General features: G+C 68.4%; 779 protein-coding genes, 10 tRNA genes, 1 other RNA gene and 40 pseudogenes (1 of these 830 only partly in view). 451 read left to right on the forward strand and 379 right to left on the reverse strand.

All coding sequences use genetic code 11. The features are described 5' to 3' along the window. From J7656_RS10790 to trpG, 6 genes and pseudogenes are all read left to right on the forward strand, one after another. A pseudogene (locus J7656_RS10790) lies at window positions 1-816 on the forward strand (tRNA pseudouridine(54/55) synthase Pus10); it begins 467 nt to the left of the window's first position. 113 nt (window positions 817-929) lie between these two features. Then, window positions 930-1,631 (forward strand): universal stress protein, encoded by a 702-nt coding sequence (locus J7656_RS10795; protein ID WP_017342869.1) that lies wholly within the window; start codon window positions 930-932, stop codon window positions 1,629-1,631. Window positions 1,632-1,771: 140 nt separating this feature from the next. After that, window positions 1,772-2,824 (forward strand): anthranilate phosphoribosyltransferase, encoded by a 1,053-nt coding sequence (gene trpD, locus J7656_RS10800; RefSeq protein ID WP_017342868.1) that lies wholly within the window; start codon window positions 1,772-1,774, stop codon window positions 2,822-2,824. Next, the gene (locus tag J7656_RS10805; RefSeq protein ID WP_211553273.1) at window positions 2,824-3,468 is read left to right on the forward strand and encodes a phosphoribosylanthranilate isomerase; all 645 of its coding nucleotides are present in this window, start codon (window positions 2,824-2,826) and stop codon (window positions 3,466-3,468) included. Before trpD ends, J7656_RS10805 begins: the two co-directional genes overlap by 1 nt. Beyond that, a complete protein-coding gene (gene trpE / locus J7656_RS10810; RefSeq protein WP_211553275.1) occupies window positions 3,465-5,168 on the forward strand; it encodes an anthranilate synthase component I in 1,704 nt (567 codons plus the stop codon). Before J7656_RS10805 ends, trpE begins: the two co-directional genes overlap by 4 nt. After that, window positions 5,165-5,758: an anthranilate synthase component II gene (trpG, locus tag J7656_RS10815; RefSeq protein ID WP_017342865.1), complete on the forward strand. Its 594-nt coding sequence runs from the start codon at window positions 5,165-5,167 to the stop codon at window positions 5,756-5,758. The genes trpE and trpG overlap by 4 nt, the downstream gene beginning before the upstream one ends. 12 nt (window positions 5,759-5,770) lie before the next feature. On the opposite strand, the gene J7656_RS10820 is transcribed toward trpG, so the two are convergent. The 6 genes from J7656_RS10820 to J7656_RS10845 form a co-directional block, all read right to left on the reverse strand. Further along, window positions 5,771-6,445 (reverse strand): MogA/MoaB family molybdenum cofactor biosynthesis protein, encoded by a 675-nt coding sequence (locus J7656_RS10820; protein ID WP_017342864.1) that lies wholly within the window; start codon window positions 6,443-6,445, stop codon window positions 5,771-5,773. Window positions 6,446-6,488: 43 nt separating this feature from the next. Continuing rightward, window positions 6,489-6,905 (reverse strand): DUF7124 domain-containing protein, encoded by a 417-nt coding sequence (locus J7656_RS10825; RefSeq protein ID WP_017342863.1) that lies wholly within the window; start codon window positions 6,903-6,905, stop codon window positions 6,489-6,491. Window positions 6,906-7,025: 120 nt separating this feature from the next. Beyond that, window positions 7,026-7,241 carry a DUF7979 domain-containing protein gene (locus tag J7656_RS10830; protein ID WP_017342862.1) on the reverse strand — a complete coding sequence of 72 codons (216 nt, stop codon included), beginning with the start codon at window positions 7,239-7,241 and terminating at the stop codon, window positions 7,026-7,028. 92 nt (window positions 7,242-7,333) lie between these two features. After that, a complete protein-coding gene (locus J7656_RS10835; RefSeq protein ID WP_211553277.1) occupies window positions 7,334-9,529 on the reverse strand; it encodes a PAS domain S-box protein in 2,196 nt (731 codons plus the stop codon). Window positions 9,530-9,637: 108 nt separating this feature from the next. Then, window positions 9,638-10,876, reverse strand: a complete 1,239-nt coding sequence (locus tag J7656_RS10840) for an NAD(P)/FAD-dependent oxidoreductase (RefSeq protein ID WP_211553278.1) — start codon at window positions 10,874-10,876, stop codon at window positions 9,638-9,640. 142 nt (window positions 10,877-11,018) lie between these two features. Continuing rightward, the gene (locus J7656_RS10845; RefSeq protein WP_017342859.1) at window positions 11,019-11,597 is read right to left on the reverse strand and encodes a DUF1684 domain-containing protein; all 579 of its coding nucleotides are present in this window, start codon (window positions 11,595-11,597) and stop codon (window positions 11,019-11,021) included. Between the two features lie 156 nt (window positions 11,598-11,753). Between J7656_RS10845 and J7656_RS10850 the strand changes: the two genes are divergently transcribed. The 3 genes and pseudogenes from J7656_RS10850 (at window position 11,754) to J7656_RS15185 (ending at window position 14,020) form a co-directional block, all read left to right on the forward strand. Beyond that, on the forward strand, window positions 11,754-12,350 hold the full coding sequence (locus J7656_RS10850) for a DUF6149 family protein (protein ID WP_017342858.1): 597 nt from the start codon (window positions 11,754-11,756) through the stop codon (window positions 12,348-12,350). 105 nt (window positions 12,351-12,455) lie between these two features. After that, window positions 12,456-13,472 (forward strand): AI-2E family transporter, encoded by a 1,017-nt coding sequence (locus tag J7656_RS10855; RefSeq protein ID WP_017342857.1) that lies wholly within the window; start codon window positions 12,456-12,458, stop codon window positions 13,470-13,472. A 36-nt stretch (window positions 13,473-13,508) separates the two neighbouring features. After that, window positions 13,509-14,020 (forward strand): annotated as a pseudogene (locus J7656_RS15185) (TspO/MBR family protein). On the opposite strand, the gene J7656_RS10865 reads toward J7656_RS15185, so the two are convergent. Next, the gene (locus J7656_RS10865) at window positions 14,017-14,646 is read right to left on the reverse strand and encodes a GNAT family N-acetyltransferase (RefSeq protein ID WP_017342855.1); all 630 of its coding nucleotides are present in this window, start codon (window positions 14,644-14,646) and stop codon (window positions 14,017-14,019) included. The pseudogene J7656_RS15185 and the gene J7656_RS10865 sit on opposite strands and share 4 nt — an antisense overlap. Window positions 14,647-14,716: 70 nt before the next feature. Here J7656_RS10865 and J7656_RS10870 point away from each other — a divergent pair. Then, window positions 14,717-15,291, forward strand: a pseudogene (locus J7656_RS10870) (class I SAM-dependent methyltransferase). Between the two features lie 522 nt (window positions 15,292-15,813). Here J7656_RS10870 and J7656_RS10875 read toward each other — a convergent pair. After that, window positions 15,814-17,265 (reverse strand): ATP-binding protein, encoded by a 1,452-nt coding sequence (locus tag J7656_RS10875; protein ID WP_017342853.1) that lies wholly within the window; start codon window positions 17,263-17,265, stop codon window positions 15,814-15,816. A gap of 106 nt (window positions 17,266-17,371) precedes the next feature. Here J7656_RS10875 and idi point away from each other — a divergent pair, with 106 nt between their 5' ends. Then, the gene (gene idi, locus J7656_RS10880; RefSeq protein ID WP_017342852.1) at window positions 17,372-17,986 is read left to right on the forward strand and encodes an isopentenyl-diphosphate Delta-isomerase; all 615 of its coding nucleotides are present in this window, start codon (window positions 17,372-17,374) and stop codon (window positions 17,984-17,986) included. Window positions 17,987-18,085: 99 nt separating this feature from the next. Further along, the gene (locus tag J7656_RS10885; RefSeq protein WP_017342851.1) at window positions 18,086-18,841 is read left to right on the forward strand and encodes a DUF2064 domain-containing protein; all 756 of its coding nucleotides are present in this window, start codon (window positions 18,086-18,088) and stop codon (window positions 18,839-18,841) included. Window positions 18,842-18,885: 44 nt separating this feature from the next. Here the strand turns inward: J7656_RS10885 and J7656_RS10890 are convergent, their stop codons facing one another. Continuing rightward, window positions 18,886-20,112, reverse strand: coding sequence for a type I restriction enzyme HsdR N-terminal domain-containing protein (locus J7656_RS10890; protein WP_017342850.1), 1,227 nt, complete (start codon window positions 20,110-20,112; stop codon window positions 18,886-18,888). A gap of 97 nt (window positions 20,113-20,209) precedes the next feature. On the opposite strand from J7656_RS10890, the gene J7656_RS10895 reads away from it, so the two are divergent. The 4 genes from J7656_RS10895 to J7656_RS10910 all read left to right on the forward strand — a co-directional run bounded on the left by J7656_RS10895 (window position 20,210) and on the right by J7656_RS10910 (window position 23,236). Further along, a tRNA-Ser gene (locus tag J7656_RS10895) sits at window positions 20,210-20,293 on the forward strand. Between the two features lie 521 nt (window positions 20,294-20,814). Beyond that, window positions 20,815-21,414 carry a superoxide dismutase gene (gene sod / locus J7656_RS10900; protein ID WP_017342849.1) on the forward strand — a complete coding sequence of 200 codons (600 nt, stop codon included), beginning with the start codon at window positions 20,815-20,817 and terminating at the stop codon, window positions 21,412-21,414. 602 nt (window positions 21,415-22,016) lie between these two features. Further along, complete coding sequence (locus tag J7656_RS10905) at window positions 22,017-22,325, forward strand: DUF5827 family protein (RefSeq protein WP_017342848.1); 309 nt, start codon at window positions 22,017-22,019, stop codon at window positions 22,323-22,325. After that, window positions 22,322-23,236: a hypothetical protein gene (locus J7656_RS10910; protein ID WP_017342847.1), complete on the forward strand. Its 915-nt coding sequence runs from the start codon at window positions 22,322-22,324 to the stop codon at window positions 23,234-23,236. Before J7656_RS10905 ends, J7656_RS10910 begins: the two co-directional genes overlap by 4 nt. 22 nt (window positions 23,237-23,258) lie before the next feature. On the opposite strand, the gene J7656_RS10915 is transcribed toward J7656_RS10910, so the two are convergent. The 3 genes from J7656_RS10915 to J7656_RS10925 form a co-directional block, all read right to left on the reverse strand. Continuing rightward, the gene (locus J7656_RS10915; protein ID WP_211553279.1) at window positions 23,259-23,741 is read right to left on the reverse strand and encodes a hypothetical protein; all 483 of its coding nucleotides are present in this window, start codon (window positions 23,739-23,741) and stop codon (window positions 23,259-23,261) included. A gap of 66 nt (window positions 23,742-23,807) precedes the next feature. Beyond that, entirely contained in the window at window positions 23,808-24,155 is a 348-nt protein-coding gene (locus J7656_RS10920) for a 4a-hydroxytetrahydrobiopterin dehydratase (protein ID WP_017342845.1), read from the reverse strand. A gap of 77 nt (window positions 24,156-24,232) precedes the next feature. Continuing rightward, entirely contained in the window at window positions 24,233-24,697 is a 465-nt protein-coding gene (locus tag J7656_RS10925; RefSeq protein ID WP_017342844.1) for a DUF7124 domain-containing protein, read from the reverse strand. A 76-nt stretch (window positions 24,698-24,773) separates the two neighbouring features. Here J7656_RS10925 and J7656_RS10930 point away from each other — a divergent pair. Beyond that, a pseudogene (locus J7656_RS10930) lies at window positions 24,774-25,600 on the forward strand (BtpA/SgcQ family protein). A 21-nt stretch (window positions 25,601-25,621) separates the two neighbouring features. Here J7656_RS10930 and J7656_RS10935 read toward each other — a convergent pair. From J7656_RS10935 to J7656_RS10955, 5 genes are read right to left on the reverse strand one after another with little or no spacing between them, the layout of a single operon-like run. Then, window positions 25,622-26,737, reverse strand: coding sequence for a carbohydrate kinase family protein (locus J7656_RS10935; RefSeq protein ID WP_211553280.1), 1,116 nt, complete (start codon window positions 26,735-26,737; stop codon window positions 25,622-25,624). Next, window positions 26,734-27,255, reverse strand: coding sequence for a nucleoside deaminase (locus J7656_RS10940; protein WP_017342841.1), 522 nt, complete (start codon window positions 27,253-27,255; stop codon window positions 26,734-26,736). Before J7656_RS10940 ends, J7656_RS10935 begins: the two co-directional genes overlap by 4 nt. Window positions 27,256-27,279: 24 nt before the next feature. Further along, window positions 27,280-27,603, reverse strand: a complete 324-nt coding sequence (locus J7656_RS10945) for a hypothetical protein (protein ID WP_017342840.1) — start codon at window positions 27,601-27,603, stop codon at window positions 27,280-27,282. Between the two features lie 18 nt (window positions 27,604-27,621). Next, a complete protein-coding gene (locus tag J7656_RS10950; RefSeq protein WP_211553281.1) occupies window positions 27,622-28,419 on the reverse strand; it encodes a hypothetical protein in 798 nt (265 codons plus the stop codon). Between the two features lie 39 nt (window positions 28,420-28,458). Next, a complete protein-coding gene (locus J7656_RS10955) occupies window positions 28,459-28,635 on the reverse strand; it encodes a hypothetical protein (RefSeq protein ID WP_004596155.1) in 177 nt (58 codons plus the stop codon). A gap of 146 nt (window positions 28,636-28,781) precedes the next feature. Here J7656_RS10955 and J7656_RS10960 point away from each other — a divergent pair, with 146 nt between their 5' ends. The 3 genes from J7656_RS10960 to J7656_RS10970 all read left to right on the forward strand — a co-directional run bounded on the left by J7656_RS10960 (window position 28,782) and on the right by J7656_RS10970 (window position 32,640). Next, window positions 28,782-29,738: a cell division protein CdpA domain-containing protein gene (locus tag J7656_RS10960; protein WP_017342838.1), complete on the forward strand. Its 957-nt coding sequence runs from the start codon at window positions 28,782-28,784 to the stop codon at window positions 29,736-29,738. A 605-nt stretch (window positions 29,739-30,343) separates the two neighbouring features. Continuing rightward, on the forward strand, window positions 30,344-31,231 hold the full coding sequence (locus tag J7656_RS10965; protein WP_017342837.1) for an HpcH/HpaI aldolase/citrate lyase family protein: 888 nt from the start codon (window positions 30,344-30,346) through the stop codon (window positions 31,229-31,231). A 155-nt stretch (window positions 31,232-31,386) separates the two neighbouring features. Continuing rightward, a complete protein-coding gene (locus J7656_RS10970; RefSeq protein WP_017342836.1) occupies window positions 31,387-32,640 on the forward strand; it encodes a Glu/Leu/Phe/Val family dehydrogenase in 1,254 nt (417 codons plus the stop codon). A gap of 35 nt (window positions 32,641-32,675) precedes the next feature. Here J7656_RS10970 and J7656_RS10975 read toward each other — a convergent pair. After that, window positions 32,676-33,325 (reverse strand): annotated as a pseudogene (locus J7656_RS10975) (diphthine--ammonia ligase). 247 nt (window positions 33,326-33,572) lie between these two features. On the opposite strand from J7656_RS10975, the gene J7656_RS10980 reads away from it, so the two are divergent. Then, on the forward strand, window positions 33,573-34,814 hold the full coding sequence (locus J7656_RS10980; RefSeq protein ID WP_017342834.1) for a trans-sulfuration enzyme family protein: 1,242 nt from the start codon (window positions 33,573-33,575) through the stop codon (window positions 34,812-34,814). Window positions 34,815-35,002: 188 nt separating this feature from the next. Then, window positions 35,003-36,277, forward strand: coding sequence for an RNA-guided endonuclease InsQ/TnpB family protein (locus J7656_RS10985; protein ID WP_211553282.1), 1,275 nt, complete (start codon window positions 35,003-35,005; stop codon window positions 36,275-36,277). Window positions 36,278-36,288: 11 nt separating this feature from the next. Here the strand turns inward: J7656_RS10985 and J7656_RS10990 are convergent, their stop codons facing one another. From J7656_RS10990 to J7656_RS11005, 4 genes are all read right to left on the reverse strand, one after another. Beyond that, window positions 36,289-36,858: a DUF7110 family protein gene (locus J7656_RS10990; protein ID WP_017342832.1), complete on the reverse strand. Its 570-nt coding sequence runs from the start codon at window positions 36,856-36,858 to the stop codon at window positions 36,289-36,291. Between the two features lie 180 nt (window positions 36,859-37,038). After that, window positions 37,039-37,383, reverse strand: coding sequence for a glutaredoxin family protein (locus J7656_RS10995; protein ID WP_121597253.1), 345 nt, complete (start codon window positions 37,381-37,383; stop codon window positions 37,039-37,041). Between the two features lie 499 nt (window positions 37,384-37,882). Then, entirely contained in the window at window positions 37,883-38,515 is a 633-nt protein-coding gene (gene gfcR / locus J7656_RS11000; protein ID WP_211553283.1) for a transcriptional regulator GfcR, read from the reverse strand. Beyond that, window positions 38,502-39,572, reverse strand: coding sequence for a glucose 1-dehydrogenase (locus J7656_RS11005; protein ID WP_211553285.1), 1,071 nt, complete (start codon window positions 39,570-39,572; stop codon window positions 38,502-38,504). Before J7656_RS11005 ends, gfcR begins: the two co-directional genes overlap by 14 nt. A 105-nt stretch (window positions 39,573-39,677) precedes the next feature. On the opposite strand from J7656_RS11005, the gene J7656_RS11010 reads away from it, so the two are divergent. The 3 genes from J7656_RS11010 to J7656_RS11020 all read left to right on the forward strand — a co-directional run bounded on the left by J7656_RS11010 (window position 39,678) and on the right by J7656_RS11020 (window position 41,290). Next, window positions 39,678-40,457 carry an NRDE family protein gene (locus J7656_RS11010; protein ID WP_211553287.1) on the forward strand — a complete coding sequence of 260 codons (780 nt, stop codon included), beginning with the start codon at window positions 39,678-39,680 and terminating at the stop codon, window positions 40,455-40,457. Window positions 40,458-40,530: 73 nt separating this feature from the next. Next, window positions 40,531-40,884, forward strand: coding sequence for a helix-turn-helix transcriptional regulator (locus tag J7656_RS11015; protein ID WP_004598213.1), 354 nt, complete (start codon window positions 40,531-40,533; stop codon window positions 40,882-40,884). Between the two features lie 49 nt (window positions 40,885-40,933). After that, complete coding sequence (locus J7656_RS11020) at window positions 40,934-41,290, forward strand: hypothetical protein (RefSeq protein ID WP_017342827.1); 357 nt, start codon at window positions 40,934-40,936, stop codon at window positions 41,288-41,290. 56 nt (window positions 41,291-41,346) lie between these two features. Here the strand turns inward: J7656_RS11020 and J7656_RS11025 are convergent. From J7656_RS11025 to J7656_RS11085, 13 genes and pseudogenes are all read right to left on the reverse strand, one after another. Beyond that, window positions 41,347-43,121, reverse strand: a pseudogene (locus tag J7656_RS11025) (Na(+)/H(+) antiporter subunit D). A gap of 10 nt (window positions 43,122-43,131) precedes the next feature. Then, window positions 43,132-45,288 (reverse strand): annotated as a pseudogene (locus J7656_RS11030) (cation:proton antiporter); the annotation flags it as partial. Continuing rightward, on the reverse strand, window positions 45,285-46,988 hold the full coding sequence (locus J7656_RS11035; protein WP_017342824.1) for a proton-conducting transporter transmembrane domain-containing protein: 1,704 nt from the start codon (window positions 46,986-46,988) through the stop codon (window positions 45,285-45,287). The gene J7656_RS11035 and the pseudogene J7656_RS11030, both read right to left, overlap by 4 nt. Continuing rightward, window positions 46,981-47,531, reverse strand: a pseudogene (locus tag J7656_RS11040) (cation:proton antiporter subunit C). Before J7656_RS11040 ends, J7656_RS11035 begins: the two are co-directional and overlap by 8 nt. Beyond that, window positions 47,531-48,280 carry an MnhB domain-containing protein gene (locus J7656_RS11045; protein WP_017342822.1) on the reverse strand — a complete coding sequence of 250 codons (750 nt, stop codon included), beginning with the start codon at window positions 48,278-48,280 and terminating at the stop codon, window positions 47,531-47,533. Before J7656_RS11045 ends, J7656_RS11040 begins: the two are co-directional and overlap by 1 nt. Beyond that, window positions 48,277-48,867 carry a DUF4040 domain-containing protein gene (locus tag J7656_RS11050; protein ID WP_017342821.1) on the reverse strand — a complete coding sequence of 197 codons (591 nt, stop codon included), beginning with the start codon at window positions 48,865-48,867 and terminating at the stop codon, window positions 48,277-48,279. Before J7656_RS11050 ends, J7656_RS11045 begins: the two co-directional genes overlap by 4 nt. Next, a complete protein-coding gene (gene mnhG, locus J7656_RS11055) occupies window positions 48,864-49,196 on the reverse strand; it encodes a monovalent cation/H(+) antiporter subunit G (protein WP_017342820.1) in 333 nt (110 codons plus the stop codon). The genes J7656_RS11050 and mnhG overlap by 4 nt, the downstream gene beginning before the upstream one ends. Beyond that, the gene (locus tag J7656_RS11060) at window positions 49,193-49,498 is read right to left on the reverse strand and encodes a cation:proton antiporter (protein WP_017342819.1); all 306 of its coding nucleotides are present in this window, start codon (window positions 49,496-49,498) and stop codon (window positions 49,193-49,195) included. The genes mnhG and J7656_RS11060 overlap by 4 nt, the downstream gene beginning before the upstream one ends. Continuing rightward, a pseudogene (locus J7656_RS11065) lies at window positions 49,495-50,756 on the reverse strand (monovalent cation/H+ antiporter subunit E). Before J7656_RS11065 ends, J7656_RS11060 begins: the two are co-directional and overlap by 4 nt. Window positions 50,757-50,948: 192 nt before the next feature. Beyond that, a pseudogene (gene coaBC, locus J7656_RS11070) lies at window positions 50,949-52,117 on the reverse strand (bifunctional phosphopantothenoylcysteine decarboxylase/phosphopantothenate--cysteine ligase CoaBC). 525 nt (window positions 52,118-52,642) lie between these two features. Further along, window positions 52,643-53,800 carry a DUF63 family protein gene (locus J7656_RS11075; RefSeq protein ID WP_044965494.1) on the reverse strand — a complete coding sequence of 386 codons (1,158 nt, stop codon included), beginning with the start codon at window positions 53,798-53,800 and terminating at the stop codon, window positions 52,643-52,645. A gap of 101 nt (window positions 53,801-53,901) precedes the next feature. After that, window positions 53,902-54,351, reverse strand: coding sequence for an Lrp/AsnC family transcriptional regulator (locus tag J7656_RS11080; protein ID WP_004598227.1), 450 nt, complete (start codon window positions 54,349-54,351; stop codon window positions 53,902-53,904). Window positions 54,352-54,405: 54 nt separating this feature from the next. Further along, window positions 54,406-55,170, reverse strand: a complete 765-nt coding sequence (locus J7656_RS11085; RefSeq protein ID WP_017342815.1) for a 4-phosphopantoate--beta-alanine ligase — start codon at window positions 55,168-55,170, stop codon at window positions 54,406-54,408. Window positions 55,171-55,290: 120 nt separating this feature from the next. Between J7656_RS11085 and J7656_RS11090 the strand changes: the two genes are divergently transcribed. Next, window positions 55,291-55,527, forward strand: coding sequence for a DUF7999 family protein (locus J7656_RS11090; protein WP_017342814.1), 237 nt, complete (start codon window positions 55,291-55,293; stop codon window positions 55,525-55,527). A gap of 106 nt (window positions 55,528-55,633) precedes the next feature. Here the strand turns inward: J7656_RS11090 and J7656_RS11095 are convergent, their stop codons facing one another. From J7656_RS11095 to ribH, 16 genes are all read right to left on the reverse strand, one after another. Beyond that, complete coding sequence (locus J7656_RS11095; protein WP_211553289.1) at window positions 55,634-57,334, reverse strand: acyl-CoA mutase large subunit family protein; 1,701 nt, start codon at window positions 57,332-57,334, stop codon at window positions 55,634-55,636. Window positions 57,335-57,415: 81 nt separating this feature from the next. Beyond that, window positions 57,416-58,234 (reverse strand): universal stress protein, encoded by an 819-nt coding sequence (locus J7656_RS11100; protein ID WP_211553291.1) that lies wholly within the window; start codon window positions 58,232-58,234, stop codon window positions 57,416-57,418. A 110-nt stretch (window positions 58,235-58,344) separates the two neighbouring features. Continuing rightward, window positions 58,345-58,794 carry a universal stress protein gene (locus tag J7656_RS11105; protein WP_121596203.1) on the reverse strand — a complete coding sequence of 150 codons (450 nt, stop codon included), beginning with the start codon at window positions 58,792-58,794 and terminating at the stop codon, window positions 58,345-58,347. 70 nt (window positions 58,795-58,864) lie between these two features. Then, the gene (locus J7656_RS11110; RefSeq protein WP_004598233.1) at window positions 58,865-60,403 is read right to left on the reverse strand and encodes a TrkH family potassium uptake protein; all 1,539 of its coding nucleotides are present in this window, start codon (window positions 60,401-60,403) and stop codon (window positions 58,865-58,867) included. A gap of 610 nt (window positions 60,404-61,013) precedes the next feature. Further along, on the reverse strand, window positions 61,014-62,516 hold the full coding sequence (locus tag J7656_RS11115) for a TrkH family potassium uptake protein (RefSeq protein ID WP_211553293.1): 1,503 nt from the start codon (window positions 62,514-62,516) through the stop codon (window positions 61,014-61,016). A gap of 7 nt (window positions 62,517-62,523) precedes the next feature. Beyond that, window positions 62,524-63,861: a Trk system potassium transporter TrkA gene (trkA, locus tag J7656_RS11120; RefSeq protein WP_211553295.1), complete on the reverse strand. Its 1,338-nt coding sequence runs from the start codon at window positions 63,859-63,861 to the stop codon at window positions 62,524-62,526. Between the two features lie 106 nt (window positions 63,862-63,967). Next, a complete protein-coding gene (locus J7656_RS11125; protein WP_017342809.1) occupies window positions 63,968-64,861 on the reverse strand; it encodes a mechanosensitive ion channel family protein in 894 nt (297 codons plus the stop codon). Further along, window positions 64,861-65,106, reverse strand: a complete 246-nt coding sequence (locus J7656_RS11130; protein ID WP_017342808.1) for a YhbY family RNA-binding protein — start codon at window positions 65,104-65,106, stop codon at window positions 64,861-64,863. Before J7656_RS11130 ends, J7656_RS11125 begins: the two co-directional genes overlap by 1 nt. Window positions 65,107-65,176: 70 nt before the next feature. Further along, window positions 65,177-65,641: an SHOCT domain-containing protein gene (locus tag J7656_RS11135; protein WP_017342807.1), complete on the reverse strand. Its 465-nt coding sequence runs from the start codon at window positions 65,639-65,641 to the stop codon at window positions 65,177-65,179. A 78-nt stretch (window positions 65,642-65,719) separates the two neighbouring features. Next, entirely contained in the window at window positions 65,720-66,226 is a 507-nt protein-coding gene (locus tag J7656_RS11140) for a DUF5797 family protein (protein ID WP_211553297.1), read from the reverse strand. Beyond that, a complete protein-coding gene (gene gatA / locus J7656_RS11145; protein ID WP_211553299.1) occupies window positions 66,223-67,527 on the reverse strand; it encodes an Asp-tRNA(Asn)/Glu-tRNA(Gln) amidotransferase subunit GatA in 1,305 nt (434 codons plus the stop codon). Before gatA ends, J7656_RS11140 begins: the two co-directional genes overlap by 4 nt. Then, on the reverse strand, window positions 67,528-67,830 hold the full coding sequence (gene gatC / locus J7656_RS11150; RefSeq protein ID WP_017342804.1) for an Asp-tRNA(Asn)/Glu-tRNA(Gln) amidotransferase subunit GatC: 303 nt from the start codon (window positions 67,828-67,830) through the stop codon (window positions 67,528-67,530). A gap of 121 nt (window positions 67,831-67,951) precedes the next feature. Next, window positions 67,952-68,380, reverse strand: a complete 429-nt coding sequence (locus tag J7656_RS11155) for a DUF5788 family protein (protein WP_017342803.1) — start codon at window positions 68,378-68,380, stop codon at window positions 67,952-67,954. A 132-nt stretch (window positions 68,381-68,512) separates the two neighbouring features. After that, window positions 68,513-69,037, reverse strand: a complete 525-nt coding sequence (locus J7656_RS11160; RefSeq protein ID WP_211553301.1) for a universal stress protein — start codon at window positions 69,035-69,037, stop codon at window positions 68,513-68,515. A 126-nt stretch (window positions 69,038-69,163) separates the two neighbouring features. After that, window positions 69,164-70,318 carry a pyridoxal phosphate-dependent aminotransferase gene (locus J7656_RS11165; protein ID WP_017342801.1) on the reverse strand — a complete coding sequence of 385 codons (1,155 nt, stop codon included), beginning with the start codon at window positions 70,316-70,318 and terminating at the stop codon, window positions 69,164-69,166. Window positions 70,319-70,347: 29 nt separating this feature from the next. Beyond that, window positions 70,348-70,752: a 6,7-dimethyl-8-ribityllumazine synthase gene (gene ribH, locus J7656_RS11170; protein ID WP_017342800.1), complete on the reverse strand. Its 405-nt coding sequence runs from the start codon at window positions 70,750-70,752 to the stop codon at window positions 70,348-70,350. Window positions 70,753-71,237: 485 nt separating this feature from the next. On the opposite strand from ribH, the gene msrA reads away from it, so the two are divergent. Next, window positions 71,238-71,777: a peptide-methionine (S)-S-oxide reductase MsrA gene (msrA, locus tag J7656_RS11175; protein ID WP_017342799.1), complete on the forward strand. Its 540-nt coding sequence runs from the start codon at window positions 71,238-71,240 to the stop codon at window positions 71,775-71,777. A 489-nt stretch (window positions 71,778-72,266) separates the two neighbouring features. Then, window positions 72,267-72,947, forward strand: a complete 681-nt coding sequence (locus J7656_RS11180; RefSeq protein WP_017342798.1) for a metallophosphoesterase family protein — start codon at window positions 72,267-72,269, stop codon at window positions 72,945-72,947. Between the two features lies 1 nt (window position 72,948). On the opposite strand, the pseudogene J7656_RS11185 reads toward J7656_RS11180, so the two are convergent. Together J7656_RS11185 and J7656_RS11190 are read right to left on the reverse strand one after the other, a co-directional pair. Then, a pseudogene (locus J7656_RS11185) lies at window positions 72,949-75,170 on the reverse strand (prolyl oligopeptidase family serine peptidase). Window positions 75,171-75,272: 102 nt separating this feature from the next. Continuing rightward, window positions 75,273-75,590 (reverse strand): hypothetical protein, encoded by a 318-nt coding sequence (locus J7656_RS11190; protein ID WP_017342796.1) that lies wholly within the window; start codon window positions 75,588-75,590, stop codon window positions 75,273-75,275. Between the two features lie 156 nt (window positions 75,591-75,746). Between J7656_RS11190 and J7656_RS11195 the strand changes: the two genes are divergently transcribed. The 3 genes from J7656_RS11195 to J7656_RS11205 all read left to right on the forward strand — a co-directional run bounded on the left by J7656_RS11195 (window position 75,747) and on the right by J7656_RS11205 (window position 79,209). After that, a complete protein-coding gene (locus J7656_RS11195; RefSeq protein WP_017342795.1) occupies window positions 75,747-76,952 on the forward strand; it encodes an NAD(P)/FAD-dependent oxidoreductase in 1,206 nt (401 codons plus the stop codon). Further along, window positions 76,949-78,022, forward strand: coding sequence for a hypothetical protein (locus tag J7656_RS11200; RefSeq protein ID WP_017342794.1), 1,074 nt, complete (start codon window positions 76,949-76,951; stop codon window positions 78,020-78,022). The genes J7656_RS11195 and J7656_RS11200 overlap by 4 nt, the downstream gene beginning before the upstream one ends. Before the next feature lie 110 nt (window positions 78,023-78,132). Beyond that, window positions 78,133-79,209, forward strand: a complete 1,077-nt coding sequence (locus J7656_RS11205) for an NAD(P)/FAD-dependent oxidoreductase (protein ID WP_211553303.1) — start codon at window positions 78,133-78,135, stop codon at window positions 79,207-79,209. Window positions 79,210-79,622: 413 nt separating this feature from the next. On the opposite strand, the gene J7656_RS11210 is transcribed toward J7656_RS11205, so the two are convergent. Both J7656_RS11210 and J7656_RS11215 read right to left on the reverse strand, forming a co-directional pair. After that, window positions 79,623-79,693, reverse strand: a tRNA-Gly gene (locus J7656_RS11210). 196 nt (window positions 79,694-79,889) lie between these two features. Next, window positions 79,890-80,486, reverse strand: a complete 597-nt coding sequence (locus tag J7656_RS11215) for a hypothetical protein (protein WP_017342792.1) — start codon at window positions 80,484-80,486, stop codon at window positions 79,890-79,892. A 102-nt stretch (window positions 80,487-80,588) separates the two neighbouring features. Between J7656_RS11215 and J7656_RS11220 the strand changes: the two genes are divergently transcribed. From J7656_RS11220 to J7656_RS11230, 3 genes are all read left to right on the forward strand, one after another. After that, entirely contained in the window at window positions 80,589-81,575 is a 987-nt protein-coding gene (locus tag J7656_RS11220) for a hypothetical protein (RefSeq protein WP_017342791.1), read from the forward strand. Window positions 81,576-81,623: 48 nt separating this feature from the next. Then, the gene (locus J7656_RS11225) at window positions 81,624-82,226 is read left to right on the forward strand and encodes an SRPBCC family protein (protein ID WP_211553304.1); all 603 of its coding nucleotides are present in this window, start codon (window positions 81,624-81,626) and stop codon (window positions 82,224-82,226) included. Window positions 82,227-82,371: 145 nt separating this feature from the next. Then, window positions 82,372-83,031 carry a flavin reductase family protein gene (locus J7656_RS11230; protein ID WP_211553305.1) on the forward strand — a complete coding sequence of 220 codons (660 nt, stop codon included), beginning with the start codon at window positions 82,372-82,374 and terminating at the stop codon, window positions 83,029-83,031. 6 nt (window positions 83,032-83,037) lie between these two features. Here the strand turns inward: J7656_RS11230 and J7656_RS11235 are convergent, their stop codons facing one another. Then, a complete protein-coding gene (locus J7656_RS11235) occupies window positions 83,038-83,604 on the reverse strand; it encodes a hypothetical protein (protein ID WP_017342788.1) in 567 nt (188 codons plus the stop codon). Between the two features lie 170 nt (window positions 83,605-83,774). Between J7656_RS11235 and J7656_RS11240 the strand changes: the two genes are divergently transcribed. The 3 genes from J7656_RS11240 (at window position 83,775) to J7656_RS11250 (ending at window position 88,030) form a co-directional block, all read left to right on the forward strand. Then, window positions 83,775-85,019 carry a type 2 periplasmic-binding domain-containing protein gene (locus J7656_RS11240; protein WP_017342787.1) on the forward strand — a complete coding sequence of 415 codons (1,245 nt, stop codon included), beginning with the start codon at window positions 83,775-83,777 and terminating at the stop codon, window positions 85,017-85,019. Between the two features lie 108 nt (window positions 85,020-85,127). Then, window positions 85,128-86,237, forward strand: a complete 1,110-nt coding sequence (locus J7656_RS11245; protein ID WP_017342786.1) for an ABC transporter ATP-binding protein — start codon at window positions 85,128-85,130, stop codon at window positions 86,235-86,237. Beyond that, window positions 86,234-88,030, forward strand: coding sequence for an ABC transporter permease (locus J7656_RS11250; RefSeq protein WP_017342785.1), 1,797 nt, complete (start codon window positions 86,234-86,236; stop codon window positions 88,028-88,030). The genes J7656_RS11245 and J7656_RS11250 overlap by 4 nt, the downstream gene beginning before the upstream one ends. Window positions 88,031-88,045: 15 nt before the next feature. Here J7656_RS11250 and J7656_RS11255 read toward each other — a convergent pair whose 3' ends face one another. After that, entirely contained in the window at window positions 88,046-89,059 is a 1,014-nt protein-coding gene (locus J7656_RS11255; RefSeq protein ID WP_211553306.1) for a substrate-binding domain-containing protein, read from the reverse strand. Window positions 89,060-89,159: 100 nt separating this feature from the next. On the opposite strand from J7656_RS11255, the gene J7656_RS15115 reads away from it, so the two are divergent. The 3 genes and pseudogenes from J7656_RS15115 (at window position 89,160) to J7656_RS15205 (ending at window position 90,586) form a co-directional block, all read left to right on the forward strand. Next, window positions 89,160-89,591, forward strand: a complete 432-nt coding sequence (locus J7656_RS15115; RefSeq protein ID WP_211553307.1) for a UbiD family decarboxylase domain-containing protein — start codon at window positions 89,160-89,162, stop codon at window positions 89,589-89,591. Beyond that, window positions 89,561-89,995, forward strand: a pseudogene (locus J7656_RS15200) (UbiD family decarboxylase domain-containing protein); the annotation flags it as partial. The gene J7656_RS15115 and the pseudogene J7656_RS15200, both read left to right, overlap by 31 nt. A 90-nt stretch (window positions 89,996-90,085) precedes the next feature. Then, a complete protein-coding gene (locus J7656_RS15205; protein ID WP_343217909.1) occupies window positions 90,086-90,586 on the forward strand; it encodes a hypothetical protein in 501 nt (166 codons plus the stop codon). Window positions 90,587-90,602: 16 nt separating this feature from the next. Here the strand turns inward: J7656_RS15205 and J7656_RS11270 are convergent, their stop codons facing one another. After that, a complete protein-coding gene (locus tag J7656_RS11270; RefSeq protein WP_211553308.1) occupies window positions 90,603-91,298 on the reverse strand; it encodes an isochorismatase family protein in 696 nt (231 codons plus the stop codon). 48 nt (window positions 91,299-91,346) lie between these two features. After that, window positions 91,347-91,745: a VOC family protein gene (locus tag J7656_RS11275; RefSeq protein ID WP_211553310.1), complete on the reverse strand. Its 399-nt coding sequence runs from the start codon at window positions 91,743-91,745 to the stop codon at window positions 91,347-91,349. Window positions 91,746-91,862: 117 nt separating this feature from the next. Here J7656_RS11275 and J7656_RS11280 point away from each other — a divergent pair, with 117 nt between their 5' ends. Beyond that, window positions 91,863-92,429 carry a UbiX family flavin prenyltransferase gene (locus J7656_RS11280; RefSeq protein WP_017342780.1) on the forward strand — a complete coding sequence of 189 codons (567 nt, stop codon included), beginning with the start codon at window positions 91,863-91,865 and terminating at the stop codon, window positions 92,427-92,429. 30 nt (window positions 92,430-92,459) lie between these two features. On the opposite strand, the gene J7656_RS11285 is transcribed toward J7656_RS11280, so the two are convergent. Further along, window positions 92,460-93,431, reverse strand: a complete 972-nt coding sequence (locus J7656_RS11285; protein ID WP_017342779.1) for a substrate-binding domain-containing protein — start codon at window positions 93,429-93,431, stop codon at window positions 92,460-92,462. 79 nt (window positions 93,432-93,510) lie between these two features. Beyond that, complete coding sequence (locus tag J7656_RS11290; protein ID WP_017342778.1) at window positions 93,511-94,953, reverse strand: pseudouridine synthase domain-containing protein; 1,443 nt, start codon at window positions 94,951-94,953, stop codon at window positions 93,511-93,513. Window positions 94,954-95,119: 166 nt separating this feature from the next. On the opposite strand from J7656_RS11290, the gene J7656_RS11295 reads away from it, so the two are divergent. Next, window positions 95,120-95,644, forward strand: coding sequence for a DoxX family protein (locus J7656_RS11295; RefSeq protein WP_211553312.1), 525 nt, complete (start codon window positions 95,120-95,122; stop codon window positions 95,642-95,644). Window positions 95,645-95,670: 26 nt separating this feature from the next. Here the strand turns inward: J7656_RS11295 and J7656_RS11300 are convergent, their stop codons facing one another. The 3 genes from J7656_RS11300 to J7656_RS11310 are packed head-to-tail and all read right to left on the reverse strand — an operon-like array spanning window position 95,671 to window position 100,276. Then, window positions 95,671-96,312, reverse strand: coding sequence for a class I SAM-dependent methyltransferase (locus tag J7656_RS11300; RefSeq protein WP_211553314.1), 642 nt, complete (start codon window positions 96,310-96,312; stop codon window positions 95,671-95,673). 41 nt (window positions 96,313-96,353) lie between these two features. Continuing rightward, the gene (locus J7656_RS11305) at window positions 96,354-98,546 is read right to left on the reverse strand and encodes a type II secretion system F family protein (protein ID WP_211553316.1); all 2,193 of its coding nucleotides are present in this window, start codon (window positions 98,544-98,546) and stop codon (window positions 96,354-96,356) included. After that, on the reverse strand, window positions 98,543-100,276 hold the full coding sequence (locus J7656_RS11310; RefSeq protein WP_211553318.1) for a type II/IV secretion system ATPase subunit: 1,734 nt from the start codon (window positions 100,274-100,276) through the stop codon (window positions 98,543-98,545). The genes J7656_RS11305 and J7656_RS11310 overlap by 4 nt, the downstream gene beginning before the upstream one ends. Before the next feature lie 212 nt (window positions 100,277-100,488). Between J7656_RS11310 and J7656_RS11315 the strand changes: the two genes are divergently transcribed. Beyond that, on the forward strand, window positions 100,489-100,980 hold the full coding sequence (locus J7656_RS11315; RefSeq protein WP_017342773.1) for a DUF5793 family protein: 492 nt from the start codon (window positions 100,489-100,491) through the stop codon (window positions 100,978-100,980). A 21-nt stretch (window positions 100,981-101,001) separates the two neighbouring features. Here the strand turns inward: J7656_RS11315 and J7656_RS11320 are convergent, their stop codons facing one another. Continuing rightward, entirely contained in the window at window positions 101,002-101,874 is an 873-nt protein-coding gene (locus J7656_RS11320; protein ID WP_017342772.1) for an SAM hydrolase/SAM-dependent halogenase family protein, read from the reverse strand. 502 nt (window positions 101,875-102,376) lie between these two features. After that, window positions 102,377-102,907, reverse strand: a complete 531-nt coding sequence (locus J7656_RS11325) for a nicotinamide-nucleotide adenylyltransferase (protein ID WP_017342771.1) — start codon at window positions 102,905-102,907, stop codon at window positions 102,377-102,379. A 170-nt stretch (window positions 102,908-103,077) separates the two neighbouring features. Between J7656_RS11325 and lonB the strand changes: the two genes are divergently transcribed. The 5 genes from lonB to J7656_RS11345 all read left to right on the forward strand — a co-directional run bounded on the left by lonB (window position 103,078) and on the right by J7656_RS11345 (window position 108,217). Beyond that, window positions 103,078-105,486 (forward strand): ATP-dependent protease LonB, encoded by a 2,409-nt coding sequence (gene lonB / locus J7656_RS11330; RefSeq protein WP_211553321.1) that lies wholly within the window; start codon window positions 103,078-103,080, stop codon window positions 105,484-105,486. A gap of 277 nt (window positions 105,487-105,763) precedes the next feature. After that, complete coding sequence (locus tag J7656_RS11335; RefSeq protein WP_017342769.1) at window positions 105,764-106,006, forward strand: FeoA domain-containing protein; 243 nt, start codon at window positions 105,764-105,766, stop codon at window positions 106,004-106,006. Further along, entirely contained in the window at window positions 106,003-106,899 is an 897-nt protein-coding gene (locus J7656_RS15015; protein ID WP_249191456.1) for a FeoB small GTPase domain-containing protein, read from the forward strand. Before J7656_RS11335 ends, J7656_RS15015 begins: the two co-directional genes overlap by 4 nt. Next, entirely contained in the window at window positions 106,797-108,002 is a 1,206-nt protein-coding gene (locus tag J7656_RS11340) for a nucleoside recognition domain-containing protein (RefSeq protein WP_249191457.1), read from the forward strand. The genes J7656_RS15015 and J7656_RS11340 overlap by 103 nt, the downstream gene beginning before the upstream one ends. Beyond that, window positions 107,999-108,217 (forward strand): hypothetical protein, encoded by a 219-nt coding sequence (locus tag J7656_RS11345; protein WP_017342767.1) that lies wholly within the window; start codon window positions 107,999-108,001, stop codon window positions 108,215-108,217. Before J7656_RS11340 ends, J7656_RS11345 begins: the two co-directional genes overlap by 4 nt. Before the next feature lie 117 nt (window positions 108,218-108,334). On the opposite strand, the gene J7656_RS11350 is transcribed toward J7656_RS11345, so the two are convergent. Beyond that, window positions 108,335-108,529 carry a hypothetical protein gene (locus J7656_RS11350; RefSeq protein ID WP_017342766.1) on the reverse strand — a complete coding sequence of 65 codons (195 nt, stop codon included), beginning with the start codon at window positions 108,527-108,529 and terminating at the stop codon, window positions 108,335-108,337. Window positions 108,530-108,624: 95 nt separating this feature from the next. On the opposite strand from J7656_RS11350, the gene J7656_RS11355 reads away from it, so the two are divergent. The 7 genes from J7656_RS11355 (at window position 108,625) to J7656_RS11385 (ending at window position 113,920) form a co-directional block, all read left to right on the forward strand. Continuing rightward, a complete protein-coding gene (locus J7656_RS11355; RefSeq protein WP_017342765.1) occupies window positions 108,625-109,344 on the forward strand; it encodes a helix-turn-helix domain-containing protein in 720 nt (239 codons plus the stop codon). Then, window positions 109,341-110,393, forward strand: coding sequence for a sulfurtransferase (locus tag J7656_RS11360; RefSeq protein ID WP_249191458.1), 1,053 nt, complete (start codon window positions 109,341-109,343; stop codon window positions 110,391-110,393). The genes J7656_RS11355 and J7656_RS11360 overlap by 4 nt, the downstream gene beginning before the upstream one ends. Window positions 110,394-110,572: 179 nt before the next feature. Further along, window positions 110,573-110,938, forward strand: a complete 366-nt coding sequence (locus J7656_RS11365; protein ID WP_017342763.1) for a helix-turn-helix domain-containing protein — start codon at window positions 110,573-110,575, stop codon at window positions 110,936-110,938. Between the two features lie 122 nt (window positions 110,939-111,060). Further along, window positions 111,061-111,843 (forward strand): CBS domain-containing protein, encoded by a 783-nt coding sequence (locus J7656_RS11370; protein ID WP_017342762.1) that lies wholly within the window; start codon window positions 111,061-111,063, stop codon window positions 111,841-111,843. A 120-nt stretch (window positions 111,844-111,963) separates the two neighbouring features. After that, complete coding sequence (locus J7656_RS11375; protein ID WP_017342761.1) at window positions 111,964-112,200, forward strand: glycine zipper domain-containing protein; 237 nt, start codon at window positions 111,964-111,966, stop codon at window positions 112,198-112,200. 84 nt (window positions 112,201-112,284) lie between these two features. Then, the gene (locus tag J7656_RS11380; RefSeq protein ID WP_017342760.1) at window positions 112,285-113,289 is read left to right on the forward strand and encodes an NOP5/NOP56 family protein; all 1,005 of its coding nucleotides are present in this window, start codon (window positions 112,285-112,287) and stop codon (window positions 113,287-113,289) included. After that, the gene (locus J7656_RS11385; protein WP_026046185.1) at window positions 113,282-113,920 is read left to right on the forward strand and encodes a fibrillarin-like rRNA/tRNA 2'-O-methyltransferase; all 639 of its coding nucleotides are present in this window, start codon (window positions 113,282-113,284) and stop codon (window positions 113,918-113,920) included. The genes J7656_RS11380 and J7656_RS11385 overlap by 8 nt, the downstream gene beginning before the upstream one ends. A gap of 18 nt (window positions 113,921-113,938) precedes the next feature. Here the strand turns inward: J7656_RS11385 and J7656_RS11390 are convergent, their stop codons facing one another. The 3 genes from J7656_RS11390 to J7656_RS11400 all read right to left on the reverse strand — a co-directional run bounded on the left by J7656_RS11390 (window position 113,939) and on the right by J7656_RS11400 (window position 114,999). Continuing rightward, entirely contained in the window at window positions 113,939-114,133 is a 195-nt protein-coding gene (locus J7656_RS11390) for a helix-turn-helix transcriptional regulator (protein ID WP_017342758.1), read from the reverse strand. Beyond that, window positions 114,130-114,546 (reverse strand): DUF2178 domain-containing protein, encoded by a 417-nt coding sequence (locus J7656_RS11395; protein WP_017342757.1) that lies wholly within the window; start codon window positions 114,544-114,546, stop codon window positions 114,130-114,132. The genes J7656_RS11390 and J7656_RS11395 overlap by 4 nt, the downstream gene beginning before the upstream one ends. A gap of 144 nt (window positions 114,547-114,690) precedes the next feature. Further along, window positions 114,691-114,999 carry a hypothetical protein gene (locus J7656_RS11400; RefSeq protein ID WP_017342756.1) on the reverse strand — a complete coding sequence of 103 codons (309 nt, stop codon included), beginning with the start codon at window positions 114,997-114,999 and terminating at the stop codon, window positions 114,691-114,693. A gap of 126 nt (window positions 115,000-115,125) precedes the next feature. Between J7656_RS11400 and J7656_RS11405 the strand changes: the two genes are divergently transcribed. Together J7656_RS11405 and J7656_RS11410 are read left to right on the forward strand one after the other, a co-directional pair. After that, window positions 115,126-115,824 (forward strand): endonuclease III domain-containing protein, encoded by a 699-nt coding sequence (locus tag J7656_RS11405; RefSeq protein WP_017342755.1) that lies wholly within the window; start codon window positions 115,126-115,128, stop codon window positions 115,822-115,824. Between the two features lie 593 nt (window positions 115,825-116,417). Next, entirely contained in the window at window positions 116,418-117,437 is a 1,020-nt protein-coding gene (locus J7656_RS11410) for a tyrosine-type recombinase/integrase (protein ID WP_211553323.1), read from the forward strand. 129 nt (window positions 117,438-117,566) lie between these two features. On the opposite strand, the gene J7656_RS11415 is transcribed toward J7656_RS11410, so the two are convergent. Further along, window positions 117,567-117,911: a hypothetical protein gene (locus tag J7656_RS11415; protein ID WP_211553325.1), complete on the reverse strand. Its 345-nt coding sequence runs from the start codon at window positions 117,909-117,911 to the stop codon at window positions 117,567-117,569. Between the two features lie 373 nt (window positions 117,912-118,284). Here J7656_RS11415 and J7656_RS11420 point away from each other — a divergent pair, with 373 nt between their 5' ends. The 10 genes from J7656_RS11420 (at window position 118,285) to J7656_RS11460 (ending at window position 134,766) form a co-directional block, all read left to right on the forward strand. Further along, entirely contained in the window at window positions 118,285-119,895 is a 1,611-nt protein-coding gene (locus tag J7656_RS11420) for a hypothetical protein (protein WP_211553327.1), read from the forward strand. Between the two features lie 116 nt (window positions 119,896-120,011). Further along, window positions 120,012-120,218 carry a DUF6199 family natural product biosynthesis protein gene (locus J7656_RS15325; protein ID WP_249191459.1) on the forward strand — a complete coding sequence of 69 codons (207 nt, stop codon included), beginning with the start codon at window positions 120,012-120,014 and terminating at the stop codon, window positions 120,216-120,218. 180 nt (window positions 120,219-120,398) lie between these two features. Next, window positions 120,399-122,048, forward strand: coding sequence for a sensor histidine kinase (locus J7656_RS11425; protein WP_211553329.1), 1,650 nt, complete (start codon window positions 120,399-120,401; stop codon window positions 122,046-122,048). Between the two features lie 422 nt (window positions 122,049-122,470). Then, window positions 122,471-123,160 (forward strand): hypothetical protein, encoded by a 690-nt coding sequence (locus J7656_RS11430; protein ID WP_211553331.1) that lies wholly within the window; start codon window positions 122,471-122,473, stop codon window positions 123,158-123,160. 888 nt (window positions 123,161-124,048) lie between these two features. After that, window positions 124,049-125,344: a hypothetical protein gene (locus J7656_RS11435; protein ID WP_211553333.1), complete on the forward strand. Its 1,296-nt coding sequence runs from the start codon at window positions 124,049-124,051 to the stop codon at window positions 125,342-125,344. After that, window positions 125,344-127,353, forward strand: a complete 2,010-nt coding sequence (locus tag J7656_RS11440; RefSeq protein ID WP_211553335.1) for a UvrD-helicase domain-containing protein — start codon at window positions 125,344-125,346, stop codon at window positions 127,351-127,353. The genes J7656_RS11435 and J7656_RS11440 overlap by 1 nt, the downstream gene beginning before the upstream one ends. Then, entirely contained in the window at window positions 127,353-128,675 is a 1,323-nt protein-coding gene (locus J7656_RS11445; RefSeq protein WP_211553337.1) for a hypothetical protein, read from the forward strand. The genes J7656_RS11440 and J7656_RS11445 overlap by 1 nt, the downstream gene beginning before the upstream one ends. 1,015 nt (window positions 128,676-129,690) lie before the next feature. Next, window positions 129,691-131,721: an AAA family ATPase gene (locus J7656_RS11450; protein WP_211553339.1), complete on the forward strand. Its 2,031-nt coding sequence runs from the start codon at window positions 129,691-129,693 to the stop codon at window positions 131,719-131,721. Between the two features lies 1 nt (window position 131,722). Next, a complete protein-coding gene (locus J7656_RS11455) occupies window positions 131,723-132,205 on the forward strand; it encodes a hypothetical protein (RefSeq protein WP_211553341.1) in 483 nt (160 codons plus the stop codon). Between the two features lie 74 nt (window positions 132,206-132,279). Continuing rightward, window positions 132,280-134,766 carry a DUF262 domain-containing protein gene (locus J7656_RS11460; protein ID WP_211553342.1) on the forward strand — a complete coding sequence of 829 codons (2,487 nt, stop codon included), beginning with the start codon at window positions 132,280-132,282 and terminating at the stop codon, window positions 134,764-134,766. Window positions 134,767-134,960: 194 nt separating this feature from the next. On the opposite strand, the gene J7656_RS11465 is transcribed toward J7656_RS11460, so the two are convergent. Further along, window positions 134,961-135,620: a queuosine precursor transporter gene (locus J7656_RS11465; RefSeq protein WP_211553343.1), complete on the reverse strand. Its 660-nt coding sequence runs from the start codon at window positions 135,618-135,620 to the stop codon at window positions 134,961-134,963. Window positions 135,621-135,803: 183 nt separating this feature from the next. Between J7656_RS11465 and J7656_RS11470 the strand changes: the two genes are divergently transcribed. The 3 genes from J7656_RS11470 (at window position 135,804) to queC (ending at window position 137,816) form a co-directional block, all read left to right on the forward strand. Next, window positions 135,804-136,265: a 6-pyruvoyl trahydropterin synthase family protein gene (locus J7656_RS11470; protein ID WP_211553344.1), complete on the forward strand. Its 462-nt coding sequence runs from the start codon at window positions 135,804-135,806 to the stop codon at window positions 136,263-136,265. After that, window positions 136,265-137,041, forward strand: a complete 777-nt coding sequence (locus tag J7656_RS11475; protein ID WP_211553345.1) for a 7-carboxy-7-deazaguanine synthase QueE — start codon at window positions 136,265-136,267, stop codon at window positions 137,039-137,041. The genes J7656_RS11470 and J7656_RS11475 overlap by 1 nt, the downstream gene beginning before the upstream one ends. 85 nt (window positions 137,042-137,126) lie before the next feature. Further along, window positions 137,127-137,816, forward strand: a complete 690-nt coding sequence (gene queC / locus J7656_RS11480) for a 7-cyano-7-deazaguanine synthase QueC (protein WP_211553346.1) — start codon at window positions 137,127-137,129, stop codon at window positions 137,814-137,816. A 44-nt stretch (window positions 137,817-137,860) separates the two neighbouring features. Here the strand turns inward: queC and J7656_RS11485 are convergent, their stop codons facing one another. Further along, the gene (locus tag J7656_RS11485; protein WP_211553348.1) at window positions 137,861-138,190 is read right to left on the reverse strand and encodes a hypothetical protein; all 330 of its coding nucleotides are present in this window, start codon (window positions 138,188-138,190) and stop codon (window positions 137,861-137,863) included. Between the two features lie 276 nt (window positions 138,191-138,466). On the opposite strand from J7656_RS11485, the gene J7656_RS11490 reads away from it, so the two are divergent. Further along, window positions 138,467-138,652 (forward strand): ribbon-helix-helix domain-containing protein, encoded by a 186-nt coding sequence (locus tag J7656_RS11490; RefSeq protein ID WP_137688722.1) that lies wholly within the window; start codon window positions 138,467-138,469, stop codon window positions 138,650-138,652. 217 nt (window positions 138,653-138,869) lie between these two features. Then, window positions 138,870-139,595 (forward strand): hypothetical protein, encoded by a 726-nt coding sequence (locus tag J7656_RS11495; RefSeq protein WP_211553350.1) that lies wholly within the window; start codon window positions 138,870-138,872, stop codon window positions 139,593-139,595. A gap of 123 nt (window positions 139,596-139,718) precedes the next feature. On the opposite strand, the gene J7656_RS11500 is transcribed toward J7656_RS11495, so the two are convergent. After that, window positions 139,719-141,140 (reverse strand): DEAD/DEAH box helicase family protein, encoded by a 1,422-nt coding sequence (locus tag J7656_RS11500; protein ID WP_211553352.1) that lies wholly within the window; start codon window positions 141,138-141,140, stop codon window positions 139,719-139,721. A gap of 165 nt (window positions 141,141-141,305) precedes the next feature. Here J7656_RS11500 and yaaA point away from each other — a divergent pair, with 165 nt between their 5' ends. The 7 genes from yaaA (at window position 141,306) to J7656_RS15280 (ending at window position 149,640) form a co-directional block, all read left to right on the forward strand. Then, the gene (gene yaaA / locus J7656_RS11505) at window positions 141,306-141,740 is read left to right on the forward strand and encodes a peroxide stress protein YaaA (RefSeq protein ID WP_211553354.1); all 435 of its coding nucleotides are present in this window, start codon (window positions 141,306-141,308) and stop codon (window positions 141,738-141,740) included. Between the two features lie 4 nt (window positions 141,741-141,744). After that, complete coding sequence (locus J7656_RS11510; RefSeq protein ID WP_211553356.1) at window positions 141,745-142,986, forward strand: tRNA-guanine transglycosylase; 1,242 nt, start codon at window positions 141,745-141,747, stop codon at window positions 142,984-142,986. Window positions 142,987-142,988: 2 nt separating this feature from the next. Next, window positions 142,989-144,542 (forward strand): ATP-binding protein, encoded by a 1,554-nt coding sequence (locus J7656_RS11515; RefSeq protein ID WP_211553358.1) that lies wholly within the window; start codon window positions 142,989-142,991, stop codon window positions 144,540-144,542. A 54-nt stretch (window positions 144,543-144,596) separates the two neighbouring features. Continuing rightward, entirely contained in the window at window positions 144,597-146,618 is a 2,022-nt protein-coding gene (locus J7656_RS11520; protein ID WP_249191460.1) for a tRNA-guanine transglycosylase, read from the forward strand. A 366-nt stretch (window positions 146,619-146,984) separates the two neighbouring features. Further along, on the forward strand, window positions 146,985-147,431 hold the full coding sequence (locus J7656_RS11525) for a hypothetical protein (protein ID WP_211553360.1): 447 nt from the start codon (window positions 146,985-146,987) through the stop codon (window positions 147,429-147,431). Between the two features lie 525 nt (window positions 147,432-147,956). Continuing rightward, window positions 147,957-148,724, forward strand: coding sequence for a recombinase family protein (locus tag J7656_RS11530; RefSeq protein WP_211553362.1), 768 nt, complete (start codon window positions 147,957-147,959; stop codon window positions 148,722-148,724). A 499-nt stretch (window positions 148,725-149,223) separates the two neighbouring features. Continuing rightward, window positions 149,224-149,640, forward strand: a complete 417-nt coding sequence (locus tag J7656_RS15280) for an HNH endonuclease (RefSeq protein WP_425490626.1) — start codon at window positions 149,224-149,226, stop codon at window positions 149,638-149,640. Window positions 149,641-149,996: 356 nt separating this feature from the next. Here the strand turns inward: J7656_RS15280 and J7656_RS11540 are convergent, their stop codons facing one another. Then, complete coding sequence (locus J7656_RS11540; RefSeq protein WP_211553365.1) at window positions 149,997-150,482, reverse strand: hypothetical protein; 486 nt, start codon at window positions 150,480-150,482, stop codon at window positions 149,997-149,999. A 251-nt stretch (window positions 150,483-150,733) separates the two neighbouring features. Between J7656_RS11540 and J7656_RS11545 the strand changes: the two genes are divergently transcribed. The 3 genes from J7656_RS11545 (at window position 150,734) to J7656_RS11550 (ending at window position 152,232) form a co-directional block, all read left to right on the forward strand. Beyond that, a complete protein-coding gene (locus J7656_RS11545; RefSeq protein ID WP_211553367.1) occupies window positions 150,734-151,300 on the forward strand; it encodes a hypothetical protein in 567 nt (188 codons plus the stop codon). A 311-nt stretch (window positions 151,301-151,611) separates the two neighbouring features. Beyond that, window positions 151,612-151,764 carry a DUF7837 family putative zinc-binding protein gene (locus J7656_RS15330; RefSeq protein ID WP_484494411.1) on the forward strand — a complete coding sequence of 51 codons (153 nt, stop codon included), beginning with the start codon at window positions 151,612-151,614 and terminating at the stop codon, window positions 151,762-151,764. A gap of 54 nt (window positions 151,765-151,818) precedes the next feature. Beyond that, entirely contained in the window at window positions 151,819-152,232 is a 414-nt protein-coding gene (locus J7656_RS11550) for a TRAM domain-containing protein (RefSeq protein ID WP_211553369.1), read from the forward strand. A 31-nt stretch (window positions 152,233-152,263) separates the two neighbouring features. On the opposite strand, the gene J7656_RS11555 is transcribed toward J7656_RS11550, so the two are convergent. Continuing rightward, window positions 152,264-152,545, reverse strand: a complete 282-nt coding sequence (locus tag J7656_RS11555; RefSeq protein ID WP_211554575.1) for a helix-turn-helix transcriptional regulator — start codon at window positions 152,543-152,545, stop codon at window positions 152,264-152,266. A gap of 775 nt (window positions 152,546-153,320) precedes the next feature. On the opposite strand from J7656_RS11555, the gene J7656_RS11560 reads away from it, so the two are divergent. The 3 genes from J7656_RS11560 (at window position 153,321) to J7656_RS11570 (ending at window position 154,849) form a co-directional block, all read left to right on the forward strand. After that, window positions 153,321-153,764: a hypothetical protein gene (locus J7656_RS11560; protein ID WP_211553370.1), complete on the forward strand. Its 444-nt coding sequence runs from the start codon at window positions 153,321-153,323 to the stop codon at window positions 153,762-153,764. Window positions 153,765-154,130: 366 nt separating this feature from the next. Further along, a complete protein-coding gene (locus tag J7656_RS11565) occupies window positions 154,131-154,511 on the forward strand; it encodes a hypothetical protein (protein ID WP_211553371.1) in 381 nt (126 codons plus the stop codon). 253 nt (window positions 154,512-154,764) lie between these two features. Continuing rightward, window positions 154,765-154,849, forward strand: a tRNA-Leu gene (locus J7656_RS11570). Between the two features lie 65 nt (window positions 154,850-154,914). On the opposite strand, the gene J7656_RS11575 is transcribed toward J7656_RS11570, so the two are convergent. From J7656_RS11575 to J7656_RS11585, 3 genes are all read right to left on the reverse strand, one after another. Further along, window positions 154,915-155,817 carry a hypothetical protein gene (locus J7656_RS11575; RefSeq protein WP_017342754.1) on the reverse strand — a complete coding sequence of 301 codons (903 nt, stop codon included), beginning with the start codon at window positions 155,815-155,817 and terminating at the stop codon, window positions 154,915-154,917. A gap of 115 nt (window positions 155,818-155,932) precedes the next feature. After that, window positions 155,933-156,952 (reverse strand): NADP-dependent oxidoreductase, encoded by a 1,020-nt coding sequence (locus tag J7656_RS11580; protein ID WP_211553372.1) that lies wholly within the window; start codon window positions 156,950-156,952, stop codon window positions 155,933-155,935. A 160-nt stretch (window positions 156,953-157,112) separates the two neighbouring features. Continuing rightward, the gene (locus J7656_RS11585; protein WP_017342749.1) at window positions 157,113-157,313 is read right to left on the reverse strand and encodes a VNG_1110C family protein; all 201 of its coding nucleotides are present in this window, start codon (window positions 157,311-157,313) and stop codon (window positions 157,113-157,115) included. A 201-nt stretch (window positions 157,314-157,514) separates the two neighbouring features. On the opposite strand from J7656_RS11585, the gene J7656_RS11590 reads away from it, so the two are divergent. Both J7656_RS11590 and J7656_RS11595 read left to right on the forward strand, forming a co-directional pair. Continuing rightward, window positions 157,515-158,624 carry an OBG GTPase family GTP-binding protein gene (locus J7656_RS11590; RefSeq protein WP_017342748.1) on the forward strand — a complete coding sequence of 370 codons (1,110 nt, stop codon included), beginning with the start codon at window positions 157,515-157,517 and terminating at the stop codon, window positions 158,622-158,624. Window positions 158,625-159,331: 707 nt separating this feature from the next. Next, window positions 159,332-160,519 (forward strand): redox-regulated ATPase YchF, encoded by a 1,188-nt coding sequence (locus J7656_RS11595; protein WP_211553373.1) that lies wholly within the window; start codon window positions 159,332-159,334, stop codon window positions 160,517-160,519. A gap of 80 nt (window positions 160,520-160,599) precedes the next feature. Here J7656_RS11595 and J7656_RS11600 read toward each other — a convergent pair whose 3' ends face one another. After that, window positions 160,600-161,067, reverse strand: a complete 468-nt coding sequence (locus J7656_RS11600) for a GNAT family N-acetyltransferase (protein ID WP_211553374.1) — start codon at window positions 161,065-161,067, stop codon at window positions 160,600-160,602. Between the two features lie 145 nt (window positions 161,068-161,212). On the opposite strand from J7656_RS11600, the gene J7656_RS11605 reads away from it, so the two are divergent. The 6 genes from J7656_RS11605 (at window position 161,213) to J7656_RS11630 (ending at window position 164,849) form a co-directional block, all read left to right on the forward strand. Further along, window positions 161,213-162,043, forward strand: a complete 831-nt coding sequence (locus tag J7656_RS11605) for an amidohydrolase family protein (RefSeq protein WP_211553375.1) — start codon at window positions 161,213-161,215, stop codon at window positions 162,041-162,043. Window positions 162,044-162,122: 79 nt separating this feature from the next. Then, on the forward strand, window positions 162,123-162,608 hold the full coding sequence (locus J7656_RS11610; protein WP_211553377.1) for a DUF371 domain-containing protein: 486 nt from the start codon (window positions 162,123-162,125) through the stop codon (window positions 162,606-162,608). Window positions 162,609-162,721: 113 nt separating this feature from the next. Beyond that, window positions 162,722-162,979, forward strand: a complete 258-nt coding sequence (locus J7656_RS11615) for an MTH865 family protein (protein WP_017342743.1) — start codon at window positions 162,722-162,724, stop codon at window positions 162,977-162,979. 105 nt (window positions 162,980-163,084) lie between these two features. Then, window positions 163,085-163,858, forward strand: coding sequence for a J domain-containing protein (locus J7656_RS11620; RefSeq protein WP_211553378.1), 774 nt, complete (start codon window positions 163,085-163,087; stop codon window positions 163,856-163,858). Further along, window positions 163,855-164,622 (forward strand): metallophosphoesterase, encoded by a 768-nt coding sequence (locus J7656_RS11625; RefSeq protein WP_211553379.1) that lies wholly within the window; start codon window positions 163,855-163,857, stop codon window positions 164,620-164,622. Before J7656_RS11620 ends, J7656_RS11625 begins: the two co-directional genes overlap by 4 nt. Before the next feature lie 32 nt (window positions 164,623-164,654). Continuing rightward, window positions 164,655-164,849, forward strand: a complete 195-nt coding sequence (locus J7656_RS11630) for a hypothetical protein (protein WP_017342740.1) — start codon at window positions 164,655-164,657, stop codon at window positions 164,847-164,849. A 43-nt stretch (window positions 164,850-164,892) separates the two neighbouring features. On the opposite strand, the gene J7656_RS11635 is transcribed toward J7656_RS11630, so the two are convergent. After that, on the reverse strand, window positions 164,893-165,768 hold the full coding sequence (locus J7656_RS11635) for a metal-sulfur cluster assembly factor (RefSeq protein ID WP_017342739.1): 876 nt from the start codon (window positions 165,766-165,768) through the stop codon (window positions 164,893-164,895). Next, window positions 165,768-166,829, reverse strand: a complete 1,062-nt coding sequence (locus tag J7656_RS11640) for an amidohydrolase family protein (protein WP_017342738.1) — start codon at window positions 166,827-166,829, stop codon at window positions 165,768-165,770. Before J7656_RS11640 ends, J7656_RS11635 begins: the two co-directional genes overlap by 1 nt. Window positions 166,830-166,985: 156 nt before the next feature. On the opposite strand from J7656_RS11640, the gene J7656_RS11645 reads away from it, so the two are divergent. The 4 genes from J7656_RS11645 to J7656_RS11660 all read left to right on the forward strand — a co-directional run bounded on the left by J7656_RS11645 (window position 166,986) and on the right by J7656_RS11660 (window position 171,289). Then, on the forward strand, window positions 166,986-168,026 hold the full coding sequence (locus J7656_RS11645) for an NAD(P)-dependent alcohol dehydrogenase (protein ID WP_211553380.1): 1,041 nt from the start codon (window positions 166,986-166,988) through the stop codon (window positions 168,024-168,026). Between the two features lie 72 nt (window positions 168,027-168,098). Next, window positions 168,099-169,493, forward strand: a complete 1,395-nt coding sequence (locus J7656_RS11650) for a hypothetical protein (protein ID WP_211553381.1) — start codon at window positions 168,099-168,101, stop codon at window positions 169,491-169,493. 115 nt (window positions 169,494-169,608) lie between these two features. Next, window positions 169,609-170,091 carry a hypothetical protein gene (locus tag J7656_RS11655; RefSeq protein WP_211553382.1) on the forward strand — a complete coding sequence of 161 codons (483 nt, stop codon included), beginning with the start codon at window positions 169,609-169,611 and terminating at the stop codon, window positions 170,089-170,091. 22 nt (window positions 170,092-170,113) lie between these two features. Next, on the forward strand, window positions 170,114-171,289 hold the full coding sequence (locus tag J7656_RS11660) for a thiamine pyrophosphate-dependent dehydrogenase E1 component subunit alpha (RefSeq protein WP_211553384.1): 1,176 nt from the start codon (window positions 170,114-170,116) through the stop codon (window positions 171,287-171,289). Between the two features lie 151 nt (window positions 171,290-171,440). Here the strand turns inward: J7656_RS11660 and J7656_RS11665 are convergent, their stop codons facing one another. Beyond that, the gene (locus J7656_RS11665; protein ID WP_211553385.1) at window positions 171,441-172,763 is read right to left on the reverse strand and encodes an NAD(P)/FAD-dependent oxidoreductase; all 1,323 of its coding nucleotides are present in this window, start codon (window positions 172,761-172,763) and stop codon (window positions 171,441-171,443) included. Window positions 172,764-172,861: 98 nt separating this feature from the next. Between J7656_RS11665 and J7656_RS11670 the strand changes: the two genes are divergently transcribed. Continuing rightward, complete coding sequence (locus tag J7656_RS11670; protein ID WP_017342731.1) at window positions 172,862-173,422, forward strand: DUF8100 family protein; 561 nt, start codon at window positions 172,862-172,864, stop codon at window positions 173,420-173,422. Window positions 173,423-173,897: 475 nt separating this feature from the next. Next, window positions 173,898-175,145, forward strand: coding sequence for a threonine synthase (locus tag J7656_RS11675; RefSeq protein WP_017342730.1), 1,248 nt, complete (start codon window positions 173,898-173,900; stop codon window positions 175,143-175,145). 47 nt (window positions 175,146-175,192) lie between these two features. On the opposite strand, the gene J7656_RS11680 is transcribed toward J7656_RS11675, so the two are convergent. Beyond that, entirely contained in the window at window positions 175,193-176,461 is a 1,269-nt protein-coding gene (locus J7656_RS11680) for a PGF-CTERM-anchored ABC transporter substrate-binding protein (RefSeq protein WP_017342729.1), read from the reverse strand. A 62-nt stretch (window positions 176,462-176,523) separates the two neighbouring features. Here J7656_RS11680 and btuC point away from each other — a divergent pair, with 62 nt between their 5' ends. From btuC to J7656_RS11720, 8 genes are all read left to right on the forward strand, one after another. After that, window positions 176,524-177,690, forward strand: coding sequence for a vitamin B12 ABC transporter permease BtuC (gene btuC, locus J7656_RS11685; protein ID WP_211553386.1), 1,167 nt, complete (start codon window positions 176,524-176,526; stop codon window positions 177,688-177,690). Beyond that, the gene (locus J7656_RS11690; protein WP_211553387.1) at window positions 177,687-178,946 is read left to right on the forward strand and encodes an ATP-binding cassette domain-containing protein; all 1,260 of its coding nucleotides are present in this window, start codon (window positions 177,687-177,689) and stop codon (window positions 178,944-178,946) included. Before btuC ends, J7656_RS11690 begins: the two co-directional genes overlap by 4 nt. A 64-nt stretch (window positions 178,947-179,010) precedes the next feature. Further along, complete coding sequence (locus J7656_RS11695) at window positions 179,011-180,006, forward strand: class I SAM-dependent methyltransferase (protein WP_017342726.1); 996 nt, start codon at window positions 179,011-179,013, stop codon at window positions 180,004-180,006. Between the two features lie 86 nt (window positions 180,007-180,092). Next, window positions 180,093-180,314: a hypothetical protein gene (locus tag J7656_RS11700; RefSeq protein WP_007994137.1), complete on the forward strand. Its 222-nt coding sequence runs from the start codon at window positions 180,093-180,095 to the stop codon at window positions 180,312-180,314. After that, a complete protein-coding gene (locus J7656_RS11705) occupies window positions 180,301-180,690 on the forward strand; it encodes a hypothetical protein (RefSeq protein ID WP_017342725.1) in 390 nt (129 codons plus the stop codon). Before J7656_RS11700 ends, J7656_RS11705 begins: the two co-directional genes overlap by 14 nt. Before the next feature lie 584 nt (window positions 180,691-181,274). Then, a tRNA-Thr gene (locus J7656_RS11710) sits at window positions 181,275-181,347 on the forward strand. A gap of 267 nt (window positions 181,348-181,614) precedes the next feature. Then, window positions 181,615-182,022: a DUF4112 domain-containing protein gene (locus J7656_RS11715; protein ID WP_017342724.1), complete on the forward strand. Its 408-nt coding sequence runs from the start codon at window positions 181,615-181,617 to the stop codon at window positions 182,020-182,022. A gap of 141 nt (window positions 182,023-182,163) precedes the next feature. Continuing rightward, entirely contained in the window at window positions 182,164-182,295 is a 132-nt protein-coding gene (locus J7656_RS11720) for a rubrerythrin-like domain-containing protein (protein ID WP_155118187.1), read from the forward strand. 42 nt (window positions 182,296-182,337) lie between these two features. Here J7656_RS11720 and J7656_RS11725 read toward each other — a convergent pair whose 3' ends face one another. The 3 genes from J7656_RS11725 to proS form a co-directional block, all read right to left on the reverse strand. Then, window positions 182,338-183,615, reverse strand: a complete 1,278-nt coding sequence (locus J7656_RS11725) for a helix-turn-helix transcriptional regulator (RefSeq protein WP_017342723.1) — start codon at window positions 183,613-183,615, stop codon at window positions 182,338-182,340. 108 nt (window positions 183,616-183,723) lie between these two features. Further along, window positions 183,724-184,893: a hypothetical protein gene (locus J7656_RS11730; protein WP_211553388.1), complete on the reverse strand. Its 1,170-nt coding sequence runs from the start codon at window positions 184,891-184,893 to the stop codon at window positions 183,724-183,726. A 150-nt stretch (window positions 184,894-185,043) separates the two neighbouring features. Further along, the gene (proS, locus tag J7656_RS11735) at window positions 185,044-186,519 is read right to left on the reverse strand and encodes a proline--tRNA ligase (protein ID WP_017342721.1); all 1,476 of its coding nucleotides are present in this window, start codon (window positions 186,517-186,519) and stop codon (window positions 185,044-185,046) included. Window positions 186,520-186,663: 144 nt separating this feature from the next. Between proS and J7656_RS11740 the strand changes: the two genes are divergently transcribed. Next, window positions 186,664-187,263 carry an NUDIX hydrolase gene (locus tag J7656_RS11740; protein WP_017342720.1) on the forward strand — a complete coding sequence of 200 codons (600 nt, stop codon included), beginning with the start codon at window positions 186,664-186,666 and terminating at the stop codon, window positions 187,261-187,263. Window positions 187,264-187,299: 36 nt separating this feature from the next. Here J7656_RS11740 and J7656_RS11745 read toward each other — a convergent pair whose 3' ends face one another. After that, window positions 187,300-187,566, reverse strand: coding sequence for a hypothetical protein (locus J7656_RS11745; RefSeq protein WP_249191461.1), 267 nt, complete (start codon window positions 187,564-187,566; stop codon window positions 187,300-187,302). Window positions 187,567-188,009: 443 nt separating this feature from the next. Here J7656_RS11745 and J7656_RS11750 point away from each other — a divergent pair, with 443 nt between their 5' ends. After that, on the forward strand, window positions 188,010-189,068 hold the full coding sequence (locus J7656_RS11750; protein WP_017342719.1) for a M42 family metallopeptidase: 1,059 nt from the start codon (window positions 188,010-188,012) through the stop codon (window positions 189,066-189,068). 33 nt (window positions 189,069-189,101) lie between these two features. Here the strand turns inward: J7656_RS11750 and J7656_RS11755 are convergent, their stop codons facing one another. Continuing rightward, a complete protein-coding gene (locus J7656_RS11755) occupies window positions 189,102-190,403 on the reverse strand; it encodes an MFS transporter (protein ID WP_211553389.1) in 1,302 nt (433 codons plus the stop codon). Window positions 190,404-190,596: 193 nt separating this feature from the next. Between J7656_RS11755 and J7656_RS11760 the strand changes: the two genes are divergently transcribed. Beyond that, window positions 190,597-191,481 (forward strand): ABC transporter substrate-binding protein, encoded by an 885-nt coding sequence (locus tag J7656_RS11760; RefSeq protein ID WP_211553391.1) that lies wholly within the window; start codon window positions 190,597-190,599, stop codon window positions 191,479-191,481. Between the two features lie 47 nt (window positions 191,482-191,528). Here J7656_RS11760 and purH read toward each other — a convergent pair whose 3' ends face one another. Next, window positions 191,529-193,133: a bifunctional phosphoribosylaminoimidazolecarboxamide formyltransferase/IMP cyclohydrolase gene (gene purH / locus J7656_RS11765; RefSeq protein WP_211553393.1), complete on the reverse strand. Its 1,605-nt coding sequence runs from the start codon at window positions 193,131-193,133 to the stop codon at window positions 191,529-191,531. 167 nt (window positions 193,134-193,300) lie between these two features. Between purH and purB the strand changes: the two genes are divergently transcribed. After that, entirely contained in the window at window positions 193,301-194,767 is a 1,467-nt protein-coding gene (gene purB / locus J7656_RS11770; RefSeq protein ID WP_211553395.1) for an adenylosuccinate lyase, read from the forward strand. 264 nt (window positions 194,768-195,031) lie between these two features. On the opposite strand, the gene J7656_RS11775 is transcribed toward purB, so the two are convergent. Then, window positions 195,032-196,081, reverse strand: a complete 1,050-nt coding sequence (locus J7656_RS11775; protein ID WP_017342714.1) for an RNA-guided endonuclease TnpB family protein — start codon at window positions 196,079-196,081, stop codon at window positions 195,032-195,034. A gap of 176 nt (window positions 196,082-196,257) precedes the next feature. On the opposite strand from J7656_RS11775, the gene J7656_RS11780 reads away from it, so the two are divergent. The 6 genes from J7656_RS11780 to J7656_RS11805 all read left to right on the forward strand — a co-directional run bounded on the left by J7656_RS11780 (window position 196,258) and on the right by J7656_RS11805 (window position 202,277). After that, window positions 196,258-196,593: a zinc ribbon domain-containing protein gene (locus J7656_RS11780; protein WP_017342713.1), complete on the forward strand. Its 336-nt coding sequence runs from the start codon at window positions 196,258-196,260 to the stop codon at window positions 196,591-196,593. A gap of 102 nt (window positions 196,594-196,695) precedes the next feature. Continuing rightward, a complete protein-coding gene (locus J7656_RS11785) occupies window positions 196,696-197,556 on the forward strand; it encodes a sensor domain-containing protein (protein ID WP_017342712.1) in 861 nt (286 codons plus the stop codon). 42 nt (window positions 197,557-197,598) lie between these two features. Further along, on the forward strand, window positions 197,599-198,285 hold the full coding sequence (locus J7656_RS11790) for a hypothetical protein (protein ID WP_017342711.1): 687 nt from the start codon (window positions 197,599-197,601) through the stop codon (window positions 198,283-198,285). Further along, entirely contained in the window at window positions 198,286-198,963 is a 678-nt protein-coding gene (locus tag J7656_RS11795; RefSeq protein ID WP_017342710.1) for a metal-dependent hydrolase, read from the forward strand. It begins immediately after the preceding gene. 94 nt (window positions 198,964-199,057) lie between these two features. Beyond that, window positions 199,058-200,659 carry a phytoene desaturase family protein gene (locus J7656_RS11800; RefSeq protein WP_017342709.1) on the forward strand — a complete coding sequence of 534 codons (1,602 nt, stop codon included), beginning with the start codon at window positions 199,058-199,060 and terminating at the stop codon, window positions 200,657-200,659. Window positions 200,660-200,729: 70 nt separating this feature from the next. Beyond that, a complete protein-coding gene (locus J7656_RS11805; RefSeq protein ID WP_211553397.1) occupies window positions 200,730-202,277 on the forward strand; it encodes a matrixin family metalloprotease in 1,548 nt (515 codons plus the stop codon). A 15-nt stretch (window positions 202,278-202,292) separates the two neighbouring features. Here J7656_RS11805 and J7656_RS11810 read toward each other — a convergent pair whose 3' ends face one another. After that, window positions 202,293-202,613, reverse strand: a complete 321-nt coding sequence (locus tag J7656_RS11810) for a hypothetical protein (RefSeq protein WP_211553399.1) — start codon at window positions 202,611-202,613, stop codon at window positions 202,293-202,295. Window positions 202,614-202,813: 200 nt separating this feature from the next. On the opposite strand from J7656_RS11810, the gene J7656_RS11815 reads away from it, so the two are divergent. Continuing rightward, complete coding sequence (locus J7656_RS11815) at window positions 202,814-203,017, forward strand: type II toxin-antitoxin system HicB family antitoxin (RefSeq protein ID WP_017342706.1); 204 nt, start codon at window positions 202,814-202,816, stop codon at window positions 203,015-203,017. Next, window positions 203,014-203,264 (forward strand): annotated as a pseudogene (locus J7656_RS11820) (type II toxin-antitoxin system HicA family toxin). The gene J7656_RS11815 and the pseudogene J7656_RS11820 overlap by 4 nt, the downstream one beginning before the upstream one ends. 328 nt (window positions 203,265-203,592) lie before the next feature. On the opposite strand, the gene J7656_RS11825 reads toward J7656_RS11820, so the two are convergent. From J7656_RS11825 to J7656_RS11835, 3 genes are all read right to left on the reverse strand, one after another. Continuing rightward, window positions 203,593-203,664, reverse strand: a tRNA-Ala gene (locus tag J7656_RS11825). 80 nt (window positions 203,665-203,744) lie between these two features. Further along, window positions 203,745-204,293, reverse strand: coding sequence for an SRPBCC family protein (locus J7656_RS11830; protein ID WP_211553400.1), 549 nt, complete (start codon window positions 204,291-204,293; stop codon window positions 203,745-203,747). 45 nt (window positions 204,294-204,338) lie between these two features. Beyond that, window positions 204,339-204,539 carry a hypothetical protein gene (locus tag J7656_RS11835; RefSeq protein WP_249191462.1) on the reverse strand — a complete coding sequence of 67 codons (201 nt, stop codon included), beginning with the start codon at window positions 204,537-204,539 and terminating at the stop codon, window positions 204,339-204,341. Window positions 204,540-204,977: 438 nt separating this feature from the next. Here J7656_RS11835 and J7656_RS11840 point away from each other — a divergent pair, with 438 nt between their 5' ends. Further along, window positions 204,978-207,083 (forward strand): ABC transporter ATP-binding protein, encoded by a 2,106-nt coding sequence (locus tag J7656_RS11840; RefSeq protein WP_211553401.1) that lies wholly within the window; start codon window positions 204,978-204,980, stop codon window positions 207,081-207,083. 21 nt (window positions 207,084-207,104) lie between these two features. On the opposite strand, the gene gltB is transcribed toward J7656_RS11840, so the two are convergent. The 4 genes from gltB to J7656_RS11860 all read right to left on the reverse strand — a co-directional run bounded on the left by gltB (window position 207,105) and on the right by J7656_RS11860 (window position 216,622). Next, window positions 207,105-211,817, reverse strand: a complete 4,713-nt coding sequence (gltB, locus tag J7656_RS11845; RefSeq protein WP_211553402.1) for a glutamate synthase large subunit — start codon at window positions 211,815-211,817, stop codon at window positions 207,105-207,107. A gap of 231 nt (window positions 211,818-212,048) precedes the next feature. Continuing rightward, window positions 212,049-212,216 (reverse strand): HEWD family protein, encoded by a 168-nt coding sequence (locus J7656_RS11850; RefSeq protein WP_004598333.1) that lies wholly within the window; start codon window positions 212,214-212,216, stop codon window positions 212,049-212,051. A 133-nt stretch (window positions 212,217-212,349) separates the two neighbouring features. After that, window positions 212,350-213,939 carry a hypothetical protein gene (locus tag J7656_RS11855; protein WP_211554578.1) on the reverse strand — a complete coding sequence of 530 codons (1,590 nt, stop codon included), beginning with the start codon at window positions 213,937-213,939 and terminating at the stop codon, window positions 212,350-212,352. 2,002 nt (window positions 213,940-215,941) lie between these two features. Then, on the reverse strand, window positions 215,942-216,622 hold the full coding sequence (locus tag J7656_RS11860) for a DUF6517 family protein (RefSeq protein ID WP_211553403.1): 681 nt from the start codon (window positions 216,620-216,622) through the stop codon (window positions 215,942-215,944). Window positions 216,623-216,762: 140 nt separating this feature from the next. On the opposite strand from J7656_RS11860, the gene J7656_RS11865 reads away from it, so the two are divergent. Then, complete coding sequence (locus J7656_RS11865; protein WP_017342697.1) at window positions 216,763-217,503, forward strand: hypothetical protein; 741 nt, start codon at window positions 216,763-216,765, stop codon at window positions 217,501-217,503. Between the two features lie 10 nt (window positions 217,504-217,513). Here the strand turns inward: J7656_RS11865 and J7656_RS11870 are convergent, their stop codons facing one another. Both J7656_RS11870 and J7656_RS11875 read right to left on the reverse strand, forming a co-directional pair. Further along, complete coding sequence (locus J7656_RS11870; RefSeq protein ID WP_017342696.1) at window positions 217,514-218,029, reverse strand: DUF7097 family protein; 516 nt, start codon at window positions 218,027-218,029, stop codon at window positions 217,514-217,516. A 61-nt stretch (window positions 218,030-218,090) separates the two neighbouring features. Beyond that, the gene (locus tag J7656_RS11875) at window positions 218,091-219,437 is read right to left on the reverse strand and encodes an alkaline phosphatase family protein (RefSeq protein ID WP_017342695.1); all 1,347 of its coding nucleotides are present in this window, start codon (window positions 219,435-219,437) and stop codon (window positions 218,091-218,093) included. Between the two features lie 180 nt (window positions 219,438-219,617). On the opposite strand from J7656_RS11875, the gene J7656_RS11880 reads away from it, so the two are divergent. The 9 genes from J7656_RS11880 to J7656_RS11920 all read left to right on the forward strand — a co-directional run bounded on the left by J7656_RS11880 (window position 219,618) and on the right by J7656_RS11920 (window position 228,032). Then, the gene (locus tag J7656_RS11880) at window positions 219,618-220,565 is read left to right on the forward strand and encodes a PhzF family phenazine biosynthesis protein (RefSeq protein ID WP_017342694.1); all 948 of its coding nucleotides are present in this window, start codon (window positions 219,618-219,620) and stop codon (window positions 220,563-220,565) included. A 107-nt stretch (window positions 220,566-220,672) separates the two neighbouring features. Next, window positions 220,673-220,867 (forward strand): DUF7333 family protein, encoded by a 195-nt coding sequence (locus tag J7656_RS11885; RefSeq protein WP_017342693.1) that lies wholly within the window; start codon window positions 220,673-220,675, stop codon window positions 220,865-220,867. 108 nt (window positions 220,868-220,975) lie between these two features. Further along, window positions 220,976-221,926 carry a calcium/sodium antiporter gene (locus tag J7656_RS11890; RefSeq protein WP_017342692.1) on the forward strand — a complete coding sequence of 317 codons (951 nt, stop codon included), beginning with the start codon at window positions 220,976-220,978 and terminating at the stop codon, window positions 221,924-221,926. A 95-nt stretch (window positions 221,927-222,021) separates the two neighbouring features. Further along, window positions 222,022-223,470, forward strand: coding sequence for a D-aminoacyl-tRNA deacylase (locus tag J7656_RS11895; RefSeq protein WP_211553405.1), 1,449 nt, complete (start codon window positions 222,022-222,024; stop codon window positions 223,468-223,470). A gap of 145 nt (window positions 223,471-223,615) precedes the next feature. Continuing rightward, the gene (gene ftsZ, locus J7656_RS11900) at window positions 223,616-224,773 is read left to right on the forward strand and encodes a cell division protein FtsZ (protein ID WP_017342690.1); all 1,158 of its coding nucleotides are present in this window, start codon (window positions 223,616-223,618) and stop codon (window positions 224,771-224,773) included. Between the two features lie 107 nt (window positions 224,774-224,880). Beyond that, entirely contained in the window at window positions 224,881-225,057 is a 177-nt protein-coding gene (locus J7656_RS11905; RefSeq protein WP_017342689.1) for a protein translocase SEC61 complex subunit gamma, read from the forward strand. Then, complete coding sequence (locus J7656_RS11910; protein ID WP_017342688.1) at window positions 225,057-225,509, forward strand: transcription elongation factor Spt5; 453 nt, start codon at window positions 225,057-225,059, stop codon at window positions 225,507-225,509. Before J7656_RS11905 ends, J7656_RS11910 begins: the two co-directional genes overlap by 1 nt. Before the next feature lie 122 nt (window positions 225,510-225,631). Further along, window positions 225,632-226,594, forward strand: a complete 963-nt coding sequence (gene artA, locus J7656_RS11915) for an archaeosortase A (protein WP_017342687.1) — start codon at window positions 225,632-225,634, stop codon at window positions 226,592-226,594. Between the two features lie 190 nt (window positions 226,595-226,784). Then, a complete protein-coding gene (locus tag J7656_RS11920) occupies window positions 226,785-228,032 on the forward strand; it encodes an MgtC/SapB family protein (protein ID WP_017342686.1) in 1,248 nt (415 codons plus the stop codon). A 46-nt stretch (window positions 228,033-228,078) separates the two neighbouring features. Here J7656_RS11920 and J7656_RS11925 read toward each other — a convergent pair whose 3' ends face one another. The 3 genes from J7656_RS11925 to dph5 form a co-directional block, all read right to left on the reverse strand. After that, on the reverse strand, window positions 228,079-228,453 hold the full coding sequence (locus J7656_RS11925) for a CBS domain-containing protein (protein ID WP_017342685.1): 375 nt from the start codon (window positions 228,451-228,453) through the stop codon (window positions 228,079-228,081). A 76-nt stretch (window positions 228,454-228,529) separates the two neighbouring features. Beyond that, entirely contained in the window at window positions 228,530-228,916 is a 387-nt protein-coding gene (locus J7656_RS11930) for a CBS domain-containing protein (RefSeq protein WP_211553407.1), read from the reverse strand. Between the two features lie 109 nt (window positions 228,917-229,025). Next, window positions 229,026-229,823 carry a diphthine synthase gene (dph5, locus tag J7656_RS11935; protein WP_211553408.1) on the reverse strand — a complete coding sequence of 266 codons (798 nt, stop codon included), beginning with the start codon at window positions 229,821-229,823 and terminating at the stop codon, window positions 229,026-229,028. A 173-nt stretch (window positions 229,824-229,996) separates the two neighbouring features. Here dph5 and J7656_RS11940 point away from each other — a divergent pair, with 173 nt between their 5' ends. The 3 genes from J7656_RS11940 to lrpA1 all read left to right on the forward strand — a co-directional run bounded on the left by J7656_RS11940 (window position 229,997) and on the right by lrpA1 (window position 233,346). Then, window positions 229,997-231,892: a 2-oxoacid:acceptor oxidoreductase subunit alpha gene (locus J7656_RS11940; RefSeq protein WP_211553409.1), complete on the forward strand. Its 1,896-nt coding sequence runs from the start codon at window positions 229,997-229,999 to the stop codon at window positions 231,890-231,892. A gap of 3 nt (window positions 231,893-231,895) precedes the next feature. Beyond that, complete coding sequence (locus J7656_RS11945; RefSeq protein WP_017342681.1) at window positions 231,896-232,834, forward strand: thiamine pyrophosphate-dependent enzyme; 939 nt, start codon at window positions 231,896-231,898, stop codon at window positions 232,832-232,834. A gap of 83 nt (window positions 232,835-232,917) precedes the next feature. Next, window positions 232,918-233,346: an HTH-type transcriptional regulator LrpA1 gene (gene lrpA1, locus J7656_RS11950; protein WP_017342680.1), complete on the forward strand. Its 429-nt coding sequence runs from the start codon at window positions 232,918-232,920 to the stop codon at window positions 233,344-233,346. A 41-nt stretch (window positions 233,347-233,387) separates the two neighbouring features. On the opposite strand, the gene J7656_RS11955 is transcribed toward lrpA1, so the two are convergent. Both J7656_RS11955 and ileS read right to left on the reverse strand, forming a co-directional pair. Next, window positions 233,388-233,861 (reverse strand): GNAT family N-acetyltransferase, encoded by a 474-nt coding sequence (locus J7656_RS11955; protein ID WP_017342679.1) that lies wholly within the window; start codon window positions 233,859-233,861, stop codon window positions 233,388-233,390. Between the two features lie 103 nt (window positions 233,862-233,964). Next, complete coding sequence (gene ileS, locus J7656_RS11960; protein ID WP_211553410.1) at window positions 233,965-237,117, reverse strand: isoleucine--tRNA ligase; 3,153 nt, start codon at window positions 237,115-237,117, stop codon at window positions 233,965-233,967. 163 nt (window positions 237,118-237,280) lie between these two features. On the opposite strand from ileS, the gene J7656_RS11965 reads away from it, so the two are divergent. Together J7656_RS11965 and J7656_RS11970 are read left to right on the forward strand one after the other, a co-directional pair. Next, on the forward strand, window positions 237,281-237,565 hold the full coding sequence (locus tag J7656_RS11965) for a hypothetical protein (protein ID WP_017342677.1): 285 nt from the start codon (window positions 237,281-237,283) through the stop codon (window positions 237,563-237,565). Between the two features lie 117 nt (window positions 237,566-237,682). Then, window positions 237,683-238,948, forward strand: coding sequence for a carboxypeptidase regulatory-like domain-containing protein (locus tag J7656_RS11970; protein WP_017342676.1), 1,266 nt, complete (start codon window positions 237,683-237,685; stop codon window positions 238,946-238,948). Between the two features lie 47 nt (window positions 238,949-238,995). On the opposite strand, the gene J7656_RS11975 is transcribed toward J7656_RS11970, so the two are convergent. Then, complete coding sequence (locus J7656_RS11975; protein WP_211553411.1) at window positions 238,996-240,129, reverse strand: pyridoxal phosphate-dependent aminotransferase; 1,134 nt, start codon at window positions 240,127-240,129, stop codon at window positions 238,996-238,998. Between the two features lie 129 nt (window positions 240,130-240,258). Between J7656_RS11975 and J7656_RS11980 the strand changes: the two genes are divergently transcribed. Further along, window positions 240,259-240,759: a metal-dependent hydrolase gene (locus tag J7656_RS11980; RefSeq protein ID WP_017342674.1), complete on the forward strand. Its 501-nt coding sequence runs from the start codon at window positions 240,259-240,261 to the stop codon at window positions 240,757-240,759. A 650-nt stretch (window positions 240,760-241,409) separates the two neighbouring features. Then, window positions 241,410-242,666, forward strand: a complete 1,257-nt coding sequence (locus J7656_RS11985; protein WP_211553412.1) for an NAD(P)/FAD-dependent oxidoreductase — start codon at window positions 241,410-241,412, stop codon at window positions 242,664-242,666. Window positions 242,667-242,681: 15 nt separating this feature from the next. Here J7656_RS11985 and J7656_RS11990 read toward each other — a convergent pair whose 3' ends face one another. The 4 genes from J7656_RS11990 to J7656_RS12005 all read right to left on the reverse strand — a co-directional run bounded on the left by J7656_RS11990 (window position 242,682) and on the right by J7656_RS12005 (window position 245,192). Continuing rightward, window positions 242,682-243,098, reverse strand: a complete 417-nt coding sequence (locus tag J7656_RS11990) for an Hsp20/alpha crystallin family protein (protein WP_017342672.1) — start codon at window positions 243,096-243,098, stop codon at window positions 242,682-242,684. A 4-nt stretch (window positions 243,099-243,102) separates the two neighbouring features. After that, window positions 243,103-243,258: a DUF7559 family protein gene (locus tag J7656_RS11995; protein ID WP_017342671.1), complete on the reverse strand. Its 156-nt coding sequence runs from the start codon at window positions 243,256-243,258 to the stop codon at window positions 243,103-243,105. Window positions 243,259-243,320: 62 nt separating this feature from the next. Further along, window positions 243,321-244,748 carry an ATP-binding response regulator gene (locus J7656_RS12000; RefSeq protein WP_211553413.1) on the reverse strand — a complete coding sequence of 476 codons (1,428 nt, stop codon included), beginning with the start codon at window positions 244,746-244,748 and terminating at the stop codon, window positions 243,321-243,323. Between the two features lie 48 nt (window positions 244,749-244,796). Then, window positions 244,797-245,192 carry a hypothetical protein gene (locus tag J7656_RS12005; protein WP_017342669.1) on the reverse strand — a complete coding sequence of 132 codons (396 nt, stop codon included), beginning with the start codon at window positions 245,190-245,192 and terminating at the stop codon, window positions 244,797-244,799. A gap of 101 nt (window positions 245,193-245,293) precedes the next feature. Here J7656_RS12005 and J7656_RS12010 point away from each other — a divergent pair, with 101 nt between their 5' ends. Together J7656_RS12010 and J7656_RS12015 are read left to right on the forward strand one after the other, a co-directional pair. Beyond that, window positions 245,294-247,156: a radical SAM protein gene (locus J7656_RS12010; protein ID WP_017342668.1), complete on the forward strand. Its 1,863-nt coding sequence runs from the start codon at window positions 245,294-245,296 to the stop codon at window positions 247,154-247,156. Window positions 247,157-247,159: 3 nt separating this feature from the next. Next, the gene (locus J7656_RS12015; RefSeq protein WP_211553415.1) at window positions 247,160-248,014 is read left to right on the forward strand and encodes an MBL fold metallo-hydrolase; all 855 of its coding nucleotides are present in this window, start codon (window positions 247,160-247,162) and stop codon (window positions 248,012-248,014) included. Between the two features lie 29 nt (window positions 248,015-248,043). Here the strand turns inward: J7656_RS12015 and J7656_RS12020 are convergent, their stop codons facing one another. Beyond that, the gene (locus J7656_RS12020; protein ID WP_017342666.1) at window positions 248,044-248,664 is read right to left on the reverse strand and encodes an HAD family hydrolase; all 621 of its coding nucleotides are present in this window, start codon (window positions 248,662-248,664) and stop codon (window positions 248,044-248,046) included. 95 nt (window positions 248,665-248,759) lie between these two features. Next, window positions 248,760-249,242, reverse strand: a complete 483-nt coding sequence (locus J7656_RS12025) for a DUF7321 family protein (protein ID WP_017342665.1) — start codon at window positions 249,240-249,242, stop codon at window positions 248,760-248,762. A 139-nt stretch (window positions 249,243-249,381) separates the two neighbouring features. On the opposite strand from J7656_RS12025, the gene J7656_RS12030 reads away from it, so the two are divergent. The 10 genes from J7656_RS12030 (at window position 249,382) to J7656_RS12075 (ending at window position 255,854) form a co-directional block, all read left to right on the forward strand. Further along, window positions 249,382-250,335, forward strand: a complete 954-nt coding sequence (locus tag J7656_RS12030) for a DUF7319 domain-containing protein (RefSeq protein WP_017342664.1) — start codon at window positions 249,382-249,384, stop codon at window positions 250,333-250,335. Between the two features lie 95 nt (window positions 250,336-250,430). After that, the gene (locus J7656_RS12035) at window positions 250,431-251,078 is read left to right on the forward strand and encodes a halocyanin domain-containing protein (protein WP_017342663.1); all 648 of its coding nucleotides are present in this window, start codon (window positions 250,431-250,433) and stop codon (window positions 251,076-251,078) included. Then, window positions 251,075-251,464, forward strand: coding sequence for a DUF7318 family protein (locus J7656_RS12040; protein ID WP_017342662.1), 390 nt, complete (start codon window positions 251,075-251,077; stop codon window positions 251,462-251,464). The genes J7656_RS12035 and J7656_RS12040 overlap by 4 nt, the downstream gene beginning before the upstream one ends. Window positions 251,465-251,471: 7 nt before the next feature. Further along, window positions 251,472-252,281: a cytochrome b gene (locus J7656_RS12045; protein ID WP_007346158.1), complete on the forward strand. Its 810-nt coding sequence runs from the start codon at window positions 251,472-251,474 to the stop codon at window positions 252,279-252,281. 4 nt (window positions 252,282-252,285) lie between these two features. After that, on the forward strand, window positions 252,286-253,074 hold the full coding sequence (locus J7656_RS12050; RefSeq protein ID WP_026046181.1) for a cytochrome b family protein: 789 nt from the start codon (window positions 252,286-252,288) through the stop codon (window positions 253,072-253,074). 82 nt (window positions 253,075-253,156) lie between these two features. Then, entirely contained in the window at window positions 253,157-253,588 is a 432-nt protein-coding gene (locus J7656_RS12055; RefSeq protein WP_017342660.1) for a DUF7315 family membrane protein, read from the forward strand. 4 nt (window positions 253,589-253,592) lie between these two features. Then, window positions 253,593-253,877: a DUF7314 family protein gene (locus J7656_RS12060; RefSeq protein ID WP_017342659.1), complete on the forward strand. Its 285-nt coding sequence runs from the start codon at window positions 253,593-253,595 to the stop codon at window positions 253,875-253,877. A 111-nt stretch (window positions 253,878-253,988) separates the two neighbouring features. Next, entirely contained in the window at window positions 253,989-254,735 is a 747-nt protein-coding gene (locus tag J7656_RS12065) for an NAD(+)/NADH kinase (protein ID WP_211553417.1), read from the forward strand. A gap of 95 nt (window positions 254,736-254,830) precedes the next feature. Further along, complete coding sequence (locus J7656_RS12070; protein ID WP_096393565.1) at window positions 254,831-255,274, forward strand: DUF7313 family protein; 444 nt, start codon at window positions 254,831-254,833, stop codon at window positions 255,272-255,274. A gap of 169 nt (window positions 255,275-255,443) precedes the next feature. Then, window positions 255,444-255,854: a hypothetical protein gene (locus J7656_RS12075; protein WP_157745925.1), complete on the forward strand. Its 411-nt coding sequence runs from the start codon at window positions 255,444-255,446 to the stop codon at window positions 255,852-255,854. Between the two features lie 171 nt (window positions 255,855-256,025). On the opposite strand, the gene J7656_RS12080 is transcribed toward J7656_RS12075, so the two are convergent. From J7656_RS12080 to J7656_RS12100, 5 genes are all read right to left on the reverse strand, one after another. Then, window positions 256,026-257,348, reverse strand: a complete 1,323-nt coding sequence (locus J7656_RS12080) for a M28 family peptidase (protein ID WP_211553419.1) — start codon at window positions 257,346-257,348, stop codon at window positions 256,026-256,028. Window positions 257,349-257,445: 97 nt separating this feature from the next. Beyond that, complete coding sequence (locus J7656_RS12085; RefSeq protein ID WP_017342655.1) at window positions 257,446-258,105, reverse strand: DUF420 domain-containing protein; 660 nt, start codon at window positions 258,103-258,105, stop codon at window positions 257,446-257,448. An 84-nt stretch (window positions 258,106-258,189) separates the two neighbouring features. Continuing rightward, window positions 258,190-259,242, reverse strand: a complete 1,053-nt coding sequence (locus J7656_RS12090; RefSeq protein ID WP_017342654.1) for an NAD(P)-dependent glycerol-1-phosphate dehydrogenase — start codon at window positions 259,240-259,242, stop codon at window positions 258,190-258,192. 144 nt (window positions 259,243-259,386) lie between these two features. Next, window positions 259,387-260,085 (reverse strand): LysE family translocator, encoded by a 699-nt coding sequence (locus J7656_RS12095; RefSeq protein WP_017342653.1) that lies wholly within the window; start codon window positions 260,083-260,085, stop codon window positions 259,387-259,389. A gap of 148 nt (window positions 260,086-260,233) precedes the next feature. Then, entirely contained in the window at window positions 260,234-261,028 is a 795-nt protein-coding gene (locus J7656_RS12100) for a DUF2103 domain-containing protein (protein WP_017342652.1), read from the reverse strand. 112 nt (window positions 261,029-261,140) lie between these two features. On the opposite strand from J7656_RS12100, the gene J7656_RS12105 reads away from it, so the two are divergent. Both J7656_RS12105 and J7656_RS12110 read left to right on the forward strand, forming a co-directional pair. Further along, entirely contained in the window at window positions 261,141-261,830 is a 690-nt protein-coding gene (locus J7656_RS12105; RefSeq protein ID WP_017342651.1) for a hypothetical protein, read from the forward strand. Continuing rightward, window positions 261,827-262,462, forward strand: a complete 636-nt coding sequence (locus tag J7656_RS12110) for a DUF2238 domain-containing protein (protein ID WP_211553421.1) — start codon at window positions 261,827-261,829, stop codon at window positions 262,460-262,462. Before J7656_RS12105 ends, J7656_RS12110 begins: the two co-directional genes overlap by 4 nt. A gap of 46 nt (window positions 262,463-262,508) precedes the next feature. On the opposite strand, the gene J7656_RS12115 is transcribed toward J7656_RS12110, so the two are convergent. From J7656_RS12115 to aroA, 3 genes are all read right to left on the reverse strand, one after another. Next, window positions 262,509-263,690 (reverse strand): ArsA family ATPase, encoded by a 1,182-nt coding sequence (locus tag J7656_RS12115; RefSeq protein WP_211553422.1) that lies wholly within the window; start codon window positions 263,688-263,690, stop codon window positions 262,509-262,511. Between the two features lie 627 nt (window positions 263,691-264,317). Beyond that, window positions 264,318-264,575 (reverse strand): hypothetical protein, encoded by a 258-nt coding sequence (locus tag J7656_RS12120; RefSeq protein ID WP_211553423.1) that lies wholly within the window; start codon window positions 264,573-264,575, stop codon window positions 264,318-264,320. A gap of 67 nt (window positions 264,576-264,642) precedes the next feature. After that, a complete protein-coding gene (gene aroA / locus J7656_RS12125) occupies window positions 264,643-266,016 on the reverse strand; it encodes a 3-phosphoshikimate 1-carboxyvinyltransferase (RefSeq protein ID WP_211553424.1) in 1,374 nt (457 codons plus the stop codon). Window positions 266,017-266,153: 137 nt separating this feature from the next. On the opposite strand from aroA, the gene J7656_RS12130 reads away from it, so the two are divergent. Then, window positions 266,154-266,690, forward strand: coding sequence for a multiprotein bridging factor aMBF1 (locus J7656_RS12130; RefSeq protein ID WP_017342646.1), 537 nt, complete (start codon window positions 266,154-266,156; stop codon window positions 266,688-266,690). Between the two features lie 78 nt (window positions 266,691-266,768). Here the strand turns inward: J7656_RS12130 and J7656_RS12135 are convergent, their stop codons facing one another. Beyond that, on the reverse strand, window positions 266,769-267,548 hold the full coding sequence (locus J7656_RS12135; RefSeq protein WP_017342645.1) for a DICT sensory domain-containing protein: 780 nt from the start codon (window positions 267,546-267,548) through the stop codon (window positions 266,769-266,771). 144 nt (window positions 267,549-267,692) lie between these two features. Between J7656_RS12135 and tpiA the strand changes: the two genes are divergently transcribed. The 5 genes and pseudogenes from tpiA to J7656_RS12160 all read left to right on the forward strand — a co-directional run bounded on the left by tpiA (window position 267,693) and on the right by J7656_RS12160 (window position 273,378). Then, window positions 267,693-268,337, forward strand: a complete 645-nt coding sequence (gene tpiA, locus J7656_RS12140) for a triose-phosphate isomerase (RefSeq protein ID WP_017342644.1) — start codon at window positions 267,693-267,695, stop codon at window positions 268,335-268,337. A gap of 225 nt (window positions 268,338-268,562) precedes the next feature. Further along, window positions 268,563-270,500 carry a molecular chaperone DnaK gene (dnaK, locus tag J7656_RS12145; RefSeq protein ID WP_026046180.1) on the forward strand — a complete coding sequence of 646 codons (1,938 nt, stop codon included), beginning with the start codon at window positions 268,563-268,565 and terminating at the stop codon, window positions 270,498-270,500. 147 nt (window positions 270,501-270,647) lie between these two features. Next, window positions 270,648-271,816, forward strand: a pseudogene (gene dnaJ / locus J7656_RS12150) (molecular chaperone DnaJ). Window positions 271,817-271,864: 48 nt separating this feature from the next. After that, window positions 271,865-272,185 carry a cupin domain-containing protein gene (locus J7656_RS12155; RefSeq protein ID WP_017342641.1) on the forward strand — a complete coding sequence of 107 codons (321 nt, stop codon included), beginning with the start codon at window positions 271,865-271,867 and terminating at the stop codon, window positions 272,183-272,185. A gap of 440 nt (window positions 272,186-272,625) precedes the next feature. After that, complete coding sequence (locus tag J7656_RS12160; RefSeq protein ID WP_211553425.1) at window positions 272,626-273,378, forward strand: acyl-CoA synthetase family protein; 753 nt, start codon at window positions 272,626-272,628, stop codon at window positions 273,376-273,378. An 11-nt stretch (window positions 273,379-273,389) separates the two neighbouring features. Here J7656_RS12160 and J7656_RS12165 read toward each other — a convergent pair whose 3' ends face one another. The 6 genes and pseudogenes from J7656_RS12165 to aglJ all read right to left on the reverse strand — a co-directional run bounded on the left by J7656_RS12165 (window position 273,390) and on the right by aglJ (window position 281,274). Continuing rightward, a complete protein-coding gene (locus J7656_RS12165) occupies window positions 273,390-274,724 on the reverse strand; it encodes an ABC transporter ATP-binding protein (RefSeq protein ID WP_211553426.1) in 1,335 nt (444 codons plus the stop codon). After that, entirely contained in the window at window positions 274,717-275,781 is a 1,065-nt protein-coding gene (locus J7656_RS12170) for an ABC transporter ATP-binding protein (RefSeq protein ID WP_017342638.1), read from the reverse strand. The genes J7656_RS12165 and J7656_RS12170 overlap by 8 nt, the downstream gene beginning before the upstream one ends. After that, a pseudogene (locus J7656_RS12175) lies at window positions 275,781-276,964 on the reverse strand (ABC transporter permease). The gene J7656_RS12170 and the pseudogene J7656_RS12175 overlap by 1 nt, the downstream one beginning before the upstream one ends. A 14-nt stretch (window positions 276,965-276,978) precedes the next feature. Then, window positions 276,979-277,953, reverse strand: coding sequence for an ABC transporter permease (locus J7656_RS12180; protein WP_026046179.1), 975 nt, complete (start codon window positions 277,951-277,953; stop codon window positions 276,979-276,981). A gap of 39 nt (window positions 277,954-277,992) precedes the next feature. Further along, window positions 277,993-279,933 carry an ABC transporter substrate-binding protein gene (locus J7656_RS12185; RefSeq protein WP_017342635.1) on the reverse strand — a complete coding sequence of 647 codons (1,941 nt, stop codon included), beginning with the start codon at window positions 279,931-279,933 and terminating at the stop codon, window positions 277,993-277,995. Window positions 279,934-280,215: 282 nt separating this feature from the next. Then, window positions 280,216-281,274: an S-layer glycoprotein N-glycosyltransferase AglJ gene (gene aglJ / locus J7656_RS12190; protein ID WP_017342634.1), complete on the reverse strand. Its 1,059-nt coding sequence runs from the start codon at window positions 281,272-281,274 to the stop codon at window positions 280,216-280,218. A 105-nt stretch (window positions 281,275-281,379) separates the two neighbouring features. Between aglJ and J7656_RS12195 the strand changes: the two genes are divergently transcribed. Next, window positions 281,380-281,760: a DUF7522 family protein gene (locus J7656_RS12195; protein ID WP_017342633.1), complete on the forward strand. Its 381-nt coding sequence runs from the start codon at window positions 281,380-281,382 to the stop codon at window positions 281,758-281,760. Window positions 281,761-281,787: 27 nt separating this feature from the next. Here J7656_RS12195 and J7656_RS12200 read toward each other — a convergent pair whose 3' ends face one another. Further along, window positions 281,788-282,147 carry a response regulator gene (locus J7656_RS12200; protein ID WP_017342632.1) on the reverse strand — a complete coding sequence of 120 codons (360 nt, stop codon included), beginning with the start codon at window positions 282,145-282,147 and terminating at the stop codon, window positions 281,788-281,790. A gap of 194 nt (window positions 282,148-282,341) precedes the next feature. Between J7656_RS12200 and J7656_RS12205 the strand changes: the two genes are divergently transcribed. From J7656_RS12205 to J7656_RS12230, 6 genes are all read left to right on the forward strand, one after another. After that, window positions 282,342-283,373 (forward strand): phosphate signaling complex PhoU family protein, encoded by a 1,032-nt coding sequence (locus J7656_RS12205; RefSeq protein ID WP_004598400.1) that lies wholly within the window; start codon window positions 282,342-282,344, stop codon window positions 283,371-283,373. A 122-nt stretch (window positions 283,374-283,495) separates the two neighbouring features. Further along, window positions 283,496-283,678: a DUF7525 family protein gene (locus J7656_RS12210; RefSeq protein ID WP_004598401.1), complete on the forward strand. Its 183-nt coding sequence runs from the start codon at window positions 283,496-283,498 to the stop codon at window positions 283,676-283,678. A gap of 81 nt (window positions 283,679-283,759) precedes the next feature. Next, complete coding sequence (locus J7656_RS12215) at window positions 283,760-283,987, forward strand: DUF7123 family protein (protein ID WP_004598402.1); 228 nt, start codon at window positions 283,760-283,762, stop codon at window positions 283,985-283,987. A 122-nt stretch (window positions 283,988-284,109) separates the two neighbouring features. Further along, window positions 284,110-284,541, forward strand: coding sequence for an SRPBCC family protein (locus J7656_RS12220; RefSeq protein ID WP_017342630.1), 432 nt, complete (start codon window positions 284,110-284,112; stop codon window positions 284,539-284,541). After that, on the forward strand, window positions 284,538-285,344 hold the full coding sequence (locus J7656_RS12225; RefSeq protein ID WP_017342629.1) for a carbon-nitrogen family hydrolase: 807 nt from the start codon (window positions 284,538-284,540) through the stop codon (window positions 285,342-285,344). The genes J7656_RS12220 and J7656_RS12225 overlap by 4 nt, the downstream gene beginning before the upstream one ends. Window positions 285,345-286,007: 663 nt before the next feature. Further along, window positions 286,008-287,009 (forward strand): presenilin family intramembrane aspartyl protease PSH, encoded by a 1,002-nt coding sequence (locus J7656_RS12230; RefSeq protein WP_017342628.1) that lies wholly within the window; start codon window positions 286,008-286,010, stop codon window positions 287,007-287,009. Between the two features lie 995 nt (window positions 287,010-288,004). Here J7656_RS12230 and J7656_RS12235 read toward each other — a convergent pair. After that, a pseudogene (locus tag J7656_RS12235) lies at window positions 288,005-288,513 on the reverse strand (PUA domain-containing protein). A gap of 92 nt (window positions 288,514-288,605) precedes the next feature. Beyond that, window positions 288,606-292,475, reverse strand: coding sequence for a tetratricopeptide repeat protein (locus J7656_RS12240; protein ID WP_211553427.1), 3,870 nt, complete (start codon window positions 292,473-292,475; stop codon window positions 288,606-288,608). A 116-nt stretch (window positions 292,476-292,591) separates the two neighbouring features. Between J7656_RS12240 and J7656_RS12245 the strand changes: the two genes are divergently transcribed. After that, the gene (locus tag J7656_RS12245) at window positions 292,592-294,172 is read left to right on the forward strand and encodes an aldehyde dehydrogenase family protein (RefSeq protein ID WP_211553429.1); all 1,581 of its coding nucleotides are present in this window, start codon (window positions 292,592-292,594) and stop codon (window positions 294,170-294,172) included. A 30-nt stretch (window positions 294,173-294,202) separates the two neighbouring features. Here the strand turns inward: J7656_RS12245 and J7656_RS12250 are convergent, their stop codons facing one another. Next, the gene (locus J7656_RS12250) at window positions 294,203-295,117 is read right to left on the reverse strand and encodes an HD domain-containing protein (protein ID WP_017342625.1); all 915 of its coding nucleotides are present in this window, start codon (window positions 295,115-295,117) and stop codon (window positions 294,203-294,205) included. A 143-nt stretch (window positions 295,118-295,260) separates the two neighbouring features. Between J7656_RS12250 and J7656_RS12255 the strand changes: the two genes are divergently transcribed. The 7 genes and pseudogenes from J7656_RS12255 (at window position 295,261) to J7656_RS12285 (ending at window position 302,501) form a co-directional block, all read left to right on the forward strand. Further along, window positions 295,261-295,944 carry a haloacid dehalogenase type II gene (locus J7656_RS12255; protein ID WP_211553431.1) on the forward strand — a complete coding sequence of 228 codons (684 nt, stop codon included), beginning with the start codon at window positions 295,261-295,263 and terminating at the stop codon, window positions 295,942-295,944. A gap of 284 nt (window positions 295,945-296,228) precedes the next feature. After that, window positions 296,229-297,227 (forward strand): 4-hydroxy-tetrahydrodipicolinate synthase, encoded by a 999-nt coding sequence (gene dapA / locus J7656_RS12260; RefSeq protein ID WP_211553434.1) that lies wholly within the window; start codon window positions 296,229-296,231, stop codon window positions 297,225-297,227. Further along, window positions 297,224-298,012 (forward strand): 4-hydroxy-tetrahydrodipicolinate reductase, encoded by a 789-nt coding sequence (gene dapB / locus J7656_RS12265; protein ID WP_211553436.1) that lies wholly within the window; start codon window positions 297,224-297,226, stop codon window positions 298,010-298,012. Before dapA ends, dapB begins: the two co-directional genes overlap by 4 nt. Window positions 298,013-298,069: 57 nt before the next feature. Next, on the forward strand, window positions 298,070-298,909 hold the full coding sequence (locus J7656_RS12270) for a 2,3,4,5-tetrahydropyridine-2,6-dicarboxylate N-succinyltransferase (RefSeq protein WP_017342621.1): 840 nt from the start codon (window positions 298,070-298,072) through the stop codon (window positions 298,907-298,909). Beyond that, window positions 298,906-300,273 carry a diaminopimelate decarboxylase gene (lysA, locus tag J7656_RS12275; RefSeq protein ID WP_211553438.1) on the forward strand — a complete coding sequence of 456 codons (1,368 nt, stop codon included), beginning with the start codon at window positions 298,906-298,908 and terminating at the stop codon, window positions 300,271-300,273. Before J7656_RS12270 ends, lysA begins: the two co-directional genes overlap by 4 nt. Then, window positions 300,270-301,231, forward strand: a pseudogene (gene dapF / locus J7656_RS12280) (diaminopimelate epimerase). Before lysA ends, dapF begins: the two are co-directional and overlap by 4 nt. After that, window positions 301,228-302,501, forward strand: a pseudogene (locus J7656_RS12285) (M20/M25/M40 family metallo-hydrolase). The pseudogenes dapF and J7656_RS12285 overlap by 4 nt, the downstream one beginning before the upstream one ends. A gap of 25 nt (window positions 302,502-302,526) precedes the next feature. Here the strand turns inward: J7656_RS12285 and J7656_RS12290 are convergent. Further along, window positions 302,527-303,024, reverse strand: coding sequence for a LabA-like NYN domain-containing protein (locus J7656_RS12290; protein ID WP_096393605.1), 498 nt, complete (start codon window positions 303,022-303,024; stop codon window positions 302,527-302,529). A 127-nt stretch (window positions 303,025-303,151) separates the two neighbouring features. On the opposite strand from J7656_RS12290, the gene J7656_RS12295 reads away from it, so the two are divergent. From J7656_RS12295 to J7656_RS12310, 4 genes are all read left to right on the forward strand, one after another. After that, window positions 303,152-304,255, forward strand: coding sequence for an AI-2E family transporter (locus tag J7656_RS12295; RefSeq protein WP_211553440.1), 1,104 nt, complete (start codon window positions 303,152-303,154; stop codon window positions 304,253-304,255). A gap of 81 nt (window positions 304,256-304,336) precedes the next feature. Beyond that, window positions 304,337-305,542: an FtsZ/tubulin family protein gene (locus J7656_RS12300; protein WP_211553442.1), complete on the forward strand. Its 1,206-nt coding sequence runs from the start codon at window positions 304,337-304,339 to the stop codon at window positions 305,540-305,542. An 82-nt stretch (window positions 305,543-305,624) separates the two neighbouring features. Next, window positions 305,625-306,359, forward strand: coding sequence for a profilin-fold protein (locus tag J7656_RS12305; RefSeq protein ID WP_211553443.1), 735 nt, complete (start codon window positions 305,625-305,627; stop codon window positions 306,357-306,359). Window positions 306,360-306,456: 97 nt separating this feature from the next. After that, window positions 306,457-307,638: a 5-(carboxyamino)imidazole ribonucleotide synthase gene (locus J7656_RS12310; RefSeq protein ID WP_017342613.1), complete on the forward strand. Its 1,182-nt coding sequence runs from the start codon at window positions 306,457-306,459 to the stop codon at window positions 307,636-307,638. An 18-nt stretch (window positions 307,639-307,656) separates the two neighbouring features. Here J7656_RS12310 and J7656_RS12315 read toward each other — a convergent pair whose 3' ends face one another. Both J7656_RS12315 and J7656_RS12320 read right to left on the reverse strand, forming a co-directional pair. After that, window positions 307,657-307,908 (reverse strand): type II toxin-antitoxin system HicA family toxin, encoded by a 252-nt coding sequence (locus J7656_RS12315; RefSeq protein WP_017342612.1) that lies wholly within the window; start codon window positions 307,906-307,908, stop codon window positions 307,657-307,659. Between the two features lies 1 nt (window position 307,909). Beyond that, complete coding sequence (locus J7656_RS12320; protein ID WP_017342611.1) at window positions 307,910-308,179, reverse strand: type II toxin-antitoxin system HicB family antitoxin; 270 nt, start codon at window positions 308,177-308,179, stop codon at window positions 307,910-307,912. A 118-nt stretch (window positions 308,180-308,297) separates the two neighbouring features. Here J7656_RS12320 and purE point away from each other — a divergent pair, with 118 nt between their 5' ends. The 13 genes and pseudogenes from purE (at window position 308,298) to J7656_RS12385 (ending at window position 320,505) form a co-directional block, all read left to right on the forward strand. After that, window positions 308,298-308,906: a 5-(carboxyamino)imidazole ribonucleotide mutase gene (purE, locus tag J7656_RS12325; protein WP_017342610.1), complete on the forward strand. Its 609-nt coding sequence runs from the start codon at window positions 308,298-308,300 to the stop codon at window positions 308,904-308,906. A gap of 790 nt (window positions 308,907-309,696) precedes the next feature. Next, the gene (locus J7656_RS12330) at window positions 309,697-310,113 is read left to right on the forward strand and encodes an NADH-quinone oxidoreductase subunit A (protein WP_004596397.1); all 417 of its coding nucleotides are present in this window, start codon (window positions 309,697-309,699) and stop codon (window positions 310,111-310,113) included. After that, window positions 310,113-310,811, forward strand: a complete 699-nt coding sequence (locus J7656_RS12335) for an NADH-quinone oxidoreductase subunit B (RefSeq protein WP_026046177.1) — start codon at window positions 310,113-310,115, stop codon at window positions 310,809-310,811. Before J7656_RS12330 ends, J7656_RS12335 begins: the two co-directional genes overlap by 1 nt. After that, a complete protein-coding gene (locus J7656_RS12340; protein WP_017342606.1) occupies window positions 310,808-312,472 on the forward strand; it encodes an NADH-quinone oxidoreductase subunit D in 1,665 nt (554 codons plus the stop codon). Before J7656_RS12335 ends, J7656_RS12340 begins: the two co-directional genes overlap by 4 nt. Further along, window positions 312,472-313,545 carry a complex I subunit 1/NuoH family protein gene (locus J7656_RS12345; protein WP_017342605.1) on the forward strand — a complete coding sequence of 358 codons (1,074 nt, stop codon included), beginning with the start codon at window positions 312,472-312,474 and terminating at the stop codon, window positions 313,543-313,545. The genes J7656_RS12340 and J7656_RS12345 overlap by 1 nt, the downstream gene beginning before the upstream one ends. Before the next feature lies 1 nt (window position 313,546). Further along, complete coding sequence (locus J7656_RS12350) at window positions 313,547-314,008, forward strand: NuoI/complex I 23 kDa subunit family protein (protein ID WP_004596401.1); 462 nt, start codon at window positions 313,547-313,549, stop codon at window positions 314,006-314,008. 49 nt (window positions 314,009-314,057) lie between these two features. After that, window positions 314,058-314,324: an NADH-quinone oxidoreductase subunit J gene (locus tag J7656_RS12355; protein ID WP_017342604.1), complete on the forward strand. Its 267-nt coding sequence runs from the start codon at window positions 314,058-314,060 to the stop codon at window positions 314,322-314,324. Continuing rightward, window positions 314,321-314,680: a hypothetical protein gene (locus J7656_RS12360; protein WP_017342603.1), complete on the forward strand. Its 360-nt coding sequence runs from the start codon at window positions 314,321-314,323 to the stop codon at window positions 314,678-314,680. The genes J7656_RS12355 and J7656_RS12360 overlap by 4 nt, the downstream gene beginning before the upstream one ends. Further along, window positions 314,677-314,997 carry an NADH-quinone oxidoreductase subunit NuoK gene (nuoK, locus tag J7656_RS12365; protein WP_004596404.1) on the forward strand — a complete coding sequence of 107 codons (321 nt, stop codon included), beginning with the start codon at window positions 314,677-314,679 and terminating at the stop codon, window positions 314,995-314,997. The genes J7656_RS12360 and nuoK overlap by 4 nt, the downstream gene beginning before the upstream one ends. 1 nt (window position 314,998) lies before the next feature. Then, complete coding sequence (gene nuoL, locus J7656_RS12370) at window positions 314,999-317,047, forward strand: NADH-quinone oxidoreductase subunit L (RefSeq protein ID WP_017342602.1); 2,049 nt, start codon at window positions 314,999-315,001, stop codon at window positions 317,045-317,047. Window positions 317,048-317,061: 14 nt separating this feature from the next. Continuing rightward, complete coding sequence (locus J7656_RS12375) at window positions 317,062-318,576, forward strand: complex I subunit 4 family protein (RefSeq protein WP_026046176.1); 1,515 nt, start codon at window positions 317,062-317,064, stop codon at window positions 318,574-318,576. Then, on the forward strand, window positions 318,569-320,071 hold the full coding sequence (locus J7656_RS12380) for an NADH-quinone oxidoreductase subunit N (protein WP_044965474.1): 1,503 nt from the start codon (window positions 318,569-318,571) through the stop codon (window positions 320,069-320,071). Before J7656_RS12375 ends, J7656_RS12380 begins: the two co-directional genes overlap by 8 nt. Window positions 320,072-320,209: 138 nt before the next feature. After that, a pseudogene (locus J7656_RS12385) lies at window positions 320,210-320,505 on the forward strand (hypothetical protein). Between the two features lie 12 nt (window positions 320,506-320,517). On the opposite strand, the gene J7656_RS12390 reads toward J7656_RS12385, so the two are convergent. Genes J7656_RS12390 through J7656_RS12400 form a run of 3 tightly spaced genes read right to left on the reverse strand, consistent with a single transcriptional unit; the run spans window position 320,518 to window position 322,973 of the window. Beyond that, window positions 320,518-320,748 carry an H/ACA ribonucleoprotein complex subunit GAR1 gene (locus J7656_RS12390; protein WP_017342598.1) on the reverse strand — a complete coding sequence of 77 codons (231 nt, stop codon included), beginning with the start codon at window positions 320,746-320,748 and terminating at the stop codon, window positions 320,518-320,520. Window positions 320,749-320,750: 2 nt separating this feature from the next. After that, window positions 320,751-321,029: a signal recognition particle subunit SRP19 gene (gene srp19 / locus J7656_RS12395; RefSeq protein ID WP_017342597.1), complete on the reverse strand. Its 279-nt coding sequence runs from the start codon at window positions 321,027-321,029 to the stop codon at window positions 320,751-320,753. 60 nt (window positions 321,030-321,089) lie between these two features. Next, window positions 321,090-322,973, reverse strand: coding sequence for an ATP-binding protein (locus J7656_RS12400; RefSeq protein WP_211553444.1), 1,884 nt, complete (start codon window positions 322,971-322,973; stop codon window positions 321,090-321,092). A gap of 233 nt (window positions 322,974-323,206) precedes the next feature. Here J7656_RS12400 and alaS point away from each other — a divergent pair, with 233 nt between their 5' ends. The 5 genes and pseudogenes from alaS to citZ all read left to right on the forward strand — a co-directional run bounded on the left by alaS (window position 323,207) and on the right by citZ (window position 330,917). Then, window positions 323,207-325,987: an alanine--tRNA ligase gene (alaS, locus tag J7656_RS12405; RefSeq protein WP_211553445.1), complete on the forward strand. Its 2,781-nt coding sequence runs from the start codon at window positions 323,207-323,209 to the stop codon at window positions 325,985-325,987. A gap of 20 nt (window positions 325,988-326,007) precedes the next feature. Further along, window positions 326,008-326,811, forward strand: coding sequence for an alpha/beta fold hydrolase (locus tag J7656_RS12410; RefSeq protein WP_211553446.1), 804 nt, complete (start codon window positions 326,008-326,010; stop codon window positions 326,809-326,811). Between the two features lie 131 nt (window positions 326,812-326,942). Continuing rightward, window positions 326,943-327,659, forward strand: coding sequence for a type 1 glutamine amidotransferase (locus J7656_RS12415; protein ID WP_211553447.1), 717 nt, complete (start codon window positions 326,943-326,945; stop codon window positions 327,657-327,659). Window positions 327,660-327,745: 86 nt separating this feature from the next. After that, on the forward strand, window positions 327,746-329,635 hold the full coding sequence (locus J7656_RS12420; RefSeq protein ID WP_211553449.1) for a PINc/VapC family ATPase: 1,890 nt from the start codon (window positions 327,746-327,748) through the stop codon (window positions 329,633-329,635). A gap of 144 nt (window positions 329,636-329,779) precedes the next feature. After that, window positions 329,780-330,917 (forward strand): annotated as a pseudogene (citZ, locus tag J7656_RS12425) (citrate synthase). A 54-nt stretch (window positions 330,918-330,971) separates the two neighbouring features. Here the strand turns inward: citZ and J7656_RS12430 are convergent. The 3 genes from J7656_RS12430 to J7656_RS12440 form a co-directional block, all read right to left on the reverse strand. Further along, window positions 330,972-332,207, reverse strand: coding sequence for a digeranylgeranylglycerophospholipid reductase (locus J7656_RS12430; protein WP_017342590.1), 1,236 nt, complete (start codon window positions 332,205-332,207; stop codon window positions 330,972-330,974). Between the two features lie 128 nt (window positions 332,208-332,335). Beyond that, window positions 332,336-333,199, reverse strand: a complete 864-nt coding sequence (locus J7656_RS12435; protein ID WP_017342589.1) for a 2-oxoacid:ferredoxin oxidoreductase subunit beta — start codon at window positions 333,197-333,199, stop codon at window positions 332,336-332,338. 3 nt (window positions 333,200-333,202) lie between these two features. Beyond that, window positions 333,203-334,960 carry a 2-oxoacid:acceptor oxidoreductase subunit alpha gene (locus J7656_RS12440; protein WP_017342588.1) on the reverse strand — a complete coding sequence of 586 codons (1,758 nt, stop codon included), beginning with the start codon at window positions 334,958-334,960 and terminating at the stop codon, window positions 333,203-333,205. 383 nt (window positions 334,961-335,343) lie between these two features. Between J7656_RS12440 and J7656_RS12445 the strand changes: the two genes are divergently transcribed. Further along, window positions 335,344-335,988 (forward strand): FAD-dependent oxidoreductase, encoded by a 645-nt coding sequence (locus tag J7656_RS12445; protein WP_017342587.1) that lies wholly within the window; start codon window positions 335,344-335,346, stop codon window positions 335,986-335,988. 95 nt (window positions 335,989-336,083) lie between these two features. Further along, window positions 336,084-337,109, forward strand: a complete 1,026-nt coding sequence (locus J7656_RS12450) for an aldo/keto reductase (RefSeq protein WP_211553451.1) — start codon at window positions 336,084-336,086, stop codon at window positions 337,107-337,109. 48 nt (window positions 337,110-337,157) lie between these two features. On the opposite strand, the gene J7656_RS12455 is transcribed toward J7656_RS12450, so the two are convergent. Next, window positions 337,158-337,616 carry a DUF7992 family protein gene (locus tag J7656_RS12455; protein WP_017342585.1) on the reverse strand — a complete coding sequence of 153 codons (459 nt, stop codon included), beginning with the start codon at window positions 337,614-337,616 and terminating at the stop codon, window positions 337,158-337,160. A 138-nt stretch (window positions 337,617-337,754) separates the two neighbouring features. On the opposite strand from J7656_RS12455, the gene J7656_RS12460 reads away from it, so the two are divergent. Both J7656_RS12460 and ffs read left to right on the forward strand, forming a co-directional pair. Then, window positions 337,755-338,168 carry a DUF7548 family protein gene (locus J7656_RS12460; protein WP_211553453.1) on the forward strand — a complete coding sequence of 138 codons (414 nt, stop codon included), beginning with the start codon at window positions 337,755-337,757 and terminating at the stop codon, window positions 338,166-338,168. A gap of 71 nt (window positions 338,169-338,239) precedes the next feature. Continuing rightward, window positions 338,240-338,551: signal recognition particle sRNA (gene ffs, locus J7656_RS12465), an RNA gene on the forward strand. Window positions 338,552-339,708: 1,157 nt separating this feature from the next. On the opposite strand, the gene J7656_RS12470 is transcribed toward ffs, so the two are convergent. Further along, complete coding sequence (locus J7656_RS12470; RefSeq protein WP_017342583.1) at window positions 339,709-340,293, reverse strand: GNAT family N-acetyltransferase; 585 nt, start codon at window positions 340,291-340,293, stop codon at window positions 339,709-339,711. 113 nt (window positions 340,294-340,406) lie between these two features. Between J7656_RS12470 and ligA the strand changes: the two genes are divergently transcribed. The 7 genes from ligA to J7656_RS12505 all read left to right on the forward strand — a co-directional run bounded on the left by ligA (window position 340,407) and on the right by J7656_RS12505 (window position 348,382). Continuing rightward, entirely contained in the window at window positions 340,407-342,254 is a 1,848-nt protein-coding gene (gene ligA / locus J7656_RS12475; protein WP_211553454.1) for an ATP-dependent DNA ligase LigA, read from the forward strand. Between the two features lie 144 nt (window positions 342,255-342,398). Continuing rightward, window positions 342,399-343,214: a hypothetical protein gene (locus tag J7656_RS12480; protein WP_211553455.1), complete on the forward strand. Its 816-nt coding sequence runs from the start codon at window positions 342,399-342,401 to the stop codon at window positions 343,212-343,214. A gap of 35 nt (window positions 343,215-343,249) precedes the next feature. Next, window positions 343,250-343,984, forward strand: coding sequence for an MBL fold metallo-hydrolase (locus J7656_RS12485; RefSeq protein WP_017342580.1), 735 nt, complete (start codon window positions 343,250-343,252; stop codon window positions 343,982-343,984). Window positions 343,985-344,100: 116 nt separating this feature from the next. Beyond that, the gene (locus J7656_RS12490; protein ID WP_211553456.1) at window positions 344,101-345,717 is read left to right on the forward strand and encodes a glutamate-cysteine ligase family protein; all 1,617 of its coding nucleotides are present in this window, start codon (window positions 344,101-344,103) and stop codon (window positions 345,715-345,717) included. A 66-nt stretch (window positions 345,718-345,783) separates the two neighbouring features. Then, entirely contained in the window at window positions 345,784-346,194 is a 411-nt protein-coding gene (gene cdd, locus J7656_RS12495; RefSeq protein ID WP_017342578.1) for a cytidine deaminase, read from the forward strand. A gap of 84 nt (window positions 346,195-346,278) precedes the next feature. Next, window positions 346,279-347,097 carry a nucleoside phosphorylase gene (locus J7656_RS12500; protein WP_017342577.1) on the forward strand — a complete coding sequence of 273 codons (819 nt, stop codon included), beginning with the start codon at window positions 346,279-346,281 and terminating at the stop codon, window positions 347,095-347,097. Between the two features lie 103 nt (window positions 347,098-347,200). Continuing rightward, window positions 347,201-348,382, forward strand: a complete 1,182-nt coding sequence (locus J7656_RS12505) for an NAD(P)/FAD-dependent oxidoreductase (protein ID WP_017342576.1) — start codon at window positions 347,201-347,203, stop codon at window positions 348,380-348,382. A 125-nt stretch (window positions 348,383-348,507) separates the two neighbouring features. On the opposite strand, the gene J7656_RS12510 is transcribed toward J7656_RS12505, so the two are convergent. Further along, window positions 348,508-349,041 (reverse strand): Rrf2 family transcriptional regulator, encoded by a 534-nt coding sequence (locus tag J7656_RS12510; RefSeq protein WP_017342575.1) that lies wholly within the window; start codon window positions 349,039-349,041, stop codon window positions 348,508-348,510. Between the two features lie 106 nt (window positions 349,042-349,147). Then, window positions 349,148-349,366 carry a hypothetical protein gene (locus J7656_RS12515; RefSeq protein WP_017342574.1) on the reverse strand — a complete coding sequence of 73 codons (219 nt, stop codon included), beginning with the start codon at window positions 349,364-349,366 and terminating at the stop codon, window positions 349,148-349,150. A 711-nt stretch (window positions 349,367-350,077) separates the two neighbouring features. On the opposite strand from J7656_RS12515, the gene rocF reads away from it, so the two are divergent. Continuing rightward, entirely contained in the window at window positions 350,078-350,983 is a 906-nt protein-coding gene (gene rocF, locus J7656_RS12520; RefSeq protein WP_017342573.1) for an arginase, read from the forward strand. Window positions 350,984-350,995: 12 nt separating this feature from the next. Here rocF and J7656_RS12525 read toward each other — a convergent pair whose 3' ends face one another. Then, window positions 350,996-352,237, reverse strand: coding sequence for an RNA-guided endonuclease InsQ/TnpB family protein (locus J7656_RS12525; protein ID WP_017342572.1), 1,242 nt, complete (start codon window positions 352,235-352,237; stop codon window positions 350,996-350,998). A 169-nt stretch (window positions 352,238-352,406) separates the two neighbouring features. Then, window positions 352,407-352,706 (reverse strand): DUF7565 family protein, encoded by a 300-nt coding sequence (locus tag J7656_RS12530; RefSeq protein WP_004596437.1) that lies wholly within the window; start codon window positions 352,704-352,706, stop codon window positions 352,407-352,409. 140 nt (window positions 352,707-352,846) lie between these two features. On the opposite strand from J7656_RS12530, the gene J7656_RS12535 reads away from it, so the two are divergent. Then, window positions 352,847-353,638, forward strand: a complete 792-nt coding sequence (locus tag J7656_RS12535) for a PHP-associated domain-containing protein (RefSeq protein WP_026046175.1) — start codon at window positions 352,847-352,849, stop codon at window positions 353,636-353,638. 92 nt (window positions 353,639-353,730) lie between these two features. Next, on the forward strand, window positions 353,731-354,762 hold the full coding sequence (locus tag J7656_RS12540; RefSeq protein WP_211553457.1) for a glutathione S-transferase family protein: 1,032 nt from the start codon (window positions 353,731-353,733) through the stop codon (window positions 354,760-354,762). Window positions 354,763-355,050: 288 nt separating this feature from the next. Here J7656_RS12540 and J7656_RS12545 read toward each other — a convergent pair whose 3' ends face one another. The 3 genes from J7656_RS12545 to J7656_RS12555 are packed head-to-tail and all read right to left on the reverse strand — an operon-like array spanning window position 355,051 to window position 358,400. Further along, window positions 355,051-356,112, reverse strand: a complete 1,062-nt coding sequence (locus J7656_RS12545) for a sugar ABC transporter permease (protein ID WP_017342569.1) — start codon at window positions 356,110-356,112, stop codon at window positions 355,051-355,053. Further along, on the reverse strand, window positions 356,109-357,101 hold the full coding sequence (locus J7656_RS12550) for a carbohydrate ABC transporter permease (protein WP_211553458.1): 993 nt from the start codon (window positions 357,099-357,101) through the stop codon (window positions 356,109-356,111). Before J7656_RS12550 ends, J7656_RS12545 begins: the two co-directional genes overlap by 4 nt. Window positions 357,102-357,122: 21 nt before the next feature. Further along, on the reverse strand, window positions 357,123-358,400 hold the full coding sequence (locus tag J7656_RS12555) for an extracellular solute-binding protein (protein ID WP_211553460.1): 1,278 nt from the start codon (window positions 358,398-358,400) through the stop codon (window positions 357,123-357,125). A gap of 215 nt (window positions 358,401-358,615) precedes the next feature. Here J7656_RS12555 and J7656_RS12560 point away from each other — a divergent pair, with 215 nt between their 5' ends. The 4 genes from J7656_RS12560 to J7656_RS12575 all read left to right on the forward strand — a co-directional run bounded on the left by J7656_RS12560 (window position 358,616) and on the right by J7656_RS12575 (window position 364,373). Next, window positions 358,616-359,749: an ABC transporter ATP-binding protein gene (locus J7656_RS12560; protein ID WP_017342566.1), complete on the forward strand. Its 1,134-nt coding sequence runs from the start codon at window positions 358,616-358,618 to the stop codon at window positions 359,747-359,749. A gap of 603 nt (window positions 359,750-360,352) precedes the next feature. Further along, the gene (gene mutL, locus J7656_RS12565; protein ID WP_026046174.1) at window positions 360,353-362,680 is read left to right on the forward strand and encodes a DNA mismatch repair endonuclease MutL; all 2,328 of its coding nucleotides are present in this window, start codon (window positions 360,353-360,355) and stop codon (window positions 362,678-362,680) included. Window positions 362,681-362,766: 86 nt separating this feature from the next. Further along, the gene (locus tag J7656_RS12570; protein WP_017342564.1) at window positions 362,767-363,927 is read left to right on the forward strand and encodes a thiolase family protein; all 1,161 of its coding nucleotides are present in this window, start codon (window positions 362,767-362,769) and stop codon (window positions 363,925-363,927) included. Next, window positions 363,924-364,373, forward strand: a complete 450-nt coding sequence (locus J7656_RS12575) for a Zn-ribbon domain-containing OB-fold protein (protein WP_017342563.1) — start codon at window positions 363,924-363,926, stop codon at window positions 364,371-364,373. Before J7656_RS12570 ends, J7656_RS12575 begins: the two co-directional genes overlap by 4 nt. A 24-nt stretch (window positions 364,374-364,397) precedes the next feature. Here J7656_RS12575 and J7656_RS12580 read toward each other — a convergent pair whose 3' ends face one another. From J7656_RS12580 to J7656_RS12595, 4 genes and pseudogenes are all read right to left on the reverse strand, one after another. After that, complete coding sequence (locus J7656_RS12580; protein ID WP_211553462.1) at window positions 364,398-364,976, reverse strand: putative phosphothreonine lyase domain-containing protein; 579 nt, start codon at window positions 364,974-364,976, stop codon at window positions 364,398-364,400. A gap of 95 nt (window positions 364,977-365,071) precedes the next feature. Beyond that, window positions 365,072-365,851, reverse strand: coding sequence for a metallophosphoesterase (locus J7656_RS12585; protein WP_017342561.1), 780 nt, complete (start codon window positions 365,849-365,851; stop codon window positions 365,072-365,074). Continuing rightward, window positions 365,851-367,559, reverse strand: a pseudogene (locus tag J7656_RS12590) (hypothetical protein). The gene J7656_RS12585 and the pseudogene J7656_RS12590 overlap by 1 nt, the downstream one beginning before the upstream one ends. Next, complete coding sequence (locus tag J7656_RS12595; protein ID WP_017342559.1) at window positions 367,556-368,830, reverse strand: Single-stranded DNA binding protein; 1,275 nt, start codon at window positions 368,828-368,830, stop codon at window positions 367,556-367,558. The pseudogene J7656_RS12590 and the gene J7656_RS12595 overlap by 4 nt, the downstream one beginning before the upstream one ends. Before the next feature lie 137 nt (window positions 368,831-368,967). Between J7656_RS12595 and J7656_RS12600 the strand changes: the two genes are divergently transcribed. After that, on the forward strand, window positions 368,968-369,291 hold the full coding sequence (locus J7656_RS12600; RefSeq protein ID WP_017342558.1) for a DUF7510 family protein: 324 nt from the start codon (window positions 368,968-368,970) through the stop codon (window positions 369,289-369,291). A gap of 33 nt (window positions 369,292-369,324) precedes the next feature. Here J7656_RS12600 and J7656_RS12605 read toward each other — a convergent pair whose 3' ends face one another. After that, window positions 369,325-370,353, reverse strand: coding sequence for a glycosyltransferase family 4 protein (locus J7656_RS12605; RefSeq protein ID WP_017342557.1), 1,029 nt, complete (start codon window positions 370,351-370,353; stop codon window positions 369,325-369,327). A gap of 112 nt (window positions 370,354-370,465) precedes the next feature. Next, window positions 370,466-370,744, reverse strand: a complete 279-nt coding sequence (locus J7656_RS12610) for a DNA-directed RNA polymerase subunit L (RefSeq protein ID WP_004596453.1) — start codon at window positions 370,742-370,744, stop codon at window positions 370,466-370,468. A 113-nt stretch (window positions 370,745-370,857) separates the two neighbouring features. Between J7656_RS12610 and J7656_RS12615 the strand changes: the two genes are divergently transcribed. Beyond that, the gene (locus J7656_RS12615; protein WP_017342556.1) at window positions 370,858-371,430 is read left to right on the forward strand and encodes a GNAT family N-acetyltransferase; all 573 of its coding nucleotides are present in this window, start codon (window positions 370,858-370,860) and stop codon (window positions 371,428-371,430) included. 462 nt (window positions 371,431-371,892) lie between these two features. On the opposite strand, the gene J7656_RS12620 is transcribed toward J7656_RS12615, so the two are convergent. The 4 genes from J7656_RS12620 to J7656_RS12635 are packed head-to-tail and all read right to left on the reverse strand — an operon-like array spanning window position 371,893 to window position 374,578. Beyond that, entirely contained in the window at window positions 371,893-372,540 is a 648-nt protein-coding gene (locus tag J7656_RS12620; protein ID WP_017342555.1) for a 30S ribosomal protein S3ae, read from the reverse strand. Beyond that, window positions 372,537-372,857 carry a KEOPS complex subunit Pcc1 gene (locus tag J7656_RS12625; RefSeq protein WP_211553464.1) on the reverse strand — a complete coding sequence of 107 codons (321 nt, stop codon included), beginning with the start codon at window positions 372,855-372,857 and terminating at the stop codon, window positions 372,537-372,539. The genes J7656_RS12620 and J7656_RS12625 overlap by 4 nt, the downstream gene beginning before the upstream one ends. A gap of 1 nt (window position 372,858) precedes the next feature. Beyond that, window positions 372,859-374,067, reverse strand: a complete 1,209-nt coding sequence (locus J7656_RS12630; protein ID WP_211553466.1) for an exonuclease RecJ — start codon at window positions 374,065-374,067, stop codon at window positions 372,859-372,861. Between the two features lie 43 nt (window positions 374,068-374,110). Next, the gene (locus J7656_RS12635) at window positions 374,111-374,578 is read right to left on the reverse strand and encodes a 30S ribosomal protein S15 (protein ID WP_026046173.1); all 468 of its coding nucleotides are present in this window, start codon (window positions 374,576-374,578) and stop codon (window positions 374,111-374,113) included. A gap of 392 nt (window positions 374,579-374,970) precedes the next feature. Between J7656_RS12635 and J7656_RS12640 the strand changes: the two genes are divergently transcribed. The 4 genes from J7656_RS12640 (at window position 374,971) to J7656_RS12655 (ending at window position 379,908) form a co-directional block, all read left to right on the forward strand. Next, on the forward strand, window positions 374,971-376,536 hold the full coding sequence (locus J7656_RS12640; protein ID WP_211553468.1) for a Na+/H+ antiporter NhaC family protein: 1,566 nt from the start codon (window positions 374,971-374,973) through the stop codon (window positions 376,534-376,536). Further along, a complete protein-coding gene (locus tag J7656_RS12645) occupies window positions 376,533-376,799 on the forward strand; it encodes a DUF7513 family protein (protein ID WP_017342550.1) in 267 nt (88 codons plus the stop codon). Before J7656_RS12640 ends, J7656_RS12645 begins: the two co-directional genes overlap by 4 nt. A 1,163-nt stretch (window positions 376,800-377,962) precedes the next feature. Further along, window positions 377,963-378,646: a PHP domain-containing protein gene (locus J7656_RS12650; protein WP_017342549.1), complete on the forward strand. Its 684-nt coding sequence runs from the start codon at window positions 377,963-377,965 to the stop codon at window positions 378,644-378,646. Window positions 378,647-378,654: 8 nt separating this feature from the next. Next, window positions 378,655-379,908: an asparagine synthase C-terminal domain-containing protein gene (locus J7656_RS12655; RefSeq protein WP_211553469.1), complete on the forward strand. Its 1,254-nt coding sequence runs from the start codon at window positions 378,655-378,657 to the stop codon at window positions 379,906-379,908. A 258-nt stretch (window positions 379,909-380,166) separates the two neighbouring features. On the opposite strand, the gene J7656_RS12660 is transcribed toward J7656_RS12655, so the two are convergent. Next, window positions 380,167-380,847, reverse strand: a complete 681-nt coding sequence (locus J7656_RS12660; RefSeq protein WP_211553471.1) for a uracil-DNA glycosylase family protein — start codon at window positions 380,845-380,847, stop codon at window positions 380,167-380,169. Between the two features lie 334 nt (window positions 380,848-381,181). On the opposite strand from J7656_RS12660, the gene J7656_RS12665 reads away from it, so the two are divergent. Continuing rightward, window positions 381,182-381,358, forward strand: a complete 177-nt coding sequence (locus J7656_RS12665) for a hypothetical protein (RefSeq protein WP_017342546.1) — start codon at window positions 381,182-381,184, stop codon at window positions 381,356-381,358. A 221-nt stretch (window positions 381,359-381,579) separates the two neighbouring features. Further along, window positions 381,580-382,311 (forward strand): archaeal proteasome endopeptidase complex subunit beta, encoded by a 732-nt coding sequence (gene psmB / locus J7656_RS12670; protein WP_211553473.1) that lies wholly within the window; start codon window positions 381,580-381,582, stop codon window positions 382,309-382,311. Window positions 382,312-382,411: 100 nt separating this feature from the next. Here the strand turns inward: psmB and J7656_RS12675 are convergent, their stop codons facing one another. The 3 genes from J7656_RS12675 to J7656_RS12685 form a co-directional block, all read right to left on the reverse strand. Continuing rightward, window positions 382,412-383,152: a protein sorting system archaetidylserine synthase gene (locus J7656_RS12675; protein ID WP_211553474.1), complete on the reverse strand. Its 741-nt coding sequence runs from the start codon at window positions 383,150-383,152 to the stop codon at window positions 382,412-382,414. A 102-nt stretch (window positions 383,153-383,254) separates the two neighbouring features. Further along, window positions 383,255-384,307 carry a Brp/Blh family beta-carotene 15,15'-dioxygenase gene (locus tag J7656_RS12680; RefSeq protein WP_211553475.1) on the reverse strand — a complete coding sequence of 351 codons (1,053 nt, stop codon included), beginning with the start codon at window positions 384,305-384,307 and terminating at the stop codon, window positions 383,255-383,257. Between the two features lie 719 nt (window positions 384,308-385,026). Then, window positions 385,027-385,407 (reverse strand): SlyX family protein, encoded by a 381-nt coding sequence (locus J7656_RS12685; RefSeq protein ID WP_017342543.1) that lies wholly within the window; start codon window positions 385,405-385,407, stop codon window positions 385,027-385,029. 178 nt (window positions 385,408-385,585) lie between these two features. On the opposite strand from J7656_RS12685, the gene J7656_RS12690 reads away from it, so the two are divergent. After that, window positions 385,586-386,365: a bacteriorhodopsin gene (locus tag J7656_RS12690; RefSeq protein WP_211553476.1), complete on the forward strand. Its 780-nt coding sequence runs from the start codon at window positions 385,586-385,588 to the stop codon at window positions 386,363-386,365. A 63-nt stretch (window positions 386,366-386,428) separates the two neighbouring features. Beyond that, window positions 386,429-386,647, forward strand: a complete 219-nt coding sequence (locus J7656_RS12695) for a hypothetical protein (RefSeq protein ID WP_017342541.1) — start codon at window positions 386,429-386,431, stop codon at window positions 386,645-386,647. 19 nt (window positions 386,648-386,666) lie between these two features. Here J7656_RS12695 and J7656_RS12700 read toward each other — a convergent pair whose 3' ends face one another. Continuing rightward, window positions 386,667-388,733: an AAA family ATPase gene (locus tag J7656_RS12700; protein ID WP_017342540.1), complete on the reverse strand. Its 2,067-nt coding sequence runs from the start codon at window positions 388,731-388,733 to the stop codon at window positions 386,667-386,669. 205 nt (window positions 388,734-388,938) lie between these two features. Between J7656_RS12700 and J7656_RS12705 the strand changes: the two genes are divergently transcribed. From J7656_RS12705 to J7656_RS12720, 4 genes and pseudogenes are all read left to right on the forward strand, one after another. Further along, window positions 388,939-390,942, forward strand: a complete 2,004-nt coding sequence (locus tag J7656_RS12705) for a bacterio-opsin activator domain-containing protein (RefSeq protein ID WP_017342539.1) — start codon at window positions 388,939-388,941, stop codon at window positions 390,940-390,942. A 31-nt stretch (window positions 390,943-390,973) separates the two neighbouring features. Continuing rightward, complete coding sequence (locus J7656_RS12710; protein WP_017342538.1) at window positions 390,974-391,432, forward strand: SRPBCC family protein; 459 nt, start codon at window positions 390,974-390,976, stop codon at window positions 391,430-391,432. Between the two features lie 118 nt (window positions 391,433-391,550). After that, window positions 391,551-392,685: pseudogene (locus J7656_RS12715) on the forward strand (SPFH domain-containing protein). Between the two features lie 89 nt (window positions 392,686-392,774). Then, window positions 392,775-393,383: a winged helix-turn-helix transcriptional regulator gene (locus tag J7656_RS12720; RefSeq protein ID WP_017342537.1), complete on the forward strand. Its 609-nt coding sequence runs from the start codon at window positions 392,775-392,777 to the stop codon at window positions 393,381-393,383. 26 nt (window positions 393,384-393,409) lie between these two features. On the opposite strand, the gene J7656_RS12725 is transcribed toward J7656_RS12720, so the two are convergent. The 3 genes from J7656_RS12725 to J7656_RS12735 form a co-directional block, all read right to left on the reverse strand. Then, entirely contained in the window at window positions 393,410-393,682 is a 273-nt protein-coding gene (locus tag J7656_RS12725; protein ID WP_017342536.1) for a DUF7123 family protein, read from the reverse strand. Window positions 393,683-393,848: 166 nt separating this feature from the next. Beyond that, window positions 393,849-394,436 carry a DUF84 family protein gene (locus tag J7656_RS12730; RefSeq protein WP_017342535.1) on the reverse strand — a complete coding sequence of 196 codons (588 nt, stop codon included), beginning with the start codon at window positions 394,434-394,436 and terminating at the stop codon, window positions 393,849-393,851. Continuing rightward, window positions 394,433-395,233, reverse strand: a complete 801-nt coding sequence (locus tag J7656_RS12735) for a cobalamin-binding protein (RefSeq protein ID WP_017342534.1) — start codon at window positions 395,231-395,233, stop codon at window positions 394,433-394,435. Before J7656_RS12735 ends, J7656_RS12730 begins: the two co-directional genes overlap by 4 nt. 197 nt (window positions 395,234-395,430) lie before the next feature. Here J7656_RS12735 and J7656_RS12740 point away from each other — a divergent pair, with 197 nt between their 5' ends. From J7656_RS12740 to J7656_RS12760, 5 genes are all read left to right on the forward strand, one after another. Then, entirely contained in the window at window positions 395,431-396,405 is a 975-nt protein-coding gene (locus tag J7656_RS12740) for a transcription initiation factor IIB (protein WP_004596489.1), read from the forward strand. Window positions 396,406-396,491: 86 nt separating this feature from the next. Then, entirely contained in the window at window positions 396,492-397,199 is a 708-nt protein-coding gene (locus J7656_RS12745; RefSeq protein WP_017342533.1) for a type I 3-dehydroquinate dehydratase, read from the forward strand. Window positions 397,200-397,700: 501 nt separating this feature from the next. Then, the gene (locus tag J7656_RS12750) at window positions 397,701-398,690 is read left to right on the forward strand and encodes a rhomboid family intramembrane serine protease (protein WP_211553477.1); all 990 of its coding nucleotides are present in this window, start codon (window positions 397,701-397,703) and stop codon (window positions 398,688-398,690) included. Further along, complete coding sequence (locus J7656_RS12755; RefSeq protein ID WP_017342531.1) at window positions 398,690-399,553, forward strand: endonuclease V; 864 nt, start codon at window positions 398,690-398,692, stop codon at window positions 399,551-399,553. Before J7656_RS12750 ends, J7656_RS12755 begins: the two co-directional genes overlap by 1 nt. Before the next feature lie 172 nt (window positions 399,554-399,725). After that, window positions 399,726-399,998, forward strand: a complete 273-nt coding sequence (locus J7656_RS12760) for a DUF7385 family protein (protein ID WP_017342530.1) — start codon at window positions 399,726-399,728, stop codon at window positions 399,996-399,998. Between the two features lie 20 nt (window positions 399,999-400,018). On the opposite strand, the gene J7656_RS12765 is transcribed toward J7656_RS12760, so the two are convergent. Beyond that, a complete protein-coding gene (locus tag J7656_RS12765; protein WP_211553478.1) occupies window positions 400,019-401,332 on the reverse strand; it encodes an MBL fold metallo-hydrolase in 1,314 nt (437 codons plus the stop codon). Window positions 401,333-401,922: 590 nt separating this feature from the next. Between J7656_RS12765 and J7656_RS12770 the strand changes: the two genes are divergently transcribed. From J7656_RS12770 to J7656_RS12795, 6 genes are all read left to right on the forward strand, one after another. Further along, window positions 401,923-402,690 (forward strand): nucleotide-binding protein, encoded by a 768-nt coding sequence (locus J7656_RS12770; protein ID WP_211553480.1) that lies wholly within the window; start codon window positions 401,923-401,925, stop codon window positions 402,688-402,690. Continuing rightward, window positions 402,687-403,421: a DUF8054 family protein gene (locus J7656_RS12775; RefSeq protein ID WP_211553482.1), complete on the forward strand. Its 735-nt coding sequence runs from the start codon at window positions 402,687-402,689 to the stop codon at window positions 403,419-403,421. Before J7656_RS12770 ends, J7656_RS12775 begins: the two co-directional genes overlap by 4 nt. Window positions 403,422-403,461: 40 nt before the next feature. Continuing rightward, entirely contained in the window at window positions 403,462-404,187 is a 726-nt protein-coding gene (locus tag J7656_RS12780; protein WP_484494415.1) for a DUF8116 family protein, read from the forward strand. A gap of 335 nt (window positions 404,188-404,522) precedes the next feature. Next, a complete protein-coding gene (gene ppsA / locus J7656_RS12785; RefSeq protein WP_017342525.1) occupies window positions 404,523-406,880 on the forward strand; it encodes a phosphoenolpyruvate synthase in 2,358 nt (785 codons plus the stop codon). Between the two features lie 77 nt (window positions 406,881-406,957). Further along, window positions 406,958-408,052 carry a tyrosine decarboxylase MfnA gene (gene mfnA, locus J7656_RS12790; protein ID WP_211553483.1) on the forward strand — a complete coding sequence of 365 codons (1,095 nt, stop codon included), beginning with the start codon at window positions 406,958-406,960 and terminating at the stop codon, window positions 408,050-408,052. 576 nt (window positions 408,053-408,628) lie between these two features. Further along, a complete protein-coding gene (locus J7656_RS12795) occupies window positions 408,629-409,267 on the forward strand; it encodes a halocyanin domain-containing protein (RefSeq protein WP_017342523.1) in 639 nt (212 codons plus the stop codon). A gap of 51 nt (window positions 409,268-409,318) precedes the next feature. Here the strand turns inward: J7656_RS12795 and J7656_RS12800 are convergent, their stop codons facing one another. Then, entirely contained in the window at window positions 409,319-410,368 is a 1,050-nt protein-coding gene (locus J7656_RS12800; protein WP_211553484.1) for a glycosyltransferase, read from the reverse strand. A gap of 112 nt (window positions 410,369-410,480) precedes the next feature. On the opposite strand from J7656_RS12800, the gene J7656_RS12805 reads away from it, so the two are divergent. Both J7656_RS12805 and J7656_RS12810 read left to right on the forward strand, forming a co-directional pair. After that, window positions 410,481-412,286: a S9 family peptidase gene (locus J7656_RS12805; RefSeq protein WP_017342521.1), complete on the forward strand. Its 1,806-nt coding sequence runs from the start codon at window positions 410,481-410,483 to the stop codon at window positions 412,284-412,286. Between the two features lie 205 nt (window positions 412,287-412,491). Beyond that, a complete protein-coding gene (locus tag J7656_RS12810; protein ID WP_211553485.1) occupies window positions 412,492-413,916 on the forward strand; it encodes a PAS domain-containing sensor histidine kinase in 1,425 nt (474 codons plus the stop codon). A gap of 16 nt (window positions 413,917-413,932) precedes the next feature. On the opposite strand, the gene J7656_RS12815 is transcribed toward J7656_RS12810, so the two are convergent. From J7656_RS12815 to J7656_RS12840, 6 genes are all read right to left on the reverse strand, one after another. After that, window positions 413,933-414,718 carry an aldo/keto reductase gene (locus J7656_RS12815; protein ID WP_211554579.1) on the reverse strand — a complete coding sequence of 262 codons (786 nt, stop codon included), beginning with the start codon at window positions 414,716-414,718 and terminating at the stop codon, window positions 413,933-413,935. A gap of 98 nt (window positions 414,719-414,816) precedes the next feature. Continuing rightward, complete coding sequence (locus J7656_RS12820) at window positions 414,817-415,239, reverse strand: hypothetical protein (protein ID WP_211553486.1); 423 nt, start codon at window positions 415,237-415,239, stop codon at window positions 414,817-414,819. 54 nt (window positions 415,240-415,293) lie between these two features. Beyond that, window positions 415,294-417,852, reverse strand: coding sequence for a heavy metal translocating P-type ATPase (locus J7656_RS12825; RefSeq protein WP_211553487.1), 2,559 nt, complete (start codon window positions 417,850-417,852; stop codon window positions 415,294-415,296). 1 nt (window position 417,853) lies between these two features. Beyond that, entirely contained in the window at window positions 417,854-418,690 is an 837-nt protein-coding gene (locus tag J7656_RS12830; RefSeq protein WP_211553488.1) for a sulfite exporter TauE/SafE family protein, read from the reverse strand. 60 nt (window positions 418,691-418,750) lie between these two features. Next, complete coding sequence (locus J7656_RS12835) at window positions 418,751-419,176, reverse strand: plastocyanin/azurin family copper-binding protein (RefSeq protein WP_017342515.1); 426 nt, start codon at window positions 419,174-419,176, stop codon at window positions 418,751-418,753. Between the two features lie 62 nt (window positions 419,177-419,238). Continuing rightward, complete coding sequence (locus J7656_RS12840; RefSeq protein ID WP_017342514.1) at window positions 419,239-420,018, reverse strand: helix-turn-helix domain-containing protein; 780 nt, start codon at window positions 420,016-420,018, stop codon at window positions 419,239-419,241. Window positions 420,019-420,152: 134 nt separating this feature from the next. Here J7656_RS12840 and J7656_RS12845 point away from each other — a divergent pair, with 134 nt between their 5' ends. From J7656_RS12845 to J7656_RS12865, 5 genes are all read left to right on the forward strand, one after another. Next, the gene (locus J7656_RS12845; RefSeq protein WP_211553489.1) at window positions 420,153-421,688 is read left to right on the forward strand and encodes a phytoene desaturase family protein; all 1,536 of its coding nucleotides are present in this window, start codon (window positions 420,153-420,155) and stop codon (window positions 421,686-421,688) included. 252 nt (window positions 421,689-421,940) lie between these two features. After that, the gene (locus J7656_RS12850; RefSeq protein ID WP_017342512.1) at window positions 421,941-422,759 is read left to right on the forward strand and encodes a bacteriorhodopsin; all 819 of its coding nucleotides are present in this window, start codon (window positions 421,941-421,943) and stop codon (window positions 422,757-422,759) included. Window positions 422,760-422,865: 106 nt separating this feature from the next. After that, complete coding sequence (pth2, locus tag J7656_RS12855; protein ID WP_017342511.1) at window positions 422,866-423,204, forward strand: peptidyl-tRNA hydrolase Pth2; 339 nt, start codon at window positions 422,866-422,868, stop codon at window positions 423,202-423,204. Beyond that, window positions 423,204-424,661: a tRNA pseudouridine(13) synthase TruD gene (gene truD / locus J7656_RS12860; RefSeq protein ID WP_017342510.1), complete on the forward strand. Its 1,458-nt coding sequence runs from the start codon at window positions 423,204-423,206 to the stop codon at window positions 424,659-424,661. The genes pth2 and truD overlap by 1 nt, the downstream gene beginning before the upstream one ends. 121 nt (window positions 424,662-424,782) lie before the next feature. Beyond that, entirely contained in the window at window positions 424,783-425,337 is a 555-nt protein-coding gene (locus J7656_RS12865; RefSeq protein WP_017342509.1) for a GMP synthase subunit A, read from the forward strand. A gap of 45 nt (window positions 425,338-425,382) precedes the next feature. Here J7656_RS12865 and J7656_RS12870 read toward each other — a convergent pair whose 3' ends face one another. From J7656_RS12870 to J7656_RS12900, 7 genes are all read right to left on the reverse strand, one after another. Next, the gene (locus J7656_RS12870) at window positions 425,383-425,808 is read right to left on the reverse strand and encodes a universal stress protein (RefSeq protein ID WP_017342508.1); all 426 of its coding nucleotides are present in this window, start codon (window positions 425,806-425,808) and stop codon (window positions 425,383-425,385) included. A gap of 24 nt (window positions 425,809-425,832) precedes the next feature. Continuing rightward, window positions 425,833-426,030 carry an HVO_0649 family zinc finger protein gene (locus J7656_RS12875; protein WP_017342507.1) on the reverse strand — a complete coding sequence of 66 codons (198 nt, stop codon included), beginning with the start codon at window positions 426,028-426,030 and terminating at the stop codon, window positions 425,833-425,835. A 185-nt stretch (window positions 426,031-426,215) separates the two neighbouring features. After that, window positions 426,216-426,533 (reverse strand): DUF3194 domain-containing protein, encoded by a 318-nt coding sequence (locus tag J7656_RS12880; protein ID WP_017342506.1) that lies wholly within the window; start codon window positions 426,531-426,533, stop codon window positions 426,216-426,218. Window positions 426,534-426,537: 4 nt separating this feature from the next. Beyond that, window positions 426,538-426,927, reverse strand: coding sequence for a prefoldin subunit beta (locus tag J7656_RS12885; RefSeq protein ID WP_026046168.1), 390 nt, complete (start codon window positions 426,925-426,927; stop codon window positions 426,538-426,540). A gap of 119 nt (window positions 426,928-427,046) precedes the next feature. After that, window positions 427,047-427,304 (reverse strand): KEOPS complex subunit Pcc1, encoded by a 258-nt coding sequence (locus J7656_RS12890; protein ID WP_008365861.1) that lies wholly within the window; start codon window positions 427,302-427,304, stop codon window positions 427,047-427,049. A gap of 22 nt (window positions 427,305-427,326) precedes the next feature. Further along, entirely contained in the window at window positions 427,327-427,461 is a 135-nt protein-coding gene (locus J7656_RS12895; protein ID WP_007994536.1) for a DNA-directed RNA polymerase subunit P, read from the reverse strand. 4 nt (window positions 427,462-427,465) lie between these two features. Beyond that, entirely contained in the window at window positions 427,466-427,732 is a 267-nt protein-coding gene (locus J7656_RS12900; RefSeq protein ID WP_004596544.1) for an eL43 family ribosomal protein, read from the reverse strand. A 521-nt stretch (window positions 427,733-428,253) separates the two neighbouring features. Between J7656_RS12900 and J7656_RS12905 the strand changes: the two genes are divergently transcribed. From J7656_RS12905 to J7656_RS12950, 10 genes are all read left to right on the forward strand, one after another. Continuing rightward, window positions 428,254-429,189: a thiazole biosynthesis protein gene (locus J7656_RS12905; protein ID WP_211553490.1), complete on the forward strand. Its 936-nt coding sequence runs from the start codon at window positions 428,254-428,256 to the stop codon at window positions 429,187-429,189. Between the two features lie 531 nt (window positions 429,190-429,720). Next, window positions 429,721-431,478, forward strand: coding sequence for a pyruvate kinase (gene pyk, locus J7656_RS12910; protein ID WP_211553491.1), 1,758 nt, complete (start codon window positions 429,721-429,723; stop codon window positions 431,476-431,478). 131 nt (window positions 431,479-431,609) lie between these two features. Then, window positions 431,610-431,897, forward strand: coding sequence for a DUF7312 domain-containing protein (locus tag J7656_RS12915; RefSeq protein ID WP_211553492.1), 288 nt, complete (start codon window positions 431,610-431,612; stop codon window positions 431,895-431,897). Window positions 431,898-431,997: 100 nt separating this feature from the next. Continuing rightward, window positions 431,998-432,651: an NfeD family protein gene (locus J7656_RS12920; RefSeq protein WP_211553493.1), complete on the forward strand. Its 654-nt coding sequence runs from the start codon at window positions 431,998-432,000 to the stop codon at window positions 432,649-432,651. 78 nt (window positions 432,652-432,729) lie between these two features. Next, window positions 432,730-433,473: a YIP1 family protein gene (locus J7656_RS12925; protein WP_017342499.1), complete on the forward strand. Its 744-nt coding sequence runs from the start codon at window positions 432,730-432,732 to the stop codon at window positions 433,471-433,473. A gap of 79 nt (window positions 433,474-433,552) precedes the next feature. Next, window positions 433,553-434,194 carry a dCTP deaminase gene (gene dcd, locus J7656_RS12930; protein ID WP_017342498.1) on the forward strand — a complete coding sequence of 214 codons (642 nt, stop codon included), beginning with the start codon at window positions 433,553-433,555 and terminating at the stop codon, window positions 434,192-434,194. After that, window positions 434,191-435,105, forward strand: coding sequence for a thiamine-phosphate synthase family protein (locus tag J7656_RS12935; protein WP_211553494.1), 915 nt, complete (start codon window positions 434,191-434,193; stop codon window positions 435,103-435,105). The genes dcd and J7656_RS12935 overlap by 4 nt, the downstream gene beginning before the upstream one ends. A gap of 329 nt (window positions 435,106-435,434) precedes the next feature. Continuing rightward, window positions 435,435-437,603 carry a methionine--tRNA ligase gene (metG, locus tag J7656_RS12940; protein WP_211553496.1) on the forward strand — a complete coding sequence of 723 codons (2,169 nt, stop codon included), beginning with the start codon at window positions 435,435-435,437 and terminating at the stop codon, window positions 437,601-437,603. 68 nt (window positions 437,604-437,671) lie between these two features. Beyond that, a complete protein-coding gene (locus tag J7656_RS12945; RefSeq protein WP_017342495.1) occupies window positions 437,672-437,878 on the forward strand; it encodes a DUF8141 family membrane protein in 207 nt (68 codons plus the stop codon). A gap of 193 nt (window positions 437,879-438,071) precedes the next feature. Then, window positions 438,072-439,319: an RNA-guided endonuclease InsQ/TnpB family protein gene (locus tag J7656_RS12950; RefSeq protein WP_017342494.1), complete on the forward strand. Its 1,248-nt coding sequence runs from the start codon at window positions 438,072-438,074 to the stop codon at window positions 439,317-439,319. A 16-nt stretch (window positions 439,320-439,335) separates the two neighbouring features. Here J7656_RS12950 and J7656_RS12955 read toward each other — a convergent pair whose 3' ends face one another. After that, entirely contained in the window at window positions 439,336-439,794 is a 459-nt protein-coding gene (locus J7656_RS12955) for a VOC family protein (protein ID WP_017342493.1), read from the reverse strand. Between the two features lie 39 nt (window positions 439,795-439,833). Next, window positions 439,834-439,959: a hypothetical protein gene (locus J7656_RS15120; RefSeq protein WP_017342492.1), complete on the reverse strand. Its 126-nt coding sequence runs from the start codon at window positions 439,957-439,959 to the stop codon at window positions 439,834-439,836. Between the two features lie 119 nt (window positions 439,960-440,078). On the opposite strand from J7656_RS15120, the gene J7656_RS12960 reads away from it, so the two are divergent. The 3 genes from J7656_RS12960 to sppA all read left to right on the forward strand — a co-directional run bounded on the left by J7656_RS12960 (window position 440,079) and on the right by sppA (window position 443,033). Continuing rightward, window positions 440,079-440,756, forward strand: coding sequence for a 2,5-diamino-6-(ribosylamino)-4(3H)-pyrimidinone 5'-phosphate reductase (locus J7656_RS12960; RefSeq protein ID WP_017342491.1), 678 nt, complete (start codon window positions 440,079-440,081; stop codon window positions 440,754-440,756). 261 nt (window positions 440,757-441,017) lie between these two features. Then, window positions 441,018-441,941 (forward strand): coiled-coil protein, encoded by a 924-nt coding sequence (locus J7656_RS12965; protein ID WP_017342490.1) that lies wholly within the window; start codon window positions 441,018-441,020, stop codon window positions 441,939-441,941. Window positions 441,942-442,097: 156 nt separating this feature from the next. Next, window positions 442,098-443,033 carry a signal peptide peptidase SppA gene (gene sppA, locus J7656_RS12970; RefSeq protein ID WP_017342489.1) on the forward strand — a complete coding sequence of 312 codons (936 nt, stop codon included), beginning with the start codon at window positions 442,098-442,100 and terminating at the stop codon, window positions 443,031-443,033. A 240-nt stretch (window positions 443,034-443,273) separates the two neighbouring features. Here the strand turns inward: sppA and J7656_RS12975 are convergent, their stop codons facing one another. Further along, window positions 443,274-444,323, reverse strand: a complete 1,050-nt coding sequence (locus J7656_RS12975) for an RNA-guided endonuclease InsQ/TnpB family protein (RefSeq protein ID WP_121596676.1) — start codon at window positions 444,321-444,323, stop codon at window positions 443,274-443,276. 220 nt (window positions 444,324-444,543) lie between these two features. Here J7656_RS12975 and J7656_RS12980 point away from each other — a divergent pair, with 220 nt between their 5' ends. From J7656_RS12980 to J7656_RS12990, 3 genes are all read left to right on the forward strand, one after another. Then, the gene (locus tag J7656_RS12980) at window positions 444,544-445,680 is read left to right on the forward strand and encodes a DUF373 family protein (protein WP_017342488.1); all 1,137 of its coding nucleotides are present in this window, start codon (window positions 444,544-444,546) and stop codon (window positions 445,678-445,680) included. Between the two features lie 65 nt (window positions 445,681-445,745). Further along, complete coding sequence (locus J7656_RS12985; protein WP_017342487.1) at window positions 445,746-446,570, forward strand: shikimate dehydrogenase; 825 nt, start codon at window positions 445,746-445,748, stop codon at window positions 446,568-446,570. A gap of 233 nt (window positions 446,571-446,803) precedes the next feature. Beyond that, window positions 446,804-446,971, forward strand: coding sequence for a hypothetical protein (locus tag J7656_RS12990; RefSeq protein ID WP_192812431.1), 168 nt, complete (start codon window positions 446,804-446,806; stop codon window positions 446,969-446,971). A gap of 29 nt (window positions 446,972-447,000) precedes the next feature. On the opposite strand, the gene J7656_RS12995 is transcribed toward J7656_RS12990, so the two are convergent. Then, window positions 447,001-447,459, reverse strand: coding sequence for a hypothetical protein (locus tag J7656_RS12995; protein WP_017342486.1), 459 nt, complete (start codon window positions 447,457-447,459; stop codon window positions 447,001-447,003). Between the two features lie 130 nt (window positions 447,460-447,589). Between J7656_RS12995 and J7656_RS13000 the strand changes: the two genes are divergently transcribed. The 6 genes from J7656_RS13000 to J7656_RS13025 all read left to right on the forward strand — a co-directional run bounded on the left by J7656_RS13000 (window position 447,590) and on the right by J7656_RS13025 (window position 452,775). Next, window positions 447,590-448,207, forward strand: a complete 618-nt coding sequence (locus tag J7656_RS13000; RefSeq protein WP_211553498.1) for a helix-hairpin-helix domain-containing protein — start codon at window positions 447,590-447,592, stop codon at window positions 448,205-448,207. 52 nt (window positions 448,208-448,259) lie between these two features. Continuing rightward, window positions 448,260-449,933 carry an anthranilate synthase component I family protein gene (locus tag J7656_RS13005; protein ID WP_017342484.1) on the forward strand — a complete coding sequence of 558 codons (1,674 nt, stop codon included), beginning with the start codon at window positions 448,260-448,262 and terminating at the stop codon, window positions 449,931-449,933. Continuing rightward, on the forward strand, window positions 449,930-450,571 hold the full coding sequence (locus tag J7656_RS13010) for an anthranilate synthase component II (RefSeq protein ID WP_211553500.1): 642 nt from the start codon (window positions 449,930-449,932) through the stop codon (window positions 450,569-450,571). The genes J7656_RS13005 and J7656_RS13010 overlap by 4 nt, the downstream gene beginning before the upstream one ends. Continuing rightward, the gene (locus J7656_RS13015) at window positions 450,564-451,472 is read left to right on the forward strand and encodes an aminotransferase class IV (RefSeq protein ID WP_211553502.1); all 909 of its coding nucleotides are present in this window, start codon (window positions 450,564-450,566) and stop codon (window positions 451,470-451,472) included. The genes J7656_RS13010 and J7656_RS13015 overlap by 8 nt, the downstream gene beginning before the upstream one ends. 128 nt (window positions 451,473-451,600) lie before the next feature. Beyond that, complete coding sequence (locus tag J7656_RS13020) at window positions 451,601-452,200, forward strand: DUF5789 family protein (RefSeq protein WP_211553504.1); 600 nt, start codon at window positions 451,601-451,603, stop codon at window positions 452,198-452,200. Window positions 452,201-452,304: 104 nt separating this feature from the next. Beyond that, window positions 452,305-452,775, forward strand: coding sequence for a Rieske (2Fe-2S) protein (locus tag J7656_RS13025; protein WP_211553506.1), 471 nt, complete (start codon window positions 452,305-452,307; stop codon window positions 452,773-452,775). A gap of 34 nt (window positions 452,776-452,809) precedes the next feature. On the opposite strand, the gene J7656_RS13030 is transcribed toward J7656_RS13025, so the two are convergent. Beyond that, complete coding sequence (locus J7656_RS13030; protein WP_017342479.1) at window positions 452,810-453,256, reverse strand: DUF5788 family protein; 447 nt, start codon at window positions 453,254-453,256, stop codon at window positions 452,810-452,812. A 145-nt stretch (window positions 453,257-453,401) separates the two neighbouring features. Here J7656_RS13030 and J7656_RS13035 point away from each other — a divergent pair, with 145 nt between their 5' ends. Both J7656_RS13035 and J7656_RS13040 read left to right on the forward strand, forming a co-directional pair. Continuing rightward, on the forward strand, window positions 453,402-454,958 hold the full coding sequence (locus J7656_RS13035) for a glycosyltransferase family 2 protein (RefSeq protein ID WP_192812430.1): 1,557 nt from the start codon (window positions 453,402-453,404) through the stop codon (window positions 454,956-454,958). 25 nt (window positions 454,959-454,983) lie between these two features. Continuing rightward, a complete protein-coding gene (locus tag J7656_RS13040; protein ID WP_211553508.1) occupies window positions 454,984-455,760 on the forward strand; it encodes a YkgJ family cysteine cluster protein in 777 nt (258 codons plus the stop codon). A 26-nt stretch (window positions 455,761-455,786) separates the two neighbouring features. Here J7656_RS13040 and J7656_RS13045 read toward each other — a convergent pair whose 3' ends face one another. Then, complete coding sequence (locus tag J7656_RS13045) at window positions 455,787-456,692, reverse strand: dihydrodipicolinate synthase family protein (RefSeq protein WP_211553510.1); 906 nt, start codon at window positions 456,690-456,692, stop codon at window positions 455,787-455,789. A gap of 230 nt (window positions 456,693-456,922) precedes the next feature. Here J7656_RS13045 and J7656_RS13050 point away from each other — a divergent pair, with 230 nt between their 5' ends. Then, window positions 456,923-457,333, forward strand: a complete 411-nt coding sequence (locus J7656_RS13050) for a TRAM domain-containing protein (protein WP_211553512.1) — start codon at window positions 456,923-456,925, stop codon at window positions 457,331-457,333. Window positions 457,334-457,348: 15 nt separating this feature from the next. Here J7656_RS13050 and J7656_RS13055 read toward each other — a convergent pair whose 3' ends face one another. Then, window positions 457,349-458,068 carry a class I SAM-dependent methyltransferase gene (locus J7656_RS13055; protein ID WP_017342474.1) on the reverse strand — a complete coding sequence of 240 codons (720 nt, stop codon included), beginning with the start codon at window positions 458,066-458,068 and terminating at the stop codon, window positions 457,349-457,351. 112 nt (window positions 458,069-458,180) lie between these two features. Continuing rightward, on the reverse strand, window positions 458,181-458,573 hold the full coding sequence (locus J7656_RS13060; protein ID WP_017342473.1) for a PPOX class F420-dependent oxidoreductase: 393 nt from the start codon (window positions 458,571-458,573) through the stop codon (window positions 458,181-458,183). A gap of 151 nt (window positions 458,574-458,724) precedes the next feature. On the opposite strand from J7656_RS13060, the gene J7656_RS13065 reads away from it, so the two are divergent. From J7656_RS13065 to J7656_RS13080, 4 genes are all read left to right on the forward strand, one after another. Further along, window positions 458,725-458,997, forward strand: coding sequence for a helix-turn-helix domain-containing protein (locus tag J7656_RS13065; protein WP_017342472.1), 273 nt, complete (start codon window positions 458,725-458,727; stop codon window positions 458,995-458,997). Between the two features lie 127 nt (window positions 458,998-459,124). Next, window positions 459,125-460,174: a glycosyltransferase family 2 protein gene (locus tag J7656_RS13070; protein WP_017342471.1), complete on the forward strand. Its 1,050-nt coding sequence runs from the start codon at window positions 459,125-459,127 to the stop codon at window positions 460,172-460,174. Between the two features lie 46 nt (window positions 460,175-460,220). Further along, entirely contained in the window at window positions 460,221-461,039 is an 819-nt protein-coding gene (hisF, locus tag J7656_RS13075) for an imidazole glycerol phosphate synthase subunit HisF (RefSeq protein ID WP_017342470.1), read from the forward strand. 98 nt (window positions 461,040-461,137) lie between these two features. Continuing rightward, window positions 461,138-461,326, forward strand: a complete 189-nt coding sequence (locus J7656_RS13080) for a DUF7511 domain-containing protein (RefSeq protein ID WP_004596599.1) — start codon at window positions 461,138-461,140, stop codon at window positions 461,324-461,326. 490 nt (window positions 461,327-461,816) lie between these two features. Here J7656_RS13080 and J7656_RS13085 read toward each other — a convergent pair whose 3' ends face one another. After that, window positions 461,817-463,943 (reverse strand): DUF7997 domain-containing protein, encoded by a 2,127-nt coding sequence (locus tag J7656_RS13085; protein WP_211553514.1) that lies wholly within the window; start codon window positions 463,941-463,943, stop codon window positions 461,817-461,819. 104 nt (window positions 463,944-464,047) lie between these two features. Between J7656_RS13085 and J7656_RS13090 the strand changes: the two are divergent. Both J7656_RS13090 and J7656_RS13095 read left to right on the forward strand, forming a co-directional pair. Beyond that, window positions 464,048-466,365 (forward strand): annotated as a pseudogene (locus tag J7656_RS13090) (alpha-amylase family glycosyl hydrolase). A gap of 85 nt (window positions 466,366-466,450) precedes the next feature. Continuing rightward, window positions 466,451-467,512: a TrmB family transcriptional regulator gene (locus tag J7656_RS13095; RefSeq protein WP_017342467.1), complete on the forward strand. Its 1,062-nt coding sequence runs from the start codon at window positions 466,451-466,453 to the stop codon at window positions 467,510-467,512. A gap of 20 nt (window positions 467,513-467,532) precedes the next feature. On the opposite strand, the gene J7656_RS13100 is transcribed toward J7656_RS13095, so the two are convergent. Further along, complete coding sequence (locus J7656_RS13100; RefSeq protein WP_017342466.1) at window positions 467,533-468,366, reverse strand: NAD(P)/FAD-dependent oxidoreductase; 834 nt, start codon at window positions 468,364-468,366, stop codon at window positions 467,533-467,535. Window positions 468,367-468,884: 518 nt separating this feature from the next. Then, window positions 468,885-469,181 (reverse strand): DUF8152 family protein, encoded by a 297-nt coding sequence (locus J7656_RS13105; RefSeq protein ID WP_017342465.1) that lies wholly within the window; start codon window positions 469,179-469,181, stop codon window positions 468,885-468,887. A gap of 183 nt (window positions 469,182-469,364) precedes the next feature. Between J7656_RS13105 and J7656_RS13110 the strand changes: the two genes are divergently transcribed. The 3 genes from J7656_RS13110 to J7656_RS13120 all read left to right on the forward strand — a co-directional run bounded on the left by J7656_RS13110 (window position 469,365) and on the right by J7656_RS13120 (window position 472,746). Then, window positions 469,365-470,189 (forward strand): sulfite exporter TauE/SafE family protein, encoded by an 825-nt coding sequence (locus J7656_RS13110; protein WP_211553516.1) that lies wholly within the window; start codon window positions 469,365-469,367, stop codon window positions 470,187-470,189. A gap of 114 nt (window positions 470,190-470,303) precedes the next feature. Continuing rightward, on the forward strand, window positions 470,304-471,752 hold the full coding sequence (locus tag J7656_RS13115; RefSeq protein ID WP_017342463.1) for a cytochrome ubiquinol oxidase subunit I: 1,449 nt from the start codon (window positions 470,304-470,306) through the stop codon (window positions 471,750-471,752). After that, the gene (locus tag J7656_RS13120) at window positions 471,745-472,746 is read left to right on the forward strand and encodes a cytochrome d ubiquinol oxidase subunit II (RefSeq protein ID WP_017342462.1); all 1,002 of its coding nucleotides are present in this window, start codon (window positions 471,745-471,747) and stop codon (window positions 472,744-472,746) included. The genes J7656_RS13115 and J7656_RS13120 overlap by 8 nt, the downstream gene beginning before the upstream one ends. A 38-nt stretch (window positions 472,747-472,784) precedes the next feature. Here J7656_RS13120 and J7656_RS13125 read toward each other — a convergent pair whose 3' ends face one another. Continuing rightward, entirely contained in the window at window positions 472,785-473,699 is a 915-nt protein-coding gene (locus J7656_RS13125) for a serine/threonine-protein kinase RIO2 (RefSeq protein WP_211553518.1), read from the reverse strand. A gap of 145 nt (window positions 473,700-473,844) precedes the next feature. On the opposite strand from J7656_RS13125, the gene J7656_RS13130 reads away from it, so the two are divergent. The 4 genes from J7656_RS13130 (at window position 473,845) to J7656_RS13145 (ending at window position 477,045) form a co-directional block, all read left to right on the forward strand. Continuing rightward, window positions 473,845-474,696, forward strand: a complete 852-nt coding sequence (locus J7656_RS13130) for a lipoate--protein ligase family protein (RefSeq protein ID WP_211553519.1) — start codon at window positions 473,845-473,847, stop codon at window positions 474,694-474,696. A gap of 78 nt (window positions 474,697-474,774) precedes the next feature. Beyond that, window positions 474,775-475,611: a deoxyribonuclease IV gene (locus J7656_RS13135; protein ID WP_017342459.1), complete on the forward strand. Its 837-nt coding sequence runs from the start codon at window positions 474,775-474,777 to the stop codon at window positions 475,609-475,611. 96 nt (window positions 475,612-475,707) lie between these two features. Then, window positions 475,708-476,166, forward strand: a complete 459-nt coding sequence (locus J7656_RS13140) for a hypothetical protein (protein WP_017342458.1) — start codon at window positions 475,708-475,710, stop codon at window positions 476,164-476,166. A gap of 69 nt (window positions 476,167-476,235) precedes the next feature. After that, the gene (locus J7656_RS13145; RefSeq protein WP_211553520.1) at window positions 476,236-477,045 is read left to right on the forward strand and encodes a class I SAM-dependent methyltransferase; all 810 of its coding nucleotides are present in this window, start codon (window positions 476,236-476,238) and stop codon (window positions 477,043-477,045) included. Window positions 477,046-477,526: 481 nt separating this feature from the next. On the opposite strand, the gene J7656_RS13150 is transcribed toward J7656_RS13145, so the two are convergent. The 3 genes from J7656_RS13150 to J7656_RS13160 are packed head-to-tail and all read right to left on the reverse strand — an operon-like array spanning window position 477,527 to window position 480,559. Then, window positions 477,527-478,171, reverse strand: coding sequence for a DUF7095 family protein (locus tag J7656_RS13150; RefSeq protein ID WP_211553521.1), 645 nt, complete (start codon window positions 478,169-478,171; stop codon window positions 477,527-477,529). 39 nt (window positions 478,172-478,210) lie between these two features. Then, window positions 478,211-478,771 carry a Mut7-C RNAse domain-containing protein gene (locus J7656_RS13155; protein ID WP_211553522.1) on the reverse strand — a complete coding sequence of 187 codons (561 nt, stop codon included), beginning with the start codon at window positions 478,769-478,771 and terminating at the stop codon, window positions 478,211-478,213. Then, on the reverse strand, window positions 478,772-480,559 hold the full coding sequence (locus J7656_RS13160; RefSeq protein ID WP_211553523.1) for a DNA polymerase/3'-5' exonuclease PolX: 1,788 nt from the start codon (window positions 480,557-480,559) through the stop codon (window positions 478,772-478,774). Window positions 480,560-480,667: 108 nt separating this feature from the next. Here J7656_RS13160 and J7656_RS13165 point away from each other — a divergent pair, with 108 nt between their 5' ends. After that, window positions 480,668-481,126: a DUF2237 family protein gene (locus J7656_RS13165; RefSeq protein WP_017342453.1), complete on the forward strand. Its 459-nt coding sequence runs from the start codon at window positions 480,668-480,670 to the stop codon at window positions 481,124-481,126. Between the two features lie 33 nt (window positions 481,127-481,159). On the opposite strand, the gene J7656_RS13170 is transcribed toward J7656_RS13165, so the two are convergent. The 4 genes from J7656_RS13170 to J7656_RS13185 all read right to left on the reverse strand — a co-directional run bounded on the left by J7656_RS13170 (window position 481,160) and on the right by J7656_RS13185 (window position 486,611). Beyond that, entirely contained in the window at window positions 481,160-482,386 is a 1,227-nt protein-coding gene (locus J7656_RS13170; RefSeq protein ID WP_017342452.1) for an MFS transporter, read from the reverse strand. Window positions 482,387-482,812: 426 nt separating this feature from the next. Further along, window positions 482,813-484,204: a signal recognition particle protein Srp54 gene (locus J7656_RS13175; protein WP_017342451.1), complete on the reverse strand. Its 1,392-nt coding sequence runs from the start codon at window positions 484,202-484,204 to the stop codon at window positions 482,813-482,815. A 611-nt stretch (window positions 484,205-484,815) separates the two neighbouring features. Next, on the reverse strand, window positions 484,816-485,583 hold the full coding sequence (locus J7656_RS13180) for a DICT sensory domain-containing protein (RefSeq protein ID WP_211553525.1): 768 nt from the start codon (window positions 485,581-485,583) through the stop codon (window positions 484,816-484,818). Window positions 485,584-485,615: 32 nt separating this feature from the next. Further along, complete coding sequence (locus tag J7656_RS13185; RefSeq protein ID WP_017342446.1) at window positions 485,616-486,611, reverse strand: pantoate kinase; 996 nt, start codon at window positions 486,609-486,611, stop codon at window positions 485,616-485,618. Window positions 486,612-486,736: 125 nt separating this feature from the next. Between J7656_RS13185 and J7656_RS13190 the strand changes: the two genes are divergently transcribed. From J7656_RS13190 to J7656_RS13200, 3 genes are all read left to right on the forward strand, one after another. After that, window positions 486,737-487,255, forward strand: a complete 519-nt coding sequence (locus J7656_RS13190) for a zinc ribbon domain-containing protein (protein WP_017342445.1) — start codon at window positions 486,737-486,739, stop codon at window positions 487,253-487,255. A gap of 129 nt (window positions 487,256-487,384) precedes the next feature. Continuing rightward, window positions 487,385-487,870, forward strand: coding sequence for a FlaD/FlaE family flagellar protein (locus tag J7656_RS13195; RefSeq protein ID WP_017342444.1), 486 nt, complete (start codon window positions 487,385-487,387; stop codon window positions 487,868-487,870). Next, complete coding sequence (locus J7656_RS13200; protein WP_017342443.1) at window positions 487,867-488,919, forward strand: actin-like salactin; 1,053 nt, start codon at window positions 487,867-487,869, stop codon at window positions 488,917-488,919. The genes J7656_RS13195 and J7656_RS13200 overlap by 4 nt, the downstream gene beginning before the upstream one ends. 461 nt (window positions 488,920-489,380) lie before the next feature. Here the strand turns inward: J7656_RS13200 and J7656_RS13205 are convergent, their stop codons facing one another. Beyond that, on the reverse strand, window positions 489,381-489,884 hold the full coding sequence (locus J7656_RS13205; RefSeq protein ID WP_017342442.1) for a hypothetical protein: 504 nt from the start codon (window positions 489,882-489,884) through the stop codon (window positions 489,381-489,383). A 98-nt stretch (window positions 489,885-489,982) separates the two neighbouring features. On the opposite strand from J7656_RS13205, the gene J7656_RS13210 reads away from it, so the two are divergent. Both J7656_RS13210 and J7656_RS13215 read left to right on the forward strand, forming a co-directional pair. Beyond that, window positions 489,983-490,618 carry a hypothetical protein gene (locus tag J7656_RS13210; protein WP_211553527.1) on the forward strand — a complete coding sequence of 212 codons (636 nt, stop codon included), beginning with the start codon at window positions 489,983-489,985 and terminating at the stop codon, window positions 490,616-490,618. A 104-nt stretch (window positions 490,619-490,722) separates the two neighbouring features. Further along, window positions 490,723-491,145 (forward strand): arsenate-mycothiol transferase ArsC, encoded by a 423-nt coding sequence (locus tag J7656_RS13215; RefSeq protein WP_211553529.1) that lies wholly within the window; start codon window positions 490,723-490,725, stop codon window positions 491,143-491,145. A 141-nt stretch (window positions 491,146-491,286) separates the two neighbouring features. Here J7656_RS13215 and J7656_RS13220 read toward each other — a convergent pair. Both J7656_RS13220 and J7656_RS13225 read right to left on the reverse strand, forming a co-directional pair. Beyond that, window positions 491,287-491,437: transfer RNA gene (locus tag J7656_RS13220), tRNA-Gln, on the reverse strand. Between the two features lie 70 nt (window positions 491,438-491,507). After that, on the reverse strand, window positions 491,508-492,098 hold the full coding sequence (locus J7656_RS13225; protein ID WP_211553531.1) for an AsnC family transcriptional regulator: 591 nt from the start codon (window positions 492,096-492,098) through the stop codon (window positions 491,508-491,510). A gap of 127 nt (window positions 492,099-492,225) precedes the next feature. Between J7656_RS13225 and J7656_RS13230 the strand changes: the two genes are divergently transcribed. Together J7656_RS13230 and J7656_RS13235 are read left to right on the forward strand one after the other, a co-directional pair. Continuing rightward, on the forward strand, window positions 492,226-492,420 hold the full coding sequence (locus J7656_RS13230) for a heavy-metal-associated domain-containing protein (protein ID WP_017342438.1): 195 nt from the start codon (window positions 492,226-492,228) through the stop codon (window positions 492,418-492,420). A gap of 43 nt (window positions 492,421-492,463) precedes the next feature. Beyond that, window positions 492,464-493,354, forward strand: coding sequence for an NAD-dependent epimerase/dehydratase family protein (locus J7656_RS13235; protein ID WP_211553533.1), 891 nt, complete (start codon window positions 492,464-492,466; stop codon window positions 493,352-493,354). 33 nt (window positions 493,355-493,387) lie between these two features. On the opposite strand, the gene J7656_RS13240 is transcribed toward J7656_RS13235, so the two are convergent. The 4 genes from J7656_RS13240 to J7656_RS13255 form a co-directional block, all read right to left on the reverse strand. After that, complete coding sequence (locus tag J7656_RS13240; RefSeq protein WP_017342436.1) at window positions 493,388-494,722, reverse strand: DUF5305 domain-containing protein; 1,335 nt, start codon at window positions 494,720-494,722, stop codon at window positions 493,388-493,390. A 3-nt stretch (window positions 494,723-494,725) separates the two neighbouring features. After that, entirely contained in the window at window positions 494,726-495,889 is a 1,164-nt protein-coding gene (locus J7656_RS13245; RefSeq protein WP_017342435.1) for a signal peptidase I, read from the reverse strand. A 203-nt stretch (window positions 495,890-496,092) separates the two neighbouring features. Continuing rightward, window positions 496,093-497,028, reverse strand: a complete 936-nt coding sequence (locus tag J7656_RS13250; protein WP_211553535.1) for a hypothetical protein — start codon at window positions 497,026-497,028, stop codon at window positions 496,093-496,095. Window positions 497,029-497,125: 97 nt separating this feature from the next. Then, window positions 497,126-498,679: a CARDB domain-containing protein gene (locus J7656_RS13255; protein WP_211553537.1), complete on the reverse strand. Its 1,554-nt coding sequence runs from the start codon at window positions 498,677-498,679 to the stop codon at window positions 497,126-497,128. A gap of 321 nt (window positions 498,680-499,000) precedes the next feature. Here J7656_RS13255 and J7656_RS13260 point away from each other — a divergent pair, with 321 nt between their 5' ends. From J7656_RS13260 to J7656_RS13270, 3 genes are all read left to right on the forward strand, one after another. After that, complete coding sequence (locus tag J7656_RS13260) at window positions 499,001-499,588, forward strand: DUF7344 domain-containing protein (RefSeq protein ID WP_159357728.1); 588 nt, start codon at window positions 499,001-499,003, stop codon at window positions 499,586-499,588. Between the two features lie 200 nt (window positions 499,589-499,788). After that, entirely contained in the window at window positions 499,789-500,592 is an 804-nt protein-coding gene (locus J7656_RS13265; protein ID WP_211553539.1) for a hypothetical protein, read from the forward strand. 346 nt (window positions 500,593-500,938) lie between these two features. Further along, window positions 500,939-501,508 (forward strand): DUF1102 domain-containing protein, encoded by a 570-nt coding sequence (locus J7656_RS13270; RefSeq protein WP_211553540.1) that lies wholly within the window; start codon window positions 500,939-500,941, stop codon window positions 501,506-501,508. Window positions 501,509-501,896: 388 nt separating this feature from the next. Here the strand turns inward: J7656_RS13270 and J7656_RS13275 are convergent, their stop codons facing one another. The 3 genes from J7656_RS13275 to J7656_RS13285 all read right to left on the reverse strand — a co-directional run bounded on the left by J7656_RS13275 (window position 501,897) and on the right by J7656_RS13285 (window position 504,573). Further along, the gene (locus tag J7656_RS13275) at window positions 501,897-502,175 is read right to left on the reverse strand and encodes a DUF8150 family protein (RefSeq protein WP_211553541.1); all 279 of its coding nucleotides are present in this window, start codon (window positions 502,173-502,175) and stop codon (window positions 501,897-501,899) included. After that, the gene (locus J7656_RS13280) at window positions 502,153-502,755 is read right to left on the reverse strand and encodes a hypothetical protein (protein WP_211553542.1); all 603 of its coding nucleotides are present in this window, start codon (window positions 502,753-502,755) and stop codon (window positions 502,153-502,155) included. The genes J7656_RS13275 and J7656_RS13280 overlap by 23 nt, the downstream gene beginning before the upstream one ends. A gap of 105 nt (window positions 502,756-502,860) precedes the next feature. Beyond that, the gene (locus tag J7656_RS13285; RefSeq protein ID WP_211553543.1) at window positions 502,861-504,573 is read right to left on the reverse strand and encodes an L-lactate permease; all 1,713 of its coding nucleotides are present in this window, start codon (window positions 504,571-504,573) and stop codon (window positions 502,861-502,863) included. Window positions 504,574-504,784: 211 nt separating this feature from the next. On the opposite strand from J7656_RS13285, the gene J7656_RS13290 reads away from it, so the two are divergent. Next, window positions 504,785-504,934 (forward strand): DUF7550 family protein, encoded by a 150-nt coding sequence (locus tag J7656_RS13290; protein WP_004595158.1) that lies wholly within the window; start codon window positions 504,785-504,787, stop codon window positions 504,932-504,934. A 634-nt stretch (window positions 504,935-505,568) separates the two neighbouring features. On the opposite strand, the gene J7656_RS13295 is transcribed toward J7656_RS13290, so the two are convergent. After that, window positions 505,569-506,756: an ABC transporter ATP-binding protein gene (locus tag J7656_RS13295; RefSeq protein ID WP_017342425.1), complete on the reverse strand. Its 1,188-nt coding sequence runs from the start codon at window positions 506,754-506,756 to the stop codon at window positions 505,569-505,571. 160 nt (window positions 506,757-506,916) lie between these two features. Continuing rightward, complete coding sequence (gene purL / locus J7656_RS13300) at window positions 506,917-509,190, reverse strand: phosphoribosylformylglycinamidine synthase subunit PurL (protein ID WP_211553544.1); 2,274 nt, start codon at window positions 509,188-509,190, stop codon at window positions 506,917-506,919. Between the two features lie 359 nt (window positions 509,191-509,549). On the opposite strand from purL, the gene J7656_RS13305 reads away from it, so the two are divergent. Beyond that, window positions 509,550-509,795, forward strand: coding sequence for a hypothetical protein (locus J7656_RS13305; protein ID WP_249191464.1), 246 nt, complete (start codon window positions 509,550-509,552; stop codon window positions 509,793-509,795). Here J7656_RS13305 and J7656_RS13310 read toward each other — a convergent pair. After that, window positions 509,783-510,160: a hypothetical protein gene (locus J7656_RS13310; protein WP_211553545.1), complete on the reverse strand. Its 378-nt coding sequence runs from the start codon at window positions 510,158-510,160 to the stop codon at window positions 509,783-509,785. The genes J7656_RS13305 and J7656_RS13310 overlap by 13 nt on opposite strands. Window positions 510,161-510,279: 119 nt before the next feature. Between J7656_RS13310 and J7656_RS13315 the strand changes: the two genes are divergently transcribed. From J7656_RS13315 to J7656_RS13345, 7 genes are all read left to right on the forward strand, one after another. Beyond that, window positions 510,280-511,329 (forward strand): MBL fold metallo-hydrolase, encoded by a 1,050-nt coding sequence (locus J7656_RS13315; protein ID WP_211553547.1) that lies wholly within the window; start codon window positions 510,280-510,282, stop codon window positions 511,327-511,329. A gap of 82 nt (window positions 511,330-511,411) precedes the next feature. Beyond that, entirely contained in the window at window positions 511,412-512,356 is a 945-nt protein-coding gene (locus J7656_RS13320; RefSeq protein ID WP_026046165.1) for a DUF4129 domain-containing protein, read from the forward strand. A gap of 67 nt (window positions 512,357-512,423) precedes the next feature. Continuing rightward, entirely contained in the window at window positions 512,424-512,975 is a 552-nt protein-coding gene (locus tag J7656_RS13325) for a DUF7269 family protein (RefSeq protein WP_017342420.1), read from the forward strand. Then, complete coding sequence (locus J7656_RS13330; RefSeq protein ID WP_017342419.1) at window positions 512,972-514,510, forward strand: DUF58 domain-containing protein; 1,539 nt, start codon at window positions 512,972-512,974, stop codon at window positions 514,508-514,510. Before J7656_RS13325 ends, J7656_RS13330 begins: the two co-directional genes overlap by 4 nt. Then, complete coding sequence (locus J7656_RS13335) at window positions 514,450-515,058, forward strand: DUF7519 family protein (RefSeq protein WP_026046164.1); 609 nt, start codon at window positions 514,450-514,452, stop codon at window positions 515,056-515,058. The genes J7656_RS13330 and J7656_RS13335 overlap by 61 nt, the downstream gene beginning before the upstream one ends. 123 nt (window positions 515,059-515,181) lie before the next feature. Then, complete coding sequence (locus J7656_RS13340) at window positions 515,182-515,877, forward strand: phosphoribosyltransferase (protein WP_211553548.1); 696 nt, start codon at window positions 515,182-515,184, stop codon at window positions 515,875-515,877. Window positions 515,878-515,889: 12 nt separating this feature from the next. Next, window positions 515,890-516,564 carry an HD domain-containing protein gene (locus J7656_RS13345; RefSeq protein ID WP_211553549.1) on the forward strand — a complete coding sequence of 225 codons (675 nt, stop codon included), beginning with the start codon at window positions 515,890-515,892 and terminating at the stop codon, window positions 516,562-516,564. Window positions 516,565-516,566: 2 nt separating this feature from the next. Here J7656_RS13345 and J7656_RS13350 read toward each other — a convergent pair whose 3' ends face one another. The 3 genes from J7656_RS13350 to J7656_RS13360 form a co-directional block, all read right to left on the reverse strand. Beyond that, the gene (locus tag J7656_RS13350) at window positions 516,567-517,376 is read right to left on the reverse strand and encodes a nucleoside phosphorylase (RefSeq protein WP_017342415.1); all 810 of its coding nucleotides are present in this window, start codon (window positions 517,374-517,376) and stop codon (window positions 516,567-516,569) included. A gap of 38 nt (window positions 517,377-517,414) precedes the next feature. After that, window positions 517,415-518,020, reverse strand: coding sequence for a class I SAM-dependent methyltransferase (locus tag J7656_RS13355; RefSeq protein WP_211553550.1), 606 nt, complete (start codon window positions 518,018-518,020; stop codon window positions 517,415-517,417). 103 nt (window positions 518,021-518,123) lie between these two features. Continuing rightward, entirely contained in the window at window positions 518,124-518,858 is a 735-nt protein-coding gene (locus J7656_RS13360; protein ID WP_017342413.1) for a helix-turn-helix domain-containing protein, read from the reverse strand. Between the two features lie 87 nt (window positions 518,859-518,945). Here J7656_RS13360 and J7656_RS13365 point away from each other — a divergent pair. From J7656_RS13365 to J7656_RS13375, 3 genes and pseudogenes are all read left to right on the forward strand, one after another. Next, a pseudogene (locus J7656_RS13365) lies at window positions 518,946-520,057 on the forward strand (MBL fold metallo-hydrolase). Between the two features lie 3 nt (window positions 520,058-520,060). After that, on the forward strand, window positions 520,061-521,350 hold the full coding sequence (locus tag J7656_RS13370) for an MFS transporter (RefSeq protein ID WP_017342411.1): 1,290 nt from the start codon (window positions 520,061-520,063) through the stop codon (window positions 521,348-521,350). Between the two features lie 151 nt (window positions 521,351-521,501). Continuing rightward, window positions 521,502-522,905, forward strand: coding sequence for an FAD-dependent oxidoreductase (locus J7656_RS13375; RefSeq protein ID WP_211553551.1), 1,404 nt, complete (start codon window positions 521,502-521,504; stop codon window positions 522,903-522,905). A gap of 48 nt (window positions 522,906-522,953) precedes the next feature. Here the strand turns inward: J7656_RS13375 and J7656_RS13380 are convergent, their stop codons facing one another. Then, complete coding sequence (locus J7656_RS13380; protein WP_211553552.1) at window positions 522,954-524,378, reverse strand: HD domain-containing protein; 1,425 nt, start codon at window positions 524,376-524,378, stop codon at window positions 522,954-522,956. Between the two features lie 127 nt (window positions 524,379-524,505). On the opposite strand from J7656_RS13380, the gene J7656_RS13385 reads away from it, so the two are divergent. From J7656_RS13385 to mtnP, 3 genes are all read left to right on the forward strand, one after another. Continuing rightward, window positions 524,506-524,697 (forward strand): hypothetical protein, encoded by a 192-nt coding sequence (locus tag J7656_RS13385; protein ID WP_017342408.1) that lies wholly within the window; start codon window positions 524,506-524,508, stop codon window positions 524,695-524,697. Beyond that, the gene (locus J7656_RS13390; RefSeq protein WP_211553554.1) at window positions 524,694-525,692 is read left to right on the forward strand and encodes a YeiH family protein; all 999 of its coding nucleotides are present in this window, start codon (window positions 524,694-524,696) and stop codon (window positions 525,690-525,692) included. Before J7656_RS13385 ends, J7656_RS13390 begins: the two co-directional genes overlap by 4 nt. Window positions 525,693-525,757: 65 nt before the next feature. Then, on the forward strand, window positions 525,758-526,624 hold the full coding sequence (gene mtnP, locus J7656_RS13395) for an S-methyl-5'-thioadenosine phosphorylase (protein ID WP_017342406.1): 867 nt from the start codon (window positions 525,758-525,760) through the stop codon (window positions 526,622-526,624). 346 nt (window positions 526,625-526,970) lie between these two features. Here mtnP and J7656_RS13400 read toward each other — a convergent pair whose 3' ends face one another. The 3 genes from J7656_RS13400 to J7656_RS13410 are packed head-to-tail and all read right to left on the reverse strand — an operon-like array spanning window position 526,971 to window position 532,038. Further along, the gene (locus J7656_RS13400; RefSeq protein WP_211553555.1) at window positions 526,971-527,957 is read right to left on the reverse strand and encodes a segregation and condensation protein A; all 987 of its coding nucleotides are present in this window, start codon (window positions 527,955-527,957) and stop codon (window positions 526,971-526,973) included. Next, complete coding sequence (smc, locus tag J7656_RS13405; protein WP_211553556.1) at window positions 527,950-531,534, reverse strand: chromosome segregation protein SMC; 3,585 nt, start codon at window positions 531,532-531,534, stop codon at window positions 527,950-527,952. The genes J7656_RS13400 and smc overlap by 8 nt, the downstream gene beginning before the upstream one ends. Before the next feature lie 18 nt (window positions 531,535-531,552). Then, a complete protein-coding gene (locus J7656_RS13410; RefSeq protein ID WP_211553557.1) occupies window positions 531,553-532,038 on the reverse strand; it encodes a bZIP transcription factor in 486 nt (161 codons plus the stop codon). Window positions 532,039-532,198: 160 nt separating this feature from the next. Here J7656_RS13410 and J7656_RS13415 point away from each other — a divergent pair, with 160 nt between their 5' ends. The 4 genes from J7656_RS13415 to J7656_RS13430 all read left to right on the forward strand — a co-directional run bounded on the left by J7656_RS13415 (window position 532,199) and on the right by J7656_RS13430 (window position 535,749). Then, entirely contained in the window at window positions 532,199-532,804 is a 606-nt protein-coding gene (locus tag J7656_RS13415) for a double zinc ribbon domain-containing protein (protein WP_017342402.1), read from the forward strand. Between the two features lie 216 nt (window positions 532,805-533,020). Further along, window positions 533,021-533,200 (forward strand): ribbon-helix-helix domain-containing protein, encoded by a 180-nt coding sequence (locus J7656_RS13420; protein WP_004595187.1) that lies wholly within the window; start codon window positions 533,021-533,023, stop codon window positions 533,198-533,200. Window positions 533,201-533,204: 4 nt separating this feature from the next. Next, window positions 533,205-534,449 carry a cell division protein FtsZ gene (gene ftsZ, locus J7656_RS13425; RefSeq protein WP_017342400.1) on the forward strand — a complete coding sequence of 415 codons (1,245 nt, stop codon included), beginning with the start codon at window positions 533,205-533,207 and terminating at the stop codon, window positions 534,447-534,449. 220 nt (window positions 534,450-534,669) lie between these two features. Beyond that, window positions 534,670-535,749 (forward strand): zinc-dependent alcohol dehydrogenase, encoded by a 1,080-nt coding sequence (locus J7656_RS13430; RefSeq protein ID WP_017342399.1) that lies wholly within the window; start codon window positions 534,670-534,672, stop codon window positions 535,747-535,749. A 13-nt stretch (window positions 535,750-535,762) separates the two neighbouring features. On the opposite strand, the gene J7656_RS13435 is transcribed toward J7656_RS13430, so the two are convergent. The 3 genes from J7656_RS13435 to J7656_RS13445 form a co-directional block, all read right to left on the reverse strand. Beyond that, window positions 535,763-536,533 carry a CDP-alcohol phosphatidyltransferase family protein gene (locus J7656_RS13435; protein ID WP_211553558.1) on the reverse strand — a complete coding sequence of 257 codons (771 nt, stop codon included), beginning with the start codon at window positions 536,531-536,533 and terminating at the stop codon, window positions 535,763-535,765. 74 nt (window positions 536,534-536,607) lie between these two features. Beyond that, entirely contained in the window at window positions 536,608-536,994 is a 387-nt protein-coding gene (locus tag J7656_RS13440; RefSeq protein ID WP_211553559.1) for a DUF7475 family protein, read from the reverse strand. A gap of 62 nt (window positions 536,995-537,056) precedes the next feature. Continuing rightward, window positions 537,057-539,036, reverse strand: coding sequence for an aldo/keto reductase (locus J7656_RS13445; RefSeq protein ID WP_211553561.1), 1,980 nt, complete (start codon window positions 539,034-539,036; stop codon window positions 537,057-537,059). 129 nt (window positions 539,037-539,165) lie between these two features. Here J7656_RS13445 and J7656_RS13450 point away from each other — a divergent pair, with 129 nt between their 5' ends. The 4 genes from J7656_RS13450 (at window position 539,166) to J7656_RS13465 (ending at window position 542,594) form a co-directional block, all read left to right on the forward strand. Continuing rightward, the gene (locus J7656_RS13450; protein ID WP_211554581.1) at window positions 539,166-540,041 is read left to right on the forward strand and encodes an alkaline phosphatase family protein; all 876 of its coding nucleotides are present in this window, start codon (window positions 539,166-539,168) and stop codon (window positions 540,039-540,041) included. A 71-nt stretch (window positions 540,042-540,112) separates the two neighbouring features. Next, window positions 540,113-540,490 carry a 6-pyruvoyl trahydropterin synthase family protein gene (locus J7656_RS13455; RefSeq protein ID WP_211553562.1) on the forward strand — a complete coding sequence of 126 codons (378 nt, stop codon included), beginning with the start codon at window positions 540,113-540,115 and terminating at the stop codon, window positions 540,488-540,490. After that, a complete protein-coding gene (locus J7656_RS13460; RefSeq protein WP_211553563.1) occupies window positions 540,487-541,596 on the forward strand; it encodes a glycosyltransferase family 4 protein in 1,110 nt (369 codons plus the stop codon). The genes J7656_RS13455 and J7656_RS13460 overlap by 4 nt, the downstream gene beginning before the upstream one ends. Next, window positions 541,593-542,594, forward strand: a complete 1,002-nt coding sequence (locus tag J7656_RS13465; RefSeq protein ID WP_211553564.1) for a hypothetical protein — start codon at window positions 541,593-541,595, stop codon at window positions 542,592-542,594. Before J7656_RS13460 ends, J7656_RS13465 begins: the two co-directional genes overlap by 4 nt. 45 nt (window positions 542,595-542,639) lie before the next feature. Here J7656_RS13465 and ncsA read toward each other — a convergent pair whose 3' ends face one another. Next, entirely contained in the window at window positions 542,640-543,653 is a 1,014-nt protein-coding gene (gene ncsA / locus J7656_RS13470) for a tRNA 2-thiolation protein NcsA (protein WP_211553565.1), read from the reverse strand. A gap of 593 nt (window positions 543,654-544,246) precedes the next feature. Here ncsA and J7656_RS13475 point away from each other — a divergent pair. After that, complete coding sequence (locus J7656_RS13475; RefSeq protein ID WP_211553566.1) at window positions 544,247-544,765, forward strand: DUF4442 domain-containing protein; 519 nt, start codon at window positions 544,247-544,249, stop codon at window positions 544,763-544,765. 30 nt (window positions 544,766-544,795) lie between these two features. On the opposite strand, the gene J7656_RS13480 is transcribed toward J7656_RS13475, so the two are convergent. The 4 genes and pseudogenes from J7656_RS13480 to J7656_RS13495 all read right to left on the reverse strand — a co-directional run bounded on the left by J7656_RS13480 (window position 544,796) and on the right by J7656_RS13495 (window position 548,379). Further along, window positions 544,796-545,560, reverse strand: a complete 765-nt coding sequence (locus tag J7656_RS13480; RefSeq protein ID WP_017342389.1) for a response regulator — start codon at window positions 545,558-545,560, stop codon at window positions 544,796-544,798. Window positions 545,561-545,665: 105 nt separating this feature from the next. After that, window positions 545,666-546,615 (reverse strand): annotated as a pseudogene (locus J7656_RS13485) (alpha/beta fold hydrolase). 84 nt (window positions 546,616-546,699) lie between these two features. Further along, on the reverse strand, window positions 546,700-547,959 hold the full coding sequence (gene meaB, locus J7656_RS13490; protein WP_017342387.1) for a methylmalonyl Co-A mutase-associated GTPase MeaB: 1,260 nt from the start codon (window positions 547,957-547,959) through the stop codon (window positions 546,700-546,702). After that, the gene (locus J7656_RS13495) at window positions 547,960-548,379 is read right to left on the reverse strand and encodes a cobalamin B12-binding domain-containing protein (RefSeq protein ID WP_004595202.1); all 420 of its coding nucleotides are present in this window, start codon (window positions 548,377-548,379) and stop codon (window positions 547,960-547,962) included. Between the two features lie 133 nt (window positions 548,380-548,512). Between J7656_RS13495 and J7656_RS13500 the strand changes: the two genes are divergently transcribed. Beyond that, the gene (locus J7656_RS13500; protein ID WP_211553567.1) at window positions 548,513-549,460 is read left to right on the forward strand and encodes a VOC family protein; all 948 of its coding nucleotides are present in this window, start codon (window positions 548,513-548,515) and stop codon (window positions 549,458-549,460) included. 577 nt (window positions 549,461-550,037) lie between these two features. Here J7656_RS13500 and J7656_RS13505 read toward each other — a convergent pair. The 6 genes from J7656_RS13505 to J7656_RS13530 form a co-directional block, all read right to left on the reverse strand. Continuing rightward, window positions 550,038-551,090 carry a sodium:calcium antiporter gene (locus J7656_RS13505; RefSeq protein ID WP_211553569.1) on the reverse strand — a complete coding sequence of 351 codons (1,053 nt, stop codon included), beginning with the start codon at window positions 551,088-551,090 and terminating at the stop codon, window positions 550,038-550,040. 183 nt (window positions 551,091-551,273) lie between these two features. Then, on the reverse strand, window positions 551,274-551,975 hold the full coding sequence (gene phoU / locus J7656_RS13510) for a phosphate signaling complex protein PhoU (RefSeq protein ID WP_017342384.1): 702 nt from the start codon (window positions 551,973-551,975) through the stop codon (window positions 551,274-551,276). Continuing rightward, on the reverse strand, window positions 551,976-552,812 hold the full coding sequence (gene pstB, locus J7656_RS13515; RefSeq protein WP_017342383.1) for a phosphate ABC transporter ATP-binding protein PstB: 837 nt from the start codon (window positions 552,810-552,812) through the stop codon (window positions 551,976-551,978). A gap of 1 nt (window position 552,813) precedes the next feature. Continuing rightward, window positions 552,814-554,598, reverse strand: coding sequence for a phosphate ABC transporter permease PstA (gene pstA, locus J7656_RS13520; protein ID WP_017342382.1), 1,785 nt, complete (start codon window positions 554,596-554,598; stop codon window positions 552,814-552,816). Continuing rightward, on the reverse strand, window positions 554,598-555,572 hold the full coding sequence (gene pstC / locus J7656_RS13525) for a phosphate ABC transporter permease subunit PstC (RefSeq protein WP_211553571.1): 975 nt from the start codon (window positions 555,570-555,572) through the stop codon (window positions 554,598-554,600). The genes pstA and pstC overlap by 1 nt, the downstream gene beginning before the upstream one ends. A 56-nt stretch (window positions 555,573-555,628) precedes the next feature. After that, complete coding sequence (locus J7656_RS13530; protein ID WP_017342380.1) at window positions 555,629-556,633, reverse strand: PstS family phosphate ABC transporter substrate-binding protein; 1,005 nt, start codon at window positions 556,631-556,633, stop codon at window positions 555,629-555,631. A gap of 211 nt (window positions 556,634-556,844) precedes the next feature. On the opposite strand from J7656_RS13530, the gene J7656_RS13535 reads away from it, so the two are divergent. Further along, window positions 556,845-557,141 (forward strand): DUF7853 family protein, encoded by a 297-nt coding sequence (locus tag J7656_RS13535; RefSeq protein ID WP_211553573.1) that lies wholly within the window; start codon window positions 556,845-556,847, stop codon window positions 557,139-557,141. Between the two features lie 33 nt (window positions 557,142-557,174). On the opposite strand, the gene J7656_RS13540 is transcribed toward J7656_RS13535, so the two are convergent. From J7656_RS13540 to J7656_RS13565, 6 genes are all read right to left on the reverse strand, one after another. After that, the gene (locus J7656_RS13540) at window positions 557,175-559,361 is read right to left on the reverse strand and encodes a (Fe-S)-binding protein (protein ID WP_211553575.1); all 2,187 of its coding nucleotides are present in this window, start codon (window positions 559,359-559,361) and stop codon (window positions 557,175-557,177) included. 180 nt (window positions 559,362-559,541) lie between these two features. Continuing rightward, entirely contained in the window at window positions 559,542-560,765 is a 1,224-nt protein-coding gene (locus tag J7656_RS13545; RefSeq protein ID WP_211553577.1) for a Tm-1-like ATP-binding domain-containing protein, read from the reverse strand. Then, entirely contained in the window at window positions 560,762-561,598 is an 837-nt protein-coding gene (locus J7656_RS13550) for a phosphoenolpyruvate hydrolase family protein (protein ID WP_211553578.1), read from the reverse strand. Before J7656_RS13550 ends, J7656_RS13545 begins: the two co-directional genes overlap by 4 nt. 78 nt (window positions 561,599-561,676) lie before the next feature. Continuing rightward, window positions 561,677-562,390, reverse strand: coding sequence for an energy-coupling factor transporter transmembrane component T family protein (locus tag J7656_RS13555; protein ID WP_211553579.1), 714 nt, complete (start codon window positions 562,388-562,390; stop codon window positions 561,677-561,679). After that, the gene (locus J7656_RS13560) at window positions 562,387-563,169 is read right to left on the reverse strand and encodes an energy-coupling factor ABC transporter ATP-binding protein (RefSeq protein ID WP_211553580.1); all 783 of its coding nucleotides are present in this window, start codon (window positions 563,167-563,169) and stop codon (window positions 562,387-562,389) included. The genes J7656_RS13555 and J7656_RS13560 overlap by 4 nt, the downstream gene beginning before the upstream one ends. After that, a complete protein-coding gene (locus J7656_RS13565; RefSeq protein ID WP_211553581.1) occupies window positions 563,166-563,747 on the reverse strand; it encodes a biotin transporter BioY in 582 nt (193 codons plus the stop codon). Before J7656_RS13565 ends, J7656_RS13560 begins: the two co-directional genes overlap by 4 nt. Window positions 563,748-563,903: 156 nt before the next feature. Here J7656_RS13565 and J7656_RS13570 point away from each other — a divergent pair, with 156 nt between their 5' ends. Together J7656_RS13570 and J7656_RS13575 are read left to right on the forward strand one after the other, a co-directional pair. Then, window positions 563,904-564,119, forward strand: coding sequence for a ribbon-helix-helix domain-containing protein (locus J7656_RS13570; protein ID WP_017342372.1), 216 nt, complete (start codon window positions 563,904-563,906; stop codon window positions 564,117-564,119). Continuing rightward, window positions 564,112-564,831, forward strand: coding sequence for a queuosine precursor transporter (locus tag J7656_RS13575; protein WP_017342371.1), 720 nt, complete (start codon window positions 564,112-564,114; stop codon window positions 564,829-564,831). The genes J7656_RS13570 and J7656_RS13575 overlap by 8 nt, the downstream gene beginning before the upstream one ends. A gap of 46 nt (window positions 564,832-564,877) precedes the next feature. Here J7656_RS13575 and J7656_RS13580 read toward each other — a convergent pair whose 3' ends face one another. After that, complete coding sequence (locus tag J7656_RS13580) at window positions 564,878-565,906, reverse strand: beta propeller repeat protein (RefSeq protein ID WP_017342370.1); 1,029 nt, start codon at window positions 565,904-565,906, stop codon at window positions 564,878-564,880. A gap of 155 nt (window positions 565,907-566,061) precedes the next feature. Here J7656_RS13580 and J7656_RS13585 point away from each other — a divergent pair, with 155 nt between their 5' ends. After that, a complete protein-coding gene (locus tag J7656_RS13585; RefSeq protein WP_017342369.1) occupies window positions 566,062-566,793 on the forward strand; it encodes a DUF5781 family protein in 732 nt (243 codons plus the stop codon). A 634-nt stretch (window positions 566,794-567,427) separates the two neighbouring features. Here the strand turns inward: J7656_RS13585 and J7656_RS13590 are convergent. After that, window positions 567,428-568,852, reverse strand: coding sequence for a hemolysin family protein (locus J7656_RS13590; RefSeq protein ID WP_017342368.1), 1,425 nt, complete (start codon window positions 568,850-568,852; stop codon window positions 567,428-567,430). Window positions 568,853-569,076: 224 nt separating this feature from the next. Between J7656_RS13590 and J7656_RS13595 the strand changes: the two genes are divergently transcribed. The 3 genes from J7656_RS13595 (at window position 569,077) to J7656_RS13605 (ending at window position 570,567) form a co-directional block, all read left to right on the forward strand. After that, on the forward strand, window positions 569,077-569,337 hold the full coding sequence (locus J7656_RS13595; protein WP_017342367.1) for a glutaredoxin family protein: 261 nt from the start codon (window positions 569,077-569,079) through the stop codon (window positions 569,335-569,337). 1 nt (window position 569,338) lies between these two features. Continuing rightward, a complete protein-coding gene (locus J7656_RS13600) occupies window positions 569,339-569,848 on the forward strand; it encodes a redoxin domain-containing protein (protein WP_017342366.1) in 510 nt (169 codons plus the stop codon). 89 nt (window positions 569,849-569,937) lie between these two features. Then, entirely contained in the window at window positions 569,938-570,567 is a 630-nt protein-coding gene (locus J7656_RS13605) for an L-threonylcarbamoyladenylate synthase (RefSeq protein WP_017342365.1), read from the forward strand. Between the two features lie 33 nt (window positions 570,568-570,600). Here the strand turns inward: J7656_RS13605 and J7656_RS13610 are convergent, their stop codons facing one another. The 4 genes from J7656_RS13610 to J7656_RS13625 form a co-directional block, all read right to left on the reverse strand. Beyond that, on the reverse strand, window positions 570,601-570,867 hold the full coding sequence (locus J7656_RS13610; protein ID WP_211553582.1) for an HAH_0734 family protein: 267 nt from the start codon (window positions 570,865-570,867) through the stop codon (window positions 570,601-570,603). A 105-nt stretch (window positions 570,868-570,972) separates the two neighbouring features. Further along, window positions 570,973-571,716, reverse strand: coding sequence for a creatininase family protein (locus J7656_RS13615; RefSeq protein ID WP_211553583.1), 744 nt, complete (start codon window positions 571,714-571,716; stop codon window positions 570,973-570,975). Between the two features lie 75 nt (window positions 571,717-571,791). Further along, complete coding sequence (locus tag J7656_RS13620; RefSeq protein ID WP_017342362.1) at window positions 571,792-573,612, reverse strand: ribosome biogenesis/translation initiation ATPase RLI; 1,821 nt, start codon at window positions 573,610-573,612, stop codon at window positions 571,792-571,794. Between the two features lies 1 nt (window position 573,613). Continuing rightward, the gene (locus tag J7656_RS13625) at window positions 573,614-573,922 is read right to left on the reverse strand and encodes an EMC6-like membrane protein (RefSeq protein WP_008443028.1); all 309 of its coding nucleotides are present in this window, start codon (window positions 573,920-573,922) and stop codon (window positions 573,614-573,616) included. A gap of 284 nt (window positions 573,923-574,206) precedes the next feature. Between J7656_RS13625 and J7656_RS13630 the strand changes: the two genes are divergently transcribed. Next, window positions 574,207-574,488 carry a MarR family transcriptional regulator gene (locus J7656_RS13630; RefSeq protein ID WP_004598013.1) on the forward strand — a complete coding sequence of 94 codons (282 nt, stop codon included), beginning with the start codon at window positions 574,207-574,209 and terminating at the stop codon, window positions 574,486-574,488. 128 nt (window positions 574,489-574,616) lie between these two features. On the opposite strand, the gene J7656_RS13635 is transcribed toward J7656_RS13630, so the two are convergent. Then, window positions 574,617-574,922, reverse strand: a complete 306-nt coding sequence (locus J7656_RS13635) for a DUF7536 family protein (protein ID WP_017342361.1) — start codon at window positions 574,920-574,922, stop codon at window positions 574,617-574,619. Between the two features lie 161 nt (window positions 574,923-575,083). Here J7656_RS13635 and J7656_RS13640 point away from each other — a divergent pair, with 161 nt between their 5' ends. After that, entirely contained in the window at window positions 575,084-576,058 is a 975-nt protein-coding gene (locus tag J7656_RS13640; RefSeq protein WP_211553585.1) for a C-terminal binding protein, read from the forward strand. Window positions 576,059-576,093: 35 nt separating this feature from the next. Here J7656_RS13640 and J7656_RS13645 read toward each other — a convergent pair whose 3' ends face one another. Then, window positions 576,094-576,945 (reverse strand): DUF6663 family protein, encoded by an 852-nt coding sequence (locus J7656_RS13645; protein WP_211553586.1) that lies wholly within the window; start codon window positions 576,943-576,945, stop codon window positions 576,094-576,096. A gap of 113 nt (window positions 576,946-577,058) precedes the next feature. On the opposite strand from J7656_RS13645, the gene J7656_RS13650 reads away from it, so the two are divergent. Next, window positions 577,059-577,769, forward strand: coding sequence for a methyltransferase domain-containing protein (locus J7656_RS13650; protein WP_211553587.1), 711 nt, complete (start codon window positions 577,059-577,061; stop codon window positions 577,767-577,769). A 35-nt stretch (window positions 577,770-577,804) separates the two neighbouring features. Here the strand turns inward: J7656_RS13650 and J7656_RS13655 are convergent, their stop codons facing one another. Further along, window positions 577,805-578,251, reverse strand: coding sequence for a type IV pilin domain-containing protein (locus J7656_RS13655; protein ID WP_026046161.1), 447 nt, complete (start codon window positions 578,249-578,251; stop codon window positions 577,805-577,807). A gap of 95 nt (window positions 578,252-578,346) precedes the next feature. Further along, a complete protein-coding gene (locus tag J7656_RS13660; RefSeq protein WP_017342356.1) occupies window positions 578,347-579,690 on the reverse strand; it encodes a DUF7094 domain-containing protein in 1,344 nt (447 codons plus the stop codon). 257 nt (window positions 579,691-579,947) lie between these two features. Between J7656_RS13660 and J7656_RS13665 the strand changes: the two genes are divergently transcribed. The 8 genes and pseudogenes from J7656_RS13665 to J7656_RS15190 form a co-directional block, all read left to right on the forward strand. After that, complete coding sequence (locus J7656_RS13665) at window positions 579,948-581,237, forward strand: helix-turn-helix transcriptional regulator (RefSeq protein ID WP_017342355.1); 1,290 nt, start codon at window positions 579,948-579,950, stop codon at window positions 581,235-581,237. Window positions 581,238-581,329: 92 nt separating this feature from the next. Then, window positions 581,330-582,118, forward strand: a complete 789-nt coding sequence (locus tag J7656_RS13670; protein ID WP_017342354.1) for an electron transfer flavoprotein subunit beta/FixA family protein — start codon at window positions 581,330-581,332, stop codon at window positions 582,116-582,118. Next, window positions 582,115-583,062 (forward strand): electron transfer flavoprotein subunit alpha/FixB family protein, encoded by a 948-nt coding sequence (locus J7656_RS13675; RefSeq protein WP_155118184.1) that lies wholly within the window; start codon window positions 582,115-582,117, stop codon window positions 583,060-583,062. Before J7656_RS13670 ends, J7656_RS13675 begins: the two co-directional genes overlap by 4 nt. Before the next feature lie 84 nt (window positions 583,063-583,146). After that, window positions 583,147-584,070 carry a DUF5995 family protein gene (locus J7656_RS13680; RefSeq protein WP_017342352.1) on the forward strand — a complete coding sequence of 308 codons (924 nt, stop codon included), beginning with the start codon at window positions 583,147-583,149 and terminating at the stop codon, window positions 584,068-584,070. Between the two features lie 109 nt (window positions 584,071-584,179). Continuing rightward, window positions 584,180-584,434 (forward strand): hypothetical protein, encoded by a 255-nt coding sequence (locus J7656_RS13685; protein ID WP_026046160.1) that lies wholly within the window; start codon window positions 584,180-584,182, stop codon window positions 584,432-584,434. Window positions 584,435-584,495: 61 nt separating this feature from the next. Beyond that, a pseudogene (locus J7656_RS15025) lies at window positions 584,496-584,867 on the forward strand (AAA family ATPase); the annotation flags it as partial. Beyond that, a pseudogene (locus J7656_RS13690) lies at window positions 584,841-586,169 on the forward strand (replication factor C small subunit); the annotation flags it as partial. The pseudogenes J7656_RS15025 and J7656_RS13690, both read left to right, overlap by 27 nt. 3 nt (window positions 586,170-586,172) lie before the next feature. After that, window positions 586,173-586,784 (forward strand): annotated as a pseudogene (locus J7656_RS15190) (replication factor C small subunit); the annotation flags it as partial. Window positions 586,785-586,813: 29 nt separating this feature from the next. Here the strand turns inward: J7656_RS15190 and J7656_RS15030 are convergent. Next, a complete protein-coding gene (locus tag J7656_RS15030) occupies window positions 586,814-587,251 on the reverse strand; it encodes a hypothetical protein (protein WP_237738319.1) in 438 nt (145 codons plus the stop codon). Window positions 587,252-587,540: 289 nt separating this feature from the next. On the opposite strand from J7656_RS15030, the gene J7656_RS13705 reads away from it, so the two are divergent. The 3 genes and pseudogenes from J7656_RS13705 (at window position 587,541) to J7656_RS13710 (ending at window position 589,850) form a co-directional block, all read left to right on the forward strand. Next, window positions 587,541-588,083 carry a metallophosphoesterase gene (locus tag J7656_RS13705; protein WP_017342348.1) on the forward strand — a complete coding sequence of 181 codons (543 nt, stop codon included), beginning with the start codon at window positions 587,541-587,543 and terminating at the stop codon, window positions 588,081-588,083. A 460-nt stretch (window positions 588,084-588,543) separates the two neighbouring features. Then, window positions 588,544-588,675: pseudogene (locus J7656_RS15125) on the forward strand (DUF7859 family protein); the annotation flags it as partial. Then, window positions 588,675-589,850 carry an inorganic phosphate transporter gene (locus J7656_RS13710; RefSeq protein WP_211553589.1) on the forward strand — a complete coding sequence of 392 codons (1,176 nt, stop codon included), beginning with the start codon at window positions 588,675-588,677 and terminating at the stop codon, window positions 589,848-589,850. The pseudogene J7656_RS15125 and the gene J7656_RS13710, both read left to right, overlap by 1 nt. Before the next feature lie 28 nt (window positions 589,851-589,878). On the opposite strand, the gene ygfZ is transcribed toward J7656_RS13710, so the two are convergent. From ygfZ to J7656_RS13725, 3 genes are all read right to left on the reverse strand, one after another. Then, entirely contained in the window at window positions 589,879-591,036 is a 1,158-nt protein-coding gene (gene ygfZ / locus J7656_RS13715; RefSeq protein ID WP_017342345.1) for a CAF17-like 4Fe-4S cluster assembly/insertion protein YgfZ, read from the reverse strand. A 47-nt stretch (window positions 591,037-591,083) separates the two neighbouring features. Next, a complete protein-coding gene (locus tag J7656_RS13720) occupies window positions 591,084-591,383 on the reverse strand; it encodes a DUF6432 family protein (protein ID WP_017342344.1) in 300 nt (99 codons plus the stop codon). A 75-nt stretch (window positions 591,384-591,458) separates the two neighbouring features. Continuing rightward, a complete protein-coding gene (locus J7656_RS13725) occupies window positions 591,459-591,980 on the reverse strand; it encodes an archaemetzincin family Zn-dependent metalloprotease (RefSeq protein WP_004598043.1) in 522 nt (173 codons plus the stop codon). Window positions 591,981-592,019: 39 nt separating this feature from the next. On the opposite strand from J7656_RS13725, the gene J7656_RS13730 reads away from it, so the two are divergent. Beyond that, window positions 592,020-592,493 carry a UPF0146 family protein gene (locus J7656_RS13730; RefSeq protein WP_211553590.1) on the forward strand — a complete coding sequence of 158 codons (474 nt, stop codon included), beginning with the start codon at window positions 592,020-592,022 and terminating at the stop codon, window positions 592,491-592,493. A 66-nt stretch (window positions 592,494-592,559) separates the two neighbouring features. Beyond that, window positions 592,560-593,423: a TIGR01548 family HAD-type hydrolase gene (locus J7656_RS13735; protein WP_211553591.1), complete on the forward strand. Its 864-nt coding sequence runs from the start codon at window positions 592,560-592,562 to the stop codon at window positions 593,421-593,423. 45 nt (window positions 593,424-593,468) lie between these two features. Here the strand turns inward: J7656_RS13735 and J7656_RS13740 are convergent. The 3 genes from J7656_RS13740 to J7656_RS13750 all read right to left on the reverse strand — a co-directional run bounded on the left by J7656_RS13740 (window position 593,469) and on the right by J7656_RS13750 (window position 594,234). Beyond that, window positions 593,469-593,544: transfer RNA gene (locus J7656_RS13740), tRNA-Ile, on the reverse strand. A 30-nt stretch (window positions 593,545-593,574) separates the two neighbouring features. Continuing rightward, entirely contained in the window at window positions 593,575-594,051 is a 477-nt protein-coding gene (locus J7656_RS13745; protein WP_211553593.1) for a group I intron-associated PD-(D/E)XK endonuclease, read from the reverse strand. A gap of 74 nt (window positions 594,052-594,125) precedes the next feature. Further along, a tRNA-Asn gene (locus tag J7656_RS13750) sits at window positions 594,126-594,234 on the reverse strand. A gap of 159 nt (window positions 594,235-594,393) precedes the next feature. Between J7656_RS13750 and cca the strand changes: the two genes are divergently transcribed. Continuing rightward, window positions 594,394-595,833, forward strand: coding sequence for a CCA tRNA nucleotidyltransferase (cca, locus tag J7656_RS13755; protein WP_211553595.1), 1,440 nt, complete (start codon window positions 594,394-594,396; stop codon window positions 595,831-595,833). 25 nt (window positions 595,834-595,858) lie between these two features. Here cca and J7656_RS13760 read toward each other — a convergent pair whose 3' ends face one another. The 4 genes from J7656_RS13760 to J7656_RS13775 form a co-directional block, all read right to left on the reverse strand. Beyond that, entirely contained in the window at window positions 595,859-596,188 is a 330-nt protein-coding gene (locus tag J7656_RS13760; protein ID WP_017342339.1) for a hypothetical protein, read from the reverse strand. 69 nt (window positions 596,189-596,257) lie between these two features. Next, a complete protein-coding gene (locus J7656_RS13765) occupies window positions 596,258-596,617 on the reverse strand; it encodes a CrcB family protein (protein WP_017342338.1) in 360 nt (119 codons plus the stop codon). After that, window positions 596,614-597,018 carry a fluoride efflux transporter FluC gene (locus J7656_RS13770; RefSeq protein WP_017342337.1) on the reverse strand — a complete coding sequence of 135 codons (405 nt, stop codon included), beginning with the start codon at window positions 597,016-597,018 and terminating at the stop codon, window positions 596,614-596,616. Before J7656_RS13770 ends, J7656_RS13765 begins: the two co-directional genes overlap by 4 nt. A gap of 43 nt (window positions 597,019-597,061) precedes the next feature. Next, entirely contained in the window at window positions 597,062-598,186 is a 1,125-nt protein-coding gene (locus tag J7656_RS13775) for an ATP-binding protein (protein ID WP_249191467.1), read from the reverse strand. 141 nt (window positions 598,187-598,327) lie between these two features. On the opposite strand from J7656_RS13775, the gene J7656_RS13780 reads away from it, so the two are divergent. Beyond that, window positions 598,328-598,804: a DUF7382 domain-containing protein gene (locus J7656_RS13780; RefSeq protein WP_017342335.1), complete on the forward strand. Its 477-nt coding sequence runs from the start codon at window positions 598,328-598,330 to the stop codon at window positions 598,802-598,804. 28 nt (window positions 598,805-598,832) lie between these two features. Here the strand turns inward: J7656_RS13780 and J7656_RS13785 are convergent, their stop codons facing one another. The 4 genes from J7656_RS13785 to J7656_RS13800 form a co-directional block, all read right to left on the reverse strand. Then, on the reverse strand, window positions 598,833-599,600 hold the full coding sequence (locus J7656_RS13785; protein WP_211553598.1) for a protein-L-isoaspartate O-methyltransferase family protein: 768 nt from the start codon (window positions 599,598-599,600) through the stop codon (window positions 598,833-598,835). 76 nt (window positions 599,601-599,676) lie between these two features. Next, window positions 599,677-600,309, reverse strand: coding sequence for a protein-L-isoaspartate O-methyltransferase (pcm, locus tag J7656_RS13790; RefSeq protein WP_017342333.1), 633 nt, complete (start codon window positions 600,307-600,309; stop codon window positions 599,677-599,679). Window positions 600,310-600,362: 53 nt separating this feature from the next. Continuing rightward, window positions 600,363-600,776, reverse strand: coding sequence for an archaeal heat shock protein Hsp14 (gene hsp14, locus J7656_RS13795; protein WP_017342332.1), 414 nt, complete (start codon window positions 600,774-600,776; stop codon window positions 600,363-600,365). Window positions 600,777-600,891: 115 nt separating this feature from the next. Beyond that, window positions 600,892-601,428: an Hsp20/alpha crystallin family protein gene (locus J7656_RS13800; protein ID WP_017342331.1), complete on the reverse strand. Its 537-nt coding sequence runs from the start codon at window positions 601,426-601,428 to the stop codon at window positions 600,892-600,894. A gap of 109 nt (window positions 601,429-601,537) precedes the next feature. Here J7656_RS13800 and J7656_RS13805 point away from each other — a divergent pair, with 109 nt between their 5' ends. The 4 genes from J7656_RS13805 (at window position 601,538) to cysS (ending at window position 606,702) form a co-directional block, all read left to right on the forward strand. Continuing rightward, a complete protein-coding gene (locus J7656_RS13805; RefSeq protein WP_017342330.1) occupies window positions 601,538-602,929 on the forward strand; it encodes a cryptochrome/photolyase family protein in 1,392 nt (463 codons plus the stop codon). A 75-nt stretch (window positions 602,930-603,004) separates the two neighbouring features. Next, window positions 603,005-604,267, forward strand: coding sequence for a threonine ammonia-lyase (gene ilvA / locus J7656_RS13810; RefSeq protein ID WP_211553600.1), 1,263 nt, complete (start codon window positions 603,005-603,007; stop codon window positions 604,265-604,267). A 483-nt stretch (window positions 604,268-604,750) separates the two neighbouring features. Further along, entirely contained in the window at window positions 604,751-605,131 is a 381-nt protein-coding gene (locus tag J7656_RS13815) for a hypothetical protein (protein ID WP_017342328.1), read from the forward strand. 89 nt (window positions 605,132-605,220) lie between these two features. Further along, on the forward strand, window positions 605,221-606,702 hold the full coding sequence (gene cysS, locus J7656_RS13820) for a cysteine--tRNA ligase (protein WP_017342327.1): 1,482 nt from the start codon (window positions 605,221-605,223) through the stop codon (window positions 606,700-606,702). A gap of 448 nt (window positions 606,703-607,150) precedes the next feature. Here the strand turns inward: cysS and pheA are convergent, their stop codons facing one another. From pheA to J7656_RS13835, 3 genes are all read right to left on the reverse strand, one after another. Next, complete coding sequence (gene pheA, locus J7656_RS13825) at window positions 607,151-607,957, reverse strand: prephenate dehydratase (RefSeq protein ID WP_017342326.1); 807 nt, start codon at window positions 607,955-607,957, stop codon at window positions 607,151-607,153. 85 nt (window positions 607,958-608,042) lie between these two features. Beyond that, window positions 608,043-609,236, reverse strand: a complete 1,194-nt coding sequence (locus tag J7656_RS13830; protein WP_211553602.1) for a DR2241 family protein — start codon at window positions 609,234-609,236, stop codon at window positions 608,043-608,045. 2 nt (window positions 609,237-609,238) lie between these two features. Beyond that, window positions 609,239-610,108 carry a CbiX/SirB N-terminal domain-containing protein gene (locus J7656_RS13835; protein WP_017342324.1) on the reverse strand — a complete coding sequence of 290 codons (870 nt, stop codon included), beginning with the start codon at window positions 610,106-610,108 and terminating at the stop codon, window positions 609,239-609,241. 143 nt (window positions 610,109-610,251) lie between these two features. On the opposite strand from J7656_RS13835, the gene J7656_RS13840 reads away from it, so the two are divergent. The 5 genes from J7656_RS13840 to J7656_RS13860 all read left to right on the forward strand — a co-directional run bounded on the left by J7656_RS13840 (window position 610,252) and on the right by J7656_RS13860 (window position 614,242). Then, window positions 610,252-610,803: a DUF7523 family protein gene (locus tag J7656_RS13840; RefSeq protein WP_211553604.1), complete on the forward strand. Its 552-nt coding sequence runs from the start codon at window positions 610,252-610,254 to the stop codon at window positions 610,801-610,803. 69 nt (window positions 610,804-610,872) lie between these two features. Next, the gene (locus J7656_RS13845; RefSeq protein WP_017342322.1) at window positions 610,873-611,397 is read left to right on the forward strand and encodes a hypothetical protein; all 525 of its coding nucleotides are present in this window, start codon (window positions 610,873-610,875) and stop codon (window positions 611,395-611,397) included. Between the two features lie 215 nt (window positions 611,398-611,612). Further along, on the forward strand, window positions 611,613-613,259 hold the full coding sequence (thsB, locus tag J7656_RS13850; protein WP_044965568.1) for a thermosome subunit beta: 1,647 nt from the start codon (window positions 611,613-611,615) through the stop codon (window positions 613,257-613,259). A 289-nt stretch (window positions 613,260-613,548) separates the two neighbouring features. After that, window positions 613,549-613,803 (forward strand): glutathione S-transferase N-terminal domain-containing protein, encoded by a 255-nt coding sequence (locus J7656_RS13855; protein WP_017342320.1) that lies wholly within the window; start codon window positions 613,549-613,551, stop codon window positions 613,801-613,803. Between the two features lie 79 nt (window positions 613,804-613,882). After that, complete coding sequence (locus J7656_RS13860) at window positions 613,883-614,242, forward strand: DUF192 domain-containing protein (RefSeq protein ID WP_017342319.1); 360 nt, start codon at window positions 613,883-613,885, stop codon at window positions 614,240-614,242. A gap of 21 nt (window positions 614,243-614,263) precedes the next feature. Here the strand turns inward: J7656_RS13860 and J7656_RS13865 are convergent, their stop codons facing one another. The 6 genes from J7656_RS13865 to J7656_RS13890 all read right to left on the reverse strand — a co-directional run bounded on the left by J7656_RS13865 (window position 614,264) and on the right by J7656_RS13890 (window position 620,098). After that, on the reverse strand, window positions 614,264-615,796 hold the full coding sequence (locus J7656_RS13865) for a PAS domain-containing protein (RefSeq protein ID WP_211553606.1): 1,533 nt from the start codon (window positions 615,794-615,796) through the stop codon (window positions 614,264-614,266). A gap of 87 nt (window positions 615,797-615,883) precedes the next feature. Further along, window positions 615,884-618,481 carry a DNA topoisomerase I gene (locus J7656_RS13870; RefSeq protein ID WP_211553607.1) on the reverse strand — a complete coding sequence of 866 codons (2,598 nt, stop codon included), beginning with the start codon at window positions 618,479-618,481 and terminating at the stop codon, window positions 615,884-615,886. 102 nt (window positions 618,482-618,583) lie between these two features. Further along, window positions 618,584-618,751, reverse strand: a complete 168-nt coding sequence (locus J7656_RS13875; protein WP_006111840.1) for a hypothetical protein — start codon at window positions 618,749-618,751, stop codon at window positions 618,584-618,586. A gap of 563 nt (window positions 618,752-619,314) precedes the next feature. Further along, a tRNA-Ser gene (locus J7656_RS13880) sits at window positions 619,315-619,396 on the reverse strand. 27 nt (window positions 619,397-619,423) lie between these two features. Then, window positions 619,424-619,717 (reverse strand): DUF7981 family protein, encoded by a 294-nt coding sequence (locus J7656_RS13885; protein WP_017342316.1) that lies wholly within the window; start codon window positions 619,715-619,717, stop codon window positions 619,424-619,426. Then, a complete protein-coding gene (locus J7656_RS13890) occupies window positions 619,718-620,098 on the reverse strand; it encodes a Rid family detoxifying hydrolase (RefSeq protein WP_017342315.1) in 381 nt (126 codons plus the stop codon). Between the two features lie 156 nt (window positions 620,099-620,254). Here J7656_RS13890 and J7656_RS13895 point away from each other — a divergent pair, with 156 nt between their 5' ends. After that, the gene (locus J7656_RS13895; RefSeq protein WP_017342314.1) at window positions 620,255-620,662 is read left to right on the forward strand and encodes a DUF7577 domain-containing protein; all 408 of its coding nucleotides are present in this window, start codon (window positions 620,255-620,257) and stop codon (window positions 620,660-620,662) included. A gap of 40 nt (window positions 620,663-620,702) precedes the next feature. Here J7656_RS13895 and ubaA read toward each other — a convergent pair whose 3' ends face one another. Continuing rightward, window positions 620,703-621,515, reverse strand: coding sequence for an SAMP-activating enzyme E1 (ubaA, locus tag J7656_RS13900; RefSeq protein WP_211553608.1), 813 nt, complete (start codon window positions 621,513-621,515; stop codon window positions 620,703-620,705). Between the two features lie 116 nt (window positions 621,516-621,631). Here ubaA and J7656_RS13905 point away from each other — a divergent pair, with 116 nt between their 5' ends. Then, the gene (locus J7656_RS13905) at window positions 621,632-622,765 is read left to right on the forward strand and encodes a serine hydrolase domain-containing protein (protein ID WP_211553609.1); all 1,134 of its coding nucleotides are present in this window, start codon (window positions 621,632-621,634) and stop codon (window positions 622,763-622,765) included. A 60-nt stretch (window positions 622,766-622,825) separates the two neighbouring features. Here the strand turns inward: J7656_RS13905 and J7656_RS13910 are convergent, their stop codons facing one another. Beyond that, window positions 622,826-624,229 (reverse strand): hypothetical protein, encoded by a 1,404-nt coding sequence (locus J7656_RS13910; RefSeq protein ID WP_211553610.1) that lies wholly within the window; start codon window positions 624,227-624,229, stop codon window positions 622,826-622,828. Window positions 624,230-624,355: 126 nt separating this feature from the next. Beyond that, window positions 624,356-624,946 carry a 50S ribosomal protein L15e gene (locus J7656_RS13915; protein WP_211553611.1) on the reverse strand — a complete coding sequence of 197 codons (591 nt, stop codon included), beginning with the start codon at window positions 624,944-624,946 and terminating at the stop codon, window positions 624,356-624,358. A gap of 615 nt (window positions 624,947-625,561) precedes the next feature. Between J7656_RS13915 and J7656_RS13920 the strand changes: the two genes are divergently transcribed. The 10 genes from J7656_RS13920 to trxA are packed head-to-tail and all read left to right on the forward strand — an operon-like array spanning window position 625,562 to window position 635,273. Next, the gene (locus tag J7656_RS13920) at window positions 625,562-626,671 is read left to right on the forward strand and encodes a nicotinate-nucleotide--dimethylbenzimidazole phosphoribosyltransferase (RefSeq protein WP_017342311.1); all 1,110 of its coding nucleotides are present in this window, start codon (window positions 625,562-625,564) and stop codon (window positions 626,669-626,671) included. Next, entirely contained in the window at window positions 626,668-627,996 is a 1,329-nt protein-coding gene (locus J7656_RS13925) for a cobyrinic acid a,c-diamide synthase (RefSeq protein WP_017342310.1), read from the forward strand. Before J7656_RS13920 ends, J7656_RS13925 begins: the two co-directional genes overlap by 4 nt. Then, the gene (locus J7656_RS13930; RefSeq protein WP_017342309.1) at window positions 627,993-629,012 is read left to right on the forward strand and encodes a CobD/CbiB family cobalamin biosynthesis protein; all 1,020 of its coding nucleotides are present in this window, start codon (window positions 627,993-627,995) and stop codon (window positions 629,010-629,012) included. The genes J7656_RS13925 and J7656_RS13930 overlap by 4 nt, the downstream gene beginning before the upstream one ends. Then, on the forward strand, window positions 629,003-629,830 hold the full coding sequence (gene cobS / locus J7656_RS13935) for an adenosylcobinamide-GDP ribazoletransferase (protein WP_211553612.1): 828 nt from the start codon (window positions 629,003-629,005) through the stop codon (window positions 629,828-629,830). The genes J7656_RS13930 and cobS overlap by 10 nt, the downstream gene beginning before the upstream one ends. Continuing rightward, a complete protein-coding gene (locus J7656_RS13940) occupies window positions 629,830-630,564 on the forward strand; it encodes a GTP--adenosylcobinamide-phosphate guanylyltransferase (RefSeq protein WP_026046157.1) in 735 nt (244 codons plus the stop codon). The genes cobS and J7656_RS13940 overlap by 1 nt, the downstream gene beginning before the upstream one ends. Then, entirely contained in the window at window positions 630,561-631,610 is a 1,050-nt protein-coding gene (locus tag J7656_RS13945) for an aminotransferase class I/II-fold pyridoxal phosphate-dependent enzyme (protein WP_017342306.1), read from the forward strand. Before J7656_RS13940 ends, J7656_RS13945 begins: the two co-directional genes overlap by 4 nt. Next, the gene (locus tag J7656_RS13950) at window positions 631,603-632,367 is read left to right on the forward strand and encodes an adenosylcobinamide amidohydrolase (protein ID WP_026046156.1); all 765 of its coding nucleotides are present in this window, start codon (window positions 631,603-631,605) and stop codon (window positions 632,365-632,367) included. The genes J7656_RS13945 and J7656_RS13950 overlap by 8 nt, the downstream gene beginning before the upstream one ends. After that, entirely contained in the window at window positions 632,364-633,113 is a 750-nt protein-coding gene (locus tag J7656_RS13955) for a cob(I)yrinic acid a,c-diamide adenosyltransferase (RefSeq protein ID WP_017342304.1), read from the forward strand. Before J7656_RS13950 ends, J7656_RS13955 begins: the two co-directional genes overlap by 4 nt. 19 nt (window positions 633,114-633,132) lie before the next feature. Further along, window positions 633,133-634,728 (forward strand): cobyric acid synthase, encoded by a 1,596-nt coding sequence (locus J7656_RS13960; RefSeq protein ID WP_211553613.1) that lies wholly within the window; start codon window positions 633,133-633,135, stop codon window positions 634,726-634,728. 56 nt (window positions 634,729-634,784) lie between these two features. After that, window positions 634,785-635,273 (forward strand): thioredoxin, encoded by a 489-nt coding sequence (gene trxA / locus J7656_RS13965; RefSeq protein ID WP_211553614.1) that lies wholly within the window; start codon window positions 634,785-634,787, stop codon window positions 635,271-635,273. 20 nt (window positions 635,274-635,293) lie between these two features. On the opposite strand, the gene J7656_RS13970 is transcribed toward trxA, so the two are convergent. Continuing rightward, the gene (locus J7656_RS13970) at window positions 635,294-635,983 is read right to left on the reverse strand and encodes a helix-turn-helix domain-containing protein (protein WP_017342301.1); all 690 of its coding nucleotides are present in this window, start codon (window positions 635,981-635,983) and stop codon (window positions 635,294-635,296) included. Between the two features lie 122 nt (window positions 635,984-636,105). Between J7656_RS13970 and J7656_RS13975 the strand changes: the two genes are divergently transcribed. The 3 genes from J7656_RS13975 (at window position 636,106) to J7656_RS13985 (ending at window position 641,159) form a co-directional block, all read left to right on the forward strand. Then, window positions 636,106-637,089 (forward strand): hypothetical protein, encoded by a 984-nt coding sequence (locus tag J7656_RS13975; RefSeq protein WP_017342300.1) that lies wholly within the window; start codon window positions 636,106-636,108, stop codon window positions 637,087-637,089. Between the two features lie 99 nt (window positions 637,090-637,188). After that, a complete protein-coding gene (gene fdhF, locus J7656_RS13980; RefSeq protein ID WP_211553615.1) occupies window positions 637,189-639,291 on the forward strand; it encodes a formate dehydrogenase subunit alpha in 2,103 nt (700 codons plus the stop codon). Window positions 639,292-639,407: 116 nt separating this feature from the next. Continuing rightward, window positions 639,408-641,159, forward strand: coding sequence for a methyl-accepting chemotaxis protein (locus J7656_RS13985; RefSeq protein ID WP_017342298.1), 1,752 nt, complete (start codon window positions 639,408-639,410; stop codon window positions 641,157-641,159). Between the two features lie 49 nt (window positions 641,160-641,208). On the opposite strand, the gene J7656_RS13990 is transcribed toward J7656_RS13985, so the two are convergent. Both J7656_RS13990 and J7656_RS13995 read right to left on the reverse strand, forming a co-directional pair. Continuing rightward, window positions 641,209-641,379: a hypothetical protein gene (locus J7656_RS13990; protein ID WP_017342297.1), complete on the reverse strand. Its 171-nt coding sequence runs from the start codon at window positions 641,377-641,379 to the stop codon at window positions 641,209-641,211. Between the two features lie 116 nt (window positions 641,380-641,495). Then, window positions 641,496-641,801: a MazG-like family protein gene (locus tag J7656_RS13995; RefSeq protein WP_017342296.1), complete on the reverse strand. Its 306-nt coding sequence runs from the start codon at window positions 641,799-641,801 to the stop codon at window positions 641,496-641,498. A 113-nt stretch (window positions 641,802-641,914) separates the two neighbouring features. Between J7656_RS13995 and npdG the strand changes: the two genes are divergently transcribed. Together npdG and J7656_RS14005 are read left to right on the forward strand one after the other, a co-directional pair. Then, complete coding sequence (npdG, locus tag J7656_RS14000; RefSeq protein WP_211553616.1) at window positions 641,915-642,583, forward strand: NADPH-dependent F420 reductase; 669 nt, start codon at window positions 641,915-641,917, stop codon at window positions 642,581-642,583. Between the two features lie 700 nt (window positions 642,584-643,283). Continuing rightward, complete coding sequence (locus tag J7656_RS14005) at window positions 643,284-644,126, forward strand: polyprenyl synthetase family protein (protein ID WP_017342294.1); 843 nt, start codon at window positions 643,284-643,286, stop codon at window positions 644,124-644,126. 31 nt (window positions 644,127-644,157) lie between these two features. Here the strand turns inward: J7656_RS14005 and J7656_RS14010 are convergent, their stop codons facing one another. The 6 genes from J7656_RS14010 to J7656_RS14035 all read right to left on the reverse strand — a co-directional run bounded on the left by J7656_RS14010 (window position 644,158) and on the right by J7656_RS14035 (window position 651,506). After that, window positions 644,158-645,312: a multicopper oxidase domain-containing protein gene (locus J7656_RS14010; RefSeq protein WP_017342293.1), complete on the reverse strand. Its 1,155-nt coding sequence runs from the start codon at window positions 645,310-645,312 to the stop codon at window positions 644,158-644,160. A gap of 153 nt (window positions 645,313-645,465) precedes the next feature. Beyond that, window positions 645,466-646,545, reverse strand: coding sequence for an ABC transporter ATP-binding protein (locus tag J7656_RS14015; RefSeq protein WP_017342292.1), 1,080 nt, complete (start codon window positions 646,543-646,545; stop codon window positions 645,466-645,468). Next, the gene (locus J7656_RS14020; RefSeq protein WP_017342291.1) at window positions 646,542-647,822 is read right to left on the reverse strand and encodes an ABC transporter ATP-binding protein; all 1,281 of its coding nucleotides are present in this window, start codon (window positions 647,820-647,822) and stop codon (window positions 646,542-646,544) included. Before J7656_RS14020 ends, J7656_RS14015 begins: the two co-directional genes overlap by 4 nt. After that, complete coding sequence (locus tag J7656_RS14025; RefSeq protein WP_017342290.1) at window positions 647,819-648,838, reverse strand: ABC transporter permease; 1,020 nt, start codon at window positions 648,836-648,838, stop codon at window positions 647,819-647,821. The genes J7656_RS14020 and J7656_RS14025 overlap by 4 nt, the downstream gene beginning before the upstream one ends. A 1-nt stretch (window position 648,839) precedes the next feature. Further along, a complete protein-coding gene (locus J7656_RS14030; protein ID WP_017342289.1) occupies window positions 648,840-649,832 on the reverse strand; it encodes an ABC transporter permease in 993 nt (330 codons plus the stop codon). Window positions 649,833-649,868: 36 nt separating this feature from the next. After that, a complete protein-coding gene (locus J7656_RS14035) occupies window positions 649,869-651,506 on the reverse strand; it encodes an ABC transporter substrate-binding protein (RefSeq protein WP_017342288.1) in 1,638 nt (545 codons plus the stop codon). A 179-nt stretch (window positions 651,507-651,685) separates the two neighbouring features. On the opposite strand from J7656_RS14035, the gene J7656_RS14040 reads away from it, so the two are divergent. The 6 genes from J7656_RS14040 (at window position 651,686) to J7656_RS14065 (ending at window position 658,245) form a co-directional block, all read left to right on the forward strand. After that, window positions 651,686-652,141 (forward strand): DUF7529 family protein, encoded by a 456-nt coding sequence (locus tag J7656_RS14040; protein ID WP_017342287.1) that lies wholly within the window; start codon window positions 651,686-651,688, stop codon window positions 652,139-652,141. Window positions 652,142-652,258: 117 nt separating this feature from the next. After that, window positions 652,259-652,972 carry a phosphoribosyltransferase family protein gene (locus J7656_RS14045; RefSeq protein ID WP_007344990.1) on the forward strand — a complete coding sequence of 238 codons (714 nt, stop codon included), beginning with the start codon at window positions 652,259-652,261 and terminating at the stop codon, window positions 652,970-652,972. A 126-nt stretch (window positions 652,973-653,098) separates the two neighbouring features. Continuing rightward, a complete protein-coding gene (locus tag J7656_RS14050) occupies window positions 653,099-654,478 on the forward strand; it encodes an NCS2 family permease (protein ID WP_017342286.1) in 1,380 nt (459 codons plus the stop codon). Between the two features lie 492 nt (window positions 654,479-654,970). Continuing rightward, the gene (locus J7656_RS14055; protein ID WP_211553617.1) at window positions 654,971-656,458 is read left to right on the forward strand and encodes a glycerate kinase type-2 family protein; all 1,488 of its coding nucleotides are present in this window, start codon (window positions 654,971-654,973) and stop codon (window positions 656,456-656,458) included. Window positions 656,459-656,478: 20 nt separating this feature from the next. Then, the gene (locus J7656_RS14060) at window positions 656,479-657,537 is read left to right on the forward strand and encodes an alanine dehydrogenase (RefSeq protein WP_017342284.1); all 1,059 of its coding nucleotides are present in this window, start codon (window positions 656,479-656,481) and stop codon (window positions 657,535-657,537) included. Window positions 657,538-657,579: 42 nt separating this feature from the next. Next, entirely contained in the window at window positions 657,580-658,245 is a 666-nt protein-coding gene (locus J7656_RS14065; protein ID WP_017342283.1) for a dihydrofolate reductase, read from the forward strand. 35 nt (window positions 658,246-658,280) lie between these two features. Here J7656_RS14065 and J7656_RS14070 read toward each other — a convergent pair whose 3' ends face one another. Together J7656_RS14070 and J7656_RS14075 are read right to left on the reverse strand one after the other, a co-directional pair. Next, window positions 658,281-660,785, reverse strand: a complete 2,505-nt coding sequence (locus J7656_RS14070; RefSeq protein WP_211553619.1) for a methyl-accepting chemotaxis protein — start codon at window positions 660,783-660,785, stop codon at window positions 658,281-658,283. A gap of 125 nt (window positions 660,786-660,910) precedes the next feature. Then, window positions 660,911-661,702 (reverse strand): 23S rRNA (uridine(2552)-2'-O)-methyltransferase, encoded by a 792-nt coding sequence (locus tag J7656_RS14075; RefSeq protein ID WP_017342281.1) that lies wholly within the window; start codon window positions 661,700-661,702, stop codon window positions 660,911-660,913. A gap of 248 nt (window positions 661,703-661,950) precedes the next feature. Between J7656_RS14075 and J7656_RS14080 the strand changes: the two genes are divergently transcribed. Then, window positions 661,951-662,871, forward strand: coding sequence for a helix-turn-helix domain-containing protein (locus J7656_RS14080; RefSeq protein ID WP_211553621.1), 921 nt, complete (start codon window positions 661,951-661,953; stop codon window positions 662,869-662,871). Continuing rightward, window positions 662,868-663,680, forward strand: coding sequence for a DUF6036 family nucleotidyltransferase (locus J7656_RS14085; RefSeq protein ID WP_211553623.1), 813 nt, complete (start codon window positions 662,868-662,870; stop codon window positions 663,678-663,680). The genes J7656_RS14080 and J7656_RS14085 overlap by 4 nt, the downstream gene beginning before the upstream one ends. Window positions 663,681-663,717: 37 nt before the next feature. On the opposite strand, the pseudogene J7656_RS14090 reads toward J7656_RS14085, so the two are convergent. The 4 genes and pseudogenes from J7656_RS14090 to gatB all read right to left on the reverse strand — a co-directional run bounded on the left by J7656_RS14090 (window position 663,718) and on the right by gatB (window position 666,960). Continuing rightward, window positions 663,718-664,166 (reverse strand): annotated as a pseudogene (locus J7656_RS14090) (GNAT family N-acetyltransferase). Further along, complete coding sequence (samp2, locus tag J7656_RS14095) at window positions 664,163-664,396, reverse strand: ubiquitin-like small modifier protein SAMP2 (protein ID WP_211553624.1); 234 nt, start codon at window positions 664,394-664,396, stop codon at window positions 664,163-664,165. The pseudogene J7656_RS14090 and the gene samp2 overlap by 4 nt, the downstream one beginning before the upstream one ends. 53 nt (window positions 664,397-664,449) lie before the next feature. Further along, the gene (locus tag J7656_RS14100; protein WP_211553625.1) at window positions 664,450-664,764 is read right to left on the reverse strand and encodes a hypothetical protein; all 315 of its coding nucleotides are present in this window, start codon (window positions 664,762-664,764) and stop codon (window positions 664,450-664,452) included. A 708-nt stretch (window positions 664,765-665,472) separates the two neighbouring features. Next, window positions 665,473-666,960 (reverse strand): Asp-tRNA(Asn)/Glu-tRNA(Gln) amidotransferase subunit GatB, encoded by a 1,488-nt coding sequence (gatB, locus tag J7656_RS14110; RefSeq protein WP_211553626.1) that lies wholly within the window; start codon window positions 666,958-666,960, stop codon window positions 665,473-665,475. Window positions 666,961-667,434: 474 nt separating this feature from the next. On the opposite strand from gatB, the gene J7656_RS14115 reads away from it, so the two are divergent. Next, window positions 667,435-670,584, forward strand: coding sequence for a PAS domain-containing protein (locus J7656_RS14115; protein WP_249191468.1), 3,150 nt, complete (start codon window positions 667,435-667,437; stop codon window positions 670,582-670,584). Window positions 670,585-670,696: 112 nt separating this feature from the next. Then, complete coding sequence (pyrE, locus tag J7656_RS14120) at window positions 670,697-671,245, forward strand: orotate phosphoribosyltransferase (RefSeq protein ID WP_017342274.1); 549 nt, start codon at window positions 670,697-670,699, stop codon at window positions 671,243-671,245. Window positions 671,246-671,925: 680 nt separating this feature from the next. On the opposite strand, the gene J7656_RS14125 is transcribed toward pyrE, so the two are convergent. After that, the gene (locus J7656_RS14125; protein ID WP_017342273.1) at window positions 671,926-672,888 is read right to left on the reverse strand and encodes an AAA family ATPase; all 963 of its coding nucleotides are present in this window, start codon (window positions 672,886-672,888) and stop codon (window positions 671,926-671,928) included. 164 nt (window positions 672,889-673,052) lie between these two features. On the opposite strand from J7656_RS14125, the gene J7656_RS14130 reads away from it, so the two are divergent. Further along, a tRNA-Ser gene (locus J7656_RS14130) sits at window positions 673,053-673,137 on the forward strand. Window positions 673,138-673,197: 60 nt separating this feature from the next. Here J7656_RS14130 and J7656_RS14135 read toward each other — a convergent pair. The 3 genes from J7656_RS14135 to J7656_RS14145 are packed head-to-tail and all read right to left on the reverse strand — an operon-like array spanning window position 673,198 to window position 676,465. Next, a complete protein-coding gene (locus tag J7656_RS14135) occupies window positions 673,198-673,821 on the reverse strand; it encodes a diacylglycerol/polyprenol kinase family protein (RefSeq protein WP_017342272.1) in 624 nt (207 codons plus the stop codon). A 4-nt stretch (window positions 673,822-673,825) separates the two neighbouring features. Further along, entirely contained in the window at window positions 673,826-675,616 is a 1,791-nt protein-coding gene (glyS, locus tag J7656_RS14140) for a glycine--tRNA ligase (protein ID WP_017342271.1), read from the reverse strand. After that, window positions 675,617-676,465: a CBS domain-containing protein gene (locus J7656_RS14145; RefSeq protein WP_017342270.1), complete on the reverse strand. Its 849-nt coding sequence runs from the start codon at window positions 676,463-676,465 to the stop codon at window positions 675,617-675,619. It lies immediately after the preceding gene. Between the two features lie 297 nt (window positions 676,466-676,762). On the opposite strand from J7656_RS14145, the gene J7656_RS14150 reads away from it, so the two are divergent. Then, entirely contained in the window at window positions 676,763-676,984 is a 222-nt protein-coding gene (locus tag J7656_RS14150) for a DUF7556 family protein (RefSeq protein ID WP_017342269.1), read from the forward strand. Window positions 676,985-677,037: 53 nt separating this feature from the next. On the opposite strand, the gene J7656_RS14155 is transcribed toward J7656_RS14150, so the two are convergent. From J7656_RS14155 to J7656_RS14165, 3 genes are all read right to left on the reverse strand, one after another. Next, window positions 677,038-677,940 carry a ketopantoate reductase family protein gene (locus tag J7656_RS14155; RefSeq protein ID WP_017342268.1) on the reverse strand — a complete coding sequence of 301 codons (903 nt, stop codon included), beginning with the start codon at window positions 677,938-677,940 and terminating at the stop codon, window positions 677,038-677,040. A gap of 82 nt (window positions 677,941-678,022) precedes the next feature. Continuing rightward, complete coding sequence (locus J7656_RS14160) at window positions 678,023-679,255, reverse strand: pyridoxal-phosphate dependent enzyme (protein ID WP_211553627.1); 1,233 nt, start codon at window positions 679,253-679,255, stop codon at window positions 678,023-678,025. Further along, the gene (locus J7656_RS14165; RefSeq protein WP_017342266.1) at window positions 679,255-680,211 is read right to left on the reverse strand and encodes a succinylglutamate desuccinylase/aspartoacylase family protein; all 957 of its coding nucleotides are present in this window, start codon (window positions 680,209-680,211) and stop codon (window positions 679,255-679,257) included. The genes J7656_RS14160 and J7656_RS14165 overlap by 1 nt, the downstream gene beginning before the upstream one ends. 150 nt (window positions 680,212-680,361) lie before the next feature. Between J7656_RS14165 and J7656_RS14170 the strand changes: the two are divergent. Next, a pseudogene (locus J7656_RS14170) lies at window positions 680,362-682,538 on the forward strand (CHAT domain-containing protein). On the opposite strand, the gene J7656_RS15285 reads toward J7656_RS14170, so the two are convergent. Next, window positions 682,516-682,647 (reverse strand): DUF7503 family protein, encoded by a 132-nt coding sequence (locus J7656_RS15285; RefSeq protein ID WP_425490608.1) that lies wholly within the window; start codon window positions 682,645-682,647, stop codon window positions 682,516-682,518. The pseudogene J7656_RS14170 and the gene J7656_RS15285 overlap by 23 nt on opposite strands. A 219-nt stretch (window positions 682,648-682,866) precedes the next feature. Here J7656_RS15285 and J7656_RS14175 point away from each other — a divergent pair, with 219 nt between their 5' ends. Then, entirely contained in the window at window positions 682,867-683,115 is a 249-nt protein-coding gene (locus tag J7656_RS14175; RefSeq protein WP_211553628.1) for a hypothetical protein, read from the forward strand. Between the two features lie 94 nt (window positions 683,116-683,209). Continuing rightward, window positions 683,210-684,009: pseudogene (locus J7656_RS14180) on the forward strand (helix-turn-helix transcriptional regulator). An 18-nt stretch (window positions 684,010-684,027) separates the two neighbouring features. Here the strand turns inward: J7656_RS14180 and J7656_RS15130 are convergent. Next, a complete protein-coding gene (locus tag J7656_RS15130; RefSeq protein ID WP_017342261.1) occupies window positions 684,028-684,156 on the reverse strand; it encodes a hypothetical protein in 129 nt (42 codons plus the stop codon). A gap of 97 nt (window positions 684,157-684,253) precedes the next feature. Beyond that, window positions 684,254-684,787 (reverse strand): inorganic diphosphatase, encoded by a 534-nt coding sequence (locus J7656_RS14185; protein ID WP_004598163.1) that lies wholly within the window; start codon window positions 684,785-684,787, stop codon window positions 684,254-684,256. Between the two features lie 410 nt (window positions 684,788-685,197). Between J7656_RS14185 and J7656_RS14190 the strand changes: the two genes are divergently transcribed. Continuing rightward, window positions 685,198-685,548: a PadR family transcriptional regulator gene (locus J7656_RS14190; protein WP_017342259.1), complete on the forward strand. Its 351-nt coding sequence runs from the start codon at window positions 685,198-685,200 to the stop codon at window positions 685,546-685,548. A 94-nt stretch (window positions 685,549-685,642) separates the two neighbouring features. On the opposite strand, the gene J7656_RS14195 is transcribed toward J7656_RS14190, so the two are convergent. Both J7656_RS14195 and rnhA read right to left on the reverse strand, forming a co-directional pair. Then, window positions 685,643-686,413 (reverse strand): DUF7108 domain-containing protein, encoded by a 771-nt coding sequence (locus J7656_RS14195; RefSeq protein WP_017342258.1) that lies wholly within the window; start codon window positions 686,411-686,413, stop codon window positions 685,643-685,645. Continuing rightward, window positions 686,400-686,996, reverse strand: a complete 597-nt coding sequence (gene rnhA / locus J7656_RS14200) for a ribonuclease HI (RefSeq protein ID WP_017342257.1) — start codon at window positions 686,994-686,996, stop codon at window positions 686,400-686,402. Before rnhA ends, J7656_RS14195 begins: the two co-directional genes overlap by 14 nt. Before the next feature lie 140 nt (window positions 686,997-687,136). Here rnhA and J7656_RS14205 point away from each other — a divergent pair, with 140 nt between their 5' ends. Continuing rightward, a complete protein-coding gene (locus J7656_RS14205; protein WP_017342256.1) occupies window positions 687,137-688,132 on the forward strand; it encodes a transcription initiation factor IIB in 996 nt (331 codons plus the stop codon). Between the two features lie 104 nt (window positions 688,133-688,236). Then, window positions 688,237-689,564, forward strand: a pseudogene (gene nreA / locus J7656_RS14210) (DNA repair protein NreA). A 521-nt stretch (window positions 689,565-690,085) separates the two neighbouring features. On the opposite strand, the gene J7656_RS14215 reads toward nreA, so the two are convergent. Continuing rightward, window positions 690,086-690,382 carry a DUF7130 family rubredoxin-like protein gene (locus J7656_RS14215; RefSeq protein ID WP_017342254.1) on the reverse strand — a complete coding sequence of 99 codons (297 nt, stop codon included), beginning with the start codon at window positions 690,380-690,382 and terminating at the stop codon, window positions 690,086-690,088. Between the two features lie 527 nt (window positions 690,383-690,909). Next, window positions 690,910-691,905: a radical SAM protein gene (locus J7656_RS14220; protein WP_211553629.1), complete on the reverse strand. Its 996-nt coding sequence runs from the start codon at window positions 691,903-691,905 to the stop codon at window positions 690,910-690,912. Window positions 691,906-692,071: 166 nt separating this feature from the next. Here J7656_RS14220 and J7656_RS14225 point away from each other — a divergent pair, with 166 nt between their 5' ends. Together J7656_RS14225 and J7656_RS14230 are read left to right on the forward strand one after the other, a co-directional pair. Next, entirely contained in the window at window positions 692,072-692,791 is a 720-nt protein-coding gene (locus J7656_RS14225; protein WP_211553631.1) for a DUF6517 family protein, read from the forward strand. 92 nt (window positions 692,792-692,883) lie between these two features. Beyond that, window positions 692,884-693,993: a DUF373 family protein gene (locus J7656_RS14230; protein ID WP_017342251.1), complete on the forward strand. Its 1,110-nt coding sequence runs from the start codon at window positions 692,884-692,886 to the stop codon at window positions 693,991-693,993. 85 nt (window positions 693,994-694,078) lie between these two features. On the opposite strand, the gene J7656_RS14235 is transcribed toward J7656_RS14230, so the two are convergent. The 6 genes from J7656_RS14235 to J7656_RS14260 form a co-directional block, all read right to left on the reverse strand. After that, the gene (locus J7656_RS14235) at window positions 694,079-694,261 is read right to left on the reverse strand and encodes a hypothetical protein (protein WP_017342250.1); all 183 of its coding nucleotides are present in this window, start codon (window positions 694,259-694,261) and stop codon (window positions 694,079-694,081) included. Window positions 694,262-694,355: 94 nt separating this feature from the next. Continuing rightward, window positions 694,356-695,456, reverse strand: a complete 1,101-nt coding sequence (locus tag J7656_RS14240; RefSeq protein ID WP_211553633.1) for a cell division protein CdpA domain-containing protein — start codon at window positions 695,454-695,456, stop codon at window positions 694,356-694,358. A 104-nt stretch (window positions 695,457-695,560) separates the two neighbouring features. After that, window positions 695,561-696,622 carry a phosphotransacetylase family protein gene (locus J7656_RS14245; protein WP_211553635.1) on the reverse strand — a complete coding sequence of 354 codons (1,062 nt, stop codon included), beginning with the start codon at window positions 696,620-696,622 and terminating at the stop codon, window positions 695,561-695,563. Continuing rightward, window positions 696,622-698,733 (reverse strand): acetate--CoA ligase family protein, encoded by a 2,112-nt coding sequence (locus tag J7656_RS14250; RefSeq protein WP_211553636.1) that lies wholly within the window; start codon window positions 698,731-698,733, stop codon window positions 696,622-696,624. The genes J7656_RS14245 and J7656_RS14250 overlap by 1 nt, the downstream gene beginning before the upstream one ends. Window positions 698,734-698,840: 107 nt before the next feature. Then, on the reverse strand, window positions 698,841-700,628 hold the full coding sequence (locus J7656_RS14255; protein ID WP_211553637.1) for a PAS domain-containing protein: 1,788 nt from the start codon (window positions 700,626-700,628) through the stop codon (window positions 698,841-698,843). Window positions 700,629-700,783: 155 nt separating this feature from the next. Further along, the gene (locus J7656_RS14260) at window positions 700,784-701,167 is read right to left on the reverse strand and encodes a winged helix-turn-helix domain-containing protein (RefSeq protein WP_017342245.1); all 384 of its coding nucleotides are present in this window, start codon (window positions 701,165-701,167) and stop codon (window positions 700,784-700,786) included. 114 nt (window positions 701,168-701,281) lie between these two features. On the opposite strand from J7656_RS14260, the gene J7656_RS14265 reads away from it, so the two are divergent. The 4 genes from J7656_RS14265 (at window position 701,282) to J7656_RS15335 (ending at window position 703,047) form a co-directional block, all read left to right on the forward strand. Next, a complete protein-coding gene (locus J7656_RS14265; protein ID WP_211553638.1) occupies window positions 701,282-701,914 on the forward strand; it encodes a helix-turn-helix domain-containing protein in 633 nt (210 codons plus the stop codon). A 74-nt stretch (window positions 701,915-701,988) separates the two neighbouring features. Then, window positions 701,989-702,147, forward strand: coding sequence for a DUF7560 family zinc ribbon protein (locus J7656_RS14270; RefSeq protein ID WP_017342243.1), 159 nt, complete (start codon window positions 701,989-701,991; stop codon window positions 702,145-702,147). A gap of 137 nt (window positions 702,148-702,284) precedes the next feature. Next, window positions 702,285-702,740, forward strand: coding sequence for a pyridoxamine 5'-phosphate oxidase family protein (locus J7656_RS14275; protein ID WP_211553639.1), 456 nt, complete (start codon window positions 702,285-702,287; stop codon window positions 702,738-702,740). A gap of 136 nt (window positions 702,741-702,876) precedes the next feature. Continuing rightward, on the forward strand, window positions 702,877-703,047 hold the full coding sequence (locus J7656_RS15335; RefSeq protein WP_484494416.1) for a hypothetical protein: 171 nt from the start codon (window positions 702,877-702,879) through the stop codon (window positions 703,045-703,047). A gap of 152 nt (window positions 703,048-703,199) precedes the next feature. On the opposite strand, the gene J7656_RS14280 is transcribed toward J7656_RS15335, so the two are convergent. From J7656_RS14280 to J7656_RS14300, 5 genes are all read right to left on the reverse strand, one after another. Next, window positions 703,200-703,649 (reverse strand): HVO_A0114 family putative DNA-binding protein, encoded by a 450-nt coding sequence (locus tag J7656_RS14280; protein ID WP_249191469.1) that lies wholly within the window; start codon window positions 703,647-703,649, stop codon window positions 703,200-703,202. A 69-nt stretch (window positions 703,650-703,718) separates the two neighbouring features. Next, window positions 703,719-704,189, reverse strand: a complete 471-nt coding sequence (locus J7656_RS14285; RefSeq protein WP_211553640.1) for a PIN domain-containing protein — start codon at window positions 704,187-704,189, stop codon at window positions 703,719-703,721. Beyond that, entirely contained in the window at window positions 704,186-704,437 is a 252-nt protein-coding gene (locus J7656_RS14290) for a hypothetical protein (RefSeq protein ID WP_017342237.1), read from the reverse strand. The genes J7656_RS14285 and J7656_RS14290 overlap by 4 nt, the downstream gene beginning before the upstream one ends. A gap of 258 nt (window positions 704,438-704,695) precedes the next feature. Then, entirely contained in the window at window positions 704,696-707,293 is a 2,598-nt protein-coding gene (locus tag J7656_RS14295) for a BGTF surface domain-containing protein (protein ID WP_249191470.1), read from the reverse strand. A gap of 495 nt (window positions 707,294-707,788) precedes the next feature. After that, on the reverse strand, window positions 707,789-710,293 hold the full coding sequence (locus J7656_RS14300) for a hypothetical protein (protein ID WP_211553641.1): 2,505 nt from the start codon (window positions 710,291-710,293) through the stop codon (window positions 707,789-707,791). A gap of 154 nt (window positions 710,294-710,447) precedes the next feature. Between J7656_RS14300 and J7656_RS14305 the strand changes: the two genes are divergently transcribed. From J7656_RS14305 to J7656_RS14320, 4 genes and pseudogenes are all read left to right on the forward strand, one after another. Next, entirely contained in the window at window positions 710,448-711,881 is a 1,434-nt protein-coding gene (locus tag J7656_RS14305; RefSeq protein WP_211553643.1) for a sugar transferase, read from the forward strand. 86 nt (window positions 711,882-711,967) lie between these two features. Further along, complete coding sequence (locus J7656_RS14310; protein WP_211553645.1) at window positions 711,968-712,954, forward strand: NAD-dependent epimerase/dehydratase family protein; 987 nt, start codon at window positions 711,968-711,970, stop codon at window positions 712,952-712,954. Window positions 712,955-713,067: 113 nt separating this feature from the next. Next, window positions 713,068-713,229, forward strand: a pseudogene (locus J7656_RS14315) (DUF3368 domain-containing protein); the annotation flags it as partial. A gap of 75 nt (window positions 713,230-713,304) precedes the next feature. After that, window positions 713,305-714,027: a sugar phosphate nucleotidyltransferase gene (locus J7656_RS14320; RefSeq protein WP_211553647.1), complete on the forward strand. Its 723-nt coding sequence runs from the start codon at window positions 713,305-713,307 to the stop codon at window positions 714,025-714,027. Between the two features lie 20 nt (window positions 714,028-714,047). Here J7656_RS14320 and J7656_RS14325 read toward each other — a convergent pair whose 3' ends face one another. The 5 genes from J7656_RS14325 to J7656_RS14340 form a co-directional block, all read right to left on the reverse strand. After that, window positions 714,048-714,716, reverse strand: coding sequence for a hypothetical protein (locus J7656_RS14325; RefSeq protein WP_211553649.1), 669 nt, complete (start codon window positions 714,714-714,716; stop codon window positions 714,048-714,050). Window positions 714,717-714,737: 21 nt separating this feature from the next. Then, on the reverse strand, window positions 714,738-714,905 hold the full coding sequence (locus J7656_RS14330; RefSeq protein WP_186313382.1) for a hypothetical protein: 168 nt from the start codon (window positions 714,903-714,905) through the stop codon (window positions 714,738-714,740). Window position 714,906: 1 nt separating this feature from the next. Next, window positions 714,907-715,653 (reverse strand): Cdc6/Cdc18 family protein, encoded by a 747-nt coding sequence (locus J7656_RS15290; protein ID WP_425490610.1) that lies wholly within the window; start codon window positions 715,651-715,653, stop codon window positions 714,907-714,909. Between the two features lie 256 nt (window positions 715,654-715,909). After that, complete coding sequence (locus tag J7656_RS14335; protein WP_211553651.1) at window positions 715,910-717,106, reverse strand: Cdc6/Cdc18 family protein; 1,197 nt, start codon at window positions 717,104-717,106, stop codon at window positions 715,910-715,912. A gap of 682 nt (window positions 717,107-717,788) precedes the next feature. Then, window positions 717,789-719,207, reverse strand: a complete 1,419-nt coding sequence (locus tag J7656_RS14340; RefSeq protein WP_211553653.1) for an ATP-binding protein — start codon at window positions 719,205-719,207, stop codon at window positions 717,789-717,791. A 125-nt stretch (window positions 719,208-719,332) separates the two neighbouring features. Here J7656_RS14340 and J7656_RS15035 point away from each other — a divergent pair. The 8 genes and pseudogenes from J7656_RS15035 to J7656_RS14375 form a co-directional block, all read left to right on the forward strand. After that, window positions 719,333-719,593, forward strand: a pseudogene (locus tag J7656_RS15035) (hypothetical protein); the annotation flags it as partial. Between the two features lie 175 nt (window positions 719,594-719,768). After that, the gene (locus J7656_RS14345) at window positions 719,769-720,755 is read left to right on the forward strand and encodes an SDR family oxidoreductase (protein ID WP_211553655.1); all 987 of its coding nucleotides are present in this window, start codon (window positions 719,769-719,771) and stop codon (window positions 720,753-720,755) included. 264 nt (window positions 720,756-721,019) lie between these two features. After that, window positions 721,020-721,295 carry a hypothetical protein gene (locus J7656_RS14350; protein ID WP_211553657.1) on the forward strand — a complete coding sequence of 92 codons (276 nt, stop codon included), beginning with the start codon at window positions 721,020-721,022 and terminating at the stop codon, window positions 721,293-721,295. Window positions 721,296-721,555: 260 nt separating this feature from the next. Beyond that, entirely contained in the window at window positions 721,556-721,945 is a 390-nt protein-coding gene (gene tnpA / locus J7656_RS14355) for an IS200/IS605 family transposase (RefSeq protein ID WP_211553658.1), read from the forward strand. Next, window positions 721,852-723,180 carry an RNA-guided endonuclease InsQ/TnpB family protein gene (locus tag J7656_RS14360; protein WP_249191472.1) on the forward strand — a complete coding sequence of 443 codons (1,329 nt, stop codon included), beginning with the start codon at window positions 721,852-721,854 and terminating at the stop codon, window positions 723,178-723,180. The genes tnpA and J7656_RS14360 overlap by 94 nt, the downstream gene beginning before the upstream one ends. Window positions 723,181-723,211: 31 nt before the next feature. After that, window positions 723,212-723,571, forward strand: coding sequence for a type II toxin-antitoxin system VapC family toxin (locus J7656_RS14365; protein WP_211553660.1), 360 nt, complete (start codon window positions 723,212-723,214; stop codon window positions 723,569-723,571). A 121-nt stretch (window positions 723,572-723,692) separates the two neighbouring features. Further along, complete coding sequence (locus J7656_RS14370; RefSeq protein WP_211553661.1) at window positions 723,693-724,397, forward strand: sugar phosphate nucleotidyltransferase; 705 nt, start codon at window positions 723,693-723,695, stop codon at window positions 724,395-724,397. Between the two features lie 105 nt (window positions 724,398-724,502). Then, window positions 724,503-726,308 carry an ABC transporter ATP-binding protein gene (locus tag J7656_RS14375; protein ID WP_211553662.1) on the forward strand — a complete coding sequence of 602 codons (1,806 nt, stop codon included), beginning with the start codon at window positions 724,503-724,505 and terminating at the stop codon, window positions 726,306-726,308. A gap of 771 nt (window positions 726,309-727,079) precedes the next feature. On the opposite strand, the gene J7656_RS14380 is transcribed toward J7656_RS14375, so the two are convergent. From J7656_RS14380 to J7656_RS14390, 3 genes are all read right to left on the reverse strand, one after another. Next, entirely contained in the window at window positions 727,080-728,441 is a 1,362-nt protein-coding gene (locus J7656_RS14380; RefSeq protein ID WP_211553664.1) for a hypothetical protein, read from the reverse strand. Window position 728,442: 1 nt separating this feature from the next. After that, window positions 728,443-729,219, reverse strand: a complete 777-nt coding sequence (locus J7656_RS14385; protein WP_211553666.1) for a glycosyltransferase family 2 protein — start codon at window positions 729,217-729,219, stop codon at window positions 728,443-728,445. A gap of 208 nt (window positions 729,220-729,427) precedes the next feature. Then, entirely contained in the window at window positions 729,428-730,621 is a 1,194-nt protein-coding gene (locus J7656_RS14390) for a sulfatase-like hydrolase/transferase (protein ID WP_211553668.1), read from the reverse strand. 120 nt (window positions 730,622-730,741) lie between these two features. Between J7656_RS14390 and J7656_RS14395 the strand changes: the two genes are divergently transcribed. Then, on the forward strand, window positions 730,742-731,929 hold the full coding sequence (locus J7656_RS14395; protein WP_211553669.1) for a glycosyltransferase family 4 protein: 1,188 nt from the start codon (window positions 730,742-730,744) through the stop codon (window positions 731,927-731,929). 6 nt (window positions 731,930-731,935) lie between these two features. On the opposite strand, the gene J7656_RS14400 is transcribed toward J7656_RS14395, so the two are convergent. From J7656_RS14400 to J7656_RS14415, 4 genes are all read right to left on the reverse strand, one after another. Then, window positions 731,936-732,388 carry an NUDIX domain-containing protein gene (locus J7656_RS14400; protein WP_211553670.1) on the reverse strand — a complete coding sequence of 151 codons (453 nt, stop codon included), beginning with the start codon at window positions 732,386-732,388 and terminating at the stop codon, window positions 731,936-731,938. Then, window positions 732,381-733,349, reverse strand: a complete 969-nt coding sequence (locus J7656_RS14405) for a GDP-L-fucose synthase family protein (protein WP_249191473.1) — start codon at window positions 733,347-733,349, stop codon at window positions 732,381-732,383. The genes J7656_RS14400 and J7656_RS14405 overlap by 8 nt, the downstream gene beginning before the upstream one ends. Continuing rightward, window positions 733,346-734,407, reverse strand: coding sequence for a GDP-mannose 4,6-dehydratase (locus tag J7656_RS14410; RefSeq protein ID WP_211553671.1), 1,062 nt, complete (start codon window positions 734,405-734,407; stop codon window positions 733,346-733,348). Before J7656_RS14410 ends, J7656_RS14405 begins: the two co-directional genes overlap by 4 nt. A gap of 107 nt (window positions 734,408-734,514) precedes the next feature. Continuing rightward, window positions 734,515-735,276, reverse strand: coding sequence for a glycosyltransferase family 2 protein (locus J7656_RS14415; RefSeq protein ID WP_211553672.1), 762 nt, complete (start codon window positions 735,274-735,276; stop codon window positions 734,515-734,517). Window positions 735,277-735,731: 455 nt separating this feature from the next. Here J7656_RS14415 and J7656_RS14420 point away from each other — a divergent pair, with 455 nt between their 5' ends. Further along, complete coding sequence (locus J7656_RS14420; protein WP_211553673.1) at window positions 735,732-736,955, forward strand: orc1/cdc6 family replication initiation protein; 1,224 nt, start codon at window positions 735,732-735,734, stop codon at window positions 736,953-736,955. Window positions 736,956-737,508: 553 nt separating this feature from the next. Here the strand turns inward: J7656_RS14420 and aglM are convergent. Continuing rightward, window positions 737,509-738,801, reverse strand: coding sequence for a UDP-glucose 6-dehydrogenase AglM (aglM, locus tag J7656_RS14425; RefSeq protein ID WP_211553674.1), 1,293 nt, complete (start codon window positions 738,799-738,801; stop codon window positions 737,509-737,511). 99 nt (window positions 738,802-738,900) lie between these two features. Between aglM and aglF the strand changes: the two are divergent. After that, a pseudogene (gene aglF / locus J7656_RS14430) lies at window positions 738,901-739,658 on the forward strand (UTP--glucose-1-phosphate uridylyltransferase AglF). 82 nt (window positions 739,659-739,740) lie between these two features. Here the strand turns inward: aglF and J7656_RS14435 are convergent. Beyond that, window positions 739,741-740,184 (reverse strand): VanZ family protein, encoded by a 444-nt coding sequence (locus tag J7656_RS14435; RefSeq protein ID WP_211553676.1) that lies wholly within the window; start codon window positions 740,182-740,184, stop codon window positions 739,741-739,743. Between the two features lie 130 nt (window positions 740,185-740,314). Here J7656_RS14435 and J7656_RS14440 point away from each other — a divergent pair, with 130 nt between their 5' ends. The 3 genes from J7656_RS14440 (at window position 740,315) to J7656_RS14450 (ending at window position 742,996) form a co-directional block, all read left to right on the forward strand. Next, the gene (locus tag J7656_RS14440) at window positions 740,315-741,415 is read left to right on the forward strand and encodes a DUF4330 family protein (RefSeq protein ID WP_017342211.1); all 1,101 of its coding nucleotides are present in this window, start codon (window positions 740,315-740,317) and stop codon (window positions 741,413-741,415) included. A gap of 62 nt (window positions 741,416-741,477) precedes the next feature. Then, window positions 741,478-742,128 (forward strand): hypothetical protein, encoded by a 651-nt coding sequence (locus J7656_RS14445; RefSeq protein ID WP_017342210.1) that lies wholly within the window; start codon window positions 741,478-741,480, stop codon window positions 742,126-742,128. Between the two features lie 31 nt (window positions 742,129-742,159). After that, complete coding sequence (locus J7656_RS14450) at window positions 742,160-742,996, forward strand: undecaprenyl-diphosphate phosphatase (RefSeq protein ID WP_425490612.1); 837 nt, start codon at window positions 742,160-742,162, stop codon at window positions 742,994-742,996. A gap of 35 nt (window positions 742,997-743,031) precedes the next feature. Here J7656_RS14450 and J7656_RS14455 read toward each other — a convergent pair whose 3' ends face one another. From J7656_RS14455 to J7656_RS14485, 7 genes and pseudogenes are all read right to left on the reverse strand, one after another. After that, window positions 743,032-743,559, reverse strand: coding sequence for a hypothetical protein (locus J7656_RS14455; RefSeq protein ID WP_017342208.1), 528 nt, complete (start codon window positions 743,557-743,559; stop codon window positions 743,032-743,034). 120 nt (window positions 743,560-743,679) lie between these two features. Beyond that, complete coding sequence (locus J7656_RS14460) at window positions 743,680-744,153, reverse strand: toxin-antitoxin system TumE family protein (RefSeq protein WP_017342207.1); 474 nt, start codon at window positions 744,151-744,153, stop codon at window positions 743,680-743,682. Next, window positions 744,153-744,830, reverse strand: coding sequence for a winged helix-turn-helix domain-containing protein (locus J7656_RS14465; RefSeq protein WP_017342206.1), 678 nt, complete (start codon window positions 744,828-744,830; stop codon window positions 744,153-744,155). The genes J7656_RS14460 and J7656_RS14465 overlap by 1 nt, the downstream gene beginning before the upstream one ends. A 109-nt stretch (window positions 744,831-744,939) precedes the next feature. After that, the gene (locus tag J7656_RS14470) at window positions 744,940-745,377 is read right to left on the reverse strand and encodes a toxin-antitoxin system TumE family protein (RefSeq protein WP_017342205.1); all 438 of its coding nucleotides are present in this window, start codon (window positions 745,375-745,377) and stop codon (window positions 744,940-744,942) included. Further along, window positions 745,374-745,907, reverse strand: coding sequence for a DUF7342 family protein (locus J7656_RS14475; protein WP_017342204.1), 534 nt, complete (start codon window positions 745,905-745,907; stop codon window positions 745,374-745,376). The genes J7656_RS14470 and J7656_RS14475 overlap by 4 nt, the downstream gene beginning before the upstream one ends. A gap of 105 nt (window positions 745,908-746,012) precedes the next feature. Continuing rightward, a pseudogene (locus J7656_RS14480) lies at window positions 746,013-746,749 on the reverse strand (G protein-coupled receptor family protein). Further along, window positions 746,742-748,325, reverse strand: coding sequence for a methyl-accepting chemotaxis protein (locus J7656_RS14485; protein ID WP_017342202.1), 1,584 nt, complete (start codon window positions 748,323-748,325; stop codon window positions 746,742-746,744). Before J7656_RS14485 ends, J7656_RS14480 begins: the two are co-directional and overlap by 8 nt. A 177-nt stretch (window positions 748,326-748,502) precedes the next feature. Here J7656_RS14485 and J7656_RS14490 point away from each other — a divergent pair, with 177 nt between their 5' ends. The 3 genes from J7656_RS14490 (at window position 748,503) to J7656_RS14500 (ending at window position 749,843) form a co-directional block, all read left to right on the forward strand. Further along, a complete protein-coding gene (locus J7656_RS14490) occupies window positions 748,503-748,952 on the forward strand; it encodes an acyl-CoA thioesterase (protein ID WP_017342201.1) in 450 nt (149 codons plus the stop codon). 134 nt (window positions 748,953-749,086) lie between these two features. Continuing rightward, entirely contained in the window at window positions 749,087-749,395 is a 309-nt protein-coding gene (locus tag J7656_RS14495; RefSeq protein WP_017342200.1) for a toxin-antitoxin system TumE family protein, read from the forward strand. Then, entirely contained in the window at window positions 749,376-749,843 is a 468-nt protein-coding gene (locus J7656_RS14500; protein WP_017342199.1) for an HVO_A0114 family putative DNA-binding protein, read from the forward strand. The genes J7656_RS14495 and J7656_RS14500 overlap by 20 nt, the downstream gene beginning before the upstream one ends. A gap of 57 nt (window positions 749,844-749,900) precedes the next feature. Here J7656_RS14500 and J7656_RS14505 read toward each other — a convergent pair whose 3' ends face one another. Together J7656_RS14505 and J7656_RS14510 are read right to left on the reverse strand one after the other, a co-directional pair. Next, window positions 749,901-750,743, reverse strand: a complete 843-nt coding sequence (locus J7656_RS14505) for an ABC transporter permease (protein ID WP_211553680.1) — start codon at window positions 750,741-750,743, stop codon at window positions 749,901-749,903. Then, entirely contained in the window at window positions 750,740-751,795 is a 1,056-nt protein-coding gene (locus tag J7656_RS14510; RefSeq protein WP_211553682.1) for an ABC transporter ATP-binding protein, read from the reverse strand. The genes J7656_RS14505 and J7656_RS14510 overlap by 4 nt, the downstream gene beginning before the upstream one ends. A 56-nt stretch (window positions 751,796-751,851) precedes the next feature. Here J7656_RS14510 and J7656_RS14515 point away from each other — a divergent pair, with 56 nt between their 5' ends. Both J7656_RS14515 and J7656_RS14520 read left to right on the forward strand, forming a co-directional pair. Beyond that, window positions 751,852-752,310 (forward strand): hypothetical protein, encoded by a 459-nt coding sequence (locus tag J7656_RS14515; protein WP_017342196.1) that lies wholly within the window; start codon window positions 751,852-751,854, stop codon window positions 752,308-752,310. Window positions 752,311-752,684: 374 nt separating this feature from the next. Then, the gene (locus J7656_RS14520; protein WP_211553684.1) at window positions 752,685-753,971 is read left to right on the forward strand and encodes a polysaccharide deacetylase family protein; all 1,287 of its coding nucleotides are present in this window, start codon (window positions 752,685-752,687) and stop codon (window positions 753,969-753,971) included. Between the two features lie 21 nt (window positions 753,972-753,992). On the opposite strand, the pseudogene J7656_RS14525 reads toward J7656_RS14520, so the two are convergent. From J7656_RS14525 to J7656_RS14535, 3 genes and pseudogenes are all read right to left on the reverse strand, one after another. Then, window positions 753,993-754,933: pseudogene (locus tag J7656_RS14525) on the reverse strand (ABC transporter substrate-binding protein). A 55-nt stretch (window positions 754,934-754,988) separates the two neighbouring features. After that, a complete protein-coding gene (locus J7656_RS14530; protein WP_211553685.1) occupies window positions 754,989-755,264 on the reverse strand; it encodes a DUF8101 family protein in 276 nt (91 codons plus the stop codon). After that, window positions 755,261-755,908, reverse strand: coding sequence for a class I SAM-dependent methyltransferase (locus J7656_RS14535; protein ID WP_211553686.1), 648 nt, complete (start codon window positions 755,906-755,908; stop codon window positions 755,261-755,263). Before J7656_RS14535 ends, J7656_RS14530 begins: the two co-directional genes overlap by 4 nt. Before the next feature lie 108 nt (window positions 755,909-756,016). Between J7656_RS14535 and J7656_RS14540 the strand changes: the two genes are divergently transcribed. The 3 genes and pseudogenes from J7656_RS14540 to J7656_RS15300 all read left to right on the forward strand — a co-directional run bounded on the left by J7656_RS14540 (window position 756,017) and on the right by J7656_RS15300 (window position 757,540). Continuing rightward, window positions 756,017-756,385 carry a VOC family protein gene (locus tag J7656_RS14540; RefSeq protein WP_017342191.1) on the forward strand — a complete coding sequence of 123 codons (369 nt, stop codon included), beginning with the start codon at window positions 756,017-756,019 and terminating at the stop codon, window positions 756,383-756,385. A 397-nt stretch (window positions 756,386-756,782) separates the two neighbouring features. Continuing rightward, window positions 756,783-757,108 (forward strand): annotated as a pseudogene (locus J7656_RS15295) (HFX_2341 family transcriptional regulator domain-containing protein); the annotation flags it as partial. Between the two features lie 15 nt (window positions 757,109-757,123). After that, the gene (locus J7656_RS15300; protein WP_425490627.1) at window positions 757,124-757,540 is read left to right on the forward strand and encodes a DUF6293 family protein; all 417 of its coding nucleotides are present in this window, start codon (window positions 757,124-757,126) and stop codon (window positions 757,538-757,540) included. A gap of 67 nt (window positions 757,541-757,607) precedes the next feature. Here J7656_RS15300 and J7656_RS14550 read toward each other — a convergent pair whose 3' ends face one another. The 8 genes from J7656_RS14550 to J7656_RS14585 all read right to left on the reverse strand — a co-directional run bounded on the left by J7656_RS14550 (window position 757,608) and on the right by J7656_RS14585 (window position 772,690). Further along, window positions 757,608-758,633: a DUF8127 domain-containing protein gene (locus tag J7656_RS14550; RefSeq protein ID WP_211553687.1), complete on the reverse strand. Its 1,026-nt coding sequence runs from the start codon at window positions 758,631-758,633 to the stop codon at window positions 757,608-757,610. 130 nt (window positions 758,634-758,763) lie between these two features. Further along, complete coding sequence (locus J7656_RS14555; protein ID WP_017342188.1) at window positions 758,764-758,952, reverse strand: hypothetical protein; 189 nt, start codon at window positions 758,950-758,952, stop codon at window positions 758,764-758,766. Between the two features lie 605 nt (window positions 758,953-759,557). Next, on the reverse strand, window positions 759,558-760,610 hold the full coding sequence (locus J7656_RS14560; protein WP_211553688.1) for a zinc-dependent alcohol dehydrogenase family protein: 1,053 nt from the start codon (window positions 760,608-760,610) through the stop codon (window positions 759,558-759,560). An 82-nt stretch (window positions 760,611-760,692) separates the two neighbouring features. After that, window positions 760,693-761,697, reverse strand: coding sequence for an alcohol dehydrogenase (locus J7656_RS14565; protein ID WP_026046149.1), 1,005 nt, complete (start codon window positions 761,695-761,697; stop codon window positions 760,693-760,695). Between the two features lie 90 nt (window positions 761,698-761,787). Beyond that, window positions 761,788-762,873, reverse strand: a complete 1,086-nt coding sequence (locus J7656_RS14570; protein ID WP_017342185.1) for a sulfite exporter TauE/SafE family protein — start codon at window positions 762,871-762,873, stop codon at window positions 761,788-761,790. Between the two features lie 257 nt (window positions 762,874-763,130). Continuing rightward, window positions 763,131-764,090: a hypothetical protein gene (locus J7656_RS14575; protein ID WP_211553689.1), complete on the reverse strand. Its 960-nt coding sequence runs from the start codon at window positions 764,088-764,090 to the stop codon at window positions 763,131-763,133. An 8-nt stretch (window positions 764,091-764,098) separates the two neighbouring features. Further along, window positions 764,099-766,093: a PKD domain-containing protein gene (locus tag J7656_RS14580; RefSeq protein ID WP_211553691.1), complete on the reverse strand. Its 1,995-nt coding sequence runs from the start codon at window positions 766,091-766,093 to the stop codon at window positions 764,099-764,101. A gap of 105 nt (window positions 766,094-766,198) precedes the next feature. Further along, window positions 766,199-772,690 (reverse strand): malectin domain-containing carbohydrate-binding protein, encoded by a 6,492-nt coding sequence (locus J7656_RS14585; protein ID WP_211553692.1) that lies wholly within the window; start codon window positions 772,688-772,690, stop codon window positions 766,199-766,201. Window positions 772,691-773,392: 702 nt separating this feature from the next. On the opposite strand from J7656_RS14585, the gene J7656_RS14590 reads away from it, so the two are divergent. The 4 genes from J7656_RS14590 to J7656_RS14605 all read left to right on the forward strand — a co-directional run bounded on the left by J7656_RS14590 (window position 773,393) and on the right by J7656_RS14605 (window position 779,679). Next, window positions 773,393-775,831 (forward strand): type II/IV secretion system ATPase subunit, encoded by a 2,439-nt coding sequence (locus J7656_RS14590; RefSeq protein WP_211554590.1) that lies wholly within the window; start codon window positions 773,393-773,395, stop codon window positions 775,829-775,831. Continuing rightward, entirely contained in the window at window positions 775,828-777,840 is a 2,013-nt protein-coding gene (locus J7656_RS14595) for a type II secretion system F family protein (protein ID WP_211553693.1), read from the forward strand. Before J7656_RS14590 ends, J7656_RS14595 begins: the two co-directional genes overlap by 4 nt. 95 nt (window positions 777,841-777,935) lie before the next feature. Then, on the forward strand, window positions 777,936-778,610 hold the full coding sequence (locus tag J7656_RS14600) for a hypothetical protein (protein ID WP_211553694.1): 675 nt from the start codon (window positions 777,936-777,938) through the stop codon (window positions 778,608-778,610). A 376-nt stretch (window positions 778,611-778,986) separates the two neighbouring features. Continuing rightward, the gene (locus J7656_RS14605) at window positions 778,987-779,679 is read left to right on the forward strand and encodes a CRISPR-associated protein Cas4 (protein WP_017342039.1); all 693 of its coding nucleotides are present in this window, start codon (window positions 778,987-778,989) and stop codon (window positions 779,677-779,679) included. Between the two features lie 49 nt (window positions 779,680-779,728). Here the strand turns inward: J7656_RS14605 and J7656_RS14610 are convergent, their stop codons facing one another. Continuing rightward, window positions 779,729-780,217 (reverse strand): cupin domain-containing protein, encoded by a 489-nt coding sequence (locus J7656_RS14610; protein ID WP_017342038.1) that lies wholly within the window; start codon window positions 780,215-780,217, stop codon window positions 779,729-779,731. A 323-nt stretch (window positions 780,218-780,540) separates the two neighbouring features. On the opposite strand from J7656_RS14610, the gene J7656_RS14615 reads away from it, so the two are divergent. Both J7656_RS14615 and J7656_RS14620 read left to right on the forward strand, forming a co-directional pair. Continuing rightward, window positions 780,541-782,118 (forward strand): alpha-isopropylmalate synthase regulatory domain-containing protein, encoded by a 1,578-nt coding sequence (locus J7656_RS14615; protein ID WP_026046116.1) that lies wholly within the window; start codon window positions 780,541-780,543, stop codon window positions 782,116-782,118. A 63-nt stretch (window positions 782,119-782,181) separates the two neighbouring features. Beyond that, the gene (locus J7656_RS14620; RefSeq protein ID WP_017342036.1) at window positions 782,182-782,493 is read left to right on the forward strand and encodes a DUF8081 domain-containing protein; all 312 of its coding nucleotides are present in this window, start codon (window positions 782,182-782,184) and stop codon (window positions 782,491-782,493) included. 31 nt (window positions 782,494-782,524) lie between these two features. Here the strand turns inward: J7656_RS14620 and J7656_RS14625 are convergent, their stop codons facing one another. Further along, window positions 782,525-782,902: a group I truncated hemoglobin gene (locus tag J7656_RS14625; RefSeq protein WP_017342035.1), complete on the reverse strand. Its 378-nt coding sequence runs from the start codon at window positions 782,900-782,902 to the stop codon at window positions 782,525-782,527. A 103-nt stretch (window positions 782,903-783,005) separates the two neighbouring features. Further along, window positions 783,006-784,442, reverse strand: coding sequence for an MATE family efflux transporter (locus J7656_RS14630; protein WP_017342034.1), 1,437 nt, complete (start codon window positions 784,440-784,442; stop codon window positions 783,006-783,008). Window positions 784,443-784,601: 159 nt separating this feature from the next. Here J7656_RS14630 and J7656_RS14635 point away from each other — a divergent pair, with 159 nt between their 5' ends. Continuing rightward, window positions 784,602-785,009: a gamma-glutamylcyclotransferase family protein gene (locus J7656_RS14635; protein ID WP_017342033.1), complete on the forward strand. Its 408-nt coding sequence runs from the start codon at window positions 784,602-784,604 to the stop codon at window positions 785,007-785,009. Between the two features lie 267 nt (window positions 785,010-785,276). Further along, window positions 785,277-786,488, forward strand: coding sequence for a threonine ammonia-lyase (gene ilvA, locus J7656_RS14640; RefSeq protein ID WP_211553695.1), 1,212 nt, complete (start codon window positions 785,277-785,279; stop codon window positions 786,486-786,488). A 590-nt stretch (window positions 786,489-787,078) separates the two neighbouring features. On the opposite strand, the gene J7656_RS14645 is transcribed toward ilvA (J7656_RS14640), so the two are convergent. The 4 genes from J7656_RS14645 to folP all read right to left on the reverse strand — a co-directional run bounded on the left by J7656_RS14645 (window position 787,079) and on the right by folP (window position 793,131). Further along, complete coding sequence (locus J7656_RS14645; RefSeq protein WP_249191474.1) at window positions 787,079-787,555, reverse strand: hypothetical protein; 477 nt, start codon at window positions 787,553-787,555, stop codon at window positions 787,079-787,081. A 219-nt stretch (window positions 787,556-787,774) separates the two neighbouring features. Beyond that, window positions 787,775-788,845 (reverse strand): NAD(P)/FAD-dependent oxidoreductase, encoded by a 1,071-nt coding sequence (locus tag J7656_RS14650; RefSeq protein WP_211553696.1) that lies wholly within the window; start codon window positions 788,843-788,845, stop codon window positions 787,775-787,777. 76 nt (window positions 788,846-788,921) lie between these two features. Next, entirely contained in the window at window positions 788,922-790,418 is a 1,497-nt protein-coding gene (locus tag J7656_RS14655) for a DHH family phosphoesterase (RefSeq protein ID WP_211553698.1), read from the reverse strand. A gap of 76 nt (window positions 790,419-790,494) precedes the next feature. Next, window positions 790,495-793,131 (reverse strand): dihydropteroate synthase, encoded by a 2,637-nt coding sequence (folP, locus tag J7656_RS14660; RefSeq protein ID WP_017342028.1) that lies wholly within the window; start codon window positions 793,129-793,131, stop codon window positions 790,495-790,497. Window positions 793,132-793,786: 655 nt separating this feature from the next. On the opposite strand from folP, the gene J7656_RS14665 reads away from it, so the two are divergent. The 4 genes from J7656_RS14665 (at window position 793,787) to J7656_RS14680 (ending at window position 797,036) form a co-directional block, all read left to right on the forward strand. Continuing rightward, the gene (locus J7656_RS14665; protein ID WP_211553699.1) at window positions 793,787-794,941 is read left to right on the forward strand and encodes an ABC transporter ATP-binding protein; all 1,155 of its coding nucleotides are present in this window, start codon (window positions 793,787-793,789) and stop codon (window positions 794,939-794,941) included. Beyond that, window positions 794,938-795,693, forward strand: coding sequence for an ABC transporter permease (locus J7656_RS14670; protein ID WP_017342026.1), 756 nt, complete (start codon window positions 794,938-794,940; stop codon window positions 795,691-795,693). Before J7656_RS14665 ends, J7656_RS14670 begins: the two co-directional genes overlap by 4 nt. Window positions 795,694-795,781: 88 nt before the next feature. Beyond that, window positions 795,782-795,925, forward strand: coding sequence for a DUF7560 family zinc ribbon protein (locus J7656_RS14675; RefSeq protein WP_017342025.1), 144 nt, complete (start codon window positions 795,782-795,784; stop codon window positions 795,923-795,925). A 97-nt stretch (window positions 795,926-796,022) separates the two neighbouring features. After that, on the forward strand, window positions 796,023-797,036 hold the full coding sequence (locus tag J7656_RS14680; RefSeq protein ID WP_211553700.1) for an aldo/keto reductase: 1,014 nt from the start codon (window positions 796,023-796,025) through the stop codon (window positions 797,034-797,036). 22 nt (window positions 797,037-797,058) lie between these two features. Here the strand turns inward: J7656_RS14680 and hisH are convergent, their stop codons facing one another. Continuing rightward, the gene (hisH, locus tag J7656_RS14685) at window positions 797,059-797,712 is read right to left on the reverse strand and encodes an imidazole glycerol phosphate synthase subunit HisH (protein ID WP_017342023.1); all 654 of its coding nucleotides are present in this window, start codon (window positions 797,710-797,712) and stop codon (window positions 797,059-797,061) included. 129 nt (window positions 797,713-797,841) lie between these two features. Between hisH and J7656_RS14690 the strand changes: the two genes are divergently transcribed. From J7656_RS14690 to J7656_RS14700, 3 genes are all read left to right on the forward strand, one after another. After that, window positions 797,842-798,891: a phosphate/phosphite/phosphonate ABC transporter substrate-binding protein gene (locus tag J7656_RS14690; protein WP_017342022.1), complete on the forward strand. Its 1,050-nt coding sequence runs from the start codon at window positions 797,842-797,844 to the stop codon at window positions 798,889-798,891. Between the two features lie 71 nt (window positions 798,892-798,962). After that, a complete protein-coding gene (gene phnC, locus J7656_RS14695) occupies window positions 798,963-799,769 on the forward strand; it encodes a phosphonate ABC transporter ATP-binding protein (protein WP_017342021.1) in 807 nt (268 codons plus the stop codon). Then, window positions 799,766-800,782, forward strand: a complete 1,017-nt coding sequence (locus J7656_RS14700; RefSeq protein ID WP_211553701.1) for a PhnE/PtxC family ABC transporter permease — start codon at window positions 799,766-799,768, stop codon at window positions 800,780-800,782. The genes phnC and J7656_RS14700 overlap by 4 nt, the downstream gene beginning before the upstream one ends. Window positions 800,783-800,788: 6 nt before the next feature. Here J7656_RS14700 and J7656_RS14705 read toward each other — a convergent pair whose 3' ends face one another. The 3 genes from J7656_RS14705 to J7656_RS14715 all read right to left on the reverse strand — a co-directional run bounded on the left by J7656_RS14705 (window position 800,789) and on the right by J7656_RS14715 (window position 802,260). Beyond that, window positions 800,789-801,421, reverse strand: coding sequence for a uracil-DNA glycosylase (locus tag J7656_RS14705; protein WP_017342019.1), 633 nt, complete (start codon window positions 801,419-801,421; stop codon window positions 800,789-800,791). A gap of 77 nt (window positions 801,422-801,498) precedes the next feature. Beyond that, window positions 801,499-802,077: an endonuclease dU gene (locus J7656_RS14710; protein WP_017342018.1), complete on the reverse strand. Its 579-nt coding sequence runs from the start codon at window positions 802,075-802,077 to the stop codon at window positions 801,499-801,501. Beyond that, window positions 802,078-802,260 carry a DUF5786 family protein gene (locus tag J7656_RS14715; RefSeq protein ID WP_007995123.1) on the reverse strand — a complete coding sequence of 61 codons (183 nt, stop codon included), beginning with the start codon at window positions 802,258-802,260 and terminating at the stop codon, window positions 802,078-802,080. A gap of 132 nt (window positions 802,261-802,392) precedes the next feature. Between J7656_RS14715 and J7656_RS14720 the strand changes: the two genes are divergently transcribed. After that, a complete protein-coding gene (locus J7656_RS14720) occupies window positions 802,393-803,034 on the forward strand; it encodes an MBL fold metallo-hydrolase (protein ID WP_017342017.1) in 642 nt (213 codons plus the stop codon). Window positions 803,035-803,280: 246 nt separating this feature from the next. Here the strand turns inward: J7656_RS14720 and J7656_RS14725 are convergent, their stop codons facing one another. Further along, on the reverse strand, window positions 803,281-803,430 hold the full coding sequence (locus tag J7656_RS14725; RefSeq protein ID WP_017342016.1) for a 50S ribosomal protein L40e: 150 nt from the start codon (window positions 803,428-803,430) through the stop codon (window positions 803,281-803,283). Between the two features lie 97 nt (window positions 803,431-803,527). Further along, window positions 803,528-803,797: a thioredoxin family protein gene (locus J7656_RS14730; RefSeq protein WP_006111654.1), complete on the reverse strand. Its 270-nt coding sequence runs from the start codon at window positions 803,795-803,797 to the stop codon at window positions 803,528-803,530. Window positions 803,798-803,949: 152 nt separating this feature from the next. Here J7656_RS14730 and J7656_RS14735 point away from each other — a divergent pair, with 152 nt between their 5' ends. The 3 genes from J7656_RS14735 (at window position 803,950) to hisE (ending at window position 805,169) form a co-directional block, all read left to right on the forward strand. Further along, complete coding sequence (locus J7656_RS14735; protein WP_004598786.1) at window positions 803,950-804,111, forward strand: preprotein translocase subunit Sec61beta; 162 nt, start codon at window positions 803,950-803,952, stop codon at window positions 804,109-804,111. Window positions 804,112-804,231: 120 nt separating this feature from the next. Then, window positions 804,232-804,825 (forward strand): pyridoxal 5'-phosphate synthase glutaminase subunit PdxT, encoded by a 594-nt coding sequence (gene pdxT, locus J7656_RS14740; RefSeq protein WP_017342015.1) that lies wholly within the window; start codon window positions 804,232-804,234, stop codon window positions 804,823-804,825. Further along, complete coding sequence (gene hisE / locus J7656_RS14745) at window positions 804,822-805,169, forward strand: phosphoribosyl-ATP diphosphatase (RefSeq protein WP_017342014.1); 348 nt, start codon at window positions 804,822-804,824, stop codon at window positions 805,167-805,169. The genes pdxT and hisE overlap by 4 nt, the downstream gene beginning before the upstream one ends. A 6-nt stretch (window positions 805,170-805,175) precedes the next feature. Here hisE and J7656_RS14750 read toward each other — a convergent pair whose 3' ends face one another. After that, window positions 805,176-805,574, reverse strand: coding sequence for an SHOCT domain-containing protein (locus J7656_RS14750; protein WP_017342013.1), 399 nt, complete (start codon window positions 805,572-805,574; stop codon window positions 805,176-805,178). Between the two features lie 635 nt (window positions 805,575-806,209). Between J7656_RS14750 and J7656_RS14755 the strand changes: the two genes are divergently transcribed. The 7 genes and pseudogenes from J7656_RS14755 to J7656_RS14785 all read left to right on the forward strand — a co-directional run bounded on the left by J7656_RS14755 (window position 806,210) and on the right by J7656_RS14785 (window position 820,231). Beyond that, on the forward strand, window positions 806,210-808,510 hold the full coding sequence (locus J7656_RS14755; protein ID WP_211553702.1) for a hypothetical protein: 2,301 nt from the start codon (window positions 806,210-806,212) through the stop codon (window positions 808,508-808,510). A 105-nt stretch (window positions 808,511-808,615) separates the two neighbouring features. Then, window positions 808,616-811,348 (forward strand): leucine--tRNA ligase, encoded by a 2,733-nt coding sequence (gene leuS, locus J7656_RS14760; protein ID WP_211553703.1) that lies wholly within the window; start codon window positions 808,616-808,618, stop codon window positions 811,346-811,348. Window positions 811,349-811,418: 70 nt separating this feature from the next. Then, the gene (kynU, locus tag J7656_RS14765; RefSeq protein WP_211553704.1) at window positions 811,419-812,825 is read left to right on the forward strand and encodes a kynureninase; all 1,407 of its coding nucleotides are present in this window, start codon (window positions 811,419-811,421) and stop codon (window positions 812,823-812,825) included. 57 nt (window positions 812,826-812,882) lie between these two features. Next, window positions 812,883-815,150: a PAS domain-containing sensor histidine kinase gene (locus J7656_RS14770; RefSeq protein WP_017342009.1), complete on the forward strand. Its 2,268-nt coding sequence runs from the start codon at window positions 812,883-812,885 to the stop codon at window positions 815,148-815,150. 107 nt (window positions 815,151-815,257) lie between these two features. Further along, window positions 815,258-818,206 (forward strand): DEAD/DEAH box helicase, encoded by a 2,949-nt coding sequence (locus J7656_RS14775; protein WP_211553705.1) that lies wholly within the window; start codon window positions 815,258-815,260, stop codon window positions 818,204-818,206. A 73-nt stretch (window positions 818,207-818,279) separates the two neighbouring features. Continuing rightward, window positions 818,280-819,784, forward strand: a pseudogene (locus tag J7656_RS15195) (stage II sporulation protein M). Between the two features lie 93 nt (window positions 819,785-819,877). Beyond that, entirely contained in the window at window positions 819,878-820,231 is a 354-nt protein-coding gene (locus J7656_RS14785; RefSeq protein WP_211553707.1) for a hypothetical protein, read from the forward strand. An 895-nt stretch (window positions 820,232-821,126) separates the two neighbouring features. Here J7656_RS14785 and J7656_RS14790 read toward each other — a convergent pair. Then, window positions 821,127-821,516 carry a DUF6276 family protein gene (locus J7656_RS14790; RefSeq protein ID WP_017342005.1) on the reverse strand — a complete coding sequence of 130 codons (390 nt, stop codon included), beginning with the start codon at window positions 821,514-821,516 and terminating at the stop codon, window positions 821,127-821,129. A gap of 262 nt (window positions 821,517-821,778) precedes the next feature. On the opposite strand from J7656_RS14790, the gene J7656_RS14795 reads away from it, so the two are divergent. After that, window positions 821,779-823,122: a site-specific integrase gene (locus J7656_RS14795; protein ID WP_211553709.1), complete on the forward strand. Its 1,344-nt coding sequence runs from the start codon at window positions 821,779-821,781 to the stop codon at window positions 823,120-823,122. Window positions 823,123-823,134: 12 nt separating this feature from the next. Here the strand turns inward: J7656_RS14795 and J7656_RS14800 are convergent, their stop codons facing one another. Beyond that, window positions 823,135-823,611: a hypothetical protein gene (locus J7656_RS14800; protein ID WP_249191476.1), complete on the reverse strand. Its 477-nt coding sequence runs from the start codon at window positions 823,609-823,611 to the stop codon at window positions 823,135-823,137. Window positions 823,612-823,971: 360 nt separating this feature from the next. On the opposite strand from J7656_RS14800, the gene J7656_RS14805 reads away from it, so the two are divergent. The 5 genes from J7656_RS14805 to J7656_RS14825 all read left to right on the forward strand — a co-directional run bounded on the left by J7656_RS14805 (window position 823,972) and on the right by J7656_RS14825 (window position 827,774). Further along, window positions 823,972-824,538: a hypothetical protein gene (locus J7656_RS14805; RefSeq protein WP_211553711.1), complete on the forward strand. Its 567-nt coding sequence runs from the start codon at window positions 823,972-823,974 to the stop codon at window positions 824,536-824,538. Continuing rightward, the gene (locus J7656_RS14810; RefSeq protein ID WP_249191477.1) at window positions 824,535-825,263 is read left to right on the forward strand and encodes a hypothetical protein; all 729 of its coding nucleotides are present in this window, start codon (window positions 824,535-824,537) and stop codon (window positions 825,261-825,263) included. The genes J7656_RS14805 and J7656_RS14810 overlap by 4 nt, the downstream gene beginning before the upstream one ends. After that, window positions 825,260-825,472 carry a hypothetical protein gene (locus tag J7656_RS14815; protein ID WP_211553713.1) on the forward strand — a complete coding sequence of 71 codons (213 nt, stop codon included), beginning with the start codon at window positions 825,260-825,262 and terminating at the stop codon, window positions 825,470-825,472. Before J7656_RS14810 ends, J7656_RS14815 begins: the two co-directional genes overlap by 4 nt. Continuing rightward, the gene (locus J7656_RS14820) at window positions 825,469-825,927 is read left to right on the forward strand and encodes a hypothetical protein (RefSeq protein ID WP_249191478.1); all 459 of its coding nucleotides are present in this window, start codon (window positions 825,469-825,471) and stop codon (window positions 825,925-825,927) included. The genes J7656_RS14815 and J7656_RS14820 overlap by 4 nt, the downstream gene beginning before the upstream one ends. A gap of 632 nt (window positions 825,928-826,559) precedes the next feature. Continuing rightward, on the forward strand, window positions 826,560-827,774 hold the full coding sequence (locus tag J7656_RS14825; protein ID WP_249191479.1) for a hypothetical protein: 1,215 nt from the start codon (window positions 826,560-826,562) through the stop codon (window positions 827,772-827,774). Between the two features lie 679 nt (window positions 827,775-828,453). Here the strand turns inward: J7656_RS14825 and J7656_RS14830 are convergent. The 10 genes from J7656_RS14830 to ahaH all read right to left on the reverse strand — a co-directional run bounded on the left by J7656_RS14830 (window position 828,454) and on the right by ahaH (window position 838,289). After that, a complete protein-coding gene (locus J7656_RS14830) occupies window positions 828,454-828,723 on the reverse strand; it encodes a hypothetical protein (RefSeq protein ID WP_211553717.1) in 270 nt (89 codons plus the stop codon). A 548-nt stretch (window positions 828,724-829,271) separates the two neighbouring features. Further along, a complete protein-coding gene (locus J7656_RS14835) occupies window positions 829,272-829,961 on the reverse strand; it encodes a V-type ATP synthase subunit D (RefSeq protein ID WP_211553719.1) in 690 nt (229 codons plus the stop codon). Window positions 829,962-830,087: 126 nt separating this feature from the next. Next, the gene (locus J7656_RS14840; RefSeq protein ID WP_017342003.1) at window positions 830,088-831,530 is read right to left on the reverse strand and encodes a V-type ATP synthase subunit B; all 1,443 of its coding nucleotides are present in this window, start codon (window positions 831,528-831,530) and stop codon (window positions 830,088-830,090) included. A gap of 2 nt (window positions 831,531-831,532) precedes the next feature. Further along, window positions 831,533-833,296, reverse strand: a complete 1,764-nt coding sequence (locus J7656_RS14845) for an ATP synthase subunit A (protein WP_211553721.1) — start codon at window positions 833,294-833,296, stop codon at window positions 831,533-831,535. Window position 833,297: 1 nt separating this feature from the next. Then, window positions 833,298-833,627 carry a V-type ATP synthase subunit F gene (locus J7656_RS14850; RefSeq protein WP_017342001.1) on the reverse strand — a complete coding sequence of 110 codons (330 nt, stop codon included), beginning with the start codon at window positions 833,625-833,627 and terminating at the stop codon, window positions 833,298-833,300. Continuing rightward, entirely contained in the window at window positions 833,624-834,670 is a 1,047-nt protein-coding gene (locus J7656_RS14855) for a V-type ATP synthase subunit C (RefSeq protein WP_017342000.1), read from the reverse strand. Before J7656_RS14855 ends, J7656_RS14850 begins: the two co-directional genes overlap by 4 nt. Next, entirely contained in the window at window positions 834,667-835,245 is a 579-nt protein-coding gene (locus J7656_RS14860) for a V-type ATP synthase subunit E (RefSeq protein ID WP_017341999.1), read from the reverse strand. The genes J7656_RS14855 and J7656_RS14860 overlap by 4 nt, the downstream gene beginning before the upstream one ends. 21 nt (window positions 835,246-835,266) lie before the next feature. Further along, window positions 835,267-835,521, reverse strand: coding sequence for a hypothetical protein (locus tag J7656_RS14865; RefSeq protein WP_004598766.1), 255 nt, complete (start codon window positions 835,519-835,521; stop codon window positions 835,267-835,269). A 202-nt stretch (window positions 835,522-835,723) separates the two neighbouring features. Continuing rightward, window positions 835,724-837,928, reverse strand: a complete 2,205-nt coding sequence (locus J7656_RS14870; protein WP_026046114.1) for a V-type ATP synthase subunit I — start codon at window positions 837,926-837,928, stop codon at window positions 835,724-835,726. 4 nt (window positions 837,929-837,932) lie between these two features. Next, on the reverse strand, window positions 837,933-838,289 hold the full coding sequence (ahaH, locus tag J7656_RS14875) for an ATP synthase archaeal subunit H (RefSeq protein ID WP_017341997.1): 357 nt from the start codon (window positions 838,287-838,289) through the stop codon (window positions 837,933-837,935). Window positions 838,290-838,466 lie beyond the last annotated feature (177 nt).

Genomic DNA, 838,466 nt, shown 5'->3' on the forward strand with positions numbered 1-838,466 from the left:
AGACGAGGTCGACGCGAAGGTGAACTCCACGTTCGTCTACGGCCGGTACCGCAAACTGGAGCGCGACATCCCGCAGACCGAGTGGCCCTGCCGCGAGTGTAAGGGCTCGGGGCGACAGGGCGCGGACCCCTGCGACCACTGCGGCGGCTCCGGCTACCTCTACGACGACAGCGTCGAGGAGTACACCGCGCCGGTCGTCGAGGACGTGATGGACGGGACGGAGGCGACGTTCCACGGCGCGGGCCGCGAGGACGTCGACGCCCTCATGCTCGGCACCGGACGCCCGTTCGTGATCGAGGTCGAGGAGCCGCGCCGGCGCCGGGTCGACACCGACCGCCTCCAGTCGGACATCAACGCGTTCGCCGACGGCGCGGTCGAGGTCGAGGGGCTCCGCCTCGCGAGCTACGACATGGTGGAGCGCGTGAAGGAGCACGACGCCGCGAAGCGCTACCGCGCGCAGGTGACGTTCGACGCCGACATCGACGCCGACGCCCTCGCCGAGGCGGTCGAACAGCTGGAGGGGGCCACCGTCGAGCAGTACACCCCAACCGGGTCGACCACCGCCGCGCGAGCATCACGCGCGAGCGCGACGTGTACGAGGCGACCGCCGAGCTCGACGACCCGCGCCACGCGACCGTCGAGATCCGCGGCGAGGGCGGCCTCTACATCAAGGAACTCATTTCGAGCGACGAGGGCCGCACCGAGCCGAGCCTCGCCGGCCTGCTCGGCGTCGGCGCCGAGGTGACCGCGCTCGACGTACTCGCGGTGGAGGGCGAGGACGAACCGTTCGAACGCGACGAATTCTTCCGAGAGTAGCGCGCTCCGGACGCCGGGTCTGACGCCCCGCTCCTCCTCACGGCGCGCCGTCCGGAACCGGTACCGAACCGGGAACCAACGGGATTTATCTGACGAGCGTCAGACGTTCACGTATGAACGGGAGCGACGCCGACGGCGGAAACGCCCGAGAAGGCGGGACGCGAAACGGCGGCGCCCGCGGCGGAGCGGGCGGTTCCGCGGGGACCGGGGGCGCCGGTCACGCGGGCTCGCCGGCGGTCGGTGACGCCGTGATCGGCCCCGCGGTGGAAGACGCGGGAGACGCCCCCTCCGTCGCCGACGTGTCGCTGAACGGCGCCAACCGCGCGGACCGCCCCGACCGGGTCTCCTCGGTCCTCGTCGCCGTCGGCCCCGGCCCGCACTCGGGGGCGACCGTCGACGCCGCGCGCGAGATCGCGGCGGCGACCGACGCGTGGCTCGAACTGTTCCACGTCGTCCCCTCGGACGCGGCGCTCGCCGACGCCGGCCCCGACGAGGACGCCTCCGGGACCGCCGTCGCCGCGGGCGACCCGGGCGCCACGGACTACGCCGCGGCCGGGGAGCGGCTCCTCAACGCGGCCGAAGAGCGGCTCGGCGGGTTCGACCGCGCGGACCGCTGGCTCGTGGAGGACCGGACCGCGGCGGGCGCGGTCGTCGAGCAGTCGGCGTACTACGACCTGGTCGTCGTCGGCGCGCCGACGACCGGCACCGTCGGCCGCTTCGTCTTCGGCTCCACCACCGACACGGTCGTCGGCGACGCCGAGGTCCCCGTCGTCGTCGTCGAGGCCGACGGGTCGACAGCGCTCGACGCGGAGTAGGGAGGTAGCCGGCGCTCCCGACAGTAGCCACGTACCGTCTTCCGTTCTCGTCGCGTGTTACCGATTCCCGGACGGCGACAGCGTTAAATTAGTGTACATACTTGTACATCACAACGCGGAATACTACATCGGTGGACACAATGAATCTCAACGACACGGTCGAGCGCGTGACGGACGGGACGGATCTGAGCGTCGAGGAGGCGCGCGAGGCCGCGCGGCTCGTCTTCGAGGAGGCGACGGAGGCCCAGATCGGAGCGCTGTTGGCCGCGCTCCGGACGAAGGGCGAGACCGAGGCCGAGATCGCCGGGTTCGCGCAGGGGATGCGCGACGCGGCGCGCACGATCGAGCCGGACCGCGAGCCGCTCGTCGACACCTGCGGCACCGGCGGCGACGACTACGACACGATCAACGTGTCGACGACCGCGGCGATCGTCGCCGCGGGGGCTGGCGTGCCGATCGCCAAGCACGGCAACTACTCGGTCTCCTCTTCCTCCGGGAGCGCGGACGTGCTGGAGGTCGCGGGCGCCGACGTCGAGGCCGAGCCGCCGGCCGTCGAGGACGCGATCGAGGAAGACGGGATCGGGTTCATGCTCGCGCCGGTGTTCCACCCGGCGATGAAGGCCGTCATCGGCCCGCGCAAGGAGCTGGGGATGCGGACGATATTCAACGTCCTCGGCCCGCTCACCAACCCCGCGGGCGCCGACGCGCAGGTGCTGGGCGTCTACGACCCCGACCTCGTGCCCGTCATCGCGCGGTCGCTCGCGCACATGCCTGTCGAGCGCGCTCTCGTCGTCCACGGCGCCGGCATGGACGAGATCGGGATTCACGACGAGACGGTCGCGGCCGAGGTCAACGGTGAGGAGGTTCGGGAGTTCACGATCGCGCCCGAGGACCTCGGCCTCGACTCGGCCCCGATCGACGCGGTCGCGGGCGGGAGCCCCGAGGAGAACGCCGCCGACCTGCGCGGGATCGTCGACGGCTCCGTCACCGGCCCGAAGCGCGACCTCATCCTCGCGAACGCGGGCGCGGCGATCTACGTCGCGGGCGAGGCCGACACCCTCGCGGCGGGCGTCGAGCGCGCGGCCGACGCGATCGACTCCGGCGCGGCCGCCGAGAAGTTCGCGGCGCTGTGCGGTGACGGCGATTCTATCGGCGACGGCGTCGAGACCGCGACCGCGGAGGACGACGACTGATGGCGCGGGTGAAGATCTGCGGGATCACCGGGGAGGCCGACCTCCGCGCCGCGGTCGACGCGGGCGCCGACGCGGTCGGCGTCATCACCGAGGTGCCGGTCGACTCGCCGCGCGAGGTCGACCCCGCCGAGGCGGCGGAACTGCTCGCGGAGGTGCCCCCGTTCGTCACCGCGACGCTCGTGACGATGCCCGACTCCGCCGAGCGCGCGGTCGAGCTCGCCCGGACGGTCGCGCCCGACGCGATCCAGCTCCACGGCGAGTGGACCGCCGACGAGCTCCGGTTCATCCGCGCGGAGACGGAGCGGCGCGTGCTGCTCACGGTCGACGCCGACGACCCGGCGCGCGCCGAGGAGCTCGACGGCGCGGTCGACGCCTTCGTCGTCGACTCGACCGACGACTCGGGCGCCGGCGGTACCGGCGAGACGCACGACTGGCGGGCGACCGGCGAGCTCGCCGAGCAGCTCACCACGCCCGTCGTGTTAGCGGGCGGGCTCACGGCCGACAACGTCGCCGAGGCGGTCCGGGTCGCCGACCCCTTCGCGGTCGACGTCGCCTCCGGCGTCGAGATCGAGGGCGGGCGCAAGGACCACAACGCGGTCGCCCGCTTCGTCGCGAACGCGGGCCGGGAGATGGAGCTGGCATGAGCGACGCGGCCCCCTCGCTCGACCGCTCGAAGGCCGAGTTCGTCGAGCTCGCCGCCGACGCCGAGAAGCCGGTCGTGGTCCGCGCGTCGGCCTCGCTCGACGCCGACGTCACCCCGCTCGGCGCGTACGCGACCCTCGTCGGCGAGGGGCCGTACGGGTTCCTCCTCGAATCAGGGGAGAAGGTCGCCTCCAGCGACCCCGACGGCGCGTTCACCTCGGGCGGGAAGGCGGACCGGCACGCCCGCTACTCGTTCGTCGGCTACGACCCCGAGGCGATCGTCTCCGTCCACCCGGACCGCACCGAGGTGACCGAACTCGGTCCGGCGGCCAGGTTCGTGGGTGAGGGGTCGGAGAGCGCTGCCGCCGATTCAAGCGCCGACGACCCGAGCGCCGGGGGAGACCTCGGCCCCGACGCGGGCGACGCGGTCGACCGCGTCCGCGCGGCGTTCCCGGACGTGAGCCTCCGCGGCTTCCCCGACACCGACCGGCAGATCCTCTCGGGCGGGTTCGTCGGCTTCCTCGCGTACGAGGCCGTCTACGACCTCTGGTTAGAGGAGGTGGGCGTTGAGCGCCCCGAGACCGAGTTCCCCGACGCCGAGTTCGCGCTCACGACGCGGACCGTCGTCTTCGACGAGAAGGAGGGCGGCGCCGAGCTCGTCTTCACCCCGGTGATCGGCGTCGACGACGACCCCGCCGCGGTGTACGACGACCTGGTCGCGGAGGCCGAGCGCGTCGCGGCCGAACTGGCGGCCGCGTCGCCGCCGGATCCGGACGGGGTCAGCGTGCGCGAAGAGTCCGCGGACCCGCGCGAGGAGTACGAGGAGGCCGTCCGGACCGCCAAGCGGCACGTCCTCGACGGCGACATCTACCAGGGCGTGATCTCGCGCAGCCGCGAGCTCCGCGGCGAGGTCGACTCGCTCGGGCTGTACGCGGCGCTCCGCGACGTGAACCCCTCGCCGTACATGTACGTGCTTCGCCACGACGACCGGAGCGTCGTCGGCGCGAGCCCCGAGACGCTCGTGTCGGTCCAGGGGGACCGCGTCGTCTCGAACCCGATCGCGGGCACCTGCCCGCGGGGGACCAGCCCGGTCGAGGACCGGCGGCTCGCGGGCGAGATGCTGGCGGACGGGAAGGAGCGCGCCGAGCACACGATGCTCGTCGACCTCGCGCGCAACGACGTGCGGCGCGTCTCGGAGCCCGGCTCCGTCCGCGTCGAGGAGTTCATGAACGTCCTGAAGTACAGCCACGTCCAGCACATCGAGTCGACCGTGACGGGGACGCTCGCGGCCGACGCCGACGCGTTCGACGCGACGCGTGCGACGTTCCCCGCGGGGACGCTCACCGGCGCGCCGAAGGTGCGCGCGATGGAGATCATCGACGACCTCGAGACGACCCCGCGGGAGGCGTACGGCGGCGGCGTCGGCTACTACTCGTGGACCGGCGACGCCGACTTCGCGATCGTCATCCGGACCGCGACGCTCGACGAGTCGGGCGAGGAGTCGGTCGTCGGCGTCCGGGCGGGCGCGGGGCTCGTCGCGGACTCCGACCCGGCCGCGGAGTACGAGGAGACCGAACAGAAGATGGACGGCGTGTTGACCGCGATCGACCGCATCCGCGAGGACGCGGACGGCGAGGACGGGGACGGCGAGGCCGAGAGCGACGACGAGCCCATCGCCACCGGCACGGAGGCCGAGCGATGAGGGTCGTCGTCGTCGACAACTTCGACTCGTTCACCTACAACCTCGTCGAGTACGTCTCCGACCAGACGATCGACGGGGAGCCGGTCGCCGTCGACGTGTTCAAAAACACCGCCTCGCTCGCGGAGATCGAGGCCGCGGAGCCGGACGCGGTGATCGTCAGCCCCGGGCCGGGCCACCCGAAGAACGAGCGCGACGTGGGCGTGACGATGCCGGTGTTACGCGACCTCTCGCCGACGGTGCCGACGCTCGGCGTCTGTCTCGGCTTAGAGGCCGCCGTCTACGAGTACGGCGGGACGGTCGGGCACGCCCCCGAACCGGTTCACGGCAAGGCGTTCCCCGTCGACCACGACGGGGAGGGCGTGTTCCGCGGGCTCGACCAGGGGTTCCGCGCCGGCCGCTACCACTCGCTGGCGGCGACCGAGGTGCCGGACGCGTTCGCGGTGACGGCCACCACCGACCACGAGGGCGAGTCGATCGTGATGGGAATCCGCCACCGGGAACACCCGATCGAGGCGGTCCAGTTCCACCCGGAGAGCGTGCTGACCGGGTCGGGTCACGACCTCATTCGGAACTTCCTCACCGGAGTCTGAGGCGCCGGCGCGTCACTCGTCGCTCGTCGGCTCGTCGTCGGCCGCCTCGTCGTTGGTCGCTTGGTTTTCGTCCTCTTCCGCCTCGTCGAGCCCTCTGCCGGCGAGCCCGGCGAGATGGCCGACTTCCGGGAGGATGATCTCGTCGACGCCGAGCCGGACCGCGTTCTCGGAGCCCGGGAGACAGAACACCGGCGTGGCGGAGACGACGCCGGCGGTCGCGCGCGATCCGATGGTCCGCGTGCCCACCTCCTCGTAGGAGAGCCGGCGGAACAGCTCGCCGAACCCGGGAAGCGGCTTCGCAAGCAGTCCCCGGACCGCCTCCGGCGTGACGTCGTCTGGCGTGACGCCCGTTCCCCCAGTGGTCACGACCACGTCCGTGTCCTTCCGGCGGGCGAGGCGATCGACGGTCCCCTGGACGCTGTCGTAGTCGTCCGGGATCAGTTCGCGGACGACGACCTCGTGGCCCGTCTCCTCGAACGCGCCCGCGATGTAGTCGCCGGCCGGGTCCTCGTCCGTGCCGCGCGAGGACGACACCGTGACCACCGCGGCCGCGACCGAGTCGACGTCGTGGTGGTGGTGACCGTCGTGGTCGTGCTGATGGCCGTCACCGTCGTGGCCGTGCTGGTGACCGTGGTCGTGGTCAGAATGGTCGCCGCCGTCGTGACTGTCGTCGCCGTGGTCGGTCATACTCTCGCCTTCGGCGCCCCCGTCAAAACACCTCCCGGTCTCCTCAGGGCCAGTCGTCTCTGGCCTGTTCCTCGGGCGCCTCCTCGTCCGTCTCACCGGTGGCGAGCGTCCACCCCGCGGCCTCGGCCGCGTCCTCGACGTGGAGGAACTCCCAGCCGGTCGCCTCGGCGACCGCCTCGTCCTCGTCGTCGACGCCCACGAAGACGTGGCGGTCAGTGTCGAACTGCCCGCTGATGTTCTCCAAGCTCTCTTCGACGCCGCGCGGGCCGGAAAAGAAGTCCTGTCGCACGCGGTGTTTCCGCGTGAAGTTCGTGACGACGTAGGTGGGCTTCTCGCTGACGACCCCGACGTACTCGGTCCACTGCCGGGCGTTGTTGAACACCGCGTTGGGGTCCGCGAGCGCTTTCAGCGCCTCCAACTCGAACGCCAGCGTCATGTCTGTAGATCCGCCGCTGTCCATGCGACCCGCTTGCTCCCCACCGGCGAAAACAACTTCGCTTCCGGGCAGCCGCGCCCGCGCCTGCCCACCGCCGCGCGCCTGCCAACCGCCGCGCGACTGCGGCTCCTGACGCGACCGCCCTCACCGCGAGCGAACCTGGTAGTAGTCGGTGAACTTCACCACGTCGCCGTCGGCGAGGTCGCCGGTCTCCGGCGCCGTCCACGGCACGTCCGCGAGCTCCCGCACGACCCCCTGCTCGTCGTCGTCCAGTTCGTCGTAGTGACGGACCCGCGCGTCCGCCGGAACGCGGCCGGTGCGTCGGAGCCGCAGCCGTCGCCCGGTGTCTCTGAGTGACATGTGTTACCGTACATCACGATTAATCATAAGCGTTTCGCGGCGGACGCCACGCTGGTTCGGCTCGCTCGCCTCGCAAACGCGACGGCGGCGATTCAGTCGTCGGCGCGGGGGAAAGTGAGCGTCACCACGGTGCCGCGGGGCTCCGCGGCCGCGACCGCCGCGGAGCCGCCCGACTGCTGGACGACCCAGTAGACGAGCCACAGCCCGAGACCGCTTCCGTGGTACAGCGCGTCGACCGCCGTCCCGTCGACGAGGACGTCCCGGTTCATGCCGGTCAGCCCCGGCCCGTCGTCCTCGACGCGGACCTCGACCGCGTCGGGGTGGACTTCGACCGACACCGTCACCGTCGGTCGGTCGCGGTCGTGGTGTTCGACCGCGTTCTGGACCAGCTCGTCTATCGCCCGGGAGAGCCACGTCGTCGCGGACGCCGTCGCGACCCCGTCGTCCGGCACCGACGCCTCGACCGTCGCGCGCGGGAACTCCTCGGCCCGCGCCGCTACCACCTGTCGGGCGACGCGACCGACGTCGACGGGTTCGGTCTCCGGCGCGTCGCTCAGTATCTCGGTGATGTGATGGGCCTTCTCGCTCGTCTGTAAGAGGCCGTCGGCCCGCGACACGATGTACTCGGCCGCGTCCGCGGAGTCGGCGGCGCCCGCGGCGATCTGCTCCGCCCGTCCCCGGACGACCGTCAGCGCGTTCCGGAGGTTGTGCTGGAGGACCCGGTCGACGACCCGAAGCTGTCGCGCGCGGTTCTCGCTGTCGGTCACGTCCCGAAGCACGCCGACGACCCCGGCGGGCTCCCCGTCGTCGGGGCTATCGAGCGGGTAGTACCGGACGTCGAACGTCCGCGTGCCCCGGGTCGGGTGCGTCCGCGTCGTCCGGTACTCCACCGACTCGCCCCGGAGCGCGCGCTCCACCTGTCGCTCGACGTCCTCGTAGCCGTCCTCCGGGACGACATCGGCGAGCGTCAGTTCCGTCACGTCGCGGTCGCCGAGCCCGTGGTACTCGCGGTACTGCGGGTTCGCGAACAGGAGCCGCCCGTCGCGGTCGACCGCGGCGATGAGGTCCGTCGCCCCGTTGATCGCGCGCTCGTACCGCTCCAACTCCCGTTCGCGCTCCTTGCGATCGGTGACGTTCCGACAGATGGCGAAGGTGCCGGCCAAGTCGCCGTCGGCGTCGTAGTAGGGGTACCGCTGCGTGCTGAACGTCGCCTCCCGATCGCTTTCCGGAAACGTCGGCGAGACCTCGTACTCGGCCATCTCCTCGGCGTCGAGCACGCCTCGCCGGCGCTCGTCGACCTCGGCCGCCGTCTCCGCGTCCATGAAGGCGAACTCGTCGGTGCCGTACAGCGCCTCGCGGTCGACGCCCGCGAACTCGCTCACCGCCTCGTTCAACAGCTCGAACTCCCCGTCGCGGTTCTGGAGGAGGACGGGGTCGTCGAGCCGCTCGACGATGTCCCGGTACTGTTTCAGCTGGGCCATCGCCGCCTTCCGTGCCGTAACGTCCGTCTGGATCGCGACGAACCGCGACACCTCGCCGTCGTCGCCGAGTACGGGCGCGATCGTCTGGTGGGCGTGGTACGGCTCGTCGTCTCGCCGCCGGTCGATGATATCCTCCTCCCACACCTCGCCGTCCAGCAGGGTCGACCACAGCGAGTCGAAGTACTCGTCCGGCATCTCGCCGGAGTTGAGTATCGCCGGGGTCTCGCCGAGGACCTCCTCCGGCTCGTAGCCGGTGTGGTCGGTGAACGCCGGGTTGACGTACTCGATCGTCCCGTCGACGTCGGTGACGTAGATGGCGTGGCCGGCGTGTTCGACGAGGTTGCGGAACGTCTCCAGCGTCTCCCCGCCGACTTCCTCAACGCCGTCGCGGAAGACACCGGTATACACGGCGTCGGTGTCGTCGGTCTCCGCGTCGGGGTCGCCGTCGCTTCCGCCGCCCCCGCACCCCTCTCCCGTCGAGTGTTCGTGGAACCGGACCGAGAAGGTCACGGTGTGACCGTCCGCGTGTCTGATCGGTACAGAGAAGCTCCCGCGGTCGTCGAGCCCGTCGACCTGTGCGAACCGCTCGCGGACCGATCGGACGCGCCCGTCCGCGGCCTCCGAGGCGACGAGGGACGCGAGGTCGCGGCCGCGAAGGGCGGCCGGATCGTACCCGAGAACCGCCTCGGTGGCGGGGTTCGCGTAGACGATCGTCCCCGCCAGATCGACGGAGACGATCGGATCGGAACACCCCTCGACGAAGGACGCGAAAAAGCCGTCTGGAGGCCGTGACGATCCGGGTGACATACAACGGAGACAGAGCGTCCACCGTAAAAAGTACCGTGACCCGGTGGTCGCCTCGAACCCGTCGCCGCGATCGGCGCCCGCCGAGACGGAGGGGACGGGGTCGGCGGGCTACTGCTCGGTCGGGGCCGCCAGGTCGTCGACGGAGAAGCCGGGCTCCATGAGGCGGTCCGTCTGGTCGCTCACGTCGCGCCCCTCGCGCATCAGCTGCTTGAACGCGGACTGCGGCGAGAGGTCGCCGATGAGCACGCCGCCGACCACCTTCCCGTCCTTCAGCGCGACGCGGCGCCACTCGCCCTCGGCGGTGGTCGCCTCCACCGACTCGTCGCCGAGCGTCGGGTGACCGAACGAGAGGAACGGGAAGTCGAAGTGCGTGATCGAGTACGAGGAGACCCACTCGAACGCCTCGCTGCCGTACTCGACCATGTTGCGGGCCGCGATCGTCCCCTGCTCCTTGGCCGAGCCCCACGAGCCGTTCTTCGCGTGCTCGCCGAGGATGAGGTCGTTGAACGTCGTGATGTCGCCCGCGGCGAACACGTTGTCGACGTTGGTGCGCATGAACTCGTCGACGACGATGCCGTCGTCGAGTTCGAGCGGGGTGTCTTCGACCAGTTCCGTGTTGAAGTTCAGCCCGATGGCGACGCCCGCGAAGTCGCACTCGTAGCGCTCGCCGTTCGGGTCGACCGCGGCCTCGACGTGGCCGTCGTCGTCGACCTCGAAGTGGTCCACGCCGGAGCCGAAGACGGGCTCGACGCCGCGCTCGCGCATCGCCTCGTGCATGATCTCCGCGCCCTCCTCCGAGAGCGCGTAGCGCCACCAGTTGTCGCCGCGCATCAGGTACTTCGCCTCGACGTCCTGCGCGCCGCAGATGGCCGCGAAGTCGATGCCGAGCAGGCCGGCGCCGACGATGACGCCCTTCTCTGCGCCCTCGACGCTCTCTTTGATCTTGCGAGCGTCCTGGAACGTCCAGAAGTGGTGGATCCCGTCGGCGTCCGCGTTCCCGACCGGGAGCTGCTGGGGCGTGCCGCCGATCGCGAGCAGGAGGGAGTCGTACTCGAACGTCTCGCCCTCGTGGGTGTGAACCGCGTCCGCCTCGACGTCGATGTCGACGACGACCGTGTTGAGCCGCAGGTCGACGTCGTGGTCGTCGTACCAGTCCTCCTCGTGGATCGAAATCGGCGCCTCGGGGAGCTTCCCCTTCGCGTACTCCTTGATCAGGATCCGGTTGTAGAGGGACTCACCCTCGTCCGTGAGAACCGTGATCTCGGCGTCGGGCGCTTCCTCGCGCAGCGTCTCGGCCGCGGACGCGCCCGCGATACCGTCACCGATGATCACGTACGAATCGCTCATGGCTCGGGGTTCGGATTCATGGTTAATGTGGGTTGTCATCCGCGTCTCGGGGCGTGAGAACCTCCCTCACCCGCGCCGAAGCGCGTGTCCCGATCCGCCCCGCGCGGTGGATCTCTCCCCCCGATCAGCGATCCGTCCCCGGTCAGTGATCCGCGCCCGCCGGCTCCGCGGGGAAATCCTTCTCGCCCGCTTCGATCGCGACGTCGAGCCAGTTCTCCGTCGGGACGAGCGGGCACTCGTACGCGTGGTTGTACGCGCAGGTCGGGTTGTACGCGTGGTTGAAGTCCACGATCCACTCGCCGTCGACGCGGTCGCGATCGGGCTCCAAGTCGAGGTATCGGCCCGCGCCGTACGTCGCCTCGCCGCTGGTCGCGTCGCGGAACGGCACCCAGAACCGGTCCGCGCCGTCGGCCGGTCGGTACGCCTGAAGGGTCACCGACTCCCCGTCAACCTCGAAGCGGAACTCCCCCCAGCGGCGGTACGTCTGCTCGCCGTCGGCGGTCGTCTCGACGGTCACGGTCTCCTTCTCGTCGTGTTCGTGGAGCGGGAGGTGGAACCGGAATGCCGGGTCCGGATCGAAGTACGCCAGCCCCGGGAACGCGTCGCCCCGCATCGCGACCGGCAGCGGCGACCGCGCCGAGTCGCGGAACTGCTCGATTTTCGCCTCCCGCTGTGCCTCCACCTGCGCCGCCCAGTCGTCGTCCGCCTCTTTCGATGCCATGTCTACCACAATATTGTTCGTAAAGCGCAATAACAGTTCCGCGGCGCGGTCGGCGTCGCGCACGAGCACGCGCCGCCCGCCGGTGGCGGAGAGGCGCGCACGTGCGCCGCGGTCGCGACGCCACAGATTCAAGAGCGTCCCGGCCCAACGACGCGTATGAAAATCCGGCAGAACATCCGCCACTGGGCCGCGAAGAAGGCGTTGACCACGCCGGTGGTCGGCGACGTCGCCAACGACAAGCTCGTCGACCTCCACACGAGCATCTTCCTCAACAAGGCCGACGAGGACCGGCGCGAGGAACGCCGCGACCACCTCGACAGCTTCTTCGACGCGACGATGGACACGTACGTCGCCGCCTTGGAGGCCGGCTACCCGGAGGCCGAGGCCCGCGAGATCACCCACGTCCAGGCGAACTTCGACTTCTTCAACCACGGCTGGACGGAGATGATGGAGATCCCGGGCGACGAGCTAGAAGCGCACTACCGCCGGTACGAGTCGTTCTTCTCGGAGTACGGAATCACGATCGACGACCCGCTCGGCGAGTTCCGGCCGGCGGCGGGCGTCGTCGAGGCGCCGGAGACACCCGAGAAGCTCGACGAGCCCGAGTACGAGAACGCCTTAGCCGGCTTCGCCGACGACGTGTACGTCGAGACCGACGACGGGGAGACGGTCGTCGGCGGCGACACGGAGGAGCCGGACGAAGTTGACGCCGCGACCGCGCCCGGCCTCGACGAGGACGAGGCGAGCGCCTGAGCCTTCCGGCTCTCTTTCATTCCCTTCTAACGCCGGTTCCGCGCGGGTCGGCGGTCGCGCGCGTTCGCCGACCACGTTTATACTCCGCCGGAGACACGGGGGCGTATGAACCGCGGGCAATCGTTCCTCCTGCTCCTCATGGGGTCGGTCGCGCTGTTGACCCTCTTCGTCATCCTGCCGTTCGTCGAGTACGTGATCGCCTCGGCGATTCTCGCCTTCATCCTCTACCCGTTCCATCGCCGGCTCACCCGCTGGCTCCGGAAGCGCGTCTCGAACCGGTTCGGCCAGATGCTGTCGGCGCTGACCCTCATCCTCTCGTCGATCGTCGCCGTCATCCTCCCGCTCGCGTACATCACCTGGGTGTTCGTCCGCGACCTCACCGCGATCGCGGCCGGCGAAACGGGGATAGACGTCGCCGCCATCGAGGCCGAGATCGCGGCGGTCACGGGACAGGACCCGGAGGTCGGCGACCTCCTCCAAACGATCGGCGAGCTCCTCGTCCAGACGCTTTTCGGCGGGTTCAGCGGCGTGTTGAACACGGCGATCCGCGCGTCGGTCGGGCTGTCGCTCGCGCTGTTTTTGGTGTACTACACGCTCATCGACGGGCCGGCGTTCGTCAAGTGGATCCGGGCGACGAGCCCGCTCCCCTCGGCGGTCACCGCCGACCTCGTCGACCGCGTCAACGTGATGACCCGCGGCGTCGTCATCGGCCACATCTCCGTCGCGCTCCTCCAAGCGTTGGTCGCGGGACTCGGGCTGTGGGCCGCCGGGATCCCGAACGTGGTGTTCTGGACGTTCGTGATGGCGGTGTTGGCGCTGTTACCGCTCATCGGCGCCTTCTTCGTGTGGGGGCCGGCCGCCGCGTACCTCGTGATCGTCGACCAGGTGACCGCCGGTATCTTCCTCGCCGTCTACGGCGTCGCGGTGATCGCGATGGTGGACAACTACGCCCGCCCGCTCGTCATCGACCAGCAGGCGCACCTCAACCCGGCGATCATCCTGCTGGGCGTGTTCGGCGGCATCTACTCGGTCGGGTTCACCGGCCTCTTCGTCGGGCCCATCGTGATCGGGGTGCTCGCGGCGACGCTGGAGACGTTCCGCGAGGACTACGACGCGATCTGAGCGGGATTTAAGCCCGCACACCGCGAACGGCTCCCTATGGCGACGACCGCGACCTCCCGACTCCCCGACCGCCGGGACGCCCTCCTCATCGCCGGCGCGGCGATCACGGTCAACCTGATCGGCGCGCTCGGCGTCCCCTTCACGACCACCCAGAGCGCCTGGTTCGCGGCGCTGGAACTGCCCTCCTTCTACCCGCCGGGGTGGGCGTTCGGCGTCGTCTGGCCGATCCTGTACGCGTTACTCGGTGCGGCGGCCGCCCTCGTCTACCTCGCTGGCCGCGACGGGGAGCGCCGGCGGGGCGCGTCTGGACCGCGCTCGCGCTGTTCGGCGTCCAGCTCGCCGTCAACGTGGCGTGGTCCCCGGTGTTCTGGGGGCTCGAACGCCCCGACCTCGGGCTCGCCGTCCTCGTCGTCCTCCTCCCCTTGGTCGTCGCGACGATCCGGGCCTTCGACCGCGTCGACCGCCGCGCCGCGGCGCTGCTCGTCCCCTACCTCGCGTGGGTCTGCTTCGCGACCGCGCTCAACTACGCGATCTGGTCGCTCAATTAGCGCCCGTCGCGCGGGGACCGGTCGGGGTCGGGCGGCCCGCGCTCCAGCCGCTCGGCGACGAAGCGGCGCTCCGCCCCGCTCAGTTCCCCGTCCGTCTCGCGGAACGCCGCCAGCCCCTCGCGGTACCGCTCCGGGTCCACGTCGGCGGGCGCCGCCGCGGGGCGCGCCAGCTCCAGCTCGGCGATCCCCGTGCGCTCGCCGGTGTACGCGAAGCCGCACTTGTGGCACGCCTCGTACGCGAACGGGTTGTTCACGGCGATCTTCACGCGCTCGAAGCCGGCGACCGCGAGGTCGGCGACCGTCTCGCCGATCAGCCGCGGGCCGATCCCCTCGCCGCGCCGCGCGGCGTGGACCGTAACGTACCGCAGCCGGCAGGTCGCGGGGTCGGTCCGGTCGGGCGAGAAGGAGACGGCCGCGACCACGTCCTCGTCGAACGCCTCGGGGTCGACCGTGTCCGGCAGCGGCTCGTCCGGCTCCCAGTCCGGCGCGGCCGGGTGCCCGTCGGGCGTCCGGATCACCGACTTCCCCGGCGCGCCGACGACGAACTTGCCGGCGTACGCGAACGCCCGGTAGTCGAGCCGGAGGGTCTCCCCCTCGTCGGGCGGACACACGAGCGCGTACTCCATGGGCGTCGTACGGCGGCGAGAGCGTAAATAGGGCGGTGGCTCTTTGTCCCTCGCCGCGCTCGGTTCGCCCATGTACGGAGTCGGCGACGTGGGCTTCTTCGATCGGGTGGCGCCGCTGTACGACCTCGCGATGCCGCCGGCGGACGGCGAGGCGCTGGCCGCCGGCCTCGACCACGCGACGCGGCCGATCGAGCGCCTCCTCGACGTCGGCGGCGGCTCGGGCCGCGCGGCGGCTGCGCTGACCGGTCCGGAGATCACGGTCGTCGACGCCTCCGTCGGGATGCTCTCGCGGGCGCGTCGCGGCCGCGGGCTCGCGGGACTCGTAGCCGATGCGGGCCGGCTTCCGTTCCAGGACGCGAGCGTCGACGCGGTCACGGTCGTCGACGCGTTCCATCACCTGCCGGATCAGGACGCCGCGCTCGCGGAGGCGGCCCGCGTGCTCGCGTCAGGCGGCGCGCTCGTCGTCCGCGATTTTAATCCGGACCACCCGCTCGGGCGACTGCTCGTCGCCGGCGAGCACGCGATCGGGATGGAATCGCGGTTCCGGCCCCCAGCGAGCTCGCGGCCGCGATGGACGACGCCGGGCTCGACCCGCGGATCGTCGACCGCGGGTTCGGCTACACGGTCGTCGGCGTTCGACGATAGTCGGTCAGTACAGAGAAAGAGACAGCCGATCGGCGGTGCCGTGGCGCGTGCCTCCGAGTGGCCGCCGAAGGCGGCCGCGAGGAGCACGCGCGAGGGAGTCAGTCGCCGGAGCGAAGCGGAGGCGACTGACGAGGCTGGGGAGGCGTGAGGTGCTGGGCGGAGCGGTGCGGGGTGGGATCCGAAGGGGCAGCCGCGAGGCGGGCGTAGACGACGCAAGGACCGCAGGAACGAGCGGAGCGAGTGACGAGGACCGCAGCGAGTGTACGCCCGCCTCGCGGCTGGGGCTTCGGCGGTGTTCGTGTCGATCGGCCCCTTATAAATAGAGATGTATTGCCTCGCGGCTGGGGCTTCGGCGGTGTTCGTGTCGATCGGCCCCTTATAAATAGAGATGTATTGCCTCGCGGTTGGGGCTTCGGCGGTGTTCGTGTCGATCGGCCTTTTATAAATGGAGATGTATTGCCGAGCGGCTGGGGCTTCGGCGGTGTTCGCGTCGATCGATGTCGATGAATCCGGTCGTTTGCCTCAGTCCTGTGTCCGCCCCTGTGGCTCGGCGCCGCGGGTCGGGTCCGGAGAGTCCTCGTCGTGGCCACCCTCCCCGCCGTGGTCGTGGTCGCTATGATCGTGATCGCCGTGGTCGTGGGCGTCGTTCGACCCCGTTTCGCCGAGGACCTCGGCGCCTTCCCCGTCGATCATGTCCATGTTCTTCAGGTTGTCGCGTTCCTCGAAGTCCTCGACGGCCTCCATCACGTCGGCCTGCGTGATCGTCATCCGGTCCTCGGTGAGCGCGCCGAGGACGGCCTCGCGGAGCACCATCCGGAGGTCGGAGCCGGTGAGCCCGCTGGTCCGGTCGGCGACCTCCTCGGGGTCGAAGTCGGCGATCTTCATCTCCTTGGTCACGACGCGGAGGATGTCCGCGCGCATGTCGCGGTCCGGCTTGGGGAAGTTGACGATCTCGTCGAACCGGCGCCACGCGGCGGCGTCGAGCTGGTCCGGGTGGTTCGTCGCACCGATGAGGAGCACCTCGTCGCGCACGAGCGACACCTCGTCGATCGACTTCAGCAGGGTGTTGACCGCGCGCTTCAGGGCGGCGTGCTCGTCCGAGCGGCGGGTCTTCGCCACCGAGTCGAACTCGTCGATGAAGAGGATACAGGGGGAGAGCCGCTTGGCGACCTCGAAGCTCTTCTCGACGTTCTTCGACGTCTCGCCGAGGTACTGGCTCGTGATCATCGAGAGCTTCACCTCGACGAACGGGAGCCCGAGCTCGTGGGCGAGCGCGCGCGACACGGTCGTCTTCCCGGTGCCCGGCGGGCCGACGAACAGCAGCTTCCCGATCTCGCGGAGGCCGATCTCCGCGAGGTACTCGCGGTGTTCGATCGCCTTGACGATCTTCTGGATCTCACCCTCCTGATCGCCGGTCAACACGAGGTCGGCCAGCGTCGTCTCGATCTCCTCGGGCGCGCGGACGTTGACGAGGTCGAGCATCTCCCCGTCCTCGTCCTCGTCGAAGTACTCGGAGAGCAGCGCGTCGATCCAGACGCGGTCGGCCTGGACCGGCCGCACGTCGTCTCTGGCCTCCTCGCGGGTCACCGGCGCCGTCAGGTCCTCGGCCGCCTCCATCGCGGCGACGAGCGTCGGGTTCCCGGCGAGCCGGTCGTCGTCCGCGTGGTCGCGGTACCACTCCAGTCCCATCGCGGGCTGGGTCAGGGAGATCTCGCCGGAGAACTCCGTGCGTTGGGTGAAGAGGAGGTCGGAGACCGCGTCCCACGGCCGCTCGACGCCCGTGGCGGTGCGGGTGGTCTCGTCGGTCGCCTTCAGCGGTCGCTCCACGCCGCCGGGGGCGTCGTCGGCGGCGTCGGCCGACCAGAACACCTGCCGGAAGCGCGGAGGCAGGTCGTTCTCGTCGAGGTCGCGGTCCTGCGTGTAGAAGTGCGTCGTCAACACGAACTCGACGACGTCGAGCGCCGGGTCACTCATCCGCGCGAAGTAGCGCCGGGACGCGGTTAAGAGCGTCGAAGCGCCGGCGGGCGCGGGCGGACGCCGTATCGAATCCTTATTAGCGCTGGTCCGCGACGTACCGCGCATGAGTTCCGAAGACGCGGCCGCGCCGGGAGACCCCGTCGGCGACGGCGCGAGCGAGACGGGCGACACGAGCGACACCGACCACGAGAACGCGCTTCAGGACGTCATCGCCGTCGACCCCGACGACGTCGCGCAGGGCACGGTGAACCGGCTCGACGCGCACACCGGCGACGGGATCCGCCACCGCGCGTTCACCTGCCTCGTCTTCGACACCGACGGCCGGATCCTGCTCGCACAGCGCGCGCCGAACAAGCGCCTCTGGGACGGCCACTGGGACGGCACGGTCGCCTCCCACCCCGTCGAGGGGCAGTCCCAGGAGGAGGCAACCGAGCAGCGCCTCGAGGAGGAGCTCGGCATCTCGCCCGACCAGTACGACGACCTCCGCGTGACGGACAAGTTCGAGTACAAGCGCTACTACCCCAACGAGGGCGTCGAGTGGGAGGTGTGCGCGGTGCTGAAGGTGACCCTCGACGACACCTCGCTCGACCCGGACGACGACGAGATCGGCGGCATGCTGTGGGCCGACTACGACCACCTCCACGAGAACCCCGCGCTGTACCGGCAGCTCCGTCTCTGCCCGTGGTTCGAGATCGCGATGCGGCGCGACTTCTCCTGAGCGGTCGGTCCGTTCCGTGGCCGGGGCGCCCCCGTCCGCGCGCGGTCTCTTCTCGAACCGAAGCGGCGACTTGAAGGCGCTCCCGCGCCGCGATCCGGTATGACCGTCGTCGCCCTGCTGGCGAACCCGCCCCGCGAGGGGCTCGTCGGAACCGCGATCGCCGAGTCGACGCCGCTGTCGCCCGCCGAGGCGGCCGACCTCTACGAGGCGCAGTTCCGCGACGCCGTCCTCGCGGTCGAGCGCTCGGGCGGCGAGCTCCTCGTCAACTACCCCGACGAGGAGCAGTTGCCCGCCGAGCATCGGACCGAGACGAGCCCGGAGGCCGAACTGCGGACGCTCGTCGCGGACACCCTCGGCGGCACCGACGAGGTGCGGTTCGAGCGGCAGGTCGGCTCCTCGTTCGGCGCGCGCGCCGGCAACACCGTCACGCACCTGCTGCGCGAGGAGGGCGCCGACTCGGTCGCGGTCGTCACCCCGACCGCGCCGCTGCTCTCGCGGACGATCGTCGACTCGGCGGCGATGAAGCTCCGGACGACCGAGGTCGTCCTCGGCCCCTCCTCGAACGGCCGGGCGTACTACGCCGGCTTCACCGAGCCGATCGACTTCGACGGCGCGTTCGAGGCGCCGGCGCTGCCGACGCTCGCGGAGCGCGGCCGCGACGCGGACCGCTCCGTCGACTTCGTGGAGCCGTCGCCCTCGCTGGAGACGGGCGACGACCTGCTCGACGTGGTGCCGAACCTCCGGGCGCGGTTCGCCGCGGAGCGCGTCGTGCCGGACTACACGGCCGCGTTCGTCCACGAGAAGGGGCTGGACGTGGTCGTCGAGGACGGCGAGGGGCGGCTGGTGCGGGAATAAAAAGCAGCACACCGTTTGATCACCAGTCGCCACACCGACCCCGATTACAACATATCGTCAGTCGTCTCCGCCGTCCGGAGCTCCCCTAAGGTCGTGTACCGCAGCGCCTGCGGATAGCGCGTCTCGTAGGGGATCGGATCTTCGAGTTCGTACAGCGAGCCCGGTTTGAAGATGATGACTTTCTTATCCTCCGCGATTGCGCCCCGATCCTTGTACTCTAACGGCTCACGCATCAGATCCGCCTGTTCAGGCGACACGACTCGCTCGACTTCGGCGATATATTTCACCTGTCGAACGTCACCAGTGACGTACATCGCCACGTATTCGAACTCGCGTCCGACCCGAACGAACCCCCACGCCTCGTTCTCTTTTAAAAATGGAAGTCCAGACTCTCTAGTCGGGAATACCGCCACCGTTGAGTCCGGATCTCCGTCGATGTCTCGGCGGCGGATCGTTCCAGCGATCTGATTTTTGACCGGTTCGAGATGTCGGTTGTCGGGACCATCCGCAGAACCGGTTTCGTCACTGATGTGAATGTCGTCATCAGCCGTGGGTGGATTGTCGCCAGAGGGTGGACCGTTTTCTGTCTCTCCAACGAACTGGCGCTGCTCACGTAACAAAGACACGAGCCCCTGAACGAACTCTCTCGACTGCGCCTGAAGGTCGATCGGTAACTCGCCGACTTCATCGGTAACCGCGCTCGCGACGGAATCGGTGACCGTCGATTCGTTCTCGCTTAAATATCGGATCGTCCGATTTGTTTCCGCGACTTGTTCGGCGATCTCCGCTGACTTTCCCGAGCGGATCGACTCTTTCGTGAGGAGTTCGAGAACGCCCGGACGCTCGCTGAGATCTTCGAGGCTGAACTGTACGACCGACATCTCTTCGCCGCCGTTACGGCGGCGATCCTTCGTCAGGACCTCGAATGATTTTCCGTTGGTCAGAATTCCCCAATCGACATCCAACTCTTGCCGCATGTAGCTTCGTAACTGGCGGACTTCGTCGTCTGAGAGCGTCGATCGGACGGGTTTTGCTTCGACGAAGACGACCGGCGAGTCGCCGACGAGGAGGGCGTAGTCGACGTGCGTACTGCCCGACGCCATCGGAACGTTGTACTCCAGTGCGACCTCCGTCGAGTAGAGGTCCCACCCGAGGAGTTCGAGGAAGGGCTGGATCAGCTTCACCTTCGTGTTCTCCTCGTCCATCTGCGGCGATGCTTCGATGAGTCCCCGACATCGGTCGACGTACTCATCGATCTCGTTCCGATCCATTGAGGTGTGATTTATGCCGTTGCCTTTTAAAATACCGCTGAGTCGGCTTCCACCGATCCGACACCACTTAGTCGACCGACGCCGAGCGGTGATGTGTGGTGGGATGGCAGAGCGGCCTATTGCGCCTGCCTTGAAAGCAGGTAGCCTCACGGCTTCCTGGGTTCGAATCCCAGTCCCACCGTAACGCGTCCGGCGCACTTCGCGCCGGACGCGGTTTGTGCGGGATTCGAAGCCTGCGAGTCGCAGCGCCCGAGCGGTGCGAGGTGTGAGCAACGCGAACACCTCGAAAGCGAGCGGCGAAGCCGCGAGCAGCGAGGGCGACCGTCTCGCAGGCTTCGAATCCCAGTCCCACCGCTTCTCCGCGAACGCTAATGAGCAGAGAGCGGTAGCTGGGATTCGAATCAGAGAGCGACCGAAGGGAGCGACCGTGGTTCGAATCCCAGTCCCACCGTGTCGAGCGCGGATTCGAAGCAGAGAGCGGCAGATATCTCGATCGGTCGCGAAACTAGATATGGTTACTGGATCGCGTCGTCCGTCGATTTCGGTCGGCACCGTGCGTCGTCGGCGCTGACGCCCGAACCGCAACACGACCGGTAACGGTCGCGTACACCTGATAACACTCGCGTCCGGTGACGCGTGGTATCGCGTGCCGCATTATCTTTAACACCGTTCCGACACATGTTCGTGGTAGGTGATACAAGCATGAGCTACGAACTCGATCCGCTTCCGTACGATTACGACGCGCTGGAACCCCACATCTCCGAGCAGGTGCTCGAATGGCATCACGACACCCACCATCAGGGGTACGTCAACGGCTGGAACTCCGCCGAAGAGACGCTCGAAGAGAACCGTGAGTCCCACGACTTCTCTTCGTCCGGCGGCGCCATCCGCAACGTGACCCACAACTCCTCGGGCCACATCCTCCACGACCTGTTCTGGCAGAACATGTCGCCGGAGGGCGGCGACGAGCCCGAGGGTGAGCTGGCCGACCGCATCGCAGAGGACTTCGGCTCGTACGAGGCCTGGAAGGGCGAGTTCGAGGCGGCGGCCTCCGCGGCCAGCGGCTGGGCGCTTCTGGTGTACGACACGTTCTCGAACCAGCTCCGCAACGTCGTGGTCGACAAGCACGACCAGGGTGCGATCTGGGGCGGTCACCCGATCCTCGCGCTGGACGTCTGGGAGCACTCCTACTACCACGACTACGGTCCGGCTCGCGGCGAGTTCGTCGACAACTTCTTCGAGGTCGTCGACTGGGAGGAGCCGTCGGATCGCTACGAGCAGGCCGTCGAGCTGTTCGAGTAAGCGCGTTCGAGAGGGCGCGTTACGCGCGTCGAGATCCGCATTTTTTGCAGGACGCTACACGGTGAGTGACGGGTCCGTTCAGGCGGACTGGTTTATAAGTGATTGCTGGTGAGTCAGCGGTGAACTCCACTGAATCTCAGCTGCTCGTTTATAAACAGCTGATTGCGGATCGACGGAAAATGGCTCCAAATCTCCAGTTGCTCGCTTATAAATATTCGACTACGGATCGGCGGAGAACACCCTCAAATTCGCAGTTACTCGCTTTTAAACACTCGACTACGGATCGGCGGAGGACACCTCCAAAGCCCCAGCCGGGAGGGCGGCGCACGCTCGTTGCGCTCCTCGCTCGTTCGCTTCGCTCACTCGCTGCGGTACTTACGTCGCCTGCGCCGCCCTCACGGCTGCCCCTTTGAGTCCCACCCCGCACCGCTCCGCACCGCGCCTCTCACCTCCCCAGCCTCGTCAGTCGCCGTCGCTTCGCTCCGGCGACTGACTCCCTCGCGCGGTGCTGCTCGGCCGCAAAGCGGCCTCGCAGGCACGCGCCACCGCACCGGTGAATCCGTATCGGCAGCGTTTACGGACGCGGTCGCGTACGCTCGCGCATGCCCGAACCGAAGTCGGCGTTCGACGCCACCTACCCGTGCGACTTCTACGAGCCCGCGGAGCTGTTCGAGCCGGACCAGATGTACACGATCCCGGAGATCGGTCGCCTCCTTCAAGGGCTGGAGCCGGACGCCGAGGTCGACCCAGACACCGAAGCCGTGCTGGTCGACTGGGCGGTCCCGTGGGTGATGGTCCATGCCGAGGAGATGGTCGTCGCCGAGCCGCTGAGCGAGGACGGTCCGGGGTACTACGGGCTCGCGACGGATGAGGAACCAGACGCGGAAACCGCCACCGACGAGTCCGCGTGACCGGGGAGTCCTCAGCCCCGCCGACGTACCTCGTCGCCGGCGGCGCGCGCGTCGACGCCGGCAAGACCACCTTCTCTGCGGGGCTGGTCGCGCACCTCGCCGAGCGCGCGGGCGACGCGGTCGCTGTCAAGCCCCGCGCGGGCAACGACTACTGGTTCGACCACGACGACTACCGGGTCGCGACGGACGCGGGCCGGCTCTACGGGAAGGACGCGCGCACCCTCGCGGCCGCGAACACCCGCGCGCTGGCGACGGTCGACGACGAGTCGCCGTCGCCCTCGGCAGTCACCCCGGAGTCGATCAACCCCGTCCACCGGCTCTGGAAGCCGACGCCCGGCCGGACCGGAATGCTCGGCGACGCCGACCGCACCTTCCTCTGCGACCGCGTGACGACCGAGTCCGGAACGCGGTTCGTCGTCAACGGCGCCGCGGAGGACGCGGGGCTGCTCCCGGACGCCCTCGCCGAGCGCCTCCCGCTCGCGGACGCGACCCGCGTGTACGACGTTCCCGAGTTCAACGAGGTGATGGCCGAGGCGCACCTGCCCGCGATCGAACGTCTCGCGGATCGCGTCGCGCGGACCCCGGTCCCGCGAGTCGTCGAGTCGTACGCCGACGTCGCCGGGACCCTTCCTCGCGACGGACCGGTCGTGCCCGACGCTGTCGCCGTCGTCGACCCCGGTCGCGCCCGGATCTACGCCGGCGACCGCTACGCGAAGGCCCGGGCGGTCGCCGCCGGCAGCCCGCGCGAGGGGGCCCGCGAGGAGCACGTCGACGCGGTGACGGAGATGATCGAACCGCTCGCGACCGAGCCGCTGCCGGCGCTGTCCGGCGAGGTTCGAGGGGATCCGGCTCGGATCGCGTCGCGGTACGAATCGGCGTACGCGGCGCTCGTCGGTTCGGTCGAGTCGTAAGAAGCCGCCGAGCGGCCCGCGCTCAGGCGTTCCGCTTCGTGTAGTGTTCCAGCGCGGACTCGATCGACGAGAGGTCCGCGTTCACCCGGCTGTCCGCGACGCGCATGAATCCGGGCGTGTACGACGACGAGTAGTCGAAGATGCGGTTGACGGCGCGCTTGGGCGCGGAGACGGCGCTGAAGTCGGTTACCGTGTACACCCGCGTGGTCGGGAACGCGGTCCAGAACGTGCCGCTGGCCCAGCGGTCCTCGTCCGCAAACGCCTCGCCGACGCGGCCGGTCGCGACGTACTCGTCGTCCGCGTAGAACAGCAGGAGGTCGCCCGCCGCCATCTTCTCGAACGTCGACCCGTTGCCGCTGTCGTCGTCGACGGCCCACAGGCGGGCCTCGTCGAGGTCCGCGAGGGGCTCGGGCCGGTCCGGGTAGTCGGTGAGGTCGACGGCGGACCGGACCGTTCGGTCGAAGTTCTCCGGGTCGATCGGGACCAGGAAGACGTTCTCGCTCATTACCCGTCGTTTCGCCGGCAGAGGTTTAAAGCCGTTCGTTGATGTCTCAGGTCGAGGGGCGTCCGGTCACTCGTCGTAGTCGGCGTACAGGCGGTCCATCCGCGCCGCCATCACGAAGTCGGCGCGCGTCAGGCCGCCGACCTCATGGCTCCACATCTCGATCCCGACCTCGCCCCACGACAGCGCGATGTCCGGGTGGTGCCACTCTTCTTCGGCGAGCTCGCCCACGTCGTTCGTGAAGGCCAGCGCGGTCTCGAAGTCGGGGAACTCGTAGCTCGCCTCGAGGTGGTGGTCGTCGACGACCTCCCAGGCGTCGCCCAGGTCGTCGAGGTAGTCGGCGCACTCGTCGGCGTCGAGCGGTTCCGCGTCGTCGCCGGCCGGTTCGACCGGCTCGTCCGCGAGCGGTGAGGACATACCCCACGTTAGGCGACGAGCGGTTTGTACCTTCCGCGGGCGAGCCCCACCGATCCCGACGAGCGGAGCCCGGGAACTCACCGGAGCCGCGAGAGCGCGTCGCGGACCGTCCGCCGCAGTCGGGCAAGTCGTCCGTCGCTGCCGTCCTCGTCGCTCCCCGCCGCGCCCGGCTCCGAGAGCTCCCAGCCCGCCTTCTCGGCGGCCTCGTCGACCCGCAGGAACTCGTAGCCGGTCTCGGACGCGACGCGCTCGTCCGCGCGGGTGGTGCCGACGAACACGTACCGCGGGGCGGCGCTCTCCTCGCGGACGTCCGCGAGCGTTCCCCACTTGTCCCAGTTCGTGAGTTCGTAGTCGTTGTCGACCCCGTGGTCGCTGGCGAACGCCGCGACCTGCTCCGCCTCGTTCGCGACGATACCGACGTGGCGGCTCCACCGGCGCGCGTCGGCAAACGCCGCGGCCGGGTCGGCGAGCGACCGCGCGGCGCCGAGCGAGAAGACGAGCGTCACGTCGCCGTCACCGGGGTCCGTCGCGTCGATTCCCATCTCGTTCGGCGGGAGGCGACCCGCGGCCTAAACGCTGTGGGGAGGCTTTTGTCCGGGCGCCTCCTCGGCCCCGACGATGGAGTTCGAATCTACCTTCGGCACGGCCGCGCCGCTCCTCGGCATGGTCCACCTCCCGCCGCTCCCCGGCGCCCCCGAGCGCCGGACGACGGGCGGGAGGCGATGCGCGCGGCGGTCGAGCGGGCCGCGAGCGACGCGCGGGCGCTCGACCGCGGCGGCGTCGACGGGATCGTGATCGAGAACTTCGGCGACGCGCCCTTCTACCCCGACGAGGTTCCGCCCCACGTCGTCGCCGCGGTCACCCGCGCAGCGACTGCGGTCGCCGACGAAACCGACCTCCCGCTCGGGATCAACGTCCTCCGGAACGACGCCGAGGCCGCCCTCTCGGTCGCCGCCGCGGTCGGTGCCGACTTCGTCCGCGTGAACGTCCACACCGGCGCCCGCGTGACCGATCAGGGGATCGTCCAAGGTCGCGCCCACGAGACGCTCCGCCTGCGCGACCGCCTCGGCGTCGACGTGGGCGTCTTCGCCGACACCGACGTGAAACACTCGGCGCCGCTGACGCCGGCGGGCTACACCGCCGAGTCGTTCGCGGACACCGCCGAGCGCGGCCTCGCCGACGCCGTCATCGCCTCCGGGTCCGGGACCGGCGAGGCGGTCGACGACGACGCCCTCGAATCGGTCGTCGCCGAGCGTGACCGCCACGGCCTCGACACGCCGGTCCTCGTCGGCAGCGGCGTCACGCCGGAGACGGTCGCCGACTTGCTCGGCGTCGCGGACGGCGCGGTCGTCGGCACCGCGCTCAAGGAGAGCGGCGAGACGACGGCCCCAGTCGATGCCGACCGCGTCGCCGACCTCGTCGCTGCCGCCGACGCGGTTCGCTGATCCGTCCGAGTCCCCTCCTCGCTACCGGCTCCCGTCGGGGCCGAGTCCCCGCTCCGCGAGGAACGATTCGACCTCGCTCCGCGTCGGGAGTCCGGGCTGCGTGAACCGGCTCGTGCAGTTGATCGCGGCGACCGCGGCGGCGAACCTGACGCCGGAGGCGACGCCGTCGCGAGCGGCAGATGAATCCGCGGACGCTTTCGCCGATTCCCCCGCGATCCACCGGTCGATAAGCCCGGCGGTGAACGCGTCGCCGGCCCCGGTCGTGTCGACCGTCTCGACGTCGAACGCGTCGAACTCGGTCACCTCGCCCCCGGCGACCGCCGTCATTCCGTCCGCGCCGTGCGTGAGGACCGCGCGGGGCCACGTCGGGCCGCGTCGCGACCGAGACGCCGATCCCGACTCGGGGCCGGCGTCGGTCGGGGCGGTCTGCGCGTCCGCGATCCGCTCGACCGCCGCCTCCGCCGAGCCGAAGAACGCGGGCGCGGCGACCCCGTCGGCGACGAACAGGTCGGCACGGTGGAGGAACCGGTAGATCGTCGCCGGTTCCGTCCCGCGCCCGATCAGCTCCTCGACGGACCCGGAGAGGTCGAAGATCAGCGCAGGCGGGCTACCACCTGCGTCGGCCGCGCCCTTCCGGAGCGACTCGACCCGGTCGAGCACCCGCCGCGCCGCGCGGTCGGGGGCGTAGGCGGTGAGGAAGACGGCGTCGGCGTCGGCCATCGCCGCGAGCGCGTCGTCGTCGAGCCGGAGGCCGCGGAAGCTCTCGCCCGCGGTGACGATGGCGCGCTCCCCGTCGGGGTCGCAGAGGATGAGCGACCGCGTGTGGGGGTCGTCGCCGACCGCGACGTGGGTCCCGTCCACGCCGGTCTCGGCGAGGTACGCCAGCGCGCGCCGCCCGTACTCGTCGTCGCCGACGCGGCTGACGAGGCCGGCGTCGCGGCCGAGACGGTCGAGCGCGACCGCGACGTTGGCGCCGACGCCGCCGAACGCGGACGTGACCTCGCCGGCGAACGCGCCGCCGTCCGGCTCTGGGAGGTTGCTGACCGCGTACCACTCGTCGATGGCAGCGGCGCCGACCGAGAGAATCGCCGGCGAACCCCCCTCCGCGGCGTCGCCGGCGTCCGACTCCGGCGTCACGACTCGCGGAAGAAGGAGTCGTGGACCGCCATCGCGGCGTCGACGGCGATCGGGCCCTCGACGGTCGTGTCGCCGTCCGCGCGCCGGATCACCTCTTCGAGGGGGATCGGCACCACGCCGCCGGAGAGCTCGCCGAGCGTCTCGCCGTCGACGCCGAAGACGACCCGCCCGATCCCCGCGTAGTGGATCGCGGTCGCGCACATCGGGCACGGCTCGGTGCTGGCGTACATCGTACACGCCGCCAGCTCGTCGGCGTCGAGCTCGCGCGCGGCCCACCGCGCCAGCGTCAGTTCCGGATGCGCCGCCACGTCGCCCTCGGTCCGCGTCTCGTTGCGCGCCTCGCTGACGACCTCGCCGTCGAGGACGAGCAGCGCGCCGAACGGAGTGTTGCCTGCCTCGACGGCCGCCTCCGAGAGCCCGATCGCTCGCTCCACGTACTCGCGGTCGGTCGGGTCGTCGGGGAGATCGTCGAGGTCCCGAAACTCGCCGGCGTCGCCGGGCGCGTCCGCGTCTGTCATACCCCCCTGTTCGCCTCCGGGTACCTAACGGTTGGTACCGCCGTCGTCGGACGACTTCGGGCGGTCGTCGTCGGGCGGCCTCGAGTCCCCTCCGTTCGAGTCGGTCGGATCCCCCACACCCTGCGACTCCCGCACGTCACGGAGCGCGTCGACCGCGTCGTCGGTGGCGCTCGCGGTCCGCGTCTCGGTGGCGGCCGCGGGGTCGAGGCCGTCGGGTTGGTCATCGTTGGTCGCGGTTTCGTCGGCCTCGTCGGCGTCGCTCGCTTCCGTCTCGTCGCCCGGTTCGTCCGCGCCGTCGGCTTCGTCCGCGCCGAAGAGCCACGCGCGGACCGCGTCGATGAATCCCATGGGTCTGTGTGGTCGTCGTCAGTAGTTCCTGAACAGCAGCGCGCGCACGTCGTCTTTCGTCCGCGCCGTCTCGACGCTCCCGTCGGGGAGGTCGACCTCGTACCGCGCGTCGCCGTCCCCCTCTCGCCACTTGTCGGCGTGGGTGTCGAGGAGGCTCATCATCGCGTCCAGCTGTCCGGCGCCGCCGTCGTCGTCGCTTCCGGTACTGTCTCCACCGGCGTCATCTTCGCTTGCTTCGTCCTCGACCGAGTCGTTTTCGTCAGCGGCGTCCTCGACTGGCTCATCCGCGGCCTCGCCCGCGTCGAGGTCGACGTCGACGCGCGCGAAGGGGTCGGCGGCGAGGGTCTCGGCCGCGTCGAGGATCGCGTCGACGAGCTCGTCCTTCGTCATCTCGCTGCGCCCGGTGACGTCGAAGGCGGCGGCGATGTCGGACAGGTCCATCGGGTCATCCGGGTCGGGGTCGGCGTCCCGTCGGTTCCGCGCCGAGAGGAGTTCGCGGGCGCGGTCACGGTCGAACGGGGCCGCGTCGGCCGCCGCCGCTTCGCTCACGGCGTCGGTCGGCTCGTCGCCGGTGTCGGCGCCACTCTCGTCGCCGGTGTCGGCGCCACTCTCGTCGCCGGTGTCGGCGCCGCCCTCGTCGCTCGTCGGCGCCGCGACGCGTTCGGGGTCGTCGACGGCGTCCGCGAGGTCGAGCAGGTACGCGAGCGCGTCCTCGCGGTCGACGGAGGCGTACGGGCCGGCGTGGGCCGCTTCCAGCTCCTCGCGGAGCGCTTCGATCCGGTCGGCGTGGTCGTCGGTGATGTCGAGCGTGGGCATAGTGTGGGTCCGGGGCTACTGGTTCTGTGGCTCGGGCGGCTACTGGTTCTCCTCGAAGCGCGCGAGCGCGTCCGCCCAGCTCTCGGCGAACTCCGGCTCGCCGGAGTGGTCGGCCTCGACGTCGGCGTAGCCGCAGTCGTCGCAGGCGACGGCGGTGGCGGCGCCGAGCGAGAGCGACGACAGCTCGGCGCCGCAGCGGGGGCACTCGTGCGACACGGATTCTCGCGTGGAACCTCGTCGCCCGCGGTGAAAAACGCACGGGTCGGGTGGGGGCGTCGACGGGCGGGAACGCGATCGGAGCGGCGGGCGGACGGTGCGCCGCCGGGGGTAACAGTCATTACACTCGGCGGAAACGTTCGGATATGAGCGAAGCGGACGCCGAGAACGTCCTCATCGAGTACTACCGTCGCTACGTCGGCGACCCGGACCGAACGATCGACGTGTACGCCGGCTTCGGGCTGTTCTCCGCCGGCATCGCGCTCGGGGTGATCGGGGTCGTCGTGTTCCTCTACAGCGCGACGCTCGACCCGACCGCGGCCTCGACGTTCGCGGTCCGCGAGGTCGCCGCGGTCGCGGGCGCCGTGGGGCTCCCCGCGCTGCTGTTCGGCATCGTCGTTCTCCTGCCGGTCGACCGCCGGATGCTGTACCTCGCGGGCGCCGGGATCGCGGTCACGCTCGCCGCCACGGGCGCGTTCACATGGGCGTACCCGCACAACTGGAACGTCGTCGTCAACACGGACTACAGCGCGCAGATCGTCGCCGTCTACGCGCTCGGACTGGTGGCGGTCATCGGCGCCACGGGCGGCGCCTTGGTCGCACACCGCGTCGAGCGCGTCGCGGGCGGCGAAGCCGTGAGTAGCGCGGCGGGCGGTGCGGGCACCGGGGGTGGCGCCGCGGACGCGAGTGGCGGGTCGGGGTCGGAAGCGACCGGATCCGGCGGCGAGGCGGTCACCGAGGAGTCGGTTCGCGCGGACATCGAGCGCGAGCTTGAGGACGCGGAGCTGACGTGGGGCGGCGTCGAGCGCTCCGAGACGCGCCGGCTGGAGCTGAACACGAGCGCGGTCGACGAGGCCGACGTCGACGCCGAGAAGCTCGCGGGGTCGGCGACCGAGACCCGGACGACCTCCGGCACGGTCAACGACGCGGTCTCCGAGTTGAAGGGGCTCCAGGGCGGGGACGTGAAGACCGACAGCGGCGAGGGGACCGACGACCAGGCCGCGAAGCTCCGCGAGCTGCGCGAGCAGCAGCGGAAGGAGGCCGAGGCGGAGGCCGAGGAGGACGGTTCGGTCGTCGACAGGATCAAGGGACTGTTCGGCTGAATCGGACGAATCGCGTTCGGTGTTATTTATAAGGAGATGGCTCGGCGGAGAACATCGGTGAACTCCCAGAAGGTCGCTTATAAATGACTGATAGCGGATCGGTGACGAACACCGCCAAAGCCCCAGCCGCTCACTTATAAATAAGCGACTATAGATCGGCGGTAGACACCGCCAAACTCCCAGAAGGTCGTTTATAAATAACCGACTGTAGATCGGCGACGAACACCGCCAAAGCCCCAGCCGCGAGGAGCGCGGACGCTCGCTGCGGTCCTCGGTCACTCGCTCCGCTCGTTCCCTGCGGTCCTTACGTCGTCATCAGAACGCTTCGCGTTCTGATTGGCTCACGAGAGCTCCGCTCTCGTGAACGCCTCCGCGCTCCTCGCGACTGCCCCTTTGAGTCCCGCCCCACTCAGCACCGCACCTCACGCCTCCCCAGCCTCGTCGCTCCCTCCGCTTCGCTCCGGTCGCGACTCCCTCGCGCGTGCTGCCTCGCGGCCGCCGAGGGCGGCCGCTCGCAGGCACGCGCCACCGCATCACCTCGTTTATTTATAAACGATCCACCCCTGACGCCCACGATTTATATCCGACGGCGGGGAGGCCTCGACATGGCCAGACGAAGCCTGCTGTTCTCGCCCGGCGACAGCCCCGATCTCATGCGGAAGGCGCCCGGCGCCGGCGCCGACGTGATCTGCTTCGACCTCGAAGACGCCGTCGCCCCCGGCCGGAAGGACGAGGCGAGGGCGGCCGTCGGCGAGGTCCTCGCGGACCCCTCGTTCGACCCCGACGCGGAGGTCTGCGTGCGGCTGACCGCCGAGGCGCCCGCGTCCGACCTCGACGGCGTGCTGGGGGGAGGTAGCGAGGACGGGACCGGTGACGGAACCGGCGACGGGACCGACGACGTCCGCCTCGACGCCGTGATGCTCCCGAAGGTCGAGGCCGCGGATCGGGTCGAACGCGTCGCCGACCTCTGCGTCGAGCGCGGGCGCGACCTCGCGGTCTTCGCGCTCGTCGAGACCGCGGCGGGAGTGCTCTCTGCGCAGTCGATCGCGGCCGCGGACGCGACCGACGCGCTCGTGTTCGGCGCGGAGGACCTCGCGGCCGACGTGGGCGCGACCCGGACCGAGGAGGGGACGGAGGTGCTGTACGCCCGCGAACACGTCGTCCTCGCGGCGAGCGCGGCCGACGTCGACGCGATCGACACGGTGTACACGGACTTCTCCGACGAGGCGGGGCTCCGCGAGGACGCGGCGTTCGCGCGGCGGCTCGGCTACGACGGGAAGCTCGCGATCCACCCGGCGCAGGTGGCGCCGATCACCGAGGCGTTCACGCCGGATCCCGAGGACGTCGAGTGGGCCGAGGCCGTCCTCGACGCGCGCGACGAGGCGGAACGGGAGGGCCGAGCCGTCTTCCAGGTCGACGGCGAGATGATCGACGCCCCGTTGATCGCGCAGGCGGAGCGGATCCTCGACCGGGCGCCCGACGGCGACCGCTGAGGCCGGGTCGCCCGTCCGCGCTGCCTTCGAGTCGCCCGTCCGCGCTATCTTCGAGTCGCCCGTCCGCGCTTCCGGGGTGGCTGTGTGCGGTGTCGACACACACAATTTCCGTACCGGTCGTCACAGTTAACCTCCGGCCGCCGGCACGTGATGGTATGTCTTCTGAGGCGAACCCGTTCGAGAGTCTGCGAGAGCAGGTGGACGACGCCGCGGCGGTCGTCGACGCCGACCCAGGCGTCATCGAGCGCCTGCAGAACCCGGAACGGGTGTTAGAGACGAACCTGACGTTCGAGCGCGACGACGGCACTCTGGAGACCGTCCGCGCGTACCGCTCGCAGTTCAACGGCGACCGGGGGCCGTACAAGGGCGGGATCCGCTATCACCCGGGCGTCACCCGCGACGAGGTGAAGGCGCTGTCCGGCTGGATGGCGTACAAGTGCGCCGTCGTCGACGTCCCCTACGGCGGCGGAAAAGGGGGAATTGCGATCGACCCGGCCGACTACTCGGAGGCCGAATTAGAGCGGATGACGCGCGCGTTCGCGACCGAACTCCGCCCGCTGATCGGCGAGGACCGCGACATCCCCGCGCCGGACGTCAACACCGGCCAGCGGGAGATGAACTGGATCAAAGACACCTACGAGACCCTCGAAAACACCACCGCGCCCGGCGTCATCACGGGGAAGGCGCTCGACTCCGGCGGCAGCGAGGGCCGTGTCGAGGCGACCGGCCGCTCCGTGGCGCTGTCGGCCCGCGAGGCGTTCGACTGGCTCGACCGCGACCTCGCGGGCGCGACGGTCGCCGTTCAGGGGTACGGCAACGCCGGCTCCGTGGCCGCCGCGCTGCTCGACGACCTCGGCGCGAGCGTGGTCGCGGTCTCCGACTCTTCTGGAGGAATCCACGACCCCGACGGGTTCGACCCGCGCGAGGTGAAGGCGCACAAGGCCGAGACCGGCTCGGTGACGGGCTACGCCGGCACCGAAGCGCTCACGAACGACGAGCTGCTCACGCTCGACGTCGACTGCCTCGTCCCGGCCGCGCTGGAGAACGCGGTCGACGAAGAGCTCGCGGCGGACGTCGACGCGAAGCTGGTCGTCGAGGCGGCCAACGGGCCGCTCACGCCCGGCGCCGACGACGTGCTCGCCGAGCGCGACGTCCACGTCGTTCCCGACATCCTCGCGAACGCGGGCGGTGTCACCGTCTCCTACTTCGAGTGGGTCCAGAACCGACAGCGGTTCAGCTGGACCGAGGAGCGCGTCAACGAGGAGCTGGAACGCGTGATCACGGACGCGTTCGACACGCTCGTCGACACCTACGAGTCGAACGACGTCCACAACCTCCGCACCGCGGCGTACGTCGTCGGCATCGGCCGGATCGTGGACGCGTACGATCAGGCCGGTAGCTGGCCGTAGCGGGCAGATTCGACCGCTTCAGAAACAGCTTCGACTCACTCCAGCCGCGCGTCCCGGATCTCGACGTGCCCGCGGTCGCCCTCCCACACCGCGTCGTACGTGAGGTCGATGCGACGGTCCATGTGGGGGCCGTCGACGACGTACGTCTCGAACTCCCCCCCTCGCCGAGCGGGTGGACGCCGTACTCCTCGCGGAGTTCGAGCAGCTCGTCGAGCGCGTCCGCGTCGAACCGCCGCCCGAGCCACGACTCGTCGAGGCCGTACGCCGCCACCTGGACGATCCGGATCTCGAAGCCGGCGTCGAACATTTGCTCCGCGAGTTCGACCGGGTCTTCCTGCCACAGCGGCGCGAACAGATCGATCCCGAGACGGTCGCACATCGCCTGAATCCGGTTCGTCTGGAACTCGCTCTCGACGGCGCCGGCCGTGACACCCGCGAGGTCGACGTCGTCCGCGGCGGCGAGCTCGCGGAGCGCGGCCTCCATCGGCTCCAGTTCGGCGTCGCCCTGCGCGCCCGCGTCGTCGACGTCGTCCGCGCCGAAGTCGTCGGGCGACACCTCCACGAGGTCGATCCCGACGCTCTCGGCCGCGAGCGCGGCGAGCTCCGTCGCCGGCGTGTGGTACATGTACGAGTCGCCGGCGGGGTGGACGGTCAGGAGTCGGGAGACGTCGAGGCCCTCCTCCAACGCGCGGTACAGCGCCCACGAGGAGTCCTTGCCGCCCGAAAAGAGGCTCAGCCAGTCGTCGGTCATTGGCGAGGGAACGCCCGGCCCACGTAAATCGTCGACGGTCCCGGTTGACGACCGTCGACTGTCGGCTGTCGGACGCGTCGATCTGTCGATCGAACAGTAATATCCCCGCGAGTTATCCGGAAATCCAGTATTATTAATGAAAAATGATAAACTATTAGCGACGGTGCGTCGGAGTTCGCGTATGGAAGACCGATCGAAGTCGACGTTCGAGACGCTCGCCGTCACCGAGGGCGAAGAGCCGTTCGAGAACGGGAGCGAGGCGGGCGACGTCGTCTCGCCGATTCACCTCTCGTCGACGTTCGCCCTGCCGGGCCTCGACACCGAGATGAGACTGGATGACGTCGACCCGGCCGCCGGCGAGTTCGTCTACGGCCGGCTGTCGAATCCCACCCGACACGCGCTGGAGACCCGAATCGCCGCGCTCGAAGGCGGCGCTCACGGGGCCGCGTTCGCCTCGGGCACCGCGGCGATATTCACGACGCTGCTCGCTCGGCTGACCCCCGGCGACCACGTCGTCGCCTTCGAGGACCTGTACGCCGGCACCCGTCGGATGCTCGACGACGTGTTCCGGTCGCGCCTCGGTGTCGACGTCACGTACGTCGACGCGACGGACACAGCGAACGTGGCGGCCGCGCTCCGCGAGGAGACCGCCGTCGTCTGGATGGAGTCGCCGACGAACCCCAAGCTCGCGCTGTGTGACATCGCCGGTATCGCCGACCTGGTCGCGGACCGAGACGTGCTGTTCGGCGTGGACAACACGTTCGCGAGCCCGTACTTCCAGCGCCCGCTCGAACTGGGCGCCGACGTCGTCGCGCACAGCACGACGAAATACCTCAACGGTCACTCCGACGCCATCGCCGGCGCGGTCGTCACCGACGACGACGCGCTGGCCGAGGAGATTCGGTTCCTCCAGCAAGTCGGCGTGGGCGCTGTCAGCGGACCGTTCGACAGCTACCTCGTGTTACGCGGCACCAAGACGCTCGCCGCGCGGATGGAGAGACACGAGGCGAACGCGACGGCCGTCGCCGAGTTCCTCGACGGACGGGTGGAGGTGAGCGACGTGTACTACCCGGGGCTGTCGAGTCATCCCGACCACGAGCTCGCCCGCGAGCAGATGTCCGGGTTCGGCGGGATCCTCTCGTTCGAACTCGACGGGACGATAGACGACGCGAAGCGGTTCGTCGAGGCGCTGACTGAGTTCACGCTCGCGGTCTCCGTCGGCGGCGTCGAGAGCCTGATCGAGCTGCCGGCCGCGATGACTCACGAACCGCTCTCGCCCGCGGAGCGGGAAGTGCTCGGGATCTCGGACACGTTGCTCCGCGTGTCGGTCGGCATCGAAGGGGTAGACGACCTGATCGCGGATTTAAAAGGCGGGTTCGACGCGATGAATCGTCGCACGACGACGCCGTCGGCCGACCGCTGACGCCGCGGCGAGCGCGCTGCTTCAGCGTAATTCAAGGTGGAGCCCCCGACCTCAAGGAGCGACCGAAGGGAGCGAGTAGGCCGGGGAGGGAACCGACATGATACCGTCATTACCACGTTCTACACGTGGCTACCTCTCCTCCAAAAACAGTATTATTATAAAAACTTAGCGTAACGTCTGAATTACGGATGGAGGTACGTCGCACGGTCCCCGTCAAACTCGACGTGGCCGACAGCGACGCCGCCCTCCTCCACGAAACCATCTCCGAGTTCCTGTGGGCCGCCAACTACGTCGTTGACCACGCGTGGCAAGGCGAATACAAGACCACGAGCAAAGCTGAACTCCAACGCGAAACCTACGACGACGTGCGGGCCGAGACGCGACTCCAAGCGAATCTCGTCCAGAACGCTCGCAACAAGGCCGCCGACGCCGTCCAGAGCGTCGTCGCTCGGTGGAAGCAAGGTGACTACGCGGGGAAGCCGAACTTCTCCGCACCGACGCTCGTCTACGACAAGCGATGTGCGACGTTCAACGACGACCACGCGACGCTCTCGACCGTCGAAGGACGCATCACCGCAGAGTACGTCCTCCCCGACGAGAACCGCGAGACGCCCCACTCGGAGTATCTGTTCAACGACGACTACGAAGTGACAGGCGCGGAACTCCACTACCGCGACGGCGAGTTCTACCTTCACGTCCGCACAAAGGCGGACGCGGAGTTCGAGACTGCCGACGACGGCAACGACGGGCACAACACAGTCCTCGGCGTTGACCTCGGCATCGAAAACGTCGCCGTCACCTCCACGGGCACGTTCTGGAACGGGGCAGAGTTGAACCACTGGCACCGCGAGTTCGAGAAGCGGCGCGGGTCGCTCCAACAGCACGGGACGCGGGCCGCTCACGAAACCATCCAATCGGTCGGACGTACTGAGACAGGCCGCTACGACCACTTTTTACACACAGTCTCGAAAGAACTCGTCGCGGAAGCCGTCGAATACGACTGTGACGTGATCGCGTTCGAGAACCTGACCGGCATTCGTGAGCGGATGCCGAACGCCAAGAAGTTCCACGCGTGGGCGTTCCAACGTGTGTTCGAGTACGTCGAGTACAAAGCCGAGATAGTCGGCATCTCCGTCGAGCAGGTGAGCCCTGCCTACACCTCCCAGCGATGTTCGAAGTGCGGGACGACACTCCGAGAGAACCGCGAGACGCAAGCACGGTTCTGTTGCCAGAAATGCGGTTACGAAGTGAACGCCGACTACAACGCGGCGAAGAATATCGGTCTGAAGTATCTCCGCTCGGCGCAAACGTCGTCGAGCGGAGGCGCACCCGTAAACGTGCGCTTGAATCGCGGGACGTTGAATGTGAACGGCGATTACGAGCCTGCCAGCGATGGCCAGAACGGGAGTCCACGCGAAAGCCCTACCCTCAACGAAGCGAACGGCAGCGCCGTGAGCGAGTAGGGTAGGGTAGTTTACTCCGAGATGAACTCGTTGTCGCGCCAGTTGACGCCGCCGTCGCCCTCGCCGGCGCCCTGCGGGCTCTCGACGACCTCGATGCTGGCGGGGCGGGGCTCGCCCTCGACGATCCGCGTCGCCTCGAGCTCGCCGTCCTCCTCGGTGATCGCGGTCAGCGTCCCCTTCTCGGAGAGCGTCGCGATCTTGCGGAGCACCCGGAACATGGGGTACTGGAGCGCGGAGTTCTGGAGGACGGTCTCGCGGTCGCCCTTGAAGCAGGCGAACTCGACGAGCTCGGAGGGGATCTCCTCCTCCTCGTCGTCCATCCACTGCGGGCCGCCGGCGCGCGGCGGCTCCTCCTCCCAGACTCGGGTCTCCGTGACCGACGCCTTCAGCTGCGCCGTGGGCGTGTACTTGCTGATCGACTCGTCGTCGGACAGGGCCTTGATGATGAGTGTGTTGTTTCGACGCGTGATGTCGATGTCGTCGATCTCCTCCGGCAGATCGGGGTCTTCGTCGAAGTACGTCTCTACGTCTTCGAGGGGCAGTTCGAGCGTCGAATGAAGTCGGAACACGCGGCCTGTCATTGTTTGTGGAATGCGGTGGGGTCGAACCGGTGGTCACGGCGGCGGCGGCAACGGCCGCACCTACCACCGTATAGGCACCGTAGGTTTATATGGACTGCCCTTCGAGATGTGAAGATCGGCGCGACGCGCTCGCCCGGCGTCTCACGCTTCGAGGCGGGGATCCGGCACCGGAGCCGGGCGTCACTCCGCGCCCAGCTCGGCGGCGAGTTCGCCGCGCTCGTCGAGTTCGGCGAGCACGTCGCTGCCGCCGACGAACTCCCCGTCGACGAACGTCTGCGGGATCGTCTCCCAGTCGCTGTGCGACTCGAGCGCCTCGCGGTACTGCGGGAGCGCGGGCAGCACGTCGACCGTCTCGAACTCCTCGACGTGCTGCGAGATGAGCTCGACGGCGCGCTTCGAGTAGCCGCACTGGGGCATCAGGCGATTCCCCTTCATGAACAGCACCACGTCGTTGTCGGCGATGGTGTTCTCGACGCGCGCTTCGATCTCCTCGGGGTCGGCGTCCGTTTCGGGGCTGAACGTCATGCGGACGCGTACGCGACGGCGAGGCAAATGGGTTCCGCACGGGACGAGCGGTGATCGTGAGGTGAGCGGGCGCCTGATTATTTATAAACCACCGACGGTGTGGGAGCACTTCGGTCGCCAAGGCCGTTTTAATACGAATTAGGCGCCATGGAACCTCCACCCGCTCGTTTATAAATAACCGATCCCGGATCGACGACGGACGCCTCCAAAGCCCCAGTCGCGAGGCGGGCGCACGCTCGCTGCGCGCTTCAGTCGCTCGCGTTGCTCGCTCCTTCCAGTGCTTACTTCGCCTGCGCCCGCCTCGCGACTGCCCCTTTGAGTCCCGCCCGCACAGCAACCGCGCCTCACGCCTCCCCAGCCTCGTCGGCCTCCCTACGGTCGGCCGACTCCCTCGCGCGTGCGGTTCGCGGCCCTGCGGGCCGCTCACCGGCGCACGCCGTTGTGCGGAGTCGTCCGGCAGGTCTGTATTTATAAATAGGCGACCGCACTTGTTGCGGTCCTACTCGTCGCGGTCGACGCGGACGACGTCGACGAGCGAGTAGACGGGGACGCCGTCGATCTCGTCGTACCCCATCTTGTCGACGAGGACGACGCACGCGACGGGCTCGCCGCCCTGCTCGCGGATCGCGTCGATCGACTCCCGCATCGTCGTCCCCGAGGTGATGATGTCGTCGACGACGTAGCAGTCGCGGTTCCGGATCGCGGCGAAGTTCCGCGAGAAGCCGCCGCCGTGCTCGTCGATGTCCCCCTCCTCCCACTGGTGTTTCGCGGGCGCGTACGTGCCGAGGTCGGTGTCGAGCCGGTCCGCGACCGCGGTCGCGAGCGGCGCGCCGGCCTTCTCGATGCCGACCGTCAGGTCGACCTCCTCGCCCTGCTTGGCGAGCAGGTCCGCCATCGCGCTGGCCGCGTAGCCGAGGCGAGTCGAGTCGCGCCCGAGCGCCGACCAGTCGACGTGGATGTCGGCGGAGGCGGTCGCGTCCGCGGCCTCCGGGCTCTCCGCCCCGCCGCCGCGCTCGACCAACCAGCTCGCCGTCTCCCGGGAGACGTTCAGCTCGTCTGCGATTTCGCCCTTCGAGAGCCCCCGCTCCGCGAGCTCGGCCGCGCTGTCGATGAGGTCGTCAACGTTCTTCATATGCGCCGAATTCGACCGCCGTTTTAATAGTCGTGTCGTCATCCGCGAACGCGGCCTCGAACTCGTCGAGCCCGTGGACGCCCGTCACGAGATCGCCGAGGAACGACTCCGAGAGCCCCGCAAGCGACTCGACGGCCGACTCGAAGTGCCCGTATCCGGAGTTGACGCTGCCGACGAGCGCCTTGTTGTGGAGGACGAACTCGCGGTGGAGGCGGCCGCCGTCGATCTCGAACTCCCAGTCGCCCGGGACGCCGAGCAGCGCCCCGACGCCGTTGGGCGCGAGCGCCTCGATCGTCTCGAAGGCGTGGGGCGCGTAGCCGGTCGCCTCGAAGACGAAGTCCATCGGCTCGTACGCCTCCGGGACCTCCGGGACCGACGTCTCGTTGGAGTTCACGTACGTCGCCCCCAGCGACTCGATGATCTCGATCGTCGGGTCGGGGCGCTCGCGGCGCCCGAGACAGTAGATCCGATCGAACTCCTCGTCGAGGGTCGCGACCGTCAGGAGGCCGAGCGACCCGTTACCCAGCACGAGGGCCGACTCGGGCTCCCAGCCGAACGCCGACCGACTGGCGTACGCGTGCTCGATCGCCTTCTCCGCGATCGAGATCGGCTCGACGAGGAACCCCCACTCGGCGAGCGCCGGCGGGATCTCGACGAGGAACTCCGCCGGGCTGGTGAAGTACTCGGCCATGAAGCCGTGTGCGCCGACGATGCCGCGCTCGTGGTACTCCCCCTCGGGCGCCATGTCTGGCTCGCCGCGCGCGAAGTACTCGTTGGCGCCGTTCGGCGGCCGGCGAACCGTCGGGACGACGACGTCGCCGGCCTCGAACGGCGTGTCGTTCGGGTCCTCGACCACGCCGACCGCCTCGTGGCCCAACACGAGGTGGTCCTCGCCCGCGGGCGCCCCGCCGTGGCCGCCGGCGATGACCTCGTGGTCGGTCCCGTCCACGCCGACCCGCAGGGTCCGAACCAGCGCCTCGCCGGGCGCGGGCTCCGGTCGCGGCTTCGCTGTCACGACCGGTTCGTCGGCTCCCTCGTAGACGGCAATCGCGTTCATATCCGGACCAAAGCGGTCAGCCACCAAAAGATTTCTTTTATTGTGAGTAAACGCGTGCGGCGGATCCCCCGTGAAGTTTTCAGTCGCTCGGGCGTATCTGCGGGCGTGTGTACCCTGACCCTCGCGTGGCGGGCGTTCGGCGACGCCCCCGTCGCGCTCGCGGCCACCCGCGACGAGGCGCTCGACCGCCCGAGTGAACCGCCGGCACTCCGAACGGCAGACGGCGACGGAGTCCGGTACGTCGCCCCGCGCGACGCCGAAGCCGGCGGGACGTGGATCGGCGTCTCCGAGGGGGGCCTCGTCGTCGCCGTCACGAACCGGTGGCTCGACGCCGACCGCGAGGGCGACCGCTCGCGCGGGCTGCTCGTCCGCGACTGCTTGACGGCCGCCTCCGCCGAGGACGCGGTCCGGGCGGTCGAGCGCGAGCTCGACGAGCGCGCGTACGACGGCTTCAACCTCGTCCTCGCGGACGAGCGGGCGGCGTTCTTGCTGACGTACGACGGCGGCCTCGCCGTGACCCGACTCGACCCCGGCGTCCACGTCGTCGGCAACGTCGGCGGCGTGGTCAACGGCGCGGAGCGGTTCGCGGTCCCCGAGCAGCGGCGGGAGTTCGGCGAGGAGCGTGCGGACAGCTCCAAGCGGATCGCGGCCGCGCTCGTCCCGGAGCCGGGTGAGACGGGCGCGTCGTGGCTCGACCGCGCGAGCGGCGTCCTCGCGGACCACGAGTACGGCGCCTGCCTCCACGGCGACGAGTTCGGCACCCGGTCGTTCACCCGGATCCGGACCGGCGACGCGCCCGAGATGGCGTACGCCGACGGGCCGCCCTGCGAGACGCCGACGGAGGCGGTTCGGCTCCCCGAGGAGTTCGCGCTCGACGGCAGATGAGGTTCGCCCCGTGCGGCCGCGAAGCGTGCGACCGGAAAGCCAGTTTTAAGCGATTCGGGAGGCGTGTGAAACTATGAGCGCGTCCGAAATCGAGTCCGACCTGTCGGCGGACGAGCGCGCCGGTCTCGAACTCATCCGCGAGACCGGCGGCATCCACCAGAGCGACTTCTGGAAGGAACTCGACGTCTCCTCGCGGAAGGGGAGCCGTATCGCCGAGTCGCTGGAGGAGGCCGGGGTCATCCAGCGGGAAGACACCGTCTACGACGGCCACAACACCTACTACTTAGAGCCCGCACCGCGCGACCTCGACTTCTCTCTTTTAATGGCCGACGACATGCTCTCGCCGTTCATCGGGGAGGAGGAGGTCGACGCGCAGGCCGACGCCTTCTCGCAGTGGATGATGAATCTCGCCTACGAGGAGTACTGAGCGGCGACCGCTCGCGGCTTTTATCAGTCTTCTCGCGCATCGGACGCCCGTGAACCGAGCCCTCCCGCTCGCGGCCGGCGTCGGCCTGCTCGCCGCGCTGGGCGTCTACCAGCTCGTCCCGTACCTCCCGACCGCCGTCGGCACGGCGGCCGTGTACGCCGGAGCCGCCTACTTCCACCTCGCGTTCGACGTGTCCCTGCTCGCGGAAGCTCCACGGTTCGAGGACCGGACCGACCGGATCGGGTACGGACTGGGCCTCTTCGGCCTGAGCGTCACGCCGCTTCTGTTCGGCCACTACGCCGGCGGAGACGCCGCGGTCTTCGCGTTCGTGGTCGCGTTCTTCGGCGCGGTCGCCTTCCTCACGCTCAGCGAGCAGGCCCGACGACTCGGCGACGAGACGGGGTGACGCCGGACAGAGCGAGTGGCGCGGGCGCTCGGGCCCGGGACAACCGCGCCGCGGGGTCAGACTAGCAGGAAGGCGAACAGCGCGACTCCGGCCGCGAGCGTCAGGAACAGCACGCTCCGACCGATGCCGGCGCGGATCTCCACGTCGACTCCGGCCCGCGAGAGCGCCTCGCGCGGGTGTCTCGCGGTCCGCATCGCTGCGCCCGCGAGCGTCATCGTCGCGCGGTCGACCGCGGCCCACAGCTCCGTGACGCCCCACACCGAGCCGCGCCCGAGGTAGAACGCGGCCGGGAAGAGGACGGCGTCGACGTCGCGCATGTGATGGGCGAGCCAGCCGAGCGGGCGCTTCAGCGCGAAGAACCCGACGAAGCCGGAGACCAGCAGCGCCGCGCTCTCCGTCAGGTGGCTCGTGCTGTACGGGTGGAGCTCGGGCGCGACCTCGGCGGTGAACGGCATGAGATCGACGAGGAACCCGTACGTCAGCGGCGTGCCGAAGAAGACGCACGCCCCGGCGGCCAGCAGCATCCCGGCGGTCTGGAACGGCGTGGCGTCGTCCGGCGACAGCGTCGCCGAGCCGTGGAAGAACACGTAGTAGCCGAGCTTGATGAACGACATGAACGTCCCCACGCCGCCGAGGATCAGCAGCCACCAGAGCAGCCCCCTGTCTAAGAGGAGGACGTAGTTGTGGACCTCGTGGGCGGAGTCGATCACCATCCCCTTCGAGATGAACCCGTTGAACCCCGGCACCGCCGTAATCGAGGCGGCCCCGACGACGTAGACGAGGAAGGTGACCGGCATCACCCGCCAGAGCCCGCCCATCTCGCGGATGTCCTCGACGCCGGTGCGGTACACGACGACGCCGACCGCCATGAACAGCAGGCTCTTGTAGAGGACGTTGTTGAACAGGTGCGCGAAGCCGCCGACGACGGCGAACTCGCCGACCACGGTGGCGAGGCCGAACCCGGCGAGCATGTAGCCGAGCTGAGCCTGAATGTGGTACGATAACAGCCGCCGCGGGTCGTACTGGAGCAGCGCGAAGAAGGCCCCGTAGACGGCCATGAATCCGCCGAGGTACGCGAGCCACATGCCACCCTCGGGGAACGCGCGGTACATCACGTACGCCGCGGTTTTCGTGGTGAACACCGAGAGGAACACCGACGCCGCGACGTGCGGGCGCGGGTAGGTGTCGGGGAGCCAGCTGTGCAGGAAGATGAACCCGCAGTTGATGCCGATGCCGACCGCCGCGAGGACCGTCGCCGCCGGGTGGATCCCGGCCGTCTCCGAGAACAGGAACGTCCCGGCGTTGACGAAGTGGACGACGACCGCGGCGAGCAGGAGGGTCCCGCCGGTGCCGTGGAACAGCGCGTAGCGGTAGCCGGCCCGCACCGCTTCCCCGCCGTGCTGCCAGACGAGCAGCGTCGAGGTGACCGCCGTCAGCTCCCAGAAGAAGACCAGCGTGAGCCAGTCGCCGGCGTAGATCGTTCCGAAGGTCGTGGCGACGTAGGTCAGCGCGAACGCCGTCACCCACGTCGGCGCCTCGCTACCGTAGGCGTACAGCACCGCGGCCGTCGCGAGGAAGCCGACGACGACCCCATCAGAAGCGAGAACTGGTCGACGTTGAAGAACACCACGTCGAAGCCGAGGAACGTCGTCGCGAGGTGTGCCCCCGTCCCGCCGTCGCCGAGCAGCACCGCCTGCGCGAACGTGAGCGCCGTTGCCAGCGCGGCGACCGCGTGGCCCGCCCGCCGCGGCAGCGCCAGCACCGCCAGCGCCGCGAACGCGAGCAGGACGTACGGCGGAACCGCCGTGAGGAGGCTCGTGGGCACCGTCACGGGCGCACCACCCCTCGGGGAGCCGCGTGTCGACGATGAGCTCGATCAGCTCCAGGAAGCCCATCTCGTAGGGGATTACGCCGAGCAGCACCGCAAGCGTCATCGAGGCGAGGATCGGCCCGAGCGTGAACCACGTCGACTCGCGCCCGCGGAGCGCGTCGAGCCCGGCGATGTGTTCCCACCCGCCCGCCGGCGGCCCGCCGTGGTGATGGTCGTCACCGTGCGTGTCCGCGTCGTGCGCGTCGTCCTCAGCGTCCCTCTGCGGGGCATCGGAGGCCCGAGCGTCGTCGACTGCGCGGTCGGCCTCGTCGGCGTCCGCGGTCTCGCCGCGCTCGCCGCCGCGCCCGGGACCAAACGGCACGTCGGCGTCGGAGGGGCGCTGGTCGACCGCGTAGTCGCCGGTGTCGACGCGCTCGGCCGGCTCCGAGAAGTCGCGCTCGCTCGCCGCGAAGTCCGGCCGGACGACGCCCTCCTCGTCGGTCGGGAGGTCGTCGAGGTCGGCGTCGGGGATGTCCGACTCGTCGACGCCCTCGGCGTCGGACGGCGAGTCGTCAGCGTCGCCCGCGTCCGCGACGATGTCGTCGACGTCGTCGGCCGACTCCTCGTCATCGTCGCTCTCGCTTTCGTCGTCTTTGTGTCCCCCGTCCGTCGCCGCGTGGTCGTCTCCGCGGCCCCCGTCCGTCGCCGCGTGGTCGTCTCCGCGGCCCCCGTCCGTCGCCGCCACGATCGACCGCGACTCGCCGCCGAGCGGGAAGTCGACGAGCGGCTTCGCGTCGTGGGCGTCCTCCGCCTCGAAGAACGCGGTGTAGATCACCGGCCAGAAGTAGGCGATGTTGAGCACGCCCGACAACAGCAGCGCGCCGACGAGGTAGTACGCGACCGGGGTGAAGTTCATCCCCATCCGCACCCCGCCGATCAGCATGTAGTACTTGCTGACGAAGCCGGCGAGCAGCGGGATCCCCGCCATCCCCAGCGAGGCTATCGTGAACGCGCCCATCGTCAGCGGCATCCGCTTACCGATCCCCGCCATCTGGGAGATGTAGTCCGTGTGGGTCGACACGTGGATGTTGCCCGCACAGAAGAACAGGGTGAGCTTCATGAACGCGTGCGCCGGGATGTGCAACAGCGCGCCCACGAGCCCGTACCAGCCGAACAGCCCGAGCCCGAGGATGATGTAGCTCAGCTGGCTGATCGTCGAGTAGGCGAGCCGGCGCTTCAGGTGGTCCTTCCGCAGGGCGATGAGCGAGGCCGCGGTGAGCGTGATCGCGCCGATCGTCGAGAGGACGAGCCCCGCCGTGAAGCCGAACGGGAGCGAGAGATTGTAGACGAGCTCCGGGCCGAACACGTCGAGGACGACGCGCGAGACGCCGAACGCGCCGGACTTGACGACCGCGACCGCGTGGAGCAGCCCGGAGACCGGCGTCGGCGCCACCATCGCCTCGGGGAGCCACTGGTGGAGCGGCATGATCCCGGCCTTCACGCCGAACCCGATCGCGAGCAGGAAGAAGGCGAGCATCGCCAGCCCGGGGTCAGCGTTTGCGAGCTCCGCGATGCCGCCCGCGGTGAAGTTGACGTTGCCGGCGAGCAGGTAGACGAGCGCGGTGCCGGCGAGCACGAGCACGCCGCCGCCGAACATCGTGTACGCGAGATACTTGCGGCCGGCCGAGCGCGCCTCCGCCGTCTCGTCGTGCGCGACGAGCGGGTACGTCGCGATCGAGAGGATCTCGTAGAAGACGAAGATCGTCACGAGGTTGCCCGCGAACGCGATCCCCATCGTCGCGGCCAGCGACACCGCGAACGCCGCGAAGTACCGGGTCTGGTTGGGCTCGTCGAGCCCGCGCATGTAGCCGATGCTGTAGAAGGAGGTGATGATCCACAGCCCGCTCGCGAGGAACGCGAACAGCATCCCGAGCGCGTCCGCGCGGAGCGCGAACTCGATCGGCGCGCCGATCCCGGGGAGGAACGCCCCGGCCGACCACTCGAACACCGCGCCGTCGAGGACCGCCGGCAGCATCGACGCGACGATGCCGAACTTCGCGAGCGACGCGACGAGCGTCCACCCCTCGCGGACGTTCGGGGAGCGGTACGACGCGACGATGAGGAACGCCGCGACGAACGAGACGAGGACCGCCAGCAGAGGACGTATGTCGGGTGTAGCTTCTATCATGCGAAGGCCTCCGTGAGGAACGGACCGAACCACTCAGCGAGCGCGAAGCCGCCGAAGCCGAGCGCGACCGTCGCCAGCACAGCCAGTCCGAGCGCGAGCAGCGGCGCGGTCGGAACCCGGTCAGGGACGAGCGACGACCGCGGGGCGCCCTCAACGGGCGCGGGAAGGCCGTCTGCGGTCTTCGCGGGGGACTTGTCCCCGCCATCGGCCGCGGCGGCGTCGCCGTCGGTCGCCGCGTGGTCATTTGCGCTGCCACCGTCGGTGGCCGCGTGGTTATCTCCGCGCCCACCGTCGGTCGCCGCCGCGTCGCCCGCGCCGTCACCGCCGTCTCCGGGCACCTCGCCGTGGTCACCCGGGAGCCCGGCGCCGGCGAAGTAGAACCGCTCCAACAGCCGCGCGACGTACGACAGCGTGAACAGGGTGCTGACGAATATCGCAGCCGCGACCGCGATCCCGACCGCGCCGCCGCCGGCGAGGCCGGCGTCGACCGCACCCACCCCGATGTACCACTTCCCGAGGAACCCGATCGAGGGCGGAATCCCGACGAGCGCGAGGCCGAGCACCGCGATCGCGCCCGAGGTGTACGGCGCCGCCCGCGCGGCGCTCGCGAGGTCGGCGAACTCCCGCGTCCCGTAGCCGAGCGCGAGCAGGCCGATCCCGAGGAACAGGCCGAACTTCATGATCCCGTGGCCGATCAGGTGGACGATCCCGCCGAGCAGGGCCGTCTCGTTCGCGAGGGCGACGGCCGCGCCGATCATCCCGAACTGCGCGACCGAGGAGTATGCGAACATCCGCTTGAGGTTGGACTGCATCGCGGCGAGCGCGGAGCCCGCGACGATCGAGACGGTCGAGACGACGAGCAGCGCGGTCGCAATCGACTCGTTCGCCGCGAGGAAGTCGACCGTGAACACGGTGTAGGTCACGCGGATCAGCGCGTAGGCGCTCGTCGTCGAGACCAGCGCCGCGACGATCGTCGTGACCGAGTCCGGCGCCCGCTGGTAGGCGTCCGGCTGCCAGGAGTGGACCGGGAAGATAGCGATCTTCAGCGCCAGCCCGGTCACGATGAACGCGTAGCTCGCGCGGACCAGCGGGTCGCCGTAGCCGGCCTGTGCGACGATCTGCGCCTGGACATCGAGCATGTTCAGCGTCCCCGTCGCGAGGAAGACGTAGCCGACGCCGAGCAGGTACAGCGAGGCGCCGACGGTGCCGACGACGAGGTACTTCAGCGAGGCGTACGCGCTCGCGCCCGACCGGTCCGAGGCGATGAGCGCGTACGTCGTCAGCCCGGTGATCTCGAGGAAGACGAACAGGTTGAACAGGTCGCCGGTGAGCACCATCCCCACGAGGCCGCCGACCAGCAGGAGGTAGGCGCTGTAGAACGGGTTCCCCCGCGGGCCGGCGACGCGCGCGAACGCGAGCGTCGCGACCGACACCGCGGCCACGAGCAGCAGCACCGCCACCGACAGCCGGTCGGCGACGAGCTCGATCCCCACCGGCGGAAGGAAGCCGCCGAGCGCGTGGTCGAACGGGCCGTTGACGACCACCTCCGCGGCGATCGCGGCCGCGATCCCGGCCACGGCGGTCGTACCGACCGCGGCGATCGGCCAGCCGATGCGGTCGTACCGCAACCCGAGCGCCAGCGGCAGCGTCGCCGCCACGATTGGGACGACGACCGCGAGCGGCAGGAGGACGTCAGTCATCCGCCTCACCCCCTGCGTCGGGCGCGGCCGTCGCCCGCTCGGCGTCCGGCGTCCCCGACGCCCCGTCGGTGCCCGACGCGTCCGCCGACCGCCGCGACGGGATCGACCCCTCGTCGCGGAGCAGTTCGCGGAGCGTGTCCGTCCGCAGCGTGCCGTACTCGTCGTAGATCCGGATGCACAGCGCGAGCGCGACCGCGGTGAGGCTCACGCCGACGACGATGGCGGTGAGCACGAGCACGTGCGGCAGCGGGCTCACGTAGAGCCCCCCTCAGGACCGCCGGTCGGCACGATCGGAATCGATCCGCCCTCGACGTACGCCGAGGCGATGAACAGCAGGAATATCGCCGTCTGGAACAGGTTGAGACCGATGATCTTCTTCACGAGGTTCTTGTTCGCGATCATCATGTAGAGGCCGATACACAGCAGCAGCGCGAACGCGACGTACGCGTGTCTCGTCGCGAGGATTTCGACGGCGCCGGCGGTCGATGCGGGCACCGAGGCGGCGGTTCGGGCGAAGTCGGCTGCGTCGACGAGCGCGGACACTACCGCTCACCCCCGTCGGTCGCGGCCGGACCGGGCGCTCCCGGGTCCGGTTCACCGTCGTCGATCGAATCGGCGGGGCCGTCCTCACCGCTCGACTCGTCGCCGTCCCCGGCTTCTGGGCCCTCGCCGACCTCGTCGTCGAAGGCGTCCGCGTCGGCGAACCCGCCCGCGTCGCTGAACCCCTTCGCGAGGACGAGGAACAGCCCGATGAGGACGCCGGCGACGATGGTGCCGATCCCGAGGATCTCGACGCCCTCCATCCCGTACTTGACGGGGTCGGGGATCGGGAGCAGCTCGTACTGGAGGAACGCGCCGCCGAGCGCGACTGGAACCAACCCGATGCCGGCGAACACGAGCGCGCCGCCGACCGCGAGCGCCACGACGACGGTGTTCGCGAGCCACTGCCGGGTCGCCTCGATCCCGAACGCGAACGCGATCATGAACACGACCGCGGCCACGATGGCCCCGCCCTGGAACCCGCCGCCGGGCGAGCCGGCGCCGTGGAAGGTGACGAACAGGCCGTAGGTGAACGCGAACGGCGCGACGATCTTCACCGTCGGCATGATCACCTGACTCTCCGTGTACGGGCTTCCCTGTCGGCGCTCCGAGTCGAGGCGGCCGTCGCTGCGCGGCGGCCGGTCGCGACCGAACCCGCCGCCGGACACGAACTCGGAACCGGCGGTGTCGCCGGCTCCGTCGCCGTCGGTTTCGGGGGGCGCGTCGTCGCCGCCGGAGTCTGTGCCGCTCATGCGAACACCTCCCTGTGGAGGACGATGAGGGCGGCGATCCCGGCCGCGAACACGACGACCGCCTCGCCGAAGGTGTCGAACCCGCGGAACGCCGCCAGCACGGCCATCACCGTGTTCTCGACGCCCGTCTCCGCGTACGTCTCCGCGATGTACCACTGGCTCACGTCCGGGTTCGACCAGATCGGCGCGTCCTCTGAACCCACCGCCGGGATGTCGCCCATCGTGAGCATCAGCCCGGCGAACAGCAGGCCGGCCGCGCCCGCCGCGGGCAGGTTCACCGACTCGAAGGCGGCCTCGTGGTCGAGCCGCGTCGTCTTCGCGAGCGTGAGCAGCAGCAGCACGGTCGTCACGCCGGCGGAGATGGCGGCCTCCGTCATCGCCACGTCGGGCGCGCGGTAGAACGTGTACAGCGCGGCCATCCCGAGGCTGTACGCGCCGAAGATGATCACCGCGGCGAGCACGTCGCGCGCCAGCGCCGTGAACAGCGCGGTCAACACGACGAAGGCGAACAGGCTCGCCTCGATCGCGGTGACCTGTGCGACCACCGGCGCGCCGAGGGGACCGACGGACGCGAGCGCGCCGGTCATCGGCGGTCGTCCCCCTCGATCCACGGCACGATTCCCTCCTCGAACGCGGCCCGGGCGATCGCGTGGGCCGCGGTCGGGTTCGTCACGAAGATGAAGAACAGCAGGAGGACCGACTTGAAGCCGGCCCCCGCTAACCCGACGGTGAGCGCGACGGCCGCGAGGCCGAACCCCGCACCGAGCGTGTCGGCCTGCGAGGCGGTGTGCGCCCGCGAGTAGACGTCCGGCAGCCGGAGCACGCCCACCATCGAGACGAACGAGAAGAACAGCCCGAGCAGCGTGAGCGCAACTATCAGCCACACGCGGGCCGTCTCCAGCGTCGCGGCGGTCACAGCACGCCACCCCGCTCGACGGTGAACTTCGAGATGGCGATGGCCATCAGGAAGTTGAGCAGCGCGTACACCAAGGCGATATCGAGGAACGTCGGCTCGCCGAGCGCTGCGCCGAGGATGGCGAGGATGACGACGGTGTTCGTCCCGAGGACGTTCACCGCCAGCACCCGGTCTTGCATCGTCGGCCCGACGACCGCGCGGTACAGCATGCCGACCGCGAGGACGGCGAAGCCGGCGGCCGCGAGGAGCAGGAAGTCGCCGAGGGTGTAGCCGGCCGCGAGCGAGGCGTCCACGAGGCTCATCGGTCGGTCACCTCGTCGGCGCCGTCGACCGCTTCCTCGTCGGCGCCGTCGACCGCTTCCTCGTCGGCGCCGTCGACCTCACCGCCGTCCGCGGCGGCGATGGGCAGCTCCTCGGTGGCGTCGGGGCCTTGGAGGATCGCGACGTCGTCTCGCTCGCGGGGGACGGGAGTCGCGCCGCCCGGCGGCCGTAGTAGACGAAGCGCGTCCACCGCTCGAGCGGGCCGTCGAACAGCCCCTCGCGGGCCCACGGGACGAGCGAGTGGACGTAGAGGTTGCTGTCGCGGGCGCGGACGGTGAGCGTCCCGGGCGTCAGCGTGATCGAGTTCGCGAGCGTCATCAGCGGGAGCCCGCTCCCGACGATCACCCGCATCCGGTTCAGCGTCGGATCGATCGGGAGCCGGGGGTCGAGGATGACCCGGGCGACGACGAGGTTCGCCTTCAGGATCTCGTAGAGTAGCACGGGGACGTATATCAGCCCCCGGACGATCCGCATCGGGGTCCGCGGGAACGCGGGGTTCGAGTCGAGGCTCACCCGCGAGAGGGTGATCGAGACGACCGCGGCGGTCGCGACGCCGGTCACGGCGTCGAACCAGTAGGTCGGGTCGCCCAACAGGAGATAGAACGCGAGCGACAGTCCGAACAGCGCCACGAACCGGCCGGTGGTCGCCTCGGTGCGGAACCGCTCGCGGCGCGTCGGCCGGTCGACCGGCGCAGTCTCGACCGACAGCGACGTGTTCGAGAGCCCGAACTCCAGCGGCTGGAGCAGCGTCGTGTTCCCCACCGGGGTGTACTCGGGGTCCAAGACGACGCGGTCGGCGTCGTTCGCCTCGGCGTACTCCGCGAGGACGCGGACGTAGTCGTCGGCGCCGAACAGGTAGCCGTCGGCCCCGAGCACCGCCGTGACGACCTCGACGTCCGGGGCGCCGGGCGCCTCGGAGTCCTCGAGGTCCGCTCTCGTCCACGCCGCGGCGCGTTCGAGCACGCGCTCGGCGGCGGCGGCCCGCTCGTCGCTCTCCGGGTCCCCGTTCCGCCACGAGGCGATCTCGACGAGGTGGATCGCGGATACGCCGTCGGCGGCGGCAGCCTCCGCGATGTGAGCGATCGTCGAGCGGAGCGTGGAACTCGGCTCGACCGGAACGATGACCGCGCCGGCCGACGCCGATTCGGTTGCGGCGTCCGCGTCCGACGCCGCGTCGGCGTCGGGTGACCCGTCCGCGTCGGGGTCGTCGTCGCCGGACCGCGGGCCGGCGTCAGCCACCCACCACACCTCCCACGGAGCCGTGCGTGACCGTCTCGTTACACATGAGTTTCTCTATCCATGTGGTTACCCTACCGCCTCAAAACAGTTTGTATCCGCGGAGACCCTGCCGGAGGCGGGCGATACCGTCCGTCGCGGTTCGCGGGCGTGACAGGGGCCGCGGGAGGCGCGTCGGGGGGCGTCAGCCGGCGCTCACGTCGACGCGTCGAGCGTCGCCGCGAGGCGGTCGGCGATGCGGCCGGCGACCGCGTCCTTCGAGCCGGCGGCCTCCTCCGGGTCGGTCCCGTCCTCGCCGACCAGCAGGACGCGCGTCTCGTCGCCGCCCATCACGCTCGCGTCGTTGGCGACGACGAACGCCAGCCCGACCCGATCGCGGATGCGCTCGGCTTCCGCGACCATCGCCGCGTCGTCGCCCGACGTCTCGGCCTTGAACCCGACGATCGGGAGGTCGGGGTACGCCTCGCGCACCGAGTCGATGAGCTTCGGCGTCGGCTCCAGCTCGACCGACAGCGGCGACCCGGACCGGATCTTCTCGTCGACCGCGTCGGCGGTGAAATCGGAGATGGCGGCCGCGGAGATCAGCGCGTCCGCGGTCGCCGCGGTCCGCCGACAGGCGTCCATCATCTCGTCTGCGGTCTCGACCGCGACGACGTCGGCGTAGGGGACCTCCGGCCCGTCCTGAACGAGCGTCACCCGGGCGCCGCGGACGTACAGCGCCCGCGCGACCGCCCGGCCGGTCTTCCCCGACGCGCGGTTCGTTAGGATTCGGATCGGATCGATCCGCTCTTTCGTCGCCCCCGCGGTGACGACGACGTGCGCCCCGGAGAGCGTCTGGGGCGTCGTCGCGCGGGCGACCTCGGTCACGATGTCTTCCTCGGCCGCGATCTTCGCCTTCCCCTCCTCGATCCGCGGGTCGGCGAAGCGGACCCCCACGACTCCAAGCGGTCCAAGGCGTCCAAAACGCCCGGGTGGTCGTACATCGGCTCGTGCATCGCGGGCGCCATCACGACGGGCACGTCCGCGCCTAGGGCCGTCGTCGCGCACGTCGTCACGGGCGTGTCGTCGACCGCGGCCGCGACCTTCCCGGCGGTGTTCGCGGTCGCGGGCGCGAGCAGGAGCACGTCGGCCCACCCCTCCCGGCCGCAGAGCTCGACGTGTTCCACGCTCCCGGTGATCTCGGTGACGACCGGCTCGTCGGTGGCGAAGTCGACCGCCCACGGGTGGACGATGTTCGTCGCCGCCGGGGACATGACCGCGCGGACGCTCGCGCCGTGGCGGCGCAGCTCGTGCGCGAGTTCGACGACCTTCACCGCCGCGATGCTCCCTGAGACGCCGAGCGCGACGTTGACCCCGTCCAGCATTACCGAGTCCGTTCCGCCCGCGACGGCTTATAAGATGCCGTTGTGGAACGGCGTCAAATGACTAACCCCAGCGTGTTCTCCTGAAAACTGCTTATAAATGGTCGGCGGTGGCGCGTGCCGGTGAGCGCCGCAGCGCGGCGCGAACCGCACGCGCGAGGGAGTCAGTCGGCCGGAGCATCGCGGAGGCCGACTGACGAGGCTGGGGAGGCGTGAGGCGCTGTGCGGGGCGGGACTCAAAGGGGCAGCAGTGAGGGCGTCGTAGGCGACGCAAGGACCGCAGAGAGCGAGCGGAGCGAGCGACCGAGGACCGCAGCGAGCGTACGACGCCCTCACTGCTGGGGCTTTGGAGGTGTTCGCAGTCGATCTGTGGACGGTTATTTATAAACGGGTGGCTGGGGATTTAGCGGTGTTTGCCACCGATCTGCGAACAGGTGTTTATAAGCGAGCGACTGCGGCTTCGGACGTGTTCACGACGCCACCCACGAGAATCGCTTATAAATAACAAACTGAAGCCGAATCGACTACTTAAACCCCGAACGTCGCGCGAAGCATGTCCCGCGTGCCCGGCCCGAGCCCGACGGCCAGCACGGTGATCAACAGCAGCAGCGTGTACCGCGGCGACTCCTCGTACATCTCGCCGTTGAACACCCAGACGACGAACGTCGCGGCCGCGAGCTTCACGAGGAGGAACGGCCACGCGTCGCCGGTGACGGAGACGATCGACTCCGGCAGCAGCCGCCCGGTCCAGTCGACGATCAGCGCGTTGACGACGTGTTTCGGCACGAGGTTCGGGGTGCCGGTCAGCGCGGGCATCCAGTTGAGCCCGATCACGTTCGCGACGCCGTCGATCGCGTGCCCCCAGATGATCACGATCCCCGCCGCGCCGGTGCCCTGCCGGATCGTCGAGATCTGCCTGGTCGCGATCGCCCACGTGACCGCGGTCGCGGCCGTCGCGATGACGAGCGTGGGGACGAGTACCTGCGGGTAGAAGGTGACGTAGCCGGTCGTGGCCGCGAGATACGAGAGGTACCCGACCGCGAGCGCGAGCCCCGCGGCGCCCGACGCGAACAGCGGGCGGGCGTAGTCGTCGACGACGCCGCGGCGTTCGAGGCCGTACGCCGCGAGAACGCACGCGAGCGTGAACAGGAACACCGTGAAGTAGATGAACGGGCTGATCAGCACCGCGCTCGCCGGGAAGGCGATTAGGGGCTCGACACCGGCGTCGGTCGCGGCGACGCCCGCGTCCTCGACCGTCCGCATCGCCCCGCCGAACAGCATGAACGGGAACAGCGCGAAGAAGAAGCGGAGCTCCGTCGCGATGTCGAGCCGACGGAGGAGGAAGACGACGCCGATCAGCATCGCCAGGAGGATCACCACGTAGCTCACCGTCGAGACGGTGGTGTAGCCCGGGGCCGCCACGACCTCGCCGGCGCTCCGCGCCGCCTGACACGCCCCGCTGCTGCCGAGCAGCTCCGTGGTGCCGCCGGGCTCGCGGACCGCGCACTGCGCGCCCTCGCCGTCGGCGACGACCGGGCCCCAGAAGTAGCGCCAGAGGAAGCGGTCGTAGACGACGCGCGGGAAGACGACCGATCCGATCGCCAAAAGCGCCGTGACGCCGCCGACGACCGCCGCCCACGCGCGCTCCGGCGACGGGTCGAACCCGTCGGCCACTCCTGTGCTCATGGTCACCGTTCGGGGAGGTCCCGAGTTGAGCGTTCCGGTCCGGTAGCGTGGGCGGCGCCGCCAGACTGCGAGCGGTCCCGCCGGCCCCGCCGCGCGTCCGCCTACAGCGGCGGCCCGGGCTGCTCGTAGTCGGTGCCGAGGATGACCATCGTCTGCGAGCGCGAGAACCCCTCGGTCTCCGCGATCCGCTCGAACATCAGCTCCCGGAGGCGGTCCGTGTCGGCCGCGACGACGCGGAGGATGACGTCCCACTCGCCGGTGGTGAGGTGGATCTCGCGGACGCCGTCGATGCCGCGGAGGCGTTCGAGCGCGTCCTCCTCGCGGCCCTGCTCGACGCGCAGGCCGACGAACGCGCCGACGCCGTACCCGACCGCCTTCGGGTCGATGTCCGCGTGGTACCCGCGGATGACGCCCGCCTCCTCGAGGCGGCTGACTCGGTCGTGGACGGTCGCGCTGGACATGTCGATCCGGCGCGCGACCTCCGAGAACGGGGTCCGCGCGTCCTCCTGGAGGATCCGCAGGATCGCCCGGTCCGTCTCGTCGAGTTCCATGGTTCCGTGTAGGGGCGGCGTACGCTTTTGCCTTCCGGCGGGGAAGCGTGAGGGCTACTCTCCCTCCCCGTCCGCGAACGACCCCTCGCGGATCGCCGCCTCGGCCGCGTCGAGCGCGGCGTCGGCGTCGAACTCGTCGACGATTCGCTCTAATTCCGCCGGCGTCGCGTCCGCGAGGTCCTCCGCGTGCGCCGTCACGTTCGGCACCGCGCGCAGGAGGTTGTCGATGATCGGCACGTCCGCCGTCCGCGGCGAGCGGCTTCCCGGGTTGAGGTCGACGACGATCTCCGTCTTCCCCATCGCGTCGAGCGCGGCGGCGCGGTCGCCGTCCTCTAACGGGACCACGACGACGTCGGCCGCCTCGATCCCGTCGGCGTCGACGACGCCGCGCGCGTGGTCGAGGCCGGGGATCTCGCCGTCGCCGGCGAGCCCCTTCACCTCGTCGGCGCCGTGCTCGCGGAGGTGGTCGGCGATCCGCCGGACGCGCTCGTCGGTGTGGTTGAACAGGTTCACCTCGAGGTCGGCGCCGACCGCCTCGGCCAGCTCGACCGTCTCCGCCGGCGCGAGCGCCGCGACGTTGCCGTTGACCGAGATCACGGGGCGCTCGGCGACTAGGAGCGTCGCGGCCGCGGCGCGCGCGGCGTCGTCGGCGCTCGGGAGCGTGCGCTCGCCGAGGAGGTAGTCGAACGCCTCGCCGCGCCCCTGCGCGATCAGTCCCTGCTTCGAGGTGATCCCCTTCTCGACGCCCGCCTCGATCCGGTGGCGCGTCACGAGCGACGCGTACCGCGGGTGGTCCTCGGGGATCTCCGTCTCCGTCATACCCGAGCGAGGCGGCGCCCCGATTAAAATGGACCGTTCGCGGCCGGGTGACGGGTGCGTGCGGCCGCGCCACCCACCCGGATAACTGTTAACAAGGATCACTGTGTAGCGCAACACGGGATGGACCGCACAGGCAAGTACACGGTCGTCGACGCGTGCAACGACCACGGGGCGATCACGCTCCGCGAATACCCGCGAAACGGGACGCTGTACGTCGTCGAGTACGACGACCCCGACGTGGAGGCCGAGCTGTCGGCCCTCGACGTCGGCTCGGTCGTCGAGCTCGACCTCCGGCGCGCGGGCCGCCGGGGCAACGCGTGGTGCGCGGAGTCCGCGCGGTCGGTCGAGACGGCGTAGGCGGCGTCGCCTCGACCGGCCCGGCGTCGCCGCGGCCGGCGCGGCGCCGCTCACGTTCCCCCGCTGAACCGCCGTCGGTCCGCCCGTTTCTCCGTTCTCCCGCCCGTCAGGCGACGCCGATCCGCTCGCGGTAGCTCCCGTGTTCCGCCTCGAACACGTCCATGATCTCGCCCATCGTCGCGTACGCCTTCACGGCCGCGACGATCTCCGGCATGGCGTTCTCTCCGGCCTCGACGGCGTCGCGGAGGTCGCCGAGCGCGGCGTCGACCGCCTCGTCGTCGCGCTCGGCCTTCACCGACTCTAACCGGTCGAGCTGTCGCTCGCGGGTCGTCTCGTCGATCTTCAGCAGGTCCGGCCGGGTGTCCTCGTCGATCTCGTAGGCGTTGACGCCGACGACCGTCTCCTCGCCCTCGTCGACGCGCTCCTGGTACTCGTAGGCGGACTCCTGGATCTCCCGGTGGAAGTACCCCTGCTCGATGCCGCGGAGGACGCCGTCGCGCACGGAGCCGTCGCCCATCTCTCTGATCTCCTCGATGTATTCCATCGCCTCTTCCTCCGTCTCGTCTGTGAGGCTCTCGACCGCGAAGGAGCCGCCGAGCGGGTCGACGATGTCGGCCGCGCCCGACTCCTCGGCGATGATCTGCTGGGTCCGGAGCGCGACGCGCACCGCCTGCTCGGAGGGGAGCGCGAGCGCCTCGTCGAAGGAGTTGGTGTGGAGGCTCTGGGTGCCGCCCAGCACGCCCGCTAACGCCTGAACCGTGACGCGCGCGACGTTGTTCAGCGGCTGCTGGGCCGTCAGCGACTGCCCGGCGGTCTGGGTGTGGAATTTCAGCCGCTTCGACGCCTCGGCCTCCGCGTCGTACCAGTCTTCCATGACGTTCGCGTAGACGCGGCGCGCGGCGCGGAACTTCGCGACCTCCTCGAACAGCGAGTTGTGCGAGTTGAAGAAGAAGGAGAGCTGCGGGGCGAACGCGTCGACGTCGAGCCCGCGGTCGAGGCACGCCTCGACGTAGGCGAAGCCGTCGGCGAGCGTGAAGGCCAGCTCCTGGACCGCGGTCGACCCCGCCTCGCGGATGTGGTAGCCCGACACCGAGATGGGCTTGAACTTCGGCGTTTCGTCGACCGCGAACTCGATCGTGTCGGTCACTAACTCGAGTGAGGGCTCCGGCGGAACCACCCACTCCTTCTGCGCGATGAACTCCTTGAGCATGTCGTTTTGCAGGGTCCCGCGCAGCTCCTCGCGCGGAATCCCGCGCCGGTCCGCGAGCGCGACGTACATCGCGTAGATCACCGGCGCGCTCGGGTTGATAGTGAACGAGGTCGACACCTCGGCGAGGTCGATGCCGTCGAACAGCACCTCCATGTCGCGTAAGGTGTCCACCGCGACGCCCTCCTTGCCAACCTCGCCGAGCGACATCTTGTCGTCCGAGTCGATCCCCATCAGCGAGGGCATGTCGAAGGCGGTCGAGAGCCCGGTCTGGCCCTCGTCGATGAGGTAGCGGAACCGCTCGTTGGTCTCCTCGGCGGTACCGAACCCCGCGAACTGCCGCATCGTCCACGTGCGGCCGCGGTACATCGTCGGGTAGACGCCGCGAGTGTAGGGCGCCTCGCCCGGAAAGCCGAGGTCCTCGTCGTAGTCGAGGTCGGCGACGTCGTCGGGCGTGTATATGCGATCCACCTCGCGGTTCGACACGGTCGCGAACCGCTCGTTCCGCTCGCCGTGGCGGTCGAGGGTCGGGTCGAGCGTCTCCGCCTCCCACGACGCCTTCGCCTCGCGGATCGCGGAGAGCTCCTCGTCGTCGTACATACCGCCCGTTACCCGCCGGTCGCGTATAAATATTCATTATATTCTGAAAGGGGCGGGTGACAGTCGCAGCGTCCGCTCGCCTCAGCGCCCGCCGAACAGCCGGTCGCGGAGCGACCGCGCGGAGGGGCGTTCCGCGAGCAACACAGGGGTGTCGAGCCGCTCGACGGCCTCGAGCGCGAGCGACCCGCGGACGATCCGGGAGAGGAGGCCGCGCTCCGTCGCGCCGACGATCACGAGGTCGTACCCCTCGCCGACGCGACCGATCGCCGCCTCGACGTCGCCGGTCTCGACGCGCAGGTCGGCGTCCCCGAGGCCGTGCCCCTCGGCCCACCCGGCGAGGAACTCGCGGCCCGACGCCTCGCCGCCCTCGTCGACGACGTGGAGCAGCGAGACGTTCGCCCCGACGCCCTCTCGGAGCGCGAGCGCGACCTCGGCGGAGAGGTCGGAGGAGGGCCCGCCGGCGGTCGGGACGAGCACCTCGCCGACGTCGAGCCGGTCGCCGTCGAACACGAGGAAGTCGCAGGGGAGGTCGCGGGCGAGCTCGTCGAGCGAGCCCTCGACGCGCCCGCCGGCGAACCGCGCCCCGCCGTAGCCCATCACGACGGCGTCGGCGTCGTTCCGCCGCGCGGCGTCGAACACCTCCTCGATCCCGCGGTGCGAGAGGACCGTCTTCGTCGCGACCGGCGCGTCGAATCCCTCTGCGTCATCGACGGCGGCCGAGAGCAGCTCCGCGGAGGACTCGTCGAGCTTCGCCCTGTTCTCCGCGGCCTTCTCTAACGACGTCTGGTCGGGGACGGTGACGACGTGGACCGCGAGGAGGCGGCCCCCCCTATGCTCGGCCAAGGCGCCGGCGAGCGCGACGAGCGCCGCCTCGGTCCGCGGGTTCGAGAGCGCGACCATGACCGTCGGTCGTCCCCCGCTGCCCGGCGTCGGTCGGTCGTCGGCGCGTGGCATCGGTTGGGGTACAGATCAGCGCCCGGCGGAGCCGGCCCCACGAGGGCGGCGACGGCTCATTCGTCCGAATCCGCGCGGGGGAGCGCGACGACCGGCACCGGCGCGTCGGTCGCGAGCTCGGTCGACAGGTCGCCCGAGAGCAGTTGGACGAGCCGGTTCCCGCCGCGCGGCCGGTAGGCGATCGCGCTCGCGTCCTCCTCCGCCGCGGCGTCGAAGATCGCCTCGACCACGTCGCGTGCGTACGCGGTGTGTTCGCCCGCGTCCGGGAACACCGTCCGGACCGCCGCGTACGACTCGGCCGCGAGCTCCTCCGACTGCTCGACCGGGGTCTTGTCCGGGACGCCCTCGCCCTTCTCGACGACGTGGAGCGCGGTCACGCGCCCGGTCTCGTACGGTTCGAGCGCCCGCGCCGTCGCCAGCGCGTCCTCCTCGTTCGCGACCGGGAGGAGCACGTGAGCGAGCAGGTCCCGACCGCCGGTGTCGTCTGTCTCGTCGGTTCCGTTCATACGAGGTACTACGCCCGCCGCCGTTTAAGAAGGTGCCTCCCGCGACCGGGTCCGTAACACGGGCGCCCGCTCACCGCTCGTCGACGCCGGCGACGAACAGCGCGAGCACGGGGACGATCTCCAGCCGCCCGATCCACATCAGCCCGATCATCAGCAGCTTCGTCGCGTTCGGCAGGAACTCGTAGCTCCCGAAGGGCCCGAGCGGCCCGAGCCCCGGCCCGATGTTCCCGATGGTCGCGAGCGACGCCGCGAACGCCTGCGTCCCGGTGAGGCCCTCCCCGACCCGCGTCGTGTCGAGTTCGATGAACACCGCGGAGAGCGCGAACACGAGGAAGTACAGCAGCGTGAACACGAGGATGCCGCGGATCACGTCCTCGTCGACGACCTCGCCGCCGAGCCGCACCGGCCGGACGACGTCGGGGTTCGCCGTGGTGTACAGCTCGCGGTACAGCACCTTCAACAGGATGAGCCACCGGATGACCTTGATCCCGCCCCCGGTCGAGCCCGCGGAGCCGCCGACGAACATCACGAACAGCAGGAAGAACTTGGTCTGGGTGTCCCACTCCGCGAAGTTCGCGGTCGCGAACCCAGTCGAGTTCAAAAGCGACGCGATCTGGAAGGCACCGTGTCTGAGCGCGCTCTCGGTCACGCCCTCCGTAACCCCGCCGATACCCGTCTCGGGCGCGCCGCCGTAGAACAGCCCGACCGCGAGCACCGCGGCGAACCCGGTCACCAGCCCGAGGTACATGCGGAACTCGGTGTTTCCGAACATCTCTCGCGGGTCGTCGCGCAGCACGTACCAGAACAGCGCGAAGTTCACCCCGGCGATCACCATGAACGGGACGAACACCCACTGGACGACGGGCGAGAACGCCGCGATGCTCTCCGCCTGCGGGGAGAATCCTCCCGTCGGCAGCGTCGAGAAGCCGTGGGCGATCGCGTTGTACAGGTCCATGTTCGGCGCGAGCGGCGTGAGGCCGAGGCCGAACAGGATCGCGATCAGCGCGGCCGTGAACCCCGCGTAGATTAGCCAGAGCGCCCGCGCCGTCTCCGCGATCCGCGGCGTGAGCTTCTGGAGGCCCGGCCCCGGCGCCTCAGATTTCATCAGTTCCGCGCCGTTCACGGCGAGTTGGGGCAGGATCGCGACCATCAGCACGATGATCCCCATCCCGCCGAGCCACTGGGTGAGCTGCCGCCACATCAACACGGCGTGCGAGTGCCGCTCGAAGCTGATCTCCGCGGTCGCGGTCGCCCCCGTCGTGGTGAAGCCGCTCATCGACTCGAACAGCGCGTTCACCGGGTGTCCGAGCGCGGAGGGGGTACCGTAGCCCGCGATGACGTACGGGATCGCGCCGACGACCGCGGCCATGAGCCACGCCAGCGAGACGACCGCCAGCGCGTCTCTGGGGCCGAGGTCCGGTTCGTCGTCGAGCCGTTCCATTCCCGCGCCGACCGCGACCGCGATCGTCATCGAGACCGCGAACGTGAGCGCGTCCTCCCCGTAGATCAGCGCCACGACGAGCGGGACGCTCATCGACGCGGAGAGGAGCTTCACGATAGTCCCGGTGTAGCTGAGCGTCGCTCGTACGTCGACCGTCGTTCGTGTCACGGGTGTCCCTCAGAGGTTCCGATGTGCGTCGTAGCTTTCCGATGCGATAAGAAGCCGTCGGTAGGGGTCCGTGGATTCTTAAAAATCGTAAAAGACGGTGCGGTGGCGCGTGCCAGTGAGCGGCCGACAGGCCGCGAACCGCACGCGCGAGGGAGTCGATGGTCCGGAGCGAAGCGGAGGACCATCGACGAGGCTGGGGAGGCGTGAGGTGCGGTCGCCGTGCGGGGGTGGGACTCAAAGGGGCAGCCGGGAGGACGCCGCAGACGACGTAAGCACCGCAGCGAGCAACGCGAGCGAGGAGCGCAGCGAGTGTGCGGCGTCCTCCCGGCTGGGGCTTTGGAGGTGTTGGCGATCGATGAGCAGTTTATAAACTGTAGTGTCGTACAGCCGAGCGGCTGGGGCTTTGAAAATTGCCACCACAGAGCCGTCAGCAACTCATAAACCGCCAACAGCAGCACGGCTCGATTATTTATAAACGACCACTCCACAACTGTGTGATACCTACTCCCGGCATCGATCGCCTACAAGGCATTCGGTTTGAGAATCCAATTTAAAAATGAAGTTATATCGACGCCGACTCCGTCGCTCGAAACTCGGCCGCCGAGGGATGCTACGACGTCCAGAACGCCTTCGTGAACAGCACGAGGACCGGGATGATCTCTATCCGGCCGATCCACATCAGGACGATCATCACGGCGCGGGTGCTCAGCGGGAACGTCGCGAACGTTCCGTACGGACCCGCGTCGCCGAACGCCGGCCCGATGTTGAGGAACGTGGTCGCCGCGGCGCCGAGCGCCTCGAACTCCGTCACGGTGGCGTTCCCTCGCTCGGCGTCGACGACGATGACGATGGCGAGCAGAAAGAAGATCACGATGCTGAGGAGGAGGTACGCGTAGATGTCGCGGATCGCGCCCTCGTCGATCGGCTTCCCCGAGATCCGGACCGGCCGGACGGACTCCGGGTGGATCGCGGTGTAGAGGTTCCGGCGGAACGACTTCAGCGCGACCAGCCACCGCAGCGACTTGATCGAGCAGGTGGTCGACCCGACCATTCCCCCGACGAACATCCCCATGAACAGCATGTGCTTCGCGGCGGGCGCCCACTGTACGTAATCGGTGCTGGCGTACCCCGTCGTCGTCACGATGGAGGCGACGTTGAACACGGCGTGACGCACCGTTCCCTCGGCGCCGAAGGTCGTGCTGGGGTCGAGGAACAGGCCGAGCGCGACGACCGACGCGAGCGTCCCCATCGCGCCGAGGTAGAAGTGGAACTCCTCGTTTCGCAGCAGGCGCATCGGCTCGCCGTTGATGGCGAAGTAGATGAGCACGAAGCTGGTCGAGCCGATCACCATGAACGGGACGACCGCCCACTGGATGAGCGGGTGGAACGCGCCGACCGAGAGCGGCTCCGGCGAGAACCCGGCGGTCGCGACCGACGTGAACGCGTGGGCGACCGCGTTGTACAGGTCCATCTGCGGGTCGACCGCGAGTCCGAGCAGGAAGTAGACGGCGATCGCGAGCCCCGTGAGCCCGAAGTAGATCCCCCAGATCAGCTGCGCGGTCTGCGAGATCTTCGGCGTGAGCTTGTTGACGTCCTGCGTCTGCGACTCCGACTCCATCAGCTGCGCGCCACCCACCCCGATCTCGGAGAGGACCGCGGTCGCCAAGATCAGGATCCCCAGTCCGCCGAGCCACTGGATCACCTGCCGCCACATCATGACGGACTTCGCGTGGAGCGAGAAGTCGCGCAACACGGTCGCGCCGGTCGTCGTCAGCCCGCTCATCGCCTCGAACATGGCGTTCACCGGGTGCGCGACGGTGCCCACGCCCGCGACGACGAACGGGATCGCGCCGACCGCGGCGACGAGGAACCAGATCAGCGCCACCGCGAGGAACGCCTCCCGGGGCCCGAGGTTGACCGACGGGTCCTGGATCGACCGGAACGCCGCGCCGAGCGCGAGCGAGACGGCGATCGCCGCGACGAAGGGCAGCGGCGATTCCCCGTAGTAGAGCGCGATGAGGAGGGGGAAGGACAGGGGAACGGAGAGCGCGGCGAGGACGTCGCCGGTGAGCCCCACGCTCGCCCGCCACCCGACTCGGATCTTGGTGTTCACGAGTTTCTCAGGCCATCGACGCGATCTCGCCCACCGACTCCGACTCCACGAGGAGGATCACGTGGTCGCCCGCTTGAAGCACGGTGTCCCCGCGGGGGGTGACCAGCCGGTGGTCGCGCGTGATCGCGCCGATGACGAACCGCACCTCGCTCTCGGCGACGACCTCCGAGATGGGTCGCCCGACGAGCCCGCACCCCTCGGTGAGTTCGAGCTCGAGGACCTCCGCCTGGTCGTTCTCCAGCACCGCGATGTTCTCCGCGACGCTCTCGTAGGTGAACCGGGTGATCTCCTCGGCGGTCACGGTGCGGGGGTTGATCGCGATGTCGATGCCGATCTCCTCGAAGACGGTGACGTAGTCCGGGCTGTCGACGACGGCGATCACGCGGTCGACGCCGAGCCGCTTGGCGAGCACGGAGATGAGGAGGTTCTTCTCGTCCGAGCGGAGCGCGGTGACGACGATGTCGGCCTCGTCGACGTGCTCCCGGGAGAGGAACTCGGTGTCGGTGGCGTCGTGTTCCATCACGACGGTGTTCGGGAGGTTCTCCGCGAGCCACCGCGCGCGGTCGGCGTCCCGCTCTATCAGCCGCGGCTTGAAGTCGCGCTCCTCAAGCAGCCGGGCGGTCTGGTAGCCGATCTCGCTGCCGCCGACGACGACGATCTCGTCGGCGCGGTCCGGGGTCGTCTCCGGCGCGACGTCGGTCGCGAACGACTGGACGCTCTCGGGGCTCCCGATCACCACCGCGCGATCGCCGACGGCGATGTCGGTGTCCCCGCGCGGGATAGTCATCTCGCCGTCGCGGAACAGCCCGACGAACGTGAGCGACTCGAAGCGGTCGGCCTCCGAGACGGTCTGTTCGGCGACGGGGCTCCCCGCCGCGATCTCGAACTCCGCCATCTGGACGAGGCCGCCGGCGAACGGGTCGACGTCGACCGCGGCCGGGAGGCCGATGACGCGGACGATGTTCTCCGCGGTCAGGAGGTCGGTACACACCATGAAGTCGACGCCGAAGGCGCCCTCGTTGCCCTGCCAGGTGCGGAGGAAGTCGGTGCTCTTCACGCGGGCGATCGTGAACCCGTCGCCGAGCGTCTTCGCGGTGCCGCAGGCGACGAGGTTCGTCTGGTCGTCGTCGGTACAGGCGATGACCATGTCCGCGCGGTCGACTTCGGCGGCCGACTGGATCTCGGAGGACGTGCCGTCGCCGGCGATGGTGAGCACGTCGAGTTCGTACTTGAGCTGTTCCGCCCGGTCCGGGTCGACGTCGACGACGACGACCTCGTGGTCCGACGCGAGACTCGCGGCGATGCTCGTCCCGACCTCGCCGGCCCCGATGACGACCACGTGCATGGGCACACCCAGTTACCGAGCCCTCAAGTTCGTTACTATCGCCGCACGGACGACGCGGGCCGCGTCGGGGCGGCCGACGACTCGCCGTCGGGTGCGGCCGCTCGATTCAGTCGCCCCCGCCGAACGAGGATGGGTCCGTCCACTCGTTGCGCCCCGAGACGGTCCGCTGCGGGAAGGGGATCGAGATCCCCTCCTCGTCGAAGCGCGCCTTGACGGCCTTCACGTAGTCGGCGCGCGCCTTCACGAAGTCGGCTCGCGAGGGGTCGTCGATCCAGATCCGCGACTGGAGGCCGACGTAGGAGTCGGCCAGCTCCGTGAGCCGGACCGAGGGCGCGGGGTCGGCTAAGATCGCGTCGCTCTTCTCGGCCTCCTCGACGATGATCTCGCTCGCCTTCTCGACGTCGTCCTCGTAGTCGATGCCGAAGACGAACTTCAGGCGGAGCGTCTTCTTCGCGACCGGGTTCTTCACCACGTCGCTCGTCAGGGCGTGGTTCGGCACCGTGAGCAGCTCGTTGTCGAACGTGCGGACCCGGGTGACCCGGAAGGAGATGTCCTCGACGACCCCCGAGTTGTCGTTCCACTCGATCCAGTCGCCGATGCGGAACGGCTTGTCCGTATAAATGAAGACGCCCGCGACGAAGTTCTTGATCACGTCCTGTAGGGCGAAGCCGATCGCGAGCGTCGCCGCGGCCGCGATCGTCGCCAGCGAGCGCAGGAACCCCTGGTAGCCCGCCGCGCCGAACGCGACCGTGACGCCGGCGAACAGCACGAGGAACGCCACGATCTTCTGGAGCGGACGCCGCGCGTGCTCGTCGAGCCCCTGCCTGTCGAACACCCGGCGGAGGAGCGACGTGACGACCGATTTATAAATGACGTACGTCGCGACGACGACCGCGAGGAAGATCGCGGCGTCGACGACGATCCCGGTCACCGGGCCGAGGTACGGTTCCAGCGTCCCCGCGATGGCGAGGGGGCCGAACGTTCCCGCGGGAGCGCCCATCAGTGCAGCACCGCCGTGTTCCCGCGGGTCTCGATCAGGTCGGCGCCGACCGCCTCGGCAAGCTCTTCCGCGAGCTCCTCGGTTGATGTCCCGCCGCGGGCCGCGCGGAGGAACTTCACCTTCACGAGCTTTGCGTCGTCGAGCTGGTCGGACGTTTCGTCGACGACCGCGTCGACGCCCTTCTTGCCGACCCAAACGGTGACGTCGAGGTCGTGGGCCTCCTTCCGCAGTTCCTGGTCGCTCATACGCGGTCGAGTCGGCCGCGCGCATTGAAGCTTGAGGTTCGGCCGCGCCGAAGCGGCTCGGCGCCCAGCCTCACTGCTCCCGCTCGACGTCGCGCTCCCGTCCCGCCCCGCGGTCCTGCCGCGCATCTCGGTTACGCTGGGCCCACTCGGCCGCGTCCTCGGGTGTCTCGGTCTCCAGCAGCCGATCCAGCTTCCGCTCGAACTGCTCGTCCGTGAGGTCGCCGTTCGCGTAGCGGGTCCGCAGCCGCTCCAAGGCGTCCGTCGTGTCCTCGGTCGCCTCGTCGCGCTCCACCGTCTTCCCGCGCTCGACGCGGACCGAGCCCGACTCCGACTCGACGTGAACGGACTCCGCCTCCTCCTCGTCGAACAGCATCGAGACGATCGGGACGATCACGATGTACCCGAACAGCATGAACGGGAGCCACCACCCAGCGTCGAGGAACATCGCCGCCAGCCACGTCCCGGTCACCACCATGGCGGCGATGCCGCTCGCGTTGCGGCGGAACCGCTCGCGGAGGGTCTCGTCGTCGGCCATCGGCGTGACGGTCTCCGTCGCGGTACAAAATCGTGTCGACGAGCGGAGGCGTCGTGCTCGCCGGGGCGTCGCGGACGCCTACTCTTCGATCTCGACCGTGATCTCGTCGCGGTCGACGGCGAGCCGGAACGTCGGCACGGTGCGGTAGACGACCTCGACGACGTTCTTGCGTTCGAGGCTGCGCAGCGCCCGGCGCACCGCGTCGACCTCCGGGTCGACGTCGTACGCCTCGCGGAGGGCGTTGAGCACGCTGACGACCGACTGCGAGCGCTCGTCGGGGCCGGCGAGGACGTCCACGACCTGCGACTCCAGCTCCGGAACGCGGATCGTCTCGGGGACACTGCCCTTCGCGACCGCGTCGGGCTCGATCCCGGGCTCGACGTCGACGAGGTCGTTCGCCTCCGCCGTCGCGCGGATCAGGCTGTCGTCGTCGCGGTAGTAGTACTCCTTCAGGTGGTTCTCCAGGTAGCCGTGGACCTCGCTGCCGCTCTCCATCTCCCAGGCGTCCTGCAGCTCGCCGTTCTTCGTCGGCTGGAGGCGGACCACGTCCGCGAGCCGCCCGCGTTCCTCGTCGGTGAGGCTCATCGCTCCTCGACCGCGCTCGCGGCGCGAACGATCGTCTCCTCGCCGAACTTCGGCCCGACGAGCTGGAGCCCGACTGGGAGCCCGTCGGCCTCGCCGGCGGGCACCGAGATCGCGGGCAGGTTCGCGAGGTTGACGGGGGTCGTGTTCGCGTCCGCGAGGTACATCCGCAGCGGGTCGTCGAGGCTCTCGCCGAGCTCGAAGGGGAGGACCGGCATCGTCGGCGACGCGATCACGTCGACGTCGTCGAACGCGTCCTCGAAGTCCTGCCGGACCCAGGCGCGGGCGTCCTGCGCCTTCTCGTAGTACTTGTCGTGGTAGCCGGCCGAGAGCGCGTACGTGCCGAGCAGGATCCGGCGCTTGACCTCCGCGCCGAACCCCTCCTCGCGCGTCTCCGCGAACGACTCGTTCCAGTTGCCGTCCGACTCGGCGCGGTTCCCGTACCGCACGCCGTCGAAGCGCGCGAGGTTCGAGGAGGCCTCCGCCATCGCGATCACGTAGTACGCCTGAACGGCGTGTTCGACGGAGGGAAGCGAGATCCCGGTCGTCTCGGCGCCCTGCGCTTCGAGGTCGTCGATCGCGGCCTCGACCGTCTCGACGACGCGCTCGTCGGCGCCCTCGAACAGCTCCGTGGGGACTCCCACAGTGAGGCCATCCACGTCGCCGTCGGCGGCCGCAGCGTAGCTCGCGTCGGGGTCGGCGCCGTCGACCTCGGCGAGCTCGCGCGTCGTCCCGTCGTTCGGGTCGTCGCCGGCGATGACGTCGAGCGCGGCGGCCGCCTCCTCGACGGTGCCCGCGATCGGCCCGATCTGTTCGAGGGAGTTCGCGTACGCGATGAGCCCGTACCGGGAGACGAGTCCGTAGGTCGGCTTGATCCCGACGACCCCGCAGAAGGCGGCCGGGCAGCGCACCGACCCGCCGGTGTCGGAGCCGAGCGCGACGTCGGCCTCGCCCGCCGCGACCGCGGCCGCAGAGCCCCCGGAGGAGCCGCCCGGGACGCGGTCGGTGTCGACCGGGTTCTTGGTGGGGCCGAACGCGGAGGTCTCCGTCGTCGTCCCCATCCCGAACTCGTCCATGTTCGTCTTGCCGACGACCGTCGCACCCGCCTCGGTCAGTCGGTCGACGACGGTGGCGGAGTAGGGCGGGACGTAGTCGGCGAGCATCTCGGATCCGCAGGTCGTCCGGATCCCCGCGGTGGAGATGTTGTCCTTGACTGCCACCGTCCGCCCCGCGAGGGGGCCTTCGGTGTCGGCGTCGCCCTCGATCGTCTCCTCCGTGACGAAGGCGTTGATGTCGGCCGCCATCTACGACACCTTCGGCCCGACGAAGAAGCCGTCCTCCGTCTCCTCGGCGTTCGCGAGCGCCTCCTCCTGCGTGAGCCCCTCCTCGATTTCGTCCGGGCGCATCACGTTGACGAGTTCCTCCTCGCGCTCGGTCTCGGGGACCTCGTCGAGCGCCGCGAAGTACTCCAAGATGTCGCCGAACTGCGCCGCGAACTCGTCGACCTCGTCGTCGGCGAGCCGCACCCGCGCGAGGTCGGCGACGTGTCTGACCTCCTCGGCGTCGACGGCGGTCTCGCCGTCGTCCGACGCTGCGGTGTCGCTCATACCCGAACGTACCACGCGGGCGGCGAGTAAGGGTTTCGGAAGGGGGCCGACGAGGGACCGGTGGCGTCCCGGCGGGGGCGGCGTCGTCCCAGCGGAGGAACGGCGTCGGCCCGGCGACGGCTCACCGCACTTGGTCGACGAACGCGAGCCAGCGCTCGTGGCCCGCCAGCGTGTCGGCGTGGTGTTCGTCGGCGAACCCCGGACGGCGGATCCCCTCTAAGGCGTTCAGCGCGCGGTCGATACCGATCACCTCCTCGGCGAGCGCCTCGGCCGTCTCCCGGTCGATCGGCTCCGTCTCCAACCGGTCGAGCCGCCGCTCCCGCTCCGCGCGGAGGGCGTCGCGCGCGGCCGTCACTTTCCGGTCGAGCGCGGGCGGGACGGCGTCGACCTTCCGCGTCTCGACGATGAACGCGGAGAGGTCGAGCGCGGTCCCGTCGACCTCGATCTCGTCGGGGACGCTCGCGCCGACCGTGGCGCTCTGACTGGTCACGCGGTCGAGGAGGGTCTCACGAACGTCGTCGCCGATCGCCGTTCGCTCCGAGTCGCTCATGGGAGAGCGTGGTCGGCGAAGCCGGAAAAGCCGTCGCCCGGCGGGCCCGAGCCGTCGGACCGGGCGTCGGCGCCTGCTCGGACGCCCTCGTCCGCTCGGGCCGCCGTCACTCGCCGTCGTCCGCTCGGACCGTCACTCGCCCTCGTCCGCCCGCACCGTCGTCACCGGCACGTCCGCGAGCCGGACGACCTTCTCCGCGACGCTGCCGAGCAGGTACCGCTCGACGCCGGTCCGACCGTGGGTTCCCATCACCACGAGGTCGACGTCGTTCTCGTCGGCGTACTCCAAGATCGCCGAGTGCGGCGTGCCCGTTTCGACGGCGGTGACGGTCTCCGGCGGCGCCTCGCCGTCGCGGAGCGCCGCGGCCGCGGCCTCGACGATCTCCTCGCCGCGCTCGACGAGCGCCGACCGCGTCGCCGCCGCGTCGGTGCCCTCGCCGACCATGCCGCTGTCGTCGTCCGGGGCCGGATCGGCCTGGACGCCCGACCCCTCGTCCGTCAGGAAGGCGCCGCTCAGTCCGTAGTTGGCGCCTCGCGCGTCGACGACGTACAGGACGTGGACGGTCGCGTCGAACGCGGCCGCGAGCTCCCGGACGTGGTCGGCGACGGCCGCCGATCCCTCGCTTCCGTCAGTCGGGTAGAGGATTGTCTGGTACATGGTGTGGTCCGTGCGAATTTCGCCGAGCTGACACAAAACGTTGGCGGCGGAGCGAACCCGGCGGGAGCGTCGGGGTCGGGGCCGCGCGGTCGACGCGACGAGCTACAACAGGTCGTTTGCCACGAGCTACAACAGGTCGTTCGCCACGAGGCGGTCGACCGCCTCGCGGAGGCGCTCCTCGCTCGCGGCGTAGGAGATCCGCGCGAAGCCGTCCGCGTTGAACGCGCTGCCGGGGACGCAGGCGACCGACGCCTCCTCGATGGCGCGCTCGCACCACGCCTGGTCGTCGTCGTCGACCGGGATCATCATGTAGAAGGCGCCGTCGCCGACGTCGACATCGACGCCGTGTTCGTCGAACAGGTCGACGAGGAGGTCGCGGCGGGACTCGAACGCGTCGCGCATCTCCTCGACCGACTCCTCGGTGTTTTCGAGGGCCTCGATCCCCGCGCGCTGGACGAAGTTCGTCGCACAGGAGACGGAGTGGGAGTGGAGCTTCCCCGCCTCGCCGACGAACTCCTCGGTCGCGTGGAGGTAGCCGAGCCGCCAGCCGGTCATCGAGTACGCCTTCGAGAAGCCGTTAATCGTGACGGTGCGGTCCGCCATCCCGTCGAGGCTCGCGAGCGAGGTCGGCTCGACGCCGTACGTGATGCGTTCGTAGATCTCATCGGAGATGACGGCGACGTCGTGCTCCACGGCGAGGTCGCGGACGCCCTCTAAGGCGGCCTCGGAGAAGACGGCGCCCGTGGGGTTCGACGGGGAGTTGACGACGAGCAGCGCGGTGTCGTCCGAGATCGTCTCCGCGAGCTCGTCGAGCGCGGGCTCTAACTGGAAGCCGTGCGGCGCGAGGTCGACGCGCGAGAGGTCGGCGCCGGCGAGCTTCGCCATCGCCTCGTAGGAGACCCACGCCGGGTCCAGCAGGACGACTTCGTCGCCGTCGTCGATCAGCGTCTGGAACGTCTCGTACAGCGCCTGCTTGCCGCCGGGGGTGACGATCACCTCGTCGGCGTCGGCGTCGACGCCGTTGCCGCGCAGTTTCTCCGCGATCGCTTCCTTGAGTTCGGGCACGCCGTTCGAGGAGGTGTACCCCGTGTGTCCGGCGTCGAGGGCGTCTTTGCCGGCCTCGACGACGTTCTCCGGGGTGTCGAAGTCGGGCTCGCCGACCGAGAGGTCGACGATGTCCGCGCCCTCCGCCTCCTTCTCCGCCGCGAGGTTCGATATCGCCAGCGTCGCGCTGGGCTCTACGCGTCCGATCCGCTCCGAGAAGTCGTATGCGTCGCTCATGTGTGGTGTGTGTGGTCGGCTCGTGTCTGTCAGTCGAGTTCCTCGGCGAGGTCGATCGCGGCCGCGGCCGCGTCCGCGCCCTTGTCGATCCGCTCGCGCGCCTCCGCGCCGGACATCCCGGGGCCGCTCACGCCGAAGGTGACCGGGGTGTCCCGGTCGAGGCTCACCTGCGTGAGCTTCTCGGCGGTCGCGTTCGCGATGACGCGGTCGTGGTCGGTGTCGCCGGTGACGATGGCGCCGACGACCGCGACGGCGTCGACGTCGTCTCGGCGCGCCAGCCGGTCGGCGGCCAGCGGGCTGTCGTACGCGCCCGGCACGCTCAGTTCGTCGACAACGACGGCGTCGCGGTCGGCGGCCGCCTCACGGGCGGCCTCGGCCATCGGCTCCGTGACGGAGTCGTTGAACCGCGCCACCACCAGTCCCAGCGAGACCATACCGGACCTGACGCGGGAGGCGGCAAAGGTCTACCGTTCGACCGCAGGGTTGCCGGGCGAACGCGTTCGGAGACTGGAGCTGGTTGGGCGGACGATCGCTTATAAATGGACCGCGGTGGCGCGTGCCTGCGAGCGGCCTGACGGCCGCTCGCAGGCACGCGCGAGGGGCGCGGTGAGTGAGGGACGACCGCAGGGAGTCCCGAACGAACCGCGAGGCTGGGGAGGTGTGAGGCTGCGGTGCGGTAGCGGTCGGGGGGGACTCAAAGGGGCAGTCGGCGAGGCGGGCGCAGGCGACGCAAGGACCACAGGGAGCGAGCAGCGCGAGCGACCGAGGACCGCAGCGAGCGTGCGGCCGCCTCGCCGACTGGGGCTTTGGAGGTCTCCGTCGTCGATCCAGTACCGACGGCTCATAAACAGTCGAACAAGTCAACGCTCACGTCTCGTGCCACGCGTGATTAATACGTCTGCGACGCCAACACGCCTCTATGACAGACACCGAGACCGCGACGGTCGGCGGCGGCTGCTTCTGGTGCGTCGAGGCGGCGTTCAAGGAGCTCGACGGCGTCGAGAGCGTCACCTCCGGCTACGCCGGCGGCCACGCCGACGACCCCACCTACCGCGAGGTGTGTTCCGGCAACACCGGCCACGCGGAGGTCGTTCAGGTCGAGTACGACCCCGGCGCCCTCTCCTACGAGGACATCCTGGAGATCTTCTTCACCGTCCACGACCCGACGCAGCTGAACCGGCAGGGCCCGGACGTGGGGAGCCAGTACCGGTCGATCGTACTCTACCACGACGACGAGCAGCGGCAGGTCGTAGAGAACTACGTCGTGGCGCTCGACGAGGAGGGCGGCTACGACGACGATGTCGTCACGGAGATCGAGCCGCTGGAGACGTTCTACCGCGCCGAGGAGAAACACCAGGACTACTTCGAAAAGAACCCGGCCGACGCCTACTGTACGATGCACGCCCAGCCCAAGGTGGAGAAGGTCCGCGAGCGCTTCCGCGAGAAGGTCAAAGCGTAAGAATCGGCGGTGGATACTTCCGAATTCTCAGTCGCTCGCTTATAAATAATCGAATACGGATCGGCGGTGAACACCGCCGAAGCCCCAGTCGTTTGCTTATAAACACCTGACTGCGTCTCGACAGGGAACACCGCCGAAGCCCCAGTCGCGAGGGCGGCGCACGCTCGCTGCGCGCTTCGGTCGTTCGCTTCGCTCACTCCCTCCAGTGCTTACGTCGCCTGCGCCGCCCTCGCGACTGCCCCTTCGAGTCCCGCCCCGCACCGCCCCGCACCTCTCACCTCCCCAGCCTCGTCGATGGTCCTCCGCTTCGCTCCGGACCATCGACTCCCTCGCGCGCGCTCCTCGCGGCCGCCGAAGGCGGCCACTCGGAGGCACGCGCCACCGCGGACCCATATTTAAATCTCTCGCGAAGCCCCCACGACCCGGTCAGCCGTCCAACGAATCCTCTCGCCACAATCTATTCCCTCCCGCCGGTCGAACAATCACCCGATGAAGATCGGCCTCATCTCGGACATCCACGCGAATCTCCCCGCGCTGGAGACGGTGCTCGACGACATGCCCGCAGTCGACCGGATCTACTGCGCCGGCGACGTGGTCGGCTACAACCCCTGGCCCGCCGAGTGCGTCGAGCGCGTGCGCGACGTCGCGGCCGCGACGGTGCGCGGGAACCACGACCGCACCGTCGAGACCCCGGAGCGCTACGGCGCCAACCGGATGGCCGAGGCGGGCCTCGAACACGCGAAGGCGTCCCTCTCGGCCGACCAGCGCGAGTGGATCGGCGGCCTCCCGCGCGCGGAGACGTTCGCCGGCGACCGGTACCTGCTCGTCCACTCGCACCCCGCGGCCGAGCGCGAGGACGCCTACGTCTACCCGGAGGAGTTCCCCAACCTCGACCGCCACATGGGCGAGTACGACGGTATCGTCCTCGGCCACACCCACGTTCAGGGACTCCGGGGGGTGGCCGGCGGATTCGTGCTCAATCCGGGCAGCGTCGGCCAGCCGCGCGACGGCGACCCGCGGGCCGGCTACGCAGTCCTCGACACGACCGCCGACGGGACCGACGCGGTCGAGACCCACCGCGTGGCGTACGACGTCGACCGCGTCGCCGAGGCGGTCCGCGAAGCGGATCTCCCCGAGACGACCGCGGAGCGCCTCTACGAGGGGAAGTAGGTCAGTCGTCGTCGAGGGCGTCGTCCTCGTCGGAGTCGACGCCGCCGCCTCCGACCTCCACGCCCAACTGCTCGTAGAGGAACGCCCACGAGTCCGTCTGCTCGTCGACGATCATCGACGCAGGCTTGCCGACGCCGTGGCCGGTCTCGCCCTTGGTCCGCAGCAGGAACGGCCCGCCCGCGGCCTCGTTCTGGAGTTGCGCGGTCATCTTCCGGGCGTGCGAGGGGTGGACGCGCGTGTCGCTCGCGGCCGTGGTGAAGTAGACTGGCGGGTAGGTCGCCTCGGGGTCGACGTTGTGGTACGGGGAGTACGCGCGGAGGTACTCGAACGCCTCCGGGTCCTCCGGGTGGCCGTACTCGGTCGTCCACGACTCGCCGAGCAGGAACCGGTGGAACCGGAGCATGTCGAGCAGGGGGACCGCGCACTGCGCGGCCGCCCACAGGTCCGGGCGCTGGGTGACGACCGCGCCGACCGAGAGCCCCCCGTTCGACCCGCCGGCGACCGCGAGGTGGTCGGTGTCGGTGAGCCCCGACTCGCAGAGCGCCTCGCCCGCGGCAATGAAGTCGTCGAACGTGTGCTGCTTGTCGGCCAGCATGCCGGCCTCGTGCCACGGCTCGCCGTACTCGTACCCGCCGCGGGCGCACACCGCCGCGAACGCGCCGCCGTCGGCGAGGAACGGCAGCCGGAACCGGCCGAACGAGGGCGTGATGCTGTTGCGGAATCCGCCGTAGCCGTACAGCAGCGTCGGGCGCGGGCCATCGACGTTCACCTCCTCGCGGTAGCAGACGAAGACGGGCACCTCGGCGCCGTCGGTCGAGTCGACGAAGCGCTGCTCGACGACGAGGTCGTCGGGGACCGAAATGTCGACCGAGTCGAGCTCCGTCGATGCGAGTTCCGGCGCGCCGTCCGACTCGTCCCCTCCGACTCCCGATCCGTCGTCGAGGTCGAGTCCGCGGACCGCCGGCGGGCGGTCGAAGCCGGTGACCCGAAGAACGCCTCCGGCGCGTCGCGGGCCCCGGAGACCCACGTGACGGAGCAGTACGACGGCAGCGACACGTCGCGCAGGTGCGTCCCGTCGCGGTCGTGGACCGAGAGCCGGGAGTGGGCGTCCCGCTGGCGGTGGACGATGAGGCGATCCGGGGTCGGCACGACCGACTGGATGATCCCCTCGCCGCCGGGGAGCACCTCGCGGCACTCCTCGAACGAGAGGTCGCCCTCGCGGAAGCGGTCGACGGAGCAGGCGAGCAGCCGCCGCCGCGGCGCGCCGTGGTCCGTCGAAATGAACGCCGTCCCGCCGTGGAACCGGACCGACGTCTCGGCGTCGGTATCGGTCAGGACGGGTCGGAGCTCCCCGTCGACGTGGACGTACCACTCGGTGCCGCCGACCATCTCGGAGAAGGCGACCGCGAGCAGCCCCGAGTCGAGGTCCACCGTCACCCGCGGCCAGACGTGCTGGTCGTCGTGTTCCAACAGAACTTCCTCATCGTCCGGGCCGTCCGCGAGCCGGAACCGGCGGATCTCCTTGTCCATCTGCGCGCCGTCGGCCGCGCCGCCGGTGGCGACGTAGACGAACCCGTCGCCGTCCGCCTCCCACGCGAGGCTCCCGGCGTTGACCCGGCCGCGCTCGGGGAGGACCGCGACCTCCTCGACGCCCGCACCGTAGCCCTCGGCCGTGTCGGAGTCGGACTCCCCCGCCTCGGAGCCCGAGTGCCCCTCGCTCGGGTCGGGCACCGAGAGCACCCGGACGTCGTAGTTCTCGTCGCCGCCCTCGGTGACGCCGACCGCGACGCGCTCGCCGTCGTGCGAGGGGACGTACCACGCCATCGACTTAGGCCGAGCGTCCTCGTCGCGGTTCGCCGCCCACGCGTTCGGGTCGACGAGGACGCGGTCCGCGCCGTCCGGGGCGTCGCGGGCGACGAGGCGAGCGTGGTCGGCGCCCGGCTCGCGGACCGTCGCGAAGTACCGCCCCTCGCGGACGGCGATCGGGCCGTAGTCGGCCACCTCAACGAGGTCCTCGAAGCGGGGTCGGAGCCGGTCCCGCAGGTCGTCGTCGAGCGCCTCGTCGACGTGGGCGTTCTGCGCGTCGACCCACTCGCGGACCGCCTCGTCGTCGCCTTCGAGCCACCGATACGGGTCCTCGACGTCGACTCCGTGGAGCGTCTCCGTGACGACCTCCCGCTTGGTCTCCGGCGGGGACGGGGCCGGAGCGGACTGGCGTGACATACGTTCGCCTGTCGCCGGCGACGCAAAACGGCTGGGGTCGCGGCGGTCGAGGTCGGCGCCGAGATCGGCGCCGCAGTCACCCGGTGTACCGCGAGGCGAGGCTCACGGCCACAACCCCGCGATGAACAGGAGGTTCCGCGCGGCGACCGCCAGCGAGAGGGCGCCGACGCCGGCGCACATCAGGGTCGCGACGAACCGGCGCGTGCCGCCGGCGACCGCGACCGGGAGCCCGATGACGGCCATGCCGACGACCTTCGTGAGGAGCATCCCGCCGAGGAGCCCGAACCGCGAGATGAACAGGCGACCGACGGGCGACCCCTCGACGTACTCGCTCCCTGTGAGGGCGACGTACGTCGTTCCCACGTCGGCCGCGATGCCGACGAGCAGGAGGCCGACGGCGAGGGCGAGACGGGAAGGCACTGACCGGGCGGACGCGACACGCAGACATAAATCTCCGGACACGCGGTCGGTCTCATTTCGGAGCAACCGCGTCTCCGCGAGGGAAGGCGAAGACAGATCGCCGCGGCGTTCGGAGAGGCAGTAAATATAATATTCTCAACCTCACATGCGACAGACATGAGTGTGGAAGGGTACGATGCCGCCGTCCTCGGCGGGGCCGTTTCGGGGCTCGCAGCCGCTCACGGGCTCTCAGACGTCGACAAGGTGGATGAGGTCACCGTGTTCGAGCGACAGGAGTACGACGAGAAGCGCGTCAACTGCGGCGAGGCGATCAACGACACGTCGCTGGTGCCGCTGGAGAAGACGCCGGAGAACGGGTTCGTCAACGACGTGGACGGGTTCCAGCTGCGCGTCCACTCCGGGCCGGACCGACCCCGGACCGAACCGCCGATCGGCACCGCCAACCTGTCCTGTGAGCCGGGGTACATCTGTGAGCGAGACATCGTGGAGCGGCGGTGGGCCGAGCGGCTCGCGGAGCGCGGCGTCACGTTCGAGACGGGGGCCTCGGTGACACCGACGCGGTACCGAGAGATCGTCGACGAGTTCGACTACGTGATCGACGCCACCGGCCAGCCCGCGCTCTCGCTCAAGGCGCGCGGAGAGACCGAGTCGTACACCGGCGACATGGTCGCGCTGAACGCGACCGTCGACGGCGACTTCAGCGGGTACGAGTCGTGGCCGCGGATCTTTTTCGAGGGGTACATCGGGTACGCGTGGTCGTTCCCCAAGTCGGACACGCGAGCCAACGTCGGGATCGGGTGGGCGGGCGACGAGCGCCCCGACGACTACATGGCCGCGCTGCGTGAGGCCGCCGAGCGGAACGGCTTCCCCGCCCCCGACCCGGACGACGTGAACATCTACACGATCCCTCGGGGACCGAGTCTCGACCCGAAGCAGGTGTACGACCCGAACGACAACGTCTTTCGCGTCGGCGACGCGGCCGGCGTCGCGAACCGGTATCAGGGCGAGGGGATCTGTCAGGGGATCCGGTCCGCGTACCTGCTGTGCGACCTCATCGAGGAGGGGACTCCGGAGCGGTACCCGGACCGGCTCTACGACGCGATGAAGTCCGAATACCGGTTAGCGCGACTCATGCGGGGGGCGTGGGTGGAACACGAGGACCCAGACCTCTTAGCCGCGGTCGCCGAATCGCTGGAGGGGCTCTCGATAGAGGACGTCACGCGCTCCCCAGCGCGGGTGATTCGACGAGTGGCGAAACGGCCGCTGGTCGCGTCCCGTCTGGTCTCCGACCGGGGAATGCTCGACCGGCTGTACAAGTCGTACACCGACCGCTGGGAGTACGGGACGACCGGCACGCAATGAACGTGCTGGAAGCGAGCGTCGACGAACTCGAGTTCAACTACGACTCTCACTGGGTTTCGAGACAGTGTAACGCCGGCCTCCCCATTTCCGGAGCGGGCCCCCTCCTGAGCGGGATGGTCAAGTTCGGGCTCGTCTGGGACCTGGTCTGGGGAGCGTACCTCCTGACGCGCTGGGAGTACCTGACGCCGAGCTTCGCGGTCACGTGGTCGCTCGCGCTCCTCTGGGTGAATCTCGCTCCGTTTTTCATCTGGATGTATGACCAGGTGGTCCTACCGGAGTTCTTCGACCGGTTCCGCGAGCTCAACACCGATCAGGAGCGGCTCACGGAAATCGCGAAGAAATACAACGGGTTTTTTGCGGAACCGCGCCCGCTCGCGTCGGTACTGTGGGGCGTGTTCGTCCTGGTGATCGCGTGGGCCGGGACCCCGATCCTCACGGAGATGGGGATGTCGGGCGGCGGCGAGCCGTTCCTCTGGCTGACGTACGTCTACGCGGCGTATATCGGCGTCGTCCTCGGCGGACCGGGGTTCGTCGGACCGCTGACGACGATCCTGATGATCCGCGAGATCGCCGGCCTGGACTTCGAGATACAGCCGCTCCATCCCGATCAGCTCGGCGGGCTGAGCAACGTCGGCTACTGCGCGATCCGGACGACGCTGCTCTACTCGACCGCGTCGCTCTTTTTCCCGCTCGGATTCCAGCTGGCCGCGGGTTCCGGACGCGAGATCTGGATACTGGCCATTCTCGGGTTCTACGTCGTCACCGTCCTCGGGAGCTTCGTCTACCCGACGCTGAAAATCAACCGGAAGGCGGCGGAGCTCAGAGAGGAGATCCTCGACGGGCTCCGTCGGCGTTCCGACGCGGTCAACGCGGAGTTGGAGGCCGCCGAGGGCGACGAGCAGCAGCGGATCCAGAAACAGCTCGAACTACAGCGGATTCGACGGAAGTACGACGACTACAACAACGTTCGCCTGTACCCGCTTCAGGTCGACATCTTCGTCAGGCTCGCCGCGTCGGTGCTGTTGCCGATCATGATGCTGTTCCTCGAATTCTACCTCCTCGGGGCGTGAACGGGAACCGAGCCCGACGGTGACCGCGGATTTGCGCGGGCGTTCGTGGCTGGTCGCCGGCCGCGCACACCACGGCTCCATTTAAACCGGCGCACCTCGTACTACGGATAATGAGTTCGTCCGACGACGAGTACGAGATCGCGGTGGTCGGCGGCGGGCCGGCCGGGCTGACGACCGCGCTGTACGGGGCCCGACTGGGCCACGAGACGGTGCTGATCGACCGGGGCGGCGGGCGCGCGGCGATGATGGCCGACACGCACAACGTGATCGGGGTCACCGAGGAGGTCTCCGGCAACGAGTTCCTCGCGACCGGCCGCGAGCAGGTGGAGTCGTACGGCGGGACGTTCGAGCGCGGCTTCGTCACCGACGTCGAGCGCACCGACGACGACCGGTTCCGACTCTCGACGAACGACGCCGAGATCCTCGCGGACCGCGTCGTCCTCGGGACCGGCTTCTCCGACGAGCGCCCGGACCCGCCGCTCCCGCGGACGGGAAAGGGGCTCCACTACTGCCTCCACTGCGACGCCTACATGTTCGTCGACGAGCCGGTGTACGTGATGGGTCACGGCGAGGCCGCCGCCCACGTCGCGATGATCATGCTGAACATGACCGACGACGTGGACGTGCTGACCCGCGGCGCGGAGCCGACGTGGAGCGAGGAGACCGCCGCGCAGCTGGAGGCGCACCCGGTCGACGTCGTCCGCGAGGAGGTCTCCGGCGTCGAGAACGACCCCGACTCCGGCTGGCTGGAGGCGCTGGAGTTCGAGGACGGCACGCGCCGCGAGTACCGCGGCGGCTTCGCGATGTACGGTTCCGACTACAACACCGTCCTCGCCGAGGGGCTCGGCTGCGACCTCAACGACGACGGCACCATCGACGTCGACGACCACGGCCGCACCAGCGAGGACGGCGTGTTCGCGGTCGGCGACATCACGCCCGGCCACAACCAGGTCCCGGTCGCGATGGGGCAGGGCGCGAAGGCCGGCCTCGCGATCCACAAGGAGATCCGCGAGTTCCCGCGCTCGACCGAGGAGATCGCGCGCGACGGGCCCGTCGACGACGATGAGGTGCCCGCCATCCCGCCGCACCTCATGGCGACCGCCGTCGCTCACGAGGGGCACGCCGGCGGGCCGCGCGAGTCGGCCGAGACCGAGAACGCCGAGCCGCCGGCCGCGGACGACGACTGATCGATTCCGAATTTTTCGGGAATCGAGGAACCTACCCGGAGGACTCTTGCGAGTGCGGCTGAGGAAGTTCAACTCCGACACAGTATTTTCCGAGCGAAGCGAGGAAAATCGCCGGCCGGGAATCCCGCGGACGAGCGCAGCGAGCGAGCGGGAGGTCGGCCGGCGCACAACCGCAGGGAGTGCGCCGGCCGGGATTTGAACCGGAATCAGACGTGCTCGCTCGCTTCGCTCGCTGCGCGCGGCTGATGGGATTCAAATCCCGCGGCGATTTCTCTCACTACGTTCGAGAGTCCGCTGAGCGGAGCGAAGCGGACGCTGACTGACGGAGTCAGTCAGAAAATGCGCCGGCCGGGACTCCCGCGAGCGAGCGAAGCGAGCGAGTGGGAGTACGGGCGGCGCACGAACGAAGTGAGTGCGCCGGCCGGGATTTGAACCCGGGCCATGAGCTTGGAAGGCTCAGGTCCTACCACTAGACCACCGGCGCGCGGCGACGCGTTCGCGGCCGAACGCATCTACACGTAGGCCAAACGGCTCTGATAAACGTTCCGTGTTCTCGACGGGGACGACCCTGCGACGGCGGGGGCTCGTCGCGTCGTCGACGAACGGAAGCGGGCACGGAACGGCGGTCGTCCGACCGGCGTTCCGGGCGACCTGTCCGAGACCGACACCGTCGGAAGCGACTACACGATGGTGAACTGGTTCCTGACCGTGGTGGAGATGTCGGTCTCCTCGCCGCCCTCGATGTGGACCTCGTACTCGTACTCGCCCGGGTCCGTGTCCAAGGCGGTCTCGATCTTCGACCCCCACGTCGCTCTGTCGTACGCCTCGTGGGCGCCCTCCCAGTTGAGTTCGAGGGGGCCGTAGTCCGCCTCGGGGAATTCGACGACGACCGAGTCGATGGCGTCGGCGCCCAGCGGGTCGCCGGTGTCGGGGTCGAAGATGCCGACGTGGAGGCCGACCTCCATCCCGGCCGAGAACCGGCCGATGCTGGCGCATTCTTCGCCCGAGTCGCCGCCGCTCGATTCGTTCCCGTCCGACTCGTTGGTCGTCCCGTTGCTCGTGTTGCCGGTGGTCGTCGTCTCGTTGGTGACCGTCGGGCCGTCGTCGTCGGACTCGACGCCCGGGTCCGTGATGTACGTACAGCCCGCGAGGCTGACGGAGGCCCACGTCGCCGCGCCCGCCGCGACCAGCCGGCGCCGCGACACCGACGAGTCGGTCGATTCTGACGGCTCGTCGGAGGTGGTGTCGGTCGATTCGATGTGCTGGTCTCGGTCCATGCTGTCGCGTTTGTGTTCCGTGGTATATAAATACAGAGACCGATTTTCCGGTTTCTATGAATCGGGGGGCGATTTATGTACGTCGGCTAGGTTAGTCGACGTATGGAGCCTAATGGACGACGAGCTGAGAGGCCAGACTCCCGACAGACGAGCACCGGCGACTCGGAAACGGCGACGACGACGCGCCGCCGGCTGTTAGCCACCGGCGCCGCGACGTGGGCGACCGTCGGACTGGCGGGCTGTATGGGCGGCGACGACGGCGACGACGGCGGCGACGGGGGCGACGGCTCCGCCGACGCGCAGAACTTCGTCGTGACCGCCGAGACCGGCGCAGGGTCCGAGGGCGTGCCCGAAACCGCGGGTTTCATCTCGGCGTGTTCGGCGAGTCGGCGCTTCGTGCCGGGGATGCAGGTCGTCTTCTACGTGGGCATCTTCGACCCCGAGACGGGCGATCAGCTCACCGACGAGGACCTCGGTAGCGTCGTCGTCAACGTCGAGGGGGTCCAGGAGGTCGAGCTGGGCTGGGCCGGCGACGACGAGGAGAACCCGGCCGAGGAGTGGGGCGGCTCGTTCGTCCTGCCGGAGGACATCGAGACCGGTTCGTACTCGTACACGGTCGAGGTCAGCAACGGCGACGCCAGCTACCAGACGGTCGGCATCCTCGAGGACTCCTTCGAGGTCATCGAGCAGTCGAACCCGACCAACTACGTCGTCACGACCGAGACGTGGTGGAACAATCAGGCGCCCGAGGGGACGAACTTCGTCGGGAGCTGCGCCCCCGAGCGCCAGTTCACGCAGGACATGGACGTCACGTTCGTCATCGGCGTCTACGACGGCTCGAGCGGCGAGATCGTCGGCAGCGACACCCTCGACGCCGTGACTATCGAGTCGACCGACGGCGCGTTCGACCCGATCGAGCTGTCGTGGAACGAGGGCGGCGAGGACTCCGAACCGCAGTGGTCCGGCACGCTCGACACCGCGGATCTGGCGCCCGCGTCCTACGGCTACGAGGTCGTCGTCACCAACGGCGACGCCAACTACTACAACGTCGGCATCGCGTCGAACCAGTTCACGATCATCGAGCTGTAAGGCCGCCGACGCGGTGCCGGGACCGATTTTTATACCGAACTCACAGTCATGAACCACGACAACACGCAGGCATCCGGCGGGAACGCTACCGAATCGGCCGACGCGGAGCCGGTCGACGCGAAGTCAGCCGACGCGAAGTCGGTCGACGCGGACGAACGGGGCGAAAGCGGCGCGGAGACCGACGCCGAGGCGGACGGGACGCTGACGTTCTCGGACGCGGTGGCCGTCGAAACGACTCCCGAGGAGCTGTGGTCGACGATTTCTGACCCGGAGACGCTGACGGAGTGCGTCCCGGGCGCGGAGTCGATCGAGCGCGTCTCCGAGCGGAAGTACACCGTCGAGATCACGCGCGGGGTGAGCCACCTCACCGTCTCGCTGTCGGGAGAGGCGGAGTTCGTCGAGATGGACCCCCCCGACACCGTGGTGACGAGCGCGACGGCGTTCGACTCGAAGACCGGCAGCGACTTCGACATCCTCGCGGGGATGGAGATCCAGCCGACCGACGACGGAAGGGCCGAACTGGCGTACACCGCCGAGGTGTCGATCAGCGGCGGCGTCGGCACGATGAGCCCGCGGATCCTCCGGCCGATCGTCAACCGGGACATCACGACGTACTTCGAGAACGTCAAAGACGTCGTCGAAGGCGAGTAGTGGCCATTCGTCGCGGTTTCGGCGCCCCGTCGCGGTTTCGGCGCCCCGTCGCGAGCGGTCGACGGTCGCTCGCGGTCCCGATCGCCGCCGTCCGCGTCGGACCGTTTCGCAGACGTATTTGTATCCGCAATCGAATGGACAGCTAATGGCAACCGATCCCACCGACGCGTTCGACGAGATATCCGAGTACGATTCCACCGTCCTCTTCAAGCCGAAAGTGGTTGCGTTGGTCGTCTCCGAGGGCGAGGAGCGAGGTCCGAACCTCATGACGGCCTCGTGGTGGATGCTGGCCGGCTACAACCCGTTTCGCTATCTCCTTGCCGTGAGTCACAAGACGCTGACGCACGAACTCATCGAGGAGAGCGGGGAGTTCGTGCTGGCCTCGCCCTCGATGGAGATGATCGACGCACTGACACTGTCGGGCATGGTCAGCGGCCGAGACATCGACAAGATCGAGCACCTGGACATGGAGACGGTGCCGGGGCAGTCGGTCGACGTGCCGCTGTTGGCCGACGCCGCCGGCAACATCGAGTGTTCGGTGATGGAGTCGTTCGAGTTCATGGACTGCACCTACTACTTCGGCGAGGTCGAACACGCCTACGTCACCCCCGGGGGAATGGACGGCCGGCTCCTGTCCCCGGACGCCGACGTGCTGGCCTACATGGGCAGCGACTGGGGCGAGGAGGAGACCAAGACCAAGTACCGCTACTACGCCGACATCACCGCCGAGTCGATCAGGCGGTTCCCCGGCGACGAGGTCGTCGACTCCCTGCCGCCCGAGCTTCGAGCGCAGTTCGACGAGTAGCGCGGCTCACCACAGCGCCGTCGACCGCTGGATGACGAAGTGCGGTTCGTCTCCCTCGTCGTCGCCGAAGAGGAACGAGAGGAACGCCAGCGAGTACCGGTGGCCCGCGATGTCGATGGCGTGGCCGTCGGCGGCGTCGAACCGGTCGACGTAGCGCGCGACGGTGTCGCGGTTGACCTGAAGCCCGTACTGGCGCCGGAGCGTCCGCTCGCAGTCGGTCGGCGACTCGTCGGCGGCGTGGAACAGACAGAGGTCGACGACCGGCTTGGCGTAGGCACAGCCCTCGTAGAACAGCGCCGAGAGGTCGCCCTGAAACGACCGCCCGCAGTCGAGACACTCGTACTGCTGGACGTCGACGCCGACGTCTTCGATCCCGTCGGCGGTGACCAACCGTGCGACCGTCTTGGGCTCGTTCTGGTACCCGTTCTTCCGACGGGCGTCCGACCCGCAGTTCGGACAGGGCCGCGGCTCGCCCCGGCGCTCGTCGGCGACCCGTCGGAGTTCCTCGCGGATCGCGTTGACGAACAGCGGCGAGACGGCCGGGTCGAACGGCTTCTCGTCTGGGCCTCGCATACGGTCCCGACGACCCCCGTTAGTATGAATGTCACGTTATTATTCGTTTCAAATATCACGTTATCTTCCGTGTCTACCGTCCCCCGTTATCACGTCAGTATTCGAACTCAGAAAGCCACATAGTAGAAAGACACGGAAACAATTTATATATCGGCGAATGAACTCCGTCCATGAGCCACGAGGAGCCCGAAAACGACACGCTGGAGCGAGCAAAGTCAGACGGACAGCGATTCGGTAGACGGGGGGTGACCTCCCGCCGGACATTCCTCGCCACCGGGGCAGCGCTGTCGGCCGCGGCGGTCGCGGGCTGCGCCGGCGGAACCGGATCGGGGTCGACCGAGGGGCCGGAACCGCCGTGGACGACGGAGGAGCTGGCCGACCAGGTCGGCGACGACGCGGAGATCAACATCTACGCCTCCACCGGCGCGGATCAGGAGTGGTACGACCTCGTCGACGTCATCAACGACGAGTTCGGGACGTCCGTCGAACCGAACGTCTTCGCCACCAACGGCAACGACCTGACCCAGCGCTTCGTACAGGAGCGGCAGGCGGGCAACGACACGGCCGACGTGTTGAGCAGCCCGACCGGCATCGACGACGACATGCTGGTCACGGCTCGCGATGAGAGCAAGGAAGCCGCCCTCGACATCGGACGGGAGTACTTCGAGTGGGACCTCGACCAGAAGTTCTGGTTCAACGACGTGCTCGACGACGTCCAGCAGTACCCCTTCTACGTCACCGGCTACAACGGCGGTCCCGGGCTGACGATGCCGGTCAACGAGGACGTGTTCGCCGACCGGGGGTTAGACGTGCCGAGCACCTACAACGACCTCCTCGACGACCAGTACGAGGGGATGGAGGTCGCGATATCGAGCGCCTACATCGCCTCTGACATGGTCGGCTGGATCGTCAGACACAACGCTGCGGAGACGGAGATGACCGAGACGGAGTGGGCACAGCAGCTTCACGACCACCTCAGCTACACGGGCGTCAGTTCGCACACGGCCGGGACGCGGGAGGTCCGCGACGGCAACATCCCGCTGATGCTGTACAACTGGCCGACCGTGATCGCGCCGTTCACCGGTGAGGACTCCCCGCTGACGGGGGTCTTCCCCGAGGACGTCCCCTCCTTCATGAACGGCAGTCCGATCGCCATCAACAAGGAGGCCCCGAACCCGTGGGTCGCCCGGTTCTTCCTCAGCGCGACGCTCGAAGAGGCGGTCCAGCGCCGGATGATCAACGACGTCGAACGGCAGATCCCCTGCCGGATGGACCTCGACTACTCGGCACAGGACCCCGATTCCTACACCGAGAAGCGGCTGAACTCCGACTACGAGGCGGTGGAGTTCTGGGACGAGTGGCGGAACTCCACGGTCGGCCAAAAAGTGAAGGACGTCGGTGCGTTCGATATCTAACGTCGTGTCGTTCCTCACGGGGACTCTCCCGGCCCGCGCGACGGGGCGTCCGGCCGACGAAACGCGGCGTCCGCTCCACGAGACACGGCGTCAGCCATACACGACACCATGACGACCGAACCACAGCTGTCGGTACGCGGGATCACCAAGCGGTTCGGGAGCGCGTTCGAGCTCTCGGCGACCGACCTGACCGTCGGCGACGACGAGATCGTCGCCCTGCTCGGTCCGTCGGGCTGCGGCAAGACGACGATACTCCGGTGTATCGCCGGCGTCGAGAGCCCCGACAGCGGCAGCATCGAGATCGGCGGCCAAGTGGTCGAGTCGTCCGAGGTCTCGGCGCCGCCGGAGGAGCGCAACGTCGGGATGGTGTACCAGAACTACGCGATCTGGCCCCACAAAACCGTCTACGAGAACGTCGTCTTCCCGCTCGAACACGCCTCTCACGGGATTCCGGAGTCGGAGTACGACGAGCGCGTCTCGCAGATGCTCGAGCTGATGGAGATCCCGGAGCTGGCCGACAAGCCGGCGACCGATCTGAGCGGCGGCCAACAGCAGCGGACCGCGCTGGCCCGCGCGCTCGTCTACGAGCCGGACCTCCTGTTGATGGACGAGCCGCTGAGCAACCTCGACAGGGAGCTGCGCAAGCAGATGCGCTACGAGCTACAGCGGCTCCAACACGAGCTCGACGTGAGCGTTCTCTACGTGACCCACGACCAAGAGGAGGCGTTCTACCTGGCCGATCGGGTGATCATCCTCCACGAGGGGCGAGTGGTCGAGCGCGGCAGCCCCGAGGAACTCTACGAGTCGCCCCAGTCGGCGTTTACGCGCCGGTTCATCGGGGCTCGCAACCCGTTCGAGGGTCGGATCGAGGTCGACGGCTCCGGCGGCCGAGTCCTCACCACCGACTTCCTCGACGTGGAGCTGACGTCGACCGACTACATGTCCAACGGGGAGGGTCCGGACGAGGTGTCCTGTTTCCTCCGCCCGGAGGACATCAGCATCTGCGAGAACGGCGACAGTCAGGGGCGGATCGCACTCCGGGGGACGGTCGTCGCTGAGGGGATCCTCGGCGACCGCTACGAGGTGACGGTGGGATTCGACGACACTGACACCGAGCTCACCGTCCACTGCGGGGAGTATCGAAACCTCTCTCGGGGCGACCGGCTGGACCTCCGGGTCGACCCGGCGGCGATACAGGTGTACAGGAACGAGACATGAGCTCGGAGCGCTCGCGCGCCGAGGCGGTGGCGGCTCGCCTCGGCTCGCTGCCCGACCGCCTCGGCGCCTACTGTGCCGGCCGAGAGCTGCCGAAGCGGCTGGTACTCGGCGGGATCGTCCTCGCCGTCGCGCTGTTGACGGTGGTCCCGCTGGTGTTCCTGCTGTGGACCAGCCTCTGGTCCGGCTATCCGGGCGAGTTCGCCGGGGAGGTGACCCTCGACAACTTCGCGGCGGTCTACCTCGGCGACTTCTTCCCAATCGTCGAGCTGGTGATCAACTCGCTGACGATCGCCGTCGGAATGACCGCGACGGGGATGGCGTTCGGACTCGGTGCCGCGTGGCTGTTCGTCCGGACGGACCTCCCGACGAAGGGGAAAATGGAGCTGGTCCTGTTGTCCTGTCAGGCGATCCCGGGCTACATGTACGCGATCATGTACGTGACGACCTACGGCTCGGAGAACGGGCTCGTCACGGCCGCGGTCGAGGCGATCGTCGGCGTCGAACAGCTTCCGATCGACATCTACAGCCCGTTGGGGATCGCCTTCGTCGCGGGGATCAACGTCGTTCCGACGTTCTACCTCCTGACGGTCCCCGCGCTTCAGAACATGGACCCGGTGCTCGAAGAGGTGAGCCGGATCCACGGGGCGAGCATGCTCGAGACGATCCGCTCGATCAGCTTTCCGCTGATCAAGCCCGCGATCCTCTCGGCGACGATCGTCATCTTCCTCTACGGGCTCGGCGAGTTCGCCGTCGTCTCCATCCTCGGGACCCAGAACGGCTTTGACGTGTTCTCGACGGCGATCCTCTCGGCGATCAACGGCCGGTTCCCGCCCGGATACGGCGAGGCCGCCGCGCTGTCGTGTCTGCTGTTGGTCGCGATGCTGGTCTTCGTCTGGTACTACCGGCGGGTGACCGCGCGCAAGGAGTCGTTCATGACGTTCACGGGGCGTCGACACCGGAGCCACGTGTGGAGCCTCGGCCGCTGGCGGTGGCCGCTGGCGGTCGGGCTCTGGGGCGGCCTGTTCCTCGTCTGGGTGTTCCCGATCCTCGTGTTGCTCGTGGTGTCGGTCCACGAAACGTGGTACGGACGGTTAGATCCCGCGGCACTGACGTTGGACAACTACTACGTGGCAGTCACCGACCCGAACATCCAACAGGCGTTCACCAACAGCCTGCTGGTCGCCGTCGGTGGGGCAACGCTCGGGACGGTACTGGTCGTCGGCACGGCGTACTACACCGAGCGGACCGATGGCCGGTTCCGCGGCGTCGTCGACTTCCTGACGCTGACCCCGCTCGCGGTGCCGGGGATCATTATCGGCGCGGGGCTGCTGTTCACGTTCCTGTGGGTCGGCAAGATCCATCCGGTGGTCGACCTCTACGGAACGTTGGCGATCATCATCGTCGGCTGCGTCGTCGTCTTCCTGCCGGTCTCCTCGCGGATCGCCGTCGGGAACATCGTCCAGATCCACTCGGACCTCGAGGAGGCCGCCCGGATCTCCGGGGCGACGTGGTTCGGGCAGATGCGGGAGATATTCCTGCCGCTGTTCAAGAACACAACCGTCGTCATCTGGTTCTTCCTCGCGATGCACGTCATCCAGCTGCTGTCGATCCCGCTCATCACCTACACCTCCGACACCGTCGTCATTCCCGTCCGGCTCTATCAGCTGTACATGTACGAGCCGGGCATCGCGCTCGTGGCCGCGATCTCCTCGATCTTCGTCCTGCTGACGGTCGGCTCGCTGCTCGGCCTGCGGCGGGTGGGCGTCACGTTCTACGAACTCGGCGAGCGGTGAGCCGCCCGCGGCCGGCTATAAGGTCGACTCGACGAACAGGTCCTCGAGCGGGTACGGCTCGGGGATGAGCCCGTGGTCGGCGGCGTACCGCTGGAGCGTCGCGAGGGCGGTCCGATTCCGGTCGGTGAGGCCGTACTCCCAGGGGTTCTCGCCCAGCACCTCGCGCTGGTGTTCGACGTAGTGGTTCGCCCACGCCAGCGGGACCCACCGCGGTGCGGTCAGTCGGTCCATACAGGTCGACAGCGCCCGCTCGAAGGCCTCGTACAGCTTGTTCGCCGCCCACGGATGGCGGTCGAGCACCTCGTCGCTGAGAACCACCGTGTGCATCGGCGGGAAGATCCCCGTCTCCCTGAAGTAGTCGGCCTCGACGGCGCGGGAGTCCGCGACGACCCGTTCGATCTCGACGTCCGCCAGCCGCTCTCTCTCCCGGCTTAACTGGTCGTGTCGACCGCCGGTGTACCGGCTGTCGAGCGGGGCGGTCGCGAACGCGGCGTCGATTTCCTCCTCGGCGAGCATCGCCGCGAGCGCCGAGGTCGCGCTCCCCTCCCGGTGGTCGTGGACGACGTCGAACCGATCGGGGACCTCGACGGGGACGATGTCCCCCTCGGATTTCGTCGTGTGCCACGTGACCGTTTCGAGGTCGACGTCGTAGCGCTCGGCGGCGATCCCCCGCTGCCAGACCGCGGTCGTCGTCTGCCAGTGGATGAGTCCGACGTCCTTGTGTTCCAGATCCGAGAGGCCGAACTCGTCGTCGGCCCGCCGGTAGATGAACGCGTGACGGAACTTCCGGTAGGGGAACACTGGGATCGCGGTGAAGGGATGGTCCTCGTCGGCGGCCCGGGAGGCGAGGTACGACCCCAGCGACAGCTCGCAGGCGTCGAACTCCCCGTGGCGGACCATCCGTTCGAACCGCTCGGGGTTGTGGTAGTCGACCAGGTGGAGGTCGATCCCCTCGGGCTCGATCTCGCCGGTCCAGAGCGGGCGGGTCCAGTCGTAGTTCGTACACGCGAGCGTGAGGTCGATCGTCATGGGAACTCCTTACGGAGGCGTGCGGGCTCCGTTCGGTTAACCTATCGGTCACTGACAACCGTACACGACGTTTATTATCGCAGTTGGCGAACGGCGAAACATGAGAGACCTCCGCGAGTTCATAACGGCGATCGAAGACCGCGGCCAGCTGGAGCGGGTGCCCGGGGCCGACCTCGACCTAGAGATCGGCGGCGTCTCGTCGCTCGCCCGGCAGGATGCGCTCGACGCCGCGCTGCTGTTCGAGGACATCGAGGGGACGCTTCCCGGCGCACGGGTCCTGACGAACGCCGTCGACACGCCGCTCCAGGTGACGCTGGCGCTGGGCCACGAGCCGACGAACGACATCCGCGAGGCGGTGGTGGCACAGAAGGACCGGACCGCGGACTTAGAGACCCGACCGGTCGAGACCGTCGACGAGGGGCCGGTGTTGGAGAACGTCCAGCGGGGGACGAGGTCGACCTCACGGCGTTCGCCGCGCCGCGGTGGCACGCCCACGACGGCGGGCCCTACATCGGGACCGGCGACGTGGTGATCACCGAACACGCCGAGGAGGACGACCGGAACGCGGGGACCTACCGGGTACAGGTCCACGGCCCTGAGACGGCCACGCTCAACATCCGACCCGGGCGGGACGGTGACCGCCACCGGCAGTCGTACTTCGACCGCGACGAGCCGTTCCCCGCGGTCGTCTCGCTGGGCCACCAGCCGGACCTGTTCATGGCCGCCAACCAGCGGTTCCCCGCCCACGTCGACGAGCTTGAGTACGTGAGCGCGCAGCGCGACAGACCGCTGGAGGTGGTCGAAGGCGAGGCGACCGGGCTCCCGTTCCCGGCCCGGTCCGAACTCGTCATCGAAGGCACCGTTCACCCCGACGCCGAGGAGATAACCGAGGGGCCGTTCGGCGAGTGGACCGGCTACTACGGCGCCGGGGAGACCCAGCAGAAACCGTTCGAGATCGACCGGATCTACCACCGGGACGACCCGATCGTGTTGGCGTACAACAACGTGCCGATGACCGCAACCGCGATGTCGACGATCCGGTCGGGAGCCCAGCTGTGGCACCAGTTAGAGGACGCCGGGATCACCGGGATCGACGAGGTGACGACGATCTTCCCGGGGATCTGGTTCCAGGTCGTCTCGATCGAACAGCAGTACGCCGGCCACAGCACGCAGGTCGGGATGCAGGCCATGTCGCTCCCGTCGGGTGTCTGGGAGGGACGGATCACGATCATCGTCGACGAGGACGTCGACGTGTACGACCTCGCGGAGGTGCTGTGGGCGACCGTCAGCCGGTGCGACCCCGCCGAGGACCTCACGGTGATCGAGAACTGCGTGAGCTCGCGGATCAACCCCCGGATGTCCCCCGAGCAGACGGCCTCCGGCGATCACACGAAGAGCCGGATGCTGATCGACGCGACGAAGCCCTATCACTGGAAGGAGGAGTTCCCCGAGGACACCCGGCTCGATCCCGAGTTAGAGGCCGACCTCAGGGCCGAGTACGCGGAGCTGCTGTCGACCGCCGAGTGACGGTAGGGGGCACGCCTCAGTCGTCGTCCTCGAGCGCCGAGACCACGTCGTCGAGCGGCGTGACGTCGGCGTACCGCAGGTCCATGTCGAACAGCGCCACCTCGTGAGTGGCCGTCGTGACCCCGGCGACGCACTCCTCGGGAACGATCGTCCGGAAGTTGCTCGAGTGGCTGTCGACGACCGTCGCCCGCACGCAACCGCTCGTGTTCGTCCCACAGACGACGAGCGTGTCGATCCCGGAGTGGTGGAGCAGGTTCGAGAGGTGGGTGTCGAAAAAGGCGCTGGCCCGCGGCTTCTCGACGACGTGGTCGCTCTCGGCGGGTTCGACCGCGGGCGGGAACTGATCGAGCTTCTCGACCCACTCCTCGTGGCTCGCCGTCCGCTCCGACCGCTCGGGACCGCGGTCGGTGCCCGGCGCAGCCTTGATCGGAACCGGGTAGCCGTCGGGGAGAGCGCCCCGGCCGGACGGGACGGCGTAGAAGACGGGCACGTCCGCGGCCCGCGCCGTCTCCAGTAGCCGGGCGGTGGACTCGACGACGTCCTCGCCGGTCCGTCGCTCCTCGACGAACGCTACCATCATGTCGACGACGAGGACCGCCGGGTTCTCCCCCCAACCCACCCGGTTCCCGTAGCGCGACTGGGACTCGACGTACTCCCGATCCGACTCCGGAACGATCTCCGGGAGGTACAGCTCCGAGCTCTCGCTGCCCATGCGGGCCCGTCGGACCCCGGATCGAACAACGTGTCGGTTCCGGACGGCTCACTCGTCCGCCGGTCGGAGTTCGAGGACGTAGCCGTCGGGGTCGCGGGCGAGGAACATCCGTCCGCCCCACGGGACCTCCCGCGGCTCGATGAGCGGCTCGCCCGGTTCGTCCTCGAGCGCGGTCGACATCCGCTCGTGGAGCTCGTCGAGCGGCTCGTCGACCCCGAGGACGACGATCCCGCCCTCGCCGCGTCGGCCGCTCGGCGGCGAGAGGCCGAACGGCTCCAGCGTCTCGGGGTCGAAGTCGGCCTGGATCTTCAGCTCGCACGCGCCGGTCTCGTAGGCGACGCTGGCGTCGCCGACCGCCCGCGGCTCCAGTCCGAGGGCCGTCTCGTAGAACTCCCGCGCGGCCCGGAGATCGCCGCTCAACAGGAACAGCTGGCTGAGGTCGGCCATGGTCGACGGATCGTTCGCGCCACTAATAAACGGTCGACAGTCACCACGCGGAGGGAATTCGGCGTAAGTAATTACTGCGAACCGGGCATTCATCACCCACGGAGTTGTTTTCTATCCATGACAGACCGGGTGATCGTCGGCGTCACGGGAGCGACCGGGCAGGCCTACGCGGTCTCCGCGCTCGAACTGTTGGACCGAACGGCCGTCGACGTCCACCTCATCGTCTCGGACGCGGCGAGGGTCACGCTGCGTCAGGAGACCGACTACGCCGTCGGCGACCTGCTGGAGCTCGGCGATGCCGTCCACGACGTCGACAACATCGGGGCGGAGACGGCTAGCGGCTCGTTCCGGACGGCCGGAATGTTGATCACGCCGTGTTCGATGAAGACGCTGGCGGCGATCGCCCACGGCTACAGCGGGAACCTCATCACGCGCTCGGCGGACGTGACGCTCAAGGAACGCCGGCCGCTGGTGTTGATGCCGCGGGAGTCACCGTTCAACCGCATCCACCTCGAGAACATGCTGACCGTGACCGACGCGGGCGGGATCGTCGTCCCGCCGTTCCCTTCGTTCTACCAGCGGCCGGACTCCGTCGAGGAGATGGTCGACACGACGATGAAGCGGGCGCTCTCCCAGCTCGGCGTCGACCTCGACCACGACGAGTGGGACGGCGTCGGCGCCTGAGTCCCTCGGCGGGCGTCGCCGCCGGGAGCGTCACGCAAAGTAGGGCGTATCGAGGTGGTCGGTCGCGAACAGCGTTTCGAGGTCGTACCGCTCGTCGGCGACGCCCTGCTCGTGGGCGTACTCGATCAGCGTCTCCAGCGTCGCGACGTTCTCCTCGGTGAGACCGTACTCCCACGGGTCCTCGCCCATGACCTCGCGCTGTTCGTCGGCGTGGACGTCAGCCCAGACGAACGGGAGGTCGCGGGGACGGTCGAGCGTCGACAGCCCGGTCTCCTTGGCGCGCTCGAAGGCGTCGTAGAGGCTCTGAACGATCCACGGCTCCGCCTCGAGCAGTCGGTCGTCGACGACGATCGCGTGCATGACCGGGAAAATCGACGTCTCGCGGTAGTACTCCTGTTCGACCGACTTGGCGTCGTCGAACAGCCGCTCCGCGTTCGCTCCGTCGAGGTCGATCGGGTGAAAGACCGCGTCGAGCTCGCCGCGTTCGAGCATCTCCGTCAGCACGCCGACCATCGACTGCTGGTGGTCGAGGTACTCGACGTCGTACCGGTCCGGCACGTCGACGTCGACGATCTCCGAGCCGCCGGCGACCCAGTCGATCGACGAGAGGTCGACGCCGTGTCGGTCCGCGAGGATCCCGCGCTGCCAGACGCCGGTCGTCGTCTGCCAGTTGACGATCCCCACCCGCTTGCCGTCGAGGTCGCCGACCGAGTCGACGCTGCCGTCCGCGCGCTTGTACATGTACGAGTGGCGGAACTTGCGGAACGGGAAGACGGGGACCGCCGTGAACGGGTAGCGGTCGGGGTCGCTCCGGCTGGCGAGGTACGTGCCCATCGAGAGCTCGCAGGCGTCGAACTCCCGACCGTGGACCATCCGCGAGAAGCGGGTCGGGTTCGGGTAGTCGACGGTCGTCAGGTCCGCGCCGTCGGGGGTGACGCGGCCGTCCCAGAGCGGTTCGGTCCAGGCGTAATCGTGACAGGCCAGCGTGAGATCGAGGGTCATGCGGTGGAAAACGGACGGCGGGTAGTTCGTCGTTCCGGTCAGCGAGCGAGCGGTCGAGGAGGAGCGCGTGGCGCTCGGCTCACTCCTCGATCTTAAACGCCATGTGGTACGCCGACAGCGGCCTGACCGGATGGTTGTCGAGGTACGACAGGTGCGGGCGGAGCTCGAAGTCCGGCTCGTCCTCCTGGACCTCGAAGAGGCACGGGTAGGCGTCGATGAAGTGCCAGCCCGGCTCGCCGGTCGCCGGGATCTCGAGGCGGACGACCCCGCCGCCGTCGTCGTCGGTGAGCCCGCAGACGTACCCGAGCGGCTTGTTGTCGTACAGGAAGTACGGGGCGTTCTCGTAGACCGGCCAGCCGACGCCGGAGAGCTCGATCTCGATCGTCGTCCCGACGGGGCCGCTGGTCGGCTCGAACGTCTCGATCGACGGCTGCATCATGAACCCGGTGACGGCGACCTCGCGTCCGCCGACCGCGGCGGTGATCGGCCGCGTCGACCCCTCGCCGGTCGGGATCGTGAACTCCGTCTGGAACGCGCCGTCGTCGTCCGTCGTCACCGTCGGCAGCATGTCAGGCTTCGGCTCCGGCGTGATCGGGACCCCCTTGACGCGGTGCCCCTCGTGACGGTACCAGATGAGGTTCACCTCCTCGTTCGGCGGGAAGTTCTCGCCGGTGATGAACGCCGAGGTTCCGGGCTGGCCGGAGGACGGCGAGATCGAGAGCTCGGCGTCGGTGTCCTCGTCGATCTCGGGGTAGTGGATGGAGATCGGGTTCTCGTCGAGCTGCTCGTCGAGCCACGCCGTCCGCGGCTCGGCCTCGGGCTCGGTGACCTCGACGGTCCACTGGGACTGTCGGCCGTCGGCGACCGGGCCGTACGGCGACTGGGTGTTGTTCTGGAGGTACGGGACGCCGCGGTAGTTGCGCCAGACCTGGATCACGTGCTTCCCCGGCGGTCCGACCGCGCGGATGCGAGCGGTGGCGGTCCCGCGGTTCATCACGCCCGTCATGAACCCCATGTCGCCGTTGTCCCACGCGACCTGGTAGTTGTTGGTGACGACGTTCGGGCCGATCCCGTAGCCGGTGACCGTGAAGAAGTCGCCGAGCTCGGCCTCAGTGCGGTCGAGCTCGAAGTGCGGGAGGATCGTGAACGTCGCCGTGGCGACCGTCGAGTCGCCGTCGACGAGCTCGATCCGGTGTTTGCCCCCGTAGTCCTGGGCGACGGTCCACTCCTCGTCGAACGCCCCCGAATCGTCGGTCGCGACGGTGGCGATGGTCTCCGTCCGGGGATGGTACTGCGATCCGACGATCTCGTTGGCCTCAAGGACACCCCATCGGCCCTCCGACGTCTTCCATCTGATCTCGTAGCGCTCGCCGGCGGGCAGGTTCCGGCCCTTGAACACGATCGAGTCGCCCACGTACCCCTCCTGGTCGCTGACGACCAGCGTCCCCGAGGAGTCGCTCCCGCGCTTGTGTCCCTGAAGGGTCTCTTCGAGGTCCGACGATATCGCCGAGTCCTTACTCATACGTTCTCGTACGCGGCCGTCGTTTAATAAATCCAGCCAGACATTCCCAGCCGGTGGAACCCGCCGTTCCCGCCCCGTCCGGCGGGGGACGCCACCCTTGCCGGATCGTTTTCAAGGGGTGAAAAGATAGATTACCCTTATCCAACAGGGTGTTAAATGGTCAGGCATGCCACCGAAAACAGCGTCGTCGAAGCTGTTCGGCTACGATATCGAGTTCACGTACTCCGAGACGTGGATAGCCTACGCGCTGTTGTCGTTGCGGCTGATGATGGGCTGGGTGTTCTTCTACGCCGGGATCGTGAAGGTGATCGATCCGAACTGGAGCGCCCGGCCGTTCCTCGTCAACGTGGACCCGGCGAACCCGCTCGTCGACGTGTGGGCGGCGATGGCCGACTGGGTCTGGCTCCTGACCCCCCTCAATCAGGTCGGCCTGACGCTGGTCGGAATCGCGCTGATCCTCGGCGCATTCTTCCGGTTCAGCGCCCTCTGTGGAGCGCTCATGATGCTGTTCTACTGGGCGGCGTCCTACCCGTTCCCGGACGCGATCTTCATCGACTTCCACCTCATCTACGCGTTCCTGCTGTTCCTCCTCGGAGCGGCGGGCGCCGGTCGGATCATCGGCCTCGACCAGCGGCTCGAGGAGATCGGCTTCGTCCAGAACAACCCGCGGCTCGCCCTTCTGCTCGGGTAGTCGGTCTCGCCCCCGACGAGACCGCGTCACGGGGTGACGACCGCGTAGCAGTTCCCGCTCGACACCTCCGTTTCGAGCGGTTCGAGGGCGCTTTTTTCGAGGTCCGCCTCGAACTCCGACGGCGAGTAGATGTGATAGTACCGGGGGACCGTCTCGCCGCCCGGCAGCGTCCAGTCGACGGTCGTGTCGAACCCCTCGTCGCGATCGAACCGGTCGTGCGCCGTGCTCCACGCGCTGACGAGCGCGACCCCGTCGGGCGCGAGGACGCGTGCCAGTTCGTTCAGGCTCTCGACGCGGGCCGCCCGCGGCGAGAGGTGGTGGAGCGTGGCGACGTAGACGGCGAGGTCGACCGCGTCGTCGCGGACCGGGAGCGCGCCCGCGTCCCCGTGGACGAACGCGGCCGAGTCCGCGAATCCCCGGTCGCGAGCGCGCGCGACCGCCTCGTCGAGCAGGCCGCGGCTGAGGTCGACCCCGACGGCGGCCTCGGCGCGCGCCGCGAGCGCCTCCGTGTGCCGGCCGTTCCCGCAGCCGACGTCGAGCGCGACGGTTCCCGACCGGCCCTCCAGGAACGACTCGACCTCGGGCCACGCGTACTCCCGCGTCTTCGAGAAGTGCGTCGCGATGCGGTCGTACGTCGACTGCGGATCGCCGGGCGACTGCGGGTCCATACCGAGCCCTCGGTCGCGACGCGCTTATGCCGACCGGACCGTCACACGGCGCCGATCGCGACGAACGCGACGAGCGTGAGCGCGAGCAGCACCACGACGTGTTTCACGCCGTCGCGCACCGACCCCTCCCCGAGCTGGCCGGCGACGAGCCCGGAGCAGACCGCCTGGATCGACGCGGCGTGGAAGAACAGCTGCTCGTAGGCGTCGACGTTGATGTCGCCGATCCCGTCCGCGATCCCTCCCGGACCGCCGGGGACGCCGGCCCCCGCGTCCGGGAGGCTCCCGCCCGTCCCCGGGACGCCCGCCGACTCGATGGCGGGGATGAAGGAGACGGACAGCGCCGCGATGATCCCGAGGAAGACGAGGAAGGAGATGTAGATGACGATGAGGTACGTTAACATTACCTGTCGGCGCTCGCGCCGGAGCGACCAGGTCGCGCGCGACTCGTCGGCTGCGATCCGGAGGACGGGCCCGACGTCGCCGCTCGCGCGGATCGCGTTGGTGACGAGCGCGACCGCGCGGGACATCATCGGCGATCGAACGCGGCGTTCGAGGCGGCGCAGCGCGGTCGAGACGTCCGCGCCCCAGTCGACGTCGCGTCGGGTCCGGCGGAGGTCCTCGGTCAACGCCTCGAGGTTCGAGTCGGCGACGCGGCGGACGCTGCCGACCACGGCGGTCCCCGCCTCGTTGACGCTGGCGAGCCGGTCGAGGAAGTCGGGCACCGCGGACTCGATGCGTCGGACCCGACGCTTGCCGAACTCGTAGGCGACCGCGTACGCCGCGAGGACGAACGCCGTCGCGGCGACGATCGGCCCGTCGATCTGGCCGACCATCTCCACGGGCGTCCCGAGCGTGACCGGGAACGCGAAGACGAGCAGCCCGGCGACCGCGACCGGGACCGCGACGAGCAGGACCGTTTGCGGGGAGGCCAGCACCGTCTCGGCCGGCGACGCGATCAGCCGCCGCGCCCAGCGGAGGCGGTCGTAGACGCGGAGCCGCTCGCGGCTCTCGGTCCAGCGGTCCGCGCCGCTCCGGTCTACGGCCCCCCTGTCTGCGTCGCGCCCCGTCGCCGCGCCGCCGTCGAACCGGGCGGCCTCCCCTCTGTCCCCGGGCTCGTCCGTCGCGTGGCGCACGCCGGTGACCGAGGGGGTGTCCGGGTCGTCGAGCGACGACGCCGCGACGGTCTCGGTGCCGCCGACGCCCTGCGTCACGCTGTCGACGTAGACGACGAAGCCGAAGGTGGCGAGCGGCACGCCGAGGTAGACGACGACGCGGAGGATCGGGAGCGTGTCCTGCAAGACGAGACCGATGACGACGAGGATAGTGATGAAAAAGAGCGGGCCGGCGACGAGCGCCGTCACGTACGCCTCGGCGAACGTCGAGAGCAGCTCGAGGTACTGCTCCTGTTTCGCCTCCGCCTCCGCCTGGTAGCGCTCGTACTGGTCGTCGAGGAACGACGACACCGACTGCCCGGTGCCGAGGACGGAGGCGAGGTTCTCCGAGAAGTCCGCTAAGTCGTCGCTGGGCGTCCGCCGCGAGATCCGCTGGAGCGCGGTGAGCGCGTCGGTGCCGAAGGCGTTCATGTCGCGGACCGCGACCGACAGCTCCGTGGCGGCCTCGCCGTACACCGACTCGTTCTCCGCGAGCGTGTCCATCACGCGCGGGAACGCCATCCCGGAGCGCGAGAGCGCGTACATGAACGCGACCGTCCGCGGCAGGGTGGCGTCGATCTCGGCCGCGCGGGCGTGGGCGCGCTGGTCGAGCAGCTGCCACCGGGCGACGTACGCGCCGAGCGCGAGCCCGGACCCGACGGTCGCGGAGACGACCGCGAGCAGGACGAACAGCCTGCCGAGCCCGAGGTCGGCGAGCCGCGCGACGACGGCAACGAACTCGAACGCGGCCGGGAGCGCCTCGCGGATCGCCGCCTCGCCGACGTCGAGCGCGGCGAGTAACCCCGCGGCCGCGTACACGCCGATCACGCTGCCGGCGACGCCGAGGACGGCGGCGTACAGCAGCGTCCGCGAGGCGTACACGCGGTGGGTGGTGCCGGCGACGTGGGCCGCACGCATCCGATCTCGCTGGGCCTGCCGCCGCGCCTCGTCCTCGCCGACGTAGTCGCCGAACGCCGACAGCGCGACGCGGGTGACGAACAGGTCCGCGCGGTCGTCGACGAGCGGCAGCGCGAGCGCGAGGCAGGCCGCGACCGCGACGGCAAGGGGGAGGTACTCGATCATCGGTCGGTGGCGTCGGGGTCGACGCCGTCGGCGGCTTCGGGACCGCGGTCGGCCCCGTCGCCCGGCGCGACCGCGTCGGTCTCATCCGCGATATCGGCGGCGTCGACGCCCTCGGCCGCGGCGGCGCGCTCGTCGAGCTTCTCCATCACGCGGTCGGCGTCGGCGTAGTACTCGTTGACGAGGGCGGTGAACGTGCGGTAGTCGTCGATGCCGAGCGCGGAGAGCAGTTCGATGAAGCGCTCGCGGCGCCGGACCTCGCGGAGCAGCTCCGCCCGGGACCAGCCGCGCTCGTCGGCGATCTCCTCCAGCAGCGAGGAGTCGTTCCGGCGGAACGTGTCGGAGTCGGGCACCCACTCGAACGCCGAGGAGTAGTCGAGCTCGCCGGTGCGCTGGTCGATGCCGCCGATCTCGCCGATCGTCTTCGCGCGCCGCACGCGCTCGTCGTCGGAGCGCGTGAGCGTCTGGACCGAGAGCATGTCGAGCGACTGGACCATCGCGCGGGGGACGTTGATCGGCTCGTTCTCCAGCCGGTTGATCACCGTCTCGATCGAGTCGGCGTGCATCGTCGAGAAGGTGGTGTGGCCGGTGTTCATCGCCTGGAAGAGGGTGATCGCCTCCTCGCCGCGCACCTCGCCGACGACGATGTACTCCGGGCGGTGGCGCAGCGCCGAGCGCAGCAGGTCGTACATGTCGATGTCCGTCCCCTCGTACCGGCGCTCGCGGGTGACCGCGGAGAGCCAGTTGTCGTGGTACAGGGAGAGCTCGCGGGTGTCCTCGATGGTGAGCACCTTCGCGCGCGGCGGGACGAACATCGACACCGCGTTCATCGAGGTGGTCTTCCCCGAGGCGGTGCCGCCCGCGAAGATGAGGCTCTTGTTGTGCTCGATGCAGAGCCAGAAGTACGCCATCTGCTCGACGGAGAAGGTCCCGTACTCCACGAGGTCGACTGGCGTGAACGGGTCCTCGGCGTACTGGCGGATGGTGAACGCCGAGCCCCGCGGGGTCACCTCCTCGCCGAGCGCCAACTCCGCGCGCGACCCGTCCGGGAGCGTCGTCTCGACGATGGGGTCCCCGACGGAGACGTGGCGCCCGGACTGCTGGGCGAGCCGGATCACGTAGCTGTCGAGCGCCTCCTGTCCGAACGAGACGTTCGTCTCGATGTCCGTGTACTCGTCGTGGTAGACGAAGATCGGGAGGTCGTAGCCGTCGCAGGAGACGTCCTCGATGTGGCGGTCGTTGAGGAGGGGGTCGACCTTCCCGTAGCCGCGGAAGTCGCGGTAGAGGTAGTACGCGAGCGCGTGGAACGTGTCCATCCCGACCTCGACGCCGTACCCCTCTAACAGCGTCTCCAGCTCCGCTTTGAGCGTCTCCTCGTCCGTCTTGCCGCTCCCCTCGCGGTAGAGGAGGGGGTCGCGGATGTCGTCGACGACGCGGTCGAGGAGCTCGCGCTCGAATCCGTCGAGCTCGGGTTCGACGGCGTAGTAGCGGTGTTCGCTCTCGACCTCGTCGTAGGTGATGACGACGTACGCGTACGGGGCGTTCACCCAGTACCGGTCGACCTCGCGCTCGTCGTCGGGGACGACGAACGACGCGAGCGGGCCGTCCTCGCCGGGGCGGAACGGGCGGACGTCGAGCGTCGACCCCTGAAGCAGCTCCCACGTACGCGAGAGGCGCCGCTGGAGGGCCTCGATCCGGTCGCCGAGGTCGCTCCCGCCGGCATCACTCGCCATGGATACGGGGACGTAATGGCGGGGGAAGTTAAACTACCCCCGACGATTATCAGGAGCGAGGCCGGGACCCACGGCCGCGGCGCCGACGCGGCGCGGACGACTGAGGGTACGACGCGGACGCCGGGGGCGCCGTCGACGCGGCGCTGTCGGCTCCGCGCCGCCGATCCGCCCGTTACGTTGATACGGCCGGACCGCAAAGCGTTCCATAGGAAATGCGGCGTGACTACTTCGATCTGACCGTCGAGGGCGTCGACGAGGGCGCCGGCTCCCGATCGCCCCCGCTGGTGCGGATCGACTTCCACGGGCCGGAGGAACTGCTCCGCGAGCGGCTCTCCGGGGGCGAGAGCGACGACATCATCGTCGAAACGGACGGCGACGACCTGCTCACAGCAGACGAGATCGACGTCGCGTTCCGGCTCCGCGAGCCGCTGGACGAGGCGGACGACCCGGAGGGCGTCGTCGGCGTCACCAACCGGTACACCGGCGACTTCGTCCTCGAACTCAACGAGACGGCGACGGACGTCCTCCCGTTCATCCACGCCGCGCGCGACGCGACCGACGACGGCGACGCCCGGTACCGCGTCGAGATCGACGTCGACGGCGAGCGGCTCGTCGCCTACGACAAGGACACCTTCCTCGTGTACGACCACGAGGGGAACCTCCTCCGCAGCGAGAGTCTGATCCCCTCGGGCGTCGAGCTGTAGCGGCGGCGATTTTCCCGCGAGTCAGAGGCTGACGCTGTCCGGCACGAACCGCACCGAGTCCCCGGGCCGGAGGTCGAACGCGCCGTCCCCGCGCCCGTCGTTGACGTCGCACTCCGCGTAGCCGTGGCTCCCGACGGTGACGAGGCGCTCACCGGGGTCGACGGCGCCGAACGTCTCTGCGACCGGCGTGAGGTCACCGTTGACCCGGATCCAGTCGCGGCCGCGGACCAGCTCCCCGGGGACGTTGGTGATCACGTTGCCGAACCGGTCGATCGCGAGCACCTCGCCGTCGACCGCAATCACGTCGCCGTCGCCGTCCTCGCCGCCGGCCGCTTCATCGCCCCCATCGTCGCGCTCGACCGTCGGCTCCGGGAAGCGGACGTCGACGGGGTCGCTCGCGGGCGTCAGGTCGTCCATCGCCGCGAGCGTCTCGGCGACCGCGTCGGCGTCCGGAGAGCCGTTCGACGTCTCCGAAACCTCGTCGAGCGCCGCTCGGATCCGGGCCGCGGCCGGGGCGAACACGTCGCGGCCGTGGAACGTCTCGCTCGCGGGGTCGTCGACCGCGACGGTCCACGCCTCGACGTCCGACTCGTCGGCCGCCAGCGCTCGGGCCGGCGGCATCGCGAGTCCGTTGTCCGGGGCCACGATCACGTGGGCGCCGGCGCGGACAACCAGGGCGTCGCGGTCGGTGCCGACGCCGGGGTCGATTACAGCGCAGTGGACCGCCGGCGGGAACTCCGGGAGGACGAACCGGAGCCAGAAGGCGGCCGCACGCGGGTCTCCGCGCGGCAGGTCGTGGGCGACGTCGATCAGTTCGGCGTCCGTGTGCCGGCGGATCACTCCCTTCATCGCGGCGGGGTACGGCGAGCCGAAGTCCGAGGCGAGCGTTATCATGTCAGAACCCGCGGTCGGCGCAGATTTAAAAGGAACGGGCGGCCGCGCCATTCACTCTACCAACTGCGGTGGCGCGTGCCGACGAGCGCCCGCAGGGCGCGAGTCGCACGCGCGAGGGACGCGGTGAGTGACGGGTGACCGAAGGGAACCCGGAGCGAACCGCGAGGCTGGGGAGGTATGAGGTACGGTCGCTGTGCGGGGTGGGACTTAAAGGGGCAGCCGCGAGGCGGGCGCAGGCGACGTAAGCACCGCAGGGAGCGAGTGAAACGAGCGACTGAGGAGCGCAGCGAGCGTGCGCCCGCCTCGCGGCTGGGGCTTTGGAGGCGGTCACCGTCGATCTACGGTCATCTATTTATAAATGAGCGGCTGGGTCTTTGGAGGCAGTCACCGTCGAACTACCGATGGCCATTTATAAACGATCGAGGCAGCCAAAGTTGTTCTCCGTCGATCCTCAGTCGACGATTCGCGGCAAACGAACACCCACACGGTCGTACTCCCTGCCCTATTGGTCCGAAGGTTCGTCGCCTAACGAGTCGGTCTCGGCGATCCGGCGGATGCGCTCGACGCCGTCGACCTCGCGGATCACGTCGACGACGGCGTCCGGGACGAGGTCCGCCCAGTCGCGGCCGCGGATCATGCGCTCGCGGAGCTCGGTCCCCTCCAGCACGTCGCGGCGGAACATCGGCGACTGGCGCACCTCGACGCCGGCCTCCTCGAAGAGCCGGACGACGAGCGGGTTGTTCGAGTACGCGACGTCGAACCGCGGGGTCATGCTCTGGACGTGGCTCACCCAGACGGAGTTGCGGTCGAGGTCCTCGATGGGGACGACGTAGGTGGTGGCGTCCAACTCCTCGACCGCCTTCGTCACCATCATCACGCGCTCGCCGGCGGTGAAGGGGTTCCGCGTGGTGTGGGAGTCGCCGGCGGAGCCGATCCCCAAGACGAGCTCGTCGACCTCCGCCGCGATCTCTTCCACCATGTGCCGGTGGCCGTCGTGAAACGGCTGATACCGGCCGATGTAAAACCCCCGCATGAGTCTACGTACCGTCGGCGTCATTTATAAACCCCGTGGGAACGCTTGGACGCCGAGATCGGCGGACATACGGCTTCAAAACGGCGTTTGCTTCCCTCGGGCCGGTGCCTCCGGGGGGAGAAAGTATATCAGTAGCCGACCCGTCCTTTTCGATAGCGACACCCGATTCTATGAGCAACGAGAAGGACACGAACGACCCGACGGCCGACGACCCCGACGAACCGCCCCACGGCGGCGTCGACGACTCGAGTCCGGCGGGGAACGGCGAGGACGCCACGCGCGGCGACCCCGAGCCCGACGACGGTCCGGCGAACGACTCCGGCGCCGACGAGGACCCGGCCGCGGGCTCGGACGGGGAGTCGGCCGCGGGGCCCGACGACGAGTCGGCCGCGGACCCCGACGACGGGTCGGCCGCGGACCCCGACGACGGGTCGGCCGCGGACCCCGACGACGGGTCGGCCGCGGACCCCGACGACGGGTCGGCCGCGGACCCCGACGACGAGGACGACCCCTGGGACGACGGGGTCGTCGTCGACGACGGGGACGGGTTCGACGAGACCGACGTCGTCGGGGAAGGCACCGACGGGGCCCGGAACGGTAACAACCCCGAGCCGTCCGACGACGGCGGGATCGACGAGCTCGGGAGCACCGTCGAGGTCGAGGGCGCCGAGATCGACGAGGACCCGGACGAGGACGACCTCCTCGGCGGGCTCAAGATCGACACGACGGCCGAGCTCGAGATTCCCGACCGGCTCGTCGACCAGGTCATCGGGCAGGAGCACGCCCGCGACGTGATCATCAAGGCGGCGAAGCAGCGCCGCCACGTGATGATGATCGGCTCGCCCGGGACCGGGAAGTCGATGCTCGCGAAGGCGATGTCCGAGCTCCTCCCCAAAGAGGAGCTTCAGGACGTCTTAGTGTATCACAACCCCGACGACGGCAACAAGCCGAAGGTCCGCACCGTGCCGGCCGGCAAGGGCGACCAGATCGTCGAGGCGCACCGCGAGGAGGCGCGCAAGCGCAACCAGATGCGGTCGCTCCTCATGTGGATCATCATCGCCGTCGTGCTGGGCTACGCGCTCATCATCGTCGGCCAGATCCTCGTCGGCATCATCGCCGCCGGGGTCGTCTACCTCGTCTTCCGCTACCTCAACCGCGGGTCGGACGCGATGATCCCGAACCTGCTGGTGAACAACGGCGACACGAAGACCGCGCCGTTCCGCGACGCGACCGGCGCGCACGCCGGCGCGCTGCTGGGCGACGTGCGGCACGACCCGTTCCAGTCCGGCGGGATGGAGACGCCCAGCCACGACCGCGTCGAGGCCGGGGCCATCCACAAGGCGAACAAGGGCGTGCTGTTCATCGACGAGATCAACACGCTCGACATCCGCAGCCAGCAGCACCTCATGACGGCGATCCAGGAGGGCGAGTTCTCGATCACGGGCCAGTCCGAGCGCTCCTCGGGCGCGATGGTCCAGACCGAGCCCGTCCCGACCGACTTCGTCATGATCGCGGCCGGGAACCTCGACGCGATGGAGAACATGCACCCGGCGCTGCGCTCCCGGATCAAGGGGTACGGCTACGAGGTGTACATGGAGGACACCATCGAGGACACCCCGGAGATGCGCCGGAAGTACGTCCGGTTCATCGCCCAGGAGGTCGCGAAGGACGGCCGTCTGCCGGAGTTCTCCGCGGAGGCCGTCGAGGAGATCATCCTCGAGGCCAAGCGCCGCTCCGGCCGGAAGGGCCACCTCACGCTGAAGATGCGGAACCTCGGCGGGATGGTCCGCGTCGCGGGCGACATCGCTCGCGGCGAGGACGCCGAGATGACGACCCGCGACCACGTGCTCCAGGCGAAGGGGCGCTCGCGGTCCATCGAACAGCAGCTCGCCGACGACTACATCGAGCGCCGGAAGGACTACGAGCTCCAGGTCTCCGACGGCTACGTCGTCGGCCGCGTCAACGGCCTCGCCGTGATGGGCGAGGACTCCGGGATCATGCTCCCGGTGATGGCCGAGGTGACGCCGACTCAGAGCGGCGGGCAGGTGATCGCCACCGGCCAGCTCAAGGAGATGGCCGAGGAGTCGGTCCAGAACGTCTCGGCGATCATCAAGAAGTTCTCCGACGAGAACATCTCCGAGAAGGACATCCACATCCAGTTCATCCAGACGGGCCAGCAGGGCGTCGACGGCGACTCCGCGTCGATCACGGTCGCGACCGCCGTCATCTCCGCCTTAGAGAACGTCGGCGTCGACCAGAGCCTCGCGATGACCGGCTCCCTGTCGGTCCGCGGCGACGTGCTCCCTGTCGGCGGGGTCACCCACAAGATCGAGGCGGCCGCGAAGGCCGGCTGCGACCGGGTTATCATCCCCGCGGCCAACGAGCAGGACGTGATGATCGAAGACGAGTACGAGGAGATGATCGAGGTCATCCCCGTCTCGCATATCAGCGAGGTCCTCGACATCGCCCTGGAGGGCGAAACCGAGAAGGACTCGCTCGTCTCCCGCCTGAAGTCGATCACGGGGTCGACGCTGAAGGACGGCAACGTCTCCGGGCCGTCGAACCCCAGCCCGCAGTAGGCGGTTCGGCGCTTCCCCCTCCGATTCTCCGCTCTCGCTCCGCCCCCGCGAGCCACCGCGCCGCGAGCGGGTCGCTGAGTCGGAGATTCCGGGCGTCTCCGATACTCCCGATCGGCTCGGCAGCGATGAGATCACCGAGGCCGCCGTCACGCGGGGCGGCGACGACGAGAAGCCGAACACACGGCCCGCATCGGGGGGTTCGAAGCGCGATGCGCATATATAACGCCACATAATTCGGCATGCCGCCCAATACGGACGTGGTTTTAGGTACACCTAAATGACGGCCGCGCTGGTCGACGTCCCGCCGGACGAGTGGATCGAACTGGTCGACGTACCGGACGACGAGTCGCGCGCTCGGTTGCTGCGGCTCGGCCTCCTCGACGGCCGCGTCAAGTGTCGCCGGCGGGTCCGTAACGGGCCGGTCGTCGTGCGGCGTCGCGGGACGGAGGTAGCGCTGGGACGGTCGCTCGCTCGGGAGATCACCGTCGAGCGAGCGGGACGCGACGGCGAACCGCGATGACGGCGAACGGCGAGGCGGTCGGCGGGCTCGGTGTCGGCGACGGCGAGGCGGCCGGCGGGCTCGGTGCTGACGACGGCGAGGCGGTCGGCGGGCTCGGGACCGGCGACGGCGAGGCGGTCGGTGGGCTCGGTGCCGGCGACGGCGAGGCGACCGTGGCGCTCGTGGGCGCCCCGAACGCGGGCAAGAGCGTGCTCTTCGGCAGGCTCACGGCCGAGTACGCCGACGTCTCGAACTACCCCGGAACAACGGTCGAGACGACCGCGGTGCCCGTCGGCTCGACTCGCCTGACCGACACTCCCGGAGTCCACGGGATCTCGTCGTTCTCCGAGGAGGAGCGGGTCACCAGGGAGGCCGTCCTCGAGGCGGACGCGGTCGTCAACGTCGTCGACGCCACGCAGCTCGACCGAGACCTGTTCGTGACGCTACAGCTGCTGGACATGGGCGTTCCGACGGTCGTGGCGTTGAACATGATGGACGAACTCGAGGCCGACGGCATCGAGATCGACGTCGACGCGCTGGAGGCGGCCCTCGGCGTCCCGGTCGTACCGACCGTCGCCGTCACCGGATCCGGCGTCGACGAACTCAGGGACCGCCTCCCGGAGGCGTCCGCCCCCGCGTCGACGCCCGTCGACTCGTACTACGACGCGCTCCCCGACGAGGTCGAGGCCAGCCGGGCGGAGAAGACCCTCCTCGTCGAGGGCGACGAACCCACGGCCCGCCGCGTCGGCGCCCGCGGCCTCGTGGCCGACGGGGGGACGCGCCGCTCGCGGACGCCGGAGCGCGGGAAGCGGTGTACCGCGAGCGCCGGAGTCGGGTCCGATCGATCGTCGACGCGGTCGAACGGGAGGCCGGTTCCGGGCGGGCCGCCGAGCAGCGGCTCGGCGATCTGCTGATGCGCCCGGTGACGGGAGTGCCGATCGCGATCGGACTGCTCGTCGCGGTGTTCTACTTCATGGGTGTGGTCGTCGCGCAGCGGGTCGTCGGCTACGCGGAGGGCGTGCTCTTCGGCCGCTACTACAACCCCGCGGTCGAGGCGGCCGTCGCGGACCTGTTCCCGGCGAGCGAGTGGGCCGCTCCCGTCGAGTTCCTGCTCGTCAACGGCAACCTCGGACTGCTGACGATCACCGTCCAGTACGTTCTCGGCGTCCTGCTCCCGCTGGTGGTCGCGTTCTACCTCGTGATCGGGACGCTCGAGGACGCCGGCGTCCTGCCGCGGCTGGCCGTCTTGACCGACAGGGGACTCAGCCGGATCGGCCTCAACGGCCGCGCGGTCGTCCCGCTCATCGTCGGGGTGGGGTGCGTGACGATGGCGGTCGTCTCCACCCGAATGGTCGGGTCGCGCCGGGAGCGGCTCATCACGACGGCCCTGCTGGGGCTCGCGATTCCCTGTTCGGCGCAGATCGGGGTCATTACGGGGTTGCTGGCCGGGCTCGGACTCCGCTGGTGGGGCGCTTACCTGCTCGTGCTGCTCGGGGTCCTCGGGGTCGCCGGCGTCTTCCTCGACCGGACGCTTCCCGGGCAGCAGGACCCGCTGATCGAGCAGCTCCCGCGGCTGCGCGCCCCCCGCCCGACGAACGTCGCCCGGAAGACGGCGAACCGGAGCGCTGCGTTCCTCAGGGAGGCGGCCCCCCTGTTCGGGGTCACTGCGGCGGCGGTGTCGACGCTGGATTACGTCGGGGCGCTGGACGCGATCGTCGGGGGCCTTCGGCCGCTGACCGCTGCGCTCGGCCTACCGGCGTCGTTCGGACGAGTGCTCGTCTTGGGGCTGATCCGACGCGACTTCGCCGCAGCCGGGATGACGGACATGGCGCTGTCGGCGTCCCAGACGTTCGTCGGACTGATCGTCGTCACGTTGTTCGTCCCCTGTATCCTCACGATGGCGATGATACTCAGGGAGCGCGACGCGCGGAGCGCGCTCCTCGTGTGGGTCGGCTCCTGGGTCACGGCGTTCACCGTCGGCGGGGCCGTCGCGGCCGCGCTGGAGGTGATCGCGTGATCTGTCCGCGCTGCGAGTACGAGTTCGACGCGGCGAACGGGCTCTCGTGTCCGCGCTGTGGCGCCTCGATCTCCTGTTCGGACGTCTCCTGTGCCGAGTGCGGCGCCTGTTCGCGGCCCTTCGATCGCCTCCGGCACAGGGTCGCCGAACGGCTACGCGGCGGGGAACCGAGCGACGACGGGGACGGAGGTGACGAGTCCGCGGAGGAGTCCTGACGGCCGCCGCGACGACGCACGACGGAGATCGCGACGGACGGGGCGCCGAGCCGCCGAACGGCGAGCGGACGCCGGGACCGGCGCGCGGTCGATCCCGCCGCGGGCCGGTCCCCCGCGTCAGTCGACCGACTCCCAGTTCCGGTACAGCGCCACGTCGAACGCGAAGCCGATCCCGCCGATCCCGCCGACGAGCGCGACGAGGGGTGAGATCAGGAGGCGGCTTCGGAGCGCGGCCTCCGATTCGAACGTGAAAGCACATACGAGACAACGTAAGTACGTCGGGCCCGTATCAGGCGTGTTGTCGAGTGCCAATATTCCGCCGGAGCGCGACCGACCGCGACGGCTCGGTCGCCCGTGAGGCGGACGCCGCGAACCGAAATCGCACGACAGAACGAGCTCCCCGTCAGATGTACGACTTCACGTTCACGATAACGTACGAGCCCGGCGCAGACGAGTACGTCGACCTGTTCATCGACCGCAGCTCCCTCCAGTCGGAGGCGACCTACTCGTGTCTCGACCCCTCGGAGCTGTGGAAGCTCGAATCGGTGACCGGCGACGCGGCGGACCTCGCCGCCGTCGACGAGCTCCTCTTAGACGAGTCCGTCGACCGCGAGTCGATCAGCGCGCGGGCCTGTCGCTCGGACCGCACGACGAGCCTGTTGACCGACGAGCGGCGACGGCGAGTGACGTACACGTACGTCTCCGACGTGGACTACTGCGAGTCCGTGCCGCTGATCACGGCGAAGTACGTCGACGGGGGCGTGCTCTTCGAGCAGACGCGGTCCGGCGACACGGTCCGGTGGCGCGTGCTGGTCCAGGACGACTCGAAGATCGGGCTGTTGTACGACACGCTATCCGCGAAGCTCGGCGACGGCCTCTCCTTCTCGTTCGAACACCTGACCGAGGTCGACCACTGGGAGAGCGAGCTGCTCTCCCGGCCGGACGTCCCCGCCGAGCAGCGCGAGACCCTGCTGCTCGCGGTCGAGCGCGGTTACTTCGAGACCCCGCGGGACGTGACGCTCGACGAACTCGCCGCGGAGCTCGGCGAACCCCGCTCGACGGTGTCGTACCGGCTTCGACGCGCGACCGCTGAGTTAGCGAAACGATTCGCGGACCAACAGGCATGACCGACGAATCCCCCACAGACGACGATCGGCGAGAGCCCACGGACGACGACCGACGAGAGCCCACGGACGACGACCGACGAGAGCCCACGAACGACGACCGACGAGAGCCCACGGACGACGACCGGCGGAATCCCACGAACAACGATCGGCGAGAGCCCACGGACGCGTCGACGGGCGGCCGATACCCGACGGACGTGCTCGTTGACGCCGACTGGGTGAACGCCCGGCTCGACCGGTTCGCTTCCGACGCGGCCGACCTGCGGCTGCTCGAAGTCGACGTCAACGCCTCGTTTTACGAGGAGGGACACGCGCCCGGGGCCGTCGGCGTCGACTGGCGGACCGACCTCCGGTCGGCGGAGGCACACGACATCCTCTCGCCGGCGGAGATGACCGCCTTCCTCGAATCGAGCGGGATCGCCGAGGAGACGACCGTCGTCATCTACGGCGACAACCGGAACTGGTTCGCGGCCCACCTCTACTGGCAGCTCGCCTACTACGGCCATCCGGACGTCCGGATCATGGACGGCGGCCGCGAGTACTGGCTGGAACGCGGCTACCCGACCACGACGGAGCCGGCAGATCCACCGGACGTGACGTACGGCGACGCGCCCGACGCGCCGGCGAGGCCGGAGGTGCGGGCGTCTCGCGCGGACGTGCGGGCGGCGCTCGACACCGACACGGAGTTCGTCGACGTGCGGCTGCCCGAGGAGTTCCGCGGAGAGATCACGAAGCCGCCCGGCAGCGACGAGGGGGCGATGCGGGGCGGCCACGTCCCCGGGGCGACGAACGTGTTCTGGGCCGAGAACGTCCGTCCAGACGGCCTGTTCAAGTCGCGCGAGGAGCTCGCGGACGTGTACGAGTCGCGGGGCATCGCCCCCGGTGACGACGTGATCGTCTACTGTCGGATCGGGGAGCGGTCGTCGGTCACGTGGTTCGTCCTCGAGGAGTTGCTCGGGTACGAATGCGTGCGACACTACGACGGCTCCTGGACCGAGTGGGGGAACATGATCGGCGTCCCGATCGAGGTCGGCGAGCCCGACGGCGGCTAGCCGACGCCCCGCAGCCAACCGGGGGCGACGCCGGCCGTTGTCCTGCGACAAACGGAGACTCTAGCCGCTGTGCGCCCAAGCGACGACGATGAGCGCGTCTCACGTCGAACCGAGGGCGAACGGCACAGGAGGCCGGTACGGAGACCGGCGAAGCGAACCCGCATCGCCGGGCGTTCGCGATGAGTGACGCCGGGTCGAAGCGCGAGGAGTCGCAGTTCGTCGGGCGGCTCCTCGACGCGCTGAGCGAGGAGACGAACCGGACGATCCTGTCCGCGCTCGACGAGCCGACCTCGGTCGCGGACCTCGTCGAGCGGTGCGACATCCCGATGTCGACGGTGTACCGGCGCTTGGACACGCTCAGGGAGTTGGACCTGGTGACGGAACACGTCTCGATAGACGCCGAGAAGGGCCGGTACCGACGCTACGAGCGGAACGTGAGCCGCGTCTCGGTCACCGTCGACGAGAGCGGCCGGCTCAGAGCCCGGGTCGAACGCCCGAACGGCGAGCCCGACGAAGCGGTGACGGGAGGGCCGCCGGGGCGGTAGCGACGCCCGCGATCGGGGGTCGTTCGCCTGGACCGCCCCGGGTGGGGGGGACGCGCCGTGCCGCCGTGGCGGGCCTCCGTCTCTCCGCCCTCTTTTTATTCCGGGGGCGTATAGGGCGGACGATGACCGGGAAACCGACGGTCGGGGAGTACATGACCCGCGAGGTGGAGACGGTCAGCCCGGACGAGACGGTGGCGACCGTCGCGCGCCGCATGGCCGACAGCGACGGACACAACGGGTTCCCAGTCACGCAGGGCCGCACCGTCGAGGGGTTCGTCTCGGCCGGGGACCTGTTGCTCGCGGACGACGACGCCCCCGTGTTCACGGTGATGACGGAGAACCTGATCGTCGCGCACCCGGACATGAAGGTGACCGACGCGGCGCGCGTAATCCTCCGCTCCGGCATCCAGCGGCTCCCGGTCGTCGACGACGCCGACAACCTCGTCGGGATCATCTCGAACACCGACGTGGTCCGCTCGCAGATCGAGCGCGCGACGCCCGGCAAGGTCGGGAAGCTAATGCGAACCCTCTCGCAGATCCACGGCGTCGAGCTCGACGAGGAGCGCCGCGAGGTCGCCATCGCGGACCTGACGCCGACGCAGGCGCGGGTGTACGCCGACGAGCTGGAGGGCCGGCAGTACGAGCTCGAACACGGGCTCGCCGAGCCCCTCGTCGTCATCGACAACGGCGGCACCCTCTACCTGGCCGATGGCCACCACCGGGCGATGGCCGCGCGCAAGGCCGGCATCGAGACGATGGACGCGTACGTGATCGTCCCCCGGACCCCGGTCGATCTGGGGATGGCGAAGACCGCGGAGAAGGAGGGGCTCCGCGTCGTCGGCGACATCGAGGTCGTCGACTACGCGCGACACCCCCTCGTGGAGACGACGAAGCGGCTTCAGTAAGCGGGACCGACGGCGACCGCCTCACTCCGACCACCTGCCTCGATCGGGCTATCCGCGCCGACCGCCATAATTCGTGGTCTTCGCAGACACATTTTTATGAGCAGACAAGAAAGAGGGCGTATGGGACGAATCCGAAACTCGTTGAGCAGAGCGAAGTACGCGGCCGTCGGCGCCGCGGTGGGCGCCGCGGTCGGCGGGCTGTGGAGCCGGAACGCGGCCAGCACGGGCGGCGCGCTCGGCGGGCTGGCGGGCGCCACCCTCGCCGAACTGAAGTCGGGCGCCGGCGGCGTGTTCGCCGATAAAGCGGACGACGCCGACGGGGACGAGGACGACCTCGAGGCCGACGCGGCGGCGTGAGCGACGCCGTAGCGTGACGGGTGAGCGAGCGGTCCCCGCTCGCATCGGGAACGTCTATACCGCCGGGGCGAGTAGCCGCCGGCAATGAGCGACACCGACGCCGGACCGGACGCGAACGCGGCGTCCGACGGCGGTGATGGCTGGTTCGAGGCGCTGCCGTCGGACGCGACCGACGACAGTGACACCGACACCGAGAGCGGCGACGCCGCGACCGCGGCGGCCGCGGCGCGGGTGCGCGACGGGAGCGCCGCGTCGCCCGCCGACTGGCCCGCGCGCGCCGTCGAGTCCGGGTTCGCGGACGACGCCGACGAGTACTACGACCGACTCAAGGCCGCGACGACGCGCGCGACCCGCGAGGCGGTCCGCGAGCGGGAGCGCGCCGACGACGCGCAGCTGATCCACGCGATCCGGGCGATGGACGACACCGAGCGCGTCGCAAACGAGCTCGCCGAGCGTTCCGTCGAGTGGGCGGGTAGCCTCTTCGACGACGTCGGCTCCGGCGTCGACGGCGCGCGAGAGATCGCGGCCCGAGAGCCCGAGAGCGAGGTCGAGCGGCGGGCGGTCTCCCTCGCCGAGCGCGCCGCCGACCTCGACGACGAGCGCGCCGAACTCGCGGAGACGATCGCTCGGATCGCGCCCGCGGTCGCCCCGAACCTCACCGAGATGGCCGGGCCGGAGCTCGCCGCGCGGTTGATCGCGCTCGCGGGCGGGTTAGAGTCGCTCGCGAAGAAGCCGTCCGGCACGGTTCAGGTACTCGGCGCCGAGGACGCGCTGTTCGCGCACCTCTCGGGACGGGCGCCCTCGCCGAAGCACGGGATCATCTACACTCACGAGTTCGTCCGCGGCACGCGGCCGGAGGACCGCGGCTCCGCGGCGCGGGCGCTTGCCGGGAAGCTGACGCTCGCGGCGCGCGCCGACCACTACGCCGGCGAACGACGGGCACAGCTCCACGACGACCTCCGCGAGCGGATGGCGACGATTCGGGCGCGTGCGGACGACGGGACGAGCGAGGGCGGCGACGACGGCGAAGCGGCGAGCGACGACGGAGCCGGCGGCGCGGCGAGCGACGGAGGGGCCGACGATGAGTGAGTCGACCCTTCCCGACGGGGTCGAGCGCCGCGAGTTCGACGGCGAGCGGCGGCTCGCGACCCGCGGCGAGCCGGTGTACGGCGAGCCGACCGCCGACGGCTGGCGCGCGTGGGACCCCGAGCGTTCGAAGCTCGGCGGCATGCTCGAACTCGGGATAGAGACCGGGCTCTCCGGCGGGGAGACGGTCCTCTACCTCGGCGCCGCGAGCGGCACGACGGTCAGCCACGTCGCCGACTTCGCGGGCCCGACCTACGCCGTCGAGTTCGCCCCGCGACCGGCGCGCGACCTGCTCGACGCCGCCGCGCCGCGCGACCGCCTGTTCCCGCTGCTCAAGGACGCGCGGAAGCCGGCGACGTACGCGCACGTCGTCGAGGCCGACGTCGACGCGGTCGTTCAGGACGTGGCCACGCGCGGTCAGGCCGACGTGGCCGTCCGCAACGCGCAGTTCCTCGCCGACGACGGGCGGCTGCTGCTCGCGATCAAGGCGCGCAGCGAGGACGTGACCGCGGAGCCGGACACGGTGTTCGAGGGCGCGCTCGACCGGCTCCGGGAGGCGTACGAGATCCTGGAGACGCGGCGGCTCGACCGGTACCACGAGGACCACCTCGGCGTGGTGGCGACGCCGAAGTAGTCGCTCCGCGGCGGCCGGTCACGCCGCCGGTTCGAACAGGTCCTCGACGCGGCAGTCGAAGTGGTCGGCGAGGGCGAAGGCGAGCTCCAGCGACGGGTCGTAGCGCTCGCGTTCGATCGCGTTGATCGTCTGGCGAGTGACGCCGACCGCGGCGGCGAGGTCGGCTTGGCTCTCGCCGGTCTCGGCGCGCCGCTCGCGGAGGTCGTTCTTCATGCGCGATACTTGTAGTAGCCCACGAACACGCCGTACAGGGCGTATATCGCAAACAGCGTCCACGTCGCGCCGTAGAACTCGCCCGGGAGCGTGACGATGCCGCTCTCCTGAAGTACGAGGCCGCCGGGCAGGCCGAGGATGAAGAGGTACGCGAAGGTCTTCATCGTCCGCTGGCTCGCCTTGCGATCGATGGTCGTGTCGCGCTCGTCGTACAGCGTCACGGGGCTGAACCGCTGGACGAGCCCCATCCCGATGCCGCCGGCCCAGTAGAAGGCGACACCGAGGACGAACCGATCGAGCGCCATCGAGATCCACAGCGCGGCGATGCCGGCGCCGAGTAGTCCGTAGGCGATTCGCTTGTACCGTTTCCGCTCGGAGGGCCGTATCGTCGCGGAGGCGTTGTGTTCGCTCATGGGAGGGGTAAAGCGGGCGCGAACCGAGTGTAAAGCTCGCTTTACAGTAAAGGACACTTTACGTTTGATAATAAAGCTGTCGCCGTTGAAGGTGCTCATAGGGAAACGTGTCGAGAGGACTCAAAACCGCAATTTACCGCCTTTTCACCACGACGGCGGCGAGAAGCCGGCGTCTTCGAGGATGGGTTTCCACCGCTTCTGGACCGAGAGCCGGGAGACGTCCATCGCGTCGGCGACCGCGGACTGCGAGCGCTCGTCGCCGCGGATCAGCCCGGCGGCGTAGAGGCTGGCGGCGGCCGCGACGCGCTTCCCGCGCTCGTCGTCGGGGGCGCGCGAGAGGAACAGGTCGACCGCGGTCGAGCGCGTCTCGTCGTCGAGGTCGAGCGAGACGCACGCCTCGTCGAGCAGCTCGATCCACCTCTCGTTGTCGACCCGGTCGCTCGCCCGGTACACGCGCTCGGGTAGTCGAGCGAGCTATATAAACGACCGCGTCCGCCGGCCGCGAAGTCGGCCGCCGTCGCCGCCCCCGAAGCCGCCCGCGGTCGCCGGTCTCAAGTCGCCCGCGCACGTAGCGCGCGTATGTCGACGCAGACGTGGGACGAGACGCGGGTCCGGGCGCTTCACGACGACCTCGTCGCGCTGTACGAGCCGGTCGACCGCGTCGCCGAGCACGGCGCGGACCCGACCGCGGAGCCGGGCGAGGGCGTCAGGCAACTGGTGACGACGATCCTCTCGCAGAACGTCGCCGACGAGAACACCCGCCGCGCGTCGGAGGCGCTGTTCGAGCGGTACGCCGACTTCGCGGCGATCGAGGCCGCCGACCACGACGAGCTTGCCGAGACGATCCGCGTCGCGGGGCTCCCAGACCAGAAGGCCGCGCGGATCCAGCGCGCGCTGACCGCGATCCGCGAGGAGACCGGCGGCGCGTACTCGCTGGCGTTCCTCGACGCGATGGCGACCGACGACGCGAAGGCGTGGCTCACCGAGATCAAAGGCGTCGGCCCGAAGACCGCCAGCGTCGTGTTGAACTTCCACTTCGGGAAGCCGACGATGGCGGTCGACACCCACGTCGAGCGCGTCTCGAAGCGGTTCGGACTCGTCCAGGAGTCCGCGTCGAACGAGCGCGCCCACGAGGTGTTAGACGAGCAGGTCCCGGACGAGCTGATCTACCCGCTTCACGTCCTCCTGATTCGGCACGGGCGAGAGCACTGTTCGGCCCGCGGGGCCGACTGCGACAACCCCGTCTGTGACGAGTACTGCGACTGCGAGTACTGCTGATACGATGGAGCGGGATCGGTCGGTGGTGGTTCGTGAGCGAGCGGTGACACGAACTCGGTAGCGGAGACCGCCAAAGCCCCGGCCGGGAAGCGGGCGTACGCTCGCTGCGCTACTCACTCGGTCGGTCACTCCGTTCGCTCCCTCGCTCCGGTGCTTTCGTCGCCTACGCCCGCTTCCCGGCCGCCCCTTTGAGTCCCACCCCTCCGGAAGACGGTCCTGCTCGCTCACTCCGTTCGCTGCGCGGGCTGCGACTTCCGTGCTCCCGCTCGCTTCGCTCGCGGGAACGCACAGCACCGCACCTCACGCCTCCCCAGCCTCGTCGCTGGCGGCGCCAGCCGCCAGCGACTCCCTCGCGCGTGCTGCTCGGCCGCAAAGCGGCCTCGCAGGCACGCGCCACCCCATTATGAATCGCGTCGCTGCTGTCGGTTCGTCAGGTTCTTGAGTCGGCTTCGCGTACGCTGGTTTGCGCGCGGGTTGCCGAGCCAGGCCAAAGGCGTAGCGCTTAGGACGCATCCATAAATGGCCTGATACATTCGATACGGCTCGCGCACACAATCGCGCCCTCGTCTTGTGGTTTTGCTTGTGTAAGCACTATGACCGCAAGCAATCACGAACGCTACTCTGTTGAAATTGAGGGCGGTCGATCCCTCAATTTAGTCCCCTCAAAGAACGCCGAACAGCTCAATGAACAGCAACTGGTTGATTATGCGGAGCTCCGTCGGAGGTTTGTCAAATGGCTTCGAGAGCGGGCGAAGAACCCCGAGAAGTTGGAGGGATACAGCGACTATACAGTGTACGAGACCGCTTACAAATGCGCTCGATTCGACCGGTGGGTTTGGGGCGAGGAAAAGCGATATACACACCCGCCGACGACCAAGCACGCGGACCGGTACATCGACGACGTCGTCTCATACTGGGATGTCGGGAATAGCACGAAAGGGAAAACGGAAGAGGCTCTCGCCCGATACTACCGCTGGCTAGCAGAGACGACACACGTCGATGTATGGGACCACGAGCAGCGTTTCAACAGTGGCGGAGGCGATGCTCCGCGTGACTACCTAACCCGCCGAGAACGACGTCTAGTCCGCGAGACGGCGCTCGATGCTGGCGGTTGGAAAATCCCAGCGATCGTGTGTGTAAGTCTCGATGCCGCGCTCCGCCCGGTCGAAGTTGCTCGCGCCACGACTGAGTGGTGCGACATTGTCAACGCAATGCTCAGGATACCACGCGAGGACAGCTCGAAAAACACAGACAACTGGCGCACGAGTCTGACGACACGATCGGCAACAGTGCTAGATCACTGGTTAGACGAGCGCAAGACCATTGAGATGTACGACGGACGCGAGGAGCTCTGGCTTACTCGGGAGGGGTCCACGTACGGCAGTCGGTCGCTGGCCCGCTTACTCCGACGACTCTGTGATCAGGCTGGCATCGACAGCGGCGCGCGGTCGATGACCTGGTACTCGCTGAGGCACTCAACGGGCACCTATATGACTGCCGAGCGAGACCTCGCAGCGACCAAAGCCCAGCTGCGACATCAGTCGGCACAGACGACGCTCAAGTACGATCAGGTCCCACCGGACCAACGACGAGACGTGCTCGATAAAATGTAGGTTCGAGTAAGGGAATTCCGGAAACACCCCCTCTCAAAATTTTGGCTCTGTTGAAATCCTTAGAAAGGGTTACATCCTGAACGGGGGTGGTCAGTACAGAAGGAATACTTAATGCTTCACAGTCAGGTTTCAGTTCTCAGTCACCGTGATCGCATATTCGTAGTCATGTGAATTCCGATCGTCAATCGTTTCCCTAACGCTGAAACCGTATTCGTAGGTGCCGGTTTCGGCATCAGGATCAACCTGAACTGGCACATCTACCGTCACACGTGTACAGTCATCCCATATCCAAATTGGCGGGCACGAATCAAGTTGAGCATCTATCGCTGGTGAGGTGTCGACATCCCCAAATCTGACTGGCGCATCCGTGGTACCGCATGAATACAACCGTGAGTCGAACGAGAACCCAGTAATGCCGTCTACCTGTATCTTGAAGGCTTCCGAGTCACCCGGTGTGAGTTCCAATTCCTCCACTTGTACGTCCGGTGGCCAGCTATCCTCTCCCGTACAAGACGGACTACTGCCAAGGCATCCGCCCAAAACTACGGATGCCGTGGGTACGGTTCCGGCGAGGAATTGGCGTCTTTTCATTAGTTTAGAATGACTTGACTGAGAATAAGTGCTTTCGGATGAAGTAGATTCCAAAACGAACAGGTACTCTATGACTGTACTCAGTAAGCACCCTTCACCGACCAGCTGTTTCAGACGAGAAGATGTCTAAAGAATAGGATTTCAACAGAGCTATAGAACCTAACGTACTATTGCTAGTGATTATAACACAACACAATAACCAATGCCGTGCCCCGATTGTGACCACACTCTCGCGTACCACTCCCGAAAAGAACGGTTGTTCTGCCCGGACTGTCTCAATCTTCCTGTCGCGGATAATGACCGCGTCAAGCAGAAAGCATCCTACATCCAAGACAACTACCTAAACCACCCGGAACTCCTCCAACTCCTCGAAGAATTCGGTAGCGTACACGTAATCGCATCGCTGCTGAACGAAATGAACGGAGGGGCACACGGCATGATGACCGAGAATCGAATGCCGTTCAAGAAATTCCTGTACGCGACACCATTACTGAAAAACGTGTACGAAGGAGCTGACGCGTTTGAAAAGTACTTTGACCCGAACGACACCGACGTTCAGGAAACCGTCGACGAACGGGTAGACGCGTTACTCCGCGCGGACACGGTACTCATACCGATTCTAAACCAAATTCAAGAGGATTTCGTCGTAACGATCGAGCAAACACCCGGGATTGGTGATTGGTTGGATTTCTACGGAAACCACGATTTCCTACATTCAGAGTACTGGTTTTGCTCAGAGAGGTGTATGCGAGCGACACTCGCAGCACGAACCAGTATCGCTGAAGATTTCCTCGAACAACAGGAACTCTTCCGATCGTTCGATAAACCCGCGAAAGACGACATCGAAACAGTACGTGACTACGGTGATTTCTGGTATGGATTTATTGTTAGTCTCGGATTCGCTGCAACGCTCGAAGACACAACAAAGAATGCGCTCACGACCGATTTCCCGGACGAGGTCACGATATTCGACATCGAAGAATTCCGCAATTGTATAGACCAGGTCTTGGAACAAGAACTGACAGCACGGACTGAACAAGATTATCGTCCGATTTCACTTGATGAGGATGATTTCGATACGTGCGGCGAGCACGTGTTCGGTGATGACTGGGGCAAGGTGAAAGACTGTATTTTAGTGACTGAATCGAACTTGGACGCGCACCCGTTGTACTTCCGGATCGAAGGACGTCAAGAGATGAAACTCCCGAATTGGCGAGCTAGTCGCCCAGTCCCAGTGTCTTTCATCTTGTACCCGGATTACTACACGATCCTGTTAGAACGGCAAATCTATCCTTTGCTGAAAAACGGTGATGAACCGCACAGCCGGGAAATCCTCTCTGACTTGACTGCGAAACGCGGACATGAATTTGAACGGTACGTGTACGAGTATTTGAACGAGGCAGTCGATGAAGCGTGGTTCAGCTGTAAAACCGCGAAGCAGAACGGGAACGAAGTGGATGTCGTGTTCGTCCACGATGGAACGGTGTATTTCGTGGAAGTGAAGTTCGTTCTCCCGACGTTAAATATGCTGTCTCAACGCGGCATTCAGGACGTGAACGAGAAATTTGACGGGTTGATTTTCAACGAAGAGAGTGATGATGGGGGGAAACCGTTCCCGGAGAAAGTTGATGCGTGGCGGAGTGTGGACGCAGGAGCAGACGTGATACATACCCCCAGCACAAATAAAGATAATCGGCAATGGATCAGTGTTCCCGACGAGTGGCGTGAGTTGGAGTACGAGATGCTAGTTGTGTCGAATTTCGTACCATCGTACCTAAAAAAGCAAGAGGTTCGGTTCCTTACTGATTTGGAGTTATACCAGTGGATTGAGAACGGTGATGATGTCTTCTACGACATACTGAACTAGCACCATCGGCTCTGTTGAAACCCTATTCTTCGGACATATTATCGACTGAAGCAGCCGGTCGATTAGAGCTGTGTATTGTCGATTAAATATATGAGTTTACTCCATAAAAGGACCATATGAGAATTCTGTGGCAGGTCGGATACGTCATTGCTGTAGCGCTTGGTCTGGCCTATGTTCTCCTTCCGAAGAGAATTCACACGTTTGGATTTGAGCTCCTTCGACGTCCATCATCTGACCAATCTGAGGAGTCCAACACCCCTGTCTGGCTTTATCGCGGATTAGGTGTGCTATTTTTATTCATCGGCGTAACAGGATTCCTCTAAGAGGCAGGTCATCTGTACTGAACGATTTGTGAGTCCCGGCTCTGTTAAAATCCTGTTCTTCAGACAAATTCTCACCTGAAACAGCCGATCGATGAGAGCTGCGCGTCTATCACGCGCTATCAAGACATCGTCACCTTACAGATTCATAAAGTATTACCCTGGCCCCCGGGACGGTCCAATATGGCTGTCTCGACGACATCTCCTCTCTTTCTGCTCTATGTTGGTCTCTTCGTCGTGGCTGCATTGGCCTGTTTTATAAGTCTCACACGCCTTCAACGTATCACAAATGCTGATACCCGACGGGGATTGTGGGCACTCCTCCTGACGAGCGGCGGGTGGGCGACCGCTCACGTCGGATTTCTCGTCTCACCAACGATATCACTCAAACTCGCGTGGTATACGTTCGGGCTCGTGCTGGGACTCGCAGCTGTCGGCGCATGGCTCTACTTCTGTTCAGCGTATACTGGTCGGACCTACCATCGAAATCCGACATACCGTCGCCTTGCTATCGCCGTCTACATCGTACTTGTCGCGGTGAAGGTCACCAATCCTCTCCACCAAGGATACTTCACGACGACAGCCGTCGCCACCCCGTTCCCTCATCTGTCCGTGTACACAGGGCCGCTACATTGGACTGCAATGGGGCTCTCGTATGCACTCGCCTTTGTCGGCTATTTCATGCTGTTGGAACTGTTCACCGAGATCGATCTCGACACACGAGCGCTCCTCGCTCTCGTTGGAATCACCGGCCTGCCTGTCGTGTTCGATATCATCGGGTACACCACGCCCTACCTCATCGATATTACCTACGAGCCGCTCGGGGTCGCCGTCTTCGCCGTTGGTGTCGCGTTCGTCTATATCGACCAGTTTGATGCCATCCAATTGGCCGGCGAACGGGACGAGCCAATTATTGCGCTTGACGCGAGCAACCACATTCGAGACACGAATCGCGCTGCGCAGACCCTCTTCCCTGACCTTGACGGTGCCGAGGGCACCCCTCTGAAGACGACACTTCCACGAGTAGCTGACTGTCTTGACAGCGACGACGCTATTTTGAAACTCCAACAAGAGGACCGCCCCCGGTATTACCATGTTACAGAGACACCGTATGGGACAGCAAAAGCTGGGCTCGGCCGAACCATCCTTCTGACCGACGTGACTGACCGTGAGCGGTACCGTGAGGAATTAGTGCGACAGAACGAACGTCTCGAACAGTTTGCCAGTTTAGTGAGTCACGACCTCCGTAATCCTCTCAACGTGGCCACAGGGCGGTTCGAATTACTCCGCGAGGATATCGAGGAGGTTGCAGAGAATGAACACGCAGTAGCCATCGAACGGGCGCTAACTCGGATGGAGGATCTAATTAGGCAAATTCTCTCGCTCGCCCGTGATGGCCAACCAGTCGAGCAGTGGGATGCAGTGTTGCTCTCGTCGGTCGCACAGAACAGTTGGGAGATGGTTGAGACAAACGCTGCCGAGTTACGCGTCGAGGACGACCTGACGTTCAAAGCGGACCCGACACGGCTCCAACGACTGTTCGAGAACCTGTTTCGGAATTCAATCGATCACGGTGGCCCGGACGTGACGGTCTCCGTCGGAGTGCTTCCTGACCGGCCGGGATTTTACGTGGCTGATGATGGGCCCGGTATCCCTGAGAGTGACCGTGAGTCCGTGTTCGACCCGGGGTATACGACCCGCGAGGAAGGGACCGGGTTTGGACTCGCTATCGTCGCCGAGACAGTTGCTGCACATGGGTGGAAGATACAGGTGACTGAGAGTGAGACCGGTGGAGCTCGCTTCGAGATCCTCGGCGTTGAAACCGTAACGTGATTCTGTACTGACAGGCCCTGACTGTTCTGTAAATTGTGCTCTGTGAGGGGATTCCGGAACCACCCCTCCCAATTGTAGTCGCGCCCGCTCACCGTCACGATCGTGTGTGCGATAGCTCTTGCACCCCCAGTATACTCTCTCGCTCTCGCTCTCCTCGAAGCCGAACGGCGACTGAGTGTCCGGGTGGGTAAATCCCTCTCTATACCAACAAACATCTTTGGACGAAATCGGGGGTGATTTTCACCGTGAGAAACTCAATCGAAGCGCTGAAAAACTCTTAGAAACTCTAAAAAGAGCGCACAAACAGCGCCGAAGAAACTCCGAAAACTCAGTCGCAGAATTAGTTTTTCAGAGTTCCTCACACACCCCCGCGTCGGGTTTTTACGATTGTTTTTACCGATCCACGATTATGTATATTTGCGATGAAACAGATATTGATATACCTATCAGGGAGCACAGACGAGATGATCAAAGAGCAGTATGAGCAGTGTATGGAGCTCGTCGCGCAGAGGCACGGGGGAACCCTGCGCGAGGATGACAAGGCGAGACATCTACGCAAACTAAAACAACAGCCGTCGGTCCTGTCGACTGTCGGCGACGAGTACAGGCTTTGTCTCGTCGCCGACCGGAAGGACATCGACCGCCGTGAGGAGAGCGCAGGCGAAGTCATGAGTAAGGGTCTGAAAGGTGCGGACGAGATGATAGTCGGGGACGCGGAACCCTATTTATTACAGCCAGACCATGTCGCCGAATACCTCAGGAAAGTCGATGAAATCACAATCGCTGCGAAGAGAATCACGTTCACACGAGGGGCGAGTATCGAGCACATCCACCGCATCATGGCGGCGATTAAAGAGCGCAAGACGACACACGATGACGACGAGATACTCGTAGATAGTTGGTCAGGGGGACGTCCACCGATTGCATGTCGTGTCGAGGACGGGCAACTCGTCAAAGACGGCAACTATCACGACATACGCGAGACACTTCATCGAGTCGTGTTCGATAATCTGTCTAAATCTGAGGCGGCGCGACGAATTGGGTGTACTCGAAAGACTGTCGGGAATACAATCAACAGACGGCACGAGCTCTTCGATATTCCCCAGCAGTGACGACGTCGCCGCGGACGCTCTTTTCTTGTCAAATCTAACACCGGGAGTGACGAGCACCAGCGACACAATCGGCAGCGATCGTGTGTGGCGAGCACAGCTGTCGCGGGCTCACGGCGAACCGCAACCCCCGCCCTATTGACTTAGCCATTATAATGGGGGTCATCTCGCTGGGAGAGCGCGCCCAAAATGTAAGAAATATGAGCACCAATTAAGATACTATATCTGATGTGAATTGGTAGTCAGAGATCTGGCATTTTGGACAGGCGGTGCTGGCGAGCCCACCCACTATATATAGTGGGGTGTGTATCTGTGTTCGTTGTCAATAGAGAGTTCGTTATAGATCGTGCCGAAACCGTATTTCTATCCGGTCGTAAAATCCTCAAAAACGATCAATTGGTAGCCGAAAGTTGGATCGTTAAATACTATTGGATTATTGATCGAGTCTAGCGTTACTTTTTTGGAGATTATCAGTATTGATTCCCGAGCCTTTAAACAAATACGCAAGTATTGGTATGTGCTCTGGGTTCGCTTCCCTCCGCGAGAAATGGGGAGACGCGCCACAACGCGACACCCCAGGGCACCTGACCCTATGTCAGAATACAATACGAAGTCTAATAAAACAGACGGGTTTCAGATGGAGCCCGTTCGAGTCGAATTGGACGGTAACAGAGAAATTGAAGCGGTACACCACATCGTTAACGATCAGTCACAACTCCTACACCTCTATATTGAGGAGCGCGCAGGAGGGGTTGACCTCAGTATCCCACTCTCGAATGTAGTTGTAATTGCGAAGAACGGTGCTGGCGCTCACGCAATTGAAGATATGACGAGCGATGTCGACACGATTGCGCAGGCCGACGGGTTTGCGGCAGACGGAGGCGATCTCTGATGTCAACTGAGGAGATGCCAGACGACATCAGTGGCCCAGATGCCGACACGCCGATTGCAAAGCTCAATGCCGCGTACGGGACCTTCGAGCAAGACGTGAAGAGCGCGGATAACGCTGGTGAGGCGATGCGTCTCTGCCTCGATGCCGCGGAAGGCTTTGCTGAAATAGAAGTTGAAGCTGGTGACGCAGCAGGTGACCAAATCAACTCGATGGCACGCGCGTACCTCAATCAATTGGCGGACACGAAGAGCGGCGTTGATAGGAAGAGCGTACGGCGAGTGTGGTCAGACAAGCGTGACGAGCTTGAGAAGGAACGGCAGATTTCGGACGGCGAAGCGGTCATATTCCCGGAGCTTGTCGAACGGACATTAAGATCGGTGACGAAGAAGGTCACGACAGACCGCAGTAGCACGGAAGAAACAGAGTACGTGCTAAAATTCGACGATTCGAACGGTACACAGCTCACGGTTACGCAGTCAACACTGTTCGAGGGGCGCGCAATGTGGAAAGCGTATACGGCAGCTCAAGAAGGTGAGTATCCCGACCGTATCGGCAATGAAGAAGTGGAGTGGGACAATTGGGTCGGTGGTGTCCTCGAAGATGTTGGCGAAGACGTTGAAGAAGAGCCCGGCGCGCGGACGGCAGCGCTGCAGGCGTTGAAGAACCACGTGATGAACTCAACTGCGTTCGGGAACCGGATGGACGCGGTCGAACATGGCGGGGTATTCGTGAACGCTGAACCACCGGATAACACCGAAGTTGTTGTTCCTAGGGAGGCGATTGCGTCCATCACGAACACGCACGAGATCACCGACCGGGCGTTGCAGGCTGAAATCTCAGCGCGAGGGCTAACCGGCCCATCCACCGCGGGCGACAAGGTGGCAGTGAGTACGACCGTTCATGGGAACTGGCAGACGTTCTGGTATCTGTCAGGCGATGCGTTCGAAGTGAACGAGGATTCGTACAAGCAAGAGGCTGAGGACCCCCTCGATCGCATGGGTCCCGCCCCCGGTGACGAAGACGACGATGATGACGGCGACAAGGTTGTCAACGAGTCGGACAATATTGGAGACGACTCCAACACCGACACGGACGACGGCAGTGACCAGAGCGGGGCGTCACCGGACAGCAATGACGGAGACGGTGGCGACAACGATGATGACGGCGACAAGGTTGTCAGCGAGTCGGACGACGTCAGAGACGACTCCAACACTGATACGGACGACGGCAGTGAAGAGGACCGCTCCCCCGGGAAGATCGGGTCATACGGTGGCGAAGACGGAGGTGATGCGTGATGCCCGGGGAGCCCACAGACTACGACGCGGCAACAGACTACGAGGACGCCGCCCCACCGGAAGCGGTCCGTTCAGGACTGCCGGAAGAACTCAAAGACGCGCAAATCAAGGGTGGGGAAACCTACCCGGTCACCGATAGCATTCGTCTCAACGGCCCGCCGGGGGTTGGGAAGACCACACAGGTGTGCCTACGCGTTTCGACGCTCATCACTGAGTACGACATCGACCCGTCGGACGTCACGATCGTGACGTACCGCCGGTCGCTCGCAGACGAAATCGGTGACCGGCTCAAGTCGTGGGGTGTCATCGACGACGATGCCGACCTATCGATGTGGACGACAGCGCACGCCTGTGCGAACCGAGTAACAGGGTTATTATCGCGTGATAAGGGTAGTGCGAACGACTATCAGCAGAACAGTGGTCGGGGACTCGGCCCTGCAGTGACTACATACGAACAGTCGTACTTCTGCAGTGATGTTCTGAATATCCGGTACTGGTCTGGTCAGCCGTGGGAATCGACGCGCGGGCAGTTGCTGTTCGACGTATTCGAGTATGCAGCGAATAATCTTCTAGACCCACGTGACGAGGGTGATCTGCGCGAAATTCCGGCATATGACGATCTTCGTGAGGAGTGGCCGGGAGTGGACGTCGCCACGGTCTACGAGCAGTGGCAGCAGTTCAAGGGGCATCAGGACTTGGTGGAGTTCCATGAACTCCTCGAAGCCGCTGTAGACGGTCCGCTTCCACCCACTAAGGTGGTTGTCGTGGACGAATATCACGACGCGTACCCGCTTCTGGCCCAAGTTGCAGAACGGTGGGTTGCAGCCGCTAACACGGCGATCGTGGCAGGCGACCCCCTACAAGTTGTCAATGCCTATGCGGGTGCTGACCCGCGGTTCTTTACCGACCGTATGGACCACTTGCCTGAGGTGCTCCTCGATAAGTCGTGGCGGGTGGCGGAGGAACACTGGCAGGTGGCGACTCGGATGCTGCAGAGAGAGTTCGAAGCGCCACCAATCGACCGACACGGTCGCGGAGAAATCCACGAGTACCAGTCTCCCGAGTTCACCCACGCGCAGAACGCGGGGTGGACGGTTCCCGGGGCGAATCAGCCGGCGAGCCCCGTGGCGCTCGCAGACGAGTACGTCGCCGGGAACGACAACCGCGACATGTTGCTCCTAGCGAGAACACAGAAACAAGCGCAAGGCGTCAGCGCAGCGCTCGACAAAGGCGGGGTCGTTCACGAGACCCAGGACGCCGACGACGTCGGCGGGTGGACACAACGGCGTGTAGACGCGCTAAACGCCGTATTGAAACTGCAGACTGTGCCGGGAAGTTACGGGCAGGACACCAATCAGTACGGACTCATGAAGTACGACGGTGACGCGGCAGATTTCCGATTAGACGCTGAGGAAGCGGCAGTCATCTTAGAGCATGCGCACGGTAGGACACTTGAACACACAAGTGATGAACTCGATTCGTTTGTGGAATCCCTACGTAGCGACTCTGAGAACTCTGATAACGGACAGACACTGTCCGCGGATGACCTTGATAAAGTTGTCAAGCCAGCATTCTGGCGTAAGTACACGGACGGTCCGGCGACGGTGAGGCGTCTCACGAAGGCCGGCGAGTTCGAGGATGAGGACCTGAAAGCGCTGCAGAAAGCCGCTGTAAGGTACGATGACCCGGTTCCTGGGGACGTGTTGAAGAAGGTCCGTGTTCTCACGATCCACGCTTCGAAGGGTAGTGAGGCGACGGATGTCGTGATTTATGACGGGATCACGTCCACGATCGGCACTGAAATGGAGCGCTCACGTTCGACACGCGAGAACGAAGCGCGGACATGGTACGTCGGGCTGACGCGCGCGTCAGAACGCCTCCACATCATGCGTGAGGGCTTTTCTTGGGTGCAACCACACTTACCCCGAGATATTGCTCCGGTCGCTGCAGTAGCTGCAGAGCGCGCGGTAGAAGATGAATCTGCGCGGAGCGAAGGAGGTGAGGCGTGATGAGACGTGAAACGACGCGGCGGTTAGAAAACGCTGAGAGCGCTGTCAAGGTCATTGATGTTGGCGAGCAGTACATTACCCTCGATATCCCCGAGTCTGTGTACGACGCCGAGCGAGCCATCCCGTACGAGTTGGTGGAGTTCGACGCAAAGAACTGGTTCGTTTGGGACTTAGACGAGAAGGTTCCACGAGCCCCGCATCGAAACAACGGATGGGCCGGGCGCGTGACTTGGGGGCGGGAGAACATCGACTTCGACTCCCGCGCCGGTTCAACCTTTGAGGAAGTCATCGATGCTCTCAATGGCCGCTCAGACGGCTACGTGGATGATTCGTGGCGTTTCCACGATGACGAAGAACCCCGCGAACTGTATCCGATGAGTATTCTCCCGCACGCGGACTTCAGCCCCGAACCGGGGTTGATGTTCTTCGACTTCGACGACGTCGTCGAACCTCGCGGAGACGGGACAGCGGTCATGACACGTGAGGTGTGGGATATCGTTCAGCGACTCGAATGTTACGCTGAATTATCCACGTCAATGACGGGTGTGCACTGCTTTACGCGCGGTGAAATGCCGGGTCAGGTAGATGGGAAGAAGGTACTGAAGGACTTGAACCAAGAACTTCCGGATGGTGAAGTAGGGCACATCGAGATTTACGGATACCCCGCGAACGGTCGCGTGATGGGGACGACGTGGATGCATATTGACCAGACTCCTCGGCATACTGTCGCAGAACGTCAGGACACGATCGTGTCGCTCACAGACGAGTTGCTCGATGACGACGATACCCTCACCGAGCGCGAGCAGGCGAAAGAAGTGTTTGAGGAGCGTGCGGACGCGGACCACGGCGAGAGTCCCGGGTCGCAATCGGCGTATTACGGGCTCAACCCGGTAACGATTGCGAACACAGGAGCGTTCCGTACTTACGCGAGTAATGGACAAGGCCCGCATCCGGTTCATGGCGGAACTAGCACACCGGATAGTGAATCCACGAACTTCGCGGTCTCACGGTCGGACGGGTGGAAGTGTTGGGCTCACGATGATGGCGGTGGAGCACTACAGCTGATTGCAGTGGAGGAAGGAATTCGCCAGTGTGGACGCGCGAGTGACGTCATGCAGCACCCAGTTGATGCGCTCCGGACGTGTTTAGCGGCACGCGACAAACACGCGCCATCTACACTCCGAGGGGAGAGCCCGCCTACAGTCGCGCTCAAGGGCGTGTTGGACGTACAAGGCGTTGATTACAACGAAGACGGACGCTTGACACGATTGAATTACGAGTTGGCGAGCGGTCTGTTCAAGGAAATGGGGTACACCGGGTGACTGATATGAAAGAATCAACTGTCGGCACGAACGATGTTGTTAACATTGAGGTGGACGGCTAATGCCACGCACAGAGAGCATTAACATGCGACTCAAGTGCAAGATTAACCGGTATATCGCTGATATCGAGCTCATACCTGGTCCTAATGCAGAATCGTGGCGGTGGAGCGATATCTTTGTCGCGCGTACCGGAGCTGGCGCTGCGGATCCATCGATTGGGTACAAACTCCGCGATGCGGGGCTGCTAGTCAAACAGCCAGACGGTCGATATCGGACGACTGAGAAACTAAGCGAATACATGCAGGAAAATCACGGGGTGGATATGACAGGCCGATCTTCGGATTGACAACATTGTCCGAACTGGCCCCCTCCCCGGCGGTCTCGCAGAGGCCTTCGACGACTTAGACGCCCAACCACCAAGCGAAGATCAACGAATACACTGACACGCCTGCTACCGGGGCTTCTGGGTCCCGCAAGAATGAGGGTTGATCTCATAGTTATTGGACAATACTTGAACTCGGGGCCCGACCTAAGAGACGACGAGGCACAGACGGCGCTCGGGGTATTCGACGACACACGATCGTGTCTGCTAGAATTGTGAAAAGAATTTTCCTGTCGTTATGACTGTGAGATATTATCCATATCCGCGTGGTCCTTGATTAGGTTAGTGAACCACAAAATCAAATCTTGCTCCGCAAACGAAAATACATTCCACGAAACAAGTTCACTGAAGCGTTCGATTTGGCGCATAGCCACTCTAAAACCGAGCACCACTTTCTCAAACTCTCGCGGCCCCTCCAATTTACAGTTTTTAATATGGGCTAAGATATAAATGGCCGCCGATTACAGTTGCGATAATGACTACTCTCTCTGATGACGAAGTCACAATTTCAAGTGACAAGATTGAACAAATTCGGGAGCGCGTACTGAAAGCAGAAAAAGAGAAACTCCACTTAGATCTCCCACGTGGGATTAATGACGAAATTGAGCAAATAATTATAGAGGAAATTAACTAATGCAGCTACAACAGATTGAGTTACTAAACTTTCGGCAGTTCCGGCACGAAGCGATTGAATTTGCTCAGTCCTCTGATAAAAATGTCACCATCGTACATGGTGCCAATGGGTCCGGTAAATCGACATTACTCAACGCGTTTACTTGGCTGCTCTATGATGAGGTGGATTTCGACACGCGTCCTGACAGACTGGCAAGTGAGGGTGCAATGGCCGAAGCATCTGTAGGTGACTCGATCTGTGTTTGTGTGGAGCTAGAATTTCTACATGATGGTACTGAATACGTCGCTAGACGGGAGGTTGAATATGAAAAACGGGCTGACGGCGATTTTGATGGTGAACTTGTCGATGCCAATATGACAGTCAAGTACCGGGAGGGTGGCCAGTGGGAGGAGCGACTGAATCCTGATAATACGCTTGACCAGATTATCCCGAAACGATTGAGTGGCTTGTTTTTCTTTGACGGAGAGGATATAGACGAACTTGCAGGGATTGACAATCAAGATCGCATTCAGGAAGCAATTCAAAATATAATGGGGCTCACTATTCTTGAGCGCTCTACCCGTCATTTGGATACTGTAGCGGACCGATTTGAAGATGAGGTGGAAAAGTATGCAAGTGATGAACTTTCAGATCTTATCTCTCAAAAGCGTGATATAGAGGAGGCTATTGATGATCTTCAACGAAAACTCCAAGATACGAAGCGGTCTAAGGATCAAGTAGAACAAGAGATATTTGATCTTGAGCAAAAACTTGAACGGTTAGATGAGAGCGCCGCTCTTCAAGAGCGAAGAAATGAATATCGAGAAGAACGCTCCGATATTGAAGAGAATATTGAACAAATAAATGAACAGATCCGGAAAGAAGTCAGTGATCACGGCTTCATTCCCCTCTCAATGCCCCTTATTCGGGAGACTGCAGAAGAGCTAGATTCGATGCGGGAACGTGGACTCATTCCTTCTGAATTGAGCAATTCATTCATTGATTCTTTACTTGAATCTGGGAGCTGTCTCTGCGGTCGTGAGTTGAAGCCAGGAACTGAACATTATCGTAAGGTGGAGGCGATGAAAGGTGAGGCAATTGGTGATGGCGTTGAACAAGGGGCACTTCGTATTGTTGGACACCTAAATCGGGTCTCCGAGGAAGAATCCAAATTCTTTGAAACTGCTGATGAACTTATCGAGGAGAGAAAAGAACTTCATGACGAGCTTGACGATTATGATGAGCTAATCGATGAGATAAGTTCGGAACTACAGAAGCTTGATCAGACAACTGAATCTGGTCAGACAATTGGTGAGTTAGAATCTGAACGTGAAGAAAACGAAAGAAAGCGAGACGACCTCATTTCAGATATAGGCGGTATTGAAGAGCGAATCGATCACAAGGAAGATGAGTTAGAGAGCCTCAAAGAGGAGATAGAGCAGCAACGCGATGAACATGAGGAGGCCCTCCTAGCCAAGCGTCGGCAAAAGGCGACTGAACTTGTAGAAGAAGAGCTAGAATCTTCGTTCTCTGAGTTCAAAAATCAGGTCCGGGAGTGGGCAAATGACGAAATAAGAAAAACGTTTGGTGAGATTGCGAGCAAAAACTTCACTGCTGAAATAACCGAAGAATTCAAGCTCAAAATCTGGCAAGAGGTCGGTGACGATCGTGTCGAAGTAGACAAATCAACCGGGGAACGCCAGATTGCTAGTCTTGCTTTTATTGGCAGTTTAGTCAAAATCGCCAGACAGAGATATGAATCTGAGAAAGACTCAGAGTACTTCACTGGTGGAATTTATCCGTTGGTGATGGACTCTCCTTTTGGCGCTCTTGACAAGCGGCATCGACAAAAAGTTGGAGAGGTTATCCCCACTCTTGCAAACCAAGTAGTGGTCTTTGCGACCGACTCGCAGTGGGAAGGGCCAGTTGAAGAGGAGATGTCCGACAGGATCGGCGAACAATTTTGGCTTGATTACGACCCGGGAGAGTCGCCCGGCGAGTACCCCCAAACGAAAGTTCGCTCAGAGAGCACATCCATGGAAGCTAACTAAAATGGGACGTATTATCAATTACAAGAAAACCGAGCTGTACGACACGCTGGTTGATGAGTACGAAGTCTTTGAGAATTACTATGACCTTCTCATCTTCCTTGCGGTTATAGGATATAAGGAAGACAACCCCGTCCGCGAGGGATACCGTGGTAGTAGTTCGGAGGGTACAGCTGGTGAATCGGGGCTACATAATGTTTATTCTCAGGATCTGTATCGTACGATTATGGCTAGTCTAGCCTTTCAGGATACCGGAGACCCAGAGGCTCTCGTTGACGAACAAACACATATGAAAGTTCTTGCTCAGTATGCTGCAGGTGGACTAGAGATTGCCGAAGACGAGTTCGGAGATATTGCTGGTGATCCTACAGATGCGATAATCAATTATATAAAAATGTCTCAGAGCGAGGGCACCGGAACTGAAGGAGAGCTAGCCAAGATTGTTCAGAGTTTTGATGACGAGATGATGAACATCGAAGGGGAGTAAATTAGCATTACAGCAAGTATTTTTAAATTAGCCATATCCACAACATTAAGACGCCGCTGAGTATCAAGGGGACCATGGAAGAGGAATCCAATACGCCACTTTGTGGCAAAGAGATTTTTCTCTATCCGGGTGACCCGGATGGAACCGGTATGCTAGCGTACGATACCACCCAATACAGAGATCAGTATGATAATCTTCAGTTTGCAGACAGTACACAATTTATTAGTTCATTAGAAGAGAATATACGCCTTGAAAATCGTTCTCTCCTCCGCGTAGCAGAGGGAGAGAGATTTGTCGTACCTGAATACCAGCGGAATTTTACTTGGGAAGAGGATCAACATGAGGAACTTTGGAACACTATATTATCTATTCAGGACCTAAAGCCGAAAGCGAATAATCTTCCTGTTGATACTTACTTTGGAACTGTGTACGTCGCCCGCGACGCCGACGGAGATGTATTCGAGATTATTGACGGTCAGCAGCGTCTGACCACAGTAGCAATTATTCTAAAGAATCTAAAGCAGCAGCTAGAAGCTCGATTCGACAGTATAGATGGGCAGCTTCTCGAATATGCACAACATGTCTGTGACCGCCATTTAGAGGATCTATTATTCCGTGCTGACGGTCCGGCTATTACTCCCTTCATTACGTTGAATGACCACGATCAGCCGTTCTTTGATATTGTGTTTAAAGAGAAAGAGGACCGGATTAAACCAGTAAAAAATCTCCCGCAATATGATGGACGAAAGACAAACTCAATCACTGTGCAGTCACTTCTTGATGAACTTGATATCCCAGAAGAAGCATACGAAGAGGATGAAGACTTTGAGGACACTGACATGCTTGAATCGTACCGCTACTATGGAGATGCACATAGACGACTCGTTAATGCTGACAAATTCTACAAGAAAAATATTAGACAGTTCATTGAGAAGGATATCTTTGAAACTCCGGCGACAAAGGTCCGAGCGTTGCTAAATCTGACTCACTATATTCTCCGTTCCCTTCGCGTCTCAGAATGTATCTTTGAGACTAGTAATCAGGAGCTCCGAATCGAAGTCTTTCAATCGCTCAACGACCGTGGTGTTGAGTTATCGAATATGGATAAGATTCGAGCTCGTGTTGTGGGGCGATTCCAAGGAGAATCAGATAGTGGTGTACAGATCGATCGCTGGGAAAGCGTTGTCAAGACGTTTGGAGGAGATTCCGATGATGTTGAAGACTTTCTTGCCCACTATCTTGCAGCGACAGAGAAAGAATTCTCTACGGTCACAGAAGCGAAAAACGAAATGCTCGAAGCATTTCGTCTCAAACAAATCGGTCATCACGATATCCAATCGAGACTGGCAAGCCCAGGCCAGGCTCGGGACTTCTTAGAAGAATTAGTGAATTATGCACAGCGATATCGTGAAATTGTTTCTGCCGATTTGACAGATGACGATTTAGAGCTGAAAGACCCAGAAAAAAGCGAGTGTGAGGAGATTCTCAAGCGGCTCAACAAACTTGGAACTAAACAGTGGCGGCCGTTCGTGATGTACGTCTACCAAGCGGTGACGGAAGCCCCACAAAAAGATCAGTTTTTGGTCGATGTCTTGAAAACAGTAGAGAATATCTCGTTCCGATTTTCTATATCGGATCTTGTCGGCACAGTCGTTGATGACACTTATCCGGATTCCTGCCAAGAATTTCGAGAGCTTGAGCAGACGGGGAATCAATTTGATTCCGAGGAGGTATCTGAGATTCTTATTGAGAATATCGATAATTCTGCACGACAGATGTTCGGCGAATCATTCATCGATCGACTTGTTAGTAAAGAGAGTTGGAACAACAACAAGACAAAACAACTGTACTTGAAGGTCGCGGATGAAGACTTTAGGAAGAGAAATCAGGTTGGGATCACGAACTCTCACCTCAGTTCAGACTCTAGTGAAGTACATATTGAACACGTACTCCCAGTATCATACATTTTGCCTAAGAAAGACCATCCGTATGCGTGGTTAGAGCACTTCTTCCGTAATAACGGAGATAACAAGATTCGCACTCAGATCGATTATCTTCAGTCACGTGACGCACACGAGCTGTCACCCGGTGACGACGGCTATGATGAGATCGAGCGAATCGTAAATGGAATCGAGGAACGCTTCGTACGTGATCTTGGAAACATGATTTTGCTTGACGAAGCGGTCAACCGGCCGATTCAGAATCGTCTCTTTTCAGTCAAGCTCAAGGAGTACCACAAAGAGCACAGCAAGGACATGGAAAACATCATCAACCAATACTTCGGTACTGATGGAGCAATTGACGAAGCGGAACTTCAGCGCTTACTAGCGCTTGATATGCCCGATGATGAGACGAGATCTAGTTCTCCCTCACTTGTTCAAGATTTCAACGAGTGGTGGACGTATGAGCGCCTCGTACAACGGAAATCACAGCTAGTGTCTGAAATTTTGGAATCACTCACATTCCCAACCAGACCAGACGAGTTCGAACCGTTTGTAGATGATATCGAAAATATAGTCGAGGAAGATGTTCAGAAGCGTTTAGCAGTTCTAACTGTCTAAGACTAGACTCTGCTATGGCCTACTCTTCAAATATACACTTACAGGGAATAGTAGGTCACTGAAGGATTGGAATAGGGCAGACTGGCCTATTTAAAACGGTACTTCATCTTTTTCGAACTCTCCTCCCAATCATAGCCCTAATCACAGTCTTCACAATCGCATATACATGGCCCCTCTAATCAAATCTGTCAGAATCAGACTGGTTGCTTTACAAACTCTGTTACAACGTAGAACGGAAGCGTATCAATTAGCGCGACAAGCAGCTTCACGATGTACTGCCCAGCGACGATTGAGGCGAGTGCCCAGCCCCACGTTGGCTCCCCACCAAGGCCGAGTGCCGGGAAGATAGCGAAGCCGAGCGTGATGAACACGATCGTGTCCACGCCTTGACTGACTGCAGTAGACCCACAGTTCCGAAGCCAGCGATGGCGACCGCCGGTGCGAGTCTTCAGATTGGCGAATAATCGGACGTCGAGATGCTGGGCGAACGCGAGCGCGACGACGGAGGCGAGGATGATCGATGCGGAGCCGCCAAGCGTCGATACGAACGCGTCTTGTCCACCGTAGAACGGGGCAGACGGCATCCAAATGGCGAGGAACACGAGCGCATACGCGATGACGAGCGTGACGACGGTTCCGTTGACCACGGTCGCAGCGTACTCTTTCCCGTGGTACTCGACAAGCAGGTCTGAAGCGAGGTAAGCCACGCCGAAGGCGACGAAACCGGCGGGGACGGCGACGCCCCCAAGCCCGGGGAGCTCGATCCACGTCAGTTTCGCTGCGAGGACGTTTGCGAGAACGATTGAACCGGCGAACACGGCGGTGAAGATCGCGCGAGTATCCTCAGTCTCCATCAGCTGTCACCGTCTTGTATGGGCGTACAGTTTCCTGTGGTTCGCTGTCTTGAGCTGACCCCAGTAGAAACCGGTGCGCAACGACCGATAGGGTAGACGGTGGATGAGTGTGAGTCGGGTTGCTGTTCCATCGGTGAAGTAACGAAACTCAATCTTTATATATTCCCCGAATATTCTTCGAGTATGTCCCGAAGTATATCAAGAGATGAATCCGAATCAGACGTCCTTCGTGAGGCCGGCCAACGAACCCTCCACATCGGAGAGGATAACCCCATCCGAATTAGCTCGGGCCACCGTATTCTCCACCACGACGGAAAGTGCTCGCGGCCACACGGCCACAACTACGAGATCGCCGTCGAAGTTACCGGCGAACTCATCGAAGAGGGGTGGGTCGTCGACAAAGGTGACGTCACAGACGTCATCGACGCGTGGGATCACCGATTCCTTGTCGAGGAGGGTGACCCGCTCGTCGACGCATTCGAGGCGTCGGGCGACGGCGACGCCCTCGTCGTCCTCGATCACCCACCAACGGCAGAGGTAATGAGCGTGCTCCTCGAACAGCGAATGCTCGACGCGTTCCCCGACACCGTCTCCGACGTGTCGGTGTCGGTGAGTGAAACCGGCGAGCTCTGTGCGAGTTACTGATGCCAGTCGTAAGCGATGTGGAAGAACCCACAACGGACGCTGACGCGGCTGGTGAGGGCCTCCCAATCAACGAGGTGTTCTACTCGTTGCAGGGTGAGGGGACGCTCGCAGGCGTTCCCTCTGTCTTCGTGCGGACTTCTGGGTGTAACCTGCGGTGTTGGTTCTGCGATTCCTACCATACGTCGTGGGAGCCGACCGGCGCGTGGCGCGATGTCGACACGATCGTGGAAGAAGTACAGTCGCACGAACAGGCGAACCACGTCGTACTCACGGGCGGGGAGCCGCTCATCCACGAGGAGTCCATCGATCTCTTGGAGCGACTCGACGCCGAGGGGTACCACACAACGGTGGAGACAAACGGGACCATCTACCGGGACGCACCAATCGACCTCGCAAGCATCAGCCCGAAGCTGGCGAGCAGCACGCCGACGCCGGATCGGGACCCGAAAGGCGAGGGCGAGTGGGAAGAGAAACACGAGCAAAACCGGATCGATATGGATGCGTTGTCCCAGATGGTCGACGACTACGAGACGCAACTCAAGTTCGTCGTGACCGATGAGACAGACCTTCCGGAGATTACGGACCTCGTCGATCGAGTGCGGGCGGCGGCGACGACGACCATTGCTGACGACGACGTGTTGTTGATGCCGGAAGGTATGACGCGGGAGCAACTTGACGGAACGCGAAGCCAGGTGGCAGAGTTAGCGATGGAGTACGGCTACCGATACACCCCCCGACTCCACGTGGACCTGTGGAATGACGCACCCGGGACATGAACGTCGCCTTGGTCGGCCCGACCGATGGAGTGCCGTGGGGGCGTGGTGAACAGGACGACAATTGACTCAACACAACCGAAAATACATGAGCAATAAAAGCGCGGTCATTCTGGTTTCTGGCGGGATGGATAGTGCGACAGCGGTGTACGAAGCAATGGATCAGGGGTACGAGCCGTACTTCCTCCACACCTCATATGGGCAACGCACCGAAGACAAAGAGTACGAGTGCGCACAGGCACTTGCCGAGGAGGTCGATGCGGCTGACTTCCTCCACATTGAAACGGGCCATCTCGCACAGATTGGGGCGTCGAGCCTGACGGACGAAGAGATGGACGTCGCCGATGCTGACTTGGAGAGCGACGAAATTCCCACGTCGTACGTCCCCTTCCGCAACGCGAATCTACTGTCGATGGCAACATCGTACGCAGAGGCGACTGACTCGGAGGCGCTGTTTATCGGAGCCCATTCTGAGGACTTCTCCGGGTATCCGGACTGTCGTCCGGCCTTTTTTGACGCCTTTCAGCAGGTGATCAACGTCGGAACGAAGCCCGAGACGGAAATCGAGTTGAAAGCGCCGTTCGTCGAGTGGTCGAAAACAGACATCGCTGAGCGTGGGTTAGAACTTGGTGTCCCATACGACATCACGTGGTCGTGTTACCGGGACGAAGAGCCGGCGTGCGGGACGTGTGATGCGTGTGCGTTCCGGCTTGAGGCGTTCCGAAATGCTGGGTCACGTGACCCGATTGCGTACGCTGAGCGACCTAAGTTTTCGTAATACTGCTTCAATAGTCATAGAGGCTGTCACTGTACTTTTTGAGATTAGGATTTGTTGCTGGTGTCGCCAGTAAACTCATCCTCTCCGTTGAGTCGTCCCGTGACTCCATTTATAGCATAGATGAGTGTTGCTGCGACGTCGAACGCCTCTGTTCGTGACAGTCCCGAGATGGGCTTGGTCACGAACTCTTCTCCGTCCATATTCACACCAGTGATTGGAGTTACCGTATAGTCGCCATCGCCCATCGTCCCGTCAAGACGAACGAGGATTGTTTGATCGTCATCGTATATCCACTCAACGTAGTACTCATCATGAATCTCTTCGCTCCATCCTGACGGATAATAATCAAGACGCTCAGTTTCGCTTTCTGGCATGAGACGTATCTTGGTGTCGTCTACAGCAACAAATAAATCTGGTTGCGTGTCCTTCTGATGTAGTCCTCTCACTGTATTAGCGCACGTGATTTTTGAAGCGTTCCGAAATGCTGGGTCACATGACCCGATAACGTACTCTGAGCGGCCAGAATTCTCGTGAACCGCTTAATATGCGATTCAATCTACCACAGTGATCGGTACAATCTGCTGGTCTAGCCCAGGTGTGCTCCGTAGAGTAGCCGATACTCTGATGATATTCCTCTACCAATCAAGCCTATGCCGAAGGTAAGCGTTGAAATCCCTCAAGAGTTACTTGACGATCTTGACGACCACGTCGGCGACGAAGGAAAATTCGTCAACCGAAGCGACGCGATTCGCGCCTCAATCCGCAAAACGCTCGATCTGCTAGAGGAAATCGATGAACGACAAGGGCGGATTGACTCATCTGAGGCTGACGACTGAGATTTCTGATCGACATTGCTACTGTTCAACAGGAGAACTCACGTACCAACCAGCCTGGTAAATTCCCACAGTCTGCGGAGAATCTCTGTCGGATATAGAAGAGAGGCTACCCAGATGGGCACCACTTAGAGAAGATAGACCGAATTGATTCAAAAAATGATATATAGTTTATAATTCTAATGGAAAGATATATTTCATCACCTACAAACCAAAGAATATGGCTGATGATCCCGATATCATGACGGAGATTCTTGATGATATGAAATTGGATGACGATCGTGTCGATAATGAGTCCACCGATGGTCAATCCCAAAGTGAAGACATTCCGAATCTAGATGATTTACAAAAAGATGAGCGTCTTGAGCAACTAACCGAAGTAGGTCTTTTAACGGACGAAGAATATGATATACTGACTGAATATTATGATCGTACCACTAGTTCTGGCCAGCAAGAGTTCGGAACGCCGGTATACACCAGTGAAGGCTCAGAATTTGACTTTTCAATAGTTGGGGTTTTCCAAGATGTGAATACTAAAATTCTAACACTTCCGGAGTTCCTGAGCGTTGAGGAAGCTGACGATACCGAGACGTGGGATAATGAAGGGGGCCCTGGTCGAACGATTGTTTGTTTTCAGATTTACAATCACAGCTCCGAAGAAATCATGCTAAAACACAAAAATATCGAATATATCGGAGACAATGGAATTGCGTACAATTATGACGGGAATCCATTAGTTAGTGATAGGCTTGAACCAGGCTGGCGAACCGATAACTGGGAATATATCGGACCAGATACAAGAATTCAGTACGCATCTGTAATCGAGATGCCTGTGATTCCTGACTCATTGAAGCTCTCCGGATACTGGGAAGATACACATGAAATTGAACTAATAGATGACTTGTTTTTCCCAAAATCTGATTTACCGACTTCCGTTGAGATTTGAGAAGCTGACTCACTCTTTACAGAACTTTCAAATCAGATAATCAATCGCTGAAAGCACGTATAGACCGTATCAGAGTCAGAACTTGTCACCTGAGGGTGTCTCAATAGAGCCTCTAAGAAAAATCTATCCGGCGAGGAGGTCATATCTACGCTTTACTTCTTGTAATGACCCCGTGGATGTCGGAACACCATCAACATCGGCGTCCGGATGATTCCGAGCAGTTTCCGCAAACATCGAAACTCGTTCGAGTTCCTTCCGGATGAGTGTCCGCTCAATTTCATACTGATCGTCGGACAGCATTTCTGGGTGTCTTTGAGTATCTGGTATTGTGATGAAGTCATGAATTACGGCATATTTTTTACCTTCGTATTTTCGAAGGATCCGTCCTCTTCGTTGGACGTATTGTCGTGGATTCGATGTACTTGCTAGGATGTATGCCGTCCGTGTAGCAGGAATATCAACGCCCTCGTCAAGACATCTAATAGAAGTTAGAACGTCAATTTCTTCCTCATCGAACCGTGTCAACAGCTGTTTTCGTTCCTGTTGATTTTCGCGTGCGGTAAAGCGCTCAACAGACAAGTTACACTCATTTCGGATTCTCTCTGTTGTCAGGTCTACGTGACGCTGTAATTGGCCATCAACCTCCAATTTGCCATCACTACAGTAGACAAGCGTGTGCTTGGTATCTATCTCAGAATTCAATAAATCAATAAGCAAGAATAGCTTCTCACGAGCGGTACCAATTAATCGAGCTCTTTTAAAAAGAGCTTGCTGTAAAGCAGGATTCTGTTCAAGATTCAAATTCCCTTCTTTGTCATTCGATTTCCCTGCAAGTCGACCGATCTTTGTGGTCAAACGCATGTACTCCTCCATCTCTTCGTCCTGTAATTCGACTATATGGGGAATGTAGTAATACTCACATAGTGCACCGGCTTCGATAGCTTTCTCAAGTCCATATTCAAAAACGGTTCCTCCAAAATATGCATCCAATTCTTTCGTCCCTTCTTCATCATACCATCTTTCTGGCGTTGCCGAAAGACCAAGTCGGAGGTCAAACTGATCACTAAGTGCCTCCTGTGTCTGAGCAGCACCCATATGGTGTACTTCATCTGCAATCAGCATTGAATTCCCGTTAGCCCTTCGAATTGTTTTTCTCGCAGATTCTCCTGACAGCGTTCGGTGTGTTGTAACTACTACGCAGGTGTCACGCATTCCGTTGTTGAATTCTAGCAGCTCACGTTCAAGCCGAGGTTGCCAATTACGTCGTGATTCAAAGGCAAGAACAGGGGTAGCACCGAAATCATCGAGGTTAGATTTCCACTGATTAACGAGATGTTGATATGGCACTGCGACGACGAGCAGGAATTTTTTATCGACAGACTGATCCACACGCGTCGCGGCAAGGAGGGCTGTGACCGTTTTACCAGTCCCTGTTGCCATTTCTAGTATTCCCTTTCCTCCGGCAGACATCCACTCTTGTATTGCTTCTTGTTGATATGGACGGGCTTCTATCCAATCAGGAACGTGGAGGCCCTCATGAGACATCTTATCTACCTCAAAATGGCCCGCTGATATATATCTAAGCCGTGATGTTAAATTCACCAAAGTTAGGATTCCAAAAGCATCCTTAGCGAGAGTTCGAGTTGTTTTGGTCAAGAGAAGATTTGGTAACGAGTACTCTTTTACCTCCTCGGGATCGATACGGTTGCAATGACAACGCTTCTGGTACAATCCTGTTCAGACACCAAAAACTCAGTCTCTACGCCCACTCCGGCTCTTGATGTATATGATGGATATTTTTATAAAATTATCAAGAAGGCTATAAGAGAAGGAGAGTTTCGATCTGATATCGATATTCGAATTCTATCTGCAAAGCATGGTCTTCTCAAACCTAATGAGAAGATTCGATCCTATGACCGCCAGATGACTCAATCACGAGCTGCGGACCTTCGAGAGTCTGTCACAATGAATCTACAAGAACTGGTACAACAAAAGGAATACAACCGGATCGTTCTTAATATGGCCCGCGAGTATCGAAGTTCAATCGGAGAAATTCATGATTACCAAGGGCAAGTGAGTGAGATCTCTGGGAGTGGTATTGGCGAAAAGGGTGGGAAACTCAAGAAGTTCATCCGGGGAGACTGACTGAATGGGATTCAAACAAAAACAGCATGATAATAATGGATTTGAGATTGCTAATCAAGCAGGAGCAGCACGCACTGGGACACTCCAAGTTGGAGACACAGAATTAAAAACACCAAATCTCTTTCCTGTAGTGAATTTCTACGCAGGGGGGACCTCATCAAGCCTGTACGGGGGAGGCATACATCGCACAATGAAGGAGTTCATGAACGGAGATGAAGTCATAAACGGCGGTGACTACAGCGAATACTTTGACGGCGTGATGACGTCTGTGGCTTCTTTAACTGACTACGGGATAACAAAAGAGCGATATGAAGAGTACATTGACACTCCAATCAAGGAGAGAGACCTGTTTGATTTTGACGGCGTTCTATTTATTGATTCAGGGGGGTTCAAATTCCTCGGAGACAAGACATTGGATGGTAGTGATTTTGAAGTCGATGTCGATCAGAGGACAATTATAGAGATTCAACGTAAGCTTGGTGCTGACCTCGTTTTGAATCTTGACCGCCCAATTGAGCCTGATGATGATTACGAAACTCGGATTCAAAAAGCACGTATGACGGCACAAAATGTCGATCAATTCCTTGAATTGACTGACCGACAGAAACAGACACGGTACCTAACTCTTCATGGGTACAACTACTCTATGCTGAATACGTTTCTCACCGAGATTGAGAAAGTAATTGGAAAAAACCGTGTACACCGAGAATTTGACGGCGTAGCTCTCGGAAGCCTGGTTCCGCTTAAAGATAACAAGGGTAAGTTGATCACTGCGGTGAGCGACTGCAGAGAAGTCCTCGACGACTGGGGCTTTGATGATCTTCCATTACACGTCCTTGGTATTTCTTCAAGCGCAATTCCACTGCTTGCAGCAGTTGGTGCGGATACATTCGACTCATCGTCTTATCTTCACGCTGCAATTAACGGGAAGTATCATACGTCGTTGTACAATACAGAACCGCTTGATGACGTTGATTTCTCAAACTGTGATTGCCCAGTCTGCTCTGACGACAAGCTTGTGAATTGGATGGAGGGTGATGCCGAGTATCAGAAAGACAAGCTTGGAGCAGTATCAATGCATAACCTCATAATACAGAAAGAGGAAATCAGTCGCGTTAGGGAAGCAATCAGCAAGTCGGGAACCGACGGTTTGATTGAATATTTCGAACAATCGCTCAGCCGTCACAAATCGATGCAGCAGCATGCACACAGGGTTGTGAATGATTCTCTTGGAGGATACTTCTAACAATGTCAACAACAAAAACTCCCCAGGTAAATGAAGTAAACGAGTTCCTAGAAATTGCGAGTGACTTCGAAGATCCGCTCGAAGTAATCCGTGAATCCCTGTCTAATAGCTACGATGCAGGGGCTACTGAGGTCGAGATTACGATTAGAGACAGACCGATTGGATCCGAGATCGTGATCGAAGATGATGGTGACGGGATGGACTATGCTGACCTAGAATCCTTCTTCGATTTGGGCAATTCGACGAAACGAGACCCGTCCTCTGATGCCATCGGCTACAAAGGACATGGGACAAAAATATTCTATAAAAGCGAGGAGGTACTCGTCAATACTTCCAAAGAAGGAACGAATCTCCGTGCGCAAATGGAACAGCCCTGGGAAAAACTCAACAACCGAGTAATGCCTGAATACGAAGTTAGAGAACGCTCGGTGAAGGAGGGTAATAACGGGACTCACATCCGCATTACCGGATTCAAATCCGGACGTGGATTCTCTCCTTCCTCACTTACTTATAATAAAATTGAACACTATTTGAAATGGAAGACGCTTGCAGGATCCACCGCTCACTACTTCACAGATGACTATCACGAGATGGATATATATATCACGTTGGGTGACGAGATCGACGATACCCAGGAAACGCTCAAATTAGATAATAAACTCGAATTTCCCGATGAACAGATTGAGCCCGGAGAAGGAAAATTTCCGGAATCAAGGATGTGTAAGCACTATCCACCTCGTGAGCTGACGGTGGAGACTGATGACGGAGATACAGCAATTATCGAAGTAGTAGGCATGATTGGTGGGAAAGATGCTCGCAACGAACTCCCAACATACGGGAAGCATTCAGCGCAATTCGGGATCTGGCTTGCTAAGGATTATATCAAAGTCGAACGTGTCAACGAAGTCATCTCACATGACAACGAGTTCCTCCACTTCTTTTTCGTGGCAAACTGCCAAGATATTGAGCTCTCTGCGAACCGTGAGAAAATCCGGAACAAATCGAGCTCTATCTACCAAGCAATTAAAGAAGAATTGAGCCACTATCTTTCCAAAATAGCTTCTGATCCTTGGTTCAAGGATTATCTCAATCAGCGACGAAAGGCCAAACTCTCGCGTCGAGCAGAATCTCAACAGTCTTCAGTCGAAGACCGTGAGAAGCGAATTCTCGATCGTGAGCAGTTTACTCCCTCTAATGATGCTGAGGTAGTTCTCGGTCTTGAAAGATCAAACCGGGAAGGTGCTCTCCCTAAGATTGTCGTTGAGGACTACGACCCCAGTGTAGAGGTTAACGCACTCGTCAAGCAGGATGATTCACTCTATGCGAGTTCGATCCATCATAAACTCACAGACCATTTTGAGGCAGACAAGCCTTTGGAGTCTGTTGATAAAATCATCTGCTGGTCGTATGGTGACCCCGACCAACTGAGTGAACTTGAGCGTCATGGATATCATGGGGGAGATATCACATTTGACCTCAATACAGGTCGGATTGAGTATCAGAACGGTCGAAAGCATAATATCCATATCGTTTCTGTCGAACAACGGTTTCAGTAGACGGCTGCAGGTAGCCGACTTTATCACATTCCGACTTCAATCAAAAGCCATAGAATGGCATCGTTTGAGACTACATCTTCTGACGAGGCCGGTAATGCTCGAACCGGAACTCTCCACACTCCTCACGGTGATGTGGAAACGCCAGCGTTCTTCCCAGTTGTCAATTTCATAGGCGGACCAGATGAGAAATCAGGGGGAATATGGAGCCGACTTCGGAATCACCTATTCGGCGAACCGGATTTTCAGGGAGCGATGTTTCAAGCGATGAGCTTCCTCGATTTTAACATCTCTCCCGATTCTCTCGATAACTGGCGATCAAAGTCTCTTCATGAGCATTTCACTGGGCATGAGCCAGTTAAGCCATATCATGATCAGCCGGAAGACTTTACCAAGCCGTTGTTTGTTGACTCTGGCGGATTCAAACTGCTGAATTCCGATACGTTCGGAGATAGACCTGAGGAGGGTGGTTCAGATAACGACTGGTCGATATACACCAATCCTGAGAGCATCCTTGAATTACAACTTGACTACGGCGCGGACATAATTGCCACACTAGATTACCCCATTCCACCGAATCTCAACGAGGAAGAGACGACTCAGCGAATGGAAGACAGTATTGATAGTGCTATACGCTGTCTTGAGCTTCTTGAACAAAGAGATGAGTCACCAGCAGTCTATGTGGCCATTCATGGCCACGACTACGAAACGATCAACTGGTATGTTGGTACGTTTCTTGACCGGGCAGGAGACCTTGACAACGCGTTCGAAGGGTTTGCAGTAGGGTCGCTAGTTCCACTCCGCACCAACGTAGAAACACTCGTTGATATTGTACAGGGTGCGAAGGATGCAATTCCTGAAAATCGGGTAGACGACCTCGGACTGCACCTGTTCGGCATTAGTGGGAAGTTCACTGCACTTCTTGCTCTTCTGGGTGCAGACTCGTTCGATTCATCTAGCTACATCCGTGCTGCCCAATTCAAGAAATTCATCAACCGCGAAATCGGTGTTGACGACGGTACGACCGTTCGGCACCCAGATTCGGATAGCCACGATCTTGGCGATTTTGGTGTCGACATAGAACGGACATCTGAAGCGCGCTGGGCAGCGGACTGGTCAAAGTTCTCTGCCGATCAGATCCCCGACGACTGGGATTGCCAGTGCTCAGCTTGCGAAGCACTCCGCGAGATTGGGTATGACCAGATGCAGTCCACCCTATTCGACAGCAAATCGTATGACCAGAGCGGAGATCATATGAAGAGCGATTTCTACGCGCTAATGGGGTATCACAACTTCCACGTTTATCAAGACGAGATGGACTATGTCCGCAATCTTATCCAACAGGGAGATGGTGAACTCCTCGACTACGTCGCTAAGATGGCCCGTAATGATGTAGGCGGCATTAGACAGGCACTCAAACGGGCTACTGTCCGCGACAGAGATTTGGCTACAGAACTCCGAGAACGTGGTTACGACAGACTCGTCGCTGAACGGGCGGACGGAGAGCAGGAACGCCTCAATGTCGACCTTCCGGTTGAAAGCCACGAGATCTCTCTTGAGTACACGCCCGAGGACTTCAATGTCTTAGAGCGTGACGACTATTGTCCGGGTGACGAACGAGTACTTCTGATCATACCCTGCAGTCAAACCAAGCCGTACTCAAATTCCCGCACTCACCGAGTAGTCGCTGACGCGACTACCGAATGGAAGGATGAAATACACAAAGTCACCGTTTCAGGGATGTACGGTCCTGTCCCTGAAGAATTTGAGAATATTTCACCGATCAAATCATACGAATACGTCCTAACTGATGCCGAAACAGACCGTCAGAATCTCATCAAAAATCGACTCGTCGAATATTTAAATCGTTTTGGCGGTGACTTCGATGTAATTGTTGGCTACGCCACGAGTAAGACATATCGTGAAGTCATCAAGCGATCCTTGGAAGAGTATGGCGAAGGTGTAGTTTTGCCTCGTGAACCCGAAATGCGAGCGTTGACAGAACACTTCCGTACAACGAATCTTCAGCAATTGGCAGACTATCTTGAGGAAGAATTAGCACCCCAAACCCGGAATTAGATCAACTAAGCCCGCATCCGGGTGGTGTACGACCTTACTGACTCAGATCAGCGGATCTGAAATCCTGTTCTTCAGAGACATCTTCTTCTGATACAGTTGGTCGCTAAAGAGTATACACCAATCATTAGCTTAGGTATCTAATAGGCAGAACTCGACTATCAACTATAGAACTTGCAGCCCTTCTGGTGTCGGCAATAACGACTATTGTAGGTAGAGCCAACATTTATACTGGTGTAGGAACAACCAACATATGTCGTTATGACACAAAATGCTATCAGCGAAGAGGAAAGCAGAGAAGAATTGTACGAGACAGTTGTTCATATACTCAGTGAGCAGTTTTCGTACAACATGACGCCCGCTGAAGCAGTGGACTACCTCGCTGTGGAGAAAGCTGGTGTTGCGACCGGAAAATGGGCAGACGTCCGTGAAGTCGCTCACTCAACCGTAAGCGGAAACGTCAGCGGTGCCAGAGACAAAATCAATATGAACCGCCTTGATGCCGAAGTAACAAACGAGGACGATCAAATCGTGGTCAGGGTGGCCGATCAGGATGACGAGAAGCATGAACTTCAGTTCCAAAAAGAGACATCCGTAATGGGGAGGGAGACCACTGCCACGCTAACACTCGTGTATGAAGCGATGAGGGCAGTGCATGGGCATTACATTGGTGACGATGGTACGGAGTTTGAGTCAACATTATGGTTCGATGGCCGGATGACAAGCTCATTCGAGGAGTTCGACTTCAGGGGTGAATGGGGTTCACCAGAAGCTAAGGCAGATTCGATTCTGTGGAGCCGAGACTCTGGCCAATAGCGATTAGTTCTGCTGTGCGTTGTCGTCACTGCTTTTTGATTCTATTTTCGAATTTTTCGCGTAGCACTGTACGGATGACCGAGGTGCTGTTGTCTTAATCTGTGGCAACAGTCTATTCGAATCTGTTGTATCTCCTTTTTCAGATATCTTCTTGTCTGAAACAGCTGGTTGCTGAAGAGTACGAACCATCCTATTGCTCGGAGCATAGAACTAATAACAATCCGTCATACCTGATCCTATGACAGGGTATGACGCTCTCAGTCTCCGACAAATCTTGATACTCTTGCTCGGCGTCAGCATGATTGTGAGTGGTGCGGCCGGCCTCGCCGGAGTCTTCTAACTGATTCACTGTACTGAGCGATTCTTGATTCCCCTGTATTGCCGTAACGAGACAAACGTAGTTCCTATTGAGGATTTCACAGAACCTCATCATCCTAGTCACCAATGTATGCGGACACTAGACCGTGAACAGGTGTACACGGGTGTCGTCTTTTATAAGAATAGATCACTAATCTGAGGATGTAGATGACATCCGATCAAATTGCTGCGTACGTACGAGCATCCACCGACAAGCAAGAGACATCCCACCAGCGGGACGATATCAACGAATGGGCCAAGCAAAACGGACATGCTCCGACCGAGATTGAGTGGTACGTCGACCTCGCGGAATCAGGTAGCGACCCCGGGCGCAAACAATTCAATTCACTCATCGACGACGTCGAAGCAGGCAATTATGAGCGGGTGATCACGTGGGAGATCAGTCGATTATCGAGACTCGGGAGCACGTATCAGCGATTCTTTGAAGTGGCAGCTGACGCCGACACGATCGTGAATGTCACGAACGGGTGGACAGACACTATCCTACCCGACGGCACCGGCAAGCTCATCGCAGATATAAGCGCGGCAGTTGCCGAGGAGGAACGCAGAAAGCTCATCAGTCGGATCAATTCAGGAGTAAAAAGAGCACGAAAAGAGGGCAAGTGGTTGGGCGAAGTTCCCACGGGATTTGACCGGAACGAACTGGGATACCTACGACCACTAATCAACCCAGGAGAGGGCAAAGTGGGATACCTCGAAATGCGGGAAGCGCTCGTCGACATCGAGGAGGGAGAGTCATACAATTCTGCAGCTGCATCGATGGCGACGACCCGACAGACGTTGAGCCGAATCGATCAGGATGACGAGCGGCGATCATGGTACCTTGACGGACGAGCCGAGGACGATCGTGTCGCTGAAGCTCTCGAAACAGTGTCGAGTAGTAGCGATAACTTGAGGACTCCGACAGACTCCTAGGAAACGCTCTTTGGATCGATGGACAACCCCCGTAAATGAATATGTGATGATGGTGACTCTACATATAACGTAGAATCTCAATCACTGGTATTACGCCATAATAAGGATGTTTCTCATGGTGTAGGGCCCAGCGGAGTCGTTTCCGACAGGATTGGTTCGTCCTCCGCGGCATGGCCGCGTAGACGTTTTTCCTGCCGATCTTATCTCCGCCACTGTCTTAGAAGTTTATTAGATGAATAAAATTTTTGGCTCTCTTGAAATCCTACTCTTTAGACACATCCTAGCCTAAAACAGTTGTTCGGTGAGAACTGCGAACTTGCCTCGTCGAGTCCCACCAGTTACAGATAGTGTTTAAAACGACGTACAAGATGTAGGACGCGTATCTGGCACGAGGAAAAATAATTTATTGAATGAAAATCGGAGTTAGTACCATATGTCAAGACCTCTTCCCGCTGATTGGAGAAACCGACGTAGAGAAATTCTCCGCAGAGATGATTACATGTGTCGGAATTGCGAAAGACATGAGGATATGCGAAACGTCTCGCTCGAAGTCCATCATATTGTTCCACGTCGTCGAGGCGGAACCCATGAAAAGTACAACCTCGTTACGATGTGCAGTCACTGCCATGACCGAGTACATAATGGTGATGTGGAAACACCAGACGATCCGTTAGGATATATTGACCGTATAAAACAAGAAGTGAGGAGCTTTCGGTGGCGACAAGCGAATATCACAGATATCGACGCACAGTCTATTGCCAGAACAGTTGCCGGGTCATTCCCGGACCCCACCTCGATTCAAACTCATACGTCATTAAGAGATACTCTCAGAAATCCTCCGCAACGAACATTCCCCAACTTTTTGCTCGATATTGGTTATCATGTGACAGAAAGAGAGGCCACTTGTGCTGAGTGAATCCTCAGGATTTGATAGTTTCCTCCCTCAATTGCTCAGTACAGGGAGACTGACGAGTAATCTGCGGTGCGGTGGCGCGCGCCTCCGAGCGCCCATCGGGTGCGAGGAGCGCCGCGCGAAGGAGCCGATGGTCCGGAGTTACTCTCGTTCTATGACGAGGCGGACGAAGACACGATGAGCGGGGCAGAACGGGTTGAGCTGTACCGTGTGGCGTGAGTACCAAGACGAGGTCAAGTAGTGATTGGTACCACACATTCTTCGTGGCGATCAGTGTTGGTGACATATGGATTTGGAACGCCAGAAGTCAGCATCTACCAGTAGATGCGCCAATGCCAAAATCGAACTCTGAAGCGAAGTTAATCGCCGAATAGGCCCGTCTGGTCGTACAAAAGACCAATCCCAGCTAACCCGACTATTAATATGACGAGTGTGTTCATCCGACTGCCCGACAATATCTGAATGTTCAGTCGAAACAGCCCGAATGCCGCGATAATCAACACTACTCCCCAATAGCCCCAAAGAGAGTCTGTATTCCTGAATTTCTGTACAAATCCAAGGAACGTCACTATAGCGGTGACAAATACGATATTTATCAGATTGATGGCCCCACTTTCACCGGTTAGACCACTGGTAATGTTGGTCCATAAATTGGATATGAACGTTTGGAGGATGAACGAGCCGTTCTGAATTACTGTCTCAGCGTATGACCAGAGTGCCTGTCCTACAAACCATAGTAGTGCCGCGCTCGCTATTGCCCCACCTACCCAAATGAGAAGCCTCTCCCACCAATACTTAGTTCGCCATAGTCGGGAACGCGCCCAGTCACTGATTCCGTCTGCCATTATGAAAGGTTAGCACAGGACGCTACAAAAACAGAAGGTGTAGGAATAGATGGCTCTGTTGAAATCCTCCAACCCTGATATAAACGGCGTGCTGAATACAAGGCGCGAACGTGTTACGAAACGAGGTTAGTTTGTGGAGTGAATAGTTGTTAACTACGACTGATGTGCATACCAGTTACTTATAGGATAGTTCGTTGAACCGAAATGTCGTGTCAGTTGATTATTTATTATTCTATCCCAAAACAATTGCCATGCCAGAAGTGTTCAGTAGTTTAGAAATGTTGATTATGGCCGTAGTGATAGTATTCCCACTGAGTATTACTGGTATTTTTCATCTGGTTGGTTGTAGATTAGGTGCGTGGTTCTTCGGAGGCGTGACTACGGTTCTTTTTGTCATGACGTTCGGATATACTATTAATGCTATTTGGTATTCGAGTACTGCCCGATCTGGGTCTCTCTTTGTGGGAAGTCCGTTGATTATAGGCAAGACCGCTTACTTACTTGGTCTTGCTGTAGAAGCAATCATAATTCTCATTGCTGGCCTAACCAGCGACTGGGAAAGTCATATTAATTCAGGACGGCTTCGAGAATTTGTTTTGCGTATTCTTTTTCTGCTTGCTACGGGTGGGATTCTTCATTACCACCCGGATATTCTCATCTCTTTATTCGGTTTGGTAGGTTGGATACTCACCACATCCGACATACGATCTTTACTGATTCCTGTACTAACCGCCCTTCTTGCGGCTAATCTTGTGGAGATATCGTACAATCTGTATTGCCAATACAGCCAAACATATCTCACCAATAATTCCGAGTAGTTATTGCTGAGATAGTCAGTAATGATTATTTGAAATATTATTTGTAGGATCACCGTCTGACACGCCGGCAACACCTATCGGTTGTTCGATGATTATTTTTAGAAAACAACGCCGTTTTGATGCTGACTACAACGTCTATATTCAGCACGACAACGGAAATATATCACCGCTTGAGGAGTTCAACAAAGCCGGTGATCTGTATCTGCCAGAAATCCGGTGCGTTCAACCCGTAAAGCCGCCAAAGGCTTACCTTCGAGCCCGGATAAAATTAATTTGGAAGGAACACTGTCACACGCTCCTTCCACCCTTCCATGAACGCTGACGAGTCGTCCCTCGGTCACTGTCCAAACTGTGGTGAGGATATCTCGGAAGCGTGGATTCTTGTTGAATACGAAAAGGACGACGGCACTGTGGGTGTGTGGACCGAGTGCCCGATGTGTGAGGATGTCGTAGCCCCGGAGTAGCGCAGACAGCAGAATAAAGTGCTCTTCGTCGCGTATTCGCTGTAAGTTCTTCAAATGGAGATTTCAAAGCAACTTCGGTGTCTGTTCTCGGGTAAAGTCGAAGAGCGTGATGGGTCATATGTGGTTGAGGTACCACAGCAAGAGATCACTCTTGGCGAGCTACAGGCAGACAAGACGTATCGTGTGGCAGTCCTGCCGTCACCCGAGACCAACGGGGCCAAGAATACGAACACCGATCAACAGCCCGAGCAAACGCCACAAACGCCCCCTGTCGAAGAGGGCGAACAACGTACAGTCGAGATCGAAGATATTGGTGACCAGGGCGACGGTATCACCCGTGTAGAGCGTGGGTTCGTCGTCATTGTTCCCGATACCAAACAAAGCGAGCGTGTTACTATCGAGATTACCGATGTCCGCGAGAATGTGGCCTTCGCGGAAGTTGTCGAGCGCATCAGTTATTACGAGTAGTCTGAAGTGTTGATTCTCTGTACTGAGCTGGTCAGGAACTGTGATCGATGTACTCGGCTTCCCACTCAGCTCGCGCCTGAATCTCTCTACTACCCCGACGTGTGGTAGTGTACTCGTTGGTCCGTCTATCGCGTTGACTTTTTTCGACAAGTCCCTTCTCAACAAGCGTGTCGAGATTCGGGTAGAGACGACCATGGTGAATCTCCTTTTCATAGTAGTTCTCAAGTTCGTCCTTGATTGCGAGCCCGTGTGGATCATCAAGGCCGGCGATTACGTACAGCAAGTCGCGCTGAAAACCAGTAAGATCATACATATCTTCACTTTTGGTGTTCATGTTTTGAAATACTATTGATCTTCGAAATGACGCTCTGATATCATATTTGTTGAACTATTCACTCCGGAACAGCTATGTCATGGAATTCAGCAGAGTCATCCTATTGGCTTTGTTGAAACGTTCTTCTTCAGAGATATTCTTGTCTGAAACGGCTGGTCGTTGAAAGGTACGAACTGTCCTAATTGCTCGGAGCATAGAACTAATATACAGCCCGTGGTACTCCGTTCTATGATAGGGTATGACGCCCTCGGCCCGCAGCAGATCATGATCCTCTTGCTTGGCGTCACGATGATTGTGACTGGTGGAGCCGGTCTCCTCGGAGCCTTCTAACTGAGTTCACTGTATTGACCGATCCGTACTTCAGCTGTACTGAGCGAGTGAGGGAGCGAAACTATCAACTGATGAGGGTTTCAACAAAGCATCTACGACTCTACTTTTGCTCGTGAGACCACTATCACAGCTTGATGAATATTACCCTATGACAGAGATTCCGGTGAAACAACTTAGTGTAGGTATTGGTGGTGTAGCTCTCGTTGCTATGGCCGCGGGGGTTGTTTACCGATGGGCAATCCGCTCCGATCCCGGTGGCCCGTTCTCTGTTCTCCTTCCGATGGTCGGAACTACTGGTGCTGCCGCGTTGATCCTTCTCGGTGGTGGTTTGCTGGTAGCTATTAGCTGGCTGTTTGACCTGTTCTTCGATAATAGAATGTAGCCTAGCCAAACCACTATGTAACAATCACTTCTTCTTTTGATTATGACAGACCCTTCAGCGGCTCTCGGGCCACTCTCAAAGTTAGTGGACGGTGCGTCCGACTACTACGAGTTTTGGAAGGACTACAAGGGCGAGGAAATCCTAATTCGGACACACTCGGTCAACGTCGGCGGAATTGAATCAGGTGACAGAGGGAAGATCCGGCAGAACAGTCACATTATTCGAGGGACGGTGGCCGACGTTACATCCTTCCCCCCTGGTTTTCTTCTCGAAGATGTAGAGGAATACGTGGAATTGAGTGATGTTTCTCTAATGTTCGGAATGGGGTCGCATAAGCCACAAGGGACAGCAGAAGGCGTCAAAGGCAAACAAACGCTCCGCAGGATAGAGGAAAAATACGTCTCGTTTAATGCGATAGACGAATTGGAAACCGCCGAAGCCGCTGATTCAGCTACAGAGCCGTTCAGGGAAGACAAAGAGGATTAGCACTTCAGACTACTCGCATCACGATCGCCGAAGCAAGTGGAGACTCATATTCTTGCTATCGGTATGTTACCCTCGGTGGTGATCTGGCATGAGAAGTGGTTGATTGGTCGATATTCGAACTCCTATCTGGGCACTTTCAGCCAGATGCCCTTGCCCGCGAACGGAACAGAATAGAATGGTCAGGGAGCGATCCGCCAGCACCCCAAGACGGGAACGCACGGGCCTCAACAGCAGCCCTACCGAACACCGGCACCCCCAGAAGCGGGCGAATCTGATTTTCTAGATCTGCCACGATCGTGTCTGAGAAGGCGCGACGAAGCATTTTGCAATATTTTATGTGGGGTGATCCCACGTCGACAAGTGCATATGACGAACGAAGACGACCCAGACGGATTCAAAGAAGACGAGGAGTTTTTTGAGACGCCATCGATGAGGGCGACAATCGAAACCATTCAACTCGGAGAGGGTATCTCACCGACGAGGATTCTAATCGAGATCTCCCACGAGAATGGGTCGACGAAAGATGCGACCGGTAGTGTTGAGCTTGTCAACCTCTGCCGACACGATGCCAGCGACGAGTATGACGAAGAGACTCGGGAGCTCGATTATAGTGACTTGGAGAGAGACCTACAGCTGCGAGTCGATGCTCTGATCAATTGGACTCGATTCGACAATTCCACCTCCGAATCCGAGGGCGAGTCTGACGCAGATGTATTAAAACGATATCACGGTCAGAGGGACAAGTGAGATAGCTCGCGGGACAAGTGCGGACCGGATGCGGAGCGGCGGACCCCTACGGGATTGCGTCCTAAGTGCGGAGCGAATCCCTGTGTCGCATAACGCTACGCCGTGGATTACTTTTAAATAAACAGGGTGAGACACCCGCGATACAAGCAAATCCGCGAGATACGAAATGGCTATAAGCGAGCGCAAAATATGCGCACACGGCGCGTTAGAGCCCTTGTGGTTGGCAATTAGGTGGCTCTGACCGCAAGAATAAGCGCGGGTTGCCGAGCCAGGCCAAAGGCGTAGCGCTTAGGACGCTATCCCGTAGGGGTCCGCCGGTTCGAATCCGGTCCCGCGCATACTGCCTCGAACGAACGTGAGAGGCATGTATGCGCGGATGAGCGAAGGGGCGGGACGGACCCGTTCACCACACGCTCCCGCGGTACTCGAGCCGCAGGTGGTCGGCCGTCTCCGGCGGGATCCCCATCTCCTCGAACATCCGCCGGAACGTCGCACGAACGTCGTCTTCCTCGAAGGATCGGGAAGCGCGCGTCTGGGCGTCGACCTCGACCCCGCCGTGGTAATCGAGGTGTACGCGGTAGGTGTACCCGTCGGCTTCGTGCGTGACGGTCGCCCGCGAGAGGACGAAGTCGATCCCGCCGAGCCGCTCCTCGCCCGCGTAGTACTCGCGAGCGTGTTGGCCGGTGCCCGGGAAGGAACGCTCCGTGACCGTCGTCGCGCGGGCGCTCAGCTCGTCGTACGTCGCGCGGAACGCGACCGGCTCGTCGATCCGTACCTCCGGGGTGCCCGCTCCGGGCTCGGCGGGGTCAGCGGTGCGGACCTCCGCTCGGAGTTCCTCGACGTATCCCTCCGCGGTCGGCTCGTCCATCTCGAACAGCAGCGTGAGCCGATCGACGAGCCACGCTTCCGGCGGGAGGTCCTCGACGGTGAACTCGCCGCGGTTGTCGTCCGCGAAGACGGTCACGACGGTGACGCCCTCGTCCGCGTAGAAGGTGGCCCACAGCCGCTTCGTCTCCGAGTGGTCGAACGTGACCCTGAACGCCTCGTACTCCGGGCCCAGCTCGGCGTCGAGCTCGTCGATCCCCTCCGGGTGGAAGCCGCTGGACCCGACGCGCTCGACCGCGTACCCTGCCGCGCCGGCTCGGTCGAGCGTGTCCTCGTACGCGAGGTCCGACACGGTGACGCCGTCCGACGAGTACGACGCCACGTCGGATCCGATCAGGACCCCGCCGAAGACCGCGTACGCGGCGGCGACGACGATGACGGCCCCGACGATCGCGATCGCGGCCCAGCGGAGTACGTTCATACGTGTTGATACATCTCAGCCTCGTATAGCCCTGCCGGCGGTTCCCTCGCGGCGGCGACGGCCGCCGCCGCCGCCGAGTCGCGCTCGCCGAGTGACGCGTTCGAACGGGGTGCGGCTACGGCTCGCCCGCCGACACCCGAACCACCTGCTTGCCGATGTTGTCGCCCGAGAACAGGCCGAGGAAGGCGTCGGGCGCGTTCTCCAAGCCCTCCACGATCGTCTCGCGGTGTCCGAGTTCGCCGCTGGCGACCCACCGTCCGAGCCGCTCGCTCGCCTCGCCGAACCGGGTGGCGAAGTCGCTGACGAGCAGGCCCTGAACCGTCGCCCGCACCGGAATGAGCCCCGGGAGCTTCCGCGGGCCGGTCGGGACCTCCTCGTCGTTGTAGTGCGCGATCTGGCCGCAGACCGCGACGCGCGCGTCGAGGTTCAGCTTCGTGAACACGGCGTCGGTGATCGGCCCCCCGACGTTGTCGAAGTACACGTCGACGCCGTCGGGCGCCGCCTCGGCGAGCGCGGCGCGGTAGTCGTCGGTGGCCTTGTAGTTGATCGCGGCGTCGAAGCCGAGGTCGTCGGTGAGCCAGTCGGTCTTCTCGTCGCTGCCGGCGAAGCCGACCACGCGGCAGCCGTTGCGTTTCGCGATCTGGCCGACGACCGAGCCGACCGCGCCGGCCGCGCCGGAGACGACGACCGTGTCGCCGGGCTTCGGCTCGCCGACTTCGAGGAGGCCGAAGTAGGCGGTCCGCCCGGGCATGCCGAGGACGCCGAGGTACGCCTCGGGGGCGGCGACGCTCGGGTCGACCGGCGCGACGTCGTCGGCGTCGAGGGTCGCGTAGTCGGCCCACTTGCCCTCGCCGGTCACGAGGTCGCCCGCGTCGTACGCGTCGCTCTCCGACTCGATCACTTCACCGACGACGCCGCCCTTGAGCGCGTCACCCACGTCCCACGGTTCCGCGTACGACTCGGCGTCGCGCATCCGGCCGCGCATGTACGGGTCGACCGAGAGGAACCGGGTGCGAACGAGGAGTTCGCCCGGCGCGGGGGCGGGGACGTCCGTCTCGCGCAGTTCGAAGCTGTCCAAGTCGGGCTCGCCGGTCGGCCGCTCGGCGAGAAGCCACTCGCGGTTGGTGTTCGTCACGCTCCTCGTTGGCGGATGGAACGCAATAGGGTTTTGACGCGGGCAGGCGCCGTGGGGATCCGGAACCCGCGGCCCGCGCGGCGACGGCGGCCCCGCGAGGGCTCTCCGTCGCGCGGCGGGACCGACACGCGACCGCCGGGCCGCCCGCCGACGGAGCGCCTCACGCGACGGCGACGCCGTTGCGCGTGAGGTAGTCGCTCGCGGCCTTGATCTCGACCGGACTGCCGATGATACGGTACTGTTCGGCCGTCTCGACGACGGTGACGGTGAAGCGGGATTCGAGGCACTCTCGGTGTCCGTCGAGCGCGCGGCGCGGGAGGACGATCTGCGTGCTGTCTCGGAGGCTCGACGGGTCTGGCATTCGGCGTGGGTTGGGATTATTCGGCGCCGATATAACCGTGTCGAAGTATCGGCGTTCCAACCACTCCTCCGGCGACGATCCGTCGGTTTGCGGAGGGCAGCCGGGCGGTTCGCGGAGCGTGGGCGGGCGGTTCGGTCCCCGCCGCCGGGCGGGCGGTTCGAAGGAACACCTTTAACGAGCCGACCGGCCGAGAAACGGGTAATGGGACTGGAGGAGGAGATCGAAGACCTCCGCGAGGAGATCGCCGAGACGCCCTACAACAAGTCAACGGAGGCTCACATCGGGCGCCTGAAGGCGAAGCTCGCGGAGAAGAAAGAGAAGCTGGAGAACCAGTCCTCCGCCGGCGGCGGCCACGGGTACGCGGTCGAGAAGCACGGCGACGCCACGGTCGCGTTGGTCGGGTTCCCGAGCGTCGGCAAGTCCACCCTCATCAACGCCCTCACCAACGCCGACAGCGAGGTGGGCTCCTACGAGTTCACGACGTTGGACGTCAACCCGGGCATGCTGCAGTACCGCGGCGCGAACATCCAGATCCTCGACGTGCCGGGGCTGATCGAGGGCGCCGCGGGCGGCCGCGGCGGGGGGAAGGAGGTGCTCTCGGTCGTCCGGACCGCGGATCTGGTCGTGTTCATGCTCTCTGTCTTCGAGATCGAGCAGTACGACCGGCTCCGCGAGGAGCTGTACGCGACGAACATCCGCCTGGACACCGAGCCCCCGAACATCAACATCCGGAAGACGCACAAGGACGGGCTCGGCGTGACGATGAGCGACGACGTGAGCTTAGACGAGGAGACGGTGAAGCAGGTCCTCCGCGAGTACGGCTACGTCAACGCGAAGGTGACGATTCCGCACGACCTGACCATCGACGAGCTCGTCGACGCCGTGATGGACAACCGCGAGTACCTCCCCTCGATGGTCACCGTCAACAAGGCGGACCTCATCGACAAGAGCTACCTCCCGACGGTGAAAGAGGAGCTGCGCGAGCGCGACCTCGACCCCGAGGAGGTGCTCTTCATCTCCGCCGAGAAGGAGCTCGGCCTCGACGGCCTGAAGGAGCGCCTCTGGGAGGAGCTGGGCGTCATTCGAATTTATATGGACAAGCCCGGGCGCGGCGTCGACTACGAGGAGCCCCTCATCCTCTTCGAGGGCGACACCGTGGGCGACGCCTGTTCGAAGCTCGGCGGCGAGTTCGACGAGCGGTTTAAATTTGCGCGCGTTTCGGGTGAGAGCGCGAAACACGACGACCAGCAGGTCGGGAAGAGCCACGAGCTCGCCGACGAGGACGTGCTCCGGATCGTCGCTCGGAAGTAGACTTTTAAATAGACGTTGGCAGCGCTATCGCATCAGGCGCTCTCTCCGTTCGCTTATAAATAGCTGCCAGTCGATCGGTGGTGGCCACCTACAAAGCCCTAGCAGCTCAACTCTACGCAAGTGTCACTGGGACGATGACCGTAATCCGGCCAGCCGCTCTCTTATAAATACCTGACAGTGGATCGGCGGCGAACACCGCCAAAGCCCCAGCCGCTCGGCCATACGTCGGTGAAGACTGACCGACGGCGAACACCGCCAAAGCCTCAGTCGCTCGGCCGTACGTCGGTGAATACCGATTGACGGCGAACACCGCCAAAGCCCCAGCCGCTCGCTTATAAACGGTTGCTAGCGGATCGGCGCCGAACACCTCCAAAGCCCCAGCCGCGAGGCGGGCGCACGCTCGCTGCGGTCCTCGGTTAGTCGCTCACTTCGTTCGCTCCCTCCCTGCGGTCCTTACTTCGCCTGCGCCCGCCTCGCGACTGCCCCTTTGAGTCCCGCCCCGCACAGCAACCGCACCTCACACCTCCCCAGCCTCGCGGTTCGCGCTCTTTGAGCGCTCACCGCGTCCCTCGCACGTGCTCCTCGCGGCCGTTTAAAAACGGCCGCTCGGAGGCGCGCGCCACCGCATCGTCTGACCTCATTTATACTTCCTCCGTGCCCCCGCGGCCGACCGAAAGGCGCTTTTCGCGGGGCCGCGACCGTCGGGTATGCTCACGGTCGCGCTCGCGGGCAAGCCGAACGCCGGCAAGTCCACCTTCTACACCGCCGCCACGATGGCCGACGTCGACGTCGCCAACTACCCGTTCACGACCGTCGACCCGAACCGAGGCGTGACCTACGTCCGCACCGAGTGCCCCTGCCTCGACCGCGAGGAGCGCTGCGGGGCGGAGAACTGCCGCGACGGGAAACGGTACGTCCCGGTCGAGCTGCTCGACGTGGCCGGGCTCGTGCCGGGCGCCCACGAGGGCAAGGGGCTCGGCAACCAGTTCCTCGACGAGCTGACCAACGCGGACGTCGTGTTGAACGTCGTCGACGCCTCGGGCGCGACGAACGCCGAGGGCGAGCCGGTGGAGGTCGGGAGCCACGACCCCCTCGACGACGTTGACTTCGTCGAGGAGGAGATGGACCTCTGGCTCGCGGGCATCGTCGACCGCAACTGGGAGGGCGTCGAGCGGCAGTCGCGCTCGCCGGACTTCGACCTCGAATCGGCGCTGTCGGAGATGCTCACCGGCTTCGGCGCGACCGAGCGCGACGTGACCGCAGTCCTTCGCGAGTTGGAGTACCCCGACGACCCGAAGGCGTGGGACGACGACGACCGCGAGGCGCTCGCGCGGGCGGTCCGCCGCCGCACCAAGCCCATCGTCGTCGTCGCGAACAAGGTCGACGCGGCGCCCGACGGCGCGGTCGACCGCATCCGCGAGGGGACCGACAAGCCGGTCATTCCGGCCACGGCCGACGGCGAACTCGCCCTCCGCCGCGCCGCGGAGGCGGGCGTCGTCGACTACGACCCGGGCGACGAGTCGTTCGAGATCGTCGGCGAGGTCTCCGAGAGCCAGCGCGCCGGCCTCGACGCGCTCCGCGAGTCGATGGCGGCCCACGGCGGGACGGGCGTTCAGACCGCGCTGAACGCGGCCGTCTACGACCTGCTCGACCGGATCACGGCCTACCCGGTCCAGGACGCCGGCAAGTGGACCGACGGGACCGGGAACGTCCTCCCGGACGCGTTCCTCCTGCCCGCGGGCTCGACCCCGCGGGACCTCGCGTACGCGGTCCACTCCGACATCGGCGAGGGGTACCTCCACGCGGTCGACGCGCGCGCCTCGCGACGGATCGGCGAGGACCACGAACTCACCGAGGGCGACGTAGTGAAGATCGTTTCGACAGCGGGCCCCTGATCGGGGCGGATCGACGCCCTCTCGGTCCTGCCGGGTCCTTCCGGGCTCCGCCGCGTCCCGCTCCGAGCCCTTGCCGCCGCTCACTCCAGCGAGCGCGCGTACGTCACCTGTTTGGGCTCGAACCCCGCGTCCCGGTAGAACCGCCGCGCGCCGTCGTTGCCCCACTCGCAGGAGACGGTGACGTAGTCGCGGTCGGCCTCGCGAGCCATCTCCGTCACCCGGTCGACGACCGCCGTGCCGTACCCTTCGTTCCGGTGTTCCGGGTCGATTTCGAGGTTCACGACGTCGAGGTACCGGCCACGCTCTCGGGAGGGTCGGTCACCCGTTTCGAGGGTGACGAACCCGATCGTCTCGCCGTCGACGACGACGAGGTAGTCGGTCACGTCCGGGTCGTCGAGGTGCGCGCGGAACCCGTCGTCCGGGACGGATCCCGCGTCCGCGTAGGCGATCTCGTTCAGCGCCGAGTACCGCTCCATCGCCGTCGCGAGGTCGTACCACCGCTCGACGAGGGCGTCGAGGTCGCTCTCGTCGGCCTCCACGAGTTCCATGCCGCCCGGTGACGGCGGGCGACCACTTCAGCCTTCGTTCGGCGTGCGTCGGCGTCGCGTCCGGGGCGCCGAGGCGGGCCGAGCGCCCGCCGTGCGACCGACAGGCACATGCGGGTCGCCCGAGACGGGCCGGTAGAGAGCGGCCATGCTCGGGCTCGAACACGACTTCCGGATCGTCGACACCCGCGCGACCCTCGACCCCGACGAGTCGTCGGTCGTCACCCACGGGCGGGACATCTCGCCGGAGCGGCTGGAGCGCGAGATGCTCCAGGCGGGGATCGTTCGCGCGGTCGCGAGCCCCGGCCAGCGCGCGGCCGGGCGGAGCTACCTCCGCGCGAACAACGCCGTCGCCCGGCTGTCGATCGACCGCCCGTTCGTCGCGTTCGCCCGCCTCAACGGCCCCCGCGACCCCGGGACCGGCCCCGTCTCGGTCGTCCGGAACATCCGCGCCGAGCGCGACGACCACCACACCCGGCCGGACGACGTCGAGCAGTACTCCTACGACGACCGGTTCCACGGGTTCACGCTGGCGCCCCACGTCGACGGGCTCCCAAACGAGGACGTGCTGGCTCGGCTGGAGGACGCCGACCTCCCCCTCTTCGTCCACGCGGGCCGGGAGTTCCCGCCCGAGGCGGTCGAGACGGAGCTGCTCGGCTACGACCTCCCGGTCGTGTTAGGGAGCTTCGGGGGCTACCCCTTAGACGCCGAGCTGATGAACGAGACGCTCGACCTGCTCGACGAGTACGACCGGCTGTACGTCGACACGAGCGCGGTCCGGTACCGCGAGGTGCTCGAACGCGGCGTGTTGGAACACCCCGACCGCGTCCTCTTCGGCTCCGGCGCGCCCGACGTCCACCCCAACGTCGGCGTGATGGAGGTGCTCACCCTCGACGTCTCCGAGGACCTGATGGCCCGCGTGCTGGCGAAGAACCCCGCCCGGCTCGTCCCCGCGCTCGCCGAGGGCGCGGACGTCTGACGGGGCGCACCGCAGCCCGCGAGCCGCTCCTCGGTGCCGAAGCGACGGCCACTTGTCGCGTCGCCGCCGACCGCCAACAATGAGCGACGAGGATGCAGACGCCCCGCGGACCGGCGACGACGACCCCTACGTCGAGGTCGTCCGCGCGGTCGGCCACGAGAACGTCACCGCCGAACACGCGAGCACGTTCGAGCTCACGACCGACGACTGGCTCACCCCTGCCGGCGACTGCATCGTCGGCGTCGAGGCCGACCGGACGCCTCGGGACTTCTCGACCGAGTTCCGCGAGGCGTGTCGAGACGCGGACGCGACGATCGAGGCGACGCTCGTCGTCGACGCCGGCGACGAGACGTTCGAGGAGACGATCACCGGCCGCGGCGACCCCGACCTCGCGCTGCTCGACGACCGTTCGATGGTCGGCCGGACGAGCGACTACACGGATGACGAGCGCACGATACTCGTCGACGGCGACGGCGCGGCCGCCGACCTCGACCGCGACCTCGTCGCCGCGCTGGCCGACGGTGCGGACCTCACGCTCCGGTTGGCGGTCGAGCCTGGCGAGTGACTGCCACGGCGGAACCGTCTCAGTCGCCAGCCGCCGTCACGAAACCTGACAACCCTAAATGAGTTTATGGTTGTTCCGCAACCCTTTTGCGGGGGTCGCGGGATGAACTGTGTATGAGCGACGTGAAAGCGGAACTCCGCGAACAGTTCTTAGAGGCGTTCGGCGGCGCAGACTTCCCCGTCGAGAACCAGATGGACCTCGTCCCCGCGCTGCCGGACGGCCCGGCGACGAAGTTCGAGGCCGGCGACGTGAGCTTCACCGCGATGGAGATGGCGGCGAAGCTCGGCAGCGAACAGGAGTTCCCCTACGACACCGCCGAGGAGCTCGTCGACGACATCCTCGACGGGCTCGAATCGAAAGGGATGATTTGAGCCGGCCGACCGCCACGGAACGTTTCTATCGACGCTCCGCGCTTTTCGGTTCCGTAGCCGACGCGCCGGCGGGAGGTTGATTACCGCGGAGCCGCTACGGCGGGTGTGTTCGCCGAGCTCACGACGCTGGTACCGCGGTGGGTCCTCTGGGGGGTCGGCCTCGGGATCGCCGCCACCGGGGTGGTCGCGGTCGCCTTCTACCTCGGGGACCGGTTCGTGCCGGCTCCGGCCGCGTCGGCCGGCCGCCGCGGCGCCGCCGGCGACGAGCGCCGCCGCCGCGAGATCCGGACGTACCTGACCGCGGCCGGCGAGCGGTTCGCGGAGGACCACGCCTTCGACGACGTCTCTGTCCCCTTCTACCTCCCCGAGCGCGGCGTCGCGATCACCTTCGACGCGCACGACTACTTCCGCTTAGAGGGCGAGGGCGTCTACACCGTCCTCTGTGAACACGAGATGCCGGGCCGCGGGCTCGGCCGCCGGCTCCCGTTCGACGTCGACGAGCCCGACTGGGCGACCGACGAGTCGACCCGATCGAGCGCCGGCCGGTCCGGCCGCTTCGGCGGCGGCCGCTTCGGCGGTGCCCGCTCCGCCACCGGCCGCTCGGCCGGCCCCTCACGGCCGGGCGGCCCCGCCGGCCGGACCGACCCCGTCGGCGACGCCTTCGACGAGCTCGGCGTCTCGCGCGACGCAGACCTCGACGCGGTGAAGGGCGCCTACCGCGAGCGCGTCAAGGAGACCCATCCGGACCAGGGCGGCGACGAGGAGTCGTTCCGTCGCGTCCGCGAGGCGTACGCGACCGCCCGCAACCACGTCGACGGCGGTCCGGCCGACCGCGACTCGGACCGCCGCCGCGAGCGTCAGACCGGGTACGGGCGGTGACCGACTCACCCCCTGACGCCGACGTCGCGTTCGCCGAGCGCGCCGTGTACCTCTCGGACGCCGACGCGCTCGTCGTCGCCGATCTCCACGTCGGCCGGGGCGAGGCCTCCGCCGTCTCGCTCCCGCTCGGCGAGCGCGCTGACCTCGTCGACCGGCTCGGGGCGCTGCTCGACCGGTTCGACCCCGCGACGGTCGTCGTCGCCGGCGACGCGGTCCACACCTTCGACCGGGTCACCGACAGGGCCCGCGAGGCCTTGGACGCGCTCCGCGACGGCTGCGAGGCGAGCGGCGCCGCCCTCGAACTCGTCGCGGGCAACCACGACGCCGCGCTCGCGGACGCGTGGGACGGACCGGTCCGCGAGGAGTTGGTCCTCGAGGCGTCCGGAGACAGTTCCGATGGCGACAGCCCTCGAACCGTCGTCTGTCACGGCCACGAGGCCCCGTCCGCGCCGGCGGACCGGTACGTGATCGGCCACGTCCACCCGACGATCGAGATCGAGGGCGACCGCCGCCCCTGCGTCCTCCGCGGCGAGGGGACCTACCGCGGCGCCGACCTCCTCGTGTTGCCCGCGTTCACCCGGCTCGCCCCGGGCGTGGCCGTCAACGACATGGGCACCGCGGCGTTCGACTCCCCGCTCGTCACCGACGCGGACCGACTGGCGCCGGTCGTGATCGACTCGCCCCCCGACGGCGGCGACGGCGGCAGCGACGGCGGGGAGCCGCTCCGGTTCCCGCCCCTCGGCGAGTTCCGTGAGCTGTTGTGAACGCTTTTGGTCTGTCGTGCGTACTGTGAGCTATGAACACGGAGAACGCCTGCCTCGGCTGCGGCGAGCCGTTCGACTGGGGGGACGGCGAGTGCCCGGAGTGCGGCTGGGACCGGGACGAGTGGGCCGCGAGCGGTCGGCACGGACTGGAGAAGGAGGGCCACGGCGAACCCGAGGAGGAGGGCGGGTCCGGCGGCGGGCTCGGCGGCCTCGGCCCGATCCGCTGAGGCGGGAGAACGCGACGGGGGCAAGGAACGGGCCGACCGTGAGTCAGTCGTCGCTGCTCAGCGTCCACGTCGAGGTGAACTCGTCGACGTCGCCGTCGTACGCGGACAGCTCGCCGCCCGACTGATCGACGTACGACGCGCCGGACCCGTCCGGGCCGTCGGGGCCGTGGCGCGCGCGGTGAAGCGCGTCGCAGACGGCGCCCTGTCCGCCCATGTTCACGCTCGCGAGCCGGGAGCGCTTCTGGACCACGTCGAGTCGCTCGGCCGGGATCGGGTCGCCCTCCGGCGTCAGGAACAGCGTGTCGTCGGGGCCCGTCACGTGGCCGCTCGTCTCGACGCGGTCGAGGTAGTCGGCGATCGGGTCGGCGTCGACGACGACCGAGAGCCCGCCGAGGTCGACGTGCGCCTCGTCGCCGGCGACGTCGACGTCCGAACGGTCGAGCGCGACGACCTGTTCCGGGTCGACGGCGGCGTCGAGCAGCGCGTCGACCGCTGCGCGCTGCGTCGAGACGCGGGCCTTGTCGGCGATGGCCGCGCGCACCTCAGCCACTCCGCCGTCCGCGTCCGGGAAGGTCTCGCCGAAGGTGTCGCGAGCGTTGACGCCGGTCGTGATCTCCGCGCCGTGCATGTGGTCGCACAGCTCGATTCGCGCCTCGTCGGCCCAGTCGAGCCCCTCGACTTCGTCGCGGGCGTCGGTCGCCATCATCCACGCGAAGGCGGGCGAACACCACGCGGTCGGGAGCGTGAACCGGACCTCGACGCGGCCGCCGTCGATCTCGATCGCGTCGATGTAGTCGAGTTCGACGATGGAGCGGGCGAGCTCCGGGTCCTCAACGCGGTCGAGCCGCTCGATGACCGCCTGTCGCTTCGCGGGATCGTCGCCCGCGCCGCTCGTCGGGTCCGCGCTGCTCCCCGACATCAGTCCGCGGCGGCCCCCGCGTCCCCGCCGTAGTGGGCGCCGAGGTCGAACCGCTCGGTGATGTCGTCGTCGCGGAACTGGCGCTTCTTCTCCTCGATGTCGATGTCGTACAGCTCCGCGACGTTCTCGCCCATGACCTTCTTCATCGTCTCGACGTCGAGCTCGACGCCGTACTCGTCTCGCTGCTCGTCGGTGAGCTCCGCGTTCATCACCTGGTCGACGAGCCAGTCGGGGTTCCACAGTGCGTAGTCGGAGCCGAACAGGACCCGGTCCTCGCCGAGCCAGTAGAGCAGCTCGCCCATGATCTCGCCGAACTTGCGCGGGCGGTTCGTCGTCATCGCGGAGGCGACCGCGAGCCCGCCGTACACGTTCGGCTCCTGGGCGGCGATCCAGCAGAAGTCGTCGAGCCGTGGGAGCCCGACGTGGTTGACGATGAAGTTGAGCTCCGGGAACGACGAGGCGGCGTCGTCGATATCCTTCACGTCGAACGCGTCGCGGTTCAGCGGGCGGATCGTCGGCCCCTTGTGGGCGTTGATGTTCTCGATGCCGAGGTCGGCGCACTTCTCTAAGAACTCGAAGGCCTCGTCGCTGTCGAGCCGCCACCCTTTCGACTCGCCGCGCCACTCGGCGGTGTACAGCTTCACGCCGGGGATGTCGTACTCCTCCTTGAGATGTTCGAGGTACCGCAGGCCCTCCTCGCCGTCGCGCGGGTCGAAGCTCCCGTTCAACACGAACCGCTCGGGGTACTCCTCGGCGAGTTCGGCGTTCTGCTCGGTCGTGTTGAACCCCTCGTCGTAGAAGTCGTCGAGGTACGTCGGCTGGAAGATCGCCATGTCGGCGGCCGCGTTGCCGAACAGGTCCTCGGTCATCTTGTCGGCGCCGTAGTGGCGATACTCGTCGATGTCCCACTGCTTCTCCTCCGGGGTGAATCCCGTGTGGTAGTCGTAGAAACACTGAATGAACTGCTCGCCCCCCTCGTGGATGATGTTCTCCTGTCGGGCGTCCCACAGGTGAACGTGGCCGTCGATGACGAAGATCTCCTCGCCGTCCATCTCGTACATACGAGTTGGTGTGAGTGTTGGTCTCATATAACTATAAGGATCGTTCAGTATTGTTACCAATGGTAAGCTGAGCGATCTTGGGACGTACGCTGGTTACCCGAGCGGGATAGATCCGTAACGAATGTTTATGTGGGTGTGTACGAGAGTGTGAGACACATGCAAGCTGCCAGACTCCACGAGTACACCGACGACATGAGCGAGGGGCTCACCATCGACGAGGTAGACCGGCCGGCCGCGACGGGCCCGGACGACGTGATAGTCGAGGTCGAGGGCGCGGGGTGGTGCCAGACGGATAACCACATCATCGAGGGGATGTGGGCCGAGTACGTCCCGCAGGAGCTCCCCTTGACCCTCGGCCACGAGAACGCCGGCACCGTCGTCGAGACGGGCGACAACGTCGACCTGGTCTCGCCGGGCGACCCGGTGATCTGTCACCCGGTCCAGACCTGCGGCACGTGTCGCCCCTGTCGGCTCGGCGAGACGATGTACTGCGAGAACGACGCCTTCAACGGGCTCACCACCGACGGCGGCTTCGCCGAGTACCTCCACACCAGCGAGCGCTCGGTGATCCCGCTGCCGTCGGGCGTCGAGCCGATAGACATCGCGCCCCACGCGGACGCCGGGATCACCGCCTACCACGCCGCGAAGAAGGCGGTCGCCGACCTGAACCCCGGCGACCACGCGGTCGTCATCGGCGTCGGCGGGCTCGGTCATATCGGCCTCCAGTGCCTTGACGCGATGAGCGCGGCGCGGATCACCGCGGTGGACCTGAAGGAGTCGGCGCTCGACCTCGCCGACGGGTACGGCGCCGACCACCTCGTGAACCCGAGCGAGGCGGACGTCGCCGACGAGATCGAGGGACTCACGGACGGCACCGGCGCGGCGCAGGTGCTCGACTTCGTCGGCGAGGACGTGACGACCGCCTACGCCCCCGAGATCACCGCCGCCGGCGGCGACCACCACATCATCGGCTACGGCGGCCACGTCCACGAGCCGTCGCAGGCGCTGGTGAACGGGGAGTTCTCCTTCGTCGGCAACATCGTCGGGCGGTACGCCGAGCTGCAGGAGCTCGTCGCGCTCGTCGAGCAGGGCGACGTCGACCTCCACACCAGCCGGTACGACCTCGGCGAGATCAACACGGTCGCCGAGAAGCTCGAACACCGGGAGATCGACGGGCGCGCCGTCATCACGCCCTGAGTCGGGTCCGGGCGGCGAGCCGCGCCGTAGCCCACAGAAGATTTTTATCGTTCGTTCCGAACACCCCAGATTATGGAGCGCAGAGCCCTCCTCACGGCGATAGGCGGATCCGCCGTCGCGCTCTCCGGCTGCGCCGGCGAGGCCGGACCGGATCCGGGAACGAACGGGACCGACGGCGGCGCGAACGGGACCGACGACCGATCGGACGACGGCGACGGAACGACCGGTTCGCTCGTCCTCGAACTCCGGCCGGTACCGCACGTCGTCACCGCCTACGAGCCGTCGCCGAGCCGCGGGATCGACCCGGAGTACGTCGTCCCCGAGTCGGAGGTCCCGGACGCGCTGCGCGAACCGCTCGCCGCCGCCCTCGACGGCGGCTTCGAGACCGACGACCCGAGCGACGCGCTGCTGGCCGCCGTCGACGCGTTCCGCGTCTACGACCGCGGCGAGCTGAAGCCGTACGTCGAGATCGACGGGACGCGCTACGCGTTCGACCCGATGCTCCCGACGTTCACCGCGGAGCTCGCCGACGAGCCGGCCGAGGAGTACGACGAGGAGCGCGTGCTCCGCGAGGCGGGCCAGCGCGATCTCGACGACGCGGCGGTCGAGACGTTCGTGAACGCCTTGACCGCGTACGGCCCGAACGTGGCCCGCGGCGAGTACCGCCGGTGCGTCCGCCCAGAGTCGGTCGCCGTCTTCCTCGAGGAGTACGACTACCTGGAGGACGGCCGCGGCGTCTCCCGGATCGAGACGGCCGTCGAGAACGAGGAGCCGCCGTACGCGATCACGATCCGGGAACTGACCGACGGCGATCTGTGGGACCGCCCGGTGGTCGACGAGGCGGCGATCGACGACGAGGTGGTCGCGTTCTTCGAGCGCGCGCTGGCGTCGGACCACCGCGCGCCCGCGCTGCGCACGCCGGACCGGAGCCAGCTCTTCGCCGACGACGTGCCGGACGCCTACGAGGCGTTCGCCGCGGGCCGCGACGAGCCGGTCTACTACCGTATCGACGGCACGGTGTACAGCGTCATCGTCGGCGAGTCACGGTACGACCGCCTTCCGGTGTCGGTCTCGGTCGCCCCGAGCGAGGACGCGGCTCGCCAGTTCTCCCTCACGGTCGCTCCGGCCCCGGAGAACGCCGACGGCGACGTCGAGGGGCCGTACACGTTCACGAGCCGGGGCGCGCTGCCGAGCGCCCTCTGGACCTTCCACGAGGGCGAGCGGCGCTCGCTGGAGATCGTCGAGACCGAGGGGGTCGAGGGACCGCAGCCGCGGCGCAGCGACGGCGAGGCGCTGGAGTCGCTCACCGCGGGCGACGAGATGGCCGCGACGTACCGGGTCCCGTCGGACCTGCCCACGGGGACGTACGCGAGCCGCGGCCTGTTCCACGTCTCCTGGGGCGTCCCGGACCAGACGCCGAGCGAACACGGCTCGTGCCCGTTCGAGCTGGCGATCGCGGTCGAGTAAGCGCTCTCGACTCACACTGACCGGAATCCCGACGATGGGGACGCGTCGCGATCGAGGCTCAAATGGGCGCTTCACCCACGGGAAGGCCTTTGTCGTCCGTTTACGATCCCGTCGTATGGACGGCCTCGTCTCGCCCGCATCCGATCGCTCGTCAGCGCGGCGCTGGTCGCTTTACGCCGGCGCCTACGCGTTCGCCTGTGGCGCGGTCACCGCCGAACTGCTGTCGACGGTCCTGCGCGTGTTCACACAGGTGGTCGGGCTCCCCGAGACGTTCCCGGTGCCGCTCCTCGCGGCGCCGGCGCTCCTCGTCGGCGGCGGCGTCTGGTGGCTGCTCGTCGAGCGTCCCGAGCGGTACACGTATCCCGCGGGAGTCGCGTACGGGGCGCTCACGGCGCTCGGGACTGGACTCTGCTGGACCGCGTGGTTCCTCGTCGTCTGGAGCGTCGACCTGCTCGCCGCCGGGCCGACCCCGCTCCTCGTCGCCCTCGTGATCGGGCTGACGACGGCCGCCGGGGCGCTGATCGGTCCGCCGATACTCTTCGTCCGCCGGCGGAGCCGAGCGGGGTCGGCCGCCGACGCGACCGCTAATTCCTTGTGACCGCGGACCACACCGATCGCACATGGACGAGAACGGCGCCGACGCAGGCGCGTCCGGCCGCGACGACGCGACTGACCCCCTCGCCGACGAGGACCTCTACCGCGTGCTCGGCCCGGACGGCAGTCCCCTGCCGGACGCGACGGTTCCGGACCTGTCTGACGAGCAGTTCCGCGCGATCTACCGGGACATAGTGGTCACCCGCCGGTTCGACGAGCGGGCGGTGAGTCTCCAGCGGCAGGGCCGGATCGGCACGTACGCGCCCTGCGCGGGCCAGGAGGGGTCGGCGGTCGGCTCGACGCACGCGCTCGCTGACGACGACCTGATCAGCTACCAGTACCGCGAGCACGGCGCGGTCGTCGTCCGCGACCTCCTCGGCGAGTACCTCCCCTACTGGATGGGTCACGAGTCCGGGACGGAAGCGATCGCCGACGGCAACGTCTTCCCGCTCAACATCGGCATCGCGGCACACCTCCCGCACGCGGTCGGCGCCGCGTGGGCGTTCGACTATCAGGGGGAAGACCGCGTCGTCGCCTGTCACTTCGGGGACGGCGCGACCAGCGAGGGCGACTTCCACGAGGCGATGAACTTCGCCGGCGTCTTCGACACGCCGACGCTGTTCTGCTGTCACAACAACGGCTGGGCCATCTCGATCCCCGAGTCGCGACAGACCGCGAGCGACACGTTCGCGCAGAAGGCGGCCGCCTACGGCTTCGAGGGGGTCCGCGTCGACGGGATGGACCCCCTCGCGAGCTACGCGGTCACCCGGGAGGCCGCCGAGCGGGCGCGGGGCGACGGGGGCGAGTCGGACGGCGACGGAGGCGACGAAGAGGAGCCGCGCCCCGTCCTCATTGAGTTCGTCGAGTACCGCTTCGGTGCGCACACGACCGCAGACGACCCGACCGCCTACCGCGACCCGGACGACGTGGACCCGTGGCGCGCGCTCGACCCGCTCGATCGGATGGAGGCGTTCCTCCGCGAGACCGGCCGGATCGACGACGAGGGGGTCACGGCGATTCACGACGAGGCGGACGACGTCGTCGCCGACGCGATCGACTTCGCGGAGTCGGTCGAGCCCGATCCGAGCGACATGTTCGACCACGCGTACGCCGAGCTCCCTCCCGAGGTCCGCCGCCAGCGCGACGAACTGCTCGCGGCCGTCGAGGAGCACGGTGAAGAGGCGTTTGTGCGAGAAGACTAATTATCTGGAAACGAGTAGACGCACTTAGACGATGGATCCGATGGACCGCCTCCGTGCGATCAAGCGAGTTCTTCGCGACCGAGACATCGACCTCGATCGCATGCGACGCGAGTCGAAGTCGGACTGGGAGTCCGGGCGCGACGACGATCGGTTATAAATACTCCGCCGCCGCCGCGGCTGCCTTCCGCCCGCTCTCCAAGGCGCCCTGAATCGACGACCACTCGGTGTAGTCGCCCGCGAGCGTCACCGGTCCCTCCGGATCGTCGGGGTCGGGGAGGTCGGCGTGGACGCCCGGGGGCTGCGCGAACTGCGCGAACCGGATCCGGTGGACGTCGAGGGTCTCCAGCCCCCCGAAGTCGCGCTCGGGGAACCACGCGTCGAGGGCGTCGTGAACGTCGTCGCGGAGGTCCTCGTCGGACCGATCGAGCGCCTCCTCGCCGAGGAACGTCGCGGCGAGAAGCGCGCGGTCGTCCGGGGCGTACTCGGGCGCGACCTCGGACATCGGGACCACGGCGTTGGGTGATTTCTCGGCCGCGTTGAGCAGGATGCGCTCGCCCGTCTCGAACGACTCGCCCGCGGGGAGCGCGTACCAGCCGGTGACGTTCGGGACGCCCTCCGTGGGCACCGACTCGACGCCGGTGAGCCGCCGGGCCTCGGGCGGCGAGGTCGCGACGACGACCGCGTCCGTCTCGCGGGTCGCGCCGTCCGCGAGTTCGACGGTCGCGCCGTCGGCGTCGGCGGAGCCGGTCCGGAAGGGGATCCGGCCCTGTCCCGCGACGCGGACCGACTCGACGTCCTCGCCGGTCCGTATCTCGACACCCGCCTCGCGCGCGCGGTCGGCGAGCGCGGCGGGGAGCGCGGCCATCCCCTCGGCGGGGACGCCGATGGAGCCGCGACCCATCGCGCGGAACGTGTACTCGAAGACGTGCTTGGAGGTCGAGAGGGTGCGATCGAGGGTGATCCCGCCGTAGAATGACTCCACGAAGTTCTCGACGTAGTCGTCGGCGAACCCCCAGTCCCGCAGGTACTCGCGGATCGAGGCGTCCGGGCCGGCGAAGAACTTCTCTTCGTCGCGGTTCGCGAGGTCGTACCGGAGCGCGAGCGTCCGGAGCTTGTCAGAGAAAGAGACCTCGTCGTTTAGGAGGGAGGGGAACGCGGACAGCGGATCGCGGAGCGGGTCGCCGAGCGTCGAGCGCGAGCCGGGGCGGCAGATCGTCGCGCCGGGGGCGAACGTCCGGAGGTTGAGGTCGTCGAGCCCGTCGGCGCCCAGTTCGCGTTTGACCGCGGGATAGCTGGAGAAGAGGACTTGGAAGCCGCGGTCGAGGGTGAACCCGTCGACCGTCTCCGTCCGCACGCGCCCGCCGACCGCGGGCCGTCGCTCGTACAGCGTCACGTCCGCGCCCGCCTCGGCGAGCCTCGCCGCGGCGACCAGCCCCGCCAGCCCGCCGCCGACGACCGTGGCGTCTCCGTTCATACGTTGAGTATCGGGTCGCGGGTTTATAAGCGGCCGCGGGATCGGCTCGCGGAGGTCGCGGTGACCACTCTTTTGTCGGGACCGGGCGCATTCCACGCGTGGATCGAGTCGCACTCGCCCGGTGGCTGTCCCTCGCCCTCGTCCCGCTCGGCGTCTGGCTGTCCGTCGACGGGTCGAACGCGGGAGCCCCGCTCGGCGTGCCGGTCGTCCTGTTCGGACTGGCCGGATTCGGGCTGTCGGACCGGCTGTTCGACCCGGACGCCGCCTCGCCGAGGAGTCTCGTCGACGCGCGAGCCGCAGACCTCTTCCAGCTCGGCGCGGCGCTCCTGGTGTTTGCGTTTCTCGCCGTCGTCTCGGGACGATTCGAATCTACCTCGGCCGTCATCGCTTCCCTCCGGTCTCCGGGGGCGTCCGCCCTCGTCGCCGTCGTCGCCGGGGCGCTGCTCGGCGGCGGGGTGGCGGTCCTCACGTTTCGGTGGGACCGGCTTCGAGCCGTGAGTCAGACGGTCCGGTTCCGAGCAATCGGTGGGACCGCCACGTTCGGGACGTACCTCGCGCTCCTCGTCGCGGCGCCCTCGTCTGCGTTCCTGTACGCCGCGGTGTACGCGCTCAGTCGGCTGATCGCGCTCTTCCGACTGCCACCCCCCTCGCAGTGGTGATGTATCGGAACCGGTGAGCGGTCCAGACTCGGTTCCGTCGTGCGAGCGGATTCCCCTCTTTATAAACTGACGCCGACGCGAACGCCACCGAAGCCCCAGCCGCGAGGCGGGCGCACGCTCGCTGCGCGCTTCAGTCGCTCACTTCGTTCGCTCCTTCCAGTGCTTGTGTCGCCTGCGCCCGCCTCGCGGCTGCCCCTTCGAGTCCCGCCCCTCCGGAAGACGTTCCTGCTCGCTTCGCTGCGCGGGCTGCGACTTCCGTGCTCCCACTCGCTTCGCTCGCGGGAACGCACAGCACCGCGGCCTCACGCCTCCCCAGCCTCGTCGGCCTCCCTCCGGTCGGCCGACTCCCTCGCGCGTGCGACTCGCGCCCTGCGGGCGCTCGTCGGCACGCGCCACCGCGTTGTCGTGGTGTCAGTCCGCCGGCAGCCCGTCCCGGAGTGCGAAGCGATTAGTCGCCGCCGCCGCAACGTTCGGTATGGCTGATTTCGAGACCACGCCGGCGTTTCGGGGTTTAAAAAGTCGGGCGTCGGGACGCATCCACGAGACCGCCGACGCGGCGTCGATCGACGATGACGAGGGGGCGCGCGGCCTCGACCCCGTCTACGACTACGACGCGGTCGATCCGGACGACCTGTTCGACCCGGCGGCCCGCGGCGGGAGCGGCGACGCTCGGGCTGCGCCCGCGACGGCGCGGGGACACTGGCGGTTCGACGCGCTGCTCCCCTTCCCGGCGGAGGACGCGCTCACCGCGGGTGAGGGCGCCACGCCGCTCGTGGCCACCGACCGACTCGCCGACGAGCTGGACGTGGAATCGGTGTACGTCAAAGACGAGGGGCGGAACCCCACGGGGACCGTCCTCGACCGCGGGCTCTCGCTCGCCGTGACCGCAGTTGCGAAGCGTGCGGCCGACGGCGCGGACGTCGAGCCGCTCGTCTGCGCGAGCCCGGGCAACGCCGGGCAGTCGATGGCGGCGTACGCGGGCCGGGCGGACCTACGCTCGTACGCGTTCGTCCCCTCCCGATGCGCGTTCTCGAACAAGTCGATGACGAACGTCCACGGCGGCGAGATGCGCGTGGTCGGCGGGCGCTTCCCCGACGCGGCCGCCGCGGTCGACGAGCAGTTAGAGACCGACTACACCGACCTCGGCGAGTTCGCGACGCCGTACCGCCACGAGGGGGCGAAGACGGTCGCGTTCGAGCTCGTCGCCGACCTCGGCGACGCCCCCGACGTCGTCGTCGTCCCGACCGGCTCCGGCGAGGTCGTCGCCGGCGTTTATAAGGGATTCTCGGAGCTGGAGCGGGTCGGCGCGATCGACGGCACCCCGAAGGTGGTCGCGTCGCAGGCATCGGGTTGCGCGCCGATCGCGGCCGCGGTCGAGCGCGGCCTCGACGAGCCGGAGCCGTGGGGGACGCCCGACACCATCTGCGGCGAACTGGAGATCCCGGACCCCGCGGGCGGCGCCGCGGCCGTCGAGGCGGTCACCGAGAGCGGCGGGACCGCGGTCGGCGTCGACGACGACGACATCTTGGCGAGCGCGGTCGCCGTGGCGCAAAACGAGGTCGTCGAGACCGGCGCGGCGGGCGGCGCGGCCCCCGCCGGCGCGTGGGCGCTCGCCGAGGAGGGCTTCTTCGACGGCGACGAGACCGTCGTCCTGCTCAACAGCGACGCCGGCCTGAAGACGCCGGACATCCTGCGCAGCCACCTGATGGGCCAAGGTATTTAAAAGAGAGAACGTCGGTCAGCGTCCGTGCGACTCGCACTCCTCGCCCTTCAGTCTCGCCGCGCGAGCAGCCCGGTCGCGAGCAGCGCGAGCGCGGCCGCGACGACGCCGAACCCGGGCGCCGAGTCGCCCGTGTTCTCGGCGCTTCCGTCGCCGTCGCTCTCGTTCCCGTCCGCGGTTGTCAGCTCCGTCTCGTTCCCGTCCTCGCCGTCGGTCGACGAACCGTCGGACGTGTCACCGTCGCCCGACGAGTCGCCGTCCGCCGAGGAGCCGTCAGTCGAGCCGTCGTCCGCGCCGTCGGTCGACTCGCCGCCCTCGCCGCGGAGCTCGACCACCGCGTTCGAGAGCGTTGTCGTGGACTCGATCACGCTGCGCGGCGCCGGCTGGTTGAGGTAGTTCACGTTCATCACCACGTAGCTGTCCTCGACGCCCGCGGTCGTGCTGGCGTACGGCTCCTGCTCGAGGATGGCGGCCTCGGAGTCAGTGACTAAGATTAGCTCGGGGTCCGTCTCCAAGATCACCTCGTCGGAGAGCTGCGGGTACCCCGAGCCGACGTCGGCGGCGACGTTCTCGGTCCCGCCGACGTTCATGATCGCGTCGATGAAGGTGTCGTTCGCCGCGACGTAGCCGCCGCCGAGCGGGTACAGCGCGGCCGGGCGGTCGACGTCGGCCGTCCGCTCTTCGGCGGCGTCGACCGCGTCGTACATCTCCTCGTTGGTCTCCGCGGCGGCGTCGCACGCGCCGACGAGCCGGCCGATCGTCTCCGTCTTCTCGGCGATGTCCTCGACGGAGGTCGCCGCGGGGAAGTGGTACACGGTCAGCCCCTGCTCGCGGAGCGGCTCGACGTCCGCCGCCGAGGCGTTCGGCGCCAGCACGAGGTCGGGCTCGGTGGCCACGACGCGCTCGACGCTCGCGCCGAACTCGGCGGAGACGTTCGCGCGCTCCTCGGCGCCGTCGAGGTAGAAGGCGAACTGGCTCACGCCGACGACGCGGTCCTGCTCGCCGAGCTCCCACAGCGTCTGCGCGGCCGACGGATTGATCGTCGTGATCCGCTCGGGGCGCTCCTCCAGCGTCACCGTCTCGCCGGTCGCGTCGGTCGCGTTGAACGGGAACCCGCAGGCGCCGTCCGTCTGTGCGGGGCCGGTCCCCGTCGCGCCCGCGGCGCCGACCGCCGGCTGCGCGCCCGCCGTCGGCTGCGCGCCCGCAGTCGGTCCGTTGGTCGATATCGTCGGCTGTGCGCCCGCGACCGTCCCGGCGACGCCGCCGATCAGGGCGGTCGTCACCAGCACGGCCATCGCGATCGCGAAGCTGTTTCGCATCGGATCGAGGGGCGGGCTCGTCCAATAAGTATTTACCTACTACAAGTTGTGTTGGAGTACGTATGCGACCCTGGGCCCGCTCGGCGGCGTGGTCGGCGGCGGGAGCCGCGCTGCTCGCTGTCGTCGTCGTCGGCAGCGCCGGGATCGGGCCGGTTCGAATCCCGCCGGAGACCGTGATGAAGTCGGTGTTGAACGCGGTCGCGGTGCCGGCGGGGATCGAGACGAGCGCGGGCGGCGTCGGCCCGCTGCCGATACCCGGCGTCGGCCTCCTCACGATCCCGGGCGTCGACCTCGCGTTCGCGTCGCCGTTCGCGTTCCCCGTCGACTCCGTCCACCAGCAGATCGTGGTGGGCGTGCGGCTCCCGCGGATCCTGCTGGCCGCGCTCGTCGGGTTCGCGCTCGCGGCCGCCGGCACAGTGATGCAGGGCTTCTTCCGCAACCCGATGGCGGACCCGTCGATCATCGGCGTCTCCTCGGGCGCGGCGGTCGGCGCGGTCGCGTTCATCGTCTTCCCCGCCGCGCTCTCGACGACGGTCGCCCTCCCGCTCGTCGGCCCCATCGAGGTCGCGCTCTCGCGGGGAACGGGGACCAGCCTCTTCGCGTTCGTCGGTGCGCTCGTCGCCGCCTTCGGCGTGTACGCCATCGCGACCCGGGGCGGTCGGACCCCGGTCGCGACCCTCCTCCTCGCCGGGGTCGCGGTCCAGACGTTCCTCGGCGCGGTCGTCTCGTACCTCCAACTACAGGCGGGCGAGTCGCTCCGGCAGATCGTCGCGTGGCTGATGGGACACCTCTCGGGCGCCGCGTGGAGCGAGGTGGCCGTCACCGCCGCCGTCGTGCCGCCGCTCTTTCTCGTGTTGCTCGCGTACGCCCGCGACCTCAACGTCCTCCTGCTCGGCGAGGAGGAGGCGCGCGGGCTCGGTATCGCGGTGGAGCGCACCAAGCGCGTGCTGCTCGCGGCCTCGGCCCTCGTCACGGCCGCCGGCGTCGCGTTCGCCGGGGTGATCGGGTTCGTCGGCCTCATCGTCCCGCACATGCTCCGGCTCGTCGTCGGGCCCGACCACCGGGTGCTGCTCCCCACCGCGGCGCTTTCCGGCGGCACCTTCCTCGTCGCGGCCGACACGGTCGCGCGCTCCGCCCCCGCCGAGTACCCGGTCGGGATCATCACCGCCGCGGTCGGCGCGCCGTTCTTCGTCTACCTGCTCGTGACCCGCGAGGTGACGGAGCTGTGAGCGCCGACCGCTCTTCCCCCTCGTCGCTCCCCGACACGGCGCTCTCGTTCGGCGACGCGCCGCTGCTGTCGGCCTCGGACGTGGCCGTCTCGTTCGGCGACCTCGACGTCGTCTCCGGTGTCGACCTCCGGGTCGAACCCGGCTCGCTCGTCGGCCTCGTCGGCCCCAACGGCGCCGGCAAGACCAGCGTGTTGCGGGCGGTGACCGGCGCGGTCGAACCGGACGCGGGGACCGTCGAGATCGGCGGCGACCCGGCCGCGTCGCTGTCGGCCAAGCAGGTGGGCCGGCGCGTCGCGAGCGTCCCGCAGGCGACGAACCTCGCGTTCGACTTCCGCGTGCGCCACGTCGTCGAGATGGGCCGGACGCCGCACCTCGGCCGCTTCGACGCGCACGGCGTCGAGGACGACGCCGCGGTCGGCGCCGCGATGGCCGCGGCCGACGTCGAGCGCTTCGCCGACCGGTCGATCACCGAGGTCTCGGGCGGCGAGCGCCAGCGCGTGCTGCTCGCGCGGGCCCTCGCGCAGGCGGCCCCGCTCCTCCTCCTCGACGAGCCGACCGCCAGCCTCGACGTGAACCACGCGGTCGAGACGCTCGAACTGGTCCGCGAGTTCGTCGACGACGGCGACCGGGGGGCGATCGCCGCGATCCACGACCTCGACGCCGCCGCCCGCTACTGCGACGAGGTCGTCGTCCTCGCGAACGGCGGGGTCCGGGCCGCCGGCCCGCCGGAGTCCGTGCTGTCCGCGTCGACCGTCGGCACCGCCTTCGACGCGGAGGCGTTCGTCGGCCGCGACCCGGCGACCGGGACGCCGGCGGTGACGGCGTTCCCGCACAGCGACGTCGAGAGTCGGCGCGTCCACGTGATCGGTACGGGGCGGCCGACCGCGCGCGTCGTCGCCCGGCTGGCCGCCGCGGGCCACGAGCCCTCCGTCGGCGTGGTCCCCCCGGGCGACGCGGCCGCCGGCGCCGCCGCGGACGCGGGCGCGACCGCCGTGACGGCCCCGCCGTTCGAAGCGCCCCCCGAGACGACGCTCGCGGCGGCCCGCGAGCTCGCGGCCGACGCGGACGCGACGCTCGCGGTCGGGACCGAGCGCTCGGGCGACGTGGCGGACGGTCCGACCGCAGACGGCCCGACCGCGGACGGCCCGAACGCCGAGGTGGCCGCGGCCGCGGACCGAGTCGTTCCGGTCTCGTACGACATCGGCGGTCGGGAACTGCTCGACGCGGTCGCGGCCGCGACCGCGGACGGGGAGTGAGCCCTCGCCGTTCCGCCGCCCGCGAAGCGTCACCGTTTATTCGCTCGCCCGCGTCTCCCCGACGATGAGCGTCCCCTGCGTCGCCGTCGACCGCGAGCGCGGCGAGACCGTCCGGAGCCGGCTCGCCGACGCCGACGCCCTCGACGGCGACCATCAGATCGCGGTCGAGGACGAGACGATCTACATCCCCGTCTCCGGCCGCGACCGAGTGCCCGCCGACCTCGCGGACCGGATCGTCGAGCGCGACGCGGAAGCGAGGGACCGCCCGACGACGCCCGCGGCGATCCTCGGCTACGAGCCTTCCCTGGAGCGGCTGGGCGACATCGTCATTATCGATGAGGACGACGACGAGCGCGCCCGCGAGATAGCCGACGCCGTGATGGCCTCCGACGTTCCCTGCGACACCGTCCTCAACCGCGCGTCGCCGATCGAGGGCGAACTCCGGGTCCGGCGGTGGGACGTGCTGGCCGGGAACGGCACCGAGACGGTCCACCGCGAGTACGGCCACGAGTTCGCGCTCGACGTCGCCGAGGTGTACTTCTCGCCGCGGCTCGCGACCGAGCGCCACCGCGTCGTCGAGCAGGCGGCGGCCGGCGAGTCGGCGATCGACATGTTCGCCGGCGTGGGGCCGTACGCGGTCCCATTGGCGTCCCGCGGCGCCGACGTGGTCGCGTGCGACCTCAACGAGCGCGCGGTCGAGTACCTCCGCGAGAACGCCGAGCGCAACGGGGTCGCGGATCGGGTGACCGCGATCGCTGGCGACGTGCGCGAGATCGCCGACGAGTACGCCGACACGGCCGACCGGCTCGTGATGAACCTCCCGCACTCCGCGAACGAGTTTCTCGACACCGCGGTCGCACTCGCGGGCGACGACTGCGTGATTCACTACTACGACATCCAACACGAGGACGACCCGTTCGGCCCCGGCCGCCGCGCGATCGAGGCCGCCGCGGGCGACGCCTACGCCGTCGACGTCGAGACCGAGCGCGTCGTCCGGTCGTACGCCCCCCACGAGTACAACGTGTGTCTCGACGTGCGCCTGACGCGCGTCGAGGGCTGAGCCGGTTCGGATCGTCTCGCCCGGTATAATCGCACAGACACGTCAGGGCGTTCACTTATGTGTGACAATTACTATCATGAGAACGCATGAGCGACGCCGAAGACCCCGAGGAGCGCATCGACGAGACGACAACCTGGCCGGACTTAGCGATCGGACTGTACGACCGACTGACCGGCCGGAACGCGGAGATTCACTACCAGTTCGACGATCTGACCGTCGAGGTGCCGAGCGGGACGGGCGACGACGCCGAGCACGCCGAGTGGCGCGTCGACGGCGGGGTTCGGGTCACGACGAGTGAGTCCGAGTGAGTCGAGTCCGCGGCTCTCGGTCGAGACGGAGGACCTGACCCTCTCGGTGGACGGCGTCGACGCAGCGGTCCATGCGACCGACCGCCGGCTGTTCGTCGAGGTCGAGAGCCTCCGCGACGCCCTCCGTATCGCCCGGCGGCTTCCGGACGAGTCCGTCTCGAACCGCGCCCTCGCCGAGCTGGTGCGAGGCGGCCTCACCGCCGAGGTCAGGGTCCGCAGTCGCACGGTCGCGGTCGCCGGCGCCGACGCACGGCCAGGGCCGCTCTCGCACCGGCTCGGCCTCGCGCCCGCGGAACTGCGGCTCGCGGGCGTCGTCGGCGCCGGCTACGGGGGTCTCTCCGCGGCGGTGCGCCGAGCGCAGCGGCTGTTCTCGTAGCGCCGATCGTTCGACACCGCACTCGGCTGGCCGATCGGTCCGGTCGCTCGCGAAGGCGGTCGAGACAGCGAGAACGCCGCGCCGCCCCGAGGGGGGTCGGGGGCGGCGCGGCCGGGGCCCGTCACATGACAAGCGGTCGCGGCGGCGGTCTCGGACCAGAGGCGATTCTGCGCTTGGCGCGTCGGAGACGCGTTTCACACGGTAGCCGCGACGGAACGCTGATGGGGATGACGGCCGCGCCGGGTCGCCGTGGGGGTGACGACCGGCGAGGCTATCGCCGCCCGGTACGGGCTTCGACCGGGCACGCACCGCCGGGGGATTCGATCCCCGCCGTCTCGGCGCGCGGGCGGTGTCATCACACTCAGATTGAAGCCCGAACACGTATTTAGTCTTTTTCCTTATATTCCTGTATTGTATCCGAATTCTCCTTGCGTGTTGATGTCGAATGCTCACGTAATAGTGACGAACGTGAGTTTACTTCAAGAGAAATTCACCGCTTTCACCGCTCGGCTCGGCGCGACGGATCGCCGCTCCGTCCCCGTTTCGGAACCCTTATTTTTCCGTCCGGGAATTGAAGCATGCGTGCCGGAGTAGCTCAGCTGGCAGAGCGATTCCTTCGTAAGGAATAGGTCGGGGGTTCAAATCCCCCCTCCGGCTTCCTGCTGTGAACAACGTGAGCAGCGGAAGCCAAGGCGGGATTTAAACGAGGCCGGACGAGCGCGAGCGAGTCCGGCCGTTGTTCACAATCCCCCTCCGGCTCTTCTGACGGAACAACGCGGAGTCGAAGGGTTGTAGCCATGCGCTGCCGGGTCCGTTTTCGATCGCTCAGTGAACCCCCTGATAAGCGGCATACGATCACTTGCTGTGGCTCGTAGGGTGAATTACCGACAGCAGCGTTATTCAGCGGGAAACTGTACGTGGTGTATGCCGAGCGCACAGGAGAGCGAGTTTCTGACCGAGGCCAACGAGCGGATAGCGCGCCTCCCGGAACCGATTGACCGAGCGGCGGTCAAGCGCGTACTGATCGTCGCGTACGTCCTCGACGAAGGTGTCCGCGTTCCGGTCGTCGGGTATCGCATCGGCATCGATCCGCTGCTCGGCATCCTCCCGGGGGCGGGAGACGTACTCACCGGCGGGATTTCGCTGTATATCGTGGTCGAGGCGGCCCGTCTCGGCGTCTCCTACACCACGCTGCTCAGAATGATCGCGAACATCTCTTTGGACGTGCTCGTGGGGGCGGTCCCGATCGTCGGCGACCTCTTCGACGTCGTCTGGAAGGCCAACACGCGCAATTTCGAGCTGGTGTTGGAAGAGCTCACGGCAGAGGCATAGGAGTTCACCGGAACTCGCCCGATCCGAGGCCCGCCGATGTCGGGATTCCGATCGTTCGGTCACCGCCTCGCGCCAAGCGGTTTATATTATCCAAACAATATTAGGCGTGTGATTATCTATCACGGGTGCGTATCGATGTATATGCGACCAGAATACGAGTGTGACAGCGAAGAAGTGTACGAGTGTTTCGAATGCGGCCGGCGAACGGACTCGGCCGGCGAGTGTGAGTGTGGGGGTGAACTGCTACACATCGGTCGCTCGCGGGACCTGTGACCCGGGTCAAAGCGAACTCGGCGCAACGCGTCGTCGGTCCGGTCAGGCCCCGTCGGTAGCGTCGCGCTCGTCGCTCCCGTCTCCGTCCTCGCCGGCACCGCTCCCGCCGCGCTCCTCGTCCCCGTCGTTCTCGTCTCCGTCGCTTCCGTCGCCACCGTCGTCTCCGCTCGAATCCGAATCCGCCTCGGGGTCGTAGTCGGGGAGCGAGAGGACGTTCTCGCGGCCCAGTCGGAAGCCGTCGAGGTCGCCCTCGTCGCGCAGTCCGGTCACCACCTGGCTCGTCTTCGCGGCGGTCCAGTCTAACTCCTCGGCCACCTGCTTCTGTTTCATCCGCCCGCCCTCCGACTCGATCAGCCGAATCACCTGCTCCTCGTTGCTCAACAGGTCGCTGTCGACGGGCGCCGCCTCGTCCGACCCGCGCTCCGACTCGCCGGCGGCGTCCGCGTCGTCGCCGTCAGACGCCGACGCGTCGCTCGCGGCCGCGCCGGCGGTCGCCGAGCTCGCCGAGTCCGCCGCGGATGCGTTGCTCTCGGTCGCGGTGTCTCCGCCACCGCTCGCGGCGACTCCCGCGTCCTCGCCGTCTCCGTCGTCCCGCCGACGGTAGGCGACGGCGCCGCCGGCGACGACGAGGACGGCGAGGAGCGCGACGATGCCCGCCGTCGGGAGCCCGGAGAGCGGGCCCGCGGGCGCGACCGAGATCCGCGGCTGACCGGCCGAGAAGTCGACCGGCCCGTTCCAGACGACGGATCGCTCGCGCATCTCGCTCGGATCCGGCGTCGTCTCCGCGAGGCGGTACTCCTCCGGCCACGAGACGATGAGCGACGAGGAGTCGTCTAAGAACAGCCCGTCGACCGCGTCGCCGACGCGCAGTCGGTCCCCGTCGACGGCGGCGAAGTTCGTCCACTCGAACCGGTAGGTCAACACGCCGTACGCCTGCGGGAGCTCGCGCCGCTCGGCGGTGACGGTCGCGTTCGCCACCGTCATGTTGCGTCCCGTCGCCGACTCGGCGGTCTCGGCGGTCGAGGCCATCCGATCGCGGAACCGGGTCGTGTACGCCTCCGTGTCGTTCTCCACGTCCGCGCGGAGCTGTTCGAACGCCTGCTCTTCCTCGTCGGTCCCCAGCCGGATCCGGTACTCGACGGTCCACTGCGCGTCGCCGTCCGGCTGAACGGCGACCTCCATCGACACGTCGTCCGGTTCGACGTCCATCTGGGCGAAGCCGCCCTCGAACGGGACCGCACCCGCGCCGCCGGCGCCGAGCGCGAGACCGACGGCTCCGAGGAGGGCGAGGACCGCGAGGAGGATCGGCGCTCGCTGCACGGACGATGTCACACGGACTGCCGGTAAATTCCTTCCCATCCGGGACGGGATCGAATCGCCGCCACGGGTCGGGACGGTCCGAGGTCCGGGTTCACGGCGCGACGTCGATCACACATCGAGGCGTGACGGACTACCGACGACCGTCCGCGGAGTGTCCGCCGCGTCGTCGATCGTCGGGGCGCCCGCGCCGCCGTTCGATCCGTTCCCATCGGGGCCGCCGTCGCTCGGACCGGCTCCGCTCGGACCGGCTTCGCCCGGACCGCCGCCGCTGCCGGACCCGTTTCCGGAGCCGGCAGGCGGGCCGGTCGACGCGTTGCCGGGTCCGCCGTCGGTCGCGTTCCCGGACCCCGGCGGACCGACCTGGGTCGACCCGTTCGCGGCGCCGGTCTCGGACCCGTTCGCGCCTCCCGCCTCCGGCGGGCCGGCGGACCCGTTACCGGGGCCACCGACCGAGCCGTTTCCCGGGCCCGCTCCGGGGGCTCCCATCGAGCCGTTCCCCGGACCCGCTCCCGGCGAGCCGACCGAGCCGTTCCCCGGACCCGCTCCCGGCGGGCCGGCCGAGCCGTTTCCCGGGCCGCCGCCGAGCGGTCCCTCTCCCGGCGGACCGGCGTCGCTCGGCGGCCCGCGTTCGGTCCCGTTCCCGGGTGGGCCGCGCCGTCCGGGCGCGACCGGCCCGCCGACGCCCCCGCCGGCCACGCCCCGGGCGATGGCGGCGACCTCGGGGCCGCTTAGTTCGTTCGCGCGCTCGCGCAGCGCCGCCAGTCGCTCGCCGTCGACGCCCGTCTCGTCGCGGACGGCGGGCGGGAGCTCGGCGGCCGCGCTCGCGCTCCGGTTCAGCCCCCGGGAGAGCGTCTCGATCCGCGCGGTCGTCGTCGCCATCCGGGCGGCGTACGCGCCCTGGCTCAGTTCGCCGGCCGCGCGCCGCTCGCGGAGCTCCCGCTGTTGCGCTTCCAGCTCCGCGAGCCGCTCCTCGGTCCGGTTCAGTCGCTCCGCGACGACGGCGGCGCGGCTCTCGTTCGTCTCGGCCTCCCGGAGCCCGACCTCGAAGGCGCGCGACTCGACCTCGCCTTCGATCTCGGCGCCCTGAACGCCGACGACTCCCGCGAGCCGCTCACCGGGACTGAGGTCGGTCGACGCGTTCGCGGTGCTTCCGTTCTCGCCGTCGCTCGGCGAATCGGTCTGTGCGGTCGTCACGCCCGCCGGCGCGGCCGCGGCGGCCCCGGCGATCACCGCCGCAGTGACGGCCACGACGACGAGGCTCGCAATCCATCGGTTCATTACCTGCGTGTACACGCTCCCTCCCTATATACCCGAAACTCCGTTAAGCCGGATCAACGCGGATTAATCGTAGGACGTGGCGGGGACGGTTGGATATCGGAGGAGTCGCGTGTCCGCGGGATCGCCGCCGCGGCGTCGGGCCGTCGCGGTTCAGTACGTCTTCGCGAAGTAGGCGGTCCGCTCGGCGTCGTCGTCGCACATCGCGCAGGTCTCGCCGTGGTCCCCGTCGGCGAGGGGGTCCTCGTCCTCGAACGGGACCATCACGATCTCGGCGGCCAGCGGCTCCTTGATCGGCTCCTCGCAGGCCTCGTCGCCGCACCACGGCGCCTTCACGTAGCCGCCGTGCTGCCCGAGCGTGCCGAGGATCTCGGCGCGGTCGTCCGCCTCGCGCACGCCGTCGTCGAGCGTCTCCTCGGCGGTCGCGTACAGCTTGGCGTATATCTCGTCGAACTCCTCGCGGACGGTCTCCGCGACGCCCTCGCGGTCGACCTCGACGCTCTCGCCGTCGGGCCGGTGGACGAGGGTGAGCTCCTCGTCGTCGACCTCGTGGGGCCCGATCTCGATCCGGAGGGGGATCCCGTTGAGCTCGTGTTCGTTGAACTTGAACCCGGGGTTGCGCTCGTCGCGGTCGTCGAGCTCGACGCGGATCCCGGCGTCGTCGAGCTCGTCGGCCACGCCCTCGGCGTACTCCAGCACGTCGTCTTTCGTGTCCTCCTGCCAGATCGGGACGACGACGACCTGCGTGGGCGCGACCGTGTGCGGGAGGACGAGCCCCTGCTCGTCGGAGTGGGTCATGATCAGCGCGCCCAGCGCGCGCCACGAGAGCCCCCACGAGGTGGTGTGGGCGGTGCGCTCCTCCTCGTCCTCGTCCGAGTAGGTGATGTCGAACGCCTCCGCGAACGACTGGCCGAGGTGGTGGGAGGTGCCCGCCTGAACCGACTTCCCGTCGGGCATCAGCGCCTCGACCGTCGTCGTCGTGTCCGCGCCGGGGAACTTGTCGTGGTCGGGTTTCTGTCCCTTCAGGACCGGCAGCGCCAGCAGGTCCTCGTAGACGGACTCGTACTGGTCGAGCCGCGTCATCGTCTCCGCCCACGCGTCCTCGTGCGTCGCGTGCGCGGTGTGACCCTCCTGCCAGAGGAACTCCTTCGTGCGGAAGAACGGCTTCGTCTCGGTCGCCTCCCACCGGACGACGGAGCACCACTGGTTCACGCGCAGCGGGAGGTCGCGGTGGCTCCGCACCCACTGGCTGATGTACGGCGTGATGATCGACTCGGAGGTCGGGCGGACCGCGAGCCGCTCTTCGAGCTCCTTGTTCCCCGCCTCGTCGACCCACGCGACCTCGGGGTCGAACCCCTCGACGATGTCCTTCTCTCGTTCGAGGTACGACTCGGGGATGAACAGCGGGAAGTAGGCGTTCTGGACGCCGGTGTCCTTGAACTTCGCGTCGAGGAACCCCTGGAGCCGCTCCCAGACCGCGTACGCCCGCGGGCGGGTGACGATGAAGCCGCTCATTCCCTCCGGCCCGTAGTCGGCCAGCCCGGCCTTCCGTACGACCTCGGCGTACCACTCGCCGGTGTTGTGCGTCTTGGACTCGGTGATCCCGAGTTCCTGGTCGTCGTCGCTCATTACTCTCGAAAGCGGGTGTCGCGGGCTTAAAAGGTCCGAACCCGACCGCCGCGGCGCGGTCCGCCCCAGGCTTGCGGACAGATCACGTCCCGCGCGGACGGAATCCGCGGAAACGTTAACCGCCTCGCGTCGCCTAACTCGCCCATGGACCTGTCGGGGCTGCGCCGACACGCGCCGCAGTCGCTCGCCGGGCGGCGGCAGGCCGCGGTGCTGGCGCCGGTGATCGCGCGCGACGGCGAGGCTCACCTCCTCTTCACCAAGCGCGCCGCGCACCTCGGTGAACACCCCGGACAGATGAGCTTCCCCGGCGGCGGCCGCGAGCCGATCGACCGGACGCTGACCGACACCGCGCTGCGCGAGGCCGACGAGGAGGTCGGGATGCGGCCGACGGAGGTCGACGTCCTCGGTCGGATCGACGACACGCGCACCTCGTCGCAGTACGCGGTCCGCCCGTTCGTCGGCGTCGCGCCCGACCGCGAGTACGTCCCCGACGAGTCGGAGGTCGCGGAGGTGGCGATCCTCTCCGTCGACGCGCTCACCGACCCCGCGAACTACGAGTCGGAGCGCCGCGTCGGCCACCCGGAGTACGGCGACCACCGCGTCCACTACTTCCACGTCGGCGGCTACACGGTCTGGGGCGTGACCGGCCGGATGGTCGTCCAGCTGTTGGAGCGGACTACCGACTGGCGCGCGCCCGCCGAACCGGACCGCGTGGTCGGCGCGGATGCCGAGCTACCGATTTGAATTGTATACCGCGGAGATCGGTCTTGAGGCGCCCGTTCAGTTGGGAGTTGACTGCGGATCGACCGCGACAGCCGCCAAAGCCCCAGCCGCTCGCTTATAAATGTCTGTCTGTAGATTGACGGCGAACACCGCCAAAGCCCCAACCGCTCGCTTATAAATCGTTGACTGCGAATCGACCGCGACCGCCACCAAAGCCCCAGCCGCTCGCTTATAAATCGTTGACTGCGAATCGACCGCGACCGCCACCAAAGCCCCAGCCGCTCGCTTATAAATCGTTGACTGCGAATCGACCGCGACCGCCACCAAAGCCCCAGCCGCGAGGACGGCGCACGCTCGCTGTCGCCCGAAAATCGGAGATTTTCGGGATGACGAGACGCCTCCGGCGTCTCGAACCACGCGCTTCGGTCGTTCGCTTCGCTCACTCCCTCCAGTGCTTGCGTCGCCTGCGCCGTCCTCGCGGCTGCCCCTTTGAGTCCCGCCCCGGCACCGCACAGCCCCGCACCTCACACCTCCCCAGCCTCGTCGGCCGGCCTCCGCTGCGCTCCGGCCGGCCGACTCCCTCGCGCGTGCTCCTCGCGGCCGCCTTTGGCGGCCGCTCGCAGGCACGCGCCACCGCGGATTCATTTATAAACAACTCTCGTCGCCGTTCACGGTTATTTAAATATCGGATCACTCGCGGTTCGGCGAAGGCCGACGGTCGTGCCGGATCCTGCGGACCTTTGTCGCTGGCGCGGACAGGTGAAGACATGCCACGCGAGTTCGACTTCGACTTCGACCTGCTCCGAGAGTTAACCGAGGCGCGCGGCGTCCCCGGCTACGAGGACGACGTCCGCGAGATCGTCCGCCGCGAGTTCGCGGACAGCGTCGACCGCGTCCGGACGGACGCAATGGGCAACGTCGTCGGCACGATCGAGGGCGACTCGGACTACTCCGTCGCCGTCGCGGCCCACATGGACGAGATCGGGTTCATGGTCCGCCACGTCACCGACGAGGGGTTCGTCCAGGTCGACCCGCTCGGCGGGTTCGACGCCCGGGTGCTGCGCGCGCAGCGCGTCACCGTCCACGGCGACGAGGACCTGACGGGCGTCATCGGCTCTGTCCCGCCGCACACGCTCACGGAGGAGCAGCAGGAGAAGGACGACGAGGTGAAGGACGTCTTCATCGACCTCGGCCGCGACGCCGAGGCGGTCGAGGAGGCGGTGAGCGTCGGCGACCTCGTCACCCTCGACCAGACCACGACGCGGATGGGCGACCGCGTCACGGGGAAGGCGCTCGACGACCGGATCTGCCTGTTCGCGATGCTGGAGGCGGCCCGGCGGATCGACGACCCCGACGTGACGATCCACTTCGCGGCGACCGTTCAGGAGGAAGTCGGGCTCCGGGGCGCGCGGGCGCTCGGCGTGGACATCGATCCCGACCTCGCCGTCGCACTGGACGTCACCGTCGCCAACGACGTGCCGCAGGTCGGCGACCCGGCCGACGCCGTCACCGAACTCGGCGAGGGGACCGCCGTGAAGCTGAAGGACTCCTCGGTGATCACCAGCCCGAAGGTCCACGGGCGGCTCACCGAGGTCGCGGAGGACGAGGGGATCGACCACCAGCACGAGGTGCTGCCCGCGGGGGGTACCGACACCGCCGGATTCCAGAACACGGCGGGCGCGAAGCCCGTCGGCGCGATCTCTATCCCGACGCGGTACCTCCACACCGTCACCGAGACCGCGGACGGCGGCGACGTCGAGGCGACGATCGACCTGCTGACGGCCTTTTTAGAGTCCGAGACGGGCGAGCACGACTACACGCTGTAAGCGGTCGCTCGCGGGCGACGACCGGGGCCGGCCTCAGTCGTCGCTCGGGACCGCCGGTCCCGGGTCCCGGTCCGCGCGGTGGGCCGCCCGCGCCTGCCACGCGAAGCCCGTGGTTGCGAACGCGATGAACGCGGCCGCGAGCAGGAACCCCGTCTCGGTCGTCGTCGCGTCCATCGTGGTGCCGACGAGCACGGGCCCGACGACCTGCCCGACCTTCCACGAGACGGAGCGCAGGCTCATCGCGCTGGCGACGGAGTCGTACTGCTCCCCTTCGCTGACGAACAGCGACATGCTCGCCGGCAGCCGGATCGAGTCGGCGATTCCGAGCAGCGAGTAGGCGCCGAACAGCACGAAGAAGGCCCCGCCGAGGGTCTGGGAGTCGCCGAGATAGGAGACGGTGACCGGCGCGAGCGTCCCCTCGAAGTACGCCGCGAGCGGGATGATCGCGGTGCCGACGCCGTACAGCAGCGCCCCGACCGCGACGAACAGGTAGGTGCGCTCGTAGCGGTCGGTGAGGTCGCCGACGAACCCCTGCGTGAGCGCCTTCGTCGCCTTCCCGCCCGCCATGATCCAGCCGATGGCGAACGCCGAGATGCCGAACGTCGTCCGGGCGTAGATGGGGAGGAAGATGATCACCGCCATCTTGCCGACGCTGAAGGTGAACCGGAAGAAGACGAGCGCGCGCAACATCGGGAGCTCCAGCAGCGACCGGAACGTCTCTATCCCGCCCGCGTCCTCGGGGTCCTTCCGGCCGCCGGGGTTGTCGCGGAGGAACGCGAAGACGAGCGCGAACGCGGCGAGCGTGACGAGGGTCAAGACGAGGTACGTCTCCGTGAACCCGTACGCGTACAGCAGGTAGCCGCCGACGAGGTCGCCCGCGAGCGACGAGAAGGAGGCGAACTGGTTGTACGAGCCGAGCCAGCGCCCCTGCTCGTCGTCCGGGCTGATCTCGCCGATCACCGTCGCGCCCGTGATCCAGAGAACGCTCGCGCCGAGCCCCTGGACCATCCGCACGAGGATGATGTGAACCGAGCTGTCGACCAAGGCGAAGCCGACGAAGACGGCGACGTTGATCAGGAAGCCGCCGAGCAGCCACCGCTTCGCGTTGCCGGTGTCCACCTTCCGGCCCAGCGGGAGGACGATGACCAACTGGACGATCGCGAACGCGGTGCCGAACAGCCCTTCGATGAACCCGGTGGTGCCGAACAGGTCCGCGTACAGCGCGAGGGCGATGAGGATCGTCGAGTACGCCTGGCTACGGGCGAACGCGGTCCCGGCGAGCGCCGCGAACTCCCGGTCCCCGAGCAGCCGTACCGAGTTGCCGAACTGGGCCACGGTCGTCTCCGATCCGAGACGAGGGGAGCCCGAGAAAAAAGCGCCGTCGATCCGGCGGTCCGCGTGGGGTTATCGTTTCAGGCGGGCGAGACGCGAGTCGGGCGCGGCGCCGACCCGTGACGTGCGGCGTTCCCGCGTCGAAATAATGTCCGGTTAATTCATAGGAAAGTGTGTTCGATTTCGACTACATCGCATGCGCCGTCGACAGTACGTGCGGGCGCTCGGCCTCGGCGGTGCCGCCTCGCTGGCCGGCTGTACGAATCGGACCGAGGAGCGCCCGTCCGACCTCGGCTCGCTGACGCTCGCCACTGCCACGACGGCGTACGACAGCGGGCTGCTCCCCGTCCTGAACCGAGGATACGCCGACCGGTTCGGCGCGGCCGTGGAGTCGGTCGTGCGCGGGACGGGCGCCTCGCTCCGCACCGCCCGGGACGGCGACTGCGACGTCGTGCTCGTCCACGCTCGCCCGCTGGAGGACGAGTTCCTCAGGGAGGGGCACGGGATCAATCGACGCCGGGTGATGGTCAACGACTTTCTGGTCGTCGGGCCGCCCGACGACCCCGCGGGCGTCGCCGGAGCGGGTCCCGTGTCGGCGTTCGAATCGATCGCCGACGCGGAGGCGACGTTCCTGTCGCGGGGTGATCGGTCGGGAACCCACATCCGCGAGCGCCGGATCTGGAACGAGGCTGGCGTCGATCCCGGCGGCGAGTGGTACCTCGAAACCGGTCAGGGAATGGGTGACACGCTGACGACCGCTCGGCAGTCGGGCGCCTACACCCTCGTCGACCGCGGCACCTTCCTCGCCGTGGGCGGCGACGGCGTCCTGGCCCGGCACGTCGACGCCGGTATCGACGACCCGCCGCCGCTCCTCCGGAACGAGTACGCCGTCATCCCGGTCAACCCCGCGCGACACGACGCGGCGTACGCGCTCGCCATGTCCTACGTCGGCTATCTCACCGGCCCCGGACAGTCGCGGATCGAGGAGTTCCGGGTCGACGGGGAACGGGCGTTCCGGCCGCTCGCCCGCTCGGCCGAACCCGCGTTCGAGCAGTACGTCCCGAGCGACTGGCCGGAGTAGGGGTGCGGGCGACGGCGGTCCGGGGTTAGATCCCTGGCTCGCCGGTATCAGTCGTGTCGGAAGCAGCGCGACCCGGTGAACGCCATCGCTATGTCGCGCTCGTCGGCGGCGGCGATCACGTCCTCGTCGTTGACGGAGCCGCCCGGCTGGATCACGGCCTCGATGCCGGCGTCCGCGGCCTCCTCGACCGCGTCCGGGAACGGGAAGAAGGCGTCCGAGGCCATCACCGCGCCCTCGGCGGACTTGCCCTCGGCGTCCTTCTCGGCCTTCATCGCCGCGAGCGTCACGGCGTCGACGCGGGACACCTGCCCCATCCCGACGCCGACCGTCTCGGTGCCGGTCGCGAAGAGGATCCCGTTCGACTTGACGTGTTTCAGCGTCTTCCACGCGAACAGCATCGTCTCGATCTGCTCGTCGGTCGGCTCGCGCTCGGTGACGACCTCCAAGTCGTCGGCGGTCGGGGACTGCCGGTCGCGCTCCTGGACGAGGCGCCCGCCGACGATGGGTTTCTCCGTGAACCGCTCGGAGAAGTGGTCCTCGCCCTCGCCGAGCGGCCCGACATCGAGCACGCGGAGGTTCTTCTTCTCGCGGAGCACGTCGAGCGCGCTGTCGGTGTAGCCGGGCGCGACGACGACCTCCTTGAACGAGTCGGCGACCGCGGTGGCGGTGTCGGCGTCGCACTCGCGGTTCAGCGCGACGATGCCGCCGAACGCCGACTTCGCGTCGGTGCGCAGCGCGCGGTCGTACGCGTCCGCGAGGTCCGAGCCGACCGCGCAGCCCGCGGGGTTCGTGTGCTTGATCACCGCGGCCGCGGGCTCGTCGAACTCCTTGACGAGGTCGAGGGCGGCGTCCGCGTCGTTGTAGTTGTTGTACCCCATCCCTTTCGCGCCGGGGTTCAGCTGGTCCGCGTCGACGACGCTGGCCTCCTCGCAGCCGTCGTCGACGTACAGGGCGGCGTCCTGATGCGGGTTCTCGCCGTAGCGCAGCGAGGCGGTCCGCTCCTCCGAAACGAAGCGCCGCTCGGGGAAGTCGCCGCCCACGTCGCCCTCGACGGCGACGCGCTTCGGATTCCCGTCGGCGTCGCGCTCGACGGTCACGCGGTCCTCGGCGAACCAGCGGACCGCCCGCGGGTACGCCGTGAACTCCGCCTCGCGGAGGACGCGGGCCTTCAGCGAGTCGGCGTCGTCGTCCTCGTACACCGGGATCGGCTCCTGGGTGACGACCGGGCCGGCGTCGACCTCTTCGGTGACGACGTGGACCGTACAGCCGGTGGACCGGACGCCCGCCTCCAGCACCTGCTCGTGGGCGTCCGTGCCGGGGAACGCCGGGAGCAGCGAGGGGTGGACGTTCAGCGTCGTCGGGACGGCGTCGAGGAACTCGTCGGTCAGCACGCGCATGTAGCCGTCCAGACAGACGAGGTCGACGTCGTAGTCGGAGAGGCGCTCGACGATCCGGCGCTCGTGCGACTCGCGCGACTCGCCCTCGTCGCGCTCGACGACCTCGGTCGGGATCCGGCGCTCGGTCGCGGCCCCTAACACGGGCGCCTGCTCGCGGTTCGTCAGGACGACCGACAGCTCCGCCCCGCCGGGCGCGGCGTCGGCGATGTGTCTGAGGTTCCGTCCCCGGTTGCTCGCGAGTCCCGCGATCTTCATACTCGACGGTCCGACCGATCGGGTATATCGATTGCGGTCCGCGCCGCGGTAGTATACATGATCGGGGATCGAAATGTGATTTTCGGGCGATTCGAGGCGGATTCGGATCCACGTCCGTGCGTCGCCCCATCGACACGCTTTTGCTGGCGCCGGGGGCAGTCGCGGACATGACCGACGACTCCGAACCGACGGCCGAGGCCACCATCTCGGGGCTGTCCCGGTCGGACCCGCTCGCGGCCGTCTCGCCGCTCGACGGCCGGTACGCCGGCCGGACGGCGCCGCTGTCCCCGTACGCCAGCGAGGCCGCGCTGATGCGCGCGCGGACCCGCGTCGAGGTCGAGTACCTGCTCGCGCTGGGCGCGCTCGACGCGATCCCGATCGGCTTCGACGAGACGACGGAGGCCGCGCTCAGCCGGATCTACGAGGAGTTCTCGGCCGAGGACGCGCGCCTGATCAAGGCGCTGGAGACCGATGGCGCCGCGGGGTACGACGCGACCAACCACGACGTGAAGGCGGTCGAGTACTTCCTCCGGGTCCGGCTGGCCGAGATTGCCGATGAAAACGATTCCTCGCTCGACGACGCCGAGTCGCTGTACCCGTGGATCCACTTCGGGCTCACGAGCGAGGACGTGAACAACCTCGCGCACCGGCTCCTCCTCAAGCCTGCGGTGAGCGAGGTGATCGTCCCCGCGGTCCGCGAGGTGCGCGACGCCCTCGTCGAGTTGGCACAGGAACACCGCGACACGCCGATGCTGGCGCGCACGCACGGCCAGCCCGCGACGCCGACGACCTTCGGGAAGGAGATGGCCGTCTACGCCGCGCGGCTCGGCCGCGCACTGGGGCGGGTCGTCGTCGCGAACGAGGACCTCTCCGGGAAGCTCGCGGGGGCGTCCGGCACCTACGCCGCCCACCGCGCCGCCTACCCCGACGTCGACTGGCGAGGGTTCTCCGAGTCGTTCGTGCGCGGCCTCGAGTTGGAACACACCGCACTCGCGACGCAGGTGAACCCCTGCGACGACCTCGCGGCGCTGTTCGACGCGCTTCGCGGCGTCAACAACGTCCTCCTCGACTTGGACCTCGACGCGTGGCTGTACGTCTCCGACCGCTACCTCGGGCAGGAGGCCGTCGAGGGCGAGACGGGGTCGTCGACGATGCCCCACAAGGTGAACCCGATCGACTTCGAGAACAGCGAGGGGAACCTCTCGAAGGCGAACTCCGACCTCACCTTCCTCGCCGACTACGTGACGACCTCGCGGCTCCAGCGCGACCTCTCCGACTCCACTGTCAAGCGCAACGTCGGCGCCGCGCTCGCCCACTGCCTGATCGGCTACTCGAAGGCCGCGGACGGACTCGCGAAGGTCGTTCCGAACGAGACCGTCATGCGCGAGGAGCTGGACGCGACCCCCGAGGTCATCGGCGAGGCGGTCCAGACGATCCTCCGCCGCGAGGGCGACACCGAGGCCTACGAGCGCGTGAAGGCGCTCTCCCGCGGCCGGTCGGTGACGCTCGACGACTTCCGCGACCTCTTCGACGATCTCGACGTCGACGGCGAGGTCCGCGCGGAGCTGAAGGCGCTGACGCCCGCCGGCTACACCGGCGTCGCCGACGGGCTCGTCGACGAGATCGACGAGTAGCGTTACAGAGGGACCGGCAGTTGACATCCTCCCCGCGCTAAAGCGCGAGGATTCCACAAAGTGGATATTCAGGTTGCGCGTTTCCTCGGGCCTCAAGGACGCTTTCGCGTGGGCCGTCAACGGTCGCCACCGAGTTGTGACCAACGGTGTGCTTTCCAGCGCGTACAGCCCTGTCAATGGGGCCTTCCTCCCCGCATACAGCGAGCGTCGAAGACGGCTGGCTATTCAACCAGCGAGGTAGTACGGTTCGCGTCAGCCGAACTGCTACGCCGTACATGGTTCACCCTCCCGTTGTGCGATGTTCTCTGAAGCGTTCAGGTCCGCGTGGCGTCCTCGACCGCACTCCGAACACGAAAAGTGGTCGCCATCACGGGTTCCCATCGAACCACACGCCGAACACTGTTGGCTGGTATGGTACGCATCGACCTTCTCGACGCGGATCCCAGCCCGCTCGGCTTTGTATGTGATGAACTGTTGGAGTTGGTGGAAATGCCACGAGTGAACGCCCGACCACGAACTGTCCCCGCGGATACCTTCGAGGTCTTCTATCCGGATGACAGGATTCTCGAACTGTTCCGCGAACGTGATGAGGCGACGGGAGAGTTTGTGATTCAGGTCTTTGATTCGACGCTGTTCTTTGTCACCTACACGGTTACGTGCGCGAAGCGCACCCGCTTCCGAGAGCGAATCGCGTAGGGAACGATATTTGCGTCGAACGTACTTCGCCTCACCACCAGACACCAGCATTGATTCGTCCTCACCGTAGGCGGTCACAGCGAGGATATGCCGTTCGCCAATATCGACACCGATAGGCGTCTCACCCGACGTATCGGTGTCGTATTCCACGTTGAACGTACAGTACCAGTCGTCGCCGCGACGGTAGATCTGTAGGCGGGTCTTGTCAGCGTCACCCTCAACCAGTCGGTCTACGGGGTCGGCAATATCGTCGTACACCTCTATCGGTGTGTACCACCATTGGGAGACGCACGGGAAGCCGACGACGACTGTGCCGTTCTCGGTCGTGTCGATCTGCCAGTTCTGGTTGTTGATGGCGAACGGTTGACTCTCTCGGTAGCGAACTTCCCCGTCCTTGTTGTGGTCGGATTTCGCCTCACGGATGGCTTGGTTCTGAATGGCCGAGTAGAGGTCGTTGTCGATGGTGGCCGTGGTCACGGACTTCCCGAAGTCGCCGTTCTCCCATCCATCGATACAGAATTGCTTGGTGTCACGGTAGAGTCGAGTGGCGCGTTGCCACTCTTTCCGCCGTGAGAGGGATGGATTGTGGAACTTCGCGGTGACAGTCACCGTGACCATTACAGTTGTAATTAAGTATGCTATAGTAAATATCTGTTGGAATATCAGGCCGTGCTATCGTCGGTGGTTTGTATCATCGTTTGTCGGATTCATCCCCGCCCTGAAGGGCGGGGCTTTCTCCTCGCACTTCCGTAACGCCACAAGAGGTTTAGCGATCGCGGGAGCAGGGGGCACCGATGCCCTCCGACAACGACGAGGAGACGGAGTACTCCGTCTTCGGCGACGAACCGAACGACGAATGGGACGACGCGGGGGACGGCGATCGCGCCGCTCCCGACTCGGCTCACACGGGAGAACGGCCCGAGTCGCTGGCTGCCGGAGACGACGGCTGCCCGAAGTGCGGCGGCACCGAGACGGAGACCGACGAGATCGCCACCAGCGGCACCGGCCTCACCAAGATGTTCGACGTCCAGAACCGGCGGTTCGTCGTCGTCTCCTGCGCGGAGTGCGGCTACTCCGAGCTGTACAAGGGCCAGTCGTCCGGCAACGCCATCGACTTCTTCCTCGGTTAGGTCGCGCGCGGTGGGCGGCGGTCGTTCCGGGCGCAGTCTCGCATCGACGGCCCCGCCGCCGTCGAGCGAGCGATTTTTGTCGGGCGAGGAACCAGTCGCGGTATGGTCTCCCTCCGACCGCTCGCAGCCCTCCCCGTCGTCGGCGTCATCGCCGACGGGCGCACGTATCGTCACCTGCTGTACCTGCTGATCGCGGTTCCGCTAGGGTTCCTCTACTCGGGAATCGGATCGTTTGCGCTCGTCTTCGGGGTCCTCCTCTCGGTCGTCCTCGTCGGGATCGGCCTCCTGATCGCGGCTGTCGTCGGCTCGCGGCTCGTCGCCGGGCTCGAACGCTGGCTGGCGAACCGCCTGCTCGGCACCGACCTATCCGCGGCGGACGACCTCCCGGCCGCCGCCAACGACGGCTCGGCGGGCGCGACGGCGACCGTTCGTGCCTACCTGTCGGCGCCGTCGACGTGGCGCGGGCTCGGGTTCATCTCGCTGAAGTTCTGGGTCACCGTGGTGGCGTTCGCGCCGCTCGCCGTCCTCGCGCAGGCGCTCTCACTCGTCGGCGCCCCCGTCCGGTACCCGTACGAGACGACGTTCGGCGAGGTGAACGGCGAGCCGGCGGTGTGGGCGATCGACACCGCGCCCGAGGCCGCCCTCGCCGCGGGGCTCGGGGCCGTCGGCCTGCTCGTCGGCCTCCACCTGACGAACCTGATCGCGGGCGGCACCCGACTGATGGCCGTCGCGCTGCTCGGCGAGGACGTCGGGAGCGGCGACCGCCCGCCGGGCGACGCCGGGCGCGTCACCGTCGACGGCGACGCGGCCGATCGCGAGGGCGATACCGGCCGGAACCGCGACGGCGACCGCGATTCGGAGGAAAAGACCGAGTCGGGCGAGGAGTCCGACTCGGACGCTGACGGCTTCGAGTTCGACGCAGACCCCGCCGACCCCGACGCGGACCGGGACGACCGAGACTGATCCGCCCGGAGCGCTTATTCGCCTCCGAGCGTCAGGACGGGTATGGCGCCGACGCTCGTGAGCGCGGCCGTGGGGGCGCTGCTCGCGGCCGCGCTGCTGGGCTTCGCCTTCGACCGGCGCGCGGTCGCGGTCGTCGTCGCGGCCGCGCTCGTCCCCTCCCTTGACGCGGCCGCGAGCCTCGTTGTCCCCGGCGCGACGAACGCCCTCCTCCACGCGGTCTGGCTCCCTCTCCTCGCGGGTGGACTGCTGTACTGGGACACCGAGCGCCGCCCGGGCGGCGAGTCGCGGCTCCGCGGCCGCTTCGGTCGGCGCGGCGTGCGGGTCGCGTGGGTCGCGCTCGCGTCGTTCGTCGTCGCCGGAATCGGGTCCGCGCTGTTCGCCGGCGAGGGGGCGGCGCTCCTCTACCCGCTGGAGGACGCGCGCTACGTCGTCCGCGGGAGACTGTTGTTCTCGACGCAGGAGGGAGTCGTCCAGACGTTCCTCGCGCTCGGCAGCGACGGGTCCGGGGTCCTGCCGCTCCGGACCGCCGGCGGCGCGGTCGCCGACCCGGTCGCCTCGTGGGTCAACCCCGATGGGCGCCCCGGCCTCAACCCGGGCGCCGACCGCGAGTTCCGGGTCGTCGACGGCGGGTCGCAGCTGGTGGTGGTCGCCGCCGCGGCCGCGACGCTTGCGGTCCGGTTCCGGGGGCGCGGCGGGGGCGGGGCAACCGACGGCGGGGTGAGCCGCTGAATGCCCTCGACGGTCGTCCACGCCGGGTTCGCGCTGCTGCTCGCGGCCGGACTACTCGGCGCGTACTACGACCGGCGGGCGCTCGCGGTCCTGCTGGTCGTCCTCGTCCTGCCGGAGGCGGACAGCTTCCTCGGGGTGGTCATGGCGGGCGCGCACCGCACCGTCGGGCACAACTTCGTCCTCCCCGCGGTCGCCGCGTTAGGGCTGTACTACGACACGCGCGTCCGCGAGCGGTCGGTCGTCCGCGAGCGGCTCTCGCCGCGGTGGGTCGCGGTCGCGTGGGGGGCCGTCTTCGTCCACGTCTTCGCGCACGTCGCGCTCGACTGGACGCACCTCGACGGGGTGAACGCGTTCTGGCCGCTCCGCGACCGCTTCTTCCAGCTAAACGGGGAGGTTCTCTACTCGACGGCCGACGGGTTCGTCCAGACGTTCGTCGACGTGCGCGTCGACCCGGAGACGGGGTCGCGGACGGTCGACGCGGGCGCCGGCGGCACCAGCGAGTCCGTCCACGTCAGCAACCCGGTCCAGCCGCGCGACCCGGACGTCGACGTCGAGGAGCCGGTCGACCGGCGGTTCCCGGTCGCGAGCAGCGGGTGGCGGCTCTACCTGGTCGGGCTGGGGCTGTTCGCGCTCGGCGCCCGACGGCTCCAGGGGGACGGCGTCGGGGACGGGGAGTGAGCAGACGGCAGTTTCCGAGGGAGCCGCCCGACCGCGGCTTCCCTAACATGGTATGACCGCAGGGTAAACGTTCCCGGACGCGTAGCCGGAGGTGATGACACCCCAACCGGACGCGGGCCTGTCGGACGCCGCGGAGCCGCTGGCCGGGGAGTCGATCGCGGTCGTCGGCGCCGGGTTCGGCGGTCTCTCCGCGGCCAGCTACCTCGCCGACGCCGGGGCGGACGTGACGCTGTTCGAGCGCAACGACCACCCCGGCGGGTACGCCGGGCGGATCGAGCGCGACGGGTTCCGGATCGACACCGGGCCGTCGTGGTATCTCATGCCGGAGGTGTTCGACCGGTTCTTCGAGCACTTCGGGCGGTCGACCGACGACTACTACGACCTGATCGAGTTGGACCCGCTGTACGAGGTGATCTGGAAGGACGGCGACCGCGCGTCGATGCCGGCCGACCGAGAGGGACAGAAGGCGCTGTTCGAGTCCTACGAGCCGGGCGCGGGAGAGGTCTTGGACGACTACCTCGCCGACGCCGCGGAGGCGTACGAGCTCGGTATGGACCGGTTCGTCTACCCGAGCCGATCGCGGCTGCGCGACATGGTCGACGCCGACGTGTTCCGGTCCGGGCGTGCGCTGCCGAAGCTCCGCGAGATGGACGACTACGTCAGCGACTACTTCGACAGCGAGAAGCTGCGCCAGATCGCGGAGTACAAGCTTGTCTTCCTCGGCGGGTCGCCGTACAACACGCCCGCGATCTACACGCTGATGAGCCACGTCGACATGAATCTCGGCGTCTACCACCCGGTCGGGGGGATCGCGAGCGTCGTCGACGCGATGGCCGACCTCGCCCGCGAGCTCGGCGTCTCAATCCGAACGAGCGAGCCGGTGACCGCGATCGAGCCGTCGGTCGCCGCGTCCGTCCCGAAGTTCACTGTCGAGACGGAGCGGCGCCGGGGAGACGGCGATCCGCCTGCGACGGCGCGGAGCGACCGCTTCGATCGCGTGGTCGCGAACGCGCCCCCGCCGCACGTCGAGCGCGACCTCCTTCCGGAGGGGACCGTCGACCGCGAGTCCTACTGGGAGTCGCGGACGTACGCGCCCTCGGCGTACCTCGCGTACCTCGGCGTCGAGGGCGACGTGGACTTAGACCACCATACCCTCGTGTTCCCGACCGACTGGCGCCCCCACTTCGACGCCATCTTCGACGACCCGGCGTGGCCCGACGACCCCGCGTACTACGTCCACGTCCCCTCGAAGACTGACCCCGAGGCGGCGCCCGACGGCCACGAGGCCGTCTTCCTCCTCGTGCCGCTGGCGGCCGGGTTAGCGGACGACCCGGAGACGCGCGAGCGGTTCCGCGACTTAGTGTTCGACGACCTCGCCGAACACGCTGGCGTCGACTTCCGCGACCGGATCGTCTTCGAGGAGACCGCCTGCGTCTCCGACTTCCGAAAGCGGTTCAACGCGCCGCGCGGAACCGCGCTGGCGCTGTCGCACACGCTCGAACAGACGGGGCCGCTGCGCCCCGCGCACCGCGCGCCCGGCGTCGACGGCCTCTACTACGTCGGGGCGTACACCAACCCCGGCATCGGGATGCCGATGTGCCTGCTCAGCGGCGAACACGTCGCCGAGGCGGTCGTCGAGGACGCGACCGGCGGCGGCGTGCTCCCGTCGGTCGTCCCGACGTCGACGCTGCGGTGAGCGGTCCGCACAGCTGATCGACAGCTGAAACGAACGTTATCCGTGTGCGGTTCCGAGGGGAGGACGACCAATGCGTAACGCAAGCGCCGTCGCCGCCGTCGCCCTGCTCGTCGTCCTCGCCGGCTGCGGCGGGCTCGGCGGGGAGATGGCCGGCCCCCTCGGGGCGCCGTCGCCGTCGATCGAGTCCGTCGACGCGCCGGAGTCGCTCGGGCACGACGAGCGGGCGACGATCGAGGCGACCGCGCGGTGGGAGGGCCTCGCGGACGACGGCGGCGACAGCAGTAGCGACGGGGGCGGGAGCGGGGGGTCGGAGAGCCCGAACGCGACGCTCGACCCGGTTCGGGTGACGGTCCGCGTCGGCGACGCGACGCTGCTCGCGGAGAACCGGACTGTCCCCGCGAACGGGACGATGCGGGTGACGGCCGCGGTCGACGCCGCGGCGCTCGACCCGGGCGAACACGAGATCAGGGTGACCGTTGGCGAGGCGAGCGCGACCCGCGCCGTCGTCGTCGAGGAGGCGCGGCCGGCGGCGTTCGCGGTCTCGGACATCGAGGCCCCCGAGAGCGTGGCGTACGGCGAGGACCTCACCGTCACGGCGACCGTGGCGAACGAAGGCGATCTGGCGGGGAACCAGACCGTTCGGATCCGGTACGGGACCGGCGCGAGCGCGAACCGGACCGTGGCGCTCGACGGCGGCGCGGAGGCGGAGGCGTCCGTCACGTTCGCGGACGTGCGGCTCGACGGCGGCGACTACCCGGTCGTCGTGACGACCGCGAACCGGACGCGCGAGCGGACCGTCTCGGTTATCCACCCGAGTCCGTACGGGAAGACGACGCTCGACCTCTACGTCGACGACGAGGCGGTCGACCGGAACGTCTCGGACGTCGTCGCGGCCGCGACGGGCTACTGGGAGCGGAGCGACGAGCGCTACCTCGGCTACCCGGTCGAGTACGAGCGCGTCGGCGACGAAGCGGACGCCGACGTCGTCCTCCGGTTCGATCAGGTAGAGCGGTGCGGCGTGGAGGAGACCAACGAGACGCGGTACTTCGGCTGCGCGGACCTCCTCGTCGACGAGCCGCGGACGCCGATGACCGCGACCGTCGACCCGCGGATCTCCGACGCGGAGATGAACGCGACGATCATCCACGAGCTCGGCCACGTTCAGGGGCTCGAACACGGCGAGGAGCCCGCCGGCCTGATGAGCGCGACGAGCACGCTCGCGACGCACCAGCCGGTGAAGGTCCACCTGCGCGCCGACGACGGCGCGGTCACGGGCCCAGTCGAGGACGAGGTGGCCGCCGCGCTCGATTACTTCGCGGCGCGCGAGGACGTCGCCGGGAGCGACGGGTTCGCGTGGGAGTTCGTCGATAGCGCGCGCGAGGCGCACGTCCAGATCACCTACGACGAGGCCGGCGACGTCTGCTTCTCTGACGGCGGCGGGTCCTGTTCGGTCGCGGGCGAGTACTACGGGCAGGAGGACGTGCGGTTGGAGGAGTTAGACGAGGAGGTCGTCGCGTGGCACGTCGGCGCGTCGCTGGCGCCGGTGCTGTTAGAGGAGGTGCCGCCGGAGCTCACAAGCGAGGCGGACAGGCGTGAGCGGGAGGCGTGGCCGGGATAGAGTTCGGGCGGCGAGCTACTCCCGATACCGCGCTTCGAGTTCGTCGGTGAAGCGGACGTATCGGCGCTCGACGCGTTCGAAGTCCGTCCCGGGGATGAGGATCGATTCCTCCGGTGAGCTGCTGTCGCGCACCGTCTCCTCGACCCGCTCGGTGGTGACGAGTCCCCTCGATTCGAGGCTCTTGATGGCCGTTTCGGCGCTGCCGTCGCTGCCGAGAATTCGGAGTTCTTCCGCGGGGAGGCCCTCCTCGATCATGAACTCGAACGTGTCCCGTTCGATGACCTCGCCCACCTCCAAGACGTCCTCGACGAGTCGTTCCTCGGCGTCGGTCAGCACGGTCGGCTGGTCGTCTGTCGCGATTTCACTTTAGCGTTCGTGCGGGAAGGCGAACGGAGTGCTCCCGTCTCGCCGGGAGAGACTCTCGATCCCGAGCCCAGTTTTGTGTCCCGGGGATCGAACCGTCCGCGGCCCGGGCGTTCGAAAACGGTGTTCGAAGCGACAGAACGCTTATTCCACGGTGACGACTACCACCATCCATGAGTACTGGACGGGAGATCCGCCTGATCGAGGAGGACGAGGGGGGATGGTCGGCGATCGATCAAGAGCTGAACGTCGCCAGCCAAGGTGAGACGCGTGAGGAGGCGCTTTCGAACCTCGACGAGGCGGTCGAACTGACGAAGGAGGCCCGCGAGGCGGACACGAACGCGCCAGAGCCGGACGCTCCCTGGTTCGAGGAATGAGCGGTCCACCGCGAAACTTCTCCGGCCGAGAGATCGTCACCGTCTCACCTCTTTCAATTACCGCAAAGACCGACAGCGCGGAAGCCACGCGATTCTGAAGTACACGAACCCCGACACCGGCGAGGTCCGAACCGTCACCGTCCCGCTACACGACCGGGTGAAGATCGGGACGCTCCAGTCGATCGCGGATCAGTGCGGCGCAGAGGACTTCGACGCGTGGTGTCGCTGGATCGACGAGCATCGCTGACGCTGTCACACGCGAGTTCCTTCTACGCCGCTCACCGCCGGTATCGGCGACCTTGTCGACCGCTGCGTCGCAAGAGAACGAGGAAATGAGGCGACCGGAGGGAATCGAATGGACTCGCGGGGGTCCCGCGAGCGAACGGAGCAAGCGAGTGGGACCACGCGAGGGAACGACTAAGCGAACGAAGTGAGCGCAGGAGTGGACTCGCGGGGATTTGAACCGGAACCAGACGTGCTCGCTCGCGTCGCTCGCTGCGCGCGACTGGTAGGGTTCAAATCCCCGCTCGCTACAGATTTGCGCCGCTCGCGACATTGCTCGCGGCGCAGAATCATGGACTCGCGGGGATTTGAACCCCGGGCCTTCCCCGTGCCAGGGGGATGATCTACCACTGATCTACGAGCCCGCGAACGCATTCGTTCGTTCCGCGGTGAATATCTTAAGGGCTTCGAATCGCGGACCGACGAGGCCGCGCTCCGCCCGCGCTCAGATCCGGTCGGAATCGACGTACACGTCGAGGTCGACGTCGCGCGTCGACCCCTCCAAGTCCTGAACGGCGCGCTCGACGACCCGCTCGGCCTCGTCTCTGATCAGCGGGATCGCCTTCTTCAACACCCAGTCGAACGAGACGAGCCGCGGGAGGTCGAGCGCGTCGGAGCTGGCCGACCCGGGGTCGAACGCGACTTCGAGCGCGACCTCGCAGGGGGCATCGTCGGTCGCGTCCGCGTCGTCGTCGCGCTCGACGCTCTCGGGCGGTGTCACGCGCCAACAGCCGCCGGCGTCGATGTCTTTCGTGATCTCCCAGTCGATCCGCTTCGGCGGGGCGACGCCGGTCACCTCCGAGCGGGCGGTGTAGGAGATCTTCCACCACGCGAACGTGAGCGCGTACTTGGTCCCGGGACCGCCGTCGCCGGTGACGGTTCGGACCTCGCGGAGGTACTCGGAGTAGTTCGCGTACTGCGGGAAATCAAGCAGGAACGCGTACACCTCCTCCGGGTCGGCGTACACCTCCGTACTCACGACGAGTTCGTCCACGTACTGGGGTTCGAGCGGCGCTTATTAAACCGTCCGGCGACCAGATCACTCTCGCTGAGACGAGTCGGTCGCCGCTTCAGGCGTCGAGCTATGGCATTTATAAATGGTAGCTGGTGGATCGGCGTTGAACACCGCCAAAGCCCCAACCGCTCGTTTATAAATAGCTGACAGCAGAACGGCGTTGAACACCTCCAAAGCCCCAACCGCTCGTTTATAAATAGCTGACAGCAGAACGGCGTTGAACACCTCCAAAGCCCCAGCCGCGAGGACGGCGCACGCTCGCTGCGGTCCTCGGTCGCTCGCTTCGCTCGCTCCCTGTGGTCCTTACGTCGCCTGCGCCGTCCTCGCGGCTGCCCCTTTGAGTCCCGCCCCTCTGGAAGACGTTCCTGCTCGCTTCGCTGCGCGGGCTGCGACTTCCGTGCTCCCGCTCGCTTCGCTCGCGGGAACGCACCGCAACCGCACCTCACACCTCCCCAGCCTCGCGGCTCCCTCCGCTTTGCTCCGGTCGCCGCGTCCCTCGCGCGTGCTCCTCGCGGCCGCCGGGGGCGGCCGCTCGCAGGCACGCGCCACCGCACTCGGTCGGTTATTTATAAGAGATCGCCGAGTCGAGTACCGCGATCGTCGGAACCCGGAACGGGCCGCCGAAGCCGCCGGATACATGGGGCCTCCGGCGCTCGTACGCCTATGGCTGCCGACGAGCGCAACGCCTTCGAAGTGTACCGCGACCGGGTGGACCGACCCCTCGGCCGGCTGTTCCGCGAGTACGGGGCCTCGGAGGCCCACTGGCTCGTGATCGGGATGGCCGCCAACGTCGTCGCCCGCGTCGCGGGGCTGATCCCGCCGGTCGTCCTCGGCGTCGCCATCGACGCCGTCTTCACCGGCACCGGGCCCTACACGCTCCCGATCGTCCCCGACGCGTGGCTCCCCACGGAGGCGGGCGCGCAGTTCCGCCTCTCGGTGATCCTCATTTTCGGGTCGTTCATCGTGACGGGCGTGTTCACGTACGTCTACGGCATCGCCGCGAACAACTTCGCCCACCGCGTGATGCACGCGGTCCGCACCGACTCCTTCGACCAGATGCAGCGGCTCGACATGACCTTCTTCGACGACAAACAGACCGGGGAGGTCATGTCTGTCCTCAACAACGACGCCTCGAACCTGGAGGTCTTCTTGGACAACGCCCTCCAGAACTCCGCGCGCCTCGGCGTCATGCTCGTCGGCATCGCCGGCGTCCTCGTCTACTACAACTACGAGCTCGCGGTCGTCACCCTGGCCGCGGTCCCGCTCATGTTCCTCTTCACGCTCTGGTTCATGCGGGCGGTCGAGCCCCGCTACGTCGCGCAGCGCTCGGTCGTCGGCGACCTCAACACCGCCCTCGAAAACGCGCTGTCGGGCGTCGAGTTAGTGAAGACCTCCAACACGGAGGCCCACGAGAGCGAGCGCGTCGAGGACGCCTCCTACTCGTACTTCCAGCGCACGATGGCGATTCTCCGGCTCAACTACGTCTACCGGCCCGGGATGGAGCTGCTCGCCGGGCTCGCCTTCGCCGCTACCTTCGCCGTCGGCGGCTTCTGGCTCGCGAACGGCCCGCCGGGCCCGTTCACGACCGAACTCACCGTCGGCACCTTCGTCACCTTCGTCCTCCTCACCCAGCAGTTCGTCGCCCCGCTCGCGGAGGTGTCGAACATCATCGACCAGTACGAGAACGCCAAGGCCTCCTGCGAGCGCGTGTTCGGCCTGCGCGACATCCCGGTCCGCATCGAGGACGACGACGATGCGGTCGAACTCGGCGGCGGGACGCGGAGCGACGGCGGAAGCCAACAAGGCGGCGGGTCCGACGAGGACGGCGGCGGCGTGACGCCGGCCGGCGACCCCGACCACGGCGGCGTCGCTGGCGCCGTCGAGTACGACGACATCTCCTTCGCGTACCCCGAAAACGCCCTCGTCGACCCCGAAGAGGCTGACGAGGAGGTCCTCAGCGGGGTCTCTTTCACCGCCGAGCCGGGCGACACCGTGGCGCTCGTCGGCCCGACCGGCGCAGGGAAGTCGACGCTGCTCAAGCTCCTGCTCCGGCTGTACGACGTCACCGACGGTGCCATCCGCGTCGACGGCCATGACGTCCGCGACGTGACCGTCGAGAGCCTCCGCTCGTCGGTCGGCTACGTGGCGCAGGACACCACGCTGTTCGACGGCACCATCGCCGAGAACATCCGGTACGGTCGGTTCACGCGGATCGACGAGGCGGGCGCCGAGGGCCTCGACGAGGACGCGGTCCGCAAGCGGGTGATCGAGGCCGCGAAGGCCGCGGAGGCTCACGAGTTCATCGACTCCCTGCCGAACGGCTACGAGACGCGGATCGGCGAGCGCGGCGTGAAGCTCTCCGGCGGCCAGCGCCAGCGGCTCGCCATCGCCCGGGTGGTGCTTCAGGACCCCGCGATCCTGATTCTCGACGAGGCGACCTCGGCGGTCGACACCGAGACGGAGATGCTGATCCAGCGGTCGCTCGACCGACTGGCGGCCGACCGCACCACCTTCGTCATCGCGCACCGCCTCTCGACGGTGACGGACGCCGACACCGCGCTCGTATTGGAGGACGGCGAGGTCGTCGAGCGCGGCACCCATGACGAGCTGCTCGCGGCGGACGGGCTCTACGCGAAGCTGTGGGGCGTTCAGGCCGGCGAGATAGACGAGCTGCCGGAGGAGTTCGTCGAGCGCGCCCGCGAGCGCCACGTCGACCGCGCGGTCGAGCGGGCGACGGAGAGCGAGGTGGACTCGGAGACGCTGGAGTAGCGAACGACTTTTTTCGGAGCCTCAGTCGTCGCTCGACGCCTGTCCGGTCGCGTCGGCGTCGGCGTCCGGCACCGCGGCGGCCGGTGCGGGCGGCTCCTCGCGCACGTCGGCGCCCTTGCCCTCCGCGATGACCTCGGCGTACGCGTCGGGGAAGACGCGGACGAAGTCGTCGAGCGCGGCCTCCCAGTCGTCGAGGAGGTCGGCCGCGCGCTCGCTTTCGGTGTACGCGCGGTGGTTCTCGACGAGGCGGCGGAGCATCCGCTCGTCGGAGTCGTCGAGCGTCTCGGAGACCGACACCATCCCGCGGTTGACGCGGTCGTCGAGGCGGTCGTCGGGGTCGTACACGTACGCGATGCCGCCGGACATCCCGGCCGCGAAGTTGCGGCCGGTGTCGCCGAGGACGGCGACGACGCCGCCGGTCATGTACTCGCAACCGTGGTCGCCGACGCCCTCGACGACCGCCCGGACCCCGGAGTTACGGACGCCGAACCGCTCGCCGGCGACGCCGTTGACGTACATCTCGCCCGCGGTGGCGCCGTACAGACAGACGTTGCCGGCGACGACGTTCTCGGTCGGGTCGTACGCCGCCTCCGGGGGCGTGTCGATCACGAGGCGTCCGCCGGAGAGCCCCTTGCCGACGTAGTCGTTGGCGGCGCCGGACAGCTCCATCGTGATCCCCGGCGCGAGGAACGCGCCGAAGCTCTGGCCCGCCTCGCCGTCGAACCGGCAGGAGATGGTGTCGTCCGGGAGCCCCTCGCCGCCGTGTTCGGAGACGACGCGGTTCGAGAGCGTCGCGCCGACCGCGCGGTCGACGTTGCGGATGTCGCGGGTGAGCGCGACCGGCGCGCCGTCCTCGATGGCGGGCGCGGCCTCGTCGATGAGGTCCCAGTCGAGCAGGTCGTCGATGCCGTCGTGGGCCTGCTCGCGGACCTTCGTGCGGGACTCGCCCGCGGGCTCGGCGATGACCGCCGACAGGTCGAGATGCTTCGCCTTCTCGTGGTCGGTCTCGCGCTGGGCGAGCAGCTCGGGACGACCGATGAACTCCTCAAGCTCGGTGTACCCCTGCTCGGCCATGATCTCCCGGAGCTCCTGCGCGATGAACGTCATGTAGTTGATGACGTGGTCGGGCTGTCCCGGGAACCGCTGGCGGAGGTCCTCGCGCTGGGTGGCGACGCCGACCGGACAGGTGTTCTCGTGGCACTGCCGGGCCATCACGCAGCCCGAGGTGACGAGCGACGCGGTACCGAAAATGTACTCCTCGGCGCCCAGGGCGGCCGCGACGGCGACGTCGCGCCCGGTGCGTAGCCCACCGTCCGCCGACACGCGAATGCGGTCGCGCAGTCCGGTGGCGCGGAGCATCTGGTTCGCCTCGGCGAGCCCGAGCTCCCACGGCAGGCCGGCGTTCTTGATCGACGTCTTCGGCGAGGCGCCGGTACCCCCGTCGTGGCCGGAGACGTGGACGACGTCCGCGTTCGCCTTTGCGACCCCGGCCGCGATGGTACCGATGCCGGCCTCCGACACCAGCTTCACGTTGACGTCGGCCTCGGGGCTGGCGGCCTTCAGGTCGAAGATGAGCTGCTTGAGGTCCTCGATGGAGTAGATGTCGTGTTGCGGGGGCGGCGAGATGAGCCCGACGCCGGGGGTCGAACACCGCACGTGCGCGATCATCTCGTTGACCTTCTTCCCGGGGAGGTGCCCGCCCTCGCCGGGCTTCGACCCCTGCGCCATCTTGATCTGGAGCTCCTCGGCGTTCGCGAGGTACTCCGAGGTGACGCCGAAGCGCCCGGAGGCGACCTGCTTGACGGTACACTCTTTTTCGGTGTCGAACCGCTCGGGCGGTTCGCCGCCCTCGCCGGTGTTGGACTTCGCGCCCAGCCGGTTCATCGCGATGGCGTTGTTCTCGTGGGCCTCCGGCGAGATGCTCCCGAGGCTCATCGCGGCGGTCGAGAAGCGCTCGACGATCGACTCGACGGGCTCGACCTCCTCGACCGGTACCGGGTCGCGGTCGGAGTCGAACTCCAGCAGGCCGCGCAGCGACTGGAGCTCCTCGGTCTGGTCGTTGACCAGCTCGGCGAACTCCTGGTACTGCTCGTAGTCGCCGCCGCGGACCGCCTGCTGGAGCGTACCGACAGTCTGGGGGTTCCAGCCGTGTTTCACGCCCGACGAGCGGTGCTCGTACTCGCCGATCGTCTCCAGCTCGGGGTCGGCGCCGAACGCCATCGCGTGGCGGGTGCGGAGGTCGTCTTCGATCTGCTCGGCCCCGATCCCCTCGGTGCGGATCTCGGTCCCCTCGAAGTACTCGGCAACGAACTCGGAGTCGAGCCCGACCGCCTCGAAGATCTGGGCGCCCTGGTACGACTCCATCGTCGAGATGCCCATCTTCGCCATCGTCTTGAGGAGGCCGTCCTCCAGCGCGTGGCGGTACGCCGCGAGCGCCTCGTTCTCGTCGGCGCCGTCCGGGCCGGCGACCACGTCGGCGATGGAGGCGTACGCGAGGTACGGGTCGACCGCGTCCGCGCCGTAGCCGACGAGCGTCGCGAGGTGGTGGACCTCGTGGGGTTCGCCGGACTCGACGACGACGCCCGCGCGGTTGCGGAGCCCCTTGCGGACGAGGTGGTGGTGGACCGCCCCGGTCGCGAGCAGGCTCGGCACCGCGAGCCGATCCGGTCCGACCGCGCGGTCCGAGAGGACGACGACGTCGGCGCCGTCCTCGATGGCGGCCGCGGCGTCCTCGCGGACCCGGCTGACGGCGTCGACGAGCGATCCGTCGCGGTCGTAGGTGACGTCGACGGTGACGGAGGTGAACCCGGGGCCGGCGGACGCGTCGTCGCCGCCGTCGCGCTCCCCCGGCGTCCGCTCGCCGGGCCCGGGGAGGTCTCGCAGCGCCGTCGTCTCGGCGTCCGTCAGGACCGGCGAGTCAGCGACGATCTGCTCGGCGTGTTCGGGCGTCTCGTCGAGGAGGTTTCGCTGGTTTCCGATTCGGGTCTCCAGCGAGGTGACGAGCTCCTCGCGGATGTAGTCGATCGGCGGGTTCGACACCTGCGCGAACAGCTGCTTGAAGTAGGTGAAGAGGGGGCGGTCGACGTCGGCCAACACCGAGAGCGGCGTGTCGTCGCCCATCGAGCCGACCGGGTCCTTGCCGTCCGTCGCCATCGGCTCGACGAGGTGGTTCAGCGAGTCGGTCGTGTAGCCGAACGCGGCCTGGTGGGCGCGGACGGTGGGTTCCGTCTCATCCGCCTCGCTCGACTCGTCCCCGCCGCCGACGGCGCCGTCGTCGACCCCGGCCGCGACGCCGTCCTCGTCGGTGAGCGCGTCGAGATCGACTTGGCCGTCCTCGACCCATTCGCCGTACTTCTCGTCGGTGAGCTCCTCGAACACCTCGTCGTCGGGGACGATCCGGCCCGCCTCGGGGTCGGCAACGAAGATCTCGCCGGGCTGGAGCCGACCGCGGCGCCGCACGTCGGCGGGCTCGGTCGGGAGCGCGCCGACCTCGCTGCCGACGACGAGGCGGTCGTCGGTCGTCACCTCGTAGCGGCACGGGCGGAGCCCGTTGCGGTCTAAGACGCCGGCGACGCGCTCGCCGTCGAAACCGATGACGAGGGCGGGACCGTCCCACGGCTCGACGAGCGAGGCGTGGTAGTCGTAGAAGTCGGCGCGGTCGTCGTCCATCAGGTCGTCGCCGCGGAACGCCTCCGGGATCAGCATCCGGAGCGCGTGCGGGAGGTCGCGGTCGGTCTGGAGCAGGAGTTCGAGCGCGTTGTCGACGCTGGCGGTGTCGGACTGGTTCGGGTCGTCGATCACCGGCTTGATCGTGTCGAGCTCGGCCCCGAACGCCGGGTGTTCGAGGTCGTTCTCGCGGGCCCGCATCCAGTTGACGTTGCCGCGGATCGTGTTGAACTCGCCGTTGTGGACGATGTTGCGGTACGGGTGCGCGAGGTGCCACGCGCCGAGCGTGTTCGTCGAGAATCGCGCGTGGACCAAGGCGACGTGGCTCGCGAACCGCTCGTCGGTCAGGTCCGGGTAGTAGCCGTCGAGCTGCGAGCCCTTCAGCAGGCCCTTGTAGACGACGCGCTGGCGGTCGAGCGAGCAGACGTAGAAGCGCCCGGCGCCGTCGACCTCGGACACCGCGTTCTCGATCTCGCGGCGGGCGGCGTACAGCGCGCGGTCGAACCCGAGCAGGTCCGGATCGACATCGTCAGACCGATCCTCCTCGCTGGTGAATCGCTGGGCAAGCCCCGCGCCGTCGACGGGCGCGACGAACACCTGCGACACCTCCGGCTCCGAGTCGAGCGCCGTGGCGCCGAGGTCGCTGTTATCGGTCGGGACGGAGCGCCACGCGAGCACCTCCAGCCCGTAGACGGCGCACACCTCGGCGATGACGTCGTGGATCTCCGCCTGGACGCCCGGTTCGGGCGGCATGAACACGGAGCCGACCGCGTACTCCTCCGGAAGGTCGGCGTCGACGACCTCGCGGAAGAACTCGTCCGGACGCGCAACCATGATCCCCGCGCCGTCGCCGGTGTTCTCCTCCGCGCCGGTCGTCCCGCGGTGTTCGAGGTTCTCGAGCAGTTCGACCGCGTCCGTGACGGCCTCGTGCGACGGCGCGCCGTCGAGGTCGACGACCCCGCCGATGCCGCAGTTCGACCGGTCGTCCGTCGGCGCCGCGAGCCCCCTCTCCTGACCCGAGGACTCCGAGTCGCGTACGCCCCGGGTGGTACTACGTGACTTGGTCATACACTCGCGTACGAGTGAACAGTTAAAGGTATGACCCTGATAGGGGTAGGATCCATCGTACACACATTAGGGAATATAAGGTAATTATTCATCACGGGTGGTGACCAGATCACACACCCCTGTATCGATCAGAAATTTCGCACTACGAGCCACATATTGACGGGTCCTACAAGAATTCTCCGCGGTCGTCTCGCTGATTCCGTCCAGAGTGGTAGAACGTCCAGTCGAGAGCTACTCTTCGAGGGGGACGAACGAGCCGTTGATGTCCCACTCGTGGATACAGTAGACGTTGCCGGGTTCGTCCGCGATGCGCCACCCGTCGGCCTCGTCGTCCCACCGCTCATCGCGCCCGCACAGCTCGCACGTGCGCTCCTTCGGCGGTGTAATGGTCACGCTCATACCCGAATAAACGGCACCGGCGAGCAAAAGGATACCGGCGATCGGCGGGACGGCAGACCGCCCGCGGTGAGCCGGTCCGACGGGGGCCCCGCCGACCGCGACCCCGCGATCACGAGCGCCGTCGCGATCACGATCAGCGTCCGCGACGCCGAGCGAGAAGCGACGCGCCCGCCAGCGCCGCGAGCGACGCGGCGGCGTCGAAACCGGGGAGGTCGTACGCGGTCGATCGGATCGGCGCCTCGTCGTACCCGAGGTCGCTCGCGTCGGCCTCGTCCGGGGACGAGTCGCCCGCCGCAGGCGAGTCGGACGGCTCGATCGAGTCGGTGGATTCCGTCGACGTCGCGCCGTCGCGTTCGCCGCCACCCGGGTCGTTCGACCGACCGTTCTCGGAGCGAGACCCGGCCGCCGAGGGGTCGCCCGCGCCGCGCTCACGTCCGCTGGGTCCGAGGAGCTCCGGCGGCCCCGCGGACGGCGGAATCTCCGACTCTCCGGGAGCGATCGAGATGCCCACCCCGGGGCGCGGCGCCGGGCGGTTCGCGTCCGAACCGGGCGACCCTCCGGTCGGACCCGGACCGTCCGCGTCCGTGACGTTACCGGCGCCGGTCGAGTCGGCCGGGCCGACTGGTCCTCCGGATCCGCTCGGGCCGCCGGCCGAGCCGCCGCCGGCCGAACCGCTGCCGCCCGCGCCCGAACTGCCGCTGGCCGAACCGCTGCCGCCCGCGCCCGAACTGCCGCTGGCCGAACCGCTGCCGCCCGCGCCCGAACTGCCGCTGGCCGAACCGCCGCCGGCCGAGCCGACGCTGGCCGAGCCGTCGCTGGCCGAACCGCCGCCGGCCGAACCGCTGCCGCCCGCGCCCGAACCACCGCTGGCCGAGCCGCCGCCGGCCGAACCGCTGCTGGCCGAACCGCCCGCCGAGCCGGTCGATCTCGACGCCTCCGAGTCGGCAGTCGCTTCGGTCGAGTTGTCGCCGCTCTCGGTGTCCGCACCTCCGTCGGTTGGAGCGGCGGCGGCGTAGGTCAACTCGGTCGTCGCGCGGTGCCGGTCGTCCGCCGCGGTCCGACGCAGTCGGTCGTCGTCGACTCGGAACCCGGCCTGGAACGTCGCGCCGGGATCGGGGACCGTCTCGGTGCCGAATGCGCGTTTTCCGTCGGCGACGAGGTACAGGCCCTCCCGGTCGAGGTGGACCGCGGACCCGTTCGGCGTCCGACCGAGCGCGTCGTCGTCGGTGGACTCGTTGCCGTCGTCCGTCCCCGTCGGCGCCACGCCGAACGAGAGTCCGTCAAGGCGGTCGAGGTCCGCACCTCGCTCCAGCGACGCGTTCGCGGCCGCCGGGAGGCCCGTCAGCCCGCTCGCGTTCACGGCGTACACGACGGTGTCGTTCGCGGTCGCGGCCGTGGCCGGCGTGAGCGTTCCGTCGGCAATCGCCTCCCGGACCGCGGTCACGTTTTCGAACTCCCCGGGTGCGACCGACCGTGTGGTGTACGCGGTCAGGTCGCTCGTCGAGCGGGGTTCCACGGTGACCGTCGCGGTGTCGTTGGCGACTTCGGTGCCATGCTCCGACCGCAGCGTGATGTTGTACGTCCCGGGCGAGAGCGGAGCGGTATCGCCCGTGACCGATTCGACGTCGATGCCGGACCCGGTCGTGACGAACTTCGACGGGGATTCGGGCGACGCGTACGTGTTGAGCGTGACTGGTGTCGGACTCGTCTCGGTGGTTGTCAGTTCGAGTGTTGTAGTGGTGCTACTACTCGTATTAGATAATATCAGTTCCAAACTTGGCACACGATGAGACAGAGAGATTCTGATATGATTTCCATACATAGCTTGATTTGAAATATCGCTTAGAGAGATCTCTTTTTTGTGCTTTCCAATAATATGAAATTTCTCTGAGTTTTCTTTTCTTGAGTGAATATGATATGTACCGGAGGAGAGCAGTGACGTATTATAGCCGACTTGATCTGAATTGTTTAATCGAGTTCCCACAGACACTACGCGAGTTGTGTTGTCCTCGTTTAGTCTGTGTAATTCAACTTCTTCCGCATTTAACGAAGAGTTAAAATAGATCATTTGACCAGAGTATACAGGTGTTTCCAGTGAGTGATTGGGCTTGATTTGAACAGCCTCTGAGTTAGACCCGTCTTTGCGGATAGAATCTATTGAGATCACGCCAGCATCTGCGACACCATCAGAAACAAAGTGATTATTCAGGTCAGAGTTCCGCAGTAATTCAGAATCTTTTGGGGAAATCCAATCCCCAGCGCTATGTCCACATGCCAACTGAATGGCCGCCGCATAGCGATTACTTCGGAAAATACCACTTCCGTCACTTGTAGTATTAAAATAAAGTTTAACGTCTTCATTCCATCCAGTTAGTACTCTTGAACTAGCAACAGCCTCGTTATGTCGGATGTGTCCAGTTGAGTTGACTGGATATAATGAAACCAAAAATGGGGTTTCATCCTCAATTGCGTCAGAAACTTTAGCACTGGAGACTGTGATACTATCTGTTTTTGGGTTATCATAAGAAAGATTAGAAAAATCAATACCAGCATTTACTATCCGTCCCTCGTCGGCTGACAACGCTGAATTAGTTATGTTAGTAGGAAGGGAGTCCCCAATACCGCGGTCAGAAATCCCAGAAGTAGAGTTCGCAATCAGATATCCCCTAACATCTCCCCCCGGATAGGATGTACCAACGGAAACTGTTTCCTTTGTCTTGAGGACACTTTTCGGAAGTCGTCGAATACCGATTATCTCATTATCATCACCACGTGTAATGAAAAGAGTCGAGTTTGTGTTGCCGCTGATATCATCGATTGTTATGCCGATAGTTGTGCGACTATCTTGATGTAATTGAGGTGAGCCGGTAGCCTGATTATGAATTTCAATTGTACCATCGATTATCTTGAACGAATCTGTACTTGTTCCTGCCATAGATTCTATAGAAGAGAAATCAGAGTTGTTTGTGACAGTAATATTATATTGTAAATTGGTTGATTTTTGAACATTGCTTGTATCCATTCCAGATATTTGAGCAGAGCCAATCTGGATTGAGCGACTCGATCTATTTGGACGGATAGTTGCTGTTAGAAGCGTCTTATTCTCAGATTTCACCTGTGTGGTGTTAATTACAGATCCATTTTGAATATTCTTAATAGACATTGAGGCCGAGGATGTATTGGCTCCCCTTGACTCAATACTAGCTAAATTCACAGATAATCTGATCTTGTTCGTAGTATCTTTCTGATTTGGGAGTAGTATCTCTATATTGCTAATATTTTGTTCAGACTGATCTATTCGAATAGTGTCTGGGTCGCCGGTCTTATTTAAAACAGGTTTATAATCATAAGTTTGAGCTCCGGCCGTAGTCACTCCCAATGATAAAACCACAGCACCCACCACGACACAGACCACGACGCCGACCCACAACCATTGAAGCGATTGCATCCGGATCATAGCGAACGAGCCACGGATGCCAGAGCGGTCGCTCTCGGGGCGGCGCGGCGTCAGTAGCCGACCGGGACCCGTGAAGCGGCTCTTGTCACACCGCGGGATCTGTCACTCGGGTTGATCACTTATAAGTGACTTACGGACGCGAAAGCTTCCGTTCGGAGAAATAATCGCATGACTGCGTCGCCTCGTAACCGGGTCGTGGCCGGAGATTCGTGCGGGACGACCGAAACCTGAGGGAGAGAAGAGCGAGGAGGGGAGTCGCCGGGGCGGGTCAGTGTTCGACCGCTTCCATCATCGAGAGCAACTGCTCGCGCTGGGACGCCTGTTCCGGGTGCACGCCGACCATCGCGATCGCGTCTTCGCTGTCCGCGCCGTCCGCGGTGTGTTGGACGGTAGCGATGTACAGGAGAACGGGGACGTCTTCGACGGATCCGCTCGAGCTGTCCGTCCCCTCGACGTCGGCGCTGATCGTCGTCTCGAAGACCGGGATGGTGGCCTCTTCGCCGAGGATCGTCCGGGTCTCCTCGCCGCGCTCCTCGACGTCGTCCGTTTGGATGTCGGCGTTGCCGCCGCCGACGTCCTGCTGATTGATCTGGTTGAGAAGCCGTCGGATGAGGTCCGCACCCTGCACCCTGACCAGCGGATTGACCGACTGTCCGGCGACGGAGGCGTTCGGCGTACTCGCCACGAACAGCGCCGACTGGGTCGTCGAGTTGGTGTACCGGGCGACCCACGTCGTCGCCGTGACCTTCGCGTTCACGCCAGTGACGTTGAACTCGCGGTCGATGGTGTACGACTCCGGATCCTCCCCGGAGTAGCCCTCCGCGTACGCGGACTCGGGAACGCGCGCCGGTTCCGCGTCGAACTCGTAGCTCCCGTCCTCGCCGGCGCATCCGGCGATAGCGACCGAGGTCGACGCCGCGAGTGCCGCGAGCAGTCCACGTCGTTTCATGTGTTCCAGTAGGTCTACACAGTTCTTTAAGCCTATCGACGCGGCTATCGGTCGCGAGAACCCCGCAGCCGAAGGCACAAAGTTCACGTCGGGCCGCGCGCGACGTGAGGCAAATGGAACGACGAGGACAAACCGGGCTGGTGGAAGCGCTCTTCTTAGACGTGGTTCGCCTCCACGAGACGTGGATGGAGGTGGTCTTCCCGCGGCAGCTCGACCCGAGCGCCGTCTTGGGGAAGTGGAAGCCCGAGACGGCCGTCCAGTCGGTCGGCTACTACCTCTGGGCGGTGCTGGGCGCGCCGCTCGTCGCGGTCGCGTACCCCCTCCTGCTCGTCGGGTTCGCCACGCGCTTTTACGCAGCGAAGCTCGACTCCGCGGTCACCCGCATCGGCGTCGCCGGCGCCGTGCTCGTCGCCGCCGTCGTCTGGGGGACGCTGACGGTGATCACGCACCTTCAGCTCCCGTTCGACGCGGTGATCGCTGTCGGCGCCGCGAGCGCGGTGGCGGTGGTCTCGTCCGCCCTCGCCGCCGGCTTCTCGAAGATCGGCGGGCGGTTCGTCAGCGTCCTGCTCGCGTACCCGTTCGCGATGACGGCGCTGTTCCTCCCGCCGGTCGTCGCCGCGCTCGTCACGCCGACGTTGGAGGGGCTGATCCTCCCGCCGAGCTACGACCTCGCCGAGTGGATCCTCGACACCTTCCTCGCGGTCGGCGGGATCAACGATATTCTCCGGGGCGCGTTCGACCTGGAGACGTTCGGCGAGCAGTGGGGGCTCCCCGGACTCGGCTACGTGCTGATGTGGATCGGCATCTCCGTGCCGCTCGGGTGGTTCCTCGGCCTGCTCGTCGCGCTGGCGAACCTGGTCCGGCCGAAATCGGACGCCTGACTCGATCGACCTACTCCTCGGGGTCGTACTTCTCGCTGGCCGTTTCGAACGACGAAGCCGAGCGTTCGGTCTCTCGCCGTCCCTCGCGTTCCGCGATCGCCTCGGGGCCCGGGCTCGCGTCGTCGTCGATCCGAGCGATCGACTCGTGGACCTTCGCGTGACACCAGCGACAGAGGCCGACCGTTATCTCGTGTCCGTCGTCTCCGTCACCGCCGTACGAGAGGTGATGTTCCTCCACGAGCGGCCGCGAGTCGTCGTGGGCCAGCCGCACGTCGTCTAATCCGCACCGGGCGCAGGTCTTCGCGTCCGTCGTCGACCGGTAGTGCGGGCACCTGAGCCACTCGCCGTCGGCGCCGACGTGGCAGTCGTACCCGTCCGTGCGCCGAGCCGCCGTGAACTCGGGGTCGTCTCCCGCCCGCGTGAGCGCGAAGCGGCACCGGCCGTCGTCGGTGAGGTGGTCGCAGACGCCGGCGACCGCGTACGGGTCGTCGACGCCGACGGGGGTCCCGTCGGGGGTGCGCTCCATACCGGCCGGTGGGGGCGGACTCACTTCAATTCGGTCGCTCAAGCAGGGTGACGGAGGCGGCTCAGACCAAGGAGGCGCCGTCGAAGTCCGTGCGGCCGTAGTCGACGTCGAGCAGCCGGAGGAGGGTCGGAGCGACGTCGAGGAGGTCCGCGTCCTCGACCGTCGCGTCCGGGTGGTCGACGAACAGCGCGGCGTCGTCGAAGGCGTGCATCCCGGTCCGAGGTCCGTTGGGGTCGAACACGCCGTCGTGGGGGCGGAACCCGGACTTGAGGTCGAACCCGTCGTTCGGGAGGACGACGAGGTCGGGCGCGATAGCCGCGTGGTCGCCGCGGAACACCGTCTCGCGGTCGACGACGCGGTCGGCGACCGGGTTCCCGTCGGGGCCGGTCCACGACTCCAGCGCATCGCGCAGCTCCGCGCGCGTCTCCTCGTACTCGGACTCGGGGACCGCGCCGTTCGGCTCGCGGCCCTCCACGTTGAGGTAGAAGCGACCGGGAACGAGCGAGTACGCGCGGGCGTCGTCGTCGATGTCGGCGAGCGCGTCGTGATCGTCGCCCTCGTAGGAGAGCCACCCCTCGCGTTCGAGCCACTCGTTACAGTAGACGTCGTGGCGCAGCCGCCGGAACCCGTGCGTCGAGCCGACGACGAGCGTGACGTCGTCGGGGAGCGCCTCGCGGACCGTCCCGATGTGGTCGTCGAGCGCGGCGTGGAAGGAGAGCAGCTCCTCGCGGTACGTCCCGCCGTCCTCGTAGTCGCCCCACAGGAAGTGGTTGACGCGGTCGGGAGCGGTGAAGACGCCGACGAAGAGGTCCCAGTCGTCGCGCTCGACGTAGCGCTCGAAGGCCGCGGCCCGGGCGTCGAGCGTCTCGCGAGCGTGTTCCAGGAACGCGGTCTTGTCCGCCTTGTGGCCGAGCTTCGCGTTGACCGACAGCCGGTAGTCGCTCTCGGTGAGGTTCTCCCGGAGTTCCTCGGGATGCGCGGCCGCGTCGAGGTCGGGCGAGAGGTAGCCGGAGACCATCCGCTGGACGGTCCGCTGCGGCGGGAACGTGACCGGGACGTTCATCACGGTCGCGTCGAACCCCGCGTCGGTCGCGCGGTCCCACACCCGGGGGGACTGGACGTCTCGGCCCATCGGCACGTACGTGTCGTAGGAGCCGACCTCGCGGTCCTGGAACCCGTACACGCCCGTCTCGCCGGGGTTCTTTCCGGTCGTGAGGCTCGGCCAGCAGGCGCTCGACTCCGCCGGGACGATGCTGTCGATCCGTCCGCCCTCGCCGTCGTCCGCGATCGCCGACAGCGTCGGGAACGTCTCCGGGTTGTCGGCGACGAGCCGGTACGAGAGGCCGTCGATCCCGATGAACGCCACCCGCGGCGTCTCGCTCCCACGCAGCCGGTCGAAGAGGCCCATACACACCCATCCGCGGTCGAGGGCAAAAGGATTGACATCGGTCGCTCCGCCGAACACGAGGCCGACGGCCCCGAGCGGCGGGCGGTCAACGCCCCGCCGGTAATCGATCGGAGGCGCGTGACGACCGGGTCGCCGCCTCGCTCGGGAGGCTTTTTATCTGTGACCCTCAGAGGGGCCGACATGGAGACCCGACGCGTGCTGCTCGTCGACGCGTTCGCCGCGGAGCCGCTGACCGGGAACGCCGCGGGCGTCGTCCCGGACGCCGAGGGGCTGAGCGACGACCAGATGGCCGCGGTCGCCGCCGAACTCGGCGCCTCGGAGACGGCGTTTCTGACCGACGGCGACGGGGCGGCCGGTGACGGCGATAACTCGGCCGGCGACGGCGCGGCCGACGACCGGCTCCGCTACTTCTCGCCGACGACGGAGGTGGACCTCTGCGGGCACGCCACGATCGCGACCTACGGCGCCCTGTTCGCCGAGGGGGCGATCGACGGCGGCGAGCGGACCGTCCGCACGAACGTCGGGGACATCACGGTCGCGGTCGACGACGACGACGGGACCGTCTGGATGCGCCAGCAGGCGCCGAGCGTGGAGGTCGTCGACGTCGACCTCGGCCGGGTCGCGGACGCGCTCGGCGTCGACCCCGCCGCGCTGCGCGACGTGGGCGCGGACCTCCCCGTCGCGGTCGCGTCGACCGGCCTGCCGTTCCTCGTCGTCCCCGTGAACTTCCTCGAACGGCTCGGCGAGGCGGACCCGGACGACGCGGCGGTCGAAGCGCTCGCCGAGGAGTTCGACGCCGCGGGCGTGTACGCGTTCACTTTCGACGCGCTCGACGCGGACTCGACGCTCCACGGCCGGGCGTTCGTCCCGTCGCTCGGCGTCTCGGAGGACCCGGTCACGGGCACCGCGAGCGGGGCCGTCGGGGGGTACCTCCGCCGCGTCGACGCCTTCGACGGCGACGAGCCCGACGAGCTCCGGTTCGAGCAGGGCCACTTCGTCGACAGACCGGGACACGTCCGCGTGCGCGTCGAGGCGGAGGGGGTCCGCGTCGGCGGGCGGGCGATGGTCGCGCTCGACGGCGAGATCCGGATCCCCGACGACGAGGACGACGAGATCATCGAGGCGTAGGCGGCGTCGGTCGATCGCGGCCGCCGAGCCGATCGCGCCCCGTTACCCGTACCGGACGCCGACACCGGAGACCGAACGTTTAGCATCGCTCGCGACGTACCGTGGCTATGGAATTTGACCTTCCACGCGCGGCAGCGATCCTCGTACTGATCGTCGCGATCGGCGCCGGCGGCCTCATCGGCGCGGGGATGATGCCCCTCCAGACGACGCTGATGATGGTCGTCCCGTCGATGCTCGTCTTCGGCGCGCTCGCGTTCGCGATCGGCGTGAAACACGGCGAGTTCCGGTCGGCACACGCCTGAATCGACGCCGAAGACGGAGACGGGTGCCCGACCGCGAAGCGATCAGCCGCGGCCGTCCCCCGACCGGGGATCACGAGCCTTTTGAAACGCCGTTGCGAACCGAGAGCCGTGCTGCCCGGGTCGCCACTCGTCGAACTGCTGTTGATCGCCGGCGGCGTCGCCCTCCTCTACGCCGGCGCCGAACTGCTCGTCGCGGGCGCGAGGGACCTCGCGCTCGCCGTCGGGCTGAAGGCGTCGACCGTCGGCGTCACCGTCGTGGCGTTCGCGACGACCGCCCCGGAGCTGTTCGTCTCCCTGCTCGGCGCCGTCACGGTGTCGACCGACATCGGGCTCGGCGCGATCGTCGGCTCGAACATCGCGAACATCGGGCTCGTGTTGGGCGTCTCCGCGCTGATCCGCCCGCTCGACGTCTCCGACACCGTGTTCCGCCGGGACGTCCCGTTCATGGTGCTGGCCGCGCTGCTGCTCGTCGGCCTCGGCTGGGACGGCCGGGTCGGGCTCGTCGACGGCGTCGTGTTGCTCGCGGCGCTCGTCGCGTTCACCGCCGCGGTCCTGCGGCGCGTCCAGGAGAACCAGTCCGCGATCACCGACAGCGAACGGGACGAGATGCCGGACGCCAAGGCCCGCGACGCCGCGGCGGTCGTCGGCGGCATCGTCGCGCTCGTCCTCGGCTCGCGGTGGCTGATCGACGGCAGCGAGTCGCTTCTGGCGGCCGCCGGCTTCTCCGACATCTTCATCGGGCTCACGGTGCTGGCGCTCGGCACGTCGCTGCCCGAACTGGCCGCGAGCGTCGTGGCCGCGGTGCGCGGCGAGGCGGAGTTCAGCGTCGGCAACGTCGTCGGCTCGAACATCTACAACATCCTCGCGGTCATCGGCATCGTCGCCGTGGTGACCCCCATCGGCGTCGCGCCGGGCGTCCGCAGCTTCGAGTTTCCCGCGCTGCTCGCGTTCACGGCTGCCATCGTCGGGGTGATGGCGTACCGCGAGCGGATCACCCGCGTCGACGGCGCGGTACTCACGGTCGGCTACGGGGTCTTCGTCTACCTGCTGCTGCCGTAGCGCGGGAGACGGACGCCGCTCGGCGCGACCGCGGTGAGGTCGGTCCGGCGACCGGAACCGACGGGTATTCGGTCGCGGGCGGCGGAGCCGGTGCCGTGATAGCGATCGTCGTCAGCCGGGCCGACGGCGCCTCGGCGCACATCGGCGAGCGGCTCTTGGAAGTCGGCGACTGGGAGACCCGCGAGGACGGCTCGCGCCCCGACGCCGACGGAGGCGGGACCTACTATCGGACGGACGGGTTCGAGCTCCGCGAGTTCGACGAGCTCCACATCCGCCTCTCCGACCCGGCGGCCGCCTTCGATTGCGCCCCCGAGTTCCTGGCGTTCGTCTCCCGGCACTCGGGCGAGACCGGGGAACTCCTCACCGCGCACGTCACCGGAAACTTCGGCGGCGCGGAGTACGGCGGCGATCCGGAGTCGCTGGCGCGGGCCGCGCCCGGCGCCGAGAAGCGGGTCGTCGAGGCGCTCGCGCAACACGCGCCCGATGGGTACGAGGTCGGCATCGAGTGCACGCACCACGGCCCGACGGACGTCTCGGTCCCCTCCTTGTTCGTCGAACTCGGCTCCGACGAGCCGCAGTGGGAGGACCCGGATGCGGCCCGGGCAGTCGCGCGGGCGGTCCTCGATCTGCGGGGGACGGGCGCGGACCTATTCGACTGCGACGCCGAGGGGATCGGCGACGGCGACACCGACGCCGGGAGTCGCCCCCGCCACGTCGTCGGCTTCGGCGGCGGCCACTACGCCCCGCGATTCACCCGGATCGTCCGCGAGACGGAGTGGGCGGTGGGTCACGTCGGCGCCGACTGGGCGCTCGCGGACCTCGGCGCGCCGGAGGCAAACCGCGACGTGATCGAGACCGCCTTCGATCGGAGCCGGGCCGAACACGCCGTGATCGACGGCGACCGTCCCGAGCTCGCCGCGGTCGTCGAGAAGCTCGGCCACCGGGTCGTGAGCGAGACGTGGGTCCGCGAGGTCGGCGACGCGCCGCTCCCGCTCGTCGAGCACCTAGAGGCCGAGATCGGTCCCGTCGACGAGGGGCTGCGGTTCGGCGCGGTCGAACCGAGACTGGCCGGCGAGCAGCGCGGCGACGCCGAGGCGGTCGGCGACGCGGTCCGCGTCCGCGAGCTCCCAACAGACCTGCTCGCGCGAGCGCAGGGGCTCGACGCCGACGCGGCGCGCGAGGCGGTCGAGCGCGTCGCCGTCGCGTTCGACACGGAGCAGGGCGGTACCCGCGCGGTCGGGAGCGCCGCGTTCGCGACGGCACCGGAGACCCCGGGCTACGCGGAGCTCGTCGAGGGGCTTGCCGGGGTGCTGGAAACGGGCTACGACGCGGTCGAGGTGGCGCCCGACAAGGGTGCGGTCGTCGCCAGCGAGACGGCGTTCGACCCGGCGCTGGCGGCCGAACGGGGCGTCCCGGAGGGTCCGGCGTTCGGGCGGTTAGCCGACGGGGAGGCCGTCGCGGTCGACGGCGAGACCGTCGAGCTGGGCGACGTGTCGCGGACGCGCACGGACCGGTTCCCGATCGACGGCTCCGGCCTGAAATAATTTATAAACGCCCGCGGCGGCGTCCACTCGCCCGCGGGAGCCGTACGCGCTCGGGTCGGCCGCGAACGCCGGGGATTTCGGTGTCTGACGCGAGTCAGACGAACGGGCAAAAATAAATACGTCCGGGTCGCAACCTCACCACATAATGGACTCCATCGTTGAGGACGCCATCGACGAAGCCGAAGAGGCCCCCGCAGACGACGCCGGGGGAGCCGGCGAGAGCGCCGCCGGAGGGAGCGCCGGCGCGCCGCCACAGACCGGGACGATGACCGACGACGAGCTACAGGACGTCCTCCAAGACCTCCAGACGAACATCACGGTCGTCGGCTGCGGGGGCGCCGGCGGCAACACGGTCAACCGCATGACTGAGGAGGGGATCCACGGCGCGAAGCTGGTCGCGGCCAACACCGACGTCCAGCACCTCGTCAACATCGAGGCCGACACGAAGATCCTCATGGGCCAGCAGAAGACGCAGGGGCGCGGCGCCGGCTCCCTCCCGCAGGTGGGCGAGGAGGCCGCTATCGAGTCCCAAGAGGAGATCCAAGACGCCATCGACGGCTCCGACATGGTGTTCGTCACCGCGGGGCTCGGCGGGGGGACGGGGACCGGCTCGGCCCCGGTCGTCGCGAAGGCCGCCCGCGAGTCGGGGGCGCTCACCATCGCTATCGTCACGACGCCGTTCACGGCGGAGGGTGAGGTGCGCCGGACGAACGCCGAGGCCGGCTTAGAGCGGCTCCGCGACGTGAGCGACACGGTCATCGTCGTCCCCAACGACCGCCTGCTCGACGCGGTCGGGAAGCTCCCGGTCCGGCAGGCGTTCAAGGTGTCCGACGAGGTTCTGATGCGCTCGGTGAAGGGGATCACCGAGCTGATCACGATGCCCGGGCTCGTCAACCTCGACTTCGCCGACGTCCGCACCGTGATGGAGAAGGGCGGCGTCGCGATGATCGGCCTCGGCGAGTCCGACTCCGACTCGAAGGCGCAGGACTCCGTGAAGTCCGCGCTGCGCTCGCCGCTGCTCGACGTCGACATCTCCGGCGCGAACTCCGCGCTGGTGAACGTCACCGGCGGCACCGACATGTCCATCGAGGAGGCCGAGGGCGTCGTCGAGGAGATCTACGACCGGATCGACCCCGACGCGCGGATCATCTGGGGGACCTCCGTCGACGACGAGCTGGAGGGGGAGATGCGCACGATGATCGTCGTGACCGGCGTCGAGTCGCCACAGATCTACGGGAACAACGGCGAGCCGCCGGAGGGCGGCGCGCCGAGCGACGTCGAGGACATCGACTACGTGGAGTGACGGTCGCCGGGCGCGCGGACCGGTCGCCGCGCGACGCGGCGACGCCGTTACCGCTCCGGGGGCGCATCAAAAGGTAAAAACCGTCTCGTCTCGAACCTCAGTCTAACATGGACGTTCCGTACGACCTCAACAGCTACATTCGGGTGCTGAAGCTGGCGAGCACGCCGAGCACCGACGAGTTCCTCCAGGTGTCGAAGATCGCCGGCGCCGGGATCCTGCTCATCGGGTTCATCGGGTTCCTGATCTTCGCGATCATGAGCCTGCTCCCGGGGGTCGGCGCGTAATGCCGATCTACTCGGTCAAGACGACGGCGAGCCAAGAGCGCACCGTCGCCGACATGCTCGCCGAGAAGGAGGCGCCGGAGATCCAGGCCGTCATCGCTCCCGACCAGCTCACGAGCTATGTGATGGTCGAGGCGACCGACGGGACCGCGTTCGGGCGGATCCTCGACGAGATCCCGCACGCCCGCGGCGTCATTCAGGGCGGCGACGGGCCCGCCGAGAGTCCCTTCTCCGAGGTCGAGCACTTCCTCTCGCCGACCCCGGACGTGGAGGGGATCGGCGAGGGCGACATCGTCGAGCTGATCGCCGGCCCGTTCAAAGGGGAGAAGGCGCGCGTCCAGCGGATCGACGAGGGGAAAGATCAGGTGACCGTCGAGCTGTACGAGGCGACCGTGCCGATTCCGGTAACGGTCCGCGGCGACCAGATCCGTGTGCTCGACAGCGAGGAGCGATAGCTCCTCATACTGAGCGAGCGGCGCGACGGACGGCGGAGTCGTGACGGACTGGTCCGGCGCTCTGACGTCGGTCCCACACGCAACGACAAGGGCTTTATTCGACGACGACGGACGAAACGGATATGTTCGGCCACGGCGCGCCGGCGGTGTTGAGCGTGATCCCCGACACGTTCACGTTCGCGTGGATCGTCGCGATCCTCTTCGCGACGGCGTGGCTGCTCGACAGCCGCGGGCTGTCAGCGGGGCGGACGCTCGCGGCCGCGACGTGGGCGCTGTTCGGGCTGTTCTGGCTGTCGACGGTGCCGTACTTCGCGTTCGAACACCAGAGCTACGTGGAGTCGATCCTCGCGCTCGTCGGCTTCCCGGCCAGCGTGTACGCCGGGTACCTCCTGTACGACGGGCGGGCGTCGCTTTTCACCCTCACCCGGGCCATCGCGATTATGCTGTTCATCTACCTCCCGTTCGAGACGATCCCGGCGTTCACGTTCGCCGGGGTCGCGGTGCCGGAGCCCCGTCGGATCCTCATCGAAATCGTGGCTTCGCAGACGGGGGCGCTCATCGACCTGCTCGGGTACGCGCCCGAGGCGGTGACGAGCAACGAGGGGTACGACGCGGCGTACTCGTGGACGCTCGACGACGGCCACACGGTCATCATCCACATCGTGCTGGCGTGTACGGGGCTCGGGAGCATGGCCATCTTCGGCGGCCTGGTGGCCGCCGTCGAGGCGCCGCTCTCCCGGAAGCTCCGCGCGCTCGCGGTGTCGCTCCCGCTCATCTACGTCCTGAACATCCTCCGGACGACGTTCATCTCCGTGGTGGCCGGCAACCAGTACATGCACTGGTACCCGGACCTCGTGTTGACGATGTTCGGCGCGACCGACCCGTACCGCGTCTCCTTCCTCATCTCCGACCGGATCATGAGCCAGCTGTTGGCGGTCGTGGCGCTCATCGCGATCACCTTCCTCGCGGTGCGCGAGCTGCCCGAGCTCGCGGTGATCTTGGAGGACGTCCTCTACCTCATCACCGGCGAGGAACACGACCTGACGGAGTCGCTCGACCTCCCGCGCGAGCCGACGAACCGGTAGCTCGGAGGCCGGACGACGGCACCGGCGGGCGATCGAGGGCGGTCACGTCCCGGAGAACTCCCGTAAATATATAGCACTATATAGCAAGCTATAGACGTGGGCGACGGGTACGAACGACCATGACTGCGAGGATGCGGGACGGATCGCCGGGCTCCGGCCGCGGAGCCCGGCCGCGACGGGGTGGTCGGCGGTGCTGAGCGGAGTCGACCCGTTCGTCTACCTGGAGACGAACGTCGCCAAGCTGGTGCTCGCGACCGCGCTCGGCATGTTCCTCGGGTTAGAGCGGGAGTGGTCCCAGAAGTCGGCGGGGATCCGGACGTTCGCGCTCGTCAGCCTCGCGGCGGCCGTGTTCTCGCTGCTCGACGAGCCGGGGCTGCTCGTCGTTGGCGGCGTGCTGGTGGTCGCCAGCGCGGTCCTGCTCGCGGTCCGGAGCTTCGTCGAGGCCGACGTCGACGGCCTCTCGCTGACGACGTCGGCGTCGATGCTCGTCGCGTACGGGGTCGGCGTCCTCGTCGCCGAGGGGCTCTTCATCGAGTCCGTGACGGTGGCGGTGCTGTCGTCGCTGTTGCTCGTGTTGAAGCGGGAGCTCCACGCGTTCGCGTGGGGGCTCTCCCGGCAGGAGGTCCGCAGCGCGGTGGAGTTCACCATCCTCGCGTTCGTCGTCTTTCCGCTCCTCCCCGCGGAGACGATCGACCCGTGGAACGCGGTCCAGCCGCGGCTCGTCTGGTCGCTCGTGGTCGCGGTCAGCGCCATCGGCTTCGTCAACTACGTCCTCGTCAAGCGGTATCAGGGGCGCGGCTACGCGGTGACGGGCTTCTTCGGCGGGCTCGTCAACTCGACCGCGGTCGTCGCCGAGATGGCGAAGCGCGCGAAGGGGCGGGCGGACCTGCGCGAGATCGCGGTGGGGTCGATCCTCCTCGCGAACGCGGCCATGGCCTTCCGCAACGCCGCTGTGGTCGCCGTCTTCGTCCCGGAGGCGGCGCTCGTCGTCGGGATGCCCCTCGGCGCGATCACGCTGGCGGGGATCGGGGTCGCGGTGTGGCGAAGCGACTGGCGGACGAACATGGAAGCGGAACTCACCTCCCCGTTCAGCCTCGGCAACGCGCTCACCTTCGGCGCGCTCTTCCTCGTCGTGCTGCTCGTCTCGGCGGTCGCCGAGGAGACGTTCGGCGCGGGCGGGTTCGTCGCCACCTCCTTCCTCGCCGGGCTGGTGTCGTCCGGGACCTCGACCACCACGGCCGTCTCGCTGCTCGGGACCGGACAGATCGGGGTCGACACCGCGGTCGCGGGCGTGGTCGCTGGCACGGCCGCCAGCATCCTGATCAAGACCGCCTTCGCGGCGAGTATCGCGCGCGATCTGGTGCGGCCCGTGTTCCTGTGGAACCTTTTGTTGATCGCTGTGGGCGTGATCGCCGGGTTGCCGCTGTTACTGCTCTGATCGCTTTCGGCGCGAAATCGGGCGGAGTCGACGGTCGAGCCGCTTTTCAGGAGAGGTGTTCAGCGATGTCTGTCGACGAGACCATGCCGACGTAGTCGTCGTCGACGACCGGGAGGTGTTTCACGCCGTACATCGTCATCATCGCGGCGACCTCCTGCATCATGAGGTCGGGCGTCACCGTTTCCACGTCCTCGGTCATCACGTCGCGGACCGCCGTCGCCTCGGGGTCGCGCCCGTCGGCGACCGCCCCGACGACGTCGCTCTGTGTGACGATACAGCCGCCGCCGGTCGTCACGACGAGCGCGCTGATGCCGTCGTCACGCATCCGCTTCGCCGCTTCCCGGATCGGCGCCGACGCGCCGATCGTCTCCAGCGGGGTCGACATCACGTCCGCGACGCGGGTCCTGTCGTCGAGATCCATGCCTCGCCGTGTGTTACCGTGTCACATTACTCTTCCGGAACGCACAACGCGGGGCGGGCGCCGCGGTTCCGGCCCGTCACCGCGCCTTCGAGAGGTGCGCGGTGAGGTCCGTCGCCGACACCATCCCGATCGGCCTGCCGTCGGCGTCAGTCACCGGGAGGTGGGTGTACCCGTGCGCGGTCGGCTCCGCCAGCTCTGCGACGGTGTCCTCGCGACCCACCGTGACGACGTCGGTCGTCATGAACGCCTCGACCGGTGTCCGGTCTTTCGGGTCGTTGTCGCGGACGAGCGCGACGAAGTCCGTCGCGGTGATCAGCCCGGCCAGCGTCCCGTCGGGCTCGACAACGAGGATCGAACCGACGCCGGTCTCGCGCATCCGCTTCGCCGCGTCGGCCGCGGCGGCCCCGCGTTCGATCGTGGTGAGGTCGGTCGACATGAGCCGGTCGACGGGCACGTCGTTCATGGAGCGTGGTAACGCGAGGCACGGTAATCAAACGTCCGGTCGGCGGGAGGCGGTCGCGGGGTCCGACCGCCGTGGGGTGCGACCGCTGCGGGGTCCGACCGCGTGGAACTCACTCCTCGACGAGCGACTCGGGGGCGTCGGCGAGGCCGACGAGGGCGTCCGCCTCGACGTGGTGGAGGTCGCCGGGGATCACGAGCAGGTGGAGCGGGTCGCCGAACTCGCGGTCCGCGAGCGCGCTCAGGCGGTCGGCCGCGACGACCGCGTCCGGCGAGCCGGCGCGCGCGACGACGACCGCGAGCTCGTCGCCCCAGTTGTCGGCGAGTAACCCGGCGGCGACGTCCGCGGTCATGTACTCCTCGTGGTCGGGGTCGGGTCCGGTCGGTCCCGTACCGACCTTGATGTCGAGGTAGACGACGGTGTGGAGCCCGCGCTCCCGGTTCGCCTCGATCGTCTCGATTACGCTCGCGGGCACGTCGTCGCCGCCGTGCGCGTACGGGAACGGCAGCGTCGTCGCCTTGCCGAACCGGTAGTTCTGGAGGCCGGTGAGGCTCGACGCCGCCGACTGCGCGGTGACGCCGTGGATCACCCGCGTGTCGATCTCTCGCTCCTCGGCGCGAAGCCGGAGGTCGGTGTGAGTGGTCGAGATCATCGTGTCCCCGGCGGTGAGGAACGCGGCGTCGCCGGACGCGGCCGCGTCGAGGATCGGCTCCGGGTCGCGCTCGACGCCGTCGCGGTCGCGGACCTCGACGTCGACGCCGTGGTACGCCTCCAGGTCGGCGACGTCGGCGCCGACGAGCCGGCTGGTGTAGAACTCCGCGAAGACGCGGTCGGCCTCGCGCAGCGCCTCTCGTCCCTCGACGGTGACGGAGCGCTCGTCGTAGAGGCCGAGCCCGATGAACGTGAGCATGCGAGCGCTCGGCGCGCGTCGAAGTAAAAGGGCGCGGAACCCCGGTCGGCGGCGTGGGACAGCGTGGCACCCTAATAGACCTTCATGATTGTCCCTTGGGATTCCATAGCAAGCCCTAAGAGGGAACCAACACAACTTCGACCCACGAGGCCCACTCGGGCTCACACACCACTATGACTGACGACGAACTCATCTGGCGGATATCGGGGGGGTCCGGTGACGGGATCGCTTCGACAAGCCAGAACTTCGCGAAGGCCTTGATGCGATCGGGGCTCAACGTCTTCACGCATCGGCACTACCCGTCGCGGATCCGCGGCGGTCACACCTACACCGAGGTCCGCGCGTCGGCGGACCCCGTCGAATCCCGGGGCGACGGCTACAACTTCCTGCTCGCGCTGGGCGACTCGTTCGCCCGCAACCCGCAGGAGGAGGCCGTCTACGGCAACGAGGAGATCAAGCCGCTCTCGGAGAACCTCGACGAGCTCCGCGAGGGCGGGGTCATCGTCTACGACGAGGGACTCCTCGACGCCTCGGAGATTCCGAACTTCGACGAGCGCGTCGAGGAGAACAACTGGCACGTGTACCCCCTCGACCTCCGCGGGCTCGCCCGCGATCAGGGTCGTGAGGTCATGCGGAACACCGCCGGCGTCGGCGCGACCTGCGCGCTGACCGGGATGGCTCTCGACCACGTCCAGGACCTCATGCGCGACGCGATGCCGGAGAAGATCCTCGAACCGAACCTCGAGATCCTCCAGATCGCGTACGATCAGGTCAAAGAGGAGTACGACGTGGACGCGCCGGACGTGTCGGTACCGACGGGCGAACACGACGAAGAGCAGCTCCTCATGTCCGGCTCGGACGCCATCTCCTACGGCGCCATCGACGAGGGCTGCCGGTTCATCGCCGGCTACCCGATGACGCCGTGGACCGAGGTGTTCACCATCATGACGCAGAACCTGCCGAAACTCGGCGGGATCTCCGAGCAGGTGGAAGACGAGATCGCGGCGGCCGCGCTCGCGGTCGGCGCCTCGCACGCCGGCGTGAAGGCGATGTCCGGCTCCTCAGGCGGCGGGTTCGCGCTGATGTCCGAGCCGCTCGGGCTCGCGGAGATGACGGAGACGCCCGTCGTCCTCGTCGAGGCCATGCGCGCCGGCCCCTCGACCGGGATGCCGACGAAGCCGGAGCAGTCCGACCTCGAACACGTCCTCTACACCTCGCAGGGCGACTCCCAGCGCGTCGTCTTAGCGCCCGGGACCGTCGAGGAGGCGTACGAGCAGTCGCGGCTCGCCTTCCGGCTGGCCTACGAGTACCAGATCCCGTCGATCCTCCTGTACGACCAGAAGCTCGGCGGCGAGCTGAAGAACGTCCCGAAGAGCCACTTCGACCGCGAGCCGAACCCGACGCTCGGGAAGACGCTCTCCGAGGACGCGCTCGCCGACGAGCCGCACTCGCCCGACGGGAAGTTCCACCGGTTCCAGCACGACGTCGAGGACGGCGTCTCCCCGCGGTCGATCCCCGGCCAGAAGGGCGGTCGCTTCCTCGCGACCGGCAACGAGCACGACCCCACCGGGCACATCGCGGAGTCGCCCGACAACCGCGTCGCGCAGATCGACCGGCGGACCCAGAAGCTGGAGGCGATCCGCGACGACCTCAACCAGGAGGACACCGGCTCGTACGCCGGCCCCGAGGACGCCGAGTACGGCATCCTCACGTTCGGCAGCCAGCAGGGGACCGTCGAGGAGGCGGTCGGTCGCCTCAACGACGCCGGGATATCGGTGAAGTCGTACGGCGTCTCAGACATGCTCCCGTTCCCGACCGAGCAGGTCAGGGAGTTCGTCGAGAGCGTCGACGAGGTCCTCGTCGTCGAGATGACGGCGTCCGGACAGTTCCGCGGGCTCGTCCAGAAGAACCTCGGTCAGTACGGTGAGAAGCTGTCGAGCCTGCTGAAGTACAACGGGAACCCGTTCGAGCCGGCGGAGGTCGTCGACGGGTTCGAGGCCGCGATCGTCGAGGGCGACGGCGACGCGTCCGGTCATCAGACCACCTTCGTCCCAGCCGCAGGTGACTAACCAATGAGCACGTTTTCAGCGATCGGAGAGGAGCGAGAGATCGACCGCGACGAGTACACCCCCGGCGTGGAGCCGCAGCCGACGTGGTGTCCCGGCTGCGGTGACTTCAGCGTCCTGAAGGCGCTGAAACAGGCGCTGCCGGAGGTCGGGCGCACGCCCGAGGAGACCCTGCTGTGCACGGGGATCGGCTGTTCGGGCAAGCTGAACAGCTACCTCGACACGTACGGGTTCCACACGATCCACGGGCGCTCGCTGCCCGTGGCCCGCGCCGCGAAGCTCGCGAACCCCGACCTCGAAGTGATCGCCGCCGGCGGCGACGGCGACGGCTACGGGATCGGCGGGAACCACTTCATCCACACGGCCCGGGAGAACCACGACATGACGTACATCGTGTTCAACAACGAGATCTTCGGGCTCACGAAGGGGCAGACCTCCCCGACCAGCCCGAAGGGCCACAAGTCGAAGACGCAGCCCCACGGGAGCGCCAAGGAGCCGATCAAGCCGCTCTCGATGTCGCTGAACGCCGGCGCCTCCTACGTCGCCCGGACGGCCGCGGTGAACCCGAACCAGGCGAAGGAGATCCTCATCGAGGCGATCGAACACGACGGGTTCGCGCACGTCGACTTCCTCACCCAGTGTCCGACGTGGAACAAGGACGCGCGCCAGTACGTCCCGTACATCGACGTCAACGAGTCCGACGACTACGAGTTCGACAAGACGGACCGCGTCGAGGCCGCCGAGATGATGCGCGAGACGGAGGAGTCGCTGTACGAGGGCGAGGTGCTCACCGGCCGCTTCTACGTCGACGAGGAGCGACCCTCCTACGGGGCCGAGAAGCAGGAAATCGGCGAGATGCCCGAGGAGCCGCTGGCCGAGCGCTACTGGGACGACGACTACGAGTGGGAGCGCTCCCACGACATGTTCCTCGACAAACACGCCTGAGCGGGACCGGCGGCCGTTCACGGCGCAGTGCGTTCGTTTTTTGATTCGCAAGGTATTTTTTCATTGGTGACAAACGAAGTAGTATGAGTACCGTATCGACGGAGGAACGGATCCTCTCCGTGTTAGAAGAGGACGCACAGGCGTCCTGCGGAGAGATCGCCGAGCAGGCCGACGTCTCGAAGCCGACGGTGCGGAAGTACATCGACCGCCTCGAGGAGCGGGGCGTGATCGTCGGCTACTCCGCGGAGGTCGACCCGAAGAAGCTCTCGTCGCAGTCGATCGCCATGGTCGGGATGGACGTCGACTCCGGACAGTACGTGGAGGCAACCCGCGAGCTGAAGTCGCTCGACGAGGTCCAGGCGCTGTACACCTCCTCCGGCGACCACATGCTGATGGCCGAGGTCCGCGCCGGCGACGGCGACGAGCTCGGCGACGTCATCTCCGAGAAGCTGCTCGGCGTCGACGGCGTCACCGCGGCGCACCCCTCGTTCCTCCAGGAGCGCCTGAAGTAAGCCGACGCAAAAACCCCGTTTTCCGACGTCGCGCTCGCGGGTTACGTGAGCGTGTGCGGGTCCGCGACGACGACCGTCTCGTCGCCGGCGGGACCCCGGCGGGTTCCCCGCCGCGTGAACCCGTGCGCGCTGAAGAACTCCTCCGCGCTGGGACGGTCCGGCGGGACCGTCGCGCGGAGCGCCTCGATGTCGCGGTCGACGAGCGCGTCCCCCACGCGGGAGAGCAGCTCGTCCGCGACGCCCTCGCCCGCGCGGTTCGGGTGGACCCACAGCGCCAGCAGCTCCGCCTCCGTCCCGCCCTGATCGGGGTGTGCGATCGCGATGCCGACGGGGCCCTCCTCGACGTCTTCCATCAGAAACGACCACTCCGCCTCGGCGGCGGCCTCGCGGACGCCGGCGGCGGACACGTCGAGCAGGGGCGCGCCGATGTCGTCGAACACCGTCTCCTCGCGGGCTCGCGAGACCGCCGTTCGCAGGTCCTCCGCGTCGTCGGGCCGAGCCGCCCGGACATCCATGTTCGACCGTGAGTAAAGAACGCACCTATAGGTTTCGGGATGCGAACTGTTGGCACAGTACCGCCGGGAGAAGGAGCCGGGGGAGCGGGGAGCTACCGAGCCCTTACGCGACCGGCTCGATTCCGATCGTGACGGTCGTCTCCTCGACCGTCCACTCCTCGACGAGGCCGCCCGCGGCCTCGGCGGCGTCGATCGGGTCGTCCAGCCAGGCGTCGGCGCGGACCTCACCGGCGATGAGGTCGGCGTGGTCGTCCACGAAGCCGGCCACGCGCTCGTCGTCGACGGCGACGCCGACGCGGATCCGCGCCTCGACGTCCAAGTCGAGCTCCTTGCGCATCTCCTGAACGCGGCGGATCACGTCGCGGGCGTACCCCTCGGACTCGATCTCGGGAGTCAGCGAGGTGTCGACGTAGACGGTGCCGCCCTCGAAGTCGGCGCCGGAGACGTGTTCCGGCGGTTCCGCGACGTACTCGACCATCTCGTCGTCGAGGTCGACCGGCTCGCCGTCGACGGTGACCTCGCCGCCCTCGACCGCCGCGCGGGTGGCGCCCTGGACCGCTTCCATCACCTTCTGCGCGTCGCCGCCGAACGCGGGACCGATGGCGGCCATCTGCGGCTCCGCGGTCTCGACCAGCTCGTCGAAGGCGTCGGTGACGACGACCTCGCGGGCGTTGACGCGGTCGGCAATCAGGGCTTCGAGCCGGTCGACCGCGGCCGCGACCGTCTCGTCGTCGGTCTCGACGACGACGCGCGGCACGGGCCAGCGCAGCTTGCGGCCGGCCTGCTGGCGCGCGTTCGCGGCCGCCTCCTCGACGTCGCGGAAGACCGCCACGTCGCGTTCGAGGTCCGGGTCGCGCAGGTCGGCGTCCGGCTCGGGGTACGACAGCGCGTGGACGGTCGTCGACTCGCCGTCGAGCCGCTGGTACATCCGCTCGGTGAGGTACGGCGCGATCGGCGCGAGCAGCCGGATCACCTCGTCGAGGACGGTCGCGAGCGTGGCGTACGCGCCGCGCTTCGAGGCGGAGTCGGCCTCCTCCCACATGCGGTCGCGGACGGCCTTCACGTAGAACCGCGAGACGTCCTGCGTGACGAACTCGATCACGGCGTTGACTGCGTCGCTGACCCGGTAGTCGTCCCAGGCGTCGGCGACCTCGGCCTCGACCGACTGGAGCCGCGAGAGCACCCACTCGTCGACGAGCTCCAGCTCGCCGTCCGAGAGGTCGGCGTCGGCGGGGTCGTAGCCGTCGAGCTCCATGTACTCCAAGGGGAACCGGAACACGTTCCAGAGGATGTTGAGCTTCCCCTGGATCTCGCCGAGCCCGTCCCACTCGAACGCGAGGTCGACCCCTTGCTGGTCGTGGCTGAGGAGGTAGGTGCGGAGCGGGTCGCGGCCCGCGCGCTCGATCGCCTCCTCCGGCGTGACGATGTTGCCGACCGACTTCGACATCTTGCGGCCGTCCTCGTCGTTGGCGAAGCCGTGCATCAGCACCTCCTCGTAGGGGATTTCATCGACCGCGGCGGTCCCCATCCCGAGCTGCGACCAGAACCAGCCGCGGGTCTGGTCGTGCGCCTCGATGATGAGGTCGGCGGGCCACAGCTCGTCGTGGGCGGCCTCGTCGCTCGGGTAGCCGAGCGTGCCCCACGTCGCGACCGAAGAGTCGAGCCACACGTCGAACACGTCCTCGACCCGGCGGTACGTCGTTCCGTCCTCGACGATCGTGAGGTCGTCGACGGAGGGGCGGTGGAGATCGATCGAGTCGGGATCTATGTCCTCCTCGACGCGCTCGGCGAGCTCCTCGCGGGTGCCGATCACGATCATCTCCTCGTCGAGGTTGCCGGCCTCCGCGTCCTCCGGCACCCAGATGGGGATCGGGACGCCCCAGTAGCGCTGGCGGGAGACGTTCCAGTCGGGCGCGTCCTCGATGAAGTCGCGGAAGCGGTTGTCGCGTGCCCACGCCGGGTGCCACTCGGAGTCCTCCATGTTGTCGAGGAGGTCCTCCTTCACGTCCGTGATCGAGATGAACCACTGGTCGGTGACCAGCTGGATGATCCCGGTGTCACAGCGCCAGCAGTGGCCGTAGCTGTGCTCGACCGTGCCGTGCGCGAGCATGTGGCCGTCGGCGACGAGGTCGTCGACGATGTCGTCGTTGGCGTCGCGCACGAACTGGCCGGCGTACTCGCCGGCGGCCTCGGTGAACTCGCCGTTCGGCCCGACCGGGCAGAAGATATCGAGCCCGAGCTCCGTGCCGCGGTGGAAGTCCTCCTCCCCGTGGCCCGGCGCGGAGTGGACCAGCCCGGTGCGGTCGGCCTCCACGTAGTCGGCGGCGTACACCTGCCCCGCGCCCTCGAAGTCGGGGTACTCGGCGACGCGGTCGGCGAGCGGGTGGTCGTACGCCCAGCCGACGAGCTCGTCGCCGGTGAGCTCGGCCTCAACCTCGTAGGACTCGTACCGGCCCTTCTGTAACACGTCCTCGACACACTCCGCGGCGACGTACAGCAGCTCCTCCTCGCCGTCCTTCTCCGCGCGGACGGCGTTGTAGGTGAGCTCCTCGTCGACGGCGACGAAGGTGTTCGCGGGGACCGTCCACGGCGTCGTCGTCCAGATGACGAGGCTCCCCTCGCGGTCCGCGAGCGGGAACTTCACGTAGATGGAGGGGTCCTCGACGTCCTCGTACTCGACCTCGTTGTTGGCGAGCCCGGTCTCGCAGCGCGGGCACTGCGAGATGGACCGTTTCCCCTGCTCGACGAGCCCGTTGTCGGCGACCTCGGAGAACGCCCACCAGGCGGCCTCCATGTACTCGGGCGAGATGGTCTCGTAGGGGTCGTCCCAATCCATCCAGACGCCGATCGACTTGAAGTCCTCGTCCATCGCCGCCCGGTTCTCTAAGGCGAACTCCTTGCACTTCTCGATGAACGGCTCCATCCCGTACGCCTCGATGTCCCGCTTGTTCTCGAAGCCGAGCTCCTCCTCGACTTTGACCTCGATCGGGAGCCCGTGCATGTCGTAGCCGGGGCGGTCGGTGACGCGGTGGCCGGTCATCCGCTTGTGTCGGATGACGGCGTCCTTCAGCGTCTTGTTCCAGGCGGTCCCGAGGTGCATTTGCCCGGAGGTGTACGGCGGCCCGTCCACGAAGAAGAACGGCGGGTCGTCGGCGTGCGCCTCTTTCGCCGCCTCGTAGGCGTCGTGCTCGTCCCAGTACTCGTCGACCGCGGACTCGACGTCCGCGGGCGCGTACTGGTCGTCGATCTGCTCCATACGCGTTGGTCTGCGCGCGCGTATTTGAATACGGCGGAGTCGTGGGAACGGTTCAGCGGCGACGGAGTCGCCGGAACGGTTCAGCGGCGGCGGACTCGCCGGAACGGTTCGAACGAGGCGGAACGGGACAAGACACTTCTGCCGGGAACCGAACGCTCCGGCTATGGAGATGCCGCGAGTCGTGCGCGAGAACCTCGGGTACACCCTCCTCGGCGGGCCGGCGCTGGCCGCCGTCTCGTTCGTCGCCGGCGCGGTGCTATTCGGCACCGTCGCGGGCATCGTCGCCGCGGTCGCGACGTACGCGCTCGGGTGGGCGCTCTCGGCGCGGCGGTCGGCGTCGGAGCGGTCGACGTCGGAGCGATCGGCGTCGGACACGGACGACGAGCGCGAGCGCCGCGAGCGGGAAGCCGAGGCGGGGAAGGGCGGCTTCGGCGGGGGCGGCGGGTAGCTGAGGGGTACACAGCGGCCGCCGGCCCGTCGAACCGCCCGGGCGACGGGGCAGTCTGCGCCCTCTCCGGGCGAGTAATCGGCCTATACCAATACCGACGGCGTCCGTACGTCGCGTATGAACGTCGCACGTTCGACGCTGGTCGGCGCGGCAGTACTGTTCGTCGCGGTCGCCGCGACCGGCGGGGCGCTCGCCGCCGATCCGGTGACGCTCACCGTCTCGGTGACCGACCAAGACGGCGGCGCCGTCGGCGGCGCGACCGTCGAGGCGACGTGGGAGACCGAGGCGGGCGAGACGGGCACCGCGTCGGGGACGACGGCGAACAACGGGAACGTGCTCCTCGACGTGCCCGAGGGCGCCAGCGTCGAACTGGACGTCGACGACGACACGTACGTTCGGAACCGACCGCTCCGGATCGCCAACGCGAGCGAGTCGAGCGTCGCGCTCGGCGTCGCCCGGAGCGGGACCGCGACGGTGACCGTTGTCGACGACGAGAACCGGTCGCAGCCCGACGCGACGGTGCGGATCCGCGAGGACGGGCGGACGGTCGACCGCGGCGAGACCGACGCCGACGGCGTCTACGAGACGGCGCGCCTCGAACGGGGGGCGTACGAGGCCGTCGTCGTGAAGCCGGGGTACTTCGAGGCGGAACGCGAGGTGGAGGTGGGACCGGACACGGCGACGACGGTCGCCGTCGAGCGGGGCACCGTGACGCTCGACGTGCGCGCCCTCGACGACCACTTCGACCCGCCCATCCCGATCGAAACGGGAGCGGTCCGAGTCTCCTCGTCGGTGTACGACGGCGAGGTGAGCGTGACCGAAGGGACGGCCTCGCTCAACGTCCCCGTGAACGCCGCCTACAGCGTCGAGGTCGTCAAGGAGGGGTACGAGGCCTCGGCCGAGCGGGTCAGGGTGCGGGAGTCGCCGGCGAGCGTGAACGCCACCGCGCAGCGGACCGCGGCGCTGACCGTCACGCCGGCGAACGAGCGCGTCCTCGTCGGCGAGACGACCCGCGTGACGGTGCGGAACGCCTACGAGGAGCCGGTCGCGGGCGCGACGGTCGAGGTCGACGGCGAGGCCGTCGAGGAGACCAACGACCGCGGCGAGGTCGACGTGTCCATAGCGTCGGCCGGAAACCGGACGATCGTCGCCCGGGACGGTGACATCGCTTCCGACCCGGTGATGGTCGAGGGCGTCGACAGCGCGTCGGAGGCGGACGGGACCGACACGGATGACGGGAACGGCTCTGACGACGCCGGAAACGGCTCCGACGGCGCGGGCGACAACGGGACCACGGACGACGGGAGCCCCGGATTCGGTGTCGTCGTCGCGGTCCTCGCCCTGCTCGCGGTCGGCGCTGCGAGCCGAGTCCGCGGTCGATGAAGCGGCCGGTTGAGAGGAGGATCAGAGCCGGTCGATAGCGTCGCCGCTCACCGCGGGTCGGCCGGCGTTTCCGGCGCGCCGTCGGCGAAGTAGTCCGCGAGCCGCTCGGCCGCCTCCGTCGCGCGCGGCGTCACTAAGGCGAACCGGATCCACTCGTCGCGGGCGGTGCCGAACGCCTCGCCCGGCATGCCGGCGACGCCCGCCTCGTCGACCAGCCGCTTGACGTTCGCCATCGTGCCGGGGAACCCGTCGAAGCGCGCGAGCACGTAGAAGGCGCCCTCCGGGCGGCTGTACTCCGCGCCGGCCGCGTCGAGCGCGTCGGTGAACGCGTCGACGCGCTCGGCGAGCAGCTCGCGCGACTCGGCGTAGTAGTCCGGCGGCGTCTCGGCGAGCGCGTGGTGGACCGCGTACTGGGAGGGGCGCGCGCCGGTGACGTTCACGAGCATGTGTCGCGTATTGGCCGCGTCGACGTGCGCCTCGGGGAAGACGCCGTAGCCGACGCGGAGCCCCGTGATCGCCATCGACTTCGAGAAGCCGCTGGTGACGATCACGCGGTCCGAATCGAGGGTGAGGGCGGACTCGAACGAGCCGGCGAGGTCGAACCGGTCGTACACCTCGTCGACGACGACCACGGCGTCGACCGCCTCGGCGACACCGACGACCTCGCGGACCGCGTCGAGGTCGTAGACGGCGCCCGTGGGGTTGTTCGGCGTGTTGAGGACGACGAGGGCGGTGTCCTCGCTCGCGGCCTCGCGGACCGCGTCGACATCGAGGCCGCCGTCGCGCTCCGTGGGGACGAGCATCGGCTCCCCGCCGAGCAGATGGGTCTTCCCGGGGTAGTACGGATACACAGGGTCCATGAGCAGCGCCTCGTCGCCGGCGCCGCGGTCGAGCGCGCGCGCCATGGCAAGGTAGTTCGCCTCGCCGGTGCCGTTGGTGACGACCACGCGCTCGGGGTCGACGCCGCGGCGCTCGGCGATCGCCTCCCGGAGCTCGCGGAGCCCGTCGCTCGGCGGGTACTGGAAGTCGGCGGGGGGCAAGTCGGCGTACTCGCGGAGCGCGTCGCGGAGCGCGGCGGGCGGCTCCCAGTCGGGGTTGCCGCTCACCATGTCGATGACGTCGCCGTCGGCGGCCGCGGCGTACTGCATCACGTGGAAGAACTTCGGCTCCTCGTACTCCATACGGGCGGGTCGGGCGCGCCCGCCGTGGCTCTTTCGACCCGAACTCCGGGGCTCCCTGAGAGGTAGGCGCCGTCTACCGCCGTCGCCGCGATCCGGTGGTTTGACCTATCGACACGCACAGCGAGCGGTATGAACAAACGCGGCCACGTCCTCAACGGCCTGCTGCTCGCCCTCGGGCTCGGGTTCATCGTCGAGCCCGGCCTCGACGCGGCGACCGCGACCACCGTCGCCGAGATCACCGTCCCGGTCGTGTTGGGGGCGCTGTTCCCCGACGTCGACACCGCCTTCGGGCGCCACCGGAAGACGCTCCACAGCCTCCCGGTGCTGGCGATCTTCCTCGCGTACCCGATCGTCTTCGGGAACCTCCAGTACGTGTGGATCGGCGTGTTGACCCACTACCTCCTCGACGTGGTCGGGAGCCGGCGCGGCATCGCGCTGTTCCACCCGCTCTCGGACAAGGAGTACGGGCTGCCGAGCGGCGTGACGACGAGCAGCAAGTACGCCGACCTCGTCACCGTGATCATCACCGCGATCGAGCTGGCGGGCTTCTGGGCGATCCACACCTACGTCGTCAACCTCGACCTCGACCTCTCGGCGGCCTCGCAGGCCGCGACCGGATTCGGCTTATAAACGAATCGCGGCTGAGGCGGTCTTTCGGTGATCGACGGCGTCGAGGATAGCGTGAAGGGTTTAGCCGGTTGTTTATAAACAAGCGACACCGGATCGGCGGCGCACAGTTTCGGATTTTCAGCGGTTCGTTTATAAATGAATATCCGTGGATCGACCGCAAGCGCTCGCAAAGCCCCAGCCGCTTACTTATAAATAACCGACAGTAGATCGGCCGCGGACACTGCCGAGGCCTCAGCTACTTACTTATAAATAGCTGCTAACGGCTCGGCGACGATCTCCTCCAAAGCCCCAGCCGCGAGGGCGGCGCACGCTCGCTGTCGCCCGAAAATCAAAGATTTTCGGGATGACGAGAGAGCTTCGCTCTCTCGAACCACGCGCTTCAGTCGCTCGCGCTGCTCGCTCCCTCCAGTGCTTGCGTCGCCTGCGCCGCCCTCGCGACTGCCCCTTTGAGTCCCACCCGACCGCTCCGCACAGCACCTCACGCCTCCCCAGCCTCGTCGCTCGCTTGGGGCTCCCTCCGGTCGCCCACATCGCTCGCGACTCCCTCGCGCGTGCGACTCACGCCCTTCGGGCGTTCGTCGGCACGCGCCACCGCAGTGTTTTCATCGCCGTCCCGGTGGCTTTTCGTCGTCGCTCGCGTGTCTCGGGGCATGACCGAGGAAGACGAGTCAGCGCCGTCAGTCGCGGTTGTCGGCGGCGGCGCGGTCGGCGTCACGGCGGCCCGCGACCTCGCGGCGCGCGGCGCCGACGTGACGCTGTTCGAGCGCGGGGAGTTAGCGGCCGAGAGCTCCGGCCGCGCGGCAGGCGTCCTCTACGACGCCTACGCCGAGGACGTCGACGCCGCGGTCGGCGCCCGCGCGCTGGAGCGCTTCCGCGCGTTCGACCGCTCGCTGCCCGGGTTCTCGTTTTCCGCGTGCCCGTACGTGATCGCGGTCCGCAAGGGCGACCCCGACGCCGACGCCGTCCCGGCGATGGTCGAGCGCATGCGCGAGCACGGCCGCGAGGTGTCGCTCGTCGACCCCGACGCGCTCGGTAAGCGCTTCCCCGCCATCCGCACCGACGACCTCAGCGTCGCGGCGGTCGCCGAGGGTGCGGGGTGGACCAACCCGCCGAGCTACGTCCGCGCGCTCGGCGAACGGGCCGCTCGGGAGGGGGTCGCGATGGAGACGGAGACCGCTGTCGCGCTCGGTCCGCGGACCGACGCGGGGCGAGAAATCTCGATTCACAACGGTGAAAACGGAAGTTCGGGGACCGAAACGCGCGCATTCGACGCCGTCGTCGTCGCGGCCGGGGCGCACACCCGGTCGCTGCTCGCGGACGCCGGCGTCTCGGTCCCGGTCGTCCCCTACCGCGTTCAGGCGCTCGTGACCTCCCGCCCGTACGACGGGCCGATGGTCTACGACGCCACCGCGGACGCGTACCTCCGCCCGCACCCGGAGGGGCTGCTCGCGGGCGACGGCACGGAGCCGGTCGCGGCCGACCCCGACGATTACCGACGCGAGTCGGACGACTGGTTCCGCGAGGACGTTGGTGCGGTCCTCGACGAGCGACTCGCCCGCGGCGACTCGCCTGAGCGGACCGACCGCGACCTCGCCGACGCGCGAGCGTGGGCCGGGCTCTGTACCGCGACGCCGGACGGCGACCCGGTCGTCGGACCGGTGGACGCGGATGGCGCTCCCGCCCCCAGCCTATTCGTCGCCGCCGGCTGGCAGGGGCACGGGTTCATGCGCGCGCCGGCGATCGGCGAGACGGTCGCCGAGGGCGTGCTCGCGTCGCTCGCGGGCGTCGGGTTCGGGGATCCGGACTCCCCGTGGATCGGCGCGTTCGACCCGGGGCGGTTCGACGGCGACGAGGAGTTCGAGATCGTCGAGGGGATGTCGCTGTCGACCCGGACGGACGATACTTAAAAGGCAGCCGCCGCGTCAGTCGTCTTCTTCGACGACGTCGACGTCGCTCGACCCGCCGCGTTTGGGGATCTCGACGTGGAGCGTGCCGTTGCGCGTGAGCGTCGCGTTCGCGCCCTCCGGGGTCACGTCGGCGTCGCGCGGGAGGTCGACGCTCCCGGACAGCGAGACGCCGCGGCCCGGGAACACGAGGTCGTAGCCGTCGTAGAAGTCGCGGAAGCGTTCTAAGTTTACCTCAACGGTGCGGTCGAGGAAGGTGACGTCGACGTCCTCGCCGCGGACGCCGGGCGCGTCGAAGACGACGAGGTAGGCGTCGTCGCTCTCGAGGAGGTCGTGCGAGAGCGGGCGGCGCTCCTGGACGCGCCCCCACCCGCGACCGACGCGTTCGAGGGCGCTCCGGAGCGCGGACCGACCGGTCTCGACGAGTCGGCTCACGGGCTCACACCTCGATTTCGACGAGGTCGCTCCCCCCGCAGTACGGACACGAGAGGTCCTCGACCGCGTGGTCGTCCGGCACGTCGTACGTGTAGTGATTCTCGAACATGTCGAGCTCGCAGTCGTCGCTGACGCACTTGACCTCCATCGTCGATGGCATATATCGACGTATTGTGTCGGCGACGGCTTAAACGGCGTGGCGGCGGCGGTCGCGTCGCCGTTTCAAGGAGTCGGGCCCGTCCGCACCTCGATCCGCGCACCCTCCGCTCCGTCAACGGCCTCGACGCTCCAACCGTGCGCCTCGGCGATCCGGGAGACGATGCTCAGGCCGAATCCGGTCCCCTCCGAGGCCGTCGTGAATCCGGCCTCGAAGACCTGATCGCGCAGGTCCTCGGGTATCCCCGGCCCGTCGTCGGCGACGAAGAACCCCGCGGTCGAGTCGAGTTCGCCGACGCGGACGGCGACGTCGTCGCCCCCGTGATCGACGGCGTTCCGCACGAGGTTCTCGAGGAGCTGGACGAGCCGCTCACGGTCAGCGTCGACAGTCGAGTCCACCTCGACGTCGAGGCTCGCGTCCCCCGTGGCGACGCCCGACCAACAGCGGTCGACGGCGTCCTCGACTTCGACCGGCTCGACGTCCGTGACCCGCTTCCCGTTTCTCGCGAGCGTGAGCAGCTGGTCGATCCGTTCGAGCGTTCGGTCGTGTGCGCGCGCGGCGCGGTCGAGGTCGGAATCGTCGTACCGCTCGCGCGCCAGATCGACTCGCCCTTTCGCGACCGCGATGGGATTCCGGAGGTCGTGGGAAACGACGCTGGCGAACGATTCCAGCTCCTCGTTGCGACGTTCGAGCTCCGCCTCGTACTCCTTCCGCTCCGTCACGTCCGTGATGAACCCCTCCAACACGGCGGTGCCGTCGACGGTGGACTCGACGAGACAGCCGCGCTCCCACATCCAGCGCAGCTCGTCGTCCCGCGTGCGGATCCGATAGGTGATCTCGAACTCCTCGCCCGTGTCTATCGCCGCCTGGACGACCTCCCACGCCCGTTCCCGGTCGTCCGGATGGATGACGTCTTCGCCCCAGACGACCGCGTCGCTCGCGAGTTCCGCCGTCGTGTAGCCGGTGATCGGCTCGCTCTCGCCGCGGACGAGCTCCATCGGCCACCCGGGCGCGTTCCGGCAGCGATAGACGAATCCGGGGAGGTTCCCGATGAGCGTCTCCAACCGCCGCCTGTCGCGTTTGCGGGCCTCCTCGGCCTCGCGGCTTCGACCGTGAGCCACGGCCTGCCGGACCCGCTCGCGCAGCCCTTCGCCCCCGTCGGTCGCGTCGAGAGGGACGTAGTCGGCGACACCGTTCGCGATCGCCTCGCTCGCGACCCGTTCGGAACCGGACGCCGTGGCGAGGACGACGGGCACTTCGGGGTCGCGGTCCCGGACCTCCCTGAGGAGTTCGATCCCGTCTCCGTCGGGCAGATCATGTCCGGCAACGACGCAGTCGACCGGCTTCCGCCGCAGCCGTTCGACCGCCGACTCGATGCTCGACTCAACGGTGACGTCGAACTCCGCGTTCGGCCACTCCGTCCCGAAGGAGCGCGCGTCGCCGCTCTCCGGGACGCTGAGGACGCGGACCGTCTCCCCGGGAACATCTACCATACCCGGTCCTCATCGGAGTACAACATAACAATTGGGGAACCGATCGGGTCACGCCTTCAGTCCGCGGTACCGCTCGGGGACGACCGTCCGTTCCGCGACCGACACGACGAGGGCCCCGAACGCGACGCCGGTGACGAAGCCCGGCCCGTACGGGAAAAGCTCCGGGGCGAACGCGAGCGATACGCCGAGCCAGACGGACGCGACGAGGATCGCGGCGCCCGCGGCGACGTACGCCAGCGTCTCGTATCTGTCCGGCGGGAGCCGGTCCCGGGCCAGCCACGCGAGCGGTCCAACGGAGATGGCGGTGGCGGTCGCCCACGCGAGCGAGGCGCCCAACGGCTTAGGGTCAGCGGCGTAGAACTGTACCGCGGCGAACGCGCAGACGACGCCGATCGAGAGGTACTGCCCAATCAGTCGGCGCCGATCGACCGTCTCGGAGGGCATGGCCGTCGTTACCGGGCGCTTTGTTATAAGTGGCCGGCCGCGGAGCGCCGGGTCGACCGTTCCGCACGCTTTTCCCCGCTCGGCCGACTACGGAGGGTAACATGACCGATTCGCCCGCGTCGGCCCGGGGGTCGCTCCCGGCCGACCCGAACGACCTCTCCGTCACGATCGTCGACGGGTACGTCGACGAGCCGGCCCACTTCGGCGTCCCGCCGTACCTCTCGACGTACCCGCGGTACACGGCGGGCGCGCTCGTCGACGCGGGCGTTCCGGAGTCGCAGATCACCTACCACACCATCGACGAGCTCCGCGAGGACCGGAGCAAACACGCCGACGTGGCGGACGCCGACCTCATGGTGTACGTCGGCGGGATGACGGTGCCCGGCAAGTACGTCGGCGGCACCCCCGCGGAGCCGGACGAGGTGCGCGAGCTGGGCTGGACCGCCGACGGCGTGACGCTGCTCGGCGGCCCGGTGCGGTTCGGCGTCGGCGAGGAGAACGCGGGCGCGCAGGAGACGCAGCGCGACGACCTCGACTACGACTTCGTCGCGATGGGCGACGTCGAGGCCGCGGCCCACGACCTCGTCCGCGAGGGATTAGAGGGGTACGGCAACCGGATGCGGACCAACGAGGAGGTCGACCGGTGGGCGCGGCGGGGGGCGTTCGTCGTCGAGCAGCACCCGAACCACCCGGACTACCTCATCTGCGAGATGGAGACCTCGCGCGGCTGCGCGTACCGCTGTTCGTTCTGTACGGAGCCGCTGTACGGCGATCCGGCGTTCCGGGAGGCCCGGTCGGTCGTCGACGAGGTCGACGCGCTCTCGGACCGCGGGGTGCGCCACTTCCGGCTCGGGCGGCAGGCCGACATCCTCGCGTTCGGCGGCGACGGCGAGGCGCCGAACCCCGACGCCCTCCGGGAGCTGTACGGCGGGATCCGCGAGGTCGCGCCCGACCTCCGGACGCTCCACCTCGACAACATGAACCCGGTGACGATCACCGACTACCCGGAGGCCTCCCGGGAGGCGATCCGCGTCATCGCCGAGCACAACACGCCCGGCGACACGGCGGCGTTCGGTCTCGAGTCGGCGGACCCGGTGGTCCAAGAGGAGAACAACCTGCTCGTCACCGCAGAGGAGTGCTTAGAGGCCGTCCGCGTCGTCAACGAGGAGGGCGGCTGGCGCCCGGGCGACAGTCCGGAGACGACGCCCGGCGACACGACGCGCGTCACCGGCCCCTCGACCGGCCCGGACGCCTCGCCGCGGCTGCCGAAGCTGCTCCCCGGGATCAACCTCGTCCACGGGCTGACGGGCGAGCGCCCCGAGACGTACGAGCACAACAAGGAGTTCCTCCAGACCGTCTACGACGAGGGGCTGATGCTCCGCCGGATCAACATCCGGCAGGTGATGGCGTTCGCCGGCACGGAAATGGCGGAGACGGGCGCCGACATCGCGCAGGAGCACAAAGACCAGTTCCAGGCGTACAAGCGGGAGGTCCGCGAGACCATCGACAACCCGATGCTCGACCGCGTCGTCCCGCCGGGGACCGTGCTGCCCGACCTCCACCTCGAATACCACCAGGACGGCAAGACGTTCGGTCGCCAGCTCGGCACCTACGCGCTCCTCGTCGCGGTGCCCGGCGAGCGCGAGCTCGGCACGACCATCGACGTGGCGATCACCGACCACGGCTACCGCTCCGTGACGGGCGTCCCGTACCCGCTCGACATCAACGCGGCCTCGATGGACGAGCTGACCGCCATTCCGGGGATCAACCGGAGTACGGCCGGCGACGTCGTGGTCGGCCGACCGTACGACTCCGTCGAGGCCGTCGACGCGGTCGCCCCGGGGACCGTCGACCTCTCCGCGTACGCCGTCGCCGGCGACACCGACGTGCCGATTCCGGGGCGCGAGCGCCCCGGCTCCGGTCCCGGACCGGCCGTACGGTCGTCGCTCGGCCGCGGGGACTGAGCGATGTCGGGCGACGGTCCGAAGTCGGGCGACTCCCCCGCGGTCACCCGCGTCGAGGTCCCCGTCGACACGCGTGCCCCCGGCGGGACGACGAACGCGTACCTGCTCGACGGGCTCCTCGTCGACCCGGCGGCCCGGACCGACCCGCTCGACGCCGCGCTCGCGGAGCGCGGGGCGGCCGACGCGGTCGCCCCAGCGGTCGAGGCGATCGCGGTCACCCACGCCCACCCGGACCACGTCGGCGCGGTCGCGGACTACGCCGCCCTGACGGACGCGACCGTCGTCGCCCGTGAGGGCCACGCGGACCGGTTCGCCGCGGCGACCGGGGTCGAGCCCGACGAGACGGTCGCGCCGGGCGAGACGGTCGCCGATACCGGAGTCCGCGTCGTCGACGCGCCGGGACACGCGCCGGACCACGTCGCGTTCGCGGCCGGGGACTCGACGCCGGGATCGGGCCGGTCCGTGCTGTGCTGCGGCGACCTCGCCGTCGCGGAGGGTAGCGTCGCAGTCACCGCCCCCGAGGGGGACCTGTCCGCGTACCTCGAAAGCCTCGAACGGGTGCGCGACGCCGGCTACAACCGACTGCTCCCCGGACACGGGCCCGCGATCGACGACCCAGTGGCGACGTGCGACCGACTGATCGAGCACCGCTTGGCGCGCGAGCGCGACGTGATCGCCGCGATCGATGACGGCGCCGTGGACCTCGACACGGTCGTCGACGGCGCCTACGAGAAGGATCTGGCCGGCGTGCGGGACCTCGCGCTGGCGACGGTCGCCGCGCACGTCGAGAAGTTAGTCGCGGAGGGGCGGGTCGACGAGGCGTGGCGCGCACGACTGGCGGATCGCGACTTCGACTGACTTCGCGGTCCGGGGGCGCGTCGAACCGCCTACGGCTCCGCTTCGAGTTCGCCGACGACCTCCGACAGCGGCGTCTCCGTCACGTCGACGAAGCGGCCGCCGGCGGCGACGATCCCCCCGTCGGTCTCGGGGTCGTCCCCGACGTGGACGAGTCCCGTCGTGGTCGTGTCGAGCGCCTCGGCCGCGGCCTCGAACGCGGAGGGATGGGGCTTCCGCCAGCCGCAGCCGACGCTCGTCGTGACCGCGTCGAACTCGCCGCGGAGCCCGGCGCGGATCAGCGTCCGCGGGACGAGTTCGGGGACGGCGCAGTTCGAGAGCAGGCCGACCGAGCCGCGCTCGGCGGCGCCCCGGACCGCGTCGAGCGCGCCGTCGCGCCGGGTCACGTCGGGGTCGAACGCCGCGATGACGGCGTGTCTGGCGACGTTCTGGTCCGCGTCGACGCCGCGGGAGTCGAGCGCGCGGGCGACGTGCGCGGGGAGGGGGACCTCCGCGCCGGCCGGCGCCTCGACGTGCTGCTCGCCGTACGCGACGTGCCAGTCGTCGGGGACCGTCACGCCGCGGGACTCCAGTTCGCGCGCGACCGCTTCCGCCGGGTCGGACGGGTACTCGACGTCGACGAGGGTCCCGAAGAGGTCGAAGGTGACTGCCACGATACCCCTGTTACGGGTAAACCCGGATTGAACCTGTCGGTCGGGGAGACGGGTTTCGACGCGCAGCAAATAGACCGTTCGCCGGGGCGCCGCGGTCAGATCATCGACGCGAGGTGGAGCGTGTACAGCCGGTAGAGCCCGGTTACCCACGCGCACAGCCACAGCAGCATGAAGCCGGCGACGCCGGCGCGGAGCCGCTTCCGCCAGTGGCCCATGTCCTCGTGGATCTCGTCGATGTCGACGTCGAGATCCTCGTAGGCGTCCGCGTTCCGCTTCGCCTGGAAGATCCGCACGATCCCGGTGAGCGCGAACGCTAGGAGGGCGTACGCCTGAACGCCGAAGAACGCGTGGAGGATCGCCATCCCCGTCAGCTGTTCGAGGACGCGCGGGATCATCCACCCGACGATGGGAACCGTCGTGAGCACCAGTCCCGCGACGATATACCGCAGGTGCCGCATCAACACGTTCCACGACACCGTCTCCGCGTCGATCATGATCCAGGCGCCGTACAGGAGGAAGGGAAGGCTCGTCGTCACGGACACCCCGGCGAGCGCCGCGATGACCGACTCGTCGACCATGCGAGCTGCTACGTGCTCCGGCGCGTAAAGCCCCCCGATCCGCGTCCGGCGGTGCGGTCTCCGGACGTGCGGTCCCGGGCTCCCGGCGGCCGGGCGCGGACGAAAACAGTTAGCGTCAGGAGCACGTAGCGCCGGGGTGATGGAGGACACCTCGACGCGGTCGGAGTCGGAGTCGCCGCCGGAGGAGTCGGCCGATCCGGCGTCCGACGGTTCGGACGACCGCACGTCACCCGACGACGGCGAGTCCGCGGCGGGCGAGGGCGACCAATCCGCGGCGGCCGACGTCGACGATCCCACGACGGGCGATATCGACGATCCCACGACGGCCGATGCCGAGGGGACGCGAGCGGACGAGACCGACATCGAGGCCCTCCGCGAGCGCGTCGAGTCGGAGTACGACTTCGACGACTTCGGCCCCTCCGACATGGCGCAGATGAGCGCCGAGGAGTGGGACGCCGCCTTCGACCCGGACACGTGGATCACCGGCGACCGACTCCTCGAGCGCGTCGACGCCGAGCTGAAGTCGCGGATCGCGACCCGCGACGTGTTCGGCGTCTTGGAGCGCGTCCGCGAGGACGGCGAGGAGCGCATCCTCGTCTACTCCGACGAGGGGTACGCGATCATCCGCCCCACGGGCGAGGTGCGCGGCGAGGGGACGGTGCTTCGGGACATCGAGCCGGTCGTCGCGCTCGCGGCGATGGAGTCGTACGAGGTGCCCGAGCCGCCGGAGAACTGGTCGCTTCCGCACCCGGACAGCGTCCCGGAGGGCTCCGGCGAGTTCGGCAACCTCGTGGTGCAGGCCGTCGCCGCGGTACAGGTGCTCGCCGGCGCGGCGCTCCTCGTCGCGAGCGCCGTGGCCGACCTCGGGACGATCGTCGCGCCGGCGATGGGCGTCGTCTTCCTCTTGGTCGGCCTCTTCCTCTTCGCGATGGTGGCGAACGCGCGACTCTCGGACCGGTTCCGCTCGGAGGAGTACCGGGACCGGCTGCGCGCGCTCCGCGAGGCGAAGGAGCGGCCCGGGTTCGTCCCCGTCGAAGACGGCGCCGTGACCGACGAGGACGCCGACGCAACGGAGCGCGACCGAGAGGAGTAATCCGACGATTTCGACGGTTTCAGCCCCCGAGACCTGCTCCACGTCGGCGGTTTCAGTCGGTGGGTTTAAGCGAACCCCGTCCCGAGTGAGCCTGTATGAAAAGGCGGGACTTCGTGCGGACGGCCGGCGGCGCGACCGCCGCCGTCGCGGCCTCCGCCGGGGCGACCGGAACGGTGGCTGCACAGGAGGTACAGCCCGACTGGCCCAGCGGGGCGGCCGACGGGAACGTCGGGTCGTACACCGACGCCCGCGGTCAGGACGAGGTGACCATCTCGGTCGGCGCCGGCAGCGACGGCCTCGCGTTCGACCCGACGCTGGTGTGGGTTGACGAGGGAACGACGATCACCTGGGAATGGACAGGCGCCGGGGGTTCGCACAACGTCCAGACCGTCGATGGCGGCGGTCCGGCAGCCCTCGACAGCGGCGACCCCGTCGGCGAGGAGGGGGCCACCTACGAGTACGAGACGTCCGGCGAGGACGCCGGCATCACCCACTACCACTGCGTGCCCCACACCGCGGTTGGCATGCACGGCGGCCTCGCCGTCGGCGAGGACGTCGCCACCGTCGAGACCGGCGGCGCGAGCACCGGGTGGCCGGAGGACATCGCCAAGGTCGGCGTCCCCCTCCACGCTCACTGGGTCGGCATCTCCGCGATCCTCGGCATCGGGATGACGTTCGTGTTCACGTTCTACATGCTCAAGTACGGCGAGTCGGCCCACACGGGCCACGGAGGTGCCAGATGAGCTCCGGCAGCTCCTCGTACGGCGATATCCACCGATACGAGCCGGCCCGCGAGAGCACCGCCGCCGCGATCGCGATCGTCCTCCTCACCGTCATCGAAGTCGTGTTCGTCGCCCTGTTCACCTACGGACTGATGTCCGCGTGGGCGTCGACGGAGGCGGGGAACATGTACGTCGGCGCGCTGTTGGCCTTCATCTTTATTGATCTCGCGTTCATCCTTCTCCTGTACCGGAAGGAGTTCCTGCCGGACGTGATGATCGTGAAAAAGCGTCGCCGCAAGTGGGAGGATCTGTACGTCCGCGAAGAGGACAAGGAGGGCAAAGGCATCGACACCGGCGGCCTCGCGGAGACGCTGAAGCGCGCGGTGTACCCGTACTACAAGAAGTGATTCGACAATGAGTCTGAAAAAACAAGACGACATGGACCACAACGCGTGGCTCAAGAGTCAGGACCTCACGGCCATCGAGACGGCGTTCCTGACCACGCTCATCTGGCTGGACAAGCGGCTTCGCATCGTCGACTACCTCGAGCTGCTGGAGACGATGTACTACCGCGCGAACCTCCAGATGCCGAAGAGCCACACCGAGCAGTACGACCTCGACAACAAGTTCTGGTACTGGTACCCGTTGTACTCGCTCGGGTCCCTCTCCATCATCGCGTACCTGCTCGCGGCGGTCTCGGGCGCGCTGCTCGGGTTCTACTACGCGCCGTCGACCGCGGGCGCGGCGGCGCAGGGCGACCCCACCGCCGCGTACGACTCGATGGTGATGATCATGCAGGACGTCCAGTTCGGCTTCATGCTCCGGTCGATCCACCGCTGGGCGGCGCAGTTCATGGTGGCGGCGGTGTTCCTCCACATGCTGCGGGTCTACTTCACCGGCGCGTACAAGGAGCCGCGCGAGGTCAACTGGATCCTCGGCGTCGTGCTCATCGCCCTGACGCTGCTGTTCGGCTTCTCCGGGTACGTCCTCCCGTGGAAGCAGCTGTCCTTCTGGGCGGCGCAGATCGGCGTCGAGCTGGCCCTCGCGACCCCCATCGTGGGCGAGTGGGCGGCCCAGCTGCTGTTCGGCGGCTTCACCCTCGGACAGGCGACGCTCGTGAGAATGTACATCCTGCACGTGTTCGTGTTGCCGTTCGTGGTCACCGCGCTCATCGCGATCCACGTCGGCATCGTCTGGGTGCAGGGCATCGCGGAGCCGCACTAATCCAATGACCGACGACACCACACCCATGACGGACGGAGGCACCGACGACGAGGCGCGGACCGACGGCGGCCCGCCGGCGACGGTCCCCCCGGACGACGAGACGCCGACCTGGTCCGACCGGAAGGAGCGCAGCCAGGGGCTCGCACAGCTCACCTACCAGTACTTCGAGCGCTCCCGGCGCGAGGACGAGGACCTGCGCGCGGAGTCGACGTACGTCGAGCGCGACGTGCTCGGCTTCCCGACGTGGCCCCACGAGACCATTCGGAACCTCGCGATCACGTCGTTCTTCCTCGGGGTCATCCTGCTCGTGGCCTCGATCCTGCCGTCGCACTTCGGCGACCCGGCGAACCCCGGCTCCACGCCGGCGATCATCCTGCCCGACTGGTACCTCTACTGGTCGTTCGGCCTGCTGAAGCTCAGCCCGATCAACCCCGAGCTCGCGGTGTTGGGCGGTAACATCATCGTGTCCAACGAGCTGTACGGGCTCATCGCCCACGGCGCCATCTTCGGCGTCATCACGCTCGTCCCCTTCCTCAACAAGGGCAACGCACGTCGCCCCGTCGAGGAGCCGGGGTGGGCCGCGCTCGGCGTGACCGGGGTAATCTTGGCGATCACGCTGGCGGTGCTGGCCATCCAGAACTTCTTCCCGGTCCCGACCGAGCTGCTGTTCTCGCTCGTGTTCATGGTCCCGATCGCGGGCGGCGTCATCACCTACGCGGTGTTGAAGACGATGCGCGAGGGGTACATGTACGACCTCAACCGACGGTACTACATGCTGCGGCCGCCGAAGTAAGCGGCCGACCCAGTCCGCTGCGGTCCCGCTGCCGAAGCGCGGCCGGGCTCCCGCCCCCGCCGTTCCGACGCTCCGTATTCCCATGTCATCCTCAACAGACGGCGACGCCTCGCAGGCGTTCGACGAGACCGGCGATCCGATCGCGACCGACGACGACGCCGACCCGCGCAACGAGCCGACGGGCCCGCGAGAGGGTGCGAGCGGCCGGGAAGTCGTCGTCCCCTTCCGGCTGTACAAGGCCGTCACCGTCTTCTCGACGCTCGCCGCGGTTGTCACCTACTTCGTCGGGTTCACGCTCATCGACGCCGCGACGCTTCAGATAAGCTTCGTCCGGACGACCATCGTCTACCTGCTCGACAGCGCCGGAATCTTGCCGCCGGAGGACGTGCTCGTGGCGGTACTGGCGATCACCGGCGTCGGCTTCATCGTCCTCGGGACCGCCGTGTACGTGCTCGGGACCCGGTTCCGCGGACAAGGGATGGGAAAGTCTCAAGACGACCCCAGCGAAACGTGAGATAATGGCAGACGAGTTCATGAAGGGCTTCGCCCTGTTCACGATCGGCGGTCTCGGGTGGATCACCTTCGGCGGCTGGTACCGGACGCCGTCGTACTACCAGGTGTCACAGCTCGTGAACCCGGCGGAGGGCGTGAACACGGCGTACGGCGAGGTCGGTCTGCTCGCGGGCGACGTGTTGTTCTGGCTGATGATCCTCGGCGCGCTGACGTTCTGGGTACTCATCCCCGCCAGCCGGCAGCTCCGCGACGCCCTCGACGACGGCGACGACGACGCGGCCGCGAACTGAACGCACCCCCTCGTCTCGCTTTCTCCGTCTGTTCCGCCGCCCGAGAGCGGCGGCGACGGTCCTCGCCGACGAACCGAGAGCTTTTCACCGCCGCTCACCCCAGCCTCGCGCATGAGTGAGCCGACGCGCCGCCTCGCGGTTCTCGGCGACGGCGACCCGGCAGCGGCGATCCGATCGGCGGTCGACGGCGCGGGCGCCCGTCTCGTCGACCACACCGAGGCGGACGCGGTCGTCGCCGTCGGGGACGCCGCGCTTCGGAAGGCGATGCGCGCGGCCGCGACCGATGACGGGCGTTCGAGTCCGATCCTCCCGATCGGGGACGGTCGTCACGCGGTCAACCCGGACCTCGCGGCCGACCGCATCGCGGACGCCGACGACTGGCTCGGCGGATCGGCGAGCGCGGTCGACGGGTTCGCTCGCGTCCCGCACCCGGTCTTGGCGGTCGACGGCACCGGCGACGGTCGCCGCCGGTTCGCGGCCGCGGACGTCGCCTTCGTGACGGCGGAGCCGGCCCGGATCTCCGAGTACGGGATCGCCTTTTCCGACGGGGAGTCGGTCTCGGTGCGCGCTGACGGCGCCGTGATCGCGACGCCGCTCGGGAGCGACGGCTACGCGGCGGCGGCCGGCGGGCCCGTGGTGTCGCCCGGCGGCGGCCTCTCGGTCGTTCCCGTCTCGCCGTTCACGACTCGCCCCGAGACGTGGGTCGCGAGCGGCGGCGTCCGCGTCACGGTCGAGCGCGAGGCGGAACCGGTCGCGCTGGTCGTCGACGGCGAGCGCCGCGGGACCGTCGAGCCGCACCGCGCGGTCGGCGTCGAGATCGCGGCGACGGTCGATCTCCTCTCGGCGACGGCGGAGTGAGGGGGCTGCTCCCCCACGCCCAACGACGTCCGCGACCCCGTCGCGGGAGCGCCGATCGGAAACACTCTAATACGTCGTGAACGGAAATGGTGGATATGGACCCACTGCAGTTCCTCGTTCCCCTCGGCTGGCTGGCGGCCGCCGGGCCGGCGCTGCCGTACGCGATCTTCGTGATGACCGTCGCGAACCTCGCGACCCGGCACCTCGCGCACAGGCGACACGTCGATCAGGGACAGGAGGCGGACAGCGTGGAGGCGTACACGCCGCACGTGTTCACCAACGTCGGGCTCGTCCTCCTGTCGTTCGTATACATCCTCGTTGCGCCCGTGCGAGGGACGATCCTGTCGGTCCTCGTCCTGGCGATGTTCATCGCCGACTTCTTCGAGCTGGAGGCGCGCAACGTCGAGGCCCGCAACGACATGGAGATCGAGGCGCCGAAGAGCTCGATCGCCGCCTCGCTGGTCGTGTTAGTGTGGACGTCGTACTTCGCGCTGTTCTTCGTCGTCGAAGGGATCTGGAACCAGTTCGTCGTCGCCTGACGGGCGCGCTCCGAATTGAGCGAATTTGCGCTCGGCGCGTGACGTTCCCGTTCCCCTTCTCCACCGCTCCGACGCTCCCTCTATCTCCCCCCTCGCCCGGTCCTTTCGTCACGCTCCACCTACCCCTCTCCACAGTGATTTATATGCGTTCGTCCAGATATTTGGGGTGGTGGAAAAAAATACCAGTACGCGTCGCGGCGCACTGAGATCAACCGCCACGCTGGTAACCAGCGGAACGATCCTCGCGACCGCCGGGTGTCTTGACGGCGGGTTCGGTCCCAGTCTTGACGGTGAGATGGTTGTCGAGGGGCCGATGGTGAGCGTTTCCGCGTCAACCGATCTTTCTGCCACTGATACTGGATACGAACTGGCGATCACCGTCAGCAACAACTCAGAGAGAACCGCTGACACGGATGCCGAGGTCATCTGGGAGGTCAGCAATGACGAGAACGCGGTCGTGACACAAACCGAAACAAAAACCGTTGATCCTGGCGGTGAGACCACGCTTGTCGTAACTGCTGAAGACCCGAACGATTCGGTCACCGCCTATTCGGCGACTGTTCTTGCTGTACCGGCCTAACAGCCACGTAGTCTCTCTCGGTAGTTGTTCCCGGTCTCCGAGCGCATCGTCTACATTTCCGTCAGTTCTTAATTAACACTTCTAGACAAACCAAGTTGCTGTTTGTTAGGGCCGAGAAGGCGGCGGGTTTCCGGCGTCCTGCTCGATCGCCCTGTCCCGACGCTTCCTTCGTCAAAACGTCCAGTCGCCGGTGAGCTTCATCCCCGTCGCCTTCCCCTCGGCTTCGAGCGCCGCGGCGATCTCGTCGGTGTCCCGGCGCGGGATCGACGCGTCCGCCTCGGCGAGGTCGACGACGAGTTCGGTGAGGAGGATCGCCTGCTCCCGGAGGTTCCGCGACTCTAACTTGTCGAGCGTGTCCGCGTGGGTGTGGCCCCAGCCGCGCCCGCGCCCCTCCGTCTCGCCGGAGACCATGTACCCGGGGATCCCCCGCTTCACGAACGGCCAGTGGTCGCTGTGGGGCACCAGCTCCTCGCCCGTCGCGACCGGGTGGTCGAAGCGGTCGCTCACGCGCTCGGCGGTGGCTTCGAGCGCGTCGAAGTCGTGGTGGTCGAGCCGCAGCGTCCGGCCGAACACGTTGCTGTCGACGTTGACGACGGCGCGGACCGCGTCCCGGTCGGCCGCCTCGGCGGCCACCGACGAGCCGACGAGGCCGACCTCCTCGGCGCCGAACGCGGCGAACTTGACCCGCACGTCGAGCTCGTCTTCGCGGGCCGCGAGCGCTCGTGCGACCTCGACGATCGTCGCCGTGCCGGCCCCGTTGTCCATCGCGCCCTCCGCGAGGTCGTGGGCGTCGACGTGCGAGGAGACGATCAAGTGCTCGTCGGTGTCGGGCCCCAGCTCGGCGACCGCGTTTCCGCTCGTCGCGGTCGGCGTCTCGCAGTCGACCGCGACGGTCAGGTCGTCGCCCTCGTTGCGTCGCGCGAGCCGGGCGCCGGTCTCCTTCGAGACGCCGACCGCGGGGATCGCCCCAATCGGATCGTCGGCGGTCCCGACGCTCCCGGTCGGCGGGAGCGTCCCCTCGACGTGGTTGGCGAAGACGAAGGCGGCGGCGCCCGCGTCGACCGCGCGGTAGTACTTCTCGCGGCGGTGGATGAACCGGTCGACGGAGTCCGGAGTGTCCGACGAGACCATCACGACTGTCCCCTCCAAGTCGGCCTCGAAGTCCTCGGGGACGCCGTAGCCAAGGTCGACGAACTCGCCGGTCGCCTCGCCGCTCGGGCTGCGCGGCAGCGCGATACACTCGTTCGGGCCGACCGCGACCGGCTCGTCGGTCGTCGCGTCCCGGACCGCGCTGTCGCCGCGCTCCCAGCCCTGTATCTCGAACTCCTCGATCGCCGCATTTCGCGCGCCCGCGTCGGCGAACGCGTCGCGGGTCAGCTCCAAGGCCTCGCGCTCGCCCGCAGAGCCGGCCATCCGGTCGCCGACGTCGACGAGGTCGAGGAGGTGGTTCCAGCCCGCGTCGCTCGTGAACGTCTCGCCGATCCAGTCGGTCATGGGTAGGCGTGTCGCGGCCGCCGCTCAAGCGTTTCGGTGGCGGCGGGGGCGGCCGGAAGCGAGGAACGAGACGGCGAGCGATCGAGGGCGGCAGCTCTCAGACCGGCACAGCCGGGAGGAGGACCGTCGCGGCCTCGGCGGCCGCGAACGTCGAGTCGTACAGGTGGTTGAGGAGGAGGTAGGTGACGACGCCGAGCGCGAGCGAGAGGATCCACGCGCCCGCGGCGATCCGTCCGACGCGCCGGTGTGGGGTCTCGTTGCGAAGCTCCGGCTCCGTGTGCGTGAGCCCGAGGACGATGGCGTAGAGGACGACCGGGACGGAGATCACGGAGAGAATGATGTGGATCGCGAGCATGATCAGGTACGCGGGGTACACCCAGTCCCACAGCGGGACCCACCCGTACGCCGAGTCCAGCACGAACTCCTTGGTGCCGCCGCCGGCGACCTTCGGGAGGTACATCCCGAGGAACAGGAGGATGAGGCCGAACGAGGTCGTCATCGCGGCCGCGTGTTTCTTCACCTCGTCGTTGCGGATCCAGTACCAGCCGAGCGAGAGGGTGATCACGGTGACGGTGTTGACGGCGGCGATTGCGTGCGCGAGCAGGTTCACGGTCTCCTGTGTGAGCGTCGGGAATAGCGCCTGGAACTCGGGGACCAGAAACACGCCGCCGACGGCGCCGTAGCCGACGACGGTGAGGAGGACGGTTATCGCGGTGGCCCGCTCCTTGGCCCGCTTGCGAACGCTGGCGGTGGACATATTGGGAGGAGGGAACGGAGCGATAAGTCGGCTTCGGGTACTCCCGGCGGTCGAGACGTTTCGCCCGCGACCGCGCCGTCACGACTACCGCTCGATGACGCCCGTCGCGGTCGCGACCTCGACTGCGGCCTCCTCGTTGATCCCGCCTTGGAGGATGGTGTAGCGGTCGCGGATCTCGTGGGCGCTCGTCAGGGCGGCGAGCAGCTCCGCGTCGTCGATCCCCAACTCGCTCGCCGTCGTCGGGGCGTCGAGCTCGTCGAGGGCGTCGCGGATGGCACTCCACCGGCCGTTCTCGCCGCTGTGGAGGTACTCCGTCATGATCGAGGCGACGCCGACCTGATGGCCGTGAAGCGCCTTGCCGGGCGCGATCCGGTCGAGCTGGTGGGAGATGAGATGTTCCGCGCCGGAGGCGGGCCGCGAGGAGCCGGCGATCGACATCGCGACGCCGGAGGAGACGAGTGCCTTCACGACCACCCACGCGGACTCCTCTAAGCCCGGGCGGATCATGTCGGCGTTCTCGACGAGCAGCTCCGCGGTCATCTCCGAGAGCGCCCCCGCGTACTCGCTGTATTCGACGTTGCGGAGGCGGCGGGCGAGCCGCCAGTCCTTCACCGCGGTGTAGTTGGAGATGATGTCCGCACAGCCAGCGGTGGTGAGCCGCCACGGGGCGTCCGCGATGAGCGTCGTGTCCGCGACGACGGCGAGCGGCGGGTCGGCCGCGACGGAGTGGCGGGTGTCGCCCTCGGGGATCGAGGAGCGCCCGGAGACGATGCCGTCGTGGGAGGCGACGGTCGGGACGGAGACGAAGCCGACGTCGAGGTGGTCGGCGGCCATCTTCGCGATGTCGATCGGCTTCCCGCCACCGAGGGCGATCAGGTAGCCAGGGTCGACGGCCTCGGCGGTCGCCTTCAGCTCCTCGACGGCGTCGAAGGAGGCCTCGTCGACGACGGCGGTCGCGGGGTCGTCGAACTGCGCCCGGACGCGGTCGCCGGCGATGTCGTTGGGCGTCGGGCTCGTCACGATCAGCGGCCGCCCCGTCAGGTAGAGCTCGCCGACCGCCTCCCCGAGGTCGTCGATGACGTCGTGTCCCACGAGGACGTTCCGCGGGAGCTTGATCCACGTCGTCTTCTCGAACATACGGGCCGGTCTCGCCGACGGGTCAAAGCCGTTGTCCATGCGGTCGCGGACCGCTCGGGCGCGGTGCGCCGGCGAGCGTCGGTTGACCCGGGCGATCGATCGGTCGCACGCCGCCGAGCGACGCGGTCGATTCGGCCGCGCCCGCTACGCGCCGAGCGCCGCCAGCGTCGTCGCGGCGTCGTAGAGGAAGTAGACACCGAAGCCGGCGAGCACGACGGCGGAGCCGACGGCGACGAGCGGCGCGAACGTCTCGATCCGGCGCTCGGCGGCGACGAGCCCGGTCGGGAAGCTCACGATCCACGTCAGCACGCCGAGGAAGAACCCGCCGATGAGCGCCGGCGAGCCAGTGGCGACCACGAGCGTCCCGGCGAGGTCCGCGCCGACGACGGGGAGCCGGGCGAGCACGTCGAGCTCGCCCGGCCGGAGCATGCCGACGCCGATCGTCAGCCAGAACAGCACCTGGTAGGGATTGGTCAAGGCGAGCACCAGCGCCTTGCGGAACCCCTTCCCCTCCGCGACCATCGGATCATCGCCCGAGGTCGGACGGAAGGATTCTCGGGCCCCTCGGGCGGCGCCGACAGCGAAATACAGCATCAGGACCCCGCCGACCGCGACCATCGCGCCCTGTAACAGCGGGAACGATTCGACGACCGCGACGACGCCGACATACGCGAGGACGAAGAAGATCGCGTCGGCAGTCGCCGCGCCGAGCCCGGCCCGGAAGCCGGCCAGACGCCCGCGGAGAACCGACTCCTCGGCGATCACCGCGTTCATCGGGCCGGGCGGCGCCGCGAGCGCCAAGCCGAAGACGACGCCCGCACCGAGCGTAACGAGGGTACTCACACCGCTCGCAACGCCCGGTTTCGTGAAAAACCTCGCGACAGAGAGGCGGTCGGTAGCGGTCGGTTCCGGGCCGCACGCCCGAGATCGACGCATCGAGGGACAGATCCGAACACTGGGGCCGAGACCCGACCGGAACCGTGGCTCGCGGCTACGCGTCCTGGAGCTCGGCGTCGCGGAGCGCCTCGTTGAGGTCCTCGCGGACGCGTTCGCCGGTCTCGCGGTCCATCGCCGTGGTGACGATCCGGTTCTCCTGAACGCTGGAGCCGTCGCGCAAGAGGAGTCGGACGTTGCCGTTCGTCCCCGCGCGCGTCGCCTTCGCGCGGAGGCCCGTCCGCGAGCCCGTCCCGCCGGCGTCGATGGGACCGGGGACGATCTTCTTGACGTGAGGGTGTTCCGCGACGGTCTGGACGGCCTTCCGCCCCTTGCGGTCGCCGATGAGCGTCGAGTGCGACCCGCCGATCTTCTCCCGGGGCGGCGTCTCGACGACCGCCAGCGACCGGTCGCCCCGACGGTCGAGCACCCACGCGACGACCGGGCTCACGTCCGCCTCGCGGTCGTCACGGGAGTCCGCCGCCGCCCCGCCCTGACCGCTCCCGCTCGCGCCGCCGTCGGGGACGCGGTAGAACTCGTGGTGGAGCTGCGCCCGCGTCTCGCGGAGCGGCTCGCGCTCGCCGGCGGCGTAGACGGTCTCGGGGCGCTTCCGTCGGATCTCGTCGGCGACGCGGCCCGCGAAGTTCCGCAGTTGGACCTCGCTCAGTCGCTCGCCCTCTTCCGGGCGCGTGGTGACCGTCGTCTCGCCGACCACGTCGTCCTCGTCGAGCATAGTCAGGTGCGCGCGGTCGGTCTCGAACTCGGCGACGACGGCGTCGGCGTTGGCGGTGTTACAGGTGAGACAGTAGTCCCCCGGCTTCTCGATGGGGGTGCCACACCGCCGACAGTTCATACGGATCCGAGGAACGTGCGGAATAAAAGGCCGTCCGTTCGGCGCCCGAGACGGAGGCCGTCCCGATGCCCGGAGCGACCCCTTATTACCCTCCCCGGCCTCCGTATCAGACATGGACGGAGACCGACGCCGCGACGCCGACGCCGGCTCCGAGGCGGATGTCGGTGACGCGGAGCGCGACGAGGACTTAGCCGACAGGTTGGATGCGGTCGAGGACCGACTGACGGAGCTGATCCGCGACGGACGGCTCAACGCGTTCGTCGCGTGGGCGATGATCGCGGTCCTGACGGGGGTGCTGGTCGAGAGCGCGCTCGACTACGACCTGCTCTCGGCGATGATCGTCGTCGGGCTCGGCGCGGTCGTGCTCGCGCCGACCGTCGCGGCGCGGGACTGGCGGGCGATGCTCCCGGCAGAGCTCGTCACCCTCGCGCTGTTGCCCGTCCTCGTGCGGGCCGTCTTCGGCGGCGAACTGGGGACGTTCGCGACGTACGTCGCCATCGCGGCGCTGGCGCTCGTGATCGCCGTCGACCTCCACATGTTCACGACGCTGCGGCTCACGCACTGGTTCGCGGTCGCGTTCGTCGTGATGGCGACGCTGGCGACGGCGGCGGTGTGGACGGTGTTACGCTGGAACCTCGACCAGCGCGTCGGCACCGCCTTCCTGACGACGAACGACGCGCTGATGATCGAGTGGATCTACGTCACGCTGGCGGGGATCGCGGCCGGGCTCCTCTTCGACGGCTACTTCCGAGGGCGAGGGCGCCGCCTCCGCCGCGTCATCCGGCGGGTGGTGCGCCGATGACGCTGCTCCCCCGTCCGTCGCTCGCCTCGCAACGGCGGCTCACGGGTGCGATGCAGGTCCTGCTCGTCGCCATCGTCGCCTACGGCTTCCTCGCGGGCGAACAGAAGGCGATAAGCAACGGAGTCATCGCCTTCCTCGTCACGCTGATCCCGGCGACGCTGGAGCGCCGGTACGACCTCCCCTTGGACCCGTGGCTCGCCCTGTGGATCACGATGGCGGTGTTCCTCCACACGGTCGGGTCCGCCGGGTTCTACCAGCGCGTCGAGTGGTGGGACCACATGACGCACGCGCTGTCGGCCTCGCTCGTCGCCGCGGTCGGGTACACGACGCTGCGCGCAGTCGACCTCCACAGCGACGGGATCCGCATCCCGGCGCGGTTCGCGTTCGTCTTCATCGTCGTCGTCGTGCTCGCGTTCGGCGTGCTCTGGGAGCTGTTCGAGTTCGGGCTCGACATCATCGCGACCGAGACGGGCATCGACATGCCGCTCGCGCAGCACGGGCTCGAAGACACGGTCTCCGATCTCACCTACAACACCATCGGTGCGATACTGGTGGGGCTGTTCGGACAGGCGCACCTCACGGGGGTCGCGGAGCTGGTCCGGGACCGGATCCTCGGGAGCGCGCCCGAGTAGCGACGGAAGCGAGGCCGAACAGCGGAGAAGGCCAGCGGCTCGAAGCTCAGTTCAGGCAGGCCGCCACGACGCGCAGCGCGGCCTCGCCCCGCACCTCGTTCGCGAGCAGCGGGACCCGCTTCACCTCGCGCCCGCGGAACAGGTCGGTCGCCTCCCGGAGCGCGTTCTGCTGGACCTCCCAGCGGCGCGCGCAGAACTCGCAGGTCTCCGGGTTCGGCTCCACGACCCAGTCGGGGTCGATCCCGGAGCCGTCCCCGTCGGTCACGTCGCCGACGCCCTCCATCACCCGGTTGACGACGAGCGTGTTCACGGGAATCTGAAACTCGTCGAGGCGCGCGACGAGCCGCTCGGACTCGACGACGCTCATCTCCTCGGGGATCATCACGACGCGGAAGTCGGTCTTCTCGGGGTCCCGGAGGACGGCCCGCAGGCGCTCGATGCGCTCGCGGAGCTCCTCGAGGTCGGCGGAGGGGTCCGGCTCGTCGTCGCCGCCGCCGAACATCCCCTTGATCCCGTCCATCATGCCGGAGAAGCGCTGGCGGAGCTTCATCACGCGGCCGAGCATCGAGTCCATGATCTCCGGCAGCTGGAGCAGCCGGAGGGTGTGGCCCGTCGGCGCGGTGTCGACGACGACGCGGTCGAATCGCGGATCGTCGAGGTACTCCAGCAGCTGGCGCATCGCCGCCGCCTCGTCGGCGCCGGGCATCGTGCCGCCGAGGAGGCCGCCGAGCCCCTCGCCGTCCTCGCCGTCGATGGCGTCTCCGCCGGCGCCGCCCATCGGGCCCTCGCCGCCCATCCCACCCATCGCGTCACCCATCTCGCCGAGCCCGCCGAGCGGGTCGCCGTCGGCGCCGAACATCCCCTCGTCCATCGCGGCGTCGGGGTCGATCTCGGCGGCGTACAGCGGCATGTCCTCGCGGATACGCGCGGGCTCGGCGGGAATTTCGGTCTCGTAGGTGTCTGAAAGGGAATGGGCTGGGTCGGTGGAGACCACGAGCGTGCGGACGCCGCCCGCGGCCGAGGCGAGCCCCGTCGCGGCCGCCATCGTCGTCTTCCCGACGCCGCCCTTCCCGCCGTACAGCACGTAGTCGGGCGCGTCGACGCCCGCTGGTAGGTCGGCGAGGTCGTCGTCGACGGTGAGGGATTCGTCGCCGTCGGCCGGCTCAACGGGACCTTCGTCTTCGGGCTCGTCGACCCGGTCGACGGGTTCGACGTCGATGTCGTCCATATCGAACCCTCGTTCCGGCGGGCTTGTGTACCCGTCGGTCCAGATAAGGTGTCGGCTTTGTACCCCCTGCGAGGACGTTCGAACTCTCCGCCACTCATTTATAAATCGTCGATTGCGGAGTGGCGGTGACTGTCGCCAGAGCCCCAGCCGATCACTTATAAAAAAAAAGAACTGGCAGATAGACGGTGAATACCTCCAGAGCCCGACCGATTACTTATAAATAACTGATCGCGGATCGGCGAAGAACACCGCCAAAGCCCCAGCCGGCGAGGCCGACGTACGCTCGCTGCGTTCCTCAGTCGGTCGCTGGCGCTCCCTCCTTGCGGTACTTGCGTCGCCTACGTCGGCCTCGCGACTGCCCCTTTGAGTCCCGCCCCGCACAGCGACCGCAGCCTCACACCTCCCCAGCCTCGCCGCTAGCTCCCTCCGGTCGCTCGCGGCGTCCCTCGCGCGTGCTCCTCGCGGCCGCCGGGGGCGGCCGCTCGCAGGCACGCGCCACCGCACAGCCGGTTGTTTATGAATAGTTATTCGATCGCGCCGTCGCGATCGCCGGCCATCCCGAGGTCGGTCAGCGCGTCGAAGAAGTCGGGGAAGGGGACGCCGACGTGTTCGGCGCCGCTGTCGGCGTCAGCCCAGCCGCTTCATCGAGATCAGCGCCGTCGGGATCATGATCGGGATCGTGAGGATGGCCCCCGTGATCACGACGAACGGCGCGACCCCGGCGATCGGGTACGCGAGCAGGTCGACGGCCAACGCGTTGACCGCGCTCACCGTCACCGTGTACGCGATCACGGTGAGCGCAACGATCGTCGAGAACACGACGCCGACGACGAGCGCCGCGTTCGGTCCGCCCGCCCCTTCGTTCGACGACGGTTCGCCACTCATCTGCTGTCTGCCACCATGTAATCTTGTGTATATTGTGAACGGCTATAATCATTGGCTTCTCCGCGCGTCAGTCGCGATCGACGGTCATCCCGAGGTCGGCCATGGTCTCGAAGAAACCGGGGAAGGAGACGTCGACGTGTTCGGCGCCGCGGACGGTCGTCGTCCCCTCGGCGGCGAGCGCGGCGACGGACAGCGCCATCACGATCCGGTGGTCGTGACGGCCGTCGACGGTGGCTCCCGTGAGATCGCTCGCGTCGCCGTGAATCGTGAGTACGTCCGGCTCCTCGGTCGTCTCCGCGCCCAGCGTTTCGAGCTCCTCGGCCATCGCGGCGACGCGGTCGGTCTCCTTGTAGCGGACGTGTTCGCAGTTCTCGATCCGGGTGTCGCCGTCCGCGACGGCGCCGAGCGCGGCGATCGTCGGGAGGAGGTCGGGCGTGTCGCCCACGTCGACGGTCACGCCGGAGAGGTCGGCGCGCTCGACGGCGATCTCGCCGGCCTCGCGGTCCCACTCGATGTCGGCGCCCATCTCCTCGACGATCTCGACGATGGCCGCGTCGCCCTGCGCGCTCGGCCGCGCGCCCTCGATCCGGACCGCCTCGCCGGGCGCGGCCGCGACCGCGCCCGCCCCGAGCAGGTACGAGATAGAGGAGAAGTCCCCCGGCACGGCGTAGCTGCCGCCCGCGGGCTCGTAGGTCTGCCCGCCGGGAACGGAAAAGCCCGCGGCGCCGGCGGCGCCGTCGAGCGGGTCGCCCGCCGCGTCGACCGGGGTCGCCTCGACGCCGAAGTCCGCGAGCAGTTCGAGCGTGATGTCGACGTACGGCGCCGACTTGAGGTCGGTCGTGAGTTCGACCTCGACCCCCTCGTCGGTGACCGCGCCGGCCATCAGCAGCGCGGTGACGTACTGCGAGGAGACGTCGCCGGGAATCGCGACCGCGCCGCCTTCGAGCGGGCCCGAGACGACGAGCGGGGCCTGCCCGTTGCCGCGGGTCGACTCCGCGCGCACGCCGAGGTCGCCGAGCGCGTCGAGGAGCGGTCCCTGCGGCCGCGATCGGAGAGAGCTGTCGCCTGTGAGGACGGTCGTGCCGTCCGCGAGCGCGGCCGCCGCGGTGACGAGCCGCATCGTCGTCCCGGAGTTCGCGCAGTCGATCACGTCGTCCGGGACGGCGGGGCGGCCGCCGAACCCCTCAACCGCGATCGCGTCGGCGTCGCCCGGAATTGCGGCCGCGCCGTCGCCGCCGCGCTCGCTCCCGGCGGGCGCGACCGACCCGCCGAACGCCGTGACCGCGCGGGCGGTCGCCCGCGTGTCGGCGGAGATCAGCGGCGACTCGACGGTCGCGCCGTCGCTGTAGCCGGCCGCGAGCAGCGCGCGGTGGGTGTAGCTCTTCGACGGCGGCGCGCGGGCGGTCCCCCGGAGCTCTGAGCGCGTGACGTGTACGTCCATACCCCACCCTGCCGGCCGCGACGACAAGTCGGTACCGACCGCGGCACGATTGCGGCCGGGACGCAGTCGGAGTGCGTCCCTCCGCGCCGCGGAGCCGCGGCACACCCTTTATACCATCGGGAGCGTTAGCGTCGCGTATGCCCCAGTGTGAGATGTGCGGCGCCGAGGAGGCCTCGCTGACGACGACGAAGGTCGAAGGCGCCGAGCTGGAGCTCTGTAGCTCGTGTACGGACTTCGGCACCGAGGTCCGCGACGAGTCGACGAGCTCCGGCGGCGGCAAGTACTCCACCAGCTCCAGCACCGGGAAGTCGTCCTCGTCGTCCGGCTCGTCCGGCTCGTCGAGCGGGTCCGGAAGTTCCGGCGGCTCGACCCGCCCACGCGACATGTTCGACGACATGGACGAGATCGCCACCGACTACGACGAGCGGATCCGGGAGGCGCGGGAGTCGCGCGGGCTGAGCCAGGAGGAGCTCGCCGACCAGCTCAACGAGAAGGCGAGTCTCATCCGCAAGCTCGAACGCGGCGACACGCTCCCGACCGACGAGGTCCAGCGCAAGCTCGAACGCGCGCTCGACATCTCCTTGGTCGAGGGGCAGTCGTCCGACGACGCCGACTGGGAGACGAACGACGCTGGCACGATGACGCTCGGCGACGTCGTCAAGCGGAAGGATTAGTCACCGGGCCGTCGCCCGCGCCCTCCTTCCGACGCACCGCCAGGCTCCGACGAGCGGGTCGTCGGACGCTCGCGGCCGTCACGCCGTCGCGCCGCCGTCGTCCGTCTGCTCCGATCCGCCGTACCGCTCGGTGAGGTAGTCGATGATGTAGTCGACCGTCTCGGGGTCGTAGCTCCAGAAGCCGTAGAACTCGCCGGGCGCGCGCTCCTCGGCGAGCAGCGCGCACTTCGCGTCCTCGTAGCCGCCCCCGTCGTACGCGACGAACCACGTCTCGCGGATCTCGGCGGTCTCGCCGACGTGGACGGTGTAGTGTTCGACGTCGGGCGCGTCCCCCTCGTCGGCCGCGTACGCGTGGACGTCGAGCCGCTCCTTCTCGCCGAGCAGGTCGTAGGTGTCCGCCTCGCCGGTGAGCACGTCGAGCGTCTGGAACCCCGCGTGGAGCGCCCCGTCGCCGACCCGCCAGGCGCGGTCCTCGATCTCCCGCGACGCGGCGACCATGTCTTCGCGGGAGTATGAGGTGAACATCGTCTCGTCGAGGTGGTCCAACACCGGCCGCCCGACGCGGTCCCCGGTTGCGCCCGCGCCTCCCGGAGCGTCGTCCCCGCCCCTCGCGCCCTCCGATCCGTCCTCGCCGGTGCCCGACAGCAGGTCGTCGACGGTCACGGCCGTGACGAACTCCCCGTCCCGCGCTAGCACGGCGAACTCCTCCGGGCCGGAGGCGGTCTGGTCGTCGACGATCCGGACGTTGCGGTCGGCGAAGTGCTCCCGGAGCTCGTCCGTCACCGCCGGATCGGCGTTGAACACGGTCAGCGTGGCCTCGTGCGCCTCCACGCCCGCGATGAGCTCGATGAGGGACATCCCTTGCCCGGACCCACAGCATCGGGGTATAAGGACGTTTCTGCTCTCGGGGGCGCGTCCCTCGGCGTCGAGGGCTCGTCCGGGGCACCGAGACGCGCGCCGCGAAGCACGAACCTATTTGCGCCGCGCTCCCCGAGTGGGCGTATGTTCATCCTGGTGAACCTCAAGGCGTACCCGTGCGATCCGATCGAGGTAGCGACCGCGGCCCGCGACGTCGCCGAGGCGTCCGGCGCGCGGATCGCCGTCTCGCCGCAGGCGGCCGACGTCGCCCGCGTCGCGGACACCGGCGTCGAGACGTGGGCCCAGCACGTCTCGCCGAACGCGCACGGCTCGCACACGGGCTCGACCTTGGCCGAGGCCGTCGCCGACAACGGCGCCGAGGGAACGCTGATCAACCACTCCGAGAACCGGCTGAAGCTCGCCGACGTCGACGGCTCCGTGCGCGCCGCCGAGCGCGCCGACCTGGAGACAATCGTCTGCGCGAACAACCCCGCGCAGGTCGGCGCCGCCGCCGCGCTCGGCCCGGACGCAGTCGCCGTCGAGCCCCCGGAACTCATCGGCGGCGACGTCTCCGTCGCCACCGCGGACCCGGGGATCGTCGAGGACGCGGTCGCGGCCGCCGAGGCCGTCGACCCCGCGGTCGACGTGTTCTGCGGCGCCGGCGTCTCGACGGGCGAGGACGTGTCGACCGCCGGCGACCTCGGCGCCGCCGGCGTCCTGCTGGCCTCCGGCGTCGCGAAGGCGGACGACCCCGAGGCCGTCCTCGAGGACCTCGTGAGCGGGATCTAAATCGGCGGTCCGGGCCTCAGCGACACGACTTCGCCGAATGTACGTCCGCGCTCGCGCCCGCGAACCCTCCGCGAGCGATCCCGAAAGCCGCTGCGTTTGCGGATCTGTATAAAGACACCGATGTGAGCGACTCACACGATCGAGAAATCGCACGACAGCAGCGGGTTCTCTCGTTCCGGCGAATGGCAGCATCTAGTAACCTTTAACCGAAACAAGCCGCTACCTATGAGCAAGATGGCGAGCAACAAGATTCTCGGTATCGACCTCGGTACCACCAACTCCGCGTTCGCGGTGATGGAGGGCGACGAGCCCGAGATCATCGCCAACGCCGAGGGCGACCGGACGACGCCCTCGGTCGTCGCGTTCGCCGACGACGACGAGCGCCTCGTCGGCAAGCCGGCGAAGAACCAGGCCGTCCAGAACCCCGACCGCACGATCCAGTCGATCAAGCGGCACATGGGCGAGGACGACTACACCGTCGAGATCGGCGACGAGGAGTACACGCCGGAGCAGGTCTCGGCGATGATCCTCCAGAAGATCAAACGCGACGCCGAGGAGTACCTCGGCGACGACGTCGAGAAGGCGGTGATCACGGTCCCCGCGTACTTCAACGACAAGCAGCGGCAGGCGACGAAAGACGCCGGCGAGATCGCCGGCTTCGAGGTCGAACGCATCGTCAACGAGCCGACCGCGGCCTCCATGGCGTACGGCCTCGACGACGAGTCCGACCAGACCGTCCTCGTGTACGACCTCGGGGGCGGCACGTTCGACGTCTCGGTCCTCGACCTCGGCGGCGGCGTCTACGAGGTCGTCGCCACGAACGGGGACAACGACCTCGGCGGCGACGACTGGGACGAGGCGCTCATCGACCACCTCGCCGACGAGTTCCAGAACGACCACGGGATCGACCTCCGCGACGACCGGCAGGCGCTTCAGCGGCTGAAAGACGCCGCGGAGGAGGCGAAGATCGAGCTGTCGAACAAGAAGGAGACCACGGTCAACCTCCCCTTCGTCACCGCGACCGACAGCGGCCCGGTCCACCTCGAACAGTCCGTCACCCGCGCGACGTTCGAGAACCTCACGTCCGACCTCATCGACCGCACCGTCGAGCCGACCGAGCAGGCGCTCTCGGACGCCGGCTACTCGAAGTCCGACATCGACGAGGTCATCCTCGTCGGCGGCTCCACCCGGATGCCGCAGGTCCAAGAGCAGGTCGAGGAGCTCGTCGGGCAGGAGCCGAAGAAGAACGTCAACCCCGACGAGGCGGTCGCGCTCGGCGCGGCGGTCCAAGGCGGCGTGCTCTCGGGCGACGTCGACGACATCGTCCTGCTGGACGTCACGCCGCTCTCGCTGGGTATCGAGGTGAAGGGCGGCCTCTTCGAGCGGCTCATCGAGAAGAACACCACGATCCCGACCGAGGAGTCGAAGGTGTTCACCACGGCCGCGGACAACCAGACCTCCGTCAACGTCCGCGTCTTCCAGGGCGAACGCGAGATCGCCGAGGAGAACGAGCTGCTCGGCGCCTTCCAGCTCTCCGGCATCCCGCCGGCGCCCGCCGGAACCCCCCAGATCGAGGTCTCGTTCAACATCGATGAGAACGGCATCGTCAACGTCGAGGCCGAAGACCAGGGCTCGGGCAACGCCGAGTCGATCACCATCGAAGGGGGCGTCGGCCTCTCCGACGAGGAGATCGAGGAGATGCAAGAAGAGGCCGAGCAGCACGCCGAGGAGGACGAGGCCCGCCGCGAGCGGATCGAGGCCCGCAACGAGGCCGAGACGACGATCCAGCGCGCCGAGACCCTCCTCGAAGAGAACGAGGAGGAGCTCGACGACGACGAGCTCGTCGCCGACATCGAGGCGGCCATCGAGGATGTCGAAGAGGTCCTCGAAGACGAGGACGCCGACACCGAGGAGATCGAGTCCGCCACCGAGGCGCTCACCGAGGAGCTCCAGGAGATCGGCAAGCAGATGTACGAGGGGCAGGCCGCGCAGGCCGGTCCGGGCGGCGCGGGCGGCGCCGGTCCCGGCGGGATGGGCGGCATGGGCGGCGCCGGCGGTCCGGGCGGCGCGGCGGGCCCCGGCGGCGCCGGTCCCGGCGCCGACGGCGACGACGAGGAGTACGTCGACGCCGACTTCGAGGACGTTGATGAGAACGACGAGTAGTCGTTCTCATCAGCCAACCAGAACTGCTTCGCAGTTCTGGTGACGTGGACGACGACGAGGAGTAACCCCCGCCGAGCTGACTTTCGACGCCCCGACCCCGCCGTTTAAATCGACCCGTCGATCAACACTAACCAACGAACGCAACGCATGAGCGAAGATTTCTACGACGTCCTCGGCGTGTCGCGGGACGCCAGCGAGGAGGAGATAAAGAAGGCGTACCGCAAGCAGGCCGCGAAACACCACCCCGACGTCAGCGACGACGAGAACGCCGAGGAGCGGTTCAAGAAGATCCAGAAGGCCAAGGAGGTGCTCACCGACGAGCAGAAGCGCCAGCAGTACGACCAGATGGGCCACGACCGGTTCACCGAGGCCGACAAGCGCGGCGCGACCGGCGGTGGCGGTGCCGGTCCCGGCGGCGCCGGCGGGCCCTTCGGCGGCGCAGGGGGTGCGGGCGGCGCCGGCGGGTTCGAGGACATCTTCAACCAGTTCTTCGGCGGCGGTGGCGGTCGCGGCGGCGGTGGCGGCGGCAACCGTCCGCGACAGGGCCGCGACCTCAAGACGGGGCTGACGATCGACCTCGAGGAGGCGTTCGAGGGCGCGACCAAGGAGGTCACGCTCACGCGACCGACGACCTGCGCCACCTGCGACGGCGCGGGCCACCCCCGGACGCGGACGTGGAGACGTGCCCGCAGTGTAACGGCCGCGGACAGGTCCAGCAGGTCCAGCAGACGCCGCTCGGCCGCGTCCAGCAGACGTCGACGTGTCCTCGGTGCGAGGGCGAGGGCGAGCTGTACAGCGAGGACTGCGCCGACTGCGGCGGCGACGGCGTCGTCCGCGAGGAGGCGACGCTCTCGGTCGAGATTCCGGCCGGGATCCGCTCCGGACAGAGCCTCCGGATGGAGCGCGAGGGCGCGCCCGGCGAAAACGGCGGGCCGAAGGGCGACCTGCTCATCGAGGTCGACGTCGACGTCGGCGACCGGTTCGAGCGCGACGGCGACGACCTCCGCGTCAACGAGGCCGTCTCCTTCCCGCAGGCCGTCTTCGGCGACACCATCGAGGTTGAGACGGTCGACGGCAGCGTCGAGATGGACGTCCCCGCCGGCACCCAGAGCGGCGAGACGTTCCGCCTTCAGGGGAAGGGGATGCCCCGGCTCCGGCGCCGCGGGCGCGGCGACCTCTACGTCCAGGTCGCCGTCGTCGTCCCCGAGTCGCTCAACGACGAACAGCGCGAGGCGCTGGAGGCGTTCGCCGAGGCCGGCGGCGAGGACATCGACGTCGGCGGCGGCTTCTTCGAGAAGCTGAAGAGCTCCTTCTGAGCTTCCGCTGCCCGTACCTTTTCCGCGCTCCGGACCCATCGTCGACGCATGGGCTACGACACGACGGCCTACGACGATGTCGAACCGCGCGCGCCCGGGATGTACTTCCTCCGCGACGCGCTCGACTGCGAGCACCTCGGCGTGACCGTCGTCGAGGCCGACGACGGCTGGGAGGGGATGGAACACGACCACGCCGACGGCGACCACGAGGAGGTGTACGTGCTGCTCCACGGCGAGGCAACGCTCACCGTCGACGGGGACGCCGTCGACTTGGACCCCGGCGACGCGGTCCGCGTCGACCCCGGGTCTACCCGCGACCTCGCCTTCTCCGCGGACGGCTCGAAGATGATTGTCGCCGGCGCACCTTGACGCCGGCTCGATGATAGTCGTCGCCGGCGCACCTTGACGCCGGCTCGATGATAGTCGTCGCCGGCGCACCTTGACGCCGGCTCGATGATAGTCGTCGCCGGCGCACCTTGACGCCGGCTCGATGATAGTCGTCGCCGGCGCACCTTGACGCCGGCTCGATGATAGTCGTCGCCGGCGCACCTTGACGCCGGCTCGATGATAGTCGTCGCCGGCGCACCTTGACGCCGGCTCGATGATAGTCGTCGCCGGCGCACCTTGACGCCGGCTCGATGATAGTCGTCGCCGGCGCACCTTGACGCCGGCTCGATGATAGTCGTCGCCGGCGCACCCTGACGCCGGCTCGATGATCGTCATCGCCGGCGCACCCTGACCCGCTCTCCCTCCTGACCCTTCCCCGTCGACGCCGCAGTGTTAAGGCTCGCGCGCCCCGAGAACCGCGTATGGAACTCGTCGGGGATCTGCTCGCGCGCGACCGGCGCACCCGCGACACGGCGCTCGTCACGGCGGACGGCCGGGAGCGGAGCCACCACGATCTGATCACGAACGGCTACAAGGCGGCGAACGTGCTCCGATACCTCGGCGTCCGAGAAGGGGCGACCGTCGCCGTCGACCCGACGCCGGGCTTTCACACCACGCTCGCGTTCCTCGGCGCAGCCGCGGTCGGCGCGCCCGTCCGGTTCGACCCGGCGGCGGGAATCGACGCGGGCGACCGGGTCGTGCTCGCGCCGGTCGCGACCGCCGCCGACCTCGATCCGGCGCCGGGCACGAACCTCGCCGCGTTCGGCGGATCGCCGGAGCGTCCCGAGACCACGCACTGGGAACAGGAGCTGTGGAGCGAGAACCCGGGGACGCCGCCGAGCGACGTCGAACCGGATGACGCCGCTATCGTCGGGCCAGAGCGCGAGTTCAGCCACCGCGAACTGTGTTCGCTCGCCGCGACCGCGGTCGAGGCGGGCGGGATGGACGCGGAGACGCGCGTCGTCCTCCGGCGCCCGTTTTCCGACGCGCCGGCACTCGCGGCCGGTCTCGTCGCTCCCCTCTCCGTCGGCGGGACCGCGGTGCTCGCCGCGCCGAGCGCCGCCGACGAGGGCGGCGACGACTCTCGGGGCGACGTGGCGGTGGCCTCGGAAAAAACGAGCGTCCCGGAGCCGCGACGCGTCGATCCGGCGTCGGTCGCTGCGGCGACCGAGTGAGGGCGCCCGGTTCAGTCGTCCGCGGGGTTCGGCTCCGCGGACGCTCGGTCCTCGTGGAGGAGGCAAGCGGACTCGTGGTCGGACGCGTGGGCCGTCTTCGAGGGCTCGGTCTGGGCGCACGGAGTCGTGACCTCGTCGGACAGGAATTCGCCGGCCATCTCGGCGTTGTCGTCCAACAGGAGGTTCATCGCCTCCGTGAGCGTCTCCTCGAGCTCGGGGTCGTCTATCGTCTCACCGATGTCGAACTCCCGCCGGATCTCCGCTTGAACTTCCGAGTCCGTCGGCTCGGTTCCGCTCGCGGCGACGTTCTCTCGAACCTGCTCGACGTCGATCTCTCCGGTGTTGATCTTGTCGCGCAGGTTCAACAGCCCCCGCCAGTCGTCCTGATCGACGTCGACGCCGTCGGGCTGGATCACCTTGTGACACCGGGTGTGGAACCGGCAGCCGCTCGGCGGGTTCGTCGGGCTGGGGACGGTCCCCTTCAGCTCGATGCCGCCCACGCTCGCGCGCGGGTCCGGCGTCGGGATCGACGACAGCAGCGCCTCCGTGTACGGGTGTTGCGGGTTCGTGAAGATCTCCTCGACCGGCCCGATCTCGACGATCTCGCCGAGGTACATCACGGCCACCCGGTCGCATATCTGGCGGATGACGGACATGTCGTGGCTGATGAACAAAAGCGACAGGCCGAACTCGTCCTGGAGGTCGTCGATCAGCGAGAGGATCTCCGCCTGGATGGAGACGTCGAGCGCGCTCACCGGCTCGTCGGCGATGATGAGGTCCGGGTTCAACACGAGCGCCCGGGCGAGCGCGATCCGCTGCTTCTGGCCCCCGGAGAACTCGTGGGGGTACCGGTCGAAGTCGCTCGCCGAGAGCCCGACGCGTTCGAGCAGGTCCTCGACGATCGCGCGGCGCCGGTGGCGGTCGCTCATCCCGTGAACCTTGAGGAGTTCGCCGACCGCGTTGCCGACCGACATCCGCGGGTCGAAGCTCGAGGAGGGGTCCTGGAACACCATCTGGGCCCCTCGTCGGAACTCCTTCAGCTCCTCGTCGCTGAACTCCGTCACGTCGTTGGGGTGGCTCCCGTCGGGATTCCGCGTCGCGCCCTCGCGGCCGTTCCCGTTGAAGACGACCTCACCAGAGGTCGGCTCTTCGAGGTGGATGATGGAGCTCGCCGCGGTCGACTTCCCGCAACCGGACTCGCCGACGAGTCCGAGCGTCTCGCCCTCCGCGATGTCGAAGCTGATCCCGTCGACAGCGCGGGCGGCGCCGACCTGCCGGTTGAATACCCCCTTCCGGATCGGGTAGTGCTTCTTCAGGTCGCGCACCGTGAGCAGCGGTTCAGTCATCGGCGGGACCCACCTCGCTGTCGCCGTCGGCCGCGCCGGTTTCGCCGGCGGGTCCGAACTCCTCGCCGCCGATCACTGAGGGATCGCCGCCCGGGCCGTAGTGGACACAGGAGACCCACTGTCCGGGTTCGACCTCAACTTCCTCCGGCTGCTCGCCGGTCCGGCACGCCTCCTCGGCGTACTCGCAGCGCGGCGCGAACCGACACCCGTCCGGCGGGTCGTGCGGATCTGGGAGCGTCCCCGGTATGCCCCCGCCCGTGCCACCGAACTCCGGCAGGCACTCCAACAGCTGCTGGGTGTACGGGTGTGTGGGGCGGTCGAAGATGTCGAGAACGCCGCCCCGCTCCATCACCTTCCCGGCGTACATCACGACGATCCGGTCGGCGATCTCCGCGACGACGCCGAGATCGTGCGTGACGAATAAGATTCCCATCTCGAACTCCTCCTGGAGGTCGTTGAGGAGCTTCAGGATCTGCGCTTGAACGGTCACGTCGAGCGCCGTCGTCGGCTCGTCGGCGATGAGCAGGTCGGGGTCGCCGACGAGCGCCATCGCGATCATCACGCGCTGCTTCTGGCCGCCGGAGAACTCGTGCGGGTAGTCGTCGAACCGCGAGCTCGCGTTCGCGATCCCGACGCGGTCCATGAGATCGACCGCCTTCGCGCGCGCCTCCTCGTCGGAGACGTCCTGGTGGATCTGGAGCGCCTCGGTGATCTGCCACCCGACGGTGTAGCAGTGGTTCATCGCCTCCTGCGGGTTCTGGAAGATGTGGGCGATCTCGTTGCCCCGGATCTGTCGGAGCTCCGACTCGGGGAGCGACAACAGGTCGCGCCCCTTGTAGCGGACGGTCCCCTCGATCTCGCCCGGCGGCGTGTTGATGATCCTGGTGACCGACTCCGTCGCGACGGTCTTGCCGGAGCCGGACTCCCCGACGATACAGACGGTTTCGCCGGTGTCGACGCTGAAGTCGATCCCGTCGACCGCCGTGAGGGTTCCGTTGTCGGTGCTGAACGTCGTCTTGAGGTCTTCGACCTCGAGTAGTGGTTGGTCGTCGGCCATTATTCGTTCTCGGCCTCCGCTTCGGGGTTCAGCGCGTCCAACAGCGCGTCACCGAGGAAGTTGAACGCGAGGATGGTCAAGAACAGCACGATGCCGGGTGCCAGCACGATCCACGGGGCGAAGGAGAGGTCGCTCCGGCCCGCGGAGATGAGCTGGCCCCACGATGGGACCGTCGAGTCGCCGATCCCGAGGAACGCGAGCTGGGCCTCCGCGAGCAGGAAGCCGGGATGAGCAGCGTGAGCTGCGTGATGATGCTGCTCGCGACGTTCGGAACCACGTGACTGCGGATGACGCGGTACGTGCTCGCGCCGCTGATACGACTCGCCTTGATGAACTCCTCTTCGGACACCGAGAGGGACTTGCTCCGAACGTACCGGGCGGTCCCGCCCCAGGCGAACAGCGAGAACACCACGATGAACATCCCGAGCCCGGCGCCGTAGATGTACAGGATGAGCAGGAACATCAGGAACGTCGGGAACGAGAGGATGATGTCGACGAACCGCATCATGATCTCGTCGACCCACCCGCCCGCGTACGCGCTCAGGGTGCCGAACGAGATCCCGATCGTGGCGACGATGGTCGTCGTGATGAACGCGATCTGCATGCTGATCAACATCCCGTAGACGATCATCGTGAACACGTCCTTGCCGGCGTTCGTCGTGCCGAGGGGATGTTCCCACGTGCCGTAACACCGCCCGTTCATCACCTCGCCGACGCAGGTCGCCGGCGTCGTGTCGACGACGGAGGTGAACACCGGCGGCTGGTAGGCGATGAGCAGTTGCTGCTGGGGTGGATCCATCACGATCGGTCCGACGATACCCCCGACGAACACGATTCCGAGCCAGCCGAGGCTCACGAGCGCCGGGCGGTTGCGCTTGAACTCCTTCCAGTAGTACCGCGTCCGCCGCGGGTTCTGATACAGCGGCAAGACGAGGTACCAGAAGGCCAAAAACAGGGTGAAGATGAAAAAGAAGTCGATGCTCGCGAGTCCCCGTTCGATTCCGATGAACTCGAACGTCTGGGTGCGGTCCCCGATCAAAAACTGGTCGTAAACGGCCAGTAGAACGACCGGGAGCGCCGTCAACAGCATCCCGATCGAGTTGATCGACAGATCGAACCGTCCCGACCGCGAGATCTCGTTCCAGTCGATTTGGTCGAACTGTTCGGATTTTTTAGTTGCCATCTTTCTTCCTTGTGTTATCTGTCATCGTAGCTGATGCGTGGGTCGAGTACGGTGAACACGAGGTCCTCGAGGAGGTTCCCGATGACGGCGACGAACGTGAAGAACAGCGTCGTCCCCAACACGAGGTTCGTGTCCTGTGCGACCAGCGCCTCGTACGTCAGTCGGCCAAGCCCGGGGATCGCGAAGACGACCTCGACGAGCAGCGAAGACCCCAGAAACAGCGCGAGCAGCTGACCGACCAGCGTCGTCGAAAGCGGGACGAGCGTCGGCCGCATGACGTGGTAGGCGTACGCCCGCAGGGGTGAGACGCCCTTCGCCTTCGCCGTCTTCATGAAGTCTGCGTTCTGGAACTCCGCCGACTCGTTCCGAGAGACCCGCATGACTGCCCCGATCGAGCCCGTAACCAGCACGAATACGGGTATCGTGAGCTGGATAGCGTTTTCGATGCTGAACACCGGTACGGTGGTGTCGTACGTGATCGGGATGACTTCGAGCCAGACGCCGAAGATCAGAAGCAGGATGATCCCGAAGAAGAAGTTCGGGATGGCGAATCCGAAGAACGCGAACCCGGTCGCGAGGTGATCCTTCCAGCTGTACATGTTCGCGGCCGAGTAGACGCCGACGAGCGGTCCGAGGATGACCGTGAGGATCGTCCACGGGATGGAGTACTGCGCGGTGTAGTACAGCGACTGTTTGACCGCCTCGATCACCGGCTGGCTCCGGCTCATCGACCAGCCCCAGTCGAGGGTGTACACGCCCCGGATGAAATCGAGGTACCGGACGTACAGCGGCTGGTTGAGCCCCCGTAGCTCTCTGGCCCGCTCGGTCGCCTCCGCCGGATTTCCGCCCTGGAGCGCCGCCTGCGTGGCCGCCTGCTGGACTTCGGGGTTCGGCGCGGCCGACAGCAGCAGGAACGTGACCGTGGTGATGACTAGCGATACAACTCCGGCCCAAAGAAAGCGAGCGGTTACGTACCTTCCAAATCCCATGTTGCTGTGATAGATGCCGTGTGGTGAAGACGAGTCGTCCTACTCGTATCTCCACGCCGCAAAGTTCCAGCCGTTCGAGAAGTTCTCGATCGGCCCTTCGAGTCCCTCGCGGTAGCCGATCGTGCTGTCGGGGAACGCGAGCATGATGTACGGCTGCTCCTCAGCGAGGTTGGCGAACAGCTCGACGAGCGCGTCCGCCAGCTCCTCCTGTGAGGTTGCCTCTTGTGCTTGGTCGAACAGCGACTGCGCGTCGAACCCGGGGTAGTAGCCGACCGGATTGTAGAACGCCGTCGCTCCGTCGAAGAAGGCGCTGTTGGTGAGCGGGTTCCGCGGGTACGTGTTCAGTCCGAACACGACCGACATGTCCCACGCCTGGTTGCTCGTGACGTTGCGCGGACCGGGGTTGGTGGCGCTGGGCGCCGTCCACTCGACCTCCTCGCCGTTCACGGTGTCGACGAGTTCCTCCGGCACCTCGGTGATCTCGCCCTCGTCGTTCCGCTCCGGCGTGGGGAATTCGCTCGTGGTCCAGTACTCGTTGTTGAACCGGGTGCCGTCGATGGCCTCGACGCTCACCTCGATTCCGAGGTTCTCGCCGAGCTCCTGTGCGATGAACTCGGCCATCAGCTGTTCCGTGTCTTGGCCCGCGCTGTGGTAGATGTCGAGCTGAATTTGGTCCCCGTCCGGGTTGACCATCGTCTCGCCGTCGAAGCTGTAGTCGTACTCCGACTCCTCGAACGCCTCTTCCGCCAGTCCGCGAGCCACTTCGCTCCCGTAGCTGTCGCCGACGCCGAACTTCGGAATGTCGTCTTCCGGCGGGTAGAACTCGCTGAACCGCGGCTGCCACGTGAAGTGCGTCTCCGCGAAGTCACGGAACACGCCCTGGATTAGCCTCTCTTTGTCGATCGCGGCCGCCATGGCCTGCCGGAACGGGGTGTGCCGGAACATGTTCCCCGGGCCGGTGTTCCACCCGTTGTCTCGCATGTTGATCGAGATCTTCTCGTTGTAGGGCTGCGGGACCTGGTTGACGTAGATCTCGTCGTTGTTCTGGTACGACTCGACCTGCTCCGGCGGAATCGCGGCCGAATCGACCTCGCCCGTCTCCAGGGCGCCGAGCCTGGACGCCTCCTCTTGGATCACTCGGATCTCCGACTCCTCGAAGTACGGCGCGTCGTCGAACACGTCCGGGAGGTCGTCGGCGTCCTGGAGGTAGTAGTCCTCGTTCCGGCTGTACCGGGTCCCGGCGTCCCGCTCCCACTCGTCGAGCACGTACGGACCGAGGTTCCCGGCGAACTGAAGCTCGAGGAGCTCCTCGTCCTCCTGAAGGCCCTCTCTGTCTTCCTCTTCGACGTACGGTTCGAGGAGCTCCTGCGGGATCGGATACAGGAGCGGGTCGAAGCTCTCGGGCCAGAGGAGCGACGGGTTCGCCAGCGTCGCCTGGAACTCGTACTCGCCGGTCTCCTCGACGGTAACGCCCTGCCAGCTCGTGGTCGCGGCCGAGTTCGCCCAACTGCTCTGGTGGATCTCCTGAATCAGGTAGACGAAGTCGCTCGCGGTCACCTCCCCGTACGGGTCGCTGAACTCCAGCCCTTCGCGGATCTCGAACGTCCACACCTCGCCGTCCTCGGTGGACATGTCGTAGAGGAGCGGGACGTACTCGTTGTTCTCGTCGAAGGTGTACCCTAGGTCGAGCGTCCGAGCGATCGCGTCGCCGGCGCCGTTCTCGGTGTTGTATATCGGGTTGAGCGTGCTGAACGAGGCGGAGGTCGCCGTCGAGTACACGTCCTGTTGGGTGTTCGTGTCGGAGCCGTCACCCCCGTCACTACCGTCACTGTCGGTGCCGTCGCCACCGTCACCGCCGTCGCCGCCGTTGCCCGAACAGCCCGCGAGTGTGACAGCGCCCGTGAGGCCGAGCGCAGCGAGCCATTGCCGCCGGTTAACCTGCCGGGGATCTTCACGGTCCTTAATGCTTCGCCGTGGCATACCATGTACTACGAGTGGATGTATAAAAAACTTCAGACTTCGGAACAGTTGTCGGGGACGATCATCTTACATCTGTTTTGATAATTGGCTGATTCGAAGGGAAAACCGGACCACCGCCGCATATTTCATCGCGTATCGGAGAGTTTGACGCGGGTGGAGGAGTGAGATTTAATTCGATTGACTGCTCTCGCCTCGCGCGCGCAAGTAGCCGACGCTTCCCGGAGAGTTTCCGGAGACAACGGTGCGGTGCCGGCCGTTCCCGACCCGTCGCGGGAGCGTTCCTCAGTCGCCGCGACCGTCCCGGCCGGCGTCGTCGGCGAGCTCGGAACCAGAAGCCGACCGCGGACGGTTCGCCTCGGTGCTCCCATCGGCCTCAACCGCCGGACCGTCGCCGTCGGCGACCGACGGCCCCTCGGCTGCTTCACCACCGATCACCCGCTCGTACCGCGCGATCTGTTCGCGATGGAGGGAGTGTATCATGTCCGCGAGGAACCCGAACACGAGCAGCTGGATCCCGAGGATCGTCGCGCCGACCGCGCCGACGGCGATGACATTGTGGCTGATACCGAACGCGAGGTACCGGTACAGCACGAACGCCCCCATCCCGAGCCCCGCCGCGGTCGCCGCCGCGCCGGCGCTCCCGAAGTAGAACAGCGGGTTGTTCGTCTTCGCCTTCCGGTACAGCTCCAGGAAGATCACGCCGCCGTCCCGGATCGGGTGGAGGTTCGTCGCGGAGCCGCCGGGTCGCTCCCGATACGTGACCGGGACCACGGCGACCGAGACGCGGTTCTTGACGCACTCGACGGCCATCTCGGTCTCGATCCCGAACCCGTCCGCGGTGAGGTGGAGCCGCAGGAACGACTCGCGGGTGAACGCGCGGTACCCCGAGAGGATGTCGCGGTAGCCCTCGCGGTGGATCGCCCGGAACGCAAGGTTGATCAGGCGGTTCCCGATCCGGTTGAGCCGGGTCATCGCGCCCGGGCGCATGTCCGCGAACCGGTTGCCGATGACGTGGTCGGCCTCGCCCTCGAAGAGGGGGTCGAGCATCGCCGCGGCGTCGTCGGCGTCGTAGGTGGCGTCGGCGTCGGCCATCAACACGTACGGGGCCGCGACGTGGTCCCGGACGGCTTCTCTGACCGCCTGCCCCTTCCCGCGGCCCGACTGCTCGACGACGCGCGCGCCGGCCTCGCGGGCGATCGACCGCGTCTCGTCGGTCGAGCCGCCGTCGATCACCAGGACCTCCTCGAAGCCGGCGTCGCGGAAGTCCGTGACGACGCGTGCGACCGTCTCGGCCTCGTTCATCGTCGGCAACAGGACGCAGACGTCGTCGTGGTCGCTCATCAGGCGAGCGATCACGGGGGAGTCGGTAAACTCTGTCCCTCCCGGTCGCCGGCCGACGCTGCGGCCACCCACACGCTCATGTATGTGAGCATTGATCGTGGTCGTATGTCTCACCCACCGGACGAACGCGCCGACGAACTACTGAGCGCGGCCCGCACGGCGACGGGCGACGAGCTGCGGAGCCTCACGTACTTCACGGAGGCGGACGTCGAGCAGCTGTACCTCCGCAGCGACCTGAGCCGGACCGCCGACTTGGTCGGGTTCGCCGAGAACGAGCGGCAGGGGTTCCACGCGCAGTCGATGTACGCGGACACCCAGCTCGGCGACTACCGGTTCACGGTCCGCGTCTTCGAGAACGGCTACCTCACGCGCGTCATCGCCAACGACCACGGCGTGTGGGTGACGACCGACTCGATGGAGATGGACCGGTTCGAGGAGCTGGCGAGCGCGCTCGCCGCGATCCTCCGGTCGTTCGATCACGCCTGACCACTGGACGTCATTTAAAAGGGCTGCTCACCCGAGATGGCTCTCGAACTCGCCGACCAGCTCGTCGGCGTCGACGGGCTTGGTCACGTACCCGTCGGCGCCCGCCTTCACCGCCTCCATCATCTTCTCCTGCTGGTCGACGCTCGTACACATCACGATCACCGCGTCGGGCCAGCGGTCCTTGATCTCGGCGGTCGCCTCGATCCCGGTCATCTCCGGCATCACGACGTCCATTGACACCGCGTCCGGCTCGTACGCCTCGAAGAGATCGACCGCCTCTGCGCCGTTCTCCGCCTCGTCGACGACCTCGAACCGGTCCGCCAGCGCGTCCCGGACGACGGTCCGCTGGAAGGAGGAGTCGTCGACGACGAGCACCCGCTCGGTCATACTCGTTCTCTCCGCCAGATCGATATAAGCGCGCGGATCGCTCGGCACGACACGGGCTGGGACACGGGGACCGGCGTGGGGGCAACTCGGTGTCGGGGTGTGACCCCCTCGCAACCGTCATCCCTTGTATATTCGATGAAGCATATAATGAACATGGGAACAAGGTTAAGGTGTATCCCGCGATACGGTCGCGTATGGAAACGCGGAAGGTCCAGCGGTTGGGGCCGTCGACGCTGGCGATGACCCTCCCGGCCGAGTGGGCACAGGAACACGGCGTGAACAAGGGCGACGAGGTGTCGCTGCGGATGGGCGGCAAGGGGACGCTCACGGTGCTCCCCGAGTCGGTGAGCACCGAGGAGTCGGAGGCCGTCATCAACGCGGACGGGCTCGACGCGCGCTCGCTCGAACGCGCGATCGTCGCGCAGTACGTGCTGGGGCGGCGCGTGATCCACGTCCGCAGCGAGGGGACGCTCGACAGCGAGCACATCAACGCGGTGTACAAGGCGGAGACCCAGCTGATGGGGCTCGGCGTCATCGAGGAGACCCCGGAGGACATCTCGATCCGCTGCTCGGTCGACCCCGAGGACTTCACCCTCGACAACCTGCTCGAACGCTTGGAGAACACCGGCTCGACGATGCGGGGCGAGGGCGTGAAGGCGCTCGCGCACGGCAACCCGGACCTCGCGCAGCGCGCGCTCAACCGCGAGCGGCAGGCGAACAAGATCTTCGTCCTCCTGCTCCGGCTCATCTTCACCGCCTACCAGAACCCGAACCTCGCGCGCGCCGTCGGCCTCGAAGAGGGGTTCCCCCTGATCGGCTACCGCTCCGTCGCGAAGAACCTCGAACTCACCGCGGACAACGCGGAGGACATCGCCGAGATCGTGATGGAGGCCGAGGGCCACACCCTCGACGTCGACAGCGCGACGATGCGGCAGATCCGCGAGTTCACCGACCAGGTGGACGAGCTGACCGCGCTCGCGGTCCGGGCGGTCGTCGAGCGCGACTACGACCTCACCGTCGAGTGCCGCGACCTGTTCTCGCGGCTGGAGGACCGCGAACAGGAGATCCTCGCCGAGCTGCCGGACGACCTGGACAACGAGACGCTGCTGATGACCCGCGAGGTGCTCGTCAGCCTCCAGCACACCGCGGAGTACGCCATGCGGAACGCGGAGATCGCGGCGAACCTCGCGCTCAACGAGGCGTCGGACCACGTCGAGATAATCTGATCGCGACGCGTCGCCCGCGCCCCGGTCGTCGCGGGGGTCCGCCCCGGCTGTCGCGGGGGTCCCTCCCCGGCCCGTGTCGCGCGGTTCGCATGAACTAAGTGGTCCCCCGCGAAGCGGTTCGTATGAGCGAGGGTTCCATCGAATCGGACAAGGAGGTCGGCGTCGCGCTCGCGCTCGGCGCCATCGCGGTCGTCGGCGCCGTGGTGATGCTAGCGTACCCGGGACAGCTCGGGAAGGCGTGGGGGTTCGCGGGCGCGTTCGTCTTCGCGACGCTCGCCGTCGGCGCGGTCCAGCTGTTCGACTGAGCGACCGATCCGCGCCGCGAGACGGCCGACCGGTCGAAGAGACGAGAAACCGTTAAGAACGTCAGACGCGTATGTCCGGTAATGAGCGAGTACACCGAGGAGGAACAGCGGATCCTCGCGTACCTCACGGACAGCGTCACCCGTGGCGAGCGGTACGTTCGCTCGAAGACGATCGCCGACGCGATCGGGCTCACCGCGAAGCAGGTGGGGTCGCGGCTCCCGCGGCTCGCCGAGAAGTCGGACGACGTCGACATCGAGAAGTGGGGCCGCGCCAAGTCGACCACCTGGCGCGTGACGCCGGACGGCTGAGAGGGGAGGGTCGCGGTCGCGTCCCGACGCGCTCGCCGCGTTCCACGGATCCGTCGACGCGTTCCCCGAACCCGACTCCGTCGACGCGCATTTTTAACCCCCGTCGCCCCAAACGGGATCGTATGACCGTTCGAGTCTCCCGGACGTTCGAGTTCGACGCGCCGCCGGCCGACGTGTGGGCGTTCATCTCGGACGCGGAGCAGCGCGCGGGCGCCATCAGCGTGGTGGACTCCTTCGAGGTTCACGACGACCGGAACGCGACCTGGCACGTCGCGCTCCCGATACCGATGATCCGCTCGACGATCGACGTGGAGACGGAGGAGGTCGAGCGCGACCCCCCGAACCGAGTGAAGTTCGTCGGGAAGTCGCGGGCGTTCCGCGTCACGGGCGAACACGAGATCACGGAGACCGACGACGGCGGCTGCCGGCTCGCCAACGAGTTCGTCGTCGACGGGAACCTCCCCGGCGTCGAGTCCTTCTTCAAGCGCAACTTCGACGCCGAGCTGGACAACTTGGAGGACGCGCTCCGCGCCTCGCTGGCCTCGCCGGCATGAAGCTTGCCGGCGTCCAGCTGGCCGTCGAGGGCGGCGACGTCGAGGGGAACGTCGAGCGCGCGCTCGACCGCGTCCGGGCGGCCGCCGAGGAGGGCGCCGACCTCGTCGTCCTGCCCGAGCTGTTCGATGTCGGCTACTTCGCGTTCGACGCGTACGGCCGCGCCGCGGAGAGTATCGCCGGCGACCGGCTCGCCCGGTTCGCGGCCGCGGCCGACGAGGAGGACGTGGCGGTGCTGGCGGGGACGGTCGTCGAGGACCTGTCGGCGTCGGCCGCCGATGGGCTCGACGTGCCGGCCGAATCGGGGCTCGCCAACGCCGCGGTGCTGTTCGACGCCGACGGCGAGCGCCGCCTCGTCTACCGGAAGCACCACCTGTTCGGCTACGGCTCCGAGGAGACGGACCGGATGGTGCCCGGCGAGCGAACGCCCGTGGTCGAACTCGGGGGCGTCACGGTCGGGGTGACGACCTGCTACGACCTCCGGTTCCCGGAGCAGTTCCGCGCGATGGTCGACGCGGGCGTCGAGTGCGTGCTGGTGCCGAGCGCGTGGCCGTACCCGCGGATCGAACACTGGCGGACGCTCGGCCGCGCGCGCGCCATCGAGAACCTCGCGTACGTCGCCGCAATCAACGGGAGCGGCCGGTTCGGCGACGACGCGCTCTGTGGCCGGAGCGCGGTGTACGACCCGTGGGGCACCGCGCTCGCGTCGGTCGGGGACGAACCGGGCATCGTCACCGCGACCGTTGACCCCGATCGGGTCGCGACGGTCCGGGAAGACTTCCCCGCACTCCGCGACCGCCGCTGAGGGCGTCCGCAGGCGCCCTTCGATCGACTTCAGGTCGAGGACGTTCCGGGTCGCACACGTCCGGATCCCACAGATCCGGATCTCACACATTTATACGCGTGAGGAACATACCGTCTCTTGCCGAAGACCGACGCTTTTCTCGTTGGGATTCGGCGTTAATCGATCCGCGCGCCCGTCCCGACCACAGGGCGGCGTCGCCGACGACAGCCTGGGGGTCCGCTGTCCGGCCGCCGCCCGTCCGCCTCCCGCCGCTTCGCCTTTCGCCCGCCTCCCCTTCCCACTTCCACCCCTTTCCCTCGTTCCCTCGACGCCTAACTTCCTCCTCGCTTCGTCCAGTTGCGTTCCCGTCTCTCCCCGAGTATCTGTACTGATAACTCGGGCGGTAGGTTCTTACGTCGCTCGGAGGAGGAGGTAAACGCCGCGGACGAATCCGGTCGGCCCCATCCCGTTCCGGGCGGGCCGGCCGGCCACTCGCTTCCACCGTCCGTCGTCCGTCGGCTTGGGTTCGGGTCCACCCGCTCCCACACCGAGCCCGAACCCCTTTCTGTACGTGTCTCGCGTCACCGGACAGCGGCGGCCATCGGAGCGTGGGACCGGGGCGCAGCCCGGGGTGCGGCGCCGAAGCGCAAGGACGAAACCCGCGGCCGACGAACCGACGGTCGAATGTTTCCCCGCGAGTACCGCGGCGTCGCCTTCGTCGTCGGGCTGTTCCTGATCGTCCAGGTGGGCGCGCTGGCGCTGGTCCCCGAGTTCGCCGAGAGCGGCTATCAGGCGGTCGAGAACCCCGAGAACCCCGCCAACAGCGTGCTGTACGTCGTCGCCATCGTCGCGATGACCGGGCTGATGCTGGCGGCGTTCCGGTACGACTTCGACTGGGCGATCCGCCTGCTGATCGTCGGCACCTCGGCGTGGCTCTCGTGGTACGTGTTCTCCGCGCTCGTCTCGCCGCTCGCGGCCGCCGTCCCCGCGGTCGCGGTCGCGGTCGGCCTCCTCGTCCACCCCGAGTGGTACGTGATCGACACCGCCGGAGTGTTGATGGGCGCGGGCGCCGCCGGGCTGTTCGGCATCTCGTTCGGCCTGCTGCCCGCGCTACTCCTCCTCGCCGTCCTCGCCGTCTACGACGCGATCTCCGTGTACGGCACCGAACACATGCTGTCGCTCGCGGAGGGCGTGATGGACCTGAACATCCCCGTCGTGTTAGTGATCCCGCTGTCGCTGTCGTACTCGCTGCTCGACGGCGAGTCGGCCAGTGAGGAGGCGTCCGGCGTGGGCGAAGAGCCGACGTCCGACCCCGATTCGGAGGACGAGGCCGACGCGAGTCCCGACGGCGAGGACACCGCCGACCCCGCCGAGGCCGGCGACCGCGACGCCTTCTTCATCGGCCTCGGCGACGCCGTCATCCCGACGGTGCTGATCGCGAGCGCGGCGACGTTCTCGCCGGCGGCCGACCTCGCGGTCCCGCTGCTCGGCGTCAACCTCCCCGCGCTGCTCGCGATGGTCGGGACGCTCGCGGGGCTGCTCGTGCTCATGCGCTGGGTGATTCAGGGCCGGCCGCACGCGGGGCTTCCGCTTTTAAATGGCGGCGCGATCGGCGGCTACCTGATCGGCTCGCTCGCCGCCGGCGTCCCGCTGATCGAGGCGTTGGGGCTCGCAGGGATCTTATAAGTCGTTCGGATGTCCGAGTTCTTCTTTATAAACTGGTGATCGGTGGTGAACACCACCGAAGCCCCAGCCGCGAGGCTGTACGACGATATGGTGTATAAACGGCTCTGTTGAAATCCTATCCTTCGGACATATTATCGACTGAAACAGCCGGTCGATTAGAGCTGCTTCCTGATCGGTAGCGGGAGTGGATATCGCAGATCGCCGTCCGCGATGTCGTATTTAAATAGTCGTGAGCGACAGCGACGGGCACTTATAAATGACAGGCGGTGGCGCGCCCCGGTGAGCGGCCCGGAGGGCCGCGAACCGACGGTGCGAGGGAGTCGCTGGCGGCGGCAGCCGCCAGCGACGAGGCTGGGGAGGTGTGAGGTGCTGTGCGGGGCTGTGCGGGGCGGGACTCAAAGGGGCAGTCGCGAGGGCGAAGCACGCCGCAGCAAGCACCGCAGCGAGGGAGCGACAGCGACCGAGCGAGGAGCACAGCAAGGCGCGCGAGCCGTCGCGACTGGGGCTTTGGAGATCGTCATCCCAGCAGCGCTGATCACTTATAAACAGCCGACAGCAACACCGCTATTCTCTCTATAAATGGTCTCACTCACGACCTACGACACCTACTCCCGAAATCGCTCGTCTCTTCCTCTATACTAACCGCAACGAGGCCAAAATATATCATTTGCTGAGGATTTCGACAGGAGCTTATAAACCACTGATCGCCACGAACTCCCCCGAAGCCCCAGCCGCGAGGCGGCCAGACGTTCGCTGTGCTCCTCGTCGCTCGCGTCGCTCGCTCCTGCGGTGCTTGCGTCACCTCTGGTCGCCTCGCGGCTGCCCCTTCGAGTCCCGCCCAACACAGCACCGCACCTCACACCTCCCCAGCCTCGCGGCTCACGCTTCGCGGCTGCGCCGCTCGCGTTCGCCGCGTCCCTCGCGCGGTGCTGCTCGGCCGCGGGGCGGCCTCGCAGGCACGCGCCACCGCAGAGAAATCACCGCAGAAAAATTCGCTATTCGTCGTCCGCGGAGTTTCCGTCGCGCGTCTTCACGGCGACGCCGGAGCCGAGTTCTTCGGCCTCCGTACCGGAGAGTTCGGCGCGGCCGACCCCGAATATCGCGTCGGCCTCGTTCACGACGAGGACCTCGTCGCCGGGGCGGATCCCGTCGTCGGCCGCGGTGACGAACTTCGCGAACGCGTTGCGCCCCTCGCGCACGAACGGCTCGCTCTCCTCGCCGACGACCATCCGGTGTCGCGGCTCGGCGAACGCCTCGGCGATCCGCTTCCCGCCCGCGAGCCCGAGCGTGAACCGGCCGTCGGTGCCGTACGAGACGAGCCGGTCGCCCTCGCTGCTGCCGGGGTATCGTCGACATCGCCGTCGATCACCTGTCGCGGGCGGCCGCCGCTCGACCGGCGCACGGTGAGCGGGGCGTCCGGCGGAAATAGGGCCTCGCCCGCGCCGGCCCCGAACTGGTAGTCGGCGGCGGTCCGCAGGTCCGCGAGCGTGTCGGCGTCGGTCATGGCCGCGGTTCTCCGCGCGCCCCCAAAGCGATTGCGACACCGACCGGTCGCGGTGCGGCTCACGGCGCTCCCGGGCGCTCGCGACTCGTCGCTCAGCCGAGCGCGGGGTACGCCGCGGCGACGCCGTCGCCGTCGACGCGCCAGCGGTCCGCGATCTTCCGGTACGCCGCAGGCTCCGCGGCCGACTCCGCCGGGACCGCTTCCGGCGGGGCCTCCCGAAGGGCCTCGGTCAGGGCCTCGCAGTCAACCGAGTTCGACCCGGCGGCGCTCCCCGAGAGCAGGTCGGCGAGCCGGTCGGCCGCCGAAGCGGTCGCCCACGCGTCCTCGATCCGGCGGCCCAGATCGAGGGCCGCGGTCAGCCGCTCGGCCGCCGCGAGGGCGTCGCCGCGCTCGGCCGCAGCGGCGCCCAGCGACGCGAGCGCCTGCGCCTCGACCTGTGTGAATCCGCCCGCCCTCGCGGCGTCGACCGCGTCCGTCAGCGCCGTCGCCGCGGTCTCGGCGTCGCCGCGGGCGAGTGCCAACCGTCCCCGGATCCGATCCAGTTCGGCGAGGCGCTTCCGCCCGGCGTGATCGTCGAGCAACGACGCGGTCCGCTGGATCCGCCGCTCCGCCTCGATCGGGTCGCCGCGGTCGACCGCTACCTCGCCGAGGATCGCGGTCACCATCGCGCACCGCGTGTCGGCGCCGAGGCGGTCGAGGCGGTCGAGCGCGGCCGTCAGGAACCGCTCCGCCCGGTCGAGGTCGCCGGCGAGGTGCGCCGCGCTCCCGAGGTGGCTCAGCGCGAACGCCTCGTACATGTCCGAGCCGACCCGCTCGGCGATGGCCCGCGCCTCGGACGCGTGGGCGACCGCCTCGCCGACGGCGCCGCGCTGCTCTGCGACCGCCGCGAGGTTCAAATGCGAGATGGCCTCGCGGTGTTCGTCACCGACCGTCCGGTAGCCGTCGAGCGCGCGCCTCGCCGTGCGCTCGGCCGCGTCGAGGTCGCCGCGCCGCCGCAGCGCGACCGCGAGGTTCGCCCGGACGTTCGCCTCGCCGTGGGTGTCGTCGTAGGCGCGGAAGAGGTCGCCGGCGACCCGGTAGTGGTCGAGGACGGCGTCCGTCCCGTCGAGCCCGTCGAGCGCGTTCCCGACGTCCATCAGCGCCTTCGCCTTCGCGATCGGGTCGCCCGCCCTCGCGGCGATGGCGTACGCCCGCGAGGCCGCCTCGTAGGCGACCTCGTAGTCGCCGTCGAAGTGCGCCGCCTGCGCCCGTCCCCGGACCGCCGCCGCGAGGCCGCCGCGGTCGCCCGCGGCCGCGAACAGCTCCTCGGCCCGCTCGTACCGCTCGCGCGCCGCGTCGTACTCGCCGCGCCGCCGCGCCACGTCGCCGTACCCGCGCTGGCGCTCGGCCGCGCCGGCCTCGTCGACCGGCCGCCACGCGTCCAGCGCCGCCGTCGCGCCGTCGAGATCGCCGGCCTCGACGTACATCCGCGCCACCCACTCCGGCGGGCGGTCGCGCAGATCGTCCGGGCACGCCTCCGGGAGGTCGATCCAGGCGTAGCGCACGCGCCCGTACAGCGGCGCGAGGCGGGGGTAACGGCGCCCGACGCCGTACACCGCCCGGACAGTCTCGGCCGCCCACGCGCCCGGGTCGCGCTCGATCCGGGTCACCGTCGGCGCGTCCCCGCCGACTGCGCGGCGGATCCGCGAGCGGCGCGCAGGGTCGTCCGCGAGCGCGAGCACCCGCGAGACGGCCCGCCCCACGCGTCTGGCGACGACCGGCGCCGGTTCCCGTTCGACGAGCCGCTCCAAGAACAGCACCGACCACTCGTCGTGGACCGCGCGGTACTCCCCGTCGCCCGAGCGAACGAGTGCCGTCCCGACGAGGCGGTCGAGCGCGCGGCGAACGCCGTCGACGGTCGGCGACGGGTCGCGGTCCGCCCCCTCGCCGTCGGTCCCCGCTGCCCCGGTCTCCGATCCTGCGCTCCCGTCCGGGTCGTCGACGAGCGCGTACGCCAGCGTGCGGACGTCGCCCACGCCGGCGACGTTGAGGAGGTTCACCAGCACCGCGACGTCCGCGGTCGGCGGCGGGCGGTTCCGGACCTCCCGGACCGCCTCCGCGACCGCCGCCTCCAGTCCGGACTCAGGGCCTGCGTCGTCGCGGCCGGCCGGCGGGTCGCTCGCGTCGGCCTCCGTTCCCGACGCGCCGCCGGCGCTCTCGCTCGCTTCGCCGACGACGCTCGCGCCGTCGCCGGTCGCGCGGACGAGGCGGTGGACGAGCGCGAGCAGTTCGCCGACGCGCTCGTCGTCGGCGCGCCGCACGTCGTCGAGCAGCGCCGCCGGATCGGCCGCCGGCGCGGACCCCGTACAGTCGGCGACGTGGTCGACGAACCGCTCCACCTCGCGCCCGTCGAGCCGCGGCATCCGCGCGGTCGCCACCTCCCTGCGGTAACGGAGGTCGGCCGGCGACAGCGGAAGTCCGTCGGGGTCGTCGTACGGCTCCTCGCGGGCGTCGAATAGGAAGGACACGTCGTCGCGGTCGGCCAGTTTACGGGCGACGCCGAACGCCTCCGCAGCCCCCGGATCGACGGCGTCCTCGACGACGACGAGGTGGTGGCCGTCGCCCTCGGTGACGCGCTCGCGGAGCCGCTCCGTCGCCGAAAACGGGTCGCCGCCGTCGCCCGGTCGGTACGTCACCGGGCCGCGTCCCGACCGGTACCACTCGACCGCGACGCTTCGGCAGACGGTGCTCTTCCCGCTGCCCGGCGGGCCGACCAGCGCGTGGTCCGTCCCCTCGGCGAGTCCGTCGACGAGCAGCCCGGCGATCGAGCGTCGGTCGCCGTCGCGCACCGTCGTCCTTTCGAGGACGTATCCCGCGTCGACCTCCGGGAACGACGCCGTGGCCTGGAGCGGTCCGTACGGGTCCGGGTCGCCGGAGAGCCGCTCCTCGTCGACCGCGTGGAACCCCTGTGCCGAGAGCGCGCTCCGACCGCCGCCGCCCGAACCGATCCGCCCGAAGAGCCCGCCCGCGGCGCTCGATCCTCTCCCGTTCGCCCCGTCGTCTCGACCCGATCGGTCGGACGAGTCAGCGCCGCCGTCGCCGGCCGAGCCGTCGGACCCTTCGCTCCCGGCTCGGTCGCCTCCGGTCCGATCGCCCTCGGCTCGGTCGCTCTCGGCTCGGTCGTCCTCCGTGCGCTTCGTCTCGGAGCGATCCATCGCCGCGAGCGCCCCGCCCGCGTCGCGTCCGCGCTCGACCAGCCCGCGCACCTCGGTCTCCGCCCATTCGACCGCCTCCGGTTCGGTCGACGCCGCCGCGCCGTGGAGCGTGCCGTCGTCGTCGAAGGTGAGCAGCAGCGCGGTCCCGCCGGCTGCGACGATCCCCGCGTCGACGGTGTCGACCGCGGCGACCCGGCAGCCGTCCCGGCGCGCGACCGCGCCGAGGTCGTCCGCGAAGCGCTCGGCCGCGTGCCGGTACGCCCGGTCCCCCAGCGCCAGGTCGACGGTCCCGCCCCCGGCGGCCGCGCGGCGGAGCCGCTCCGCGAGCCGGGGGTAGGGGAACGCGGGCAGCGCGGCGGCGACCGCGTCCGCGTCGGCGAGCGCCTCGTCGAGCACCTCTAAGGGTCGGTAGGGGTCCGGGGCCGCGGCGCGGTACGTCTCCGCCTCGCGGAGGACCGCCGGGTCGACGTCGACGTCAGCGCCGAGCGGGTCGAGGACGTCGCCCGCGGCCGCGAGGTCGTCGGCGGTCGTCAGGAACTCGCGGTACTCGGTCGCGAGCAGCCGGCCGGAGAGCGTCGTCCGGTAGCCGTCCGTCTCGCCGGCGACGAGCCCCGCGGCCTCCAGCTCGTCTATCGCGCGGTTCACCGTCGACCGGGAGTGGCCGAGCTCGTCCACGAGCTCGTGCTTGCGCAGCGGTCCCGCGGTGAGCCGTTCGAGGAAGTCGAGGCGACGCTCGACGACGCCCACGAGTTCCGACGGCTCCGTCATACGTCCCCCCGCACCGCCCCCACCGACATAACTGTTTCTTCGGTGACGGCTTCGGCGCGCGGTGACACAGTGTTTCACGGGGTGAGAATAAGGGCGATACCGACGCAGTCGGCTCCATGGACGGGGATCCGACGGGCGGGAGAGACGAATCGGGCGCGTCGACCGGGCTCGACGAGGCGGAATCGACCGGACCGGACGCGGAGCGGGCGGCCGAGTCCGCAGAGCCGACGCCGACGGACGAGACGGGCGCGGCCGACGACCGCGCGGACACCGACTCCGAGACGGAGGGCGCCGCCCGCGAACCGACGGACGGCCGGTCCGGGACGAGTGCTGCGGACCTGCCGAGCCGCGCGTCGCGGGCCGTCGCGAGCGCGCGGACGGCGGCGGACGAACTGGCGGCGTGGGCCCCGGAGGACGTCGACGGGCTCGTGCGGTCGGTCGGCGAGCGGCTGGCCGACAGGGAGACGGTCAGCCGCCTCGCGCGGTCGGCGGTCAACGAGACCGGGCGGGGGCACCCGGGAACGAAGGCCGAGAAGATCGCGACCGCGCTCGACGCCGCCCGGCGGACGGTGCGGGACGCCCCGACCGCCGGCGTGGTCGACCGCGACGGGGCGGCGGGCACGGTGACCGTCGCCGGGCCGACCGGCGTCGTCGGGGCGGCGGTCCCCGCGACGCACCCGGTCGTGATCCCCGCGGTCCTCTCGCTGTACGGGCTCGCCGCACGGAACGCGGTCGTGTTCGCGCCCTCGCCGTCGACCGTGGAGACGTGCGACGTCGTCGTCGAGACCGTCCGCCGCGCGCTCGCCGACGCGGGCGCGCCGACCGGCGCGGTGTCGATGCTGCCCGCGCCGGCGGCGAAGCCCGAGACCGACGCGCTGTTCGAGCGGGCCGACTTCGTCGTCGCGGCCGGCTCCGAGGCGACGGTCGCCGCGGGGCAGCGCTGCGGGACGCCCAACGTCGCCACCAGTGCCGACGGCGTCGTCTCCGTCGCGGACGGATCGGTCCCGGCCGAGGCCGTGGCGACGCGGGTCGCGGTTGGGGCGACCTACGACTTCGGCGCCCACCCCGCGGGCGACGCCGCGGTCGTCACGGTGTCGCCGGCGGTCGACCAGCTGTGCGCCGCGCTCGAAGACGAGGGGGGGTACGTCCTCGACGCGGCCGAGCGCGACCGACTCCGCGCGCTCCTCGGCAGGGGGAAAGACGAGACCGACCCCCGCGGGAACTCGCCGGGGTGGCTGGCGGCCGCGCTCGACCTCCCGAGCGCGGCCCGCGAGGCGGCGTTCCTCGTCGCCGAGCCCGACGGCGCGGACGACCTCCTCGCGACGCTGTCCGGGATCCCCGCGGTCGCGGTCCACGGGCGGAGCGGGTTCGACGCCGCGACCGCGCTCGCCGCCGAGATCGGGTCCCGGCACGCCGCGGCGGTCCACACCACCCAGCAGCGCCGCGCCCGGCGCGCCGCGGAGCGGCTCGCCCCTGGCCGCCTCGTCGTCAATCAACCGGGGATCGCGGCGACGGGCGCGCGCTCGAACGGGTTCAAGGCGGCGCCCGTCCTTGGCGGCGGAACCGCGGAGGGGAGCCAACTGTGCGGGGGACTCACGCCCGACCGCCTCGCGCAGACGACGACCGTCGCCGCGACGACCGTCGCTGACGAGGCGTCCCACCGGGACGGGGCCGGCGACACGCTCCGGGGGCCCTGAGTCCAGACAGTCCGGCACGGCCGCGACCGATTAGAGCTCGATACGGTCGACGATGGGTCCGTTCCCGTCGTTCCCGTCGCTATGGGTGTTGATCGCGACGGTCCGGATCCGGTCTTCGAGCAGCGATCCGTCGATCTTCGCCTTCAACAGCGAGTCGACCTGATAGACGCCGGCGGCGTTGTTCATTCGGATCACGACCTGAACGGGCGTCTCGTCGCCCTCGCGGAGCGAGACGCGCTCTATCGCCTGCGAGGAGACGGTGTTGATCCCGCGGCCGCCCTCCTCGTAGGGGACCCGCGAGCGCCCGCGTTCCATGTCGAGGCCGTCGGCGATCCGGACGACACCCGCCTCCAGCGTGAGCGGCTGTTCCTCGGTGTGGTGACAGAGGATCGCGTGGAGCACCTCGGCCTTCACCCGCACCTGATCGGCCACGTCGTAGAAGGAGGGCAGCAGGTCGTCCAGCAGGTCCGCGGCCAGCGGGATCGAGTAGTACGGGTGGTCGTGGCGGTGGACGACGTGGCCGATGTCGTGGAGCGTCGCCGCCAGCGCGACGATCACCGGCTCGTCGGCCTCCTCTAACCCCTGCTGGCGGGCGCCGTTGAACTCGACACCGCCGGACTTGAGCAGGTCGTACAGCCGGAGCGCGCGGTCGCGGACGATCTCGACGTGTTTGGACCCGTGGTCGTTGTACCCCTTCCGGGCGACCGGGTTGACGTTCTGCGCCTCCAGGTAGGTGACGACCTCCTCGTCCGATTCGACCCGCGCGAGGACCTCGTTGAGCCGCTCGTCGGGGAACGCGTGCTCGGCGTCCGGGTCGTACTCGTGGCGGCCGGCGTCGGTGCCGGCGTCGACCTCGTCGCGCGCGGCCGGCGCGTCCTCGGCGGTCGGGTCGGGGACTTCGTCGCCGTCGGTCGGGTCGGGGGCGTCGTCGGCAGGGTCGCTCATGCGTCTCCCAGAGTCGCCCGCCCCGGATAAATGTGCGAGCCGCGCGGCTCCGTTGTCCAGACTGCCACTATCTCGCCGGTCGAATCGCGGGGATCCTGCCGGCGCCCCGGCCGCTTATCCGGCCGCCCGCTGTGGCCCCGCGTATGGCGTTCGATCCCGACCGCGTCTCGACGGTGACGTTCGACTCGTACAGCACGCTCGTGGACGTCGAGGCCGCCGAGGCGGCGCTCGCGGACCGGGTTCCGGACCCCGAGCCGGTGTCGCGACTGTGGCGGTCGCGGTCGCTGGCGTACACGTTCGTCGCGAACGCGGTCGACGCCTACCAGCCGTTCTACGAGATGAACCGCGACGCGCTGACGTACGCGCTGGCGGCGCACGGCGTCGACCTCTCGGACGCCGAGCGCGACGAGATCCTCGCGGTGTACCACGAGCTTGAGGTGTTCGAGGACGTGCGCGACGCGATCGGACGGCTCCGCGACGCCGGGTACGACTGCTACGTCCTCTCGAACGGCGACCCCGAGATGCTCGCGTCGATGGTCGAACACGCCGACATCGCGGACCTGATCGAGGACGCGATCAGCGCCGACGAGGTGGAGACGTTCAAGCCGGCCGCCGAGCTCTACCGCCACGGCGCGGCCCGGACCGGGACGCCCATCGACGAGGTGGTCCACGCCACCGCCGGCTGGTTCGACGTGCTGGGCGCGAGCCACGCCGGGATGCAGGCCGCGTGGGTCGACAGGAAGGGAACGCCGTGGGAGCCGTTCGACGGCGACCCGGACCTCACTGTCGAGACGCTCCACGAACTGGCGGACCGGCTCGGGGCGTGACCGCGAGCCGCCGCGAAACAGGCCCGTGACCGTCTCCGAGCGGGGGCGCGACCGACCGCGCGGCAGTTTCCACCCGAGACACAACGCATAAGCGCGCGACCGATCCATATGTCGGTGTGACTCGACCCGCGTCCGCACGCGGTCCGCAGTCGACTGTAGCGACGCGGCTCTTCTCGAAAAAACGCGCGTGAGCCGTCCGCCGGCGGGAGTGGCGACCCCGTCCCGGACGACCCCCGACCCGCGCGCACCAGTCCGTTCACCGACCCGAACCCATCGCAGCACCCATGACAGACACGACCACCACGACACCCTACGCGACGCAGGACGAGACGGATAGCGAAACGACGGACGCCCCCTTCGAGGGCGTCTACCCGGCGATGACCACGCCGTTCACCGACGACGGCGCAGTCGACCACGACCAGCTCGCCGCGAACGCCCGGTACCTCGAACACGCCGGGGTCGACGGGGTCGTCCCAGTCGGCTCCACCGGCGAGTCGGCGACGATGAGCCACGACGAGCACGTCGCCGTGATCGAGACGGTCCGGGACGCCCTCGACGACATCCCCGTCATCGCGGGCACCGGCTCGAACAACACCGCAGAGGCGCTGTCGCTGTCGCGGCGCGCGGCCGACGCCGGCGCCGACGGCCTGCTGCTCATCTCGCCGTACTACAACAAGCCGGAGCCGGAGGGGTTCCTGAACCACTACCAGACGATCGCCGACGAGGTCGACATCCCGCAGATCGTCTACAACGTGCCGAGCCGCACGGGGCAGTCGATCCCGGTCGACGTCACGGTCGAGCTCGCTGAACACCCGAACATTCGCGGGTACAAGGCGGCCTCCGGCGACCTGAACCTGATAAGCGAGGTGATCGAGCGCACCCGCGAGGAGTCGTTCGCGGTGCTGTCGGGCGACGACGGCCTCACGCTTCCCGTCCTCTCGATCGGCGGCACGGGGACAATCAGCGTGGTCGCCAACGTCGAGCCCGAGCGGACCTGCGCGATGGTCGGCGCCGCGCTCTCGGGCGACTACGACCGGGCGCGGACACTCCACCACGAGCTGTCGCCGCTCGTCCGCGAGCTGTTCGCCGAGACGAACCCCATCCCGGTGAAGGAGGCGATGCACCTCCGCGGGCGGGGCGGTCCCCACGTCCGCTCGCCGCTCTCGCGGCTCTCCGAGGACCGCCGCGACGCGCTCCGCGAGCTGCTGGCCACGTACGACGAGCGCGCGCCGGGGACGATCGACCCGACGGCCGTCGATCCCGCCGCGGAGGGGGCGGAATGAACGGAGAGCAGCTGTCAATCGCCGTCACCGGCGCGGGCGGCCGCATGGGCCGAGAGGTGATCGAGGCGGCCGCCGACCGCGAGGGCGTCGCCGTCGCGGTCGCGGTCAACCGCACCGCGACCGACCCCGTCGCTGGCGTCCCGGTCGACGACGCGGCCGACCTCCGCGACCTGCTCGCGAGCGAGGCGCCGGACGTCCTGATCGACTTCACCGGTCCCGAGTCGGCGGTCGCGTACGCCGAAGCCTGCGCCGACGCGGGCGTCCCGCTCGTCACCGGGACGACCGGGTTCGCGGACGCGCAGATCGACGACCTCCGGGCCGCGAGCGATGCCGTGCCCGTGCTCAAGGCGTCGAACTTCGCCCGGGGCGTGGCCGCGCTCCGCCGCGCGGTCCGCGAGGCCGCCGCGGCGCTCCCCGGCTACGACGTCGAACTGACCGAGACGCACCACAACGCCAAGCGCGACGCCCCCTCGGGCACCGCGAAGTCGATCCTCGAAGACGTGGAGGACGTCCGCGAGGACCTCGACGAGCGCGTCCACGGCCGCGAGGGCGACGCGCCGCGGAGCCCGGGCGAGATCGGCGTCCACGCCCGCCGCGCGGGCGACGTGACCGGCGAACACGAGGTTCTCTTGGCCGGGAACCGCGAGACGCTCGAGCTCACGCACCGTGCGGGCGACCGCGGGGTGTTCGCCGAGGGCGCGCTCGACGCCGCCGCGTGGCTCGCCGACCGCGACCCGGGCTGGTACGGGTTCGGCGACGTGCTGGACGCGGGCGGCGCCGAATGACCGTGGGACATACGCACATCGATATATAAATACCGACACTCATCCATACACTACCCAATGAGCCTCGAAGCCGACGTAACCGATCTGTGGAACCGCTATCAGGACGGACTGACCGCCGCGGACGCGAGCGACGCGGACGCAGCCGTCATCGACGAGTTCCTCGCCGCCTTAGAGGCCGGCGAGGTCCGCGCCGCCGAGAAGACCGGTGACGACGTCACCTCGTGGGAGGCCAACGAGTGGGTCAAGCGAGGGATTCTCCTCAACTTCGGCCTGCGCGAGACGGAGCCGCGCGAGTACGGCGGCGTCACCTACCACGACGTGCTTCCGCTGCGCGACACCGACGACCTCGCGGAGCGCGGTACGCGGAACACGCCGGACGGGACCGCGATCCGCCGGGGCGCCTACCTCGGCAGCGACTGTATCATGATGAGCCCCTCGTTCGTCAACATGGGCGCGTACGTGGGCGACGGCACCCTCGTCGACTCCTGTGACACGGTCGGGTCCTGCGCGCAGCTCGGCGAGAATGTCAAGCTCGGCGCCAACACGCTGATCGGCGGCGTCCTCGAACCGGTCGAGGACGCGCCCGTGATCGTCGAGGACGGCGTCTCGCTCGGCGCGGGCTGCCGTGTCACCTCCGGCTTCCGCGTCGGCGAGAACTCAATCGTCGGCGAGAACACCCTCCTAACGCCCCGAATCCCCGTCTACGACCTCGTCGAGGAGGAGGTCATCTACGGCCACCTCCCAGCCGAGCGCCGCGCGTTCACGCGGATGGTGGAGTCGTCCGTCGGCGATCACGAGCTCTTCGAGGGCGGCGCGTACAAGCCCGCCGTCGTGGCGACGCACGTCGAGGAGGACACCCTCGAAGCGACGCAGCGAGAGGACGCGCTCCGCGAATGAGCAGTCCCGAGTCGGGAGCAACGGACGCGCGAGAAAATCCCCCGGTCCGGCGCGTGAGCGACTGGGACGCCGAGCGCCTCCGCGGGCTCGCCGCCGAGTACGAGACCCCGCTGTACGTTCAGGACCTCGACCGCGTCCGTGAGAATTGCGAGCGCCTGCTCGCCGCGTTCCCCAATGCCGACGTGCGGTACGCGGTCAAGGCGCACACCGGCCGGGCCGTCCTGGAGACCGTCCGCGACGCCGGCCTCGACGCCGAGTGCGCCTCGGCGGGCGAGGTCGACCGCGCGCTCGCGGCCGGCTTCGACGGCTCGCGGCTCCACTACACCGCGGTCAACCCGCCCGCCCGCGACCTCGACTACGTCGTCGGCGTCGCCGAGGCGGAGCCCGACCTCACGGTCACCGTCGGCGCGGCCGACACCCTCGACCGCCTCGCGGAGCGCGGCTACGACGGCCGGGTCTGCGTCCGCGTGAACCCCGGCGTCGGCGCGGGCCACCACGAGAAGGTCACCACCGGCGGCGCCGCAAAGTTCGGGATCCCGTACGACCGCGCCGCGGAGGCGGCCCGAGCGGCGGCCGAGCGGTTCGACGTCGTCGGGATCCACGCCCACGCCGGCTCCGGCATCGACCCGGAGCAGCTGGACAGCCACCGCGAGTTAGTCGCGCGGATGGGCGAACTGGCCCGCGACCTCGCGGCCCCGGGCGCGGCCGACGACGACGCCCCCGCGAGCGCCGCCCCCCTCGACCTCGAATACGTCGACGTCGGCGGCGGGTTCGGCGTGCCCTACGAGGAGGACGCCTCGCCGCTGGACCTGTCGGCCGTCGCCGATGCGACCCGCGAGGCGGTCGCGCCGCTCCCCGAGGGCGTCGACCTCGCGGTCGAGCCCGGGCGCTACGTCGTCGCGGACGCGGGCGTCCTCCTGACGCGCGTGAACACCGTCAAAGATACGCCGGACGAGACGGTCGTCGGGGTCGACGCGGGGATGACGGACCTCCTCCGCCCGGCGATGTACGACGCGTACCACCCGATCCGCAACCTCGGCGGGGCGTCGGGAGAATCACCGGTCGAGGAGCGGGAGGCAACCCCTGTCACGGTCGCCGGACCTATCTGTGAGACCGGCGATACGCTGGGTAAGAACCGAGCGCTCACCGACCCGGTCCGCGGGGACCTCCTCGCGGTCGGGGTCGCGGGCGCGTACGGATACGAGATGGCGAGCCAATACAACTCACGACCGCGGCCCGCGGAGGTCGCGCTCGACGACGGAACCGCGGCGGTCGCCCGGCGCAGAGAGGCGCTCGGCGACCTGACGACGGTCGAACGGGAGGCCGACCGCGACCGAACCGACCGACCGGAGGGCGACCGATGAGCACCCACGCCGTTCCGGTCGAGAAGTACCACGGCACGGGCAACGACTTCCTCGTCGTCGACGCGGCCGCCGAGAACGTCGGCGACCGCGCGGCGTTCGCGCGTGCCCACTGCGACCGCGAGACGGGCGTCGACGGCCGCGACTTCGGTGCCGACGAGCGCGGCGCGTCCGCGGACCGACGCGGCGCCGGCGGGCGGCGCGGCGCCGACGGCGTCCTCTTCCTCAGCGTCGAGGAGCGGTTCGACCCGACGCGCGTCGTGATGACGCTGGTCCAGCCGGACGGCTCGACAGCGACGATGTGCGGCAACGGCGCCCGCGTCGTCGCACGGTGGGCCCACGACCGGACGGGCGATCACGAGTTCATGATCGACACGCAGGCCGGCACCCGGCGCGCCACCGTGACCGCGGACGGGACCGCGGCCACCATCGAGATGGGCGAGCCGACGTTCGACCCCCGGCGCGTCCCGGTCGCCCGCGACGGCGCGCTCGCTGACGAGCCGCTGGTCGACGAACCCGTGGAGGGGCTGACGGTTACCGCCGTCAACACCGGCGTCCCGCACGCGGTCGCGTTCGTCGACGGCGGGCGCGACGACCCCGACGGGATCGACGCGGTCGATCTTGAATCTGTCGCGCCGCCGGTCCGCCACGCCGACGTCTTCCCCGAGGGCGCGAACGTGAACCTCGCGGCGGTCGTCGACGCCGGCTCGGGCGACGGCCCCGCGGTCCTCGACCAGCGCACCTTCGAGCGCGGCGTCGAGGGGGAGACGCGCTCCTGCGGCACAGGCGCGGTCGCGGTCGTCGCGGCCGCCCGCCGGCTCGGACTGATCGACGGCGACGACGCGGTGAGCCGCCCCCGGGCGGCGAGCTGGAGATCGCCGTCCCCGACCGCGGGCACGCCACCCTCACCGGCCCCGTCGCCCACGAGTTCTCGGGGACGCTCCCCGCCGACCCGCGATGAGCGAGGAGCCCGGCGCCGACTCCGACTCAGACGCTCGATCCGAGTTCGATCCGGTCTCGTTCCTCGAAGACGCCGTCCGGATTCCCTCCCACGAGTCGCCCGACGGGATGCGCGAGTTCGTCGTCGACCTGTTGGACGACGAGGGCGCCGACCCCGCGGTCGTCGCTGACGGCTGCGTCCTCGCGGAGAAGCGCTCGCCGGCGCCCGAGGCGGGCCCGCACCTCGTGTTGAACACCCACCTCGACACGGTGACGCCGCACGTCCCGTTCGAGCGGGGCGCGGCGCGCGGCGGCGAACGAGGGGCGGCGCGCGACGACGCGCGGAGCGCCTCGGCGGCGACCGCTGACGGGCCGGACGAGGTGATCCGCGGGCGCGGCGCCTGCGACGCGAAGGGGCCGCTCGCGTCGCTTTTAAACGGCTTTCTCGCCGCCGACCCCGACCGCGGGCGGCTCACGCTCGCGCTCACCCCCGACGAGGAAGAACTCTCGCTCGGTGCTGCGGCGCTGACGGGGCGGCTCCCGGGGACAGACGACCGGCTCGACGGCGACCTGTACCTCGTCGGCGAGCCGACCGGCCTCGACGCGTGTACCGCCGCGAAGGGGCGATTTCAGGCGACGGTGGAGCTGTCGGGGACGGCCGCGCACGCCGCGGAGTTCGCCGGCGCGAACGCGGTCGCGGCCGCGGAGGACGCGCTCGCGGCGATCCGGACGTTCGACGACGGGGCTGATGCGCACCCGCAGCTCGGCCCGCCGAAGCTCACGCCAACGGTCATCGAGGGCGGCGCGGCGACGAACCAGGTGCCGGCGGACTGCGCGATCACCGTCGACCGGCGGAGCGTCCCCCGGAGACGGCCGAGGGGTTCCGGTCGTCGCTCGCGGACGCGGTGCGGGAGTCGCTCGCGGATGTTACCGACGAACGCAGCAGTGTCGACACCGCAGTGACGCTCACCGACCGCGAGTCGCCGTTCCTTGAGGCGTTCGCGACGGATCCGGACCACGAACTCGTCCGGACCGTGGCGGTGGCGGCGCGCGAGGCGGGCGACGCGGTCGGCCTCCCGAGCGACCGCGGCGGCGACGCCCGGCCGTTCGGCGCCGCGACGGAGGCGTCGTACTTCGCGCCGGCGCCGACGGTCGTGTTCGGGCCCGGCGACCTCGCCGACGAGGTCGGCGCCGTCGCGCACGCCGAGCGGGAGTACGTGCGGGTGCGCGAGGTCGAAGCGGCCGCCGCGGCGGTCGAGCGAACCGTTGCGTCGCTGCTCGGCGACGAGTAGCGGAGCGACGCAGACGCGCGACCGACTACAGCAGGAAGGTGTCCTCCTCCTCGGCGAGGTCGACGAAGTCGTCGGCGGCCTCGATCAGCTCATCGGCGGCGGAGTTGCCGAACCCCATCGCCTCCACGCGGACGCCCTCGTGGCGGAGGTGCGAGCAGAGCCGGGCGAAGTCCCCGTCGCCGGTACAGAGGACCACGGTGTCGACGTGGCTCGCTAAGGAGACCGCGTCGAGGCTCATCCCGAGGTCCCAGTCGGCCTTCTTCGAGCCGTCGGCGAACGTCTTGATCTCCTTGATCTTCGTCTCGAAGCCGATGTCGCGGAGCGCCTCGAAGAAGCTCTCCTCCTCCGGCGAGTCGGCGCGGATCACGTACGCGATGGCGCGGACGAGCGACCGGTCCGCGACAGCCTCGTCGAGCAGGCCGGAGTAGTCGATGTTCCGCGAGTAGACGCTCTGCGCGGAGTGGTACAGGTTCTGTGAGTCCGCGAGCACGGCGACGCGCTGGTCCGGGTGAATCTCGCTCATGCCTCCCCCTTCACCGCCCGCCGTTAGGGGCTTTGGGATCCGCGCGACCGCGATTACGGGGTTTGCCGCGGCCGCGGTAGCCGCGACGACCACCATGGTTTATGTCAAGCGCTGGCCACCGTGGCCCATGGACGAAAAGCGGTTCGTCGTCGCCCTCTTCGGCCTCGCGGTCGCGGTCGTCGCCGGCTACGTGGCCTATCGGTTCGTCGCCCCGCTCACCGTCGCGGTCTTCCTCTACTACTCGACGCGGCGGTTCTACCACCGGCTCGAACGCTTCCGGCTGCCCGCCCGGGTGCGCGCCGTCGTGTCGCTGTCGGTCATCGGTGTCCCGCTCATCGGCCTGGTGAGCTACACGCTGGTGTTGCTGATCTTGGAGGCGCGGCGGTTCATCGAGACGTACCCGGTCGCGGACACCATCGGCGCGGAGAACTCGGTGATCGGCGACCTCGCGGAGCTGTCGAACCCGACGATGGACGAGCTGCTCGCGGCGTACCGCTCCGGGCAGTTCGACCCGCTCATCGAGCTCGTCTCCGAGCAGGCGTCGCTGCTGGCGAGCACGCTATCGGGGCTCGCCCTGAACCTGCTCATCACCGTGATCGTCACGTACTACCTCCTCATCGACGGCTCCAAGCTCCACGACTGGCTGCTCCGCTTCGACGACGACGCGATCGTCCGCGAGTACCTCGAAACCGCCGACGACGAGCTGGAGGCCGTGCTGTACGGGAACCTGCTCAACGTCATCGCCATCTCGATCATCGCGGTCGTCACGTACCTGGCGTACAACGCGGTCGCCCCCGCCGCGGTCGAGATCCCGTACCCGACGCTCGCGGGCGCGCTCACCGGCGTCGCCAGCCTGATCCCCGTGATCGGGATGAAGATCGTCTACATCCCGGTCGCGGCCGCGATGTCGATCCCGGTCGCGCTCGACGGCGATCTCTCGCTGCTCGCCTACGTCGCCGGGTTCCTCGCCGTCGTGGTGGTAGTCGTCGACACCATCCCCGACATCGTCCTCCGGCCGTACTTCAGCGGCGAGACCACCCACGTCGGCCTGCTCATGCTGGCGTACATCTTCGGTCCGGTCGTGTTCGGCTTCCACGGGCTGTTCCTCGCGCCGATCATCCTCGTGGTGGCGCTGACGTTCGCGGACACCGCGCTGTTGCGCCTGCTCGGCGTCAAGCCGGACCCGGGGCCGGAGATCCCCGCCGGCCAGCGTCAGCTCGACGAGTTCTGAGCCGTCGCGGGCACACGGCGGTTCGGCAACGGCTCGCGGCGAGCCGAAGTCATATATCCCCGGTCGACGACCGCCCCACGTATGCGACTACACGTCATCGGCCTCGGCGGAGCCGGGGGGCGGATCGCCGACCGCCTCGCCGCCGACCACGGCGACGACCCGTTCCTCGCGGGCGTCCACGCCTTCGACACCGACATGGACGCGCTCGGGGCCTTAGACGCGCTCGGCGAGGAGCGCCGGTACCGGTTCGGCGACGCCGCGGGCGGGGACGGGCTCGAGGGGGACCTCCACGCCGGGCGCCGCCTCGGCGACGCGCACGCGAGCGAGCTCGGCCGGGCCATGGACGACCAGGGGCCGTCCCTCGCGGAGGCGTTCCTGATCGTCGTCGGCCTCGGCGGCGCGGCCGGCGCGGGCGCGGCGCCGGCGCTCGCCACGGAACTCTCGCGGCTCTACGACGCCCCAGTCTACGCCTTCGGGTTCCTCCCCACCCGCGACGAGACGGAGGAGCCGGACGACGACGGGCCGCGGAGCGCGTCCTCCGGAGGGGCGGGCGGCGCGGCGTCGGGCGCAGGAGCCGGCGGCGCGGCGTCCTCCAGAGACGAGCCGGCGCCGCCGGCGGCCCACCGCCCGCTGGCCGAGCGGAACGCGGCGCGAACCCTCGACGCGCTCTCGGACGAGTGCGCGGCGGTCTTCCCGTTCGACAACGCGGCGTGGCTCCGCCCGAGCGAGACGCTCGCCGGGGCCCGCGACCGGCTCAACGAGGTCGCCGTCGAGCGGATCGCGGCGCTGTTCGGCGCCGGCGAGACGCCCGAGGGGACGGCGACGCCCCAGCAGGTGCTCGACGCGAGCGATGTCGCCCGCGCGGTGGGAGACGACGGAGAGATAGCGGTGATCGGCCACGCGACGCAGGCGGTGGAGCCCCCCGATTCGGGCTCGAAGTTCGGGCTCGGGCTCTTCGGCTCCTCGGAGCCGGCCGAGGTCGACACGAGCGCGGCCGTGTCGGCGATAGAGACGGTCATCCGGAAGGCGGCCCGCGGGAAGAACACGGTCGAGGCACCCGAGGGGCGCGCCGACCGGACCTTGCTCGTGGTCGGCGGCCCGCCCGCGTGGCTCAACCGGGAGGCGATCGCCGACGGGCGGCGCTGGCTCGCGGAGGAGACCGGCTCGGACGCCATCCTGAGCGGCGACGCGCCGATCCCGGAGGGCGACGAGGTGTTCGCGGTCGTGGTCCGGTCGGGGATCGACGAGCCGGACCGGGTCCGCGAGATCCGCGAGACGATCGGGTGACCGGCGCGTCGTCGCTGCGAACCGGGGACGAATCCGCTCGTCGACCCGAACCGGTTAACCGGATGGCGCGCCCACTGAGACCGTGACGACGCAGGCAGACCTCGGGATCGACGTCGACGTGCGCGACGCCGCGGCAGTCGCGGAGCGCCGCGACGAGCTCGTCGCCGCGGTGCGCGACCACGCGGGACGGATCGCCTACCAGCTCGCGCGGCTCCAGGGCGGCGACTACGGCCGCGAGACGCTGTCGACGCCCGGCGGCGAGTGGACGGTGAAACACGAGGCGGGCGAGCTGGAGTTCCTGCTGTTCTCGCCGAACTCGGGCTCCGACACGTACGTCATCTCGACGAAGCAGCCGCCGGAGCCGGCGGCGCTCGCGACCGCACTCGACGATTACGCGGCGTTCGTGGCGGCGTGGAACGACCACGTCGACTCGCTGTCCGGCGTCCTCGACGGCGTGAGCGCCGAGTTCCCCGAGCCGGCGACCACCGAGGGCGTGGTGGCCGAACGCGACCGCGTCCTCGATCAGATTCGCGACACCTGCGCGGTTATCGCGGGGGAGATCCACCGGTACGAGGGCGACGACTACGGGACGTTCACGACGCGCGTTGAGGGGGACCGCTGGGAGCTGAAGTACGACGAGGGGGCGGTGTCGTACCTTCGGATCGGCGGGTCGAGCGGGCTCTACCTCCTCTCGCAGTACGGCGCCCCCTCCGCGGCCGACGTCCGGGAGTACGCCGACCGGTTCCGGGGCTTCGTCGCGGCGTACAACGAGTTCGTCGACGAGTTGGAGAGCGACCTCGAACGGGTCTCGGTCTGACTCGCCGGCGCGCACTCGGCAGATCGATCCGCGTTCGTGCCTATCTGTCGGCTTGTTTGGCAATACTTATTCACTGCTGTCCAGTACCGATTCGCACATGTCGATCACTCTTCCGGGGCCGACGCTCGGCGTCGTCGGCGGCGGACAGCTGGGCCGGATGCTGGGCGAGGCTGCCGCGCCGCTCGGCGTCGACCTCGTCGTGTTGGACCCGACGCCCGACTGTCCGGCGGCGCCCGTCGCGGCCGACCAGATCGTCGGCGACTTCGACGACGCGGACGCGATCGGCGAGCTCGCGGCCCGCGTCGACGCCCTGACGTTCGAGATCGAGCTCGCGGACCCGGCCGTCCTCGCGGCCGCGAGTGAGGAGCACGGCGTGCCGGTCCACCCCGACCCCGGCACGCTGGAGACGATCCAGGACAAGCTGGTCCAGAAGGAGGCGCTCGCGGACGCCGGGATCCCCGTCCCCGAGTTCGTCGCGGTCGCGACCGCCGAGGGGCTCGAACGCGTCGTCGAGGAGTTCGGCGGCGTCATGCTGAAGGCCCGCGAGGGCGGCTACGACGGCCGCGGGAACGTCCCGGTCGAGACGCCCGACGAGGCCGCGGATGCGCTCGACGCGGTCGGCGGCGCCGCGATGGCCGAGGAGTTCCTCGACTTCGAGCGCGAGGTCGCCGTGATGGGCCTGAAGGGCGCGGACGGCGAGACGCGGACCTACCCCGTCACGGAGACGATCCACCGGGAGGAGATCCTCCGCGAGAGCGTCAGTCCCGTCCGGGCGGACGACGCGGTCGTCGCGGAGGCCGAGTCGATCGCCCGCGACGTGCTAGCGGTCCTCGACGGCCGCGGCGTCTACGGGATCGAGCTGTTCGAGACGAAGGAGGGCGAGGTGTTGGTCAACGAGATCGCGCCGCGCCCGCACAACTCCGGCCACTGGACGATCGAGGGCGCGCGCACGTCGCAGTTCGAGAACCATATTCGGGCCGTCCTCGGCTGGCCGCTCGGCCCGACCGACCTCGTCGCGCCCGCGGTCACCGCGAACGTGCTCGGCGACGTGGACGAGCGAGAGTCGGCCACGCTCCGGAACGTCGAGGAGGTGTTCGCGGCGCCCGACGCCGACCTCCACTGGTACGGCAAGGACGACGTGTACCCGCTCCGGAAGATGGGGCACCTGACCGTGACGGAGCAGGGAGCGGAGGGGTCCGCTGCTGACGAAACCGACCGCGACGCCCTGCTCTCTCGGGCGCGCGACCTCCGAGACGGGCTGACGTTCCGGGACGCGTAGTCACGTCGCGGTCGGCTCTCACGAGTTTCGGTCGATCCACTCGCAGAATGCGTCGAAATCGTGCGCTCCGGCGTCGTCCGCGATGCCCCTGAGTGTTCCCTCCCGGAGTTCGTCGTGGAGCGGGACCGTGACGTGCCGTTTGTCCGTCTCGTTCGTCGGGTGTTCGTAGTAGAGCTGCGCGTGGTCGCCGGTCGTTCGCCGCCACTCGAAGCCGGCGCGGTTGACGAGTACCTTCACGACCTCTCGCCCGGAGAACGTGCGCCTCGCCACGCTATTCGAGGACGTCGGGCGGTTCCGTGTCTCCGGTCGCGTTCTCCCCGGGATCGATCCCGAGTTCCCGAAGCTCTTCGTCGGTCGGCTCGCGACCGATCTCTCCCCGGTGGAGCGCGACGGCCTCGTCGAGGTTCTCCAGCGCGTCGGAGCGGGACTCGCCCTGCGTCGTGACGCCTGTCCCCATGTCTCGGGCGATCCACCACTTCTCCTCTTTCCAGAGGCGGATCTCACTGTCGCGGTCGGCTCCGTCGTCCGTCGAGCTTGCCATTATCGTACAGTTCGGGCGATTCGGTTGATAAGGGTTGGGCAGGGGACACTGCCGCATCGAGACGAGACCGGTCGCCGCATCCGGGAGTTCCTTGTAGCCCTCCGACGAACCCTCGTTTATGACCACGGTGGACGACCTGATCGACCGGCTCGAAGCGGAAGCGGCGGCGGACGCGGACCCGGCGACCACCCCGGACGTGGGGATCATCATGGGCTCGGACTCGGACCTCCCCGTCATGGAGGACGCCTACGAAGCGCTCGACGACCTCGGCTTCGCGGAGCAGACCGACTTCGACGGGGCGCCGGACGCCCGGTTCACCTACGAGAGCTACGTCGTCTCCGCGCACCGGACGCCGGAGCTGATGTACGCGTACGGGGAGACGGCGACGGACCGCGGGCTCGACGTGATCATCGCAGGGGCGGGCGGGAAGTCCGCCGACCTGCCGAACATGACCGCGTCGATCGCGTACCCGGTGCCCGTCATCGGCGTGCCGGTTCAAGAGAAGTCGGTCGACTCCGTCATCGGCATGCCGACGGGCGCGCCGATCGTCGCCGTCGACGCCGGGAAGTCGTACAACGCGGCGCTGTCGGCGGCGCAGGTGCTCGCGCGCGAACACGACGAGATCGAGGAGCGCTTAGTCGAGTTCCACGACGAGCAGAAGGCGGGCGTCGCGGACGTCTCCGCCGATCTTCACGATCTGGGTCTCGACGGGTTCCGGGATCGGTAAGGAGTGACCCGCGTGGTGGCCGCGCCCGAATACCCGGCCGTTCGTTTATAAATAGTGCCGTACGGGGATTCGGTAGACGCTTATAAATTCTCAATCGCTCAGCGTTACGCCGGTGACGGTGATCGGTCAAGAACATCTCCAAATCCCCAGTCGCTTGTTTATAAATAGTGAACCGGAGATCAACGGCGAACACCGCCAAGGCCTCAACCGCTCGCTTATAAATGGTGAACTGGAGATCGACGGTGAACGCCGCCAAAGCCCCAGTCGCTTGTTTATAAATGGTAAACCGGAGATCAACGGCGAACACCGCCAAAGCCCCAGTCGCGAGGCCGCCGTACGCTCGCTGTGCTACTCGCTCAGTCACTCCGTTCCCTCGCTGCGGTGCTTGCGTCGCCTACGGCGGCCTCGCGACTGCCCCTTTGAGTCCCGCCCCGCACCGCACAGCAACCGCAGCCTCACGCCTCCCCAGCCTCGTCGGGCGCGTCCTGCGGGCTCCCTCCGGTCGCCCTCGCCGCGCCCGACTCCCTCGCGCGTGCGACATCGCGCCCTGCGGGCGCTCGTCGGCACGCGCCGACCGCACCGGCGCTCATTTATAAACGAACTCCGTTCCGCGCGCCCCAAAATCGGTGCGCTTCCGTCGACTCGCCCTCCGATCCGGATCGACGGCTGCCGGTCGCTTCGCCGGTGCTTCGACCGCGAACGGGCGATATCGGCCCGCACGCACGCGGACGCACAAGACTCAACGCTTATGAGGGGGCGGTCCAAACGCCAGCACGTTACGGAGACCTATATGAGCGATTGGATAGCGATTGGCGCCTTGGCGGTCGTCGGCCTGCTCATCCCGATAGCGATGATGACAGTGTCGGCGCTGCTCCGTCCGAGCGTGCCTGAGACCGGTAAAAGTACCACCTACGAGTCCGGCGAGACCCCGACGGGCGGGACGCGGATCCGGTTCAACATCCAGTACTACATGGTCGCGCTGTTGTTCGTCGTGTTCGACATCGAGACCGTGTTGCTGTTCCCGTGGGCGGTCATCTACCGTCCGGCCGTCCAGGCCGGCGTGCCGATGGCCGACCTGCTGTGGCCGATGTTGGCGTTCGTCGGAATCCTCGCGGTCGGACTCGTCTGGGCGTGGCGGTCGGGGGCGATCAGCTGGGCTCGCAGCCCCCGCGCGACCAGCAGAAAGACGACGGAGGACATCAACTAATGAGCAGCGATCAACCGTTTATCACCGACGATTCGCAAGTCGTAACCGAGACCAGAGACGCCCGGATGACCGGGCAGGGAGACCGATTCAACTCCCGGCTCCGAGAGGCGTTCGGCTCCTCGCCGTTCATCCTCACCAAGTTCGACAAGTTCCTGAACTGGTGTCGGGGCTCCTCAATGTTTATGCTGCAGTTCGGTATCGCCTGCTGCAGCATCGAGATGATGCACACCTACGCGGTGAAACACGACCTCGACCGATTCGGGTCGGGCGTCCCCCGCGCCTCGCCGCGGCAGGCCGACGTGATGATCGTCCCCGGGACGATCGTCTCGAAGTTCGCCCCACGGATGAAGCGCGTCTACGACCAGATGCCCGAGCCGAAGTTCGTCGTCGGCATGGGCTCGTGTACCATCTCCGGCGGCCCGTTCCAGGAGGGGTACAACGTGATCAAGGGCGCCGAGGAGGTCATCCCGATCGACATCCACGTCCCCGGCTGCCCGCCCCGCCCCGAGGCGCTCGTGTACGGCGTCGTGAAGCTTCAGGAGCGCGTCGCCAACGGCGAGGCCGCGCCCGTCACCGTCAAGCCGTACGAGTTAGAGGAGTTCTCGGACCTCGAACGCGACGAACTCGTCGACAAGCTGGCCGACGAGATCGACGACGACGAGCTCGTCATGCGGTACAACTTCGCTGATTCGCCATGAGCCTCGAACGACCAGACACCGTCGACGACGGCGCCGTCGAGCGGACGCCCGACGAGCTGGAGGCGCTGCTCGGCGACCTCGTCGTCGACCGCGACGACCACCTGAACGCCCCCGGCTTCGTCATCCGCCCGGACACCGTTCAGGAGACGCTTCGGACCCTGAAAGAGGAGGCCGGCTACGACCACCTCTCCGTCGTCTCCGCACAGGAGTACGAGAACCGCTACGAGTCGATCTACCACCTGAAGAAGTACGACGACCCCACTCAGGAGGTCAGTATCGTCGTCCCCGCCGATAAGGACGACCCCGTCTCGGAGTCGGCCGAACCCGTCTTCCGCACCGCCGACTGGCACGAGCGGGAGGCGTACGACCTGATCGGGATCGAATACGACGACCACCCCGACCTGCGCCGGATCCTGCTGCCGGAGACCTGGCAGGGCCACCCCCTGTCGATGGACTACGACAAGGACCGGCCGCAGATCGCGACGCTGCCGGAGCACGCGAACCCGCTGGAGGACCACCACAAGGACGCGGAGTCCGACACGATGTTCCTCAACATCGGGCCGCACCACCCGGCGACCCACGGCGTCCTCCACCTGAAGACGGTCCTCGACGGCGAGCAGGTGGCCGACGTCGAGCCCGACATCGGCTACCTCCACCGCAGCGAGGAGCAGATGGCGCAGTCCGGGACGTACCGCCACCAGATCATGCCGTACCCGGACCGCTGGGACTACATCTCGGCGGGGCTGCTCAACGAGTGGGCGTACGCCCGCGCGGCCGAGGACCTCGCGGACATCGAGGTGCCGGAGTACGCGCAGGTCATCCGCACGATGGGTGCGGAGATGTGCCGGATCGCCGCGCACATGCTCGCGCTCGCCACGTTCGCGCTCGACATCAACGGCGACTTCACGGCGACGTTCATGTACGCCATCAACGACCGCGAGCGCGTCCAGAACCTCTTGGAGGACCTGACGGGCCAGCGGCTGATGTTCAACTACTTCCGGCTCGGCGGGGTCGTCTGGGACCTGCCGGAGCCCCGGGAGGAGTTCTTCTCGAAGACTCGGGACTTCCTCGACCAGCTCCCGGAGTCCGTTGAGGAGTACCACAACCTGATCACCTCGAACGAGGTGTTCCAGATGCGGACGATCGACACCGGGGTCCTCCCGCCGGAGGTCGCGAAGAACTACGGCGCGACCGGACCCGTCGCCCGCGGCTCGGGCGTCGACTACGACCTGCGCCGCGACGACCCGTACGGCTACTACGACGAGCTCGACTGGGACGTCGTCACCGAGGACGGCGGCGACAACTTCAGCCGCCTCCTCGTCCGGATGCGCGAGGTCGAGGAGTCCGCGAAGATCATCGAGCAGTGCGTCGACCTGCTCGAAGACTGGCCCGAAGACGAGCGGAACATTCAGGCGAACGTGCCGCGCACGCTGCGCCCGGACGACGACACGGAGATCTACCGCGCCGTCGAGGGCGCCAAGGGCGAGCTCGGCATCTACATCCGCGCGGACGGGACGGACAAGCCGGCCCGGTTCAAGATCCGGTCGCCGTGCTTCTCGAACCTCCAGACGCTGCCGGAGATGGCGAACGGGGAGTACATCCCCGACGTCATCGCCGCGCTCGGTAGCCTCGACGTGGTTCTCGGGGAGGTGGACCGCTGATGGGCACGGCGCCCGCGCAGCTGTTCCCCGAGTTCATCGTCGACACGCTCGGGCTCGACAGCGTCATCGGCGAGGTCGCGGCCTCGCTCGTCGCCGCCTTCGTCGTCGGCAACATCATCCTCGCGTTCACGGGCGTCGCGGGCCCGTGGGCGAAACGGAAGATTACGGCCGCGTTCACCGACCGGATCGCGGTCGACCGGATCGGCCCCTACGGACTCCTCATCATCCCGGCGGCCGCGGTCCAGCTCCTCGCGAAGGAGCTCATCATCCCCGAAGGCGTCGACCGTCCCTCGTGGGACATCGCGCCGATCCTCCTGCCGGCGTCGGCGCTTTTAGGCTTCTCCGTCATCCCGATGGGGCAGCTCGGCCCGATCAACCTCCAGCTCGCGGACCCCGAGGTCGGGTTCGCGCTGGTGTTCGCGTTCGCGTCGATCGCGTCCGTCTCGCTGGTGATGGCCGGCTACGCGTCGAACAACAAGTACTCGCTGCTCGGCGGGCTCCGCGCGGTCGCGCAGAACCTCGCGTACGAGATCCCGCTCATCGTCACGGCGATGTCGGTCGTGATCTTCGCCGGGACGCTCCAGATGAGCGGTATCGTCGGCGCGCAGACGGAGACGCTGGTGGCGATCGCCGGGGTCTCGATTCCGTCGTGGTACGCGTTCGTGAACCCGTTCGCATTCGTGCTGTTCCTCACGGCGAACATGGCGGAGATCGGGCGGAACCCGTTCGACATCCCGGAGGCGCCGACGGAGATCGTCGCGGGGTACCAGACGGAGTACTCCTCGGCGTACTTCGTCCTCTTCTACCTCGGGGAGTTCGTCCACATCTTCCTCGGCGGGGCGATCCTCGCCGTGACGTTCCTCGGTGGTGCGTCCGGTCCGGGCCCGGAGAGCATCGGCTTCATCTGGTTCGTGGTGAAGATCTGGGGCTTCTTCCTGTTCACGCAGTGGGCCCGCGCGGCGCTGCCGCGCGTCCGTATCGACCAGCTGATCGAGATCGGCTGGAAGGGAATGCTGGTGCTGTCGTTCGCGAACCTGGTGCTCACGGCCGTAATCGTGGGGGTGATCGCCTGATATGATCGGACTCATGAAATCCATGGCGACGACGATGAAACACGCGCTGGACGGGTCGACGTTCACGGTGGAATACCCGGAGGACGCGCCCGAGGTGAGCCCGCGGTTCCGCGGGGTCCACAAGTTCAGCCAGGAGCGGTGCATCTGGTGCCGCCAGTGCGAGAACGTCTGTCCAAACGACACGATCCAGATCGTTCAGGACGACCAGCGCAACGGGGAGCAGTACAACCTCCACATCGGGCAGTGCATCTACTGCCGGCTCTGCGAGGAGGTCTGCCCCGTCGACGCCATCCTGCTGACGCAGAACTTCGAGTTCACCGCCGACACGAAGGACGACTTCGTGTTCAACAAAGAACAGCTCAAGAACGTCCCGTGGTACAAGGGAATCGACCCGCTGGAGTCCCGCAACCCCGATCGCGGCGCGTGGATCGGGGAGGGCGACGGCGAGGTCGACTACCAGTAGCGGGCACGTCTCGAAATCTTCAAAGGGGTTCTCATAGGAGACAAACACAATGGTTTATGCTACCATCGCGTTCGGGCTGTTCGCCGCGGTCACGCTGGCGTTCGCCCTCGGGGTCGTCCTGGCGCGCGACGTGTTCCACGCCGCGCTGCTTCTGGGCGGAGCCCTCACGAGCGTCGCGGTGCACTACGTGATGCTGCGGGCGGAGTTCATCGCCGCCATGCAGATCCTCGTCTACGTGGGCGGGGTTCTCATCTTAGTCACGTTCGCCGTGATGCTCACGCGATCGGATTCCGAAACGGAGGTGAGTAGCGCGTGAGCAACGACGAGAGCCGCGGCTCCCGGATCGCACCCGCGATCGCCGTGGGCGGGCTGTTCGCGGTGTTGGCCGCGACGGTCAACGGGGCGACGTTCGGCTTCGAGTCGGTCGGCTTCCCGGCGGACGCTTCGATCGTCCACAACATCGGGTACGCCCTCTTCAACCTCGCCGAGTACGAGCTCGGCGCGGTGCCGTCCGAGGGGTTCCTCGCGGCCTTCCTGATCGCCGCGGTCGCGCTCGACGTCGCGGTCGACGGCGCCGTCTACCTGGCGAAGCGCGAGGAGGACGACACGGTCGTCTCCGCGCTCGGGCAGGCGTTCACCGATGGCGGACGCGACGGAGGTGACCGCCGGTGACCGCCGTCGCCGCCTCGATCCCGCCGTCGTGGTACCTGCTGCTGGCGTCGGCCGTGTTCTGTATCGGACTGTTCGGCGTCTTGACGCGGCGGAGCGCGCTCTACTTCCTCATGAGCGTCGAGCTCATGATGAACGCGGCCAACATCAACTTCGTCGCGTTCGCGCTGTACTACGGCGACCTCACGGGGCAGGTGTTCGCGCTGTTCGTCATCGCGCTCGCCGCCGCGGAGGTCGCCATCGGCATCGGCATCATACTCGTGTTATACCGCAACTTCGGCACGACAGACGTGACTGTTCCCGCGGAGATGAGGTGGTAAGATGGTGAACGCATTCGCATACGTTCCGGCGATCGTACTCTTACCGTTCTTCTCGTTCCTGGTCGCGCTCGGCGCGGGTAGGTACCTCCCGAAGGGGGGCGCCTTCGGCGGCATCGCGGCGACCGCGGGCTCGTTCCTGCTGTCGATCTGGGTCGCCGCGACCGTCGCGGGCGGGCAAGCGTACAACGAGACGCTGTACTACTGGGCGAGCGAGGGCGGCGCCGGGATCGGCCCGACGGACATCGAACTCACGTTCGGCGTCCTGATCGATCCCCTCTCGGCGCTCATGCTCGTCATCGTGACGCTCGTGGCACTGTTGGTCCACGTGTTCTCGCTCGGCTACATGAACGACGAGGGCGAGACCGGCCTGCCGCGCTACTACGCAGGGCTCGGCCTCTTCACGGCGTCGATGCTCGGCTTCGTCGTCGCCGACAACCTGCTGATGGCGTTCATGTTCTTCGAGCTGGTGGGACTCTGCTCGTACCTGCTCATCGGCTTCCACTTCCGGGAGCCCGGTCCGCCGTCGGCCGCGAAGAAGGCGTTCCTCGTCACCCGCTTCGGGGACTACTTCTTCCTCGTCGGCGTCGTCGCAGTATTCGCCACCTTCGGCACGGCGCAGTTCGCCGGTCCGGAGTCGTTCCCGGCGCTCGCCGACGCGGCGCTCAACGGCTCCGGCTCGGTCGCGTGGACGCCCGGCGGCCTCGACCTCGGGACGTGGCTGACGGTCGTCGGCCTGCTCGTCTTGGGCGGCGTCGTCGGCAAGTCCGCGCAGTTCCCGCTTCACACGTGGCTCCCCGACGCGATGGAGGGCCCGACGCCCGTCTCCGCGCTCATCCACGCCGCGACGATGGTCGCGGCCGGCGTCTACCTCGTCGCGCGGATGTACGGCTTCTACGTGCTGACGCCGACGACGATGGCGGTCATCGCCTTTATCGGCGGCTTCACGGCCCTGTTCGCGGCGACGATGGGCGTGGTGAAAGACGAGCTGAAGCAGGTGCTCGCGTACTCCACCATCTCGCAGTACGGCTACATGATGCTCGCGCTCGGCGCGGGCGGGTACGTGGCCGCGGTCTTCCACCTCACCACCCACGCGTTCTTCAAGGCGCTGCTGTTCCTCGGCGCCGGCTCGGTCATCATCGCGATGCACCACAACGAGGACATGTGGGACATGGGCGGGCTCAAATCGCGGATGCCCGTCACCTACTACACTTTCTTGGCCGGCTCGCTCGCGCTCGCGGGCATCTTCCCGTTCGCCGGCTTCTGGTCGAAAGACGAGATCCTCTACGAGGCGCTCGTCCACGGCCTCAACGACCCGCTGCTGCTCGGCGGCTACCTGATGGGACTGCTTGCGGTGCCGGTCACCGCGTTCTACACCTTCCGGATGGTGTTCCTGACGTTCCACGGCGAGCCCCGCAGCGACACCGCCCGCGACCCCGAGTCCGTCCGCTGGAACGTGAAGGGCCCGCTGACGGTCCTCGGCTCGCTCGCGGTCGTCACCGGTCTCATCAACATGGTTCCGGTCCAGAAGGTGCTCGGACTGGAGGGGATCGACCTGCTCCACCGCTGGCTCGACAACGAGTGGGGCGGCATCGAGGGGCTCTCCTCGCACCACTACGCCGACATCGGCCCGTACAGCAGCGCGTACCTCGTCGGCGGTGAGGTCGGCACCGTCCTCGTCGGCGCGGCCGTCTCGCTCGGCCTCGCGCTGCTCGGACTCGGACTCGCCTGGCGGCTCTACAACGTGCCGTCGCCGACGGAACACACCGCCAAACTCGGCGGGATCAAAGACGTGCTGTACAACAACTACTACCTCGACGAACTGCAGGTCTGGCTCGCGTATCGGACGGAAGACGTCGCGGGCGGCGCGAACACCTTCGACCAAGGGATCATCGACGGCGTCGTGAACGGCGTCTCGTCGGTGAGCCTGACCGGCGGCGGCCGGATCCGGAAGCTCCAGTCGGGGGTCGTCTCGCAGTACGCAGCGCTGCTCACCTTCGGACTGGTCGCGCTGCTTCTTGTGCTCGGCGCGACCGGGGGGTGGTTCCTGTGATACTCGAAGCGCTCATGGCGGCCGCGTTCGTCGGCGCCTTGACGGTGTTCCTCGCGCCCGACGAGTGGGCCGGCCGGCTGGCGTTCGCGATCAGCCTGGTCCCGTTCGTCGGCAGCCTCTACCTGTGGTCCGGCTTCGAGGCCGGCGGCAACGCGCTGCTCGGCGGCGAGATCGCGTACGCGACGCAGATCGAGTGGCTCGAAGTCGGCGGTCGCAGCGTCTCGTGGTTCGTCGGGCTCGACGGGATCAGCCTCCCGCTGTTCGTGCTCACGACGTTCCTCGTGCCGCTGGCGATCCTCAGCGCGTGGACGCCCGTCGACACGCGACAGAGCCAGTTCTACGGCCTGATGCTGTTCATGGAGGCGAACCTGCTCGGCGTGTTCGCCGCGCTCGACTTCTTCCTCTGGTTCGTCTTCTGGGAGGCCGTGCTGGTCCCGATGTACTTCCTCATCGGGATCTGGGGCGGTCCGCGCCGCAAGTACGCCGCGATCAAGTTCTTCGTCTACACGAACGCGGCGTCGCTGCTGATGTTCATCGGCTTCATGAGCCTCGTGTTCGCGCTCGGCGACTCGGTGTCCTCGTTCGCCTTACCGGAAATCGCACAGGCGATCGCCGCGGGCGACCTCGGCACGTGGTTCGGCATCCCGCCGGACCGGATCGCGATGGTCGCGTTCCTCGCGATGTTCCTCGGGTTCGCGGTGAAGGTCCCGATCGTGCCGTTCCACACGTGGCTCCCGGACGCCCACGTTCAGGCGCCGACGCCCGCGTCGGTGCTCCTGGCCGGCGTCCTCCTGAAGATGGGGACGTACGCGCTGCTCCGGTTCAACTTCACGATGCTCCCGGAGCAGGCGTCGATGCTCGCGATCCCGATCGCGGCCATCGCCGTGGTTAGCGTCATCTACGGCGCAATGTTAGCGCTCGCGCAGAAGGACCTCAAGCGGATCGTCGCCTACTCCTCCGTCTCCTCGATGGGGTACGTCATCCTCGGGCTGGTCGTCTTCACCGAGTACGGGGTCGGCGGCGCGACGTTCCAGATGGTCGCGCACGGCCTCATCTCGGGGCTGATGTTCATGGCGGTCGGCGTCATCTACAACGCCACCCACACTCGGATGGTCGGCGACATGGCCGGGATGGCCGACCGGATGCCGGTCACCGTCGGCATCCTCGTCGCCGGCGCCTTCGGCTACATGGGACTGCCGCTGATGGCCGGCTTCGCCGGCGAGTTCTTCATCTTCGTCGGCTCGCTGTCCGCGCCGGCGCTCCCGTACGCGCCGGTGTTCACGGCGCTGGCGATGTTCGGTATCGTCATCGTCGCCGGCTACCTGCTGTCGGCGATGCAGAGCACGCTGTTCGGCCCGTTCGAACTCGAGACCGATTACGAGGTCGGCCCCGCGGCGTTCCACGACGTCGCCCCGCTCGCGGTGCTGCTGGTGGCGATCATCGTGCTGGGCGTCGCGCCCGACATCTTCTTCGAGATGATCCGTGACGCTGCCGTTCCCGTGGTCGAGGGGGTGACGATCGATGGTTAACGGACTGCCCGCCGTGACGGCGCTGCTGCCGGCGCTGATCCTGGCGTTCACCGGCCTCGCGCTACTGTTGGTCGACACGGTCCGTCCGGACGCGCGGTCGAACACGTCGATGGCGGTCGTCGGGGCGTTCGGCTCGCTCGCCGCGCTGGCGGCCACCGTCTGGCTCACCGCGAGCGGCGGCGTGAGCCCGGACGGCGGCGCGGTGCTGCTGTTCGCCGACGCGATCAAGGTGGACACATTGGCGTTATTCTTCACCGCCATCTTCGCGTCGGTGACCGCGCTGGTCCTCGTCGCCGCGCACGACTACTTCCACGACCACGCCAACCCGGCGGCGTTCTACTCGCTCGTGACGTTCGCCGCGACCGGGATGGCGCTGCTCGCGGTCGCGAACTCGCTCGCGGTCGTGTTCGTCGCCCTCGAGATGGTGTCGCTGCCGTCGTACGTGCTCGTCGCGTACCTCAAGCAGGACCGCGGGAGCGTCGAGGCGGGGATGAAGTACTTCCTCGTCGGCGCGCTCTCGTCGGCGATCTTCCTGTTCGGCATCTCGCTCGTGTACGCCGCGACGGGGTCGCTCATCCTCGCCGACATCGCGTCGGCCTCGATCGAGGGGCTCGCCGGCGTCCTCGGCGTCGGCGTCGTGATGATGATCGGCGGCGTCGCGTTCAAGACGGCCTCCGTCCCGTTCCACTTCTGGGCGCCGGAGGCGTACGAGGGCGCGCCCGCGCCGGTGAGCGCGTTCCTCTCGTCGGCCTCCAAGGCCGCCGGGTTCGTCGTCGCGTTCCGCGTGTTCACCGAGGCGTTCCCGCTGGAGATGGCGGTGTCCGCGAACGTCGACTGGATGCTCGCGTTCGCCGTCCTCGCGGCCGTCACGATGACGCTCGGTAACTTCGCGGCCGCGGTCCAGGAGGAGGTCAAGCGCATGCTCGCGTACTCCTCCATCGGGCACGCCGGGTACGCGCTCATCGGCGTCGCCGCGCTCACGGTCGACGGGCCCGCCAACGGCACCGTCATGGGCGCCGCGATGGCCCACCTGCTCGTCTACGGGTTCATGAACACCGGCGCCTTCCTCTTCGTCGCGATGGCGGAGCGGTGGGGGGTCGGTCGCACCTTCGAGGACTACGCCGGGCTCGCGCGCCGCGCGCCCGTCGCCTCGACGGCGATGGCCGTGTTCATGTTCTCGCTGGCGGGGCTCCCGCCGTTCGCCGGGTTCTTCTCGAAGTACTTCCTGTTCCAGGCGGCCATCGACAACGGCTTCCTGTGGCTCGCGGGGCTCGGCGCGATAAACAGCGTGGTCTCGCTGTACTACTACAGCCGGGTCGTGAAGGCGCTGTGGCTCGACGACCCCGAGTCGTCGAGCGCGCTCGACGCGATCGACGTGCGGCCGACGGCGCTGTACGCCGCGGTCATCTTCGCGGCGGTCGCGACGGTGCTGCTCTTACCCGGTTTCGGCCCCGTCATCGAGACGGCCGAGGCGGCGGCGTCCGCGCTGTTCTGATCGGTCGCGGGATTTCGGTTTCCTTCCTTTCGACGTACTCGACGCCCGCAGCGACCGCTCCGCGCTCGCCGGGTTCCGATCCCCGAGCCGCGCGCCGCCGCCCACAGATACTCCTTCGTCCGGCCCCTCAGTGATCGCGTGTCTCGGACTCGCACCTATCGATGTCTGAACTGCCTCGATGCGACCGTCACGCGGTCGTTCGACACGTCGCACCTCTCGCGGACCTGCCCGAACTGCGGCTCGTTCGAGCGGTTCGCCAACCAGACGGTGATCGATCAGTTCGAGGCGTTGGAGGCGTCGCCGCCGGCCGAGCTCGACTGGGGCGGCTGGAGCGACGGGAGAAGCTGGTCGTCGCCGAGCGGCTCGCGCGCACGGAGAAGACGCTTGCCGACTTCGACGTGACTGAGGCCACCGACGCGGTCGCGGCGGAGTGACGGCGGGCGACGCTACCGCGCGTACAGCTTCCCGCCGACGAGGTCGGCGAGTCCGACGCCGTCACTCGGCGTGACGGCCACGTAGGGGTGACCGGCGGGCCCGAACACGTCGACGACGCGCCCGACCGTCGAGAGCGACTCGTCGACGACGCTCGCGCCGATCCGCGGGGGATCCTCTCCGGCGTCGCCGCGGGCGATCGCGAGCCCCCCGGCGGTCCGGACGACGGTGCCGACGCGCCGCACGGTTACTCCCGGAGCACGCCGAGGTACGCGGCGATCGCCTGGACGAGGTCGTTCTTCGCGGTGTCCTCGGTGCCCTTGACGGCCACGTAGCCGCGGGGTTCGAACTCTCGGGAGTACGTCGCGTCGCGCTCGACGACGGCGTCGTAGCCGACCTGCTGGACGGCCTTCGCGATCTCGTCGACGGTCGGCGCTTCGACCGCCAGGTCCGTCGGGACGCGGCGGCCCTCCGAGCGGGACAGCTCGGCGTCGAAGTAGGCGGGGTAGACGACGTTCTCGACCATACCGGATACCCTCGCGCGCGGCGTAAGGTCGTTTCGGACCGGCGCGGGTCCGATGGCCGCTCAGCCGGTCCGGAACTCGAAGCGGGCCCCGCCGTCCGCGCCGGCGAGCGCGTGGGCGGTCCACCCGTGCGCCTCGGCAATGCGCTCGCTGATGGCGAGCCCGAGCCCCGTGCCCGACTCCTCGGTCGTGAAGCCGCTGTCGAACACTCGGTCCGCATCGTCGGGGAGCCCGATCCCGTCGTCTTCGACGTAGAACCCCGACACGGCCTCCCCGTCGTCGTGGAGCGTCCCCGCCCCGACGCGGACCGAGAGCGGGTCGTCGGGGCCTATCCGGCCGCTCGTGGAACCGTGTTCCACGCTGTTCCGGAAGACGTTCTCCAACAGCTCGCGCAGCCGCGTCCGGTTCGCCTCCAGGGTTCCGTCGGCCTCGACGGTCAGCGTCGCACCGTCGGTTTCGACGCTGCTCCACGCCTCCCGGGCGACGTCGGCCAGCGAGACGGACTCCGTCTCGCCGACCGACCGCCCTTCCCTGGCCAGCGACAGAAGATCCTCGACCAGCTCGTCCATCCGGTCGATGGCGTCGGCCGCCCTGTCGAGGTGGTCGATGTCCCCGGTCTCGCGGGCGAGGTCGACGTACCCCTCCGCGACCGACAGCGGGTTTCGGAGGTCGTGGGAGACGATGCTCGCGAACTCGTCGAGTCGCTCGTTCTGTCGCCGGAGGGTCTCCTCGCGTTCGCGCCGGTCGGTAACGTCGGTGTAGATGGCGTAGCCCGCCGCGTTGGCGGCGTCGAGGTGGATCGGAATGACGTGGAGAATGAAGTGGCGCGGCCCGTCAGTAGTGGTCCGCGTCACCTCCCGACGGACGTTCTCGCCGCGCTGGAGCTGCTCGTTGAGGTCGTTAGCCTCCGATTCAGCGTCGGGGGGAACGATGTAGTCGTCGATGGACTCGCCGAGCACGGTCTCGGCGTCGTAGCCGAACGTCGCCTCGAACGCCTCGTTCACCTGGCGGACGATCGGCTCGCCGTCGACGTAGTCGTAGGCGATGGCGGGGTCGGGAACGTTCGTGAACAGCGCGAGCAGCCGGTCCCGCTCGGCCCTGAGCGTCTCGGTGACGTCGATCCGATCGAGGGTCTCCTCGAGGTGGGAGGCGAGCAGCTCCGCGAGCCGGCGGTCGGCGTCGTCGAACTCGGCGCCGCTGCCGGTCGCGTCCGCCGCGAGCTGGAAGACGACGTCGTCGCCCACGGGGACGGTGAGCACCGTGTCGAACCGGCTCTCCGGGTTCGGGTTCGGCGCGATGGAGGCGTCGCCGGTCTGGACGGCCCTGCCGGCCACGCCGCTCCCGACGCGGACGCGGTTACAGTCCTCGACGGGCGTCCCGCTGGAGGCGACCACAGGTTCGACCCACTCCCCGTCGCGGACCGCGACCACGCCCTGATATCCGGGAAACACCTGCTCGGCGACCGCGATGGTCGCCCGGTACGCCTCGTCGACCGACCTGACGGCGGCGAGCTCCGCCATCCCGGCGTTGAGCTGTTCGATCCGCGAGGGGGTCCGGGCCGGTTTCGACCGGACGACCGACCGGCGGTCGCGGGCGAGCAGCCACGACACCGTCTCCGAGAGCGCCTCGGGCGTGCCCGCGACCGCGTCCACGAGCGGGTCGGTCGCGACGCGGCCCGTCGGGTCGTCGACGTACGCGACCACGGCGCCGACGCGGTCGACCGGCCGGACCCGTTCGAGTCCCGCCTCGCCGCCGACGACCGTCACGTCGGCCCCGGCGAGGCGAGCATCGTCGACGCCGTCCGGGGCGGCGGCGTGCGTCTCGACCGCATCGCCGTCGTCGGAGTCGCGGCGCTCGGCGCCGAGGTGGGACCCGAGCTCGCCGGCGAACTCGGGGTCGTCGTCGAGCACGAGGACCGAGGCGTGCTCGCCCAACGCGGAAGTCACAATTGTACGTGATAGGTCCCGCGGAGCGTATAAATCTTCGTACCGGTCGGCGAATCCCGGTGCCGTCGTCCGTTTCTGGTCGATCGCGTCCCTCCCGGCCGCCCGCGCATCCGGTCGCCGTCGCTCCGACCGAGGACCCCTTGCCGAGCCCGTCTCGCGGCGGCGAGCGGCGCCGTCGCGGCCGACGAGCGACCCCGGAACCCTTTTGGAGCAACACGGGCCACGTTCGTGTAATGAGCGATCTCGAAGCGGAGTACCGTCTCGACTACTTCGAGGAGGAGGGGTTCGAGCGCAAGGAATGCACCTCCTGCGGCGCGCACTTCTGGACCCGCGACGCGGAGCGAGAACTGTGCGGCGAGCCGCCCTGCGAGGACTACAGCTTCATCGACGACCCGGGCTTCCCGGAGGCCCACTCGCTGTCGGAGATGCGCGAGGCGTTCCTCTCCTTCTTCGAAGACCACGGCCACGAGCGGATCGATCCGTACCCGGTCGCCGCGAACCGCTGGCGCGACGACGTCCTCCTGACGCAGGCGTCGATCTACGACTTCCAGCCGCTCGTCACCTCGGGACGGACGCCGCCGCCGGCGAACCCGCTGACCATCTCACAGCCCTGTATCCGGATGCAGGACATCGACAACGTCGGCAAGACGGGCCGCCACACGATGGCGTTCGAGATGATGGCCCACCACGCGTTCAACACACGCGAGGAGGTCGACGAGGACGAGTACGCCTACCACGGCGAAGTGTACTGGAAAGACGAGACGGTACAGTACTGCGACGAGCTGTTCGAGTCGCTCGGCGCGGACCTTGAGGAGATCACCTACATCGAGGACCCGTGGGTCGGCGGCGGCAACGCCGGCCCCGCCATCGAGGTCATCTACAAGGGCGCCGAGCTGGCGACGCTCGTCTTCATGTGTATGGAGCAGGACCCCGACGGCGACTACGAGATGAAGGACGGGAACACGTACTCGTTCATGGACACGTACATCGTCGACACCGGGTACGGGCTCGAACGGTGGACCTGGATGAGCCAAGGGACCGCGACGGTGTACGAGGCGATCTATCCCGACGCGATCGACTTTTTGAAGGAGAACGCCGGGATCGAACACACCGAGGCGGAACGCGAGATCGTCCACCGCGCCGCGAAGCTCTCCGGCCGGCTCGACATCGACGACGTCGACGACGTGGAGGCCGCCCGCGGCGACATCGCCGACCGGCTCGACGTCGACGTCGACCGGCTGCGCGAGCTAGTGGAGCCGCTCGAATCGATCTACGCGATCGCCGACCACTCGCGGACGCTCGCGTACATGTTCGGCGACGAGATCGTCCCCTCGAACGTCGGCACGGGCTACCTCGCCCGGATGGTGTTACGGCGGATGAAGCGGCTCGTCGACGAGGTGGGCGTCGACGCCCCGCTCGACGAACTGGTCGACATGCAGGCCGATCGGCTCGGCTACGAGAACCGCGACACGATCCGCGAAATCGTCCGCAGCGAGGAGCGGAAGTACGAGCGGACCTTAGAGCGCGGCGCCCGCAAGGTCGAGCAGCTCGCCGACGAGTACGCCGGCACCGGCGAGCCGATCCCGACCGAGGAGCTCTTAGAGCTGTACGACTCCCACGGGATCCAGCCCGACATGGTCGCCGACATCGCCGACGAGCGCGGCGCGGCCGTCGACGTGCCCGACGACTTCTACGCGCTCGTCGCCGACCGGCACGAGGAGGGCGACGCCGCGGCGACGGCCGACGAGCGCGACGAGCGGCTCGCCGACCTCCCCGAGACCGAGAAGCTGTTCTACGACGACCAGGGCCGCACGGAGTTCGAGGCGGTCGTCCTCGACGTTTTGGACGCTGAGGAGGGGTACGACGTCGTCTTGGACCAGACGATGTTCTACCCCGAGGGCGGCGGCCAGCCGGCCGACAGGGGCCAACTCACGGTCGGCGAGACCACCGTCGACGTCGAGGACGTCCAGGAGGCCGACGGGGTCGTCCTCCACCGCACGGACGCGGATCCCGGGAAAGGCGAGTTCGTCAAGGGGCAGGTTGACGGCGACCGCCGCGAGCGGCTCCGCGCGCACCACACCGCGACCCACCTGATCGGCCACGCCGCCCGCGAGGTGCTCGGCGACCACGTCCGACAGGCGGGCGCCCAGAAGGGGACCGACTCCGCGCGGCTCGACGTGCGCCACTTCGAGCGCATCACCCGCGAGGACGTGAAAGCCATCGAGCGCGTCGCCAACGAGCTGGTCCGCGACGACGTCCCCGTCCGTCAGGAGTGGCCCGACCGCAACGAGGCAGAGGCGGAACACGGCTTCGACCTGTACCAGGGCGGCGTCCCGCCGGGAACGAACGTCCGGCTGATCCATGTCGGCGACGCCGACGTTCAGGCCTGCGCGGGCACGCACGTGAACCGGACCGGCGAGATCGGCGCCGTGAAGGTGCTGAAGACGGAGCCGGTTCAGGACGGCGTCGAGCGCATCGCCTTCGCCGCGGGTGCCGCGGCCGTCGAGGCGACGCAGCGCACCGAGGACGCGCTGTACGACGCGGCCGACGTGTTAGACGTCGACCCGCTCGACGTGCCCGAGACGGCCGAGCGCTTCTTCGAGGAGTGGAAGGCGCGGGGCAAGGAGATCGAGTCGCTCAAGGAGGAGCTGGCGGCCGCGCGCGCCTCCGGCGGCGCCGACGCCGAGGAGGTCGAGGTCGCCGGGACGACCGCGGTGATCCAGCGGCTCGACGGCGACGCCGACGAGCTGCGCGCGACCGCGAACGCCCACGTCGACGACGGGAAGGTGGCGGTGATCGGCAGCGGCGCCGACGGCTCCGCGAGCTTCGTCGTCGGCGTCCCCGACGGCGTCGACGTGAACGCCGGGCAGGTCGTCTCCGAGCTCGCCGGGCGCGTGGGCGGCGGCGGCGGCGGTCCGCCGGACTTCGCGCAGGGCGGCGGCCCGGACGTCGACGCGCTCGACGACGCGCTCGACGCGGCGCCGGACGTCCTTCGCAGCCTTCAGGAGGCCTAGTCCTCCCCCTCAAGTTCCATATGCCCTACGCGACCAACGCCGGCACCGAGATCCGGTACGAGGTAGACGCCCCCGACGCCGGCGACCCAAACGAGGCGGTCATCTTCTGCGGCGACGTCGGGCTCGGCGCCTGGCAGTTCGGCTGGCAGCACGCCGCGCTGGCCGGGCCGCACACGGTTATCACGCCGGAGACGCGCGGTGTCGGTCGGTCAGACGCGCCGCCGGACCCCTACGGGATCGAGGCGCTCGCGGCCGATCTCGACGCGGTCTGCGCGGCCGAAGGGATCCGAAACGCTCATTTCGTCGGGTACGGCCTCGGCGGGATGGTCGCCCTCACCGCCGCGCTGACTTCTTCGCGGCCGGCGAGCGTCGCCGTGGTGGGAACGCCCCCCGCAGGCGACGCGTACAACCCCGACGGCGTCTGGGCCGATCCGAGCGACCCGGCCGCGGTCGAGGGGTCGCTAAACGGGCTGCTCTCGCCCGACTTCCGCGAGGCGCACCCGGACGCGCTCTCGCGGATCGCGGAGTGGCGCCTCGCGGAGGACGCCGGCCGCGAGGCGTACGAGGCGCACCGCGCCGCGGTCGAGGGGTTCGACCTGACCGACGGACTGTTCGAGGTGACGACGCCGGCCCTCGTCGTCCACGGGAGCGACGACACGGTCTGTCCGGTCACGGCCGGCGAGACGCTCGCGGAGGGGCTCCCGCGCGGCGAGTTCCACGCCGTCGAGGGCGCCCGGCACCTCGTCGGGGTCGAGGCGTCGGCGGCGGTCAACGACATGCTCACGGGCTGGCTCGCCGAACACGCGACCGACCGGTTCGAGTAGGAGCGGCGTACTCCGGCGGCGAACGCCGCGGTTCGAGCGGCGCGGTTCGAGCGGCGCCCCCGCGTCCGCGTCGTCGGCCGACGCCTCCGGCGCCGCAACCGTTTTGTGACTCTCGGCTCTCCGTTCGGTCGATGACTCGTCTCCGGTTCGCTCTGCTGAACGCCGCCCACGACGGCGCGAACACCCGTCGGAACTTCCGCCGGGAGCTCGACGTCGACCTCGTCGAGTTCGACGCGGTCGACGGCGACCTCCCCGACCACACCGAGTTCGACGGCGTCGTCGTGACGGGATCGCGCTCGTCGGTCTACTGGGACGAGGCGTGGATCCCGCCGCTCGTCGACTACGTCGCCGAGGCCGCCGAGGCCGGCTGTCCCGTTCTCGGCGTCTGTTACGGCCACCAGGTGCTCGCAGAGGCGCTCGGCGGCCGCGTCGCGGGGATGGACGGGTTCGAGATCGGCTACAACGAGATCCGCCGCGTCCGCGACGACCCGCTGTTCGAGGGGATCGACGAGTCGTTCACCGCCTTCACGACCCACGGCGACGCGGTCGTTGAGCTCCCGCCGTCGGCGACGCTGCTCGCCGAGAACGACCGCGGCGTCCACGCGTTCCGCGACGGCCACTGCTGGGGCGTCCAGTTCCACCCCGAGTACGACGTCGAGACCGCCCGCGAGGTGACGGACGGGAAGCGCGAGCAGATCGGCGACGCCCGCGTGGACGGCGTCCTCGAATCGATCACGCCGGCGGCGTACGACGCCGCCTGCGAGGCGAAGGCGCTGTTCGAGAACTTCACCGCCTACGCCGCGCGGCTGGCGGGCGAGCGGTCGGAGCGGGCGGCCGCGGACGACTGAGCAAGGAGTCAGAGCGAGCGGACGGCCCCCGCGGTCGAGCGCCCCCGGTCGAACACCCTTATACGGTTCCCGGACCGATCCTCGGTATGAACGTAGTACCGGACACGAGCGCGGTCGTCGACGGCCGCGTGTCCGAACGCGTCGCGGACGGGACCTACGAGTCGGTCACCGTGTTCGTCCCCGAGGCGGTCGTGGGCGAGCTGGAGTCGCAGGCGAACGACGGGCTCGAATCCGGCTGGGACGGGCTGAGCGAGCTGAAGCGGCTCGCCGACTACGCCGACGACGGGACGATCGAGCTCCGGTACGTCGGCGAGCGCGCGAGCGGCGACGCCCGCTCGAACGCCCACGAGGGCGACGTGGACGCGCTGATCCGCGATCTGGCCGCCGACCACGACGCGACCCTCCTCTCCAGCGACGTGGTTCAGGCAGAGGTCGCCCGCGCGAAGGGGCTCGACGTCGAGTACGTCGAGCCGGTCGCCCGCGGCGTCGTTGACGAGCTCCCGATTCAGGACTTTTTCACCGACGAGACGATGTCGGTCCACCTCAAGACCGGCACCGTTCCGAAGGCGAAGCGCGGGACCCTCGGCGAGATGCGCTACGTCGAGATCGCGGACGAGGAGACCGACGAGGAGCAGATGCGCGAGTGGGCCAACTCGATCGTCGACCTCGCCCGCCAGTCGAACGAGGGGTTCATCGAGCTCTCCGACGACGGGATGGACATCGTCCAGTTCCGCAACTACCGGATCGCGGTGGCGCGGCCCCCCTTCGCGGACGGGATCGAGATCACCGCGGTCAGACCGATCGCGAAGACGACTCTCGACGACTACGAGTTCGCCGACGAGCTTCGCGACCGGTTCACGGAGCGCAAGCGCGGCGTGCTCATCTCCGGATCCCCCGGCGCCGGCAAGTCGACGTTCGCGCAGGCGGTCGCGGAGTTCCTCAACGACAGCGACTACGCGGTGAAGACGATGGAGAAGCCGCGTGACCTCCAGGTCGGGCCGGAGATCACGCAGTACGGCGCGCTCGGCGGCGAGATGGAGAACACCGCCGACTCCCTCCTCCTCGTTCGGCCCGACTACACCATCTACGACGAGGTCCGGAAGACGAACGACTTCGAGGTGTTCTCGGACATGCGGATGGCCGGCGTCGGGATGGTCGGCGTCGTCCACGCCTCCCGCGCGATCGACGCGCTCCAGCGGCTCGTCGGCCGCGTCGAGCTCGGAATGATCCCCCAGATCGTCGACACCGTCGTCTACATCGAGGCCGGCGAGGTCCACACCGTCTACGACGTGACCACGGAGGTGAAGGTGCCCGCCGGGCTCACCGCCGAGGACCTCGCCCGCCCGGTCATCCAGGTGTCGAACTTCGAGACCGGCCGACCGGAGTACGAGATCTACACGTTCAACCGCCAGGTCGTCACCGTCCCGCTCGACGAGAACGGCGGCGAGGCCGAAAGCGAGTCCGGCGTCGGCCGCATCGCGAAAAAGGAGATCGAGCGCGAGATCAAGTCGGTTGCGCACGGGCGCGTCGACGTGACGCTCAACGGCGACGACGAAGCGGTCGTCTACGTCACCGAGGGCGACATCGGCACGGTGATCGGGAAGGGCGGTGGCCGCATCGCCGACATCGAGAACCGGCTCGGGATCGACATCGACGTCCGCACGCACGACGAGAAGCCCGGTGGGTCGGGGTCGGCCGCCTCGGGCGGCGCCGCCGAGAACGGCCGCGGCGACGGACAGGTCGGCGCCGAGCGCGGCACGGTGGTCGCCCCGGAGATCACCTCGCGGCACGTCGTCATCGACGTCGACGACGGGGTCGGCGAGACGGTCGAGGTGCGCGCCGACGGCGAGTACCTCTTCACCGCCACCGTCGGCCGCGGCGGCGAGGTCCAGGTCTCCCGCGGCTCCGCCATCGCCGAGGAGTTAGAGGACGCGATCGACCGGAACCGGACGGTGACGGTCGTTCCGGCGCGGTAAGCGAGGCCGGCGGCGGCCAGCTCCGCTGGACCGACGTTTCCGAACCCTGTCACGTCGTCGGACGACGCGGCGGGGTACCACGATCGTCGTAACCTATCCCTCCTGAAAGATAACGCTTTTTTGACGGCCTTGACAACTCGGGGTATGGCAGATGAGTTAAAACGCGGGCTCGAGGGCGTCCTCGTCGCGGAGTCGGATCTGAGCTACGTCGACGGCGAGGTCGGGAAGCTCGTGTATCGCGGGTACGACATCGAGGACCTCGCGCGCGGCGCGAGCTACGAGGAGGTGCTGTACCTGCTGTGGCACGGTTCCCTACCCACCGCCGTGGAGCTCGACTCGTTCGCCGCCGACCTCGCGGCGGAGCGCGAGGTGGACGACGACGTGATCGAGACGGTCCGCGCGCTCGCGGACGCTGGCGAGCGGCCGATGGCCGCGCTCCGGACCGCGACGTCGATGCTGTCGGCGTACGACGACGAGGAGAGCGACGACGACGGGTCCGCCCTCCGACAGGGCCGCCGGATCACCGCGAAGATCCCGACGGTCCTCGCCGCGTTCGAGCGCGTCCGCCAGGGCGAGGAGCCGGTCGCCCCCGACCCGGAGCTCTCGCACGCCGGGAACTTCCTCTACATGCTTACCGGGACCGAGCCGGACGCCGTGAGCGAGGAGACGTTCGACATGGCGCTGACGCTCCACGCCGACCATGGGCTCAACGCCTCCACGTTCACCGCGATGGTCATCGGCTCGACGATGGCCGACATCTACTCCGGCGTCACGGGGGTATCGGCGCCCTCTCCGGCCCCTCCACGGCGGCGCAAACCAGGACGTGATGGAGGTGCTCCACGAGATCGACGCCTCCTCGAAGGACCCCGTCGAGTGGGTGAAACACCGGCAGGACGACGGCGGGCGCATCCCCGGGTTCGGCCACCGCGTCTACAAGGTGAAGGACCCCCGCGCGAAGATCCTCGAAGAGAAGCTCCGCGACCTCTCGGAGTCATCCGGTGACACGAAGTGGCTCGACTACACCACCGCCATCGAGGAGTACCTCACCGATCAGGGGCTCGTCGAGAAGGGGATCGCGCCGAACGTCGACTTCTACTCCGGCTCCGTCTACGACTCGCTCGGCATCCCGGTCGACATGTACACGCCCATCTTCGCGATGAGCCGCGTCGGCGGCTGGATCGCCCACGTCGCCGAGTACCAGGAGGACAACCGCCTCATCCGCCCGCGCGCCCGGTACACCGGTCCCGAGGACGCCGAGTTCGTCCCCGTCGACGAGCGGTAGGCGACGCGTTCCCCGTTCCGTTTCTCACCAGGTCGTCGTTCTCGCTCGACCGCTTCAGACCCCGAACCGCTCGCGGGCGTACTTCGCGAGCAGCGGGACGTCGTCGAGGTGGAGCAGCCGGGCCATCCCCGCCTTCTCGCCGCGGTTCGCCTTCGCTAAGATGTCGTCGTCGGTCTTCTGGAGGTCGCGCATCAACCGGTCGTACCGCTCGTTGGGCGCGAGGTACAGCAGCTCCGTGAGCGCCAGCCGCGACTCCGCGCGCGGCGCCACGTCGCGGTGCCACAGCGTCTCGTACACCGCGAGGCTCTCCGCGTCGATGCGCCGCTCCGAGTCGGTGAGACAGCGGTCGACGGTCGCCGCGGCGGCGCGGGCGGACTTCATCCCCTTGTGGATCCCCTCGCCCCACAGCGGGTCGATCGAGGGGACCGTATCGCCGATCGCGATGAACCGGTCCGTGTGCATCTGTCCCGGGCGCTGGATGTGCGCCGAGCCGCGGTGGACCTTCTCGTCGATCTGTTCGGCGTCGGCGAACCGCGGGTCGCGGCTCACCCAGTCGTCGAGGTAGCCGTCGACGGTCTTGCCCGCCTCGGCGAACTCGCGGTGGCGGTCGTTCTGGATGTAACAGAGGCCGACCTTCGCGGTGTCCTCGCCGGTGGCGAAGATCCACGAGTAGCCGCCGGGCGCGATGTTGTGGTCCAAGCGCAGCATCATCGCGCGCCGGAGGTCCGCGTACTCGGGATGGTTCATCTCGACGCCCTCCATCTCGTACTCGATGCCGATTGCCTGATTTTCGCGTTCAAGGTCGACGACGTCGAGCGCGCTCGCGAGCGGCGCGGCCGGCCCGGTGGCGTCGATCACGACGTCGGCGTACACCTCCTCGTCGCCGTTGTACCGAACCCCTTCGATGACCCCGTCGTCGTCGAGGATCGGTCGCGAGACGCGCGCGTCGAAGCGGTACTCCGCGCCGTTGTCGCGGCCGTCCTCGACGAGGAACCGCTTGAACTCGGCGAACTCCAACACCGCCCCCGGCTGGTAGCTCTCGTAGTACTCGTTTGGCGACTCCAACACGACGTCGTCGGTGTACGACATCACGACGTCGTCGGGGATCCCGAAGGAGGACATCATCGACGGGAACGTGCCCGCCGTCGACTTGTTGCTCTGTCGCGGGAACTCGTCTTCCGACTCCGTCTCCAAGACGACGACGTCGTAGTCGCGCGTCGCCAGGTCGCGGGCGCACTGCGCGCCCGCCGGACCGGCCCCGGCGACAGCGACGTCGTAGCGATCAACCATACACGGAAGTTACGGACCCACCTAATTAGGCTTGCTGAAACTCCCCGAAAAATCCGCGCGAACCCGCCCGTTCGGCCGGTTTTGGCCGTCGAGCGAGGTCGGAATCGCCCCCGCTTCGTCCGGCGGTCTCAGTAGAACTCGCGGACGAGGTCGGTCGCGCTCTCGGGAGCGCCGTCCGGGATGACCGACATGTCCTCGTCGACGCCGTGCTGCTCGTGGTACGGCACCGACGACTCGTCTTTGTAGATGACGCCCTGGTGTTCCTTCTCGTTGTCGAGGATGACGTCCTTCGCGTCCTCGCGGGAGGTCGGGTCGTGCTCTTCCTCCTTCAGGTCGACCAGCGAGTCGCGGAAGTAGTCGTACGTGTCGACGTCGTTGAAGGTGACGCACGGCGAGTAGACGTTGACGAAGCCGAACCCGTCGTGCTCGATCGCCTCCTGAATTATCTCCTGGTGGCGGAGCGCGTCCGAGGAGAACGACTGCGCGATGAACGTCGCGCCCGAGGCGAGCGCCAGCGCGTGCGGGTTCACCGGGGGCTGCTTCGGCCCCTCGGGGCTCGTCGACGTCTCGAAGTCCTCGCGGGAGGTCGGGGAGGCCTGTCCCTTCGTCAGCCCGTAGATGCGGTTGTCCATCACGACGTACGTCATGTCGACGTTGCGCCGGACGGCGTGGACGAAGTGGCCCGCGCCGATGGAGTAGCCGTCGCCGTCGCCGCCGGCGACCATCACTTCGATGTCAGGCCGCGCCATCTTGACGCCGGTCCCGACGGGGAGCGCGCGCCCGTGAACGCCGTGGAGCGCGTAGCTGTGCATGTACGTGCCGATCTTGCCGGAACAGCCGATGCCGGCGACGACGAAGGTGTTGTCGGGGTCGTTCCCCGTCTCCGCGAGCGCCTTCATCATCCCGTTCATCGTCCCGAAGTCGCCGCATCCCGGGCACCACGTCGGCTGCTTGTCGGACTTGAAGTCGGTGAATCGAATCTCTGAGCTCATTGGTTACGCCTCCACCCCCTCCGCGAGGGTCGACTTGATTTCCGCTGCGAGTTCGTCGGCCTTGAACCGCACGCCGTTGTACTTGTTCACGCGGTCGACCCGTTCGAGCACGTCGTGCTCGACGAGGTCCGCGAACTGCCCCCGCTCGTTACACTCGACGACGACCGTCGTCTCGGCCGCCTCGACGTCCGCCGAGAGGTCCGGTCGCGGGAAGATGTACGGGACCGAGAGGACCCGCACGTCCTGCCCCTCCTCGTCGAGGATCTCGACCGCCTCTGCGAGCGCGCCCTCGTTCGACCCCCACGTGATGACGAGGTCGTCGGCGTCTTCATCGCCGAACTCGCGCGGGCTCCAGTCCTCGCGCTCGCGGGCCGTCTCCACCTTCCGGTTGCGCTTGTCGACCTGCGCGACGCGCATGTCGGTGTCCTCCGTCCGGCGGCCCTGCTCGTCGTGTTCGAGGCCGGTGGACATGTGCGCGCCGTCGGCGGTGCCGGGGAACGCCCGCGGCGAGATCCCGTCGTCGGTGATCTCGTGGGGCTGGAAGCCGCCCGACTCGCTCATGTGGTCGTCGATCGTCGTCTCGTCGACGACGTTGCCGCGGTCGACCTCCACCTCGTCCATGTCGAAGGTCTCCGGGGAGAACGTCTGCTCGGTGACCGCCATCGAGAGGTCGGCGGTGAGGTAGACGGGGAGCTGGTACTTCTCGGCGAGGTTGAACGCCTCGACCGTCTTCCAGAAGCACTCGTCGATCGTCGTCGGCGCGAGGACGAACCGCGGCACCTCGCCGTGGCCGCCGTACAGCATCTGGTTTAAGTCGCCCTGCTCCTGTTTCGTCGGCATCCCCGTCGAGGGGCCCGAGCGCATCACGTTACAGATGACGAGCGGCGTCTCCGAGGTGGCGATGAGTCCGAACGTCTCGGTCATCAGGTCGATCCCCGGCCCGGAGGTCGCCGTCATCGCGCGGGCGCCGCCGCGGGCCGCGCCCAGCGCCATGTTGATCGCGGACAGCTCGTCTTCCGCCTGGACGACGTGGCCGCCGTACCGCTCGATGCGCCCGGTGAGGTACGTCATCACGTCGGTCGCGGGCGTGATCGGGTAGCCGGCGTAGAAGCGGCAGCCGGCCGCGATGGCGCCCATGCCGATGGCCTCGTCGCCGTTGAGGAGGACGTAGTCCTCGTCGGTGGTCTCGAGGTCGTAGTCGAACTCGTGGTCGTACTCGTCGGCGACGTACGACTGCCCGGCGCGCGCGGCCTCCTTGTTGTTGTCGACGAGCTTCTGCCCTTTGTCCTTGAACCGCTTTTCGAGGGCGGAGTCGAGGTTCTCGATGGGGAACTCCGCCACCTCGCAGGCGGCGCCGAGCGCGACGACGTTCCGCATGATCGCTCCGCCGGCCTCCTCGGCCAGGCTCTTGAGCGGCACGTCGAGCCCGATCATCTCCTCGGGGATCTCGACGTCTTGCATCGTGGTCCGCTCGCCGTCGTAGATGATCACCGACCCCTCGTGGAGCTCGTCGAGGTTCTCCTCGATCGTCCGGGGGGTCAACGCGATGAGCACGTCGAGTCGGTCAACGACGCTCTGTACCTTGTCGACGGAGGTCCGCACCTTGTAGGCGGTGTACCCGCCTCGGATCCGCGATGCGAAGTCCTTCGACGTGAACACGTGCCGACCCGCGCGGGAAAGCGCCTGTGCGAAGATCTTCCCCGTCGAGTCGATGCCGTCGCCGGCCTCTCCGCCGACAGCCCAGTTGAAATCCGCGGCCATGTGCTATGGGCAAGGTTCCGGCGGACTCATCAAAAGGCTTCTGGAAGGAGCCACCGAGGTGTTTCTGGACGAACGTGTTCGCTCTCGCGAATATTGTCGCCTCTGGGCGCTGTATAAGACTATAATCGAGAGAAAATTGAACATACATCCACCGAATCCATCACGATCGACCCCTCGCGTCGGACCCGTTTTCGACGATCATCGAATATTCTCGGCCGGGAACGGCCCTCCCAGACGCGTCGGCGAGATCGAGCATGTGGCGAGGGCGCGTGCGTCTCCGAGAGCGTGCGTGTGGAGTCGGGCCGCGCCGCGGGACCGGTTTCGACACGGGCAGGACCGACGCCGACGCGAAGGGGTTTGTGTCTCCCCCGCCGATCCGACGTATGGACACGACAGCGACGGTCGAGGCGGTCGAGGCGGTCGGCCCCGACACGTACGCCCTCCGCTTCCGCGCGCCCGAGGGGTTCGCCGCCGAACCCGGACAGTTCGTGAAGCTCGGCACCGAGATCGACGGCGAGTCGGTCGCGCGCTTCTACACCCTCTCGTCGCCCCGCGTCGGCGAGACGTTCGAGGTCACGGTCGGCATCGACCCCGAGGAGGGCGGCGACTTCTCGGCGTTCCTCTCGGACGCCGAGGCCGGCACCGAGATGACCCTCTCCGGCCCGTTCGGCGACCAGCACTACGACGGCGAGCCCCGCGCGGTCGTGATCGCGGGCGGGCCCGGGATCGGCCCCGCGGTCGCCATCGCGGAGCGCGCGCTCGACGAGGGCGCCGAGGCGGCGGTCGTCTACCGCGACGACGACGTCGCGCACGCCGACCGGATCGATTCCCTCCGCGAGCGCGGCGCCGATATTCGGCTCCTCGACGCAGACGAGCCCCTGACCGACGCCGTCGCCGACGTCCTCACCGGCGCGGACGGTGAGACCGTGTTCGTCTACGGGTTCGCGGACCTCGTCGCCGACGCGGAGGCCGCGGTCGACGCGGCCGGGGGCGACGCGGACGCCGCGAAGGTCGAGAACTTCGGATAGCGGGTTCCCGGATAGCCGACTTCGCCCTGCGGCCTCCCAGCGCGCTCCCCGCCGGTGCCGCCACGCTTTATAAATAGCGCCCGAGAGGGGCGGGTATGGACTACCGACAACTCGGGAACACGGGACTCAGCGTCTCGGAGCTCTGCTTCGGGACGTGGCGGTTCGGACGCGAGACGAACGGCGTCGTGGAGACGGGCCGCGAGGAGTCGCACGAACTGCTCGACGCGGCCGCGGACCGCGGGATCAACTTCATCGACACGGCCAACGTCTACGGCAACCCGAACGGGACGAGCGAGGAGTACATCGGCGAGTGGCTCGCCGACCGCGACCGCGAGGACTACGTGATCGCCTCGAAGGTGTACTTCCCGTTCGACGGGCGCGGCGAGCCGGGACCCAACGACTCCGGGCTCGGTCGGAAGCACATCCGCGCGCAGATCGAGAGCACCCTCGACCGGCTCGACACGGACTACCTCGACGTCTACTACATCCACCGCTGGGACGAGGAGACGCCGATCGAGGAGACGATGCGCGCGCTCGACGAGTTAGTCGCCGAGGGGAAAGTGCACCACCTCGGCGCGTCGACGATGGCGGCCTGGCAGCTGACGAAGGCGCAGTGGACCGCCGACATCAACGACTACGCGAGCTTCGACGTGGTCCAGCCGCTCCACCACGCGGGCTACTACGAGGACGTGAGCGAGTACCTCGACGTCTGTGTCGATCAGGATCTGGCCGTCTGCCCGTACTCCCCGCTCGCGGGCGGGTTCCTCACCGGGAAGTACGAGCGCGCCGATCCCGACGACCCCGAGAAGGTGATCGCGCCCGACGGCTCGCGCGCGAGCTTCGACGACCGGTTCGAGCGCTTCTACCTCTCCGAGCGCGGCTGGAAGGTGCTCGACGCGGTCCGCGACGTGGCGGACGAGCTCGACGCGACGCCCGCGCAGGTCGCGCTGGCGTGGCTCACCGAGTGGGACGAGTTCACCTGCGTCCCTATCGTCGGCGCGCGGACGGTCGACCAGCTCGACGAGAACGTCGCGGCCGCCGACCTCGACCTCTCCGACGAGCAGTGGGACCGGATCATGGACGCGCGCTACGCCCCCGACGGGAGCCTCTGGGGGCACTGAGCGGGCGGACCCGCACCGGGCGGCCGCGTCCGAATCGGAGCGCGGCCGCTACTCGTCGAAGTCGGGCAGGTCGTCCGGCGCCTCGAAGTCGGCTTCCCAGTCGATGTACTCCTCCTTGAGCGTCTCGCAGACGATCTGTCCGAGTTCGGTGAGTCCCGCGTTGATCGCGGAGACGGTCCCCCACGAGTCGAGGTCGGGGTGGAGGTCGCGCTCCTTCCAGTCCTCGGGGAGCCCCGGCGCGTGGTAGCCGACGCGGTCGGCGAAGTCGTCCCAGAAGAAGTCGAATCGGGAGACGAGCTCGAGGTCGACCGCGATCCGCCAGTCGGACTCGTCCATGTCGGTGGTGTCGACCCACTCGGAGAACGCGTCCTCCCACGCGCCCTCGCGGAGGAGCGCTTCCAGGTCATCGCGGCGGTACTCCCCGCCCGCCACCTCGGCGTCCTCGTACTCGTTCGGGTCGACGGCGGCGAGTTCGGGGGGCTCCGGCGTCTCGACGTCGAGTGACATACGACGGTATGGGCGGCGACGGGGCAAAACCCTACGGGAACGGCTCGTTCCGACGCCGCTCCCTTCGGCCGCGCGCGCCGTGCTTGCTCGGCGTGCCCGATCCGGTCCTTTTACCGCGCCGCCGTCCCGAGAGCAGGTATGGACCTCCGCGTCGTCTCGCGTCGCGTCGGGATCGCCGCCGCCGTCGTCACCGTCGTCGCGCTCGTCGCGCCGTACGCGGTCATCACTGGGCCGGAGTACACGAGCCAGCTCGCGGCGTACTACGCGTCCGGCGTCGTCGGGTGGGGCGGGATCGCGCTGTTCGCACTGCTCTCCGCGGTCGTCATCGCCTCCGTCGAGCGGGGGAACGTCGACCCCGGGACGCTCGCGGGCGTGGCGGTCGTCCTCGGGCTCGCGACGACCGCCAGCGCGGCCAGTTGGGCGCTCGCGGTTGAGCCGAGCCCGGTGTTCCGCGACCACCTCTGGCTGGTGTGGCACGCGCGCGCCGTTGTCGCGCTCTCCGTCCCCGTGCCGCTCGCCGCCGCGGTGTACGCTCGGGAGCTGCTGTCGTAGGTCAACGGAGCGGCGCCGCGGCGGTGGCGGTCGCCGAACGAAAGGCCCTTATGCCGCACCCGAATATCGTCGAACGGACTAGGTCGGGCGGTTAGGCCCCGCTCGTAACCCGTGAGGCAGTCTTCAGCGGGGACCGAACAGCGGGCACGTCCGGTCAGACCGGCGCGGGCCCCGAGAGCCAACGTGGAAGCCTCGTCCGCCGGGGACAGCGGTCCGTGACGCCCGCTCGCAGGAGCGGTCCGTCGCGGTTCGTCGGCGACACTGGGTCAGGCGCGGAAGCGAGCAGCCCACCGCCGGACGCCCGTCGCTCGTCGGGTCGCGGGGTGGAGGAGGCAATCGGGATACCCCGTGCCGGAACGCCGGGCTACCCCGCCTGTCCGCCATTCATACCGATTCTCATTCGCTGAGTGGTGACGCTACGATGTTGTGGTTGCTGGCGTGAGCGTCGACACCGCGAGCGTTCATTTATAAGTGAAGACTGTCTGGTCGGAGTTCTGTTTATAAATAAGCGACATCGTCACCGCGAACACCGCCGAAGCCCCGGCGCTCGCTTAGAAATAATCAGATCTGTTGAATTCCTCAGTACGTGATGTATTCTGACCCGGTTGCGACAAATACAGGTGACTCACGGATCGGTCAGTACAGCGGTAGCGGTGAGCAATAGCGGGAGTCGATGCTGTCGATCGATCACGACAAGACGGTGTTTAAATAGTTACGAGGGACAGCGGCGATCGCTTATAAATAGTAGGCGGTGGCGCGTGCCTCCGAGCGGCCGCCCTCGGCGGCCGCGAGGAGCACGCGCGAGGGACGCGGCGACCGGAGCGAAGCGGAGGGAGCCGCGAGGCTGGGGAGGCGTGAGGCGTTGTGCGGTGCGGGGTGGGACTCAAAGGGGCAGTCGGATCCGGGAAGACGGCCGACGCAAGCAGTGTGGCGCTACGCGCCACGGGTAGCCGGCGGCAGAGCCGCCGGCGACACCGTAGCGAACGGAGTGAGCGAGGAGCGCAGCGAGGCCCTCGACCGGAGCCGGCTGGGGGCTTTGGCGGTGTTCACCGCAACGCCGCCGCACGTTTATAAGCAGCCGACGGCGACACCGCTTGATCACTAATAAACAACTACTCAACCGAACTAATACACATACTCCCGCTACCGATCAAGAAGCGGCTCCCATCGACCGGCTGTTTCAGGCAGGAATGTATCTGAAGAATAGGATTTCAACAGAGTCGAATAATTGACCGCGGATCCGCGATGAACACCGCCGAAGCCCCAGCCGCGAGGACAGCGCACGCTCGTTGCGCTCCTCACTCGATCGCTCACTCCGTTCGCTCCCTCGTTGCGGTGCTTACGTCGCCTGCGCTGTCCTCGCGGCTGCCCCTTCGAGTCCCGCCCCGCACCGCACAGCGCCTCACGCCTCCCCAGCCTCGCCGCTCGCTCCCTCCGGTCGCTCGCGGCGTCCCTCGCGCGTGCTCCTCGCGGTCGCCGGGGGCGACCGCTCGCAGGCACGCGCCGACCGCAACCGCGGAAAGCAGGTTGGTGTCGCGGTTTAGCGTCCGGTGTCGTACTTGTAGGTCGCCGAGTCCGGGTCGATGCCGAAGTCCTCGGCGGACTCCTCCGGCTCGTCGTCGCCGGTCGGCTCAGCGTCTTTGAACGCCGTCCGGAAACGGTTCGGCATCTCGAACGCGTCGACCGCGAGCCGGAGGCCGACGACCCCGCCGCCGAGGAACTCCCGCTTCTCGGTGAGGCGCTCTCCGAGCGCGGGCGGGAGGTCGTCGGTGTCGACGCGCTCGAAGCCGAACTGCGCGAGGTATTCGGGCTGGTCGGTGAGCACGTACACCGTCTCGAACCCGTCCGCCGCCGCGGTGTCGACGAGGCGCTCGACGACGTGCGCCCCGACGCCGCGGTCGCGCCACTCGGGGAGGACACCGATGCCCGTGAGCTCGATCCGGTTCTCTTCGTCCTCGTCGCCGCGGTGGAGGCGGAGCCGGCCGAACCCGGCCCGGTCGCCGGACTCCTCATCGACCGCGATCACGTAGTCCCGTGACCGGAAGGCGACGTCGTCGAGCCCCAGCTGCTCGATCGCGTCCAACAACCACGCCTCGTCACGGTTCTTGGCGTCGCGGACGTACATAGAGAGTCGTACGAGACCGGAGGTGAAAAGCGGTTCCCCGGCGGACGCGTCCGCCTTCCGCGACCATGACGCCATCGGGCCGCTTTTGCCCGCCGCCCCCCGACCGGACGCGTATGGAGTTCGCCGCGCTGGCTGAACGGGCGGAACGGGTGGCCGCGAACGACGGCGACATCGAGACGACGCTCGCGGTCGCCGACCTGCTCGCGGACGCCGGCGCCGCCGACAGGGACGAGGACGACGGCACCGAGCCCGACGGCTCGACCGACGACCTCCCCGTCGTCGTCCGGTTCCTCCTCGGCCGCGTCTTTCCCGCTCACGACACCCGGACCCTCGACGTCGGCCCCGCGCTCTGTCGCGAGGCCATCGCCCGCGCCGCGGGCCAGAACGTCTCCGCGGCGGACGTCGAGGACCGCCTCGCGGAGCGCGGCGAGATCGGGGCCGTCGCGGCCGAATACGACTTCGGCGGGCAACAGGGGCTCGCCGCGTTCGGGAGCGGCCGCGACGCGCTCACGGTGGCCGCGCTCGACGCGGAACTGCGCGACCTCGCGGCCGAGAGCGGCGACGGCAGCGAGTCGCGCAAGCGGGACGCGCTGTTCGGCCTGTTCACGCGCTGTTCGCCGAGCGAGGCGGCGTTCCTCGCCCGGCTCGTCCTCGGCGAGATGCGGCTCGGCGTCGGCGAGGGGACCGTCCGGGACGCGGTCGCGGAGGCGTTCCTCGTGCGGGACGAGACGCCCAAGGACGCCGACGCGGAAGCGGCCGATGAGCCCCGACTCGCCGCGCCCGAGGACGCCGTCGCGGCCGTCGAGCGCGCGCTTCAGGTGACGAACGACTACGGCCGGGTCGCGGTCCGCGCCCGCGACGAGGGGCTCGCGGGGCTGCGTGAGGAGTCGCTGCGCGTGGGCCGACCCGTTCAGGCGATGCTCGCGCAGGCGGGCACCGCGACCGACGCGGTCGACGCGTTCGGCGAGGTCGCCGTCGAGACGAAGTTCGACGGCGCCCGCGTTCAGGTTCACTACGATCCCGGAACCGACGGCGATTCGGCGCTCGGCCCGCGCCTCTACTCGCGGAACATGGACGACGTGACCGAAGCGCTCCCGGAGATCGTCGAGTTCGTCGCCGAGCGCGTCGACGTCCCCGCCATCCTCGACGGCGAGGTCGTCGCGGTCGACGAGGAGGGCAACCCGCTCCCGTTCCAGGAGGTGCTGCGGCGGTTCCGCCGGAAGCACGATGTCGACCGCATGCGCGAGACCGTCTCCCTGCGGCTCCACGCCTTCGACTGCCTCCACGCCGACGGCGACGACCTGCTCGATCGCCCCCTCCGCGACCGTCACGAGCGGCTCCGGAGGGTCCTTCCGGACGCGGCCGCGGACCTCACGCTCGCCGACGACCCGAGGGCGATCGCGGCCGCGGAGCGGACCGCCCTCGACGCGGGCCACGAGGGAGTCATGCTGAAGAACCCGGACGCGGCGTACACGCCCGGCGACCGGGGCCGCGACTGGCTGAAGCGCAAGCCGGACGTGGAGACGCTCGACGCCGTCGTCGTCGGCGCCGAGTGGGGCGAGGGGCGCCGCGCCGAGCTGTTCGGCACGTTCCTGCTCGCGGTTCGCGCGGAGGACGACGCGAGCGACGCCCCGGACCGCGACGCGGCCGACCGCGACGACGACGACCTCGCGCCCGCGGGTTACGCCACGGTCGGGAAGGTGGCGACGGGGATCACGGACGAGGCGCTCGCGGATCTCACGGAGCGGTTAGAGCCCCACGTCGTCGACGAGACGGGGACGACAGTCGCGTTCGACCCCGAACTGGTGGTCGAGGTCGGCTACGAGGATATCCAGACCTCGCCGACGTACTCGGCCGGCTACGCCCTCCGGTTCCCCCGGTTCGTCGGCGTCCGCGAGGACAAGGGCGTCGACGACGCCGACTCGCTCGCCCGGGTCCGCCGGCTCGCCGGCGACGACTGAGCCGACGCGAGAGGGCGGCGGGCGGCGGGTGACGGGCGACGGGCGGCGGACGGCGGGCGGCGGGCGACGGGCGGCGGGCGGCGCGGCCCCCCGTGGCGTTCCGCCACGCGAAACCCCTTCACGGTCCGGCTCGTAGGCGATCGCATGCCAGGCCCGCTCGGCGACGCGACGCGGCGCGACCTCACCGACGCGGCCGCAGACCGGCTCGCGGCCGACGGGTTCGAGGTCGACCGTCCGGAGAGCGGCGCCGAGCCGCCCGCGGTCGCGAGCCGCGGCGACGAGCGGGTCGCGGTCGAACCGCTCGCGGCGGACGACGCCACGCCGACCGTGATCGTCTCGCGGCTCGGCCACGCGCTCGACCGCGACCGCCGCGTCCTGTTCGTCGCCCGCGACGACGCCACCGCGGCCGCCGCCCGCGACCTCCTCGCCGACCCGCCGCTGCTCGCCGCACGCCGCGACGGCCGGCGCACGTTCCACATCGGGCCGGACCGGATCCCGGTCTCCGGCGGCGGCTACGCCTGCGTCCGTGCCGAAGGGCTCGGCGAACCGACGTTCGCGTGGCGCGAGACGGACACCCCCGTCGGCCCGGTGACGGCTCACTCGTCCGTCGACGCCGCCGCGGTCGACGACGAGGGGCGACCCGTCGTCCCTCGGCTCGTCTGCGAGGTGGACGGTGCGCCCGTCGCCGTCCTCGCCGGCGTCGACAGCCTCCGGTCCCCGCCGGACGCGGCGTTCCCGTTCGCGTACCGCCGCGACCCGGACGACAAGCGGTTCCGCGTCCGCCGCGGGGACGACGGGGCCGTCGTCGAGACGGTCGGCGGGTTCGCCGCGCTGCGCGAGGCCGGCTACGTCCCGGTTCCGATGCCCTTGGTTCCGGAACACGCGCTGGGGCGCCAGATCGATGACGACGCGCTCGCGGCGGCGTGGGAGCTGTCCGTGATCGACGAGGGAGAGCGATAGCCACCCTCAAGACGCCCGCGGCCGCAGGTTGCGACATGACGGTCCGCTACGAGGAGTTCGCGGTGGAGTGGCTTGGCTACGCGACGGCGCGGCTGGAGACGGACGCGGGGCCGGTCGTCTACACCGACCCCGGCCGCTACGGCGTCCTCGACGACTACTGGGCGCGCGACGGCGACCTCGTCGTCGTCACCCACGACCACCACTACGACAGCGACGGGATCCGGTCGGTCGCGACGGAGGACGCGACGCTCGTGATCTACGAGGCGGTCGACCCGGCCGGCATCGACCGCGACGTGGAGCCGATCGACGCGCTCGCGGCCGACTACGACGTGGTCCGTGTCGGCGAGGAGGAGCGCGTCGACGTCGACACGCCCGCCGGCGATGTCACGGTGTGGTCCGTCCCCGCGCACAACGACCCCGAGGGGCCGAACGCGGACGCGGACGGCTCGGTCGCGCACCCGCCCGGATTCGGCTGCGGCTTCCTCCTGTCGCTCGGCGGCCGCACCGTCTTCTGGCCCGGCGACTCGGACGCGCTCGACGGCTTCGCCGAGCTCGACGTCTCCGTCTTCCTCGCGAACATCGGCGGGGGTGGCATCGTCGCCGACCGACACGAGGCGGCCGACCTGGCCGAGGCGATGGACCCCGACCTCGTCGTCCCGATCCACTACGACACCTTCGAGCTGCTCGAAGCGGACGGCGAGGCGTTCGCGGGCGACGTCGCGAGCCGGTCGGTCCCCGTCGCGCTCGACGCGCGCTCGGCGAATCAGTAGGCCGAGCGGTCGGCGAGCCGGCGGGGAGAGAGCCCCTCGGAGCGGTCGTGGGAACGCGACCCGAACGCTCTCGCGGCCGGTGACCTTTTTAATCCGCCGCGTCCTTCCTCGGTCGCATGACCACCGAGTCCGCGCTCGCCGACGGGGTCCGGGAGGCGCTTTCGGTCGACGCCGAGGCGTTCGCCGAGCGCGCGGCCGAGGAGGCCGAGATCGTCAAACAGGAGCTCCACGACGGCTCCTTCGACAACCACCAGTCGATCGTCGGCTTCGAGTACGAGTTCTACGCGGTCGGCGACGGGCGGTGGAGCGAGGAGTCGCGGGCGGGCGAGTACGCGCTGATGCGCGTCCCCCGCCGGATGCTGGAGCTGATGGGGTTCGAGAAGGAGCTGGGGCTCCACAACGCCGAGATGTCGACGAGCCCGCAGCCCCTCTCCGACCACGGCCTCCGCGCACAGCTCGCCGAGGTCCGCGCGCGCTTAGAGGCCGCCGAAAACACCGCCGGCGTGGAGGGAATGCGGCTCGTCTCCGACGGGCTCTGGACCATCCCGCCGGCGGGCGAGACCGCCCGCGGCTACCTCACCGACAGCGTCGAGGTCGACGGGGTCACCGTCGCGGTCAACATGAGCGACTCCGTCCGCTACCACGCGATGGCGAACGCGGCCAGCGACGAGGAGGCCGACGGCGCAGAGCCGGGCGACGGGGGCGAGACCCCGACCGAGCCGACCGGGGGCGCCGACGTCGAACTCTCTGCCCCGGGCGTGTCGCTGGCGGCGGACACGGTGATGCCCGAGAGCCTCATCACGTCGATCCAGCCGCACTACCAGGTGGCGCACGCCGAGACGCTGCCGCGGCACTTCCGCTACGCGCTCCGGATCGCCGGGCCACTCTTAGCGCTCGGCGTCAACTCCCCGTTCTTCCCGCCGGACCTGTACGACGACGGCTGGGACGGCGAGCGCGTCCTCGACGAGGGGGCGACCGAGAACCGCGTCCACGTGTTCGAGTCCGTCCTCAACGCGCGGACCGACGCGGACAAGGTCCGGTTCCCGCGCGACTTCCGCGATGTCGAGACCGCGGTCGACCGCATCGCGGGCGACGAGACGCTGATCCCGATGCCCGACCCGGGCGGCAGCGACCGCTTCGACGACGAGTTCGCGACGTTCCGGACCAAGCATGGGAGCTACTGGCGCTGGGTCCGGCCCGTCTTCGAGGGGGCGAGCCGCTCCGCCGCCAACGCCCGGATCGAGTTCCGCCCGATTCCCGGTCAGCCCACGGTCCGCGACTCCATCGCGTTCCAGGGAGCGTTCGCCGGGCTGATGCAGGCGCTCGCGCAGCACGAACACCCGGTCATCGGGCTCGACTGGGAGACCGCCCGCGATAACTTCTACGCCGCCGTGGCCGACGGGCTCGACGCCGACATGGAGTGGATCGGCCGCGACGGGGAGCGGACGACGGACACGGACACGCTGTACGCCGACCTCCTCGACCACGCCGAGGCGGGGCTCCGGACCGCCGGCTGCGCCGACGACGAGGCCGCCGAGTGGATCGCGCCGCTGCGCTGGCGCGTCGCGAACCGCACGACGCCGGCGAGCTGGAAGCGCGACCGCGTCCGCGCCCGGCTCGACGACGGCGACGACTTCGCGACCGCGGTCCACGACACCCAGCGCGAGTACATCCGCCAGCAGGCGGACACCCTCATCGACGGCGGCTTCTCGGCGTGGACGGGCGATTCCTGACGGGGAGACCGGTTCCGCGCGACCGCAACACAGTACAGTTATCGGCCCGCCGCGTCATCCGTCGGTATGGACGATGACGATCTGATCGCCGCGGCGCGCGAGGCCTTGGAGGCCGCCCACGTTCCGTACTCCGAGTACCGCGTCGGCGCCGCGCTCCGGACCGCCGACGGCACCGTCTACACCGGCTGTAACATCGAGAACGCGAACTACTCCAACAGCCTCCACGCAGAGGAGGTCGCGCTCGCGGAGGCGGTCAAGAACGGCCACCGCGAGTTCGACCGGATCGCGGTCTCCTCCGGCGTCCGCGACGGCGTCACCCCCTGCGGGATGTGCCGGCAGACGCTCGCGGAGTTCGCGGCCGACGACCTCGTCGTCGCCTGCGACGAGGGCGGCGACGCCGTGACGGAGTACACGCTGGGCGAACTCCTCCCGAACACCATTTCGGAGGGGACCCTCGACGACGCCAGCAGGGAGTGACGGCACGGCGGCCCGCCGCCGCCGAGACGTCCCCGAGCGACCGAGACGGAACTACTTTTAAACGGCTCGCCGAAGGGCGGAGACATGACCGAAGACAGCGAGGACCCGAACGACGGGGCCGGCTACCACGTCGAGGCCGGGTCCGAGGACGTCGCGGACGCGGTCCTGCTCCCGGGCAACCCCGAGCGCGTCGACAAGATCACGGCGCTGTGGGACGGCCACGAGGAGGTCGCGCGCCACCGCGAGTACCGCACCGCGACCGGCACGTACGACGGCGCGCCGATCTCCGTCACCTCCACCGGGATCGGCTCGCCGTCGGCCGCCATCGCCGTCGAGGAGTTGGCGCGCGTCGGCGTCGACACGTTCATCCGGGTCGGCTCCTGCGGCGCGATCCAGCCCGAGATGGAGGTGGGCGACCTCGTGATCACGACCGGGGCGGTCCGCCAGGAGGGGACGAGCGACGAGTACGTCCGCGAGGACTACCCCGCGGCCGCGGACGGCGAGGTCGTGTCAGCCTTAGTCGCCGCCGCCGAGCGGCTGGGCCACGACTACCACACCGGCGTCACGATGAGCGCCGACTCCTTCTACGCGGGCCAAGGCCGCCCCGGGTTCGAGGGGTTCGAGGCCGCCGGCTCGGACGAGCTCGTCGAAGAGCTTCAGGACGCGAACGTGAAGAACATCGAGATGGAGGCGTCGTCGATCCTCACGATCGCGAGCGTGTACGGGCTCCGGGCGGGCGCCGTCTGCTCCGTCTACGCGAACCGCGTGACCGGCGAGTTCCGGACGGAGGGCGAGTCGCGCGCGGCCGAGACCGCGAGCCTCGCGGTGAAGCTGCTCGCGCGCATGGACGAGGTCAAGCGGGAGGCGGGCGCGGACCGCTGGCACGCCGGGCTCTCGCTGTAGCGGGCGCGCGGTCTCGCCGTTGCGGACCGTCCCCGTCGCGTCGGCGATTCTCGGCTGCGAGCGTTCCAAAGCGACTTTATCTGCGCGCCGTGGAGTTACGGCCATGAGTACACAGGTCGTCGTCGTCGGCTCCGGGTACGCCGGCGCAGGGGCGGTGAAGGCGTTCGAAGACGAGGTCGGGGAGGGCGAGGCCGAGCTCACGTGGATCTCGGAACACGACTACCACCTCGTCTTACACGAGGTCCACCGCGCGATCCGCAACCCCGCCGTCGAGGACAAGATCACGATCCCCGTCGACGAGATCAAGTCGCCCGAGTCCGACTTCGTCCAGGGCCGGGTCGTCGACGTCGACACCGACGAGCGCGTCGTCGAGACCGACGACGGGACGACCGTCGACTACGACTACCTCCTCCTCGGTATCGGCTCCACGACCGCCTTCTTCGGCATCGAGGGGTTAGAGGAGCACGCCCACCAGCTGAAGGGGCTCGACGACGCGAAGGCGATCCACGAGGACGTCCGCGAGGCGGCCGCGGACGCGACCCGCTCGGACCCCGCGCAGGTGATCGTCGGCGGCGCCGGTCTCTCCGGCATCCAGACGGCCGGCGAGATCGCCGAGTACCGCGACAAACACCGCGCGCCGCTCGACATCAAGCTGGTCGAGGGGCTCGACGAGGTGTTCCCCGGTAACGACCCGCAGATCCAGGGGGCGCTCCGCCAGCGGCTCGAGGACGCCGACGTCGAGATCCTCACCGGCGACTTCATCTCCGAGGCCGACGAGGACGCCGTCTACCTCGGCGGCGGCGAAGACGAGGAGCCGGAAGAGCTGGGCTACGACGTGCTGATCTGGACCGGCGGAATTACGGGCCAGCCCGAGCTGGAGAACGTCGAGGTCGAGAAGGACGACCGCTCGAACCGCGTCCACGCCGGCTCCGACTTCGCCACCAGCGACGACCGCGTGTTCGCCATCGGCGACACCGCGCTCGTCGAGCAGGGCGACGACGACGTCGCGCCGCCGACCGCGCAAGCCGCCTGGCAGGCCGCCGAGGTCGCGGGCGAGAACCTCGCGCGCGCCGCCCGCGGCGCGCCGCTCCGCTCGTGGACTCACGAGGACAAGGGAACGGTCATCTCCGTCGGCGAGGAGGCGGTCGCTCACGACGTGATGGGCATGCCGATCAAGACGTTCGGCGGCACGCCCGCGAAGCTCCTGAAGAAGGCGATCGCCACGCGCTGGATCAACAAGGTCTCCTCCGCGGGCCGCGCGGTCGGCGCGTTCGGCGACATGTGAGCGCGGGCGGCTCGCGACGGCGACCCGTCTCTCGGCTTCGACCTCCGACTCTTCTCGGCGACGAACCGGTCCGCGATTCCCGGTAGAACAGCTCCCGCAGCGGTCGAAGAACCTCCCTCTCGCAGTCAGTGCTCGGCCGGCTCGTCGGGCGCCCGCATGTCGTCGATCCGCAGGATGAGAATGTTCGCGGTGTCGTCTTTGCCGTCGACGGTGCCGTCGATGACGAGCTTCGAGAGCGGCGTCGGGCCGACGGTGACGCTGTCGCCCTCGTGGAAGTCGCGGACCGAGCCCTGAACGTGGATCTCCGCCCGGCACAGCTCGGGGTGGTGGACGCTGGAGAGGTCGATCCCGTCGACGTTGACTCCGTCGAGCTGCTCGCCCGCGTGGAAGATCGGGACGTCGGCCGGCTCGTCCATGCGCTGGATGTCGAGCGCCTCGTAGGCGTTCGAGGTGGGCTTGTAGCCGCCCTTCGGGCCGGGTACCCCCTCGACCAGCTGGAGGGCCTTGAGGCTCTGCATCTGGTTGCGGATCGTCCCGGGGTTGCGGTCGACTTCCTCGGCGATCGCCTCGCCCTTCACGGCGTCCTCCTGCTCCCCGTACAGGTTAATGAGAGCCGAGAGGATGCTTTTCTGGCTCGACGTGAGCTCGATCGATGACATGGTGCCAATTACAGAGCGCCCCCGCTTAAATGCGATGGAATTCACTTATAAATGATCGTGTGAGATCCCTCGGCGACCGAGCGCCGTCAGCCCGCGGCGCGCCGGTCTACTCCCCGCGCAGCCGCTTCATCCGGACGTACGCGAGCGGGCTCGACAGCGCCACCACGACGCCGACGCCGACCAGCGCGACCCCGAAGTCGACGGCGACGAACGAGACCGCGGCGCCGACGAGCCCGATCGCTGCGCCGGTGAACGCGACCGCGATGGTGGCGCCGATCGGCTCGATGTCGGCGGGGTCGACCGAGTAGGGATCGGAGCTGCTCATGAACGACTCGTGAGGGGCCGAGCGCAAAACCGTGTCCGATCCGGCGAGGCGGGCGAGCGCGACCGTCGATCCCGGCTCTGTTGAACTCCTCCGTCGGTAACGCGTTTTGACCCGGGTTGCGGTCAATACAGACGTAGCGACGAGCGATTTCGGGAGTGGGTATCGCAGATCGGTAGCAGCGATTCGGTATTTAAGTAGTCGCCAGCGGCGGCGACGGCCGCTTATAAATAGCCGGCGGTGGCGCGCCTGCGAGCGGCCGGAGCGAAGCGGAGGCCGCGAGCCAGCCCGCGAGGGACGCGGTGAGCGCTCGAAGAGCGCGAACCGCGAGGCTGGGGAGGTGTGAGGCTGCGGTGCTGTGCGGAGTGGGTGGGGCTCAAAGGGGCAGCCGTCGAGGTGGGCGGAGGCGATGTAAGCACCGCAGGAACGAGCGAAGCGAGTGACGAGGAGCACAGCGAGCGTCCGCCCACCTCGACGGCTGGGGCTTTGGAGGCACTCGCCGCAGTAGCGTCAGTCACTTATAAACAGCTGACAGCAACACCGCGCTCCGATTTATAAACAACCACACTCACAACCTACGACACCTACTCCCGCAACCGATCAAGAAGCACGCTTCAGTGAACCGCTGTTTCGGAGGAGGACCCATTTGAAGAACGGGATTTCACCAAAGCTTCGAACCCCACAATTCAAGCGCCGGCGCGTCGCGTTGCCGGTATGGACACGGTCAGGATCATCGGCGCGCCGACCGACTACGGGGCGAACCGACGCGGGGTCGACATGGGACCGTCGGCGATCCGGTACGGCGGGCTCGCCGACCAGCTCGCCGGCGCGGGCGTCGACACCGTCGACGCGGGCGACCTCCTCGTCCCGCGGGCGGAGGAGCGCGACCCGGACGCGGACGCGCCCAGCGAAGGGAAAGCGAAGTTCCTCCGCGAGACGGCCGACGTCTGCCGCCGGCTCGGCGACGAGGTCGCCGCGACGCTCGACGACGGCGAGGTGCCGCTCGCGCTCGGCGGCGACCACTCCATCGCGATCGGGAGCCTCTCGGGGTCCGCGCGCGACGCCGACATCGGTGCCGTCTGGTTCGACGCGCACGCCGACCTCAACACCCCCGCGACGACCCCCTCGGGCAACGTCCACGGGATGCCGCTGGCGGCCGCGCTCGGGATCGACGAGTTCGCGGACACCGAGTGGGCGAACGCGGCGGGGCTCTCGCCGGAGAACGTCGCCCTCGTCGGACTCCGGTCGGTCGACGAGGCGGAGGCGGAGCTCATCAAAGAGCGCGGCTTCGCGGCGTACACGATGTCCGACATCGACGAGCGGGGGATCACCGAGGTCACGGAGGAGGCGCTGTCGGTCGCCGCGGACGGCGTCGACGGGATCCACGTCAGCCTCGATCTCGACTGGCTCGACCCCAACGCCGCGCCCGGCGTCGGGACGCCTGTCCGCGGCGGGGTCACCTACCGCGAGGCCCACAGCGCGATGGAGATCGTCGACGAGACCGACGCGCTCCGCTCGATGGAGATCGTCGAGGTGAACCCGACGCTGGACCAGCACAACGAGACGGCCGAGCTGGCGACGGAGCTGGCGGCGAGCGCGTTCGGGAAGCGGGTCTTGTGAATCGCCTCGGGGTCAAGCCCCGAGGCTTCCCGTTTCCACGACGTGACTTGCAGACACGGACTCGAAGTGAGTCGTGTCCGTAGCGGTCACAGTCTCCACGGGCGTGTCTTCGGGCCATCCCAGCCCTAATTCAGAAAAGCCTCTCTGTAAGACGTTCATCGCCGCATTCGCGTCCCTGTCCGTCTCAAATCCACACGACGGACAGGAGTGTTCTCTGACCCAGATGGGTTTCGCTGTCTCCACACCGCACGACGCGCACTCTTTGGTCGTGCCTCTGGCTTCGACTTGAACGACGTGACAGCCGTACAACTCGGCTTTGTATTCGAGCAGGGTGATGAACTGTCGCCACGCCGCATCCCGCTTGTTTCGAGTGTTGTGCGACTGTTCAAGCATCCCCTTCACGTTCAGGTCTTCGACGAATACAGCGTCGTACTCGCGGACGAGCCATGTCGTTATCTTGTGCTGGTAGTCCAGCACTTTCCGACGAATCCGACGCTTGACTTTGGCAACTTCAACTCGTTGTTTCTCGTAGCTGTTCGACCCCTTCTCCTTCCGGGATAACTTACGCTGTTCGCGTCCGAGTCGCTCGTAGTCGTCTTCGAGGTCGAGCCAATCCACGGTTTTGCCGTCGCTGGTGTGGATGTAGTTGAGGATTCCGAGGTCGATACCGACGCTGTTGCTCGCGTCCAGCGATTCCACGTCGGGTTTCTCGGGGAGATCGGCGTCGTCGGTTTCGAGGCCGAAAGAGACGAACCACTCGCCAGTCGTCTCCTTCTTGAACGTGACCTCTTTGATCGTGGCGTGGTCGGGAATCGGGCGGTGGTAACGAATCTTCACCCAACCGATTTTGCTGAAACGGACGTAAGCGAACCTGTCTTGGCCCCTCTTTTCATCGAGGTCGAAACCAGACTGGTTGTACGTCACGCTTTGATAATCGGTGGGTGCTTGCCGTTTGAGCCGACCAACGTTGTATCCCTTCTCTTTCTTTTTGCGAAGGTTCGAGAGGTTCCGATAGAAGCGTGCGACGGTGGCTTGGGCGGCCTTCGAGTGTAGTTTACTGAAGACGGGCCACTTTCGCTTCCAGTCGGGAAGTTTGTTGTTCTGGTCGTACTCACTCGGCTTATTGTCCTCCGGGGCTTGTTCGTAGTCCCAGCGGACGTGGTTGTAGAGCTGACGATGAACATCCAGATGGTGTTCCAGTCCAGCCGCTACCTCTTGTGTCGGGTAAGCGTGGTAGCGGTGACTGTGTTCCATCGCTGTCTATCGATTAGTGATGTGTTCATTTAGTGGTTTGTATCACGAGTTGTCGGCTTCATCCCCGAGGTCAACCCTCGGGGTATTCGCCTTGTCCGCCGATAAATCGCGGTCGGAGGGAGGTCGGGGAGAGGTCGGCGGGTCGGGGTCGGGGCCTCGAAAGGTCAGGTCAGACGCCCCGGTCGAGCTCCTCGACGACCCGCTGGAGGTCGGCTGCCGACTCGATCTCGCCTTTGATCTCCTCGCGGCGGCGGACCGCCGCCGAGTCGGCGTCGTACGCGCGGACGAACTCGGCGCGGGTGTGCTCGTCGAACGCGTGGCGGATCGCGAAGTAGCCGTCCGGGACGATCGTGCCGCAGACCTTGCACTCGTGGCGCTGATGCTCGTTCGTCTGGTGGACGATCGCCGCCTCCACGTCGTCGAAGGCGGCGTCGCAGTCGCCGATGCCGCACGTCCAGCGAGGGGCCATACCCCGAACTCTCGCCCGAGGGGGATTAACGGTTTCCCACCTCGACGGGGGCGCACCGCGGCGTCGGGTCCGATCGGCGCCGCGCGTCCCCCTGCGACTGGGCCGCGGTCGCGGCACCGTCGTCGTCGAACGATACGTCTTTGCGCCGCCGCGACGACCGTGCGACCGTGACCCGACCGCAAACGCGCGTCGACGCCCACGTCAAGGTGCTCGACGACGAGGTCGTCGCCCGCGCGAAAGATCGCGGGATCGACGCGCTCGTGTACGCGCCGCACTTCACGCGCCTGCCGACGATCCGCGAGCGCGCAGCGCGGTACACCGACGACGAGCTGACCGTCGTCCCCGCCCGCGAGGTGTTCACCGGCGACTGGGGGAACCGGCGCCACCTCCTCGTGCTCGGACTCTCCGACCCGGTCCCCGACTACATCACCTTCGAGGGCGCGATGGCCGAGTTCGAGCGGCAGGACGCGGCGGTCCTCGTCCCGCATCCCGGCTTCGCCACCATCTCGCTCACGCGCCCCGAGGTCGACGCGCACGCCGCACGGCTCGACGCGATCGAGACGTACAACACGAAGCTGCTCCCCCACCAAAACTCGCGCGCCCGCCGGACCGCGGAAGAGACCGGCTGCGCCGGGTTCGGATCGTCGTACGCCCACCTCCCCGGCACGGTCGGCGAGGCGTGGACCGCCTTCGAGGGCGACCTCGACGACGAGGAGGCGGTCGTCGACGCGTTCCGCGAGCGCCGCCCCCGGACGGTGATCCACCGCGGCGGCGCCGGCCACCAGCTCCGCGGGCTCGTGGAGTTCGCGCACCTCGCTTACGAGAACACGTGGGCGAAGCTCGACCGGATGTTCCTCTCGGGCAACGAGCCCACCCTCCCGTCGAACGTCGCCTACGAGGGCCGGTTCGACGACGTGAGCGTCTACGAGTAGGAGGGGTCGAAATCCGGCGGTTCGCTCCGCGCTCGACGGGTGACACGCGTGTCCCCGCCCACGTTATACGGACGGAGGCCCACGTGTTAGACATGAATCAGCTCGTGAACGGCGAGTGGCGGACGGACACCTACGAGGCGACGGACGAGGACGGCTCGTTCCAGCGCGGCGAGACGACCTTCCGGAACTGGGTCGCGGGCAGCGACGTGCCCGACCACGTCGACGCGGAGCCGGACGAGCGCTTCCAGCCGGAGGCCGGCCGGTACCACCTGTACGTCTCGTACGCCTGCCCGTGGGCGCACCGCACGCTGCTCGCGCGGTCGCTGCTCGGCCTCGAAGACGCGATCAGCGTCTCGGTCGTCGACCCCTACCGCGGCGAGGACGGCTGGCAGTTCACCCCCGAGAAGGCGGGCTGTACCCGCGATCACCTCCACGACAGCGACTACCTCCGGGAGCTGTACGTGGAGGCCGACCCGGACGCCACCTGTCGGGTGACCGTCCCCGTGCTGTGGGACACCGAGGAGGAGACCATCGTCAACAACGAGTCGCGCGAGATCCTCCGAACCCTCTCGACCGCGTTCGCCGACCTCGGTAACGGCGTCTCGCTGCTTCCGGACGCGGACGATGACGCGACCGTCGCGGACGTCGACGAGGTTATCACGGACATCTACGAGCCGATCAACAACGGCGTCTACCGCGCCGGCTTCGCCACCTCGCAGAGCGCCTACGACGAGGCGATCGACGACCTGTTCGGCGCGCTCGACGCCTACGACGACCGGCTCGCCGATCAGCGCTACCTCGTCGGCGATTCACTCACCGAGGCGGACATCTGTATGTTCACCACGCTGGTCCGCTTCGATCAGGTGTACCACACCCACTTCATGTGCAACCGGCAGTTCATCCACCAGTACGACAACCTCTGGCCGTACCTGCGCGACCTCTACCAGACCGAGGGCGTCGCGGAGACGGTGAACATGGCCCACATCAAGGAACACTACTACACCACGCACCCGGACGTGACTCCCTCGGGGATCATCGCGCGCGGCCCCGACCTCGACTTCGAGGCCGACCACGACCGCGAGCAGCTCGGCGGCGAGGCGCCGACCCCGACCGCGGACGACTGAGCGGCGAACGGTTCGGCCAACTGTAGCTCTTTTCGGAGTCGATTTTGCGGTGGCGCGTGCCTGCGAGCGGCCGCCCCCGGCGGCCGCGAAGCAGCACGCGCGAGGGAGCGGTGAGCGCTCGAAGAGCGCGAACCGCGAGGCTGGGGAGGCGTGAGGTGCCGTGCGGAGCGGGGCGGTGCCGACGATCGATCGCGGGTCGGATCGGCGCATCGAGGGATGACCGCGGCAGCGAAAACGAGAAACGAGAAACGCAGACGGACGGACGGACGGCGGACCGCGCTCGGCCCGTTACCCCTCCATCCCGCCGAACGAGAGGCCGTCCTCGACGGAGCGCTGGGCCGCGAAGTAGACGATCGCGACCGGCAGCGCGAACAGGTTCGCGAACGCCGCGAACCGCGTCCACGGCGTCGAGAACCGGCCCTCGGTCGCGATGTTGTACAGCTCCACCGAGAGCGGGTAGTTCTCGGGGCGCAGCAGCGTCTGCGCGATGATGAACTCGTTCCAGCCGGCGAGCCAGACGAAGATGAGCACGACGGCGAGCCCCGGCTTCGTCAGCGGGAGGATGACCTCCCGGATCGTGTCGAGGAAGCTCGCGCCGTCGACCATCGCCGCCTCCTCGTAGGAGACGGGGATGTTGTCCATGTACGTCTTCAGCAGCCACGTGTTGAACGGGATCGCCGACGCGGCGTAGAACAGCCCGAGGACGAACAGGTTGTTCGTGAGCCCGTAGCTGCTGAACAGCGAGTACAGCGCCACGAGCGTCGCGATCGACAGCCCGGCGCCGATCTGCGTGAAGAGGACGTAGCCGTAGAGGATGCGTTTGCGGCCGACGAACTTCCGGCGCGAGAACGCGTACGCCGCCGGGACGATCATCCCGAACCCGGCCGCGAGCGTCACGCTAACGATGTAGAGACTGTTGAACACCGCGCCCGGGCCGGTCTCGGTGCCGGCCCACCGGAAGCTGACCAGCCCGCCGCTCCCGCCGAGGACGAGCTGGGGGTACCCCCAGTCGCCGTCGACGAAGAAGAAGTCGGACTCGAACACCACCCACCGGTACGCGCCGAGGTTGTACGTCGACGGGTCCGGGAAGATGCCGCTGGTGGTGAACAGCCGCGTCCCCTCCGCCAGCGACGCGGTGAAGATCCAGAACAGCGGGAACAAAAGCACCAACACCATCGCGAACCCGAACAGCGTCATCAGGACGCTCTTCGAGACGTCCCACGGGGTGCGCTTGCCCGTGCGGAGGTCGTAGATCGCCCGCTGGACCGTGACGACGAACCGCTTCGGCGCGGTCGCGAACGCGACCAGCTTGGCGGCGACGAGCGCCGCGAACGAGCGGAGCACGCTCATTCCTCACCCACCCCCTCTGCGAGGCCGCCGTAGCGCACGGCGACGAGCATGAAGAGTCCGACGAAGGCGATGGCGACGATGAGGATCGCCGCGGAGAGCCCGAACTCGTTGAAGCTGATCGCCTCGCGGTAGCCGTACACGATTATCAGCTCGTTCTTTCTGGCCGGGCCGCCCTGGTTGAACACCCACGGGATCAGGAACTGCTGGAACGACGTCGCGGCCGTGAGGATCGAGGCGAACAGCACCGGCCCCTTGATCGCCGGGAGGGTGACGGTCCGGAACCGCTGGAGCCACCCGGCGCCGTCGACCATCGCGGCCTCGTGGAGCGACTTCGGCACGTCCTGTAAGGCGCTCACGATGATGATCACCATGAACGGGTACGCGAGCCACACCTCCGTGGTGACGTACGCGAAGAACGCCTCCCAGCGGCCGCTGAGGAAGCCGATCGGCACGTCGAACAGCAGGACCTGGGGTGCGGACAGCGACGACATAACGTCGTTGTAGCGGCCGAGCAGCGTGTTGAACACGCCGAACCGGGCGTCGCTGAACATTCCGCGCCAGACGGTGATCGTGAAGATGCCGGGGAACCCCAGCGGGACGATCACCGCGGCGCGCATGTAGCGTTTCCCGACGACCCGGGCGTGGTTCAAGAGGAGCGCGATGCCGACGGCAACGAACACCTTGACCACGAGCGAGACGGCGACGAAGAGCCACGTCGTCGACATCGACGACCAGAACTGCGGGTCTCCGAGCAGCTGTACGTAGTTCTCGAGTCCGATCAGCTCGGCGCCGCCGCCGATCACCGACCCGGCGAACGTCGCGTCGGTCAGCGAGATGTAAAACAGGTAGACGATCGGGTACAGCATGAAACTCGAGAAGAGGACCACGCCGGGGATGACGAGCAGCAGTCCCCAGTCGCGGCCGGAGAACGGCAGCGCTGACCGGAGCCGCGAGAGCCCGTCGCCGGCGTCGAGTTGTGAAGAGGCCATGGTGGCTGGTGGAGAGGCCGCCTACTGGTTCTCCCGGATCTCCGATGCGGCCTGGTCGAGGGCCGGCCCGCTCTCCTGGTTGCCGTTGAAGACGCGGGTCAGCGCCTCGGTCAGCGGCGTCCAGACGGCGTTCATGTTCGGGTGGGTCGGGATGGGGACGCCGTGGTCGACCTGCTGGGCGAACGCCTGAACGTCGGCGGAGAGGTCGCCGTCCTCCACGACGGAGGAGAGGACGGGGATGTACCCCTGCTCCTCGGCGTTGGTCTCGATGACCTCCTCGTTCGTGGTGTACCACTCGGCGAGGCCCGTCGCGGCGTCGACCGCGCTCTGGTCGGCGTCGGACAGCATCGCGCTGAAGTAGAACGTCTGGATCCCGGAGTACGTCCGGGGGTTGTTGCCGTCGACGGTGGGCAGGGTCGTGACGCCGAGGTTCTCGATCTCCTCGCCGAGGTTCGCGATCTCCCACGGCCCGTTGATCGCGAACGGCGCGGCGCCGTCGGCGAACGCGACGATCTGCGACTCGTAGCCGGGGTCGGCCGGCACGTAGTCGAACAGCTGTTCGAGCGCGTCCATCCCCTGCTTACATTCCTCGCTGTCGAGGTCGTTCTCGAGGCTCTCCGTGTCGAAGATGTCGCCGCCGTACGCCTGAATGAACCCGCTGGCGAAGTAGGGGTCCGTCACGGGGTACGAGAGTCCGTACTCGCCGTTCTCGGGGTCGTGGTACTCGTCCATCACCGAGAGCATCTCCTCGAACGTCTCGGGCGGCTCGTCGACCATGTCCTCGTTGTAGAACAGCGCGACCGTCTCCGAGGCGAACGGGAGCCCGTGGAGCGCGCCGTCGAACTGAACCGCCTCCTGGGCCGTCTCGGTGAACACGTCGAGCGAGGTGTCGACGTCGTCGCTCGCGTCGTAGAGGAACGGCGGCTCCTCGCGGACCGCGAACCGGCCGATCCAGTCGTGCGCCCAGATCCACGAGTCGGGGCCCTCTCCCGACGGGATGGCGGTCTCGAGCTGCTGGTCGAGCTCGCCGCCCGGCTCGTTCTTCTCGATCGTGTTGGAGCTCTCGGACTCGTACTCGTCGATGTACGAAGACATGGCCTCGTCTTCGCCGTCCGAGAGGTCGGTCCACAGCGTCGCGGTGCCGCCGCTCTCGCCGTCGCCGCCGTCAGAACCGTCGCTTCCGTCGGAGCCGTCACCGCCGTCACCGCCGTCGCCGCCGGTGCTGATACAGCCCGCGAGGCCCGCGAGCGCAGTCGTTCCCCCCATCGCCTTGAGCAGCGTTCTACGTTTCTCGTTCATGTGACCAGAACAAATGATGAATTATATTTTCATACATTTAGTGTTTGGGGTACGTCCCGATCGATCCGGATCGATCCCTGTCGACTATGAATATCGACGATCGACTCGGCGGACGGCTCGGCGGGGGGAGTGGCCGATATTTGAGAAGAGATTATTCACCATATATCAGAAAAACAGCAAAGAACTCATATGCCAGCGGACCGGTCTTCAGGAAAATGGCACGCGTCACGCTCGATACGCTCCGGAAGGAGTTCGACCGAGGAACGATCGTCGCCGTCGACGACCTCGACTTGGAGATCGACGACGGCGAGTTCGTGACCGTGGTCGGGCCGTCGGGGTGCGGGAAGACGACCACGCTTCGGATGGTGGCGGGGCTCGAAGAGCCGACGTCCGGAACCGTTCACTTCGACGACGAGGACGTCACCGACATCCACGCGAAGGAGCGTCCCGTCGCGATGGTGTTCCAGAACTACGCCTTATACCCCCACAAGACGGTCCGCGAGAACATGGCGTTCGGGCTCAAGATGAGCACCGACATGACGACCGAGGAGCGGCACGAGCGCGTCCGCGAGATGGCCGAGATGATGGGCATCGAAGGCCTCCTCGACGACAAGCCCGACGAGCTCTCCGGCGGACAGAAACAGCGCGTCGCGCTCGGCCGGGCCATCGCGCGCGAGCCCGAGGTGTTCCTCTTCGACGAGCCGCTCTCGAACCTCGACGCGAAGCTCCGCACCGAGATGCGCGCCGAGATCCAGAAGCTCCAGAAGGAGTTCGGCGTCACCGCGATGTACGTCACCCACGACCAGGAGGAGGCGATGACGATGGGCGACCGCCTCGCCATCCTGAACGACGGCGAGCTCCAGCAGGTCGGCGAACCCACCGAGGTGTACCAGAACCCCGTGAACAAGTTCGTCGCCGGCTTCATCGGTTCGCCGTCGATGAACTTCCTCGACGTTGACGTGGAGACGGACGGGACGTCGGCGACGATCCGCGACGAGTCCTCGGGGCTCGCGTTCGCGCTCAGCCGCGACTACGTCGCCGGTCACGACCTCGAAAGCGGCCCGTACACGCTCGGGATCCGCCCCGAGAACATCGGGATCGTCGAGGATCCGACTGGCGAGGAGACGCTGACCGCGACCGTCGAAGTCGTCGAGCCGATCGGCTCCGACAACTACGTCCACCTTGACGTGAACGACGACTTCCTCGCGCGAGCGCCCGCGAACGTCCAGCCCGAGGCGGGCGACGAGGTCGGCGTCGTCTTCGAGGAGGCGGACCTCCACCTGTTCGACGCGGAGACCGGCGAGGACGTGTTCCTCTCCGACGAGGAGATCGCGGCCGCAGTCGCTTAAGAAGAGTCGATTTTCGGAGCGGGCGTTGGCGTGTGAACCGATTGTTCGTACTTTCTCTCTGATTCGGAGAGTGCGAACGCTGCTACTCGATCGGAAACCGCTGTTACCGCGGAGAACGCCCCCAAATCCCAGTCGCTCACTTATAAATGGTTGGTGGCGGATCGGCGGCTGACACCGCCAAAGCCTCAGCCGCTCGTTTATAAATAACTGACCGCTGAACGGCGGCAAACTACTCCAAAGCCCCAGCCGCGAGGACTCGCGCGGCTCGCTGCGCTCCTCGCTCAGTCGCTGGCGCTCCTTCGCTGCGGTGCTTGCGTCACCGTGCGTCGTCCTCGCGACTGCCCCTTTGAGCCCCACCCCTCACAGCACCGCACCTCTCACCTCCCCACCCTCGTCGGGCGCGTCCATCGGGCTCCCTTCGGTCGCCCTCGGCGCGCCCGACTCCCTCGCGCGTGCTCCTCGCGGCCGCCTTCGGCGGCCACTCGGAGGCACGCGCCACCGCAGTTTTGTTTATAAATGATGTACTCGTTGGACTTCAGTCCGTCCTGCGTCGCCGCCGGCGACAACGGCTTGAAGTGCGCGCTCGTCGGACAGTCGGTAAGCATGGAGCCGCCAGACATCGAGCGGTTGGACGAGCGGACCGTCCAGCGGATCGCGGCCGGCGAGGTCGTCGAGCGCCCCGCAAGCGTCGTGAAGGAGTTAGTCGAGAACAGCCTCGACGCGGGGGCGAGCCGCGTGGCGGTGTCGGTCGAGTCGGGCGGCACCGAGGGGATCCGCGTCCGCGACGACGGCGTCGGCATCCCCGCGGACCAGCTGGAGGCGGCCGTCGCGGAGCACGCCACCTCGAAGATCGGCGACATCGAGGACCTCGACCGCGGCGTCGGCACGCTCGGCTTCCGCGGCGAGGCGCTGTACACCGTCGGCGCCGTCTCCCGGCTCACCGTGCGCTCGCGCCCCCCGAACGCCGAGGCGGGCGCGGAGATAACGGTCGAAGGCGGCGAGGTCGGGGAGGTGCGCCCCGCGGGCTGTCCCGCGGGCACGACCGTCGAGGTCGACGACCTCTTTTATAATACCCCCGCCCGCGAGAAGTTCCTCAAGCGGACCGCCACCGAGTTCGACCACGTGAACACGGTCGTGACGAGCTACGCGCTGGCGAACCCGGACGTAGCCGTCTCCTTGGAACACGACGGCCGCGAGACGTTCGCGACCGAGGGGAACGGCGACTTCCGCTCGGCCGTCCTCGCCGTCTACGGCCGCGAGGTGGCCGAGTCGATGATCGACGTGGAGTGGACGCCCGACGAGGCGAACGCGGACGGAGCGGCCGGCGATGCCGTCGACGACGCCCCGGTCCAGCGCGTGACGGGGCTCGTCTCGCACCCCGAGACGGCGCGCTCGACGCGCGACTACCTCTCGACGTACGTCAACGGCCGGTACGTCACCGCGAGCGCGCTCCGCGAGGCGACCCTCGACGCCTACGGCGGCCAGTTGGCGCCCGACCGCTACCCGTTCGCCGTCCTCTTCGTCGAGGTCCCAGCCGGCGACGTCGACGTGAACGTCCACCCGCGCAAGCTGGAGGTCCGCTTCGACGAGGAGCCAGCGGTCCGGGACGCGGTCGAGACCGCCGTCGAGGAGGCCCTGCTCGACCACGGCCTGATCCGCTCGACCGCGCCGCGCGGCCAGTCGGCGCCCGACGAGACCGCGGTCGACCCCGAGACGCCCGACGTCGAGGCCGTCGGCGGCGCGAACACGGACCACGAGCGCGCCGCGCGCGAGGGGCGCGAGCCCGCGACCTCGGACGTCGAGGCCGACAGCGGCGCAGACTCGCCCGACGCCGGCGGCCCCGCGGCGCCGACCGAACTGGACCCCTCGGACGACGCGGCGTGGGCGGTTGACGGCCTGAGCGGCGAGGACGGGGCCACGAGCGGACCGGTCGACGGACGGACGGAGCGCGGACTCGGCGACGCGGACGACGACGCCCGCCCCTCGCCGCGGAGCTGGCAGGACGACTCTGCGGAACGGGACGGCGAGCCGTCGGCGGGAACCGAAGATATCGCGAGCGGAACCGACGATACCGCGGAGACCCTGACCGACGCGGTCGATCGCGAGGCCGATTCGGCGGACCCCGGGACTCCGGAAGGATCACCACCGACCGACGACGGACCGGACCGCGACGAGGGGTCGGTCGACGGCGACACGTCGACTCTGATCGAGGCGGATTCCGACGACGACGCCACGCCCCCGACCGCCAGCACGCGCGCCGCGCCGCGACAGCGGACCCTCGACGGCGACGGGACGGAGAGCGAGCGCGAGTTCGACTCGCTGCCCTCGCTGCGGGTGCTCGGACAGCTCCACGAGACGTACGTGGTCGCGGAGGCGCCCGACGGGCTCGTGCTGATCGACCAGCACGCGGCCGACGAGCGGGTGAACTACGAGCGGCTGAAGGCGGCCTTCGCGGACGGCGCGGACGCGCAGGCGCTCGCGGAGCCGGTCCGCATCGAACTGACCGCGCGCGAGGCGGCGCTGTTCGAGGAGTTCGTCGACGACCTGGCCGAGATCGGGTTTCGTGCGGAGCGCGCGGGCGACCGCGAGGTCTCTGTGACGGCGGTCCCGGCCGTCTTCGACGCCGCGCTCGACCCCGACCTCCTGCGGGACGTGCTCTCCGCGCTGGTCGACGACGCCGCCGCGGGCGACGAGCCGGTCGCGGACGTCGTCGACGAGCTGCTCGCCGACCTCGCGTGTTACCCCTCCGTCACGGGGAACACCTCGCTGACCGAGGGGCGGGTCGTCGACCTCCTCGACCGCCTCGACGCCTGCGAGAACCCCTACGCCTGCCCGCACGGGCGCCCGGTCGTGATCCGGCTCGACCGCGACGAGATCGGGTCGCGGTTCGAGCGCGACTACCCGGGCCACGGCGGCCGGCGTGCGGAGTGACGGTGCGCGGAGCGAGTCGGTGGGGAAGCCTCTCTCCGTCGACCGCAGAGAGGTACGTTTTAGGCGACCGCGGCCGACCCGCGGACATGGAACGCGTAGCGATCGTCGGCGCGTCGATGACCCGGTTCGGGCAGCGCGACGCCTGGGTGCGGGAGCTGCTGGCGGAGGCGGGCGCGGCCGCGCTCGACGACGCCGGCGTCGACGGCGACGACCTCGATCACCTGTACGTCTCGAACATGGCCAGCGGCGAGTTCGAGGGACAGACCGGCGTCCCGAACGCGCTCGCGCACGACCTGGCGGCCCAGCCGGCCTACACCGCCCGTATCGACCAAACCTCCTCGTCCGGCGGCGCGGGCGTGTACGCCGCGTGGCAGTCGGTCGCGTCCGGCGCGAGCGACCTCACGATGCTCGTCGGCGGCGAGAAGATGACCCACCGGACGACGTCGGAGGCGACCGACGTGATCGCGTCGCTCACCCACCCGGTCGAGTACAAGCAGGGCGTCACGCTGCCCTCCTTCGCGGGGCTCACGGCGCGGCTCTACCTCGACGAGTACGACGCGCCCCGCGAGAGCCTCGGGAAGGTCGCGGTGAAGAACCACCGGAACGGCGTGGACAACCCCCACGCGCAGTTCCAAAAAGAAGTGGACCTCGACACTGTCCTCGACTCGCCGATCGTCGCCGACCCGCTCCGACTGTACGACTTCTGTCCGATCACGGACGGCTCCGCGGCGCTCGTGTTCTGCCCCGAGTCCGTCGCGGAGGAGTACGCGCCCGACGGCAGCTACGCCGTCATCTCGGGGATCGGCGGCGCGACCGACACCCACGTCGTCCACGAGCGCGCGGACCCGACGACGATGGGCGGCGTCGTCGACTCCTCCGATATCGCCTACGAGATGGCCGGGATCGGCCCGGACGACGTCGACGTGGCCGAGCTCCACGACATGTTCACCATCCTCGAGTTCCTCCAGAGCGAGGACCTCGGCTTCTTCGAGAAGGGCGAGGGGTGGAAGGCGGTCGAGGAGGGCGTCACCGACCGCGACGGCGACCTCCCGATCAACACCTCCGGCGGGCTCAAGTCGAAGGGCCACCCGCTCGGCGCGAGCGGCGTCGCACAGGTGTACGAGATATTCAAGCAGGTCACGGGTGACGCCGGCCCGCGACAGGTCGAGGCCGACAGGGGGCTCGCCTGCAACGTCGGCGGGTTCGGGAACTGCGTGACCACGACGATCCTGGAGGGAAGCCAATGAGCGACAACGACGCGAGCGACACCGAAACCGAAGGGGCGGACAGCGCGGAACCGACGTTCGAGGCCGCGGAGTACGCGGACGGGACGGTCACCTACCCGCCCCACACCGTGGGCCCGAACGGCGCCGAGCGCGTCGGGACGGTCGACCTCCGCGAGTACGAGGGCCGGGTCGTCACGTGGACCACCTCGACAGCGACGCCCCCGGGCGTCCGAGAGCCGAACACCCTCGCCATCGTCGAGTTCGACATGGGCGACGGCTACGACGGACCGCCGGTCCGCGCGCTCGGGCAGATCGCCGAACACGAGAGCACCGGCGAGCAGTTCGACGTCGAGATCGGCGACCGCGTCGAGCCGGCCTACGCCGACGAACTGCGCGAGCCGGGCGCCGGCATCCGCGAGCCGGAGAGCCAGGACTGGGACGGCTTCCGGTTCCGGCCGGCCGAGTAGCTGAACTCGTCTTCAGTTCGAGCCTCAGGCCCGGAACCGCGCCGCGCCAGAGTCGGCGAGCGGTCCGAGCCGCTCCTCGTGGACCCCGTCGAGCGTGTACACGTCGGGTCGGTACCGGATCGCATCGGTTACCCCGTGAACCTCCCTGAGCCGATGCCGAACCCGGTCGACGTCCGCCCGGTCGAAGTAGTTCGGCGTGAACACCAGCACGGCGTGGTCCGTCTCGCCGAACGCCTCGCGGCCGGCGCGCGTCGTCACCTTCGCGTCCCAGAACCGCCCGGCTTCGACGTCCTCGACGACCGCTTCCCAGAGGTCGTCGACCGTCTCGGCGGGGCGCTCGACGAGCCACTTCCCGCTCAGGTACGTCGTCTCCAGCGCGAGGCGGTCGACGTCGCGGACGGTCTCGGGGTCGGCCGGGAGCGACGCTTCTCGCTCTCGGTCGACTCCCGGCAGGTCCGCCTCGCTCGTCGCGGCCGGTCGCGTCACGTCGTGGTCGGGAAAGTAGCCGTCGCGGGCCTGTCGCGGAAAACCGGTCACGTGCTTGACCCGGAGCCAGTGCCACCCCTCCTCGTCGATTTCGGTGGGAGAGCGGTCGGTGACCATAGGACGGGTTGCGCGCCGCGGGGCAAAACGCTCCCGCTCGCGCGGAAAACGGTCCCCGCCCGTGACGGCACGCCGAGGAGACCGGCCCGCGGCGCTCAGATCCGGCGATAGTCGCCGAGTCGCGTCCCGTCGAGGAGGTACGCGTCCGCCTGCGGCAGCGCTGCGGGGAGGTACGGCGCGAGGAACGACTGCCCCTCGACGTTCACCCACGTGCCGCCGGAGCGCTCGTTGAACGCGGGGAAGACGACGAGTTCGGGTGGGTCGGCGTCGCGGGCGTCCCCGACGCCGTCCGCGCCGTCCTCGGTGAACGCCGCGGGGTCGAGTTCGCCGCGGAGCCACGCGCGCTCGACACGCGACCCGCCGACGGCGTCCTCCAGCCGGACCTGCGGGTGCTCGTGGCCGGTACAGACCACGTCGGCGTCGAGGAGCACGGGGTCGGGCCACGTGTGGCCGTGGACGACGCCGACGTCGCCGTCGAGCACGCGCCCGCCGGCGCCGATCACGTCGAGCTCGTCCGCGAACGCCGCCGCGACGCCCGCGTCGTGGTTCCCCTCGACGAGCGTCATCGGTACGCGGTCGGTGACGGCGCGGATCAGGGTTTCCAGCTCCTCGCGCTCGTCGCCGTCGGGCGCGCCGATCCGGTGCGCGAGGTCGCCGAGGACGACGAGCCGGTCCGCGCCGGTCTCGGCGATCAGGTCGACGAGGCGCTCCCGGCGCTCGTCGGCGCGCGAGTCTAATTCGACGCCGCGCTCGTAGCGCAGGCCGACCTCGATGCCGGCGTGGACATCGGCGACAAGCAACGCGCGCTCGTCGCCGAGGTCCGCCACGGCCGCCGGCTCGCCGACCACCGGTTCGACGGCTGGCGCGTCGCCCATCAGATCGGCTTGAGCAGCCCGTCGCCGGGCTCGTAACACTGCCCGCTCATCAGCGCGTCCTGAATGGCGTCCTCGACCGCGCCGGGGTCGGCGCCGTGCTCGGCGGCGACGCGCTCGACGACCGCCTCGCGGGGCGCACCGTCGCCGTCGTCGAGGTCGCCCATCGCCGCGACCGCCGCGGCTTCGAGGTCGACGTCGCCGGCGTCTCCGTCGGTATCGGCCTCGGTTTCGGCCTCGGCCTCGCTGTCGGCGGCGGTCGCGGAGTCGGCCGCGTCGGCCCCGTCGTTTTCAGTACCGGGCGCGACCGCCTCCTCCGCGGCCGCGGCGGGGTCCTCGGCCTCCTCGGCGAGCTCCTCCGGGTCGGGCACGTCGATGTCGGCCTCACCGGGCTCGTCGACCTCGGTCCCGGTCGAGAAGTCGGTGCCGAACTCCGACTCGATCTCCTCGCGCTCCTCCTCGTCGAGCTGGTACATGTCGTCGGCGTCCGCGTCCGGATCGAGGTCCGGGGTCGCGTCCGCGTCGCCGTCGGCGTCCGGATCGAGGTCCGCGTCGCCGTCGGCGTCGAAGTCGCCGAGTCCGCCCTCGCCGGCCGCGCCGCCGTCCTCGTCGGTCGCGGCGCCGCTCTCGGTGGAGTCACCCGCGTTGTCGCCGAGCGACTCGGGCTCGGCGGCCGGGGTCGACTCCGGCTCGGACGTGTCGTCCGCCGGAGATTCGGGGGGCTCGTCGACCGCCGTCTCGGTCGAGTCGTCGAGTGACGAGTCGGTGTCGGCGGTCGAGTCGGCATCGACAGTCGAGCCGGAGCCGTCGATCGAGCCGGAGCCGTCGATCGAGCCGGAGCCGTCGATCGAGCCGGAGTCCACGGTCTGTTCCGACTCCGCGGTCGAGTCGGCGTCGATCTCCTCGGAGGACGATTCCGGCTCGGCGCCGGCGTCCTCGCCCGCGACCTCCTTGCTTTCGACCGCCGCCGCCGGCTGCGCGACCGTCACGTCGGTGTCGGGGAGCGGCCCGATCGCGGTCGCCTCGCCCTCGTCGGGGGCGAGGTCGAGGGCGCGGACCTCGTCGCGGTCGCCCGCGATCATCTCCAGCGCGTCGACCGCGAGCCGGCGGACCGCCTCGGCGTAGGCCGCGGTCGTGCCGTAGTGGTCGAGCGACTTCGGGATCCCCGCCGCGAGGGGGCGGGGGCGCCGCCTGCCTCCAGCGCCGCGCGGAGGTCGTCGCCGCGCAGGTCGGAGTCGAGCGCCTTCTCGAACACCGCGAGGCGGTCGAGGGTCGCCTCGGCGGCGGAGACGACCCAGCGGTCGCGGGTGTCGGCGTCGACCTCGTTGAGGCTCTCGGGGCGGACGGAGGTGAACACCCGGTCGGAGTCCTCGGGCTCGAAGGTGCGCGCCTTGCCGGTGAGCGCGACGAACGCCGGCGGTTCCGCGCGTTCGAGGAAGGTCTGCGCCTCCGGCTGGTACTGGCCGGCGTAGGTGACGAACGCGCCGGAGGGGTCGACGACGCGGCCGCGGCGCGTCTCGTCGTTGACGCGCTCGACCTCGGTGAGCACGCCCGCGGTGAACAGGCGGTTCACGCGCGCGCCGGTCGGCGTGACCACGTAGTTCGGGGCGCGCTCTTCGTCGCTCTCGGAGTACGACAGCGAGGCGTCGTCGAACTCGGCCGCGAACACCCGGTAGGCGACCTCTCGGGCGCCCGGCCCGTCGTCGCTCATTCGCCCACCTCCGCGAGCGCGGCACGGGCGTGGTCGGCCGGGTCGTCGTCCGCGAGCTCGAACTCGACCGCGTCGAGGGTGGCGCCGTAGTCGTCGACCGAGAGGTTCCCGCGGACCCGGTAGGCGCGCCCGACGAGGGAGTCCGCGATGTCGTCGGCGACGACCGCCTTGTCCATCGCGTCCTTCGCGGCGGCGAGCGCCTCGTCGAGGCCGCCGCCGTACACCTCGGCGGTGAGCTCGTCGTCCAAGACGACCGTCACCGTGTCGGTGCCGTCGTCGAGGATGGCCTTCACCCGGAGGTCGTCCTCGCCGTCGACGTCTCCGTGGCTCCGGCACTGGCCGTTCTGGACGACGCGGCCGCACTCCGGACAGCGCTCGATGAGCCCGGAGCCGTCCCGGACCTCCAAGACGTTACCGACGACTTCGACGTCGAACATCCCGCCGGAGCCGACCGCGTCGGCGACCGAGAGCCGGGGCGCGTCCTCCGCGACCTCGACCGGGTCGGGGAGTGGGGTGACCGTCGAGAACTCGGTGAGGTTGATCGAGGGGACGCCGCGGAACTCCCGGACGTACACGTCCTCGATCCGGAGGTCCGCGCCGGCCTCGATCTCGGAACGGGGCTGCCAGTCGGTGAACGGGAGCTTCGCCGTCTCGTCGCCGACGACCCCTTCGAGGATCTCCGTCTCGCCGTCGCGCCCGGAGATGGTCTTCTCGTCGACCTCCAGCACGCGGACCTCCACGTTGCGGCCGCGGTCGCCGGCCGCGATGTCGACGAGGCTGCGGTCGCCGCCGACTTCGTGATCGACCTCGACTTCCTCGTCGGCGATGGCGACCGTCGTCGAGTCGTTGAGGTTGAGCTCCGGTGCGCCCTCCCACTCGCGGACGCCGGCGTTGCCGATCGTCAGCGAGTCGCCCGGCTCGAAGCCGAAGTCCTGCCAGGCGGTGTAGGAGATCACGCCGGTCTCGTCGGCGATCTCTCCCTCGCGGATCGTGAGGTCGTCGCCCTGATACCGGATCGTGCGCGTCCCCTGCGTCAGCACGCGGACGGTGACCGTCACGCCGTCGTGGTCGGTCGTGATCTCGCCGACGTCGACGGCGTCGGGCGTGGGCGACGACCCGCCGCCACCGCCGCCGTGTTTCCGGCGGACGCTCTGTTTCGCCTCGTCGATGGGGACGCTGTACTCCAGTAAGTTCTCCAGGTCGGCTTTGACCTCCTCTTTGTCGACGCCGAGGTCGGAGGCGAGCTCCTCGGCATGGCTGTTGACGTCCATCGAAGCGAGGTTCGGCGCCGCCGCACAAAAGGATTCACCACCGACAGGGTTGCCGCGACGAGATCCGCATCGGCTCACAGCGCAACTCCCGCCGCGCCGCCGGCACAGCTAAACCGCTCCCGGTCGCAAGGGCCCACATGGACGACACCGACATCAATGTCGACGCGCGGATCGCCGAGGACCGCACGGTGATCGACGTGACGGGCACGAGAGACGTCGCCGTCGTCGTGCGGTCGGAAGGCGGCGAGCGGATCTACCTCCCGCCCGAGGGGTTCGACGACCCGGTCTCCGGGTCGCCGTACACCTCGCCGTACCAGGGCGCCGGCGCGGGCGGCGAGGAGAGCCCGTACGGCGGGGCGACCGGCAGCACGCGCGGCGTGATGGAGACCGCGGACGGCTTCCGGGTCACGCATCCGCAGCCGGTGACGGAGTTCGACGTGTTCCGGGGCGAGCGGGACTGACGGAAGGCTCCGCGAAGAGGGGGTACGGATCGATTAGGCGACGTCTTCGTACACGGCGAGCGTGTCCTCGGCGACGTCGCTCCACTCGCGGCGCTCGTACTCCGGCGGCTCCTCGCGGTCGAGCGCCTCGATGAGTCCGTCGACGATCGACTCCGAGTCCGTCTCGACCTCGACGAGGCAGCCGTCGGGGAGCACCTCGGCGACGCCCGATGGGGTCGCGACGACCTGCGTCCCCGCCTCTAAGGCCTCGGTGATCGTGATCCCGAACGGCTCCGCGTAGGATGGCGAGACGAACGCGTCGGAGGCGGCGTAGTAGTCGCCCAGCTCCGCCTCGGGGACGTAGCCGACGAACTCGACGCGGTCGTCGATGCCGAGCAGCTCCGCGAACCGCTTCAGCTGCTCGGTCTGGTGGCCCGAGCCGCCGACGACGAGCGTCACGTCGCGGCCGCGCAGCTTCTTGGTCGCGTACAGGAGGTGGGAGATCCCTTTCTGGTCCGTGTGGCGGCCGACGAAGAACAGCATCTCGCCGTCGATACCGAGGTCCTCGCGCACGTCCTTCCCGGAGAACTTCGGCGTCGAGAAGCCGTTGTACACGACCCGTGAGTCCGCGTCGTACAGCTCCCGGATGTCCTCGCGGACGATCTCGCTGACCGCGACGTTCGTGTCGGCCGCGTTCGCGAGGCGGCGCTCCGTCTCGACCTCGCGGCTCGGCGGGTCGATGTTGCGGTCGCTCGCCAGCGAGTGGAACGAGGAGACCCACGTGGCGTCGGACTCGCGGGCCGCGGCGCGCCCGGGCCCGTACCCGAACCAGTCGTGCGTGTGGATCACGTCGTGGTCGGGCGCGAGCTCGGCGAAGCGGTCGGAGAGCTCACCGACGCGCGCCGCGACGTCGCCCTCCCCGGTCTCGACGGGTTCGAGCCCCGGCTCGTCGTCGGGCGCGAACTCCGCAGGCAACACCAGCGTCACGTCGACGCCGAGATCGTCGCGGAGCCCGGTGAACAGTTCCCCTACGTGGACGTCCAGCCCGCCGGTGATGTTCGGCGGGAACCCCCACCCCAGCATGAGTACGCTCGGCGGCATACACCCCCGTTTCGGGAGTCGGCACTTAGGTATGCCCCTCGTGGCGTGCGGAACGAACCAGAAGAACGAGGCGGACGAAGAAGGCTGACCGCGCTCAGGCCGCGCGGACCGCGTCGCGCAGCGCGTCGGTTCGCTCGGTGATCGACCCGGCGGCGTCCGCGAGCACGTCGAGCGGGTCGCCCTCCTCGGCCTTGACGGTGAGGACGGGCTCGGTCTGGCCCCCGGACTGCTCGGGGTTCATGTCGTAGGTCGCGGCCGCGACGTCGTCCGACTCCAGCAGGGCGCCCTTCAGCACGTTCATGAACGTGTGGTCCTCGCCCGCGATCTCGATGTGGAGTTCCGTGTCGGTCTTCTCGATGACCCGCAGTTCCATACCCGAGAAGTCGGGCGAGCGGCGTTTCAAGCTTTCGTCTCCCGAATATCGGCGGATGCGGACGGATCGCACGCACCCAGAAAGCGTATGTCGCCCGCTCCGGTGCCCGTCGTATGGAGATCCGACGGCTGCCGACCGACGAGGACGCCCTCCGCCGCTACGCCGCCGAGCTGTGGCTCCCCTACCACCGCGACCTCGCGGCGACCGCGGAGAGCCACGCGCTTGCCGACCGGCCCGACGAGGAGCTGATCGCAGCCGAGGCGGCGTTTCGACGCGACCTGCTCCGCGAGAACGCGGACCGCCGCCTGTGGGTCGTCGCGGTCGATTCGGAAGTCGGTCCGGGCGACGTCGATTCCGGGGTACTCGATCCCGAGAAGCCCGCTCCCGTCGACGTTCCCGACCCGGACCGCGACCTCGTCGCGTTCGTCTCGACGAGCGTCGACGCGTGCCCCGCGGTGTTCGACCGCCCTGACCGGCTCGTGATCGGCGATATCTACGTGGACGAGTCGTTTCGGGGGAGTAGGTTGGCGGACCGGTTGCTGGAGCGAGCAGAGGCAGATGCGCGCGAGCAGGACTGCGGCGAACTCCGCCTCGACGTGGACGTCGACAACGAGCGCGCGGCAGCGTTCTACGAGAAACGGGGGTTCGAGCCGTACCGAAAGCAGCTGACGCGAGCCGTGAGATGAGTGGCTGTTTATAAATAGTCGGTCGCAGGTCGGCGGTGGAGTCCGCCAAAGCCCCAGTCGCTCGCTTATAAATCGTTGATTGCGGATCAGCGATGAACACCTCCAAAGCCCCAGCCGGGAGGCGGGCGCACGCTCGCTGCGCTCCTCGCTCAGTCGCTATCGCTCCTTCGCTGCGGTGCTTACGTCGCCTGCGCCCGCCTCCCGGCTGCCCCTTTGAGTCCCACCCCGCACAGCAACCGCACCTCACGCCTCCCCAGCCTCGTCAGCCGCCCTCCGCTTCGCTCCGGGCGGCTGACTCCCTCGCGGGCTCCTCGCGGCCGCCTCTGGCGGCCGCTCGGAGGCGCGCCACCGCGGTTCAGTTTATAAACAGAAGTACCGCGCGACGCACTTTCGGTCTCGCGGCGGCGCCGCCGCTACGGGATTTATAAATGGAGAAATCGCGTCGGTCCGCGCGGCGAGACGTTACTCGTCGGCGTCGACGGCCACTTCGTCGGCGTCGACGTCGACGGCGGCCTCCTCTTCGGCGGCGACCTCGCGCGGGCGCGCTTCGAGGGTCAGCTTCTGGACCTCGACGCGGCGGAGCGGGTAGATCTCCTTGGCGTCGCCGTAGATGGCCGACGAGAGGTTCCCGTCGACGATCGCGTCGACGAACGCCTCGAAGGTCCGCTCCTCGGCGGCGGCGTGGACCTTGTCGATCATCACGCGGCGGATCGCCTTCTCCTGCGAGCGGTCGGCCTTCTTCGTCGTCAGCGCGACGGGCTGGACGCGGACGCGGTAGTCGTCCGTCGTCAGCACCGTGATCGACGCCTCGACCTTCGAGGCGCCGCGGCGGACGAGCGAGCGCAGGTAGTCGCGCGTCAGCTCGTACTTGATGAACTCGGTGTACGCCGAGTCGCTGCCGACGTCGGTAATCTTGAAGGTCAGCTTCGTGTTGTTCGCGTTGGAGTCGCCCGTCAGCTGGTCGAGCGTCGTCGTGATCGTGCGGCCGACGACCTGCTGGGGCTCCTCGGCGAGCGTCTCGCCGAGCTCCTGTCGGTCGAACTGTTCGGGCGCCAGCACGGTGTACCAGCGCTTCTGTTCTCTGCTCTTGGATACGGATCGTTCGCTCATGTGTCGGGTTGTGTGTCGGTGTCGGTCGTCTGCGGTTCGTCTGTGGAGTCGAGTGCGTCGGTGGAGTCAGCGTCTGCGGCGAGATGCGACCGAGCGCGTTCGATCACGCGATCGGCGACGCGCAGGTTCACGAGGTGGTCGTCCAGCGTCGACTGGAGCCCGCCGGTCGTCGGGCGCGAGACGGTACAGGCGACGACGTCGCCGTCGACGCGCGTGCGCATCGAGTCGGTCTCGTCCGGCCCGAGCGCGGCCGCGACCGTCGCGGCGTCGGCGTGCGTCGTCCGGACCGTCGCGGTCCGGCGGATCTCCTCGGTCATCTCAGATCGCCTCCCTGAGCGCGGCCAGCGCCGCGGTGACGTCGCCGTCGTCGACCGAGACGCCGCCGCGTTCGGGGGCCCCCCAGCCGTCGCCGCCGACCTCGCCGGCGGCGGTCCGGCAGGCGTCGCCGAGGCCGACCGCGTCGCCCGCTGTGCGGCCCCCACCGGTCGCGGCGGCCGCGAGCCGGCCCGCGGTCTCGTCGAGCGCGACCGCGACGGGCTCCGGCGACCGGAAGTCCCGGACGAGCCGGGCGACCGTCGGCAGGATCGCGGGCGACCCGTCGACCGCCGCGGCGTCGACGCGGGCGACGACGCAGCCGTCGTACCGGCCGACCGTCGCGGCGTCGAGCGCGCGGTGGGCCGCCAGTCCGTGGCGGCGCCACGCGTCGAGCGCGGCCGTCCGGAGCGACGGGTCCGGGTCGCTCGCGAGCGCGAGCGCGACGCCCGTCCCGGGCGCCTCCCGGGCGAGCGCGTCGAGCACGTCGGCGTAGCCGCCGACCGTCTCGAACGGGCCGTCCGTCGCGTACGGGCGGAGCGCGCGCTCGACCGCCGAGGCCGCGCGCTCGCTCGCGTCGTCGCCGTCGACCGCGTCGACCGCGACCAGCGACGCGAAGCGTCGGCGGTCGTCGGCGTCGGGGTCGGTCGGGAGTTCGAGGGGGGCGAGCGCCTCGCGCGCCGCCTCGGGGTCGCCGGAGTACCGGGTCCGCGCGAGCGTCGAGGCCGCGAGGGCCTCCGCTCGGGACGGTTCCTCGTCGACCGTTCCCGAGACCGGGAGCGCGACGCCGGGGCGCCGCTCGACGCGGTCAGCCCGCTCCGCGGCGTCGAGCGCGTCGCCGGAGCCGTCGGCACCGGGGATCGACCCGGCCGCGACGACGCCGGCGAGCGCGACCACGGGGTCGGGCTCGACGCCGAGGGCGCGAGCGACCGCGAAGGCCGCCGTGCTGGCCGGCCGTCCCGTCCCGGGGATCGCGTGCGGGCCGCGGTCGACGCCGACGGCCACCGCGACGCCGTCGTCGACGTCGTTGGGGACCGGGTCGGGGTCGACGCGCGCCTGGAACGGCGTGCCCGTCGCTCGGAGCGCTCGCGCGAGCAGCCCCGCGGCTGCCAGCGCGTCGCCGTCGTCGGTCGCGACGAGCCGGACGAACGGCGCGTCTGCGAGGACGCCGGCGAGCGCGTCGGGGGCGGGCGTGGCGGACGTCGCTTCGGTCATGGGTGGTGGGGTCTCGTGGGCCGCTGTCGCCGCGTCGGGGCGCTTACTCCTCGAGGTACTCGACGGCGTTCTCGTAGGTGTACGTGAACTCCTCGTCGATCTCGTCGCCGCGGTAGTAGTTCGCGAGGCGGCGGATCTTCGACTCCGTGTTCTGGAGCGCGCGCTTGTTCTGGTGGTCCTGCCCGTTCTCCTCCATGTGCTCGCGCAGGCGGATCGCCTGCGACATGAGGTTGCGGAGGTCCTCGGGGATGTCCGCGTCGGCGTCGTGCTCCTCGAGGATCTCGGTGACCTTCTTGCCGGTCGCCAGCTTCACGTCGGGGACCGGGACGCCCTTGACGCCCTCGTCGCGCAGCTTGAGGCCGATGACGCTGGGGTCGTGGCCCTGCTCCGCCAGTTCGACGACGCGGGACTCGATGTCCTCGGCGTCGACGTCGCTCCACTCCGGGGTCTCGTCCGTCGCCGGCTTGTCCGAACCGGACGAACCGCGACGGCGCGTGTGCATTCGTGCCATTGTCTGTCTGGTTGGAACGGCACAACCGCAACGTGACCGCGACTCCGCGCGGCGCGGCTACGAATCCCTCGCGAAGCGAGCGATCCGACCGGACGGGCCGCGCGAGCGGCCCGCCCGACCGCGACGCCGGAGGCGTCGGCGCACTGCTACATTCCCAAGCCGCGGGCGAAAGGGCCCCGGCGAGTCGGATCTGCAGCTGTGCTGTTCCCGTCTGCGGAGTCGCCGTCCGGGTTCTTAAGCGTGTTCTTGTGGGGCGGAGTGGCGGGCGCGTTCCAGCGCTCTCGCCGTCCGCCGGTTCGCTCCCCGTCGTCGGTGGTTTTGTTCCGCGCGAGCGCTCCGCGGAAGGGAGGATTTAGGTGAGTAGTCGATGTTCGGAGCGGTGTGACCGACAGATGACCGAAACCAGAGACGCGGCTCCGCCGGCGGCCGACGGCGGAGACCCGCCCGACGGGAGCGAGTTCGGCGTCGGCGAGCAGAACAGCGACGACCCGCGGATCGAGTTCCGCGGCGGGAAGTGGGCGAGCACGGTCCCGCTCGCCTTCTTCATCGGCTGGGCGATCTTCCAGAGCGGCGTCCTCGGCATCGGCGACACCAACGGGCTCGTCGTCGGCGCGCTGATCGGGACGACACTCGGCATGTTCCTCGTCCGCGGGGACTGGAAGAGGTACGCCGACACGATCTTCGAGGGGATGACCCAGCGCGTGGCCGCGACCGCCATCGTCGCGTGGCTGTGGGCCGGGATGTTCGCCCAGACGCTCCAGGTCGGCGGCTTCGTCGAGGGGCTCATCTTCGCGGCCGACGCCCTGAACGTCGGCGCCGCGACGTTCCCGGCGGCCGCGTTCGTCCTCTGCGGCCTCCTCGCGACCGGCATCGGGACGGGCTACGGCGCGACCGTCGCGTTCGTCACCCTCTTTTTCCCGGCCGGGGTCCTCATCGGCGCGAACCCCGTGCTGCTGTTCGCCGCGATCCTCTCGGGCGCCGTCTTCGGCGACAACCTCGCGCCCGTCAGCGACACGACGATCGTGAGCGCGGTGACGCAGGACGCTGACATCGGCGGCGTCGTCGCCTCGCGGTTCAAGTACGCGATCGGGGCGGCGGTCCCGGCGTTCGCCGCCTACCTGATCGCCGGCTCCGTCATGTCCGGCGTGGAGCTTGAGGGCGCCGTCGCGCTGCGCGAGTCCGCGAACGCCCTCGGCTTGGTCCACCTGCTTTCGATGGGGATCGTCATCGTCACCGCGGTCGCCGGGCGCCACATCGTCGAGGCGATCTCGTGGGGGCTGCTCGTGGCGATCGCCTTCAACCTCCTGTTCGGGTTGTCGAGCGCGAGCGACATCGTCGCCTTCACCGTCACCGAGGCCGGCTCGCTCTCCGGGCTGCCGGTCGTCGAGGTCGGTGAGACCGCGGGCGTCGGCGGGAGCCTCTACTCCGGCGCAGTCGGGTTCTTCCCGCTCATCGTCCTCACGCTCCTGATCGTCGCGATGGCGCAGATCATGATCCGCGGCGGCGGCTTCGAGGCGATCCAGACGTTCCTCCTCGACCGCGTCGCGACGACGGTCCGCCGGGCGGAGCTGACGATGGTCCTCGGCACCGCGACGATCAACGGGATGATCACGATCAACACCGCCGCGGAGATCGCGATCGCCCCGTACGTCGCCCGCATCGGCGAGAAGTTCAACATCAACGGCTACCGGCGCGCGAACATCTTAGACGCCAACACCTCCGCGCTCGGCTACATCTTCCCGTGGGCCGGCGGCGTGCTCGTGGGGTACCAGGTGATGGTCGGCCCCGACGGCCTCGGCGCCGAGTACGGCCCCGAGATGGTCGTCAACCCGATCGAGGTCGTGCCGTACGTGTTCCACGGCTGGTTCCTCGTGGCGATCTTCGTCCTCGCCGCGATCACCGGCTTCGGGCGGGAGTACATTCCCGACCGCGTCTCCGAGGAGGTGTCGCGCGCGTGAGCGTCTTCGACAAGTTCCTCGCCGGCTGGTCGTTCCGCGGGTCGACGCCGGACTACGCGGCCGGCGACGTCCTCGAAGTGATGGTGACCGGCGAGGAGAACGGCGGCCACGTCGCCCGCATCGGCGACTCGACGCTGCGGATCGAGGACGCGCCGGCGGACGCGATCAACACTCGGATCATCGTCGACGTGGAGTCGTGGGACGACTCGGCGCACACCGGCCGGGCGACCTACCGGAAGACGGTGGGCGAGAGCGCGTTCTAATCGGTAACCGAGATGTATTTTTCAGGGGTCGTTGATCCGACTGATTGCCTATAAATAGCTCTGTTGAAACCCTATTCTTCAGACACATTATCGTCTGGAACAGCCGCTCGCTGAAGAGTGCTTCTTGGTCGGTTTCGGGAGTGAGTTCCGCAGATCGGTAGCAGCGATTCGATATTTAAATAGTCGCCAGCGGCGCCGACGCCCGTTTATAAAAAGAGTGCGGTGGCGCGCCTGCGAGCGGCCGGAGCGAAGCGGAGGCCGCGAGCCAGCCCGCGAGGGACGCGGTGAGCGCTCGGAGAGCGCGAACCGCGAGGCTGGGGAGGCGTGAGGTGCGGTGCTGAGCGGTGCGGGGTGGGACTCAAAGGGGCAGCCGTCGAGGCGGGCGGAGGCGAAGTAAGCACCGCAGGAACGAGCAACGCGAGTGACGAGGAGCACAGCGAGCGTCCGCCCGCCTCGACGGCTGGGGCTTTGGAGGCACTCGCCGCAGTAGCGTCGACCATTTATAAACAGCCGACAGCAACACCGCGCTCTGGTTTATAAATAACCTCGCTCACAATGTACTACACCTACTCCCGAAATCGCTCGTCGCTACGTCTGTACTGAGCGATTGAGGGTGTGAAACTATCAGTCTCTGAGTATATCAACAAAGCCTTATAAATGGATGATGGCGGATCAGCGGTGAACACCACCAACGTGCCAACCGATTTGGCATAAATGGTTGACTTCGGATCGACGGCGGACACCGCCAAAGCCCCAGCCGCTCGTTTATAAATAGTTGATTCTGGATCTGTGGCGAACACCGCCAAAGCCCCAGCCGCGAGGACTCGCGCGGCTCGCTGCGCGCTTCGGTCGCTCACTTCGTTCGCTCCCTACAGTGCTTACGTCGCCGTGCTTCGCCCTCGCGGCTGCCCCTTTGAGTCCCACCCCGCACCGCTCCGCACAGCACCTCTCACCTCCCCAGCCTCGTCAGTCGCCTCCGCTTCGCTCCGGCGACTGACTCCCTCGCGCGTGCTCCTCGCGGCCGCCGATGGCGGCCGCTCGCAGGCACGCGCCACCGCGTTCTTTTAAATATCATATCGCCGGAGCGGGGTTCAGCCGCCGCGAATCGGCGGAGAGCGGCGCAGACCGGGGCGCTTTTTATGACTACGGTCGAACCGTCGGGTGTGCTATCGGTCGAGCTCCACGCGCACTCCGCGCTGTCGTACGACGGGCGCGACCCGGTCGAGCTCCTCTTGGAGCAGGCGGCCGCGGTCGGGCTCGACGCGCTCGCCGTCACCGACCACGACGAGATCGACGCCAGCATCGAGGCGGCCGAGAAGGCCCCCGACTACGGCCTCGTCGGCATCGTCGGCATGGAGGTGACCTCGGCGGTCGGCCACGTCCTCGCGTTCGGCATCGAGGAGCGCGTCGAGAGCGGCCTCCCCTTCGACGAGACGCTCGATCGGATCCGCGATCAGGGCGGGATCGCGGTCGTCCCCCACCCCTTCCAGAAGTCCCGCCACGGCGTCGCCGCGCACATCAGCGACGAGCAGCTGGCGAGCGCCGACGCCCTCGAGGTGTACAACTCCCGGCTGTTCACCGGACGCTCGAACCGACAGGCCGAGAAGTTCGCCGTCCGCAACGGCCTCCCGATGACCGCCGGCAGCGACGCCCACATCTCCGAGATGGTCGGGCAGGCGGTGACCGAGGTGGGCGCCGACGAGCGCTCCGCCGCCGCCATCCTCGACGGCATCGCAGACGGCCGGACGAGCGTCGTCGGCAAGCGCACCCCGTGGCGGGTCTCGCTCAGGCAGTTCGGCGGCGGGGCCAAGCGCCGCGCGCTCCGCGCGCTCGACGCCCTCCGGTGACCGCGACGATGACCCCGCAACCTACCGAACTGCGCGGCGCCTCCGCGGACCGCGTCCGCGTCGCCCTCCGTGACGGCGACCCGCTCCCGGGCGGACTCGGCTTCGCCGGCCTGCTGGCCGACCCGCCGGACCGCGACTCTCCCGGCCACGACCCGCCGAGCCGCGAAGGGCCTGTCCTCGTCCGCGACGTCCTGGGCCGACAGCCGCTGTTCGTCGAGCGGGAAGCGCTCGATCCCGAGTCACCGTCGGACCCGACCGCCCCGGACGCGTGGAGCTTCGACCGCGGCGCGCTCGACGATCCGGAACCGGTCCCGGCCGGGAGCGTCGTCTCGGCAAGCGGGACCGAACGCGTCTGGCGGCTCCCCGACACCGAGCCGACAACGGACCGAGAGGTCGCGCTGTCGGCGGTCGACGACGCGGTGAGCGCGGCACTCGACGACCTCGCCGCTACTTCCCGGCCCGTGGACGCCGTCGACGACGAGCCCTCCGACGGCGGCCTCGCGGTCGCCTTCTCGGGCGGCGTCGACTCCGGGCTCGTCGCGGCCGCCGTCCCCGAGGCCCCCTGCTACGTCGCCGGCTTCGAGGGGAGCCACGACGTCGCGGCCGCGCGCGACGCCGCGAGCGCCATGGAGCGCGACCTGCGGGTCGTCGAGATCACGCACGAGGACCTCCGGCGCGCCGTCCGCGCAGTCGCGGCCGCGACCGGTCGCCGGAACCCGATGGACGTCGCCATCGCGGTGCCGCTGTACCTGACGGCCGAGGCGGCCGCGGCTGACGGGTTCGGCCGGCTCGCGATCGGCCAAGGCGCCGACGAGCTGTTCGGCGGCTACAGCAAGGTCGTCGACCCGGCGGACGACCCTCGCGTCGACGCCGACACCGTCCGCGGGGCGCGGACGGAGACCGTCCGCACGCTACCCGACCAGTTAGAGCGGGACGTCCTCGCGCTCCGCGCCGCCGGCGTCGAGCCCGTAACGCCGCTGCTCGACGACCGGGTCGTCGCCGCCGCGCTGGCGCTCCCGGACGACCTGCTCGTCGACGGGGACGAGCGGAAGGTCGCCCTCCGCCGGGTCGCGGCCGGGCGCGTGCCGGAGTCGGTCCATGCCGCGGACAAGAAGGCCGTCCAGTACGGCACGTACGTCTCCCGCGAGCTCGACCGGCTCGCGCGGCGGGCTGGCTACAAGCGGCGGATGGACGACCACGTCGGGAAGTACGTCGAGGCGCTGTGTAGCGATGAAAAACCGGCCGGTGAGGGCCGGAGCTGACCAAGTCGCCGCGCGGAGTACCAGTCCTGCGGCCGACGCCCGTTCGAACGGGCGTCTACTGAAACGTCGACAGGACGGCTATAAAATCCGGGCAGTAGCGACAAATATGACTCTGTCGCGGCCGAGAAGAAAACGATCGTCCGCGAATAAGACCGATTACTGCCAGATGTCCGTATCAGAGACTCGCTTTGCTGGGGGAAGTTAACGATTATCCGGGCGAAAACCGACCGGTTCGCGGACTCGGCGGCGGTCGCTGCGTCAGCGGACCAGGTACGGGTCGCTGCCGGCGATGAACCGCCCGAGGTCGCTCTCGCGTCGGAAGTCGGTCGAGCGAAGCTCCCCGAGCGAGTCGACGAGCCGGTCGGCGTCGCCGTCCGACCAGTCGGCGGGATCTTTGATCGGGACGACGAGCCAGCCGGCGCCGAGCAGCTCCTCGCCATGGAGCGCGTCCATGTCGATCTCGGTCTTCCAGGCCCGCGCGGTGTAGGTCTCCAAGACGTGTTCGGTCGCCCGCGCGCCCACCGGGAGCAGCACGTGGGCCGCGATGGCGCGGAGCTCGGCGTCGAAGAAGCGCTCCATGTCGTCGTAGTCGTCGTCGTCCGGGGTCCCCTCGCTCTCGCACATGTGGAGGTACGAGAGGAACGTCCGGTCGGTCGAGACGGGGTCGACCGCGGTCGGGTCGCCCTCGCGCGCGACGCCGTCGGGGGCGACGCCCTCGGCGAGCCCCGCGATCAATCCGGCCGCTTCGAGCGCCGACAGGAACGCGGGCGACCACGCCTCTCCGGTGAAGGGGACGCCCGCCGCGCTCCCGCCGTGGACGCCGGGGTAGTCGCCGACGACGTGGAAGTCGGCGTTGGCGTCGCCGTAGCCGGGGACGAACGAGGGGCAGTCGGGGCGCATCCCGAAGGGATTCCGGGTTCGGTCCGTGACGTTCTTCACGCGACCGGTTAGGCGTTCGCTCGGTTATATCGCGTTCGGTCCGGCGCGGCTCTCGCTCGGTCCGACGCGGTGCGACCCACACGCGGTCGGAGCCGGCGGGACAGAGCCGACGCGAAGCGCCGATGCGAGGCGCACGAACCGCCGTGAATTCTCATAAGTTATGGAGATAAACGGGGTCAAACCGGGCTGGGATACGCGTCGATCGGCGCGGGACGGGAGAAGTTTCAGGATCGTTAATTTATGACCGGAAACCGCAAGACTGCGTCGGGTCACTCTCGGGGACAGGCACGGAAGATATTTATATATCCCCGCGTTCGGCTCGGGCAGAAGTCCAATGTTCGACCGCATCCGAACCGCGGCCCTCTTCGGGCTGCACCAAGCGACCGTCGCCGCCGGGATCTCGCTGTTCCCGGTGGCCGTCTTCGCGCGCCAGCGCCTCGGTATCAACGTCCCCGTCGGCCGACTCGTCGAGACCACCACCGAGGCGTTCGAGACCGCCGCCGAGGAGTGATCACGCGCCCGCAGTAGCTCGTTTTGCCCAGCCGACCGAACGCCGAACCGACCCAGAGCGACAGCGCCGTCGATCGTGCGGGCGTCCCGTCACCCCGTCTCGAGCGCGCCCGTCCGGTCGCCGTCGACCGGTCGCAACCCGGCGACGGATAGGCCCGTCGGAACCGGTCGGCGGCCCCCGAAGGGTTGCCTTTATCAGCGCGCCGAGCCAACGAGCGTGTAATGCGAACACCGACTGGCGACCTCTCCGATGGGCCGGCCGCCGACTTAGGCCGCGACCAGCCCGTCTTCGGACCGGAGCTCGGCGAGTTCGAACACAGCGAGCGCCGCGCCGCCAAGGCGGAGGAGGACGGCGAGATGAAGACCGGGACCACGACCGTCGGCATCAAGGCCGACGACGGCGTCGTGATGGCGACCGACATGCGCGCCTCCCTCGGCGGCATGGTCTCCTCGAAGGACGTCCAGAAGGTCGAGGAGATCCACCCGCGCGGCGCCCTCACCATCGCCGGCTCCGTCTCGGCCGCCCAGAACCTCATCTCGACGCTCCGCGCCGAGACGAGCCTCTACGAGGCCCGCCGCGGCAAGGACATGTCGATGGAGGCGCTGTCGACGCTAACCGGCAACCTCCTCCGCTCCGGCGCGTTCTTCGTCGTCCAGCCGATCCTGGGCGGCGTCGACGACGAGGGCGCGCACATCTACTCCATCGACGCCCTCGGCGGCACGACCGAGGAGGAGTACACCGTCACGGGCTCCGGGTCGCAGTACGCGCTCGGTGTCTTAGAGCAGGAGTACGACGACGAGGTCACCATCGACGAGGCGAAGACCATCGCCGCGAAGGCGATCCAGTCCGCCGTCGAGCGCGACCTCGCGTCCGGCAACGGGATCAACGTCGCGGTCGTCACCGACGACGGCGTCGACATCACCCGGTACAAGGAGTTCGACGACCTGCTGTAGGGCGGCGCGCCGACGAGGCGAGTCAGGCAACCCTTTTCGCTGCGATTTTCGACGGCGTTTCACTCCCTACCGGCGGCCACGTCGACCGGCTGTCCCGAACTCACCGCCGCAAGCCCGGCGGCGCGCGGATGCCGTCGCCCCAGTAGAAGCGCGGGCCGAGCAGGAGGTAGCCGGTAGAGAGGAACAGCAGCGCGAACGCGAACCCCTCGCCGATCCACGCCGGGAGCGCGTCGGTCGCCATATGACCGGCGGGGGTGAGGATCACGGCGGCCTGCACGACGCCCATCACGAGCGCGTCCTGCGCGTGGAGGTCGGGGTACGTGACCGTCGAGCCCATGAGCAGCGCGAACGCGGTGGTCGCTCCGACGAGGAGGAGGGGCGCGGTGTAGCCCGCGATGACGGCGGCCGCGAGCACCGTCGCCGCCAGCGTGGTCGGGACGCCCACCGTCTCCCGAGCGCCGTCCTCGTCGACCGTGTAGAGGCCGAGTCGGGCGACGGCGGCGGCGACGAACAGCGCGCCCGCGCCGACGCCGGCCGCGACGAGGACCGGCTCCGCCGCGAACGAGCGCCCGTCGCGGACCACGGCGGCCACGAGGAAGGCGGGCGCCACGCCGAAGGAGGCGACGTCGGCCAGCGAGTCGAGGTACGGCCCGGCCGGCGTCGACCCGCGGTGGCGGGCGACGACGCCGTCGAGCCCGTCGGCGACCGCCGCGAGGAGCACGAGGCGGGCCGCGAGCGCGACGTCGACCGTGGCGGCGACGACGGCGAGGAAGCCGACGGCGGCGTTGGCCACGGTCACCGCGTCCGCGAGCCCGAGCCGCCGAGCGAACCGCAGAGGCATACCGTATCGGTCGACGAGCCGGGTTTTAGGGCTTGTTATCTCGTCGACGCGGGCGGGCGGTTCGCGTCGCGAGCGCGGTGTCGCCGACGCGACCGGCCGCGGTCAGGGCACGTACCAGATGCCGCGCCCGAAGTCGAGCCACTCCCCGACCACGACGTGCGGCATCGCGATGACGCAGACGAAGATGGTGTAGAAGGCGACGGCGCCGGAGAGCAGCGACCCCCCGGCCAGCGGGTTCGGCGCGACGGTCCACAGGGCGGCCGCGACGGTCGCCGTGACTAAGGCGCCGACGACGAGGACGCCCCACGCGACGACGAGCGAGACCCCCTCCGTTCGGTCGGGCTGCTCCTGCTCGACGACCATGCTCCGCGCCGACTGCCGCAGCGAGTACCACAGCGGGAAGTACAGCCCGATGGCGACGACCACGGGCACCAAGGCGAAGTACGCGACGAGCAGCAGCGTCTCCGCGGCGTCGAGAAGCCACGACCGGCTCACGCCGCCGGTCGAGCGGAGGCTCGTCGCGAGGCCACCACCGAGGTGCGCGAGCACGCCGAGCCCGAACGCCGCGCCGAGCGCCGTCGTGACCCCCTCGGGGTTCGACGCGGCCGGCCCGGCCAACTGCCCGTCGAAGACGCCCAGCATGATGCCGGTGAAGCTGTAGTAGGTCTCCGTCCAGAAGACGGCGGGAACGATCATCACGGCCCCGCCGCGGACCAGCGCGGCGAGGCCGCGCTGGGGCTTGGTCGGGAGATGGTCCGTACCGACTAAGGCGTCCATCACGCGCAGGTCACCGTGTCCGCCCTTGACGACGGCCGTCCCGAACGCGAGCGCGAGCGCGGGCAGCGGCGCGACGACGAACAGCGCCACGAACGACGCGACGAAGCCGAGGTACAGCGCCACGTACCGCGCGCCGAACGGGAGCCCCCGCCGGCGGAGGTTCGAGAAGTGTTCGTACCCCCCGTGCGGGAGGTTCAGCGCGACCATCCCGACGAGGTACGCGATCATCTGGGTCCGAAGCGACAGGTCGGTGCCGGCCGCGGAGAGCGCCCCGAACCCGACCGCGAGCAGGAGCAACGCCGCGCGGGACGCACCGATGGCCGTCCGTTCCGGTTCTCCGAGGAGTCGCCGCACCGGACTCGCCGTCGACGTCGACATGGGTGTCAGTAGGGGCGTTACGGGGTTAGGGCCTCGTCGCCATTATTCGGTCTTTTATATTCTCGGCTCTGTCGGAACCCCCACTTTTCAGATGAATTTCGTCGGAAACGGTCGGTCGCTGAAGAGTGCTTCTCGATCGGTTGCGGGAGTGAGTATCGCAGATCGATGGCGACGAAACGGTATTTAAATAGCCGTGAGCGACAGCGATGAGCGCTTATAAATGGCAGGCGGTGGCGCGCCTGCGAGCGGCCGGAGCGAAGCGGAGGCCGCGAGCCAGCCCGCGAGGGACGCCGCGAACGCCCGAAGGGCGTGAGCGGCGAGGTTGGGGAGGCGTGAGGTGCGGTTGCCGTGCTGGGCGGGGCGGGACTCAAAGGGGCAGCCGCGAGGCCGACGTAGGCGACGCAAGCACTGGAAGGAGCGAACGAAGTGAGCGACTGAAGCGCGCAGCGAGCGTACGTCGGCCTCGCGGCTGGGGCTTTGGGGACGTTCACCGCCGCAGCGTCGGTCACTTATAAATAGCCGACAGCAACACCGCGGTCCAGCTTATAAACAACCACGCAATCACACTGAGCGACGTACTACACGTACTCCCGAAATCGCTCGTCGCTACCCCTGTACTGACCAGCGCCAGCTCAGAACGCGTCACCTGTGAGGGTTCGACGGAGCCGTGTTTCTGTTCGGCGACGCGCTGGGTGGAGAGCGAGGGGGTCGGAACGGGCTCAGTACGTGTGGATCACTTCGCCGCAGCGCGTGCACTCGATCGTGTCTGACCGGAACAGCCGCTCCTTCTTCTCGGTCGGCCCGTTACACTCGGGACAGACGCCGAGGTTGCGGCCGTCGGCCACGCGCGCGGACAGGTCGAGGAACTGGTTCTCCAGCTTGTCGATCTGTTCGGACTGCTCCTCGACGACCGACCGGAGCTCCTCGATGGTCTCGTCGCGCTCCTCGACCGCGGTCGACAGCTCCTCGATGCGCTGTTCGTACTCGTCGATCGCCTCGACGTCGATGGTGACGTCGTCGGCCGCCTCCGTTTCGGCCTCTCGCTCCGCGGTGGTTTCTGTCGTCGACTCCGCCTCGGCTTCGGTGTCGTCGTCGGCCATACAGCAATACTGGGGCCCCAGGTTGATTACTTTCGGGCCGACAACGTATCCCTCGACGGGCGACGCGACGCGGGCAGCGGCCCCCGAGGAACCCCGTCGGTCGACCGCCCGCGGACGCCGATACCTGACTGGGTTGGCATCGATCTGAATAGAATATATACTGTATCATGAGGTGGGTATGGACCCGATAGCGCTACAGGCGGGATACGACCTGCTCGGGGACGGTCGTCCCGAGACGCTTTGGTTAGGTATAGGCACACTAATGATGCTCATCGGGACCTTCTACTTCATCGTCAAAGGATGGGGGGTCACCGACAAGGAGGCCCGTGAGTACTACGCGATCACGATCCTCGTGCCGGGGATCGCATCGGCGGCGTACCTGTCGATGTTCTTCGGCATCGGGCTGACCGAGGTCGAGCTCGTCGGCGGTGAAGTGCTCGACATCTACTACGCCCGGTACGCGGACTGGCTGTTCACCACGCCGCTGCTGCTGCTCGACCTCGCGCTCCTCGCGAAGGTCGACCGCGTGACCATCGGGACGCTCGTCGGCGTCGACGCGCTGATGATCGTCACCGGCCTCATCGGTGCGCTCTCGAAGACGCCGCTCGCTCGGTACACCTGGTGGCTGTTCAGCACGATCGCGTTCCTGTTCGTGCTGTACTACCTCCTGACGAGCCTGCGTAGCGCGGCGAAGCAGCGCTCGGCCGAGGTACAGAGCACGTTCAACACGCTGACAGCGCTCGTCGCCGTCCTCTGGACGGCATACCCGATCCTGTGGATCGTCGGGACCGAGGGTGCGGGCGTCGTCGGTCTCGGTATCGAGACCCTCGCGTTCATGATTCTCGACGTGACGGCGAAGGTCGGATTCGGATTCGTCCTGCTCCGCAGCCGCGCCATCCTCGGCGACACCGAGGCGCCGGAGCCCTCCGCGGGCGCCGACGCCCAGGCCGCGGACTAAGCGGTTAGCGAACCCGGACGCGGTAGAACAGCGCGGCGAAACCGACCTTCACCTTCATTTTCAATGACCAACACTACGACCGAACAGCCGCCAGAGCTGCGTACGCGGTCCGTCGCCGGCATCGCCGTCTGTATAACCGTCGCCCTCGTCGGGATCTTCCTGATCCCGTCGCTCTCAGAGCCGGTGGACGGGGTCAACGTGCGGTTCTGGACGATGGTGGCGCTGGAGCTGCTCGCCATGGGCGGCGTCGTCTACTTCGTCTTAAACCTCCACGAGGAGTAGCCCCGACCGCGATCGCCGCTCACTCCTCCGCCGACTCGACCTCGGCGCGCCCGTCGTCGGTCGACGGCGACGTCTCGGCGAGCGCGCGCTCGAAGTGGTCGCGCCCGACCGTCGTCTCGGCGGGCGACCCGTCGTCGACGATCGCGTCCTCGATCGCGAGCAGCCCGGCCTCCCGGACCAGCGCCGCAAGGTCGCCGCCGCTGTACCCGGCGGTTCGGTCGGCGACCGAGTTGAGGTCGACGCTGGACGCGACCGGCATCTCCCGGGCGTGGATCGCCAGGATCTCGCGGCGCGCCTCGCGGTCGGGAAGCGGCGTCTCGACCGCCTTCTCGATCCGGCCCGGCCGGAGCAGCGCCTCGTCGATGGCGTCCGGGCGGTTCGTCGCCGCGATGACGGCGACGTCGGTGAGCGGCTCTAACCCGTCGAGTTCTGTCAGCAGCTGCGACACCACGCGCTCGCCGGCGCCCGTGTCGTCGCCGCTGCGCCGCGGCGAGATGGCGTCGACCTCGTCGAAGAAGATCACCGCCGGCGCGTTCTCGCGCGCCGTGGCGAACAGGTCGCGGACGGCCTTCTCCGACTCGCCGACGTACTTGTCGAGCAGCTCAGGCCCGTTCACCGGGATGAAGTTCGCGTCGCTGAGCGTCGCCGCGGCGCGCGCGAGCAGCGTCTTCCCGGTCCCCGGCGGCCCGTACAGCAGCACGCCGGAGGGCGGGTCGATCCCCATCTCCGCGAAGCGGTCGGCGTACTCTAAGGGCCAGTACACCGCGCGCACCAGCTCCCGCTTGGCGTCGTCGAGCCCGCCGACCTCGTCCCAGCCGACCGCGGGGAACTCGACGGTGACCTCGCGGAGGCCGGTGGGCTCGACCTCGTCGAGCGCGGCCTCGAAGTCGGCCATCCGGATCGCGGTCCGGCCGTCGCGGCGGACCGCCCGCTCCAACGCCGCGTCCGCGAGGACCGCGAGGTCGGCGAACACGTAGCCGTTGAGCCGCGCGGCGACCGACTCGAAGTCGACGTCCATCGCGAGGGACGCGCCCTCACAGAGGGCTTCGAGCGCGGCCGCGCGTTCCGCGGTCGTCAGGGGCTCGACCTCGATTTCGCGGTCGAACCGGCCGCCGCGGCGCAGCGCCGACGGTACCTCGCTCGGGTCGGTCGTCGCACCGATCACGACCGTCCGGTCCCCGGCGCGGAGCTCGTCGACGGTCGACCGGAAGCGGTCCGCCAGCGCGGAGCCGCCGTCGTCGGCTCCGAGCGCCTCGAGGTCGTCGAGGAGGACCACGGTCGGCTCGCCCCCCGAGACGGCCTCGACGACGCGGTCGAGCCGGTCCGATCGGTCGCTCGCCCGCTCGCCTCGGAGCCGCGCCGCGGAGGCCCGGACGAGCGCCGCGTCGGTCGCGGCCGCGACGGCCTCGACGAGCGTCGTCTTCCCCGACCCGCGCGGGCCGTGGAGGAGCAGCCCCAACGTCGCGGACCCCGCGGACTCGAACGTCTCGGCCGCGTCGAACCGGGTCGCGACCGCGTCGCGGAGGCGCTCGAACGTCGCCGTCGGGACGAAGCCGTCGCCGGCGCCGGTCCCGCCGGGGCGCTCGGCCTCGACCGCCCGCGTCCCGTCGTCGGCCGCGACGGTGATCTCGGTCTCGTCGCCGACGACCGCCGGCGAGGAGGGGGCCACGTCCCGCACGTCGAACCGGAGCGTGAGCGCGCCGCCGAGGCGCGTGACCTCGACCTCGTCGCCGACGGCGACCGCGCGCCGATCGAGCCGGCGGCGGATCGCGTCCTCGCTCCGCTCCAAGTCGACCGACTGGCGGAGCCGCAGCGTGACCGACGAGGCGACCGGGAGGTCCGACGCCGCCACGGTGGCGGCCTCGCCCGGTTCGACCCCGGCCGTCCGGCGGAGCCGCTCGGGGAGGAAGACGGCTCGCGCCTCGCCGTCGACCGCGACGACCGGGGCGGCGACGCGACGCGCGCCTTCGACGGTCACCGAATCGCCGAGGCCGATCCCGAGGTCGGCGAGGACGGCCTCGGGGAGCCCCACGCGGTCGCCGGGAACCGACGTGGGGGGCTCCCGGACGGGGACGCGCACGCTCATGTTTCGTGGGCCCGCTCGCGGGACGGCTCCTCGGCGGTGATAGTCGACACCATGCGTCTATCTCACGCCAAGCGACCTCAAAGTACCCGGGCCTAACTGGACAGTCGCGCCCCGACGGCCCCCGCGGTCGGCCGGTCGGGCGCCGACGTTTCGGAGTCTCGGAACGTAGGCAACCGTTAACCCGTCTGGGTGCGAACGGACGCCCATGGCGAACGCTCGAGCGCTCCTCGTCCACCCGGAGGAGGGGAGCGATCGGATCGAGACGGCGCTCGGGGCCGCGGGGTTCGACGTGACCCGCACGGACACCGCGGCGTCCGCGGTCGCGAAGGCGACGACCGGGGAGTACGACTGCGTCGTCAGCGAGTACGCGCTGGCCGGCGACGACGGGGTCGACCTCGCGACCGCGATCGAGGAGTCCGACGCCGGCGTGCCCGTCGTGATGTTCACGGAGACGGACGAGGAGGGCGTGCCGGAGGCCGCCTTCGAGAACGGCGTCGACAGGTTCCTCCAGAAGAACGGGTCGGCGTCGATCGATAAGCTCGTCTCCGACGTCTCGACGGTCTGTTCGGGAGTCCCGGCCTCTGAGCCGCGACGGGACGTCTCCGACCACGAGCCGTCCGCGTCGGAGGTGACGCGCGCCGTCGAGGACGCGCCGATCGGGATCAGCATCAGCGACCCGGACCTCCCGGACTACCCCCTCGTGTACGTCAACGACGCCTGGGAGGAACACACCGGCTACCCGGTCGAGGAGGCGCTCGGCCGCAACCCGCGGTTCCTCCAGGGACCGGGGACGGACCCGGAGACCGTCGAGAAGATCGGGGACGCGATCGCGAACGAGGAGGAGGCGACCGTCGAGATACGGAACTACCGGCGCGACGGTACTCCCTTCTGGAACGAGCTGACGGTCGCGCCGATATACGACGAGGACGGCGACCTGGCCCACTACGTCGGCTTCCAGAACGACATCAGCGACCGAAAGGAGGCGGAGCGGCTCGCCGAGGAGCGCGCCGAGAAGCTCGCGACCGAGCGGCGCTCGCTCGACAGGGTCCTCGGTCGGGTGAACGGGCTCTTCAGCGACATCAGTCGCATCCTCGTCGAGAATCGGGACCCGAACGCCATCCCCGAGCGCGTCTGCGAGGTCGTCGCCGGCGAGCCGGGGTATGCCGGCGGTTGGATCGGCGAGGTGTCGTCGGCGACCGGTCGCCTCGAGATCCGCGCCGCGAGCGGCGTGTCGGTCGACGTCGGCGCGTCGTTCGACATCGACGAGACGCCGACCGAGGTCCGGGAGGCGATCGAGACCGAGGAGCTCCGCAGCGGCTCGATAGAGGGTGCGGCCGACGGACCGCTCGAACCGGCGGCCGTCGGCGGGCGGCGGCTCCTCGTCGTCCCGCTCACGTACGGGGAGCGACGGTACGGCCTGTTGGCGATCTACGGCAGCGGGGCTGACGTCCTCGACCGCCGGGAGCGACGGGTGTGCGAGTCCGTCGGGAAGATGATCGCGAACGGACTCCACTCCATCGAGACGGCGGAGATGCTCACGACCGACCGCGTCGTGGAGCTCGTGGTCGAGATCCGAGACTCGACGGGACCGCTCGCGCGGATCGCCGACGCGGTCGGCGGGGAGGTGGAACACCTCGGGACGACGCGGCTCGACGACGACGCCTGCGAGCTGTACTTCCGCGCCGACGGCGAGGATCCGGACCTCGACGAGCTCGCCGCCCTCCCGCTGGTCGAGTCGATGCGGACGGTCTCGGAGACGAACGACGGCGTCAGCTTCGGCGTCACCGTCACCGAGTCACCGCCGCTCACGCAGCTGGCCGACCACGGCAGCGTCGTCGCCGAGGCGACCGCCACGCCGGAGGGAGCGACCCTGACGATCGAGGCGCCGCCCGAGCACGACGTCCGGTCGATCCTCGACGTGTTCCGCGGCGAGTACGAGGGCGTCGAGCTCCGGTCGCGCGTCGAGCGCGAGAGCCGCGACCGCACCGTCGCGGAGTTCGCGGCCGCGGTCGACGAGCGGCTCACCGAGCGCCAGCGCGCCGCCCTGAAGACCGCCGAGCTGAACGGCTACTTCGAGTGGCCGCGACCGGTCGACGGCTCGGAGATCGCCGAGCAGATGGGGATCACCCGGCAGACGTTCCACCAGCACCTCCGCGCGGCCGAGCGGAAGCTGGTCGAGGCGTACGTCGACCCCCGATCGAGCGAATGAGCGGGGAGTCGACCGCCGAGCGCGGTGGACCATGAGCGACGAGCGATCGGACCCCTTCGCCGCGAGCGACTCGGTCGTCGTCGCGGCCGATCCGGAGGCCGTGTTCGCGTTCCTCGACGACCCCGCGAACCACGCGGCGATCACGCCCGGGATTACGGACGTTCGAGACGTCGAGCCCCTGGCGAACGGCGGGAAGCGACTTTCGTACACCTACCGGATGGCCGGGATCGGTATCGACGGCGAGATCGTCCAGACCGTCCACGAGCCGCCCGAGCGCCACGCCTTCGAGCTCCGCGGCCGGCTCACCGGCACCATCGACCTCCGGCTCGCCCCCGTCGACGGCGGGACAGAGCTGACGTACGCCGCGACGTACGACCTGCCGGAGAACGCGCTCACGACGGTTGGCGCGCCCGTGATCCGTCGGTTCAACGAGCGGCAGCTCCGGGCGGCGCTGGAGAACGTCGCGGAGCGGTTCGACGCGGACGGGTGAGGATGTTCGACAGATCGGTCAGCAGGGGTCGCCAGCGCGGCGAACCGACCGGGAGACGGCGGGGCGATTCGGGGGCGGCGGGCGAACTATTAAGCGTTTGATGGTCTAAACGAGGGGCATGGATCCGATCACCCTCCAAGCCGGGCTCGGTCTCGGGCTCGTGAGCGTCGGCCTGCTCGCACTCCTGCTCGTGGTCGTCACGCTCTGGCAGTCGTTCGAGATCGTCGACGCCTACGAGAAGAAGACGCTCACCGTCTTCGGCGAGTACCGCAAGCTGCTCGAACCGGGTATCAACCTCATCCCGCCGTTCGTCTCCCGCACGTACCCGTTCGACATGCGGACCCAGACGCTGGACGTCCCCGGCAAGAGGCGATCACGCGGGACAACTCCCCGGTGACCGCCGACGCGGTCGTCTACATCAAGGTGATGGACGCCAAGAAGGCGTTCCTCGAGGTCGACGACTACAAGAAGGCCGTCTCCAACCTCGCGCAGACGACCCTCCGCGCCGTCCTCGGTGACATGGAGCTCGACGACACGCTGAACAAGCGCCAGGAGATCAACGCGAAGATCCGCAAAGAGCTCGACGAGCCCACCGACGAGTGGGGGATCCGCGTCGAGAGCGTGGAGGTCCGCGAGGTCAACCCCTCGAAGGACGTCCAGCAGGCGATGGAGCAGCAGACCTCCGCCGAGCGCCGCCGCCGCGCGATGATCCTCGAAGCGCAGGGGGAACGCCGCTCCGCCGTCGAGCAGGCGGAGGGTGACAAGCAGTCAAACATCATCCGCGCGCAGGGGAAAAGCAGTCGCAGATCCTCGAGGCGCAGGGGGACGCGATTTCGACGGTCCTCCGCGCGCGCTCCGCGGAGTCGATGGGCGAGCGCGCCATCATCGAGCGCGGCATGGAGACCCTCGAAGAGATCGGCAAAGGCGAGTCCACGACGTTCGTCCTCCCGCAGGAGCTCACGAGTCTGGTCGGCCGCTACGGCAAGGCGCTCTCCGGCTCCGACGTCCAGGAGATGGAGGGGCTCGACGGGAAGGAGTTCGACGACGACACCCGGAAGATGCTCGGGCTCGACGACATCGACGAGATCCTCGGCCAGATCGAGGAGTCCGCGGAGATGAACGTCGAGGAGCTCGAGAAGGAGGCCGAGGCGGTGAAGGCGGGCGACGCCGGCGCGAGCATCAGGTCCGCCGACGAGGTCATCCAGGAGATGGACGACGAGGAGGCGCCCGCGGAAGTCGAGAAGGAGGAGTAGCTCGGCGCGAAGCGCGGCCGTAGCCGCATTCTCCGACGCGATTCGGCCGCGAGCGAAGTGCTTTTGTCGAGGCGCCGACTAATACGGCCGTGACAGAGGGGTTCGACGGCCGAAAGCGGGAGACGCTCCGGCGGTTCGCAGCGGTCGGAGCCGCCGCGCCGTTCGTCGGGACCGCGAGCGCCGACGACGGGACCGACGAGAACGAGACGCGGGAGGCGATCCGCGGCTACGTGCCGACGACCCCCGGCGCGCACTTCTCGAAGCTCCGCGACGACCTCCGCCTCGGGACCGGCGAGGCGCAGTACCACCTCCGGAAGCTGGAGGAGGCGGGCGCGATCGAGTCGGTGAAGGACGCCGACTATCGGCGCTTCTTCCCCGCCGGCCGGTTCGACGCGACCGACAAGCGGGCGCTCGGCTACCTCCGTCGGGAGACGCCGCGCGGGATGGTCCTCGCGCTGCTGCGTGACCCCGACGCGACCGGCGCCGACCTCGCGAACGCGCTCGGCGTCTCCCGGCCGACGATAAGCGCCGCGGCCGCCGACCTCGAAGCCGCCGGCCTCCTCGACCGGACCGACGGCTACGCGCTGACCGAGCCGGAGCGGCTGCTCACGCTCGTCGTCCGCTACGCCGACTCCTTCGACGCCGAGGCCGTCGCGTTCGCCGACGACGCGGCGTCGCTGGTCGCGTACGATCCCTGACTCGACTCAGAGCGCGACGGCGACCGTCAGGCCGTGACCATCCACGTCGTCCCCGACGAGTAGCCCCACTTCTCGACGTCGACATCGGTGGCCGCGTCGGCGACGGCGCTCATGTTCGCGCCGACCTCCTTCGCCGAGAGGCCGAGGTCGTCGGCGATCAGCCGCGACTTGAAGTAGGTGCGGTCGGCCGCGTTCTCGCGGAGGTAGCGGAGGATTCGCGCCTGTTTCGCGGAGAGGCCGGCCGAGTCGGCCGCGACCGCGTCCTGTTCTGCGACCGTGTCCGATTGGACCGTGCTCATACCCACACTAGGTCGGTGACCAGCATAAGGGAGTTGGTAAGTCCGGTTAACACGCCGCAGTCGTGCGGTTTTGTGCGGCAGGAGGGGCGAGAGAGACGGCCAGTCGCCGCGTTTGGGTACGGCCTTCGAACCGGATCGGCGGCCCGGCGGCGAGGGCGCGCCGAGGTCAGTACAGCCCGGAGACGAACGGGCCGAGCGCGCCGCTCACCCCGGCGGCGAGCGCCTCGGCGCGGTCGACGCGGCCGTTCGTGAGCGCGCCGGCCGCGCCGCCGCGCGTCGCGACGCCGTCGGTGTCGAGGAGGTCGTCCATCACCGGTCCCAGTTCCTCCCCGTCGTCGATCCGGGCGGCGACGTCGGCCGGGAGCGCGAGGCTCGGGCCGGCGGCGCGGCCGACGCGGTCGCCGTCCGTTACGGCCGCCCACATGATCAGGTAGCGGTCGTCGCTCCCGTCGAACCCCGCGACGCCGCCCTCGACGCCGACGCCGAGGTCGTACGTCGCCCCGTCGTCCGGCGCGCCGGCGCCGCCTCTCGGGCCCGCGTCGAGGACGGCCGCGGCCCGGTTCTCCGCGCCCGCGATCGTCTCCGCGTGGCCCGTCGGCTGCTCGCTCACGCCGGAGTCGACGGGGACCGACTCGATCGCGACGCCGGTCGGGTCGCTCGGGAGGTCGTCGTCCGCCGCCGCTCCGAGGGCCAGTTCGACCGCGCGCCGCTTCACCGGGTTGCCGCTGCCGACGCCGACTCGCAGGGTCGTCATGTCCGGTCGTCGGCGTCGGCGACTGAAAACGCGTCGGGATGGAGCAGGCGCGCCAGCCGCTCGACCCCGTCGAGGAGCGCGGGGCTCGGCTGATTGAGGAGGGAGTCGTCGATCACGGTCACGGGGGCGTCGACGGCCCAGTCGCGCTCGGCGACCGTCGCGGGGTCGACCCGGTCGCCGTGTCCGCAGACGTGGACGACGACGCGGTCGGGATCGGCGCGCTCGACCGCGGCGGGGTCGACCTCGCGGGAGCGCTCGCCGGGGTCGACGAACGGGTAGCGCCCGCCCGCCGCGCGGACGGCGTCGGGGACCCAGTTGCCGGCCGCCATCGGCGGGTCGGACCACTCCTCGCAGTAGACGGTCGGGCGCGGGCGGTCGGCGACGGCGTCGGCGATCCGGTCGAGCCGGTCGCGCGCGTCGGCCGCGAGCCGCTCGCCCGCGTCCGGGCGGCCGACGTCGGCGCCGCGGGCCGCGAACCCCTCGACGGCCTCGTCCAGCGTCGACGGCTCTCGGTGCGCGACGTCGAGGCCGCGCTCCCGGCAGTCGTCCGCGAGGTCCGCCTGGAGCCCGTCGCTCGTGAGGACGACGTCGGGATCGAGATCGGCGACGCGGTCGAGGTCGGGGTTCAGCCAGCCGCCGACGGCGGTCGGGGGCTCCTCGCCGTTCGCGGGCCCGGCGTCGGGGTCGTCGGCGAGGTCGCAGTGGGCGGTGACGCCGACGAGGCGGTCGGCTGCGCCGAGCGCGGCGACCGTCGCGGTCGCGCTCGGCGCGAGCGAGACGGCGCGGGGCGCGGACATGGGAACCGGTCCGGCCGCGACCGTGTCAACGGTTTCGGTCGCGTCGCCGCCGATCTGGAGATCGGCGAAAACACGTGATAGATCGTGTCCTTTCGTCGGGATTCGAGCGACACGTTCCGGTCGTTTTAAGTTGTGTTCCGCCGACGGTAAGGTAAGATCGCTCCCGGGCAGTTTCAGTTTCCGGGGGCAACCGAGCTATGAGTGAACGACTACACACACGGGGGAGTCGCTCCCGAACGGAGACGAACGAGGAGGAATCGGAGAGCACCGACGAGACGCTCAGCTGCCCGGAGTGCGGCGGGCACGTCATCAACGACGAGGAGCACGGCGAGACGGTCTGTAGCGACTGCGGGCTCGTCGTCGAGGCGGACTCGGTCGACCGCGGGCCGGAGTGGCGCGCGTTCGACTCCCGCGAGAAGGACGAGAAGAGCCGGGTCGGCGCCCCGACCACGAACACGATGCACGACAAGGGGCTCTCGACGAACATCGACTGGCGCGACAAGGACGCGTACGGCCGGTCGCTCGGCGCGCGCCAGCGCCAGAAGATGCAGCGGCTCCGCAAGTGGAACGAGCGGTTCCGCACCCGCGACTCGAAGGAGCGCAACCTGAAGCAGGCGCTCGGCGAGATCGACCGCATGGCCTCGGCGCAGGGCCTCCCGGACAACGTCCGCGAGACGGCCTCCGTCATCTACCGCCGCGCGCTCGACGAGGACCTGCTCCCCGGCCGCTCGATCGAGGGCGTCTCCACCTCCTGCGTGTACGCCGCCGCCCGGATGGCCGGCGTCCCGCGCAGCCTCGACGAGATTGCCGACGTCTCGCGCGTCGAGAAGGCCGAGATCGCCCGGACGTACCGCTACGTCGTCCGCGAGCTGAAGCTCGAAGTGAAGCCGGCCGACCCCGAGCAGTACGTTCCCCGGTTCGCCTCCGACCTCGAACTGAGCGAGGAGTCGGAGATGCGCGCGAAGAGCCTCCTCCGCAACGCCAAGGAGAAGGGCGTCCACTCGGGCAAGTCGCCGGTGGGCCTCGCCGCGGCCGCCGTCTACGCCGCCGCGCTGCTCACCAACGAGAAGACGACGCAGGCCGCGGTCTCGGAGGTCGCCGACATCTCCGAGGTCACCATCCGGAACCGGTACCACGAGCTGTTAGAGGCCGAGGACGGCCTCGTCGCCTGAGCCGGCGAACTTCTCCCGAACCCGTCTCGACCTCGCGGACCGTCTTGACCCGATCAGCTAAGTCCCCGCCCACGGAAGCCTCGCGTATGTTCGAGGAGTTCGTCCTGACCGCGAGCACGGCCGACCTCACGGGGGAGCCGCGCGCCCGCGAGGACGCCGACGCCGTGGAGTTCCGGATGGATCTCGCGAGCGACCCGCTCGACCAGCTGGCGGGCTACGACGGCGAGCTCCCGCTGCTCGTCACGAACCGGGCGTCGTGGGAGGGGGGCGAGGCCGAGGGGCTCGGCCGCTACGACGCGCTCTCGGACGCGATCGGTACCGACGCGGTCGCCGCCGTCGACGTCGAACTCGCCGCGCTGCGCGGGACGCGCCCGGACCCGGCCGAGGCGTCGCACGCGACCGCGCTCCGCGACGCGGCACGAGAGGCGGGGGTCGACGTGGTCGCGTCCGTCCACGACTTCGAGTCGACGCCCGAGCCCGCCGCGCTCGTCGACCTGCTCGCCGACGCCGCGAGCGAGGGCGACGTGGGGAAGCTGGCGACGACCGCGACCGCGCCGGCGGACGCGCTCGCGATGATCGAGGCGACCCACGAGGCGACCGCCGCCGGCCACCGCGTCGCGACGATGTGTATGGGCGAGCCGGGCCGCCACACCCGCGCCGTCACCCCGGTCTACGGCTCGAAGATCGGCTACGCGCCGGTCGACCCCGCGAACGCGACCGCGCCCGGTCAGTATCCGCTCGCGACGCTCAGAGAGCTGGTCGACGGGCTGAGAGAGGGTGGAGCTGACGAGTGATTATTTATAAGTGATTGGCCGCGACTGCTGCGACTATTTATAAGTGAATACGGTGCGGTGGCGCGTGCCTGCGAGCGGCCGGTAGGCCGCGAGCAGCACGCGCGAGGGAGTCGGGCGCGACGAGGGCGACCGAAGGGAGCCCGAAGACGCGCCCGACGAGGCTGGGGAGGCGTGAGGCGCGGTTGCGGTGCTGTGCGGGGTGGGACTCAAAGGGGCAGCCGTGAGGCGGGCGCAGGCGACGCAAGCACCGCAGGGAGCGAACGAAGTGAGCGACCGAGGAGCGCAGCGAGCGTGCGCCCGCCTCGCGGCTGGGGCTTTGGCGGTGTCCGTCGTCGATCCGCAGTCGATTATTTATAAGCGAGCGGCTGGGGCTTTGTAGGAATCCGCCACCGTGATGCCATCAACTACCACTTATAAATTATTAATAGGGCCGCCATCCGTCGCAGAAGAAACCACGTATAGAGCCAAACCGCTTTACGACCGCCCCCGTAACACACGCCAATGGCGACGTGCGACGTGTGTGGGGAGTACGAGAACCTCCCGTACCAGTGTAAGCGGTGCGGCCAGACGTTCTGCGCCGAACACCGACTGCCCGAGAACCACGACTGTCCGGGCCTCGCCGAGTGGGACGACCCCGGGGGCGTCTTCGACAGCGGCTTCGACGAGAGCGTTGAGGGCGGCGCGGGCGACGCCCGAACGGGCGGCGACGCGTCCGCGGGCGTCGTCGACCGCGTCAAACAGCGGGTCGACCGCGAGACCAGCACGGGCGGCCTGATCAGTTACTTCCGAGGGAACGCGACGTACGCGATCCTCCTCGCAATCTGGGTCACGTTCCTCGCGCAGCTGGTCGTGTTCTGGGGCGTGAGCCCGGCGCTCCACGACCAGCTGTTCGTGCTCCGGGCGGACGAACTCGGTCGAGTCTGGACGTGGGTGACGTCCGTGCTCTCTCACTCGCCGGCCAGCCTCTACCACATCATCGGTAACAGCGTCGTGCTGTTCTTCTTCGGCCCGCTCGTCGAGCGCGCCGTGGGGTCGAAGCGCTTCGCCGCGTTCTTCTTCCTGTCGGGGATGATCGCGGGGCTCGGCCACATCCTGTTCGCGCTCGGCATGGGCGCCACGTCGACCGGCGTGTTGGGCGCCAGCGGCGCCGGCTTCGCGATCCTCGGCGTCCTCACCGTCTGGCGGCCGAACATGCAGGTCCTCCTCTTCTTCGTCATCCCGATGAAGATCAAGTACCTCACGTGGGGGATCGCGCTCGTCTCGGCGGTCCTCGTCGTCCAGAGCGTCCAGGCCGGCGGGGCGGGCAGCGCGGGCAACATCGCGCACCTCGCGCACCTGATCGGGTTCGCGATCGGCCTCGCGTTCGGCAAGCGCAACGAGGGGGTCGCGCGCTCCGCGGGCGGCATGGGCGGCGTCTCGATGGGCGGCGCGCGCGGCCCGCGCGGACCGGGCGGCCCCGGCGGCCCCGGCGGTCCGGGCGGGCGGCGCTAATGGACCTCGCGCGGCCCGACCTCCGCCCGGATCCGTCGCTGTCGCGCGACGAGATGGAATCCCTCCAGCGCGACATCGCGGCGGCCGCGACGTTAGACGACGACCACGGGCTCGACCCGTCCACGGTCGCGGTCGAGGAGGCGGCCTCGCTCGCTGACGGCCTCCCGCCGGCGCGCGACGGGGCCCAAGCGCGACTCGACGCGGGAGCCGGTTCGGCGGACGGACACGACCCGGACGCGCCGGTCGTCGTCGGACTCGACCAGGCGTTCCTCGTCGACCGGGAGGGCGCGCCCGACGCCGCCGTTTCGGCCGCGGTCGCGTTCCGCGACGGCGACGTGATCGAGTTCGCGAGCGCGACGACCCCGCTCTCGATCCCCTACGTTCCCGGACTCCTCGCCTTCCGCGAGGGCGGGCCGATACTGGCCGCGCTCGACGCGCTCGACGTCGCCCCCGATCTGCTGGTCTGTGACGGCTCCGGGCGGATCCACTTCCGGGAGGCCGGACTCGCGACGCACGTCGGCGTCCTCTGTGACGCGCCGAGCGTCGGCGTCGCGAAGAGCCTCCTCTGTGGCGAACCCGACGAGCCGACCGACGGGCGTCCCGCCGGCTGGCGAACGCCGATCCGCGCCGACGACGCGGTGACGACCGCCGAGCCGGGCACCGTGATCGGCCACGCGTTCCAGTCGCGGCAGTACCCGAACAGCGGGCGGGTGAACCCGCTGTACGTGAGCCCCGGGCACCGCGTCTCTGCCGCGACCGCGGTCGACCTCGTCGACGCGCTGTGTGCGGGCTACAAGCTCCCGGAGCCCACGCGGTTCGCGGACGCCCACGCCGACGCGGTGAAGCGGAACGCGGACCGGTGACGGAATGCGGTCCGGTGACGGAACGCGACCCGGTGAGGAACGAAGACCGGCGACTGAGGGCTGGCGATGACGCCGAGCGGTCGCGCGGGGTGGTAGCGGCGTGCCGGCACGGACGTGCCATCAGTTGCCACAGTCATGCGGTTTTTAGACGATCGACGGTGAAGGCGATCACATGGGAGACGACGACACGGAGAGTCCGATGTCCGCCGAGGAGTTCCGGTCGCTAACGGACGGCTTAGTGCGCCAGAGCTCCGGCGGCGGTACGACGGTGTACAAGAACGCGGCCGGCGTCGGCTGTCCGAACCCCGACTGCGACCGCGGCGTTTTCCAGACGCTGTTCGTCAGCGACCACGGCTGGCAGCAGATCGGAGCGACCCGCGACGGGATCGACCTCTGTTTAGTCAACACGGACTCGAAGCGGCTCGTCTTCATCCACGACGACTGAGCGCGGTCGCCGCCGCGGGCTCAGTCGTCGTCGGCCGTCGAGCCGGACCCGGAGTCGGCCGCACAGCGGTTCGGCCCGAGTTCGAGTTCGATCGCCGCGGTCTCGTCGGGCGGCGCCTCGACGCCCCGGTTGGCCGCGATCACCGACTCGTAGTTCGGCGGCTTCTCCGGGAGGGTCCGCGTGATTCGCTCGACGAACGCCTCCCGGTCGAGTCCGAGGATCCCGATCCCGCGGCGCGCGTCGCCGACGGTCGTGAACACGGGCTCGCCCGGAACCACGTCCCCGGTCGTCCCGTCGTTCGCGACCGCGAAGTGGCCGGGACAGACGGCGACGCCGTCGGGTTCGGCGAGTAGCGTGCCGTGGAGCGAGTCGTAGAGCCGGCGAGCGGCGGCCGCCGCCCCGGGTTCGTCGTCGGCGTCGGCGTTCACGTCCGCGTCGGCGGTGTCGTCGGCGTCGCCCGCCGAGAACTGGAGTTCCGTCCGGCCGACGCTGTCGATGAACAGCGTGTCGCCGGTGAGCACCGCGGCGTCGCCGACCAAGTAGCTCGCGCCGTCGTCGGTGTGGCCCGGCGTCGCGAGCGCCTTCAGGTCGACCCCGCCGACGTCGAGCGTCTCGTTGCGTTCGATCGGCTCGAACTCGGCGGCCACGTCGCGGTCGGCCGCCGCGGCGGCCAGGTAGTACGGGACGCCGAGTTCGTCCGCCAGCGCCCGGCCGCCCGAGAGGTGGTCGGCGTGAACGTGCGTGTCGAGGACGGCCGCGATCGACGCGCCGCGCTCGCCGGCCGCCTCGATCCACTCGTCGCCGTGTCTGGAGACGTCGATAGCGACGGCGACGCGGTCGGCGCCGTCGGAGTCCGAAGCGGCCGGAACGTGGTCCGCGGGTCCCCGCTCGCGCCCGCCGACGGCGAGGTACCCCAGACACCCCTTCGCGCGGCGCTGGACCTGGACGACGTCGAGCGGCGGGGCGGCGTCGGGTCGGTCGCCGAGCGGGACGGCGGTGCGGTCGTAGACGGCGGACCAGCCGCGCATGCCGTCGGCGACGACGACCACGTCGTCGTACCCCGCAGTGTCGAGTTCGGCGGCGAAGTCGTTCGAGGCCTTCCCCTTGGCGCACAGCGTGACCACGCTGTCGTCGGGCGAGAGGCCCGTCTCGCGCTCGAAGTCGTCGACGTCGAACTCGTGGAACGGCTTGTAGAAGTAGTGGACGGCGTCGGCCACGCGCCACCCCGCGAAGCTCTCTTCGGGGCGCGTGTCGACCACGGCGAACGTGCGCTCGCCGCGCCGACGCGCGTCGATCCTGTCGCGGAACTCGTCGGCGGATATCGTTTCGACCATACTCGTGTCTCGGTCCGCGCGATCAAAAGGGCTCGGTGGGCGGGAAGTACGAGGGAATCGGCAGCGGCGAGATCAACGCTGCGTGCTGGGACTCGCCGGCGGTTTGTTTATAAATAAACAACGGCGCTGCGGCGAATGCCTCCGATTCCCCCAGCTGCTCGCTTATAAATAGTCGACTGCGGATCGACCGCGAACACCTCCAAAGCCTCAGCTGCTCGCTTATAAATAATCGACTACGGATCGACCGCGAACACCTCCAAAGCCCCAGCCGCGAGGACTCGATGGGCTCGCTGCGGTCCTCGTCGCTCACTACGTTCGCTCCTGCGGTCCTTGCGTCGCCCGTCTTCGTCCTCGCGGCTGCCCCTTTGAGTCCCGCCCAGCACAGCAACCACAGCCTCACACCTCCCCAGCCTCGCGGTTCGTTCGGAGCTCCCTGCGGTCGCCCCTCACTCACCGCGTCCCTCGCGCGTGCGACTCGCGGCCGCCGAGGGCGGCCGCTCGCCGGCACGCGCCACCGCGGGACAGTGCGGGACGGTTCCGCCGCGACCGCGATGGGTAGCTTTTATTCGGAGCGCCCGGCGAGCGGGCGTATGGTCGAGGCGTTCGCGGTCGCCAGCGGGAAGGGCGGCACGGGGAAGACGACGAGCACGCTCGCGCTCGGGATGGCGCTCGCGGCGGACCACGACGTGACGGTCGTGGACGCCGACACCGGCATGGCGAACCTCCTCTTTCACGCCGGGCTCGACGACGCGGCGGTCACTCTCCACGACCTGCTCGTCGAGGGGACCGCGACGGACGTGAGCGAGGCGACCTACGAGCGGTTCGGGCTCTCCGTCGTCCCCTGCGGCACCTCGCTGGCCGGCTTCGAGGCCGCGGAACCGGAGCGCCTCCGCGACGTGGTGGCCGAGCTCGCGCGCGACACCGACGTGCTCCTGCTCGACTCGCCGGCCGCGCTGGGGTCGAAGTCCGCCGTGCTGCCGGTCGTGCTGGCCGACCGCGTCGTGGTCGTCGTCGAGCCGACGATCCCCGCGCTCTCGGACGGACTGAAGGTCCAAGAGTACGCGCGCTCATACGGCACGGAGACGGCGGGCGTCCTGTTCAACAAGGTCCGGGACGAGGCCGACGACGTCGCCGCGCAGGCGGAGCGCCACTTCGGCGGCCCCGTCCTCGCGAACGTCCCCGAGAGCGACGACGTCCGCGCGGCGCGCCGAGCGGGGAAGCCCCTGCTCGCGCACGCGCCGGAGAGCGAGGCCGCCGCGCGCTTCCGGCGGGCCGCCGACCGGCTCGACGTGCGCGACGGCGACGGCGACGCGGTCGCCGACCGGTTCCGCAGCGCGGTCGTCCCCGACACGCCATGAGCGGGAACCCGGAGAACGACGGCTCGGACGGCGACCGCTCGGACGGCGACAGCCCCGGCGGCGACGGCTCGGAGCCGGCCACCCTCACCATCCCGCGGGGGACGCTCCTGCGCTCGCGGGTGGTCTCCGACGTGGGGACGACGCTGTCGCGCGCGCTCGACCGTGAGCTCACCGGCTACGCGACGCTCGTTCCCCAAGAGACGCTGCTGCTGTCCGGCGAGGCCCGCGGCGTGATCACCTTCGACGACGGCGTGCCCGTGCTGGCGTACAACACCGTGACGGACAGCGGCGGTCCGGACGCGCTCGCGGAGCTGGCGGTACCCGGTCCCTACCGCGTCGAGCTGTACGCCGTCGACGCGACCGGGCTGGCCGCGGCCCACGAGGAGGAGGCGCTGCGGGTCGCGCCCGACGCGGCCGCGACCGAGCTGGCCGACGACGCCGCCCTCGCCGAGCGGACCCGCGACGCGGCGCCCGACGAGCGGCTTCAGGCGGCCGACGACGAGGACGACGCCGTCGCTGCCTTCCTCGCGGACGAGGAGCGGATCGACGCGATCCGCGAGCAGGCGCGGTCCGAGGCGCGCGACCGCGCCGCCGAGTGGGGGCTCGACGACGCCCTCGACGATCCGGAGGAAATGGCGGAAAGCGACGGGCTCGACGATCCGGGTGGGATGGAAGAGAGCGACGCCGGGGGCGTGATCGAGCGCGACGCCGGGGGCTCCGTCGACGGCTGACCGACCGAACGATTATCTCGACGCGGCCCCTCCAATCGGTATCACGGTCCTCCGTCTGCTGCGGCTGACGACGCCCGCCGACTTCGCGGCCTGGTACGCCGCCGGCCGCGCGTACACGGTCGAGGTGGCCGAGGGGATGGGCTTTTCCGGCGTCGACGCGCTCGACGACGAGCGGACCGTCCGCCGGCTCCGAACGTCCCCCGACGAGCTGACGCCCGCTGAGGCGCGCTCGGTCGCGGCGACGCTGCTCGCGGACGGCGCGTTCTCGGAGCCGTACTGCGAGTGGCTGCCGACGTGGTACGAGCTCGCGCTGATCGCGCCGGTCAGATACGGCGACTGGCGGCTGCGACGGGTCGCCGGCGCGGTCGCCGAGCGCGCGTCCGTGACCGCGACCGCGCCGCGGTTCTCGCGCCCGACCGACGTCCGGATCGACGGCGCCCCGGCGCTGTCGCGGGTCTCCGGCTTCCGCGAGCGGTTCCTCCTCGCGGACTCGCTGCTCCACTTAGAGTGGTTCGACCACGTCGCCGCCGCCGACGGGATCGAGGTGCCCGACGACCTCGTCGCGCGGACCCGCGAGGAGTCGCTGTCCTACTACGGCGGGGAGCGCGACCGCCTCTCGCCCGACGTCCGGCGGTTCCAGCGGCACCTGTTCGCCGACGACCGCTGGGTTCGCCGGGTCGACGAGGCGTACGGCCTCGACAGCGCCCTGTTCGGGCTCTGGGAGCGACTGCTCCGAGACGAGCGGCGGCGGCTCGGCGGCGACTGATCGGGGACGGCGGTCGACCGACTCGCGGTTCGAGCCGACGGCGTTGAACTGTTACAGCTTCCGTAACAAGTTACGGACCCTAATCGCGAAACGGCAGATAAGTATAGACGGTTCCCTCCATTACTGTGTTGTACGAACCACGTTTCGGTTCGCTGTCCCCGACCTTCGGCCCTCGTTTTCGCTCGCGGTCGCAGGGTTCCCGACCCGGTACCTTTCACCCCGTTCAACTTCCGTCTGCCACGGAGGAACACAACTCGGCGGCGAGTAATATTTTATTCAGCGCTACGGCTGCCGGAAGTTTCATACGTCGGCTCGCGGATCCTCCGGGTACACGAATGGCAGTACTCTTGCTGGAGGACGTCGACGCCGACGACGTCGGGACCGTCGGCGGAAAGGCCGCGTCGCTCGGCGAACTCATCGGTGCGGGGCTCCCGGTGCCGCCGGGGTTCGCCGTCACCGCGGGCACGTACCGCACGTTCATCGAGGAGGCCGGGATCGACGAGGAGCTGTTCGACGCGGTCGACGTCGACCCGGAAGACTCCGCCGCGCTCCGCGAGGCCGAGGCGCGCGCGGAGGAGCTCATCCTCGACACGCCGTTCCCCGAGGAGGTGCGCGAGGAGATCCTGGAACAGTATCGGGCGATGGCCGAGGACGGCGAGGAGGCGTTCGTCGCGGTGCGCTCCTCGGCCACGGCCGAGGACCTCCCCGACTCCTCCTTTGCCGGCCAGCAGGAGACGTTCCTCAACGTCCGCGAGGACGACCTCCTCCGGCGCGTGAAGGAGTGCTGGGCCTCACTTTTCACCCAGCGCGCGATCTACTACCGACAGCAGCGCGGGTTTCCGCATAGCGAGGTCGACATCGCAGTCGTCGTCCAGCGGATGGTCGACGCCGACAAGTCCGGCGTGATGTTCACCAGCCACCCCTCGACGGGCGATCCGCAGGTCACGATCGAGGCCGCGTGGGGGCTCGGCGAGGCAGTCGTCTCCGGCACCGTCTCCCCCGACAACTACGTCTACGACCGCGAGCGCGGCGAGGTCGACCAGGTCACCGTCGCGGACAAGAAGGTGGAGATGGTGAAAGACGAGGAGACCGGCGAGACGGTCCAGCTCGACGTCGACGAGGCCCGCCGACACGAGCGGGTGCTCTCGGACGCCGAGATCGGGGATCTCGTCGAGCTCGGCGAGCTGGTCGAGGACCACTACGGGTCTCCGCAGGACGTCGAGTGGGCGATCTACGACGGCGAGATATACATGCTCCAGTCGCGCCCCATCACGACGATTCAGGAGGACACCGGCGACGAGGAGGACGCGGATGCGGGCGAAACCGGCGGCGAGACGCCGAGAAAGTCCACCGTCGGGGACGCGGCGTCCGGCCAACCCGGCGCGGCCAATGGCGGATCCGCCGGCTCGGACGCGGACGTCCTCGTCGACGGGCTCGGCGCCAGTCCGGGGGTCGTCTCCGGGGCGGTCCGGATCGTCCACAAGCTCGACCACCTCGATCAGGTCCAGGAGGGCGACGTGATGGTGACGGAGATGACGATGCCGGACATGGTACCGGCGATGAAACGCGCCGCCGGCATCGTCACCGACGAGGGCGGGATGACGAGCCACGCGGCGATCATCTCCCGCGAGCTCGGCGTCCCCGCGGTCGTCGGCACCGGCAACGGGACCCGCGTCCTCGAGGACGGCCAGCAGGTGACCCTCGACGGCGACAAGGGAACGATCCGCGCGGGCGAGTCGGAGTCGGCCGAGCCCGGCGAGGAGTTCGAGCCGGTGGAGGCCGCGCGCCCGGAGACCCCCGTGAAGCCGATGACGGCGACAGAGGTGAAGGTGAACGTCTCGATCCCGGAGGCGGCCGAGCGCGCCGCGGCGACGGGCGCCGACGGCGTCGGCCTGCTCCGGATCGAACACATGGTCCTGTCGCTCGGCAAGACCCCGGAGAAGTACATCGCCGACCACGGCGCCCGCGCGTATCAGGACGAGCTGATCGAGGGCGTCCGGCGCGTCGCCGACGAGTTCTACCCCCGACCGGTCCGCGTGCGGACCATCGACGCGCCGACCGACGAGTTCCGCGAGTTAGAGGGCGGCGAGGGCGAGCCCGCCGAGCACAACCCGATGCTCGGCTGGCGCGGGATCCGCCGGAGCCTCGACAAGCCGGAGCCGTTCCGGCAGGAGCTGGCCGCGTTCGCGCGGCTCTACGACATGGGGTACGACAACCTCGAGGTGATGTTCCCGCTCGTCAACGACGCGGCCGACGTCGAGGGAATCACGGGCCACATGCGCGAGGCTGGGATCGACCCCGAGACGCACCGCTGGGGCGTGATGATCGAGACGCCCGCCAGCGCGCTCCAGATCGAGGAGCTCGCCGAGGCGGGGATCGACTTCGCCTCCTTCGGCACCAACGACCTCACGCAGTACACGCTCGCGGTCGACCGTAACAACGAGCACGTCGCCGACCGATTCGACGAGCTCCACCCGGCCGTGCTGCGGCTGATCGGCGACACGATCGAGACGTGCCGCGAGCTCGGCGTCGACACCAGCATCTGCGGGCAGGCCGGCTCGAAGCCCGAGATGGTCGAGTTCCTCGTCGAGAAGGGAGTCTCCTCCATCTCCGCGAACATCGACGCGGTCCGCGACGTCCAACACGAGGTGAAGCGGACCGAACAGCGCCTGCTGCTGGATTCGGTCCGCTGAGGCGGCCCGGAGCGGCTTTTCTCTGCCGAATCCCAGAGCGGAACGAGTAAGAGCCGCCCCCGGCAACAGGGGGGCAGATGCGACAGCCGGAACCGGAGCCGCAGTCGTTCAATCGGGTGCTCTCCTCGATGTGTACCGAGCCGCACCCGGACGCCCGCGCGGCCGCCGAGCGGTTCCTCGCGACGAACCCGGGCGACCCCGCCACCTACGAGGCGGTGGCGGACCTCGAAGCCCAGGCGGTCGAAGGGCTCGCGACGCTCGCGGCCCACCCGACCCCGAGCGACGCCGCGGGGTACGTCACCTCCGGCGGCACCGAGGCGAACGTTCAGGCGGTGCGGTCGGCGCGGAACCGGCACGAGGGGAGTGACGCCGAGAAGGGCGAGCGCGACATCAACGTCGTCGCGCCCGAGAGCGCGCACTTCTCGTTCCACAAGGCCGCGGAGCTGCTCGGGGTCGAGCTGCGGACGGTTCCCCTCGACGACGACTATCGGGCTGATCCCGAGGCCGTCGCGGCCGCGGTCGACGACGCGACCGCGCTCGTCGTCGGCGTCGCCGGCAGCACGGAGTACGGCCGGGTCGACCCGATCCCCGAACTGGGATCGATCGCCGACGAAGTCGGAGCGGGGTTCCACGTCGACGCCGCGTGGGGCGGGTTCGTCCTCCCCTTCACTGACCACGCGTGGTCGTTCGCCGACGCGCCGGTCGACACGCTGACGATCGACCCCCACAAGTTCGGCCAGGCGCCGGTGCCGGCGGGCGGCCTACTGGCCCGCGAGGACGCCGCGCTCGACGCGCTCGCGGTCGACACGCCGTACTTAGAGACGCGCTCGCAGGCGACGCTCACCGGGACTCGGAGCGGCGCGGGCGTCGCCGGCGCGGTCGCGGCGATAGACGCGCTGTGGCCCGACGGCTACCGCGAGGCCGCGGAGCGCGCGGCCGAGAACGCCGAGTGGCTCGCCGGCGAACTCGCCGACCGCGGGTACGACGCCGTCGAACCCGAGCTCCCGCTCGTCGCGGCCGACGTGCCCGAATCCGAGTTCCGCGCGCTCCGCGACGCCGGCTGGAAGGTGTCGCGGACCGGCACGGGAGAGCTCCGCGTGGTGTGTATGCCGCACGTGACGCGTGCGGCGCTGCGGGCGTTCATCGACGACCTCGACCGGATCCGGAGGTAGAGGATATTTAAATACGCGACCGCAGTGGCGAGTGACCTTTATAAATAAACCTGCTGGGCGGTGGCGCGTGCCTGCGAGCGGCCGGAGCGAAGCTGAGGCCGCGAGGAGCACGCGCGAGGGAGTCGGTGGTCCGGAGCGAAGCGGAGGACCACCGACGAGGCTGGGGAGGCGTGAGGTGCTGTCGCGGTGCGGGGTGGGACTCGAAGGGGCAGCCGCGAGGGCGGCGCAGACGACGGAAGCACCGCAGCGAGTGAGCGGAGCGAACGAGCGAGGAGCGCACCGAGTGTGCGCCGCCCTCGCAGCTGGGGCTTCGGTGGCGGTCGCGTTGATCGTCGATTTATAAGTAGCCACGTACAGCCGAGCGGCTGGGGCTCGGTGGCGGTCGCGTTGATCGTCGATTTATAAGTAGCCACGTGCGGCCGAGCGGCTGGGGCTTCGGTGGCGGTCGCGTTGATCGTCGATTTATAAGTAGCCACGTACAGCCGAGCGGCTGGGGCTTCGGTGGCGGTCGTCGTTCAACAGTGATCTCGCGTTCGGATCAACATATTCACTACGGGTCACCACGAACCGGCCTGTATGAGTTCGGACGACGTCTCTCGGCGCGCGTTCATGCGGACGGCCGGCGGTGCGGCGGCCGCCGCCGGCGCGGCGACGGCGACGGCGGGGACGGCGGCTGCACAGGAAGTGGAACCCGACTGGCCGAGCGCCGCCAACGGCAACGTCGGGTCGTACACCGACGCCCGCGGTCAGGACTCGGTGACCATCTCGGTCGGCGCCGGCGACCAGGGGCTCGCGTTCGACCCGACCCTCGTGTGGGTCGACGAGGGAACGACGATCACCTGGGAGTGGACAGGCGCCGGCGGCTCCCACAACGTCCAGACCGTCGACGGTGGCGGCCCGGCCAGCCTCGACAGCGGCGACCCCGTCGGCGAGGAGGGCGCCACCTACGAGTACGAGACGTCGAGCGAGGACGCCGGCATCACCCACTACCACTGCGTGCCCCACACCGCGGTTGGCATGCACGGCGGCCTCGCCGTCGGCGAGGACGTCGCCACCGTCGAGGTCGGCGGCGGCGGCGGCTCGGACGCGGTGTTCGTCCCGGACGCCGCCCGCGCGCTCGGCATCGCGACGTTCATGGCGATGGTGAGCACGCTGGGGCTGGCGTTCGTCTTCATGAAGTACGGCGGCACGATCACCCGGCAGGAGCAGACGTAGCGGACGACGGTTGCGCTCTTCTCGGGGTCGCCCTCGCCCGCAGCGGTCCCGTCACTCCCCGTCGACGAGCTCCTCGTACAGCGCGACGTAGCGGTCGATCACCGCCTCGCGGTCGAAGGAGGCGAACTCGCGGTCGACCGCGCGCCGTTCGAGGTCGCCGACCGCGACGAACTCGTCGGCTAACTCCGCCGGGCTTGTCACGAGGCGCCCGCGCTCGCGCCCCTCGACGAGTTCGTGTGCGCTCGAATCGGCCTGGTACTCGACGAGGGCGACGCAGCCGCACGCGACCGCCCACAGCAGGTCGGTCGCGAACGTCTCCCACGTCGCCGTCGCGACCGCGACGTGCGTTCCTTTAAATATCGGAATTCGCTCTTCGGTCGGGAGGTCGCCGAGGAACTCGACCCGGTCGTCGATTCGGAGGTCGCTCGCGGTCGCCTCGATCCGGCCGCGCTCGGGGCCGTCGCCGATCACCGCCGCGGTCCAGTCGCGGCCGCGGAGCTCGGCGAGCCCGAGCAGGAACGTCTCGACGTTGGCGTGGCGGTCGAGCCGCCGCGAGTACACCGCGTCGAACCGGTCGTCGACGTCCGCGGCCTCGACGGCGTCGAAGTCGATGCTCTCGGGGAGCACCCGCACGTCGGCGCCGTCGGCCCCGTGTTCGCGGACGCGCGTCTTGGTGGTCCGCGAGGGCGTCGTCACCGCGTCCGCGCGCCGCGCGAGCGGTCGGTACCAGCGGCGGGCGTCGGCGGGGTGGTCGCGCCACCAGTCGACGACGACCGGCGCCCGCGACAGCGACCCGGCCACCGTGGCGGCGAGCGCGGGCGTCGGCGGGCTGTTGACCGCGTGGACGACGTCGGGCCCGACGCGCCGGAGCGCGGCCGGGAGCTTCGCGGCGAACGCGACCGGCGCGGGCTCGACGGTGACCGCCCGGTACTCGACGCCGTCCTCGTCGAAGGCGTCGTGGTCGCCGCCCCACCACTGCGCGCAGAGCCAGACCACGTCGTGGCCGCGGTCGGCGAGCGCGCGGGCGGTCCGCAGGGTTCGCGTTCGCGCCGAGGTCTCCCCGTGTCCGGGGGCGAAGAGCGAGACGAACGCGACGCGCATACGCCGACCGGACGGGGGGCGCCGGTAAAAAGACACGGCATCCGGGTGGCCGAAACCGCGTCGGGGTTCCGTCACCCGAAACGGTTTCCCGACACGCGCGGAACCGAGTGGCATGCGACAGTACGACATCGAACGCTACCTCAACGTCCGGAACGCGGGCGGCGCCGACCTCGGTCCCGACGGCCGGCTGTCCTTCCTCCTCGACACGACAGGAACGGGCCAAGTGTGGTCGGTCCGCGAGCCGGAGTCGTGGCCCGAACAGCACACCTTCTTCGAGGAGTCCGTCTCCTTCGTCGACTCCTCGCCGGAGCGCTCAGAGGCCGTCTTCGGCATGGACGAGGGCGGCAACGAGCGCGCGCAGCTGTACCGGCTCGATTACGAGTCCGGCGCGATCACGGAGCTCACCGACATGCCCGAGGCGAAACACCGATGGGGCGGCTGGGACTCGACCGGCGACCGGTTCGCGTTCGCGTCGAACCGGCGCGACGAGGCCGTCTTCGACGTGTACGTTCAGGGCCGCGACGAGACGGGCGACGACGCCGAACTCGTGTACGAGGGCGACGGCTGGCTCTCCGTCGCCGGCTGGTCGCCGAGCGATGACCGGCTGATCGTCCACGAGGCGCACTCCTCGTTCGACCACGACGTGTACACCCTCGATCTGTCGACCGGCGACCTCACCCACCACACGCCCCACGAGGGCGACGTGCGCTACTCCGGCCCGGAGTGGGGCCCCGACGGCGAGGGGATCTACCTCGTCACCGACCGCGACACCGACACCCTTCGGTTAGAGCGGCTGGACCTGGAGACCGACGAGTTCGCGGTCGTCGCGGACGGCGGCGAGTGGAACGTCGACGGCGTCGCGATAGACGAGGAGTCCCGGCGACTGGTCTACTCCCGGAATGTCGACGGCTACACCGAGCTCACCGCCGGCGAACTCGTCGCGCCCGACCGGATCGACGAGTTCCCGGAACCGGACCTGCCGGACGGCGTCGCGGGCGGCGTGAGCTTCGGTCCCGACGGCGACCGGTTCGCGGTGACGGCGACGGGGAGCACGCACAACGCGAACGTCTACGTGGTCGACGCGACCACGGGCGATGCGGAGCGGTGGACCCGCGCCTCGACCGCGGGGGTTCCCCCGGACACGTTCGTCGAGCGCGAGCTGGTCCACTACCCCACCTTCGACGGCAGAGAGATCCCCGCGTTCTTCTCCGTGCCGGAGACGGAGCCGCCGGAGTCGGGCTACCCGGTCGTCGTCGACATCCACGGCGGCCCCGAGTCGCAGCGGCGGCCCTCCTTCGCCTCCGTCACGCAGTACCTCCTGAACAACGGGTACGCCGTCTTCGAGCCCAACGTCCGCGGCTCCTCCGGATACGGGAAGGCGTACTCCGGGCTCGACGACGTGGAGAACCGGATGGACTCGGTGAAAGACATTCGGGAGGGAGTCGGCTGGCTCCACGACCACCCCGAGGTCGACCCCGACCGCGTCGTCGCGATGGGCGGCTCCTACGGCGGCTTCATGGTGCTGGCGTCGCTAACGGAGTACCCCGAGCTGTGGGCCGCGGGCGTCGACATCGTCGGGATCGCGAACTTCGTCACGTTCCTCGAAAACACCGGGGACTGGCGGCGGTCGCTGCGCGAGGCCGAGTACGGCTCGCTCGACGCGGACCGCGAGTTCCTCGAGTCCGTCTCGCCGATCAACAACATCGAGCGGATCGAGACGCCGCTGTTCGTCCTCCACGGCGAGAACGACCCGCGGGTGCCCGTCGGCGAGGCCGAACAGATCGTCGAGGAGGCCCGCGAGCAGGGCGTCCCCGTCCGGAAGCTGATCTTCGACGACGAGGGGCACGGCTTCGCGAAGCTCGACAACCGGATCGAGGCGTACCGGGAGATCGTCGACTTCCTCGCGGAGCACGTCTGAGCCGGAGGGTCTCGGAGCGGGGGCGTCGGAGCCGCGCTCCCGAAACGAGGCCGCCGGAATCGGGCTCCCGCCGCGCGGCAGGACCGCTGTCCCGCCGGACGGCTCCGTGGTCCATTCCCCGTGCGGCGTCGCAGTCGGGGGAATCCGGAAATCACTGGTATTAACCGTCGTGACCGTTGCGTTCCCGGCGAGGAAGCGTGAGAAAATGACCAGATCCGACGCGTCCGCGCTGCTGCTCGACCAGGCGCAGGACAAGATCGCCCTGCTCGACGACGAGGGGCGGTTCACCTACGTCAACGCGGCGGCGGAGCGGATCCTCGGGTTCGCGCCGGCGGAGCTCCTCGGCGACGTCGCCTTCGAGTACGTTCACCCGGACGAGCGGGACGCAGTCGAGGCGGCGTTCCGCCGCACGGTCGACACCGGCGACTTCACCGAGGAGTCGATCGAGTACCGCCATCGGGCCGCGGACGGGTCGTGGGTCTGGCTGGAGAGCCGGATGTCGAACCTCACCGACGATGCGCTCGACGGCTACGTGGTCAGCTCCCGCGACATCACCGACCGGATGCGGGCCGAACGGGAGCGCGCGGAGACGGCCTCGCACCTCAGGGAGATCGCCGCCGTCTCCAGCGACGTCCTCTGGATGTTCGACGCCGACTGGTCGGAGCTGCTCTTCGCGAACCCCGCGTACGAGGAGGTCTACGGGACCCCGATCGAGGAGGTCCGCCGCGACCCCGAGACGTTCCTCGACGCGATCCATCCGGACGACCGCCCGGCCGTCGAGGAGGCGATGGAGGCCCTCTCGGCGGGCTCGTCGGTGGACATGGAGTACCGGGTGAACGCCGACGAGAACTACAACCGGTGCGTCTGGGTCCAGGGAGAGCCGATCGTCGAGGACGGCGAAGTGGTCCGCATCACGGGGTTCACGAAGGACATCACGGACCGGCGGCGGCGCGAGCGCCAGCTCGTCGTGATGGACAACCTCCTGCGCCACAACCTCCGGAACAACCTCAACATCGTCCTCGGGAAGGTCGAGGAGCTAGAGGCGGAGATACCCGATTCGGCGGAGCACACGGCGGTGATCCGGCGGGTCGGCGAGAGCCTCCTCAGCACCGCACAGAAGGAGCGGGAGGTCATCGAGCTGATCACCGACGGGCGGGAGACCGACGCGATCGACCTCCGGAACGTGGTCGAGGAGGCGGTCGAGACCGTCCGCGAGCGGTACCCGGAGGGGTCGATCGCGGTCGAGGACCTCGACGCGGTGGCGGTGGAGGGGCGCTGCGAACTCCGCTCGGCGGTGATCGAACTCCTAGAGAACCCGTTCCAGCACAGCAACGAGGGGACGCCGACGGTGACGGTCAGCCTCCGCCGCACCGAGGCGGGCGCCGAGCTCGTGGTCGAGGACGACCTGCCCCCCATCCCGGCGGTCGAGGCCGACGTGCTCACCGGCGACCACGACATGAGCCAAGTGTATCACAGCAGCGGGCTCGGCTTCTGGCTCGTCTACTGGAGCGTGGAGCTGTCGAACGGGAGCGTGTCGGTCGACGTCGGCACGGCGGGCGGCGGGCATGATCGGGCCGGCGGCAAGCGCGGCAACCGGATCACGGTGTCGCTGCCGCTCGCGTCCGAGTGAGCGGCGCGTCAGGCGCTTACCAGTCGGGCCCGAAGTCGGGGTTGAGCTGGCGGTCGGTCCGGCCGAGGGAGTCGATCGCCGCGGCATCCTCGTCGTCGAGGTCGAGGTCGACGCTCGCGAGGTTGTCGCGGATGTGGTCGATCCCGGTCGCCTTCGGGATGGCCGTGACGCCCTTCTCGCGGAGCCACGCGAGGCTGACCTGCGCGGCGCTGACGCCGTGCTTCTCCGCGATGTCGACGATGTCGGGGTCGTCGAGGATCTCGCCGCGCGCGAGCGGCGAGTAGGCGACGAGCTCGACGTCGTTGGCGTCGGCGTACTCGCGGAGCTCCTCCTGACGGAGCAGCGGGTGCATCTCGACCTGGTTCGCGAACGGCGCCTCGCCGAGCGCGTCCGTCGCGGCGTCGAGGTGGTGCGGCTCGAAGTTGGAGACGCCGATCCGGTCGATCAGGCCGTCGTCGCGCAGCTCGGCGAACGCCGGCAGCGTCTCCTCGGGCTCGTACTCCCCGGCCGGCCAGTGGACGTACATGAGGTCAACCGCGTCGACGCCGAGCTTGTCGAGGCTCTCGCGGGTCGACGAGGCCACGTCGGCGGGCGCGAGGTTGTCGATCCACACCTTCGACGCGAGGAAGATGTCCTCGCGGTCCACGTCGCTTTTCGCGATCCCCTCGCCGACGGCCGCCTCGTTGCCGTAGATCTGGGCGGTGTCGACGTGGCGGTAGCCGGCGTCGAGCGCGTTCGCGACCGACTCGGTACACTGCGCGGGGTCGTCGTTCTCCCACGTCCCAAGCCCGAGAACGGGCATTCCGTTGCGGGTCGGTATCGCGGGCTGCTGCTGTTGATCTGTCATCACCCTCGTCTACTCGCGTGAGCCGAAAATCGCTTGCGGTAGGGGCGGGCCGCTCAGTCGAACTCGTCGACGAGCACGAAGAGGTAGCCGACGACCGCGAGGTCGAGCGCGAGCGCGGCCGCGGGGGCGACGAGGCCGCCGCCGCCCCGGAGCGCGAAGAGGAGTTCGCCCGTCGATACCATGGCGCCGACGCCGAAGAACAGGAAGGTGAGCCCGAGCGCTCGGGGGCTGCGTCGGCGGAGGCCGAGCGCGGCCCAGCATTTCACGGCCCCGATCGCGGCGACCGGGACCCCGATCAGGAACAGCGGACTCGCGACCAGCGCCAGTCCGCCGACGAGGTCAGTGAGGCCGCTGATCAGCGCGAGCGCGACGATCAGGGTGACGCCGAGCCGACGGTCGGTCTCGTCGTCGCTCTCGGCGTCGTCGGTCGAGGACGACCCCCGGTCGCGGCGCCGCTCGGCTTCGTGGAGGGACATACGTGGCGCCACGACCGGGACTGAAAAGTGCCTTCGGGTCGCGGCCGCGGGCGCTCAGTCGTCGGCCAGCAGCGCGCGCGAGGAGTTCGTCACCACGAGCAGGCTCGACGCGCCCATCGCGACGGCGGCGAACAGCGGGTTCAGGAGGCCGGTCGCCGCGAGCGGGATGGCGACCGCGTTGTAGCAGAACGCCCAGCCGATGTTGCCCCTCACGCGCCGGCCGGCCGCCCGGGCGAGCTCGAAGACGGTCGCCACGGAGCCGAGGTCGTCGTCGACGATAGCCACGTCGGCGGCGTCGGCCGCCATCGCGGTGCCGCCGCCGAGCGCGATCCCGAGGTCCGCCGCCGCGAGCGCCGGGGCGTCGTTCGTCCCGTCGCCGACCATCACGGTGACGCCGCGCTCCTTCAGCCGCCCGACGGCCTCGGCCTTCCCCTCCGGCGGCACGCCGGCGAACACCGACGACACCGCGTCGTGCTTGGCGAAGACGGTCGCCGCACGCTCGTCGTCGCCGGTGAGGACGATCACCTCGACGCCCGACTCGTCGAGGGCGGTCACCGTCTCCTCCCACCCCTCGCGCAGCTCGTCGCCGACGACGACGTACCCCTCGGCGGCGCCGTCGCGGCCGACGGCGACGGGGACGCGGCCGACGTCGCGCGCGTCGGCGACCGCCTCGCGGATCTCGTCGGAGACGGTCCAGCCGCGCTCGTCGAAGAGGTCCGGGTGGCCGACGACGACCTCGACGCCGTCGACGACGCCGGAGACGCCGCGGGCGTGGCTCTCGAAGGACTCGACGGCGGGAGCGTCGCCTCCCTCGCCGGTCTCGCCGTCGACCGGCTCCACCCCGCCGTCCGCGACCGCCGGCGTCGCGCCGTCCTCGCCGGCCTCGCCGAGAGCGGCGTCGGCCGCGCCCGCCGCGGAGCGCGCCGCGGCGATCGCCTGCCCGACCGGGTGCGCGGAGCGCGATTCGAGGGCGGCCGCGAGCCGGAGCAGGTCGTCGTCGAGCTCGCGGGCGACGAGCCGCATCTCGCCGGTGGTCAGCGTGCCGGTCTTGTCGAAGACGACCGTGTCGGCGTCGCGGATCCGCTCGAAGACGGTGTCGTCGAACACGACGATGTTGCGTTCGAGGGCGTCGCGGATCCCGGCGGCGACCGCGAGCGGCGTCGCCAAGCCGAGCGCGCACGGACACGAGACGATCAGCACCGTCAGTCCGACGAGCATCGCGTCCGTCGGCGCGCCGCCGAGCGCGAGGGACGCGCCCGCCGCGACGGCGGCGATGACGAGGACGGCCGGGACGAAGACGGTCGCGAGCCGGTCGGCGAGCTTCTGGACGCCGTGGTTCCCGCTCTGGAGGTCGTAGACGAGCTCTGCGACGCGGTCGAGGCTGGAGGTCGCGTCCGGACCGACGGCGACCGTGAGCGATCCGTCCGTCACGACGGAGCCGCCGACCACCGCGTCGCCGGCGACCTTCCGGACCGGGAGCGACTCGCCGGTAACGACCGACTCGTCGACCGCGGCGTCGCCGTCGACCGCCTCGCCGTCGACGGGGACCCGCTCGCCGGCGCGCACGAGGAGCCGGTCGCCGGGTTCGAGCGCCTCAACGGCGACCGACTTGGTGTCGCCGTCGGCGGTCAGCCGCCGCGCGTCGTCGACCTGGACCGCGGTGACCTCGGAGAGCAGCTCCGTCGCGCGGTCCTTCACGGAGTCCTCGTAGTGGTTCCCGACGGTGACGATGACGATGATCGCGACGGTCACGTCGTAGTAGACCGAGGGCGACTCGACGAAGATCACCGCGAGCGTGCTGTAGAGGTACGCGCTCACCGCCGCGATGGCGACGAGGAGGTCCATGTTCGGCGAGCGCGTCTTCGCGCTGACGTACGCGCCGCGTAGTATCGGCTTCCCGGTGAAGAAGAGGACGATGGTCGTGAGGACGGCGATGACGATGAAGAAGTACGTCCCGGAGGTCGAGGCCATCGCCTCGTTGAGGTAGTCGAGGGTCCGCTGGTTGTAGAAGGGGAACGCGAAGTACGTCGGGTAGATGAGCACGATGTACTGCAGCATGACGGCCATCCCGACGAGGACGCCGGCCGCGAGCCGCGCGGTCGCCATGTTGCTCGCCTGCCGCCGCGCGAAGGCGTCGTCGCGGGCGTAGGCGCTGTAGCCGAGGCCGCTCACCGTCTCCGTGAGGTCGTCGACGGTGACCGCGTCGGGGTCGCGGTCGATCCGCACCGTGTCGGTGACGTAGCTCGCGCTCGCGCCGCTGACGCCGTCGGCGTCGGTCGCCACCGTTTCGATGAACGCCTCGCAGGTCGCGCAGTGCATCCCGTCGACCTCCAGGTACGTCGCCTCGTGGCCGTCGGGGACGTCGCGGTCGCCGTCGGCGGACCCCTCGCCGTCCTCCGCGGCACCGTCCCGCTCCCGCCGCCGTTCGCGGACCGCGTCGGCGTCCACGTCGACGTCGCCGAGGGCGCCATACACGTCCCGGCAGCCGGTACAGCAGAACCGGTTGCCCGCCTCGTCGGTGACGTCGACGCCCTCGGTCGAGAGTTCACAGAGCGTGCAGGCGGCGGGGTCGCCGTTCTTGCCTTCGCCCGGAGACGGAGGCCCCTCGCTCATCTCACATACCCCCCATCATTCCGGCGTCGAGCGGGTTCCAGAACGGGAGCCGCGGGTGCGGCACGTGGATCCCGACCGACATCAGCCCGTGGGCGAACAGCACGTAGCCGAGCGCGACGAACGCGACGCCGAGTAGCCGGTGTATCCGGCGGCGGTGGACGGGGTCGACGCTCTCGATGAGGGTGCCGTACGCGAAGACGGCCGGGATCGTCCCGAGCCCGAGCGCGCCGAGCGCGACGCCGCCCGCGACCGCCGAGCCGCTCGCGAACGCGTACAGATACGCAGGGTAGAGGATCGGACAGGGGAGCAGCCCGTGGACCGCGCCGAGCGCGACGATGCCCGGGCCGTTCGCGAGCCGGTCGACGTGTCCGGTGAGCCACCCCGTGACGCGTTCGAGCCCGGGGAGGTGGACCCCGCCGGTCGCGCCGCCGAGGAGGTAGCGGACGCCGACGAGGATCACGGCTGCGCCGACGAGGAGCCCGACTCCACCGCGGACCGCCGTCGCGGCGCCGGTCAGGGTCACGGTGGTGACGAGGACCGCACCGCCGAGCGCGCCGAGGGCGGTCCCGATCGTCGCGTAGCTCGCCGCGCGCCCGAGGTTGAACAGCGCGTGCTGGCGGACCTCGTAGGTTGTCAGGTGCCCTTCGCGGCCGGAGGTCCCGCTCGCGGTGCGCGCGGCGCCCGCCTCGCCGCCGTCGGTCCGCCCGGCGTCGGCGTCCATCCGGCTCGCGTACACCGTGACGAGCGGGCCGCACATGCCGATACAGTGGGCGCCGCCGAGCAGCCCGATCGCGAGGAACAGCAGGACGTCGGTTCCGAGGAGCGCGGAAAGGGTCACGCGAGTCGGTCACCTCCCGTTCGGCGCGCGGAGGGGAGCGGGGCTCTGGTCACGCGCGACTCACTCCTCCACGACGACCGTCCCGTACATCCCGCCCTCGCGGTGAGGGATACAGACGTACTCGTAGGCGCCGGGAACGGTGAAGGTGTGCTCGAACCGGTCGCCGTTCTCCAGTCGCCCGCCGAAGTCTGACTGCCACGCCGCCTCGGCGGTCGCGTAGTCGTCGAAGCCGCCCGACGCGAAGAACTCGGCGTCGTCCGGGATGCCGCCCGCGGTCGCGGTGACCGTGTGCGAGCGCGCGCTCGTGTTCTCCCAGACGACAGTGTCGCCGACCGAGACCGTGATCTCGCGGGGCTGGTACGCGGTCGCGAGCATGCCGACGTCGTAGTCCGGTTCGCCGCCGACGCCCGCGCAGCCGGCGAGGGCGACCCCGGCCGCCGCGCTCCCGACGGCACCCGTCCGCCGGAGGAACCGTCTGCGATACATACCCCATCTGGGAGCCTGAACGGTTTTAATATCGCGGTCGACCCCGCCGCGCGGGAACGGGTTCACCCGCCGACGAGGTCCTCGAAGACGCGGCGCTGCGCCGCCGCGAGGTGTTCCGAGAAGGTCGCGCGGGCGATGCCGATCGCGTCGGCCACCTCGGTCGCGCTCGCCCCGCGCGGGTGCTCGAAGTAGCCGAGCCGGTGGGCGGTCCGGACCACCTCCCGCTGGCGCTCCGTGAGCCGCCCGCGGTCGACGACGACCGGGTCCGAGCGGGTGTCGGCCCCGCCGGAGCTGGTGAGCCGTTCGAGCCGCACCGAGCCGCCGGTCGCCTCCAGCGCGTCGATCACGTCGCCCAGCGGGTCGGCCGCGGGCAGGGAGAGCCCGAGCCGAACGCGGTCGGGCGCCGTCCGGACCGTGACCGACGAGACGGGGTAGCCGAGCGACTCGACGGCGTCGGACGGGAACTGGTCCGGGGCCCGACTCCGGCAGCGGTAGACGAACTCGTCGCCCCCGTCGAAGACGAGTTCGGCGTCGACGGCGCGGTCGGCGCGGAACTGCGACACGGCGGCGCCGTCGACGCGGACGCGGTCGACGTCCTCCGCGACCGCGCCGGGCGGTAGCGCCTCCGCCACGGGCGCGGGCGTCGGATCGCGGACCACGACCTCGACGCGGACGCCGGCGTCGCCGGAGCCGCCCGGACCAGTGGACCGCCCGGCGTCCCGCGCCGCGTCCGAGCCGCTCCGCGCCGCGTCCGAGGTGCCACCGCCGTCGGAGCCCGAGGGGCCGGCCGACTCCGGGCGTTCGGCGCGGCTGGAGTCGGACGACCGCGACCGCTGTCCCATGTGCCGATTTCGTGGTCGAAGCCGGAAAAAGAGGAACCCGAACGAGTACGCCTCGCGGCGGACCGGCGGCCCGCTTCATAAAGCCCCGTCGAGAGTTGGCAACGACTCACAGGGCGCGAGTCCCTACCGTACCCATGAGCGACGAGTCGCTCCGCGGGGAGTCGGTAGGGGTAGTGGGCGGCGGCGTCGGCGGGCTCTCGGCGGCGGCCTACCTCGCGGCCGCCGGCGCGGAGGTGACGGTGTACGAGCGGGCCGAGCGCGTCGGGGGCGTCGCCGGGCGGCTGGAGCTCGACGGGTTCCGGTTCGACACCGGCCCGTCGTGGTACCTGCTCCCGGACCTCTTCGAACGGTTCTTCGACGACTTCGGCCGGTCTCCAGATGATTTCTACGAGTTGGAGCGGCTCGACCCGCACTACCGCGTGTTCTGGGACGACGGCGACAGCGCCGACGTCCCCGCCGACCCCGCGGCCGCCGCCGACCTGTTCGAGTCGTACGAGGATGGGGCGGGAGCGGCGTTCCGCGAGTACCTCAACGACGCGGAGCGGGCGTACGACGCCGGCATGGAGCGGTTCGTGCTCCCCGGGCGGTCGCGCTTCCGCGACTACCTCTCGCTGGACGTCCTCGCCGGGGGGCGGGAGCTGGACCTCTTGTCCAGCCTCGACGAGACGGTGCGGTCGTACGTCGACCACCCGAAGCTCAGGCAGCTGTTAGAGTACACGCTCGTGTTCCTCGGCGGGTCGCCGCACAACACGCCGGCGCTGTACCAGCTGATGAGCCACGTCGACTACGGGCTCGGCGTCTACTACCCGCTGGGCGGGATGTACGAGGTGATCGAGGCCGTCGAGACGGTCGCCCGCGACGCCGGCGCCGACGTTCACACCGGCGTCGAGGTGACGGGGCTGGAGCCGATCGACGGCGGCGTCGAGGCCGAGCTCGGCGGCGACCGCTACGTCCACGACCGGGTGGTCTGTAACGCGCCGCCGGCCCACGTCGAGCGCGAGCTGCTCCCCGAGGGGACGGTGCCGCGGCTCGGCGACTACTGGGACCGGCGGACGTACGGCCCCTCGGCGCACCTGCTGTACCTCGGCGTCGAGGGGGAGCTGCCGGAGTTAGAACACCACACGCTCGCGCTGCCGACGGACTGGGACCCGCACTTCGCGGCCATCTTCGACGACCCCGCGTGGCCGACCGGGGAGACGGAGCCGGTCGTGTACGTGAACGTCCCGTCCCGGACCGACCCGTCCGTCGCACCCGAGGGCCACGAGGCGGTCGTGACGCTCGTGCCGCTCGCTCCGGGGCTCGACGACACGCCGGAGCGGCGAGCGGCGCTCAGGGAACGCGTCCTCGACGCGGTGGCCTCGCGGGCCGGCGTCGACCTCCGCGACCGGATCGTCGCCGAGGAGTCGGCGTGCGTCTCCGAGTTCGCGGAGCGATTCGACCAGCCCGGCGGGAGCGCGCTCGGGCTCGCCCACACGATGCGACAGACCGGGCCGCTGCGCCCCGGGCCGCGCGTTCGGGGGACCGACCGGCTCTACTACGTCGGCGGGAGCGCGAACCCCGGGATCGGCGTGCCGATGTGCCTGCTCGGAGGCGAGCACTGCGCGGCCGCGGTCGAGGCGGACGCGGCCGGTGGAGGCCCCTTCGACCGGCTGCCGCTGGTGGGTCAGTGAGTGGCGCCGGGAAGAGCGGAGCAGAACGGAGCGGAGAGGAGGAGAGAAGAGCGGGGGAGAGAACAAAACGCTCGTCCACAGTTAGTGAGAAGAGAAAAAATATTTCGAAAAACAGGTCGCGAGATCAAAAACGGTTAGAAAACCTTACCAGTAAGGTTAGTACATTTAATAAATACGCCACGTGATTAGCACTGTCGCATGATCGAAACAGCAGCGGCTGACTTACTCGCAAGCGGAACAGTCCCGCTCGAAATGACCCAGACAGAGATATTCCAGTTCATTCAGAGCAACACGCTGTTGAGCGCGTCGCTCTGGGTAAACATCGCCCTCGCGGGCCTGTCGATCCTCCTGTTCGTCTATATGGGACGGAACGTGGAGGACCCGCGCGCGCAACTCATCTTCGTCGCAACCCTGATGGTACCGCTGGTGTCCATCTCCAGTTACACGGGGCTCGTCTCCGGACTCACCGTCAGCTTCCTCGAGATGCCGGCGGGACACGCGCTCGCCGGCGCGGGCGCCGGGCCGGAGGGCGGCGTGTTCACCCCGTGGGGCCGATACCTCACGTGGGCGTTCTCGACGCCGATGATCCTCGTCGCGCTCGGCCTGCTCGCCGGGTCGAACCTGAGCAAGCTGTTCACCGCCGTGGTGGCCGACGTCGGGATGTGTATCACCGGGCTCGCGGCCGCGCTGACCACGTCCTCCCTCCTGTTGCGGTGGGTCTGGTACGCCATCAGCTGCGCGTTCTTCGTCGTCGTCCTCTACATCCTGCTCGCCGAGTGGGCGAAGGACGCGGAGGTCGCCGGCACCGCGGACATCTTCAACACGCTGAAGGTGCTCACCGTGGTCCTCTGGCTCGGCTACCCGATCTTCTGGGCGCTCGGGGCGGAGGGGATCGCGGTGCTGGACATCGCGATCACCTCGTGGGCGTACAGCGGGATGGACATCGTCGCGAAGTACCTCTTCGCGTTCCTCCTGCTGCGCTGGGTCGTCAACAACGAGCGGACCGTCGCCGACATGGCCTCCGGCCTCGGCTCGGCCTCGCGCAGCGGCGCGGCGCCCGCCGACGACTGAGGACGCTTTCGGTTCCGGCTTCTTTCTTTTTCGACTGGCGACGACGAGCCCCGCGACTCGGCGGCGGAGAGAAAAGCGCTAAACCCGCGGCGGCGGTGGAGACGGTATGAAACAGGCCATCGTCGCCCGGACGGACATCGGCATGGGCGAGGGGAAGCTCGCCGCGCAGGTCGCGCACGCGTCGCTGTCCGCGTACCAGGACGCGGGCAAGCGCGCCCGCAAGAAGTGGCAGGGCGAGGGGCAGAAGAAGGTCGTGCTGAAGGGCGACTCCGAGAGCCAGCTGTTCGAGCTGGCCGACAAGGCCGACAAGGAGGGGCTTCCCTACGCCATCGTCCGCGACGCCGGCCACACGCAGCTGGAGCCCGGCACCGTCACCGCGCTCGCGGTCGGGCCCGCCCGTGACGACAGTGTCGACCGCGTGACCGGCGACCTCTCGCTGTATTAATGGCCGTCGAACGCACCCTTCGCGAGGCGCACCCGACCGAGCAGGCGGTCGGCATCGATCACTACGTGAGCGACGCCGACGGGATCGGCGGCCGGCTCCGCGAGTCGCCCGAGGACTTCCGCGTCCGCGAGCTGGAGGCGTTCGACGCGGAACCGCTCGACGCCGACCCCGGAAGTTACCCCGAGCTCGTCCTCCGGGCGACGCTCCGCGACTGGGACACGAACGACTTCGCGCGCCGGCTCTCGGACGCGCTCGGGATCAGCCGCGAGCGCGTCTCGTGGGCCGGGACGAAGGACAAGCGCGCGGTCACCACCCAGCTGTTCACGGTCCGCGGGGTCGACGCCGACGAACTCCCCGAGATCCGCGGCGCCGAGATCGAGGCGCTCGGCCGGGCGGGGCGGAGCCTCTCGTTCGGCGACCTCGCGGGCAACGCCTTCGAGATCCGGGTCACGGACGCGGTCGACGACGCCCCCGAACGCGTCACCGACGCGGTGCGGGACCTCCGCGCGTTCGCGGGCGACGGAGAGGCCCCTCCCGACGGTGAGGGCGACGTTCCGATCGAAGCGACCGTCGGCGTCCCGAACTACTTCGGCCAGCAGCGGTTCGGCAGCCGGCGGCCGGTGACGCACCTCGTGGGGCTCGCGATCGCCCGGCGCGACCCCCGCGAGGCGGTCCGGCTGTACGCCGGCAACCCGGCCGAGACGGAGCCCGACGACACCCGGGCCGCGCGCGACCGCGTCGACGCGGCGTTCGGCGTCGGCGGGGAGTCGGGTCCCGCCGCCGACGGCACGGGCGACGGCGACTGGGCCGCCTGCCTCGACGCGATCCCCGGCAAGCTCCGGTTCGAGCGGTCGATGGTCCACCGGCTCGCCGACCGCGGCGTCGACCCGGCCGCGCCGCCGGACGACGAGGACTGGTGGCACGCCTTAGAGGCGGTGCCCTCGAACCTCCAGCGGCTGTTCGTCAACGCCGCGCAGTCGTCCCTCTTCAACCGGGTCGTGAGCGAGCGACTGCGCCGCGGGCTCCCGTTCGACCGCCCCGTCGCCGGCGATGTGGTGTGTTTCGCCGACGGCGACGCGCCCGAGGAGCTGTACGCGCCGGACACGGACCGGCTCCAGCGGGTCGACGCCGACCGGGTCGACGTGGTCTCCCGGCACTGCGAGCGCGGGCGGGCGTTCGTCACCGCGCCGCTCGTCGGCACCGAGACGGAGCTCGGCGACGGCGAGCCGGGCGAGATCGAGCGGGAGGTCCTCGCCGACGCCGGGATCGAGCCGGGCGACTTCGCGCTCCCCGGCGAGTTCGACTCCAAGGGGACGCGGCGGGCGATCCTCCTCCGTACCGACCTCGACGTGACGTTCGCGGGCGGCGACCCGTGCTTCGCGTTCGCGCTCCCGAGCGGTTCGTACGCGACCGTGCTGCTCCGCGAGTTCACGAAAAGCGGTCCGCTTGACCTGTGAGCGGTCTCCGGCCCGGATCGATCCGCGTTCGTGTACTACCGCGGCCGTTCGCCGGCCGAAACCACCACGATACTGCGAAACGTTCCGAGCCGTTTTTGTGCGACAGCCCGCAACCGAAGGCATGACCCGGATCGTCGTCATCGACCTCCACGGCCAGTTCACCCACCTCGAACGGCGGGCGCTCCGCGACCTCGGCGTCGACACCGAGATCATCTCCGCGGACACGCCGGCCGACGAGGTCGACGCGGACGGCGTCGTCCTCTCGGGCGGCCCGGACATGGACCGCGTCGGCAACGCCCCGGACTACCTCGACCGCGACATTCCCGTCCTCGGCATCTGCCTCGGGATGCAGCTGATCGCGAGCGAGCTCGACGGCGCGGTCGGCGCGGGCGACTACGGCGGCTACGCCGACGTCGACGTCGAGATAACCGACGACGCGGACCCGCTCGTCGGTTCGCTCGCGCCCGAGACGCGCGTCTGGGCCTCGCACGCCGACGAGGTGACTGAACTGCCGGACGGGTTCGCCCGCACCGCCACCTCCGACGTCTGCGGCATCGAGGCGATGTCGAACCCGGACGCGGGGCTGTACGGCGTCCAGTGGCACCCCGAGGTCGCCCACACGGAGCGCGGCGAGGAGGTCTTCGAGAACTTCGTCGCGATCTGCGAGTCGGCGTAGGGGCGTCGGGAGGAGGCGGACGACTAGCGCGGCAGGGATCCGAGACTATTCTCCGATGTGCGCCGTCAACACCGGGAGTTCGCTGTGTCGCACGACCCGCTCGGCGACCGAGCCCGCCGTGACGAAGCGGCCGATCCCGGTGCGGCCGTGGGTCCCCATCACGATCAGGTCGGCCCCGTAGTCAGTCGCGGCGTCGAGTATCTCCTCGTGCGGGCGACCGCGACGGAGGTGGAGCTCAGCTTCGACGCCCCGCTCCGCGGCCGCCTCCGCGACCGCGTCGAGGGCTCGCTCGCCGCGCTCCTCCTCGCGTTCGACGACTAGATCCCACTCGTCGGCGCCGGCGATACCCTCGTCGACGACGAACAGCGCGTGGATCCGGGCGCCCGTCAGCGCGGCGAGGCCGCAGGCCTGCTCGATGGCGGCGGCGCTCCCGGCGCTCCCGTCGGTCGGGCACAGGATCGCGTCGTACATCGGTATCGGTCTCGCGCCCCCGTCTCAGAGCCGGTACCGCCGAACCGTGGTGTCGCCACAGCCGGGGCACTCGTGGCGGTACTCGACGGTCGCGCCCGTCGTCGCGGCCGCCCACTCGCTCTCCTCGTCGACGAACCCACACTCCTCGCAGGCGTGCGGTCGGCCGTCGAAGCGCGCCCGGAGCCGGTCGAACGCCGTGGTACCGCCGGTACGAGATGACATGTGGCAACTGTACTCAATGTCATTATTAATAGTTTACTACGAGAGGAGGAGAGCAGCTGCGCCTAGCGGCAGAAGTGGCTCCTCGGGTCCGACATCGACTCCGGAAAAACGGGTGTGCCGCCCGGCTGACGGACGGGCGCGCCGCGTGACGGACGGACGCGCCGCCTGAAAGTCGGGCGCGCGGCCTACTCGGCGAACAGCTCGTCGACGGCCTCGCCCGCGGTCTCGACCGCCTCCTGCGCGACCGCCTCGCGGTCGGGCTCCGCGTCCTCGGGCGCGTTGAGGTAGACGTCCACGTCGAGGACGCCCTCCTCGAACGTGACGGTGACGTCGAGGTCCGTGACCGTCGACTGGTCGTAGTGTTTGAACACGATTCCCTCGGCCGCCTCGGCGGCGGTGCGAACGACCTCGTCGTCGCTCGGCTCCGCGGCGGCGTCCGCGGCGTCCGCGGCGTCGTCCGCACCGTCGTTGGCCTCTGAATCGTCGGTTCCGTCGTCGGTCACGGCCTTACGCGCCGCCGGCGCCCGGGCCGCCCGGTCCCATCGGGCCGCCGCCGCCGCCCGCGCCGCCCTGGAGCATCTGCTGGAGCTCGCTCTGGAGGTCGTCGAACTGCTCCTCGACGCGCTCCTCCTGCTTCTCGAGCTGCTCGACGCGGACCTCGAGCGAGTCGACCTTCTCCTCGAGGTCGTCGTAGGCGGACTCGTAGTCCGTCTCGACGAGGACCTCGCCGATCTCGCGGTACATCCCCGCGTCCTCGTCGACGTCTTCGAGCGCGTCGAGGGCGGTCTTCGACTCGTTGAGCGCGGACTGCGCCTGCTCCTTCTGCTCGGCGACCTGCTGTGCGGTCTCCTGAAGCTCCTGCAGTTCCTCGATCTTCTCCTGTGCCTCGGGCGGCATGTTCCCTTGCATGGGCGGACCGAGGCGGCCCGGACGGAAAAACCCCTTACTTCTCGGACGACGGACTATTCGGAGCGCAGCGGGCCGAGAGGGCGCGGTATCGGCGTATCCGATGAGCCTCAATCGCGTCCCGCGCCGACGCCCTCGGCGACGGAGACCAGCCGTGACCAGCTGTTGACGCCGGCGCGCAGCGCCACGAGGTCGTCGGCGAGCACGCGGACGCGGACCGCGTCGCCCTCGCGGTCGACGGTCGCGCTCGACCGGGCGTCGTCGATCTCGCCGACCTCGGGGCCGAGCGCGGCGGCCACGACGCGGGCGCGTCGCTCGGTAGGGTAACTGAAAGAGAGGACCGTCTCGTGTGCGCGCGTCGCCGTCACGGTCCGAAATGGAGGGGGTCGCTTACTCGACGTCGACTTCCTTGATGTCGCCGCCGCGCTCCTTCAGGAGGACGCGGTGGCCGCAGTACGGGCAGCGCACGCCGCCGTACTCGTCGAGGGTGACGTCGCGCTTACAGCGGGAGCACTTGTAGCTCATCGTCCTATTCCTCGTCGGCGAGCGCGGCGCGGATGGAGCGGCGGACGGTGCGACCGCCGGGCGTCTCGGGGCGGTACGCACCGCCCGTGAACGTCTCGCCGGTCTCCTCGTTGACCCAAATGCCGGTACCCACGCGCTTGACGTCGTCGCCGTCGACGGTCGCGTTGCGCATCTCCGCTTCGATGTCCTGGACCCGCTTGCGGGAGACCCGGCCGTAGCGAGCGCCGAATCGGCCCGCGCTGCCGGTGCTTCGAGCCTTGTCCTCAGCCATAGTAGCCACTTCTACCGCCAGCGTAGGTAAAAAGGCTGCGAGTTGCGGCGGTCGGGAAGGCACGCGCGACGATAAGCAGACAACTGGACGCGGCGGTGGCGCGTGCCTGCGAGGCCGCTCTGCGGCCGAGCAGCACGCGCGAGGGAGCGGTGAGCGACGGGCGACCGGAGGGAGCCCGGAGCGAACCGCGAGGCTGGGGAGGCGTGAGGTGCGGTCGCTGTGCGGTGCGGGGCGGGACTCAAAGGGGCAGTCGCGAGGACGAAGACGCGCGACGCAAGCACTGGAGGGAGCGAGCGTAGCGAGCGACCGAAGCGCGCAGCGAGCGCATCGAGTCCTCGCGACTGGGGCTTTGGCGGTGTTCGTGTCGGTAGCGTGCGTATATCACCGAGCGACTGGGGCGTTGGCGGTGTTCGCCGGGGCTCCCGTTTCGGTTACTTATAAATGTGCGAAGTGGACCCTGACACGACCTCCCACAGCTTCACCGTAACACCTATCACAACCAAGTAATACTACCAAGTTGTATGAAGGGATTCGACGGCTTCGCGGACGTGAGCGAGACGGACGTAACGAGAGCCATCGGCACCGAGTGGACGGACGGGTTCCTCGATTTCACGGATTCAGAGGTGATCGTCCTCGGCGGCGGTCCCTCCGGGCTGATGGCCGCGAAGGAGCTGGCCGAGCGCGGCGTGAAGGTGATGATCGTCGAGAAGAACAACTACCTCGGCGGCGGGTTCTGGCTCGGGGGATTCCTCATGAACACGGTGACAGTTCGGGATCCCGCCCAGGAGATCCTCGACGATCTCGACGTCGACTACGAGCCGGTCGGGGACGTCGACGGGCTCTACACCGCGGCCGGGCCGGAGGCCTGCTCCGGGCTGATCAAGGCGGCCTGCGACGCCGGCGCGCGCGTCCAGAACATGACGGAGTTCACCGACCTCGTCGTCCGCGACGACCACGAGGTCGGCGGGATCGTGATGAACTGGACGCCCGTCCACGCGCTCCCGCGCGAGATCACCTGCGTCGACCCGATCGCGGTCGAGTCCGACCTCGTCATCGACGCGACCGGCCACGACGCCGTCGCGATCAGCAAGCTCGACGAGCGCGGCGTCCTCTCGGCGCCCGGCATCGAACACGCCAAGGAGAATAACACCGGGATGGACCAGACCGGCGACGGCGAGTACGGCGCCCCCGGCCACGACTCGCCCGGCCACGACTCGATGTGGGTCGGCGAGAGCGAGGACGCCGTCGTCGAGCACACCGGCGTCGTCCACGACGGCCTGATCGCCTCCGGGATGGCGGTCGCGACCGCCCACGGCCTCCCGCGGATGGGTCCCACGTTCGGCGCGATGTTGGTGTCGGGGAAGCGCGCCGCCCAGACCGCGCTGGACGAACTCGGCGTCGACGCGCCCGAGGTCGAGCTGTCGGTCGGGAGCGGGCCCGCCCCCGCGGACGACTGATAAACCACCGCTGACGCTTCGAGGACGGCCCCCTCCAACGCCTCTGACTCTTATTTATAAATCGTCGACTTAGATCAACGGCAAACTCCTCCAAAGCCCCAGCCGCTCGGCTATACTCGGTCAACTGTGGATCGACGGCGAACCCCTCCAAAGCCCCAGTCGCGAGGCCGCCGTACGCTCGCTGCGCTCCTCACTCGGTCGCTCACTTCGTTCGCTCCCTCGTTCCGGTGCTTACGTCGCCTACGGCGGCCTCGCGACTGCCCCTTTGAGTCCCACCCCCACCGCCCCGCACAGCAGCCTCACACCTCCCCAGCCTCGCCGCTCACGCCCTTCGGGCGTTCGCGGCGTCCCTCGCGCGTGCTGGCTCGCGGCCTACCGGCCGCTCGCAGGCACGCGCCGACCGCGTATCGATTTATAAGTGGTCGCCGTACTCCGAGTCGGAGAACCGCGTCGGGACCGTTCTTCACGAACGTTTACTCGGGAGCGACGCAACCGGGTGCCTTTTTCCGGCGCTACGTCGAACCCGGCGACATGCGAAACGCCAAGATCGTCTGTACGATCGGTCCCGCCTCGGACGACCGGGACACGATCCGCGGCCTCGCCGACGCGGGGATGTCCGTCGTCCGGCTCAACGCCAGCCACGGAACGACCGACCACCGGGAGACGGTGATCGAACGCGCCCGCGAGGTCGACGACGAGATCGACGACCCGCTCGCGGTGATGGTCGACCTGAAGGGCCCGGAGGTCCGGACCGCCGAGATCGACGAGCCGATCTCGCTCGCGAAGGGCTCGGAGGTCACCTTCGCCGAGGGAGACGACGCGACGCCCGAGCGCGTCGGCCTCACCCACTCGATCGGGGCCGCGGGACCGGGCGACACGATCCTGCTGGACGACGGTCGGATCGAGTGCCGCGTCGAGCGCGTCGAGGGCGAGTCCGTCGTCGCGACGGTCGTCTCCGGCGGGAAGCTCGGCTCCCGGAAGGGCGTGAACCTCCCCGGCGTCGCCATCGACGTGGACCTGATCACCCCCGAGGACGAGGCGGAACTCGACCTCGCGGCCCGGACGGACGCCGACTTCGTCGCGGCTTCGTTCGTCCGGAACGCCGACGACGTGTACGAGATCGCCGACGAGCTGGAGGTCCGCGGCGGCGACGACATCCCGATCGTCGCGAAGATCGAGCGCGCCGGCGCGGTCGAGAACTTAGAGGGGATCGTCGACGCCGCCGACGGCGTGATGGTCGCCCGCGGCGACCTCGGCGTCGAGTGCCCCTTAGAGGACGTACCGGTGATTCAAAAGCGGATCATCCGGACCTGCGTCAACGAGGGCGTCCCCGTCATCACCGCGACGGAGATGCTCGACTCGATGGTCACCTCGCGGCGGCCGACCCGCGCCGAGGCCTCCGACGTGGCCAACGCCGTCCTCGACGGCACCGACGCCGTCATGCTCTCCGGCGAGACCGCGGTCGGCGACGACCCCGTCAACGTCGTCGAGACGATGGACCGGATCGTCCGGCAGGTCGAGGCCAGCGACGAGTACGCGGAGACGCGCGAGCAGCGCGTCCCGACCGCGGAGGAGGGGTCGCGCACGGAGGCGCTGGCGCGGTCGGCGCGCTACCTCGCGCGCGACATCGGCGCCTCGACGGTCGTCGCCGTCTCCGAGTCCGGCTTCACCGCGCGCAAGACCGCCATGTTCCGGCCGGGCGTCCCGGTCGTCGCGACGACGCCGAACGACCGCGTCCGCCGTCAGCTCGCGCTCTCGTGGGGCGTCCGCCCCGTCTTAACCGAGTACGCCGACGACATGGAGGGGATCCTCGACAACGCGGTCGAGGCCGCGCTCGACCGCGGCGGCGCCAGGTCCGGCGACACCCTCGTGGTTCTCTCCGGCATGCTCACCGAGTTCGAGGGGACGAACACGACGAACACGCTGAAGGTCCACGTCGCCGCCGAGACGCTCGTGACCGGGAAGGCGGTCGTCGCCGGTCGCGTCGCCGCCCCCGTCCACCGGACCGCGGACGGCGACCTCGACGCGCTGCCGGACGGCGCCGTCGTCGCGCTCGGCCCCGACTTCGACGGGGAGTTCTCCGGCGACCTCGACCGGATCGCCGGGGTCATCGACGCCCGCGAGGGGATGACCGGCTACCCCGCCGTCGTCGCCCGCGAACTCGGCGTCCCGATGGTCTCGGGCGCCCGCCTGCCCGAGTCCGTCGCGGACGGAACCACGGTGACCGTCGACGGCGAGCGCGGCGTCGTCTACGACGGCGACGTCCTCCGGGCGGCTCGCGAGCGGTAGGTCGATCCACCGAACTGGGGCCGCCGACCCGTCCCGCGCCCAACCCAACCACCCCAGCGATCTGACCGCTCCTCCCGACCCGACCGCCCGCGCCCGCCAGCCATTTATTACGGAGCCGCGTACGTCCGGCCATGAGCGACGAATCCGGCGGCGACGCCCGCGACGGTGACTCGGCCGACTCCCCGGAGTCGGCGGAGTTCGGCGAGCGGAGCCGGGCCAACGACGCCGGCGACGAGAGCGCGGACGACGAGCGCGAGTGGCGCTTCGCGGTCGACGACGTCGGGCCCGACGGGGTCACGGAAGACACCGCCACGCCCGCGGACGAGCCGATAGAGCCGGGCGACGTCACCCTCGAACACGCGGTCTTCGTCGTCCTCGGGGTCGCGCTCACGGTCGGCGTCCTGCTGCTCGGGTTCTGAGTCAGGTCGCCGCCGGTCGGGCGCGAACCGGGCGGGGACGGCCGCTCGACCGACGCCGCGGCCGCGCACCACTTATCAGGCCGCGGCCGTAGGACCGAACATGAACGCGCTCGCACAGTCCGGGCTCCTCTCGCCGGACACCCTCCCGCTCCTGCTTCTGACCGCGGGGCTGCTGCTCTCGATGGCGGAGGCGCTCGCCCCGGGGGCGAACTTCATCGTCGTCGGCATCGCGCTCATCGGCGCGGGACTCGGCGGGCTCCTCCTCTCGTCCGTCGTCGCCGGCGCCGGGCTGGTCGCCATCATGGCCCTCCTCACGCTCGTCTTCGGCGCCGCCGCCTTCTACGGCTACCACGAGTTCGACCTCTACGGCGGGAAAGGGCAGCAACAGACCAGCGACAGCGACTCGCTGAAGGGGAAGACGGGGACGGTGACGGAGCGGGTGACGCCCACGGGCGGCGAGGTGAAGCTCGCCGGCGGCGGGTTCAATCCCCACTACTCCGCCCGGTCGATGGACGGCGAGATCGACGAGGGCGAGGAGGTGATGGTGGTCGACCCCGGCGGCGGCAACGTCGTCACCGTCGAGTCGACCGGGTACGTCGAGGACGACATCGACCGCGAGCTGGCGGCCGACCGCGCCCGGAAGGCCGCCGCGAGCGACGACGACGCGGACGAGACCGCCCCGAGCGAGGCGAAAGGAGGCGACGCGGAACCGGAGACCGACGCGGAACGGGAGCCGGAGTTCGACCGGGAGTGAGGAGGTCCGCCGAGGCGCCGACCCGCGGCCGCGAGCCGGGCGGTAAAGCACTTGTCCGTCGAGGGAGATCGGCCGACTATGCCCTCCCCGCTCGCCGCTCTCGCGAGCCTTCCCGGTAGCGCCCTCGACCGCGTTCGCGACGCCTTCGGCTCCCCCCGGGCCGGCGGGGTTGCGGTCGCGATGGTCGTCGTCGTCACGATCGGCACCAGCGTCGGAATCCTCGCGCTCGGAGCCGTCTTCGACGCGACGGTCGACCGGCAGATCACCGTCGACAACCCGGATCGCCCCCCGGAGCCGACCTGCGAGACGTTCGGCGACGACTCCGACTCCGTGTTCGCCGAGGAGTGCGACGAGCCGGAGCGGATCGAGGTCGACGCGGGGGAGGAACTACGCGACGCCGCGACCGGCTACCTCCACTACGGGCTGCTCGGCGTGCCGCTCTGGTGGGCGCTGTTCGCGGTCGCGCTCCACGTCGGCGCGCGCGTCGCCGGCGGCTCCGGCTCGGTCGGCGACTCCTTCGTGATCGCGGGGTGGGCGATCGGCGTCGAGCTGCTCCGGCTCGCCGCCGGGCTCGCCGCGATCTGGTACGCGCTCTCGAACGCGGCGATCTCGGGGGAGACGTTCGAGGCGCTCTCGAACGAGATCGTCGCCGCGGTCACGAGCGCGACGGGGCCGCTGCTCGTCGCGTCCGCGGTCGGGATCGCGGTCCAGTGGGTCGTGGTCGTCGGCGGGTTAGAGGCAGAACACGACCTCGACCGCGGGAGCGCGGCGGGCGTGGCGACGGTCTTCGCGGTCGTCGCGCTGCTGCTCGCGGCGGTCTGAAGCGCCCCGGAACGTCCCGCCGCGCTCGCCGCGGCTGCGGATTCGGGAGTTTTTAAGCGCCGGCGCTCCCCCTCCCGGTATGATCCTCTCCGACGCCGACATCCTCGACCGGCTCGCCGAGGGCGACCTCGCGATCGAGCCGCTCGACGACGTCGACCAGCAGGTCCAGCCCGCCAGCGTGGACCTGCGGCTGGGCGAGCGGTTCTTGGAGTTCCAGCGCACCAACATCCCCTGCATCCACCCGACCGACGCGGGCGAGGTGAGCGAGTACGTGACGGAGACGACTGTCGATGAGGGCGACGAGTTCATCCTCCACCCCGGCGACTTCGTCCTCGGGACCACCGCGGAGCGCGTCGCGATCCCGGACGACCTCGTCGCCCACGTCGAGGGGCGCTCCTCGCTCGGCCGGCTCGCGATCGTGGTTCACGCCACGGCCGGCCTGTGCGATCCGGGGTACGAAGGACAGATCACGCTCGAACTCTCGAATCTCGGCACCGCTCCCGTCGCGCTCTCGCCCGGCATGCGCGTCTCGCAGCTCACCTTCACGGAGCTGAAACGGCCCGCCGAGCGCCCGTACGGCGCCGAGCGCGGCTCGAAGTACCAGAACCAGGACGGCCCGCAGGCGTCGCGGATCGGCGACGACCCCGAGTTCGCGGGCAAAGAGGGCGAGGGCGGCGACGCAGCCGACCGGTCGGGGAACCCGGAGGGCGAAGAGCGATGAAGTTCATCGAGGAGGTCGTCGTCGATGAGTTCCTGCCGACCGTCCGCTCGATGCTCGCGGAGGACCTCCGCGACCGCGGGTTCACGCAGTCCGAGGTCGCCGACGCCCTCGGCATCTCGCAGTCCGCGGTCTCGAAATACGCCGCCGGCGACGTGGCGAGACACGAGGACATCGTCGAAGACGAGCGCGTGCGCGACCTCGTCGAGCGCGTGGGCGAGGGGCTCGCGAGCGGCGACCTCACGCCCGTGGCCGCGCTCGTCGAGATCGAGGTGCTGATCCGCCAGTTAGAGGAGGGAGACCTCCTCGCGGACCTCCACGAGGCGGCGATGCCCGCGCTCGCCGACGCCGACGTGGAGTTCTCGGTCCACGACCCGGACAGCGGCCTCCGCGAGCGCGAGCGCGTCCTCACCTCGGTCCGTCGCGGGCTCCGGACCCTGACGAACGCCTCCGGCTTCGCCGGGCTCATCCCGAACGTCGGCGCCAACGTCGCGGAGTGTACCGCCGACGCGGCCACCGTCGACGACGTCGCCGCGGTCCCCGGTCGACTCGTCGACGTGAAGGGCCGGGCGATGGTGCCCGGCGAGCCGGAGTTCGGCGTGAGCGAACACGTCGCGACGGTGCTGCTCGCCGCGCGCGAGGCGGGCGCCGACGTCCGCGGCGCGGTGAACCTCCGGTACGACCCGGAAACGGTCGAGGCGCTCGCCGCCGACCGCCCGACCGTCGAGTTCGACGCCGAGCGGCCGACCCGCGAGGCGGTCGCCGACGCGGTCGCGGCCGCCGACCTCCCCGCCGACGCGGAGACGGAGACGCTCGTCCTGTACCAGACCGGCGCCGTCGGCGTCGAGCCGATCGTGTACGTCCTCGCGCCGACCGCTGCCGAGGCCGCGCGGGTCGTTCGCGAGCTGCTGTGAGCCGGCGCGGGCCGCCCGCGGCCCGCTGCGAACCGACCGCCCCTCGGGCGACGCTTTTTAGACCGAACCGCGCGAACGAAGCGGTGTGACACCGTCTCGACGGCTTGGGATGCGGATGCGCCCCTTTTGCGGCGGGCGGACCCGTCGCGTCGCCGGCGGCCGGTAACGCGGTCGACGGCGCCGCGGCGGCGAATCCCGTCGCCTCTCCGCAGCGCCCGGGCCGTCGACCGCCTCGCGGACCGCGGCTCTCCCGTGGACCGCGCGAGCTGCGTCGGCCCCGAACCAGCGGGCTTTAGACCCGATCGACCGACACACGACACACACACCACATGAGCCACGACGACTTCCCCACCGACCGGCCCGCGGTGGTGACCTGTGGACTGCCGTACGCCAACGGCGACCTCCACATCGGTCACCTCCGCACCTACGTCGGCGGCGACGTGTACAGCCGCGCGCTCGAACGACTCGGCCAACGGACCGCGTTCGTCTCCGGCTCCGACATGCACGGGACGCCGGTCGCGGTCAACGCCGAGCAGGAGGGCGTCTCCCCCGAGAAGTTCGCGCTCGACTGGCACGAGCGCTACGCCGAGACGTTCCCGAAGTTCAACGTCGACTTCGACAACTACGGCCACACCCACGACGAGACGAACACCGAGATCACCCAGCAGCTCGTCCGCGACCTCGACGAGGCGGGCCACCTCTACGAGAAGGAGATCATGGTCGCGTACGACCCCGTCGACGACCAGTACCTCCCCGACCGCTACGTCGAGGGGACCTGCCCGTACTGCGGCGCGCACGCCCGCGGCGACGAGTGCGACGAGGGGTGCCAGCGCCACCTCGAACCCGGCGAGGTCGAGGATCCCGAGTCGACGATCACCGGTAACCCCGCGGAGTACCGCGAGCGCACCCACAAGTTCTTCGCGGTCTCGGAGTTCGCCGACTACCTCTCCGACTTCCTCGACCGGCTGGAGGGCACCTCGAACGCCCGCAACCAGCCCCGCGAGTGGATCGAACAGGGGCTCCAGGACTGGTGTATCACCCGCGACATGGACTGGGGGATCGACATGCCGGGCGGCGAGGCGACGGAGTCGCCTCGGGAAGGCGGCGAAGCCGCCGACTCCCAGGACCTCGTCCTCTACGTCTGGGTCGACGCCCCGATCGAGTACATCTCCTCGACGAAGCAGTACTCCGAGCGCGTCGGCGCCGACGCCTTCGACTGGGAGGCCGCCTGGAAGGAGGGCGTCAGCGACGAGCACCCGGAGGGCGGCGAGGTCGTCCACGTGATTGGCCGCGACATCATCCAGCACCACACGATATTCTGGCCCGCGATGTTGGAGGCGACCGACCACGCCGAGCCGCGCGCGGTGATGGCGAGCGGCTTCGTCACGCTCGACGGCAAGGGGTTCTCGACCAGCCGCGACCGCGCGGTCTGGGCGGACGAGTACCTCGACGAAGGGTTCCACCCCGACCCGCTCCGCTACTACCTCGCGACCAACGGCGGGTTCCAGCAGGACGTGGACTTCTCGTGGGAGAAGTTCGCCGAGCGCGTCAACACCGAGCTGGTGGGCACCGTCGGCAACTTCCTCTACCGCTCCCTGCTTTTCGCCCACCGCAACTACGAGGACGGCCCCGACGCCGACGCCCCGAGCGACGAGGTGGCGGCGCGGATCGACGAGGCGGTCGAGGAGTTCGCGGCCGCGGTCAACGACTACTCCGTCCGCGCGCTGGGCGACGCCGTCACCGACCTCGCGCGATACGGCAACGAGTACATCCAACGCAACGAGCCGTGGAAGCTCGTCGACGAGGAGCCCGCGGAAGCGGAACAGGTCATCTACGACTGCGTCGCGCTCGCGAAGGCGATCGCCGTCCTCTTCGAGCCGCTGGCCCCGGAAAAGAGCGAGCGGCTCTGGGACCAGCTCGGCGAGCCCGGCTCCGTCCACGACGCCACCGTCGAGGCCGCTCGCGAAGGGCCCGCCGGCGACCTCGGCGAGCCGACCGAGCTGTTCGAGCAGGTCGAAGACGAGCGCGTCGAGGACCTGAACGAGAAGCTCGAAGCGCGCGTCGCCGAGTCGGAGAGCGACGACGGCGACGAGGGAGACGAAAGCGACGACGACGAGAACGACGACGAAACCGATACCACCGACGACACCGACATGACCGACATCGAACCCCTCAGCGACGACCGCATCAGCTTCGACGACTTCCAGGAACTGGACATCCGCGTGGGCCGGATCGAGGAGGCGGAGGGGATCGAGGGCGCCGACGACCTCGTGAAGCTCACCGTCGATCTGGGTGCGGAGACCCGGACGATCGTCGCGGGCCTGAAACAGCTCCACGACGTCGACGACCTCCCCGACACGAAGGTGATCGTCCTCGCGAACATGGAGAAGGCGGAGCTGTTCGGCGTCGAGTCGAACGGGATGGTCCTCGCGGCCGGCGAGGAGGCCGACCTCCTCACCACCTACGAGGACGCCGCACCCGGGACGAAGGTGAAGTGAGGTCGCGGCGCCCCCGTCACGGCGACGGTTCTCGAAGTTTTATTTGACTGACGTGCGACGGGTCGCGCATGGCCCTCCTCGCGTGGTTCGAGGCCCTCTCGTTTCAGGCACAGCTGATCCTCGTCGCGGTCGTCTGCGACCCGATCGGGTTCGCCGCCGGCTACCTGCTCGCGCCCGAGTTCGGCGTCGAGCCGATCCTCGGCGGCGCGTACGGGCTCGTGGTCGCGAGCCTGCCGCTGTCGCTGCTCGTGTTGCGCGAGGCGGGCAGACGGTAGCGATCGGCCGCGGTCCGGTCGCCCCACGGTCCGACGCCCGCCTCAGCATTTTCGAGGTGGAGCCCCCGGCCTCAAGGAGCGAACGGAGTGAGCGAGTAGGTCGGGGAGGAAACCGACATGGGACGACACAACCGCCACACAGCGACCGACTGACTCCCAAGAATATAAATACCGTTGGATACTCTCTGAAACTATGGGCGTGCGTCGAACCGCCGTCGTGAAACTCGCTGTTTCCGACGAGCAACGCGACGTACTCCACCGAACCGCCGAACAATATCTGTACTGCGCGAAACGAACCGCCGACTACTGTTGGTCCGACACCTCCTACACCCAGTGTAAGACCAACAAGCGAGAGGTTCGCGACGCGCTCTACGCCGACCTTCGAGAGGAGACGGACCTACAGGCCCAACTTGTCCAAGCCGCTATCAAACGCGCTGTCGAAGCCGTCAAAGCGTGTGTTGAACGGTGGAAAAAGGGACAGCGCGTCTCTCAACCGACGTTCACCGCCGAAACGATGGACTACGACACGCGGAGCGCGACCTTCTACCGGAACAAGGTGTCACTGGCAACTGTTGAGGGCCGAGTCGAACCCTCGTTTGTTCTCCCGGCAGACAGTCCGACGCCCTACGAGCGGTACGTACTCTCGGAGGACTACGAGTTCCGCGAGAGTACGCTTCGGTACGACGCGGCCACTGACGAGTTCTACCTCAACATTTCGACGCGGCGGACAGACGGTGACGATGAGGTTTCGGAAGATGCCGGGCACTCCGACCAAACGGTCCTCGGTATCGACCTCGGCGTCAACAGCCTCGCTGTGTCCTCAACCGGCACGTTTTGGCAGGGGGACGACTACGACCACTGGTGTCGTGAGTTCGAGAAGCGACGTGGCGAGATACAACGGCGCGGCACGCAGGCCGCACACAAGGCCCTGCTTCGCCTCGGGAAGCGCGAAGAAGCTTGGCGCAAACAGTACATCCACACCATCGCCAACGAACTCGTCTCGGAAGCCGTCGAACACGACTGCGACGTAATCGCGTTCGAGGACTTGAGTGACATTCGAGAGCGGCTTCCGGACGCGAAGTGGCACCACGTTTGGGCGTTCCGACGCCTGTTTGAGTACGTCTCCTACAAAGCCCCTGAACAGGGGGTCTCCGTGGAGCAAGTCGAGCCGAACCACACATCTCAACGCTGTTCTCGGACGGACTGTGGCTTTACACACGACGGCAACCGCCACGGCGAACAGTTCGAGTGCCAGAAGTGTGGGTATGAAGTGAACGCGGATTACAACGCTGCAAAGAATATTGGCGTGCGGTACGCTCGGAAGCGGCAACACAAACTCCGTTCCTCGCCCAAGTCGGGGAGCGGAGACGCACAAGTAGACGTGCGTGTGAATGGTGGGACGTTGAACGGTGAGAGTCACCAGCCTCTTGCTGGCGACTGATTGCCGGGAGTCCACATCAAAGCCCTACCCTCAAGGACCGAGGCGCGGAGCGCCGAGGGAGTAGGGTAGGGTAGTTTACGTTCCCCTCCGGGTCCCGAACGAACAGCACCGTCGTCCCGCTCTCGGTCGTTCGTGGCGGGCTCAGCGTCTCCACGTCGTCCGCGAGGTCGGCGTAGAACGCCTCGACGTCGTCGACGGCGAGGCCGAGGTGAGTCGCGCCGGGGCGGTTGAGCTCGGGCTCGTCGCTGGGGTCGACGTCCGGGTCGTACGCGACGAGTTCGACGACCGCGTCGCCGGCGTCGAGGTGCGCGAACTCGGCCGCGGCGCCCTCGACGCCGACCGCCTCGGCGAAGGCGTCGCCGCCGACCGAGAACTCGGCGACGACGTCGAGGTCGAACGTCGTTGTGTAAAACTCGACGGCCCGGTCGAGGTCGGCGACGGTGACCCCGACGTGGTGTGCGGTTGGGTCGGACACGGGTGGTCGCTCGGTCGGCCGGAGCTAAACGGTGTCGGGTCAGAGCCCGAACAGGCGGGCGGCGAGTCCCGCGAGCACGACCAGCGCGCCGAGAACGAACGTCCCCGGGAGCGGCAGGACGAACAGGAGCGCGCCGATCAGGACGACGATCGTCGACGTTCTCATGACGCGCCCGCTTCGGTCCCGCGTCGGATACGCTTTGGGTCGCGGCGGCCTCCACGGCCAACGGTCGCAGCGGCCTCCCCGACCGAAACGACCATTCCGCGTCCGGACGACCCTCGCGTATGCACGTGGTCGTCAACGCGGCCCAGAGCGTCGACGGGAAGCTCGCCACCCGCCGCCGGGAGCAGCTCCGGATCTCCGGGCCCGAGGATTTCGACCGGGTCGACCGCGTCCGGGCGGCCGCGGACGCGGTACTGGTCGGGGTCGGGACCGTCCTCGCGGACGACCCGCACCTCACGCTCGACGAGGAGGACCGCCGCGTCGAGCGCCTGCGGAACGGCCGACCGGGCGACCCCGCCCGCGTCGTGGTCGACTCCACCGGGCGGACGCCGACCGACGCCCGGATCCTCGACGACGCGGCGACGACGTACCTGCTCGTCTCGGCCGCGACCGACCGGGAGCGGCGCGAGGCGCTCGCCGACGCCGGCGCAGAGGTGATCGTGGCCGGCGAGGAGCGCGTCGACGTCGCCGAGGGGCTCGATCGGCTCGCCGACCGCGGCATCGACCGACTGATGGTCGAAGGGGGCGGCGAGGTGATCTTCTCCTGTTTCGATGCCGGCGTCGTGGACGAGCTCCACGTCTACGTCGGCTCGCTCGTGATCGGCGGCCGCGACGCGCCCACGCTGGCGGACGGCGCCGGATTCACCGAGGGGTTTCCCGACCTGACGCTCACGGGAACGGAGCGGCTCGACGACGGGGTCGTCCTCTCGTACGCGGTCGGGGAGGAGGACGGAGCGTGACGACGGACGGCGAGGGAGGCGGGCCGCGGCCGACGACCGTGTGAACCGTAACCACGGAAATCGCCGGGTACACGCTCCGTGGCACCGGTACGCACGAAAATCACCGAAGTATTTATGTATCGCCCGTTGGTAGTTGCTGGTACCAGAACGCCTCTGGCGCTGGTGGAATCGCACGCTGAAATGAACGGGAGTTCTTGCAGACGGCCCGACGCACCACAGCGAGCGTCCGCTATCGCCGGAGCGGTGATGGAGAGATAACAAATGGTAACGAAAGAAGAAGTCATCGAGCAGTACGACGTGGAACCGATGGACGAGGCGGACAACGTGGACCTTTCTGAGGACGACCTGGAGAACGGCTCCAAGGGCCAGCTCATCAAACGCGCCGGCCAGCTGCGAGACCGACGCAACGAGCTGAACCAGATGGCGTCCGAGCGCGCCTCCGAGCGCGACGACCTCAACGCGAAGACGCGCGAGAAGGTCGACGAGGCCCAGGAACACCGCGAGAAGCGCGACGAGCTCAACGAGCAGGTCCAAGAGCACAAGGACAAGCGCAACGAGCTCAACGCCGAGGCCAACGAGCTGTTCGACGAGGTCGAGGAGCTCAAACAGGACCTCGAGCTCGGCTCCGGGAAGTCCATCGAGGAGCTCGAAGAGGAGATCGAGGACCTCGAGTTCCGCCAGCAGACCGAGGTGCTCGACGCGGAGGACGAGCGCGAGCTGATCGAGAAGATCGACGACAAACGCGAGAAGCTCGCCGAGAAGAAAGAGAAGGTCGACGACACGAGCGAGCTCGACGAGCTCGTCGAGGAGGCCGAGGAGGTCCGCTCCGAGGCGTCCCAGCACCACCAGAAGGTGACGGAGCTCGCGGACAAGGCCCAGGAACATCACAACCAGATGATCGAGGCCTACCGCGAGGCCGACGACATCCGCGACGAGGCCGACGAGATGCACGAGCTCTTCGTCGAGGCCCAGGAGGCGGCCGACCGCCACCACGAGGACTTCGTCCGCGTCCAGAAGCGCCTGCGCGAGCTCGACAAGAAGGAGGAGGAGGAGCGGCAGGACGAGCGCGCCGAGAAGCGCGAAGAGGAGAAGGAAGAGGCCGAGGAGATCTATCAGAAGTTCAAGGAGGGCGAGACGCTCGACACCGAGGACCTGATGAAGCTCCAGAAGACCGGCCTCCTGTAAGTCGGTCGAGTCCCCCGGTTCCGACGCGGTTTTCTGCGGTTTTCCACGGTCGACAGCGACGCGCTCGTCGACCGCGACGAGCCGCCGGCGCTCCCGCCCGCGATCGGCGGCGCCGCCCACGACAGCTTATAAACGCGTGCGCCGCCAACCGTCGGTATGAACGACGCCTCGACGGACGGACGGAAGGGGTTGCTCGCGGCCGCCGCAGTCGGCGCGGCGACGACGATCGCGGGCCACGCGCTCCTCGGGCGGCTCACCGGCGGGCGGTTCGGTGACGCCGACGAGTACAACACCGCGAAGGTGACTGTCTCGGGGCCGATCCGGCGGAACCAGGGGCGACCCTCGCCGCTGTCGGGACCGGGCGGCGCGACCGCCGACGACGTGGTCGAGCAGATCGAGGCGGCCGACGAGGACGAAGACGTCGAGGCGCTGCTCGTCGAGCTCAACACGCCCGGCGGCGAGGTCGTCCCGAGCGACGACATCCGGCGGGCCGCCGCCGAGTTCGACGGGCCGACCGTGGCGTACGCGACCGACCTGTGCGCGTCCGGCGGCTACTGGATCGCGAGCGGCTGCGACGAGCTGTGGGCGCGCGACGCGAGCCTCGTCGGCTCCATCGGCGTCGTCGGGTCCCGGCCGAACGCCAAGGGACTGGCGGACAAGCTCGGCATCTCCTACGAGCAGTTCACGGCGGGCGAGTACAAGGACGCCGGCGTCCCGCTGAAGGAGATCGAGGAGGACGAACGGGAGTACCTCCAGGGGATCATCGACGGCTACTACGAGCAGTTCGTCGAGACCGTGAGCGAGGGGCGCGACATGGACCCGGAAGAGATCCGGGACACCGAGGCGCGCGTGTACCTCGGCGAGGACGCCGCGGAGATGGGGCTCGTCGACGACCTCGGCACCGAGGACGACGTCGAGGACCGGCTCGCCGACCTGCTCGGCGCCGAGCCGGAAGTCCGCGAGTTCACCCCGGAACGCGGGCTCGCGGAGCGGCTCGGCATCGGCGCCGAGCGCGTCGCGTTCGCGGCCGGGAGCGGGGTCTCGGACGCCTTCGTCGACGACGGCGGCGACATCGACGTGGAGTTCCGTTGACATCCTCCCCGCGCTAAAGCGCGAGGATTCCACAAAGTGGATATTCAGGTTGCGCGTTTCCTCGGGCCTCAAGGACGCTTTCGCGTGGGCCGTCAACGGTCGCCACCGAGTTGTGACCAACGGTGTGCTTTCCAGCGCGTACAGCCCTGTCAATGGGGCCTTCCTCCCCGCATACAGCGAGCGTCGAAGACGGCTGGCTATTCAACCAGCGAGGTAGTACGGTTCGCGTCAGCCGAACTGCTACGCCGTACATGGTTCTCCCTCCCGTTGTGCGATGTTCTCTGAAGCGTTCAGGTCTGCGTGGCGTCCTCGACCGCACTCCGAACACGAAAAGTGGTCGCCATCACGGGTTCCCATCGAACCACACGCTGAACACCGCTGGCTGGTATGGTACGCATCGACCTGTTCAACACGAATCCCAGCGCGTTCAGCTTTGTACGTGATGAATTGTTGGAGTTGGTGGAAATGCCACGAGTGAACACCTGACCATGAGCTGTTCTCGCGGATACCTTTGAGGTCTTCCATCCGGATGACGGGATTCTCGAACTGTTCCGCGAACGTGATGAGCCGACGGGAGAGTTTGTGGTTCAAGTCCGCGATTCGACGCTGTTCTTTGTCACCTACACGGTTACGTGCGCGAAGCGCACCCGCTTCCGAGAGCGAATCGCGTAGGGAACGATATTTGCGTCGAACGTACTTCGCCTCACCACCAGACACCAGCATTGATTCGTCCTCACCGTAGGCGGTCACAGCGAGGATATGCCGTTCACCAATATCGACACCGATAGGCGTCTCACCCGACGCGTCGGCGTCGTATTCGACGTTGAACGTACAGTACCAGTCGTCGCCACGGCGGTAGACCTGTAGACGAGTCTTGTCGGCGTCACCTTCGACAAGTCGGGCTACGGGGTCGGCAATATCGTCGTACACCTCAATCGGAGTGTACCACCATTGAGAGACGCACGGGAAGCCGACGACGACCGTGCCGTTCTCAGTCGTGTCGATTTCCCAGTTCTGGTTGTTGATGGCGAACGGTTGACTTTCTCGGTAGCGAACCTCCCCGTCCTTGCTGTGGTCGGATTTCGCCTCTCGGATGGCTTGGTTCTGAATAGCCGAGTAGAGGTCGTTGTTGATGCTGGACGTGGTCACGGACTTCCCGAAGTCGCCGTTCTCCCATCCGTCAATACAGAACTGTTTGGTATCACGGTAGAGACGAGAGGCGCGTTGCCACTCTTTCCGTCGTGAGAGGGATGGATTGTGGAACTTGGCGGTGACAGCCACCGTGACCATTACATCTGTAATTAGACGTGCCATCATTATGTATCTGGTGGAATATCGGGCGCGATATGGTCGGTGGTTCGTGTCATCGACTGTCGGATTCATCCCCGCGCTAAAGCACGGGGCTTTCTCCTCACACTTCCGTAACGGGCGGGAGAGGGGCCGCGGGGGCCGACCCGCGCGCGGCGGTCGACGGGGAGGATTTTTGTCCGGTCGCGGTGTGGGTCGACACGTGACGACGCTGGTCATCTGCGTCGACCGCTCGGGGGCGATCGGTCGCGCCACCAACGTCCCGATGCCGGTCGCCGGCTGGGAGGCCGTCCGGTCGCTGGTCACGGACGCCGGGTTAGACGACCCCGAGGACGCCAGCGTGAACTGCCTGCTGGAGTCGCTGCGCGTCGCGCGCGACCTCAGGGACGAGCGCGAGGAGTCGGTCGTGGCGGTCGTCTCCGCCGAGAGCGACACCGCGGTGGGCGCCGACCGCTCTATCGCCTCCCAGCTCGACGACCTCGTGGAGCGGTACGACCCGCGGGCCGCCATCGTCGTCGTCGACTCCGCCGAGGACGAGCGGGTCCTCCCGGTCGTCGAGTCGCGGATCCCGGTCGACTCGGTCGACCGCGTCGTCGTCCGCCAGGCCCGGGACATCGAGTCCACCTACTACCTGCTCAAGCAGTTCCTCGCCGACGAGCAGCTGCGGTCGACGATACTCGTGCCGTTCGGCGTCGCGCTGCTGCTCGTCCCCGCGCTGTTCTACTGGTTCTCCGCCGGCGAGGCGATCGCGGGCGTCGCCGGCCTGCTCGGCGCCGCGCTCCTTTATAAGGGACTCGCGATCGACCGGTTCGTGGCGGGGATGCCCGAGCGGGTCCGCGAGGCGCTGTACGCCGGGCAGGTGTCCGTCGTGACGTACGTGGTGGCGGGCGGGCTCGCCTTGGTCGGCGGGTTCTTCGGCTTCCTCGCCGCCTCGGACCTTGGTCCCGGATCGCCCCGGCTCGTCGAGGTCGTGGAGTTCGCCTACGCGGCGGTTCCGTGGTTCGCGGTCGCGGGCGTGACCGCGGCCGTCGGACGGCTGCTCGACGAGCTGATCCGCGACGAGGGGATCCGGACGCCGTACCTCAACCTCCCGTTCGTCATCGCCGCGGTCGCCCTCGTCGTCCGCGGGTTCGCGGGCTACTTCCTCGCGCAGGAGGCGATCCACGAGCCGCTGTCGATGTACGGGATGACGTTGACCCCGGTCCAGCAGCTCGCGGCGTTCATCGTCGGCGGCATCGTCGTGTCGCTCGTCGGCGTCAAGGTCGCCAGCGACGTCGGCACCGAGACCCTCGAAGACGTTATCGACGCCGAGCGGGACGCCGAGGGGCAGCGGGAGTAGGGGCGGACCGGACCGCTCGGCGTCCGACCGACCGCCTTTTGTCGGTCGCGGCCGCGTGAGCGGGCATGGACGTGTACGGACTGATCGGGAACCCGGTCGGCCACTCGCTGTCGCCGCCGATGCACGAGGCGGGCTACGAGGCGCTCGGCCTCGACGCGCGGTACGTAACCTTCGAGCCGGACGCCGACGCCGCGGCCGCGGCGATTTCGGGCGCCGCCGACCTCGGCGTCGCGGGGCTCAACGTGACGGTGCCGTTCAAGCGAGACGCCCTCGGCGCGGTCGACCCAGCCCCGCTCGCCGAGCGCATCGGCGCCGTCAACACGGTCGACTACGGGCCGGTCAGGGCGGGCGAGACCGACCGGCCGCGCGGCCACAACACCGACGCAGCCGGGGTGACGCGGGCGCTCGCGCACCACGACGTGCCCGTCGACGGCCGCGACGCGCTCGTCGTCGGCGCGGGCGGCGCGGGGCGGGCGGCCGCGTTCGCGCTCGCCGACGCGGGCGCGACGGTCCACGTGGCGAACCGCACCGCGGAGCGCGCGACGGAGTTGGCCGCGGACGTGCCGGACGCGACCGGCGGTGGCCTCGACGACCTCGCTACCCGCGTCGCGGCCGCCGACCTGCTCGTCAACGCGACGAGCGTGGGGATGGAGGCGCCCGAGGAGACCCCGGTCCCCGCGGAGCACCTCCACGGCGACCTCGCGGTCCTCGACGCGGTGTACGCGCCGATCGAGACCCGGCTGCTCCGCGATGCCGCCGCCACGGGCGCGACGACCGTCGACGGCGCGTGGATGCTCCTCTATCAGGGGGTCGAGGCGTTCGAGATCTGGACCGGCGAGGACGCGCCAGTCGAGGCGATGAACGCGGCGTTACGGGCGGAACTGGAGTGACGCGGTAGAGCGATTATTTATAAACGGAACTGCGGCGGCGCGTGCCTGCGAGCGGCCGCCATCGGCGGCCGCGAGGAGCACGCGCGAGGGAGTCGGCGGTCCGGAGCGGAGCGGAGGACCGCCGACGAGGCTGGGGAGGTGTGAGGTGCTGTGCGGAGCGGTGCGGGGTGGGACTCAAAGGGGCAGCCGTGAGGCGGGCGCAGGCGAAGTAAGTACCGCAGGGAGCGAACGGGGTGAGCGACCGAGGAACGCAGCGAGCGTGCGCCCGCCTCACGGCTGGGGCTTTGGAGGTGTTCGCCGCCGATCTGCTGTCAGCTATTTATAAGCGAGCGACTGGAGCTTTGGAGCTATTCGCCGCCGATCTGCTATTAGCTATTTATAAGCGGCCGATGACATCTTAAAAGAACCCGACTACCCGAACCAAGCCTCGTTAAAACAATCCAGGACTCGCGAGCAGTCCGGCGGTGACGATGAGTCCGACGGAGACCGCCGAAGCACCGTAGAGGAACGGCTTCGCGTCGCGGGCGGGCTCGCGGAGCTTGCCCGCGTCGAGGCCGTCAGCCAGCTTCGAGCCGCCGACCTCGACGAGCCCGGTGCCGACGAACCACAGCCCCAGCATCGTCAACACGAGGTGGCCGCGGGGCGTCCCCGTCAGCCCCTCGAACGTGTACAGCGTCCCGGCCATGTGGCCGCCGGTGGCGACGAACGCGATCGCGCCGATCCGGGTGATCCAGCGCAGACGGCCGACGACCGAGCCGAGCGCGTCGCCGCCGATGTCGCCGCGGAGCGCGGGCGGAAGGATCGCGAGGGTGACGAACAGCACGCTGCCGACCCAGAGGACGGCGAAGCCGACGTGGACCGACCACATGACCGGATTGAGAACGTCCATACCATCGGAACGCGCCGGTCCCACTTATAAACCGGCGGGACGGATCGCCCGACCGTTGCGGCGGGACGGAGGCAACGGTTGGTTGCGGCGGAGAGGGTTTTTAAATATCTCGCACGTGTAGCCGCCGGCAATGGCTCTACTCCAGAAGCTCAAAGAGAAGCTCGGATTCGGGAGCGGTTCGGGCGAGCGCGAGTCCGGCGAGACGGAAGTGACGGTCGAGCGCGAATCGGAGCCGGCGGCCGACGCGTCCGGGACCGACGGCACCGAGGCGAGCGATCCGGTCGAGGCGACGGAAGCAGCGGCTAAAGCGGAATCGGCGACTGAACCGGAATCTGCTGAAGAACCGGAATCTACTGAAGAACCGGAATCTACTGAAGAACCGGAATCTGCGGAGAGCGAGGCCGACGAGACCGACAAGACCGACGGGGAGGCGGTCGCCGCCGAGACGGAGGCCGCCGCCTCGACCGAGTCGCTCGTCGACGACGAGGGCGCCGATGCGGACGAGGCGGCCGAGCAGGCGGAGGCCGCGGCGGGCGAAGAGGACGCCGTCGCGGTCGACGACGACGACCGCGGCCCGGACGTCGAGGAGATCAAGGGCATCGGCCCGGCGTACGCCGAGCGCCTCGCGGAGATCGGCATCGAGACGGTCGACGACCTCGCCGGCGCGGACGCCGCCGCGGTGGCCGAGGGGACGAGCGTCGGCGAGAACCGCGCCGCGACGTGGATCGACCGCGCGAGCGAGTTCTGAGGGCGGGTCGGGCGACCGCAACTGTTTCGTCGCCTCCGCCGAACGGAGTCCCATGAGGCGAACGGTACACACCGACCGGGAGCGGTTCCGAGCGGTCGCGGCCGCGGCGCCGGACGGCGCGCGGGTCCCGGTCGAACTCCGGGTCGACGTCGACGACCCCTTCGACGCCTACCGCCGGGCGCGCGACGGCCCCGGCGGCGTCTTCTACGAGACGACCGGCGGCCAGTCCGGCTGGGGGTACTTCGGCGTCGACCCGGTCGAGCGGCTGACCGTCTCCGGCGAGGCGGTCGTCGCGGGCGGTGCGGCCGATCCTGCTGACGAGAGTGACGACCCGCCGTCGACCGGCGACTACCGTCGCCCGTCACCCTCACTCTCGGCGCTGGAGGGCGTCCTCGACGGCGAGCGGCTGGCGCGCGGCGACTGCGACGTGCCGTACCCCTGCGGCGCGTTCGGCTGGCTCTCCTACGACGCCGCCCGCGAGCTGGAGGAGTTCCCGCCCGCAGCGCCCGACGGTCCGGGAGCGGTCGACGACCGCGGGCTCCCGCGGCTCCGGGCCGTCCTCTTCGACCGTGTCGCGGCGTGGGAGTGCCCGGTGGACGGCGACGACGCCGACGCGAACGACGACCCCGTCACGCTTCGAGTGACCGCCTGTCCCCGCGTCCCGGACGGATTCGACGACCCCGACGCTGACCACGCCGCGCTCGACGCCCTGTTCGACGAGGGGCGGACGCGGGCCGCCGACCTGATAGACCGGATCGAGGACGGCGACCCGGCCGCGGGACCGGCGCCGGACCCGACCGCCGAGAGCGCGACCTTCGAGAGCGACGTGGGCCGCGAGGGGTACGCCGACGCGGTCCGGCGGGTCAAGGAGTACATTCGCGAGGGCGACACGTTCCAGGCGAACGTCTCCCAGCGGCTCACCGCGCCGGCCGCGGTCCACCCGGTCGAGGCGTACGACGCGCTCCGGGCAGTGAACCCGGCGCCGTACTCCGGGCTGATCGAGTTCGGCGGCCAGCCGAGCGGCGTCGACCTCGTGAGCGCGAGCCCGGAGCTCCTCTTGGCGCGCGAGCCGACCGACGACCCCGACCGCGGCGCGCGCCTCGTCACGGAGCCGATAGCGGGGACACGACCGCGAGGGGACACGGACGCCGCCGACGCCGGACTGGAGACCGAGCTGACCGGCGACGAGAAGGAGCGCGCCGAACACGCGATGTTGGTCGACCTCGAACGCAACGACCTCGGGAAGGTGTCGCGGTTCGGCACGGTCGAGGTGAGCGAGTACCGCCGCGTCGACCGGTACAGCGAGGTGATGCACCTCGTGAGCCTGATCGAGGGGGAGGCCCGCCCTGACGCCGGGTTCGCGGACGCGGTCGCGGCCTGCTTCCCCGGCGGGACCATCACGGGCGCGCCGAAGCCACGGACGATGGAGATCATCGACGAGTTGGAGCCGACGCGCCGGGGGCCGTACACCGGGTCGATGTTCGCGGCCGGGTTCGACGGGCGCGCGACGCTGAACATCGTCATCCGGACGCTCGTGCGCCACGCGGCGGAGTACCACCTCCGGGTCGGCGCGGGGATCGTCCACGACTCCGACCCGGACGCCGAGTACGAGGAGACGCTCGCGAAGGCACGCGCCCTCGTCAGCGCGGTCGACGAGGCGCTCGCCGCCGGCGGGATGGCGGTCGAGGCCGAGGGTGACCCCGTGGAGGAGGCGGTGGAGCGATGACCGGGTCGGCGGCTGAGACGATGAAACGCGGCTGGCGCCCCGGCGCGGGCGACTCGGACGCCCGGGTCCTCGTCGTCGACAACTACGACTCGTTCGCGTACAACCTCGTCCAGTACGTTGGCGAGGTCGCCGGCGCGGTGACGGTCCGGCGGAACGACGCGGTCGACCTCGCGGGGATCCGCGCGCTCGATCCCGACGGCGTCGTCGTCTCGCCAGGGCCGGGGACGCCGGCCGACGCGGGGATTTCGACCGCGGTCTTCGAACTCGACCGGCCCGTGTTCGGCGTCTGCCTCGGCCATCAGGCGCTTTGCGCCAGCCGCGGGAGCCGCGTCGGCCACGCGCCGGAGGTCGTCCACGGGAAGCCCTCGACGATCACCCACGACGGCGAGGGGGTCTTCGACGGCCTCCCCGACCGCCTGCGCGTCGGCCGGTACCACTCGCTGTGCGTCGAGCGCGAGGACCTCCCGGACGAACTGGTCGAGACTGCGCGCACCGACGAGGAGCGCGAGGTCGTGATGGGCGTGCGCCACCGCGAGAAGCCGCACGTCGGCGTCCAGTTCCACCCGGAGAGCATCCTCACGCCCCGCGGGAAGCGACTGGTCCGGAACTTCGTGGAGGTGTGCGAAGCGCATGAGTGACGACCCGCTGCGGTACCACGTCGACGGCGAGCTCGTCCCCGCCGCGGAGGCGACCGTCTCGGTGGAGGACCGCGGGTTCGCCTACGGCGACGCCGCCTTCGAGACGATGCGCGCGTACGGCGGCGACGTCTTCCGGTGGGAGGCGCACGCCGACCGGCTCGCCGATACCTGCGAGACGCTCGGGCTCGACCACGGGATCGCCGACGCGGAGCTAAAGCGGCGGGTCGACGAGACGCTGGCCGCGAACGACCTCGCGGACGCGTACGTCAAGCTCTCGATCTCCCGGGGGGTCCAGCCCGGCACGCTCGACCCGCAGCCCGAGGTCGATCCCACCGTCGTCGTCATCGCGAAGCCGCTCCCGCGCGGCGGCGTCGGGAGCGATCCGGCCCACGACGGCCCGGCCGCGCTCCAGACGACGAAGACGCGCAAGCCGGCGGACCGCGCGCTCCCGGCCGCGGCGAAGACGCACAACTACCTGAACGGAATCGTAGCCCGGCTCGAACTCCGCGTCACCGGCGCCGACGAGGCGCTGATGCTCGACCCCGACGGAAACGTCGCCGAGGGCGCGACCTCGAACCTCTTCTTCGTCGACGGGACCGCCCTCAAGACTCCGTCGCTCGACGGCCCGATCCTCCCCGGAGTCACCAGAGCGACCGTGATCGACATCGCGGAGTCGGAGGGGATCCCGGTCGAGGAGGGGACGTACGCGCCGGACGCCGTCCGCGAGGCCGACGAGGCCTTCCTCACGAACTCGACGTGGGAGATTCGACCCGTGGAGACCGTCGACGGCATCGCGGCCGACGGCGACGGCGAGGGGGTCGCCGGGCCGCTCACGACGCTCCTCTCGCGGCTGTTCGACCGGCGGATCGAAGAGGGGTACTACGACGGCGGGCGGCTGTAGTCGGGGGAAGCGGGTCGCCGAAGCGGCCCCTCGGATCACCGCCGGACGGATCCAGCGGGCGGCCGCCGAACCGGTCCGCGAGTCACGCTCGACCACACCGTTATCCCGCCGGGAGCCGTAGACGGGGGATGGCAGACGACAAGGACGGACGAGAGAAACAGGCCGCAGACGAGGACCGCCGACAGCGCGAGCGCGACGTCGAGTCCGAGCTGGAGCGCGGCGACGAGGCCGAGCCCCCGATCGACTCCGACGAGGTCGACGAGTTCGAGGCGGCGCTCGAACCGCTGACGTTCCCGGCGACGGGCCGCGAGATCGTCGCCGCGGTCGGCGACCGCGAACTGGCGTCGCCCGCTCGCGTGTACACCGTCGCCGACCTGCTCCCCGACGCCGATCTCGAGGCGTTCGACACGCCCGCGACCGTCCGGGAACGCGTCCGTCGCCCAGCGGTCGCGGCCGCGATGAAACGGGTCGTCGAGGCGGCTGCGACGCTCGAGAACGAGGAGTTCGGCCGGTCACAACACGAGGCGTTCGAGCGGACGTTCCGGGCGCTGAGTGACATCGACGAACTCGACGACGAGGAGGGCGTCGAGGCGATGGCCGACTGGGCCGTCGACCGGATCGCGGAGAAGGAGACGGTCCCCGGGTCGCGGGACCTCCGCCGACAGGCCGCGAAGTACTGTCGGAAGCACGGCTACGAGGTCCGCGACGACGAGTGGCTCGGCGTCTGAGTCGGGCCACAGAGGGAGTCGCGTTCGAGCGACGGAGAATCGGGAATCCCGCGACCGACGCGGGAACGCACAACGTTCAAGCCGGTCGCCGGCCTCGCTCGGACATGGACGAGCACCGCCGGATCGCCGGCGTCGAGGAGGTTCCCGAGGAGAGCACGCTGCTCGCGACGCTCCGACCGACCGACCCGGACGCCGTCGACGAGGGCGAGGGCGACCTCGGGGAGAGCGAGGACGGGGCTCCGGAGGTCGAGGCGATCCTCACGCGGGCCGCCGGCGAGGTGCGCGCGTTCCGCAACTACTGTCAACACTGGACCGACGTCCGCCTCGACAAGGACGACGGGGCGTTCGTGCGCAACGGCGAGGTGTTCTGTCAGACACACGGCGCGACGTTCGAGGCCGACGGCGGCTACTGTAACTTCGGCCCCTGCGAGGGCGCCGTCCTCGAATCGGTCGACGTGACGGTGGCCGACGACGCGGTGTACCTCGACGACGACGCCTACGAGTTCGTCCGGCTCGGCCCCTCGGCCGGAAAAGGCGACGGCAGCGGCTCGCGGATCGACTTCACCGGGAACTGAGGGTCACGGGCCGGGGGACGCGGCGGTCGTTCCGTCAGAACCGCGTGCGACCGCCACCCCCGCTCGCGTCGTCGCGGCCGAGCGCCTTCTTCAAGAAGTTCATCCAGCGCTTCTGATCCGCGGCCTCCTGCCGCTGCTCCTCGGTCTCCGGATCGGGCGCGTCGAGCCCCTCTAACGCCTCCAGCGCGCGGTCGATGCCGATGATCGACGCCGCCAGCTCCTCGCCTTCCTCGTAGCTCACCTCGTTCTCCTCGATGGGTTCGAGCCGGTCGAGCCGCTCGCGCCGCAGGTTCCGCTTGGCGCGGTCGACCCGGTCGCGCTCGCCGGGCGGGACCGAGTCGCGGCGCTTGATCTCGAAGACGAACGACCGCAGGTCGATCGCCTCGCCCTGGATCTCGATCGACTCCGGGATGTCGACGCCGATCGTCGAGGACTCCCGCTCGACCCGTTCCAGGAGCTGTTTTCGCTCGAACTCCTTCACGCCGAGCCGGTAGGCGGCGGGCGTACTTCGCTCCTTCGCCCCGGGGCGAGGTGAGGTGGCTCCGATCGGGGGTACCGACCGTCAACAGGCCGCGAAATCGACACCAGATACGGTTATGCCCTCGCGGCGCCTCCGGGCAGATCGAATGCGTCTCAGGGGAGTTATCACGTGGGAGGTAGCCGCGGTGCTGTCGCTGATCGCGGTCGCCGTCCTCGGGCTGGCGCTGCTGCTCCCGCGAGAGCTTCTCACGCTCGTCCTCGCCGTCGGCGCGATGGCGGTCGTGTACTTCAGCGGCGCGGTCTACCTGCTCGGCCGTCCGGCGTGGATCCCGGCCCGGTTCGACCGGCTTCCGGTGGCGCTGGGCGTCGGCTTCCCCCTCGTCGTCGTCGGCGTCGTCGGGTACTACTACAGGGCGCTCCTGACTCCCGTGGCGGTGGTGTTCGCGCTCGGCCTGCTGTTCGTCTTCCTCTACTACTGGCTGGTGGTGCCGCTCGCGCTGTTCCAGAAGATACGACACGCGAGCGAGACGCCGACACCCGACGAATGGCCGCCCCTGACGGTGCTCGTCCCCGCGTACAACGAGCAGCACTACGTCGGGGACTGCGTCCGGTCGGTCCAAGAGTCGGACTATCCCGGCGCGCTGTCGGTTGTCGTCGTCGACGACGGCAGCACCGACGGCACGTTCGCGGAGGCGGCGTCGGCCGCGGACGATCGGACCCGAGTGGTCCACACCGGCAACGGCGGAAAACACGCCGCATTGAACCTCGGTCTCAGTTACGTCGAGACGGAGCTCGTCGTCTCCGTCGACGCCGACTCCACGATCCACCCCGAGGCGCTCACCGAACTGGCCCGCGACTTCGAGCGCCACGAGGCAGTCGGCGCGATCGCCGGCAACGTCAAGGTCGTCAACCGCGGGTCGCTGGTGACCGATCTCCAAGCGCTTGAGTACGTCGTCGGTATCAACACGTTCCGGCGGGCGTTCGACCTGTTCGGGGCCGTGACCGTCGTTCCCGGCTCCCTCGGCGCGTTCCGGCGAGACGTCCTCGAAGCGGTCCAGGGCTACAGCGCCGACACCGTGACCGAGGACTTCGATCTCACGATCGCGATCCTCAAGCAGGGGTACGCGATCCACGCCAGCGAGGCGACCGTGTACACCGAGGCTCCGGACACCTGGCGCGACCTCTACGCGCAGCGTCGGCGCTGGTTCCAAGGGAACCTCCAGACGGTCGTCAAACACCGCGACGTGTTCGCCGACAGCCGGTACGGTCTCCTTCACAGAGTCGCGTTTCCCTACGTGTTCCTGTCGATGTCCGCGCTGCCGCTCCTCGGCGTCCTCGTCTTGGCGCTGATTGTGGCCTCGCTATTCGTCGGCGGCACCGGGGTTCTCCTCCAGCTGGCGGGGTTTTTCGTCCTCCTCCAGATCCTGCTGTCCGCGCTCGCGGTGCTGATCGAAGGCGAGGATCTCCGGCTCGTCCTGCTCGCGCCCCTCTCGCTTTTCGGATACAAGCAGTTCCAAGACGCCGTGCTGCTTCGGAGCCTCGGCGCGCTCCGGCCCGGGCGCCAGAACGAATGGCTGAAGCCGACCCGCGTCAAGCAGCGAGCGACCGAGGGGCCGGCGGGCGCGGCCGAGGCGGCCGTCTCCGAAGCGGACAAATACGGGGACGAGGTCACCGCCGACGCCGGTCGCGAGGAACGGTGTTAACACAGTCGACCGCGTTCGATCGACTATGAAGTCGCTCGAAGCCGAACTCGCCGCCGCCCGCGACCTCGACGTCGCGGACCTCGCGGACGCCATCGAGTCCATCGGGTTCGAGTGCACGCGCTGTGGCGGCTGCTGTACCGGCTACGCGCCCGACGAGCCGGGCGGCGCGCCGGCGGGAGCGGGGAAAGACGAGGACGCGGTCGAGGCGGACAGCTGCCACGACGGCGACGACGCCGACCGCGAGCCCCACACCGCGACCGTCTTCCCGGACGAGGTCCGGCGCGTCGCCGACGCTGCCGAGGACGAGTTCGGCGAGGCGTACGACTGGCGCGACGTGGCGCGGCCGATGCCGTTCGGGCTCGACGCCGACGCGGACGGCGACCCGGTCGGCGAGACGTTCGAGTGGGCGCTCGCGACCGACGACTGCGGCGACTGCACCTTCTACGAGGAGTCCGACGGGCAGGGCGCCTGTACGGTCCACGACGCGCGCCCGCTCATCTGCCGGACCTACCCGTTCAGCGTCGCCTTAGAGGGGACGAGCCAGCCGATGGGCGAAGCGGTCGACGAGGCGGGCGTCGTCCGGGCGCACGAGTGCGAGGGGCTCGGCCGCGACATCTCCCGCGAGGACGCCGAGGAGCTGGCCGGCGCGCTGAAGGAGCGCGCGGTGCGCGAGCTGGAGGAGGCGATCGGCGTCCGCGACGGCTACGACCCCGGCGCGCGCGAGCGGGCCGACGGCGACGTCGTCGTCTTCGACTCCGAGGGGCCGAAGGAGGCCGACGGGACCCCCGTCCGCAGCGAGTAGCGGTCGGATACCGGATTTCGTCGCTCTCAGACCACGTCCAGCGCCGCGTCCACGTCGGCGCGGATCGCCTTGCGAGCGTCCTCGTCCGGGAGCGTGAGCGGCGGGCGGACGCGCGGGTCCGGGATGAACCCGCGGTGGGCGGCCGCGACCTTCGTCGCGGGCGCGAAGCCGTGGTCGGCGCAGCGGGCGAACAGCGGCCTGACCGCGCGGCGGTGGAGCGTCAGCGCTCGCTCGTCGTCGCCGTCGCGGAGCGCGTCCCCGAGCGCGACGAATACCTCCGGTATCACCTGCGAGAGCGCGTTTATCCCGCCGTCGACGCCGAGGCTCGCGCTCGGGTATAACAGCGCGTCGACGCCCTGGAAGACCGTGAACTCGTCCGGGGTCCGGTCGACGGCGGTGTCGACCGCCGAGACGTTGCCGCTCGTGTCTTTCAGCCCGACGATCGACTCGCGCTCGGCGGCGGCCGCGAGGACGTCGGGGTCGATCGGCTCGCCGACCGTCGACGGGATGTCGTAGAGGTAGATCGGGAGCGGCGCGTCGTCGGCGACCGCGTCGAGGAAGGCCCGCTGTCCCGCCGGCGCCGTCGAGTTGTGGTAGTACGGGAGGGTGACCAGCGCCGCGTCCGCGCCGGCCGCGTCGACGGCTTCGAGGCGCTCGCGGACCCCCGCGACGGAGGTGTCCGCCGCGCCGGCGATCACCGGCACGCGCCCGTCGGCCGCGTCGACGACGGTCTCGACCACGGTCCGCCGCTCCTCGTCGGTGAGGCTGGCGAACTCGCCCGTGGTCCCGCACGGGACCACTCCGTCGAGCCCGGCGTCGACGAGCGCGTCGACGTGCCCCGCGAGCGTGTCGGTGTCGACGTCGCCGTCGGCGTCGAACGGGGTGACGATCGGTGGTGAAACGGCGCCGTGTCGGAACTCCGGAGCTGTCATGGGGGCCGATTCGACCGGGCGTGACAAAGACCTTGGTCCCGTGGCGAGGTGTTCCGGGGGCGATTGGTTCCGTGGACGGGACGTTCCGGAGCCGGCGAGGATCCGGGAACGGCGGGGACCCGGGGACGGTGGGGATCCGACGACCGATCGGGACTCTGTTCGGCGCGGCGCCTGACTGTGTCGGCGGTACAACTATACTGGCTCGCGATCAGTCTCCGGTGGAGTCTACTATGGAAATCTCCGAGAAGCTCCTCTGTCTGTTCAGCGCGGAAGTTCGCGAGACCGACGACGGCGAGTACGTCGTCGACGTGCCCGACCGAGAGATCGACGCCGGATCGCTGGAGCCGGGCGAGACGTACCGCGTCGCGCTCGTCGCCCGCGACGGCTCCGCGGAGGGGACGGCCGACGCCGACGCCTCTCCCTCGCGGAACGACGACGGGCCGCAGCCGCCGGTCGAACCCGGCGAGATGCGGTACGTCGAGATCGAGGACCTCGGCAAGCAGGGCGACGGGATCGCCCGCGTCGAGCGCGGGTACGTGATCATCGTCCCCGACACCGAGGTGGGCGAACGGGTGAAGATCGAAGTGACCGAAGTGAAGTCCAACTTCGCCGTCGGCGAAGTCGTCGAAGAAGCGGGCTGAGCGGCGGCGAGGCGGCTACTCTTCCTCCGGCACCCGGGCGTCCCAGTACGACACCGAGGCGACGTAGTCGCCGGGAACCGTGTCGCCCGCGAACTCGTCGAGGGCCCGGAACGGCTTCGCGACGGCGCCCGGGAGCTCGCGGTAGAAGCCGTACGGCAGCACGAAGTCGTGCTCCTCGTTCGCGAGGGTGAGCCCCGCCTCGCCGAGCATGGCGGCGACCTGCCGCTCCGAGTAGAGCCGCGAGCCCATCGGGAGCAGCCAGGTGTACAGCGTCCGCAGGCTGCGGCCGTTGAACGTGTCGAAGAACACCTGATCGCGGCTGACCCGGCGGAGCTCCTTCGCGAACGGGACCGGGTCGTCCATCAGGTGGAAGAAGCGCATCGCGACGACCGTGTCGAAGTGGTCGTCCGGGAACGGGAGCCGCGAGGCGTCGCCGCGGAGGAACTCGACCGCGTCGGCGTGACCGGCGGCCGCGACCTTCTCGCGGGCCTGTTCGAGCATCTCGCGGGAGACGTCGAGCCCGACGACGTCCGCCCCTTGGTCGGCGAGCATCGTCGTGAACCGCCCGGTGCCGCAGGCGACCTCCAGCACGCGGTGGCCCGGGTCGATCGGGCCGAGTGCGGCGAGGACGGCCTCCTTCTCCCGGCGGTCGATGAGCTGTCCGCCGCCGGAGAAGCGGACGTCGTCGTACTCCTCGGCGACCTCGTCGGCCTGGTACCAATCCTGTCCCTTCACGTTGTCCGTGATGGAGCCCGGACCGACAAAACCGTACTGGATGCGGTCCGGCGGCGGCCCCTGTGCGGTCGGTCGGACGCGGTCCGGTGGGGACTCCGTGGGGAGCCCGCAGTCACCCGCTCGTGGCGACGTTCTCGGCCGGAATCTTGACGATCACACGTGCGCCCTCTTCCTCGTCATGGTGGGGGTACTCGTCGACGCCGAAGTAGCGGCGGGCGAGCTCGTCGATGTGTTCGCGCGCGCCCTCCTCCGTCAGCTCTGCCTCGCCGCGGACGGAGACGTACCGGTACGGGTCGTCGGGGTCGAGCACGCTGACGCCGACCTTCGGGTTGTGTCGGACGTTCCGCTCCTTGCGTCGCCCGCGGGCGGTGTTCACGAGGACGTACTCGCGGTCCTCGTGGTCGACCCACACCGGCGTGACGTGGGGGAGTCCATCCGGTCCGACGGTGGCGAAGTGCGCGTACGACTCGGCTTCGAGGATGTCGATGTGGGACTCGGGTATCACGCGACGTGATAGGGCCCCGCGTCGGAAAACCTACCTCATAGATCGTCTATGATAGGCGGACGAAAAGTGATATTAACACATTATATTATCACAGGCAGATTCCCCTATATGTAGCCAACCTTTACCAGTACTCACGGGATTCGTGTGAGACATGAGTACCAGTCCCGCGGAGACCGCTGACCAGGACCGCCTGTCGGAGTCCGAGTACCGCGACCGCCTGCGCGAGCTGCCCCCGAGCGCGAAGCTCGTCGCGAAGGTGCTGGAGGGGGACGCCCCCCTCTCGCAGGGCGGCCTCGCTGAGGAGTCGCTGCTCCCCGACCGCACCGTCCGCTACGCGCTCAACCGCCTCGAGGAGGAGGGCCTCGTCGACTCGCGGTACAGCTTCAAGGACGCGCGCAAGCAGGTGTACTACCTGACGACCTGAACGGCTCTCGCACCGTAGCTCATCGTCTCCCGCACCGTTCTCGACGACCGCGCCGGCTCGGCGCCGGTTCGGCCGCACCGACCGCACACGCAGTCCTTTTTACCTCCTCGCCACGATAGCGGCTCGTATGGACCTCTCGGTCGTCGTCCCGACGCTCAACGGTCGGGACCGGTTGGCCGCCTGCCTCGACGCGCTGGCGGCCGAGGCCACCGACGCCGAGGTGATCGTCGTCAACGGTCCCTCGGCCGACGGCACGACCGGCATGGTTCGCGACCGCGACGACGTCGACGTGTTAGTCGAGATATCCGACCGCACCGTCAACGTCGCCCGCAACGCCGGCATCGAGGTGGCGACGGGCGACGCGGTCGCGCTGGTCGACTACGACAACCGGATCGAGCCGGGGTGGCGCGACGCGGTCGCCGACGGCCTCGACGCGGCCCCCGTGGTCTCGGGACCGGTGACGCCGATCCCGCCGAGCGGGGCGGACGCGGGAGCTGACCGCCCGGACGACGCGCCGGCCGACGACCCGAGCGAGCCGGAGCGCAACCGAATCGCGGGTCGAGACGTCACCTACTTCGAGAGCGGGAACGTCGCGTTCCGGCGGGACGCCCTCCGGGACCTCGACGGCTTCGACGAGTACCTCCGGGTCGGCGGCGCGCGCGACGCGGCCCACCGGCTCGCGCGTATGGACCGCGAGGTGGCGTGGCGGCCGGCGATGGCCGCGCGGAAGGAGCTCCCGACCCCGACCGCCGCGGACGGCGGGCGGAGCGCCCACGAGTGGGGCTGGAAGTACCGCGGGCTCGCCTACCGCCTACTGAAGAACTACGGCGTGCGGCCGACCGCCCTCCTCCGGACGGGGTCGCACGCGATCGGCGACGCGCTCGGCGCGGCAAAAGACGTGATCCGCGGCGAGTCGACTCCCTCACGGTGGGCCGCGACGGGCCGCGACGTGCTGGTCGGGCTCACCGGCGGGAGCTCCGACGGCCTCGTCGCGCGGCGCCGGGACCGGAGTCCCGCGCGGAACCCGAACGGCATCTCGACGCGCGCGGACCGCGCCGTCGCGAAGTACGACCGGCGGGCGGAGACGGACGGCGACGGCGGGAGCGGGGCGGACCGCGGCGACCGCGCCGCGGCCGAGGACGGAGCCACCGAGGCCGACGGCGACGACGCCAAGTGAGCCCCGGGCCTTTTAACCGGAACCGCGGCCTACGCTCCGCCAACGAATGGGACTCACGAAGCGCATCATCCCCTGTATCGACGTCGACCTCGACGAGGACGGCGACGCCGCGGTGTACACCGGCGTCAACTTCGAGAACTTAGAGTACACCGGCGACCCCGTCGAGCTGGCCAAGAAGTACAACGAGGCGGGCGCAGACGAGTTCGTCTTCCTCGACATCACCGCGAGCGCCGACGGGCGCGAGACGATGCTCGACGTGGTCAACCGGGTCGCCGACGAGTGTTTTATCCCGCTGACGGTCGGCGGCGGCATCCGGACGAAAGGAGACATCAAGGAGACGCTCCGGGCCGGCGCGGACAAGGTGTCCATCACGACCGGCGCCTTGGAGCGGCCGGAGCTGATCGAGGAGGGCGCAGCCGCGTTCGGCAGCCAGTGCATCGTCATCTCCGTCGACGCGCGGCGCCGATACGACGACGAGGGTGACCACTTCTACGAGGACGAGGACGGCGAGACAGTGTGGTTCGAGTGCACGAAGAAGGGCGGCCGCGAGGGCACCGGGATCGACGCCGTCTCATGGGCGAAGGAGGCCGAGGAGCGCGGCGCGGGCGAGCTGTTCGTCAACTCCATCGACAAGGACGGGACGAAGGACGGCTACGACATCCCGCTGATGAAGGCGGTCGGCGAGGCGGTCTCGACCCCGCTCATCGCGTCGTCGGGGTGCGGGAGTCCCGAGGACATGTACGACGTGTTCACCGAGGCGAACGCGGACGCCGGGCTCGCGGCCTCCATCTTCCACTTCGGCGACTACTCCATCGAGGAGACGAAGGCGTACCTCGACGAGCGCGGCGTGCCGGTGCGCCGCTGAGCTCGGCGCGTCGGTGGTGCGTTAACTACCGCTGTAGTGTCTATTTTTCCGCGTCCGAAACCAACAGTTATTATCCGACGGAGCGCGAACTGTGACGTATGTCCACGTCCACGTCACCCACGCGTGTTCGCGACGGCTCGCCGGAGCTCGTCTGTAAACGGACCGACGACGGTGACGACGGCGGCGAGGTGACGTTCTTCGAGCGGGACGTCGACCCGGACGAGCGGACCACTCGGTGGATCACAGTCCGCGAATCCGACTGCGTCTCCCGCGACGAGTGGCGATAGGAGGAATTTTGTGGCAGTTTTGGTGGTTATTTATAAATCGGTGTTAGCGGAGCGATGACAATTACCTCCGGAACTCCAACCGCTCATTTATAAATAACAGACGGTAGATCGACAGCGAACACCTCCAAAGCCCCAGCCGCGAAGGCGGACGCACGCTCGCTGCGCTCCTCACTCGGTCGCTCACTCCGTTCGCTCCCTCGTTGCGGTGCTTACGTCGCCTGCGCCCGCCTTCGCGGCTGCCCCTTTGAGTCCCGCCCCACCGGAAGACGTTCCTGCTCGCTTCGCTGCGCGGGCTGCGACTTCCGTGCTCCCGCTCGCTTCGCTCGCGGGAACGCACAGCACCGCCCCGCGCCTCACGCCTCCCCAGCCTCGTCGGTCGCCGTCGCTTCGCTCGGCGACCGACTCCCTCGCGCGTGCTGCTCGGCCGCGAAGCGGCCTCGCAGGCACGCGCCACCGCAGTTGTTATTTATAAATAGTCGTCGAGGTCCGGTCAGTCGTCGTCCGCGGCGGCACGGTCGGCGAACTGCGGGAGTTCGTCGTCGAGGAGCGCAACCGTCGCAAGCCGGATCGCGTGCGGCCAGCCGAGCGGGGTCGCGCTGTCGGGCGTCCCGTCGTCGAAGAACTGCTCAGGGAGGTACGTCGTCGGCTCGCAGAGGGAGCCACCGGGTGAGACGTGCGCGAGCAGGTCGCGGGCCCGGGCCGTCATCTCGGCCGCGCGCGGGTCATCGTGCGCCGCGAGCAGGGCCGCGAGCTCCGCGCAGGCGTTCGCGCCCCACGCGGTCGAGACGGTCCACACCTTCTCGGAGAGCTGGTCAGCCCGTCGCCAGCCGTCGCCCTCGTAGCGGATCAGCCCGGTGATCTCGTCGGTGTCGTGGTAGAGCCCGTCGACGACCGTCTCGACGTGCGAGACCAGCCGGTCGAGGCGCTCGTCGTCGACCGCGCCGACCGCGTCGAACGAGCGGTGCGCGGCCGCGAGCGCCAGCGTCGCGGAGTCGAGCCGGTCGTCGATCCCGCCGTCGAGCGTCTCGCGGACCGCGTAACAGCCCCGCTCGGGAACCCACAGGTCGTCGAGCGCGTCGTACACCTCCCGGGCCCGGTCGCGGGCGTGCGCGGCGAGGTCCTCGGGCAGCGAGTCGGCGCCGGGCACGGCGTCGGGGTCGTCGAGCGCGTCGACGGCGAGCCCCTCGCCGTGGCGGCCCAGCTCGCTGTACGCCTCGAGGAACGTCGCGGCGGTGTGCGCGAACCGGCCGGCGGAGTCCTCCCACGCGTTCTGACAGACGACCGGGCGGCCGTCGGGTTCGAGCGTCCGGTCGAGGCCCGCGAGCGCGGCAACGAGCGTCCGGTCGAGGCCGTCGACGTCGACGCCTTCCGCCCGAGCCCGCGCGAGGTACGCGACGACGCTGCCGGTCTGGTCGGCCTGGTAGTCGACGTCCGGGCCGTCCTCGATGCGAGCGTTCGCCCACCCGGGCGCGAGCGCGCCGTCGCGCGGCCACACCCGGTGAGGCCACGAGCCGTCGGGGCGCTGCGTGGCGACGTACATCCGCGCGGAGCGGGCGTGCCAGTCATCGAGGTCGAGGCCGACCGCGTCCGCGGCGCCGAGCAGGAACCCGGATATCTCTGCGTCGTCACGGAACCACGTGTAGCCGTAGCCCCCGGAGTGTTCGTAGTAGGGGTCGAAGTCCGGCCCCGCGATCCGGAGCCCGCTGGGGGCGGAGAGCAGCGAAAGGACGCGCAGGTCCGCGACGACGGACTCGCGGGCGGGCGCCGACTCGGGCACCGAGGGGAGCGCGTCGGCGGCCGCCTCCCGCAGGGCGTCGACGCTGTCGAGGTCCGAAAAGAGCGCGTCGAGCCGGTCGCGGGCCGCCTCTCGGTCGGTCTCCGCCCCGTCCGTCAGGAGCGTGGCGACGGTGGCGACGCCGTCGGAGAACGGCACGTCGGCGATCACCTCGCCCGAGAGGCGCTCCTCCTCGTAGCGGTCGCCGTCGCGGTCGCGCGGGAGGTCGGTCGGGTCGTCGGCGAGCAACTCCGGGAACGTCGCCGGGAGCTGCCCGCGGAGGTCCGCGAAGCCGGTCGCGCTCGCGAGGAAGTCGTGCTCGTCGGCGTGGTACACCTCGACGGCGTCGTCGTAGCGGAGCTGGCCCACCCGGTCGTCGCGGCCGTCGGGCGCGAAGCGCGCGTAGACGACGAGCGAGGCGTCCGCGGGGTCGGCGTCGGCGCCGTCGGCGCTATCGTCGCCCGACGCGTCCTCGGCGAACTCGACCGACGCCCGGGTGAGGTGCGCGTCGCCGAGCGTGACGTCGTGGCGCGTCACCGTCGCGCGCGGCGTCTCGTGGACCGTCTCGACCAGCGCGGCGTCGCCGACGTACCGCTGTGTCGTGTCGGCCTCGTCGAGCCACGCCACCTCGTCACCGACGGCGAGCCCGATCCGCGACCGGACGAGCCCGGTCCGGCCGGTGAGCGGGTAGCCGAAGTCGCGGAGTTCGCCGTCGTCGCCGACGTGGACGAGCCGACCGTCGCCGCCCGAAAACCGGCCGGAGACGGTGCGCCGCTCGCCGGGGAAGCGCGTCCCGTCGCCGGCGTGGCGCTTGTAGTCGTCGAGCGCGTCGCGAAGCTGCATTACGCGAACACACGCCGCCGCTCGGTATGAAGCTTTGGTGTAATTATTGTTCAATCGTTTAGCGAACGGAAACCCTCAAACCGCGGCGCGACGAGAGGCGGAGCGTGCACGAACCCGGCCCCCCGCGAACGACGAGCGTCGGCGAGCCCGTCGAGTTAGCGCCGCGGTCTCCCGACCCCGACGGGACCTACCGGTGGACCGTCCGCGACGCGCCCGCCGACAGCGACCTCTCCCCCGGAGACGGTCCGGACCCGGACGCGACGGGCCCGCCGAGCTCGGCGACGGCGGTCGAGGACGAGGAGCCATCGACCGCGGACGCCTCGTCGGCGGTGCTGCGCGCGGGCGAGACGGGCCGCGACGACGACCCGGTCGTCCACCTCGACCCGGACGCCCCCGGGACCTACGTCCTCGCGCTCGACGCGCCGGACGGGACCCACCGCCAGCGCGTGCGCGTCTTCCCCGACGAGCGACGCGAGGCGGAGATCCGCGTGCCGGTCGAGGAGCTCGCCGGCGACGGCCTCGCCCGCGACGAGACCGACCCCGACCGCGTCTCCCTGCTGTGGCACCTCAACGAGAACCGGCTCGCGCTCGACCGGGCCGAGCGCGACGGGGACGAGTGGGTCGCGTCCGTGCGCGTCCCGCCCGGCAGCCACGGATTCGGCTTCGTCCCCGACGGCGACCGCTCGGCCGCGGTCCACGGCGACTGCGAGGTCCCCGGCCCCGGCCGACCGCGGCTCTCGCTCGACGCGACGGTGGTCGGGGCCGACGGCCCGGGGAGGACGGCAACCCGGGGGCGGGCGAGCGACTCCGCCTGACCGCCGCGGTCGAGCCCGCGCCCGAGATCGACGACGTCGAGCGCGGCGGCGACCCGGACGCGCTCGACGCGACGTTCCTCGTCGACGACCGCGACGCCGACCCGGAGACGGTCGCGGCGGTCGAGTCGCGCGCGGACGGCCGGACGCTCACGGTCCCGCTCGACGAGCTCCCTGACTCGGTCCGGATCCACGCGGTCCCGCACGGCGAGCGGTACGGGGCCGGGGAGACGGTGCGGATCGAGGCCGTCGACGGCGGTGCGTCGGTCGCGGTCGCCGACCCGAACCCGACGCCCGAGTGGGCCGAATCGCCGACGATCTACGAGGTCTTCGTGCGGTCGTTCGCGGGCGACACGCTGCCGACGACGTTCCGGGAGATCGAGCGCCGTGTCGAGTACCTCGAACACCTCGGGGTCGACGCGCTCTGGCTCACCCCCGTCCTCGCCTCGCCGACGGACCACGGCTACCACGTCACCGACTACTACGACACCGCCGCGGACCTCGGCTCGCGCGAGGCGTTCGAGTTGCTCGTCGACGCCTGCCACGACGCCGGGATCCGCGTCGTCTTCGATCTCGTGATCAACCACACCTCTCGCGACCACCCCGCCTTCCAGCTCCACTCGGCCGGCGTCGACGCGTACGCCGACCACTACCGACGCACCGACGCGAGCGCCGATGTGACCGGGATCGACTGGGCCGAGCTCGGCGAGGGGGACGCGCCCGACTACTACTTCGAGTGGGGCCGCATCCCGAATCTCAACTACGACAGCCCGGCGGTCCGCGAGTGGCTGCTCGACGTCGTCGACGAGTGGGCCGACGTCGTCGACGGCTTCCGCGCCGACGTGGCGTGGGGCGTCCCGCACGGGTTCTGGAAGGAGGTCGCCGACCGCGTCCCAGACGACACCCTCCTGCTCGACGAGACCCTGCCGCACGACCCGTTCTACGGCGAGGGGGAGTTCCACCGCCACTACGACACCTCGCTGTACGAGACGCTTCGCGCGGTCGGCGCGGGCGAGGAGCCGGCCGACGCCGTCGAGACAGCCCTCGCTCGCGGCGAGTGGCTCGGCTTCGACGATCCCGCTTCCCAGATGCGCTACGTCGAGAACCACGACGAGGACCGGTACCTCGCCGAGTACGGCCGGGCGGCCCTCCGCGCGGCCGCGGCCGTGACGTTCACGCTGCCCGGCGCGCCGATGATCTACGCCGGTCAGGAGCGCGGCAACGAGACGTACCGAGGCCCGATTCGATGGCACGACGGCGACAACGCCCTCACCGATTTCCATCGCCGGCTGGCCGCGCTGCGCGAGGCGGAACCGATCCTGCGGACCGGCGCGGTCGACTTCGGCGGTCGGGCCGCCGACGTGCGCGTCGTCGAGGGGGACGCCGAGCGCGTGGTCGCCTACGAGCGGACGCCGCCGGCGGACGGGGCGGCCAACGGCGACGCCGACCGCGACCCGCTCCTCGTCGTCGTCAACTTCGCCGAGGAGTCGGCGACGGTGGCGGTCCCCGACTCGGCCGAGGCGGAGCTGTTCGGGGCGGGGAACGCGGCGGAACTCGACGGTGACGGCGGGACTCGGGTCGCGGTCGACGCGGTCGCCGTGCTTCGGTGACGACCCGTTCGATGTCGGCCGGCCGCGGGGCGGCGAGGTCGCCCGGGACCGACCCCTATAAGTGTCGCTCGGAAGAGGCGTGCGTATGGACGACCGGACGCTGACCGACCTCCTCCGTCGCTTCGGGCTCTCGGACAAGGAGGTGGACACCTATCTCAGCCTGCTGGAACACGGCGAGGCGAAGGCGAGCACCGTCGCCGACGCGGCGGGCGTCTCGAAGCGGTACGTGTACAGCGTGAGCGAGTCGCTGGAGGAGCGCGGCTTCGTCGAGGTGAACGACCACGTCGTGCCGACGACGATCCGCGCGAACCCGCCCGACGAGGTGATAGACCGGCTCCGGTCCGACGTGGACGCGATGCGGCCCGGGTTAGCGGAGCGGTACTCCCGCGTGGAGCGCCAGGCCGAGCAGTTCGAGGTGATCAAGTCGCGGGCCACCGTCATCAAGCGGATCCGGTCGCTGCTCGCTGACGCCGAGTCGGAGGTGGCGCTGTCGATCACCGCAAAGCAGCTCTCCGAGGTGCGGGAGGCGCTCGTCGACGCGGTCGACCGCGGCGTTTTAGTCCTCCTCGTCGTCTCCGACGCGGCTGCGGACCTTGACGCCGACGACCCCGGGCTGGCGGGCGTCGCGAACGTCGTCCGGACGTGGGGCGAAGCGATGCCGACGCTGCTCACCGTCGACTCCGCGGCCGGGGTCGTCTCCCCCCCGGAGCTGCTCCGCCGGTCGACGACCGACCGACAGGCCATCGCCTTCGCGCAGGAGCAGCTCGCGCCAGTGATCGTCGGCTCCTTCCTCGGGAACTACTGGCCCGCCGCGACCGAGCTCGCCGTCGCCGACCCGGCGCCGCTCCCGGCCGAGTACACCGACTTCAGACACACCGTCCTCCAGGCGACGCTGCGGCTCCGCGCCGGCGACGCGCCGCGGGTGACCGTCGGCGGTCGGTGGACCGACGACGACGAGCCGGCCGAGGTCGTCGGCCGCGTCGTCGAGACGAGACAGGGGATGGTGGAGCCGACGAACAACGAGTTCCCGGTCGAGCATTCCCTCGTCGTCGAGACCGACGACGGCGACGTCACCGTCGGGGGCCAAGGCGCGTTCGTCGAGGATGTCGAGGCCGACCTCGTCCGGATCGAGGCGGGCGACGAGTAGCGGCCGGCCCCCAGTCGCCCTTACTCCTCCAGACTCGGGTGCGTCTCCTGCGGGTCCGGGTGGGGCTCCGCGAACCGGTCGCGGGTCGCGTCGAGCGCGGCCGCCTCGCGCTCTTTGCGCTCCGCGGCGTCGATCTCCTCGCAGCCCGGCGGCACCTCGCGGTCGCGGTCGGTGAAGTACCCCTCGGGCGCGACCCAGTCGTGGTAGAACGGAGTCTCCGCTTCTTCGAGCAGCGTCACCGCGACCTCGGCGCCGTGGCCGGCGCACACCGCCGCCTGATGCGGTTTGCGAGCGAGCCGCCCCGCGGCGTACAGCCCGTCGACCCCGGTCCGGCCGCGCTCGTCGGTGTCGACGTACGCCTTCCCGCGGTCGACGATCGAGACGCCGTCGAGATCCGTCAGGTAGCCGACCTCGTTCTTCGTCGCGGCGACGACGTGCCGCGCCCGGATTCGGTCCCCGCCGTCGGTCGCGACGACGAAGCGGTCACTGTCGGCCGCGTCGGCGGGGGCGTCGGCCGCGTCTGCGCCTCCGTCGGGATCGACGAGCGAGACCCGCGTGACGCGGGCGTCAAGGCGGTCCGCGCCGGCGGTCTCGGCCTGCTCCGTGAGCAGGTCCAGCAGGCGGCGCGCGTCGACGCCGAGCGGGAAGCCGGGGAAGTTCTCCAGACGCGCGTTGCGCCGGAGGATCGAGCCGCCGGGGTCGACGACGAGCGTATCGAGGCCCTGCCGGGCAGTGTAGACGGCCGCCGAGAGGCCGGCGACCCCGCCGCCGACGACCACCACGTCGCGCGCGGCGGGTGCCTCGGTTCCCGGGGCGGTCGATCCCTCGAGCGCACCCGTCGTCTCCTCGGTCATCGGTCGATCACCCGGCGGCGTCGTCGCGGGCCGTCTCCGGCCCGGTCGCGGTTCGGGTCCATACCGGTCGATGCGGCCGAGACGAGATACGGGCGTCGGTCCCGGGCCGCGTCGGTCGCGCCGGACCGAGGGAGCGGGAGCGGAATCGGTCGGGGACGCCCGGTCAGCGGCGCACCCGAACTGGACGGTCCGCGGCGATGAACGGCTCGTCCCGGTCGGCCGCTGCGAACGCGATCTCGCCGGCCTCCCCGCGCTCGACGCGCGCTGGCGGTGTCTGAGCGTGCGGCCCGCGATGGAGACCTGTCGGAGCGGCCGACGAGGCGATAAGTGCCGCGCGGGAGCGAGACGCGCTCGGAGGGTGACAGAAGCCGAACGCGCAACACCTCCGACCGCCCACGATCTCGGAGGATGGTATCGATGTGTGCCTTCTATTTTTTACTTAAAAATGTGAAATAATATACATACGCCGGCTTCGCTAACTGTTGTAATTATTCTATTCCGTAGAAACAGGGTCACCGTCACTCGTCGGCGAGAACGACTCGACAGCACTCGATCGCTGCTTCGATGTGGCGGTCGGCGACGGCGTCGCCCGTTTCGTCGGCCGACTCAAGCAGTGTGGCGACTTGGCGGACCCGTTTCCGTCTGGTTTGCGTGTCAAGGTCGTCACTGGTGGCATCGCGGGCGACGGCTTCAGCCTCTCCGAGCCATCGGTTCGTCGCTGGCGGGACTGGGCGGTCTGCGGTCGCAGTCAGATGGGCCGCCAGTGCGTCGACCGCAGCCCGCGGCTCGGTTGGGATATCGATTTCGTCCGTCATCGTCTGTGTATTGGCGCCTACTGTGAAGAATTGTTCCGCCAAGAGCCACACTCCAGATGCTTTCGAACGTCTCCAGCCGAGTGCGACCTCTTTTAGCCTCCCGTGACACGTCCTCGGTATCTGTCCGGGCTCGTTCGAGAGACACACCAGACGACACAAATCCGTACGCAACCGAGAACGACTATGATCGAGTCGCTCCTCCGGATTGACGTCGTCCTCTTCGTTCTCATCGGCGTGCTGGGCGGCGCACACTGTATCGGGATGTGCGGTCCACTTGTGACGATGTACTCGAAGCAGATGACGCCGCAGCCAGACGGCGGGACGGTGACAGCCGACGACGGGCGTGCCGGTCATCTCACGACCTACGAGGTTCGCCAGCACTTCCTGTTCAACGTCGGCCGGGCGACGACGTACGCGATTCTCGGGGCCGTCTTCGGCGCTCTCGGAAGCGTCGTGTTCGTCACCGCTGACCAGTTGACACCGATCGCCGACCTCCTGCGAGGTGTTGTCGGTCTCGCGGTCGGAGGGTTCATCGTGGCGACCGGCGTTCGGTACGTCATCGGCGGAAGCGGAGGAGATATTCGAATACCCGGCGTCCAGCGCGTTACGTCGTGGCTCGCAACGAGAGTCCATCGGCACGTCAACAGCCCGAGTATTGTCGGGCTCGGCGCCGTCCACGCGTTTCTTCCCTGCCCGATGCTGTATCCCGCGTATCTGTTCGCCTTCGCGAGCGGCTCCCCGACCACCGGGGGAATTGCTCTCGGTGCCCTCGGCATTGGGACGATCCCGGCTGTCTTCCTCTATGGAACGATTATCCAGTCGATCGACGTTGCCCACCGGCGTCGCATTCATCGGCTGCTCGGCGTGGTGTTCGTCGTACTGGGGTACGTGCTGTTCGCGCACGGATTGATGGCGCTCGGTGTTCACCTTCCACACCCGATGTTCCCGCATTACCAGCCCCTCGGGGCGCGATGGGGCACTGAACTCCGCCTCCGGCGCTACCCGTGACCGTCTCGTATTGACTACAGAAGCTACGGCTCTGCGGATATAAGCTACCGTAGTACAGTCCTCGAACGGGGGAATTACACAACTTCTCTTTTATTTCCGTGAGAAAATATATCTATGTTCTCGACGGTGCTCCCCGACGTCTTGATTCAGGGATGGGCGCTACAGCTCTCGCCGGAGCTTGCGAGCCGTGCGCAGTTCGGCTGGACGATCAGCGTTCACATAATTTTCGCCTCGCTCTCGGTTGGGTTAGCGCCGTTCATCGTCTACTTCACTTGGAAGGACGTTCGGACCGACGACGAACGGTTCACACGGCTGCGATCATTCTGGGTCAAGGTGTTCGCCGCCGGATTCGTCATGGGAACGGTCACCGGCATCCCGATGAGCTTCCAGTTCGGAACGAACTTCCCGCAGTTCGCCGAGGTGGCTGGCGAGCTGATCGGTGGGCCGCTCGCATTCGAAGCGAAGATGGCGTTCTTCCTTGAGGCTGTTTTCCTCGGGGTACTGCTGTTCGGTCAGGAACGCGTCAGCGATCGGACCTACATTCTCTCGTCGGTACTGGTGGGTGTCGGGGCGTGGCTGTCGGCCTTCTGGATCCTGATCGTCAACGCTTGGATGCAGACTCCACAGGGCTTCGAGATGATCACGCGTAACGGTATGGAGGTCGCGAAGCTAACCGACCCGCTGGCTGCGTTCTTCACGCCCCGGATGCCGTGGATGTATGTACACATGGTCAACGCGTCGGTCATTTCCGTCGCGCTGCTGGTCGCCGGGGTCTCGGCGTACATCGTCTGGAAGAAGCGAGACGCCGCTGCGTGGAACACTGCGTTGAAACTCGCGGTTATCATCCTGCTCGTCACCGCTCCTCTGCAGGCAGTCCACGGTGACGCGTATGGGCGTCACGTCGCAGATACACAGCCACAGAAGTTCGCAGCCATGGAAGCTCACTACGAGACCGGCACGGCGGACTTACACCTGCTCGCGTTCCCGAAGAGCATTGACGCGATCACCGATCCGAAAGCCGAGAACCTCTTTACCGTGAGTCTCCCGGGCGTCGGGTCGTTCCTCGCTAGCGGTGGTGACTTCGACGCCGAAGTGCTCGGATTAAACGAGTACGAGGAGAACCCGCCCGTAGCGATGGTGTTCTGGTCGTTCCGGTTCATGGTCGGACTCGGATTCCTGTTCATCGGGCTGGCGCTGTGGGGCGGGTATCTCATCTACAACGGACGCCTCTCGGAGAGCAATCGATTCCTGAAGACGATGATCGCTGCGTCGCCGCTCGGCTACGCGGCGCTTCTCACGGGGTGGTACGTCACAGAGATCGGTCGACAACCGTGGGTCATCCAGGGCGAACTCAGAACTAGTGAGGCCGTTTCCTCGACATTGAGCGGAACCGAAGCGACTCTGACGCTCGTCGGCTTCGTCGTTATCTATATCGGATTGATCTTGGTAGCTCTTCATGTGCTGCGGTGGCTGGTCGAAGACGAGCTTCGGGAACTCGGAGCGAAGGTATCGGACGACGATCGATGGTACGGTCCGGTCCCGAAGGTGAGCGACGATGACTGAGCTCGTGTTGCTCGTCGACGCGTATCTTGTCGACGCGCTCCCCGAGATCTGGTTCGGTGCCGTCATGTTTGCGCTGGCGATGTACGTAGTCCTCGACGGGTTCGACTTCGGAATCGGAATGCTGTACGCGACTCGCGACGACGAACGCGAGAAGGAGACACTCTTGACGGCGTTCGGTCCGGTTTGGGACGCAAACGAGGTGTGGGTCGTCGCCTTCGGAACGATGCTGCTAGCGGCGTTCCCGCGAGTGTACTCGCGAGTCTTGGCCGATCACTACCTGCTCGCGCTCGGGTTCGTGCTCGCGCTGCTGTTCCGCGGGCTCGGCCCAGAAATGCGTGAACAGCGCGACGACGAGCGCTGGAAGCGGTACTGGGATTACTCCTTTATCGGAGGGAGCTTTCTCGCGCCGCTGCTGTTCGGGACGCTCGCCGGTCGGTGGATCTTCGACGCGCCGACGCTGTCGCTACCGGCACTGCTGACTGGTGTCGGCCTCGTAACTGTCTCGGTCGCCACCGGCGCGGCCTTTCTGACAGCTAAAACCAGGCCACGGTTAGCGTCAGACCTGCGCACGTACGGAATCGTCGCGACGCTGGTATACTTGATCGGAGTCGTCGCTCTGCTGACGACGGTTGTCGTAACTGATGCCGGAGGTGCTGCCGAAACCGTTCTTTCGCTTCCCGTAGGTGCGATTGTCCTCTTGTCGGTCGTTGCGGGAGGAGGGGGAAGTGTTCTCGCTCTGCGCGGCAAGTACCGTGCTTGGCTGGTGAGCGCACTCGGGCTTCCTGCGCTACTGAGCCTGCTGGTCGCGCTCCTGCTGTATCCGACGATCTATCCGCCAACCGGCTTGACGGTTCGAGAAGCGGTTGTCTCACCGTTAGCGCTGAATCTCGTGACGATTCTCGGATTTCCGGCGCTTCTCCTCGTACTGTGGTACTTCAAATTCCTCTATGGGGTGTTTAGCGGTCCGATCGAGGGTGAGGGATACAAAAGTTGACCACCGGCGAAGTCGGATTTCGTATCGCGCTATGTGATTTATTCGGCGCCGAACGCCCGAACGCTCTCGAACGAGCCGTCGGCGATAGCGGCGGCGACTCCGTCGGTATCGGCGTCTCTGGGCACCTCGTGGGGGTATTTCCGAGCGAAGTACCGCAAGAGGTTCTCGACGTCGCGTTCGAGGAACTCCCGGGCGTTCTCGTGGTCGACGGACACCGCCTGCGGCCAGTCGAAGATCGTGATCCCGCTCTCGGCGACCGCGACGTTGTGCTCGGAGGCGTCGGCGTGGACCCAGCCGAGCTCGTACGCGGTCGCGAGCTCGCGCAGGATCAGATCGAGGACGCCGACCGCTTGCTCGGGGTCGAGCTTCGCGCGCGACAGCTCCACCCCGGCGAACTTCTCCATCACGATGGCGTGCCGGTTGTGATCGACCGGTCGCGGGACGCTCACGTCGGGGTACAGCTCCTCCATCGCCTCGTACTCGCGCTCGGCCGCCTTGCGCGCGGTGTAGAGCCACGAGACGTGGTCTCGGTCGGCGGTGTACTCGCGCTCGCGGTTCACCTCGCGGAAGTTGGTGTACCCCTCGCGGTGGTACTTTAAGGCGAGCGGCCGGAACGACTGCGCCTCGTACACGTCGCCCTCCTTCCCGAGCCCCAGCGGCGAGCCCACGCCGTCGATCGTCTCGCGCTCGGCGAACGTCCGGAGAGCCAGGGCGTCGTACCCCTCGAAGGTGAGCTGATACCCCTCGTACTGGATCGTCTTCCGCTCGATCAGCTCGCGGTCGAGACACCGATCGATCCGGTAGTCGACCTCCTCGCGCGTGAGGTCGGCGTACTCCGGGAGCTTGTCGCGGCGCACCCACTCCGAGAAGCGCATCCCCTGCTCGACGCCCGAGAGGAGGTAGAAGTCCTCGGGGTCGAGCTCCGCCATGTCGCCGGCGACGTTTCGCACCATACGCGCCCCTACTCCGGCGATTCCTAAAAGGGACGCGCGTTCGGCAGGCGGGCCCGATATAGCGTATACCGCGATAGCAAATCTGTTTCGGGTCGGTCGGACACCGAGCGCAACCGCTTTCGGAGCGGCGCCCGAGGAGGGCGGTATGACCGTGCCCGCCGTCGACTGGCGGCTGATCCGCGAGGAGGCCCGCCCCGGCCCGATACAGATGGCGCTCGACGAGGTCGCCGCCGAGACCGCCGCGGCCGGGGGACCGGCGACAGTCCGGACCTACCGCTGGGAGCCGAGCTGTCTCACCCTCGGTCGCCACCAGGAGCCGGAAACGGTCGACTGGGCGTTCTGCGAGCGCGAGGGGATCGACGTGACCCGCCGACAGACAGGCGGCGGCGGGATCTACCACGACGGTCGGGGGGACGTCGCGTACTCGATCGCGGTTCCTGCGGAGACGGTACCGGGCGAACTGCTCGACTGCTACCACCTCCTCTGTGAACCCGTCCTCGACGCGTTCGACCGGCTCGGGGTCGACGCCGACTACGTCGACGAGCCGATGCCGGAGCTGTACCACCCGGCCTGCTACCTCCGGGAACTCCACCCGGCGCACGACGTGGTGGCCCGGGGGCCCGAGGGCGATCGACGCCGCAAGATCGCTGGCAACGCCCAGTACCGCAAGCGGGAGGCGGTGATCCAGCACGGGTCGCTGACGTACGCGGTCGACGCGGACCGCCACCTCGGCGTGTTCGCCGAGCCGCCGGTGACGCCCGAGGCGTTCCGCGAGCGCGTCGTCGGGATGGACGAACTGGTCGACGTCGACCGCGCGGACGCGGTGGCGGCCGTCGAAGCGGCGCTTTCCGACTGGGCCGGAGCGGCGCCCGAGGCGACCGTGGACCTCAACGGGTCGTGGACGGCGGCGGAGCTGGAGCGCGCCGAGGAGCTCGTCGCGGAGAAGTACCGCGACGAGGAGTGGATCCGGACGCGACCCGGGAGCGGCGGGAAGTAGGGAGAGACGGGCTCGTCGGCGTCGTCGGGATCCGCCCGGTTCCGAAGGGGCTTTTTCGACCGCCCCCCAGTGTCCGGTATGAGTCTCAAGGTCGGCGCGCACGTCTCCATCGCCGGCGGCGTGGACAACGCCGTGGAAAATCAGGTCGAGGTCGGCGGCAACTGCGGACAGATATTCACCCACTCGCCGCAGGTGTGGCAGGACCCGAACATCGACGACGACGAGGCCGCGCGGTTCCGCGAGGGGACGGAGCGCGACATGGAGGGGCCGTGGGTGATCCACACCTCCTACCTCGTGAACCTCTGTACGCCGAAAGAGGGGCTCCGCGAGAAGTCGCTCGACTCGATGCAAAAAGAGGTCGACGCGGCCGACAAGCTGGGAATCCCGTACGTGAACGTCCACCTCGGCGCGCACACGGGCGCCGGCGTCGAGGGCGGTCTCGACAACGCCGCGTCGGTGATCGACGACCTCGACGTGCCCGACGGCGTGACGATCCTGATCGAGAGCGACGCCGGCGCGGGGACGAAGCTCGGCGGCGAGTTCGAGCACCTCGCGGGGGTCATCGACCGCACGGAGACGGACATCGACGTCTGCGTCGACACCGCCCACGCGTTCGCTGCGGGCTACGACCTCTCGACGCCCGCGGCGGTCGACCAGACGATCGGAGAGTTCGACGACGTGGTCGGGCTGGAACACTTGGAGTACGTCCACCTCAACGACTCGAAACACGAGTGCGGCACGAACAAGGACGAGCACGCCCACATCGGCGAGGGGCACATCGGCGAGGCGGGGATGGAGCGGTTCCTCAACCACCCGGACCTGACGGACGTGCCGCTCGCGCTGGAGACACCGACCGAGGACGGGAAGAGCTTCGCGTGGAACATCGATCGGGTGCGCGAGCTCCGCCGCGACTGAGGCGGCCTCGCTCCCGGTGGCGCCGGGTCGCCGTCGTTCCCGGGGACGCCGTCCGTCCGACGCGGATTTAAGTGATCCCGTGAGCGATCCACGGACATGCCCACCACGAAGGCGTTGCTGTTCGGACGCCGCCGCGACCGCGCGGTCGGGCTGGTGGTCGGGTTCGCCGGCGTCGTGACGCTCGCGCTCGTCGCCGCGTTCGCCGCCGAGTCCGCGGGCGCAACGACGGCGACGGCGCTGACCGACCGGCTCCTGCCGCTCTTAGTGTTCTACGCTCCCGGGCCCCTCGCGGCCGCCGGGGCGTACGCGCGCTGCGGCGGGCCGGCGTGTATAGCCGTCGGCGTCGTGCCGGCGCTCGTCCTCGGGGGGTTCGTCCTCCTCGGGACGCTCGTCGGCGTCCCCGGCGTCAACGGCGGGAACCCGGCGATCGGCGACGTGACGGTGAGCTTCGCCGCGATCGGGGTGACCAGCGCGTTCGTCGGCTACTGCGCCGGCGTGACCGCCGTCCTCGCCGCCGACGTGCTGGGGTTCGGGAGCGCCGACAGCGACGAGTGAGGGACGCGCGGCGAGACCGAGCCCGACCGATCTCCGGACGTTTATTTTCGCCCGCCGCGAAGCGGGCCCGTGCGACGCTTCTCCGCTGAGTACCTCGAACACACCCGCCGCGGGATGTGGGAGGACGGCCGCGACGCGCTCGCGGACCTTGAGCTGTCGAGCCGCGAGCGCGTCCTCGACGTCGGCTGCGGTACCGGCGAGCTGACACGCGTGCTGGCCGCGGAGGCCGAGGGCGCGTCCGTGTACGGCGTCGACGCGGACCGCGACCTGTTGGCTGTCGCCCGTGACGAGGGCGACGATCGGACCGAGTTCCTCGCGGGCGACGCGACCCGGCTCCCGGTCGGCGACGACGCGGTCGATCTCGCGGTGTGTCAGGCGCTTTTGATCAACCTCCCGGACCCGACCGCGGCGGTCCGGGAACTCGCCCGCGTTTCTTCGGACCTCGTCGCCGCGGTCGAGCCGGACAACGCCGACGTGCGGGTGGCCTCGACGGTCGACGCCGAGGAGCGCTTAGAGCGCGAGGCGCGCGAGGCGTACGTCGATGGGGTGGACACGGACGTCGCGCTCGGCGACCGCGTGCGCGAGGCGTTCGACGCGGCCGGGCTCGTCGACGTGCGCACGCGGCGCTACGTCCACGAGAAGCGGACCGAGCCGCCGTACGACGAGGCCGCGCTGCGGTCGGCGGCGCGGAAGGCCTCCGGCGCGGGGCTGGCCGACCACCGCGAAGAGCTGGTGGCCGCGACCTCGGAGGCCGCCTACGACGACCTCCGCGGGCGCTGGCGCGAGATGGGCCGCGAGGTCGCGGCGGCAATCGACGCCGGCGAGTACGAGCGCGTCGAGTACGTCCCCTTCGACGTGACCGTGGGACGGGTGGCGTGAGAGAGGAGGCCTAAATTTGGGCATCCGCGTGGTCGTTTATAAATAACGAGCGGTAGCGTCCGAATCTGTTTATAAATAGACGACGGCGCTGCGACGAACACCGTCAAAGCCCCAGCCGCGAGGACGCCGCACACTCGCTGCGCTCCTCAGTCGCTCACTCCGTTCGCTCCCTGCGGTGCTTACGTCGTCTGCGGCGCCCTCGCGGCTGCCCCTTTGAGTCCCGCCCCGCACAGCAACCGCCGGAAGACGGTCCTGCTCGCTCGCTTCGCTCGCTGCGCGGGCTGCGACTTCCGTGCTCCCGCTCGCTCCCTTCGGTCGCTCGTGGGACCGCACCTCACGCCTCCCCAGCCTCGTCAGTCGCCGTCGCTTCGCTCCGGCGACTGACTCCCTCGCGCGGTGCTGCTCGGCCGCAGGGCGGCCTCGCAGGCACGCGCCACCGCTCCCCGTTCTACTTATAAATAGTGACGGCAGCGCGTCCGAATCAAACCATGTCTCCGCGGACGGACGCCCCCTCCTGCTCGGCGCGCTGTTGTTTGAGCACGTCGGCCGCCTCGGTCGCGGCCTCCTCGTCAGCGCCGAGCATCCCGAGCGCGGCGGGCAGCGTCGGCATCGCAAGCGAGGCCTCGCGGAGGCGGTCGAACGCCTCGTCGTCGCGCTCGCCGTCGACCCACAGGCAGACGCCGCGGGGGTCGAGCACCTCCTCGTAGGCGTCGCGGGCGAGCGCCCCTTTCAGGCGCTGGCGGACGTTATCCTCGAAGCCCGCGTTACACACTTCGAGGTGGATCGGCTCGTCGTCCTCGACGAGTTCGGCCGCGAGGCACTTCTCGGGCGCCGCGTACCCGTTGTCGCTCGTCCGCACGCGGTCCGGGTGGGCCTCCGCCCACGCGGCGTCGACCGTGGTGCCGACGCCCTTCACGCCGTACTCGGCCTCGAAGTCGGCGGCCGCGTCGCTGTCGCCGCCCATGATCACGTCCTTCGTCAGGTAGACGTCGAGCCGGTCGACCGGGTCGAGCCCGAGCGCGACGTCGCCGAACGCCCACACCTCGCGGACGGGCACCGGCATCGGCTCGCTTGCGACGCGGTCGACGAGCGTCTCCAGGCGGTCGACGGCCCGTTCGCGTTCCATTGGCGAGGCGTAGGCGGCGGGCGGGCAAACCGGTTACGCTCACAGGTCGTCCAGCCGCGCTGCGACGTCGTTCCAGTGCCCGCCCTTCCAGAACCACTGACCGCAGTCAGCGCAGCGCCACCCGGGCCGGCCCGGACCCACATCGTCCGGGACGTAGTCGGGTCGGTCGACCGGGGAGCCGTCCGTTTCGGGGGACGCGACGCGCTCGACGGGCCCGTTACAGGCGCCGCACCGCGTCGGCTCGTCGGCGAGTTCGACCGGGAGGCCGGCCGCGTCGAGCTCGCGGAGCTGGTCGAGCACGTCGCGCTCGGTGAGCGGGACGGCGTCGACCGCGGGATCGGCGCTCGGGGCCCTGTCCGCGAGTTCGCGGTCCCGGGTGAGGAGGACGCGCCCCTCCGCGGCCGCGAGCGAGAGGAGCCGGTCGTCGGCCTCGATCCCGCGGTCGAGCGCGTAGGCGGCGTCGTAGCCGCAGATCCGGAGGTAGGTCGCGAGCTTGCCGCACATGACGTCAAGGAGGACGGGCGGCCGGTCCCTCGTCGACGGGTCGGCGTCGTCAGGCGGTGTGTCACCATCTCCGCCGTCACCCTCCCGGTTCGGCATCTACAGGATGAACGAACGGAGCCCGTCGAGCGAGCGCGCGTTGAGCACGTTCGATGTCTCCGCCCAGCCCCGCCGCGCCGTGTGGACCCCGTACCGCGCGTTGTCGAGTTCTCTGGGGGCGTGCGCGTCGGTGTTGACGGCGATCGTCGCCCCCGCCTCGATCGCGGCCCGAACGAACTCGCCGTCGGCGTCGAGCCGTGCGGGGTTCGCGTTCACCTCGATCGCGGTCCCGTTCGCGGTGGCCGCCTCGGCGATCACCTCGACGTCCGGGTCGAGGCCGGGGCGCTCGTTGATGAGACGGCCGGTCGGGTGGCCGAGGACGTCGACGTGCGGGTGTTCGACCGCGCGGACCAGCCGCTCGGTGGCTTCCTCCCGGTCCTGCCCGAGCGCGGCGTGGGGTGACGCGACGACCAGATCGAGGGCCGCGAGCGTCTCGTCGTCTGTCGCGAGGCCGCCGTCGGCGTCAATGTTGGCCTCGATCCCGTGGAGGATCGGGATGTCGACCTCGTCGGCCGCCTCGGCGACCGCCGCGGCCTGCTCCTCGATGTCGGACTCGTCGAGGCCGACCCCGCCGACCATCCCCGGCCCGGTCGCGTGGTCGGTGACGACGTGGTAGTCGTAGCCGCGCTCCTCGGCCGCCCGCGCCATCTCGGCGATCGAGAAGCCGCCGTCGGACCAGTCCGTGTGCGTGTGGAGGTCGCCGCGGAGGTCGCCCTCGCCGACGAGGACGGGGAGCCGGTCCTCGGCGGCGGCCTCGACCTCGCCGCGATCCTCGCGCAGCTCGGGCGGGACCGGGTCCATGTCGAGCGCGCGGTACACCTCGTCCTCGCTCTCGCCCGCGACGCGCTCGCCGGCGCGAGTGGCGTCCGGCTCCTCGCTGTCGTCTCCGGCGTCTTCGGCGTCGGCGCCCTCGCCCTCCACGTCGCTCACGTCGAAGAGCCCGTACTCGTTCAGCTTGAGCCCGCGGTCGATCGCCCGGTTCCGGACGGCGACGTTGTGCGCCCGCGACCCGGTGAAGTACTGGAGCGCGGCCCCGAACTCGTCGGGGTCGACGATCCGGAGGTCGACGCGGGTGCCGTCCGCGCGCACGCTCGCCTTCCCCGTGCCCGCCTCGATCGTCGCGTCCGCGGTCTCCCAGTCGGTGAACGCCTCGACGATCGGCTCGCGCGCCTCGCTCGCGACGAGCAGGTCGACGTCGCCGATGGTGGGCTTCCACCGCCGGATCGACCCGCACACCTCGGCGGACTCGACGGGGTCGAGATCGGCGAGGGACGCGAGCGCGTCGTCCGCGAGCGGCCGGGCGTCGCCGAGGCGGGTGCGCTCGCGGGACTCCCGGGCGAACGGAATGTTGTCGAGGATGTTCTGCTCGGTCTTCGCGCCGAAGCCGGACACCTCCTGGATCTCGCCCGCCTCGGCGGCGGCCTCTAACTCGTCGAGGTCAGCGATTCCGAGCGCGTCGTACAGCGACCCGACCGTCTTCGGGCCGACGCCCTCGACCGCGGTCAGGCCCGCCATGTCGACGGGCAGCTCCTCGCGGAGCTCGTCCAGCTCCTCGATCTCGCCGGTCTCGACGTACTCGACGATCTTCGCCGCGATCGCGTCGCCGACGCGGTCGATCTCGGCGACCGCCTCTTCCCCCTCCGCCGCGAGCCCCTCGATCGGCGCAGGGTGGTCGCGGACGTTCTCGGCCGCCCGTCGGTAGGCGGTCGGCTTGTACTCGACGCCCGTCGCCTCGAGGAGGTCGGCGAACTCCTCCAAGCGCGTCGCGACCTCGTCGTTCCGGCTCATGACGCGACCGTTCGACGGCGCGGCACTTATACCGCCGGCCGAACGCCCGACGGCCGACGCGCGGCGACCCGCCGGTCGCTTATGCCGTCGGCGACCGGACCCCGTCCCATGTCGACCGACGACCGTGACGATCCCGACGACCGCGACGATCCCGACGACCGCGACGACCGCGATCCCGGCGACCGAAACGTGTTCGGCGGCGAACTCGCCCCCTGCGGGGGCGACCCGACGACCGGCTACCTCCGCGACGGCCACTGCCGCGACGTCGACGGCGACGTCGGCGAGCACACGCTCTGTGCGGTCGTCACCGCCGAGTTTCTCGAGTACAGCCGCGAGCGCGGCAACGACCTGATCACGCCGCGGCCCGAGTTCGACTTCCCCGGGCTGGAGCCGGGCGACAGCTGGTGTCTCTGCGTCGGCCGGTGGGTGGAGGCGGCCGAGGCGGGCGTCGCCCCGCCGGTCGTCCTCGAAGCGACGAACGAGTCCGTGCTGCGGGCGGTCGACGCCGACCGCCTCCGAGAGCACGAGTACGACCCGGAGGCGTTCGAGCCCGAGAGCCTCGACTGAACGCCGACGCCCGCGGAGCGCCGAGAACGGCCCTCACTCCGTCACCCAGAGCCCGGCGGCGACCGCGGCCGCGAGCCCCATCGAGCCGGCGAGCAGCGCGAACGCGGGCCGGAAGCCGACCGCGTCGGCGACGATCCCGACGGCGCTCGGCGCGAGCGCGCCGGCGCCCATGAGCAGCGTTCGGACGACGCCGAGGCCCCCGCCCGCGAGCCGCTCCGGAAGCAGCTCCATCAGGTAGGCGCTGCGCACAGGCTGGAACCCGTGGGAGCCGAGGCCGAAGAGTGCGACGACGACAGCGGCCGCGACGGCGCCGAGGCCGAAGCTCGGGAGCGAGACGAGCGCGACGAGCGCGGCCGCCGCTAAGCCGAGCGTTCCGACCATCACGGGGAACCGCCCGACGCGGTCGGAGAGGTCGCCGGTGACGAGCTGGACGAACGTCACCGCGAACACGAGTGAGTAGAGCAGGTTCGCGGTCGACGTCGCGAGGTCGCCGGCCTCAGAGAGGTACAGCGGGAGGAACGCGACGAGGCCGTTGTGCGCGAACGAGAATCCGACGGTCACCAGCACGAACGCCGAGAACCGGGGGTTCCGGAACAGCCGGAGGTACTCGCGCGTGTCCGGGTCGCTCCCGTCGTCGTCGGTCGGCCCGGCCGCCGCGGGCGAGCCGGACAGGCGGACTGCGGTCGCGATCGCGAGGCCGACCGCGAGGGCGCCGGTGAGGAGGAACGGGGCGCGCCAGTCGGCGCCGGGGAGCCGCGCGAGGACGGCTGCGAGGGCGGGCGGCGCCGAGAGGACGGCGACGACGACCGCGGGCGCGGCGACCCCGCCCATCGCGCCGAGCGTGTCGTGCGCGCCGAGCATCCGCCCGGTGCGGGCGGGGTAGACGCGCGCGATCAGCCGCACCGAGACGGTCTTGTGGACGCCGGTGCCCGCCCCGATGACGAGCATCGCGGCGACGAGCGCGGCGAAGGGCGCGTCGAAGACGACGGCGAGCGACCCCGCGCCGGCGACGAGCGCGCCCGCGACGATCACCCGGACCGGCCCGAGCCGGTCCGCGACCGCACCGCTCGGGAACTGTAGCAACGCGTACACGATCATGAACCCGGTGAACGCGGTCCCGACGACGGCGTTGCTCACGCCGTAGGCGTCCTGAATCGACTCGAACAGCGGGGGGAAGAGGTAGCGGACGAACTTCCCGAGGAACCAGACGAGCGAGACGAGCACCAGGGCGTCGTACTCGCCGATCCGGTCTCGGTTCATCGCCGGAGCGTAGCCCGGTCACCCGTATAAAGGGCCTGAAGCGCTCGGCGGCTGCCGGTAGGGACCAGTTTTGGCTATCTCGGGGGTTCCGCGGTGGCGCGTGCCTGCGAGCGGCCGGAGCGAAGCGGAGGCCGCGAGTCAGCACGCGCGAGGGACGCCGCGAGCGATGTGGGCGACCGAAGGGAGCCCCGAGCGAGCGGCGAGGCTGGGGAGGCGTGAGGCTGCGGTTGCGGTGCTGTGCGGGGTGGGACTCAAAGGGGCAGCGGCGAGGCGGTCGCAGGCGACGTAAGCACTGTAAGGAGCGAACGAAGTAAGCGACTGAAGCGCGCAGTGAGCGTGCGACCGCCTCGCGGCTGGGGCTTTGGAGGTAGTCCCCATCGCCCGCGAGGGCGACGACTTGTGATCAGTTCGCGAACGAGATACTATTTAAAACGGCCCTTTGCCGCCGCCCATCATGTCGCCGAGGCCGCCGCCCTCGCCGCCCATCTTCTTCATCATGCGCTGCATGTCGCCCTCGCCCATCCCCTGGAACTGGCCGATCGTCTCCTCCATCATCGAGTGCTGCTCTAAGAGCTGCCGGACGGTCTCCTCGTCGGTGCCGGAGCCGCGGGCGATCCGCTCCGTGCGCGACTGACCGACGACGCGGGGGTTCTCTAACTCCTCCTCCGTCATCGAGTCCATGATGCGCTCGAAGCGGCGCATCCGGTCTTGGGTGACGTCCATCGCGTCGTCCGGGAGCTCGTCCATCATCCCGCCGCCGAGCCCGGGGATCATGTCCATCACCTGGTCGAGCGGCCCCATCTTGTTCATCGCGTCCATCTGCCGCTTCATGTCCTTCAGGGTGAACTCGCCCTGAAGCATGTCCTCCGGGTCCCAGTCTTCGTCCTCCTCTTGGGTCTCCTGCATCGCGCGCTCGACGCGCTCGGAGAGCTGCTTGAGGTCGCCCATCCCGAGCAGCCGCGAGATGAACCCCGAGGGCTCGAACCGCTCGATGTCCTGGACCGTCTCGCCGGTGCCGAGGAAGGCGATAGAGGAGTCGGTCTCGTTGACGGCGGTGAGCGCACCCCCACCTTTCGCGGTCCCGTCGAGCTTGGTGATCATCACGCCCTCGATGCCGATCGACTCCTCGAACTGTTTGGCCTGCTCCTTGGCGCCCTGGCCGATCGCGGCGTCCAAGACGAGCAGCGAGCGGTCGGGGTCGACGACGCCCTCGATCTCTTCGATCTCCGCGATCAGGTCGTCTTCGAGCGCGTGACGCCCCGCCGTGTCGACGATGTGAACGTCGGCGTCCTCGGTCTCTTCGAGACCGGTGCGCGCGATGTCGACCGGGTCGTCGTTGTCGGGGTTCCCGTAGAAGTCGACCTCGGCGCGCTCGCACATCTGCTTCGCCTGGTCGTACGCGCCCGGCCGGAAGGTGTCCGTCTGGATCACCGCGGGGCGGAGCCCCTTCTTCGAGAACCACCACGCCATCTTCGCCGCGGAGGTGGTCTTCCCCGACCCCTGGAGGCCGGCCAGCAGGATCGTCTGGTTTTCGAGGGGGAGCTCCGTCGAGTCGCCGACCAGCTCGACCATCTCCTCGTAGACGATCTTGAGGACGTGGTCTTTCGCGGTGGTGCCGCCCGGCGGCTCCTCTTCGAGCGCGCGGGACTTGATCGAGTCCGACAGCTCCATCACGAGGGAGACATCGACGTCGGCGGAGAGGAGGGAGCGCTGGATCTCCTTGACGATCTCCTCGACGTCGCTCTCGGAGAGTCGGGACTTCCCCTGGAGCTTGTCGAGGCTGCTCCGCAGGGACGTGCCGAGGTCGTCGAGTACCATTTGCCGGAGATAGGCGGGCGACGCGGTAAAGCTTTGTTCGTCGGCGGGCGCAGAGTACGTTTCGAGAGTGTAGTCAGTGGGGAGTGCTTTCTACACGCTCGTCGCCCGCTTATAAATGGCTGCTGCTGGATCGGTGGGGAACACCTCCAAAGCCCCAGCCGTTTACGTATCAAGGATTGCTGGCAGATTGGCGGCGAACACCGCCAAAGCCCCAGCCGCTCGGTTATACGTGGTCGATTGTGAACCGGCGCCGAACGCCCTCAAAGCCCCAGCCGCGAGGGCTCGGGGGCCTCGTTGCGCTCCTCGTCGCTCGCTTCGCTCGCTCCTGCGGTGCTTACTTCGGCCGCCTTCGCCCTCGCGGCTGCCCCTTTGAGTCCCACCCCGCACCGCTCCGCACAGCACCTCACGCCTCCCCAGCCTCGTCGGCCTCCCTGCGGTCGGCCGACTCCCTCGCGCGTGCTGTCGCCGGCGCTTCGCGCCGGCTTCCAGAGGGACCTTCGGTCCCTCGCGGCTCGGCCGCAAGGCGGCCTCGCAGGCACGCGCCACCGCGAAACAGGTATAAATCACAGATTCGCCGCCTCGATCCAACGGTTCTCCCCTAACCGCCCGCCTCAGACCTCTTCCGCGATGTACCGCTCGATCCGCGTCACCAGCTCCGGGCGGAACGTCCAGAACCCGTCCCAGACGTTCGGCTCGTCTTCGAGCGCGAGCAGCGCGACGTGGTCGCCGTCGGCGCCCTCCGGCGGCGTGAACACGACGAACCACGACCGCTGATACGGGTACGAGGTCCCGGTGTGGACGGTGAGCGGGAGCCCCGAGAGCGAGTCCGCTTCCCCGACGCCGTACACGTGGACGTCGACGCCGCTCCCGGCGACCCGCTCGTACACGTCCCGGGTGCCGCGCTCGTCGTCGATCCGCGAGAGTCGCTGGAAGGAGGCGCGCAGCGTTCCGGCACCGTATTCGGCCGCGATCCGCTCTATCACGCGCGAGACGACGATGAGGAGGAGCTTCTCTTTGTTCGACGCGGGGTAGCCGCGCACCCGAAACGGGACCTCGTCGAGCCCCTCGAACACGGCCGGGAGCGCGACCTCGTCGAGTTCGATCCCGCCGGACTTGTACAGGTCCGAGTTGATGAGCAGCACCGATTCGAGCAGTTCGTCGAGCGTCGAGCGCGCGACGACTGACCCGTCCTCGACGAGCGCGACCACGTCGTCGTCCGCCGCGGAGTCCGACTCCTCCTCGCTGACCGAGACGGGCTGGCCGTCGAGCAGCGAGTCCAGCAGGTTTCGGACCGGGTCCGGCGACGACCGGTTCAGGAGGACGAGGTGCCGGTCCGACGCTTCGAGCTCGTCGAAGAACGAACGGAGCGATTCGGCCATGGGCGTTACTCCGGCCAAGCGAGACAAAATCCTTACTCCCGGCTGCGCTCGTCGACGAGCCGCGCGCCCGCGGCGTCGATCCGACAGACATCCGGGTCGTAGCCCGCGTCCGAGAGTCCGGTCCCGAGCGCGAAGACGGTACGGCCGAGCATCGCCATAGCGGCGCCGAGGTCGTCGGGCGACCCGGACGATTCGGGCGAGCCGCCGTCAGCGTCGACCGCCACGATCGCCTCGGCCGCCTCGGGGACGAGCAGGTCCGCCTCGCGGGCGAACCGCCGGGCCGCGTCCATCAGCGTCGGGAGTCGAGGGTCCGCGCGGAGGCGGTCCAAGGCGTCCTCGCCCGCCGCCGTGAGTGCGTCGGTGTCGCCGCCCAACACCGCCTCCGTCGACAGTTCGCCGAACGTGACGTACTCGACGCGCGCGGTCGCCGGGACGCCGTCGAGCTCGCCGACGCCGGGCGCGCCCGGTTCGAGCCGGACCGGGACCCCGCCGCGCGCCTGCGCGACCACGTCGCCGAGGCCGGTCCCGCGGCCGACCTCCGCGGCGTGGGCGATCCGGACGAGCTCGTTCTCGGACCGGCCGCGGTCGAACGCGTCGTTCGCGGCGAGCGCGGCCCCCAGCGCCGCGGCGCCCGAGACGCCGAAGCCGGCGCCGATCGGGAGGTCGGTCTCGACGGCCACGTCGGCGCCGCGCGCGCCCAGTTCGGCGAGGACGTCGTCGACCGCGCCGATCGATCCGGGCTCGCCGTCGATAGTGCGAGATCCGGGTCCGTCGCTCGCGGCGTCGCCGTCCGCGCCGCCGTCGCCGTCCGCGCCGTCGCCCGTCGCCGCACCGGTCTCGCCGTCCGCGCCGTCGCCCGTCGCCGCACCGGTCTCGCCGGCCGGCGCCGACACCCGGACGGTCACGCCGTCGGTGAGCGTCACGCCCGCGCCGCGCGAGCCGGCGACCGCCGGGTCGTCCGCGGGGTGCGCGCTGAAGAAGGCGGTGACGTGGCCCGGGACGAACGCGGTCGCCCGCTGGCTGCTCATGTGGCGGCCGACGAGCGGGCCGCGATTAACGGTTGTTATCCGGACCGAGTCGGTCGGGGAGGCGACCGCCGCGCGACGGCGACGACACCGCAGGCCTAAGTACCGGCCGGCCGAACCGCGGCCGTATGCGAAGCCAGTTGCGCCCCGTCCTCGCCGCCCTGCTCGCGCTGGTGTTCCCGGGGCTCGGCCACCTATCGTTGCGCCGATGGGGGCGGGCGCTGCTGTGGCACCTGACGATCGTCGGCGGCGGGGTCGCGCTGTTCACGCTGTACGACGTCGAACCGGTCGACCCCCTCGCCGACCCCGCGGCGGTGTCGGCCGCGGTCCCCACCGACGTGGCGCTCCCCATCGTCCTCCTGTCCGCGCTGTCGGCGCTCGACGCGTACCTCGTCGGGCGGGCGGACGCCGCCGAGCGCGACCGCATCGACGCCGCCACCGAGGCGATGCGGCGGCGGGCCGCGAACGCGGACGGCGACGACGGACCGGGAGGGGGTCGGTCCCCGCCGGCCGCGGCCGGCGACGGCGAGGACGGGGAGACGCTGGAGGTCACCTGTCCCAGCTGCGGCAAGGAGGTCGACGCCGACCTCGACTTCTGTCACTGGTGTACCGAACCCCTCCCGTGGGCCGAGTCGGACGACCGGTGACGCGGACGGCCCCACCGGTACCGGGACAGCGTCACCCGCGGTAGTTTCTCACCGCTGATAACTGAGAGCCAACTATCATATAACCCCGCCGAGAGGGTTCGGGTACGGACGCGAACGACGGACGGAAACATGAGTCTGAATCCACGACGATACGACGTACGGGAGCTGCGCCGGATCGCGGACGCCCCGCGAGACGGTGCGGACGGAGCGCCTCGGGAGCGGGCGCTCCGGCGGCCGAACCAGAACCGAGCCGAGCAGGCGGCGCGCTCGGCCGCGTTCACGGAGCTGCTCCAGCGTCAGCGTGGTGCGCGGCTGAACGGGGGCGGGACCGCGGATCGACCGTACCTGACGGCGATCCCGGCGTCGCCCGCGGCGGAACGCGAGATCGGCGAGTGGCTCGGCTACCTCGTCGACGTCGGCGGCCACGTGCGGAGCCGGGACGCGCTGTCCTACTACGGCGAGATCGACTGGGTCGGCGACGACGCGGTCGCGGCGCTTTCGCGCCGGCTGGAAGGGTTCGACGCCCCGACGCGCGACCGGCCGTTCACCCCCGCGGACCACCGGATCAGCCTCGTCTCCATCGTCCGGATCGCTTCGTGTGCGAGTGACCAATGAGCGACGACGAATCCACGGACATCAACGAATCGGACGAATCGGCGGCGGTCGGCGTGAAACTCGGCAGCACCCGGACGGTACTCGACATTCCCGACGGCCGGGGCGGCCGCGAGCGCCACTCGATACTGACCTGCCTCGCGACCTACGAGGACGCCATCACCGGCGAGGAGAAGGTGCTGTTCGGCGAGGAAGCCGCGGTGGAGTACCCCGACCGCGTGCGCTTCATGCTGCGCTCGGGCCTCCCCGAGGACGACGACAGCGTGGCGGACGCCGAGCGCTTCTTCGAGGCGGTCGTGGACGCCCACGACGTGCCCGAGGACAGCGCGGTCGTCTACGCGGTGCCGACCATCGACAACGAGGCGGGCGTCGAGAACCTCAAGTCGGTGATCGAGGGCTCCTCGATCGGGCAGGTCGAGACGCGGAGCTACCCCGAGTCGCTGTGCGGGGCGATCCCCGCCTACGGCGACGGGCTCGACGCGATCGACGAGGTGTTCGTCTCGGTGAACCTCGGCTCGACGACGATGGAGGCGTGCGCCTACCGGCGCGGCGAGCAGCTCTCGCCGTTCTCGACCGGCTCGGTGACCGGCAACGAGGTCGACCGCCGGATCGTCGCCGCCGTCGAGGAGGAGACCCAGGGCCGGGTCCACATCGACCGGACGACCGCCCGGGAGTACAAAGAGCAGCACGGCGACGTGTACGACTTCGAGCCGTTCACCGACGTGGTCCAGCAGCCGGGCGGCGGGAGCCACGAGTTCACCGTCGACCGCGGCGTCCAGGAGCCGATCGACCGCTACATCGACGAGGCGGTCGACGTCGTCGCCAACGAGTTCCTCCCCGAGCTCGCGAACGACCACATGAAGCCCTACCAGCTGGCGCTCGGGCGCCCGCTCGCCGTCACCGGCGGCATGGCGTGCATCCCCGGCCTCACCGAGGAGTTCGAGAAGCGCCTCAGCGAGGAGCTCGACCGCGAGGTCGAGGTCGTCTCGCCCGACGAGCCCGCGCTCGCGGCCGCTGACGGCGCGGCGCGCATCGCGGCGCGGCTCGTCTGAGCGGCGCGCGAGCGGTTCGGCGTTTTATTATTTTTAAATCCAACAGCGGCCGATCCGCGCTACGCATATCGGGATCGATGCGGTGGCGCGTGCCTGCGAGCGGCCGGCAGGCCGCGAGCAGCACCGCGCGAGGGAGTCGCTGGCGGCGCCAGCCGCCAGCGACGAGGCTGGGGAGGCGTGAGGTGCTGTGCGGTCGCGGTCGGGTGGGACTCAAAGGGGCAGTCGGGAGGCCGCAGTAGGCGACGTAAGCACCGCAGCGAGCGAAGCGAGCGAGGAGCGCAACGAGCGTACTGCGGCCTCCCGGCTGGGACTTTGGCGGTGGTCACCGCCGATCTGCTCGTAGTTATTTATAAGCGAACGGCTGGAACTTTGGAGGCGTTCTCCGCCGATCCACAATCAGCTATTTATAAACGACCGGCCGCCACGTTGGCGACGCTTACCCCCGATCCACTGCCCAGTATTTATACGTCGAAGAGGCGTTCGGCGTCGTCCGCCTGCCGGCGGTAGATGCCGCGGCCCTTCAGCCGCGGCACCTCGTGGCGGTGGAGCCGCTCCGCTTCGGCGTCGTACACGAGCGGGAAGACGTTCGTCCGCCGCTTCGCGACCGTGAACCCGTTCATCGCGGCGAGCAGCGACGCGTCGGGGTCCGAGGTCGCGAACGTCATGTAGCCGATCGGCGTCGGCGCCTCGCCGCCGTCCGCGCGTCCGGGTTGGGGGTCGATCCGGTCGGCGAGCACGTCGCGGAACGCCGCCGCGGTGTCCGCGAGCGTCTCAGCGTCGCTCCCGTCTCCCTCAGTTTCGTCCGCCTCGACGAGCGTCGCCAACACCGCCACGTCGCCGAGCGTGTCGTCCGTCTCGCGGGTCATCCACATGCGCTCGAACTCCTCCGCCCCCGCCTCGACCGCCTCGAAGCCGTGGTCGCGCCGGTTCGCCGCGACCGCGTCCCGGTAATCGCTGATCTCCATAGGACCCCCACGACCTACATGCTAAAAAATAACACACATGATCTGCGGGGGAGCGCCCCCGGCAGTAAGGCTATACGTGCGCCGGTGCTGTCGGACCCATGACACCGACGCGACGGCGCTACCTCCGCGGGGTCGGCGGCGCGAGCGCCGGCGGGCTGCTCGCGCTCGCCGGCTGTACGTCGACTCCCGACGGTAGCGACGGCAACGGCATCGACAGCGGCAACGGCACCGACATCGGCGGCACGCGCCCCGAGGGAACCGGCGGGCCGGGCGTCTCGATCGTCTCCGTCGACGACGAGGTCGAGCTCCCGATTCGGCCGGCCGTCGAGATCGCTCGCGAGGCCGCGACGGAGGACCACCCGCCGCAGCTCCGCACGAGGCTGACGAACGCGGGCGACGAGCGGATTCGCGTCGGCGAGGGGCGGGCCGCGCACTTCGAGTACGTCTCCGACGCGGACGACGCGCTCGTGCTGCTCCCGGCGGGCGGCGAGTATCCCGCCGAACCCGGCTGCTGGCGGCTGACCGACACCATCGCGATCACCGAGGAGTACCGGACGTTCGCGCTCGACCCCGGCGAGTCCAGCGAGCGCCTCGTCGACCTGTACGCGACGCCCGGCGAGGACGCCTGCCTCCCGGTCGGCGAGTACCGGTTCGAGACGACGGTTTCCGTCGTGTCCGACGACGCCGAACCGCAGTCGTCGGCGACGTGGGGCTTCTCCGTCGTGCTGGAGTGAGCGGCGGTCGCCGGACCCCCGCCCGTCGGCCTCGCCGCGCGAAATACATACTGCTCTATAGCCCTCTTAGGAACGGTTAATCCGGCGCGCCGAGACGCACGAGTATGAACGACGACGTCGTCACGTTCGGGTTCGTCTGCGTCCAGAACGCCGGCCGCAGCCAGATGTCGGCGGCGTTCGCGGAGCGCGAGCGCCGCGAGCGCGGCCTCGACGACCGCGTCGAGATCGTGACCGGCGGGACGCACCCGGCCGACGAGGTCCACCCCGAGGTCGTGGAAGCGATGCGGGAACTCGACATCGACCTCGCCGACCGCGTCCCCCGGGAGGTTTCGACCGCCGAGCTCGACGCGTGCGACGTGGTCGCCACCATGGGATGTTCGACGCTGACGCTGGCCGACGGCGTCGAGGGGCGCGACTGGGCGCTCGACGACCCGCACGGACAGGACCTCGAGCGCGTCCGCGAGATCCGCGACGAGATCGAAGGACGCGTCCGAGGTCTCTTCGACGAGTTCTTCGACGAGGCGTAGGCGGCGGACAACGGACTCCGCGGTTTACTGGATCGCTGAAAAGTAGTCCCGGGCGGATTCGAACCGCGGTCACTCCGCTTCGCTCCGTTCCCTGCTTCGAATCCGTAATCGGGACTATTCGTCCTCACTTCGTTCGGAGAATAGTCCCGGGCGGATTCGAACCGCCGTCAATGGCTGACTTCGGGTATCCGACGGGCGTTCTTACCGGAACGCCCAACAACCGCGTTTGAGTCGCAGACGCGGACGGATTCCCTCCAAAGGCCATTATGATTGGCCACTACACCACGGGACTGCGACTCCGGCTAACCGGCGGGCACTCAAGTACGTTACTCTCCGCGGCGCGTCCAGAGACCGTCTCCCGACTACGCCCCCTCCTCGATCCGGTCGTACCGCTCCTCGAAGTTCTCCCGGCAGGAGCCGCAACAGAAGTGGTACAGCGTCCCGTCGATCCGGGCCGACTCCCCCTCGGCGGTGACCGTGTTGCCGCACTCGACGCAGTCGACCGCGAGGTCCGCGTCCCCGACCGCGGGCGACCACTCGTGGGCGTCGAGCGGGCGCACCGACAGCTCGGTTACGCTCTCTAACCCGACCGCCTCGTCGACGAGGTCGCGGGCGGTCCCCTCCTCGACGCGCGCGGCGACCGTCACCTCGCCGTCCGCGGTGAGGAACGCGTGCTCGACGCGCTCGTGGGCCGCGACCGCCTCGTGGACGCGCTCGGCGTCCGCGGGGTCGACGGCGAGCGTCGCGAGGACCCGCAGCCCGTCGGAGAGCGCGTCGCCGTCGATCTGGAGCGTGAACCCCTCGATCACGCCCACCTCGCGGAGCCGGTCCACGCGGTCGGACACCGCGGGCGCCGACAGGTCCACCCGCTCGGCGATATCGCTGTACGGCCGCCGCGCGTCGGCCAGCAGCAGCCGGATGATCTCTCGGTCCGTCTCGTCGAGCGTGCGCATGACCGGGCGTTCGACCGGCGCGGGCAAAAGCAGTCCGGCGATCGAAGGACGCGAAAACGATCCCGAGAACCGGTCGCCCACGGGGGCGACGGAAAGGCAGTTGTGCCCGCGGCGCAAACCGGCGCGCATGACGACGATAGACGTCGACGGCATGTCGTGTACTGGCTGCGAGGACAACGTGACCGACGCGCTCGGCGAGCTGCCGGGCGTCGAGTCCGCGAGCGCCGACCACGAGGCGGGCACCGCGACCGTCGAGGGCGACGTCGACGTCGACGCGGTCGTGGCCGCCATCGAGGAGGCCGGCTACGAAGCGTCCGCGTAAGCGAATCGCTGCCCCTTTTCCGCCCGAGCGCGCTCGCGGGGACATGGACACGGTACTGATCACCGGAAGCGCCGGCGGCGTCGGCGCGTGGACCGTCGACGCGCTCTCCGACGCGGGCCGCGAGGTGGTCGCCGTCGACCGCGAAACGCCGCCGACGGACGACCGCCGAGACGACGTCGACTACGTGGCGGCGGACCTCACCGACTACGGCGAGACGCGCCAGGTGGTCGACGCCGCCGCGCCCGACGCGGTCGTCCACCTCGCCGCGATCCCGCACCCAGAGGACCACGCCGGCTCGCGGGTGTTCGCGAACAACGTCGAGAGCGCGTACAACGTCTTCGACGCGGCCGGCGCCGCTGGCGCCCGCATCGTTTGGGCGTCGAGCGAGAGCCTCTACGGCACCGTCTTCGCCGAAGACGACTGGCTCCCCGACAGCCTCCCGATCGACGAGGAGACGCCGACCGAACCCGAGGACCCGTACGGGCTCTCGAAGGTCGTCGGCGAGGAGGTCGCGGCCGCCGCCGCCCGCCGGCACGGCGTCCCCGCAGTCTCGCTGCGCCTCTCGTGGGTCACGCTCCCGGGCGACGAGCGGCGCCGCGAGGCCCGGGAGACGTTCGACCCCGCGACCGCGGAGCCGAGCGGCAACTGCTGGTCCTCCGTCGACGTGCGCGATGTCGTCTCCGCGATCGAGGCCGCGATCGACCCCGAGACCGAGGTCGACGGCCACGAGGCGGTGCTGATCGTCTCTGCGGAGAATTTCCTCGGCCGCGACACCGCCGCGACGATCGAGGCGGTTCACGGCGACCGCCCCGCCGACTGCGACCTCGACGGCGACGAGTCCGTCTTCGACTGCTCGAAGGCGAAGCGGCTGCTCGGGTGGGAGCCGGCACACTCGTGGCGCGACGAGGTCGAAACGGACGGCGAGAGCGACTAAAGTAGGGGTCGAGGTCGCGGTCGCGACCGGGGGTCAGACCTCCTCGTCCCGTTCGTCCGAGTCCTCCGCGTCGGCGTCGGTCGGACGTGAGTCCGTGTCCCAGACGTCCCCTTCGTTCGGTACGTCGACATCGGGGGCGTCGAGGTCGGCGGCGTCGACCCCGCGGTCCGGCGAGTCGCCGTCCTCGGCGGGAGCCGAGGGGCTCGCGGCCGAGTCCGGACTCGCCGCCGCCGTCGGGCCGGGGTCCGCGTCGGTGACCGCATCGGCGTCGGCGGGGCCCTCTCCGTCCCCCTCGACCGCCGGCGCGGGCGGGCGGTAGGTGTAGACGAACTCGCCGGAGACGGCGTGGAACGCGCCGGTCTCGGGGTCCTCCACGACGCCGGTGTCGTTGTCGATCGCGAAGTCGACGAGGTCCCGCAGCGACCCCGCTTCGGCGGTCGGCCGCTCGTGGACCGACGCCGGGAGCCGGAACGTCGTGATCCACTCGGCGAACTCCGAGCGGTCGTCGCGGTAGGAGAGGTACTCCCGCTCCGCGTCGGTGAGCGCGAGGTCGTACTCCCGCGTCGCGTACCCGATCCCGCCGGCGCCGACGAGGCCGACGAGCAGGAGGAGCGGCCCGCCGAACGAGCGGAGCACGCCGTACTCCCGCTCCACGGTCATCTGCTCGGTCCGCTCAGTCGTGTCGGACTGGACGCCGGGCTCGTCGACGGAGTACGTGTCGCCGCCGTGGGTGATCGTCATGTCGAGCGTCTGCGTCGACGCCGTCGGGACGCCGCCGATCGACCCGTCGACGGCCACGTCGGTCGTGACGAACGTCTCCGTCTCGCCGGGCGAGGCGCCGAGCTCCTCCTCGATCGACGCCACCCGCCCGTCTATCGCGGTGCTGTTGAGCGCGAACGAGGCGTTCACCGTCTCGCCGGGCGAGACGCCGGAGACGGTCTCCGACGCGAGCGGCTCCGTCTCGCGCCAGTAGACGGTCCCCTCCTCGCCGACGTTGCGGATCACGAGCGTGGAGCCGACCTCGACGGTGACGTTCTCGGCGGTCGACGCCGCGTAGCTCGTCGCCACGTCCACGTCGAGCTCCGGCGCGATCCGCGTGAAGTACGTGTCGCGCCCGTCGAGCTCCGTGCCGGTCTCGAAGACGGCGTTCGGCTCCGTCACCGTCGCGCTGTGGCGGTACTCGCTCTCGACGGTGAGAGACGAAACCGTCCGGCTCTCCGTCTCCGTGCCGGGGTCGACGTGCGTCGTGTACGCGAGCCCCGCCCCGACCGCGACGAGGAGGAGACAGACGACGAGGATCGCGGTGGACTGTGCGTTCAGGACGGCGCGGAGCCGGAGTCGACGTTCGTTGGGAGCGTCTTCGGACATGTGTTACCTGTAGAACTCGCGGAGGAGTCGCTTGTAGAGCGGGGGGCGCTCCCGGGAGCCGCGCGACCGGATCCGGGCGGGCTCGCCGCGCAACAGCAGCAGCCCGATCGAGACGATTCCGCCGCCGAGCAGGCCGTTTATCGCGACGAGCGGCGCCCACGGGTGGACCCCGTACAGCTCGTCGACGATGCCGGGCGGCAGCACGGCGAGGTAGCGGTGTTCGACGACGAACAGGCGGTAGTACCCCGTCTCGTCGGGCGCCGACAGCGTCACCGTCGTCGACGCCTCGCCGCGACTGCCGACCGAGAGCCGCTGCGGGTCGACGTCGACACCCGGGCTCGCCGGCGTGACGTACGCGTACACGGGGACCAGCCCGGCGTTGGGGACGACGTACTCGAGCTCCTGGCTCGTGCCGCTCTCGATGACGGTCGGGTTCTCCGACTCGAACTCGGCGCTCACGACGCCGTACTCCTGTGTCCCGGCGGGGACGACCATCGCGGCCGTCGCGGTGGCCATCAACACGAGCGCCAGCACGCCGAGGATCGCGAACACAGAGGTGCCATCGTCGCGCGACCGGTCCCGGGAGTCGCGGTCGCGCGTGCCGGCGTTGAGGTACCAGTCGACCGCGTAGGCGACGACCGACAGCCCGAAGACGATGTACGCGAGCCCCTGCGTCCCCTGGAACGAGCGGACGCCGAACGTCACCGCGAGCCACGTCTGGACGGACTGGAGCGCGGACTGGAACCCCATCGCGACGGTGCCCAAGTGCGGTATCACGACGACGCCGCCGCCGACCTGAAGCGCCTTCGCGACGATGTCGGCGTCTTGGACGATCGGTTCACCCCCGTCCTGGTCGGTGAAGGGGTTGTTGTCGCCGCGGGTGACGTACCCGCGCTCGGTCTCCTCGACGACGCGGTGGGTCGTCAGGCCGCCGCCCTGGATCTCTTGGGCGTCGAACGTCACGACGTCTCCCGGGCCGATCCCGCCCGCGATCTGCGCGGGGATCGCCACGAACCCGTCGCCGGGGGAGAGCGTCGGCTGCATGCTCCCGGTCTCGACGTAGCTGAGGAGTATCGGCTGTCCGAGGAACTGGCCGACGACGAGCGAGACGACGACCAGCACCGCGGCCGCCTGAAGGGCCACGGACAGCGTTCGTTTGATGGACATGGTGTCGGTCTCTGGTCGGGGGCAGTCTCGGATCGAAGGCGGTCTCGGCGCAGCGGCGATCTCGGGGCGCCGGCGATCTCGGGGCGGCTCCCGCCGCGAAGCGGTTCCTGTCGTCAGAGCGTCAGGTAGCCGTCGATCGCTGAACGGCGGCGTGTCCTAATAAGTTCGTGGGTGGAGGCGAGTCCGGACGGTTGCGGACGGCCTTATTCGTCGAAGACGCCGCCCGCAAGCAGCGCGAACGGGCCGATGAAGCCCAGACAGAACCCGAGCAGGTGGACGTAGAGGTTCACGACGCTGTCGGCGCCCGCGGGGTCGGACGGGAACCCGACGACGGGGTAGCCGACGGCGACCGCCGCACCGACGGCGAGTAGGTCACCGTAGCCGGGGCGCGAGGCGATCGACTTCGCGTGCGCCCGGAGCGACCGCGGGAGCCGCACCCCGCTGCTGGCCGCGTACAGCAGCGCGAGGAGCGCGCCCGCGACGCCGATCGACAGCCCCGCCAGCCCGATTCCCTCCGTCGAGACGGGCAGCGCGAGGAGCGCGATCCACCCGACGAGCGCGAAGAAGACCGCCGGTAGCGCGGCGACGGAGGCCCCGGGCGCGAACTGCTCGCGGGCGTAGTAGTACCACACGATGGGAAGCAGGCCGGCCAGCGCCATGTTGACCCCGGAGAAGCCGAAGCCGATCGCGTTCCGCGGGACCGCGAGGTTCAGCGCGGACAGCGCGAAGGGGAAGGCTGCGAGGTAGGTGACGAACGCCGTGAAGAAGAGGCGCCGGCGCCCGCTCAGGACCGCGAGCGCGTAGTCGGTCCCGGCGAGCAGCCCGTACCCGGCGAGGTTCCCGAGCAGGTGGTCGGCGCCGAGGTGGACGTAGTGCGCCGTGAACGCCGACAGCAGCGTGGGGTCGGTGTACGCGAACGCGAGCGACCGGCGGGTCACTCGGGGGAGCGCGAACACGGCGACGAGGACTGTCGGCGGGAGGCAGAGCGCGACGAGGTCGATGAGGCGAGTGCGGGCGGACAGCTCGTCGAGGAACGCCGCGTACCCCGACCGACCGCGCGCGTCGCGGTCGCGGACGGCACCGTCGCTCCCGTCTCTGCCCGGGGCCGAACGGTCAGTCTCCGACGAGAGGTCGCTCACGGGAATCACTTCCGCGACGCTCGGTTAATCTCTGTGGTCCCGGGATCCAACGGCGATACCCGTCGACCGGCGTCCGCGCCACCGACGCGAGCGGGTGTCACGACCGCGGCATCCGCCGCACGAGCGCGACGCTCGCCAAGGCGATGACGAGGAACACGGCGAGTCCGACGAGGTTCGACGGGCCGATCCCGCTCGGCTCCTCGGTGGGCGGATCGGACGCGTCGCCGTCGGGCGCCGCCGTGCCGCCGTCGTCCGTTCCTCCCTCGACAGACGCGGTGTCGTCCTCGTCGCCGTCACCGGCCGGGTCGCCGACCGCGAGCGTCCCCGCCGAGGCGTCGTCGACCGCGATGTCGTACTCGCCGGGGTCGTCGAACGCCGGTTCGAACGCGACGGCCGCGCTCTCTCCGGGGTCGAGTTCGACCCGCTGCGTCGCGAGCGGCTCGCCGTCCGCGGTGAGCGTCACGTCGCGCGCGCCGTCGTCGCGCCCCTCGTTCGCGACCGTTGCGCGGACGACGGCCGACTCGCCGGCGTCGACGGCCTCGCGGTCGAGCGAGGCGTCGGTCGCGCGGATGCGGGCCCGGTCGGTCGCCACGGCGAACACCGAGAACTCGTCGGTCGACGCCGTGACGTGGACCCGGTCCTCGGGCAGGTCGAGCAGGCGGCGGACGGCCGGGTCGACGCGCTCCGTCTCCAGCCGTTCCCAGCCGCCGGGCGCCGACTCGGACCGGCGGTACAGCGAGATGTCGTCGGGGTCGCCGCCCGTCTCGTTGAGGTAGTCGCGGTCGACGCTCATAGAGAACCGGACGCGAGACACCTCATCGCCGGCGAACGAGTGGTCGAACTCGAAGTAGCCGTTCGGCGCCGCGCCCCGGGTGTCGTTCAGCGGCCCCGCCGACGGGAACGGGTCCGGTCGCCCGACCGTCTCGAAGTTGACGTCGCGGCCGTTCTCGCTCGTGATCCGCACGCGGTCGAGGGTGACGTCGCCACCTGCGATCTCCATCGCGCCCGCGTCGAACGTGACGCCGTCGCCCGGAGAGAGCTCGCGGCCCTCGAACTCTCGGCGGTCGGGCTCGGGGCGACGAACGGTCGTCGCGGCGCCGCCGTCGGCGTCCTCCTCCTCGCCGTCCGCGTTCGACGACATCGACTCCGGTTCCGCGACCTCGGCGCGGATGTCGAAGTCGTCCCCGCCCAGCTGCGTGCCGGCGACGGCGCCGCGCGCGTCCACTTCGAGCCCGATCGCGACCGTCTCGTCGGGACCGAGCGTGACATTGTTCGCCTCGCCCTCGATCGACTCGCCGTCGGCGACGAAGGTGACGTTCTCCTCGGGGTGTTCGATCCACACGCGGGCGTACTCGTCGGCGCTGTAGGTGATCGTGAACACGCCCTCGGCCGAGGCGAGGGTTCCCGGGTTGACCCCCTCGAAGTCGCTCGGGAGCTTCGGGTTCGACCCCGAGACGTCGACGACGATCTCGTCGTCGTCGTTCAGGTACGCGTAGGCGCCGTTGGGGCCGTCCACGGGGTGAACGGCGAGGCGCTCCTCCGCGAACGTGTCCCCCGGCCCGTCGACCACCGCTGCCCCCGTCGCGAAGGCGAGGCCTCCCGCGGCGGCGACGAGGACAGCGAGGAGGAGGGTCCGGCGGACGGTGGACATGTATATCGGGTCGACCCTTGCGGCCGGAAGCCCTTGGTTATGCGGTGCTTGAAGTTCCGAAGGGGTTCGTCAACGTGTCCGAGAGCCGCGCGGGACCGCGGAGTCACCGCCCCAAAAAGTGATTCGGAATGTGATAATTTCATATATCGAATCGCGATCAAATAGGTTGTTCGTCAGTTGAGATGCCGAAGGAATCACTCAAACCCCGCAGAACAGGCGTATCAGGCCCATTCGCGGAGACGATCGTGAACGCAAATAAACGTTGTCGAGTTATCACAACCTGTGGTTTTATGTTGGTGTGTTCATATTTGTCTGACGTAAATGGCGTCGGCACAGCAGATCGAGACGGGAGGGGCAGAGCCGGCGGCGGAGATCTCCGAAGACGATCTGTTCGACGTTCTGGCCAACCAGCGGCGGCGGTTCGCGGTACACCTGCTGAAACGCGAGCCGGACGACGCGGTCGAGATCGGCGAGATGGCGGAGCAGATCGCGGCCTGGGAGAACGGGATCGACACCGCCGAGATATCGAGCAGCGAGCGGAAGCGAGTGTACACGGCGCTCCAGCAGTCGCACCTGCCGAAGATGGACGACGCGGGGGTCGTGGAGTTCAACAAGGCGCGCGGTGTCGTCGAGCCGACGCCGGCGCTGACGGACGTGGACGTCTACCTCGACGTCGTGGAGGGCCGAGAGATACCGTGGAGCGAGTACTACCTCGGGCTCTCCGGCGTCGCCGCCGCGCTCGTCTCGGCGGTGTGGATCGGGGTGTGGCCGTTCACGCTCCTCCCCGAGATGGCGTGGACGCTGGCTATCGTCGTCGCGTTCGCGTTCTCGGCGCTGGCGCACAAGTACTACACCGCGGAGATGGAGGTCGGCCGCGGCGAGGAGCCGCCCGAAGTGGGCGGCGAGTGAGCGACCGGGGATCGGATCGGAGCGCGGGCGGACAGGGAGTCGGGGTCGGCGGCGAGAACGGGGTTCAGGCCGATGTCACTGAGGTTCAGGCCGATGTCACGGGCGTTCAAGCCGAGCGATACCCGCTTCCGATGGCTCATAACCTTAAGTGCGCGACACGTGTTGTCACCCAGTAAGCGAGTGTCGGACCCACGCACACCATGAAACGACGCAACCTCATCCTCCTGCTCGGCGGCGGCGGATCGGCGGCGCTGAGCACCGGGACCGGCGCGTTCAGCAGCATGGAGGCTGAGCGGGGCGTGGAAGTGAACGTCGTCGACGACGATGTGGCGTACGTGGGGTACAGCGAGTCGGACAAAACGATCCCGTCGGACCTGAAAAACGACGGGGCTCTTCACCTGGTCACGATCACGAACCGTTTCTCGGAGAAAATTCGTATCACGGATGTCTCGATCGACGACGACGACACGGGAGTGGTAGCGGACGTGTCGTACGACCCCGTAATCGAGACCGGGCACGCAGAGGACATCGTCGGTCACGTCGAGGGACTCGCACCTGACGACAGCGTCGATGTCGAGATTACGGTGACCGTCGAGGGCACGGGAGTCACGGCGCAGCTGTTCGGCGATACGGAGACGCGACGGTTCACGATCGAACGGAGCGACCAGGATGTCGTTCCCGTCGACAGGGAAGTGGAGTACTTCGGCAACGGTAACGCGGAGATCCTCCGAGACAACGAGAACCTGAGCGTCGATGTCTACCTCTTCGACAAGAATCCGGGCCAAGGCGACGAGATTGTGACGAAGAACGTGAAGATTGACACAGATAAGAACCTTAGAGGCCAGTTGTCCGGAGCCGGTGGTGACCGGATCATCGGCGTCACTCTCAACGGCACCACCTACGTCCATCCGCAGTGGAACTCAGGGACCTGTAGCTTCGAAAAGCCGAACAACGGTGGCTTCGGTGTACCCTCTGATAGCGCCCCTAGTTGCGGCTCCGAGTAGCTGACAGCTTTTGCGGTTCGGAGGTGTCTGTTCTATCGGAGCGAATTCAGCCGGTACCGAGCAGCGAGTAGTAATATAGTCTATTTCACACATGGGTTCTGAGATCACGAGCGTCGAACTGGTTTTGGGGCCAGATTTGGACTCGAAGGGGCGGCATGAATCGTGTTCAGGCGGTCTCATCTGCGTTTCAGACTCGAACGGAAAGGCATCTGTCGCCTACGGAAGATCTTCTGCTGACTCATAACGATATGGGATACACTCCATGGGTGTAGTAGAGCGACCCGGGGTGACACGGGATGTCTCGTGTCCCCGGCGGGTCGTGTGCGGTAACAGAGGTAGACAACCCATGGAACGACGCAAATTTGTGGTCGGGCTGGGCGCATTGGCAACTGGAAGCGCGGCGGCGACGGGAACGGGCGCGTTCTCACAGGCAAGCGCATCACGTGGTGTGAGCGTTTCAGTCGTCTCGGACAATAGTGCGTTCGCGACGCTGCTTGCGAATGATTCAGGCCTAGAGAACTCGGAGTACGCCGAACAGCAGAACGGTAAACTCGAGTTACGGTTTAATGAGAATGCGGATGTAAACAGTGGTGGCTTCCTTTCCGATGGGACGGGCCTCAGCACTGACTCGGAGTACTTCTTTGACAACGTGTTCGGATACGGCTCGCGGATCGGCGACAGTGTGACGGCCGAGATCGACTGGAGTGGACTCGATAACCCAGAACACTTCGTATTCTACGATATACCCCAGCAGGGTCGACCAACTGAGGTCAACCCTGACGGGGACTACACTGAGGGATTCCCCGGTACCGGTAGCGGCTCGTACGTCGGAGTCGGAGTTGGTATAGATACGACCGGAGCCGACCTTGGAAGCGAATGGGAGACCGGAACGGTTGAAATCACGTTCGAGAACTAAAATCCTACGAGCCGGACCCGGACACGCGCGTGACCGCTCTGATGTAGGAGTTCGGGGACCGCGAGGTCGGTATCGGCGCGACCGTCACCCTAATCGGACTGGTGACTTTTTTGAAGATTATTAACAGAGAACCACCGACAGCGATACGTCTCGGTATACTGCGAGGCTGTCGGCACCCCAAAACCCAGACCCGTCCCGAGCATCGAGTCGTTGGAGTCGTTTGAGTAACGACTATTACGGCTCGTGAGAGAGGCCTCGGTATGGTATCGCCCCTCCCGCTATCAGAGCAACAAAAGGAACGAATGCGGCGCGGCCGAGTCAGTTCCGGGGTCGCGACCGACGAAGCGGACATCGACGAGATGCTCTACGGCTGAGTTCGGGCGTCGATCTACTCCTCGCTGTTATTTTTCTCGTCGGTCTCACCTTCGGCCCGCAACGTCTCGTCCGCGAACTCCCGGATTCGCTTCTTCTCCTCGGCGCTCACGTCGACCGCCTGCGCGCTCTCGATCTGGCCGTTCACGACCGCGTTCTGCTGCGGGCCCCACACCTCCGGCGGCTGCGCGTTGATGTACTCGGCCCACCGGATCACCTGCTCGTAGCGGGGCGGTCGCTCGGGACTGTCGTCACTTCCGGCCGAGCCCTCTTCAGGCGTTCGTGAGTCGCTCATAGCGGTCCTCGACGTCGAGTCGTTCGACCCACGTTTCGAGCCGGTCGCGGGAAAGCGTTGCTCCGAAGACGGTGTAGAGGTGTGCGGCGTCTTCGAGATCGGTGCGACCGCCGAGCGAGAGCTTGTACGCGATCTGGAGTTCGGGCGGCCCGATGGGGACCGTCTCGCCGCCGACGTGCGCGTCGATCGCGTTCGCAAGCGAGGCGCGGTCGAACTCGTCGTTCGGGAACTTCACTTCGAGATGTGGCGTCATTTCGCCGTCCGGCGCGACCCAGATGTTCGTCCCGCTGGCGAGGTTCTCGTACGTATTCGAGAGCGGCATCGCCGGTCCCCAGTACCCCTCGCGCTCCAGTTCGGCGACGAGGTCGTCGATCCGTTCCGATGAGCAGCGCTCGATGAACACGTCGACGTCTTCGGTCGAACGCGACCGCCCAGCAAGGATGGCCACGTAGCCCGCGACGAAGACGTGGCCGATGTCGAGTCGCGAGAGCACTTGAGAGAACTCGAGCGCGAGCTCGTCGAGGCGATTGGGCTCGCGGTCGACGACGAGTCCGCGATCGGTGAGGTCGACGCCGCCCATACGCGGTCGTTGATTCGGCCCCGGTTAAATCTCCGCTTCGATCTGAAAGCTCTCAGAGTCCGAGCTTGAAACGAAACGTCCGGCCCCGAACCGACCCGTGCCGGGTCAGAACAGCCCGGGGACGAGGACGTAGCTCAGGAGCATCCCGAACAGCCCGGCGAACAGCGCGAACAGGGCCATCGGGACGATCGCCTTGCGGAGCAGGTCGCCCTCGCGGCCGGTGATTCCGACGACGCCGCAGATGGCGGCGACGTTCAGCACGGAGACCATGTTACCGAGGCCGCCGCCGACGTTCTGGAGGCTGACGACGATCGTCCGCGAGAGCCCGACCGTCTCGGCGGCGTTGTACTGGAGCACGCTGAAGAGGATGTTCGAGGAGGTGTTGCTCCCGGTCATGAAGGAGCCGATGGCGCCGATCCACGGCGAGATCATCGGGAGCAGGCCGCCCGCGCCGATCGCGAGCGCGCGGCTGAGCGCCTCCATCATGCCGAGGAGGCCCGCGGTGTTCGTCTGCGACTGGATCATCACCTGCGTCATCGACACGGCGATGATCAGCGTGAGCGCGGCGGGCGCGACCTGCTCGACCGACCGCCGCCACGCCGCCCCCATCTCGTCGAGGTCCATCTTGTGGATGAGGCCCGTGAGGACGGCGATGGGGATGAACGGCATCGTTCCGGGGAGGTAGAGGTACTGGAGCGTGTAGCCGAGCTCCGTGCCGAGGATCGAGTCGATGCCGACGGTGAAGCTCTGGATCCACGCCAGCACCCCGGTCCCGGCGACGGTGAGGTCGGGCCACCGGGTGACCAGCAGGGCGAGCGCGACGAGCAGGTACGGCGTCCACGCCAGCAGCACCGACATCTCCTTATTCGGCTGGTCGCGGGAGATCTCGTCGAGGTCGAGCCCCCCGAGCCAGGTGTCGCTCCACTGGGAGTCGCTCGGGAAGTCCCACTCGCGGTCGGGGACGAGGATGTTGTTGTTCGCGAGCAGGAGCCCGACGCCGAGGACGACGAACCCGGCCGCGATGTCGGGGAGCGCGGGGCCGACGAACCACGCTATCACCAGCTGCGTTCCGCCGGTGACGACGCCGAGCAGGAGCGCGAACGGGGCGATCGGGAGCGTGTCGCGGACGGCGCCGCCGAGGCTCCGGCCCCCGTCGGCGTCGCCGAACCAGTACGTGAGGAAGAACACGCCGAGCAGGCCCCAGAACACGTACGTCACCCCCGTGACGACGCCGGACCACGCGGAGACCATCGAGAGGAACTCGCCGACGCTCACCGAGCCCGACAGCGCCGGTTCGATGACCGCGCCGGTCCCGCCGATGACCGGCGTTCCGGCCGCGCCGAACGGCGGGTTCGGCGCGTTGAAGAAGAGGCCGAACACCGCGGCGGCCAGCGGCGGGAAGCCGAGGCCGATGAACAGCGGCGCGGCGAGCGCGCCCGGCGTCCCGAACCCGGCCGCGCCCTCGATGATGGTCATGAAGCCGAGCCCGATGAGCAGCACCTGAATGCGCCTGTCCTCCTCGATCTGCCCGAAGTACCACCGGATGGTGGCGATGGCGCCGCTCCCCTCGAGGTAGTTCATCAGGAGGATGGCACCGAAGACGATGAGGATGATGTCGACCGCCTGGAACGCGCCGTAGACGGCCGACGCGATCAGCCAGTCGAGCTCCATGCGCCAGTACGTGAGTCCGATTCCGCCCGCGAGCAGCCACCCGACTCCCATCGCGCGGGCGGCGGACCACCTGAGTCCGGCGAGCAGGACGAACGCGACGGCAATCGGAACCACGCCGACAAACGCCAGGGTGAGGACACTTGTCATAGGTATCTTCTTTGGGCGTACGTTTCCGTCCTACAACTGGCTATATGTAATTTTCTTTTTGACTGAGATTATCCACGGCGATCGGGACACCGGAACGCGGTGTGCCGCGTGATCAGTGACAAGTCAATTCGGCGCTTCAACGCCGCGGCGAGGAGCGTCACCTCCGCCGGGTACAGGTGGGCTTATGTGTCCCCCGACCGGATCCGCGATTATGGACGACCACTCGCACGAGCCCGACCCGGACAAGCGCGTGACCGCACCGATGCAGGAGTTCGGCAGCCGCGAGGTCGGTATCGGCGCGGCCGTCACGCTCGTCGGCCTGCTGATCGCGTACGCGGTTCCGTTCCTCGCGACGTTCTGAGCCGCCGCTCGGCGACTTTTGAATCGGACGGCGCCATTGAGATACCCAGCAGCTGGTAAATTTCCTCATCAGTACAGAGGTAGCGGCGAGCGATAGCGGGAGTGAGTATCGCAGATCGCCGGCCGCGATGTCGTATTTAAATAACCGTGAGCGGCGGCGACGAGTGCTTATAAAAAAGGGGTGCGGTGGCGCGTGCCGACGAGCGCCCGGAGGGCGGGAGTCGCACGCGCGAGGGACGCCGCGAACGCCCGCAGGGCGTGAGCGGCGAGGTTGGGGAGGCGTGAGGTGCGGTCGCTGTGTGGGGCGGGACTCAAAGGGGCAGCCGTGAGGGCGTCGTAGGCGACGTAAGCACCGCAGGAACGAGCGAAGCGAGTGACGAGGAGCGCAGCGAGCGTACGACGCCCTCACGGCTGGGGCTTTGGAGACACTCGCCGCGGTGGCGTCAGTCACTTATAAACAGCCGACAGCAACACCGCTATCCGCGTTATAAATGGCCTCACTCACGACGTACTACACCTACTCCCGCACTCGATCAAGAAGCACCGTTCAGCGAACAGCTGGTTCAGACGGTAATATGTCTGAAAAATAGGTGACAACCGAGCCAATCGTGCCCGACATCCCTACCGCGACGCGCTTACCGGGGGTACCAAGCGAGCGGGTGGTCCGCGGTGAGTTCCAAGGAGACCGGCTCGTCGAGGTCGAACTCCTCGACGTGGTTGTGGAGGCAGTGGACCGCCTCGCCGGAGTCGAGTTCGACCCGGTAGACGAAGGAAGGGCCGACGTACTGCCGCGAGGTGACGACGCCGTCGGCGAGCTCGGGGCTCGCGGGCGTCGCGCGGAGGTCGTCGGGCCGGACGAGCACGTCGACGGGCGCCCCGTCGTAGACGGTGTCGTACCCCTCCAGCGTCACGGCGTCGAAGCGCCCGATGCCGGTGTCGACCTTCCCGTCGCGGAGCTCGCCTTCGAGGAACGAGGCCCGCCCGAGGAAGGAGGCGACGAATTTCGACTCGGGGCGCTCGAAGACGGACTCGGGGCGGCCCACCTGTTCGATTTTCCCGTCGTTCATCACGGCGACGCGGTCGGAGATGGAGAGCGCCTCCTCCTGGTCGTGGGTGACCGAGACCGCGGTGACGCCGGCCGCCTTCAGGATGCGGCGCACCTCCTCGCGCATCTCCACGCGGAGGCGCACGTCGAGGTTCGAGAACGGCTCGTCGAGGAGGAGCACCTCGGGCTCGGGCGCCAGCGAACGAGCGAGCGCGACGCGCTGTTTCTGCCCGCCGGAGAGCTGGTCGGGCGTCTTCTCGCCGTGGTCGGTCATCTCGACCAGCTCCAGCAGCTCGTCGACGCGGGCCTCGCTTTCCTCCGCGTCGGCGTCGCCGAGCCCGAACGCGATGTTCTCGCGGACGGTGAGGTGGGGGAATAAGGCGAAGTTCTGGAAGACGATGCCCACGTCGCGCCGCTCCGGCGGGACGAACGACCCGTCGCCGGCGACCACCTCGTCGCCGAGCGCGATCTCCCCTTCCGTGGGCTCTTCGAGGCCCGCGATGGTGCGCAGCGTCGTCGTCTTGCCGCACCCGGAGGGGCCGAGGAACGTCAGCAGTTCGCCGGAGCGAACGTCGAGCGAGACGTCGTCGACGGCGGTCTCGGGCCCGAACGCCTTCGTGACGTCCGACAGCGACAGGACGGGGTCCGCGCCGGCGCTCGACTCGTCGTCGGAGGCGGCGCTCGCCCGGTGTTCGACCGCCGAGTCCTCCGAGCCCTCGGCCGTCGCGTCGTCCGACTCGGCCGAGCGCGTCGTGCCGACTGGTTCCGTGGATGCCATCGATGGGGGGCGGGCGCCGGGCGGACCGGCGTCCCGCGGTTGCCACCTCATACTTTAGGAGTACCTAAAAGCGTATCGCTCGCTCTCGCGGCATCGAAATCGGGAGATCGTGGGCGGCCGGCGTGTGCGGCTCGCCGCTCGCCCACCGCGTCGCGCCGGTTCAGGCGAGTTCGCGTTCGATCACGTCGCGGCGGTCGCGGACCGCATCGGCCGAGAGCGCGACCGACTCGTCGCCGACGGTGAGCGAGAGTGCCCCGTCCGTCGTCACGTCGCCGAGGCGGAAGACGGGGAGGTCGCCGACCGCGGCCGCGACCGCCTCGGGATCGGTCGTCTGGACGAGCAGGCGTCCGGGCGTCTCGTCGAAGGCCGCGACGCGGTCCGGAAGGGTCGTGTCGACGCCGGCGTCGTCGGTGATCAGCTCGGCGAGCGCGACCGCGAGCCCCCCCTCGCTCACGTCGTGGGCCGCGAGCGTCGACTCGTGGCGGGCGGCCGCCGCGAGCGACGCGACGAGGCCGCCGAGGTCGTCGGCGGCGCCGGACTCGTCGGGCAGCGTCGGGAACCGGTCGCTCCCGCCGGCGTGCGCGAGGTACTCGGAGCCGCCGAGCGCGTCGCCCCCGGCGCCGACGAGCAGCAGTTCGGAGTCGGCCGCGCGGTCGGCGTCGAGCGCGGCGGGCGGCGCGTCGTACCCCCGCGTCGTGCCCAGCACCGCGAGCGTCGGCGTCGGCGGGATCGGCCCCTCGACGCTGTCGTTGTACAGCGAGACGTTGCCGCCGACGACGGGCGTGTCGAGCGCGGCGCAGGCGTCCGCGAGGCCGTCGACGATCCCCTCGAAGGCGCCGTACACGTCCGGCTTCTCCGGGTTGCCGCCGTTGAGGCAGTCGACCGCGGCGAGCGGGACCGCGCCGGTCGCGGCGAGGTTCGTCGCGTTCTCCACGGCGACCGCGCGGGCGCCTTCGTACGGCGCGACCGCGGTCCACTTCGGGTTCGCACCGGAGGCGAGCGCGAGGCCGACGCCGTCGGCGGAGTCGTCGCTACCGGCGTCGTCCGCTCCGCCGCCGTCTTCCGGCTCCGTCTCTCGGATCGCCAGCAGCGCGGCGTCGTCGCCTGGCTTCACGGCCGTGCGCGTCCCGACCTCGTGGTCGTACTGGCGGTACACCCAGCGCTTGCTCGCGGTCGAGGGGGCCGAGAGGACGGCCGCGACCGCCTCGTCGAGCGGGGGCTCGTCGTCGGGCAGATCCCTGTCGGGCTCGCTCGGCGGCTCGCTCGCGAGGTCGTTCATCGGCGCGCCGTCGGCGAGGAACTCGGCGGGCGCGTCGACGACGACCTCGCGGTCGGCCGGGTCGGCGTCCGCGTCGCCCGCGAACTCGCAGACGTAGTTCCCGTCGGTCACCTCGCCGATGACGGAGCAGCCGAGGTCGAACCGCTCGGCGAGGGCGGCGACGCGGTCGACGTCGTCCGGATCGACCTCGTAGCACATCCGCTCCTGGCTCTCGGCGAGCAGGATCTCCATCGCGTTCATGTTCGGCTCGCGCTGGTGGACCCGGTCGAGGTCGATCCGCGCGCCGAGTCCGCCCTTCGCGACGAGCTCGGAGGAGGCGCCGCCGAGGCCGGCCGCGCCGAGGTCACGGGCGGAGAGCACGAGGTCCTCGTCCACGAGCGCCTCGTTACACTCGATCAGCCGCTTCTCGGCGTAGGGGTCGCCGACCTGAACCGCCGGGCGGTCCTCGGTCTCTGCGTCCTCCGCGAGGTCCTCGCTCGCGAAGGAGGCGCCGCCGAGCCCGTCTCGGCCGGTGCCGTTGCCGACGAGGACCAGCTTGTTGCCCGGCTCCTGTGCGGTCGCCGTGACGAGTCGGTCCTCGTTCGTGACACCGACGCAGGCGACGTTGACCAGGGGGTTGCCCTCGTAGCCGCCGTGGAAGGCGACGCTGCCGCCGACCGTGGGAACGCCGATACAGTTGCCGTAGTGGGAGATGCCCTCGACGACGCCCTCGAAGAGGTAGCGGGAGCGCTCGCGGTCGAAGCCGCCGAAGTACAGCGAGTCGAGGAGGCCGATCGGGTACGCGCCCATGCTCATCGTGTCGCGGACGATGCCGCCGACGCCCGTCGCTGCGCCGTCGAACGGGTCGACGAAGGAGGGGTGGTTGTGGCTCTCGACGCCGAACGTGACGTAGGTGTCGCCGTAGTCGTCGGCGTCGCGCTCGGCCGCGGGGGCGTCGGCCGCGTCGGGCTCGGGCAGCGCGAGGACCGCGGCGTCGTCGCCGGGGCCGACCACGACCTGGTCGCCCTCGCTGTCGAACGCCGACAGCAGGGGCCGCGAGGAGCGGTACGCGCAGTGCTCGCTCCAGAGGTTCTCGAACAGCGCGGCCTCGGCCGCCGTCGGCTCCCGACCGAGCTCCGCGGTCACGAGCTCGTGGTCCGCATCGGACAGACTCATTCACTTACGTGGTTACCGAGCCGGTTCTAATGCTTTTCTATACGCACGTTCGTGTTCATCAACGCGACCGCAACGCCGACGGGACGCGAGAGCGACCCGCGGTGTTGTGCGGTGGCGCGTGCCTGCGAGGCCGCCCCGCGGCCGAGCAGCACGCGCGAGGGACGCGGCGAACGCGAGCGGCGTAGCCGCGAAGCGTGAGCCGCGAGGCTGGGGAGGCGTGAGGCGCCGTGCGGAGCGGTGCGGGGTGGGACTCAAAGGGGCAGCCGTGAGGGCGTCGTAGGCGACGTAAGTAGCGTGGCGCTACGCGCCACGAAAAGCCGGCGGCGGAGCCGCCGGCGACACCGCAGGGAGCGAACGGAGTGAGCGACCGAGGAGCACAGCGAGCGTACGACGCCCTCACGGCTGGGGCTTTGGAGGAATTCGCCGCCGATCCGCTAGCAGTCATTTATAAACGAGCGGCTGGGTATTTGGCGGTGTTCGCCGCCAATCCACTGACAGTCATTTATAAACAGGCGGCTGGGGCTTTAGAGGAGTTCGCCGCCGATCCGTTAGCAGTCATTTATAAACGAACGCCTCGCGCCTCTGCGAGCATTTATAAGAGATAGGTCACCGCAACGAACACGACGACCGTTCCGGCGACGCCGAGCGCCATCGCCTTCGCGTTGAGCCGGACCGCCTTCTTCCGGTCGGCTGCGAGCGCCGCCTCGTTTTGAATCTCGTTCGCCCCGTCGCCCACGTCGAACACCCCCATCCCGGCGAAGCCGATACAGAAGCGCTCGCGGTACTGCAACGCCCCCATCGCCGCGCCGTACAACGGGACCACCGAGGCGATCAGCGCCCACCGCGGCCACGCGAGCGCGACGACCGCCGCGACGTAGACCGCCGCGACCAGCAGCGACCCGACGCCGAGGAGAAGCCGCCGTCGCTGTTGGGTCGGTCCGATGTTACACACGCCCGGTTGGTACTCCATACCCGCGGTGAGGGACGCGCGAGTAAAAGCCCTCCCGACGGCGGAACTGAGAGACCGGTCGCGCCGGTCCACCTCGCCGCGGTGGTAACCCTCAAAAGGGTTCCCGACGACCGTGTCGTGTGAAACGGATCCAGCTCGGCAACACCGTCTTCGAGGGCGCGAACGACGTCTACCTGCTCGACGGCGAGGCGACCGCGCTCGTCGACACCGGCGTGGCGCTCCCGGACGTGCGCGAGGAGTTGGTCGACGGCCTCGCCGAGTACGGTCGCTCGTTCGCCGACATCGACGCGGTCGTGCTCACTCACTGGCACCCGGACCACGCGGGGCTCGCCGGCGAGATTCAGGCCGAAGGCGGCGCCGACGTGTACGTCCACGAGGCCGACGCCGCACTCGTCGACGGGACGGAGACGCCGCTGTTCGCCGACCGCGACCTCCAGCGCGAGACGTTCGAGCGGTGGGGGATGCCCGACGCCGACCGGGAGCGCCTGACCGATTTCTTCGCCGCGGTCAGCACGGACCTCTCCGGCGAGCCCGCGGACGTGACGACGTTCGAAGACGGCGACGCGATCGAGGCCGGCGGCGTCGAGCTCGAAGCCCTCCACCTGCCGGGCCACACCGCCGGTCTCACCGGATTCGCGTTCGACCCCCGAACCGTCCCCGATCACGACCCCGTCGCCGGCGCGGACGCGACGGAAGAGGCCTTCACCGGCGACGCGCTGCTCCCGAAGTACACCCCCAACGTCGGCGGCGCGGACGTGCGCGTCGAGGGCGCGCTCGCCGCCTACGCCGAGAGCCTCGCGCGGATCGTCGCCCGCGACTTCGACGCGGCCCATCCCGGCCACCGGTGGCGGATCGACGAGCCGAGCCGGCGCGCGGCGACGATTCTCGACCACCACCGCCACCGGACCCGGCGAGTGATCGAGGTCCTCGCCGACCGAGAAGCCGCCACCGCGTGGGAGGTGTCGGCCGCGCTGTTCGGCTCGCTGGAGGATATCCACGTCCTCCACGGCCCCGGCGAGGCGTTCTCGCACCTCGACCACCTCGCGGACGCCGGCGTCGTCGAGCCCGACGGGACCGCGTACCGCCTCGTCGACCCCGACCCCGACGTCGACGCGCTGTTCCCGACGACGCCCCTCGACGACCTCGTGGACGGGAGCGACGACGCGTAGGGGAGCGGTCCGAGCCCCCTCGACGCGGCGCCGGGACCGCCCTCGCCGAAAGCTATTCCCGGCGGCCGGCGTATTCGGGGACGTGAAGCGGGACGCCATGGTCGCCGTCGCGGTCGCCCTCCTCGCCCTCGTCGCGCTCGGCGTCGCAGCGGCGACGCTGGACACCGCCGTCGACACGGGCAGCGGCGGGTTCGGCGGGGGCGGCGGCGACGCCCCGAGCGTCGGATCGGACACCGGAGACCCCGGAGTGCTCTCCCCGACGGGCGAGGCCGGCGAGTTCTCCGCGTCGGGGCTCTGTTTCCCGTCTCTGCGGGAGCCGCCGGCCGTGTTCGCGCTGCTCGTCGGACTGGCGCTGATGGCGGGGATCACCTATCGCGACACGGCGTCGGCGTTCGCGAGCGTCGCCGTCGCCGGCGTGATGGGCGCCCCGATCGCGGTCCTCTTCTGGGTGCTGTCGACGTGCCGCTCGGTGGCGCAGAGCATCTCCATCTCGCTCGGCACCGGCGGCAACGAGACGGGGATACTGCCGGGCGGCGCGGCCGGCGGGGGGTTCGGCAGCGGAGAGGGCGCGGCGTCGGCGCCGCAGATCCTGTTCGCGGTCGTCGTCGTCGCCGCGGTGATCGCGAGCGTCGCCGCGCTCCTCCTCGCCGGCGGCGACGACGAGGCGGACGGGGACGCGGGCGGTCGGCCCGACGAGGCGGACGAGGAGCCGCCGTCGCTCGACGCGATCGGCCGGACCGCCGGCGAGGCCGCCGACCGGATCGAGTCGTCGAACGCGGACAACGAGGTGTACCGGGCGTGGCGGGACATGACCGACGTGCTCGATGTCGACCGACCGGCCTCCTCGACGCCGGCGGAGTTCGCGACCGCCGCAGTCGACGCCGGCGTCGACGAGGAGCCGGTGACCGCGCTCACCGAGGTCTTCGAACGCGTGCGCTACGGCGGCGAGGACGCGACCGACGACCGCGAGCGCCGCGCCGTCGAGGCGCTGCGCCGGATCGAGGAACGGCACGGGGGCGACTCGTGAGCCGCAAACCGACCGGCGTCGCGGCCGCGGTCGAGCGCCGCGCCGAGCCCGACGGAGGTGACGCGTAGTGCGCCCGCTCGCGGTCGTCGGGGTGTTGGCGGTCGTCGTCGGCCTCCTCGCGGCGCTCGACCGCGGCATCGCGGCCGCAATCTCTCCGACCTCGGCCGTCGTCACGCTGATCGGCGTCCTCGGCGTGGTCCAGGGGGTCCGCTACGCGAACGCGCGCCGCGACCGCCGGCGACTGCTGACCGACCCCGGCGAGCCGGAGCGGCGCGCGCCGGCGGCGGTGCCCGGGTCCGACCTCGACGAGCGAATCGCGCGGGTCGCCAGCCCGGCGCCGGGCGGCTACCGCGACCGCAGGGACCTCCGCGACCGGGTCCGGGAGGTCGCGGTCGACGCCGTGGCTCGCGATCGCAACTGCTCGCCGGAGGCCGCGGCGACCGCCGTCGACGACGGGACGTGGTCGGACGACCCCGTCGCAACCGCGTTCTTCGACACGGGGACCGCGTACCCGCTCCGGGTCCGCCTGTCGGCCGGGGTCCGGGGGCGCTCGAACTACTGGTACGGCCTCCGGGCCGCGATCGACGAGATCGAGCGGGTCGAGGGGGGAGAGCCGTGAGCGATCCCGGGAACGCAGCGGTCGCGTCCGAATCGGACGCGTCGACGCTCGATGAGGCCGAGACGGGCGAGCCGGATCAGGGCGAGGGAGGCGAACCGGATCGGGACGAGGGAGGCGAACCGGATCGGGACGAGGGAGGCGAACCGAACGCGGACGACGCCGACGCGGCCGAAGGCGCAGGCGACGCGGCAGAAGGCGCAGGCGACGCGGCAGAAGGCGCAGACGACGCGGCCGAAGGAGCTTCCGAGACCCCGACCGATCGCGAGCGCCGGCGCGAGGTCGCGACCGACCGCTGGCTGGGGATCGCGGGCGCGGCGCTGGCGCTGGTCGGCCTCGGGGTGCTCGTCCGGCAGCCGTCGCTGGTGCTCGCCGGCGCGGTCGGCGTCGGCTACGCCGTGTACGCGCGGGCGGGCGACGCGCCGACGCCGACGCTCTCGGTGACGCGGTCCGTGAGCAACGAGGCGCCGGCCCCCGGCGACGAGGTGCGCGTGACCGTCCGCGCCGAGAACGTCGGGGAGACGGCGGTCCCGGACCTCCGCCTCGTCGACGGCGTCCCGCCCGGGTTAGCGGTCGTCGACGGCCCGGCGCGGGTCGCGACGGCGCTGCGGCCCGGGACCGCGGTGACGTTCGAGTACACCGTGCGCGCGGCGCGGGGCGACCACGAGTGGGAGCCGCTGACCGCGATCACGCGCGACGCGGCCGGGGCGCGCGAGCGCGAGACGACGCTCGACGCGCCGACCGCGATCGCCTGTACCCCCGAGCTGTCGGCAGGCGGGGATCTCCCCCTGCGCGGGCTGACGACCGTCCACCACGGGCGGGTGCCGACCGACGTGGGCGGGGCGGGCGTCGAGTTCCACGCCACCCGGGAGTATCGCCGCGGCGATCCGTTGAAGCGGATCGACTGGAACCGGCGGGCCCGGACGGGCGAGCTGTCGACCGTCGAGCTGCGCGAGGAGCGCGCCGCCACCGTCGTGCTGCTCGTCGACGCCCGCGAGTCCGCGTACGTCGCGGCCGACCCCGACGCGGAGACGGCGGTGGAGGCGAGCGTCGCGGCCGCCGGCCAGGCGTTCTCCGCGCTCCTCGACGGCGGCGACCGCGTCGGGATCGCGGCGCTGTCGCCGCTGGACTGCTGGCTCCCGCCCGGCAGCGGGACCGTCCACGCCGCCCGCGGGCGCGAGACGCTGGCGACCGACCCGGCGCTCGCGCCGACGCCGAGCGACGAGCGGTTCTACCGGTCGCTGTGGCTCCGGCGGTTCCGGCGGCGGCTCCCGGCCGACGCGCAGGTGCTGTTTTTCACCCCCTTGGTGGACGACACTGCGGCGACGCTCGCGCGCCGGATCGACGCGCACGGTCACCTCGTGACGGTGCTCTCGCCGGACCCGACGACGACCGAGACCGCTGGCCAGCGGCTGACGACCTTCGAGCGACGCCAGCGGCTGCGGTCGCTGCGGTCGGCGGGGATCCGCGCGCTGGAGTGGGGCGACGACTCCTTCCCGGTCGCCGTCGCGGCCGCGACGAGGCGGTGGTCGCGATGAGCGGGGAAGATGCGGAGAGCAGAGCGAGCGACGGCGACGACGCGCTCGTCGACTTCCACGAGACCGACGCGCGGCCGCCGACGGTCGCGATCGTCGCGAGCCTCGCGGCCGCGGGCGTCGCGGCGACCGCCGCGCTGGTCGCGAGCCCGATCGGCGGCGCGCTGCTCGGCGCCGCCGCGCTCGGTTTCCTCGCCGGATCGCTCCGGAGCTCGACCCGGGTCCTGACGTGGGGCGCGGCGGTCGGCGTGGTCGGCCTCGCGCTGGCGGGGTACCGCGGCGCGGCCGCCGAGCCGCTGCTCGTCGCCGCCGTCGGGCTCGCGGTCGCGTGGGACGTCGCCGACCACGGCGTCGGCCTCGGCGAGCAGGTGGGTCGGGGTGCCCGCGTTCGGCGCAACGTCGCGGTCCACGCCGGGTCGAGCCTGCTCGTCGGCGCGCTCGCCGCCGGCCTCGTCTACGGCGTCTCGCTCGCGGTCGGCGGCGGCCAGCCGGTGGCCGCGCTCGCACTGCTTCTCGCGGGCGGTATCGCGCTGATCTCGGCGCTGCGGTGACGGCGTGGACGGCGAGACAGTGAGACGGCGAGGCGAGCGAGCGGCATCGATCGGGAGGGCGCGAACGCCCCGCGACGCCGGAGCTAAACCCTTATCAGCGCGCGGGTGGCAGGTACGCCCGTAATGAGCGACCTCCCGGACGACTTCGACTGCACGCTCACCAACTGGGAGTACATCTACGGGCTCTGCCGCAACGTCTCCGACGCGGTGAAGCGGGCCGACTTCGAGCCGGACGTGGTCGTCGCCTTGGCCCGCGGCGGCTGGTTCGCGGGCCGGTGCGTCTGCGACTTCCTCGGGCTCAACGACCTCACGAGCCTCAAGATGGAACACTACGTCGGCGCCGCGGAGAAGAGCGACGAACCCCAGATCCGCTACCCGATGCCCGAGGGGAGCGTGGAGGGGAAAAACGTCCTCATCATCGACGATATCGCGGACACCGGCGGCTCGATCCGCCGCGCCGAGGAGTACGTCGACGAGCGGAACGCCGCCGAGATCCGCACCGCGACACTCCAGCTGCTCGGCACCTCCGAGTTCCAGCCCGACTTCGTGGGCGAGCGGCTCGAACAGTGGACGTGGGTCGTCTACCCGTGGAACTTCCTCGAGGATATGGTCGACCTCACGGAGGGCGCGATGGAGCGCGCCGACGAGTCGGCGTTCTCGCGGGAGGACCTGCGCCACTACTTAGAGGAGTTCCACGGCATCGGCCGGATCGAGATGGAGGTCGCCCAGCCCGACCGCCTCGACGAGGTCATCGACGAGATGGTCCGGCGGGACGTCGCGGAGCCCGTCGGCGACGAGACCTGGGCGCTCGCCGAGTAGCAGGCCAGAGCGATGGCCGGGAAATCGGACGACGACGACGCCGGTGACGACGACCGCGACGCGGACGCCGACCGCGACGCGGCGCTCGACGCCGTCCTCGCCGCCTACGACCTCAAAGACGAGCGGCGCACCGGCTGGCAGCTCCGCGGCGTCGACGACCCCGAGTCCGTCGCCGCCCACTCGTGGGGGGTCGCGTACCTCGTGTTGGCGCTCGGCGAGCGGTTCCGCGAGGAGCTCCCGGGGGTCGATTTCGACCGTGCCCTTCGGCTCGCCGTCGTCCACGACGTCGCCGAGGCTGAGACCGGCGACGTGGCGGCCCGTGCCGATTCCACCGCCGAGGGAGTCGACCGCGAGGCGAAAGTCGCCGCCGAGCGCGAGGCGATGGCGGACCTCGCCGGCCCGCTCCCCGAGCGCGTGCGAGACGCGTGGGAGGCGTACGAGGCCCGCGACTCGCCGGAGGCGGTCCTCATCAAGGAGTGCGACCTGCTCGACACCTGCCTCCAAGCCCTGATGTACGAGCAGGACGACCGGTACGACCCGGAGCGGGGCGAGCCCGACGCGTTCCGCGAGTACGACGACTTAGACGAGTTCTTCGCGACGACCGAGCCCCGGCTCCGGACCGAGGCCGGGAGGGAACTGTTCGCGGAGGTCCGCGAGCGGTACCGGGCCGCGCGGGACGGGGCGTAAGCTTAGTTCGACGCCCGCCACGCCGCCGCGGCCGCCTCGATCACTTCCAGCGCGTCGCGGGTGCCGTCCGCGTCCCCCTTCTCGAAGTCCTCCTCGGTCTGCCCCATCTGGTTCGTCACGTGCGCGAAGCAGACGACCGGCCGGTCCCGGACGGCCGCGAACGCGTACAGCGCCGCCGCCTCCATCTCGACCGCGAGGATCCCCTCGGACCGGGCCCGTTCGATCGCGGTCTCCGTCTCGCGGAAGGGCGCGTCGGTCGTCCACGTCGCGCCCGCGTACACCGGACGTGACACCGATTCGCACGCGTCTTCGACCGAGGCGCGGAGGTTGTCGTCGAGCACCGCGTACCGACCCGCCGACCGGTAGTGGTGGCTCGTCCCCTCGTCGCGGAGCGCGCGTTCGATGAGCACGAAGTACGGCGGGTCGTCTTTCGGCACGATCCGCCCCGACGAGGTCACGCTCACGAGGAACTCGCAGCCGGCAGCGAACAGCTGCTCCGCGACGAGGACGGCGAACGACGCCCCCACCGCGCAGCCCACGATCCCGAACTCCTCGCCGTCTCGTTCGAACCGATAGAGGTCCGTGTGGTAGCCGGGCCACGTCTCGTCTTTCCGCGCCGCGCCGGTGGCCGCCAGCTGGCGGACGACGTCCCCGTCCGGGTCGAGCACGCAGACGTCCGGGACCGAACGCTCCGGGAGGTCCTTCTGCCGCCGGGCGTTCTTCAGGAGGGCATCCGGATCGAAAACGGACGGCTCGTCGAACGCCTTCGCCTCGAAGAGCGGCGACGCGTCCGAGTCGGACGGGTCGGTCATGTCCCGGCGTTCGCGGAACCGAGGAAAGGGTGTTGCGGTCAGTCGACCGGCTCGCCGACGACCCCCGCGATCGCCGCGGTCTCCGGGTCGCTGCTCTCGAAGACCTCCTCGCCGGAGATCCCCAGAAAGTACTCCCGCTCGCCGTCGACGCGTTCCAGTATCCGCTCCGTCAGGGCCGCCGAGTCGCGGTGGACCATCCGCCGGAAGTACGAGCCCTCCCGCCGCAGGTTCGACCGGACGTACTCGGAGCGGGTATTCAACACGAGCGCGACGAGGGTCCCGTCCGACGCGAGGACGCGGGTCGCCTCGCTCAGCGCCGCCTCGGCGTCCGGGAGGAACTCGAGCGTCGAGACGAAGACGACGGCGTCGACCGACCCGGTCGCGACCGGCAGCGCGGTCGCGTCACCGAGGACGAACGGCGCGTCGACCCGGTCCCGCGCCGTCTGGACCATCGCCGCCGACAGGTCGAGTCCGGTCATATCGCGGTCGGGGACGCGCTCCTCGAGCGACCCGATGCCGCACCCGACGTCCAGCGCCCGGTCGTCCGCGGCGACGTGTCGGCGCACGTACGCCGCCTCGCGGTCCATGACTGCGCTCCCGAACTCGCTGTCGCAGAACCGGACGAAGCTCTCGGCGTCGCTCACGGCGCGGCCCCCTCGGAGACGCGCGTTCGTCGACGTTCGACGCGCCGAGCGGTCGCGAGACCGCGCTCCGGTGTGGCTCTCGTAGTCATCGGTCTAAGGCGGACTAATCGGCGGCACGTTCGGCCCGTCGCGTCGCCTCCACCTCCAGCGGGTCGCCCGTCGACGTCGCGGTGACCAGTCGCAGGTACTGTCCCGCGCTCGTGAGCAACTTGTTCTCCGCCTTCCGGAGGTGTTCCTCGTACGTCGAGCGAGCGACCGCCGTCTGGTCGGCGAGTTCCCGCAGCGAGGTCTTCCGCGGCTGGGTGTAGTAGCCGCGCTCCAAGGCCAACTGGAGCGCCGCCAGCTGTCGGTCGGTGAGGTCCTCGAACAACTGGTTCGCCGGCGCCAGCATACTGTGCGGGACCTGGGTCTCCGAGATCTCGGTCTTCGAGAGCAGTTCGATCTCCCTGTCGGCGCGCAGGTCGCCGAGCAGCTCCCGGATGTCGGCGTCGTCGAACGCGACCACCGTGTAATGCTCCCAGCCCTGCCGGTAGATGGTCGGCGACTGATACAGGCAGTTGTGCTGCTCGAAGCGGTCGATGACGGACGCCTCGAGCGAACAGAGACAGGACTGCGTGACGACGTGGTACCCGTCGTCGTCCGCGGACTCGTGGAGGACGGTTCCGAGCCGATCGATGTCGTCGAGCAGCGCGTCCGTCGGCGTCGTCTCCGCGGTGATCTCGAGCACCTGACAGTCGCTCAGCGGCCACTCGCGGATGGTGAGATCCGGATGTCGCTCGGAGATCTCGCGGTACGGACACTCGTGTTTCACTCGGATCGAGGCCTCGTACAGGCTCATACGGGATCTTCGGACTGGCGCGAATTAACGGTGCCGGTCATGTCCGGCAGCGGCCGTATCCCCTTCTCCCCGCTATACCGGTGTACGATGCAGGAGCTATCGCCGGACGCGCTCAGCGAACAGCTGCGAGACGACGAGAAGGGCCCGCTCGTCCTCGACGTCCGCCACGAGGCGGAGTTCGAGGACTGGCACATCCCGGGCAGCGTCAACGTCGACGTGTACGACGAACTGACCGACGACCCCGACAGCGCCAAGCCGGCCCTCTCCGATCTCCCCGACGACGCCGAGATCGTGACCGTCTGCGCCGCGGGGGTCGTCTCGCAGACGGCGACGGAGGTCCTCCGCGAACTGGGCTACGACGCCGTGACGCTCGCGGACGGGATGAACGGCTGGAGCCGCGTCCATCGGCACGCGGAGGTCCCGGTCGACCTCGACGGCACGCTCATTCAGGTCGCGCGTCCGGGGAAGGGGTGTCTCTCGCACGTCCTTGTCTCGGAGGGCGAGGCCGCCGTCTTCGACCCGTCGCACTACCGCGGCGAGTACGAGGCGGTCCTCGACGAGTACGACGCCGACCCGGTCGGCGTCTTCGACACGCACGCCCACGCCGACCACGTCTCCGGCGCGGCGGAGCTCGCCGACCGCTACGGCGTCCCCTACTACCTCCATCCGAAGGACGCGCTCGCGGTCGACGCGACGCCGATCGAGGACGGGCAGATCGTGGCCGTCGGCGGGCTCGACGTCGAGGTCGTCCACACGCCCGGACACAGCGAGGGGAGCGTCTCGTTCGACGTCGACGGCGCGGCGCTACTCACCGGCGACACCCTCTTCCACGAGAGCGTCGGCCGCGTCGAGCTCGGCGTCGAGGCCGGGATCGAGGACGCCGACGTGGAGGGGAACGCCGCGACGCTGTACGAGAGCCTCCGGCGGCTGCTGGACCGGCCGGACGACGCGGTCGTGCTCCCGGCGCACGACCCCGGCTCGCCCGAGCCGCCGGTGACCGCGACGCTCGGCGAAGTGAAGCGCCGGAACGCGGACCTCGACCGCGACCGCGAGTCCTTCGTCGCGGCGCTCGCGTCGGACGTCCCGGACCACCCCCGAACTTCGAGCGCGTCAAGCGCACGAACGTGGGGCGGGAGTCGGTTCCGGCGGACGAGCTGGCCGAGCTGGAGCTGGGGCCGAACAACTGCGCGGCCGAGTAACCGATGAGCGCGACGACCGACGTCAAACAGGGAATCCGCGAACACCTCGGCCAGTTCTCGCTCCACGTCCTGCTGGTGTTCGCCACCGGCCTGACCATCGGGTCCGAGCGCACCGTCGTCCCCGCGCTGGGGGAGGACGTGCTCGGCGTCGAGTCGTTCCTCGTGATCGGCTCGTTCGTCGTCTCCTTCGGGGTCGTGAAGTCGATCCTCAACCTCTACGCCGGGAAGTGGGGCGAGGAGTACGGCCGCAGGCCCGTGCTCGTCGCCGGGTGGGTCACGGCGCTCCCGCTCCCGGTCATCCTCATCTTCGCCCCGAGCTGGGGCTGGATCACCGTCGGGAACGTCCTGTTGGGGATCAATCAGGCGCTGACGTGGAGCATGGCGATAAACGCCAAGATCGACCTCGCGAGCCCCGACGAGCGCGGCCTCGCGGTCGGCATCGACGAGTCGTTCGGCTACACCGGCGTGGCCGTCGGCGCCTGGATCACGGGCGTCATCGCCAGCCGGTGGAGCCTCCGACCGGAGCCGTTCTACTTCCTCGCGGTCGTCGTGGTCCTGGCGTTCCTCATCTCGGTCTTCCTGATCAGAGAGACCGTCCAGTACGCGGAGGCCGAGGGAGACGACGACGATCGCGACGCGAACCTCCCGTTCAAGGAGGTCGTAAAGCGGGCGACCTACGGCGACCGGACGCTGTTCGCGGCGGCGCAGGCGGGCCACGTCGAGAACTTCGTCGACACGCTGTTCTGGATCGCCGTCCCGCTGTACCTGCTGAACCAGGGGCTCGACATCGCGGCGGTCGGGGCCGTGGTCGGCGTCCACAGCGCGATGTACTTCCTCCAGATCGGCACCGGCGGCCTCGCGGACCGGATCGGCCGGCGACCGCCGGTCGTCGCCGGGATGTTCCTGGCCGGCGCGGGCGTCCTCGGGATGGTCCTCGTCGAGGGATACCTCGCGTGGGCCGCGCTGGCCGGCGTCTCCGGGTTCGGGATGGCGCTTTTGTACCCGAACCTGATGACCGTTCCGAGCGACGCGGCCCACCCGACATGGCGGTCGGCCGGGATGGGCGTCTACCGGATGTGGCGCGACTCGGGCTACGCCGTCGGCGCGATCCTGATCGGGCTCTCGATGGAGTTCGTCAGCGCCGAGGCGGCGTTCTACCTGACCGCCGCCCTGATGTTCCTCTCCGGGGCGGTCGTGGTCGTCTGGATGGAGGAGACGCACCCCGAGTTCGGGACCCACGAGCCGCCCGCTCCGGCGCCGGAGTCGCCGACCGAGCCGGTCGCACGGGAGTAGCCGCCGGCGGCCGCGTTCGTGACCGACGAGATGTTCGACGATCGTCGTATTACCAATAGACGTTTGTAGGCCCTCTACCCGCCAAATTCGGGCGAGGATGGTAAAAGGGTTAACGGGGGAGGTCGTCTCACCGGGTGAGCTTTCACCACGCATGTCTGACACCGATCTCGTAATCATCGGCGGGGGGATAAGCGGGGCGTCGCTTCTGTACACGGTCGCGAAGTTCACCGACGTCGACGACGTCACGCTGATCGAGAAGGAACGGGAGATCGCGGCGATCAACTCCCACCGGACGAACAACTCCCAGACGCTCCACTTCGGGGACATCGAGACGAACTACACCCTCGAAAAGGCCGAAGAGGTCAAGGAGGGCGCCGAGCTGCTCGCGGGCTACCTCGAGGGGGCGGACCCCGACCGGGAGATGCACAGCAAGCGCAGCAAGATGGTGCTGGGCGTCGGTGACGAGGAGGTCGCCAAGTTAGAGGAGCGCTACCGCGAGAACGGGTTCGGCGACCTGTTCCCGAAGCTGCGCGAGATCGGCCGCGAGGAGATCGCCGAGCTGGAGCCGAAGGTCGTCGAGGGGCGCGACCCCGGCACCGAGCTGAAGGCGCTCCAGACGCCCGACGGCTACGTCGTCGACTACGGCGCGGTCGCAGAGTCGTTCGTCGACGCCGCCCGCGAGGAAGCGGGCGTCTCCGTCCACCTCGGGACCACGGTGACGGGCGTCGACGACCGGGGCGACGGGTTCCGCGTCGACACCGACGACGGCGAGTTCGACGCCGAGGCGGTCGTCGTCGCGGCCGGCTCGCACAGCCTCCAGTTCGCCAAGGAGATGGGGTACGGCGAAGGGATGTCGCTGCTGCCGGTCGCGGGGAGCTTCTTCCTCGCTGACGACCTGCTGAACGGGAAGGTGTACACGCTCCAGATGAAGAAGCTCCCGTTCGCGGCGGTCCACGGCGACGCCGACGTCCACGACGGGAGCGTCACCCGGTTCGGGCCGACGGCGAAGCTGGTGCCCGCGCTGGAGCGCGGCCACCTCTCGACGGTGAGCGACTTCGTCGACGTGTTCGGGTTCAACCCCGACTCCGTGCTGAGCTACGTCAACATCCTCTCCGACCGGATCCTCTTCCCGTACGTCGTGCGCAACCTCGTGTACGACCTCCCGGCGGTCGGGAAGCGGGCGTTCCTCCCGAACGTCCAGAAGGTCGTGCCGAGCGTCGACGTCGACGACATCGACCGCGCGAAGGGGTACGGCGGCGTGCGCCCCCAGATCGTCGACACCGAGAACAAGGAGCTCGACATGGGCGAGGCGAAGATCGTCGAGGACGGAATCTTATTCAACATCACGCCCTCGCCGGGCGCGTCGACCGCGCTGAAGAACGCGATGACGGACGTCGGGACTGTCCTCGACTTCTTCGAGGACGACTACGAGTTCGACGAGGCCGCCTTCCGCGACGCGACCATCGAGAACTTCCCGCGGGCCGACGAGGAGTCCGACGCCGAGTCGGCTGACGCCGAAGCCGACGACCCCGTGCCCGCCGAGGCCGACGACTGATTCGGCCGACACCCGATCCGCTCTTCTGCCGATTCGTCTAACGCCGACTTACGCGCGCGCTTCCTCCGTGACCTCCCGCTCGAACGCCTCTCTAAGCACGCGGATCGCCCGACGCTTCGTCCCGTCGGGGACGAACACGAAGGGGATCGGCACGTCGAACGCGCGGTCGCCGTACAGCCCCCAGTCGGCGACCGACCGCGTCGTGCCGCCGTACGCGATGGGAATGTCCTCTAACTCGTCGGGGTCGTAGGCGGGGACGTACGAGCGGTCGATCCACACCTCGTGGACCGGCACGTCGAGGGCGCCGGCGAGGAGTCGCTCTAAGCGGTCGTCGCCGGCGGTGAGCCACGCCGTGAACTCGTCAAGGGGGTCGCCGTCCACGGGCAGGTCGTCGTCGAGGTCACCGCCGACCCGGTCGGCGAGCGCGATCCGGTGTTTCCAGCAGGTGGCGGGGAAGCGTCGCCCGCGAAAGCGGTCGTACATCGACGCGAGCGTCGAGTCGGGGTTCTCGCGGGCGGCGGTCCGGAGCCGTTCGAGCACCGCGTTGTCGTCGAGCTCGCGGTCGAGTATGCCGTCGACCGTGACGGGGCTCTCCCCGGTCTCCCGCTCGTACTCGCCCAACAGCGCCTGGAGGAGCCGGTTCGCGTACACCGACTTGTGGTGCTGGGTGACCCACATGTACAGCGCGATTCTCCCTTCGAGGTAGTTGCCGATGGTCGAGAGCGCCTTCTCCGAGAGCGCGAGCCCCGCCTCGGGGTGGGCGGTGTAGGCGTCGACCATGCGCTCGACGTCGAAGCTCAACACGCCCGCGCCCGTCATCTCGTTGTCGCGGGTGATGTAGTCCAGCCGGTCCACGTCGATGGGGGAGTGGAGCAGCTGGGCGCCGACGCCGTACTGCCACGGCTCGCCGCGCTCGTACGCGAGGCTGTAGCCGAGCACGTACGCGCACACCTCGAAGGGGTCCACGTCGAAATCGCGGAGGGCGTCGCCGTACTCCTCGACGATGATCACGCAGCCGAGCAGCTCGTGCGGGTTCGCCGAGCGGAGCGGCGCGCCGCCGACGCCGGCCGCGTCGAAGGCGTCGACCAGCCCGGTCTCCGCGACGCGCTCACGGAGAATCCCCTCGTCGAGGAACCCCTCGGAGAGGTGCGAGAAGGGCGGGTGGCCGACGTCGTGGAGCAGGCAGGCGCACTCCAGCGTGCGCTGGATCTCTTCGAGTTCGTCGACGGCGGCGTCCCGCGTGAAGTACGACTGCCGGCGGAGGCTCTCGAAGACGGTCCGCCCGAGGTGGTAGACGCCGAGCGAGTGCTCGAACCGGGTGTGGTTCGCGCCTGGGTACACGAGGTGGGTCGCCGAGAGCTGGCGGACGTACCGCAGCCGCTGGAACGGCCGCGTGTCGACGACCCCCTCGACGAGCGCGTCCGGCAGTTCGATGTAGCCGTGGACGGCGTCTTTGATCTGGGTGGTGGACATCGATTGTGGGCACCACACCCTCCCGCGTCCTGCCTCTTTCGGTCGTCAGCCGGCCGCCGTGCGCTCCCCGGAACCCGAGAACGCTCCGAGTCACACCGTATAAATGCGAGCGCGGCGAGGCACGCGTATGGTATCGGACGCCGCCGACGGCGCGGACGCGCGGCCGGACGCTCCCGACGGGACGGGCCCGCAGTCGGACGCCGGCGACGCGGCCGGGCCCTCAATCGTCGACCGCTGGACCGCGCTCGACCGCGGCTGGCAGGCGCTCGCGCTGGGACTCGGGATCGTCACCGCGCACCTCGTCGGACAGGCGCTGTGACTGGCGTGATCGAGGCGGTCCGGGCGCACCTGCCCGGTCTCGCGCTGCTCGCGGGCGGCGCGGTCGCCGCGACGCTCGTCGCGGAGGCGGTCCCCGGCCTCCAGCCGCTCGTCGTCGCCGTGGCGATCGGCGTCGGGATCGGGAACACCGTCGGGATCCCCGACGTCGCGGAGCCGGGCGTCGGCGTCGACAAGCTGTTCTTGGAGACCGGGATCGTCCTGCTCGGCGCGGCGGTCGCGGTCGAGGAGTTCCTGACCGCCGGCCCGACCGTCCTCGGCCTCGTGGTGGCGGTCGTCGCCGGCGGGCTCCTGTTCGCGGAGGTCGTCGCGCGCGGCCTCTTCCGGATCGGGTCGCCGACCTCGTCGCTGCTCGCGGCCGGGGCGAGCATCTGCGGCGTCTCGGCGGTCGTCGCGATCGGGCGGGTTCTCGACGCGCGCGGCGCCGCGATCACGTTCGCGGCCGCGACGATCCTCCTCTTCGACGCCGTGACGCTCGTCGCGTTCCCGCTGGCGGGCGAGTGGCTCGGCCTGACGAGCCGGCAGTTCGGCGTCTGGGCGGGCGTGAGCATGTTCTCGACCGGGCCCGTCGCGGCCGCGGGGTTCGCCTACTCCCCCGAGGCGGGCCAGTGGGCGACCGTGACGAAGCTGGCGCGAAACTCGCTGCTCGGCGGCGTCGCGGTCGCGTACTCGCTGGCGTACACGGCGCGATCGGCCGCGGAACCCGGCGTCCGGCGGCTGTGGGCGGAGTTCCCGAAGTTCCTGCTCGGGTTCCTGGTCGTCGCGGCGGTCGCCAACAGCGGGCTGCTCTCGCCGGCCGCGCTGGCGTCGATCGGCCGCGTCTCCGACGCGCTGTTCGCGCTGGCGTTCGTCGGCCTCGGGCTCTCGATCCGCGTCGACGACATGCGCGCGGTGGGCGCCGCGCCGGTCGGCGCGGTGTTGGTCCACCTGCTCGCCGTGAGCGCGGTCGCGCTCGCGGCGGTGCGCTGGCTGCTGTAGGCGGGCCGACGGCGCGCCGCGATCGGGTTCATTCCTTATAAGTAGCGAGCGGGCGCACTCCGAGTATGGGAACCATCGGATTCATCGGCGGCAGCGGCATCTACGACGCGCTCCCCCTGAACGACGTGCGCGAGGTCGAGTTCGACACGCCGTACGGCGAGCCGAGCGACGCCGTGACGATCGGCGAGTTCGGCGACACCGGAAAGGAAGTCGCGTTCCTCCCGCGCCACGGCTCGGACCACGGCGTCTCGCCGACCGACCTCCCGTACCGCGCGAACATGTACGCCTTAAAAAAGGCGGGCGTCACCCACATCTTCGCGTCGAACGCGGTCGGGAGCCTGAAAGAGGAGCTGGAGCCCGGAACGCTCGTCGTCCCCGACCAGATATACGACCGGACGAAGGGCCGCGACCTCTCCTTCTACGGCGACGGCGTCGTCGTCCACCAGCCGTTCGCGGACCCGTACAGCCCCGAGCTCGTCGACCACCTCACCGAGGCCGCGGAGTCGGCCGCGCCCGGCGACACGAAGGTCGTGAAGGGCGGCACCTACGTCTGCATCGAGGGCCCGCAGTACTCGACGCGCGCGGAGTCGGAGTTTTATAAGAGCCAAGGCTGGGACCTCGTCGGGATGACCGCGATTCCGGAGGCGAAGTTGGCCCGCGAGGCCGAGATCGCGTACGCGACGATCGCCGGCGTCACCGACTACGACGTCTGGAAGGCGGACAGCGAGGTGACGCTCGAAGAGGTGCTCGAAAACGCCGAGAAGAACCAGACGGCGATCAAGGCCGCCGTCGAGGCGGCCGTGCGGACGCTCCCCGAGGACTTAGAGTGCGACGCGCACACGTCGCTCGAAGGCACTGTCAACACGCCGACCGAGGCGATTCCGGAAGAAACGCAGGAGCGCGTCGAGCCGCTTCTCGGCGATTACTTATAAATAAACGAGGCGATGCGGTGGCGCGTGCCTGCGAGGCCGCTTCGCGGCCGAGCAGCACGCGCGAGGGAGTCGGCTGACCGGAGCGAAGCGGAGGGAGGCCGACGAGGCTGGGGAGGTGTGAGGTGCGGGGCGGTCGCTGTCGGGCGGGGCTCAAAGGGGCAGTCGCGAGGACGCCGTAGGCGACGTAAGCACCGCAGGGAGCGAGTGAAACGAGCGACTGAGGAGCGCAGCGAGCGTACGGCGTCCTCGCGACTGGGGCTTTGGAGGTGTTCGCCGTCGATCCGCTGCCAGTTATTTATAAGCGAGCGGCTGGGGCTTTGGAGACAGCTATCCTCTCAAACGCGTATCAGTCCGCGATCGCTTCCGACTCGCCGGTCATCGCGGTCGGGTCCTTCACCCACAGGTCGCCGAACAGGTCGTCCTGTTGGAGCCGGACCGAGCCGCGATGGGCCATGAACAGCAGCGCGAGGTAGGTCATGAACGGGCGGCCGCCCGCGGTCTCGATCTCGGCGAACAGCACCTCCGTGCGGCCGCGGTCGAAGTGCGTCCGGAGGGCGTTGTCGATCTCCACGATCACCTCCTCGATGTCCTCGTCGTGGGTGCGGTCGGTCGCCTCGCCCGCGGTCGGCTCTCCGTCCTGCCGGAACTCGTCGTCCGCGTGGTAGTCGAGCGTCTGCGTGCCGCGGGCGTGGCCGTGCGGCGACTCCGAGGTGTCGTACTCGCGGGAGTCCTTCCACCACGAGCCGCGCTCGGCCTCGCGCAGCTCGCGGACCAGCTCGTCGAGCGTCTCCGGCGAGCCGCGGGTGTTCTTGCGGTCGAGCCGACGGTCGATCTCGTCTTCCAGCTCGTCGACCGGGTCGAAGTCGCCGTCGGCCGGGTCGGGCGCACCGCCCTCCATCGCCACCTCCCACGGCTCCGGCTCGGGCTCCTCCTCTTCGTCGTCGTCCGCCAGCATGCCGTCGCTTTTCATCCGGAGCAGGACGCTGGCGTAGAACAGCGCCCGCCCGGTCGTCCGGAGGTCCGTCTCGTCGAGCTTCTCCAAGAACGCGTCCGTCACCTGGACGATGTCGATGTCCCACGGCTCGATCTCGCCCTCCTCGGCGAGCTGGACGAGGAGCTCGACGGGCTCGACCTCGTCCTCGTCGGTCTCGTTCGGGGGCGAGACGTCGGGCACCGGGTCGGAGTCAGCCGCCGCCGACTCGGATCCGTCGGTCGAGTCGGCCCCGCCGTCGTCCGGAGCGTCCTCGGCGAACGGGTCCGCGCCGTCGCGCTCGCTCGTCAGGTCGAGGTCGGGGACGCCGCCGTCGGGGGCTCCGTCGCCGTCCTCAGTCATCCGCGGTCACCTCCTCCTCGTCGGCGTCGTCGCCGAACTGCATGCCGGTCACCGCCGAGAGGTTGTCGCCCTGCATCGTGACGCCGATGGCGCGGTCGGAGCGCTCCAGCAGCGCCGAGCGGTGGCCGACGACGACGAACTGAGCCTCCTCGGCTAACTCCTCGATCATCTCGCCGACGCGCTCGGCGTTGACCGCGTCGAGGAACGCGTCGATCTCGTCGAGCGCGTAGAACGGCGCCGGGTTGTGGCGCTGGACGGCGAAGATGAAGGAGAGGGCGGTGAGCGACTTCTCGCCGCCGCTCATCGCGTCGAGGCGCTGGACCGGCTTGTCCGCGGGCTGGGCCTTCATCGTCAATCCCTCCTCGAAGGGGTCCTCGGGGTTCTCCAAGACGAGTTCACCGGATCCCGCCGAGAGGCGCGCGAAGATGTCCTCGAAGTGGTCGTTGATCGACTCGAACGTCTCCATGAACGTCTCCTTCTTCGCCGCCTCGTACCCCTCGATGCGCTCCTCGATGGCGTCGCGCTCCTCGACGAGCACGTCGCGGCGCTCTTGGAGCTCGTCGAGCGCCTCCTGGACCTCCTCGTACTCGTCGATGGCGAGCATGTTCACCGGTTCGAGCGCCTCCATCTCCGATTCGAGCGCCTCGATCCGCGACTCCACCTCGTCGAGGTCGGGGATCTCGTCGGCGTCGTAGGCGCCGACCTGCGACTCCAGCTCGTCGATCTCCCACTCCAGCCGGTCGCGGCGGTCGGTGAGGTCCGAGAGGTCCGACTCGGCCTCCGAGACGAGCGACCGCTGCTCGTCGCGCTTCCGGGTCGCCTCGCGGATCTCCTCGCGGAGCTCCTCGCGTTGCTCTTTCAGCTCCGTGAGCTCTTCCTCGAGATCGGCGATCGCCTCCTTCTTCTCGGCGAGTTCCGCCTCCTTCTCCTCGATCGCGGCTTCGTGCTCGGCGATCGCCTCCTCGGCCTCCGCCTTCGCGTTCTGCGCCTCCTCGACGTCGTCGTGGAGGTCGTCGAGCGCGTCCTCGGCGTACCCCTTCTCCAACTCCAGCTCGTTGATCCGGCTGTCGAACGAGTCCATCCGCTCTTCGAGGTCGCCGATCTCAGACCGGATCTCGTCGGCGCGCTCGGAGAGCTCCGGGATCTTCGAGTCGGCCAACTCGGCTTCGATGTCGTCGATTTCGGCCGCGAGCTCGTCGATCTCCGCGTCGGTCGCCGCGATCTCCTCGTCGAGCGCCGTCATCTGCTCGTCGACGGACTCGCGTTCCGCCTCCAGCTCCTCCAGCTCGTCTTCCAGCTCCTCGATCCGGGCTTCGGCCTCCGCGAGGTCGTCCTCGGCGCGCTCGACGTCAGCCTCCAGCGACCGGACGCGCTCGGCCGCGTCGGCCTTCCGGTCGCGCGCGTCCTCGATGTCGTCGTCGAGCGCGTCGATCTCCGACTGGACCGACTGCCGCTCGTCCTCGAGGTCGGAGATCTCCGTCGCGAGCCGCTCCAGTTTGCCGCCGCCGGACTTCGTAAAGGAGTAGCGGGAGCCGCCGCCGGAGCCGCCGGTCATCGCGCCCGACTTCTCGACGAGGTCGCCGTCGAGCGTCACCATTCGGTAGTCGCCCATCAGCTCGCGCGCGGTCGACATGTCCTCGACGACGAGCGTCGAGCCGAGGACGTACGAGAAGATCGACTCGTACTCGGCGTCGTACTCGACGAGGTTGCGCGCGAAGTCGACCACGCCCGGCAGCGAGGGCTTCCGCGGCAGGCTCCGGTCGTCCATCTTCGTGATGGGGAGGAACGTCGCCCGGCCCGCGTTGCGCTGTTTCAGGTAGTCGATACAGGTCGAGCCGACGCCGTCGTCGTCGACGACGACGTTCGCCAGCCGGCCGCCCGCGGCGGTCTCGCAGGCCTCGGCGTACTCGGCCTCAACCGAGCCCAGCTCGCCGACCGCGCCGTGGACGCCGTCGATACCGCCGTTCTTCACCTCGGTGACCGCGCGGGGCCAGGAGGCGTCGCCGCGCTCGTCGGCCGCCGCCTCCAGCTTGGCGTACTCGTTCTGCTTCTCGCGGAGCGTCGACTCGATCTCCTCTAAGCGCTCCTCCTTCTCGGCCTTCTCCGCGAACAGGTCGGCGACCGCGTCCTCGATGGTCGCCTGGTTCTTCTCCGCCTTGTCGAGCTCGCTTTTCAGCTCGGAGATGCGCGCCTTGTGTTCCGGGAGCGACTCGCGGGCCTCCTCTAACTCCTCGCGGGCCTCGCTCACGGCGTTCGAGCGGCGGCGGGCCTCGTCGAGCAGCCGGTCCTTCTCGCGTTGCGTCTCGTTTTTCTCCTCGCGGAGCGCCTCGATCGCCTCCTTCTTCTCCGCGAGGTCGCTTTTCAGCTCGTCGAACTCCGTGTCCGCGCCCTCGATCTCGGCCTCGACATCGGCCAGCTCGGAGCGCTTCGTCGCCAGCTCCGACTTCACCGACGCCTTCTCCACTTTCGTCTCGCGGATCTCGGCCTCCAGCTCCTCGACCTTCTCCTCTTTGCGATCGATCTGGACGAACGCCTGCCGCCGGTCGTTCTCGGCCGATTCGGCGCGCGACTCGGCGGACTCAATTTTGTCCTCTAACCGCGAGACCTCGCCTTTGATCTCCTCTATCTCCGAGCGGATCTGGATCTGTTCCTCCTCGCCTTTCGTCTCGATCTCGTGGTTGAGGTCCGCTAAGTCCTCCTCCAAGCGAGTGAGCTTCCCCTGTCTGGCGTCGAGCTCCTCGCGGAGCGATTCGAGGTCCGCCTCGGCCTCGTCGATGTCGCCCTCGACGTCCGCGAGTGCGTCGCGCTTCTCCTCTAACTCGGAGGCCTTCCGGAACCCGCGGTACTCCTCGAGCTCGTCGCGGAGCTCCTGGTACTCGAGGGCGGTCTCGCGCTCGTCGGCGAGCTGGTCGAGGCGGTCCTGCTTCTCGCCGATGCGGAGGTCGGCCTCGCCGATCCGGTCTTCGACCGTGTCGAGCTCCTCGTAGGCGGCCTCCTTCTTCTCGTCGAACTCCGCGACGCCCGCGATCTCGTCGATGATCCCCCGCCGCTGGTAGGGGGTCATGTTGATGATCTCGGTGACGTCGCCCTGCATCACCACGTTGTACCCCTCCGGCGTGACGCCCGCCGCCGCGAGCAGGTCCTGGACGTCCGAGAGGTTCACCGAGCGTCCGTTGAGGTAGTAGTACGAGTAGTAGTTGTCCTCGGTCTCCTTCACGCGGCGCTTGATCGTGATCTCGGAGACGTCGCCGACGTTCTCCGTGCCGGCCGCGGAGACGACCTGCGACCGGTCGAGGGTGCCGTCCTCGTTGGAGAGTACGACCGTGACGGACGCCTCGTTCGGCCCGTCGGCGGCCTCGCCGTCGTCGTGGCCGGGGTTGTAGATGAGGTCGGTGAGCTTCTTGGCGCGGATCCCGCGGGTGCGGGCGAGCCCGAGCGCGAACAACACGCCGTCGATGATGTTCGACTTCCCGGAGCCGTTCGGGCCGGTGACGACGGTGAAGTCCTCGTAGAAGGGGATCCTCGTCGTTCGCCCGAAGCTCTTGAACCCGTCTAAGACCACTTCAGTGATGTGCATGGGGTCGGAGGCGACCGCTTACGCGACGATGATGTCGCTGTCGCTCGACTCGCCGTCGTCGTCGTCCTCGGCGGCCTCCTCGGCCTCCGCGTCGGCGTCGGGCGTCGTCGCCGACTGCTCGGGGACGATGACATCGTCTCCCTCGCTCGCATCGTCCACGGTTGCCGCCTCGCCGTCGCCGCCGTCGGACGGCTCCTCGACCGACTCGAAGACGTCGACGTGGTCGTCGGAATGGGTCGTCCGCTCGCCCCCCGACACCTCTGACGCGTCGTCGGAGGCGGGCTCGTCGGTCGCGGGCTCGCCGGCCGCGGGCTCGCCGGCCGCGGCGTCCGTCGCTTCCGACCCGGCTGTCGCCTCGGCGGCCGCCTCCTCCACCGCGACCGACCGCTCGTCTTCCAGCTGTCGGACGCGCTCTTTCATCTCGACGAGCTCCTCGGTGAGCCCGTTGACCGCCGCCTGTAGCTCCGCGACCTGCCGTTCGAGGTCCTCGACGCGGTTACTCATTATACACACGCATGCTCGCGCGACGCGTATAAATCTGCGTCAGACACATGTGTGACCAAACCGCACGATCCGGGCGTCGTCAGCGCGAACGTTTCGGCGCCGTGAAACGTGTCAGACAGCAGGAGAAGATACTTATACCGACCGGAGATACTCCTTCGGTATGAGCAAGATCACCTTCCGGGCGGACGACGACCTCGTCGACCGGCTGGAAGCGTGTGACGCCTCCAAAAGCGAGGTGATGCGGGAGGCGCTCCGGACCCACCTCGACGGGGAGGGGGACGCGTCCGACGCGTCCGACGCGGCGACCGGGAGCGTCGACGACGCCCTCGCGGACCGCGTCGACGAGCTGATCGCGGAGCGGCTCGACGCCGCGCTCGACGAGCGGCTCGGTCCGGCGGGCGGCGCCGCAACGCGGGCGTATACGCCCGAGAACGCCGGCGATATCAACGTAAACGTCACTCTCGACGCCCCGAACGCCGGATCCGACGATCGAGACGACGAGGTTCGTGTGACGCGTGAGACGGCCGGCGAGGCGGAAGCGAGTACGCGTAAGACGGAGGCGGGTCCGGGCGCGCAAACGCGCGAAAACGCTTGCGGCGGATGCGGCGAAATCGTCCCTTCTGACCACGTATACTGCCCGAACTGCGGTGAAAAGCAGTCTCACAGGGCCTTCTGCGAGTGCGGCGACGAGCTCCGAACCGACTGGGCGTTCTGCCCCGGATGCGGACGCCGGACCCCGGCTGCGGACGTTCTGAAAGATCAGTAACGTGGCATAGGCGGCTGTATACGCCTCGTTTCGGGCGTTTTCACGTTCTGTCTTACAGCCACCGGTACTTTTATAATGGTAGCCTCGGTGACTTCAACTGCGTAAGACGGTCGTCTTACAGCGGGCGTCCGGTGCGGGGTGTCGCCCCGCAGTCGGGCGGTTTCGCGCTGTAAGACACACGCGTCGCGTGTTCGCCGTCTTACCGGGGGAATACCAATGGAGCGTGTGACACTACGAATCCCGAAACAGCAGATCGACGAGGTCGAACAGATGGTGGAGACGGGCGAGTTCCCGAACCGGAGCGAGGCGATCCGGTCGGCCGTCCGCGACATGTTGAACGAACAGGACGGCGAGCGCGACGAGCGCGGCCGCAACCGCAACTGGGCGAAGGTGTAAACTGATGCAAGATCTCGTTCAGGACGCCCTCGACAACGCGGAGGCGGAGAAGCGCGACATGGATGACGTCGACATGGGCGACGACGAGTTCGGGGACCCCCGGATCGTCATCGTCGGTGCCGGCGGCGCCGGGAACAACACGGTCAACCGGCTGTACAACATCGGCGTCGACGGCGCCGACACCGTCGCCATCAACACGGACAAACAGCACCTCAAGATGATCGAGGCCGACACCAAGATCCTCGTGGGTAAGTCGCTCACGCAGGGGCTCGGCGCCGGCGGCGACCCCAAGATGGGCGAGCGTGCCACCGAGATGGCTCAGGGCACGATCAAGGAGGTGCTCGGCGACGCGGACCTCGTCTTCGTCACCGCCGGGATGGGCGGCGGCACGGGCACCGGCGCGGCGCCGGTCGTCTCGAAGATCGCCAAAGAGCAGGGCGCCATCGTCGTCGGGATGGTCTCGACGCCGTTCAACGTCGAGCGCGCCCGCACGGTGAAGGCCGAGGAGGGGCTCGAGACCCTGCGCAACGAGGCCGACTCGATCATCGTCCTCGACAACAACCGCCTCCTCGACTACGTCCCGAACCTGCCGATCGGGAAGGCGTTCTCCGTGATGGACCAGATCATCGCGGAGACGGTGAAGGGGATCTCGGAGACGATCACCCAGCCGAGCCTCATCAACCTCGACTACGCGGACATGTCGACGATCATGAATCAGGGCGGCGTCGCGGTCATGCTCGTCGGCGAGACCCAAGACAAGAACAAGACCCAAGAGGTGGTCAACGACGCGATGAACCACCCGCTGCTCGACGTCGACTACCGCGGCGCCTCGGGCGGGCTCGTCCACATCACGGGCGGCCCTGACCTCACGCTGAAGGAGGCCGAGGGGATCGCGAACAACATCACCGAGCGGCTGGAGGCGAACGCCAACGTCATCTGGGGCGCTCGCATTCAGGAGGAGTACAAGGGGAAGGTACGCGTCATGGCGATCATGACGGGCGTCCAGAGCGCGCAGGTGCTCGGTCCCTCGACCCAGAAGCAGGCGGACAAGTCGCGCGCCGCGGCCGGCGGCGAGGACCTCGGCGACTCGCGCCAGCGGGCGGCCGAGGCGAACGACGCCGCGGGCGGCGCGGGCGCCGCGGGCGACAGAGGCGAGCCGGCGGTCTCCGGCGGCACCGACCACGGCTGGGAGTCCGACGGCGGCAGCGACCCGATCGAGAAGAACAACGGGCTCGACGTCATCCGCTGAGCGTCTCGCGACCGCTGCGGTTCGGTTCCAATTCCGTTTTCCATCGGTACTGGTTCGCTTTCGGTTCCGTTTTCCATCGGTACTGGTCCGACCCGCGCACGGCGCGAGGACTTAACATCACACGGTCCGTGGAGACCTACGTGTCACGTCACCAGCCGAGCCGGGGGACGCGGCGTCGCTCCGTCGCCGTCCGCGGTCGAGCCAGATTCGCGACGACACGATGACCGACGCGGCGCTCTACTTCACGGGTCCGGAGACCGTCGAGGTGCGGGAGACGTCGGTCGGCCCGCCGGACGCAGACGAACTGCTCGTCGGCACCCGGGCGTCGGCGATAAGCGCCGGGACGGAGCTGCTCGTGTACCGCGACCAGACGCCCGACGGTCTCCCGGCCGACGAGACGCTCGACGCGCTCGACGGCGACCTCTCGTACCCCCTCCAGTACGGGTACGCCGCGAGCGGGGTCGTCAGCGAGGTCGGCGCGGACGTCGACCCGGAGTGGGTCGGTCGGTCGGTGTTCTCGTTCGTCCCCCACCAGACGAGCTTTCGGACCACCCCCGACTCGGTGGTCGCGCTCCCGCCGGGGACGACGCCGGCCGTCGGGTCGCTCCTCCCCTCGGTCGAGACCGCGACGAACATCGTCCTCGACGCCGCCCCTCGGCTCGGGGAGCGGGTCGTGGTGTTCGGCGCCGGCGTGATCGGGCTCTGCGTCACCCGACTGCTGGCCGCGTTCCCGCTGGAGTCGCTCGTCGTGGTCGACCCGGTCGAGCGTCGTCGGGCCCTCGCGGCGTCGTTCGGCGCCGACCGGACGACGACGCCGGCAGCTCTCGACGACGACGCCGACGCGGGCCTCGGCGGTTCGGACGCCGCGCTCGACGACGCCGGCTCGGACGCCCACCTCCGCGACGCCGGCTCGGACGCCGCGCTCGACGACGCCGACCTCGCGGTCGAACTCTCCGGCCAGCCGAGCGCCCTCGACGACGCGCTCGGCGTCGTCGGCTACGACGCGCGGATCGTCGTCGGGTCGTGGTACGGCACGAAACGCGAGCCGATCGGGCTCGGGGGGCGGTTCCACCGGGACCGCATCGACATCGTCTCCAGCCAAGTGTCGACGATAAGCCCCGAGCTCCGGGGGCGCTGGGACCGCGACCGACGCATGGACGCGGCGCTCGAACGGCTCGACCGGGTCCCCGCCGACGAGCTGATCACCCACCGGATCCCGTTCGAGCGCGCGGCGGAGGCGTACGAGCTGCTCGACTCGGCGGCCGACGAGACGGTACAGGTGATCTTGGAGTACGAGTGAACGGCCGCCGCGGTCACCGGCGGTTGGAGAGGCGTCCGCTGACAAAGAGGTAGTCGCGGGTAAACACCGCCAGCGACGGGAGCAGGACGACGGGCGCGACGGTCCGCACGAGTTCCGTCGGGACCGGCGGGACGAGCGCGACCGTCACGAACACCATCTGGACGCCCGCGAGGTACTTTCCGAGGTCGCTGTCGGGGAGGTCGCCGACGGGGAGCCCGCGGACGCGGCGCAGCCACACGGCGCCGCGGAAGACGTAGCGCGCGGCGGAGATCGAGAGGTACCAGACCGGCAGCAGCCCCCACAGCACCGCCACCAGCGGCGCGGCGACGAACCCGAAGGTGTCGAACGCCATGTCGAGCCGGCGGCCGATATCGGTCTCCCGGCCCACCGTCCGGGCGAGGGTCCCGTCGAGGTTGTCGAGCGCGACGCCGGTCCCGTAACACAGCGCCGGCACCCACGCGAGCGACGTCCCCGGCGGGACGACCGCGAACCCGGCGACGACGGCGTACAGCGCCCCCCGAGCGAGCGTGACCGCGTTCGCCAGCCCGAACAGCCGCCGCCAGAACCCCCCGGCCAGCCGCTCCGGGTCGAGCCGGTAGCCGACGTACCAGAGCTGTCCGGCCCAGCAGCCGCCCGCGACGACGGCGGGAGAGAGCCCCCACCGGCCGGTCGCGTCCATCGGAAACAGCCGGAACAGGAGCGCGGCGAGCGCGACCGCGGCGACGAGCGGGAGCCCGACGCCGACCCCGACGCGGAGGGAGCGCCGCTGCCGTACGCCGGCCATCTACCCGTCACCTCCGGTGTCGGCGACCCCGGCGGCGCGCCCGCACCGCGGTCGGCGCTTCCGAGTCGACACGGCTATCGGCGGAGCAGGGCGACCAGCACGGCGATCAACACGACCTGTGCGATCTTGTCGACGGCGCCGAGCGTCCCGACGTCGGCCGGGAACGACTTCCCCCCGCCCGCGAAGTTGAAGACGTACCACAGGACGATCTGGACGAGCGTGAAGGGGATCCCGACGGCGTACACCGCCCGGCGGCGGTAGTCGAGCAACACCAGCACGACCGCTCCGAGGAAGCCGAATCCGGCGAGAAGGAAGCTGACCCGAAGCGGCAGCGGGAGCCCCCCGACGCCGAGGCGGATGTGGACGGCGGCGGTGATCAGCGCGGCGGCGATGCCTACCCAGTGGAGGCCGCTCAGCGACCCGACGTCTATCCCCGGCCCTTGTGATTCGGTCGTTGCCATATCACACAGACGGGCTTCACTCACAAAGAAATACCGCCGGTGTCCGATCGGCACCGACCGTCTCACCGCTCGAAGTCGGGGTCTCGAAGGGCGTCGATTCGCGCGATCTCGTCGTCGGTCAGCCGCTCGCTCCCGGCCGCCAGGTTCGAGACGACGTGCGACTCGGCGGTGCTCGACGGGATCGGGACGACCCCCTGCGAGGCGTTCCACGCGATCACGACCTCAGCCGGCGAGAGCTCCCGCTCCGTCCCGATCGCGTTCAGGTCGGGCTCGTCGAGGAGGCCGGGCGCCGACAGCGGCGAGTGCGCGACCACCCGGATCCCTCGCTCGTGACAGAACTCGACCAGATCGTTCCGGGGGCGATAGGGGTGTCGCTCCACCTGGACGAGCGCAGGGTCGACCGTCCCCGCTTCCAGGACCGTCTCCAACTGCGCCCGCGAGACGTTACAGATCCCGAGCGTCCGCGCCCACCCCCTGTCGTGAACGGCCTCCAAGTTCTCCCACGCGGTCGCGAGCGACACGTCGGCGGTCGCGGGCTCGCCGTCCGCGCCCTCGGGGAAGGTGAGCGCCTCCTGCCGCTCGACCGGCTCCTCGGCGAGCCGGCGAAGCTCGCCCCGGTGGTCGAGCGCCGAGGGCCAGTGGAGCGCGTAGCAGTCGAACGCGTCGATCCCGAGCTCCTCGCGGCTGCCCGCGCAGGCGGCGAGCAGGTGCTCGCGGCGGTGGTTCGTGCGCCACGCCTTCCCGAGGAGGAACACGCGCTCGCGGTCGGGTGCGCCCGGCGCGGCGAGCAGCTCCCCGATCCGGTGTTCGTTGCCGTACAGCTCGGCTGAGTCGAGGAGGCGGTAGCCGGCGTCGAGCGCGGTCGCGATCGAGTCGGCGCGCTCGACGTACTCCCCGTCGCGGTAGCGCGAGCAGCCGAAGCCGACGGCGGGGAGTCGGAGCGCGCGCGGGCCCGACTCTGTCTCTCCTCCAATCTGCTTCTCCGGCCGCACCACCGGCGCCGGCGGCGGGTCGGCGGTCGCGCCGCAGTCGTCGACCGCGACCGGGCCGTCGCCTTCGGCGGCCGTCTCGATCGCGTTGCAGACGGCGACGACGTGGGCGCCCCGACGTCCCCCCGCCCGCGACGGCGACCCGGCCTCGACCGTCGCGGCGAGGCGCTCGACCGCGTCGACGTACTCGTACGGTTCCGCGGGCGCGTCCGGCGGCGCGCTCACGTACTCCCGGCCGACGCGGCCGAACCGGACGTGATCGCGGCCGGTCTCCATCGCGCCGGTCCCCTTCAGGTACAGCGAGCCGTCGTCGCCGTGGAGCTCCAGCCCGTAGAACTCCCGGCTCCGGTGGGGGGCGTAGAAGCTGGCCGTGAGTCTGACGGTCGGCCCCGCCGCGAACGCGAGCGTCGCCTCGACGTGGCTCGGCGTCGACGGCCGCCGCTCCTCCCGGGCGGGCCAGACGTCGAGGGCGTCGGCGACGCGGACGCGCTCGACCGGCCCGAACCACGAGACGAGGAGCGCGAGGGGGTACACCGCCCCGTCGTACAGCGGCCCGATCTCGAGGAAGGAGTCTGGCCGGTCGTGCCAGTCGGTGACGCGGCCGACGTGGGCGTGGGCGTACCCCAGCCCCACCGGCCCGAGCCGGCCGTCGGCGAGGAGTCGGCCCGCGCGGCGCTGCGAGGGCGCTCGCGGCGTCCCGGGCGCGCAGCCGAGGGCGAGTCCGCGGTCGCGGGCGAGCGCCACCAGCGACCGCGCCTCGTCGGCGTCGAGCGCGAGCGGCTTCTGCGAGTAGACGTGGCGGTCCGCTTCGAGCGCGGTCCGCGTCACCGGCGCGTGGGCCGCGTGGCTCGTCAGGTTCACGACGAGCGGCGCGTCGACGCGCTCCAGCGCGGTCTCCAGGTCGGCGAACGACGGGCAGCCGTGGTCCGCGGCGAGGGCGGCGGCGCGGTCGGCGTCGAGGTCGACGACGCCGGCCAGCGACAGCGAGCTCTCCGGCAGGCCGGCGGCGTACTCGGGCGCGATCGCCCCCGCGCCGACGAGCAGGCAGTTCACGGTCGTACCGAGGCGGCGAGACGTATAGGTGTCCCGACGGCGGCGGGGCGTCGCCGGAGGCGACGGTGGCGCTCCCGCCGGAGCGGTTTAGTCGCCTCGCGCCAACTCACGGTCGTGACGGAGCCGGGCATGGGCCGCCTCGGGACCGCCTACCTGCGCGGGCTACAGGCGATCGGTCGGCGGCTCGACTACGGGACGAACGCCTTCGACCGCGAGTGGGACGTCCTCGTCGTCCTCGACGCCTGTCGGGCCGACCTGCTGCGCTCGGTCGCGCCCGACTTCGAGTTCCTCGGCGGGGTCGAGACGGTCCGGTCGGTCGGGAGCTCCTCCTCGGAGTGGTTAGAGAACACCTTCGTCGGCCACCCCGAGACGGCGCGGACCGCGATGGTCACCGGAAACACGTGGACCGACCGCTACCTCGACGCCGACGCGTTCGCCGCACTCGACGAGGTGTGGAAGTACGCGTGGGACGAGGAGGCGGGAACCGTGCCGGCCGCGGCCGTGACGGACCGGGCGATCGCGCTCGCCCGCGAGCGCGACCCCGACCGGCTCGTCGTCCACTACATGCAGCCGCACCACCCCTTCGTCCCGGACCCCCTCGACGGCGACGACGGGCTGGCGCGGACCGGGAGCCACAGCAACGCGGGGAACCCGTGGGTGCTGCTCCGACGCGGCGAGGTCTCGGTCGAGCGCGTCTGGACGGCGTATGAGGCGAACCTCCGACACGTCCTCGGCGAGGTCGAGTCCCTCGCGGCGAACGTCGACGGGCGGATCGCGGTCACCGCCGACCACGGCAACTGCTTCGGCGAGTGGGGGCTGTACGGCCACCCGATGCACACGCCCGTCCCCGCGCTGCTCGCGGTCCCGTGGTCGACGGTCGACGGCGCGGACGAGGGGACGCGCGAGCCGACCCTGACGCCGCCCGAGCCGCTACCGGTGTCGTGGGTCCACGGCGACGGGGACGAGACGGACCGGGACCGGCTGCGCGCGCTCGGCTATTTATAAAAAGCGCCGACGCGTCGAACGTCCTTCCGCCGCCCTCCGGCTTTAGGTTGCTCGCGCCCGTGGATCGGTTCATGTACGCGACGACGGTGCTGACGGACTTCGTGGCCCAGCACTACCTCACGGTCGTCGACGAGGGGCCCGAGAGCGTCCCGCACTCACACCACTTCGAGGTGGAGCTGACCTTCCGCGGCCCCGAGCTGAACGAGCACGACTACCTCGTCGACATCGACGACGCCGAGGCGGCGCTGGCCGACCTCGCCGACCGCTACCGCGACGAGCTGCTCAACGACCTCCCCGAGTTCGAGGGGGACAACCCGAGCGTCGAGCGCTTCGCTCGCGTCGTCTTCGAGCGCGTGACCGACGCGGTGACCGACGACGCGGTGAACGAGCTGGCCGTGACGGTCTGGGAGGACGACGCGGCCGCCGCGACCTACGACGCGCCGGTATGAGGGTCGGGCTCGCGCTGTACGGCAGTCTCGACGAGCGGTCGGGCGGGTTCCGCTACGACCGGAAGCTCGTCGAGGGGCTCCGCGCGGCCGGCGACGCCGTCGAGGTCGTCGAGCTCCCGTGGCGGGCGTACCCGCGCGGGCTGCTGGACAACGCGCTCCCGGGGGTCCGCGACCGCCTCCGCGTCGACGTCGACGTGATGCTCCAAGATGAGCTCGCGCACCCCTCGCTGTTCCTCGCCAACCGCGACCTGCCGTACCCGGTCGTGAGCGTCGTCCACCACCTACGCGCGAGCGAGCCGCGCCGGCTCTCGCCGCTGTACCGCGCCGTCGAGCGCCGCTACCTCGCGACCGTCGACGGCGTCGTCTGTAACAGCGCGGCGACCCGCGACGCTGTCGCCGCCCTCGGGGTCGATCCCGCGGCGACCGTCGTCGCGCCGCCCGCCGGCGACCGGTTCGACCCCGCGATCGACGACGACGCGATCGCGGCGCGGGCCGCGTCGCTCGACGGTCCCGACCCCGACCCGCTCCGCGTCGCGTTCGTCGGCAACGTCGAGCCGCGGAAGGGGCTCGACACGCTCGTCGAGGGGGTCGCCCGCGCCGACGCCGCCGTCGACCTCACGGTCGTCGGTCGGGCGGTCGACGAGTCCCACGTCGCCGACGTGCGGCGGCTGGTCCGGGAGCGGGGGCTCGGCGATCGGGTGCGCTTCGCCGGCCGGCTGTCGGACGCCGAGCTGGCCGACGCGCTCCGCGGGAGCCACGTCCTCGCCGTCCCCTCCCGGTACGAGGGGTTCGGGATCGTCTACTTAGAGGGGATGAGCTTCGGCCTGCCGGCGATCGCCTCCAGTGCGGGCGGCGCGAGCGAGACGGTCGCCGACGGCGAGACGGGCGTCCTCGTCGACCCGGACGACCCGGCCGCCGTCGCCCGCGCGCTCGACGGATTCGCGGCCGACCCCGACCGGCTCGCCGAGATGGGCCGCGCCGCGAGGCGTCGGTACGAGCGCCACCCGGACTGGGAGGAGACGACGGCCCGCGTCCGCCGGCTCCTCGCCGGGGTCGCCGACGCGCCCGACGCCGTCGACGCGGCCGAGCCGGAGGTGACGACATGACGGGAGACGGTGACGGCCCTCCGGAGGCCGGCGACGACGCCCTCGCCGCCGACACCGCCGCCTTCCGGCGCTACCTCCGGGCGAAGCAGAGCGTCGACGACCGGGCGCTCGACCGGCGGCTCCTCGGGATCCTCCGCGAGCGGCTCGCGGAGCGGGCCGTCGCGACCGAGGGGCCGCTCCGCGTCTTGGAGGTCGGCGCCGGCGTCGGGACGATGGTCGCCCGGCTGATCGACTGGGAGGTGCTCCCGCCGGGCGAGACGCGGTACGTCGCGGTCGACCGCGACCCGGACGCGCTCGCCGGGCTAGGTCCCTTCCTCCGGGAGTGGGCGGCGGAACGAGACGCACCGACGTCCATCGACGATGGCGGCGACGACGACGCGCTCGTCGTCGAGACCGACGCGCGCACGGTCAGGGTCGAGCCCGTCGCCGCCGACGCGCCCGCGTACGCCGCGGCCCACGCGGGCGAGTCCGACGCGCTGATCGGGATGGCGCTACTGGACGTGCTCGGGCTCGACCGGCTCGATCCGCTGCTCGACGCGCTTGCGCCCGGCGGGACCTACTACTTCCCGATCACCTTCGACGGGGCGACCCGGTTCCGCCCGGCACGTCCCGACGATCGGGAGGTGGAGCGGCTGTACCACCGTCACATGGACGAGAAGCCGGGCGGGAACAGCCGCGCCGGCGGCGCCGCGCTTGCGCGCCTGCGCGAGGCGGACGGCTCGACGCTCCTCGGGGCCGCCGGCTCCGACTGGATCGCGCGTCCCGCCGACGGCGAGGCGGGCTATCCGGGCGACGAGGCGTTCTTCCTCCGACACATCCTCGACACCGTCGAGGCCGCGGTCGGCGAGGTGATCGCCGACGGGGGTGAGACGGGGTCCGTCTCGGCCGACGACCTCGACGCGTGGCTCGAGATTCGCCGCGGACAGGTCGATTCCGGGACGCTCGTCTACCTCACCCACCAGCTCGACCTCATCGGTCGCGTCGACGACGACGCGTGAACGACGCTCCGGTCGCGGTGACGGCGGCGCGTGAACGCGCCCCGGTCACGTCGCCGCCTCGATCGACTCCAGCAGCCGGCACTTCCGACAGACGTCGCGGCTCGTCTGCGAGCCGCAGCGCTCGCACTCGCGGAGGCCGGAGTCGTCGCCCTCGCCGCCGGCGTCCCCCTCGTCGCCTTCGTCGTCCTCGTCGCTCCCGCGGTACGCCTCGGCCGCGAGCGCGGAGAGCTCCTCGTAGCCGGCCATGATCGAGTGGCGCGCGCCGGGGTGGTTCTCCTCCAGCTCGTGGATCGTCGACTGGATCTCGCCGCGGTACGCCTCCTCGGCGTGGGGGCACTCGGCCATGTGCGTGGGGAGGTCGCGGACGTGACAGTACAGGGCGATCTCCTTTTCGGGCACGTCGCGGAGCGGCTTGGCGCGCGGGACGAACGCGTCGGTGGCTTCGCGCTCGTCGAACGGGCCGAGCGAGGCGTCGAAGTGTTTCGCGACCTGCCGCACGTCGCCTTCGAGGAAGTTCATCATCGCGGTCTGCGCCTCGTCGTCGAGGTTGTGGCCGGTGAGCAGCTTGTCGGCGTCGAACTCGGCGGCGTAGTTCTCGAGGAGGTCGCGGCGGAACACGCCGCAGTACGCGCAGGCGGCCATGTCCTCGGGGTCGTCCTCGACGACGTCGTCCATCCGCACGTCGAACTCCTCCTCGTAGGAGACGAGCTCGTGGCGCAGCGAGAGCTCGTCGGCGAGCTCGACGCAGGCGTCGACGCTCGCGTCGCGGTACCCCTCGATCCCCTCGTGGATCGTGAGAGCGAGCATCTCGACGCGGGGGTCCTTCCCGAACACGTCGTCTAAGATCCGCGTCAGGGCGACGCTGTCTTTCCCGCCGGAGAGCCCGATCACCCAGCGATCCGGGTCGTCGGGCGTCGCGTCCGGGTCGAGGAGGCCGTCCTCGCGGACCCGACGCTTCACGCGCTTCTCGACCGACTGCCGGAGGTGGTGGCCGCAGAGGTGCGCCCCGGAGTAGGCGGCGTGGTGGATCGCGTCGCTCCCGCACTTGTCGCACTCCATCGGTGTCCGGTTGCGGTCGCGCGGGGATACCCGTTTCGGGCCGAGACGATCTAATTGGCGGCTTCGTCGACGCGAGCGCTTCCGAAGCGCCACTCGCTCGCTTATAAATGGTTGACAACAGATCGGCGGCGAACACCTCCGAAGCCCCAGCCGCTCGATTATAAATGATTGCTGGCGAATCGACGGCGAACACCGCCAAAGCCCCAACCACTCACTTATAAATGATTGCTGGCAGATCGACGGCGAACACCGCCAAAGCCCCAGCCGGGAGGACTCGCGCGGCTCGCTGCGCTCCTCGCTCAGTCGCTATCGCTCCTTCGCTGCGGTGCTTACGTCGCCGTGCTTCGCCCTCCCGGCTGCCCCTTTGAGTCCCGCCCCGCACCGCAACCGCACCTCACGCCTCCCCAACCTCGTCGGTCGCCCGTCGCTCCGCTCCGGGCGACCGACTCCCTCGCGCGTGCTCCTCGCGCCCTGCGGGCGCTCGGAGGCACGCGCCATCGTGGGTTGTGGGAGTACGTGTCCGACGTCGACAACCCCCGGCCGGTTGTCACCGGTTCCGACACCGGTTTGTCACCGGGGCGTCCCGGATCGCCGTGAGCGATTCCCCGACCGGGGTCGACCGCGACCCCGACCCGCGGCCGCTGCGCGAGGACCCGCCCGCGGAGAGCCGCCGGACGCGGCTCTGGCGACTCGGGTTCAACCTCCTCCCCGCGTACCGGGGCACGGGCGCGCGCGTCGACCACATCGCGGCCGACTGGCGCTACATTCGAATTCGACTGCCGCTGAACTGGCGCACCCGCAACGCGGTCGGGACGATCTTCGGCGGCAGCATCTACGCCGCGATCGACCCGGTATACATGATGATGCTGCGGCGGGTCCTCGGCGACGCGTTCACGGTGTGGGACAAGTCGGCCGCGCTGGAGTTCATCGAACCCGGCCGCGACACGCTGTACGCCGAGTTCGAGGTGCCAACTGCCGAGACCGAGGCGATCCGCGAGACGCTTGTGCCGGGCGAGTCGACCGACCGCGAGTACCTCGTCTCACTGGTCGACGACGAGGGGGAAGTCCACGCGGCCTGCGAGAAGACGCTGTACGTGCGCCGCGACGGGTGAGGCGGGCGGAATCCTGCGGTTCGCGGCCGTTCAGTCGTCGGCGACCGGCCGTACCGCGTCGAGCGGCGACACCGAGATGACCAGCCGGTCGTCCGCCGTCGCGCTCACCATCTTCGACTCGGCGAACCGGCTGCCGTCCGCCCGGAGCCCCGTGCTCGCCCCCGTCCACCGCTCACCGTCGGTCACGGCCGGGATGACGTTCGTCTCGATGTGTTCGACCTCGGTCTCGGGATGGAGCCGCTGCCACGGCTCTCCCTCTAACTCCTCGGGGGCGTAGCCGTACAACGCGCCGTACTCCTCGCCGACGAACTCGAAGGTCCCGTCGGGCGCCACGGTACAGACCCCGTCGAGCGCCACGTCCGCCTCGGTCAGGTCGTCGGCGTCCCGAGCCGCAAAACCCCCGTTCTCGCCGGCTGCGGTCCGCTTGACGCGCCGCAACAGCGCCGTGTAGCCGTCCGCGCCGCCCCGTTTCGAGACGTAGTCGCTGACGCCGGCGCGGACCATCTCGGCCGCGATGTCGGCCGGGCCGGTCGCGGAAAACAGGAGGAACGGGAGGTCCGGGTCGACCTCGCGGGCGGCCGAGAGCAGTTCCACGCCGGTCAGGCGGGGCATGTCGTAGTCGCTGACGACGCAGTCGAACGACTCGCGCTCGATCCGGCGGAGCGCGTCGTCGGGGCGGGTCTCGACCGCGGTCTCGCAGTCGAGGTCGGCGTCGCGTTCGAGGTGGGTCGCGACGAGCCGCGCGAGTCCGGGCTCGTCGTCGACGCACAGCACGCGAAACGTCTCGTTCGTCATACGCGTCTTCGGCGGACGGCGTACTTATTCGTGTTCGCCCGATGCTCAGCGCTGAGAACCGGGGGCGACGGCGATCGAAGAGCGTCGGGCGACGGGCCAGCCGAGCTACGCCGCCGCGGCCGCGACGAGCGCCTCCTCGACCGTCTCGACGAACCGCTCGGGGTGTTCGACGTGGGGGAGCAGCCGCGCGCGGTCGAAGACGACGAGGCGCGCGTCCGCTGCGTCCGCGAGCTCGCGGCCGTCCGTGAGCGGGCTCACGGTCGCCTCGCGGCCCCAGACGATCGTCGGGGCACGTCGAGGTCGCCGAGCGCGGCGGCGAGGTCGATATCGCTGTTGAGCGTCCCCGAGACGAACGAGGCGGGCGCGAAGCGCGCGTTCTCGACGTGGGTCGTGCGCCACTCGTAGTCGGTCCACTCCGCGCTCTGGTTCGCGGGGTCGTCGTAGCCGTGGTCGGCGTTAAAGTACCGGATCGACGGCTTCGCAGTGATGACGTTGAACAGCGCCTGCCCGACGAGCGGCGCGCGGAACAGCTCCCGCAGCCACCCCTTCGCCGGACTCGGGCCCGCGGTCGCCGTCGGGCAGACCGCGACGAACCCGCTCAGTTCGACGCCGCCCTCCTCGCCGCCGTCGGTCGCCGCGAGCGCGTACGCGGCCGACAGCGAGGAGGCGACGACGGCCGGCTCGTCGAACTCGGCGAGGAAGTCGTGGACGAAGTCCTCGTACAGCGCGGCGGAGTAGCGGAGCGGCGGCCGGTCCGAGCGGCCGTACCCCGGGAAGTCGGGCGCGACGACGTGGTAGTCGGCAGCTAGGTCGTCGAACACCGCGCGCCACTCCCCGGAGGAGCCGGCGGCGTTGATCCCGTGGAGCAGGAGGAGGTCGGGGTCGTCCGGGTCGCCCGCCTCGGTGTAGGCGACGTCCATCCCGCGCCAGCGGAAGGTGCGGTCGTCGCCGTCGAGCGGGGACTCCAACTCGCCCTCGTACCGGAGGCCGGTGTTGATCGCGGCGAGCGCGCCGGTGCCGAGGACGGCACCGCCGAGGAGGTTCCTGAGCTTCATGGAAACCTGTTGGTTCGCTGGCGACTTATACCCGTGGGACGCGGTCGCGGCCGCGGTCCGCGCGACCGCGAACAGGCCCGGGCGTCAGTCGTCGCGCTCGTCGTCGGCGGCGCGCTCCTCGTCGACGCAGTCGGCTATCGGGCCGACGATCGCCTCCGCGACCGCGTACGGGTCCGTCTCTCGGTCCCGGACCCGCTCCGCGAGGCGATCGATCCCGCCGTGCCGCTCGATCTCGGCGGTTGCGAGCGAACCCACGTCCGCGCGCACGAGCGTGCGGATCTCCGCGGCGTACCGGCGCCGCTCGGTCGTCTCGATCTCGCCGGACTCCCGGAGGTACGCCGCATGCGCGTCGAACGCCTCGATCAGCGCCTCGACCCCCTCGCCGCTGTTCGCGACGGTCTCTAACACGTCCGGCGTCCACGAGTCGTCGGCGTCCGCTCCGTGCGCGTCGGCATCGCCCGCGTGCGCGTCGGCATCGCCGTGTCCGGAACCGCCCGCGTGATCGCCGCCGTGGTTGCCGCCATCGTGGTGGCCGTCGCCGTGGTTGCCGCCATCGTGGTGGCCGTCGCCGTGCCCCGCCGCGGAGCCGCCCGCGCCGGTCGAGGCCATCGAGGCCGCGCCGTGGTGGCCGGCGCCGCGACCGGTCGTCCCGCCCTCGCGGCGGTGGACCATCTCCTCTAGCTCCGCGACGGTGCGCTGTGCGCCGTCCATGTCCGCCTTGTTGACGACGAAGACGTCGCCAATCTCTAATATTCCGGCCTTCAGCGTCTGCACGTCGTCGCCGGAGCCGGGCTGGACGAGGACCGCGACCGTGTCCGCGGTACGGACCACGTCGACCTCGTTCTGTCCGGCGCCGACGGTCTCTAAGACCACGACGTCCTTCCCGAAGGCGTCGAGCGCCTTCACCGCGTCCGCGGTCGCCGTCGAGAGGCCGCCCAGCTGGCCGCGCGCGCTCATCGACCGGAAGAACACGTCCATGTCGCCCACGTTCGACCCCATCCGGATCCGGTCGCCGAGGACGGCGCCGCCGGTGTACGGCGAGGAGGGGTCGACCGCGATCACGCCGACGGTGTCGCCGCGGTCGCGGTAGGCGGCGGCGAGCTTGTCGACGAGCGTCGACTTCCCGGCGCCGGGCGAGCCCGTGATCCCGATCACGTCCGCGCCGCCGGTGTGCTCGTGGAGCGCGGAGACGATCGCGCGGTACCCCGGCGTCCGGTTCTCGATCTTGGTGATGACGCGGGCGAGCGCGCGGTGGCTCCCGGAGAGGAGGTCCTCGACGAGCGCGGCGTCGTCGTCGGTGAGCGACGGCGCGTCCGCGAACGCGGGTGCGTCCGGCCCGTCCATCTACGCGCGCTCCGGGACGTTGTTCCGGATGAACTCGATCGTCTCCTCCATCGGCGTCCCGGGGCCGAACACCTCGGCGACGCCTAGCTCCTTCAGCTCGTCCTCGTCCTCGTCCGGGATGATCCCGCCGACGAGGACGAGGGTGTCGTCGAACGCGTCGTACTCCTTCAGCCCCTCGATCACCTTCGGGACGAGCGTGTTGTGCGCGCCCGAGAGGATCGAGATGCCGAGCACGTCGACGTCCTCTTGCACGGCCGCCTGGACGATGTCCTCGGGCGCGCGGTGGAGCCCGGAGTAGACGACCTCGAAGCCGGCGTCGCGGAACGCCCGCGCGATCACGTGTGCCCCCCGGTCGTGGCCGTCGAGCCCGACCTTCGCGACCAGACACCGGACGGCCCGCTCCTGCTGTTCGGCGCTCATACACCCTTCTGTGTCGCGTGCGGGTTTGATTCTAACGGAAGATGGGGAAGGTTCGGGCGGTCGGCCGGGGCGGTCGCTCAGTTCGGCTTCCGCGACCGACGCGTTGAACGCGCGAGCGACCGTAGTCCGCCCGATGACCGCCACCGACGACGGCGACGGCGACGCCGCCGCGAGCGACCGCGACGACCGCCTTCCGCCCGGAACGCGCATCAGACGCGCCGCGCTCCGGGTCGCAGACCTCGACGAGACGACCGCGTTCTACCGGGACGTGGTCGGGCTCGCGGTCCTCGACCGCGACCCCGAGCGCGCGACGCTCGGGGTCGACGGGACGCCCCTGCTCGTGTTGGAGCGCAACGCCGACGGCCCCGCCCGGAGCCGGACCGACGCCGGACTCTTCCACACCGCGTTCCGGGTCCCTTCCCGGGCCGCTCTTGGCGAGGCGTTGGGACGCGTCCGGGAGCGGTGGCGGCTCGACGGCGCCTCCGACCACCTCGTCAGCGAGGCGCTGTACCTCGACGACCCCGAGGGGAACGGCGTGGAGATATACCGCGACCGACCCCGCGAGGAGTGGCCCGTCGACGACGACGGCACGGTGCGAATGGCGACCGACCCGCTCGACGTCGAGGGGGTCGCCGCGGCGGCGGCCGGCGAGGGCGAGGAAGGCGGCGTTGACTCCGCCGCAGTCGTCGACCGCGCCCCCGCCGGCACCGACGTGGGGCACATACACCTCGAAGTGACCTCGCTGTCGGCGTTCGAGACGGTGTACGTCGAGGGGCTCGGCTTCGAGGTCGGGATGAGCGGCCCGGACGTGCGGTTCGTCGCGGCCGGCGGCTACCACCACCACCTCGGCGCGAACACGTGGCGGGGGCGGACGACCCCCGCCGCGGGGCGGGGGGTCGCGTGGTTCGAGGTCGTCGTTCCCGACGCGGCCGCGCTGGAGGCGGCCCGGTCGCGACTCAACGCGGTCGCGGGCGAGAACGAGGTCGAGTTCGCTGTCGCGGAGCGAGCGGACGGGTTCGCCGTCACCGACGCCGACGGGATCGAGGTCCAGGTTCGGGCAGCGGAAACTCAGTCTTTATAAAGGAATGCGGTGGCGCGCGCCTGCGAGCGGCCGCTGAAGGCGGCCGCGAGACAGCGCGTGCGAGGGAGTCAGTCGCCGGAGCGAAGCGGAGGCGACTGACGAGGCTGGGGAGGCGTGAGGTGCGGTGCTGTGCGGGGTGGAACTCAAAGGGGCAGTCACCGGCGGCGAAGCCGCCGGTTGCCCGTGGCGCGTCGCGCCACGCTGCCGCGAGGGCGAAGCACGGCGTAGCAAGCACCGCAGCGAAGGAGTGAGCAACGCGAGCGACTGAGCGAGGCGCGCAGCAAGCCGCGCGAGTCCTCGCGGCTGGGGCTTTGGAGGTGTTCGTCGTCGATCTGCCAGTGTCGATTTATAAGTATACGGCTGGAACTTTGGCGGTGTTCGCCGTCGATCCGTAAGCAACCATTTATAAACGAGCGGCTGGGCTTTGGAGGTCTCCACGGTCGATCTGCGGTCAATCACTTATAATAGAGAACCCGAGCGTTCGGAGGTAGCCGCCGTTGCCCGAGGTTCAACCATTTATAAGTGCGTACTCGAGCGCTGTCTGATGTCCCGAACCGATCGACCGCTGTGGTAGTCGTCACCCGACGATCGTCCGGAGCGTCGACTCGGTCAGGAACGTGGTGATCCCGAACGCCTCGGCCGTCATCCAGCCGAGGAAGGCGACGTACATCGCGAGGAAGACGTACCCCTCCTCGGTGGTGATCTCGAAGTCCGTCGCGGCCATCACCACCACGACGAGGGTTGTGTAAAACAGGAACAACAGGAGCGGCACGGAGGTGAGGAAGCCGATCGAGACGCCGCCGGCGAGGATGACGCCGACCGGCAGCGCCGCGACGAGGTTGAACGTGTTCGTTCCGAAGACGTTGGCGACCGCGGCGCGCTTGTCGCCGGCCTTGCCCATCTTCACGCCGACGAGCAGGTCGGGGAAGGAGCTCAGCGCCGACAACACCGTCACGGAGATGAGGAACGACGGCGCGTCGAGCGCGTCCGAGAGCTGCACCGTCATGGTGACCATCGACTCGACGCCGACGAGCACGACGACCAGCCCGACCGCGAACAGTCCGGCCTGTTTGGGGATGTTCGTCGATTCGGCCCGCTTGAGGTCCGAAGCGCCGCTTTTCCCGCCGGCGAGGAGTATGACGTACACGCCGTACAACACCACCAGGCCGACGCCCATCTGCGGGGTGATCCGCGCGATCTCCCGCCCGTCGGTCCCGAGGACGCCCAAGGCGATCACGCCGAAGAGGGCGAGGACGGCGACCATGTAGAAGATGGCGTCGCGGTAGACGATCCCCTGCGTCGTCGTCGTGTCGCCGCTCGTGATGGAGACGGCCGCCGGGATGACGAGTATGTTGAACACCGCCGTCCCGATGAGCGCCCCCGCGCCGACGCCGAAGTCGCCGAGTACGAGCACCGAGATGAGGATAATCGCGAGTTCGGGGAACGACGTCGCGGCCGCGACGATGAGTCCGCCCTGAATCGCCTGCGAGACCCCGAAGTGGTCGCTGATCTTCGAGGTCGTCGACTCGATGACGTTCGCGCCCTTCCAGGTCAGCAGGAACCCGATCGCGCCCAAGGCGATCCAAACGGCGAGCGACTGGTCTCCGATGAGCTCCTGCAGTACGGTCACGTTCGGTCAGTAGGCCCGGAGTCGATTAGGAGTTCCGGAGACGCCGAGACGGAAGCCGGTCCGCCCGCGGCAGGCCGAGACGGAAGCCGGTCGCCCGCGGCAGGCCGAGACGGAAGCCGGTCGCCCGCGGCAGGCCGAGACGGAAGCCGGTCCGCCCGCGGCAGGCCGAGCCGCGAGCCGCGCTCAGTAGATCAGCTCGTCGTCGTTCTCGACCATGTACAGCGTCCGCGCCGCGATGTTGACCGCGTGGTCGGCGACCCGTTCGAGGTCGCGCACCGCGAGCAGCGCCTGCGACACCTCGTCGAGGGAGGCTTCGAGCGCCTCGCCGTCCGTCGGCGCCGGGCCGTCGCGCGCCGCGTCGCGGGCGCGGTCGGCCTTTAAGAGCTCGCGGACGACCGCCTCGCTCGCCTCGCGACAGCGCTCGTCGAACGCGTCGTCGCTGGCGGCGATCTCGCGGCAGGCGTCCGGGTCGCGCGCCGCGTAGGCATCGACGGCGTCGACGACCATCTCCCGGGCGCCGTCCCCGAGGTCGCGCACGTCGACGGCGTCGTGGACGCCGCCCTCGGGACCGCCGTACGCCGCGACGTTCGTCGCGAGGTCCGCGACGCGTTCGAGGTCGGTGATGATCTTGAAGGAGGCGGTGACGAGCCGGAGGTCGCCGGCCACCGGCTGCTGGAGCGCCAACAGCTCGGTACACTCGTCCTCGAGGGCGAGGTACGTCTCGTTGACCTCGTGGTCGGTCTCGATCACCGACTGTGCGAGCTCGTCGTCGCCGGTCACCGCGGCCTCGATCGCGTCGTCGAGCCGGTCGCAGACGGTCTCGCCCATCGCGACCACGTCCTCGCGGAGCTCGTCGAGCCGCTCCTGATAGTTCTCGCGGGGCATCTATCCGAACTTCCCCGTGATGTAGTCCTCGACGCGCTGTTCTTCGGGGTCCTCGAAGATCTTGGCGGTGTCGTCGTACTCGACGAGCTCGCCGCCGGTGAGGAACACCGCGGTCCGGTCGGAGATGCGGGCCGCCTGCTGCATGTTGTGCGTGACGATGATGACGGTGTACTCCTCCGCGAGGTCGTCGATGAGGTCCTCGATCTTCGAGGCCGCGACGGGGTCGAGCGCCGAGGTGGGCTCGTCCATCAGGACGACCTCCGGGTCGGGCGCGATGGCGCGGGCGATACAGAGCCGCTGTTGCTGGCCGCCGGAGAGTTCGAGCCCCGAGGAGTCGAGCTGGTCTTTCACCTCGTCCCACAGCGCGGCGGCCTTCAGCGACTCCTCGACGCGCTCGTCGACGTCGCCCTCGTACCCCTGGATCTTCAGGCCGTAGGCGACGTTGTCGCGGATCGACTTCGGGAACGGGTTCGGCTTCTGGAACACCATCCCGATCTTCCGGCGTAAGGCGACCGGGTCGACGTCGTCCTCGTAGACGTTCTTGCCGCCGAACTCCACGTCGCCCTCGACGCGGCAGATCTCGATCATGTCGTTCATCCGGTTAATACACCGGAGGAACGTCGACTTCCCGCAGCCCGAGGGACCGATGAGCGCGGTGACGCGCTTCTCGGGGATCTCCATCGTCACGTCGTCGATGGCTTGCTCGTCGCCGTAGTAGACGTCGAGGTTCCGGGCCGCCACCGCGGTGCCGGTCTCGCCGAGCGGCGCCCGGTCGTCGTTCGAATCCGCCTGTACCTCCGTCGTGATGAGCGAGTCGTCTGATGTCGTGTTACTCATGTCAGGTCCCCCCTTCCGCGCGGTTCCGCAGCAGTATCGCCGTCCCGTTCATTCCGATGAGCACGATGAGCAGCGTGATGACGCCCGCGGCGACGACGCCGTACCGGAAGTCGGCCTGCGGGAAGTTCGACCACGCGTAGATCTGCATCGGCATCGCGCTGAGCCGACTGAAGAGGCTGCTCGGCGCGCTGAACACCGTCGTCGCCGCTCCGATCATGATGAGCGGGGCGGTCTCGCCGATCGCACGGCCGAGCGCGAGGATCGTCCCGGTGAGGATACCGGGGAACGCCTCGGGCAGCACGACGTTCTTCGTCGTCTGCCAGCGCGTCGCCCCCATCGCGTCCGACCCGCGCCGGAGGTCGTCCGGCACGGACCGGATCGCCTCCTGTGCGGAGATGATCGTGATCGGGAGGATGAGGAGCGACAGCGTCAGCGCGGCCGTCACCGCCGTCCCGAAGCCGAGCCCGAGCAGGTTCGCGAACAGCCCCAGCCCGAGCAGCCCGTACACCACCGACGGGATGGCGGCCAGGTTCGCGATGTTGATCTGGAGCAGCCGCGTCAGCTTCCCGACGACCCCGGTTTCCGAGGTGTACTCCTCCAAGAAGACTGATGTCCCGACGCCGAGGACGAACGACAGCACCGCCACCAGCGCGATGATGATCACGGAGCCGACGATGGCCGGGTACAGTCCCGCCTCCTCAGGCGTCCGCGAGGGCGCCTCCGTGACGTAGTTGGGGTCGAGCCACGGGTCCGGCGCCGGCACGCCCCACGCCTCGACGAGCAGCGCGCCGGCGATCACGCCGACACCGAGCAGGAACGGTAGTCCGAGGCCGATCGTCCCCTCCCGGTCCGCGACGACGCGGTGGACGTACACGGTCGTCGGCACGCCGGTCAGCGCGATCACGATCAGCGTCGTGGGACCGGGCAGTCCGACGCTCCCGCCGAAGAAGCCGCCGGCGGTCGCGAGCGCGAGCGGCACGCCGCCGGCCGCGACGGCGGCGGTCCGGCTCCCGCGGGCGCCGACGAGGAGGGCCCCGACGACGGCGAGCGGGACCGCGATCGTCCAGAGGTAGATGACGGTGTCCGACGGGTACGTCGCGACCACCTCTCGGAGGACCGCCGCGACGACGGTCCCGACGAGACCGACCGGAACGGCGGCGGTGACCGCCCGGTCCGCGTCGCGCAGGCGCCCGTACGCGTACAGGCCAGCGGCCGGGAGGACGCCGAGCGTGTACGCGAGGAACCAGACCAGTTCGTCGAACACCAAAAAGAGGGTGCCGACCGCGAGGCCGACCGCCACGCCGCCGATCAGCCGGCCGAGCAGCCCGAAGCCGACCGCGCCGACGCGCCCCTTGCTCCCGACGTACGCGAGGTACGCCGCGGCGGGCCCGACGACGACGAAGAGGTACGTGAGCTGCCAGCTGAGCCGCGGGATCTCCACGACGAACGCCTCGATCGCGGTGAAGCCGACGGCGACGGCGACGAGCCCGCCGCCGAGGACGCCGAGGACGCGCCGGGTCACGGCCGGGTCGCCCGCGCTGTACAGGCAGAAGGCGAGGAACGGCAGCACGAGCGTCACGAAGTAGGTCAACAGCCACTCGGGGCTGGCGTTCGCCAGGTCGAAGGCGTCGATCGCGACGTACACCAGGAGGACGCCGAGCGCGACCAGCCCGGCGACGCTGGCGGACAGGGAGAGGTACTCGAAGATCGTCCCGCGCGTCCGACTGACCGTGCCGAACGCGGTCGCGTCCTCGCTTTCGGTCGGGGTGGCGCTGTCCGTCGCCATCAGTACTCCTCCCGGTAGCGTTCCGCGATAAAGTCACTGAGCACGTTCATTACGAGAGTCACCACGAACAGCGCGAGGCCGAGCGCGAACATCGCGTCGTACGGGACCGTTCCGCCGGTGAGGTCGCCGCCGGCGATCTGGACCATCGCGACGGTGATCGTCATCCCGGAGTCCAAGAGCACGTCGGCGGGGTTGATGTACGGGACTCCGAACGCGGCCTCCTTGACCGTCGGCATCCGGGCCTGCGCGCCCATCGCGACGACGACGATCATCGTCTCGCCGATGGCCCGGGAGACCGCGAGGATGTACGAGGAGGCGATCCCGGAGATCGACGCCGGGACGACGATCCCGGTCGACACCTCGAACTTGGTCGCGCCGAGCCCGTACCCGGCCTGACGGAGTTCGTCGGGCACGGCGCTCATGGCGTCCTCGGAGATCGACGACACCATCGGGATCGTCATGATGCCGACCATGATCGACGCCGACAGCGCGTTGAAGGTGCTGATTCCCGGAAGCAGCGTCGCCTCCAGGACGGGCGTGACGTACACCAACGCGAAGTAGCCGTACACCACCGTCGGGATCCCGGCGAGGATCTCGAGGAGCGGCTTCAGTATCGATCGCGCGTTCGGCGAGGCGTATTCGCTGAGGTAGATGGCGGTGAGCGTCCCGGTCGGCAGCGCGACGAACGCCGCCGTGACCGTCACGACGACCGTCCCGATGAGCAGGGGAATGATACCGAACGCCTGTCCGCCGCCGGCCGGGTTCGGGCTCCAGTTCGTCCCCGTGAGGAACTCCGTGACGGCGATCTCTTGGAAGAACACCACCGCGTCGGACAGCAGCGTCACGAAGATCGCGACCGTCGTGAGCAAGGTGACCGCCGCGCAGGCCGCGAACAGCCCGCCGTAAGTTCCCTCTTTCAGTCGTGTGAGCCCGCCCTGCCGAGTCAGATCGGGACTCTCTGTGCTGTCAGTCACGAACGGTGGGGTATCGAACGCTGTCGTAAATCAATACACCGGTTCATTTCGACCGGTTACCCCTGTGCCTGCTCGATCGCGTCTTCGAGCTTCTCCAGCTGCGCCTCTTGGGTCTCCTCGGTGGCGGGCACGTACCCGACGTCGCCGGCGACGAGGTCCTCGTTGGTGGTCTGTTCGACGAAGTAGCGGGCGAACTCCGCGATGTGCTCCTCGCCGAGCGACTCGATCGAGGGGTACGTGTACAGCGACCGCGAGAGCGGGCTGTACTCGCCGCTGGCGGCGGTTTCGAGGCTCGGCTCGACCGGACCGTCCCCGTCGTCGATCCCGAGCGCCTTCAGCTGGTCGGGGTTCTGGAAGTAGTACGCGAAGCCGAAGTAGCCGACCGCGAACTCGCTGCCGGAGACGCCCTCGGCGATCGCGTTGTCCTTCTCGGTCGCCGAGTAGTCGTCCGTGTGGCCCGCGTCGCCCGTGACGTTCTCGATGAAGTAGTCGTACGTCCCGGAGGTGTCGGCCGGACCGAACCGGCGGATCTCCTCGTTCGGGAACTCGTCGCGGACCTCGTCCCAGGTCTGCGCCGCGTCGGACCGCCAGATCTGCGCGAGCTCGTCGATGGTGAGGTGGTCGATCCAGTCAGCCTCGGGGTTGACGACGACCGTGACCGCGTCGGTCGCGGCGACCAGCTCGATGTACTCGACGCCGTTCTCCCCGCACAGGTCCTCTTCGGCCGGCTGGATCGGCCGGCTCGCGTTGTTGAAGTCCGTCTCGCCGACACAGAAGTAGTTCGAGAAGCCACCACCGGAGCCGGTCGAGCTCACGCTGGGGTCGATCTCGGGGTGCATCTCGGCGAAGTCCTCCATGACCGCGCTCATCAGCGGGAACACTGTGCTCGAACCCGCGATGTTGATCGTGCCCGAGAGCTCGCCGTCGCCCCCGTCGGAACCGCCGCCGTCGCCCGTACTCTGCGTACAGCCCGCGAGCCCGAGCGCCCCGGCACCCGCGATCGCCGCGAGCGATTTCCGCCGCGTGATTCCCGCTGTGTCCGCGTCGTGGCTGGAAGCCATCACCCGTGGATGGGCGAGTTTCGGTTAAGTAGTATGCTATGATGAGTACAGGGGAGCGCGTACTGCCCGGTACGGCTATGTTTCGATATATACTCTATATAGACGCGTGGGTACGACCGAACCGCGGTCAGGGCGACGGCGACTCCGCGGGCTCGCGCGACCCCGAACCGAGACGTGGTTTTAAGTCCCCGTACCGGGAGAACCCGGACGAATGACCCCTCCCACCACCGACGGGCCGCCGGCGCCGACCACCTCCCGGGAGGAGGCGTGGGTGGCTCACGCCGCGCTGCTCGACGCCGCGCAGCGCGCGACCGACGAGGACGTTGCGTACCGCCGTCCGATCGAGTCGATAGAGCGGGGCGCGGCGCTCGACGACGAGGACATCGCGCTGCTCCGGGACGCGCTCGTCGACTACCTCGGTGACGCGCCGGTCCGCGACCGCGCCCCCGGTCGCGCGCTGTTGCGCCGCACCGACGACGCGACGGACGCGCAGTCGCGGCGCGCGTAGCGTCGACGACCGCGGAAAAAGAGCACCCGACGGCTACGACCCGGCCTCCACCGCCTCTATCAGCAGTTCCGCGACGTCGACGATCTCCACGTCGTCCTCGAAGTCCCCGGTCTTCCGCCCGTCCTCGAACATCGTCGTACACATCGGGCAGGCGACGACGAACTTCTCGATCGCGGCGCCCGCGTCGGTGTCCTCGACCGCCTCGCGGAGGCGCTCTTCGCTCGGCTTCACCTCCTCGTCGTGTTCGGTCCAGAGGCCGCCGCCGCCCCCGCCACAGCAGAACGAGTCGTCGCGCGAGCGCGGCATCTCGTAGAGGTCGGCGCCGGTCGCGCGGATGAGCTCGCGGGGCGCCTCGTACTCGTCGTTGTACCGCCCGAGGTGACACGGGTCGTGGTAGGTGACGGTGTAGTCGAGCTCGTCGCCGGAGAGGTCGAGCCGGCCCTCGCTCACCAGCTCCTCGACCACCTGCGTCCAGTGGAACACGTCGACCGCGCCGTCAGCGTTCCACGGCTCCTCGCGCTCGAACGGCATCATCGGGTCGTCCGCGAACTCGGCGAAGTCGACCTCGGGGTACTCGTTTTTGATGGTGTTGTACGAGTGCGGATCCGTACAGACGATGTTCTCGAACTCGCAGTCGGCGAACGTCTCGACGTGGTGGCCGGCGAGCTCGAGGTAGAGGAACTCCTCGCCGATCCGGCGGATGTCGTTGCCGTCGGTCTTCTCGTCGTCGAAGAGGATACCGAACGACACGTCGGCCTCGTCGAAGAGCCTCGCGAGCGCCCGCGCGACCTTCTTGTTCCGGTCGTCGAAGCTCGGGTAGTCGCCGACGTACCAGAGGTACTCCACCTCCGTCTCGCGGGCGTCCGGCACCTCGACGGCGTCGTCGAGGTCGTCCGCCCAGTCGCCGCGCGCGGACTGCGACTCGCCGAAGGAGTTCCCCTTCTGCATCACGTCCTGGAACACGTCCTGGAGGTTCGAGTCGACCGCCCCCTCGTCGACGAGCTGGCGGTTCATCTTCGTGAAGGAGGTGAGATGTTCGATGTCGACCGGGCAGGCGTCCATGCACGCCATACAGGACATGCACGACTCCATCGACTCGGCATCGATGACGCCGCCCTCGTCGGCGACAATGGGGACCGTGCCCCCGTCTGCGCTCGCGACGCCGCCGTCGGTTGCCATCGGCCCGTCCCCGCGCCCGCTCCCCGCCACCGGATCGTCGCTCACCGACTCGCGGTACGCCTTCAAATCGAGAATAACGTTCCGCGGGTCGAGGTTGCGACCGACCGTGTCGGCGGGACAGGCGTCGGTACACCGGCCGCACTTCGTGCAGGCGTCGCCGTCCAGCAGCTCCTTCCACGTGAAGTCGTCGAGCGACTCGGCGTTGGTGTGATCGAGGTCGGCTGGGACGTTCGGGAGCCGCGCGCCCGCCTGCTCGTCGCGGGCGACGACGTTCGCGAACGAGGAGATCATGTGGAACGGCTTCGCGTACGGGATCCACGCGACGAACGCGAACGCGAGCAGCGAGTGGCTCCACCAGAGGACGCCGTAGATCGCCTCGGCGCCCGCGGCCGTGAGCCCGGCGGTTTCCAGCCCGGTCGCGAGCGCCATCCCGACGAAGCTCACCGTCTCGGTCGCGCGCTGCGGTTGCCCGACCATGCTCACGCCCTCGACGAGGAAGCCGCCGACGCCGAGCAAGAAGAGTGTCCAGACGAACGCGTCGTCTTCGAAGGAGGTGTGTTTCCCCCACAGCCGCCCCTCGCGGGTCTTGTAGCGGCGGTAGCCCGCCATACCGACGCCGACGACGAACAGCAGCCCGAACGCGTCGACGGCGAACTGGTAGGCCAAATAGAAGTCGCCGACCCAGAACGACTCGCCCGTGAGCGGTCGGTAGAGGTCGATGTCGATCCCGAGGATCGTCGTCGCGACGAGGAGGACGAGGAACCCCCACAGCACGAACGTGTGCATCACGCCGGTGTACAGGTCCCCGTCGAACTGGTTCTCGTTCGCGAGGACAGTCTTCGTCGCCGCGACGGTCCGTCCGGGGAGGTTCGACAGTCTGTCTTGCGGGTCCGCGCTCCCGCGCGCGTACGCCGCGAACCGGGCGTAGACGCCGTAGCAGAAGACGAGGACCGCGACGGCGGCGAGCCAGTAGAACGCCGCCTTCCCCACCGGACCGATCGTCCAGAAGGTCTCTCGGGTGGCCGCCTGCAGGGGAGTCATGATCGATCAGCCGGATACGGTCCGGTTAAAACTTGCCACAACGCGGACCTCGTCGCTCGGCGTTCACGCGGCGTCGGGGGACTCGCGAGACGGCGCCTCTCCACGCCTGCGCGCCGGCTGTGCCGCGCCGCGCGTGCCGTCTCCCCATCTTCGAAGCGGCGAGCTTCCGCTCGCCGCGTGTCACTCCGGCGCCACCCCCGCCTCGCGCATGTACTCGTCGAGCTTCGCGGCGATCGTCCGGGCGAACTCGTCGTCGTTGACGGCGGCGTCCGCCTCGATCACCTCGACGTCGTCGGAGACGCCGCGCCGTAACGCGTCGAACAGCGCCGCGTCGGCCTCCGGGTCGTGGAACCGCTCGCCCGCGACGTCGAGCATCGAGACGCCGTCGAGCGGGAGCGCGAGCGCGGTGGGGCCGGTCGCGGCGTTCAGCTTCTCGGCGACGATCTCCCCGAGCTCGGCGCACTCCGCGGAGGTGGTCCGCATCAGCGTCACCTGCGGGTTGTGAACGTGGAACAGCCGCTCGTCGAACCGCTCGGGAACGGAGTCCCGCGGGCCGAAGTTCACCATGTCGAGCGCTCCGGTCGAGACGACCTGCGGGATCCCCGCCTTCCCGGCCGCGTCGAGGCGGTCTGGTCCGGCCGAGAGCACGCCCCCGACGAGCTCGTCGGCCCACTCCGTCGTGGTGACGTCGAGCACGCCGTCGATGACGCCCTCCTCGACGAGGTTCTCCATGGCCCGACCGCCGGTCCCGGTCGCGTGAAAGACGATCGTCTCGTACCCTCGCGATTCGAGGTACTCGCGTGCCGTCTGGACGCACGGGGTGGTCACGCCGAACATCGTGATCCCGATCGTGGGTCGCTCCTCGACCTCGACGGCGGAATCGTTGGTGACCATCCCAACCATCGCGAGCGCCGCGTTGGCGATGACCTGTCGGGAGAGCTGATTGAGCCCCTCGATGTCGGCGACTGAGTACAGCATCGCGATGTCCGTCGCGCCGACGTACGGCTCGGTGTCACCGGAGGCCATCGTCGAGACCATCAGCTTCGGAACGCCCACCGGAAGCGCGCGCATCGCCGCCGTCGCGATCGAGGTGTTGCCCGACCCCCCGAGCCCCAACGCGCCGTCGAGTTCGCCGGCCTCGTACATGCGCGAGACCACGGCGGCGGCGCCCTCGCCCATGACCTCGACGGCCTCGCCGCGGTCGGCCGCGTCGCGCAGGCCGTCGAGGGACGCGTCGGCCGCCGCCGCGACCGCGTCGGCTCCCGTGTCCGGCTCGAACTCCGGCTCGCCCATCACTCCCACGTCGACCACGTGGACGTCGACGCCCTGGGCGCGGAGGACGTCGCGAGCGAATCCGATCTCCTCGCCTTTCGTGTCGAGGGTGCCGACGACGACGACGCTCATCGGAGGTCGATCTCCTTGAACTCGCGGGCCTGCTCCTCGATGGCCGTCTCTGTGGGGAGCCGCTCGATGCTGGAGGCGCCGAAGAAGCCGACGACGTCCTCGGTGTGTTCGAGCACGTATCGGGCGTCGTCGGGCCAGGCGATCGGCCCGCCGTGACAGATCACCAGCACGTCCTCGTCGACCGACTTCGCGGCGTCACAGTGGGCCTGAACCCGATCGACGGCCGCCTCCAGGTCGAGCGCCGTCTCGGCGCCGATGTCGCCGGAGGTGGTCAGCCCCATGTGCGAGACGACGACGTCCGCGCCGGCGCGAGTCATCGCGCGGGCCTGCTCCTCGGTGAAGACGTACGGGCACGTCAGCATCCCGCGCTCGCTGGCCTCGCGGATCATCTCGACCTCGCGGTCGTACCCCATCCCGGTCTCCTCCAGATTCCGTCGGAAGTCGCTGTCCTCGTCGATGAGCCCCACGGTCGGGAAGTTCTGGACGCCCGAGAACCCCCGCCGCTTGAGGTCCTCGATGAACACGCCCATGTCCCGGAACGGATCGGTCCCGTTGACTCCCGCGAGCACCGGCGTGTCCTCCACGACCGGGATCACCTCGTGGCCCATCTCGACGACGATCTCGTTGGCGTCGCCGTACGGGAGCAGCCCGGCCAGCGACCCCCGCCCGTTCATCCGGTAACGGCCGGAGTTGTAGATGATGAGCAGGTCGACGCCGCCCCGCTCGGCGAACTTCGCCGAGAGCCCCGTCCCCGCGCCGGCACCGATCACGGGGTCGCCGTCCGCGACGACTGATTCGAGTCGGTCGAGCGTCTCCGATCGGTCAAATTTCATGTGACGCGTCCGTCATCTCCCAGAACCATAATGAACGTTCGGGATGTTCTCGGCGAGGGAGGGGCGTCGCCGGGGCGGTCAGAGAACGGCCGCGAGAGCGGCCGCGAACAGGCCGAATCCGACTCCCAGCGCGACCGCGTCCGCGCGCCCGAACGCCAGCCGCGGGAGCGTCGGGTTCCACGCGAAACACCGGGCGTTCAGGGCGGTTCCGAGCCGGTCCGCGCGGCCGAACGCCCGGTCGATCCCGGCGACGGTGACGAGCCGTATCCGCTCGCTGACCGGCAGCGCGCCGCCGCCGCGGGCGCGGACCGCCTCCCGCGCCGTCAGCAGGTCTCGCTTCAGCAGGGGGAGAAACCGGAAGACGAGCGCGACGCCGACGCCGAGGAAGACGCCCGGCCGCCCGGGAATCGTCCGCTGGACCGCCGCGCGCGACTCGCGGACCGGGGTCGAGCGCACGTACGCGGCCGCGACGACGAGCAGCAGGAGGACGCGGTAGCTCGCTAGCCCCGTCACGGCTGCGCGCTCGACCCGAAACCACGGCGCGCCGAGCGTCGCGCCCGCGACGAGGGGGGCGAAGAGGAGGACGGGAAACGCGACGCGGTAGCTCCACAGATCCCGCGGCCCGCCGTCGGCGGCGACAAGGCAGCCGACCGCGACGAGCGTGAGGAGGGCGAGCCCCCGCGGCGTGGTGTACGCGTACGCGACCGCGGCGAACGCGACCTGAACGAGCAGCTTCGACCGCGGGTCGAGCCGGTGGGCGAGCGAGTCGCCGGGGACGAAGGACAGCGTCATCCGGTCGGCTCGTCGAGCCCGCCTCCCTCCGGCACCCGTACGTCCAGCCCGGGCAGCGCCGAAACCGCTTCTTCCGGCGGCGCGTCGACAGCGACTCGCCCGTCCGCCAGCCCGACGATCCGGTCGGCGAGCGCGGCGACGTCGCGGAGGTCGTGGGTGACGACAACGACGCTCGTCCCCTCGCGGTGAAGCGCCCGGAGGCGCTCCACGACTGACCGCCGGGCGGGCTCGTCGAGACCGGTGAACGGCTCGTCCAACACGAGGTGGTCCGGTTCCATCGCGAGCGCGCCCGCGATCGCGACGCGCTCGCGCTCGCCTCCGGAGAGGGAGTCGACGCGCTCGCGCTCCCGGCCCGCCATGTTCACGGCCGCGAGCGCCTCGTCGACCCGTCGGTCGCTCTCGTCGTGCGCGAGTCCGAGGTTCTCCGGCCCGAACGCGACGTCCGCGCCGACGGTGGCGGCGACCAACTGGTCGCGCGGGTCCTGGAACACCATGCCGACCGCCGAGCGCGCGGCGACGAGGTCCTCGTCGACCGGGGTCCCGTTCACGGCCACGGTCCCGGCGTCCGGCTCGACGAGGCCGTTGAACGTCCGGACGAGCGTCGTCTTCCCCGACCCGTTCGCGCCCGCGACGACGAGGAACTCGCCGTCGGGGACGGTGAGGGAGATGTCGTCGACCGCGACGGTGGCGTCGTCTACTCCCTCGTCGCCGTCCTCGTCGTCTCCCTCCCCGTCGCCGCCACGGCCGTATCGGCACGTGACGCCGTCGAGTTCGATCACGTCGCGGCGATCGCGTCGGACCTCACGACGCCGACGGCTGCGGCGATCTTCAGGGCCTCGGCCGGGAGGAACGCGGCGGCGCCGGCAGCGATCGCCTCGACCGGGCCGAGCGACAGCACCAGCATGAGGCCGGCGACGCCGAACCCGTAGATGACGACGGTGCCGAGGACCATCGCGCCGACGAGCGTCGAGAGACCGACGGAATCGAGGTCGCGGAGCGTCGCGCCGCGGTGGACGACCGCGCCGACGACCGCCGCGGCGACCGGGTACGACCAGAGGTAGCCGGCCGAGTCACCGACGAGTTGGCCGAACCCGGCCGACCCGCCCCCGAAGACGGGCGCGCCGAGCGCCCCCGCGGCGAGGTAGAGGACGAGCGACGCGCCGCCCCACACCGGACCGAGGAATATCCCCGCGAGGAAGACGCCCAACACTTGAAGGGTCACGTCCACGGGCGAGACCGGGTTCGGGAACGTGACGTACGCGAACGCCCCGACGAGCGCCGCGAACAGCGCGGCGCGCGCGAGGTTCGTCGCCGCCTCGTCGCCGACGAGGTCGACGGACTCCGTGTTCGTTGCCATACCCGAACGGACTCGTAAACTCACTTCAACGTAGCGGTTTACGAGTTCGGAGCAGCCGGGACCGAGCCGACACGCGGCCGCCCCGAGCATCCGTGGACTCTCTAGATAATCCTCGGATAATAACGTTCATGCCCGGCCGGCGTCCACGACGCGAGTATGCCCAAGATAAGCGTCGAGATCCCGGCGGAGCTGCTCGCCGACCTCGACGAGCACGTCGGCGACGACGGGAAGTTCGTGAACCGCAGCGACGCGGTGCGCGCGTCGATCCGGAAGAACCTCGACCTGCTCGACGAGATCGACGCCCGCCACGACCGACTCGACGGCGATTCCGCGTCGGCCGCGGCCGGAGCGGCGGAGGAGACCGATGAGTAGCCGGACGGCAGCCGGCGAGGACGGTCCCTTCCGGACCGACCCGCTGGACCGGTCGGCGGTCGCGGCGGTCGCGCTCGTCACGCTGTTCACGGTCGCGCTCGCGACCGCGCAGCTCACCGCCGCGAAGGTGCTCGCGCTGCCGCTCCCGTTCGCGCTGCCGGTGGTCGGGGCGGAGATACTGCTGCCCGGCGCCGCGCTCGCGTACGCGCTCACGTTCCTCGCGTCGGACTGCTACGCCGAGCTGTACGGCCGGCGGGCGACGCAGGTGGTCGTCAACGTCGCGTTCCTTGCGAACTTCCTCGTGTTAGCGCTCGTGTGGTCGACGCTCGCGGCGCCCGGGGTCGACCCTGAGGTGTCGAGCGCCTTCCAGACCGCGCTCGGGCCGGCGGCGAACATCGTCGCGGGCAGCCTGCTGGCGTACGTCGTCAGCCAGAACTGGGACGTGTTCGTCTTCCACGCGATCCGCGACCGCACGGGCGAGGGGATGCTGTGGCTCCGCAACATCGGCTCGACCGCCACGAGCCAGGCGATAGACACCGTCATCTTCGTCGGCGTCGCCTTCTACGCCGCGCCGCTCCTGCTGGGCGTCGGCCCGGTGTTCGACCCGCCGGCGCTGCTCGCGCTCGGGCTGGGCCAGTACCTGCTGAAGCTCGCGATCGCCCTCCTCGACACGCCGGTCGTCTACCTGATCGTCGGCGCGGTCCGGAACTGACCGGACCGCCCGGTCCCGGTCCGGCTCGCTCCGTCTCCCGCGGCCCTCACGCGACCGCCAGCGCCCACGCCGCCCGGTCGGGGAGGTCGACCGGGACCTGCTCGAAGGAGTCGCCCGCGTCGCGGGTGACGAAGAGCCCGCGGTTCGAGAGCGCCCAGACCTCCCCGGCGGCGCGGCCGGCGGCCAACACGGCCCGATAGGTGCCCTCCCCGGTCGGGAATCCGCGCTCGTCGAGCCGATCGAATCCTTCGTTGCGGCGGTAGCGGTACAGGTACGCCTCGCCGCGGCGGTGGGCGGCCGTCGCGCTCGCGGCCGCGCTGACCAGGGCGATGTCGGGGTCGCCGGGGTCGACCGCGAGCCCCCAGACGTAGACGTGATCGAGACCGGCGTCGCGGACGCGCCACGAGTCGCCGCGGTCGCCGCTCTCGGCGAAGCCGTCGCCGGCGGCGTAGACGCGGTCGGGCGCGTCGGGGTGAGTCGCCATCGCGTGGGTGTCGCGGCGCGACCCCGGCGGACGGTCGGTCCACGTCTCGCCGCCGTCGGCGGTCACGGCGAGCGCGCCCGCCTCGATGCCGAGGAGCCACCGCTCGGGGTCGGCCGGGCACGGCTCGATCCACCGGACGTGGTGGGTGTCGGGCCGCGGCGGGAACGACCACTCGTCGGCGGAGGGGAGGTCGATCAGCCCGCCGACGCGGTCGACCGTCTCGCCGCCGTCCGCGGAGCGGTACGCCCGCGAGGGCTCCGTGCCGATCCAGACGACGTTGGGGTCGTGCGGGCTCGTCGCGACCGCGGTCACCGCGTCGGGGCCGGACCCCTCGGGGCCGAGCGTCGAGGCCGCCACGCGCGCGAACCGGCTCCCGCCGTCGACGGAGCGGAACAGGCCCGCGTCCGACGTCCCCGCGAGGACGCGCGGAGCGGGGTCTCCGGCTCCGGCCGCGCCGTTCGCGTCTTCGCGGACTTCGCCGCGCGCGACCGAGAGACACTCCACGCGCTGGCCGGAGAGGCGCGTCTCGACCGCACCGGTCGCGGGGTCGACGACCCGGAGCCCGTCGTCGTAGGCCGCGTAGATGCGCATGGGTCGGCGTTCGGTGGGGAGGGCCAAAAGCGTACGCCGGGGCGCCGGAGCGCCGAGCGCTCGGCGGGCCCTCGGCGGGCCGAACCCCCCGTCGCGACGACCCGGGTTCCACGAGCGCAAGAGACTTACCGCCGCCGCCCGTGTGAACTGTACGCATGGATCTTCGCGTTCAGGGGGACGTTCCCCCCGACCCGTTTCTCGGTGCCGCGGACCTCTTCGAGACCGAGCGCTCCGTGGAGGCGCCGGTCCGCGTCGTGGTCCGCGAGGACCCGGACGAGCGGACCTGGGCCGGCCACTACGACGACCACCACGTCCTGAACGTCTCGCGGCGGGCCGCCACGAGCGCGATGGCGCGCGAGCTGGCGATCCACGAGCTGTCGCACATGGCGCGCTACGAGGAGGGCCACCCCTCGCACCTCCAGTCCACGGAGGAGGCGTTGTACCTCGGCCTCTCCGGCGAGAAGGTCGAGCGCCGGAAGCTCGCGCACTGCTACCAGATCGCGAACCACATGAAGGACATCTACGCCGACGACATCACGCTCTCGGTGGCGCCCGCGGACAAGCTCCTCGGCTTCCTCGAGTCGACGCTGGCGGCCGCCGTCGCGGACCGCCCCGACGTGTCGCGCACCGGCTCGCCGCCCGTGACGGCCGGCGCCGATCCCGAGATCACGGCCGTCAACGCCGCGTTCGCGCTCGCTCTCGTCGAGCGGCACGACATCGCCGGCCCCGACCACCGGATCTACGACCTCGCGCGCGCCGCCGGCAGCGACACCGACGCCGTCGACGTCGACGCATTTAAAAATCGATTCCTCGACCTCGGTCACGACCCCTCCGAGAGCGACTACCGGAAGGCGCTCGTTGCGGCCGCTCGCGCCTACGCCGTTTAAAAATGGCACACCGCACATGGCGGTCGAGTTGCGGACGGCGCTTTCTCGAAACGGGACCGACCGCAGCGATCACTTATAAATCAAACAACGATGGCGCGCGCCTCCGAGCGCCCACCGGGCGCGAGGAGCGCCGCGCGAGGGAGTCGGCCGGCCGGAGCGAAGCGAAGGCCGGCCGACGAGGCTGGGGAGGCGTGAGGTGCGGTGCGGTCGCGGTCGGGTGGGACTCAAAGGGGCAGCCGCGGGGCCGCAGTAGGCGACGTAAGCACCGCAGCGAGCGGAGCGAGCGAGGAGCGCAACGAGCGTACTGCGGCCCCGCGGCTGGGGCTTTGGCGGAGTTCACCGTCGATCCGTTATCAGCTATTTATAACCGAGCGGCTGGGGATTTGGCGGTGTTCACCGTCGGTCTGCTATCAGCCATTTATAAGTGAGCGGCTGAAAATTTAGTGGTGTTGTCAGCGGATCCATGTTCAGCCATTTATAAACGAACGACTGGGACTCCAGCGGCGCTCTCCGTCCGCCCGCTGTCGATTATTTATAAGTGATTGTCTGTGACTTCGTCCGCGTTTGCCACTGAAACGCCGGCAGCCGTTTATAAACAACCGCTCCGATCTCCGAGAACGTCGCGTTCCCCGTCCTATTCCGCGTCGTTCTGCGCGGGCTCGCCGTCGCCATCCGCCTCGACCGTCTCGTCCCCGTCTGTCGAGTCGGCCGTCTCCACCGGGGCGGTCGAGTCCGCCGCCGCGGCGCCGCCGTCGAGGACGGTGACGCGCGCGGACATGATTCGGGTGTTGTCGACGCGCTCGATGCGGATCCGGATCTCGTCGAACTCGATCTCCTCGCCCTCCTCGACGAGGCGCCCGGCTCGGTTGAACACGAAGCCGGCGAGCGTCTCGAACTCCTCGCCCTCGGGGAGGTCGATCCCGAGGATCTCGTTGACCTCGTCGATGTTCACCTCGCCTTGGACGACCGCGACGTTGTCCTCTAAGAACTCCACCGGCGCCTCCTCGTCGCCCTCCAAGATCTCGCCGACAATCTCCTCGACCATGTCTTCGAGGGTGATGATCCCCTCCGTGGTCCCGAACTCGTCGATCACCGTCACCATCTGGAGGCGGTTTTCCTGCATCTCCGCGAGCAGCTCGTCGGCGTTCTTCGACTCGGGGACGTGGAGGGTGGGCTTGACGACGCGCTCCAAGGAGGGCGTCCCCTCGGAGTAGCGCAGTTCGCGGACCAAGTCGCGCACGGTGACCACACCGATGATGTTGTCGAGGTTCCCCTCGTAGACGGGGACGCGCTCGTGGTCGGCCTGGATACACGTCTCGATCGCCTCCTCGACGGAGTCCTCCTTCGCGACGGCGGTGACGTCGAGCCGCGGCGTCATCACCTCCTTGGCGATGGTGTTGTTGAACCGGAAGATGCGGTCGAGCATCTCCCGCTCCTCCTCCTCGATGACGCCCTCGCGCTCGCCCGTCTCGATGATGTCCTGGATCTCGTCGCGGGTGACGTACGTCGACTCGATGGCCGCCGAGCCGCCGATGATGCTGTTGACTCCCTTGACGATGTAGTCGAAGAGGACGACGAGCGGGTACAGCGCGTACTCGGAGGCCTTCAGCGGCCGGGCGATCTTGAGCGCCCACGACTCGGTGTTCTCGACGGCGTACGACTTGGGCGCGCTCTCGCCGAAGATCAGCACGAGCGTCGTGATCCCGAACGTCGTCGCCAGCACCGACTGGCCGCGGGAGAGGTAGATACCGAACAGCGCGGTGGCGATGGAGGTCATCGCCACGTTGACGATGTTGTTGCCGACGAGGATCGTCACCAGCAGCCGGTGGGGGTTCTGTTTCATCTCGCGGATCGTCTTCGCGCCCGTCACCCCCTCGTCGACGAGGCTGTCGACGCGGTGTTGCGGGAGCGAGAACATCGCGATCTCGGACGAGGAGAAGAACGCCGAGAGCGCGACTAAAAGGAGGATCGCGACGACGCCGAGCGCGGTGATGACCCCGTCGCCCGGCATCGGTACCTGGAGGACGTCGACCAGCGGCGCAGTAGACGACAAGCCCATGTTCGTTTGTCTTCCGTCGGCCCGCGATTAAAGCGTTCCCTTCGAGTACCCTCGAATCGGCCCGCTTTCACCCCGCCGACCCCGCCGACTCCGCCGACCCCGCCGACTCCGCCGACTCCGCCGACCCCACCGACCCCACCGACCCCACCGACCCCGCCGACCCCGCCGACCCCAAGGGTGCCGCTGCCGACACGATTACCCGTCTCGCGGGCGAATTACGCGATATGAGCGATCCACAGATCACCCTATACCGGCTTCAGGCGTGTCCGTTCTGCGAGCGCGTGGTCCGGACGCTGAACGAGCTCGACGTGGAGTACCGCTCCCGATACGTCGAGCCGATGCACTCCGAGCGCAACGTCGTCAAGCGCGTCTCCGGCGCCCGGAGCGTCCCGGCGATCGTCGACCGCGAGACCGGCGTCACCATGTCGGAGAGCGCGAACATCGTCGAGTACCTCCAAGGTACCTACGGCGAGGGAGGTGCCTGAGATGCCCGACTTCGACGTCGTCTCCCTGCCCGAAACCGACCACGTCGACGAGGGCGACACGGCGCCCGACTTCACCCGCCCGCTCGTGAACGGCGAGTACTGGGAGGACCGCGCGCTCGACGACGTCGTCGACGGCCCGACGCTTCTCCTCTTTCACCCCATGGACGGCACCTTCCAGGGGACGTACCTCTACAACACGGTCGACGACAACGAGTGGAGCGACGACCTCGACGTCCTCGGTCTCTCGATCTCGACGCCGTACGCCCACAAGCGCCTGCTCGCCGAGCGCGGCGACGGCATCCGGATCTTCTCGGACCCGGGCGCGGCCGTGGTCGAGGAGTACGGCCTCGCACACGAGATCGACGGGATGACGGGGATCACGGAGAGCCGCCCCGCCGTCTTCCTCCTCGATTCCGACCGCACCGTGGAGTACGCGTGGGTCGCGAGCGAACACCCCGAGTTCCCCGACGCCGAGGCGATCGGCGACGCGGTCGCCGACCTCGTCGACTGACCGGAGTCTGACCGGGGCCGACCGCGGGCCGTGCGCGCCGGCCGCACCCACACGTCACCCTTTTTCAACTCGCCGCCGAACGGTCGCGCGTGACCGCCGACACGAGCGACGACCGACCGGACCGATCCGAGGAGCTGCGCGCGGCGGCCGCCGCCGTCGACCGCGGCGACCTCGTCGTCTACCCGACCGAGACGGTGTACGGGCTGGGCGCCGACGCGCTCGACCCCGACGCCGTCGAGCGCGTCTTCGAGCTGAAGGGCCGCGACCGGTCGAACCCGCTCTCGCTCGGCGTCGCGAGCGTCGACGACGCGCTCCGCTACACCCGGCCGACGGAGTTAGCCGTCGCCTTCGCGCGGGCGTTCCTCCCGGGGCCGGTGACCGTCGTCGTCGAGCGCGGCGACCGGGTGCCGGACGCGCTCACCGCCGGGCGCGACCGCGTCGGGATCCGCGTGCCGGACCACGACCTCGCGCGGGCGTTGCTGGACGAAACCGGACCGCTCACCGCGACGAGCGCCAACGTCTCGGGGACTGGCAGTGTCACGGACCCTGCCGACCTCGACGACCGGATCCGCGAGGGCGCCGCCGCCGTGATCGACGACGGGGAGGCCCCCGGCACCGAGAGCACGGTCGTCGACCCCGAGGCGGGGACGATCCACCGGCGCGGCGCGATGGCCGGCGCCATCGAGGCGTGGCTGGCGGATCCGCCGGTAGACGAGTGAGGAGAGCCGAGGAAGAGCGCCCGTCTGTGCGGTTTAAACCGACAGCTCGCCCTTCGCCTTGATCACGTCCAACTCCTCGGCGTCGACCGTCTCGACGTCGAGCCAGTGGGGGACGTACTCGCGTTTGTCGTACGCCTCGCGCTCGTCTTCCGTGCCGACGGTACACCAGAGCTGCGGCTCGTCCGGGCCGTGCCAGCCGCCCTGAACGTTGATTCCGAAACAGACCAGCTCCTCGCCGTCGTGCTCGATCACCGCGTCCCGCCGGATGTCGGGGTCGCCGCGGATGATGAGGTGGTACATGTGCCGGGGTTCGCGTGTTCCGGGCTTAATCGCTTCGATACTGCGGATCGGATCGCGGCGGCGGCGTCTCACGCGTCCGGTCGCGCGGAACGCCGCTGCGACCCCTCACCATCCCGCGTCGAGGTCCTCGACGAGCGCGCCGAGGATCTCGCGGGTCGTCGCGGCGACGATCGGTTCGAGCGCGTCCGGGTCGCTGTTCGTCGGGTCGCCGAGCCCGCCTAACTCAGTCACCTCGTCGAAGTACTCGTAGCTCCGCGTGCGGGGCATCTCGGCGGCCTCCTGCGGCTCCTTCTTCTCCGTCCGCACGAGGTCCGGGCGGTACAGCTCGACGAAGCTCGTCTCGTGGTCGCCGGCGTGGCCCCACCCCTCACCGTACGCCTCCTCCAGATCCTCGCGCGCGAAGTCGGTCCAGTGAACGAAGTGGACCGTGAGGTCGGTGTCGCGGCCGAGCCGGTCGGCGGCGACCGACAGCGGCTCCCGGTTCCCGCCGTGGCAGTTCACGATGAGCAGTCGGTCGGCGCCGTGTTCGACAATCGACTCGCCGATCTCGCGGATCACGTCGACGTACGTCTCGGTCGAGAGGGTGATCGTCCCCGGGAACCGCATGTGGTGTTCCGACTGCCCGTACGGCAGCGTCGGGAGCCGCAGCAGGTCAAGGTCGAACTCGTCGGCGGCGTCGACGAGCTCGGCGGTGAGGTGGTCCGCGCGGAGCGTGTCGGTCGACACCGGGAGGTGCGGGCCGTGCTGCTCGATGCTGCCGGTCGGGAGGACCGCGAAGTCGGCGTCGTCGATCGCGTCCCCCGCCTCTTCCCACGTCATGCCGAACAGGTCGGCGTCCGTCTCGGGCATGGCGAAGCGTCTGACGGCGGGCGAGGAAAGGTTCGGGGTAGCGGCGAGCCCGGACGGGGCGAGAGGACGACCGGATTACCCGGAGTAGTAGTACTCGCCGTCGCGCTTCTGCTGACTGTCGAGCTGCGACCCCGGCTTGTTGATCCGGGGGCGCCCGGTGCGCTCGTCGCGGCGGAAGGTAATCTCCAGGTCGGCGAGGAACTCGTTCATGCCGTCGCGCATCTCCTGCGGCGGCGCGGCGCGCCCGCGCTCGGCCGGTTCGCCGTCGAACACCATCAGGCGGTCCGCGAGGAGGTCGATCATGTAGATGTCGTGGTCGATCACCATCACGGTCGCGTCGTGGTTCTCGGCGTAGCGGCGGATCGCGGTCGTGGCACGGACGCGCTGCTCCACGTCGAGGTGCGCGGAGGGCTCGTCGAGCAGGTAGAGGTCGGCGTCGTCGGAGAGACAGGCCGCGATGGCGACGCGCTGGCGCTCCCCGCCCGAGAGGTCCGAGAGATTCTGCTCCATCACGCGCTCCAACTGGAGGGGCTGGGCGACCTCGGTGTTCCAGTAGGAGGAGCCGAACTCGTCGGTAATCGAGGAGAGGAACGCGTCGACCCGCATATGCTGGTCGATGTCGATGTACTGCGGCTTGTAGGAGATGTCGAGCGCGAAGTCGAGCTCCCCTTCGTCGGGCTCTAAGTCGCCCGTGAACAGCTCCGCGAGCGTGGACTTGCCGATCCCGTTCGGACCGACGACGCCCAGCACCTCGGAGCGGTTGATCTCGCCGCCCTCGACGCGGAGCTCGAACTCGCCGTCGCCGTACGACTTCCGCAGGTCGGGGTACTCGATCAGCGTCTCGCTGCGGGAGGCGACCCGTGGCGCGTGCTCCTCGAAGGTGATCGCCGACGGGCGGATCCGCATGTTCTCGTTGTCGAGGTACCCCTTCAGGTACTCGTTGATCCCCTTCCGGACCGACTTCGGGTCGGTGATGACCCCGTACGCGCCCGGCTCACCGTACGCGACGTGGAGGGTGTCCGCCAGCAGGTCGAGGATGGCGAGGTCGTGCTCGACGACGAGCATCGAGCGGTCCGCGGCGTCGTCGTCCGCGAGCTCGCGAATGAGCCGCGCGACGATCATCCGCTGGCCGATGTCGAGGTACGGGGTGATCTCGTCGAGGAAGTAGAAGTCGGCGTCGCGGGCGAGGCAGGCCGCGATGGCGACACGCTGGAGCTCGCCGCCGGAGATGGAATCGATGTTCTGGTCCATCACCGGCCGGATGTTGAGCCGGTCGACGAGGTCGTCGAGCGCGCCGCGCTCGTCGGTCCGCTCCAGCAGCTCGCGGGTGTTGCCGTCGAACTGGTTCGGGATCTGGTCGACGTACTGCGGTTTGCGCGCGACGGTCACGTCGCCGTCCCGCAGCGATTCGAGGTAGTTCTGCAGGCCGGTGCCGCGGAAGCGGTCGAGCACGCGCTCCCAGTCGCCGTCGGCGGCGTGGTCGCCGAGGTTCGGGACCATCTCGCCGGCGAGCGCGTGGACCGCGGTCGACTTCCCGATCCCGTTCGGCCCGAGGATGCCCGTGACGCTGCCGGGCTCGGGCGTCGGGAGACCGTACAGCGAGAAGGCGTTGTCGCCGTAGCGGTGGACCGGGTCGTCGTCGAGCTCGGAGGGGAGGTTGATGATCTCGATCGCGTCGAACGGGCACGATTGGACGCAGATGCCACAGCTCTCGCCCAGGCAGATCTCCTCGGAGATGTGGATCTGGTCCGGGTCGCCCTCCTCGGCGTCCTCGCCCCGCTCCGTGATACACTCCTTGCCCGTCCGGTTCGGCGGGCAGTCCTTCATACACTCGTAGTTGCAGCGGTCGGGCTGGCACCGATCGAGGTCCACGACCGCGATGCTGTCGTCGGCCATCTCAGACCCCCAGGTCGACGGCGGACGTCAGCAGGACGGTGTAGCTGATGAACCAGAGGGTGAACGTGAGAAACGCCACGTAGAGGTTGTCTTTGATCCCGAGGTCGCCGACGCCGACCGCCTTGAATATCGGGTACTGGGCGATGACGAACGCGCCGAGCACGAACACCGCGGTGGTGCTCGCGGCGGACGCCGGATCGGTGCCGACGTAGACGGCCGAGACGACGCCGGCCGCGATCCCGGCGAGACAGCAGATGGTCGTGACGACCACGCCGCGCGCGTGGTCGGACAGGCCCGAGTCGTCGCTCATGCCTTCGGATCCGCGAGCGCCCGTGAAAAGCCGTTCGTTCCGGCCGTCCCCCGCGACCGCGACGGGGCGACCGCGGGTTCGCTCCGCTCGTCGGCCCGCCGCGCGACGGCGCGGCCGAGGCGCGCGCGAGCCGAATCGCTGACTGACTGGTCAGTCCAGCGGCCGATTACCAGTGATTTCTGCCGGCTTATGGCACAAAATGCGGCCGTTTTCGCCGGTAAACGCCGCTCAGACGGCGTTGCTCCATCAACATTTATGAGCGTGTGCGGTTTCGAATCGTAACGATGGAAGGAACTCAAACGGAGGGGCTCGACGACCTCCCACCGAGCGCCAAACTCGTCTTCAAGGTGCTCGAGTACAACGGACCGCTGACCCAGAAGGGGATCGTCCAAGAGTCGATGCTGTCGGCCCGCACCGTCCGGTACGCGCTCGAACGGCTCGAGGGGATCGGCGTCGTCGACGAGGACGTCTACTTCGCGGACGCCAGACAGAACCTCTACAAGCTCACGGAACCGGCTCAGGAGTTCACCGCCGACGAGAGCGAGGCCTCCTGCACCGCTGACTGACGCGCGGATCGGAGTCGTCGACGCAGTCCCTGTGTTTTCAAACCCGCGTCGAAGGCCCCGAGCGGCGCCTCTCCGTCACACCTGCCGCTCCGCGATGTCCGGCTACTCCGGCCGCTCGCGGTGTCCAACTACTCCGGCCGCTCCGCTTCGCCCTCTCGCGCGCCGCGGACCGCCGTCGCTATCGTGAGGACGACCGCCACCGACAGCGCCGACGTCGCCGCCAGCACGAACGCGAGCAGGAGGAACCAGACGTCCGGCCCGAACAGCGGGTAGTCGCGCGTGTCGATCACCGGCCCGAGCAGCTCGAAGGTCCTGACGAGGTACAAAAGCGCCGCGAGCAGCGCGCCGGCCGCCGCGCCGACGCGGACGTTGCGGTAGAACGACAGCGACTCCAAGAGAACCAGCATCGGCGGCTTCGAACTGTCCTCGCTCACGGGGGTCCGTACGGCCGGCGACCGCAAAGAGTCATCGGAACGCGACGCGCGGAGCGGGCGTCGCTTGCGCTAGGGAGGGTTCCTCACGATCGAAACGGACGTACGAGGCCCTGACGGCGTCAGTGACAGCCGTCAAGTGGGTCGGGGGCGAACCGCGGCGCATGCCCAGAGTCGTGCTGTCGGCGTTCCCGATGATAGACCCCGAGACGTACCGCAAGGTCCTCGCCGACACCGTCGACGAGCCGGTCGAGGTCGAGGTTGCGGAGATGGGGTCAACGGAGCGGCTGATCGAGGCGGCGGCCGGCGCCGACGCGGTCGTCACCGACATCAACACGCCCGTCACCGAGGCGGCGCTCGACGCGCTGGACCTAGCGGTCGTCGTCCGCTCGGCCGTCGGCGTGGACAATATCGACGTCGCGGCGGCCGCGGAGCGCGGCGTGACCGTCACCCGGGTGCCAGAATACTGTACCGAGGAGGTGGCGACCCACTCCGTCTCGCTGCTTTTCGCCTGTCTGCGCTCGCTGAAGCCGTACGACGACGCGGTCGCCGCCGGCGACTGGAGCTGGGAGGTCGGCGTCCCGACCCGGCGCGTGAGCGCGTCCACGATCGGGCTGCTCTCGTTCGGGCCGATCGCGCGGCGGGCGGCCGAACAGCTCTCCGGGTTCGACGCCGACCTCGTGGCGTACGACCCGTTCGTCGACGCCGAGGAGATGGCCGACTACGGCGTCGAGAAGGTCGATTTCGACGCGTTGTTCGACCGCGCCGATCACGTCGGCGTCTACGCGCCGCTGACGGACGCGACGCGCGGGATCGTCGACGCCGACGCGCTGGGGCGACTGAGCGAGGACTCGGTCGTCGTCAACGTGAGCCGCGGTCCGGTCGTCGACGCCGACGCGCTGCTCGACGCGCTGGCGGCGGACGAGATCAAGGCCGCCGGCCTCGACGTCCTCGCCGAGGAGCCGCCCGAGGACGACCCGCTCGTCGGTCGCGACGACACCGTGGTCACGCCGCACGCCGCGTGGTACAGCGAGGAGGCGAGAGACGACCTGAACCGGAGCGGCGCCGCCGACGTGGCGGCCGTGCTGAACGGTGAGACGCCCGACGGTCGGGTCGACCCCGAGGCGGACTGGCTGTAGTGGAGCGGTAGTTGCGGAGGGGGCGACGAGACGAACTACAGGCGGTCGAGCGCGTCGAAGTCGTCGCCTTCGTCAAGGTCGTCGTCCCCCGAGTCGTTCGAGGTGTCGGAAACCACGGAATCGCCCCCGTCGCCGCCGGGGTAGCTCGCGTCGAGCCCCGCGGCGAGGCCGGGACCGAGGTCGTAGGTGTCCCGGACCGTCTGTGCGAGGACGCCGTCGGGGTCGAAGACGACGTAGACGGCGACGAACTCGTGTTCCGCGGGGCGCAACACGAACACCTCCCGCGGGTCGTCGTCGTCCCGCGACTCGTTCACGCGGGCGACGAGCGGCTCGATCGGGAGCCGGCCCGTGCGGACCTCCTCGAAGGTGTCGCTGCCGGGCGCGTCGGCGAAGAGGTATAACGCGCCGTTGGGGTCGCCGTCGTTCGACCGCGTCGTGATCGAGCCGACCGGCTCGCCCTCGGCGCGGATCTGTCGCCACGTCTCGACGGCCGCCTCGAACATCCCCTCGACGCCGTCGGCGAAGCGGAACCGCGTCTCGCGGACGACGTCGACCTCGCGGAAGCGCGCGGCGCCGTCGGTCCACGCCAGCGTCGCGTCGACGACGAAACCGGGGCGGAGCGCGTCGACGGCGTCGGCGAGGTCGCCCTCGTACCCCTCGGCGGTGGCGTAGAGGGGGTCGAAGCGGTCCTCGGCGTCCGGGTCCGTCGGGTCCACCGGCTCGTCGGCCAGCTCGACGAGGACGAACTCCTCGGTGTCGTCGGGGGCGGCGGCCGACGAGTCGGCCGGAGGAGAGTCGGCTGCCGCGTCGGCGTCGGGCGCGTCGTCGATGTCCGGCCGCTGGCGGCGGTCGTGGACGCGGAACCGGCCGCTCGTCGTCGGGTCCATACCCGTCGCTGGGGCGGCGGGCGGAAAAGCCGGTCGGAAGCGGACGCAGAAACGGTCCGGAACCGACCGCGGATCCGTGTCGTTATGGGGCCGCCGGCCCAAGGAACCGGTAAATGGGGATCCTCGAGGACAAGTCGAACGCCCGCCTCTTCTACAAGTACCTCTCGAAGGTGTACGACCGGATTAACAGCTTCAACTGGAACGAGGAGATGCGCGCGGAGGCGCTCTCGTGGCTGGAGTTCGGCGACGACCCGACGGTGCTCGACGTGGGCTGCGGCACCGGGTTCGGCACCGAGGGGTTACTCGAGCACGCCGACGACGTCCACGGCCTCGACCAGAGCGTCCACCAGATGGAGAAGGCGTTCGAGAAGTTCGGGAGACACGACAGGGTAAACTTCTACCGCGGCGACGCCGAGCGGCTCCCGTTCCGCGACGACGCGTTCGACGTGGTGTGGTCGTCCGGCTCCATCGAGTACTGGCCCAACCCCGTCGAGGGGCTGCGCGAGCTCCGACGCGTCGCGAAGCCGGGCGGGCAGGTCCTCGTCGTCGGTCCCGACTACCCCCACAACCCGATCCTCCAGCGGGTGGCCGACGCGATCATGCTGTTCTACGACGCCGACGAGGCCGACCGGATGTTCGAGGCGGCCGGCTACGAGGAGTTCGAACACCACATTCAGCAGGCGACGCCCCAGAGCCCCCGCGCCATCACGACCGTCGCCCGCGTTCCGGGCGGCGACGAGGCGGGCGGCAGTTCCGCGTCGGGTACCGAGGAGTCCGCATCGGGCGCCGAGGAGTCCCCGTCGACGGCGTCCGACGCCGAGTAACGGCGTCAGCACCGATCCGTCCGAGACGCGCGTTCTCACCCCGAGTCGACGAACGCCTCCAGCGTCGCGACCGACTGCCCGTCGGCCGTGATCTCGACGGTGACCCGCCGGCCCGGCTCGAGCGTCGGGTCGTTGGTGTCCGCGACGCGGAACGTCGCCGTCTCCCCGGCGCGCAGCGTGTCGCCGCCGGCGGAGTTGAACGCCCCCGTCGGTCCGGGGTGGAAGCCGGCGGCCGAGAAGAACGGGACCGGCGGCTGTTCGTCGAGCGGTTCGCCGTCGACGCTGACGCGGACCGTCACCGCGGAGACATCGATCGGGTCGCCGCCGCGGTGGTCGATCGCGATCCGGTCGTCGGTCGCCGACAGCGACAGGGCCGCCGACGGCGGCACCGTCGCGCTCGGGCCGTCGAGCGTGGCGGCCGCGACGCCGCCGGCCAACACGACCGTGATCGCGATGAGCAGCACGCCCGCAACGGGCGCGATCCCTCGGGCGCGACGGACGACTGGTGGCACGGCGGCCCTGCGGCGGTTTCGGGTAAAAAGGTCGGCCCGGGAGGCGACGCCCCCGAGTCGGGCCGTCACTCGTCGTCGACCGGCCGCGGCGTCGAGAGGGGCTCGATGTCGCCGAGGACGACGACGCGGGGCTCGTCGACGACCGTGATGCGGTACGTCTCGGCCGGCGAGAGCGTCCGGACGACCCCCTCCTCGTCGGTCGTCCCGATCGTCCGGCTGTCGCCGTCGCCCACCGACTTGGTGACGGTGACGTCGGGGACCGGCTCGCCCGTCTCGTCGTCGAGGACGGTCACGGTCACCGGGCCCCCGGGGTACGTCCGTTCGACGGTGACGTTGAACCCGTCGCCCGCCGCCGTGACGGGCTCGCTGTCGGGGAACGCGGACAGGTCGATGCGCTGGTGTTCGACGAACACCTGCTCGGTGCCGCCGCTGACGAACGTCCGGAGGGTCCCGACCTCGTGCGGGATGGTGATCCGCTGGACGGAGCCCGCGCCGAACGCGTCCGGTTCGCGGAGCGCGGCCGTCTCGGGGTAGGCCGCCTCGGTCATCTCGATCGCCGCGTCGTTCGAGATGTCGCTGCCGCCGCGGTCCCAGCGGTCAGTTCGGAACACCTCGCGGACGTACTCGCCGTCGACGACCGTGGCGAGCACGACGGCGCCCTGACTCGACGCGACGTACAGGTCGTTCGGCGAGGACTGGCCGCGAGCGGTCGCGAGCGCGCGGTCGCGGACCGGGCCCTCGTACACCTGGAGCGCCACCTGGAGCTCGTCGAGCCGGCCGGGCGAGCTGAACCCGTCCGTCGACTCGGCGAGCGCGTCGATCTCGTCGAGCCGCTCGTCGTACTCGCGGGCGGTCGCGGCCACGCGGACGAGCTCGTCGACTAATTCGCGGTCGCTGATCTCGCCGGCCGCGTGCGCGCTGAAGGCGGCGGTCTGGCGGCTGTTCAGCGCCACCTCCGCGCGCTCGACCCGGTTGAGCTCCGCGAGGATCTGCTGTTGGCGCTCGACGCCCGCCTCGGCGCGTTCGATCCGGTCGACGACGGCCGCGGTCTCGAAGGCGGCGTCGGCGTCGGCGGTCGCGAAGCCGAGCGACGACCCGAGGTCCGGGCCGCGGGTGTACGCGCTGACGCGCGTCTCCGCCCCGGGCGGCGTCGAGAGCGTCCGGAACGTGAGGTTGGCCGTGTCGATCTGCGGCGTCGTCTGTCCGGTGACGCTCGATGCCGAATCGACGGACAGCGGGGAGTCGACGGGACCGACCGAATCGACGGGTGGTGCCGGATCGGCGGACGGTTCCGGATCGGCGGCCGGTACCGAACCGGCGGACGGCGAGACGGCGCCGGGCGCGGTGACGCCGGCGACCGGGGCCACGAGCAGCAGGACCGCGACCGCGGCGATCGGGAGGGCTCTCATCGTCTCTGGGTTCGACCCGCGACACAAAAAGTCCACCCACTGCGGTCGGCCGGCAGGTCGTGCGGCCGGGCGTCGCGGGCGAACCGCGGGCGATGGAGCCGCGCGGGTCGGCGTCGCAGGCGAACCGCGGGCGATGGAGCCGTGCGGGTCGGCGTCGCGGGCAGACGGCGGCCCGGGAGCGCAAGCTCGGTCCGGCATCCTGTCAAAAAACAGCGTATGGAAAGCGTTTTGCCCGGCGCGCGAGTGACCCGAGACGTATGCGGAACCCCGCCTTTCGCGCGCTCTTGGTCGCTGTCGTCGCGCTCGCGCTGGTCGCGAGCGCCGGCGGCGCGGCCGACGGTGCGACCACGACCCCCTCCCCCCTCGGCGCGGACGACCCCCCGGCCCACGTGCCGGCAGTCGGTGACGAACCGCGCGTCCGCGAGTCGGTCGACGACCGCTCGCCGGCGGTCCGCCAGCAGACCGGCGACGGCATCACGTCGCCGTCGACGACGCGGATCCGACTCGCGTTGAACTCCGACCGCAGCGCAGACTGGACCGTCGCGGTCCGGTACTCGCTGGCGGACGAGAACGAGACGAGGGTGTTCAGGGCCGCCGGCGACCGCTTCCGCGACGGCGAGGTCGGCCCGAGCGCCGAGCTGTTCGAGGGGTTCCGCCGCGAGGCGAACCGGAACGTCGACCGGTCGATGGCGATCGAGGACGTCGAACGCGAGGTCATCGTCCACGAGAACCCGGGCGAGTTCGACGTCGCCACGGAGGACGCGGTCGCCGTCGGCGAGCTCCGGCTGCGCTTCACCTGGACGTCGTTCCTCGCGCAGGACGGCGAGAGCCTCGTCCTCGGGGACGCGCTGACGACGCCCGGCAACGAGACGTGGCTCCGCAGCCTCGAAGCGGGCCAGACCCTGGAGGTGGCGACGCCGGAAGGGTACACGGTCACCGGAACGCCGAGCAGCGCCGTGACGCAGCTCTCGGACGGCGACGTGATCATCGAGGGGCCCCAGACGTTCGAGGGAGGCGAGCCCGTGGTGATCGTGTACGGGCCCGCGGGGGCGGGCACCCCGTGGACGATGCTGATGGCCGCGATCGTACTCGCCGCGGCCCTCGTGGCCGGGAGCGTCGTCGGATACCGTCGGATCAACAACGGGGAGAGCGACCCGAACGAGTCGGCCGCGAACGGCGGCGAGCGCGCGGCGAGCGGCGACGGTCCGAACGCGATGGGCGTCGGCGACGCCGGTCCGGGGACCGGAGCCGACGCCGGCGCCGACGCGACCGACGAGGCGGACGACGGCGACGAGGAGGACCTCTCGCTGCTCTCGGACGAGGAGCGCGTCGAGCGGCTCCTCGACGCGAACGGCGGCCGGATGCGGCAGGCCGACATCGTCGCCGAGACAGGGTGGTCGGACGCGAAGGTGTCGCAGCTGCTCTCGGCGATGGCCGACGAGGGGCGCGTCGAGAAGCTCCGGCTCGGCCGCGAGAACCTCATCTCCCTGCCCGACGACGAGGGCGACGGCAACGGGGGAGGCGACGACGGCGACGACGACCGCTGACGACCCGGCACGCGGCCGGGCCGAGCGGAAACCGCTGGTCCGCCGTCGGCCGTTCCGAAAACCATTACAGGGCGAGCGACCGAGTATCGATCATGAAGGTTCTGGTGACCGTCAAGGAGGTCGCGGAGGCGGACGACGACTTCGCGATCGAGGGGACAGACATCGCCGAGTCCGACCTCGAGTACGACCTCAACGAGTGGGACGACTACGCCGTCGAGGCCGCCGTCCAGCTCGCCGAGGCCGGGATCGCGGACGAGGTCGTGACCGTCACCGTCGGCCCGGAGCGCGCCGAGGAGACGATCCGGATGGCGCTCGCGAAGGGCGCCGACCGCGCGGTCCGCGTCTGGGACGACGCGCTCGAGGGCGGGTTCGCCGACGTCGCCTCGAAGGTCGCCCTGTTCGAGGCGGTCGTCGACGAGGAGGAGCCGGACCTGGTCCTCGGCGGCGTCCAGGCCGCGGACACCGGCTTCGGCGCCACGGGCGTCGCGCTCGCGGAGCGGATCGGATTCGAGCACGCGGCGGTCGTCAACCAGCTCGACGTGGACGCGGACGCCGGCGTGGCGCACGTCCACCGCGAGCTGGAGGGCGGCGTCGAGGAGCTGACCGACGTCGACCTGCCGGCCGTGTTGACCGTCCAGACCGGCCTCAACGAGCCGCGGTACGCGAGCCTCCGCGGGATCCGACAGGCCCAGCGCAAGGAGATCGCCGCGAAGGACCTGGCCGACCTCGGCCTGACCGCCGATGACGTCGAGAGCGCGCTGACGATCACCGAGATGTACGAGCCGGAGAGCGAGTCCGACGCGGAGATCATCGAGGGCGACGCCGGCGAGTCCGCGGGGCGCCTTGCCGAGGTCCTCCGCGAGAAGGGGGTGAGCGCGTGATGAGCGTGCTCGTCGCCGCCGAACACCGCCGCGGCGCGCTCCGGGACGTTACCTACGAGGCGATCACGGCCGGGCGAGAGCTCGCCGACGAGCGCGGCGGCGACCTCCACGTGGCCGTCGTCGGCGGCGACGTCGACGGGTTCGCGGAGGACGTCAACCGCGAGGGCGTCGACGCGGTCCACGCGGTCGAGGACGGCGAGGAGTTCGACCACAACGCCTACCAGGCGGCGGTCTCGACGCTCGCGGACCGGATCGACGCCGGCGCGGTGGTGCTGCCGAACTCCGTCAACGGGCTCGACTACGCGCCCGCCCTCGCCGAGGACCTCGGCGCCCCGATCGTCACCGACGCGGTCGGAATCGCCTACGACGACGGGCTCACCGTCACCCGCGAGATGTACGGCTCGAAGGTCGAGACGACCGTCGACGTCGCGGGCGACCGGTTCGTCCTCACGGTCCGAGGCGGCGAGTGGCCGCCCGCGGAGGGGGTCGGCGACGCGACCGTCGAGGCGGCCGAGGTCGACATCCCCGAGTCGGGCGCCCGCGTCACGGGCTTCGAGGAGGTCGGCGGCGGCGACGTCGACATCGCGGACGCCGACGTGCTCGTCTCGGTCGGCCGCGGCATCGAGGAGGAGGAGAACCTCGAGCTCGTCGAGGAGCTCGCTGACGCGCTCGGCGCGACGCTGTCCGCCTCCCGCCCGATCGTCGACAACGGCTGGCTGCCGAAGAACCGGCAGGTCGGCCAGTCGGGGAAGGTCGTCACGCCGGACGTGTACATCGCGGTCGGCATCTCCGGCGCGGTCCAACACGTCGCCGGGATGAAGGGGTCGGACACGATAATCGCGATCAACACCGACCCGAACGCGCCCATCTTCGACATCGCCGACTACGGGATCGTCGGCGACCTCTTCGACGTGGTGCCCGAGCTGATCGACGAGTTCGCATAGGCCGGCGGCGCCGTTCCGGCAGCAACACTCTTTGACTCCGACCGAGTACCGGGCGGTTAGACGGCGTCCGCCGTCGACTCCCCGATGCCCCCCATCCGCGCCGCCGTCCCGACGCTCGCGGAGGCGAGAGCGCTGCTCGTCGGTCTCCGCCGGGCGGTCGACGGCGAGCGGGACGCGATCGCCGCGGAGCTGGCGGGCGAGGAGCCGGACGCGGCGCTGCTCGATCTGGTGTCGGAGCCGTTCGCGTCCGTCGACGACGTCGACGAGCGGCTGGCGCGGACCGAGTCGTACCTCCGCGAGCGCGGCGACCGGCGCGCGGTGTTCCTCACGGTGTACAGTCGGATGACGGCGACCGTGCGGACCGCCATCGACGACGGCGCGTTCGTCGATCCGGAGTGGGCGGCCGCGTATCTCGTCGCCTTCGCGGAGCGCTACCGGCGAGCGCTGGTCGCGTTCGAGCGACGAGCGTTCGACTCGCTTCCCCGGCCGTGGCTGCTCGCCTTCGGCGCCGCGGCCCGCGGGGAGACGCTCGTCGCGCAGGACGCCCTGCTGGGCATCAACGCGCACATCACCTACGACCTCACGTACACGCTCGGCGACGTGGGAATCGATCCCGACCGCGGCGACAAACACGAGGACCACGACCGCATCAACGCGGTTCTGGCCAGGCTCGTCCAGACCGCGCAGGACGCGCTCGTCGAAGCCTACGACGCGGTCGGGATCGCCGGGATCGATCGGCTGTTCCATCCCCTCGACGACCGGTTGGCGCTGCTGGGGCTGCGCGGCGTTCGGGAGTTCGCGTGGCGGAACGCCGTGTTGCGGGCGGACCTCCCGAGGTGGGTCGGCGAACCGTACGTCGACTGGCGGACCGAGACCGTCGCGACCGGCGCCGCCGCGGTCGTGCTCGCTCCCGAGTTCGACGCGGCCGAGAGCGCGCGCCTGCGGGACGCGGAGGCCGACGCGGACGTGGCGAACGCCTTCGGCGAGGCGGTCCGGCGGCGGATATAGCGGGCCCGCGGACCGTTCCGGCGGAGTCGATACGTAGCGAACCCGCGCCCCCGGCGGAGCATCTGCCAAGTGAGAAACACCTATGACACTCGTCGCGAATATGACGACTATGCCACATATTCGGGGGACGATCCACGGCGTCGCCGCGATGGTGATGCTCGTCGTCGGGTCGATGCTGACGAACACGATCCGCGAGGAGTACGAGCTGTTCGCGCAGATGGCCGCGACGACGACGCACCTGCTCGTCGACGTCGCGGAGCTGCCGGTGTCGCGGGAGATCGCCGAGGTGGTCGTCCCCCTCGGCGTGTTGATGGGCGTCTGGGTGTTCGCCTACGAGCTCCAGCGGCTCTCGCGGAGCGAGTGACACCGAAGGGGGCGGGTCAGTCTCGGTTCGTTTATCACCCCGCCGACCCTCGGATCCGGCAATGAGCGAGGCCGACGAGCAGCCGGCTGCGACCGCGACCGGCCGGGAGATCTGGATCGAGAAGTACCGGCCGCAGACGCTCGACGACATCCACGGCCAAGAGGAGATCATCGAGCGCCTCCAGAGCTACATCGCGCAGGACGACGTGCCCCACCTTTTATTTTCAGGGCCTGCGGGAGTGGGAAAAACCACCGCGGCCACCGCCATCGCCCGCGAGATCTACGGCGAGGACAACTGGCGCGGGAACTTCCTCGAGCTGAACGCCTCCGACCAGCGCGGGATCGACGTCGTCCGCGACCGGATCAAGGGGTTCGCGCGCTCGTCGTTCGGCGGCGACTTCCGGATCGTGTTTCTCGACGAGTCAGACTCGTTATGCGTACCACCGGGAACCGAGGTCGTTACGGGGTATCCGTCGAAGCCCGAGGTAAAACCGATCGAGGAAGTGAGTACGGAGGGCGAACCGATCCCGTCTGTCGATTTCGAGACCAACGAGATACAATCCGACAAGGGGAAGCTCGTCGACTCCGGTACTGCGGACTTCCTCGAAATTGAGTTAGCGGACGGTCGAACCACGGTCGCGAGTCCAACTCACCCGTTCTTCGCGGTCGGCGAAGACGGAAGACTCGTGGAAAAAGAGCTCAGGGAGCTGTCACCGAGTGACGAAATCGCGGACTTCAAAGACGAGATCGGGGTATCGAAGTGCGAGATCTGTGAGTCGTGGACAGCAGGACGGTTCTGTTCCATGGAGTGTAAAAACGAGGGCCACAGCCGAGAGATGCGCGGGAGCGGGAACCCGATGTACGGGACCGAATGGTCCGACGAGCGTCGAGAAAAGATCGTCGAAAAGCTCTCAGACGGTCGCTTTGCCGGAAGTAACAACCCGAACTACGGCGGGGATTTCCACGGAGTCCACGTCATGGAGATGGACGAAGAGACAGTTGAGCAATTTCGTGAGACGATCAGCGAGATGCGGTCGGGAACGTCGTGGGAGGAGTGGGTCGTCGACGCGGATCCCGACCGGGTGAAAGCAGACATCGGTGCGGCCACGGTCGAGTGGTGGGAAAGCTTGGACGACGAGGAGAGACAGGCGGTAATCGACAAGAGCGTCGAAAACTGTGACTATCCCGTTTGTGACATCAGCGGCGACAATAATCCGATGCGCGATCCGGAAGTCGCACAGAAAGTGTCAGAAGCGCTGAAAGGCCATGAACCGACCGGCGGCAACATCAGACACAGCGACGAACTCGGACACTTGGTTCGATCCGACTGGGAGTACGATGTCGCGAAGGCACTACAGGAGGCAGGTATCGAGTACGAGTACGAACCGGCGTTCGAACTGTCCGACTCCGTGTACCATCCCGATTTCCTGCTCGGAGACACGGTGATCGAGGTTAAGGGAGTTGCCGAGCTGTGGGGACAGACCGAGAAAGTCGAGGAATTCCTCGAAACGTACGGCGACGAGTACACGTACGTCGTCGTCGGCGACGGCGCCATGCCTCACCACGAACATTACGAGAAAGAAGAGTTCGAACCGGCGGTCGTCGCCGACGGCGGAGTCCAGAGCGTTCAGACGGTGGCGATCGACAGCATCGAGTACAGCCATCGCGGCAAGGCGTACAACATCACCATGGAGGACACCCCCAACTTCATGCTCGCGAACGGGGTGTTGACGCACAATACCGACGACGCCCAGTCAGCGCTCCGCCGGACGATGGAGCAGTTCTCCGACAACACCCGCTTCATCCTCTCATGTAACTACTCGTCGAAGATCATCGACCCGATCCAGTCGCGGTGCGCCGTCTTCCGCTTCTCGCCGCTCTCGGACGAGGCGGTCGGGGGGATGGTCCGCGAGATCGCGGCCGCGGAGGGGATCGAGGTGACCGACGCGGGCGTCGACGCCCTCGTCTACGCGGCCGACGGCGACATGCGCCGCGCGATCAACTCCCTTCAGGCGGCGGCGACGACCGGCGACGTCGTCGACGAGGAGGCCGTGTACGCGATCACGGCGACCGCGCGGCCGGAGGAGATCGAGTCGATGGTGACCGACGCGCTGAACGGCGACTTCGCGCGGGCCCGCTCGACGCTCGACACGCTGCTCACGGAGACGGGGATGGCCGGCGGCGACGTGATCGACCAGCTCCACCGCTCAGTCTGGGAGTTCGACCTAAGCGAGCGCGAGGCGGTGCGGCTCATGGAGCGCATCGGCGAGGCCGACTACCGGATCGCCGAGGGGGCCAACGAGCAGGTCCAGCTGGAGTCGCTGCTCGCGGCGCTTTCATTGGACGAATAGCGATAGACTGGGGCCGGATCTCCGCTCGTTCATTTATAAACAGTCGGCCGCGGACGGATGACGAACACCGCCAAAGCCCCAGCCGCTCGCTTATAAATAGCTGAGAGCAGATCGACGGCGAACATCTCCAAAGCCCGAGCCACTCGTTTATAAATAGCTGATCGCGGATCGCCGGTGAACACCGCCAAAGCCCCAGCCGCTCGCTTATAAATAGCTGAGAGCAGATCGACGGCGAACATCTCCAAAGCCCGAGCCACTCGTTTATAAATAGCTGATCGCGGATCGCCGGTGAACACCGCCAAAGCCCCAGCCGCTCGTTTATAAATAACTGAGAGCAGATCGACGACGAACATCTCCAAAGCCCCAGCCGCTCGTTTATAAATAACTGAGGGCAGATCGACGACGAATACCGCCAAAGCCCCAGCCGCTCGCTTATAAATAGCTGAGAGCAGATCGACGACGAACATCTCCAAAGCCCCAGCCGCGAGGACTCGATGGGCTCGCTGCGGTCCTCGTCGCTCACTACGTTCGCTCCTGCGGTCCTTGCGTCGCCCGTCTTCGTCCTCGCGGCTGCCCCTTTGAGTCCCGCCCTGCTCCGCACAGCACCTCACGCCTCCCCAGCCTCGTCGGCCTCCCTCCGCTTCGCTCCGGTCGGCCGACTCCCTCGCGCGTGCGATTCGCGCCCTTCGGGCGCTCATCGGCACGCGCCATTCCGGCAGGCGCGCTTTTTAAATCGGGGCGGCGCCGACGGTCGGTATGCTCGTCGTCGTCTCCGACACGCACGCACGCGAGGAGTCGAAGCTTCAGGGACGGACCGCGGAGGCGATCCGCGAGGCGGAGCTGGTGATCCACGCGGGCGACTTCTACCGCGAGCCGGTCTTGGACGCGTTTCAGTCGGCCGCCGCGAGCCTCCGGGCCGTCTACGGCAACAACGACGACGCGTCGATCCGCGACCGGGTTCCTGAGGTGCGGACCGTCGAGTACGCTGGGGTGCGGTTCGCGGTCACGCACCGTCACCGGAGCGGCGACACGGGGCTCGTCATGCTCGGTCGGGGCCGCGACGCGGACGCCGTGATCTGCGGCCACAGCCACCGGCCGCGGTTCGACGACTCGGGCGGGCTCCCGATACTGAATCCGGGCAGCCACGCGCAGCCGCGCGGCAACCGCCCGGCCCACGCGGAGCTGACTCCGACCGAGGGTGAGAGCGGAAGCGAGCCCGCGCTGGACGGGGAGCTGGTGACGCCGGACGGCGAGTCCTTCGAGACGTTCCGTATCGATGGCGAGAGCGGCGCGCAGTAACGGTGCGGGGATCGGCTCGGAGCGGAAGCGGAGACGGAAGCGCGAGAAGCGAGCGAAGCGCGTCGCCGCTGCGTCGGCGGGGACCGATCGCGACGCCCCGCGGACGGCCGGACCGGCCGACGGTCGTGTGCACGGTGGCGGACCCGAATCGGTGCGGGCGCGGGCGCGGACGCCGGCGGTCGGACGGAGCGGCCAGGGAGGGGTTCCGGGCAGGGGAGGGGTTCCGGGCAGGGGAGGGAGCGGCCGCGAGTCCGACCGGCCGGCGGGTCGACCGGCGTGTTGGGGCGTGTGAGGGCCGAAGCGGGGGTCGCGGTTACACGTAGTCCGGGTACCGACATATACGTGGCTGAGAGACAAAGGCGCGTTTTAGTCACCGGTCCGAGCGCCCGCTGGCGGAGGCGTTTCCGAGGGAGCGACCCGGCGCGCTCGAAACTTATAACCGCGTGCCGACGGATTCGAGCGTATGCTCCCGGTCCAACCGCTGTTCGTGCTCTTATTGGTGGGTCTTCTCGGGCTGTTCTTCTTCGGGTTCCTCCTCGTCCGGCGCACGGTGGCCGGGCTGAACGAGGGGTACAACGACGGGCGGAACTGATGGTCGTCGTCACCGCCGCGACGCTGCTCGTCGCGGCCGCGGCCAGCCTCTTTATGGCGTGGTCGATCGGCGCCGGCTCCTCCGGCTCGACCCCGTTCGCGCCCGCGGTCGGCGCGAACGCCATCTCCGTCATGCGCGCCGGCCTGATAGTCGGCGTCCTCGGGCTGCTCGGCGCGATCCTCCAGGGCGCAAACGTGACGGAGGCGGTCGGCACCGAGCTGATCGGCGGCGTGACGCTCACGGCCGCGGCGGCCATCGTCGCGCTCGTCACGGCCGCCGCGCTGGTCGCGATCGGCGTGTTCGCTGGGTATCCGATCGCGACCGCGTTCACCGTCACCGGCGCGGTCGTCGGCGTCGGCCTCGCGCTGGGCGGCGCCCCGGCGTGGCCGAAGTACGCCGAGATCGCGACGCTGTGGGTGCTCACCCCGTTCGTCGGCGGCGGCGTCGCCTACGGCGTCGCCCGAATGCTCATCGGCGAGTCGCTCCCGGAACGGCCGCTCACGGCCGCGCTCGCCGGCGTCGTCGGCGGGATCCTCGCGAACGTCGGGTTCGCGCTGCTCGGGCCGGCCGGCGAGCAGGCCTCGGTCGCGAGCGTCCTCGGCTCGGGGCTCGGACTCGGCGGCGCGGGCCCGCCCGCGGTGAGCCTCGCGATCGCCGCCGTGGTCGCGGTCGCCGTGTACGCCGACCTCGGCCGCGATCGCGCGGGCGCCCAGCGCCGGTTCCTGCTCGCGATGGGCGGGCTCGTCGCGTTCTCGGCGGGCGGCTCGCAGGTGGGGCTCGCCATCGGCCCGCTCGTCCCCATCTTCAGCGAGGTCGGCGTCCCGCTGTGGGCGCTGCTCGTCGGCGGCGGCGTCGGGCTACTGGCCGGGTCGTGGACGGGCGCGCCGCGGATGATCAAGGCGATCTCGCAGGACTATGCCTCGATGGGCCCGCGGCGGTCGATCTCCGCGCTCATTCCGTCGTTCGCGATCGCGCAGACCGCCGTCGCCTTCGGGATCCCCGTCTCGTTCAACGAGATCATCGTCTCCGCGATCGTCGGCGCGGGCTACGCCGCGGGCGACGCGGGCGTCAGCCGGAAGAAGATGGGGTACACGGTGCTCGCGTGGGTCGGGTCGCTCGTCGGCGCGTTCACGCTTGGGTTCGGCCTCTACTCGGCGGTCGACCTCGTTATCTGAGGAGCGGCCGCGGCCGATATCTGGATCCTCAGGCTCGAAGTTCCGGGTACGTCGGCAGCCGCTCGGACGCCGCGCTCCCGTCGACGAACGGGAGGTCGACGGCGGTCGCCGGCACCTCCTCGCCGTCGACGCGGACGGTGACCCCGCCGCGGTCGGCGTCGAACGCGACGAGCGCGAGGGCGATCGGGATGTCGGTCGCGGGGCCGACCGCAGCGCGAGTGACCTCGCCGATCGCCTCGTCGCCGTCGAAGACGGCCGCGCCGGTCGCGGGGAGCGCGTCGTCGATCCCCTGTGGGTCCGCGTTCGCGTCGAGGTCGGCGACCGCCTCGGCGACGCCGTCGAGTTCGAGGCCGACGAGCCGGCGGCTGGGTCGCCCCTGGTTCTCCACGCGCGAGACGACCTCCTGTCCCACGTAACACCCCTTCTCGAAGTCTAAGGCGTTCCGGAGGCCGAGGACGTTCGGAACCGTCCCCGCCAGCTCGTACTCGAAGAGGGGCGTCCCGGCCTCGGTCGCGAGCGCGTCCCACGTCCGGTAGCCGAACGGCGCGGCGTTGAGCCCGCGGTTGATCAGGGTGTCGAACACGTCGCCCGCGTCGGCGGCGGCGCAGACGATCTCGTACCCCTCCTCGCCCAGCGGCGCGTCCGTCGCGATCACGGTGACGCCGGCGTCGACCATCGACCCGCGGACGAACGAGAGCGGCTCCTCGGGCGCGCCCGGCCCGCCGAGGACGGAGGCGACCTTCTCGGTGGACTTGGGGCCGTGGACGCCGAACACGCCGAACTCGTCGGAGACGTCATCGATCTCGACGTCCTGAATGAACACGTTCTCCGCCCAGTCGGCGGCAACCGACGCGACCCGCTCCGGCGGGAGGAAGACGAGCAGTCGCTCGTCGGCGTTGTACACGTACATGTCCGTCTCGATCCCGCCCTGCGGGTCGAGCAGGAGGGCGTACGTCCCCTCGCCGTCCTCGGTCGGGACGCGGTTGGAGACGGCGTTGTCGACGAACTCGACGCGGTCGGCCCCTCTGATGGCGAGGACGCCGTACCCCATCTCGATCACGCCGGCGATGTTACGGACCGCCTTGCCGACGCGGACGGGCTTCCCGTAGTGGTCGACCACTTCGCGGCCGCCGCGGTCGCGGTACACGGCGCCGTGCGCGTCGTGGGTGCCGGAGACGAGCGTCATGGTCGGAGGGACGCGATCGAGGGCCAAAAGGCCGCCGTCTCCGGCGGCTACAGCCCGAGGCGGTCGCGGATCGCGTCGACGAGGCTCTCCGAGGGGTCGTCGTCCGGGGCGTCCGGGTCCGGGACGACCCGGTCGTGGGCGTACACCCGGACGCGCTCCTCGGACTCCACGGTGATGAGCGAGTCCTCCTTCAGCGCCGAGAGGGCCTCCTCGACGGCGTCGATGTCGGCGTCGACGGCTGCCCGAAGTTCGAGGACGGTCATCCCCTCGTCGCCGCGGTCGACGAGCGCGTCGAGCAGCGCGACCTCGACGTCCGGCCGGTCGCGGTATTCCGGCTTTGCGGCCATACGTGTCCCTTGTGCGGGGCGGACTTTACGTCTACCGGCGGGAGGCGAGAACCTGACCCGAGAGAGGGCGGCCCGTCAGCGAACGATCCGCGAACAGGTGCCACAGAGGTTCTCCTCTTTCACGTCGACCTCGCGGACGGTCGGGGAAAACGACATGACGCACTTGCTGTTGTCGCAGTGTTCCAAGCCGAGCGTGTGCCCGATCTCGTGGACGACCTCCTTGCGGACGCGGTCGCCGAACACGTCGACCGCGGGCTTGGTGGAGACGCCGCCGTCGGAGGAGGTGCGGAGACGGTGGGTCGAGATGACGGAGCCGCTGCCGTTGAGGTACGCGAGGCCGAACACGTAGTTCCGGCGGCGGTAGTAGAGGTCCTCGGGCGTGATCCCGATGTTCTTCTCGCCGCCGCCGACCCGCGTGACCGTCTCGATGAGGTCCTCCGCGCGGTACTGGCCGCGGTCGGCGTCGAACGCGGAGTCGGGGATCGCCTGATCGTCGTGGACCGTCACGTCGCAGTCGTATACGGAACGCAGCGCACCGGAGGCCTCCCGTTTCACTCGGGGGGTGACCTCCCCGACCGGGACGATGTCCACGAGCATGGAACCGCTTTTGACCGCCGCGGTCATAAAGGCCGCGCCGTGGGCCAACCACCGCAGTCGGAACGCGCGCTCGTCGCCGCGCTCGACCGACACGAACGGCTGATCGAGGTCGGCGTCGGGCGGCGTCCGGAGGTCGCTCGCGCCCTCGCCGAGCGCGGTCGCGAGGTCGTCGCGATCGACGTCGAGGTGAGCGAGGCGGCGCGGGAGGCGTCGATGGAGCCCCGACCGTCGAGCGCGGGATCGCTCCGCGTCGTCACGGCGGACGTGACGGCACTGGCGAGCGGCGGGGACGACCGGTCGATACGGGACGGGCTCGGTCTCGACGCGTCCGAGAACGGGTTCAACGCCGTGTACGCGCGGAACCTCCCCGCCGAACTCCAGCGACCGACCGTCGCGCTCGCGGAGCGACTCGACGCCGACTGTCTGTTCACCACGCTCGGCTTCGAGGAGCCGGTCGTCGACGTCCGGCGTCGGTCGGAGGAGTCGGGGACCATCGTGTACGTGGCGCGATGACGAAGCGAACCGGCGACGCCGGCCGCGAACCCGAACGTTCATTCCGCCCCCAGCCGGGGTTGCGGTATGCAGGTCGACGCAGCCGTCCTCGACATCGACGGGGTGTTGGTCGACGTGGCGGACTCCTACCGTCGGGCGATCCTCGAATCGGTCGACCGCGTCTGCGGCAAGCCGATCGACCGCGACGCGGTCCAGGCGTTCAAGGACGCCGGCGGGTTCAACAACGACTGGGAGCTGACGGACGCGGCCGCGCTGTTCGTGTTGGCCCGCCGCGAGGGGCTCCGGATGGACGTCGACGAGTTCACCGACCGCGTCAGCGAACTCGGCGGCGGCCTCGACGCGGCCAAGGAGGTCGTCGGCGACCTCCCGCGGGTCGCGCAGGCCCGCGTCCGCGACCAGTGGGACCGGGACGCGCTCCGCGAGACGTTCCAGGCGCTGTACCTCGGCGCGGAGCTGTACCGCGAGTTAGAGGGCGGCGAGCCGCCGATCGAGGCGGAGGGGTACATCCACGACGAGCCGACGCTCGTCGACCCCGAGACGATCGCCGACCTCACCGAGCGGTTCGACGTGGGCGTTCTCACCGGGCGCCCGGCCGCGGAGGCGGAGATCGCCTTAGAGCGCGTCGGGCTCGACGTGCCCGAGGAGCGACGCTTCACGATGGACGACTGGGAGGAGGGGAAACCGCACCCCAGAGCGCTCGTCGAGCTCGCCGAGCGGTTCGACGTCGAGCGCGTCGCGTTCGCGGGCGACACCCTCGACGACGTGCGGACCGCGCGCAACGCCGACGAGACCGACGAGACGCGCGTCTACTACGGTATCGGCGTGCTGACGGGCGGGCTGACCGGCGAGGAAGGCCGCGAGAAGTTCGCAAACGCCGGGGCCGACGCGGTGATCGACGACGTGAACGAGCTGGTGGAACTGCTGGAGTAGTGCTCTCGTGTGTCCGTTCTCGCAGAAGTACTCGCCGCGGGAGAATGGGCCCTGCCGGATTTGAACCAGCGGTCTATCCGTTATGAGCGGAACGCTTTAAACCAGACTAAGCTAAGGGCCCGCTCATACCGATTTCTTTCTCGGTTCCTCTTTATGTTGTCGGGTTGGAACTGAGTGAGGGCAGTACCTCGTCAAGGAGGTAGTTTTCGTGCCAGTTGATGTTTTTCACGTTGCCGTTTTTCGGACGTTCGTACCGAATTGTCATTTGTGTTTTAGCGGTCTCTTCGATGGGAATCAGATACGTTTCATCACACGTTGGAGCGTAGACGGCGAAGAGGTCAATGGACCCTCCGTATCCTTCCCGCTCGTACCCTGAGCTCTTCGTCCGAGTACTCCGTGTTCGGAATCGTACCGCGCCGTTAGTCGTCGCTTCGAATGCGGTTTTTATTTGAATTCGGTAGAACGAATCGTCAATCTCGGCGACAATATCGTACGGTTCATTGTCGTAATCAGGGGTCAGAACAGAGATCCCGCGGCTCACAAGTTCCGATTTTACGATCGCTTCTGCTGCTTGGCCGCGCTTCTGTGGCTCTTCGAGTGAAGCAAATCGTTCGCACCGATTCGACATGTCTGAGACACCAGAAGTGACAGTAAAAAATAGGTCAGCCGCCGAGCGGAAGTGAATTTGAAGTGGAAGAGGGACGCCGAAGCCAGGACTCGAACCTGGGACCGCCTCGTGACTGTGACGGCCGGGGGAAGTTCCGCCGAACGTCGTAACAGCGAGGCGCTCTACCAACTGAGCTACTTCGGCTCACTTCCGGGTACTCGCGTCGTTTTGATATGGCTTTCGTTTCCGCCCGACGGAGTGGGATCCGGAGGACACGAGGGGTTCGAAACGATGCCGCGAAGGCCACGCTCGCGCCGCCGATCCGACCGACACGTTTTCGGCCGGACCGCGAGACCGTTCGGTATGGACGAGTTGGAGGCGGTGCTGTCGCGGGTCCGCGAGCGGGTCCTCCCGGAGCCCGAGGAGCGCGAGCGGCTGCGCGAGACGGCCGCGACGCTGACCGAGCGGGCCCGCGAGGCGATCGCCGACCTCCCGGTCGAGGCCGACGTGGTCCAGGTCGGGTCGACCGCGCGCGGCACGTGGGTCGCCGGCGACCGCGACATCGACCTGTTCGTCCGGTTCGACGTGGACCTCGACCGTGCCGAGTTAGAGGAGTACGGCCTCGACGTCGGCCACGCGGTCCTCCCCGACGGCCACGAGGAGTTCGCCGAACACCCGTACGTGAAGGGGAGCTACGAGGGGTTCGACGTCGACCTCGTCCCCTGTCATGACGTTGAGAGGGCCGCCGAGCTGGTCTCCGCCGTCGACCGCACGCCGTTCCACGACGCGTACCTCTCCGCGCGGCTCGACGACGACCTCGCCGCGGACGTGGTGCTGGCGAAGGCGTTCCTGAAGGGGATCGGCGCGTACGGGAGCGACCTCCGCACCGAGGGGTTCTCGGGATACCTCACGGAGCTACTCGTGTTGGAGCTCGGCGGGTTCGTCCCGCTGGTCGAGTCGGCGCGGAGCTGGCACCCGCCGGTGGAGTTCGACCCCGAGGGGCACGCCGAGCACACGTTCGAGGACCCGCTCGTCGTCGTCGACCCCACCGACCCGACGCGGAACGTCGCGGCGGTGCTGTCGGCGGCGAACCTCGCGCGGTTCCAGCACTACGCGCGGGAGCTGCTCGCGGCGCCGAGCGAGGCGCTCTTCGAGCCCGACGACCCCGAACCGCTCGACTCCAGAGAGGTCCGCGCCCACCTCGACCGGCGGGGGACGACCCCGGTCGCGGTCGTCTTCGACGCGCCCGACGTGGTCGACGACCAGCTGTGGCCGCAGCTCCGGCGCTCGCTGGACGGGATCGTCGGGGGTCTCAACGAGCGCGGCTTCGACGTTCTCCGGGCGCGAGCGATGACGGACGCGGCGGGAGCGGCGGGTGCGGCGGGCACCCCCGAGACGAGCGACGCCGAGGAGACGGCCGAGCGCGACGGAGCCGACGAGCCGACGCGGGCCGCGCTGTACGCCGAATTAGAGGTGACCGAGCGCCCGACCGTGGAGCGCCACGAGGGGCCGCCGGTCGCGGTCCGGAAGCACGCCGCGAGCTTCTACGAGTCGTACGTTGACGACGTCGACCCGGACACGTACGGACCCTTCATCGACGGAGACCGGTACGTCGTCGAGCGGGAGCGGGAGTTCGCAACCGTCCGGGAGTACTTGGAGAGCGACGCCGCGAGCGACGTCGCGCTCGGGGCGCAGGTGGAGCCGGCGTTCGACGACCGCGATGTGTTGGTCGGGGAGGCGGTCGCCACGCTCGCGCCCGCGTTCGGCCGGCCGCTCCGGGAGTTCTACGAGCCGCGACCGTGAGCGCCGTCGGCGAGAACGTCGGTCGTCATCCGGAGACGCGGTCGAGGAGCCGGTAGACGAGCGCGGCGACGGCGGCGACGATCAGCGCGACCGCCGAGAGGAGGCCGGCGGCGCGGGGGAACGACAGCCAGAACGCGGCGTAGAAGGCGAGCGCGAACGCGAACAGGCCGACGACCAGCAGTCCGCGAGAGGGGTTCTGCGCGGCGGCGACGAACGCGCGCTGGGGGATCGAGAGGTCGCCGAACTCGGAGACGTCGTCGGGGTCGACGTCTCCGGGATCCGGATCGTCGGAGAGCGGCCCCGAATCGGCCGGGTCCCCCGACTCGGCGTCGACGGAGCGGTCGGTGTCGGTCACGGACGTGGATACGGGCCGGAGGATGCTGTACCTATCGCTTGTCGGGCAGACGCCGAGCGTCGGCGCCCGTCAGAGGAGCCGTCCGGTGAGGAGCGTTCCGAGGAGAAACGCCGCCAGCGCGGCCGCGAGGTTCGACGCCGCGATCCCCGCGGCGGCGCGCGCGCCCGTCTCGCTCGCCGCCCGAACGGTCCCGACGGCGAACGAGGAGAACGTCGTGAACGCGCCGCAGAAGCCGACACCGAGGAGCAGCGTAGCCGTCGACCCGATCGGCGCGGCGGAGACGGCGCCGAGGGCGAAGCTTCCGAGCGCGTTGACGACGAGGACCGACCGTCGTCCCTCGACGTGGAGCCCAACTACGTGCCGAAAGACGGCACCGAGCGCGCCGCCGACGCCGACGAGGGCCGTCGCGAGGAGCGGCTGGACCGTCATCGGCGGTCCCGCCCTCCGAGCGCGAGGCCGAGCGCGGCCGCGGCGAACCCGGTCGCGTAGCTGGCGGCGACGTACCAGGCGCCGGCCAGCGACCCGAGCGCGACCGCGTCGGCGACGAACGTGCTGTACGTCGTGAACGACGAGAGCGCGCCGGTGCCGACGAACAGCCGGGTCTGGTCGCTCGACGCGCGGGTCAACAGGAGCCCGAGCGCGAACGACCCGGCGACGTTCGCGACGAGCGTCCCCGCGCCGGTCGGAGCGCCGCCGAGGCCCCCGAGACCGGTTTCGGCGGCGCCCGCGGCGAGGGCCCGACCGACCCCGACGTCGACCGCGTGTCTGGCGACCGCACCGAGGAACCCGCCGAGCGCGACGAGCAGGAACCCGTACGGCGTCCGTTCCATGCGCGTGAGTGAGGCCGGGACGGCTTGTGCGTTCTGGACCGCGTTACTGTCGCTCCGCGTCCGACAGCCGGCGAGCGCGCGGACTCTCCCCTTCGTGCGGCGTCCGCCGCTCTCTGATCCGGACCGTGTGGGCCGTCTCGGTGGCGTCGTCGACCACGAGCGCCTCGCCGACGCCCTCGGGGAGCCGCGAGGCGAGGTCGCCAGCGAGGTACGTCGCCTCCGCTTCGGCCAAGCGGTCGACGTCGCGCGCGGCCGTCAGCCGGTGCGAGACGAGGAGGTCGGACTGGGAGACGGCGACGCTCGGCAGCGCGGCCGGGCGCTGCGTCGCACAGACCAGCGAGACGCCGGGCGCGCGCCCCCGAGTGAGGATCGTCCGGAGCGCCGGCTCGGCGACCCCGTCGAAGAAGGCGTGCGCCTCGTCGACGAGCAGCCACGGGAGCCGCGTGAGATCCTCGGCGATTCGCGCGTCGTAGAGGCCACGAGCGACCGCGCGGACGACGGCCGACGCGGCGGCGTCCGGAACCCCGGCGAGGTCGAGGACGACTGGGTCGCCGTCGGCCGCGAGGGACGCGACCGGCGGCGTGTCGGCGTCGAAGACGCCCCACGAGGCCGCCAGCCGGAGGTGGTTCGCCGCTGCGCGCCGCGTCTCCGCCGGTGCGTCGGCGCCGGCGACCGCCTCGCGGAGCGTCGCGAGCGAGGGCGAGGAGCCGCCGTCGACCGCGTCCGCGACGATGCGCCAGACGAGACTTCCCGGCCCGCTCGCCGGGTCGAGCCCGAGCAGGTCCGGCCACGTCGAGGGCGGTATCGAAGCGGGGCGGACCGCGGGGTCGACGACGCGGCCGCCGGCCGCTTCGAGGCCGCCGAAGACGCCCATCGGGTCGACGACGACCGGAACGACGCCGTCGGCGTCGGCGATTTCCTCCGCGAGGACACCGAGCGTGTACGACTTCCCGGTCCCGCGTTTCCCGAACACGACCCCCGCGTGCGGCCGGTCGAGGTCGACGCCGACCGTCGCGCCGGCGCTCCCGTCGCGAGCGAGGAAGGATCCGATCCGTGCGGTGTGCGGGGGACGGTGGGCGTTACTTACGTCGTCGCGGTCGCTCACGCCGTCGCGGCTGGTCTCTCCGTCGCTGTCGGAGCCCGTCTCGTCGCGGCCGAGTACGTACACGCGGCCGGGTGGCCTCGGTATCGGATAAAAACGGTCGGGCCGCCCGAACTCCTCAACGTCGAACGCGTCTCGCGGGCGCCCGGTTCGGCGCCGGCCGGTCCGTCCGACTCTTTATAAGCAATGCCGCGGCCAGCGGGCCGTATGTCCGATCGAACACACGACTCGCGCACCGCCAACCGCCGGACGTTCAGCACCGACACCCGCGCGATCGAGGGGCTCCCGGTCCGGCTCGTCATCGCGCTCGTCGTCGGCGTCGCCAGCCTCAGCGTGATGATGGGGATGATCGGCGACATCGACGGCTTAGCCGCGACCGAGCTCGACGCGCAGCCGCAGCCGGAGGTGACCACGCCCGGCGACCAGTCGATCGACGTCGCGGTCGTCGATCCCGACGGCTCCCGCGTCGCGGACGCGACGGTCATCGTCCGCGGCGGCTCCGCACAGATCGACGGCGTCGTCACCGCGAAGACGAACGGCGAAGGGGTCGCCACGGTCGACGTCGACCCCGAGCTCGGACCGAATCAGGCCGACGGGACGCTCACGATCGACATCAAACCGCCGGCGGAGGGCGACTTCGTCGACGAGCGGGGGAACACCGAGGTGCTCGTCGTCGAGGAGTGACGCAGCGGGCGACGCGGGCGAGAGATTTTCAGAGCCGCTTGTCCCAGTCGATCCAGTCCTGCTCCCAGCCGTGCCGACGCTGACGCCCGCGTTCGGCGCGTTCGGCGTCCTCCCGACGGGTCCGGTTCCGTTCCGCCCCGGGCTGCTCGCCGTCGACGAGCATCGGCTGGAGCCGCGCCGGCCCGTGCGTCTCGACCGTCTCGAACCCCGCCGGCGCCGGGTCTTCGTCCGGAGCGGAGTCGGCGGGGGACGGCTCGATCGCCGCGACCGTCTGAACGCCCGCGCCGCGCGGATAGACGATCCGGCCGCCGGACGCTAGCTGTTCTCGGAGGGAGCGCGGCGGCTCGACGACGGCGGTTTCGAGGAGGATCCGGTCGTAGGGTGCGTACGCGGGGAGCCCGTCGGCGCCGTCCGCGCGGTCGACGAGGACCGCCCCGTAGCCGGCCGCGTCGAGGTTCGACCGCGCGGCGTGGACGGCGGCGCGGTCGATGTCGACCGCGTGGACGCGGCGCGCGCCGGCGATCTCTGCGAGCATCGCGACCGAGTAGCCGACCCCCGCGCCGACGACGAGGACCGAGTCGCCCTCCTCGGCGTCGAGCGCGGTGACCAGCCGGACCAGCGTCGGGAGGGAAAGCGAGTGTGGGTCGTCGCCGTCGATGCCGTCGCGGGGCGAGTCGTCGACGAAGTGGTCGCGCGGGACGCGCTGGAGGGCGGTCAACACGGGCGGCTCGATGGGCTCGCCGATCTGGTGTTCGAGCCCCTCGATCATGTCCGCCCTGAGCGACGCGTCGTCCATGACCGGTCTCGGGGCTCGGTCCTCTAAAACTGTGCGTTCGGCGGGCCGGGGACGGACACCCGGGCAGCGAACTCGGTTACCGCATCGGGACGAACCGCACGCCGCCGTGGTCCTCCCGGTCGATACCGTCCTCGCGGACGGTGAGCCGGACGAGGCGTTGGCGGCCGTCCTCGCGGACGGGAGCGACGACGCGACCGCCCGTCCGGACGCGGTCGACGATCGCGTCCGGGACCGACTCGGGCGCTGCGCAGGTGAGGTACGCCGCGTCGAACGGCGCCTCGTCGGCGAACGCCTCGCGGCCGTCCCCGGCCGCGACTGTCACGTCGTAGCCGAGGCGATCGAGTCGTTCGCGGGCGTCGGCGGCCAGTTCCGGGACGCGCTCGGCCGAGAACACGTTCCCCGGACCGACGACCTCGGCGACGACGGCGGCGTGGTAGCCGCAGCCGGTTCCCACCTCGAACACGCGGTCGCCGCGCTCGATTTCGAGCAGGTCGGTCATCATCGCGACCATGTGCGGCGCGCTGACGGTCTGATCGTGGCCGATCGGGAGCGGTCGGTCGGCGTACGCCGACGCGCGCTGCGGTTCCGGGACGAACTCGTGGCGCGGGACGGCGCCGATCGCCGACAGCGTCCGCTCGCTCGCGTCGAGGCGATCGCGGAGCGCGTTCACCAGCTCGCGCCTGACGGCCGCGTGGTCGGCGTCGCTCATGCGGGTAGTTAGCACGGGGAGCGTGGAGAAAGCACCGGCCAGAGAGGAAGGGATTAGTTCACGTCGATCCGGTGTCCCTCGTCGGCGTCGACGGCGTCGAGCGGGACCGTCACGGTGAGCACGCCGTTCCGGTACGTCGCGGACGCGTCTCCGGTGCGGGCGGTCGCAGGGAGGTCGATAGTGCGGGTGACGGACTCGTGGCGCCGCTCGCGTCGGAGGTACCGCCGGTCGGCGTCCTCGCGCTCCGCGTCGCGCTCGGCCGCGATCGTGAGCCGGTCGTCGTCGACGCGGACGTCGATTCCGTCGCGGTCGAACCCCGGCAGGTCGGCGGTGACGACGAACTCGTCGTCGTACTCGGCGACGTCGACGTCGGCGGTCCGGAGGTCGCGGCCCCAAGCCCGCTCGCCCGCGAAGGGGGTGCGGCCGAGGAACTGCTCGATCTCGTCGAAGGGATTCGTCGTGTTCATACCAACAGGAAGGCGCCGCGAGGTATTAAACAGCGAGTGACGCGTGCTATCTCGCGGTCGCGGTGGTGATCGTCGCCCGGCGACGCGTAGGGTGTCAGTCGAACGCGTCCGAGGCTCAGCTGACGTCGATCGTGTGTCCGCGGTCGTCGTCGGGCGAGCGCTTGGGGAGCGTGACGGTGAGCACGCCGGCGTCGAACGAAGCCGTCGCCGCGTCGGCCTCGACCGGTTCCGGGATCGGGACCCGTCGGGAGACGGACCGGAGGCGGCGTTCGCGCCGGTGGTAGCGGACCTCGTCGTCCTCGTGTGCGCCGTCGGCGGCGTCGGCCGCGGCGTCCGCGTCGGCCTCGTTGTCGTCGCCGTCGTCGCCCGCGTCCGCGACGTCGAACTCGCTCGACTCCTCGCGGGAGCCGGTGATTACGAGCGCGTCGTCGCGGAACTCGACGTCGACGTCGTCGGCGTCGAACCCGGGGAGATCGGCGACGACCGTGACTGCCTCGTCGTCCTCGATCACGTCGACGTCGACGTCGCGGGCGCCGGGGAAGCGCGGGACGTCGGGACCGCTCCCCTCCAGCGTGCCGCCGAGCTCCTCGAACTCACGGCCCATCCGTTCGAGCAGGTCCTCGATCTCGTCGAAGGGATCGCGTCGGGTCATACGGGTCAGGATTCGGGACGGAGCGTCTTGAACGTACTGGCGGAGAGGGAAGGTAGCGAGGTCCGAGACGCGGCGACAGACACTATCCGCTGGCGCCCCAGGCGATCGTATGCGCCTGTTCTGGCACCGAGGCGACGCGCGGACGCGGGACAACGCCGGCCTCGCGGCCGCGGCTCGGGAGGGAGAGGGAGCAGTGGTCCCAGCGTTCGTCTACGATTCCGACCTGCTCGCGACCGTCGGCGCGCGTCAGCGCGCCTTCTTCCTCCGACACGTGAAGCGACTGGAAGAGCGGTACCGCGAACTCGGGAGCGACCTGATCGTCCGCGCGGGCGACCCGGACGAGGTCCTCGTCGATCTCGCCGACGAGTACGACGCCGAGGCGGTGTACTACGACGAGCACTACCGGCCGGCGCGCCGGAATCGACAGCGTGCGGTCGAGGAGGCGCTCGCCGGCGCGGGCGTCGAGACGGACTCGCGGACCGACCTCGTGCTGGTGGACCCCGGGCGGTTAGAGGAGCGCTACCCGAACCACAGCCAGTTCCACGACGACTGGGAGGCGGTGCCGAAGCGCGGACCGTACGCCGAGCCGGAGCCCGACGACCTCGCCGACGTGCGCGACGGGAAGACGGTCCCCGAACCCGACGCCGACATCGACCTCCCGGACGCGGGGTACGAGGCCGCCCGCGAGCGGTTCGACGGCTTCCTCGAAGGAGGGATCGCCTCGTACAACGACACTCGCGACGACCTCGCGCGGGCCGTGGAGGCGCCGACTCGCGCGGTCTCGCGGATGTCGCCGTACCTCGCGACGGGCGCGATCGGAATCCGAGAACTGTGGGCGGGCGCAGGCGACGCGTACGACGCCGCGACCGGCGGCGAGCGCCGCAACGTCGATAAGTACCGGTACGAGCTGTCGTGGCGCGAGCAGATGTACCACCTGCTGTACTACAACCCCGACCTCGCCGTCTCGAACTACAAGTCGTTCCCCAACGAGATCGCGTGGCGAGAGTCGGACGCGGAGTTCGAGGCGTGGGCGCGCGGCGAGACCGGCTACCCGCTCGTCGACGCCGGGATGCGACAGCTGAACACGGAGGGATATATTCACAACCGGCCGCGGCAGGTAGTCGCGAGCTTCCTCACGAAACACCTCCTGATCGACTGGCGGCGCGGGGCGCGCTACTTCACCAAGCAGCTGATCGACCACGACTACGCCTCGAACCACGGCGCGTGGCAGTGGACGGCCTCGACCGGCACCGACTCCGTCGACGTGCGCATCTTCGATCCGGTGAGCCAGATGAGCAAGTACGACGCGGACGCGCGCTTCGTGAAGGCGTACGTCCCGGAGCTCGCGGACGTGCCGGCAGACAAGGTCGTCGACTGGCCGACCCTCTCGCGGGCGGAGCGCGAGGAGCTGGCGCCCGACTACCCGAACCCGATCGTCGACCGGAACGAGGGGTACGAGCGCGCCCAGCGCGTCTTCGAGGAGGCGCTCGGGAAGCGCTGAGCGGGGCGGAGAGCGAGGCGGGAACCGGGTTCCGTATCCGAGTTCTTATCACGCGACCGGGCGAAGGCCGAGGTCATGTCCCCCGTCACGATCGACGACGTCGAGGCCGCCGCCGAGCGGCTCGCCGGCACCGACATCGTCCAGCGAACGCCCGTCGAGCGGAGCCGGTCGCTGAGCGAGCGGTGCGGCGCCGACGTGCGCCTCAAGATGGAGCACCTCCAGCGCACCGGCTCGTTCAAGACGCGCGGCGCGTACAACGCGATCTCGCGGGCGGTCGCCGGCTCGGGTGCGGGGACCGACGAGCCCGCGATCGAGCGCGTCGTGGCCGCGAGCGCGGGCAACCACGCGCAGGGGGTGGCGCTGGCGGCCGCCGACGCCGGGATCGACGCGACGATCGTGATGCCGGAGTCGGCGCCCGCGGCGAAGATCGAGGCGACGCGCGCGTACGGCGCCGAGGTCGTCCTCCGCGGGAGCGCGTTCCCCGAGGCGATGGAACACGCCCGGACGCTGACCGACGAGCCCGGGACGCGGTTCGTCCACGCGTTCGACGACCCGGACGTGGTCGCCGGGCAGGGGACGCTCGGCTTGGAGGTGATAGATCAGGTGCCCGACGCCGACGCGGTCCTCGTCCCCGTGGGCGGCGGGGGGCTCGCGGGGGGCGTTGCGACCGCGGTGAAGGCGCGCTCGCCCGAGACGCGGGTGGTGGGCGTCCAGACCGAAGGGGCGTCGACGCTCTCGGAGAGCCTCGCGGCCGGCGAGCTGGTGACCCGCGAGGAGCCCGACACGATCGCGGACGGCATCGCAACCGGCGGGCTGAGCGACCTCACCTTCGAGCTGCTGGACGAACATCTCGACGAGACCGTCGTCGTGAGCGACGACGACGTGGCGAGCGCGATCCTGCTCCTCTTAGAGCGCGCGAAGCAGATGGTCGAGGGCGCGGGCGCGACCGCCGCGGCCGCCCTCTTAAATGACGACGCGGTCGACGAGCTCGACCTCGCCGGCGAGACGGTCGTCCCCCTCCTCTGCGGGGGCAACATCGACGTGACGACGCTGAAGGAGGTCGTGACGCACGCGCTCGTCGACCGCGACCAGCTGATCGAGCTCTCCGTCCGCATCGACGACACGCCCGGGACGATGGGCGAGATAGCCACCCTGATCGGCGGCGAGCGCGCGAACATCCGGACGGTGCGCCACGAGCGCAGCCGCCCGGACCTGCCGGTGGGCGACGCCGACCTCGTGTTCGAGGTGGAGACGAACGGCCCGGCCCACGTCGACCGCGTCCTGTCGGCGGTGCGCGAGGCAGGGTACGAGGTCGAGTGGACGACGCGAGAGGAGTGAGAGTCAGCATCGGTGATTTATAAATAAAACCGTGGTGGCGCGCGCCTCCGAGCGCCCGACGGGGCGCGAGGAGCGCGTGCGAGGGAGTCGGCCGGCCGGAGCGAAGCGGAGGCCGGCCGACGAGGCTGGGGAGGCGTGAGGCTGCGGTTGCTGTGCGGGGCGGGACTCAAAGGGGCAGCCGCGAGGGCGACGTAGGCGACGCAAGCACTGGAACGAGGGAGCGAACGCAGTGAGCGACCGAGTGAAGCGCGCAGCGAGCGTACGTCGCCCTCGCGGCTGGGGCTTTGGCGGCGTTCGCCGCCGATCCGTTATCGGCTATTTATAAACGAGCGGCTGGGCTTTGGCGGTGTTCGCCGTACCGCCTTGCCATTTATATTCAGAAATTTCAAAAAGCAAAGAATGGGCCGGCCGTCTAGCTAAAACAATTCTCTGTCTTCGTGTTCCGTAGAAAACATTATCAGCGAAAAGTTACGTATTCCGCATATGGGTAACAGTTCCAAAACGGATCTACAGCGAGATATTCTCCTCACATGGTGGGAAAATCCGAATGCGACGAATCAGGAGATTGCGGACGCGTGTGACTGCTCCGCGTCGTACGTCAGCCAGATCAAGAACCGGTTCGACAACTACAACGAGTTCGACGCGATGATGGACAGACAGGACGCCGAGTTAGAACGGATGTTCGGCGATGACATCTTCGAAAGCAGTGGAAAGACACCGGCGGCAGTAGAACCGGAGGGACCGGGGATCGCAGAGCAATGGGACGATATTCCGAACAACATCCCGGGGCTATTGATAAAGGCCATTGTTGTGATGGTACTCGGCTACGCAGCAGTACAGATCGGGACAATTCTCTTTCTCTAACTGCTTTTGAAGTGCGATTCAAGAGTCCAGGCGGAGTGATCTCGCCCAATCCGACGGTTTAAAAGGCTCACCTCGGCAACCACGTCGTAATGAGTCTCGTCGTCACCGACACCCTGGAAGACGAGCGCGTCGAGTTCACCGCGGACGGCGACGTCACGCTGTACGTCTGCGGCCTGACGGTGTCGGACGACCCCCACCTCGGCCACGCCCGGCTGTGGTTCCACGCCGACGTCCTCCACCGGTGGCTCGAACACGAGGGGTACGACGTGCGCCACGTCGAGAACGTCACCGACGTCAACGAGAAGATCACCGCCCGCGTCGGGGAGCGCGACGAGTGGGCCGCCGAGCGCGACGTGGCCGAGACGTTCACCGCGACCACCTTCGACGCGATGCGCGGGCTGAACCTCAAGCGCGCCGAGGTGTACCCGCGCGTTACCGAGCACGTCCCGGAGATACTCGACCTCGTCGAGACCCTGATCGAGAAGGGGTACGCCTACGAGGCGAACGGCTCCGTCTACTTCGACGTGACGCGGTTCGAGGAGTACGGGAAGCTCTCGAACCAAGACCTCAACGCGCTCGAAGCGCAGGGCGAGCCGGACGAGCGCTCGGAGAAGCGCAACCCGTCGGACTTCGCCCTCTGGAAGGCGGACGGCGTCAGCGAGACCGCGGCGCGCGAGCACGCGAAACACGACCACGGCGCGGAGACACCCGACGGCGAGACGTGGGAGTCGCCCTGGAGCGAGGGGCGGCCCGGCTGGCACGTGGAGTGCTCGGCGATGTCGACGACGCACCTCGGCGACACGCTCGATATTCACATGGGCGGCCGCGACCTCGTCTTCCCGCACCACGAAAACGAGATCGCGCAGTCGGAGGCCGCCACCGGCGAGGCGTTCGCGCGCCACTGGCTCCACGTCGGCTTACTGGAGATGGACGGCGAGAAGATGTCATCCTCGATCGGCAACTTCTGGACCGTGCCGGACGCCTTAGAGGAGCTCGGCGTCAACGTGGTCCGGACCTTCTACGCCGGCGCCGCCTACCGCTCCGAGCAGGCGCTCACCGAGGAGACGATCGCCGAGGCCGAGGAGCGCTGGGAGCGCCTCTCGCGCACCTACGACCGCGCGGTCGAGGCGGTCGACTCGACCGACGCCCGCGCGAAGGCCGAAGACGAGGAACTCCGCGGCGCGGTCGAAGCCGCACGCGACGATTTCGCGGCCGCGATGAACGACGACCTCAACCTCCGGGAGGCGACCGCGGCCCTGCTGGACCTCACCGACGCGGTGAATCGGCACGTGGACGACAACAGCGACTCCGCCTACGACTACCGCGGCCTCCGCGAGGCGGTGGAGGCGTTCGAGGAGTTCGGCGGCGACGTGCTCGGCCTCCAGTTCGAATCCGAGAGCGACGGCGACGTGGATCTGGCCGGCGAGCTGGTCGAACTCGTCCTCGACGTGCGCGAGGCCGAGCGCGAGGCCGGCAACTACAAGCGCGCCGACGAGCTCCGCGACGCGCTTCGTGACGTTGGCGTTGAGATTGAAGATGGTCCAGACGGCGCGACGTACCGATTCGAATAGGACGCGTACACAAACTTTTCCGAGGCGGCCGGTAGTTAGGTGACGAGTGCCGGTGTTCGTGCGCGGCGTTTTGTTGTTCGCAGTGGCACGGAGAACACCTCCAAAGCCCCAGCCGCGAGGACTCGATGCGCTCGCTGCGGTCCTCGTCACTCGTTTCACTTGTTCCTGCGGTCCTTACGTCGCGCGTCTTCGTCCTCGCGGCTGCCCCTTTGAGTCCCGCCCCGCACAGCACCGCACCTCACACCTCCCCAGCCTCGTCGGCCTCCCTCCGCTTCGCTCCGGTCGGCCGACTCCCTCGCACGCGCTCCTCACGGCCGCCGACGGCGGCCGCTCAGAGGCGCGCGCCACCGCACCGCTGCGTTCATTTATAAATAGTCGTCATCGTCGGATCTGATAATTTAAATATCTGATCGGCGGCGTTGAATCGTAATCTCCCGAAGTCGAGCCCTCAGTCCAATACGTGTTCGGTGTCGTACGAGCCGAGCACCTTTACCCACCCGTTGTCCGCGATGGCCTCGACGTCCTCGACCGCCTTCGCCATGTGGTCCTCGTAGAGGCCGGCGTCCACGTCGAAGTGGAACAGGTAGTCGCCGAGGCGCTCGCCGCTCGGGCGCGACTCGATCCGCGAGAGGTTGAGGTTGCGGTCGGCGAACGCCTCCAGCAGCTCCAAGAGGAGGCCGGGGTAGTTCGCGTTCGGGTAGACGATCAGCGTCGTCTTCCCGCCGGCGTCGGAGCGCGCGGACTCGGGCGCGACGACGAGGAACCGGGTCGCGTTCGAGGTTCGGTCTTGGATGTCCGCGGCGAGGATATCGAGATCGTCGCCGGCGTTGTCCGGGTGGCCGATGCCGGCGACGCGGGCGTCCTCGCGGGCGCGCTCGACCCCGCGGGCCGTGGAGGCGACCGCTTCGAGGCCGGCGTCCGGGTAGTTCGCCTCCAGCCAGTTCCGACACTGCGCGAGCGCCTGCGAGTGGCTCGCGACGACTTCGAACCCGTCGTCCTGCGCGAGGAGGGCGTGCCGGATCGGCGTGACGACCTCGCGGGTGACCGCCACGTCGTAGTCGGCGAGCGCGTCGAGGCTCTCCGTGACGGAGCCCTCGATGCTGTTCTCGATGGGGACGACCCCGCGCTCGAACTCGCCGCTCGCGACGGCGTCGACGATCGCGGTGACCGACTCTCGGAACGACACCTCGGCGGCGACGGAGCGAGCGGCGCGGTGCGAGTACGTGCCGGCGGGGCCCAGCGTGACGGCGTTCATTACCCCACCGTACCGGGGGCGGCGAGAAAAGCCTGCGGGGCGCGGCGATGTTTCCGGAGCGGTCAGGTCGGATCCGCGGAGGGGGTCACTCCTCGTCCGGCTCGGTCGGCACGCCGCCGAGGTTCCCCTCGTCGTCGAACAGCTTCGCTCGGAGGAACCGCGCGCGGTAGCGGTTCGCGCCCTCCTTCGTGTCCGCCTCGCGAATCTCGTCGGTCCGGCCGTCCGCGACCGCGTCGATGATATCCTCTACCTGCTCCTTCTCACTCGGCGTCAGCTCGAACTCGTACGTCCGGGGCTGTTCGCTCTCCAGCCGCGTCCACTTGCGCGCGGCCGACACGACCACGGAGCAGGGCTCGCGACAGGGGAAGACGCCGTCGCCGCCGTCGACGTCGAGGTCGGTCTCGTCGTCGTACTCCCACTCCCGGCGCTTGAGGCACTGGGAGTCGTCGCAGCACGCCTCCGCGACCCAGTTGACGTGCTCGTACCCCTCGCCGCGGTCCCACGTCTTCACGACGCCGTAGATGCCCGACTGGCGCTCCATCGTCTCGCGCCAGTGGGTCACGTCAAGCTCGCCCTCGCGCTCGCGGTGCCAGTTGGCGACCGTCGCGGGGTAGATCGTCTCCACCGTTTCGTAGAGGTCGCGCGGGCCGAGGTCGGGGAAGACCCAGCCGCCCGCCAGCGACGGCGCCGTCTTGAGCGGTCGGTACCGGCCCTTCTCGTCGTACGTGACCAGCTCGCGCGCGTCGAGTGGGTCCTCGTGCGCGTCGAGCTCGTCGACCGGAACGCCGGCGTCGTCGGCGTGGCGCACGTCGTAGCGGCGCTCGCCGCGGTCGGTGACCGTCGCCGTGATCTTCAGTTCACCCCACGCGCGCTCGATCCCCGCCGCGAGCGCGGCGTAGCGGGCCGCGACGGTCTCGCCGTCGGCGTCCTCGATCCAGCGGAGGAAGGCGCGGCGCGGACCGAACTCGCCGACAACCCGCTCGAAGGTGTACCAGTCCGTCACCGCGGGCGCGCGCTCCGCGAGCGCCTCGTGGAGCTCGCGCTCGGTCAGGGGCTTCGGGGGACTGTTCTCGACGAGGGCGTACGCCCCCTCGCCGTCGCGCGCGACGCTGAATCCCTCGAAGCGGAGCGGGTCGCCCGGGTCGAGGTCGTCGAGCGCGTCGAGTACCGCGTCGAACGCCTCGCCCGGGAGGTCGATCTCGGGGGTCGCGGTCCCGTCGTCGCCCGCCTCGTCGCCGCCCGCCTCGCCCTCGTCGGTCGCGGAGGTGTGGTCGGCCACGCTCAGTCCCCCGTGGCGACGCGGGTCGTCTCGCGCACGTCGTCGAGCGCGGTCCCGAGGTCGGCACCGGCGTCGGCGGCGCGCTCCAAGACCACGTCGGCCATGAGCGGCTCCGTCCCCACCGCGCCCGCGTACCAGATCCGGGTGCCGTCGACGGTCTCGGGCACGTCGTACCCCTCGGTGTGGTCCTCGCAGAGCCCCACGTCCTCCGGGATGTCCTCCTGGGTGTGGTAGCCGTCGGCGATGAAGAGGGGAACGAGGACGACGTCGTCGCTCTCGAAGTGCTCGGGGAGGTCGTCGACCTCCGGCTCCTCGTCCATGTACAGCGCCTTCACCTCGTCGAAGCGGTCGCGCTCGGCGATCCGGTCGGCGTGGTACTCGATCGCCTTCGCCGAGTTCTCGTTGCGCTCGGTGCCGTGGCCGACGACCGCCAGCCCGAACCCGTCGCCGACATCCGGGTCATCCGTGACCGACTCCGCCCGCCTGACGATCACGTCGGTCATCGCGCGGTGGGTCCCGACCGGGCCGCAATAGTGGACCTCCCGATCGATGTCCTCGGCGATGAGGGTGGCCTGGTCGGCGGAGAGGCCGTCGGAGTCCCACTCGGAGACGTCCCAGCCGGCGAGCCGGAGCTCGCGGGGGATCACCTGCTCGGTGAAGTATCCCTCCGAGACGAACAGCGGGACGACGTATATCTCGTCGCCCTCGACGGTGCGGAGCACCTCTCGGAAGTGGGGCTCCTCCTTCCAGAACCCGGTGCGGACCTCGTCGAAGGCACCGGTGGCGCGGATCGTGTCGGCGTGGTCGTACGTCGGCGCGCTCGACTCGGGATTGAGGTGGGAGCCGTGCGCGACGATGACGAGCGACTGCATACCCACACTGGGGCCGCGCCGCTCTTAGGGACTTCGGAGGCTGCGGGGCGGCGGGAACTCGGTCCGTCGCCGGCGAGCGATCCGCGCGTTCCGGCGAACGCCCGACCGAAACGATCTTGCCCACCCGCCGCGCAGCCCCGCGCATGTCGCTGGCAGCCGAGACGCGCGAGGCGGTCAGAGCGCACCCGTTCGTCCGCGACGCGCTCCGCGCCGGACTGGTGAACCACAGTGCCGCCGCGACCTGGCTCGCCGAGCAGGCCGACCTCGACGGCGACCCGGACGCGATCGCGGCCGCGCTCCGCCGGTTCCGGGAGGACCTGCCGGCCTACGAGACCGAGGCCCGGACCGCGAGCGTCACCATGCGGAGCGGCGTGGGCGTGGTCGACGACGCGGGAGACAGCGATTCCGCCGCGGGCGGCGGCGACTCCGGCGCGGTCGCCGCCGACCCCCTCCTCCGCGTCGGCGACGCGGCGGTCGTCGACGGCGGCGACCGCACGGCGATCCTCGCGACCGGCGACGTCGACACTGCGGTGCTGGCGGACGCACTCGGTCGGCTCGCCGCCGCGGACGTCGACGTCGCGGCCGCGGGCGTGGCGGGCGACGCGCTCGTCTGCGTCGTCCCGCGGCGCGACGGCGCGAGCGCGGTTCGGGTGGTCGAGGCGGCGCTGGAGGCGGTGCCGGTCGAGGAGAACTGACCGCCCACCGCGACCGAACCGATCCTGTCCGGGACGGCCTTTTTGCCGCTCTCGGTCCCAGCCGATCGCGTGTTGCTCACGACCGCCTTCGTCCTCCACGTGCTCTCCGGCGCGCTGTGGACCGGCGCGACGCTGTACGTCGTCTACGCGACCCTGCCGCGGGCGACCGACGGGACGCTCGGCCGCGCCGCGTTCGTCGACGCCGCGCACCGCCTCCTCATGATCACGCGCTGGACCGGCGTGATCCTCCCGGTCACCGGTGCGTACATGGCCTGGCGGCTGTACACGCCGCTGGAGGCCCTCGTGACGACCCCGAGAGGATGGGCCGTCCTCGCGATGCTGTCGCTGTGGGGCGTCATGAACGGGCTCGTCGAGCTCGGCGTCCTCCGGATGCGCCGCGAGGTCGACCCCGACCTCGGCTGGGGGCGCTACATGGCCGAGGGATTCCCGGTCGACGCGCTCGCCGGCGTCGGGGGCGTCCCCGGGTCCGCCCGGTTGGCGTCCGTCGCCCGCCCCTATCTGCTGGCGAGCGGCGGCCTCGCCGTCCTGCTGCTCGTCGACGCCGCGCTCCTCGCCGGCGGGGTTCCGGGGTGACGAGCCGCCGCAGAAGAAGTATATAAACGAGGGCGAAACGGCGTTCTCGAACCAAAATAGATCAATGCTAACTCCCCGCATGACTTAGGATCTATCACCGCGGTGTCGTGCGGTTTTCTTCGAGAGACGCCGGCGAGGGCCGATCGCGTCCGGCCGCCCCTCACCGAGAGGTTTATATAGAATCACAATCAATCAAACGCTGTATGAGTCAGCGAATGCAGCAGGGCCAGCCGATGATCATCATGGGCGAGGACGCCCAGCGCGTCCAGGACAAGGACGCTCAGGAGTACAACATCTCCGCGGCGCGCGGCGTCGCCGAGTCGGTCCGATCGACGCTCGGACCGAAGGGGATGGACAAGATGCTCGTCAACTCGATGGGCGACGTCACCATCACCAACGACGGCGTCACCATCCTCCAGGAGATGGACATCGACAACCCGACCGCCGAGATGGTCGTCGAGGTCGCCGAGACCCAGGAGGACGAGGCCGGCGACGGGACGACCAGCGCGGTCGCCATCGCGGGCGAGCTGCTGAAGAACGCGCAGGACCTCCTCGAACAGGACATCCACCCGACCGCGGTGATCAAAGGGTTCAACCTCGCGAGCGAGTACGCCCGCGAGCAGGTCGACGAGGTCGCGACCGCCGTCGACCCCGACGACACGGAGACGCTGCGTAACGTCGCCGAGACGTCGATGACCGGGAAGGGCGCCGAGCTCGACAAGGAGACGCTCGCCGACCTCGTCGTCCGCGCGGTACAGGGCGTCACCGTCGAGGCCGACGACGGCTCCCACGTGGTCGACCTCGCGAACCTCAACATCGAGACGCGCACCGGCCGCGCGGCGGGCGAGTCCCGCCTGCTCTCCGGCGCGGCGATCGACAAGGACGCGGTCCACGAGGACATGCCGACCGACTTCGAGTCGGCGAACGTCCTCCTCCTCAACGACCCGATCGAGGTCGAGGAGGCGGACGTCGACACCTCCGTCAACGTCGACTCCCCGGACCAGCTCCAGAAGTTCCTCGACCAGGAGGAAGAGCAGCTCCGCGAGAAGGTCGATCAGATCGTCGAGAGCGGCGCCGACGTCGTCTTCTGCCAGAAGGGCATCGACGACCTCGCGCAGCATTACCTCGCGAAGGAGGGCATCCTCGCGGTCCGCCGCACGAAGAAGTCCGACCTGACGTTCCTGAAGAACGTCCTCGGCGCGCCGATCGTCACCGACCTCGACTCGCTCACCGCAGACGACCTCGCGGTCGGCTCCGTCACGCGCGACGACGACGAGGAGCTGTTCTACGTCGAGGGCGAGGACGCCCACGGCGTCACGCTCCTCCTGTACGGCACCACCGACCACGTCGTCGACGAGCTCGAACGCGGCATTCAGGACGCGCTCGACGTGGTCTCGACGACCGTCTCCGACGGGCGAACCCTGCCCGGCGGCGGCGCGGTCGAGGTCGAGATCGCGCGTCGCCTGCGCGACTACGCCGACTCCGTCGAGGGCCGCGAGCAGCTCGCGGTCGAGGCGTTCGCCGACTCCCTCGAACTGATTCCGCGCGTGCTCGCCGAGAACGCGGGCCTCGACGCGATCGACCTGCTGGTCGATCTGCGCGCGGCCCACGAGGCGGGCGACCAGAACGCCGGGCTCGACGTGTTCGCCGGCGAGGTCGTCAACACGGCCGACGCGGGCGTCGTCGAGACAGCCCACGCGAAGGAGCAGGCGATCTCGTCCGCGGCCGAGGCGGCGAACCTCGTGCTGAAAATCGACGACATCATCTCGGCGGGCGACCTCTCGACGTCGGGCGGCGACGACGAGGGCGGCGCCCCCGGCGGCGGCATGGGCGGTATGGGTGGCATGGGCGGCGCGATGTAAGCGAGGTTCTTTCAGAACCTCGTTGCCGAGCGGGGAGCGTACGCGACCCGCGAGGCGTGATCTCCGCGTAGGAGAACCGCCCCACCCACGCCGACCGCGACCGCTTCGACGACTGCCCCGTTCGAACGCTCCGATTTTCCCCCGTTTTCGCGCACCGTCCGATAGCGTCCTCCAGATCCGATCCGCGACCGAGACGATACGACCGCCGACGCGCCCGCCCCGGCCGCCCGTGCGCGCCGGACGCATCCGCGGCCGCACCTCTTTACGGGTCCAAGCCGTACACAGGGTGATGGCAAACCTAACCCTCTACGAACTCGAAGGCTGTCCGTACTGCGCGAAGGTCAAGACGAAGCTGGCCGACCTCGACCTGGAGTACGAGTCGGTGATGGTGCCGCGCTCGCACGGCGAGCGCACCGAGGTCGAGGAGGTCTCCGGGCAGACCGGCGTCCCCGTCCTCGTCGACGAGGACCACGGGGTCGAGGGAATGGCCGAGAGCGACGACATCGTCGAGTACCTCGAAGAGACGTACGGCGGCGCGAGCTAACCCCGCCGCGCTCGACGACACGCTCAGCGGCGCCGACCGAACGAGAGGCTATTTATCCGCTCGCGGCGAGACGGCGGGCGTGCGACTCGTCCACAGTCCGGAGCCGGGACGCGACGGAGGCGAGACCGTCCTCGCGAGCGACGTCGATGTCGCGCGCTCGACGCTCGAACAGGCCCGCGGGCTGATGTTCCGGCGGTCGGTGCCGGACGACTACGCGCTGGTCTTCCCGTTCGACGAGGCCGACACGCAGTGGCTCCACATGCTGTTCGTGCCGTTCGCGATCGACGCGGCCTGGCTCGTCGACGGCGAGGTGACGGCGAAAAAGCGGCTCGCGCCGTTCGTCGGGCTGGGCCGCGGCCGCGCCGACACCGTCGTCGAGCTGCCGGCGGGCGCGGCGGAGTCGGTTGCGGTCGGCGACGAACTGCGGCTGGTGGAGTGACCGGGCGCCGCGCGACCCATCCTACGTGCCGCCTTCGACGTCGTCAAGCGTAAACAGCTCCGCATCCTCTGGCGGGTTCCCCTCGGCGGCGCGTAGCGACAGCTCGATCCGGCTGCCGCCGGCCTTGCTCTCGGCGATGTCGAGGCTCCCGCCGCCCGCGGTGACGATCCAGTTCACGTACCAGAGGCCGAGTCCGCTCGCGTGTTCGAGCGGTGTCTCCTCGCCGGTGAGGACGGCCCGCTCGGCGGGCGGGATCCCCGGCCCGTTGTCGGCGACGACGAGCGAGGTCCACGACTCGCTGGGCAGCTCCGCGGCCGAGATACGGACCCGCGGCTCGTCCGCGTCGTTGTGGCGGACCGCGTTGTCGACGAGCTCGGTGATCGCCTCGGGGAGGAACGCGACCGCGGAGACCGCGAGGTCCTCGGGGACGTCGACCTCGACGGTGGCCCGAGCCCGGACCGCCGGGTCGAGCGATTCGAGGGCCGCGTCGACCGCGGGCGCGAGCGCGACCGGCCGCGGCGAGGGGCGCTGTGAGAGCAGCCGCTCCACCTTCCGCGAGGTCTCGCCGAGGCGCAGCAGCCGCTCGGCGGTGTCGACGACCCGTTCGAGTTCAGCGACGAGGTCGGGGTCGTCGACCGCCTCGATCGCCCGCCCGGTGAACCCCGTGACCACGTTGAGGTCGTTCCGGAAGTTGTGGCGCAACACGCGGGTCAACACCGCGAGCCGCTCCTCCCGGAGCGACGCCTCCGTCAGGTCCTCGCCGACGCCGACCGCGCCCACGACCCTGTCGCCGTCGGTGACGGGCCCGAGCGAGAGCCGGTACGGGACGCGCTCGCCGGAGCGGGTGAGCAGCTGCGCCTCGCAGGAGGCGGGTTCCCCCTCGCGGTACACCCTGGAGAGGGAGTCGCTCACGAGGCCGCTCGTCTCCTCGTCGAACAGCGAGGTGAGCGCTCGCCCCGAGAGCGATTCCGGCTCGTACCCGGTGTCCGACGACAGGCGACCGTTCCACCGGGAGAGCGTCCCCTCCTCGGTACAGCGGAACAGTGCGAGCGGGACGGTCTCGGCGAGCGCGTCGACGAGTCGGCGCTCGGCGTCGCGGTCGGTCTCGGCCGCGACGCGGCCCGTGACGTCCGAGAGCCCGACGACGAGCCACTCTTCGCCAGCGATCGTCGCCGCGCGGAGCGCCGCGTCGACCCGGAGACCGGGATCCCCCAGCCGGATGTCCCACTCGAAGCGCTCGATCGGGCCGTCGGACCCGTCGGAAGCCGGAGGCGCCGCGGCCGACGCCGCGACGTCGGCGATCGACTCTCCGGAAACGGTGACGTCGTTCTCACCGAGGTCCGGGAGGCCCATCAGCGTCAGCGTGCCGCGGTCGTGGCCGAGGAGGTCGGCCGCGGGCGCGTTCGCGGCGCGGATCGTCAGCGTCTCCGGATCGCAGACGAGCGTCGGGGTCGGGACCGCCTCGACGAACGCTCGGAGGATCCCGGTCGGGGCGGCGTCGCCGCTCGACGACTGTGGGTCGTCGGTCGACGATTCCCCTTTCCGGTCCCCCATCTGTCGATGATCGAGACACTCCGTGCATATGTGTTTATGGTTTTATGAGTCCTGTCGGTCCGGGAACAGCTGTCGGGCCGAAACCGGTCAGTCGGCCTTGGCCTGCCAGTCGCGGACGGTGTCGGCGCCGACGCCGTCGACGTCGCTCGCGAGGTCGTCCGGGTCGGCTGACTTGAGCTCGTCAACGCCGTCGACGCCCGCGTCCTTCAGCTTCGCGGCGGTCTTCTCGCCGATCCCCTCGACCGCCTGGAGCTCCGACCCCTCCTGCCGGGCCGTGAACTCGCGGTAGTTACAGATCGGACAGCCCAGCTCCCACGGCTCGTCGCCGGAGTGGACACGGAGGTGCGGGAGGTCGTGTTCCTCGCAGGTCTCGTCGGTGATCTCGATCTCGCCGCGCCGGGGGAGCGGCAGCGAGTAGTCGCAGTCGGGGTAGCGCGTACAGCCGACGAGCCGGGAGCCGGAGCGGAGGCGCTTGATGGCCAGGTCCCCTCCGTGCTCCTCCCCGCACTCGGGGCACACGCCGATCACCTCGTCCTCCTGCTCGTCGGCCTCGTCCGCCTTACACTGCGGGCAGCCGTGGACGAACGTCTTCCGGCCGGCGAGCATCTTCACGTGCCGGAGGTCGTGCTCCTCGCAGGTCTCGTCGAGGATGAGCGGCTTCCCGGTCGAGGGGAGCGGCAGGGTGTACTCGCAGTCGGGGTAGCCGTCGCAGCCGACGAAGTACGACCCCTGTCGCGACTTCCGGACGAGGAGGTCCGCGCCGCACTCCGGGCACGGACCGAGCGTCTTGTCCGCCTTCAGCGAGTTCTGGAGGTGGTCGCCGACCGCCTCGCGCGACTCGGTGAGGTCGTCGAACACGCGCGAGAGCAGCTCGCGGGATGCCTCGGTCACCTCGTCGTACTCCTTCTCGCCGGCCGCGATGGCCGCCATGTCTTCTTCGAGCTGGGCGGTCATCTCCTCGCTGACGATCCGGTCGGCGAACTCCTCGGCGGCCTCCACGACCGCCTCCGCGAGCCGCGTCGGTCGAGGCGGGTCGCTCTCGACGTAGTTGCGGTCGTACAGCTTCTCGATGGTCCGGTGGCGGGTCGCCTTCGTCCCCAGCTGGCGCTTCTCCATCTCCTCGATGAGCCGGGACTGGCCATAGCGGCGGGGCGGCTGGGTCTCCTTGCCCTCCGTGGCCCGGTCCGACAGCGACAGCGTCTCGCCGACCTCCACGTCCGGGACGATCCGCTCGTCGCTGGAGCGGTACGGGTAGACGTCGTGGTAGCCGGCCTCCAAGAGCCGCTTCCCGTTGGCCTTCAGCCGCAGGCCGCCGTCCGCGACGAGGTCGGCCGGCTTCGCCGCGTCGTCCGGATTTCGGAGGGCTGCGAGCCCGTCGGCACCCTCGGCGATCGGCGTCGCCTCGCCGTTCGCGAGCGCCACGACGCGGAGGCGCTCCCACGTCGCGGGGTCGGCGCAGGTCGCGAGGAACCGGCGGACGATCAGCTCGTACACCTCCCACTCGTCGTCGGAGAGGTCCGAGGCCGAGGGGAGCTCCCCCGTGGGGTGGATCGGGGGGTGGTCGGTCGTCTCCTCGTCGCCCTCGGTCGGCTCGATCTCCTCGTCGCCGTCGAGCAGGCTCGCGGCGTCTTTCCCGAACGTCGAGGCCGCCGAGAGCTCCTCGATCAGCTCCTCGGGCTCCAGATCCTCGGGATACACCGTGTTGTCCGTCCGCGGGTAGGTGACGTAGCCGGCGGTGTAGAGGTCCTCCGCGAGCGACATGGCGCGCTGCGCGGAGTAGCCGAGCGAGCCGGCCGCGCGGATGAACGCGGTGGTGTTGAACGGCGTCGGCGGGTCGTCGGTCTGCGTCCGGCGCGTGACGTCGTCGACGGTCGCCTCGTCGGCGGCGGCGAGCGCCTCGGTGAGCACCTCCGCGACATCGCCGTCCCAGACGCGCTCGCGCTCGTTGCCCTCGTCGTTGAGATAGAAGTAGCGCGCCTCGAAGGGGTCGCCGCCGGCCTTCGCTAACTCGCCCGTCAGCTCCCAGTAGGACTCGGGGTCGAACGCCTGGATCTCGCGCTCGCGGTCGACGATCAGCTTGAGCGTCGGGCCCTGGACCCGGCCGACGGAGATGAAGTCGTCGCCCATCTGTCGGGCCGAGAGGGAGAGGAACCGGGTCAAGGCGGCGCCCCACGTGAGGTCGATCGTCTGTCGGGCCTCCCCCGCGGCCGCCAGCTCGAAGTCGAGGTCGTCGGGGTTCGCGAACGCCTCCTGCACCTCGTTTTCGGTGATCGAGGAGAAGCGCACGCGGTCGACGGGCACGTCCTCGTTCACCTCGCGCACCAGCTCGTACGCCTCCTTGCCGATCAGTTCGCCCTCGCGGTCGTAGTCGGTCGCGATGACGACGCGGGAGGCGTTGCGCGCGAGCCGGCGCAGCGCGGCGACGATCCCCTCCTGCGTCGGCGTCTTCGTGACCGGCGCGTCGATCAGCTCGACCGGCTCGACGTCGCGCCAGTCGTTGTACTCGGCGGGGAAGTCGACGCTGACGACGTGGCCGGAGAGCCCGATGCACCGCTTGCCGCCCCACTCGTAGACGTTGACGTCGTTCATCCGCTCCGCGGTCGCGGACTCGCCGCTCAGGATGTCGGCGATGCGCCGCGCAGCGTTGTCCTTCTCCGTGATTATCAGCTCGGGCCCGCGACTCATTGCGCCGAGATACGCCGCTCCCGGGTCTAAAGCTTTCGCGACGCGAGATTGCGGGCAGGCTCGGAGACGGACGGCCTCAGAAAACGAATCGGAGCGCGACCGTCACCGGGCCGCGTCGTCGGACTCGGCGAGGAACTCCGCGTCGGTGGCCTCCCGGTACGGTTCCGGCGGTTCGTCGTCCGCGTCGAGTTCGCGCCGTGCGAGGTGGTTCTCGAGTTGGCGGCGCTTGTTCCTCCCTTTCCGCTCGCGGCCCGATTTCGTGTCTGGCATCGTCACCCGTGACAACACTTCCCACACATATGAATCTTGTGTCGGTATGCGGACGTATCCGCGAGCGGCGGGAGGGGACGCCGTCGAAGCAGCGCAGCCCGGCGACAACAGCTGAATATTTAAATATCGACAGCCGGCAGCGACGATTACTTATAAATAGACAAGGCGGTGGCGCGTGCCTCCGAGCGCCCAACGGGCGCGAGGAGCACGCGCGAGGGAGTCAGTCGCCGGAGCGAAGCGGAGGCGACTGACGAGGCTGGGGAGGCGTGAGGCTGCGGTGCTGTGCGGTGCGGGGTGGGACTCAAAGGGGCAGCCGTGAGGAGTTCGGAGGCGACGCAAGCACCGCAGCGAAGGAGCGGAGCGACTGAGCGAGGAGCACAGCGAGCGTCCGAACTCCTCACGGCTGGGGCTTTGGCGGTGTTCGCCGCCGATCCGTAGTCAACTGTTTATAAATAATCACCAGCGACGTCACTCGGTCTCTTATAAATAGGCAGTTAGACAGGAGCGTCGACGCCGAACTCGCTCGTCGCCGTCGCTCCTCGCTCGTTGTTGCGACAGCGAAGCGCCAGGAGAGGGATTTGAACCCCCGATCCCGGATGGGAACACGCTTTCCAGGCGTGCGCCTTACCACTCGGCCATCCTGGCTCACGCGGAGATAATCCGGTGCGACTGTTAAGTCCTTCTTTTCGCACGCACCCGGGCCTCGGCGAGGTACGTAAGACCGGCCGACGCGACCGCCACCGCGACCGCGACGAGCGCCAACCCGCCGAACCCGACCGGCAGCGATCCGGGACCGAGGAGCCGGTATCCCTGCGCGAGCACGAGGAAGGCGAACCCGCCGACGATACCCCACAGCGCCGCGGAGCGCGCTCGGGCGCGCGGGGTGGCCGCCGCGCCGGGCGCGGGGACGGACCCGTCGGTCGCGGCGTCCGACTCGCTCTCCGACCTCTCCTCGCCGTCGACCATCTACTCGACGACGGCGACCGCCTCGATCTCGACGCCGGCGCCCTTCGGGAGCGCGCCCGCCTGAACCGCGGAGCGGGCCGGCGGCGACTCGTCGAAGTAGTCGGCGTACGTCTCGTTCATCTCGTCGAAGTCGTCGATGTCGGCCATGAACACCGTCGTCTTGAGCACGTCCTCGGGCCCGGCACCCGCCTCCGCTAACACCGCGAGGAGGTTGTCGAGCGCCTGCTCCGTCTGGACCGCGATCGGCGCGTCGTCAAGCAGGTCGCCCTCGGGCGTCAGCGGGATCTGCCCGGCCGTGAACACGAGGTCCCCGTCGGTCGTCGCCTGGCTGTACGCGCCCACCGCCGCCGGCGCGTCGTCGGTGTGAATGGTCTCCTTCATGCGGGTGCGCCTTCGACCGGCGGCCTCAAGAGTACTCTGGAGCGGCACGCCCGACCCCGGCCGAGGAGACCCCTGGACTCGGCGGAACGAGATCGCCGAACTGGCCGACCTGTCCCACCGCCAGACACAAAACGCTGGGATGGTAACATTACGCACATGACGGGTGATCAGCTCCTCCCGCTCGCCGCGATCTTCGCCGGCGTGGCCGCGCTCAACCTCGCGGTGACGTGGTTCCTCGTCCGGCGGAACCGCGACCCTGCGGAGCTGTTCGGCTCGGTCGCGACCCGGTCGTCGGACGGCGACGGTGAGGGCGTTGGGCCGACGCTCGCGCTCGACGGCGACTCGGACGCCGATCCGACGGTCGAGGCGGGCGAGACGAGCGACGGCGGCAGTGGAGACGGTCCCCCGCCGCTCGACGCCGACGGGGAGACGGTCGTCTGCCGGCACTGCGGCGCGGAGAACCGGGCGGGATATCAGTACTGCCGGTGGTGTATCCGGTCGGGGTTCGTCGACGAGGACGCGGGCGTCACCGCGGGGAGCGCGATGGCCGACCGGTCGCTGTGAGCGTTCGCGGCGGGTCGGCGAGGACGCCAGCCCGACCGAATCAGGCCGCGTCGATCTGACAGCCGGCCGCGTAGTCGATACCCTCGATGGTGTCGATCCCGTCGTCGCCGCACACCGGGCAGTCCGGGTTGCGCGCGTACGGCACCGTCTCGAACGAGAGGTCCATCGCGTCGTAAAACAGCATCCGACCGACGAGCGGCTCGCCAACGTCCATGATCAGCTTCACCGCCTCCGTCGCCTGAAGACAGCCGACCGTCCCGGGGAGGACGCCGAGGACGCCCGTGCTGGCGCAGTCGGGCACCGTTCCCGGCTCCGGCGGCTCCGGGAACAGGCAGCGGTAGCAGGGTCCGTCGGGCGACAGCGTCGTCACCTGCCCCTCGAACTTGTAGATGGCGCCGTGCGACACCGGCACGCCCTCGATCCGGGCGGCGTCGTTCACAACGTAGCGAGTGGCGAAGTTGTCGGAGCAGCCGACGACGACATCGTAGTCCGCGATCAGCTCGCGGGCGTTGCCCGCGTCGAGCCGCAGCTCGTGGCGCTCGACGTCGACGTCGGGGTTGAGGTCGGCGACGAACTCCGCGGCCGAGTCGACCTTCTTTCGCCCCACGTCGCCGTCGCCGTGGATCACCTGTCGCTGGAGGTTCGACCGCTCGACGACGTCGTCGTCGACGATCCCGATCGTCCCGACGCCCGCGGCCGCGAGGTACTGGATCGCCGGCGCGCCGAGCCCGCCCGCGCCGACGACGAGGACGCGGGCGTCGAGCAGCCGCTTTTGCCCCTCCGGGCCGACGTCGTCGAGGATGACGTGCCGGGAGTAGCGGTCGAGTTGGGTTGCGTCGAGCGAGAGACTCATGTCCGCAATCAGTGCCGGCGCGGATATAATCGTGTTCCCGGGCTGCGGCAGGAACCGGCGACCCGCGAACGCCCCCGACGCGAACCACTGAAGGGGGCGAGCCCTGAAGTCGAGGCATGTACTTCCCCGACGCGGACGAGTGGGAACGGCGCGACCCCGAGGCGGTCGGGCTCGACCCGGCGGCGGTCGAGGCCGCGGTCGACTACCACAAGCTGAACGGCACGCCGCGCGAGCAGATCAACTACGACTTCGCGGACCACGAGACGTGGGACGAGGCGGAAGGCGATCACGGGCAACGGATCGGACCGCATCCGGCGCGCCGCGGCGGCCCCGCGGGGGTCGTGCTCAAGGACGGCTACCTCGTCGCGGAGTGGGGCGACACCCACCGCGCGGATCAGGCGTTCAGCGTCGCCAAGAGCTTCCTCTCGGTCGTCGCGGGCGTCGCGTGGGACCGCGGCGAGATCGATTCCGTCGACGACCCCGTCCGCGAGTACGTCGACGGCGGGTTCGAGGGCGACCACAACGGGGCGATCACGTGGCGGCACCTGCTCCAGCAGACCAGCGAGTGGGAGGGGACGCTGTTCGGCAAGCCCGACGCCGTCGACCGGAACCGAGCGGTCGGGAAGGACGGCGAGGCGCTCGACAAGTCGGAGACGCGGACGCTCCGCGAGCCCGGGACCTTCTGGGAGTACAACGACGTGCGGATCAACCGCCTCTCGCTCGCGCTGCTGCGGACGATCGGCCGGCCCCTTCCCCGCGTGCTCGCGGAGAACGTCACGGAGCCGATCGGCGCCACGGACACCTGGGAGTGGCACGGCTACTACAACTCGACGGTCGACGTGGACGGAACGGCGATGAAGAGCGTCTCGGGCGGCGGCCACTGGGGCGGCGGGCTGTGGATCTCCGCCCGCGACCTCGCGCGCGTCGGCCTGCTGTACCTCAACGACGGGGCGTGGGACGGGAACCGACTGCTCTCGGAGGCGTGGGTCGACGCGTCGACCGAGCCGTGCGACGTCAACGAGGGGTACGGCTACCTGTGGTGGCTCAACGAGAACCGGACGCTGTGGCCGAGCGCACCCGAGTCGGCGTACGCCGCGCTCGGCCACGGGCAGAACACCGTCTGGGTCGACCCCGAACACGACCTCGTCGTCGTGCTCCGCTGGCTCCGGTACGACGAGGACGCCGAGGAGACGGACGCGCGGACCGAGCAGGACCGGTTCTACGCGAAGCTGCTGGAAGGGCTCGACTAGCGCGCCGCCTCACCCGGACGGCGGCACCTCGTTGCGACGCCTTCTCACTTGGACGACGCCTCACTCCGTCGACGCCGCCACGGCGTCGGTCATCCAGCAGTCGTCCACGTCCCCGAGGGAGCTGTCCGACTCCCCGGTCCCGCCGCCGACCCGCACCAGCCGGAACTCGTACCGCCCGGTCACGCTGCCGTTCTCCCGGGTGACGACCTCGACAGAGGCGGCCCCGTCGGCGATCTCGGGAACCGAGTACTCGGCGGTGTCGTACGTAAGCATCGGCGCGTACAGCGGCGTCTCGAACAGCTCGACGTACTCGCCGGTGGAGCCGACGAGCTCCTTGTTCCGCGGCGACGCGAACGCCCGCAGGGTCCGGATGCCGTCGTTGGTCTCGTTGTCGTTGTAACGGAGCGCGTTCATCTGGATCTGGACGACCTGAAGCGCGGACCGCTCGCAGGTGGGAGACAGCGCCGTGTTCCGTTCGGCCTCGCCGGTCGGATCGCCGTCCGCGACGGAGACGGTATTCCCGGTGTCGCCGTCCTCGGTCGACGCCTCGCTCCCGTCGTCGCTGCCGTTCGTCGACCCGGTCCCGTCCGAATCCGTCGCCGCCGGGTCGGTCGGTCCGCCGTCCCCGACGCCGGCGACGCCGCCGAGTCCACCGATTCCGGCGGTGCCGGCGGCGAATCCGGCCCCGGCCGCCGCGACGAGGAGCGCGACGACGGCGACGGCCGCGAGGACGGTCCGGGGAGACCGCCGATCGCTCGGCGCGTCGGCGGTGGCGGCCTCGGTCGCCGTCGCCTCACCGCTCGGAGCGGACCCGGCGGCGGCGTCGCTCGGTCGGTCGAGAGTCCGCGAATCGCCGGCCGAGTCGCCTGCGGTCCGGTCGGTGGGTGAAGGAGCGGTATCGGCGTCCGTCACGCCCGCCGCGACGGCGCCCGTCGCCGCGCCGTCTTCGGCCGCCGCTCCGTCGCCGCCCGACTCGTCGCCGTCAATATCGGTCTCACCGTCGCCTTCGTCGTCCGCCGCGTCGCTCTCCGCGGTGCCGGCGTCAGAACCCGCCGCGTCGTACGCTTCGGATCGAACCGGGACGCCGAGGAGTCGGTCGGCGATGGCGTTCGCATCCGCCGGCGGGACGGCGTAGAGGAGACGTTCTCGGAGGTCCGCCGGCGTCACTCGGTCGGCGTCGAGTTCGGACCCGAGGCCGTCGAGCGAGTCGCTCGCGACGACGACCGCGTCGACGGGGAAATTAGGATCGTCCGAGACGTCGGGGACGCCTCGGTCCCCGGCGGCGACGGCGAGCAGTTCGGTCCGGCGGTTCCCCTCCGACACCGTGACGCGCGGGCCGTCGACCTCAACGCCGTCGGCGGTCGCCGCGTACGTCTCGGCGACGAGCGCCGCGAACGCGTCGCTGTCGAACGACTCGAGTTCTGTCGCGAACGCGTCGAGGGGGATGGGGCTGCTCGCGGTCACTTGGCGATCGCCACGTACGGTTGGGAGTATGTGACGCGGTCTCTTTGCTCTTGCGTCGAAGAGAAACGGCGCGGCGGCTCACCGGGAAAGCGGACCGCGAGTAAAACGTCGGAGCGGTCGAGGGCGTTACTTGCCCTGCCGGTCGTTACCGGTGACGCTCGGGCGCGTCTTCTCGGTGCCCTTGCCGCGCTTGCGCTGGCCGCGGCCCTTGGTGCCGGCCGAGGTGAGGCCGCGGTACGCGCGGCCCTTGTGGTCGTCCGAGCAGATCCAGTTCAGCTGGTCGTCGTTCTCGATCGCGGGGTGGGCGGGGTCCACGAGGATGACCTCGTGCCACTTCTGGGAGCCGTCCTCACCGACCCAGTAGGAGTTGAGCACGCGCAGGTTGCGGTACTTCCGCGAGGCGCGCTCCTCGGCGATGCGCTGGATCGACTTGCGCCGCGAGACGCGGTTGACGCCCTGGCGCTTCGAGCGGCGGCCCGCCTTGAAGCGCTGCTTGCGCGAGCCGCCCTTCCGGACGCTCACGCGGGCGACGATGACGCCCTGCTTGGCCTTGTAGCCCAGTTCGCGGGCCTTGTCAAGCCGGGTGGGGCGCTCGATGCGCTCGATGGCGCCTTGGTCGCGCCACTCCTGTTTGCGCTGCCACTGCAGCTCCGCTAGTTTCCCCTCCTTGGGGGACCGCCACGCCTCCTTGATGTGCGAGTAGAAACTTCGTGCCATTGTGTGTCCGCGGACGGTTGCGATTCAGCCGCGAGGGGCCACATGTCGTCTCGTCCCGGGGCGTGCGGCGGTCGGTCCGGCCGCGGCCCCGGCGGCGAGTGCCCGCTGTGTCCGCACCAGCGAGTTGGCAGAAATACCCGCGGTCCGCCCTTAACCGCTTCGCTCCGCGGGTCGCGTGGGGAACCGTAACAGGGGACGAGCGGACCGGCGCGTGTTCGGCGACCGCTGTCGGCAGTTCCGCGCCCGCTATCGCCGCGGTCGGACGCGCCGTCCGCCCACGCGCGCCTGACTTATCCGTCGAGGACCGCGACGGATCCGTGGGCGCGGGCGTTCGTATCCGCCGGAGTCCGGCCGAGCGCTCGTCCGCGCCGGGCCGCGCCGACCGCCGAGCGTTCCCCCGGGCGGTCGGCCCGCGACCCGAGAGAGACAGAGGCACACGCCGCGGCCCCGGACGGGGGCGAGAGGCGCGAGCCCTTACCCTCCGAACGAGCCGCGGTCCGCACGCTCCCGACCGGCGCGCGTCGATCGATTAAAGTTCACTTGTATCGATGAACCGCCAGTGGTACACACCGACGCCGCACCGGGAGGCCGCGGGCTCGACGGAGGGGGTTCCGGATGGGCGACGTGAGGCTCGTCGTCGTCGCCGGAACGACCGAGACGGCCGCCATCGACGGGATCAGCGCGGCGGGCGCCGACCCTGAGATCCGCGTCCACACGCCGAGCGCCGACCTCGAGATCGTCGAGGCGGGGCGCCCCGCGCCGGGTTCGCCCGTGCCGGTGAGCCCGGGCGGCTGCCCGACGCCCGCGGTCGTCACCCGGGCGGTCCGCGAACTGCTCGGCCCCGAGTCGCTCCCCGTCGAGTTTCTCGACGCCGGACTGGAAGCGCCGACCGCGGCGACGGTCCGCGACGCCGGCGCCGCCCCGGGCGGCGACGTCCGCGACCCGGAACCGGTCCCGGAGGCCGCGGCGGTCTTCGAGCGAGCCCGAGAGTTAGCCCCCGAACTGGCCGAATTCGGTGACGAGGTCGACCCCGGGAGCGACGGTGACAACGAATCCGCTGAACTCCTCGTCGCCGAGACGATCCCCGGCGGGACGACGACCGCGCTCGGCGCGTTGACCGCGCTCGGCGAGCGCGCCGCCGTCTCCTCGTCGCTGCCGGCGAACCCGATCGAGCGCAAGCGCCGCGTCGTCGCCGAGGGGCTGGACGCGAGCGGTATCGACCCGGGCGACGCGGCCGGCGACCCGATCGAGGCGGTCCGACTGGCGGGCGACCCCGTCCTCGCCGCCGTCGCCGGACTGATCGTCGGCTGCGCGGACACCGAAGTCGACGTCACCCTCGCGGGCGGCACCCAGCTCGCGGCCGCGACGGCCCTCGCCCGGCACGCAGGCGTCGACCGCCCGCTCCCGCTGGCGACCACGTCGCTCGTCGCCGACGACCCGACCGCCGACCTCCCCGCCCTCGCCGATGACCTCGACCTGACGCTGTCGGCCGCCGACCCCGGATTCGCCGAGGGCGACCACCCCGCGCTGGCGGCGTACGCCCGCGGCGAGGCGAAGGAAGGCGTCGGCATGGGCGGAGCGCTCGCGCTCGCGGAGCGTGCCGGCGTCGCCGACGCCGCCATCCGCGACCGGATCGCCGCCGTGACCGACCGCCTGCTCGCCGACCGCGCTGGAACCGAGGAGGAGGAGGAAGCCCCCGCCGCGAACGGAGGCGACGCGCGGTGAGGGGGCTCGTCCTCGGCGGAACGGCCTCCGGCGTCGGCAAGACGGTCGCGACGCTCGCGACGCTGCGCGCGTTCGAGAACGCGGGGCGGACCGCGCAGCCCGCGAAGGCGGGCCCGGACTTCATCGATCCCAGCCACCACGCCCGGGTCGCCGGGCGCCCGTCGCGGACGCTCGACCCGTGGCTTCAGGGGGAAGACGGGCTCCGACGCAACTACGCCCGCGGCGACGGCGACGTCTGCGTCGTCGAGGGGATGATGGGGTTATACGACGGCAGCGCCGCCAGCACGGCCGGGGTCGCCGCCGCGCTCGACCTCCCGGTCGTCCTCGTCGTCGACGCGAGCGCCGGGATGGAGAGCGTCGCGGCGACCGCGCTCGGCTTCGCGACGTACGCCGACCGGACGTCCCACGACGTCGACGTGGCCGGCGTGATCGCCCAGCGGGCGTACGGCGGCCGCCACGAGGACGGGATCCGCGAGGCGCTCCCCGACGAGCTCGCCTACTGCGGCCGGATCCCGCCCCGCGAGGACCTGGAGATCCCCGAACGTCACCTCGGGCTCCGAATGGGCGAGGAAGCCCCGCTCGACGACGCGACGCTCGACGCGGCCGCCGAGACGCTCCGGACCGACCGCCTGCTCGACCTCGCTCGGGAGCCGACGCCGGCCGCGGAGGCGACGACCGAGCCGTCCGCCGGGAACTCCCCGGAGAGCGGCGACCGCCCGCGGGTCGCGGTCGCCGACGACGAGGCCTTCCGGTTCGTCTACCCGGCGACCCGCGAGCGCCTCCGCGAGCGCGCGACCGTCGCCCCGTTCGCGCCCGCGGCCGGCGACGACCTCCCGCCCTGCGACGGCGTCTACCTCCCCGGCGGCTACCCGGAGCTCCACGCCGAGGCGCTGGCCGCGGGCCCCGCGCTCGGATCGATCGCGGACGCCGCCGCCGAGGGGACGCCCGTCCTCGGCGAGTGCGGCGGGCTGATGGCGCTCGCCGAGACGCTGACGACGGTCGACGGCGACACCCACGAGATGGCGGGCGTCCTCCCCGCGACCGTCGAGCGCCGCGAGCGGTACCAGGCGCTCGATCACGTCGAACTGCGCGCCCGGAGCGATACGCTCACGGCGAGCGCCGGCGAGCGGCTCCGCGGCCACGAGTTCCACTACTCCGCGGCCGACGTCGCCGCCGACGCGCGGTTCGCCTTCGACGTGGAGCGCGGGACCGGGATCGACGGCGACCGGGAGGGACTGACCGAGTACCGGACCCTCGGGACGTACTGCCACGTCCACGCCGAGAGCGGCGCGTTCGACACGTTCCTCGACGAGGTGGAACGGTGACGGGAGTCGGCTCCCTCTCGACCCCGGCCGTCACCCTGCTCGCTCCGCTTCTCATCGCCATCGGGCTGGACCTCGCGTTCGCGGAGCCGCCGCGGCGGATCCACCCGGTCGCGCTGTTCGGGAGCGTCGTCGCGCCCTTCGACCGAGAGTGGGGCCGTCCGGGGCTCGTCGGCGTCGCCGTCGCGGTCGCGCTTCCGCTCGCCGCGGCCGCGGTCTGCGGCGGGGGCGTCTGGCTCGCGGCCGCCCTCGGGCCGCGGGTGGGGGACGTGCCGGTCCTCGCCGTCGCCGTCGCGGCCGCCGTCCTCTTCTCGGCCGCGAGCCTGCGCATGCTGCTCGACGTGACGGGCGAGGTCGTCGCCGAGAGCGAGGCTGACCCGGACGCGGCCCGCGAGTCCGTCCGGGCGCTCGTCGGGCGCGACCCGGCCGACCTCTCGCCGGCCGACGTCCGGAGCGCCGCCGTCGAGAGCGCGGCCGAGAACCTCGCAGACGGGTTCGTCGCGCCGCTGCTCTGGTTCGCGATCGGGTCTGGGGCCGCTGTCGCACTCGCCGCGGTTTTCGGCGGGACCGCGGGAGCCGCGAGCGCGCTGGCCGCGGGCGTCGCGGCCGCGGGCTGGGCGAAGGGCGTGAACACGCTCGACTCGATGCTCGGCTACCGGTCGAAGCCCGTCGGCCGGGCGAGCGCCCGACTCGACGACGCGGTCATGTTCCTCCCGGCGCGGACCGCGGCGTGCTGTCTCGCCGTCGCGGCCCGGTCCCCCGGGAGTTTGCGGCGCGCGCGGCCGCTGGCCCGCGAGCCGGCCTCGCCGAACTCAGGGTGGCCGATGGCGACGGCCGCGGTCGCGCTCGGCGTCCGCTTGGAGAAGCCGGGGGCGTACGCCCTCGACGGCGGGGCGGCGCCGCCGACGCCCGCGGCCGCACGCGATGCCGTACGACTCGTCGGCGCGGCCGGCGGCGTCGCGCTCGCGGCCGCGGCGGGGTGGCTCCTCGCGCTCGCGGGGGTGATCGCGTGGTCCTGACGGTCGCCGCGCTCCGCGGCGCGCTCGGGTTCCTCTCTCGGATCCCCGTGGGCGGCGGCGAGGGCGACTGGGAGGCGTTCCGCCGGACGCCCGCGGCCATACCGGCGGTCGGGTATGCGGTCGGCGCCCTCCTCGCGCTTCCCGTCGCCGCCGCGACACTGCTACCGGTCCGGGTGCCGTCGCTCACGGTCGGGGTCGCGTTCGCCGCGTGGCTCTACCTCGTCACGGGAATCACCCACCTCGACGGCGTCGCGGACCTCGGCGACGCGGCGGTCGTCCACGGCGACACCGACCGGCGGCGCGAGGTCATGAAGGACTCCGCGCTCGGCGTCGGCGGAACGGTCGCGCTCGCGCTGGTCGTCGTCGGACTCGTGACCGCCGCGACGGTGATCGCGGACGTCGCCCGCCTCTCGCTCGTCGACGCGGTCGTTCTCGTCGTCGCCGCCGAGGTGGGCGCGAAGGCCGCGACGGCGACGCTCGTCTGCGTCGGCGACGCGGCGCACGAAGGACTCGGGTCCGCGCTGACCGAGGCGTCGGGGCCGCGCGCGCTGGGCGGCGTCGCGCTCGCGGCGGCGCCCGTACTGCTGCTCGGGTGGCCGGCCGTCCGTCCCAACGCCGTCGACCCTATCGCCGTCCGGCCCGGATCCGTCGCCCCGATCGCGGTCGTGCTCACCGCCGCCGGCGTCGCCGCCGCGCTCGTGTTCGCGTGGGCGCGCTCGCGCCTCGGCGGCGTCAGCGGCGACGTGCTCGGCGCGACGAACGAGCTCGCCCGCGTCGTCGGGCTCCACGCGGGGGTGATCGCGTGGACGCTCTCGTGATGTGCGGCGGCCGCGGCACGCGACTCGGCGACGGCGAGAAGCCGCTCGCGCCGGTCGCCGGGCGGCCGATGATCGACCGCGCCCTCGACGCCCTCGCCGCGAGCCGCGTCGAGACCGCGTACACGGCCGTCTCGCCGCACACCCCGCGGACGCGCGAGCGGCTGGTCGCGCGGCGGGACGGCGGGGCGTCGAGTTCGGCGGAGGCGTCGCTCGAACTCGTCGTCGTCGACACGCCGGGCGACGGCTACGTCGCGGATCTTCAAGCGGCGCTGACCGAGGGACCGACGGCGCCGACGCTCACCCTCGCGGTCGACCTCCCGCTGCTCGACGGGACGGCGGTCGACGCCGTCCTCGACGCTCACGAGGCGACCGACGCCGACGCGCTGTCGGTCCGCGTGCCCGCGGCGCGCAAGCGGGAACTGGGCGCGAGCGCCGACGCCGCGACGCGGTACGACGAGGCGGAGGGCGGCGAGGCGGAGGGTGGCAACACGGCTGTCGACCGCGTCCCCGCGGGGGTCAACGTCGTCGGCGCGCTCGACGGCGCGGGCGACGAGGCCGTCCGCGCGACCCGCGACGCCCGCCTCGCGGTCAACGTCAACCGCCCAGAGGACCGCCGGCTGGCAGAGCGGATCCTCGCCGGCGACCGGGATGCGCCCGCGCTCCCGAGCGGCGGTGTCGACTGGCTCGACGCGGGCAACGTGGGCACGGGGTCGCCGGGAGGTGACCCCCCGTGAACCGCGAGCGCGCGGCGGCGCTCGGTCGCGAACCGCACGGGAGCAGCGACGACCCCGACCTGCTCGACTTCAGCGCGAACGCGAACCCCGAGGTCCCCGAGGGGGTCGAGCGCGTGTACCGGGCGGCGTTCGAGCGGGCGCGGACGTACCCGCCGGAGCCGCCGGCCGCGTTCCGGGCGGCCGCCGCCGACTACGTCGACTGCGACCCGGAGTCGGTCGTCCCGACGCCGGGCGGGCTGGCGGCGATCCGGGCCGCTGTCGCGCTTGCGGTCGACGACAGCGACACTGCCCTGCTCCCGGCACCGAGCTTCGGCGAGTACGCCCGCGAGGTCCGGCTTCATGGCGGCGAGCCGTCGTTCGTCGACGCCGACCGCGTCCTCGACGCGGACCCGAGCGGCCACGCGCTCGCGGTCGTCTGCACGCCGAACAACCCCACCGGGACCGGCTACGACCGCGACGCGCTGCTCGCGTTCGCGGCGCGCTGTCGGGCGGCCGGGACCGTCCTGCTCGTCGACGAGGCGTTCCTCGGGTTCACCGAGCGCGAGTCCCTGGCGGGGACCGACGGCGTCGTCGTCGCGCGAGCGCTCACCAAGCTGTTCGGGCTGCCCGGGATCCGGACCGGCTTCGCGGTCGCGACGGGCGACCTCGTCGCGGCGCTGCGGGGCGCCCGCCGGACGTGGAACTTGGGCGCCCCGGCGCTCGCGACCGGCGAGTACTGCCTCCGGCAGGACGGGTTCGTCCGCGAGACCCGCGAGCGCGTTCGGCGGGAGCGCGAACAGATGCGGGCCGCGCTCGCCGAGGGGTACGACGTGGCGCCTTCGGAGGCGCCGTTCCTCCTCCTCGACGTCGGTGACCGCGACGTCGACCGCGTCATCGAGCGGGCCCGCGACCGTGGCGTCGCCGTCCGCGACGCGCGGTCGTTCCGCGGCCTCGACTCGCACGTTCGGGTCGCGGTGCGCCGCCCGGCGGAGAACGGCCGCCTGCTCGCGGCGCTGGGGGTCGATGCCGGCGGAGACGGGAACGGAGGTGAAGGCGCCGATGTTTGAGGCGACCGTCAGCGAGGGCGTCCTCCGGCTCAGACGGCCGGGGACGCGCTGGCTCTCGACCGGCTGGGACGGGGGCCGGTCGCGGGCGGCGACCGCGTACAACGTGACCGTTCCGGAGGGGTTCGACCGGACCGACCTCGCGGCGTACCGAGAGGAACGGCTGGCGCGGGCGGGGTTCGGCGCCGAGGGGAACGTAGAGGACGATCCCGACGCCGCCCCGACGCTGTTCACGGGCGTCTCGATGGACCACGCCCGGGGAGCGCGGCTCGGCTCGGTCGTCGCGTACGCGACGGTCGGGCTTTCGAACCCCGCGATGCTGCCGGTGGAGCGCGAGGCCGCGTCGACCGCGGGGACGGCGGGCGCGACCGAGTTGCGCGAGGCGACGGGGCGTACCGAGACCCCGCCGGACCCCGGAACAGTCAACCTGATCGTCGGGACGACGCGGCGGCTCGCGCCCGGGGCCGCGGCGAACCTCGTCGCGGTCGCGGCCGAGGCGAAGGCGGCGACGCTGCTCGCGGCGGCGGGCGTCCCGGGAACGACGAGCGACGCCGTCGTCGTCGGCGACGACCCGGAGGGAGAGCCCGCCGAGTTCTCCGGCAGCGCCACGGCGGTCGGCGGGGCGGCCCGCGCCTGCGTCCGGGACGCGGTCCGCGCGAGCCTGCGGTCGCGGTACCCGGACGGCGACGTGCCCGGCCCGGTGGCCGACGCCGAACACGGCGTCGTCACCGACGAGCGGGCGGAGGTTTTCGACCCATGACGACGAACGACGACACCACCGACGGCGAGGTATCGAACGGCGAGAACGGAGAGCGCGACGAGGCCGATGAGACCGGGGCCGGCGACCGGAGCCGCACGCCGGGCGGCGGCGAGGCGCCCGAGCCGGAGCCGATCGAACCGGCCGCGCCCGAGGAGTTCGGGCTGGTCCAGGCCTGGTGGGGCGGCGGCAAGGGGAAGACCACGGCGGCGATGGGGATGGGGTTCCGCGCGGCGGGCCACGGCCACCGCGTCCACATGCTCCAGTTCATGAAGGGGGGCGCCGACAGCGTCGAGGGCGTCCGCGGCGAGTACAACGCGATCGCGGCCGTGCCGGGGTTCTCCTACGAGAACGCCGGCCACTACGGCTGGCACGGCCTGCTGGACGGCTCGGCCGACGACGAGCACGAGGCGAAGGCCGCGGCCGCCTTCGAGCGCGCGGAGGCGCTCGTCGCGGGCGCGGCCGAGGCGGACCTGACCGAACCGCTCCCGCTCGACGGCGAACCCGAGGAGGGCGTCCACATGCTGATACTCGACGAGCTGCTGTACGCGGCCGACCGCGGGCTCGTCGCGCCCGATGACGTCGTCGCGCTCGCCGAGTCGAAACCCGAGGACCTCGAACTCATCCTCACCGGGAGCCACGCCGAGCCCGAGTACCTCGACGGCGTCGCCGACCTGATCACGAACGTCCGCAAGGTCGCGCATCCGTTCGACGACGGGCAGCGCGCTCGCCGGGGGACGGAGTACTGACCGTGCGATCTGGACCCGCATGACCGACGCCGACGCGACGGAGGCCCGGGAAGACCGAGCCGACACCGTCCTGATCGCGGGCACCGCGAGCCACGTCGGCAAGAGCACGCTGGCGGCCGGGCTCTGCCGACTGCTCGCGCGGCGGGGCGTCTCGGTCGCCCCGTACAAGGCGCAGAACATGAGCAACAACGCGCGCGTCGCGCTGACGTCCGACGGCGAGTGGGGCGAGATCGGCGTCTCTCAACACGTCCAAGCGCGGGCGGCCGAGGTCCCGGCGACGACCGACATGAACCCCGTCCTGCTCAAGCCTCGCGGCGGCGGCGAGAGTCAGGTGATCGTCGACGGCGAGGCGGTCGCGAACGCCCCGGCGTCGGCGTACTACGACGACCACTGGGACGACGCTCGGAAGGCCGCGGTCGCGGCCCACGAGCGTCTCGCGGCCGAACACGACGTGATCGTCGCGGAGGGGGCAGGGAGCATCGCGGAGATCAACCTCCACGACCGCGACCTCGCGAACGTCGAGTGCGCGCGGTTCGCGGACGCCCGGATACTAGTCGCGGTCGACATCGAGCGCGGCGGCGCGTTCGCGAGCCTCTACGGGACCCTCGAACTGCTCCCCGACGACCTCCGCGAGCGCGTCGCTGGCGCCGTGATCACGAAATTCCGGGGCGACCCGGAGCTCCTCGAACCCGGGATCGCGGAGATCGAGGAGCGAACGGGGGTACCGATCGTCGGCGTCGTCCCGCACGACGACCCGGGACTGCCGGCGGAGGACAGCCTCTCGCTGCCGGACGCGGAGCGGGCCGAGGACGGGAGCGACGGCGGTATTAGTGGCGAGGGCGGCGTCCTCGGCGATTACGACGGCGTCCCAGAGGACGCGAGCGTCCGGATCGGGGTCCCGCGGCTCCCGCGGATCTCCAACTTCACCGACTTGGAGCCGCTGGCGCGCGAGCCGGGCGTCCGCGTCGTCTACCTGCCGCTCGACGCCGCGCTCGACGGGGTCGACGCGGTCGTCCTCCCGGGCTCGAAGAACACCGTCGACGACCTGCTCGCGCTCCGCGAGGCGGGATTCGACGCGGCACTGCGCGCGTTCGACGGCCCCGTGGTCGGCGTCTGCGGCGGGTACCAGCTCCTCGGGGATCGGCTCGTCGACGCCGACGTCGAGGGCGTCGGCGACCGCGAGACGGTGCCTGGCGTCGGGCTCCTCCCCGTCGAGACCGAGTTCTCGACCGACAAGCGCGTCGAGCGCGTGACGTGCGCCGTCGACGGCGTCGGTCCGATCGCGGGCGCCGAGGGGCGCGCGACCGGGTACGAGATCCACGCGGGGCGGACGCGGCTCCTCGATGACGCCGCGAGCGGCGACTTAGCGACAGCGCCCCTCGGCGCGGAGAGCGTCGCCACCGAGCGAGTCCTCGGCACGTACCTCCACGGGCTCTTCGAGACGGCGGCGGTGCGAGACGCCTTCGTCGAGACGGTCTTCGCGAGCGCGGGCCGGGCGCGCCCGGACGCGACGGTCGCCGACCGCTCCCCGTACGAGCGGGCGGCCGACCTCGTCGCGGAGAACGTGGACCTGGCCGCGGTGGGTCTCGACGACCTCGTCGGGTCGGCGGAGTGAGGTCAATCAGATCCGGAGGCGGAAAGTATATTGTTCCAAGTACCCAATACTGGTGTATGAGCGACGCAGCCGACGCGAACGATTCGGCGGGGAACGACGCGAAAACGGAGCGCGAGCGCATCCGCGAACGGAAGCGACGGGAACTGGAAGCGCGTCTCGACGACGGAGAGTCGCTCGACGGCGGCGCCGGAACCGAGGCGGGCGACGGCAGCGGATCGGCGACTCCAAACGAGCCGATCCACGTGAACGGAACGGAGGAGCTCCAGCGGACGGTCGACGACCACGACGTCGTCCTCGTGGACTGTTACGCCGACTGGTGCGGCCCCTGTCAGATGATGGAGCCGACGATCGAGGCGCTCGCGGCCGAGACCGACGCCGCGATCGCCAAGGTCGACGTGGACGCCAATCAGGCGGTCGCCCAGCAGCTGGGGGCGCGCAGCATCCCGACGCTCGTCCTGTACGCGGACGGCGAGGCGGTCGACCGGTTCGTCGGCGCGCAGGACCGCGCGACGCTCGAATCCGCGATCGACGAACACGCCGCCTGAGACGGTGCGGAGCGGAGGGTTCAGTTCTTCGCGAGCGTCTCTTCGAGGAGCTTCCGCTGGGCCGTCGCGAGGTGCTCGGCGAACGTCGAGGGGGAGATGTCGAGCGCGTCGGCGACCGCGCTCGCGTTGGCGTCGCGGGGGCGCTCGAAGTAGCCCATGCGGTAGGCGGTCCGCAGCACCTCGCACTGGCGGTCGGTGAGCCGGCCGCGGTCGACGAGCGTCCGATCCGACACCTCGTCGCCGCGCGACGCGCCGTGGACGAGGTAGCGGACCTCGACGCGCTCCGCGGTCCCGTCGAGCGCCGAGACGATGTCGCGCAGCCGTTCGAGGTCGGGGAGGTGGAGCGTTAAGAGGAGGACCCCGTCCTCGGCCCGCGCGTCCGCGATCGGACAGTCGAGCTCCTCGATGATCCGGCAGGCGCACTCCCCGTCGCGCGGGCGGTCGTACCGGTACACCCGCTCGTCGCCGAGGTCGACGACCGACTCGGGGTCCGGAATGCCTTCCGCGGCGTCGACCACGTCCGGGTGGCGGACGCGGAACTCCTCGGTGTGCGTGTCACCCGCGTGCGTCCAGTTGACGCCCGTGATCGGGCCGTCGTGGGCTGTCGATGCGTCGACCAGCGGGCAGTTCCCCGTCCCGTGGATCGCGATCCCCGCCCGAACGCCGTCGGGCGTCACGTGGTTACCGGCCGACTTCCCGTCGGTTCCCATCGAACGCGGGTTGGTGCGACGGACACAAAGGCCTGATCCCCAACGAACGGGACGTTCGCCCCCGAGAAGGCCCGCAGTACTGAGGGTCGATCGGTATCGGTCCTCGGCTCGGAGTCGCGGCTGTGAACCGAGCGATTCACGCCGTCGGAGCGTTCGCCCTGGCCGGTGCCGGGGTCGGAATGAGCGTCGCGGCGGCCGCCGGCTTGGCGTTCGGGACGGTCGGCGCTCCGGATCCGCTGATCGGAACGGTCGTCCTCGCCATCGCCGCGGTGAGCCTCGGCTACACCGCTGCGAAGGAGACCCGATACGCGCTGCGGACGGACGGCTTCAGCGTCACGCGGACCGACGCGGGCAACGCGGCCGCCGTGGCCGCCGCGGCGCCGGTCACCTACGCGCTCTCCGTCGAGGTGGGCGTCGGGCCGGTCGTGGCGTCGGCGCTCGTCGGACTCTGTGCGTTCCTCCTCTCGGAGACGTACGGCGCACCCGCGTACTGCGGCTCGTTCGTCGGGATGGTTACACCGGCGGCCGGCGCCGACATCGGACCGGTCGTCGCCGCGGGCCTCGCGGCCGCCGTCGCGTTCGTGGCCGCCAAGCGCGCGTTCAACGGGTTCGGCGGCAAGCTCGGGACGACGGCGTTCGTCGGCTGCCTGTCGGTGGCGGCGTTCGGCGGGCTGGCCCCCGGGACGGGGACGACCCCGGAGCCACGCGTCGCGGCGGGACTCGTCGTCGCGGCGGCCCTCGCTGCCGTCGCCACGTTCCTCGTGAGCGTCCGGCTCGACCACGGTCCGGTCGTCGGATCCGCGGTCATCGGGCTCGCGGCCGGAGTCGTCTGCCCGCCGCTGTTCGCCGCGGGCGACGCGGTCGCGGCGGTCGCCTTCTGCGCGTCGTTCGCCGGGATGGCGACGCCGGAGCGGATCCCGGGGACCGGGCCGATGCTGCTGGCCGGCGGAGTCGCCGGCGTCGGGTTCGTCGGCGCGGCGCCGTACTTCGTCGGCTTCGGCGGGAAGCTCGGCACCATCGCGTTCACCGCCTGCCTCGTGACCTCGGGAGTCCTGTCGCTCGGCAGCCGCGTGGCGCCGGTCGGCGGCGACACCGTGACGGGGTGATCGTCGCCGGGCGGGGCGCCACGGCGAGCGCGTGGCGTCTTAAAACACCACGCAACTCCGGTGGCACCGGGAGGGTCGTGGAGTCCCTATCGACGATCGATGACCGACCCGACTGAGACCGACGAGCGGCGCTTCGAGTCGAACCCCACCGTCTGCCCGTTCTGCGGCGTCGGCTGTTCGATCGAGTACGCCGGGCGGGGAAGCGCGACCGGCGTCGAGGGACCGGTGAACGAGCGCGGCGAGATCTGCCCGAAGGGGGCGGCCGCGTTCGACGTGGTCGACAGCGACGACCGCCTGACGGAGCCGTTGGTCCGGCACGAGGGGCGGTTCGTCACGGCGCCGTGGGCGGAGGCGCTCGACCGCGCGGTCGACGGGATCGGGCGCGTGGTCGACGAGCACGGCCCGGACGCCGTCCAGTTCTTCGCGTCGTCGAACTGTACGAACGAGGAGAACTACGTCCTCCAGAAGCTCGCGCGGGTCCTCGGGACGAACAACGTGGACAACTGCGCGCGGCTCTGCCACGCCTCGACGGTCGCCGCGATGAGCGAGCGGCTCGGCGCGGGCGCGATGACGAACACCTTAGACGACCTGAGCGAGGCCGACTGTCTCTTCGTCAACGGCGCCAACCCGGCCGAGCAACACCCCGTCGCGTTCCGGTCGTACCTCCTGCCGGCGGTCCGCGACGGCGCGACGCTGGTCCACGTCGACCCGCGCGCGAACGACACGACCGAGGTGGCCGACGTCCACCTCCCGCTGCGGCCCGGCACCGACATCGAGGTGGCGAACGCGATCGCCGCGGTCCTCGTGGAGGAAGATCTCGTCGACGAGGAGTTCCTCGCGGAGCGGACGACCGGGTTCGACCGGCTGCGCGAGCACCTCGCCGAGGTCGACGTCGCCGCGAACGCCGAGGCGGCCGGGGTCGACCCGGAGGCGATCCGCGAGGCCGCGCGGGCGTACGGCGAGGCCGACCGCGCCGCGATCGTGACGGGGATGGGGACGAGCCAGCACCGCTGCGGCACCGACAACGTCCACGCCCTGCTCAACCTCGCGCTGCTGACCGGCAACGTCGGTCGCCCGGGGACCGGCGTGAACCCCCTCCGCGGACAGAACAACGTTCAGGGCGCGAGCGACGCCGGCGGGCTCCCGGGCGTGCTCCCCGGCTACGAGCCCGTGACCGACCCGGACGCCAGAGAGCGCGTCGCCGCGGAATGGGGGGTCGAGCCGCCGGCGGAGCCCGGGTTGACCGAGGTAGAGGCGACGCACCGCTTCGGCGACGACGTGCGCGCGGCGGTCGTCTTCGGGGAGAACCCGGCGGTCACCGAGCCGAACGCGACCGTGGTCGCGTCGGCGTTCAACGACCTTGACTTCTGCGTCGTCATCGATCTGTTCGAGACGCGGACGGCGGCGCACGCGGACGTGGTCCTCCCCGGGAGCGCGTGGGCCGAGAAGTCGGGCACGGTGACGAACACCGATCGGCGCGTGATGCGGATGCGGCCGAACGCCGACCTGCCGGGGAACGCCCGGCGCGACTTCGAGATCCTGACCGAGCTCGGTCAGCGGCTGACCGACCGTCCCGACGCGTTCGACTACGACGGCCCCGAGGACGCGTTCGACGAGCTGACCCGCGTCGCGCCGATCTACGAGGGGATGAGCTACGAGGGGATCGGCGACGGCTACCAGCGGTGGCCGTTCTCGGCCGCGGAGGGACGCGGCACCGACGTGTTACACGCCGAGACGTTCGCGACCGGCGACCGGACCGCCCCGCTCGCGGTCGTCGACCCCGTCCCGCCCGCGGACGATCTCGACGCCGACGAACTGGTCCTCACCACCGGGCGCGTGCTCCAGCACTTCAACAGCGGCGCGCTCAGCCGGCGCTCGGAGCGGCTCACCGCGATGCGGGGCGAGGACGTCCTCCAGATCCACCCGAGCGATGCGGCCGAGCGCGGCATCGAAGACGGCGACCGGGTGACCGTCTCGAACGAGCGCGGGACGGTCGAGGTCGCGGCCGACGTGACGCCGGCGGTGCGCGAGGGGGTGGCGTTCTGTACGTTCCACTACCCGGAGCCGCTCGCGAACGCGCTGACGGGCGACGCGCTCGACCCGGAGGCGAAGATCCCCGAGTTCAAACACTCGGCGGTCGCCGTCGAGCCGGCCGCCACCGCCGGGGCGGCCGGCGGGAGCGAGGCGGCCGGCGACGACTGAACCGCTGCCGACGCCGCGCGGCCGCTCGTCGGATCCGCCCACCGTCACGCGGTTCCGCTATCACTCGTGAGACGCGGGAGTTGCCGTTTATATAACCCAAGCGGAGAGCCTCCAGCATGCCAACATCGGGAGAGTACGGCCGCGATGATTTCGGGCGGGGCGGTTTGAACGACCGACTCGACGTTTCCGAGCTGGTCGACGAGATCGGGCTCGACGCCGACGAGATTGCGTGGCGGAAGGAGTTCGTCGGCTTCGACGAGGAGGACGAGCGGCGGCTGAGTCGGTACGAGGACGCGTTCGCGGAGAACGCGGACCAGATCGCGGACGACTTCTACGAGAACCTCACCGGCCACCAGCAGACGGTCGACGTGATCGGCCGGTCGGAGAAGGGGCTCGAACAGCTCAAGCGGACGCAGTCGGCGTACCTGGTGACCCTCGCGGAGGGTGACTACGGGGAGGAGTACTTCGAGGACCGGGCGCGGATCGGCAAGATCCACGACATGCTGGAGATGCCGATGAAACACTACCTCGGGCAGTACGGCGTGTACTACGATCTCATCCTCCCGCTCATCGGCGACCGCCTCACCGACTCGCTCACGGACCGGCTGGCTCCCGACGGCGTCGACGAGGAACTCGACGACGCGACCGCGGCGGCGGTCGAGGAGGAGGTCGACGACGCGATCGAGGACCTGCTCTCCGTCCTCCGGATCGTCAACCTCGACATGCAGGTCGTCACGGACACGTACATCCACTCGTACAGCGAGAAGCTCACGGAGGCGGTCGAGGAGAACGAGCGGCTGATGGCGGAGGTGGAAGACGAGGTCGAAGGGCCGATCGGCGACCTGCGCGAGTCGGCGGACGACGTCGCCGACAGCGCCGCCGCGGTCGGCGACGCGGCCGAGGACCAGTCGGACCGAGTCGCCGAGATCTCCTCCGAGGTGGCGAACCTCTCGGCGACGGTCGAGGAGGTGGCGTCGACCGCCGACGAGGTCGAACGCACGAGCAGCCGGGCGGAGACGCTCGCGGAGGACGGCCGGGACGCGGCCGACGACGCCGCGGCCGCCATGGAGGACATCGGCGACGCCGTCGACGAGGTGGCGGAGGACGTCGAGGCGCTCCAAGAGCGCGTCGAGGAGATAGACGAGTTCGTCGACGCGATCAACGGGATCGCCGACCAGACGAACCTGCTCGCCCTGAACGCCTCGATCGAGGCGGCGCGGGCCGGCGAGGCCGGCGCCGGGTTCGGCGTCGTCGCCGACGAGATCAAGTCGCTCGCGGAGGAGTCACAGGAACACGCGAGCGACATCGAGTCGATGGTCGACGGGATCCGCACCGACACCGAGGAGACGGTCGAGAGCCTCTCGGAGACGACGGTGCGGGTCGACGAGGGGAGCGAGCGCGTCGCCGACGCGACGGAGAGCCTCACGGCCATCGCCGAGGCGGTGACGGAGACGGCGGACGGGATCGACGAGGTCTCGGACGTGACCGACGAGCAGGCCGCCGCCGCCGAGGAGATCGCCGCGACGATCGACGGGGTGGTCGAGCAGTCCAACCGGATCAGCGAAGAGATGCAGGAGTTAGCGGCCGAAAGCGAGCGCCAGTCGGCGGCGGTCGAGGAGGTGGAACGGACCGTGCGCCGGTTGGCCCTTGACGGCGGGACCGACGGCGGTGTCGGCAGGGCGTCTCTGACGGACGGCGGAACGCGGGTGAAGCGGGCGGACGCGGAGGCGCCTACGGAGGCGGAGAAAGGTCGGTCGCTGCCGGCCGGGATTCCCGAAGGAACGCCCCGGTTCGTGATCGACCGCCTCTCTGACGCGGAACTGCGTGCGATCGCCGACGGAGAGCTAGAGATGGACGATCTGCGGTGAGTCGACGGGGCTGACCGCTCGACCCGCAGTCGGGGGACGCGGACAGAGATCAGGGCGCGAAGTACGCGTCCGGTCCCCGAACCTCGGGGAGTTCGCGGAGCGCCCGGACGCCGCACCGGCCGCAGACGGTCGGCTCGTCGGGGTCGGCGGGCAGCGCGAACACCGTCTCGCAGGCGTCGCAGACGACGTAGCGGAGTGCGAGCGACGGAGTCTCGGCCATGGGTCGGGTAGGTGGCCGACGCACTTGAACCGACGCCTCGGGGCGTCGCCGCTACATCGAGCCGGCGTCGTCGGCCGGGTCGCTATTGCCCGGAACCGGCGTCGCCGGCCGGGTCGCTACTGCCCCGAGCCGGCGTCGCCGGTCGACTCGATCCGCGCCTCGTACTTCGCCAGCGACTCGGAGAGCGCCGCGTCGGCGTCGACGTCGGCCGCCTCGGCGAGGGCGAGCAGCGCGAACAGCGCGTCGCCGATCTCGTCGGTCGCGATCGCGGCGGCCTCCGGATTCCGGCCGTAGTCGGTCGAGGTCGCCACTTCCTTCGCGACCTCGCCGACCTCGCTCTCCAAGTCGAGGACGCGGTAGGCGAGGTCGGTCTCTAACCCGTGCTCGGCGACGAACGCGGCCACGCGGTCCTGCTCGTCCATGGGCGTCGCCTCCGCACGTTCCGTCAAAAGTGCCCCGCTCTACGGTCGCCTTCGACCGTGGCGAGGACGGCCGGTCACGCAACCCATAAGCCGCGAGCGACCCCACGGATCGTATGAAAATCGCCATCTTGGGCGGCACCGGCGACATCGGTGAGGGACTCGCGCTGCGGCTGGCGGCGGACACGCCACACCGGGTCGCCGTCGGGTCGCGGGAGGCCGAGAAGGCCGAGAACAAGGCCGAGGAGTACACGACCGAGCTGGAGAGCCGCGGGCTCGACGCGACCGTCGCGGGCGGCGAAAACAGCGCGGTCGCCGCCGACGCCCGGATCGTCGTCCTCGCGGTCCCGCCGTACCACGTCGGCGACACCGTCGAGGCGGTGGCGGGGTCGCTGGAGGACGGCGACGTGCTGGTCTCGCCGGCGACGGGGATGAAACGCGACGACGAGGGGTTCCACTACCACAAGCCGGGCGCGGGATCGGTGACGGCGATCGTCGCGGACGCGGCGCCCGAGGGCGTCGACGTCGTCGGGGCGTTCCACAACCTCGCGGCCGCGCGGCTCGCGAACCTCGACGCCGACCTCGGGGTCGACACGCTCGTCATCGGCGACGACGGGGACGCGAAGCGGACGGTCGCGGACGTCGCCGAGGGGATCGAGGGGCTGCGCGCACTCGACGCCGGCGGGATCGCCAACGCACCCGAAATCGAGGGATTGACCCCGCTTTTGATCAACGTCGCCTCGAACAACGAGAAGCTCCACGACCTCGGCGTGCGGTTCCAATAAACGGACAGGCGCGAAGCCGACCGACCCGCGCACTATTTATAAGTAATCGGGCGACCGGTCGGCGTCGTTTATCACTCGAACCGAGCGGCGGCGACGGTCGCCGGTCCGGTTGTTGGTCGCTTATAAATAACTGACCGCGGATCCGCGGCGGACACCGCCAAATTTCCAGCTGCTCGCTTATAAATAACCGATAGTAGCTCGGGAGGGGGGACTCCACCGAAGCCCCAGCCGCGAGGCTGTACGTATTCGCTTATAAATCGCAGAGCGACACGACCACCACCGAAGCCCCAGCCGCGAGGCTGTACGTATTCGCTTATAAATCGCAGAGCGACACGACCACCACCGAAGCCCCAGCCGCGAGGCGGGCGCACGCTCGCTGCGCTCCTCGTCACTCGCTTCGCTCGTTCCTGCGGTGCTTACTTCACCTGCGCCCGCCTCGCGGCTGCCCCTTCGAGTCCCGCCCCCGCACCGCACAGCCCCGCACCTCACGCCTCCCCAGCCTCGTCGCTGGCGCCCTCCGCTTCGCTCCGGGAGCCAGCGACTCCCTCGCGCGTGCTCCTCGCGGCCGCCGAAGGCGGCCGCTCGCAGGCACGCGCCACCGCAGTGAGCGGGGGCGAGCGAACGCCGTCGCGGTCGCCCGAATCGGCGTTCGGCGGGCGTTCCGTTAGGCCTTTGCGCGGCCGGTCCCTCCGGACGGTAGATGGAGTACTTGCAGCGTCGGGTCGGGCTGGTCGAAGACCGGATCGAGTCGGTCATCGACGACGTCGAGCCCGACGAGCTGTCCGACGAGGTCGGCCACGTCGTCCTCGCGGGCGGCAAGCGGGTCCGGCCCGCGGTGACCGTCCTCGCCTGCGAGGCGTTCGACGGAGATCCCGAGCAGGCCGTCGACTTCGCGGCCGGCATCGAGTTCGTCCACAACGCCTCGCTCGTGATCGACGACATCATCGACCGCTCGGAGGTCCGACGCGGCACCGCGGCCGCGTGGGCGGAGTTCGGGTACGGCCCCGCGATCATCGCCAGCGACGGCCTGCTCGGCGAGGCGTTCGCGCTGTTCTCCGCCGAGCCGCGCGCGATGCGCACCGTTGCCGAGGCGATGGTCGAGCTCGGCGAGGGCGAGGCGACTGAGCTCGCGGCGCGACCGACGAACGAGGCGGAGTACATGGAGTTAGCGCGCCGGAAGACGGGCGCGCTGTTCCGCGCCGCGGCCGAGCTGGGCGCGGTCGCGGGCGGCGCGGAGCCGCACGCAATCGACTCGTTCGGCGAATACGCCGAGCGCGTCGGCGTCGCCTTCCAGATGCGCGACGACGTGTTAGACGCCACCGCCGACGCCGACGACCTCGGCAAGCCGACCGGGCAGGACGCCGAGATGGACCGCCCCTCGGTCCTCCAGGTCACGTCGCTGTCGCCCGAGGAGATCAACGAGCGCGCCCGGGCGGAGTCGGAGCGCGCGCTCGCCGCCCTCGACGACGCCGACCCCCCGGAGACCGAGGCGATCGAGTACCTCCGCGACCTCGCGGAGTTCGTCGTCGTCCGCGAGCGGTAAGGGGAGAAGCCGGAAACCGTTTTTCAGCGTTTCAGAGTTCGTATCCCGCCTTCTCCATGAGGTCCGCGAACACGTCGGTCCCCATCGCCTGTTCGTAAACGACAGCGGTGAGCATGCCGCCGGGGTAGGAGCCGCCGTTCCGGACGTGGTCGACCTTGTGGCAGTGGATCGGGTAGATGCCGGGGTCGGCGTCCGCCTCGAACTCGACGGTGTGCCGCTCCGCGGGCGCGACGTTCACCACGTCCTCCGGTAATTGCAATACCTCGGGGTACTCGGCGCCGTCCTTCTCGACGGTGCGGAACCGGTGGTTGTGCGTGTGTATCGGGTGCGACATGAACCCAGCGTTGACTAAGTGGAGCCGCACCGTGTCGCCCTCGCTGACGACGACCGGCGAGCCGTGGTCGGGGTTGAACGTGTACGGCGCGACGCGCCCGTTGATCGTGAACGCGTCCGGCCGCCGGTTCTGGAGGTCGTACGTCGCGTCCTCGCCGCCGTACGACCGAGAGAGCCGCGTGTCCCAGTCTTTCAGCGTCATGAACTGCTCGACGTCGGCCGACTCGTACCCCTCGGGGTCGATGCGGAGGATCCCGTACATCCCCATGTCCATGTGCATCGGGGTATTGAAGTGACAGTGGTAGAGGTGGGTGCCGGGCACGTCCGCGCCGATCTCGTAGGTGTGTTTCTCGCCGGGCATCACGGTGATTCCCGTCGTCGACGGGACGCCGTCGTCCTTCCACGACTTCGAGACGCCGTGGAAGTGGAGCGTGTGGGGCATCTCCGCGTCGGTGTTGTCGAGCGTGATCGAGAGGTCGTCGCCCTCCGTGGCCCGGAGTACCGGTCCGGGCACGCTCGGCGTGCCGTCGTCGGCCTGAAACGCCCACGTCACCGGCATCTCGACCGGCCCGCCGAGCGAGCTGCCGGGGTGGGCCGCGTGGCGGGCGTGGACCGAACGCAGCGTCACCTCGCGGCCGCGCTCGTCGAGGTCGACGACCTCCGGCGACCCCGTCTCGGGGAGCGCGGGCCCCTCGTCGTCGGTCTGGGCCGCGTCCGCGCCGTCGCCGGTCGCGGCGGTGTTGACCGTCTGGCTCATACAGCCCGCCAGCCCGGCGACGCCCGAGAGGCCCGCAGCCTGGAGGATCGTTCGCCGCGCGAAGCCGCCGTCGGAACCGGAGTCGCTGTGCGTCATGTCTCAAGCGATGTGACGGGGACGAATAACCGGGGCGCGGCTTCCCACCGCGAGGTACGACTGACGAACCGGTTCGGGCCGTAGTATATAAAAGAATCAGCGGTCGCGGGGACCGTCGCCGCGACGGGGACGCGCGGCCGCCCGCGGGCAGGGTCAGTCGTCCGCCGGTTCGCCGGCGTCCGCCGCGTCCGACTCGTCGCTGGCCGCCGCATTCTCGCCGATCGGCTCGCTGTCCCAGTACGCGTGGTCGTCGTCCGTCCGGAAGCAGGTCGCCGTCCGGCCGTCGCCGACGTCGTATCCCGGCGGCGCCGACTCCCGGCAGGCCGCGCGCGCCTCCGGACAGCGCGTGTGGAACCGACAGCCCGCCGGCGGGTTCCGCGGCGAGGGCACGTCGCCGTGGAGCGTCTCGAACTCCTCGTCGCGCGCCTCCGTGCTCGCCCGCGGGACGCTCGACAGCAGCGCCTTCGTGTACGGGTGCGCGGGGTCGTCGAAGATCTCCTCGACCGGGCCGATCTCGACGATCTCCCCCAAGTACATCACCGCGACGCGGTCGCAGACGTGGCGGACCACGCCGAGGTTGTGCGCGATGAAGAGGAACGTGAGCCCGAAGTCCTCCTGCAGGTCTTCGAGCAGGTTGAGGATCTGCGCCTGAACGCTCACGTCGAGCGCCGACACCGGCTCATCGAGGACGACGAAGTCGGGGTCCAAGGCGAGCGCCCGCGCGATCCCGATCCGCTGGCGCTGACCCCCGGAGAACTCGTGCGGGTAGCGGTCGATCTGGTCGGCGGAGAGGCCGACGCGTTCCAGCAGATCCCGGGCCGTCTCGCGGCGCCCCTGCTTGTCCTCGATGTCGTGGATCCGGAGCCCCTCCGTGACGATGTCGCCGGTGGTCATCCGCGGGTCGAGGCTGGAGAACGGGTCCTGGAACACGATCTGCGCGCGCCGCCGGAACTGGTTCAGCTCCGCGTCGGTCATCCCGCGGACGTCCGTCCCGTCGAAGGTGATCTCGCCCTCGGTCGGCTCGCGCAGCCGTAGCACCGTCTCGCCGGTCGTCGACTTCCCGCAGCCGGACTCGCCGACGAGCCCCAGCGTCTCGCCCTCCCGAACCTCGAAGGAGACGCCGTCGACCGCCTTCACGCTCTCTGACTCCTGGCCGAGCAGGCGGTCGACGAGCGACGGGTCGTCCGCGTAGTACTTCTTTAACCCCTCGACGGAGAGCAGCGGGTCGCTCATTCCCCCTCACCCCCGTCGGTCGCGGCCGCGGCCCCGTCGTCGGGATCGGCTGCCTCGCCGGCCTCGCCGAAGTAGTCGTCCGGGAGCGCGTCGGCCGGGTCGTACTCGCGGTCCGCGAGGACGCACTTGGCGCCGTGGTCGGCGGCGGCGTCGACAGTCGCCTCGGGCGGCTTGTCGAGGCACGCGTCCATCGCCTTCGGACACCGGTCGGCGAAGTAACACCGGTCGTCCATCTCGGCGTCGACCAGGCTCGGGACGTTGCCCGTGATCGGTTCGAGCCGTGCCTGCGGGTCGTCCACGTCCGGGATCGAGCCGAGTAACCCCTGCGTGTACGGGTGGACCGTGTCCTCGAACACCGAGTCGAGCGTGCCGCGCTCGACGACCTCGCCCGCGTACATCACGCAGACGCGGTCGCACATCTCCGCGATCACGCCGAGGTCGTGGGTGATGAGTACGATGCTCATCCCGCGGTCGGCCTGGATCTCCTTCAGCAGGTTCAGGATCTGCGCCTGAATCGTCACGTCGAGCGCGGTCGTCGGCTCGTCGGCGATCAGCACGTCGGGCTCGCCGGCGAGTGCCTGCGCGATCATCGCGCGCTGGAGCATCCCGCCGGAGAACTGCCCGGGGTACTCGTCGACGCGCTCCTCCGGGTCGGGGATCCCGACCTGTCCGAGCAGGTCGACCGCGCGCTCCATGCTCTCCTCGCTCGTGTAGTCGCGGCCGGGGACGAGCCCGTCGAGGAGGTACTTGCCGAGCCCGTACCCCTGCGTCCGCGAGCGCGTCGAGCGCGGGTTCGCCCGCGCCCGGCGCTGTACCTCGACCGCCTCGGCGATCTGCTCGCCGACTGTGATCGAGGGGTTGAAGCTGCTCATCGGGTCCTGGAAGATGACGCTGAACGAGGGACCACGCAGCGAGCGTCGGACGCGCGGCGGCACCGTCCGGAGGTCGACGTGGTCGCCGTCGACCCGCACGGCGTCGTTCCCGCGGAACTCCTCGGCGAGGTCTGGGTCGCGGTACCACACCTCGCCGGCGGTGATCCGGCCGGGGGTCTCGACGAGGTCGACGAGCGACAGCGCGGTCACCGACTTGCCGGAGCCGGACTCGCCGACGACGCCGAGGATCTCGTCTTCCCGGAGGTCGAACGACACCGACTCCACCGCGTTGATCTGCCCCTCCTCGGTGAAAAAGCGGGTCGAGAGGTCGCGGACCGAGAGCACGTCGCCGGGCGCGGGCGCCCCCGTCGGGGCCGCGTCGCCGGTCTCGAAGGCGTCGCTCATGCGGCACCCCCTTCGCCCTCGATGCCGGGGTCCAAGGCGTCACGCAGCCAGTCGCCGAGCAGGTTGATCCCGATCACCGACAGCATGATCGCGAGCCCGGGGATCGAGGCGATCCACCACTGGCCGGAGGAGACGTAGTCGCGCCCCTGCGCGATGTCGAAGCCCCACGACAGCGTGGTCCCGGAGAAGCCGAGGAACGACAGCGAGCTCTCCAAGAGGATGATCGCCGCCACCTGCACCGTCCCGAGGACGATGATCGGCGTGACCGCGTTCGGGAGGATGTGCCGGAGGATGATCGTGTTGTCGTCGGCACCGAGCGCGCGCGACGCCTTCACGTACTCCTGCCCGCGCAGGGAGAGCGCCTCCCCGCGGGCGACGCGGGCGAACCACACCCAGTTGACGAGGCCGACGACGATCACCACCGTTATCGGCAACACGAAGCTCTCGGGCATCTCCGGCGCGAGGCCGGCGACGACGAACGGGTCGGGGATGTCCACCGCCGCCCGCCCCCACAGCCCGATCAGCGCGACCGCCAACACGAGCGAGGGGAACGCGAGGCTCACGTCCGCGATCCGCATCAGCGCGTCGTCGACGCGCCCGCGGTGATAGCCGGCGAGTAAGCCGACCGGCACGCCGATCGACGCCGCCAGCAGCGTGCCAAGCACGCCGACGGCGAGCGATGTCCGAGCGCCGTACACCACCCGCGAGAACATGTCGCGACCAAGCCCGTCGGTGCCGAACACGTGGTCGGGGTCCGCGGTGATCTCCACCTCCTCGGTGACCGTCTGGATCTCGCCGTCGACCATCTGCGAAGAGGTCCGCTCTTCCGTCTGCGAGAAGCCGATCGGCGGCAGCTCGCTCTGGTTGAGCTGTTGGTCGGTCGGGTTGTGGGGCGCGATGAACGGGGCGAACACGGCGGTCAACACGATGACCACCACCAGCGCCAGCCCGAGCTTCGCGAGCCCGCTCTGTCTGAACTCCTTCTTGAGATTGCGTATGACACGTGAAGAGACCATGTTAGTCGTTCACCACCTCCGGGTCGAGGTAGGCGTACACCACGTCGACGAGGATGTTGACGAGGACGAAGCTCGTCCCGATGACGATGAGACTGCCCTGTAGCGTCGGCCAGTCTCGGGTGTTGATACTGTCGATGACGAGCGTGCCGAGTCCCGGCCACGAGAACACCGCCTCCGTGATGACGGCGCCGCCGATCAGCGTCCCGAGCTGGAGCCCGAGGACGGTGATCACGGGGATCAGCGTGTTCCGGAGCGCGTGCTTGTACCGGATCAGGGTCTGCGGGAGCCCCTTGGCCCGCGCGGCCTGAACGTACCCCTTGCTGAGCTCGTCGAGCATTCCCGACCGCGTCAGTCTGGTGATGAGCGCCATGAAGTACGTGCCGAGGGCGATCGCGGGCAGCGTGATGTACGCGAGCCACGTCAGCAGCGTCCCGACGAACGGTTCGGCGTTGACGACCGACAGCGCGACGTCGACGACGGTGGCCCCGCGGCCGCTGGTGTTGAAGATGTTGAACTCCACGGCGAACACGAGGATGAGCATGATCCCGAGCCAGAAGTTCGGCGTCGAGATACCGCCGAGCGACAGCAGCGTCGCGCCGTAGTCGACCGGTTCGTTGCGCCGGGTGGCGCTGATCACGCCCAGCGGGATCGCGAGGACGATGGCGACGACGCTGGCGGCGACCGCCAGTTCGACCGTCGCGGGGAGGCGACCGAACACGAGCGTCGCGACGTCCTGGCCGCGGATGTAGGAGAACCCCATGTCGCCGCGAAGGAGGTCGAAGATGTACTGCCCGTACTGGACGTACAGCGGCTGGTCGAGCCCCAGCTCGGCGGCGATCGCCTGTCGCGTCTCCTGCGAAGCGTCGAGCGGTGCGACCGCGTTGATCGGGCTGCCGGGCGTGACGAACCGGAGCGCGAACACGACGGTGACGACGCCCCAGACGACGCCGATCCCTTGGAGGCTTCTTTTGAGTGCGAATCTTCCGAGTGACATTAATAACGATGTAGAGCGGTGGGGGTAGGGGTCGCGTTACTGTTGCGTGGCGGTGTCCGGGTCGATGAACTCGTCGGCCCGCGGCTCCCAAGAGATATCGCTGGAGACGCCGTAGACGCTGAACTGCTGGTGCATGAACACCCACGGCGCGAGGTCGTGGGCGAGCTGGTTCGCCTCCTGAAGGATGTCGACCCGCTCGTCGGGATCCCGGGTCGACTCCGCCTCTTCGAGGAGCCCGTCGAGCTCGTCGTTCTTCAAGATCGTGAGCGCGCCCTCGGAGGAGAGCAACGGCGTCAGGGTCTGGCTCCCGTCGAACTCGGCGTTCCCCCACCCGAGGAGGGTGAAGTGCGGGCGGTCCTCGATGTTCGGCGCGGTGACGTCCTGGACGAGCGAGGAGAACTCGCGCTGTTGCAGCTCACAGGAGACGTTCGACAGCGAGTCGATCTGGTTGGCCGCCGCCTGCGCGATCTCGACGTCGCGGAGGTAGCGCCCGATCGGCGTCTGAAGCGTGATCTCCGCGCCGGCGTATCCCGACTCCTCGACGAGCCGCTCGGCCTCGGCGGGGTCGTACGGGTACGGCTCGATGTCGGGGTTGTAGCCGACGTGGCCCTCCAGCGTCGGCTGTCCGGTGATGTTGCCGAAGCCGTTGAGCACGTTCTCGATGATGCTCCCGACGTCGACCGCGTGGTTCATCGCCTGCCGGAACTGCTGGCTGGAGAACGGCTCCACGTCGTAGCGCATCTGGAGGAAGATGATCCGCGCGCTCGCCACGGAGTTGATCGTCGCGACGTCGGAGCTGTTCACCCGAGAGACCTCGTTCGGCGGGACGTTCGTCACGATGTCCGTCTCCTCGGCGAGCAGCTGGTTGACCCGCGTGCTCGACTCGCTGGAGGCGGTCATGGAGAGTTCGTCGACCGCCGGCGCGCCGTCCCAGTAGTCCTCGTTCGGCCCGTAGCGGACCACGTTGCCAGACTGGTACTCGGTGAGACGGAACGGCCCCGTCCCGTTCGCGTTCCGGTTGATGTAGTCGGTGCCGTTCTCCTCGACCCACGACTGCTGCATGATGTCGCCGTTCGTCGCGAACAGCTGGAACGCGATCGGGTTGTACCCCTCGAAGGAGACCGTCACCTCCCCGTCGCCGGTCGTGACCTCCGAGACCGAGCCGAGGTCGTTCGTCTGCGGACTGACGATGCCGACGTCGTTGAAGACGATCCGGCGGATGCTGAACCGGACGTCCTCCGCGGTCAGGTCGTCGCCGTTGTGGAACGTGACGCCGTCGCGCAGCACGAACCGGACGCTGCCGTCGTCCGTGCGCTCCCACTCGTTGGCGAGCCCGGCGATGATGCCGCCCTCCTTGTCGCGGTCGAGCAGGCCCTCGTACATCTGCCCGGTGATGATCTCGGTGTTCGTCTCGGCGTGGTCCTGCGGGTCGAGTCCGGAGTCCATCTGGCCCATGGTGACGCCGAGTTCGAACGCGTCGTCGCCCCCGTCGGAGCCGTCCTCGCCGTCCGAGCCGTCCCCGCCGTCCATACCGTCCTCGCCGTCCGAGCCGTCCGAGCCGTCACCGCCGTCGCCGCCGTTTCCGGAACAGCCAGCGAGGCCGACCGCACCGGCCGTTCCCGCGTACTTGAGCACCGTCCGCCTGTCGACGTGATCGTCGTTGTCAGTAGGCATAGGCGATACCAAACCATAGAGCGTTATGAACCTACCGGCAGAGGTCGCTCCTTTTTCGACCGGCCGCCGGAGACCGGTTGACGAAACGACGCACCGGAGTGCGGGTGTGAGGGGGAAAGCGGAAACCGACGCGAAGGGAAACCGACGCCTATGTAGGGGGCCGGCGGTAGACGAGCGGTATGGACGCACCCGATCCCGGACCGCGGTGGGACGCGGTCGAGGAGGACGCGGAATCGACGGCGGCGGCGTACCGAGAGCGCGGCTGGACCGCGATCGCCGGGCACCCCGGACAGGTGAACCCCGTCGCGGACGCCGGCCGGATCGACGTACTCTTACCCGAGTCGGAGTTCGACGCGGCGCTTTCCGCTGTCGACGACGCCGCGATCGACGGCGTCGACGTGTACGCGGGCGCCGCCGACAGGGTCGCGTACCGGCTGGTGGTCGCGACCGACGAGGCGGCACAGGTGGCGCTGTGCGTGCCGACGTACCTCGCGAGCGACGACCTCGCCGCGCTGCGCGCGGCCGCCGAGGCGGCGGGGACGCTCACCGTGCGGCTGCGCCCCCTCGACGACCGCGACCACGTCGAGATCGCGATCGACGAGCCCGCCGTCTTCTTCGACGCGCCCGAGGCGTGAGGCGGTCGCAGCGGTCGACACGAGTCCCGACCGCATCGCCCTGGGACGCACGCTCGTGCGTATCGGCGCCACGATCGACTTCGACGTATTCATAGTTGTGCGATCGCGATCATTCCCATGAACCGCGCAGAGAAGGCGGCCCTCCAGCTACAGGCGGTCGCCGTGTTGCGGATGCTGAAGGAGACGCGAACGTACGAGGAGCTGTCGGAGGTGACCGGGCTGCCCGCGGGCGACCTGAACCGGTACGTGAACGGGCACGTGCTGCCCGGCACCGACCGCGCGAGCGAGGTCGTCGAGTCGGTCGGCCGCGAGGCGCTCGCCGACGAGCTGGTCGCGCGCGTCGAGTTCGACGACGAGGGGTACGTGGACAACTCCGGCGTCGTCTTCGACCAGTCGTTCCTCGATCTGGTGGCGCCGGTCGCGGCGGAGACGTTCGAGTTCGAGTCGCCCGACGTGGTCCTGACTGCCGCGACCGACGGGATCACGCTCGGCGCGGCGATGGCCTCCTTCTTCGACGCGCGCTTGGCGTACGCGAAGAAGTCGAAAGAGACCGCCGTCGAGGAGTTCATCGAGTCGCGCCAGCGGCTCGCCTCCGGCATCGAGCTCACCTACTACCTCCCCGCGAGCGCGATCGACGCCGGCGACACGGTGTTAGTCGTCGACGACCTCATCCGCTCGGGCGAGACCCAAGAGCTCCTCTTGGACATCGCGCTCCAGGGCGACGCCGACGTCACCGGCGTGTTCGCGCTCATCGCCGTCGGCGACGAGGGGATGGACCGCGCGCGAGCGATCACCGACGCGCCGGTCGGGGCGCTGACGACGTTCGAGTAGCCACGTTCGCGCATACTATTTGTTCATAAACAGGAGATATCCCCTTTTCGATCCACACTCGTGGATAACTAAGCGCGGCGTTCAGCAAGGCTTATCATCCGATCCCGGGGAACACTCACCCGTTCAATGGGCCTTTCAGACACGCTGGCCGCGCGGTTCGACGTGGAGTCGCACGGGTCGGACGTTCGGACGGAGATAATCGCCGGGCTCACGACGTTCCTCGCGATGTCGTACATCATCGTCGTGAACCCCGCCATCCTCTCGGAGGCGATCCAGATCGAGGGGTACGGGCAGGGAGAGGTGTTCCAGATGATTGCCATCGCGACGATCCTCTCGGCGGCGATCGCGACGGCCGTGATGGCGCTGTACGCGAACCGGCCGTTCGGGCTCGCGCCCGGGCTCGGGCTCAACGCCTTCTTCGCGTACACGGTCGTGCTGGGACTCGGCGTCCCGTGGCAGACGGCCCTCGCCGCCGTCTTCGTCGAGGGGGTCCTGTTCATGCTCCTGACCGCGGTCGGCGCACGAGAGTACGTCATCCGGCTGTTCCCCGAGCCGGTGAAGCGCTCCGTCGGCGCCGGTATCGGACTGTTCCTGCTGTTCATCGGCTTTCAGGAGCTCCAACTCGTCGTCCCCGACGACGCGACGCTCGTCACGCTCGGCGGGATCTTCGGGAATCCGTGGGCGATCCTCGGGCTGCTCGGGCTCGCGTTCACCTTCGCCCTCTGGGCGCGCGGGATCACGGGCTCGATCGTGATCGGCATCGTGACGACCTCGCTGGTCGGCTGGGGGCTCACCCTCGCCGGCGTCTTCGGGCGCGGCACGGTCACCCCGGAGTCGCTGCCGAGCGCGCAGTACGACATCACGCCGCTCGCGGGCGCGTTCGTCGACGGGCTGGGACAGATCGACCCGCTCACGTTCGTCCTCGTCGTGTTCACGTTCTTCTTCGTCGACTTCTTCGACACCGCCGGGACGCTCATCGGCGTCTCGCAGTTCGGTGACTTCCTCGACGAGGACGGCGACCTCCCGGACATGGACAAGCCGCTGATGGCCGACGCGGTGGGGACGACCGCCGGCGCGGTGCTCGGCACCTCCACGGTGACGACGTACATCGAGTCGTCGACCGGCGTCGAGGAGGGCGGCCGCACCGGCCTCACCGCCCTCGTCGTCGCGCTCCTCTTCCTCGCGTCGCTCGCGGTGATCCCCGTCGTCGCCGCCATCCCGGCGTACGCCTCCTTCATCGCGCTGATCGTCGTCGGCGTGATGATGCTCCAAGGGCTCGTCGAGGTCGACTGGCAGGACCCGGCGTGGGCCGTCTCCGCGGGGCTCACGGTCACCGTGATGCCGTTCGCCTACTCCATCGCCGACGGACTCGCGGCCGGCATCGTCGCCTACCCGCTGATCAAGGTCGCGGTCGGCGAGTACGACGAGGTCGCGCTCGGGCAGTACGTCATCGCGGCGCTGCTCGCCGCCTACTACGTGCTCCAGACGCGCGGCGTCATCTTCTAAGGCGGTCGACGAGCCGCGACGGCCGTTCCGCACACCGTTTTTGAGCTTATAAAGATCCACGAGCGGGAGCGTCGGCACTTATAAAAGACAGATGCGGTGGCGCGTGCCGACGAGCGGCCGACAGGCCGCGAGTCGCACGCGCGAGGGAGTCGGTGGTCCGGAGCGAAGCGGAGGACCACCGACGAGGCTGGGGAGGCGTGAGGCGCTGTGCGGTCGCGGTCGGGTGGGACTCAAAGGGGCAGTCGCGAGGACGGCGCAGACGACGTAAGCACCGCAGCGAGTGAGCGGAGCGAACGAGCGAGGAGCGCAACGAGTGTGCGCCGTCCTCGCGACTGGGGCTTTGGTGGTGTTCGCCGTCAGTCCGCTCTCAGCTATTTATAAACGAGCGACTGGGGCTTTGGTGGTGTTCGCCGTCAGTCCGCTCTCAGCTATTTATAATGGCAGAACGCTCTTGAGCTGCCGGCACGCATCCCGACCGAGGCGACCGAACCAATGCCCGATCAGTCCGACGAGTTCCGCGTAACCGTCGCCGACCGGGAGCGACACGCGAGCGACCCGGCTCGCGAACTCGCGCTCGACTGCGTTACCGCGGGGATCGAGGCGGCCCACCCGGAGCGAGTGGTCGCGGACGCGCTTTCTCTCGACGATGACATCCTGACGGTCACCGCCGTCGACGACACCTCGACGACCGTTAACCTCGACGCGTACGATCGCGTCCTCGTCGTCGGCGCGGGCAACGCCGCGGGGCACTTCGCGGCCGCAGTCGAGCGCCTGCTCGGCGACCGGATCGACGGCGGCGCGGTCGTCACGGACGACCCCGTCGAGACCGATCGAGTCGCGGTCCTGGCCGGCGACCATCCCACCCCGAGCGAGACGGGCGTCGAGAGCGCCCGAGAGGTCCGCGAGGTCGCGGTCGACGCCGGCGAGGACGACCTCGTGATCGGCCTGATCACGGGCGGCGGGAGCGCGCTGCTGGCCGCGCCCGCCGAGGGAATCGGGCTCGACGACCTCCGCGAGACGACCGAGGCGCTGCTCGCGAGCGGCGCGACCATCGCGGAGATCAACGCGGTCCGGAAACACTGCTCGGCGGTGAAGGGCGGACGGCTCGCGCGGGCGGCCGCCCCCGCCGACGTCCTCGGCCTCGCGATAAGCGACGTCACCGGCGACGACCCGGCCGTGATCGCGAGCGGCCCCCTCTCGCCCGATCCGACGACGTACGCGGACGCGCTCGCGGTGCTCGACCGATACGGGATCGACGCCCCGGCCGCCGCGACCGACCGGCTCGAACGCGGTGCCGCGGGCGAGCTCGCGGAGACCCCGGGACCGGGCGATCCCCCGTTCGACGGCGACGGCGTCGACATCCGGATCGTCGCAAGCGCGCGCACCGCCCTGAACGCCGCCCGCGAGGTCGCCGCGGCGCGCGGGTACGAGCCGCTCGTGCTCTCCTCGCGGGTGCGCGGCGAAGCGGGCGAGGCGGCGAAGACCCACGCGGCGGTCGCAGAGGAGTGCCACGCGGCCGGCGAGCCCGCAGAGCCGCCCGCGGTCCTCCTCTCGGCCGGCGAGGTGACGGTGACGCTCGGCGACGACGCCGGAAAAGGCGGCCCGAACCAGGAGTTCGCGCTGTCGGCCGCGCTCGAACTCGACGCGGCGGGCCCGGACGGCGCGAGAGAGGCGGGCCACGCCGCGGTCGCCGTCGCGAGCGTCGACACCGACGGGATCGACGGCGCCACGGACGCTGCGGGCGCGCTGGTCGACGACCGCCTCGTCGGGGACGGCCCCGACGGCGGCGCCGACGATGGCGGCAGCGACGGGTTGCTGGACCGCGAGGCGGCCGCGGACGCGCTCGACGAGCACGACGCGTACCCGCTCCTCGACGAGGTGGGCGCGCTGCTCCGGACCGGACCGACCGGGACGAACGTCAACGACCTGCGCGCGGTCGTGGTTCCGGGGTCCGGACCGCGTTCGGAAGACACTAAGTAGCGGCTGGCAAATTCTGCGGCATGCAGACGCTGCTCCTCAACGCGGACGACGTCGACGAGAACGCCGAGATGGACCGCGTGATCGACGCGGTCCGCGGCGCGTTCACGGCCTACGAGCGCGGCGACGCGAAGATGCCGGCGAAGTCGTACATCGACCTCCCCGAGTACAACGGCGACTTCCGCTCGATGCCGGCGTACCTCGACGTGCGCGAGGAGGACGTCGCCGAGGAGACCGCGGCCGGCGACGGGTGGGACGCGGCCGGGATCAAGTGGGTGAACGTCCACACCGACAACCCCGCCGACCACGACCTCCCGACCGTGATGGGGACGATGATCTACTCCGACCCGGAGACGGCGTTCCCGCTCGCCGTCCTCGACGGGACGACGCTGACGATGAAGCGCACCGGCGCGGCCGCGGCGGTCGCGACCGACCACCTCGCCGTCCCCGACGCGAGCAGTCTCGGGATCGTCGGCGCCGGCGTCCAGTCGTACACGCAGCTCGAAGCGATCTCGACGGTACGAGACATCGAGGAGGTCGTGATCAGCGACCTCGACGAGGCGCGCGTCGCCGACTTCGTCGACGCGTTCGAAGGCCGGTTCGACGTGCGCGCGGGCTCGATCTCGGAGGCGGGCCACTGCGACGTGCTCTCGACGGTGACCCCCGTCGAGGACCCGATCGTCGGTCCGGACGACGTGGGCGATCACACTCATATCAACGCGATGGGCGCGGACGCCGAGGGCAAACACGAGCTCGCGGACGACCTCCTCTTAGACGCTACCGTCGTCATCGACGACCACGAGCAGTGCACCCACTCCGGCGAGATCAACGTCCCCTACGCCGCGGGGACGCTCACGGACGACGACATCTACGGCGAGATCGGCGAGATCGTCGTCGGCCGCCGCGCGGGCCGGCCCGGCACGTCAGGCACGCCGGCCGACGCCGACGGCGTGCGCGGCGTCAGCGTCTTCGACTCGACGGGGCTCGCGATCCAGGACGTGGCGGCCGCGCGCGTCGTCTACGAGCGCGCCGACGAACTGGACAACGGCTACCCGTTCGACCTGCTCGGCCTCGACGGCTGAACTCGACGCGTCGCTTTTGCCCCTCCGTCCCGTATCCGACCCGTGAGACTCGTCAGCGTCGCCGCGCTCGCGGAGAACCGCGTGATCGGGAGAGACGGCGAGGTGCCGTGGCCCCACATCGAGGCGGACGTCAGGCAGTACCGCGAGCGCGTCGCGGGCTCGCCGGTAATCCTCGGCCGCCGCACCTTCGACTCGATGCGCGGCGACCTCCCGGGGAGCCGGCAGATCGTCGTGAGCCGCAGCGTCGACGCCGTCGACGCCCCGACCGCGGTCGTCGCGAACGGCGTCGAGGAGGCGCTCGACCTGGCCCGTGACCTTGTCGGGTCGGCGCCCGCCCCGACGGCGGACGAGGAGGCAGCCGGCCCAACCGCGGACGCCGAGGCGGCCGAAGCGGGCACCGACGCGGACCGGGTCGCCGCCGAGGCGGACCGAGTCGCCGCCGAGGCAGACCCGATACCCGAGGAGTCGGCGGACGCCGGCGGGACCGGCACCCCCGGAGAGACCGACGATGTCGTCTACGTCCTCGGCGGCGGCGGGATCTACGAGCTGTTCCAGCCGCACCTCGACGAGATGGTCCTCAGCCACGTCGACGGCGCCTACGAGGGCGATACGCGCTACCCCGAGTGGGACGAAAGCGAGTGGGAGATCGCGGAGGAAACAGCGTACGACCGGTTCACGCTGCGCGAGTGGGCGCGTCGGGAGCGCTGAGCGGCTCTGCCCCCGACAGGGAACGATAGTCGGGGTTACGACCCGTCGGCACGCTCCTCGGCGTACCGTTCGAGCTGCAGGGCGGTGCTGTCGGCGAGCCGTTCGACCGCGGACTCGACACCGTGCTCGCGGGCGTCGACGGACGCCTCGGCGACGAGCGTCCGAACCGTGTCGAACGGGCCGATCCGGGCGCCGGTCGTGGCGACCGCGTCCTCGGCGTCGAGCAGCTGGTTTATCGCGGTGCGGTAGCCGGGGTTCTCGTCGAACCACCCGTCGCGGTCGAGCCGGTCGACCGCGCCCTCGTGGACCGGGAAGTAGCCGGTCTCGCGGTGCCAGCGCGCCTGTCGCTCCGGCGCCGCGAGCCAGCCGAGGAACGACGCGGCGGCGCGCTGCTCGGCCGGCGACGCGCCGTCCGCGACCCACAGCGACCCGCCGCCGACGACGACGCCGTGTCGCTCGTCGGCGACCGGGAAGTAGCCGACGCCGACCGGGAAGGAGGCTCCCTCCCGCACGCCGACCATCGAGGAGGTGGAGCCGATCAGCATCCCGGCGCGCCCCTCGTGGAACGCCTCCCGGGCCTGCCCGCGGGCCTCGATACCGGGGTCGTGGTAGAGGCCGTCGGCCGCCATGTCGGCGATCCAGCGGTAGACCCGCTCGCCGACCGGCCCGTCGAACCGGCTCTCGGTCGGCGTGCCGCCCCGCCCGTTGTCGGCGTCGACGAGCGGCTCGCCGGCCTCGGCGAACCACTGCTCGACGAACCACGAGTACGTCGCGAACGTGATCCCCGTCTCGGTCGCGCCGCGCTCGACGAGCTGCTCGGCGCAGCGGCGGACCTCGTCGAACGTCTCCGGCGGGTCGTCGGGGTCTAACCCAGCGCGCTCGAACGCCGCGCGGTCGTAGTACAGCACGGGCGTCGACGCGTTGAACGGCATCGAGTGGAGGACGCCGTCGGTCCGGTAGTAGTTGGCCACGGGGTCGAGCAGGTCGTCGGGCGAGAAGCCTGCGGCCGCGGTGTCGGGATCGAGGAGGCGCTCGACGGGCATGAACGCCCCGCTGTCGAGCGCGCGCTGGGTGCCGATCTCGTAGAGGTGCGCGATCGCGGGCGGGTCGCCCCGGTCCGCCGCCGCGAGCGTCGCCTCGAACACGCCGCGGTAGCTCCCCTTCGAGGCGGGCCGGACCGCGACCCCGTCGGTCTCGGCCGCGAACTCGGCCGCGAACTCGTCGAGGAGCCGGGCCTTGCGGCCGCCGAACGCGTGCCAGAAGTCGAGGACGACGGCGTCGTCGGCCGCGGCGCCGTCCGCGTCGTAGGCGTCGAGCGCGTCGTCGAGGGTGCCGGTCCGGTCGGCGAGCGTCGAGGCCCCGGCGGCCACCTCGGCCAGCGACGTCTTCTGCGCGTGCGCGACCGCGGTGGCGTCGCCGGCGTCCGCGGCCGTCTCCTCCGCGAGGTCGCCGACCGACTCGACCGCGTCGACCACCGCCTCGATCGAGGTCGCCTGGTCGTCGGTGGCGTCGCGGATCTCCTCGACGCCGCTCGTCGTCTCCTCGACGTCGGCGGCGAGGTCGGTGAACGCCTCCAGCGCCTCCTCGGCGGTAGTTATCCCCTCGTCGGCGCGCTCGCGCATCTCGGTCATCTCGTCGACGGTCGCGTCCGTCTCGGCGCGCACCGACCGGATCGACGACTCGATCTCGCTGGTCGCGTCCCGCGCCTCCTCCGCGAGGCTCTTGACCTCCTCGGCGACCACCTCGAAGCCCGCGCCGGCCTCGCCCGCGCGGGCGGCCTCGATCGAGGCGTTGAGCGCGAGGATGTTCGTCTCGTCGGCGATGTCCTGGATCAGGTCGGTGACGTCCTCGATCGCCGCGACCTCGGATTCCAGCGTCTCGACGCGGTCGAGCGCCTCCTCGGTCCGCTCGTCCACGACGCGGAGCTCCTCGATGGCGGCGGTCGCGGCGTCGGTCCCCTCGTCGGTCCGCTCGGCGACGCCGGCCGCGGTCTCGGCCACCTCGTCCGCGGAGGCGGCGACCTCCTCGGTGGCGGCCGAGACGGTCTGGAGTTCGCTCGTCGCGGCCGCGATGTCGTCGCGCTGGCGGGTCGCGGCCGCCTCGATGTCGTCGACCGCGGCGTACACCTCGTCGCTCTGCGCCTTCGCGCGGTCGACGTTCGACCGGACGTGTTCGGTCGCGCCCGCCACCTCGTCGCCGAAGCCGTCGACGGCGGAGACGGTCTCGGCGACCCCGTCGACGAACTCGTTGAGCGTCGCCGCCAGCGCCGCCGCCTCGCCGTCGGCCTCCTCGGCCGGGAACCGCGCTCCGAGGTCGCCGTCGGCCAACTGTTCCGCGGCCTCACGGAACGCCGAGACCGGAACGTCGTCGCCCGCGGCGGCGCCGGAGGCCGCCGCCGTCTCGCCGGACGCAACCCCGCCGTCGGTGGTCGCGTCCGCGTCCGTCGATGCCGCCGAACGGTCCACGTTCGTCGATGCCGTCGAGCCGTCCCCGTCGGCGGAACCCCGCTCGGACCGGCGTCTCGCGTCGTCACTGTTCATTCGTCGTCACTCGCCCGCGGGGGTATATAAGAATCAGAGTCGAATTATCCCGGCTGATAGCGGCGGGTGCGGGAGTGGGGGCGGCCGCGGCGGCGCCGCCGCGAGCGTTCGCCGACCGCGGCGACTCAGTTCGACGCGTCCGAGCCGCCCTCGTCGACGGGCTCGGCGAAGCCGAACCGCGGCTTGACGTCGGTGACCTCGACCGTGAGCGTCTCGCCCACGTCGCCGTCGACGAACAGCGTGTACCCCTCGACGTAGGCGATGCCGTCGCCCTCGTCGCCCTCCTCCTCGACGGTCACCTCGACCCGGTCGCCCTCGGCGACCGGCGAGGTCGTGTACCCCTTCGCGACGAGGTACACCTCCGAGGACGAGTCCCGCGAGGCGGGCGGGGAGACCGTGCGAACGTACTGGAACGAGTCCGCCACGTCGTCGCGGAAGGTGTCGAGGTCCTCCCCTTGGAACACCTTCACGACGAAGTCGCCGCCGGGCGCGAGCAGCTCGTCCGCGGTGTCCAGCGCCTGCCGCGCGAGGTGGACCGACCGGGCGTGGTCGAGGTTGTACTCGCCGGTCATGTTCGGCGCCATGTCCGAGAGGACCGCGTCCGCGCCGCCCTCGCCGACCGCCTCGCGCAGGTAGTGGCGGGTGCGCTCCTCGGTCATGTCGCCGCGGAGCGTCTCGACGTCGTGCTCGTCGAACTCGTCGATGCGCTGGAGGTCGACGCCGACGACGGTGCCGCCGTCGCCCACCTCCTCGGCCGCGACCTGAAGCCACCCACCGGGGGCGGCGCCGAGGTCGACCACGGTGTCGCCGGGGGCGAGCAGGTCCGCCTCCTCGGCTATCTGTTTCAGCTTGTAGGCGGACCGGGCGCGGTACCCCTGCTGTTTGGACCGGTTGTAGTAGTCGTCTTTGCCTGACATGACTACCTCACCGCGTTCCGCGGAGCGTTCTGTGCGGGAATTACGGACGAATCTGCGCTCATACCGAGTGAGACGCCGTCGAGGCGGAAAGGGACATCGGATAGCACCGGTCGTCTTGGTGTGGCTTTACACGAGGGGTTCGACTAGAAACGGCGAGTGCGTACCGAACGTACTCTGATACAGTAGCTCGAACAAATGTGTCGCGATATTACGAACTCTTTTATAATTAGATCGTTTTATTGAGGCATATGTACACCGAGGCCGAACTCCGCGTGCTGGCGGCCGCTCAGGGTGAGCCGACGGTCTCGGCCCTCGCCGAGGAACTCGATCGGAGCGTGAACTACGTCTCCGAACTCCTTGACCAAATGGAGGAGAAGGGACTCGTTCACACCACCCGATCAGGGAAGACCAAGCACGTCCACCGGTCGAGCGCGAGAGCCATCGAGCTGTACGACCAGTTCGTTCAGCGGTATCCCCACATTCCCTTCGCGGAACTGCTCGGCGGTGCGACGCTCCGGGTACTGTACCACCTCGCCACCCCGGCATCCCCGACCGACCTCGCGGAACAGGCCGGCGTTCACCGCAGCACGGTCTATCGGTCGCTCTCGCCGCTCCAGCATCGGGGTCTCGTCTACCGCGACGACGGGCGATTCGCGCTCAACGACGAATTCGAAGGGCTGGCAAGGCTGGCCCACGAGTTCGCCCACCACCGGAACCGGAACCGGACCGAGGAACACGCCGACACATACACGATCCTCTGGGAGTCGCTCGACGAGTTCCTCGTCCAGACTGACGAGCTGATCGGGACGAGCGCGTTCCATATAACCGGGCCAGAGAAGTTCCAAGCATTCGAGCTCCCGCTACTGGCTCGCAAGCGTCGGTACTACCTGTACTCCGAGTCCACCAATGAGATCTCGCCCGAGGAGCTGTGCTGCCACATGCTGGTCATCGGCGACGACACGCGTTCGCGGTCGTACTGTCTCCTGCTGCTCGGCGAGGTAGATGTCGATCGAGACGATCTGCTCGACATCGCCACGACGTACGGCGTCGAGGACGACGTGCGGGCGCTGCTGGAGTACCTCGACACCGACGGGGAGACGCGAACGGAGAAACTCCCGACGTGGGACGAGTTCCGTGACCTCGCCGACGAGTACGGGGTGGCAGTATGAGAGAGCGCTTCGACAGCGAGTACATCCGCTCGGAGCTGGAGCGACTCGGCGACCAACTCGAAGCGCCGCTGACGGTCTACCTGATCGGCGGCGGATCGATGGCGTTTCGCGACCTCAAGGAGACGACGAAGGACATCGACCTCATCGTCACCGACGGGGATACGCTCCGACAGTTACAGGGCGCCTTGCTCGGCTCTGGCTACGAGATCGTTAGGGACCCGGGCGAGGAGTACGACGAACTCGGCGCACAACGCATCCTCGAGAACGACGACGGCTGTCGCATCGACGTCTTCAACCGGCAGGTGGTCGACAAGTTAATTCTCTCCGAGGGGATGCGCGAGCGGAGCGAGGCACATCTGAATGCCGGGGGGTTGACCGTTGCGCTCGTCAGCGCCGAGGACATCTTCCTGTTCAAGTCGGTCGCCGGGCGCACTGACGACGTCGACGACATGTTCGCACTGGTACAGACGGGTCTGGACTTCGAGATCGTCGAGGCGGAACTCCGGCGACAGATCGACCTCCTCGGACAGGAGCTGTTCGTCTCGCACGTGAACGAGGCCCTGATCGCGCTCGACGAGCGGCACAACGTCGCGACGCCGCTCTCCGAGGTGGTGAGCGAAATCACCGAGCGCGTGTACCGGGAACTCGAAGTGATACAGGTGTTCGACGACAGGATCTCCCGGTCAGAGTTGTACGAGCGAATCGATCTCTCGTCAAACGAAGTAGACGAGGCCATCCGCAGTCTCGAGAGCAAGGGTGTCGTGAATATCGAGGGCGATCAGATATCGAAGGAGTCGATCAACCTTTGAGCCCCGAATTCGGTCCGTCGACTTTCCGAATTAGTTGTCACACCGAGCGACGACCGAGAGAACGTCCCCCACCTGCCCCTCCAGCGTCGACCGCGAACCCCAGCGCCTGGTAGAACCCGGTTAGGTCGGCGTCGAAGGTCGCGGTGACGACCGCGACCGCGGGGTCGGACTCCCCCGGCGGACCGCGGCCGCGACGAGCGCCGAGCCGATCCCCCGACCGCGTCGCGCTCGCCTGACCGCGACGGCGTCGACGTGAAGCCGGTCGGGGTCGGGTCGCACGGCGAGCAGCGCGCCGACGACCCCGCCGGTTCTCGTCGAGCGCGCGACGAGCGCGTCTCCGGCCGCGATCCGGTCGTCGACGGCGTCCGCGTCGGTCTCCAGCATCGCCGCGTCGAGGATTCGGAGGACGTCGAGGCGGTCGTCGGAGGTCGCGGGCTCGACGGTCACGTCCGCGGGCGGATCGGGGAGATCGTGATCTCCGGTCACGCGTCGGGGTCCGTCTCGCCGGCGTCCGTCGCGCCGCCCTTTATCAGCCGGAGGACACGGACCCGCTCGGCGTCGACGACGCGGTCGCCGGGGACCGGCGATCCGTCGACCAGCGCCGACGCCTCCTGCGGGTGGTAGCCCGCGGCGCGGATCAGGTCGTCGTACGTCGCGTCGGCGGCGAGGCTGTACTCCTCGCTCCCTTCGCCGACGACCTCGACGGTCACGTCCATGGGCGCCGTAGCGGGCGAGCGGGCGTCAATCGCACGGTTTCGGCGCGCTCGGCTCAGTCGAGACCGGGCTCGCGGACGTTCCACTTCCAGAGGAACCACGCGACGGGGGCGGCGATCGCGAGCGTCACCAGCACGTCGGGCCGGGGGACCACGCCGGTCCACGCGTCGACGACGAGGAGGCTCGTCGCGGCCGCAGCGAGGACGAGGACCGCCGCCGCGTCGCGGGCGAGTTCCGCCTCGCGCTCGGGCGGGAGGCCGCCGTCGTAGCCGGCGATCAGACCGACCTTCCCGCGGGCGCGGATCGCCCACGCGAGCAGGAGACAGAAGCCGATCGAGACGGCCGACAGGAGGGTGGAAGCGGGGGCCATACGCGGGATATACCGTGTGATTAGGATAAAATCGGCTGATCGTTGACGTCGGTGAATCGGATCGGGCGAGTGACATCGCTTGCGGCTGTTTATAAGCGAACAACGACGCTGCGATGAACACCTCCAAAGCCCCAGCCGCTCACTTATAAATGACTGAACGTAGAACGGCGGTGAACACCTCCAAAGCCCCAGCCGCTCGTTTATAAATAATTGACCGGAGATCAACGGAGAACACCTCCCAATTCCCAGCCGCTCGTTTATAAATGATTGATCGGAGATCAACGGAGAACACCTCCCAATTCCCAGCCGCTCGGTTATAGATGATTGACCGGAGATCGACGGAGAACACCTCCAAAGCCCCAGCCGCGAGGGCTCGGTGCGCTCGCTGCGCGCCTCGGTCGCTCACTCCGTTCGCTCCCTCGGTGCTTACGTCGCGCGCCTTCGCCCTCGCGGCTGCCCCTTTGAGTCCCACCCCGCACAGCACCGCCCCGCACCTCACGCCTCCCCAGCCTCGTCGGTGGTCCTCCGCTTCGCTCCGGACCACCGACTCCCTCGCGCGTGCGACTCGCGGCCTTCGGCCGCTCGTCGGCACGCGCCGACCGCGTCGTTCTTTATAAGTAGTCGTCGCTGCTCATGGGTATTTAAATACAGTATCGCCGCCGCCGAGCTAATTCGTCCGCTCCCGAAATCGGCCGACACTCGACCGTCTCAGCCGTCTAACTCCTCGCGCAGCAGCCCGTTCACCTGGCCAGGGTCGGCGCTGCCGCCGGTCGCCTGCATCACCTGCCCGACGAGGAAGTTGATCGCGCCCTCGTCGCCGTCGTGGTAGTCGCTCACGGCGCCGGGGTTCTCGTCGATGGCGGCTTCGACCGCGGCCTCGACCTCGCCGCTCTCGGCCTTCCCGAGCCCCTCGCGCTCGATGACCGTCTCGGGGTCGTCGCCCTCGTCGAGCATCTCGCGGAGGACGACCTCCTCGGCGTTCTTCACGGTGAGTTCGTCGGCGGCGACTAACTCGATCAGGCGCGTGAACTCGTCGAGGCGGTCCTCGACGTCGGTTATCTCCATCTCGCGGTAGTTGAGCTCGCCGAGCAGGTTGTCGGCGACCCACGTCGCGGCGAGGTCGGGGTCGAACTCGCTCGCCACGTCCTCGAAGAAATCCGCGACCGCCTTCGTGGAGGTGAGCTTCGAGGCCGCCTCGCGGTCGAGCCCGTACTCCTCGCGGAAGCGCTCGCGGCGGGCGTCGGGCAGCTCCGGGATCGCGATCTGTTCCTTCCAGTCGGCCACCTCAAGGGCGGGGAGGTCGCCCTCGCGGAAGTAGCGGTAGTCCTTCTCGGCCTCCTTCGAGCGCATCCCGACGGTGACGCCGCGGTCCTCGTCCCAGTGGCGGGTCTCCTGTTCGATCTCGCGGCCGCGCCGGAGGACGTTCTCCTGGCGGGTGACCTCGTAGGCGAGCGCCTGCTCCGCGCCCTTGTGGCTGGAGATGTTCTTCACCTCGGCGCGGTTCACGTCGTCGAGCGCGTCGCCGTCGATCGTCCCGTCGTCCGCGACGTGTTCGTCGGGGACGAGAGAGACGTTGGCGTCGACGCGTAAGCTCCCGTCGCGGCCGGGGTCGAAGACGCCGAGGTATTCGAGGACCTCCTCCAGCTTCGCGAGGAACGCGCGCGTCTCGGCCGGCGAGCGGAAGTCCGGCTCCGTGACAATCTCCATGAGGGGGGTGCCCGCGCGGTTGTAGTTGACGAGGGTGTGCGTCGCCGACTCGATCGAGCCGCCGGCGTGCTGGAGGCTGCCGGGGTCCTCTTCGAGGTGCGCGCGGGTGATCCCGACCGTCCGCGGCTCGCCGTCGACGCGGATCTCCAGCTCGCCGTCCGCGCAGATCGGCGCGTCGTACTGGGTGAGCTGGAAGTTCTTCGGGAGGTCGGGGTAGTAGTAGTTCTTCCGGTGGAACGTGGTCGTCTCGGGGATGTCGGCGTCGATCGCCTTCCCCACCTTCACGGCGGCCTCGACGGCGGCCTCGTTGAGGACGGGGAGCGCGCCCGGCAGCCCGAGGCAGGTCGGGCAGGTGCGCGTGTTCGGCTCCTCGTCGTCTCCGGGCTCCGTCGAGCAGCCGCAGAAGATCTTCGTGTCGGTCTCGAGCTGGACGTGGACCTCCAGCCCGATCACGACTGTCCGGTCCGCCGTCGCGGCCTGCGTGCTCATTACCGGCCCGTTGTGAGCGGGCCGCCTAAATCGTGTCGGGACGGCGGGCGCCCGGCGGGGGCAGCCAAAATCTCACGTCCGACAGCTCGGAGGGAACGATTATCAGGGGGCCGTCCGTATCTGTGTCGGTGAGCGAACCGACGATCCGTCGTCGCGCCGGTCCGGAGCCTCCGAGGAGGCCCCGCGAACGCCGCGCGCGAGCGACCGGGAGCGGAGGGCAGCGGCGGGAATGACGGCCGAGGAACGCCCTCACGGCGGCACCGCCGACTCCCCCCGCCCGAGCCGACGCTCCACCTCGGAGAGCCGGTCGACGCCGCGTGGGGGAAGCTCCCAGAGGGAACCCGGGTCAGCCGAGCGATCGGCGACGCGAACCGGGACGACGGGCGTCCGGAGCGGGTCCTAGTCCGCCTTCGGGAAGACGGGGGGCAGGGCGACCGGCTCGAATCGGTCCGCGACCGCTACCCGGACGCGACGGTGCTCGCGTACTCGGTCGAGGACGACCCCGACGCCGCGATCGACGCGAGCCGGCTCGGCGTCGAGTACGTCTCGGGCCGGCGGCTCGCGGCCGACGGCGAGACGCTCGCGGACCGCGCGGGCGCAGCCGAGGAGCGTGAGGGCGGCGACAGCGGCCGGGGGGACGGCCCCCGAGACGACGACGGCCGACAGGATGGGCCCCGCGGCGACGACGACCGCGCGTTCCTCGAACCGTTCGTGCGGATCGTCTCCGATCGGCGCGCCGACCTCGAAGAGCAGATCGACGCGCTGCTCGAACTCGGCCGCGACTACCTCGGGCTGTCGATCGGCTACTCGTCCCGTATCGCCGGCGACCGTCTCGAAATTCGACAGTACAGCGACGCCACGGGCGTCCTCGATCCGATCGCGGGCGACGAGGCGGACGGCGACGGGTCGGTCCCGCTGGAGCTGACCTACTGCCGGCGGACGGTGAGCGGTCGCGCCGCCGGGCGCGGAACCGACGGCGAGCCGGTCGGCCAGGAAACCGACGGCGAGCCGATCGAGCGCGGCGCCGACGGTGACGACGGCGATCGGAAACGGAACGGGTGCCCCGACGTGTTCGCGTTCACCGACCCCGAGGCCGCCGGGATGGTGGGCGACCCGGCGTACGAGCAGTTCGGCTTCGGCAGCTACGTCGGCGGGCGCGTCGTCGTCGACGAGGAGGTGTTCGGCACGATCTGTTTCCTCGACCCCGAGTCGCGAGACCGGCCGTTCGACGCGGCCGAGGAGCTGTTCGTGGAGCTGCTCGCCGAGTGGCTCGGCCGCGCGATAGAGCGTCGGCTGGCCTTCGAGGAGCGCGAGGCGGCGGTCGAGCGGTACGAGGAGACGCTCGAACGGATCGACGACGCGTTCTTCGCGCTCGACGACGAGTGGCGGTTCACCTACGTCAACGAGACGGCCGCGACGCTTCTGGAGCGCGACCCCGACGAGCTGCTCGGCGCCGACGTCTGGGAGGAGTTCCCGGCCGCGATCGGCGAGGAGTACGAGCGGAACTACCGGCGGGCCATGGCGGAACAGGAGACGGTCTCGTTCGAGGCGCACTACGAGCCGCTCGACCTCTGGACCGAGGTGACCGCCTACCCCTCTCAGGACGGCCTCTCCGTGTTCTTCGTCGACGTCACGGACCGCAAGCGACGCGAGGAGACGCTCGAACGCCTGCTGGGAACGGTCGAGCGCATCCAGCGCGAGTCCGACGCCGAGGCCGTGGCCGAGCGGCTGGTCGAGGCCGCGGACGAGGTGCTCGACTACCGCATCAGCGCGGTGCGGCTGTTCGACGCGGCCGAAAACGAGCTCCGGCTCGCCGTCACGAGCGACGGGATCGGCGAGGCGTTCGCCGAGAGCCGACGACCGCGCCCGCCGGGCGAGGGAATCACGGGCCAGGTGTTCGAGCGGGGCGAGACCCGTGTGTGCGACGACATCGCGGCCGTCGAGGGGCCGGTGGCGCGCGACGGCGACGCGGGGAGCGGCGAGCGCTACGAGTACCACGGCATGCGCTCGTTCGTCGCGGTGCCGCTCGCGGACCACGGCGTCTTCGTCGTCGGCTCCACGGAGCCGGACGCGTTCGACGAGAGCGACGTCACCGTCCTCGAGCTGCTGGCGACGAACGCCGTCGCGACGATGGACGCCAACGACCGCCGGGAGCGGCTGCGAACCTACGAGAACGCGCTGAAGAACGTCGACGACATGGTGTGCGTGCTCGACCGCGAGGGAACCGTCACGTACGCGACTCGGCCGTTCGTCTCGTGGGTCGCCGGTCGCGAGGCCGACGGGCGACGGGGCCTCGACGGCGACGCCGACGGGCCGGTCGTCGGCCGCCGGCTCGACGAGCTCGTCTCCCCGACCTCCCGCGAGCGGGTTGCGGACGCGGTCGCGGCGCTCGCCGCCGACGGGGGCGAGAGCGATCCCGGCGCCACCCGCACGGTGGACCTGACGCGCGACCGGGACGGCGATGAGCGCCCGCGACACGGCGAGCTGCGGCTGTCCGCGCTGTCCGGCCCGGGGAGCGGCGTCGTGGGGTCGCTGTCGGACACCACCGACCTCCGCCGGACGCGTGCGGAGCTGTCGACGGAACGGGACCGCTTCCGACAGCTGTTCGAGCGGATCCCGGACCCGGTGTTGGAGGTCGTCATGGCCGACGACGAGACGGTGATCGACGGGATCAACCCCGCGTTCGAGTCGCAGTTCGGCGTCGACGAGTCCGCCGTCCGCGGCCAGCGCATCGCCGCGCTCGACATCGAGGTCGGGCGGCTGGGCGACGAACGGGGCGATCGGACCGACGGCGAGTCGCTCGCGGCGACGGTCCGCGAGCAGGGGTTCGTCACGGCGGAGCTGCGCCGGCAGACGGTCGACGGCCCCCGCGAGTTCCTCTTCCGCGGGTTCAGCTACGAAACCGAGGGGACCCGCCGGGCGTTCGGCATCTACACCGACATCACCGACCGGAAGCGGCGGGAGCGGTACGTCCGGATCGTCAACCGGATCCTCAGGCACAACCTGCGCAACGAGCTGAACGTCGTGTTCGGGTTCGCGGGCGAGATCGCGGAGCTGGCGGACGACGAGCGGGTCCGCGACTACGCCGAGCGGATCGAGGCGACCGGCCAGCGGCTGATCGACGTCACCGAGGGTGCCGCGGCGATCCGTCGCGTGGTCGAGGAGGGGTACGTGACCGACCCGGAACCGGTCTCCGTCTCGCGAGTGGTCGACGAGGCGGTCGCGCGCCACGCCGAGCGACGCCCCGACGCGCGGATCGAGGCCGACATCCCGGACGGCGTCGCGGTCCGCGGCGACGACCGGTTCGCGACCGCGATCGACCATCTCGTGGAGAACGCGGTCGACCACGGCGGCGACGAGCCCCGAGTCGCGGTGACCGCCGAGCGCGACCTCGACGAGGGGGTCGTGACGGTGACCGTCGCCGACGACGGCCCGGGGATCCCCGACGCGGTGCGCGAGGTGATCACCGGCGAGGGGGAGGTGACGCAGCTCCGGCACAACACCGGCGTCGGCCTGTGGATCGTCGCGTGGGTCGTCGAGGCGTACGGGGGCGCGATCCGCTTCGGCGACGGCCTCGACGGCCGCGGAGCGGCCGTGACGCTCGCGCTTCCCGCGGCGGAGTAGGCGGGAGCGGGCGGCGGCGGCCGCGGCTGCGGGCCCGACCTGCCCCGTAACGCGGTGCGACGCGTCCCCGCGTTCCGACCCGTTTATTGTCGGCCGGGGCCCTGTTCGGCGTATGACCGACGACGACCGACGACGCGAGCTGATCGCGGCGCTCACCGCCGCCGACGCCGTCCGGTTCGGCGAGTTCGAGCTGTCGCACGGCGGCACGAGCGACTACTACGTGGACAAGTACCTCTTCGAGACCGACCCGGACGCCCTGACGCTCGTCGCCGAGGCGTTCGCCGACCGGCTCGCGGACACGGACGCGAAGCTGGCGGGCGTCGCCCTCGGAGCCGTCCCGCTGGTGGCCGTCACGGCCGCGGAGCTGGGTCGCCCGTACGTCATCGCGCGCAAGCAGGCGAAGGAGTACGGCACGGGCAACCGGATCGAGGGCCGACTCGACGACGGCGAGGAGGTCGTCGTGATCGAGGACATCGCGACGACCGGCCAGTCCGCGGTCGACGCCGTCGAGGCGCTTCGCGAGGCGGGCGCGACGGTGGACCGCGTGTTAGTCGTCGTCGACCGCGAGGAGGGCGCCGAAGAGCTGCTAGCCGACCACGACATCGAGCTGGAGTCGCTGCTCACGGCGACGGAGCTGCTGGCGGAGCGGGACGCGGAGTAGATCGCGGCTTCTTCGGCTTTGTTAAAATTCTATTCTCCAGACATATTCTCATCTGAAACAGCTGTTCGATGAGAATTGCTTCTTGATCTTGTGCGGGAGTAGGTATAGTACGTCGTGAGTGTGGTCGTTTATAAGTCGGAGCGCGGTGTTACTGTCTGCTGTTTATAAGTGATCGACGCGGCCGCGGTGAATCCCTCCAAAGCCCCAGTCGCGAGGCGGCCGCACGCTCGCTGCGCTCCTCACTCGGTCGCTACCGCTCCCTCGTTGCGGTGCTTACGTCGCCTGCGCCCGCCTCGCGACTGCCCCTTTGAGTCCTGCCCCGCACAGCCCCGCAACCGCACCTCACACCTCCCCAGCCTCGCCGCTCACGCCCTGCGGGCGTTCGCGGCGTCCCTCGCGGACTGACTCGCGGCCTCCGCTTCGCTCCGGCCGCTCGCAGGCGCAGCGAGGCGCGACGCGCCTCTGGCAGCCGGCGGCGCAGCCGCCGGCGACGCCACCGCCTGCCATTTATAAACGGCCGTCGGTGCCGTTGGCGACTATTTAAATATCGAATCGTTGTAGCGATCTGCGATACCCACTCCCGCTATCGCTCACCACCACCCCTGTACTGAGCGATTGGGGGTGTGAAAATGTCAACTTCTGAGATTTTCAACAAAGCCGCTTCTTTTTAAATTGACGCCTCACGCCTCCGGCGCCTCCACCGTCGGTACCGCGACGCGGTCGAGCACGTCGGCGATCACGTCGCGCTCGTCGACGTCGTTGACCGCCGCGTCCGGCGTCAACACGAGCCGGTGGGCGAGCGTCGGCTCCGCGACGCGCTTCACGTCATCGGGCGTGACGAACTCGCGGCCGGCGATCACCGCGGCCGCGCGGGCGGTCTCGAAGAGGCGCTGGGTGCCGCGCGGGGAGACGCCGGCCTCGACGCGGCGGTCCTCGCGGGTCGCCCGCGCGAGCGACGCCGCGTAGCGCAGCAGGTCGTCCTCGACCCGGACCGACTCGGGCACCTCCCGCAGCGCCGCCACCGCGTCGGGGTCAAGCACGCGGTCGACCGTCGGCGACTGCTCGACGCGACCGGCGCGCCGCCGGAGCAGCTCAAGCTCGCCGTCCTCGTCGGGGTAGCCGATCGAGGTCTTGATCGTGAACCGGTCGAGTTGGGCCTCCGGCAGCGGGAACGCGCCCTCGCTCTCGACCGGGTTCTGGGTCGCGATCACGTAGAACGGGCTCGGCAGCTCGTGGGTGTCGCCGTCGACGGTCACCTGGCCCTCCTCCATCGCCTCCAGCAGCGCGGCCTGCGTCTTCGGCGGCGCGCGGTTGATCTCGTCGGCGAGGACGACGTTCGCGAAGATCGGCCCCGGAGAAAAGGAGAAGGAGCCGTCGCGCTCGTCGAACACGTTGGTCCCGGTGACGTCGGCGGGGAGGAGGTCCGGGGTGAACTGGATCCGCGAGAACTCCAAACCGAGCGCGGTCGCGAACGAGCGCGCGGAGAGGGTCTTGCCGGTGCCGGGCACGTCCTCTAAGAGGACGTGACCGCGGGCGAGAATGCCGAGCGTGACGCGGTCAAGGAACTCGCGGTCGGCGACGACCGCGCCGCCGACCTCGTCGACGACGCGGGCGCAGGCGTCGGCCGCTTCGGGGACGTCCATACCGGCCGCACGGGTGCCGGGCCGAAAAGCGTTGCCGGAACTTCGGACCGCAGTGCGGTTGGGCGGAGACACCCGGACCGCGGCGCGGTCGAGAAGAGATCCGGGGACCGCGACGCGAACGCGATCGAAACGCATAACAGCGGAACCGGCCAACGACGAGACGAGCCGAGGTAGCCTAGCCTGGCCAAGGCGGTAGATTCGAAATCTACTGTCCATTCGGACACCGGAGTTCAAATCTCCGCCTCGGCGCTTCTCTCAGTCCCGTTCGGCGAGCGGCGGCGCTGCCGTGTCCGTTCGCTCGGTCGTCCCCTACGCGATCAGCGACGCCGCGAGGAACATCCCGCCGGCGGCTGCGGGCGGGATGGTGAGGTTGTCGTCGACGGCGACCCCCCGGATCAGCGGCGGGAGCCCGTCGGCGATCGCCGCGGGGATCGCCCCCGCGAGCGCGACGATCACGCCGGGGTCGGGGCCGAACTCGGGGATCGCGTACGGGACGGCGATCCCGAAGCAGACGAACACCATCGCCGCCACCACGGAGAGCCGCTTCGGCTCCGTCGCGGCGTTTTCGCCGAGCCCGCCGCTTATCGGGTCGCCGACCGAGAGCATCCACATCGCGGGCACGGCGAACACGGGCGCGAACGCGAGCGCGGAGACCGCCATCCCGACCTGATAGAGGGCGTACCCCGCGATCCCGTCGGCCTCGTAGTCGCGGACGAGCGCGTCGTACAGCGGTTCGAGGGGACCGACCGAGTCGGAGAGCCGGAGGGTTTCGAGGACGGCCGCGACCGCGACGCTCACGAGGAGCAGCCGCCCGGTCGTCCGCCACGAGATCCAGCCTAAGAGGTACGGGACCGGGTAGAGGGTACCGCTCGCGTGGACGAGCCGCCGCTCGAACTCCACGCGCTCGCGCCACGCCGCCGCCGGGAGCGTCACGCCCTCAGTTCCCCTCGGTCTCGACGTCGGTGTCGACCGCGTCGTATCGGTCTGCGACCGACGCGAACGGCTCGCCCTCGCGGAGCGCGGTCAGCTCATCAGCGAGGTCGTCGACCGGGATCCGGACCTGCGCTGCGGAGTCGCGCTCGCGGAGCGTGACGGTGTCGGGGCCGTCCCCCTCGATGCCGTCGCGGTCGACCGTGACGCAGAACGGGGTTCCGACCTCGTCCTGCCGGCGGTAGCGGCGGCCGATCGATCCGGAGTCGTCGTACGCGACCGCGAGCCCCGCCGCGCGCAGGTCGGCCGCGACCTCGTCGGCGAGCGCGGTGAGGCGGTCGTCGTTCGTCACTAAGGGGAAGACGGCGGCGTCCTGCGGGGCGACCTCGGGTTCGAGGGAGAGGTAGGTGCGCTCCTCGCCGTCGACCTCGTCCTCGCTGTACGCGTGCGCGAGCAGCGTCTGGACGGTGCGGCCGACGCCGAACGACGGCTCGACGACGTGGGGCGTGATGTGCTCGCCGCTCTCGGTCACCTCCTCGACGGCGAAGTTCGCCACGTCGGCGTCGACCTCGCGCGTTTCCCCGTTCACGTCGACTGTCACTGTCTCGCCGTCGAAGGCGTCGGGGTCGCGCCCGGCGAGCGCTTCGAGCGCGTCGGCGACTGCGCCCGCGTCGCCGCCGAACTCCGGCCCGAGGACGGACATGTCGGGATCGACGGTCGCGCGCTCGACCGTCTTCGGCTCGTCGTAGCGCTTGAACACGGTGAACGCGTCGTCGCCGTACTCGTCGTGTTTCGAGAGGTCGTAGTCGCCGCGGTAGGCGAAGCCGGCGATCTCGATCCAGTCGCCGTCGACCTCGCTCTCGGCGTCCCAGCAGTCGGCCGCGTAGTGGGCGCGCTCGCCCGCGAGGTGCTGGCGGAACCGGAACCGGTCGAGGTCGACGCCGACGCGCTCGTACCACTCCTGGGCGACGCCGAGGTAGTAGCCGACCCACGGGGAGCCGATGACGCCCTCGTCGACCGCCTCGCCGACCGTCGTGTCGAGGTAGTCGCCGTCGTCGGCCTCCTGCTCGGTCGCGGGGTACAGCCGGACCTCGACGTCGCGCACGCGGTCGAGCGGCGGCTCGTCTTCCTCGGGGTCGATGAACTGCTCTAACTCGGCCTGCGTGAACTCGCGGAGGCGGAGCAGCCCGCCGCGCGGCGAGATCTCGTTGCGGTAGGCGGGGCCGATCTGCGTGATGCCGAACGGGAGGTTCCCGCGGGCGTACTCCTTCAATCGCGGGAACTCGACGAAGATCCCCTGCGCCGTCTCCGGGCGGAGGTAGCCCGGCTGGGCGTCGCCGGGACCGATGTCGGTCGCGAACATGAGGTTGAACGCCTCCACCGGCTGGCCGGCGAGCTCGGTGCCGCAGGCCGGGCAGGCGATCCCCTCATCGGCGATCAGCTCGGCGACCTCCTCGCCCGGGAGCGCCTCGGCGTCCTCGATCTCGGTGGCGTCCTCGACGAGGTGGTCGGCGCGGTGGGACTCGCCGCACTCGGGACACTCGACGAGCATGTCGTCGAACCCCTCCAAGTGGCCGGAGGCCTCGAAAACGGCCTCGGGCATGATCGTAGGCGCCTCGATCTCGCGGTTCCCCTCGCGGATGGTGAACCGGTCGCGCCACGCGTCCTCGACGTTCCGCTTGAGGGCAGCCCCCTGCGGGCCGAACGTGTAGAAGCCGGCGGTGCCGCCGTACGCGCCGTTCGAGCCGAAGAAGAACCCGCGGCGCTTCGCGAGTTCGGCGAGCGCGTCCGCGGCCATCTACAGCCCCTCCAGCAGGTCGACGTCCCGGACGATCCCGTCGAGGTCGGTGCCCGAGACGAGCGGGACCTGCTCGATGTCGTTGCTGATGAGCTCCTGTGCCACCTCCTTGGCCGTCCGCGTGGCGTTGACGGTGACGAGGTCAGCGGTCATGAAGTGGCGCACCGCCTCCGCGGGGATCTCGACGTTCCGGGTCGGGAGGTAGCGGGCGCCGGTCGCCTTGATCCCCTCCCAGGACCACTCGGAGTCCTCCTCGGCGATCGAGTCGCCGGTGCTCGCCTCGCCCTCGACGACGCGGGCGACCTCTAAGATGTCGACCTCGGTGAGCATCCCCGCGACCGCGGCCTCGTCGTCGAGGACGACCGCGTACGGGACGCCGGAGAGCGCGATCTCGCGCTCGGCGACCGGCAACGGCGTCCCGGCGTGGGTCGCGTTGACCTCGCGCGTCGCGAGTTTGCCCACCTGCGTCTCGCCGTCGACCTCGCCGCGGGCGATCGCCCGCACCACGTCGGTGACGGTGAGGATGCCGACCAGCTCGTCGCCGTCGACCACGGGGAGGCGCCGCGACCCCTCCGCGACCATCGTCCGCGCGGCGTCGACGATGTCGTCGTCGGCCCCGGCCGTCGGGACCTCGCGCATCAGCAGCGCGAGCTGGTCCTCGTCCGGCTGGTCGATCAGGTCGTCGCGCGTGACGAGCCCGCGGTACACCTCCTCGCCGTCGACGTCCTTCACGACCGGGACCGAGGAAAACCCGTGTTCTTGAATGTACTCCAGCACGTCGTTCCGGCTCCCGGGGATCTCGACGACGACGAGCTCCGAGCGGGGCGTCATGGCGTCTGCGACGTTCATGCCCGTCTTTCAGCGTGCCACCTCTTGTATACTGCGAAGGTGTGCGGAGCCGGCCCACCGACCCGCGGCGTCGGAGCGGCAGCGGGGCGACGACGGATCGGCGGCGACCGGGGCCGTCCGGCGGCGTCCCGCGAGGGGACGCGAGCCGATGAGAAACTCGACACGTTCGGGCATATCGTCGCCCGAGCGGCGGATTTTCGAGAGATACGTCGGCGACGTGTCCCCGGAATCCCCGATCCCACGGCGGATCCCGCTCTGGTTCGCAACTCTTATACGTACTGTGAACAATTCACAACCATGTCACGGAGTTCCACCCCTTGGGACGACCCGGACCCCGACCGTCGCCGGACGGCGCTACCGACGGACCCAGCGCTCGACGCCGCCGACGCGCCGGACGTGATGGCGTCCATCGACTCCTCGTCGTCGCGGCCGGAGCTCGTCATCGCGGACGTCTCGCGGGAGGACGCGTGGGTGTCGGTCGACGAGACCGACGCGACCGTCCTCGAGGAGTGGTGCTGAGCGCGTAGCGGCCCGGATCGCCGACCGCGCGGTGTTCTTTTCGGAGTTCGTCGTTACCCCTGACGGAGCCCGCGCGCCGCCTCCCAGCCGCGGATCAGGGACCCGATCGTCCGACACGTCGGCACCGGGACGCCGTGTCGGTCCGCCCGGTCGACGACCGCGCCGTAGACGGCGTCGACCTCGGTGCGCCGCCCGTTCGCGACGTCCTCGCACATCGACGACCGGTTCGCGGCGGTGTCGGCGGCGACGCGCTCGACGGCGGCGACCGCGCGGTCGTCGCCCAGGTCGACCCCGACCGCCCGGGCGACGCGGGCCGTCTCGCGGGCGGCCTTGCGGGCGACGTCGCCCGCGGGCCCGTCGAGCGTCGGTCCGTTCTCGGTCCGCGCCAGCGCCGAGGGACCGTTGATCCCGGCGTTGACCGCGAGCTTCTCGAATCGGCGCACCGGCATGTCCTCGGCGACGACCGTCTCGATACCGGCCGCGTCGAAGGCCGCGCCGACCCGCGCGGCGACGGGGCTCGCGCCGCCGGAGAGCGCCCCGACGACCACCTCGCCGACGCCGGTACAGGTGACCCGGCCCGGCTCCGCGAAGCGGGCCCCGTAGCTCGCGGTGCCGGCGAGCACCGTCGCGTCGAGCGCGGCGACCAGCCGCTCCTCGGTGAGCCCGTTCTGGAGCGAGCAGACCGCCCCGTACTCGCCGGTCGCGAGCGCCCGGGCGGCCGCGTCGGTGTCGTACGCCTTCGTCGTGACGAGCGCGAGGTCCGCGGCGCGGTGCCGCCCGTCGGTGAGCGCGCGCGGCGTGACGCGGACGTCCACTTCGCCGTCGATCCGGAGCCCGTCCTCCCGGATCGTCCGCATGTGCGGGTCGCGCCCGACGAGCGTCACGTCGTGGTCGCGCGCCAGCAGCCCGCCCACGAGGCTCCCGAGCGCGCCGGCGCCGTAGACGAGCACCTCCATGCGAGGACCGAGTACCGCCGACCGAATAGGGGTAACGGTGCGGCCGGTCGCCGTCCTGCGCGCACCGGGCAGAGCGCCCGGCTCAGCCCTTCAGGCCGCTCCCCGTCAGCGGCACGACAACGTCCTCGTCGGGCCCGACCTCGCCGCGCTCGCGGAGGGTCCGCAGCGCGGCGGGCGCGACCGCGCAGGTCGCTTCGGTATAAAAGCCGGCCGCGTGGAGCCGGTCGAGTTCGCGGGTCGCGGTCGCCTCGGTAACTGCGAGGGCGTCGCCGCCGGTCGCATCGATCGCCGCCCGAATCTCGCGGTCGCGGACCGGCTCTGCGATCTGGATCCCGTCGGCCGCCTCGTTGACCGTGCCGTCGGGAGCAGCCGCCTCCGGACCGTGGAGCGCCCGAACTATCGGGGCGACGCCGGCCGCCTGCGCGCCGTAGAGCCGCGGGACGGAGTCGGTCCAGCCGGCCCGTTCGAGCCGCCGGAACCCGCGGTAGGCGCCGAGGAACAGCGTCCCGTGGCCGAGCGGGGTTACGACGGCGTCTGGCGCCTCCCAGCCGCGCTGGTAGGCGATCTCGTACGCGACCGTGGCGGTCCCCTCGAAGAACGCCGGATTCCACGCGTGGCTGGCGTACCAAGCACGGTCGCCGTCGTCGGCGACGCCGGCGTCCGCGTCGTCACCCACGGCGTCGTCCCCCTCACCGAGCGCGGCGACGCACGCGTCAGTCACGTCACCTCGGCTCCCCTCGATCCGGACGGGCTCCGCGCCCGCCCGCCGGATCGCGCGGAGCTTCGACTCCTTGACGTCGACGGGGACGTAGATCTCGGCGTCGATGCCTGCGCGGGCGGCGTAGGTCGCGATCGCGGCGCCCGCGTTGCCCGAGGAGTCCTCGACGACGCGCTCGACGCCCAGCTCGCGGGCGCGGGTCAGCGTCGCGGTCGCGCCGCGGTCCTTGAACGAGCCGGTCGGGAAGACGTACTCCAGCTTGAACGACGCGTTCCACGGGGGGCGGTCGGTTTCCGCGTTCCCACCGGACTCGCGCCCCTCGTCGGCGTCGACGAGCGGCGTCATCCCCTCGCCGAGCGTCACGCGGTCGCGGGGGTCGTCGCCGACGGCGAGGAAGTCGTCGAACGCCCACAAGCCGCCGCGCGCGTCGAACGAGTCGGGGTCGGGCGCGGGCCCCTCGGGGGTCGGCGGGTCAGCGAAGTCGAGCGGGGAACCGCACCGACAGCGCCAGCGGTCGCGGTACGTCTCGCCGCACTCGGGACAGCGGAGCCGGCGGGGGGCGTGCGCTCTCCGATCCGATTCGTCAGAGGGCCCCATCAGTACTCGTCGACGTTGGTGCCGATCGAGCAGACGTACTCGCCGGCGGCCACCTGCGGGAGCCGGCGCGTCCGCCAGAAGATTCCGTCCGTGTCGGCGGTGACGCGGCCCTCTAAGGCGCCGAAGGTGTCGGTTACCTCGAAGAGGACATCGCCGGCGGAGACCCGCTCGCCGAGCTCGCGCTCGAAGCGGACTAAGCCGCCGGCCGGCGAGCCGTACTGGTCGAAGCCGCGGGCGCGCGTCTGCGATTCGAGGGACGCGTCGCCGTCGAGGAACCCGTAGTGGCGGAGCACGTTGAACACGCCCTCGACGCCGTACTGTATCGACTCCTCGTCCCAGCCGACGCAGCCGCCGAGCTCGGGGTCGACGGTGGGGATGCCGTGTTCCGGGCCGGCGCGGGCGAGCTGGCCGTCCGGGCCCTTGATGTCGAGGACGTGCCCGCAGCCGAACGCCTTCGCGAGCTCCAGGCACTCGCCGTGGAGGCGGTGGCGGACGCCGCAGCGCACGCGCGTCTCGTTTATCATCCGGCTCGTCGACCCCTGGTGAAGGTCGAGGATGTAGTCCGCGCGCTTGGCGATCTGGAACGTCTCGTGGGCGATCCGCTCGCTGGTCGTCCCGTCGGCGTCGCCCGGGTAGCCGCGGTTCATCTTCCGGTCGTCGACGGGGTTGCGGTGTTCCGCGGCCTGGAACGCGAAGTGGTTCACGATGCCGACGACGAGGACCGACCCGGACAGCTCGGCCGGATCGAGCCGCGGAACGACGCGGTTGACGACGCCTAACCCGTTCAGCTCGTCGCCGTCGCTCACCGCTTGGACGTACAGCGTCGGCCCGTCGGCAGCGCCGTTGATCGCGGCGACCGGCAGCCGGACGGGGCTCCCGTCCCGCATCTCCCCCACCTCGAGACGGCCCGTGTCCGTCTCGCCCGGAGAGGCGCGGGCCGTTCCCAGCGTTATCATTACGCGGAGGTGGGGCGGCCGGGACTTTATCCGTTCGGTCCGCGGCGATCCGACCGACGCAAGCTTTATCGCCGCTTTCCCTCAATGAGTGGTACCCACAACCGCCGCGGCGCCGGTCCCCGTCCGCCTCGACAACCGCGGCGAGTCCCCATGAGCATCGACATCGATCCACTGCGCGAGGCCGACGGGCTCACCGTCACCGACCACATCGAGAACACGCAGTTCGAGGTGTACACCGATCGGCCGGTCGAGCCGCGACCGCGTCCCGAGTCCGACCACTACTTCCCCGTCGACGCCAGCGTCGCGGTCGAGACCGGATCGATCGAGATTCCGCGGGTCGCTGTCGTTCAGGCCCGTGACGGTGACGGGGTACTGTTGACCCGGGGCGACTGTTACGAGATGCCACGGGACACGTACCACGTCGGAATCGACCCCGCCCCGACGAAGCTGTACCTCACGTTCGACTCTGGGTTCTCTGTCTCCACGACCGACCGGACCACGCGGATCGACCTCAACACGCCGAGCATGGTCGGGCTCGGCTTTCGATCGCTCCACCAGACACCGGCGGGGACCATCACCACCCCCACGGACCCGGAATCGCTGATGGACGCCGTCTCGCTGCTCGGCTCCGCGCTCCAGACGACCAGCCCGGAGCGGTCGTTCCCCACCCTGCGCGGGCATCCGCCGCTGATCGAGCCCGGCGACGAGTTCCGCGTCCCCGAGCGGGTCGAACCGGTCGACAGCGGCGTTCGGATCGTCGTCCCCCGGAGTACCGCTACCTCTACCCCGTCGTCTCGCTGGCGTACTACTTCGCGGCCGACGTGGTGCCGGGCGACGCCCCGCGGATCGAGGGCGACGGGTGGACGTATCCGCTCGAACCGGGGTTCGAGGAACGGACCGCGCAGGTGCTCAGGCAGTCGTTCCACATGGACTGTCTCGCCCGCACGGAGGGGTTCTACCCGGTCGACCTCCACGAGCGCGAGACGACGGACCTCGACCTCGACTGGGAGCGGCTGTACGACATCCCGCTCGCGGAGCGGCTCGGCGAGTACCTCGACGTTCCCTTCGAGGCGGTCGAGCCCGAACTCCCGCAGTGGACGCTGACGACCGACGTCCGTCCCGATCCGGAGAACGTGGAGATGCTCCCGTTCGTCGCCGGCGAGCTGTCGATCGTCCGCTCGCCGGAGACCGTCACGCCGGTGGACGACGACGGCGGCGTCGGCGTCGGCTTCTTCGGCGGTGCGGACCGAAGTTCGTCGGCGGCCACGAGGCGGGAAGTCCCGGTTGGCGGCGTCGGACCCAACGGCCCCGGTGACGGCGAGTTCGTGCGCGGTGGCGCGAGCGCGAAGACTACCCGCGGTGCGGACGCCTCCACGGAACGCGGCGCCGTCGCGGCGCAGACAGAGTTCGTCCGCCCGGAGCCCGTCGACACCGTCGAGCACGCGTGGGTCGGCGACGGCGTCCCGCTCGACGCCAACAAGGCGACGCTCGACGCGTACCACCGGCGGCTGGAGGCAGGGCAGGTCGAGCAGTCCCGGATCTCCGTCCTCGTGGTCTGTAACGACGACCAGATGCGCGAGGAGGGGAACGTCGCCGACCTCTACGGCCTCCGCGACATGGTCCAGTTCGACATCGAGGTGCGCCACGACCTCACCCGCGAGGAGATGCGCGAGGTGCTGGAGTCAGACGTCGACTTCCTCCACTACATCGGCCACGTCGACGACCGCGGGATGCAGTGCGCCGAGGAGTACCTAGATCTGACTGACCAAGATCTCGAGATCGGCGTCAGCGCCTTCCTGCTCAACGCATGCCAGTCTTACCAGCAGGGTGAGGCCCTCGTCCACCGCGGCTCGCGCGGCGGCATCGTCACCCTCTCCGACGTGGCGAACTCGCCCGCGACGAAGCTCGGCCGGATCATCGCCCGCCTGATGAACAGCGGGTTCAACCTCCGGACCGCGCTCCACGTCGCGAAGCGGGAGTTGATTACAGGTCATCAGTACATCGTGGTGGGCGACGGGGGGACAACGATCTGTCAGAGTCGGAGTGGAGCAGCACTCATTTTGAATATGGATCAACAATCTGACTCAACTTGGAATATATCAACTGAAATATTTCCCAATGGTCCATATGGTCTCGGATCGATGAGTTCACTAAATCTGGGGACAGTCAGCAAGAATTACTATGTCCCAAATGGCATTTCTGCCACAGGAATCTCTCCGGGTGAAGTATACGACTTCTTACAATTAGAGACGGTGCCGGTGTTCACTGATGGCGGTCTGACTTGGAGTGATGAATTATTGTCGTCTACGGACCAGGATCAACAGTAGCCATGTTCGCAGCCGCGGGCGCCGCCTGCGTCAGCAGCAGCAACGCACTGAACAGGACGCCGGCCATTTTCGGGTGCTCTGCCACGTAATCTGCCACACTTTCGTGCATATTCGAAAAGTATCAGGATAAATAAATATTAAGATTGTTCTGCGGTTGTATAATAGACATATTTAAATTAGTGATGTACTGTATTAAATACCAAAAGCACCGAATTTCGGTATTTCAGCTTATTTTGTCGGTACCGAACTGGTCGACGAAACCGCACTCTCCCACGGCGTCGACCGAGGACTGCGTTTTTTCACTGCCGGGCGCGGAACGTATCGTACCATGACCGACATCGAAACGGCGATCCGAGAGGCGTTCGAGCACACCGAGTACGACCTCGGCGACGTCGCGGTCAACCGCCGACAGGTCCGCGTGCCGGTGAGACAGGAGGGCGCCGACCCCGACGCGCTGCGGGCGGTGATAGAGGAGGCGCTCGGCGCGGACGCGCTCGCGGCCGTGACGGTAACCACGGAGCGCATCGCCGGCGAGGACACCGTCGGCACCGTCGTGTCGTTCCGCTACCGGGACTGACGCGGCCGACGGGCGGGCCGGGACCCGAGCGCGGCGCCCGGGCCTACAACGCGGTACGGTTAACAGGGCGGTACCCGTACACACGGATCATACGATGACGGCCGAGGACGGACACGACGGCGCACAGTACCTCGCCGGCTCGCCCGTTCGAGTCGCGATACTCCGGGCGCTGCGCGAGGAGCCGCGGCGCCCGGCCGAGCTGACCGACGCGGTCGACGCCACCCGAACGACGGTCCAGCGGATCCTCGCGGGGTTCCGCGAGCGCGACTGGGTCGTGAAACGCGGCGCCGACTACCGGGTGACGCCGACCGGGGAACGCGTCCACGACGCGTACGAGACGCTTCTGACGGAGGTCGAACGCGGCGACCGCTACGGCCGGTTCGCCGAGACGGTCGAGCGCGTCGGCGTCGACTTCCCCGCGGAGGGGATCCCGGACAGCGACCTCACGGTCGCGTCCGACCAGAACCCGCTGGCGGCCGTCGACCGCCTCACCGAGCTCTTACGCGAGAGCCGCGGGGCGGAGATCCGGGCCGTCTCTCCGGTCGTCCTCCAGCAGTTCAACGACGCGGCGGCCGCGGCGCTGGACGACGGCGCGAGCGTCGAGCTGATCGTCGACCGCGACGTGGTCGACGCGTCGGTCGCGGAGTTCGGCCCGGCGACCGACCGCGCGCTCACCGACGACGACGCGACGGTGTACGTGAGCGCCGAGCCGATCGAGTACGGGCTCGTCCGGTGTGACGACGTCGCGCGTGCGTGACCGCGTACGACGAGCGGAACAACCCGCGGTGCGTGCTCGAATCGACCGACGATCCGGTGGTCGACTGGGTCGACGACGCGTTCGCGTCGCTTCGAGACGACGCGACGCGGCTCTCGGCGGTCGTCGAACGCGCCTGAGAAGGGGAGCGGCGGCCGCTACGCCTCGTCGGTCGCGGCGTCGTCGTCGCCGGCGGCCGTCTCGGTCGTCGCGTCGTCGTCCGGGTCGAAGTTCGCGGGCACGACCGTCGGGTGATCGATGCCGACGGAGGGCGTGGTGGCGCTCATGGTTCTACGCGATCGTACGCGACTCTCACCCTAAAAATTACCCATAGGCATAACGCATCCGGGCGCGGGCGACGGATGCGCTCGGGTTATATCGGCGTTAGGCGACCTGCTCGTCGTACAGGTCCTGCGCGTGTTCGATGGCCTCCTTCGCCGCCGCCTTGTCCTCCCAGCCGAGCGTTTCGACCTCCTTGCCGGCCTCGAGGTTCTTGTAGGTCGCGAAGAACTCGTCTATCTCGTCGAGGGTCTGCTGGGGGATGTCCTCGAGGTCCTCGATGTGGTCGAACCGGGGGTCCTCGGTCGGCACCGCGATCACCTTGTCGTCCTGCTCGCCGTCGTCGTCCATCTTCATCATGGCGACGGGGCGGGCCTCGACGACGCAGCCGGGGAACGTCTGGTCCTCGACGAGCACCATCACGTCGAAGGGGTCCTCGTCGTCGTAGTACGACTGCGGGATGAAGCCGTAGTCGTACGGGTAGTGGACGTTCGAGTGGAGCACGCGGTCGAGCACGACGCCGGGGATGTCCTTGTCGTACTCGTACTTGTTCCGCTCGCCCTTGAGACACTCGACGACGGCGTAGATCTCGTCCGGCGCGTTCGGTCCCGTCTCGAGATCCTCCCAGAGGTTGGCCATGTGTCCGTTGGTGGGTGGAAGTCGGCCAAAGTCCTTTCGGGATCGCGCGAGCGCGTCCATCATCGGTCCCCGTCGCAACGACGGGAAGCCGGCGTCACTGACCCCCGTCGCAACGACGGGACGACGGCGCCACCGAACCACGAGGAACCGAGGTCGCGAGGGCGGACACCGGGCGAGGCCGGATCTCCGCGGTTTCGATCGTGAGCCGTACGCCGAGCGCGACCGACGATCCATCGGTCCACCCGCCGAAAGCGGAATCGATCAGTCGAACGCGTTCCATCGCCGGATACCACGAGCGTCCGCCGAGAGACCGTCGATACCGAGAGATCCGGACAACCGTGCGGGGTTACGCATCGCAACGGTCGTGAATGTTGAGAAAGATTATAAGTTCGGGTCCCCTCCCGTCAGGCATGTCAGAGGCACAAACAGTCACTGATGAATCGACGGCGGCAAGCGATCTCACGGCGTTCCAACAGAACATCCTCACGATCCTCGCCGAGGAGCCGATGTACGGCCTCGCCATCAAGCGGGAGTTAGAGGCGTACTACGGCTCCGAAGTGAACCACGGCCGCCTGTACCCCAACCTCGACGACCTCGTCGAGCACGGGCTCGTCGAGAAGAGCGAACTCGACAAGCGGACGAACCAGTACGAGCTCACCGACGAGGGCCACGACGTCGTCCTCGGCCAGATCGAGTGGGTCCTCGACCGGTTCGTCACCGACGAGGAACGCGCGGACGAGGTCCGCGCGCTGCTCGAGTAAGCCGGAGCGCCGGCACCCGCGCGGTATCGGTTTCCAACTGAAATTTTGGCACACGGCGCGGCGAAAGCCGCGTTCTCTCTCCGCCGAGCGACCGCTACGTCGAACCGTCGTCGTCGGCCGACTCTCGGTCGTCGAGGGCCTCGACCGCGACGGACTCGTCCACGTCGGCGGCGACGGACTCGATCACGGAGAGCGACTCGTCGACGGCGGCCAGTTGCTCGTCGGTCGGCCACCCGTTCCGGACGAAGTACTCCTCGCGGAACTCGGCGCGCATCTGCGGCGTGGCGTCGTCGACCGGGCGGACGTAGTGGTTGCTCATGAACGACGCGAACGTCTCCGCGGTCCGCGCGTGGACCTCGGCCTCGCACTCGCCGACCGCCGCGGCGACCGCCTCGTTGTACGCGGCCACCTCGCGGTAGCGGTCGGCGTCGCCCGGGCCGGACAGCGACACCTCGACCGCGCGGTCGGTGTCCTCGACGCGGTCGAGCTGGACCGTCCCCTCCTCCATCCACTCGTCGGGGTACAACACGAGCGTGTCGTCCTCGCCGCGGACGCGCGCGGTGTAGCCGTACTCGGTCGCGAGCGCGTCGCGCCGCTCGCGGTACTGGTCGGCCGCCTCCTCGATCTCGGGCGTCGGCTCCGCGGACTCGGCCTCGCGGGCGAGCCGGGTGAGCCGCTCCGCCTCGTCGACGGCCTCGACCGGCACGTCCGGGACGCGCTCCTCGTCGCGGTCGGGCGACTCTGCGGCGTCCGCGGGATCGTCCGCGTCGGCGGATCCGTTCGCCTCCGCGTCGTTCTCCGCCGCCATCATCTCCCGCGCCCGTTCCTTGGCCCACTCCGGCGGCTCGTCGTCAGTTCGCGTCATCGAGTGCCTCGTTCGCCAGATCGTCGGCGCGTTCGTTTATTTCCCGCGGTACGTGGGCGATCGACCAGCGGTCGAACCGCTCTAACAGCTCGCGGGCGCGGACCCGCCGCTCGCGGAGCTCCGGGTCGTTGGCGTCCCACTCGCCGCGGATCTGCTTGACGATGAGTTGGGAGTCGCCGCGGACGTCGACGGCGTCGAAGCCGTACTCGTCGGCCGCCTCCAGCGCGCGGATCAGCGCGGCGTACTCGGCCTGGTTGTTGGTGGCGCGGCCGATCCGCTCGCCGCCCTCGGCGACGACGCCGTCGGACGTGACAAGACACCAGCCGACCGCGGCCGGCCCGGGGTTCCCGCGGGAGGCGCCGTCGAAGTAGACGTGCGCGCGGCCGCCGCCGTCGCGCAGCAGGGCGGTCAGCCGCGTCGGGTCGCTCCCCTGAACGACGACCTTGTCGTCGTACGCGACCGCGACGGCCCCCTCTCGCTCGGCGCGCCACCGCTCGTGGGGGGTGTTCCCCTCGTCGATCCGGACGCCCTCGCCCGCGAGTCGCTCGCGCGCGGCGGCCGGGTCGCAGTCGATCGTCGGCATTCGTCCGGGTTCCGCGCCCGGCGAACAAAGGGCTGTCCGTCCGCTGTCCACAGGAGACCGACCGGGGGTCACAACCCGTGGTACTCTCCCACACGGTAACGAACTTTTAAGTTAAACCGTTTGGATAGTATATAAATGCGATGACACGGCCCACCCGGCAACGGGATCACGACCGGCAGCGCGTGGGGGACGAAGAGGCCGAGGAAGACGAGATCGACGTCGAGGAGGTCGAGGACATCGACGAGTTGGACCCCGAGGACTTCGATCCGGAGGACCTCACCCGGACGGCCGACGGGGAGCTGATACACGAGGAGACGGGGATGATCATCGAAGACGAGCAGATCGATCCCGGCCCGGAGTGGCGCGCGTTCAACCACTCGGAGCGGCAGGAGAAGTCGCGCGTCGGCGCCCCGACGACGAAGACGATGCACGACAAGGGACTGACGACGACGATCGACTGGAAGGACAAGGACGCCTACGGGCGCTCCATCTCCTCGAAGAAGCGGTCGCAGATGCACCGGCTGCGGAAGTGGCAGGAGCGGATCCGGACGAAGGACGCCGGCGAGCGCAACCTCCAGTTCGCGCTCTCGGAGATCGACCGGATGGCGTCGGCGCTGGGCGTGCCGCGCTCGGTACGCGAAGTGGCGTCCGTCATCTACCGACGCGCGCTCAACGAGGACCTCATTCGGGGGCGCTCCATCGAAGGCGTCTCCACCGCGGCCCTGTACGCCGCCTGTCGCAAGGAGGGCATTCCGCGGAGCCTCGAAGAGATTTCCGAGGTCTCGCGGGTCGACCGCAAGGAGATCGGCCGGACGTACCGCTACATCTCCCAGGAGCTCGGCTTGGAGATGCGCCCGGTCGACCCGAAGAAGTACGTCCCGCGATTCTCCTCGGAGTTAGAGCTCTCCGAGGAGGTCCAGTCGAAGGCCAACGAGATCATCGAGACGACCGCCGAGCAGGGACTGCTCTCCGGGAAGTCGCCCACCGGCTACGCCGCCGCCGCCATCTACGCGGCCTCGCTGCTCTGTAACGAGAAGAAGACCCAGCGCGAGGTCGCCGACGTCGCGCAGGTCACCGAGGTCACCATCCGCAACCGGTACCAAGAGCAGATCGAAGCGATGGGAATTCACAGTTAGGACGGTCTCGTGGTCGGTTCTCCCCTTTCCTGCTTTCTTTTTCGGGCTTCGCGTCCCGCCGCGCCGGAAACGTTCAAGCCGGTGCGCCGCCAACGCCGATCCGAATGCGGCTCGACGAGTTCATCGAGTTCGAGGCGAACGAGCGCGCCGAGCGGCGGCGCCTCGCCGCGGAGAAGGACTACGGGGTTCTCGACCACCTCGACTCCTTCGAGCGGCGCTTCGACGAGCATGTCTCCGACGACGCCGTCGTCGGCAGCGTCTCGCCCTCTATCTTCGTCGGCCGCGCGGACTACCCGAACGTCTCGACCGGCCTGCTCTCGCCCGTCGGCCGCGAGGAGCGCGCCGCGGCGTTCGAGACCTCCGCGGCGTGGTACGAGGAGGGCGTCTCCATCTCCGACGTGTTCGACCGCCGGACCAGCCTGCTCAACTCGACGCGCGGCGTCGACGTCGCGGACGCCGGCGTGACCGGCGGGGTGAAATCGGTCGGGAACGGCGGCGGCCCGGCCGAGAGCGTCCACGACGCGTGGAACGGCTGGCTCGGCGTCCAACGCGAGATCGCCATCGCGGACCGCCCGGTCGACGTGGAGATCGGCCTCGACGGTCGGCCGGACCTCGACTTCGAAGTCGGGACCGAGGACATCAAGACGCCGACCGGGCCGCGCGCCGCGGCGCGGACCGCGGACCTCGGCGAGAACCCCCACGTCCCGCAGCCGGTGAAGAAGACCTTGGAGGACGACGACTGGCGCGCCGAGGGCGCCATGACGTACCTCTACCGCCGCGGGTTCGACGTGTACGAGATCAACACGATCCTTTCAGCGGGCGCGCTCGGGCAGGGCGAGAACCGCCGGCTCGTCCCGACGCGCTGGTCGATCACGGCCGTCGACGACACGGTCGGGCAGTTCCTCCGCGGGTCGATCCGCGACAACCCGACCGTCGACCGGATCGAGGTCCACCGCAACGAGTACCTCGGCAACGCATTCTGGGTGATCTTGGTCCCGGGCCGCTGGGAGTACGAACTCGTCGAGATGAAATCGCCCGGCTCGATCTGGAATCCCGACCCCGAGGCGGGCGTCTACCTCGCGGCCGCGAGCGAAGGCCGCGAGGGGCGGACCGGCTACGTCGAGGAGACGGCGGGCGCCTACTACGCGTCTCGCTTGGGGGTCTTAGAGCACCTCGACGACCGCGGGCGGCAGGCGAAGGCGCTCGTCTGCCGCCACGTCTCCGACGACTACTGGGACCGGTCGGCGTGTGGCAGGTGCGCGAGGCCGTCCGCAACGCGTTCGAGGGCGAGTTCGGGGCCGCGGAGACGTTCGGCGAGGCGGTCCGCGGCGTCGCCGACCAGCTCCCCGTCTCGCTCGGCCGCCTCCGACGGAAGTCGACGATGGCCGCCGGGCTCCAGGCGAACCTCGGGGACTTCGTCGACGCGGACTGAGCCGGCCGGCGACGGTTACTTATAAACAACTGTGGAAGCGGTATCGTTTGTTTATAAAACGACGTGCGGTCGGCGCGCGCCTCCGAGCGGCCGCCCCCGGCGGCCGCGAGGAGCGCGTGCGAGGGACGCGGCGACCGGAGCGTAGCGGAGGGAGCCGCGAGGCTGGGGAGGCGTGAGGCTGCGGTGCGGGGCGGTCGGGTGGGACTCGAAGGGGCAGCCGTGAGGCGGGCGCAGGCGACGTAAGCACTGGAAGGAGCGAGCAACGCGAGCGACTGAAGCGCGCAGCGAGCGTGCGCCCGCCTCACGGCTGGGGCTTCGACGGTGTTCGTGTCGATGAGCAGATTATAAACTGTAGTGTCGTACAGCCGAGCGGCTGGGGCTTCGGTGGTGTTCGCAGTGAATCCGCTAGTGGCGATTTATAAATAAACGGCTGGGGCTTCGATGGTGTTTGCTGCGTCAACGCGGTCAGCTATTTATAAATAAACGACGAGAACGAGAGCGGGGTTCCCGCCGTCGTCGTCTCAGTCCTCGGCCCAGTAGTACAGCTCCTCGCGGGGCGCGTCGCAGTTCGGGCAGTTCGCGGGGAGCTGGTCGCCGATCTCACCCATCTCGCCGCACTCCCAGCAGCGCCACATCACGTAGGCGGTGCCGAACACGTCGCGCGCATCGGTGAGCGCCAGCGTGTCCGTGCCCGACGGCGACGCGACGTAGAAGCCGTCGTCGTCGACCCCCCGGATCGACCCGAGGCGCTCGCCGTCCTCGTTGTACACCTCCTGTCCGATGCTCACGTTCGCGAAGACGGGATCGTCGGTGGCCATGCGCGACCGTACGCGTTGATCCCTCATAAGTGTGGGAGCAGATAACACGACTCGTGATGAATGTCCGACCACGGATCGACGGTGAACGCCGCCAAATTCCCAGCCACTTGTTTATAAATGACTGCCAACGGATCGGCAGTGAACACCGCCAAAGCCCCAGCCGCTCGGTAATAAATCGCTGACGGAGAATCGACGGTGAACACCGCCAAAGCCCCAGCCGTGAGGCCGCCGTACGCTCGCTGCGCGCTTCACTCGGTCGCTCACTCCGTTCGCTCCCTCGTTCCAGTGCTTGCGTCGCCTACGGCGGCCTCCCGGCTGCCCCTTTGAGTCCCACCCCGTACGGCGACTGCACCTCACGCCTCCCCAGCCTCGTCAGCCGGCCTCCGCTACGCTCCGGCCGACTGACTCCCTCGCACGCGCTGACTCGCGGCCTCCGCTTCGCTCCGGCCGCTCGCAGGCGCGCGCCACCGCTGTCCCCGCGGGTAACGAACGAGAGTCGTTGACAATGAGAATCGAAATCTGCTCGTTCAGGCGACCGGGGTCCGCTCGACGACGGTGCCGTCGACGGTCGGGTACTGCTCGACGATCTCGCCCTCGGCGAGGTCGCCGTCCTCGACCATCTCTTCGAGGAGCCACCACGCCACCTCGACGTGGTCCGACTTCACCGTGTAGAACTCTTCGGGGACGCCGAGCGACTCGAACCGGTCGGCGTCGGCGAACGCCTTCCCGTAGACTAAGGTTCCGTCGTCGGTCACCTCGTCGAACTCCCGACGGATGTTCTTCGCCATGCGCTTGAGGCGGTTCCGGTGCTGCGCGGCGTCTTTGAACACCGAGGTACAGAAGTACACCTGCTCGTGGCTCGCCATCTCCTCGAGGATGGCGTCCTTCGACCCCTCGACCGCGGACATGTGCCCCTCCTGAAGCTCGAACCCCTCCTCTTGCATCCGGCGGTAGTTCCCGTCGGACATCTCGAACTCGTTGATGTTACAGAACTCCGCGGCGCCCTCGTCGAGGAATTCCAAGAACTCCGGCTCCGCGCGGATCCCGGGAATCTCGAAGGCGGGGGTGAGCCCCTCCTCGCGGGCGATGTACAGGATCTCCTCCCATTCGGTCCCGTGCATGTCGCCCCACAGCTCCACCGGCGGATGGAAGCGGATCTCGTCGAGGCCGGCCTCCGAGAGCTTCCGCATGTTCTCGCGGCCGCCCGTAATTCCGGTGTAGAGGTGCGTGTGGTGGTCCTCGCCGAACTCGTCTTTCAGCAGTTCGAGGTACCGGGTCGTCTTCGCCATCGCCTCCTGGGGCTCGCCGCCGGTGATCGAGGTGCCGAGCGCGCTCATGCGCTTGGCCTCCTCGATCACGTCCTCGTCGGACTCGACTTTCCGCTCGTTGGCGTACACGTCGGTGACGTTCTTCCGGTTCTCTCCGAGGGGGCAGTAGAAGCAGTCCCGCTGGTCGCAGTACCCGTAGACGAAAAGCACCATCTTCCCGCCCTTGGCGCACTGTTCACAGCCCTTGGAGATCATCTACCCCCTTCTACCGGCCGCGACGTGAAAAAGCGTGCGAAGCGCGGAGTCGGGCGAGAGCGGTTGTCACGGCGGCGTGTTCGGGCAGGCCAGCGGTCGGCGGCGCCCGAGACGACCGACCGGTTCAAACACAAAGTATGTACCCCCGCCGCCGCCAGTGGCGGGCATGGACCGAGACCCGACCGACGACGACGCCGAGACCGAGACACCGAGCGACGCGGTCACGCGCCGCCGGGCGCTCGCCGCCGGCGGCGCGGTCGGACTCGCAAGCCTCGCCGGCTGTACCGCGCTCGACGTCGCGACCGGCGACGGGCCCGCGGAGTTCGCGGCGGGCACCGCGACGGTGGCCGACGCGACCCTCTCGGAGAGCGGATACGAGCTCAACGAGGTCTCCGACGAGGTGATCTCGCGCGAGGTGGAGGTCGCCGGACAGACCCGCGAGGTCCGCGTGACGAACACCGTCGCCGAGTACGACAAGGCCGTCGAGCTGTTCGGCGAGCGCTACCAGGCCGCCGTCTTCGCCGCGGTGACGACGCCGCAGATCGAGGTACTCGGCCGGGCGCTCAATCCGATCGCCGAGCTGGGCACCCGCGAGCGCGCCGAGCTCATCCTGAGCCGGTACGAGGGGGTCGGCGACCTCGAACGCGGCTCGGAGTACTCCACAGAGGTCCTCGGGTCCGACGCCGAGGTCGTCGTGTACACGGCCGACGGCGAGATCGAGGGGACCGGCGCGGACACCGAGCTGGAGCTTCACATCGGCGAGCCGGTCGAGGTCGAGGACGACTTCGTCCTCCCGCTGGCGGCGTATCCGGCCGCGTTCAGCGACGGCGAGAACGTCCGCCGCATGATGAACGGGCTCGAACACGAGCCAAACGAGGAGGAGTGACGGAGCGACCGTTCGGGCCGACGCGGTCGCCGGGTTCGCCGGGCGCGACCCGAGCCGAAAACATATGCCGTCCCCCCGCGTAGCCTCGAACGATGCTGCTCGTCCTCTGTGTCGACCTCGACGACGACCTCGGCCGCAAGACGGGGATCCCCACCCCCGTCATCGGCGCCGACGACGTCACCGAGGCCGCGGTCGCGCTCGCGACCGCCGACCCCGAGGACTCCGACGTGAACGTCCTCTTCCAGGGCGTCAACGTCCATGATGAGCTCGCCGCCGAGGGCGAGGCCGTCGAGGTCGCGGCCGTCACGGGCGTCGACGGCCCGGACGTGAAGGCGAACCGCGCGGTCGGCCAGGAGGTCGACCGCGTGCTCGCCGAGCTGTCGACCGGCGAGGAGGTGTCGGCGGTCGTGATCACCGACGGCGCCCAAGACGAGTCCGTCCTCCCCGTGATCCGCTCGCGGATGCCGATCGACGGGATGCGCCGCGTCGTCGTCCGGCAGGCGCAGGACCTCGAGTCGCTCTACTACACGATCAAGCAGGTGCTCGCGGACCCGGAGACGCGCGGCACAATCTTAATCCCGCTGGGCGTGGTCCTCCTCATCTACCCGTTGGTCGTCGTCGCCAACCTCTTCGACGTGGCCGGCGCGGCAGTGCTGGGAATCCTCTCCGGCGCGGTCGGGCTCTACTCGCTGTTCCGCGGGCTGGGGCTCGAAGACACCGTCGACGGGACCGCCGAGAGCGTCCGCAACGTCCTCTACACCGGCCGCGTGACGCTCGTCACCTACGTCGTCGCGCTCGCCTTAGTCGTCGTCGGCGGGGTTCAGGGCGTCGACACCGTCGACGTCGTCCGGACCGCGCAGGGAAGCCCGCTCGCGGCCGGCACCGCCCTCGCTGCGTTCGTCCACGGGTTCGTCCAGTGGCTCGGCGTCGCGGGCGTCACCTCCAGCCTCGGGCAGATCACCGACGAGTACCTCGCCGGTCGGTTCCGGTGGCGCTACCTCAACGCCCCCTTCTACGTGGCCGCCATCGCCGTCGTGCTGTTCGCGGTCTCCGGCTTTTTCCTCCCGGACGCGCCCGGCGTGACGGCGCTCGGGCTCTCGGAGCTGGCGATGGCGCTCGCGGCCGGGACGCTCATCGGCGTGTTGAGCACGCTCGCGTTCGCCGTCGCGGAGTCGCAGCTCCCCTCCGCGGAGCCGGTGTAAGGCCCTCTGCGCCGAGGCGCTCGCCTCGACCCGTCCGAAATCCTCGGGTTGGAGCGGGACCAACCGATATCGGCACCGGAGACGCTCAGGCCGAGCCGGTCTGCCAGCCGATGAACCGGTCGAATCCGTACGTGAACCCGACGTACAGCGCGACGAACACGACCCAGCGGAACACGTCGAACGTACCGGTGAACGCGAGGACGTTGAAGATGTACGATAGCGACGCCCCGACGAATCCGGCGAGGAAGAGGGTCCTGCGGTCGTCCATACGGGCCCGTCGGCGGAGCGTGAGTTAGCTCTTGTGCCGGGCGAGCGCGGACGGTCGCACGGTCTCGTCGGCGTTCTCGCGGCGGCGAGCGCGCCTATCGCGGCGTCCAGGAGTCGCACGCCTCCATGTCGTCCATCAGCTCGTCGTAGTGCGCGCAGTAGGGGCGCATCCCGTCGTCCGTCCGGACGTAGTCGAACTTCGCGCAGTTGCCGCAGTAGGTGTCGCCCGGGCCGTCGCGCGCGGCGGGGGCGCCGGGCGAGGGCGCGGACTCCGGCGTCGACGGCGAGGACGGCCCCTCCGGTCCCGCCTCGTCGAGCGGCGAGGAGATGTCGGTGTCGGCGCTGCCGCCGTCGCTCACGCCCGCCGAGCCGGACATGGGGGATCCGCCCGTCCCGGACCGGCCCGCGTCGGTCGTCCGCCCGCCCGCGCCGGAGCCTCCCGCGCCGCTCGACCGGCCGCCGGTGGTGTCCGACGCGCCGGTGCCGGTCGCCGCTCCGGAGTCGGCCGTCGTCCCGGGGCCGGACGCCGCGCCGGCGGCGTCTCGGTCCGCCGACCGGTTCGCGTCGCGCGCCGACCGGTTCGCGTCGTCGGGACGGTTCGTCTGCGTCTCCACGTCGCCGTCGGGGGTGCCGCCGAGGAGACCGACGCCGCCGCGGCTCCCCAGCTGGTCGCGGGGGACCTCGACGACCTTCGTCTCCCCTTTATGGGTCACCTCCATCGAGACGGTGCCGCCGGGGTCGTTGCGGGTCTTGAAGTTGGCGACGCCGACGAACACGCTCCACAGCGTCGTCGCGGCGCCGAGGAAGTAGACGCCGGCGGTGTGGAGGGTGAGGTTCGGGAGGTCCGGGCGCGGCCCGCCGACCCACCGTTCGGGGTACGCGTAGGTGAAAACCGCCACGCCGAGACACATGACGGCCGCGCCGACGACCGCCGCGGCGTAGGTGTTGCGGTCGGCCGGCAGCACGGCCATCACGCCGATCAACACGAGCGGGACGCCGATGCCGCCGAGGATCCCGCCGAGCTCCCGGGCCGCGGCGGAGCTGTACCCCGCCGGCACCGCCACCTCGGCCGCCGCGAGGATGCCCGCGACGAGGAGCAGCGCCCCCGCGGCGAACGATCCCACGCCGAGGTACAGCCGCCGCGGGTCGGCCCCGGAGCGCCCCCGTCCACCGTACGCCTCCGAGAGACTGGTCATAGGCGGGGTACGTCGTCCACCGTGAAAACAGTACGTCAGACGATCACGGATCGCGGGCGAACGCGACCACCGGTGCGGGCGAAACGGAAGGGTCGGCGTCCGGCTCAGACGAGCGCGTCGACGTCGACGTGGTCGCCGAGCAGTTCGGCCATCCGGTCGACCGTCCGAACGTCGCGCGTGCGCCCGCCGCGGACGACCTCCTCGGCGCGGTCGATGGCGGTGACCGTGTCGGTGTTCACCGCCAGCACGGGCTTGCCGGCGTCGGCCGCCTTGCCCAGCACCGCGCCCGAGGGACGGTGGCCGCCGGTGAGGACGAGGCAGGCGACCCCAGAGGCTTCGAGCGCGGCCGTCTGGACGTCCGCGCGGTCGCCGCCGGTGATGACCGCGGCGTCGCGGGCGCGCCGGAAGTAGCGGAGCGCCTCGTCGCCGCCCATCGCGCCGACGAGGAACCGCTCGACGAACGCGTCGGTGGGGGCGTCGGTGAGCAGTTCGGCGCCCAGCTCGTCGGCGAGCTCGCCGACCGTGACGCCCGCGAGCGACTTCTCGTGGGGGATCGCGCCGAAGACGGTGATCCCCTTCGATTCGAGGAACGGAATCCCGTCTTGGTCGAGCGACTCGAAGGCGTCGTCGGACACCTTGTTAAAGACGACGCCGACGAGGCGGTCACCGAACGCGTCGGCGGCCGCCAGCACCTCGTCCAAGTCGTTCGGCGAGCCGTACTCGGCGACGAGGACGACCCGCGCGTCGAGCAGCTCCGCGACGTCGACGTCGGTGAGGTCGACGACGCCGCCGGTGGTCCAGCTGCCGCCGCCCTCGACGAACACTTGGTCGTTGTCGGCGGCGATGTCGTCGTACTCCTCGCGGATCCGGTCGCGGAGCGCGGCCGGGTCCTCGGTGCCCCGGATCGCGCCCTCGACGAACGTCGGGGAGTAGACGACGGGCTCCATCTGGTGCATCTCGGCGTCGAGGCCGAGCACCTCGCGGGCGAGCATGGGGTCCTGGTCGAGCGTCTTGCCGACGTTCGACTGGAGCCGGGTGCCCTTCGGTTTCATGTAGCCGACGCTGCGGTCGCGGTCGGCGGCGAGCCGCGCTAAGGCGACGGTGATCGCTGTCTTTCCGGCGCTGTCTCCGGTTGCGGTGACGAGTGTGGTGGGTGTGTCTGTCATTAGTCTAGTTCCTCCGGATCGACGGTGAGTCTCACGTCGACGGCGGCGGCGTTCGTGCCGCCGTCGTCGTCGGGCAGTGCGACGAGCGGGTTGATATCCAGTTCGAGGATCGCCGGGAAGTCGGTGACCAGCTGCGAGAGCCGGCCGATCGTCTCGACCACGGCGTCGACGTCGACGGGGTCGCGGCCGCGAGCGCCGCGCAGGAGCGGCGCCGACTGGATCTCCTCGGTCATCTCGCGCGCCTCGGGTTCGGAGACGGGCGCGACGCGGAAGGTGGTGTCCTCCATCACCTCCACGAAGATGCCGCCGAGCCCGAACATCAGCAGCGGGCCGAACTGCGGGTCGCGGTTCATGCCGACGATCGTCTCGACGCCGTCGTCGAGATCGACCATCTCCTGTACCTGAACGCCGAGGACGGTCGCGTCCGGCTGGTAGTTGCGCGCGCGGGTGACGAGGTCCTCGTAGGTGTCGGCCACGTCCGCGTCGGCGACGCCGACGGCGACGCCGCCGATGTCGGACTTATGCAGGATGTCCGGCGAGACGATCTTCATCACAACGTCGCCGTCGACGCCCTCGGCGACCTCGCGGGCGCGCTCGGGCGAGTCGACGATCTCGCCGTCGGGCGTGGGGATCCCGTACGCGTCGAGCAGCTCCATCGCCTCGACGCCCAAGCGGTTGTCGTCGCGGTCGCGCACCGTCCCGAGGATCTCGCGGGCGCGCTCGCGGTCGACGTCGAACGACATGGGGGGCGCGTACTCGCGCGCCTTGATGTCGCGATAGCGCGCGAGCGTCGCGAGGCTCTCGATCCCGCGGGCGGGGTCGAAGTAACAGGGGATCCCCCGCGCCTGAAGCTGCTGTTTCGGCTCGCGGGTCCGGTCGCCGCCCATCAGGCAGGCCGCGACGGGCGCGTCCATCTCCTCGCTGACCGCCTCGATCGCGTCCGCGAGGTCGCCGAAGTCGATCGTCGCCGTCGGCGCGGCCAGCACGAGCGCGGCGCCGACGTTGTCGTCTTCGACGGTGATCTCCAGCGCCTCGCGGAACCGCTCGACGTCGGCGTCGCCGATCACGTCGACCGGGTTGTGGATGTTCGCCTCCTCGGGCATCGACGCGGCGAGGGCATCGCTCGTCTCGGCCGTGAACGACGCCATGTCGAGGTCGGCGTCCCCGACGGCGTCGGTCGCCATCACGCCGGGGCCGCCGGCGTTCGTGACGATGGCGACGCTGTCGGTGTCGGGCAGTGGCTGGCTCCCGAGGATGCCCGCCGAGTCGAACAGCTCGTCGACCGACTCCGCGCGGATGACGCCCGCCTGATCGAGGCCGGCCTCGTACGCCTTGTCGGAGCCCGCGAGCGTGCCGGTGTGCGAGGAGGCGGCCTGCGCGCCCGCGCTCGTCCGCCCGGACTTCACGGCGACGATCGGGGTGTCCTGGGTCGTCTCGCGGGCGGTCTCGATGAACTCGCGGCCGTCCTCGATCCCCTCGAGGTAGCCGATGATCACGTCGGTCTCCTCGTCGTCTCCCCAGTGGTCGACGAAGTCCGTCTCGTCGAGGACGGCCTTGTTGCCGAGCGAGACCACGTCCTTGAAGCCGATCCCGTTGTCGTTGGCCCAGTCGAGGACCGCGGTGACGAACGCGCCCGACTGGCTCATGAAGGAGAGCCCGCCCGGCAGCGCGTTCTCGGGGCCGAACGTCGCGTTCATCCCCGAGGGGGTCGACATGATCCCTAAGCTGTTGGGGCCGACGAGGTTGAGGTCGTACTCGTCGGCTAGCTCCGCGAGGCGACGCTCCCTCGCCGCTCCGTCCTCTCCCGTCTCGCCGAACCCGGCGGTGATCACGACGACGTTGCGGACACCCGCCTCGCCGCACGCCTCGATGGCGTCCAGCACGATGGACGGGGGGACGACGACGACCGCGACGTCGGCGTCCGCGTCGGCGACCTCGTCGACGCACGGCGTACCGAGCACCTCGTCGTAGTTCGGGTTGACGGGGACCGTGTCGCCGTCGAAGTCGTCGAGGAGATTCGACGTGACGGCGCGACCGACGGCGCCCTCGCGGGCGGTCGCGCCGACGACGGCGACCCGGTCCGGGTCGAACAGATCGTTGAGCGTACCCATCAACGCGGGAGTACGCGAAGCGACGGCTTAAGATCGGTGGGAGGTTCTTCGAAATCGGGTCCTATGGTGAACGATCGATCGGGTTTCGCTTGGCCGCCCGGCGATCCTCACGGCGGACCGGGGGCGGCGTCGGTGTCGTCGGGGTTGCGGTCCGCGGTCGACTCGCGGTCTCCGGTCGGCTCGCGGTCCGGAGCCGACTCACAGTCAGCGGATTCGTGGTCCACGACGGATTCGGCCGCGACGGATTCGGCCGGAACGGACTCGGTATCGGCGGACTCGGTATCGGCGGACTCGGCCGCAGCGGACCCGATATCGGTTGACTCGGAGGCGACCGCCTCGGAGCCGGCGACCGGCGCCGTCGCCCCGCCGTCCGGTTCGGCCGCGGCCGGCCGGACTTCGGAGACCGGCGGCGGGCCGCGGTCGGCCGCCGGGAAGGAGGGGTCGGCGTCGGCGTCGGGGACGCTGATTGTCACCTCGTTGCCGTCGGCGCCGGCGTCGAACGCGAGGTCGCCGCCGGAGCGGTCCGCGATCCAGTAGACGAGCCACAGCCCCATCCCGCCGGTGTGTCTGAGGTCGTCCATCTTCCATCGGTCGGTGATGGGGTCGCGCTCGGCCGGCGGGATCGGCGGCGCGTTGTCGCGGACCGCGATCTCGACACGGTCTGCGGGCGCGGTGACCTCGATCTCGACCGTCGGCGCCGCCTCCGCGTGCTCGATCGCGTTCTCGATCAGCTCGGCGATCGCGTAGTCGAGCTCGGGGTGCGTGAACGCGCGCACGTCGTCGGGACAGGCGACGGAGACGTCGGCGGGCGCCTCGCCCGCGTCGTCGACGGCGTCCGCCACCGCGCGCTCGACGAGCGGCGCGACCCGGAGCGGCTGGGGTGACTCGTGTTCCCGGAGCAGGTCGATCACGCCGCGCTGCTTCTCGGCCGTGGTCAGCAGGTCGTCGGCGACACGGCGGACCGTCTCCGCGTGGTCGATCAGGTCGGCGGCGAGCTCGGCCAGGTCGACGTCCGCGGGCACCGCGTCGCCCCCCTCGGTCGCCGTCGTGGCCGCGCTGACGGCGTCGTCGACGCGGTCGGCGATCCGCTCCGCGGTGCCGTCGACGACGTTCATGTCGTTGCGGATGGTGTGCCGGAGCAGGTTGTCCATCACCGTGAGCTGGCGCTCGCGGCGGTACTCGTCGGTGACGTCGCGGGCGAACCCGGTGACCGCGACGACCTCGCCGTCTTCCCGCACGGGGCGCGCGGGCACCCTGACCCAGGTGGTCGGGCCGTCCGGGGAGCCGATCCGGTAGTCGAGGTTCGTCGGATCGCCGGCGGAGAGCCGCTCCATCGCGCACTCGACGTCCGCCCGGTCGTCGGGGTGGACGGCCTCCAAGAACACTCGCGGCCGGCGTTCGAGGGTCTCGGGGGTGATTCCGAACACCGACTCGATCGCACCGTTAACGAACAGCAGTTCGCTCCAGTCGGCGCTGAACATCCACAACACGTCCGGCGACGTCGAGGCGATGGTCTCCAGGCGCCGCCGGGACTCGACTTCGAGGGTAATGTCGCGAGAGCTCAGCGCGTAGCCGTCGAGACCGGTCTCCGCCGGCGGAAACACGCGAGTGCGGAACCACACCCAGTCGCCGTCGGCGGTCCGGTAGCGGTACTCTAAGGGAGCGTCCGGGCGCGTGCCGTCGGCGACGAGCGCCTCGAACGCCGTCCGGACGCGGTCGACGTCGTCGGGGTGAACCAGGTCGAACGCGTCCGTCCCGACGAGCTCGTCCGGGTCGTATCCGAGCAGGTCGCGGGTGGCCGCGTTGAGGTACCGGAACCGGCCCGCCTCGTCGATCACCGCGATTTTGTCCTGCGCGAGATCGATGAGGGTCTCTGGCTCCGGCGAGCGAGACATATCGGGGACCACCCTGAACTGAAATAAAACGTTGGCCGTTCGATTATCAGATTCGAAACGCAGCCGCGCGGCGCGGCGGCGCGGCGGCGGTGCGACGGTGTAGCGCGGCGGTGTAGCGCGGCGGCGACGTGGCGACCCACCGCCGGGAACGGCGGTCAGTCAGCCGAGACGCCGGGGACATCGAGCGCGGCGGCGAGAGGGTCGGCCCCGCCGTCGTCGACCGTGAGCGTCACGCCGTCGTCGCCGAGCTCGATCGCGGCGTCTCCGGCGTCGCGGACGTACTCGGCGGCGTGGTCGCCGTCCGGGTCGAACCGGACCCCCTCGGCGAGCAGCGGCGTCTCGCTCAGCAGCTCGACCTTCCGGTAGGCGGTCGAGAGCGCGATGTCGCAGTCGTCGGCGAGCTCGCTCGTCGTCTTTGGCGTCGCCGCCGCGGAAAGGATCGCCCGACAGTCGGCGTCGGCGAGCGCCTCGAACGTGGCGTCGAGCGCCGCGTCTCCCTCGGTCGTCGTCGCGTCGGTCGTGCGCGGGGGGCGTTTCATATCTGTAGAGAAGGGCTCCACGCCCCCGAACAGTGGCCCATCATATGCTGGGTGTTTTATACTGGGCGGCGCGCCCGCCAACGTTTTTGCCCGGGGCGGGTACGGACGAACGAGATGGGATCGGGAATCCGGGCGGAGGTCTCGCTGCCGACCGCGCTGTCCCCGTTCGACGGCGTCGTCGACGGGGCGACACCGGTCACCGAGGTCGCGCGCTGCGCGCCCGCCGACGACCGCGAGCGCGTGGTCGTGGAGTTCATCGCGGACGCCGACCTCTCGGTCCCCGAGGGAGTCGAGGTCGTCTTCGACTACGGCGGCCGGGCGGCGTACCGGTTCGAGGCGGCCGTCGACCCCGACTCGCCGTTCGTCGTCCTCGACCGCCACGAGACGCCAGTCTCGGAGGCGACGGTCCGCGACGGCCGGCTCCGGATCACCTTCCACGCGAGCGACCTGCCGACGCTGCGGTCGGTCTTAGAGGCGTTCCGCGACGCCTGTCCGGACATGGAGGTGAAGCGCTTACTCCAGTCGACGACGACACCGACGGAGTCGGACCTCGTGACCGTCGACCGGAGCGAGCTGACGGAGCGCCAGCGCGAGGTGCTGGCGGCCGCCTACGAGGCGGGCTACTTCGACCACCCGAAGGGGGCCAACGCCGGCGAGGTCGCCGAGTCGCTGGGGATCGGGCGCTCGACGTTCACGGAACACGTCGCGGCCGCCCAGCGGAAGCTGTTCGGGGCGCTGCTTAATTGAGGATCGTTCATCACATTTCGAACTCGCGAGAATCCGCGGCCCGTTTGATGAGCGTGGGGGTCGTACCCACAGGTATGGCGGGGCGATCCACCCACACCTTCGTCTGCCCGGAGTGTCGGCGCTCGATCGAGGTGGACGACGCGATACGGGAGACGCTGCTCGAGACGGGCTGCGTCGTCTGCGGGGCACCGGTCACCGAGGAGGACGTGGGCTCGGCGCCGGAGATGGGCTGAGCGGCGCCGTCGGCGACCGATCCGGAGCGCTCCGCCAGTGTCGTCGACACGGCGCAGCGGCGCCAGCCCCCCGCGAGCCCCCGCCCCGTCGCGCGTCGTCTCGTGCCCTTTATCACCTCGTGCGGAGACATTCGGGTATGCCGACGAACAGCGAGGTCGAGATGTCGCCGGCCGAGGTGGACGCGCACCTGTCCCGCCACGAGACGGGGGTCCTCGCGCTCGCGCGCGGCGACGCGCCGTACGCCATCCCGATCTCCTACGGGTACGACGCCGACGAGCGCGCGCTGTACCTCCGGCTGGTGTCGACGCCCGACAGCGAGAAGCGCGAGTTCCTCGCGTCGACGCCGGAGGCCCGCGTGGTCGTCTACGAAGAGGACGGCGACGAGTACGCGAGCGTCGTCGGCGTCGGCCCGCTCGAACGAGTCGACCTCGACGAGCTCACCCCCGAGACGATCGCGCAGTACGGCGAGACGCAGCGCCCGCTGTTCGAGATCTGGGCCGACGACAAGCCGGAGCTGGACATCGAGCTCTACCGCTTCACGCCGGAGACGTTGACCGGGCGGACAGTCGTCGTCGAGCGCGACGAGGAGTAGGCGGTCTGGGTGGTGACCGATCGGAGACAGTGAGGCGAGGATCGGGCCTGCGGAACGAACGATGATTTTGTGGTTGACATTCTCCCTGCCCTGAGGAGCGGGATTTTTATTTTGTAACTTCCAGAACACCACACAGATAGCGTCCAGTAGCGATTCCACAACCTCGGTCGATGACGAAGTCCGCAGCCTGTACGAGCGGTATCAGTCGGCCGAAACGGACGCGGAACGCCGAGCGATCGCCTTGAAGATGGGTGAACTCGACGGTCGACGACACGCGGTCATCTACGAGCAGCTCGAAACAGAGTAACTGTTTTTCCGGATCCCGGCTCTCAGTGCGACTCGATTCGAACGCGCTCGCCGAGCATCGTCCGCTGCGAGCGCCGCCGCTGGCGGCGTGAGCGTGACGAGGAGTAGCGATTTTCTGATCTGCCGGCGTTCGTTTCGCGTTCTCGGGAGGAGTCACGGCGCGGCAGCGGCCGCGTCGTCGGCCTCCGGATCGAACGGGAGGTTGATGACGAGTTCGTCGAACCAGACGACCGGGCGCTTGCGCTGGCCGTCTTCCTCGAAGAAGATGATTCCCAGTCGGGCGAGCCGACCGAGTTCCTCGTGGACGTTCTTCACGTCCCGGTCGACGACCCGTGCGGCCTCATTGATGCTGGCCGGCTCGTCTCGGCGGACCGCTTCAATGAGATCGAGGACACGCGGCGTCAGCGTCGCCATGAGGTCGTCGTAGCTGGCGAACGCGAGCGTCGGCGTGGCGTCGGTCGCGTCGCCCCGTTCGAGCGTCTCGATCGCGTCGGTGACGTCGTCGTGGAACTCGCCGGACGAGTTCACGGTCACGACGAGGGTCGATTCGGCTCGAAGCCGTTCGCGCTCCATCGGGTGTAGCGGCGGCGTGGTGTCGGTCATGGATATCACCGTGGCGTCGTCGGTCAGTGAGGCCACCCATTCATTGGTACACAGACCAATGGTATCAGGTTATTGTTCATCGAGCATTTGGATGCCACGCTCTATGACCGTCTCAGAGATGAACAAACTCGTTTCACGTTGGAGTGCGCGCATACGAGATTTCGCCTCGTCTTTATCGAGTACCTCGCGACCGTAGCCGAGTGCGATAATGCCGACGGTACCGTGTACGTCGACGCCAGCGTCGGATGCGGCCTCCCGGGCAGCCAGGTCATCCGTCAGCAGGACGACGCTTCGATCCTTCGCGATCGCAATTGCGGCGCGCTCTCCCGCATCCAGTTCTGTTTCGTCAACTCGACGTTCGTCGGCTTCGATGAGTTCGTACGAGAGATCCGATAGCCCGGCAGGAACACCACCGGACTCGACTTCCTCGTAGACAGTCTTTGGAACGAGGAGTGTGTCGAACGTCGCGAGTAGTTCCAGCGAATCGATTTCGGCAAGATGAATGAGCGGTCCCGCGTCCGAGACTGCCGCGAGTGTCACGCGTTCAGGCCCCAGTCGACGTCGTCCTCGACGATCGAACACTCTCGGTCGGCACGCTCGACCGTCGCCCGCCCGACACGGTCGATCGCCGCGGCACGGTCGAGGTCGCCGGCGAGGTATTGCGCGAGGACGAGGTCTTCCCAGAGGGCTTCGAGGCCTCGTTCGAGGGCGCGCTCGAAGACCTCGGACTCGGAGAGCTCGCGAGCCGCCGCGATTTCGCGTACGCGGTCGGATATCTCAGCAGCCATACCGCGTCTTTGCCCGCCGACGTTCTTAAATCCGCGTCCGCCCGGAGAAATCCTAGATCCCGAACCGGGTCACGAGTCGTTCTGCTCGGAAGCGACGAGCGAACTCGGCGTCAGAACACGACACCCGATCACGACGAGCGCGAGCGCCGCCGCTCGCTGTCGCTCAGCAGTCGAGCGCGATAAAGAAAGACCGCGTGTGGGTCGGCCCGCGTGGGCCGATGGTTGGAGGCTACGGGTCGCGACCGTTAGACAACGATGTTACTCGTTGCGGCGGGTCGCGAGCAGCGCAGCGGCGATGAGCGCGACGAGCGCGACGAGCGCACCGAAGCCGGGCGTGCCGTCTTCGGTCTCACCGTCACCTTCGCCGTCGCCTTCACCGTCGCCTTCGCCGTCGCCTTCGCCGTCACCTTCGCCGTCACCTTCGCCGTCGCCTTCGCCGTCGCCTTCGCCGTCACCCTCACCATCGCCTTCGCCGTCGCCGTCGTCGGCGGCCTCGATGGTCAGCGTGCCGGTTGCCTCGTCGTCGTCAGTCGCGACGCCGTGCTCGTAGTCGCCGGCCTCGAGGCCGGACGTGTCGGCGGTGAACTCAACCGTCTGGGTCGCGCCGGATTCCAGCGTGACCTCAGTCGTGTCGAGCTCCTCGCCGTCGAGCGTGAGCGCGACGGTCTGCGTGCCTTCCGCGTCGCCGGTGTTCTCGATCGTCGCGGAGACGTCGACCGAGTCACCAGCGGTCGCGGTGGCTTCCTGCGGGCTCAGGTCGGAGACCTCGAAGGTCGCCTCGCCCTCGCCGCCGCCGACCGATTCGACGACCGTGCCGTCGGCCTCAGCCTGCTCCGCGAACGGAGCGTTCTGAGTGGTCACGGTGAAGTTGTTGCCCACAGAGGCGTCGCTGAAGTCGAGCTCGTCGGCAGTGAACGTGCCGTCGGCCGAGACTTCAACGCTGGACTGCGAGACAACGAAGCCGGGGGTGACGTCGTCGGCCGAGCGAGCACGGATGTTAAGCGTGTTGCCGGGCGCGACGTTCGTCGTACCCTCAATGACCTGACCCTCAGCGTTCGTGACTTCCACCGGCGTATCGAACTCGCCCGTGGGCTCCACGACACTGAACTGGGTCGTTACGGTCTGGTAGAAGTCGCTGATGTCACCGTCGTCGAGCTCCTCCTGGTTCGGGTTGAGGAGCCGTTCGTCCTTGATGCGGAGACGGACGTTGAACTCGTCGTCGAAGGCAACACTGCGACTATCCTGTTCGAGCTGGACGTCCTGACTGCGGAACGCGATGTAGTACGCGCCGTCACCCTCGATGACGGAGATGCCGTCACCGGTGGTGGCCGTCTCGGAGAGGTTGACGGTCTTCGGCTGCGAGTTCGGCGGCGTAGTCGCGTCAGTCTGCTGGATGCGGAGATCGATGCCGCTGCGGTCGTCACCGCTCAGCGCACCGAGCAGGCCGGTTTTGTCGTCGAACGTGGCGTTCTCGTTGGAGAGGCCAGCAGCGAAGAGACCCTCAAGGCCGGTCGCTTCGACCTCGTGGATAATGTAGTCGCCGTTGGCGATCTCGCTCTGCTGAACGACCGTGCCGTTCTCGGCCGCGTTCAGGATGTCCTCCTCGTTTTCAACATCGTCGAAGACCTCTTCCGAGGTTGTCCAGATGTTGAAAGCGTCCACCGAGCGCTCCTCAATGGAGAGGTCGCCCACGGTGTCCGAGTTGTCGTTGTTGATCTGCTCGAAGCTCGTCGAGTCGAGCTCCATCGGGTACGTACCCGTGGCGAGGATGTCGTCGAGGTTGTCGCTACTCTGCGGGTTGGTGTCGTTCAGGCCGACAGACGGATCGTCGTCCTCGTACTCACCAACTACAGTGACGAGGTCACTATCCTCGGAGATGTTCGTACCAGCGGTGTACGTGTTGAATCCGAGCGTAACCTCGTCGTTGCCGTTGGCGTCAACGGTGACGTTCGCGGAGTAGCCGACCTCTTCCTCGTCGCCGATGCGGAGGAAGGCCTGATCAGCGTCACCCTCGAAGGTGAGCGTAATCTCGGCCACGTCACCCTGGTCGGCGGTGATGAAGCTGTTCTCGAAGTCAACCTCGCCCTCACCGATGTCGGAGACGTTGACGGTCGCGGTGTCTTCCGCGTCCGTGTCGGTCACGGAGAAGTCAACGTCGTACTCGCCGGCATCAACGTCGGTGAAGTCGATATCATGGTCGCCCTCAGCGTCCTCAATGAGGACCGCTTCCTCATCCGGGTCGAAGGTCGCGTTAGCGCTACCTTCGAGCTGAGTCGCGTCGTTGTCGAGGATGAAGTCGTAGTCCTCCTCGTCAGTCAGACCGTCGATCGACAGGGTGACGTTGTAGTCGTTCCGCAAGTCGGAACTGATCGAGAGCGTCGAGTCGGAACTCTCGCCGCCGTTGTCGACCTCAGTAGGGTCGAACTCGGCGTCAAGTCCCTGCTGGACAATCTCGAAGCTCGAATTGTTCCTGTCGAACTCAGAGGTACCAATGCTCTGGAGGAAGTAGTCTCCCGTCTGGAGACCATCAGTATCGAACTTTACATAGTCGCTACCGTTGGTATTTGTCTGAACCTGAAGTGAGGCAACCGGTGTCGACGAGTCGTCTCCGGTTGAGCGCCGGAGCTGGACGTCGTCGGTACTATCTACTTCTGTGCCTACGACAACGTTCTGACCGGAGTAGATAAGGCTACCCTGAAGGTCAGACGCGTTGTCGAAGTTTGCGTCTGCATCGACATCGTTGACTGCCGCCGCAGCGGGCGCAGCAGCGAAGCCAACGGCAACCATGGAAATAACCATGACTGCAGCAAAGAAGACCGAATTGGCCTTCTTGCGTGTACTATTGTCGTTTGTCATTGTTGTTGTTGTGGTCTGCGTCGCGACAGTCTGCTTTGTCCTCGCCTGAGTCGCCCGTTCGTCGTCTGCCAACATACTCGATGTGGAACAGCCGAACTTGGCGCGGATTACTCGCGGTCGTGTCGCATTGTGGGGTAGGGGCTGCGACCGATGATTGCGGCGGTTAGTATAAGTACTTTGTGTCGATCGAGGACGTGTGTGAATACGTCTCACAGGGTTCTGAGGGCGTGAGTCGGCCGTTTTCGATTTCGAGGCGTTCGTGCGGGAGCATCGACGGGTATATGAACTGAGGACTTTGTTGAGATTCAGTCGACCGAAACAGGTACAAGCCGAGATAACCATTGTTCGACCGGGCCTCTCGGACCCACGCGACCGAGCAGTCACACCGGCGGTAGGGGACGCTCGGTCGTTTGGGCCCGTTCGGCTCCGTCCTTCTGCGTGCGACGGATCGGCTCCGCTGTGCCCCGATTGCGCATCCGAAACGAAACGAAGCGCCTACGCCGACGGGACCGTCGTCTGGTTGCCCGCGAAGACGTCGTCGTCGGTCACTGTGACGCTACGGTTGCCCACCTGGTACTCGCCGGGATGTGCGACGCGAATCGTCGCGGTGCCGTCTGCGACCGTCGCGCTGCGCGCGTACTCGTACGTCGCGTCACCATCCCCACCATCGACCGTCACGGTCGTCGTCGCGGTCACCGCTTCGCCGCTTGGGTCCGCGATCACTATCGTCGCCCCGGGAACAACCGCGAACGTTCGCACACCGTCGTCGCTCGCGAGCAACTGATAGTGGCCGGTCGGCGCGGTGCCGTTGGCGCCGAGGCCCAGTCCCTCATGGAGCGCTGCGTAGGTGGTGTTCGCCGGTGCGCCCTCGCGATCGGTGATGACAACGTACCCGACCCGGCCTTGGAACCGATCGTACCAGTCATCCGGATCGGACGAGGCGAGGAACTGCTCGTGATTGCTCCGGGCGTAGCCGTAGCTCCGCGACTCGCCGTTCACGAAGTAGTTGTACATGCGGTTATCGCCCCATTGGCTCAACACGAAGTTCTGCGGGTACTCCCGGTCGACGCCCTCGGCGTGAGAATCGACCGTGAGCGCGGCGTCGAACTGCGCGCGATCGTGAGTTGTCTGCCCGACGAGCGACGGGACAAGCAGCAGATTGAACAGCAACACGACGAGGATCGTCGCGACAAGATACCCGCGCACCCGGGTGCCGTCCGGCAGTCCGAGCGACGTGATCGACCCCTCCTCGGATGCCGTGTCTTCGTTCCGAGCGCGAGGCGACTGGGAGTCGGAGTCGGCGGGCCGACCCACGACGGCGACGGGCCGCGCGATATCGATCGCCGACAGGAGATAGACGAGCCCGATCCCCGCGAACGGCGCGATCATGATCGCCAGCTGCCCCGCGAACCGGACCTGAACCGTCGCGAGCAGCGTGTAGTACCACGCGAAACAGACTAAGACGAGCCACCCCGGCTCGTAGCGGCGGGCGACCGCCCACGTCGCGACCGCGAGCACCGCGACCGCGAAGTAGAAGCCAAGCCCGAGCTGGAGCAGTGGGCCGAAGATCACCGCGAAGTCCGGGCTGAACAGCGAGGCCGTCTCGGAGATGCCCTCGCGGAAGAATAGGTCGTCCGCGCGCGTCCGAATACGTTCGATGTCACCCGGACGCAGGCGCGCGTAGGCGACGAGCCCGCCGACGGCGACGACGACCTCGGCCGCGACGAGCGCGAGCGGCGGCAGCGAGACGCGGCGCCACAACTCGCCAAGCCCGACCACCACGAGCGCGCCGCCCGCGACGAGGACGGGCGTCACCGCGGCGATCGACTCGTGCCACCCCAGCGCGAGGTGCGCGGCGAGCGCCCCACCGGCGCCGAGCGTAAGCCCGCCGAGCAGCGGCGCGTTGGCAGCGGCCGGCGAGATGTCGTGGCGTACGTCGAGGGCAACGCGGAGCCCGACGACGGCCGCGACTGGGACGAACGTGAGCGGCGAGCCGCCGTACGCGTGCGCAGACGCAGCCACGGCGACGGCGAGCCCGAGCGTAATTATCCACATCGTTGCGTCGCGTGCGTGCGCTCGGGCGGCCGTCTGCGCGCCAGTGTGTCCGATCCGCCGCGCGACGTCGACGCCGAGCGCGGTCAGCGTCGCGACGAGCAGTCCGAGCCACAGGTACTGGTGGGCCTGATGGTCGAGGAAGCCGACGGAGGTGTACACGACGTTCACCGGCGCGAGCCCGTAGAACAGCACCGCCGCGAGCGCGACGCGGACGTCGCCGGTGAGCAGTCGCGCGGTCCGGTAGACGAGGTACCCCAGACAGACGGACGCGACGACCGGGAGCCACGCGGCGACCGCGGGCGCGGCGTCAACACCGCCGAGCAGGACCGTCACCCACCAGTTCGTTGCGTGGGCGAGCGGGCGCGTGCCCGCGGCGCCGCCCATGTCGGCGAACAACCCCAGATCGAGGAGGCCGTCGGCGCGGGCTGCGAGCCGCTCCTGCCAGTACCGGAAGAAGTAGGTGTCGTTGGCCGGCGAGACGACGAACCCCTGCTGGAAAACCGCGGGTGCGGCGACGAGGCGCGCACCGGCGACCGCGAGGAGCGTCCCGACGAGCCCGAGCAGCGTGAGGGTGTCGACGTCGGCTAGAGTGGGGAGGCGCGACAGCATGGCGGAGGCGTCAGCGGACGACGTTGCGGCGAATCCTCCCTCGTCCGCGGCTGCCTCCTCGGCGGGCGCGTCCGCGCCGTCGGCTGGGGCAGCTCCCGCCTCGATCACGGCGCGGATCGCGTCCGGATTCTCGAGGCGGTAGCCGTCGTCGACGGACGTCGCGAGGTCGCGGGCGACGAGCTCGCCGAACTGGCCGGAGTCGAGGGCGATGTCGGCGAACGTCCACGGCGCTCCCTGAGCGTCGCGCTCAATGAGGGCCGCGAGGGCGTCCTCGGCCTCGGGATGGTCGGCGAGGAACTCGCGCGCTGCCGCGGTCGTCTCCTCTGGCGCGGGCATTGGCTGTCACCTATTGGGGACGCCGATTAGCGGTTTCGGTCGCGGGCGGAAGTCGGCCTCCGTGATGAGGGTGTCGTGAGGGTAGTCGGTTCCTACGCCGGTTCCGGGGCGGGAAACATAGTGTTTAACTCGGTACATGTGACTGTATTTGATAATGGATACGGGATGGCGGTACCGCGCCGCAAGCGTGGGAGGCGTCGCCGCGCTGGTCGGGCTCGCAGTGATGCTCGTCAACAACGGCGCCGTCCAGGCAATCGTGTCGACCGTGCCCGTCCTCGCCCGTCTCCCCGTGGACCCGCCCACCGGTGCGGAGTTCGTCATCGAGGTCGCGTTGACTGTCGTGGTCGTGACGGCTGCGTTCGTCCCGCTGTACAAGCCACGCCCACGGCGAATCCTCGACATCGTCGCGCTCGCGCACAAGCGCGTGTTCGTCGCGGTGTTTGCGCTCGCGACCATCGGCTACTTCGATTACACGTACAAGGTGCCGCGGCTGACACTGGTGTTGATCTCCCCGCTGCTGTTGGTCGTCTTACCGGCGTGGTTCATCTGGCTGCGCCGCCCCGAGGCCCGCAGCGAGCGCGCGATCATCGTCGGGGACGATCCCGAACAGATCGCCGAAGTCGCGCGTGGCACGGATCTCCCGCTACTCGGCTACCTCTGTCCGACGACGGTCCACGCGTTGACCGACCAGCAATCGGTCACCGAGAATCCCGGCGTCGGATCCGCCGGGGTCGCACACGCCGTGGACGGCGGTCGTCAATCGTCAGGGCTCGCTCGACTCGGCGGCCTCTCGCGGCTTGAGGATATCCTCGTCGAACAGGACGTCGACACGGTCGTGCTAGCGTTCGACGAGCCCGACCGAGCGGAGTTTTTCGGCGCGCTCGACGCGTGTTACGAACACGGGGTTGCCGCGAAGGTCCACCCGGCCCACGCGGACACGGTGTTGACGGACACGCCGGACCCGAACGCCACGCTCGTCGACGTCGAGATCGAGCCGTGGGACATCCAAGACTACATGTTCAAGCGCGGCTTCGATATCGCCTTCTCGCTGGCGGGGCTGCTCGCACTGTCGCCGGTAATCGTGGTTATCGCGCTCGCGGTCAAGCTTGAGGACGGCGGCCCGGTATTGTACCGGCAGGAGCGAACCGCGGTGTTCGGTGAGACGTTCCCCGTGTTCAAGTTCCGCTCGATGGCCCCGGAAGGGGAATCGGCGACGCCGATCGACGACGACGACAACGACCGGATCACGCGGGTGGGCCGGCTGCTCCGGCAGACACACCTCGATGAGATTCCCCAGCTGTGGTCGATTCTCCGCGGGGACATGAGCGTTGTTGGCCCGCGGGCGGTGTGGACCGAGGAGGAACACCTCCTCGAGGACGAAGCCGAGACGTGGCGCAAGCGGTGGTTCGTCAAGCCCGGCCTCACCGGCCTCGCACAGATCAACGACGCGAGCAGCGTCGATCCCGGGGCGAAGCTTCGGTACGACCTCCAGTACGTCCGCGAGCAGTCGTTTGCGTACGACCTGAAGATCGTGGCGCGCCAGCTCTGGAAGGTCGGCGAGGACGTGGTGACGGCGGTGTGGTCGTGACACTATCGAAAACATCCATTGGTCCCCTGCGAAGCTGCCAACAGAGGAACCGCGCGAGTTTTGTGTCGGCCCGCTGAACGGCGCGTATGCGTATTCTCGTGACGGGCGGGGCCGGGTTCATCGGCGGCCATCTCGCCGAGGCGTTTCTCGACGACGGCCACGACGTGACCGTCCTCGACAACCTGGAGCCGTTCTACGCGGAGGGGATCAAACGCCACACCCTTGATGTCCACCGCGAGGTCGCCGAGGGCCGTGCCGTCGACTACCAGTTCGTGGAAGGCGACGTGCGGGACCCCGAGACAGTCGAAGCACTCGTCGCTGACGCCGATGTTGTCGTCCATCAAGCCGCGCAGGCGGGCGTTCGTGAGAGCGTCGATAACCCTCGGAAGGTGACCGATATCAACGTCGATGGGACGGTGAATCTCTTGGAGGCGTCGAAGGAGGCTGACGTGGACCGGGTGATTCTCGCGAGTTCCTCGTCGGTGTACGGGAAGCCGCAGTCGCTCCCCTACGAGGAGGATCACCCGACCGAGCCGGTGAGCCCTTATGGGGTGACAAAGCTCACGCAGGAACACATGGCGCGGGTGTATACGGAGCTCCACGGGTTGCCGACGGTGTGTCTGCGCTACTTCACCGTGTACGGCCCGCGGATGCGGCCGAACATGGCCATCTCGAATTTCGTCTCGCGGTGTGTGAACGGGGAGCCGCCGGTGATCTACGGCGACGGCCAGCAGACGCGGGACTTCACGTACGTGGCCGACGTGGTGGACGCAAACCGGACGCTGTTAGAATCGGACGCCGCGGACGGCGACGTGTTGAACATCGGGAGCTCGGACAACATCTCGATTCAGAAGTTGGCCGAGACCGTGCGAGATCAGTTGGCACCCGAATTGGAGATCGAGTACGAGTCCGCGCGGGAGGCCGACGCCGAGCACACACACGCGTCCGTTGAGAAAGCCGGCGAGGTGATCGGCTACGAGCCCTCGCGGACGATCGCGGAGGGCGTCGGCGAGTTCATCGAGTGGTATCAGGCGAACCGCGAGTGGTACGAGCCGTTGGTGCGGGAATCGTAGGGGGCCAACGTTCGAGACGAGATCGAGTGTGTCGGTGGGGTAGCAGCGGAACTAGTGTAGAGAGGTCGAACAGCGCTCGCGCCTGCGAGGTGAGCTGATAGAGGGCGACCGCTACGCGTCACGACGTACCGGTGACCGGCGTCGTGGGGATCCTCCTCCGTGCGTCCGACCGAGGAGAAGTCGACCTCGAAACGGAACTCGACGCGCTCCGCGAGGCGGGCTTTTGGATCTCGGACGCGCTGTACGAACGCGCGCTCGAGATGGACACAGAGTGAGCACCGTCGCTTCCGGCTAGAATACCGTTTGACGCCAGGGGCAACGTTGAAACGGCCACGCGTGGCGTCTCGCGTATGGACGCGGTCATCCCCGCCGCCGGCCGCGGCAGCCGACTCGGCGAGCTGACGGCGGCCCGACCGAAGGGACTCGTCGAGGTCGCGGGGCGGCCCCTCCTCGCGCACGTCTTCGAGACGGCGGTCGAGGCCGGGGCCGATGAGCTGGTCGTGATCGTCGGGTACGAGGCGGCGCAGATCGTCGAGCGGTTCGGCGATGACTTTGAGGGGACTACTATTACGTACGTCCACCAGCGCGAGCGGCTGGGACTTGGGCACGCGGTCTTACAGGCGGAGCCGCACGTCGAGGGGACGTTCCTGCTCGTGAACGGCGACAACGTCTTCGCGGGGAGCGTTGCGCCCGCGGTTGCGGCTGTCGAGGAGGCAGACGCCGTGCTCGCGGTCGAAGAGGTGTCGTCTGAGGTCGCGGCGACGACCGGCGTGATCGAGACGGACGAGCGGGGGCGCGTGACGGGGATCGTCGAGAAGCCGGCCGAGCCGTCGTCGACGCTGGTCACGACCGGGTGTTACGTGCTTCCTGAGGATGTCTTTCACGCGTGTGCGCTGCTCCGGCCGTCGGCCGAGGGCGAGTACCAGCTGAGCGAGGCCGTGGGCCTGTTGGTGCGGGCGGGGTACGAGGTGGCGACGGTTCGGGTGGGTGAGCGGGTGAACGTGAACACGTCGGAAGATATCGAGCGGGCGAGCGAGTTAGTGAATCGACAGTCCAGACGGAACAGGCAGTGAATATCAGGGGACCATTCAGATTACGTGTTGTTGCTCCAACGAATCATGTCTTCCCAGAAGTCGCTGAAATGGGTATATAAATTTGCGAAGTAGCACATCGGATGTGTTTCTTCAGTCTCATCGATACCCCAGAGATAATCACCGACATCAGCAAGCTCTCCGTTTCCGCGGGGATCAAAGTGTGTTTTGTGAAAGTAAACTCTCATGTATGTTGAGTCAGACTCAGTCTCTTCTCTGATACTAAGACAGCGATAATTTCCATGTGTGAACTGATTTCGAAGCCCCCAAGCAAACACTAACTTCCTCACAAACGGGGGAAGGGTGGGATCTGCGCGCTCCGAGCCTCTAACGAAAGTGTCTTTCTCAACCGTTTGATCGACACACGAGTTCAGAAACGGGTGGATCTCTTCGACCAGCGAATAAATCGACGAGAGGTAGTTGTGGATGTCCGCATAGATGTTCGCTCGAAGTCCCTCTGTATCCGATTGTTCTACGGGATCATAATACACGAACCCGTCCGTGGCAATATCATCACAGAGCCCGCTAAGACGGGTGAAGTTAATATCAACAATCTGTTTTGAGTACCGAAGACGCTTGATCACCTCTTGCGACGGCGTTCCTGTCGGTCCCTCTGTGTGGCCCAGTAGCTGATCGATGGAATTAGTGGACCCGCCATTGGTGCCACTCATTGCGACCTACCAAAAAATGAGTTAGTCGTCAGAAAACATCCGGCGACGGTCCGTGGACTCCGACTCGGACTCTTCGGTATCGACCTGCTCTTCGGCCAGCTCGTGCCAGCCCCGGGCCACCGTTTCGATGGACTGGCCGGTCGCGTCGGCAACATCTTCAGCAGTCACGACGTGGTCGGGGTCCACCATCTCATATTGGTACAGTCACCGGCCCAACTAAAAGACTTCGAAAAGTCGAATTATGGTGGATAAGTGCCTTTCCAGTCGGTTTTGAGGTTTTTCGAGACGAGTGCCTGACACCCCACGGCGTCGAGTGTTCGATACGGGTGACGTTCGCGTTCGAGCAGGACGCCCTGGCATGAACCCGCGATTCGTACCGCTGTATCGACGTATTTCGGGGGCTTCCGAGTTGGATCGCGTACGGTGGCGATGATAGGGACAAACCTCGTTTCGTCTGTCTTCGCGGCCGGGTGTCAGCGGTCGCGTTCCGTTTCGATCTCGTCTCTAATCGCGAGGACGATCCCGGGGTCGAGATCGAGGCCGTACTCGTCGTACCGGCCGCCCCTCTCGCCGCGATTCCGGTCGGTGCGTTGGAGGAACCCGATATGTGGAGCTCCGAAAGGGTGTTCTGGATGCTTTTCAGCGTCGTAAGTGGGTCCACGGCGTGTGAGTCCGCCGCGCGCTCGTACCGGGTTTTGATCGTCTTCGGCCGGGCCGGCGTCGAGCCCCGTTCTTCGAGGGATGCGAGCGTTTCGAGCAGCAGGTGGGCGTGCTGGATCTGGTCTCGGATTTGGTTGCGTAATCGACCACGCTGGACGAGATCCTGGGCCTCAACGATGTACGAATCGTCGACGCTGTCGTCGCCGCGCTTCTTCGCCACCTCGCTGTCGGTCCTGAGGTGAGGGTAAGCGGGAGAGTCGGTGGGTGAGCACTCCACACACCTCCGTGTCGAGTGTTATTACGATATACTTGGCACAGTTAGACACACCCAGTACCGAATGAGATTGCTGGTCTCACCCGTTGAGTACACATCGACCGGATATGACCGTTGATTATCCGTTTGGTGTCGGTCACGCGGGTGGATCGTCGCTGGCGCCACCAAGAGACACACCTCGTACCGAGTGAAACCGATCGTTTGAGTCCCCAGCGCACAGATGTCACACACCACGCACCGAATGAAAGTACTTGATCCGCTATTGCCGATCGAGGCCCTTCGTGACGATCTCAGGTGAACGCAGGAGCCGGTGGACGCGGTAGCTTCCCTCCTTATGCCCACCGCCGGTGTGTTCGCTTTCAGTCACACCGAGAAACGCCTGCTCTTTCAGAAGTCGCTGGACGCGATCATAGCTCAGCGGAGAGGTATCGACCTCGTCGGTGATATTTGTATACATATCATATACTTCCGCCGTGCGGAACTGCTGACGATCAGTCTGTTCAGTGAGGAGCGCAAGCGCGCGGAGGATATGTTTGACGTGCGGCGGTTGTCCACTCACGAGTTTCTGGAAACGATTGATTTCTGCTTTCTCAAGCGCGGCATCCACATGCGCTTCAGTGACGTGTTCGGCCCGCTCCATCTCAGCGAGCCGCCCTGCTTCATACAACATATCGATCGCTTTTCGTGCGTCTCCATGTTCACGTGCTGACAAGGCCGCTGTTTTCGGGATAACCTCGTCTTGAAGCACACCCTCGGCGAAGGCGTCCCGACGGCGCGTCAAAATGGCCTCCAACTGGCGGGCATCGTACGGATCGAACACGAGTTCGTTATCCTGGAGCGACGAATCGACCCGTTCGCTCAACCGTTCTCGGTATTCGATCTTGTTGCTGATACAGATCGCTCCGATGAATGCGTCGGCTTTCCCACTTTCTTGGGCACGCGAGATGCTCCGTAGCAGTTCATCGCCGTCCAACTTGTCGATTTCATCGAGTATCACGAGAAAGGCATCAACGTTGGCGTCATCAATCATCTCCCACACGATGTCGCGATAATCTGCTGCGCCAATTCCCTTGCGGGGGATCGACTGTTCGTCAACCGAGTTTTTGACTGTACTGTGTAGATCACGGGCCATTTGGCGGCTCACCTGTGTTTCCGTTCCGTAATCCGAACAGTCGATGTACGCGTGAGCGAACATGACGTCATTGTTCTCAGCTCGTCTCGTGGCCTCGCGGCAGACACACCTTGTAACGAGTGACTTTCCGGTTCCAGTTTTCCCATAGACAATCGTCGTTTCCGGAGGCCCACCTCGGACTGCCGGAGCGAGGGCACTGCCGATCGCATCGATCTCATCGTCTCTGCCGACCACACGCTCGAGATCGGGAACGTGCCCGACTCGGACCAGTTTTCGATCCCGAAAGATCTCACCGGTCTCAAAGATATCGCCGCGGTTCGTCATACGTGGTCCTGATCTTCAACTCATAAAATACTACCAACCTCGTACCGAGTGAGATATACAGAATAAGTATTCTAGAGTTTCTGAGTCGGCTTTAAGCTGGATTAAATACTGTACCGCTTGATTCTACACACTAGACACCGAGTGAATTTGGCAAAGGTCGTACTACTAGCAGAGCAATTCGGGTCTTAGTGAAGAGTATGGACGTTTGCGGTCTGTTCACTTCGTGGGAACTCACTCGGTAGAAGGTGTGTCTACGAACCTGAAGTCCGGTTGGGGTGTCTAACTGAAGTGGATCACGCCGACTGTGTTGTCCTGTGTCGGCAGGTGTCACTCGGTACGACGTGTGTGACGACGATTTGACGGTGGTTTCATTTCTCGATTTTACTCGGTGCAAGGTGTATCCCCGTACTGTCCGCCCACAGGACCTGACATTACCAGTGCGAGTTCGACGTCGACCTCGATATCGTCGGCGACGTCGTTCGGGACTTCGACACTGTCGCGCTTCCGGAGGGCGTGGCAGCGCGGATTAGGTGAGTTCGATCGGTTTCGTTCGGGTGGTCCTAGCCAGCGTCGTATGAACACTCGACACGGTGGGGTCACATCGGAGGGCATCCTGCCCTCTCTCAAAAAGAACACTCGACATGGTGGGGTAGCGGCGAACGTGACGGGGCGCGGTCAATATTTAGCGCGGGGAGGTTCCATTCTCGAGAACGGCAACGACATCGGACAGATCGAAGAGGCGGAGGTCATCACGCTCGTCTGCGGCTTCCTCGACGGAGGGTTTGAACCCGGAGCGGCTGAACAGAGCGAATTCGTACGTCGGCTCACCACCCCCCGTGGGCGTCCAGTCGACATGCTCCACATCGTCTTCGAGGTCCGAAAGCACGTCATACCCGAGAGGAGTACTCGTGAACTTCGCTTCGCCAGCGATCAGCGTCGACTCGTCAGTCGGCGCGACAACGTCTATCTCTCGGCTCTTGTACCACCACTGGGTCGGCACTCGCGTAAGTTGGTAGTCCGAATAGAGTGCCGGCACCGCTTGGTGACAGAGCGATTCAAACGTTTCGCTGACGAAATCGGGTAGTTCCGGTTCGATGAGATCCGCGTAGCCGTTCTCGCCGTAGAGTTCGTACTGCCCCTCGCGGCCGTAGAGATATCGGAAATAAAACCGGAAGACGGGGTCTCGAATCCGGTATCGCGTCCGCTTGCTGCGTGCCGGATCGGAAAGTGCCGGATGGTGTTTCTCGATGATCCGGAGCGTTTCCAGCCGGTCGAAGTAGTACGACGTGTTGGTGCTTGCGATACCGGCTCCCTGGGCGATCTCGTTTCGGTGGCGGTTCCCGCTGGCCATCGACTCGAGCACGGAAAAATACGTGTTTACCTCGTTGAGTTCCATCTGAAGGACAGTTTCGGGCTCGTCGTGGAGTGGGCCATCCGGATCGTACAACAGCCGTGTGATGTTCTCTCCGAGGCTCCGTGACGGATCGAGCGGACTGAGATAGCGGGGCGTGCCGCCGAAGACGCCATAGACGAACACCCGTTCTTCGGAATCGTACGTCGGGACGAACTCGTGGATGCCGGAAAACGGCAGCTGGGTGAGTTCGAGGCGGCCGTTCGGCGTCTGGGATACGCGGCCGTAGAGTGGCGCACCCCCATCAAGGACGTGGGTATGAATCATGCCGATCGCAGAGCCCGTGAGTACGAGCGTCGCCCGGCTCTCATCGACGGCGGTATCCCACAAATGTTGTATGACCGATGGGAGCCCCTCGTTCGACTCAATAAGGTACGGGAATTCGTCGATGACGATGACGGCGTCTCGCTCAGTGAGGTGTTTTAGTAGTGGTTCCCACTCTTCTTTGATCTCTGTGATTTCCGGATAGGTCGCGGCTGCGGCCTCGACGAACCGCCTGCGCTGTGTGGTCGCTGTTCCTTGGACGGCCTGATAGTACACGGCATCGTCGCGGTCGGCGATCGATCGGCGGACGAGTTCGCTCTTGCCGATCTGCCGACGTCCGTAGATAACTGCGAGTTCCGCGGCATCGCTCTCATAGAGGGTCTGTAGCCGATCGAGTTCTTCGACCCGATTGACGAACTGATCCATGCCCCTACTCGGGGTGGGAGGTACATATGTGTACCGAGATTAGAAATTAGACTATAATGATTTGAGCTATAATAGCCTAAATTCTAATATTGTGGAAAGTTAGCGTGCTGCGAGGATGAACCTCCCTCACGCAGCACGATGCGATCCCAATTCTCGTCGACGCGTTGCTTGATCTCCCGCCGAATCGAGAGTTTAACAAACCCGACCTCGCAGCACACGCCGGCGTCACGCGCCAAACCGTTGGCAACGACACGGACCTCATGTGAGAGGTCGAACTCATCGGGGACGTTCCGAACACGTCACCACGCCGGTATCGGGTCGCGGACAGCGATGTCGTCCGTGAGCTTTTGGAGTTGAACAGCGCGTTCAATAGCGTCGGCGAGTAGTCGCTGCCCACGAGGAGTTCTTCGGTACTCCCGTTGGTGTTCGGAGCCGTGGTTCGCAGCCTCGTCAACGGGCTGCTTACGGAGCGCGCCAGCCAGTTCCCGGAGCGGGGACTCGGGATCGGAGGTGGGTTCGACGAACCGCGCGAGTTTTGTGTCACCCTTTGGAAGGGTGCGTATGCGCATTCTCGTGACGGGCGGAGCTGGGTTCATCGGCGGCCACCTCGCCGAGGCGTTCCTCGAAGACGGCCACGACGTGACCGTCCTCGACAATCTGGAGCCGTTCTACGCGGAGGGGATCAAACGCCACACGCTTGATGTCCACCGTGAGGTCGCCGAGGGCCGCGCCGTCGACTACCGGTTCGTGGACGGCGACGTGCGGGACCCCGAGACAGTCGAAGCACTCGTCGCTGACGCCGACGTTGTCGTCCACCAAGCCGCGCAAGCGGGCGTTCGTGAAAGCGTCGACAACCCCCGGAAGGTGACCGACATCAACGTCGACGGGACGGTGAATCTCTTGGAGGCGTCGAAGGAGGCGGACGTGAAGCGGGTGATTCTTGCGAGCTCCTCGTCAGTGTATGGGAAGCCGCAGTCGCTCCCCTACGAGGAGGACCACCCCACCGAGCCGGTGAGTCCCTACGGCGTGACGAAGCTGACCCAAGAGCATATGGCGCGAGTGTATACGGAGCTCCACGGGCTGCCGACGGTGTGTTTGCGCTACTTCACGGTGTACGGGCCGCGGATGCGCCCGAACATGGCCATCTCGAACTTCGTCTCGCGCTGTGTGAACGGCGAGCCCCCAGTGATTTACGGTGACGGCCAGCAGACGCGCGATTTCACCTACGTGGCCGACGTGGTGGACGCGAATCGGACGCTGTTGGAGTCGGATGCAGCCGACGGCGACGTGTTGAATATCGGGAGTTCGGACAACATCTCGATTCAGGAGTTGGCCGAGACGGTGCGGGATCAGTTAGCGCCCGAGTTGGAGATCGAGTACGAGTCCGCTCGTGAGGCCGACGCCGAGCACACGCACGCGTCCGTTGCGAAAGCTGGTGAGCTGATCGGCTACGAGCCTTCACGGACGATCGCAGAGGGGGTCGGGGAGTTCATCGAGTGGTACCAGTCGAACCGCGAGTGGTACGAGCCGTTGGTGCGGGAGTCGTAGACGAGCCCGCTTAATGGGGGGCCACAAGACAGTCAGATGGCTGTTGGTACCCAGCACTGGTTACCTGTCTCCGGTTTCCTGTGAGAGAGTCGCTTAGAGGACAGAGCACGGAGTCGAGAAGTTGTATGTCTGCGATAATATGATCGCGATCATAACGACTAGAGTAGTTTCGAGAGGGCGCATAAATTCGAAGTCCGCTATTCAGAACCACCATCGCTAATTTTGGTAGAAACATTAACCGTGTTGTAGTCACAACTCAACTGTATGTCAACAGCGGTCAAGATGGATGAAGCCGCGAAATCAAAGCTCGAAGAGCTCCAAGCGGAGATCCGGCTCAAAACGGGGAAGAAGGTCACTCAGCAGGAAATTCTCTCCACCCTGATTCAATCGGCAGTCGACTCCCGCGCGGAGTTCGTCGATTCGTTCCGAGATGGACCAACAGCCCTGAACGAAACGGAACTCGAGGAATTCAACCGAGGGACGATCGCCTCCGGTGTCGAAACGACGGAAGACGACATCGACGACATCCTGTACGGATGAGCGTCTTCGTCGACACCGGCGTGTTCTACGCGCATCACGACGCCGACGCTAGCCGACACACGGTCGGTACTGACGCGTTGAATACCGTCCTTTCGTCCGCAGAATACGGTCGCATTATAAAGGCACGAGCGCATACCCCCGCCTAAAGGCGGGAGTCGGGCGGATAATAGCCTACACCACCACCGACGACGCCACAGCGGGATTTCCTACCGCTCTGTCGGCAGTATTAAGTCTCTGTTTGACTATAGTGTACAACACGGATGAAGACTACACGGCACGCGACCTACAATCTTAACTATCACATAGTGTGGTTGCCGAAGTACCGTCAATCGGTACTCGTCAACGAGGTCGCCAACCGTGTGCGAGACATCCTCCACGAGATCGCCGACGACAAAGGCGTCGAAATCCTCGATCTCACCGTCCAGCCCGACCACGTTCACCTGTTCGTCAGTAGCCCGCCCAAGAACGAACCGGCGCTCCTCGCCAACTGGTTCAAGGGTATCTCCTCGCGCAAGTACAACCACCGATACGCTGACGATGACGGCGAGAAAATCGGATGGGCGCGAGGATACTATGCAGGAACCGCTGGCCACGTTTCGAGCGAGACTGTCGAGAACTACATCCAACAGCACAAGGAGGGCAACTCGTGACCGAACTCACGAAGACGCTCGAACTCAAGCTGGTCGAGCCGAACGCGCACAAACGGAGAAAACTCCGTGAGACGCGAGAAGCCTACCAGCACGCCCTTCAGGATGCGTTCGACGCCGAATGTACCACACAGACCGAAGCGAACGACGTGGTTGTCAGCTACGACCTGAGCGGGTACTCGAAGAACGCGCTGAAAAAGTACGTCCCACAACTCACGACCACGTACAACGCGGATGAACTCCACGACGACCACGCTGTACGCTTCACCAATGAAGGGCTACGGCTCGACCACAAGCCCGAGAACGCCATCGAGTGGTACGTCAAAATCCCACATCATGAGGACTACGACCTCTGGATACCAGCACAACCGAATCCCGAACAGCGGGACTGGCTGGAAGCGTTGAACGCAGGAGACGCCACGATGGGCGAGAGCCGGCTGTTTGAGCGGGACAGGGCGTGGTATCTCCACGTCACTGCCACCCGTGACGTGGAGGAACGCTCCGAGGCGTCCGCCGACGAACGGACGCCCATCGGAGTGGACATCGGGGAAGCGTCACTCGTCACGGTGTGTCACCGCGACGACCACGGGTCCCCGACCGCGCCCGAACTGTGGGCCGACGAAGGCAAGACTGTCCGTCGGCTCCGCAAGAACTACTTTACCGCCACGCGACGGCTTCAAGAACGCGGAAGCGACCGTATCGCTGAGTCCTTCGGAGAGGACGTGTGGAATCAGATAGACGACATACTCCACACCGTCACCCGCGAAGTCGTGGAGTACGCCGAATCCGTCGAGGATCCTGTACTGGTTCTCGAAGATCTGACGTACATACGGGAGTCGATGGACTATGGCGACTTCATGAATCGACGTCTCCACGGATGGGGGTTCGCCAAACTCCACGCGCAGATACGCTACAAGGCCGTCGAGAAGGGCATCCCTGTCGAGTCTGTGAACCCACGCAACACGTCGAAGGAGTGCCATGCGTGCGGTGAAGTGGGATACCGCCCGCGACAGGCGACGTTCAAATGTACGAACGGTGCTTGCTGGATGGGCGAGTACCAAGCGGACCTGAACGGCGCAATAAATATCGCAGATCGCTACCTCAGTGGAGAGAGCCATTCAAGAGAACACACGGATGGCAATGACTCGGCTGAGGATGGGGGGCGTTTGACCGCCCCACAAGACACCCAAGCCGATGCTGAAACCCAGCAGGAGACGCTTGGGACGTATGCGTCTTGAAACCAGAGGGCCACACTCGGCCTGAAATCCCGTGGTGGGATTCCCGCGTCTTCAGGCGCGGGAGGAGGTCAAGACGAGCGACTACGTCTACGACGAAACGGTCACGCTGACGCAGCGGCGGACAGGAGATGTCGACGCCGGGCTTGAAGTGGGACGGCGCATTCGCGGTGCGGGATACCCCTCGGCCATCGAACTACTCCATTCGTCTCCGACGCTTGTCGATCGTGCCGTGTCCGTCCACCAGACGTACGCCGACCACGAGCTCAGTTTCACGGACGCGATGACCGTCGCGATGGTCGAATACCACGAGATAGACGGGGTGTTGAGTTTCGACGACGACTTCGACGGGATCGTTTCCCGACTCGTTCCGGACACACTATCGTCCCAGTAACGCCGCTTTTACCATCGACAAGAACAGCGGCTGGTCGCATCGAAACCGGATAGCGGACCGCTCGATGTCTCGGAGGAGCCGAACCAACGGCTTGAGGTGGCTCGTGTGTGTAAATTCTCATATGGACGCGGTCATCCCCGCTGCCGGCCGCGGCAGTCGACTCGGCGAGCTGACGGCGGACCGACCGAAGGGACTCGTCGAGGTCGCGGGGCGGCCCCTCCTCGCGCACGTCTTCGAGACGGCGGTCGAGGCTGGAGCCGACGAGCTGGTCGTGATCGTCGGGTACGAGGCAGCGCAGATCGTCGACCGGTTCGGCGATAGTTTCGCGGGCGTTCCGATCACGTACGTCCACCAGCGCGAGCGGCTGGGGCTCGGGCACGCGGTGTTACAGGCGGAACCGCACGTGGGCGAGACTTTTCTGCTCGTGAACGGCGACAACGTCTTCGGGGGGAGCGTCGCGCCCGTGGTTACGGCTGTCGAGGAGGTGGACGCCGCGCTCGCGGTCGAGGAGGTTTCGCCCGCGGTCGCGGCGACGACCGGCGTGATCGAGACGGACGAGGCGGGGCACGTGACGGGAATCGTCGAGAAGCCGGCCGATCCGTCGTCGACGCTCGTCACGACCGGGTGTTACGTCCTGCCGGCGGACGTCTTTCATGCCTGTGCGCTGCTCCGGCCGTCGGCCGAGGGCGAGTACCAGTTGAGCGAGGCCGTGGGGTTGTTGGTGCGGGCGGAATACGAGGTGGCGACGGTTCGGGTGAGTGAGCGCGTGAACGTGAACACGCTGGAGGACGTGGCGCGGGCGAGTGAGTTGGTGAAGAGAAAGTAGGCTCTCAGACGAGCGTCAAGTGTGTGTGTGGAGAGCAGTCAGAGTGAGAGATGAGACCGACGACATTATTCGGATCGCCAACGGAAATCGGTGTAACTCACCGCTATGTCATCGTCAGATCCCGAACCGGTCTCCAGACGCGAGAAGCTCGACGCCCTCCGCGATGTCGCGAGGTACAATCCGAAATATACGGCGGCAGTTGTTGTGCTCGGCGTCGTCGCTGCTGTACTTGAGGGCGTCGGGCTGAGTTTCATCCTCCCGATTGTCGAACTCGTTCAGCTCCAAGATCCCGCCGCCGAGGCGGAAGGACTGCTCGCGGTGTTCGTCACAGCCTATCAGGCAGTTGGGATTCCGTTTACGCTGGGATACGTCGTGGTTGGCGTGTCGGCCGTGATGGTCGCACGTTACACAGCCAGTTTCTCCGTGGCGTGGTTTCGAGAAGCCTTGCGGACCTACTACATTCGTGATCTCCAAACCAGGGCTTTTCGGAACGCATTGAATGCGCGTGTGGAGTATTTCGACAAGGAAGGATCCGACGACATCCTGAACGCAATCGTCACGCAAACGTACTACGCTGGGCGGGTTATACAGCGAGGGATCCAAACCTTTGAACAGTTCTTTTTGGCTGGGATATATTTCCTCGTGGCGTTGATCATCGCACCGGCACTAACGATCATCACCGGAGTCGTTCTGGGTGGGTTCACGGTGTTCTTCCGGCGCATCCTCGATTCGGGATACGAAGTGGGAGACGAGGTCGCCGAGGCGAACGAGAGGCGACAGGAGGCCGCACAGGCTGGTACCCAAGGAATCCGTGACGTGCGAATCTTTGGGCTCGCTGATGAACTATTTGAGGACTTCTCACAGGCAGTCAACCAGTATACGGACTCACGGATCACGCTACGGCGTAACGAAGCCGCGATCGACAAATTCTACAATCTCGTAGTCGCCGTCTCGGTGTTCGTGCTAATCTACTTGGCGTTGACGTTCGCTTCCCTCTCTGTCGGAGAACTGGGCGTATTCCTCTTTGCGATGTTCCGACTCGGGCCGAGAGCGAGTAATGTGAACAAGCTCTACTATCAAGTTGAAAACGATTTACCGCATCTGGTGAGGACCCAGGAGTTCATCAAAGAGCTGGAGGTCTACGAAGAGCCAAACGAACCGAGCCGAGAAGTTCCCGAGGAGATTCAACAAGTTGAATTCGATGACGTTCACTTCTCGTACGATAGTAAGGAGAAGGTGCTCCGTGGGATCAACTTCACCGTTGAAAAGGGAGATTTCGTCGGGTTCGTCGGACAGTCCGGTGCGGGGAAGTCCACAATTGTCTCGCTTCTTGCCCGGCTGTACCCGGTCGATGAGGGAGAGATCAGAACAAATGGAATCCCGATTGACGAGATGGACATTACTGAGTGGCGAGACCGGCTCTCAATGGTCAGACAGGATCCATTTATATTCAACGATACGCTGCGGTACAACCTGACCCTCGGAAATCGAGAGGTGTCGGACAAAGAACTCGACCGCGTGTGCTCTATCGCAAAGGTCGACGAATTTATCAACGAGCTACCAGATGGGTACGACTCCCTTCTCGGAGACGACGGGATTCGATTGTCGGGCGGCCAGCAACAGCGCATCGCACTTGCGCGGGCGCTCCTCGAGGACGCTGACGTGTTAATCCTTGACGAGGCAACAAGCGATCTTGACTCGAATCTGGAAAAGCAAGTTCAGCAAGCAATTGAAGAGATGGATCGAGACTACGCCATCGTGACAATTGCCCACCGGCTGTCGACAGTGAAAAACGCAGACCGGATTTACACGATCGAGAAGGGTCGGGTCACAGAGACCGGGCAGCACGACGAACTCGTGGAGCGAGGAGGAAAGTACGCTGAGCTGTACAGGATCCAGTCGAGCCGGTAGTGCTCTATCTCGTTCAAGTTTGCTCTGATTTACTGCTCTGTTGAACCCAGAATTCGACAGGATAGCGTTACTAAAAAGATGGTAGCGAAGTGAAAAATCGAATATGACTAACTTACTCTTCTGGTTCGCTAAGCGAGCCGCGTCACTATTCAAAAGAGCTCTGCTGCCAGTCTTACGGCGGTAAGTGATCCGACAGGCCACGGAATTCCTGGCTGGAAGACTGTAACTATTCCACTTTTTGTGGGTTTTATAGGTGTGACGTACTGTGAGGCCGTAGATTAAATGAGTGAGATAGATCGAGTTCGTGGTCTGTTACAACTCGCTCAAAAGAAATTTCCGATTTTTTAACCCTTTACCCGTCGGTTGAGAGATCCTCATGTCGATATAGTTGGGTCCCCTTCGGGAATCTGCGAACGTCTGTGATACGGGTTTACACTGTGCTATCAGTGTCATGCTCATCGTCTGGGGAAGCGGCATCGGAACACACCAAACTCCTCGAACTACCACATACGTACGCTCAAGGACTGTGCTGGTCGATCCAGACTCATGCGCTGTCCCCATTGTTAACCGCTCGGCATACTGACTTCACGACACACAAACTGGCCGTTGACTCGCTTTTCATAATATTAAAAATCGAGAGTCTTACAGGCGGCGAGGACGATAACGACCAATATATCTGGACACCCTTTGTTCAGAGAGCGTACGCCACTGGTACGCCAGCGACTGTGCGTTGCGTAGGATCACGTTCACAATACACAGTTAGAGAAAAGATCAAATTTTAAACTTTATCTGAGGAATATTTAAATTAGTATAAGTAAATGAGATCCAAATAGCAATTAATGGGACAACTGGTAGTTTTTTTCGTATAATATGTTCACCTAGTGTACCTAAATTATAAGCTTCAGACAAAAAGTTGACCGTCCAATTAAAACCGATAGTAGACATAATTAGCCCGTACACGATTAATCCTAGAGAGATGATGAAGTACGAGGTCAAATCAGTTCTTTTTCCTAGACCTAAAATAACCGAAATTGTTAGGAATACACCATTCATTAATCCCTCAAGGATTCTAGGGGTGGCCTCAATGTTCATCCAGTTTTGGAGTTCGAATGGATTTGGGCTTATGAAAAAGTAACCAACCATCAATATTGTATTAAAGATAGTCAGGACTTCCTTAGTAAACCACAGCATAAAAATGGTAGATATACCAATACCTATCAGAAGTATGTGCGGAGTCCACGTGAGAACACCAAAGTATATTCCAGTAATCGCGAATGAGTAAAGACGTATAGTAGTAGAAAACACTATTACAACAACGAACAGTAGGTACCGCTTCTCTAGATATAGACGTAGAGAAAGCACTACAAGGAATACCGCAGTAATATCCTTAAGAAAAGAGCTCGAATAGTACATAGCCGTCGGACTGATCATTAAAAGGTAGAATACGATATCACCGGACGCTTGAATGTGCCTAGATAAATATTTATTTGTCATATCTCTCATCATAAACGCCGTAGATATCCATAGTATAGTATTAAGCACCAATATAAAAAGAGGGCTTCCAAGTTCAAATGATTTGTAAATGGGAAGATATAATATTGGAAATGTATCGTACACGCTGGAGGGTGTGAAGAACACATTATTTACTTCAATAATACTGTCGGAGGTTAATCGAACGAGATGGTAAAAGTAAGATATTAGATTTGGGAAATCTTCAGAGACCCTCCGGAAATACCTCACAGCGTCTGGACTAACTATTGGTGTCGAATCATACAAAGTGTTGAGTAATGTACCCAACAAGTAGACGAAGGTGAATATCACTAGTTTCACTGAGGAGGTATGCGAATAAAGTAGTGTGATCCCAACCACAAAATAGATGCTAAACCCGACTGTAAAATGTAGTTTAAACAATGGGAATATTGTGGGAAGAAGTAGGATCAGATATATAACCCATTTTGAATCTTCTGTTGCGACGATTCTGTTATACAGCCATGCCAGAGTAAATATAATTGGATATCCTAAAATTACAGCTTTAATGTTTCCAAATGATAGATATCCGAGAGTTGTAAGAAAAATAATAGATGTGGTTATGTATGCTAATTTATTTGAGTCAAGATCCCATACGCGTTTCATATTAATCATTGAGGCGCCTACTCAATTTTGAGGAGATCTTACCAACAGTCCATCCTACTAATTGGTTGAAAAATTCGCAGGCTTCTGTGAATTCCTTCCGTTGGATCGAAGCTAATAGAGCTCTAATTGTGAGATAACATGTCATTAACCCATATTTTCCGCCCAAGAACCCTTGGTGAAAAGTCGCAGGATGGCGCCCCATATCGTTGTGCTCAAATGGTACTTGGTGATTGAATAACCATAACCAATCGTTCTTTTCAACATGTTGTCGGATATATTCATCTTCGAGGACATCTAATTCATTTGGTATCTCGATGTCTTTTACTGCTTGGTGACGGATTACCGTTGAATGAGTACCTCCCCTATGAGCTCTCCATCGGACCCAATTGTGCGGGTCACCCAACGTATTAGATTCTTTAATACCCTGTACACCACCGACTAGTGGGGAAATAGAACTTTCAATCGTTGTCAAAAAGTCTTTAGAAATTAGAACGTCATCATCAAGAAACAAAAACCATTTTGATGTTACATTATTGATCGCCTCTTGTCTTGCTTGCGCCAAATTAGATTTTGATTGGATTACCAAGACATCCCAGCCGAATTCATCAGCACATTGTTCTATTATATCCACAGTATTATCGGAGCTATAATTATCGATGATAATTAATTTTTGAATTGTGATTTCTGAGACCAGTTCACTTTCCCTAAGACTGTTCAATGATTCTGAGATAACATCCTCGCTGTTCCAAGTAGGCATACAGACTTCAATGTTGTCCATAATACCCATATGTTACTTTAACAGTGGCTAAATCACTATTCTTAATGAACTTGACTCGATTATCTAACATTTTAGTTTAAGTACATTTGGATTGAGCTGTGATAGTTTGTGACCAGCTACCGTCACCAAATGAGGTTGAACGACATAATACGTAAGTAAACGAGTTGTCATTGCTATATTTGCCTCTCATTGTTAGTAGTACAATTATCTATTGAAGATACCCTAACTCTCGCAGCCTTTCTTCGGTGCTCTGTTCTAGGTTTCTTGAATCGCTCTCTGTGTGTGCTGGCTTTTCTATGCGATCTAAATATGATCTACATGAATCTATACTCATCTCAGTGTTTCCATATTCACGAGGTCCAGAGAGGTAGAATGGTACGTTATCAAATAGATGCTGACGCATATATTCTCGCTTAGCACTTCGAAGTAACTTTCCAAGTAGAATAGCAGATCTGTTGATCTTTCCAGATTGGGGGAAAACATAACCTCCGTTATAATCCCACACGGATTCAAATGATAGTTCACCATTGATTATTTGTGAACTGGGAAGAACCGATTTATTATAGAAACACGCACCACATTCTGCTATAGATTCGGTTGTTATATCTCGTCCTGGTAAGTGTAGATCATTTACATCTAGTAATTCTAAAATAGTCGGGAACAGATCAATATGACGCAGTACACCGTCGGTAACTCTCTTATTATTTAGATCTGGATGAAAGAACACAGTAGGAACATAAGCAAGATTTGGATGTACAGGACTATTATGCCCTAAGCAGCCTTCTTCACCAAGGAGTTCGCCGTGATCACTTGTGTATATAATTAGAGTGTCATCTAAAAGTCCGCGAGCCTTCAATTGCTCTACTCGGCTGTTGAAGTACTCGATATCACGCTCAACAGCAATTTCGTATTCTTGCCGAAACCTGGATTGGGGCGCACCTTTTCGATCGCGATAATATTCCCAAGCATTTCCTAGATATTCTCCGTATGGAGCATGTCCCCCTGGTCCACGTTCGACAAATATAAACGGTGTTTCAATATCGGATAGCGAATCTGAGTGAGAGGTGGTAGTAGCTAATGTGCTGTCCAAGATACTCATGTCATCTGGTTCTTCATTAAACCTCTCGTTTATTGTGTTAGTAAATCGCGCCTCAACATCAGATAAATTGAACAGTGATGGCAGAGCCGGATCGAGTTTATCACCGAATTGGTCAACTCCATGTTGGGGTGGATGTAATCCCGTAACGATAGATGAGAAACTTGTTGGGGTGTGAATCCCCGCTGCTATTGTCTTATAAAGCTGACCACATTCTGCCAATGATTCCGGTAGTGTATCCCATCGCACTGCGTCACCAATGTATAGGAAGACGTTTGATATATCGATGTCCGGCAACTGAGCCATGTTAAACGATAATAATTCAAGTACAGATATAACATCTGTGATTCACATGTTACACGTGACCGATGAAGAAACACTATCATACTATTGCCTGGTGAGGAATTGAATAATGACAAAATATTTATGGTAAAACTCAACGGCTGGCCAAACACATTTGATGAGAGGGCCAAAGCTCTTGATGCGAGTGTCGACGATCTTGTAGTCGTCCGTCCAAAACCTATCGGCGATAAAAATAAACATGAGAGTATTGAAAGCGTGACGACATATAATTTGTATCCCCAGAGAGGAGCATTCGTCAAGCCGAGTTGGGTAAAGCCATTTGTCTTCTCAATACACGTCTTACAGGCTGTCTTACTGTTGATATATCTCCAATTCAAGCAAGAACGTCCATCAGTTATTCATGCGTTTGATTACGCCCTTGGCGGGTTCGCGGGAGCAGTCGTCTCACAACTCTTCTCAGTCCCACTAATCGTGAGTGTGCGTGGTTTGAAAGAACCAATATATAACGAGATGATCGAGGAGGAAGGTACGTATCGAGCGCGAATCAAATATCAGATCCTTACAACAATGACACGGTTTGTCCTCGTGAGAGCAAATCATATCGTTACAAAATCACCGTATCAAGTTAAATTCGTTCGTGAAAGATTCGGAATCGATCCGGGGTTCACTACTTTGCCTACCGGCGTTGATTTCGATACATTCGATCCGGAGGCCGTAACAAAAGAAAACGCGCTTAGAGATCTACTCTCAAGTGAGGGACACGACATCGAGAGCAACGATAGAATTATCCTGTTTCTGGGAAAACTCGTTCAAGAGAAAGGTCCAGACACAGTCCTCGAACTACTAGATCAGAGTAGTTCGGAGGTGTCCGAAGATATCGTATTTGTATTTATTGGAGAGTTCCGTAGTGAATCGTTTGAACGGCAGTTTAGGGAACTACAAAAAGAAGTCCCACATAAAACGATACTCTATCCTAATCGGGTCCCGTTTGAGGACGTGCCCGATATTTTGTTCGACGCAGACGGAGTCATTCTTTTGTCTAAATCCGGCACCGAAGGCGCTCCTCGAGTTCTTCAAGAAGCGTGCGCGATGGAAACGTCTATCATCGCCTCGGAGGTGGATGGAATAAAAGGAGCATTCGCGGGTCTACCAGGATGTCACTTAATTGGCCGGACAGATCATATCGCATTCGCGAACGCCGTCAACAACGCCGTAGAAGAGTCCGTTTCAAGAGCGCGTTTTGCCGAGCAGTTCGACATGTACGAGAATTATTCCCAGTATGCGGACATCTATCGCCAATTGAGTGATTGAACTCGCCTATTCAGAGTTTTCACTCCAGCTCGTCTCGTCTATGTACATTCGGACATATTCGTGTAGGTTCGGAGGGGGTCTTTCGAACACATCTAGAGCTTTGTGTTGCTTGTCCGTATCAAAGTTAGTGGCCTCCGTCCACACGTGAAAACCATGTGCGACATAGTGCTTCTCGCAACCAATTTCGGAGGTCTCATAGAAATGTTGGAACGCCCCGAGCGAGTCTCGAATTTCGACACCGATACCCAGTTCCTCCTCAGCGATCCGGTGTACGGCTCTCTCCAACCGTTCTCCCTTCCTCACACGACCACCCGGAACGAACCACTCGCCCTTTGCGGGTTCATTAGCTCGCTTCCCGAGTACAACTCCATCGGGACACTCCACTACTAGATCGACGGAGACGATTGGCATGTTTTCGACGATTGCTTCCCACACATCATCAGAGATCCACTCACTCATCAAACTCTCCTCGGTGTGTTTCGTACCACTCAATCGTTTCTCGCAGGCCGTCACGGAACTCCGTGGACGCTTCCCAGCCGAATCGATCCCTCGCGCGCGAGGTGTCTAACTTCCGTCGGGGCTGGCCGTCAGGTTTCGACGTGTCCCATTCGATCTCCCCTCCAAACTCGGTCTCGTTGGCAATCGTCTCGACAAGTTCGCGAATCGATATCTCCTCACCGCTTCCAAGATTCACGGGGTCCGATGAGTTATACCGCTCAGTCGCATCGAGAATACCGGCCGCCGCGTCCTTCACGTAGAGGAACTCCCGGGTCGGCTCGCCCGTCCCCCACGCCGTGATCGAGTCGTCACTACGCTCACTGGCTTCGACGCATTTCCTGATGATGGCGGGGATGACGTGAGAGGTTTCGAGGTCGAAGTCGTCACGTGGTCCATAGAGGTTCACCGGCAAAAGGTAGATGCTATTGAAGTCGTACTGCTCACGGTAGGCCCACGACTGAGTGTGGAGCGCCTTCTTCGCGATGCCATAGGGCGCGTTCGTCTTTTCGGGGTATCCCGCGTAGAGATCTTCTTCACTGAACGGTACGGGTGTGTCCTCCGGGTAGGCGCAGATCGTACCCAGAATGGTACACTTCTCGACGTCGTACTGACGGGCCTGCTCGATGAGTTCGATCCCCATGACCGCATTGTCGTAGAAGTATCGTCCCGGGTTCTTCCGGTTCGCACCGATGCCGCCGACGGTTGCTGCGAGATGGATAACAACGTCGGCCTCGCTGTCCTCAAATGCTCGTTGGATATCAGCTTTCTCCCGCAGGTCGTACTCGTCAGACCGGGGGACGAAGATGTCAACGCCATCAGAGCGAGTCCGGAGTTCCTCAACGAGGTGACCGCCAAGGAAGCCCGACCCACCTGTCACCATCACTGTCTTCCCGTCCCAGAACTCCGTGGTGTCTTGACTCATCGCCAGTCTACCCGGCCGTACCAGCTGTCAGGATTATTCGCGTACCAGTCGATTGTTCGGCGGATACCCTCACGCCAGGATACCTCTGGTTCCCAACCCGTTTCCTCGTTGATTTTCTCGTATCCGACAAGAAGTTCCTCGACGTCACTGTCCCCCGGTCGGAATCGGTCGTCGTCCTGAACGATTTCAGGGTTCTCCCAGTAGCCGTGTTCGGAACCGACTTCGAGAATCGTGTCTGCCCACTCTTGCATCGAAATGTTCTCACCGTGGCCGTAAACGTACTGTTCGCCCGCCGAGCCACCGAGCGCGACGTGGAGGTGCCCCCTGACGCCATCGGCGACGTAACACAGGTCTCGCTTTGGCGTCAGATTCCCGAGTTCGACGATATCTCGTTCGAGTGCCTGCGTGATGATCGTCCCCGTGATGTATCGGGGATTCTGTCGAGGGCCGTAGTTGTTGAACATCCGCGTCGTGACTGTTGGCAGTCCGTACGCGTCGTGGTAGTTCATCGTCAGGAAGTCCGCGGCCAACTTCGAAGTCGCATAAACGCTCGTCGGGTTGACCGGTGACCGTTCGCTAAGGAGGACCCGACCGTCTTCTTTGAAATCATGGTTGTCCTTCATTTTCTCGTCGACATTTCCGTACTCCTCACTGGTCCCAGCTGTGTCAAATTTCGCGATATCGAGATCAAGGTCGACGACCGACTGGAGGAGATTCAGCGTGCCAGTAACGTTCGTATCGACGGTTTCGTAGGGGCGATCCCACGATTCGCCCACGTGTGCTTGGGCAGCGAGATGGAAAATGAGAATATCGCTGTGGCCTTTGAGTGTTCCAAGCGCCTCCCTGACAGAGAGTTTATCTCGGAGATCACCGCGATGTACCGTGATTTCATCCCTGTGGTGCCGAATATTATTTAATTCTCCACTAGAGGTTGCTCGAACGAAGACGTGGACGTTTGCCCCGAGACCGACGAGTCGATCGACGAGATGTGATCCGACGAATCCGTCAGCGCCGGTGACGAAGACCGGCCGATCTGCGAGTTGGGAGTCGAGTTTCATCTGATCGAGTGATAAACATCTGTCTGTATCTATGTTTTCATCCGTAGCTGCCGGAACCAGTTTCTCGGATCGGGGTTACAGAGTGTATTCAGGTGCTGGACACGAATTTATCGCATCTCATCCTCATAGTTGTGGAAGTACTGTGGTATTTTCCGCAGTGGCTTGATAAATGGAACGTGGAGGCCTCCGCGCAAATCGTTCTTCAGCCAAGATTCGTAAACTTCCATATTGGCTTTAGCGATGTTCGTAAGTGATTCATTGCTTTTTCCACCCAAAGACATCCGAACGAGAACCTTATCGAGATACGTCGCCGAGATGTCGTGGCGTAATAAGAGTCGAAGCAACAGTTCGTAATCGGCGGCGATGGAGAAATTGAGGTCAAACGGTTCGAACCGCTCGTAGACGTCCCCTCTAACGAACACTGTCGGATGCGGCGGCATCCACCCATAATAGAACCTTCGTGGACGGTAGTCGCCGCTCTGCCAGTGCCGCACTACCTCGTCGTCGTCATTGACGTATACGAGATCACCGTAACAGAGCTCGGCACCACTCGTTTCGAAGGCGTCGACTACAGAACGAAGTACGGTAGAATCGTGATATCGATCATCCGCATTGAGGATCCCAACGATGTCCCCGCTAGCACGCCCGATTCCCTTGTTCATCGCATCGTAGACGCCGTCATCGGATTCGCGAATGAGAACATCGATGTAGTCAGCATAGTCTTCAATGATATTCGGTGTCTCGTCCGTTGATTCTGCATCGACGACGATGATTTCAATATCAGGGACATCTCGTTGTGAGAGAATAGACTCGAATGTCCGCTGAATACGCGGCTCATTGAATACGGGGGTGATGATACTCACTTTCATCGTTGGATCCTTCGATCAGCTCGAATTTCGACCAAGTTTGTATTAGAACGGAACATATGCTTTCAGCGAGGGAGAGCCGCCCCGGTAAGGAATACTTAGCGCAATAGAGCCACAGATACTTTTCGAGATATCACAGACAGCGACGAACCCTTTTGAGGATTCGAGAGAGTGGATCGATACCGGCCAGACCGATCGTATTTTGGCCAGCCATTGTGCTGACGCCCTTCCGAGGACACCTAGCTTGTCCGCGTCCGGCGCCGGAACCATCGTCTCCGAACCACACAGACACACCACTATTTCGAGTGAAGTTCGGGGAGGAGGCGGGGCGTCAGGGACCACGTCGGTGGTCGGGTCGCGAAAGACGGCCATTCACTTGAAGCAGTGGTGTGTCTATAGCATTCACTTGAAACAGTTGAAAAGGTAGTTTTATAAATATAGTTGAGAGAAAATGCGATATGCATCGGTTCGAGCGGAAGGGGACCGTCTTCCGAAACAAGGACGCGCTGGGGGAGTCCTACCGGCCGGAGACGATCGAAGAGCGCGACGAGGAGATCGAGGAGTACATGGAGGCGCTCCAGCCGGTCGTCGACGGCTGGGAGCCGAACAACGTCTTTCTCTACGGGAACACCGGCGTCGGCAAGACGGCGGTCACCGACTACCTCCTCGGACGACTCCAAGAGGACGTCGAGGCGTACGACGACGTCGACCTCTCCGTCGTCTCGCTGAACTGTAAGACGCTGAACTCCTCGTACCAGGTCGCCGTCGAACTCGTGAACGAGCTCCGTCCGGTCGGCAATGAGATCAGTTCGACTGGGTATCCACAACAAACGGTGTTCAACAAGCTCTATCAGGAACTCGAAGCCCTCGGCGGAACGGTCCTAGTCGTCTTAGACGAGGTCGACTCGATCGGCGACCGCGACGAACTGCTGTACGAACTTCCGCGAGCGCGGGCGAACGGGAATCTCGAGGACACCGCCGTGGGGCTCATCGGCATCAGCAACGACTTCACCTTTCGCGAGCAGCTAGACCCGCGCGTTCAGGACACGCTCTGTGAGCGGGAGCTCCAGTTCCCGCCGTACGACGCGCCCGAACTCGAGAACATCCTCCGGTCCCGGGCCGAGGTCGCGGTCGTCGACGACGCGGTTGGCTCGGGCGTACTGGAGTTCTGCGCCGCGCTCGCGGCCCGCGACAGCGGGAGCGCTCGACAGGCCCTCGATCTCCTCCGACTCGCCGGCGAGATCGCGGAGAACGAAGACTGCGACCGAATCGAACAGGACCACGTCGAACGCGCTCGCTCCCGACTCGAACAGGAGCGAGTTCAAGAAGGGATGCGGGATCTGACCACGCACGGCCGGCTCGCGCTGCTCGCGGTCGTCTCGAAGGCCGCCAAACAAGAGACCCCGTGCCGCACCCGAGAGCTGTACGAGGAGTACACCGCACTCTGTGACTCGTCGGGAGTCGACACGCTCTCGCAGCGATCGGTCCACAGCCACCTCTCGGATCTCCGGATGCTCGGTATCCTCTCCGCCGAGGAGAACCGAAGCGGCTCGCGGGGGAACTACTACAGCTACGAGCTGGACGTCCCCTTCGAGAGCGCGATCGAGGCGATGGAAGACGCCCTCCGGCTCGACGCCGAGACGAACGCGATCCGCGAGATCGCGTCGATGAACGAGCGGTGAATTCGACTCCCGGCCGACCGATTCGATAGTAACACACCCGAGGAAGGAAGGACCGTTCCGGAACCGCGCGGTATGATCTCGACCGCCGTCTACGAGCGGACCGTCGCTTCTGACAGCTGCGGATTCGTTGTCTACGTATGTACTGGGACACACCACCGTTTCAAGTGAATACTGTCCGGAGAGCGACCGGAAGCGCGAAACCGACCGAATTTCGGATCGGATGGGTGGGCGGCCGTCACGGAAGCACGACCACCGAGTCGCTTCACGTGAAACGATGGTGTGTGACTCCCGACCGAATCGACGGATTCGATCGGCTTCAGTTGAAAGAGTGGTGTGTCGGTGCCGTGGTGGCGTCGTACACGGTTCGCATCGATCGACTCGCACCTGCGGCGACCGAGCCGAGTCTCCCCACCTGTGGGGCGCCCGATTCGGCGACAGGACTTGAACCCGCCACGTCGGCGGCGTGAACACTTGAGGACGATCTCGAGACGGGCCAGTGAGCGCGGTCCCTACTGAGTGGGAACGGTCGCTACACTCGCTGCGTGTGCGGAGCTCACCACGTCAGCCCCTCGTAGGTGATCCCCGCACGACGCTTGATGATTCGTCGGCCATCCACTACCACGGCCTCGGCCATCGCGTCAAACTCCTCATCGAGCGCCGCGAACTCATCCCAGTCGGTCGCGACGACTGCGCCCGAGGCACCCGCGAGCGCGTCCGCGGCCGAGTCCGCGTACTCGATATCAGGGAATCGCTCGCGCATTGTCTCGGTCGCAACGGGGTCGTATCCAACCACCTCGGCGCCACGTGCCTGTAACCCCTCGATCAGCGGAATTGCCCGCGAGTTCCGCACGTCGTCGGTGCCCGGTTTGAACGCGAGGCCGAGCACGGCCACCCGCTCGCCGGCCACGTCGACGTGGGCGTCGAGCAGCGCGAGCAGGCGTTCGGGCTGGCGGTCGTTCACCTCGACGGCCGCGTTCAACAGCGGCGGTTCGTATCCGGCCTCCCGCGCGGCCGCGATCAGCGCGGCGACGTCTTTGGGGAAACAGCTTCCGCCCCAGCCGACCCCCGAGCGCAGGAACTGCTCGCCGATGCGGTCGTCGAGTCCTACCGCCTCCATCACCTCGTAGGCGTCAAGCCCGAACTCCTTACAGATGTTGCCGAGGTCGTTCGCCAGCGAGATCTTCGTCGCGAGAAAGGCGTTGTTGGCGTATTTGATCATCATCGCGGTCGCCGGATCCGTCCGGACGACCAGGCTGTCGCTCGTCTCGATCAGCGGCGCGTACAGCTCCTCTAAGGTTGCGAGCGCAGTGTCGGACTCCGTGCCGAAGACGATTTTATCCGGGTCCTGAAAGTCCGAGACAGCTGTCCCCTCACGGAGGAACTCCGGATTCGTCGCAAAGCCAACATCACCCCCACCGTCACCGAGCCCAGCCACAAGCGCATCCCTGATCTCCGCGAGTCCGGGCGGCGTGATCGTCGACTTGACGACGACCAGATGCTCCCCGTTCCGATCGGCCCCAGCCAACGCCTCACCGACCATCTCCGCGGCTGCCGACAGCGGGCCTACGTCGATACTACCATCAGCTTCCGAGGGCGTCCCGATTGCGAGGAACGTGACGTCCGCCTCCGAGAGATCGTCGTAGGACGTCGTCGCGTGAAGCCGCTCGCCCACGTGTTCGGCGAGCAGCTTGTCAAGCCCGGGCTCGTGAAGCGGGGCGTGACCCGCGTTGATCGCGTCGACGACCGACTGGTCGATGTCGATCGCCGTGACCTCGTGGCCAAGATCCGCCAGACAGGCCGCGAGTGTCGTCCCGACGTAGCCGCTGCCGACGACGTTGACGTTCATACGCGTGACCACACACAGCGGGGGCAAAACCGCTGGGATCCGGTCGTGACACTATGGCGACCCGAAACGGCTTTGCGGGTGGCTGGCAGAATTCGAGGTATGGACGCAGTGGTACTCGCCGCCGGGAAAGGGACGCGGCTCCGCCCGCTGACCGACGACAAGCCTAAAGGGATGGTCGAAGTTGACGGGAAGCCGCTGATCACCCACTGTTTCGACCAGCTGATCGAGCTCGGGGCCGACCGCCTCGTCGTCGTCGTGGGGTATATGAAAGAACAAATTATCGACCACTACGGCGATGAGTACGAGGGCGTCCCAATCACGTACACCCACCAACGCGAGCAGAAGGGGCTCGCCCACGCACTGCTCACGGTCGAAGAGCACATCGACGATGACTTCATGCTCATTCTCGGTGACAACATCTTCCAAGCGAACCTTCAGGACGTGGTGCGGCGCCAGCGCGAAGAGCGCGCGGACGCCGCCTTCCTCGTCGAGGAAGTCCCCTGGGAAGACGCCAGCCGCTACGGCGTCTGTGACACCAACCAGTACGGGGAGATCACGGACGTCGTCGAAAAGCCCGAGGACCCCCGAGCAACCTCGTGATGACGGGCTTCTACACGTTCTCGCCCGCCATCTTCCACGCCTGTCACCTCGTCCAGCCGTCGAACCGCGACGAGTACGAGATCAGCGACGCGATCGATCTTCTCATCCAGTCCGGCCGCACTATCGATGCCATCGGCCTCGATGGCTGGCGTATCGACGTTGGCTACCCCGAGGACCGCGACGAGGCTGAGCGTCGCCTCCGCGGTGAGGTCGAGAGCGAGGAAGATACACAGGAAACGGTCGAATCAGACGCCTAGCTGCGACATCATAGTTGCTGAGCCGTCACCTCTTGTGAAATGTGTGAATACCGGTTGGTGGTCACATCCCACCGCAACTCCGTCAGACAGGTGTTTCGAGTTCGGTCAGGCGGCGCACACGGTAGAATCGCACCCACCGCGTCAGGACGCGCCAACACACAGCCGCGACGGCAGCCCCGACGGCGTTCACAAGCAAATCACCGAAGTCCGCCGTCCGCGTGTCCAGTGTCGATTGGAGTAACTCGATACCGGCGCCGTAGCCGACGGCAACCAGAAACACGACCAGCAACACTGTTCGGTCACGCCACGGCCAATCCTGAAGCGCGTACGCGAGCGTCACCGCCAGCCCGGCGTACGCCAACGCGTGAAGCCACGTACTGTACGGCAAAAGCCCGAGCGGCCCGGTCCGGATCACACCGCTGCCGGGCGGCGTGAACACTGAAAAATACAGGATTGTCGCCGCGACCGCGACGACGCCCACCAGCCGAAGCGAGCGCGGCACAAGCGGGAGCCGTAGCCGATCCATGGTGCTCACATCCTCGCACAAGACCGACTAAAGGCTGCGGGTTCGCCCCGCTGGCAGTTACCAGCGAACGAATACGCTTTTTACCCGTGCTTTGGTTATCCGTGATAATGCCGCGCTCGGAGGGACCTCCATGGAACTGATCGACGACGAAGGACGGCTGTTCGGCGCCGTCAACGTCATCGACGCGCTCGTTGTCCTACTAATTGCCGCCGTGGTCGTCTCCGGTGCCGCGTTCGTTCTCACGGACGATCCGGCACCGGCTCCAGAAACGGACACGACGTACGCGACGCTCGATGTCGGCACCGTCTCACCGTACATCGTCGACGCAATCGAGGAAGGCGACACCTACAGCCCCGACGGGGCGTCGACGCTCCGGATCACGGACGTTCATCTCACGCCACAGGGAGCCAATACCCGCGTCATCCTCCGCGTCGCCCTCGAAGGCGAACTCAACAACCAAGACAGTCTCATCTACGGCGGCGCGCCGCCGCGACTCGGTCGCACCCTCGACATTACCACCGACCGCTACCAGGTCAACGGCCAGATCCGTGACGTGGGCGACAGCGACGCACTCACGACCGAACAACAGCGCGTGTTGCTCTCAAGTCAGGTCGATGCGGGCACCGCAGAAGATGTGACCCCCGGCGACGAGATCCGCCTCAGCGACCGCACAGTCGCCCGCATCAACAACGTCACCACCTACACAACTGACCAACCCACTCAACGACAGCTGCTCGTCGAGGCGACACTCACCGGCCACCGCCAGCAGGACCGGCTCCGGTTTGGCGGCACGCCGGTCAGGCGCGGGCAGACGGTGTCGCTCCCGACGAGCGAGTACACGTTTGACGGCCGGATCGAGCAGGTTGGCGGCGACATCAGCCTTGGCGAGACCACCACCCGGACGGTGACGCTTCGGATGGACGACGTTCGCGAGGACTTCGCGGACGCCATCGAGCCGGGGATGGTCGAACGCGCCGGCGACACCACCGTGGCCCGGGTCACCGGTGTCGAAACAGAGCCGTCGCTCATCATCACCACCGGCGAGAACGGCAGCGTCAACGTGGTCGACCACCCGGTGGACCGCGAGGTGACGATCACCGCGGACCTCCAGCTCCGAGAGACGCCAAGCGGGCTGGCGTTCAAAGGGGACCAGATCCGCCAGGGATCGACCGTCGCACTCGATCTCGGCACGGTCACCGTGGAGGCGACGGTCGTCTCCGTGGAGCGGTGACCTACCCTATCGGTTCGCCCCAGCCGCAACACACATGAGCGCCCACCCGAAGATCAATTCAGATGAGTGACGAGACGGAGGCGGGCACGCCGACCGGTAGTAGGATGCGGCGGGCGGCCCGCGAGTCACGTCTCGGCCGCCTGTGGGAGCGGACCGCAGCAGCCGTGCGTAGCTCCTACCTGTACCGTTGGCTCACCGCGGAGCCAGACCCGGAGGTGATCGTCATCGACCTGCGGGAAACGTGGACGGTCGGCCCGTTCATCCGTCTCCTCGATGCGATTCTCGATCGCCTCCTTCCCGCACTCGAAGACTCCCGGATCGCAACGGCGGCCCGCACAGGTGTTTCGTACACACTGGCAGCGCCGGCAGTTGTGGGCGGCCTCGCAGTACTCACTGTCGGCCTGCTCCTCGCACTCGTGAGTATCGCGGCTGGAACCCTCGGCACGACACGGCTCGGCCTCGCGGCCGGGCTCGTCGTCGCGGGCGTGATTGCGACGCGTGAACGCCGGAGTTGGGCGGCGCTCCGCGAGACGCGGCCGGTTGAACTCCTGGTTGCCGCACTCGAACCCCCCGAGCCCCCGGACGAGTCGGAGTCGGGCTCGGCCTCAACCGACGGCAAACGCGATCTCACAGCACCCGATACTGACGATCCCCACCCACCTGAACAGGACGCGAACACTGACGGCCAGACACCTGCCGAGCAGAACCCATAATCGTCGCCTTTTACCTGTCCACCCGCCTCCGATGTCGATAGTGACCACCACGGAGCTGCTCATCGCCATCCTCGCCGGGATCGTTCAGGGCGTCGTCGAGTGGCTCCCCGTCTCGAGTCAGGGGAACCTCTCGCTCGTGCTCACTCTCGTCGGCACGGATCCCGCGGTCGCCGTCCAGCTCGCCTTGTTCCTCCAATTGGGCACGACGCTGTCGGCCGCGACCTACTACCGCGCAGAGATCGCGACCATCCTCAAAACACTCCCCGGGTGGCGACCCACGAGAGCGTACGACGCCGACCACGCAATTGCGACGTACGTCGTCGTGGCGTCGCTGTTCACCGGGCTCGTCGGCATCCCGCTGTACGTCCTCGCCGTCGATCTCGTCAGCGATCTCACGGGCGGCGTCTTCATCGCCGTCATCGGCGTCCTGCTGGTGATCACCGGACTCCTCCAGCGGGCCTCAGACGACGTCAGCATGGGCGGCCGCGAGACGCCCTCGCTCGTCGATTCGATTCTCGTCGGCAGCGCGCAAGGGTTCGCCATCCTGCCCGGTATCTCCCGCTCCGGGGTGACGGCGAGCGCGCTGCTGTTCCGCAGCTACGACCCGCCGACCGCGTTCCGGCTCTCCTTTCTGCTGTCGATTCCCGCGAGCGTCGGCGCGGCCGCGCTCACCGTCGCCAGCGCGGGCGGGCTTCCCGGGATCGCGCCTGTGCCCGCGGCGGTCGCGCTCGGCGTGAGTGCCGTCGTCGGCTACCTGACAATCGACGCGCTCATGCGCGTCGTCGAGCGCGTGCCGTTCGCGACGGTGTGTTTCGCGCTCGGGGCGCTCGCGATCATTGGTGGGGGCGGAATCGCGCTCGTCGTGTGAGCTTCCGGGTCGCGAGTACCGTTCAGCTGGGCTCGTCACGAAAACTCGACGCGGACAGGCGCGTCGGGCCGGTAGTCATCGGGGTGACCGCCGCCTCGCTCGCCGAGAAAGACAATCGCGTCGAGGGCTCCACGCGTGAACCGTGCCTCGTACGACCAGTAGAACTCGTCTTCGATATCGTCGCTCCGGCCGTGAAACTCGAAGCTGCCGTGCATGTTGTGGTCGAGCCAGAGTTCCTCGTCGAGGGTCTGGGGATCCGGCGCTCGAAGGCCGATACCACGTTGGATGCGCTCATCTGGGGTTGCGTCCTCACAAAACGAGACGTACGCCTCCCACGAGTCGAAGCCGTGGTCGGCGGCCGCTGTCTGTTTTTCTTCGGGCGTCTTCTCACGGAACTCCCGCTCGCGTCGCAGGAGCCGTCCGTCTGTGGTCAGCTTGTACGCTTGCATGGCTGGCCGACCGATATCTTTCGTCTGCCACTCGATATCGGACGGGCTGGCGTCGGCTGGAAACCTCGGCAGCCTGACCCCATCCGCGACCAGCACGTCGTCGTACAGGCCCATGAACGGGCATCGGTGAATGCTGATAAAAAGCATCCGCCCGGATTGACAGTGACTGGGTTGGTGATCGGTGACAATACGGATAGGCCGGGAAGGCTGACCACCTGTGTAGGCGTTCCGAGACTACGGCAAGCCGTCCTGCGCGTTCACCAGGCTCTCGTCACCGTTCTCGACCCCCGTCCACCACGTCTTCAGCACGGCGATCGTGACGAGTTCGGGCGGTCGTTCAATGCCGATACAGGATCGCCGATGTACATCGAGGTCGTGCGGCGGATGAAAATGCCGGACCGGCTTCGGGGTGGCTTCGTTCGCCGCTTCCCGCCCGAATCTGAACTCCAGTCCGTCCTCCCGATAGTGGTACTTGTAATCGCCGTTCTCCCACCACTGAATATCGAAGTACCCGCCTCGTTCGTGGATACCGGGGGTAACGGTGACTCGTGCCGCTCTGACGTCCGCTCCGTCCCGCCGCGTGAACGGTTGTCCCTTCCCATACCGGAATCGGACGTCGACGACGCCGTCACCGAGTTGTCGGCGTACTTGTTCCACGCTCTCGTCGATCGCGTCCGAATCGAGCGGCGAACCGTTCCCCAGCCCCATTACTCGAGTGGGAGCTGATCGCCGGTGGGGGTCGTCTGCGTCCCCGTCCGTCCGTCTCCCTGTTCGGTTACGGTCGGCGCCCGCTCCTTCGCTTCTCGGAAGCGGTACGCCGCTCTGAGGTGGCTGAGTTCTCGTTTCGCCGTCCGCCAGTGAGAGACGGCGTCGAGTTCGTCCTGATCGAGGTCCCTGTCCGAAACCAGAAGCTCCTCCGGATCGGGCGCGTCGTATTCGGCTTCGTACGCCGCGAGTTCCCGTTTTATTCGCTGGATTTGGTCGACGAGCGTGTCGCTCCCGGCGAGCCGCCGGATCTGTTTGAGAAGGTGCCACTCCGGGTCGCGACTGTACAACTTCCCGGAGCCCGTCTGCTGACTTCTGACGATGCCCTCCTCGCTGAGCTTGTTGAGCGCCGTCCTGGCTTTTGTCTCCGAGACGAGCGCCGTCTCTGCGATATCGCCCGCCGATTTCGGCGTCGTCGTTCTGTCGATCACCGCGCGAATTCGCTCGTCCGCAGTGGTCTCGTGTTTCCACTCTGCGGCCGCGAACTCGTCGACGTCCTCGAAATCATCGTCGTCGACGGCGAACGGTTCGACGTCGGCCGCGGTTACCGGTTCGTCCGGCAGCTCCGCCTCGGTGGGGAACTCGTCGGGGCCGTCAGCGGACGGTGGCTCGTCTGTCATACGCTACGCTTCGTCCTAAAAACACATATATTTTGCTGGCACAGATATACGTGCTGAGGATATCGTGCTCGAGAGCATTATGAACGCGATAATATTATCGCCCACATAATTAGATCGTGCCCGACTCCCACAGCTCGCCGACCCGCTCGTCGACCCACGGCAGCACAGTCCCCTCGATGACACGCGTGAGGTCCGTCGCGTACCCCCGGTCGACCGCGGCTGTCGTCTCGGCGTCCGGCAGCGGATGGAAGTGGTCCCGCGTGTTGTGCGGCTGGTCGTGGCGGTCCCATCGACACTGCTGCCGGTCGCCGGCGCGCATCCCGTGGTACGAGACGTGAAAGTCACCGTTCGTGTACGCGCGAACTTCGAGCGAGACGCCGTCGACTGACTCGGGATAGTACTCGACGTCGAGCGTGACGACAAGGCTTTCCAGCTTGTTCGACGGGAACAGCGACGTCTGGCGCACCTCGTCCCGTCGACCGAACGCCCGAGCGAGATAGCGAAGCGTCGCCTCGTCGACGGATCGCGACCGGTCAAGACCGGTCACGCGGCGTTCTCCTCACGAAACGAGTCCGAACCGCGATCGCGGCGGACCGCCTCCAGCCGGTCGATCCGTTCCCTGACGGTGTGCCACTCGCTCAACGCGAGCCACACCGTCTCGACGTCGTCGTACTCCGCGTGGTCGAACGCGTCCACGTCGGTCGGTGACTCGGCGTCGAAGCGCTCCCGGAACGCGGACTCGCGCTCGGTGAGCTCGGCGAGCCTCTCGTGAAGCTCGTCGCGTGGCAGGGCTTCGAGCCGATTCCGAAGACGCCACTCGAAGTACGACTCGTTGCGGGCGAACGTGAGCGGCGACTCCGAGACGCGTTCGACGACGCCGATGTCGGCCAGCCGCTTGAGGTGCCGCCGAGCGGTGTCCGGGGCGCACGAGGCGCGCTCAGCGATTGTCGACACGCCCGCCGGCTCGTACAACTGGAGCGCGACCCGGTACACGCGCTCGTCGGCGGGCTTAGCGTCGAGGTCCGCGCTGAACCCCTCGGCGAGTCCGAACTCCTCGCCGGGCTCGTCGGCAGGCATACTCGTCAGTAGCGGCAGCGACTATATAATTCTGGTGTCGGCGAACTATTTAGCCTGGTCGGCCGACGTAGCAGCGGATTCGCGTGAAATGAGAGTCCCGTCGACTCAGTCGGCGCCTGTTCCCGCCGCCGTGTGAGACGCCGACAGACCCGTGTCGGTACCGGCGTCGCCCCCAGACCCCGCCTCCGCCGCCAGCGTCTCCACGTTCGCGAACACGAAGCCCGCGAACCCGACCCGGAGCAGGAGATCGAGATACTCTAAGGTCACCGTCGCGGTGAACTGATCGAACAGCCCGGCGATCTGGAGCATCGCCCACGCGATCAGCACGCCGAACGCGAACAGCGCGAGGTTCCGCGTCTTCTTATAAAACAGCTCCCGTTCGGGCGCCTGCCGCGCCGCCGCGCTCGCCACCGGCCCGAAGAACAGCCCGACGAGCGTCACGTAGCCGGCGAGGATTCCGAGGGTGCCCGCCGTCGCGAGCGGGCCCGCGAACACCTCCGCGAAGTCGTACCCGACCCGCATCACGACGGTGATCGCGACGATCCCCCGACGTACCACCGGCTCACCCCCGCGACGAACGCCGCGAACCCGAACAGGAAGGGGTACGCCACGTAGTCGCTGAGCAGTTGCCCGGCCTCCAGCGTTCCGGACCCGACGTCGAACGTCCCGATCCCGGCGCCCCAGCTCGCGATCCCGACGCCCGCGAACGCGACGACCGCGACGAACGGGTAGCAGTACCGCCGGAGGTCGGCCGGCTTGCGCCGCGCCAGCACGAGTAGCACGACCGCGGAGACGGCGTAGATCCCCGCGGAGGCGAACCGCACCGTCGACGGCTCAATCATCGGCGCTCACCTCCGCGTCGCCGGCGACCGGGCTCGCGGCGGCCGCGACCCCTCCGCCGGTACCGTCCGCGTCCGCCCGCGTTTCGAACTGGGCGAGCCGCTCGGTGAGCGACGCGGTGCGCTCCGATAGCGCCGTCGCGGTCTCGGCGAGGTCGCCCACCGTCTCGGCCGTCTCGTCGGCGGTCTCCGCGAGCGACCGGGCGCGGTCCGCGGCGTCGGTCGCCGAGCCGTGGACCGCCTCGACGCGCGCCGCGACCGACTCGATCCCCTCGGCGCCCTCGTCGGTCGCCCGCGCGATGTCGCCCATCGCGACGTCGACGTCCTCGACCGTGCCGGTGAGCTCCTCGATCGCGTCGCCCGCGGCGCGCACCGCCGACGTCGTCTCGTCGAGCTCCGTCATCGTCCGGTCCATCTCGCCCGCGACCGCGGAGACGTCCTCGGTCACCTCGCCGATCGTCGCCTCGATCTCCGTCGTCGACTCGCGCGTCTCCTCGGCGAGCCCCTTCACCTCGTCGGCGACGACCGCGAACCCGTCGCCGTCGCCGCCCGCTCGCGACGCCTCGATCGAGGCGTTCAGCGCGAGGATGTTGGTCTGCTCGGCGATATCCGCGATCACGTCTGTCGTCTCCGCGACGCCGTCCATCCGGTCGTCGAGACCGGCCACGAGGTCGTCGAGCTCCTCGAGCAGGTCGCCGATCGCGACGATCGCCTCGACCGCCTCGGTCGCCCGCTCCTCGCCCTCCGCGCCGAGTTCGGCCGCGGCGCTCGCGTCGCCCGCCACCTCGTCGGTCGTCGACGCGATCTCCTCGACGGTCGCCGAGAAGTCGTCGGTGTCGTTGGCCGTCTCCCGTAACCGCTCGGTCTGCTCGTCTAGCTCGTCGGCCAGCTCGCGCATCTCGTCGGCCACCTCCCGGTTCAGCCCCGCGACCTCGTCGGCCTCAGCGGCCATCTCCTCGCTGGTCGCCTCGACGTCGCCCGCGAACGATTGGATGTCCTCGATCGTCGTCGCGAGCCCGCCGGTCATCTCGTTGTACGCCGCCGTGATACGCTGGATCGCGTCGACCTCGCCGTCCGCGTCGAGCCGCCGCGTGAGGTCGCCTTCGGCGGCGTCCTCCATGGCGCCGCCGATCTCCTCGGCGCGCTCGATGAGGGTGTCCGACAGCTCCTCGGCCTCCGCGCGGGCCGTCTCCGCCTCGCTCTGGGCCCGTTCGGACTCGGCGACCGCGTCCCGCAGCGACCGCCGCGTCTCGTCGAAGGCGTCGAACAGGCGCCCGATCTCGTCGCCGCGGTCGGACGTGGCGCGCGCGTCGAACTCGCCGCGCCCGACCGCCTCGGCCGTCTCCGTCAGCCGCCGCAGCTCGACCGCGACGTTGCCGACCAGCACGATGCCCAGCAGTCCGAGGTTCAGCGTGACGACGACGCCGACCGACGTCAGCGCCGCCGTCGCGGCCGCCGCCGTCCCGACCGTCGCCACGTGTCCCGCGAAGAGGGCGACGAAGCCGAGCGTCACGGCGAGCGTCAGGAGGACGGCCGCGCCGACCCGCCGACCGTACCGCGCGGTAATCGCGTTCATCATCCGTTGTTCGTCCGAAGAAAACTACCCTATTTAGGAGTAAAGGCCGAATTACACGAAACGATAATTCGGCTGGGCCGCGGGGCCGCCGAGGTGAGCTCGGGCCCTCCGGGACGCCCGGCGCGGGGACTTTCCGGCCCGAGGACCGGTGTTTTTCCCGCGGCCGCGCGACGGTCGACCATGCCGAGCGTCAGCGACACGTACATCGAGAACCGCCAGCGCGTCCAACCCACCCACACGAACAACTACGCCTCCGCACACGGGGGGAACGTCGTCAAGTGGATGGACGAGATCGGCGCGATGTCGGCGATGCGCGCCGCCGGCGAGACCTGCGTCACGGCCAAGATCAACGGGCTCGACTTCAAGCGGCCCGTCCCGCAGGGCGACACCTGCGTCATCGAGTCGTACGTGTACGCGGTCGGGCGCACGAGCCTCCGGACGCGGATCCGCGCGTACCGGGAGTCGCCCCGCACGGGCGAGCGCGAGCTCACCACCGAGTCGTACTTCGTGTTCGTCGCCGTCAACGCGGACGGGAACCCGACGCCAGTCCCCGAACTGGAGATCACGGGCGAGCGCTGCCGCGAACTCCGCGACGAGGCGCTCGCCGCGGAGCCGGACGAGGACCGATAGAAAGCGCGGCGAACACCGTGCGGTGATTCTGACTACAACCCTGCGGCGACGGCGATGTCCGCGATCGTCGTTGTGGTCGAAACACAACAATAAGCGTTAACATTGTTGAGTTCGTATCACAACATACGAGACAGATGCCCGCTACGGTCGTGTACCGGGAAGAGTCCGAGAAATCGGACGGCAGTCGGTATGAGATGATCGCGTGGCAGGTCCCGGAAAGCGAGGAGTACCCGGAGGGCGTGAAGTACAGTTTCCAGGACATGGACGCCGACGGCGACACGCTACTCCGGTACGACAACGCGCCGCACCACCGAGACGTCGGGCGACACCATCGGCACACGCACACTGGAGAAGTCACGAAACTGGACTTCACCGGTCTCGCGGACCTGATCGACGACTTCCAATCCGAGGTAAACGAGATCCATGACCGACGAACCGACTGATACCGACCCCACCCACGACGAATTTACACCGGACCCGAGCGACGCCGAGTACCCGTCGACGCTCCGTATCACGTCGCTACCGGCGGAACAGGCACAGACGGCGGCGATCGAGCGCGCCGAGCGCTGGGAGGACGGCGAGGCAGTCCCGCACGTGGTCAACTTCGAGGACCGTGCGCGGCTCCGCCAGCTGCTCACGGACCGCCGGATGGAGCTGCTGGAGGCGGTGATGGAACGACCGCCCGAGAGCATCCGCGCGCTGGCGGACCGGCTCGACCGAGACGTCCACGTCGTCCACGACGACCTGTCGCTTTTGGCCGACTACGACATCGTCCACTTCGAGGCGGACGGCCGCGCGAAGCGGCCGTATGTGCCCTACGAGACGGTTCGGATCGAAGTCGAGTTCGGGCTGCCCCGCGGCGACGAGTCGGAGTCGACCGCGTCCGCGTGACGCACGCCGCGTCGGAATTCCGCTGAGGCCGCCGAGCGCGGCGATGCGACCCGTGAGTCAGTAGTCGCCGAGCACGCCGAGCCGCCGCGCCCGCCGGGTCGCCAGCTGGAAGACGAGGTAGCCGCTGACCAGGTAGCCGACCGCGACCGCGACGAGCAGCGCCAGGTCGGCGAGCGGGAACTCCCACAGCCGCACGCCGTCGACCATCACGCGCTGGAGCATGGCGCTGCCGTGCGCTAAGGGGAGCACGCGCGTCCACGGGAGGTCGAAGACGGGCGCCGAGATCAGCCCGACGAACCCGAACTGGAGCAGGTTGAGCCAGTTGCCGATCCGCTTGTACAGCACCGTCACGCCGCCCGCGGCGAAGCCGAGTCCGAGCACCGAGACGATCGACAGGCCGGCGACGACGACCACCGTCACCGGCGCGAGGCTCAGTCGCGTCCCGGTCGCGAGGAGCATGACCGCGAGGATCACCGCGCTCGTGAGGAACGTCCGCACCACCTTCGCGACCCCCTTCAGCAGTGCGACCGGCGCGAAGCCGAACGGCGTGGTGATGTGGCGTTCGAGGGTCCCCCACTGTACCTCGCTGCCGATGTCGTTCGACACCGACGAGTACGCGCCCACCGACAGCGTCCACAGGAAGTAGCCGACGACGATCCCCTCGATCGAGTCCGCGAGCGCCTGCCCCGCGAGCAGCTGGCCGCCGAGGAACAGCGCGGCGAAGAAGAACAGCGACACCACGATCCCCCCGATCGCGTTGGCCGGATACCGCACGAAGATGAGGAACTCCCGGTAGAGGACCGCCCGCGCGAGGTGGTAGTAGGTGGCCGGTCGGGGCTCGTCGTCGACCCCGGACGCCGTCGCCGTCGACGCGTCCGCGGGCGGCGCGTCCCCGCTCACTGGGACGCACCCCCGAGCCCGGTCCCGGTGCGTTCGAGGAACACCTCTTCGAGGTCCGGCTGGACCGTCCGGATGTCCGAGACGGTGACGCCGGCCGCCCGCAGCGCGTCGGTCAGCTCGTACAGCCGGTCGCCGCCCGCCGCCACCGTCACCGCGGGCGGGCTCGCGTCGCGGTCGACCGTCCGCACGTCGAACGACTCGCGGAGCCCGGCGACCGTCTCCGGCGTGAGGTCCGGGCTCGCCACGCGCACCGCGTCGCTCGCGGCGGCGCCCAGCAGCGCCTCGACGGTGTCGTCGGCGACGATCCGCCCGTTCGACAGCATGACGACGCGGTCGCACACCGCCTCGATCGTCGTCATGTCGTGGCTGCTGACGACGATGGTGAGCCCCTCCTCGGCCGCGAGCCGGCGCAGCTCCGCCCGGAGCGTCCGCGCGCTCTCGACGTCGAGCCCGAGCGTGGGCTCGTCGAGGAACACCAGTTCGGCGCCGCCCGCCAGTACGCTCGCGAGCGACACCTTCTGTTTCATCCCCCGGGAGAGGTCCCGCACCGGCGTGTCCGCCTTGTCGGCCAGATCGAGGCGGTCGAGCAGCCGGTCGTGGCGCGCCGCCACCGAGTCGGGGTCGACGCCGCTGATCGTCGCGAAGTAGCGGAGGTTCTCCCGGACGGTGAGCCGCCAGTAGTCGTTGCGCGCGCCCTCTAACATCGCGTCCACGTCGGCGTAGGCGGCTCGCCGGCCGTCGCGCACGTCGTTTCCGAACACTCGGACCGACCCCGCGTCGGGAACCACGATCCCTAAGGCGCACTTGATCAGCGTCGTCTTGCCCGCGCCGTTCGGGCCGAGCAGGCCGACGACCGACCCGCGCTCGACGGTGAGGCTCACGTCGTCGACCGCGACGACCGCGTCGTCGCCCTCGCCGAACCGCTTCGTGAGCCCCTCGACCGCGAGGGCCGGCGGGCCGGACTGGTCGTCGGGCGCCGCCGCGTCGCGTGCCGCGTCCGTCTCGTCGCGCTCGCGGGGACCACCGCGCGCGCTCGTCGCGCTCCGTGCCATCGCCCCGTCGTACGGGCTGCCGGCGGATATATCCGCGCTCGGCGGCGATCCCGCGTGTGGACCTCGATCGGTTCGCGGCGGACGTCCCCGAGGACGACGCGCCCGGAGACGCCCGCGTCTGCGTCGTCGCGACGCAGGAAGAGACGTTCGAGCGCTGCCGCGCGGGCTTTTATCCCGCGCCGCGCTCGTACGACCGCACCCGCGCCGAGTTCGACTACATGGCCTTCTACCGCACCGCGCCGGTGTCCGCAGTCACACACTACGCCCGCATCACCGCTCGGACCGAGCAGACGCGGGGCGAATCGGGACCGATGGACGAGGCCGACTGGGCGGCGCTCATCGACCCGTTCTCCGAGGAGCGTGTCGTCGTCGTCTTCGAGTTCGACGACCTCGTCCCGCTGGAGCGCCCGGTCGAGAACGACCTGAACGGCGTGCGCGGCGCGTGGTACTGTACGGTCGCGGACCTCGGGGAGGCGACGACGCTGTCGGGGCTGCGCGACCGCGCCGAGAACTGACCGGCCGGGCGAACTGGCGGCTCTGTGACCGTCCGCCGTGACCGATGGTTCGGAGCGACCATGGTGCTACTGGGCGGGAGTCGGTCACGAGCGAGTCGTCGGAGCGGCCCGAGCGGCGCGTGGATCGCGGGCGTACTCGAGGAACGGCGACGGTCGTTTCGGAACGGTATCGGGGACCCGGCGGTCGGGTGTGGCCGCGAAACCAGCACCGGTCGTCCGTCTCGCTCAGACGACGTTTCGGTGGCCTACGGGGCCGAGCGTGCGCGTCTCACGGGACTCGTTTTAGCTGTCGAATGCCCAACCTTACTCGGAACGGAGTCGGTAGCCGGGTCGTAACGAATACCCGCGATATCGAACGCGGGACTCGAAAACGAATGGTCAACCAAAGAAGCCCGCAACGTCGACGCACTCGGCGTGATCTACTCGGCGCGCTCGGCGTCGCCTGTCTGACCGGCGGTGCCGGCTGTCTGGGTTCGGATGCCGTCGCAGAGGATCCCACCGACGAACAGACACCCGACGACACCGGCGACGACACGGAGACGACCTCCCCACCCGGCGTGGAGCTCGGGGCGGAGACGTTCGAAGACGTGGCCGCGCTCGAAGCGGTCGGCGGCCGACTCGCCGCCGACACGGAGCGGCGGGTCACCGGGACGCAGTGTGCGGCCCTCGAAACCGACGGGGACGGGGCGTGGCTCCACGTTCCCCTCGCCGAGCCGGTCGACTTCAGCAACGCCCGACCGGCCTGCCACGTCGCGATAGACGGGGCGGCGGCCGGCGACTTCCTCTACCTCGATCTGGTCGACGCGGACGGCAACCGGTTTCGGACGCGAACCGTCGTGCGGAGCCGGGGCGAACTGGTCAACGTCGACTTCGGAATCCTGGATCCGCAGGTCGACGAGACGGCCGTGGACTTAGAGCGCATCACGCGGCTCTCGTTCCGCCCGGGCCCCAGGAACGAGGCGGGTCCCGAAACCGTGTACCTCGATCACCCGCGCCGGATCCCCGCCCCGGAGACCGCGAAGGTCGTCTTTCAGTTCGACGACGGGAACGAGACGGATCTCACGGAGGCCCACCCGTATCTCTCTCAGTACGACTACCCGGCGATCACCTACGTGAACACGAACCGGGTCGGCGACGACGGGAAGCTCGACGAGGCGCAGCTCGCGGAGCTCCGGGACGCGAACTGGCTCGTCGGGTCGCACACGCCGGACCACACGGACCTCACGACCGTCTCGGAGCCCGCCGAGGTCGAACGCCGCCTGCGCGAGGCGAAGGAGTGGCTCGTCGACCGCGGGTTCGACGAGGGCGCGCGCCACTTCGCGTACCCGTACAACGCCGTGAACGAGCAGGTGCTGTCGGTCGTCGAGGAGATCCACGACACCGGGCGCGTCTCGAGTTGGCAGCCCGTCGCGTTGCCGTCGAACCTCCAGCTGATTCCGGCCGAGGGCGACCCGACGCCGGCGGCCTTCTCGGAGCTCCTCGAGTGGACGGTCGAGTACGGCGGCGTGGTGACCGTCCTCCACCACAGCCTGTCGACGGACGCCGAGGTCGCGGCGTTCCGCGAGATCGTCGACGAGGTCCGTCGACACGACCGGCTCGGGAACGTCGACGTCGTCCGCCTCGACGAGCTCGAATCGATGGTCGAGCGGACGCTCTCCTGATCGCCTGCGGGCAGACCGGCCTCACCCGCCGTCGGCGCGCACCGAGGGCGTCACCGCGTCGACGCGCGCGATCCGGTCGTGGTCGCCCGGCGCAGTCACCGCGTGCTCGGGGTGGAGACAGGCGAACAGCGCCTCTAGCGAGTCGACGAGCCGGTGGCTCGGCCGGTTGAACAGCCCGTTACCGTCGACCGCGTAGGCCCGGTCGCCCGCGACCGCCGCCAGGTCGCCGAATCCCGGCTGTTCCGCGAGGTCGGCGACCGCGTCGACGGCGCGGTCCCGGTCGAACCCACAGGGCGCGACGACGAGCGCTTCGGGGTCGGCGGCGACCACGTCGTCCCATGCGACCGGCTCAGAGGGGCCGTCGGGCTGGAAGGAGGAGTCGCCGCCCGCGATTTCGACCATGTCGCGCACCCAGTGGCCCGCGCGGATCGGCGGGTCGGTCCAGTCGAGGACGGCGACGCGAGGGCGGCCCTCGGCGGCGACCGCTCGCTCGGCGCGCTCGCGGACCGCGTCGACGCGCTCACGGAGATCGGCCCGGAGGTCGCTCGCCGCCGCCTCCGCGCCGACCGCCTCGCCGATCCGTTCCACATCGTCGAGCGCGTCCGCGAAGGAGTGAGGATCCAAGGCGAGCACCTCGGGCTCGGGGTCGAGCCGCGCGGCGGCCGCGCGGACCTCGCTCGCGTCGACCGCGCAGATGTCGCAGGTGGCCTGCGTGACGAGCAGATCCGGGTCGAGGGCCGCGAGCCGCTCCTCGTCGAGGTCGTAGACGGCACCGTCGACGTCGCGCATCTGCTCGTCGATGTCGGCCGCCGAGCGGTCCGCGTAGTCGACGACGGTGCTCGTCAGCGTCGGGAGGTCGCGGGCGGTTGGGGGTGGTCGCAGCTGTGGGAGACGCCGACCGGCTCGACGCCGAGCGCGAACAGCGTCTCCGTGGCGGAGGGGAGGAGGGAGGCGACGCGCATGCGCCAAGAGAGGCGCTCCGGGGACAAAAGTCAGGGGTTCGGCTCGGCGAAGGAGTCAGGGGTTCGGCTCGGCGACGGCGTCCGCGGTCGCCGTCGCGTACGCGGCCGCGAGGTCGCCGTTCGGGAGGGCGTCGAGCGCGGCCGCACATCCCCACCGGACCCGGTCGCGCCGCTCGCCGGACGGGAGCTTTTTGATCGCCACCGTCTCGGCCGTGTCGAGCAGGGCGCGCGCGGTGTCGGCGTCGCCGCGCTCGGCGGCCGCCCGCGCCTCCGCGAGCAGCTGGTCGAGGCTCGCCCGCACGTCGTGGGGGACCTCGTCGGGGTCGGTCACGGCCGCGTTCGGCCCTCTTCGCCCTCGCCAGCCAGCCGCGCGAACGCGAACTCCGTGCTGCTCCCCAGCGGGTCGGTGGCGGTCCGCGTCTCGACGTCGGCGAACCCCGCCGCGCGGAGCTGGTCGAGGGTGCGCTCGCGGCCGGGCGCGGAGAAGAACATCTCGCCGCCCATCCAGCCGCGGCGGACCGTCTCGAAGCGGCCGCTCGGCAGCGTCAGCAGGAGCCGACCGCCGGGCCGGAGGACGCGGGCGAACTCGTCGTACACGTCCGGGTGGCGCTCGCGCTCGACGTGAAACACCGCGTGGTACGCCGTGATCGCGTCGAAGCGGTCGGCCGCGAACGGGAGCGCCGACATCTCGCCGTGGACGAGCCGCGCGTCGGGCACCGTCTCGGCCGCGAGCTCCAGCCCGCGTCGGGAGACGTCGAGCCCGACGCTGCTCGGCGGGAGGTTCGCAAGCGTGCGGGCGCCGTCGCCGCAGCCCACGTCGAGGACGAGCGGGTCGCGGTCGCCGGTTGCGGGGTCGGTGGCCAGCGCGTCGCACAGGTCGTCGATCAGCGCCGCGTCCGAGCCGTCGGGGTCGCGGCGAGCGGCGTACGTCTCGGCGACCGCGTCCCACGCGCGGCGCACCGCGTTGCGGTCCATACGGACGCGAGGGGCGCCAGCGACATCATTGCTCGGGCGAGCCGCCAGTCGTCGGGCGCGCGGGAGTCGCCGGTCGGGATTTATGCCGCTACCGCGCGACGCCGACACATGGAGATTCTCCACACCTGCCTAAACGTGGCGGACGCGGACCGGACCGCTGACTGGTACGTCGACGAGCTCGGGTTCGAGCGGTCGTGGGAGTTCACGACCGCGGACGGCGACACCCGCAACGTGTACGTCGCCGACGAGGGCGGCGTCGAGTTCCAGCTGTCGGACACGGCCGGCGAGGCGCCGAGCGCGGACGGCGACCGCTACGACCACGTCGCCGTCGGCGTCGACGACGTGGACGCGGCGTTCGAGGAGATCGATCACCACGGCGTCAGGGAGGCGCCGACCGACCACCCGGAGGCCGGCGCGCGGGTCGCCTTCGTGAAGGACCCCGACGGACACGTCGTCGAGCTGATCGAGCCGCTCTGAGCGGGCGCGGGCGGTTCGGCGGCGGGTTCGAAAACGAAGAGTCCGATGCGATCGAGACCGGGCACCTGCCGGCTCAGAGGGTCCGGCCGCCTCGGCGGTCTCGATTGGGTCGTTGCGGTCGGATGGGGGTCGGGTGACCGTGAGAGCAATACTGCGTTCGCCGACGAGGTCTCAAGCGATGAAACCGGCTATGATCGGACAGGGGGAGGGCCGAAGGGGGAGACCGACGGAACGCCGACCTGTGTCAGTCGGGTGGAGGGGAGAACACACGTCTGCGGGGAGCCCCGTCGGCGATCGGAAACAACGCCCTCGATCGGATAGATATTACGTTAACACAGACAAAATAAACGACAATGTGATCATAATCGTCAATATCGTCCCGATAATTAGCTGATACATGAGCGATCTCGACGTCCCGAAACGCGTTCACATTGTTCCGCTGGGATACGAGTTGGACCGGATCGTCCGTCCGGTCGTCGACAGGAACGCCGACGAGGTCATCCTCCTCGAACCCGACGCCGATCAGGAGGGTGTCGACCGACCGTCGTACCACGAGACGGCCCGCCAACGAATCCAAGACGGGGGATCCGGACCGAGACCGTCGAGTGCGACATCTTCAACCTCTTCAGTTCGCTCGGGACGATCGCCGAAATCTCGAACCGCCTCCGTGATCACAACGTCTACGTGAACCTCGCGTCGGGGTCGAAGGTGACCGCGATCGGCGGGATGATCGCCTGTATGGTCACCGGCGCGATCCCGTACTACGTCCACGCGGAGGAGTACGCGGGCGGCGAGGAGCGGCCGGTGGCCTCGGGCGCGAAGCCACCGAAGACACTCCCGAAGTACCCGATCGAGGAGCCGAATGCCGAACGCGTCGCCGTCCTCGCGTACGTCGAACGGAACCAGCCAGTCACCAAGAGAGACCTCATCGACTACGGCCGCCAGGAAAGCCTCCCCTTCGTCGAGCGCTACGACACCGAGGGGGTTCAGAACCCGGACCGCGGGTACTACCGGCGACTCAACACGCACGTCGTCGAGCCGCTCGTGAGCCGCGGGTTCGTCGAGGTCGAGGAACACTCCAAGTACCAGTACCTTTCCGTCACCGAGAGCGGGTCGAACCACCTGCGCGCGTTCCGCTACCTGCTCCGCGACTAAGTCGAGCCGCGATAGATGAGTCGCCCCCGCGATCTATCACGAGACCGGCACCGCGGGCTGCCCGAGCCTACGCGTTCGGGGCGGGCCGCGCGAACCAGTAGCCGTAGCCGAACGGCACGAGACCGGTGACGACGCCGAAAAGCACCGCGAACGGCCCGAAGACCAGCCCGACGACCCCGAGCGCGCCCGCGATCGCCGCCGTGGCGAGCAGTCCGACCCCAACCGTCACGCCGGCGAGCACGAGCCACCGCTGCCGGGCGACGAGCGCGCCGGCGACGACGCCGGTGGCGACGACGGCCGCGCTCGCGGGCCCGGTGACGAACCGGGAGGGCGACCCGCTCTCGAACACGGCGGTGCCGACGAGCGCGACCGGGAGCGCGAGCGCGGCGACCACGGCGGCCCGGCGCGGGGTGAGGAGGCGGTCGCGCGTCGGCTCTCGGTAGCGGTACGCGAGCAGTCCGAGCGCGACCGCCGTGTACCCGCGCCCGACCGGCGTGAGGGCAAAGCCGAGGGCGGCGCCAGCGACCTGCGCGAAGACGGCCGCCTCGCTTTCGACCGCGACGGCGTAGTACGCCCCGTCCTGCCGGTACAGTCCCGACCGGATGGTCGCGTTCGTCGCAGCCCCCTCGTCGATGGCGGTCCGCACGCCGGGCGACGCCTCGGCCGCGGGGCGCGCGACGGCGTCGAACACCGTCTCGGGGTCGGTCTCACGCATCTCGATCGTCGCGTTCGTCGTGTCGCCGCGCGTCGACAGCGACCACTCGTAGTAGCTCCCGTCGTACGCGACGTACGGCGAGTCGGCGTCGTCGAGCGCGATGTCCAACTCCGGCGAGAGCGACCCCTCGAAGGACCCGGTCGCGGCGGCGGTCCGGACCGGCTCCCGGTACTGGTCGGCGGTGTCCGAGAGCCGCTCGTCGAGGTCGGTGACGTTGCGCGACGCGTCCGCGACCGGGGCCGGGTCTTCGCCGGGTTCGACGGCTGTGGCCTCGTAAGTGATCTGCGTGTCGCCCGCCGTCGCGTGGAAGGCGAAGCTGAGTCCGAGGCCGACGACGAGGAGGGCGAGGATCGCGAGCGTTCGAGCGGAGGGAGGCACGGACTGGCGTTGATGAAATGCGGTTGTAAAGGTGTGGTCTGCGGGACGAGAGCGCAAGGCGGCGCCGCTCTTCGGCGCGGAGCGGGCGAAAGAAACGTCGGGGTTCGAGGCGGGGTCGTGCCCGACCGCGTCAGTCGTCGGCCGGGGCGCGCGGCTCCGCCGGGGGCTCGGGCTCCTCCGTCTCGCCCGTCGGTTCGTCGACTACCGGCTCGTCGACCGCGTCGACATCGGGTGCCTCGTCGAGTTCGTCCGCCTCCTCGGACCGGTGACGCGCCTTGACCTCCGTCCACGTGCGCGCCTCGTCGTAATGGTGGCACATGACAACAGATAACAAGGATTTAAGCGTACTAAAGGTTACGCCGATACCCCCGGAAACGAACGTTTGAGCGGTTCTGTATGCGGTGCGTCCGAATACCCATCGGCGGCTACCCGCCCGGCGACGGCTGCGGAATCCACGACCGCTCGCTTATAAATGAGCGACTACACCTCGGCGATGAACACGGCCGAACCTCAGCCATTCGCTTATAAATAGGTGATTGTGGATCGACGGCCAACACCGCCAAAGCCCCAGTCTTTTACTTGAGAATGAGCGACTGTGGATCGGCGACCAACACCTCCAAAGCCCCAGCCGCGAGGCGACCGTACGCTCGCTGCGCTCCTCAGTCGTTCGCTCCGCTCACTCCTTGCGGTGCTTGCGTCGCCTACGGTCGCCTCGCGACTGCCCCTTTGAGTCCCACCCGACCGCGACAGCACAGCACCTCACGCCTCCCCAGCCTCGTCGGTGGTCCTCCGCTTCGCTCCGGACCACCGACTCCCTCGCGCGTGCTGTCTCGCGGCCGCCGGGGGCGGCCGCTCGCAGGCACGCGCCACCGCTTAAAAACCGAGTCGGGCAGACGTAGATCGGAAATCCGGTTTCGCGGCCGCCTACGCGTCGCCGTGCGGCTTCACCAGCACCTTGATCGCCTCGCGCTCGTCCATCATGCGGTACCCTTCAGCGACCTCGTCGAGGCCGACCGTTTCGGTGAAGATAGGCGCGGGGTCGAGCGTCCCCTGAAGCACGTCGTCCATCAGCTCCTCGGCGTACGCGCGGACGGGGGCGACCCCGCCCGCGAGCGTCACGTTCTGGCCGAACATGCCGAACACGTCGAGGCCCTCCTCCTCGACGCCGTAGGGGACGCCGACGTATCCGATGGTGCCCCCGGGGCGGACGGCGTCGATGGCGGTGTTCATCGCGCTCGCGGCGCCGACGCACTCCATCACGTGGTTCGGGCCGCCGTAGGTCAGCTCTCGAATCCGCTCGACGGCGGCCTCGCCGCGTTCGGAGACGGTCTCCGTGGCGCCGAACTCTTCGGCGAGTTCGAGACGGTCCTCGTGGTGGCCGACCGCGATAATGCGCTCCGCACCGAGGCGGCGGGCCGCGAGGACGCCGCAGAGCCCGACCGCGCCGTCCCCGATGACGGCCACGGTCGACCCCTCTTCGACGCCCGCGCTGACGGCCGCGTGGTGGCCGGTGCCCATGACGTCGGTCAGCGGGAGCAGCGAGCGGAGCGTGTCCTCGTCGTCGGCGTGGCGGTCGGGGACGCGGACGAGCGTACCGTCAGCGTGGGTCGAGCGGACGTACTCCCCCTGCCCGCCGCCGTTGTCGCCGCCCCACGAATCGCCGTTCTCGCAGGAGGTGTGGAGCCCCTTCCGGCAGAACTCGCACTCGCCGCAGGAGATGGCGAAGGGCGCGAGCACGCGGTCGCCGGGATCGACGGAGGTCACGTCGTCGCCGACTTCCTCGACGATCCCCATCGGTTCGTGGCCGACGGGCGAGCCCGCGTCGCGGTCGCTGTCGCCGCGGTAGAACCAGAGGTCCGAGCCGCAGACCGCGGTGTGGGTCACGCGGACGATCGCGTCCGTCGGAGCCTCGATCTCGGGGCGCGGTCGCTCTTCCACGTCGATCTCGCCGGGGGCGTTGAATACGGCTGCGCGCATACCGCGGCTGCGAGCGGCTCGCACAAAAGCGCGGCGGGTCCGGCGATCCGCGGGGACCGAACCGACCGCACGGAGACGGCGCCTACGGCTCCAAGACGACCCGGAACCGGGCCTCGTTCTCGGCCATGCGGTCGTACGCCGCGGCGACGTCATCGAGCGCGAACGTCTCTATCTCGGGCGTGATGTCACGGAGCGCGCTGAACTCCAGCGTGTCCTGCGAGTCGCGGGCGTGGCCCGACCCCCACCCCTCGACCGCGCCGCGGGCCCCGACGAGCTGCTGCGCGTCGACCGACACCGGCTCGCCGGGGATGCCGGCGATTATCACGGAGCCGTCGACGCCCAGCCCGCCCACGACCGACTCGATGGCGTCGCTCGCGGGCGCGGTCGTGAGGACGACGCTCGCGCCGCCGAGCTCTCGGAGCCGTTCGGCCGGGTCCGCCTCGGCGGCGTTCACGAAGTGGTCGGCCCCGAGCTCTTTCGCGAGCGGCTCCTTGTCGGGGCTGCGCGAGACCGCGACCGTCTCGTAGCCGGCCGCGTGGGCGTACTGGACCCCGAGGTGGCCGAGGCCGCCGACGCCGACGACCGCGACGAGGTCGCCGGCGCGGGCGTCGGAGTTTCGCAGGGCGTTGTAGGTGGTGATCCCGGCGCAAAGCAGCGGCGCGGCGTCGACCGCGTCGAGGTCGTCCGGGATCGCCGCCAGCGCCTCGGCGGGGACCGTCGCGTACTCGGCGTACCCGCCGTCGAAGGTCAGACCGGTAATCTCGGCGTTCTCGCACTGGAGGAACTGGCCGCGGCGACACGGGTCACAGGTGAAACAGTGGCCGCCGTGCCAGCCGGCGCCGACGCGCTCGCCCGCCGCCCACGCGTCGACGTCGTCGCCGACCGCGTCGACCGTCCCGGCGATCTCGTGGCCGGGGACGCGCGGGTAGCTCACGCCGGGGTACGACCCCTCGACGACGAACTCGTCGCTGCGGCAGATCCCGCACGCCTCGACCGCGACCCGGACCTCGCCGGGGCCGGGCTCCGGGACCTCGCGCTCGACGAGTTCGAACTCGGCACCGGGCTCCGGCACGACCGCGGCTCGCATGGTATTCGTCATCGAGTTACGGTCCGGGCGACACGGGAAAGAACCTGACGCCGGCGGCGAGGCGGTCGGCCGGGACGGACCGTCGCGGCGTCAGATCCCGCCGCCGGCCATCGCGAACAGCGCGACGGCGATGACCGCGAACAGTCCGCCCACGCCCGCCTTGATCGTCTGGGTGTTCAGCGCCGTCGAGACGTACGGCGCGATCTGGCCGCCGAGCGTCGTCGCCGGGACGGTCCAGACGACCATGTTCCACGGCGTCGTCGCCAAGTCCATCGTGTGACCGCCGACGAGGCCGCCGCCGAACACGTGAACCACCGAGGCCAGCACGGCCGTCGTCGCGACGACAATATGGTTCGTGCCGATGGCGACGCGGACCGGCACCTGCGTGCGGAGCATCGAGATGATCCCGAGTTCGCCGATGCCGAAGCCGGCGAGCCCCTGGAACACGCCGCCGACACTGTAGTTGAGGAACCGTTCGAGGTAGCCGCCCCGGGAGTAGGTGTAGTCGTCGCCGTCGCGGTCGACGCGGGTGACGGTGCCGGACTCGTCGGTGTCGACGCCCGCGGGCCCGAGCTTGTTGTCGTCGTCGGGGAGGTCTCGGGACGATCCGCCGTCCGTCGCGATCTCCTCGCCGTCTCCGCCCCCGGTCGGCTCGTCGTGACCCAGGTTAGCCTTGAAAAGCAGATACGCGGCCGCCAGCAGCGCGATCCCCAACAGGGCGTGGAACAGCGGTTCGGGGATGACGAAGGAGAGGAGCGCTCCGCCGACCACGAAGGGGATACCCCCCAACACGAGCGACAGCGAGAGCCGCCGGTCGACGAGCCCGTACTGGATGAAGGCGAGCGATGAGCTCGACAGGCCGAACGACTCGCTGATGAGCCCGATCTTCATCAGCGTCGTCGGCTCTAAGGGATACGCGACGAGCGGGAACACGAAGATGAGGAACGGCACGAACAGCGCCGACCCGCTGATCCCGACGGTGTTGACGACGGTGGCGCCGGTGGCGAACGCGATGAACAGCCACCAGTACTCGGTCCAGTAGCCAGCCCCGGCGTCGGCCGGGGTCGGCGCGAAGGCGTACACCCCTGCGACGAACAGGAGCGGAGCGAGGAACACGAAGACGTGCTGATAGCGCAGAAAGGCGCGCTGGACGCCGCTCGACAGTGACGTGCTCATTGAGTGGTGAAAAACCGGTAACGGAGAGGTGGATAAATGAGTTATATCTCTGATAATTTGAACGAATTATCATCGGGATTTCCGCATCGATCCCACCCAGTCATCGACTTCGTTTCTCACCGCTGAAACGTCCGCGCGATAATAGGAGACGGCGAGCGACGGGGCTCCGGCCGCGTCCGATCGGGCGACGAGCCGGACCGAACGCGGCTTCGTCGGGGCGAAGGAACGGAAAGCGGTCCGGCGACCGATTCGGACCGTTAACGCCGCCGTCGTAGGTAGATGGTGCCGACGATCAGCGCCAAGGCCGCGAGCAGCAGCGACGCGGCGGGCGCCGAGACGGCGCCGGGCTCTACCGGCCGGACCGGGGACGTCGAGCCGCCCGCGCTGGCGTCCGCGTCGGACCCCGGATCCGTCTCGGTCGTCCCGGCACCGGACCCGGAACCGCTCTCAGCATTACCGTCCGAGTCGGACTTCGATCCGGTTCCCGAGTCGGACGCCCCCGACTCGCCGTCGTCGCCGGACGCGTCCGCTCCGCCGTCGCCGGGCTCCGGGCCGTCCGCCGTCGCATCGGAGGCGTCGTCACCGGGATCCGAGTCGTCCGCCGTCGCGTCGGTCGCGTCGTCGTCGGACCGGTCGGTCGCGTCGTCGTCGGACCGGTCGGTCGCGTCGTCGTCGGACCGGTCGGTCGCGTCGTCGTCAGACCGGTCGGTCGAGTCCTCGGCGGCGGCGACCGCGACCGACGCGCCCCGTTCGGCGGTCACCGCGTACGCCCGGCCCCGCTCGTCGCCGAGCGTCTCGACGGAGACGGCGAGGTCGGCGGAGCCGACCGACTCGCCCCTGACGGTCACGGTCGCGACCGTCACCTCGCCCGCGTCGTCCGTGTCCATCAGCGCCGCGCGGACGGACGCGTTCGAGCCGTCCGGGGCGATCTCGACGTCGCGGGCTCCGGGACCTCCGGCGACCGCAACGTCGACGACCGACGCCACGTCCGGGCCCTCGACGGCGACCGTCAGGTCGTACGCGCCGACACCGCCGTCGGCGCTCTCGACCACGACGGCGACTGTCGTCGTCTCGCCGACGGCCGTCGGCTCCTCGGCCGCGGCGAGTCGCACCGAGGTGTCCGTCGCCGCGGCGGCCGGGGCCGTCGCCGCGGTCAGCAGCAGCAGCCCGAGCAGGGCCGCCGTCGCGGGCGCCGTCGGGGTGTCGATGCTCGTCATCGGTGTGTTCACTCCGTCTCCTGTGCGAACAGCAGCTGGATGTCGACGAGTGTGAACTCGCCGTCCCCGTTGAAGTCGAACGCCTGCGGGGCGTTCTGGACGGCCGCGCCGTCCCGGTCGGCGAACAGCGTCTGGACGTCGAGCACGTCGACGGTGCCGTCGCCGTTGACGTCCTCGAAGTCACCGTCACCGTCCAGGTCCTGCGCCGGATTCTCGGAGTCGCCGACGACGAGAGTGGACGCCTCGAGCGTGGCGCCGGACGTGCCGGTCACCTCGTACGTACTCCCGGCCTCGTCGCCGAGCTCGGAGACGTCGAGCGAGACGTTCGTGGACCCCTCGGTCGCGGACTCGACGGTGACCGTACCGAGGCTCACGTTCCCGCTGTCGTCGGTGTCGATCAGAACCGCCTCGACCGTCACCGAGGAGCCGTCCGCGGCGATCTGGACATCGGTGAGCCCCCCGTTTTCGACGCCCGAGAGGTTGGCGCCCGTGATCGACGCCACGCTCGGGTCGTCGACGGTGACCGTCATCGAGTACGCGCCGACGCCGCCGTCGGCGCTCTCGACCACGACGTCGTACTCGGCGGCGTCGCCGACGGCGACGAGCTCGCTCTCGGACGAGAGGCTGACCGCGGTGGACGCCCCGTCGGTCGGCGGCGCCGCGTCGTCTGCGTCCTCGACCGTGACGGCCACGGCGTCGGCATCGGTCGCCGCGCCGTCGGAGACCTCGACCTCGAAGGCGAGCGTCTCGTCGCCGTCGACGTCGGGCGCCGCGAACGACGGCGTCGCCGAGGAGGCGTCGCTCAGCGTGACGTCCGTGCCGCCGGTCTGCGTCCAGTCGTACGACAGACCGTCGCCGTCGGCGTCGCTCGACCCGCTCGCGTCGAGCGTGACCGAGTCGCCCTCGGCGACCGTCTGGTCGTCACCGGCGTCGGCCGTCGGCGGCTGATTCTCCGGCTCGTCCGCCGTCACTTCGAACGCCGTCGACGCGCTGTCGTCGTCGGTCGAGACGGTCACGTCGTGATCGCCCACCGTGAGACCGGCGGTGGCGGCGGTGAAGTTCACCTGCTGGCTCGCGTCGCCGTCGAGCGTGACCGACTCGCTGTCGACCTCGCCCCCGTCGACGGCGAGCGTGACGGTCTGCGTGTCGGACTCGTCGCCCGCGTTCTCGACGGTCGCGGTCACGGCGGCGTCGTCGCCCTGCGTGACCGACGACTCGACGTTCAGGGCCGAGACCTGGAAGCTCGCCGGGTCGGGCGCGTCGCTGACGGAGACCGTCTGGGTCGCCGTGTCGGTGGCGCCGTCGTCGTCGGTGACGGTGAGTTCGACGTCGTAGTCGCCCGCGGCGTCGAACGCGGTGGCCGCCTGCGCGCCGGTCGCGTCGACGTCCCCGTCGCCGTCGAAGTCCCACTCGTAGCTCGCGATCGAGCCGTCATCGCTGGAGCCGGAGGCGTCGAAGGAGACCGTCTCGCCCGGTTCGGGCGCGGACGGGCTCGCGGTGAAGGACGCCGTGGGGTCCTCGTTCTGCTCGGGCTCTTGGACCGTGATCGTCGTCGAGTCGGAGTCGGCCGTCGAGACGGAGTCGGCGGGGCTCAGCGCCGACCCGTCGGCGGTGATCGCATACTGTCCCGGCGAGGCGTCTGCGGGGACTCCGACGGTGTACTCGACCGTGTAGCTCACGTTGACGCCGTCGTTGTCGCCCGCGAGCCACGTCCACGTGCCGTCGTTGTACGCCACCGGACCGGTCGCCGACTGCGACTCGATCGCCCAGCCGTCCGGGAGACCGGCGCTCAGTTGTGGCGCGTTCAGCTCCGCGACGTCGAACTGCGTCGTCAGGGTTACCGTCTCGCCCGGTGTGACCGTCGTGCTGTCGGCCGTCTGTTCGACCGAGACGCTCGGGTCCGCCGCCACGATCCCCACCGGTCCGAAGACCGTGAAGAGGAGTGAGAGCGCGACGAGCGCCGTGATCGTCTGTCTGAGGTATCCGTGTGCTGTGTCGTTCATCGATTGTGTTGGTGTCGTTGGATTCGCTGCCTTCGTGCGGTCGGTCGTCGCTCGATTCGCCGACTCGTCGGCCCGACCGCTGCGGTCGGGCATCTGTCGGGTCACCTACTCGGTGGTCCCCTCCGATTCCACGATCTCGATGGCTCTGACCTCGGGATTGTCCGCGGCACCCTGGTCGAAGACCACCGAAAGCGTGCCGTCGCCGTCGTCGGTGACGGTGACGTTCTTCATCGTCCCCGTCGCGTGGCCGACGTCGGCCACAGGGTCGTAGTTCGTCAGGACCTGCTGGCCCTCGACGGAGGCGTTGAACTGGCGGTCTCCGGGATCGCTCGCGCCGTCGAACGAGTTCCCGAGGTAGAGTCGGACCTCGACCTGCTGGCCGGCGTCGACGGAGAACTCCCACGTGGAGGTCCCGTAGCGCTCGCAGTCCCACACCCCGTCGGGCGTGGAGTCGGGGACCGTCCCGTCGGGAGTGAGATCGGCGCCTTGGCAGTAGTTGCCGGCGTCCGACGAGGCGACCGACACGAGGTACGACGAACTCGTGTCCGCGACGCCGGTCCAGTCGGGACCGTCGTCGGTGGCGGCGATCGTCTCGCTCTCTCCCGCGTTCACGCGGTGTAGCACCTGCGCGGGCTGCGGGTCGGGAGCCGCCTCGACGGTCACTTGGAACGACTCGGACGCGGAGCCGCCGTTCCCGTCGTCGGCCGTCATCTCGACCGCGTACGTGCCCGCGTCACCCGACTCAGGGGCGATCGTCAGATCGCCGTTCGAGAGGCTGACGAAGGCCGGGGCGCTCACCGACAGCGACACCGCGTCGCCGTCAGGGTCGGCAGTCTCGACCGGGACGGTCGTCGAGTTCCCCTCGGTGACCGTCTGATTCGCGACGGCGTCGATCGTCGGCGGGGCGTTCGCGGTGTTGTCGCCGCCGTCGCTTCCGTCACCGCCGTCGACCGGTTCGATCTCGATGGCCGACACCTTCGCGTTGTCCTCGACGGTGCTGAACTCGAGGTTCAGTTCGCCGTCGGTGACGTCGGCGGTGAACGTCTCCTGGATCGCCGCGTGCTCGCCGCCGGCCTCCGCGTAGATGTCGTACTCGTCGAGGACCTGCTGGCCCTCGATAGAGACGTTGAACAGGCGGTCGCCCGCGCCGCCGTCGTTCGCCACGCCCTGGTAGAGCTCGGCGAAGTACAGCGTCACTTCGTAGGTGCCGTCGTCGAGCGGCACGTCGTAGCTAAAGTCGCCGTACCGCTCGGTGTGGTACAGCTCGTTGTCGTCGGTGTTCGCGATCTCGGGGTCCACGGGCGTTCCCGCGTTCCCGGTCGCGAACGCCGTGCCGCCGTCGAAGTCGGCGTCCGCCTGGAACTCCGTGCCGTCGGCGGCCGCGTAGGCGTCGCCGCCCGCGTTCACGGCGAAGCTGGTAGCGCCGTCGGCAGGTTCGTCGTCGCCGGCGCTCTCCTCGTACTTCAGGACAACCACGTTCGAGCCGAGACCGGTGACGGACCCGGGCTCGCCGTCGGTCGCCACGAAGTAGTTGTAGCCGCCGACCGCGGTCGTGTTGAGCAGCGTGACGGGCACCTCAGCCTCGCCGTTCGAGTCGAGCGTGACCGTCTGGTAGTCGACGTTCTCGACCTTGTTGCCCTCGTAGGGCTCGACGTCGTAGCCGGGCGTGCCGTCGTAGTCGGGCACGGTGTCGAGTTCGAGTTCGCTCTCGGCGTGTAGCAGCGTGACCGTCTCACCGGGCTCGCCGGTGACCGTCACGGTCTGGCCGGCCTCGCTCACGGTGGCCGCGCTGTGGTGGTCGCGAAGCGCACCGTCGTCGAGGTCGACGTTCTGCACGCCGATACTCGGTGCCGACGCGACCGACTCGTCGAGCGTCGCCTGTGCGCCGCCCGCGCTGCCGTCGCCGAACAGCTGGCTCTCTTGCGCGCTTCCGTCGGCGTACTCGACGCCCACGGTCGAACGCGCGAGTTCGAGACCGGAGACCGGACCGGCCTCTTGCGAGGTCATGGTCGCGGCCTTGATGCTCGTCGGGTCGTTGTCGACCGAGAACGACACCGACTCGCCGGGCTCGAAGTCGGTGAACTCGACGGTCATCACGTCGTAGCCGTCGGAGCCGTTCGCGCCGTTGTGCGGCTGACTGAACACGTCGTCGGCGGTGCTGACGACGCCGGTGCCGTCGCCCGACTGCGAGTCGATATTCAGCCCCTTCGCCGCCGTATCGCCCGCGGTCCCGTCGGGATCGAACACCATGTCGGGCATCGCCGACTCCGAGAGGTCGAAGGTCACCGACGAGATCGCCTGGTCGCCAGTGTTCTCCACGGTGAACGAGCCCTCGCTGTAGGTACTCGCCTCGGTGTCGCTGTCGGGCGTGACGCTCACGGACGCGGCGCCGGGGTCGGTCGCGGGCTCGCTGACCGCGACGGTCTCGGTTGCCGCGTCGGCGGCGCCATCGTCGTCGGTGACGGTGAGTTCGACGTCGTAGTCGCCCGCGGCGTCGAACGCGGTGGCCGCCTGCGCGCCGGTCGCGTCGACGTCCCCGTCGCCGTCGAAGTCCCACTCGTAGCTCGCGATCGAGCCGTCGTCGCTGGACCCGGACGCGTCGAAGCTCACCTGCTGACCCGCTTCCGGAGCGTCGGGAGAGACGGTGAACGACGCGGTCGGCGGGCCGTTGGCGTCGCCGACCGGGGTCACCGTCGCCCAGTAGTTGATGAGCTGTTGGATCTCGGAGTCACCGATCGTCTCGCCGCCGGTGTCGGGGACCTCGCTGTCGGTCGCCCACCAGTTGATCGCCTGCTGGATCTCCGCGTCCTCGATCAGCGAGTCGTCTTCGCCGCCCGTCGCGACCGCTTCCGCGACGGTCATCGTGTCGTCGGCCGGCGGCTCGTCTGCGACCGGCTGAACCGTGACGTTCACCTCGTCGGTGTCGCTGTCCTGCCCGTCGGAGACGCTCAGCTGGAATCCGATCATCGATTCGGTGTCGACCTTGGGCGCGGTGAACGTCGCCGTCTCACCGTCGCTCTGGCTCAGACCGGCGTCCGGACCCGCGGTCTGGGTCCACGTGTAGCCGAGCTGATCGCCGTTCGGGTCGTCGGATCCGGACCCGTCGAGCGTGACCTCCTGGCCCTCGTCGACCGTCTGGTCGGCGCCCGCGTCGGCGACGGGCGGCTCGTTCTCGGGCGGGGTCACGTAGTCGACACCGATGTCAGTCCACGTCGCGTCGAAGGTCGAGCCCGCGCCGTTCGACGTCGAGATGACGCCCACAGCGAGCCCGGTTCCGTCGGACGTGTCGAGCCAAGAAGCCGGGATCGCGGCCGTCCCGACATCGGTCGTCTCGCCGTCGACTTCGTACTCGGCGGTGAGGGCGACCTCGTCCTCGCCGTTGTCCGGCAGCGGATCGGTCGTCGGATCGACCGTCAGCCGAAGCGTCGTGTCAGCGCCGGTGACGTTGGCGTCGCTCACGACGTCCGGCGAGGTCTGGTGGGTGAACGAGTCGCCCTCCTCCTGCGCGAACTCGACGCCGCCGTTGCCGCCGTCGGCCACGACAGCGAGCTTCGCGTAGTCGGACTGGTCGCCGGTGCCGACGTAGATCCCGGCGGACTGGTAGTTCTCGGGGTTCGCCGGGAAGGAGGCGACCGTCGACTCGACCGTGAACGGCTCCGTCGGCGGGTCGACCCCGAACTGGAACGCGTACTGCTGCGTGTTCGTGTCCGCGTAGGCGTCGCCCTGAGGGACGTCCTCGACCGTCAGGACCTCTGCCGCGCCGCCGACCGTCATCTGCGTCGGGTCGTAGAGCGCCTGGTAGTCTGTACCGTTCGTCATCACCCCGGTCCAGCCCTGCCCGTTCTCGCCGAACAGGCTCAGTTCCGAGAGGTCGTGCTGGACGGGGAGCGTCGTGTCGAGCCCGTTGTTCGGATCGACCGCGAACGGGTCCTCCGTGTCGTTGAGCCCGTCGTTGTCGTCGTCGGGGTCGTTTAGGTTCGACGTGCCGTCGCCGTCGAAGTCCGCCGGCGTCGACGCAGAGGAACACGGATCGGTGCCCGCGTCGATCTCGTCGGCGTTGTCGTAGCCGTCGCCGTCCTCGTCGAGGGCGGGGTCGTCGGCGCCGGTACACGTGGCGCCTCCCCCGCCGTCGCCGGCCTCGGTCCCGTAGTCGACCGGTTCGAGCACGGTGACGCCGTTTCCGCCGATGTCGGCCGTCCAAATCGTCCCGGCGAACTCGTCGTCGTCGCCCTGGGCGGTGATGCCGAGCGGACCGGCGGTGTTCGCGATCGTCTCGACGCTCTTGACGGTCGACCCGTCCTCGGTCAGTTCCACGCGCTCGACGTCGCCGCCGAGCTCGACCTGTAGGAGGTCGCCGTCCATGGCGCCCCCGAAGTTTGAGGCGGTGTACTGCGCCGTCCCGCCGGTCGGGCCGAACAGGACCTTGTCGCCGTCCTCGAACTCCATCGTGTTCGCACTCCCGGCCGGAGCGCCCGGATCGGGCGACCCGCTCGTCGGCGGGACGTAGTCCGCCTCCTGGGGATCGACCATGCTCGCCGGGACCGGGGAGTTCGACGCGTTGATGTCGAACACCATCTCCCCGTTCGAGTCGTAGATGTCCGCGCCGGTCGGGTTCGCCCGGACGGGCGCGGGATGGCCGCCGTAGTCGCCCTCGTCGACCTTCACGAGCTGGTCAGATGTCGTGTAGCTCCCGTCCTCGTTGGGGTGGTTCGTCACCGCCGCGGCGTCGGCGGTGGTGTCGCCGTTCGCGTCCGCGGGCTGGCCGCCCCAGCCGCCGTTCGGACCGTGGTCCGCGGCGTACACCTGACCGCTCTCCGCGACGACCAAGTCGTACGGATTGCGGTAGCCGGCCGAGTAGATCTGGACCGGCCCTCCCTCGATGAGCTTCGCCTGGTTGATCCCGTCGTTCCCGCCGAACGGCAGGTCGTCACCGTCCGTCGAGTCGTCGTTCTGGATCGTCGGGATCCCGTAGTAGAAGTCGAGGGTCGGATAGTCGTCGTCGTAGTCGTTGAGGTTCTTCGGCTGGTGTTCGTCCGCGATCTGCGCGAGGTCGATCTCGAGGATCGCAGCCGAAAGCGCGTACTCGGGCGTGTGCCCGAAGTTGTTGCTCGGCGCGCCCTTGTTCGTGTGGCCACCCACCGCGAGGTAGAGCGTCTCCTCGTCGGCGGAGAGGTCCATCCCGTTGGGGGAGTGGTTCTCCTCGGAGCGCGGCAGTCCGAGCACCAGCACCTCGTGGTCGACCTCGCTCTGCTGGAGCGTCCCGTCGCTCCCCGGCGAGATCGTCAGTCGGGAGATCGCGCCGGAGCTCGTGTCCTTGGTGTCGTCGTCATCGCCGACATCGATCTGTGCGTCGCTCGAGGAGACGTAGATAACCGGTTCAGCGGCGGTACCGCCGGCTGTGATTCCGGTTATTTGCCGTTTAGTCCGGTTCACGTCGTGGTTCCCGAAGTCGTCGTGGTTCGGGATGTCTTTGATCGCGTCGATCTGGACCTCGTTGACGACCTCGTAGCTGTTCTCGCCGGTCCGGGTGACGTCGAGCGCGTACACCGTACCGCCCTGCGTCGAGACGTAGGCGCGACCGCCCGGGCCGAAGTCGATGGCCGTCGGGTTGCCGGCGCTAAAGCCCTCGAGCGTGCTTTTCTGGAAGCTCGGGTCGGCCGCACTCGCCCCCTCGCCGGAGAGGTCGACCGAGAGCGGCGAGTTGCTTCCCGAGTGCTCGATATCGAGCGTCGCGGACGATTCCTGCGCGGCCGTCGGCGCGAACGTCACCGGGACATCCGCGGACTCGCCGGGCGAGAGCGTCGTCTTCGACGCCGTGCCCGCTGAGAACGCGCCGTCGCCGGAGGCGGAGACGCTGTCGATCGTGATGTTGGCGTCGCCGTCGCCGCCGAGGTTCGTCAGCGTGACCGACTCCGTCTCGGAGTCGTCGACGAGCACGTCGCCGAAGTCGACCTGCGACGGTCCCTCGAGCGTGTTCGGCTCGGGCGCGGACTCGACGATCTCGATGGCGGAGATCTTCGCGTTGTCTTCGACAGTCGAGAGGTCGATGTCGATCTGACCGTCCGCCGGCGTCACCGCGAACGACTTCATCACGCCCGTCGCGGGGCCGACGTCGGCGTAGATGTCGTAGCCGTCCAGGACCGTTTCGTCCTCCACGGCGACGTCGAAGACCCGGTCCCCCGTTCCGCCGCCGGGATTCCCGGCGTCGACGCCGTGGAATATCTCGGCGAAGTACAGCCGGACCTCGTACGTCTGGCCGCTCTGGACGTTCTCCGAGAAGGTCCACTGCTGGTCGCCGTACAGCTCGGACTGGAACATCGACGTCGGGGTCGACGCCGGGACGCTCGCGTCCGTCGAGACGCTCACTGTATCTGCGTAGGTGTCCCCTCCGGAGACGTACGTCCCGTCGCTGGCGGCCCACTCGGGACCGCCGTCGGTCGCGGCGACGGGCGAGTCGCCCGCATTCACGCGGTGAACGACGTCGCCGGGGGCCGCGGCGGCCCCCCCGGAGATCGCGGCCGTCCCCGCGATCATCGACGTCACCATTACCACCGCGAACAGTACCGCGAACACCTGTTCCCTGCCCGCGCGGGTCATCCTCGCGGGCCTCCCGTCCGATTGATAGTGTTTGTTGCCATAGATGTGTTACCGCTTCTGACCCCCGTGGAAACGCACTCCCGCCGATGGGCCGAGAGTCGCTACAGCAGGACGTTCATTAAGTAAAAACAGAATAACCAGAATGAGCACCAGTTGGGGGCTCCTAACAGACACTTCAGATCGGTCCGTTCTATTCGCCTGTAAATCCGGAAAACGTCGGTTTAGGCCCTGTTATCTCTTTGTGGGCGAATCCGCTGAGCCATCCGATATCGCGTGTTTGGGTTTTACATGCACATAATCAACATATTATTCTTCGGACAGAATCCCACAATATTCCGTACACATCCGGCCGCGTAGTCGGTAGAAACCTTTCAGGGACATCCTGAGAGATGGTAAGTGACCCGTACCGATCCGACTGCGACGAAGGCCGACCGAGGAGGGGTCGGACCCTCTCCCACGTCCGCTTCGTGACACACGGACGGTGACGACCGGGATCGGAGGAGAGGCGGCCAGAGTACGGGCTCGATCGACCGGCGGCTCCGTCGTCCAACGTTTTTCGAAGTTGAAACTACACATCAGATATGATATAAATTCTTAAATCGGGGAGGCGGTCACCCGCGAACGACCGACGATACCGATGTGGACGCTACGACCGATACCCGCGGCGCCGACGAGGGCGCCGCCCCTGCGAGGAGCCGAACCGTGACCGACGGCGCGACCCTCCGGATCGTCGACGAGCCCGACGACGACCCGGGCGGCGCGGTCCCCGCGCCGGTGCCACCGGGCGACCCCGAGGCGTGGTACGCGCCGGACGTCCGGGCGCAGTACGAGGCGGCGCCGGGCGTGGTGGCGACCGTCCGCGAGCGCGACGGCGGGCGGTTCGGCTACGACGTCCGCGAGCCGCCGCTGTCGCCCGCCGACGAGGACGCGCTCGACCGCGTCCGCGACCGCTTCTCCGCGGTGCGGCACCGCCGCCCGCTCACCCGGGTCGGCGTCGTCGAGCGCGCCGAGCGGGGGTTCGAGCCGAAGTACGCGACGGCGATCGACCGGCTGGTCGACGCGACCGCGGCCGCCCGGCGTCGGATCGACTACCACGCGCTGCGGGAGTTCCGGCTGCTCGGCGAGCTCACCCCGGTCGCCCTCGACGACCGGATCGAGGTCGCGGACGTGGGCGACGACCGCGAGCTGGTGGTCCACACCGAGACGTTCGCGCCGCTGGAGACCGGGATCGACGCCGACGCCGACTACGTCGAGCGCGTGGCCGCCGAGCGGCTCGCGCAGTACGCCGTCGAGTTCGCCGGCATCGCGGTCGAGGTGGTCGTCTACCGCGAGCGGCTGCTCGGCTCCGACGCGTTCGAGACGAAGTACGCCGTGCTGGAGCCGGACCTCCTCCCGGGCGACGAGGAACTCATCGAGGAGTGTAAATCACGGATCTGGGAGACGACCGTGAGCGACGTGATCGAGGACCGCGAGTCGTTCGTCGCCGCCCGCGCCCGGCGGTTCCTCTCGCGGCGGCTCACCGCGCGCAACACCCGCGCGTGGCTCGACGCCGCGCTCCACCGGGCCCGGGCCGCGCTGGCGGACCGCGGGCTCGCCGCGCCCCCGGTCGATTCGCGGTTCGCCCGCGACCGCCTCGACGACCTCGCGTACTACGTCCTTCGCGACTTCGTCGGCGAGGGAATCTTGACGATCCCGATCCGCGATCCACACTTAGAGGACGTGGAGGCGAACCGCGTCGGCGAGCGCGTGAAGGTCGTCCCGCGCGCCTCGGTGCTTTCGGGGGCGGCGGGCGAAACGAGCGAGGCGGGCAATGGCGGCGCGCCGGCGGGCAACGGCGGCGCGCCGGCGGGCGACGGCGACGCCCCTGAGGCCGGCGAGCGCGTCCCGACGAATCTCGCGTTCGAAGAGGAGACGACGTTCGTCGACGTCGTCACGGGGATCGCCGCCCGCGACGGCACGGAGCTGAACGCCTCGACGCCCTCCGCGAAGGTGAACCTCGAACTCGACGGGGTACCCCAGACGATCCGCTGTGCGGTGGCGCTGCCCGTCATCTCCGAGGGCGGCCCGCACGTCTCGATCCGGAAGCAGCGCGCGGACGCGCTCACGCCGGTCGACCTGATCGAGCGCGGCACGCTGTCGGTCGAACTGGTCACGCTCTTGTGGCTGTTGTACGAACACCGCGGCGTCGTCCTCTTCGCGGGGCCGACCGGGGTGGGGAAGACGACCCTCCTGAACGCCCACGCCCCGTTCATTCCCTTCGACGCCCGCCCGGTCTCCGTCGACGAGGGCTCGCGCGAGGTCCGGCTCCCCCACGAGACGGGCGTCTCGCTCACCACCCGCGATCACGAGGACGCCTACAAGTCCGTGGGGATGGCGGAGCTGATGACTGAAGCCAACTACCTCAACCCCGACGTGGAGGTGATCGCCGAGATCAACACCCCCGAGAGCTTCGAGACCTTCGCGGAGAGCCTGAGTACGGGTCACGGCGTGATCGGCACGACGCACGCGGAGGACGTCGAGGCCCTCGCCAACCGCCTGCGCGAGCGGGACCTGCCCGCCCGGCTGCTCCGCGAGGTCGACCTCGTGGTCTTCCCCCGGCAGGTCGACGGCGAGCGGTACGTCTCCCGGGCGATCGAACCGCTCTCCGAGGCCGCGTACGACGGCCTCGACCCGGAGGCGAAACGGAGCCCGACCGGCGACCCGAAGCGCGGCGGCGCGGGCGTCGTCGAGGCCGGCGGCGAGTCGGTCCGCTTCAACACGGTCGCTTGGCGCGACGGCGACGGGGCGTTCCGGTTCCCCGGCGCGCCGGGCGGCGACGCGGACGAAGGAGTGTCGAGGGCGGGCGCGGCCGGATCGGGCAGCGCCTCGGGCGACGGTCGCGCCGGCCCGCGGTTCCGCGTCTTCGACCGGATCGCGAACCGGACCGACCGCGACCGCGAGGCGGTCGCCGCCGAGTTCGAATCGAAGCGGCGGTACGTGGAGTACCTCGTGCGCGACGGCGTCGACGACCCCGAGGCGCTGTTCGAGTTCCTCGCCGACCTGCGCACCGACGAGGCGGCGACCGTCGAGCGCGCCGCACGGACGATGGACCGCGACGGCGACGGGGACCGGGAGGACTCGTCCGAACGGGGGCGGCCGTGAGCCGGGGAGGGACGACCGGCACGGTCGCCGGGAACCGTGACACTGAGAACAGATCCGCGGACGACGCGCTCGTGACGGGCGGCCGGCTGGCGATCCTCGACCGCGTCTGCTACGCGCTCTTCGCGCGCCACGCGAGCGACCGGCGACACGACGCCGACCGGAAGCGGTACCGCGGGACCGCGCTCGACACCGGGTTCGAGACGTACCTCGCGCGGGCGTACGGCCTCTCGTGGGTCGTCGCGGCCGCCGCCTTCTTCCCCGCGCTGATCGTCGCGACGGGCGCCGCGCCGGCGGTCGCGGCCGCGGTCGATGCGCGGTTCGGCGCGGCACTGCTCTCGGCCGGGTCGACCGCGGCGCCCGCGCCGACGCCGGACTCCGTGGGGCCGCTCCGGACGGCCCACGCCGCGCTGCTCGTCGCGGTCGCGGTCGCGCTCCTCGCGAAGCGCGCGACCGTGGCGGCCGCCGGCCTCGGCCTCCGCTGGGTCGCCGCGACGCGGCGGACGGACATCGAGCGCACGCTCCCGGGGGCAGTGCGGTACCTCGACCTGCTCTCCTCGGGGAGCGACGGGCCGCGGGCGATGCTGCGGAAGGCGGCCGACGGCGACGCGTACGGCGGCACCGCCACCTCGCTGCGGAAGGCGCTCAACGCGGCCCGGCTCGCGGGCAGCCTCGACGAGGGGCTCCGGCGCGTGGCGCGAGACACGCCCTCGCGGGAGCTGCTCGCGCCCTTCCTCCTGAAGTTCCGGAAGCGCGCCGCGGCCGGGGACGAGGCGCTCTCCGAGTTCCTCGCGACCGAGCGCCGGATGTTATCGCACCGGCAGGACCGCGCCCGGAAGCGCGCGCGGCGGTTCCTCGAACTGCTCACGGAGCTGTTCGTCGCCGTGCTGGTGTTGCCGGCGCTCGTCGTCATCGGCGCGACCGCGCTGTCGGTCGTGATCCCGGAGCTGCTCCCGCCCGTCGACACGCCGGTCGGCGTGGTGCCGACCCGAGCGGTGGTGCTGTACGGCGCGGTCGGGTTCCTCGTCGCCTTCGGCCTCGCGGCCGCGGTCGCGGTCGGCACGCTCCGACCGCCGAGCCAGCGCGCGAGCTACGAGCTTCCGTCGAGCCCGCGGGCGGTTCTCGCGACGGCCGGGCGTAACCCCGCAAGCACGGCGGTCGTCGCCGCGATCCCGGCCGTCGCGCTCGCGGCGTGGCTCGCGCTCGCGGGCTACACGCTCGTCAACGTCGTCCTCGTCGGGTACGCCGCCTTCGCGGTGCCGGTGGGGCTGGTCGCAGCGCGGCGCACCCGGATCGACGACGCGAAGGACCGCGAGCTGGCCGACTTCGTCCACGCCGTCTCGGGGCACGTCGCGCAGGGGCGCCCGCTCGAAGCCGCGGTCGCGGCGGTCGCGCGCGACGCCGATCTCGGCGTCCTCGACGACGACGTGGCCGACCTCGCGTTCGCGCTGCGGTCGACGACGGCGCCCGAGGGAGCGGCCGGGGATGGGTCCGGCTCCGCGGCGGAATCGGGCGCGGTCGACGTCCGCGCGGTCGCCATCGAGCGGTTCGTCGACCGGGTCGACACCCCGCTGGCGGCGCGGACGCTCGGGCTCGTCACGGGCGCGCTCGACGCCGGGAGCGACGCCGACGCCGTCTTCGAGACGCTCCGGATCGAGGTCGGGCGGCTGTACAGCGAGCAGCGCGCGCTCCGCTCGTCGATGCAGCCGTACATCGCGGTCGGCTGGGCCGCGGCGGTCCTCGTCGCCGGCGTCGTCGCGGTCGTGAACACGCAGGTGGTCGACGCCGCGCGGCTCGCCGAGATCGCGGCCGCGTCGGACGCGGTGACGGAGCCGGAGGGCGTGTATCCGGAACTGGAGCGCTTCCGGCTGTACGTCGTCACGCAGGCGACCGTGCTGGCGTCCGGGTGGTTCGCCGGCACGGCGGCGCGGGGGCGGTACGCCGCGCTGCTCCACTCGGGCGCGCTGGTCGCGTGCTGTTACGTGGTGTTCACCGTGGGCGGGCTGGTCTGAGGCCGCTCGGAGGCCGAGCGAGCGACGCGCCACCGCCCGAGCGGACACGGTTCCGACGCGAGCCTTTTCTGCCGTGCCCGCGTAGAACCGCTCCCATGGACGAGAAGACCGCCGAACTCCGCGACCTGTTCGTCGACGCCACCGGCTCGGAGACGGTCACCGAACGCCAGGAGGCGGAGCGGGGGACCCTCGTCGACCGCGACGACGCCAGCGAGGAGCTCCGCGACCTCGTCGCCGCGATGCGCGAGCGGTACGGCTTCTCGACGCCGCTCGACGACGCCGCCTACGCGCTGGTCGCCCGCGGCCGCTTCGAGAGCGAGGACGACGCACCGATCGCGGCCGCGGTCCGCGACGCGCTCGCCGAGCGGGAGGAGGATGACGGCGAAATAGACCCCGACGAAATCGACGCCGAGACCATCCGAAAGGCACGCCTCGACCTCCACCTCGTGCGCGAGTCGGACCGGGAGGTCGACGCGCCCGACGGCGACTCCGATCCCGCGTTCGAGTACGCCGACCTGAAGCGACTCACCGCGGCCGGGAACTCCATCGTCGAGTGCGCCGAAGAGTTGGACGCACAACCCGATGTCGTCGCCCGGTACGCCGCCGTCGCGCGGACGGACATCGCCTCCACCCGGGCGAACGACCGCTTCCGCGACGCGTTCCGGGACCTCCTCACCGACGCGGACATTGAGGGGTCGCTCGCGAGCGACGCCCGCGAGGACGGCCTCCGCGAAGCGACCGAGGACATCGAGACGGACGTTTCTTTATAAGTAGCAGCAGAGGCGGGGATGAGCGGTTCCGAAGCCCCAACCGCTCGGTTATAAATGACTGACTTCGAATCGACGGCGAACACCTCCAAAGCCCCAGCCGCGAGGCGGGCGCACACTCGCTGTGCTCCTCGGTCGCTCGTTTCACTCGCTCCCTGCGGTGCTTACTTCGTCTGCGCCCGCCTCGCGGCTGCCCCTTTGAGTCCCGCCCCGCACCGCAACCGCACCTCACACCTCCCCAGCCTCGTCGGTGGTCCTCCGCTTCGCTCCGGACCACCGACTCCCTCGCGCGTGCGACTCGCGGCCGCCGAGGGCGGCCGCTCGTCGGCACGCGCCACCGCAGTTCTATTTATAAACAAAGCCGCGGCCAGCCTGACGCGTGACCCTCGTTCCGTTCAGCGACCTGGCCCGCGCGGCGTACTGTCCCCGGCAACTCTACTACGTCCGGCGTGACGACGAGCGGAGCGTCCCGCCGAAGGCGCGCGAACGCATCGACCTCGCGTTCCGATACGGTGAGCTGGTCGACGCGTCGAACCGGACGCTCCGGGAGCTGCCGCTCCACCGATCGCCGGCAGCCTACCGTCGGAATCTGGACCGGCTGCGCGAGCGCGAGGAGTACGAGCGTCTCGTCGACCCCGCGAGCGAGCGCGGCTTCCTCTCGGGCAAGGACTGTCACGGGACTGTTCACAAGGTGCTGGAAGCGGACGAGGGGGCGACCGATGCGGACGACGAGGGTGCCGCGCCGCCCGTCCCGACCCTCGTCTCGTCGGGCGAGCCGCCGGAGCAGGGCGTGTGGGAGCCGCAGGCGGTGCGCGCGGTCGGGCTCGCGAAGGCGCTGGCGTGGGAGCGCGAGCGCGAGATCGAGCGCGCGCTGGTCGAGTACCCCGCGGTCGGGGTCGTGCGCGAGGTCCGACTGACGGTGCGGAAGAAGGCGGCGTATCGAAAGGCGCTCCGCGCGGTGCGGTCGATCGACGGCCCCCCGCCGCGCGTCGACGACGACCGGTGTAACGCCTGCGACTACGCCGCGGAGTGCGGCACCCGGCGGCGGTCGCTGCGGTCGCTGCTTGGGTGAGGCGGGTGCGGTGGCGCGGCGCGGTCGTCTCGAACGCCGCGAACGAGTCTCACGGCGAGAACGACGTACCGCACTCCGTACAGGTGAACCGGAACCGGCCCTCGTCGGTGAGTTCGGTGTCGTGGACGCGTTCGCCGCCGCAGTCGCGGCACTCGACGATCGACTCGATCTGGTCCCAGTCGTGGCGCGCGCCCGGCGCGCCGACCGCCCACGCGACCACCTCCTCGTCGGCGTCCTCGGCCACGAACCCGGACTGGAACTCGCCGGGCGCGAAGCGAATCGCCTCGTCCGGGCCGACCTCGACCTCGTCGCGCTCGCGGCCCACCTCGAAGGTGGCGGTGCCGGAGCGGACGTAGAAGATCTCCTCCTGGTCGCCGTGGGTGTGGAGGCCGCCGGAGAACGCGTCGCCGGGCGCGAGCTCGAAGTAGTTCATCGCGACGTGGTCGGTGCCGAGCGCGCGCGAGACCGGCTTTCGGAGGTCGTGAACGCCCATGGGATTCGTGACGACGTCGACGTCGTCGATCGCGACTCGCTCCATGCGGGCCGGTCGCAGGGGAGTCCCCTAACGGTGTCGGCGGTCGCGACGAGCGATCGCCGACGAATCGCATCAAGGATTCCTCGACGAAACCCGGGTTACAGCGAGGATCGCTCGGCCAAACCTGACGCGACCCGGCAGTTTATACGTGTGTACACTGTTCGCACGGGTACGAATGACGCGAGACACTCGCGATCGTTCGGAGGATAGAGGAAGTCGCCTCGCGGCGGCTGGCCGCGAAATTCTCCGACGATAACGACTCCGGGGCACGACCGCCCCGCGGCGGCACCGACCCCGAGACCACCGCAGAGCCGACGGACTCCCTTTTGACCCGAACCACACTCACCGACCTCGACGAGGTACAGCTGTTAGACACCACCCTGCGCGACGGCGAACAGATGCCCGGCGTCTCCCTGACGCCCGGCGAGAAGGTCGACGTCGCCCGCGAGCTCGACGCCGCCGGCGTCCACCTGATCGAGGCCGGCTCGGCGTGTACCTCGGAGGGCGAGCGCGAGGCGATCCGCCGCGTCGCCGACGAGGGGCTGGACGCGACCGTGACGAGCTTCGCCCGCGGCGTGAAGCGGGACGTGGACCACGCGCTCGACTGCGGCGTCGACGGCGTGAACCTCGTCGTCCCGGCCTCCGACAAACACGTCGAGACGAAGGTGGGGTCGACCCGCGACGAGGTCGTCGAGACGACGGTCGAGCTCGTCGAGTACGCGAAAGACCACGGGCTGTGGGTGGAGGTGCTCGGCGAGGACGGCTCGCGCGCCGACCTCGACTACCTCGAGCGCCTGCTCGGCGCCGGCCTCGACGCGGGCGCGGACCGGATCTGCTACTGCGACACGGTCGGCGCGGCCGACCCCGAGCGCACCGCCGCGGTCGTCTCGCGGCTCGCGGAGCTGGGCCCGACGAGCCTCCACACCCACGACGACCTCGGGTTCGGGTTAGCGAACGTCCACGCGGGGCTGAAGGCGGGCGCCGACACCGTCCACGGCACCGTCCTCGGCGTCGGCGAGCGCGCGGGCAACGTCGCCCTCGAGGAGGTCGCGATCGCGCTCGGCGAGTCGTACGACGTCGACACCGTCGAGCTCGAGCGCCTCTACCGGCTCTGTCGGACCGTCTCGGAGGCGACCGGCGTCGCGCTCCCGCCGAACAAGGCGGTCTGCGGCGCCAACGCCTTCGCCCACGAGTCCGGGATCCACACCGACGGCACGCTCAAGGACGGGACGATGTACGAGCCGTACCCGCCCGAGACGGTCGGCCGCGAACGCCGGCTCGTCCTCGGCAAGCACGCGGGCCGCGCCGGGGTGAAGGCCGCGCTCGCGGAGCACGACGTCGCGGTCGACGACGACGAGCTGCGCGAGGTCGTCGCCCGCGTGAAGGAGCTCGGCGAACGCGGCAAGCGCGTCACGGACGCCGACCTGCTCGCCATCGCCGACGACGTTCGCGGTCGCGAGCGAGAGCGACACGTCGAGCTCGTGGATCTCTCGGCGACCTCCGGCGGCAACCTCCCGACCGCCTCGGTCCGGCTCCGCGTCGGCGACGACGAGCGTGTCGCCTCCGGCACCGGCGCCGGCCCGGTCGACGCGGGACTGGAGGCGGTCCGCGCGGCGCTCGCGGGCGACGACGGCGACGATCGCGGGGCCGCACCGGACGGCGAGCGCGACGGCGTCGCCTTCGAACTCGACTCCTACCACGTCGACGCGATCACGGGCGGCACGGACGCGGTGGTCACCGTCGAAGTCGACCTCTCGCGCGGGGACCGCTCCGTGAGCGTCTCGGCGTCGGACGCGGACATCACCCGCGCGAGCGTCGTCGGGATGGTCGACGGGCTCGACCGCCTGCTCGCGGCCGAGGCGGACGCCGCGGGCACCGAGCCGAACGCGGTCGCGGACGACTGAGCGGCGGCTTCCTGGGCGCGGCGTCTGACGAGGTTTTTATTCGTTGGCGTCCGATCGCCGGGTGTGAGCGTCGTCGTCGCGATCAAGCCGTCCGCGCGCAAGCGGAACGCGAAGGTGGGGAAACTCGTCTTCGAGGACGGGCCCTGCCACGCGTTCGAGAGCCGCGCGGCCGCCGAGCGCTGGGCGGACGACCTCTCGACGGGCGACGGCCACGTCTGGGTGGCGAGCGCGCATCCCCGCGACGACGGCGACGCCGACTGTTACCTCGTCTCGCGGGCCACGAACGCGAAGCTGGAGGCCGCATACGACAAGCGCCGGCGCCGGTTGCGGGGCGACACCGGCTCCGAACAGGAGTCGCTCGGCGGGGAGCCCTGACCGAGGAGTCCGGTCCGCGGGCGAGTCGGCGCTACCCGTCCGCGGGCGGGCCGCCGACCACGTCCTCCTCGAACCCCGCGACCGCCTCCATCACCGCCTCGCGGTCGCCGTCGTCGACGTCGAAGGCGCGCAACGCCTCGTCGAGATGCGTCGCGACGACCTCGAACTCCGCGTCGGTTATCGCCAACTCCTCGTGAGCGGCCGCCATCTCCTCGCCCTCGTACCGGATCGGCCCGCCGGTGACGGCGCTCAGGAACTTGGTCTGGTGCGAGCGCTGGTCGGCCATGTCCACGTCGTCGAAGTGGTGGTTCACTCGGTCGTCGTCGAGCACCCGGTCGTAGAACTCGTTGACGACCGCGCCGATGGCCGGTTCGCCGCCGAGGCGGTCGTACAGCGTCTCGTTCGACATACGTCGGTGACGGACGCCCGCCGTATCACTGTTCCCCTGCGGGGGAGAGAGCCCGTCTCCGCGCCGAGTCCCCGTGTCGCGGAAGTGCTTCCGTTCTCCCGTCTCACGGCGAATCGTCCGCGCGCGAGCCGTCGCCGGACGCGGCGTCTGACTCGGCGCCCGGCCCGGACCCGCGCGCGTCCATCATGTCCGCGGCGCGGCTCGCCCAGTCCGTGTACCGGAAGCCGGCGGCGACGACGAGCGCCATCCAGGCGTAGGCGGCGAACACCCCCACGTACGCGCCTTCGGGGCCGAACCCGGCGGTGCGACCGAGCAGCCACGAGAGGCCTAAGAAGAGCCCGAACATGCCCGAGACGCGCGCGACGAGGGGGATCCGCGTCTCGCTGGCGCCCTGAAGCGAGCCGGAGAGGGCGGAGAAGCAGGCGAGCGCGGCGCCCGCGACGCCGTACACCCGCGCGAAGTCGACCGCGGACGCGATCGTCGGGGCGTCGTCGGTGAATATCGGGACGATCCGCGGCGCGGCGACGACGAGCCCGAGCCCGATCGCGCCGACCGTGAGCACGCCGAGGCTCGCGACCGCCCACCCGTTGAACCGCGCGGCCTCGGGGTCGCCCTCGCCGAGCGCCTGTCCGACGAGGATCGACGCCGCGACGTTGTAGCCGCGCGAGAGCGGTCCGGTCACCTGCTGGTAGACGCGGCGGCCGATCTGGAAGCCGGCGTTGACCGTCTCGCCGAAGCCGAGGAGGAGCGCGTTGAAGGGGAACTCCGCGATCTCGGAGCCGAACCCCTCCAGCACGCGCGGGGCGCTCACGACGAGGAGCTGCTTCGCGATCGTGAGGTCGCGCGGCCACGCGAACTCGGCGTCGGTCCACGACCCCCAGATGGCGAAACAGAGCAGCCCGGCCGTGAGCACGTTGGCGCCCGCGGTCGCGAGGCCGACGCCGAAGACCTCCAGCCGCGGCAGGCCGAACAGGCCGAGCCCGAGGACGACTGACCCCACGATGTTGACGGAGTTAGCGGCGATGTTGATGTACATCGGCGTCCGGGTGTCGCCGGTCCCCTGGAGCGCGCGGGCGCCGACGAGGGCGACGTGGCGCGCGGGGGCGGTCGCGAACACGATCGCGAGGTACGTCGAGCCGAGGTCGACCACCGCGGGCGAGGTCCGCTCGCCGACGAGTCGGCCGAACACGTCGATCGCGAACTCGCCGAAGAGGAACCCGAAGAGGACGAACGGGACCCCCGCGAGCGCGCCGAGCAGGATCGCCTGCGTCACCGCCTCGTCGCGGTTCTCCGCGGCGCCCGCGCCGGTGTCCTGCGAGGAGAGCGCGATGGCGCCGCCGCCGAGGCCGAGCCCGATCCGCAGCGGGAACCGGGCGTACAGGTCCGCGAGGCCGATGGCGACGACCGCGGCCGGCGAGAACAGCGCGGTGACGAGGATGTCCGTCGTCCGCATCGCGGTGCGGAACGTCTGCTCGGCCATGACAGGCCACGCGAGCGCGAACACGCGCTTCCAGACGCGCCGCAGCCGCGGGAGGTCCATGCGTCGCGTTCGACGGGCCCCCGCGGTATTGATATACCGGAGGCGGTCGGCGTCGCCGGAGGTCGGGGGCGACGGGAGCGGGGCCGCGTCGCGGGGAAGTCGACCGCGTCGGACCGGGAGCGCCCGAACGTTGAAGCCCGCGAGCGACCCACGGGCCCCATGGACGTCTTCGTGTACGGGACGCTGACCGAACCGGATCGAGTCGCCGAGGTCGTCGACTCGTTCGTCTTCGTCGGCCCCGCGACGCTCGACGGGCTCCGGCTCGTCGAGGGGCGGTACCCGACGCTCGCGCCGGGCGGCGAGACGGCGGGGCGGCTCCTCCGGACGGACGAGGTCGACGCGCTCGACGCGTACGAGGACGTCGACGGCGGGCTGTACGTCCGCGAGGCCGTGCCGCTCGACGCGCCGACCGGGCATCCCGACGCCGCCGCGGTGTACGTCGGCGACCCCGACCGGCTCGACGCGGACGCGACGTGGCCCGGAACGGGACCGTTCGCGGAGCGGGTGCGGTCGGTCCTCGACGACCGCGACGTGCGGGTGCGGCTCACCCCCCGAGATCCCGTCTGACGGAGCGATGACGGCGGCGCAGTCGTGCGGTTTCACTTCCGCTCTGGTAGCCTCACCTTTTTGTATTCCCGTCGCCACGTTTCACTCGCACGTCACACGCGTGCATTCCCCCCTTATCAACCGCGAGCGGCCGCGTCGTCGATCCGGGCCGTCGACCCGCGATCGGCTCGTCGGTCGAGCCGGCGACCGCGACGCGGCGGTCGCTCGCCGCTTTTTCGATCGAGACCGACCGGAACCGATTAGCGGGCGGCGCGGCGACGAGGTGGCATGCTTAGTCTTGCCGACATCCGCGAGGCGCGCGAGCGGGTCTCGGGCGTCGCCCGGCACACGCCCTTAGAGCGGTCACGCTCCTTTTCCGAGATGAGCGGTGCGGACCTCCACCTCAAGTTAGAGAACTTCCAGCGCACCGGCGCGTTCAAGATCCGCGGCGCGATGAACCGGATCGAGACGCTCTCGGACGCGGAGCGCGAGGCGGGCGTCGTCACCGCGAGCGCCGGCAACCACGCGCAGGGCGTGGCGCTGGCGGCCAGCCGCGCGGGCGTCGACGCCACCGTCGTGATGCCGAAGTTCGCGCCCGTCTCGAAGGTGAAGGCCACCCGCGGGTACGGCGCGAGCGTCCGCTTGGAGGGCGTCGACTACGACGAGGCGCAGGCGTACGCGCACCGGCTGGAGGAGGAGGAGGGCCGCACCTACGTCCACGCGTTCGACGACCCCGTCGTGATGGCCGGCCAGGGGACGCTCGGCCTCGAGATCGTCGACGACTGCCCCGAGCTGGACACCGTGGTCGTCCCGATCGGCGGCGGCGGGCTGATATCGGGGGTCGCGGTCGCGATCAAAGAACAGCTCCCCGACGTGCGCGTCGTGGGCGTCCAGGCGGAGGGCGCGGCCTCGGCCGCGAAGTCGCTGGAGGCGGGGGAGGTCACGGAGATCGACAGCGTCGACACGATCGCTGACGGGATCGCGACGCGGTCGGTCGGCGAGGGGACGCTCGAAGTGATGGAAGAGTACGTCGACGAGGTGGTCACCGTCGACGACCGCGAGATCGCCTTGGCCCTCACGCTCCTCCTCGAACGCGCGAAGACGCTCGTCGAGGGCGCCGGCGCGGTCGCGCTCGCCGCCGTCCTCTCCGACGCCTTCGAGTACGACGACGGCGAGACGATCGTCGCCGCGCTCTGCGGCGGCAACATCGACCTCAACCGCCTCGGCACCGTGATCCGCCGCGGGCTGGTCCAGATGGGCCGGTACCTCAAGATCACCATCGATTTAAAAGACCGCCCCGGCGAACTCGAACGGGTCTCCAGCATCGTCGCGCGCACCGGCGCGAACGTGTACGCGGTCCACCACGACCGCACCTCGCGGGACGTGGCCGTCAACGCCGCCGAACTCGAGCTCGAACTCGAGACCGACGACGCCGAACACGCCGCCGACATCGTCGACGCGCTCGAAGCCGACGGGTACGAGGTCGAGATTCTGTCGTAAGGGGCCGCAAGGTCGACCATTTATAAATAGAACTGCGGTGGCGCGTGCCGGTGAGCGGCCGACAGGCCGCGAACCGCACGCGCGAGGGACGCGGTGAGTGAGGGGCGACCGCAGGGAGCCCCGAACGAACCGCGAGGCTGGGGAGGTGTGAGGCTGCGGTGCTGTGCGGGGCGGGACTCAAAGGGGCAGCCGGGAGGCCGCCGGAGGCGACGCAAGCACCGCAGGAGCGAGTGAAACGAGCGACGAGGAGCGTGGTTCGAGAGAGCAAAGCTCTCTCGTCATCCCGAAAATCTCCGATTTTCGGGCGACAGCGAGCGTCCGGCGGCCTCCCGGCTGGGGCTTTGGCGGTGTTCGCCCCGGCAGCAACCACGAATCACCGAGCGGCTGCGCCTTTGGCGATGTCCACCCCAGCAGCAGCCACGTATCACCGAGCGGCTGGGGTTTTGGAGGCGTTCACCGTCGATCTACTGTCAGCTATTTATAAGCAAGCGCCTAGGGATTTGGAGACGTTCGCCGTCGATCCACGGTCGGCCATTTATAAGCGAACGGCTGAGCCGTTGGCGGTGAACACAGCCGGTTCGACAGCAGTCTCATGACGAGTTCGTGGAGTTGTCCGTTTGTTCCGGGGCCGAAACGCTCCCGCTCACGCTCGTCGACCCGCCGAGGAGCGAGGAGTCCGAGTCGCCGCGCAGCGTCGTGACCGTCTCGCCGTCCTGTTTCACGATCAGGGTCCAGGGATCCTCGCCCGCGGGAATCCGCATCGTGCCGTTGTAGCGGACGACGCCCGAGCACGACCGGGACGCGTTCCCCGCCTCTTCGATCGGGACGTCGAGGACGTAGGCCGACTCGTTCAGCCGCTCGAACGCCGGGCCGCCGACCGCGTACGAGGAGCCCGGCAGCGAGACGTTTCGAGCGTACGTTATCTCCGTGTTCTCGGGCCCGGCGGACACCGCAGTCGAGCTGTTGGCCACGAACTCGTCGGGACAGCGGACCTCGTCGGAATCGAAGTGGAGCAGCGCCGGCGGATCGCTCGCTCCGCCGAGGAGGCCACCGGGCCCTCCCGACACGGGACCGGCGAGGGCCACGGCGCTACCGGTCACGAACAACGCGGCGCAGCGACGACGACGGCAAGACCGCGTCTGTTCATCTCGTTTCGAACGACGGGAGAGTCGCAGATAGTACCGCGTATAACGCAAAGAAGAGTTTGAGTCACCGATCGCCTCACGGGTGCGGACGGGGGGCGTCGGAGCGGTGACCCGGACGCGACAAAAGCGGCGAACCGCCTCTCAGTCGTCCGCGGTCGCGGCGTCGATCTCGGCCTCGTACAGCTCGCCGGCGCGCTCGCGCTCGGAGAGGTACTCGTCGGCGTCGAGCGCGGCCTTCACGCCCATCCCGCTCGCGGTGGCCGCCTGCTGATAGTGAAAGTCGACCACGTCGCCGGCCCCGAAGAGGCCCGCGACGCCGGTGCGCGTCTGCCCGCCGCCGCGGCCGCCCTCGGTTATCAGGTAGCCGTCGTCGTCGGTCTCGATGCCGGTCCCTTCGAGGAAGTCCGTGTTCGGCGTGTGGCCGATGGCGTAGAACACCGCACCGACGTCGAACGCGTACTCGTCGACCTCGTCGGCGGTCGCCGGGTCGTCCAGCTTCTCCGTCGGGTGGCCGTCCGGGTGTTCGACGAGCGTGACGTGGTCGATCCCGTCCTCGGGGGTGCCGTGGATCTCGGTGAGTTCGGTGTTGAGGAGCAGTTCGATCTCCCCGTCGTCGACCTTGTCCATCACGCGCTCGATCCACACGTCCTCGGCGCGGAACTCCTCGCGGCGGTGCGCGATGTACACCGTGTCCGCGAACTTCGTCAGGAAGTTCGCCTCCTCCATCGCGGCGTCGCCGCCGCCGACGACGAGCATGTCCTCGTCGCGGAAGAACGCGCCGTCGCAGGTGGCACACGTCGAGAGGCCGTACCCCATCAGCTCGTCCTCGCCGGGGACGCCGAGCGTCCGGGCGCTGGCGCCCGACGCGGCGATGACGGCGTCGGCGGTGTAGACATCGCCGTCGGAGAGCGCGACGCGGAAGTGGCCCGCGGGCTCCTTCGAGACGTCCTCGATGACGCCGTTGCGGGCCTCGGCGCCGAACTTCTCGGCCTGCTCTTTCATGTCGTTGATCAGGCTCGGCCCGGAGATCCCCTCGGGGAAGCCGGGGTAGTTCTCCACGTCGGTCGTCAGCGTGAGCTGGCCGCCCGGCTCGTCGCCCTCGATGAGGAGGGGGTCGTTGTTCGACCGCGCGGCGTAGATCGCCGCGGAGAGGCCCGAGATACCGGTGCCGGCGATGATCAGTCGACGGTGTTCGACGATGTCGTCGGTCATGTCCCACAGTTGGCCGGCGCGTCGTATGTACGTTGCGACCGTTGCGCGATTCCCGCACGACCGCCTCTCGGCGACCTCAGTCGGTCGGGAACTCCGGGGGGAGCCCGGTCGGCTGCGCGGGCGCGTCGTCGAGCGCCTCGAAGAAGCGCCCGGCGACGAACGCCTCGACGACGTCCGCCAGCGACTCCGACTCGGAGACCTCAGAGAGGATGCCGAGGGGGACCTGCGCGCCGGCCATCGAGGCGTGCCCCCCGGCGGAGCCGACGGGGTCGAGCGCGTCGCGAAGCAGCTCGCCCGCGTCGAGGTCGGCGCCGCGGGCGCGGGCGGAGCCGTAGATCACGCCGTCCATGTAGCCGTAGACGAACGTCACCGTCACGTCCTCCAAGTCGAGGAGCCGCTCGGCCGCCTGCGCGAGCGCGTCGCGGTCGGCTATCTCCCCGACGCAGGAGGCCGCCACCGACCCGCGGACATCGCGGTTCTCGATTGCGGCCGCGAGGACGCGCAGGGTCTCGGGGCTCACGCTCGGGCTCTCGACGCGTTCGAGCGTCGACTCGTCGGCGTGCGCGAGCAGCGCGGCCGCCGCCTCGAAGTCGTCGATGGCGGTCGCGCGCGTGAAGTCCTTCGTGTCGATCCGGATGCCATATAAAAGCGCCGTGGCGAGGTCCCGCTCCGGCGCGATCCCGTACCGCGAGAGGTACTCGGAGATGAGCGTGCTCGTCGCGCCGACCGCGGGGCGGATGTCGACGAACGACCCCGCGACCGGCCCCCGCGGCGGGTGGTGGTCGACGACGACGTCGACCGGGTGGCCCTCGGGGAGGCTGTCGTTGATCCCCGCGCGGGAGTGGTCGACCAAGGCGACGCCGCCGTACGCGTCGAGGTCGATCTCGTCGAACGACCGCAGCCCGATGTCGAGGAGGTTCACCAGCGCGCGGTTCTCCTGGTGGGCGATCTCGCCGCCGTAGCAGGCGTCCGCCTCGACCCCGATCGATGCCGCGATCCGCGCTAACCCGAGCGCGCTCGCGATGGCGTCCGGATCGGGGTTGTCGTGCGCGACGACCAGCAGCGGCCCCGAGAGCCCCCGGAGCGCCGAGAGCAGGCGAGCGGGCTTCTCGCCGCTCCCGCCGTCGACGCCGGCGAACTCCGCGTCGACGTCCGAGCCGCGGCCGTCGTCGAGACCGACCGCCTCGAACACGCGGTCGGCGACCGACTCGACCGGGTCGACCACGCGGTCGGCCACCGCCTCGACCGCCGCCCGCTGCTCGTCGGTCGGCGCCGTCCCGAGGTGGGCGACGATCAGCGCCTCGGGGTACCGCTCCCGTGCCGCCCGCGCGGCGGCGACGTTTCGCTCGGCGTCGTCGCTCGCGATCAGCACGACCGCGGCCGCGTCCGGGTACGTCGAGGGGTCGGTCGGGTCGGCCTCGACGGTGGCGACGTTGCGGTCGCGCAGCGTCGACACCCAGCCGGTGTCGTCGGTGATCGCCACCAGATCGTCGCGCCCGCCGCGCTCGTCGCGCGCGTGTTCGACGAGCGCGTTCCCGACCGCGCTACAGCCGAGCAGCAGGCGCCGGGTCATACGGGCGCGAGGGGGTCGCGAGGCAAAACGCTGCCGTCGGCGCGGCGCGAGGCCGGGACCGGAGGCCGACTCCGAGTCATTCCGCGTCCTCGTCGTCGCGCAGCGCGCCGTCCTCGCGCAGCGCGCCGTCCTCTCCGTCTCCGTCCCGAAGCGCGCCGTTCACCGCGGCGGCGACGTCGACCGCCGCGCGGTTCTCGGCGACGTCGTGGACGCGGACGATGTCCGCGCCGCGGTCGGCGGCGAGCGCGGTGCCCGCGACCGTCGCGTGCTCGCGGTCGTCGGCGCCGCGGCCGACCGCGCCGTACAGCGACTTGTGCGAGTGGCCGACGAGGACCGGGCAGCCGAGCGCCGCGAACTCCCCGCAGCGGGCGAGCAGTTCGAAGTCCTCCGCCGGCGACTTGCCGAAGCCGAGCCCAGGGTCGACGATGACGCGGTCGCGGTCGATACCGGCCGTGTCCGCTAACGCGAGCCGCTCGCGGAGCTCGTCGACGACCTCGCCGACCACGTCGTCGTACTCGGGGTCGGCGTCGGGATCGACCGGCGCGTCGAGGCTGTGCATCACGATCACCGGGCAGTCGGCGTCGGCGACGACCGACCGCATCTCGGGGTCCTCCAGCCCGGTCACGTCGTTGATCACGTCCGCGCCGGCGTCGAGCGCCGCCTCGGCGACCGCCGGCTTCCGCGTGTCGACGGAGACGAGCACGTCGCCCTCGCCGACCGCGGGCACCGACTGGATCGCCTCGATCGTCGGGACGACGCGCTCGATCTCCGCCTCGACCGGGACCGGCTCCGCGCCCGGACGGGTGGACTCCCCGCCGACGTCGACGATATCGACCCCGGCCTCGACCATCCGCTCGACGCCCGCGACCGCGTCGTCGAGGTCGGCGTGGCGCCCGCCGTCGTGGAAGGAGTCCGGCGTCACGTTGAGCACGCCCATCACGGCGGTGCGGTCGGTCCACGGGAAGTCGGGGTCGTCCTCGTCACTCGCGTCGCCCTCCTGCGCTTCGATTCCGGCCGCCGCAGCGAGGCCGGCCGCCACGCCGCCGAGCCCGCCGGCGTCGGCCGCAGCGAGCCGGTCGACGAGTTCGCGCAGTTCGGCGACGGTCGCCGCGACGGTGACCGGGACCTGCTCGCCGCCGGCCCCCCGGTCCTCGTCCGCGCCGAGGCCGCCGAGGGCCGCGTCGCCGCCGACCGCCCGGGCCTCGCTCGCGACGCGCTCGGCGCGGTCGCCGCGCAGCCGGAGCGTGAGGACGCGGTGGTCGACGCCGTCCCGGTGGGCCGCGACGCCCGCGGGCGGGACGCCCGCCGTGTCGAGCGCGTGCGCCGAGTCGTCTGCGTCGCCGACCGTGCGCTCACGGACGGTCCGCATTCGGGCCGCCCGGGCCTCCGCGACCGCGAACAGCGAGCCGACGAGCAGCACGCAGTCGTCCGGGTCTGCGCGGTCGACGGCGTCGGCGAGCGCGTCTGCCACGTCGTCGCCCGCGCTCACCTCGCCGACCCCCGCCGACCGGAGCGCGGCCGCGAGCACGTCGGGGTCCTCGGCGCGATCGATGGCGGGCCGGCAGGTGACCGCCGTCGCGGCGTCGGGGAGCGCCGCGGCGGTCTCGGCGTGGTCCTTGTCGTGCATCGCGGCGTACACGAGGTGGAGGTCGTCGTAGTCGTACTCGTCCAGCGTCGCCGCGAGCGTCCGGGCGGCCGCGGGGTTGTGCGCGCCGTCGAGGACGGTCAGCGGCGCCGTGTCGACCACCTCGAAGCGGCCGGGCCACGTCGCCCGCGCGAGGCCGTCGCGCACGGCGCGGTCGGGGAGCGCGGTTTCCGAGGAGGCCGGCACCGCGTCCCCAAGCGCCGCCGCGGTCCGGTCCGCGAGCGCGACGGCGACCGCCGCGTTCGCGGCCTGGTGGCGGCCGACGAGCGGGAGCCGGTACGTTCCCTCGCGCTCGCCGCGGAGCGAGACCTCGGCGTCGGTGGCGCTGACGCGGCCCTCGTAGGTCGCGGCGAACGCGGGCGGGTCGTCGATCCCGTCGGATTCGGAGCTCCCGGAACCGTCGTCGCCGGTCACCCGCGTCACCGGCGCGCCGGCCTCGCCGGCGACCTCGCGGACGACCTCCAGCGCCTCGCCCTCGCAGGCGGTGACGAACGGCGCGTCCGGACGGGCGATCCGGGACTTGGTGCGGGCGATCTCCCCGATCGTGTCGCCGAGCACGTCGGTGTGTTCCAAGGAGACGTTCGTCACGGCGGTGGCGACCGGGTCGACCGCGCTCGTCGCGTCGTACTCGCCGCCGAGGCCGACCTCCAGAACGGCGACATCGACATCGCGGCGCGCGAACTCCCGGATCCCCATCGCCGTGACGACCTCGAAGAAGGTGAGCGGCTCGCCGGCGGCCGCCCGGTCGATCAGCCACGGGCGCACCTCCTCGACGAAGTCGGCGATCGCGGCCTCCGTCATCTCCCGGCCGTCGACGCGGACGCGCTCGGCGAGCGCCGAGAGATGCGGGGAGGTGTACAGCCCCACCGACAGCCCCGCCTCGCGCAGGACCGACTCCGTCAGCCGCGCCGCGCTGCCCTTCCCGTTCGACCCGGCGATCTGGACGAACGGGACCTCCTCTTGGGGATCCCCGAGGTGCGCCAAGAGCGCCTCGACCCGCTCCGTGCCGGGCTTGACCGAGAAGCGGCGGAGGTCGAAGAGGAACGCCGCCGCCTCGTGGTAGTGCATACGCCGTAGGTCGGGAGCGCCTCGCTTAGGGGTAACGGACCGTGACGAGATGGTCGATTGCGTGGGGAGGGAGTGAGGCTCGGCCGGTGTCGAGAGCGCAATCGTCGACGCACCGGCCGCGGGGCCGGACCAGATCGGTCTCGGAACCACGACGACCGCCGAATCCCCAGTCGCTCGCTTATAAATGGTTGATCGCAGATCGGCGGTGAACACCGCCAAAGCCCCAGTCGCTTGTTTATAAATAGGTGATCACGGATCGGCGGCGAACACCGCCAAAGCCCCAGCCGCTCACTTATAAACAACAGATCGCGGATCGACGGCGAACACCGCCAAAGCCCCAGCCGCGAGGCGACCGTACGCTCGCTGCGCTCCTCGCTCAGTCACTCCGTTCCTTCGCTGCGGTGCTTACGTCGCCTACGGTCGCCTCGCGACTGCCCCTTTGAGTCCCACCCGCACAGCAGCCGCACCTCACACCTCCCCAGCCTCGCGGTTCGCTTCGGGCTCCCTTCGGTCGCCCGTCGCTCACCGCGTCCCTCGCGCGTGCTCCTCGCGGCCGCCGGGGCGGCCGCTCGCAGGCACGCGCCGAAGTTGATTGGGTGGGGCGTGTCGCCGACCGAAAAGCAACCCTTACGCGCGCCGCGGCCGCAGTCGGGCCATGGACGAGACAGCGACCGACGCCGCGGTCGACGCCCCCGCCGACGGGGCGACTCCGGGCCCCCCCGACGCCGCCGGCGGCGACCCCGTCGTCGTCGGCGAGGGCGTGCGGAAGTCGTACGGGGATGTCGACGCGCTCGACGGGGTCGACCTCGACGTGGCCGCGGGCGAGGTGTTCGGGCTCATCGGCCCGAACGGCGCCGGGAAGACGACGCTGGTGCGCGCGCTGACAGGGACGACCGAGGCCGAGGGAGACCTGCGCGTCTTCGGCGCCCCGCCCCGCGACGTCGACCCGGCTCGGATCGGGCTGCTCCCGCAGTCGTTCGACCCGCCCGCGCGGCTCACGGCCCGCGAGCTGGTCGACTACTACGGCGGGCTCTACGACGAGGCGCGCGACACGGAGTCGGTCCTCGACGACGTGGGGATGGCCGACGATGCGGACGCCTGGTACGAGACGCTCTCGGGCGGCCAGAAGCGCCGGACCTGCGTCGCGACCGCCGTCGTCAACGACCCCGACCTCCTGTTCCTCGACGAGCCGACGACCGGGATCGACCCCGCCGGCCGGCGGGCGATCCACCGGCTGATCGAGCGCCTCGCGGCCGGCGGCACCACCGTCTTCCTCACGAGCCACGCGATGGACGAGGTCGAGCGGCTCGCCGACCGCGTGGCCATGCTCCGCGACGGCCGGGTCGTCGCGAGCGGGGCCCCCGACCGGCTCGTGGCGGAACACGGCGGCGCGCCCCGGCTCGACGCGGCGACGGCGGAACCGGCGACCGACGAGGTCGTCGCGGCGGTCGCGGCCGGCGTCCGCGAGCGCCTCGGCGAGGATCCGACCGTCGAGGCGACCGACGAGGGGCTCCGGGTGCGCGGGGTGCGGCCCGAGTCGATCGGCGCCGCGGTCGACGCGCTTGACGACGACGGGGTCGCCTTCGACTCGCTGTCGTGGTCGGAGCCGTCGCTGGAGGACGTGTACCTGCGGCTCACCGGCGAGGAGTACACGCGGCGGGGGGACGGCGGCATTCCGGACGAAGCGGCCGGCGAGGGGCGTCGCGCAACCGACGACGCGACGCCGGATGGGGGGCGCGCAACCAACGACGCGACGCCCGGTGGACGCCGCGCAACTGACGACGCGGCGCCCGAGGAGGGCGACCGATGACCCGCCTCGGCCGGATCCGGACGGAGGCCGTCGCGGCGGGGCGTTCGTTCCTCCGCCGCCGGACGGCGGTGTTCTTCACGTTCTTCTTCCCGGTCATCCTCGTCGTCATCTTCGGCGCGCTGGTGCGGACCCAGCCGACCGGGGGCGGCCTCTTCGCCGAGCCGGCCGGCTACTACATCCCGGGCTACCTCGCGGTCGTCGTCCTGTTCACGCCGCTGTCGCGGGTCGGCTCCGAGATCGCGCGCCACCGCGACGGCGGCCGGTTCGAGAAGTTAGCGACCACGCCGCTCTCGCGCGCCGAGTGGCTGCTCGCGCACACGCTCGTCAACGTCGGGATCATCGGCGCCGCGAGCCTGCTCATCCTCGGCCTCGTGCTCGCGGTGACTGACGCGACCCTGATCGTCTCGCCCGCGCTCGCCGCGCTGCCCGTCTTCGTCGCGGTCGCGGTGGCGCTGTTCTGCGGGCTCGGCGCCGTCCTCGGCGCGCTCGCCGACTCGCAGGACGGCGTGATCGCCGCGAGCAACACGGTCGCGCTCCCCCTCCTCTTCCTCTCCGAGACGTTCGTCACGCCGTCGCTGCTGCCGGAGTGGTTCCTGCCCGCGGTCGCCGCCTCGCCGCTGACGTACTTCGCGCGGGGGACCCGGGCGATCACCTTCGAGGGCGGGGCGTGGGCCGGCGACCTGCTCGTGTTGACCGCGCTCGCCGCCGGCTTCCTCGCGGTCGGGGCGTACGCGGTCCCGCGGACGGAGTGACCGGGCCGCCGCTCGGCGACCGGCCGCAGTCCGGGAACCGTCCATTTATGTCCGCAGCCCGCGTCCGGAGAAGACGAGAGGAAAGCCGTTGACCACCGTTCACTTCACCTGTCCGGACTGCGAGCAGACCATCGAAGTCAACGACGCGATGCGGGAGACGATACTCGAGTCCGGCTGTCCGGTGTGTACCGCGACCGCGGCGGAGGAGAACTTCGCCGTGACCTGCGAGTAGCCGCCGCCCCCGCTCCCGTCCTCGGCGATAGGCGAGAGTTCACACACCGCATCCGGTTGCTGAGGCTTTTTGCGTCGACCGGGACAACCGTTCGACGATGACGCCCGAACTCGACGAGATCGATCTGGGAACCGTGCCGCTCGGCCGAACCGGCCTGCGGACGAGCGAACTCCAGTTCGGCACGTGGCGGTTCGGCCGCGTGACCGAGGCGGGGAACGTCGAAATCGACGAGGAGCGCGCCCACGAGCTGCTCGACGCCTACGAGACCGCCGGCGGGCGGTACATCGACACCGCCGACGTGTACGGCGGCGGCGACTGCGAGCGCTGGATCGGCGACTGGCTCGCCGAGCGCGACCGCGAGCGCTACACGGTCGCCTCGAAGGTGTACTGGCAGATCCGCGACGGCGACCCGAACAGCCGCGGCACGAACCGCAAGAACGTCCGCCACCGCGTCGACGCCCTGCTCGACCGGCTCGACACCGATTACATCGACGTCCTCTACATCCACCGCTGGGACGACGAGACGCCCGCCCGGGAGCTGATGAAGACGCTGAACGGGCTCGTCGAGTCCGGCAAGGTCCACTACCTCGGCGCCTCCACGCTCCGCCCGAACGCGTGGAAGGTCGCCCGCGCCAACGAGATCGCCCGGAGCGAGGGGTGGGAGCCGTTCAAAGTGCTCCAGCCGCGCTACAACCTCGTCGACCGCGAGGTCGAGGGGGACTACCTCGAGTTCGCGCGCCAGCGAAACCTCGCCGTCTCTCCGTGGAGCCCGCTCGGGCAGGGCTTCCTGACCGGGAAGTACGACCGCGACGCCGACCTCCCGGACGACTCGAAGGCAGCCGAGTCGAGCCGGTTCCAGGAGGCGTACCTCACCGAGGAGAACTTCGACGTCCACGACGAGCTCGACGCGGTCGCCGACGAGGTTAACGCCTCGGCCGCGCAGACCGCGCTCGCGTGGCTCGCGCACCGCGACGGCGTCACCGCGCCCATCGTCGGCGCCCGGACCGTCGACCAGCTCCGCGAGAACCTCGCGGCCGCGACGATCGACCTCTCCGACGAGCAGGTCGAGCGGCTGACCGCGGCCAAGCCCGGGCCGTACGACGCGCTCTGAGAAAAGCGAACGCGGTCGCCGACTACTGCTCGGCGCAGTAGTCGACGAAGTTCCGCAGAATCCGCAGCCCCGTCTCGCCGCTCTTCTCGGGGTGGAACTGCGTGCCGAACACGTTGCCGGCCTCGTTGGCGACGACCGCCGGGAAGTCGACCCCGTAGTCGGCGGTGGCGACGACCGCGTCGGCGTCGTCCGGCTCGGCGTAGTAAGAGTGGACGAAGTAGGCGTGCTCCCCGTCGACGCCCTCGACGATCGGGTGGTCGCGCGCGACCTCCAGCTCGTTCCAGCCCATGTGCGGCACCTTCCGGTCCACGTCGAACCGGACGTTAGTGCCGGGGACCAAATCGAGGCCCGTCACCTCGCCTTCGCCCTCGTGGTCGGCCTCCTCGCTCGTGGTGAGGAGCATCTGCATCCCGAGGCAGATCCCGAAGAGGGGGCGCCCCGCCTCGGCGTGGTCGGTCAGCGCCTCGCGCAGGGGGCCGGCGTTCTCCATCCCCTCGCGGAACGCGCCGACGCCGGGGAGGACGACCCCGTCGGCCGCGGCGAACGCCTCGGGGTCGTCGGTGATCTCGACGGTCGCGCCCGCGCGTTCCAGCCCGCGGGTCGCGGACCGGAGGTTCCCGAGACCGTAGTCCACGAGGGCGACGGACACCTCTCGATCCGTTGGAGATTCGTCCATGTTACCGATACATCACCTGCGTGGAAGTCAGTTTCCATCCGGGATCCACTACAGAGCAGTATATACCTGTCCGTATATTTGAACAGCAACACTTTTGATAGATCAGTAAAACGCCAATATGTACTCCTCATGGAGCGACGACGCCAATTCCTCAAGGTCGCGGGCGCAGCAAGTATCGTTGGACTCGCCGGCTGTAGCGGCGGCGGCGACGGGTCCGATGGGTCGGACGGTAGCGACGGGTCCGACGGCGGCGACGGGTCCGATGGGTCGGACGGGTCGGACAGCGACCCGGAGATGACCTTCGGCGGCGACGGCACGGTCGACTTCGGCATCTCGCCGTCCGTCCCGCAGGAGGACCTCAACGTACAGTACTCCCCGCTCGAAGACCACATCGGGAGCTACCTCCGGGAGAACTACGATGTCCCCAGCGACCTCAGCGTCGAGGGGACCATCGGAAGCAACTACAGCGCCATCATCCAGTCGCTCGGCCAGGGAACGCTGGACATCGCCGAGACCGGACCGTTCGCGGCCGCGCTCGGCGTGATGACCGACAACGCGGAGATCATCCTCCAGCGGTACGGCTACGGCGGGTGGACGTACAAGAGCATCATCGCGACGCCGAACGACAGCGACATCACGGAGCTGTCCGACCTCTCCGGCAAGACGGTCGCGTTCTCCGACCGGCTCTCGACGAGCGGCGCGCTGTACCCGCTGTACAGCATGTCGAACCAGGGCGGCCTCGACGTCGGTGAACTCCCCGAGGGCAACGGCTCGCAGGCCGAGTTCGACGCCCGGTTCGCCGGCGGTCACGTGGGCTCGTACACCCTGCTCGAACAGGGCCAGGTCGACGCGGCGGCGATGGGCGGATTCGTCCGCGACACGAAGACCGGCCCCGCGCCCGAGGAGTGGCAGGAGGTCGCGACGACCCTCCACGCGGACGAGGGGCTCCCGCGCGCGCCCATCGTGGTCTCGCCCGAACTGAGCGACGACGTGAAGACCGCCATCCAAGAGGCGTTCTTGGAGGGTCCGGACAGCATCTACTACGGCGCGGACGGCGAGGACGGCACCGAAGACGACCTCTGGTTCAGCCGCGTCCGCGAGTCGAGCCGGGAGGACTACCAGTCCGTCATCGACGTCGCCGACGAGCTCGGCGTCGGGACTGACATCTTCAACCAGTAGGAGCCCGCTCGGTCCCCAACTTCGGATCGTTTTTCATACGATCGGTCCGTTCTCGGACAAAGTCAAACCTCATGCCAACGATCGAATTCGAAAACGTCAGCAAGATATACGACGAGGACACCGTCGCCCTCGACGACGTGTCGTTCACCATCGACGAGGGGGAGTTTGTCATTCTCCTCGGTCCCTCCGGCGCCGGAAAGTCGACGATGCTTCGGGTGTTGAACGGGCTCACGCAGCCCACCGAAGGCTCCGTTCGCATCGGCGGCGAGGAGCTCCAAGGGAACCGCAGCGGGGTCGGAATGGTGTTCCAGGAACACTACCTCATCGAGAGCAAGACCGCGTTCGGCAACGCCCTGTCGGGGGCGCTCTCCCGGAACGGGCTCCTCCGGAGCGCCCTCGGGATGCACGACGACGTCGACAAGCGGACCGCCCTGGAGGCCCTCCAGACGGTCGGCCTCCTCGACGAGGCCGGCCAGCGCGCCGAGTCGATGAGCGGGGGCCAGAAACAGCGCGTCGGGATCGCCCGCGCGCTGGTCCAGAACCCCGAGATCGTCCTCGCCGACGAGCCGGTCGCCAGTCTCGACCCGAAGGCCGCCCGCGACGTGATGCGCTATCTCAAGAAGGCGGCGACCGAGCAGGACCTCACCACGATCACCAGCCTCCACCAGGTGAACATCGCGCGCGAGTTCGGGGACCGGTTCCTCGGCATCCGCGACGGGGAAGTGATCTTCGACGGCGACGCGGACGACCTCACGATGGACGAGATGGACCGGATCTACTACGGCGAGCCCCAGGGCGGCAAGACGGTCCCGACCGGAACGAGCGGCGACGAGCTCGGCGAGGCCGACGCCGCCGCCGACGGGGGTGAGCGGGCGTGAGCTCGCCGTCCGACTCGGCGATCGACGACCAGTTCCGCACGCTCGAACGGCTCCGCCGACTGAAGTACCTGCTGTGGGGCGTGCTGCTCGCCGCGGTCCTCGGCGTCACCTACTGGGGGCTCGGCTTCATCGGCTTTCAGTCGAGCGTCGTCGCGGGGCGGCTCCCCGGGATGTACGAGTTCATCAGGACCGGCTTCTTCCCGCCGGACTTCCAGAACTTCACGATCTACACCAAAGACCAAGGGATCACCGGGTTACAGGCGATCCCCGCGAGCTTCGGCGACGGCGGCGCGCACATCATTGAGAGCTTCCAGTCGCAGCGGCAGTCGCTGGTGAAGGCGAGCCTCGTGACGCTCCTCCTCGGCTTCATGGGCACCGTGTTCGCCTTCCCGTTCGCGCTCGTCCTCGGCGTCCTCGGGAGCGAGCGCGTCACACCGTTCCCCTTCAACTTCATCTTCCGGGGCACCCTCAGCGGCATCCGCGCCATCCCCGCCATCGTCTGGATCTTCCTGTACATCCCTATCGGCCCGCCGGGGCAGGTGACGGCGGTCCTCGCGATCGCGACCGACAGCATCGGGAACCTCGGCCGCCTGTTCACCGACGACCTCGAGGAGATCGAGGAGGGGCCGATCGAGGCGATCCGGTCGACGGGCGCGTCTGGCACCCAGACCGTGAGCTTCGGCATGCTGAGTCAGGTGTCGCGCTCCTTCATCGCGTGGACGCTGTACATCTTGGAGATCAACACCCGGATCGCCATCTCGCTCGGCGTCGTCGGCGCCGGCGGCCTCGGGCTGATGATCCGGAACAGCCAGGACCTCTTCGAGTTCCAGCAGACCGCGGCCGGCCTGATCATGGTGTTCATCGTCGTCCTCGGCATCGAGCTGATCTCCTCGCGCATCCGCGCCCGGCTCCGGCCCGGCGAGCACGAGGGGAAGGGGCTGATCGAAGCGATCCGCGGCCTGTTCGACGCGAAGAAGTGGCTCGGCGTCGGCGACCGGTCCGACCGAGACTGACGCCGCTCAGAACTCGCCGAGCCGCGACTGGCCGTCCCCGCCGTCTCCGCTCCGTTCTCCGACGCCGCTCAGCTCGGCCGCCCGCGCGATCGTCTCGAAGAAGCCGTCGCGCTGGCTCCGGTCGTACAGCGTCGCCGCCGGGTGGACAGAGAGGAGGACGCGCCGCGACTCGCCCGCGATCCGCGCGTCGACCACGTCGCCCGACTCGGAAGTGATCGCCACCGAGCGGTCGAGGAGGTGTTCGCTCGGGACTTTCCCGAGCGTCACGATCAGCTCGGGGTTGAGCCGGTCGATCTCCGTTTCGAGGTAGCCGCGACAGTTCGCCAGCTCCTCGGTCGTCGGGTCGCGGTTGTCGGGGGGCCGGCACCGCACGCAGTTCGTGATCCGCACGTCGGCGCGGGCGAGCCCCGCGTCCCGCAGGGCCTCGTCGAGCACGTCGCCCGAGCGCCCGACGAACGGCTCGCCCTCCTCGTCCTCGGTGGCGCCCGGCCCCTCGCCGACGAACAGCAGGTCCGCGTCGGTGGGGCCGACCCCGTCGACGATCCGGCTCCGCGACGCGACCAGTTCCGGGCAGCGCTCGCAGCCGGGAACGCACAGGTCCTCGTCGAGCGCGGCGCCGTCGCCGCCGTGTTCGCTCATACAGGCGTTGCGGGCGCGGTCGTCTAAGTAGCGTCGGTCGGTCCGAGCGCGTCCGCCGGCCGAACCCCGCGGACGCGTCACTCGGTCGCCGCCTCGCGGTGCGCGCTCGCGGCGAGCCCTGCGATCCGGAGCGGCTCGCAGCGCCGCTCGCCGTCGCGGGTGAGCCCTCGGATCGCCGCGGCCGCCTCGTCGGAATCGACGCCGACCGCGCGGACGAAGCGGGGGTCGTCGGAGTCCGGCGCGTCGTCGTCCGCGGCGTCGACCGGAACCCGCGGCGGCAGCGACCGGTACGTCGCGAGACGGTCGGCGAGCGCGTCGCCGTCGAACGCGTCGCGCAGGGCCGGTTCGAGCCCGGGGCTCGCCTCGTAGCTCACGGCGTAGACCGGGCGGTCGAGCGCCTCGCGGAGCCGGTCGAGGTCGAGGAGGTTGAACCACGCCGGCGCGACGCCCGCGCAGGCGACGTGGCGGACGTCCTCGCGGTCGAGCGCGCGCCAGCAGTCGATAACGGCGTCGGTGGCGTCGGTCCCGCCGACGGTACAGGTCGCGAACGCGAAGCCGTCCGGCGTCCCGTCGGCGCGGATGACGACGCCGGCCGCGTGGCTCGCGTCGCGGGCGTCAGAGAAGGCGATGCCGAGCGTGCGGCTCGGCGGCGTCACTCACGCGTCCTCGGACTTGATCTCTTGGAGCCGGTCGAGAAGCTCGTCGTTCGAGGCGCCGGGCTCGTAGTCGACGGACCCCTGGTGGGTTTCCTGGGCAGCCCGGACACCGTCGTCGTCGTCGAAGTCCGCGTCCAGGTCCTGATTCTCCTGTTCGGACTCGTCGTAGCTGCCGAAGCCCATATGTGTGTGTGACTAACAGGGCGCGACTGATAAATCCACGGCCGCCACCGGGTCCGAGCGCCGCCGAGAGCCGGGCGGGCGCAGGCGCGACCGCGGCTGTACCCTTTTGTCGCTCCGCGAGCGAGTACGGGCATGGAGCCGATCACCGTCACCGCGGACGCGGAGGAGTTCACCTGCAACGCGTACCTCGTCGTCGGGGACGCGACGACGCTCGTCGACGCGGGAACGATGCCCGGCGTGGACGAGGTCATCGCCGACGCGCTCGACGACGCCGGCGTCGACGGCCTTGACCGCCTCGTCGTGACCCACCAGCACCACGACCACGTGGGCGAGCTCGACGCCGTGGTCGACCGCTTCGACCCCCGAGTGTTCGCGTACGCCGACCATCCGCGCCGCGACGTCGCGCTCGAAGACGGCGACGAGATACTCGTTGGCAGCGAGGCCTGCGAGGTCGTCCACACGCCGGGGCACGCCGACGACCACGTCTCGCTCGTCGGCGAGGAGCGGCTCTACTCCGGCGACGTCGTCGTCTACAACGACGGTGCCTTCGACGACGGCTCGTTCGGCCGCACCGACATGGCCGGCCAGTCGCGCGAGCGCCTGATCGAGAGCCTTCACGAGATTCTCGACCGCATGCCTGACACCAGGGAAGCCATGTTCCCCGGCCACGGCGACGTCTACCGCGCCGCCGACGGGCCGGACACCGTCCGCGAGGTGATCGAGCGCGCGACGGAGCGCGCCGAGCGCCGCGAGCCGAAGTATCCCGACGAGTGAGCGGGAGCTCTTTTTAAAAGCGGACGACGGCGAGACCGACCGCCCACGTCGGCGCGTGCCGATGAGCGCCCGCAGGGCGCGAGTCGCACGCGCGAGGGAGTCGCGAGCGCTTTTAAGCGCGAGCGACGAGGCTGGGGAGGCGTGAGGCCCACGCGCGGCTGGCCGTCGAAGCGAGCCACACGCGCGGCTGGCCGGCAAAGAGAGAATTCGCGAGAAGGGCCGAACCCGGCCCCGAAGCCGACCGGATTACGCGGCGCGGCGCTCGGTCGCCTTCGGGCGGAGGTTGGTGTAGCCGCACTTGCGGCAGCGCTCGGCCTCGGAGGCGTTGCGGGCGTTACAGCGCATACAGATCTGTCGGTCGAGCATGCGACGTTCGGCGGCGTCGAAACTGGCCATACGACTACTGGACGGGCGGTGCTGTAAAAGGTTGCGAGACGCCGCGGCGGCCGCGGGAAGAACGGGTGCGAGCGAGAGCTCGCGTCAGGCGTCCGCTTTAGGCGCCCGCTTCTGAGAGGGCGGCCTCGATGTCCTCGCGCTGCGTGACGCCGACGAAGCGGTCGACGACGCCGTCGTCGTTCTCGACGATGAGCGTCGGGAGCGAGCGGACCTGGTACTGGTTCGCGACGTCCTGCTCCTCGTCGACGTCGACCTTCTGGAGCTCGAACGCGTCGCCGAGGTCCTCCTGAATCTCCTCCAGGATGGGGTCTTGGGTCTTACACGGGCCGCACCACTCGGCGTGGAAATCCAGCAGTCGAACGGTCATAGTCGGCGTCAACTATCGCCGGCCCGCGCATAAGGGTTTCCCACTCGTGTGTGCGCGCGGTCATCGCGGTCCACCAACGGCGCGTCAAAGGCGGTCGTTACGCGCGAGCGGCGAACGAAACGTTTAGAACCCGTCGCCGCCCAGAACCGGACATGAGTGGCTCCAACTCCGGCGGGCTGATGTCCAGCGCGGGACTGGTCCGCTACTTCGAGAACGAGGACCGGAACGCCATCGCGATCGACCCCAAGACGGTCGTCGCGTTCTGCGTCCTCTTCGGCGTGTTCGTCCAGATTCTGTCGCTGACCGTCGCGTAGGCGCTCGACGCGCCGCCCTCGTTTTGCCGACGCGCAACCGCCCTTTTAGCGACGCATCGGCCGTGACCCGACCGACCGCGTAGCGCGCCCTTTTTCCACGCGCCCGCCCCACCGATCCGTATGAAAGCAGGCGTCATCGCCGTTCAGGGCGACGTGGCCGAACACGCCGCCGCCGTCCGCAACGCCGCGGCCGCCCACGACGAGTCCGCCGAGGTCGTCGAGGTCCGGGACGCGGGGATCGTCCCCGACTGCGACGTCCTCCTCATGCCGGGCGGGGAGTCGACCACCATCTCGCGGCTGATCCACCGCGAGGGGATCGCCCCCGAGATCGAGGCACACGCCGCGAGCGGAAAGCCCGTCCTCGCGACCTGTGCCGGGCTCATCGTCTGCTCGACCGACGCGAAGGACGAGCGGGTCGAGCCGCTGGGGCTGGTCGACGTCTCCGTCGACCGCAACGCGTTCGGGCGACAGAAGGACTCCTTCGAGGCGAAGGTCCCGGTCGCCGGGCTCGACGACCCCTTCCACGCCGTGTTCATCCGCGCGCCCGCCATCGACGACGTGGGCGCGGGCGTGGAGACGCTCGCGACGGTCGACGGGCGTCCGGTCGCGGTGCGTGACGGCCCGGTCGTCGCCACCGCGTTCCACCCGGAGCTCACCGACGACCCGCGGATCCACGACCTCGCCTTCTTCCCCGAGCGGGAGGTGGTCGCGTGAGCGAGCCGACTGAGGGCGACGGTCCGGGTCTCGAACCCGACGAGGACCCGAACATCCCGTCCGAGGCCGTCCTCGACGAGCTGTTCGCCACCATCGAATCGCGGAAGGAAGAGCTCCCGGAGGGGTCGTACACGGCCTCCCTCTTCACCCACGAGAAGGGCGAGAACGCCGTCTTAGAGAAGATCGGCGAGGAGACGACGGAGGCGATCCTCGCGGCGAAGGACGACGACCGCGAGGAGCTCACCTACGAGAGCGCCGACCTCGTCTACCATCTGCTCGTGTTATTCGCGATGAAGGACCTCGACGTCGACGACCTCCGCGAGGAGCTTCGGGACCGTTTTTAAACTCCCTCAGCGCTCGCGTTCGAGTTCGCGGTCGATGTCGTCGACCTCCTCGGTCTCCAGCTCCTCGCCGATGCGGCGCTCGAACTCCGCCTCGCTGATCTGCCCCTCGACGTACTGCTGGCGGAGTCGGTCCTGTCGGCTGGTCCCGGTGTCGGCCGAGGTCGACGACGACCCGATCGAGTCGAGCGAACCGGAACCCGTCGAGCCCCCGTCGTCACCGAGGAGCCACGAGCCGGCTTTATAAGCGACGTAGACGATTCCGGCGAGGACTGCCAGGGAGACGATCCCGGAGACGATCGCCGACACGAGCCCCAGGATCGCCGAAACCACGCTCACGACGATGCTGACCCCGATCAACACCGCGATCGCGATCGCCGCGTAGTAGAGGGCCTGCTTCCCGTCCATGCCCCCGAGTCGGGCTGCCGGCCGCAAATACCTTCTCCCCGGATCCGCCGCGACCCGATTCGGGAGCGGTCGTCGTCAGAACGATCGGTCGCTACAGGGGCCGCTTTGACCGATTTTGGGAGTGGGTGTAGTACGTCGCGGGTGAGGCCATTTATGACGCGGATAGCGGTGTTGCTGTCGGCTGTTTATAAATGATCGACGCTGCTGAGATGGCGATCTCCAAAGCCCCAGTCGCGAGGCGGGCGCACGCTCGCTGTGCTCCTCACTCGGTCGCTACCGCTCCCTCGTTGCGGTGCTTACGTCGCCTGCGGCCGCCTCGCGACTGCCCCTTTGAGTCCCTCCCGCACCGCTCAGCACCGGAGCCTCACACCTCCCCAGCCTCGCGGTTCGCGCTCTCTGAGCGCTCACCGCGTCCCTCGCGGGCTGGCTCGCGGCCGCCGGTGGCGGCCGCTCGCAGGCGCGCCACCGCCTGCGATTTATAAGCGATCGTAGCCGTCGCTCACGTCTATTTAAATACCACACTGCGGCCGCCGATCTGCGATACTCACTCCCGCTATGAGACGTGACAGACGAGCGGATCGAACGGCGCGCAGGCGGCAGAAGGGTTATTCCTCCGGCTCTCATCGCCACAGAGGATGGATCGGGCACCCGACAAGCGCGACGGCGAGAACGAGACCGATCCGGACGACGCGTTCGACGGAGCGAGCGCGAACCGCGTCGACCGTCGGACTCGCGTCGACCGCCGGACCGTCCTGGGCGCGCTCGCGGGCGCCGGGAGCGCCGCGGTCGCCGGCTGCTCCGGCTCAAAACCGGACGACGCCGCGACGAGCGACCTCGACCCGGACCGGCTCGACGAGCTCGCGGCGCGGTTCGCGCCGACGCTGTACTTCGACGCCGCCGAGCCGTGGTTCCCGACGGATCCGCGCCCGTACACGGTCGAGGAGGACGGCGAGACGGTCGTCGACGGCTTCGAGGCGTTCGACGGCTACCACGAGCGGTACGACGAGGCGGGCGAGCCGCCGAACCCGACGGTGTTCTACAACGGGATGCGCTACGAGGACTCCCCGCTCGCGGTCGTCCAGTTCTGGTTCTACTCGGCGTTCGACCAGTTCACCGCGAACTTCCACTGGCACGACTGGGAGGTGCTCCACGTCTTCGTCGACCTCGACACGGGCGACCCCCAGCTGTACGTCGCCAGCTCCCACTCCCGGAGCGTCCCGAACAACGAGTTCCTCGATCCGGACCCGGACGTCGTCCCGCGGATCTTACCCGAACTCGGCTCCCACTCCAGCACGCTCTCGGTCAACGAACAGGCGGACACCTTCCAGCGCGTCGGCGAGGAGGGGCTCCTCGCCGACATCACGAACACGACGATCGACACGGTCGAGGACCTCCTCGGGATCCCGATCGCCTACGGGCTCCCGCGCGACGAGGGCGCCCGGCTCCCCTTCGTCGTCCCCGAGTACGAGGGCGAACCGATCTACGACCACCCCGACCTCCCCTCGGTCACCGAGGAGTCGCTGGTCGACGGCGCCCTCACGATCCGCTCGCTCGACGCGCTGCGGTCGCCGCCGACCGACCTCCCGCTCCGGGAGACCGGGATCGCCTACCGGTACGGCGACCGGGAGGACCCGATCGCGGACGAGACCGCGGACGAGGTCGTCGAGTACGACCTCGTCGAGAGCGCCGAGTTAGAGGAGATCTCGGCGTTCACCGGCCCGCAGCTCAGCTTCGAGTTCGCGGTCCCACAGGCGGTCGAGGACGCCGTCGCGAGCCACATCACGACCACCGGCGTCCCGTGGGAGCAGCCCCGCTACGAGAACCCCGCGCTCGACGTCACCGCCGGGAACCACCGATCCGAGCTGGCGGCCCGGTACGACGCGATCGCCGAGGACCCGTCGTTCGGCGACGGCGCCGCCGAGTCGCTCGACGCCGTCGTCGCGCGCGTCACGCAGGCGACCGAGAGCGACGAGGCGCCCGACGGCGAGGGGCTGACGACGACCGACGCGGGCGTCGAGTCGTTCGTCCTGATCGAGAGCGACCCCGAGGCGGTCCCGACGTTCGCCGGCGGCGTCGCCGTCGCGAACGGCGTCCCCGAGGGGGACCACCGGCTCACGGTGAACGGCGCCGGGCGGACCCCACACAGCGAGACCCTGACCGTCTCGGCGGACGAGCCGGTGACGGCCGCCGGCGCCGACGGCGAGATCCCGCTCGTCGCCCGCGAGAACGCGCGGAAGGTGGAGCTGTCGGACGCGGAGAGCGACGTCGACCTGACCCGGACCGCGGTCGAGGACGACTTCGCCGGGCGGATCTACGACTCCGCGATCGACGGCAGCGACGCGGTCTACGTCCACGCCGGGGGCGCGTACACGACCGAGGTCCGCGACGCCGACGACGAGGTCGGCGCGTACCGCGTCAACCCGGACCCGGCGGCCTCCGGCAGCGACGACGGAGACGACTCCGGCGAGACCGAGGACCCGATCCGGATCGAGCGCCCCGAGACGGGCGCGGCCCCGCTCGCCGGCTACGTCGCCGACGTGGCCGAGGAGACGCGCGCAGCGGTCGCGGCCGCAGCGGCGGAGGACGACGGCGACGGGAGCGACGACGGCGACGATGACGACGACTCCGGCGGCGGAAGCGGGGCGGGCGGCGGAGGCGGCTCCGGCGGCGGGCCGTCGAACGCGGTCAACGGGCTCGAACGGGCGCTGGCCGCCGCGGTCGACCAAGCGGAGCGGGCCGAGGAGCGCGCCCGCGAGGGCGACCGCGAGGGCACGAATCGACAGCTGGCGAACGTGCTCGACCGGATCGCGCGGATCGAAGAGCGGCTCGCGGCCGCGCGGGCCGGGCTCCCGCCCGGGCTCGCGAACGCGACCGGAAAGCGGATCGAACAGGCGACCAAGCGCGTCGAGCAGGCGCGGAACTCCGAGAAGCTGTAGGCGACAGCGGGCTCGACGCCGTTACGGCCCGCGGGGCCGCGTGTCACGGCCCACCACTGGATGGAAAGCTATACGACGCCGAGCCGACCACGGATATATAAGCAGATGTCTCAGGAGGGATACGACCACGCGACGGTCGAGGAACGCTGGCAGGAGGCGTGGGACGACGCTGACGTCTACCACGTCCCGGACGAGGCCTCGGACCCGACGTACGTCCTCGGGATGTACCCGTACCCGTCCGGGAAGCTCCACATGGGCCACGTCCGCAACTACACCATCACGGACGCGTACGCCCGCTACCGGCGGATGCGCGGCGACGACGTGCTCCACCCGATGGGGTGGGACGCGTTCGGGCTGCCGGCCGAGAACGCCGCAAAGGAGCGCGACACCAACCCCCGCGACTGGACGTTCGACTGCATCGACACGATGAAAGGGCAGATGAAGTCGATGGGGTTCGGCTACGACTGGGACCGCGAGGTCACCACCTGTACCCCCGAGTACTACCGGTGGAACCAGTGGCTGTTCCGCCGCTTCCACGAGGCCGGCCTCGTGGAGCGCCGCGACGCCGAGGTGAACTGGTGTCCCTCCTGCGAGACCGTCCTCGCCGACGAGCAGGTCGAGGGCGACGCGGAGCTGTGCTGGCGCTGTGACACCCCCGTCGAGACCCGCGAGCTCGACCAGTGGTTCCTGAAGATAACCGAGTACGCCGACGAGCTGCTGGAGGCCATCGACGAGCTGGAGGGGTGGCCGAACTCGGTCCGACAGATGCAGCGCAACTGGATCGGGCGACAGCACGGCAGCGAAGTCGACTTCGAGATCGGCGAGGCGCGGAGCGCCTCGGACGGACGCGGCGAGGGGACCGAGCCGCGGGAGTACGGACCCGTCACCGCGTTCACGACCCGGATCGACACCGTCCACGGGGCGACGTTCTTCGCGCTCGCGCCGGACCATCCGATAAGCGAGGAGCTGGCCGCCGAGGACGACGACGTTCGGCGGTTCATCGAGGAGGAAGCCGATCCCGAGGGCGACGAGCCGAACGGCGTCGCGACCGACCTCACCGCCACCAACCCCGCCACGGGCGAGGAGATCCCCGTCTTCGTCGCCGACTTCGTCCTCTCGGACGTGGGGACCGGCGCGCTGATGGCGGTGCCCGGCCACGACGAGCGGGACCACGCGTTCGCGGAGAAGATGGGTGTCGACATCGAGCCCGTCGTCGCACCGGAACCGGACGATTGGGACGGCGAAACGGTCCCGGAGCCCCCCGACGTGAGGGAGGCGGCGTTCACCGACGACGGAGTCCTCATTAACTCCGGCGAGTACAGCGGCCTTGACAGCGAGACGGCCCGCGAGCGACTCACCGAAGACATCGAGAGCGCGGCGGAGAGCACCCAGTACCAGCTGCGCGACTGGGGGATCTCCCGGCAGCGCTACTGGGGGACGCCGATCCCGATGGTCCACTGCGACGACTGCGGCGCCGTGCCGGTGCCCGACGAGGACCTGCCCGTCGAGCTGCCGGCGTTCATCAACACGACGGGGAACCCGCTGGACGCCGCCGACGAGTGGCAGGAGACGACCTGTCCGGAGTGCGGCGGGCCCGCGACCCGCGAGACCGACACGATGGACACGTTCGTCGACTCCTCGTGGTACTTCCTGCGGTACGTCTCGCCGGACATGGAAGAGGCCCCGTTCGACCTCGACCGCGCGAACGACTGGATGCCGGTCGACCAGTACGTCGGCGGCATCGAGCACGCCGTGATGCACCTGCTGTACTCCCGGTTCTTCACGAAGGTACTGGCCGACGAGGAGGAGTTAGAGCACCGCGAGCCGTTCACGAACCTGCTGGCGCAGGGGATGGTCCAGCTGGAGGGCGAGAAGATGTCCAAATCGAAGGGGAACGTCGTCTCGCCGCAGCGCATCGTCGACGAGTACGGCGCCGACACGGCGCGGCTGTTCATGATGCAGGCCGCCCAGCCCGAGCGCGACTTCGACTGGTCCGAGGAGGGCGTCAGGTCAACCCACCGGTTCCTGACCCGCCTCAACGACCTCGTCGAGGCGTACGCGGCGGGCGACGTGGCGACCGCCGGCGACGGCGACGCCGAGGCGGCCGACCGCGACGAGATCGACGACTACGTGGCAGACGAGACGGACGCCGCGGTCGCCATCGCGGGCGCGGAGTACGACGACCTCACCTTCAACGTCGCGCTCCGCGAGGCGCAGGACCTCGTGGGGACGCTCCGGAGCTACCGCGAGTACGCCGAGCCGCACCCGGCCGTCTTCGAGCGCGGGGTCGACGTCGCGGTGCGCCTGCTCGCGCCGGTCGCGCCGCACCTCGCCGAGGAGCTGTGGGAGACGCTCGGCCGCGACGGGTTCGTCGCCGAGGCCGACTGGCCGACGGCGAGCGTCGACCGCGACACCGTCGAGCGCCGGCGCCGACTGGTCGCGAACACCCGCGAGGACGTGCGCGACATCGTCGACGTCGCCGGCATCGACGACCCCGAGCGGATCGACGTGGTCGTCGCGCCCGACTGGAAGTACGACGCGCTGTCGATCGCGATCGATAGCGACGCAGACAACCTCATCTCCGAGCTGATGGGCGAGAGCCACATCCGCGAGCAGGGCGACGCCGCCGCGTCGTACGGGCAAGACCTCCAGGCGAACCGCGAAGCGTTACAGGAGACCCTCGGCGGCGATGCCGAGTACGACGCCCTGCGGGCGGCCGCGTGGCTGATAGAGCGTGAGTTCGACGCGCCGGTCCGCGTCGAGCGCGCCGCCGACGCCGACGAGAGCGTCGTCAGCAAGGCGGAGCCGGGCCGCCCCGCCATCGACATCGTCGAGTAACGCTCGGTCGGCTCTTTTAACCGCCGCCCGGCCCCGGAAACGCTTAGTCGCCGGCGCGGCGCCCTCGTGTATGGACGACCCGTACTCCCCCGCGCGGGACGCGCTCGCGGGCGAGGGGCTCGGCGACGAGGAGAGTTCCGACCCCGCGGTCCTCGCCGCGCGCCTCGACGACGCCGACCCGCTCTCGGAGTTCGCGGACCGGTACCACGTTCCGGACGACGCCCTCTACATGGACGGCAACTCGCTCGGCCCCGCGAGCGACACCGCCCTCGCGAGCCTCGACCGCGTGGTCGACGAGTGGCGCGACCTGCTGATCTCGGGGTGGACCGACGCCGAGCCGCCGTGGTTCGAGGTCGCCGAGCGGCTCGGCGACGCGCTCGCGCCGCTGGTGGGTGCCGAGTCCGACGAAGTCGTCGTCGGCAACTCGATCACGGTGAACATCCACACGCTCGTCGGCACCTTCCTCGACGAGTTGTTGGCCGGGAACGGGCCGGAGCGGGAGGGGTTCGCGGCCGCGGACGGCGAGTGGGCGCCGAGCGGCGACCCCGACACCGACCCCGCCGTCCTCGTCAACGAGCTCGACTTCCCCTCAGACCACTACGCGATCCGGGCGCAGCTCCGTCAGCGCGGGATCGACCCCGACGAGAAGCTCCGCGTCGTTCCGAGCCGCGACGGGCGCACGATCGACCCCCGCGACGTCGAGGCCGCGCTGGCGGCCCACGACGATATCGGGATCGTCTGGATGCCGACCGCGCTGTACCGCTCGGGCCAGCTGTTCGACGTCGAGCGGATCGCGGCGGCCGCCCACGAGGCGGGCGCGTACGCCGGCTTCGACGCGGCCCACTCCGCGGGCGCCGTCCCGCACGAGTTCGACGAGGCGGGCGTCGACTTCGCGGTCTGGTGCACGTACAAGTACCTCAACGCCGGCCCCGGGTCGATCGGCGCGCTGTTCGTCGCGGAGCGGCACCACGGGCTCACGCCCGCGCTGGCGGGCTGGTGGGGCCACGAGAAGGCGACGCAGTTCGAGATGAACATGACCTACACGCCGGCCGACTCCGCGGGCGCGTGGCAGATCGGCACGCCGCCGCTGCTCTCGGCCGCGCCGCTGGAGGGGTCCGTCGAACTCCTCCGCGAGGCCGGAATCGAGCGCCTGCGCGAGAAGTCGCTCGCGCTCACGGACTTCCTCATCGCGCTCGTCGACGACCGGCTCCCCGAGGTCGCTGTCGGGACCCCCCGCGATCACGCGTCCCGTGGCGGCCACGTCGCACTCGAACACCCGGACGCGGAGCGGCTGAGCGAGGCGCTCAAAGACCGGGGCGTCGTCGTCGACTTCCGCCCGCCCAACGTGGTCCGCGTCTGTCCCGCCGCGCCGTACACCTCCTTTGCCGACGTGCTGGAAGTCGTCGACGAGATCGAGGCGATCCTCGACAGCGGCGCGCACGAGAAGTACGCGACGAACGAGGGGGGCGTGACGTAGCGGGGGCGAGACCCCCGGATCGGAATCGATTATATATCGGCTGTCTAACTATGACGCATGGAGAATCGAAAGGGACCGCCCTCCGAGTCCGGGCCCGATCTCGCGGTCGGGAACGAAGACAGGAGCGTCTACGAGACGGTCTTCTGTGAGATGGAAGACGCCGTCTTTCTGATCGACGTCGAAGACCGAGACGAGGGGTACACTTTTCGCTTCCGGCGGACGAACGCGTCGCACCAGCGACTCACCGGAATTTCGCTGGAAGAGATCCGCGGCAAGACGCCGCGGGAACTGCTGGGCGACGAGCAGGGGGCGTCGGTCGCAGAGAACTACCGCCGCTGCGTCGAGGCTCGCGAGACGATCGAGTACGAGGAGGCGCTCGCGCTGCCGGAGGGGCCGAAGGAGTGGCAGACGCGGCTGAGCCCGGTCGTCGAGGACGGGTCGGTGACGCGGGTCGTCGGCGTCGCCCGCGACGTGACGGAACAGAAGGAGCGGGAGCGAACGGTCCAACGGATCAAAGACCGGCTCGAACTCGCGGTCGAGGGGGCGCAGATCGGGGTCTGGGACTGGGACATGACCACGGACGAGGTCGAGTTCAACGACCAGTGGGCGGCGATGCTGGGCCACTCGCCCGACGAGATCGAACCGCGCCTCGACGCGTGGGAGCGGCGCGTCCACCCCGACGACCTCGCGGCGGTCGAAGACGCCCTGTCTGAACACATGGCGGGCGAGACGGAGTACTACGACACGGAACACCGGATGCGAACCGCAGCGGGCGAGTGGAAGTGGATCCGCGACATCGGAAAGGTCGTCGAGCGGGACGGCGACGGGGAGCCGGTCCGCGCGGTCGGCATCCACCTCGACGTCCACGAGCAGAAGCGCCGAGAGGCGGAGCTGGAGCGGACGCGAACCCTCATCGAGCGGACCCAAGAGAGCGCGTCGATCGGCTGGTGGGAGGTCGACCTGGTCGACGAGTCGCTCACGTGGAGCGACGAGGTGTACCGGATCCACGAGGTGCCGACCGACGAGACGGTCGAACTGGAAGACGGAATAGAGTTCTATCACCCGGACGACCGGGACGCGATCGAACGGGCGTTCGAGCGGCTGACGGAGGAGGGCGAGTCGTACGACCTCGAACTGCGGATCGTCACGGCGACCGGACGAACCCGGTGGGTCAGGGCGATCGGCGATCCGCAGTTCGACGACGCGGGGGAGGTCGTCGGGGCGCTCGGACTGTTTCAAGACATCACCGAGCGGAAGCGGTACGAGATGGCCCTCGAGTCGACGCGCGAGGAGCTGCGGACGGTCATCGACCTCGTGCCGGACCTCGTGTTCGTGAAGAACCGCGATGGCGAGTACCTCCTGGCGAACGAGGCGACCGCGGCGGCGTACGGGCTGTCGCCCGAGGAGGTCGAGGGGCGGTCCGAGGGAGAGATCATTCCGGACGCCGACGACTCCGACGCGTTCCGACAGGACGACTTGGAGGTGATCGAGTCGGGCGAACCGAAGAACGTCGGCGAGGAGACGCTAACCACGGCGGCCGGAGAGACGCGCATCCTCCAGACGACGAAGATCCCCTACCAGATCGCCGAAACGGGCGAAGACGCCGTGTTGGGATACGCCCGCGACGTGACTGACCTCAAGCGGTACGAGCAGACGCTCGAAGAGCAGCGGGACACCCTCATGCTGCTCAACCAAGTCGTGCGCCACGACATCCGGAACCAGCTGATGGTCGTCCAGTCGTACACCGAACTGCTCGAGGACTCGCTGCCGGACGACCAGAGCCGGACGTACGCGCGGACGGTCATCGGGGCGGCGAAGCAGGCGGCCGACATCACGGAGACCGCCAGGGACGTCACGGACGTGTTGCTACAGGTCGGCACCGACCAGGAGCCGGTCGATCTCCGCACCGAACTCAACCAGCAGATCGAACGGGTCCGATCCGAGAAAGACCGCGCGACGGTCACGGTGAACGGATCGATCCCGGACGTGACGGTGTTGGCCGACGGCCTGCTGGAGGGGGTGTTCCGGAACCTGCTGACGAACGCGGTCGTCCACAACGACAAGCAGGTGGCCGAGATCACGGTTTCGACCAGTTTGTCGGACGACGCGGTGTGCGTCTCGATCGCCGACAACGGGCCCGGAATCCCGGACGATCACAAAGAGCAGATCTTTCAGGAGGGCGAGAAGGGACTGGAGAGCGGCGGAACCGGGATCGGCCTGTACCTCGTCAAGACGCTCGTCAACAGGTACGACGGCGACGTGTGGATCGAGGACAACGAGCCGACCGGGAGCGTGTTCGTCGTCGAACTTCCCCTCGCCGACTGAGCGCGAAACGGGCCGGGCGGGGGCGGCCGAGACCCGGTAGCACTCGGGCCGATCTCGCATAGCGACGGGCTTAATCGCCCGAGCGCCCAATCCAAACCGATCACAGAATGGCGGAACCGTCGGGCATGGACGCGTTCGCGCACCTCGGGAGCGAGATCCGCGAGGCGCTCTCCGACCGAGGGTTCACCACGCCAACCGAGCCCCAGCGCGAGGCGATCCCCCCGCTCGCCGACGGGAAGAACGCCCTCGTCTTGGCCCCCACTGGCACCGGGAAGACGGAGACCGCGATGCTCCCCGTCTTCGACGCCATCGTCGACGCCCGCGATTCGCCGGGCGACCCGCCGCGAGACGGCATCTCCGCGCTCTACATCACCCCCCTCCGCGCGCTCAATCGCGACATGATGGACCGGCTGGAGTGGTGGGGCGAGACCCTCAGCGTCGAGGTCGCGGTGCGTCACGGCGACACCACCCAGTACGAGCGGTCGAAGCAGGCCGACAACCCGCCCGACGTGCTCATCACGACGCCGGAGAGCCTCCAAGCAATCTTGACCGGCTCGAAGATGCGCGTCGCCCTCGAAGACGTCGCGCACGTCGTGATAGACGAGGTCCACGAACTCGCCTCGGCGAAGCGCGGCGCCCAGCTCACGATAGGGCTCGAACGCCTCCGGCGCGTCGCGGGCCCGTTCCAGCGCGTCGGCCTCTCCGCGACGGTCGGCGACCCCGAGGAGGTCGGACGGTTCCTCGTCGGGACCGGAAAACGCGACCCGGAACGCGAGGGCGACCGCACGTTCGAGACGGTCGAGGTCGCGGCCGGGACTCGGACGGACGTACGCGTCCGCGACCCGGAAATCACCGACCGCGACACCCGCCTCGCGGGCGAACTCGCGGTCGACGAGACGACGGCGAGCCACGTCCGGACGATCCGCGAGATCGTCGCGGACAACGAGTCGACGCTGATCTTCGTCAACACGCGCCAGACCGCGGAGGCGCTCGGCTCGCGGTTCAAGACGCTCGCGGAGAAGGAGCGCGAGGCGGCGGACAGAACCGACGGAACCGACGACCCCACCGAGATCGAGCTCCACCACGGCTCGCTGTCGAAGGACGTCCGGATCGACGTGGAAGACCGGTTCAAGTCCGGCGACCTCGACGGGCTCGTCTGCACCTCCTCGATGGAGCTCGGCATCGACGTGGGGCGCGTCGACCACGTCGTCCAGTACGGGAGCCCCCGCGAGGTCGCCCGCCTGCTCCAGCGCGTCGGGCGCGCGGGCCACCGCCGCGACCTCGTCTCCGAGGGGACCGTCGTGACGCAGGGCGGCGACGACACGCTCGAAGCGCTTGCCATCGCGCGCCGCGCCGGCGAGGAGCTGGTCGAGCCCGCGAACATCCACCACGGCAGCCTCGACACGGTCGCGAACCAGGTCGTCGGCCTCGTGATGGACGAGGGGGAGATACACGCCCGCGAGGCGTACGAGACGGTCACGAACGCCTACCCGTTCAGGGACCTCTCCGAGCCGGAGTTCCAGGAGGTCGTCCGCGAGCTCGACGGCAACCGCCTGCTGTGGCTCGACGAGGAGACGGACACCTTAGAGAAGTCGGGCGGCACCTGGCAGTACTTCTACGCGAACCTGTCGATGATCCCCGACGAGGCCACCTACGAGGTGTACGACATGTCCTCGCGGCGGCAGATTGGGACCCTCGACGAGCAGTTCGTCGTCAACTTCGCCGGGCCGGGCGAGACGTTCGTCCAGCGCGGCGAGATGTGGCGGATTACGGAGATCGACGAGGAGGAGGAGCGCGTGAACGTGACGCCGATCCCCGACCCGACCGGCGAGGTGCCCTCGTGGGTGGGCCAGGAGATCCCGGTCCCGAAGCCCGTCGCGGAGGAGGTCGGCCGGATCCGCGGGGAGGCGGCGGCCGCGCTCGACGCCGGTTCAACGCCCGAAGCCGTCGCGGCCGACCTCGCAGAGCGGTACCCGACCGACCAAGAGACAGTCGCGGCCGCGCTGAAATCGGTCGTCGACCACGTCGACGCCGGCCACCCGATCCCCACGGACGAGCGGATCGTGATCGAGGGGAGCGCGCGCACCGTCGCGGTCAACGCCGCCTTCGGTCACGAGGTCAACGAGACCCTCGCGCGCCTGCTCGCGGCGCTCGTCGGTCAGCGCGCCGGCTCGTCGGTCGGGATGGACGTCGACCCCTACCGGATCGAGTTCGAGGTCCCCCACGACGCCGGCGTCGGGGACTTCCGCGAGGTGCTGGAGACGACCGACCCCGACCGCTTAGAGGCGTACCTCGAACTCGCGGTCAAAAAGTCCGACGCGCTGAAGTTCACGCTGGCGCAGGTCGCCGCGAAGTTCGGCGCCGTCAAGCGGTACAAGGAGGGGCGAGGGAAGTTCGGCGGCGACCGCCTGCTCGCCGCCCTCGAGGACACCCCTGTCTACGACGAGGCGCTCCGCGAGGTGTTCCACGCCGACCTCGCAGTCCCGGAGACGGCCGACCTGCTCGCGGGGATCCAGGCGGAGGCCGACGCCGCGGGCGGCTCCGTCGCGGTCGAGACCGCCCGCGAGCGCACCCCGCTCGGGACCGCGGGCCGCTCCGCCGGCACGGAGTTCCTCGTCCCGGACAACGCCGACGCGGACGTGATCGAGACGGTCAGAGAGCGGATTCAGGACGACCGGGTGATCCTCTTCTGTCTCCACTGTACGGACTGGAAGCACACGACGAAGGTCCGGCGCGTCCGCGACCAGCCGGAGTGTCCCGACTGCGGCTCCACCCGGATCGCGGCGCTGAACCCGTGGGACGAGGAGACGGTCGCCGCGGTGCGCGCGCCCGAGAAGGACGACGAACAGGAGCGCCGCACCGAGCGCGCCCACCGCGCCGCGAGCCTCGTCCAGACGCACGGGAAGCGGGCGGTGATCGCCCTCGCCGCCCGCGGCGTCGGTCCCCACAACGCCGCGCGGATCATCAACAAGCTCCGCGAGGACGAAGACGAGTTCTACCGCGACGTGCTCCGGCAGGAGCGCGAGTACGCGCGCACGCAGTCGTTCTGGGATTAGCTCGGTCCCCCCGCCGCTGTCCGCTTGCGGTCCGGACTCCCGTTTTTAAGTATCGGACGGCCGATCGGGGGACATGGACCTCTCCGCCGCCGTCACGGCAACGACAGCGACCCTCCGCCGGCGCCCCGCCGACGTCCTCCCCTTCTACCTCCTCGGCACCGCGATACCGGTGATCGCCCGCCTCGGCACGTTCGCCGCGCTCGCGGGGATCTACCTCCACCTCGAACTCACCGGGAGGCTCGCGGCCGCAAGCGACGCGCTCGCCGGGGTCGAGCCGCCGCCGGACACGCAGGACCCGGAGGCGCTACAGGCGTGGGCCGAGGGGCTGACGCCCGCGTTCGAGCCCCTCCTGACGCCGACCGTGGGGATCCTCTTCGCCGCCGGCGTGCTCGTCACGACCGTCCTCGCAGTCCTCGCGTACGCCGTCGTCTCGGCCGGACAGCTCTCGGCCGTCATCGCGAGCCTCCGCGACGAGCGCGGGCTCGTCGGGGGGTCGCGGGCGCTCGCTCCCGTTGGCTCACGTTCCTCGGCCTCTATGTCGCCGAGCTGCTCCTCTGGATCGGCGTCGTCGCGCTCGGCTCGATCGCGGTCGGGGCAGCATTCCTCGCGAACCCGTTCCTCGGCGCCGCGGTCGCGGTCGCCGCCCTCCTCGTCGGGTTCGTCGCCCTCGCGCTCGTCCGAATTCTCTTCGCGTTCGCGCCTGTGGCCGTCGTCGTCGACGACGCCGGCGTGGTCGGGGGCGTCGAGGGCGCGGGCGGCTTCGTGCGCTCGAACCCCGTCGACGCCGCCGCCTACCTCGTGGTCGCGATCGGCGCGCTGGTCGCCCTCGCGTCGGTCGCCTCCGGGATCGCGTTCCTCGGCGGCGGCCCGATTGTCGCGCTCGCCAGCGCGGTCGTCGTCGCGCCCGCGCTCGACCTGTTGAAGACCGTCCTCTACGGCGACTACCGGGGGACGGTCGATCCCGTCTCGCCGCCGGAGGCCGGCGTTAGGGCGCAGTTCGTCGGCGGCCTCCGCCGCGGGTGGCGCGAGCTGGCCGGGTTCGTCCGCTCGACGCCGGGCAGTCACGTCCTCGCGCTCGCGGTGGCGGTCGGCTTCGGCGTGCTCGGGTGGTACGCCGCCGCGCCGTTCGCCGAGACGGTCCCGACCTCGATCGAGGGGCGGATCGCCGGACAGCTCCCGCCCGTGGCGACGCTGACGTACTTCGGGAACAACTGGGGGGTCGCGATCGCGACCGCCTTCTCCGGCGTGGGGTTCGTCCTCCCGGCACTCTCGTCGCTCGCGTTCAACGGCCTCGTGCTCGGCGCCACCGCCGCCCTGGAGGAGAACCTCCTCGCGCTCGTCGCGTTCGTGGTCCCGCACGGGATCTTCGAGATCCCCGCGCTCGTCGTCTCGGGCGCGCTCGGGGTCCACCTCGGCGCCGTCTCGTGGCGGACGTTCCGCGGCCGCGCGAGCCGCGCGCGGCTCGCCGACGCCCTGCGGACCGCGTTCTGGGTGACCGTCGGGCTCGGGGTCCTGTTCGCCGTCGCCGCCGTCATCGAGGGGTTCGTCAGCCCGTACTACTGGCGGCCGTTCCTGTAAGCCGCGACCGGCTGCCGATACACCCTCCCCGGTGCCGGAGCGGGGCGCAGACGCCGCCCGCACCGCTTATTACCGCGCGGTCGAAGCGACGGTATGACACCGTTCCTCGCCGTCATCCTCGTCGGCGTCCCGCTCGCGTGGCTCGTCGGCTTCGCCGCCTACGCGTACGTCGACGCGCCCAAGTACGGAATGAACCCGCGCAAGTGGGCGCTGATAGCATTCGTCGTCCCGCTGTTCGGCTTCCTCGCGTACGTCTTCGAGCGCGACGAACTCAACTACGACCCCGAGGAGGACCCGTACGCCGGCGGCGACGACGGCCGCACCGGCGGCTTCGCGGTCCACGAGTCCCGGCAGGGCGAGAAACGCCTCGGCCCGGCGGGGACCGAGGCGGACAACGACGACGACGAGGACGACGAGTGGAACGACCCGGACGGCGTCGACCTCTGACGGGACGACTGGACGGATTCCGGTTAGCACGGAGACGCCGGCGAGCGATGCGATATTTAAATACCTGAGAGCGGGTGCCGTCTGTTACTTATAAACAACGGTGCGGTCGGCGCGGTCGCGTTAAGTTAAGCAGAAACGCAAGACGGCAAGAGTATCCCGCGAGTTTTGGAAAGCCGATTTATATACTCAAGATAGGTAGGAACTCCGGGAGAAACTGGATCTGCCTTCTCAGTTCTCCTTCTCGTTGATCCTCAGAACACGATCCGCTACAACATTTCAGAACACTACAGAAAATCGCATGACAGCAGCTAGGTGAGTACTAACTTAACGCGACCGTCGGCGCGTGCCTGCGAGCGGCCGCCCTCGGCGGCCGCGAGCCAGCACGCGCGAGGGAGTCGCGAACGCCCGTAGGGCGTGAGCGACGAGGCTGGGGAGGCGTGAGGTGCTGTGCGGAGCGGGGCGGGACTCAAAGGGGCAGTCGCGAGGCGGACGCAGGCGACGTAAGCACCGAACGAGGGAGCGCAAGCGACCGAGTGAGGCGCGCAGCGAGCGTGCGTCCGCCTCGCGGCTGGGGCTTTGGAAGTGTTCGCAGTCGATCTGTAATCAGCAATTTATAAGCGAGCGGCCGGGGCTTTGGAGGTGTCGTCTGTCGATCTGGTAGCAGCGATTTATAAGCGAGCGGCTGGGGCCTTGGAGGTGCCGTCTGTCGATCTGGTAGCACAGTTTATAATTGAGCGGCTGGGGCCTTGGAGGTGCCGTCTGTCGATCTGGTAGCAGCAGTTTATAATTGAGCGGCTGGGGCTTTGGCAGTGTTCGCCGAGCATCCCGAATTTGTCATTTATAAGCGACCACCGCTAACGTCACCGTTCGACGAAAGCGATCAGTCGTTTAACTCCTAAATCGCATCGTAAAGCGCCGCTCGACGGCGATCGAGGTCGAACGCGGCCTCGGGCGCGTCGAGTCGGTCGAAGAAGGCGAACGCGTCGGCGCCCGCCCCCTCCGCGTGGTCGATCAGCGCCTCGATCGACGCGCGGTTGAGCGCGAACGACTCGAGTTTCCCGCAGCAGAGCGCCAGCGCGACGCCGGCCTCGCCGGACGGGAACGCGGGGTCCACCTCGGAGAAGTCGGGATCGTCGGGCACTCCGCCCGCGATCCCCGCCTCGTCCGCGGCGACGACCCGCAGACACCGGGTACAGATCGCGGCCGCGTCGGCCGGGGCGTGCTCGCGGAGCGCGGGCGGCACGGCGAACGCGACGACGTCGGCGTCGCAGTGTGGACAGGGCACGACCGCGGCTACGGGCGGGTTCGAGTAAAAGTCGACGGCGAAGAGAGAAGCGGCGACCGACGCGGGACGAGTGATGGCGATTCGGGAGCCGACGCCGCGACGGACGTCAGTCGGCGGGCTCGGGCTCTTCGGTCTCCGCGGCCGCAACCGCGGCGTCCTCCTCGGCCTCTTCCTTCTCCTCTTCCTCCTTTTTCGCCTTATCTTCTAACCCCGTACAGCTTCTTGGCTAAGGTCTAAATGAAAGGAGTCCAGATGGGGACGTATGGCACACCGTGACGATCCGCGGCTTCGGTACGAAAAAGAGCGCGAACGGCTGGACCTAGTCACGGGCGACGGATCGCCCGGAGAGACGGACGGTCCCGGAACGCTCCGGGGCGACGTGTCTGACCGGGACGCGGAGGCGGCTCGTGACTTACTCGACGCGCTGGATCCCAAAGATCCGGGCGACGTGTTTCAGGCGAACGGAAACGGGACAGAGACAAAAGAGCCGAAGACGCTGGCGAACTACACCAGCCGGCTCCGCCTAGCGGCCACCGAAGTCGACGGCGACCTACTGGACCAAACGACCGACAGTATCAATCAGTTAATGGCCGACATGGCGGATGGAACGGCTAAAATCGCCCCGAAGGACGGGTACTCCGTGGGATCGGTCGGACAGTATCAGTCCGCCCTGAAGGCGTTCTACCGCTATCACGCTGCCACCGACGTCAACCCGGAGGAGATCCCCGTGTTCGCGCCGGAGGACACGTCCGTCGACGACCGTGATATGTTCACCGTCGATGAGGTTCAGGCCATGCGCGACGCCATCGACAGCCCCCGGGAGCGCTGTCTATTCGAACTACTAGCGTTCACCGGCCAGCGGATCCGGGCGATTCAGACGCTTCGAATCAAGGACATCGACCTGAACGACGGAGTGCTGTACCTGAATGAGAACGTCGACGGCCTGAAGGGTGCGAAGGGGAAGCGGCCGCTCTTAGGAGCCGAAGCCTACGTTCGGCGGTGGCTGGACTACCACCCGACGAAGGAACCGGAGGACTACCTGATCACGCCGCAGGCGACCGGTGGCGGCGAACCTGGGGGGATGCTCACTCAAGATACGATTCGTTATCACCTTCGAAAGGTAGCCGACAAGGCGGACGTCGACAAGGACGTTCACCCCCACATCTTCCGGCACTACTTCACGACGATAGCGAAACGTGATTACGACCTAGACGACGCCTATATCAAGCACCTTCGAGGCGACTCACCCGGCAGTCGCGTGATGGAAACGACGTATCGGCACCTGTCAGACGAAGACGCCGTCGAACACGCTGCGGCGAAGTTCGAAGGTCGGGAACCGGAGACGGATAGCCCGCTGACGCCGGAAAAATGCCCCACCTGCGGGGAAATAATGGATCCCAACGCGAAGGCGTGTTCTGCCTGTGGAACCGTCTTTACCCCGGACGCGAAGTCTGTCGAAGACAAAATCGACGCCGATGTGAAGCAGTCCTACGCGGAGACAGATCCCGACGACAGCGATCAACAGGGGAAGATTTCACAGCTAGATAATCTGCTGGAAGACCCTGAAGTGAAGCAGGCGCTATTAGAGAAAATCGGGGACGAATAGCGGCCACCCGGGCTACTGTTCTCCGGGCGCGTCGGGCAAATCGACGTCAACATATAGTGTCGACGCCGCCGACCGAAGCGTATCAATAATCTCTCCGACGTGATCCGCCCTCCGACCCGGATCGCCGCCCTGATCGTAGCTTTCCATAGCGAAATGAATCTCCGTGACGTCGAACTGCGCGTGTCGATACCAGTACCAGCAGACCGCTTCACGGAAGTTTAGACCCCGATCCATTAAATCAGCTAGAAGCGACCCCTTCACGGCCGGATCGACACCTCGATTCACCTTCTCGATAACGTCAGACAAGGTCGGGTCGCCGGGGTCATCGACGTGATCCGGTCGCGTCTGTGCGATAGCACGACTGGCGTCGTTCAATACCTCCCGCGCTGACTTGCCAGCATAGGTCCGTCGACCCCATACCTTCGGGTCCATGTCCCCCGACTGCCGTCTCTCCGATAGGTCGGAGGAAAGAGACAGGTCACTTGACATTCATCGGAACATCGGCCACCAGCCGCAAAGACGTTCCCCCGCGACGTGACAACCGGACAAGGTCAAAAGTGAAAATAGGTGTTACAGACCTTCGAAGGCCTGTTTTCGGACCCCCACCCGCCAGCGCGTCACGGGGACTCTTGTACTAACTCCTCCACCGCCTACACGCAGTAGAAAGATGCCTGAAGACCAAAGCGAACCTCTGAACCGATCCGTGAAAGTTTCCCCGTCGACGCACACCGCGCTGAAGCGTGCCCGACGCGGCGACATGACGATGAACGACGTCATCCGTGACGCTCTCCGGGAATACGAACCGTACAACCCAGATCCCGCCGCCGCGCTGACGGAGGGGATGTGACCATGTCGGCCGACGACCTCCAAGAGCAGGCCGCACAGAAACTCCTGAGCGGCCGTGACCGGATCAAAGCGAAGGCCCACGGGCTGACGCCCGTTCAAGCCGCCCGGAGACACTACGGCGACAACGCGCTGGAGGCGGTCGAAGTCGCCCTGAAAGACGACCGCGTCGCCGTGACCGACGACCTACTGGCTTCTGTCCGCGAAGACGCCACCGCCGCCACAGCTGACGTCGACGCCGATCGTGACTCGGACGGGTCCGGGAACTCCTCCGCGGAAATTCTGAACGCGGCTGACTACGTGACCCGGCGGAAGAAGCGCCGGGAGCGTATCGAAGCCAGCCGGAACTCACAGTCGGACAGCGTGACCGACCCTAACGACATCGCCCTCGCGGCGATGGACGGTGACGACCGTGTCGAAGCGAACAAGCGCGGGCAGGATCCCGCGGAATACGTCCAGTCGGAATACGGCTTGGACCCCGCCGGCTTCGACGGCGGGGACACGCTGAACGCCGCCATCATGGACCAGCAGTCCGGCGGTCAGAACGACGACGTCAACGACGACACTCCATGACCGATCATGGACACGCCGACGCGGACGCGGCCGCTGACGACGCCGACGCCGCGTCCGTGTCCATCTGCGGGTCAACGGAAACGACGACGGGACGGCCCTGTCAGCGCCCTGTGAGCGACGACGACGACCGCTGTTTCCTTCATGACGACGACGGACCGCCCGCCGACCACGGCGCTCCCGAAGGGAACACGAACAGCCTGCGAAACGACGGCGGCGCTCCCCCTGCGAACGGGAACGCTGAACGGCACGGCCTATACGCCGACCGATCGAAATACTACCAGCGCCTGAACGACGACGAACAGGCATGGGTAGACGGGTTAGTCGACAGGTGGGTATCCGAAGCACCGTTCAGCCGTGAGAACATCGGCTGTCTGGAGCTACTTCGAAAGACCGCCATAGACGAACACAAGCGCCGACAGGCGAACGACTATATCGCCCGCGAAGGCGTGGTCACGGAGAACGTGGTCGGTTACGACGACGACGGCGATCCCGTGGTCAAGAAGGAGGAGAACCCCGCGAATCTCCCGTATTCGCGGATGGCGAAGGACACGATCCGGACGCTGAAAGAACTGAACGTGCTGGAAAGCCCCGACTCCCGGCTCGCGGAGAACGTCGGATCGTGGGGCGAAGCCGCCCGCAACGTGGCGAAGGACCGGGGCCGGAATCAGTCGGAGAACACGAACGACATCGATCCGGCCGACCGGCGGGGTGACACGGACCGATGACCGTCCTGATTCAGCGACTCGACCCCGACACGAACAACCTGAAACCTATCGCTCGCATCGACAGCGGGCGAATCACGCACGGCGCGGACGTCATCGACGATCTGCTGGTCAGCGGACAGGTCCCTACGGAAGCCGAACTGCTGGACCGCTTCCGCGGCCCTACCCTGTTCGCTTCGAAAATCGACCCCAGCGACGACATCACACCATGACCGACGACAAGCCTACCGGCGACTGTACCGACCGCCGTGAACCCACTCGTTTCACAGACGTCGACGGCGACCCCGTGGTCAACGAAACAACACAAAATCTCACCGACCTGCTGGCGTTCCTTCGGGCTGACGCCCTGAACGTGTACGACGCCTTAGACGCCGACGAACGCGAACGGATCGACCGCTGGCGAAGGGAATACCGCCGGGACGTATCACCCGACGTCTCCCCAGACATCAACACAGATCGCCTGCTGAAGCGCGTCGCGGTCGATCAGTACCGTGTGGGACGTGCGACCGACGCCATCGTTCGACGCGGTCTATTTGGCGACGGCGATCACGCTGATGCGCTCGGGGACGTCGTTCGTGAAAAGCTCCGGTTATCCAGCCGCCGGCGCACCCGTCTCCGGCGGTTGGGGGTGTATCCGGTCGACGGAGGTGGTTCTGAGAAAGCGTGACCCCGGGAGACGGTCGACCAAATCGCCGGACGCTCCAACCGCCCGGCGTGGTCGTACAGCCTTCGAATATCAACTTGGCGGGGCGCGGCTTCGGGCGTCCGTCATCGCCCGAACGCGCTTCATGCGATACAACGACGCTAACGACAATAAGTCCCAGCATAGCGGGACTGAACAGACGCAAAGAACGAAGAACAGGGAGACAGATAATCACGGAGGAACGGGTGTTCAACGGCTTCAGGACCACCGTGACGACATTCAGGACCTCGCGGATAGCGGCCTCCCGTGTGCGTGGGTGGCCGACGCTCTGCTGGACATCGCGGACGACGTCGACGGTGACACGGGTGACGACGTCCACCCGACCCGCCGGAATGGGGGCGATTCCGAATGAACCGGCGAACAGATTTTTTTTGCGAGAAATCGCTTCGACGGCGTTGGCCCCGGACAAGACAACGTCACGGTTCACGGAAAACCACGGGAACGCAACGGGAAAGCCGCTGGGTCAGGATGGCCGACCGACACGGCCACCCTGCTTACTCTCTCTCTGCCTGCTTCCAAATTGGGGTGGATGGTGGTGGTGAAGGACCGTCGTCACCCCCAGTCTGGAAGCGCGGTCGTTCACGGAGGTGGTCGGCGTGGTAGACCGCGTGAAGGTAGGCTGGCGCGTCCCGTCGGACGAATGGGACGCGTTCATCGACTACGTCTACACCGAACACGGCGAAACCAGCGGCTACGTCGGTCGTGAAGTCGAACTCGCCATGCGGGAGTGGATCGACGCGGACGCGTTCGCGCCGATCGAAGCTCTGGCCGACCGCTTGGTAAGAGCGGCGGGACGGACGCCGGCGAACCTCTCACAGAAAAAATCCGCCGTCGATCCACCGACCAGGAACGACACGACGACGGTCCAGTGTCGGGTCGATCCCGACGTGAAAGAGCGGTTCGCACATTACGCGAAAACGGAGACAGACGACCGAACAGGAACGGTCCTGGCCCGGGCGCTCCGTGAACGACGCGACGGCGGCCGCGCCCGTCGGGTTCGGGAGAAGCTGGAACGCGTGGCCGACGACGCGGAAGACTTGCTGGCGGAACTGAACCCCGACGAAGACGGTCTGGGTGTCCGGGAACGGCGGACGGTCGCTATCTGTAATCGGCTGGGGGAACAGTTCAGCCGCGACGACCTGGAAGACGCCATCGGAGCTGTGGCGGGTAGTTCAGACCCGACGGTTCAGGACTACACGGACCGGGTACTGGAACGCCGGGGGTGTGTCCCCCACCCGAATAACTCGGACCTGTTCGTCCCCGAATCGACCGCGCAGGAGATCGCCTGCGACAACGACATCCCGGGGCCAGACGCGCCAGCGCACGACCGGCGATCCTACGGGAGCCTGTCCCGGGAAGAAAAGGTCCGCGGCCTCTGCGTCGAACTAGCCCGGCAGGCGCTGTCTAACAACGGGCGGTCCCAAGCCGACGCGGCCACGGTCCGACAAGACATCTTCGACGGCCAGCCGTCGGAAGGCCACACTCGGGACCTGATGGATCTGGCCGCGGACGCCGACGGGTTCACGACGACGTCCCGACACGGAGCGGAACGGCTTCGGGTGGATCTTCGACGGGCCACTGATGACCTGCTGGCGACCGCGAAGGCCGCCCGCGACGACGACGGGGCCGACGTCCCGGCCAGCGGGCGCGACCGTCACGACGGCCAGCAGGACGGCGCGGACGGCGGTGAGTCGGACGCGTCCTCCGGGGTTCAGCCCGGCAGTTCCAGGGATGTCGACACGGAAATGGATGCGCTGATGAACGCCACGCCGGTTGCGGATGGTGGGGTTGAGGGAGGGGTCGACTCATGACTCGGGCCACGGGCTTGGGGACGTCAGTCGTCCATCGGTGCGAACTGTCGCACCCGATGTTCGACGCACCCGTGATCCACGTCGTACTGCCGTCGCGCCGGCCCTGTTCAACGTCGATTTCCGATATTCGGGATGCCGGGTTTGAAGTCCTGATCACAGGCGTACTTCCGAAGGAAATCGCCGGGTGCGACGCTGACGGATACGGTGACTACCAGCACCTCTTGATTAGACCAAGCAGCTAGATGGTTCGTCGATAGCTCCGAATAGTTTCCTCCACCCATCTACGGACACTAGACTTTTGTGTCATGAAAAGTAAATTATAATTCACATCATGAGCGAAATTTCGGATGCTCGACTTGGAGAGTTAGAAGCATTAGCATCGAAAAGTGTCATATTGGGGGCAATTATTGGCCTATTGCTCGGACCGTTGGGGTACGTTTATGTAGGTCAGTGGCGCTGGGCTACGATAAACTTCTTTACATTAAACTACCTAATATTAGGCATAGTAATTGTGCCAACCCATGTGGTTGCTATGATATTAGAAGCTCGAACCAAAGTTCGGCGGGTCAAATCGTCGAACGATACTGACACAGAATCCGAATCGGAATCGGATATCTGGCGACGTCTAGGGGCTTGGTATCAGAGCCGGCGTGAGGGATAAACGCTCTAAAGACCGCAACTAGCTGCGATCAAAGGGGTGCGGGTCAGATTCGACGTCGATTGGGTCACGGACGCTGGCATCGGCTAGGCCGTTGGGGGCGAACCACCCGATCACCGCCCCACCGGGGTAGTGGTCGACGTCGTGATCGGTCAATAGGCCGGACAGGACGCTGTCGACGTCGTCGGGGAGGTCGCCGGGGTCGCCTGTGATCGACACGTCGCTCCCGTCGGTGTTGGCGGCTTCGATGAATCCACGCTGTCGCGGATCATCGGACATTTCGAAGACCATAGTAGGAGGTAGGGTCTTGCCCTTTTAAGTTCTATTCACCAGACATAAGTCAGGGTGGGACGGTGTACTGGAGTCAACATGAGAACAGTCACGACTGCTTGGCGATCTCTGCCTGTATAATGTGGTAGGAGTTGTGAATAATTACAAAAAGACCGGCTACAGTCGCCACTAATGGGGTCGTTATGAGAGTGACAGCAACCATCTCAAATTGTAATCCGAGGCCGGTCTGTAGTATTATCAAATAGCCCAGTAATGGTACGGCAAAAAACACTAACCGGGTTCCGATAGCACAAATCGCTGAGGGGTTTCGACCGCAAATTTGTCGGGTTGCTAAACCGCCCTCTGTCAGATTCTCGTACCGTTGAATTAGTGACGTAGTCACCGAATCACCGACGACAAAGAGTAGAAAAGCACAGATCCAAAGAGGAGTTTGTATAGATCCAACTGGAAGTATGAAAAAGAGAATTATAGTAGGTACACCAAGTCCGATGAGGCTCTTCAGAAAATAGTTATTCATCGTCGGTTCGACATTAGAATCTCAAAGAACTTCAGTCGTCGGCGGGGACTGCTTCACCGCTTTCGTCGTTTTCGGCCCCCTCAGCCTCTCTTGTCTCGGATTCTTTTTTCGCTTTGATCTTCTTCATGCGGAAGATCTCCTCGCGCTCCTGCTCTTCGAGCTTCTGCTCGATGTACTCCTGGTTCTCGTACAGGCCCGGGAGCAGCGTGAACTCCAAGGCGTTCACGCGGCGCTTCGTGGTCTCGATCTCCGTGAGCATCTTCTTCATCGCCGTCTCGACCTCGGCGGCGAGGATGATCTTCTCTAAGAGCTCCTCGTAGGCGTCGGCCGCCTCGTCGATGCGGGCCGAGGAGCCGAGCAGGCCGTAGCCGCGCTCGTCGAGGCTCTTCCGCACCTTCGAGGACTCGATCTGCGGGACCACGACGCCCATGATGTTCTTCGACTGGGTCGTGATCTCGGGGTGTTCCTTCAGCGCCGCGGCCGCGCCGCGGACGGCGACGTCGCCCTCCATCGCCCGGGCCATGTCGATCTTGCGCTGGGCCGTCTCGTAGTTCTCGGAGACCTCCGACCGGACGTCCTGCGCCTGGTCGAGGATGTCCATGAACTCCATGATGAGCCCGTCGCGCTTCTGTTCGAGCGTGTCGTGACCGCGCTCGGAGAGCTCGATGCGGTCCTCGATCGCCATCAGGTTCTTCCGCGTCGGTTTGACGTCCTTGGCCATCTTGGGGGAAGGTTCCGCTCCGAGGCGGATAATTCTTTTCAGATGCGTCGGTTCGGCGGGTCGACGACGACCGCGAGACGCGTGTCTGGGCGAGGCGTCACGGGCGGCAAAAAGTGAGTCGCGGCGTCAGTCGGCCGCTTCGAGCACTTCGCGCTCGGAGTCGTCCTCGCGGTAGTGCTCCTCGATGAACTCCTCGTCGATCCGGTTGAGGGCGTCCTTCGGCAGCATCGAGAGGAGGTCCCAGCCGATCGAGAGCGTCTCGTCGATGTCGCGGTTCGTCTCGAAGCCCTGGTCGATGAACTCGGACTCGAACGCGTCCGCGAAGTCGAGGTACTTGTTGTCTAGCTCAGAGAGCGCCTCCCGGCCGACGATGTTCACGAGGTCGCGGAGGTCCTCACCTTCCGCGTACGCCGCGAACATCTGGTCTTTCACGTCGGCGTGGTCGGCGCGGGTGAGCCCCTCGCCGATGCCGTCGTCCATCAGCCGCGACAGGCTGGGGAGGACGTTGATCGGCGGCTGGAGCCCCTGGCTGTTGAGGTCGGGGTCGACGTAGATCTGGCCCTCCGTGATGTACCCGGTCAGGTCCGGGATCGGGTGGGTGTCGTCGTCGCCCGGCATCGTGAGGATCGGAATCTGGGTGACCGACCCGTCGCGCCCCTTGATCCGGCCGGCGCGCTCGTACAGCTGCGCCAGGTCCGTGTACATGTACCCGGGGTACCCGCGTCGGCCGGGCACCTCCTCGCGGGCGGCCCCGATCTCGCGGAGCGCCTCGCAGTAGTTGGTCATGTCCGTCAGGATGACGAGGACGTGGTAGTCCTTCTCGAAGGCGAGGTACTCGGCGGTCGTCAGGACCATCCGCGGCGTGACCGTCCGCTCGACGGCGGGGTCGTCCGCGAGGTTCATGAAGACCACCGAGCGCTCCAGCGCACCGGTGCGCTCGAAGTCCTCCATGAACTCGTTGGCCTCCTCCTGGGTGATCCCCATCGCGCCGAAGATGACGGCGAACTCGGAGCCCTCCTCGTCGTCGCCGCCCTCCTCGTCGTCGCCGCTCTCCTCTTCTTCGGGCACGCTGGCCTGCCGCGCGATCTGCATCGCCAGCTCGCTGTGCGGCTGGCCGGAGCTGGAGAAGATCGGGAGCTTCTGGCCGCGGACGAGCGTGTTCATGCCGTCGATGGCGGAGACGCCCGTCTCGATGAACTCCTCGGGGTACTCCCGGGAGTACGGGTTGATCGCCGCGCCGACGATGTCCTGTCGCTCCTCGGGGACGATCTCCGGGCCGTCGTCGATCGGGCGGCCGGAGCCGTCCAGCACCCGCCCGAGGAGGTCCTCGGTGACGGGCATCTTCATCGTCTCGCCTAAGAACCGGACGGACGCGTCTCTGTCGATACCGGAGGTGCCCTCGAAGACCTGGATCGCGACCACGTCCTCCGAGGATTCGAGCACCTGTCCGCGCAGCGTCTCCCCCTGTGCCGTCTCGATCTCGACGATCTCGTCGTAGCCGATCGCCTCGTCGACCTCGGCGTACACGAGGGGGCCGCTGATCTCGGTGATGGTTTGATACTCTTTCATGGTCAGTAGAGGCTCCGGAGCTCCTCGGTGATCTCGGCTTTGAGATCCTCGACGTACTCCTCGTAGTCCTCTTGGACGCCGATGCGGTTAATCCGCGGGGCGGCTTCGGTGTCGACGATCTCCTCGACGGGGACGCCCGCGTCGAGGGCGTCGAACGCCTCGTCGTTGAACTTCTGGATCGTCGTCAGCATGAGGTACGTCTTCTCCGGCGGACAGAACGTGTCGACCGGGTGGAACGCGTTCTGCTGGAGGTACGCCTCGCGCAGGTAGCGAGCGACCTCCAGGGTGAGCTGCTGGTCGTCGGGCAGGGCGTCCTTCCCGACGAGCTGGACGATCTCCTGCAGCTCGGTCTCCTCGTCGAGCACGTCGACCGCCCACTGGCGCCGCTCGGCCCAGTCGTCGGCGACCTCGTCTTCGAACCACGGGTCCAGCTGGTCTTTGTACAGCGAGTACGACTCGTTCCAGTTGATCGACGGGAAGTGGCGGCGCTCCGCCAAGTCCGCGTCGAGCGCCCAGAACGTCTTCACGATCCGCAGCGTGTTCTGGGTGACCGGCTCGGAGAAGTCGCCGCCGGGCGGCGACACCGCGCCGATCGCCGAGACGGAGCCCTCCGTCCCGTTGATGTTCTCGAAGTAGCCGGCGCGCTCGTAGAACTGCGCCAGGCGCGCGGCGAGGTACGCCGGGTACCCCTCCTCGCCGGGCATCTCCTCCAACCGGGAGGAGATCTCGCGCATCGCCTCCGCCCACCGCGAGGTGGAGTCGGCCATCAGCGCGACGTCGTACCCCATGTCGCGGTAGTACTCGGCGATCGTGATCCCGGTGTAGATACAGGACTCACGCGCCGCGACGGGCATGTTCGAGGTGTTCGCGATGAGCGAGGTTCGGGCCATCAGCGGGTTGCCGTTGGCCGGGTCCTCAAGCTCGGGGAAGTCCTCGATGACCTCGGTCATCTCGTTGCCGCGCTCGCCGCAGCCGACGTAGACGATGATGTCCGCGTCGGCGTACTTCGCGAGCTGGTGCTGCGTGACCGTCTTCCCCGAGCCGAACGGGCCGGGGATGGCGGCCGTCCCGCCCTTCGCGATGGGGAACAGCCCGTCGAGGATGCGCTGCCCGGACACCAGCGGCGTCCGGGGCGTCTTCTTGTCGTTGGCGGGGCGGGCCTCGCGCACCGGCCACTCCTGGTGCATCGAGACCTCCTCGCCGTTGTCCAGCTCGACGACCGTCTCGGTAACGTCGAAGCTGCCGGCCTCGGCGGCGACGACCTCGCCGCCCTCGTAGTCCGGCGGCACCATGACCTTGTGGTCGATGGTGACCGTCTCCTCGACGACGCCGACGATGTCGCCGGGCTCGACGACGTCGCCTGCCTCGACCTCGGGCTCGAACTCCCACTTCTCTTCGAGGTCGATGCCGGGCGCGTCGACCCCGCGGTCGAGGTACGGACTGCCCATCTTGCCCTCCAGCACGTCCAGGGGGCGCTGAACGCCGTCGTAGATGGCGTCCAGCATCCCCGGGCCGAGGTCGACCGACAGCGGCTCGCCCGTGTTCTCGACGGGTTCGCCGGGGCCGACGCCGGAGGTCTCCTCGTACACCTGAACGGTCGTGAGGTCGCCCTCGATCTCGATCACTTCCCCCATGAGCCCTTCGTCGCCGACGTAGACGACGTCGTTCATGCGGGCGTTGAGATCGCGGGCGGTCACGACCGGACCGCTCACGCTCTGAATGACGCCGTTGTCCGTCTCGGCGTCGGTTGTGTCTGCTTTGCTCATATTAGTCGTCTTCCTCCATCAGGTCGATGCCGATGGCGCGTTTGATCTGGTCGCGCAGCCCGCCGCTGCCGGCGCCGGAGCCGCCGAGCGTCACGAGGACCGGCTCGATGCTCCCCTCGACCGCATCGCGGGTCCCCCGCGAGAGGTGGTCGAGGTCGTCGTCGTGCATCACGATGATGCCGACGCCCTCGTCGTCGAGCGTCCGCTCGACGGCGTCGTCGAGCTTCTCGTCTTTCTCGTCGTCCGGCACGTTCTCGAACGCCCGGACGCCGGCGAGGCGGAATCCGGTCGTGAACTCCGGGCTGCCGACGACCGCTATCTCCTGGCTCATGTTATCACCAGCTCCGATTCGATCTCGTCCGGCGAGAGGCCGGCCTCCTTCCCGCGAGCGATCGCCCGGATGTTCTCCGTCTCGCGCTCCTTCGCGAGGATGTACGAGATCACCGGGGTGACCGACACCGGGTGGATCGTGCCGAGCCGGTCGCCGTACGCGAGCAGGGCGCCGTCGATCGCGTGTTCGAACGCGATGAGGCTGTCCGCCTCCTCGAGCTCGCGCAGCGCGGGCCCGAGCTCGTCGCCGTACTGGCTGTCGCCGATGAACTCGACGAGCTCGTCGAGGTTCTGCGCCAGCCGCGCGAGCGACGACCGGGTGAACAGGTCGCCGCCCTCGATGAAGTACGCCGCGGGGTCGATGTCCGCGCCCGAGCGGGCGAGCCGGAGCGCGTTCGTCGCGTTCCGGAAGTCGACCTCCGCTTTGAGGAACGACTCGTACTGCCGGGTCGGCTCGTCGCCGCCGAGCCCGGAGAGGAGCCGCTCGTAGAACGCGCGGTCGACCGCGTTCTCCAAGGGCACCAGCACGTCCGTCTCCTCGTACTCGGCGTACGCCGCCCGGAGCGGCTCCCCGTAGATCGTGTCTTCGAGGACCTCGATCACGGCGTCGATCGAGTCCGCCTCGAGCAGCCGCCGGATCCGGCGGTCGTCGAACTCGCCGGCGCGGATCAGGTCGACCTCGACGGCCGACTGGTCCGCGTCGGTGTAGGCGCCGCGGATGACCGTCTTCACGTTCCAGGCGTCGAACTTCCGGAGATACCGCGCGATCAGGTCGTACAGCGACCCCTCGCTCCAGTCGAGGATCGCGTCGAACTGCTCGGCGAGGTTCCGGTTCAACGCGTACTCGATCAGGTCCACGCCGCCGTGGCGGCTGCCGAGCGCGTTGATCTCCGCGCCGTAGCTCGACTCCTCCATGAACCGAGCGATCTCGGCCGGCCCCATCCGGGTGAGCTTGCGGTACTCCTCGTCCCCGTAGAGGCTGCCGCGGCGGGCACGAACCCGCGCGACGACGTACTCGGGGTTCGAGCTACCGGCGGCGCTCATTGGTCGAACAGCCGCTCCGAGATGTTCTTCAACTCGTCGTCCCAGACGGACTCCAGGACCGAGTCGAACGTGTTGTTCACGCGAACGCGGGAGGTGTCGCTCTCGGCGACGACGCCGCCGAGGCAGTCGACTTCCCCGTCGACCTCGGCGTTGCGGTCCGCGACGAGCTCTTCGAGCAGCTCGACGTCCTCGGCGCGGGTGTAGACGGCGACGTCCTCGTCGTCGTCGAACTCCGCGAGGCTCGCGTCGAGCAGGGCCTCGGTGAGCTCGCGGCGGTCGTCGCCGTCGAGGCCGGCGATCGCCGCCTCGACGTCGTCGCGGACGTCCTCTAAGACGTCGCGGCGGGCGCCCAGCCGCTCCTGTTTGGCCTCGAGCTTCGCCGAGGAGAGCGTCTGTTCGCGCTCCTGGTCGATCTGGCTCTCGACCTCGGCGAGCCGCTCCTCGCGGATGCGCTCCGCGTCGGCCTCGGCGTCGGCGACGATCTCGTCGGCCTCCGCCTCGGCCTGTTCGCGGATCTCCTCCGCACGCGCGCGGGCCTCATCTTCAACGTCCTCAACGACGGTTTCCAAACTCATTGGTTGAAAAACGCTGGAGAGTTACCCGACGATGAAGACGACGACGAGCGCGAGGATGACGATCGTCTCGGGAAGGACCGTCAGGATGAGCCCGTTGACGAAGAGGTCGTCGTCCTCGGCCATCGCGCCGACGGCGGCCGACCCGATACCGCGCTCCGCGTAGCCTGCGCCCAGCGCCGCGAGCCCGACGGCGAGCGCCGCCGCGGCGTTGGGGTCAGTCAGCGTTCCACCGGTCGACAGTACGAGGTTCCCGAGTTCGTTGGTAGCTTCAAACATTGGTAGTAGTTGCTGTTGCTCGTCTCCGAACGGTTGCTATTTGCCCCCAGAGGAGTCATAAAGCTTCCCAAAACGATCGAACGGAATCCGGGAGAACGGCGGGGAAAGCGGGTGCTATTCGCGTCAAAACCCGACTGGATTGCCGGGTTCGACCGCAGGCGAAGCGGCGAGACCGACCGTCGGCCGGAGACCGGTCCGGCCGTCAGTCGTCGCGGGTGTACTTCCGGTCGCGACCGAACGGCAGGTACGCGCGGCCGCCGCCCTCGTAGAAGTTCCCGAAGAACTCCACGTATTCGAGGCGGACCGCCTGAATGCCGGCGGAGGTGACCCCGAGCAGCAGGACGACGAGGTGGCCGACGAGCGCGACGACGATCCCGCCCACGAGGGCGACGACGCCGACCGCGCCGATCGAGGCGGGGTCGAACGCCGTGGTGATCCCGGCGAAGACGAGCTCGTAGTCCGCGGTGTTTTGCACTTCAGCGAGGTAGTCGGCGCTGAAGATGAAGTGGAAGCTCCCGTCGCCGCCGTCGTCGATGTACGCGCCGAACGCGAGCAGGTTCACCGCGAGCGCCATCCCGCCCTTCGCGAGCAGGACGGCCATCAGCCGGGCGTACGAGATGACGTTGACGACGGGCGAGAGGAACTCGGCCAGCTCCGGCGGCTCGCCGATCCCGAGCAGGACGAGCCCGAGCACCGCGGCGGCCGCGCCGGCCCAGCCGATCAGGACCGGGAACCCGCTGAACGAGACGGCGCCGAACGTCAGGGTCGAGACGGCCTCGAACAGGAAGTCGGGCTTCGAGTTGGGGAACACTTGGCTGAAGATCCAGATCCACGCGCCGTTGAGGATCAGCAGCCACGAGCCGGCCTCGTAGACGGCGTGTTTGATGCCGTGCTGCTGGAGCGTGCTCACGAACGAGAGGACGTGACCGATGTTGAGGTGGACGATGCCGAACACCACGCTCACGACGAGGAAGGAGAGCCCCCAGTTGAGGTCGGCGGGCGAGAGCCCCTTCCCGGCGACCGGCCAGTGGATCCCGAGCAGCTGGTAGGCGTGGTAGCCGAACACGTCGATGCCGAAGTAGATCCCGAACAGTATCGTGAAGCCGCCGGCCCACATCGCGACGGAGCCGAGCTCGCGGAACGCGCCCTCGTAGTTCGAGTACATGAAGAGCCCGATGGCGGCGTAGAGGACGCCGTAGCCGACGTCGCCGATCATGAACCCGAACATCGCCGGGAACGTGAGGAAGACCAGAAGCGTCGGGTCGAACTCCGAGTACTTCGGCCGCCCGAACGCCTGAACGAGAAGTTCGAACGGACCGGCCGCGCCCCCGTTGTCCTGGACGACCGGCGGGTCGTCGGAGCCGTGCGCCGCGTGGCCGCCGTCGGTGGCGACCGCCGCTTCCGTCTCGCGTTCCGCGTCCGCAGCGCTCTCCCCCGCGGATCCGCCACTCTCGTCGTCGACCGACTCGGTGTGATGGTCGCCGTCGGGGGTGAACGAGGCGCGTTCGAGCTCCTCGACCTCGACGTGGTCGCCGACAGCGTCGACGACCGCCGCCTCGAAGTCGGGGTACGACTCGGTCGGCACCCACCCCTCGGCGACGAAGGCGTTCTCGGTGGTCGCGAACGAGAGCGGCGCCTCCTTCTTCTCGGCCTCGATGGTGAGCTCCTCCTCGGCGCGAAGCAGGAAGCCGGCCGCCTCCTCTTTCACCGACTCGAGCTCGCGCTCGACGGCGTCGAGCTCGTCGCGGAGGTCGGCCTGCTCGGCCTCCAGCTCCGCGACGTACTCCTCGGGGCTCGCGTCCGCATCGGGGACATCGAGCAGCGCGATATCGACGCCGACGAGCGCGTCCTGTACGACGCCCTCGGCGTCCGGGTCGGTCGGTCGCGCGACGATGGCGACCACGTCGCCGCCCGCGAAGACGTCGAAGACGTCGATCGAGTCGGCGTCTTCGAGCGCGGCCTCGACGGCCGCGGGCTTGGCCTCGCCGACGACGACCTCGACCGAATCGTAGCCGCGCAGGTACTCGAGGTCGATCCCGAGCTCCGCGAACGGCTCCAGCCGGTCGATCTCCTCCTGGCGGTCGCGGATCGCGGCCTGGAGCTCGTCGCGCTCGTCGTTGAGCTCGTTGACCCGCCCGCGGACGCGGTCAAGCTCGTCGACGAGCTCGTCGTCGTCCAGCGAGCGAGCGACGTCGGCGTCGCCCTCGTCGACGTCGAGGATGCTCTCCAGCGACCGAACGGTCACGAGGCGCTCGTTAACCGTCTCGGCGCCCTCGAGCGACGTTCCGGGGTCGAACCCCTCGTACCGGTCGTCGTAGTCGGTGACGTGCAGGGAGTGGTGGGCGTACGCCGCCTCGATGACGTCGTCGATGACGCGCTTCGAGCCCGTCACCGACACCCGGCTCATCTGCTCAGGCCTGAGCATCCACCGCCTCCTCGGCCTGGTCGTGGACCGCCGCCTCGAACCGCTCGACGGCGTAGTCGACGGCCGATTCCACCCGGTCGCGGGCCTCGCGTTCGAGCTCGTCGCGGTCGTCGCGCCCCGATTCGAGGATCTCCTCGCGCCGCTCCTCTATCTCCTCGCGGGCCGCTTCGAGCCGCTCTTGGGCCTCGGCCTCCGCCTCCTCCTCGGCCTCGGCGCGGATCTCGTCCGCGCGCTCTCGAGCTTCGGCGAGGCGCTCCTCGGCGTCCGACTCCGCGTCCGCGATGATCTCGTCCGCCTCCCGTTCGGCCTCCTTGATCGAGTTGAGCACCTCTGGTCTCGCCATGCTACTAATCGCCTGAAACTCTACAAGCGACGTATAAGGTGTTTGCGAAAGCCCGTGGGGTTGCGCGCCGATTCCGAGGGGATTCCGGACGGATTCCACGTCGAACGCGGTCGACGCGTCGTCCGCGTCCGGGCGCCGCCGCCTACATTTAAGTAGCAGTCGCCGGACCCTCACCGT

Source organism: Halorubrum ruber, from assembly GCF_018228765.1.
In the GTDB taxonomy this organism is placed as follows: domain Archaea; phylum Halobacteriota; class Halobacteria; order Halobacteriales; family Haloferacaceae; genus Halorubrum; species Halorubrum ruber.

What these genes read in the sequence shown, in the direction of transcription:
- J7656_RS10795 (WP_017342869.1), top strand. Translation starts at nt 930, where the DNA reads ATGAACGGGAGCGACGCCGACGGCGGAAACGCCCGAGAAGGCGGGACG.
- trpD (WP_017342868.1), top strand. Translation starts at nt 1,772, where the DNA reads ATGAATCTCAACGACACGGTCGAGCGCGTGACGGACGGGACGGATCTG.
- J7656_RS10805 (WP_211553273.1), top strand. Translation starts at nt 2,824, where the DNA reads ATGGCGCGGGTGAAGATCTGCGGGATCACCGGGGAGGCCGACCTCCGC.
- trpE (WP_211553275.1), top strand. Translation starts at nt 3,465, where the DNA reads ATGAGCGACGCGGCCCCCTCGCTCGACCGCTCGAAGGCCGAGTTCGTC.
- trpG (WP_017342865.1), top strand. Translation starts at nt 5,165, where the DNA reads ATGAGGGTCGTCGTCGTCGACAACTTCGACTCGTTCACCTACAACCTC.
- J7656_RS10820 (WP_017342864.1), bottom strand. Translation starts at nt 6,445, where the DNA reads ATGACCGACCACGGCGACGACAGTCACGACGGCGGCGACCATTCTGAC.
- J7656_RS10825 (WP_017342863.1), bottom strand. Translation starts at nt 6,905, where the DNA reads ATGGACAGCGGCGGATCTACAGACATGACGCTGGCGTTCGAGTTGGAG.
- J7656_RS10830 (WP_017342862.1), bottom strand. Translation starts at nt 7,241, where the DNA reads ATGTCACTCAGAGACACCGGGCGACGGCTGCGGCTCCGACGCACCGGC.
- J7656_RS10835 (WP_211553277.1), bottom strand. Translation starts at nt 9,529, where the DNA reads ATGTCACCCGGATCGTCACGGCCTCCAGACGGCTTTTTCGCGTCCTTC.
- J7656_RS10840 (WP_211553278.1), bottom strand. Translation starts at nt 10,876, where the DNA reads ATGAGCGATTCGTACGTGATCATCGGTGACGGTATCGCGGGCGCGTCC.
- J7656_RS10845 (WP_017342859.1), bottom strand. Translation starts at nt 11,597, where the DNA reads ATGGCATCGAAAGAGGCGGACGACGACTGGGCGGCGCAGGTGGAGGCA.
- J7656_RS10850 (WP_017342858.1), top strand. Translation starts at nt 11,754, where the DNA reads ATGAAAATCCGGCAGAACATCCGCCACTGGGCCGCGAAGAAGGCGTTG.
- J7656_RS10855 (WP_017342857.1), top strand. Translation starts at nt 12,456, where the DNA reads ATGAACCGCGGGCAATCGTTCCTCCTGCTCCTCATGGGGTCGGTCGCG.
- J7656_RS10865 (WP_017342855.1), bottom strand. Translation starts at nt 14,646, where the DNA reads ATGGAGTACGCGCTCGTGTGTCCGCCCGACGAGGGGGAGACCCTCCGG.
- J7656_RS10875 (WP_017342853.1), bottom strand. Translation starts at nt 17,265, where the DNA reads ATGAGTGACCCGGCGCTCGACGTCGTCGAGTTCGTGTTGACGACGCAC.
- idi (WP_017342852.1), top strand. Translation starts at nt 17,372, where the DNA reads ATGAGTTCCGAAGACGCGGCCGCGCCGGGAGACCCCGTCGGCGACGGC.
- J7656_RS10885 (WP_017342851.1), top strand. Translation starts at nt 18,086, where the DNA reads ATGACCGTCGTCGCCCTGCTGGCGAACCCGCCCCGCGAGGGGCTCGTC.
- J7656_RS10890 (WP_017342850.1), bottom strand. Translation starts at nt 20,112, where the DNA reads ATGGATCGGAACGAGATCGATGAGTACGTCGACCGATGTCGGGGACTC.
- sod (WP_017342849.1), top strand. Translation starts at nt 20,815, where the DNA reads ATGAGCTACGAACTCGATCCGCTTCCGTACGATTACGACGCGCTGGAA.
- J7656_RS10905 (WP_017342848.1), top strand. Translation starts at nt 22,017, where the DNA reads ATGCCCGAACCGAAGTCGGCGTTCGACGCCACCTACCCGTGCGACTTC.
- J7656_RS10915 (WP_211553279.1), bottom strand. Translation starts at nt 23,741, where the DNA reads ATGAGCGAGAACGTCTTCCTGGTCCCGATCGACCCGGAGAACTTCGAC.
- J7656_RS10920 (WP_017342845.1), bottom strand. Translation starts at nt 24,155, where the DNA reads ATGTCCTCACCGCTCGCGGACGAGCCGGTCGAACCGGCCGGCGACGAC.
- J7656_RS10925 (WP_017342844.1), bottom strand. Translation starts at nt 24,697, where the DNA reads ATGGGAATCGACGCGACGGACCCCGGTGACGGCGACGTGACGCTCGTC.
- J7656_RS10940 (WP_017342841.1), bottom strand. Translation starts at nt 27,255, where the DNA reads ATGACAGACGCGGACGCGCCCGGCGACGCCGGCGAGTTTCGGGACCTC.
- J7656_RS10945 (WP_017342840.1), bottom strand. Translation starts at nt 27,603, where the DNA reads ATGGGATTCATCGACGCGGTCCGCGCGTGGCTCTTCGGCGCGGACGAA.
- J7656_RS10950 (WP_211553281.1), bottom strand. Translation starts at nt 28,419, where the DNA reads ATGCCCACGCTCGACATCACCGACGACCACGCCGACCGGATCGAAGCG.
- J7656_RS10960 (WP_017342838.1), top strand. Translation starts at nt 28,782, where the DNA reads ATGAGCGAAGCGGACGCCGAGAACGTCCTCATCGAGTACTACCGTCGC.
- J7656_RS10965 (WP_017342837.1), top strand. Translation starts at nt 30,344, where the DNA reads ATGGCCAGACGAAGCCTGCTGTTCTCGCCCGGCGACAGCCCCGATCTC.
- J7656_RS10970 (WP_017342836.1), top strand. Translation starts at nt 31,387, where the DNA reads ATGTCTTCTGAGGCGAACCCGTTCGAGAGTCTGCGAGAGCAGGTGGAC.
- J7656_RS10980 (WP_017342834.1), top strand. Translation starts at nt 33,573, where the DNA reads ATGGAAGACCGATCGAAGTCGACGTTCGAGACGCTCGCCGTCACCGAG.
- J7656_RS10985 (WP_211553282.1), top strand. Translation starts at nt 35,003, where the DNA reads ATGGAGGTACGTCGCACGGTCCCCGTCAAACTCGACGTGGCCGACAGC.
- J7656_RS10990 (WP_017342832.1), bottom strand. Translation starts at nt 36,858, where the DNA reads ATGACAGGCCGCGTGTTCCGACTTCATTCGACGCTCGAACTGCCCCTC.
- J7656_RS10995 (WP_121597253.1), bottom strand. Translation starts at nt 37,383, where the DNA reads ATGACGTTCAGCCCCGAAACGGACGCCGACCCCGAGGAGATCGAAGCG.
- gfcR (WP_211553283.1), bottom strand. Translation starts at nt 38,515, where the DNA reads ATGAAGAACGTTGACGACCTCATCGACAGCGCGGCCGAGCTCGCGGAG.
- J7656_RS11005 (WP_211553285.1), bottom strand. Translation starts at nt 39,572, where the DNA reads ATGAACGCGATTGCCGTCTACGAGGGAGCCGACGAACCGGTCGTGACA.
- J7656_RS11015 (WP_004598213.1), top strand. Translation starts at nt 40,531, where the DNA reads ATGAGCGCGTCCGAAATCGAGTCCGACCTGTCGGCGGACGAGCGCGCC.
- J7656_RS11035 (WP_017342824.1), bottom strand. Translation starts at nt 46,988, where the DNA reads ATGACTGACGTCCTCCTGCCGCTCGCGGTCGTCGTCCCAATCGTGGCG.
- J7656_RS11045 (WP_017342822.1), bottom strand. Translation starts at nt 48,280, where the DNA reads ATGAGCGGCACAGACTCCGGCGGCGACGACGCGCCCCCCGAAACCGAC.
- J7656_RS11050 (WP_017342821.1), bottom strand. Translation starts at nt 48,867, where the DNA reads ATGACCGGCGCGCTCGCGTCCGTCGGTCCCCTCGGCGCGCCGGTGGTC.
- J7656_RS11060 (WP_017342819.1), bottom strand. Translation starts at nt 49,498, where the DNA reads ATGAGCCTCGTGGACGCCTCGCTCGCGGCCGGCTACACCCTCGGCGAC.
- J7656_RS11075 (WP_044965494.1), bottom strand. Translation starts at nt 53,800, where the DNA reads ATGAGCACAGGAGTGGCCGACGGGTTCGACCCGTCGCCGGAGCGCGCG.
- J7656_RS11080 (WP_004598227.1), bottom strand. Translation starts at nt 54,351, where the DNA reads ATGGAACTCGACGAGACGGACCGGGCGATCCTGCGGATCCTCCAGGAG.
- J7656_RS11085 (WP_017342815.1), bottom strand. Translation starts at nt 55,170, where the DNA reads ATGACGGAGACGGAGATCCCCGAGGACCACCCGCGGTACGCGTCGCTC.
- J7656_RS11090 (WP_017342814.1), top strand. Translation starts at nt 55,291, where the DNA reads ATGGACCGCACAGGCAAGTACACGGTCGTCGACGCGTGCAACGACCAC.
- J7656_RS11095 (WP_211553289.1), bottom strand. Translation starts at nt 57,334, where the DNA reads ATGTACGACGACGAGGAGCTCTCCGCGATCCGCGAGGCGAAGGCGTCG.
- J7656_RS11100 (WP_211553291.1), bottom strand. Translation starts at nt 58,234, where the DNA reads ATGGTCGCGCTCTCGAACCCGCGGACCGAGGCGGCGCTCGTCGCGCTC.
- J7656_RS11105 (WP_121596203.1), bottom strand. Translation starts at nt 58,794, where the DNA reads ATGAACGGAACCGACGAGACAGACGACACCGGCGGTCGGGACCTGCTC.
- trkA (WP_211553295.1), bottom strand. Translation starts at nt 63,861, where the DNA reads ATGCACGTGGTCGTCATCGGGGCCGGCGAGGTCGGGACGAGCATCGCC.
- J7656_RS11125 (WP_017342809.1), bottom strand. Translation starts at nt 64,861, where the DNA reads ATGGGCGCTCCCGCGGGAACGTTCGGCCCCCTCGCCATCGCGGGGACG.
- J7656_RS11130 (WP_017342808.1), bottom strand. Translation starts at nt 65,106, where the DNA reads ATGAGCGACCAGGAACTGCGGAAGGAGGCCCACGACCTCGACGTCACC.
- J7656_RS11135 (WP_017342807.1), bottom strand. Translation starts at nt 65,641, where the DNA reads ATGGCCGACGACGAGACCCTCCGCGAGCGGTTCCGCCGCAACGCGAGC.
- J7656_RS11140 (WP_211553297.1), bottom strand. Translation starts at nt 66,226, where the DNA reads ATGAGCCTCACCGACGAGGAACGCGGGCGGCTCGCGGACGTGGTCCGC.
- gatA (WP_211553299.1), bottom strand. Translation starts at nt 67,527, where the DNA reads ATGGCGGCCGACATCAACGCCTTCGTCACGGAGGAGACGATCGAGGGC.
- gatC (WP_017342804.1), bottom strand. Translation starts at nt 67,830, where the DNA reads ATGAGCGACACCGCAGCGTCGGACGACGGCGAGACCGCCGTCGACGCC.
- J7656_RS11155 (WP_017342803.1), bottom strand. Translation starts at nt 68,380, where the DNA reads ATGAGCGACTCGGAGCGAACGGCGATCGGCGACGACGTTCGTGAGACC.
- J7656_RS11160 (WP_211553301.1), bottom strand. Translation starts at nt 69,037, where the DNA reads ATGTACCAGACAATCCTCTACCCGACTGACGGAAGCGAGGGATCGGCG.
- J7656_RS11165 (WP_017342801.1), bottom strand. Translation starts at nt 70,318, where the DNA reads ATGAGCGACGCATACGACTTCTCGGAGCGGATCGGACGCGTAGAGCCC.
- ribH (WP_017342800.1), bottom strand. Translation starts at nt 70,752, where the DNA reads ATGGTCTCGCTGGGACTGGTGGTGGCGCGGTTCAACGACTCCGTCACG.
- msrA (WP_017342799.1), top strand. Translation starts at nt 71,238, where the DNA reads ATGACAGACACCGAGACCGCGACGGTCGGCGGCGGCTGCTTCTGGTGC.
- J7656_RS11180 (WP_017342798.1), top strand. Translation starts at nt 72,267, where the DNA reads ATGAAGATCGGCCTCATCTCGGACATCCACGCGAATCTCCCCGCGCTG.
- J7656_RS11195 (WP_017342795.1), top strand. Translation starts at nt 75,747, where the DNA reads ATGAGTGTGGAAGGGTACGATGCCGCCGTCCTCGGCGGGGCCGTTTCG.
- J7656_RS11200 (WP_017342794.1), top strand. Translation starts at nt 76,949, where the DNA reads ATGAACGTGCTGGAAGCGAGCGTCGACGAACTCGAGTTCAACTACGAC.
- J7656_RS11205 (WP_211553303.1), top strand. Translation starts at nt 78,133, where the DNA reads ATGAGTTCGTCCGACGACGAGTACGAGATCGCGGTGGTCGGCGGCGGG.
- J7656_RS11215 (WP_017342792.1), bottom strand. Translation starts at nt 80,486, where the DNA reads ATGGACCGAGACCAGCACATCGAATCGACCGACACCACCTCCGACGAG.
- J7656_RS11220 (WP_017342791.1), top strand. Translation starts at nt 80,589, where the DNA reads ATGGAGCCTAATGGACGACGAGCTGAGAGGCCAGACTCCCGACAGACG.
- J7656_RS11225 (WP_211553304.1), top strand. Translation starts at nt 81,624, where the DNA reads ATGAACCACGACAACACGCAGGCATCCGGCGGGAACGCTACCGAATCG.
- J7656_RS11230 (WP_211553305.1), top strand. Translation starts at nt 82,372, where the DNA reads ATGGCAACCGATCCCACCGACGCGTTCGACGAGATATCCGAGTACGAT.
- J7656_RS11235 (WP_017342788.1), bottom strand. Translation starts at nt 83,604, where the DNA reads ATGCGAGGCCCAGACGAGAAGCCGTTCGACCCGGCCGTCTCGCCGCTG.
- J7656_RS11240 (WP_017342787.1), top strand. Translation starts at nt 83,775, where the DNA reads ATGAGCCACGAGGAGCCCGAAAACGACACGCTGGAGCGAGCAAAGTCA.
- J7656_RS11245 (WP_017342786.1), top strand. Translation starts at nt 85,128, where the DNA reads ATGACGACCGAACCACAGCTGTCGGTACGCGGGATCACCAAGCGGTTC.
- J7656_RS11250 (WP_017342785.1), top strand. Translation starts at nt 86,234, where the DNA reads ATGAGCTCGGAGCGCTCGCGCGCCGAGGCGGTGGCGGCTCGCCTCGGC.
- J7656_RS11255 (WP_211553306.1), bottom strand. Translation starts at nt 89,059, where the DNA reads ATGACGATCGACCTCACGCTCGCGTGTACGAACTACGACTGGACCCGC.
- J7656_RS15115 (WP_211553307.1), top strand. Translation starts at nt 89,160, where the DNA reads ATGAGAGACCTCCGCGAGTTCATAACGGCGATCGAAGACCGCGGCCAG.
- J7656_RS15205 (WP_343217909.1), top strand. Translation starts at nt 90,086, where the DNA reads ATGTCGACGATCCGGTCGGGAGCCCAGCTGTGGCACCAGTTAGAGGAC.
- J7656_RS11270 (WP_211553308.1), bottom strand. Translation starts at nt 91,298, where the DNA reads ATGGGCAGCGAGAGCTCGGAGCTGTACCTCCCGGAGATCGTTCCGGAG.
- J7656_RS11275 (WP_211553310.1), bottom strand. Translation starts at nt 91,745, where the DNA reads ATGGCCGACCTCAGCCAGCTGTTCCTGTTGAGCGGCGATCTCCGGGCC.
- J7656_RS11280 (WP_017342780.1), top strand. Translation starts at nt 91,863, where the DNA reads ATGACAGACCGGGTGATCGTCGGCGTCACGGGAGCGACCGGGCAGGCC.
- J7656_RS11285 (WP_017342779.1), bottom strand. Translation starts at nt 93,431, where the DNA reads ATGACCCTCGATCTCACGCTGGCCTGTCACGATTACGCCTGGACCGAA.
- J7656_RS11290 (WP_017342778.1), bottom strand. Translation starts at nt 94,953, where the DNA reads ATGAGTAAGGACTCGGCGATATCGTCGGACCTCGAAGAGACCCTTCAG.
- J7656_RS11295 (WP_211553312.1), top strand. Translation starts at nt 95,120, where the DNA reads ATGCCACCGAAAACAGCGTCGTCGAAGCTGTTCGGCTACGATATCGAG.
- J7656_RS11300 (WP_211553314.1), bottom strand. Translation starts at nt 96,312, where the DNA reads ATGGACCCGCAGTCGCCCGGCGATCCGCAGTCGACGTACGACCGCATC.
- J7656_RS11305 (WP_211553316.1), bottom strand. Translation starts at nt 98,546, where the DNA reads ATGATCGAGTACCTCCCCCTTGCCGTCGCGGTCGCGGCCTGCCTCGCG.
- J7656_RS11310 (WP_211553318.1), bottom strand. Translation starts at nt 100,276, where the DNA reads ATGGCGAGTGATGCCGGCGGGAGCGACCTCGGCGACCGGATCGAGGCC.
- J7656_RS11315 (WP_017342773.1), top strand. Translation starts at nt 100,489, where the DNA reads ATGCGGCGTGACTACTTCGATCTGACCGTCGAGGGCGTCGACGAGGGC.
- J7656_RS11320 (WP_017342772.1), bottom strand. Translation starts at nt 101,874, where the DNA reads ATGATAACGCTCGCCTCGGACTTCGGCTCGCCGTACCCCGCCGCGATG.
- J7656_RS11325 (WP_017342771.1), bottom strand. Translation starts at nt 102,907, where the DNA reads ATGCGGGGGTTTTACATCGGCCGGTATCAGCCGTTTCACGACGGCCAC.
- lonB (WP_211553321.1), top strand. Translation starts at nt 103,078, where the DNA reads ATGAGCAACGAGAAGGACACGAACGACCCGACGGCCGACGACCCCGAC.
- J7656_RS11335 (WP_017342769.1), top strand. Translation starts at nt 105,764, where the DNA reads ATGACGGCCGCGCTGGTCGACGTCCCGCCGGACGAGTGGATCGAACTG.
- J7656_RS15015 (WP_249191456.1), top strand. Translation starts at nt 106,003, where the DNA reads ATGACGGCGAACGGCGAGGCGGTCGGCGGGCTCGGTGTCGGCGACGGC.
- J7656_RS11355 (WP_017342765.1), top strand. Translation starts at nt 108,625, where the DNA reads ATGTACGACTTCACGTTCACGATAACGTACGAGCCCGGCGCAGACGAG.
- J7656_RS11360 (WP_249191458.1), top strand. Translation starts at nt 109,341, where the DNA reads ATGACCGACGAATCCCCCACAGACGACGATCGGCGAGAGCCCACGGAC.
- J7656_RS11365 (WP_017342763.1), top strand. Translation starts at nt 110,573, where the DNA reads ATGAGTGACGCCGGGTCGAAGCGCGAGGAGTCGCAGTTCGTCGGGCGG.
- J7656_RS11370 (WP_017342762.1), top strand. Translation starts at nt 111,061, where the DNA reads ATGACCGGGAAACCGACGGTCGGGGAGTACATGACCCGCGAGGTGGAG.
- J7656_RS11375 (WP_017342761.1), top strand. Translation starts at nt 111,964, where the DNA reads ATGGGACGAATCCGAAACTCGTTGAGCAGAGCGAAGTACGCGGCCGTC.
- J7656_RS11380 (WP_017342760.1), top strand. Translation starts at nt 112,285, where the DNA reads ATGAGCGACACCGACGCCGGACCGGACGCGAACGCGGCGTCCGACGGC.
- J7656_RS11385 (WP_026046185.1), top strand. Translation starts at nt 113,282, where the DNA reads ATGAGTGAGTCGACCCTTCCCGACGGGGTCGAGCGCCGCGAGTTCGAC.
- J7656_RS11390 (WP_017342758.1), bottom strand. Translation starts at nt 114,133, where the DNA reads ATGAAGAACGACCTCCGCGAGCGGCGCGCCGAGACCGGCGAGAGCCAA.
- J7656_RS11395 (WP_017342757.1), bottom strand. Translation starts at nt 114,546, where the DNA reads ATGAGCGAACACAACGCCTCCGCGACGATACGGCCCTCCGAGCGGAAA.
- J7656_RS11405 (WP_017342755.1), top strand. Translation starts at nt 115,126, where the DNA reads ATGTCGACGCAGACGTGGGACGAGACGCGGGTCCGGGCGCTTCACGAC.
- J7656_RS11410 (WP_211553323.1), top strand. Translation starts at nt 116,418, where the DNA reads ATGACCGCAAGCAATCACGAACGCTACTCTGTTGAAATTGAGGGCGGT.
- J7656_RS15325 (WP_249191459.1), top strand. Translation starts at nt 120,012, where the DNA reads ATGAGAATTCTGTGGCAGGTCGGATACGTCATTGCTGTAGCGCTTGGT.
- J7656_RS11425 (WP_211553329.1), top strand. Translation starts at nt 120,399, where the DNA reads ATGGCTGTCTCGACGACATCTCCTCTCTTTCTGCTCTATGTTGGTCTC.
- J7656_RS11430 (WP_211553331.1), top strand. Translation starts at nt 122,471, where the DNA reads ATGAAACAGATATTGATATACCTATCAGGGAGCACAGACGAGATGATC.
- J7656_RS11435 (WP_211553333.1), top strand. Translation starts at nt 124,049, where the DNA reads ATGTCAACTGAGGAGATGCCAGACGACATCAGTGGCCCAGATGCCGAC.
- J7656_RS11440 (WP_211553335.1), top strand. Translation starts at nt 125,344, where the DNA reads ATGCCCGGGGAGCCCACAGACTACGACGCGGCAACAGACTACGAGGAC.
- J7656_RS11445 (WP_211553337.1), top strand. Translation starts at nt 127,353, where the DNA reads ATGAGACGTGAAACGACGCGGCGGTTAGAAAACGCTGAGAGCGCTGTC.
- J7656_RS11450 (WP_211553339.1), top strand. Translation starts at nt 129,691, where the DNA reads ATGCAGCTACAACAGATTGAGTTACTAAACTTTCGGCAGTTCCGGCAC.
- J7656_RS11455 (WP_211553341.1), top strand. Translation starts at nt 131,723, where the DNA reads ATGGGACGTATTATCAATTACAAGAAAACCGAGCTGTACGACACGCTG.
- J7656_RS11460 (WP_211553342.1), top strand. Translation starts at nt 132,280, where the DNA reads ATGGAAGAGGAATCCAATACGCCACTTTGTGGCAAAGAGATTTTTCTC.
- J7656_RS11465 (WP_211553343.1), bottom strand. Translation starts at nt 135,620, where the DNA reads ATGGAGACTGAGGATACTCGCGCGATCTTCACCGCCGTGTTCGCCGGT.
- J7656_RS11470 (WP_211553344.1), top strand. Translation starts at nt 135,804, where the DNA reads ATGTCCCGAAGTATATCAAGAGATGAATCCGAATCAGACGTCCTTCGT.
- J7656_RS11475 (WP_211553345.1), top strand. Translation starts at nt 136,265, where the DNA reads ATGCCAGTCGTAAGCGATGTGGAAGAACCCACAACGGACGCTGACGCG.
- queC (WP_211553346.1), top strand. Translation starts at nt 137,127, where the DNA reads ATGAGCAATAAAAGCGCGGTCATTCTGGTTTCTGGCGGGATGGATAGT.
- J7656_RS11485 (WP_211553348.1), bottom strand. Translation starts at nt 138,190, where the DNA reads ATGCCAGAAAGCGAAACTGAGCGTCTTGATTATTATCCGTCAGGATGG.
- J7656_RS11490 (WP_137688722.1), top strand. Translation starts at nt 138,467, where the DNA reads ATGCCGAAGGTAAGCGTTGAAATCCCTCAAGAGTTACTTGACGATCTT.
- J7656_RS11495 (WP_211553350.1), top strand. Translation starts at nt 138,870, where the DNA reads ATGGCTGATGATCCCGATATCATGACGGAGATTCTTGATGATATGAAA.
- J7656_RS11500 (WP_211553352.1), bottom strand. Translation starts at nt 141,140, where the DNA reads ATGTCTCATGAGGGCCTCCACGTTCCTGATTGGATAGAAGCCCGTCCA.
- yaaA (WP_211553354.1), top strand. Translation starts at nt 141,306, where the DNA reads ATGACAACGCTTCTGGTACAATCCTGTTCAGACACCAAAAACTCAGTC.
- J7656_RS11510 (WP_211553356.1), top strand. Translation starts at nt 141,745, where the DNA reads ATGGGATTCAAACAAAAACAGCATGATAATAATGGATTTGAGATTGCT.
- J7656_RS11515 (WP_211553358.1), top strand. Translation starts at nt 142,989, where the DNA reads ATGTCAACAACAAAAACTCCCCAGGTAAATGAAGTAAACGAGTTCCTA.
- J7656_RS11520 (WP_249191460.1), top strand. Translation starts at nt 144,597, where the DNA reads ATGGCATCGTTTGAGACTACATCTTCTGACGAGGCCGGTAATGCTCGA.
- J7656_RS11530 (WP_211553362.1), top strand. Translation starts at nt 147,957, where the DNA reads ATGACATCCGATCAAATTGCTGCGTACGTACGAGCATCCACCGACAAG.
- J7656_RS15280 (WP_425490626.1), top strand. Translation starts at nt 149,224, where the DNA reads ATGTGTCGGAATTGCGAAAGACATGAGGATATGCGAAACGTCTCGCTC.
- J7656_RS11540 (WP_211553365.1), bottom strand. Translation starts at nt 150,482, where the DNA reads ATGGCAGACGGAATCAGTGACTGGGCGCGTTCCCGACTATGGCGAACT.
- J7656_RS11545 (WP_211553367.1), top strand. Translation starts at nt 150,734, where the DNA reads ATGCCAGAAGTGTTCAGTAGTTTAGAAATGTTGATTATGGCCGTAGTG.
- J7656_RS15330 (WP_484494411.1), top strand. Translation starts at nt 151,612, where the DNA reads ATGAACGCTGACGAGTCGTCCCTCGGTCACTGTCCAAACTGTGGTGAG.
- J7656_RS11550 (WP_211553369.1), top strand. Translation starts at nt 151,819, where the DNA reads ATGGAGATTTCAAAGCAACTTCGGTGTCTGTTCTCGGGTAAAGTCGAA.
- J7656_RS11555 (WP_211554575.1), bottom strand. Translation starts at nt 152,545, where the DNA reads ATGTATGATCTTACTGGTTTTCAGCGCGACTTGCTGTACGTAATCGCC.
- J7656_RS11560 (WP_211553370.1), top strand. Translation starts at nt 153,321, where the DNA reads ATGACAGACCCTTCAGCGGCTCTCGGGCCACTCTCAAAGTTAGTGGAC.
- J7656_RS11565 (WP_211553371.1), top strand. Translation starts at nt 154,131, where the DNA reads ATGACGAACGAAGACGACCCAGACGGATTCAAAGAAGACGAGGAGTTT.
- J7656_RS11575 (WP_017342754.1), bottom strand. Translation starts at nt 155,817, where the DNA reads ATGAACGTACTCCGCTGGGCCGCGATCGCGATCGTCGGGGCCGTCATC.
- J7656_RS11585 (WP_017342749.1), bottom strand. Translation starts at nt 157,313, where the DNA reads ATGCCAGACCCGTCGAGCCTCCGAGACAGCACGCAGATCGTCCTCCCG.
- J7656_RS11590 (WP_017342748.1), top strand. Translation starts at nt 157,515, where the DNA reads ATGGGACTGGAGGAGGAGATCGAAGACCTCCGCGAGGAGATCGCCGAG.
- J7656_RS11595 (WP_211553373.1), top strand. Translation starts at nt 159,332, where the DNA reads ATGCTCACGGTCGCGCTCGCGGGCAAGCCGAACGCCGGCAAGTCCACC.
- J7656_RS11600 (WP_211553374.1), bottom strand. Translation starts at nt 161,067, where the DNA reads ATGGAACTCGTGGAGGCCGACGAGAGCGACCTCGACGCCCTCGTCGAG.
- J7656_RS11605 (WP_211553375.1), top strand. Translation starts at nt 161,213, where the DNA reads ATGCTCGGGCTCGAACACGACTTCCGGATCGTCGACACCCGCGCGACC.
- J7656_RS11610 (WP_211553377.1), top strand. Translation starts at nt 162,123, where the DNA reads ATGAGCGACGAGGATGCAGACGCCCCGCGGACCGGCGACGACGACCCC.
- J7656_RS11615 (WP_017342743.1), top strand. Translation starts at nt 162,722, where the DNA reads ATGAGCGACGTGAAAGCGGAACTCCGCGAACAGTTCTTAGAGGCGTTC.
- J7656_RS11630 (WP_017342740.1), top strand. Translation starts at nt 164,655, where the DNA reads ATGAACACGGAGAACGCCTGCCTCGGCTGCGGCGAGCCGTTCGACTGG.
- J7656_RS11635 (WP_017342739.1), bottom strand. Translation starts at nt 165,768, where the DNA reads ATGTCGGGGAGCAGCGCGGACCCGACGAGCGGCGCGGGCGACGATCCC.
- J7656_RS11640 (WP_017342738.1), bottom strand. Translation starts at nt 166,829, where the DNA reads ATGTACGAGATGGACGGCGAGGAGATCTTCGTCATCGACGGCCACGTT.
- J7656_RS11645 (WP_211553380.1), top strand. Translation starts at nt 166,986, where the DNA reads ATGCAAGCTGCCAGACTCCACGAGTACACCGACGACATGAGCGAGGGG.
- J7656_RS11650 (WP_211553381.1), top strand. Translation starts at nt 168,099, where the DNA reads ATGGAGCGCAGAGCCCTCCTCACGGCGATAGGCGGATCCGCCGTCGCG.
- J7656_RS11655 (WP_211553382.1), top strand. Translation starts at nt 169,609, where the DNA reads ATGGACGGCCTCGTCTCGCCCGCATCCGATCGCTCGTCAGCGCGGCGC.
- J7656_RS11660 (WP_211553384.1), top strand. Translation starts at nt 170,114, where the DNA reads ATGGACGAGAACGGCGCCGACGCAGGCGCGTCCGGCCGCGACGACGCG.
- J7656_RS11665 (WP_211553385.1), bottom strand. Translation starts at nt 172,763, where the DNA reads ATGAACGGAGACGCCACGGTCGTCGGCGGCGGGCTGGCGGGGCTGGTC.
- J7656_RS11675 (WP_017342730.1), top strand. Translation starts at nt 173,898, where the DNA reads ATGGCTGATTTCGAGACCACGCCGGCGTTTCGGGGTTTAAAAAGTCGG.
- J7656_RS11680 (WP_017342729.1), bottom strand. Translation starts at nt 176,461, where the DNA reads ATGCGAAACAGCTTCGCGATCGCGATGGCCGTGCTGGTGACGACCGCC.
- btuC (WP_211553386.1), top strand. Translation starts at nt 176,524, where the DNA reads ATGCGACCCTGGGCCCGCTCGGCGGCGTGGTCGGCGGCGGGAGCCGCG.
- J7656_RS11695 (WP_017342726.1), top strand. Translation starts at nt 179,011, where the DNA reads ATGAGCGTCCCCTGCGTCGCCGTCGACCGCGAGCGCGGCGAGACCGTC.
- J7656_RS11700 (WP_007994137.1), top strand. Translation starts at nt 180,093, where the DNA reads ATGAGCGACGCCGAAGACCCCGAGGAGCGCATCGACGAGACGACAACC.
- J7656_RS11715 (WP_017342724.1), top strand. Translation starts at nt 181,615, where the DNA reads ATGCCGAGCGCACAGGAGAGCGAGTTTCTGACCGAGGCCAACGAGCGG.
- J7656_RS11720 (WP_155118187.1), top strand. Translation starts at nt 182,164, where the DNA reads ATGCGACCAGAATACGAGTGTGACAGCGAAGAAGTGTACGAGTGTTTC.
- J7656_RS11730 (WP_211553388.1), bottom strand. Translation starts at nt 184,893, where the DNA reads ATGAACCGATGGATTGCGAGCCTCGTCGTCGTGGCCGTCACTGCGGCG.
- proS (WP_017342721.1), bottom strand. Translation starts at nt 186,519, where the DNA reads ATGAGCGACGACGACCAGGAACTCGGGATCACCGAGTCCAAGACGCAC.
- J7656_RS11740 (WP_017342720.1), top strand. Translation starts at nt 186,664, where the DNA reads ATGGACCTGTCGGGGCTGCGCCGACACGCGCCGCAGTCGCTCGCCGGG.
- J7656_RS11750 (WP_017342719.1), top strand. Translation starts at nt 188,010, where the DNA reads ATGCCACGCGAGTTCGACTTCGACTTCGACCTGCTCCGAGAGTTAACC.
- J7656_RS11760 (WP_211553391.1), top strand. Translation starts at nt 190,597, where the DNA reads ATGCGCCGTCGACAGTACGTGCGGGCGCTCGGCCTCGGCGGTGCCGCC.
- purH (WP_211553393.1), bottom strand. Translation starts at nt 193,133, where the DNA reads ATGAAGATCGCGGGACTCGCGAGCAACCGGGGACGGAACCTCAGACAC.
- purB (WP_211553395.1), top strand. Translation starts at nt 193,301, where the DNA reads ATGACCGACGACTCCGAACCGACGGCCGAGGCCACCATCTCGGGGCTG.
- J7656_RS11775 (WP_017342714.1), bottom strand. Translation starts at nt 196,081, where the DNA reads ATGGTCACGGTGACTGTCACCGCGAAGTTCCACAATCCATCCCTCTCA.
- J7656_RS11780 (WP_017342713.1), top strand. Translation starts at nt 196,258, where the DNA reads ATGCCCTCCGACAACGACGAGGAGACGGAGTACTCCGTCTTCGGCGAC.
- J7656_RS11785 (WP_017342712.1), top strand. Translation starts at nt 196,696, where the DNA reads ATGGTCTCCCTCCGACCGCTCGCAGCCCTCCCCGTCGTCGGCGTCATC.
- J7656_RS11790 (WP_017342711.1), top strand. Translation starts at nt 197,599, where the DNA reads ATGGCGCCGACGCTCGTGAGCGCGGCCGTGGGGGCGCTGCTCGCGGCC.
- J7656_RS11795 (WP_017342710.1), top strand. Translation starts at nt 198,286, where the DNA reads ATGCCCTCGACGGTCGTCCACGCCGGGTTCGCGCTGCTGCTCGCGGCC.
- J7656_RS11800 (WP_017342709.1), top strand. Translation starts at nt 199,058, where the DNA reads ATGACACCCCAACCGGACGCGGGCCTGTCGGACGCCGCGGAGCCGCTG.
- J7656_RS11805 (WP_211553397.1), top strand. Translation starts at nt 200,730, where the DNA reads ATGCGTAACGCAAGCGCCGTCGCCGCCGTCGCCCTGCTCGTCGTCCTC.
- J7656_RS11815 (WP_017342706.1), top strand. Translation starts at nt 202,814, where the DNA reads ATGAGTACTGGACGGGAGATCCGCCTGATCGAGGAGGACGAGGGGGGA.
- J7656_RS11840 (WP_211553401.1), top strand. Translation starts at nt 204,978, where the DNA reads ATGGCTGCCGACGAGCGCAACGCCTTCGAAGTGTACCGCGACCGGGTG.
- gltB (WP_211553402.1), bottom strand. Translation starts at nt 211,817, where the DNA reads ATGACCAAGTCACGTAGTACCACCCGGGGCGTACGCGACTCGGAGTCC.
- J7656_RS11850 (WP_004598333.1), bottom strand. Translation starts at nt 212,216, where the DNA reads ATGAGCGTGACCATTACACCGCCGAAGGAGCGCACGTGCGAGCTGTGC.
- J7656_RS11860 (WP_211553403.1), bottom strand. Translation starts at nt 216,622, where the DNA reads ATGAAACGACGTGGACTGCTCGCGGCACTCGCGGCGTCGACCTCGGTC.
- J7656_RS11870 (WP_017342696.1), bottom strand. Translation starts at nt 218,029, where the DNA reads ATGGAGCGCACCCCCGACGGGACCCCCGTCGGCGTCGACGACCCGTAC.
- J7656_RS11875 (WP_017342695.1), bottom strand. Translation starts at nt 219,437, where the DNA reads ATGGGCCTCTTCGACCGGCTGCGTGGGAGCGAGACGCCGCGGGTGGCG.
- J7656_RS11880 (WP_017342694.1), top strand. Translation starts at nt 219,618, where the DNA reads ATGGAGACCCGACGCGTGCTGCTCGTCGACGCGTTCGCCGCGGAGCCG.
- J7656_RS11885 (WP_017342693.1), top strand. Translation starts at nt 220,673, where the DNA reads ATGGAATTTGACCTTCCACGCGCGGCAGCGATCCTCGTACTGATCGTC.
- ftsZ (WP_017342690.1), top strand. Translation starts at nt 223,616, where the DNA reads ATGGACTCCATCGTTGAGGACGCCATCGACGAAGCCGAAGAGGCCCCC.
- J7656_RS11905 (WP_017342689.1), top strand. Translation starts at nt 224,881, where the DNA reads ATGGACGTTCCGTACGACCTCAACAGCTACATTCGGGTGCTGAAGCTG.
- J7656_RS11910 (WP_017342688.1), top strand. Translation starts at nt 225,057, where the DNA reads ATGCCGATCTACTCGGTCAAGACGACGGCGAGCCAAGAGCGCACCGTC.
- artA (WP_017342687.1), top strand. Translation starts at nt 225,632, where the DNA reads ATGTTCGGCCACGGCGCGCCGGCGGTGTTGAGCGTGATCCCCGACACG.
- J7656_RS11925 (WP_017342685.1), bottom strand. Translation starts at nt 228,453, where the DNA reads ATGGATCTCGACGACAGGACCCGCGTCGCGGACGTGATGTCGACCCCG.
- J7656_RS11930 (WP_211553407.1), bottom strand. Translation starts at nt 228,916, where the DNA reads ATGAACGACGTGCCCGTCGACCGGCTCATGTCGACCGACCTCACCACG.
- dph5 (WP_211553408.1), bottom strand. Translation starts at nt 229,823, where the DNA reads ATGCTCACGTTCATCGGGCTCGGCCTCTACGACGAGCGCTCCGTCACC.
- J7656_RS11940 (WP_211553409.1), top strand. Translation starts at nt 229,997, where the DNA reads ATGACTGACGACGAACTCATCTGGCGGATATCGGGGGGGTCCGGTGAC.
- J7656_RS11945 (WP_017342681.1), top strand. Translation starts at nt 231,896, where the DNA reads ATGAGCACGTTTTCAGCGATCGGAGAGGAGCGAGAGATCGACCGCGAC.
- lrpA1 (WP_017342680.1), top strand. Translation starts at nt 232,918, where the DNA reads ATGAGTACCGTATCGACGGAGGAACGGATCCTCTCCGTGTTAGAAGAG.
- J7656_RS11955 (WP_017342679.1), bottom strand. Translation starts at nt 233,861, where the DNA reads ATGGATGTCCGGGCGGCTCGGCCCGACGACGCGGAGGACCTGCGAACG.
- ileS (WP_211553410.1), bottom strand. Translation starts at nt 237,117, where the DNA reads ATGGAGCAGATCGACGACCAGTACGCGCCCGCGGACGTCGAGTCCGCG.
- J7656_RS11965 (WP_017342677.1), top strand. Translation starts at nt 237,281, where the DNA reads ATGGAGATGCCGCGAGTCGTGCGCGAGAACCTCGGGTACACCCTCCTC.
- J7656_RS11970 (WP_017342676.1), top strand. Translation starts at nt 237,683, where the DNA reads ATGAACGTCGCACGTTCGACGCTGGTCGGCGCGGCAGTACTGTTCGTC.
- J7656_RS11975 (WP_211553411.1), bottom strand. Translation starts at nt 240,129, where the DNA reads ATGGAGTACGAGGAGCCGAAGTTCTTCCACGTGATGCAGTACGCCGCG.
- J7656_RS11980 (WP_017342674.1), top strand. Translation starts at nt 240,259, where the DNA reads ATGAACAAACGCGGCCACGTCCTCAACGGCCTGCTGCTCGCCCTCGGG.
- J7656_RS11985 (WP_211553412.1), top strand. Translation starts at nt 241,410, where the DNA reads ATGACCGAGGAAGACGAGTCAGCGCCGTCAGTCGCGGTTGTCGGCGGC.
- J7656_RS11995 (WP_017342671.1), bottom strand. Translation starts at nt 243,258, where the DNA reads ATGCCATCGACGATGGAGGTCAAGTGCGTCAGCGACGACTGCGAGCTC.
- J7656_RS12000 (WP_211553413.1), bottom strand. Translation starts at nt 244,748, where the DNA reads ATGGTAGATGTTCCCGGGGAGACGGTCCGCGTCCTCAGCGTCCCGGAG.
- J7656_RS12005 (WP_017342669.1), bottom strand. Translation starts at nt 245,192, where the DNA reads ATGCCCTCCGAGACGGTCGATCGGCGCCGACTGATTGGGCAGTACCTC.
- J7656_RS12010 (WP_017342668.1), top strand. Translation starts at nt 245,294, where the DNA reads ATGACCGATTCGCCCGCGTCGGCCCGGGGGTCGCTCCCGGCCGACCCG.
- J7656_RS12015 (WP_211553415.1), top strand. Translation starts at nt 247,160, where the DNA reads ATGTCGGGCGACGGTCCGAAGTCGGGCGACTCCCCCGCGGTCACCCGC.
- J7656_RS12025 (WP_017342665.1), bottom strand. Translation starts at nt 249,242, where the DNA reads ATGGTCGACGAGTCGGTCATCGCGGCGCTCGCCGGGGTGTCCGTGACG.
- J7656_RS12030 (WP_017342664.1), top strand. Translation starts at nt 249,382, where the DNA reads ATGGAGGACACCTCGACGCGGTCGGAGTCGGAGTCGCCGCCGGAGGAG.
- J7656_RS12035 (WP_017342663.1), top strand. Translation starts at nt 250,431, where the DNA reads ATGAAAAGGCGGGACTTCGTGCGGACGGCCGGCGGCGCGACCGCCGCC.
- J7656_RS12040 (WP_017342662.1), top strand. Translation starts at nt 251,075, where the DNA reads ATGAGCTCCGGCAGCTCCTCGTACGGCGATATCCACCGATACGAGCCG.
- J7656_RS12045 (WP_007346158.1), top strand. Translation starts at nt 251,472, where the DNA reads ATGAGTCTGAAAAAACAAGACGACATGGACCACAACGCGTGGCTCAAG.
- J7656_RS12050 (WP_026046181.1), top strand. Translation starts at nt 252,286, where the DNA reads ATGACCGACGACACCACACCCATGACGGACGGAGGCACCGACGACGAG.
- J7656_RS12055 (WP_017342660.1), top strand. Translation starts at nt 253,157, where the DNA reads ATGTCATCCTCAACAGACGGCGACGCCTCGCAGGCGTTCGACGAGACC.
- J7656_RS12060 (WP_017342659.1), top strand. Translation starts at nt 253,593, where the DNA reads ATGGCAGACGAGTTCATGAAGGGCTTCGCCCTGTTCACGATCGGCGGT.
- J7656_RS12065 (WP_211553417.1), top strand. Translation starts at nt 253,989, where the DNA reads ATGAGTGAGCCGACGCGCCGCCTCGCGGTTCTCGGCGACGGCGACCCG.
- J7656_RS12070 (WP_096393565.1), top strand. Translation starts at nt 254,831, where the DNA reads ATGGACCCACTGCAGTTCCTCGTTCCCCTCGGCTGGCTGGCGGCCGCC.
- J7656_RS12080 (WP_211553419.1), bottom strand. Translation starts at nt 257,348, where the DNA reads ATGACCGACTGGATCGGCGAGACGTTCACGAGCGACGCGGGCTGGAAC.
- J7656_RS12085 (WP_017342655.1), bottom strand. Translation starts at nt 258,105, where the DNA reads ATGTCCACCGCCAGCGTTCGCAAGCGGGCCAAGGAGCGGGCCACCGCG.
- J7656_RS12090 (WP_017342654.1), bottom strand. Translation starts at nt 259,242, where the DNA reads ATGTTCGAGAAGACGACGTGGATCAAGCTCCCGCGGAACGTCCTCGTG.
- J7656_RS12100 (WP_017342652.1), bottom strand. Translation starts at nt 261,028, where the DNA reads ATGAACTGTCGGCGGTGTGGCACCCCCATCGAGAAGCCGGGGGACTAC.
- J7656_RS12105 (WP_017342651.1), top strand. Translation starts at nt 261,141, where the DNA reads ATGGACGGAGACCGACGCCGCGACGCCGACGCCGGCTCCGAGGCGGAT.
- J7656_RS12110 (WP_211553421.1), top strand. Translation starts at nt 261,827, where the DNA reads ATGACGCTGCTCCCCCGTCCGTCGCTCGCCTCGCAACGGCGGCTCACG.
- J7656_RS12115 (WP_211553422.1), bottom strand. Translation starts at nt 263,690, where the DNA reads ATGGACGACATCGACGTCGAACCCGTCGACCGGGTCGACGAGCCCGAA.
- J7656_RS12120 (WP_211553423.1), bottom strand. Translation starts at nt 264,575, where the DNA reads ATGAGTGGCGAACCGTCGTCGAACGAAGGGGCGGGCGGACCGAACGCG.
- aroA (WP_211553424.1), bottom strand. Translation starts at nt 266,016, where the DNA reads ATGGACGTACACGTCACGCGCTCAGAGCTCCGGGGGACCGCCCGCGCG.
- J7656_RS12130 (WP_017342646.1), top strand. Translation starts at nt 266,154, where the DNA reads ATGCCCCAGTGTGAGATGTGCGGCGCCGAGGAGGCCTCGCTGACGACG.
- J7656_RS12135 (WP_017342645.1), bottom strand. Translation starts at nt 267,548, where the DNA reads ATGTCCCTCATCGAGCTCATCGCGGGCGTGGAGGCGCACGAGGCCACG.
- tpiA (WP_017342644.1), top strand. Translation starts at nt 267,693, where the DNA reads ATGTTCATCCTGGTGAACCTCAAGGCGTACCCGTGCGATCCGATCGAG.
- dnaK (WP_026046180.1), top strand. Translation starts at nt 268,563, where the DNA reads ATGAGCAAGATGGCGAGCAACAAGATTCTCGGTATCGACCTCGGTACC.
- J7656_RS12155 (WP_017342641.1), top strand. Translation starts at nt 271,865, where the DNA reads ATGGGCTACGACACGACGGCCTACGACGATGTCGAACCGCGCGCGCCC.
- J7656_RS12160 (WP_211553425.1), top strand. Translation starts at nt 272,626, where the DNA reads ATGGAACTCGTCGGGGATCTGCTCGCGCGCGACCGGCGCACCCGCGAC.
- J7656_RS12165 (WP_211553426.1), bottom strand. Translation starts at nt 274,724, where the DNA reads ATGACTGAACCGCTGCTCACGGTGCGCGACCTGAAGAAGCACTACCCG.
- J7656_RS12170 (WP_017342638.1), bottom strand. Translation starts at nt 275,781, where the DNA reads ATGGCCGACGACCAACCACTACTCGAGGTCGAAGACCTCAAGACGACG.
- J7656_RS12180 (WP_026046179.1), bottom strand. Translation starts at nt 277,953, where the DNA reads ATGGGATTTGGAAGGTACGTAACCGCTCGCTTTCTTTGGGCCGGAGTT.
- J7656_RS12185 (WP_017342635.1), bottom strand. Translation starts at nt 279,933, where the DNA reads ATGCCACGGCGAAGCATTAAGGACCGTGAAGATCCCCGGCAGGTTAAC.
- aglJ (WP_017342634.1), bottom strand. Translation starts at nt 281,274, where the DNA reads ATGAGCGACCACGACGACGTCTGCGTCCTGTTGCCGACGATGAACGAG.
- J7656_RS12195 (WP_017342633.1), top strand. Translation starts at nt 281,380, where the DNA reads ATGTCTCACCCACCGGACGAACGCGCCGACGAACTACTGAGCGCGGCC.
- J7656_RS12200 (WP_017342632.1), bottom strand. Translation starts at nt 282,147, where the DNA reads ATGACCGAGCGGGTGCTCGTCGTCGACGACTCCTCCTTCCAGCGGACC.
- J7656_RS12205 (WP_004598400.1), top strand. Translation starts at nt 282,342, where the DNA reads ATGGAAACGCGGAAGGTCCAGCGGTTGGGGCCGTCGACGCTGGCGATG.
- J7656_RS12210 (WP_004598401.1), top strand. Translation starts at nt 283,496, where the DNA reads ATGAGCGAGGGTTCCATCGAATCGGACAAGGAGGTCGGCGTCGCGCTC.
- J7656_RS12215 (WP_004598402.1), top strand. Translation starts at nt 283,760, where the DNA reads ATGAGCGAGTACACCGAGGAGGAACAGCGGATCCTCGCGTACCTCACG.
- J7656_RS12220 (WP_017342630.1), top strand. Translation starts at nt 284,110, where the DNA reads ATGACCGTTCGAGTCTCCCGGACGTTCGAGTTCGACGCGCCGCCGGCC.
- J7656_RS12225 (WP_017342629.1), top strand. Translation starts at nt 284,538, where the DNA reads ATGAAGCTTGCCGGCGTCCAGCTGGCCGTCGAGGGCGGCGACGTCGAG.
- J7656_RS12230 (WP_017342628.1), top strand. Translation starts at nt 286,008, where the DNA reads ATGTTTCCCCGCGAGTACCGCGGCGTCGCCTTCGTCGTCGGGCTGTTC.
- J7656_RS12240 (WP_211553427.1), bottom strand. Translation starts at nt 292,475, where the DNA reads ATGACGGAGCCGTCGGAACTCGTGGGCGTCGTCGAGCGTCGCCTCGAC.
- J7656_RS12245 (WP_211553429.1), top strand. Translation starts at nt 292,592, where the DNA reads ATGGACGGGGATCCGACGGGCGGGAGAGACGAATCGGGCGCGTCGACC.
- J7656_RS12250 (WP_017342625.1), bottom strand. Translation starts at nt 295,117, where the DNA reads ATGAGCGACCCTGCCGACGACGCCCCCGACCCGACCGACGGCGACGAA.
- J7656_RS12255 (WP_211553431.1), top strand. Translation starts at nt 295,261, where the DNA reads ATGGCGTTCGATCCCGACCGCGTCTCGACGGTGACGTTCGACTCGTAC.
- dapA (WP_211553434.1), top strand. Translation starts at nt 296,229, where the DNA reads ATGACAGACACGACCACCACGACACCCTACGCGACGCAGGACGAGACG.
- dapB (WP_211553436.1), top strand. Translation starts at nt 297,224, where the DNA reads ATGAACGGAGAGCAGCTGTCAATCGCCGTCACCGGCGCGGGCGGCCGC.
- J7656_RS12270 (WP_017342621.1), top strand. Translation starts at nt 298,070, where the DNA reads ATGAGCCTCGAAGCCGACGTAACCGATCTGTGGAACCGCTATCAGGAC.
- lysA (WP_211553438.1), top strand. Translation starts at nt 298,906, where the DNA reads ATGAGCAGTCCCGAGTCGGGAGCAACGGACGCGCGAGAAAATCCCCCG.
- J7656_RS12290 (WP_096393605.1), bottom strand. Translation starts at nt 303,024, where the DNA reads ATGAGCGAGATTCACCCGGACCAGCGCGTCGCCGTGCTCGCGGACTCA.
- J7656_RS12295 (WP_211553440.1), top strand. Translation starts at nt 303,152, where the DNA reads ATGGACGAAAAGCGGTTCGTCGTCGCCCTCTTCGGCCTCGCGGTCGCG.
- J7656_RS12300 (WP_211553442.1), top strand. Translation starts at nt 304,337, where the DNA reads ATGCGACTACACGTCATCGGCCTCGGCGGAGCCGGGGGGCGGATCGCC.
- J7656_RS12310 (WP_017342613.1), top strand. Translation starts at nt 306,457, where the DNA reads ATGTCGATCACTCTTCCGGGGCCGACGCTCGGCGTCGTCGGCGGCGGA.
- J7656_RS12320 (WP_017342611.1), bottom strand. Translation starts at nt 308,179, where the DNA reads ATGGCAAGCTCGACGGACGACGGAGCCGACCGCGACAGTGAGATCCGC.
- purE (WP_017342610.1), top strand. Translation starts at nt 308,298, where the DNA reads ATGACCACGGTGGACGACCTGATCGACCGGCTCGAAGCGGAAGCGGCG.
- J7656_RS12330 (WP_004596397.1), top strand. Translation starts at nt 309,697, where the DNA reads ATGAGCGATTGGATAGCGATTGGCGCCTTGGCGGTCGTCGGCCTGCTC.
- J7656_RS12335 (WP_026046177.1), top strand. Translation starts at nt 310,113, where the DNA reads ATGAGCAGCGATCAACCGTTTATCACCGACGATTCGCAAGTCGTAACC.
- J7656_RS12340 (WP_017342606.1), top strand. Translation starts at nt 310,808, where the DNA reads ATGAGCCTCGAACGACCAGACACCGTCGACGACGGCGCCGTCGAGCGG.
- J7656_RS12345 (WP_017342605.1), top strand. Translation starts at nt 312,472, where the DNA reads ATGGGCACGGCGCCCGCGCAGCTGTTCCCCGAGTTCATCGTCGACACG.
- J7656_RS12350 (WP_004596401.1), top strand. Translation starts at nt 313,547, where the DNA reads ATGATCGGACTCATGAAATCCATGGCGACGACGATGAAACACGCGCTG.
- J7656_RS12355 (WP_017342604.1), top strand. Translation starts at nt 314,058, where the DNA reads ATGGTTTATGCTACCATCGCGTTCGGGCTGTTCGCCGCGGTCACGCTG.
- nuoL (WP_017342602.1), top strand. Translation starts at nt 314,999, where the DNA reads ATGGTGAACGCATTCGCATACGTTCCGGCGATCGTACTCTTACCGTTC.
- J7656_RS12375 (WP_026046176.1), top strand. Translation starts at nt 317,062, where the DNA reads ATGGCGGCCGCGTTCGTCGGCGCCTTGACGGTGTTCCTCGCGCCCGAC.
- J7656_RS12380 (WP_044965474.1), top strand. Translation starts at nt 318,569, where the DNA reads ATGGTTAACGGACTGCCCGCCGTGACGGCGCTGCTGCCGGCGCTGATC.
- srp19 (WP_017342597.1), bottom strand. Translation starts at nt 321,029, where the DNA reads ATGGTCGAGAACGTCGTCTACCCCGCCTACTTCGACGCCGAGCTGTCC.
- alaS (WP_211553445.1), top strand. Translation starts at nt 323,207, where the DNA reads ATGAGCGATCTCGAAGCGGAGTACCGTCTCGACTACTTCGAGGAGGAG.
- J7656_RS12410 (WP_211553446.1), top strand. Translation starts at nt 326,008, where the DNA reads ATGCCCTACGCGACCAACGCCGGCACCGAGATCCGGTACGAGGTAGAC.
- J7656_RS12415 (WP_211553447.1), top strand. Translation starts at nt 326,943, where the DNA reads ATGACTCGTCTCCGGTTCGCTCTGCTGAACGCCGCCCACGACGGCGCG.
- J7656_RS12420 (WP_211553449.1), top strand. Translation starts at nt 327,746, where the DNA reads ATGAACGTAGTACCGGACACGAGCGCGGTCGTCGACGGCCGCGTGTCC.
- J7656_RS12430 (WP_017342590.1), bottom strand. Translation starts at nt 332,207, where the DNA reads ATGGTTGATCGCTACGACGTCGCTGTCGCCGGGGCCGGTCCGGCGGGC.
- J7656_RS12435 (WP_017342589.1), bottom strand. Translation starts at nt 333,199, where the DNA reads ATGAGCTCAGAGATTCGATTCACCGACTTCAAGTCCGACAAGCAGCCG.
- J7656_RS12440 (WP_017342588.1), bottom strand. Translation starts at nt 334,960, where the DNA reads ATGGCCGCGGATTTCAACTGGGCTGTCGGCGGAGAGGCCGGCGACGGC.
- J7656_RS12445 (WP_017342587.1), top strand. Translation starts at nt 335,344, where the DNA reads ATGGACACGACAGCGACGGTCGAGGCGGTCGAGGCGGTCGGCCCCGAC.
- J7656_RS12450 (WP_211553451.1), top strand. Translation starts at nt 336,084, where the DNA reads ATGGACTACCGACAACTCGGGAACACGGGACTCAGCGTCTCGGAGCTC.
- J7656_RS12455 (WP_017342585.1), bottom strand. Translation starts at nt 337,616, where the DNA reads ATGTCACTCGACGTCGAGACGCCGGAGCCCCCCGAACTCGCCGCCGTC.
- J7656_RS12460 (WP_211553453.1), top strand. Translation starts at nt 337,755, where the DNA reads ATGGACCTCCGCGTCGTCTCGCGTCGCGTCGGGATCGCCGCCGCCGTC.
- J7656_RS12470 (WP_017342583.1), bottom strand. Translation starts at nt 340,293, where the DNA reads ATGTACGTCCGCGACGCCAAGAACCGTGACGAGGCGTGGTTGTTGGAC.
- ligA (WP_211553454.1), top strand. Translation starts at nt 340,407, where the DNA reads ATGGAGTTCGCCGCGCTGGCTGAACGGGCGGAACGGGTGGCCGCGAAC.
- J7656_RS12480 (WP_211553455.1), top strand. Translation starts at nt 342,399, where the DNA reads ATGCCAGGCCCGCTCGGCGACGCGACGCGGCGCGACCTCACCGACGCG.
- J7656_RS12485 (WP_017342580.1), top strand. Translation starts at nt 343,250, where the DNA reads ATGACGGTCCGCTACGAGGAGTTCGCGGTGGAGTGGCTTGGCTACGCG.
- J7656_RS12490 (WP_211553456.1), top strand. Translation starts at nt 344,101, where the DNA reads ATGACCACCGAGTCCGCGCTCGCCGACGGGGTCCGGGAGGCGCTTTCG.
- cdd (WP_017342578.1), top strand. Translation starts at nt 345,784, where the DNA reads ATGGACGATGACGATCTGATCGCCGCGGCGCGCGAGGCCTTGGAGGCC.
- J7656_RS12500 (WP_017342577.1), top strand. Translation starts at nt 346,279, where the DNA reads ATGACCGAAGACAGCGAGGACCCGAACGACGGGGCCGGCTACCACGTC.
- J7656_RS12505 (WP_017342576.1), top strand. Translation starts at nt 347,201, where the DNA reads ATGAGTACACAGGTCGTCGTCGTCGGCTCCGGGTACGCCGGCGCAGGG.
- J7656_RS12510 (WP_017342575.1), bottom strand. Translation starts at nt 349,041, where the DNA reads ATGTCATCGATCGAGCTCACGTCGAGCCAGAAAAGCATCCTCTCGGCT.
- J7656_RS12515 (WP_017342574.1), bottom strand. Translation starts at nt 349,366, where the DNA reads ATGAGCAGCTCCGATCCCTACTCGGTCGACCCCGCCGACATCGAGCCG.
- rocF (WP_017342573.1), top strand. Translation starts at nt 350,078, where the DNA reads ATGGACACGGTCAGGATCATCGGCGCGCCGACCGACTACGGGGCGAAC.
- J7656_RS12525 (WP_017342572.1), bottom strand. Translation starts at nt 352,237, where the DNA reads ATGGAACACAGTCACCGCTACCACGCTTACCCGACACAAGAGGTAGCG.
- J7656_RS12530 (WP_004596437.1), bottom strand. Translation starts at nt 352,706, where the DNA reads ATGGCCCCTCGCTGGACGTGCGGCATCGGCGACTGCGACGCCGCCTTC.
- J7656_RS12540 (WP_211553457.1), top strand. Translation starts at nt 353,731, where the DNA reads ATGAATCAGCTCGTGAACGGCGAGTGGCGGACGGACACCTACGAGGCG.
- J7656_RS12545 (WP_017342569.1), bottom strand. Translation starts at nt 356,112, where the DNA reads ATGAGCGTGCTCCGCTCGTTCGCGGCGCTCGTCGCCGCCAAGCTGGTC.
- J7656_RS12550 (WP_211553458.1), bottom strand. Translation starts at nt 357,101, where the DNA reads ATGGCCTCTTCACAACTCGACGCCGGCGACGGGCTCTCGCGGCTCCGG.
- J7656_RS12555 (WP_211553460.1), bottom strand. Translation starts at nt 358,400, where the DNA reads ATGAACGAGAAACGTAGAACGCTGCTCAAGGCGATGGGGGGAACGACT.
- J7656_RS12560 (WP_017342566.1), top strand. Translation starts at nt 358,616, where the DNA reads ATGGCACGCGTCACGCTCGATACGCTCCGGAAGGAGTTCGACCGAGGA.
- mutL (WP_026046174.1), top strand. Translation starts at nt 360,353, where the DNA reads ATGGAGCCGCCAGACATCGAGCGGTTGGACGAGCGGACCGTCCAGCGG.
- J7656_RS12570 (WP_017342564.1), top strand. Translation starts at nt 362,767, where the DNA reads ATGGAACGCGTAGCGATCGTCGGCGCGTCGATGACCCGGTTCGGGCAG.
- J7656_RS12575 (WP_017342563.1), top strand. Translation starts at nt 363,924, where the DNA reads ATGAGCGACAACGACGCGAGCGACACCGAAACCGAAGGGGCGGACAGC.
- J7656_RS12580 (WP_211553462.1), bottom strand. Translation starts at nt 364,976, where the DNA reads ATGGTCACCGACCGCTCTCCCACCGAAATCGACGAGGAGGGGTGGCAC.
- J7656_RS12585 (WP_017342561.1), bottom strand. Translation starts at nt 365,851, where the DNA reads ATGGGCGACGCGCCAGCCGTCGAACCGGTGGTCGGCGAGCCGGCGGCC.
- J7656_RS12595 (WP_017342559.1), bottom strand. Translation starts at nt 368,830, where the DNA reads ATGGACGTCAACAGCCATGCCGAGGAGCTCGCCTCCGACCTCGGCGTC.
- J7656_RS12600 (WP_017342558.1), top strand. Translation starts at nt 368,968, where the DNA reads ATGGACGACACCGACATCAATGTCGACGCGCGGATCGCCGAGGACCGC.
- J7656_RS12605 (WP_017342557.1), bottom strand. Translation starts at nt 370,353, where the DNA reads ATGCTGGGGTGGGGGTTCCCGCCGAACATCACCGGCGGGCTGGACGTC.
- J7656_RS12610 (WP_004596453.1), bottom strand. Translation starts at nt 370,744, where the DNA reads ATGGAACTGCGGGTCATCGAGAAGACCGACACGGAACTCCACATCGAG.
- J7656_RS12615 (WP_017342556.1), top strand. Translation starts at nt 370,858, where the DNA reads ATGGAGATCCGACGGCTGCCGACCGACGAGGACGCCCTCCGCCGCTAC.
- J7656_RS12620 (WP_017342555.1), bottom strand. Translation starts at nt 372,540, where the DNA reads ATGAGCGAACGATCCGTATCCAAGAGCAGAGAACAGAAGCGCTGGTAC.
- J7656_RS12625 (WP_211553464.1), bottom strand. Translation starts at nt 372,857, where the DNA reads ATGACCGAGGAGATCCGCCGGACCGCGACGGTCCGGACGACGCACGCC.
- J7656_RS12630 (WP_211553466.1), bottom strand. Translation starts at nt 374,067, where the DNA reads ATGACCGAAGCGACGTCCGCCACGCCCGCCCCCGACGCGCTCGCCGGC.
- J7656_RS12635 (WP_026046173.1), bottom strand. Translation starts at nt 374,578, where the DNA reads ATGGCACGAATGCACACGCGCCGTCGCGGTTCGTCCGGTTCGGACAAG.
- J7656_RS12640 (WP_211553468.1), top strand. Translation starts at nt 374,971, where the DNA reads ATGACCGAAACCAGAGACGCGGCTCCGCCGGCGGCCGACGGCGGAGAC.
- J7656_RS12655 (WP_211553469.1), top strand. Translation starts at nt 378,655, where the DNA reads ATGACCCCGCAACCTACCGAACTGCGCGGCGCCTCCGCGGACCGCGTC.
- J7656_RS12665 (WP_017342546.1), top strand. Translation starts at nt 381,182, where the DNA reads ATGTTCGACCGCATCCGAACCGCGGCCCTCTTCGGGCTGCACCAAGCG.
- psmB (WP_211553473.1), top strand. Translation starts at nt 381,580, where the DNA reads ATGCGAACACCGACTGGCGACCTCTCCGATGGGCCGGCCGCCGACTTA.
- J7656_RS12675 (WP_211553474.1), bottom strand. Translation starts at nt 383,152, where the DNA reads ATGCCTCTGCGGTTCGCTCGGCGGCTCGGGCTCGCGGACGCGGTGACC.
- J7656_RS12680 (WP_211553475.1), bottom strand. Translation starts at nt 384,307, where the DNA reads ATGTCGACGTCGACGGCGAGTCCGGTGCGGCGACTCCTCGGAGAACCG.
- J7656_RS12685 (WP_017342543.1), bottom strand. Translation starts at nt 385,407, where the DNA reads ATGGCCGACGACGACACCGAAGCCGAGGCGGAGTCGACGACAGAAACC.
- J7656_RS12690 (WP_211553476.1), top strand. Translation starts at nt 385,586, where the DNA reads ATGGACCCGATAGCGCTACAGGCGGGATACGACCTGCTCGGGGACGGT.
- J7656_RS12695 (WP_017342541.1), top strand. Translation starts at nt 386,429, where the DNA reads ATGACCAACACTACGACCGAACAGCCGCCAGAGCTGCGTACGCGGTCC.
- J7656_RS12700 (WP_017342540.1), bottom strand. Translation starts at nt 388,733, where the DNA reads ATGAGCGTGCGCGTCCCCGTCCGGGAGCCCCCCACGTCGGTTCCCGGC.
- J7656_RS12705 (WP_017342539.1), top strand. Translation starts at nt 388,939, where the DNA reads ATGGCGAACGCTCGAGCGCTCCTCGTCCACCCGGAGGAGGGGAGCGAT.
- J7656_RS12710 (WP_017342538.1), top strand. Translation starts at nt 390,974, where the DNA reads ATGAGCGACGAGCGATCGGACCCCTTCGCCGCGAGCGACTCGGTCGTC.
- J7656_RS12725 (WP_017342536.1), bottom strand. Translation starts at nt 393,682, where the DNA reads ATGAGCACGGTCCAATCGGACACGGTCGCAGAACAGGACGCGGTCGCG.
- J7656_RS12730 (WP_017342535.1), bottom strand. Translation starts at nt 394,436, where the DNA reads ATGACGACCCTGCGAGTCGGCGTCGGCAGCGGCAACCCGGTGAAGCGG.
- J7656_RS12735 (WP_017342534.1), bottom strand. Translation starts at nt 395,233, where the DNA reads ATGTCCGCGCCCCGCGCCGTCTCGCTCGCGCCGAGCGCGACCGCGACG.
- J7656_RS12740 (WP_004596489.1), top strand. Translation starts at nt 395,431, where the DNA reads ATGAGTGAACGACTACACACACGGGGGAGTCGCTCCCGAACGGAGACG.
- J7656_RS12745 (WP_017342533.1), top strand. Translation starts at nt 396,492, where the DNA reads ATGTTCGAGGAGTTCGTCCTGACCGCGAGCACGGCCGACCTCACGGGG.
- J7656_RS12750 (WP_211553477.1), top strand. Translation starts at nt 397,701, where the DNA reads ATGGCGACGTGCGACGTGTGTGGGGAGTACGAGAACCTCCCGTACCAG.
- J7656_RS12755 (WP_017342531.1), top strand. Translation starts at nt 398,690, where the DNA reads ATGGACCTCGCGCGGCCCGACCTCCGCCCGGATCCGTCGCTGTCGCGC.
- J7656_RS12760 (WP_017342530.1), top strand. Translation starts at nt 399,726, where the DNA reads ATGGGAGACGACGACACGGAGAGTCCGATGTCCGCCGAGGAGTTCCGG.
- J7656_RS12765 (WP_211553478.1), bottom strand. Translation starts at nt 401,332, where the DNA reads ATGGTCGAAACGATATCCGCCGACGAGTTCCGCGACAGGATCGACGCG.
- J7656_RS12770 (WP_211553480.1), top strand. Translation starts at nt 401,923, where the DNA reads ATGGTCGAGGCGTTCGCGGTCGCCAGCGGGAAGGGCGGCACGGGGAAG.
- J7656_RS12775 (WP_211553482.1), top strand. Translation starts at nt 402,687, where the DNA reads ATGAGCGGGAACCCGGAGAACGACGGCTCGGACGGCGACCGCTCGGAC.
- ppsA (WP_017342525.1), top strand. Translation starts at nt 404,523, where the DNA reads ATGGCAGTACTCTTGCTGGAGGACGTCGACGCCGACGACGTCGGGACC.
- mfnA (WP_211553483.1), top strand. Translation starts at nt 406,958, where the DNA reads ATGCGACAGCCGGAACCGGAGCCGCAGTCGTTCAATCGGGTGCTCTCC.
- J7656_RS12795 (WP_017342523.1), top strand. Translation starts at nt 408,629, where the DNA reads ATGAGTTCGGACGACGTCTCTCGGCGCGCGTTCATGCGGACGGCCGGC.
- J7656_RS12800 (WP_211553484.1), bottom strand. Translation starts at nt 410,368, where the DNA reads ATGCGCGTCGCGTTCGTCTCGCTCTTCGCCCCCGGACACGGGGAGACC.
- J7656_RS12805 (WP_017342521.1), top strand. Translation starts at nt 410,481, where the DNA reads ATGCGACAGTACGACATCGAACGCTACCTCAACGTCCGGAACGCGGGC.
- J7656_RS12810 (WP_211553485.1), top strand. Translation starts at nt 412,492, where the DNA reads ATGACCAGATCCGACGCGTCCGCGCTGCTGCTCGACCAGGCGCAGGAC.
- J7656_RS12815 (WP_211554579.1), bottom strand. Translation starts at nt 414,718, where the DNA reads ATGCCCGTTCTCGGGCTTGGGACGTGGGAGAACGACGACCCCGCGCAG.
- J7656_RS12820 (WP_211553486.1), bottom strand. Translation starts at nt 415,239, where the DNA reads ATGTCCCTCCACGAAGCCGAGCGGCGCCGCGACCGGGGGTCGTCCTCG.
- J7656_RS12825 (WP_211553487.1), bottom strand. Translation starts at nt 417,852, where the DNA reads ATGAGCGAGGGGCCTCCGTCTCCGGGCGAAGGCAAGAACGGCGACCCC.
- J7656_RS12835 (WP_017342515.1), bottom strand. Translation starts at nt 419,176, where the DNA reads ATGTATCGCAGACGGTTCCTCCGGCGGACGGGTGCCGTCGGGAGCGCG.
- J7656_RS12840 (WP_017342514.1), bottom strand. Translation starts at nt 420,018, where the DNA reads ATGGGACAGCGGTCGCGGTCGTCCGACTCCAGCCGCGCCGAACGCCCG.
- J7656_RS12845 (WP_211553489.1), top strand. Translation starts at nt 420,153, where the DNA reads ATGAGCGACGAGTCGCTCCGCGGGGAGTCGGTAGGGGTAGTGGGCGGC.
- J7656_RS12850 (WP_017342512.1), top strand. Translation starts at nt 421,941, where the DNA reads ATGACCCAGACAGAGATATTCCAGTTCATTCAGAGCAACACGCTGTTG.
- pth2 (WP_017342511.1), top strand. Translation starts at nt 422,866, where the DNA reads ATGAAACAGGCCATCGTCGCCCGGACGGACATCGGCATGGGCGAGGGG.
- truD (WP_017342510.1), top strand. Translation starts at nt 423,204, where the DNA reads ATGGCCGTCGAACGCACCCTTCGCGAGGCGCACCCGACCGAGCAGGCG.
- J7656_RS12865 (WP_017342509.1), top strand. Translation starts at nt 424,783, where the DNA reads ATGACCCGGATCGTCGTCATCGACCTCCACGGCCAGTTCACCCACCTC.
- J7656_RS12870 (WP_017342508.1), bottom strand. Translation starts at nt 425,808, where the DNA reads ATGTACGACGCGATCCTGTGCCCGACCGACGGGAGCGCCGGGAGCGCC.
- J7656_RS12875 (WP_017342507.1), bottom strand. Translation starts at nt 426,030, where the DNA reads ATGTCATCTCGTACCGGCGGTACCACGGCGTTCGACCGGCTCCGGGCG.
- J7656_RS12885 (WP_026046168.1), bottom strand. Translation starts at nt 426,927, where the DNA reads ATGCCGCCCGAGGCACAGGAGAAGATCGAGGAACTGCAGGAGCTTCAG.
- J7656_RS12895 (WP_007994536.1), bottom strand. Translation starts at nt 427,461, where the DNA reads ATGAGCTACAAGTGCTCCCGCTGTAAGCGCGACGTCACCCTCGACGAG.
- J7656_RS12900 (WP_004596544.1), bottom strand. Translation starts at nt 427,732, where the DNA reads ATGGCTGAGGACAAGGCTCGAAGCACCGGCAGCGCGGGCCGATTCGGC.
- J7656_RS12905 (WP_211553490.1), top strand. Translation starts at nt 428,254, where the DNA reads ATGAAGGGATTCGACGGCTTCGCGGACGTGAGCGAGACGGACGTAACG.
- pyk (WP_211553491.1), top strand. Translation starts at nt 429,721, where the DNA reads ATGCGAAACGCCAAGATCGTCTGTACGATCGGTCCCGCCTCGGACGAC.
- J7656_RS12915 (WP_211553492.1), top strand. Translation starts at nt 431,610, where the DNA reads ATGAGCGACGAATCCGGCGGCGACGCCCGCGACGGTGACTCGGCCGAC.
- J7656_RS12920 (WP_211553493.1), top strand. Translation starts at nt 431,998, where the DNA reads ATGAACGCGCTCGCACAGTCCGGGCTCCTCTCGCCGGACACCCTCCCG.
- J7656_RS12925 (WP_017342499.1), top strand. Translation starts at nt 432,730, where the DNA reads ATGCCCTCCCCGCTCGCCGCTCTCGCGAGCCTTCCCGGTAGCGCCCTC.
- dcd (WP_017342498.1), top strand. Translation starts at nt 433,553, where the DNA reads ATGATCCTCTCCGACGCCGACATCCTCGACCGGCTCGCCGAGGGCGAC.
- J7656_RS12935 (WP_211553494.1), top strand. Translation starts at nt 434,191, where the DNA reads ATGAAGTTCATCGAGGAGGTCGTCGTCGATGAGTTCCTGCCGACCGTC.
- metG (WP_211553496.1), top strand. Translation starts at nt 435,435, where the DNA reads ATGAGCCACGACGACTTCCCCACCGACCGGCCCGCGGTGGTGACCTGT.
- J7656_RS12945 (WP_017342495.1), top strand. Translation starts at nt 437,672, where the DNA reads ATGGCCCTCCTCGCGTGGTTCGAGGCCCTCTCGTTTCAGGCACAGCTG.
- J7656_RS12950 (WP_017342494.1), top strand. Translation starts at nt 438,072, where the DNA reads ATGGGCGTGCGTCGAACCGCCGTCGTGAAACTCGCTGTTTCCGACGAG.
- J7656_RS15120 (WP_017342492.1), bottom strand. Translation starts at nt 439,959, where the DNA reads ATGAGAACGTCGACGATCGTCGTCCTGATCGGCGCGCTCCTGTTCGTC.
- J7656_RS12960 (WP_017342491.1), top strand. Translation starts at nt 440,079, where the DNA reads ATGCACGTGGTCGTCAACGCGGCCCAGAGCGTCGACGGGAAGCTCGCC.
- J7656_RS12965 (WP_017342490.1), top strand. Translation starts at nt 441,018, where the DNA reads ATGGTAACGAAAGAAGAAGTCATCGAGCAGTACGACGTGGAACCGATG.
- sppA (WP_017342489.1), top strand. Translation starts at nt 442,098, where the DNA reads ATGAACGACGCCTCGACGGACGGACGGAAGGGGTTGCTCGCGGCCGCC.
- J7656_RS12975 (WP_121596676.1), bottom strand. Translation starts at nt 444,323, where the DNA reads ATGGTCACGGTGGCTGTCACCGCCAAGTTCCACAATCCATCCCTCTCA.
- J7656_RS12985 (WP_017342487.1), top strand. Translation starts at nt 445,746, where the DNA reads ATGGACGTGTACGGACTGATCGGGAACCCGGTCGGCCACTCGCTGTCG.
- J7656_RS12995 (WP_017342486.1), bottom strand. Translation starts at nt 447,459, where the DNA reads ATGGACGTTCTCAATCCGGTCATGTGGTCGGTCCACGTCGGCTTCGCC.
- J7656_RS13000 (WP_211553498.1), top strand. Translation starts at nt 447,590, where the DNA reads ATGGCTCTACTCCAGAAGCTCAAAGAGAAGCTCGGATTCGGGAGCGGT.
- J7656_RS13005 (WP_017342484.1), top strand. Translation starts at nt 448,260, where the DNA reads ATGAGGCGAACGGTACACACCGACCGGGAGCGGTTCCGAGCGGTCGCG.
- J7656_RS13010 (WP_211553500.1), top strand. Translation starts at nt 449,930, where the DNA reads ATGACCGGGTCGGCGGCTGAGACGATGAAACGCGGCTGGCGCCCCGGC.
- J7656_RS13015 (WP_211553502.1), top strand. Translation starts at nt 450,564, where the DNA reads ATGAGTGACGACCCGCTGCGGTACCACGTCGACGGCGAGCTCGTCCCC.
- J7656_RS13020 (WP_211553504.1), top strand. Translation starts at nt 451,601, where the DNA reads ATGGCAGACGACAAGGACGGACGAGAGAAACAGGCCGCAGACGAGGAC.
- J7656_RS13025 (WP_211553506.1), top strand. Translation starts at nt 452,305, where the DNA reads ATGGACGAGCACCGCCGGATCGCCGGCGTCGAGGAGGTTCCCGAGGAG.
- J7656_RS13035 (WP_192812430.1), top strand. Translation starts at nt 453,402, where the DNA reads ATGCGTCTCAGGGGAGTTATCACGTGGGAGGTAGCCGCGGTGCTGTCG.
- J7656_RS13040 (WP_211553508.1), top strand. Translation starts at nt 454,984, where the DNA reads ATGAAGTCGCTCGAAGCCGAACTCGCCGCCGCCCGCGACCTCGACGTC.
- J7656_RS13045 (WP_211553510.1), bottom strand. Translation starts at nt 456,692, where the DNA reads ATGACAGCTCCGGAGTTCCGACACGGCGCCGTTTCACCACCGATCGTC.
- J7656_RS13050 (WP_211553512.1), top strand. Translation starts at nt 456,923, where the DNA reads ATGGAAATCTCCGAGAAGCTCCTCTGTCTGTTCAGCGCGGAAGTTCGC.
- J7656_RS13065 (WP_017342472.1), top strand. Translation starts at nt 458,725, where the DNA reads ATGAGTACCAGTCCCGCGGAGACCGCTGACCAGGACCGCCTGTCGGAG.
- J7656_RS13070 (WP_017342471.1), top strand. Translation starts at nt 459,125, where the DNA reads ATGGACCTCTCGGTCGTCGTCCCGACGCTCAACGGTCGGGACCGGTTG.
- hisF (WP_017342470.1), top strand. Translation starts at nt 460,221, where the DNA reads ATGGGACTCACGAAGCGCATCATCCCCTGTATCGACGTCGACCTCGAC.
- J7656_RS13080 (WP_004596599.1), top strand. Translation starts at nt 461,138, where the DNA reads ATGTCCACGTCCACGTCACCCACGCGTGTTCGCGACGGCTCGCCGGAG.
- J7656_RS13085 (WP_211553514.1), bottom strand. Translation starts at nt 463,943, where the DNA reads ATGCAGCTTCGCGACGCGCTCGACGACTACAAGCGCCACGCCGGCGAC.
- J7656_RS13095 (WP_017342467.1), top strand. Translation starts at nt 466,451, where the DNA reads ATGGACGACCGGACGCTGACCGACCTCCTCCGTCGCTTCGGGCTCTCG.
- J7656_RS13100 (WP_017342466.1), bottom strand. Translation starts at nt 468,366, where the DNA reads ATGACCGAGGAGACGACGGGTGCGCTCGAGGGATCGACCGCCCCGGGA.
- J7656_RS13105 (WP_017342465.1), bottom strand. Translation starts at nt 469,181, where the DNA reads ATGACGGACGAAATCGATATCCCAACCGAGCCGCGGGCTGCGGTCGAC.
- J7656_RS13110 (WP_211553516.1), top strand. Translation starts at nt 469,365, where the DNA reads ATGATCGAGTCGCTCCTCCGGATTGACGTCGTCCTCTTCGTTCTCATC.
- J7656_RS13115 (WP_017342463.1), top strand. Translation starts at nt 470,304, where the DNA reads ATGTTCTCGACGGTGCTCCCCGACGTCTTGATTCAGGGATGGGCGCTA.
- J7656_RS13120 (WP_017342462.1), top strand. Translation starts at nt 471,745, where the DNA reads ATGACTGAGCTCGTGTTGCTCGTCGACGCGTATCTTGTCGACGCGCTC.
- J7656_RS13125 (WP_211553518.1), bottom strand. Translation starts at nt 473,699, where the DNA reads ATGGTGCGAAACGTCGCCGGCGACATGGCGGAGCTCGACCCCGAGGAC.
- J7656_RS13130 (WP_211553519.1), top strand. Translation starts at nt 473,845, where the DNA reads ATGACCGTGCCCGCCGTCGACTGGCGGCTGATCCGCGAGGAGGCCCGC.
- J7656_RS13135 (WP_017342459.1), top strand. Translation starts at nt 474,775, where the DNA reads ATGAGTCTCAAGGTCGGCGCGCACGTCTCCATCGCCGGCGGCGTGGAC.
- J7656_RS13140 (WP_017342458.1), top strand. Translation starts at nt 475,708, where the DNA reads ATGCCCACCACGAAGGCGTTGCTGTTCGGACGCCGCCGCGACCGCGCG.
- J7656_RS13150 (WP_211553521.1), bottom strand. Translation starts at nt 478,171, where the DNA reads ATGGAACGCGAACGGGCCGTCGACCGCCTGGAGACGCTCGTCGACCGC.
- J7656_RS13155 (WP_211553522.1), bottom strand. Translation starts at nt 478,771, where the DNA reads ATGCCGAACCGGGAGGGTGACGGCGGAGATGGTGACACACCGCCTGAC.
- J7656_RS13160 (WP_211553523.1), bottom strand. Translation starts at nt 480,559, where the DNA reads ATGAGCCGGAACGACGAGGTCGCGACGCGCTTGGAGGAGTTCGCCGAC.
- J7656_RS13165 (WP_017342453.1), top strand. Translation starts at nt 480,668, where the DNA reads ATGTCGACCGACGACCGTGACGATCCCGACGACCGCGACGATCCCGAC.
- J7656_RS13170 (WP_017342452.1), bottom strand. Translation starts at nt 482,386, where the DNA reads ATGAACCGAGACCGGATCGGCGAGTACGACGCCCTGGTGCTCGTCTCG.
- J7656_RS13175 (WP_017342451.1), bottom strand. Translation starts at nt 484,204, where the DNA reads ATGGTACTCGACGACCTCGGCACGTCCCTGCGGAGCAGCCTCGACAAG.
- J7656_RS13180 (WP_211553525.1), bottom strand. Translation starts at nt 485,583, where the DNA reads ATGGCCGAATCGCTCCGTTCGTTCTTCGACGAGCTCGAAGCGTCGGAC.
- J7656_RS13185 (WP_017342446.1), bottom strand. Translation starts at nt 486,611, where the DNA reads ATGAGCAGCCAGCGGGCGACCGCGTTCGTCCCGGGCCACGTCACCGCC.
- J7656_RS13190 (WP_017342445.1), top strand. Translation starts at nt 486,737, where the DNA reads ATGCGAAGCCAGTTGCGCCCCGTCCTCGCCGCCCTGCTCGCGCTGGTG.
- J7656_RS13195 (WP_017342444.1), top strand. Translation starts at nt 487,385, where the DNA reads ATGAGTCTGAATCCACGACGATACGACGTACGGGAGCTGCGCCGGATC.
- J7656_RS13200 (WP_017342443.1), top strand. Translation starts at nt 487,867, where the DNA reads ATGAGCGACGACGAATCCACGGACATCAACGAATCGGACGAATCGGCG.
- J7656_RS13205 (WP_017342442.1), bottom strand. Translation starts at nt 489,884, where the DNA reads ATGGAGATCAGCGATTACCGGGACGCGGTCGCGGCGAACCGGCGCGAC.
- J7656_RS13210 (WP_211553527.1), top strand. Translation starts at nt 489,983, where the DNA reads ATGACACCGACGCGACGGCGCTACCTCCGCGGGGTCGGCGGCGCGAGC.
- J7656_RS13215 (WP_211553529.1), top strand. Translation starts at nt 490,723, where the DNA reads ATGAACGACGACGTCGTCACGTTCGGGTTCGTCTGCGTCCAGAACGCC.
- J7656_RS13225 (WP_211553531.1), bottom strand. Translation starts at nt 492,098, where the DNA reads ATGCGCACGCTCGACGAGACGGACCGAGAGATCATCCGGCTGCTGCTG.
- J7656_RS13230 (WP_017342438.1), top strand. Translation starts at nt 492,226, where the DNA reads ATGACGACGATAGACGTCGACGGCATGTCGTGTACTGGCTGCGAGGAC.
- J7656_RS13235 (WP_211553533.1), top strand. Translation starts at nt 492,464, where the DNA reads ATGGACACGGTACTGATCACCGGAAGCGCCGGCGGCGTCGGCGCGTGG.
- J7656_RS13240 (WP_017342436.1), bottom strand. Translation starts at nt 494,722, where the DNA reads ATGTCCGAAGACGCTCCCAACGAACGTCGACTCCGGCTCCGCGCCGTC.
- J7656_RS13245 (WP_017342435.1), bottom strand. Translation starts at nt 495,889, where the DNA reads ATGTCCATCAAACGAACGCTGTCCGTGGCCCTTCAGGCGGCCGCGGTG.
- J7656_RS13255 (WP_211553537.1), bottom strand. Translation starts at nt 498,679, where the DNA reads ATGTCCACCGTCCGCCGGACCCTCCTCCTCGCTGTCCTCGTCGCCGCC.
- J7656_RS13260 (WP_159357728.1), top strand. Translation starts at nt 499,001, where the DNA reads ATGGCGTCGGCACAGCAGATCGAGACGGGAGGGGCAGAGCCGGCGGCG.
- J7656_RS13265 (WP_211553539.1), top strand. Translation starts at nt 499,789, where the DNA reads ATGAAACGACGCAACCTCATCCTCCTGCTCGGCGGCGGCGGATCGGCG.
- J7656_RS13270 (WP_211553540.1), top strand. Translation starts at nt 500,939, where the DNA reads ATGGAACGACGCAAATTTGTGGTCGGGCTGGGCGCATTGGCAACTGGA.
- J7656_RS13275 (WP_211553541.1), bottom strand. Translation starts at nt 502,175, where the DNA reads ATGAGCGACTCACGAACGCCTGAAGAGGGCTCGGCCGGAAGTGACGAC.
- J7656_RS13280 (WP_211553542.1), bottom strand. Translation starts at nt 502,755, where the DNA reads ATGGGCGGCGTCGACCTCACCGATCGCGGACTCGTCGTCGACCGCGAG.
- J7656_RS13285 (WP_211553543.1), bottom strand. Translation starts at nt 504,573, where the DNA reads ATGACAAGTGTCCTCACCCTGGCGTTTGTCGGCGTGGTTCCGATTGCC.
- J7656_RS13290 (WP_004595158.1), top strand. Translation starts at nt 504,785, where the DNA reads ATGGACGACCACTCGCACGAGCCCGACCCGGACAAGCGCGTGACCGCA.
- J7656_RS13295 (WP_017342425.1), bottom strand. Translation starts at nt 506,756, where the DNA reads ATGGCATCCACGGAACCAGTCGGCACGACGCGCTCGGCCGAGTCGGAC.
- purL (WP_211553544.1), bottom strand. Translation starts at nt 509,190, where the DNA reads ATGAGTCTGTCCGATGCGGACCACGAGCTCGTGACCGCGGAGCTCGGT.
- J7656_RS13310 (WP_211553545.1), bottom strand. Translation starts at nt 510,160, where the DNA reads ATGGAGTACCAACCGGGCGTGTGTAACATCGGACCGACCCAACAGCGA.
- J7656_RS13340 (WP_211553548.1), top strand. Translation starts at nt 515,182, where the DNA reads ATGAGCGACCTCCCGGACGACTTCGACTGCACGCTCACCAACTGGGAG.
- J7656_RS13345 (WP_211553549.1), top strand. Translation starts at nt 515,890, where the DNA reads ATGGCCGGGAAATCGGACGACGACGACGCCGGTGACGACGACCGCGAC.
- J7656_RS13350 (WP_017342415.1), bottom strand. Translation starts at nt 517,376, where the DNA reads ATGACCGACCCGTCCGACTCGGACGCGTCGCCGCTCTTCGAGGCGAAG.
- J7656_RS13360 (WP_017342413.1), bottom strand. Translation starts at nt 518,858, where the DNA reads ATGAGCCTGTACGAGGCCTCGATCCGAGTGAAACACGAGTGTCCGTAC.
- J7656_RS13370 (WP_017342411.1), top strand. Translation starts at nt 520,061, where the DNA reads ATGAGCGCGACGACCGACGTCAAACAGGGAATCCGCGAACACCTCGGC.
- J7656_RS13375 (WP_211553551.1), top strand. Translation starts at nt 521,502, where the DNA reads ATGTCTGACACCGATCTCGTAATCATCGGCGGGGGGATAAGCGGGGCG.
- J7656_RS13380 (WP_211553552.1), bottom strand. Translation starts at nt 524,378, where the DNA reads ATGTCCACCACCCAGATCAAAGACGCCGTCCACGGCTACATCGAACTG.
- J7656_RS13385 (WP_017342408.1), top strand. Translation starts at nt 524,506, where the DNA reads ATGGTATCGGACGCCGCCGACGGCGCGGACGCGCGGCCGGACGCTCCC.
- mtnP (WP_017342406.1), top strand. Translation starts at nt 525,758, where the DNA reads ATGGGAACCATCGGATTCATCGGCGGCAGCGGCATCTACGACGCGCTC.
- J7656_RS13400 (WP_211553555.1), bottom strand. Translation starts at nt 527,957, where the DNA reads ATGACTGAGGACGGCGACGGAGCCCCCGACGGCGGCGTCCCCGACCTC.
- smc (WP_211553556.1), bottom strand. Translation starts at nt 531,534, where the DNA reads ATGCACATCACTGAAGTGGTCTTAGACGGGTTCAAGAGCTTCGGGCGA.
- J7656_RS13410 (WP_211553557.1), bottom strand. Translation starts at nt 532,038, where the DNA reads ATGAGTAACCGCGTCGAGGACCTCGAACGGCAGGTCGCGGAGCTACAG.
- J7656_RS13415 (WP_017342402.1), top strand. Translation starts at nt 532,199, where the DNA reads ATGAGCAAGATCACCTTCCGGGCGGACGACGACCTCGTCGACCGGCTG.
- J7656_RS13420 (WP_004595187.1), top strand. Translation starts at nt 533,021, where the DNA reads ATGGAGCGTGTGACACTACGAATCCCGAAACAGCAGATCGACGAGGTC.
- ftsZ (WP_017342400.1), top strand. Translation starts at nt 533,205, where the DNA reads ATGCAAGATCTCGTTCAGGACGCCCTCGACAACGCGGAGGCGGAGAAG.
- J7656_RS13430 (WP_017342399.1), top strand. Translation starts at nt 534,670, where the DNA reads ATGACCGACGCGGCGCTCTACTTCACGGGTCCGGAGACCGTCGAGGTG.
- J7656_RS13435 (WP_211553558.1), bottom strand. Translation starts at nt 536,533, where the DNA reads ATGGCCGGCGTACGGCAGCGGCGCTCCCTCCGCGTCGGGGTCGGCGTC.
- J7656_RS13440 (WP_211553559.1), bottom strand. Translation starts at nt 536,994, where the DNA reads ATGGCAACGACCGAATCACAAGGGCCGGGGATAGACGTCGGGTCGCTG.
- J7656_RS13450 (WP_211554581.1), top strand. Translation starts at nt 539,166, where the DNA reads ATGGGCCGCCTCGGGACCGCCTACCTGCGCGGGCTACAGGCGATCGGT.
- J7656_RS13455 (WP_211553562.1), top strand. Translation starts at nt 540,113, where the DNA reads ATGTACGCGACGACGGTGCTGACGGACTTCGTGGCCCAGCACTACCTC.
- J7656_RS13460 (WP_211553563.1), top strand. Translation starts at nt 540,487, where the DNA reads ATGAGGGTCGGGCTCGCGCTGTACGGCAGTCTCGACGAGCGGTCGGGC.
- J7656_RS13465 (WP_211553564.1), top strand. Translation starts at nt 541,593, where the DNA reads ATGACGGGAGACGGTGACGGCCCTCCGGAGGCCGGCGACGACGCCCTC.
- ncsA (WP_211553565.1), bottom strand. Translation starts at nt 543,653, where the DNA reads ATGGAGTGCGACAAGTGCGGGAGCGACGCGATCCACCACGCCGCCTAC.
- J7656_RS13480 (WP_017342389.1), bottom strand. Translation starts at nt 545,560, where the DNA reads ATGACGAACGAGACGTTTCGCGTGCTGTGCGTCGACGACGAGCCCGGA.
- meaB (WP_017342387.1), bottom strand. Translation starts at nt 547,959, where the DNA reads ATGGACGGGCCGGACGCACCCGCGTTCGCGGACGCGCCGTCGCTCACC.
- J7656_RS13495 (WP_004595202.1), bottom strand. Translation starts at nt 548,379, where the DNA reads ATGAGCGCCGAACAGCAGGAGCGGGCCGTCCGGTGTCTGGTCGCGAAG.
- J7656_RS13500 (WP_211553567.1), top strand. Translation starts at nt 548,513, where the DNA reads ATGACCGCCACCGACGACGGCGACGGCGACGCCGCCGCGAGCGACCGC.
- phoU (WP_017342384.1), bottom strand. Translation starts at nt 551,975, where the DNA reads ATGCCCCGCGAGAACTATCAGGAGCGGCTCGACGAGCTCCGCGAGGAC.
- pstB (WP_017342383.1), bottom strand. Translation starts at nt 552,812, where the DNA reads ATGAGTAACACGACATCAGACGACTCGCTCATCACGACGGAGGTACAG.
- pstA (WP_017342382.1), bottom strand. Translation starts at nt 554,598, where the DNA reads ATGGCGACGGACAGCGCCACCCCGACCGAAAGCGAGGACGCGACCGCG.
- J7656_RS13530 (WP_017342380.1), bottom strand. Translation starts at nt 556,633, where the DNA reads ATGGCTTCCAGCCACGACGCGGACACAGCGGGAATCACGCGGCGGAAA.
- J7656_RS13535 (WP_211553573.1), top strand. Translation starts at nt 556,845, where the DNA reads ATGACCCCTCCCACCACCGACGGGCCGCCGGCGCCGACCACCTCCCGG.
- J7656_RS13540 (WP_211553575.1), bottom strand. Translation starts at nt 559,361, where the DNA reads ATGACTCCCCTGCAGGCGGCCACCCGAGAGACCTTCTGGACGATCGGT.
- J7656_RS13545 (WP_211553577.1), bottom strand. Translation starts at nt 560,765, where the DNA reads ATGAGCGTCGTCGTCGTCGGCACCCTCGACACGAAAGGCGAGGAGATC.
- J7656_RS13550 (WP_211553578.1), bottom strand. Translation starts at nt 561,598, where the DNA reads ATGAAATTTGACCGATCGGAGACGCTCGACCGACTCGAATCAGTCGTC.
- J7656_RS13555 (WP_211553579.1), bottom strand. Translation starts at nt 562,390, where the DNA reads ATGACGCTGTCCTTCGTCCCCGGCGACTCGCTCGCCCACCGGCTCGAC.
- J7656_RS13565 (WP_211553581.1), bottom strand. Translation starts at nt 563,747, where the DNA reads ATGGCAACGAACACGGAGTCCGTCGACCTCGTCGGCGACGAGGCGGCG.
- J7656_RS13570 (WP_017342372.1), top strand. Translation starts at nt 563,904, where the DNA reads ATGCCCAAGATAAGCGTCGAGATCCCGGCGGAGCTGCTCGCCGACCTC.
- J7656_RS13575 (WP_017342371.1), top strand. Translation starts at nt 564,112, where the DNA reads ATGAGTAGCCGGACGGCAGCCGGCGAGGACGGTCCCTTCCGGACCGAC.
- J7656_RS13580 (WP_017342370.1), bottom strand. Translation starts at nt 565,906, where the DNA reads ATGCGCATCTACGCGGCCTACGACGACGGGCTCCGGGTCGTCGACCCC.
- J7656_RS13585 (WP_017342369.1), top strand. Translation starts at nt 566,062, where the DNA reads ATGGATCTTCGCGTTCAGGGGGACGTTCCCCCCGACCCGTTTCTCGGT.
- J7656_RS13590 (WP_017342368.1), bottom strand. Translation starts at nt 568,852, where the DNA reads ATGGGCTTGTCGTCTACTGCGCCGCTGGTCGACGTCCTCCAGGTACCG.
- J7656_RS13595 (WP_017342367.1), top strand. Translation starts at nt 569,077, where the DNA reads ATGAGCGATCCACAGATCACCCTATACCGGCTTCAGGCGTGTCCGTTC.
- J7656_RS13600 (WP_017342366.1), top strand. Translation starts at nt 569,339, where the DNA reads ATGCCCGACTTCGACGTCGTCTCCCTGCCCGAAACCGACCACGTCGAC.
- J7656_RS13610 (WP_211553582.1), bottom strand. Translation starts at nt 570,867, where the DNA reads ATGTACCACCTCATCATCCGCGGCGACCCCGACATCCGGCGGGACGCG.
- J7656_RS13615 (WP_211553583.1), bottom strand. Translation starts at nt 571,716, where the DNA reads ATGCCCGAGACGGACGCCGACCTGTTCGGCATGACGTGGGAAGAGGCG.
- J7656_RS13620 (WP_017342362.1), bottom strand. Translation starts at nt 573,612, where the DNA reads ATGGCCGACGACAGCATCGCGGTCGTGGACCTCGATCGGTGCCAGCCC.
- J7656_RS13625 (WP_008443028.1), bottom strand. Translation starts at nt 573,922, where the DNA reads ATGAGCGACGACTCGGGCCTGTCCGACCACGCGCGCGGCGTGGTCGTC.
- J7656_RS13630 (WP_004598013.1), top strand. Translation starts at nt 574,207, where the DNA reads ATGGAAGGAACTCAAACGGAGGGGCTCGACGACCTCCCACCGAGCGCC.
- J7656_RS13640 (WP_211553585.1), top strand. Translation starts at nt 575,084, where the DNA reads ATGCCCAGAGTCGTGCTGTCGGCGTTCCCGATGATAGACCCCGAGACG.
- J7656_RS13645 (WP_211553586.1), bottom strand. Translation starts at nt 576,945, where the DNA reads ATGGACCCGACGACGAGCGGCCGGTTCCGCGTCCACGACCGCCGCCAG.
- J7656_RS13650 (WP_211553587.1), top strand. Translation starts at nt 577,059, where the DNA reads ATGGGGATCCTCGAGGACAAGTCGAACGCCCGCCTCTTCTACAAGTAC.
- J7656_RS13660 (WP_017342356.1), bottom strand. Translation starts at nt 579,690, where the DNA reads ATGAGAGCCCTCCCGATCGCCGCGGTCGCGGTCCTGCTGCTCGTGGCC.
- J7656_RS13665 (WP_017342355.1), top strand. Translation starts at nt 579,948, where the DNA reads ATGCGGAACCCCGCCTTTCGCGCGCTCTTGGTCGCTGTCGTCGCGCTC.
- J7656_RS13670 (WP_017342354.1), top strand. Translation starts at nt 581,330, where the DNA reads ATGAAGGTTCTGGTGACCGTCAAGGAGGTCGCGGAGGCGGACGACGAC.
- J7656_RS13680 (WP_017342352.1), top strand. Translation starts at nt 583,147, where the DNA reads ATGCCCCCCATCCGCGCCGCCGTCCCGACGCTCGCGGAGGCGAGAGCG.
- J7656_RS13685 (WP_026046160.1), top strand. Translation starts at nt 584,180, where the DNA reads ATGCCACATATTCGGGGGACGATCCACGGCGTCGCCGCGATGGTGATG.
- J7656_RS15030 (WP_237738319.1), bottom strand. Translation starts at nt 587,251, where the DNA reads ATGTTCGTCGTCGATCTGCTCTCAGCTATTTATAAGCGAGCGGCTGGG.
- J7656_RS13705 (WP_017342348.1), top strand. Translation starts at nt 587,541, where the DNA reads ATGCTCGTCGTCGTCTCCGACACGCACGCACGCGAGGAGTCGAAGCTT.
- J7656_RS13710 (WP_211553589.1), top strand. Translation starts at nt 588,675, where the DNA reads ATGGTCGTCGTCACCGCCGCGACGCTGCTCGTCGCGGCCGCGGCCAGC.
- ygfZ (WP_017342345.1), bottom strand. Translation starts at nt 591,036, where the DNA reads ATGACGCTCGTCTCCGGCACCCACGACGCGCACGGCGCCGTGTACCGC.
- J7656_RS13720 (WP_017342344.1), bottom strand. Translation starts at nt 591,383, where the DNA reads ATGGCCGCAAAGCCGGAATACCGCGACCGGCCGGACGTCGAGGTCGCG.
- J7656_RS13725 (WP_004598043.1), bottom strand. Translation starts at nt 591,980, where the DNA reads ATGCTCGTGGACATCGTCCCGGTCGGGGAGGTCACCCCCCGAGTGAAA.
- J7656_RS13735 (WP_211553591.1), top strand. Translation starts at nt 592,560, where the DNA reads ATGCAGGTCGACGCAGCCGTCCTCGACATCGACGGGGTGTTGGTCGAC.
- J7656_RS13745 (WP_211553593.1), bottom strand. Translation starts at nt 594,051, where the DNA reads ATGTCGAATCGGTGCGAACGATTTGCTTCACTCGAAGAGCCACAGAAG.
- cca (WP_211553595.1), top strand. Translation starts at nt 594,394, where the DNA reads ATGGACGAGTTGGAGGCGGTGCTGTCGCGGGTCCGCGAGCGGGTCCTC.
- J7656_RS13765 (WP_017342338.1), bottom strand. Translation starts at nt 596,617, where the DNA reads ATGACGGTCCAGCCGCTCCTCGCGACGGCCCTCGTCGGCGTCGGCGGC.
- J7656_RS13770 (WP_017342337.1), bottom strand. Translation starts at nt 597,018, where the DNA reads ATGGAACGGACGCCGTACGGGTTCCTGCTCGTCGCGCTCGGCGGGTTC.
- J7656_RS13780 (WP_017342335.1), top strand. Translation starts at nt 598,328, where the DNA reads ATGTCCGATCGAACACACGACTCGCGCACCGCCAACCGCCGGACGTTC.
- J7656_RS13785 (WP_211553598.1), bottom strand. Translation starts at nt 599,600, where the DNA reads ATGGACGACGCGTCGCTCAGGGCGGACATGATCGAGGGGCTCGAACAC.
- pcm (WP_017342333.1), bottom strand. Translation starts at nt 600,309, where the DNA reads ATGAGCGACGCCGACCACGCGGCCGTCAGGCGCGAGCTGGTGAACGCG.
- hsp14 (WP_017342332.1), bottom strand. Translation starts at nt 600,776, where the DNA reads ATGAACACGACGAATCCCTTCGACGAGATCGAGCAGTTCCTCGGCCGC.
- J7656_RS13800 (WP_017342331.1), bottom strand. Translation starts at nt 601,428, where the DNA reads ATGACCCGACGCGATCCCTTCGACGAGATCGAGGACCTGCTCGAACGG.
- J7656_RS13805 (WP_017342330.1), top strand. Translation starts at nt 601,538, where the DNA reads ATGCGCCTGTTCTGGCACCGAGGCGACGCGCGGACGCGGGACAACGCC.
- ilvA (WP_211553600.1), top strand. Translation starts at nt 603,005, where the DNA reads ATGTCCCCCGTCACGATCGACGACGTCGAGGCCGCCGCCGAGCGGCTC.
- J7656_RS13815 (WP_017342328.1), top strand. Translation starts at nt 604,751, where the DNA reads ATGGGTAACAGTTCCAAAACGGATCTACAGCGAGATATTCTCCTCACA.
- cysS (WP_017342327.1), top strand. Translation starts at nt 605,221, where the DNA reads ATGAGTCTCGTCGTCACCGACACCCTGGAAGACGAGCGCGTCGAGTTC.
- pheA (WP_017342326.1), bottom strand. Translation starts at nt 607,957, where the DNA reads ATGAACGCCGTCACGCTGGGCCCCGCCGGCACGTACTCGCACCGCGCC.
- J7656_RS13835 (WP_017342324.1), bottom strand. Translation starts at nt 610,108, where the DNA reads ATGCAGTCGCTCGTCATCGTCGCGCACGGCTCCCACCTCAATCCCGAG.
- J7656_RS13840 (WP_211553604.1), top strand. Translation starts at nt 610,252, where the DNA reads ATGTCGCTGGCAGCCGAGACGCGCGAGGCGGTCAGAGCGCACCCGTTC.
- thsB (WP_044965568.1), top strand. Translation starts at nt 611,613, where the DNA reads ATGCAGCAGGGCCAGCCGATGATCATCATGGGCGAGGACGCCCAGCGC.
- J7656_RS13855 (WP_017342320.1), top strand. Translation starts at nt 613,549, where the DNA reads ATGGCAAACCTAACCCTCTACGAACTCGAAGGCTGTCCGTACTGCGCG.
- J7656_RS13865 (WP_211553606.1), bottom strand. Translation starts at nt 615,796, where the DNA reads ATGGGGGACCGGAAAGGGGAATCGTCGACCGACGACCCACAGTCGTCG.
- J7656_RS13870 (WP_211553607.1), bottom strand. Translation starts at nt 618,481, where the DNA reads ATGAGTCGCGGGCCCGAGCTGATAATCACGGAGAAGGACAACGCTGCG.
- J7656_RS13875 (WP_006111840.1), bottom strand. Translation starts at nt 618,751, where the DNA reads ATGCCAGACACGAAATCGGGCCGCGAGCGGAAAGGGAGGAACAAGCGC.
- J7656_RS13885 (WP_017342316.1), bottom strand. Translation starts at nt 619,717, where the DNA reads ATGGTCGACGGCGAGGAGAGGTCGGAGAGCGAGTCGGACGCCGCGACC.
- J7656_RS13890 (WP_017342315.1), bottom strand. Translation starts at nt 620,098, where the DNA reads ATGAAGGAGACCATTCACACCGACGACGCGCCGGCGGCGGTGGGCGCG.
- J7656_RS13895 (WP_017342314.1), top strand. Translation starts at nt 620,255, where the DNA reads ATGACGGGTGATCAGCTCCTCCCGCTCGCCGCGATCTTCGCCGGCGTG.
- ubaA (WP_211553608.1), bottom strand. Translation starts at nt 621,515, where the DNA reads ATGAGTCTCTCGCTCGACGCAACCCAACTCGACCGCTACTCCCGGCAC.
- J7656_RS13905 (WP_211553609.1), top strand. Translation starts at nt 621,632, where the DNA reads ATGTACTTCCCCGACGCGGACGAGTGGGAACGGCGCGACCCCGAGGCG.
- J7656_RS13915 (WP_211553611.1), bottom strand. Translation starts at nt 624,946, where the DNA reads ATGGCACGAAGTTTCTACTCGCACATCAAGGAGGCGTGGCGGTCCCCC.
- J7656_RS13920 (WP_017342311.1), top strand. Translation starts at nt 625,562, where the DNA reads ATGGGCGACGTGAGGCTCGTCGTCGTCGCCGGAACGACCGAGACGGCC.
- J7656_RS13940 (WP_026046157.1), top strand. Translation starts at nt 629,830, where the DNA reads ATGTGCGGCGGCCGCGGCACGCGACTCGGCGACGGCGAGAAGCCGCTC.
- J7656_RS13950 (WP_026046156.1), top strand. Translation starts at nt 631,603, where the DNA reads ATGTTTGAGGCGACCGTCAGCGAGGGCGTCCTCCGGCTCAGACGGCCG.
- J7656_RS13955 (WP_017342304.1), top strand. Translation starts at nt 632,364, where the DNA reads ATGACGACGAACGACGACACCACCGACGGCGAGGTATCGAACGGCGAG.
- J7656_RS13960 (WP_211553613.1), top strand. Translation starts at nt 633,133, where the DNA reads ATGACCGACGCCGACGCGACGGAGGCCCGGGAAGACCGAGCCGACACC.
- trxA (WP_211553614.1), top strand. Translation starts at nt 634,785, where the DNA reads ATGAGCGACGCAGCCGACGCGAACGATTCGGCGGGGAACGACGCGAAA.
- J7656_RS13970 (WP_017342301.1), bottom strand. Translation starts at nt 635,983, where the DNA reads ATGGGAACCGACGGGAAGTCGGCCGGTAACCACGTGACGCCCGACGGC.
- fdhF (WP_211553615.1), top strand. Translation starts at nt 637,189, where the DNA reads ATGACCGACCCGACTGAGACCGACGAGCGGCGCTTCGAGTCGAACCCC.
- J7656_RS13985 (WP_017342298.1), top strand. Translation starts at nt 639,408, where the DNA reads ATGCCAACATCGGGAGAGTACGGCCGCGATGATTTCGGGCGGGGCGGT.
- J7656_RS13990 (WP_017342297.1), bottom strand. Translation starts at nt 641,379, where the DNA reads ATGGCCGAGACTCCGTCGCTCGCACTCCGCTACGTCGTCTGCGACGCC.
- J7656_RS13995 (WP_017342296.1), bottom strand. Translation starts at nt 641,801, where the DNA reads ATGGACGAGCAGGACCGCGTGGCCGCGTTCGTCGCCGAGCACGGGTTA.
- npdG (WP_211553616.1), top strand. Translation starts at nt 641,915, where the DNA reads ATGAAAATCGCCATCTTGGGCGGCACCGGCGACATCGGTGAGGGACTC.
- J7656_RS14005 (WP_017342294.1), top strand. Translation starts at nt 643,284, where the DNA reads ATGGAGTACTTGCAGCGTCGGGTCGGGCTGGTCGAAGACCGGATCGAG.
- J7656_RS14010 (WP_017342293.1), bottom strand. Translation starts at nt 645,312, where the DNA reads ATGACGCACAGCGACTCCGGTTCCGACGGCGGCTTCGCGCGGCGAACG.
- J7656_RS14015 (WP_017342292.1), bottom strand. Translation starts at nt 646,545, where the DNA reads ATGAGCGACCCGCTGCTCTCCGTCGAGGGGTTAAAGAAGTACTACGCG.
- J7656_RS14020 (WP_017342291.1), bottom strand. Translation starts at nt 647,822, where the DNA reads ATGAGCGACGCCTTCGAGACCGGCGACGCGGCCCCGACGGGGGCGCCC.
- J7656_RS14025 (WP_017342290.1), bottom strand. Translation starts at nt 648,838, where the DNA reads ATGGTCTCTTCACGTGTCATACGCAATCTCAAGAAGGAGTTCAGACAG.
- J7656_RS14030 (WP_017342289.1), bottom strand. Translation starts at nt 649,832, where the DNA reads ATGTCACTCGGAAGATTCGCACTCAAAAGAAGCCTCCAAGGGATCGGC.
- J7656_RS14035 (WP_017342288.1), bottom strand. Translation starts at nt 651,506, where the DNA reads ATGCCTACTGACAACGACGATCACGTCGACAGGCGGACGGTGCTCAAG.
- J7656_RS14040 (WP_017342287.1), top strand. Translation starts at nt 651,686, where the DNA reads ATGGACGCACCCGATCCCGGACCGCGGTGGGACGCGGTCGAGGAGGAC.
- J7656_RS14045 (WP_007344990.1), top strand. Translation starts at nt 652,259, where the DNA reads ATGAACCGCGCAGAGAAGGCGGCCCTCCAGCTACAGGCGGTCGCCGTG.
- J7656_RS14050 (WP_017342286.1), top strand. Translation starts at nt 653,099, where the DNA reads ATGGGCCTTTCAGACACGCTGGCCGCGCGGTTCGACGTGGAGTCGCAC.
- J7656_RS14055 (WP_211553617.1), top strand. Translation starts at nt 654,971, where the DNA reads ATGCCCGATCAGTCCGACGAGTTCCGCGTAACCGTCGCCGACCGGGAG.
- J7656_RS14060 (WP_017342284.1), top strand. Translation starts at nt 656,479, where the DNA reads ATGCAGACGCTGCTCCTCAACGCGGACGACGTCGACGAGAACGCCGAG.
- J7656_RS14070 (WP_211553619.1), bottom strand. Translation starts at nt 660,785, where the DNA reads ATGAACAGTGACGACGCGAGACGCCGGTCCGAGCGGGGTTCCGCCGAC.
- J7656_RS14075 (WP_017342281.1), bottom strand. Translation starts at nt 661,702, where the DNA reads ATGTCAGGCAAAGACGACTACTACAACCGGTCCAAACAGCAGGGGTAC.
- J7656_RS14080 (WP_211553621.1), top strand. Translation starts at nt 661,951, where the DNA reads ATGTACACCGAGGCCGAACTCCGCGTGCTGGCGGCCGCTCAGGGTGAG.
- J7656_RS14085 (WP_211553623.1), top strand. Translation starts at nt 662,868, where the DNA reads ATGAGAGAGCGCTTCGACAGCGAGTACATCCGCTCGGAGCTGGAGCGA.
- samp2 (WP_211553624.1), bottom strand. Translation starts at nt 664,396, where the DNA reads ATGGACGTGACCGTCGAGGTCGTCGGCGAAGGGAGCGAGGAGTACAGC.
- J7656_RS14100 (WP_211553625.1), bottom strand. Translation starts at nt 664,764, where the DNA reads ATGGCCCCCGCTTCCACCCTCCTGTCGGCCGTCTCGATCGGCTTCTGT.
- gatB (WP_211553626.1), bottom strand. Translation starts at nt 666,960, where the DNA reads ATGAGCACGCAGGCCGCGACGGCGGACCGGACAGTCGTGATCGGGCTG.
- pyrE (WP_017342274.1), top strand. Translation starts at nt 670,697, where the DNA reads ATGACCGACGACGACCGACGACGCGAGCTGATCGCGGCGCTCACCGCC.
- J7656_RS14125 (WP_017342273.1), bottom strand. Translation starts at nt 672,888, where the DNA reads ATGGACGTCCCCGAAGCGGCCGACGCCTGCGCCCGCGTCGTCGACGAG.
- glyS (WP_017342271.1), bottom strand. Translation starts at nt 675,616, where the DNA reads ATGGCCGCGGACGCGCTCGCCGAACTCGCGAAGCGCCGCGGGTTCTTC.
- J7656_RS14145 (WP_017342270.1), bottom strand. Translation starts at nt 676,465, where the DNA reads ATGAACGTCGCAGACGCCATGACGCCCCGCTCGGAGCTCGTCGTCGTC.
- J7656_RS14150 (WP_017342269.1), top strand. Translation starts at nt 676,763, where the DNA reads ATGTCACGGAGTTCCACCCCTTGGGACGACCCGGACCCCGACCGTCGC.
- J7656_RS14155 (WP_017342268.1), bottom strand. Translation starts at nt 677,940, where the DNA reads ATGGAGGTGCTCGTCTACGGCGCCGGCGCGCTCGGGAGCCTCGTGGGC.
- J7656_RS14160 (WP_211553627.1), bottom strand. Translation starts at nt 679,255, where the DNA reads ATGGGGCCCTCTGACGAATCGGATCGGAGAGCGCACGCCCCCCGCCGG.
- J7656_RS14165 (WP_017342266.1), bottom strand. Translation starts at nt 680,211, where the DNA reads ATGATAACGCTGGGAACGGCCCGCGCCTCTCCGGGCGAGACGGACACG.
- J7656_RS15285 (WP_425490608.1), bottom strand. Translation starts at nt 682,647, where the DNA reads ATGCACGAAAGTGTGGCAGATTACGTGGCAGAGCACCCGAAAATGGCC.
- J7656_RS14175 (WP_211553628.1), top strand. Translation starts at nt 682,867, where the DNA reads ATGACCGACATCGAAACGGCGATCCGAGAGGCGTTCGAGCACACCGAG.
- J7656_RS15130 (WP_017342261.1), bottom strand. Translation starts at nt 684,156, where the DNA reads ATGAGCGCCACCACGCCCTCCGTCGGCATCGATCACCCGACGGTCGTG.
- J7656_RS14185 (WP_004598163.1), bottom strand. Translation starts at nt 684,787, where the DNA reads ATGGCCAACCTCTGGGAGGATCTCGAGACGGGACCGAACGCGCCGGAC.
- J7656_RS14190 (WP_017342259.1), top strand. Translation starts at nt 685,198, where the DNA reads ATGTCAGAGGCACAAACAGTCACTGATGAATCGACGGCGGCAAGCGAT.
- J7656_RS14195 (WP_017342258.1), bottom strand. Translation starts at nt 686,413, where the DNA reads ATGACGCGAACTGACGACGAGCCGCCGGAGTGGGCCAAGGAACGGGCG.
- rnhA (WP_017342257.1), bottom strand. Translation starts at nt 686,996, where the DNA reads ATGCCGACGATCGACTGCGACCCGGCCGCCGCGCGCGAGCGACTCGCG.
- J7656_RS14205 (WP_017342256.1), top strand. Translation starts at nt 687,137, where the DNA reads ATGACACGGCCCACCCGGCAACGGGATCACGACCGGCAGCGCGTGGGG.
- J7656_RS14215 (WP_017342254.1), bottom strand. Translation starts at nt 690,382, where the DNA reads ATGGCCACCGACGATCCCGTCTTCGCGAACGTGAGCATCGGACAGGAG.
- J7656_RS14220 (WP_211553629.1), bottom strand. Translation starts at nt 691,905, where the DNA reads ATGATCTCCAAGGGCTGTGAACAGTGCGCCAAGGGCGGGAAGATGGTG.
- J7656_RS14225 (WP_211553631.1), top strand. Translation starts at nt 692,072, where the DNA reads ATGGACCGAGACCCGACCGACGACGACGCCGAGACCGAGACACCGAGC.
- J7656_RS14230 (WP_017342251.1), top strand. Translation starts at nt 692,884, where the DNA reads ATGCTGCTCGTCCTCTGTGTCGACCTCGACGACGACCTCGGCCGCAAG.
- J7656_RS14235 (WP_017342250.1), bottom strand. Translation starts at nt 694,261, where the DNA reads ATGGACGACCGCAGGACCCTCTTCCTCGCCGGATTCGTCGGGGCGTCG.
- J7656_RS14240 (WP_211553633.1), bottom strand. Translation starts at nt 695,456, where the DNA reads ATGACCAGTCTCTCGGAGGCGTACGGTGGACGGGGGCGCTCCGGGGCC.
- J7656_RS14245 (WP_211553635.1), bottom strand. Translation starts at nt 696,622, where the DNA reads ATGACAGACACACCCACCACACTCGTCACCGCAACCGGAGACAGCGCC.
- J7656_RS14250 (WP_211553636.1), bottom strand. Translation starts at nt 698,733, where the DNA reads ATGGGTACGCTCAACGATCTGTTCGACCCGGACCGGGTCGCCGTCGTC.
- J7656_RS14255 (WP_211553637.1), bottom strand. Translation starts at nt 700,628, where the DNA reads ATGTCTCGCTCGCCGGAGCCAGAGACCCTCATCGATCTCGCGCAGGAC.
- J7656_RS14260 (WP_017342245.1), bottom strand. Translation starts at nt 701,167, where the DNA reads ATGAAACGCCCCCCGCGCACGACCGACGCGACGACGACCGAGGGAGAC.
- J7656_RS14265 (WP_211553638.1), top strand. Translation starts at nt 701,282, where the DNA reads ATGGGATCGGGAATCCGGGCGGAGGTCTCGCTGCCGACCGCGCTGTCC.
- J7656_RS14270 (WP_017342243.1), top strand. Translation starts at nt 701,989, where the DNA reads ATGGCGGGGCGATCCACCCACACCTTCGTCTGCCCGGAGTGTCGGCGC.
- J7656_RS14275 (WP_211553639.1), top strand. Translation starts at nt 702,285, where the DNA reads ATGCCGACGAACAGCGAGGTCGAGATGTCGCCGGCCGAGGTGGACGCG.
- J7656_RS14280 (WP_249191469.1), bottom strand. Translation starts at nt 703,649, where the DNA reads ATGACCGACACCACGCCGCCGCTACACCCGATGGAGCGCGAACGGCTT.
- J7656_RS14290 (WP_017342237.1), bottom strand. Translation starts at nt 704,437, where the DNA reads ATGGCTGCTGAGATATCCGACCGCGTACGCGAAATCGCGGCGGCTCGC.
- J7656_RS14295 (WP_249191470.1), bottom strand. Translation starts at nt 707,293, where the DNA reads ATGACAAACGACAATAGTACACGCAAGAAGGCCAATTCGGTCTTCTTT.
- J7656_RS14300 (WP_211553641.1), bottom strand. Translation starts at nt 710,293, where the DNA reads ATGCCCGCGCCAGAGGAGACGACCGCGGCAGCGCGCGAGTTCCTCGCC.
- J7656_RS14305 (WP_211553643.1), top strand. Translation starts at nt 710,448, where the DNA reads ATGGATACGGGATGGCGGTACCGCGCCGCAAGCGTGGGAGGCGTCGCC.
- J7656_RS14310 (WP_211553645.1), top strand. Translation starts at nt 711,968, where the DNA reads ATGCGTATTCTCGTGACGGGCGGGGCCGGGTTCATCGGCGGCCATCTC.
- J7656_RS14320 (WP_211553647.1), top strand. Translation starts at nt 713,305, where the DNA reads ATGGACGCGGTCATCCCCGCCGCCGGCCGCGGCAGCCGACTCGGCGAG.
- J7656_RS14325 (WP_211553649.1), bottom strand. Translation starts at nt 714,716, where the DNA reads ATGAGTGGCACCAATGGCGGGTCCACTAATTCCATCGATCAGCTACTG.
- J7656_RS14330 (WP_186313382.1), bottom strand. Translation starts at nt 714,905, where the DNA reads ATGGTGGACCCCGACCACGTCGTGACTGCTGAAGATGTTGCCGACGCG.
- J7656_RS14335 (WP_211553651.1), bottom strand. Translation starts at nt 717,106, where the DNA reads ATGACGAACCGCGGCGATATCTTTGAGACCGGTGAGATCTTTCGGGAT.
- J7656_RS14340 (WP_211553653.1), bottom strand. Translation starts at nt 719,207, where the DNA reads ATGGATCAGTTCGTCAATCGGGTCGAAGAACTCGATCGGCTACAGACC.
- J7656_RS14345 (WP_211553655.1), top strand. Translation starts at nt 719,769, where the DNA reads ATGCGCATTCTCGTGACGGGCGGAGCTGGGTTCATCGGCGGCCACCTC.
- J7656_RS14350 (WP_211553657.1), top strand. Translation starts at nt 721,020, where the DNA reads ATGTCAACAGCGGTCAAGATGGATGAAGCCGCGAAATCAAAGCTCGAA.
- tnpA (WP_211553658.1), top strand. Translation starts at nt 721,556, where the DNA reads ATGAAGACTACACGGCACGCGACCTACAATCTTAACTATCACATAGTG.
- J7656_RS14360 (WP_249191472.1), top strand. Translation starts at nt 721,852, where the DNA reads ATGGGCGCGAGGATACTATGCAGGAACCGCTGGCCACGTTTCGAGCGA.
- J7656_RS14370 (WP_211553661.1), top strand. Translation starts at nt 723,693, where the DNA reads ATGGACGCGGTCATCCCCGCTGCCGGCCGCGGCAGTCGACTCGGCGAG.
- J7656_RS14375 (WP_211553662.1), top strand. Translation starts at nt 724,503, where the DNA reads ATGTCATCGTCAGATCCCGAACCGGTCTCCAGACGCGAGAAGCTCGAC.
- J7656_RS14380 (WP_211553664.1), bottom strand. Translation starts at nt 728,441, where the DNA reads ATGAAACGCGTATGGGATCTTGACTCAAATAAATTAGCATACATAACC.
- J7656_RS14385 (WP_211553666.1), bottom strand. Translation starts at nt 729,219, where the DNA reads ATGGACAACATTGAAGTCTGTATGCCTACTTGGAACAGCGAGGATGTT.
- J7656_RS14390 (WP_211553668.1), bottom strand. Translation starts at nt 730,621, where the DNA reads ATGGCTCAGTTGCCGGACATCGATATATCAAACGTCTTCCTATACATT.
- J7656_RS14395 (WP_211553669.1), top strand. Translation starts at nt 730,742, where the DNA reads ATGGTAAAACTCAACGGCTGGCCAAACACATTTGATGAGAGGGCCAAA.
- J7656_RS14400 (WP_211553670.1), bottom strand. Translation starts at nt 732,388, where the DNA reads ATGAGTGAGTGGATCTCTGATGATGTGTGGGAAGCAATCGTCGAAAAC.
- J7656_RS14405 (WP_249191473.1), bottom strand. Translation starts at nt 733,349, where the DNA reads ATGAGTCAAGACACCACGGAGTTCTGGGACGGGAAGACAGTGATGGTG.
- J7656_RS14410 (WP_211553671.1), bottom strand. Translation starts at nt 734,407, where the DNA reads ATGAAACTCGACTCCCAACTCGCAGATCGGCCGGTCTTCGTCACCGGC.
- J7656_RS14415 (WP_211553672.1), bottom strand. Translation starts at nt 735,276, where the DNA reads ATGAAAGTGAGTATCATCACCCCCGTATTCAATGAGCCGCGTATTCAG.
- J7656_RS14420 (WP_211553673.1), top strand. Translation starts at nt 735,732, where the DNA reads ATGCATCGGTTCGAGCGGAAGGGGACCGTCTTCCGAAACAAGGACGCG.
- aglM (WP_211553674.1), bottom strand. Translation starts at nt 738,801, where the DNA reads ATGAACGTCAACGTCGTCGGCAGCGGCTACGTCGGGACGACACTCGCG.
- J7656_RS14435 (WP_211553676.1), bottom strand. Translation starts at nt 740,184, where the DNA reads ATGGATCGGCTACGGCTCCCGCTTGTGCCGCGCTCGCTTCGGCTGGTG.
- J7656_RS14440 (WP_017342211.1), top strand. Translation starts at nt 740,315, where the DNA reads ATGGAACTGATCGACGACGAAGGACGGCTGTTCGGCGCCGTCAACGTC.
- J7656_RS14445 (WP_017342210.1), top strand. Translation starts at nt 741,478, where the DNA reads ATGAGTGACGAGACGGAGGCGGGCACGCCGACCGGTAGTAGGATGCGG.
- J7656_RS14450 (WP_425490612.1), top strand. Translation starts at nt 742,160, where the DNA reads ATGTCGATAGTGACCACCACGGAGCTGCTCATCGCCATCCTCGCCGGG.
- J7656_RS14455 (WP_017342208.1), bottom strand. Translation starts at nt 743,559, where the DNA reads ATGGGCCTGTACGACGACGTGCTGGTCGCGGATGGGGTCAGGCTGCCG.
- J7656_RS14460 (WP_017342207.1), bottom strand. Translation starts at nt 744,153, where the DNA reads ATGGGGCTGGGGAACGGTTCGCCGCTCGATTCGGACGCGATCGACGAG.
- J7656_RS14465 (WP_017342206.1), bottom strand. Translation starts at nt 744,830, where the DNA reads ATGACAGACGAGCCACCGTCCGCTGACGGCCCCGACGAGTTCCCCACC.
- J7656_RS14475 (WP_017342204.1), bottom strand. Translation starts at nt 745,907, where the DNA reads ATGCCTGCCGACGAGCCCGGCGAGGAGTTCGGACTCGCCGAGGGGTTC.
- J7656_RS14485 (WP_017342202.1), bottom strand. Translation starts at nt 748,325, where the DNA reads ATGATGAACGCGATTACCGCGCGGTACGGTCGGCGGGTCGGCGCGGCC.
- J7656_RS14490 (WP_017342201.1), top strand. Translation starts at nt 748,503, where the DNA reads ATGCCGAGCGTCAGCGACACGTACATCGAGAACCGCCAGCGCGTCCAA.
- J7656_RS14495 (WP_017342200.1), top strand. Translation starts at nt 749,087, where the DNA reads ATGCCCGCTACGGTCGTGTACCGGGAAGAGTCCGAGAAATCGGACGGC.
- J7656_RS14500 (WP_017342199.1), top strand. Translation starts at nt 749,376, where the DNA reads ATGACCGACGAACCGACTGATACCGACCCCACCCACGACGAATTTACA.
- J7656_RS14510 (WP_211553682.1), bottom strand. Translation starts at nt 751,795, where the DNA reads ATGGCACGGAGCGCGACGAGCGCGCGCGGTGGTCCCCGCGAGCGCGAC.
- J7656_RS14520 (WP_211553684.1), top strand. Translation starts at nt 752,685, where the DNA reads ATGGTCAACCAAAGAAGCCCGCAACGTCGACGCACTCGGCGTGATCTA.
- J7656_RS14535 (WP_211553686.1), bottom strand. Translation starts at nt 755,908, where the DNA reads ATGGACCGCAACGCGGTGCGCCGCGCGTGGGACGCGGTCGCCGAGACG.
- J7656_RS14540 (WP_017342191.1), top strand. Translation starts at nt 756,017, where the DNA reads ATGGAGATTCTCCACACCTGCCTAAACGTGGCGGACGCGGACCGGACC.
- J7656_RS15300 (WP_425490627.1), top strand. Translation starts at nt 757,124, where the DNA reads ATGGTCACCGGCGCGATCCCGTACTACGTCCACGCGGAGGAGTACGCG.
- J7656_RS14555 (WP_017342188.1), bottom strand. Translation starts at nt 758,952, where the DNA reads ATGTGCCACCATTACGACGAGGCGCGCACGTGGACGGAGGTCAAGGCG.
- J7656_RS14560 (WP_211553688.1), bottom strand. Translation starts at nt 760,610, where the DNA reads ATGCGCGCAGCCGTATTCAACGCCCCCGGCGAGATCGACGTGGAAGAG.
- J7656_RS14565 (WP_026046149.1), bottom strand. Translation starts at nt 761,697, where the DNA reads ATGCGAGCCGCGGTCGTGCCGGAGCCCGGTGCCGAGTTCGAACTCGTC.
- J7656_RS14570 (WP_017342185.1), bottom strand. Translation starts at nt 762,873, where the DNA reads ATGAGCACGTCACTGTCGAGCGGCGTCCAGCGCGCCTTTCTGCGCTAT.
- J7656_RS14575 (WP_211553689.1), bottom strand. Translation starts at nt 764,090, where the DNA reads ATGACGAGCATCGACACCCCGACGGCGCCCGCGACGGCGGCCCTGCTC.
- J7656_RS14580 (WP_211553691.1), bottom strand. Translation starts at nt 766,093, where the DNA reads ATGAACGACACAGCACACGGATACCTCAGACAGACGATCACGGCGCTC.
- J7656_RS14585 (WP_211553692.1), bottom strand. Translation starts at nt 772,690, where the DNA reads ATGACCCGCGCGGGCAGGGAACAGGTGTTCGCGGTACTGTTCGCGGTG.
- J7656_RS14600 (WP_211553694.1), top strand. Translation starts at nt 777,936, where the DNA reads ATGGACGAGAAGACCGCCGAACTCCGCGACCTGTTCGTCGACGCCACC.
- J7656_RS14610 (WP_017342038.1), bottom strand. Translation starts at nt 780,217, where the DNA reads ATGGAGCGAGTCGCGATCGACGACGTCGACGTCGTCACGAATCCCATG.
- J7656_RS14625 (WP_017342035.1), bottom strand. Translation starts at nt 782,902, where the DNA reads ATGTCGAACGAGACGCTGTACGACCGCCTCGGCGGCGAACCGGCCATC.
- J7656_RS14630 (WP_017342034.1), bottom strand. Translation starts at nt 784,442, where the DNA reads ATGGACCTCCCGCGGCTGCGGCGCGTCTGGAAGCGCGTGTTCGCGCTC.
- J7656_RS14635 (WP_017342033.1), top strand. Translation starts at nt 784,602, where the DNA reads ATGGACGTCTTCGTGTACGGGACGCTGACCGAACCGGATCGAGTCGCC.
- ilvA (WP_211553695.1), top strand. Translation starts at nt 785,277, where the DNA reads ATGCTTAGTCTTGCCGACATCCGCGAGGCGCGCGAGCGGGTCTCGGGC.
- J7656_RS14650 (WP_211553696.1), bottom strand. Translation starts at nt 788,845, where the DNA reads ATGACCGACGACATCGTCGAACACCGTCGACTGATCATCGCCGGCACC.
- J7656_RS14655 (WP_211553698.1), bottom strand. Translation starts at nt 790,418, where the DNA reads ATGACCCGGCGCCTGCTGCTCGGCTGTAGCGCGGTCGGGAACGCGCTC.
- folP (WP_017342028.1), bottom strand. Translation starts at nt 793,131, where the DNA reads ATGCACTACCACGAGGCGGCGGCGTTCCTCTTCGACCTCCGCCGCTTC.
- J7656_RS14665 (WP_211553699.1), top strand. Translation starts at nt 793,787, where the DNA reads ATGGACGAGACAGCGACCGACGCCGCGGTCGACGCCCCCGCCGACGGG.
- J7656_RS14670 (WP_017342026.1), top strand. Translation starts at nt 794,938, where the DNA reads ATGACCCGCCTCGGCCGGATCCGGACGGAGGCCGTCGCGGCGGGGCGT.
- J7656_RS14680 (WP_211553700.1), top strand. Translation starts at nt 796,023, where the DNA reads ATGACGCCCGAACTCGACGAGATCGATCTGGGAACCGTGCCGCTCGGC.
- hisH (WP_017342023.1), bottom strand. Translation starts at nt 797,712, where the DNA reads ATGGACGAATCTCCAACGGATCGAGAGGTGTCCGTCGCCCTCGTGGAC.
- J7656_RS14690 (WP_017342022.1), top strand. Translation starts at nt 797,842, where the DNA reads ATGGAGCGACGACGCCAATTCCTCAAGGTCGCGGGCGCAGCAAGTATC.
- phnC (WP_017342021.1), top strand. Translation starts at nt 798,963, where the DNA reads ATGCCAACGATCGAATTCGAAAACGTCAGCAAGATATACGACGAGGAC.
- J7656_RS14705 (WP_017342019.1), bottom strand. Translation starts at nt 801,421, where the DNA reads ATGAGCGAACACGGCGGCGACGGCGCCGCGCTCGACGAGGACCTGTGC.
- J7656_RS14715 (WP_007995123.1), bottom strand. Translation starts at nt 802,260, where the DNA reads ATGGGCTTCGGCAGCTACGACGAGTCCGAACAGGAGAATCAGGACCTG.
- J7656_RS14720 (WP_017342017.1), top strand. Translation starts at nt 802,393, where the DNA reads ATGGAGCCGATCACCGTCACCGCGGACGCGGAGGAGTTCACCTGCAAC.
- J7656_RS14725 (WP_017342016.1), bottom strand. Translation starts at nt 803,430, where the DNA reads ATGGCCAGTTTCGACGCCGCCGAACGTCGCATGCTCGACCGACAGATC.
- J7656_RS14730 (WP_006111654.1), bottom strand. Translation starts at nt 803,797, where the DNA reads ATGACCGTTCGACTGCTGGATTTCCACGCCGAGTGGTGCGGCCCGTGT.
- J7656_RS14735 (WP_004598786.1), top strand. Translation starts at nt 803,950, where the DNA reads ATGAGTGGCTCCAACTCCGGCGGGCTGATGTCCAGCGCGGGACTGGTC.
- pdxT (WP_017342015.1), top strand. Translation starts at nt 804,232, where the DNA reads ATGAAAGCAGGCGTCATCGCCGTTCAGGGCGACGTGGCCGAACACGCC.
- J7656_RS14750 (WP_017342013.1), bottom strand. Translation starts at nt 805,574, where the DNA reads ATGGACGGGAAGCAGGCCCTCTACTACGCGGCGATCGCGATCGCGGTG.
- J7656_RS14755 (WP_211553702.1), top strand. Translation starts at nt 806,210, where the DNA reads ATGGATCGGGCACCCGACAAGCGCGACGGCGAGAACGAGACCGATCCG.
- leuS (WP_211553703.1), top strand. Translation starts at nt 808,616, where the DNA reads ATGTCTCAGGAGGGATACGACCACGCGACGGTCGAGGAACGCTGGCAG.
- kynU (WP_211553704.1), top strand. Translation starts at nt 811,419, where the DNA reads ATGGACGACCCGTACTCCCCCGCGCGGGACGCGCTCGCGGGCGAGGGG.
- J7656_RS14770 (WP_017342009.1), top strand. Translation starts at nt 812,883, where the DNA reads ATGGAGAATCGAAAGGGACCGCCCTCCGAGTCCGGGCCCGATCTCGCG.
- J7656_RS14775 (WP_211553705.1), top strand. Translation starts at nt 815,258, where the DNA reads ATGGCGGAACCGTCGGGCATGGACGCGTTCGCGCACCTCGGGAGCGAG.
- J7656_RS14785 (WP_211553707.1), top strand. Translation starts at nt 819,878, where the DNA reads ATGACACCGTTCCTCGCCGTCATCCTCGTCGGCGTCCCGCTCGCGTGG.
- J7656_RS14795 (WP_211553709.1), top strand. Translation starts at nt 821,779, where the DNA reads ATGGCACACCGTGACGATCCGCGGCTTCGGTACGAAAAAGAGCGCGAA.
- J7656_RS14800 (WP_249191476.1), bottom strand. Translation starts at nt 823,611, where the DNA reads ATGTCAAGTGACCTGTCTCTTTCCTCCGACCTATCGGAGAGACGGCAG.
- J7656_RS14805 (WP_211553711.1), top strand. Translation starts at nt 823,972, where the DNA reads ATGTCGGCCGACGACCTCCAAGAGCAGGCCGCACAGAAACTCCTGAGC.
- J7656_RS14810 (WP_249191477.1), top strand. Translation starts at nt 824,535, where the DNA reads ATGACCGATCATGGACACGCCGACGCGGACGCGGCCGCTGACGACGCC.
- J7656_RS14815 (WP_211553713.1), top strand. Translation starts at nt 825,260, where the DNA reads ATGACCGTCCTGATTCAGCGACTCGACCCCGACACGAACAACCTGAAA.
- J7656_RS14820 (WP_249191478.1), top strand. Translation starts at nt 825,469, where the DNA reads ATGACCGACGACAAGCCTACCGGCGACTGTACCGACCGCCGTGAACCC.
- J7656_RS14830 (WP_211553717.1), bottom strand. Translation starts at nt 828,723, where the DNA reads ATGGTCTTCGAAATGTCCGATGATCCGCGACAGCGTGGATTCATCGAA.
- J7656_RS14835 (WP_211553719.1), bottom strand. Translation starts at nt 829,961, where the DNA reads ATGGCCAAGGACGTCAAACCGACGCGGAAGAACCTGATGGCGATCGAG.
- J7656_RS14840 (WP_017342003.1), bottom strand. Translation starts at nt 831,530, where the DNA reads ATGAAAGAGTATCAAACCATCACCGAGATCAGCGGCCCCCTCGTGTAC.
- J7656_RS14845 (WP_211553721.1), bottom strand. Translation starts at nt 833,296, where the DNA reads ATGAGCAAAGCAGACACAACCGACGCCGAGACGGACAACGGCGTCATT.
- J7656_RS14850 (WP_017342001.1), bottom strand. Translation starts at nt 833,627, where the DNA reads ATGAGCCAGGAGATAGCGGTCGTCGGCAGCCCGGAGTTCACGACCGGA.
- J7656_RS14855 (WP_017342000.1), bottom strand. Translation starts at nt 834,670, where the DNA reads ATGAGCGCCGCCGGTAGCTCGAACCCCGAGTACGTCGTCGCGCGGGTT.
- J7656_RS14860 (WP_017341999.1), bottom strand. Translation starts at nt 835,245, where the DNA reads ATGAGTTTGGAAACCGTCGTTGAGGACGTTGAAGATGAGGCCCGCGCG.
- J7656_RS14865 (WP_004598766.1), bottom strand. Translation starts at nt 835,521, where the DNA reads ATGTTTGAAGCTACCAACGAACTCGGGAACCTCGTACTGTCGACCGGT.
- J7656_RS14870 (WP_026046114.1), bottom strand. Translation starts at nt 837,928, where the DNA reads ATGAGCCGGGTGTCGGTGACGGGCTCGAAGCGCGTCATCGACGACGTC.
- ahaH (WP_017341997.1), bottom strand. Translation starts at nt 838,289, where the DNA reads ATGGCGAGACCAGAGGTGCTCAACTCGATCAAGGAGGCCGAACGGGAG.